The 893,301-nt window shown below is 64.5% G+C and carries 876 protein-coding genes, 7 tRNA genes, 1 other RNA gene, 2 pseudogenes and 2 riboswitches (2 of these 888 only partly in view); of the genes and pseudogenes, 420 read left to right on the forward strand and 466 right to left on the reverse strand.

Features of this window, described 5'->3' with window-relative positions:
- The 3 genes from BMI90_RS00300 to uraH all read right to left on the reverse strand — a co-directional run.
- Window positions 1–120 carry the beginning of an ATP-dependent Clp protease proteolytic subunit gene (locus tag BMI90_RS00300; protein ID WP_038072301.1) on the reverse strand. 510 nt of this gene lie to the left of the window's left edge, so only the first 120 of its 630 coding nucleotides appear in the window; its start codon is at window positions 118–120; its stop codon lies off the left edge, out of view.
- A gap of 142 nt (window positions 121–262) precedes the next feature.
- Window positions 263–1,540 (reverse strand): urate hydroxylase PuuD, encoded by a 1,278-nt coding sequence (locus BMI90_RS00305; protein WP_078524798.1) that lies wholly within the window; start codon window positions 1,538–1,540, stop codon window positions 263–265.
- A 125-nt stretch (window positions 1,541–1,665) separates the two neighbouring features.
- Complete coding sequence (gene uraH / locus BMI90_RS00310; RefSeq protein WP_078524800.1) at window positions 1,666–2,022, reverse strand: hydroxyisourate hydrolase; 357 nt, start codon at window positions 2,020–2,022, stop codon at window positions 1,666–1,668.
- 323 nt (window positions 2,023–2,345) lie between these two features.
- On the opposite strand from uraH, the gene BMI90_RS00315 reads away from it, so the two are divergent.
- Genes BMI90_RS00315 through BMI90_RS00335 form a run of 5 tightly spaced genes read left to right on the forward strand, consistent with a single transcriptional unit; the run spans window position 2,346 to window position 7,076 of the window.
- On the forward strand, window positions 2,346–3,164 hold the full coding sequence (locus BMI90_RS00315) for a UDP-2,3-diacylglucosamine diphosphatase (protein ID WP_075777168.1): 819 nt from the start codon (window positions 2,346–2,348) through the stop codon (window positions 3,162–3,164).
- Entirely contained in the window at window positions 3,161–4,297 is a 1,137-nt protein-coding gene (locus BMI90_RS00320; protein ID WP_078527112.1) for a ceramide glucosyltransferase, read from the forward strand. The genes BMI90_RS00315 and BMI90_RS00320 overlap by 4 nt, the downstream gene beginning before the upstream one ends.
- A gap of 4 nt (window positions 4,298–4,301) precedes the next feature.
- The gene (locus BMI90_RS00325; RefSeq protein ID WP_078524802.1) at window positions 4,302–4,877 is read left to right on the forward strand and encodes a VTT domain-containing protein; all 576 of its coding nucleotides are present in this window, start codon (window positions 4,302–4,304) and stop codon (window positions 4,875–4,877) included.
- A complete protein-coding gene (locus BMI90_RS00330; RefSeq protein ID WP_078524804.1) occupies window positions 4,874–5,617 on the forward strand; it encodes a glycosyltransferase family 2 protein in 744 nt (247 codons plus the stop codon). The genes BMI90_RS00325 and BMI90_RS00330 overlap by 4 nt, the downstream gene beginning before the upstream one ends.
- A 37-nt stretch (window positions 5,618–5,654) precedes the next feature.
- Complete coding sequence (locus BMI90_RS00335; RefSeq protein WP_078524806.1) at window positions 5,655–7,076, forward strand: dihydrolipoyl dehydrogenase; 1,422 nt, start codon at window positions 5,655–5,657, stop codon at window positions 7,074–7,076.
- Here the strand turns inward: BMI90_RS00335 and BMI90_RS00340 are convergent.
- Both BMI90_RS00340 and BMI90_RS00345 read right to left on the reverse strand, forming a co-directional pair.
- Window positions 7,073–7,825, reverse strand: a complete 753-nt coding sequence (locus BMI90_RS00340) for a 3-keto-5-aminohexanoate cleavage protein (RefSeq protein WP_078524808.1) — start codon at window positions 7,823–7,825, stop codon at window positions 7,073–7,075. The genes BMI90_RS00335 and BMI90_RS00340 overlap by 4 nt on opposite strands.
- Window positions 7,822–9,144: an aspartate aminotransferase family protein gene (locus BMI90_RS00345; protein WP_078524810.1), complete on the reverse strand. Its 1,323-nt coding sequence runs from the start codon at window positions 9,142–9,144 to the stop codon at window positions 7,822–7,824. The genes BMI90_RS00340 and BMI90_RS00345 overlap by 4 nt, the downstream gene beginning before the upstream one ends.
- A 141-nt stretch (window positions 9,145–9,285) precedes the next feature.
- Between BMI90_RS00345 and BMI90_RS00350 the strand changes: the two genes are divergently transcribed.
- From BMI90_RS00350 to BMI90_RS00365, 4 genes are all read left to right on the forward strand, one after another.
- On the forward strand, window positions 9,286–10,149 hold the full coding sequence (locus BMI90_RS00350; RefSeq protein WP_246831465.1) for a MurR/RpiR family transcriptional regulator: 864 nt from the start codon (window positions 9,286–9,288) through the stop codon (window positions 10,147–10,149).
- A gap of 50 nt (window positions 10,150–10,199) precedes the next feature.
- Window positions 10,200–11,174, forward strand: coding sequence for a TAXI family TRAP transporter solute-binding subunit (locus tag BMI90_RS00355; RefSeq protein ID WP_078524812.1), 975 nt, complete (start codon window positions 10,200–10,202; stop codon window positions 11,172–11,174).
- Between the two features lie 108 nt (window positions 11,175–11,282).
- Window positions 11,283–13,898 (forward strand): TRAP transporter permease, encoded by a 2,616-nt coding sequence (locus tag BMI90_RS00360; RefSeq protein WP_078524814.1) that lies wholly within the window; start codon window positions 11,283–11,285, stop codon window positions 13,896–13,898.
- Window positions 13,895–14,326, forward strand: coding sequence for a universal stress protein (locus BMI90_RS00365; RefSeq protein ID WP_078524816.1), 432 nt, complete (start codon window positions 13,895–13,897; stop codon window positions 14,324–14,326). Before BMI90_RS00360 ends, BMI90_RS00365 begins: the two co-directional genes overlap by 4 nt.
- A gap of 79 nt (window positions 14,327–14,405) precedes the next feature.
- Here the strand turns inward: BMI90_RS00365 and BMI90_RS00370 are convergent, their stop codons facing one another.
- Complete coding sequence (locus BMI90_RS00370; protein ID WP_078524818.1) at window positions 14,406–15,071, reverse strand: acyl-homoserine-lactone synthase; 666 nt, start codon at window positions 15,069–15,071, stop codon at window positions 14,406–14,408.
- A 72-nt stretch (window positions 15,072–15,143) separates the two neighbouring features.
- The gene (locus BMI90_RS00375) at window positions 15,144–15,749 is read right to left on the reverse strand and encodes a LuxR family transcriptional regulator (protein WP_078524820.1); all 606 of its coding nucleotides are present in this window, start codon (window positions 15,747–15,749) and stop codon (window positions 15,144–15,146) included.
- A 97-nt stretch (window positions 15,750–15,846) separates the two neighbouring features.
- Here BMI90_RS00375 and BMI90_RS00380 point away from each other — a divergent pair, with 97 nt between their 5' ends.
- From BMI90_RS00380 to BMI90_RS00400, 5 genes are all read left to right on the forward strand, one after another.
- On the forward strand, window positions 15,847–16,278 hold the full coding sequence (locus BMI90_RS00380) for an autoinducer binding domain-containing protein (RefSeq protein ID WP_078524822.1): 432 nt from the start codon (window positions 15,847–15,849) through the stop codon (window positions 16,276–16,278).
- Window positions 16,279–16,710: 432 nt separating this feature from the next.
- Window positions 16,711–17,685 carry a UDP-glucuronic acid decarboxylase family protein gene (locus BMI90_RS00385; RefSeq protein WP_078524825.1) on the forward strand — a complete coding sequence of 325 codons (975 nt, stop codon included), beginning with the start codon at window positions 16,711–16,713 and terminating at the stop codon, window positions 17,683–17,685.
- Window positions 17,682–19,499: a glycosyltransferase family 2 protein gene (locus tag BMI90_RS00390; protein WP_246831466.1), complete on the forward strand. Its 1,818-nt coding sequence runs from the start codon at window positions 17,682–17,684 to the stop codon at window positions 19,497–19,499. The genes BMI90_RS00385 and BMI90_RS00390 overlap by 4 nt, the downstream gene beginning before the upstream one ends.
- Window positions 19,500–19,531: 32 nt before the next feature.
- A complete protein-coding gene (locus BMI90_RS00395; protein ID WP_078524829.1) occupies window positions 19,532–20,446 on the forward strand; it encodes a glycosyl hydrolase in 915 nt (304 codons plus the stop codon).
- A 251-nt stretch (window positions 20,447–20,697) separates the two neighbouring features.
- The gene (locus tag BMI90_RS00400) at window positions 20,698–20,994 is read left to right on the forward strand and encodes a hypothetical protein (protein WP_146671184.1); all 297 of its coding nucleotides are present in this window, start codon (window positions 20,698–20,700) and stop codon (window positions 20,992–20,994) included.
- Window positions 20,995–21,657: 663 nt separating this feature from the next.
- Here BMI90_RS00400 and BMI90_RS00410 read toward each other — a convergent pair.
- The 8 genes from BMI90_RS00410 to BMI90_RS00445 form a co-directional block, all read right to left on the reverse strand.
- Window positions 21,658–25,041: an error-prone DNA polymerase gene (locus BMI90_RS00410; protein ID WP_078524836.1), complete on the reverse strand. Its 3,384-nt coding sequence runs from the start codon at window positions 25,039–25,041 to the stop codon at window positions 21,658–21,660.
- Window positions 25,038–26,519 carry a DNA polymerase Y family protein gene (locus BMI90_RS00415; protein WP_078524838.1) on the reverse strand — a complete coding sequence of 494 codons (1,482 nt, stop codon included), beginning with the start codon at window positions 26,517–26,519 and terminating at the stop codon, window positions 25,038–25,040. Before BMI90_RS00415 ends, BMI90_RS00410 begins: the two co-directional genes overlap by 4 nt.
- A 90-nt stretch (window positions 26,520–26,609) precedes the next feature.
- Window positions 26,610–27,836: a glycosyltransferase gene (locus tag BMI90_RS00420; protein WP_078524840.1), complete on the reverse strand. Its 1,227-nt coding sequence runs from the start codon at window positions 27,834–27,836 to the stop codon at window positions 26,610–26,612.
- The gene (locus tag BMI90_RS00425) at window positions 27,833–29,443 is read right to left on the reverse strand and encodes an ABC transporter ATP-binding protein (protein ID WP_078524842.1); all 1,611 of its coding nucleotides are present in this window, start codon (window positions 29,441–29,443) and stop codon (window positions 27,833–27,835) included. The genes BMI90_RS00420 and BMI90_RS00425 overlap by 4 nt, the downstream gene beginning before the upstream one ends.
- On the reverse strand, window positions 29,440–30,552 hold the full coding sequence (locus BMI90_RS00430) for an ABC transporter permease (RefSeq protein ID WP_078524844.1): 1,113 nt from the start codon (window positions 30,550–30,552) through the stop codon (window positions 29,440–29,442). Before BMI90_RS00430 ends, BMI90_RS00425 begins: the two co-directional genes overlap by 4 nt.
- Window positions 30,552–31,709, reverse strand: a complete 1,158-nt coding sequence (locus tag BMI90_RS00435; RefSeq protein WP_078524846.1) for an ABC transporter permease subunit — start codon at window positions 31,707–31,709, stop codon at window positions 30,552–30,554. Before BMI90_RS00435 ends, BMI90_RS00430 begins: the two co-directional genes overlap by 1 nt.
- A gap of 32 nt (window positions 31,710–31,741) precedes the next feature.
- Window positions 31,742–33,562: an extracellular solute-binding protein gene (locus BMI90_RS00440; protein WP_246831490.1), complete on the reverse strand. Its 1,821-nt coding sequence runs from the start codon at window positions 33,560–33,562 to the stop codon at window positions 31,742–31,744.
- A 242-nt stretch (window positions 33,563–33,804) separates the two neighbouring features.
- Window positions 33,805–34,350 carry a cytochrome c family protein gene (locus tag BMI90_RS00445; protein WP_078524850.1) on the reverse strand — a complete coding sequence of 182 codons (546 nt, stop codon included), beginning with the start codon at window positions 34,348–34,350 and terminating at the stop codon, window positions 33,805–33,807.
- A gap of 205 nt (window positions 34,351–34,555) precedes the next feature.
- Here BMI90_RS00445 and BMI90_RS00450 point away from each other — a divergent pair, with 205 nt between their 5' ends.
- Window positions 34,556–35,413, forward strand: a complete 858-nt coding sequence (locus BMI90_RS00450) for a prephenate dehydratase (protein WP_078524852.1) — start codon at window positions 34,556–34,558, stop codon at window positions 35,411–35,413.
- Window positions 35,414–35,437: 24 nt separating this feature from the next.
- On the opposite strand, the gene BMI90_RS00455 is transcribed toward BMI90_RS00450, so the two are convergent.
- The gene (locus BMI90_RS00455; RefSeq protein WP_078524854.1) at window positions 35,438–35,902 is read right to left on the reverse strand and encodes an SRPBCC family protein; all 465 of its coding nucleotides are present in this window, start codon (window positions 35,900–35,902) and stop codon (window positions 35,438–35,440) included.
- Window positions 35,903–35,958: 56 nt separating this feature from the next.
- Entirely contained in the window at window positions 35,959–36,942 is a 984-nt protein-coding gene (nudC, locus tag BMI90_RS00460) for an NAD(+) diphosphatase (protein WP_078527116.1), read from the reverse strand.
- Between the two features lie 250 nt (window positions 36,943–37,192).
- On the opposite strand from nudC, the gene BMI90_RS00465 reads away from it, so the two are divergent.
- The 13 genes from BMI90_RS00465 to BMI90_RS00525 all read left to right on the forward strand — a co-directional run bounded on the left by BMI90_RS00465 (window position 37,193) and on the right by BMI90_RS00525 (window position 49,404).
- Window positions 37,193–39,115: a 5'-nucleotidase C-terminal domain-containing protein gene (locus BMI90_RS00465; protein WP_078524856.1), complete on the forward strand. Its 1,923-nt coding sequence runs from the start codon at window positions 37,193–37,195 to the stop codon at window positions 39,113–39,115.
- Between the two features lie 172 nt (window positions 39,116–39,287).
- Window positions 39,288–40,301 (forward strand): ABC transporter substrate-binding protein, encoded by a 1,014-nt coding sequence (locus BMI90_RS00470; protein ID WP_078524858.1) that lies wholly within the window; start codon window positions 39,288–39,290, stop codon window positions 40,299–40,301.
- A 71-nt stretch (window positions 40,302–40,372) separates the two neighbouring features.
- Window positions 40,373–41,161: an ABC transporter ATP-binding protein gene (locus BMI90_RS00475; protein ID WP_078524860.1), complete on the forward strand. Its 789-nt coding sequence runs from the start codon at window positions 40,373–40,375 to the stop codon at window positions 41,159–41,161.
- On the forward strand, window positions 41,161–41,922 hold the full coding sequence (locus BMI90_RS00480; RefSeq protein WP_078524863.1) for an ABC transporter permease: 762 nt from the start codon (window positions 41,161–41,163) through the stop codon (window positions 41,920–41,922). Before BMI90_RS00475 ends, BMI90_RS00480 begins: the two co-directional genes overlap by 1 nt.
- A 177-nt stretch (window positions 41,923–42,099) precedes the next feature.
- An RNA gene (gene ffs / locus BMI90_RS00485) (signal recognition particle sRNA small type) lies at window positions 42,100–42,198 on the forward strand.
- Window positions 42,199–42,286: 88 nt separating this feature from the next.
- Window positions 42,287–43,198, forward strand: coding sequence for an MBL fold metallo-hydrolase (locus tag BMI90_RS00490; protein WP_168172697.1), 912 nt, complete (start codon window positions 42,287–42,289; stop codon window positions 43,196–43,198).
- Between the two features lie 33 nt (window positions 43,199–43,231).
- Window positions 43,232–44,998, forward strand: a complete 1,767-nt coding sequence (locus BMI90_RS00495; protein ID WP_281251066.1) for a DNA polymerase III subunit gamma/tau — start codon at window positions 43,232–43,234, stop codon at window positions 44,996–44,998.
- A 250-nt stretch (window positions 44,999–45,248) separates the two neighbouring features.
- Window positions 45,249–45,593 (forward strand): YbaB/EbfC family nucleoid-associated protein, encoded by a 345-nt coding sequence (locus BMI90_RS00500; protein ID WP_078524870.1) that lies wholly within the window; start codon window positions 45,249–45,251, stop codon window positions 45,591–45,593.
- Between the two features lies 1 nt (window position 45,594).
- A complete protein-coding gene (gene recR / locus BMI90_RS00505; RefSeq protein ID WP_078524872.1) occupies window positions 45,595–46,194 on the forward strand; it encodes a recombination mediator RecR in 600 nt (199 codons plus the stop codon).
- Between the two features lie 169 nt (window positions 46,195–46,363).
- Complete coding sequence (locus BMI90_RS00510) at window positions 46,364–47,029, forward strand: glutathione S-transferase family protein (RefSeq protein ID WP_078524874.1); 666 nt, start codon at window positions 46,364–46,366, stop codon at window positions 47,027–47,029.
- 76 nt (window positions 47,030–47,105) lie between these two features.
- Complete coding sequence (queG, locus tag BMI90_RS00515; RefSeq protein WP_246831467.1) at window positions 47,106–48,131, forward strand: tRNA epoxyqueuosine(34) reductase QueG; 1,026 nt, start codon at window positions 47,106–47,108, stop codon at window positions 48,129–48,131.
- A 43-nt stretch (window positions 48,132–48,174) separates the two neighbouring features.
- Window positions 48,175–49,116: a DMT family transporter gene (locus BMI90_RS00520; RefSeq protein WP_078524878.1), complete on the forward strand. Its 942-nt coding sequence runs from the start codon at window positions 48,175–48,177 to the stop codon at window positions 49,114–49,116.
- A 102-nt stretch (window positions 49,117–49,218) separates the two neighbouring features.
- Complete coding sequence (locus BMI90_RS00525; protein WP_078524880.1) at window positions 49,219–49,404, forward strand: hypothetical protein; 186 nt, start codon at window positions 49,219–49,221, stop codon at window positions 49,402–49,404.
- Window positions 49,405–49,501: 97 nt separating this feature from the next.
- On the opposite strand, the gene BMI90_RS00530 is transcribed toward BMI90_RS00525, so the two are convergent.
- Window positions 49,502–50,371: a branched-chain amino acid aminotransferase gene (locus BMI90_RS00530; protein ID WP_078524882.1), complete on the reverse strand. Its 870-nt coding sequence runs from the start codon at window positions 50,369–50,371 to the stop codon at window positions 49,502–49,504.
- A 153-nt stretch (window positions 50,372–50,524) separates the two neighbouring features.
- Here BMI90_RS00530 and BMI90_RS00535 point away from each other — a divergent pair, with 153 nt between their 5' ends.
- The 6 genes from BMI90_RS00535 (at window position 50,525) to BMI90_RS00560 (ending at window position 55,708) form a co-directional block, all read left to right on the forward strand.
- Window positions 50,525–51,022 carry a MarR family transcriptional regulator gene (locus BMI90_RS00535; protein ID WP_078524884.1) on the forward strand — a complete coding sequence of 166 codons (498 nt, stop codon included), beginning with the start codon at window positions 50,525–50,527 and terminating at the stop codon, window positions 51,020–51,022.
- A complete protein-coding gene (locus BMI90_RS00540) occupies window positions 51,022–51,735 on the forward strand; it encodes a response regulator transcription factor (protein ID WP_078524886.1) in 714 nt (237 codons plus the stop codon). The genes BMI90_RS00535 and BMI90_RS00540 overlap by 1 nt, the downstream gene beginning before the upstream one ends.
- 320 nt (window positions 51,736–52,055) lie before the next feature.
- Window positions 52,056–52,616 (forward strand): ubiquinol-cytochrome c reductase iron-sulfur subunit, encoded by a 561-nt coding sequence (gene petA / locus BMI90_RS00545; RefSeq protein ID WP_078524888.1) that lies wholly within the window; start codon window positions 52,056–52,058, stop codon window positions 52,614–52,616.
- 12 nt (window positions 52,617–52,628) lie between these two features.
- Window positions 52,629–53,945 (forward strand): cytochrome b, encoded by a 1,317-nt coding sequence (petB, locus tag BMI90_RS00550; protein ID WP_078524890.1) that lies wholly within the window; start codon window positions 52,629–52,631, stop codon window positions 53,943–53,945.
- 20 nt (window positions 53,946–53,965) lie between these two features.
- Window positions 53,966–54,772 (forward strand): cytochrome c1, encoded by an 807-nt coding sequence (locus BMI90_RS00555; protein ID WP_078524892.1) that lies wholly within the window; start codon window positions 53,966–53,968, stop codon window positions 54,770–54,772.
- A 162-nt stretch (window positions 54,773–54,934) separates the two neighbouring features.
- Entirely contained in the window at window positions 54,935–55,708 is a 774-nt protein-coding gene (locus BMI90_RS00560) for an NYN domain-containing protein (protein WP_078524894.1), read from the forward strand.
- Between the two features lie 16 nt (window positions 55,709–55,724).
- Here BMI90_RS00560 and BMI90_RS00565 read toward each other — a convergent pair whose 3' ends face one another.
- Together BMI90_RS00565 and aroC are read right to left on the reverse strand one after the other, a co-directional pair.
- Window positions 55,725–56,342: a TetR/AcrR family transcriptional regulator gene (locus BMI90_RS00565; protein ID WP_078524896.1), complete on the reverse strand. Its 618-nt coding sequence runs from the start codon at window positions 56,340–56,342 to the stop codon at window positions 55,725–55,727.
- A gap of 198 nt (window positions 56,343–56,540) precedes the next feature.
- The gene (aroC, locus tag BMI90_RS00570) at window positions 56,541–57,641 is read right to left on the reverse strand and encodes a chorismate synthase (protein WP_078524898.1); all 1,101 of its coding nucleotides are present in this window, start codon (window positions 57,639–57,641) and stop codon (window positions 56,541–56,543) included.
- 214 nt (window positions 57,642–57,855) lie between these two features.
- Window positions 57,856–57,962, forward strand: a riboswitch (TPP riboswitch).
- 36 nt (window positions 57,963–57,998) lie between these two features.
- On the opposite strand from aroC, the gene thiB reads away from it, so the two are divergent.
- From thiB to BMI90_RS00585, 3 genes are read left to right on the forward strand one after another with little or no spacing between them, the layout of a single operon-like run.
- Window positions 57,999–58,991 (forward strand): thiamine ABC transporter substrate binding subunit, encoded by a 993-nt coding sequence (gene thiB, locus BMI90_RS00575; RefSeq protein WP_078524901.1) that lies wholly within the window; start codon window positions 57,999–58,001, stop codon window positions 58,989–58,991.
- The gene (locus BMI90_RS00580) at window positions 58,967–60,517 is read left to right on the forward strand and encodes a thiamine/thiamine pyrophosphate ABC transporter permease ThiP (RefSeq protein WP_078524903.1); all 1,551 of its coding nucleotides are present in this window, start codon (window positions 58,967–58,969) and stop codon (window positions 60,515–60,517) included. The genes thiB and BMI90_RS00580 overlap by 25 nt, the downstream gene beginning before the upstream one ends.
- Window positions 60,501–61,214 (forward strand): ATP-binding cassette domain-containing protein, encoded by a 714-nt coding sequence (locus BMI90_RS00585; protein ID WP_078524906.1) that lies wholly within the window; start codon window positions 60,501–60,503, stop codon window positions 61,212–61,214. The genes BMI90_RS00580 and BMI90_RS00585 overlap by 17 nt, the downstream gene beginning before the upstream one ends.
- Here the strand turns inward: BMI90_RS00585 and irrA are convergent.
- Window positions 61,211–61,636 (reverse strand): iron response transcriptional regulator IrrA, encoded by a 426-nt coding sequence (gene irrA / locus BMI90_RS00590; protein ID WP_210401907.1) that lies wholly within the window; start codon window positions 61,634–61,636, stop codon window positions 61,211–61,213. The two genes, BMI90_RS00585 and irrA, sit on opposite strands and share 4 nt — an antisense overlap.
- A gap of 149 nt (window positions 61,637–61,785) precedes the next feature.
- Here irrA and fabA point away from each other — a divergent pair, with 149 nt between their 5' ends.
- The 5 genes from fabA to BMI90_RS00615 all read left to right on the forward strand — a co-directional run bounded on the left by fabA (window position 61,786) and on the right by BMI90_RS00615 (window position 66,026).
- Window positions 61,786–62,295, forward strand: coding sequence for a bifunctional 3-hydroxydecanoyl-ACP dehydratase/trans-2-decenoyl-ACP isomerase (fabA, locus tag BMI90_RS00595; protein ID WP_078524910.1), 510 nt, complete (start codon window positions 61,786–61,788; stop codon window positions 62,293–62,295).
- 32 nt (window positions 62,296–62,327) lie between these two features.
- Window positions 62,328–63,557 carry a beta-ketoacyl-ACP synthase I gene (fabB, locus tag BMI90_RS00600; RefSeq protein WP_078524912.1) on the forward strand — a complete coding sequence of 410 codons (1,230 nt, stop codon included), beginning with the start codon at window positions 62,328–62,330 and terminating at the stop codon, window positions 63,555–63,557.
- A gap of 27 nt (window positions 63,558–63,584) precedes the next feature.
- Window positions 63,585–64,373 (forward strand): SDR family oxidoreductase, encoded by a 789-nt coding sequence (locus tag BMI90_RS00605; protein WP_078524914.1) that lies wholly within the window; start codon window positions 63,585–63,587, stop codon window positions 64,371–64,373.
- A 136-nt stretch (window positions 64,374–64,509) separates the two neighbouring features.
- The gene (locus BMI90_RS00610; protein ID WP_078524916.1) at window positions 64,510–65,289 is read left to right on the forward strand and encodes a pyrroline-5-carboxylate reductase dimerization domain-containing protein; all 780 of its coding nucleotides are present in this window, start codon (window positions 64,510–64,512) and stop codon (window positions 65,287–65,289) included.
- Window positions 65,290–65,354: 65 nt separating this feature from the next.
- Window positions 65,355–66,026, forward strand: coding sequence for a haloacid dehalogenase type II (locus BMI90_RS00615; RefSeq protein ID WP_078524918.1), 672 nt, complete (start codon window positions 65,355–65,357; stop codon window positions 66,024–66,026).
- A 49-nt stretch (window positions 66,027–66,075) separates the two neighbouring features.
- Here BMI90_RS00615 and BMI90_RS00620 read toward each other — a convergent pair whose 3' ends face one another.
- Entirely contained in the window at window positions 66,076–66,666 is a 591-nt protein-coding gene (locus BMI90_RS00620; RefSeq protein WP_078524920.1) for a hypothetical protein, read from the reverse strand.
- Window positions 66,667–66,727: 61 nt separating this feature from the next.
- Between BMI90_RS00620 and BMI90_RS00625 the strand changes: the two genes are divergently transcribed.
- Together BMI90_RS00625 and BMI90_RS00630 are read left to right on the forward strand one after the other, a co-directional pair.
- On the forward strand, window positions 66,728–67,549 hold the full coding sequence (locus tag BMI90_RS00625) for an alpha/beta hydrolase (protein WP_078524922.1): 822 nt from the start codon (window positions 66,728–66,730) through the stop codon (window positions 67,547–67,549).
- Window positions 67,550–67,552: 3 nt separating this feature from the next.
- Window positions 67,553–68,449 carry a DMT family transporter gene (locus tag BMI90_RS00630; RefSeq protein WP_078524924.1) on the forward strand — a complete coding sequence of 299 codons (897 nt, stop codon included), beginning with the start codon at window positions 67,553–67,555 and terminating at the stop codon, window positions 68,447–68,449.
- Window positions 68,450–68,455: 6 nt separating this feature from the next.
- On the opposite strand, the gene mnmH is transcribed toward BMI90_RS00630, so the two are convergent.
- The 3 genes from mnmH to BMI90_RS00645 form a co-directional block, all read right to left on the reverse strand.
- Window positions 68,456–69,508: a tRNA 2-selenouridine(34) synthase MnmH gene (gene mnmH, locus BMI90_RS00635; RefSeq protein WP_078524926.1), complete on the reverse strand. Its 1,053-nt coding sequence runs from the start codon at window positions 69,506–69,508 to the stop codon at window positions 68,456–68,458.
- Window positions 69,508–70,086 (reverse strand): L,D-transpeptidase, encoded by a 579-nt coding sequence (locus BMI90_RS00640; RefSeq protein WP_078524928.1) that lies wholly within the window; start codon window positions 70,084–70,086, stop codon window positions 69,508–69,510. Before BMI90_RS00640 ends, mnmH begins: the two co-directional genes overlap by 1 nt.
- Before the next feature lie 112 nt (window positions 70,087–70,198).
- Complete coding sequence (locus BMI90_RS00645; RefSeq protein WP_078524930.1) at window positions 70,199–70,408, reverse strand: DUF2892 domain-containing protein; 210 nt, start codon at window positions 70,406–70,408, stop codon at window positions 70,199–70,201.
- Between the two features lie 139 nt (window positions 70,409–70,547).
- On the opposite strand from BMI90_RS00645, the gene BMI90_RS00650 reads away from it, so the two are divergent.
- The gene (locus BMI90_RS00650) at window positions 70,548–72,980 is read left to right on the forward strand and encodes a heavy metal translocating P-type ATPase (protein WP_078524932.1); all 2,433 of its coding nucleotides are present in this window, start codon (window positions 70,548–70,550) and stop codon (window positions 72,978–72,980) included.
- A 101-nt stretch (window positions 72,981–73,081) separates the two neighbouring features.
- Complete coding sequence (locus BMI90_RS00655) at window positions 73,082–73,543, forward strand: lytic transglycosylase domain-containing protein (RefSeq protein WP_078524934.1); 462 nt, start codon at window positions 73,082–73,084, stop codon at window positions 73,541–73,543.
- 132 nt (window positions 73,544–73,675) lie between these two features.
- Here the strand turns inward: BMI90_RS00655 and BMI90_RS00660 are convergent, their stop codons facing one another.
- Both BMI90_RS00660 and BMI90_RS00665 read right to left on the reverse strand, forming a co-directional pair.
- A complete protein-coding gene (locus BMI90_RS00660; protein WP_078524936.1) occupies window positions 73,676–76,183 on the reverse strand; it encodes an FtsX-like permease family protein in 2,508 nt (835 codons plus the stop codon).
- Entirely contained in the window at window positions 76,180–76,869 is a 690-nt protein-coding gene (locus BMI90_RS00665; protein ID WP_078524938.1) for an ABC transporter ATP-binding protein, read from the reverse strand. The genes BMI90_RS00660 and BMI90_RS00665 overlap by 4 nt, the downstream gene beginning before the upstream one ends.
- Between BMI90_RS00665 and BMI90_RS00670 the strand changes: the two genes are divergently transcribed.
- Window positions 76,868–77,575 (forward strand): arylesterase, encoded by a 708-nt coding sequence (locus BMI90_RS00670; RefSeq protein ID WP_078524940.1) that lies wholly within the window; start codon window positions 76,868–76,870, stop codon window positions 77,573–77,575. The genes BMI90_RS00665 and BMI90_RS00670 overlap by 2 nt on opposite strands.
- Before the next feature lie 17 nt (window positions 77,576–77,592).
- Here BMI90_RS00670 and BMI90_RS00675 read toward each other — a convergent pair whose 3' ends face one another.
- Window positions 77,593–78,798, reverse strand: coding sequence for a hypothetical protein (locus BMI90_RS00675; RefSeq protein ID WP_078524942.1), 1,206 nt, complete (start codon window positions 78,796–78,798; stop codon window positions 77,593–77,595).
- Window positions 78,799–79,003: 205 nt separating this feature from the next.
- Between BMI90_RS00675 and BMI90_RS00680 the strand changes: the two genes are divergently transcribed.
- Window positions 79,004–79,564, forward strand: coding sequence for a hypothetical protein (locus BMI90_RS00680; RefSeq protein WP_078524944.1), 561 nt, complete (start codon window positions 79,004–79,006; stop codon window positions 79,562–79,564).
- Between the two features lie 7 nt (window positions 79,565–79,571).
- Here the strand turns inward: BMI90_RS00680 and hemC are convergent, their stop codons facing one another.
- Complete coding sequence (gene hemC / locus BMI90_RS00685) at window positions 79,572–80,525, reverse strand: hydroxymethylbilane synthase (protein ID WP_093469903.1); 954 nt, start codon at window positions 80,523–80,525, stop codon at window positions 79,572–79,574.
- 96 nt (window positions 80,526–80,621) lie between these two features.
- On the opposite strand from hemC, the gene hemE reads away from it, so the two are divergent.
- A complete protein-coding gene (gene hemE / locus BMI90_RS00690) occupies window positions 80,622–81,653 on the forward strand; it encodes a uroporphyrinogen decarboxylase (protein WP_078524946.1) in 1,032 nt (343 codons plus the stop codon).
- Here hemE and BMI90_RS00695 read toward each other — a convergent pair.
- Together BMI90_RS00695 and hemF are read right to left on the reverse strand one after the other, a co-directional pair.
- Window positions 81,650–82,279 carry a LysE family translocator gene (locus tag BMI90_RS00695; protein WP_078524948.1) on the reverse strand — a complete coding sequence of 210 codons (630 nt, stop codon included), beginning with the start codon at window positions 82,277–82,279 and terminating at the stop codon, window positions 81,650–81,652. The genes hemE and BMI90_RS00695 overlap by 4 nt on opposite strands.
- 113 nt (window positions 82,280–82,392) lie before the next feature.
- Entirely contained in the window at window positions 82,393–83,292 is a 900-nt protein-coding gene (gene hemF, locus BMI90_RS00700) for an oxygen-dependent coproporphyrinogen oxidase (protein WP_078524950.1), read from the reverse strand.
- Between the two features lie 112 nt (window positions 83,293–83,404).
- On the opposite strand from hemF, the gene BMI90_RS00705 reads away from it, so the two are divergent.
- On the forward strand, window positions 83,405–83,812 hold the full coding sequence (locus BMI90_RS00705) for a hypothetical protein (RefSeq protein WP_078524952.1): 408 nt from the start codon (window positions 83,405–83,407) through the stop codon (window positions 83,810–83,812).
- A 32-nt stretch (window positions 83,813–83,844) separates the two neighbouring features.
- Here the strand turns inward: BMI90_RS00705 and BMI90_RS00710 are convergent, their stop codons facing one another.
- The 3 genes from BMI90_RS00710 to clpS form a co-directional block, all read right to left on the reverse strand.
- Window positions 83,845–84,654 carry an SDR family oxidoreductase gene (locus BMI90_RS00710; RefSeq protein WP_078524954.1) on the reverse strand — a complete coding sequence of 270 codons (810 nt, stop codon included), beginning with the start codon at window positions 84,652–84,654 and terminating at the stop codon, window positions 83,845–83,847.
- A gap of 40 nt (window positions 84,655–84,694) precedes the next feature.
- Complete coding sequence (locus BMI90_RS00715; protein WP_078524956.1) at window positions 84,695–85,762, reverse strand: methyltransferase; 1,068 nt, start codon at window positions 85,760–85,762, stop codon at window positions 84,695–84,697.
- 73 nt (window positions 85,763–85,835) lie between these two features.
- On the reverse strand, window positions 85,836–86,159 hold the full coding sequence (gene clpS / locus BMI90_RS00720; protein ID WP_093470013.1) for an ATP-dependent Clp protease adapter ClpS: 324 nt from the start codon (window positions 86,157–86,159) through the stop codon (window positions 85,836–85,838).
- 125 nt (window positions 86,160–86,284) lie between these two features.
- Between clpS and BMI90_RS00725 the strand changes: the two genes are divergently transcribed.
- Both BMI90_RS00725 and BMI90_RS00730 read left to right on the forward strand, forming a co-directional pair.
- The gene (locus BMI90_RS00725; RefSeq protein WP_078524958.1) at window positions 86,285–86,983 is read left to right on the forward strand and encodes an HAD family hydrolase; all 699 of its coding nucleotides are present in this window, start codon (window positions 86,285–86,287) and stop codon (window positions 86,981–86,983) included.
- A gap of 241 nt (window positions 86,984–87,224) precedes the next feature.
- Window positions 87,225–89,111, forward strand: a complete 1,887-nt coding sequence (locus BMI90_RS00730; protein ID WP_078527124.1) for a D-alanyl-D-alanine carboxypeptidase family protein — start codon at window positions 87,225–87,227, stop codon at window positions 89,109–89,111.
- 95 nt (window positions 89,112–89,206) lie between these two features.
- Here BMI90_RS00730 and ccoS read toward each other — a convergent pair whose 3' ends face one another.
- The 8 genes from ccoS to ccoN all read right to left on the reverse strand — a co-directional run bounded on the left by ccoS (window position 89,207) and on the right by ccoN (window position 97,364).
- A complete protein-coding gene (gene ccoS / locus BMI90_RS00735) occupies window positions 89,207–89,368 on the reverse strand; it encodes a cbb3-type cytochrome oxidase assembly protein CcoS (RefSeq protein ID WP_038072065.1) in 162 nt (53 codons plus the stop codon).
- A 12-nt stretch (window positions 89,369–89,380) separates the two neighbouring features.
- Window positions 89,381–91,606, reverse strand: coding sequence for a heavy metal translocating P-type ATPase (locus BMI90_RS00740; protein WP_078524960.1), 2,226 nt, complete (start codon window positions 91,604–91,606; stop codon window positions 89,381–89,383).
- Between the two features lie 5 nt (window positions 91,607–91,611).
- Complete coding sequence (locus tag BMI90_RS00745) at window positions 91,612–92,076, reverse strand: FixH family protein (RefSeq protein ID WP_348638917.1); 465 nt, start codon at window positions 92,074–92,076, stop codon at window positions 91,612–91,614.
- Window positions 92,073–93,521, reverse strand: a complete 1,449-nt coding sequence (gene ccoG, locus BMI90_RS00750) for a cytochrome c oxidase accessory protein CcoG (protein ID WP_078524962.1) — start codon at window positions 93,519–93,521, stop codon at window positions 92,073–92,075. Before ccoG ends, BMI90_RS00745 begins: the two co-directional genes overlap by 4 nt.
- 371 nt (window positions 93,522–93,892) lie before the next feature.
- Complete coding sequence (ccoP, locus tag BMI90_RS00755; RefSeq protein ID WP_078524964.1) at window positions 93,893–94,777, reverse strand: cytochrome-c oxidase, cbb3-type subunit III; 885 nt, start codon at window positions 94,775–94,777, stop codon at window positions 93,893–93,895.
- 31 nt (window positions 94,778–94,808) lie between these two features.
- Window positions 94,809–95,009, reverse strand: coding sequence for a CcoQ/FixQ family Cbb3-type cytochrome c oxidase assembly chaperone (locus BMI90_RS00760; RefSeq protein ID WP_038072058.1), 201 nt, complete (start codon window positions 95,007–95,009; stop codon window positions 94,809–94,811).
- A 12-nt stretch (window positions 95,010–95,021) separates the two neighbouring features.
- Window positions 95,022–95,750 (reverse strand): cytochrome-c oxidase, cbb3-type subunit II, encoded by a 729-nt coding sequence (ccoO, locus tag BMI90_RS00765; RefSeq protein WP_078524965.1) that lies wholly within the window; start codon window positions 95,748–95,750, stop codon window positions 95,022–95,024.
- Window positions 95,751–95,762: 12 nt separating this feature from the next.
- The gene (ccoN, locus tag BMI90_RS00770; RefSeq protein ID WP_078524967.1) at window positions 95,763–97,364 is read right to left on the reverse strand and encodes a cytochrome-c oxidase, cbb3-type subunit I; all 1,602 of its coding nucleotides are present in this window, start codon (window positions 97,362–97,364) and stop codon (window positions 95,763–95,765) included.
- A 263-nt stretch (window positions 97,365–97,627) separates the two neighbouring features.
- Between ccoN and BMI90_RS00775 the strand changes: the two genes are divergently transcribed.
- The gene (locus BMI90_RS00775; protein ID WP_078524969.1) at window positions 97,628–98,467 is read left to right on the forward strand and encodes a universal stress protein; all 840 of its coding nucleotides are present in this window, start codon (window positions 97,628–97,630) and stop codon (window positions 98,465–98,467) included.
- 66 nt (window positions 98,468–98,533) lie between these two features.
- Here the strand turns inward: BMI90_RS00775 and BMI90_RS00780 are convergent, their stop codons facing one another.
- The 3 genes from BMI90_RS00780 to BMI90_RS00790 form a co-directional block, all read right to left on the reverse strand.
- Window positions 98,534–98,782, reverse strand: coding sequence for a hypothetical protein (locus BMI90_RS00780; protein WP_146642559.1), 249 nt, complete (start codon window positions 98,780–98,782; stop codon window positions 98,534–98,536).
- Between the two features lie 176 nt (window positions 98,783–98,958).
- Window positions 98,959–99,852 carry a PhzF family phenazine biosynthesis protein gene (locus tag BMI90_RS00785; protein ID WP_078524974.1) on the reverse strand — a complete coding sequence of 298 codons (894 nt, stop codon included), beginning with the start codon at window positions 99,850–99,852 and terminating at the stop codon, window positions 98,959–98,961.
- Window positions 99,849–100,595, reverse strand: a complete 747-nt coding sequence (locus BMI90_RS00790) for a transcriptional regulator FnrL (protein WP_078524976.1) — start codon at window positions 100,593–100,595, stop codon at window positions 99,849–99,851. The genes BMI90_RS00785 and BMI90_RS00790 overlap by 4 nt, the downstream gene beginning before the upstream one ends.
- 62 nt (window positions 100,596–100,657) lie before the next feature.
- Here BMI90_RS00790 and hemN point away from each other — a divergent pair, with 62 nt between their 5' ends.
- Together hemN and BMI90_RS00800 are read left to right on the forward strand one after the other, a co-directional pair.
- A complete protein-coding gene (gene hemN / locus BMI90_RS00795) occupies window positions 100,658–102,013 on the forward strand; it encodes an oxygen-independent coproporphyrinogen III oxidase (protein WP_078524978.1) in 1,356 nt (451 codons plus the stop codon).
- A 144-nt stretch (window positions 102,014–102,157) separates the two neighbouring features.
- Window positions 102,158–102,325 (forward strand): DUF2256 domain-containing protein, encoded by a 168-nt coding sequence (locus BMI90_RS00800; protein WP_078524980.1) that lies wholly within the window; start codon window positions 102,158–102,160, stop codon window positions 102,323–102,325.
- Here the strand turns inward: BMI90_RS00800 and BMI90_RS00805 are convergent.
- Window positions 102,300–103,190: an alpha/beta fold hydrolase gene (locus tag BMI90_RS00805; protein ID WP_078524983.1), complete on the reverse strand. Its 891-nt coding sequence runs from the start codon at window positions 103,188–103,190 to the stop codon at window positions 102,300–102,302. The genes BMI90_RS00800 and BMI90_RS00805 overlap by 26 nt on opposite strands.
- 171 nt (window positions 103,191–103,361) lie before the next feature.
- Here BMI90_RS00805 and BMI90_RS00810 point away from each other — a divergent pair, with 171 nt between their 5' ends.
- From BMI90_RS00810 to BMI90_RS00835, 6 genes are all read left to right on the forward strand, one after another.
- Window positions 103,362–105,722: a Tex family protein gene (locus BMI90_RS00810; RefSeq protein ID WP_078524985.1), complete on the forward strand. Its 2,361-nt coding sequence runs from the start codon at window positions 103,362–103,364 to the stop codon at window positions 105,720–105,722.
- Window positions 105,723–105,825: 103 nt separating this feature from the next.
- On the forward strand, window positions 105,826–106,530 hold the full coding sequence (locus BMI90_RS00815) for an ABC transporter ATP-binding protein (RefSeq protein WP_078524987.1): 705 nt from the start codon (window positions 105,826–105,828) through the stop codon (window positions 106,528–106,530).
- Window positions 106,531–106,534: 4 nt separating this feature from the next.
- Window positions 106,535–108,898, forward strand: coding sequence for an ABC transporter permease (locus BMI90_RS00820; protein ID WP_078524989.1), 2,364 nt, complete (start codon window positions 106,535–106,537; stop codon window positions 108,896–108,898).
- 4 nt (window positions 108,899–108,902) lie between these two features.
- On the forward strand, window positions 108,903–110,120 hold the full coding sequence (locus BMI90_RS00825; protein ID WP_078524991.1) for an HlyD family efflux transporter periplasmic adaptor subunit: 1,218 nt from the start codon (window positions 108,903–108,905) through the stop codon (window positions 110,118–110,120).
- Between the two features lie 57 nt (window positions 110,121–110,177).
- Window positions 110,178–110,819 carry a TetR/AcrR family transcriptional regulator gene (locus BMI90_RS00830; protein WP_078524993.1) on the forward strand — a complete coding sequence of 214 codons (642 nt, stop codon included), beginning with the start codon at window positions 110,178–110,180 and terminating at the stop codon, window positions 110,817–110,819.
- Between the two features lie 11 nt (window positions 110,820–110,830).
- Window positions 110,831–111,823, forward strand: a complete 993-nt coding sequence (locus tag BMI90_RS00835) for an MDR family oxidoreductase (protein ID WP_078524995.1) — start codon at window positions 110,831–110,833, stop codon at window positions 111,821–111,823.
- Here BMI90_RS00835 and BMI90_RS00840 read toward each other — a convergent pair.
- Window positions 111,820–112,824, reverse strand: coding sequence for a hypothetical protein (locus tag BMI90_RS00840; RefSeq protein WP_078524997.1), 1,005 nt, complete (start codon window positions 112,822–112,824; stop codon window positions 111,820–111,822). The genes BMI90_RS00835 and BMI90_RS00840 overlap by 4 nt on opposite strands.
- On the opposite strand from BMI90_RS00840, the gene cysD reads away from it, so the two are divergent.
- Window positions 112,800–113,819 (forward strand): sulfate adenylyltransferase subunit CysD, encoded by a 1,020-nt coding sequence (gene cysD, locus BMI90_RS00845; RefSeq protein ID WP_281251059.1) that lies wholly within the window; start codon window positions 112,800–112,802, stop codon window positions 113,817–113,819. The two genes, BMI90_RS00840 and cysD, sit on opposite strands and share 25 nt — an antisense overlap.
- Window positions 113,820–113,865: 46 nt before the next feature.
- Window positions 113,866–115,773, forward strand: coding sequence for a sulfate adenylyltransferase subunit CysN (cysN, locus tag BMI90_RS00850; RefSeq protein ID WP_078525001.1), 1,908 nt, complete (start codon window positions 113,866–113,868; stop codon window positions 115,771–115,773).
- Between the two features lie 45 nt (window positions 115,774–115,818).
- Here cysN and BMI90_RS00855 read toward each other — a convergent pair whose 3' ends face one another.
- Window positions 115,819–116,964 (reverse strand): amidohydrolase, encoded by a 1,146-nt coding sequence (locus tag BMI90_RS00855; RefSeq protein WP_078525003.1) that lies wholly within the window; start codon window positions 116,962–116,964, stop codon window positions 115,819–115,821.
- Window positions 116,964–117,959, reverse strand: coding sequence for an LLM class flavin-dependent oxidoreductase (locus BMI90_RS00860; protein ID WP_078525005.1), 996 nt, complete (start codon window positions 117,957–117,959; stop codon window positions 116,964–116,966). The genes BMI90_RS00855 and BMI90_RS00860 overlap by 1 nt, the downstream gene beginning before the upstream one ends.
- A 183-nt stretch (window positions 117,960–118,142) precedes the next feature.
- Between BMI90_RS00860 and BMI90_RS00865 the strand changes: the two genes are divergently transcribed.
- Window positions 118,143–119,327 (forward strand): M24 family metallopeptidase, encoded by a 1,185-nt coding sequence (locus BMI90_RS00865; protein WP_078525007.1) that lies wholly within the window; start codon window positions 118,143–118,145, stop codon window positions 119,325–119,327.
- A gap of 2 nt (window positions 119,328–119,329) precedes the next feature.
- Window positions 119,330–120,484: an acetylornithine deacetylase gene (gene argE / locus BMI90_RS00870; protein ID WP_078525010.1), complete on the forward strand. Its 1,155-nt coding sequence runs from the start codon at window positions 119,330–119,332 to the stop codon at window positions 120,482–120,484.
- A 6-nt stretch (window positions 120,485–120,490) separates the two neighbouring features.
- On the opposite strand, the gene bhcA is transcribed toward argE, so the two are convergent.
- Window positions 120,491–121,681 carry an L-aspartate--glyoxylate aminotransferase BhcA gene (bhcA, locus tag BMI90_RS00875; RefSeq protein WP_078525013.1) on the reverse strand — a complete coding sequence of 397 codons (1,191 nt, stop codon included), beginning with the start codon at window positions 121,679–121,681 and terminating at the stop codon, window positions 120,491–120,493.
- 195 nt (window positions 121,682–121,876) lie between these two features.
- Between bhcA and bhcR the strand changes: the two genes are divergently transcribed.
- Window positions 121,877–122,683, forward strand: a complete 807-nt coding sequence (bhcR, locus tag BMI90_RS00880) for an HTH-type transcriptional regulator BhcR (RefSeq protein WP_078525015.1) — start codon at window positions 121,877–121,879, stop codon at window positions 122,681–122,683.
- On the opposite strand, the gene ugpC is transcribed toward bhcR, so the two are convergent.
- From ugpC to BMI90_RS00905, 5 genes are all read right to left on the reverse strand, one after another.
- A complete protein-coding gene (gene ugpC / locus BMI90_RS00885; protein WP_078525017.1) occupies window positions 122,684–123,736 on the reverse strand; it encodes a sn-glycerol-3-phosphate ABC transporter ATP-binding protein UgpC in 1,053 nt (350 codons plus the stop codon).
- A 9-nt stretch (window positions 123,737–123,745) separates the two neighbouring features.
- Window positions 123,746–124,582 (reverse strand): sn-glycerol-3-phosphate ABC transporter permease UgpE, encoded by an 837-nt coding sequence (gene ugpE, locus BMI90_RS00890; RefSeq protein ID WP_078527129.1) that lies wholly within the window; start codon window positions 124,580–124,582, stop codon window positions 123,746–123,748.
- 32 nt (window positions 124,583–124,614) lie between these two features.
- Window positions 124,615–125,496, reverse strand: coding sequence for a sn-glycerol-3-phosphate ABC transporter permease UgpA (gene ugpA, locus BMI90_RS00895; RefSeq protein ID WP_078525020.1), 882 nt, complete (start codon window positions 125,494–125,496; stop codon window positions 124,615–124,617).
- Window positions 125,497–125,563: 67 nt separating this feature from the next.
- Window positions 125,564–126,877, reverse strand: a complete 1,314-nt coding sequence (gene ugpB, locus BMI90_RS00900; protein WP_078525022.1) for a sn-glycerol-3-phosphate ABC transporter substrate-binding protein UgpB — start codon at window positions 126,875–126,877, stop codon at window positions 125,564–125,566.
- Window positions 126,878–127,224: 347 nt separating this feature from the next.
- A complete protein-coding gene (locus BMI90_RS00905) occupies window positions 127,225–127,878 on the reverse strand; it encodes a pyridoxamine 5'-phosphate oxidase family protein (RefSeq protein ID WP_078525024.1) in 654 nt (217 codons plus the stop codon).
- 61 nt (window positions 127,879–127,939) lie between these two features.
- Between BMI90_RS00905 and BMI90_RS00910 the strand changes: the two genes are divergently transcribed.
- The 6 genes from BMI90_RS00910 (at window position 127,940) to BMI90_RS00935 (ending at window position 131,946) form a co-directional block, all read left to right on the forward strand.
- Window positions 127,940–129,388 carry a PLP-dependent aminotransferase family protein gene (locus BMI90_RS00910; RefSeq protein WP_078525026.1) on the forward strand — a complete coding sequence of 483 codons (1,449 nt, stop codon included), beginning with the start codon at window positions 127,940–127,942 and terminating at the stop codon, window positions 129,386–129,388.
- 121 nt (window positions 129,389–129,509) lie between these two features.
- Window positions 129,510–129,584 (forward strand) — tRNA-Gly (locus tag BMI90_RS00915).
- 32 nt (window positions 129,585–129,616) lie between these two features.
- Window positions 129,617–129,691 (forward strand) — tRNA-Gly (locus BMI90_RS00920).
- A 364-nt stretch (window positions 129,692–130,055) separates the two neighbouring features.
- Entirely contained in the window at window positions 130,056–130,643 is a 588-nt protein-coding gene (gene hisB / locus BMI90_RS00925; protein WP_078525028.1) for an imidazoleglycerol-phosphate dehydratase HisB, read from the forward strand.
- On the forward strand, window positions 130,643–131,281 hold the full coding sequence (gene hisH, locus BMI90_RS00930) for an imidazole glycerol phosphate synthase subunit HisH (protein ID WP_078525030.1): 639 nt from the start codon (window positions 130,643–130,645) through the stop codon (window positions 131,279–131,281). The genes hisB and hisH overlap by 1 nt, the downstream gene beginning before the upstream one ends.
- Window positions 131,281–131,946 (forward strand): ATP-binding protein, encoded by a 666-nt coding sequence (locus BMI90_RS00935; protein ID WP_078525032.1) that lies wholly within the window; start codon window positions 131,281–131,283, stop codon window positions 131,944–131,946. The genes hisH and BMI90_RS00935 overlap by 1 nt, the downstream gene beginning before the upstream one ends.
- Here BMI90_RS00935 and BMI90_RS00940 read toward each other — a convergent pair whose 3' ends face one another.
- Window positions 131,947–132,333, reverse strand: a complete 387-nt coding sequence (locus tag BMI90_RS00940; protein ID WP_078525034.1) for a DUF2147 domain-containing protein — start codon at window positions 132,331–132,333, stop codon at window positions 131,947–131,949. It abuts the gene before it with no gap.
- Between the two features lie 144 nt (window positions 132,334–132,477).
- Between BMI90_RS00940 and hisA the strand changes: the two genes are divergently transcribed.
- Together hisA and BMI90_RS00950 are read left to right on the forward strand one after the other, a co-directional pair.
- Complete coding sequence (gene hisA / locus BMI90_RS00945) at window positions 132,478–133,197, forward strand: 1-(5-phosphoribosyl)-5-[(5-phosphoribosylamino)methylideneamino]imidazole-4-carboxamide isomerase (RefSeq protein WP_078525036.1); 720 nt, start codon at window positions 132,478–132,480, stop codon at window positions 133,195–133,197.
- A gap of 105 nt (window positions 133,198–133,302) precedes the next feature.
- Entirely contained in the window at window positions 133,303–133,773 is a 471-nt protein-coding gene (locus BMI90_RS00950) for a hypothetical protein (RefSeq protein ID WP_078525038.1), read from the forward strand.
- Between the two features lie 78 nt (window positions 133,774–133,851).
- Here BMI90_RS00950 and BMI90_RS00955 read toward each other — a convergent pair whose 3' ends face one another.
- Window positions 133,852–134,442 carry a TetR family transcriptional regulator gene (locus tag BMI90_RS00955; protein ID WP_078525040.1) on the reverse strand — a complete coding sequence of 197 codons (591 nt, stop codon included), beginning with the start codon at window positions 134,440–134,442 and terminating at the stop codon, window positions 133,852–133,854.
- A 111-nt stretch (window positions 134,443–134,553) separates the two neighbouring features.
- On the opposite strand from BMI90_RS00955, the gene BMI90_RS00960 reads away from it, so the two are divergent.
- The 4 genes from BMI90_RS00960 (at window position 134,554) to glpX (ending at window position 137,620) form a co-directional block, all read left to right on the forward strand.
- Window positions 134,554–134,769 carry a hypothetical protein gene (locus BMI90_RS00960; protein ID WP_078525042.1) on the forward strand — a complete coding sequence of 72 codons (216 nt, stop codon included), beginning with the start codon at window positions 134,554–134,556 and terminating at the stop codon, window positions 134,767–134,769.
- A gap of 73 nt (window positions 134,770–134,842) precedes the next feature.
- The gene (locus BMI90_RS00965) at window positions 134,843–136,147 is read left to right on the forward strand and encodes a homoserine dehydrogenase (protein ID WP_078525044.1); all 1,305 of its coding nucleotides are present in this window, start codon (window positions 134,843–134,845) and stop codon (window positions 136,145–136,147) included.
- A gap of 4 nt (window positions 136,148–136,151) precedes the next feature.
- The gene (locus BMI90_RS00970; protein WP_246831468.1) at window positions 136,152–136,571 is read left to right on the forward strand and encodes a VOC family protein; all 420 of its coding nucleotides are present in this window, start codon (window positions 136,152–136,154) and stop codon (window positions 136,569–136,571) included.
- Window positions 136,572–136,654: 83 nt separating this feature from the next.
- Complete coding sequence (gene glpX / locus BMI90_RS00975; protein WP_078525046.1) at window positions 136,655–137,620, forward strand: class II fructose-bisphosphatase; 966 nt, start codon at window positions 136,655–136,657, stop codon at window positions 137,618–137,620.
- 136 nt (window positions 137,621–137,756) lie between these two features.
- On the opposite strand, the gene gcvP is transcribed toward glpX, so the two are convergent.
- The 10 genes from gcvP to BMI90_RS01025 form a co-directional block, all read right to left on the reverse strand.
- A complete protein-coding gene (gene gcvP, locus BMI90_RS00980) occupies window positions 137,757–140,594 on the reverse strand; it encodes an aminomethyl-transferring glycine dehydrogenase (RefSeq protein WP_078525048.1) in 2,838 nt (945 codons plus the stop codon).
- Between the two features lie 6 nt (window positions 140,595–140,600).
- Window positions 140,601–140,960, reverse strand: coding sequence for a glycine cleavage system protein GcvH (gene gcvH / locus BMI90_RS00985; protein WP_078525050.1), 360 nt, complete (start codon window positions 140,958–140,960; stop codon window positions 140,601–140,603).
- 24 nt (window positions 140,961–140,984) lie between these two features.
- Window positions 140,985–142,088: a glycine cleavage system aminomethyltransferase GcvT gene (gene gcvT / locus BMI90_RS00990; RefSeq protein ID WP_078525052.1), complete on the reverse strand. Its 1,104-nt coding sequence runs from the start codon at window positions 142,086–142,088 to the stop codon at window positions 140,985–140,987.
- 164 nt (window positions 142,089–142,252) lie between these two features.
- A riboswitch (glycine riboswitch) is annotated at window positions 142,253–142,343 on the reverse strand.
- 189 nt (window positions 142,344–142,532) lie between these two features.
- Window positions 142,533–143,864, reverse strand: coding sequence for a glutamine synthetase family protein (locus BMI90_RS00995; protein ID WP_078525054.1), 1,332 nt, complete (start codon window positions 143,862–143,864; stop codon window positions 142,533–142,535).
- Between the two features lie 3 nt (window positions 143,865–143,867).
- A complete protein-coding gene (locus BMI90_RS01000) occupies window positions 143,868–144,695 on the reverse strand; it encodes an ABC transporter permease subunit (protein ID WP_078525056.1) in 828 nt (275 codons plus the stop codon).
- Window positions 144,692–145,570, reverse strand: coding sequence for an ABC transporter permease subunit (locus BMI90_RS01005; protein ID WP_078525058.1), 879 nt, complete (start codon window positions 145,568–145,570; stop codon window positions 144,692–144,694). Before BMI90_RS01005 ends, BMI90_RS01000 begins: the two co-directional genes overlap by 4 nt.
- A 45-nt stretch (window positions 145,571–145,615) precedes the next feature.
- Window positions 145,616–146,335 (reverse strand): transporter substrate-binding domain-containing protein, encoded by a 720-nt coding sequence (locus BMI90_RS01010; protein WP_078525060.1) that lies wholly within the window; start codon window positions 146,333–146,335, stop codon window positions 145,616–145,618.
- 38 nt (window positions 146,336–146,373) lie between these two features.
- On the reverse strand, window positions 146,374–147,168 hold the full coding sequence (locus BMI90_RS01015) for an amino acid ABC transporter ATP-binding protein (RefSeq protein ID WP_078525062.1): 795 nt from the start codon (window positions 147,166–147,168) through the stop codon (window positions 146,374–146,376).
- Between the two features lie 140 nt (window positions 147,169–147,308).
- Window positions 147,309–147,752, reverse strand: coding sequence for a TerB family tellurite resistance protein (locus BMI90_RS01020; protein WP_078525064.1), 444 nt, complete (start codon window positions 147,750–147,752; stop codon window positions 147,309–147,311).
- A 76-nt stretch (window positions 147,753–147,828) separates the two neighbouring features.
- Window positions 147,829–148,860 (reverse strand): NADP-dependent oxidoreductase, encoded by a 1,032-nt coding sequence (locus tag BMI90_RS01025; protein WP_078525066.1) that lies wholly within the window; start codon window positions 148,858–148,860, stop codon window positions 147,829–147,831.
- Window positions 148,861–149,133: 273 nt separating this feature from the next.
- Between BMI90_RS01025 and BMI90_RS01030 the strand changes: the two genes are divergently transcribed.
- A complete protein-coding gene (locus BMI90_RS01030; RefSeq protein WP_078525068.1) occupies window positions 149,134–150,153 on the forward strand; it encodes a hypothetical protein in 1,020 nt (339 codons plus the stop codon).
- A gap of 49 nt (window positions 150,154–150,202) precedes the next feature.
- On the opposite strand, the gene BMI90_RS01035 is transcribed toward BMI90_RS01030, so the two are convergent.
- From BMI90_RS01035 to BMI90_RS01055, 5 genes are all read right to left on the reverse strand, one after another.
- The gene (locus tag BMI90_RS01035; protein WP_078525070.1) at window positions 150,203–151,366 is read right to left on the reverse strand and encodes an SPOR domain-containing protein; all 1,164 of its coding nucleotides are present in this window, start codon (window positions 151,364–151,366) and stop codon (window positions 150,203–150,205) included.
- Window positions 151,367–151,433: 67 nt separating this feature from the next.
- Window positions 151,434–152,066 carry a uracil phosphoribosyltransferase gene (upp, locus tag BMI90_RS01040; protein ID WP_078525072.1) on the reverse strand — a complete coding sequence of 211 codons (633 nt, stop codon included), beginning with the start codon at window positions 152,064–152,066 and terminating at the stop codon, window positions 151,434–151,436.
- A 9-nt stretch (window positions 152,067–152,075) separates the two neighbouring features.
- Entirely contained in the window at window positions 152,076–153,293 is a 1,218-nt protein-coding gene (locus tag BMI90_RS01045; RefSeq protein ID WP_078525074.1) for a phosphopentomutase, read from the reverse strand.
- A complete protein-coding gene (locus tag BMI90_RS01050) occupies window positions 153,290–154,612 on the reverse strand; it encodes a thymidine phosphorylase (protein ID WP_078525076.1) in 1,323 nt (440 codons plus the stop codon). Before BMI90_RS01050 ends, BMI90_RS01045 begins: the two co-directional genes overlap by 4 nt.
- Window positions 154,612–155,004 (reverse strand): cytidine deaminase, encoded by a 393-nt coding sequence (locus BMI90_RS01055; protein WP_078525078.1) that lies wholly within the window; start codon window positions 155,002–155,004, stop codon window positions 154,612–154,614. The genes BMI90_RS01050 and BMI90_RS01055 overlap by 1 nt, the downstream gene beginning before the upstream one ends.
- Window positions 155,005–155,244: 240 nt before the next feature.
- Here BMI90_RS01055 and BMI90_RS01060 point away from each other — a divergent pair, with 240 nt between their 5' ends.
- The 4 genes from BMI90_RS01060 (at window position 155,245) to BMI90_RS01075 (ending at window position 162,774) form a co-directional block, all read left to right on the forward strand.
- The gene (locus BMI90_RS01060; protein ID WP_078525080.1) at window positions 155,245–157,521 is read left to right on the forward strand and encodes an NADP-dependent malic enzyme; all 2,277 of its coding nucleotides are present in this window, start codon (window positions 155,245–155,247) and stop codon (window positions 157,519–157,521) included.
- Between the two features lie 206 nt (window positions 157,522–157,727).
- Window positions 157,728–159,620: a propionyl-CoA synthetase gene (locus BMI90_RS01065; RefSeq protein WP_078525082.1), complete on the forward strand. Its 1,893-nt coding sequence runs from the start codon at window positions 157,728–157,730 to the stop codon at window positions 159,618–159,620.
- 228 nt (window positions 159,621–159,848) lie between these two features.
- A complete protein-coding gene (locus tag BMI90_RS01070; RefSeq protein ID WP_168172699.1) occupies window positions 159,849–161,315 on the forward strand; it encodes an ATP-binding protein in 1,467 nt (488 codons plus the stop codon).
- Window positions 161,296–162,774, forward strand: coding sequence for a sigma-54 dependent transcriptional regulator (locus BMI90_RS01075; RefSeq protein ID WP_078527134.1), 1,479 nt, complete (start codon window positions 161,296–161,298; stop codon window positions 162,772–162,774). The genes BMI90_RS01070 and BMI90_RS01075 overlap by 20 nt, the downstream gene beginning before the upstream one ends.
- 23 nt (window positions 162,775–162,797) lie before the next feature.
- On the opposite strand, the gene BMI90_RS01080 is transcribed toward BMI90_RS01075, so the two are convergent.
- Window positions 162,798–163,562: an NAD kinase gene (locus BMI90_RS01080; protein ID WP_078525086.1), complete on the reverse strand. Its 765-nt coding sequence runs from the start codon at window positions 163,560–163,562 to the stop codon at window positions 162,798–162,800.
- 160 nt (window positions 163,563–163,722) lie between these two features.
- Between BMI90_RS01080 and glyA the strand changes: the two genes are divergently transcribed.
- Window positions 163,723–165,015: a serine hydroxymethyltransferase gene (glyA, locus tag BMI90_RS01085; RefSeq protein ID WP_078525088.1), complete on the forward strand. Its 1,293-nt coding sequence runs from the start codon at window positions 163,723–163,725 to the stop codon at window positions 165,013–165,015.
- Between the two features lie 213 nt (window positions 165,016–165,228).
- Here glyA and BMI90_RS01090 read toward each other — a convergent pair whose 3' ends face one another.
- A complete protein-coding gene (locus tag BMI90_RS01090) occupies window positions 165,229–165,600 on the reverse strand; it encodes a hypothetical protein (protein ID WP_078525090.1) in 372 nt (123 codons plus the stop codon).
- A gap of 128 nt (window positions 165,601–165,728) precedes the next feature.
- Here BMI90_RS01090 and BMI90_RS01095 point away from each other — a divergent pair, with 128 nt between their 5' ends.
- Window positions 165,729–166,502, forward strand: coding sequence for an alpha/beta fold hydrolase (locus BMI90_RS01095; protein WP_078525092.1), 774 nt, complete (start codon window positions 165,729–165,731; stop codon window positions 166,500–166,502).
- 17 nt (window positions 166,503–166,519) lie between these two features.
- On the opposite strand, the gene BMI90_RS01100 is transcribed toward BMI90_RS01095, so the two are convergent.
- The 3 genes from BMI90_RS01100 to BMI90_RS01110 all read right to left on the reverse strand — a co-directional run bounded on the left by BMI90_RS01100 (window position 166,520) and on the right by BMI90_RS01110 (window position 167,727).
- Window positions 166,520–167,011, reverse strand: coding sequence for a cytochrome b/b6 domain-containing protein (locus BMI90_RS01100; protein WP_078525095.1), 492 nt, complete (start codon window positions 167,009–167,011; stop codon window positions 166,520–166,522).
- A 98-nt stretch (window positions 167,012–167,109) separates the two neighbouring features.
- Complete coding sequence (locus tag BMI90_RS18465) at window positions 167,110–167,394, reverse strand: hypothetical protein (RefSeq protein ID WP_146671185.1); 285 nt, start codon at window positions 167,392–167,394, stop codon at window positions 167,110–167,112.
- Window positions 167,395–167,403: 9 nt separating this feature from the next.
- Window positions 167,404–167,727 (reverse strand): hypothetical protein, encoded by a 324-nt coding sequence (locus tag BMI90_RS01110; RefSeq protein ID WP_093469909.1) that lies wholly within the window; start codon window positions 167,725–167,727, stop codon window positions 167,404–167,406.
- Between the two features lie 453 nt (window positions 167,728–168,180).
- Here BMI90_RS01110 and BMI90_RS18470 point away from each other — a divergent pair, with 453 nt between their 5' ends.
- Entirely contained in the window at window positions 168,181–168,321 is a 141-nt protein-coding gene (locus BMI90_RS18470) for an entericidin A/B family lipoprotein (RefSeq protein WP_093469912.1), read from the forward strand.
- Window positions 168,322–168,479: 158 nt separating this feature from the next.
- Here BMI90_RS18470 and lepA read toward each other — a convergent pair whose 3' ends face one another.
- The gene (gene lepA, locus BMI90_RS01115) at window positions 168,480–170,279 is read right to left on the reverse strand and encodes a translation elongation factor 4 (protein WP_078525099.1); all 1,800 of its coding nucleotides are present in this window, start codon (window positions 170,277–170,279) and stop codon (window positions 168,480–168,482) included.
- Between the two features lie 118 nt (window positions 170,280–170,397).
- Here lepA and BMI90_RS01120 point away from each other — a divergent pair, with 118 nt between their 5' ends.
- Window positions 170,398–170,589, forward strand: coding sequence for a heavy metal-associated domain-containing protein (locus BMI90_RS01120; RefSeq protein ID WP_078525101.1), 192 nt, complete (start codon window positions 170,398–170,400; stop codon window positions 170,587–170,589).
- 227 nt (window positions 170,590–170,816) lie between these two features.
- The gene (locus BMI90_RS01125) at window positions 170,817–171,128 is read left to right on the forward strand and encodes a hypothetical protein (protein ID WP_078525103.1); all 312 of its coding nucleotides are present in this window, start codon (window positions 170,817–170,819) and stop codon (window positions 171,126–171,128) included.
- A 28-nt stretch (window positions 171,129–171,156) separates the two neighbouring features.
- Here BMI90_RS01125 and BMI90_RS01130 read toward each other — a convergent pair whose 3' ends face one another.
- Window positions 171,157–171,627, reverse strand: a complete 471-nt coding sequence (locus tag BMI90_RS01130; protein WP_078525105.1) for a low molecular weight protein-tyrosine-phosphatase — start codon at window positions 171,625–171,627, stop codon at window positions 171,157–171,159.
- A 28-nt stretch (window positions 171,628–171,655) separates the two neighbouring features.
- Between BMI90_RS01130 and BMI90_RS01135 the strand changes: the two genes are divergently transcribed.
- A complete protein-coding gene (locus tag BMI90_RS01135; RefSeq protein ID WP_078525107.1) occupies window positions 171,656–172,345 on the forward strand; it encodes an NAD-dependent deacylase in 690 nt (229 codons plus the stop codon).
- A gap of 31 nt (window positions 172,346–172,376) precedes the next feature.
- Here the strand turns inward: BMI90_RS01135 and BMI90_RS01140 are convergent, their stop codons facing one another.
- From BMI90_RS01140 to BMI90_RS01150, 3 genes are all read right to left on the reverse strand, one after another.
- Window positions 172,377–173,747 (reverse strand): glutamate--cysteine ligase, encoded by a 1,371-nt coding sequence (locus tag BMI90_RS01140; RefSeq protein WP_078525109.1) that lies wholly within the window; start codon window positions 173,745–173,747, stop codon window positions 172,377–172,379.
- 69 nt (window positions 173,748–173,816) lie between these two features.
- Window positions 173,817–174,380 (reverse strand): hypothetical protein, encoded by a 564-nt coding sequence (locus tag BMI90_RS01145; protein ID WP_246831469.1) that lies wholly within the window; start codon window positions 174,378–174,380, stop codon window positions 173,817–173,819.
- On the reverse strand, window positions 174,350–175,075 hold the full coding sequence (locus BMI90_RS01150; protein WP_078525113.1) for a 16S rRNA (uracil(1498)-N(3))-methyltransferase: 726 nt from the start codon (window positions 175,073–175,075) through the stop codon (window positions 174,350–174,352). Before BMI90_RS01150 ends, BMI90_RS01145 begins: the two co-directional genes overlap by 31 nt.
- A gap of 12 nt (window positions 175,076–175,087) precedes the next feature.
- On the opposite strand from BMI90_RS01150, the gene ubiA reads away from it, so the two are divergent.
- The 3 genes from ubiA to BMI90_RS01165 all read left to right on the forward strand — a co-directional run bounded on the left by ubiA (window position 175,088) and on the right by BMI90_RS01165 (window position 178,601).
- Complete coding sequence (gene ubiA / locus BMI90_RS01155; RefSeq protein ID WP_078525115.1) at window positions 175,088–176,080, forward strand: 4-hydroxybenzoate octaprenyltransferase; 993 nt, start codon at window positions 175,088–175,090, stop codon at window positions 176,078–176,080.
- Window positions 176,081–176,157: 77 nt separating this feature from the next.
- Window positions 176,158–178,263 (forward strand): OmpA family protein, encoded by a 2,106-nt coding sequence (locus BMI90_RS01160; protein ID WP_078525117.1) that lies wholly within the window; start codon window positions 176,158–176,160, stop codon window positions 178,261–178,263.
- A gap of 11 nt (window positions 178,264–178,274) precedes the next feature.
- Window positions 178,275–178,601: a hypothetical protein gene (locus tag BMI90_RS01165; RefSeq protein ID WP_078525119.1), complete on the forward strand. Its 327-nt coding sequence runs from the start codon at window positions 178,275–178,277 to the stop codon at window positions 178,599–178,601.
- Window positions 178,602–178,678: 77 nt separating this feature from the next.
- Here BMI90_RS01165 and BMI90_RS01170 read toward each other — a convergent pair whose 3' ends face one another.
- From BMI90_RS01170 to BMI90_RS01195, 6 genes are all read right to left on the reverse strand, one after another.
- Window positions 178,679–179,623 (reverse strand): DUF4105 domain-containing protein, encoded by a 945-nt coding sequence (locus BMI90_RS01170; protein ID WP_246831470.1) that lies wholly within the window; start codon window positions 179,621–179,623, stop codon window positions 178,679–178,681.
- A gap of 351 nt (window positions 179,624–179,974) precedes the next feature.
- The gene (locus BMI90_RS01175; protein WP_078525123.1) at window positions 179,975–181,159 is read right to left on the reverse strand and encodes an aminotransferase class I/II-fold pyridoxal phosphate-dependent enzyme; all 1,185 of its coding nucleotides are present in this window, start codon (window positions 181,157–181,159) and stop codon (window positions 179,975–179,977) included.
- 103 nt (window positions 181,160–181,262) lie between these two features.
- The gene (locus BMI90_RS01180; protein ID WP_078525125.1) at window positions 181,263–182,564 is read right to left on the reverse strand and encodes an FAD-binding oxidoreductase; all 1,302 of its coding nucleotides are present in this window, start codon (window positions 182,562–182,564) and stop codon (window positions 181,263–181,265) included.
- A gap of 4 nt (window positions 182,565–182,568) precedes the next feature.
- The gene (locus BMI90_RS01185) at window positions 182,569–183,924 is read right to left on the reverse strand and encodes a glutamine synthetase family protein (protein ID WP_078527138.1); all 1,356 of its coding nucleotides are present in this window, start codon (window positions 183,922–183,924) and stop codon (window positions 182,569–182,571) included.
- Window positions 183,925–183,936: 12 nt separating this feature from the next.
- Window positions 183,937–184,647 carry a type 1 glutamine amidotransferase gene (locus tag BMI90_RS01190; protein ID WP_078525127.1) on the reverse strand — a complete coding sequence of 237 codons (711 nt, stop codon included), beginning with the start codon at window positions 184,645–184,647 and terminating at the stop codon, window positions 183,937–183,939.
- 105 nt (window positions 184,648–184,752) lie between these two features.
- Entirely contained in the window at window positions 184,753–185,736 is a 984-nt protein-coding gene (locus tag BMI90_RS01195; protein ID WP_246831471.1) for a Hint domain-containing protein, read from the reverse strand.
- 188 nt (window positions 185,737–185,924) lie between these two features.
- On the opposite strand from BMI90_RS01195, the gene BMI90_RS01200 reads away from it, so the two are divergent.
- From BMI90_RS01200 to BMI90_RS01210, 3 genes are all read left to right on the forward strand, one after another.
- Window positions 185,925–186,704: an SDR family oxidoreductase gene (locus tag BMI90_RS01200; protein WP_078525131.1), complete on the forward strand. Its 780-nt coding sequence runs from the start codon at window positions 185,925–185,927 to the stop codon at window positions 186,702–186,704.
- Between the two features lie 75 nt (window positions 186,705–186,779).
- Entirely contained in the window at window positions 186,780–187,865 is a 1,086-nt protein-coding gene (locus BMI90_RS01205) for an ABC transporter ATP-binding protein (RefSeq protein ID WP_078525134.1), read from the forward strand.
- 124 nt (window positions 187,866–187,989) lie between these two features.
- Window positions 187,990–189,318 (forward strand): GGDEF domain-containing protein, encoded by a 1,329-nt coding sequence (locus tag BMI90_RS01210; protein WP_078525137.1) that lies wholly within the window; start codon window positions 187,990–187,992, stop codon window positions 189,316–189,318.
- A gap of 53 nt (window positions 189,319–189,371) precedes the next feature.
- On the opposite strand, the gene BMI90_RS01215 is transcribed toward BMI90_RS01210, so the two are convergent.
- From BMI90_RS01215 to ccmI, 3 genes are read right to left on the reverse strand one after another with little or no spacing between them, the layout of a single operon-like run.
- A complete protein-coding gene (locus tag BMI90_RS01215; protein WP_078525139.1) occupies window positions 189,372–189,641 on the reverse strand; it encodes a DUF1289 domain-containing protein in 270 nt (89 codons plus the stop codon).
- Window positions 189,638–190,111 carry a Holliday junction resolvase RuvX gene (gene ruvX, locus BMI90_RS01220; RefSeq protein ID WP_078525141.1) on the reverse strand — a complete coding sequence of 158 codons (474 nt, stop codon included), beginning with the start codon at window positions 190,109–190,111 and terminating at the stop codon, window positions 189,638–189,640. The genes BMI90_RS01215 and ruvX overlap by 4 nt, the downstream gene beginning before the upstream one ends.
- Window positions 190,108–191,670 carry a c-type cytochrome biogenesis protein CcmI gene (gene ccmI, locus BMI90_RS01225; protein WP_210401908.1) on the reverse strand — a complete coding sequence of 521 codons (1,563 nt, stop codon included), beginning with the start codon at window positions 191,668–191,670 and terminating at the stop codon, window positions 190,108–190,110. Before ccmI ends, ruvX begins: the two co-directional genes overlap by 4 nt.
- A 196-nt stretch (window positions 191,671–191,866) precedes the next feature.
- Between ccmI and BMI90_RS01230 the strand changes: the two genes are divergently transcribed.
- The 6 genes from BMI90_RS01230 (at window position 191,867) to BMI90_RS01250 (ending at window position 197,718) form a co-directional block, all read left to right on the forward strand.
- A complete protein-coding gene (locus BMI90_RS01230) occupies window positions 191,867–193,111 on the forward strand; it encodes a sarcosine oxidase subunit beta family protein (protein WP_078525147.1) in 1,245 nt (414 codons plus the stop codon).
- A 91-nt stretch (window positions 193,112–193,202) separates the two neighbouring features.
- Entirely contained in the window at window positions 193,203–193,355 is a 153-nt protein-coding gene (locus BMI90_RS18665) for a hypothetical protein (RefSeq protein ID WP_158521682.1), read from the forward strand.
- 39 nt (window positions 193,356–193,394) lie between these two features.
- Window positions 193,395–193,718: a sarcosine oxidase subunit delta gene (locus tag BMI90_RS01235; RefSeq protein WP_078525149.1), complete on the forward strand. Its 324-nt coding sequence runs from the start codon at window positions 193,395–193,397 to the stop codon at window positions 193,716–193,718.
- A complete protein-coding gene (locus BMI90_RS01240; RefSeq protein WP_078525152.1) occupies window positions 193,715–196,669 on the forward strand; it encodes a sarcosine oxidase subunit alpha family protein in 2,955 nt (984 codons plus the stop codon). Before BMI90_RS01235 ends, BMI90_RS01240 begins: the two co-directional genes overlap by 4 nt.
- Window positions 196,662–197,213 (forward strand): sarcosine oxidase subunit gamma family protein, encoded by a 552-nt coding sequence (locus tag BMI90_RS01245; RefSeq protein WP_078525155.1) that lies wholly within the window; start codon window positions 196,662–196,664, stop codon window positions 197,211–197,213. Before BMI90_RS01240 ends, BMI90_RS01245 begins: the two co-directional genes overlap by 8 nt.
- A gap of 64 nt (window positions 197,214–197,277) precedes the next feature.
- Window positions 197,278–197,718: a hypothetical protein gene (locus tag BMI90_RS01250; RefSeq protein ID WP_078525158.1), complete on the forward strand. Its 441-nt coding sequence runs from the start codon at window positions 197,278–197,280 to the stop codon at window positions 197,716–197,718.
- A gap of 276 nt (window positions 197,719–197,994) precedes the next feature.
- Here the strand turns inward: BMI90_RS01250 and purD are convergent, their stop codons facing one another.
- Window positions 197,995–199,257 carry a phosphoribosylamine--glycine ligase gene (gene purD, locus BMI90_RS01255; protein WP_078525161.1) on the reverse strand — a complete coding sequence of 421 codons (1,263 nt, stop codon included), beginning with the start codon at window positions 199,255–199,257 and terminating at the stop codon, window positions 197,995–197,997.
- A gap of 66 nt (window positions 199,258–199,323) precedes the next feature.
- Between purD and xseA the strand changes: the two genes are divergently transcribed.
- Window positions 199,324–200,907 (forward strand): exodeoxyribonuclease VII large subunit, encoded by a 1,584-nt coding sequence (gene xseA / locus BMI90_RS01260; RefSeq protein ID WP_078525163.1) that lies wholly within the window; start codon window positions 199,324–199,326, stop codon window positions 200,905–200,907.
- A gap of 71 nt (window positions 200,908–200,978) precedes the next feature.
- Here xseA and BMI90_RS01265 read toward each other — a convergent pair whose 3' ends face one another.
- From BMI90_RS01265 to BMI90_RS01285, 5 genes are read right to left on the reverse strand one after another with little or no spacing between them, the layout of a single operon-like run.
- Window positions 200,979–201,185, reverse strand: coding sequence for a formate dehydrogenase subunit delta (locus BMI90_RS01265; RefSeq protein ID WP_078525166.1), 207 nt, complete (start codon window positions 201,183–201,185; stop codon window positions 200,979–200,981).
- The gene (fdhD, locus tag BMI90_RS01270) at window positions 201,182–201,952 is read right to left on the reverse strand and encodes a formate dehydrogenase accessory sulfurtransferase FdhD (RefSeq protein ID WP_078525168.1); all 771 of its coding nucleotides are present in this window, start codon (window positions 201,950–201,952) and stop codon (window positions 201,182–201,184) included. The genes BMI90_RS01265 and fdhD overlap by 4 nt, the downstream gene beginning before the upstream one ends.
- Window positions 201,949–204,834 (reverse strand): formate dehydrogenase subunit alpha, encoded by a 2,886-nt coding sequence (fdhF, locus tag BMI90_RS01275; RefSeq protein ID WP_078525170.1) that lies wholly within the window; start codon window positions 204,832–204,834, stop codon window positions 201,949–201,951. The genes fdhD and fdhF overlap by 4 nt, the downstream gene beginning before the upstream one ends.
- Window positions 204,831–206,354, reverse strand: a complete 1,524-nt coding sequence (locus tag BMI90_RS01280) for a formate dehydrogenase beta subunit (RefSeq protein WP_078525172.1) — start codon at window positions 206,352–206,354, stop codon at window positions 204,831–204,833. Before BMI90_RS01280 ends, fdhF begins: the two co-directional genes overlap by 4 nt.
- Window positions 206,351–206,803, reverse strand: coding sequence for a formate dehydrogenase subunit gamma (locus tag BMI90_RS01285; protein WP_078525174.1), 453 nt, complete (start codon window positions 206,801–206,803; stop codon window positions 206,351–206,353). The genes BMI90_RS01280 and BMI90_RS01285 overlap by 4 nt, the downstream gene beginning before the upstream one ends.
- Before the next feature lie 138 nt (window positions 206,804–206,941).
- On the opposite strand from BMI90_RS01285, the gene BMI90_RS01290 reads away from it, so the two are divergent.
- The 9 genes from BMI90_RS01290 (at window position 206,942) to BMI90_RS01325 (ending at window position 214,327) form a co-directional block, all read left to right on the forward strand.
- Window positions 206,942–207,781 (forward strand): S49 family peptidase, encoded by an 840-nt coding sequence (locus BMI90_RS01290; RefSeq protein WP_168172702.1) that lies wholly within the window; start codon window positions 206,942–206,944, stop codon window positions 207,779–207,781.
- 3 nt (window positions 207,782–207,784) lie between these two features.
- Window positions 207,785–207,976, forward strand: coding sequence for a hypothetical protein (locus BMI90_RS18670; protein ID WP_168172703.1), 192 nt, complete (start codon window positions 207,785–207,787; stop codon window positions 207,974–207,976).
- Window positions 207,973–208,929: a calcium/sodium antiporter gene (locus BMI90_RS01295; protein ID WP_078525176.1), complete on the forward strand. Its 957-nt coding sequence runs from the start codon at window positions 207,973–207,975 to the stop codon at window positions 208,927–208,929. The genes BMI90_RS18670 and BMI90_RS01295 overlap by 4 nt, the downstream gene beginning before the upstream one ends.
- Window positions 208,926–209,702 (forward strand): SDR family oxidoreductase, encoded by a 777-nt coding sequence (locus BMI90_RS01300; protein WP_078525178.1) that lies wholly within the window; start codon window positions 208,926–208,928, stop codon window positions 209,700–209,702. Before BMI90_RS01295 ends, BMI90_RS01300 begins: the two co-directional genes overlap by 4 nt.
- Before the next feature lie 299 nt (window positions 209,703–210,001).
- A complete protein-coding gene (gene uvrC / locus BMI90_RS01305) occupies window positions 210,002–211,909 on the forward strand; it encodes an excinuclease ABC subunit UvrC (RefSeq protein ID WP_078525180.1) in 1,908 nt (635 codons plus the stop codon).
- A 1-nt stretch (window position 211,910) separates the two neighbouring features.
- Window positions 211,911–212,969, forward strand: a complete 1,059-nt coding sequence (locus tag BMI90_RS01310) for a lysine-2,3-aminomutase-like protein (protein ID WP_078525182.1) — start codon at window positions 211,911–211,913, stop codon at window positions 212,967–212,969.
- Window positions 212,970–213,014: 45 nt separating this feature from the next.
- A complete protein-coding gene (pgsA, locus tag BMI90_RS01315) occupies window positions 213,015–213,644 on the forward strand; it encodes a CDP-diacylglycerol--glycerol-3-phosphate 3-phosphatidyltransferase (protein WP_078525184.1) in 630 nt (209 codons plus the stop codon).
- Complete coding sequence (gene moaD, locus BMI90_RS01320) at window positions 213,637–213,885, forward strand: molybdopterin converting factor subunit 1 (protein ID WP_078525186.1); 249 nt, start codon at window positions 213,637–213,639, stop codon at window positions 213,883–213,885. The genes pgsA and moaD overlap by 8 nt, the downstream gene beginning before the upstream one ends.
- A 1-nt stretch (window position 213,886) precedes the next feature.
- Window positions 213,887–214,327, forward strand: a complete 441-nt coding sequence (locus tag BMI90_RS01325) for a molybdenum cofactor biosynthesis protein MoaE (RefSeq protein WP_078525188.1) — start codon at window positions 213,887–213,889, stop codon at window positions 214,325–214,327.
- Here the strand turns inward: BMI90_RS01325 and BMI90_RS01330 are convergent, their stop codons facing one another.
- Complete coding sequence (locus BMI90_RS01330; RefSeq protein ID WP_078525190.1) at window positions 214,328–215,146, reverse strand: sulfotransferase family protein; 819 nt, start codon at window positions 215,144–215,146, stop codon at window positions 214,328–214,330.
- Window positions 215,147–215,295: 149 nt separating this feature from the next.
- On the opposite strand from BMI90_RS01330, the gene BMI90_RS01335 reads away from it, so the two are divergent.
- Window positions 215,296–216,870 carry a DUF5928 domain-containing protein gene (locus BMI90_RS01335; RefSeq protein ID WP_078525192.1) on the forward strand — a complete coding sequence of 525 codons (1,575 nt, stop codon included), beginning with the start codon at window positions 215,296–215,298 and terminating at the stop codon, window positions 216,868–216,870.
- An 11-nt stretch (window positions 216,871–216,881) separates the two neighbouring features.
- Complete coding sequence (locus tag BMI90_RS01340; protein ID WP_078525194.1) at window positions 216,882–217,262, forward strand: HIT domain-containing protein; 381 nt, start codon at window positions 216,882–216,884, stop codon at window positions 217,260–217,262.
- Window positions 217,263–217,302: 40 nt separating this feature from the next.
- On the opposite strand, the gene BMI90_RS01345 is transcribed toward BMI90_RS01340, so the two are convergent.
- Together BMI90_RS01345 and nth are read right to left on the reverse strand one after the other, a co-directional pair.
- Entirely contained in the window at window positions 217,303–218,289 is a 987-nt protein-coding gene (locus BMI90_RS01345) for an adenosine kinase (protein ID WP_078525196.1), read from the reverse strand.
- Complete coding sequence (gene nth, locus BMI90_RS01350; protein WP_078525198.1) at window positions 218,286–218,930, reverse strand: endonuclease III; 645 nt, start codon at window positions 218,928–218,930, stop codon at window positions 218,286–218,288. Before nth ends, BMI90_RS01345 begins: the two co-directional genes overlap by 4 nt.
- A gap of 154 nt (window positions 218,931–219,084) precedes the next feature.
- On the opposite strand from nth, the gene BMI90_RS01355 reads away from it, so the two are divergent.
- From BMI90_RS01355 to BMI90_RS01370, 4 genes are all read left to right on the forward strand, one after another.
- Window positions 219,085–220,020 (forward strand): Hint domain-containing protein, encoded by a 936-nt coding sequence (locus BMI90_RS01355; protein WP_168172704.1) that lies wholly within the window; start codon window positions 219,085–219,087, stop codon window positions 220,018–220,020.
- Window positions 220,021–220,088: 68 nt separating this feature from the next.
- Window positions 220,089–220,988, forward strand: coding sequence for a methylated-DNA--[protein]-cysteine S-methyltransferase (locus BMI90_RS01360; protein WP_078525202.1), 900 nt, complete (start codon window positions 220,089–220,091; stop codon window positions 220,986–220,988).
- Between the two features lie 110 nt (window positions 220,989–221,098).
- On the forward strand, window positions 221,099–221,758 hold the full coding sequence (locus tag BMI90_RS01365; protein WP_078525204.1) for an OmpA family protein: 660 nt from the start codon (window positions 221,099–221,101) through the stop codon (window positions 221,756–221,758).
- A gap of 96 nt (window positions 221,759–221,854) precedes the next feature.
- Window positions 221,855–222,622, forward strand: a complete 768-nt coding sequence (locus BMI90_RS01370) for an FCD domain-containing protein (protein WP_078525206.1) — start codon at window positions 221,855–221,857, stop codon at window positions 222,620–222,622.
- A gap of 141 nt (window positions 222,623–222,763) precedes the next feature.
- Here the strand turns inward: BMI90_RS01370 and BMI90_RS01375 are convergent, their stop codons facing one another.
- The 5 genes from BMI90_RS01375 to BMI90_RS01395 form a co-directional block, all read right to left on the reverse strand.
- Window positions 222,764–223,324, reverse strand: coding sequence for a F0F1 ATP synthase subunit B (locus tag BMI90_RS01375; RefSeq protein WP_078527140.1), 561 nt, complete (start codon window positions 223,322–223,324; stop codon window positions 222,764–222,766).
- Window positions 223,325–223,328: 4 nt separating this feature from the next.
- Complete coding sequence (locus BMI90_RS01380; protein WP_078525208.1) at window positions 223,329–223,901, reverse strand: F0F1 ATP synthase subunit B'; 573 nt, start codon at window positions 223,899–223,901, stop codon at window positions 223,329–223,331.
- 90 nt (window positions 223,902–223,991) lie between these two features.
- Window positions 223,992–224,228 (reverse strand): F0F1 ATP synthase subunit C, encoded by a 237-nt coding sequence (locus BMI90_RS01385; protein ID WP_038066250.1) that lies wholly within the window; start codon window positions 224,226–224,228, stop codon window positions 223,992–223,994.
- Between the two features lie 63 nt (window positions 224,229–224,291).
- Window positions 224,292–225,047 (reverse strand): F0F1 ATP synthase subunit A, encoded by a 756-nt coding sequence (locus tag BMI90_RS01390; RefSeq protein ID WP_245794999.1) that lies wholly within the window; start codon window positions 225,045–225,047, stop codon window positions 224,292–224,294.
- A 7-nt stretch (window positions 225,048–225,054) separates the two neighbouring features.
- Window positions 225,055–225,411: an AtpZ/AtpI family protein gene (locus tag BMI90_RS01395; RefSeq protein WP_078525210.1), complete on the reverse strand. Its 357-nt coding sequence runs from the start codon at window positions 225,409–225,411 to the stop codon at window positions 225,055–225,057.
- Window positions 225,412–225,626: 215 nt separating this feature from the next.
- On the opposite strand from BMI90_RS01395, the gene BMI90_RS01400 reads away from it, so the two are divergent.
- Window positions 225,627–226,022: a metalloregulator ArsR/SmtB family transcription factor gene (locus tag BMI90_RS01400; RefSeq protein WP_078525212.1), complete on the forward strand. Its 396-nt coding sequence runs from the start codon at window positions 225,627–225,629 to the stop codon at window positions 226,020–226,022.
- Here the strand turns inward: BMI90_RS01400 and BMI90_RS01405 are convergent.
- Together BMI90_RS01405 and BMI90_RS01410 are read right to left on the reverse strand one after the other, a co-directional pair.
- Window positions 226,019–226,771 (reverse strand): SDR family oxidoreductase, encoded by a 753-nt coding sequence (locus tag BMI90_RS01405; protein ID WP_078525214.1) that lies wholly within the window; start codon window positions 226,769–226,771, stop codon window positions 226,019–226,021. The genes BMI90_RS01400 and BMI90_RS01405 overlap by 4 nt on opposite strands.
- Before the next feature lie 118 nt (window positions 226,772–226,889).
- Window positions 226,890–227,648, reverse strand: a complete 759-nt coding sequence (locus tag BMI90_RS01410) for a cell cycle transcriptional regulator TrcR (RefSeq protein ID WP_078525216.1) — start codon at window positions 227,646–227,648, stop codon at window positions 226,890–226,892.
- A gap of 132 nt (window positions 227,649–227,780) precedes the next feature.
- On the opposite strand from BMI90_RS01410, the gene BMI90_RS01415 reads away from it, so the two are divergent.
- Window positions 227,781–228,431: a ribonuclease T2 gene (locus BMI90_RS01415; protein WP_078525218.1), complete on the forward strand. Its 651-nt coding sequence runs from the start codon at window positions 227,781–227,783 to the stop codon at window positions 228,429–228,431.
- A 3-nt stretch (window positions 228,432–228,434) separates the two neighbouring features.
- On the opposite strand, the gene BMI90_RS01420 is transcribed toward BMI90_RS01415, so the two are convergent.
- From BMI90_RS01420 to BMI90_RS01430, 3 genes are read right to left on the reverse strand one after another with little or no spacing between them, the layout of a single operon-like run.
- Window positions 228,435–228,896 (reverse strand): STAS/SEC14 domain-containing protein, encoded by a 462-nt coding sequence (locus BMI90_RS01420; protein WP_168172705.1) that lies wholly within the window; start codon window positions 228,894–228,896, stop codon window positions 228,435–228,437.
- Between the two features lie 60 nt (window positions 228,897–228,956).
- Window positions 228,957–229,958: an NAD(P)H-quinone oxidoreductase gene (locus BMI90_RS01425; protein WP_246831472.1), complete on the reverse strand. Its 1,002-nt coding sequence runs from the start codon at window positions 229,956–229,958 to the stop codon at window positions 228,957–228,959.
- Entirely contained in the window at window positions 229,958–230,626 is a 669-nt protein-coding gene (locus BMI90_RS01430; RefSeq protein WP_078525221.1) for a COQ9 family protein, read from the reverse strand. Before BMI90_RS01430 ends, BMI90_RS01425 begins: the two co-directional genes overlap by 1 nt.
- A gap of 104 nt (window positions 230,627–230,730) precedes the next feature.
- Between BMI90_RS01430 and rpsU the strand changes: the two genes are divergently transcribed.
- Window positions 230,731–230,937, forward strand: coding sequence for a 30S ribosomal protein S21 (gene rpsU, locus BMI90_RS01435; protein ID WP_011748553.1), 207 nt, complete (start codon window positions 230,731–230,733; stop codon window positions 230,935–230,937).
- A 222-nt stretch (window positions 230,938–231,159) separates the two neighbouring features.
- A complete protein-coding gene (locus BMI90_RS01440) occupies window positions 231,160–232,608 on the forward strand; it encodes a TrkH family potassium uptake protein (RefSeq protein WP_078525223.1) in 1,449 nt (482 codons plus the stop codon).
- On the opposite strand, the gene BMI90_RS01445 is transcribed toward BMI90_RS01440, so the two are convergent.
- A complete protein-coding gene (locus BMI90_RS01445) occupies window positions 232,605–233,069 on the reverse strand; it encodes an Lrp/AsnC family transcriptional regulator (protein WP_078525225.1) in 465 nt (154 codons plus the stop codon). The two genes, BMI90_RS01440 and BMI90_RS01445, sit on opposite strands and share 4 nt — an antisense overlap.
- A 143-nt stretch (window positions 233,070–233,212) precedes the next feature.
- On the opposite strand from BMI90_RS01445, the gene ald reads away from it, so the two are divergent.
- Window positions 233,213–234,337 carry an alanine dehydrogenase gene (gene ald / locus BMI90_RS01450; RefSeq protein WP_078525227.1) on the forward strand — a complete coding sequence of 375 codons (1,125 nt, stop codon included), beginning with the start codon at window positions 233,213–233,215 and terminating at the stop codon, window positions 234,335–234,337.
- 63 nt (window positions 234,338–234,400) lie between these two features.
- Here ald and mscL read toward each other — a convergent pair whose 3' ends face one another.
- Window positions 234,401–234,823, reverse strand: a complete 423-nt coding sequence (gene mscL / locus BMI90_RS01455) for a large conductance mechanosensitive channel protein MscL (protein WP_078525229.1) — start codon at window positions 234,821–234,823, stop codon at window positions 234,401–234,403.
- Between the two features lie 122 nt (window positions 234,824–234,945).
- On the opposite strand from mscL, the gene BMI90_RS01460 reads away from it, so the two are divergent.
- A complete protein-coding gene (locus BMI90_RS01460; protein ID WP_078525231.1) occupies window positions 234,946–235,641 on the forward strand; it encodes a glutathione S-transferase N-terminal domain-containing protein in 696 nt (231 codons plus the stop codon).
- A 3-nt stretch (window positions 235,642–235,644) separates the two neighbouring features.
- Here BMI90_RS01460 and BMI90_RS01465 read toward each other — a convergent pair whose 3' ends face one another.
- From BMI90_RS01465 to BMI90_RS01475, 3 genes are all read right to left on the reverse strand, one after another.
- A complete protein-coding gene (locus tag BMI90_RS01465; protein ID WP_078525233.1) occupies window positions 235,645–236,268 on the reverse strand; it encodes a hypothetical protein in 624 nt (207 codons plus the stop codon).
- 105 nt (window positions 236,269–236,373) lie between these two features.
- Entirely contained in the window at window positions 236,374–237,165 is a 792-nt protein-coding gene (locus BMI90_RS01470; protein ID WP_078525235.1) for an inositol monophosphatase family protein, read from the reverse strand.
- Between the two features lie 144 nt (window positions 237,166–237,309).
- Window positions 237,310–238,215 (reverse strand): LysR family transcriptional regulator, encoded by a 906-nt coding sequence (locus tag BMI90_RS01475; RefSeq protein ID WP_078525237.1) that lies wholly within the window; start codon window positions 238,213–238,215, stop codon window positions 237,310–237,312.
- A gap of 93 nt (window positions 238,216–238,308) precedes the next feature.
- On the opposite strand from BMI90_RS01475, the gene metF reads away from it, so the two are divergent.
- The 3 genes from metF (at window position 238,309) to BMI90_RS01490 (ending at window position 240,493) form a co-directional block, all read left to right on the forward strand.
- Window positions 238,309–239,175, forward strand: coding sequence for a methylenetetrahydrofolate reductase [NAD(P)H] (metF, locus tag BMI90_RS01480; RefSeq protein ID WP_078525239.1), 867 nt, complete (start codon window positions 238,309–238,311; stop codon window positions 239,173–239,175).
- Window positions 239,176–239,445: 270 nt separating this feature from the next.
- The gene (locus BMI90_RS01485) at window positions 239,446–239,898 is read left to right on the forward strand and encodes a hypothetical protein (RefSeq protein WP_078525241.1); all 453 of its coding nucleotides are present in this window, start codon (window positions 239,446–239,448) and stop codon (window positions 239,896–239,898) included.
- A 103-nt stretch (window positions 239,899–240,001) separates the two neighbouring features.
- A complete protein-coding gene (locus tag BMI90_RS01490) occupies window positions 240,002–240,493 on the forward strand; it encodes a PaaI family thioesterase (RefSeq protein ID WP_078525243.1) in 492 nt (163 codons plus the stop codon).
- On the opposite strand, the gene BMI90_RS01495 is transcribed toward BMI90_RS01490, so the two are convergent.
- On the reverse strand, window positions 240,395–241,600 hold the full coding sequence (locus BMI90_RS01495; protein ID WP_078525245.1) for a DUF2235 domain-containing protein: 1,206 nt from the start codon (window positions 241,598–241,600) through the stop codon (window positions 240,395–240,397). The genes BMI90_RS01490 and BMI90_RS01495 overlap by 99 nt on opposite strands.
- Window positions 241,601–241,709: 109 nt before the next feature.
- A complete protein-coding gene (locus tag BMI90_RS01500) occupies window positions 241,710–242,855 on the reverse strand; it encodes a type III PLP-dependent enzyme (protein WP_078525247.1) in 1,146 nt (381 codons plus the stop codon).
- 226 nt (window positions 242,856–243,081) lie between these two features.
- On the opposite strand from BMI90_RS01500, the gene BMI90_RS01505 reads away from it, so the two are divergent.
- Complete coding sequence (locus BMI90_RS01505; protein ID WP_078525249.1) at window positions 243,082–243,513, forward strand: Lrp/AsnC family transcriptional regulator; 432 nt, start codon at window positions 243,082–243,084, stop codon at window positions 243,511–243,513.
- A gap of 60 nt (window positions 243,514–243,573) precedes the next feature.
- On the opposite strand, the gene ftsY is transcribed toward BMI90_RS01505, so the two are convergent.
- Both ftsY and BMI90_RS01515 read right to left on the reverse strand, forming a co-directional pair.
- Window positions 243,574–244,767 (reverse strand): signal recognition particle-docking protein FtsY, encoded by a 1,194-nt coding sequence (gene ftsY / locus BMI90_RS01510; RefSeq protein WP_078525251.1) that lies wholly within the window; start codon window positions 244,765–244,767, stop codon window positions 243,574–243,576.
- 56 nt (window positions 244,768–244,823) lie between these two features.
- Window positions 244,824–245,459 (reverse strand): lysoplasmalogenase, encoded by a 636-nt coding sequence (locus tag BMI90_RS01515; protein ID WP_078527146.1) that lies wholly within the window; start codon window positions 245,457–245,459, stop codon window positions 244,824–244,826.
- A gap of 98 nt (window positions 245,460–245,557) precedes the next feature.
- Between BMI90_RS01515 and BMI90_RS01520 the strand changes: the two genes are divergently transcribed.
- The gene (locus BMI90_RS01520; RefSeq protein ID WP_078525253.1) at window positions 245,558–246,766 is read left to right on the forward strand and encodes an alkane 1-monooxygenase; all 1,209 of its coding nucleotides are present in this window, start codon (window positions 245,558–245,560) and stop codon (window positions 246,764–246,766) included.
- Window positions 246,767–246,825: 59 nt separating this feature from the next.
- Window positions 246,826–247,236, forward strand: a complete 411-nt coding sequence (locus tag BMI90_RS01525) for a hypothetical protein (RefSeq protein WP_078525255.1) — start codon at window positions 246,826–246,828, stop codon at window positions 247,234–247,236.
- A 196-nt stretch (window positions 247,237–247,432) separates the two neighbouring features.
- On the opposite strand, the gene rplT is transcribed toward BMI90_RS01525, so the two are convergent.
- The 4 genes from rplT to pyk form a co-directional block, all read right to left on the reverse strand.
- Window positions 247,433–247,798 (reverse strand): 50S ribosomal protein L20, encoded by a 366-nt coding sequence (gene rplT, locus BMI90_RS01530; protein ID WP_038077331.1) that lies wholly within the window; start codon window positions 247,796–247,798, stop codon window positions 247,433–247,435.
- Between the two features lie 18 nt (window positions 247,799–247,816).
- Window positions 247,817–248,017: a 50S ribosomal protein L35 gene (gene rpmI / locus BMI90_RS01535; protein ID WP_078525257.1), complete on the reverse strand. Its 201-nt coding sequence runs from the start codon at window positions 248,015–248,017 to the stop codon at window positions 247,817–247,819.
- Between the two features lie 124 nt (window positions 248,018–248,141).
- On the reverse strand, window positions 248,142–248,384 hold the full coding sequence (locus tag BMI90_RS01540) for a hypothetical protein (protein WP_078525259.1): 243 nt from the start codon (window positions 248,382–248,384) through the stop codon (window positions 248,142–248,144).
- Between the two features lie 36 nt (window positions 248,385–248,420).
- Window positions 248,421–249,866, reverse strand: coding sequence for a pyruvate kinase (gene pyk / locus BMI90_RS01545; RefSeq protein ID WP_078525261.1), 1,446 nt, complete (start codon window positions 249,864–249,866; stop codon window positions 248,421–248,423).
- Window positions 249,867–250,002: 136 nt separating this feature from the next.
- Between pyk and BMI90_RS01550 the strand changes: the two genes are divergently transcribed.
- From BMI90_RS01550 to BMI90_RS01560, 3 genes are all read left to right on the forward strand, one after another.
- The gene (locus BMI90_RS01550) at window positions 250,003–250,749 is read left to right on the forward strand and encodes an N-formylglutamate amidohydrolase (protein ID WP_078525263.1); all 747 of its coding nucleotides are present in this window, start codon (window positions 250,003–250,005) and stop codon (window positions 250,747–250,749) included.
- A 134-nt stretch (window positions 250,750–250,883) separates the two neighbouring features.
- Window positions 250,884–251,813, forward strand: coding sequence for a calcium-binding protein (locus BMI90_RS01555; protein WP_078525266.1), 930 nt, complete (start codon window positions 250,884–250,886; stop codon window positions 251,811–251,813).
- Between the two features lie 227 nt (window positions 251,814–252,040).
- Window positions 252,041–252,724 carry a hypothetical protein gene (locus BMI90_RS01560; protein WP_078525268.1) on the forward strand — a complete coding sequence of 228 codons (684 nt, stop codon included), beginning with the start codon at window positions 252,041–252,043 and terminating at the stop codon, window positions 252,722–252,724.
- 82 nt (window positions 252,725–252,806) lie between these two features.
- On the opposite strand, the gene BMI90_RS01565 is transcribed toward BMI90_RS01560, so the two are convergent.
- The 3 genes from BMI90_RS01565 to dgcN form a co-directional block, all read right to left on the reverse strand.
- Window positions 252,807–253,667, reverse strand: a complete 861-nt coding sequence (locus tag BMI90_RS01565) for a D-amino-acid transaminase (protein WP_078525271.1) — start codon at window positions 253,665–253,667, stop codon at window positions 252,807–252,809.
- Between the two features lie 18 nt (window positions 253,668–253,685).
- Entirely contained in the window at window positions 253,686–254,648 is a 963-nt protein-coding gene (gene dgcA, locus BMI90_RS01570; protein ID WP_078525273.1) for an N-acetyl-D-Glu racemase DgcA, read from the reverse strand.
- A gap of 69 nt (window positions 254,649–254,717) precedes the next feature.
- Complete coding sequence (gene dgcN / locus BMI90_RS01575; protein WP_078527148.1) at window positions 254,718–255,719, reverse strand: N-acetyltransferase DgcN; 1,002 nt, start codon at window positions 255,717–255,719, stop codon at window positions 254,718–254,720.
- Between the two features lie 270 nt (window positions 255,720–255,989).
- On the opposite strand from dgcN, the gene BMI90_RS01580 reads away from it, so the two are divergent.
- The gene (locus BMI90_RS01580; RefSeq protein WP_078525275.1) at window positions 255,990–256,946 is read left to right on the forward strand and encodes an L-malyl-CoA/beta-methylmalyl-CoA lyase; all 957 of its coding nucleotides are present in this window, start codon (window positions 255,990–255,992) and stop codon (window positions 256,944–256,946) included.
- A gap of 148 nt (window positions 256,947–257,094) precedes the next feature.
- On the opposite strand, the gene BMI90_RS01585 is transcribed toward BMI90_RS01580, so the two are convergent.
- Window positions 257,095–257,562, reverse strand: a complete 468-nt coding sequence (locus tag BMI90_RS01585) for a GyrI-like domain-containing protein (RefSeq protein ID WP_078525277.1) — start codon at window positions 257,560–257,562, stop codon at window positions 257,095–257,097.
- 162 nt (window positions 257,563–257,724) lie between these two features.
- On the opposite strand from BMI90_RS01585, the gene BMI90_RS01590 reads away from it, so the two are divergent.
- A complete protein-coding gene (locus BMI90_RS01590; RefSeq protein WP_078525280.1) occupies window positions 257,725–258,684 on the forward strand; it encodes an acetyl-CoA carboxylase carboxyltransferase subunit alpha in 960 nt (319 codons plus the stop codon).
- On the opposite strand, the gene BMI90_RS01595 is transcribed toward BMI90_RS01590, so the two are convergent.
- The 4 genes from BMI90_RS01595 to BMI90_RS01610 form a co-directional block, all read right to left on the reverse strand.
- Complete coding sequence (locus tag BMI90_RS01595; RefSeq protein WP_078527150.1) at window positions 258,685–259,290, reverse strand: pyridoxamine 5'-phosphate oxidase family protein; 606 nt, start codon at window positions 259,288–259,290, stop codon at window positions 258,685–258,687.
- Between the two features lie 68 nt (window positions 259,291–259,358).
- Complete coding sequence (locus tag BMI90_RS01600) at window positions 259,359–260,129, reverse strand: 1-acyl-sn-glycerol-3-phosphate acyltransferase (RefSeq protein WP_078525282.1); 771 nt, start codon at window positions 260,127–260,129, stop codon at window positions 259,359–259,361.
- On the reverse strand, window positions 260,129–261,025 hold the full coding sequence (locus BMI90_RS01605; RefSeq protein ID WP_078525286.1) for an FtsX-like permease family protein: 897 nt from the start codon (window positions 261,023–261,025) through the stop codon (window positions 260,129–260,131). The genes BMI90_RS01600 and BMI90_RS01605 overlap by 1 nt, the downstream gene beginning before the upstream one ends.
- On the reverse strand, window positions 261,025–261,696 hold the full coding sequence (locus BMI90_RS01610) for an ATP-binding cassette domain-containing protein (RefSeq protein ID WP_078525289.1): 672 nt from the start codon (window positions 261,694–261,696) through the stop codon (window positions 261,025–261,027). Before BMI90_RS01610 ends, BMI90_RS01605 begins: the two co-directional genes overlap by 1 nt.
- A gap of 137 nt (window positions 261,697–261,833) precedes the next feature.
- Here BMI90_RS01610 and BMI90_RS01615 point away from each other — a divergent pair, with 137 nt between their 5' ends.
- Window positions 261,834–262,898: a zinc-ribbon domain-containing protein gene (locus BMI90_RS01615; RefSeq protein ID WP_078525292.1), complete on the forward strand. Its 1,065-nt coding sequence runs from the start codon at window positions 261,834–261,836 to the stop codon at window positions 262,896–262,898.
- A 118-nt stretch (window positions 262,899–263,016) separates the two neighbouring features.
- Here BMI90_RS01615 and BMI90_RS01620 read toward each other — a convergent pair whose 3' ends face one another.
- The 5 genes from BMI90_RS01620 to argH are packed head-to-tail and all read right to left on the reverse strand — an operon-like array spanning window position 263,017 to window position 268,815.
- Window positions 263,017–265,788 carry a DUF4175 domain-containing protein gene (locus BMI90_RS01620; RefSeq protein WP_246831473.1) on the reverse strand — a complete coding sequence of 924 codons (2,772 nt, stop codon included), beginning with the start codon at window positions 265,786–265,788 and terminating at the stop codon, window positions 263,017–263,019.
- 38 nt (window positions 265,789–265,826) lie between these two features.
- Window positions 265,827–267,092: a diaminopimelate decarboxylase gene (lysA, locus tag BMI90_RS01625; RefSeq protein ID WP_078525294.1), complete on the reverse strand. Its 1,266-nt coding sequence runs from the start codon at window positions 267,090–267,092 to the stop codon at window positions 265,827–265,829.
- A 39-nt stretch (window positions 267,093–267,131) separates the two neighbouring features.
- Window positions 267,132–267,257 carry a hypothetical protein gene (locus BMI90_RS19040; protein ID WP_281251060.1) on the reverse strand — a complete coding sequence of 42 codons (126 nt, stop codon included), beginning with the start codon at window positions 267,255–267,257 and terminating at the stop codon, window positions 267,132–267,134.
- Window positions 267,254–267,412, reverse strand: coding sequence for a hypothetical protein (locus BMI90_RS18675; RefSeq protein WP_158521684.1), 159 nt, complete (start codon window positions 267,410–267,412; stop codon window positions 267,254–267,256). The genes BMI90_RS19040 and BMI90_RS18675 overlap by 4 nt, the downstream gene beginning before the upstream one ends.
- A complete protein-coding gene (argH, locus tag BMI90_RS01630; protein WP_078525297.1) occupies window positions 267,409–268,815 on the reverse strand; it encodes an argininosuccinate lyase in 1,407 nt (468 codons plus the stop codon). Before argH ends, BMI90_RS18675 begins: the two co-directional genes overlap by 4 nt.
- Window positions 268,816–268,841: 26 nt before the next feature.
- Between argH and BMI90_RS01635 the strand changes: the two genes are divergently transcribed.
- The gene (locus BMI90_RS01635; protein WP_078525300.1) at window positions 268,842–269,390 is read left to right on the forward strand and encodes a TlpA disulfide reductase family protein; all 549 of its coding nucleotides are present in this window, start codon (window positions 268,842–268,844) and stop codon (window positions 269,388–269,390) included.
- Between the two features lie 312 nt (window positions 269,391–269,702).
- Here BMI90_RS01635 and BMI90_RS01640 read toward each other — a convergent pair whose 3' ends face one another.
- On the reverse strand, window positions 269,703–270,944 hold the full coding sequence (locus BMI90_RS01640; RefSeq protein WP_078525302.1) for a PAS domain-containing protein: 1,242 nt from the start codon (window positions 270,942–270,944) through the stop codon (window positions 269,703–269,705).
- Between the two features lie 184 nt (window positions 270,945–271,128).
- Here BMI90_RS01640 and BMI90_RS01645 point away from each other — a divergent pair, with 184 nt between their 5' ends.
- The 4 genes from BMI90_RS01645 to BMI90_RS01660 all read left to right on the forward strand — a co-directional run bounded on the left by BMI90_RS01645 (window position 271,129) and on the right by BMI90_RS01660 (window position 275,089).
- Window positions 271,129–271,974 carry an EAL domain-containing protein gene (locus tag BMI90_RS01645; RefSeq protein ID WP_078525304.1) on the forward strand — a complete coding sequence of 282 codons (846 nt, stop codon included), beginning with the start codon at window positions 271,129–271,131 and terminating at the stop codon, window positions 271,972–271,974.
- 148 nt (window positions 271,975–272,122) lie between these two features.
- Entirely contained in the window at window positions 272,123–273,298 is a 1,176-nt protein-coding gene (locus tag BMI90_RS01650) for an acetyl-CoA C-acetyltransferase (protein ID WP_078525307.1), read from the forward strand.
- A 119-nt stretch (window positions 273,299–273,417) separates the two neighbouring features.
- Window positions 273,418–274,140, forward strand: a complete 723-nt coding sequence (locus BMI90_RS01655) for a beta-ketoacyl-ACP reductase (protein WP_078525309.1) — start codon at window positions 273,418–273,420, stop codon at window positions 274,138–274,140.
- 67 nt (window positions 274,141–274,207) lie between these two features.
- Window positions 274,208–275,089, forward strand: a complete 882-nt coding sequence (locus BMI90_RS01660; RefSeq protein ID WP_078525312.1) for an EamA family transporter — start codon at window positions 274,208–274,210, stop codon at window positions 275,087–275,089.
- 69 nt (window positions 275,090–275,158) lie between these two features.
- On the opposite strand, the gene BMI90_RS01665 is transcribed toward BMI90_RS01660, so the two are convergent.
- From BMI90_RS01665 to BMI90_RS01675, 3 genes are all read right to left on the reverse strand, one after another.
- Window positions 275,159–275,326: a YdcH family protein gene (locus tag BMI90_RS01665; RefSeq protein ID WP_078525314.1), complete on the reverse strand. Its 168-nt coding sequence runs from the start codon at window positions 275,324–275,326 to the stop codon at window positions 275,159–275,161.
- Window positions 275,327–275,444: 118 nt separating this feature from the next.
- A complete protein-coding gene (locus BMI90_RS01670; protein WP_078525316.1) occupies window positions 275,445–276,218 on the reverse strand; it encodes a methyltransferase in 774 nt (257 codons plus the stop codon).
- Entirely contained in the window at window positions 276,218–276,430 is a 213-nt protein-coding gene (locus BMI90_RS01675) for a DUF2007 domain-containing protein (protein WP_038077279.1), read from the reverse strand. The genes BMI90_RS01670 and BMI90_RS01675 overlap by 1 nt, the downstream gene beginning before the upstream one ends.
- Window positions 276,431–276,490: 60 nt before the next feature.
- On the opposite strand from BMI90_RS01675, the gene BMI90_RS01680 reads away from it, so the two are divergent.
- Window positions 276,491–277,492 carry a polyprenyl synthetase family protein gene (locus BMI90_RS01680; protein ID WP_078527154.1) on the forward strand — a complete coding sequence of 334 codons (1,002 nt, stop codon included), beginning with the start codon at window positions 276,491–276,493 and terminating at the stop codon, window positions 277,490–277,492.
- Window positions 277,493–277,580: 88 nt separating this feature from the next.
- On the opposite strand, the gene BMI90_RS01685 is transcribed toward BMI90_RS01680, so the two are convergent.
- The 3 genes from BMI90_RS01685 to BMI90_RS01695 form a co-directional block, all read right to left on the reverse strand.
- Window positions 277,581–278,564, reverse strand: coding sequence for a 4-(cytidine 5'-diphospho)-2-C-methyl-D-erythritol kinase (locus BMI90_RS01685; protein ID WP_078525318.1), 984 nt, complete (start codon window positions 278,562–278,564; stop codon window positions 277,581–277,583).
- Window positions 278,551–280,395 (reverse strand): tetratricopeptide repeat protein, encoded by a 1,845-nt coding sequence (locus BMI90_RS01690; protein ID WP_078525320.1) that lies wholly within the window; start codon window positions 280,393–280,395, stop codon window positions 278,551–278,553. Before BMI90_RS01690 ends, BMI90_RS01685 begins: the two co-directional genes overlap by 14 nt.
- A gap of 155 nt (window positions 280,396–280,550) precedes the next feature.
- On the reverse strand, window positions 280,551–283,052 hold the full coding sequence (locus BMI90_RS01695) for an FAD-dependent oxidoreductase (RefSeq protein WP_078525323.1): 2,502 nt from the start codon (window positions 283,050–283,052) through the stop codon (window positions 280,551–280,553).
- A gap of 428 nt (window positions 283,053–283,480) precedes the next feature.
- On the opposite strand from BMI90_RS01695, the gene BMI90_RS01700 reads away from it, so the two are divergent.
- Window positions 283,481–284,593, forward strand: a complete 1,113-nt coding sequence (locus BMI90_RS01700) for a PRC-barrel domain-containing protein (RefSeq protein ID WP_078525325.1) — start codon at window positions 283,481–283,483, stop codon at window positions 284,591–284,593.
- A gap of 81 nt (window positions 284,594–284,674) precedes the next feature.
- Here the strand turns inward: BMI90_RS01700 and BMI90_RS01705 are convergent, their stop codons facing one another.
- Window positions 284,675–285,661, reverse strand: a complete 987-nt coding sequence (locus BMI90_RS01705; protein ID WP_078525327.1) for a D-glycerate dehydrogenase — start codon at window positions 285,659–285,661, stop codon at window positions 284,675–284,677.
- A gap of 185 nt (window positions 285,662–285,846) precedes the next feature.
- Between BMI90_RS01705 and BMI90_RS01710 the strand changes: the two genes are divergently transcribed.
- The gene (locus BMI90_RS01710; protein WP_078525329.1) at window positions 285,847–286,515 is read left to right on the forward strand and encodes an SH3 domain-containing protein; all 669 of its coding nucleotides are present in this window, start codon (window positions 285,847–285,849) and stop codon (window positions 286,513–286,515) included.
- A gap of 49 nt (window positions 286,516–286,564) precedes the next feature.
- Window positions 286,565–287,449, forward strand: coding sequence for a cation diffusion facilitator family transporter (locus tag BMI90_RS01715; RefSeq protein ID WP_078525331.1), 885 nt, complete (start codon window positions 286,565–286,567; stop codon window positions 287,447–287,449).
- A gap of 101 nt (window positions 287,450–287,550) precedes the next feature.
- On the opposite strand, the gene BMI90_RS01720 is transcribed toward BMI90_RS01715, so the two are convergent.
- From BMI90_RS01720 to BMI90_RS01745, 6 genes are all read right to left on the reverse strand, one after another.
- On the reverse strand, window positions 287,551–289,572 hold the full coding sequence (locus BMI90_RS01720; protein ID WP_078525333.1) for a M3 family metallopeptidase: 2,022 nt from the start codon (window positions 289,570–289,572) through the stop codon (window positions 287,551–287,553).
- Between the two features lie 37 nt (window positions 289,573–289,609).
- The gene (locus tag BMI90_RS01725; protein ID WP_078525335.1) at window positions 289,610–290,671 is read right to left on the reverse strand and encodes a HesA/MoeB/ThiF family protein; all 1,062 of its coding nucleotides are present in this window, start codon (window positions 290,669–290,671) and stop codon (window positions 289,610–289,612) included.
- A 3-nt stretch (window positions 290,672–290,674) separates the two neighbouring features.
- Window positions 290,675–291,145, reverse strand: coding sequence for a dUTP diphosphatase (gene dut / locus BMI90_RS01730; protein WP_078525337.1), 471 nt, complete (start codon window positions 291,143–291,145; stop codon window positions 290,675–290,677).
- 123 nt (window positions 291,146–291,268) lie between these two features.
- Window positions 291,269–292,477 carry a bifunctional phosphopantothenoylcysteine decarboxylase/phosphopantothenate--cysteine ligase CoaBC gene (gene coaBC / locus BMI90_RS01735; RefSeq protein ID WP_078525339.1) on the reverse strand — a complete coding sequence of 403 codons (1,209 nt, stop codon included), beginning with the start codon at window positions 292,475–292,477 and terminating at the stop codon, window positions 291,269–291,271.
- A gap of 58 nt (window positions 292,478–292,535) precedes the next feature.
- A complete protein-coding gene (locus BMI90_RS01740) occupies window positions 292,536–293,348 on the reverse strand; it encodes a ChaN family lipoprotein (protein WP_078525341.1) in 813 nt (270 codons plus the stop codon).
- The gene (locus BMI90_RS01745) at window positions 293,345–294,223 is read right to left on the reverse strand and encodes an RNA polymerase factor sigma-32 (protein ID WP_078525343.1); all 879 of its coding nucleotides are present in this window, start codon (window positions 294,221–294,223) and stop codon (window positions 293,345–293,347) included. Before BMI90_RS01745 ends, BMI90_RS01740 begins: the two co-directional genes overlap by 4 nt.
- Before the next feature lie 464 nt (window positions 294,224–294,687).
- Here BMI90_RS01745 and BMI90_RS01750 point away from each other — a divergent pair, with 464 nt between their 5' ends.
- Window positions 294,688–296,199, forward strand: a complete 1,512-nt coding sequence (locus BMI90_RS01750; RefSeq protein WP_078525345.1) for a YifB family Mg chelatase-like AAA ATPase — start codon at window positions 294,688–294,690, stop codon at window positions 296,197–296,199.
- On the opposite strand, the gene BMI90_RS01755 is transcribed toward BMI90_RS01750, so the two are convergent.
- The 4 genes from BMI90_RS01755 to rsmI are packed head-to-tail and all read right to left on the reverse strand — an operon-like array spanning window position 296,180 to window position 299,331.
- On the reverse strand, window positions 296,180–297,067 hold the full coding sequence (locus BMI90_RS01755) for an alpha/beta hydrolase (RefSeq protein ID WP_246831474.1): 888 nt from the start codon (window positions 297,065–297,067) through the stop codon (window positions 296,180–296,182). The genes BMI90_RS01750 and BMI90_RS01755 overlap by 20 nt on opposite strands.
- A gap of 22 nt (window positions 297,068–297,089) precedes the next feature.
- Window positions 297,090–298,031 (reverse strand): glutathione synthase, encoded by a 942-nt coding sequence (gene gshB / locus BMI90_RS01760; RefSeq protein WP_078525349.1) that lies wholly within the window; start codon window positions 298,029–298,031, stop codon window positions 297,090–297,092.
- 59 nt (window positions 298,032–298,090) lie between these two features.
- Complete coding sequence (locus tag BMI90_RS01765; protein WP_078525351.1) at window positions 298,091–298,456, reverse strand: YraN family protein; 366 nt, start codon at window positions 298,454–298,456, stop codon at window positions 298,091–298,093.
- Window positions 298,453–299,331, reverse strand: coding sequence for a 16S rRNA (cytidine(1402)-2'-O)-methyltransferase (rsmI, locus tag BMI90_RS01770; RefSeq protein WP_078527156.1), 879 nt, complete (start codon window positions 299,329–299,331; stop codon window positions 298,453–298,455). Before rsmI ends, BMI90_RS01765 begins: the two co-directional genes overlap by 4 nt.
- A 146-nt stretch (window positions 299,332–299,477) precedes the next feature.
- Here rsmI and BMI90_RS01775 point away from each other — a divergent pair, with 146 nt between their 5' ends.
- From BMI90_RS01775 to murJ, 3 genes are all read left to right on the forward strand, one after another.
- Complete coding sequence (locus tag BMI90_RS01775) at window positions 299,478–300,653, forward strand: penicillin-binding protein activator (protein WP_078525353.1); 1,176 nt, start codon at window positions 299,478–299,480, stop codon at window positions 300,651–300,653.
- Window positions 300,654–300,755: 102 nt separating this feature from the next.
- Window positions 300,756–303,476 (forward strand): [protein-PII] uridylyltransferase, encoded by a 2,721-nt coding sequence (locus BMI90_RS01780; RefSeq protein ID WP_246831491.1) that lies wholly within the window; start codon window positions 300,756–300,758, stop codon window positions 303,474–303,476.
- A 1-nt stretch (window position 303,477) separates the two neighbouring features.
- The gene (gene murJ / locus BMI90_RS01785) at window positions 303,478–305,031 is read left to right on the forward strand and encodes a murein biosynthesis integral membrane protein MurJ (RefSeq protein WP_078525357.1); all 1,554 of its coding nucleotides are present in this window, start codon (window positions 303,478–303,480) and stop codon (window positions 305,029–305,031) included.
- A gap of 9 nt (window positions 305,032–305,040) precedes the next feature.
- Here the strand turns inward: murJ and BMI90_RS01790 are convergent, their stop codons facing one another.
- Window positions 305,041–306,045, reverse strand: a complete 1,005-nt coding sequence (locus BMI90_RS01790; RefSeq protein ID WP_078525359.1) for a hypothetical protein — start codon at window positions 306,043–306,045, stop codon at window positions 305,041–305,043.
- Window positions 306,046–306,103: 58 nt separating this feature from the next.
- Here BMI90_RS01790 and BMI90_RS01795 point away from each other — a divergent pair, with 58 nt between their 5' ends.
- Window positions 306,104–306,520 (forward strand): hypothetical protein, encoded by a 417-nt coding sequence (locus BMI90_RS01795; RefSeq protein WP_078527158.1) that lies wholly within the window; start codon window positions 306,104–306,106, stop codon window positions 306,518–306,520.
- A 55-nt stretch (window positions 306,521–306,575) separates the two neighbouring features.
- Here BMI90_RS01795 and BMI90_RS01800 read toward each other — a convergent pair.
- Window positions 306,576–306,659 (reverse strand) — tRNA-Tyr (locus BMI90_RS01800).
- Window positions 306,660–306,786: 127 nt separating this feature from the next.
- On the opposite strand from BMI90_RS01800, the gene rlmB reads away from it, so the two are divergent.
- Both rlmB and BMI90_RS01810 read left to right on the forward strand, forming a co-directional pair.
- Window positions 306,787–307,560, forward strand: a complete 774-nt coding sequence (gene rlmB, locus BMI90_RS01805; RefSeq protein ID WP_078525360.1) for a 23S rRNA (guanosine(2251)-2'-O)-methyltransferase RlmB — start codon at window positions 306,787–306,789, stop codon at window positions 307,558–307,560.
- 264 nt (window positions 307,561–307,824) lie between these two features.
- The gene (locus BMI90_RS01810; RefSeq protein WP_078525362.1) at window positions 307,825–308,244 is read left to right on the forward strand and encodes a CoA-binding protein; all 420 of its coding nucleotides are present in this window, start codon (window positions 307,825–307,827) and stop codon (window positions 308,242–308,244) included.
- Window positions 308,245–308,274: 30 nt separating this feature from the next.
- Here BMI90_RS01810 and trpS read toward each other — a convergent pair whose 3' ends face one another.
- Window positions 308,275–309,315 carry a tryptophan--tRNA ligase gene (gene trpS / locus BMI90_RS01815; protein WP_078525364.1) on the reverse strand — a complete coding sequence of 347 codons (1,041 nt, stop codon included), beginning with the start codon at window positions 309,313–309,315 and terminating at the stop codon, window positions 308,275–308,277.
- 127 nt (window positions 309,316–309,442) lie between these two features.
- Here trpS and BMI90_RS01820 point away from each other — a divergent pair, with 127 nt between their 5' ends.
- From BMI90_RS01820 to BMI90_RS01835, 4 genes are all read left to right on the forward strand, one after another.
- A complete protein-coding gene (locus tag BMI90_RS01820) occupies window positions 309,443–310,129 on the forward strand; it encodes a rhomboid family intramembrane serine protease (RefSeq protein WP_078525366.1) in 687 nt (228 codons plus the stop codon).
- A 133-nt stretch (window positions 310,130–310,262) separates the two neighbouring features.
- Window positions 310,263–311,546 carry an O-acetylhomoserine aminocarboxypropyltransferase/cysteine synthase family protein gene (locus tag BMI90_RS01825; protein WP_078525368.1) on the forward strand — a complete coding sequence of 428 codons (1,284 nt, stop codon included), beginning with the start codon at window positions 310,263–310,265 and terminating at the stop codon, window positions 311,544–311,546.
- Window positions 311,547–311,727: 181 nt separating this feature from the next.
- On the forward strand, window positions 311,728–314,718 hold the full coding sequence (locus BMI90_RS01830) for a hypothetical protein (protein WP_078525370.1): 2,991 nt from the start codon (window positions 311,728–311,730) through the stop codon (window positions 314,716–314,718).
- 138 nt (window positions 314,719–314,856) lie between these two features.
- Window positions 314,857–316,749 carry a monovalent cation:proton antiporter-2 (CPA2) family protein gene (locus tag BMI90_RS01835; RefSeq protein ID WP_078525372.1) on the forward strand — a complete coding sequence of 631 codons (1,893 nt, stop codon included), beginning with the start codon at window positions 314,857–314,859 and terminating at the stop codon, window positions 316,747–316,749.
- Window positions 316,750–316,859: 110 nt separating this feature from the next.
- Here BMI90_RS01835 and BMI90_RS01840 read toward each other — a convergent pair whose 3' ends face one another.
- The 5 genes from BMI90_RS01840 to BMI90_RS01860 all read right to left on the reverse strand — a co-directional run bounded on the left by BMI90_RS01840 (window position 316,860) and on the right by BMI90_RS01860 (window position 321,861).
- Complete coding sequence (locus BMI90_RS01840; protein WP_078527160.1) at window positions 316,860–317,369, reverse strand: CarD family transcriptional regulator; 510 nt, start codon at window positions 317,367–317,369, stop codon at window positions 316,860–316,862.
- A gap of 319 nt (window positions 317,370–317,688) precedes the next feature.
- Entirely contained in the window at window positions 317,689–318,030 is a 342-nt protein-coding gene (gene fdxA / locus BMI90_RS01845) for a ferredoxin FdxA (RefSeq protein ID WP_078525374.1), read from the reverse strand.
- 102 nt (window positions 318,031–318,132) lie between these two features.
- The gene (locus BMI90_RS01850; protein WP_078525376.1) at window positions 318,133–318,408 is read right to left on the reverse strand and encodes an RNA-binding S4 domain-containing protein; all 276 of its coding nucleotides are present in this window, start codon (window positions 318,406–318,408) and stop codon (window positions 318,133–318,135) included.
- A 9-nt stretch (window positions 318,409–318,417) separates the two neighbouring features.
- Window positions 318,418–321,270 carry a helicase-related protein gene (locus BMI90_RS01855; RefSeq protein ID WP_078525378.1) on the reverse strand — a complete coding sequence of 951 codons (2,853 nt, stop codon included), beginning with the start codon at window positions 321,268–321,270 and terminating at the stop codon, window positions 318,418–318,420.
- A gap of 18 nt (window positions 321,271–321,288) precedes the next feature.
- Window positions 321,289–321,861, reverse strand: coding sequence for a hypothetical protein (locus BMI90_RS01860; RefSeq protein ID WP_078525380.1), 573 nt, complete (start codon window positions 321,859–321,861; stop codon window positions 321,289–321,291).
- Window positions 321,862–321,926: 65 nt separating this feature from the next.
- Between BMI90_RS01860 and BMI90_RS01865 the strand changes: the two genes are divergently transcribed.
- Window positions 321,927–322,214: an SCP2 sterol-binding domain-containing protein gene (locus BMI90_RS01865; RefSeq protein ID WP_078525382.1), complete on the forward strand. Its 288-nt coding sequence runs from the start codon at window positions 321,927–321,929 to the stop codon at window positions 322,212–322,214.
- Complete coding sequence (locus tag BMI90_RS01870; protein ID WP_078525384.1) at window positions 322,214–323,197, forward strand: alpha/beta hydrolase; 984 nt, start codon at window positions 322,214–322,216, stop codon at window positions 323,195–323,197. The genes BMI90_RS01865 and BMI90_RS01870 overlap by 1 nt, the downstream gene beginning before the upstream one ends.
- Here the strand turns inward: BMI90_RS01870 and BMI90_RS01875 are convergent.
- The 4 genes from BMI90_RS01875 to BMI90_RS01890 are packed head-to-tail and all read right to left on the reverse strand — an operon-like array spanning window position 323,178 to window position 327,128.
- A complete protein-coding gene (locus BMI90_RS01875; protein WP_078525386.1) occupies window positions 323,178–323,903 on the reverse strand; it encodes a proteasome-type protease in 726 nt (241 codons plus the stop codon). The two genes, BMI90_RS01870 and BMI90_RS01875, sit on opposite strands and share 20 nt — an antisense overlap.
- A gap of 33 nt (window positions 323,904–323,936) precedes the next feature.
- Window positions 323,937–324,749 (reverse strand): transglutaminase family protein, encoded by an 813-nt coding sequence (locus BMI90_RS01880; RefSeq protein WP_078525388.1) that lies wholly within the window; start codon window positions 324,747–324,749, stop codon window positions 323,937–323,939.
- A complete protein-coding gene (locus BMI90_RS01885) occupies window positions 324,746–325,708 on the reverse strand; it encodes an alpha-E domain-containing protein (protein ID WP_078525390.1) in 963 nt (320 codons plus the stop codon). Before BMI90_RS01885 ends, BMI90_RS01880 begins: the two co-directional genes overlap by 4 nt.
- 7 nt (window positions 325,709–325,715) lie before the next feature.
- The gene (locus BMI90_RS01890) at window positions 325,716–327,128 is read right to left on the reverse strand and encodes a circularly permuted type 2 ATP-grasp protein (RefSeq protein WP_078527162.1); all 1,413 of its coding nucleotides are present in this window, start codon (window positions 327,126–327,128) and stop codon (window positions 325,716–325,718) included.
- Window positions 327,129–327,348: 220 nt separating this feature from the next.
- Between BMI90_RS01890 and BMI90_RS01895 the strand changes: the two genes are divergently transcribed.
- A complete protein-coding gene (locus BMI90_RS01895; RefSeq protein ID WP_078525392.1) occupies window positions 327,349–329,169 on the forward strand; it encodes a M3 family oligoendopeptidase in 1,821 nt (606 codons plus the stop codon).
- A gap of 147 nt (window positions 329,170–329,316) precedes the next feature.
- On the opposite strand, the gene BMI90_RS01900 is transcribed toward BMI90_RS01895, so the two are convergent.
- From BMI90_RS01900 to lgt, 5 genes are all read right to left on the reverse strand, one after another.
- A complete protein-coding gene (locus BMI90_RS01900) occupies window positions 329,317–330,057 on the reverse strand; it encodes a Hint domain-containing protein (protein ID WP_168172706.1) in 741 nt (246 codons plus the stop codon).
- 376 nt (window positions 330,058–330,433) lie between these two features.
- Window positions 330,434–330,592 carry a hypothetical protein gene (locus tag BMI90_RS18680; RefSeq protein WP_158521686.1) on the reverse strand — a complete coding sequence of 53 codons (159 nt, stop codon included), beginning with the start codon at window positions 330,590–330,592 and terminating at the stop codon, window positions 330,434–330,436.
- Between the two features lie 234 nt (window positions 330,593–330,826).
- On the reverse strand, window positions 330,827–331,588 hold the full coding sequence (pgeF, locus tag BMI90_RS01905; RefSeq protein ID WP_078525396.1) for a peptidoglycan editing factor PgeF: 762 nt from the start codon (window positions 331,586–331,588) through the stop codon (window positions 330,827–330,829).
- Between the two features lie 15 nt (window positions 331,589–331,603).
- Window positions 331,604–332,686 carry an SAM-dependent methyltransferase gene (locus BMI90_RS01910; RefSeq protein ID WP_078525398.1) on the reverse strand — a complete coding sequence of 361 codons (1,083 nt, stop codon included), beginning with the start codon at window positions 332,684–332,686 and terminating at the stop codon, window positions 331,604–331,606.
- The gene (lgt, locus tag BMI90_RS01915) at window positions 332,683–333,573 is read right to left on the reverse strand and encodes a prolipoprotein diacylglyceryl transferase (protein WP_146671218.1); all 891 of its coding nucleotides are present in this window, start codon (window positions 333,571–333,573) and stop codon (window positions 332,683–332,685) included. The genes BMI90_RS01910 and lgt overlap by 4 nt, the downstream gene beginning before the upstream one ends.
- A gap of 138 nt (window positions 333,574–333,711) precedes the next feature.
- Between lgt and BMI90_RS01920 the strand changes: the two genes are divergently transcribed.
- Complete coding sequence (locus BMI90_RS01920) at window positions 333,712–333,960, forward strand: accessory factor UbiK family protein (protein ID WP_078527164.1); 249 nt, start codon at window positions 333,712–333,714, stop codon at window positions 333,958–333,960.
- Window positions 333,961–334,325: 365 nt separating this feature from the next.
- Here BMI90_RS01920 and BMI90_RS01925 read toward each other — a convergent pair whose 3' ends face one another.
- From BMI90_RS01925 to BMI90_RS01935, 3 genes are all read right to left on the reverse strand, one after another.
- Complete coding sequence (locus BMI90_RS01925; RefSeq protein ID WP_078525400.1) at window positions 334,326–335,336, reverse strand: PhoH family protein; 1,011 nt, start codon at window positions 335,334–335,336, stop codon at window positions 334,326–334,328.
- A gap of 180 nt (window positions 335,337–335,516) precedes the next feature.
- Window positions 335,517–335,831: a hypothetical protein gene (locus BMI90_RS01930; RefSeq protein WP_078525401.1), complete on the reverse strand. Its 315-nt coding sequence runs from the start codon at window positions 335,829–335,831 to the stop codon at window positions 335,517–335,519.
- An 11-nt stretch (window positions 335,832–335,842) separates the two neighbouring features.
- Window positions 335,843–336,355 carry an OmpA family protein gene (locus BMI90_RS01935; protein ID WP_078525402.1) on the reverse strand — a complete coding sequence of 171 codons (513 nt, stop codon included), beginning with the start codon at window positions 336,353–336,355 and terminating at the stop codon, window positions 335,843–335,845.
- Window positions 336,356–336,910: 555 nt separating this feature from the next.
- Here BMI90_RS01935 and BMI90_RS01945 point away from each other — a divergent pair.
- Window positions 336,911–337,279, forward strand: coding sequence for a hypothetical protein (locus BMI90_RS01945; RefSeq protein ID WP_078525404.1), 369 nt, complete (start codon window positions 336,911–336,913; stop codon window positions 337,277–337,279).
- Between the two features lie 21 nt (window positions 337,280–337,300).
- Here the strand turns inward: BMI90_RS01945 and miaB are convergent, their stop codons facing one another.
- Window positions 337,301–338,623: a tRNA (N6-isopentenyl adenosine(37)-C2)-methylthiotransferase MiaB gene (gene miaB / locus BMI90_RS01950; protein ID WP_078525406.1), complete on the reverse strand. Its 1,323-nt coding sequence runs from the start codon at window positions 338,621–338,623 to the stop codon at window positions 337,301–337,303.
- A 153-nt stretch (window positions 338,624–338,776) separates the two neighbouring features.
- Between miaB and BMI90_RS01955 the strand changes: the two genes are divergently transcribed.
- The 3 genes from BMI90_RS01955 to BMI90_RS01960 all read left to right on the forward strand — a co-directional run bounded on the left by BMI90_RS01955 (window position 338,777) and on the right by BMI90_RS01960 (window position 340,122).
- Window positions 338,777–339,661, forward strand: coding sequence for a hypothetical protein (locus BMI90_RS01955; protein ID WP_078525408.1), 885 nt, complete (start codon window positions 338,777–338,779; stop codon window positions 339,659–339,661).
- Between the two features lie 147 nt (window positions 339,662–339,808).
- A complete protein-coding gene (locus tag BMI90_RS18685) occupies window positions 339,809–339,976 on the forward strand; it encodes a hypothetical protein (RefSeq protein WP_158521687.1) in 168 nt (55 codons plus the stop codon).
- The gene (locus tag BMI90_RS01960; protein ID WP_078525409.1) at window positions 339,973–340,122 is read left to right on the forward strand and encodes a hemin uptake protein HemP; all 150 of its coding nucleotides are present in this window, start codon (window positions 339,973–339,975) and stop codon (window positions 340,120–340,122) included. Before BMI90_RS18685 ends, BMI90_RS01960 begins: the two co-directional genes overlap by 4 nt.
- A gap of 149 nt (window positions 340,123–340,271) precedes the next feature.
- Here the strand turns inward: BMI90_RS01960 and BMI90_RS01965 are convergent.
- Window positions 340,272–340,345 (reverse strand) — tRNA-Gly (locus BMI90_RS01965).
- Between the two features lie 35 nt (window positions 340,346–340,380).
- Window positions 340,381–341,037: an SOS response-associated peptidase gene (locus BMI90_RS01970; RefSeq protein ID WP_348638918.1), complete on the reverse strand. Its 657-nt coding sequence runs from the start codon at window positions 341,035–341,037 to the stop codon at window positions 340,381–340,383.
- Window positions 341,038–341,129: 92 nt separating this feature from the next.
- Here BMI90_RS01970 and BMI90_RS01975 point away from each other — a divergent pair, with 92 nt between their 5' ends.
- From BMI90_RS01975 to arsC, 3 genes are read left to right on the forward strand one after another with little or no spacing between them, the layout of a single operon-like run.
- Window positions 341,130–341,468, forward strand: a complete 339-nt coding sequence (locus BMI90_RS01975) for a DUF952 domain-containing protein (protein ID WP_078525412.1) — start codon at window positions 341,130–341,132, stop codon at window positions 341,466–341,468.
- Window positions 341,465–342,526 (forward strand): quinone-dependent dihydroorotate dehydrogenase, encoded by a 1,062-nt coding sequence (locus tag BMI90_RS01980; RefSeq protein WP_078525414.1) that lies wholly within the window; start codon window positions 341,465–341,467, stop codon window positions 342,524–342,526. Before BMI90_RS01975 ends, BMI90_RS01980 begins: the two co-directional genes overlap by 4 nt.
- Entirely contained in the window at window positions 342,517–342,846 is a 330-nt protein-coding gene (arsC, locus tag BMI90_RS01985) for an arsenate reductase (glutaredoxin) (protein ID WP_078525415.1), read from the forward strand. Before BMI90_RS01980 ends, arsC begins: the two co-directional genes overlap by 10 nt.
- A 129-nt stretch (window positions 342,847–342,975) precedes the next feature.
- Here the strand turns inward: arsC and BMI90_RS01990 are convergent, their stop codons facing one another.
- The 8 genes from BMI90_RS01990 to acs form a co-directional block, all read right to left on the reverse strand.
- Complete coding sequence (locus BMI90_RS01990; RefSeq protein ID WP_078525417.1) at window positions 342,976–345,072, reverse strand: exonuclease domain-containing protein; 2,097 nt, start codon at window positions 345,070–345,072, stop codon at window positions 342,976–342,978.
- The gene (locus BMI90_RS01995; RefSeq protein ID WP_078525418.1) at window positions 345,072–345,461 is read right to left on the reverse strand and encodes a response regulator; all 390 of its coding nucleotides are present in this window, start codon (window positions 345,459–345,461) and stop codon (window positions 345,072–345,074) included. Before BMI90_RS01995 ends, BMI90_RS01990 begins: the two co-directional genes overlap by 1 nt.
- A 4-nt stretch (window positions 345,462–345,465) precedes the next feature.
- Window positions 345,466–346,002 (reverse strand): hypothetical protein, encoded by a 537-nt coding sequence (locus BMI90_RS02000; protein WP_078525419.1) that lies wholly within the window; start codon window positions 346,000–346,002, stop codon window positions 345,466–345,468.
- A 9-nt stretch (window positions 346,003–346,011) separates the two neighbouring features.
- Window positions 346,012–347,841 (reverse strand): DUF294 nucleotidyltransferase-like domain-containing protein, encoded by a 1,830-nt coding sequence (locus tag BMI90_RS02005; protein ID WP_078525421.1) that lies wholly within the window; start codon window positions 347,839–347,841, stop codon window positions 346,012–346,014.
- Window positions 347,842–347,934: 93 nt separating this feature from the next.
- Complete coding sequence (locus BMI90_RS02010) at window positions 347,935–349,674, reverse strand: sodium:solute symporter family protein (protein WP_078525422.1); 1,740 nt, start codon at window positions 349,672–349,674, stop codon at window positions 347,935–347,937.
- A gap of 23 nt (window positions 349,675–349,697) precedes the next feature.
- A complete protein-coding gene (locus tag BMI90_RS02015; protein WP_078525424.1) occupies window positions 349,698–349,955 on the reverse strand; it encodes a DUF4212 domain-containing protein in 258 nt (85 codons plus the stop codon).
- 63 nt (window positions 349,956–350,018) lie between these two features.
- Entirely contained in the window at window positions 350,019–350,693 is a 675-nt protein-coding gene (locus BMI90_RS02020; RefSeq protein ID WP_093470023.1) for an adenylate kinase, read from the reverse strand.
- Between the two features lie 20 nt (window positions 350,694–350,713).
- Window positions 350,714–352,681, reverse strand: coding sequence for an acetate--CoA ligase (acs, locus tag BMI90_RS02025; protein WP_078525427.1), 1,968 nt, complete (start codon window positions 352,679–352,681; stop codon window positions 350,714–350,716).
- A gap of 439 nt (window positions 352,682–353,120) precedes the next feature.
- Here acs and BMI90_RS02030 point away from each other — a divergent pair, with 439 nt between their 5' ends.
- Window positions 353,121–353,630 carry a pyridoxamine 5'-phosphate oxidase family protein gene (locus BMI90_RS02030; RefSeq protein ID WP_078525429.1) on the forward strand — a complete coding sequence of 170 codons (510 nt, stop codon included), beginning with the start codon at window positions 353,121–353,123 and terminating at the stop codon, window positions 353,628–353,630.
- A gap of 54 nt (window positions 353,631–353,684) precedes the next feature.
- Here the strand turns inward: BMI90_RS02030 and BMI90_RS02035 are convergent, their stop codons facing one another.
- Window positions 353,685–355,976: a glycosyl hydrolase family 28-related protein gene (locus BMI90_RS02035; protein ID WP_078525430.1), complete on the reverse strand. Its 2,292-nt coding sequence runs from the start codon at window positions 355,974–355,976 to the stop codon at window positions 353,685–353,687.
- Window positions 355,977–356,180: 204 nt separating this feature from the next.
- Between BMI90_RS02035 and BMI90_RS02040 the strand changes: the two genes are divergently transcribed.
- Window positions 356,181–357,038, forward strand: coding sequence for a CHAD domain-containing protein (locus tag BMI90_RS02040; RefSeq protein ID WP_078525432.1), 858 nt, complete (start codon window positions 356,181–356,183; stop codon window positions 357,036–357,038).
- Here the strand turns inward: BMI90_RS02040 and BMI90_RS02045 are convergent.
- On the reverse strand, window positions 357,035–358,681 hold the full coding sequence (locus tag BMI90_RS02045; RefSeq protein WP_078525434.1) for a lysine--tRNA ligase: 1,647 nt from the start codon (window positions 358,679–358,681) through the stop codon (window positions 357,035–357,037). The genes BMI90_RS02040 and BMI90_RS02045 overlap by 4 nt on opposite strands.
- A 108-nt stretch (window positions 358,682–358,789) precedes the next feature.
- Here BMI90_RS02045 and BMI90_RS02050 point away from each other — a divergent pair, with 108 nt between their 5' ends.
- Complete coding sequence (locus tag BMI90_RS02050) at window positions 358,790–359,212, forward strand: tellurite resistance TerB family protein (RefSeq protein ID WP_078525436.1); 423 nt, start codon at window positions 358,790–358,792, stop codon at window positions 359,210–359,212.
- Between the two features lie 69 nt (window positions 359,213–359,281).
- On the forward strand, window positions 359,282–360,136 hold the full coding sequence (locus tag BMI90_RS02055; RefSeq protein ID WP_078525437.1) for a type IV pili methyl-accepting chemotaxis transducer N-terminal domain-containing protein: 855 nt from the start codon (window positions 359,282–359,284) through the stop codon (window positions 360,134–360,136).
- A 6-nt stretch (window positions 360,137–360,142) separates the two neighbouring features.
- On the opposite strand, the gene dacB is transcribed toward BMI90_RS02055, so the two are convergent.
- The 7 genes from dacB to BMI90_RS02090 all read right to left on the reverse strand — a co-directional run bounded on the left by dacB (window position 360,143) and on the right by BMI90_RS02090 (window position 366,945).
- Entirely contained in the window at window positions 360,143–361,582 is a 1,440-nt protein-coding gene (gene dacB / locus BMI90_RS02060) for a D-alanyl-D-alanine carboxypeptidase/D-alanyl-D-alanine-endopeptidase (protein WP_078525439.1), read from the reverse strand.
- Window positions 361,583–361,675: 93 nt separating this feature from the next.
- Entirely contained in the window at window positions 361,676–362,284 is a 609-nt protein-coding gene (locus BMI90_RS02065; RefSeq protein WP_078525440.1) for a nicotinate-nucleotide adenylyltransferase, read from the reverse strand.
- A gap of 96 nt (window positions 362,285–362,380) precedes the next feature.
- Complete coding sequence (locus tag BMI90_RS02070) at window positions 362,381–363,544, reverse strand: GGDEF domain-containing protein (protein ID WP_078525443.1); 1,164 nt, start codon at window positions 363,542–363,544, stop codon at window positions 362,381–362,383.
- Complete coding sequence (locus BMI90_RS02075) at window positions 363,541–364,119, reverse strand: heme NO-binding domain-containing protein (protein ID WP_078525445.1); 579 nt, start codon at window positions 364,117–364,119, stop codon at window positions 363,541–363,543. Before BMI90_RS02075 ends, BMI90_RS02070 begins: the two co-directional genes overlap by 4 nt.
- A 60-nt stretch (window positions 364,120–364,179) precedes the next feature.
- On the reverse strand, window positions 364,180–365,895 hold the full coding sequence (locus BMI90_RS02080; protein ID WP_078525447.1) for a DUF4153 domain-containing protein: 1,716 nt from the start codon (window positions 365,893–365,895) through the stop codon (window positions 364,180–364,182).
- Between the two features lie 18 nt (window positions 365,896–365,913).
- Window positions 365,914–366,618, reverse strand: a complete 705-nt coding sequence (locus BMI90_RS02085) for an HAD family hydrolase (protein ID WP_078525449.1) — start codon at window positions 366,616–366,618, stop codon at window positions 365,914–365,916.
- Between the two features lie 48 nt (window positions 366,619–366,666).
- Window positions 366,667–366,945, reverse strand: a complete 279-nt coding sequence (locus tag BMI90_RS02090) for a DUF3572 domain-containing protein (RefSeq protein ID WP_078525451.1) — start codon at window positions 366,943–366,945, stop codon at window positions 366,667–366,669.
- A 103-nt stretch (window positions 366,946–367,048) separates the two neighbouring features.
- Between BMI90_RS02090 and BMI90_RS02095 the strand changes: the two genes are divergently transcribed.
- Complete coding sequence (locus BMI90_RS02095) at window positions 367,049–368,440, forward strand: diguanylate cyclase (protein WP_078525453.1); 1,392 nt, start codon at window positions 367,049–367,051, stop codon at window positions 368,438–368,440.
- A gap of 34 nt (window positions 368,441–368,474) precedes the next feature.
- On the opposite strand, the gene BMI90_RS02100 is transcribed toward BMI90_RS02095, so the two are convergent.
- From BMI90_RS02100 to BMI90_RS19045, 4 genes are all read right to left on the reverse strand, one after another.
- Window positions 368,475–368,978 carry a periplasmic heavy metal sensor gene (locus BMI90_RS02100; protein WP_078525455.1) on the reverse strand — a complete coding sequence of 168 codons (504 nt, stop codon included), beginning with the start codon at window positions 368,976–368,978 and terminating at the stop codon, window positions 368,475–368,477.
- Window positions 368,978–369,397 (reverse strand): hypothetical protein, encoded by a 420-nt coding sequence (locus tag BMI90_RS02105; RefSeq protein WP_146671188.1) that lies wholly within the window; start codon window positions 369,395–369,397, stop codon window positions 368,978–368,980. The genes BMI90_RS02100 and BMI90_RS02105 overlap by 1 nt, the downstream gene beginning before the upstream one ends.
- Window positions 369,390–369,968: an RNA polymerase sigma factor gene (locus BMI90_RS02110; protein WP_078525459.1), complete on the reverse strand. Its 579-nt coding sequence runs from the start codon at window positions 369,966–369,968 to the stop codon at window positions 369,390–369,392. Before BMI90_RS02110 ends, BMI90_RS02105 begins: the two co-directional genes overlap by 8 nt.
- Window positions 369,969–370,065: 97 nt before the next feature.
- A complete protein-coding gene (locus tag BMI90_RS19045) occupies window positions 370,066–370,884 on the reverse strand; it encodes a hypothetical protein (protein WP_168172707.1) in 819 nt (272 codons plus the stop codon).
- Between the two features lie 198 nt (window positions 370,885–371,082).
- Here BMI90_RS19045 and BMI90_RS02120 point away from each other — a divergent pair, with 198 nt between their 5' ends.
- Window positions 371,083–371,484 carry a DUF983 domain-containing protein gene (locus tag BMI90_RS02120; RefSeq protein WP_078525463.1) on the forward strand — a complete coding sequence of 134 codons (402 nt, stop codon included), beginning with the start codon at window positions 371,083–371,085 and terminating at the stop codon, window positions 371,482–371,484.
- Window positions 371,477–372,184, forward strand: coding sequence for an NUDIX hydrolase (locus tag BMI90_RS02125; RefSeq protein ID WP_078525465.1), 708 nt, complete (start codon window positions 371,477–371,479; stop codon window positions 372,182–372,184). Before BMI90_RS02120 ends, BMI90_RS02125 begins: the two co-directional genes overlap by 8 nt.
- Here BMI90_RS02125 and BMI90_RS02130 read toward each other — a convergent pair.
- From BMI90_RS02130 to msrB, 5 genes are all read right to left on the reverse strand, one after another.
- Window positions 372,181–373,083 (reverse strand): DMT family transporter, encoded by a 903-nt coding sequence (locus BMI90_RS02130; RefSeq protein ID WP_245794957.1) that lies wholly within the window; start codon window positions 373,081–373,083, stop codon window positions 372,181–372,183. The genes BMI90_RS02125 and BMI90_RS02130 overlap by 4 nt on opposite strands.
- Window positions 373,080–373,574, reverse strand: a complete 495-nt coding sequence (locus BMI90_RS02135; protein WP_078525467.1) for a lipocalin family protein — start codon at window positions 373,572–373,574, stop codon at window positions 373,080–373,082. Before BMI90_RS02135 ends, BMI90_RS02130 begins: the two co-directional genes overlap by 4 nt.
- On the reverse strand, window positions 373,562–373,897 hold the full coding sequence (locus tag BMI90_RS02140) for a hypothetical protein (RefSeq protein ID WP_078525469.1): 336 nt from the start codon (window positions 373,895–373,897) through the stop codon (window positions 373,562–373,564). The genes BMI90_RS02135 and BMI90_RS02140 overlap by 13 nt, the downstream gene beginning before the upstream one ends.
- Window positions 373,897–374,943: an aldo/keto reductase gene (locus BMI90_RS02145; protein ID WP_078525471.1), complete on the reverse strand. Its 1,047-nt coding sequence runs from the start codon at window positions 374,941–374,943 to the stop codon at window positions 373,897–373,899. Before BMI90_RS02145 ends, BMI90_RS02140 begins: the two co-directional genes overlap by 1 nt.
- 85 nt (window positions 374,944–375,028) lie before the next feature.
- Window positions 375,029–375,469, reverse strand: a complete 441-nt coding sequence (gene msrB, locus BMI90_RS02150) for a peptide-methionine (R)-S-oxide reductase MsrB (RefSeq protein WP_078525473.1) — start codon at window positions 375,467–375,469, stop codon at window positions 375,029–375,031.
- A 175-nt stretch (window positions 375,470–375,644) separates the two neighbouring features.
- On the opposite strand from msrB, the gene BMI90_RS02155 reads away from it, so the two are divergent.
- Window positions 375,645–376,133 carry a cupin domain-containing protein gene (locus tag BMI90_RS02155; RefSeq protein WP_078525475.1) on the forward strand — a complete coding sequence of 163 codons (489 nt, stop codon included), beginning with the start codon at window positions 375,645–375,647 and terminating at the stop codon, window positions 376,131–376,133.
- 13 nt (window positions 376,134–376,146) lie between these two features.
- On the opposite strand, the gene ychF is transcribed toward BMI90_RS02155, so the two are convergent.
- Window positions 376,147–377,244: a redox-regulated ATPase YchF gene (ychF, locus tag BMI90_RS02160; RefSeq protein ID WP_078525477.1), complete on the reverse strand. Its 1,098-nt coding sequence runs from the start codon at window positions 377,242–377,244 to the stop codon at window positions 376,147–376,149.
- Between the two features lie 173 nt (window positions 377,245–377,417).
- Here ychF and trpA point away from each other — a divergent pair, with 173 nt between their 5' ends.
- On the forward strand, window positions 377,418–378,209 hold the full coding sequence (gene trpA, locus BMI90_RS02165; protein WP_078525479.1) for a tryptophan synthase subunit alpha: 792 nt from the start codon (window positions 377,418–377,420) through the stop codon (window positions 378,207–378,209).
- Window positions 378,210–378,238: 29 nt separating this feature from the next.
- Here the strand turns inward: trpA and BMI90_RS02170 are convergent, their stop codons facing one another.
- A complete protein-coding gene (locus tag BMI90_RS02170) occupies window positions 378,239–379,033 on the reverse strand; it encodes an ABC transporter permease (RefSeq protein ID WP_245795001.1) in 795 nt (264 codons plus the stop codon).
- Between the two features lie 219 nt (window positions 379,034–379,252).
- Between BMI90_RS02170 and BMI90_RS02175 the strand changes: the two genes are divergently transcribed.
- Window positions 379,253–379,849, forward strand: a complete 597-nt coding sequence (locus BMI90_RS02175) for a GcrA family cell cycle regulator (protein WP_078525481.1) — start codon at window positions 379,253–379,255, stop codon at window positions 379,847–379,849.
- A gap of 71 nt (window positions 379,850–379,920) precedes the next feature.
- Here the strand turns inward: BMI90_RS02175 and BMI90_RS02180 are convergent, their stop codons facing one another.
- Window positions 379,921–381,192 (reverse strand): outer membrane protein transport protein, encoded by a 1,272-nt coding sequence (locus BMI90_RS02180; RefSeq protein ID WP_078525483.1) that lies wholly within the window; start codon window positions 381,190–381,192, stop codon window positions 379,921–379,923.
- A 197-nt stretch (window positions 381,193–381,389) separates the two neighbouring features.
- On the opposite strand from BMI90_RS02180, the gene rimO reads away from it, so the two are divergent.
- Window positions 381,390–382,775: a 30S ribosomal protein S12 methylthiotransferase RimO gene (gene rimO / locus BMI90_RS02185; protein ID WP_078525485.1), complete on the forward strand. Its 1,386-nt coding sequence runs from the start codon at window positions 381,390–381,392 to the stop codon at window positions 382,773–382,775.
- Entirely contained in the window at window positions 382,772–383,236 is a 465-nt protein-coding gene (locus tag BMI90_RS02190) for a CAP domain-containing protein (RefSeq protein WP_078525487.1), read from the forward strand. Before rimO ends, BMI90_RS02190 begins: the two co-directional genes overlap by 4 nt.
- A 13-nt stretch (window positions 383,237–383,249) precedes the next feature.
- On the opposite strand, the gene BMI90_RS02195 is transcribed toward BMI90_RS02190, so the two are convergent.
- From BMI90_RS02195 to BMI90_RS02210, 4 genes are all read right to left on the reverse strand, one after another.
- Window positions 383,250–384,011 (reverse strand): potassium channel family protein, encoded by a 762-nt coding sequence (locus BMI90_RS02195; RefSeq protein WP_078525489.1) that lies wholly within the window; start codon window positions 384,009–384,011, stop codon window positions 383,250–383,252.
- A gap of 121 nt (window positions 384,012–384,132) precedes the next feature.
- Window positions 384,133–384,687, reverse strand: coding sequence for a hypothetical protein (locus BMI90_RS02200; RefSeq protein ID WP_078525491.1), 555 nt, complete (start codon window positions 384,685–384,687; stop codon window positions 384,133–384,135).
- A 256-nt stretch (window positions 384,688–384,943) separates the two neighbouring features.
- The gene (locus BMI90_RS02205; RefSeq protein WP_078525493.1) at window positions 384,944–385,480 is read right to left on the reverse strand and encodes a hypothetical protein; all 537 of its coding nucleotides are present in this window, start codon (window positions 385,478–385,480) and stop codon (window positions 384,944–384,946) included.
- Between the two features lie 276 nt (window positions 385,481–385,756).
- Entirely contained in the window at window positions 385,757–386,089 is a 333-nt protein-coding gene (locus BMI90_RS02210; RefSeq protein WP_078525495.1) for a hypothetical protein, read from the reverse strand.
- Window positions 386,090–386,361: 272 nt separating this feature from the next.
- Between BMI90_RS02210 and ettA the strand changes: the two genes are divergently transcribed.
- The 3 genes from ettA to BMI90_RS02225 all read left to right on the forward strand — a co-directional run bounded on the left by ettA (window position 386,362) and on the right by BMI90_RS02225 (window position 389,826).
- A complete protein-coding gene (gene ettA, locus BMI90_RS02215; protein ID WP_078525497.1) occupies window positions 386,362–388,017 on the forward strand; it encodes an energy-dependent translational throttle protein EttA in 1,656 nt (551 codons plus the stop codon).
- Between the two features lie 72 nt (window positions 388,018–388,089).
- Window positions 388,090–388,887: a hypothetical protein gene (locus tag BMI90_RS02220; RefSeq protein WP_078525499.1), complete on the forward strand. Its 798-nt coding sequence runs from the start codon at window positions 388,090–388,092 to the stop codon at window positions 388,885–388,887.
- 129 nt (window positions 388,888–389,016) lie between these two features.
- On the forward strand, window positions 389,017–389,826 hold the full coding sequence (locus tag BMI90_RS02225; protein ID WP_078525501.1) for a division plane positioning ATPase MipZ: 810 nt from the start codon (window positions 389,017–389,019) through the stop codon (window positions 389,824–389,826).
- 102 nt (window positions 389,827–389,928) lie between these two features.
- Here the strand turns inward: BMI90_RS02225 and BMI90_RS18690 are convergent, their stop codons facing one another.
- From BMI90_RS18690 to BMI90_RS02235, 3 genes are all read right to left on the reverse strand, one after another.
- On the reverse strand, window positions 389,929–390,081 hold the full coding sequence (locus tag BMI90_RS18690; RefSeq protein ID WP_158521689.1) for a hypothetical protein: 153 nt from the start codon (window positions 390,079–390,081) through the stop codon (window positions 389,929–389,931).
- 308 nt (window positions 390,082–390,389) lie between these two features.
- A tRNA-Arg gene (locus BMI90_RS02230) sits at window positions 390,390–390,466 on the reverse strand.
- A gap of 101 nt (window positions 390,467–390,567) precedes the next feature.
- A complete protein-coding gene (locus BMI90_RS02235) occupies window positions 390,568–391,992 on the reverse strand; it encodes a HAMP domain-containing sensor histidine kinase (RefSeq protein ID WP_078525503.1) in 1,425 nt (474 codons plus the stop codon).
- A gap of 281 nt (window positions 391,993–392,273) precedes the next feature.
- Here BMI90_RS02235 and rpmH point away from each other — a divergent pair, with 281 nt between their 5' ends.
- From rpmH to yihA, 8 genes are all read left to right on the forward strand, one after another.
- Window positions 392,274–392,408, forward strand: a complete 135-nt coding sequence (rpmH, locus tag BMI90_RS02240; protein WP_038142532.1) for a 50S ribosomal protein L34 — start codon at window positions 392,274–392,276, stop codon at window positions 392,406–392,408.
- Window positions 392,409–392,533: 125 nt separating this feature from the next.
- Window positions 392,534–392,959: a ribonuclease P protein component gene (rnpA, locus tag BMI90_RS02245; protein ID WP_078525505.1), complete on the forward strand. Its 426-nt coding sequence runs from the start codon at window positions 392,534–392,536 to the stop codon at window positions 392,957–392,959.
- Window positions 392,956–393,237 (forward strand): membrane protein insertion efficiency factor YidD, encoded by a 282-nt coding sequence (yidD, locus tag BMI90_RS02250; RefSeq protein WP_078525507.1) that lies wholly within the window; start codon window positions 392,956–392,958, stop codon window positions 393,235–393,237. The genes rnpA and yidD overlap by 4 nt, the downstream gene beginning before the upstream one ends.
- On the forward strand, window positions 393,230–394,111 hold the full coding sequence (gene ttcA / locus BMI90_RS02255) for a tRNA 2-thiocytidine(32) synthetase TtcA (RefSeq protein WP_078525509.1): 882 nt from the start codon (window positions 393,230–393,232) through the stop codon (window positions 394,109–394,111). The genes yidD and ttcA overlap by 8 nt, the downstream gene beginning before the upstream one ends.
- Window positions 394,112–394,191: 80 nt before the next feature.
- The gene (locus tag BMI90_RS02260) at window positions 394,192–395,772 is read left to right on the forward strand and encodes an EAL domain-containing protein (protein ID WP_078525511.1); all 1,581 of its coding nucleotides are present in this window, start codon (window positions 394,192–394,194) and stop codon (window positions 395,770–395,772) included.
- Window positions 395,773–396,109: 337 nt separating this feature from the next.
- The gene (yidC, locus tag BMI90_RS02265) at window positions 396,110–397,957 is read left to right on the forward strand and encodes a membrane protein insertase YidC (RefSeq protein ID WP_078525513.1); all 1,848 of its coding nucleotides are present in this window, start codon (window positions 396,110–396,112) and stop codon (window positions 397,955–397,957) included.
- On the forward strand, window positions 397,954–398,724 hold the full coding sequence (locus tag BMI90_RS02270) for an MOSC domain-containing protein (RefSeq protein WP_078525515.1): 771 nt from the start codon (window positions 397,954–397,956) through the stop codon (window positions 398,722–398,724). Before yidC ends, BMI90_RS02270 begins: the two co-directional genes overlap by 4 nt.
- Window positions 398,724–399,374 (forward strand): ribosome biogenesis GTP-binding protein YihA/YsxC, encoded by a 651-nt coding sequence (gene yihA / locus BMI90_RS02275; protein ID WP_078525517.1) that lies wholly within the window; start codon window positions 398,724–398,726, stop codon window positions 399,372–399,374. The genes BMI90_RS02270 and yihA overlap by 1 nt, the downstream gene beginning before the upstream one ends.
- 51 nt (window positions 399,375–399,425) lie before the next feature.
- On the opposite strand, the gene argF is transcribed toward yihA, so the two are convergent.
- From argF to BMI90_RS02290, 3 genes are all read right to left on the reverse strand, one after another.
- The gene (gene argF / locus BMI90_RS02280; protein ID WP_078525519.1) at window positions 399,426–400,352 is read right to left on the reverse strand and encodes an ornithine carbamoyltransferase; all 927 of its coding nucleotides are present in this window, start codon (window positions 400,350–400,352) and stop codon (window positions 399,426–399,428) included.
- A 90-nt stretch (window positions 400,353–400,442) separates the two neighbouring features.
- On the reverse strand, window positions 400,443–401,615 hold the full coding sequence (locus tag BMI90_RS02285) for an aspartate aminotransferase family protein (protein WP_078525521.1): 1,173 nt from the start codon (window positions 401,613–401,615) through the stop codon (window positions 400,443–400,445).
- 243 nt (window positions 401,616–401,858) lie between these two features.
- Window positions 401,859–402,605: a ZIP family metal transporter gene (locus BMI90_RS02290; protein ID WP_210401918.1), complete on the reverse strand. Its 747-nt coding sequence runs from the start codon at window positions 402,603–402,605 to the stop codon at window positions 401,859–401,861.
- Between the two features lie 153 nt (window positions 402,606–402,758).
- Between BMI90_RS02290 and BMI90_RS02295 the strand changes: the two genes are divergently transcribed.
- The 4 genes from BMI90_RS02295 to pth all read left to right on the forward strand — a co-directional run bounded on the left by BMI90_RS02295 (window position 402,759) and on the right by pth (window position 405,976).
- Entirely contained in the window at window positions 402,759–403,922 is a 1,164-nt protein-coding gene (locus BMI90_RS02295; RefSeq protein ID WP_078525525.1) for an alpha-hydroxy acid oxidase, read from the forward strand.
- 132 nt (window positions 403,923–404,054) lie between these two features.
- Window positions 404,055–404,681, forward strand: a complete 627-nt coding sequence (locus BMI90_RS02300; RefSeq protein ID WP_078525527.1) for a 50S ribosomal protein L25/general stress protein Ctc — start codon at window positions 404,055–404,057, stop codon at window positions 404,679–404,681.
- Window positions 404,682–405,069: 388 nt separating this feature from the next.
- A complete protein-coding gene (locus BMI90_RS19050) occupies window positions 405,070–405,204 on the forward strand; it encodes a hypothetical protein (RefSeq protein WP_273068691.1) in 135 nt (44 codons plus the stop codon).
- 82 nt (window positions 405,205–405,286) lie between these two features.
- On the forward strand, window positions 405,287–405,976 hold the full coding sequence (gene pth / locus BMI90_RS02310; protein WP_078525531.1) for an aminoacyl-tRNA hydrolase: 690 nt from the start codon (window positions 405,287–405,289) through the stop codon (window positions 405,974–405,976).
- Between the two features lie 81 nt (window positions 405,977–406,057).
- Here the strand turns inward: pth and BMI90_RS02315 are convergent, their stop codons facing one another.
- Window positions 406,058–406,492, reverse strand: coding sequence for a VOC family protein (locus tag BMI90_RS02315; RefSeq protein WP_078525541.1), 435 nt, complete (start codon window positions 406,490–406,492; stop codon window positions 406,058–406,060).
- 152 nt (window positions 406,493–406,644) lie between these two features.
- Between BMI90_RS02315 and thyX the strand changes: the two genes are divergently transcribed.
- The 3 genes from thyX (at window position 406,645) to BMI90_RS02330 (ending at window position 408,917) form a co-directional block, all read left to right on the forward strand.
- Window positions 406,645–407,559 carry an FAD-dependent thymidylate synthase gene (gene thyX, locus BMI90_RS02320; RefSeq protein WP_078525556.1) on the forward strand — a complete coding sequence of 305 codons (915 nt, stop codon included), beginning with the start codon at window positions 406,645–406,647 and terminating at the stop codon, window positions 407,557–407,559.
- A gap of 112 nt (window positions 407,560–407,671) precedes the next feature.
- A complete protein-coding gene (locus BMI90_RS02325; RefSeq protein ID WP_078525558.1) occupies window positions 407,672–408,484 on the forward strand; it encodes a capsular polysaccharide synthesis protein in 813 nt (270 codons plus the stop codon).
- 19 nt (window positions 408,485–408,503) lie between these two features.
- Window positions 408,504–408,917 carry a DUF1810 domain-containing protein gene (locus tag BMI90_RS02330; protein WP_078525560.1) on the forward strand — a complete coding sequence of 138 codons (414 nt, stop codon included), beginning with the start codon at window positions 408,504–408,506 and terminating at the stop codon, window positions 408,915–408,917.
- Here BMI90_RS02330 and BMI90_RS02335 read toward each other — a convergent pair.
- From BMI90_RS02335 to BMI90_RS02370, 8 genes are all read right to left on the reverse strand, one after another.
- Window positions 408,906–409,817 carry an ABC transporter permease gene (locus BMI90_RS02335; protein ID WP_078525561.1) on the reverse strand — a complete coding sequence of 304 codons (912 nt, stop codon included), beginning with the start codon at window positions 409,815–409,817 and terminating at the stop codon, window positions 408,906–408,908. The two genes, BMI90_RS02330 and BMI90_RS02335, sit on opposite strands and share 12 nt — an antisense overlap.
- A gap of 10 nt (window positions 409,818–409,827) precedes the next feature.
- Window positions 409,828–411,087, reverse strand: coding sequence for an ABC transporter permease (locus BMI90_RS02340; protein ID WP_078525563.1), 1,260 nt, complete (start codon window positions 411,085–411,087; stop codon window positions 409,828–409,830).
- A 17-nt stretch (window positions 411,088–411,104) separates the two neighbouring features.
- Complete coding sequence (locus BMI90_RS02345) at window positions 411,105–411,473, reverse strand: DUF2314 domain-containing protein (RefSeq protein WP_158521690.1); 369 nt, start codon at window positions 411,471–411,473, stop codon at window positions 411,105–411,107.
- Between the two features lie 179 nt (window positions 411,474–411,652).
- On the reverse strand, window positions 411,653–412,729 hold the full coding sequence (locus tag BMI90_RS02350) for an ABC transporter substrate-binding protein (protein ID WP_078525566.1): 1,077 nt from the start codon (window positions 412,727–412,729) through the stop codon (window positions 411,653–411,655).
- A gap of 111 nt (window positions 412,730–412,840) precedes the next feature.
- Window positions 412,841–413,944, reverse strand: a complete 1,104-nt coding sequence (locus BMI90_RS02355) for an ABC transporter ATP-binding protein (protein WP_078527170.1) — start codon at window positions 413,942–413,944, stop codon at window positions 412,841–412,843.
- A gap of 105 nt (window positions 413,945–414,049) precedes the next feature.
- Entirely contained in the window at window positions 414,050–416,311 is a 2,262-nt protein-coding gene (locus tag BMI90_RS02360) for a Hint domain-containing protein (protein ID WP_078525567.1), read from the reverse strand.
- Between the two features lie 210 nt (window positions 416,312–416,521).
- A tRNA-Leu gene (locus BMI90_RS02365) sits at window positions 416,522–416,608 on the reverse strand.
- A 129-nt stretch (window positions 416,609–416,737) separates the two neighbouring features.
- Window positions 416,738–418,414: a peptidoglycan-binding domain-containing protein gene (locus BMI90_RS02370; RefSeq protein WP_078525569.1), complete on the reverse strand. Its 1,677-nt coding sequence runs from the start codon at window positions 418,412–418,414 to the stop codon at window positions 416,738–416,740.
- 202 nt (window positions 418,415–418,616) lie between these two features.
- On the opposite strand from BMI90_RS02370, the gene lipB reads away from it, so the two are divergent.
- The 4 genes from lipB (at window position 418,617) to BMI90_RS02390 (ending at window position 422,610) form a co-directional block, all read left to right on the forward strand.
- The gene (lipB, locus tag BMI90_RS02375) at window positions 418,617–419,294 is read left to right on the forward strand and encodes a lipoyl(octanoyl) transferase LipB (RefSeq protein ID WP_078525570.1); all 678 of its coding nucleotides are present in this window, start codon (window positions 418,617–418,619) and stop codon (window positions 419,292–419,294) included.
- Window positions 419,295–419,399: 105 nt separating this feature from the next.
- Window positions 419,400–419,834, forward strand: a complete 435-nt coding sequence (locus tag BMI90_RS02380; RefSeq protein WP_078525572.1) for a c-type cytochrome — start codon at window positions 419,400–419,402, stop codon at window positions 419,832–419,834.
- 493 nt (window positions 419,835–420,327) lie between these two features.
- The gene (gene ctaD / locus BMI90_RS02385) at window positions 420,328–422,001 is read left to right on the forward strand and encodes a cytochrome c oxidase subunit I (protein ID WP_078525573.1); all 1,674 of its coding nucleotides are present in this window, start codon (window positions 420,328–420,330) and stop codon (window positions 421,999–422,001) included.
- A gap of 72 nt (window positions 422,002–422,073) precedes the next feature.
- Complete coding sequence (locus BMI90_RS02390) at window positions 422,074–422,610, forward strand: DUF2244 domain-containing protein (RefSeq protein WP_078525575.1); 537 nt, start codon at window positions 422,074–422,076, stop codon at window positions 422,608–422,610.
- Here BMI90_RS02390 and BMI90_RS02395 read toward each other — a convergent pair whose 3' ends face one another.
- The 3 genes from BMI90_RS02395 to BMI90_RS02405 all read right to left on the reverse strand — a co-directional run bounded on the left by BMI90_RS02395 (window position 422,611) and on the right by BMI90_RS02405 (window position 423,836).
- The gene (locus BMI90_RS02395) at window positions 422,611–422,985 is read right to left on the reverse strand and encodes a hypothetical protein (protein WP_146671190.1); all 375 of its coding nucleotides are present in this window, start codon (window positions 422,983–422,985) and stop codon (window positions 422,611–422,613) included.
- A 107-nt stretch (window positions 422,986–423,092) separates the two neighbouring features.
- Window positions 423,093–423,275 carry a DUF3008 family protein gene (locus BMI90_RS02400; protein WP_078525578.1) on the reverse strand — a complete coding sequence of 61 codons (183 nt, stop codon included), beginning with the start codon at window positions 423,273–423,275 and terminating at the stop codon, window positions 423,093–423,095.
- A 96-nt stretch (window positions 423,276–423,371) separates the two neighbouring features.
- Window positions 423,372–423,836 carry a GatB/YqeY domain-containing protein gene (locus BMI90_RS02405; RefSeq protein ID WP_078525580.1) on the reverse strand — a complete coding sequence of 155 codons (465 nt, stop codon included), beginning with the start codon at window positions 423,834–423,836 and terminating at the stop codon, window positions 423,372–423,374.
- Between the two features lie 172 nt (window positions 423,837–424,008).
- Here BMI90_RS02405 and carA point away from each other — a divergent pair, with 172 nt between their 5' ends.
- Both carA and BMI90_RS02415 read left to right on the forward strand, forming a co-directional pair.
- Complete coding sequence (gene carA, locus BMI90_RS02410) at window positions 424,009–425,175, forward strand: glutamine-hydrolyzing carbamoyl-phosphate synthase small subunit (RefSeq protein WP_078525581.1); 1,167 nt, start codon at window positions 424,009–424,011, stop codon at window positions 425,173–425,175.
- Window positions 425,176–425,269: 94 nt separating this feature from the next.
- The gene (locus tag BMI90_RS02415; RefSeq protein ID WP_078525583.1) at window positions 425,270–427,324 is read left to right on the forward strand and encodes a glycosyltransferase family 2 protein; all 2,055 of its coding nucleotides are present in this window, start codon (window positions 425,270–425,272) and stop codon (window positions 427,322–427,324) included.
- Here BMI90_RS02415 and BMI90_RS02420 read toward each other — a convergent pair whose 3' ends face one another.
- Window positions 427,325–427,978 carry a GntR family transcriptional regulator gene (locus BMI90_RS02420; RefSeq protein ID WP_078527172.1) on the reverse strand — a complete coding sequence of 218 codons (654 nt, stop codon included), beginning with the start codon at window positions 427,976–427,978 and terminating at the stop codon, window positions 427,325–427,327.
- Window positions 427,979–428,072: 94 nt separating this feature from the next.
- Between BMI90_RS02420 and BMI90_RS02425 the strand changes: the two genes are divergently transcribed.
- From BMI90_RS02425 to BMI90_RS02440, 4 genes are all read left to right on the forward strand, one after another.
- A complete protein-coding gene (locus BMI90_RS02425; protein ID WP_078525585.1) occupies window positions 428,073–428,747 on the forward strand; it encodes a pyrimidine 5'-nucleotidase in 675 nt (224 codons plus the stop codon).
- A gap of 112 nt (window positions 428,748–428,859) precedes the next feature.
- Complete coding sequence (locus BMI90_RS02430) at window positions 428,860–429,087, forward strand: hypothetical protein (protein ID WP_038077038.1); 228 nt, start codon at window positions 428,860–428,862, stop codon at window positions 429,085–429,087.
- A gap of 178 nt (window positions 429,088–429,265) precedes the next feature.
- Entirely contained in the window at window positions 429,266–429,448 is a 183-nt protein-coding gene (locus BMI90_RS02435; protein ID WP_078525586.1) for a hypothetical protein, read from the forward strand.
- A 90-nt stretch (window positions 429,449–429,538) separates the two neighbouring features.
- The gene (locus tag BMI90_RS02440) at window positions 429,539–430,750 is read left to right on the forward strand and encodes a UbiH/UbiF family hydroxylase (protein WP_078525588.1); all 1,212 of its coding nucleotides are present in this window, start codon (window positions 429,539–429,541) and stop codon (window positions 430,748–430,750) included.
- Window positions 430,751–430,782: 32 nt separating this feature from the next.
- Here BMI90_RS02440 and BMI90_RS02445 read toward each other — a convergent pair whose 3' ends face one another.
- The 5 genes from BMI90_RS02445 to ppk2 all read right to left on the reverse strand — a co-directional run bounded on the left by BMI90_RS02445 (window position 430,783) and on the right by ppk2 (window position 435,064).
- On the reverse strand, window positions 430,783–432,159 hold the full coding sequence (locus BMI90_RS02445; RefSeq protein WP_245794959.1) for an MATE family efflux transporter: 1,377 nt from the start codon (window positions 432,157–432,159) through the stop codon (window positions 430,783–430,785).
- Between the two features lie 42 nt (window positions 432,160–432,201).
- On the reverse strand, window positions 432,202–432,798 hold the full coding sequence (locus BMI90_RS02450) for a cytochrome b/b6 domain-containing protein (protein ID WP_245794960.1): 597 nt from the start codon (window positions 432,796–432,798) through the stop codon (window positions 432,202–432,204).
- Window positions 432,799–432,803: 5 nt separating this feature from the next.
- A complete protein-coding gene (locus BMI90_RS02455; protein ID WP_078525591.1) occupies window positions 432,804–433,247 on the reverse strand; it encodes a cytochrome c in 444 nt (147 codons plus the stop codon).
- 236 nt (window positions 433,248–433,483) lie between these two features.
- A complete protein-coding gene (locus BMI90_RS02460; RefSeq protein ID WP_146671191.1) occupies window positions 433,484–434,086 on the reverse strand; it encodes a class I SAM-dependent methyltransferase in 603 nt (200 codons plus the stop codon).
- A 93-nt stretch (window positions 434,087–434,179) separates the two neighbouring features.
- Window positions 434,180–435,064, reverse strand: coding sequence for a polyphosphate kinase 2 (gene ppk2, locus BMI90_RS02465; RefSeq protein WP_245795002.1), 885 nt, complete (start codon window positions 435,062–435,064; stop codon window positions 434,180–434,182).
- Window positions 435,065–435,348: 284 nt separating this feature from the next.
- Between ppk2 and BMI90_RS02470 the strand changes: the two genes are divergently transcribed.
- The 5 genes from BMI90_RS02470 to BMI90_RS02485 all read left to right on the forward strand — a co-directional run bounded on the left by BMI90_RS02470 (window position 435,349) and on the right by BMI90_RS02485 (window position 440,089).
- Window positions 435,349–436,008, forward strand: a complete 660-nt coding sequence (locus tag BMI90_RS02470) for a glutathione S-transferase family protein (protein WP_078525605.1) — start codon at window positions 435,349–435,351, stop codon at window positions 436,006–436,008.
- A 203-nt stretch (window positions 436,009–436,211) separates the two neighbouring features.
- The gene (locus BMI90_RS02475; RefSeq protein WP_078525607.1) at window positions 436,212–436,547 is read left to right on the forward strand and encodes a hypothetical protein; all 336 of its coding nucleotides are present in this window, start codon (window positions 436,212–436,214) and stop codon (window positions 436,545–436,547) included.
- 120 nt (window positions 436,548–436,667) lie between these two features.
- Entirely contained in the window at window positions 436,668–438,626 is a 1,959-nt protein-coding gene (parE, locus tag BMI90_RS02480; protein WP_078525609.1) for a DNA topoisomerase IV subunit B, read from the forward strand.
- 101 nt (window positions 438,627–438,727) lie between these two features.
- Window positions 438,728–439,327, forward strand: a complete 600-nt coding sequence (locus BMI90_RS18475; RefSeq protein WP_146671192.1) for a hypothetical protein — start codon at window positions 438,728–438,730, stop codon at window positions 439,325–439,327.
- A 255-nt stretch (window positions 439,328–439,582) separates the two neighbouring features.
- Window positions 439,583–440,089: a gamma-glutamylcyclotransferase family protein gene (locus BMI90_RS02485; RefSeq protein ID WP_078525611.1), complete on the forward strand. Its 507-nt coding sequence runs from the start codon at window positions 439,583–439,585 to the stop codon at window positions 440,087–440,089.
- Here the strand turns inward: BMI90_RS02485 and pdeM are convergent.
- Entirely contained in the window at window positions 440,062–440,709 is a 648-nt protein-coding gene (gene pdeM / locus BMI90_RS02490; RefSeq protein ID WP_078525613.1) for a ligase-associated DNA damage response endonuclease PdeM, read from the reverse strand. The two genes, BMI90_RS02485 and pdeM, sit on opposite strands and share 28 nt — an antisense overlap.
- Window positions 440,706–443,111 carry a ligase-associated DNA damage response DEXH box helicase gene (locus BMI90_RS02495; protein ID WP_078525615.1) on the reverse strand — a complete coding sequence of 802 codons (2,406 nt, stop codon included), beginning with the start codon at window positions 443,109–443,111 and terminating at the stop codon, window positions 440,706–440,708. The genes pdeM and BMI90_RS02495 overlap by 4 nt, the downstream gene beginning before the upstream one ends.
- 216 nt (window positions 443,112–443,327) lie before the next feature.
- Between BMI90_RS02495 and ilvD the strand changes: the two genes are divergently transcribed.
- The gene (gene ilvD / locus BMI90_RS02500) at window positions 443,328–445,163 is read left to right on the forward strand and encodes a dihydroxy-acid dehydratase (protein WP_078525617.1); all 1,836 of its coding nucleotides are present in this window, start codon (window positions 443,328–443,330) and stop codon (window positions 445,161–445,163) included.
- Window positions 445,164–445,233: 70 nt separating this feature from the next.
- On the opposite strand, the gene BMI90_RS02505 is transcribed toward ilvD, so the two are convergent.
- From BMI90_RS02505 to BMI90_RS02565, 13 genes are all read right to left on the reverse strand, one after another.
- Window positions 445,234–446,088 carry a fructosamine kinase family protein gene (locus tag BMI90_RS02505; protein ID WP_078525619.1) on the reverse strand — a complete coding sequence of 285 codons (855 nt, stop codon included), beginning with the start codon at window positions 446,086–446,088 and terminating at the stop codon, window positions 445,234–445,236.
- Window positions 446,089–446,678: 590 nt separating this feature from the next.
- Window positions 446,679–448,394 carry a thiamine pyrophosphate-dependent enzyme gene (locus BMI90_RS02510; RefSeq protein ID WP_078525621.1) on the reverse strand — a complete coding sequence of 572 codons (1,716 nt, stop codon included), beginning with the start codon at window positions 448,392–448,394 and terminating at the stop codon, window positions 446,679–446,681.
- A gap of 1 nt (window position 448,395) precedes the next feature.
- The gene (locus BMI90_RS02515; protein WP_078525623.1) at window positions 448,396–450,051 is read right to left on the reverse strand and encodes an FMN-binding glutamate synthase family protein; all 1,656 of its coding nucleotides are present in this window, start codon (window positions 450,049–450,051) and stop codon (window positions 448,396–448,398) included.
- Window positions 450,052–450,081: 30 nt separating this feature from the next.
- On the reverse strand, window positions 450,082–450,267 hold the full coding sequence (locus BMI90_RS02520) for a PLDc N-terminal domain-containing protein (protein ID WP_078525625.1): 186 nt from the start codon (window positions 450,265–450,267) through the stop codon (window positions 450,082–450,084).
- Between the two features lie 104 nt (window positions 450,268–450,371).
- A complete protein-coding gene (locus BMI90_RS02525) occupies window positions 450,372–453,458 on the reverse strand; it encodes an efflux RND transporter permease subunit (RefSeq protein WP_078525627.1) in 3,087 nt (1,028 codons plus the stop codon).
- Window positions 453,459–453,464: 6 nt separating this feature from the next.
- Window positions 453,465–454,649 carry an efflux RND transporter periplasmic adaptor subunit gene (locus BMI90_RS02530; RefSeq protein WP_078527178.1) on the reverse strand — a complete coding sequence of 395 codons (1,185 nt, stop codon included), beginning with the start codon at window positions 454,647–454,649 and terminating at the stop codon, window positions 453,465–453,467.
- Window positions 454,650–454,823: 174 nt separating this feature from the next.
- A complete protein-coding gene (locus tag BMI90_RS02535) occupies window positions 454,824–456,791 on the reverse strand; it encodes a bifunctional 2',3'-cyclic-nucleotide 2'-phosphodiesterase/3'-nucleotidase (RefSeq protein ID WP_078525629.1) in 1,968 nt (655 codons plus the stop codon).
- Window positions 456,792–456,939: 148 nt separating this feature from the next.
- Complete coding sequence (locus BMI90_RS02540) at window positions 456,940–457,953, reverse strand: oligopeptide/dipeptide ABC transporter ATP-binding protein (RefSeq protein ID WP_078525631.1); 1,014 nt, start codon at window positions 457,951–457,953, stop codon at window positions 456,940–456,942.
- On the reverse strand, window positions 457,950–458,927 hold the full coding sequence (locus tag BMI90_RS02545; RefSeq protein ID WP_078525632.1) for an oligopeptide/dipeptide ABC transporter ATP-binding protein: 978 nt from the start codon (window positions 458,925–458,927) through the stop codon (window positions 457,950–457,952). The genes BMI90_RS02540 and BMI90_RS02545 overlap by 4 nt, the downstream gene beginning before the upstream one ends.
- A 1-nt stretch (window position 458,928) precedes the next feature.
- Window positions 458,929–459,831, reverse strand: coding sequence for an ABC transporter permease subunit (locus BMI90_RS02550; RefSeq protein ID WP_246831476.1), 903 nt, complete (start codon window positions 459,829–459,831; stop codon window positions 458,929–458,931).
- 22 nt (window positions 459,832–459,853) lie between these two features.
- Window positions 459,854–460,777, reverse strand: coding sequence for an oligopeptide ABC transporter permease OppB (gene oppB / locus BMI90_RS02555; RefSeq protein ID WP_078525636.1), 924 nt, complete (start codon window positions 460,775–460,777; stop codon window positions 459,854–459,856).
- Window positions 460,778–460,842: 65 nt separating this feature from the next.
- The gene (locus tag BMI90_RS02560) at window positions 460,843–462,462 is read right to left on the reverse strand and encodes a peptide ABC transporter substrate-binding protein (protein WP_348638919.1); all 1,620 of its coding nucleotides are present in this window, start codon (window positions 462,460–462,462) and stop codon (window positions 460,843–460,845) included.
- A gap of 226 nt (window positions 462,463–462,688) precedes the next feature.
- Complete coding sequence (locus BMI90_RS02565; protein WP_078525641.1) at window positions 462,689–463,249, reverse strand: YqgE/AlgH family protein; 561 nt, start codon at window positions 463,247–463,249, stop codon at window positions 462,689–462,691.
- A 164-nt stretch (window positions 463,250–463,413) separates the two neighbouring features.
- On the opposite strand from BMI90_RS02565, the gene BMI90_RS02570 reads away from it, so the two are divergent.
- On the forward strand, window positions 463,414–464,226 hold the full coding sequence (locus BMI90_RS02570; RefSeq protein WP_078525643.1) for a protein-disulfide reductase DsbD domain-containing protein: 813 nt from the start codon (window positions 463,414–463,416) through the stop codon (window positions 464,224–464,226).
- 21 nt (window positions 464,227–464,247) lie between these two features.
- Here BMI90_RS02570 and BMI90_RS02575 read toward each other — a convergent pair whose 3' ends face one another.
- From BMI90_RS02575 to BMI90_RS02585, 3 genes are all read right to left on the reverse strand, one after another.
- A complete protein-coding gene (locus BMI90_RS02575) occupies window positions 464,248–467,616 on the reverse strand; it encodes an efflux RND transporter permease subunit (protein WP_078525646.1) in 3,369 nt (1,122 codons plus the stop codon).
- A 1-nt stretch (window position 467,617) separates the two neighbouring features.
- The gene (locus BMI90_RS02580; RefSeq protein WP_078525649.1) at window positions 467,618–469,078 is read right to left on the reverse strand and encodes an efflux RND transporter periplasmic adaptor subunit; all 1,461 of its coding nucleotides are present in this window, start codon (window positions 469,076–469,078) and stop codon (window positions 467,618–467,620) included.
- Window positions 469,079–469,238: 160 nt separating this feature from the next.
- Window positions 469,239–470,063, reverse strand: a complete 825-nt coding sequence (locus BMI90_RS02585; protein ID WP_078525651.1) for a uracil-DNA glycosylase — start codon at window positions 470,061–470,063, stop codon at window positions 469,239–469,241.
- A 97-nt stretch (window positions 470,064–470,160) separates the two neighbouring features.
- On the opposite strand from BMI90_RS02585, the gene BMI90_RS02590 reads away from it, so the two are divergent.
- From BMI90_RS02590 to plsY, 4 genes are read left to right on the forward strand one after another with little or no spacing between them, the layout of a single operon-like run.
- Window positions 470,161–471,126 (forward strand): aspartate carbamoyltransferase catalytic subunit, encoded by a 966-nt coding sequence (locus BMI90_RS02590; protein WP_078525653.1) that lies wholly within the window; start codon window positions 470,161–470,163, stop codon window positions 471,124–471,126.
- Window positions 471,119–471,604 (forward strand): hypothetical protein, encoded by a 486-nt coding sequence (locus tag BMI90_RS02595; RefSeq protein WP_078525655.1) that lies wholly within the window; start codon window positions 471,119–471,121, stop codon window positions 471,602–471,604. The genes BMI90_RS02590 and BMI90_RS02595 overlap by 8 nt, the downstream gene beginning before the upstream one ends.
- 10 nt (window positions 471,605–471,614) lie before the next feature.
- The gene (gene pyrC, locus BMI90_RS02600) at window positions 471,615–472,895 is read left to right on the forward strand and encodes a dihydroorotase (protein ID WP_078525657.1); all 1,281 of its coding nucleotides are present in this window, start codon (window positions 471,615–471,617) and stop codon (window positions 472,893–472,895) included.
- A gap of 19 nt (window positions 472,896–472,914) precedes the next feature.
- Window positions 472,915–473,523: a glycerol-3-phosphate 1-O-acyltransferase PlsY gene (plsY, locus tag BMI90_RS02605; protein ID WP_078525659.1), complete on the forward strand. Its 609-nt coding sequence runs from the start codon at window positions 472,915–472,917 to the stop codon at window positions 473,521–473,523.
- Window positions 473,524–473,529: 6 nt separating this feature from the next.
- On the opposite strand, the gene BMI90_RS02610 is transcribed toward plsY, so the two are convergent.
- Window positions 473,530–474,264 carry an SDR family oxidoreductase gene (locus tag BMI90_RS02610; protein WP_078525661.1) on the reverse strand — a complete coding sequence of 245 codons (735 nt, stop codon included), beginning with the start codon at window positions 474,262–474,264 and terminating at the stop codon, window positions 473,530–473,532.
- 155 nt (window positions 474,265–474,419) lie between these two features.
- Here BMI90_RS02610 and argB point away from each other — a divergent pair, with 155 nt between their 5' ends.
- The 4 genes from argB to trpB are packed head-to-tail and all read left to right on the forward strand — an operon-like array spanning window position 474,420 to window position 477,647.
- Window positions 474,420–475,298, forward strand: a complete 879-nt coding sequence (argB, locus tag BMI90_RS02615; protein WP_078525663.1) for an acetylglutamate kinase — start codon at window positions 474,420–474,422, stop codon at window positions 475,296–475,298.
- Window positions 475,295–475,915, forward strand: coding sequence for a ferredoxin (locus BMI90_RS02620; RefSeq protein WP_078525665.1), 621 nt, complete (start codon window positions 475,295–475,297; stop codon window positions 475,913–475,915). The genes argB and BMI90_RS02620 overlap by 4 nt, the downstream gene beginning before the upstream one ends.
- A complete protein-coding gene (locus BMI90_RS02625; protein WP_078525667.1) occupies window positions 475,912–476,430 on the forward strand; it encodes a histidine phosphatase family protein in 519 nt (172 codons plus the stop codon). The genes BMI90_RS02620 and BMI90_RS02625 overlap by 4 nt, the downstream gene beginning before the upstream one ends.
- A 14-nt stretch (window positions 476,431–476,444) precedes the next feature.
- Window positions 476,445–477,647 (forward strand): tryptophan synthase subunit beta, encoded by a 1,203-nt coding sequence (gene trpB / locus BMI90_RS02630; protein WP_078525669.1) that lies wholly within the window; start codon window positions 476,445–476,447, stop codon window positions 477,645–477,647.
- A 122-nt stretch (window positions 477,648–477,769) separates the two neighbouring features.
- On the opposite strand, the gene BMI90_RS02635 is transcribed toward trpB, so the two are convergent.
- The 18 genes from BMI90_RS02635 to rplO form a co-directional block, all read right to left on the reverse strand.
- Complete coding sequence (locus tag BMI90_RS02635; protein ID WP_078525671.1) at window positions 477,770–478,561, reverse strand: amino acid ABC transporter ATP-binding protein; 792 nt, start codon at window positions 478,559–478,561, stop codon at window positions 477,770–477,772.
- A 12-nt stretch (window positions 478,562–478,573) separates the two neighbouring features.
- Entirely contained in the window at window positions 478,574–479,890 is a 1,317-nt protein-coding gene (locus tag BMI90_RS02640) for an amino acid ABC transporter permease (protein ID WP_078525673.1), read from the reverse strand.
- Between the two features lies 1 nt (window position 479,891).
- Window positions 479,892–481,157: an ABC transporter permease subunit gene (locus BMI90_RS02645; protein ID WP_078525675.1), complete on the reverse strand. Its 1,266-nt coding sequence runs from the start codon at window positions 481,155–481,157 to the stop codon at window positions 479,892–479,894.
- Between the two features lie 136 nt (window positions 481,158–481,293).
- Entirely contained in the window at window positions 481,294–482,310 is a 1,017-nt protein-coding gene (locus BMI90_RS02650; RefSeq protein WP_078525677.1) for an amino acid ABC transporter substrate-binding protein, read from the reverse strand.
- A gap of 219 nt (window positions 482,311–482,529) precedes the next feature.
- Entirely contained in the window at window positions 482,530–483,240 is a 711-nt protein-coding gene (locus BMI90_RS02655) for an ATP12 family protein (RefSeq protein WP_078525679.1), read from the reverse strand.
- Window positions 483,237–483,902, reverse strand: coding sequence for an HAD-IA family hydrolase (locus BMI90_RS02660; RefSeq protein ID WP_078525681.1), 666 nt, complete (start codon window positions 483,900–483,902; stop codon window positions 483,237–483,239). Before BMI90_RS02660 ends, BMI90_RS02655 begins: the two co-directional genes overlap by 4 nt.
- A complete protein-coding gene (locus BMI90_RS02665) occupies window positions 483,899–484,939 on the reverse strand; it encodes an RluA family pseudouridine synthase (RefSeq protein ID WP_078525683.1) in 1,041 nt (346 codons plus the stop codon). The genes BMI90_RS02660 and BMI90_RS02665 overlap by 4 nt, the downstream gene beginning before the upstream one ends.
- Window positions 484,936–485,313: a fluoride efflux transporter CrcB gene (crcB, locus tag BMI90_RS02670; RefSeq protein ID WP_078525685.1), complete on the reverse strand. Its 378-nt coding sequence runs from the start codon at window positions 485,311–485,313 to the stop codon at window positions 484,936–484,938. Before crcB ends, BMI90_RS02665 begins: the two co-directional genes overlap by 4 nt.
- A 44-nt stretch (window positions 485,314–485,357) precedes the next feature.
- Window positions 485,358–486,671, reverse strand: coding sequence for a replication-associated recombination protein A (locus tag BMI90_RS02675; protein ID WP_078525687.1), 1,314 nt, complete (start codon window positions 486,669–486,671; stop codon window positions 485,358–485,360).
- 78 nt (window positions 486,672–486,749) lie between these two features.
- A complete protein-coding gene (locus BMI90_RS02680) occupies window positions 486,750–487,340 on the reverse strand; it encodes an acyl-homoserine-lactone synthase (RefSeq protein ID WP_078525689.1) in 591 nt (196 codons plus the stop codon).
- Window positions 487,341–487,395: 55 nt separating this feature from the next.
- Complete coding sequence (locus BMI90_RS02685) at window positions 487,396–488,007, reverse strand: autoinducer binding domain-containing protein (protein ID WP_078525691.1); 612 nt, start codon at window positions 488,005–488,007, stop codon at window positions 487,396–487,398.
- A 245-nt stretch (window positions 488,008–488,252) separates the two neighbouring features.
- Window positions 488,253–488,672, reverse strand: a complete 420-nt coding sequence (gene rplQ, locus BMI90_RS02690; protein WP_078527180.1) for a 50S ribosomal protein L17 — start codon at window positions 488,670–488,672, stop codon at window positions 488,253–488,255.
- Window positions 488,673–488,814: 142 nt separating this feature from the next.
- Window positions 488,815–489,831, reverse strand: coding sequence for a DNA-directed RNA polymerase subunit alpha (locus tag BMI90_RS02695; protein WP_078525693.1), 1,017 nt, complete (start codon window positions 489,829–489,831; stop codon window positions 488,815–488,817).
- A gap of 120 nt (window positions 489,832–489,951) precedes the next feature.
- Window positions 489,952–490,341: a 30S ribosomal protein S11 gene (rpsK, locus tag BMI90_RS02700; RefSeq protein WP_038076914.1), complete on the reverse strand. Its 390-nt coding sequence runs from the start codon at window positions 490,339–490,341 to the stop codon at window positions 489,952–489,954.
- 15 nt (window positions 490,342–490,356) lie between these two features.
- A complete protein-coding gene (gene rpsM / locus BMI90_RS02705) occupies window positions 490,357–490,725 on the reverse strand; it encodes a 30S ribosomal protein S13 (protein WP_038076913.1) in 369 nt (122 codons plus the stop codon).
- Window positions 490,726–490,904: 179 nt separating this feature from the next.
- Window positions 490,905–491,561 (reverse strand): adenylate kinase, encoded by a 657-nt coding sequence (locus BMI90_RS02710; protein ID WP_078525695.1) that lies wholly within the window; start codon window positions 491,559–491,561, stop codon window positions 490,905–490,907.
- A gap of 29 nt (window positions 491,562–491,590) precedes the next feature.
- Entirely contained in the window at window positions 491,591–492,955 is a 1,365-nt protein-coding gene (gene secY, locus BMI90_RS02715) for a preprotein translocase subunit SecY (protein WP_078525697.1), read from the reverse strand.
- Window positions 492,956–493,058: 103 nt separating this feature from the next.
- Window positions 493,059–493,526 (reverse strand): 50S ribosomal protein L15, encoded by a 468-nt coding sequence (gene rplO / locus BMI90_RS02720; protein ID WP_078525699.1) that lies wholly within the window; start codon window positions 493,524–493,526, stop codon window positions 493,059–493,061.
- Window positions 493,527–493,777: 251 nt separating this feature from the next.
- Here rplO and BMI90_RS02725 point away from each other — a divergent pair, with 251 nt between their 5' ends.
- From BMI90_RS02725 to BMI90_RS19115, 3 genes are all read left to right on the forward strand, one after another.
- On the forward strand, window positions 493,778–494,044 hold the full coding sequence (locus BMI90_RS02725; RefSeq protein WP_078525701.1) for a hypothetical protein: 267 nt from the start codon (window positions 493,778–493,780) through the stop codon (window positions 494,042–494,044).
- A complete protein-coding gene (locus BMI90_RS02730) occupies window positions 494,044–494,799 on the forward strand; it encodes a hypothetical protein (protein WP_078525703.1) in 756 nt (251 codons plus the stop codon). The genes BMI90_RS02725 and BMI90_RS02730 overlap by 1 nt, the downstream gene beginning before the upstream one ends.
- Window positions 494,800–494,941: 142 nt before the next feature.
- The gene (locus BMI90_RS19115) at window positions 494,942–496,270 is read left to right on the forward strand and encodes an O-antigen polymerase (RefSeq protein ID WP_168172708.1); all 1,329 of its coding nucleotides are present in this window, start codon (window positions 494,942–494,944) and stop codon (window positions 496,268–496,270) included.
- 115 nt (window positions 496,271–496,385) lie between these two features.
- Here BMI90_RS19115 and BMI90_RS18925 read toward each other — a convergent pair.
- From BMI90_RS18925 to BMI90_RS02755, 4 genes and pseudogenes are all read right to left on the reverse strand, one after another.
- Window positions 496,386–497,192, reverse strand: a pseudogene (locus BMI90_RS18925) (polysaccharide pyruvyl transferase family protein); the annotation flags it as partial.
- Window positions 497,185–498,528, reverse strand: a complete 1,344-nt coding sequence (locus tag BMI90_RS02745) for a lipopolysaccharide biosynthesis protein (RefSeq protein WP_146671193.1) — start codon at window positions 498,526–498,528, stop codon at window positions 497,185–497,187. The gene BMI90_RS02745 and the pseudogene BMI90_RS18925, both read right to left, overlap by 8 nt.
- The gene (locus BMI90_RS02750) at window positions 498,459–499,826 is read right to left on the reverse strand and encodes a polysaccharide biosynthesis/export family protein (protein ID WP_210401910.1); all 1,368 of its coding nucleotides are present in this window, start codon (window positions 499,824–499,826) and stop codon (window positions 498,459–498,461) included. Before BMI90_RS02750 ends, BMI90_RS02745 begins: the two co-directional genes overlap by 70 nt.
- Window positions 499,827–499,872: 46 nt before the next feature.
- Window positions 499,873–500,568, reverse strand: coding sequence for a sugar transferase (locus tag BMI90_RS02755; RefSeq protein ID WP_078525711.1), 696 nt, complete (start codon window positions 500,566–500,568; stop codon window positions 499,873–499,875).
- Between the two features lie 197 nt (window positions 500,569–500,765).
- Between BMI90_RS02755 and BMI90_RS02760 the strand changes: the two genes are divergently transcribed.
- The 3 genes from BMI90_RS02760 (at window position 500,766) to BMI90_RS02770 (ending at window position 505,207) form a co-directional block, all read left to right on the forward strand.
- Window positions 500,766–502,862 carry a polysaccharide biosynthesis tyrosine autokinase gene (locus BMI90_RS02760; protein WP_078525713.1) on the forward strand — a complete coding sequence of 699 codons (2,097 nt, stop codon included), beginning with the start codon at window positions 500,766–500,768 and terminating at the stop codon, window positions 502,860–502,862.
- A gap of 70 nt (window positions 502,863–502,932) precedes the next feature.
- A complete protein-coding gene (locus BMI90_RS02765) occupies window positions 502,933–503,946 on the forward strand; it encodes an NAD-dependent epimerase/dehydratase family protein (RefSeq protein ID WP_078525715.1) in 1,014 nt (337 codons plus the stop codon).
- Window positions 503,947–504,028: 82 nt separating this feature from the next.
- Complete coding sequence (locus BMI90_RS02770; RefSeq protein WP_078525717.1) at window positions 504,029–505,207, forward strand: MFS transporter; 1,179 nt, start codon at window positions 504,029–504,031, stop codon at window positions 505,205–505,207.
- Between the two features lie 153 nt (window positions 505,208–505,360).
- Here the strand turns inward: BMI90_RS02770 and cydB (BMI90_RS02775) are convergent, their stop codons facing one another.
- The 6 genes from cydB (BMI90_RS02775) to ectA form a co-directional block, all read right to left on the reverse strand.
- On the reverse strand, window positions 505,361–506,374 hold the full coding sequence (cydB, locus tag BMI90_RS02775; protein WP_078525719.1) for a cytochrome d ubiquinol oxidase subunit II: 1,014 nt from the start codon (window positions 506,372–506,374) through the stop codon (window positions 505,361–505,363).
- On the reverse strand, window positions 506,371–507,789 hold the full coding sequence (locus tag BMI90_RS02780; protein ID WP_078525732.1) for a cytochrome ubiquinol oxidase subunit I: 1,419 nt from the start codon (window positions 507,787–507,789) through the stop codon (window positions 506,371–506,373). The genes cydB (BMI90_RS02775) and BMI90_RS02780 overlap by 4 nt, the downstream gene beginning before the upstream one ends.
- A gap of 172 nt (window positions 507,790–507,961) precedes the next feature.
- Window positions 507,962–509,392: an aspartate kinase gene (locus BMI90_RS02785; protein WP_281491806.1), complete on the reverse strand. Its 1,431-nt coding sequence runs from the start codon at window positions 509,390–509,392 to the stop codon at window positions 507,962–507,964.
- 10 nt (window positions 509,393–509,402) lie between these two features.
- Window positions 509,403–509,804 (reverse strand): ectoine synthase, encoded by a 402-nt coding sequence (locus BMI90_RS02790; RefSeq protein WP_078525739.1) that lies wholly within the window; start codon window positions 509,802–509,804, stop codon window positions 509,403–509,405.
- A 54-nt stretch (window positions 509,805–509,858) separates the two neighbouring features.
- Window positions 509,859–511,145, reverse strand: a complete 1,287-nt coding sequence (ectB, locus tag BMI90_RS02795) for a diaminobutyrate--2-oxoglutarate transaminase (RefSeq protein ID WP_078525742.1) — start codon at window positions 511,143–511,145, stop codon at window positions 509,859–509,861.
- A gap of 49 nt (window positions 511,146–511,194) precedes the next feature.
- Window positions 511,195–511,725 carry a diaminobutyrate acetyltransferase gene (gene ectA / locus BMI90_RS02800; protein ID WP_078525744.1) on the reverse strand — a complete coding sequence of 177 codons (531 nt, stop codon included), beginning with the start codon at window positions 511,723–511,725 and terminating at the stop codon, window positions 511,195–511,197.
- A gap of 253 nt (window positions 511,726–511,978) precedes the next feature.
- Here ectA and BMI90_RS02805 point away from each other — a divergent pair, with 253 nt between their 5' ends.
- The 4 genes from BMI90_RS02805 to BMI90_RS02820 all read left to right on the forward strand — a co-directional run bounded on the left by BMI90_RS02805 (window position 511,979) and on the right by BMI90_RS02820 (window position 515,835).
- The gene (locus tag BMI90_RS02805; RefSeq protein ID WP_078525746.1) at window positions 511,979–512,458 is read left to right on the forward strand and encodes a MarR family transcriptional regulator; all 480 of its coding nucleotides are present in this window, start codon (window positions 511,979–511,981) and stop codon (window positions 512,456–512,458) included.
- A 274-nt stretch (window positions 512,459–512,732) separates the two neighbouring features.
- Complete coding sequence (locus BMI90_RS02810) at window positions 512,733–513,740, forward strand: ABC transporter substrate-binding protein (RefSeq protein WP_078525749.1); 1,008 nt, start codon at window positions 512,733–512,735, stop codon at window positions 513,738–513,740.
- A gap of 93 nt (window positions 513,741–513,833) precedes the next feature.
- A complete protein-coding gene (locus tag BMI90_RS02815; RefSeq protein WP_078525752.1) occupies window positions 513,834–514,745 on the forward strand; it encodes a proline/glycine betaine ABC transporter permease in 912 nt (303 codons plus the stop codon).
- Window positions 514,738–515,835, forward strand: coding sequence for a glycine betaine/L-proline ABC transporter ATP-binding protein (locus BMI90_RS02820; RefSeq protein ID WP_078525755.1), 1,098 nt, complete (start codon window positions 514,738–514,740; stop codon window positions 515,833–515,835). The genes BMI90_RS02815 and BMI90_RS02820 overlap by 8 nt, the downstream gene beginning before the upstream one ends.
- Before the next feature lie 87 nt (window positions 515,836–515,922).
- On the opposite strand, the gene BMI90_RS02825 is transcribed toward BMI90_RS02820, so the two are convergent.
- Window positions 515,923–516,225, reverse strand: a complete 303-nt coding sequence (locus BMI90_RS02825) for a hypothetical protein (RefSeq protein ID WP_078525758.1) — start codon at window positions 516,223–516,225, stop codon at window positions 515,923–515,925.
- A gap of 312 nt (window positions 516,226–516,537) precedes the next feature.
- Here BMI90_RS02825 and BMI90_RS02830 point away from each other — a divergent pair, with 312 nt between their 5' ends.
- Together BMI90_RS02830 and BMI90_RS02835 are read left to right on the forward strand one after the other, a co-directional pair.
- Window positions 516,538–517,701, forward strand: coding sequence for an efflux RND transporter periplasmic adaptor subunit (locus BMI90_RS02830; RefSeq protein ID WP_078525761.1), 1,164 nt, complete (start codon window positions 516,538–516,540; stop codon window positions 517,699–517,701).
- Window positions 517,702–517,711: 10 nt separating this feature from the next.
- Entirely contained in the window at window positions 517,712–520,780 is a 3,069-nt protein-coding gene (locus tag BMI90_RS02835) for an efflux RND transporter permease subunit (protein ID WP_078525763.1), read from the forward strand.
- Between the two features lie 62 nt (window positions 520,781–520,842).
- Here the strand turns inward: BMI90_RS02835 and BMI90_RS02840 are convergent, their stop codons facing one another.
- The 4 genes from BMI90_RS02840 to argC form a co-directional block, all read right to left on the reverse strand.
- Window positions 520,843–521,340 (reverse strand): holin family protein, encoded by a 498-nt coding sequence (locus tag BMI90_RS02840; RefSeq protein WP_078525765.1) that lies wholly within the window; start codon window positions 521,338–521,340, stop codon window positions 520,843–520,845.
- A complete protein-coding gene (locus BMI90_RS02845) occupies window positions 521,331–521,942 on the reverse strand; it encodes a holin-associated N-acetylmuramidase (RefSeq protein ID WP_078525768.1) in 612 nt (203 codons plus the stop codon). Before BMI90_RS02845 ends, BMI90_RS02840 begins: the two co-directional genes overlap by 10 nt.
- A 105-nt stretch (window positions 521,943–522,047) precedes the next feature.
- Window positions 522,048–522,491: a cytochrome c maturation protein CcmE gene (gene ccmE, locus BMI90_RS02850; protein ID WP_078525770.1), complete on the reverse strand. Its 444-nt coding sequence runs from the start codon at window positions 522,489–522,491 to the stop codon at window positions 522,048–522,050.
- 63 nt (window positions 522,492–522,554) lie between these two features.
- Complete coding sequence (argC, locus tag BMI90_RS02855) at window positions 522,555–523,583, reverse strand: N-acetyl-gamma-glutamyl-phosphate reductase (protein ID WP_078527184.1); 1,029 nt, start codon at window positions 523,581–523,583, stop codon at window positions 522,555–522,557.
- Window positions 523,584–523,687: 104 nt separating this feature from the next.
- On the opposite strand from argC, the gene BMI90_RS02860 reads away from it, so the two are divergent.
- On the forward strand, window positions 523,688–524,536 hold the full coding sequence (locus BMI90_RS02860) for a DUF805 domain-containing protein (RefSeq protein ID WP_078525773.1): 849 nt from the start codon (window positions 523,688–523,690) through the stop codon (window positions 524,534–524,536).
- A 2-nt stretch (window positions 524,537–524,538) separates the two neighbouring features.
- Here BMI90_RS02860 and BMI90_RS02865 read toward each other — a convergent pair whose 3' ends face one another.
- Entirely contained in the window at window positions 524,539–525,351 is an 813-nt protein-coding gene (locus BMI90_RS02865) for an aspartate/glutamate racemase family protein (protein ID WP_078525775.1), read from the reverse strand.
- Between the two features lie 89 nt (window positions 525,352–525,440).
- Window positions 525,441–528,851, reverse strand: coding sequence for an indolepyruvate ferredoxin oxidoreductase family protein (locus BMI90_RS02870; protein ID WP_078525777.1), 3,411 nt, complete (start codon window positions 528,849–528,851; stop codon window positions 525,441–525,443).
- A 158-nt stretch (window positions 528,852–529,009) separates the two neighbouring features.
- Here BMI90_RS02870 and BMI90_RS02875 point away from each other — a divergent pair, with 158 nt between their 5' ends.
- The 13 genes from BMI90_RS02875 (at window position 529,010) to BMI90_RS02930 (ending at window position 543,782) form a co-directional block, all read left to right on the forward strand.
- Window positions 529,010–529,912: a LysR family transcriptional regulator gene (locus tag BMI90_RS02875; protein WP_078527186.1), complete on the forward strand. Its 903-nt coding sequence runs from the start codon at window positions 529,010–529,012 to the stop codon at window positions 529,910–529,912.
- 421 nt (window positions 529,913–530,333) lie between these two features.
- Window positions 530,334–530,930 (forward strand): hypothetical protein, encoded by a 597-nt coding sequence (locus BMI90_RS02880; RefSeq protein ID WP_078525779.1) that lies wholly within the window; start codon window positions 530,334–530,336, stop codon window positions 530,928–530,930.
- Window positions 530,931–531,069: 139 nt separating this feature from the next.
- Window positions 531,070–533,232, forward strand: a complete 2,163-nt coding sequence (gene purL, locus BMI90_RS02885) for a phosphoribosylformylglycinamidine synthase subunit PurL (RefSeq protein WP_078525781.1) — start codon at window positions 531,070–531,072, stop codon at window positions 533,230–533,232.
- 102 nt (window positions 533,233–533,334) lie between these two features.
- On the forward strand, window positions 533,335–534,327 hold the full coding sequence (locus tag BMI90_RS02890; RefSeq protein ID WP_078525783.1) for an FUSC family protein: 993 nt from the start codon (window positions 533,335–533,337) through the stop codon (window positions 534,325–534,327).
- A gap of 64 nt (window positions 534,328–534,391) precedes the next feature.
- Window positions 534,392–534,634 carry a BolA family transcriptional regulator gene (locus tag BMI90_RS02895; protein WP_038144987.1) on the forward strand — a complete coding sequence of 81 codons (243 nt, stop codon included), beginning with the start codon at window positions 534,392–534,394 and terminating at the stop codon, window positions 534,632–534,634.
- A 43-nt stretch (window positions 534,635–534,677) separates the two neighbouring features.
- A complete protein-coding gene (grxD, locus tag BMI90_RS02900) occupies window positions 534,678–535,037 on the forward strand; it encodes a Grx4 family monothiol glutaredoxin (RefSeq protein WP_078525785.1) in 360 nt (119 codons plus the stop codon).
- Between the two features lie 63 nt (window positions 535,038–535,100).
- Window positions 535,101–535,298, forward strand: a complete 198-nt coding sequence (locus tag BMI90_RS18480) for a hypothetical protein (protein ID WP_146671194.1) — start codon at window positions 535,101–535,103, stop codon at window positions 535,296–535,298.
- 87 nt (window positions 535,299–535,385) lie between these two features.
- The gene (gene deoC / locus BMI90_RS02905) at window positions 535,386–536,354 is read left to right on the forward strand and encodes a deoxyribose-phosphate aldolase (protein WP_078527188.1); all 969 of its coding nucleotides are present in this window, start codon (window positions 535,386–535,388) and stop codon (window positions 536,352–536,354) included.
- A 7-nt stretch (window positions 536,355–536,361) separates the two neighbouring features.
- A complete protein-coding gene (locus BMI90_RS02910; RefSeq protein WP_078525787.1) occupies window positions 536,362–538,701 on the forward strand; it encodes an aldehyde dehydrogenase family protein in 2,340 nt (779 codons plus the stop codon).
- Window positions 538,702–538,761: 60 nt separating this feature from the next.
- Window positions 538,762–539,772, forward strand: coding sequence for a P1 family peptidase (locus BMI90_RS02915; protein WP_078525789.1), 1,011 nt, complete (start codon window positions 538,762–538,764; stop codon window positions 539,770–539,772).
- Between the two features lie 34 nt (window positions 539,773–539,806).
- Entirely contained in the window at window positions 539,807–541,285 is a 1,479-nt protein-coding gene (locus BMI90_RS02920) for an NAD-dependent succinate-semialdehyde dehydrogenase (protein ID WP_078525802.1), read from the forward strand.
- Window positions 541,286–541,383: 98 nt separating this feature from the next.
- A complete protein-coding gene (locus BMI90_RS02925; protein ID WP_078525804.1) occupies window positions 541,384–542,787 on the forward strand; it encodes a YcjX family protein in 1,404 nt (467 codons plus the stop codon).
- A complete protein-coding gene (locus BMI90_RS02930; RefSeq protein WP_146642571.1) occupies window positions 542,784–543,782 on the forward strand; it encodes a TIGR01620 family protein in 999 nt (332 codons plus the stop codon). The genes BMI90_RS02925 and BMI90_RS02930 overlap by 4 nt, the downstream gene beginning before the upstream one ends.
- 68 nt (window positions 543,783–543,850) lie before the next feature.
- On the opposite strand, the gene BMI90_RS02935 is transcribed toward BMI90_RS02930, so the two are convergent.
- From BMI90_RS02935 to ruvC, 4 genes are all read right to left on the reverse strand, one after another.
- Window positions 543,851–544,258, reverse strand: a complete 408-nt coding sequence (locus BMI90_RS02935) for a group III truncated hemoglobin (RefSeq protein ID WP_078525808.1) — start codon at window positions 544,256–544,258, stop codon at window positions 543,851–543,853.
- Window positions 544,251–545,285, reverse strand: a complete 1,035-nt coding sequence (gene ruvB, locus BMI90_RS02940; RefSeq protein WP_078527190.1) for a Holliday junction branch migration DNA helicase RuvB — start codon at window positions 545,283–545,285, stop codon at window positions 544,251–544,253. The genes BMI90_RS02935 and ruvB overlap by 8 nt, the downstream gene beginning before the upstream one ends.
- A gap of 85 nt (window positions 545,286–545,370) precedes the next feature.
- Window positions 545,371–546,039: a Holliday junction branch migration protein RuvA gene (gene ruvA / locus BMI90_RS02945; RefSeq protein ID WP_078525810.1), complete on the reverse strand. Its 669-nt coding sequence runs from the start codon at window positions 546,037–546,039 to the stop codon at window positions 545,371–545,373.
- Entirely contained in the window at window positions 546,036–546,569 is a 534-nt protein-coding gene (ruvC, locus tag BMI90_RS02950; protein WP_078525812.1) for a crossover junction endodeoxyribonuclease RuvC, read from the reverse strand. The genes ruvA and ruvC overlap by 4 nt, the downstream gene beginning before the upstream one ends.
- Window positions 546,570–546,785: 216 nt before the next feature.
- Between ruvC and BMI90_RS02955 the strand changes: the two genes are divergently transcribed.
- Window positions 546,786–546,971 (forward strand): DUF1127 domain-containing protein, encoded by a 186-nt coding sequence (locus tag BMI90_RS02955; protein ID WP_078525814.1) that lies wholly within the window; start codon window positions 546,786–546,788, stop codon window positions 546,969–546,971.
- A gap of 73 nt (window positions 546,972–547,044) precedes the next feature.
- Here BMI90_RS02955 and BMI90_RS02960 read toward each other — a convergent pair whose 3' ends face one another.
- From BMI90_RS02960 to BMI90_RS02975, 4 genes are all read right to left on the reverse strand, one after another.
- Window positions 547,045–547,392 carry a hypothetical protein gene (locus BMI90_RS02960; RefSeq protein WP_078525816.1) on the reverse strand — a complete coding sequence of 116 codons (348 nt, stop codon included), beginning with the start codon at window positions 547,390–547,392 and terminating at the stop codon, window positions 547,045–547,047.
- A gap of 95 nt (window positions 547,393–547,487) precedes the next feature.
- Window positions 547,488–548,357 (reverse strand): 50S ribosomal protein L11 methyltransferase, encoded by an 870-nt coding sequence (locus BMI90_RS02965; protein ID WP_078525818.1) that lies wholly within the window; start codon window positions 548,355–548,357, stop codon window positions 547,488–547,490.
- Window positions 548,358–548,547: 190 nt separating this feature from the next.
- Window positions 548,548–549,192, reverse strand: a complete 645-nt coding sequence (gene msrA / locus BMI90_RS02970; RefSeq protein ID WP_078525820.1) for a peptide-methionine (S)-S-oxide reductase MsrA — start codon at window positions 549,190–549,192, stop codon at window positions 548,548–548,550.
- Window positions 549,193–549,250: 58 nt separating this feature from the next.
- A complete protein-coding gene (locus BMI90_RS02975; protein ID WP_078525822.1) occupies window positions 549,251–550,486 on the reverse strand; it encodes an MFS transporter in 1,236 nt (411 codons plus the stop codon).
- 119 nt (window positions 550,487–550,605) lie between these two features.
- Between BMI90_RS02975 and BMI90_RS02980 the strand changes: the two genes are divergently transcribed.
- From BMI90_RS02980 to BMI90_RS18485, 4 genes are all read left to right on the forward strand, one after another.
- Window positions 550,606–551,670 carry a YeeE/YedE family protein gene (locus BMI90_RS02980; RefSeq protein WP_078525824.1) on the forward strand — a complete coding sequence of 355 codons (1,065 nt, stop codon included), beginning with the start codon at window positions 550,606–550,608 and terminating at the stop codon, window positions 551,668–551,670.
- Window positions 551,671–551,774: 104 nt separating this feature from the next.
- Window positions 551,775–552,155, forward strand: a complete 381-nt coding sequence (locus BMI90_RS02985; protein ID WP_078525826.1) for a hypothetical protein — start codon at window positions 551,775–551,777, stop codon at window positions 552,153–552,155.
- A 12-nt stretch (window positions 552,156–552,167) separates the two neighbouring features.
- On the forward strand, window positions 552,168–552,671 hold the full coding sequence (locus BMI90_RS02990; RefSeq protein ID WP_078525838.1) for a sigma-70 family RNA polymerase sigma factor: 504 nt from the start codon (window positions 552,168–552,170) through the stop codon (window positions 552,669–552,671).
- Window positions 552,668–553,429 carry an anti-sigma factor gene (locus tag BMI90_RS18485; protein ID WP_146671195.1) on the forward strand — a complete coding sequence of 254 codons (762 nt, stop codon included), beginning with the start codon at window positions 552,668–552,670 and terminating at the stop codon, window positions 553,427–553,429. Before BMI90_RS02990 ends, BMI90_RS18485 begins: the two co-directional genes overlap by 4 nt.
- Here the strand turns inward: BMI90_RS18485 and BMI90_RS03005 are convergent.
- Window positions 553,426–555,615, reverse strand: coding sequence for a primosomal protein N' (locus tag BMI90_RS03005; RefSeq protein WP_078525844.1), 2,190 nt, complete (start codon window positions 555,613–555,615; stop codon window positions 553,426–553,428). The genes BMI90_RS18485 and BMI90_RS03005 overlap by 4 nt on opposite strands.
- Window positions 555,616–555,773: 158 nt before the next feature.
- Between BMI90_RS03005 and fsa the strand changes: the two genes are divergently transcribed.
- From fsa to BMI90_RS03030, 5 genes are all read left to right on the forward strand, one after another.
- A complete protein-coding gene (gene fsa, locus BMI90_RS03010; protein ID WP_078525846.1) occupies window positions 555,774–556,427 on the forward strand; it encodes a fructose-6-phosphate aldolase in 654 nt (217 codons plus the stop codon).
- 143 nt (window positions 556,428–556,570) lie between these two features.
- Window positions 556,571–557,275, forward strand: coding sequence for a DUF484 family protein (locus BMI90_RS03015; protein WP_078525848.1), 705 nt, complete (start codon window positions 556,571–556,573; stop codon window positions 557,273–557,275).
- The gene (locus tag BMI90_RS03020) at window positions 557,275–558,195 is read left to right on the forward strand and encodes a tyrosine recombinase XerC (RefSeq protein WP_078525850.1); all 921 of its coding nucleotides are present in this window, start codon (window positions 557,275–557,277) and stop codon (window positions 558,193–558,195) included. Before BMI90_RS03015 ends, BMI90_RS03020 begins: the two co-directional genes overlap by 1 nt.
- Window positions 558,196–558,239: 44 nt before the next feature.
- Window positions 558,240–558,932 (forward strand): CDP-alcohol phosphatidyltransferase family protein, encoded by a 693-nt coding sequence (locus tag BMI90_RS03025; protein WP_078527192.1) that lies wholly within the window; start codon window positions 558,240–558,242, stop codon window positions 558,930–558,932.
- Between the two features lie 65 nt (window positions 558,933–558,997).
- Entirely contained in the window at window positions 558,998–559,483 is a 486-nt protein-coding gene (locus tag BMI90_RS03030; RefSeq protein ID WP_078525853.1) for a hypothetical protein, read from the forward strand.
- Between the two features lie 4 nt (window positions 559,484–559,487).
- Here the strand turns inward: BMI90_RS03030 and BMI90_RS03035 are convergent, their stop codons facing one another.
- A complete protein-coding gene (locus BMI90_RS03035) occupies window positions 559,488–560,324 on the reverse strand; it encodes a DMT family transporter (protein WP_078525855.1) in 837 nt (278 codons plus the stop codon).
- Between the two features lie 120 nt (window positions 560,325–560,444).
- Here BMI90_RS03035 and truA point away from each other — a divergent pair, with 120 nt between their 5' ends.
- A complete protein-coding gene (truA, locus tag BMI90_RS03040; protein WP_078525857.1) occupies window positions 560,445–561,227 on the forward strand; it encodes a tRNA pseudouridine(38-40) synthase TruA in 783 nt (260 codons plus the stop codon).
- A 183-nt stretch (window positions 561,228–561,410) separates the two neighbouring features.
- On the opposite strand, the pseudogene BMI90_RS18930 reads toward truA, so the two are convergent.
- Both BMI90_RS18930 and BMI90_RS03050 read right to left on the reverse strand, forming a co-directional pair.
- A pseudogene (locus BMI90_RS18930) lies at window positions 561,411–563,141 on the reverse strand (polysaccharide biosynthesis protein); the annotation flags it as partial.
- Window positions 563,138–563,755, reverse strand: coding sequence for a sugar transferase (locus BMI90_RS03050; protein WP_078525861.1), 618 nt, complete (start codon window positions 563,753–563,755; stop codon window positions 563,138–563,140). The pseudogene BMI90_RS18930 and the gene BMI90_RS03050, both read right to left, overlap by 4 nt.
- Window positions 563,756–563,933: 178 nt before the next feature.
- Here BMI90_RS03050 and BMI90_RS03055 point away from each other — a divergent pair, with 178 nt between their 5' ends.
- The 14 genes from BMI90_RS03055 (at window position 563,934) to BMI90_RS03120 (ending at window position 576,063) form a co-directional block, all read left to right on the forward strand.
- The gene (locus BMI90_RS03055; RefSeq protein WP_168172709.1) at window positions 563,934–565,058 is read left to right on the forward strand and encodes a polysaccharide biosynthesis/export family protein; all 1,125 of its coding nucleotides are present in this window, start codon (window positions 563,934–563,936) and stop codon (window positions 565,056–565,058) included.
- Window positions 565,059–565,181: 123 nt separating this feature from the next.
- A complete protein-coding gene (locus BMI90_RS03060; RefSeq protein WP_078525865.1) occupies window positions 565,182–566,048 on the forward strand; it encodes a branched-chain amino acid aminotransferase in 867 nt (288 codons plus the stop codon).
- A gap of 62 nt (window positions 566,049–566,110) precedes the next feature.
- Complete coding sequence (locus BMI90_RS03065) at window positions 566,111–566,566, forward strand: universal stress protein (RefSeq protein WP_078525867.1); 456 nt, start codon at window positions 566,111–566,113, stop codon at window positions 566,564–566,566.
- A gap of 9 nt (window positions 566,567–566,575) precedes the next feature.
- Window positions 566,576–567,028, forward strand: coding sequence for a DUF2267 domain-containing protein (locus tag BMI90_RS03070; RefSeq protein WP_246831478.1), 453 nt, complete (start codon window positions 566,576–566,578; stop codon window positions 567,026–567,028).
- Between the two features lie 73 nt (window positions 567,029–567,101).
- Complete coding sequence (locus BMI90_RS03075) at window positions 567,102–567,659, forward strand: NifU family protein (RefSeq protein WP_078525871.1); 558 nt, start codon at window positions 567,102–567,104, stop codon at window positions 567,657–567,659.
- Window positions 567,652–568,260 (forward strand): tRNA (adenosine(37)-N6)-threonylcarbamoyltransferase complex dimerization subunit type 1 TsaB, encoded by a 609-nt coding sequence (gene tsaB / locus BMI90_RS03080; protein ID WP_078525873.1) that lies wholly within the window; start codon window positions 567,652–567,654, stop codon window positions 568,258–568,260. The genes BMI90_RS03075 and tsaB overlap by 8 nt, the downstream gene beginning before the upstream one ends.
- Window positions 568,260–568,685: a GNAT family N-acetyltransferase gene (locus BMI90_RS03085; RefSeq protein ID WP_078525876.1), complete on the forward strand. Its 426-nt coding sequence runs from the start codon at window positions 568,260–568,262 to the stop codon at window positions 568,683–568,685. The genes tsaB and BMI90_RS03085 overlap by 1 nt, the downstream gene beginning before the upstream one ends.
- 149 nt (window positions 568,686–568,834) lie before the next feature.
- Window positions 568,835–569,824: a BMP family ABC transporter substrate-binding protein gene (locus BMI90_RS03090; RefSeq protein ID WP_078525878.1), complete on the forward strand. Its 990-nt coding sequence runs from the start codon at window positions 568,835–568,837 to the stop codon at window positions 569,822–569,824.
- Entirely contained in the window at window positions 569,824–571,401 is a 1,578-nt protein-coding gene (locus BMI90_RS03095) for an ABC transporter ATP-binding protein (RefSeq protein ID WP_078525880.1), read from the forward strand. Before BMI90_RS03090 ends, BMI90_RS03095 begins: the two co-directional genes overlap by 1 nt.
- Window positions 571,401–572,498, forward strand: a complete 1,098-nt coding sequence (locus tag BMI90_RS03100) for an ABC transporter permease (RefSeq protein ID WP_078525882.1) — start codon at window positions 571,401–571,403, stop codon at window positions 572,496–572,498. The genes BMI90_RS03095 and BMI90_RS03100 overlap by 1 nt, the downstream gene beginning before the upstream one ends.
- Window position 572,499: 1 nt before the next feature.
- Window positions 572,500–573,465: an ABC transporter permease gene (locus tag BMI90_RS03105; protein WP_078525885.1), complete on the forward strand. Its 966-nt coding sequence runs from the start codon at window positions 572,500–572,502 to the stop codon at window positions 573,463–573,465.
- Complete coding sequence (locus BMI90_RS03110; RefSeq protein WP_078525888.1) at window positions 573,449–574,249, forward strand: purine-nucleoside phosphorylase; 801 nt, start codon at window positions 573,449–573,451, stop codon at window positions 574,247–574,249. The genes BMI90_RS03105 and BMI90_RS03110 overlap by 17 nt, the downstream gene beginning before the upstream one ends.
- Window positions 574,250–574,327: 78 nt before the next feature.
- Window positions 574,328–575,248, forward strand: coding sequence for a sulfite exporter TauE/SafE family protein (locus BMI90_RS03115; RefSeq protein WP_078525891.1), 921 nt, complete (start codon window positions 574,328–574,330; stop codon window positions 575,246–575,248).
- A complete protein-coding gene (locus BMI90_RS03120) occupies window positions 575,245–576,063 on the forward strand; it encodes a TIGR02186 family protein (RefSeq protein ID WP_078525894.1) in 819 nt (272 codons plus the stop codon). Before BMI90_RS03115 ends, BMI90_RS03120 begins: the two co-directional genes overlap by 4 nt.
- On the opposite strand, the gene BMI90_RS03125 is transcribed toward BMI90_RS03120, so the two are convergent.
- From BMI90_RS03125 to BMI90_RS03135, 3 genes are all read right to left on the reverse strand, one after another.
- On the reverse strand, window positions 576,060–576,776 hold the full coding sequence (locus BMI90_RS03125) for an SDR family oxidoreductase (protein ID WP_078525897.1): 717 nt from the start codon (window positions 576,774–576,776) through the stop codon (window positions 576,060–576,062). The genes BMI90_RS03120 and BMI90_RS03125 overlap by 4 nt on opposite strands.
- A 51-nt stretch (window positions 576,777–576,827) precedes the next feature.
- Window positions 576,828–578,372 carry an AAA family ATPase gene (locus BMI90_RS03130; RefSeq protein WP_078525900.1) on the reverse strand — a complete coding sequence of 515 codons (1,545 nt, stop codon included), beginning with the start codon at window positions 578,370–578,372 and terminating at the stop codon, window positions 576,828–576,830.
- A gap of 170 nt (window positions 578,373–578,542) precedes the next feature.
- Entirely contained in the window at window positions 578,543–580,513 is a 1,971-nt protein-coding gene (locus BMI90_RS03135; protein ID WP_078527194.1) for a protein meaA, read from the reverse strand.
- 572 nt (window positions 580,514–581,085) lie between these two features.
- Here BMI90_RS03135 and ccrA point away from each other — a divergent pair.
- The gene (gene ccrA / locus BMI90_RS03140; protein WP_078525902.1) at window positions 581,086–582,378 is read left to right on the forward strand and encodes a crotonyl-CoA carboxylase/reductase; all 1,293 of its coding nucleotides are present in this window, start codon (window positions 581,086–581,088) and stop codon (window positions 582,376–582,378) included.
- Between the two features lie 99 nt (window positions 582,379–582,477).
- Here the strand turns inward: ccrA and BMI90_RS03145 are convergent, their stop codons facing one another.
- Together BMI90_RS03145 and BMI90_RS03150 are read right to left on the reverse strand one after the other, a co-directional pair.
- A complete protein-coding gene (locus tag BMI90_RS03145; protein WP_078525905.1) occupies window positions 582,478–583,842 on the reverse strand; it encodes a HAMP domain-containing sensor histidine kinase in 1,365 nt (454 codons plus the stop codon).
- The gene (locus BMI90_RS03150; protein ID WP_078525907.1) at window positions 583,842–584,513 is read right to left on the reverse strand and encodes a response regulator transcription factor; all 672 of its coding nucleotides are present in this window, start codon (window positions 584,511–584,513) and stop codon (window positions 583,842–583,844) included. Before BMI90_RS03150 ends, BMI90_RS03145 begins: the two co-directional genes overlap by 1 nt.
- 165 nt (window positions 584,514–584,678) lie before the next feature.
- Here BMI90_RS03150 and BMI90_RS03155 point away from each other — a divergent pair, with 165 nt between their 5' ends.
- Complete coding sequence (locus tag BMI90_RS03155) at window positions 584,679–585,839, forward strand: Do family serine endopeptidase (protein ID WP_078525909.1); 1,161 nt, start codon at window positions 584,679–584,681, stop codon at window positions 585,837–585,839.
- A 125-nt stretch (window positions 585,840–585,964) separates the two neighbouring features.
- Here the strand turns inward: BMI90_RS03155 and BMI90_RS03160 are convergent, their stop codons facing one another.
- Window positions 585,965–587,614, reverse strand: coding sequence for a glycosyltransferase family 39 protein (locus BMI90_RS03160; RefSeq protein WP_078525924.1), 1,650 nt, complete (start codon window positions 587,612–587,614; stop codon window positions 585,965–585,967).
- Between the two features lie 194 nt (window positions 587,615–587,808).
- On the opposite strand from BMI90_RS03160, the gene BMI90_RS03165 reads away from it, so the two are divergent.
- The 8 genes from BMI90_RS03165 (at window position 587,809) to BMI90_RS03200 (ending at window position 596,626) form a co-directional block, all read left to right on the forward strand.
- Window positions 587,809–588,072, forward strand: a complete 264-nt coding sequence (locus tag BMI90_RS03165; RefSeq protein WP_038076708.1) for a YMGG-like glycine zipper-containing protein — start codon at window positions 587,809–587,811, stop codon at window positions 588,070–588,072.
- 157 nt (window positions 588,073–588,229) lie between these two features.
- Window positions 588,230–589,915, forward strand: coding sequence for an ATP-binding cassette domain-containing protein (locus tag BMI90_RS03170; protein WP_078525926.1), 1,686 nt, complete (start codon window positions 588,230–588,232; stop codon window positions 589,913–589,915).
- On the forward strand, window positions 589,912–591,576 hold the full coding sequence (gene cydC / locus BMI90_RS03175; RefSeq protein WP_078525928.1) for a thiol reductant ABC exporter subunit CydC: 1,665 nt from the start codon (window positions 589,912–589,914) through the stop codon (window positions 591,574–591,576). The genes BMI90_RS03170 and cydC overlap by 4 nt, the downstream gene beginning before the upstream one ends.
- A 207-nt stretch (window positions 591,577–591,783) precedes the next feature.
- The gene (locus tag BMI90_RS03180; RefSeq protein WP_078525930.1) at window positions 591,784–593,394 is read left to right on the forward strand and encodes a cytochrome ubiquinol oxidase subunit I; all 1,611 of its coding nucleotides are present in this window, start codon (window positions 591,784–591,786) and stop codon (window positions 593,392–593,394) included.
- Between the two features lie 5 nt (window positions 593,395–593,399).
- Window positions 593,400–594,563, forward strand: coding sequence for a cytochrome d ubiquinol oxidase subunit II (cydB, locus tag BMI90_RS03185; RefSeq protein WP_078525932.1), 1,164 nt, complete (start codon window positions 593,400–593,402; stop codon window positions 594,561–594,563).
- Window positions 594,564–594,576: 13 nt separating this feature from the next.
- Window positions 594,577–594,696 (forward strand): cytochrome bd-I oxidase subunit CydX, encoded by a 120-nt coding sequence (gene cydX, locus BMI90_RS03190; protein WP_051692443.1) that lies wholly within the window; start codon window positions 594,577–594,579, stop codon window positions 594,694–594,696.
- A gap of 245 nt (window positions 594,697–594,941) precedes the next feature.
- Window positions 594,942–595,700, forward strand: a complete 759-nt coding sequence (locus BMI90_RS03195) for an electron transfer flavoprotein subunit beta/FixA family protein (RefSeq protein ID WP_078525934.1) — start codon at window positions 594,942–594,944, stop codon at window positions 595,698–595,700.
- Window positions 595,700–596,626 (forward strand): FAD-binding protein, encoded by a 927-nt coding sequence (locus BMI90_RS03200; protein ID WP_078525936.1) that lies wholly within the window; start codon window positions 595,700–595,702, stop codon window positions 596,624–596,626. The genes BMI90_RS03195 and BMI90_RS03200 overlap by 1 nt, the downstream gene beginning before the upstream one ends.
- Before the next feature lie 53 nt (window positions 596,627–596,679).
- On the opposite strand, the gene BMI90_RS03205 is transcribed toward BMI90_RS03200, so the two are convergent.
- The gene (locus BMI90_RS03205) at window positions 596,680–597,501 is read right to left on the reverse strand and encodes a DUF6473 family protein (protein ID WP_078525938.1); all 822 of its coding nucleotides are present in this window, start codon (window positions 597,499–597,501) and stop codon (window positions 596,680–596,682) included.
- Window positions 597,502–597,656: 155 nt separating this feature from the next.
- Here BMI90_RS03205 and BMI90_RS03210 point away from each other — a divergent pair, with 155 nt between their 5' ends.
- Entirely contained in the window at window positions 597,657–598,532 is an 876-nt protein-coding gene (locus BMI90_RS03210; protein WP_078525940.1) for a 3-hydroxybutyryl-CoA dehydrogenase, read from the forward strand.
- A gap of 214 nt (window positions 598,533–598,746) precedes the next feature.
- On the opposite strand, the gene BMI90_RS03215 is transcribed toward BMI90_RS03210, so the two are convergent.
- The 7 genes from BMI90_RS03215 to BMI90_RS03245 are packed head-to-tail and all read right to left on the reverse strand — an operon-like array spanning window position 598,747 to window position 604,102.
- The gene (locus BMI90_RS03215) at window positions 598,747–599,601 is read right to left on the reverse strand and encodes a lysophospholipid acyltransferase family protein (RefSeq protein WP_078525942.1); all 855 of its coding nucleotides are present in this window, start codon (window positions 599,599–599,601) and stop codon (window positions 598,747–598,749) included.
- A gap of 26 nt (window positions 599,602–599,627) precedes the next feature.
- Window positions 599,628–599,900, reverse strand: a complete 273-nt coding sequence (locus tag BMI90_RS03220; protein ID WP_078525944.1) for an HPr family phosphocarrier protein — start codon at window positions 599,898–599,900, stop codon at window positions 599,628–599,630.
- On the reverse strand, window positions 599,891–600,289 hold the full coding sequence (locus tag BMI90_RS03225) for a PTS fructose transporter subunit IIA (protein ID WP_078525946.1): 399 nt from the start codon (window positions 600,287–600,289) through the stop codon (window positions 599,891–599,893). The genes BMI90_RS03220 and BMI90_RS03225 overlap by 10 nt, the downstream gene beginning before the upstream one ends.
- Window positions 600,286–601,212: an RNase adapter RapZ gene (gene rapZ, locus BMI90_RS03230; protein ID WP_078525948.1), complete on the reverse strand. Its 927-nt coding sequence runs from the start codon at window positions 601,210–601,212 to the stop codon at window positions 600,286–600,288. Before rapZ ends, BMI90_RS03225 begins: the two co-directional genes overlap by 4 nt.
- On the reverse strand, window positions 601,203–601,640 hold the full coding sequence (locus BMI90_RS03235; protein ID WP_078525950.1) for a serine kinase: 438 nt from the start codon (window positions 601,638–601,640) through the stop codon (window positions 601,203–601,205). The genes rapZ and BMI90_RS03235 overlap by 10 nt, the downstream gene beginning before the upstream one ends.
- 4 nt (window positions 601,641–601,644) lie before the next feature.
- A complete protein-coding gene (locus BMI90_RS03240) occupies window positions 601,645–603,366 on the reverse strand; it encodes a sensor histidine kinase (protein WP_245794963.1) in 1,722 nt (573 codons plus the stop codon).
- 34 nt (window positions 603,367–603,400) lie between these two features.
- A complete protein-coding gene (locus tag BMI90_RS03245; RefSeq protein WP_078525954.1) occupies window positions 603,401–604,102 on the reverse strand; it encodes a response regulator transcription factor in 702 nt (233 codons plus the stop codon).
- 347 nt (window positions 604,103–604,449) lie between these two features.
- On the opposite strand from BMI90_RS03245, the gene BMI90_RS03250 reads away from it, so the two are divergent.
- Together BMI90_RS03250 and BMI90_RS03255 are read left to right on the forward strand one after the other, a co-directional pair.
- Window positions 604,450–606,048 carry a phosphoenolpyruvate carboxykinase gene (locus BMI90_RS03250; RefSeq protein WP_078525957.1) on the forward strand — a complete coding sequence of 533 codons (1,599 nt, stop codon included), beginning with the start codon at window positions 604,450–604,452 and terminating at the stop codon, window positions 606,046–606,048.
- A 93-nt stretch (window positions 606,049–606,141) separates the two neighbouring features.
- Window positions 606,142–607,749, forward strand: coding sequence for a phospholipase D family protein (locus BMI90_RS03255; RefSeq protein WP_078525959.1), 1,608 nt, complete (start codon window positions 606,142–606,144; stop codon window positions 607,747–607,749).
- Between the two features lie 3 nt (window positions 607,750–607,752).
- On the opposite strand, the gene rnr is transcribed toward BMI90_RS03255, so the two are convergent.
- Window positions 607,753–610,035: a ribonuclease R gene (gene rnr / locus BMI90_RS03260; RefSeq protein ID WP_078525961.1), complete on the reverse strand. Its 2,283-nt coding sequence runs from the start codon at window positions 610,033–610,035 to the stop codon at window positions 607,753–607,755.
- A 136-nt stretch (window positions 610,036–610,171) separates the two neighbouring features.
- Between rnr and BMI90_RS03265 the strand changes: the two genes are divergently transcribed.
- Genes BMI90_RS03265 through BMI90_RS03285 form a run of 5 tightly spaced genes read left to right on the forward strand, consistent with a single transcriptional unit; the run spans window position 610,172 to window position 613,971 of the window.
- The gene (locus BMI90_RS03265) at window positions 610,172–610,630 is read left to right on the forward strand and encodes a RidA family protein (RefSeq protein WP_078525963.1); all 459 of its coding nucleotides are present in this window, start codon (window positions 610,172–610,174) and stop codon (window positions 610,628–610,630) included.
- Entirely contained in the window at window positions 610,627–611,394 is a 768-nt protein-coding gene (locus BMI90_RS03270) for a glycerophosphodiester phosphodiesterase family protein (RefSeq protein WP_078525965.1), read from the forward strand. The genes BMI90_RS03265 and BMI90_RS03270 overlap by 4 nt, the downstream gene beginning before the upstream one ends.
- A gap of 59 nt (window positions 611,395–611,453) precedes the next feature.
- Window positions 611,454–612,632, forward strand: a complete 1,179-nt coding sequence (locus BMI90_RS03275; protein WP_078525967.1) for a GNAT family N-acetyltransferase — start codon at window positions 611,454–611,456, stop codon at window positions 612,630–612,632.
- A gap of 38 nt (window positions 612,633–612,670) precedes the next feature.
- Window positions 612,671–613,552 (forward strand): mechanosensitive ion channel domain-containing protein, encoded by an 882-nt coding sequence (locus BMI90_RS03280; protein ID WP_078525980.1) that lies wholly within the window; start codon window positions 612,671–612,673, stop codon window positions 613,550–613,552.
- 56 nt (window positions 613,553–613,608) lie between these two features.
- On the forward strand, window positions 613,609–613,971 hold the full coding sequence (locus BMI90_RS03285) for a 4a-hydroxytetrahydrobiopterin dehydratase (RefSeq protein WP_078525983.1): 363 nt from the start codon (window positions 613,609–613,611) through the stop codon (window positions 613,969–613,971).
- Window positions 613,972–614,048: 77 nt separating this feature from the next.
- Here BMI90_RS03285 and BMI90_RS03290 read toward each other — a convergent pair whose 3' ends face one another.
- Complete coding sequence (locus BMI90_RS03290; protein ID WP_078525985.1) at window positions 614,049–614,537, reverse strand: peroxiredoxin; 489 nt, start codon at window positions 614,535–614,537, stop codon at window positions 614,049–614,051.
- Window positions 614,538–614,619: 82 nt separating this feature from the next.
- On the opposite strand from BMI90_RS03290, the gene BMI90_RS03295 reads away from it, so the two are divergent.
- The 3 genes from BMI90_RS03295 to BMI90_RS03305 are packed head-to-tail and all read left to right on the forward strand — an operon-like array spanning window position 614,620 to window position 617,029.
- Complete coding sequence (locus BMI90_RS03295) at window positions 614,620–615,819, forward strand: FAD-dependent oxidoreductase (protein ID WP_078525987.1); 1,200 nt, start codon at window positions 614,620–614,622, stop codon at window positions 615,817–615,819.
- Window positions 615,816–616,379, forward strand: a complete 564-nt coding sequence (gene rsmD, locus BMI90_RS03300) for a 16S rRNA (guanine(966)-N(2))-methyltransferase RsmD (protein WP_078525989.1) — start codon at window positions 615,816–615,818, stop codon at window positions 616,377–616,379. The genes BMI90_RS03295 and rsmD overlap by 4 nt, the downstream gene beginning before the upstream one ends.
- Window positions 616,376–617,029, forward strand: a complete 654-nt coding sequence (locus tag BMI90_RS03305; protein WP_146671198.1) for an HAD family phosphatase — start codon at window positions 616,376–616,378, stop codon at window positions 617,027–617,029. The genes rsmD and BMI90_RS03305 overlap by 4 nt, the downstream gene beginning before the upstream one ends.
- Window positions 617,030–617,158: 129 nt before the next feature.
- On the opposite strand, the gene BMI90_RS03310 is transcribed toward BMI90_RS03305, so the two are convergent.
- Entirely contained in the window at window positions 617,159–618,754 is a 1,596-nt protein-coding gene (locus tag BMI90_RS03310; RefSeq protein ID WP_078525991.1) for a GMC family oxidoreductase N-terminal domain-containing protein, read from the reverse strand.
- A gap of 167 nt (window positions 618,755–618,921) precedes the next feature.
- Between BMI90_RS03310 and BMI90_RS03315 the strand changes: the two genes are divergently transcribed.
- Entirely contained in the window at window positions 618,922–620,130 is a 1,209-nt protein-coding gene (locus BMI90_RS03315; protein WP_168172710.1) for a glycosyltransferase N-terminal domain-containing protein, read from the forward strand.
- 69 nt (window positions 620,131–620,199) lie between these two features.
- Window positions 620,200–620,643, forward strand: a complete 444-nt coding sequence (locus tag BMI90_RS03320) for a DUF1178 family protein (RefSeq protein WP_078525995.1) — start codon at window positions 620,200–620,202, stop codon at window positions 620,641–620,643.
- A 6-nt stretch (window positions 620,644–620,649) separates the two neighbouring features.
- Here BMI90_RS03320 and BMI90_RS03325 read toward each other — a convergent pair whose 3' ends face one another.
- Window positions 620,650–622,323: a GMC family oxidoreductase gene (locus BMI90_RS03325; RefSeq protein WP_246831479.1), complete on the reverse strand. Its 1,674-nt coding sequence runs from the start codon at window positions 622,321–622,323 to the stop codon at window positions 620,650–620,652.
- A complete protein-coding gene (locus BMI90_RS03330) occupies window positions 622,308–622,811 on the reverse strand; it encodes a hypothetical protein (protein ID WP_146642575.1) in 504 nt (167 codons plus the stop codon). The genes BMI90_RS03325 and BMI90_RS03330 overlap by 16 nt, the downstream gene beginning before the upstream one ends.
- A 149-nt stretch (window positions 622,812–622,960) precedes the next feature.
- On the opposite strand from BMI90_RS03330, the gene BMI90_RS03335 reads away from it, so the two are divergent.
- The 3 genes from BMI90_RS03335 (at window position 622,961) to ptsP (ending at window position 627,225) form a co-directional block, all read left to right on the forward strand.
- Window positions 622,961–623,461, forward strand: coding sequence for a hypothetical protein (locus BMI90_RS03335; RefSeq protein ID WP_146671200.1), 501 nt, complete (start codon window positions 622,961–622,963; stop codon window positions 623,459–623,461).
- Window positions 623,462–623,681: 220 nt separating this feature from the next.
- Entirely contained in the window at window positions 623,682–624,941 is a 1,260-nt protein-coding gene (locus tag BMI90_RS03340; protein WP_078526001.1) for an aspartate kinase, read from the forward strand.
- 40 nt (window positions 624,942–624,981) lie between these two features.
- Window positions 624,982–627,225, forward strand: a complete 2,244-nt coding sequence (gene ptsP / locus BMI90_RS03345; RefSeq protein ID WP_078526003.1) for a phosphoenolpyruvate--protein phosphotransferase — start codon at window positions 624,982–624,984, stop codon at window positions 627,223–627,225.
- Between the two features lie 194 nt (window positions 627,226–627,419).
- Here ptsP and BMI90_RS03350 read toward each other — a convergent pair whose 3' ends face one another.
- Window positions 627,420–628,172: an EcsC family protein gene (locus tag BMI90_RS03350; protein ID WP_146671201.1), complete on the reverse strand. Its 753-nt coding sequence runs from the start codon at window positions 628,170–628,172 to the stop codon at window positions 627,420–627,422.
- Window positions 628,173–628,223: 51 nt separating this feature from the next.
- On the reverse strand, window positions 628,224–628,706 hold the full coding sequence (locus BMI90_RS03355; protein WP_078526007.1) for an N-acetyltransferase: 483 nt from the start codon (window positions 628,704–628,706) through the stop codon (window positions 628,224–628,226).
- A gap of 68 nt (window positions 628,707–628,774) precedes the next feature.
- Between BMI90_RS03355 and BMI90_RS03360 the strand changes: the two genes are divergently transcribed.
- On the forward strand, window positions 628,775–629,377 hold the full coding sequence (locus BMI90_RS03360; protein WP_078526009.1) for a flavin reductase family protein: 603 nt from the start codon (window positions 628,775–628,777) through the stop codon (window positions 629,375–629,377).
- Between the two features lie 60 nt (window positions 629,378–629,437).
- Here BMI90_RS03360 and BMI90_RS03365 read toward each other — a convergent pair whose 3' ends face one another.
- A complete protein-coding gene (locus tag BMI90_RS03365; RefSeq protein WP_078526011.1) occupies window positions 629,438–630,301 on the reverse strand; it encodes a DMT family transporter in 864 nt (287 codons plus the stop codon).
- A 141-nt stretch (window positions 630,302–630,442) separates the two neighbouring features.
- Between BMI90_RS03365 and BMI90_RS03370 the strand changes: the two genes are divergently transcribed.
- From BMI90_RS03370 to BMI90_RS03380, 3 genes are read left to right on the forward strand one after another with little or no spacing between them, the layout of a single operon-like run.
- Window positions 630,443–631,315, forward strand: coding sequence for an S-methyl-5'-thioadenosine phosphorylase (locus tag BMI90_RS03370; RefSeq protein ID WP_078526013.1), 873 nt, complete (start codon window positions 630,443–630,445; stop codon window positions 631,313–631,315).
- A 7-nt stretch (window positions 631,316–631,322) separates the two neighbouring features.
- Window positions 631,323–631,853 carry an adenine phosphoribosyltransferase gene (locus tag BMI90_RS03375; RefSeq protein WP_078526015.1) on the forward strand — a complete coding sequence of 177 codons (531 nt, stop codon included), beginning with the start codon at window positions 631,323–631,325 and terminating at the stop codon, window positions 631,851–631,853.
- A complete protein-coding gene (locus BMI90_RS03380; protein WP_078526017.1) occupies window positions 631,850–632,278 on the forward strand; it encodes an NUDIX hydrolase in 429 nt (142 codons plus the stop codon). The genes BMI90_RS03375 and BMI90_RS03380 overlap by 4 nt, the downstream gene beginning before the upstream one ends.
- Window positions 632,279–632,401: 123 nt before the next feature.
- On the opposite strand, the gene BMI90_RS03385 is transcribed toward BMI90_RS03380, so the two are convergent.
- Both BMI90_RS03385 and map read right to left on the reverse strand, forming a co-directional pair.
- Entirely contained in the window at window positions 632,402–633,805 is a 1,404-nt protein-coding gene (locus tag BMI90_RS03385; protein WP_078526019.1) for an FAD-binding oxidoreductase, read from the reverse strand.
- Window positions 633,806–633,942: 137 nt separating this feature from the next.
- On the reverse strand, window positions 633,943–634,752 hold the full coding sequence (map, locus tag BMI90_RS03390; RefSeq protein WP_078526021.1) for a type I methionyl aminopeptidase: 810 nt from the start codon (window positions 634,750–634,752) through the stop codon (window positions 633,943–633,945).
- A 117-nt stretch (window positions 634,753–634,869) separates the two neighbouring features.
- Here map and BMI90_RS03395 point away from each other — a divergent pair, with 117 nt between their 5' ends.
- From BMI90_RS03395 to BMI90_RS03405, 3 genes are read left to right on the forward strand one after another with little or no spacing between them, the layout of a single operon-like run.
- Window positions 634,870–635,598, forward strand: coding sequence for a molybdopterin-binding protein (locus BMI90_RS03395; RefSeq protein WP_078526023.1), 729 nt, complete (start codon window positions 634,870–634,872; stop codon window positions 635,596–635,598).
- Window positions 635,595–636,308: a GNAT family N-acetyltransferase gene (locus BMI90_RS03400; RefSeq protein ID WP_078526025.1), complete on the forward strand. Its 714-nt coding sequence runs from the start codon at window positions 635,595–635,597 to the stop codon at window positions 636,306–636,308. The genes BMI90_RS03395 and BMI90_RS03400 overlap by 4 nt, the downstream gene beginning before the upstream one ends.
- The gene (locus BMI90_RS03405; protein ID WP_078526027.1) at window positions 636,305–637,258 is read left to right on the forward strand and encodes an OmpA family protein; all 954 of its coding nucleotides are present in this window, start codon (window positions 636,305–636,307) and stop codon (window positions 637,256–637,258) included. The genes BMI90_RS03400 and BMI90_RS03405 overlap by 4 nt, the downstream gene beginning before the upstream one ends.
- A gap of 40 nt (window positions 637,259–637,298) precedes the next feature.
- On the opposite strand, the gene BMI90_RS03410 is transcribed toward BMI90_RS03405, so the two are convergent.
- Entirely contained in the window at window positions 637,299–638,204 is a 906-nt protein-coding gene (locus BMI90_RS03410; protein ID WP_078526029.1) for a LysR family transcriptional regulator, read from the reverse strand.
- Between the two features lie 269 nt (window positions 638,205–638,473).
- On the opposite strand from BMI90_RS03410, the gene BMI90_RS03415 reads away from it, so the two are divergent.
- Window positions 638,474–640,489 (forward strand): NADPH-dependent 2,4-dienoyl-CoA reductase, encoded by a 2,016-nt coding sequence (locus tag BMI90_RS03415; protein WP_078526031.1) that lies wholly within the window; start codon window positions 638,474–638,476, stop codon window positions 640,487–640,489.
- A gap of 27 nt (window positions 640,490–640,516) precedes the next feature.
- Here BMI90_RS03415 and BMI90_RS03420 read toward each other — a convergent pair whose 3' ends face one another.
- From BMI90_RS03420 to BMI90_RS03435, 4 genes are all read right to left on the reverse strand, one after another.
- Window positions 640,517–641,257 (reverse strand): SDR family oxidoreductase, encoded by a 741-nt coding sequence (locus BMI90_RS03420; protein WP_078526033.1) that lies wholly within the window; start codon window positions 641,255–641,257, stop codon window positions 640,517–640,519.
- Between the two features lie 66 nt (window positions 641,258–641,323).
- Entirely contained in the window at window positions 641,324–642,163 is an 840-nt protein-coding gene (panC, locus tag BMI90_RS03425; RefSeq protein ID WP_078526035.1) for a pantoate--beta-alanine ligase, read from the reverse strand.
- A complete protein-coding gene (gene panB, locus BMI90_RS03430) occupies window positions 642,160–642,984 on the reverse strand; it encodes a 3-methyl-2-oxobutanoate hydroxymethyltransferase (protein WP_078526037.1) in 825 nt (274 codons plus the stop codon). The genes panC and panB overlap by 4 nt, the downstream gene beginning before the upstream one ends.
- A gap of 183 nt (window positions 642,985–643,167) precedes the next feature.
- Window positions 643,168–644,103: a L,D-transpeptidase gene (locus BMI90_RS03435; protein WP_337957669.1), complete on the reverse strand. Its 936-nt coding sequence runs from the start codon at window positions 644,101–644,103 to the stop codon at window positions 643,168–643,170.
- 209 nt (window positions 644,104–644,312) lie between these two features.
- On the opposite strand from BMI90_RS03435, the gene BMI90_RS03440 reads away from it, so the two are divergent.
- Window positions 644,313–645,758 carry an aldehyde dehydrogenase family protein gene (locus tag BMI90_RS03440; protein ID WP_078526041.1) on the forward strand — a complete coding sequence of 482 codons (1,446 nt, stop codon included), beginning with the start codon at window positions 644,313–644,315 and terminating at the stop codon, window positions 645,756–645,758.
- 132 nt (window positions 645,759–645,890) lie between these two features.
- Here BMI90_RS03440 and BMI90_RS03445 read toward each other — a convergent pair whose 3' ends face one another.
- Window positions 645,891–647,171 carry an acetylornithine deacetylase/succinyl-diaminopimelate desuccinylase family protein gene (locus BMI90_RS03445; protein WP_078526043.1) on the reverse strand — a complete coding sequence of 427 codons (1,281 nt, stop codon included), beginning with the start codon at window positions 647,169–647,171 and terminating at the stop codon, window positions 645,891–645,893.
- 116 nt (window positions 647,172–647,287) lie between these two features.
- On the opposite strand from BMI90_RS03445, the gene BMI90_RS03450 reads away from it, so the two are divergent.
- The 3 genes from BMI90_RS03450 to BMI90_RS03460 all read left to right on the forward strand — a co-directional run bounded on the left by BMI90_RS03450 (window position 647,288) and on the right by BMI90_RS03460 (window position 648,588).
- Window positions 647,288–647,596: a hypothetical protein gene (locus BMI90_RS03450; RefSeq protein ID WP_078526045.1), complete on the forward strand. Its 309-nt coding sequence runs from the start codon at window positions 647,288–647,290 to the stop codon at window positions 647,594–647,596.
- A gap of 82 nt (window positions 647,597–647,678) precedes the next feature.
- On the forward strand, window positions 647,679–647,957 hold the full coding sequence (locus tag BMI90_RS03455) for a hypothetical protein (protein WP_078526047.1): 279 nt from the start codon (window positions 647,679–647,681) through the stop codon (window positions 647,955–647,957).
- Window positions 647,958–647,964: 7 nt separating this feature from the next.
- Window positions 647,965–648,588, forward strand: a complete 624-nt coding sequence (locus tag BMI90_RS03460) for a DUF1523 family protein (RefSeq protein ID WP_078526049.1) — start codon at window positions 647,965–647,967, stop codon at window positions 648,586–648,588.
- 66 nt (window positions 648,589–648,654) lie between these two features.
- Here the strand turns inward: BMI90_RS03460 and BMI90_RS03465 are convergent, their stop codons facing one another.
- From BMI90_RS03465 to BMI90_RS03495, 7 genes are all read right to left on the reverse strand, one after another.
- Window positions 648,655–649,950: an amidase gene (locus BMI90_RS03465; protein WP_168172711.1), complete on the reverse strand. Its 1,296-nt coding sequence runs from the start codon at window positions 649,948–649,950 to the stop codon at window positions 648,655–648,657.
- Window positions 649,951–649,954: 4 nt separating this feature from the next.
- Window positions 649,955–651,052, reverse strand: a complete 1,098-nt coding sequence (locus BMI90_RS03470; RefSeq protein ID WP_078526053.1) for a M20 family metallopeptidase — start codon at window positions 651,050–651,052, stop codon at window positions 649,955–649,957.
- A gap of 4 nt (window positions 651,053–651,056) precedes the next feature.
- Window positions 651,057–651,764, reverse strand: a complete 708-nt coding sequence (locus BMI90_RS03475) for an ABC transporter ATP-binding protein (protein WP_078526055.1) — start codon at window positions 651,762–651,764, stop codon at window positions 651,057–651,059.
- On the reverse strand, window positions 651,764–652,540 hold the full coding sequence (locus BMI90_RS03480) for an ABC transporter ATP-binding protein (RefSeq protein WP_078526057.1): 777 nt from the start codon (window positions 652,538–652,540) through the stop codon (window positions 651,764–651,766). The genes BMI90_RS03475 and BMI90_RS03480 overlap by 1 nt, the downstream gene beginning before the upstream one ends.
- Window positions 652,537–653,715 carry a branched-chain amino acid ABC transporter permease gene (locus BMI90_RS03485; RefSeq protein WP_078526059.1) on the reverse strand — a complete coding sequence of 393 codons (1,179 nt, stop codon included), beginning with the start codon at window positions 653,713–653,715 and terminating at the stop codon, window positions 652,537–652,539. Before BMI90_RS03485 ends, BMI90_RS03480 begins: the two co-directional genes overlap by 4 nt.
- A gap of 5 nt (window positions 653,716–653,720) precedes the next feature.
- The gene (locus BMI90_RS03490) at window positions 653,721–654,641 is read right to left on the reverse strand and encodes a branched-chain amino acid ABC transporter permease (RefSeq protein WP_078526061.1); all 921 of its coding nucleotides are present in this window, start codon (window positions 654,639–654,641) and stop codon (window positions 653,721–653,723) included.
- A 73-nt stretch (window positions 654,642–654,714) separates the two neighbouring features.
- Window positions 654,715–655,899: a branched-chain amino acid ABC transporter substrate-binding protein gene (locus BMI90_RS03495; protein ID WP_078526063.1), complete on the reverse strand. Its 1,185-nt coding sequence runs from the start codon at window positions 655,897–655,899 to the stop codon at window positions 654,715–654,717.
- Between the two features lie 233 nt (window positions 655,900–656,132).
- Here BMI90_RS03495 and BMI90_RS03500 point away from each other — a divergent pair, with 233 nt between their 5' ends.
- The 6 genes from BMI90_RS03500 (at window position 656,133) to BMI90_RS03525 (ending at window position 662,722) form a co-directional block, all read left to right on the forward strand.
- Window positions 656,133–656,693, forward strand: coding sequence for a cupin domain-containing protein (locus BMI90_RS03500; protein WP_210401911.1), 561 nt, complete (start codon window positions 656,133–656,135; stop codon window positions 656,691–656,693).
- Between the two features lie 652 nt (window positions 656,694–657,345).
- Window positions 657,346–658,425, forward strand: a complete 1,080-nt coding sequence (gene dctP, locus BMI90_RS03505; RefSeq protein ID WP_078526067.1) for a TRAP transporter substrate-binding protein DctP — start codon at window positions 657,346–657,348, stop codon at window positions 658,423–658,425.
- Window positions 658,426–658,429: 4 nt separating this feature from the next.
- Entirely contained in the window at window positions 658,430–658,960 is a 531-nt protein-coding gene (locus tag BMI90_RS03510; protein ID WP_078526069.1) for a TRAP transporter small permease subunit, read from the forward strand.
- A gap of 16 nt (window positions 658,961–658,976) precedes the next feature.
- The gene (locus BMI90_RS03515; RefSeq protein ID WP_078526072.1) at window positions 658,977–660,302 is read left to right on the forward strand and encodes a TRAP transporter large permease subunit; all 1,326 of its coding nucleotides are present in this window, start codon (window positions 658,977–658,979) and stop codon (window positions 660,300–660,302) included.
- A gap of 3 nt (window positions 660,303–660,305) precedes the next feature.
- Window positions 660,306–661,892, forward strand: a complete 1,587-nt coding sequence (locus BMI90_RS03520; RefSeq protein WP_078526074.1) for a gamma-glutamyltransferase family protein — start codon at window positions 660,306–660,308, stop codon at window positions 661,890–661,892.
- Between the two features lie 2 nt (window positions 661,893–661,894).
- A complete protein-coding gene (locus BMI90_RS03525; protein WP_078526076.1) occupies window positions 661,895–662,722 on the forward strand; it encodes a sulfite exporter TauE/SafE family protein in 828 nt (275 codons plus the stop codon).
- Between the two features lie 3 nt (window positions 662,723–662,725).
- Here the strand turns inward: BMI90_RS03525 and BMI90_RS03530 are convergent, their stop codons facing one another.
- The gene (locus tag BMI90_RS03530) at window positions 662,726–663,394 is read right to left on the reverse strand and encodes a GntR family transcriptional regulator (protein WP_168172712.1); all 669 of its coding nucleotides are present in this window, start codon (window positions 663,392–663,394) and stop codon (window positions 662,726–662,728) included.
- 301 nt (window positions 663,395–663,695) lie between these two features.
- Between BMI90_RS03530 and BMI90_RS18695 the strand changes: the two genes are divergently transcribed.
- From BMI90_RS18695 to BMI90_RS03550, 5 genes are all read left to right on the forward strand, one after another.
- Entirely contained in the window at window positions 663,696–663,854 is a 159-nt protein-coding gene (locus tag BMI90_RS18695; protein ID WP_158521696.1) for a hypothetical protein, read from the forward strand.
- Between the two features lie 18 nt (window positions 663,855–663,872).
- Window positions 663,873–664,754: an SPFH domain-containing protein gene (locus tag BMI90_RS03535; protein WP_078526080.1), complete on the forward strand. Its 882-nt coding sequence runs from the start codon at window positions 663,873–663,875 to the stop codon at window positions 664,752–664,754.
- Complete coding sequence (locus BMI90_RS03540; protein WP_078526082.1) at window positions 664,751–665,029, forward strand: hypothetical protein; 279 nt, start codon at window positions 664,751–664,753, stop codon at window positions 665,027–665,029. Before BMI90_RS03535 ends, BMI90_RS03540 begins: the two co-directional genes overlap by 4 nt.
- A 368-nt stretch (window positions 665,030–665,397) precedes the next feature.
- The gene (locus tag BMI90_RS03545) at window positions 665,398–665,661 is read left to right on the forward strand and encodes a hypothetical protein (RefSeq protein WP_078526084.1); all 264 of its coding nucleotides are present in this window, start codon (window positions 665,398–665,400) and stop codon (window positions 665,659–665,661) included.
- 151 nt (window positions 665,662–665,812) lie between these two features.
- Window positions 665,813–666,049 carry a hypothetical protein gene (locus tag BMI90_RS03550; protein WP_078526086.1) on the forward strand — a complete coding sequence of 79 codons (237 nt, stop codon included), beginning with the start codon at window positions 665,813–665,815 and terminating at the stop codon, window positions 666,047–666,049.
- Window position 666,050: 1 nt separating this feature from the next.
- On the opposite strand, the gene pyrF is transcribed toward BMI90_RS03550, so the two are convergent.
- Both pyrF and BMI90_RS03560 read right to left on the reverse strand, forming a co-directional pair.
- Complete coding sequence (gene pyrF, locus BMI90_RS03555; RefSeq protein WP_210401912.1) at window positions 666,051–666,761, reverse strand: orotidine-5'-phosphate decarboxylase; 711 nt, start codon at window positions 666,759–666,761, stop codon at window positions 666,051–666,053.
- A gap of 70 nt (window positions 666,762–666,831) precedes the next feature.
- Window positions 666,832–667,161 carry a hypothetical protein gene (locus BMI90_RS03560; RefSeq protein WP_146671203.1) on the reverse strand — a complete coding sequence of 110 codons (330 nt, stop codon included), beginning with the start codon at window positions 667,159–667,161 and terminating at the stop codon, window positions 666,832–666,834.
- A 79-nt stretch (window positions 667,162–667,240) separates the two neighbouring features.
- Here BMI90_RS03560 and clpB point away from each other — a divergent pair, with 79 nt between their 5' ends.
- Entirely contained in the window at window positions 667,241–669,862 is a 2,622-nt protein-coding gene (gene clpB / locus BMI90_RS03565; RefSeq protein ID WP_078526090.1) for an ATP-dependent chaperone ClpB, read from the forward strand.
- Between the two features lie 281 nt (window positions 669,863–670,143).
- Here clpB and ykgO read toward each other — a convergent pair whose 3' ends face one another.
- Window positions 670,144–670,269, reverse strand: coding sequence for a type B 50S ribosomal protein L36 (gene ykgO, locus BMI90_RS03570; protein ID WP_038074920.1), 126 nt, complete (start codon window positions 670,267–670,269; stop codon window positions 670,144–670,146).
- Between the two features lie 80 nt (window positions 670,270–670,349).
- Window positions 670,350–670,424 (reverse strand) — tRNA-Val (locus tag BMI90_RS03575).
- Between the two features lie 182 nt (window positions 670,425–670,606).
- On the opposite strand from BMI90_RS03575, the gene BMI90_RS03580 reads away from it, so the two are divergent.
- Window positions 670,607–671,473, forward strand: coding sequence for an N-formylglutamate amidohydrolase (locus tag BMI90_RS03580; RefSeq protein ID WP_078526092.1), 867 nt, complete (start codon window positions 670,607–670,609; stop codon window positions 671,471–671,473).
- A 1-nt stretch (window position 671,474) separates the two neighbouring features.
- Here the strand turns inward: BMI90_RS03580 and BMI90_RS03585 are convergent, their stop codons facing one another.
- From BMI90_RS03585 to BMI90_RS03630, 10 genes are all read right to left on the reverse strand, one after another.
- Complete coding sequence (locus BMI90_RS03585) at window positions 671,475–672,737, reverse strand: DNA polymerase IV (protein ID WP_078526095.1); 1,263 nt, start codon at window positions 672,735–672,737, stop codon at window positions 671,475–671,477.
- 179 nt (window positions 672,738–672,916) lie between these two features.
- Entirely contained in the window at window positions 672,917–674,566 is a 1,650-nt protein-coding gene (locus BMI90_RS03590) for a peptidoglycan-binding protein (RefSeq protein WP_168172713.1), read from the reverse strand.
- A gap of 53 nt (window positions 674,567–674,619) precedes the next feature.
- Window positions 674,620–675,840: an AMP-binding protein gene (locus BMI90_RS03595; RefSeq protein ID WP_078526100.1), complete on the reverse strand. Its 1,221-nt coding sequence runs from the start codon at window positions 675,838–675,840 to the stop codon at window positions 674,620–674,622.
- Between the two features lie 89 nt (window positions 675,841–675,929).
- The gene (locus tag BMI90_RS03600; RefSeq protein WP_038075036.1) at window positions 675,930–676,754 is read right to left on the reverse strand and encodes an ABC transporter ATP-binding protein; all 825 of its coding nucleotides are present in this window, start codon (window positions 676,752–676,754) and stop codon (window positions 675,930–675,932) included.
- Between the two features lie 58 nt (window positions 676,755–676,812).
- A complete protein-coding gene (locus tag BMI90_RS03605) occupies window positions 676,813–678,099 on the reverse strand; it encodes an ABC transporter substrate-binding protein (protein WP_078526103.1) in 1,287 nt (428 codons plus the stop codon).
- 75 nt (window positions 678,100–678,174) lie between these two features.
- Window positions 678,175–679,251, reverse strand: coding sequence for a branched-chain amino acid ABC transporter permease (locus tag BMI90_RS03610; protein WP_078526106.1), 1,077 nt, complete (start codon window positions 679,249–679,251; stop codon window positions 678,175–678,177).
- 40 nt (window positions 679,252–679,291) lie between these two features.
- Window positions 679,292–679,471: a hypothetical protein gene (locus BMI90_RS03615; protein WP_038075043.1), complete on the reverse strand. Its 180-nt coding sequence runs from the start codon at window positions 679,469–679,471 to the stop codon at window positions 679,292–679,294.
- 136 nt (window positions 679,472–679,607) lie between these two features.
- Window positions 679,608–680,597, reverse strand: a complete 990-nt coding sequence (locus BMI90_RS03620) for a branched-chain amino acid ABC transporter permease (protein WP_078526108.1) — start codon at window positions 680,595–680,597, stop codon at window positions 679,608–679,610.
- 38 nt (window positions 680,598–680,635) lie between these two features.
- The gene (locus BMI90_RS03625) at window positions 680,636–681,457 is read right to left on the reverse strand and encodes an ABC transporter ATP-binding protein (RefSeq protein ID WP_078526110.1); all 822 of its coding nucleotides are present in this window, start codon (window positions 681,455–681,457) and stop codon (window positions 680,636–680,638) included.
- Window positions 681,454–683,430, reverse strand: coding sequence for a long-chain fatty acid--CoA ligase (locus tag BMI90_RS03630; RefSeq protein WP_078526112.1), 1,977 nt, complete (start codon window positions 683,428–683,430; stop codon window positions 681,454–681,456). The genes BMI90_RS03625 and BMI90_RS03630 overlap by 4 nt, the downstream gene beginning before the upstream one ends.
- Before the next feature lie 211 nt (window positions 683,431–683,641).
- Between BMI90_RS03630 and BMI90_RS03635 the strand changes: the two genes are divergently transcribed.
- The 3 genes from BMI90_RS03635 (at window position 683,642) to BMI90_RS03645 (ending at window position 686,582) form a co-directional block, all read left to right on the forward strand.
- Complete coding sequence (locus tag BMI90_RS03635; protein ID WP_078526114.1) at window positions 683,642–685,546, forward strand: PAS-domain containing protein; 1,905 nt, start codon at window positions 683,642–683,644, stop codon at window positions 685,544–685,546.
- Window positions 685,543–686,253: a response regulator transcription factor gene (locus BMI90_RS03640; protein WP_078526116.1), complete on the forward strand. Its 711-nt coding sequence runs from the start codon at window positions 685,543–685,545 to the stop codon at window positions 686,251–686,253. Before BMI90_RS03635 ends, BMI90_RS03640 begins: the two co-directional genes overlap by 4 nt.
- An 83-nt stretch (window positions 686,254–686,336) precedes the next feature.
- A complete protein-coding gene (locus BMI90_RS03645; protein WP_078526118.1) occupies window positions 686,337–686,582 on the forward strand; it encodes a WGR domain-containing protein in 246 nt (81 codons plus the stop codon).
- A gap of 9 nt (window positions 686,583–686,591) precedes the next feature.
- Here the strand turns inward: BMI90_RS03645 and BMI90_RS03650 are convergent, their stop codons facing one another.
- From BMI90_RS03650 to folK, 4 genes are all read right to left on the reverse strand, one after another.
- Window positions 686,592–687,257 carry a DUF2062 domain-containing protein gene (locus tag BMI90_RS03650; protein ID WP_078526120.1) on the reverse strand — a complete coding sequence of 222 codons (666 nt, stop codon included), beginning with the start codon at window positions 687,255–687,257 and terminating at the stop codon, window positions 686,592–686,594.
- A 36-nt stretch (window positions 687,258–687,293) separates the two neighbouring features.
- Window positions 687,294–689,420, reverse strand: coding sequence for a bifunctional (p)ppGpp synthetase/guanosine-3',5'-bis(diphosphate) 3'-pyrophosphohydrolase (locus BMI90_RS03655; RefSeq protein ID WP_078526122.1), 2,127 nt, complete (start codon window positions 689,418–689,420; stop codon window positions 687,294–687,296).
- Between the two features lie 27 nt (window positions 689,421–689,447).
- Window positions 689,448–689,804 (reverse strand): DNA-directed RNA polymerase subunit omega, encoded by a 357-nt coding sequence (gene rpoZ, locus BMI90_RS03660; protein WP_078526124.1) that lies wholly within the window; start codon window positions 689,802–689,804, stop codon window positions 689,448–689,450.
- A gap of 87 nt (window positions 689,805–689,891) precedes the next feature.
- A complete protein-coding gene (gene folK, locus BMI90_RS03665; protein WP_246831480.1) occupies window positions 689,892–690,473 on the reverse strand; it encodes a 2-amino-4-hydroxy-6-hydroxymethyldihydropteridine diphosphokinase in 582 nt (193 codons plus the stop codon).
- Between the two features lie 130 nt (window positions 690,474–690,603).
- Between folK and BMI90_RS03670 the strand changes: the two genes are divergently transcribed.
- From BMI90_RS03670 to BMI90_RS03700, 7 genes are all read left to right on the forward strand, one after another.
- On the forward strand, window positions 690,604–691,167 hold the full coding sequence (locus BMI90_RS03670; protein ID WP_078526126.1) for an NYN domain-containing protein: 564 nt from the start codon (window positions 690,604–690,606) through the stop codon (window positions 691,165–691,167).
- Between the two features lie 87 nt (window positions 691,168–691,254).
- A complete protein-coding gene (locus tag BMI90_RS03675; RefSeq protein ID WP_078527204.1) occupies window positions 691,255–691,701 on the forward strand; it encodes a YqaA family protein in 447 nt (148 codons plus the stop codon).
- A 62-nt stretch (window positions 691,702–691,763) separates the two neighbouring features.
- On the forward strand, window positions 691,764–692,711 hold the full coding sequence (gene ispH, locus BMI90_RS03680) for a 4-hydroxy-3-methylbut-2-enyl diphosphate reductase (protein ID WP_078526128.1): 948 nt from the start codon (window positions 691,764–691,766) through the stop codon (window positions 692,709–692,711).
- Window positions 692,711–693,151, forward strand: coding sequence for a DUF3429 domain-containing protein (locus tag BMI90_RS03685; RefSeq protein ID WP_078526130.1), 441 nt, complete (start codon window positions 692,711–692,713; stop codon window positions 693,149–693,151). Before ispH ends, BMI90_RS03685 begins: the two co-directional genes overlap by 1 nt.
- A 15-nt stretch (window positions 693,152–693,166) precedes the next feature.
- Window positions 693,167–693,772, forward strand: a complete 606-nt coding sequence (locus tag BMI90_RS03690; RefSeq protein ID WP_078526132.1) for a glutathione S-transferase family protein — start codon at window positions 693,167–693,169, stop codon at window positions 693,770–693,772.
- Window positions 693,765–694,229 (forward strand): ribonuclease HI, encoded by a 465-nt coding sequence (gene rnhA / locus BMI90_RS03695; protein ID WP_078527206.1) that lies wholly within the window; start codon window positions 693,765–693,767, stop codon window positions 694,227–694,229. Before BMI90_RS03690 ends, rnhA begins: the two co-directional genes overlap by 8 nt.
- Window positions 694,226–694,882, forward strand: coding sequence for a trimeric intracellular cation channel family protein (locus tag BMI90_RS03700; RefSeq protein ID WP_246831481.1), 657 nt, complete (start codon window positions 694,226–694,228; stop codon window positions 694,880–694,882). Before rnhA ends, BMI90_RS03700 begins: the two co-directional genes overlap by 4 nt.
- Here the strand turns inward: BMI90_RS03700 and BMI90_RS03705 are convergent.
- The 3 genes from BMI90_RS03705 to BMI90_RS03715 form a co-directional block, all read right to left on the reverse strand.
- On the reverse strand, window positions 694,879–695,595 hold the full coding sequence (locus tag BMI90_RS03705) for an LrgB family protein (RefSeq protein ID WP_078526134.1): 717 nt from the start codon (window positions 695,593–695,595) through the stop codon (window positions 694,879–694,881). The genes BMI90_RS03700 and BMI90_RS03705 overlap by 4 nt on opposite strands.
- Window positions 695,588–695,944: a CidA/LrgA family protein gene (locus tag BMI90_RS03710; RefSeq protein WP_078526136.1), complete on the reverse strand. Its 357-nt coding sequence runs from the start codon at window positions 695,942–695,944 to the stop codon at window positions 695,588–695,590. The genes BMI90_RS03705 and BMI90_RS03710 overlap by 8 nt, the downstream gene beginning before the upstream one ends.
- A 107-nt stretch (window positions 695,945–696,051) precedes the next feature.
- On the reverse strand, window positions 696,052–697,257 hold the full coding sequence (locus tag BMI90_RS03715) for a hypothetical protein (protein WP_078526138.1): 1,206 nt from the start codon (window positions 697,255–697,257) through the stop codon (window positions 696,052–696,054).
- Between the two features lie 301 nt (window positions 697,258–697,558).
- On the opposite strand from BMI90_RS03715, the gene smc reads away from it, so the two are divergent.
- On the forward strand, window positions 697,559–701,017 hold the full coding sequence (gene smc / locus BMI90_RS03720) for a chromosome segregation protein SMC (RefSeq protein WP_078526141.1): 3,459 nt from the start codon (window positions 697,559–697,561) through the stop codon (window positions 701,015–701,017).
- A gap of 22 nt (window positions 701,018–701,039) precedes the next feature.
- Here smc and BMI90_RS03725 read toward each other — a convergent pair whose 3' ends face one another.
- Window positions 701,040–701,456: a GNAT family N-acetyltransferase gene (locus BMI90_RS03725; protein ID WP_146671204.1), complete on the reverse strand. Its 417-nt coding sequence runs from the start codon at window positions 701,454–701,456 to the stop codon at window positions 701,040–701,042.
- Entirely contained in the window at window positions 701,453–702,595 is a 1,143-nt protein-coding gene (dapE, locus tag BMI90_RS03730) for a succinyl-diaminopimelate desuccinylase (protein ID WP_078526143.1), read from the reverse strand. Before dapE ends, BMI90_RS03725 begins: the two co-directional genes overlap by 4 nt.
- Before the next feature lie 316 nt (window positions 702,596–702,911).
- Between dapE and BMI90_RS03735 the strand changes: the two genes are divergently transcribed.
- The gene (locus tag BMI90_RS03735) at window positions 702,912–704,012 is read left to right on the forward strand and encodes a Hint domain-containing protein (RefSeq protein WP_078526145.1); all 1,101 of its coding nucleotides are present in this window, start codon (window positions 702,912–702,914) and stop codon (window positions 704,010–704,012) included.
- Here BMI90_RS03735 and BMI90_RS03740 read toward each other — a convergent pair.
- Window positions 704,009–704,767 carry a sulfite exporter TauE/SafE family protein gene (locus BMI90_RS03740; RefSeq protein WP_078526147.1) on the reverse strand — a complete coding sequence of 253 codons (759 nt, stop codon included), beginning with the start codon at window positions 704,765–704,767 and terminating at the stop codon, window positions 704,009–704,011. The two genes, BMI90_RS03735 and BMI90_RS03740, sit on opposite strands and share 4 nt — an antisense overlap.
- Before the next feature lie 192 nt (window positions 704,768–704,959).
- Here BMI90_RS03740 and BMI90_RS03745 point away from each other — a divergent pair, with 192 nt between their 5' ends.
- The 3 genes from BMI90_RS03745 (at window position 704,960) to BMI90_RS03755 (ending at window position 708,488) form a co-directional block, all read left to right on the forward strand.
- A complete protein-coding gene (locus tag BMI90_RS03745; protein ID WP_078526149.1) occupies window positions 704,960–706,624 on the forward strand; it encodes an acyl-CoA dehydrogenase family protein in 1,665 nt (554 codons plus the stop codon).
- 308 nt (window positions 706,625–706,932) lie between these two features.
- A complete protein-coding gene (locus tag BMI90_RS03750) occupies window positions 706,933–707,931 on the forward strand; it encodes an NAD-dependent epimerase/dehydratase family protein (RefSeq protein WP_078526151.1) in 999 nt (332 codons plus the stop codon).
- A 53-nt stretch (window positions 707,932–707,984) separates the two neighbouring features.
- Window positions 707,985–708,488: a GNAT family N-acetyltransferase gene (locus BMI90_RS03755; protein WP_078526153.1), complete on the forward strand. Its 504-nt coding sequence runs from the start codon at window positions 707,985–707,987 to the stop codon at window positions 708,486–708,488.
- Between the two features lie 251 nt (window positions 708,489–708,739).
- Here BMI90_RS03755 and recO read toward each other — a convergent pair whose 3' ends face one another.
- Window positions 708,740–709,465 (reverse strand): DNA repair protein RecO, encoded by a 726-nt coding sequence (recO, locus tag BMI90_RS03760; RefSeq protein ID WP_078526155.1) that lies wholly within the window; start codon window positions 709,463–709,465, stop codon window positions 708,740–708,742.
- Between the two features lie 85 nt (window positions 709,466–709,550).
- Here recO and BMI90_RS03765 point away from each other — a divergent pair, with 85 nt between their 5' ends.
- On the forward strand, window positions 709,551–710,174 hold the full coding sequence (locus BMI90_RS03765; RefSeq protein ID WP_078526157.1) for a Pr6Pr family membrane protein: 624 nt from the start codon (window positions 709,551–709,553) through the stop codon (window positions 710,172–710,174).
- Here the strand turns inward: BMI90_RS03765 and BMI90_RS03770 are convergent.
- The 11 genes from BMI90_RS03770 to BMI90_RS03820 all read right to left on the reverse strand — a co-directional run bounded on the left by BMI90_RS03770 (window position 710,164) and on the right by BMI90_RS03820 (window position 717,625).
- Window positions 710,164–710,502, reverse strand: a complete 339-nt coding sequence (locus tag BMI90_RS03770) for a DUF1491 family protein (protein ID WP_078526159.1) — start codon at window positions 710,500–710,502, stop codon at window positions 710,164–710,166. The genes BMI90_RS03765 and BMI90_RS03770 overlap by 11 nt on opposite strands.
- A complete protein-coding gene (gene era, locus BMI90_RS03775; RefSeq protein ID WP_078526161.1) occupies window positions 710,502–711,407 on the reverse strand; it encodes a GTPase Era in 906 nt (301 codons plus the stop codon). The genes BMI90_RS03770 and era overlap by 1 nt, the downstream gene beginning before the upstream one ends.
- Before the next feature lie 253 nt (window positions 711,408–711,660).
- The gene (gene rnc, locus BMI90_RS03780) at window positions 711,661–712,341 is read right to left on the reverse strand and encodes a ribonuclease III (protein WP_078526163.1); all 681 of its coding nucleotides are present in this window, start codon (window positions 712,339–712,341) and stop codon (window positions 711,661–711,663) included.
- Window positions 712,338–713,123 carry a signal peptidase I gene (gene lepB / locus BMI90_RS03785; RefSeq protein WP_038075136.1) on the reverse strand — a complete coding sequence of 262 codons (786 nt, stop codon included), beginning with the start codon at window positions 713,121–713,123 and terminating at the stop codon, window positions 712,338–712,340. Before lepB ends, rnc begins: the two co-directional genes overlap by 4 nt.
- A gap of 56 nt (window positions 713,124–713,179) precedes the next feature.
- Window positions 713,180–713,581 carry a holo-ACP synthase gene (acpS, locus tag BMI90_RS03790; protein ID WP_038075140.1) on the reverse strand — a complete coding sequence of 134 codons (402 nt, stop codon included), beginning with the start codon at window positions 713,579–713,581 and terminating at the stop codon, window positions 713,180–713,182.
- The gene (locus BMI90_RS03795) at window positions 713,578–714,033 is read right to left on the reverse strand and encodes a hypothetical protein (RefSeq protein ID WP_078526165.1); all 456 of its coding nucleotides are present in this window, start codon (window positions 714,031–714,033) and stop codon (window positions 713,578–713,580) included. The genes acpS and BMI90_RS03795 overlap by 4 nt, the downstream gene beginning before the upstream one ends.
- A 4-nt stretch (window positions 714,034–714,037) precedes the next feature.
- Window positions 714,038–714,490 carry an ABZJ_00895 family protein gene (locus BMI90_RS03800; RefSeq protein WP_146642583.1) on the reverse strand — a complete coding sequence of 151 codons (453 nt, stop codon included), beginning with the start codon at window positions 714,488–714,490 and terminating at the stop codon, window positions 714,038–714,040.
- Between the two features lie 4 nt (window positions 714,491–714,494).
- Window positions 714,495–715,238 carry a pyridoxine 5'-phosphate synthase gene (locus BMI90_RS03805; RefSeq protein WP_078526169.1) on the reverse strand — a complete coding sequence of 248 codons (744 nt, stop codon included), beginning with the start codon at window positions 715,236–715,238 and terminating at the stop codon, window positions 714,495–714,497.
- Window positions 715,239–715,313: 75 nt separating this feature from the next.
- Window positions 715,314–715,961, reverse strand: coding sequence for a pseudouridine synthase (locus BMI90_RS03810; protein WP_078526171.1), 648 nt, complete (start codon window positions 715,959–715,961; stop codon window positions 715,314–715,316).
- A gap of 36 nt (window positions 715,962–715,997) precedes the next feature.
- Window positions 715,998–716,450 (reverse strand): GAF domain-containing protein, encoded by a 453-nt coding sequence (locus BMI90_RS03815; protein WP_078526173.1) that lies wholly within the window; start codon window positions 716,448–716,450, stop codon window positions 715,998–716,000.
- The gene (locus BMI90_RS03820; RefSeq protein ID WP_078527212.1) at window positions 716,447–717,625 is read right to left on the reverse strand and encodes an acetyl-CoA C-acyltransferase; all 1,179 of its coding nucleotides are present in this window, start codon (window positions 717,623–717,625) and stop codon (window positions 716,447–716,449) included. Before BMI90_RS03820 ends, BMI90_RS03815 begins: the two co-directional genes overlap by 4 nt.
- A 90-nt stretch (window positions 717,626–717,715) precedes the next feature.
- Between BMI90_RS03820 and BMI90_RS03825 the strand changes: the two genes are divergently transcribed.
- Together BMI90_RS03825 and BMI90_RS03830 are read left to right on the forward strand one after the other, a co-directional pair.
- A complete protein-coding gene (locus tag BMI90_RS03825; RefSeq protein WP_078527214.1) occupies window positions 717,716–718,060 on the forward strand; it encodes an STAS domain-containing protein in 345 nt (114 codons plus the stop codon).
- A complete protein-coding gene (locus tag BMI90_RS03830; protein ID WP_158521698.1) occupies window positions 718,053–718,556 on the forward strand; it encodes an ATP-binding protein in 504 nt (167 codons plus the stop codon). The genes BMI90_RS03825 and BMI90_RS03830 overlap by 8 nt, the downstream gene beginning before the upstream one ends.
- 159 nt (window positions 718,557–718,715) lie before the next feature.
- On the opposite strand, the gene hspQ is transcribed toward BMI90_RS03830, so the two are convergent.
- Complete coding sequence (hspQ, locus tag BMI90_RS03835) at window positions 718,716–719,042, reverse strand: heat shock protein HspQ (RefSeq protein WP_078526177.1); 327 nt, start codon at window positions 719,040–719,042, stop codon at window positions 718,716–718,718.
- 192 nt (window positions 719,043–719,234) lie between these two features.
- On the opposite strand from hspQ, the gene BMI90_RS03840 reads away from it, so the two are divergent.
- A complete protein-coding gene (locus BMI90_RS03840; protein WP_078526179.1) occupies window positions 719,235–719,813 on the forward strand; it encodes a lytic transglycosylase in 579 nt (192 codons plus the stop codon).
- Here BMI90_RS03840 and BMI90_RS03845 read toward each other — a convergent pair whose 3' ends face one another.
- The 4 genes from BMI90_RS03845 to BMI90_RS03860 form a co-directional block, all read right to left on the reverse strand.
- On the reverse strand, window positions 719,814–720,410 hold the full coding sequence (locus BMI90_RS03845; protein ID WP_078527216.1) for an outer membrane lipoprotein carrier protein LolA: 597 nt from the start codon (window positions 720,408–720,410) through the stop codon (window positions 719,814–719,816).
- Between the two features lie 200 nt (window positions 720,411–720,610).
- Window positions 720,611–723,775 carry a DNA translocase FtsK gene (locus tag BMI90_RS03850; RefSeq protein WP_078526181.1) on the reverse strand — a complete coding sequence of 1,055 codons (3,165 nt, stop codon included), beginning with the start codon at window positions 723,773–723,775 and terminating at the stop codon, window positions 720,611–720,613.
- 12 nt (window positions 723,776–723,787) lie between these two features.
- Window positions 723,788–724,966 (reverse strand): aminotransferase class I/II-fold pyridoxal phosphate-dependent enzyme, encoded by a 1,179-nt coding sequence (locus tag BMI90_RS03855; RefSeq protein ID WP_078526183.1) that lies wholly within the window; start codon window positions 724,964–724,966, stop codon window positions 723,788–723,790.
- 121 nt (window positions 724,967–725,087) lie between these two features.
- Window positions 725,088–726,404: an amidase family protein gene (locus BMI90_RS03860; RefSeq protein ID WP_078526185.1), complete on the reverse strand. Its 1,317-nt coding sequence runs from the start codon at window positions 726,402–726,404 to the stop codon at window positions 725,088–725,090.
- Window positions 726,405–726,486: 82 nt separating this feature from the next.
- On the opposite strand from BMI90_RS03860, the gene BMI90_RS03865 reads away from it, so the two are divergent.
- Window positions 726,487–727,713, forward strand: a complete 1,227-nt coding sequence (locus tag BMI90_RS03865) for an FAD-dependent monooxygenase (RefSeq protein ID WP_078526187.1) — start codon at window positions 726,487–726,489, stop codon at window positions 727,711–727,713.
- Here the strand turns inward: BMI90_RS03865 and BMI90_RS03870 are convergent.
- From BMI90_RS03870 to BMI90_RS03890, 5 genes are all read right to left on the reverse strand, one after another.
- Window positions 727,710–727,910: a Trm112 family protein gene (locus BMI90_RS03870; protein WP_078526189.1), complete on the reverse strand. Its 201-nt coding sequence runs from the start codon at window positions 727,908–727,910 to the stop codon at window positions 727,710–727,712. The two genes, BMI90_RS03865 and BMI90_RS03870, sit on opposite strands and share 4 nt — an antisense overlap.
- Window positions 727,907–728,545: an LON peptidase substrate-binding domain-containing protein gene (locus tag BMI90_RS03875; RefSeq protein WP_078526191.1), complete on the reverse strand. Its 639-nt coding sequence runs from the start codon at window positions 728,543–728,545 to the stop codon at window positions 727,907–727,909. The genes BMI90_RS03870 and BMI90_RS03875 overlap by 4 nt, the downstream gene beginning before the upstream one ends.
- 27 nt (window positions 728,546–728,572) lie before the next feature.
- The gene (locus tag BMI90_RS03880; protein WP_078526193.1) at window positions 728,573–729,490 is read right to left on the reverse strand and encodes a co-chaperone YbbN; all 918 of its coding nucleotides are present in this window, start codon (window positions 729,488–729,490) and stop codon (window positions 728,573–728,575) included.
- A 94-nt stretch (window positions 729,491–729,584) separates the two neighbouring features.
- Window positions 729,585–730,373 carry an exodeoxyribonuclease III gene (locus tag BMI90_RS03885; protein WP_078527218.1) on the reverse strand — a complete coding sequence of 263 codons (789 nt, stop codon included), beginning with the start codon at window positions 730,371–730,373 and terminating at the stop codon, window positions 729,585–729,587.
- A 123-nt stretch (window positions 730,374–730,496) separates the two neighbouring features.
- Complete coding sequence (locus tag BMI90_RS03890; protein ID WP_078526195.1) at window positions 730,497–731,933, reverse strand: aldehyde dehydrogenase family protein; 1,437 nt, start codon at window positions 731,931–731,933, stop codon at window positions 730,497–730,499.
- A 164-nt stretch (window positions 731,934–732,097) separates the two neighbouring features.
- Here BMI90_RS03890 and BMI90_RS03895 point away from each other — a divergent pair, with 164 nt between their 5' ends.
- From BMI90_RS03895 to BMI90_RS19120, 3 genes are all read left to right on the forward strand, one after another.
- The gene (locus BMI90_RS03895) at window positions 732,098–732,751 is read left to right on the forward strand and encodes a peroxiredoxin (RefSeq protein WP_078526197.1); all 654 of its coding nucleotides are present in this window, start codon (window positions 732,098–732,100) and stop codon (window positions 732,749–732,751) included.
- Window positions 732,752–732,832: 81 nt separating this feature from the next.
- Window positions 732,833–733,840, forward strand: a complete 1,008-nt coding sequence (locus BMI90_RS03900) for a polysaccharide pyruvyl transferase family protein (protein WP_078526199.1) — start codon at window positions 732,833–732,835, stop codon at window positions 733,838–733,840.
- Between the two features lie 142 nt (window positions 733,841–733,982).
- Entirely contained in the window at window positions 733,983–734,264 is a 282-nt protein-coding gene (locus BMI90_RS19120) for a hypothetical protein (protein ID WP_348638920.1), read from the forward strand.
- 402 nt (window positions 734,265–734,666) lie between these two features.
- Here the strand turns inward: BMI90_RS19120 and pnp are convergent, their stop codons facing one another.
- The 8 genes from pnp to rbfA form a co-directional block, all read right to left on the reverse strand.
- A complete protein-coding gene (gene pnp, locus BMI90_RS03910; RefSeq protein ID WP_078526201.1) occupies window positions 734,667–736,811 on the reverse strand; it encodes a polyribonucleotide nucleotidyltransferase in 2,145 nt (714 codons plus the stop codon).
- 178 nt (window positions 736,812–736,989) lie between these two features.
- Window positions 736,990–737,805 carry a hypothetical protein gene (locus BMI90_RS03915; protein ID WP_078526203.1) on the reverse strand — a complete coding sequence of 272 codons (816 nt, stop codon included), beginning with the start codon at window positions 737,803–737,805 and terminating at the stop codon, window positions 736,990–736,992.
- A gap of 117 nt (window positions 737,806–737,922) precedes the next feature.
- Window positions 737,923–738,192: a 30S ribosomal protein S15 gene (gene rpsO, locus BMI90_RS03920; protein WP_038075202.1), complete on the reverse strand. Its 270-nt coding sequence runs from the start codon at window positions 738,190–738,192 to the stop codon at window positions 737,923–737,925.
- Between the two features lie 120 nt (window positions 738,193–738,312).
- A complete protein-coding gene (locus BMI90_RS03925) occupies window positions 738,313–739,356 on the reverse strand; it encodes a calcium-binding protein (protein ID WP_078526205.1) in 1,044 nt (347 codons plus the stop codon).
- Window positions 739,357–739,450: 94 nt separating this feature from the next.
- Window positions 739,451–739,975: a DUF1643 domain-containing protein gene (locus BMI90_RS03930; RefSeq protein WP_078526207.1), complete on the reverse strand. Its 525-nt coding sequence runs from the start codon at window positions 739,973–739,975 to the stop codon at window positions 739,451–739,453.
- A gap of 83 nt (window positions 739,976–740,058) precedes the next feature.
- On the reverse strand, window positions 740,059–740,961 hold the full coding sequence (gene truB / locus BMI90_RS03935; protein ID WP_078526209.1) for a tRNA pseudouridine(55) synthase TruB: 903 nt from the start codon (window positions 740,959–740,961) through the stop codon (window positions 740,059–740,061).
- Window positions 740,962–741,013: 52 nt separating this feature from the next.
- Window positions 741,014–741,763: a phosphodiester glycosidase family protein gene (locus BMI90_RS03940; RefSeq protein ID WP_078526211.1), complete on the reverse strand. Its 750-nt coding sequence runs from the start codon at window positions 741,761–741,763 to the stop codon at window positions 741,014–741,016.
- Window positions 741,744–742,166: a 30S ribosome-binding factor RbfA gene (gene rbfA, locus BMI90_RS03945; protein ID WP_078526213.1), complete on the reverse strand. Its 423-nt coding sequence runs from the start codon at window positions 742,164–742,166 to the stop codon at window positions 741,744–741,746. Before rbfA ends, BMI90_RS03940 begins: the two co-directional genes overlap by 20 nt.
- 98 nt (window positions 742,167–742,264) lie before the next feature.
- Between rbfA and dapB the strand changes: the two genes are divergently transcribed.
- Window positions 742,265–743,074 carry a 4-hydroxy-tetrahydrodipicolinate reductase gene (dapB, locus tag BMI90_RS03950; RefSeq protein ID WP_078526215.1) on the forward strand — a complete coding sequence of 270 codons (810 nt, stop codon included), beginning with the start codon at window positions 742,265–742,267 and terminating at the stop codon, window positions 743,072–743,074.
- 147 nt (window positions 743,075–743,221) lie between these two features.
- On the opposite strand, the gene BMI90_RS03955 is transcribed toward dapB, so the two are convergent.
- Window positions 743,222–743,407, reverse strand: coding sequence for a DUF1674 domain-containing protein (locus BMI90_RS03955; RefSeq protein WP_078526218.1), 186 nt, complete (start codon window positions 743,405–743,407; stop codon window positions 743,222–743,224).
- Window positions 743,408–743,488: 81 nt separating this feature from the next.
- Between BMI90_RS03955 and BMI90_RS03960 the strand changes: the two genes are divergently transcribed.
- From BMI90_RS03960 to BMI90_RS04015, 12 genes are all read left to right on the forward strand, one after another.
- The gene (locus tag BMI90_RS03960; protein ID WP_078526220.1) at window positions 743,489–744,760 is read left to right on the forward strand and encodes a transcription antitermination factor NusB; all 1,272 of its coding nucleotides are present in this window, start codon (window positions 743,489–743,491) and stop codon (window positions 744,758–744,760) included.
- Between the two features lie 88 nt (window positions 744,761–744,848).
- Entirely contained in the window at window positions 744,849–746,570 is a 1,722-nt protein-coding gene (locus BMI90_RS03965) for a heparinase II/III family protein (RefSeq protein WP_078526222.1), read from the forward strand.
- A gap of 66 nt (window positions 746,571–746,636) precedes the next feature.
- Window positions 746,637–748,223, forward strand: a complete 1,587-nt coding sequence (purH, locus tag BMI90_RS03970; protein WP_078526224.1) for a bifunctional phosphoribosylaminoimidazolecarboxamide formyltransferase/IMP cyclohydrolase — start codon at window positions 746,637–746,639, stop codon at window positions 748,221–748,223.
- A gap of 82 nt (window positions 748,224–748,305) precedes the next feature.
- Window positions 748,306–748,785: a signal peptidase II gene (lspA, locus tag BMI90_RS03975; protein ID WP_078526226.1), complete on the forward strand. Its 480-nt coding sequence runs from the start codon at window positions 748,306–748,308 to the stop codon at window positions 748,783–748,785.
- A 72-nt stretch (window positions 748,786–748,857) separates the two neighbouring features.
- Entirely contained in the window at window positions 748,858–749,409 is a 552-nt protein-coding gene (locus BMI90_RS03980) for a DUF3035 domain-containing protein (protein WP_078526228.1), read from the forward strand.
- A gap of 120 nt (window positions 749,410–749,529) precedes the next feature.
- Complete coding sequence (locus tag BMI90_RS03985) at window positions 749,530–750,882, forward strand: pitrilysin family protein (RefSeq protein ID WP_078527220.1); 1,353 nt, start codon at window positions 749,530–749,532, stop codon at window positions 750,880–750,882.
- The gene (locus BMI90_RS03990) at window positions 750,879–752,204 is read left to right on the forward strand and encodes a pitrilysin family protein (RefSeq protein ID WP_078526230.1); all 1,326 of its coding nucleotides are present in this window, start codon (window positions 750,879–750,881) and stop codon (window positions 752,202–752,204) included. The genes BMI90_RS03985 and BMI90_RS03990 overlap by 4 nt, the downstream gene beginning before the upstream one ends.
- 79 nt (window positions 752,205–752,283) lie before the next feature.
- Window positions 752,284–754,152: a DNA mismatch repair endonuclease MutL gene (mutL, locus tag BMI90_RS03995; protein ID WP_078526232.1), complete on the forward strand. Its 1,869-nt coding sequence runs from the start codon at window positions 752,284–752,286 to the stop codon at window positions 754,150–754,152.
- Complete coding sequence (gene rmuC / locus BMI90_RS04000) at window positions 754,149–755,327, forward strand: DNA recombination protein RmuC (protein ID WP_078526234.1); 1,179 nt, start codon at window positions 754,149–754,151, stop codon at window positions 755,325–755,327. The genes mutL and rmuC overlap by 4 nt, the downstream gene beginning before the upstream one ends.
- 51 nt (window positions 755,328–755,378) lie before the next feature.
- The gene (locus tag BMI90_RS04005; protein WP_078526236.1) at window positions 755,379–756,491 is read left to right on the forward strand and encodes an aminodeoxychorismate synthase component I; all 1,113 of its coding nucleotides are present in this window, start codon (window positions 755,379–755,381) and stop codon (window positions 756,489–756,491) included.
- Entirely contained in the window at window positions 756,464–757,081 is a 618-nt protein-coding gene (locus BMI90_RS04010; protein ID WP_078526238.1) for an aminotransferase class IV family protein, read from the forward strand. Before BMI90_RS04005 ends, BMI90_RS04010 begins: the two co-directional genes overlap by 28 nt.
- Window positions 757,082–757,148: 67 nt before the next feature.
- Window positions 757,149–757,493, forward strand: coding sequence for a DUF3775 domain-containing protein (locus BMI90_RS04015; RefSeq protein WP_078526241.1), 345 nt, complete (start codon window positions 757,149–757,151; stop codon window positions 757,491–757,493).
- Window positions 757,494–757,582: 89 nt separating this feature from the next.
- Here the strand turns inward: BMI90_RS04015 and BMI90_RS04020 are convergent, their stop codons facing one another.
- Window positions 757,583–758,269 carry a response regulator transcription factor gene (locus tag BMI90_RS04020; protein WP_078527222.1) on the reverse strand — a complete coding sequence of 229 codons (687 nt, stop codon included), beginning with the start codon at window positions 758,267–758,269 and terminating at the stop codon, window positions 757,583–757,585.
- A 142-nt stretch (window positions 758,270–758,411) separates the two neighbouring features.
- On the opposite strand from BMI90_RS04020, the gene ribA reads away from it, so the two are divergent.
- Together ribA and BMI90_RS04030 are read left to right on the forward strand one after the other, a co-directional pair.
- The gene (gene ribA, locus BMI90_RS04025; RefSeq protein ID WP_078526243.1) at window positions 758,412–759,488 is read left to right on the forward strand and encodes a GTP cyclohydrolase II; all 1,077 of its coding nucleotides are present in this window, start codon (window positions 758,412–758,414) and stop codon (window positions 759,486–759,488) included.
- A complete protein-coding gene (locus BMI90_RS04030; protein ID WP_078526245.1) occupies window positions 759,488–760,042 on the forward strand; it encodes a L,D-transpeptidase family protein in 555 nt (184 codons plus the stop codon). The genes ribA and BMI90_RS04030 overlap by 1 nt, the downstream gene beginning before the upstream one ends.
- On the opposite strand, the gene BMI90_RS04035 is transcribed toward BMI90_RS04030, so the two are convergent.
- Window positions 760,039–760,692 carry a YggS family pyridoxal phosphate-dependent enzyme gene (locus BMI90_RS04035; RefSeq protein ID WP_078526247.1) on the reverse strand — a complete coding sequence of 218 codons (654 nt, stop codon included), beginning with the start codon at window positions 760,690–760,692 and terminating at the stop codon, window positions 760,039–760,041. The two genes, BMI90_RS04030 and BMI90_RS04035, sit on opposite strands and share 4 nt — an antisense overlap.
- A 98-nt stretch (window positions 760,693–760,790) precedes the next feature.
- Window positions 760,791–761,801, reverse strand: coding sequence for a porin (locus BMI90_RS04040; protein WP_078526249.1), 1,011 nt, complete (start codon window positions 761,799–761,801; stop codon window positions 760,791–760,793).
- Between the two features lie 293 nt (window positions 761,802–762,094).
- Between BMI90_RS04040 and BMI90_RS04045 the strand changes: the two genes are divergently transcribed.
- From BMI90_RS04045 to BMI90_RS04065, 5 genes are all read left to right on the forward strand, one after another.
- Window positions 762,095–762,637 carry a DUF3576 domain-containing protein gene (locus tag BMI90_RS04045; protein ID WP_078526251.1) on the forward strand — a complete coding sequence of 181 codons (543 nt, stop codon included), beginning with the start codon at window positions 762,095–762,097 and terminating at the stop codon, window positions 762,635–762,637.
- A 152-nt stretch (window positions 762,638–762,789) separates the two neighbouring features.
- Window positions 762,790–765,348 (forward strand): leucine--tRNA ligase, encoded by a 2,559-nt coding sequence (leuS, locus tag BMI90_RS04050; protein ID WP_078526253.1) that lies wholly within the window; start codon window positions 762,790–762,792, stop codon window positions 765,346–765,348.
- Entirely contained in the window at window positions 765,335–765,829 is a 495-nt protein-coding gene (gene lptE / locus BMI90_RS04055) for an LPS assembly lipoprotein LptE (RefSeq protein ID WP_078526255.1), read from the forward strand. The genes leuS and lptE overlap by 14 nt, the downstream gene beginning before the upstream one ends.
- Complete coding sequence (gene holA, locus BMI90_RS04060) at window positions 765,826–766,848, forward strand: DNA polymerase III subunit delta (protein ID WP_078526257.1); 1,023 nt, start codon at window positions 765,826–765,828, stop codon at window positions 766,846–766,848. Before lptE ends, holA begins: the two co-directional genes overlap by 4 nt.
- On the forward strand, window positions 766,845–768,023 hold the full coding sequence (locus BMI90_RS04065) for a TIGR03862 family flavoprotein (RefSeq protein WP_078526259.1): 1,179 nt from the start codon (window positions 766,845–766,847) through the stop codon (window positions 768,021–768,023). Before holA ends, BMI90_RS04065 begins: the two co-directional genes overlap by 4 nt.
- A gap of 50 nt (window positions 768,024–768,073) precedes the next feature.
- Here BMI90_RS04065 and BMI90_RS04070 read toward each other — a convergent pair whose 3' ends face one another.
- Complete coding sequence (locus BMI90_RS04070; RefSeq protein ID WP_078526261.1) at window positions 768,074–768,670, reverse strand: glutathione S-transferase family protein; 597 nt, start codon at window positions 768,668–768,670, stop codon at window positions 768,074–768,076.
- 161 nt (window positions 768,671–768,831) lie between these two features.
- On the opposite strand from BMI90_RS04070, the gene BMI90_RS04075 reads away from it, so the two are divergent.
- On the forward strand, window positions 768,832–770,067 hold the full coding sequence (locus BMI90_RS04075) for an MFS transporter (protein WP_078526263.1): 1,236 nt from the start codon (window positions 768,832–768,834) through the stop codon (window positions 770,065–770,067).
- On the opposite strand, the gene BMI90_RS04080 is transcribed toward BMI90_RS04075, so the two are convergent.
- Window positions 770,055–770,906 (reverse strand): SDR family oxidoreductase, encoded by an 852-nt coding sequence (locus BMI90_RS04080; protein WP_078526265.1) that lies wholly within the window; start codon window positions 770,904–770,906, stop codon window positions 770,055–770,057. The two genes, BMI90_RS04075 and BMI90_RS04080, sit on opposite strands and share 13 nt — an antisense overlap.
- A 102-nt stretch (window positions 770,907–771,008) precedes the next feature.
- Between BMI90_RS04080 and ade the strand changes: the two genes are divergently transcribed.
- From ade to BMI90_RS04100, 4 genes are all read left to right on the forward strand, one after another.
- On the forward strand, window positions 771,009–772,811 hold the full coding sequence (ade, locus tag BMI90_RS04085) for an adenine deaminase (protein WP_078526267.1): 1,803 nt from the start codon (window positions 771,009–771,011) through the stop codon (window positions 772,809–772,811).
- Complete coding sequence (locus tag BMI90_RS04090; protein WP_078526269.1) at window positions 772,808–774,283, forward strand: AMP nucleosidase; 1,476 nt, start codon at window positions 772,808–772,810, stop codon at window positions 774,281–774,283. Before ade ends, BMI90_RS04090 begins: the two co-directional genes overlap by 4 nt.
- 132 nt (window positions 774,284–774,415) lie before the next feature.
- On the forward strand, window positions 774,416–774,703 hold the full coding sequence (locus BMI90_RS04095; RefSeq protein WP_038075280.1) for an HU family DNA-binding protein: 288 nt from the start codon (window positions 774,416–774,418) through the stop codon (window positions 774,701–774,703).
- An 85-nt stretch (window positions 774,704–774,788) separates the two neighbouring features.
- A complete protein-coding gene (locus tag BMI90_RS04100; RefSeq protein WP_078526271.1) occupies window positions 774,789–775,664 on the forward strand; it encodes a DMT family transporter in 876 nt (291 codons plus the stop codon).
- Here the strand turns inward: BMI90_RS04100 and BMI90_RS04105 are convergent.
- Window positions 775,661–776,224, reverse strand: a complete 564-nt coding sequence (locus BMI90_RS04105; RefSeq protein ID WP_078526273.1) for a DUF4202 domain-containing protein — start codon at window positions 776,222–776,224, stop codon at window positions 775,661–775,663. The genes BMI90_RS04100 and BMI90_RS04105 overlap by 4 nt on opposite strands.
- An 82-nt stretch (window positions 776,225–776,306) precedes the next feature.
- Between BMI90_RS04105 and BMI90_RS04110 the strand changes: the two genes are divergently transcribed.
- Window positions 776,307–776,993 carry an NnrU family protein gene (locus BMI90_RS04110; protein WP_078526275.1) on the forward strand — a complete coding sequence of 229 codons (687 nt, stop codon included), beginning with the start codon at window positions 776,307–776,309 and terminating at the stop codon, window positions 776,991–776,993.
- Here BMI90_RS04110 and BMI90_RS04115 read toward each other — a convergent pair.
- The 4 genes from BMI90_RS04115 to dapD all read right to left on the reverse strand — a co-directional run bounded on the left by BMI90_RS04115 (window position 776,990) and on the right by dapD (window position 780,171).
- Window positions 776,990–778,264 carry a lytic murein transglycosylase gene (locus BMI90_RS04115; protein ID WP_078526277.1) on the reverse strand — a complete coding sequence of 425 codons (1,275 nt, stop codon included), beginning with the start codon at window positions 778,262–778,264 and terminating at the stop codon, window positions 776,990–776,992. The two genes, BMI90_RS04110 and BMI90_RS04115, sit on opposite strands and share 4 nt — an antisense overlap.
- An 83-nt stretch (window positions 778,265–778,347) precedes the next feature.
- Window positions 778,348–778,704, reverse strand: coding sequence for a hypothetical protein (locus BMI90_RS04120; RefSeq protein ID WP_078526278.1), 357 nt, complete (start codon window positions 778,702–778,704; stop codon window positions 778,348–778,350).
- A gap of 7 nt (window positions 778,705–778,711) precedes the next feature.
- Window positions 778,712–779,344, reverse strand: coding sequence for a LysE family translocator (locus tag BMI90_RS04125; RefSeq protein ID WP_078526279.1), 633 nt, complete (start codon window positions 779,342–779,344; stop codon window positions 778,712–778,714).
- Entirely contained in the window at window positions 779,344–780,171 is an 828-nt protein-coding gene (gene dapD / locus BMI90_RS04130) for a 2,3,4,5-tetrahydropyridine-2,6-dicarboxylate N-succinyltransferase (RefSeq protein WP_078526280.1), read from the reverse strand. Before dapD ends, BMI90_RS04125 begins: the two co-directional genes overlap by 1 nt.
- An 81-nt stretch (window positions 780,172–780,252) precedes the next feature.
- Between dapD and BMI90_RS04135 the strand changes: the two genes are divergently transcribed.
- On the forward strand, window positions 780,253–781,077 hold the full coding sequence (locus tag BMI90_RS04135) for an LOG family protein (RefSeq protein ID WP_078526281.1): 825 nt from the start codon (window positions 780,253–780,255) through the stop codon (window positions 781,075–781,077).
- Window positions 781,078–781,087: 10 nt separating this feature from the next.
- On the opposite strand, the gene BMI90_RS04140 is transcribed toward BMI90_RS04135, so the two are convergent.
- The 4 genes from BMI90_RS04140 to BMI90_RS04155 form a co-directional block, all read right to left on the reverse strand.
- Window positions 781,088–781,798 (reverse strand): gamma-glutamyl-gamma-aminobutyrate hydrolase family protein, encoded by a 711-nt coding sequence (locus BMI90_RS04140; protein ID WP_078526282.1) that lies wholly within the window; start codon window positions 781,796–781,798, stop codon window positions 781,088–781,090.
- Window positions 781,795–782,769, reverse strand: coding sequence for an amidoligase family protein (locus BMI90_RS04145; protein WP_078526283.1), 975 nt, complete (start codon window positions 782,767–782,769; stop codon window positions 781,795–781,797). The genes BMI90_RS04140 and BMI90_RS04145 overlap by 4 nt, the downstream gene beginning before the upstream one ends.
- Window positions 782,770–782,829: 60 nt before the next feature.
- Window positions 782,830–784,011, reverse strand: a complete 1,182-nt coding sequence (rlmN, locus tag BMI90_RS04150) for a 23S rRNA (adenine(2503)-C(2))-methyltransferase RlmN (RefSeq protein ID WP_078526285.1) — start codon at window positions 784,009–784,011, stop codon at window positions 782,830–782,832.
- A gap of 135 nt (window positions 784,012–784,146) precedes the next feature.
- Entirely contained in the window at window positions 784,147–784,659 is a 513-nt protein-coding gene (locus BMI90_RS04155) for an invasion associated locus B family protein (RefSeq protein ID WP_078527224.1), read from the reverse strand.
- A 172-nt stretch (window positions 784,660–784,831) separates the two neighbouring features.
- On the opposite strand from BMI90_RS04155, the gene BMI90_RS04160 reads away from it, so the two are divergent.
- Entirely contained in the window at window positions 784,832–785,821 is a 990-nt protein-coding gene (locus tag BMI90_RS04160) for an asparaginase (RefSeq protein WP_078526288.1), read from the forward strand.
- Here BMI90_RS04160 and BMI90_RS04165 read toward each other — a convergent pair whose 3' ends face one another.
- From BMI90_RS04165 to BMI90_RS04190, 6 genes are all read right to left on the reverse strand, one after another.
- Window positions 785,822–786,622, reverse strand: coding sequence for a DUF1217 domain-containing protein (locus tag BMI90_RS04165; RefSeq protein WP_246831482.1), 801 nt, complete (start codon window positions 786,620–786,622; stop codon window positions 785,822–785,824).
- 14 nt (window positions 786,623–786,636) lie between these two features.
- A complete protein-coding gene (flbT, locus tag BMI90_RS04170; protein ID WP_078526292.1) occupies window positions 786,637–787,041 on the reverse strand; it encodes a flagellar biosynthesis repressor FlbT in 405 nt (134 codons plus the stop codon).
- Window positions 787,038–787,415 (reverse strand): flagellar biosynthesis regulator FlaF, encoded by a 378-nt coding sequence (flaF, locus tag BMI90_RS04175; RefSeq protein WP_078526295.1) that lies wholly within the window; start codon window positions 787,413–787,415, stop codon window positions 787,038–787,040. The genes flbT and flaF overlap by 4 nt, the downstream gene beginning before the upstream one ends.
- Before the next feature lie 86 nt (window positions 787,416–787,501).
- Window positions 787,502–789,025 carry a flagellin gene (locus BMI90_RS04180; RefSeq protein WP_078526297.1) on the reverse strand — a complete coding sequence of 508 codons (1,524 nt, stop codon included), beginning with the start codon at window positions 789,023–789,025 and terminating at the stop codon, window positions 787,502–787,504.
- A 217-nt stretch (window positions 789,026–789,242) separates the two neighbouring features.
- Window positions 789,243–789,584, reverse strand: a complete 342-nt coding sequence (locus BMI90_RS04185) for a hypothetical protein (RefSeq protein WP_078526299.1) — start codon at window positions 789,582–789,584, stop codon at window positions 789,243–789,245.
- Window positions 789,574–789,873, reverse strand: a complete 300-nt coding sequence (locus tag BMI90_RS04190) for a rod-binding protein (RefSeq protein ID WP_078526302.1) — start codon at window positions 789,871–789,873, stop codon at window positions 789,574–789,576. Before BMI90_RS04190 ends, BMI90_RS04185 begins: the two co-directional genes overlap by 11 nt.
- Window positions 789,874–790,694: 821 nt before the next feature.
- Here BMI90_RS04190 and BMI90_RS18700 point away from each other — a divergent pair.
- The gene (locus BMI90_RS18700; RefSeq protein ID WP_168172714.1) at window positions 790,695–791,912 is read left to right on the forward strand and encodes a flagellar hook-length control protein FliK; all 1,218 of its coding nucleotides are present in this window, start codon (window positions 790,695–790,697) and stop codon (window positions 791,910–791,912) included.
- A 9-nt stretch (window positions 791,913–791,921) separates the two neighbouring features.
- Window positions 791,922–792,593, forward strand: a complete 672-nt coding sequence (locus tag BMI90_RS04200; protein WP_078526307.1) for a flagellar hook capping FlgD N-terminal domain-containing protein — start codon at window positions 791,922–791,924, stop codon at window positions 792,591–792,593.
- Here the strand turns inward: BMI90_RS04200 and ubiB are convergent.
- Window positions 792,590–794,119 (reverse strand): 2-polyprenylphenol 6-hydroxylase, encoded by a 1,530-nt coding sequence (gene ubiB / locus BMI90_RS04205; RefSeq protein ID WP_078526309.1) that lies wholly within the window; start codon window positions 794,117–794,119, stop codon window positions 792,590–792,592. The two genes, BMI90_RS04200 and ubiB, sit on opposite strands and share 4 nt — an antisense overlap.
- Window positions 794,120–794,122: 3 nt before the next feature.
- The gene (gene ubiE / locus BMI90_RS04210) at window positions 794,123–794,875 is read right to left on the reverse strand and encodes a bifunctional demethylmenaquinone methyltransferase/2-methoxy-6-polyprenyl-1,4-benzoquinol methylase UbiE (protein WP_078526311.1); all 753 of its coding nucleotides are present in this window, start codon (window positions 794,873–794,875) and stop codon (window positions 794,123–794,125) included.
- Window positions 794,876–794,951: 76 nt separating this feature from the next.
- On the opposite strand from ubiE, the gene mutM reads away from it, so the two are divergent.
- The 9 genes from mutM (at window position 794,952) to gyrB (ending at window position 804,868) form a co-directional block, all read left to right on the forward strand.
- A complete protein-coding gene (gene mutM / locus BMI90_RS04215) occupies window positions 794,952–795,797 on the forward strand; it encodes a bifunctional DNA-formamidopyrimidine glycosylase/DNA-(apurinic or apyrimidinic site) lyase (RefSeq protein ID WP_078526313.1) in 846 nt (281 codons plus the stop codon).
- Window positions 795,798–795,884: 87 nt separating this feature from the next.
- Window positions 795,885–796,661 carry an enoyl-CoA hydratase gene (locus tag BMI90_RS04220; protein ID WP_038075337.1) on the forward strand — a complete coding sequence of 259 codons (777 nt, stop codon included), beginning with the start codon at window positions 795,885–795,887 and terminating at the stop codon, window positions 796,659–796,661.
- Between the two features lie 199 nt (window positions 796,662–796,860).
- Window positions 796,861–797,127 (forward strand): 30S ribosomal protein S20, encoded by a 267-nt coding sequence (rpsT, locus tag BMI90_RS04225; protein ID WP_078526315.1) that lies wholly within the window; start codon window positions 796,861–796,863, stop codon window positions 797,125–797,127.
- Window positions 797,128–797,606: 479 nt separating this feature from the next.
- The gene (dnaA, locus tag BMI90_RS04230; RefSeq protein ID WP_078527226.1) at window positions 797,607–798,977 is read left to right on the forward strand and encodes a chromosomal replication initiator protein DnaA; all 1,371 of its coding nucleotides are present in this window, start codon (window positions 797,607–797,609) and stop codon (window positions 798,975–798,977) included.
- 114 nt (window positions 798,978–799,091) lie between these two features.
- Complete coding sequence (dnaN, locus tag BMI90_RS04235) at window positions 799,092–800,210, forward strand: DNA polymerase III subunit beta (protein WP_078526317.1); 1,119 nt, start codon at window positions 799,092–799,094, stop codon at window positions 800,208–800,210.
- 25 nt (window positions 800,211–800,235) lie between these two features.
- Entirely contained in the window at window positions 800,236–801,294 is a 1,059-nt protein-coding gene (recF, locus tag BMI90_RS04240; protein ID WP_078526319.1) for a DNA replication/repair protein RecF, read from the forward strand.
- Complete coding sequence (locus BMI90_RS04245) at window positions 801,291–801,719, forward strand: VOC family protein (RefSeq protein ID WP_078526321.1); 429 nt, start codon at window positions 801,291–801,293, stop codon at window positions 801,717–801,719. Before recF ends, BMI90_RS04245 begins: the two co-directional genes overlap by 4 nt.
- Complete coding sequence (locus BMI90_RS04250; RefSeq protein WP_078526323.1) at window positions 801,716–802,336, forward strand: LysE family translocator; 621 nt, start codon at window positions 801,716–801,718, stop codon at window positions 802,334–802,336. Before BMI90_RS04245 ends, BMI90_RS04250 begins: the two co-directional genes overlap by 4 nt.
- A gap of 81 nt (window positions 802,337–802,417) precedes the next feature.
- Window positions 802,418–804,868 carry a DNA topoisomerase (ATP-hydrolyzing) subunit B gene (gene gyrB, locus BMI90_RS04255; protein ID WP_078526325.1) on the forward strand — a complete coding sequence of 817 codons (2,451 nt, stop codon included), beginning with the start codon at window positions 802,418–802,420 and terminating at the stop codon, window positions 804,866–804,868.
- 293 nt (window positions 804,869–805,161) lie between these two features.
- Here gyrB and BMI90_RS04260 read toward each other — a convergent pair whose 3' ends face one another.
- From BMI90_RS04260 to BMI90_RS04320, 13 genes are all read right to left on the reverse strand, one after another.
- Window positions 805,162–805,854 (reverse strand): ABC transporter ATP-binding protein, encoded by a 693-nt coding sequence (locus BMI90_RS04260; protein WP_078526327.1) that lies wholly within the window; start codon window positions 805,852–805,854, stop codon window positions 805,162–805,164.
- Window position 805,855: 1 nt separating this feature from the next.
- Window positions 805,856–806,989, reverse strand: a complete 1,134-nt coding sequence (locus BMI90_RS04265; protein WP_078526329.1) for an ABC transporter permease — start codon at window positions 806,987–806,989, stop codon at window positions 805,856–805,858.
- Window positions 806,986–808,131: an efflux RND transporter periplasmic adaptor subunit gene (locus BMI90_RS04270; protein WP_078526331.1), complete on the reverse strand. Its 1,146-nt coding sequence runs from the start codon at window positions 808,129–808,131 to the stop codon at window positions 806,986–806,988. Before BMI90_RS04270 ends, BMI90_RS04265 begins: the two co-directional genes overlap by 4 nt.
- A gap of 3 nt (window positions 808,132–808,134) precedes the next feature.
- The gene (locus tag BMI90_RS04275) at window positions 808,135–808,716 is read right to left on the reverse strand and encodes a TetR family transcriptional regulator (RefSeq protein ID WP_246831483.1); all 582 of its coding nucleotides are present in this window, start codon (window positions 808,714–808,716) and stop codon (window positions 808,135–808,137) included.
- A 163-nt stretch (window positions 808,717–808,879) separates the two neighbouring features.
- Entirely contained in the window at window positions 808,880–809,422 is a 543-nt protein-coding gene (locus BMI90_RS04280) for a DUF2478 domain-containing protein (protein WP_078526335.1), read from the reverse strand.
- 10 nt (window positions 809,423–809,432) lie between these two features.
- Window positions 809,433–810,053 carry a carbonic anhydrase gene (locus BMI90_RS04285; protein ID WP_078526337.1) on the reverse strand — a complete coding sequence of 207 codons (621 nt, stop codon included), beginning with the start codon at window positions 810,051–810,053 and terminating at the stop codon, window positions 809,433–809,435.
- 11 nt (window positions 810,054–810,064) lie between these two features.
- Window positions 810,065–810,859, reverse strand: coding sequence for a peptidylprolyl isomerase (locus BMI90_RS04290; RefSeq protein ID WP_078526339.1), 795 nt, complete (start codon window positions 810,857–810,859; stop codon window positions 810,065–810,067).
- Window positions 810,860–810,864: 5 nt separating this feature from the next.
- Window positions 810,865–811,632 carry a respiratory nitrate reductase subunit gamma gene (narI, locus tag BMI90_RS04295; protein WP_078526341.1) on the reverse strand — a complete coding sequence of 256 codons (768 nt, stop codon included), beginning with the start codon at window positions 811,630–811,632 and terminating at the stop codon, window positions 810,865–810,867.
- A gap of 11 nt (window positions 811,633–811,643) precedes the next feature.
- On the reverse strand, window positions 811,644–812,363 hold the full coding sequence (gene narJ / locus BMI90_RS04300; RefSeq protein WP_078526343.1) for a nitrate reductase molybdenum cofactor assembly chaperone: 720 nt from the start codon (window positions 812,361–812,363) through the stop codon (window positions 811,644–811,646).
- A complete protein-coding gene (gene narH, locus BMI90_RS04305; RefSeq protein WP_078526345.1) occupies window positions 812,363–813,886 on the reverse strand; it encodes a nitrate reductase subunit beta in 1,524 nt (507 codons plus the stop codon). Before narH ends, narJ begins: the two co-directional genes overlap by 1 nt.
- Window positions 813,883–817,611 (reverse strand): nitrate reductase subunit alpha, encoded by a 3,729-nt coding sequence (locus BMI90_RS04310; protein WP_078526347.1) that lies wholly within the window; start codon window positions 817,609–817,611, stop codon window positions 813,883–813,885. Before BMI90_RS04310 ends, narH begins: the two co-directional genes overlap by 4 nt.
- Window positions 817,612–817,677: 66 nt before the next feature.
- On the reverse strand, window positions 817,678–819,072 hold the full coding sequence (locus tag BMI90_RS04315) for a NarK family nitrate/nitrite MFS transporter (protein ID WP_078526349.1): 1,395 nt from the start codon (window positions 819,070–819,072) through the stop codon (window positions 817,678–817,680).
- 76 nt (window positions 819,073–819,148) lie between these two features.
- Window positions 819,149–820,558: an MFS transporter gene (locus BMI90_RS04320; RefSeq protein ID WP_078526351.1), complete on the reverse strand. Its 1,410-nt coding sequence runs from the start codon at window positions 820,556–820,558 to the stop codon at window positions 819,149–819,151.
- Between the two features lie 247 nt (window positions 820,559–820,805).
- Here BMI90_RS04320 and BMI90_RS04325 point away from each other — a divergent pair, with 247 nt between their 5' ends.
- A complete protein-coding gene (locus BMI90_RS04325; RefSeq protein WP_078526353.1) occupies window positions 820,806–821,516 on the forward strand; it encodes a cyclic nucleotide-binding domain-containing protein in 711 nt (236 codons plus the stop codon).
- 3 nt (window positions 821,517–821,519) lie between these two features.
- Here BMI90_RS04325 and BMI90_RS04330 read toward each other — a convergent pair whose 3' ends face one another.
- The 10 genes from BMI90_RS04330 to BMI90_RS04375 all read right to left on the reverse strand — a co-directional run bounded on the left by BMI90_RS04330 (window position 821,520) and on the right by BMI90_RS04375 (window position 830,583).
- A complete protein-coding gene (locus tag BMI90_RS04330) occupies window positions 821,520–821,762 on the reverse strand; it encodes a hypothetical protein (protein ID WP_078526355.1) in 243 nt (80 codons plus the stop codon).
- Window positions 821,743–823,263, reverse strand: coding sequence for a cytochrome D1 domain-containing protein (locus BMI90_RS04335; RefSeq protein ID WP_146671225.1), 1,521 nt, complete (start codon window positions 823,261–823,263; stop codon window positions 821,743–821,745). Before BMI90_RS04335 ends, BMI90_RS04330 begins: the two co-directional genes overlap by 20 nt.
- A gap of 85 nt (window positions 823,264–823,348) precedes the next feature.
- A complete protein-coding gene (gene nirJ, locus BMI90_RS04340; protein ID WP_078526359.1) occupies window positions 823,349–824,560 on the reverse strand; it encodes a heme d1 biosynthesis radical SAM protein NirJ in 1,212 nt (403 codons plus the stop codon).
- Window positions 824,561–824,564: 4 nt separating this feature from the next.
- Window positions 824,565–825,041, reverse strand: coding sequence for an Lrp/AsnC family transcriptional regulator (locus tag BMI90_RS04345; RefSeq protein WP_078526361.1), 477 nt, complete (start codon window positions 825,039–825,041; stop codon window positions 824,565–824,567).
- A complete protein-coding gene (locus BMI90_RS04350) occupies window positions 825,041–825,514 on the reverse strand; it encodes an AsnC family transcriptional regulator (RefSeq protein WP_078526363.1) in 474 nt (157 codons plus the stop codon). The genes BMI90_RS04345 and BMI90_RS04350 overlap by 1 nt, the downstream gene beginning before the upstream one ends.
- Window positions 825,511–826,500 carry an Lrp/AsnC family transcriptional regulator gene (locus BMI90_RS04355; protein WP_078526365.1) on the reverse strand — a complete coding sequence of 330 codons (990 nt, stop codon included), beginning with the start codon at window positions 826,498–826,500 and terminating at the stop codon, window positions 825,511–825,513. Before BMI90_RS04355 ends, BMI90_RS04350 begins: the two co-directional genes overlap by 4 nt.
- Before the next feature lie 3 nt (window positions 826,501–826,503).
- Window positions 826,504–827,664, reverse strand: coding sequence for a cytochrome D1 domain-containing protein (locus BMI90_RS04360; RefSeq protein ID WP_078526367.1), 1,161 nt, complete (start codon window positions 827,662–827,664; stop codon window positions 826,504–826,506).
- Window positions 827,661–827,969 (reverse strand): cytochrome c, encoded by a 309-nt coding sequence (locus tag BMI90_RS04365; RefSeq protein WP_078526369.1) that lies wholly within the window; start codon window positions 827,967–827,969, stop codon window positions 827,661–827,663. The genes BMI90_RS04360 and BMI90_RS04365 overlap by 4 nt, the downstream gene beginning before the upstream one ends.
- On the reverse strand, window positions 827,962–828,750 hold the full coding sequence (gene cobA, locus BMI90_RS04370; RefSeq protein WP_078526371.1) for a uroporphyrinogen-III C-methyltransferase: 789 nt from the start codon (window positions 828,748–828,750) through the stop codon (window positions 827,962–827,964). The genes BMI90_RS04365 and cobA overlap by 8 nt, the downstream gene beginning before the upstream one ends.
- A 75-nt stretch (window positions 828,751–828,825) precedes the next feature.
- On the reverse strand, window positions 828,826–830,583 hold the full coding sequence (locus tag BMI90_RS04375; RefSeq protein ID WP_078526373.1) for a nitrite reductase: 1,758 nt from the start codon (window positions 830,581–830,583) through the stop codon (window positions 828,826–828,828).
- Window positions 830,584–830,862: 279 nt separating this feature from the next.
- Here BMI90_RS04375 and BMI90_RS04380 point away from each other — a divergent pair, with 279 nt between their 5' ends.
- The 9 genes from BMI90_RS04380 to BMI90_RS04420 all read left to right on the forward strand — a co-directional run bounded on the left by BMI90_RS04380 (window position 830,863) and on the right by BMI90_RS04420 (window position 840,560).
- Window positions 830,863–832,848, forward strand: a complete 1,986-nt coding sequence (locus tag BMI90_RS04380) for a NosR/NirI family protein (protein WP_246831484.1) — start codon at window positions 830,863–830,865, stop codon at window positions 832,846–832,848.
- Window positions 832,845–834,071 carry an NnrS family protein gene (locus BMI90_RS04385; RefSeq protein WP_078526376.1) on the forward strand — a complete coding sequence of 409 codons (1,227 nt, stop codon included), beginning with the start codon at window positions 832,845–832,847 and terminating at the stop codon, window positions 834,069–834,071. The genes BMI90_RS04380 and BMI90_RS04385 overlap by 4 nt, the downstream gene beginning before the upstream one ends.
- Window positions 834,068–834,958, forward strand: coding sequence for an FAD:protein FMN transferase (locus tag BMI90_RS04390; RefSeq protein WP_078526378.1), 891 nt, complete (start codon window positions 834,068–834,070; stop codon window positions 834,956–834,958). Before BMI90_RS04385 ends, BMI90_RS04390 begins: the two co-directional genes overlap by 4 nt.
- 92 nt (window positions 834,959–835,050) lie before the next feature.
- Window positions 835,051–835,506: a cytochrome c gene (locus BMI90_RS04395; protein WP_078526380.1), complete on the forward strand. Its 456-nt coding sequence runs from the start codon at window positions 835,051–835,053 to the stop codon at window positions 835,504–835,506.
- Between the two features lie 19 nt (window positions 835,507–835,525).
- A complete protein-coding gene (locus BMI90_RS04400) occupies window positions 835,526–836,917 on the forward strand; it encodes a cbb3-type cytochrome c oxidase subunit I (RefSeq protein WP_078526382.1) in 1,392 nt (463 codons plus the stop codon).
- A 39-nt stretch (window positions 836,918–836,956) separates the two neighbouring features.
- Complete coding sequence (locus BMI90_RS04405) at window positions 836,957–837,763, forward strand: CbbQ/NirQ/NorQ/GpvN family protein (RefSeq protein ID WP_078526384.1); 807 nt, start codon at window positions 836,957–836,959, stop codon at window positions 837,761–837,763.
- Between the two features lie 8 nt (window positions 837,764–837,771).
- Window positions 837,772–839,718 (forward strand): VWA domain-containing protein, encoded by a 1,947-nt coding sequence (locus BMI90_RS04410; RefSeq protein ID WP_078526386.1) that lies wholly within the window; start codon window positions 837,772–837,774, stop codon window positions 839,716–839,718.
- Window positions 839,715–840,278 carry a cytochrome c oxidase subunit 3 family protein gene (locus BMI90_RS04415; RefSeq protein ID WP_078526388.1) on the forward strand — a complete coding sequence of 188 codons (564 nt, stop codon included), beginning with the start codon at window positions 839,715–839,717 and terminating at the stop codon, window positions 840,276–840,278. Before BMI90_RS04410 ends, BMI90_RS04415 begins: the two co-directional genes overlap by 4 nt.
- 3 nt (window positions 840,279–840,281) lie before the next feature.
- A complete protein-coding gene (locus tag BMI90_RS04420) occupies window positions 840,282–840,560 on the forward strand; it encodes a hypothetical protein (protein WP_078526390.1) in 279 nt (92 codons plus the stop codon).
- Here BMI90_RS04420 and BMI90_RS04425 read toward each other — a convergent pair.
- Window positions 840,557–841,258, reverse strand: a complete 702-nt coding sequence (locus tag BMI90_RS04425; protein ID WP_078526392.1) for a Crp/Fnr family transcriptional regulator — start codon at window positions 841,256–841,258, stop codon at window positions 840,557–840,559. The genes BMI90_RS04420 and BMI90_RS04425 overlap by 4 nt on opposite strands.
- Before the next feature lie 280 nt (window positions 841,259–841,538).
- Between BMI90_RS04425 and BMI90_RS04430 the strand changes: the two genes are divergently transcribed.
- The 4 genes from BMI90_RS04430 to BMI90_RS04445 are packed head-to-tail and all read left to right on the forward strand — an operon-like array spanning window position 841,539 to window position 845,218.
- Window positions 841,539–842,228, forward strand: coding sequence for a CerR family C-terminal domain-containing protein (locus BMI90_RS04430; RefSeq protein WP_146671205.1), 690 nt, complete (start codon window positions 841,539–841,541; stop codon window positions 842,226–842,228).
- Window positions 842,225–843,172, forward strand: a complete 948-nt coding sequence (locus tag BMI90_RS04435; protein ID WP_078526396.1) for an HlyD family efflux transporter periplasmic adaptor subunit — start codon at window positions 842,225–842,227, stop codon at window positions 843,170–843,172. Before BMI90_RS04430 ends, BMI90_RS04435 begins: the two co-directional genes overlap by 4 nt.
- The gene (locus tag BMI90_RS04440) at window positions 843,165–844,085 is read left to right on the forward strand and encodes an ABC transporter ATP-binding protein (RefSeq protein WP_078526398.1); all 921 of its coding nucleotides are present in this window, start codon (window positions 843,165–843,167) and stop codon (window positions 844,083–844,085) included. The genes BMI90_RS04435 and BMI90_RS04440 overlap by 8 nt, the downstream gene beginning before the upstream one ends.
- Window positions 844,082–845,218: an ABC transporter permease gene (locus tag BMI90_RS04445; protein WP_078526400.1), complete on the forward strand. Its 1,137-nt coding sequence runs from the start codon at window positions 844,082–844,084 to the stop codon at window positions 845,216–845,218. Before BMI90_RS04440 ends, BMI90_RS04445 begins: the two co-directional genes overlap by 4 nt.
- Window positions 845,219–845,286: 68 nt before the next feature.
- Here the strand turns inward: BMI90_RS04445 and BMI90_RS04450 are convergent, their stop codons facing one another.
- Window positions 845,287–845,460: a DUF1328 domain-containing protein gene (locus BMI90_RS04450; RefSeq protein WP_038075379.1), complete on the reverse strand. Its 174-nt coding sequence runs from the start codon at window positions 845,458–845,460 to the stop codon at window positions 845,287–845,289.
- Between the two features lie 191 nt (window positions 845,461–845,651).
- Here BMI90_RS04450 and BMI90_RS04455 point away from each other — a divergent pair, with 191 nt between their 5' ends.
- From BMI90_RS04455 to BMI90_RS04465, 3 genes are all read left to right on the forward strand, one after another.
- Window positions 845,652–845,846 carry a PLD nuclease N-terminal domain-containing protein gene (locus BMI90_RS04455; protein ID WP_078526402.1) on the forward strand — a complete coding sequence of 65 codons (195 nt, stop codon included), beginning with the start codon at window positions 845,652–845,654 and terminating at the stop codon, window positions 845,844–845,846.
- A gap of 104 nt (window positions 845,847–845,950) precedes the next feature.
- The gene (locus BMI90_RS04460; protein ID WP_078526404.1) at window positions 845,951–846,370 is read left to right on the forward strand and encodes a phage holin family protein; all 420 of its coding nucleotides are present in this window, start codon (window positions 845,951–845,953) and stop codon (window positions 846,368–846,370) included.
- On the forward strand, window positions 846,367–847,404 hold the full coding sequence (locus BMI90_RS04465; protein ID WP_078526406.1) for a hypothetical protein: 1,038 nt from the start codon (window positions 846,367–846,369) through the stop codon (window positions 847,402–847,404). Before BMI90_RS04460 ends, BMI90_RS04465 begins: the two co-directional genes overlap by 4 nt.
- A gap of 158 nt (window positions 847,405–847,562) precedes the next feature.
- Here BMI90_RS04465 and BMI90_RS04470 read toward each other — a convergent pair whose 3' ends face one another.
- On the reverse strand, window positions 847,563–847,760 hold the full coding sequence (locus BMI90_RS04470; protein ID WP_078526408.1) for a CsbD family protein: 198 nt from the start codon (window positions 847,758–847,760) through the stop codon (window positions 847,563–847,565).
- A 150-nt stretch (window positions 847,761–847,910) separates the two neighbouring features.
- Here BMI90_RS04470 and BMI90_RS04475 point away from each other — a divergent pair, with 150 nt between their 5' ends.
- Window positions 847,911–848,972, forward strand: coding sequence for an AI-2E family transporter (locus BMI90_RS04475; protein ID WP_078526410.1), 1,062 nt, complete (start codon window positions 847,911–847,913; stop codon window positions 848,970–848,972).
- 3 nt (window positions 848,973–848,975) lie between these two features.
- Here BMI90_RS04475 and BMI90_RS04480 read toward each other — a convergent pair whose 3' ends face one another.
- From BMI90_RS04480 to BMI90_RS04495, 4 genes are all read right to left on the reverse strand, one after another.
- Window positions 848,976–850,544: a phospholipase D-like domain-containing protein gene (locus tag BMI90_RS04480; RefSeq protein WP_078526412.1), complete on the reverse strand. Its 1,569-nt coding sequence runs from the start codon at window positions 850,542–850,544 to the stop codon at window positions 848,976–848,978.
- 63 nt (window positions 850,545–850,607) lie between these two features.
- Window positions 850,608–852,449, reverse strand: a complete 1,842-nt coding sequence (locus tag BMI90_RS04485) for a sensor histidine kinase (RefSeq protein ID WP_078526414.1) — start codon at window positions 852,447–852,449, stop codon at window positions 850,608–850,610.
- Complete coding sequence (locus tag BMI90_RS04490; RefSeq protein WP_078526416.1) at window positions 852,446–853,036, reverse strand: RNA polymerase sigma factor; 591 nt, start codon at window positions 853,034–853,036, stop codon at window positions 852,446–852,448. The genes BMI90_RS04485 and BMI90_RS04490 overlap by 4 nt, the downstream gene beginning before the upstream one ends.
- A complete protein-coding gene (locus BMI90_RS04495; RefSeq protein WP_038076168.1) occupies window positions 853,033–853,179 on the reverse strand; it encodes a NepR family anti-sigma factor in 147 nt (48 codons plus the stop codon). The genes BMI90_RS04490 and BMI90_RS04495 overlap by 4 nt, the downstream gene beginning before the upstream one ends.
- A gap of 99 nt (window positions 853,180–853,278) precedes the next feature.
- Between BMI90_RS04495 and BMI90_RS04500 the strand changes: the two genes are divergently transcribed.
- Window positions 853,279–854,076, forward strand: a complete 798-nt coding sequence (locus tag BMI90_RS04500) for a response regulator (RefSeq protein WP_078526418.1) — start codon at window positions 853,279–853,281, stop codon at window positions 854,074–854,076.
- Window positions 854,077–854,328: 252 nt separating this feature from the next.
- Here the strand turns inward: BMI90_RS04500 and mgrA are convergent, their stop codons facing one another.
- Window positions 854,329–855,360 (reverse strand): L-glyceraldehyde 3-phosphate reductase, encoded by a 1,032-nt coding sequence (gene mgrA, locus BMI90_RS04505; RefSeq protein WP_078526420.1) that lies wholly within the window; start codon window positions 855,358–855,360, stop codon window positions 854,329–854,331.
- Window positions 855,361–855,463: 103 nt separating this feature from the next.
- Here mgrA and BMI90_RS04510 point away from each other — a divergent pair, with 103 nt between their 5' ends.
- Window positions 855,464–856,336, forward strand: coding sequence for a YihY/virulence factor BrkB family protein (locus tag BMI90_RS04510; protein ID WP_158521700.1), 873 nt, complete (start codon window positions 855,464–855,466; stop codon window positions 856,334–856,336).
- Between the two features lie 45 nt (window positions 856,337–856,381).
- Here the strand turns inward: BMI90_RS04510 and BMI90_RS04515 are convergent, their stop codons facing one another.
- The 5 genes from BMI90_RS04515 to BMI90_RS04535 form a co-directional block, all read right to left on the reverse strand.
- Complete coding sequence (locus tag BMI90_RS04515; protein WP_078526424.1) at window positions 856,382–859,990, reverse strand: translocation/assembly module TamB domain-containing protein; 3,609 nt, start codon at window positions 859,988–859,990, stop codon at window positions 856,382–856,384.
- Window positions 859,990–861,747, reverse strand: coding sequence for an autotransporter assembly complex family protein (locus BMI90_RS04520; RefSeq protein ID WP_246831495.1), 1,758 nt, complete (start codon window positions 861,745–861,747; stop codon window positions 859,990–859,992). The genes BMI90_RS04515 and BMI90_RS04520 overlap by 1 nt, the downstream gene beginning before the upstream one ends.
- A gap of 150 nt (window positions 861,748–861,897) precedes the next feature.
- Complete coding sequence (gene idi / locus BMI90_RS04525) at window positions 861,898–862,422, reverse strand: isopentenyl-diphosphate Delta-isomerase (RefSeq protein ID WP_078526429.1); 525 nt, start codon at window positions 862,420–862,422, stop codon at window positions 861,898–861,900.
- A 142-nt stretch (window positions 862,423–862,564) separates the two neighbouring features.
- Complete coding sequence (gene secB, locus BMI90_RS04530; RefSeq protein ID WP_078526431.1) at window positions 862,565–863,065, reverse strand: protein-export chaperone SecB; 501 nt, start codon at window positions 863,063–863,065, stop codon at window positions 862,565–862,567.
- Between the two features lie 58 nt (window positions 863,066–863,123).
- Window positions 863,124–863,621 (reverse strand): FxsA family protein, encoded by a 498-nt coding sequence (locus BMI90_RS04535; protein ID WP_078526433.1) that lies wholly within the window; start codon window positions 863,619–863,621, stop codon window positions 863,124–863,126.
- 118 nt (window positions 863,622–863,739) lie between these two features.
- Between BMI90_RS04535 and BMI90_RS04540 the strand changes: the two genes are divergently transcribed.
- The 3 genes from BMI90_RS04540 to BMI90_RS04550 are packed head-to-tail and all read left to right on the forward strand — an operon-like array spanning window position 863,740 to window position 865,882.
- The gene (locus BMI90_RS04540; protein ID WP_078526436.1) at window positions 863,740–864,399 is read left to right on the forward strand and encodes a Tim44/TimA family putative adaptor protein; all 660 of its coding nucleotides are present in this window, start codon (window positions 863,740–863,742) and stop codon (window positions 864,397–864,399) included.
- Window positions 864,333–865,292 carry an MltA domain-containing protein gene (locus BMI90_RS04545; RefSeq protein ID WP_245794971.1) on the forward strand — a complete coding sequence of 320 codons (960 nt, stop codon included), beginning with the start codon at window positions 864,333–864,335 and terminating at the stop codon, window positions 865,290–865,292. Before BMI90_RS04540 ends, BMI90_RS04545 begins: the two co-directional genes overlap by 67 nt.
- On the forward strand, window positions 865,289–865,882 hold the full coding sequence (locus BMI90_RS04550) for a Smr/MutS family protein (RefSeq protein ID WP_078526438.1): 594 nt from the start codon (window positions 865,289–865,291) through the stop codon (window positions 865,880–865,882). Before BMI90_RS04545 ends, BMI90_RS04550 begins: the two co-directional genes overlap by 4 nt.
- Here BMI90_RS04550 and BMI90_RS04555 read toward each other — a convergent pair.
- The 3 genes from BMI90_RS04555 to hslV all read right to left on the reverse strand — a co-directional run bounded on the left by BMI90_RS04555 (window position 865,879) and on the right by hslV (window position 868,957).
- On the reverse strand, window positions 865,879–866,907 hold the full coding sequence (locus tag BMI90_RS04555; RefSeq protein WP_168172717.1) for an alpha/beta hydrolase: 1,029 nt from the start codon (window positions 866,905–866,907) through the stop codon (window positions 865,879–865,881). The two genes, BMI90_RS04550 and BMI90_RS04555, sit on opposite strands and share 4 nt — an antisense overlap.
- Before the next feature lie 120 nt (window positions 866,908–867,027).
- Entirely contained in the window at window positions 867,028–868,335 is a 1,308-nt protein-coding gene (gene hslU / locus BMI90_RS04560) for an ATP-dependent protease ATPase subunit HslU (RefSeq protein WP_078526442.1), read from the reverse strand.
- A 64-nt stretch (window positions 868,336–868,399) separates the two neighbouring features.
- Entirely contained in the window at window positions 868,400–868,957 is a 558-nt protein-coding gene (gene hslV, locus BMI90_RS04565) for an ATP-dependent protease subunit HslV (protein WP_078526444.1), read from the reverse strand.
- Window positions 868,958–869,050: 93 nt separating this feature from the next.
- Between hslV and BMI90_RS04570 the strand changes: the two genes are divergently transcribed.
- Window positions 869,051–869,956: a hypothetical protein gene (locus BMI90_RS04570; RefSeq protein WP_078526446.1), complete on the forward strand. Its 906-nt coding sequence runs from the start codon at window positions 869,051–869,053 to the stop codon at window positions 869,954–869,956.
- Between the two features lie 144 nt (window positions 869,957–870,100).
- On the opposite strand, the gene trxA is transcribed toward BMI90_RS04570, so the two are convergent.
- From trxA to BMI90_RS04610, 8 genes are all read right to left on the reverse strand, one after another.
- Window positions 870,101–870,421 carry a thioredoxin gene (gene trxA, locus BMI90_RS04575; RefSeq protein ID WP_038075443.1) on the reverse strand — a complete coding sequence of 107 codons (321 nt, stop codon included), beginning with the start codon at window positions 870,419–870,421 and terminating at the stop codon, window positions 870,101–870,103.
- A 54-nt stretch (window positions 870,422–870,475) separates the two neighbouring features.
- Window positions 870,476–873,862 carry a double-strand break repair helicase AddA gene (gene addA / locus BMI90_RS04580; protein ID WP_078526449.1) on the reverse strand — a complete coding sequence of 1,129 codons (3,387 nt, stop codon included), beginning with the start codon at window positions 873,860–873,862 and terminating at the stop codon, window positions 870,476–870,478.
- Window positions 873,859–876,825: a double-strand break repair protein AddB gene (addB, locus tag BMI90_RS04585; RefSeq protein ID WP_078526451.1), complete on the reverse strand. Its 2,967-nt coding sequence runs from the start codon at window positions 876,823–876,825 to the stop codon at window positions 873,859–873,861. Before addB ends, addA begins: the two co-directional genes overlap by 4 nt.
- Complete coding sequence (locus BMI90_RS04590) at window positions 876,815–877,501, reverse strand: nucleotidyltransferase family protein (RefSeq protein WP_078526453.1); 687 nt, start codon at window positions 877,499–877,501, stop codon at window positions 876,815–876,817. Before BMI90_RS04590 ends, addB begins: the two co-directional genes overlap by 11 nt.
- Window positions 877,485–878,471 (reverse strand): phosphotransferase, encoded by a 987-nt coding sequence (locus tag BMI90_RS04595; protein WP_078526455.1) that lies wholly within the window; start codon window positions 878,469–878,471, stop codon window positions 877,485–877,487. Before BMI90_RS04595 ends, BMI90_RS04590 begins: the two co-directional genes overlap by 17 nt.
- Window positions 878,464–878,931: a tRNA (adenosine(37)-N6)-threonylcarbamoyltransferase complex ATPase subunit type 1 TsaE gene (tsaE, locus tag BMI90_RS04600; protein ID WP_078526458.1), complete on the reverse strand. Its 468-nt coding sequence runs from the start codon at window positions 878,929–878,931 to the stop codon at window positions 878,464–878,466. The genes BMI90_RS04595 and tsaE overlap by 8 nt, the downstream gene beginning before the upstream one ends.
- 39 nt (window positions 878,932–878,970) lie before the next feature.
- A complete protein-coding gene (locus tag BMI90_RS04605; RefSeq protein ID WP_146671207.1) occupies window positions 878,971–880,566 on the reverse strand; it encodes a PAS-domain containing protein in 1,596 nt (531 codons plus the stop codon).
- A gap of 89 nt (window positions 880,567–880,655) precedes the next feature.
- Window positions 880,656–882,038 (reverse strand): sensor histidine kinase RegB, encoded by a 1,383-nt coding sequence (locus tag BMI90_RS04610; RefSeq protein WP_078526460.1) that lies wholly within the window; start codon window positions 882,036–882,038, stop codon window positions 880,656–880,658.
- A 110-nt stretch (window positions 882,039–882,148) separates the two neighbouring features.
- Here BMI90_RS04610 and BMI90_RS04615 point away from each other — a divergent pair, with 110 nt between their 5' ends.
- The 3 genes from BMI90_RS04615 to BMI90_RS04625 all read left to right on the forward strand — a co-directional run bounded on the left by BMI90_RS04615 (window position 882,149) and on the right by BMI90_RS04625 (window position 883,793).
- Complete coding sequence (locus tag BMI90_RS04615) at window positions 882,149–882,811, forward strand: SCO family protein (RefSeq protein ID WP_078526463.1); 663 nt, start codon at window positions 882,149–882,151, stop codon at window positions 882,809–882,811.
- Window positions 882,812–882,865: 54 nt separating this feature from the next.
- Complete coding sequence (locus BMI90_RS04620) at window positions 882,866–883,420, forward strand: ActR/PrrA/RegA family redox response regulator transcription factor (protein WP_078526465.1); 555 nt, start codon at window positions 882,866–882,868, stop codon at window positions 883,418–883,420.
- Between the two features lie 67 nt (window positions 883,421–883,487).
- Window positions 883,488–883,793 (forward strand): H-NS histone family protein, encoded by a 306-nt coding sequence (locus BMI90_RS04625; RefSeq protein ID WP_078526467.1) that lies wholly within the window; start codon window positions 883,488–883,490, stop codon window positions 883,791–883,793.
- A 61-nt stretch (window positions 883,794–883,854) separates the two neighbouring features.
- Here the strand turns inward: BMI90_RS04625 and BMI90_RS04630 are convergent, their stop codons facing one another.
- A complete protein-coding gene (locus tag BMI90_RS04630; RefSeq protein WP_078526469.1) occupies window positions 883,855–884,439 on the reverse strand; it encodes an HD family hydrolase in 585 nt (194 codons plus the stop codon).
- A 149-nt stretch (window positions 884,440–884,588) separates the two neighbouring features.
- Here BMI90_RS04630 and BMI90_RS04635 point away from each other — a divergent pair, with 149 nt between their 5' ends.
- The 3 genes from BMI90_RS04635 (at window position 884,589) to BMI90_RS04645 (ending at window position 887,150) form a co-directional block, all read left to right on the forward strand.
- Window positions 884,589–885,086, forward strand: coding sequence for a hypothetical protein (locus BMI90_RS04635; RefSeq protein WP_078526471.1), 498 nt, complete (start codon window positions 884,589–884,591; stop codon window positions 885,084–885,086).
- 75 nt (window positions 885,087–885,161) lie between these two features.
- A complete protein-coding gene (gene ahcY, locus BMI90_RS04640; protein WP_078526473.1) occupies window positions 885,162–886,553 on the forward strand; it encodes an adenosylhomocysteinase in 1,392 nt (463 codons plus the stop codon).
- A gap of 255 nt (window positions 886,554–886,808) precedes the next feature.
- The gene (locus tag BMI90_RS04645) at window positions 886,809–887,150 is read left to right on the forward strand and encodes a DUF2853 family protein (protein WP_078526475.1); all 342 of its coding nucleotides are present in this window, start codon (window positions 886,809–886,811) and stop codon (window positions 887,148–887,150) included.
- A 55-nt stretch (window positions 887,151–887,205) separates the two neighbouring features.
- Here BMI90_RS04645 and BMI90_RS04650 read toward each other — a convergent pair whose 3' ends face one another.
- On the reverse strand, window positions 887,206–887,823 hold the full coding sequence (locus BMI90_RS04650; protein WP_078527231.1) for an enoyl-CoA hydratase/isomerase family protein: 618 nt from the start codon (window positions 887,821–887,823) through the stop codon (window positions 887,206–887,208).
- Between the two features lie 115 nt (window positions 887,824–887,938).
- On the opposite strand from BMI90_RS04650, the gene BMI90_RS04655 reads away from it, so the two are divergent.
- From BMI90_RS04655 to BMI90_RS04665, 3 genes are all read left to right on the forward strand, one after another.
- Window positions 887,939–889,426: a DUF2125 domain-containing protein gene (locus BMI90_RS04655; protein WP_168172718.1), complete on the forward strand. Its 1,488-nt coding sequence runs from the start codon at window positions 887,939–887,941 to the stop codon at window positions 889,424–889,426.
- A 69-nt stretch (window positions 889,427–889,495) separates the two neighbouring features.
- Window positions 889,496–890,845 carry a TldD/PmbA family protein gene (locus BMI90_RS04660; protein WP_078526479.1) on the forward strand — a complete coding sequence of 450 codons (1,350 nt, stop codon included), beginning with the start codon at window positions 889,496–889,498 and terminating at the stop codon, window positions 890,843–890,845.
- Window positions 890,832–891,617, forward strand: coding sequence for a 3'(2'),5'-bisphosphate nucleotidase CysQ (locus BMI90_RS04665; protein ID WP_078526481.1), 786 nt, complete (start codon window positions 890,832–890,834; stop codon window positions 891,615–891,617). The genes BMI90_RS04660 and BMI90_RS04665 overlap by 14 nt, the downstream gene beginning before the upstream one ends.
- Window positions 891,618–891,620: 3 nt before the next feature.
- Here BMI90_RS04665 and BMI90_RS04670 read toward each other — a convergent pair whose 3' ends face one another.
- Both BMI90_RS04670 and BMI90_RS04675 read right to left on the reverse strand, forming a co-directional pair.
- Entirely contained in the window at window positions 891,621–892,250 is a 630-nt protein-coding gene (locus BMI90_RS04670) for a DUF1109 domain-containing protein (RefSeq protein ID WP_078526483.1), read from the reverse strand.
- A complete protein-coding gene (locus BMI90_RS04675; protein ID WP_078527233.1) occupies window positions 892,247–892,795 on the reverse strand; it encodes a sigma-70 family RNA polymerase sigma factor in 549 nt (182 codons plus the stop codon). The genes BMI90_RS04670 and BMI90_RS04675 overlap by 4 nt, the downstream gene beginning before the upstream one ends.
- Before the next feature lie 159 nt (window positions 892,796–892,954).
- On the opposite strand from BMI90_RS04675, the gene BMI90_RS04680 reads away from it, so the two are divergent.
- Window positions 892,955–893,227, forward strand: coding sequence for a DUF2282 domain-containing protein (locus tag BMI90_RS04680; RefSeq protein ID WP_078526485.1), 273 nt, complete (start codon window positions 892,955–892,957; stop codon window positions 893,225–893,227).
- A 52-nt stretch (window positions 893,228–893,279) separates the two neighbouring features.
- Window positions 893,280–893,301: the start of a DUF692 domain-containing protein gene (locus tag BMI90_RS04685; RefSeq protein WP_078526487.1), read on the forward strand. Its footprint extends 821 nt past the window's final position; only the first 22 of its 843 coding nucleotides appear in the window; its start codon is at window positions 893,280–893,282; its stop codon lies off the right edge, out of view.

The following is an 893,301-nucleotide window of genomic DNA, read 5'->3' on the forward strand; positions in this document are numbered from 1 at the left end:
GAAGATGATCCGCTCCTTCAGGAGGCGCGAATAGATGTCATAGGCCCGCTCGCCGCGCGAGGTCTGCTCGACCACCATCGGCACCAGCGTGTTCATGTAAAACTCGTGGGGATCTTTCATCTGCGGTGCCCTTCCTGGTCTTGCGCGGAATTCATATCGTCAGTTCTTTACAGAAGTCTTAGTGAGGCCGCTCGGGAGCTTCAAGGGCGCGCGGGCAAGGAACCTGTCCGACCCGACGAAAGACGTAGAGCGCATTGCCCGCTCAACCTTGTGTATCCTCGCCCTTGCCAGCAGAGGCCTGCAGGCGTTCGCCCGCCGCGCCCGCGCGATACCACGCCCGGATCGCGGCGCGCTCTTGAGGCTCCATATAGGAGAGATTCGCGGGCGGCATCGCATCGGTCAGCCCGGCCTGCACATAGATCAGGCGCGCGGCGGCTGCGACCTCGCGCGGTGTCTCGAGGTGGATGCCTTTCGGCGCACGCCCGATTCCCTCGAAGCCCGGCTCGCTCGCATGGCACATCGAGCACCGCCCGAGCACGATGTCGCTCACATCCTGAAAGCCCGGCGCCTCTGCGAAGCGCTGCTCGTATGGGGTAAGCATCGCGCTGTCTTCCGCATCCTCACCCGCATCGGGTTTCGGAATCGAGGACAGCCAGATGATCGCCAAAAACAGCACAGCGGTCACACCCCAGGTCCACCACGGATTGCCCTTGTGGGCGTGATGGGTGTTGAAGAAATGCCGGATCGTCACGCCCATCAGGAACACCAGCGAGCAGATCAGCCAGTTGTATTCGCTCGCGAAAGCCAACGGGTAATGGTTCGAGAGCATCAGGAAGATGACCGGCAGCGTCAGGTAGTTGTTATGCGTCGAGCGCTGCTTGGCGATCTTGCCGTATTTCGGATCGGGCGTGCGGCCCGCCTTGAGATCGGCCACCACGATGCGCTGGTTCGGCATGATGATGAAGAAGACATTGGCTGTCATGATCGTCGCGGTGAAGGCGCCCATATGCAAGAGCGCGGCCCTCCCGGTGAAGACCTGCGTGTAGCCCCAGCTCATCAGGACGAGCAGCAGGAACAGCCCGATCATCAGCTTGTTGTTGTCCACCCCGAAGCGCGACTTGCACAGCCAATCATAGAACAGCCAGCCGATCGTGAGCGATCCTGCCGAGATCAGGATGCCCGCCCAGACCGGCATCTCCATCACCCGCGGGTCGATCAGGTAGAATTGCGCCCCCGCCCAATAGAGCAGGACCAGCATGGCAAAGCCCGACACCCAGGTCATGTAGCTTTCCCATTTGAACCAGGTGAGCCGGTCGGGCATCCGCTCGGGGGCGACCATGTATTTCTGGATGTGGTAGAAGCCGCCGCCATGAACCTGCCATGCGGCCCCGTTCACGCCCTTGGGCGCACCGGGTTCGGGCGCAAGGCCCAGATCAAGCGCGATGAAATAGAAGGAAGACCCGATCCACGCGATCGCGGTGATCAGGTGCAGCCAGCGCACCGCGAATTGCGCCCATTCCAGCCAAAACGTGTAGTCCATCGGTTATCCCCCGGTTTGCGCCAGAGTTTCCCAAGCTTTGTCCGAGCGCAAGCGATGGCGCGACGGAAAAGCCTGAAATTTACCCGGTCGCCCAAAATCGAGGCAGAGCGCGTCTGCCGGCGCTTTCAGCTGCCCCGATAGGTCGAGAAACTGTAGGGCGAGAGCAGAAGCGGCACGTGGTAATGCGCCTGCGGATCGGACATGCCGAAGCGGATCGGGATCTCGTCGAGAAAAAGCGGCTCCTCGCCCGCCTGCCCGCTGGCGCGCAGATAGTCGCCCGCAGCGAAGATCAGCTCGTAGGTGCCGGTGGCGAAACAGTCCGCCGGCAGGATCGGCGTATCGGTGCGCCCGTCGGAATTGGTGGCGGTTTCCGCGATCAGTTCGCGACGTTGCCCCTTGATCGCGTAAAGAGCGATGCGGAGCCCCTCGGCGGGGCAACCCCGCGCCGTGTCGAGCACATGTGTCGTCAGATATCCCGCCATCACCGCTCTCCTTTGGCCGTCATGCAACTCTCAACCACTATGCGTCCGCAGGCACCCGACCGCAAGATATCGCGCGATCACCGGAATTTGCTTTCTGTTACAGCACCCTGCGGTTGATCGCATCTCTACAGGGTTTACGTGACATAGGAGTTTCATGCAGTCGTCACATCCGCGTCACGCACAGGGGCGATGCGCAGCAGAAGAAAAGATTTGAAGAGTTCCCATGGCACAGGCTGATCGCTTCGCCACGCTCTCGCATCCGACACCTACCCGCGCCCCGGGCGGGCGCTTCGAGCCCAAAGCGCCGTAACCGGAGACGCGACATGACCCTCCCGCAAGACCGATCCACCAGCCTGCGCCCCCCACAACAGTTTCGCAGCCTGTTCCTATCCGATTTCCATCTCGGCGCGCGCGGATGCAGCCCCGGCCCGATCCTCGAATTTCTGCGCAGGGTCGAGGCGGAAACGATCTACCTCGTGGGCGACATTCTCGATCTGTGGCATGGCGGGCAGGTGCAGTGGGATGCCAAGCACAGCGAGATCATCGAGGTCCTCGAAGCTCAAGCCGCCTCAGGGACGCGCATCGTCTATCTGCCGGGCAACCATGATGCGCCGATGCGCGCACCCGGAATGAACTTCCTCAATTTCGAACTGTCCGAAACCGAGATCCATATCGGCGCAGACGGGCAGCGCTACCTCGTACTGCATGGCGACCAATGCGACGCGCGGATCCTGCGCTGGCACGTGATGACTCGCTTTGGCAGCCGGATGGACGCGCTCTTTCGCGGCATCGATTCCTGGCTTCGGCGCAGGCTGGGCCGAAGCGAGACCGAACGCAGCCTGATCCTGCTCGCGATCTCGGGCGTGAACCATCTGCTCGCACGCGGGGGCGGCTATGAGAAACGCCTCATCGCGCTCGCCGAAAGCGCCAAGGTCGACGGCATCATCTGCGGCCATTCACACAAGCCCGCATTGCGAGCGACGAGCGGGCTGACCTATGCGAATTGCGGCGACTGGGTAGACAGCCTGACCGCGCTGGCGGAAGATCACACCGGAGCGCTGCAACTTCTGCAATGGAGCGCGCAGCGCGCCCCGGTTTCGGTTCAGAGCGCGACGCCCGCCGTCGCGAAGGTGCCCGTATGACGATCCTTGTGACTCTTCTCGCAGCCCTTCTGGGCCTCACCCTCGCCGCGCATCTCTTGAGCGCCGTGATGACCGCGTGGCGCGAAGCACAGCCCCCCAAACCGGTACCCAACGATCTGCCTTTCGTGGCGCTCATGCGTCCGGTCTGCGGGCTCGATCCCTTTGACGCAGAGACTTTGGCCTCCTCGTTCACGCTCGATTACCCCGATTACGAAGTGATTTTCTGCGCCCCCTCCGAGCGTGACCCGGCCTGCGCGCTGGTCCGCCGCCTGATCGCCGAGCATCCCCACGTGCGCGCGCGCCTGCTGACCGGCCTTGATCCGGTCTCGGCAAATCCAAAACTCAACAACCTGCACAAGGGGCTGGCGGCGACGGAGGCGGAGTGGCTCGCGATGGCCGACAGCAATCTGATGCTGCCGCGCGACTACCTGCAGCGGCTGCTGGCCGAATGGCGCCCGGGTACCGGGCTCGTCTCGGCCCCTCCCGTCGCCGAGAGGCCCGGCAACCTCTGGGGATCGGTCGAGGCGGCTTTCCTCAACACCAATCAGGCGCGCTGGCAGGTGGCAGCCGACATGATCGGACTTGGCTTTGCGCAGGGCAAATCTCTTTTCTGGCGGCGCGATATCCTGATGGCGGGTGGCGGCTTCGAAGCGCTCGGGCGCAACATGGCCGAGGACGTGGCCTCGACCAAGCTCGTGCGCCGCCAAGGGCTGAAAGTCCGCCTGACCCGTCATCTTTTCGCCCAGCCGATCGGTGAACGCTCGGCGCGCGCGGTCTGGGATCGTCAGCTGCGCTGGTCCAAGGTGCGTCGCGACGGGTTTGTCGCGATCTTCGCAGCAGAGATCGCGCAAGGTCCGTTCCTGCCCTTCCTGAGCGCGATCGCTCTGGCGGCACTCGGCGCCCTTCCCTGGATCGCGCTGCCGCTTCTGGCCGCGCTCTGGTACGGCGCCGAAGTCGTTCTGGCGCGCATCGCGGGCTGGCCTGCCAGCGCGCGCGACATCGCCGCCTTCGTCATTCGCGACGCGATGCTGCCGGCGCTCTGGGTCAAGACCTGGTTCGGGCGCGACTTCAACTGGCGCGGCAATGACATGTCGCATCGCGAGGTCACCCGCGACGTCCCGGCAGCGGAGTGATCCGATGATCGGCCTCGAGACCCTTACCGCATTGATGGCGAAACACGGCCTGGCCGTGATCGCGCCGATCGCGGTGCTCGAAGGCCCGATCGTGACGGTGATCGCCGCATGGCTCGCGAGCCAGAACCTGTTCTCGGTCTGGTCGGTCTCGGTCATCGTGATCCTCGCCGACGTTGTGGGCGATGTGGGGCTTTATTCGCTGGGCCGATGGGGCCTGAACCGGATGCCCAAACGCTGGCGCGACAAGCTGGGGCTGAACCGCGCGCGCCTCGTCAGTGCGGGGCGGCATTTCCAGAACAAGGGTGTGAAGACGCTGCTCTTCGGAAAATGGACCCACTCGGCAGGCGCGCCGGTTCTGGTTGCGGCCGGGGTCGCGCGGATGAATATCTGGCTCTTCACGCTGACCAACCTGATCGCGACGATCCCGAAATCGCTCGCCTTCGTCGCGCTCGGCTATTGGCTGGGTTCCTATTACGGCAAGATCGACAGTTGGCTCACCAAGGGGTCGATCATTCTGCTGGTGCTGATCCTGTTCGGAGCCACGATCTGGCTCTTTCGACGCAAGAGGCAACACGGATGACCACGATCAGCTGCATCATTCCCGCCTATAACGAGGCACCGCGGATCGGGGCGGTGCTGGATCGCGTGCTGGGGCATCCGCAGATTGCCGAAGTGATCGTGATCGACGACGGTTCGCGCGATGGCACGCCCGAGATCGCCGAAGGCTACCGGGACGCCCATCCGCATCTGCGCGTGCTGCGTCAGGCACAGAATGGCGGCAAGACCGCCGCCGTGGCAGCCGGGATCGCCGAGGCTACGGGGTCGCATCTGATGCTGCTCGACAGCGATCTTCTGGGGCTGACCCATGGCGATCTCGGCGCGCTGATCGCACCTGTGACCAGTGGTCAGGCCGATGTCACGATCAGCCTGCGCCGGAACGCGCCACGCACATGGCGGGCGATCGGGCTCGACTACATCTCGGGAGAGCGGGTGATCCCCCGCGAGATGCTGGCGACGCGCCTCGACGCGCTGAACGCCCTGCCCCGCTTCGGGCTGGAAGTCTTCATGAACCGTCTCTGGATCGCGGACCGCGCGCGCATCGCCGTCGTGCATTGGCCCGGCGTCGACAGCCCGATGAAATCGGCCAAGCTCGGGAACTGGCGCGCGGGGCTGGCGGCCGATGCGAGGATGATGCGCGATATCTTCCGCACCATTACGCCGCATCGCGCTCTGGTCCAAATCATGACAATGAGAGCTTTGCGGGTGCGGGCGAGTACACATCCCACCCTGCGCACACAAGCGGAACGGATGCCGCGCTGACGGGTTCGCTCCGAGAGAGAGAGAGATCGGAGGCCCCATGTCCCAACATAAACGCGTCGTCATCATCGGCTCCGGCTCGGCCGGGATCTCGGCGCTGCGCGAAGTGCGCCGCGAGACCGAGGATTTCCTTATCGTGAATGCGGGCGATTGGGGCACGACCTGCGCCGCGCGCGGCTGCATGCCCTCCAAGGTGCTGATCGAGGCTGCCAATGCCTATCACCGCCGTCACGATTTCGAAGCCTTCGGGATCGGCGGGGCAGACGGGCTGAGCATCGACATCCCCGCCCTGATGGAGCGCGTGCGCCGGATGCGCGACGGCTTCACCCGCTCGCCCCGGTCGATCCCCGACAACCTTGGCGACAAGGCGATCTCGGCGCGCGCAAAGCTGCTCGGGCCGAACCGGGTCGAGATCGAGGCGCATGGCGAGGTGACGGCCGATGCGATCATCCTTGCCACCGGGTCATCCCCCGTGCTTCCCAAGCCGTGGGAGGCGTTCGGCAACCGCATTCTGACGACCGACACGCTGTTTGAACTGCCCGACCTGCCGCGGCGCATCGCGGTGATCGGCATGGGCGCGATCGGGGTTGAGCTGGCGCAGGCGATGGCGCGGCTCGGGATCGAGGTGCATGGGTTCGACGCGCTCGACACGATCGCGGGCATGACCGATCCGGAAGTGGGCGCGGTGCTGCGCGAACGCATCGCCGCCGAGCTGCCGCTGCATCTGGGCGCGGGCGCCGAGATTTCCGAAGGCGACAGCTGCCTGATCGTGAAGGGCGGTGACGGGGTGAGTTTCGAGGCCGATGCGGTGCTGGCCGCGATGGGGCGCAAACCCAATATCGCGGGTCTGGGACTTGAGAGCCTCGGCGTGCCCCTCAGCGATCGCGGCATGCCCGAGGTAGATCCCCGCACGATGCGTATCGGCGATCTGCCGGTCTTCATGGCGGGCGACGCGAACGGCATCCGTCCGATCCTGCACGAGGCCGCCGACGAGGGTCATATCGCGGGCCGCAACGCGCTCGCTGCCAGCGACACCGCCTATTGCCGCCGCACCTCGCTCGCGATTGCCTTCAGCGCGCCGAATGCCGTGCGCGTCGGCAAGACCTTCAAGGAGTTGGAGGGGCAGGAAATCGTGATCGGGGCCGCCGATTTCTCGAAACAGCCGCGCGCGCGGATGGCCGAGACAGCCCACGGGATGATCCGCATCTACGCCGAAGCCGGTAGCGGGAAGCTTCTCGGGACCGAGATGGTCCTGCCTGCGGGCGAGCATTTCGCCCATCTCTTCGGCCTCGCGATCCAGGCGGGGATGGATGTGCATGACATGCTGGCGATGCCCTTCTACCATCCCGTTCTCGAAGAGGGCCTGCGCGGCGCGCTGCGCCAGATCGCGAAAGAGCTGCCCGATCCGGGACGCTCCGATCTGGCCGATTGCCCCGAGACGGGGCATCCGGCGCTCGATTAAAGGGCTGCGATGGCGACCACGCGCGCGGCATTGTCGCGCGCGGTGCTGCCGTCTTCCATCACGAGCGAGTTCTCGAACCCGACCCGCGCCTTGCCGCCTTTCTCCAACGCATTGCGCAGGCAGGCAGTCTCGCCCTGACCGAAGGCGCAGATAGCCCAATCGGGGGTGATCGCCTCGGCCTGCATCCAGCTCAGGAACGGGTCGAGCATCGCGGGGGTCGAAACCTGCCCCTCGACATAGCGGCCCATCACGAAGATCAGTTGCAGCCCCGGATCTTGCAGCAGCCGGTCGGGCAGAACGCGGGCCAGCGCCTCGGCATCCTCGCGCGAGTAGAGGATATGCTGGACCCTGACGCCGCGCTCGGCCGCCTCTTCGAAGAATTTCGTGGCCAGCGGCTCGGGATCGCGCAGCATCTCGCGGGTCGAGACCGAGACCATCTCCGCACCCGAATTCAGCGCCACATAACGCTGATGGCCCGGCTCGTAGCGCCCCGACGCCTCGGTCGTGATCTGGACCGCCATGTCGCCCAAGCGCGGACGCAGATGGGCCAGCGCCTCGCGGTAAGCTCCGGTATCCAGTAAATGCCCCTCGGCATCGTCGCGCAGATGCAGGTGCAGTGCCCCTGCCCCTGCGGCTTGGCACGCCAGCGCAGTCTCGGTGATCTCGTCGAGGGAGATCGGCAGCGCCGGGTGATCGGCCTTGGTCTTGGTCGCCCCGTTCGGCGCGACCATGATGCGCGGCAGGCTCATCCCAGCACACCCCGGATCGCGATGCCGAGCTTTTCCACCAGTTCGCCGATCTGGTCGTCACTGATGATGAAGGGCGGCGCGAGCAGGATGTGATCGCCGCGTTGCCCGTCGATCGTGCCGCCCATCGGGTAGCAGATCAGCCCGGCCTCGAAGGCCGCCGCCTTGATCTTCTTGTTCACTGCCTTGCCCGGATCCATCGGCTCTTTCGTGGCGCGGTCGGCCACGATCTCGAGCCCGCGGAACATGCCGCGCCCGCGGATGTCCCCGATATGGGGATGCTGGCCAAAGGCCTCGCGCAAAGCCGCGTCGAGTTTCTCGCCCTGTTGAAAAGCCCGCGTGACCATGCCGCCCTCGGTGAGTTTCTTCACCACCGCATCGCCAGCGGCGGTCGCGGTCGGGTGGCCGATATAGGTATGGCCGTGTTGGAAGAAGCCCGAGCCGTTGACGAAAGCGTCGTAGATCTCGGCGGTGCAGAGAGCGGCGCCAATGGGCTGGTAACCCGCGCCGAGCCCCTTCGCGATGGTGACGATATCGGGCGCGATCCCGTCCTGTTCACAGGCGAACAGGGTGCCGGTCCGGCCCATGCCGCACATCACCTCGTCGAGGATCAAGAGGATGCCGTATTGGTCGCAGATCTCGCGGATGCGCTTGAAGTAGCCCGGCACCGGCGGCACCGCACCCATCGTCGCGCCCACGACCGGCTCGGCAATGAACCCGATGACGTTCTCGGCCCCGAGGCGCTGGATTTCCGCCTCCAGCTCATTAGCGACGCGCAGACCGTACTCTTTGGAGGTCTCGCCCTCTTCGCACCAACGGTATTCATGCACGGGCGCGATATGGCTCACGTCGATCAGAAGCGGGTTGAACTGCGCGCGACGCCATTCGTTGCCGCCCGCAGCCAGCGCACCCAAGGTGTTGCCGTGATAGGACTGGCGGCGCGCGATGAAATGCGACCGGCTCGGCTCACCCTTCTCCACGAAATATTGCCGCGCCATCTTCAGCGCGCTCTCCACGGCCTCCGATCCCCCGGAGGTAAAATAGACGCGATCGAGGCTCCCCGGCGCGTGAGCGATGAGCCGATCGGCCAGCCGCTCGGCGGGCTCGGAGGTGAAGAAACCGGTATGCGCGAAGGCGATAGCGTCGATCTGGTTCTTGATCGCCGAGATCACGTCGGCGTCAGAGTGACCGAGGCAGGAGACCGCAGCGCCGCCCGATCCGTCGAGATAACGCTTCCCGTTGGAATCGAAGATGTAGACGCCCTCGCCCTTAACGGCCAAGGGCGGATTGGACTTCGTATGACGCGGAAATACATGGCTCATGTCGGTCCCTCCTTCGGGACAAGAAAGCGTGAGGATCGCTGACCACAAGGTGAAACATATGTTTTACGAGTTGACAATATATGAAACAAATGAAACGGTCACTCCAACGCGATAACTGGTGATGGAACCTGGGGAGGAACATTGACCGGCAGCTTCGAACAGCGTCTGGCCGCACAATATGGAACCCTGTCCACGCGATTGCGTGAGGCGGGCGATTATATTGCGGACAATCCTGTGAACATCGCGACGCGCTCGCTGCGCACGCTTGCAGCCGATTCGAAACTTGCCCCGGCCACCTTCACCCGCCTCGCCCATGCGCTCGGCTACGAGAATTTCGAAGAGCTGCGCGAGGTGATGCGCGACCAGATCGGACGGCGCGTTCTGCCCTTCGCCGACCGGGCCGACCGCCTGCAAAAGGACGTCTCCGCACCCGACGAGGGATTTCTCAACCGCTATGCCGCTGCCAGCCAGGCGAATATCGCGGCCCTCGCGGGCATGATCGAACCCGGTCGGCTCGAGGCGGTGGCCGATCGTCTCGCCAAGGCGCGGCGTGTGGTCCTGCTGGGGGCGCTCGGCTCCACCGGCATCGCTGAATATACCGCCTATATCGCCAATTTCCTGGGCGACAACTGGGAGCTTGCGGCGCGCTCGGGGGCATCGTTGGGCTCGACCCTTGCCGGGCTCGACGAACGCGACGCGGTTCTGGTCATAACCAAACCGCCCTTCGCACGCTCCTCGATCCGGGGCGCGATTCACGCGCATGAGCAAGGCGCCCATGTTACACTGATCACCGACAGCCGCAGCTGTCCGGCGCTGCACGCTGCGGACGAGGTCTTCATCGTCCCCACCGACAGCCCGCATTTCTACACGAGTTACGTCGCCACGCTGTTCCTGCTCGAAGCAATTCTGGCGCTGGTGGCGAAACGCGCGGGGCCCCGCGCAACCGAACGGATCGCCGAGGTCGAGAGGCGCAACAGGCTTCTCGAGGAAGTCTACGCCCGCTGACCACGGCGCGACCGTAACCCAAGACCCAAAACGACCAACGGGAGTCAGAAATGAAAAAACTCTTCAAACTCGGCCTTGCTGCCGCTGTCGCGGGGGCGCTGAGCGCACCGATGGCGATGGCGAAGGATGAAACCTTCATCACGATCGGCACCGGCGGCGTCACGGGTGTCTATTACCCGACCGGCGGCGCGATCTGCCGTCTGATGAACAAGAACCACAAGGAAACCGGCGTGCGCTGCTCGGTCGAGTCGACCGGTGGCTCGGTCTACAACATCAACACCATCCGCGACGGCGAGCTCGATTTCGGCATCGCCCAGTCGGACTGGCAGTATCACGCCTACAAGGGCGACTCGAAATTCGCCGACAAGGGCGCGTTCGAAGGCCTGCGCGCGGTGTTCTCGATCCACCCCGAGCCATTCACCGTCGTCGCGCGCGCCGATAGCGGCATCAAGAACTTCGCCGATCTCAAGGGCAAGCGCGTGAACATCGGCAACCCCGGGTCGGGCCAGCGCGGCACGATGGAAGTTCTGATGGACGCGATGGGCTGGAAGACCTCCGACTTCGCGCTCGCAACCGAGCTGAAGGCCTCGGAGCAGTCCAAGGCGCTGTGCGACAACCAGATCGACGCGATGGTCTACACCGTGGGTCACCCCTCGGGCTCGATCCAGGAAGCCACGACCTCCTGTGACGCGGTGCTCGTCAACGTGACCGGCGATGCGGTCGACAAGCTCGTCGCCGACAACCCCTATTACGCCACCGCGACCATCCCGGGCGGCATGTATCGCGGCAACGCCGATGACGTGCAGACCTTCGGCGTGCGCGCGACGCTCGTCACTTCGGCTGACGAGCCCGATGATGTCGTCTACGCTCTGGTGAAATCGGTCTTCGACAATTTCGACGAGTTCAAGAAACTGCACCCGGCCTTCGCGCACCTCACCCCCGAGGAGATGGTGACCCAAGGTCTTTCGGCACCGATCCATCCGGGCGCTCTGAAATACTACAAAGAAAAGGGTTGGATTAAATAAGCCCTTCACAACTTGGGCGGGCGCGCTTGCGTGCCCGCCCTTTTTCGTTTCGTATTTCAGAATATCCCGCAGTGAGCGGACGGCCGACACGGGCCGCGAGGGGGAACGATGGCGGAAAATCGCGCCTTGAACGAACAGGAACTGCAAGAGCTCGTCCAGGCTTCCGACAGCGGGGCACGAAGCCCCAAGGGTTGGGTCGGGCTCATGGTCGCCATCGTGGCGCTGAGCTGGTCGGTGTTTCAGGTCATGTTGGCCTCGCCGATCGGGCCCTATGTGCTGCCCGGCGATCTGATCAACAACGCGCGCCAGATTCACCTGGCCTATGCGATCTTCCTCTCGGCGATGGCCTATCCGCTGTTCAAGGGATCCCCCAAGAGCTACGTGCCCTGGTATGACTGGATCCTCGGCGTCGGCGGCGCGCTGCTCGCCATGTACGGCTATTTCTTCTACCAGAAGATCGTCGACAACGGCGGTCTGGCCGATACGACCGACGCCTATGTCTCGCTTGTGGGGCTGGTGCTGCTGTTCATCGCGGCCTATCGCACGCTTGGCCCGGTGATGGTCGGGCTCGCGATCTTCTTCCTGTGCTACGTGTTCTTCGGCTCGTCGGACTTCTTCCCCGAGCAGATCCGCTGGGCGGGCGCGAGCTTGCGCAAGGCGATGTCGCATATGTGGATCACCTCCGAGGGGGTGTTCGGCATCGCGCTTGGGGTCTCGACCAAGTTCGTGTTCCTCTTCGTCCTCTTCGGCGCGCTCCTCGAGAAAGCCGGCGCAGGCAACTACTTCATCCAGATGGCCTTCGGCGCGCTCGGTCACCTGCGCGGCGGGCCGGCTAAAGCCGCCGTCGTCGGCTCGGCCGCGACCGGCCTGATCTCGGGCTCGTCGATCGCCAACGTGGTCACCACCGGCACCTTCACCATTCCGCTGATGAAACGCGTGGGCTTTTCCGCCGAGAAAGCGGGCTCCGTCGAGGTGGCCTCCTCGGTCAACGGCCAGATCATGCCGCCGGTGATGGGCGCTGCCGCCTTCCTGATGGTGGAATATGTCGGCATCTCCTACCTGGAGGTCATCAAGCACGCCTTCATCCCGGCGATCATCTCCTACATCGCGCTGTTCTACATCGTCCATCTCGAGGCGGTGAAGAGCCGGATGCCGACGATCGGCGACCGCGTGGTCTCGGTCTGGCGCACCGCCTTTGGCATGTTCGCCTTCTTCGCGGGCTTCGCGGCTTTGTGCTACGCGGTGCAATTCCCCGTGCAGCTGATCACCTCACTCGTGCCTGAAGGCGCGGGGTGGATCCTCGCGGTGCTCGTTGCTTTGGCCTATGTCGCGCTCGTCTGGATCGCCGCCAAGGCGCCCGAGTTGGAACCCGACGACCCGAATTCGGAAATCGTCAAGCTGCCGGACATCAAGGAGATCTACACCGCGGGCCTCTATTACCTGCTGCCGATCGTGGTTCTGGTCTACTTCCTGATGATCGAGCGCAAGTCGCCGGGCCTCTCGGCCTTCTGGGCGTCCTTCCTGCTGTTCTTCATCCTGCTGACCCAGAAACCGCTCAAGGCGATGTTCCGCGGCGAGAGCGCCCCGATGAGCCGCTTCAAGGAAGGCCTGTTCGACCTGATCGGCGGCATGATCGACGGCGCGCGCAATATGATCGGGATCGGCCTTGCCACCGCAACCGCCGGGATCATCGTGGGCACCGTCTCGCTGACCGGGATCGGTCAGGTGATGGCGGACTTCGTCGAGTTCCTTTCGGGCGGCAACCTGATCCTGATGCTGATCTTCGTGGCGATCCTGTCGCTGATCCTCGGCATGGGCCTCCCGACCACGGCGAACTACATCGTGGTCTCCTCGCTGATGGTGGGCGTCGTCGTCCATCTGGGCGCGCAATCGGGCCTGATCGTACCTCTGATCGCGGTGCACCTGTTCGTGTTCTATTTCGGCATCATGGCCGATGTGACGCCACCGGTGGGCCTGGCCTCTTTCGCGGCCGCGGCCGTGTCGGGGGGCGATGCGATCAAGACCGGATTCACCGCCTTCTTCTACAGCCTGCGTACCGTCGCCCTGCCCTTCGTGTTCATCTTCAATACCGACCTGCTGCTGATCAACGTGACCTGGTATCAGGCGATCTTCGTCTTCATCATCGCCACGATCGGCATCCTCGTCTTCACCGCGGGCACGATGAACTGGTTCATCACTCGCTCGAAGCTCTGGGAAACGGTAGCGCTGCTTCTGGTCGCCTTCACCCTGTTCCGTCCCGGCTATTTCATGAACATGGTCGAGCCGCCCTATACCGAGATCCCGCCCGCCAATATCGTGCAGCGTCTCGAAAAGGCGCCGGTCGGGCGAGAGCTGCGTCTCGTCTTCTCGGGCCCGGATTACGACACGGGTGTTGCGAAGGACACGACTGTCCTGGTGAAGGTGCCCGAGGGTACCAACGGTCAGGAAAAGCTCGATAAACTTGGCCTGAGCGTGACCGATACCGATGGCAAGATGGTCGCGGACGAGCCGATGTTCGGCACGGAACTGCAACAGAAACTGCAGGGCTTCGACTTCTATGGCGATACGCCGGTGACCCTGTCGAACGTGAAGGTGCCCAATGACCAGCTCCCGAAAGAGCTGATGTTCATTCCCGCCTTCCTGCTGCTCGGCCTCGTCGCCTTCCTGCAATATCGCCGCAAGGAAGACGACGACGCGGCCTTTGCCCAAGGAGAAACCGCATGACCAAGACCATTCTCTGCGCGATCGACATCAACCGCCCCAAGACCGAACGCAAGGTTCTCGAATGGGCGGAGAAACTGGCCACGATGGAGGGCGCCCAGCTCGACGTGATCACCGTGGTGCCCGATTACGGATCGGCGGTCGTGGGCGCGTTCTTCTCGGACGATCACACCGCCAAGGCCAAGGAACACGCCCATGACCTGCTCGCAAAATTCGTGAGCGAGGTGATCGGCGCCGAGGCAAATTCGAAAGTGCGCCATATCGTCGGCGTCGGCACCGCCTATCACGAGATCATCAGCGTCGCGGAAAAGGACGGCGCGGATCTGATCGTGCTCGGCGCGCATCGCCCGGATCTCAGCGACTACCTGCTCGGCCCGAATGCCGCACGCGTGGTGCGCCACTCGAACTGCTCGGTCTTCGTGGTCCGCTGAGGTTTCCAGCGACGGCAATTGACGGGGCGCAGCGCGAAAGCGTTGCGCCCCGTCCGCGTTCTGGCCATCGGTGCACCAGCTAGGCTGCGGGCTGATAGACCGCGGCCTCGCCTCGCCCGGCAAGCACGCAGGCTCCGGCCAGCTCGGCGCGGCGATGGTTCGAATACTCCGCCGGCATCCGCAACGCCGCATATTGGCGCCCGTCCTCGTCGTTGCGATAGGTTGGCCCCATGCGGCTCACATCATAGCCCAGCTGGCGCAGAGCCCGCATCAATGCAAGCGACGACAGGCAGATCAGCTCGCTCGCTCCGCGTGCAAGCGCCCGTTCCACCAATCCGTCGACGATCATCCGCAGGCAGGCGGCCCGCTCGGCATGGGTCGTCAGCGTCTCCGAAATCACGAGGCGGGTACATTCCCAGACCTCGGGGCTGGCGATCTCGTCGGGCAGGATCTCTGGCGGGATATGAGGCAGCTTGCCCAGATGCGCGTCGCGCAGCATGTAGGTGCTGCCGCCCCAGATCGCAGCCGTCGACATCGCCCGCGCCCCGCCGACCACCCGCCCATCCTTCAAAACGAGCGAGTAATGGGCAAGCGGCGTGTCGTACTGGTCCATTTCCACGTCGTCGTTATGGGGTACATCCCAGCCCAGTTCGTCGACGAAGACTTGCTTGCGCAGCCGCAGGAAATCGTAAAACGCGGTGCCGAAGCGGTGAAGTTCCGAAAATTCAAAGGTGCAGTTTTGCATTGGGTTCTCCTTCTGGATACCCAATCGAAACCATGAATTTATGAACAATACACCATTTTAGGTTGCGTTTACCTAAATCAATCGCCTCGAAGTGGCAATAGCCAGCATCTCGATGGCATTCTTTGCACCAAGCTTGCGCGAAGCCGATGTCAACCGCGCCTTCACCCCGCTTTCACTGATGTCGAGCTCTGCCGCTATCTGCTTGATCAGAAGCCCGTCCGCCCGGTAGCGGATGGCCTCCAGCTCAGCCGCGGTGAGCGAGCGGTGCGAAGCATCGAGATGCAGCTCGCGCAGCATCGCGAACACCTCGTCGAGTTCCTCATCGGTGAAATCACGATCCGAGCGGAACAGCACGGCATAGCTGCGTCGGCCAACGTCATGGGGATCGTTGAAAGAGACCGTCGCACCGAAACGCAGCCCCATCTGCCGTGCCATCTGGCGCACGCCACGCGGATCTTCGAGCGTCATGTCATCCCAGCGCACCCAGCCGAGATTGCCGTAGACCCAGCGCATCGAGGGATCCTGGACCACCAGCCCTTCCTGGGTGTAGCGATCCACCCATGTGCTATCCAGTCGGTTGAGCTCGGACTCAGGAAAAGCATAACCTACGCGCAGCGCAACATAAAAGCCGGCTGGTGCGATGGCCTGTAGACGTGTATCGCAGTCCCTGATGTCCATCAGTTGGTCAAATCACTTGCGCTCCGAATGCACTCGCCCTACCGTTCCGGGGTCGCAGTCGGGCCAGACAGGAACAACCTAAAGACGAAAGTCGGCGATGAAAACAGCAAACCGTAAAGAAATAGCGGCAACACTCGACGAGTTGAGTGCGATCTGCGACACCGGCTTCGCGCTCGCCCTGCACATTCGCTTCACGCGCCCGAACATCCTCTATCGCACCTATCCGCAGAAATGGCTCGACCATTACAGCGAACACGGAATGATGATCGAAGATCCCGTGGTGCTCTGGGGGCTGCGCGAAACGGGCATGGTCCGCTGGGCTGACCTGCCCGACCCGCTGGGCATCGTCTCTCAGGCGGAGGCCTTCGGATTGCGCAACGGGCTGACCTGCTCTGTCGGCCCGAACAGCTCGCGCTCGATTTCGGGTTTCACCCGGAGTTCGGGCCCGTTCAGCGACAGCGAGGCCGAACATCTTCTGGCCCTGACCCAGAGGCTGCACGACATGACGGAAAACCTCTCCGATCTCTGAGTGCCGCTGCCGCGCGCATCCCGAAAAGTTCCGGCTTTCAGCCGCTTGCGGCGTGTCGCGCGGATCAGGCCAACTCGTGCGTTCCGCAGCGCCGCGAATCGTTAAGGGGCGCCGGGAAGGAAAATCGAAACACGATGGCGCTCAGACAATACAACCTGAGCGTGTTTTTTTCATCGTTCCGAATACCACTTTCAGACAATCCCACGTGATTGCACCCGAGCGCCCTCTGTTTTCCTTGATCTGCATTAAAGACGTTACCTACCCTATTGAATATTGTTAACTCAGGGATTTTACGGAGACGCCGTTATCCTCCTTTGCTGCCAGCAGGAGTGGCGTTTATTCTGTGGGGTACCTGTTCTTTCTGTGGGGGGAAGGACAATGACGGAACTGCCGCGTTTCAACGCGCGAGATCGCGCGCGACGTGAAAGAGGGATGGCGCTGCGCTGTCTCGTAACGGGTGGGGCGGGTTTTCTCGGATCTCATCTCAGCGATCGGTTGATAGAGAGGGGGCATTCGGTGATCTGCGTCGACAACCTCCAGACGGGCCGGTTGAGCAACATCGCCCATCTGCTGGGAAATCCCGCATTCGAGTACCGACAGCACGACGTGATCGCGCCGCTCGAGATCTCGGGCCGGATCGACCGGATCTACAATCTCGCCTGCGCGGCCTCGCCGCCGAAGTACCAGCGTGATCCGATCCATACCTTCCAGACCTGCGTGTTCGGCATCCTGAACATGCTCGGGCTGGCCCAGCGCGAAGGTGCGCGTATCCTGCAAGCGTCGACGTCAGAGGTCTATGGCGACCCCGAGATCAGCCCGCAGCCCGAAAGCTATCGCGGCGTGGTCAATACGGTCGGCCCGCGCTCTTGTTACGACGAGGGCAAGCGCGCCGCCGAAACGTTGATGCATGATTTCCACGAGGCGCGCGGCGTCGATATCCGCATCGCGCGGATCTTCAACACCTACGGCCCGCGCATGGACCCGGGCGACGGGCGCGTGGTGTCGAACTTCGTCACCCAAGCGCTCTCGGACAAGCCGATCACCATTTACGGTGACGGCATGCAAACCCGCTCGCTGTGCTTCATGGACGACCTGATCGAGGGGCTGATTGCGCTGATGGAAAGCGAAACGGTTGGCCCCGAGCCGGTCAATCTCGGCAATCCCGGCGAGTTCAGTGTCGGCGAGATCGCACGGATCGTGCGCGACATGTGCAATTCGCGCTCGCAGATCGTCCATTCTGAACGCCCTGTTGACGATCCGCACCAGCGCTGTCCAGATATCGGTCGCGCCAGGCGCATGCTAGGCTGGGCGCCGACGGTCAGTCTGACCGAGGGGCTTGCCCCGACGATCGCCTATTTCCGCTCGGAGTTGGGTCTCGTCGGGAGGGAGATTGGAGGCGTTGCGTGATATTAAGGCCTGAGATACGCGCCGCGCAGGCGGCAGGTTATCTCGCTCCGGTACTGAACCGGTCGCAATCCATGCGATACCGCACGCTGATCGCTCTGTGGCTTCTCGCAACCGTCTATTTCTGGAGCTGGTGGCTCGACCCGGTTCACATCCTAAGTTGGCCACCCTTCCTGATCATCACGGCAACGCTGGCGTGGCTGCTGGCGATGCAGCTCTATTTCATGGTCGTCTTCCTGCAGGCGCAGCGCGCCGTCTCTCCGGACCCTGAGCCGGGCAGATGGCGGGTTGCGATGATCACGACGAAGACGCCCTCCGAGCCGTTCGACGTGGTGCGCAAGACGCTGGAGGCGATGCTGGCGCAGGACTATCCGCATGACACATGGCTTGCCGATGAAGACCCGGCGCCGGAAACTCTCGCATGGTGTGCGGCGCATGGGGTGAAAGTCTCGTCGCGCAAGGGTGTGGACGCCTATCATCAGGCGACATGGCCACGTCGCACGCGATGCAAGGAAGGCAACCTCGCCTATTTCTATGATCATTGGGGCTATCGTGACTACGACATCGTCAGTCAGCTCGACGCCGATCACGTGCCAAGCCCGGGCTATCTCCTTGAAATGTTGCGCCCCTTCGCCGATCCCGACGTGGGCTATGTCAGCGCGCCTTCGATCTGTGCGGCCAATGCCGACAAGAGCTGGGCCGCGCGCACGCGCCTCTATTTCGAAGCCGCCTTCCATGGCGTGTTCCAGGCTGGTTACACCGGCGCCCTGGCCCCGATGTGCATCGGCTCGCATTACGCGGTGCGCACGACGGCTTTGAAAGAGGCCGGCGGTCTCGGGCCGGAATTGGCCGAGGATCACTCGACCACGATGCTCATGAACGCAGCGGGCTGGCGCGGTGTGCACGCGATCGACGCGATCGCGGTGGGAGACGGGCCCGCCACAGTGACCGATCTCGTGACGCAGGAGTTCCAGTGGTCGCGCTCGCTGCTCAGCCTGCTTCTGCGCTACACGCCCCGCTATCTCGGCAAAATGCCGTTCCGGCTCAAGTTCCTGTTCGTGCTTTGCCAGAGCTGGTACGTCTTTTTCGCATTGTCGATGTCGATGATGTATATAGCACCGATAGTCGCCGTGACCTTCGACCTGCGCTTCGCGGATGTGACCTATCCCGCCTTCATCGGTCATGTGCTGCCTGCGGGCATTCTCACCCTGATCTTCGCCTTCATGCTGCGCCACGATGAGTTCTTCCGCCCCAAGGACGCCAAGATCATCGCCTGGGAGAAAGCCCTCTTCGTGATGATGCAATGGCCCTGGGTTCTGTCGGGGGTTCTCATGGCAGTGTACGATCGGCTCTCGGGGAAATTCGTCGACTTCCGCATCACGCCAAAGGGCGAAGCGGCGTCGCTCGTACTGCCCGAGAGGATCATCGCAGTCTATGGCGGGCTCGCCCTTGGCGCCCTGCTTCCGGTGCTGCTCGTCGGCAATGTGACCGAAGCGCGGGGGTTCTACCTGCTCTCGTTTTTCAACGCGGCTTTCTACTTTGTCCTGCTCAGCGTCATCTTCGGCGCGCGCGCACGGCATGTGCAGATCGATTGGCGGGGCTGGCCCCGTGACATGGCGGTCCAGATGGGCACGTTGAGCATGATCGTCGCACTCGGCTTCAGCGCGCTTTGGCTGCGCGGCAGCGAGAGCCTTTATGCATTGATGGTCGGACTGAAATCGGTTCAGCTGGCCAAAGTCGAATACATCGTTTCGGGCGCCGGAATGGGCGCGCCGGGACAACCGAAATTTCGCGTAAGCCCTGCTTGGAAAGACTAGGTGGGGACGCGAATTTGAAGGAGGGAAATGGTATGAAACACCACAACATAACGCGCCGAGGCGTGATGGCCGGAGCGGCGGCTCTGGGTCTGTCCCTGTCAATGCGACAGGCACAGGCAGCAGCCCCCGTCGAGGTCCCGCCCGGCACCCTCCCCTTTGGCGTCTATGACCCCGACGGGGATTTCGCCGACAAGACGGGCGTCGTCATCGAACACCTCTTCCTGCCGTGGGAAGACGTATACCTGCCCTCGCTCAACGATGCGGACGAATATGCGCTCGCGCGGAACCGCGCGCTTCTCGTTACGCTCGAGCCCTGGACCTGGTCGCGCTCCGAGCGCAACACCGCGCAATATCTGCGCCGTGGCATCGAGCGCGGCGAATACGATCCGAACATGATCGCGATCGCGGAAGTTCTGGCGACGCTCAAAAGCCCCGTCACGCTGCGTTTCGCCCATGAGATGGATGACAAGACCGGGCAGTTCATCTGGTCGGACTGGAAACCCGATGATTACATCTCGGCCTATCGCCGGATGACCGATCTCGCCAAGCAATACGCGCCCGACATCTCTCTGATGTGGTCGCCGCTCGGTGACGAGAACATGGCCGATTACTATCCGGGTGACGAATATGCCGACATCATCGGCCTGACCGTCTTCGGTCTTCAGGCCTGGGATAAGGCGAAATACGGCCGCGACCGGACCTTCGACGACATCTTCCGTCCGCGCTACGAGCGCGCCGCGGCCTTCGGCAAACCCGTTGCGGTGGCCGAGCTCGGTTATGTGGGCGATCAGGCCTATGTCGACATGTGGAAGAACCGCATACGCGAAGAGAAGCCCGATTACCCGAGCCTCGTCGGTGTCAGCTATTTCAACCAGATCGAGGTTTATCCCTGGCCGGAGGGCTTCGGCACGCCGGATTGGCGAATCAAGAACCAGGTCCTGAGCTGACCTACCACCCCTAGCGGCAATTTTTTGCCGACACGGGGCGATCACGACAAGATGTTGATGCCGCGCAGGAAATCCAGCTGCGCGGCATTTTCAGTTTGCGCCATCAAAGCGCCACCTTTGCGCCGCGGGAATAACAACCTTGACCGGTAACGTTTGATTAACCAAACCTGCGCCTAATGAGAACGGAACGGACCGGCCTCGCGCGACGCGGGACTGGCCCAGTGATCGCAACTCGGCAGAGCAGGACAATGATGCAGAACACGATCTTTCGTGCCGCAGCCGCCGGCCTTTTCGCGGCTACTCTGGTGATCGCCGCGCCTTTCGGCGCAGCCAATGCACAGCAGGCGGGGATGCTCGAAATCTCTCCGATCAAGGTCGCGGTGAAAAGCGTCGCCGGCAAGGGAAGCGCTCGTTTCGACTGGCTCGCAGGCGGCAAGAGCGATGACCAACCCGCGGAGCGCGTCGCAAGCCGTCGTTCGCCCGGCACCGGCAGCTGGATCTGCTCGCCTTCGGGCTTCGGTTCGAAATCGCGCTGCTATCAGCGCTGATCCGGCTCCCCACAGCACCATCAGCTTTGCGGCCCCCTCGGGGCCGTTTTGCATTCCCCCTCAGGGTTGGGGGGAAACTGACCGTGCAATCGATCCCGGCGGGTAGCTTGCCCTCGGGATTGGCCGGCACCAGACGCACCCCGAACGTATCCGAGCCCGCGTCGAAGACCTTGTCCCCCACGATCACCATCGCGTCGTATTCCCCGCTCAGAGGCGCCGCTGGACAGACCTTTTCCACCTGCCCTTTCGCGACCTGGTCATACATCGCGGTCGGCAGGAACACCTCGACATGAAGCGGGTCGATCTGCGCAAGCTGCGCTACGGGCGATTACGAAGAGACATATTCCCCCGGCCCCATCATCCGCGTGATGACGAACCCGTCGATGGGCGAGCGGATCTCGCGCCGTTCTAGCTGCGCCTGCACCCGTGCGAGATCGCGCTTGGCAAGGTTCTGGTCGAGCTCGGCCGCGCGATGGTGGCCTTGCCGGCTCCGTTGCTCCCATAACGAGGGGCGCGAGAGGAGGTTTGCGAGGTCTCGCGACCATGTCGAGAGGCATCTCCCCAAGGCGCGATCTGCCCGCTTTCAGGGCGAGAGGAGCGCATTGCGGGTCATCGACACCCTCCTGCGCGGGGGCCCTTCTGCCCTTCCGTTCAGATTGGCGATCAGTGGAAGTCCCGACTGGGGAACAGCCGTTTTGCCTGTTCTCTGGGATGGCGTGCGGTGGTCTGCGGGCGGGGGCGCGGAGCATCGTCGGCCTGCGGTGCGGTCAGTCCCAGAACATCGTCGAGCGGGTGTCCCAGATCGGCCAGCCGGGGCGAGAGATCCTCGATCCTCTCGGCGATCAGATGGACCACGATCCCCTCGCGCTCCAGCCGCCCCGAGACACGCAACAATCGCCCGCCCATGACCGCCCGGCGGAAGCGTTCGTAAAGCTTCGGCCAGACCACGACATTGCTCACGCCGGTCTCGTCCTCGAGCGTGATGAAGATCACCCCCGAGGCGGTTCCGGGGCGCTGGCGCGTAATCACGAGACCGCAGACGGTGACCCGGTTCTGCCCCGTCCCGACCAGTTCGCAATGCGGCGTAAGGCCGGGGATCGAGGGGCGCAGCAGCTCCATCGGATGGGCGCGCAGGCTCAGGCGCAGGGCCACGTAATCCTCGACGACCTCTTCGCCCAGATGCATCGCGGGCAGCTCCACCACAGGTTCGCGCCCGCCTTCGCCATCCATCGGATCGCTGAACAAGGGCAGCGGCGCGGGTGCCCGGATCGCCTTGACCGCCCAGAGCGCATCGCGGCGCGTCAGCCCGATCCCGGCGAACCCGTCCGCCTCGGCGAGCCGTTCGAGCACATGCGGCGGCGTGCCAGCGCGCAGCCAGAGGCTCTCCGGGTCGGGGTAACCATTCCCGCGCGCCGCCACGATCCAGCCCGCATCCTCTTCGCGAAACCCTTTGATCTGGCGAAAGCCCAGGCGCAGCGCCAAGGCCCCGTCGGCGCGGCGCTCAAGGCTGTTGTCCCAGCTCGAATGGTTCACGCAAACGGGCCGCACCTCGACCCCGTGTTCGCGGAGGTCGCGCACTATCTGGGCAGGCGCGTAGAAGCCCATCGGCTGTGAATTCAGCAGCGCGCAGGCGAAGATCGCGGGGTGGTGGCATTTGAGCCAGGACGAGACATAGGTGAGATGCGCGAAGGCGGCGGCGTGGCTCTCGGGGAAGCCGTATTCGCCGAACCCCTCGATCTGGGAAAAGCAGCGATCGGCGAAATCGGGCGTGTAGCCGCGCACCAGCATCCCTTCCACGAACCGGTCGCGGAAGGTGCCGATCGTGCCCATCTTGCGGAAGGTCGCAAGCGAGCGGCGCAGGCGGTCGGCCTCTTCGGGGGTGAAGCCAGCCGCGACCACGGCGATCTGCATCGCCTGCTCCTGAAAGAGCGGGACGCCGAGGGTCTTGCCCAGCACCCCCTCCAGTTCCTTGGAGGGGAAATCCACCTTCTCGCGCCCCTGACGGCGGTTGATATAGGGGTGGACCATGCCGCCCTGAATAGGGCCGGGACGAACGATAGCGACCTCGATCACGAGGTCATAGAAGGTGCGCGGGCGCATCCGGGGCAAGAAGTTCATCTGCGCCCGGCTTTCCACCTGAAACACCCCCACCGCATCGGCGCGGCAGAGCATCTCATAGGTCGGCGCATCCTCCTGCGGGATAGTGGCAAGCGACATGCCGAGCTTCTCGTGGCCCGCCAGAAGGTCGAAGCTTTTTCGGATGCAGGTGAGCATCCCGAGGCTGAGAATATCGACCTTCAGGATGCCCAGAGTGTCGATATCGTCCTTGTCCCATTCGATGCAGGTGCGCCCCTCCATCGCGGCATTCTCGATCGGACAAAGCGCGTCGAGGCGGCCCTTCGTGATGACGAAGCCGCCGACATGCTGGCTGAGATGACGCGGGAACCCGATGATCTCGCGGATGAGCTTGAGCGTCTGCGCCAGCCGTCGGTCGGTCGGGTCGAGGCCCAGTTCGCCCAACCGCGCATGGTCCGGTCCCTTTCCGGAAATTCCCCAGATCTGCCCTGCGAGCCCCGCCGTCACATCCGCACTCAGCCCCATCACCTTGCCCACCTCGCGGATCGCGGCGCGGGTGCGGAAATGAATGACGGTGGCGCAAAGGCCCGCGCGGTCGCGGCCGTAGCGCTCGTAGATCCACTGGATCACCTCCTCGCGGCGCTCATGTTCGAAATCGACGTCGATATCGGGCGGCTCGCCACGGTATTTCGAGATGAAGCGCTCGAAGACCATGCCGATCTGATCGGGGCTGACATCGGTGATCCCGAGCGCCCAGCAGATGATCGAATTGGCCGCGGAGCCCCGCCCCTGACACAGGATCGCGCGGCTGCGCGCAAAGCTCACGATGTCATGGACGGTGAGGAAATAGGCGGCGAATCCCAGTTCGGAGACGAGGCGCAATTCCTTTTCCAGAAGGGCCGCGTGACGCTCGGGGATACCGTCCTTGCTGCGCCGCGCCAGCCCCTCGCGGGCGAGCCGCTCGAGCCGGTCCTGCGCGGCCTCCCCTTGCGCGACCTCGTCGGGATATTCGTAGCTGAGTTCCGACAGCTCGAAGCCGCAACGCGCCGCGATCTCGCAGCTGCGGCGCAGCGCGGCGGGATGGCGGCGGTAGAGCCGCGCCATGTCCTCGGGCCCTTTCAGGCGGCGTTCGGCATTGGGCAGCGCACGGGTGCCGAGGCTGTCGATCGTGCAGCCTTCGCGCAGGCAGGTCAGCACATCGGCCAGTTGCCGGCGCGCGCCGCGATGCATCAGCACGTCACCCACCGCCACCATCGGGGTCGAGGCCCTCAGCGCCAGCGCGGCGCAGGCATCGAACCAGCGCTGATCCGAGCCGTCATAGCGCGGCGGCGCGCCAAGAAAGACCTGTCCCGGATAGCGCCGCCGCATCTCTTGCAGCGGCGGGAAAGCGCGTGCCAGATCGGCGGGGGGAAGCGCGATCAGGATCATCCCCTCGCAGCTCTCCAGCAGATCGGCGCGGGTCAGATGGCACTCCCCCTTCCCCGCCCGGCGCTTGCCACGGGTCAGCAGCTGGCTCAGCCGGTGATAGGCCGCGCGATCGGTCGGCAGCGCCACCCATTCGACCGGGCAATCGCCCAGCACCAGTCGTGCGCCGGTGATCAGTTTCGGCAGCCGCGCGGTGACGGGACGCAGCAGCTCCTGCGGTGAGCCGATGGGCTGGCGGGAGCTTTCATCGCGTTGCAGTTCCGAGCGGATGCGCAGCGCCTCATCCGCCGCGCGCCTCAGCTCCTTCAGCGCCGAATAGGCCCGCACCACGCCCGCGAGCGAGTTGCGATCGGTGATCGCGATTGCCTCCAGCCCCAGTTCGGCGGCGCGCACGATCAGCTCCTCGGGATGCGAAGCGCCGGTGAGGAAGGTGAAGTTGGACGTTGTGCAAAGCTCGGCATAGCCGGTCGGGAGGGAGGGGGCGCTGCCCCCGCGCCCGTCGGGCGTCCCCCGAGATATTTTCGTCAAGAAGAAGGGGCGGCTCATGCGAAGACCCCTTCCACATACCAGCCCGGATCCTGCGGGGTATGGAACATCCAGAGCCGCCAGCCCTGCCCGGTCTCGACCCGCCAATAGTCGCGCATTCCGCCGCGCCAGTTCGGATCGTCGAACCACCATTCGGGCAAGAGCCGCTCCGGTCCTTCGATCCGTTCGGCGGTGAGCGACTGGCGGCGCCAGCGGAAGCGGCGCGGCGGGTCGGGGGTGTCCGCGTCGACCGGTTCGGGCGGGAAAAGCCGGAGCGGGCGGGGATGCGGCTGGTGCCAGTGACCCTCGGGATCGGCAAAGGCGGCAGGCGCGATCAGGAAGCTGCGTTCGGGAATGTGGCTGTCGGCGGGCAGGTAGCGCTGGACGTTGTCGAGCCCGATGCGCAGCCCGATCCGGGTGATCAGATCGCCCAGCCTGTCACGCCGCTCGGTTGCGATGGCGCCGATCTGGCGGGCGGGCAGCGGCTCGACCTGGGTGGCGGCGAGGCGCAGCTGGTCGATGCCGAAGCCTGCATCGATATCCTCGATCCCGCGCGCGAAGAGGGCCGCGATCCGGGCCGGATCGCTGAGGGGGGCGGCAAGGCGCAGCTCGACCTGCTGGCTGGCCTGATCGACCCGGCGCAACGTGAGACTGAGCACCCGCGCACCAGCCTCGTTCTCCCTGAGTTTGGCACAGAGCCGCGCAAGAAGCCGCTCGATCCCGGCCATCACATCCGCCTGCTGACCGATCGGTTCGGGCAATGTCAGGCGGGTGCCGTAATGGGGAGGATCGGGTTCGGGGGAGATCTGTTCGGGCAGATCGCCCAAGGCCTGATCGAGCCGCGCCATCAGCCCCGCCCCGAACCGTCGCGCAAGCGGCGCGCGAGGCGTGCGGATGAGATCGCCGATCTCGCGCAGCCCCAGACGTTGCAACCCTGTCACCGTCTCATGTGGCAGGCGCAGCGCGGCGACGGGCAGCTTTGCGAGCGCCGACAACCGCGCGCCCGGCGCGGCCGCCCGACCAGGGGCAAAATGCGCCAGCGCCCAGGCTGCGCCCCGGGTATCGGCCAACCCCAGACGCGCCGCGATCCCGGCGCGCTCGAGCCGCGCGGCCATCTCGGCCATCATCGCCTCTTCCCCGCCCCACAGATGATCCGATCCGGTGATGTCGAGCACCAGACCATCCTCGCCATCCAGTCCCACCCAAGGGCAATAGCGTGTGGCCCAGCGGCGCAGGGTCTCCAGAAATTGCGTCTCGCGGGCGGGGTCGGCAGGGGCGGTTTGCAGGTCGGGGCAGAAGGCGCGGGCCTCCGAGAGCGCCATGCCGCGGCCGAGACCCTGCGCCTCAGCCGCGGCGTTCAGGCAATGCAGCCGGTCTGTATTTCCCTCGCGCAGGACCAGCGCGAAGGGGGCCTCAATGGGCCGCGCGCGCAGAACCCGGTCGCTGGCCAGCCGGGGAAACCAGAGGGAGAGGATACGCCGCGCGCGCCCGTCGAACATCTCGCAGAGCCCAGGATTCGAGTCATTTGTTCACATTTTGTTCTTTTTAATTCCGCCCCCTTTCGGAGTCGAGTCTGCAAAGCCGGCGGATCAGTCTTGCGCCACCGCCCCTTCCACGAAGGCGATCAGCCGCGGCAGGCAATGGGTGCGCAGATCGTAGCGATCGAGGATATGGGCGCGGGCGGCGGCACGCATCGGCGCGAAACGCTCGGGCGCTGCCAACCCCTCGGTCAGCGCGCGTGACCAGCCGGGGATATCGAAGAAATCCACCAGCCGCCCGGTTTGGCCATCGGTGATCACCTCGCGCACGGGGGCGGTGTCGGAGGCCACGACCGCGCAGCCCGCCGCCATCGCTTCCATCAGCGACCAGCTGAGCACGAACGGATAGGTCAGGTAGGCATGGGTGCGGCTGACATGGAGCATGTCGATAAAATCGGCATAGGGGATGCGACCGAGGAAATGCACGCGGCTGAGATCGAGACGGTCGCGCACCTCGTCGAGGAATTTCTGTTTCCAGCTCGTCGCATCCTTGGGGGCGCCGCCGTAGCTCTGGCCTTCCTCGCCCACGATCAGCACATGGGCGTCGGGCCGCGCGGCCAGCACATCGGGCAGCGCGCGCATGAAGGAGTGATAGCCCCGATAGGGTTCGAGCGAGCGGTTCACGAAGGTCAGGACCTCGTCGCCGGGGCGGAAGGTGAGCGTGGTTTCGGGCACGCAAAACCGCGCGTCCGGGTTCGGCGCGAGACGCGCGCAATCGATCCCGTCATGGCAGACGGTCAGCTTGGCGCGCAGCTCCGGGGGGAAGGTCGCGGCCTGAAACCCGGTCGGAGAAAGACCGGCATCGGCCTGCACCATCGCCTGGATCAGATGGGCCGAGCGCGCGGTGGTCGAGATACGGCTCTCAAGGCCGGGATTCTGGAATTCCGCGTCGAAATCGGTATCCATCCCGGTCGTGCGATACATCAGCTCGGCATAGATCAGCAGTTTCGCTTCGGGCCAGACCTCGCGCAGGAACAACGTCTCGCCCCAGCCGGAATGGCCGAAGATCACGTCCGGCACGAAACCGTGCGTATCGCGCAGCTGCCGCGCGGCGAAGGCCACGCGCGCGCCGCGCTGCGCGCTTTCGGCATAAAGACGGGTGAGCCGCGACGAGAGTTTCACCTCCTCGGGCTTGCGGTACTTCATGACCTTCACCGGCGAGGGGCGCTGGTTCGTCTCCACCGTCAGCGCGAGCACCTCATGCCCGCGCGCGGCCAGCGCCGGGGCGAGATGCACGAATTGTGCCGGAAAGTTCTGGTGGACGAAGAGGATCTTCATGCGGTCTCGGGTTCGAGCGCGCTCTTGCCGAGCGCCGCAGCCATCAGTTGCCGCGTGTATTCGGTCTGCGGATTGGCGAAGACCTCTGCCGCCGCGCCCGCCTCGACCACGTCGCCGCGCTTCATCACCATCACCTTGTGGCTGAGCGCGCGCACCACCCGCAGATCGTGGCTGATGAAGAGATAGGCGAGCCCGTGGCGTTTCTGCAGGTTGCGCAAAAGCTCCACGATCTGCACCTGCACCGTCATGTCGAGCGCCGAAGTGGGCTCGTCCAGCACCACCACCTTGGGCCGCAGGATCATCGCGCGCGCGATGGCGATGCGCTGGCGCTGGCCGCCCGAGAACTCGTGCGGGTAGCGCTCCATCATCGTCGGATCGAGCCCGGTTTCCTCCATGATCTCGGCCACCATTTCGCGCCGGTTGCGGCCCGGATCGACGCCGTGGACGGTCAGGCCTTCGCCGATGATCTGCTCGACGGTCATGCGCGGCGAGAGCGAGCCGAACGGGTCCTGGAAGACGATCTGCATGTCGCGGCGCAGCGCGCGCAGCTGGCGCGCCTGCCATTGCGAGATGTCCTCGTTCTCGTAGATGATCGGCCCTTCGGAGGCGATCAGCCGCATGATCGCAAGCGCGAGCGTGGTCTTGCCCGAGCCGGATTCCCCGACGATCCCCAGCGTTTCCCCTGCCCTGACCGACAGCGAGGCGTCATTGACCGCCTTCACATGGCCGATGGTCTTGCGCAGCAACCCGCGCTGGATCGGGAACCAGATCTTCAGATGCTCGGTGCGCACCAGTTCCGGCGCGTTCTCGGGCACCGGGTCGGCCATGCCGGTGGGCTCGGCAGCGAGCAGTTTCTTGGTGTAGGGGTGCTTCGGGTTGGCGAAGATATCCTCGGTCTTGCCCTGCTCCACGATCTCGCCATTCTGCATCACGCAGACCCGATCCGCGATGCGCCGCACCACGCCGAGGTCATGCGAGATGAACAGCAGGCTCATCCCCATGTCGCGTTTCAGATCGGCCAAGAGTTCGAGGATCTGCGCCTGGATCGTCACGTCGAGCGCGGTCGTGGGCTCGTCCGCGATCAGCAGATCCGGCCCGTTCGCCAGCGCCATCGCGATCATCACGCGCTGGCGCTGCCCACCCGAAAGCTGGTGCGGGTAATCGGCCAGACGGCTCTCGGGGTTCTGGATGCCGACCTTGTCGAGCAGCTCGACGATGCGCTTTCTCGCCTCCTCGCCGCGCACGCCCTGATGCAGCGCGAGGCTCTCGCCGATCTGCTTTTCCAGCGTGTGCAGCGGGTTGAGCGAGGTCATCGGCTCCTGGAAGATGAAGCTGATATCGTTGCCACGCACCGCCATCAGATCGCGTTCCGAGGCGCCGATCATCTCGCGGCCCTCGTAGCGGATCGAGCCTTCGAGCTTCGCGTTCCCACCCACCAGCGCCACGGTCGACAGCGCGGTGACGGATTTCCCCGAGCCGGACTCGCCCACCAGAGCGACGGTCTCACCCGCGCCCACGGTGAAGCTGACGCCCTTCACGGCCGGAGTGTATTTGCCCTCCGAGCGGAAGGAGACCTTCAGGTTTTCGACCTCGAGAACGGGTTTCATCTAAACACCTTTCTGGGGTCGAACGCGTCGCGGATGCCCTCGAAGACGAAGACCAGAAGCGAGAGCATGATGGCGAAGGTGAAGAAGGCCGAGAAGGCGAGCCAGGGCGCCTGCAGGTGCTGTTTGCCCTGCAACGCCAGTTCGCCGAGGCTGGGCGCGGAGGACGGCAACCCGTAACCCAGATAGTCGAGCGAGGCGAGCGCCCCGATCGCGCCGGTGATGACGAAAGGCAGCATCGTCAGGGTCGCGACCATCGCGTTGGGCAGGATGTGGCGGAACATGATCACCCGGTCGGACACGCCCAGGGCGCGCGCCGCGCGGACATATTCGAAGTTGCGCGCGCGCAGGAACTCGGCGCGCACCACCCCCACCAGCGCGGGCCAGCCGAAAAGGATCGAGACGAACACCAGCAGCCAGAAGCTGCGCCCGAGGATCGCGAAGAGGATGATGATCACATAGAGCGACGGCGTGGAGGACCAGATCTCGAGGATACGCTGGAAGATCAGGTCCGTCTTGCCGCCGAAATAGCCCTGCACCGCGCCGGCCGCGATCCCGATCACCGAGCCGATCCCGGTCACGATCAGCGCGAAGAGAACCGAGGTCCGGAAGCCGTAGATCACGCGGGCGAGCACGTCGCGCGCGGTGTCATCCGTGCCCAACCAGTGATCGGCATCGGGCGCCGAGGGCGCAGTGCCCACATCGTTGATCGTGTTGTAGCTATAGGGGATCGGCGGCCAGAGCATCCAGCCCTTGTCGATTGTCTCCCCGTCGATCTCGCCGGTCTTCAGCGCTTCTTTGGCCAAAGCCTGCGGATCGTCGGCATCGAAACAGGTCTCGTTTCCACCGGTCTCGATCAGGCATTGCACGACCGGGTCGCGATAGATCGCCTCGGTGCGGAAATCGCCGCCGAAAGCGGTCTCGGGGTAGAATTTGTAGATCGGGAAATAGAGCTCGCCACGATAGCTGACGACGATCGGTTTGTCGTTCGCGATGAACTCCGCGAACATCGAGGCGACGAACAGGACCGAGAAGATGATCGCCGACCAGAAGGCGCGCTTGTTGGTCTTGAAATTGCGCCAGCGGCGTTGGTTGAGAGGGGAAAGCGCCATCAGCCCGCCCTCTTCTCGAAGTCGATGCGCGGATCGACGAAGACATACATCATGTCCGACAGGATATTCACCACGAGCGAGATCAGCCCGAACATGTAAAGCGTGCCGAAGATCACCGGGTAATCCCGCTCGACCGCCGCCTGGAAGCCCAAGAGGCCCAGCCCGTCGAGCGAGAAGATCGTCTCGACGATGATCGAGGCGCCGAAGAAAATCCCGAGGAACTGCGCCGGGAAACCCGCGATCACGATCAGCATCGCGTTGCGGAAGACATGGCCGTAAAGCACCTTCTTTTCCGCGAGGCCCTTGGCGCGGGCGGTCATCACATATTGCTTGTTGATCTCGTCGAGGAAGGAGTTCTTCGTCAGCAACGTCATCGTGGCGAAGCTCGCGATCGTCGTTGCCGTGACCGGCAGCGCGATATGCCAGAGGTAATCGAGCGCCTTGCCCACCATCGTGAGCTGATCGAAATTGTCCGAGGTCAGGCCGCGTAGCGGGAAGATCTTGAAATAGCTGCCGCCTGCAAACAGCACCATCAGCATCACCGCGAACAGGAAGCCGGGGATCGCGTAGCCCACGATGATCGCGCCCGACGTCCAGGTGTCGAACGGCGTGCCGTCGCGCACCGCTTTGCGGATGCCGAGCGGGATCGAGATGATATAGGCGAGGATCGTCGACCACAGCCCCAGCGTGATCGAGACCGGCATCTTGTCGAGCACGAGGTTCACCACGCTTTCATTGCGGAAGAAACTCGTGCCGAAATCGAAGGTCAGATAGCCCTTCATCATCAGCGCGAAACGCTTCCAGGCGGGGATCTTCTCCTTGTGGCAGGCGGGGTCCTTCAGGTCGGGCGTGCCGGTGAAGCCCTCGTCGCAGACGACGCGCGCAAAGCCCATCTGCACTTCCAGCTGATTGAGCAGTTCGGGAGAGATCCCGCGTGCGCCCTGATAGCCGCTATCCTCCACGCCGCCCTGGTTCTGCGTGCCAGCATCGCCGCCGCCCGAGATGTTGCGCATCGAATCCGCCTCGCCCTGCACGCGGGCGATGACCTGTTCGATCGGCCCGCCGGGGACGAATTGCGTCAGCGTGAAATTGATGATCATGATCCCCAGCAACGTGGGGATCACCATCAGCAATCGCCGCAGGATATAGGCACCCATGTCCGGCCCTCTGCTCGTTTATCGGCGGTCGCTCAGAGCGCGCCGCTCGCTTTCAGTTTCTTGGCCTTCTCGGCGTCATACCACCAGAAATCCAGCTCTCCCAGCGAATAGGGCGGCAGGGTCTGGGGGTGATCATACATGTCGTAGTACGCGACGGTATAGGTGGGCTTGAACCATTGCGGCACCCAGAAGCGCATCGCGCGCAGGGCGCGGTCGAGCGCATGGACGCGCGGCAGCAGTTCTTCCTGCGTTTTGGCCTCCTCGACCATGCGGATCATCTTGTCGACGGCCGGGTTCTTCAGCCCCATCGCGTTGAACACGTCATCCGCGCCGCCCGAGCCGAAATATTGCTGGAGATCGGCGCCCGGAATGTAGTCCTGCCCGAGATGGGTCGTGATCATGTCGAAGTCGTGGCTGCGGCGGCGGTTCTCATATTGGCTGTCGTCGACACGCTCCATCTTCGCGTCGACACCCAGCGCGCGCAGGTTCTGGACGTAAGGGTTGATGACCCGGTCGAAGGTCTGGCTGTCATTGAGGATCGAGACGGTGAGGGTCTCGCCCTTCGCATTGCGCCGCATTCCGTCATCGCCCACGACCCAGCCGGCCTCTTCGAGAAGGGCGGCCGCCTTGCGCATGTTCTTGCGGTCGAGCTGACGTTTGCCCGAAATCGGCGGGATCACCGCATCCTCGGTCAGGACGCCCTCGGGCAGATCCTTGGCGAGCGGTTCGAGGATCTTCAACTCCTCGGGCGACGGCTTGCCCTGTGCCTGAAGCTCCGAGTTTTCCCAGATACTCTCGACCCGGTCATAGAGGCCGTAGAACAGGGTCTCGTTCGACCATTCGAAGTTGAACATCAGCCCCAGCGCCTCGCGCACGCGGATGTCGTCGAATTTCGCCCGGCGCAGGTTGATCGCGAAGCCCTGCCCCGAGGCGATATTGCCATTGGGCAGTTCCGCCTTGACGATTTCGCCCGTCTGCATCGCGGGGAAATCATAACCCGTGGCCCAGATGATCGAGCTCGCCTCGTTGCGGAAAGTGTAGGTGCCCGATTTGAACCCCTCGAAGGCGGATTGGTAATCACCGAAATACTCGATCCGGATCTTGTCGAAGTTCGCGCGGCCCTTGTTGATCGGCAGATCCTTTCCCCAGTAATCGGGATTGCGCGTCCAGGTGATCGAGCGGTTGTCCTTCACGCTGCCGAACATGTAGGGCCCCGAGCCGATGAAGGGCACATCGGAGGTCTGCGACAGGTCGATCTTGTCGCGTTCGAACTGCGCCTTGGAGAAAACCGGAAGACCGGCGACCGACTGGATGATGTCGCGGCGCGGGTAATCGGGCTGGAACTCGAAGCGCACATGCTTGTCGTCGAGCGCCTCGGCCGATTTGACCTGCTGGGCGATCACGGCGCGAAACGAGCTCAGCCCCTTGTCGCGCAGCTGCTCGTAGGAAAAGACCACGTCCTGCGCGGTCAGCGGCGAGCCGTCCGAGAACTTGATCCCGTCGCGGAGGGTAAACACCACCCAATCCTTCGACTCGGGATATTCGAGGCTTTTGCAGAGAAGACAGTAAAGCTCGCCTACCGTATCGGCGGTGCCTTCCATCAGCGATTCCATCGGGGCCGAGGAGAGTGCCGCCGCGCGTCCCTGAATCGAATAGGGGTTGTAATTGTCGAAACCGCCCGGCGCCCATTCGGAAATTTCGCCGCCCTTGGGTGCATCCGGGTTGGCGTAATCGAGATGGGCGAAATCGGCCGGGTATTTCAGAGAGCCCAGCGTCGCGATGCCGTAAGAGGTGATCGTGTCTTGCGACGTGTCCTGGGCATGGGCTCCGAAGGCCAGCGCCGCCCAGATCATCCCCGCCGCGATCAGACCGTTCAGGGCGCGCGGCCCCTGATCCAGCCAATTCGCCCCGATCGCCCTGCTCGCCACGCACGTCTCACCCATGCACACCTGCTCCCTGATCCAAACCGCTTTCCGTCCGACCAAGCTAAAAGCCTATGGCCCTGTCCGGCAAGTTACGAATCTGTAAAGGGGCGCGCGGAAATGTGAAAGGGCCGCCCCGAAGGACGGCCCTTTATCTGCCGATGCAACTGCGCTCAGTTCGAGTGCTCTTGCAGATAGGCGATCACGTCGTTGCGGTCCTCGGCCTTTTTCAGACCAGCGAAGGACATCTTGTTGCCCGGGATGTAATCTTTCGGGTTCGCAAGCCATTCGTTGAGTGCTTCGAGAGTCCACTCGCCGCCATGGGCCTTGATCGCGTCGGAATAGCCAAAGCCGTCGACCGAAGCGACTGCGCGGTTGACCACGCCATCAAGATGCGGACCGACGCCGTTCTTGCCTTCGAGGCTGTGGCAGGCCTTGCACTTGCCAAAGATCTTCGCGCCCTTGGCCGCATCGCCGGTGCCCAGCTCGACCGCTGCGACCTGCTCTTCGGCGCCCGCGTTGCCGCCTTCTTCCTGAGCATCCAGAAGCCCGCCCGGAGCCGCGGACATCATGTCGGCCTGCGCATGTTCGCCGCCCGAGTGATCCTCGGCTTCGCCCACCGTGTAGAGCGCGCTCGAGGCCCAGGCCATGAGAAGGAAGAACAGCAGGCTGCCCAGAAGCGCGCCGGCTGCCTTTGTGAGGGTCATGGTGTTGAACATGTCTCGTCCCTAGATATGCGTCGTCGTCCCGCGCATCTATCCGCACGGACCCCTTTAGATCAAGGGAACTTTACCGAAAGTGAACGGAATTCCCAAGCGCCGTTGTGATAACGCCGCGTGAGCGATGCGCGCCCCTGCCCTCTTCCCTTCGCGCCCCTCACGGGCTAGGCAGTCGCAACGGGACTGATGGTCGGAGGGTGAAGCGATGAGCGGGACAAGTCAGGCAGGACGCACGGGCCGCATCGCCTTTCAGGGCGAACCCGGCGCTTACTCGCATCAGGCCTGCCGCGACGCGCGCCCCGGTCTCGAGGCCGTGCCTTGCCACACCTTCGAGGATGTCATCGACACGGTGAAGCGCGGCGAGGCCGATCTCGCGATGCTGCCGGTCGAGAATTCGACCTATGGCCGGGTGGCCGACATTCACCGCCTTCTCCCCGAGTCGGGGCTGCATATCCTCGACGAAGCCTTCGTGCGCGTCCACATTAGCCTGATGGCCCTGCCCGGCGTCCAGATCGAGGAACTCGAGAAGGTGCGCGCGCATCTGGTGCTGTTGCCGCAAGCGGCGAGCTTCCTGTCGAAATACGGCATCAAGGGCGAGGCCGCAGCCGACAGCGCAGGCGCTGCTGCAGAGCTTGCGCAGACACAGACGCGCTCGGTGGGCGTGCTCGCCTCCGACATGGCGGCCGAAACCTACGGGCTCAACATCCTCGCGCGCCACATCGAGGATCACGCCCACAACACCACACGCTTCCTGATCATGGGCAAACAACCCGACCGGACGCGGCGCGCCGACAAGATGATGACCACGTTCGTCTTCCGCGTGCGCAACATTCCGGCCGCGCTCTACAAGGCGATGGGCGGGTTTGCGACGAATGGCGTGAACATGACCAAGCTCGAAAGCTACATGGTGGGCGGCAACTTCACCGCGACCCAGTTCTATGCCGATGTCGAGGGCCATCCCGACGATCCGGCGCTCCAGCGTGCGCTCGAAGAGCTCGATTATTTCACCAGCTATCTCGAGATTCTCGGGGTCTACCCGGCCGATCCCCAACGCGAGGACTGATCGGACGCGCGCGGTTCCGACGTATCAGGCCTTCTCGGCCTGACGCTCGATATCCTCGGCGAAAAGATCGACGCGCTCCTTGAAGCGGCGTTCGAGATTGCCCTTTCCGAGCTTGGCCGATTGCACCATGAGCCGCGCGCCGAGCGAGCGCGGTTTCACCTCGAGCCCGACCATGAGGCGCGTGCGGCTTTTCGAAAGTTCGGTCAGTGCGCATTCGAGCACCGCCTCGAAACTCTTGGAGGCGCCGGCATATTCGATCATTTCCGGATGCTCGAAGCGGCGGATATCCGTGATCAGCTGGCGCTGCTTGCCGCGAAAGCGAAAGCCGATATCCCAGGACATGCCCGCCCCCGGCTCGGTCAGCGCATCAAGGCGCTGGAGCGTGATCCCGCGACGCAGCGCCACCCGCTCGAAAGACCCGAAATCGGCCAGACGCTCGAAGACGAACTCCGCAGGCGCTGCGATGTCGGTGCGGGTCGAGAATTTCATCGGCGGGCTCCTTGCGCGTCAGTGCGGGGCATCCCCCTTCGGACGGCAAAGTGGCGTCAATCGAGCCGGTCCGCAAGCCACTCGCGCATCAGCCATCCCGCAATCGCACCGGCGCGCGGCGGGCTGATCTCCGGATCACGCCCGGCCAGCACGCCCAGAAGCCGCTCGCGCGAAATCCAGCGCGCATCGGCGATCTCGACCGGGTCGATGGTGATCTCGGAACTGGTGGCGATGCCGTGACAGCCCAGCATCAGCGAGGCCGGGAAGGGCCAGGGCTGCGAGGCGACGAAGCGCACCGGCCCGACATGCACGCCCGCCTCCTCGAACACCTCGCGGCGCACGGCCGCCTCAAAGGTCTCGCCCGGCTCCATGAAGCCCGCAAGCGCCGAATACATGGTCTCGGGCCAATGCGGACCGCGCCCCAACAGCACTTCGTTGCCGCGCGTGATCAGCATGATCACCACCGGGTCGGTGCGCGGAAAATGCGGCCGCTCGCAATCGGGGCAACGGCGTTGCCAGCCCGACTGCTCGGGCACGCTCGCGGCACCGCAAAATGAACAGAAGCTGTGTGAGCGGTGCCACTCCAGCATCGCCCGAGCGGTCGCGGCGATTTCGGCCTCGGCCGGGGTCAGCAATCCCATCCGGCCGCGCAGCTCGGCGAAGACGACGCCTTCGGGCAGGTCCGGATGGCGCTGCTCGCTCGGATCGAAGAAAGCCGCGCCGTCGGGACGCTCTCCCTCGGGCTCGAACGCCGAGAGATCCCGGGCGAAAATCGCGCGGCCATCGGCGAGCCCCACGAACAGCTCCAGCCCATCAATCCCGGCAAGGACCGGATCGGCACAGGGCAACAGATGAAGCCCCTGCGCATCGAACAGCGGCCGCCCACGCCAGAGCCCGATCACCCGCGATTGCGGATCCGCGCGAAACGCCGCAAGCGCCTCGGCGTCCCCGCGCAGATGGGCGGCTCGGTCCAGCCCGCCTTGTGGATTGACGAAAGCCAGCCCCCTCGGGTCGAGACGCCCTCCCCTTGCGGGCGGCATGGCAGAGGCGGCGGCGGGGCGAGGATCGGTCATGGGAGGCTCTCCTTTATCCAAAGGCTTCTCACAGCACGGACGGCGAAGCCAGAGCGCAATCGACATACAAGCACCCCGCTCGCGCAAAAGAGAAAATCAATGTTGCGCGCAATTTAGCTACTAGCGAAGTGCAAACCTCTACTTTAGGTTGACTCGAAGAATGTTGGCCTATTTCGGTCAGGGCGCGATCGCGGCAAACCGCGACTAAGGGAAGAAGATGGGGCAACGACCTCACCGGGCAACCGGGCAGAATGCTGATCTGCGTTGTGCGACGCTTTCGCTGAGGCTTCTTGAAACCACGGACCTCCACGGCCAGCTGCGCGCCTACGACTATTTTGCCGACCGGCCCGCGCCCCATACAGGGCTTGCCGCTCTTGCGCCCGAAATCGCGCAGGCACGCTCCGAGGTCTCCAACTGCCTTCTCTTCGATTGCGGCGATTTCCTGCAGGGCACGCCGATCACGCAGATCTGGGGCGATGGCGATCCCGCCCTCGCAGACAGCCCGAACCCGATGATCGCGGCGATGAACGCGGTGGGATATGACGCGGCTGCGCTTGGAAATCACGAGTTCGATTTCGGCCTCGCCCAGCTCGACAGGGCTGTGGCCGAGGCGAATTTCCCGCTCGTCTGCGCCAATCTCGAACGCGCCCCCCACAGCGAGAGCCCCGAAGCCCGGGGCAAGGTCGTACCCTGGCTGATGATCGAGCGCGAGATGCAAGACGACGCAGGCCAGCCGCAGCCAATGCGCATCGCGGTGATCGGCGTGCTGCCGCAACCGACGCTGGGCTGGATGCAGAAACGTCAGTCCAATGAGATGACGACGACCTGCCTCGAGCAGGCCTTGCGCCACCATCTCGTGCATATCCGCGAAACTCGCCCCGATCTGGTGATCGTGCTGGCCCACACGGGGATTGCGCCGCTCGAAGCGGGCGAGCACGACCGCGCTCGCGACGCCGAGCATGCAGCGCTGGCAGTGGCAGAACTGGACGGGGTCGATGTCGTGCTCGCAGGCCATGACCACCGTCTCTTCCCTGATCGCACCCGCCCGGCCACCCCCGGAATCGATCCGATCGGAGCGACACTCGCCGGAAAACCCGCGATCAACGCCGGCGCGGCAGGAACCCGTCTGGGCGTGCTCGATCTGACGCTGGAGCGCCGCGACGGGCGCTGGCAGATCGTCCGACACACCGCAGCCCTGCGCCGCGTCCGCCCCGGCAAGCCACGCGAATGCACCGAGATCCTGAACGCGAGCGCCCCCGCCCATGCGGCGACGCTTGCCCATATGCGCCGCGAGATCGGCGAGAGCACGGTGCCGCTGCACAGCTATTTCAGCATGATCGCCCCGGACCGCAGCCTCTCCTTGAAGGCGCGCGCGGGCTTTTCCCATGCCGCCGAACGGTTGCGCGGGCACCCGCTCGAAGCACTCCCGCGTCTGGCCGCCGTCTCGATTTTCAAATCCGGCGGGCTTGGCGGTGCGGGCAATTTCATCGACATTCCCGCGGGCAAGCTGCGGGTGAGCCACATTGACGATCTCTACCTGTTCAACAACGGCATCGGCGCGGTCGAGATCACCGGCGCGGAACTGCTCGACTGGCTCGAACAATCGGCCTCGGTTTTCGTCCAGCTCACCCCGGGCGAGGATGCGCCGCGCCTGCGAGACCCAAGTTTCGCGAGCTACCAGTTCGACGTGATTTCGGGGCTGCGCTACGAGATCGACCTGAGCCAGCCGCCCCGCTACGCCGCCGACGGGCGTTGCATCGCGCCCAGCGCGACGCGCATTCGCAACCTCACCCATGCGGGCCGCCCCATCGCCCCGGACGATCGCTTCGTCTTGCTGAGCAATGATTTCCGGCTCTCGGGTGGCAACGGCTTCCAACTCCGAGGGCGACCGATCGGACTTGATCCAGAACCGGTTCTGGTTCGCGAGCTCCTGCAACGCGAAATTCGGGGCGCGACACCCGCCCTAGAAATCGAGGCCGAGCCGATATGGCGCTTCGCGCCGATGCCGGGCACGCGCGTCATCTGCCTTACAGGGCCGGGCGCGCAGGCCCATCTGCACGAGCTTGCGGCCCACGGGGTGCGTGCCACCCCCCTGCCTCTCGATACTGACGGTTTCCTGCCACTGCAGATCGCTCTGTGACGCCGCAACGCGGCGCCCAATTTTCTTGCAATAGCAAAACTCACCGCCCAAAACTTAATCACACAACCGTGAGCCCGCGCTCCGAGCCCGCGCCGTGTCCGGTTTCGATTTACCCTCCGGCGCGCGTGGAGAGGATCGGGCTCGACATCCGATCAGATCAGTGAGGGACACCATGCTGCATATCAAACCGGGCCTCTTCGCGGCCCTCGCGCTCGGCCTCTCGGCCACGTTCGCGCAAGCTGAAACCAAGATGCCTTTCGCGCTCGACTGGAAATTCGAAGGCCCCTCGGCGCCCTACTTCCTCGCCGTTGACGAAGGCTTCTACGGCAATGCCGGGCTCGACGTGGAGATTGCCGAAGGCAAGGGCTCGCTCGACGCGATCCCGAAAGTCGCGACCGGCGCTTATCCGGTTGGCTTTGCCGATATCAACTCGCTGATGAAATTCCTCGACCAGAACCCCGGCGCGCCGGTCACGGCGGTGATGATGGTCTATGACAAGCCGCCTTTCGCCGTCGTGGGCCGCAAGTCGCTGGGTGTGAACGAGCCCAAGGATCTCGAAGGCAAGGTGTTGGGGGCCCCGCCGCCGGACGGCGCCTGGGCGCAATTCCCGATCTTCGCCAAGGAAACCGGCCTCGACATGGACAAGATCAAGGTTGAGCCCGTCGGCTTCCCGACCCGCGAGCCGATGCTGGCCGAAGGCAAGGTCTATGCGGTCACCGGCTTCTCCTTCTCCTCGACGCTCAACCTCAAGCGCCTCGGCGTGGCGATGGACGACCAGTCGGTGCTCTTGATGGCCGATTACGGCGTGGCGCTTTACGGCAACGCGATCATCGTGAACACCGATTACGCAAAAGCCCATCCCGAAGAGATCACCGGCTTCATCAAGGCCACCGCCGAGGGCTGGAAAGCCGCAATCGCCGATCCGGGCAAGGCCGTGGATTCGCTCATCAAGCGCAACCCGGCCGCCGACAAGGCGCTGGAGACCGAGCGCCTGCAGATGGCGATCGACGCGAACGTGCTGACCGATTACGTCAAGGCCAACGGCATGGGCGGGATCGACACGGACCGCATGGCCACCGCGATCGAGCAGACGAAAACCGTCTACGAGTTCCAGAACGCGCCCGACGCGGCCGCTTATTTCGACAGCGAATACCTGCCCGACGCGGGGGATCTGAAGATCGACTGATCCTTCCTCTTGGGGGCGGATCTCCTCCCGTATCGTCCGCCCCCTCTTTTTCTTTCTCTTCCCGGCCCCTCATGGAAAACCTCATCGACATTCGCGGCGTCACCCACGCCTACAAGACCAAGCATGGGCCGCTGCCGGTGCTCGACAATCTCGACATCCAGGTGCCGCAGGGCGAGTTCTGCGCGGTGGTCGGCCCCTCGGGCTGCGGCAAGTCCACGCTGACGCGGCTCGTCGCCGGGCTGATGAAACCCGATCAGGGCGAAGTCTGGTTGCATGGCGAGAAGGTCAGCTCCCCGCGCAAGACCGTCGGCATGGCCTTCCAGAACCCGGTGATGCTGGAATGGCGCTCGATCATCGACAACGTGATCCTGCCGCTCGAGATCGTCGCCCCCTCGATGTCCAAGGCCGAGAAATACGCCCGCGCCGAACACCTGCTCGAGATGGTCGGCCTCAAGGGGTTCGGCAACAAGCGCCCCTCTGAACTGTCGGGCGGCATGCGTCAGCGCGCCTCGCTGTGCCGCGCCATCGTGCACAAACCGGACGTGCTGATCATGGATGAACCCTTCGGCGCGCTCGACAATTTCACCCGCGAGGACCTGTGGCAGACGATGCGCGACCTGCGCGCGGCCGAGCCCTTCACCGCCGTTCTCATCACCCACGACCTGCGCGAGAGCGTGTTCCTCGGCGATCAGGTTATCGTGATGTCAGGCCGCCCCGCCCATACACAATATGTGCTGGATGTGGACCTGCCCGCAGATCGTACGATCGACATTCTCTACGAGCCGAAAGCCGTCGACATGCTGCACCTGCTGCGCGACCAGATCCGGATCGCCCAGGGCCGCGACGGGGAGGTGCACTGATGGACTTCAAGAAAATCCTCACCCCGATCCTGTCGATCCTCGCCTTCCTCGCGCTCTGGGAGTTCATCGTTTGGGTCAATGGCTGGCCGAATTACGTGATGGCCTCGCCCTCGGACCTGCCCGCCGCCTATATCCGCTACTGGCAGCTGTTCCTGATCGACAGCTGGCAGACGCTCTGGCGCACCGTCGCGGGGCTCGCGCTGGCCATCGTCTTCGGCACGTTCCTCGGCATGGTGATGGGCTTTTCCAAGACCGCCCGCGACGCGCTCTACCCGCTGCTGGTGGGCTTCAACGCGATCCCGAAGGCGACCGTGGTGCCGGTTCTGGCGCTCCTTTTCATCGGCGCGCATGACTTCAACACGGTCCTGATGGCCTTCATGATCTCTTTCTTCCCGATCGCGGTGTCGGTGGGGATTGGCCTGTCGACGCTCGAGCCCGAATATCGCGACATCCTCGGCGCGCTCGGCGCGTCGAAATTCACCATCTTCCGCAAGATCGCCCTGCCGAAGACGCTTCCCGAATTCTTCGGCGCGCTGAAGGTCTCGGTGACGCTGGCCTTCATCGGCACCAACCTCGTCGAGATCATCTCGCCACACGGAAAAGGCCTCGGCGCGCTGTTTCTCTCGGGCCAGACCAACGGGGATTACCCGCTGATGTTCGCGGTCCTCATCGCCTTGGCCTTCCTCGGCATCCTTCTTTATTACGCCGTCGTCGCGCTGGAGAAGATCTTCGCCGGCTGGGCCGAGCGGCAACCGGGCTGAGGGGGCGCTGCCCCCTCTGGCTTTGCCATTCACCCCCGGGATATTTGAGCCAAGAGGAAGAAACCGGTCTTCATCTGGCCGAAAACACTCCCGGGGGAGGTGCGGCACGCACCGGGGGCAGAGCCCCATCCACGCTCCGCGCTTGCGAATCTGGTTCGGGTTTCCTATATCGCCTCTCGAGAGGTTGGCGCGGGCGAGCGCCTCGCCAACCCGGTCAGGTCCGGAAGGAAGCAGCCGCAACGAGCCCCGCTTGGGTCGCTGTCCAGCCTCTCACCTTATCTCCCCGAAATTGCGCCGCGTCACCATGCCAGCTTGTGAGCGCTCGCCTCTTCGCTAATCTTCGCGTCAAATGGGAGGATTTGCCATGTTCCGTATCGCTTTGGCCGCTCTGGCCTTTCTGCCTGCGCCGCTCTTCGCGGGCACGCTCACCACGGTCGAGGTCGCGCCGAATACCTATGCCATCGAAGGCCCGTTCGGGCAGCGCGACGCCGAGAACCTCGGCAACAACGCAACCTTCGGGCTGATCGTGACGGAGGAGGGCGCGGTTCTGGTCGATGCGGGGGGCTCCTACAAGGGGGCAGCGGCGCTTGACGCGGTGATCGGCACGCTCACCGATCAGCCGGTGAAATACGTCATCGACACCGGCGGGCAGGATCATCGCTGGCTCGGCAATGGCTACTGGAAAGAGCATGGGGCCGAGATCATCACTTCGGAGGACGCGCTCGCCGATCAGAAGGCCCGCGTCTCGATGGAGCTGACGATGCTCGACGCGCTGCTGGGCAAGGAGGCGCTTGCGGGAACTGAGCCGGTCTATGCCGGAACCACTTTCGACGAGAGCTATACGCTGACCCTTGGCGGGCGCGAGATCGCGATCACCCATCCCGGCCCCGCCCATACGCCCGGCGACAGTTTCGTCTGGCTGCCTGCGGAGAAGGTGATGTTCACCGGCGATATCGTCTTCGTCGGCCGTATCCTTGGCGTGCTCGACATGTCCTCGTCGAAAGGCTGGGTCGAGGCGTTCGAAGCCATGGCCGCGCATGAGCCCGCCCATGTCGTGCCCGGTCACGGCCCAGCCACCGATCTCGCCACAGCCACCCGCGACACCTATGATTACCTGACCAATCTGCGTGCCCGGATGGCCGAGTATATCGACGGCGGCGGCGATATCATCGGCTCGGTCGATGTGGACCAGTCGCAATTCGAATACCTTCAGGATTTCGACACCCTCGCCAAGAGAAATGCGCAGGCTGTGTTCAGCCAGATGGAATGGGAATGAGCCGGGTGGACGCCGGAGGCGCGGGAGCCTAATCTGGCGCCTGCGCAAGACACCGGAGCCCCGATGACCGACACCCAATACCAGGTTCTCGCCCGCAAATACCGCCCCGCCACCTTTGCCGACCTGATCGGTCAGGATGCCATGGTGCGCACGTTGAAGAACGCCTTCGCCGCCGACCGGATCGCGCAGGCCTTCATCATGACGGGGATTCGCGGCACGGGGAAAACGACCACGGCGCGGATCATCGCGAAGGGGCTCAATTGCGTGGGCCCCGATGGTCAGGGCAACCCCACCACCGAGCCCTGCCTGCAATGCGAGCATTGCAAGGCCATCGCCGAGGGCCGCCATGTCGACGTGATGGAGATGGACGCCGCCTCGCGCACGGGCGTCGGCGATATCCGCGAGATCATCGAGTCTGTGCATTACCGGGCGGCCTCGGCGCGCTACAAGGTCTATATCATCGACGAGGTTCACATGCTCTCCACGAGCGCGTTCAACGCGCTTCTGAAGACGCTGGAGGAACCGCCCGCCCATGTGAAATTCATCTTCGCCACGACCGAGATCCGCAAGGTCCCGGTGACGGTGCTCAGCCGCTGCCAGCGCTTCGATCTGAAGCGGATCGAGCCCGAGGTGATGATCGACCATCTCAAACGGATCGCGGAAAAGGAAAACGCGCAGATCGCGCATGACGCGCTGGCGCTGATCACCCGTGCGGCAGAAGGCTCGGTGCGCGATGCGATGTCGCTGCTCGATCAGGCCATTGCCCACGGTGCAGGCGAGACCACGGCCGAGCAGGTCCGCGCGATGCTGGGCCTTGCCGATCGCGGCCGGGTGCTCGATCTTTTCGACATGATCCTGCACGGGCAGGCCGCCGAGGCTCTGACGGAACTCGCCGCGCAATATGCCGACGGGGCCGACCCGATGGCGATCCTGCGCGATCTGGCCGAGATCACGCATTGGGTCTCGGTGATCAAGGTGACGCCCGAAGCCGCCGAAGATCCGACCGTCCCCCCCGAGGAGCGCAATCGCGGCCAGGAGATGGCCGCCGCCCTGCCGATGCGGGTCCTGTCGCGGCTCTGGCAGATGCTCCTGAAGGCGCTGGAAGAGGTCGCGGGGGCACCCAATGCGATGATGGCGACCGAGATGGCGGTGATCCGCATGACCCATGTGGCCGACCTGCCCGACCCTGAAACGCTGATCAAGAAGATCCAGCAGGGCAGCGCGCAGACGCAAGCTGCGGGCCGTGGCCCCGCGCCCTCGACCGGCCCTGTCCATGGCGCGACGCTGCGCGCCCGGCGCGCCGGTGGCGGCGCGGTCGCCGCCGCAGCCCCTGCCCCGCAGCACGACCCGATGGCCGATGCGCTCGCGCGCTTTGCCAGCTTCGACGACGTGGTCGACCTGATCGCCCGGATGCGCGACATGACCCTGCTGCTCGAGGTCGAGAGCAACCTGCGCCTCGTGAGCTACCGCCCCGGCCGGATCGAGTTCGAACCGACCCCGCGGGCCTCGCGCGATCTCGCCGCGACCCTTTCGGCACGGCTGCAAGGCTGGACCGGCGCGCGCTGGGGGGTCTCCGTGGTCTCCGAAGGCGGCGCGCCCACCATAGCCGAGGTGAAAGCCGCCGAGATGGCCAAGGCGCAATCCGAGGCGATGGCGAACCCGCTCGTCGCCGCGATCTTCGAAGCCTTCCCGCAAGCGCAATTCGACGAGATTGCAACCGCCGAGGACCTGGCCGCCGAGATCGAGACCGAGGCACTGCCCGAGGTCGAGGATGAATGGGATCCCTTCGAGGAAGGGTGAAGCCGCTCCCTGCGGCTCGGGCGACCAGCCCGGACCGCTCCCGACCGGCCTCCGGAAAGGCTCATTCGCAAGAAAACGCGGGTACGCGCGCCTTCACGACAAAGCGCCAGACCACATCTAACAGCCATGCACCCCAGAGGATCGGGCGAGAAGCATACGGACTTCGCCAATCGTTTTCCCGCCTTCTCCCTTGTCCGTCCCCGCGCCGATGCGTATCTCTGGACCCAAGCCAAACGTGACGGAGTGAGCGATGTTCAAGGGATTGGGCGCCATGGGCGACATGGCCAAGATGATGAAGGCCGCCAAGGAAATGCAGGAGAAGATGGGCCAGCTCCAGGAGGAGCTGAAATCCATCGTGGTCATCGGCGAGGCCGGGGCCGGCCTCGTGCAGGCGCGCGCTACCGCCAAGGGTGAGCTGACCGGCCTCTCCATCGACCCCTCGATCCTTCAGGCCTCGGAAAAGGAAGTCGTCGAGGATCTGATCCTCGCCGCGATCAAGGACACGCAGGCCAAGGCGAAGATCCGCGAGCAGGAAGAACAAAAGCGCCTCCTGCGCGAGCTCGGCCTGCCCGAGAACATGGACCTGCCGGTCTGAGATGACGGGCGGGCGCGACGAGATCGAGGCGCTGATCGCCCTGATGGCGCGGCTGCCGGGGCTCGGGCCCCGCTCGGCGCGCCGGGCGGTGCTGCACCTGATTTCGAAACGCGCCCAGTTGATGGGACCCTTGGCCGAATCCATGGCCGGGGTCGCCCGCACGGCGCGTGAATGCGCGCGCTGCGGCAATATCTCGACCTCCGCCATCTGCGACATCTGCGAAGACGAGCGCCGTGCCACGGGCGAGATCTGCGTGATCGAAGACGTGGCCGATCTCTGGGCGATGGAACGCGGCCACGCCTTCAAGGGTCGCTACCATGTGCTGGGCGGCACGCTTTCCGCGCTCGACGCGATCGGGCCCGAAGACCTGCGCATCCCCGATCTTTTGGAACGGGTCGCGGCCGAGGGGATCTCGGAAGTGATCCTCGCGCTCAACGCGACCGTCGAAGGCCAGACGACCGCTCATTACATCGCCGAAGCGCTCGAGGGGCGCGGCGTCACGGTCACCAGCCTCGCGCAAGGCGTGCCGATCGGGGGCGAGCTCGACTATCTCGACGATGGCACGATCCAGGCAGCCCTTCGCGCCCGCAAGGCGTTCTGAACGCCTCCTTCCTCTTGGCTGAAATATCCCCGCCGGAGGCTCCTGCCCCGGCCTGCTCGCATTATCGTCAGGCAGGAGCTTGCCGGGTTGCGGCTGCCCACCATTGAACCCGCGCGCGGCCCTCGCTATCAGGGATGAAACCCCAACGAGAGATGAGAACTTCGAGCCGATGATCCGCCTCTATCATGTCGCCCTCTCCCCGTTCTGCCGCAAGGTCCGCCTGACGCTGGCCGAGAAAAAGCTCGAAGTCGAACTCGTCGAGGAGCGCTACTGGGAGCAGCAGCCCGATTTCCTGCGCCGCAACCCGGCGGGCAAGGTGCCGGTGCTGAAGATGGACGGGATGGTCATGGCCGAGAGCCAGGCGATCTGCGAATATATCGAGGAAACCCACCCCGAGGCCCCGCTGATGCCGCGCGATCCCGCCGCGCGCTACGAAGTGCGCCGTCTTTGCGCCTGGTTCGACGACAAGTTCAACGACGAGGTTACCGCGAAGGTGATGGGCGAGCGGGTCTGGAAGAAGGTCCGCAAGGAAGGCTATCCCGACAGCAAGACCGTGAAGGCGGGGCTTTCGGCGATCAAGTATCACCTCGACTACATGGGCTGGCTGCTCGATCAGCGCCGCTGGCTCGCAGGCGATGTGATGACGCTCGCCGATTTCGCCGCCGCCGCGCATCTGAGCTGCCTCGACTATATTTCGGATGTGGACTGGAACCGGCAGGAGGCGGTGAAGGACTGGTATGCGAAGATCAAGTCGCGTCCGGCCTTCCGTTCGCTTCTGGCCGATCAACTGCCGGGCATGCCGCCCGCGCCGCAATATGCGGAGCTGGATTTCTGAGATCCGGCGTCGAGGGGCGCTGCCCCGCTCCCTGCGGGAGCCCCCGGGATATTTTCGCCAAGAGGAAGAGGCCGCCGTGGACGATCTGAAGACACGGTTGGTCGCGAGGGCCCTCGAAGAAGGGTTCTCGAAGGCGCGGGTGACCACGCCCGATGCGATCCCGCAGGCCGCCGAGCGGTTGGAAGCCTTTGTGGATGCCGGGATGCATGGTCAGATGGGGTGGATGGAGGAGCGCCGGAACTGGCGTGGCAATCCGGCGGCGCTCTGGCCCGAGGCGCGCTCGGTCGTGATGCTGGCCGAGGCCTATACGCCGGATTACGACCCGCTGGACTTGCTGGCGAGGCGCGACCGTGGCGTGATCTCGGCCTATGCGCAGGGCAAGGACTATCATGATCTGGTGAAGAAGCGACTCAAGCGGGTCGGGCGTTGGCTGCTCGATCAGGTCGAGGGCGAGGAGATCAAGGTCTTCGTGGATACCGCGCCGGTGATGGAGAAGCCCTTGGGACAGGCGGCGGGACTTGGCTGGCAGGGCAAGCACACGAACCTTCTGGCGCGCGATCTGGGGAGCTGGTTTTTTCTCGGTGCGATCTTCACCACCGTCGAACTGCCGCCCGACACGCCTGAGATCAGCCATTGCGGGTCCTGCACGGCCTGCCTCGACATCTGCCCGACCGACGCCTTCCCCGCGCCCTATCAACTCGATGCGCGGCGCTGCATCTCCTACCTGACGATCGAGCACAAGGGGCAGATTGCGCCGGAGCTTCGCGCGAAACTCGGCAACCGGATCTATGGCTGCGACGATTGCCTGGCGGCCTGCCCGTGGAACAAGTTCGCCGCCGAAGCGCGGGAGTTGCGCTATCACGGGGGCGTCGGCGCGCCGCCGCTGGCGGAGCTCGCGGCCCTTGACGATATGGCGTTCCGGGCACGTTTCGCGGGCTCGCCGATCAAGCGGATCGGGCGGGATCGGTTCTTGCGCAATGTGCTTTATGCGATCGGAAATTCCGGCGATCCGACGCTGCGCGACGCGGCCCGCCCCCATCAGAACGACCCCGACCCGGTGGTGGCCGAAGCGGCCGCCTGGGCCCTGATGCGACTGGCGTAAAATCGCGATTGCAAGCCAGGCGCGCCGCGCTAGCTTGGCGGGCATGACCAGTTCTGCGCTTCCCACACCCTCGCCGATGACCGGCATCAGCCTCAAGCTCGGGGCCGTCATCGGTTTCGTGGTGATGCAGGCGATGATCAAGGCCGTGGCCTCGGAGGTGCCTCCGGGCGAAGCGGTCTTCTTCCGGTCGTTCATCGGGATTCTCCCGATCCTGATCTGGCTGGCCTGGCGACACGAGCTGGGACAAGGGCTGCGCGTGGCCAAGCCGATCAATCACGTGATGCGCGGGGTGATCGGGACGACGGCTATGGGCCTGGGCTTTGCCTCGCTTGCCTTCCTTCCCCTGCCCGAAGCGACCGCGCTCGGCTATGCGGCCCCGCTTCTCACCGTGGTCTTCGCGGCGCTCTTGCTGAAGGAAACGGTGCGCGTTTTCCGGATTTCGGCGGTGGGGCTCGGGCTTCTGGGCGTGCTGATCGTGCTCTGGCCCAAACTGGGCGGCGAGGGGCCCGATGCCGGGGCCGAAGCGTTCGGCGCGGCGCTGGCATTGTCCGGGGCCACCTGCGCGGCGCTGGCACAGATCCAGATCCGGCGCATGGTCGGGACCGAGCGTGCCTCGGCCATCGTGTTCTGGTTCTCGGCCACCGCGAGCGTGCTGTCGCTTCTCTCCCTGCCCTTCGGCTGGGTGATGCCCGGACCACGTGAGGCGGCGCTTTTGATCGGGGCGGGGCTGCTGGGCGGGACGGCGCAGATTCTGCTCACCTCGGCCTATCGCTTTGCGGATGCCTCGGTCGTGGCCCCCTTCGATTACGCCTCGATGATCTTCGCGCTGGCGATCGGTTATTCGGTCTTCGACGAGATCCCGACGGCGGCGACGCTTTGGGGGGCCGCGCTGATCATCGCGGCGGGGATTGCGATTATCCTGCGCGAGCATTGGCTTGGACTGGAACGACGCCGAGCGCGCAAGGCTGGCACACCCCAAGGTTGAGCCGCTTTCCGCCTGCGACGAAAAAACGTCGCCCCAAGCATCCCCGACTCATTACAAATCTGTTATAAACACGGCGTAGCGATGAAGAGAGGAGGAAGATCCATGTCCCGTCACATCATCGACCACGCCAAGCCGAATTCCGACGGTTCGCGTCTCAAGCGGTTCCTCGAACTGCAGCGGCGTGAGGGCATCCATCCCGCGATCAAAGAGCTCAGCAAACGCGAGCAGCCCGTCAACGGTGCGCGCATGAAGCAGTTCCTCAAGATCGAGCGGGCCGAAGCGACCTGAGCACCGCGCGACAGGGCCTTCTGCGGAAGACCGGCCTAGCAAAAAGGGCGCACCCGATCCGGTGCGCCCTTTTCCGTTTGTCTGGCGTTGAGGCGCGTCAGGCGCGCACGAGTTTCTCGTAGGTTTCGGCGATATCGCGGGTGAGCGCACCGACCTCGAAGTTGAACTCGCGGATCTGGCTCACGGGCGTGACCTCGGCGGCGGTCCCGGTCAGCCAGCACTGTTCGAACTCGGCCAGTTCGGTCGGCTCGATCAGGCGTTCATGAACGGTGACGCCCTTCTCCTTGAGCAGCCCGATCACGGTCTGGCGGGTGATGCCGTTGAGGAACACGTCGGCCTTGGGCGTATGCACTTCGCCATCTTTCACGAAGAAGATGTTCGCGCCGGTCGCCTCGGCCACGTAGCCGCGCCAATCCATGAAGAGCGCGTCCGAATAGCCACGATCCTCGGCCGCGTGCTTGGACATGGTGCAGATCATGTAGAGACCGGCGGCTTTCGCCTCGGCCGGGATCGTGCGCGGGTCGGGGCGGCGCCATTTCGCGATGTCGAGCTTGGCGCCCTTCATCTTCGCGTCACCGTAGTAGTTGCCCCATTCCCAGCCGGCCACGGCCAGACGGACCGGGTTCTTGCGCGCCGAGACACCCATGTCCTCGCCCGCACCGCGCCATGCCACCGCGCGCACATAGGCGTCAGTCCAGCCATTGGCCTTGAGCATGTCGTATTTCGCCTTTTCGATCTCTTCGACCGAATAGGGGATCTCCATGTCGAGCAGGTTGGCGGACTTGCGCAGGCGCTCGGAATGCTCGACGCCTTTGAAGATCTTGCCATTGTAGCAACGCTCGCCCTCGAATACCGAGGAGGCATAATGCAGCGCGTGGGTCAGAATGTGGACATTGGCGTCGCGCCATTCCACCAGTTTGCCATCCATCCAGATCTTGCCATCACGATCCTCATACGACCCGGCCATCATACCCTCCTTGCGGCTATGCCGATTTACGAATATTGCGCAATATTAGTCCGGTTCGGACATATTCTTGCGCGAAAACTGTCGCTCGGTAACAGTTGAGTCTTGGAAAGTCAACAAGGCTGACATAAAGTCACGCAAAAGAGAGGGAGAGAGATGGCCGAAAGCGGAAGCCCCGGGGGCGAAACCCTTCTGTTTCTGACCGACGAGCAACTGCGCAAGGGAATCGAGGCGATGTTCTTCGCCTATCGCGCCTTTACCGCGGATCCCGACCGGCTTCTCGAGGAACACGGCTATGGCCGCGCTCATCACCGGGCGCTGCACTTCATCAACCGCCAGCCGGGCCTGACCGTGACCACGCTGCTCGCGGTGCTGGGCGTGACCAAGCAATCGCTCAACCGGGTGCTGCGCACCCTGATCGAGGACGGGCTCGTCGAAAGCCGGGTCGGCAAACGCGACAAGCGCGAACGCCGGCTGCATCTCACCGAAGAGGGCGAGGCGCTGGAGCGGGCGCTCTCGGAGGCCCAGCGTGGTCGGATGCGCGCCGCCTATCGCGCGGCGGGGCCGCAGGCGGTGGCTGGCTTCCGGCAGGTTCTCGAGGCAATGATGGGGCCGGACCTGCACAAGCTCTACCAGATGATGAAAGACGAGTGATGCCCTACTCCGCCGATCCTCACCTGCTCATAATCGATGACGACGAGCGCATCCGCACACTGCTGAAAAGCTTCTTGCAGCGCAACGGCTTTCTGGTGACGGCCGCGCGCGATGCCGCGCATGCGCGAGCGCTTCTGGCGGGGCTTGAGTTCAGCCTGATCGTGATGGATGTGATGATGCCCGGCGAGGACGGCCTGAGCCTGACGCGCGACCTGCGCAGGACCATCGCGACACCGATCCTGCTGCTGACCGCGCGCGGCGAGACCCGCGACCGGATCGAGGGGCTCGAGGCGGGCGCGGATGACTACCTGCCCAAGCCGTTCGAGCCCAAGGAGCTCTTGCTGCGGATCAACGCGATCCTGCGCCGCGTGCCGCAAGAGGCCGAGACGGGGCCGAAATTCCTCTCGCTGGGCCCGCTGAAATACGATCAGGACCGGGGCGAGCTCTGGGACGGCGAAACCCCGGTGAAATTGACCGCGACCGAGGTTCAGCTGATGAAAATCTTCGCCTCCCATGCCGGAGAGGTCGTCAGCCGAACCGCATTGATCGAAGAGCTCGGGCGCGAACGCACGGCCAGCGAGGATGGCGCGGGCGGCGACCGCGCCGTCGACGTGCAGATCACCCGCCTGCGCCGCAAGATCGAGCGCGATCCACGCGAGCCGCGCTACCTTCAGACCGTACGCGGGCTGGGCTATATGCTTGCGCCGGACTAAGTTTTCGGCAGCGCCCCCCCCAAAGATGTGAAATCGCTGTATGATTTCACAAGATTGATTCGTTTTGTCGCAGAGCGCAAAGGTCGCAGACCGGACCGCTCAAGGCAGTTGGTGCTCGCAGTCGCCTATTCACTCGAATGACCCGGCGTGACGTGTTGCAAGAGCGTCATTTACCTTGGTTGAGCCGACGTTGAGACCGAATGACTTCTGGACTGACAAATTCGTGATTGCTATGAGAGCGGCCATGTTGGGCGGCACTTCGCACGTGCCCCGGCACGTCACTATCGGCCCATCCCACGGGCCCGGGAAGGAGAGACAACGTGTCCCACGCAGATAATAACGCAGGCTCCCGGAGGGATTTCCTCTACTACGCCACCGCCGGCACCGGCGCGGTCGTCACCGGGGCGGCCGTTTGGCCGCTGGTGAACCAGATGAACGCCTCTGCCGACGTCAAGGCGCTCTCGTCGATCTTTGTGGACGTTTCGGGCGTCGAGACCGGCACCCAGCTCACGGTGAAATGGCGCGGCAAGCCCGTCTTCATCCGCCGCCGGACCGAAGAAGAGATCAACATGGCGCGTGAAGTCCCGCTCGACGAGCTGACGGACCGTTCCGCCGAGAACGCCAACAAACCGGGCGCGGATGCCTCCGACGAGAACCGCGCGCTCGACGAGGCCGGCGAGTGGCTGGTGATGATCGGCGTGTGCACCCACCTGGGCTGCGTGCCGATCGGCAATGGCTCGGGCGACTACCATGGCTGGTTCTGCCCCTGCCACGGCTCGCATTACGACACTGCCGGGCGGATCCGCAAAGGTCCCGCACCGCGCAACCTCGATATCCCGGTGGCGCAGTTCACCGACGAAACCACGATCCTGCTGGGCTGAGGAGGCACTGAGATGTCGGGCATTCCCCACGACCATTACAAGCCCAAGACGGGCGCCGAGAAATGGGTGCATTCGCGCCTTCCGATCATCGGGCTGATCTATGACACGATCATGATCCCCACCCCCAAGAACCTGAACTGGTGGTGGATCTGGGGTATCGTGCTGGCTTTCTGCCTGGTGCTGCAAATCGTCACCGGCATCGTCCTGGTGATGCATTACACCCCGCATGTCGACCTGGCCTTCGCCTCGGTCGAGCACATCATGCGTGACGTGAATGGCGGCTACGCGCTGCGTTACATCCACGCGAACGGCGCCTCGCTGTTCTTCCTCGCCGTCTATATCCACATCTTCCGCGGCCTGTATTACGGCTCCTACAAGGCGCCCCGCGAGATCACCTGGATCGTCGGCATGATCATCTACCTGTGCATGATGGGCACGGCGTTCATGGGCTACGTGCTGCCCTGGGGCCAGATGTCCTTCTGGGGCGCGACCGTGATCACCGGCCTGTTCGGCGCGATCCCGGGCATCGGTCCGGACATCCAGGCCTGGCTGCTCGGCGGCCCGGCGGTGGACAACGCGACGCTGAACCGCTTCTTCTCGCTGCACTACCTGCTGCCCTTCGTGATCGCCGCGCTGGTCGTGGTCCACATCTGGGCCTTCCACACCACCGGCAACAACAACCCGACCGGCGTTGACGTCCGCAAGGGCTCGAAGGCGGAAGCCGAGAAGGACACCCTGCCCTTCTGGCCCTACTTCGTGATCAAGGACCTGTTCGCGCTGGCCGTCGTGCTGCTGATCTTCGCCGCGGTCGTGGGCTTCATGCCGAACTATCTCGGCCACCCCGACAACTACATCGAGGCGAACCCGCTGGCGACGCCTGCGCATATCGTGCCCGAATGGTACTTCCTGCCCTTCTACGCGATCCTGCGCGCCTTCACCGCCGATGTCTGGGTCGTGATGCTCGTGAACTGGATCACCTTCGGCATCGTCGACGCGAAGTTCTTCGGCGTGCTCGCGATGTTCGGTGCGATCATCGTGATGGCGCTGGCACCGTGGCTCGACACCTCCAAAGTGCGTTCGGGCGCCTATCGCCCGATGTTCAAATGGTGGTTCTGGCTGCTCGCGATCGACTTCGTGGTGCTGATGTGGGTGGGCGCGATGCCGACCGACGGGATCTACCCCTACATCTCGCTGATCGGCGCGACCTACTGGTTCGTCTACTTCCTGGTCATCCTGCCGCTGCTGGGCCTGATCGAGAAGCCGGCGCCGTTGCCCGCGACGATCGAAGAAGACTTCAATCATCACTACGACATCAAACCGGCCGAGTGAGTAAGGAAGAGGGACGCAAAATGAAAAATCTTCTGATCTCCGCCATTTCGGCACTGGCCATCGGCACCGGCTTCTTCGCCGGTCCCGCTCTGGCCGCGGGCGGTGGCGAAAGCCATGTCGAGAATATCGACTTCTCTTTCGAGGGCCCCTTCGGAACCTTCGACCAGCAGCAGCTGCGTCGCGGCTTCCAGGTCTACCGGGAGGTCTGCTCGGCCTGCCACGGCATGAAGTTCGTGCCCTTCCGCACGCTGGCCGATGAAGGCGGCCCGATGATGGACCCGGCTTGGGTTCGTGCCTACGCCGCCGAGTTCGACATGGTCGACAAGGAAACCGGCGAGGACCGTCCCGGCAAGGAAACCGACCACTTCCCGAAAGTGACCGGCGAGGGCATGGGCCCGGACCTGTCGCTGATGGCGAAGGCGCGGGCGGGCTTCCACGGCCCCTACGGCCTCGGCCTCAACCAGCTCTTCCGCGGCATGGGCGGCCCCGAGTACATCTTCTCGATCCTGACCGGCTATACCGGCGAGGAAAAGGAAGAGGCGGGCTCGATCTTCTACGGAAACCACACCTTCGCGGGTGGCTGGATCGCGATGCCGCCTCCGCTTTCGGAAGACCTCATCGAGTATGAGGACGGCACCCCCGCGACCGTCGAGCAGATGGCGCAGGACGTTGCGGCCTTCCTGATGTGGACCGCGGAACCCAAGCTCGAGGCGCGCAAGCGCTGGGGCTTCGTGGCCGTGATCATGCTCGTGCTGCTCAGCTCGCTTCTCTACCTGACGAACAAGAAGCTCTGGGCCCCGCACAAGGGCAAACATGTCGATCTGTGATCGCTGCTAAATCGAGATGAGAGACGCCCCCTCGGACACGAGGGGGCGTTTTTCGTTGGAATACTGCAGGTCGCCGCCGCCTCGCCAAGCGATCCGCACCACGAACGGTTGCCAAGCAAGGGGCAGCGCCTTACCTCACAGGGGACAACGTCAGGAGAGACAATGCCCGAGCTGCCCGACTTCCCCCACGCCTCGCCCGCCGCCCGCGCGCCACGGCTCTGCGTGCTGATCGACGCTGACAACGTGCCTGCCTCCTACGCCGAGGCGATCTTCGAGGAGATCGCCTCGCTGGGCGAGGCCTCGGTGCGCCGGATCTATGGCGACTGGTCGGCGCAGCGCCTGGCGGGTTGGGCAAAGCGCGTGGCCGAGCTCGGCCTGGTCGCGGACCAGCAATTCGCCAATACCAAGGGCAAGAACGCCTCCGATATCGGCCTCGTCATCGCGGCGATGGATTTCCTGCATTCCGGCCTCTTCGACGGGTTCGTGCTGGTCTCCTCCGACAGCGATTTCACCCGGCTCGCCGCGCGCATCCGCGAGCAGGGTCTCGATGTCTACGGCATCGGCGAGCAGAAAACCCCCGAGGCCTTCCGCAAGGCCTGCAAACGCTTCATCTATGTCGAGAACCTCGGCAATGGCGAGACGCCCGGCCCCAGCGCGAAACCCAGCCCCGGTAAAGGCAGCGCACCGAAATCCACCGGCGGCAAGCAGGAGCCGAAAGAGGCGATCCCGATCATCACCAACGCGATGAAGGCGATCGGCCTGGAAGAGGAATGGTATTCGCTCGGCCAGCTCGGCCAGTTCATCACCCAGGCGAACCCGGATTTCGACACCCGCACCTATGGCAGCGCGAAACTCTCGGACCTGCTGATCAAGACGGGTCGGTTCCAGCTCCAGCGCGGCGAAGGCAATCAGTGGATGGTGCGCGACCTGGCCTGACCAGCCCCGCGCGCCCTCAGCCTTTTGTGCCGTAGCGCGCGAGGAACATCTCGACCGCGCCCTTGATCACGCGCTCCTTGTCGAGAGAGGAGCAAGAGCCCATCCCGAAAAGCAGCTTGGCATGCAGCTCGGCCTTGCACAGCTCTGCGAAAAGATGCGCCGCAAGATCGAGATCGTCGATCTCCAGCTCCCCCCGTGCGACCGCCTGCTCGAGATAGGCGCAGATCTTGTCATGCACGAGCTGCGGGCCCGAGGCATAAAAGGCCCGGCCCAGATCGGGGAAGCGTTCGACCTCGGCCACGCAGAGCCGGTAGATCCCCTGCCCCAGATCGGAGGCCATGAAATCGATGATCTGCTCGGCCGCCAGAGGCAGCACCACTTCGGGCGGCTGGCTGAAATCGATCGTCTCGCTCGCCTGCTCGGCCTGACGCTGGCACTCGGTTCGCGCCACCTCGAGAAACATCAGCCGCTTGTCGGGGAAATAGCTGTAGAGCGTGGCCTTGGAGACGCCCGCCTCCTTCGCGATATCGTCGACCGAGGCACCGTCAAAACCGTCGCGCAGGAAGATCTCGCGCGCGCCTTCAAGCACCTGATCGAATTTGCGTCCGCGATGGATCTGATCTGCGTCGGCCATTCACCTCTCCACTCCCGGGCGAAGCGGCCCGGACCTTCAGAATAAACCGTCCCGTTCAGTCCCTGCAAGGCGGCGCAACGTCACGTCATGCCTGCCATGCGTCAGACCGGCGGGAGGTGGCGCTTTTCGCGCCTTCGAATTGGCAGAAATATCCCGGGGTGAGGCGCGCAAGCGCCGAGGGGCAGCGCCCCTCTCCCTTTACCCGATCGTGCCGCGAATCCCGCCCGTCTGAGCGCGGTCCATCAAGAACTGATCGAGGATCACGCAGGCCATCATCGCCTCGGCCACCGGCACCGCGCGGATACCGACACAAGGGTCGTGGCGGCCCTTGGTGATCACTTCCACCTCTTCGCCCGCGACATTGACCGAGCGGCGGGGCGTCAGGATCGACGAGGTCGGCTTGACCGCGAAGCGCACGAGGATCGGCTGGCCGGTCGTGATCCCTCCGAGGATGCCGCCGGCGTGGTTCGACAGATATTCCACCCCGTTCGGCCCCATCACCATCTCGTCGGCATTGTCGACGCCGGTCAGCGCCGCTGCCGCCATCCCCTCGCCGATCTCGACACCTTTCACCGCGTTGATCGACATCATCGCCGCGGCGAGTTCGGTATCCATCTTCGCATAGATCGGCGCGCCGAGACCCGCCGGGCAGCCTTCCGCCACAACCTCGATCGCGGCGCCCACCGAGTTCTGCCCCTTGCGGATCGCGGCGAGGTAATCGGCCCATTCGTCGACCGCCTCGGCATCGGGAATGAAGAAGGGGTTTTGCAGGATCTGGCTGCGGTCGAAGCGCGCGCGGTTTATATGCTTCGCACCCATCTGGACCATGTAGCCGTAGATCTTCAGATCAGGGACCAGCTGGCGCAGCACCGCCTGCGCCACACCGCCAGCGGCAACACGGGCCGCCGTCTCGCGGGCGCTCGAGCGCCCGCCGCCGCGATAATCGCGCACACCGTATTTCTGGTGGTAGGTGATGTCTGCATGACCGGGGCGGAACTGCCGCGCGATCTCGCCGTAATCCTTAGACCGCTGGTCGGTATTCTCGATCATCAGCTGGATCGTGGTGCCTGTCGTCTTGCCCTCGAACACGCCCGAGAGGATGCGCACCGCATCGGGCTCCTTGCGCTGGGTCGTCTCCTTCGACTGGCCCGGACGGCGGCGGTCGAGGAATTGCTGGATGAACCCCTCGTCGATCTCGATCCCCGGAGGGCAACCATCCACCGTCGCGCCCAGAGCGGGCCCGTGGCTTTCGCCCCAGGTGGTGACGCGAAACAGGTGACCAAATGTGTTGAAGGACATGGGCGCGGCCTCGATCGGGTATGTTTGGCGTCTGCTTTAGCAACCGGGGCGTGGCGAGGCAACGCGGATGGTGGTGCGCAACATAGGAAAGGCGCGCCACGGGGCACCGCCGGGGAGCGCTTGGCGCATGCCCTCTCACCACTCTATCGCACCATGACCTGCCCCGGCGCCCTCGCCTTCATACTTGCACCGCCCTGCGCCTGCCCTTAGTTTGCGCCTCACCTCGGGGTGCCGGCGCAAGGCTGGCTGAGATGCGATCTTCGCGAACCCGTTGAACCTGAACCGGTTAAGACCGGCGGAGGGAAGGTAGCCGGATCCCCCGGCCCCACTCCGCCCGGCAAGCCCAAGGAGTGAGGCATGAAAACCCACCTGATGCTTGCGGGAGCCCTGAGCCTGATCGCCACGATGGCGGCGGCCGAGGACAAGCCCGTGCTCACCGTCTACGCGCCCGACTACTTCACGAGCGAATGGGGCCCCGGCCCCGCGATCGAGAAGGGGTTCGAGGCGATCTGCGACTGCGATCTGAAATTCGTGGCAGGCGATGTGCTGCCGCGCATCCTGCTCGAAGGCGACAAGACCTCGGCCGATATCGCGATTGGTCTCAATACCGACGTGACCGCCAAGGCGCGCGCCACCGGCCTCTTTGCACCGCATAACGAGGATACTTCCGATCTGGCCATGCCGGTCAAATGGGACGATCCGATCTTCCTGCCCTTCGACTGGTCCGAGCTCGCTTTCATCTATGACAAGACGAAGCTGCAAAACCCGCCCAAAAGCTTCGAGGAACTGCTAGACGCTCCGAAAGACGCCTACAAGATCGTCATCGAGGATCCGCGCAGCTCGATCGCGGGCCTGTCGCTGCTGCTCTGGGTGAAGGATATCTACGGCGACCAGGCCGAGGCTGCCTGGGAAAAGATGGCCCCCAAGGTGCTGACCGTGACGCCGGGCTGGTCCGAAGCCTACGGGATGTTCACCGATGGCGAAGCGGACATGGTTATGAGCTACGTCACCTCGCCCGCCTATCACATCATGGCGGAAGAAGATGACAGCAAGGTCGCGGCGATCTTCCCCGAGGGGCATTACTTCTCCCCCGAACTGGTCGCGCAGCTCAAGACCTCGAAGCACCCGGAGCTGGCGCAGAAATTCCTCGATTACGTGCTGAGCCCCGATTTTCAGGGCATGATCGCGACGGCCAACTGGTCCTTCCCGGCGAAGCTGCCGCATGACCAGCTGCCCGAGGTCTTCCAGACCCTGCCGATGCCCGACAAGACGCTCTATCTGGACGAGGACGAGGCTGAGAAACTGCGCGGACCGGCGCTGGAAGAATGGCAGCGCGCCTTCGCGAAATAACGCCTGCGGCCCTGGCGAGCGCGGCTCTGGTCGCGCTCGTTCTGGGCACGCTGGCGGCGGTGGCGATCCGAGCAGGCGGGCTGACCGGGCTGCGCGCAACCGATCTCGCCGCGATCCGCTTCACGCTCTGGCAGGCGGCGCTTTCGGCGCTGATCTCCTGCGTGCTCGCGATCCCGGTCGCGCGCGCGCTTCACCGCCGCCGCTTTCCCGGGCGCGGGGCGCTGATCTCGCTGCTTGGCGCACCCTTCATCCTGCCGGTGATCGTCGCCGTCTTCGGCCTGATCGCGGTTTTCGGGCGGCGCGGGCTGGTCAACGCCATGCTTGCGCCTCTGGGGATCGAGCCGATCACGATCTACGGGGCGCAGGGGGTGATCATCGCCCATGTCTTCTTCAACCTGCCGCTGGCGACGCGGATGATCCTACATGGCTGGCAGGCGATCCCTGCCGAGCGCTTCCGCCTTGCCGCGACGCTTGGCTTCGGCCCGTCCGAGGTCACCCGCCATCTCGAACGCCCGATGTTGCGCTCTGTCCTGCCCGGCGCGTTCCTCGCGATCTTCCTCGTCTGCCTGACCTCTTTCGCGGTGGCACTGACCCTTGGCGGCGGCCCGCGCGCCACCACGGTGGAACTTGCGATCTATCAGGCCTTCCGCTTCGATTTCGACATGGGCCGCGCCGCGAGCCTCGCGCTGGTGCAGGTCGCGATCTCGGTCACGGCGCTGCTGATCGCGGCGCGCGTAACGATGCCCGCGAGCTTCGGCGCGGGCCATGACCGCACAACGCGACCCATCCCGCAACTCGCAGGTGGTGCGGGGCGCACCTCCCTCGACGCGCTCGCGATCGTGCTCGCCGCCGCCTTCCTGCTCGCCCCGATCGGCGCGGTCTTCGCGCGTGGTCTGCCCGCCCTGCCCGAGCTGCCCGCGATGATCTGGCCCGCGACGCTGACCTCACTTGTGATCGCGCTCGCCTCCACCCTCGTCACGCTCATCATCGCCCTGCCGCTGGCGCTGGCCGCCACCCGCCACCGCTGGGCCGAGATCGCGGCGATGCTGCCGATGACGGCCTCGGCGCTGGTGATGGGCACGGGCGCGTTTCTCATTGCGCGGCCCTTCATCAACCCCACGAGCCTCGCCCTGCCGATGGTACTGCTGACGAATGCCGCGCTGTCGATCCCCTTTGCGACCCGCATCCTGATGCCCGAGATCCGCACGCTGCAATCCGACTACGACCGGCTCGCCGCCTCGCTGGGGATGCGCGGGATCGCGCGGCTGCGCCTGCTGACGCTGCCGCGTCTCGCCCGGCCTCTGGGTTTCTCGGCAGGGCTCGCGGCGGCGTTTTCGATGGGTGATCTCGGCGTCATCACGCTTTTCTCCGATGGCCAGACCCGCACGTTGCCGCTGGCGCTGTTCCAGCTGATGGGCTCCTATCGGATGGATCAGGCGGCGGGCGCGGCGACGCTCTTGCTGTCACTTACATTCGCGCTCTTCTGGGCGCTCGACCGCGCAGGACATCATGCTGACTCTCGATAAACTGGCCATCGAACAGGGCGACTTCCGCCTGAGCGCCGATCTTGAGATCGAAACCGGCGCGAGCGTCGCCGTGATCGGCCCGTCGGGCGCGGGCAAATCGACGCTGCTTTCGGTGATCGCCGGATTTCTTGCGCCGAGTGCGGGACGGGTGCTCTGGGACAGTGCAGAGATCACCGGCACTGCGCCGGGAGAACGCCCGCTGTCGATCCTGTTTCAGGATCAGAACCTCTTTCCGCATCTGACGCTTGAAACGAACCTCGCCCTCGGCCTGAACCCGAAAGGCAAAATCGACCGCGCGGCACGCGCGCAGATCGAGGAGGCCCTTGCCCGCGTCGGATTGGAAGGGTTGGGCAAGCGCAAGCCGGGGCAGATCTCGGGGGGACAGCAAAGCCGGGCGGGCCTTGCGCGCGCCCTGCTGCGGGCGCGACCGATGCTGCTGCTCGACGAACCTTTCGCCGCCCTCGGTCCCGCGCTGAAGACGGAGATGCTTGCGCTGGTGGCCGAGATCGCGCGCGAACAGGGAACGACCGTTCTGATGGTCAGTCACGATCCCGAGGACGCGCGCGTGCTCTGCCCGCAAACCGTTCTCGTGGCCGAAGGCAAGGCGCATCCGCCGCAGGACACGACCGCGCTGCTGGCCGATCCGCCGCCAGTGCTGAGAGAATATCTGGGCGAAGGGGCGCGGCCGCGCGATTAGGTCTTGCGGACCCGGATCACCACATCGACGCGGGTGATTTCTGCGCCTTCGGGAGGCTTGGGCACCGAGAGAAGTTTGAGTTCCTCGGCAGGCGCGTCCGACAGGCGGTTGTCATCTTCCCAGAAGAAATGCGGGTGATCGTCCATCCGGGTGTCGAAATAGCTCCGCGATGCATCCACGGCGATCTCATACATCAGCCCCGCCTCGCAAAAGGCCTTGAGGGTGTTGTAGACGGTCGCGAGGGAAACTTTCTCGCCGCGCTCAAGTGCGGAGGCATAAAGGCTCTCGGCAGTGACGTGACGGTTGTTGCCATCGCCCACGAGAAGCGTCGCCAGCGCAAGACGCTGACGGGTCGGGCGCAGCCCGCCCTTGGCGAGCCATTCCTGCCCGCGACGCTGTTCTGTCGAGCTTTTCACAGCCATGTTGGCCCTCCTCGTCATCTTATATGCGACTTTTCGCCTCGGGTTTCAATGGAACCGTTCGGATGCGCCCGCGCCGTTACCCTTGCGCCGCTCAGCCGCGCGGTGATAGAGGGTTTTCAAAAGCACGCCAAAACCGGGAAGGAGCGCCAATGGCAGGGTTTCCGACGAGCTTCGGGAAAGAGGATCTTCTGAAATGCGCACGCGGGGAGCTGTTCGGCCCCGGCAATGCGCAGCTTCCGGCTCCTCCGATGCTGATGATGGATCGCATCACCGAGATCTCGGGCGATGGCGGTCTGCACGGCAAGGGCCATGTGGTCGCCGAGTTCGATATCACCCCCGACCTGTGGTTCTTCGAGTGCCATTTCCCCGGCAACCCGATCATGCCCGGCTGTCTCGGCCTCGATGGCCTGTGGCAGCTCACCGGGTTCAACCTCGGCTGGCGTGGCTGGCAGGGTCGCGGCTATGCGCTCGGCGTGGGCGAAGTGAAGCTCACCGGCATGGTCCGTCCCGATCGTAAAATGCTGACTTACAAGGTCGATTTCACCAAGGCCGTGCAGACCCGCCGGCTGACCATGGGCGTCGCCGACGGGATCGTCGAGGCCGATGGCGAAGTGATCTACCAGGTCAAGGACATGAAGGTCGCTCTCTCCGAGAGCTGACCCCCATTCGAGACAAAGACAGGAGGCCAGCCATGCGCCGCGTCGTCATCACCGGGTTGGGCATCGTCTCGCCCATCGGCAACAATGCCAAAGAAGTCACCGCCAGTCTGAAGGCCGGCAAGTCCGGCATCGTCTTCGCCGAGGACTACGCCGAACGCGGGTTCCGCAGCCAGGTCAAGGGCCAGCCGCAGATCACGCTCGAGGACCATATAGATAAGCGCAACCTGCGCTTCATGGGCCCCGGCGCCGCTTATAACTTCATCGCGATGGAGCAGGCGCTGGCCGATAGCGGCCTGGAAGACGGCGACATCTCGAACCCCCGCACCGGCCTCATCATGGGCTCGGGCGGTCCGTCGACCTCGAACTTCTTCGAAGCGCACCGCATCGTCATGGAGAAGGGCTCGCCCAAGCGCATGGGGCCGTTCATGGTCACGCGCTGCATGAGCTCGACCAACTCGGCCTGCCTCGCGACGCCGTTCAAGATCAAGGGCGTGAACTACTCGATCACCTCGGCCTGCTCGACCTCGGCGCATTGCATCGGCAACGCGGCCGAACTGATCCAGATGGGCAAGCAGGACATCATCTTCGCCGGTGGCGGCGAAGAGCTCGACTGGACGCTGAGCTGCCTCTTCGACGCGATGGGCGCGATGTCGTCCAAGTATAACGACACCCCCGAGACCGCCTCGCGCGCCTTCGACGCGACCCGCGACGGCTTTGTCATCGCGGGCGGCGGCGGCGTTGTCGTGCTTGAAGAGCTCGAGCACGCCAAGGCGCGTGGCGCGAAGATCTACGCCGAAGTCACCGGCTACGGCGCGACCTCGGACGGCTATGACATGGTGGCCCCCTCGGGCGAGGGTGGCGAACGTTCGATGAAGCTCGCCGTCTCGACGCTGCCCGAAGGCCGCAAGATCTCCTATATCAACGCGCATGGCACCTCGACGGTGGCGGGCGACGTGACAGAGATCGAGGCCGTGCGCCGCGTCTTCGGCGAGGGCAACGTTCCGAAGATCTCGTCCACCAAGTCACTGACCGGCCACTCGCTCGGCGCGACCGGCGTGCATGAGGCGATCTATTCGCTGCTGATGATGGAGAACAACTTCATCGCGGCTTCGGCCAACATCACCGAGCTCGACCCGGCGATCAAACCGGAAGAGATCGCCATGCAGCGCATCGACGATATCGAGCTCGACTCGGTCCTGTCGAACAGCTTCGGCTTCGGCGGCACCAATGCGTCGCTCGTGATGAGCAAATATCGCGACTAACGGCAAGAAACGGCGGCAGGGACGGGAATGGCGGAACTGATGAAGGGTAAGCGCGGCCTCGTGATGGGCGTCGCCAACGAACGTTCGATTGCCTGGGGCATCGCGAAGGCGCTGGCCAACGAGGGCGCAGATCTTGCATTCTCCTATCAGGGCGAGGCCTTCGGCAAGCGGGTTGAACCGCTCGCCGAGAGCGTCGGGTCTACCCTGCTGCTCGATGTGGACGTGAATGACGACGCCTCCATGGATGCCGCCTTCGCCAAGCTGAAGGCGGAATGGGGCTCGATCGACTTCGTGATCCATGCGATCGCCTATTCCGACAAGAACGAGCTTGCGGGCCGCTTCATCAACACCACCCGCGACAACTTCAAGAACTCGCTGACGATCTCGTGCTACAGCTTCATCGACGTCGCCAAGCGCGCGTCTGAGCTGATGACCGAAGGCGGCTCGATGATCACGCTGACCTATATGGGCTCGCAGCGCGTGACGCCGTTCTACAACGTGATGGGCGTGGCCAAGGCCGCGCTGGAATCGGCGGTGCGCTACCTCGCGGCCGATCTCGGCCCCGATGGCATTCGCGTGAACGCGATCTCGCCCGGTCCGATGAAAACGCTCGCGGGCGCGGCCATCGGCGGCGCGCGCAAGACCTTCCGCCACACCGAGGCCAACGCGCCCTTGCGCCACAACGCGACGCTCGAGGCGATCGGCGGTACGGCTGTCTATCTGTGCTCTGACTATGGGGCCTGCACGAGCGGCGAAATCATCTCCGTCGACAGCGGCTATCACGTGCTGGGCATGCCTGCGGCCGAAAACCTGTAAGGGGCGAACCTCCAGCAGGGCGCGCGCCCTGCGGCTTCGCCGCGCATCGGGCGCGAGCGCATGCTTGAGGACACCTCTCTCTTTCGTCCGTCGATCCCCCACGCTAGGCTCGCCCAGATCCATCAGGGAGGCGCGCATGGCACTCGATTTCACCATCGGCATCATCGGCTCGGGCATGCTGGGCGCGGCCATCGCAGAGGCGCTGTGGCGAGCGAAGCCGCAGGCGCTGTTCGTGGCGAACCGCTCGGGCAAGGCGCCCGACATCCCCGGCTTTCCCGCTGAGAACGTGCTGACCGACCCGCAGGCGCTAGCGGATCGTTGCGATGTGGTGATCCTCTGCGTGCCGCCCACCGCCGCGCGCGACCTGACGATAGACGCCCCGGACAAGCTGGTGATTTCGGTCATGGCGGGTGTGCCTCTGGCCGAACTCACCCGCATCTCGCGCAGCCCCCGCGTGATCCGCGCCATGTCCAGCCCCGCGGCGGCCCGTGCGCTCGCCTATTCCCCATGGATCGCAAGCGAAGCTGTCACTGACACGGACCGCACCCGCACGCGCGCCCTCTTCGAGACCTGCGGGCAGACCGACGAGATCCACGACGAGGCCCAGATCGACCTCTTCACGGCGCTGATCGGCCCGGTTCCGGGCTTCGTCGCCGCCTGCGCGGCGGCCATGGCGCGCCATGCCGAAGCCGAGGGTGTGCCGCCCGAGGTGGCCGATCGGGCCGTGCGCCAGCTGTTTCGCGCGTCAGGGGCGATGATGGCCGAGGGGCCGCGCCCCGAGGCGCATGTGCAGGAGATGATCGATTATGCGGGCACCACCGCCGCAGGCCTCATCGCCTTGCAAGATGCCGGGTTCGACGGGCTGATTGCGAGGGGGCTAAAGGCGGCCACGAAAGCATCGCGCGAGATCTACTGACCCTTGCGGCGCGGCGCCCCTTCGCTAGGTTGGAGCCCGCGACGATTACGGGGAGGATCACCACCATGTCCATTCAGCTTTGCGTCTTCGATGCCTATGGCACGCTCTTCGATGTCGATGCCGCCGCACGCGAACTGGCGCTGGAAGAGCCGCGCCTGAGCGAGATCTGGCCGCGTCTCGCCGCTGACTGGCGGCGCAAGCAGCTCGAATACAGCTGGCTGCGCGAGGTGATGGGCGATTACGTCGATTTCTGGCAGCTCACCCGCGACGGGCTCGACTGGGCGATGGAGGCGCAGAGCCTCGACGATCCCGATCTGGCCGATCGTCTGATGGCGCTCTATCGAGAACTGCCCGCCTATCCCGAAGTGCCTGAAATGCTCGACGCTCTGCATCATCGCGGCATCGGGCGCGCGATCTTGTCGAATGGCGCGCCGGAGATGCTCGACGCGGCAGTGCATGCGGCGGGTGTGGGGCACCTGCTCGACGAGGTGATCTCGATTCACGCGCTCGGCCACTACAAGCCGCGCGGCACGGTCTATGAGCTGATTGCGCAGAAGATGGGTGTCGCACCCGAACAGACCTGTTTCGTGTCCTCGAACGGCTGGGACGCGGCCGGTGCGGCCAAGGCCGGGTTCCGGGTGCTTTGGGTCAACCGCGCGGGCTTGCCGGTGGATCGGCTGCCCTACAAACCCGCGTCCGTGCTCAAGGATCTGCGCGCCGTTCCCGATTGGGTGTGAGGCCCCTGCCCGCCCCGACGATGGCCCGGGCACATCCCGGGCCATGTCTTCATTCCTTCATCTGCCGCAATGCCTCGCGCAGCCGCATGGTTTGCGACTGGAACGCCTCGGCATCGGCATAATCCACGAAATCGCGATAACGCAGATGCGGGCCCTTCACCCGTCGAGAATGCTTGATCGGGCACCAGTATTGCTCGGTCCGCCCGGCGATCTCACGCACGTAACTCAGCAGCCCGTTGCAATAGCCGCAATAGATGCAGTTGAGCTTTTGCAGCCCGTTCAGATAGGCCAGATGCTGGCGGTCGATCGCGATGTGGCTGGACCGCTTCACCTTCGCGATCTTGTAGATCGGAAAACAGATCGCCTGATAGACCGTCACGAAGAGATCAAGCAGCGCGAAGGGCACGATCAGCGAATAGATCACCGGCGCGCTCAGAACCACCGTCGGCCGGGTGTATTTCAGGAATTGCCACAGCCGCACCCGCGCCCTGCGATGGGCCTCGCGCACGTTTTGCTCGAACACCACCTTGTTGCGGTCGAGGTGAAACTGCATCGCCTCGCGCCGGCGATCCCATTCCTGCTCGATCTCATCCTCAAGCGCGTTGAGCCTGGCTTGCAATTTGTCGAGCGTTTCAGACATGGCGATCTCCTTCGCGAGCACTATGATCGCACGAAGAGCAGCAATCCAGAGGAGACGCGCAATGAATTTCTTCACGGCAGATGACGGGGCGAAGCTGGCCTATCTCGACGAGGGAGAGGGTGTGCCGGTGCTCGCGCTGTCCGGCCTGACCCGCAATGTGCAGGATTTCGACTATGTCGCCCCGTATCTGGACGGTGTGCGTTTCATCCGCATGGATTATCGCGGGCGCGGGCAAAGTGCATGGACGGGCGAGGCGAGCTATACCGTACCGCGTGAAGGGGCCGATGCGCTGCAATTGCTCGACCATCTGGGGCTTGAGAAAGTAGCGATCCTCGGCACATCGCGCGGTGGTCTCATCGGGATGTATCTCGCCGCGACCGCGAAGGACAGGTTGACGGGGCTGTGCCTGAACGATGTCGGCCCGGTGCTGGAGATGGACGGTCTCAACAAGATCTTCGACTATATCGGGCGCAACCCCGCGGCGAAGAACTATGCGGATATGGTGGCGAAGCTGCCTGCCGCGATGAAGGGGTTCGAGGGTGTGCCGGAAAGCCGCTGGATGGAGGAAGTCCGCCACCATTACCTCGAGACCGAAACAGGGCTGAAGATCAATTACGACCCGGAGCTGCGCGAGGCGTTCCTCGCCGCCTTCAAGGGCGGCGTGAGCGAGGCCTGGCCGCTCTTCGAAGCAGCCGAAGGCCTACCGCTCGCGCTGATCCACGGAGCGAATTCCGATCTGCTGAGCGACGCCGCCGCGCAGGAGATGCAGCGCCGCCGCCCCGATATGATCTATGCAAAGGTGCCCGGCCGCGCGCATATCCCCTTCCTCGACGAACCCGAGGCGCTTGCTGCGCTCAAAGCCTGGATCGCGAAGCTCGGCTGAAGGATGCGCGAGGAGCGGACGATTTTTCTGGCAAGCGTCATCACCCTTCTCACCGGGGCTTTCTGGGGGCTCTACTGGCTGCCCGTCCGGGCGCTCGATGCGCGAGGGCTGGCAGGCGCGTGGGGGACGGTGGGGGTCACGCTCGCGGCGCTTGTACTTCTCGGCCCCTTTGCCTGGCGGAGTAGGCACGAGATCGCGGTGACCTCGCCGGTGGCGCTGGCTTCGATCGCGCTGGGGGGCGGGGCCTTCGCGCTCTACTCCATCGGCTTCGTCTATGGGCGCGTGGCGCCGGTGATCCTGCTGTGGTTTCTCACCCCGGTCTGGTCGACGCTGATCGGCCGCTTCGTCATGGGCTGGCCGACGCCGCGCCTGAGGCTCTATGCGATCGCGCTCGGGCTGGCCGGGCTGGCGCTGATACTGGGCGCGGGGGGCGGGTTGCCGCTGCCGCGAGACTTAGGCGAATGGATGACACTGGCGGGCGGAGTACTCTGGTCGATCTCGACCACCGGCATCCGGGCGACTTCGCGACTTTCCCCCGCCCCTTCGGCCTTTGTCTTTTCGTTGGGGGCAGCACTGGCGAGCCTGATCCTCGCGCCGATCCTCGCGCCTCTGCCATCCGTGGTCGAGGCCTTACCCGCCACGCTCGCCCTCACGCTCGGGACCGGGGCGATCTGGTGGGGGCTGTCGCTCGCGGCACTGATGTGGGCGACGGTTCGGCTGGAGCCCGCGCGCGTCGGCATCCTTCTGATGACCGAGGTCGTGGTCGGGGCGATCTCTGCCGCGCTGCTCGCTCATGAGATGCTCTCGCCGATGGAACTGGCGGGCGGGCTTCTGGTGCTGGGCGCTGGCGTGCTGGAGCTGTGGCCGGTAAAGGTCACGAACCCCGAAAGCCGTCCCTGAGCCTCGTCAGGCTGTCGGGGTCAACGTCGTTGCTTCGGAAATAACGCGCTCTGCCAAACCGACAATCGCCTCGGGCGCAAGACTGTCAGCCTCGATCAGCCGTTCCGTGTCGACATGGCGCGCGCGGTGCTTTTCATAGCGCGGGTCGTAATGGTCGCGCATCAGCTCTCCGGCGAGCGCCGCATATTCCCCGGCGACGGCCTGCGCCTGCCACGCGGCGATCCGCTCGGCCGGCTGGAAAGGGCGCAGCTGGTCGATCACCGACAGGAGCCGCTCGGGATCGGCGGTGATATCGGCATAGGCGCGCGCGAGATAGGCGGCGCGTTCGGCCAGAGGCGCCTTGACCCGAATGCGTGGCGCATCCTTGATCGCGGCCCAGATTCCCTTGGGCAATTGCAGATCGCCGATCTTCGAGCTTTCCGCCTCCAGCAGCACCGGGCGCGACGGGTCAAGCGCCGCGATCTCCATCGCCAGCCGGGTCTCGAAATCCTTCTGGCTCGACTGTCCGCCCACCATCGCGCCGAACAGCGAGCCGCGATGATTGGCGAGCCCTTCGAGGTCGATCACCTGTGCGCCCTGCGCCTTCGCCGCTTTCAGGATGTCGGTCTTCGCGCTGCCGGTATTGCCGTCGAGAACGACCACCGGGCAGGGCATCGGCGCATTGCCCGCCTCGACGACAAGCGCACGGAACGCCTTGTAGCCGCCTTCGACCAGCTCCACCCGCCAGCCGATCTGCTTGAGGATCGTCGCGAAACTCCCCGAGCGTTGCCCGCCGCGCCAGCAATAGACGAGCGGACGCCAGCCGCCCTCCTTGTCCGCCAAGGGCCCGCGCAGGTGCTTCGCCGCGTTCGAGGCCACGATCGCCGCCCCGATCTTGCGCGCATCGAACGGCGAGACCTGCTTGTAGATCGTGCCGACCTCGGCGCGCTCGGCATCGTCCATCACCGGCAGGTTGATCGCCCCGGGAATGTGATCCTCGGCGAATTCCGAAGGCGAGCGCACGTCGATGATCGTGTCGAAATCGAGCGCAGCGACCCCGGCCAGAGAGGTGAGTTGCATCAGTAGACGGTGACCTGCGTGCCTACGGGAACCGAGTTGAAAAGCTCGATCACATGGTCATTGACCATACGGATGCAGCCGTTCGAGACCGCATGGCCGATCGAGCTGGGCGCGGTCGTGCCGTGGATGCGGATCGCGGTGTCGCGGCCGTTCTGGTAGAGATACATCGCCCGCGCGCCCAACGGGTTCTTCGGACCACCCGGCATCCCGTCGGCATATTTCGCATAAGAGCCCGGATCGCGCTCGATCATCTCGGGCGTGGGCTTCCAGCTGGGCCATTCGACCTTGCGGCCGACGGTCGCGGTGCCGCGGAACGTCAGCTCGGCCTTGCCGACGGCCACGCCATAGCGCATCGCCTCGCCCGGTGCGACGATGTGGTAAAGGAAGAACTTGTCCGACAGCACGATGATCGAGCCCACCGGCAGATCAGGTTTCACACGCACCTTGGTCGGGTAATATTGCGAGCCGATCGGCCAGCGTTTCGCGGACTCGGCTTCGGGTTCGACCTCGAGGGCGAAAGCGGGCAGCCCCGCGAAAGGCAATGCGGCCAGCGACAGCACAAAGGCACGACGATCCATCGGCAGCTCCTCGTAAAAATGACTAAGGGCGAAGCTAGCAAAGCCGCTCCGCCCTCTCAAGCTTATGCGTCACCCCCCGCACGAATGCGGGGCCAAGCGTTGCGCCTCTGCCTTACTTGTCGCCGAAGGCGCAGCCGGCCTTGATGCCGAACAGACCGAAGATCTTGGCAGCCGGGCAGAAGCCGGTGAAGGCCGATTGCAGCAGGTTCACACCGATGAAGGCGGTGAACCACAGCCAGTAGATGGAGACATAGACGGCCAGCGCGAGGCTGATCAGGATCATCACGCCGGCGAAGGCGAAGATGGCGCGGTCGAGATTCATGGGATCACTCCGGGAAAAAAGAAGTTTGTCGTTGCGCGCGCCATACCATTTCCTCACAACAAATTCAATCCTGCGCATATGTCACGCGGCGCTTGACCACAGCCCCCTTTCCCCCAGATCTGGAGACAGGAGATACGCGATGACGAAAACCAGCTTTACCATCGACGCGATGCATTGCGGCGCCTGCACGGGCCGGGTGGAACGTGCGCTTCTGGCCGAGCCGGGGGTAAAAACGGCCGCTGCGAACCTGATGGCACGCAGCGCCAGCGTCGAATTCGAGGCCCCCGCCACCCCGGCGAGCCTGCGCGCGGCGCTCGAAAAGGCGGGCTACCCGGCCTCGGGCGGCACCGCGCGGCTGGAAATCGAGGGCATGACCTGCGCCAGTTGCACCGGCCGCGTCGAGCGCGCGCTGACCGCCCTGCCCGGCGTCACCTCGGCCAGCGTCAATCTCGCGACGCAAAGCGCGCAGGTCTCCTTCGACGAAGCGGCCCTCACGCCCGAGGATCTCGCCCGCTCCGTGACCGAGGCCGGATATCCCGCCCGCATCGCCGACCGCAGCGCGCCCACGGCGCCCGCCGCCGAACGCCAGGCCGCCGAGGCGCGCAAGCTCAAGCATCAGTTCCTGCTCTCGCTCGTCCTGACCTTTCCGGTCTTCGTACTCGCGATGGGCGCGCATATGATCCCCGGCGTGCATCACCTGATCGCGTCCAGCATCGGCGAGCGCGCGAGCTGGTGGATTCAGTTCATCCTGACGGCCGCCGTTCTCGCCTTCCCGGGGCGCATGTTCCTGCGCATCGGCATCCCCGCCCTTCTGCGTGGAGCGCCCGAGATGAATTCGCTCGTCGCGATGGGGTCGCTCGCGGCATTCCTCTATTCCGCGCTGGTGACCCTCGCCCCCGGCCTGCTGCCCGAAAGCGCCCGCGCCGTCTATTTCGAAGCCGCCGCCACCATCGTCACGCTGATCCTGCTGGGCCGCTGGCTTGAGGCGCGCGCGAAGGGCCGTGCGGGCGAGGCGATCTCGCGACTGATCGGGTTGCAGCCCAAGACCGCCCGCGTGCAGACAGAGACCGGCGTCGAGGAACGTTCCATCGCGGAACTCGCCCCGGGCGACGTGCTGCTGCTTGCCCCGGGCGAGCGGGTGGCGCTCGACGGGGTGATCACCGAAGGCGCGGGCCATGTCGATGAAAGCATGCTCACGGGTGAGCCCCTGCCCGTCTCGAAATCCGAAGGCGACAAGATCACCGGGGGTACGGTGAATGGCGAGTCCGCACTCAGCTACCGCGTCACCGCTACCGGTGCCGATACCGTACTCGCGCGCATCATCGCGATGGTCGAGGAGGCACAGGGCGCGAAACTCCCCGTTCAGGCCTTGGTGGACAAGGTCACACGCGTCTTCGTGCCGGTGGTGATGGCGCTGTCGCTTCTGACCTTCGCGATCTGGATGGTTGCGGGGATGGGCTTCACCCATGCTTTCGTCGCCGCGATCTCGGTGATGATCATCGCCTGTCCCTGCGCGATGGGGCTGGCCACGCCCGTCTCGATCCTCGTGGGCACCGGGCGCGGCGCCGAGCTGGGCTTGCTGTTCCGCCGCGGCGACGCGCTGCAACGGCTTTCCGAGGTCACGCTGGTGGGCTTTGACAAGACCGGCACGCTGACCGAAGGCCGGCCCGCGCTGACCGATCTGGAGCCGCTCGCGGAGCTTTCGGAAGGCGACATACTCGCGCTCGCCGCCGGCGCCGAGAGCCGGTCCGAACACCCGCTCGCCCGCGCGATCCTCGCCGAGGCCGAGGCGCGCGGCATCTCCCATGCCCCGGTCAAACGCGTGAAGGCGCTCTCGGGCAAGGGGCTGCGCGCGCAGGCCGAGGCGGGCAAGCTCTGGATCGGAAATGCCGCCGCCATGGCCGAGGCCGAGGCCGATATCTCGCCTTTCGCGGCGCGCGCGGCCGCCCTCGCCGCGAAAGGCCGCACCCCGGTCTGGATGGCGCTCGAGGACCGGCCCGTCGCGCTGATGGCGCTGTCGGACCCGATCAAAGCCGAGGCGCGCGAGGCTATCGCGGCGCTGCACAAGGCGGGCGTGCAGGTCGCGATGGTGACCGGTGACACCCGCGCCACCGCGCAAGCCGTGGCCAACGCGCTCGGCATCGACCGGGTCGAAGCCGAAGTGCTCCCCGAGGGCAAACGCGACGCGGTCGAGAGCCTGCGCGCAACCGGCGCCGTGGCCTTCGTCGGCGACGGGATCAACGACGCGCCCGCTCTGGCCACCGCCGATGTCGGCCTCGCGATCGGCACCGGCACCGATGTCGCGATCGAGGCGGCCGAGGTGGTGCTGATGCGCGGCGATCCGACGGGCGTGGCCAAGGCGCTCGATCTGTCGCGCGCGGTGATGCGCAACATCAAGCAGAACCTGTTCTGGGCCTTTGCCTATAACGTCGCGCTGATCCCGGTCGCGATGGGTATCCTCGTGCCCTTCGGCGGCACCGGCCTGTCGCCGATGCTCGCGGCGGGCGCGATGGCGTTTTCCTCGGTCTTCGTGGTCTCGAACGCGCTGCGCCTGCGCCGCGCGGCCCGCTGATCCGGGCGCTGATCGGCGGGAGCGCGCCGAGGCGGAATTTCCCGACTTCCCAAGCGCGCCGCCGCCCGGTTAGCTGCATGCGACCCGACCGGAGCGCATGCATGCTGACACGCCGATTTTTCCTTCTCTCGCTGAGTGCGCTCGCCGCATGCGGCGGCTCTCCCCGCCCGATGGCAAAGCCCGTTTACAACCCACCGCTTCATCCCGGCGAAACGCCCGAACTGCGCGTGTTGATCAACCACTATTCCGATCACTACGGCGTGCCGCGCAGCCTCACGCACCGGGTGATCCAGCGCGAGAGCCGCTACCGCGCGAACGCCCGCAACGGCCCCTATTACGGGCTGATGCAAATCCTGCCCCAAACCGCGCGGGGGATGGGCTTCAAGGGAAAGCCGAACGACCTGCTCGATGCCGAGACGAACCTCAAATACGCGGTGAAATACCTGCGCGGCGCCTGGCTTCTGGCCGATGGCTCGGAGGATCGCGCGGTGATGTGGTATGCGAAGGGCTATTATTACGAGGCCAAGAGGCGCGGGATGCTGAAGGCGACCGGATTGCGCTGACCCGGCGCGCGCGCCTGTGGCGGGATGAGGACGCTCCGCGGGGGATATTTGGAGCAGTTGGAAACGAGAACCCGTCTTCCAACTGCTCCAAATATCCCCGCCGGAGGCATCCGCCCTCTCAACCCGCGCGCCTTATTCCGGAGCGCGCAACACCCCCGCAGGCCGCGCCGCCAGCGGGCGCAACGCGAAGACAAGGCCTGCAAGCAGCGTCGCGATCACCCCGCCCGCCACGATCAAAAGCGCGGGGATCGGCGCGAAGCGGAACTCCGCCCCCATCACCAGATCGACCACAGCCCAGCCCGCGAGCCCGCCGAAGAGGATCGCGACGAGACCCGCCGCCGCTCCCATCAGGGCCGAGCGCAGGGCAAAACTTGCCAGGATCGCGCCGCGGGTGGCGCCCAGCGTTTTCAGCATCGCGGCTTCCCAGGCGCGCTCGCGCTCGCCGGCCGCCGCGGCTCCGATCAGCACGACGAAACCGGTCAGCAGCGTCACGCCTGCCGCAAGCGAGGTGGCGCGCGCGATGGCCGAGAGGGCCTCGGTCACACGGGCGATGGCGTCGCGCACGCGGATCGCGGTGATATTGGGGAAGCGCTCGGCCAGATCGCGCATCACCTGTGCTTCGGCCTTGGGCGGGGCGTAAATCGTCGCGAGCCAAGTATGGGGCGCGCCGCGCAGGGCCGCCGGGTCGAGGGTCAGCACGAAACCGATCCCGCCGGTCGAGAAATCCACATCGCGGAAGGAGGTGACCTTCGCGGTGATGTCGCGCCCGAGGATATTCACGGTGATGTCGTCGCCGAGGTTGAGCCCGATCTCCTGCGCTTCCTTGGCGGAAAAACTGGCAAGCGGCGGGCCGTTGTAATCCGCGGGCCACCATTCGCCCGCCGTAAGTTTCTCACGTGGGCTATCCGCATAGGTCACGCCGCGATCGCCGCGCAGCACCCAATGCTCGCCATGGATCTTGCGCGCATCCTCGCCGTTGATCTTGGTGATGACGCCGCGCAGCATCGGCACGCTTTCGACCTTGGTGACCTCCGGCATACCCGCCAGCAGATCCTTGAAGGGCTGGATCTGGTCGGGCTGAATGTCGATGACGAAATAGGCGGGGGCAACCTTCGGCAGGTCGCGGTCGATGGCGCCGCGCAAGCCGCTATCGACCTGGCCGACGGCGGCCAGAACCGAGAGGCCGAGGCCGAGCGAGAGGATCACCGAGCGCGCCTCGGAGCGTGGCCCGCCGATCGCCGCAAGGGCTGCACGCAGGACCGGGCGGCCGCGGGCAAGGCGCTGGCCTGCACGCGCGGCGCGGCGGATCACCGAAGCCGCAAGCGTCAGGATCAGCAGCGCGAAGGCGATGCCGCCAAGGCTCGCGAGCGTCAGAGTCCAGAGGCCGGAGAACCAGGCGGAGACGCCCACGATCACCGCCAGAAGCACGACCGTCAGTGTCAGGGTCGGCCAGCCCGGCAGGCGACGGCCCGCGCCGGTGTCACGATAGAGCGTGGCCGCGCGCATCCTCGACATGCGCGAGAGCGGCCAGAGCGCGAAGAGCGCGGCGACCAGCGCGCCGTAAAGGGCGGCCTCGCCCAGCGGGCCGGGATCGAGGGTGATCGCGACGGGCAAGGGCAGCGCGCGCTCGATCAGGCTCGAGGCGCCGAGCACCAGCCCCGCCCCAAGCACGAGCCCCGCGAGAATGCCGATCGCGCCGAGGGCCGCAAGCTGGATGAGGAAGGCCGCACGGATCGTGCGGCCGGTTGCGCCAAGCGCGCGCAGCGTGGCGATGGTGGGGGCCTTGCGCTCGATCCAGGCGGCCACCGTGGCAGAGATACCGACGCCGCCCACAGCGAGGCCCGCGAGCCCCACCAGCACGAGGAACGAACCCAGCCGCTGCACGAAACGCTCGGCGCCCGGTGCGGCCCGCCTGCGATCCGACCAGCGCATGCCCGCACCTTCGAACCGCGCCTCGGCCTGTGCCTGCATCGCGGCGAGATCGGTCTGGGCCGGAAGGGTCACGCGATACTGCGTCTCGAACAGCGAGCCCGGCGCGAGCAGCGGCGTTTGCGCGATGGCCGAGAGCGCAACGATGGAATGCGGCCCAAGCCCCATCCCTGCCCCGGTCGAATCCGGCTCGCGCAGGATCCGGGCCATCATCACGAAATCCTGCCCGCCCAGCTGGACCTTGTCGCCCGACTTGAGACCAAGGCGGTCGGCCAGGATCGGATCAAGGAAAATCCCCGGAACGCCCCCCTCGCCTTTCAGCGCCTGAGGCGTCACGGGCGGATCGAGTTGCAGCTTTCCGGTCAGCGGATAGGCCCCGTCCACCGCCTTCACCTGCGTCAACGCTCGGTCGGCGGGATCGATGCCGGTCGAAAGCATCGAGCGGAAGTCGATCACCTCGGACACGGCCGTCGCGTGATCGGTGATCCATTGCAGCTCGTCGGGTTTGGCGCGACGATAGGTGAATTCGTATTGCGCATCGCCGCCGAGCAGCACCGCGCCCTGATCGGACAGCGCGCGCTCGATCGCGGAACGCACCAGCCCGACCGAGGCGATCGCGGCAACCCCCAGCATCAGGCAGAGCAGCATCACCCAGAAGCCGCGAATGCCGCCGCGCAGCTCGCGCCGGGCGATGGTCAGCGACAGGCTCATGCGGGCGCGCCCTCGGGGGTGACGACCTTGCCGTCGCGCAGCTCCACGATCCGGTCGCAGCGCGCTGCGAGATCGGGCGCATGGGTCACGAGAACCAGCGTCGCGCCGTGTTTTTCCTGAAGGCCGAACAGCAATTCGATGATCGTTTCGCCCGTCGCGCTATCGAGGTTCCCCGTGGGTTCATCGGCCAGAAGGATCGCGGGGCGCGGCGCGACGGCACGGGCCAAGGCCACGCGTTGCTGCTCGCCACCCGACATCTGGCTGGGATAGTGATCGAGCCGATGGGCGAGTCCCACCGCCTCCAACTCGGCCGCCGCACGCTCGAACGGGTTCTCGACACCGGCGATTTCCAGCGGCATCGCGACGTTTTCCAGCGCCGTCATCGTCGGGATGAGGTGGAAGCTTTGGAAAACAACCCCCATATTACCCCGGCGGAACCGGGCCAGCGCATCTTCGGACATCGTCGAAAGATCGTGCCCCAAAGCCGTGACAGACCCGGAGGTGGCTTGCTCAAGCCCCCCCATCAGCATCAGGAGCGACGATTTGCCAGAACCAGACGGCCCCGTGAGCCCGACGCTTTCCCCCTTGGCCACCTTCAGGTCGATCCCCCGCAGGATCTCCACCGGGCCGGTATTGCCGTCAAGCGCGAGCCGCGCGTCTTTCAGTTCAAGGATGGTCTCGCTCATGCGCCACTGTCTTTCTTTTGCTTCAAAGGGATATGGGCCGGTCCTCGGGATACGCAAGCGTCTGGCGGCGGGTTTTATCGTCGCGGGGCTGGCCTTTGGCGCGGGTCCGGCGCTGGCGCAGGTGTCGATCCTCGCGCTCGGGGACTCGCTGACGCAAGGGTATGGGCTGGACAATCCCGAGGACGGGCTGGTGCCCCAACTGCAGGGCTGGCTGCGCGATCACGGGCAGGATGTGACGGTCATCAATGGCGGCGTGTCGGGCGACACCACCGCAGGCGGGCTGTCGCGGATCGACTGGCTGCTGACCCCGCAGCCCGATGCGGTGATCGTGGCGCTTGGCGGCAATGACCTGCTGCGCGGGCTTCCTCCCTATCAGGCGCGGGAAAATCTCGACGGTATTCTGGCGAAGTTGCAGGCCAAGGGCATCCCCGCGCTGCTGGCCGGGCTGCCCGCGCCGGGGAATTTCGGCACCGACTACCAGAAGGAATTCGACGCGATCTATCCCGATCTGGCGCAGAAATACGGTGCGGTTCTGGTGCCCAACCTGCTCGCCCCGATCATGAAGACCCCGATCGAGGAGCGTGCGAGCACCGACCTGATGCAGCCAGACAATATCCATCCATCCCCCGAGGGCGTGCAGAAGGTGGTCGCGGCGCTGGGGCCGAAAGTTCTGGAGTTGCTGGCGAAGGTGAAGAGCGGGAGCTGAGGCCGCAAACGCCTCGGCTACGATCGCGCCGCGCGCCGGTCCAGAGCCCAGAGAGCACCCGCCCCGGCCACGCCCAGAAGCGCCCCGGCCGCGGCGGCCAGCTCATAGCCCGCCAGTGCCGTTCCGATCGCGAAAACGGCGGCCGAGAACCCGTCGCCTGCGAGCTTTTGCAGTGCCATGAGCGAGGCGCCCGCGCCGGGCCGGTTCGACAGAAGGTCCTGCAGATAGGCCATCGGTTGCGTCAGCACGACCGCGCCGCCGATAGCGCCCGGCAAGGTCAGCAGCCAGACGAAGGGCGTCGGGGCCAGAAGCGGGATCAGCCCCAGATGGGTCGCGTAAAGCGCCGCGCCGATCCAGATCAGCGCGGTGCGCTCGATCCGGCCCAGCACCAGCGGCAGGGCCAGCATGAAGGGCACCTCCAACCCCGCCATCAGCCCGGCGTAAAGCGCGGTATCGGCGGCGCCGCGCCCGGGGGTCGCCTCAAAGACCAGCCCCATCACGACGAGATAGAGCATCACTGCGCCGTTGATCGTGCCAAGCGCCACGACACGGGCCAGGATCGGCAGGTTCGCCATCTCGCGCAGCGACTGGCGAAAGCTCAGCCCCGATTTCGGATCGGGCCAGCGCGTCGCCCCGTCGCGCGGCCAGAACAGGAAGGTCAGGGCGACGATCGCGGCACCGAGGCTCAGCGTGACCGGGTAGATCGCGGTGAGCGGTGCGCCCTGATCGAACACCACCGACCAGATCGGCAGCACCACGACCCAAGGCAGCGCAAACAGCGCCCGCAGGGTCGACAGGATCGCGGGGCGGTCGGCTTCGGGATGGGTCGAGGCCGCAAGCCGCGACAACGCGAAGAGCTGGCCGAAGATCGAGGCCGAAAGCGGCAGGATCAGCGCGTTCGCGATCACGAAGACGACCCAGTTCTCGCCCGCCAGAACCAGCCCGGACCCCACGATCAGCATCGCCGAGGTACCAAGCGCGATGGCACGTCGGTTCGCGCGCTGATCGGCAAGGATGCCAAGCCCGACTGAGGCCGAGACCGACAGCACTGAGGCTACCAGCAGCACCCCCGAATAGGCGCGATCCGACAGCCCGAACACCTTGATCGCGAGCGCCGAGACATAAGGCCCCATCGTCGCCGCATGGGCTCCGAACAGCACCAGAAGCACCGCGGCAAGCCGCAATGCAGGGTCGGAGAGGACAAGGCGAACGGGGCGGAACATGGGGCCGCTTTGCGCCTCTTGGCGCGCGAGTTCAAGTGGGGTTTCGAGGCAGGGCGCGGAGAGGTGACCCGGCAAACCCTTAGCAATCGCACAGGCTTGGCGTTCCATCGGCAGGTTTCCGCTGCGTCAGATGACGCGGCGACCCGGCGCGCTAACTGAATTGAAAGGGCGGAGAGAGGACAGTCACAGGCAGAAAGGTTCCGACATGCTCTCACGCCATATCGCTCTCAAGTTCGACACGGCGATCCGCAATATCCTGACGCGTGCGGAGGGGCCGAGGGCGGATGTGATGACGCCTCGGCTGGGTCGGCTCGAAGATGCCGAAACCGCGCAGGAGCAGGCTTGCGCGCGCATCATACAGGACATGGAGCCCGATGAGCGTGCGGTGTTGTGCCTGACCTATGGGCTAACGGGCCACAAGCCGATCCCGCCCCACTGCGCGGCGGATGTGCTGGGCTGGTCGCTGATCCAGACCATGACGATCGGCGAAGGCGCTATCCTGCGGTTGCGCAATGCAGCCAGAGCGCGGGAAGCGTTCGAGCCGCTTCTGACAAGCCTCCATCCGCGCCTGCTGGCGGTGGCCGACGAGATCTACGAGATGCGGCTGGCCGATCTTCCCCGGCGCAAGCGCGATCTGGTGCTTAAGCGGTTCTGGTGCGATCTGACGCCGCTCGAACGGCTCGCCCTGCGCGGCTTTGGCGAGGGCGAGGTGCCGGAGATGGAGCGCGCCTTGCAGCGGCGCGCCTCGGGTCAATTGCTCTGCTAAGCGGCACTCAGCGCCAGTCGAAGAAACCTTCGCCCGCCTGAGACAGCAGGTCGCGCGCGAGGTGTTCGCCCATCGCGGCGCCATCGTCGATATCGCCCCAACGCTCGCCCGAGATCGCCTCGGAACCATCGGGCCGCAGGATCTCGCCGCGCAGCCAGAGCCGGTCGCCTTCGATCAGCGCCAGACCCGCGATCGGGGTTTCGCACGACCCGTCGAGCGTCGCGAGGAAGGCCCGCTCCGCCGCCAGACGCTGCGCCGTAGGCACATCGTGGATCGGATCGAGCAGCGCCTCGGCGCGCCCATCCGACATCCGGCGTTCGATCCCGATCGCACCCTGTGCCACGGCGGGCAGCATCTCTTCGGGCTCGATCGCGCAGCGCGCCACATCGGTCATGCCCAGACGGTTCAGCCCCGCCATCGCGAGGAAGGTCGCCGCCGCCACCCCGTCTTCGAGCTTCTTGAGCCGGGTCTGCACGTTGCCGCGAAACTCCACCAGCTCCAGATCGGGGCGCACATGACCGAGCTGCGCGCGGCGGCGCAGGCTCGACGAGCCCACTTTCGCGCCCTCGGGCAGCGCCTTGATCGAGTCGTGAAGCAGCGACACGAAGGCATCGCGCACATCTTCGCGCGGCAGGTAGCAATCGAGCACCAGCCCCTCGGGCTGCTCGGTCGGCATGTCCTTCATCGAATGCACGGCGATGTCGATGCGGCCATCGACCATCGCCTCTTCGATTTCCTTGGTGAACAGCCCCTTGTTTCCGATCTCCTTGAGCGGCGTGTCGGACGCGATCAGTGCCCGGTCGTCGCCCGTGGTCTTGATCACCACGATCTCGAAAGCCTCTTCGGGCAGACCATGCGCAGCCATCAGCCGCTGCCGGGTCTCGTAGGCCTGCGCAAGCGCCAGCGGCGAGCCGCGGGTGCCGATCTTGAGCGGGGATTTCGCATCGAGCATCTGTGTCATGGCACCGGAATATCCGCGACAGATGGCCCGTGCAATGGGGCTCGCGCTTGACATGACGCCTCAGGTGGCGATGAAGGGGGCAAAGAGGAGGCGCGAATGACCGACAAGACGATCCTGCGGGCTTTGAATGGCGAGGTTCTGCCCACCCCGCCGGTCTGGATGATGCGCCAGGCGGGCCGCTATCTGCCCGAATATCGCGCCACGCGCGCTCAGGCAGGCGATTTCCTGTCGCTTTGCTACACGCCGGATCTCGCCGCCGAGGTGACCTTGCAGCCGATCCGCCGCTACGGCTTCGACGCGGCGATCCTGTTTGCCGACATTCTTCTGCTGCCGCAGGCGCTTGGTGCCGATCTGTGGTTCGTCACCGGCGAAGGCCCGCGCCTCTCGACCACCACGAGCGCCGCCGATTTCGCCAAGCTCAAGGGCAAGGATGACATCCACGAAACCCTCGCCCCCGTCTACGAGACCGTCGGCATCCTGAGCCGGGAACTGCCGCGCGAGACGACGCTGATCGGCTTTGCCGGCGCGCCCTGGACGGTCGCGACCTACATGATCGCGGGCCGCGGCACGAAGGATCAGGGCCCGGCGCATGCGCTCAAGGCCGAGGATCGCGAGACTTTCTCGAAGATCATCGACCTGCTCACCGTCTCGACCATCGAATATCTCTCGAAACAGGTCGAGGCCGGGGCGGAAGTCGTGAAGATCTTCGACAGCTGGGCCGGGTCGCTCAAGGGCCAGGATTTCGAGGATTTCGCGGTCGAGCCCGCCCGCAAGATCATCTCCGAGATGAAGGCGCGCTTCCCCGGCCTGCCGATCATCGCCTTCCCGCGCGAGGCGGGCGAGGGCTATATCGGCTTCCACGAGAAAACCGGCGCCGATTGCGTGGCGCTCGACAATTCGGTGACGCCGGAATGGGGCGCGGCCAACGTGCAGATCTCGGGCTGCGTGCAGGGCAATCTCGACCCCAAGCACATGGTCACCGGCGGTCAGGCCCTGATCGACGAAACCCGCCATGTCGTCGAGGCCTTCAAGAACGGCCCGCATATCTTCAACCTCGGCCATGGCATCACCCCCGATGCCGATCCCGAGAATGTGGCGCTGATGATCGAGACGATCCGCAACGGTTAACGTGCGGTCTTCACCGCGAACCAGACCGCCACCGCCGCCAGAGCCAAGGAGAGCACGCGCCCGAGAATAAGGGCGCGTCTCGGATCCTCGAAGAACCGATGCGCGGCACCCGCTGCGGTGACGATCACCAGGTGGATCGCGGTGGCGACGAAGACATAGATCGCGGTGAGGACGAATACCTCGCGCAGCGCATCGGACCGTGCGGCGAGGAAGGTCGGCAGCACCGCGATATAGAACACCGCCGCCTTGGGGTTGAGCAGGTTGGTGATCAGACCGCGCCGGAAATAGCGCCAGTTCGACGATCCGAGCGGCGCGAATTGGGCGGCCTCGTTGCCTGCCCCGCGCCAGCCATCCCAGGCGAGCCAGAGCAGGTAAAGCACGCCCGCCCAGCGCAGCCCCTCATAGGCGGCGTTCGACGCGCTCACCAGCGCCGCCACCCCCAGCGCCGCCGCGATCCCGATCAGCGCCAGCCCCAGAGCCACGCCTGACACCGCCGCATAGCCCGGGCGGCGTCCCTGCGAGGCGGCCACCAGCGCGAGATAGGCCATGTTCGGCCCCGGCGTCAGCTCGATCAGCACCGAAGCCAGGGTGAAGGCGAAGAGCGTATCGTAACTCAGGGATCCCATGTGCCTCTTCGGCCCTGTCAAAATATCCCGGGGGGAACGGCATCATCCGAGAGTGGCCGCGCGCCTTTCATTCGAAGCTCGCAAGCCGCTGCAGGGGGTGTGGGCCACGCCCCTCAATACCACTTCGCCACGGGGGGCAGGCTCATCAGTACCGCATCGGCATTGTGTCCGGTCTCGAGCCCGAATTTCGTGCCCCGGTCATAGACCAGATTGTATTCGGCATAGAGCCCGCGATGGCGCAGTTGGGTCTCGCGATCCTCCTCGGACCAGTCCTGAACACGGCGCTTCTCGATCAGCGGCTGGAAGGCAGGCAGGAAAGCCGCGCCAACCGATTGGGTGAAGGCGAAATCCTCGTCCCAGTCATCGGTGTTCAGGTCGTCGTAGAAGATGCCGCCGACGCCGCGCGCGCGACCGCGATGGGGCACGAAGAAATACTCGTCCGCCCAGGCCTTGAAGTGGTCGTAATAGCTCTTGTCATGGGTATCGCAGGCCGCTTGCATCTGAGCGTGGAAATGCTCGGTATCCTCGTCATATTCGAGGCATGGATTGAGATCCGCACCGCCGCCGAACCACCAGGCTCCGGGCGTCCAGAACATGCGCGTGTTCATGTGCACGGCGGGGCAATGCGGGTTCTGCATGTGGGCAACGAGGGAAATCCCGCTTGCCCAGAAGCGCGGGTCTTCCTCCATCCCCGGCACCCCGCGCGCCGCCATCGCCTTTTGCGCGCGCGGAGCCAGCTCGCCCCAAACGGTCGAGATATTGACGCCGACCTTCTCGAAGACCCGGCCGCCGCGCATCACGCTCATCTTGCCGCCGCCGTGGTCCTCGCCGTTCGGGCCCTTGCGCTCGGTGGGCGTGACTTCGAACCGGCCCGGTGCCTGATCGGCGAGCGGGCCGTCGGCGTGACTGTCCTCGAGACCTTCGAATGCGGCCACGATCCGGTCGCGCAGATCCGAGAACCATTGGCTCGCCCGGGCCTTGCGGGCGTCGAAATCCTCAACCGTGTCAGTCATGCGGGGCCTCCCATAGCTTTGGCGCGATCCTTAGCAGGCCGGTGCGCGTGCGGAAAGGGCGCGATTGATCACACGCGCGCACAGGCGTAGGCTGGAAGAAAGGAGATGCCCGATGCGTGCTGCCCTGTTCCTGATCCCGCTTTTTCTTCTGGCCGCCTGCGGCACACCGCAGGAGCGCTGCATCCGGCAATCGACCGCCGAATTGCGCCGGGTGACCCAACTGGTCGCAGAGGTGCGCGGCAATCTCGCGCGTGGCTATGCCTGGCAGGAATACGAGACCGAAACGAGCCGCTGGGAAATCTGCGGCTATGACACGATCACCAAGGGGGACAAGGTGATCAGGCGGCCGCGCATGTGTCTGGAGGATTACACGGTGACCCGGGAGCGCCCGGTGCCGATCGACCCTGTCGTGGAGAAACGCAAGCTCGAAAACCTGCTCAAGCGGCAGGCCGAGCTTAGCAAAGCCGCCGAGGCGCAGATCGCGGCCTGCAAGGCGGCCTATCCGGAAGATGCGCAGTAAGCCGCGCAGGCCCTAGCCTTTAAAAGGGCCCCTTAGAATGCCGGGACCTGCACCCGGTCCAGAAGACCGCGCCCGCCATCGACATTGATGATCTGACCGGTCACGAAGCTTGCGCCCGAGGAGGCCAGGTATTGGACCGTCTCGGCCAGTTCCGAGGGAGGAGCGATGCGTCCCAGAGGGGTGCCTTCGCAGATCGCCTCGCGCCAGTCGTGGTTTTCCTTCAGCGCATCTTGCAGCGAGCGGCTCATCACCGAGGCGAAGCTCACCCCGTTCACGCGGATACGATGCGGCGCCAGCGCGACAGCGAGCGAGCGGATCGCCTGATCCTGTGCGGCGCAGGCGATGGAATAGGCCATCAACTCGGGCTGGGTGCGCGCCGAGGCAAGCGTCGAGACATTGATGATCGTGCCGATCTCGCCCTCGGTGCGGCCCTCGTCCTCGGCCTGTTTGATCATCCGTTTGGCGGTCAGCTGCGACACCCGCAGGGCCGATTTCATGTTCTGCGCGAGCATCGCGTCGAGCACCTCGGTCGAAGGCTCCAGCGGATCGCAAGGCGCGAAGGTGCGCGCGCAATTCACGAGGATGTCGATCCGGTCGAACGCGTCCACCGTGGCCGACAGCAGGTTCTTCACCGTCAGCTTCTCGCAAAGGTCGCCCGAGAAGTAACGGGCGGATCCTTCGGACTTCGCCTCGTCACCGAGTTCGGAGAGCAGTTTCTCTTCGTCGATATCGGCAAACATGACCTGGGCGCCACGGTCGATGAAATGGCGCGCGATGGCGAGGCCGATACCATGGGCCGCGCCCGTGACGATGGCGGTCTTGCCGGAAATGGAAAGGGACATGGGAGGTCTCCCTGGGTGGTTTGGCGCAGGTTAGGCGAGCTCAACGCCGCTTGCGAGGGGCGAGGCTGCGTTTGGGCGCGTCTGTGGCGCGTTTGCTCGCCACCTGTTTTGCCGAAAGCGGCTTGGCCGCGCGGATGATGCGAAACCGGGTCGAGGGGCCGGTCGGCGGAGTGATCTCCTCGACCTCCTGGAACGCCTCGGAGAGCGCATCGGCATAGGGAAGGTGACGGTTCGCGACCATCCAGAGCGTGCCCGAAAGAGAGAGCATCCGTTGCGCGGCATGGATGAAGGCCAGCCCCAAACCAGGCTCGGCGCCGCGCGCGGCGCCATGGAAAGGCGGGTTCATCACGACGGCATTGTAGCGGTCTGCGGGCATATGGCGGGTCGCATCGGCCCAGAGGAAATGGGCGCGCGGATCGGAGATGTTGCGCTTGGCGCACTCGAGCGCGACCGCGTCCGACTCCACGAGATCGAGCTGTTCCACGCCCTTGCGCGCGAGGATCTGCGCCGAGAGCCAGCCCCAGCCAGCGCCAAGATCGGCGACCCGCGCGGGCAAAGTCTCGGGAAGGCATTCGGCCAGCAGCGCCGATCCCTCATCCACCGCATCGGCGGAAAACACGCCGGGACGGGTCACGAAACCCTCAGTCGGATGCAGGTCCGTTGCAGCCCAATCCGCAAGCGGTGCCGGGTCGGCAGCGAACCACGCAATCTTGCCATGCGCCTTGGCGATCGGGGCGGAGAGATCCACCCGGCCGCGCAATTCCTTGATCAGCGAGTCGATCCCCTCGGTCTTTACCCCGTCGACGAAAACCGGGCCGCCATCGGTGACGCGCGCGGCAGCCTCGGCAAGAAGCGCCTTGGCCTCGGCCTTGGCGCGCGGCGCGAAGACGATCGCTGCGGCATAGTTGCCTTCGGGCGCAACGCTCACCCGAACCCCGCGCGCGGACAGCGCATCGTAGTCGGGCTTCTCGCCTTGGATGGCGACGAGCCGCTCCAGCGGCAGCCCGCCCAGATCGAGCGTGCCCGAGGGTGCGAACAGCGCGATGTCGCCGGTCTCCGGCAGAGAGCCGGGCAGTTCGAGCGCAAGCGTCAGGCGGGGATGGCTCATCGGCGGACCTCCGGAAAGAAACGGGCCCGCCAGATAGGCGGGCGGCGCAGATTCTGCAAGAAAGCGCGGAACGTCAGTCCTTCTCCATCGTGCATTGCAGAGGGTGCTGGTGGCGGCGGGCGAAATCCATCACCTGCGCGACCTTGGTTTCGGCGACCTCGAAGGAGAACACGCCGACGACGGCCAGTCCCTTCTTGTGCACAGTCAGCATGATCTCGAAGGCCTGCGCGTGGTTCATGCCGAAGAAACGCTCGAGGATATGCACGACGAATTCCATCGGCGTGTAATCATCGTTGAGCAGCATCACCTTGTACATCGGCGGGCGCTGCGTCTTGGGCCGGGTCTTGGTCGCGACTCCGGTTTCGTCTTCGCTGTCGTCCTTGTTGTCGTCGGACATCATTTGAAGCGGCTCGATCACGGGCACTCCGGCAATCAGGAATCGTTGAGGGGCTCTGGCGGAATATAGGCTCTTCGTGACATATGAAAAGCCTTTGAGGCTTGAGAGTGACGAAAGGCGAAACGATGCGGCTCACGGTGATCGGGTTCGATGCGGATGATACGCTGTGGCACAACGAGCGCTTCTTCCAGCTAACGCAGGCGCGCTTTGCCGAACTGATGGCCGATCACGCGGGCGCCGACCATCTGGGCGAGCGTCTGATCGAGGCTGAGAAACGCAACATCACCCATTACGGATTCGGGGTGAAGGGCTTTACCCTCTCGATGATCGAGACCGCAATCGAGGTGAGCGAGGGGCGCGTGCCGGCCTCGGTTCTGGCCGAGATCCTCGCTGCGGGCCGCGAAATGCTCTCCCACCCGATCGAGCTCTTGCCGCATGTGCGCAAGGTGATCGAGTCGCTTTCGGATCACTACCGGATCATGCTTGTGACCAAGGGCGACCTGATCGATCAGGAGCGCAAACTGGCGCAATCGGGCCTGGGGGATCTCTTCGACGCCGTCGAGATCGTTTCGGACAAGAAGCCAGCGGTTTATGCCGAGGTTTTCGCACGCCACGGCGCGGGGGCCGAGCACGGATTGATGGCCGGCAACTCGTTGAAATCCGATGTCATCCCGATGATCGAAGCCGGTGGCTGGGGGGTGCATGTTCCCCATGAGCTGACATGGGCGCTCGAACATGCCGAAGCCCCGGTGGCGCACCCGCGTTTCGCCGAACTTCCCGACCTCAGCGGCCTGCCCGCGTTGATCGAACGGATCGAGAGCTGAGCGCGACTTTTCCGCCCTCACGAAATCGCGATCAACCCCTAGAGGGGTGCCTGCGGGTCAGCCCACCACATCTTGCGGTATTGCATGAATGTCGCACTGAAACCGCTTGAAAATAGATGGTTTTCAGCTCGCAGGGCACGTGTTACGCTGATCGCAGCAAGTCCCGAAAGCCGTCAACGATGCGGCACATAAGACAAGGGGCGCGAGAGGCAGTAAAAAGGTGAGAGCCGTGACCACGCTGATGCGCTGGGTCCGTTCAGGGCTGTTCGTATTTCTTCTGACAATTTTCGCCCCGCTTGCGGCGATGGCTGCGCCTTACGCGGCGATGGTGATGGATATGCGCACCGGCGAGGTGCTCTACTCCAAGAATGCCGATACCCCGCTGCACCCCGCCTCACTGACCAAGATGATGACGCTCTACATCACCTTCCAGGCGATCGAGCATGGGGAGATCAGCCTCGACGAGATGGTCACCGTCACTAAGCATGCCGCCTCTCAGCCACCGTCGCGACTCGGTCTGCGGCCGGGCCAGAAGATCGCCGTGCGCTACCTGATCCGCGCCGCCGCGATCAAATCGGCCAATGATGCGGCCGCAGCGCTTGGCGATTTCATCGGCGGCTCCGAGGAGGGCTTTGCCGACCGCATGAACCGCACCGCCCGTCAGCTCGGAATGACCAACACCCATTTCGTCAATGCCAACGGCCTGACCCGCAAGGGGCACCTGTCCTCGGCCCATGACATGACGATCCTCGGGCGCCACCTGTTCTTCGACTTCCCGCAATATTACAACATCTTCTCGCGCCGTTCGGCCGATGCGAAGATCGCGACCGTCTATTCGACGAACCGCCGTTTCCTGAACGCCTATCAGGGCGCGGACGGGATCAAGACCGGTTACACCTCGGCGTCGGGCTTCAACCTGACCGCCTCGGCCAAGCGCGGCAACGAACGCGTCATCGCCACCGTTTTCGGCGGCACTTCGACCGCGCAGCGCAACGCCAAGATGGCGGAGCTTTTGGACCTGGGCTTCAAGCGCGCGCCCTCCAAGGCGCCGACCCAGCGCCCGACCCCGCCGCGCTACATGGAACCGCAGGACGGCGGCCAGCCGATGCTTCTGGCAAGCGCCAAGCCGCTTGCTCCGAAGGAAAGCCCCCGCCCCGATGCCCGCCCCGCGCCGCCCAGGGCCGACAGCGATGCGATCGCGCTGGCCCTCGCGGAAGCCGTGCAGGCCGATCAGGCTGACGACAATGCGACGGATGTCCCCGAAGACGTGGCCGAGGAAAGCGATGCGCCCGCAGCTGACACCCAGCTCGCGGCCCTCGAGACCGATGCGCCCGGCGAGGCGGCCGCAGACGCGCCGGATGCGGAAGATATCGTCGTGGCCGAGGCCGGAACGGTCGGGATCGGTACCGACATCATCGCGAGCCCGCGCCCGATGCCCGCGCCGCGCCCGGTCATGATCGCCGAAGCCACACAATCGCTGCCCGCCGCCGTGACCAAGGCCACTCCGCTCGCACAGGCGCAGGCCAGCGACGCGGCCGCGCGCGCCGAGGCCGATGCCGCAGCCGAGCCCAGCGATATCCAGCTCGCCTCCTACGAGCCTCAGGCAGATGCGCCGAGCGGACCGAAATTCATCCAGAGCACCGAGCCGCAGCCCGAGACGCAGGAGCTTGCGCAGGCGCGCACGCTTGATCTGGGCGACGAAAGCCTTGCCGAAGGCGACGCAGTGCCCCCCACCCCTGGCTTCCTCCAAGTGACCGCACCTCAGCCCGAAACCGTCGCCATGGCCGATGCACCCGAAGCGCGGCCCTCGACGATGATTCTCGCGGCACTCACGCCGCCTGCCCCCGCGCCGCAAGCCAAACCGCGCATCGTGGCGCGTGTCTCCAGCTCTGGCGGGCGCAACTGGGGCGTCAGCCTCGGTCAATTCGGCTCACGTTTCGCGGCCGAGCGTCATATGCTGACGACGGCGCTGATGGAATCGGATACCTTGGGCGAGGCACTTCGCAAGGTCGCACAACGCAAGACCGGCTATGAGGCGAATTTCGTCGGGATGACCGAGGATATGGCTTCGCTCGCCTGCGCGCGCCTGCAGGCCCGCGCGATGGATTGCAAGGTGATCGGCCCCTGACCCCTCTTCCTCCGGTCGGGCCAGATCAGAGAAAGCCGCGCTTCGCAGGGCGCGGCTTTTCTCTTGCGTTGTTGGAGATCCGAGCCCCGGCCCGCTCAGTCCTGCTTGGGCCGGTCGTCAAACTCGTCCGAGAGGATGCGCTCGGCGTCGCCCTTCGGATCGTCATACTGGCGGTTCTTGATCGACCACCAGAAGGCGGCAAGGCCAATGCCGCCCAGCAGCAGCGAGATCGGGATCGAGTAGAGAAGTGCGTCCATCGTCAGTCTTTCTCAGCGCAGGCGCAGCGAGTTCAGCGAGACGGTGATCGACGAGGCCGACATCGCGAGCGCCGCCATCAGCGGGGTTGCGAGCCCGACCAGCGCCAGCGGCACCGCGATAATGTTATAGACGATCGAGATGCCGAAGTTTTCCTTGATCCGGCGGCGCGCGCGCACCGCGATCGACGCCGCATCCGCGACCGGGGCAAGCTCCTTGCCCAGCAGCACGATATCCGAGGCGGTGCGCGCGGCATCGAGCGCCGAGGCCGGAGAGACCGAGACATGCGCGGCGGCCAGCGCGGCCGTGTCGTTGAGCCCGTCGCCCACCATCAGGACGCGATGGCCCTCATGGGTGAGATCGTTCACCAGCTGCGCCTTTTCGAGCGGCAACGCACCGGAGCGGTAATTCTCGATACCCAGGCGAGCGGCGAGCTCGGAGACCGCGCCCTCGACATCGCCCGAAACCAGCCAGACCTGTTTGCCCTGCGCCTTGAGACCCGCCACCGCGTCTTCTGCGCCCGGGCGCAGGCTGTCGGCAAAGGTGATCGCGATCGGTGCGCCATTGCCGATCCGCAGATGGGTCGCGGTGGTCGCGCCATCCTCGGCCCCGATCCAGTTCGCGCGGCCCAGACGCACGGTCTGGCCCTGCCAACGGCCCTCGACGCCGTAACCCGGAACTTCGCGCAGATCCTCGAGAATGGCGGGCGCCGCCCCCTGCCCCAACGCGACGTCATGGAGCGCGCGCGCGAGCGGGTGAGCCGAGCCCTCGGCCAGAGCCATCGCGACCGATAGAGCCTCGGCGGAAAGCGCGGACAGGTTCTGCGGGCGCGGCGCCCCCATCGTCAGCGTGCCGGTCTTGTCGAAGACGACCGTGTCGACCTCGGCCAAACGTTCGAGCGCCGTGCCATCCTTGATCAGCAGCCCCTTGCGGAACAGTTTGCCCGACGCAGCCGTCACGACCGCAGGCACCGCGAGCCCCAGTGCACAGGGGCAGGTGATGATCAGAACCGCGGCCGATATGTTCACTGCCAGACGGAAATCCCCGCCCGTGATCCAGGCCCAGGAACAGAAGGCCGCGAAGGACAGCAGGTGAACGATCGGCGCGTAGAGGCGCGCGGCGCGTTCGGCCAGCGAGGTATATTTGGTCTTGGCGCTTTCCGCCATCGCCACGAGATCGGCCATGCGGTGCAGCGAGCTGTCCTTGCCCGCCGCCGTGACGCGGATCGTGAGCGGACCGGTCAGGTTCACTTCGCCCGCCGAAAGCACCATGCCCGGCGCGACCTGCACCGGCAGGCTCTCGCCCGTGAGCACCGAGCGGTCGCTCTCGGAATGGCCCTCGATCACCTCGCCGTCGGCGGGGATGCGGCCGCCCGGACGCACCCGGATCAGATCGCCCGGCACGAGTTCCCCGACCGGCACCACGACCTCGGCCCCCTCGCGCAGCACGGTCGCGCGCGGCACTTCGAGCGCGGCCAGCTCTTCGGCCGCCGAGCGCGCCACGGCGCGGGTGCGATAGTCGAGATAGCGCCCCACCAGCAGGAAGAAGGTGAGCATCGTCGCCGCCTCGAAATAGGCATGCGAGCCGGAATGCATCGTCTCGAACAAAGAGATCCCGAGGGCCAGCAGGATCGCGAGCGAGATCGGCACGTCCATCCCCAGACGCCCGCCGCGCAGCGCAGCCCAGGCGTTGGCGAAGAAGGGTTGCGCCGCAAAGATCGTCGTCGGGATCGCGATCGCCGCCGAGATCCAGTGGAACAGGTCGCGCGTCGTGTCCTCGGCCCCGGACCAGACCGCGACCGAGAGCATCATGATGTTCATCATCGCGAAGCCCGCGACGCCGATACGCATGAGAAGATCGCGACCGCGCTTGTCGGCCTCGGTGGCCGAGAGCATGCCCGGATCGAGCTCATGCGCCTCATAGCCGATCCGGTCGAGTGCCGAGATCAGGTTCGCCGCCTCGACATCGCTTTCGGCATCGACCGAGGCGCGTTTCAGCGTCAGGTTCACCCGGGCCGATTTCACGCCCGGTTGCTTCATCAACTCGCGCTCGACATCGGTGATGCAGACCGCACAATGCGCTGTGGGCAGCGAGAGCATGATCCGCGCGCCCCTGATATCGCCCGATTTCGCCATCTGCTCGGCCGAAGGGGCCGCGATGCAGGCAGGGCAGGCCGAGGCCGAGACATGCTCGTCCTCGAACTCGTCCACGCTGCGAGATGGCGCCGGCGAAACCGTCATCGCACTCAGCCTTTCACGAAGAGGTCGATCCGCTGGCGAAAATGCGTGCCATCGGCGGCCTCGGCATCAAGATGGATCAGCCAGGCACCCGGCCCGAGCTGCAACGGGGTGACGAAGATGCCGCCCACGTAGTCGAATTTCGGCTCCACGTCCTCGCGGACATGGGTGGTGCGCCCGATCAGCGCCTTCAGCGTCTTGACCTTCGCCGGCAGCCCCGAGTTGTCACGGACGACAAGGCTCAGCTTGCCGTCCGAATAGTCGGGAGAGACCGTCCAGCCGAGCGCCTCCTGCGCCGCGCGGTTCTTGTCGAACTGCTGCGACGCCACATAGGAGTTCTTCACCTCCAGACCGGGAAAGGTGCTGACGGCTTGCCAGGCCATCACGAGGTTCACCGCGATGATGATGCCGAAGGCACCCACGGCAATCATCAACACTTTCCGGCCGGTCAGAGGTTTCGACATCACGCTCATTTCGCCTTTCCGTTGAAGACCGTCTCGGTCGAGACGCGGTCCGTGTTATGGGTATCCTCGACCCAGACCGTCAGTTCGGTCCGGTCCGAAGTCGCCAGCGAAGAGCCCGGCGCAGCCATGATATAGAGACGCTGCGTGTAGGTTTCATCCGCCGGTACCGTCACGGTATCGCCGTCCGTCCCTTCGAGCGCAAGGGAGAGCGTCGATTGCTCTTCCTGCGTCGGCGCGATGACCGAGACCTTGAAGGCGGTATCCTCGCCCGACTTGTTGCGCAGCCGCAGTGTATAGATGTTGCGGATCGTGCCGTCGGGCTCCATCACGTAGAGCGGATCGCGGTTCGGGGTAATGTTGAAATCGATCGGCGAGCGCATGAAGAGCGCCACGACGAGCCCGATGCCGATCCCCGCCCACAGCGTGAAATAGAGGAGCGTGCGCGGGCGCAGAATGTGCTTCCAGACGTTGATGACCGGGTTGCCGGAACGCTCGTTGGCTTCGTCCTTGAGCGCCATGTAACCGATCAGGCCACGCGGCTTGCCGATCTTGTCCATCATCTCGTTGCAGGCATCGATGCAAAGACCGCAGGTGATGCATTCGAGTTGCTGGCCGTCGCGAATGTCGATCCCCATCGGGCAGACGTTGAAGCAGGCCATGCAGTCGATGCAATCGCCCTGGGTCGGATCGTGCTCGCCCTTCTTGAGCTTGCCGCGCGGTTCGCCGCGCCATTCGCGATAGGCGATGGTGATCGTGTCCTCGTCCATCATCGCAGCCTGAATCCGCGGCCAGGGGCAGGCGTAGATACAGATCTGCTCGCGTGCGAAGCCGCCGAAGGCGAAGGTCGTCGCGGTGGCGACGGCGATGGTGATATACGCCACCGGCGAGGCGGTGCCGGCGAACAGGTCGCGCAGCAGCGTCGGCGCATCGGTGAAGTAGAACACCCAGGCCCCGCCCGTCGCGAGACCGATCAGCAACCAGAGCACCCATTTCGTGACGCGCTTGCGGATCTTCTCGGCATTCCAGTTCTGACGCAGCAGGCGGATCCGGGCGTTGCGGTCGCCTTCGACCCAACGCTCGACCAGGATGAAAAGGTCGGTCCAGACGGTTTGCGGACAGGCATAGCCGCACCACACCCGCCCCAGCGCCGAGGTGAACAGGAAGAGACCGAGACCAGCCATGATCAGGAGGCCCGCGACGAAATAGAATTCGTGCGGCCAGATCTCGATCATGAAGAAAAAGAAGCGTCGGTTGGCGAGATCGAGCAGGACCGCCTGATTGGGCAGTTCCGGCCCGCGATCCCAACGGATCCACGGCAGGATATAGTAAAGCCCCAGCATCATGGCCATCAGAACCCATTTCAGGTTGCGGAACTGGCCCTTGACGCGACGCGGGAAAACCGGCTCGCGCGCGGAGTAAAGCGGCGGGGGTTCAACTGGTTCGGTGGAGCTCACGACTCTCTCCGTTATTTGACTGCGTCCGAAGCCACTTCTGGGCTGACACCGGGCCCAAGACTTTGACCTGCGTCAAAAAGGCAGATTTGCCATGCAGGAAAAACTGGGCGTTTGGTCGCAGGGCCAGGTCTCCGGCGCGCCGGTTTCCAAGCCCTCGAAGCGGGTTCACTCATCACATGGGCGTGCTCTGGTGCCTCAGACCTTGCTTTTGCGAAAGATACATCCAAGAGTAAGGAAAGGTAACCCTCAACACGAAAAAAGAGGGCCCCAGAGGGCCCTCTTGAAAAGGGCACCGGCACCCCCAGGAAACGCGCGAACAGGACGGGGCGCCGGTGCTACCCGAGGGGACCGAAGCCCCCACGGATGCCGTGTTACTGACCACCGCCGAGGCTGTGGACATAGGACGCGACCGCACGGATATCCGCTTCGGTCAGACGCTCGTTCCAGTTCGGCATCACGCCGAAACGGGCGTTGGTCACGGTGTAGGTCAGCGTGTCCACATCCCCACCATAGAGCCAGATCGCGTCGGTCAGGTTCGGTGCGCCCTGCATCTGGTCGCCAGTGCCGTCTTCGGCGTGGCAAGCAGAGCAGTTGTCCATGAAGACCGTCTCGCCAGCCGATGCGAGTTCCGCATCGCTCTCCTGGCCCGAGATCTGACGGACATATTGCACGACCTGGTCGATTTCCTCACCCGAGAGGATACCGTCCTTGCCGAAAGCGGGCATCTGCGAGAAACGCGCCTCTTCTTCGGGATCGGTCTCGTTACGGATGCCGTGGGTGATGGTGAAATGGATTTCCTCCATCGTGCCACCCCAGAGCCAGTCGCTGTCGAGCAGGTTCGGGTAACCCAGACCCGGGTTACCTCCCGCACCCGCACCGTGGCACTGAGCGCACCAGGTCCGGAACACGGCCGCACCGGCGTTCTGCGTGTAGTTGCGCAGCTCCGGGTCTTCCGCGATCTGGTCGAGATCCACCGCAACCAGTTTCTCCTGGATCGGCTTGTTCATCGCCGCGAACTTGTCGAGATCGGCCTGAACGTTCGCACGCGTCGAGGAGCCCAGGATGCCCGGGGTCGCCCCCGATTTGAAGATCGGCCAGGCGGGCATGGCGATCGAGTAGCCGACGCCCCAGATGATGCAGGCGTAGAACGTCCACAGCCACCATCTGGGGAGAGGGTTGTTATATTCCTCGATGCCGTCCCACGAGTGCCCCGTGGTTTCGACTTCGTGCTTCTTCTTCAACGGTTTTTTGCTCATTTTCTCCACGCCTCCTTAGAACGTGGCGCCGTCATTCCTTGGAGTCCCGGCTTGCACCGGGCTCCTCGGAACTGGCGGGTTTGTCTTCATTCCGGAAAGGGATCGCGGACGTATCCTCGTAGGTCCGGCGCGCACCGGGGCGAAACACCCAGACGACGATGCCGAGGAAGAACGTGAACAGGAAGATCAGAAACCAGCTGTCCGCGAATTCCCTGAGGATGTGATAGTCCATCGCTAAGCCCCCTTACCGGCTGGCCACGGGTTGGAAGGTCGAGAAATCGACCATGGTTCCGAGCACCTGGAGATAGGCGACAAGAGCGTCCATCTCGGAGATGCCGGGGCGACCGTCGAAGTTACGGACGTTGGTGGCGTTGGGATAACGCTCCAGCAGCCCGTCAGTGTCGGCATCGGGATCCGCCTGGGCGGCAAAGTCCGCCTTCGCGTTCTCGATCATGTCCGACGTGTAGGGCACACCCACCATCGCATCGGTCGACAGACGCTGATCGATATGCGCCGGCTCGATCATCCGGTTCAGCAGGAAGCCGTATTTCGGCATCACCGATTCCGGAACGACCGATTGCGGGTTGGTCAGGTGATCCACATGCCACGCATCCGAGTAGCGGCCGCCGACGCGGGCGAGGTCGGGCCCCGTCCGCTTCGAGCCCCACTGGAACGGGTGGTCGTATTGCGACTCCGCTGCCAGCGAGTAATGACCGTACCGTTCCACCTCGTCGCGCATCGGACGGATCATCTGCGAGTGGCAGACATAGCAGCCCTCACGGATGTAGATGTCGCGACCGGTCAGTTCGAGCGGCGTGTAGGGGCGCATGCCGTCCACATCCTCGATCGTGTTCTCGAGGTAGAAGAGCGGTGCGATTTCCACGATGCCGCCCACGGTGACCACGAGGAAGGCGAAGATCAGAAGCAGCGTGGCGTTCTTTTCAATTACGCCGTGCTTGTCGAGAAGTCCCATCTGTTCTCCTCCTTACTCGGCGGGCACAGCGGCAACCGAACGCGATTCCACGCGCGGCTGACGAGCGACCGTCATATACAGGTTGTAGGCCATGATGATGCCACCGGTGAGGTAGAGCACCCCGCCCAGAGCACGCACCACGAACATCGGGTGCATTGCGGCCACGGTGTCGGCGAAGGCGTTCACGAGGAAGCCCTGGCTGTCCACTTCGCGCCACATCAGACCCTGCATGATACCCGCAACCCACATCGAGGCGGCGTAGAGCACGATGCCGATCGTCGAGAGCCAGAAGTGCCAGCTCACCAGTTTCAGCGAGTAGAGCCCTTCACGCGCCCACAGACGCGGCACGAGGAAGTAGAGCGTGCCGAAGGTGATCATGCCGTTCCAGCCGAGCGCGCCCGAGTGCACGTGACCGATCGTCCAGTCGGTGTAGTGCGACAGCGAGTTCACCGCCTTGATCGACATCATCGGGCCTTCGAAGGTCGACATGCCGTAGAAGCCGACCGACACCACCATCATCCGGATGACCGGATCGGTGCGCAGCTTGTCCCAGGCGCCCGAGAGCGTCATCAGGCCGTTGATCATGCCACCCCAGGAGGGCATCCACAGGATCACCGACATCACCATGCCCAGCGTCGAGGCCCAGTCGGGCAGCGCCGTGTAGTGCAGGTGGTGCGGACCAGCCCAGATGTACAGGAAGATCAGTGCCCAGAAGTGCACGATCGACAGCTTGTAGGAATAGACCGGACGTTCGGCCTGCTTCGGCACGAAGTAGTACATCATGCCCAGGAAGCCTGCGGTCAGGAAGAAGCCCACTGCGTTGTGGCCGTACCACCACTGGGTCATCGCGTCCTGCACGCCCGAGAAGACCTGGACCGACTTGGACCCGAAGAAGGAGACCGGGATGGCGAGGTTGTTGACCACGTGCAGCATGGCGATGGTCACGATGAAGGACAGGTAGAACCAGTTCGCCACGTAGATGTGGGGCTCTTTACGCTTGAAGATGGTGCCGAGGAAGGCGAGCAGATAGGCGACCCAAACGATGGTCAGCCACCAGTCGACATACCATTCCGGCTCCGCGTATTCCTTGGATTGCGTCGCGCCCAGAATGTAACCCGTCGCGGCGAGCACGATGAACAGGTTGTAGCCCCAGAACACGAACCAGCCGAGGCCACCGCCCCACAGCCGCGCCGCGGAGGTGCGCTGCACGACGTAGAAGCTCGACGCGATCAGCGCGTTGCCGCCAAAGGCGAAGATGACCGCCGAAGTGTGCAGCGGGCGCAGCTTGCCGAAGTTCAGGTAACCTTGCGCCCACTCGAAATTGAGAACCGGATAGGCGAGCTGGAAAGCGATGATGACGGCGACCAGGAAGCCCACGACGCCCCAGAAGGTCGTCGCGATCACCCCGGCTCGAACCACGCCGTCGAAATACTCGTTTTGCGGTGCCGGCTGGCGGCTCCCCATGGTGCGAAGCACCCAGATGAACGCGATCGCCGCGGCCAGCATGACCTCGACGGCATTCACCTGATAGGCAAGATCGCGCGCGTTCCCGGCCGCGATGGCGGCCAACACCGCCACGAGACCAAGCGCGATCAGCTTGATGTAATCCCACATTTTGTGCGTCCCTTCGTCTTGTCTGCCTTCCGGGCTTCGACTCGTGAAACGAGAATCCCCCCGGAACGTGACTGTAGTCCTTGTGGGGTCAGGGTATGCACGATGCCTTGATCTGCATCAAATGCTCGCGATCCAACTGCGCCATTCGGTCGCAGGGACGTGATCTTTGGGCCACCACTCTTGATCCGTGTCAAAGTCATACGGATTTCGTCGAGTTAGCTTGGGATCCGAAACGTTAATCGGACAGCGCAAGGACAGGACCGATGTCTTACAAAACTCTTCTGACGATCGTCACAGACCCGAAAGCCGCGGCATCGCAGCTTGAAACGGCGATTGCCATCGCGCGCCGCCGCGAAGCCCATCTCGATGTGCTTTGTCTCGGCGTCGATCGCACACAGACCGGCTATTATTATGCCGGGGCAACCGCTTTCGTGCAGCAAGAAACGATGGATCGCGCGCAGGAGGATGCCCGCGCCGCCGAGGTCGCCGTACGCGAACGCCTCGATAGCGAGGATATCCGCTGGGGCGTCGACGCTGTCGTCAGCCAGATCGGCGCGATGGCGACAGTTGTTGGCCTGCGGGCGCGCTTTGCCGATCTTGTGGTCATGGGTCGACCCTATGGCGAAGGTCGCGGACCGGAGATCGAAGCTGCGGTCGAAGCCGCTCTCTTCGAAGGTCAGGTGCCCGTGGTGATCGTCCCCGACGGCTATACGAGCGACATGCCCGCCAAGCGCGTCGTGGTCGCCTGGAACCAATCGCATGAATCGATGCGCGCGATCCGCGCGGCCCTGCCGGTGCTCAAGGCGGCCGATCTGGTCGACATCACCATCATCGACCCGCCCGCGCATGGGCCCGAACGCTCGGATCCGGGCGGCCAGCTCAGCCAGATGCTCTCGCGCCACGGCGTTCACGCCGAGGTCTCGGTGCTCGCCAAGACGATGCCGCGCGTCTCCGACGTGCTCAACCGTCACGTCAGCGACACCAATGCCGATGCGATCGTGATGGGCGCCTATGGCCATTCGCGCTTCCGCGAGGCGATCCTGGGCGGTGCGACGCGTCACATGCTGGAAATGGCGGAAGTGCCGGTGCTGATGGCGCATTGAGCGCCCGCCACCCTCGCCGAGACAAAGCGGCGCCCTTCGGGGCGCCGTTTTTCCTTGCCCTCCCGCTCAGTCGGGCATGATCGTCAGCCCTTTCGATTTGGCCAGCGAGTTGCAGTATTTCGCCCAGTCGCGAAAATCCTCGCTGAAGGCCGAGAGCTTGCCGCGCCCGCGCCAATCCTCGTAGCTTTCGCGCTGGTATCGGGCAACATAGCCCGCAGGATCGACCTGCCCCTCGCCTTGCGCCTGCGATACGGCCGCCGCACGCCACGCGATCCCCGCTTTGTCGAGCTTCTCCGCACGTGCGGGGTCACTCATGAAGGTGCTCATCGCGTGAAAAAGGCCCGAACATTGAGCCATCCTCTGCGACAGGGGGTGAGCCTGCGCAGCACAAGGCAGCAAGACGAGGGCAACGGCAAGGATCGATCGGCGCATCGCGGTCTCCAACGGGATGTTTGCGAGGCTAGCGGCAAATTCCGGCGAAGATCGGGCGTTCAGAGGCCGGGCAGGTCAATCTCGCCGCGCATCACCGGCACCGCGCAGCCCGCGACATGCGCCGCACGCAACTGGCCGCCTTCGACTTCGATGCGCAAAACCAGGTCGGAGGGCCGCCCCATCTCGACGCCCTGCCGTAGCCGGAAGACCGTCTCCCCCTCACCGACGCGACCCTGTCCAACCAGCGGACCAGCAAGGATCGCCGTCGCCGAGCCGGTCGCGGGGTCTTCGGGCATGTTCTCGGCCGGCGCGAACATCCGTGCCTGAAAATCGCAGTCCTCGCCCGCGGTTAAGACGTAAGCGCCCAGTTCGCCGACCCGACTCATCAGCGCGTCGAAAGTCGGTTGGATCGGCCGCGCCCGCGCAAGCGCGTCCAGAGATGCCAGCTCGATAAAGAGAAACCCCGGCCCGCCACGCCAAAGCTGCGGCACGAGCCTCCCGAGGTCGTCCTCTTCCAACCCCAACGCTGCGGCGCAATCGGAGCGGGTCGGCACAACCGTACCTTGCTCGGGCAGGACAGGCGCGGTCAATTCCGCCCGCATCCGCCCGCTCTTCGACCAGACCCGCACAGGCACCGGCCCCGCCTTTTCGCCCAAAACCAGACGCCCCTCGAAACCGGGCCCGTGGCGCGTTGTCGCTAGATGGATCGCCGTGCCGATCGTCGGATGTCCGGCGAAGGGTATCTCTCCGGCTGGCGTGAATATACGCAGCTGCGCCTCATGGTCCGGACGCCGCGGGGGAAACAGGAACACTGTTTCGGAAAGGTTGAACTCGCGCGCAATCGCCTGCATCTGCGCGGTGTCGAGACCTTCGGCCTCTTCCACGATTGCCAGAGGATTGCCGGCCAGCGCCGCGTCGGTGAAAACGTCCAGAGTGACGAAGCGCCGCTTCAAACGAGGAAGCCGCCGTCGCTATCGTCGCCCGCTTCAAGCAAAAGCCGGTCCATGTCGGGTACGGTCACGTGGCGCTTGCCCTGCAACTCGATGACCCCGTCGCGCTTGAGCGCGGACATCTGGCGGCTCACCGTCTCGAGCGTCAGCCCGAGATAGTCCGCCATCGCCTCACGGGTCAGCGGCAGATCGAAGGTCATCCGTGCCGCTGCGGTCGACATATTAACGGAGGCATCGCGCCGCGCCACGATCGACAGGAGCGACGCGATCTTCTCGCGTGCGGTCTTGCGACCAAGCAGCAGCATCCATTCGCGCGCGGCATCCAGCTCGTCGAGGGTCATCTGCAACAGACGCTGCGCGATATGCGGCGTGCGATCCATCATTTCCTCGAAGGGCTTCTTGCGGAAGCAGCACATCAGGATGTCGGTCGTGGCGGTCACGTTATAGGCCGCGCGGGCGCGCCCCGGACGGCCCACGAAATCAGACGGCAGCAAAAGCCCCACCATCTGCGTGCGTCCGTCCTCGAGCGTTTGCGTCAGCGTCGCGATCCCGGAGACCACAGAGGCCACGAAATCCATCTGATCGCCTGCCCAGATCACCGTCTGACCCGCTTCGAAGCTGCGGTAATACTTGATCTTCTCAAGCTCCACGAGCTCTTCCGAATCGCAACGTGCGCAAACGGCCCGGTGCTGGATCGGGCAGTCTCCGCAAGCAAGCGAGACAGGGTATACGTCGTCTTGAGCCATAGGGTGAAAGGGCTTGATCTGAGTCAAATTCTGTTGCGCGTCTTACCGCTAAAGATACCCACATGGAACAGGAATCGCAACTGACCCGGCTCGGGCTATTCGACGCACGGGTTCCCCGCTATACTAGCTACCCCACTGCGCCGCATTTTTCGGCCGAGGTCGGGCCTGCTAAATTTGAAGAATGGATCGAGGCGATTCCCGCAGGGGCGTCTATCTCGCTCTACATGCATGTGCCTTTCTGCCGGCGGTTATGCTGGTTTTGCGCCTGCCGCACGCAAGGGACACAAAGCGAAGAGCCGGTACGCGCCTATTCTGAAACCTTGCTGGCCGAATTGAAGATGCTCAAGGACCGGCTCGCGCCGGGGGTCAAGCTCTCGCGGCTGCATTGGGGCGGCGGCACACCGACGCTGATGCCCGCCGACATGATGCGCCGCGTGGCCAATGCCGTCTTCGAGGCCGTGCCGATGGGCGAAGGCGCCGAATTCTCTGTCGAGATCGACCCCAACGAGATCGACGCCGCGCGCATGGACGCTCTGGCCGAGTCGGGGATGAACCGCGCCTCGATCGGGGTGCAGGATTTCGACCCGCAGATCCAGAGCGTGATCGGACGCGACCAGAGCTACGAGATTACCCGCGCCGCGGTCGAGATGATCCGCGAGCGTGACGTGGCCAGCCTCAATGCCGACATCCTCTACGGCCTGCCCCACCAGACCCCGACCAAGATCGCGGATTCGGTGCAGAAGCTCCTGTCGCTCAACCCCGACCGGGTGGCGCTTTATGGCTACGCCCATGTGCCGTGGATGGCGCGGCGCCAGACGATGATCCCCTCGGATCACCTGCCCACCCCGCAGGAACGTCTGAAGCTCTTCGAGGTCGCGCGCGAGCTTTTCGTGGCCGATGGCTATGACGAGATCGGTATCGACCATTTCGCGCTGCCGACCGACGGGCTGTCGATCGCGCAGAAGGCGGGCAAGCTGCGTCGCAACTTCCAGGGCTATACCGACGATCTGGCCGAAGCGCTGGTCGGCATGGGCGCCTCGTCGATCTCGCGCTTCCCGCAAGGCTATGCGCAAAACGCCTCCGCGACTTCGGCCCACACGGCCGCGATCCGCGAAGGCCGCTTCTCGACCGCGCGCGGCCATGAATTCACCGCCGAGGACAAGCTGCGCGCGCGGCTGATCGAGGCGCTGATGTGCGATTTCGAAGTCAGCACCGAAGAGCTGGTGCGCGATTTTGCTGCCGATCGGGAGGAACTCGCCGCGATGTTCAAGGCTTGCGCGGATCATTTCGGAGACATGGTTCAACTCAGCGACGGGGGGCTGCGCATCCCGATGAAGGGCCGCCCGCTGACACGGATGATCGCTCGCCATTTCGATGCCTACGACCTGTCAAAGGCGGGCCACAGCTCGGCCATCTGAACGAGACGAGACAAGAGACGGAAAAACGGGGCGGCTGCGGTCGCCTCTTTTTTTCGGGAAGTGAGCACGACCACCTCCACGCCGCGCCCCCGCTATCAAACGGCCGCGACGCATCCACCACGGCCCTTCCCGCGTAGCCAATCCATGAAGATGCGCCGCAAATCCGATCTGCCCTCGAAACTCTGCGCCCATTGCGCGCGGCCCTTCACCTGGCGCAAGAAATGGGCGCGGGATTGGGAACAGGTGCGGTTTTGCTCGGAGCGCTGTCGGCGCGAGGCACGTTCGGTCAGGACGGATGACAGGCCGCGTTGAGAAAACCCACGATCTCGGGCTCATGGGCGTGCAGGCTCTCGCGCAGGTCGTGATCGCCATGAACCGGCAGGAGCTGCGCATCGGGGGCGGCGGCCTGCAAGCGCTCGGCATCGGAAAACGGCGCCGTCGTGTCTTCAAGCCCGTGCACCAGAAGCACCGGACAGCTCACTTGTGTAACCGTATGGATCGGCGCGATTTCGTCGAAACGTGCACCGATCACGCGCTGGACGTGGTGCAGGATATATTGCCCAATTCCGCGAAACGGGATGTGGTGCTCAGCCATCCAGCGCTCCATCACCTCGCGCGGATTGGCAAAAGCCGAGAGGCTGACCACGGCGCAGACATCACCCGCCCGCGCGGCGTGCAGGAGTACCGCTCCCGCCCCGACCGAATGCCCGATCAGCGCGATCCGCACCGGGTCGATCCCCTCTCGCGCGCGCAGATGCGCAAGCCCCGCCGCGATATCCTCGGCAAAGCGCGGCATCGACGTAAAGCGCGCCCCGTCGCTGCGCCCGTGACATCGCGCATCGAGAAACATCACCGCATAGCCTGCGGCGATCAGGGGTGGTGCGAGCCCCAACATCATCGCTGCATTCGCGCCCCAGCCATGCATCACCAGCACTGCCGGGCGCGGTGTCTCGGGCTGTCCCCCCGGCGTGATCACCCAGCCGAAAAGCCGCGCGCCCTCGGGCCCCACGATCTCGACCTGCGCCACCTCGGCCCTTGCCAGATCGAGATCGGCGGGCGTCACCTCATGCGCGATCCGGGGCGCAGCCAACCCGCGCAAGAGCGCGCGATGCACCAGCACCCGCAGCGCCAGCAGCACCGCTCCGAAGATCGCCACATACAGGAAAAGATCCGCCATTTCGGCCTCTACGCTCATCTGCCGCTCAGCTAGGCCCGCGCGGGCGGACAGACAAGGCGAGCGCGCCCGCGCGCGACAACAGGCCGCGATCCGCCCGGCCCCGGCCTTCCCCCTTTTCCCCGGCCAACGGGGCGGCTATTGCTGGCAGCCCGATTGCATCAGGAGAGAGCCTTGGCCCAAACCGATTCCGCCCCCGTCCAAGCCCGTATCGCCCAGACCATCGCCAGTGACATCGCGGCGAGCCCCGCGCAGGTCACCGCGGCGATCGGCCTTCTCGATGGCGGCGCGACCGTGCCTTTCGTGGCGCGCTATCGCAAAGAGGTCACCGGCGGGCTCGACGACACGCAGCTGCGCCTGCTCTCGGACCGGCTGGGTTATCTTCGCGAGATGGAGGCGCGGCGCGAGACGATCCTCAATTCGATCCGCGAACAGGGCAAGCTGACCGACGATCTGGCGCGGTCCATTGCGCGGGCCGAAAGCAAGGCCGCACTCGAGGATATCTACCTGCCCTTCAAGCCCAAGCGCCGCACCAAGGCGATGATCGCGCGCGAAAACGGGCTGGAGCCGCTGTTGCGCGCCATTCAGGAGGATCGGAGCGCCGCGCCCGAAGCGCTGGCCGAGGGTTACATCACCGAGGCCGTACCCACGGTGAAGGACGCGCTGAATGGCGCGCGCGACATCCTGACTGAAGAACTGTCCGAAAACGCCGATCTGCTCGGGAAGCTGCGCGAGTTCATGCGCGCCGAAGCGATGATCGCCGCCCGCGTCGTGCCCGGCAAGGAAGAGACGGGCGCGAAGTTCTCCGACTATTTCGATCACCGCGAGAAATGGGCCGACATTCCGGGCCACCGCGCGCTGGCCATCCTGCGTGCGGCGAAGGAAGAGGTCGTGACGATGGAGATCGCGCCCGACGCGGAAGCCGGCGAGCCCCGCGCCATCGCCACCATCGCGGCCACGCTCGACACGCAGGCGGGCCGCCCGGGCGATCTGTGGCTGCGCGACGTGGCGCGGTGGGCCTGGCGGGTGAAATTCTCGGTCTCGCTCTATGTCGACCTGCTGGGAGAGCTGCGCCAGCGCGCCCATGACGAGGCGATCAAGGTCTTCGCGCGCAACCTGCATGACCTGCTGCTGGCAGCGCCCGCCGGTCCGCGCGCGACGCTGGGCCTCGATCCGGGCATCCGAACGGGCGTGAAAGCGGCCGTGGTGGACGCGACCGGGAAGCTGCTGGAGACCGCGACGCTCTACCCGTTCCAGCCGAAGATGGACCTGCGCGGGGCCGAGGCGAAGATCATCGACATGGTCAAACGCCACGGTGTGGAGCTGATCGCCATCGGCAACGGCACCGCCAGCCGCGAGACCGAACGGATGGTCACTGACACGCTGAAACTGCTGCCGCCGGGCGTTCGCGCGCCGACGAAAGTGGTGGTCTCCGAGGCGGGTGCCTCGGTCTATTCGGCCTCGGAACTGGCCGCGCGCGAGTTCCCCGATCTGGACGTTTCCCTGCGCGGCGCGGTCTCGATCGCGCGACGCCTGCAGGACCCGCTGGCGGAACTGGTGAAGATCGAACCGCAAAGCATCGGCGTCGGTCAATATCAGCACGACGTGGATCAGCGCCGCCTGTCGCAGGCGCTCGAAGCGGTGGTCGAGGATGCGGTGAACGCGGTGGGCGTCGATCTCAACATGGCCTCCGCGCCGCTTCTGGCGCAGGTCGCGGGGCTTGGGCCCGCACTGGCGCAGGCTATCGTCGCGCATCGCGACACGCATGGCGCCTTCCCCTCGCGCCGCGCGCTGATGGAGGTGGCGGGGCTTGGCCCGAAAGCCTTCGAGCAATGCGCGGGCTTCCTGCGCATCCGCGACGGCGAAGAGCCGCTCGACGCCTCCTCGGTTCACCCCGAAGCCTATGCGGTCGCGCGCAAGATCGTGCAAAGCTGTGGCCGCGACATCCGCGAGATCATGGGCCAGCCCGCGGCGCTCAAGGGCCTGCGTGCCGAGGAGTTCGTCACCGGCGAATTCGGCCTGCCCACGATCCGTGACATCTTCGCGGAACTGGAAAAACCCGGCCGCGACCCGCGCCCCACCTTCAAGACCGCGCAATTCACCGATGGGGTCGAAGATATCAAGGACCTCAAGCCGGGGATGAGCCTCGAGGGAACCGTGACCAACGTTGCGGCTTTTGGTGCCTTCGTCGATATCGGCGTGCATCAGGACGGGCTGGTGCATGTCAGCCAGCTCGCCGATCGTTTCGTGAAGGACCCGCATGAGGTGGTGAAGGCGGGCGATGTGGTGCGCGTGCGCGTCACCGAGGTCGACATTCCGCGCAAGCGGATCGGGCTGTCGATGCGCAAGCAGTCCGAGGGCGGCGCGCGACCGCAGGGCCAGGGCCAGGCGCGGCAAGGACAGGGATCGGGCAAGCCCGGACCGCAAGGCTCGCGCGGCAAGGGCCCCGGAAAAGGTCCCGGCAAAGCGCCTTCGCAAGATAGCGGCAATGGCGCGCTTGGTGCTGCTTTGCGCGATGCGATGAACCGACGCTGAAACCGACCAAGCGGTTTCAACGTTTGGGGTTTTGACTGTCTCGCGGGGCTGTGTTCTGATCGCTCCCGGCCTCTGCGGCCCGAAACGATCACGGAGCCCTCGCGTGCAGCCCGCCTTTCGCACAGAAGCGCTATCGAAGACCTATGGCGAGGGTCCGGCCGCCGTCCACGCCCTGCGTGAAGTGACGCTCGAAATCCCGCGCGGCGAGGTGGTGGTCCTGCTCGGCCCCTCGGGCAGCGGCAAATCCACCTTTCTCAACATCATCGGCGGGCTCGACCGACCGAGCTCGGGCAAGGCCTGGTTCGGCGATCAATGCCTGACCGAGATGTCCGAACGCGCGCTCACGCAATACCGGCGCAGCCATGTCGGCTTCGTCTTCCAGTTCTACAACCTGATGCCCAGCCTCACCGCGCGCGAGAATGTCGAGCTGGTGACGGAGATCTCGAATGACCCGATGGATGCGGGCGAGGCGCTGCGGCTGGTGGGGCTGGAGGGACGGCTCGACCATTTCCCGGCGCAGATGTCGGGAGGCGAGCAGCAGCGCGTCGCCATCGCCCGCGCCATCGCCAAGCGCCCGGCGGTGCTGTTTTGCGACGAGCCCACGGGAGCGCTCGATTCCACCACGGGCCGGCGGGTTCTGCAGGTCCTCAATGATGTGAACCGCGAGCTGGGCACGACCGTGCTGATTGTCACACACGCAGCCGCGACAGCGGCGATGGCGCATCGGGTGCTGCATTTCACCGACGGCCAACTGCGCGAGACGATCCTCAACGAGACCCGCGCCGATCCAGCCGAGATCGAGTGGTAAACCGATGGCGCTGACGATCCTGCATCGCAAGCTCGGTCGCGATCTCTGGCGCATCCGCGCGCAGGCTTTCGCGATCGCGGCGGTGGTCGCGATGGGCGTCATGGTGCAGGTGATGATGGCGGGGTTGACCGATACGCTCACCATCACCCGCGATGCCTATTTCGAACGACACAGGTTCGCGCAGATTTTCGAGCCGCTGACCCGCGCGCCCAATTCGCTGATGGAAAAGGTCAACGCGATCCCCGGTGTGCTCACGACCGACGGACGTCTGAGCGGTTACGGCCGGATCGACGCCGACGGGGGTGAGCCGGTACAGGCGCGCATCCTTTCGCTTCCCGGTCCGGCAGGGCTCAACGGCATCCTGATGACTGCGGGCCGGATGCCCGTCCCGGGGCGCAGCGACGAGGTCATACTGCTGGACACATTCGCCGCCGCGCGCGGGATCGCGCTCGGCGACACGTTCGGCGTGACCGTCGAGGGCCGCCACCAGCACCTGCGCGTGGTCGGCTTCGCGCGTTCCCCCGAGTTTTTGTTCATGCCCGCGCCGGGTGAGTTCTTTCCCACCGATGGTCGCTTCTCGGTGATCTGGATGGAGCGCAAGGCCGCCGCCGCCGTGCTCGACCTCGACGGGGCGTTCAACGAGGTGCTGGTGCTGACCACGCGCGAACGCCCGCGCAAGGCGGTGCTGGCCGATCTCGACAGGTTGATGGCGCCCTATGGTGGCGGCGCGGGTTACGTGCAGGACCAGCAGACCTCCGCGCGCTTCATCGAGGAGGAACTGAAAGGGTTGCGCCAGTCGCGCCTGTTCCTGCCACCGATTTTCCTCGCCGTGGCGGCCTTTCTCCTGAATGTCACGATCACCCGGATCGTGCAGGCCGAACGGCGCGAAATCGGTCTGATGAAAGCCTTCGGCCATAGCGGAGCCGAGATCGCGGGGCATTACCTCGAACTGGCGCTGCTGATCGCGCTCGCGGGCGCTGTGCTCGGGTCGGGCTTGGGGGTGATGGCCGGACGGGCGATCACCGGGCTCTACATGGAATTCTACAAATTCCCCTATCTCGTCTTCTCGATGCGCCCCGGCCCCTTTGCGGGCGGCCTGGCCTTCTCGCTGCTCGCCGCCGCGCTCGGCGCGGCCATTGCGCTGCGCACCGTGTTCCGCCTGACGCCCGCCGAGGCGATGCGCCCACCAGCGCCCCCCGATTTCACCCATGGCCGTATCGGATTTCTTGCGCTCCTGACCCGCCCGCTCGACCAGCCGGGGCGGATGATCCTACGTCAGATCACGCGCCAGCCGTTTCGCAGCCTCGGCACCATCGGGGGGGTGGCCGCGGGGCTCGCGCTCAACATGGCGATGCTGATGATCTATGCGGGGTTCGATCACACGATGGCGGTGACCTTCGGCTTCGCGGATCGCTCGGACGCGACGGTGAGCTTCATCCACCCGGTCTCTCGCGATGTGACCCACGAGATCGCCCACCTGCCCGGCGTGCTCGAGGCCGAGCCGCAGCGCATGGTCCCAGTGCTGTTTCGCAATGGCCCCATCACCCATCGCGGCGAGCTGACCGGCCTGCCCGACCCGGCCACGCTGAACCGTGCGCTCGATACCAGCCTGAACCCGATCCCGCTGCCCGCAAATGGCGTGGTGCTTTCGCGCGGGCTTGCGAACCTCTTGGCCCTTCACCCCGGCGATCTGATCACCGCCGAAGTCACCGAGGGGCGCAAGCGCCACCTGACCCTGCCTGTCGTCGCGGTGTCCGACACGCTGCTTGGAGCGCCCGCCTATATGCGTCTCGATGCGCTCACGCGTGCGATTGGCGAGGCCGACCGGATCACCTCGGTTGCGCTTCGGACCGCGGGCCAGCCTTCGGCGGAACTGCTACACGCGCTGCGCGAGCGGCCCAAGGTGGCGGGCGTCTCGGTGAAGGCCGACAGCTACGCGGCCTTTCGCAAGATCGCCGACGAGGGCGCGGGGCAAATGCGGTTCGTGTTCGGCGCCATCGCCTTCGTGCTGAGCTTCGGCATCGTCTACAACGCCGCGCGCAACGCTTTTGCCGAGCGCGTGCACGAACTCGCCAGCCTGCGCGTGCTGGGCTTCACCCGCGCCGAGGTGACGCTGGTTCTGGCCGGTGAGATCGCGGTGCTGGTGGCGATTGCGCTGCCCTTGGGGATCTGGCTGGGCTGGTGGCTCGCCAATCTCATCGCGGTCGCCTTTTCGAACGAGCTTTACCGGGTCAGTGTCAGCTTCGACCTGCCGAGCATCGCCAAGGCGGTGCTGGTGGTGGTCGCAGCGATGCTGGCCTCGATCCTGATGCTGCGCCGCGCTCAGGATCGGTTGAACATGGTGGCGGCGCTCAAGGCAAGGGACTGACCTCGTGACCCCAAGACCCCGCACCCGCTGGCTGATCCTGATCCTCGTCGCGCTGATCGCGGCAGGCGCATTCGCCGCGCTTCTCTGGCCGCAAGCGCAGACGGTCGATCTGGGCACCGTCACGCGCGGGCCGATGCGGCTTGCGATCGAGGATGACGGGCGCACGCGGGTCAGCGAGAGCTACACTGTCTCGACCCCGGTGAGCGGGCGGCTCCAGCGCCTCGACATCCACGTGGGCGATCCGGTGGTGAAGGGCGAGACGGTCGTGGCGCAGATGCGCCCCGCCCTGCCCGCCGTGCTCGATGCCCGAAGCCGCGCGCAAGCCGAGGCTGCACTGGCCGAGGCGCAGGCGGCCCTGAGTGCCGCCGAAGGCGATTACCGCGCGGCGGTGGCGATGCGCGAACAGGCGGATGCCGATCTGTCGCGTTCCCAGCGTCTGGCGCTCTCGGGCACGATCAGCCAATCCGCGCTCGACCGCGACCAGATCACAGCCGATTACGCGGCAGCCCAGGAGGCCGCCGCGAAAGCCGCGATCGCGATGCGCGAGGCAGCCGTGGCCTCGGCGCAATCGGTGCTGCAAAACGATGCCGGCGCGAGCAATGGAAAGGGCGCCGAGACGATCCCGCTTTTCGCCCCCGCCACCGGGACCGTGCTGCAGATCCTTCAGGAGAACGAGACGGTTCTCTCCGCCGGCAGCCCGATCATGGAGATCGGCAATATCTCGGACGGGCTGGAAGTGGTGGCCGACCTGCTCTCGCGCGACGCGGTGCGCGTGCGCGTGGGCGATCCGGTCGAGATCACCGATTGGGGCGGGCCGGATGTGCTGGAAGGCAAGGTCCTGCGCGTCGATCCGGCAGGCACCACGAAGGTCTCGGCGCTGGGGGTCGAGGAACAGCGCGTCGGGGTGGTGATCGGCTTCACCGGCGATCCGGGCAAGCGCGCAGGCCTCGGCCACGGGTTCCAGGTGACGGTGCAGATCGTCGTCTGGCAGGCCGAGGACGCGCTGCGCGTGCCCTCCAGCGCCCTGTTCCGGCGCGGTTCGGGCTGGTCGGCGTTCAAGGTCGAGGATGGCCGCGCACGCGAAGTGGCGGTCGAGATCGGCACGGATAACGGTACGGTGGCCGAGGTCACATCGGGCCTGAGCGACGGAGATCAGGTCGTGCTTTACCCGGTCGAGGGGCTGGCGGATGGCTCCACCGTCGCGCCGCGTTCGGGGGGCTGACCGGCCTCCGCAACCAGGGCGCTTTATTTATCATACCATCCGGTATATTAAATCCGCATGAGCGCCCCCACCCCCGATTCCAACACCCCCCGCCGCCGTGGCCGACCGCCGCGCAAGCCGGATGATCAGGCCGCCCGCAAGGCATTGATCCGGGCGGGGCTCGTGCAGCTGACCGAGCGCGGCTACACCAATGTCGGGCTCGACGAAATCACCGCCGCCGCCGGTGTGACCAAGGGCAGCTTCTACCACTACTTCCCGACCAAGGCCGCCTTCGGCGCCGAGCTGATCGAGGCCTATGGCGCCTTTTTCCGCGACAAGCTTTCGCGCTCGCTCGACCGCCACGACCTGACGCCGCTCGCGCGCCTGCGCGCCTTCAGCCGCGACGCCGAGGCGGGCATGGCGAAATACGATTTCCGCCGCGGCTGCCTGATCGGCAATCTCGGGCAGGAGATGGGTACGCTCCCCGAGGATTACCGCGCCCGCCTCATCGCCGTTCTGGAAAGCTGGCAGGCGCTGGTGGCCGACTGCCTGCGCGCGGGCCAAGCCGCAGGCGAAGTACCCGCAACCCAAGACCCCGACACGCTCGCCGAGATCTTCTGGACGGGCTGGGAAGGCGCCGTTCTGCGCGCGAAACTTCAACATTCCCCCGAGCCGCTGCGTCGCTTCGCCGACGGGTTCCTGCGGCTCGCCCAAAGCTGAAAGGACATGACATGGTGCAGGCCATCGTGATCGAGAAACCCGAGGAAACGCAGACCGTCGCGCTGAAGGAGATCGAGCTGCCGCCGCTGGGTGAGGGCGAGGTCGCCGTGGACGTGGCCTATTCGACGCTCAACTACAAGGACGCGCTGGCGATCACCGGCGCGGGGCCTGTGGTGCGAAGCTTCCCGATGGTGCCGGGCATCGACTGCTCGGGGATCGTGGCCGAGAGCAACCATCCCGGTTTCGCCAAGGGCGACCGCGTTGTGCTGAACGGCTGGGGCGTGGGCGAGAAACATTGGGGCGGGCTGGCAGGGCGCGCGCATCTCAAGGGCGACTGGCTGGTGAAACTGCCCGAGGGGATCTCCTTGCGTCAGGCGATGGCGATCGGCACGGCGGGCTACACGGCGATGCTCTGCGTGATGGCGCTCGAGGCGCATGGTGTAACCCCCGACAAGGGCGAGGTCGTGGTGACGGGGGCCACGGGTGGTGTGGGCAGCGTGGCGACTGCGCTTCTGGGCAAGCTCGGCTACACCGTCGCCGCCGTCACCGGCCGCCCCGAGGAAGAGGCTTACCTGAAATCGCTCGGCGCATCCTCGATCGTCGCGCGCGATGAGGTCTCGGGCAAGGCGCGACCGCTGAACAAGGAACGCTGGGCGGGGGCCGTCGATGTGGTGGGCGGCGAGGTGCTCGCCAACGTCCTCTCGATGATGGCATATCGCGGCACCGTCGCGGCCTGCGGGCTGGCGGGGTCTATGTCGCTGCCGACCTCGGTCGCACCCTTCATCTTGCGCAACGTGACGCTTGCGGGCGTCGACAGCGTGATGTGCCCGCTTGAAGACCGCGTCGAGGCCTGGCGCCGTCTGGCTGCCGATCTCGACATGGACAAGCTCGCCGCGATGGAGATGGAGGTCGCGCTGGAAGACGTGATCGCCACGGCTCCGAAATTCCTCGAAGGGAAGGTGCGTGGGAGGATCGTCGTGCCAGTTGCGCCCGAGCTTGGCTAACCAAGCCAGAGTGCGGAGCCAAGCATCCGCCGCAACAGCCCCGTCTGGCCGCTGACCCCTGCCCGCGCGTAGATCTGCTTCGAGGTCGAGCGCGCGGTCTCAAGCGTCCAGCCGAGGCGCTCTGCCGCCTCGCGCAGGCTCGCCCCGTCACACAGCAGCACCGCCAGCCGCGCCTCGGACCGGCTCAGATCGAGATCGCCCGCAATCCGCCCTAGCGGCAGGTCTTGTGCCTTCGGAAGGGCGCGCAGATGGCCGATCACGGCCGGTGCGCCCTGCCACTTGCCTTGCGTAAGCCGAAGGTACACCGGGGGCTCGCCCGCCATCTCGACGGGGCGCGGCGCGCTCTCGCTTGCCGCCAGCGCGGCCAGTGCCTGCCGAAAGGCGAGCGCGGCCTCGGGATCGGCAAATTCGAGCCGCGCGCCATGACGCAGGCGCAGCCGCTCGGTCGCGTCCAACCCGGCCGCGACCTGCGGATCGTGGGCGATCACCGCGCCCGTTGCACTCAGCGCCACCCACCCCGCCCCAAGCGCCGCGGCGCTTCGTTCGGCCATTGCGGCACGCGACCGTTCGATCCCCAGTGCCGCCCGGATCGACAGCGCCTGCCCCAGATGCGGCGCGAGATTGGAAAGCGGCAACGCCTCGGCTGCACGAAACTCCCGCCCTGAACGGGCGATCATCAGCACCACCTGCCCTGCCGTTCCCGCCGCGACCTTCAGCACCCGTAGGGGTGTCGGCCAATCCGGCTCCCCCGGCAAGTCGATCTGCGAATAGACCCGGTCGAGACGCATCGCGCGCAGTCGCTCGGTCTCGGGCAAGGCGATCTTGCCGAGCTGCCAGCTCGCGCCTTCACCTTCCGCAGCAAGGAGCCGAACCGCCGCCGCCTCTGCATGCGACGCCGCGCAAAGCCGTTCGAGAAAGCGCACCCAGCCTGCCGCGCCCCCCTCGCTTGCCGCCGCGAAGAGCGCGTTGATCAACAATGTGTTTTCGGACTGGCCCAACATTGGCCCAACTTACCCCCCATTTGGGGGGTTATCCAGAAAGAACGCTTCCCTATACCGGGGAAAATTCGCGTTCGGACAAAGGCCCTCCCATGGACCCCAAAACCCTGACCCACCTGCAACGCCTCGAAGCCGAGAGCATCCACATCATGCGCGAAGTGGTTGCCGAGGCCGAGAACCCGGTGATGCTCTATTCCGTCGGCAAGGACAGCGCGGTGATGCTGCATCTGGCGAAGAAGGCGTTTTACCCCTCGCCGCCGCCCTTCCCGCTCATGCATGTCGACACGACCTGGAAGTTCCAGGACATGTACAAGCTGCGCGACAAGGCGGCGAAAGCGGCCGGAATGGAGCTGATCGTCTATCAGAACCCCGAGGCCAAGGCGAAAGGGATCAACCCGTTCGATCACGGCTCGCTGCACACGGACATGTGGAAGACCGAAGGGCTGAAACAGGCGCTCGACAAGCACAACTTCGACGTGGCCTTCGGCGGCGCGCGCCGCGACGAGGAGAAATCCCGCGCGAAGGAACGCGTCTTCTCGTTCCGCTCGGCCAATCACCGCTGGGACCCGAAGAACCAGCGCCCCGAGCTCTGGCGCCTCTACAACGCCAAGAAGGCCAAGGGCGAGAGCGTCCGCGTCTTCCCGATCTCGAACTGGACCGAGCTGGATATCTGGCAATACATCCACCTCGAAGGCATCGAGATCGTGCCGCTCTATTTCTCGGCCCCGCGGCCGACGGTGGAGCGTGACGGGCTGATCCTGATGGTGGATGACGACCGCTTCCCGCTGCGCGACGGCGAAGAACCGGTGATGCGCTCGGTCCGCTTCCGCACGCTGGGTTGCTACCCGCTGACGGGCGCCGTCGAGAGCGAGGCGCAGACCCTGCCCGAAGTCATTCAGGAAATGCTGCTGACCACCACCTCCGAGCGTCAGGGGCGCGCGATCGACCACGATCAGGCCGCCTCGATGGAGAAGAAAAAGCAGGAAGGCTATTTCTGAGCCCTCCCACTCGCGCCCCCATTTCCACCCTATCAGGTGAGCCGACATGACGACCAACGACCCGATCTACAAGACCGACGCGCTGATCGCGCAGGACATCGACGCCTATCTCGAGGCGCATCAGCACAAGACCATGCTGCGTTTCATCACCTGCGGTTCGGTCGATGACGGGAAATCGACGCTGATCGGGCGGCTGCTCTATGACAGCAAGATGATCTTCGAGGATCAGCTTGCCGCACTGGAAGCCGATTCCAAGCGCGTCGGCACCCAAGGGCAAGAGATCGACTTCGCGTTGCTGGTCGACGGTCTGGCCGCCGAGCGCGAACAGGGCATCACCATCGACGTGGCCTACCGCTTCTTCACGACCGAAAAGCGCAAGTTCATCGTCGCAGACACGCCCGGCCACGAGCAATACACCCGCAACATGGTCACCGGCGCCTCTACCGCCGATCTGGCCGTGATCCTGATCGACGCGCGCAAGGGCGTGCTGACCCAGACGCGTCGCCATTCCTACCTCGTGAACCAGCTCGGCATCCGCCATATCGTGCTGGCGGTGAACAAGATGGATCTGGTGGATTACGATCAGGCGACCTTCGAAGACATCGTGGCGGATTACAAAACCTTCGCCGACAGTATCGGCATCGAAGGCTTCACCGCGATCCCGATCTCGGGCTTCAAGGGCGACAACATCACTGGCCCGAGCGAACGCACGCCCTGGTACAAGGGCCCCTCGCTGCTGCCCTATCTGGAGGCCGTCGAGGTGGACGTGACCTCGGATCAGGGGCGTCCGTTCCGGATGCCGGTGCAATGGGTGAACCGCCCTAACCTCGACTTCCGCGGCTTCTCGGGCCTGATCGCCTCGGGCACCGTGCGCCCGGGCGACGAAGTACGCGTGCTGCCCTCTGGCAAGACCTCGAAAGTGGCACGCATCGTCAGCCTCGAAGGCGATCGCGATCTGGCGGTTGCGGGTGAATCCACGACGATCACCCTTGAGGACGAAATCGACTGCTCGCGCGGGCAGGTCATCGTCGCCGCCAAGGAGCCGCTGGAGGTGGCCGACCAGTTCGAGGCTACCATCGTCTGGATGGACGAGACCGAACTGGTTCCGGGCCGCGCATATTGGCTCAAGATCGGCACCCAGACCGTTTCGGCCACCGTGCACGAGCCCAAATACGAGGTGAACGTCAACACGCAGGAGCATCTGGCGACGAAGACGCTGGATCTGAACGCGATCGGTGTGGCCAACATCACCACCGACCGCGAGATCCCCTTTGCGCCCTATGCCGAAAACCGCGATCTGGGCGGGTTCATCCTGATCGACAAGATGACCAACCAGACCTCTGCGGCCGGCATGATCAACTTCGCCCTGCGCCGGGCCCAGAACATCCACTGGCAGGCCACCGATATCGGGCGCGAGCATCATGCGAACATGAAGCATCAGAAGCCCGCCGTGCTGTGGCTGACCGGCCTCTCGGGCTCAGGCAAATCGACCATCGCCAATATCGTCGAGAAGAAGCTCGCGCGGATGAACCGCCACACCTTCCTGCTCGACGGCGACAACGTGCGCCACGGGCTCAACAAGGATCTGGGCTTCACCGAGGCCGATCGCGTGGAGAACATCCGCCGCGTCGGCGAGGTCGCCAAGCTGATGACCGATGCCGGTCTGATCGTGATCACCGCCTTCATCTCGCCCTTCCGATCCGAGCGCGACATGGTGCGTTCGATGATGCAGCCGGGAGAGTTCATCGAGATCTTCGTCGACACACCTCTGGAAGTGGCCGAGGCGCGCGACGTGAAGGGGCTTTATGCAAAAGCGCGTTCGGGCCAGCTGAAGAACTTCACCGGCATCGACTCGCCCTATGAGGCGCCCGAGAATGCCGAGATGCGCATCGACACGACCGCGATGACGCCCGAGGAAGCGGCCGATCTGATCATCGCGCGGCTGATCCCGTAAAGACCTTGGCGGGGCGCGGCGATCCGCGCCCCCGAAGACGCGCCCCTAGCCCAGCAGATCGCGGGCGATGCGCTCAAACAGATGCGCGCCGGTGCCGATCAGGTCATCGGGGAAATCGTAATCGGGATTGTGCAGCGCGGGGGCGTCCAAGCCGACGCCAAGGCACATCATCGCCGATTTCGCCCCATGCCCGAACAGTCCGAAATCCTCCGAGGCGCGCATCGGCACGCCCTCTTCGCCATTCGCGATGCCAAGGCTGTCCATCGCCTGCCGTGCGATCCCGACCGCCTCCGCCGCGTTGACCGAGGCCGCGAAGCGGTCATGCTCTTCGATCTCCAGACCCAGCCCCGCAGTCTTAGCCTCCTCAGCCACCCGCGCGCGGATCTCGGCCTCGAGCGCGGCAAGGCTGTCATCGCCGCCCGTGCGCAAGGTCGCGTAAAGCACGCCCTCCCCCGGTGCGATGCCGAAGGTAGGTTCCCCCACCGACAGATGGGTCAGCGTCACGAGGCGGAACGCATCGTCCAGATCGCCGCCCGGACCCAGCGCCTCCAGCACCGGCGCAAGGCGTGCGAAGACAGGGAGCGGTGAGCGCCCTGCTCCGGGATCGGCGGCATGGGCGGTCTTGCCCGAAAGCGTGATCTTCAGCCCGACCGAGGCGCAATTCATCAGCCCCCGCTTCGTGCCAACATAGCCACGCGGAAGTCCCGGCAGCCCGTGGATCGCGAAGGCGAAATCGGGGGCGATGCGGGCAAAGTTCGGATCCTCGATCACCGCGCGCGCGCCTGCGCCCGTTTCCTCGGCGGGCTGGAACAGCACGATCACCCGCCCCTTTGCGACGGGTTTGCGCGCGATCAGACGCGCCAGCCCCATCAGCATCACCATATGCCCGTCATGGCCGCAGACATGCGACACACCGGGGCGCTCGGAGACCCACTCGACATGGGGATCTTCCGCGATCGGCAGCGCATCAAGCTCGGCGCGAAAGAGCACCGCAGGGCCCGGCTCACCGCTGTCGAAAACCGCCGCAACCCCATGCCCGCCGATCCCGGTGATCAGTTCGGACGGGTTCAGCGCGCTCAGCTCCGTCGCGATCCGGCGGGCGGTCTCCACCTCCTGCCCCGAGACCTCGGGCGCGCGGTGGAGCGCGTGGCGCAGCGCGGTCAGCTCGACCAGATCGGCATTCCCCAGCATCACCCCTCCTGCAGCTCGCGCAGCACCTCGGCCCCGATCTCGAAGGACCGGATCCGCGCGGCCGGATCGTGGATCATCCCCGTCACCATCAGCTCGTCGGGCTGGTAACGCTCGATCAGCACGGCAAGCTGCGTGCGGATCGTCGCGGGCGAGCCCGTGGCCGAAACCGAGAGCGCCTGCTCGGCCTGCGCCAGAACCGCTGCCGGGATATCCGCCCCCGGGTCATGGCTCGGGCGCGGCAACTTGCCGGGTTTGCCCATGCGCAGCCGCGCAAACCCCATGAGATGCGACGACCGCAGATAGGTGGCTTCGGCATCCGTCTCGGCCGCGAACAACCCCGCCGCCATCATCGCGTAAGGTTTCGACAGATGATCCGAGGGGCGGAAGCCCGCGCGATAGGCGGCCAGCGCCTCTTCCAGCATCGCCGGGGCGAAATGCGAGGCGAAGGCATAGGGCAACCCGAGATAGGCGGCGAGCTGCGCACCGAAGAGGCTGGAACCCAGGATCCAGATCGGCACCTTGCTGCCCTGCCCGGGGATCGCGCGCACGCGGGCATCCTCTGGGCCTTCCGCGAGGAAATCCATCAGTTCGACCACGTCATCGGGAAATCCGTCCGCAGGCGCCATGTGCCGGCGCAGCGCCCGCGCCGTCGCCATGTCGGTTCCGGGCGCGCGGCCAAGCCCGAGGTCGATCCGACCGGGATAGAGTGCCTCGAGCGTACCGAACTGCTCGGCCACCACGAGCGGTGCGTGATTGGGCAGCATGATACCGCCCGCGCCCACGCGCATCCGTTGCGTCGCACCCGCGATATGACCGATCACCACGGGCGTCGCGGCGCTCGCGATGCCGGGAAAGTTATGATGCTCGGCCAGCCAGTAGCGGTGATAACCGGCCGCCTCCGCCGCACGCGCGAGATCGGTGCTGTTGGCCAGCGCCTCGGCCGGGCCGCCGCCTTCGGGAATGGGCGAGAGATCGAGAAGGGAGTAACGTTTCATCAGGCCTCCGGGGGTCTCCGGGAATTCGCTCTCAGGGGTTTCAGAGACGCGCGCCGCTGTCAATCGGCGCGGCTGCGCGGCATCGCACAGCCCGCCCGCCCCCGCGCCATGCTCGATCCGGCTTTGCCCTTGACCTCCCCCGCAGGCCCGTCCCACCCTGCGCGCAAGCGACAGGAGAAGCCGATGCCCATCACCAACGCCCCTTTCAGCCAGACCGAATATGACCGCCGGATCGCATTGGTGCGCGCCGCGATGGCCGAACGCGGGATCGAGATCCTGTTCGTCACCAACCCCTCGAACCAGTTCTGGCTGACGGGTTATGACGGCTGGTCCTTCTACACCCATCAGGGTGTGATCCTGCCGATGGAGGGCGCGCCCTATTGGTGGGGCCGCTTCATGGATGCCAATGGCGCACGCCGCACCGTCTGGATGGAGGAGGAGAACATCCTCCATTACAACGACGCGATGGTGCAGTCGGATGTGATGCATCCGATGGAAGACCTCGCCTCGCATCTGCGCATCATGGGCTATGGCAAGGCGCGGATGGGGGTCGAGATGGAGACCTATTTCTACACCGCCAAAGCCCATGCCGTTCTGACCGACGGGTTGCCTGAGGCCGAGTTGAACGACGCGAGCGTGCTGGTGAACTGGCAGCGCCTGATCAAGTCGGGCGAGGAGCTGGCCTTCATGCGCCGCGCCGCGCGGATCTCCGAACTGGTGATCTCGCGCGCGATGGAGCTGGCCGAGCCGGGGCTGCGCAAGCACGATCTGGTGGGAGAGCTCTACAAGACCGCCGTGCAGGGCGAGGAAGACAGCTGGGGCGATTACCCCGCGATCGTGCCGATGCTGCCCTCGGGCCCCGATGCCTCCGCCCCGCACCTGACCTGGAACGGTGAAGCGTTGAAGGCGGGTGAAGCCACTTTCGTCGAGCAATCGGGCTGCTATCGCCGCTATCACGCGCCGCTCTGCCGGACCGTGTTCCTCGGCAAGCCCCCGCAACACATGATTGATGCAAGCCAGGCCCTGACCGAGGGGCTCAATGCCGGAATCGAGGTTGCGCGCGCCGGCAACCGCGCCTGCGATATCGCCCGGGCGCTGAATGTCGAACTCGCGAAAGTCGGAATCGAACGGCCCAACCGCGCGGGCTATGCGGTGGGCTGCTCCTACCCGCCCGATTGGGGCGAGCATACGGTGTCGATCCGCGACACCGACGAGACGATCCTGCAACCCGGCATGACCTTCCACTTCATGCCCGGCCTGTGGATGGACGACTGGGGGATGGAGACCACCGAGACCATCCTGATCACCGAGAACGGTCCGGCCGAGCCGCTGTGCAAGGTCGAGCGCAAGCTCTTCATCAAGGACTGACGATGCGGCTCGACACCACCCGCGCGATCCTCTCGGATCTGATCGGCTTTCCGTCGGTCTCTTCGGACACCAACCTGCCGATCATCCACTACATCGCCGACCGGCTGGAGGCGGCGGGCGCGGCTGTCGAGGTGATGATGGACCCAAGCGGTCACAAGGCGAACCTCTTCGCCACGCTGGGCGAGGCGCGCGATGGCGGGCTGGTGCTGTCTGGCCATTCCGACGTGGTGCCGGTCACCGATCAGGACTGGACGAGCGATCCCTTCACCATGGTCGAACGCGACGGCAAGCTCTACGGGCGCGGCGCCTGTGACATGAAAGGGTTCATCGCAGCCTGTCTCGGCTCGCTCGATCTGCTGGCCGAGGCCGCGCAGACCCGCCCGATCCATTTCGCTTTCACCCATGACGAGGAGGTCGGCTGTCTGGGCGCGCAGGAGCTGGTGAAGATCCTCGCCAAGCGCCCCGTCAAACCCGCGCTGTGCATCATCGGAGAGCCGACCTCGATGCAGGTCTTTGACGGCAACAAGGGCTGCTGCGAATACACGGTGCGCTTCGAGGGGCGGCCGGGCCACAGCTCGGCGCCGGATAAGGGCGTGAACGCGGTCGAATATGCGGTGCGCTACATCAACCGTCTGTTCGAGCTGCGCGCCGAACTGGTCAAACGCTGCCCCGAGGGCTCGCGCTTCGACCCGCCACAGACGACGCTGAACATCGGCGCGCTGCGCGGCGGCGTCTCGCATAACGTGATCGCGCCGCGTGCCGAGCTGAACTGGGAAATGCGCCCGATCAACGAGACCGATATGCGCTTCGTGAAAGAGGAAATCGCAAGTTTCGTCGAGGACACGCTCCTGCCCGAGATGCGCGCCATCGCGCCCGAGGCGGGCATCTCCACCGAGACGATCGGCGAGGTGGTGGGGCTCGAGCCGATGGACGAGAACGCCGCGCGCGATCTGGTCTTCGCACTCACGGGGCAGAACCATGCGGGCTGCGTCGCCTTCAACACCGAAGCCGGACTGTTCCAGTCGATCGGGATGGATGCGGTGATCTGCGGGCCGGGCTCGATCGAGCAGGCGCACAAAGCCGACGAGTTCGTCTCGCTCGACCAGATGTCCCAGGCGCTGGCGATGATCGGGAAACTCGCCAGCGCCCGGAGCTAGCCGTTCTTACGCAGCGGCTTTCTGTGCAGGCGCGGCCGTCTCGCGGTAATGCGCCTGCGCGGCGGCAACGCCGCTGCCCAGCTCTACCGGCAGCCCCAGATCGGCCATCGCCATCTCGGCGGTCGCCAGACCCGAGAGCGTCATGACATCGGTCATCAACCCAAGGTGCCCGATCCGGAACACCTTGCCCGCGACATCGCCCAAGCCCCCGCCAAAGGCCACGCCATAGGCGTTCAGTGCCTGCGCCACGATCCGACCCGCGTCGAACCCTTCGGGCGCGCGCACCGCGCTGACGCTGTTGGAATAGAGATCGGGCGAGACCGCGCAAAGCTCCATCCCCCAGGCCGAGACCGCGCGGCGCACGCCCTCGGCAATGCGGGCATGGCGGGCGAAGACGTTTTCCAGCCCCTCGCCCAGTAGCATATCGCAAGACGCCTTGAGACCGTTCAGCAGCCCCACGGGCGGCGTATAGGGGAAGCCGTTGGCCGCGTAGCCCGCCTGCATGTCGCGAATATCGAAGAAGCAACGCGGCAGTTTCGCGCGCTGAACGGCGGCGAGCGCCTTTTGCGAGAACCCGGTGATCGCGAGGCCCGGCGGCAGCATGAAGCCCTTCTGACTTCCGGTGACGGCCACGTCCACGCCCCAGTCATCCATCCGGAAATCCATCGACCCGATGGAGCTGACCCCATCCACGAAGAACAGCGCCGGGTGGCCCGCCGCATCCATCGCGCGCCGGATGCCAGCGACATCCGAGGTCACGCCGGTCGCGGTCTCGTTATGGGTGGCCAGCACCGCCTTGATCTCGTGGCCTTTGTCGGCGGTGAGGATCTCGGCGAAGCGGTCGACCGGGATGCCCTCACCCCAGTTCACCGTGACCTGCTCGACCACCAACCCGTAGCGCTGGCACATGTCGATCCATTTATGGCTGAACATCCCGTTGCGGCAGGAAAGAACCTTGTCGCCGGGCGAGAGCGTGTTGGTGATCGCGGTCTCCCAGCCGCCGGTGCCTGTCGCGGGAAAGACGAACGCCTCGCCGGTCCTGGTCTTGAGCACCTTCTTCACGCCGTCCAGCGCGGGGTGGATGATATCGGCGAAGCCGGGGCTGCGATGGTCCATCGTCGGAATATCGACGGCCTTGCGCAGGCTTTCGGGAATATTGGTCGGGCCCGGAATGAACACGGGGTTCAGATGGATCATGACGCCTCCTCCTCTGGCTGGGAAAAGTCGTATCACGCGCGGGCGGGGCCGGATATTTTTACGAAAATCCACAGCCGCAGCGCAGAAAATCCAAATTTTCGACGCTGTATCAAGGTATTACGTTTTTCATATAGTGAAATATATTTTTGTTTTATACATGTTAAAAAGGATTTTCCTCGTTCGGGAGGCGACACAATGACCACAGCACGCCGCAAAGGCCGCCCGCGCGCGTTCAACACCGAGCCGGGCCAGGGCACGATCCAGGCGCTCAACCGGGCGCTTGACGTGCTCGACCTGCTTTCGCGTCACGAGGGGCTGAGCCTGAGCGCCATCGCGCGCAATCTCGACCAGTCGCCGGCCACGATGCACCGGGTTCTGGCGACGCTGCATGCCCGCGATTTCGTCGAGACCAGCCCCGAGGGGCAGGACTGGCATATCGGTCCCACCGCCTTTCGGATCGGCTCGGCCTTCCTGCGCCACACCAACGTCTTCGAGCGCGCCCGCCCCTTCATGCAAGAGCTGATGCAGGTCACGGGTGAGACCTCGAACCTCGGGGTGGAACGCGCAGGTCAGGTGCTGTTCACCGGGCAGGTGGAGACGCATGAGGCGATCCGCGCCTTCTTCCCGCCGGGGACGGTCGCGCCGCTGCATGCGTCCGGAATCGGCAAGGCGCTGATGAGCGGTTACGCGCCCGAGCGGCTGGCGCGGTTCCTCGAGGGTTATGACTTCGCGCGGTTCACGGAAAAGACGATCGGTGATGCTGCGACGCTGCGCGCACAGCTCGCGGAGGTGCAAGCGCGCGGTTATGCGATCGACGATGAGGAGCGCACCGTAGGGATGCGCTGCGTCGCCGCCCCGATCTTCAACATCCACGGCGAGGCGGTGGCCGGGATTTCCGTCTCCGGCCCGGTGCAGCGGATGGGTGAGACGCGCCTGCCCGAGATCGGCGCGGCGGTCACAAAGGCCGCGCGCGCCGTCACGCATCAGATAGGCGCGGGCTGATCAGTTCAGCCGCTGACCGGTCTTGGGGTCGAAGAGGTGCAGGTCCTCGGGCTTGACCGAAAGCCGCATCTGGCCGACCTCGTTCTCCGCCATGTGAACGCCGGGCAGCGCCGCCGTCATCGCCTCGCCACGCCCTTCGAGGGCACCATGCAGAAGCGTGTTCGCGCCCAGTGGCTCTGACAGGCTCACGTTCAGCACCAGCGGACCGCCCGGATCGGGATGGAGGTGCTCGGGCCGGATGCCAAGCTTGACCGGCCGGTCGGCCAGATCGGCCGCGCCCAGCACGACATGGCCCAGCATCACCTGCCCCCCGCGGATCTCGGCATCCACGATGTTCATCGACGGGCTGCCGATGAACTGCGCGGCGAAGACCGTCACGGGGCGCTCGTAGACTTCCAGAGGCGTGCCGATCTGCTCGGCCACGCCGCCATTCATCACGATCATCCGGTCGGCCATCGTCATCGCCTCGACCTGATCGTGGGTCACGTAAAGCGCGGTGATCCCGAGCTTGCGCTGCAATTCGCGGATCTCGACGCGCATCTGCACACGCAGCTTCGCATCGAGGTTCGAGAGCGGCTCGTCGAACAGGAACACGGCCGGCTCACGCACGATGGCCCGGCCCATCGCGACGCGCTGACGCTGCCCGCCCGAGAGTTCACGCGGCTTGCGGTCGAGATAGGGCGTGAGCTGCAAGAGTTCGCCCGCCGCCTCGACGCGGGCCGCGATCTCAGCTTTGGCCATGCCTGCGATCTTCAGGCCGTAGCCCATGTTCTGGCGCACCGACATATGCGGGTAGAGCGCGTAGTTCTGGAACACCATCGCGATATCTCGGTCCATCGGTTCGCGCTCGTTCACGCGATTGCCGCCGATGCAGATCTCGCCTTCCGACACGCTCTCCAGCCCCGCGACCATGCGCAGGAGGGTCGATTTCCCGCAGCCCGAGGGGCCGACGATGACGATGAATTCGCCGTCGCGAATGTCGATCGAGACCCCGTGCAGAACCTCGGTCTTGCCGAAACGTTTCTTGATGTTTTCGAGTTCAACGGTCGCCATTGTCTGCCCTTATTTCTCGCTGTCCACGAGGCCGCGAATGAAGAGTTTCTGCATCGAGATCACCACGATCACCGGCGGCACCATCGCGAGGATCGAGGTCGCCATGATGACCGGCCAGTCCGCGATATCATCGCCCGAGGGGAACATCTGTTTGAGCCCCATAACGATCGTGTTCATCTCGGGATTGGTGGTGATGAGAAGCGGCCAGAGATACTGGTTCCAGCCATAGATGAAGAGGATCACGAAAAGCGCCGCGATATTCGTGCGACTCATCGGCAGCAGGATATCGAGGAAGAAGCGCATCGGGCGCGCGCCGTCGACGCGGGCGGCCTCGGCCAGCTCATCGGGCACGGTCAGGAAGAATTGCCGGAACAGGAAGGTTGCCGTGGCAGACGCGATCAGTGGCAGGATCAGGCCGGAATAGGAGTTCAGCAGGCCGAAGCCCGCGACCACCTGATAGGTCGGCACGATGCGCACCTCGACCGGCAGCATCAGCGTCAGGAAGATCATCCAGAAGAAGAAGCGCCGCCCCGGAAAGCGGAAATAGACGATCGCGAAGGCCGACAGCAGCGAGATCGCGATCTTCCCGAGCGCGATCCCAAGCGCCATCACCATCGAATTGAACAGCATCGTCGCGACCGGCACGTTGACGCCCGAAAACAGCGCGCGCGTGTAGTTCTCGATCAGATGCGAGCCGGGCAGGACCGGCATCGGCGCCTGTGCGATCTCTGACTGGGTATGGGTCGAGGCCACGAAGGCCAGCCAGATCGGAAAGAAGATCACCAGCACGCCCACGATCATCAGAAGATGCGTCAGCCACAGCGCCGAGCCGCGCTTTTCGACCATTCCGGGGGGCGGCTCAAAGCGATTGTCAGCCATCAGTAGTGCACCCGCTTCTCGACGAACTTGAATTGCAGCACCGTCAGGATCCCGACCACCACGAGCAGCACCACCGATTGCGCCGCCGAGCTGCCCAGATCCTGACCCACGAAGCCGTCGGCATAGACCTTGTAGACGAGGATCGTCGTGGCCTGTTGCGGACCGCCGGAGGTAATCGTGTGGATCACCCCGAAGGTCTCGAAGAAGGCGTAGACGATGTTCACGACCAGCAGGAAGAAGGTCGTCGGCGACAGGAGCGGCAGGACGATGGTGAAGAAGCGCCGCCAGAAATGCGCCCCATCAATCGCCGCCGCCTCGATCACCGATTTCGGCACCGCTTGCAGGGCGGCGAAATAGAACAGGAAGTTGTAGCTGATCCGCCCCCAGGACGAAGCCACGACGACAAGCCCCATCGCCTCTTGCTGGTTCAGGACGTGGTTCCAGTCGTAGCCCAGCTGGTTGAGGTAGAAGGCCACCACGCCGATGCGGGTGTTGAACATGAAGAGCCACAGAACCCCCGCCACCGCAGGCGCGACCGCATAGGGCCAGATCAGCAGCGTGCGATAGGTCCCCGCGCCTTTCACCAGCCGGTCGGCCAACACCGCGAGGAACAACGCCGGCACCATAGAAACCAAAGTGACCAGCGTCGAGAACACCGCCGTCGTCAGGAACGAGGCCCGGTAATAGGGATCGGAGAAGAGATATTCGAAATTCCCCAGCCCCACATACTGCATCGACAGGCCGAACGGGTCGGGAATGAACAGCGACTGCCAGACCGCCTCGCCCGCCGGGTAGAAGAAGAACACCGCCGAGATGATCAGCTGCGGGGCAATGAGCAGCATCGGCAAGAGCCAGCCCTTGAAGGTGACGCGTTTTTCCATGGGGGGTCCGGGGTCTTCGAATAGGAAAACCGCGGGCAGGTCTTACCCGCCCGCGGTCTGGATTGGGTTAGCGATTGGCCTGCTCGAAGCGGCGCAGCAGCTGGTTGCCACGCTCCACCGCGTTGTCGAGTGCCTCCTGGGCGGTTTTGTCACCCGACCAGACGGCCTCCAGTTCCTCGTCGATGATGCCGCGGATCTGGTCGAAATTGCCCAGACGGATGCCCTTCGAATTCGCCGTCGGCGCGTTCGCGGTCATCTGTTTCACGGCGATATCGGTGCCGGGGTTCGCGTCATAGAAACCCTGCTCGCGGGTCAGATCGGCCGCGGCCTTGGTGATCGGCAGATAACCCGTGTCCTGGTGCCATTTCGCCTGCACTTCAGGCGAGGAGAGGTAGTTCAGGAATTCGGCCACACCCTTGTAATGGCTGTCATCCTTGCCCGACATCACCCAAAGGGAGGCGCCCCCGATGATGGTGTTCTGCGGCGCGCCCGCGACATCACCCCAATAGGGCAGCGGGTGAACCTCGAAGTTGAACTTGGCTTCGGACTTGATGCCCGCGTAGCCGGCCGAGCTCTCGGTGAAGAGCGCGCAGGTGCCGGCGCGGAAATCGGCGCCACCTTCGTTCCGGCGGCCCTTGTAGATGAACTCGCCCTTCTTGGCCCAGTCACCCAGCGTCTGGATGTGCTTGACCTGCACGGGACCGTTGAACTCGAGCTGCGTGTCGAGCCCGGCGAAACCGTTCTCCTGGCTCGCGAAGGGGACGTTGTGATAGGCGGAGAGGTTCTCGAGCTGGATCCAGCTCTGCCAGGCGGTGGTCATCGGGCAGTCGACGCCCGAGGCCTTCAGCTGGTCAAGCACCTTGCCCACGTCGTCCCAGGTGGTCAGCGGGGCATCCTTGGCCACGCCCGCCGCGTCGAGCATGTCGCGGTTGACCCAGAGAACCGGGGTCGAGGAGTTGAAGGGCAGCGACAGCATCTGACCGTCGGTGGTGGTGTAATACCCCTTCACCGCGCCGATATAATCGTCGGGATTGAACGGCACGCCGGCATCGGCCATCGCCTGATAGACCGGCTTGATCGCGCCCTTGGCGGCCATCATCGTCGCGGTGCCGACCTCGAACACCATCAGAATGTCGGGCTGCTCGCCCGCACGGAAGGCTGCGATCCCGGCATTGAGCGTTTCCGAGTAGTTGCCCTTGTGGGTCGCAACCACCTCGTAGTCGCTCTGGCTGGCGTTGAAGTCCTTGACCTGCTGATCGACCAGTTCACCAAGGCGGCCCGTGAAGGCGTGCCAGAATTGGATCTCGGTTGCGGCCTGCGCGGTGAAAGGCGCGGCCAGAGTCGCGGACGCAAGCGCCGCACCCAATGCGAAATTCTTCATGTCTTCCTCCCAGTTTGTAGCGGGATTCACGGATTTTTCTCGATCTGGAGCCCTCTCGCGGAGCGTCCACGCTACGGGGCTTAGTCTGCGCGTGTAACAACCATAAAACAAGACTGTGAGGGATCGCGCCGCAGCACGCGTTACCACGTGAAAGCCCCGTGAACATTGGTAAATTTCGTTGATTTTTCCTCGAAATCGGGGGTCTTTCGGGAGGCTTTCGGCCATCAACATCACGCGTTTGTGATCTTCGATTATGATCGGTAATGCGCGAATCGAAAAAAACCGCCCGTTTGCGCGCGGGCGGTTTTCCGGGAATCAGCCGCTGCGAGGCGCAGCTTTCGCGCAGATCAGAGATAGCGGAAGTCGCGCACGTGATCGGGCATCTCGACGCCCTCGAGATTGCGCGGATCGGGGATCGGCTCCCCCACCACCATGCGTACCGGGATCTCGCCCGCCCAGATCGGGAGCGCGTAATCCTCGTCCTCGTCCTTGGGTCCGCCGGCGCGGAGCTTCGCCGCCCCTTCGGAAACCTCCATTCCCATCACCGTTGTCGCCTTCAGATCCTGCGCGTGATCGGGGCGCAGCGTCTCGTAGCGGCCCGGGTAGAGGTGGTTCACAAAATTTCCGAGCTTGGTGAGTTTCTCCTCGGGGTCTTCCACCTTGAAGGCGGTCCCGAAGAGCATCACCGAGCGGGTATTGAGCGAATGGTGCATCCCCGAGCGCGCGAGAACGAACCCGTCAAGGATCGAGACCGTCAGGCAGACTTCGGCCTCCTTCTGCGCGCGCAGCGCACGGCTCGCCGAGGAGCCGTGCCAATAGACATGGTTGCCCTCGCGCCATTGCAGGGTCGGGGTCACGTAGGGCCTGCCCTCCATGACATACCCGACATGGCACATCGGCTGGGCGTCGAGGATCGCGTTGATCGTGTCGCGGTCGAAATGGCCGCGCTCGTGCAGGCGACGCAGGCGGCTTCTTTCAGTGACGGGGAGGGTGTCGGTCATGGTCTGGCTCCGCGGAGAAATCTTGTCAGCCTGCGGGTAGCGCGATATTGGATTGATAAACATGTCCAATATTAACAAAAAAGTTCATGCCAATATTAACGCAGCCCTGTTCGCGCTCAGCCTCGAACGCCGGGGCGCGCGGCCCCTCCATGCACAGCTGACCGACGGCCTGCGCGAGTTGTTGCGCGCAGCCCCCGAGGCCGCGGGCCTACGTTTGCCCGCGAGCCGCGTTCTGGCCGAGGAACTGTCGGTCTCGCGGATGACAGTGACCACCGCCTATGACCAGCTTGTCGCGGAAGGCTACCTCGTCACGAGGCAGGGCGGCGGCACCTATGTCGCAGGCGAATTGCCCCATCTCGCGCCCCCAGCCCCCGGCCCGCGCAAGACGCCCGAGCCGCCGCGCCCATGGCGTCCTTTCCAGCCCGGCCTGCCCGACCAGTCTCTTTTTCCGCACCGGATCTGGGCGCGCCACCTCGACCGGGCCTGGCGCCAACCTGACCCGGCACTTCTCGACCGACCCGACAGTTTCGGCTGGCCCGCCCTGCGCGCGGCGATCGCAAGCCATCTGTCGGCGTGGCGCGGGCTCGATTGCACGCCCGATCAGGTGCTGATCACCAGCGGCGCAGGAGACGGGTTCGACCTGATCGGGCGCGCGTTACTGCCTCACGGCGCGTCTATGGCGATCGAGGACCCCGGCTGGGCGACGCTTGAACACACCTTGCGCGGAATCGGGATCACCCCCGTGGCGTTGCGGGTCGATGGCGAGGGGCTCGATCCCGCGCGCCTGCCGCAGGACTGCGCGGCCGTGAACGTCACGCCCTCGCGCCATTATCCGACCGGGGTTGCGATGCCGCTTGCGCGACGGCTCGCGCTGCTCGACTGGGCGCACAGGGTTTCGGCTCTGATCGTCGAGGATGATTACGACAGCGAGTTCCGTTATCAGGGCCAGCCGCTGCCCGCGCTGGCCGGGCTCGATGGGTTGCAGCGCGTGATCTACATGGGCAGCTTCTCGAAATTGCTCAGCCCGGCGCTGCGGATCGGCTATCTTGTCGTTCCCGAGGCGCTGATCTCAAAGCTGCGCGCGACCCTCGCAGTTACCGGCTCGCGCGCCTCGCTGGTTCCCCAGCCCGCGCTCGCCGCCTTCATGGCCAGCGGCGAATTCGCGACCCATCTGCGCCGGATGCGGCGGACCTATGCGCGCAGACAGGCGCATCTTCTGGACGCGCTGGCCCCTCTGTCGGATTGCCTCGACCTCGCGCCCGACCCTTCGGGGATGCATTTGTGCATTGGGCTGCGCCCCACATTGGCCGCGCGCATTACCGACAGCGAAATCTCTCGCAGGGCGGCCGAAGCGGGGCTGACGCTGCGCGCGCTCTCGAGCCATTCGGTGCTGCCCGATCCACCGCAGGGGCTTCTCTTCGGTTATGCCGGTTTCGACGAATCGCAAATCAGCGCGGCCGCCGGGGATCTTTGCACCCTGCTTGCGCCCCTTTGCGCGGGCCGTTCGTGATCCGCGCCACGCGCCCAAGTCCCTTGCGCCAAGACCGGAGCGAATTTTGGCCTCGGGGATGAAATTTCCTCTTGCAGCCCCCGGCGCGATCCCCTAAATCCGCCTCCACCGAACCGGCAGCGCGGGCGTAGCTCAGGGGTAGAGCATTACCTTGCCAAGGTAAGGGTCGTGAGTTCGAATCTCATCGCCCGCTCCAGTTCGGACCCTCGGTCGCAAGACCACTCGGATGCGGGCGTAGCTCAGGGGTAGAGCATTACCTTGCCAAGGTAAGGGTCGTGAGTTCGAATCTCATCGCCCGCTCCAATACAAAAGGCCTTCCCTCGGGAAGGCCTTTGTCTTTTCCGGGCTCGCACAAACCATTTCATCGGCCAGACGTGAGGGCGGCGCCCGACCTCGGGTGGGCGCAGCACCACGCGCTCTCATAAAGCGGTTTATCCATCCACCCCGCCGAACGCACGAGCCACGCTCGACAGCGCAAAAGCGCCCTCCCGGCGGGAGGTCGGGCGCTGCCCGGTGTTGGTCACACCGGGCCACCCTCAAAATCCGCAGCGATTTTATCCGGAGCCCCATCGACTTTTCCGCCGCATTGCCCCGCCTTTCGCACCACGCCGCTTGAGCGCGCCCCCTGCCCCGGCCTATAAGGCGGTGAGTTTCAAGGAGGCGCCCGATGCGCAAGGCCACGATCAGCCGCAAGACCGCCGAGACCGATATCACCGTCGAGATCAATCTCGACGGCACCGGTCAGTATGACAACAAGACGGGCGTGGGTTTCTTCGACCATATGCTCGACCAGCTCGCGCGGCATTCGCTGATCGACATGACCATCCGCGCCGAGGGGGATCTGCATATCGACGACCACCACACGGTCGAGGATACCGGGATCGCACTTGGTCAGGCATTGGTGAAGGCGCTTGGCGACAAGCGCGGCATCCGCCGCTACGGCCATTTCGCGCTGGCGATGGATGATACGCAGGTGCAATGCGCGCTCGATCTCTCGGCGCGCCCCTTCTTCGTGTGGAATTGCGACATGCCCACCCCGAAGATCGGCACCTTCGACACCGAACTGGTGCGCGAGTTCTTCCAGGCGCTCGCCACCAATGGCGGGATCACGCTCCACATCGACCGCGTCCATGGCTTCAACAGCCACCACATCGCCGAGGCCGCGTTCAAATCGGTGGCCCGCGCGCTGCGCATGGCGGTCGAGACCGACCCGCGCATGGGCGATGTGCTGCCCTCGACCAAAGGGGCGCTTTGATGCTCACGGCATTGGTTGATTACGACTCGGGCAACCTCCACTCGGCCGAGAAAGCGCTTCAGCGCATGGCGAACGAGACCGGGCACGGCACGATCGTCGTGACGTCCGAGCCGGACGTTGTGGCGCGCGCCGATAGGATCGTGTTGCCGGGCGACGGGGCTTACCCGTCCTGCAACGCCGCGCTGCACCGGTTCGAGGGCATGGCGCAAGCGATCGAGGAAGCGGTAACCATCAAGGGCCGCCCCTTCCTCGGGATCTGCATCGGGATGCAGATGCTGGCCACGCGCGGGCTCGAGTTCGAGGAAACCGAAGGCTTCGGCTGGATCCCCGGCGAAGTGGTTAGGATCGAGCCCTCGGACCCTGCGATGAAAGTGCCGCATATGGGCTGGAACGATCTGGTGATCGACCATGAGCACCCGGTGCTCGACGGCATTTCGACGGGCGATCACGCCTATTTCGTGCATAGCTACCATTTCAAGGTGGCCGAGCCCGAGCATCGTCTCGCGCATGTCGATTACGGCGGCGATATCACAGCGATCGTCGGGCGCGACAACATCGTCGGCACGCAGTTCCACCCCGAGAAATCCCAAGCAACCGGCCTGCGGCTGATCGCGAATTTCCTCGGCTGGAAACCCTGATGACGCCGAGGGCGGTCCTGTCATGGTCGTCGGGCAAGGATTGCGCGATGGCGCTACATGCCTGCCGGAGCGAGGGCCACGCGGATGTGGTGGCGCTGCTGTCCACGACCAACGAGGCTTTCGACCGGGTTGCGATGCATGGCACGCGCAATGAGCTGCTGCGCGCTCAGGCCGAAGCCGCGGGTCTACCGCTGATCGAAGTGCCGCTGCCCTGGCCCTGCTCGAACGCGGATTACGAGGCGCGGATGGCGGGCGCGATGGAGCAGGTGAAGGCGCTTGGTGTCGAGACCATGGTCTTTGGCGACCTGTTCCTTGAGGACGTGCGCAATTACCGGATCGAGAAGCTGAAACCGCTGGGCGTCGAGGCGCTCTTCCCGCTCTGGCAGCGCCCCACGGATCAGCTTGCGCGCGAGATGATCGCGGCAGGCTTCGTAACGCATCTGGTGACGGTGGACCTGGGCAAGCTCGACCCGAGCTTCGCGGGGCGGCGTTTCGATGAAAGCCTGCTCGCCGATCTGCCCGCAGGCGTCGATCCCTGCGGCGAGAATGGTGAGTTTCACACCGCGGTCAGCGCCGGGCCGATCTTCAAAGCCCCGATCCCGGTGCGGGTCGGCGAAACCGTCATGCGCGACGGCTTCGCCTATGCCGATCTCATTCCCGAGTGATCACTTCACCCGCTGCCAGTCCTGCGACTTGCAGAACAGGCCACCGGCCACGCAACCGGCCAGCGCCATTGCATTGCCGTTCACAGTGACCTTGCCGAGATAGATCTTGTTGTTCGACGGGCGCCAGACCTTGCCTTCGTATTTGCCGCCGCCCTTGGGCGCCATGCCGATCACCAGTTGCTTGCCGATATTGGGCGATTTGTATTCGCCACCGGACTTGAAGGTTTTCACGATCGTGCCGCAGAAAGCCGCGCCGCAAGGGGCGATCTGCACATATGCATAGGAACCGTCGTCAGGTTGGGTCTTCCACATCCCCTCGATCGGGTCGGCGAACGCCGCGCCGACGCTGAGTGCGATACCCGCTGCGGCGATCATCAAAGTCTTCATGGCAAATCTCCTCCCTTTTGCCTGCTGTCAGCATCAGGCCACGCAAGAGCGATTCCCGGCAAGACTGACGTGACGTCCGCGTAAGGCTTGGAAATTTCCGAAGGCCATGGCAAGAGGCATCGCGACAGCTCAGGAGTGCCCCCGATGATCCTCTACCCCGCAATCGACCTCAAGGATGGCCAATGCGTGCGTCTGCTGCATGGCGAAATGGACAAGGCCACGGTCTTCGGTGACGACCCGGCTGCGCAGGCGGCCAAGTTCGAGGCGGCGGGCTGCGAATGGGTGCATCTGGTCGATCTGAACGGCGCCTTCGCGGGCGAGCCGGTGAACGCGGCGGCGGTCGAGGCGATCCTTGCGCGGATCAAGGTGCCCGCGCAGCTCGGCGGCGGCATCCGTGACATGGCGACGATCGAACGCTGGCTCGACAAGGGGTTGGCGCGGGTGATCCTCGGGACCGTCGCGGTCGAGAACCCCGATCTGGTGCGCGAGGCGGCGAAAGCGTTTCCGGGCAAGGTAGCGGTGGGGATCGACGCGCGGGGCGGCCGCGTCGCCACGAAGGGCTGGGCGGAAGAGACCGACGTAATGGTCACCGACCTGGCGAAGTCCTTCGAGGACGCGGGCGTTGCCGCGATCATCTACACCGACATCATGCGCGACGGCGCGATGACCGGCCCGAATATCGAGGCGACCGAGGCGCTGGCGCGCGCAGTCGAGATCCCGGTGATCGCCTCGGGGGGCGTGTCCTCGCTGCCCGATCTCATCGCGCTGCGCGACACCGGCGTGATCGCAGGTGCGATCTCGGGCCGTGCAATCTACGACGGGGCGCTCGATCTGACCGAGGCGTTGGCTGCATTGCGCAGCTGAAATTTCGCCTGCGGAAAACCGCAGGCGATGACATGGATCATTGTGAAATGATGTGTGACGCGGCACTCTCCTAGCGAATATTCGCAACGTGTGGAGGGAGTAGAAATGCGTAAACTCATCTTGGTGGCCGCGATCGTCTGCGCGGCCGGGGCGGCGACCGCTCAGGATGTGACGGTGAAATCCAAGACCGACACGAAGGGGTTTGTCGGCCTGAACTGGACCTTCGGCCCGCATGCCAGCGGTCTTGAGGGTGTCGTGGGCGCGATGAACTACCGGATCGACCCCGATGGCGATGTGAAGGGCGCGAAGCTGTCGCTGCATCTCGGCTTCGGCCCCGGCCCGGTTCAGGGCAAGATCAAGCTGACCGGCGTCGCGGGTCAGGATGACGGGATGGCCGAACTCGGTCTTGGCTATGGCAGCCACGGCTTCTTCGGAACGGGTGGATTGCTTGGAGACCACTGGAACGTCGGCGGCGACCTGTACTTCCAGAACGGCTGGGAAGGCTATGCCGGCTTGCACAGCCTGACTTTCGACAAACCGAAAGCACCAGCGATGGTGATCACGCCTGAACAGTGAGGCTCGTTCAACACAGATGACCTTGCCCAACGGCTGGGACCATCAAAGGGCGGCGTCAGTCGCCCTTTCCTTTTGCGCTCAGGCCCCCACCGCCTTGCGCACCATGTCCCAGTAGATGTCGGCCACCATCGCGCGGCTCAGGCGCCCACCCTCGCGGAACCAGGTATTCACGCCGGTCAGCATCGCGATGATCGCCATCGTGGCTAGCTTGGTGTCGGGGATCAGGAATACCGCTTCCGCCTGCCCCGCCTTGAGGATTTCTTCCAGCTCGGTCTCATAGGTCTTCCGAAGCCCTTCAATCTTCGCGAAATTCTCCTCCGAGAGATTGCGCAGCTCCATGTAGCTCAGGAACACCACCTCGGCGCGTTCGAGGTTGAAGCGAATATGAAAGCGCACGAACCGTTCCAGCCGCGCCAGCGCGTCCGCCCCTTCGGGCGCCTCCGCGCGCCAGGCGGCAATCAGGTCGTCCATGTGGCTCTTGAGGAGATCGAAAAGCAGCGCTTCCTTGTCGGACGTATAGAGGTAGAGCGCGCCCGCCTGCACCCCCACCGCCGCAGCAATCTGGCGCATCGAGACCGCGGCAAAACCGTGGCGCGCGAAGAGCCGTTGCGCCTCGGCGCGGATCTTCGGGCCAGTGATCTCGGAATGTGAACCGGTCTTGCGTGCCATGCCTCGACGCTAACTGAACAACCGTTCATTATCAAACCCCAAACACGCGCATTCGGCTCTGGCAAAGCGGGGCGGCGCGCAATAGTTTGGGCGCGTCGATAAGGAGACCCGATGCGCGCGCTTGCCCTGATTGCCTCGCTGGCCATGCTCACCGCTTGCTCGAAGCATTCGAGCGAGGATTATCCTGCGCTGCTGCCGCTCGATCAGATCCTCGACGACCAGCCCCTGAGCCCCGATCCCGCGCCCGATCTCGAGGCCCGCGCGGCGGCGCTCAAGGCCCGCGCGGACATGCTGCGCGCCGATCAAAGCGCCACAACGTCCCCGTGACGCGTTGCGCCGCGTTGCGCCAAGACCGCTTTCCCGCTAACAGGGCGAAAATCATCCGCTCATGAGGTCACCCATGTCCCGCGCCACCGATACTGCTCAGCCCCTGCGCCTTGGCATCGCGGGTCTTGGCACCGTGGGCATCGGCGTGGTGAAAATCGTCCAGCGCCATGCTGCGATGCTGGCCGCGCGCTCGGGCCGCCCGGTTACGATCACCGCCGTCTCGGCGCGCGATCGCACGAAGAACCGCGATGCGGATCTCTCCGAATACGCCTGGGAAACCGATCCGGTGACGCTGGCCATGCGCGAGGATGTGGATGTTTTCGTCGAGCTGATGGGCGGCCATGAGGGCGCCGCGAAAGAGGCGACCGAAGCCGCGCTCAAGGCGGGCAAGGATGTGGTGACGGCGAACAAGGCGCTGCTGGCCCATCACGGGCAGGCGCTGGCGGAACTCGCCGAAAGCCTTGGCCGCACGATCCGCTACGAGGCGGCGGTCGCAGGCGGCATACCCGTCATCAAATCGCTGACCGAAGGCCTTGCGGGCAACGGGATCCGCCGCGTGATGGGCGTGATGAACGGCACCTGCAACTACATCCTGACGCGGATGGAGGATGCGGGCCTGCCCTATGACACGGTCTTTGAGGAGGCCCGCCAGCTTGGCTATCTCGAGGCCGATCCGAACCTCGACGTGGGCGGCATCGACGCGGGCCACAAGCTCGCGATCCTCGCCGCCATCGCTTTCGGCACGCAGGTCAGCTTCGACGACGTGGTGCTTGAAGGGATCGGGCGGATCTCGATCGACGATATCCGCCGCGCGGGCGACATGGGCTACAAGATCAAGCTGCTGGGCGTGGCGCAGATGACCGGCCGCGGGCTGGAGCAGCGCATGACGCCCTGCCTCGTGCCGTCGAGCTCGCCCCTAGGTCAGCTCTCGGGCGGGACGAACATGGTCGTGCTCGAAGGCGACTCGGTGGGCCAGATCGTGCTGCGCGGCGCGGGCGCGGGCGAAGGCCCGACCGCCTCGGCCGTGATGGGCGACGTGATGGATCTCGCGCGCGGAATGCGCCTGCCGGTTTTCGGGCAGCCCGCCACCAGCCTTGCGACGCCCACGCCTGCCGTGACCGCGATTGCCGCACCCTACTACCTGCGCCTTCAGCTGGCGGACAAACCCGGCGCGCTGGCCAAGGTCGCGACCGTGCTGGGCGAGGCAGGCGTCTCGATCAGCCGGATGCGCCAATACGGCCATGCCGATACCTCCGCCCCGGTGCTGATCGTCACGCACAAGACCACCCGCGACGCGATCGACGCCGCGATCGAGGCCCTGCCCGCGACCCGCGTGGTCGAGGGCGAGCCGGTCGCGATCCGCATCGAGGAAGTCTGATCCGATGGCGATGCTCAGCCATGTCTCGCTCGGCATCGCGGATTACGAGCGCGCGCTCGCCTTCTATGCCCCCCTGATGGAGCGGCTCGGGCTGCGGCTGCGCTTTGCCGAACCCGACAAGCATTGGGCGGGCTGGACCGCCTCGGACGGCAGCCGGCCGATCTTCTTCATCACGCGCCCCTTCGACGGCGATGCACCCGCGCCCGGCAACGGGCCCATGGTGGCCTTCGACGCCCCAGATCGCGCCACTGTCGATGCAATCCATGCGCTGGCCCTTGAGATGGGCGGGTCGGATGAGGGCGCGCCGGGACTGCGACCGCACTATCACCCCGATTATTACGGCGCATATTTCCGCGATCCCGACGGCAACAAGATCTGTGTGGTCTGTCATAGCCCCACCGAGCCCCAAGCTGCGCGACGTTAGCGTTCACAGGGTTGCCCTTCCCTGTCCTAAAGGATTTACCTGAGCCCGGCCCGTAACGCCCCATGGCAGACAGGAAGAAACAGATGACCCCTCCGAGTGATTTCAACGACCGCATGCTTTCGCTGGGCCTTGCCCGTGTTTCGGAAGCCGCGGCCCATGCCTCCGCCGACCTGATCGGACGCGGTGACGAGAAGGCCGCCGACCAGGCGGCGGTGAACGCGATGCGCGATCAGCTCAACAAACTCGAGATCCAGGGCACGGTGGTCATTGGCGAGGGCGAGCGCGACGAAGCCCCCATGCTCTATATCGGCGAAGAGGTCGGCCAGGGCGTGGGCCCCGAGGTCGATATCGCACTCGATCCGCTCGAAGGCACCACGCTGACTGCAAAGGACATGCCCAACGCGCTGACCGTCATCGCGATGGCGCCGCGCGGCACGATGCTGCACGCCCCTGACGTCTACATGGAAAAGCTCGCCATCGGCCCGGGCTACGAAACGGATATCGTGTCCCTCGACATGACCCCGACCGAGCGCGTCGTTGCGCTGGCCAAGGCGCAGGGCGTCAACACAAAGGATATCGCTGTGTGCATCCTCGACCGTCCGCGTCACGAAGCGATGATCGCCGAGGTGCGTGAGACCGGCGCGAAGATCCGCCTGATCACCGATGGCGACGTGGCGGGCGTGATCCATTGCGCCGAGCCCGATTTCACCGGCATCGACATGTATATGGGTTCGGGCGGCGCGCCCGAGGGCGTGCTGGCAGCCTCGGCGCTCAAATGCATGGGCGGTCAGATGTGGGGTAAGCTCTTGTTCCGCAACGACGACGAGCGGGGCCGCGCGAAGAAGGCCGGAATCACCGATTTCGACAAGGTCTATACCCGCGACGAGATGGTCCGCTCGGACGTGATCTTCGCCGCAACCGGCGTGACGAACGGCTCGATCGTGAAAGGCGTGAAGCGCGAGCCGACCTATATCGAATCCGAGACGATGCTGATGCGCTCGAAGACCGGCTCGGTGCGGCGCGTGATCTACCGCAACCCGGTCAAGTGATCGGGACTGAGATGTCATTGAGAGGGCGGCCCTTGGGTCGCCCTTTTCATTTGCGGAAACTGGCGCGCCCTAGCCCACCCTCAAAACCAAAAGGCCGGAGCAACGCCCCGGCCTTTTTTTCATCTTTTGAACCGCCTCACTCGGCCGCGTCGGCGTAAGCCTCGAGCGGCGGGCAGGTACAGACGAGATTGCGATCGCCCCAGACGTTGTCGACCCGGCCCACGGGCGGCCAGTACTTGTCGACCCGGAACGCGCCGGGCGGGAAGCAACCGGCTTCGCGCGTATAGGCGCGGTCCCAATCGGCCACCAGATCCTCGACCGTGTGCGGCGCATGGCGCAGCGGGCTGTCCTCGGGGGTGATCTCCTCGCGCTCGACCGCCGCGATCTCGTCGCGGATCGCGAGCATTGCGGTGATGAAGCGGTCGATCTCGGCCTTGGTCTCGGATTCGGTGGGCTCGACCATCAGCGTCCCCGAAACCGGCCAGCTCATCGTCGGCGCGTGGAAGCCGTTGTCGATCAGGCGCTTGGCGATATCGTCCACGGTCACGCCGACATCGGCGAACTTGCGGGTATCGAGGATGCATTCATGCGCCACGCGACCCCGGTTGCCCATGAACAGGATCGGATAGGCCGATTTCAGGCGCGCCGCGATGTAATTGGCGTTGAGGATCGCCACGCGGGTCGCTTGGGTCAGCCCCTCACCGCCCATCATCTGGATATAGGCCCAGGAGATCAGCAGGATCGAAGCCGAGCCATAGGGCGCGGCCGAGACCGGGCCTTCCTCGCCACCGATCTCGGGATGGCCCGGCAGGAAGGGCGCGAGATGCGCCTTCACCCCGATCGGGCCCATGCCCGGACCGCCGCCGCCATGCGGGATCGCGAAGGTCTTGTGCAGGTTGAGGTGGCTCACATCCCCGCCGATCTCGCCGGGCTTCACCAGCCCCACGAGCGCGTTCATGTTCGCCCCGTCGATATAGACCTGACCGCCGAGATCGTGAGTGATCTCGCAGACGCGCTTCACCGTCTCCTCGAACACGCCATGGGTGGACGGGTAGGTGATCATGCAAGCCGCCAGACGGTCGCCCGCGTCCCTGGCCTTGGTCTCGAAATCCTCGAGGTCCACATCGCCATTGGGGGCCGAGTTCACCACCACGACCTTCATCCCCGCCATATGCGCTGAAGCTGGGTTCGTGCCGTGGGCCGACATCGGGATCAGGCAGATGTCGCGCTGATCGTCCCCATTGGCACGGTGATAGGCGGCGATGGTCAGCAGCCCCGCATATTCCCCCTGCGCGCCAGAGTTGGGCTGCATGGAGAACGCGTCATAGCCGGTGATCTCGCAGAGCTTTTCGGTCAGGTCCGCGATCGCCTCGTGATAGCCCTGCGCCTGATCGGCCGGCACGAAGGGGTGCAGCGAACCGAATTCCGGCCAGGTCAACGGCATCATCTCGGCCGCCGCGTTGAGCTTCATCGTGCACGATCCCAGCGGGATCATCGCCCGGTCGAGCGCGAGATCGCGATCGGCCAGACGGCGCATGTAGCGCATCATCTCGGATTCGGCGCGGTTCATGTGGAAGACCGGATGGGTCAGATAGGCGCTTGCACGCAGCAGCGCGTCGGGCACGGAGGGCTGCGTCGCTTCCGGCGCGGGATCAGTGATCCCGAACGCATCCAGAAGCCGCGCGACGATCCCCGGATCGCTGGTCTCGTCGAGCGAGATCCCGACCCGGTCACGCCCCACCTTGCGCAGGTTGATGCCGCGATGGCGGGCGGCGGCGAGAATGCCCTGCTGGCCCACGCCGACTTTCACTGTGAGCGTATCGAAGAAGGCATCGGGCTCGACCACGGCCCCGGCCGCTTTCAGCGCCTCGGCGACCTGAACGGTCAGCAGATGCACCCGCTCGGCGATCGCGCGCAGGCCGACAGGGCCATGGAAGACCGCGTAGAAGCTCGCCATGACGGCCAGAAGTGCCTGCGCGGTGCAGACATTCGAGGTCGCCTTCTCGCGGCGGATATGTTGCTCACGGGTTTGCAGGCTCAGGCGATAGGCGCGGTTGCCGTGGCTGTCGATGGACACACCGACGATCCGGCCCGGCATAGCGCGCTTCATCGCATCGGCGCAGGCCATGAAGGCGGCATGCGGGCCGCCATAGCCCATCGGCACGCCGAAGCGCTGCGCCGAGCCCACCGCGATATCGGCGCCCATCGCGCCCGGCTCTTTGAGCAGGCAAAGCGCGAGAAGATCGGTCGCAACGATCGCCACGGCCTTTGCCGCGTGAAGCGCTTCACACTCGGCGGTGAAGTCGCGCACATGACCAAAGGTGCCCGGATACTGGAAGATCGCACCGAAGACCTTCTCAGCCTCGAGCGCCTCGGGCGCCCCCACGATCACCTCGATCCCGAGCGGCTCGGCACGGGTCTTGATCACGCCGATCGTCTGCGGATGGCAGTTCTCGTCCACGAAGAACGCGGTCGCCTTCGATTTCGCGACGCGCTGCGCCATCGCCATCGCCTCGGCCGCCGCCGTCGCCTCGTCGAGAAGCGAGGCATTGGCCACGGGCAACCCGGTCAGATCCGACACCATCGTCTGGTAGTTCAGAAGCGCCTCGAGACGGCCCTGTGCGATCTCGGGCTGGTAGGGGGTGTAGGCCGTGTACCAGGCCGGGTTTTCCAGGATGTTGCGCTGGATCGCGGGCGGCGTGACCGTACCGTAATAGCCCTGCCCGATCAGGCTGACCATCACGCGGTTCTTCTTTGCGACCTCTTCCATTTTCTGAAGCAGGCCGAACTCGGTCAGCGGCGCCCAGGTCAGCGGCTTTTCCTGCCGGATCGAGCGGGGCACCGTCTCGTCGATCAGCGCGTCGAGGTCACGCGCCCCCACGGCCTTGAGCATTTCCTCCATCTCGGACGGGGACGGCCCGATATGGCGGCGATTGGCGAAATCGTAAGTGTCGTAAGTCGTGGGGGTGAACATGTGCGATTACCCGATGAAGTCCTTGTAGGCGGCTTCGTCCATGAAGCCCTCGAGCGCCGAAGCATCGGCCAGTTTCATCTTGAAGAACCAGGCCTTGCCAAGCGGATCCTCGTTCACGAGACCCGGATTATCGGCCAGCTCCTCATTGATCTCGACGATCTCGCCATCGAGCGGCGCGAGGATGTCGGAAGCGGCCTTGACCGACTCGATCACGCAGATCTCGTCGCCCTTCGAGACCTCGGCGCCGGTTTCAGGCAGTTCGACAAAGACGACATCGCCAAGCTGCTCGGAGGCATGCTCGGTAATGCCGACGATCACCAGATCGCCCTCGGTCTTCAGCCATTCATGGTCTTCGGTGAATTTCATGGATTGGTCTCCCGGTTGGTTTTTTCAGCGTTTGTAGGTGGAGGGACGGAAGGGCATCGGCACGACCGTGGCGGGCAGGCGCTTGCCGCGCACCTCGCCATAGACGGTGGTGCCTTCCTGCGTGCCAGCGGGCAGATAGGCCATCGCCATCGGCGCTTCGATCGAGGGACCGAAGCCGCCCGAGGTGACGCGCCCGATCGGCTCCCCGCCCTCGGCGCTGGCGAAGATCTCGACGCCTTCGCGCATCGGCGCGCGGCCCTCGGGGCGTAACCCCATGCGCAAGCGCGACGGCCCCTCTTCCAACTCGCTCAGGATGCGCGCCGCGCCAGGAAAGCCGCCTTCACGCTCGCCCCCCTTGCGCCGCACCTTCTGGATCGCCCAGGCGAGGTTCCCTTCGACCGGGCTGGTGGTGGTGTCGATGTCGTGGCCGTAAAGGCAAAGCCCCGCTTCGAGCCGCAGGCTGTCGCGCGCACCCAGACCGATCGGCTCCACCGCCTCATCGGCCAGCAGCGCACGGGCAAATTCCACCGCACGCGCCTCGGGCACGGAAATCTCGTAGCCATCCTCGCCGGTATAGCCCGAGCGCGAAACCCAAAGCTCGGCACCGTTCCAGCCGAAGATGCCGACATCCATGAAGCGCATCGCGGCAACGCCGGGCACCAGCGCCTCGAGCACGCCCTCGGCCGCCGGCCCCTGAAGCGCCAGAAGCGCGCGGTCGGTGACCTCCTCGACGACGTCGAGATGGGCCCGCATATGCGCGAGATCGGTCTCCTTGCAGGCCGCATTCACCACAACGAACAAATGATCGCCACGGTTCGCCACCATCAGGTCGTCAAGAATGCCACCCTCGTCATTGGTGAACATCGCATAGCGCTGGCGGCCCTCTTTCAGCCCCGTCAGGCTCACCGGAACCAGGGCTTCGAAAGCCTCGGCCGCGCGCGCACCCGGCACGATCACCTGGCCCATGTGAGAGACATCGAACAGCCCCGCCTTCGCGCGGGTATGCAGATGCTCCTTCATCACGCCCAGAGGATATTGCACCGGCATCTCGTAGCCCGCGAACGGCACCATCTTGGCGCCCAGTTCGACATGCAGATCGTAAAGCGGTGTGCGTTTCAAATCGCTCATCGCGGCCTTTCCCCTTTCAGCCGGATGACCCGGCATCGATCCAAGGGCCGAATCCCGGCCCGCCCGATGCCCCCTCTGTCCTTGCCCTCCCCCGTTTCCGGTTTCGGGCGCCTGAGATCGTTATCCCTTCGGCGGGCGCATTGCGCGCCTCTCTCCAGAGTCCTTGGTCGGATGCGGTCCTTTTGCCTGAGAGTTTACCGGGGCGGTTGCTCCTTCGGCACCGGGGTTTCCCCCAGATTCTCCCGTATCCGACATAGACTCGCATAGCCCGCCCGCTGCGCCACTGACAAGCCCCAATCGCCAAATGCGCCGTTTCAGAGCAAAATCCGACACGCGCTTGTCGAAATTGCCCAAGCGAGAGGCGCAAGCCGCCGCCCGCCCCCTTCTTCTTGATCCAAATATCTCGGGGGGCCGCGCGGTACGCGCGGCGGGGGCAGCGCCCCCTCAAACCGTGTCGAGATAGAGCTCTGTCTGCTCCTGCTCGGAGAGTTCCGCCATGTAATGAAGCTCCTGACGCTTGGTCATGGCGAAATTGTCGATCAGCTCGCGCTCGAAGATCCGCGGCATCATATTGCAACTCGCGAAAGCTTCGATCGCGGTGCCCCAGTCAGTGGGCATCTGCGGCAGGTCGAGCGCATAGGCATTGCCCTTGATCGGCGGCGGTGCCTCCATCTCGTCCTCGATCCCGATCAGCGCTGCGCCGAGGATCGCCGCGATCATCAAATAGGGATTCACGTCGCCGCCCGCGACCCGGTGCTCGATCCGCCGCGCGGCAGGGCCCGAAGCCGGGATACGCAAGGCCGAGGTCCGGTTCTCATAGGCCCAGGCGATGCCGGTCGGCGCGTGGGCGTCGGGCACGAGCCGGTCATAGCTGTTCTCATGCGGCGCAAAGATCAGGGTCGAACCCTCCATCGCCGCGAGACATCCCGCGACCGCGTGGCGCAGCTTGTCAGAGCCCTGTGCCGAGCCGTCGTTGAAGATGTTGTTGCCGTCACGGTCGAGCACCGAGAAATGCATATGCATCCCGTTGCCGGACCATTCGTCATACGGTTTGGCCATGAACGAGGCCGCGAAGCCGTGCCGCCGCGCAAGCCCTTTCACCAGCATCTTGAAAAGCCAGCTGTCATCCGCCGCGCGCAGCGGATCTGCCTGATGGCTCAGGTTGATCTCGAACTGGCCCGGACCGGCCTCGGAGATCGCCGTATCGGCGGGAATGTCCATCAGCTCGCAGGCTTCGTAGAGTTCGGTGAAGAAAACGTCGAAAGCATCGAGCGCGCGCAGGGACAAGACCTCGCCCCCGGTCCGACGCTTGCCCGAACGCGGGCTGGGCGGAACGCGCAGCGTCTTGCCGCTGTCGTCGATCAGGAAGAACTCGAGTTCGGTCGCCACCACCGGGGTCAGCCCCTTGGCCTTGTAGCGATCCATCACCCGCGCCAGCGCCTGACGCGGGTCGCCCGCATAGGGTTTGCCGTCCATGTGGAACATCCAGATCGGCAGCAGCGCGGTCGGTGCCGAGAGCCAGGGCATCGGCAGAAAGCCCCGCTCGGTCGGCATCAGGAGTCCATCGCAATCGCCGGACTCGAAGACGAGCGGGCTATCCTCGATATCCTCGCCCCAGATGTCGAGATTCATCACCGAGAACGGAAATCGGGTGCCCTCGGTAAAGACCTTGTCGGCAAAGCGCGCAGGCAGGCGCTTGCCACGTGCCACCCCGTTGAGATCAGCTGCCGCCACGCGGATAGTGCGGACATCGGGATGGTCGTGGAGCCAGTTCATTTCTCACCTGATGATTTGCGGCCTGAACCGGATACGCCTGCGGCTTTCCTGCGGCAGGTGTCGATTGAGGCGCCGGTTGATCACCCCGAAGACCGCGATCACCGCCAGCGTCAGCAGGATGAAGTAGAAGGCCGCAATCGGGTAAGGGATGAATGGGTTGAAGGTCTTGTCCGCGAAATATTTCGCGTAATAGAGCGCGTCGCCCTCTTGCCGGAATGCCGGGAAGCCCGAGAAGAAGACGAGCGTCGTGGCGTGGAAGAGGAAGATCGCCTCGTTCGTGTAGGACGGCCAGCCCAGACGCAGCATCGTCGGCCAGGTCACGCGGCGGAACTTGGCCCAGCCGGTCATGCCGTAGGCGTCGGCCGCTTCCAGATCGCCCTTGGGAACCGAACGCAGCGCGCCGTAGAAGATCTCGGCGGCATAGGCGGAGGTGTTAAAGAACAACACGACCAGCGCCCCCGCCCAGGCCCGCGTGATCCAGTCGGTCGCGACCGTGATCCCGAGGATCGGGATGCCCGCACGCGGCAGCATCGCGAAAGCCTCGTAGGCGAGGAAGAACTGGATGAAGAGGGGCGAACCGCGGAAGACGAAGATGAACCACTCCGCGGGCTTGCGGATAATCGCGCGTTCGGAGTTCTTCGCCACCGCAAGCAAGGTGGCAAGGAAGAAGCCCGCCAGCAGCGCGAGAATGCCGAAATAGAGGTTCCACAGCATCCCCGATCCGATCAGGGTGAACTGCTGGCACAAGGTGAAATCGGAACGCGGCAGCAGCCGCTCGCCGATGCCTACGGAGCGCAGGCCGTAATCCGCGATGGTCTGGATGCAACTCATACGCCCGCCTTCCTGAGTGCTTCGCCTGCCGCAGTAGCCTGCCCGAAGGCGAGGCGGCGGTTGACCCGGGCCAACACGACTTCCGAAAGCTTGGTCATCAAGAGGTAAAACACCAGAAGCACGAGGAAGTAATAAAGCCGCCAGTCCGGGTGCGGGAAGGCGTAGATCTGGGACTTCGTGGCGCCCAGTTCGCGCGCCCAGTAGACGATGTCCTCGATGCCCAAAAGGAACAGTAGCGGCGTCGCCTTGATAAGGATCATCCACAGGTTCGACAGGCCGGGGATCGCATAGGCCCACATCTGCGGGATCAGCACGCGGCGGTTCACCTGTGCGCGGGTCATGCCATAGGCCTCGGCGGTTTCCAGCTGCGCGCGCGGCACCGCCTGCATCGCCCCGAAGAGTACGTTGGCCGCGAAGGCGCCGTAGACCACCGAGAAAGCGATCACCGCGAGGCCGAAGCCATAGATTTCATGGTAGATCTGCGGCGATGATCCCAGCGGGATCTTGGCCGCGGCGCAGACATGGAATTCATTGCCCGTCCAGGCCGGGCCGGGATCAGCGCAGACTGCGCGCGATTTCAGGTATTCGAGCCCCTGATCCATCGCGATCGGCACGAAAAGGAAAAAGACGATGTCGGGCACGCCGCGCACCATCGCGATATAGCCGCGTCCGAGCAGCTTGAACGGCCAGAGCGCCGAGCGCGCGGCCAGCGCCCCCCCGAAGCCGAAGATCAGCGCCACTGGCGCGGTGATCGCCAGCAGGATCAGCACGATCCCGAAGGAGCCATAGAACAGCATGTGCTTGCCCGTGGTCAGGTAGCACAGCATCCATGACAGCCCGTGCAGGGCGGAGGGGTCGGAACAACTCTCGAACATCGCAAGTCAAAACGGGGACGAGCCAGAGCTCGCCCCCGATTCCGATCAGTTGAAGGTCAGGGCGTCTTCGCCGAAATACTTCTTGATCATCGTGTTCAGCGAGCCATCGGCTTTCATCTTCGAGATGGCCTCGTCGAACTTGTCCTTCAGCGCGGTATCGGACTTGCGCAGGCCGATGCCGATGCCCTTGCCGAGCGGCACGTCTTCACCCACGAATTCCATCCCATCGGTGCCCGCGAACGGAACCAGAGCATCCTTGTCCGCAAAGACCGCATCGGCCTCGCCGTTCTTCACAGCGGCGATCGTGTCGTCGAGGGTCGCGTATTCGGCGAGCGTCGCGCCGCTCTCGGCGACATGGGCCGCCTGAATGGTGCCGGTCTGCGCAGCGACCACGCCGCCCTTGAGATCGACATTCGGGTCCATCGACATGTAGGCCGAAGCCGCCGGCGGGTAATAGGCCTGGGTGAAGTCGATCGACTTCTCGCGCTCTTCGGTGATCGACATGCCCGCGATGATGGTGTCGTAGTTGCCCGAGAGCAGGTTCGGGATGATCGAATCCCAGTCATTGGTGACCCAGGTGCAGGTCAGGCCTTCCATCTCGCACAGCTTGTCGCCCAGCTCGCGCTCGAAGCCCGCAACCTGGCCGTTATCGTCGATGTAGTTGTAGGGAGGGTAGGCGCCCTCGGTACCCATGCGGACCGTTTCAGCCGCGGCGACGCCGGCCGTCAGGCCGAGAATGGCGGCGGTCAGGATCAGTTTCTTCATTTGTGAGTTCCCCTGTCGTTGGACTTTGGTTCTTGGGTTCATGCCGGCGCGGTGGCCGACAGGAATTGTTGCAGGCGCTCGGATTTGGGAGCGCCGAAAAGGGCCTCGGGAGGCCCCTCCTCCTCGATCTTTCCCTGATGCAGGAAGACGACGTGATCCGAGACATCACGTGCGAGCCGCATGTCATGGGTCACGAGGATCATCGTGCGGTGCTCGGCGGCGAGATCCTTGATGACCTTGACCACCTCCTGCTGCAATTCGGGATCGAGCGCCGAGGTCGGCTCGTCGAAGAGAAGCGCCTTGGGCTCCATGCACAGCGCCCGCGCGATCGCCGCGCGCTGCTGCTGGCCACCCGAAAGCTGCGCTGGCCAGGCATCGCATTTGTCACCGATACCGACCTTGGCCAGAAGCGCACGCGCGAGAGGCTCGACCTCCGCGCGGTCGCGCCCCAGCACCGTCACAGGCGCTTCCATCACGTTTTGCAGGATCGTCATATGGGCCCAGAGATTGAACTGCTGGAACACCATCGAAAGGTTCGTGCGAAATCGCGTGACCTGGGCGCGATCCGCCGGTCGGCGCGCCAGCCCCTCGCCTTTCCACGCCACCGCCTCTCCCTCGAAGATCACTTCGCCTTTCTGGCTGTCTTCAAGAAGATTGCAGCAGCGCAAAAGTGTCGACTTGCCCGAGCCCGAAGACCCGATCAGCGAGATCACATGCCCACGCGGCGCGGTGATCGAGACGCCCTTGAGCACCTCAAGCGAGCCGTAGCTCTTGTGAAGGTCGCGAATTTCGATGACGGGCGCGTCTTGGGGCGCGGGCTCGTTTGTGGTCACGCGGGCAGCTTCTCTTTGTCCATCCGGTCAATCTGGCGCGATTTTGGGGATGAATGCAACTGGGCCAAAAGGCTTGACCAAAGGGAAACGGGCGAAATCACGGGCAGATGGCGAAAAAATGAGCTTGGACCGCAATCCGATCAACCACGTCGCGCCTCCACGCGCTGACGTGCCCGGGCCGAATCGACATCGTTCACCCCCAGCAATTTCGCCGCGAGCCGGATCAGCGCATCTTCATGCGCATCGCGCACGCCATCGGCCAGGGCGACATCCCAGAGCGCCTCGATCACGCCGGTGCGGTCCTCATAGGCGACCTTGTCCTTGAGCGCGCGGGTGAAGCGCACCGTGTCGGGCGCACCTGCCTCGACCTCTTCGGCACGCTTTCGCATCTCGGTGGCCTCGAAGCCGGAGAGCCCGTTGCGCTGCGCGAGAACCCGGTCGATGCGGATCTTCTCCTCCTCATCGTAATGCTCATCCGAGCGCGCGAGCCGCACCAGAAGCGCACCGAGCGCGAGTTCACGCTCTTCTCCCGCCATCGGATCGGGGGCGGGGTCGTTAAGGATATTGAGAAGACGTCCAAACATGGGGATAGAGATAAGGATCCGGCGGGAAAGGGCAAGTCACTGAAAGCGGAGCCCCTGCCCCTCCCCCCGGCGCGCCTCAGCCGACGCGCACCACGACCTTGCCGAAATTGCGCCCCTCGAGCAGATCGTAAAGCGCCTGCGGGGCGGCCTCGAGCCCCTCCACCACCTGCTCCTTGTAGCGTACCTTCCCTTCGGCGAGCCAACCGGTCATCTCGCGGGCGAACTCCTGGTAAAGCTCGGCGGGGAAACTGTCGAAAATGATGAAGCCCTGCATCTTCACCTTCATCCGCAGGATGGTCGAAAGGATCTGCGGTCCGTGATCAGGGCCTTCGGGCAGGCCGGGCAGGTTGTACCAGGCGACCATGCCGCAGACCGGCATCCGCGCGAAAGGGTTCAGGAGCGGCAGCACCGCATAGAGCACCTCGCCGCCGACATTCTCGAAATAGACATCGATCCCGTCCGGACAGGCGGCGGCGAGCTGCGCCGCGAAATCCTCGGAGCGATGATCGATGCAGGCGTCGAACCCAAGCTTTTCGACGACATGGGCGCATTTTTCCGCCCCGCCCGCGATGCCGACGACGCGACACCCCTTGATCCTCGCGATCTGCCCCACGGTCGCGCCGACCGGCCCGGAGGCGGCGGCGACCACCACAGTCTCGCCCGGTTTCGGCTCGCCGATCTTCAACAGCCCCGCATAGGCCGTGTAGCCGGGCATACCGAGAATACCGAGCGCCCAGCTCGGGTTTTGCGGCTCCGGCCCGAGATTGAGAACCTGAGTGCCATCCGAGACGAACCAGTCCTGCCAGCCCGAGGGGGCAAGCACGTAATCGCCCTTCGAAAAACCCGCGAGATCGCTCTCGATCACCTCGGCCACGACCTGCGCAGTCATCACCCCGCCGATCTCGACCGGGGTCGCATAGGATTTCGCATCGTTCATTCGCCCGCGCATGTAGGGATCGAGCGACAGCCAGACCGTGCGCAGGAGCATCTCGCCCTTGCCCGGGCGCGGCACGGCTTCCGTCTGAAGCTGCAGCGTATTTTCGCCGGGCGCCCCTGTCGGGCGTTCGGCCAGAATGATCTTGCGATTGGTCTCGGTCGTCTGCGGCATGGCGTGTCTCCTCTTCGAGCATCCAAGCTAGCTCGCGCTCGCGCCGGGGAAAGGGGGGCGCCGCCCCCCTCTTCGGCTCGCGCCGAATTCACCCCCCGAGATATTTTCGTCAAGAAGAAGCGACGGAGGATGATCCTTCTTCTTGACCCAAATATCTCGGGGGTGAATGGCCGAGAGGCCAGAGGGGGCAGCGCCCCCTCACGCAACGGCTTAGATTGACCCTGAGGGAAGATCGGCTATCCTCTTGAGAAACAAGAGCAGTAACGGGTCCGCATGACCGCCCTATCCGAATATGAACGCCTTGAGGCCGAGGGGATCTGGCGTCCCGACCCGGAGGCGCAGCGCCAGGAGGTGATCCTCTCGCTTGGCGATGCGACGCTGGTGATCGCGGATGACCGCTCGGCCACGGCGCTCGCGCATTGGTCCTTGCCCGCGATGATCCGGCTCAACCCGGGCGCGCGGCCCGCGATTTACGCTCCCTCGGCCGAGCCCGGAGAGGAGCTCGAGATCTCCGACGAGACGATGATCGCCGCGATCGAGAAGGTTCATGCGATGATCGAGGCGCGCCGACCGCATCCAGGACGGCTGCGCGGGGTGCTGATCGCAAGCGGGGTGGTCCTGCTCGGAGCGGTGGTGCTGTTCTGGCTGCCGGGTGCGCTGGTCGATCACGCCGCACGTATCGCCCCGCAGGCCAAGCGCGTCGAGATCGGGCGCAAGCTCCTGACCGAGTTCACCAAGATGACCGGCCAGCCCTGTCACAGCGGCGCGGGCGACAAGGCGCTGGCGGCACTGGCCGAGCGGCTGCCGGGTCAACAGGTGATCGAGGTGCTGCCCGAGGCTCTGGACGGGGCGCGGCTGCTGCCGGGCGGGCTCGCCGTGGTCGGACGAAACACGATCGCGGGCCCGGATACGCCCGAGGTGGTCGCGGGGTTCCTGATCGCCGCACAGCGCGGCGCGGCGGGCGAGCGGCCGTTGCACCGGATGCTCGATTGGCTCGGTCCTGCGGCGGCGTTGCGGCTGCTGACCACCGGCGACCTGCCCGAAAAAGGCATCGCCGAATACGCTCAGCAGTTGATCCAGAACCCGCCCGAGCGGCCTTCCAACGACACGCTTTTGCATGCATTCCGCGATGCGGGCGTGAGCTCGACGCCCTATTCCTATGCGCTCGATCCGACCGGCGAGAGCGTGCTCGGACTGATCGAGGCCGACCCCTTCAAGGGCCAGCCCGCGCCGCGCCCGGTGCTCGAGGATGCGCAATGGGTCGCCTTGCAGGATATCTGCTCGGCGCATTGAAAAAGCGGCCCCTTCAAAGGCCGCTCCTTATCGTTCAGGGCGTCGGCGCTCAGCGAAGAAGCGCGTCGGAGAAACCGGCAGATTTCGCCGAGACGAGCGCCTGTTTGAGGGCAGCGGCGCTTGAGAACGGACCGGCATAGATCACCGTGAGCCTCCCCGCCTTGCCGGTCGCGACCGGCAGACCCAGCGCGCGGAGCCGCGCCTTCGCGGCCTCGGCATTGGCGGGCACTCCGAAGCTGCCAACCTGCACGAAGCGCTTGCCGGAGAGCGCGCCCGGGCGGGTCGCTGTCTTCGCCGGTGCCACCGATTTCGAGGACACCGTCGCCTGCGACGGCGCGACGGGCACGTAGATCACGCGGGTGCCAGGCGGCGCAGCCATCTGCATCGGCACGCCCTCGGTCCAGCGCTGCGCCATCTGCGTGTCTCCATAGGCGGAGCGCGGGCCGCGATAGGGGTTGAGGCGCCCATCGTCAAAGGCCGGACGCCAGCCCCCTTCCGGCGACTTCGAGGTGGTCACGACCGACGCGAGACCACCGACGCTGACTTCGCGCGGGATCTGGCGTGGCGCGGGGGACGCGACGACCGCAGATGCGCCCGGGAGCACATAGGTGCTGGAGGGAGAGGTCTCTTGCGGGCCGCAACGCACGCTCATTCCATCGCGCGTCACCATCAACTGTTGCGCCAGCGGATCGAGGCCCGCGCAGTTCCCGTTCGCGACCGAAGTGCCCGTCGAGGAGGCGATCACCACAGGGGCCGATTGCGGGACCGGGTAGAAGGGGGAATTCGTGGCGCTCGGCGCCGGGATCGTCCTCGGGGCGACCGTCGGGGCCGGAGCACTCGCGCGCGGGGCGCGTGCGGGGACCGCCGCCGTGCGCATCGGGGCGGCTTTGGGTGCGGGAGATGTCACGACCGGCGCGGGGCGCGGGACGACACCGGACGCTGCAGCGAGTTCGGCATCCGAGAACGTCGGCTTGTAGCCGCAGACAGGCGTGCGATCACGGTTGATGCGCGGCACCCATTTCACCGCCTCGCCATAGCCCGCGCGAATGAAGACGCAGCCATTGCTGTCGACATATTGGCGGCCCTCATAGGAAGACGGGGGCGTTTCGGCGGGCCCATAGTCCTCTGCCTGCGCGACGGTACCGAAAAGCCCCGCTCCAGCCCCGAAAACCGCGGCAAGAAACACCGCTGAAAGACCGCCGTCAAAACGCATATCCGCCCCCTGTCCAATCAAGCGACAGGATGACGGAGTCTTTCTTTTGAGTAAAGGGGGTTAGGCCTTACTTGGTGCCGAACATACGGTCGCCCGCATCGCCCAGACCGGGCACGATATAGGCATGTTCGTTGAGGCATTCGTCGAGCGCTGCAGTCACGATCGGCACATCGGGATGGGCCTCTTTCATGCGCGCGACACCCTCGGGGGCGGCCAGCAGGCACATGAAACGAATGTTCTTAGCGCCCTTGGCCTTGATCAGGTCGATCGCCGCGACCGAGGAATTACCCGTGGCCAGCATCGGATCGACCACGATGGTCAAGCGGTCTTCCAGCTCACCCGGCAGCTTGCAGTAATATTCGACCGGTTGCAGCGTCTCGGGGTCGCGATAGAGACCGACAAAGCCCACTCGCGCCGCCGGGATCAGTTCCAGCACGCCATCGAGCAGACCATTGCCCGCGCGCAGGATCGAGACCAGCGCGAGCTTCTTGCCCGCCAGGATCGGCGCATCCATTTCGCAAAGCGGCGTCTCGATATTCTTCGAGGTCAGCTCCAGCTCGGCGGTGATCTCATAGGCCAGAAGCAGGCTGATCTCGCGCAGCAGGCGACGGAAGGAGGCCGTGGAGGTGTCCTTCTCGCGCATCAGGGTCAGCTTGTGTTGCACCAGCGGGTGCTTGACGACGGTCAGGTGTTCACTCATTTCAGTCCCTCACAGAAAGCTCTTGCCCGGTCCTTGCGCCGGAATGCCCAGATGCGCGGCGATCGAGGCCGCGAGATCCACATAACCCACCTGCCCCACGGCGCGCGACCCCTGACCCGGCGCATATCCCAGAACGGGCACGCGCTCGCGGGTGTGATCGGTCCCGGTCCAGGTGGGATCGTTGCCGTGATCGGCGGTAAAGATGGCCAGATCGCCCGGGCGCAGCCGCGCCATGAACTCGGCCGCGCGCCCGTCGAACCACTCCAGAGCGCGGGCATATCCCGAGACGTCGCGGCGGTGACCGTAGAGGCTGTCGAACTCGACGAGATTGGCGAAGGTGAACGAACCCTCTTCGGCCTCGTCGGCGAGCCGTATCAGGTGATCGGCCAGATCGGCGTCACCCTTGCCCTTGTGCAAATGGGTAATGCCGCGATGGCTGAAGATATCGCCGATCTTGCCGATCGCATGGGTCACTCGACCCGCATCATAGGCCCAGTCGAGCAGCGTCGGCGCTGGCGCGGGGATCGCGAAATCGCGGCGGTTCGGGGTGCGGGTGAACCGACCGTTCTCACCGACGAAGGGGCGCGCGATCACCCGGCCCACCTTCATCGCATGCAGCGTCGGCGCGAGCCCTTCGCAAAGCTTCAGGAGACGGTCGAGGCCGAAATGCTCCTCATGCGCGGCGATCTGGAAGACGCTGTCGGCAGAGGTGTAGCAGATCGGCCAGCCGGTGCGGATATGCTCGTCGCCCAGCTCCTCGATGATATTTGTTCCCGAGGCGTGGCAGTTGCCAAGGATCCCCTCGGTGCCCGCGATCTGACAGGCTTTCGCGACCAGATCGGGCGGGAAACTGTTCTCGTGATCGGGGAAGTAATGCCATTCCCACGGCACCGGCACGCCCGCCAGTTCCCAATGGCCCGAGGGGGTGTCCTTGCCGGGCGAGACCTCGGTGGCCGCCCCCCAAAGCCCCTGCGGCTGAGCGTCCAGCCCCAGCGCCTCATCGCCAGAAGCAAGCTTCACCGCAGCCCCAAGCCCAAGCGCATCAAGCGCGGGCAACCTCAGGAGGCCGGAGCGCCCGTCTTCGGCCTTCCCGGCGGCACAGGCCTGCGCGATATGACCAACGGTATTCGCCCCGGTATCGGGCACGCCATCATTGAAAAAGCGATCCGCATCGGGCGCTCCACCGATCCCCACGCTGTCCATCACGATCAGGAAGGCACGGCTCATTGCACATCCTCCGGGCCGATGCGGTCATGAATGAGCGGCGGTTCCTCCGGCGCTTCCTCACCCAGCGTGATCGCCGCGAGGATCGCCGCCTCCGCGGCGTCGGCAGCCGCATCGCTTGCCGCGTGGATGATGGTGAGCGGCTCTCCAAGCTCCATCTCTTCTCCCAGCGCGACGGTCTCCCAAAGCCCGACCGAGGGGTTGATCTTGTCCGTGCCCACCAAGCGGCCGCCGCCCAGATGAACCACGGCCTCGCCCAGCGCGCGAGTATTGATCCGGGTGACGTACCCCGCACGCGGGCTTGCCACCGCCCGGATCACCGGGGCCGAGGGCAGACGGTCGGGGTAGCGCTCGACGAAATCCGCGGGGCCACCCAAGGCCGCGACCATCTTGCCGAAGATCTCCGCGGCCCGCCCCGAGGCAATCGCCTCGTCGATCCGCGCTGTGCCCTCTTCCGCATCCGGCGCTAGCCCGGCGAGCACCAGCGCCTCGCCGCCCAGAGCCGCGGTCACATCCCAGAGCGCCTCGTTCACCACCGTCCCGGTCAGCGTCTCGAGCACCTCGATCACCTCAAGCGCGTTGCCCGCCGAATGGCCCAGCGGCTGATCCATGTCGGTGATCAGTGCCGTAGTCTTGCAGCCCGCACCATTCGCGGTGGCCACGAGGCTTTCCGCCAGCGCGCGGGCATCCTCGGGCCGCGCCATGAACGCTCCCGAGCCCACCTTCACATCGAGGATCAAGCCTTCCAGCCCCGCCGCGAGTTTCTTCGACAGGATCGAGGCGGTGATCAGGTCGATGCTCTCCACCGTGCCCGAGATATCGCGGATGCCGTAGAGGCGCTTGTCGGCGGGAGCGATCTCGCCCGTCGCACCGACAATGGCGCAGCCTACCTCGCCCACGACCTTGCGTAGCGCGCCGATGCCGGGCAGCGCGTTATAGCCCGGGATCGCCTCCATCTTGTCGAGCGTGCCGCCGGTATGGCCCAAGCTTCGCCCCGAGATCATCGGGACGTAGCAACCACAGGCTGCCAGCGCGGGCGCGAGCAGCAGCGAGACGGAATCCCCCACACCGCCGGTCGAATGCTTGTCGATCACCGGACCGGGCATGTCCCAAGCCAGCACCTCGCCGGAATCGCGCATCGCCTTGGTCAGGGCCACGCGGCCCTCGGTGCCGATGCCCTTCAGCAGAACCGCCATCGCGAAGGCCCCGGCCTGCGCATCCGAGACCGCGCCATCGGCGAGACCGCGCGCGAACCAGCGGGCGGCCTCTTCGCCCAGGCCCTTCCCGTCGCGCACAGCCTGGATAATGCTGCGCGCGTCCATCAGGTGTTTTCCATGTGGCTCATGTCGAAACGTCCCGGCAGCAACTCGCCAACCGTGGTATCGAAGCGTTCCCCCCGGGTCGTCGCCAGTGCCACCGGCGTGTCGTGACGGGCGAACTCGGCCAGCTTCTGACGGCAACCACCGCAAGGCGGCACCGGGCTTGGGCTGTCGGCGATCACCGCGACTTCGGTGATCTCGGTCTCGCCCGCGGCCACCATCGCCGCGATCGCGCCGGCCTCGGCACAGGTGCCCTCGGGATAGGCCACGTTCTCGACATTCACCCCGCGATAGATCGTCCCCGAGGCACCGCGCACCGCAGCCCCCACCTTGAATTTCGAATAAGGCGCATAGGCGTTTTCGCGCACTTCGCGCGCAGCATCGAGCAACGACATGGGCCGGTCTCCGGGCTGGGCCGGACGTGAAATTTGTCCAGCCGGTTGAGTTTTTCCGATCCTGCGCCGCCCCCGCGCCGGATGCAAGCGCTCACCTCGCGTAGGCCCGCGCGCTCTCGCGCAGTTCATGCCGCAAGGTCAGCGAGACTCTTGCATTCGGTCCTCATGTGCTATCTAGAACGGCACGAGAGTCGCGCGAAGAAAACTAGTTTAGCGCTAAACCAGTTTCGGGAGAAACAGATGGAAGAGGCCCGCCAAGACAACCTCCGGCAATCGGCGCTGGACTATCACGCCCATCCGAAGCCCGGCAAACTGGAGATCCGCGCGACCAAGCCGCTCGCCAACGGGCGCGATCTCAGCCGCGCCTATTCCCCGGGCGTGGCCGAGGCAAGTCTCGCGATCAAGGCCAATCCCGACACCGCGCGCGACTACACGGCGCGGGGCAATCTGGTGGCCGTGGTCACCAACGGCACCGCCGTTCTGGGGCTTGGCAATATCGGCCCGCTCGCCGCGAAACCGGTGATGGAAGGCAAAGCGGTGCTGTTCAAGAAATTCGCCAATATCGACTGCTTCGACATCGAACTGGCCGAGCGCGATCCCGAGAAGCTCGCCGAAATCGTCTGCGCGATGGAGCCCTCGTTCGGCGCGATCAACCTCGAGGACATCAAGGCCCCCGATTGCTTCATCGTCGAAAAGATCTGCCGCGAGCGGATGAACATCCCGGTCTTCCATGACGACCAGCACGGCACCGCGATCGTCGTGGGCGCCGCCGCGACCAACGCGCTGCGTCTGACCGGCAAGAAATTCGAGGACATCAAGATCGTCTCGACCGGCGGCGGGGCAGCGGGCATCGCCTGCCTCAACATGCTGCTCAAGCTTGGCGTAAAGCGCGAGAACGTGTGGCTTTGCGACATCGAAGGGCTCGTCTACGAGGGACGCGAAGCCGAGATGACGCCGCAAAAGGCGGAATATGCACAGGGCACCACTCCCGCGACGCTCGGCGACGTGATTGATGGGGCGGACATGTTCCTTGGCCTGTCGGGCCCGGGCGTGCTCAAGCCCGAGATGGTCGCGAAGATGGCGAAACAGCCGATCATCTTCGCCCTCGCGAACCCGACGCCGGAGATCCTGCCCGACGAGGCCCGCGCGGTGGCTCCCGATGCGATCATCGCCACGGGTCGCTCGGATTTCCCCAACCAGGTCAACAACGTCCTGTGCTTCCCCTTCATCTTCCGGGGCGCGCTCGACGTGGGCGCAACCACGATCAATGACGAGATGCAGATTGCCTGCGTCGAGGGCATCGCGAAGCTCGCGCGTCAGACGACCTCAGCCGAAGCCGCCGCGGCCTATCGTGGCGAAAAGCTGAGTTTCGGACCGGATTACCTGATCCCGAAACCGTTCGACCCGCGCCTGATCGGCATCGTCGCCTCTGCCGTGGCGAAGGCCGCGATGGAGACCGGCGTCGCCGCGCGGCCGCTCGAGGCCCCTGAGGCCTACAAGGCACAGCTCGACGGTTCGGTCTTCAAGTCCGCCCTGCTCATGCGCCCGGTCTTCGAAGCCGCCGCCACCGCCTCACGCCGCATCGTCTTTGCCGAGGGCGAGAACGAGCGCGTGCTGCGCGCGGCCAATGCGATGATCGAGGAAACCACCGACACGCCGATCCTGATCGGTCGCCCCGAGGTGATCGAAATGCGCTGCGAGCGTGCCGGATTGCCGCTCGACCTGAGGGCGGTCGAGATCGTGAACCCCGAGAACGACCCGCGCTACCGCGACTACTGGGGGACCTATCACGAGCTGATGGCCCGACGCGGCGTCACCCCCGACCTCGCTCGCGCGATCATGCGCACCAACACCACTGCCATCGCGGGGATCATGGTCCATCGCAACGAGGCGGATTCGATGATCTGCGGCACTTTCGGGCAGTATCTGTGGCACCTGAAATATGTTCGCGAAATCCTTGCGCGCGACGGGCTGCATCCGCAGGGCGCGCTTTCGCTGATGATCCTCGAGGATGGCCCCCTCTTCATCGCGGACACACATGTCCACCACCAGCCCACCCCCGAGCAGATCGCGGAAACCGTCATCGGCGCCGCGCGCCATGTTTGCCGCTTCGGGCTGAAGCCCAAGATCGCGCTGTGCTCGCATAGCCAGTTCGGCAATCTCGACATCGACTCGGGCGAACGGATGCGCGCCGCGATGAACCTGCTGCTCCAGCGCGAGGTCGAATTCGACTTTGAAGGCGAGATGCATGTCGATGCGGCGCTCGACCCCGAGACCCGCGCCCGCCTGATGCCCGACAGCCGCTTCGAGGGCACCGCCAACGTGCTCGTCTTCGCCAATACGGACGCAGCTTCGGGCGTGCGCAACATCCTCAAGATGAAGGCGGGCGGGCTCGAGGTGGGACCGATCCTGATGGGCATGGGCAACAAGGCGCATATCGTGACGCCCTCGATCACCTCGCGCGGGCTGCTCAACATGTCGGCCATCGCGGGAACCCCGGTCGCGCATTACAGCTGAGTCGCAAAGCCCGCAGAGTTTGCAAAGCCCGCATAAGCTGCAAATAAGCTGAATACTCCGTCGGGCTTTGCAAAAGTTTGCGCACGTTTTGTCGCGGCTTATGCAAATTTTTCTGCCGATCCAGCAAATGTGCGCGGTAACATTCTTGCGCCAAATCCGGGCCGGACTTAACACATCCTCCAAATTCCTGAGGAGGAGATGTTCGCATGGGCTATAAAGAGGTCTATTCCGCCTGGCAGGCCGATCCCGACAAATTCTGGATGGACGCCGCCGAGAAGATCGACTGGGACACGAAACCTTCCAAGGCGCTGTTCGACGGCAACGCCCCCTTCTACGAGTGGTTCTCGGACGGCCTCGTGAACACCTGCTGGAACGCGGTGGACCGCCATGTGGAGGAAGGTCGCGGCGATCAGATCGCGATCATGCATGAAAGCCCGATCACCCATTCGACCAAGGGCATTACCTACAAGGAATTGCAGACCCGCGTGGCCTCGCTGGCCGGTGCGCTGAAAATGCGCGGCGTCGAAAAGGGCGACCGCGTCATCATCTACATGCCGATGATCCCCGAGGCGCTGGAGGCGATGCTCGCCTGTTCGCGCATCGGCGCGATCCACTCGGTCGTCTTCGGTGGCTTTGCCGCGCACGAACTCGCAGTGCGCATCGACGACTGCACGCCCAAGGCGATCATCGCCGCGAGCTGCGGCCTCGAGCCCAACCGCGTCGTGCATTACAAGCCGCTGCTGGACGAGGCGATCGAGCTCGCCGAACACAAGCCCGAATTCTGCGTCATCTTCCAGCGCGAGCAGGAAGTGGCGAAGCTGATCGAAGGGCGCGACTTCTCGTGGCACGGCTTCCAATATGGCGTGAAGCCCGCCGAGTGCGTGCCGGTCGAAGGCAACCACCCCGCCTATATCCTCTACACCTCCGGCACGACCGGCCAACCCAAGGGCGTGGTGCGTCACACCGGCGGTCATCTCGTCGCCCTGCAATGGACGATGAAGAACATCTACAATATCGAGGCCGGCGACCGCTTCTGGGCAGCCTCGGATGTGGGCTGGGTCGTGGGCCACTCCTATATCTGTTACGGCCCGCTGATCGCAGGCGCGACCACGGTCGTCTTCGAGGGCAAGCCGATCGGCACCCCGCACCCGGGCGTGTTCTGGCGCGTCATCCAGAACAACCGCATCAAGTCCTTCTTCACCGCCCCCACCGCCCTGCGCGCAATCAAGCGCGAGGACCCGAATGGCGAGTGGATCAAGCGCTACGCACTACATGACCTGCAAGCGCTGTTCCTCGCGGGCGAACGCGCCGACCCCGACACCGTGGAATGGGCACAGAAGCATCTCGGCGTGCCGGTGGTCGATCACTGGTGGCAGACCGAAACCGGCTGGGCGATCGCCGCGAACCCGATCGGAATCGAGGAACTCCCGACGAAGATCGGTTCGCCTTCCGTGCCGATGCCCGGCTATGACGTGCAGGTGCTCGACGAGGGCGGTCACCCGGTCGAGGCAGGCACGCTCGGCGCCATCGCGATCAAGCTGCCGCTGCCTCCGGGGACGCTGCCGACCCTGTGGAACGCGGAAGACCGCTTCAAGAAATCCTATCTCGAGCACTTCCCGGGCTACTATGAGACCGGCGATGCCGGCTACAAGGACGAGGATGGTTATCTCTACATCATGGCGCGCACGGATGACGTGATCAACGTCGCGGGCCACCGACTCTCGACGGGCGGGATGGAAGAGGTTCTCGCCGGTCACCCCGACGTCGCCGAATGCGCCGTGATCGGTGTGGCCGATGAGCTCAAGGGGCAGGCTCCGATGGGCTTCCTGTGCCTCAATGCAGGGTGCAACCGCCCTCATGCCGAGATCGTCAAGGAATGCGTCGCCCGCGTGCGCGACCAGATCGGCCCCGTTGCGGCCTTCAAGCTCGCGACCGTTGTGGACCGCCTGCCGAAAACCCGCTCGGGAAAGATCCTGCGCGGCACGATGGTGAAGATCGCCGACGGGCAGGACTGGAAGATGCCCGCCACGATCGACGACCCGGCGATCCTCGACGAGATCACCGAAGCGCTGAAGGGGCTCGGCTATCCTCGCAGCTGATCGTAGATGTACCGCAGCCGGACCGACCGGCGGCGGTGACGTTCACACGTCGATCACATTTTGTACATTCGCCGCGCTCCTCCCGGGGCGCGGCGTTTTATCTCTGCCCGAACGCTTGATTTCAGGCCTCCACCCCCAGATGATCGTTCGGGGCACCACATGAAAAACCCGATCGCGACACCAACCTCGAACCGTTCGTCGTCGCGCCCTCCTGGCGCGGATACTGCGATGTTGCATCATGATCTGCGCGCGGGGCTGTCGGAAATCCTGGGAGGGTTGTCGCAGCTGATCGCCCGCACCCAGGAAGACGAAACCCGCAGGGGGCTCGAAGCCCTGCGCGGCCTGAGCGAGGAAATGGGGCGGCTGATCTCGCTGTTGAGCCCCGATCCCTCCCCGCCCCGGCCGCATGAGCTGCGGCTTGATGCGTTCCTCGCCTCGGTGGCACGGCGCTGGGAGACGGCGACGCAGGCGCGCGGCATCCGTTTCACGCTCGAGGTTTCGCCCGATCTGCCCGCAGCGATAAATCTCGACCGGCTGGCGCTGGAACGGCTGCTTTCGAATCTGCTTGGCAATGCTTTGGCCCATGGGGCGCAAAAGGCGATCTGGCTGCACTTCGGACTTGAGGGAGATGCGCATTTCACGCTCGCGGTGCGTGATGACGGGCTCGGTTTCCCGGACGCATTGCTGGACGGATCTGCGCCCGTCAGTGTCAGTGAGAGTGCCTCTCTGCCTTTTCCGACGCGCGGGCATGGCACCGGCCTCGGTCTCTCGATCTGCCGAGACATAATCGAAGCCCTCGGGGGCGCGATGCGCCTTGCCAATCCTACGGGCGGAGGCGCCGAGATCCGCATCACATTGCCGATCACCCCGCTCCGATCCGGCCCCAAACGCGCCGACACGGACTGCCTCGATCAGATTCCCGACCTGAGCGGATGGACCGCACTCGTCGCAGACGACAGCGCCTCGAGCCGCGTCATCTTCGAGCATCTCCTGCGGGCGATGGGCGCGCAGGTCGTGGCGCTTTCGGACGGAGCCGTGGCGCAACGCAGATTGCTGGCGGAACCGCATGATCTCGCAGTGATCGATATCGAGATGCCGGGGCTGAACGGGCTCGATGTGATGCGCGCGCTGCGCCGCTCGGGGCGCGATTGGGCGCGGACGCCGCTCATCGCCTGCTCGGGCCATGTCCTCCAGTCCGAACGTACCGCGATGCGCAGCGCGGGCGCCGACATTATCCTCAGCAAGCCGCTGATCGGCATAATGCCGATCCTGCGTGCGATCGCCGAGATCGCGAATGCCCGTCAGCCCGCGTCGCGCGATTGCTCTCCGAATGACGACCTGCTGATTGCGCGGCTCATGGCACGCACCGGACGCAGCTTTGCCGAAATTATGGGCAACACCTTCACCGAGGATCTGCGCGCAGTGCAATCCGCCCTCTCCGAGGCCCTTTCACAGAAAGACCGCACAACCATAGGCTGCCAAAGTCACAAGCTCGCAGCCGTCGCGGGAGCGATCGGTGACGATATCCTCACCCGGCAGGCGCGCGCGCTTGACAGCGCAGCTCGCCATGGCACCTATGAAGATATTGATGACCTTGGGCTTATCGTTCTGGCGTTGCTGGAACGGCTCATTGTCAAAATGACACAAGATTTATTGGAAAATGACGATTTCGACCATGAGTACGCAGGAAAATGACCCGAACCATGCCGCAGCGGCGGCCGAGACAGGGCCCCATTCGGGCCTGCCCGATTATGAGGGCGGACCACGCCACGAAGTAAGCTCCAAAGACCCAAGCGCAGCCGAACATGTTCTGCTGATCGAAGATATCGGATCGCTGCGGGCCATCTATGACGCCTACCTGCGCGCGGCAGGGTTTGTGACCCACAGTGCGGAAACCGCGGCCGAAGGTCTCGCGATCTTTCGCTCCCATCCGATCCGGACGGTTCTGCTCGACCTGATGCTGCCCGATCGTGATGGCGATACGCTGATTGCGGAGATGCTCGAGCTGCGCCCGCGTACCGCGATCATCGTGGTAACCGCGGACCGTTCGGCCGATCGTGCCGTGCGCGCGATGCATGCGGGCGCGGTGGATTTCCTCGTCAAACCGATCGACGAAACCCGCCTGAACGCCGCGATCGAACGTGCACGTTCCTCGAGCCTTCAGGCACCGGGGGAGAACCCGTACGAGTCGAAAGCCCCGCTGGGCGAATTCATCGGCACATCGCCCCGGATGCAGATGGTCTACGAGCGTGCCCGCTCGGCGGCGCGCTCTTCCGCCCCGGTCTATCTCTGGGGCGAAAGCGGCACCGGCAAGGAGCTTTGCGCTCATGCGATCCATTCGAGCGGGACACGCGGCTCCGGCCCCTTCGTGACACTCGATTGCGGCTCGCTTCCCGCCGACCGGCTCGACAGCGAGCTTTTCGGCCATCACAGCGGCGCCTTTCCCGGCGCGTTGCACGACAAGCCGGGCGCAGTGGCGATGGCAGATGGCGGCACGCTGCTTCTGGACAATGTCTGCGAATTGCCGATGCCCGCCCAGATCAAGCTCTTGCGCTTTCTCGAGACCGGTCAGGTCAAACCCTATGGCGCGACCGAGCCGGTGACGGTGGATGTGCGGGTGATCTCGGCCTCGGCGAACACCCCCGAGGAAACGCTCGCTTCGGGAAAGATGCGCGAAGATCTCTATTATCGCCTCAACGTCCTCTCGATCGAGATGCCGCCGCTGCGCAGCCATGGCGAGGATATCGGCCCGATCGCACGCATGGCGCTGGATCGTTTCGCCGCCGAGGAGAACCGCTGCTACACCGAGATCACCGACGAGGCCATCCGCAAGCTCGAGCGGATGCCCTGGCCGGGCAATGTGCGCCAGCTGATGAATGTGCTGCGCGCGGCGATGGTGATGCATGACGGACCGGTGCTGCGCGCCGAGATGTTGCCTGATATCCCGACTGTCTCGGCGCAGACCGACATCGCGGAGGCAGGGGCTACAACGGTCTCAACCTTCGAAGGGATGACGCTGGCAGAGATCGAGCGCCTCGTGATCGAAGCCGCGATCGAGCGCCATGACGGCTCGATCCCACGCGCCGCGAACGAGCTGGGCGTCGCGCCCTCGACGATCTATCGCAAACGCGAAAGCTGGTCCGCTCAGGACTGATCCCGAGAGGCGGCCCCTGCACCTCAGGCAAATTGCTCCCGCATGAGCCGCTCTTCGAGCCCGTGACCGGGGTCGAAGAGAATGCGATGCGCGATCTCGGGCTCCGAGCGAACCTCGACCCATTTCACCGGCTTCACCGAACGCGAATCCGCATCCGCCATGACCGGGCGTTTTGCCCGTTCGAGCACGTCGAAGCGCACCACCGCCGAGGAGGGCACGATCGCGCCCTGCCAGCGCCGAGGCCGGAAGCTGGCAATGCCCGTCAGCGCCAACACATCCGAGCCAATCGGAAGGATCGGCCCATGCGCCGAGAAGTTGTAGGCCGTCGATCCCGCGGGCGTCGAGACGATCGCCCCGTCGCAGACCAGCTCCTGCATCCGCACCTTGCCGTTGATCGAGATCTTCAGCTTGGCTGCCTGCGGCCCCGCACGCAGCAACGATACCTCGTTGATCGCGAGCGCCTCGTGCAGCACTCCGTCCTCGGTCTCCGCCTTCATCGAGAGCGGGTTGATCACCGCTTCTTCGGCAGCCTCCAGCCGCTCGGGCAGGTTCTCGGCGACGAAATCGTTCATCAGGAAGCCGACCGAGCCGCGGTTCATCCCGTAGACCGGCAGGCCCGTCCCTTCATGCAGGCATTGCAGCATGAAGCCGTCGCCTCCCAGCGCCACGATCACATCCGCGGCGTAGCGGGGCACCTGCCCGTAAAGCGCGACCAGCTCGGCCATCGCCTCCTGCGCGCCCTCGGCCGTCGACGCCGCGAAATGGATATGGTTGTACTGGCTCGCCACGGCGTTTTCCTCCTGCACGTCCAAGGTGTTGCAAGCGCCCGGACGAAAGACAAGCGCGAAAGGCCGGTGAAAAACCGGTTTTGGTCGCTTTGGGCGCTTTCAGCCTCACGAAAACTGCGCTAAATGGGCCGCGACCCCGGATCTTTGCGAGGAGCGCACCATGACCGAGCAACGCGACGCTGGCTTCTTCACCGAAAGCCTTTCCAGCCGTGACCCCGAGCTTTTCAAATCGATTACCGACGAGCTGGGCCGCCAGCGCGACGAGATCGAGCTGATCGCGTCGGAGAACATCGTCTCGAAGGCGGTGATGGAGGCGCAGGGTTCGGTGATGACGAACAAATACGCCGAAGGCTACCCGGGCAAGCGCTACTATGGCGGCTGCCAGTATGTCGACGTCGCCGAGAACCTCGCGATCGACCGCGCTAAGGAACTTTTCGGCTGTGAATTCGCCAACGTCCAGCCGAACTCCGGCAGCCAGGCCAACCAGGGCGTCTACCAGGCGCTGATCCAACCCGGCGACACGATCCTCGGCATGAGCCTCGACGCGGGCGGCCACCTCACCCACGGCGCCAAGCCGAACCAGTCGGGCAAGTGGTTCAACGCGATCCAGTACGGCGTGCGCAAGCAAGACAGCCTTCTCGATTACGAGCAGGTCCGTGAACTCGCGCTCGAGCACAAGCCGAAGCTGATCGTGGCGGGCGGCTCGGCCATCCCGCGCCAGATCGACTTCGCCAAGTTCCGCGAGATCGCGGATGAGGTCGGCGCTTACCTGATGGTCGACATGGCCCACTTCGCCGGTCTCGTCGCGGGTGGCCAGCACCCCTCGCCCTTCCCCTATGCCGATGTCGCGACCACCACGACGCACAAGACCCTGCGCGGTCCGCGCGGCGGCATGATCCTCACCAACAATGAGGAGATCGCGAAGAAGGTGAACTCGGCGATCTTCCCGGGCATTCAGGGCGGTCCGCTGATGCATGTGATCGCGGGCAAGGCCGTGGCCTTCGGCGAGGCGCTGCGTCCCGAGTTCAAGGTCTATGCCGAGCAGGTCGTGAAGAACGCTCAGGCACTGGCCGACGAGCTGATGAAGGGCGGCCTCGACATCGTCACCGGCGGCACCGACACCCACGTCATGCTGGTGGACCTGCGTCCGAAAGGCGTGAAGGGCAACGCGACCGAGAAGGCACTGGGGCGCGCACATATCACCTGCAACAAGAACGGCATCCCGTTCGACCCGGAAAAGCCGATGGTCACCTCGGGTATCCGTCTGGGAACCCCCGCCGGCACCACCCGTGGCTTCGGTGAGGAAGAGTTCCGCGAGATCGCCCGCCTGATCGTCGAAGTGGTCGATGGTCTGGCCGCCAATGGCGAAGAGGGCAACGGTGAGGTCGAAGAGACCGTGAAGGCCAAGGTCGCGACGCTGCTCGCACGCTTCCCGATCTACCCCGAGCTCTGAGTTCGACCGATACGCATTGCGAAGGCCCCCGATCTCGGGGGCCTTTTGCGTTTCGGTGGATCGCGTAGCCCTTGCCCGGATCAGCCGCGAAGCGGATCGGGGTCGTCCGGGTCTGGCAGGGATAAAGCGCAGCCCCCCTATCTCAGGGCGCCCATCCAGCGTCCGGGCGCTGTCCTCTGACCGTTTGTTCAATCTGCTGACGACAAGTCGGCCTCAGATCATCCCCGACCACAGCATCGCGACAAGCAGCGTTCCACCGACCACCAGGAAGATAAACGCGATCGAGCTCCCGAGGTTCAGCAATGCGCCACGCAGTCGATCCCCCGCGCCAAGCGGCTCCAGATAATGCCGGCACGTCGCATAGGCGGCCTCGATCGCCCGCGTATCAAGCTGCCGGGCGACCTTGGGCGCATGGGCCTTGCGTTCTGCCTCCGCCAGAACCCGCGCCGCCTTGCGGACCTTGCGCGGCAGCACGCGGGCGCGGCTCGAAATGCGGGCCTCGAGGTCATGGCCCTTCGCCCCCAGCCGCACAGCCAGAAGGCGTGAGACCTGCTCGGTCATCTCGGTGATCCTCTCCGGTCCCATCCGTCTCTCCCGGTCGCTTCCTCACCGGACGCTAGCCGCCCCTGCAAACGCACGCAGCTCCCCCTTGCGGTGGCATTTTTTCACGCAGCCCTCTGGCCGTGATGGCCTGCGCGCTCTAACTATGGCCCATGCTGAACACCGTGATCTATCCCGCTGAAACCGACGCCCCGCCGCTGATCATCGCCCCCGGGCTTTTCGGCTCGGCACGCAACTGGAACGCCATCGCAAAACGGCTGAGCGCGGACCGCCCGGTGATCGCGCTCGACATGCGCAATCACGGCGACAGTTTCTGGGATGACGATCATTCCTATGCCGCGATAGCCCGCGATATCGCCGAGGTGATCGAGGCGCATGGCGGGCAAGCCGATGTGATGGGGCACTCGATGGGTGGGAAAGCCGCGATGACGCTCGCGCTGACCCGGCCCGAGCTGGTGCGCAAACTCGTGATCGCCGACATGGCGCCCAAGAGCTATGCCCATGGCGACAGCCACGGTGCGCTGATCGAGGCGATGCAGGAAATGAAGATCGACGATCTGAGCTCGCGCTCGGTCGCCGACGAACGCTTGGGGGAACGGATCGTCGATCCGGGAACGCGGGCCTTCCTGCTGCAATCGTTAAGCCTGCGCGACGGGCCGGTGCGCTGGAAATTTAACCTCAACGCGCTCAAGGCCAATCTCGACGCGATCCTGGACTGGCCCGACCCCAAGGGCATGCAGCCCTTCGATGGCCCTGCCCTCTTCCTGTCAGGCGCGAATTCCCACTATCTGCAACCCGAAGATCACGCGGAAATCCTTGCGCGCTTCCCGCAGGCCCGCTTTGTCGTGATCGAGGGCGCGGGGCACTGGCTGCACGCCGAGAAACCCCGCGAATTCGAGGCGGATGTGGCGCGCTTCCTCGGCTGAGGTCGCGCGCGCAGGGGTCAGCCCCCGGCCTTCATCATCCGCCGCAGCAGGTGATCTTTCAGCACATACTGGTGATAGAGCGCGGCGGCGATATGCAGCCCCGCGAAGATCAGCAGCGCGGTGGTCAGTGCGGAATGGAGCTCGGCCATCCAACCCAGCGTGAGGAAATAGGCCACCCCGCCAGAAATCGGCAGCGCGAAGAGCGTCAGATAAAGCAGCGCATGGATCGCCTTGGCGCCAAAGCGCATCAGTTCGGGATCGTCATGCGGCGGCTCGGGGGTGCCGTGGGTCGCGCGAAGCACCAGCCGCCACGCGGCGAGCAGCAAGATCGCCACCCCCAGCACGATATGGCCGTAGGTCAGGAAATCAGGCGTGACCGACTGGCCCTTCACCTGCCCCCAGAACGTGCGCGCCACCGAATCGTGGAGCAGGAATTGCGGAATGATCAGCAGCACGACAAGCCAGTGCAGCCAGATCTGCGTCTTCGAATAGCCGGGGGCGGTGGACATGAAACCTCTCGCGAATGAACGAACGTAAATTGTGCTTCCTCGATGCAATCAACGAGGAAGCTATGCTGTTCCGTCTATCACGCCCGCCAGAGCAGATGTCAGACGTTCTCGCGGATCATCTTGGCAATGAACCAAGCGACCGGCAAGGCAATGATGAAACCGATCACGGCCGAGGCGATCATTGCATTGGCGGTGAACATGTTCATGGTCAGCGCAGCGATAATCAGGATGCCCGCGAGGGTCGGGCCGGCGAGCGAATACATGATGGCGAAAAGGCGCATGTCGAGTCTCCTTGAGCGGCGCGTTTTATGGGCGAAGATCACCATGATCGCGAAAACGTGACCTTGATCGGAGTCAAACTGGCCGTGGCCGCGCTGCGGCATCCCGACGCATCAGCAAACGAGCTGAAATCGCGCCTCGCCCGTGTCGTCCGGCAGCGAGGGCGAGCGATGGAGCCCGCCTGCCGGCCCGGCGACCACACAGCCCGACGCCTCCTGCGCCGCGCGGATCATGAGCGCAGGCACCCGATCACGCGCGGCACGGCGAAGATAACCCATGCGGATCACCTCGGCCCGCTCGCCTTTCACGAAGACCACGAAATCGATGCCATCGAGGCGCAGGTCGTGACGGGTTGCCCCGAAGAATTGCGGGGCGGGCGACGCGCCACAGCTGGCAAGCGCGAGAAGAGCGGCACAGAGGATTCGGGATTTTGACATTGAAAGGCTCCGGGGAGGGATAACCCGGAGCCTTTCAGAGCATCGTTAACACGCAGTTAACCTGCTCGGGCGGAAAGTGGCGGCCCCCGCGAGGGACGGGCGGGGGCCGTAACGCCGTTCTGACAGGAATCATGCCTGGCGGGGCGGTCAGAACGGGTTATTCCTCTCAATACCTCTTTCGATCCTGAGCCCACCGGATATCCCCGGCATAGGCCCGACCAACACGATCATCGCGAAATCCTGCCCCCCACCGCACCGGATCCAAGTGCCGAAACGTCCACGCTTCCAACGCCCGCAAGGGCCGCGAAAGGAGCGATCGACTGACGAAGGGGCGATTTCATCGAACTCTCCGTGTTGTGTTCAGACCGCTAACGCCGCACGTTGAAGAGGGTTCCAAGGAACCATAAAAAATTTCATACGTTGGCCAGTGTGGCTTCATAGGAGAGCGAGAAAATGACGAAGACGGTTAAGCTTGGCGCGGCGATGGCGCTGGTGATCCTCGGTCTGGCGGCGTGCAACACGGTGCGCGGCGCGGGTCAGGATCTCTCGGTCGCGGGCAGCACGATCGCGAGCGAAGCCAACAAGGCACAGTAACATCGCCTGCAGAGGCGAAGGGGCCCCGGACCGGAAGGTTCGGGGCTTTTCCATGCGGGGACGAATTCGTTCGCGCTGATCTCGCTTTCGCGCGTAGTTCCAGCCCTTGACCGAAGTCGGATCAGCAAAGAAAAGACCCCGCCAAGGCGGGGTCTGATTCACTCATCCATCTTGAGCGCAGCGATGAAGGCGCTCTGCGGGATTTCCACTTTCCCGAACTGGCGCATCTTCTTCTTGCCGGCCTTCTGCTTCTCCAGCAGTTTCTTCTTCCGGGTCGCGTCGCCGCCATAGCATTTCGCGGTCACGTCCTTGCGCATCGCGCTCAGCGTCTCACGCGCGATCACGCGGCCACCGATCGCGGCCTGGATCGGGATCTTGAACATGTGACGCGGGATCAGGTCTTTCAGCTTCTCGCACATGGCACGGCCGCGCGCCTCGGCGCGGTCGCGGTGAACCATGATCGAGAGCGCGTCGACCGGCTCGTCATTCACCAGGATCGACATCTTCACGAGGTTGTCCTCGCGATATTCGGTGATCTGGTAGTCGAAGCTCGCATAGCCCTTCGTGACCGATTTCAGGCGGTCGTAGAAATCGAACACGACCTCGGCCAGCGGCAGGTCATAGACGACCATCGCGCGCGAACCGGCATAGGTCAGGTCCATCTGGATGCCGCGGCGGTCCTGACAGAGCTTGAGCACGTCGCCGAGGTATTCGTCCGGCACGAGGATCGTCGCCTTGATGCGCGGCTCCTCGATATGGTCGATCAGCGTCAGGTCAGGCATATCGGCGGGGTTGTGCAGGTCGCGGACCTCGCCGTCCTTCATGTGCAGCTTGAACACGACCGACGGGGCGGTGGTGATCAGGTCGAGATCGTATTCGCGCTCCAGACGGTCGCGCACCACTTCGAGGTGCAGCAGACCGAGGAAGCCGCAGCGGAAGCCGAAACCGAGCGCGGCGGAGGTCTCCATCTCGGCCGAGAAGCTCGCATCGTTGAGTTGCAGCTTCTCGATCGCGTCGCGCAGCGCTTCGAAATCGTTCGCATCGACGGGGAAGAGACCGCAGAACACCACCGGGATCGAGGGTTTGAAGCCCGGCAGCGCCTGCGCGCAGGGTTTCTTCTCATGGGTGATCGTGTCGCCGACCTTGGTGTCGCGCACCTGCTTGATCGAGGCGGTGAAGACGCCGATCTCGCCGGGACCCAGCTCGTCGATATTGACCATCGCGGGTTTCAGAACGGCGAGACGGTCGAGCTTGTAGGTCGCCCCCGTCTTCATCATCTTGATCTGGTCGCCCTTCTTGATCACGCCATCCATGACGCGGATCAGAACGACGACGCCGAGATAGCTGTCATACCAGCTGTCGACCAGCATCGCCTTGAGCGGCGCATCGCGCTCGCCCTTGGGCGCGGGCAGGCGATGCACGATGGCTTCGAGCACATCGGGGATCCCGAGGCCCGTCTTGGCGGAAATCTCGACCGCGTCGGAGGCGTCGATCCCGATCACATCCTCGATCTGTTCCTTCACGCGCTGCGGCTCGGCCGCCGGAAGGTCGATCTTGTTCAGCACCGGGACGATCTCGTGATCGGCGTCGATCGCCTGATACACGTTTGCCAGCGTCTGCGCCTCGACGCCCTGCGAGGCATCGACCACCAGCAGCGAGCCCTCGACCGCCTGCATCGAACGCGAGACCTCATAGGCGAAGTCGACGTGGCCGGGGGTGTCGATCAGGTTCAGGATATAGGTCTTGCCATCCTTGGCCGGATATTCGATCCGCACCGAGTTGGCCTTGATCGTGATGCCGCGCTCGCGCTCGATATCCATTGCGTCGAGGAGTTGCTCCTTCATGTCGCGTTCGGCCACCGTGCCGGTCATCTGGATCAGACGGTCGGCGAGCGTGGATTTGCCGTGGTCGATATGCGCCACGATGGAGAAATTGCGGATGCGATCAAGATCAGTCATGGGCGCGCGTATACAGGGGAAAATGGGGGCCGGGAAGAGGGATTGAGCGCGTCTCGCCCATTGACCTTTCATCCCGTCGAGCGACATATCTCAGGCAAGCAACTCAGGAGATGCTGCCATGATCTATTCCATCCCGAACATGACCTGCGGCCATTGCAAAGCCGCTGTGGAAGCCGCGATCGAGGAGGTCGGCGGCAAGGCCGATGTCTATCTCGAGGATCGCGAGATCGAGGTATCCGGCCTGCCCGAATCCACCGTGCTCAGCGCGCTCAAGGCCGCGGGTTACGAGGCAACTCCGGTCGAGGACTGATCGAACGACGCGGGACGCGCCAGATCGAGGGCCAGATCCAGTGCCAGATCTAGGGGGCGCCCCACCCTGCCCCGCGAGCGGTTGCGGACCGGTTCCCGCACCCTCGCGCGATCGGCGGAAACCTGCCTGTTTCATTGCCTGCCTTTTGAATTTCCGCTAAAATGCGGGACAAATAACGAGGCAGGTCCGGCGCATCTGACGCTGGCCGCAAAGCAAAGGGCAGTGCAATGACTTTCAAGACGACACTCGGAATCTGTGCATTCGCCGGCGCGATGACGCTGGCCACGAGCGTTTCGGCCGGTCCGGTCAGCAACGCTTGCATGAAGGCGGGACGCGCGGGCAGCCCGGCGCTCTGCGGCTGCATCCAGAAGGTCGCCGACATGACGCTGAGCAACCGTGACCAGCGCCGCGCGGCGAGCTTCTTCCAAAACCCCGACCGTGCGCAGGAAGTGCGCATGTCCGACCGCCAGTCGGATTCGGATTTCTGGGATCGCTACAAGAACTTCGCCTCGACCGCCGAGAGCTATTGCAGCGAGTAAGGCACCCGTTCGGCCGACGCGCGGGAGATCAGCTCCCGCGCCGTTTCTCTTCCTCATCGGCCAGAAGGTCGGCGACAAGCGCCTCTGCTCCGGCCTCGATCAGATCGAGGGCCGCCTCGAAATCCCGCGTGTAATAGGGATCGGGCACATTTTGCGGCCCGTTCGGCCCGTCGATGAACATCTGCACTTGCGCGCTGATCTGGCGGGGGGCCACGTCGAGCGCGTTGCGCAGGTTGTTCTCGTCCATCGCCAGGATCACGTCGAAGGCGTCGTAATCTGCAGGTGAAATCTGACGGGCGCGCAAAGAGCGCATGTCATAGCCGCGCGCTTCCGCCGCCTCGATCATCGGACCATAGGGCGGGTCGCCCACGTGCCAGTCGCCGGTGCCCGCACTGTCGAACTCGATATCGAGCCCCGCCGCGCGGGCCTTGTGACGGGTGACCGCTTCGGCGGCGGGCGAGCGGCAGATATTGCCAAGGCAGAGAAACAGGATACGCATAGGGCAAGTGATAGCGGAGGGCAGAGCGATGGCCAAGATCGTGATTTTGACAGGCGCGGGCATTTCCGCGGAAAGCGGGATCCGAACCTTCCGCGCCAGCGACGGTCTTTGGGAAGAGCATCGCATCGAGGATGTCGCGACGCCCGAGGGGTTCGTGCAGGATCCCGAACTGGTGCACCGTTTCTACAATGCACGCCGCGCCGCCGCGACGGCAGCCCAGCCGAACCCGGCCCATATCGCTCTGGCGGAGTTGGAAGCCGACCCGGGCCACGAGGTTCTGATCGTCACACAGAATGTCGATGACCTGCATGAGCGCGGCGGGTCGCAAAACGTGCTCCACATGCATGGAACGCTCTTTGGCGCACTGTGTCATTCCTGCGAGCACCGCTGGCCCGCGCCCGAGGTGATGTCGCCCACCGACAGCTGTCCGTCCTGCAGCGCGCAGGCCACGCGCCCCGATATCGTCTGGTTCGGAGAGATGCCCTACCGGATGGAAGAGATCTGGCATGCTCTGCGCGCGGCGGATCTGTTCGTCTCGATCGGCACGAGCGGGAACGTTTATCCCGCCGCAGGCTTCGTGGCGGACGCGATGCATGCGGGCGTTCCGACGCTGGAGCTGAACCTCGAACCCTCGGCGGGCCGGTCGATGTTCGACGAGGCCCGCCACGGTCCGGCGAGCGTGTTGGTTCCACAGTGGGTGCGCGAGCGGCTGGGTTGAGGACGGGGCGGCTGACCGCCCTGCCCTCTCATCAATAGCTGTATTCGGCGTAGATCTTGCTCAGATCGCCATTCCACTCGCCGTGGTACTTCTCCAGGAGCTCGTCGGCAGGCACCCGGCCCGTCTCGACGCTCTCTTCCAGCGCGTTGAGGAAATGGGTCTCGTCGGGGATCATCCCGCCTGCGCCCGGCTTGGCGCGCGCCTTCAGGCCCGATTTCGCGATCGCCACCGTCTCGCGTGCGAGGTCGTGCAGCTTGATCCCATTGAACTCACCTTGCAGCGCGTCGACCGCTGCGGCACGGCGCAGCCCCTCGCGGGTCTCGTGATCCCAGTCCTTCACCAGATCCCACGCGGCATCGAGCGCGGATTGGTCATAAAGCAGACCGACCCAGAGTGCGGGCAGCGCACACAGCCGCCGCCACGGACCGCCATCGGCGCCACGCATCTCGATATATTTCTTGGTGCGCGCCTCGGGGAAGACGGTCGTCAGGTGATCGGCCCAGTCGCTCAGCGTCGGCTTCTCGCCCGGCAGCGCGGGCAACTCGCCCTTCAGGAAGTCGCGGAAGGACTGGCCCAGAGCGTTGATATATTTCCCGTCGCGATAGACGAAATACATCGGCACATCGAGCACGTAGTTGACGTAAGCCTCATAGCCCGCGCCGTCTTCGAACATGAAGGGCAACATGCCCGTGCGCGCATCGTCGAGGTTCTGCCAGATATGGCTGCGCCACGATTTCATCCCGTTCGGCTTGCCATCGAGGAAGGGCGAATTGGCAAACAGCGCGGTGGCGACCGGCTGCAGCGACAGCGCCACACGCATCTTCTGCACCATGTCGGCTTCCGAGGCGAAATCGAGATTCACCTGCACGGTGCAGGTGCGATACATCATCTGCGTGCCAAGCTCGCCCACGCGGCCCATGTAATCGGTCATCAGCCGGTAGCGGCCCTTCGGCATCATCGGCATCTGGTCCTGCGTCCAGATCGGCGCGGCGCCCAGCCCGATGAAGCGCGCACCGATCTTGTCGGCGACTTTATGCACCTCGCGCAGGTGTTCGTTCACCTCGTCGCAGGTCTGGTGGATCGTCTCGAGCGGCGCTCCCGACAGCTCCAGTTGCCCGCCCGGTTCGAGGCTGACATTCGCGCCGTTCAGCTCCAGCCCGATGATATTTCCCTGCTCTTCGACCGGCTTCCAGCCGAAGCTGTCGCGTAGGCCTTCCAGCATCGCCTTGATCGAGCGCGGGCCGTCATAAGGCAGCGGCAGTTGCTTGTCCTCGCAATAGCCGAATTTCTCGTGCTCGGTGCCGATGCGCCATTGCTCGCGGGGCTTTTCCCCTTCGGCAAGAAACTCTGCCAGTTGCTCGAACCGTTCGATCGGGCCACCGCCCTGCTGCGGAATGGACATGTCTGCTCTCGCGTCGTCTCAAGGAACGCCACAGGTGGCGCGGGGGATGGCCCAAGTCAAGCGCGAAACCTATCGCCGCGTCCACAGGCTTTGTGCGGCAAGCTCGTGATCGAGCGCCGCCGAGAGCTTGCCCATGTCGATCCCGGGCAGGCTCGCGAAGGCATCATAGAGCGCATTCGCCCCCGCCGCGTCGAGCGGGATCAACAGCGCCTCGCCCGCGCCGCTGCGCAGCCGCCAATACTGCTTGCCCTGCAAATTGAGCAGCCGGATCTCGGCGATCTCGCGCAGCGCAAGCTCGCCCCCCATCCCCAGCGCCGTGACATTGCCCGCAGGACCTCCGATGGCTCGCGCCCTAGAGGCCGCGAAATAGGAGATCCGCCCCTCGTCGATCTCGACCAGACCGGGCGCGCCGACATCGCGCGAAAACCGCATCCGGCGCCAGCCGATTAGGGCCCACCCCAGTCCCAGCGCCACAGCGGCCGCGCCCAAAGCCATGAGCAGATAGCCCCCGAGCCAGATCAGCCAGGCGCCGAAAGCAACCGCGACGCCCGCCGCGATGACCTCACCCCAGCGCCGGAAGCCTTGCGCAACCTCGGGACGGATCACCGCCAGTCCCCCAGCGTCGATTGCCAAAGCGTGATCGCCGCGCACACGGCGGTATCCGCGCGCAGAATGCGCGGGCCGAGGCTGACGGGAGTGACGAAATCGAGGCTGCGGAGAATCGCGCGTTCGCCATCCGAGAACCCGCCTTCCGGCCCGATCAGGATCGCCCAGGGACCAGGTTCGAGCCCCGCGAGGGTCTCGGCGGGGCCGACCAGCGCCTCGTCGGCCCAGAGGATGCGGCGTGCAGGGTCCCAGCCGTCGAGCAGCTTCTTCACCGGCTGCAAATCCTCGACGGGCGGCACATAGGTGGCCAGACATTGCTCGGCCGCTTCCTTGGCATGGGCCTGCAAGCGGTCCTGCCGGATCCGCGCGGAATTGGTGAATTCGGTCTGCACCGGCAGCACTTTCGCGCAACCCAGTTCCGTCGCTTTCTCGACGATGAAATCGGTGCGCTCTTTCTTGATCGGCGCGAAGATCAGCCACAGATCCGGCGGTGCAAGCTGCGGCGCGGCCTGTTCCACGCAGGCCAGAACGCCGCGCTTCTTGTGGGCCTCGACGACCTCGGCCGTCCACTCGCCATCGCGCCCGTTGAACAGCGCCACGCGCGCGCCGACCTCCAGCCGCATCACCGCGAAAAGGTAATGCGCCTCGTCCGGCGTCAGAGGCACGGCTTGCCCCGCGCCCAATGGGTGCTCTACACAGAGCCTGATCTTGGCACGTTCCATGAGGCGGACTTTATGAGCGGAAAAACCGAAATGCCAGAGGCGGCGCAAGAGGCGGCAGGCGAAGCGGCGGGCACCGTGGCCGACGCCTATCAGGGCAACTGGGTGGACCGGCTCGCTCCCGCATGGACGCGCCCCTACCTGCGCCTGAGCCGCGCCGACCGCCCGATCGGGACATGGCTTCTGCTGCTGCCCTGCTGGTGGGGGATCGCGCTTGCGGCCTCCTCGACGGGAGGCTTCGTCTGGATGGACCTGTGGCTCGCCGTTGGCTGTTCGATCGGGGCGTTCCTGATGCGCGGCGCGGGCTGCACCTGGAACGACATCACCGATCGCGACATCGACGCGGGCGTTGCGCGCACCCGGTCGCGCCCGATCCCCTCGGGACAGGTAAGCGTGAAACAGGCGCTCGCCTGGGCGGTGATCCAGTCGCTGATTTCCTTTACGATCCTGCTGACCTTCAACACGCCCGCGATCATTCTAGGGATCGTCTCGCTGGTGCCTGTCGCGATCTACCCCTTCGCCAAGCGCTTCACCTGGTGGCCGCAGATCTTTCTCGGCATCGCCTTCAACTGGGGCGCACTGCTGGCCTGGGTGGCCCATACCGGCACGCTGACATGGCCGCCCGTGGTCCTTTACCTCTCGGGTCTGATCTGGACGCTCTTCTACGACACGATCTATGCCCATCAGGACAAGGAGGACGACGCGCTGATCGGGGTGAAATCCACCGCGCGGCTCTTCGGCGACAACAGCGCGAAATGGTTGGGTGCGTTCCTGATGCTGACCGTCACGCTGATGACCGTCGCAGTGATGGGCGCGCTCATGCCCGACGCCCCGCCGCTGCGGCTCGGACTGTCGCTGCTGGCGCCCTGGGCGATGGGCTGGCACATGCTCTGGCAGATGCGCCAACTCGATATCGACAACCCCGATATCTGCCTGCGACTTTTCCGCGCGAACCGCGATACCGGCCTGATTGCTGCGCTGTTTCTCGCCGCTGGCGCAATCGTGTGAGGGGCTTGCGATTGATCCCCTGTCCCGCGCACCTTAAGGAACACGGGTAAAGATTCCCTGGGGAGGGCTCCTGAACAATGCGCACACGCGCCACCCTGTTGACGACTGCCGCCTTCGTCCTCGCGCTCGTTGTCTCGGCCGTGATCGCCGGCGGCGCCGCGACCGTGATCGAGAAAAGCACCAAACAGGAGGTGCGCGTCGCGATGGAGGCGCAGGGCTATGGCTGGATGAACATCCATGCCGACGGCCTTCAGGTCACCCTCACCGGCACCGCCCCGACCGAGGCCGAACGCTTCCGCGCCGTCTCCGAAGTCGACAAATATATCGACAGCTCGCGGGTCGTGGACAATACCGACACCGAGGTCGCGCAGGACATCACGCCCCCCGCCTTTTCTCTCGAAATGTTGCGCAACGAGAACGGGATTTCGCTGATCGGCCTCGTGCCCGCTTCGATCGACCGCGCAGCCATCGTCGAAAAACTCTCGAAGGTCGCAGGCGACGAAGGTGTGACCGACATGCTTGAGAGCGCCGATTACCCGGTGCCGGGTGGCTGGGACGAGGCGATGAGTTTCGGGCTGCGCACGCTCGAGACGCTGCCGCGCTCGAAGGTTTCCGTCACTGCCGGCAACGTCTCGGTGCAGGCGATCACCGACAGCGTTGCCGAGAAAGGGCGGGTTGAGACTTCGCTCGCCCGCAGCCGCCCGTCCGATCTCAAACTCGATTTCGACATCTCGGCGCCGCGCCCGGTGATCACCCCCTTCACGCTGCGCTTCATCGTCGACAAGGACGGCGCGCGTTTCGACGCCTGCTCGGCCGATACGGAAAAAGCGCGCGACCGCATCCTCGCAGCCGCGCGCGCGGCGGGCGCCAAGGGCACATTGAGCTGCACGATCGGCATGGGCACGCCTTCGCCGCAATGGGCCGCGGCCGCCGAGATGGCGATCAAGGCGATGGGCCAGCTCGGTGCGGGCTCGGTGACGTTCTCGGATGCCGATATCGCGCTCGACGCAAAACCGACCGTGCCGCAGAAAACCTTCGACGATGTCGTGGGCGAGCTGGAATCGAACCTGCCGCCAGTCTTCTCGCTCAAGGCGACGCTCGAACCCGTTCCCAACGCCAAGGCCGCCGAGGCCGAGTTCATCGCGACCCGCGACGGCAAGGGCCAGGTCGAGCTGAAAGGCCGCGTGCTCGATGCGCGCCAGCGCGAGGCGGTCGAGAGCTTCGCCCGCGCCAAGCTCGGCCATGACAATGTGCACGGCGCGACCCGCGTCGACAAGGAGTTGCCCGCAGGTTGGCCGGTGCGCACCATGGCCGGGGTCGAGGCGCTTGCCATACTCCATGACGGCACTGTCACCGTGACCCCGAAGCTCATCACCGTCACCGGCACGAGCGGGGACTCGCAAGCCTCCGACACGATCTCGCGCATCCTCACCAGCCAGCTCGGCGAGGCCGTCCAGATGGACCTCAAGGTCAGCTACGACAAGCGGCTCGACCCGACATTGGCCCTGCCCGATGGCAAGGAATGCGTGGCGCGGCTCAATGGCGCGCTGGCCCAGAAGAAGGTCAATTTCGACCCCGGCTCGGCGCAGGTCTCGACCGACAGCCTGCCCGCGCTCGACGCGCTCGCAGGCGCGATGAAGAACTGTACCGAGTTCCGCATGGAAGTCGCGGGCTATACGGACAATCAGGGCCGCGAAGAGATGAACCTGCAACTCTCGCAAGAGCGCGCCCAGGCGGTGATCCGCGGCCTGCTCGATCGCGGCATCCTGATCGGCAATCTCGTGGCCAAGGGCTATGGCGAGGACCAGCCGATCGCTTCGAACGACACCGAAGAAGGCCGTGAGGAAAACCGCCGCATCGAATTCGTGCTGCTCGACGAGACCCCGGTTGACGAGGGCGAAACAAGCGCGCCCGATGGAGCCTCCGACGGCGCTTCCGACGGCGAGCCGCATTGGGACGGTGCGGTGACCGAAGACGGCGCGCCGGCCGACGAAGGCGCAGCGCAACCCGCCGCGGATGCCGTCGAGGCGACGGATGAGGCGGCGGCAACCGAACAAGGCGCCAGCGACACGACCGACACAGGGGCCGCAGAGCCCGCCACACAAGACGAGATCCCGGTCGAGACGCCCGGCAATGACACGCCGCGCCCGAAGACCCGGCCGCAGGATCTCACCAAAGGCTGAGGGGACAGGACATGAACCGCACCGAATTCGTCATCGCCACCGCGATCATTCTCTTCGTCGCCTTTGCTCTGGGCTGGTTCGCGAGCTGGCTGATCCATCGCCTGACGCGCGTGACCCGCGCCGATATGGGCGAGCTGGAGCAGATGGCCCAAGCACTGCACGAAGCCGAGGAAACCCGCGATCAGGCGCTGACCTATTTCGAACAGCGCGAAGCGGAGCTGACCAACCAGCTCAACCAGTCCGAAGCCGAACTGCGCGCCGCGATGGACGGGCTGCGCGACGCCCGCCACGAGGCCGAGGAACTACGCGCCTATATCGAGCGGATGCAGCAGGCCTGAGCGGGAAACGAGGCGAAGCTGCCTGACAGTCAGGCGACTTGGCCGATCTCACGGATCTCGCGCTTGACCGGGCCGGGTCATCTGGAAAGCTGGGGCCGCTGGCGGATCGCCTCGGAATAGCTCAGCCCCGGATGTAGCGTCCCGGCATTGGCGCGCAGCAGAGCGGCGGCCCGGCGCTCGGGCAGCGTGCCCTCCCCTCCCAGAACTCCGAGCGCATCGAGATATTCCGGCAACCGCCCCGACAAGATCAGCGTCGCATTGATCGGCAGGTCGGATTTCAACGCTCGCGCCAGCCCATAGACGACCGTAGTGCAATTAGCCGCAATCGTATTGTAGAAGCGCGGTTTCTGCTCAAGCTGGCGCGCCAGCTCGACATAGGCGAGAAACATCGTGCGACGTTGCTCGGGCGTGAGATCCACGGCATACATCCGCACTGCTTCGTGCCGCAGATCGGTACGCAGTCGCACGATGTCGCGTTCGGTCGCAGCGATCAGCACCAGCTCGAACTGGCGAAAGAACCCGCCAAGTTCACTGAAGGTCTCGTCCGCCTCGCGACGGATCTCGACCGAGAAGACGACATGCTCGCCGCCCGCGAAGCCGAAGCTCACCAGCAGATGGGCGATCTCGGGATTGTCCCAGACCGAGGTGACCATATCGACGCTCTCGAGCGCGTCGAGATCGTAGCTTCGGACAATCCAGCGCTCGGTCGCGGTGTCGCGGCTGTGCCAGTCGAAATCGCGAATGTTGGAGAGCGTGACGGTGTCGCCCTGGACCCGGGCCGTGACACCGCGCGAGACATCCACGGCCCAGTCGCGATCGGCGCGCGGTGTAATCGTCTGATACCAACCCGCCACCATTACCGCCCCGATCACCAGCACCAGCCAGCCGAGGCGGCGCTTGCGCGTGCGCGCCACGAACGCCCCGAGCGTAACGATCACCAGAACCGCAAGCGCCACGATCCGCGATGGGCCCGCCAGATGCAGCCAAAGCGCCGTCGCAGACCATGCAGCACCGCAAAGCACGATCAGCGCGAAAAGGAGATGGGCGAGGAGCTGGGAAAAACGGGCTATCGAATCTGTCCTTTAAATGAGTGAAACGGACCGGATCTGGGGCGACGCGGTCCCGCTCCTGCCGGATCAGCCACCCTTGCCGGGCATCGCGGTGGGCATCTTGGCGGGCGGCTGCTCGAGCAGGGCATCTGCGCCGACCTCACGTAAGAACCCTCGGCGGCGAAGCTGGCCCAACCCAGTCAGATGCCACGCTAAATTGCGATCGCGCCAATGTTGAGAACCTGATCACCGCCTTGGCGAGGGAAAAAAAGGGCGCGATCAACTCGCGCCCCTGTTCGTGTCCGCTGACCTCTGCGGGCAGAATTACCCTTTCACCGCAGCGACCGCCTCAAGGATCGCATCAGCGATGTAATCGAGATCGGGCTGCTTGAGCCGCGCGGGCAGGCGTGTGTCGCAGGCACGCATCAGCATCGCACGGGTCTTGGGCAGCTCTGGCACATCCCCGAGGAACTGCCAGTTCCAATAGGCGCGTGCATTGTCTTCGCTCAGGCCGAAGACCTGCACGCCGACACCCCGGGCCTTCGCCTCGGTTTGCAGCTTGCGGGCCTCGTCGTCGGTCCACTCGCCCGCGAGGTTGAATTGCAGCGAGTCCGGCGCGCGGGTCTCGGGGCCAAGCGGCGGGGGAACGTCGAGCCACTCGCTCGTGTTCAGGCGCTCGGCGACGTAATCGTGGTTCGCGCGACCGTCGTTCACACGGCGCTCGACTTCGGGGATCTGGGGGCGGATCACCGCCGCCGAAAGGTTCTGCATCCGGCAGTTATAAAGCGGCAGCTTGTTCTGCCACTGCACGAAGGAGTTTTGCAGGCCCGGGTGTTTCTTCCAGTTATGCTCGTAAGCGCCCGACATGATCACGGCGCGGGCGGCCAGTTCCGGGTCGTCGGTCAGCAGGATGCCGCCTTCGCCCGCGTTGATGAGCTTGTAGGACTGGAAGGAGAGGCAGCCGATCTTGCCGATCGTGCCGATCTTCTTGCCGTTCCAGAGCGTGCCCAGCGAATGCGCCGCGTCCTCGATCACCGGGACGCCCTTCTCCCCGGCAAGCTTCATGATCACATCCATGTCGGAGGTGTGCCCGCGCATGTGGCTGATCATCACCGCGTCGATGCTGTCATCGAACTTGGCGCGGAAATCATCCAGATCGATACGATAATTCGCGCCGACCTCGACCAGCACCGGCACGCAATCGGCATGGACGATGGCCGAGGGTACAGCGGCGAAAGTGAAGGCCGGGACCAGCACGCGCGCGCCGCGCGGCAGGTCGAGCGCCTTCATCGCGAGGAAGAGCGCTTGCGAGCAGGACGACACCGCGACCGCGTATTTCACGCCCATGAACTCGGCAAACTCGGCCTCGAGCCGGGCGACGGGCGCATTCTCCGAGGTGTAGCGGAACAGATCCCCGCTTGCGAGAAGGCGGTCGATCTCGGCGCGGGCGGCCTCGGGGATGGGTTCGGCGTCGTAGCAGTTCGGGGCGATTTGTCCGTCACGCGGCATGGCAAGATTTCCTGAAACTGATATTTGGGAAATCTTACACTCTGTGTGGATATTTCTCCAGTGACCATTTCATGACGAAATCGGGACGTGGCAGTTTGCCGCTTCAGATGCCCAGCTTGTCGCGCATAGAGAACCATGTCATCGCGGCGATCAGGAGCGGGCTACGCAGCAGCGCGCCGCCCGGAAAACTCGGCACCTTGAGCCCCGCCATCAGGTCGAACTGCCCGGCCTGTCCCGCAACTGCCTCGGCCATGATCTTGCCCGCCATCGTGCCCATCGCCACGCCATGTCCCGAAAAGCCGCTGGCCGAAAGCGCGTTCTTGAGGGGCCGTGCAAAGTAGGGCATCCGGGTGCGGGTGATCGCCAGCGTCCCGCCCCAGGCGTAATCGATGCGCACATCGGCAAGACCGGGATAGACCTCGAGCATCGGCTTGCGCACGGTCTCGACGATATCGGGGAACTTGTACCCATAGCTCTCCCCGCCACCGAACAGCAGCCGGTTATCTTCGGACAGCCGCCAGTAATTGACGACGAACTTGGTGTCGGCCACGGCGATATTGGCGCGCAGCACCTCGTCGACGCGATCGCCCAGCGGTTCGGTCGCGAGGATGAAATTGTTGATCGGCATCACCCGCGCAGCCACGCGCGGCGAAAGATCCCCCAGATAGCCATTGGCCGCGAAGATCAGGTGATCGGCGTCGACATGGCCATGTTGGGTCTGGATGCGCACCGGCTCTCCGGGACGGATGTGATGGACAAGCGAACCCTCGTGGATCGCGACTCCTGCCTTGTCGCAGGCAAGCGCCAGACCTTGCGCGAAATTGAGCGGATGCAGATGCCCCGCCCCGCGATCGAGATCGCCGCCGATATAGGCCTCGGAAGGGAGCAGTGCATGCAGATCCTCGCGAAACAGCGGCTCGATCTGGTCATAGCCGTAATCGCGGGCGAGTTTCTCGACCATCTTGTGTGAATGGGCGACCTCGGCCTCGGTCCGGCAGGCATGGGCGATGCCGGGATAGAAGGTCACGTCTATCTCGTGGCGCGCGATCAGATCACGGATCAGACCTTTCGCGTCCTCGCCTATATCCCAAAGCCGATGCGCCATCTCGCGCCCGTGGATCTTCTCGAGCGCGTCCTGCTCCAGCCGCTGCCCCGACCCCACCTGTCCACCATTGCGTCCCGAGGCACCGAAGCCGACGCGATGGGCCTCGAGCAGGATCACCGAAAGCCCTTTCTCGGCGAGATGCAGCGCCGCCGAAAGCCCCGTGAACCCGCCACCGATCACGCAGACATCGGCACGCTGCTGGCCCTTGAGCTCGGGCCAGCGTTTCCTCGTCAACGCGGTCGCGGCGTAATAGGAGGGCGAGTGCTCGCCCCTGCGGTCATTGGCGAAAAGCAGGTTCATGAGATCACACGTTCAGCAGAAGATGCTCGCGCTCCCAGGGCGAGATGACCTGCAGGAACTCCTTGTATTCGTTGCGCTTGACCGCTTCGTAGACAGCACAGAACTCCGGCCCCAGCACGTCGCGGATCTTCGCATCCTCCGAGAAAAGATCGAGCGCGTCGCCGAGGTTCACCGGCACATCCTCGGCCGACATATAGGCGTCGCCCAGACATTCGGGCTTGGGCATCTGCTGCTCTTTCAGCCCCAGGTAGGCGCAGGCGAGCGAGGCCGCGAGCCCGAGATAGGGGTTGCAGTCCATCCCCGCGAGGCGGTTCTCGATCCGCCGGGCGGCAGGCCCAGAGATCGGCACGCGCAGGCCCGTGGTACGGTTGTCGCGGCCCCATTCGAGGTTGATGGGGGCGGCGAAGTCGGGAACGTAGCGGCGATAGCTGTTCACGTAGGGCGCCAGCAGCGCGATCACCGCGGGCAGGTGGTTTTGCAGCCCCGCAATGCAATGCAGGAAAGCTTCCGTCTCGCCGCCCTTCTCGTCCGAGAAGATGTTCTCGCCGGTTTCGATGTCGATCACCGACTGGTGGATATGCATCGCTGAACCCGGTTCGCCCTCGATAGGCTTGGCCATGAAGGTCGCAAAGCAATCGTGGCGCAGTGCCGCCTCGCGGATCAGCCGCTTGAAGTAGAAGATCTGGTCGGCCAGATGCACCGGGTCGCCATGGGCGAGGTTGATCTCGATCTGGCCCGCGCCGCCTTCCTGCAAGATGCCGTCGATCTCGAACCCCTGAAGCTCGGCGAAGTCGTAGATGTCGTCGATCACCTTGCCGTATTCGTCGACCGCCGACATCGAATAGGCCTGTTTCGCTGCCGCGCGACGGCCCGAGCGCCCCATCGGCGGGATGATCGGTTGGTTCGGGTCGATATTGCGCGCGACGAGGAAGAATTCCATCTCGGGGGCGACGACGGGCTTCCAGCCCTCGGCTTCGTACAGCGCCATCACGCGCTTGAGGACATTGCGCGGCGCGATCGGCACCGGGTTGCCCTGCTGGTCCTCGACATCGTGGATGATCTGCAAGGTCCAGTCCGCGGTCCAGGGCGCGGCGGTCGCGGTCGAGAAATCGGGCACGAGGATCATGTCAGGCTCGGTGAACGCGCCCGAGGGGTTGTCGGTCCACTCGCCGGTGATCGTCTGCAAAAAGATCGAGTTCGGCAGGAAGAACCGGTCCTGGAACTGGAATTTCGACGCGGGCATCGCCTTGCCGCGCGCCACCCCGGCAATGTCGGCGACGATGCACTCCACCTCGTCGAGGCGGCGACCCTCAAGATAGTCGCGCGCGGCCTGCGGGATGCGGTCGGTCCAGTCCTTCATCGAGTCCATCGGTCAGCTTTCCGGGCGCGTCTGCGCCCTTTCCTGTAAAAAGAAATCGGCAATCCGTGCCGCCATGCGCCCGGAACCGCTTGAGGCGCCGCCGGGTGCGCCGAGCCTCGCCCGCGCGGCCTCCATCCGGTCATCGGGCACGACGCCGCGCCCGCGTGTGTCCATCAGCCCCTCGACGAACGTATCGCGGAACTCAGGATGGGGCTGCACGGTGAAGATCGTATCGCCGTAAACGAGCGCCGGATAGGCGCAGAACTCATTGCCCGCGACGGGCGTGGCGCCGGGTGGCAGCTTCGTCACCTGATCCTGATGCCAGGCGTTGAGCGTCACCGTCTCGCCGTTGAAATCGTAATCCTGCGGCCCCACGGCCCAGCCGCCCTCGAATTTCTCGACCTTGCCGCCAAGTGCCTGCGCGATGATCTGGTGGCCGAAGCACACGCCCACCATCGGCACTTTCGCCTCATGCGCCTTGCGGATGAAATCCTCGAGTGGCGGGATGAAGGGATGATCCTCGTAGGCGCCGTGGCGCGAACCGGTGATCAGCCACCCCTCGCACTCATGCACGTCTTTGGGGAACTGCATGTGCTCGACGTCGTAGCGCGCGAAACTCAGGCCGCGCCCTGCCAGCAGGGTTTCGAACATGTCGGGATAGTCGCCCGCCTGATCGCGCAGCACGTCAGGGGATTGGCCGGTTTGAAGGATGCCGATACGCATGGAAGATCCGCTCGTGAGCTCTTTTGAGCGGAGCCTAGTGCGGGGCGGGTAGCGCGGCAAGGGGGGCCGAGCCGTTCCCGGCATCAGGCCGCCATCGAGAGACGCTTAAGTCTTGCGTTTGCGGAAAATCTGCTCACGCCCGATACGGTCGAGCAACTCGCGCGACGCCTCGGTGCCGAAATGCGGCCGATGTGCGAGATCGGGCAGGCGTGCCGAGATCTCCGCGCTCAGCTCCTCGGGCAGAAGCGAGAGCGTCGCTTCCGACACCATCAGGCTCTCGACCGGGATACCCTCGGCATAGATGATCTCGTGGCGTGCGAATACGAGCGCGTAATAGTCGACGAAACCGCCTTCGCGACGCCAGACATTCTCGTCATCGACGAGATGTTTCGCCTGCACGAGAATTTCCGAAGTATCGGCCAGCCGCTGCTTGCCGCGCCGGTAGAGAAAAACCCGATGGTGGGGCGAGATCACCAGATCGCCCTCATTGCCCAGAACACCCGCTGAAATCACGACGGGGGCGAAACTGCCCCATGCCCGCATCGTGGCCTTCGCGACCAGCTCCACCGGTTGCGGACCGTTATCGCGTGTCAGAACACGATCACCGGCCTTGAGCTGCTCGATCGGCAGCTGCGCGCCCCCCGCAAGCGTGATCATCGTCCCGGTGGTGAAAGCCACGCAGACCAGATCAGCGAGCTGCACCTCGCCCGGATCGTCGCTCGCCTCAAGAAGCGTGTAATCGAGCCGCGGCGCGATCGGCGAAAGCGGCAGGGCGAAATGACGCCCGCTCGGGTCGTGCCGGATCAGCAAGACATCGACCGTGTCACCTTCGGGCGTCATCATCAGGTGGCGTGCGGCAAGGATCAGAGGATCGCCCGGCACTCCGAGCTCGGATCCCTCGGCCACCTGTGCATGAGCGCCACTTTGCGCGAGGATCAGCTTGCGGGATTTTGCCTGACGGTCCAGCTGGTAGATATCGCCCGGCTCGCAGAATTCTGCCGGCCCAAGACCGTCACCCTGGTTGGCGCCCGACGTCACCCAGAGGTCTTCGGCCTCGAAGACATGAACGGTCTGGCTGGGGTTTGGCACGCGCACTCCCTTGCCCGTCCGGGCTTCCTGTGTGGGCATTCGCCTTCGATTACCGCCCCCCCGGCCCCAGGGTCAAGCGAAGTTAGATGCGACGGCCTGTGCGTGGATGCGCTTGCCGCCCCGGCAGGGCGAGCTATTGTGCGGCGAAAGCCGGCGGCAGCCGGAACAGAACAGGAGAGGAGCGCGAGATGGATCTGGGGATCAGAGGCCGCAAGGCGATCGTTTGTGCAGGCTCGAAAGGGCTCGGGCGTGGCTGCGCGATGGCGCTGGCCGAAGCGGGGGTCGACCTGATCCTCAACGCACGCGGGGCCGATGCGCTGGCCGCGACCGCCAATGACATCGAAGCCGCAACCGGCGTCTCGGTCATTCCCGTCGCCGCCGATATCACCACCCATGAAGGCCGCGCGGCGGTACTCGATGCGGCAGGCGCGGTCGACATCCTCGTGACCAATGCGGGCGGCCCCCCTCCGGGCATGTGGACCGACTGGTCGCGCGAGGATTTCATCAAGGCGCTCGATGCGAACATGCTTGCGCCGATCGCGATGATGCAGGCGACGCTCCCGGCCATGATCGAGCGCGGCTGGGGCCGGGTCGTCAATATCACCTCGCAATCGGTGCGCGCGCCGATCGCGGCGCTGGGTCTGTCGAACGCCGCGCGGTCCGGCCTCACCGGCTTCGTCGCCGGCACCGCGCGTCAAGTCGCCCCGCACGGGGTGAACATCAACAATCTGCTGCCCGGCATCCACGCCACCGACCGCGCGATCTCGCTCGACACGGGCGTTGCGAAGGCCAAGGGGATCAGCCTCGAAGAGGCAAAGGCCGAGCGCTGCGCCACCATCCCCGCCCGACGCTATGGCACGCCCGAAGAATTCGGCGCGACCTGCGCCTTCATGTGTTCCGTCCATGCGGGCTTCATGATCGGTCAGAACGTGATGCTCGACGGCGGCGCCAACAATATCTCGATTTGAGTGCGCTTGCATGGCGGGCGGAGGGCTGCTATCTCCGCCCCCAATGTCCGAGTGTTTTAATCGAGATTAAGCGACGTGAGCGCAACCCCGATCCCTCCGCGCCTCGAGGTGCAATCGCTGCGGCGGGTCTTCGATGGCCAGCCCGTCGTCGAGGATGTGTCCTTCGCGATCCCGGCGGGACAAGTCACCTGCCTGCTCGGCCCCTCGGGCTGCGGTAAATCCACGACCCTGCGAATGATCGCGGGCGTGGACATGCAAGATGAAGGCCGCATCTTCGTCGATGGCAAGCTGATCTGTGACACCGTCTTTCGGGTCCCGCCCGAGCGTCGCGCGATCGGGCTGATGTTTCAGGACTTCGCACTCTTCCCCCATCTCACCGTGGCCGAGAACGTGGCCTTCGGCCTCAAGGGGAGTGCCTCGGAGAAACGCGCGCGCGTCGGGGAACTGCTGGGCAAGGTCCGCCTGCAGCGGCATGCGAACAGCTACCCGCATGCGCTCTCGGGGGGCGAGCAGCAGCGCGTGGCGCTGGCGCGTGCTCTGGCCCCGCGCCCCGGCATCCTGCTGATGGACGAGCCCTTCTCCGGCCTGGACGAGCGTCTGCGCGATGATATCCGCGACGACACTCTGGCGCTTCTGAAGGACGAGGGAACAGCCGTTCTGCTTGTCACGCACGAACCGCATGAAGCGATGCGCATGGCCGACGAGATCTTGCTGATGCGCGCCGGACAAATCGTCCAGCGTGGCGCGCCCTACAATCTCTACAACGCGCCCGTGGATCGCGCGGCGGCAGCTTTCTTCTCCGATATCAACGTGTTGAAGGGGCGTGTGCAGGGCGCACTCACGCCCACGCCCTTCGGAGATTTCCTCACGCCAGGCCATCCCGACGGGACCGAGATCGACATCGTGATCCGCCCGCAGCACCTCAAGATCGACTTCGACCGCGCCGGACGCGGTCCCAACCCGACACCGCAGGACGGCACGCCCGCGCGCGGCATCGTCGAGCGCGCCCGCTTCCTCGGCCGTGAGAGCCTCGTCGAGTTCCGCATGGAGTTCGACGGCTCGATCCTGCGCGCCAGCGTTCCCAATGTCTTCCTGCCCAAACCCGGCACGCCGATGTGGCTGATGATCCGCCGTGATCGCTGCTTCGTCTTCGGCGCCTGAGCCGGGAAATCGGCCATCTCGCGGGCGACTGTTAACGCTCCGGAAAGCCGCTTCGCCCTAGTCTGACCGCAGGTATTCCCGAAAGGGGGCTGAAAGGGGTCAGATCAGAGTGCTGTCAAATCGTATGCAACAGGACCGTCAGGGGGCATTTCGTATCATCGCTCTGATGATGGCGATGATCATTCTCTCCGGTACGGTCCACAACTTTCTCGTCTCGGCCAAGACCGGCACCCCGGCGCTGCATCCGTTCTCTGCCCTGGGATACCTGAGCATCGCGATCAGCCTGCTTGTGCAGGCGGGGCGCCCGCTCGCCCCGCCCTACTGGCTGCGCGCCCAGCAGATTTTCGTTCTTTGCTTCATGGGCGAAAGAATGATCGAGGCGTTCGTGCCCGGCTGGCCAAAGCTCATCACCTCCGATTTCGTCGCGGGCCTGAATACCCGGTACAACTTCCACGGCCGCCTTTCCGTCGAAACCGCGACGGGGATTTTCTTTCTCCATCTGGCCATGTTCCTCGCCCCCACCAGCCTCGGCGCCGCGGTTCTCGCTTATTTCAGCGCGCTCTGTCTGGGGATTTTCATGATTTACCAGCTCGGCTTCGGGATCCTGCTGTTTGACGGGCAGTTCTCCATGGCCTCATTCGGCTCGTTGCTGTTCTCGCTGGCCGGGGTCAGCCTTCTTCTGCGCAACAACGGCTACATGCGACCATTCTTTTCCCATCGCGGGCACGGAACGGCAATGCGCGCGCTATTGTTCGCAGCGATCGCCGCACCCTTTATCGGCGGCGTGGTCTTCATCGAGGTGCAGCACCCCGAAGACCGCAGCGTGTTCGCCCTGCAATTGCTGTTTTCGTCCTTCAGCGCCCTTTTCGTCGGGCTCCTGCTGATCCTGGGTCGCCAGATAAATATCGACGCGCGCCAGATCGAGCGCGTCACCAAACATGATCCCTTGACCGGCGCTCTCAGTCGTCAGGGCCTGCGAGATATGCTGCCCGAAGCGGACCTGTTTGGCGGGGCGCTGCTGATCGACATCGATCACCTCAAGGCCATCAACGATCGCTTTGGCCATTCCCAGGGGGATCGGGTTCTGGTCTGGCTGGCCGAAACCCTGCACGGGCTGTTCACCTCGGCGACACCCGTCACACGCTGGAGCGGAGGAGAATTCCTGATCCTTACGACCGACGCCGATGACAACATCCTCGAACGGCATGCAACCCTGATCCATCGCGCCGTCGCGGCACAGGCGCCGCTCGAACTGGGAAAGACGGATTTTCAGGTCAGCGTTTCGATCGGATATTCCGTAATCGACCCCTCGGAAGAGAACGACATACATGCCGCACTCGGTCGCGCCGATGCCGCACTCTACACAGCGAAGCGGATGGGTCGAAACCAGAGCTGCTCGGCGCATAGCAAGAATTGCATCCACCGCGCGTCGATCGAGGACCTCGTGGCTTGAGCTTCGCGCCGCTCTGCCTTGGCGTGAAGCTCTGCTCGCGCGGCATCAACGGCTCACGCTCCGCCCGGTCCGCTCCCCTGACGCGCGGCCCGTCCGCCACGACGCTTGCGAAGGCGCGGCGCGCGGCTCGGCAGCTCCTCCATCACCGCACGTCGTGCCTCGGGGCTCATGCGCGACCACATGCCGATTTCCTCAAGCGTGCGCAGGCAGCCCACGCAAAGACGCTCCTCGGGATGGATCTGGCACAGCTTCACGCAAGGGCTCTCGATCTCGGCGCGCTTCCACACTTCGTCCCCGGCGCGCGGGGGATCCTGTTCGCTCATGCCGCCCCCAGATACCGCAGCCGATCGAGCGCGCCCTGCAGGATGAAACCCGCCGCGACATGGTCGATCGCCTCGGCGCGCTTGGCCCGCGACATGTCGGCCTCAAGCATCGCGCGCTCGGCCGCGACCGTCGAGAGACGCTCGTCCCAAAACGAGATCGGCAGATCGGTAAGCTTTTCGAGATTGCGCGCGAACGCTCGCGTCGCCTGACAGCGCGGCCCTTCCGTACCATCCATGTTCTTCGGCAAACCGAGGACCAGCCCTTTGATATCGCGCTCGGAAACGATCGCCAGAAGTGCCTCGGCATCGAGCCCGAATTTGCGCCGCTTGATCGTCCGGAGGGGTGTCGCGACCGAGCGAAGCCCGTCCGACACCGCCACGCCGATGGTCTTGGTACCAAGATCGAGCCCCGCCACCGCGCCCGTGCGCGGCAGCGCCTCAGCGAACGCCTCCATCGTGTCGCAGATCATTCGGCCACACCGGCGCGCTGCGCCGCAAGCTGGACCTGCGCCAGCGCATCGGGCGTGTCAGCCAGCGCCTGCTGCGCCTCACCCCAAGCCTCTTTCGCGCGATCCTTCTCGCCCAGCGTGGCCAGCGACGAGATCAGCCGCGACCATTCCGCAGGCGTGCCGCCTTCTGTGGTCAGCCGGTCGAAGAGCCCGTCGACCATGCCCTGAATCATCTGCTGACGATCCTGCGGGCTCATCGAGGCCGCATCCTTCATCTGTTCGGCGGTCGGCCCGGGCATCATCGGCGCGGCCTGAGCCGGAGCTGCCGGAGCGCCTCCCTCATCCTTCAGCGCCTGGCCCGCAGGCGTCGCATGCGCCGCATCGATCTTCGCGAGATCCTCGGGGCGCGAGGCGAACTTGCCCTTTGCCTCGCCATAGACCGCATCGGCGCGCTCCACCTCGCCGATCATGCGCAGCGACGAGATCAGTCGGGCCCAGTCATCGGCCGAGCCGCCCTCCTGCGCGAGCCGGTCGTTGAGACGCTCCACCATGCCACGGATCATCTGCTGGCGCTCGGCCGGGGTCATGTCGGCAGCGGCGGCGATATCGGCCTGGTTCGGCCCGACCCCGCGCGGCATCGGCGGCGTGTAATCGCTTTCGCCCGCAAGCCAGGCCAACTCGTTGATGTTCTGCCGGATCATCGGCACCCAGGGGTCGCTGTCTTCGGAATTGCGCAGCAGCCCGTCCCAGATCCGGAACGCCCGGTCACCGCGGGCATTCTGCGCCATCATCAGCCCGACATAATAAAGCGACAGCCCGTTCTTGGGATCTTTCTGAAGCGCGGTCGCGAAGGTCTTCTCCGCCTCGGGCGTGATCAGACCACCCGCCGCGACAACCATCAGCTCGCCGAGTTGCGCGTAATCCTCTGCGCTCGCCTGATCGCCCTTGAGCGCAACGAGACGCTGCTGCGCCTTCCAGGCCGCATCGAAATTGCCCATCGCCGCCTCGTTGCGCGCGAGCAATTCAAGCCCTTTCGGATCGTTGGGATTTTTCGCGACCGCGTCGCGCAGACGCTGCATCAGTTCGGTGAATTGCGGATCGGACTGAGGCTGGTCGAGCTGACGCGCCTTGGCCATCTTCTCGGCCTCTTCCTGCGAAGGGCGGCTGTCATAGAGCTTGTCGGCATTCTGGAACCGCATTGCGAGCGGCTGGTCTTCATAGCCCTCCGCCCCCATGCGCCCGTAAAGCCAGAATGCCCCGCCGAAAATTACGGCCCCGCCAATCACCAGCGCAATCGTCGCCCCTTTCGGCGCCATCGACAAATCCGACCCGGCCTGCGCCTTGCGGTCGGCTTCGAGCATCCGACGCGAGATCTCCAGCTTGGCGCGCTCCGCCTCTTCGCGCGAGGTCACGCCGCGCTCCACATCCCGGTCGAGGTCGCGCAGCTGGTCACGATAGACCTTCACGTCATAGGAGGCCGCCGGTGCCATGTCTTCATCTTCGCGTCCCCGCCACAGGGCGAGCACGAACAACAGCGCGATGACCGCGACGAGCGCAGCGGCGATGATCCAGAACAGCATGGCGTCTCCTCTTCCTTCGCCCCCCATTTAGGCGCTTTGGGCGACCGCCGAAAGGGTCAAGCGCGCGAATGGAACCCGATGTCGCAGCCGCATGTCGCTTTTTTCCCTGCGATGCCGCAACAGGGGGGCTTTCGCCCGGCGGGCCGGTCCATCACAAGGGTGGGGAGAGTCGGTCAACCAGCCCGGGGGCGCGGACATGAAACGCTATTCGATCTTTGCCGTCGCACGCGAGGCGCTGCGCTATCACAGCGGATGGGAACGCGCCTGGCGCTCGCCCGAGCCGAAAAAACGTTACAAGGTCATTGTCGTGGGTGCTGGCGGGCATGGTCTCGCGACCGCCTATTATCTCGGCAAAGTCCACGGCATCACCGATGTCGCGGTGATCGAGAAGGGCTGGCTGGGTGGCGGCAACACGGGCCGCAACACGACGATCATCCGCTCGAACTATCTTCAGGATCCGTCCGCCGCGATCTATGAAAAAGCGCGCTCGCTTTACGAAGATCTCAGCCAGGATCTTAACTACAATGTGATGTTCTCGCCGCGGGGTCTCCTGATGCTCGGTCAGACCGAACATGAGGTGCGCGGCTACAAGCGCACCGTGCACGCCAACCGCCTGCAGGGCATCGACACCGAATGGATCGGGCCGGAGCAGGTCAAGGAGCTGGTGCCGATCATCAATATCGACGGGCCGCGCTATCCGGTGCTGGGCGCGCTGCTGCAAAAGCGCGGCGGCACGGCTCGGCACGATGCGGTCGCCTGGGGCTATGCGCGGGCCTGTTCGGCGATGGGCATGGACATCATCCAGAAATGCGAAGTGACCGGCGTGCGCACCGAGGGCGGCAAGGTTCAGGGCATCTCGACCACCAAGGGCGAGATCGACTGCGAACAACTCGCCATCGTCGTCGCGGGGCACAGCTCGGTCATGGCCGAGATGGCGGGCTTCCGTCTGCCGATCGAAAGCGTGGCGCTGCAGGCCTGGGTGTCGGAACCGATCAAACCCTGCATGGACGTGGTCGTGATGGCCAACACCGTGCACGGCTACATGTCGCAATCCGACAAGGGTGAGATGGTGATCGGCGGCGGCACGGACGGCTTCAACAATTACACCCAGCGCGGTTCGTGGCACCATGTCGAGGAAACCACCCGCGCTCTGGTCGAGACCTTCCCGATCATCTCGCGCCTGAAGATGTTGCGCCAATGGGGCGGGATCGTGGACATGACCGGCGACCGCTCGCCCATCCTGTCGAAAACGCCCGTGGAAGGCATCTTCGTCAATTGCGGCTGGGGCACCGGCGGGTTCAAGGCGATCCCGGGCTCGGGCTTTGCCATGGCCGAGCTGATCGCGCGCGGCCACTCGCCGCTGACCGACGAATTCGGCCTCGACCGTTTCCGCGAAGGCCGCTTCATCGACGAGAGCGTCGCCGCCGGGGTGGCACACTGATGTCGGTTCGCAACACTCGCCGCATCTCCGGGAACCCGGTAAAGGTCTGTCCCGTTACCTGTCCAACGCAACAGCGAAAGGACATGAACAGATGTCGGAATCGAAAAACAACAGCTTCATGGGCTTCATCATCGGCGCGCTCGTCGTCGTCGTGGCGGGCCTTGTCTGGTTCATCTATTCGGGCGGCGAGATGCCCGGCCAGAACGAAGCCGAAATCCAGATCAACCTTCCCGACGGCAACTGATCGCGGGCGTCCTGTGGCGCGCCGCAAGGAGGGCGCGCCATGCTGAGCCTCACCTGTCCCTGCTGCGGCATTACCGCAGAGGAAACCGAATTCGCTCCCGGCGGCGAGGCGCATTTGAAGCGCTTCGGGCCGGGCTCGAGCGACGAGGATTTCGAGAGCTATCTTTTCGCCCGCAAGAATCCCAAGGGCGTGCATTTCGAGCGCTGGCGCCATGCCTATGGCTGCGGCAAATGGTTCCTTGCCGCGCGTGACACCAACACGCTCGAGGTCTTCGCCACCTACAAGGCGCAGACCTCCGAACCCCCCGCCGATGTGATCGCGAAGATCAAAGCGAAACGCCCCGACTGGGAGGGCTATAAATGAGCACGCGTCTTTCCAAGGGCGGCCGTCTGATCGACCGAGCGAAACCGCTCGCCTTCACCTTCAACGGCAAGCCGATGCGCGGCTTTGCGGGCGATACGCTGGCCTCGGCGCTGCTGGGCGGCGGTCAGGTCATGGTGGGCCGCTCGTTTAAATATCACCGCCCGCGCGGGATCGTGGCGAGTGGGGCGGAGGAGCCCAACGCGCTCGTGGGTCTGGGCCGCAATGCACGGTTCGAACCCGATCAACGCACCACCACGACCGAGCTGTTCGAGGGCGCCGAGGCCACCAGCCAGAACCACTGGCCGAGCCTCGACTTCGATATCGGCGAGATCAACGACACCTTCTACAAATTCCTGCCCGCAGGCTTCTACTACAAGACCTTCATGGCGCCCCGAGCGGCGTGGAAGCACCTCTTCGAACCCGTGATCCGCAAATCGGCGGGCCTCGGGGGCGTGCCGAAAGAGGCCGATCCCGACCGCTACGAACAGGTCTATGCCCATTGTGACGTGCTCGTCGTCGGTGGCGGCGTGGCGGGTCTCGCGGCGGCGCTCAGAGAGGGGCGCGCGGGCAAGCGTGTCTGGCTGATCGAGCAGACCCCGAGCTGGGGCGGGCGCACGCCCGTCGATGGCGGTCAGATCGACGGCCACGACGCGCAGGACTGGATCGACAGCGCGCTGGCCGAACTGTCCTCGATGGAGAATGTCACGATACGCACCCGCCTGATGGCGGCCGGCCTGCACGATCATGGCTATGTCATCGGCTATGAGAACCTCGCCGACACCACCCCCGGCGACGGCCGTCCGCGTCACCGCCTCTGGCGCATCCGTGCGGGTCACACGATCACCGCGACCGGCGCGATCGAGCGTCCGCTGGCCTTCGCGGGCAATGATGTGCCCGGCGTGATGCTGGCCTCGGCGGTGCGCGATTACATCGTGAACTGGGCGGTCTCGCCCGGCGATCGCACGGTGATCGTGACCAACAATGACGACGCCTATCGCACGGCGCTCGCGATCCTCGATGCGGGCCTCACGGTCTCGGCGGTGATTGACGCGCGCGAGGAAACCCATGGTGCGCTGCCGCAGGCCGTGAAGGCCCGCGGCGTACGTGTGCTCGAAGGGCGCGGCATCGCGAAGGTGCAGGGCCGCAAACATGTCACCGGTGTCGAAATCTGCGCGCAGGCCGGCGAAGGCGGTGCTGTCGAGACGATCGCCTGCGATTGCGTCGCGATGTCGGGCGGCTGGTCGCCGGTCGTGCATCTGTGGTCCCATTGCGGCGGCAAGCTGACCTGGGACGATGCGCGCGCGATGTTCCGCCCCGATGCGACGCGTCCGCCCACCGGCGCGGATGGCTCCGCGATGGCCACGGTCGTCGGTGCCGCCAATGGCGATCTGACGCTGCCCGAGGCGATGGGCGGGCTGGGCATCGGCGCGGCCTCGGAAGAGGAAGCACCGCTCGCGCAGGTCTGGATGATGCCTGCGGGCGCCCCCGATGCGCTGCGCTTCAAGAGCTTCCTCGACTACCAGAACGACGTGAAGGTCTCGGACGTGCAACTGGCGGCCCGCGAAGGGTTCGAATCCGTCGAACACACCAAGCGCTACACGACGCTCGGCATGGCGACGGATCAGGGCAAGCTGAGCAATATCAACGGCCTCGCCGTCCTCTCCAACGCGCTCGGCCAACCGATCCCGGCAACCGGAACCACCACCTTCCGTCCGCCCTATACGCCGATTTCCTTCGGCGCAGTCACGGCCGAGGCGAAAGGCGATCTGTTCCAGCCGCTACGCCGCACGCCCATGCAATCCTGGCACGAGATCAAGGGTGCACATTGTGAGCCGGTCGGCCATTGGCGCCGCCCTTACTGCTATCCGCGGAGCGGCGAGACCCATCGCAACGCGGTCAATCGCGAGATCACCAACACCCGCAAGAATGTCGGGCTTCTCGACGCCTCGACGCTGGGCAAGATCGTGGTGAAAGGGCCCGATGCGGGGAAATTCCTCGACATGCTCTACACCAACATGATGTCGACGCTGCCGGTGGGCAAATGCCGCTACGGGCTGATGTGCAACGAAAACGGCTTCCTGATGGATGACGGGGTCGTGGCGCGTCTGTCCGAGGATACGTGGCTCTGCCACACCACCTCGGGCGGGGCGGATCGCATCCATGGCTGGATGGAAGACTGGCTGCAATGCGAATGGTGGGACTGGAAGGTCTACGTGGCCAACCTGACCGAGCAATTCGCGCAGATCGCCGTGGTCGGCCCGAAGGCACGCGACCTGCTCGAACGTCTGGGCGGCATGGATGTCTCGCGCGAGGCGCTGCCCTTCATGCAATGGGCGGAGGGCAAGCTCGGGGATTTCGACGCCCGCATCTTCCGCATCTCCTTCTCGGGAGAACTCAGCTACGAGATCGCGGTGCCCGCATCGCAGGGCCTCGCGCTCTGGGAGACACTGATGGCCGAGGGCGAGGCGCTTGGCGTGATGCCCTATGGGACCGAGGCGCTGCATGTGATGCGCGCCGAAAAGGGCTTCATCATGATCGGCGACGAGACCGACGGCACGGTGATCCCGCAGGATCTGGGCCTGAACTGGGCGATCTCGAAGAAGAAGACCGACTACCTCGGCAAGCGCGCGCAGGAGCGGTCCCACATGACCGACCCGAACCGCTGGAAGCTGGTGGGTCTCGAGACGCTCGACGGCTCGGTGATCCCCGATGGCAGCCACGCGCCCGCCGAAGGGTTCAACGCCAATGGTCAGCGCAACACGCAAGGCCGCGTGACCTCGACCTATTACTCGCCGACGATCGGCAAGGGGATCGCGATGGGTCTGGTGCTGAATGGTCCCGACCGGATGGGCGAGGTGATCGAGTTTACCGGCGAGGGCGATGCGATGATCAAGGTGCGGATCGTGGATCCGGTCTTCTACGACAAGGACGGGGAGAAGCAGAATGTCTGATGCTGTCAGCGCCCTTCTGGGTGAAACCCATGAAGGCTTCGTCACCGTCGCCGAGGCCGGTCTGATGGGCATGATCACGATCCGCTGCGATCTGGGCTCGAAAGGGCTCGCCAAGGCGCTGAAAGCCGAACGGCTGCCCGTGCCCGGCCCGCGCCGGATCGAGACGGTCGAGGGTCGCTCCATCGCGTGGATGAGCCCGGATGAGCTGCTGTTGATCTGCCCCCACGCCGAGGCGCCTGCGCTGACCGAGCGCCTCTCCGCAGCGCTCTCGGGCGAGCACGCGCTGATCGTCAATGTCTCCGACGCCCGCGCGATGTTCACTATCCGCGGTGCGAAGGCCGATCAAGTGGTGATGAAACTCTCACCTGCCGATGTCGCGACCCTGCCCGCGGGCGAGATCCGCCGCTCGCGCACGGCGCAAGTGGCGGCAGCCTTCTGGCGCTCGGGCGAGGATGAGATCTCGCTGGTATCCTTCCGATCTGTTGCAGGCTATGTTATCGGACTACTTGAAGTTTCCGCCCGCAAGGGCAGCGAGTTGTTTTAAGAACCGGCGATCCCCCGCGCGATTTTGGGGCGGCGATTCGCCCCAATTTCACACGAGGTCTTTGATGCGCTCTCTCCTTGTCGCCATTCCCCTTTTCTTCGCGTGTCTCGCGACGGGTGCCCACGCCAAGAACACCAACATCGTTGTACCCAAGGGGACCGTGGCCCTGCATTGTGAGTTTCGCACGGGCTACCTTTCGAACAGCACGCCCAGTGCCGTCGACCTCTATCGAGAACCCGGCGCGAACTGGCATGTGATGGATCCCTTCCTCGCCTATTTCAAGAAGCCGCCGCAACAGGTCGAGATCCTCGTCGACAACCCCAAACGCATCACCTACGGCTGGACTGTGGAACGCGTGAGCTCTGACAGCAACAATTTCGCCGCGCGCGTCAATTTCCGCCTGACCCTGATCAAATCGGACCGGCGCGCCTCGCTCACGGTTCAGCCCACAGGGTTTCGCAGTGAAGCCGCCTGGGGCCGATGCCTTCCCCTGCGGACTTTCTGAGCCAACACCGCGCCAAGGGAGGCGCCGCCCCCGCCTTTCAGACACCCCAGGGATTTTTGGGCCAGTTCGAAGACGAAAAAAGCCCGGCTCGATCCGCAGAGGGGCGGGCGAGCCGGGCAACTTCGAATTGGGCGGTCATGAGCGTCCCCGCCTGTACCGCATCGCCTCGATAACTTGAGTCTGCTTAAGACTTCGTTGCGCGCCTTCGAATTGGCAAAAATATCCCGGGGGGCTGGCCGGAAGGCCAGCGGGGGCAGCGCCCCCTCCCCCCTAGGATCAGAGCGCGCGCCAGCCGATATCGCGCCGACAGAACCCCTCCGGCCAGTCGATCGCATCGACCATCGCATAAGCCCGGTCGCGGGCTTCCTGAAGGGTCGCGCCACGTGCGGTGACGTTCAGAACACGCCCGCCCGTCGCGACGATCTGGCCATCCTTCGCGGATGTGCCCGCATGGAACACCATGTTGAAGCTGTCATCGGGAAGCGTATCCAGGCCACGGATCGCCGAACCCTTCTGATATGCGCCGGGATAGCCTTTCGCGGCCATCACCACGGTCATCGCGTGATCGGGTGACCACTGCGCGCGCACCTCGCCCAGACGACCCTCGGCGCAGGCCAAAAGCAAATCGAGCGCCTGTGCGCCCAGGCGCAGCATCAGCACCTGGCATTCGGGATCGCCGAAGCGCACGTTGTATTCCACCAGCCGCGGCTGACCGTCCTTGATCATCAGCCCGGCATAGAGCACGCCCTGGAACGGCGTGCCGCGCCTGGCCATCTCGGCCACGGTCGGGCGCACGATTTCTTCCAGCGCTTTGGCTTCGATCTCGGGGCTCAGCACCGGGGCGGGGGAATAAGCCCCCATCCCGCCCGTGTTCGGCCCGGTATCGCCTTCGCCGACGCGCTTGTGATCCTGCGCACCGCCGACGGCGAGAATGTCCGTGCCGTCGCAGAGCACGAAAAGCGAGGCTTCCTCGCCCTCCATGAATTCCTCGATCACGACTTCCGCACCCGCCGCCCCGAAAGCGCCGCCGAAGATCTCGTCGATCCCGTCGAACGCCTCATCGAGCGTCATCGCCACGATCACACCCTTGCCCGCCGCCAGACCATCGGCCTTCACCACGATCGGAGCGCCTTGTTCGCGCACGTAGGCCTTCGCGGCTTCAGCCTCGGTGAAGCGCGCATAGGCTGCCGTGGGAGCCGCGCAGGCATCGCAGATCTCTTTCGTGAAGGCTTTGGAGGCCTCCAGCTTGGCGGCTTCCGCCGAAGGCCCGAAGGTCAGGATCCCTTGAGCGCGCAGCGCATCGGCCACGCCTGCCGCCAGCGGCGCTTCCGGCCCGACCACCACGAAATCCACGGCATTCGCTTCGCAGATCTCCAGCACCGCCGCCGCATCGCAAGGGTCGATATCGGCGCAATCGGCGATCTGCGCGATCCCGGCATTGCCCGGGGCCACGATCAGCCGGTCGCATTTCGGGTTTTGCTTGATCGCCCAGGCCAGCGCATGTTCGCGCCCGCCACCGCCCAGAACCAGAATGTTCATCGCTCGCCCCCTTGGCCTTGCCGTTTGCGCCTTCTAAGCTGCGCACCAATGCGAGGCAAGGTGGCGATGGACCTTCTGGAAGACGATAACGGCTCGAACGCGCATGAATACACGGTCTCCGAAATCTCGGGGGCGGTGAAACGGGTGATCGAGGGCGAATTCGGCCGCGTGCGCGTGCGCGGCGAAGTCGGGCGCGTGTCGATGCCGCGCTCGGGGCATATGTATTTCGACCTGAAAGACGACCGCGCAGTAATCGCCGCCGTCAGCTGGAAGGGGCAAGTCGCGCGGATGCAGGTCCGCCCCGAGGAGGGGATGGAGGTCATCGCGACGGGACGGATGACGACCTTCCCGGGCCAGTCGAAATACCAGCTGATCGTCGATGAGGTCGAACCGGCAGGCGCTGGTGCGCTGATGGCGATGCTCGAGGCGCGGCGCAAGCAGCTCGCCGCCGAAGGGTTGTTCGATGCCAGCCACAAGCAGCCGATCCCGTGGTTGCCCGAGGTGATCGGCGTCGTGACCTCGCCTTCGGGCGCGGTGATCCGCGACATCCTCCACCGTCTGCGCGACCGCTTTCCGCGCCGGGTTCTGATCTGGCCGGTGGCGGTGCAGGGCCAGGCCTGCGCCCCCGAGGTCGCCCGCGCGATCCGGGGCTTCAACGCGATGGAAGAAGGCGGGCCGATCCCGCGTCCCGACCTGATCATCGTCGCCCGTGGCGGCGGCTCGATCGAGGATCTCTGGGGCTTCAACGAAGAGATCGTGGTGCGTGCAGCCGCCGAGAGCGCGATCCCCCTGATCTCGGCGGTGGGCCACGAGACCGACACGACGCTGATCGACTATGCCTCGGACCGGCGCGCGCCCACGCCCACGGCGGCCGCCGAAATGGCGGTGCCGGTACGCGCCGAACTGGCGGCGTGGCTCTCGGAGGCCCAGACCCGGATGATGCGCGCCGCGCGCGGACGCATCGACCAGCGCGACCAGCGCCTGCGCGATCTCGCGCGCGGCCTTGGCCGCCCCGAGGCGCTGACCCAACCGGCGCGGCAACGGTTCGATATGTGGTCGGAGCGGCTGGGGCCCGCGTTGCGCACGCTGGTACTGCGCAAGAACAGCCGCTTTGCCCCGCTCGCCGCGCAGATCTCGCCGAACCTGCTGCGCCGCTTCATCCGGGACCGCGCCCGCGAAATCGACGGCTTCGCGACCCGGCTCGCCCCGGCTCCAGCCACGCGGATGCGCCGGGCGCGCCAGGAATTCGAGCAACTCTCGAAACGGCTCGACAGGTCTCGCCAGCGCATGATCGGTGAGGCAGAACGGCGCAATCGCGAGGGGGCGCAACGCCTCGGCGCGCTGAGCGAACGCCTCGCGCGCGCGTCCCGCGCGCGTCTCGACGCGCTCAGCGACCGGCTCGAGCGGCTCGACCGCATGCGCCAGACTTTGGGTTATACCGAGACGCTCAAACGCGGCTACGCGGTCGTGCGGGGGCCTGACGGCGTTGTCACCAGCGAGAAACAGGCCGCGAAACAACCCGGCCTCGAGATCGAATTTGTCGATGGCCGCCTCGCGGTAATCCCCGGAGGCGGCGGCACCGCCGCGCCGGCCCGCGCGAAGGGCTCAAAGAAAACGGATCCCGGGCCCGAACAGGGCAGCCTGTTCTGAGCACGCCTTCTCGACTTGGACCAAAATATCCCGGGGGCGGCGCAGCCGCGGGACAGCGCCCCTCCGTGCGCTCAACCCCTGCCGCGGATCGCGGGGAGCGCGGCATTTACCAGCGGGTGCAATTCCTGCGCTGCGTGATGCGCGATGAACTCCTCGCGCATCGCAGGCGCCCAGTTGGCGTTGATATGATCGGCCACGGCCTGCGCCTGATCGCCCGGCTGGCTCTCGAAGAAGCGCGCGATCTGGTTGGCCATGCGGGCAAGTTTGTCAGGCGTCATGCCGTGGCCTCCTGCGGGGCGGTGTAAAGGGCAAGCGCGCCGCAGGCGCGCGCGATCAGCGTCAGTCCCGCCGCGCGGGCCTCGGTCACCGCCAGCGCGGTCGGGGCCGAAGGACCGAGGATCATGGGCATGCCGACCGTCGCCGCCTTCTGGACGAGATCGACCGAAAGGCGCGAGGTCATCACGAGCGCACCGCTGTCCGGCGCGATCTCCCGGCGGCTCAGTGCCCCGATCAGCTTGTCGAGTGCATTGTGCCGGCCCACATCCTCGCGGCACAGCACCAGCCCCTCGCCGGGACACCAGAAGGCCGCGGCATGGACCGCGCGGGTCTCGTCCTGAAGCGGTTGGTGAGCACGCAACGCCCCGAGCGCGGCTTCGGCCTCTTGGGGCGAAAGGCTCCAGCGCGGAGCCTTCACGCGCGGAAGGGGTCGGCGCGCCTGTTCAAGCTGTTCGATCCCGCAAAGCCCGCAGCCCACCGGTCCAAGCGTCGCGCGCCGGCGTTCGGCAAACCGCACCCCGGCCGGCGCGGCGAGCCAGTTGCGGGCCTCGATCCCGTCCTTGCCCGTCGCGATCTCCTGCCGGACGATCTCGGAAGGTGCCGCGATCAGCCCTTCAGACAAGGCGAAGCCGAGCGCGAACTCTTCAAGATCGGCGGGCGTCGCCAGCATCACCGCCTGCGTCACCCCGTCGAAACTCAGCGCGACCGGCACTTCCTCGGCCAGCCGCACCGTATCGCCACCGGGCAATCGCCAGTCGCTCGCCGTCATTCGGCAGCCTCGACGCGGCGGGTCAGTTTCGTCTGCGCCTCATAGAGTTCCTGCCAGTCCGATGGCCCGTTCGAGAGCGCCACCTGCACCGCCGTCACCTTGTATTCCGGGCAATTCGTCGCCCAGTCGGAATTGTCGGTGGTGACCACATTCGCCTGCGTGTCGGGGTGGTGGAAGGTGGTGTAGACCACGCCGGGCGCGACCCGGTCGGTGATCGTCGCGCGCAGGGAGGTCTCGCCCGAGCGCGAGGCCAGCCGCACCCAGTCGCCCTCGTTGATGCCGCGCTGCTCGGCGTCATGCGGGTGGATCTCCAGCAGGTCCTGATCGTGCCAGACGGAGTTCTCGGTCCGCCGGGTCTGGGCACCCACGTTATACTGGCTGAGGATCCGCCCCGTGGTCAGCAGGAGAGGGAAGCGCGGGCCGGTGCGTTCGTCGGTCGCGACATAGGCCGTGCGGATGAAACGCCCCTTGCCGCGCACGAACCCGTCTTCATGCATCACCGGCGAGCCTTGCGGATGCGCCTCGTTACAGGGCCATTGGACCGAGCCCATGTGGTCGATCAGCTCGTAGGTCACGCCCGCGAAAGATGGCGTGGTGCGGGCGATCTCGGCCATGATCTGCGAGGGGTGGGTGTAGCTCCAGCCCGCGCCCAGCGCATTCGCCAGCGCCTGTGTCGCCTCCCAATCGGCCAGCCCCGCTTTCGGTGCCATCACCCGGCGCACCCGGTTGATCCGGCGCTCGGCATTGGTGAAGGTCCCGTCCTTTTCGAGGAAGGTCGAGCCCGGAAGGAACACATGGGCGTAGCGCGCGGTCTCGTTTAGGAAGAGGTCATGCACGATCACGCAGTCCATCGCCGCGAGGCCCGCGGCGACGTGATGGGTGTCGGGATCGGATTGCAGGATGTCCTCGCCCTGAATGTAGATCGCCTTGAAATCGCCTGCGACGGCGGCGTCGAGCATGTTCGGGATACGCAGCCCCGGCTCGGGGTCGAGCGTGGTGTGCCATTCGGCCTCGAAGATCGCGCGCGTCGCGGCGTCGGAGACGTGGCGATAGCCCGGCAGCTCATGCGGGAACGACCCCATATCGCACGACCCCTGCACGTTGTTCTGGCCACGCAGCGGGTTCACGCCCACGCCGGGGCGCCCGATATTGCCGGTCATCATCGCAAGGTTCGCGATCGCGATCACGGTGGTCGAGCCCTGGCTATGCTCGGTCACGCCCAGCCCGTAATAGATCGCCCCGTTGGGTGCCGCGGCATAGGTGCGGGCCGCCTGGCGCAGGGTCTCGGCGGGAACACCCGTCAGCGCTTCGACGGCCTCGGGCGAATGCGCGAGATCGGCGGCGAACTCGGCATAATCCGACCATTCCTCCCAATCGCAGCGGTCGCGGATGAACGCCTCGTCATAGAGCTTTTCCGTCACGATCACATGGGCCAGCGCGGTCAGCACCGCGACATTGGTGCCCGGGCGTAGCGGCAGGTGGATGCCCTCGCCCATATGCGGCGTTTCCAGAAGGTCGATCCGGCGCGGGTCGATCACGATCAACTTCGCCCCCTGCCGCAGCCGCTTGCGCAGGCGCGAGCCGAAGACCGGGTGGCCATCGGTCGGGTTCGCACCGATCACCACGGCGCAATCCACCTGCTCGACACTGTCGAAATCCTGCGTGCCGGCCGAGGTGCCAAAGGTCTGCTTCAGCCCGTAGCCGGTGGGCGAATGACAAACGCGGGCGCAGGTATCGGTGTTGTTCGTGCCCATCACCGCGCGGGCGAGTTTCTGCACGAGGAAGGTTTCCTCATTGGTACAGCGCGAGGAGGTGATGACGCCGACGCTGTCCTTGCCATGCTTGGCCTGCGCCGCCTTGATCCCCTCGGCCGCGAAATCAAGCGCCTCTTCCCACGAGACTTCGCGCCACGGATCGGTGATGCTCTCGCGGATCATCGGACTCAGGATGCGGTCGCTATGGTTCGCATAGCCCCAGGCGAAACGGCCTTTCACGCAGGAATGGCCGCGGTTCGCCTTGCCGTCCTTCCACGGCACCATGCGCACCAGCTGATCGCCGCGCATCTGCGCCTCGAACGAACAGCCAACCCCGCAATAGGCGCAGGTGGTCACGATCAAACGCTCGGGCGTGCCGATCTCCTCGACGGTCTTTTCCTGCAACGTGGCCGTGGGGCAGGCCTGCACGCAGGCTCCGCAGCTCACGCAATCGGAGTTCAGGAAGTCTTCGGTCCCGGTCGAGATACGCGCATCGAAGCCGCGCCCCTCGACGGTCAGCGCGAAGGTGCCCTGCACCTCTTCGCAGGCCCGCACGCAGCGCATGCAAACGATGCATTTCGAGGGATCGTAGAAGAAATAGGGGTTCGAGTCGTCACGGGGAATGTAACGCGGATTGGCGCCGTCGCCTGCGCGAGTCTCGACATGGTTATCGCCGGGCGTATAGCGCACGTCGCGCAGCCCCACGGCTCCTGCCATGTCCTGCAATTCGCAATCGCCATTGGCCGCGCAGGTCAGGCAATCCAGCGGGTGATCGGAGATATACAGCTCCATCACCCCGCGCCGCAGCCGTGCGAGCTGTTCGGTCTGGGTCTTCACGACCATGCCTTCGCGCACGGGCGTCGTGCAGGAGGCGGGCGTGCCGCGCATTCCCTCGATCTCGACCATGCACAAGCGACACGAGCCGTAGGCCTCCAGCATGTCGGTCGCGCAAAGCTTCGGCACCGTGATCCCGGCCTCGGCCGCCGCGCGCATGACGGACGTGCCCTCTGGCACCGTCACGTCCATGCCGTCGATCACAAGCGTCACCGGCGCACCCGATTTCGCAGGCGTGCCCATATCGGAGAGTTTCGGCCCGTGAATGCCGTCGGGGATGATCAGATCCTTCATTCCGCAGCCTCCTCAATGCGCGAAAATTCCTGCGGGAAGAGCCGGATCGCCGAACGCACCGGATAGGGCGTGAAGCCCCCCATTGCGCAAAGCGAGCCCTTCTCCATCACTTCGCAAAGTTCATGCAACAGCTCGATCGCCTCGCGGTCGCCCGCCGCCACGCGGTCGAGCGTTTCCATCCCACGCACCGCACCGATCCGGCAGGGCGTGCATTTTCCGCAGCTCTCGATGGCGCAGAACTCCATCGCGTAGCGGGCAAGCGCGAGCATATCCGCGCTCTCGTCGTGAACGACAAACCCGGCATGGCCCACCAGACCGCCCTGATCGGCAAATGCCTCGTAGCAAACACGCAGGTCGAAATCGTCCGGCCCGTGATAGGCGCCAAGCGGGCCGCCCACCTGCACCGCCTTGAACGGACGCCCCGAAGCGATGCCGCCGCCGATCTCGTTGATTAGCGTCCCGAGCGTCATCCCGAAGGCGGTCTCGAACAGCCCGCCCTGTTTGACGTTGCCCGCGATCTGGATCGGGATCGTCCCGCGCGAACGGCCCAGCCCGAATTCGGCATAGGCCGCGCCCCCATGCGTCATGATCCACGGCACCGCCGCCAACGAGAGCACATTGTTCACCACGGTCGGTTTCCCGAACGCCCCTTCGAGCGCGGGGAGCGGCGGCTTGGCGCGCACCATCCCGCGCTTGCCTTCGAGCGAATTGAGAAGCGAGGTTTCCTCGCCGCAAATATAGGCCCCCGCACCGACGCGAACCTCCAGATCGAAAGCGGGCCCCTGCCCCATCAGGCTGTCGCCGATGATCCCAGCCGACTGCGCCGCGTTGATCGCCGCAACCATCGTGCGGATCGCATGGGGGTATTCCGAACGGATATAGATAAATCCCTTGGTGGCCCCGACCGCGAGCCCGGCAATCGCCATGCCTTCGATCAGACAGAAGGGGTCGCCCTCCATCAGCATCCGGTCGGCGAACGAACCGCTATCGCCTTCATCCGCGTTGCAGACGATGTATTTCTGCGCGTCCTCGGCCCCCGCGACCGTCTTCCACTTGATACCTGTGGGGAAGCCCGCGCCACCACGCCCGCGCAACCCGGAGGTCGTGACTTCCTCGACGGTCTTCTCGGCCCCGAGGTCCAGAGCACGGCGGAGTCCCCGCCAGCCCTCACCCGCCTCGTAATCGGCCAGCGAGAGCGGATCGGTCCGCCCGCAGCGCGCGAAGGTCAGGCGGGTCTGTTTTGCGAAGAAGGGGATGTCCTCGACCGGGCCAAGCGCCTTGGGATGATCGCCCGCTTCGAATAGCGCGGGCACGTCCTCGGGCGTCATCGGGCCGAAGCCGTGGCGAACCCCATCGCGCTCCACCTCGACCAGAGGCTCCAGCCAGATCATCCCGCGCGTGCCGTTGCGGATGATCTCGACCTCTTCGCCGCGCAGTCCTGCCGCCGACGCAATCGCCGCCGCGACTTCATCAGCACCACAGGCGACCGCAGCCGCATCGCAGGGAACCCAGACCTTCATGCCGAGACCTCCGCCACCAGCGCCTCGATCCGCTCGGAACTGGCGCGGCCCACAAGCCGGTCATCCACCATCGCGGCGGGCGCGCAGGCGCAGAGTCCGAGGCAATAGACCGCCTCGAGCGTCACATCGCCCTTGGTCTCGCCGATCTTCATGCCCAAGGCACGCTCCAGCCTCCCGATCATCTCGGCCCCGCCCATCGACTGGCAGGCCTCGGCGCGGCAGAGCTTGATGACATGCTTGCCCGCGGGCGCGTCGCGGAAGTCATGATAGAACGAGACGACGCCCGCGACCTCCGCCCGGCTCAGCCGCAGCGCATCGGCAATGGGCTGGTAGCAATCGGCGGGCACGCAGCCGAATTCGGCCTGCACATCATGCAGGATCGGCAGCAGGGCGCCCTCGCGGCCAGCATGGGCGGCAAGGATCGCGTCCAGCCTGTCATCTTTCGTCATGTCGTCCTCCCTGCCCCGATGATGGGGCAAGCATGGCGCGGCTCGCAAGTCACGACTGGTTCAATCGCGAACAGGCGCAGGCAGGAACCGTCATCGCTGCGCTTGCACGGGCGGGGGCGAGCCTCTACATCCCTTGTCATGAGCCTGATCCAACGCCTCCCCTTCGTCAAGAAAACGCCCTTCATCGCGGTGATCCGCCTGCATGGCGCCATTGGCGTCTCACGCCCCGGCGCGCCCGGTCTTTCGGATGCCGCGATGGCCCCGATCATAGAGCGCGCCTTTGCGCGGGGCAAACCGGCGGCGGTGGCGCTGCTGATCAATTCGCCCGGCGGATCGCCCGTGCAATCGGCGCTGATCGCGGGACGGATCCGCAGGCTCGCGGATGAAAAGAATGTCCCGGTTCACGCCTTTGTCGAGGATGTGGCTGCCTCGGGCGGCTATTGGCTGGCTTGCGCAGCGGATCAGATCTGGGCCGACCCGACCTCTGTCGTGGGCTCGATCGGGGTGATCTCGGCCGGCTTCGGGTTGGACGAGTTCATCAGCCGCCACGGCATCCAGCGCCGCGTTCACACTGCGGGCGGGTCGAAAAGCTTCATGGACCCGTTCCGCCCCGAGAAGGACGAGGACATCGCGCGGCTGAAAAAGCTGCTCGAGGATATGCATGTCAGTTTCAAGGAGCATGTGCAGTCCCGGCGCGGCGCAAAGCTGCCCGAGGATCGCGACCTCTTTACCGGTGATATCTGGACGGGCCGTCAGGCTCTGGCCGAGGAAACCGGGCTGATCGACGGGATCGGCCATGCGGTGCCGAAGCTCAAGGAACTTTACGGAGAAAAGGTTCGCATCATCCCCTACGCGCCCAAACGTTCGCTCTTCCGCCGCTTCGGCGCGCAAATGGGTGGCGAGCTGGGTGCGGCCACGGCAGGCGCGCTGATCGACGTGGCCGAGGAGCGCGCTCTCTGGTCGCGCTACGGGCTGTAAGCGATGCTGATCAAGGGCATGACCCTCTTTCTCGTCGTCATGGCGGTGCTCGCCATGTTCGGCAAGCTGCGACTGCCCGGGCGCAAGGGACCGGCCCGTGTCAGTGATCGCTGCCCTGACTGCGGCCGGCCGAAGATCGGGCGCGGCCCCTGCCCCTGCAAGACCGACAGGAACAAGACGGGACGCCGCGGATGATCTGGGATTTCGGCGAAATTGCCGCGGGGCTCGTGCTGCTTGTGGTGGCGGGAGATTTGCTTGTCAAAGGGGCGGTGGCGCTGTCGCTGCGCCTGGGTATTCCCGCGCTGATCGTCGGGCTGACGGTCGTGGCCTTCGGCACCTCCGCGCCCGAATTGATGGTCTCGGTGGCCGCCGTGCTCGATCACGCGCCGACGATCGCGCTCGGCAATGTCGTGGGCTCGAACATCGCCAATATCCTGCTCGTGCTGGGCCTGCCCGCGATAATCTCCGCAATCCGCACCGACGAGCATGACACCCGCGAGAGCTTCGTGCTGATGATGGGCGCGACGGTGCTCTTCATCCTCATCTGTTTCATGGGGCCGATCCGCTGGCCGCATGCGCTGCTGCTGCTCGCGGGGCTCGGGGTGATCCTGTTCCGCCAGATCCGTGAGGCGCTGACCCACCGCGCCAATCGCGACCCCGATGAGGAAATCGAAAGCGTCGATCCGAAAATGCCGGGGTGGCGCGTCGCCCTGTTCATCGCGGCGGGGCTCGCGGGCCTGCCGCTGGGTGCTGACTGGCTGGTCGACGGCGCCTCGGATATCGCGCGCACCTTCGGCGTGTCCGATACGGTGATCGGCCTGACGCTGGTGGCGCTCGGCACCTCGCTGCCCGAGCTTGCCACCTCGATCACCGCCGCCACCAAGGGCCGCGCCGATGTGGCTCTTGGCAATGTGGTGGGCTCGAACATCTTCAACCTGCTTTGCATCATCGGCGTCGCAGGCCTCGTCGGTAATATTCCGGTGCCCGAGCAGATGCAGCGCTTCGACCTCTGGGTGATGCTGGGCGCCTCGATCCTGCTTGCACCCTTCATCTTCGGCAATCGCGTGATCGGGCGCTGGATCGGCGTGGGCTTTACCAGCGCCTACCTGATCTACATGGTACTGCTGTTTGTCGGAGGACGGGTATGAAACGAGCTCTCGTGACCGGTGGCGCGAAACGGCTGGGCCGCGCCATGGCGCTCTATCTGGCCGGACGCGGGATCGACGTCGCGATCCATTATCATGGCTCGGACGAGGCAGCGCAGGCGACGGCCGCCGAGGCCCGCGCCAAGGGCGTGCGCGCCGAGATCCTTCAGGCCGACCTGCTCGACGAGGCGCAGATGGCCCCGCTCGTGGACCGCGCCGCACAGGCTCTCGGAGGGCCGCTCGACCTGCTGATCAACAATGCCTCGATCTTCGAATACGACACGATCCACAGCGCGACCCGCGAAAGCTGGGACCGTCACTTCAACTCGAACCTGCGTGCGCCTTTCGTGCTGATCCAGCATTTCGCCGCGCAGGCCCCCAAGGCGGACCGCTCGAACGGCGAGCCGAAAGCGCAGGCGCTGGTGCTCAACATGCTCGACCAGCGGGTGCGCAAGCTGACGCCGGAATTCATGACCTATACGCTCGCGAAGATGGGGCTGTGGACGCTGACCCAGACCGGAGCGCAGGCGCTGGCCCCCGATATCCGGGTGAACGCGATCGGGCCGGGACCGACGCTGCAAGGCGCGCGCCAGTCCGAGAGCCACTTCGCCCGGCAGCGCGCCGCGACCATCCTCGAACGCGGCGCCGACCCCGAAGATATCTGCGCCGCTCTGGGCTATTTCATGGATGCGCCAGCGGTCACAGGGCAGCTTCTGTGCGTCGATGGCGGTCAGCATCACGGCTGGAAAACGCCTGACGTCCTTGGTCCGGAATAGGCCTGGGCAGCCTGCCGTTGCGACAAGTTGTGCACCGCTTAGGGGCGCTTAACAAAGCCGTTACAAAAGTGCTAAGAGTTTCAATGGCTTGCTCGAAGATAAAAATTTTTCTTTGGGAAAACAGCGACTTATTCTCGCGCCTAAAAAATGTGCAAAAGGGTTGATAGCCTTTATATTAAGGCCCGCCCTCCCTGTCCCACATATTTGCCAACAGAGTTATCCCCAGAATTGGTGGACATGTTTCCTCTTGATCCCATGCGGGTAAGATTGCAGCCAGAACCGAGAATCGAAACCTGCTCATGAACGACCACGATCACAGCGACGAAACTCTCAGCCCGGCCCCGGCGACACGCCCGCAGCACGGGCTGACCGGTCATGCGCTGATCGCGGATTACCTCAAGCGGCTCGACGGCTCACCCGGCGTCTACCGGATGCTGAACGCGAAGGGCGAGGTGCTTTATGTCGGCAAGGCGCGTAACCTGAAGGCGCGGGTGTCGAACTATGCGCGGCCCTCGGGGCACTCGGCGCGGATCGCGCGGATGATCTTCGAAACCGCCTCGATGATGTTCCTGACCACGCGCACCGAGACCGAGGCACTGCTGCTTGAACAGAACCTGATCAAGCAACTCAAACCGCGCTACAACGTGCTCGCGCGCGACGACAAGAGCTTCCCCAATATCCTGATAGCGACCGATCACCCGTTCCCGATGATCAAGAAGCATCGCGGCGCGCGTAAGGAGAAGGGGCATTACTTCGGCCCCTTCGCCAGCGCCAGCGCGGTGAACCGCACGCTCAACCATCTCGAGCGCGTCTTCCTGCTGCGCAACTGCTCGGACGCGATGTTCGACAGCCGCACCCGGCCCTGCCTGCAATACCAGATCAAGCGTTGCTCCGGCCCTTGCGTCGGCAAGATCTCCGAGGCCGATTACGCCGAGCTGGTCGAGGATGCGAAGCGCTTCCTGCAAGGCAAGTCCACCACGATCCAGCGAGAACTGGCCGAGCAGATGCAGACCGCCTCGGACGCGATGGAATTCGAACGCGCAGCGGCTTTGCGCGATCGGATCAAGGCGCTGACCAATGTGCAGCAAAGCCAGGGGATCAACCCACGCACCGTGCCCGAGGCCGATGTGATCGCACTGCATCTCGAGGGCGGGCAGGCCTGCGTTCAGGTCTTCTTCATCCGTGCGAACCAGAGCTGGGGCAATCACGACTTCTATCCGAAGACCGGCTCCGGGGCAGAGGCCCCCGAGATCCTGCAGGCCTTCATCGCGCAGTTCTACACGCACCGCCCGCCCCCCCGGCTGCTGTTGCTATCGCATCCGGTGGAGGACGAGGACCTGCTGGCCGAGTTCCTGTCCGAGCGCGCCGAGCGCAAGGTGGAGATCGCGGTGCCGCAGAGGGGCGAGAAGGCCGAGCTGGTCGAAAACGCCGCGCGCAACGCCCGCGAGAGCCTTGGCCGCAAAATGTCGGAATCTGCGGCACAGGCGAAGCTGCTGGCGGGCGTGGCCGAGGCCTTCGGGCTGGAAAAGCCGCCCGCCCGGATTGAGGTCTACGACAACTCGCATATCCAGGGTGCCCATGCCGTCGGCGGCATGATCGTCGCGGGCCCCGAGGGCTTCATCAAGAGCCAGTATCGCAAGTTCAACATCAAGAACACGGACCTGACCCCGGGCGACGATTTCGGGATGATGAAAGAGGTGCTGACCCGCCGTTTCACGCGCCTGCTTAAGGAAGACCCCGAGCGGCAGACCGACGCCTGGCCGGATCTTCTGCTGATCGACGGCGGCGCGGGGCAGGTCTCGGCGGTGCGCGAGATCATGGACGAAATGGGTGTGAGCGACATCGCGATGGTCGGCGTCGCGAAGGGCGTGGACCGCGACCACGGCAAGGAAGAGTTCCACCGCACCGGCCAGCGCCCGATCGCACTGCCGCGGCAATCACCTGTGCTCTATTACATCCAACGCCTGCGCGACGAGGCGCACCGCTGGGCGATCGGCACCCACCGGGCGAAACGTGCCAAGGCGCAGATGGCGAACCCGCTGGATGAAATCCCCGGCATCGGGGCGGCGCGCAAACGTGCGCTGCTGGCGCATTTCGGCTCGGCCAAGGCGGTGAGCCGCGCGGCTCCGATCGACCTGATGGAGGTCGACGGGATCTCCGAGGCGATGGCCGAGACGATCCACAATTTCTTCAACGAGAAGGGCTGAGATGACCGATCACAGCCGCCACCCCCGCGCGCTGACCCGCGTGGACGATCTGGAACGCGACGGGCTGACCGCGCCCGAGGCGCGCGCTGATCTGGAGCGCGTGGCCGAGGAATTCCGCATCCGCGTCACGCCCGAGATGCGTGGCGCGATTGCCGAGCCTGCCGATCCGGTCGCAGCCCAATTCGTCCCCTCGGCAAAGGAACTGACCACCCGCCCCGAAGAACTGGAAGACCCGATCGGCGACGACGCGCATTCCCCGGTGCCCGGCCTCACCCATCGCTACCCAGACCGCGTGATCTTGCACATCACGAAGACCTGCGATGTCTATTGTCGCTTTTGCTTCCGCCGCGAAACCGTGGGCGAGACCGGGCCGCTACCCGAAGATCAACTGACCGCCGCGCTCGATTATATCGCCGCGACCCCGGCGATCCGCGAGGTGATCCTGACCGGGGGCGATCCGCTGACGCTCTCGACCCGCAGGCTCGCTTCGGTGCTGGAACGCCTCTCGACGATACCGCACCTCGACCAGATCCGACTGCATACCCGCGTCCCGGTGGTCGCACCCGAGCGGATCACCGAGACGCTTTGCCATATCCTCCGCGCAGCGCCGACCGCATGGATCGTGCTGCACACCAATCACGCGCAGGAACTCACGCCCGCCGCCCGTACCGCCATCGCGCGGCTCGTCGATCACGGCATTCCGATGCTCTCGCAAACGGTGCTGCTGCGCGGGATCAACGACAGCGCCGATGCGCTGGAAACCCTACTCCGCGCCCTCACGAAGCTCCGCGTCAAACCCTATTACCTGCACCATTGCGACCTTGCGCGCGGCACCTCGCATTTCCGCACCACCATCACCGAGGGTCGAACGCTGATGGCCGAGTTGCGCCGCCGCTGCTCGGGCACGATGCTGCCGAATTACGTCCTCGACATCCCCGGCGGCCACGGCAAGGTTCCGATCACCGCGGACCATTTCACCCAAGGGGACAGCCCCGGCCATTGGCGCGTCACCGACCGTAACGGCCGGACACATGACTATCGCGACCCCGCGACCCGTTAACGCGCCCTCTTCCGCTTTTTGAACCGCGCCGTTAGGTTGCCTCCCATGAGATGGACGCTTCCCAATATCCTGACCGTGCTCAGGCTCCTGGCTGCCCCCGGTGTGGCGGTCATGTTCCTCTATTTCTCGCGCCCCTGGGCCGATTGGTTCGCGCTGGCGCTGTTCATCGGCGCGGCGATCACGGATTGGTTCGACGGCTATCTGGCGCGGGCCTGGAAACAGGAGAGCAAGTTCGGCGCGATGCTCGACCCGATTGCCGACAAGGCGATGGTGGTGATCGCGCTGGTGGTCCTGACGGGCTATTCGGGGATGAACCCCTGGCTGATCCTGCCCGCCACCGTGATCCTCTTCCGCGAGGTCTTCGTCTCTGGGCTGCGCGAATTTCTGGGCGCGGATGCCGGGCGGCTGCGGGTAACGAAGCTCGCCAAGTGGAAGACCACCGCGCAGATGGTGGCCATCGCCATTCTCTTTCTGGGAACCGGCCTCGCCTATCTCGAGCAAGGACGCGCACCGCGCGCAGGCGAAGGCGATATCCCGACGGGGGCGAGCCTTGCGGATATCGCGACCCATGTGGGCCTCGCGCTGGTCTGGATCGCCGCCATCCTCACCGCGATTACCGGCTGGGATTATTTCCGCAAAGCCCTGCCCTATCTGAAGGAGCCCGGGCATGATTGACGTTCTCTACTTCGCCTGGGTGCGCGAGCGCATCGGTCTGCCACGCGAAACCGTCGAGACGCAGGCCGCGACGGTTGCCGATCTCGTCGAAGAGCTGAAAGCGCGCGAACCGCGTTATGAGGCGGCCTTTGCCGATCTCACGGCATTGCGCGTGGCGCTCGATCAGGATCTGGCCGAGTTCGACGCATCGCTCGAAGGCGTGCGCGAGGTGGCCTTCTTCCCGCCGATGACGGGCGGCTGAGATGAAGATTTCCGTTCAGGCCGAGCCCTTCGATCTGGGTGTCGAGATGGCCGGTTTCGGCATAGGGCGCGAGGATGTGGGCGCCGTTGTCAGCTTCACCGGCATCGTGCGCGATGACACCGGCGCGATGGAGGCGCTCGAGCTCGAGCACTACCCCGGCATGACCGAACGCGCGATCGCGAAGATCGTGGGCGAGGCGATCGAACGCTGGAAACTGGCCGATGTGATCGTCATTCACCGCCACGGACGGCTCGGCGTGGGCGAGCAGATCATGATGGTCGCCACCGCCGCCCGCCACCGGGTCGCCGCCTTCGAGGCAGCCGAATTCCTGATGGATTACCTGAAATCCCGCGCGCCGTTCTGGAAGAAGGAACATGGTCCCGAGGGCACCGCATGGGTTGCGGCGAAAGACGAGGACGAGGATGCGCTCAAGCGCTGGTGATCAATCGCCCAGCTTGGCGTGAACCTCGTCGAGATTGACCTCTCCGATCGGCATCTTGTTGTCCGGATCTTCGAAGTCGTATTGGAACAGCTGGAAATCCTTCTTGTAGATTTCCCAGATCAGGTGGCGCGACAGGTCGTCGAAATACTCGCTCACCTTATGGGCGCGCTTCGGGCCATGCCCTTCGGATTCGTTGAACCGCGGCACCTTGGCGAGATCAACTTTCACCGGGGTCTCGATATGGTCGAGCACCGACTGCATCCCCTCGTTGAATTTCTCGGTGAAGAAGATGTTGTCGTAGCGCCCGCCATTCACGATGAACGTCGCGATATGGCCCGACATGGCCGACCAGTGGATGTCAGGCTCCATCGGGCGGCGCCAGCGGATCGTGTCGCGCGCGAACAGCAGGAAGCGGCGGAACGAGGCGATCTGGTCGAAATCGAAATTGTCTTCGGGCGAGCCGACCTCGATCCCGTATTTCTGGATCAGCTGCGGCACGAGGTTGCCCCGATAGCGTTTGCCGTTGCGCTGGATGCCAGCGATCTTGTCGAAGAAGGACGACAGGATGCGCTGATAGGGATTGCGCACGCAGGTGAAGGCGTAACTCTTGTGCGCGCTGACATTCTCGGAAATCGGCTTCTGGCTTTCCTCCTGCGACCACTTGTGCAGGCCTGTCTTGGAATCGTGGATATCTCCATCGAAGAACCGGCCGTGATCGGAATAGAACATGATCTGGCCGATCGACGAGCAGGCGCATTTGGGCACCACGCGATAGACGACGCTCTCGCTCTCGGTCATCCAGGTTCCGGGAAATCCCATTCGTCTTCCTCCAAGAGCGCCCTGTTCCGGCTCGGGTAGCGCAGTCGTAATAAATATGCCCTAAAGAGCAAAGAAATCCTGTCTTTTCAACGTACATTGACGGTAACAAGACGGATAATCGCCACAAGAGCCGCCACATCGTTTCCCTCATGGCCCGAATCGCCTTCATTCTGCTCACTCACAAGGATCCCGAGGGTATCATCGCCCAGGCCGAGCGGCTGACCGCGACGGGCGATTATGTGGCGATCCATTTCGACGCCCGCGCCAAGCCCGCCCATTACGCGATGCTACGCGAGGCGCTCGATGGCAACCCGAACGTGACCTTCGCAAAGAAGCGGATCAAATGCGGCTGGGGCGCATGGAGCCTCGTCGCGGCCACGCTCGAGGCGGTGAGGGCTGCCGAACAGGACTTTCCCCGCGCGACCCATTTCTACATGCTCTCGGGCGATTGCATGCAGATCAAATCGGCCGAATACGCGCATCGCTTCCTCGACGCCGAGGAGGTCGATTATATTGAGAGCTTCGACTTCCACAGCTCGGGCTGGATCAAGACCGGGATGAAGGAAGACCGGCTGATCTATCGCCACTGGTTCAACGAGCGCACCCAGCCCAAGCGGTTCTATTTCACCTACGAGATGCAGAAGCGCTTCAATCTCGCGCGCGAGGTGCCCTCGGATCTTCAAATGATGATCGGCTCGCAATGGTGGTGCCTGCGCCGACGCACGATCGAATGGGTTCTCGATTTCATCAAGGACCGCCCCGATGTGATGCGCTTCTTCCGCACCACCTGGATCCCGGACGAGACCTTCTTCCAGACCATCGTGCGCCATCTTGTGCCCGAAAACGAGATCCGCACCCGCACGCTGACCTTCCTGATGTTCACCGATTACGGGATGCCGGCGAATTTCTATAACGACCACTACGACCTTCTGCTGTCCCAGGACTATCTCTTCGCGCGCAAGATCAGCCCCGAGGCGACCGAGTTGAAGGACCGCCTGGGTGCGCTCTGGCACGAAGAGGGCAAGAATTTCGCGATCTCGAACGAGGGGCGCGAGCTGCACCGTTTCCTCACCGCGCGCGGGCGGATCGGGCGCCGCTTTGCCCCGCGCTTCTGGGAGGCGGAGGCGACGCTTGGCCGCGAGCGCACGCTGATCCTCGTGATCTGCAAGAAATGGCACGTCGCCAAACGCTTGTTGGCCGAGCTGCGCAAACGCAGCCATGTCCCCGCGCTCGACTATGTCTTCAACGAAATGGGCCCGCTGCCCGATCTCGGCGGGATCGAGACGAACCAGGAAAAACGCAACCGCCACCGCCGGGCACTGATGCGGATGCTCTTCGACTATCACAAGGCCGACCGGATGGTGCTTTGCGTCGATCCCGCGTCCCTGCCGGTGATCAAGGATTTCGTCTCGGATCGCTGCCAGACCCGCTTACTCGAAATCGAATGCCACTTCTCGGATGACTATCTCGCGGGCCATGCGCAGCGCGTGGGGCTCGCGGGCGAGAACACGCCGCCCCATGTGCTCGAGAAGGTCCTGCCCACGATCCGTGCCGATCTCGCCCACGAATCCGAACAGATCCGCGATGCCGAGTTCGAGAATTACGCGCTCATGCGCGAAGGCGGCGACCTCGAGGACAACGCCCGCGCCCTGGCCCATGCGCTCGACATCCCCTCGGATATGGCGCAGGAATTGGCCGAACTCGATTACATCTTCCGCGACTGAGGACACCCGCCATGCCCTATCAATATGACGACCAGAACATCTTCGCGAAAATTCTGCGCGGCGAGATCCCGAACAACACCGTTCTCGAGACCGAGCACACGCTGGCCTTCCGCGACATCGCGCCGAAAGCGCCCGATCATGTGCTGGTGATCCCGAAAGGGCCCTACGTGACCCTCGATCATTTCTGCGCCGAGGCGAGCGATGCCGAGATCGTCGATTTTCACCGCGCCGTGGCCGAGATCTGCAAGATGATCGGCGCAGGGCCGGGACATGGCGGCGAGGGCTTCCGCGCGATCACCAATGCGGGCGAGAATGGCGTGCAGGAAGTGCCGCATTACCACCTGCATATCCTTGCAGGGCGTCCGCTCGGCCCGATGCTGCTGATGCGCTAAGGCTCGCGGCGCGCCCTATTGCGGGCGCGCCTGGCCGGGCTCAGATGAGCCCCTGATTGGCGAAAAGCGCCTTCACATCCACCTCGGGACGCGCGCCATAGTGGCCGATCACTTCGGCCGCCGCGATACAGCCCATCTTGCCCGCCGTCGCGAGGCTCTGCCCCGTCGCATAGCCATAGAGGAATCCGGCCGCGAACTGATCGCCAGCGCCGGTGGCATCCACCGGCACCACGCGCTTGACCGGGACGCTCACCCGCTCGTCGCCCCGGATCAGCACCACGTCATCGCCCGAGCGCGTGCAGACCACCATCTCGCACTCTGCCGCCGCCTGTTTCAGCGCCGCTTCCAGATCGGTCTGGTAGAGCGATTCCCACTCGTGCTGATTGCCGATCACGTAATCCATCTGGTCACGCACCAGACGGCGGAAATCGGCGCGGTGACGATCGACACAGAACGGGTCCGACAGCGCGATCCCCACCTTGCCACCGCCCCGGTGACAGCCCTGCGCCGCCTTCAGGAACGCGGCCTTTCCATGATCCTTGTCGAAGAGGTAGCCTTCGAGGAACAGAATCTGTGTGTTCTCGACCACCTCGAGACTGACATCCTCGGTCGAGACCTCAGCCGAAATGCCAAGGTAGGTGTTCATCGACCGCTCGCCATCGGGCGTCACGAAGATCATCGAGCGCGAGGTCGGCAATTCGCCATCCTTCACTGGCCGGTTCGGAAAATCCGTGCCCTCGCCATGCAAAGCCGCCTCGTAGAACCGGCCCAGCGTGTCGTCGCGCACGCGCCCGATAAACGCGGTCGTCAGCCCCAGATTGCCCAGACCCGCGATCGTGTTGCCGACCGAGCCGCCCGGCGCCTGCGTGCGTTCCTTCATCGCGCCGTAGAGCGTCTCGCCGCGTTCACGCTCGATCAGCTGCATGATCCCTTTCTCGATCCCCATATGCTCGAGAAAGCTGTCATCGCATTGCGCGATCACGTCCACGACGGCATTGCCGATGCCGACGACCTGATACTGTTTCAAAGGGTTTTCTCCTCAAACTGGCACAGGTCCGCGATCGGACAGGCCTTGCATTTGGGTTTGCGCGCCACGCAGATATAACGGCCGTGCAGGATCAGCCAGTGATGGGCGTGGCGCTGGTATTCGACGGGTACGTTGTCCTCGATGGCGCGCTCGACCGCATCGACATCCTTGCCCGGGCAGATGCCGGTGCGATTGCCGACGCGGAAGATATGCGTATCGACCGCCTGTGCCGGGTGCCCGAACCACATGTTCAGCACGACATTGGCGGTCTTGCGCCCCACGCCCGGAAGCGATTGCAGCGCCGCGCGAGACGATGGCACCTCACCGTTATACTGATCGACGAGGATCTGGCTGAGCTTGATGACGTTCTTCGCCTTCTGCCGGAACAGCCCGATCGTCTTGATATGCTCGGTCACGCCCTCGAGGCCCAGCTTCAGCATCTTCTCGGGCGTATCCGCGATCGCGAAAAGCTTGCGCGTGGCCTTGTTCACCCCAGCATCGGTCGCCTGCGCGCTCAGCGCCACGGCCACCACCAGCGTGTAGGCGTTGACATGTTCGAGCTCCCCCTTGGGATGGGGCTCGGAGGCTTCGAACCGCGCGAAGACCTCTTTCATCGTGGCATAATCGAACTGCTTGACCATGAGCTCTTTTGCCCCCCGCACGCCCGGAGGGCAAGAGCGGCCCGCGGTCACGGTGGAATTGGCGAAAATTGAAAGCAATTGGTCGCGGTCCGATTAACCGCCTCTTTGCCCTGCCCGCGCCAAAGTGGCGGCGATGAGAGAAGGGATGGGCGCGATGGAATTCGGTTACCCGCCGGGCAGCCTGCAACATGACTGGGTCCGCAACTGCTGGCGACTGGCGCCGGATTTCGACCATGGCACGGATCTGTGGCGCATCGTCTCCGGACCTCCCGGCAGCACGCAGGTCCGGCTGATCGACCCGGCTGGCCGCGAAATCGCGCAAGGTACGCTTGAGGCGGATCTGCCGGTGATCCTTGACGGGCCCGAACACGCGATCCGCCTCGACCGGATCGAAATCGGGGGGGAGCTGATGCTCTTCATCCCTTCGGAATGGCTTGCACCCGGCCATGGCTATCCCGTCGCGCAGCCCGACTGGTCCTCTGGTCGCGAGGCAAGTCCGCAAGAAATTGCGATGATCCCCACGCTTGGCGCAGGCACCATGGTCGCGACCGAGGCCGGCCCCCAACCGATCGACTGGCTGCGCTCCGGCGACAGGGTGCTGACCCGCGATCACGGCTATCAGCCGCTGCTCTGGCTGGGCCAGCATGTCTTGCCCGTGGGCGCGCCAGAAACCTGCCGCCCCCGCCGTATCGCGACGGGCGCTTTCGGCACGGCCCAACCCGATCAGGATCTGCTGCTGGGCCCCGCGACCGGGCTCTTGCTGGCCAGCGCCCAGCTCGATCTGTGGTTCGGCGCGCCGGAAATGCTCGCCCCCGCCCGCACGCTGACGCCTGCGGCCCCGGCCGATCGCCATGTGCTCTACTCGCTCCTCTTCGACGCGCCCGAGATCATCTCGGCGGGCGGGCTCTGGCTCGGCGCGGTCCATGCCGATCGCGCCTATGCCTCGCTCTTGCCTCCCGAAATCCGCTCGGCGCTTGGCCCGCAACTCGGCGCGTTGCACCGCCAGGCCGCGCGAAGCTGGCTCGCTCCGTGGGAAGTCGAGGCCATCTTGCACCTCAATGACGACAAGCGCACGGGTCTCGTAGCCTAGATGCGCAGCTTTCGGGTCGCGCGAGGGCGTTCTCCGCCCTAGGATCGGGGCAACAGAAAGGCCCGACCATGACCGCACAGGACGACATCTCCGCGCGCTATCACTATCAGGTCATCGCCCGCGCTTTGGCCGAGATCGACGCCGCACAGGCCGCAGGCGAGACGCTCGCGCTCGACGCGCTGGCAGAGCGGCTCTCGATGAGCCCCGCGCATTTCCAGCGGCTCTTCTCGGCCTGGGTCGGAGTCTCACCGAAACGCTACCAGCAATATCTCACGCTCGATTTCATCCGCGAGCTGCTCACCCGTCGCCTGCCGCTCGAAGAGGTTGCCGACCGCGCGGGTCTTTCGGGCACGGGGCGGTTGCACGATCTCGTGCTGCGTTGGGAGGCGATGACGCCGGGCGCCTTCGCGCGCGGTGGCGACGGGGTAACGATCCGCTGGGGCCGCTTCGACAGCCCGTTCGGCCCCACCATAGCGATGGGCACCGAGCAAGGGCTTTGTGGTCTGGCCTTCACCGCCGAAATGGGCGAGCGCGCGGCCTTCGAAGATCTCGCGCGGCGCTGGCCCGAGGCCCGTCTCACCGAAGACCCCGAGCCGCTGCGCCCCTGGGTCGATGCCGCCTTCGCCCGACGCGGCGAGGCGCGGCTGACGCTGATCGGGGCGCCGTTTCAGATCAAGGTCTGGGAGGCGCTGCTCGCCATTCCAACCGGCCACGTCACCACCTATTCCGACATCGCCGAGGCGATCGGCAACCCGAAGGCCGTGCGCGCGGTCGGAACCGCGATTGGCCGAAATCCGATCTCCTTCCTGATCCCCTGCCACCGCGCCTTGCGCAAATCCGGCGGGCTCGGAGGCTACCACTGGGGCCTTGGCGTCAAGCGCGCGATCCTCGGCTGGGAGGCCGCGCGCGCCGATGCGGATCAGCAACCGTTGCCGGAAACCGGTCGCGAAACACTGCCCAAAACGTGATGGGCGGAATTTCGCGCGATCTGAAATCGCCATGGAACAAGCTTGAATTTTAAGCGTATGCTTTGCGCAAGCCTCTGAGGGAGGCGATGAGACAAGGCAGAGACAGAGCAATGACCACCCTTCTCAAGACCAAGACGATCCTGTTTGGGGCCGCCGCCGCGATCGCGCTGAGCGCCTGCGTCCCGGCCAACGAATCCGATCCCAACGCAAACCGCAATGCAGGCGCCATCACCGGCGCGCTGATCGGCGGCGCCATCGGCGCGACCCGCAAGGGCGACGAGAAGCTGACCAAGGCGGCCGCGGGCGCCATCGTCGGCGGCCTTGTCGGCGGCGCCATCGGCAGCCAGCTCGACAGACAGGCGGCCGAACTGCGCCGCGACCTTACGACCAACGGCGTGAGCGTGGTGCGCTCGGGTGACCAACTGATCGTGACGATGCCGCAAGACGTGCTCTTCGCCACCGACAGCGCCGCCGTGCGCCCCGATCTCCAGCGCGATCTCTACACGCTGGCGGGCAGCCTCAACCGCTACCCGGACACCACCGTCGAGGTCATCGGACATACCGACAACACGGGCGACGCCGCCTATAACATGCGGCTCTCGCGCCAGCGCGCACAATCGGTGGCAAGCATCCTCGTCAATGCGGGCGTGCCGAGCTATCGCGTCGTGCCGATCGGACGTGGTGAGGACCAGCCGATTGCGAGCAACCTGACCGCCGAGGGGCGTCAGGCGAACCGCCGGGTGGAATTCATCATCCGCCCCACGCGATAAAGCCATCGCAGATGCTCGAAAGGCCGGGGAAACCCGGCCTTTTTTATTGCCTACCCCCCCTGTCCGGTCATACATCTTGACCACATGGAGGGGGAAATGCCGTTTCAGAAGATTGAATCCGAAAAGCTCGCCAGCGCGGTCGTGCGCCAGATCGAGGAATTGATCCTGCAAGGGATCCTGCGCCCGGGCGAGCGCCTTCCCTCGGAGCGCGAGCTTTCCGACCGTCTCGGCGTGTCTCGCCCCAGCCTGCGCGAGGCCGTCTCCGAGTTGCAGGAGGCGGGACTTCTGACGACGCGCGCCGGCGCGGGGATCTTCGTTGCGGACGTGCTCGACTCCGCATTCTCCCCTGCCCTGATCCGGCTCTTCGCGAGCAACGATCAGGCACTGTTCGATTACATCTCGTTTCGCCGGGACATGGAGGGGCTCGCGGCTGAACGTGCTGCTCAATGCGGCTCCGCCACCGATCTACAGGTGATCCAGACACTTTTCGAGCAAATGGAAGCCGCCCACAGCAAGCGCAACCCAGCAGAAGAAGCGCAGCTCGACGCGCAGTTTCACATGGCAATCATCGAGGCGAGCCACAACGTCATCATGATCCACATGATGCGTGCGATGTTCGATCTCCTGGCCGAGGGCGTCTTCTACAACCGCTCGATCATGTTCCGGAACCGTGCGACACGCGGCAAGCTGCTCGACCAGCACCGCGCGATGAACGAAGCGATCCAGCGCCGCGATCCGGCGGCCGCACGCAAGGCGGTGGCCGCCCATATGAACTTCGTCGAGGAAGAAATGTCGGCGATGCGCCGGGCCGAGCGCAACGAAGCGACGGCAAAACTGCGTCTTCAGCACAAGGTCATGAAGTAGGACCGTCGCGTCGCGCCAAACCCTCTGCCCCCGCGACGCGCCCGCCCATCTCGTCGGACACCCACATCCCTGCGGGAGCGCCCAAGCAAAAACCCCGGCCACATGGACCGGGGTTTTCGTAACTTACCCGTTCGGGAAAGATCAGTTGAGACGCTGCTCGACTTCGCCCAGCGAGGCGTCGATCATCGCGGCCCGATCCTTCGCGGTCAGCTGCTTGGCGAGCACCTCGCCAGCGGCGGCCACGGCGACCGAAACGGCGCGATCCTTGACCTCTTTGAGCGCGTGGGCTTCAGCCGAGGCGATCTGCTCGTCAGCGGCTTTCAGGCGACGCTGGATCGAGACCTTCAGATCTTCCTTGGCTTTCTCTGCCGCAGCTTCCGCATCGCGCTTGGCGGCGGCGACGATCTCGTCGGCCGTGCCCTGCACTTCACGTGCCTTGCGCTCGTAAGTCGCCAGGATCGCCTGTGCCTCGTCGCGCAGCTTGCGGGCTTCGTCGAGATCGCCACGGATATTGTCCGCGCGCTTGTCGAGCATCTTGCCCAACATGCCCGGAACCTTCGCCCAAAGGATGATCCCCACGAAGAGGATGAAGGCGATGGTCACGATGAAGTTCGTGTTCCACAGCGAAAAGAACGGACCCGATGCCGCGAAAGCGGGCTGGGCAACGGCGAGCGGGAGGAGGAGAAGCGAAAGTTTCTTCATCATCTTACCCTTTCAGCCGCGTATCGACAGCCGCGTTGATGGAGTTGGCATCCGCCTTGCCACCGAGCGCCGCGACGATCTCGCCAGCGGTATCCTTTGCGACCTGATCGACCGCAGCCATCGCACCGTCGCGGATCTCCGCGATACGCGCTTCCGATTCCGCGGAACGGGCCGCGATCTCGGCATCGGCCTTGGCGATAGCGGCGTCGAGGTCCTTCTGGATCTCGGCCCGGGTCTCGCCGGCGATCTTCTGAGCCTGAGCGCGGGCATCGGCCAGCGCCTTCTCGTAAGCGGCTTCGGCCTCTTCGGCCTTGCGCTTGAAATCCTCGGCTGCGGCGATGTCGCCCGCGATCGTGCCCTGACGATCGGCGAGGACCGCCTCGATCCGGGGCAGCGCGATGCGCGACAGCAGCCAGTAGATCGCGACCAGAGCGACCAGAAGCCAGAAGATCTGGTTCGGGAAGCTCGAGAAGTCGAGCTGAGGCATGCCGCCCGCGTCAGCGGAATGTGCAGCACCTGCAGCGCCATGGGCCGCGTCAGCGGCTGCGTGCGCCATATCTTGCGTTTCGCTTGCCATGTCGTCCCTCGACCCTGATCACAAATCCCCTTGCGGGTCACGGATGGGCTCCGAATGAGCCCACCCGCCCTCAAGGAAAAGCGTGTTGGATCAGACGGCGAACATCAGCAGCAGCGCGACGAGGAACGAGAAGATCCCGAGCGCTTCCGCGAAAGCGATGCCGATGAAGAGGGTCGCGGTCTGGCCAGCGGCCGCCGACGGGTTGCGCAGAGCGCCCGACAGGAAGTTGCCGGCAACGTTGCCCACACCGATAGCCGAGCCACCCATGCCCATGCAGGCCAGGCCAGCGCCGATGTAAGCACCCATTTGAACGATATCGCCTTCCATTGTCGTACTCCTTGAGGTTGGAAGTGGCAGAAACTTTGTGAAGCGGTTCGATCCGTTACCCGATCAGTGTGCCGGGTGCAGTGCGTCACGCAGGTAGACGCAGGTCAGGATCGTGAAGACATAGGCCTGAATGAAGGCCACGAGAACTTCGAGCCCGTACATCGCGGTGATCGCGAGGATCGACAGCGGGGTAACGGCGATGCCGACGCCCGAGAACAGGATCAGCGGCGCGAAGGCGGCGAACACTTTCATAACCGCGTGGCCAGCCATCATGTTGCCCGCAAGACGAATGGAGTGGCTGACGGGGCGCACGAAGTAGGAAATCAGTTCGATGATCGCGAGGATCGGACGCAGCGCGAGCGGTGCCGAAGAGACCCAGAACAGGCTCAGGAAGCCCGCGCCGTTCTTGACGAAGCCGACGACCGTCACGGTCACGAAGACCATGATCGCGAGGACCGCAGTCACAGCGATATGCGAGGTCGTGGTGAAAGCGCGCGGCAGCAGGCCGAGGAAGTTCGAGAACACGATGAACAGGAAGAGCGTGAAGATATAGGGGAAGAACTTCAGCGCGTCCTTGCCGGCCACGTCCTCGACCATCTTGTGAATGAAGCCGTAAGCGAGTTCGGCGATCGACTGGGCGCGGCTCGGGACCACGGCGCGGCCGCGGGTGCCGATCACCAGCATGAAGAAGATCGCGGCCACGGCGACAGCCATCCACAGCGTCGCGTTCGTGGGCGTGTACCAGTGGACAGGGCCCTCCCCGAAGAGAGGCTTAACGATAAACTGGTCCATCGGGTGGAAAACCAGCTCATTGCGCATTTCCTGTTCAAGATTTGCCACGTTCGTCTTCCTCTTCATCGGCCATCTCGGCCGCACGCTCTTCGTTCATTTCCTTGGCAGAGCGAAGCATCACCTTCACCCCCGCCGCGAGCCCGAGAAGCGTGAACAGCACCATCATCCAAGGCATCGTGCCAATCAGCACATCAAGCCCGTATCCGATGCCGAAGCCGATCCCCAGCCCCGAAACCATTTCGATCACCATACGCCAGGCCATATTCGCCTGGGACAGATGATGATCGGCACGTTGCGGAGGCGGCTCCTGCGCCTTTCTCACTGCCGCAAGCTTCTTCTCCAGCGCGGCGAGGCGCTCGGGATCGGGCTCGTCGGAGCGGTGATCAGGCATGGTTTGGCCCCCACTCAGGTCTCAGCCGTGATAGCCGCGCCCCCCTTGCGAGTCAATTCCGTATGGATCACCTTTTTCATCATGCAAGCCATTGAAAATGAAAGGTTTTTAAAAACACCGCGATTCCTGCCCCGCGCAAAGCTCACGCAAATGCGAGCAATCGCATATTCAACCGATCGGTTGACGTTTTTTCACGAAAGCCCCATCACTTGGCCATGTTGCCGCCCGCTCCGCCTTCTCTCGATGCGATCTTCGCCGCCCTCGCCGACCCGACCCGGCGGGCGATCCTGACGATGTTGCTCGAGGACGACATGGCGGTGACGGATGTGGCCGAGCCCTTCGAGATGTCGCTTGCCGCCGTGTCGAAGCACCTTGCGATCCTGACCAATGCCGGCCTGATCTCTCAGGAAAAGCGTGGCCGGGTGAAGTGGTGCAAGCTCGAGCCGATCTCGATGGCTGCGGCGACGACATGGATTCAGGGCTTCGGCCAGTTCGAGCCTCTCGATTTCGACGCCTTCGAGAAGTTCCTCGAAACCGAGCTATCCGAGATCGACTTGCCCGAGGTTAGCGAGGCTGACAACTCCGGGGCCGACGCCCGCGAGGCCGATTAGATCGAACCCGCCTCGACCATGAAATTGCTCGCCGTGCACATCGCCGCGTCGTCCGAGGCGAGGAAAAGCACCATCCGCGCGACATATTCGGGCTGGATCAGGTCCGGCAGGCATTGCTTGCGCCGATGATCCTCCAGCGCCTCGGGCGTGGCCCAGAGCGTCTTCTGCCGATCCGTCATGATCCATCCCGGCACGACCGTATTCACCCGGATCCGATGCCCGCCCAGCTCGCGCGCCATCGTCCGCGTCAACCCGTGCACGGCGGCCTTGGCCGTCGCATAGGCCGGAAAGCCCGCGCCCGCCTCCCACCAGGAATTCGACCCCATATTGATGATCGAGCCCGCCCCTTTCGCGATCATGTCCGGCGCGACGGTTTGGATTGCGAAGAACATGTGGCGCAGGTTTGTATTCTGGCGCTCGTCCCAATAGTCGACATCAATCTCGCGCCAGTCGTGGCGGTCGTCGCGCGCGGCGTTGTTCACCAGCACATCGGCCGGGCCGATCTTGGCACGTAAATCCGCCAAAGCCGCCTTCATCGCCGCGATATCGCGCAGATCGCAGAGCTCGAACGCCACCCCGTCGAGACGCCCCGCCAGCGCCGCGCTCGCCTCGGCATCGCGATCGAGAAACCCGACCCGCGCGCCTTGCGCGGCAAAGCTCTCGACGATCAGCGCCCCGATCCCCGAGGCGCCCCCGGTAACGATGATGCTCTTGCCCTTCAGGCTCGGATAGATCGCGAAATCCGGCATGTGCTCCTCCACTCTTTCCCGCGCGAGCATCGCGCCACGCCCCGGCCCTGTCCAGAGCGCGCCAACGAAAAAGGCCGCACCCGAAGGCGCGGCCCTGATCACGGTTTGCCGGGGCGACTTACTTGTCGTCGTCCTCGTCATCCTCGTCGCTGTCGGGCAGGTTGAAGAAGCTGTCCGCGTCCGAGTAGTCCTGCTTCTCTTCTTCCTCGTTGTCTTCGCGAAGATCCGAGGAGGTGAAGTTCTCCAGACCCGCGATGGCCGAAGGCAGGCGCGGCTCGTCCGGCATGCCAAGCGACTGCTCGGTCGAGACCAGTTTGCGACGCTCGTCATCGCTCATCACGCCATCGGCGGCAGCCTTCTTCGCGGCCTTCTGCACTTCCATGTCCAGTTCCGACTGACGGCACAGACCCAGCGCAACCGGATCGATCGGGGTCATGTTCTGGATATTCCAGTGGGTGCGCTCGCGGATCGACTGGATCGTGGGCTTGGTGGTGCCTACGAGACGGGCGATCTGCGCATCGGCCAGCTCGGGGTGGAACTTCACCAGCCACAGGATCGCGTTCGGACGGTCCTGACGCTTCGAGAGCGGCGTATAGCGCGGGCCACGGCGCTTGTCTTCACCCAGCGCCGCCTTGTTGAACTTCAGCTTGAGCTTGTGCAGCGGATCCTTCTCGGCCTTGTCGATCTCCGACTGGTCGAGCTGGTTCGAAGCGATCGGGTCGAAGCCCTTGACGCCGGCGGCCACGTCACCATCGGCGATGCCCTGCACTTCCAGCTCGTGCATGCCGCAGAAATCCGCGATCTGCTTGAAGCTGAGCGTCGTATTGTCCACCAGCCACACGGCGGTGGCCTTTGCCATCAGGGGCTTGTTCGTCATTGCAGCCATCCTTTACATATCTCTCCCGGGCCGAGAAATCGGCTGCGGCGCGGGAATTCCCTGCCGCGGTCCATTTCTGGAAGGGGAATTGCAGCCTCATATAGTCAATTGCGCGTCGGGAGAAAAGAGAAAATGCACAAACAGGGCCTCCTCGCAGCAGCGCTTCTGGCTGCCTCCGCCGCGCTCTCGCCCGCGTTGGCCGAAGGCGAGCGCGCGGGCGATTTCGACTATTATGTCCTGTCACTCAGCTGGTCGCCCACGTGGTGCGCGCTCGAAGGCGACGCGCGCAACTCGCCGCAATGTGACCCCAGGCATGACTATTCCTTCGTGCTGCACGGGCTCTGGCCGCAATACGAGACCGGCTGGCCCAGCTTCTGCCGCACGCCGCATCGCGACCCGTCGCGCCAACAGACGGCGGCGATGGAGGATCTGACCGGCGCGCCAGGTCTGGCATGGTATGAATGGAAGAAGCACGGGCGCTGCTCGGGGCTGTCGGCGGCGGATTACTTCGCGCTCGAACGCCGCGCCTATGAGAGCATCAAGATCCCCGACGTGCTCGCCCATCTCGAACGAGACGTGAAGCTGCCCGCCAAGGTGGTCGAACAGGCCTTTCTCGAGACCAATCCCGGGTTGGACGCCGACGAGATCACCATCACCTGCAAGGCGGGCCGCATTCAGGAAGCCCGCATCTGCCTGACGAAGGATCTCGAGCCGCGCACCTGCGGAGCCGACACGATCCGCGATTGCCGGATGCGCGACGCGCTGATGGAAAAGGTGCGCTGAGGCTCAGGCACCCGGCGGGATCTTGTCTTCCAGCGTCAAGAGCTTCCGCGTCGCCGCCGTGTCGTGCGAATGGTCTTCCTCCGCTCGGCCGGCTTCGCGCATCCACGCCTTCGCGTCCTCGAGCTCCGCCAGATGGAAGACCCGCAGCGGCGCAGGCACGAGCGGCATGAAGAGCTTCGTCCCGTGCCGGATCCAGTCGGTATCCGTCACCACCGCCAAGGCACCGAAATCGCCCAGATGCGAGAACCCGAGCTTGGTGTCATCCCAGGCCGCCCCCATCGTGAAGCCCTCGAACCGATCGCCCAGAACATAGAGCAGCTTGACCCGGCCCTCGGCCGCGATCTTCGCCTCGACCGCCGGGATCAGCTGCGTCTCATAGGCCGCGGCGTCGATTACACCCACGGCCTCGAAAGCCAGAACATCGGTGGGATAGCCGGTGAAAAATTCGAACGTCCCCTTGCTCATGGTCGTCTCCTTTTCGGTCATGTCCCTGAAATATGGGGATCACGCGGGCCCGCGAAAAGCTCAGCCGCCCTTCACCTCCATCACGATCTTGCCAATATGCTGGCTGCTCTCCATCCGCGCATGGGCCGCCGCGGCTTCGGCCAGCGGGAAGGTGCTGTCGTGAATGACCCGCAGCTTGCCCGCGCTCACCATCGGCCAGACCTGCCCAAGCAGCTGCCGCGCGATCTCGGCCTTCGCCGCATCCGATTGCGGGCGCAGCGTCGAGCCGGTGATCGTCAGCCGCCGCAGCATCACCTGCGCGAAGTTGATCTCGGCCTTGGGGCTTTCGAGAAACGCGATGAAGACCATCCGCGCGTCATCGGCCATCGCCTTGATATTGCGCGCGATATAAGACCCGCCGACCATGTCGAGCACAAGGTTCGCGCCCCCCTCGGCACGCAGCACATCGACGAAATCGCCCGTCTTGTAGTTGATCGCGGTCGCGCCCAACTCCTCGCAGGCCGCGCATTTCTCCGGGCTGCCAGCGGTGGTGAAGACCCGCGCCCCCAGAGCCTTAGCGATCTGGATCGCGGTGGTGCCGATGCCGCTCGATCCGCCATGCACGAGGAACCGCTCCCCCGCCTTCAGCCCGCCGCGCATCACCACATTCGACCAGACCGTGAAGCAGGTCTCGGGCAGGCAGGCCGCCGATTTCAGGTCCACCCCGACCGGAACGGGCAAGGCATGCTCCGCCGGGCAGGTCGCGAACTCGGCGTAACCGCCGCCGGGCAGCAACGCACAAACCTGATCGCCCACAGACCAGCCCGTCACCCCCGGCCCGAGCGCCGCAACGCGTCCCGAACATTCCAGCCCCGGCAGGTCAGACGCACCTAGCGGCGCCTTGTAGGCGCCTGCGCGTTGCAGCGCATCGGGGCGGTTCACCCCGGCATAGGCCACTTCGATCAGGATCTCGCCATGCCCCGGAACGGGCACAGCACGGCGTGCCTCAGTCAGAACCTCAGGCCCGCCGGGTTCGGAAATCTCGATACAGCGCATTTCGGTCGGCATCTCGAAGGCGTCCATCAATGCGCCTCCCGGCCCGGCATATCGCCCATGCCCTTCGGCGCGCGGATACCGCTCAGAATCTTTGGCAAGAGCGGCAATTTCATCGCCGCCCCTTTCACCTTCTCGAACTGCATCACGCCTTCGATACGCCGGTCGAGGAAGGCCCAGGTGTCGGCATGTCCCTCGCTCTCGTCGCCCATCCAGTAGAGCACGGTTGCGGAATAGACCCCCGAGAGCGTCATCCGTTTCGTGTACCAGTTATAGTCGCGGCTCTGATCGCCCAGCACGTTCCAGATCCTGTCGCAGGTCTCCCAGATCAGCTTCGACCCGGTCGCGGCATTTTGCGGCAGCGCGAAGATGGCCGCGCCCCGGCGCACCAGTTCCGCATCGGACGCCTCCAGCCGAAACCGAACCGCGGCAGCGATTCGGTCACGGAACTTGAGCCCCGACAGATCCGTCTCTTCCAGCCGCTTGAGCATCGCCGCATCGCCCTCGCGGTGATAGGCCACCGCCAGATCGACCGCCCCGCGCGGACAGATTACCCGGGCCAGCCCCGGATCGAGGCCCAGATCGGCCACAGCTTCCTTGAATGCAGGCTCCGACCAGCCGTCGAAGGGCACATGCGGCTTGATCGCCGCCAAAAGCTCGGATCGGGCGCGGTCCATGTCGAGATGGTCATTTTTCATCGCGTTTCCTCCGGTTTGGGCGGTAGACAAACCGCCCTTTGGCCTCTATATGGAGCGCTCCTGCAAGCAACTGCAACTCTAACTTAGGAAGGTGGTGACACCACATGCAGGTCAGCGTTCGCGACAACAACGTCGAACAGGCGCTCCGTGCTCTGAAGAAAAAGCTTCAGCGCGAGGGTGTGTTCCGCGAAATGAAGCTCAAGCAGCATTTCGAGAAACCCTCGGTCAAAAAAGCGCGCGAGAAAGCCGAAGCCGTCCGCCGTGCCCGTAAACTGGCACGCAAGAAGGCTCAGCGCGAAGGCGCGCTCTAAGCGCACCGCTCCGCGTCTGCAAAGGCGCCTGAAAATGCTGGCGGGCTTGCCCGCACCGATGACCCCCGAGGCCTGGCCGCGGGGGTTTTTGGTTTCTCGGGGTCCGGCACGCCACGGGCCCCACGACAGGACCCCACGACACCAGATTGCGCTTGCCTTGCGCCGCCAGCCGCCTACCCTACCGGCGTTCACCGATCGCCCTGGCTGGATCCGCTCACACCCATGTCCGATTTCCGGCCCGTTCTTCACCTCTTCGGCCTGATCCTGACGGCGCTCGGGGTCTCGATGCTTGTCCCGACCGGGATCGACCTGCTCGATGGCTCGGGCAACTGGCGTGAGTTCTTCGAGGCCGCGATCGAGACGACCCTCTCCGGCACGCTCCTCGCGCTGGCCACCCAAGGCGAACGCGCGGGCGGGCTGACGACCCGGCAGGCCTACCTTCTGACCGCCGCGATCTGGCTCGGCCTGCCCTTCTTCGCGGGGCTGCCCTTCATCGACGGCGCCCCGAATGCCAGCTGGACCGACGCCTATTTCGAGGCAGCTTCCGGCATCACCACCACCGGCTATACCGTGTTTTCCGATCTCGACGACATGCCGCGCTCGGTGCTGCTTTGGCGGGGGATGCTCAACTGGTTCGGTGGACTCGGGATCGCCTTCGTCGCGATGATCTTCCTGCCCGTGCTGCGCATCGGCGGCATGCGCTATTTCCAGACCGAGGGGTTCGACACGCTGGGCAAGGTAATGCCGCGCGCGGGCGATATCGCGCGCTCACTGCTTTGGGTCTACCTCTCGCTGACCGCTGCCTGCGCGATCAGCTATGCCGCGACAGGAATGAGCGCCTTCGACGCGATCTGCTACGCGATGGCGACGATCGCCACGGGGGGGTTCGGTACGCATGACACATCCTTCGCGAGCTTCTCACCCGCCGCGCAATACGCGAGCGTGATCTTCATGCTCGGCTCCGCCCTGCCGTTCATCCGCTACGTCCAGCTCGGCCACGGCAATCTCGGCCCATTCTGGGGAGACCCGCAGGTTCGGACTTTCCTGCGCTGGTTCTCCATCGCGCTGACTGCACTTCTGGTCTGGCGCTACACCCACGATCCGCAAGGAATCGAACCGACATTCCGCTCCGCCGCCTTCAACCTGTCCTCGATCATGACCGGCACGGGGTTCGGCACAGCCAATGTCAGCAGCTGGGGCAGTTTCGCTGTGGTGCTTGTCTACTGGGTCGGGCTGATCGGCGGCTGCACCGGGTCGAGCTCGGGGGCGCTTTCGGTCTTTCGCTGGCAGGCGCTTGGCGCGGTGATCCGCACGGCGGTGCGCCGGTTGCACGCCCCCCACCGGGTGATCCTGCCGCGCCTCGGCGACAAGCTCCTCGAAGACGACGTGCTCTCCTCGCTCATTCTCTATTTCACCGGCTACATTCTCGCGCTCGGGGTGATCTCGGTCGGGATCTCGATGACGGGTGCCGATTTCGTCTCCGCGCTGTTCGCGACCTGGGGGGCGCTTGGCAATATCGGCTACGGCGTCGGGCCGCTGACCGACCGCACCGGCACGATGGTCGATTTCAACGATGCCGCGACCTGGTTAATGACGCTGGCGATGCTGCTCGGCCGGATCGGGATGCTCGCGATCCTCGTCGTTTTCCTGCCCCGGTTCTGGCGAAGCTAGACCGGAAGCGCCGTCGTCGAGAGCACGCATTTGAGCGAGAAGCTCGACTGGATTTGCGCCACGCCGGGCAGGTTCGCGAGCTTCGCCCGGTGCAGCCGCGCGAAATCCTCGGCGTCCTCGGCCACCACCTTCAACAGGTAATCCGCCGCCCCCGCCATCAGGTGACATTCGAGCACCTCGGGCACCTTGCGCACCGCCCCCTCGAACGCATCCAGCACCTCGTCGGCCTGGCTCGAAAGCTTGATCTCGACATAGACGGTCGTGGTCCGCCCCAGCTTGCGCGGGTTCAAAAGCGCCACGTAATCGCGGATATAGCCGTCTTCCTCGAGGCGCTGCACACGCCGATGACAGGCCGAGGGTGAGAGGTTCACCCGTTCGCTCAGTTCGGCATTCGAGATTCGCCCCTGTTTCTGCAACACCGTCAAAAGCCGGCGATCCGTCGCGTCCAACTTGTCGCTCATGCAATTTCCTGCCGGTTTAATGCCATTGCGCCGAAGATACGGGCGCAGCGCCCCGGCAGCAATCGCGAATTGGCAAAGCACTTGCATGTGACGGACCCGATACTGGGCGCAGGACGTTCCAATCGCATTGAGGAGGAAACGCGATGAAGATCGGATCGGTGCGCGAGATCAAGGCGCAGGAATTTCGGGTCGGGCTGACCCCGGCGGCGGCGGCCGAAGCCGTGGCGCATGGCCATGAGGTTCTCATCGAGGCCGGGGCCGGTGCGGGCGCAGGTTTTACCGACAGCGACTACGAGGCGGCGGGCGCGACGATCGTAGCCGATGCCCCAACCGTCTTCGTGCAGGCCGACATGATCGTGAAGGTGAAGGAGCCGCAGGCCTCCGAGCGCAAGATGCTGCGCGAAGGCCAGATCCTCTTCACCTATCTTCACCTTGCCGCCGACGAAGCGCAGGCGAAGGATCTGATGGCATCGGGCGCGACCTGCATCGCCTACGAGACCGTGACCGCCAAGGATGGAACCCTGCCGCTTCTGGCGCCGATGTCCGAGGTTGCGGGCCGCCTTGCGCCGCAGATGGGCGCGTGGACGCTGCAAAAGGCCAATGGCGGACGCGGCGTGCTGATGGGGGGCGTGCCCGGCGTGGCCCCTGCGAAAGTCGTGGTGATCGGCGGCGGCGTCGTGGGCACCAATGCCGCGCGCGTGGCTGCCGGGATGGGCGCTGATGTGACTGTGCTCGACAAGTCGCTGCCGCGCCTGCGCTATCTCGACGACACGTTTGGCGGGCTCTTCCGCACCGCCTATTCCTCCAAAGCCGAGACCGAGGCGCTGGTCGCCAGCGCCGATATGGTGATCGGTGCGGTGCTGATCCCCGGCGCGGCCGCGCCCAAGCTGATCACCCGCGAGATGCTCAAGACGATGAAACCGGGTGCCGCGATCGTCGACGTCGCGATCGATCAGGGCGGGTGCGCCGAAACCTCGCGCGCGACCACTCATGACGATCCTGTCTTCGAAGTCGATGGCGTGATGCATTACTGCGTGGCGAACATGCCTGGCGCTGTGGCGCGCACCTCGACCCTCGCGCTCTCGAACGCGACGCAGCCTTTCCTGATCGCGTTGGCCGACAAGGGTTGGGAACGCGCCTGCGCCGAAGACCCGCATCTCGCGGCGGGCCTCAACGTCCATGCCGGGATGATCACCCATGCGGCGGTGGCCGAAGCGCTCGGACTGCCGCTCAACGACACGCAGACGCTGCTGCACGCGGCCGAGTGAGCGCTTCTCTCGCACAAGTAAAAGGCCCGGGGAATGCCCGGGCCTTTTCGTCTCTCTCGCGCCTTATTTCTTGAGCGCGTCGCGGATCTCGAGAAGCACGTCGAGCTCGCTCGGGCCGGTCGGCACCTCAGGCGCCACATCGTCGGGCTTCTCAGCCGCCGCCTTGATCCGGTTGACCATCTTGACCAGCAGGAACACGACGAAGGCGATGATCAGGAAGTTAATCACGGCCGTGATGAAAGCCCCATAGGCAAAGACCGGCGCCCCCGCTTCGCGTGCCGCCGCCAGCGAGGCGTATTCGCCCTCGCCAAGATTGACGAACAGGTTCGAGAAATCGATCCCGCCCGTGATCACCCCGATGATCGGGTTGATCAGATCGCCCACCAGCGACGTCACGATCGCGGTGAAGGCCGCGCCGATGATGATGCCGACGGCCATGTCCATGACATTGCCCTTGGCAATGAAATCCTTGAATTCTTGAATCATTCGCTGCCCCTAATTTTGCAGTTCGCGCCATGCGATTTGCGAACCGTAACACGGGTTGCGCGCTGCGGCACCTTTTCGTTACGGGGAAAATTTGCTTGGGTGACGCAAATTCAGGAGGTCCCATGTCCGATCTATCGCAATTTCCGATCACCCGCCGATGGCCCGCCGCCGATCCCGACGTGATCCAGCTTTATTCCCTGCCGACGCCGAACGGGGTGAAGGTCTCGATCATGCTTGAGGAGACGGGCCTTCCCTATGAGCCCCATCTCGTGCGGTTCAGCGAGAACGACCAGATGACGCCGGAGTTTCTCTCGCTCAACCCCAACAACAAGATCCCGGCGATCATCGACCCGAATGGCCCTGAGGGCGCGCCTCTTCCGCTTTTCGAGAGCGGGGCGATCCTGATCTATCTTGCAGAAAAGACCGGGCAACTTTTGCCGCAGGCGCAGCGCTACGAGGTGCTGCAATGGCTGATGTTCCAGATGGGCGGGATCGGCCCGATGTTCGGTCAGCTCGGATTTTTCCATAAGTTCGCAGGCTCCGAGATCGAGGATCCGCGCCCGAAAGAGCGCTATCGCGCCGAAGTGGAACGGCTTCTGAAGGTACTCGACGGGGCGCTTGAGGGACGCGACTGGATCGCAGGCGACTACTCCATTGCCGATATCGCGATCTGCCCTTGGCTGCGCACCCTGCGCGAGATCTACATGGCGACCGAGATCACCGGGTGGGACGACCTGAAGAACGTGCCGGCCTATCTCGATCGTTTTCTGGCGCGTCCGGCCGTTCAACGCGGTCTGGATATCCCAAAGCGCGACTGAGGCTCAGCTATCGCGGCGCCGCACCTCATCGACGAGGCGACGGGCCGCACCGGCGACGGAGCGCAACAGATCTCCCTGCCTCCGCGCCGCAAGCGGCATTGCCGCCAGCCCGTCACTAAGGCGTGCGCGCGCCTCCTGCCGGGCGCTCTCGGCCAGTGTCGCGGGTTCGAAGCGCAGGGCGTCGCGCGCCTGTGCCAACAGGTCGCGATCCTCTTCGAGCCAGCCGAAATGCTCGGGTATCTGCAACATCGTGCGCAGCTTGCGCTGCGCGGTGTGGATCCGCTCACTGGCCGCGTCGCGCCGGTCCGCATGAAAACCAAGCTCCAGCGGCAAGGTCTCGGCCAGACTATCGCGTTCCTCCCTCAGCCCATCGGCCGCGCCCATCAGCGCCTGCGCCGTTTCGGCATCGACTTCGCCTGCGTCATCCTCGCAGCCCGCGATCATCTCGTCGAGCTGGCCCAGACGATGCCGCGCGATGATTTCGGCGGCCTCCGCGTGGGCAAGATCAGCGGACGCCCTGCGAAGATCGTCCAGTGTCCGTTCCATCGGCAGAAGGCCGGACGGCGCACATAGCGCGATATCAATCGGGCGGGGGCCCGGATCGACCCCCTCAAATTGGTGGAGCATGGCAGCATCCCTCCTATGGCAGCCCGGACAGGCTGGCACAGGGGAATGAACGAAGAGTGAACAAATATGCCCACCTTTCGCACAACGCCAGAAATAGAAGTGATATCAGTCGTTTGTGCGGATCGTTTTCGCAAGCGTCGGGAACATCTCGGCATTGGCCGCGATCACCGACCCCGATTCGAGAACCGATCGACCCTCGCGCACGGCCTCGACGAAGCCACCGGCTTCCTTCACCAGAATCAGGCCCGCAGCGATATCCCAGGCATTCAGCCCACGCTCCCAATAGCCCTCGTAGCGGCCAGCGGCCACATAAGCCAGATCGAGCGCCGCCGAGCCCCAGCGCCGCACGCCCGCACATTGCGGCATCAGCTTGGCAAGGTCCTGGAGCGTCGCGGGAAGGGTCGATTTGCCACCGAAAGGCACACCGGTCGCGAAGATCGACTCGATCATCCGGTTGCGGCCCGAGACGCGCAGGCGGGTCTCGTTCATGTAAGCGCCCAAGCCCTTCTCGGCGTAATACATCTCGTCTTTCGCCGCATCGAAGATCACGCCGGCGATAACCTCGCCCTTGTGCTCGAGCGCGATCGAGATCGCCCAATGCGGCAGACCGTGCAGGAAGTTTGTGGTGCCGTCGAGCGGGTCGACGATCCAGCGGCGCGTCGGATCTTCACCGTCTTCCTCGCCGGTTTCCTCACCGATCCAGCCATAGGAGGGACGCGCCGTGCGCAGCTCTTCCTTGATGATCCGCTCGGCCTCGCGATCGGCTTTCGACACGAAGTCGCCCGGCCCCTTGGACGAGACCTGAAGGTTCTCGACCTCGCGGAAATCCTTGACCAGCGAGCGGCCTGCCTTGCGGGCGGCCTTGATCATCAGGTTGAGGTTTGCGCTGCCTTGCATCTGGGGGCTCCTTCGCGTTTCAAGCGGCTGCCTTACAGGGGTTGGAGGGAAAATCCAAGGCCTTTGGCGCAGGGTGACGCCCGCGGAGGGGCTCTGCCCAGCTCCCCGCGGGAGCCCCCGCCATATTTCGGCCAATTCGAGAGCTCAGGCGCGTTGCAGCTTCACCGGCTCGGTGCGCGCGAGGCGCAGGAAATGCGCCATGAAGGGCTGGATGGCGTCCTCGGTGCGGGTCGCCGCATAGAGCCGCTTGGTCAGACCATGTTCGGTGACGGGACGTGTGATGTAATCGGGCTGATATTTCACCTCGCGCAGCACCCAGTCGGGCAGCACCGCCACACCGCGATTCGAGGCGACCAGCATCAGGATCACCGCCGTCAGTTCCACCTGCCGCACAGCTTTCGGCTCGACCCGCGCGGGCGTGAGCAACTGGGTGAAAATGTCCGAGCGGCCCCGGTCGATCGGATAGGTGATCAGCGTCTGATCGGCGAAATCCTCGGCCTCGATAAAGGGTTTCGCGGCCAGCGGAGAATTGGCGGCGGCGATGAAGGTCGGCGCATAATCGAAGAGCGGGTTGAAGGTGACGCCCTCGATCTCTTCGGGATCCGAGGAAATCACCAGATCCACCTCTTCGCGCGCAAGCGCGGGCAGCGCCTTGAAGGCCAGTCCGGGGCGGATATCCACGTCGATATCGGGCCAGGCATGGCGGAAACGCTCCAGCACCGGGAAGAGCCAGTCGAAACAGGCATGGCACTCGATCGCGATATGCAGCCGCCCGGCGCGCCCGGACCGCAGCGCCTCGAACTCGGCCTCGGTCGCGGCGATCTCGGGCAGGATACGCTCGGCCAGCCGCAACAGCTTCATCCCCGCCGCCGACAGCTTCAGGGGCTTCGAGCGGCGCACGAACAGCTCCACCCCCGCCTGATCTTCCAGCCCCTTGATTTGATGCGACAGCGCCGATTGTGTTATGTGCAGAACATCCGCCGCCTTCGCGAGCCCGCCCGCATCGTGAATCGCCTTGATCGTGCGCAGGTGCCGGAACTCGAGATGCATCTTGTAGTTACGCTCATAACCATTTTGAGGATTATGAGTTTGTCTCACAAAGCCCGATCTGGCACAAGAGAGCTAACGAAAGGACATACTCCCATGACGACGCCCAAGGTCAGCTTCGAATTCTTCCCGCCCCAGACGCTCGATGCGTCCTTCCGGCTGTGGGAAACCGCGCAGGTTCTGGCGCCGCTCCAGCCGGAATTCGTCTCGGTGACCTATGGAGCGGGCGGCACGACGCGCAAGCTGACCCATGAAGCGGTCGGCACAATCCACAAGAATTACGGGCTAAACGTGGCCGCGCACCTGACCTGCGTGGAGGCGACCCGCGCCGAGACGATGGAGATCGTGAACTCCTATGCCGAGGTGGGCGTGACCGAGATCGTGGCGCTGCGGGGCGATCCGCCGAAAGGCGCCAAGGGCTTCGTTCCGCATCCCGAAGGCTTTGCGTCGTCGGTCGAGCTGATCGAGGCGCTGGCCGAAGATGGCCGCTTCACGATCCGCGCAGGCGCCTACCCCGAGCCCCACCCCGAAGCCGCCGATCCTCTTGCCGATGTACGCTGGCTCAAGCGCAAGGTCGAGGCGGGCGCGACCTCGGCGATCACCCAGTTCTTCTTCGAGGCCGAGACCTTCTTCCGCTTCCGCGACGCCTGCGAGCGCGAAGGCATCAACGCCAAGATCATCCCCGGCATCCTGCCGATCCAGTCCTGGAAGGGCGCGAAGAACTTCGCCCAACGCTGCGGCACCTCCATCCCCGCATGGGTCGAGGAAGCCTTCGAGGCCGCGATCCGCGACGGGCGCGAGCAGCTGCTGGCGACCGCGCTGTGCACCGAGCTGTGCGACAAGCTGATCGAGGGCGGCGTGGAAGACCTGCATTTCTACACGCTCAACCGCCCCGGCCTGACCCGCGACGTCTGCCACGCGCTGGGTGTGACGCCCGAAGCGGTGCTGGAAAACGTCGCCTGAAAGGGTGGTGGATCGGAGTGACTGAAGGGGCCCGGCTGGGCCCTTTTTCTTTGGTTGGGAGCCGATCTTCAAATTCAGTTCTCAGTTCAGCCTGTGGCGTGAGGGATTTAGCTTCCGCTCAAATGGCAAATATCTCTACGCGAACAATCAAACGAGGCAATCTGGCTCATTGATAGCGCAGCGACGTCTTCATTTGACAGCAGATCGGCTTGACGACGCTCCCGTAAAAAAAGTTATAGATAAAACAAGTGCTTTAACGTCAGGATCGTCATGAAAAAGTGGTTTTTTAGAGTGCTGATCTTCTTGATCGTCGCATATGCAGTCTCGCTTACTCACACTTTCTATCGAAAAGGCTACTTCAGCCTGCCAGACCTACCCGACGGAGCATACACGCTGTCTTTCAAGAATGGTCTGCGTGCGATCATTCTAGACGCCGATATTTCCAACGAGACTGAATACATGCCGCCAAAATTTTTTCGAAATTTGGCAATACAAAATCGAGATCGTAGGTATCTGAGTGTTCCGCTCGACGTTGAGCCTTGGTTCAAAGATGCTTGGTCTTGGTGCAAGAAGCCAACGGCATTAGAAAGAGGTGAACTTGAAAGAGCTCCAGAGGAGTTCAAGCGCCAGGTCGCGAACGCCCGGTTCGAAGCTGTCTGTCGCATTGATGTCGATGGGAAAGAGATCGTCCGTGGACTGATTTTCTCTGTGCCTCGGCTTTGACGTTGCTTCTTAGACCCGACGCAATCCATTTTAAGCCCGACCTCCCCCCTTCCCTTTCCGCGCCGCCGCGATAGCTTAAGGCCCGACACGGAAAGGACCCCATATGCCCGATCAATACTTCGCCGAAGGCCCGGAAGATTTCCTCCCGCTCGAGGAGGTGCTTTCGATGTCGGGGCTCGACTACATCCGCAAGATGGTGTCGGGTGAGGTCCCCTCCCCGACCGTTCAGAAGCTGATGGCCTACCGCATCACCGAAGCCGAGGAAGGTCGCGTCACCTGTCGCGGCACGCCCGGCCATCCGCAGACCAACGGCTATGGCGGCATTCACGGCGGCTGGTATGCGATGATGCTCGACACGGTGATGACCTGCGCGGTGATCACCGGGCTCAAGAAGGGACAGACCCAGACCACGCTCGAATTCAAGGTCAACCTGATCCGCGCGATCAAGCCCGGGACCGAGGTGATCGGCCTTGGCCAGCTCGACCATATCGGGCGCTCAACCGGCGTCGCGCGGGGCGAGATCCGGGGCGCCGAGGACGGACGCCTCTACGCCACCGGCACCGCCACCTGCTTCATCATGACGCCCGAGCTCTGATCCCTCCGCCGCCGGGGCCTGGGGCGGAACCCGGCGGATCTCGGGGCGCAGGATGCGCGGGCGAAACAGCGCGTGCGAGCGCTCGGGCAACGTGACGCTCTCATGCAGCCCCTCGCTCGGATCGCGCCCCACGACGCGCGGGGCGCGCAGCCAGAAGAACTTGGCCCAGCCGCCCCATGTGCCGACCGAGGGCGCCGTGGCGTCGCGCGCGAATTCCTGTGCCCATCCCGGCGGCAGAACGAGCCCCAGCCCCTCGGCCCTCTCCAGCATCCAGACCAGAGGGATATTCGCCAGGGGCCGCGCATCGCCGAAATGGCCAAGCTGCCCGCCGATATCGCCATGCGCGCCGCGAAACCAGCGCTGCTCGATCCGGGCCGCCCCCGTGCCTGCGCTGTCCCAGATCAGCGGCTCGAGCACCGAGCGCGTCTCGTCGAGCGCCAGCGCCTGATACCCGTGATGCACGCTTTGCCCGAGGTGATGATCGTGAAAGCGCACCTGTGCCGCGCGCACCAGCCAGAAGAAGGGCAGACGTATCCCCAGCGCCTGTACCGTGTCGAAGGCGCCTACCATTTCGACCGGCACGCTCTCGTGACACAGGCTGCGCCGGAACCCCGCCATGATCGGGGCGGGCGCCTCGGTCTCGTAATGGCGCCAGGCCAACCGCGTGTTGCGCTCGATCGCATGCTCGGGCCGCAACAGCCCCACACGTTCGATCATGCCCGCCAGCGAGCGTGCCGCGAAGGCGCCGCGCGAATAGCCGATCAGGAAGATCCGGTCGCCGGGGCGATAGCGCATCGCAAGCCAGCCATAGGCACGCTCGATCTGCTTGTTTACCCCGAAGCCGAACCAGACATCCGAGACGTCATGCCATTCGCGCCATTGCAGACCGCGCCCGTAATAGACCGATACTTTCGGGGCGGCGCGGCGCAGGAACCGATAGATCATCCCGATCGAGGTCAGCCGGTCCGGGCGCAGCGACCCCATCGTACCGTCGAGCAGGAGAACGTGATCGAGCGGCCCGCGCCCATGCGCCACCTGCCGCGCCTCGGCCCGCTCGGGACTGCGGCGACGGAAGGCCGAGATCAGACGCTCGAACAGCCCGCGCATCGATCGATCCCTTCGGATAAGCAGAACTTATGGATCTGAGTGTAGGATAAGTTTCACTTATTTGCATCCACGCCCCGCGCAGCTTGGTTACAGCGCGCGGGGGGATGGTTCAGAATGCGAGGCTGAGCGCCGTCACCACCTCAAGCTGGCCGAAGCCGTTGAAGCGGGTGTTGGTCGCGCTCGAATAGGCGCCCATGCCGCGGAAGACGAGGAAATCACCCTCTTGCAGGTCCATCGGCAGGCCCAGCTCCCCCGGCAGCCGATCGACCGAGTCGCAGGTCGGCCCGAAAACGACGCGCGGCCGCGCGGCCTCCGAGCGAATCTCGCCCTCGGGCGAAATCGCCGCGACGCGGTCGATATTGCCGATGAGCGGTAGCTCGGCGAGACCGCCATAGACGCCGTCATTGAGGAACACATGCACGCCGTCGCGCAGCGCCTTGATCCGGGTGACATGCACGAAGGCATCGCCCACAAGGCCACGGCCCGGCTCGCAGACCAGCGCGGGACGCGCCGCACCGAAGGCCTCGCCGGTCACGCGCTCGATCAGAGCGAAGATCTCCTCGAGCACGGGCGCCGGCCCCTGCACGCGATGGTTCGGGAAACCGCCCCCCACGTTGAGCCGCGCGATCTCGACCCCCGCGTTGCGCGCGATCTCGGCGGCGGCACGGATATAGGCATCCCAGGCCATCGGATCGGTGCATTGCGTGCCCGGGTGGAAGGTCAGCGAAGGGATGAACCCCGCCGCCTGCGCACGCGAGAGCAGCACCGACGCAAGCTCGGACGTCGCGCCGAACTTCGCCCCGAAATTGTAGGCAGCACCCGAAACCGGCAGCTTGAAGCGCACCGAGATCTCGCAACCTTCGGCGGGCACCATCTCGATCAGCTTGTCGAGTTCCGAGACCGAGTCGACCGACCAGGTCTTCACACCCTGCGCCACCGCGAAGGCGATCTCGTCGCGCCCGCGCACCGGGTTATGGTAATGCAGCGCCGCCGCAGGCGCGATCTTGCGGATCATCGCGATCTCGGCGGGCGAAGCCACGTCGAAGCCACGGATACCCGCGGCGACGAGGTTCTCGATCACCATCTCGTCGGGGTTCGACTTGACCGCATAGGTCACGAGACCCGGAAAGCCGCGCAGGAAGCGGCGCGCCGTGGCTTGCAGCACGGTCGGCGCGAAGACCAGCACCGGATGATCCGGCTGCTTGGTACGGATGACTTCAACGGGGTTCGCCCAGATCGTTTTCGACAGTCCCACAGGCTTTCTCCTTCGCCGATGAGTGCAGCCACCTCTTGCCCCTTTCGCGGGTTGGGAGAGCGCTTACGCGTTTCAACCAGACCGCAGGCAAGGTACGTATGAGCCGCCCTTTTCCTGTCTTTCGATGCTCCGCGATATGGGGCACATTTTCACCAGACGAAAGTACAAAAATGATGCGAAATATCGTTATAATGACGAAATTGCCGGTCAAATTGCAAGGTGGAGCATGGACGAACTTGATCAGAAGATCCTCGGGCTTCTCTCGGGCGATGCAAGGATGTCGCTGGCGACCATGGCGCGACGGCTCCGGATCGCGCGCTCGACCGTTCAGGCGCGGCTCGAACGGCTGGAAACCGGCGGTGTGATCGCGGGATACACGGTGAAGCTTGGAGAGGCCGCCAAGGCCGGGCGGCTTCGGGCGACAGCCCTGCTCGAGATCGACCTGCGCGTTCAGCCTGCGATCTTGCAGAAACTGCGCAGCCTGCCCGAGATCGAGCGCATCATCACCACCTCGGGCCGTGTCGATCTGCTGCTCCAGATCGCGGCGAATTCGACGCAGCAGCTCGATGCCGTGCTCGACGTGATCGGCGAGATCCCCGGCGTGCAGAACTCGGAAAGCTTCATCCACCTCACCACGAAGCTCGACCGCGCGGTCTGAGCCAAAACACGCGGGAAGGGGAGCGCGTCAGCACGGGGGGACAGCGCCCCCGTACCTCGTTCAGCTCTCGAGACCGACGAGGGCCTGGGCGAATTCCTCGGGGTCGAATGGCGCGAGATCGTCGATCTGCTCGCCCACGCCGATCGCATGGATGGGCAGGCCGAACTTGTCGGCCAGCGCCACCAGAACGCCGCCCTTCGCAGTGCCGTCGAGCTTGGTCATCACCAGCCCCGAGACATCCGAGATCTTGCGGAAGACCTCGACCTGGCTCAGCGCGTTCTGACCCGTCGTGGCATCCAGAACCAGCAGCGTGTTATGCGGCGCGCTCTCGTCGACCTTGCGGATCACGCGGACGATCTTGGCGAGTTCCTCCATCAGATCGGCGCGGTTCTGCAACCGGCCCGCGGTGTCGATCATCAGCAGATCCGCGCCCTCGGCCTCGGCCTTCTTCATCGCATCGAAGGCGAGCGAGGCGGGGTCGGAGCCCTCGGGCGCGGTCAGCACCGGCACGCCCGCGCGATTGCCCCAGACCTGAAGCTGTTCGACGGCGGCCGCGCGGAAGGTGTCGCCGGCGGCGATCACCACCTTCTTGCCGGCGGCACGGAATTGCGAGGCGAGCTTGCCGATCGTGGTGGTCTTGCCCGAGCCGTTCACGCCCACGACCAGCACCACCTGCGGTTTTTTCGGATAGAGCGGCAGCGGTTTGGCGACCGGCTCCATGATCCGCGCGATTTCCTGCGCCAGCAGGACCTTGATCTCGGTGACCGAGAGCTTGCGCCCCATCCGGCCTTCGGCAAGGTTCGCCGAGACCCGCAGCGCCGTATCGACCCCCATATCGGAAGCGATCAGCAGCTCTTCGAGGCTCTCCAACATCTCGTCATCGAGCACCCGGCGCGGCTCGGAGGGTTTCGCCTCGCCACCGAAGATGCGCCCGAAGAGCCCCGGTTTCTTCGGGCCGGGATCGGGGCGTTCGGGGGCCGGCTCGATATCGAGCGGCGCCTTGGCGATCTGCGCGTTTTCCTCCTCGACCGGCTCGGTCACCGGCGCGGGGACATAGCCCGGCGCGGGTGGCGTCGGATCGGGGAGGTTGATCGTCTCGGGAGCCGCGGGCGGCGCAGCTTCGGCTGGAGGAGCTTCCGGCGTCTCCACCTCATCCTCGGGCGCGGCATTTTCCGCCACGATATCCTCGAGCCCCTGCTCGAGCTTCGAGGAGGAGCGCGTCAGGCGGGATTTGAGCTTCTTGAAAAACGACATGGGACAAGCCTTTCCTTCCGCTTTCACCTAGTTCATCGCAGCCAAGGATGGAAGGCTTATCCCGCCGCCATCGACGCGCCCGCACCCCATCCGATCAGCGCCTGACCGCCCCAATAGAGCACCCAGAGCGCGCGCGAGGCGAACAGCTTGGCGCGCGCATCGCGCAGCACGAAGAGCTCGAGCGCCAGGATCATATCGGAGGCGACGAAGGCGGCGCTGCCCGCGATCACCGGCCAGAGCCCGCCCGGCAGGCCCATGGCGGCGGCAGCCATCGCGACGATGATCCAGATATAGCCGCGCACCGGCCAGCACAGGCCGCCCGTGCGCGGCAGCAGCCAGAACTCGGTTGAAAGACCGAGCGCGATCAACGCGATCGTCCAGCCCGAGGGCATCGCGCCCAGGTCGAGAAACGCCCAGAGATAGGCGAGATGGCCCGCGGCAAAGGCCGCCATACCGACGAGAAAGGCGCGCTGGCCGTCGCGAGAAAGTGCGAAATCGCCCACCGCTCCGAGTGCAAGCCCCGCGAGGATCGGCAGCGGCGCCCCGGCAAGCCCCGCCATCGGCACCAGCGCCACGACGGCCGCCGTCTTGCTCACGCTCTTGGCACGGCTTTGCGGGCCTCCGGCATGGCGCAAGAGGTAGATCAGTGCGAAAATGGCGGCGAGCGAGAGACAGATCAGAGGTGCAGGCATCATCCCCGCAACAGGCGCAGATTTTTCCACAGCCAGCAAGCCCCGCCACAAAAAGGTCGAAATCGCGAAGACAATACGAGGAAAGTTGCGAGACTGTCATGGCTATCGAACCGGACCTGAAGCAGACGCCGGAACACGAACAAGGTGCAAAGCGCTCCCGCCTGCCGGGGTCGCTTGCGACGCTGTTCGGACTGCGCCGCGAAATCCCCGAAGTCGACACCTTCGCGATCGTGACCTTCCTGCCGGTGCCGCTGCTGATCCTCGCGGGCATCTTCGGCGGAATCGCTGCCTGGGCGTCACTGATCTGGATCGGTTTGTGCCTCTTCATGCTCGACGAGATCATCGCCCGCCCCAGCCCCGACGCGCCCGAGGGCTCGGAATTTCCGGCCGCCGATGCGCTCTCGGTGGCGCTTGGCGGGGTGCATTTCCTGCTCCTCTTTCTCGGCGTCGCGGCCCTCTCGGGCTTCACGCGGCTCGAAGGATCAAGCTGGATCGCGGTGCTGCTCGCCTTCGGGCTCTTCTTCGGCCAGGTGTCGAATTCCAACGCGCATGAGTTGATCCACCGCTCCGACCGGCGGCTCTTCCTGCTCGGCAAGTGGATCTACATCTCGCTGCTCTACGGCCATCACAGCTCGGCGCATCGGCTGGTCCATCACCGGTTCGTCGCCACCCCCGACGATCCGAATTCCGCCCAGCTCGGCGAGGGGTACTGGGCCTTCCTGCCGCGCGCCTGGATCGGCAGCTTCGTCGCCGGATACGAGATGGAACGCGGCCGCGCCGCCCGTCTGCCCGAGCCCGACCCGAGCGCACCGCTGGGCCAGCGGGTGCGGGCACTGCTCGCCCGGATCGGCCCCTATCCTTCCTATGTGCTGGGCGGGCTGTGGTTCGTGATGCTCTTCGGCATTCTCTTCGGGGCCCGCGGCGCGCTCGCCTATCTGGCCCTTTGCGCCTATGCCCAGCTGCAGATCCTGCTTGCGGACTATGTCCAGCATTACGGGCTTGCCCGCGCACGGCGCGGGGATGGCAGCTACGAGCCCGTCGACACGCGCCATAGCTGGGACGCCCCCCATCCGGTGACCTCGCTGTGGATGCTCAACGCCCCGCGCCATTCCGATCACCATGCCCATCCGGGCCGGGAATACCCGGCGCTGCGGCTCGGCCAGCTCGATGCCCGGCAACGTCCGATCCTGCCCCGGTCCCTGCCCGCGATGGCGTCGCTCGCGCTGATCCCGCCGCTTTGGCGCCGGGTGATGGACAAGCGCGTCAAGGCTCTCGGACAGGGCAAGAGCGCGACCCTGCGTCTCTAGGCAAGGGCGGCCCGATCTGGCAGGCTGGCGCCAACCGTCACCGAGGAGCTCCCAGCCCCATGCGTCCGATCCCAGCCCTTGCCCTCGCGCTCCTGCTGCCCGTCACGGCCCTTGCGCAAGACGATCTCGGCCCGCCGCTCACCGCAGAGGAGTTCGACGCACGCACGGTGGGGCGCACGATCACCTATTCCGCCTTCGGCAAACCCTACGGGGTCGAGCAGTACAAGCCCGGCCACAAGGTGATCTGGGCCTTCACCGAGGATGAATGCAAGGAAGGCGACTGGTATCAGAGCGGGCAATATATCTGCTTCGATTACGGCGAAGAGGTGCCGCTGCAATGCTGGACCTTCTACGACAGTGCGCAGGGACTGGTGGCGAAATTCAGGGGAGACAGCACCGGCGAGCCTCTTGTCTCGCTCAGTGAAAGCCACGAACCGCTGAGTTGCCAGGGACCCGATGTCGGGGTCTGACCGACAACCTCGGCTCTCTTCTTCTTGATGAAAATATCTCGGGGGTGAATGGCGAAGCCAGAGGGGGCAGCGCCCCCTCTTTCACCAACGTTTGTCGCCCGACGGCGACGGCGGGGCTGCGCCCTTCCCCCGCCCGCCAAATGAAAAAGGCCGCCCCGATCGGAGCGGCCTTTCCCAAATCTTTTCGCCGGGGCGATTACGCAGCAGCGGCGGCTTTCGCCTGCTCGACGATCGCGCCGAAGGCTTCGGGCTCGTGCACGGCGAGATCGGCGAGAACCTTGCGGTCCACTTCGATCCCGGCCTTGCCCAGGCCGAAGATGAACTTCGAGTAGCTCAGATCCGCATCGACGGCGCGCACGGCGGCGTTGATACGCTGGATCCAGAGGGCGCGGAAATTGCGCTTGCGGGCCTTGCGGTCGCGGGTGGCGTACTGGTTCGCCTTGTCGACAGCCTGGGTCGCGGTGCGGAAGTTGCGCGAGCGGGCGGCATAGTAGCCTTTCGCCTTCTTGAGCACTTTCTTGTGCGAGGCGTGGGTGACCTTACCGGATTTGACGCGTGCCATTGTTCAAGTCTCCCGAAATCAGCGGTTATACGGCATGTATTTCTTGACGATCTTCGCGTCCGCTTCGCTCAGCACCATGGTGCCGGCGGTTTCGCGGATGAATTTCGTCGAACGTTTGATCATGCCGTGACGTTTGCCGGCCGGACCCACCTTGACCTTGCCGGTCGCGGTGAACTTGAACCGCTTCTTGGCAGCGGATTTCGTCTTCATCTTGGGCATTTACAGCTCCTTTGCAGGGTGTGAAAGCGCGACTCGGCATGCCACATTGGCCGGCCGCGCGGGTTAGAGCGCGCCTGATAGACGGGCGCGGCAGGTTTGGCAAGGGGGAAAACCCCGTTCCGGCCTAGTAATTCAACACCCGCGCGATCGTTGCGGCGACCGCATCGGGGATCGTCCTGAGCCGGTAGCCGCCGGGCTTCGAAACCAAAGCCAGCACCACGAGCCCCAGCGCAAGCACCATCGCCACCGAGGCCACGCGCGGCGGGCGCTCATCGGAGAAGGCTGAGAAAGCTGCGGGGATCGCGAAGATCGCGATCCCAAGACCGATCGTCAGGATCAGATCGCTCTCGCTGGCGGCGAACCCCATCGCACGCTCCCACAAGCCCTATTCCCTAAAGGAAGCTTACTCGGGGTCGGTGCGGTAGATCAATCGCTCGTCACAGGGCGCCACACGCAGGATGTTCGTCGTGCCCTGCACATTGAACGGCACGCCCGCGGTCACCACGATCTGCTGCGTCTCGTCGGCAAAGCCGAAATCGCGCGCCGCGCGGGCCGCGTTGACCACCGCCTGCTTGAAGCGTTCGAGCTCGCCGCAACGGACCGCATGCACGCCCCAGTTCAGCGAGACCCGGCGCAGCGTGGCGTCGATCGGCGAGAGCGCGATGATCGGCACGCGCGGACGCTCGCGCGCGATCAGCGCGACGGTCTTGCCCGACTGGGTATAGGCGCAGATCGCCGCGATATCGGTCGTCTCGGCGATTTCGCGCGCGGCGGCCACGATCCCGTCGGCCACGGTCTGGCGCGCGGCCGAACGCGAAGCCTCGATGATCTCGCGATAGGTCGGATCCTTCTCGACCGAGACGGCGACATTGTTCATCGTCTCGACCGCTTCGACCGGGTAATTGCCGGCCGCGGATTCCGCGCTCAGCATCACCGCGTCGGCGCCCTCGTAGATCGCGGTCGCCACGTCGGAGACCTCGGCGCGCGTCGGCATCGGGCTCTCGATCATGCTCTCGAGCATCTGCGTGGCCACGATCACCGGCTTGGCGGCGGCACGGGACTTGCGGATCAGCTGCTTCTGGATCGGCGGCACCGCCTGCACCGGGAGTTCGACGCCCAGATCGCCGCGCGCCACCATCACGCCGTCGGAGACCGCGAGGATCTCGTCGAAGCTGCGCACGGCCGAGGGCTTCTCGATCTTCGAGAGCACCGCCGCACGCCCCTTGGCGAGCGTCTTGGCCTCTTCGACATCCTCGGGACGCTGCACGAAGCTCAGCGCGAGCCAGTCCACGCCGATCTGGCAGGCGAATTCCAGATCCTTGCGGTCCTTCTCCGAGAGCGCCGCCAGCGGCAGCAGCACATCGGGGACGTTGACGCCCTTGCGATCCGAGATCGTGCCGCCGACCGTCACCGTGCAATCGGCGAAATCGGGGCCGCAATCCTTGACCTGAAGACGGATCTTGCCGTCATTGACCAGAAGCTCCGACCCCTTCTCGAGGGCGGCGAAGATCTCTGGGTGCGGCAGGCGCACGCGGTGATTGGTGCCCGGTTCGTCCACCAGATCGAAGCGGAAATTGTCTCCCTCTTCGAGATCGGCGCCATGGGCGGTGAAGGTGCCCACGCGCAGCTTCGGGCCCTGAAGATCGGCGAGGATCGCGATCGGGCGGCCATATTCGGCCTCGAGCTGGCGGATGATGGCGTGACGGGCGCGATGCTCGTCATGGGTCCCGTGGCTCATATTGAGGCGGAACACGTCGGCCCCGGCCACGAACAGGGCCTTGATGCTGTCATAGTCCGAAGAAGAGGGGCCCAGCGTGGCCACGATCTTCACGTTGCGAAGGCGTCTCATGCGTCCTCGTTTTCCGTTCAAAAAGTTGTCATGTCGTGGGCCAAGTAAGCGTATGGCGCAATTTGTCGCGGGCCGCAACTGGCGCCTGCCATTCTTTGTCGTTATCCCCGCGTTATCGACAAAGCGTGAAGAGAAAATGACGCAGAAGGCAGCATATACGATTAGCGGAGAGGCGCGGCCGGCACGCTGGCTCGTGACCTGCGACCATGCGCGCAACACGGTGCCCGACTGGGTGAACGGGGGCGATCTGGGGATCTCGCCCGAGGATATGGCGCGCCATATCGCCTATGACGTGGGCGCGGTGGGGCTATCGGAGGCGCTGGCCGAGCGGCTCGATGCGCCGATGATCGCCACGGATTTCTCGCGGCTGGTGATCGACCCGAACCGGGGCGAGGATGACCCGACGCTTGTGATGAAGCTCTATGACGGCACCATCATTCCCGCGAACCGCCATGCCGACGCCGCCGAGGTGGAAAAGCGCCTCGACCGGCTCCACCGCCCCTATCACGCGGCCTATGAAAAGCTCGCCGCCCGGCGCGACGATACCGTGATCTGCGCCATCCACTCCTACACGCCTCAGCTGCGCGGCCGGCAGCCCCGCCCCTGGCAGGTCGCCATCCTGCACGCGCCCGCCGACCCGCGTCTCGCCCGTGAGATGATCGCGGCGCTGGAAGCCGAGGGCGATCTGTGCGTGGGCGACAACCAGCCCTATCTGGGCCATCTGGAGGGCGACTCGATCGACCGCCATGCGCTCGCCAAGGGCCGCCCGAACGTACTGATCGAGGTCCGCAACGACCTGATTTCGACCGAAGAAGGCCAGCGCGAATGGGCGGAACGACTCGCCCCGATCCTGATGCGGGTCCTCGCGGAAAGCGGCATCTGATTGCGAACAATGCTGCATCTCGCAGCACATTGTCGCGCAAGGAAAAACGTGAAGGCACATTCCTGCCATAATCGTTGACGCGCTCGTGAAAGCGCGTGATATCGAATCGTTAATTTTTCCTCTGGGGGTCAGGGATGTTTGCGATTCTTCTTCTTTCTTTTCTGCCGCTTGCTTTGGTCGCGGTTGCTTTCAACGACGATGATTCCGATCACGACAACAATGACGCTGTCCGCGACGAAACCGATCACGAAACCGGCGATGGCGAAGAGATCCAGGTCGACGCGTCCGATCAGGTGACGACGGGCACCAATGGCGACGACACGATCCGCGGCACCGACGGCACCGATTCCGTCTACGGGCTCGCGGGCGAAGACGACATCTATCTCGGTGATGGCGACGATATGGGAACGATCTCGCTTGAGGCCGAAGATGCCATGTGGGAGGCCACCACAGCCGGGGATTTCATCGAAGCCTACGAGAACTCGGGCTTCTTCGGTGCGGTCGGCGGCACGGGCAACGATTACATCGACGGCGGTCACGGCAATGACGCGATCACCGGCAGCCAGGGCGACGATACCCTGCGCGGCAACCTCGGGGCCGATACGCTGGTCGATTTCGAGGGCTCGAACGAGCTTTTTGGCGGCTATGGCGATGACTCGCTGATCGCCACCGATTACGATCACGCGCCGGACCTGCTCGATGGCGGGGCCAATGACGATTACCTCTATGGCAATGACGGCGACACGATGACCGGCGGCAGCGGCTCGGACTTCTTCAGCATCTGGTGGACCGGCGGCGAGGACCCCGTCTCGATCACCGATTTCGGCGATCTCGGCCCGAACCCGGCGCCGGGCTCGCTGGGCGAATTCCTCTCGATCGAGGTGGACGATCTCGCCGACGTCTCCAATTTCCAGGTCAGCCCGAGCGGTTCGGGCGCCGAGGTTTCGCTCAATGGTCAGACCGTGGCCCAGATCGAGGATGTCGATTATGCGGCCCTCAAGGCGGCGGGCGCGATCTATGCCGAAGATACCTACGGCAACGCGATGCTGCCCGCCTACGCCTGACCCGGCTCGGGGCCGAATCAAACCCGAAAAGGCCACGCCCGACGTGGCCTTTTTCATGGCAGCCCGAGAGGGCCCCACTCTCCCTTTCAGCCTTTTCGCATCAATGCCCTGCCTCTGCCGCGAATGGTTAACCGAGGCTGAACAATGGCGTCGATTCCGCGCCACAAACCGTTTGCCCTGCCCACGCCGCATGCGGAGACTCGAAGGCAGGATAGGGGTTAACGATTATGCTTGGACTTTTCATTGCCGTGACAATGGCGCTCTGCCTGCTGAGCTGGGCCGAGCAAATCCCGAATGGGGCGGGGTTGGCCAATGCCGGGGCGCGCGATGGAGGCGACAAGGCGACAAAGCCCGTCGCCACCGACACGCATCGGGGCAAATGGGCGCTGCCGCGTCTCAAACTGCGCCTGCCCAGGCTGCGACGAAAATCCGCGCCTGCACCGCACCACCAGACCACCGAGATTGCACCGGTGGCGCCGCTCGAAGAGGCGCGCGCGCTGACACCGCACGAGGCCGCGAGCGAGGCCCGTGACGCCGAGATCCTCTCGCGCATTTCGGAAATGCTCGCAGCCCCCGATCACATGCCCGGGCCGCAGCACGAAGAACCTGCCGCGCCCGCCCTCCAATCCGCGCCCGGATCCACCGCCGAACTCTCGCCTGAGACCAAGACCGCGGCACCCGCCGCGCGAAGCTTCCCGGAACTGCCGGTGGTCGAAGGCTTTGAGCCGGGAGACATCATCCTGCTTGAGCTGATCGGCCCCGCGCCGCGTCGCGAGGATATCCGTTTCCGGCCCTGCGCGAATGGCGCGCTGGTCGAGATCGAGGGCGAGCCCGCGCTGATCATCGCCAGCACCGCACCCGAGGCGCTCGACCCCGACATCTTGCAGTTCCGCGCTCACGCGGCGGCCTGAGAACCTGCCGCCCGTGTGAGAGGAAAACGCCCCGGCTGGGCTGGCCGGGGCGTTTTTCTTTTTACCGAAAGATCACAGGCGATCAGATCGCGGCCTTCAGGCTCTCTTCGAGATAGATCTCGCGCAGGCGCGCCGCCACCGGGCCGACCTTGCCATCGCCGATCGCCGCGCCGTCGACTTCGACCACCGGCATCACGAAAGCCGAGGCCGAGGTGTAGAACGCTTCATCGGCGTTCTGCGCTTCCTCGATGGTGAAAGGACGCTCTTCGATCTCCATCTGGCTTTCGGCCGCGAATTTCAGCAGCGACGCGCGGGTGATCCCGTGCAGGATGTCATGGCTCAGATGGCGCGTGATGATCTTCCCGCCCTTCACGATATAGACGTTATTCGACGAGCCTTCCGTCACGAACCCGTCCTCGACGAACCAGGCATCGTTCTTGCCCGCCTTCTCGGCCGCCATCTTCGCCATTGACGGATAGAGCAGCTGCACCGTCTTGATGTCGCGGCGATGCCAGCGCAGGTCGGGCAGCGAGATCACCTTGATCCCCACCTTCGCCTTCGGATCGTCGGCCAGGTTCTCCTTGGCCTGCGTGTAAAGCACCACCGTCGGCGGCGTGCCCTCGGGCGGATAGTGGAAATCGCGATCGCCCGCATTGCCGCGCGAGACCTGAAGGTAAACCATCCCCTCGTCGATATTGTTGCGCTTGATCAGTTCGCGGTGAATCTCGATCCACTCGTCGCGGGTCAGATCGCAGGTCATCTCCAGCTCGGACAGCGACCGGTCGAGCCGGTTCATGTGACCTTCGAATTCGAGGATCTTGCCGCCGAGAACGCTCGTCACCTCATAAACCGCATCGCCCATCACGAAGCCGCGGTCGAAGATCGAGATCTTCGCCTCCTCTTCGGGCAGGTATTCCCCGTTCAGATAGACAATCCGGCTCATCTCGATCTCCTTGAATTCTCAGCCCCAGAGCGCGGGCTCGGGCGGCGAAACCTCACTGCCGTCATAACGCAGCGGCACGTCGCGGTCTTCTGCCAGAAGAAGCGGGCCGTCAAGATCAACATAGTCCGCCCCTTGCGCCACCAGCATGGCAGGCGCCATGGCAAGGCTCGAGCCGACCATGCAGCCGACCATCACGCCGAACCCTTCCGAGTGCGCGATCGCGCGCAACCGCAGCGCCTCGGTCAACCCGCCGGTCTTGTCGAGCTTGATATTGATGACGTCATATTTGCCGCGCAGGTCCAGCAGGCCCTCGCTCGTATGGCAGCTCTCGTCGGCACAGATCGGCACCAGCCGCTCGATCCCGGCCAGCGCCTCGTCGGCGGCTGCGGGCAAGGGCTGTTCGACCAAAGCGACGCCGAGATGTTTCAGCTCGGCCTGGATGTCGAGGAAGGTCTCGATCTCCCAGCCCTCATTGGCATCCACGATGATGCGCGATTTCGGCGCACCCTCGCGCACCGCACGCAACCGGGGCAGATCCTCGGGCGTGCCGAGCTTGATCTTCAACAAAGGCCGCGCGGCCTGCTTCGCCGCTGCCGCGCGCATATTCTCGGGCGTATCGAGCGACAGCGTATAGGCCGTGGTCAGCGAACCGGGCTTCGCGATCCCGGCCAGCTCCCAGACCGGAACGCCCTTCGACTTGGCCTCCCAATCCCACAGCGCGCAGTCAAGCGCGTTGCGCGCCGCCCCCGCGGGCAGCGCCTCTTGCAACTCGGCGCGCGTGATATCGACGGGCACGCTCTCGATCTGGTCGGTGACGCTGTCGAGGCTCTCGCCATAGCGCGCGTAGGGCACGCATTCGCCCCAGCCCTTCACCCCGTCGCGTTCCACCGAAACCGTGACGACCTTCGCCTCGGTCCGCGATCCGCGCGAGATGGTGAAGACCTGCGCGAGCTTGAACGTGTCGTGCTGCACCCGGATCATCGGCGCCCCCTTCCTCTTGGCTCAAATATCCCCGCCGGAGGCATCCGACGGGGCTCGACAGTGAGACAATCAGATCGCGGCGAGCGCGTCCACCAGCTTGCCCGCGCCAAAGCGGAACGGGTCGGTCGCGGGCAGGCCCATCTCGGCCTCGACTTTCGCCAGATAGGCCCTGGCCTCGTCCTCGCCCATCTTCTGGGTGTTGACCGAGATCCCCACCACCTGACAGTCGGGGTTTGCCACTTTCGCCAGCGCCAGCGCCATGTCGCGCAGCGCCTCGAGCGAGGGCAGCTGATAGCCCGGAAGCCCGCGCATGTGGGCGCGCGTCGGCTCATGCGAGAGGATCAGCGCATCGGGTTGACCACCATGGATCAGCGCCATCGTCACGCCGGAATACGAGACGTGGAACAGGCTCCCCTGCCCCTCGATCAGATCCCAGTGATCGGCATCGTTATCGGGGGTCAGGTATTCGATCGAGCCCGCCATGAAATCCGCGATCACCGCATCGAGCGGCACGCCGTCACCAGTGATCAGGATGCCGGTCTGGCCGGTGGCGCGGAACGTGGCCTTCATGCCGCGATCGCGCATCTCGCGTTCGAGACACAGCGCGGTATACATCTTGCCGACCGAGCAATCCGTACCCACGGCGAGGCAACGCTTGCCTTTGCGCTTCTCACCATTGGCGATCGGGTATTTCACCGCGGGGATGCGTACGTCATGCAGCTGACGCCCGCAGGCCTCGGCCACCGCCACCAGATCGGGCTCGTCGCGCAGCAGGTTGTGCAGGCCCGAGGCCAGGTCGAGCCCCTCTTCGAGCGCCTCGACCAGCACCTTCTTCCAGGCCTGACTGATCACGCCGCCGCGGTTCGCAACGCCGATCACCAGCGTCTTGCAGCCCGCCGCGATCGCTTCTTTGATGTCGAGATCGGGAATGCCCATATCCGCCTGGCACCCCTCCATGCGGAATTGCCCGACGGCAAATTCGGGCCGCCAGTCCTTGATCCCCTGTGCCACTTTAGCGGCCAGCGGGTCGGGGGCATCGCCCAGAAACAGCAGATAGGGGGTGTCGATCAGCGCCATTATGAGCTCCCTGTTTTCTCGTTGAAGAAGATACTAGGGCGGGTCAGGAAAATTTCTTGGGGATTTCCGTGCGTTTTCTCGCTCTTTTCGGGAGATTCTTCACAACATATCCATAATAGCCGAAGATTTGTGCAACGCAGGCAAAAACAATGCTGCAATGCGGCTCGCGATTCTGCGCCCGCAAAATCGCCTTGCATGAGCGCGCGCAACAATATACCCAATCCGCAACCAAAAACGTAACTTCATTGCGAAAGGCCCGCGCCGATGAGCTTCCGTCTGCAACCGACCGCCCCCGCCCGTCCGAACCGCTGCCAACTCTTCGGCCCCGGCTCGAACACCAAGCTCTTCCCGAAAATGGCGGCCTCCGCGGCCGACGTGATCAACCTCGACCTCGAGGATTCGGTCGCACCGAACGACAAGGCCCAGGCCCGCCGCAACATCATTGCCGCCAGCCACGAGATCGACTGGAACACCAAATATCTCTCGGTCCGCATCAACGGGCTCGACACCCCCTACTGGTATCGCGACGTGGTCGAACTGCTCGAGGAAGGCTCCGAGCGCATCGACCAGATCATGATCCCGAAAGTCGGCTGCGCGGCCGATGTCTATGCCGTGGACGCGCTCGTGACCGCGATCGAGGCCGCCAAGGGCCGCACCAAGAAGATCTCGCTCGAGGTGATCATCGAGAGCGCCGCGGGCATCGCCCATGTCGAAGAGATCGCCGCCGCCTCGCCGCGCCTGCAGGCGATGAGCCTCGGCGCGGCCGATTTTGCAGCCTCCATGGGCATGCAGACGACCGGTATCGGCGGGACTCAGGAAAACTACTACATGCTGCGGGACGGCGCGAAATACTGGTCGGACCCCTGGCACTGGGCACAAGCCGCGATCGTCGCCGCCTGCCGCACCCATGGCATCCTGCCGGTCGACGGCCCGTTCGGCGATTTCTCCGACGATGACGGCTTCCGCGCGCAGGCGCTGCGCTCGGCCACGCTCGGCATGGTCGGCAAGTGGGCAATCCACCCAAAACAAATTGCCCTTGCAAACGAAGTCTTTACGCCTTCTGATGAGGCCGTGACCGAGGCCCGCGAGATTCTCGCCGCGATGGAAGAGGCCAAGGCACGTGGTGAAGGTGCGACCGTGTACAAGGGTCGTCTTGTCGATATCGCTTCGATCAAACAGGCCGAGGTGATTGTCAGACAGGCCGAAATGATTAAAGATTAAGCCCCGCGCGAACGAATCGCGGCAAGATTTGAGATCCCGGAGTGGTTGGGAGGGGAGGCCCGACCGCATGAGGGAAGAGGAACGCCCCGGCCCATGGCTGGGGCGTCTCCGTTCAGCCCTCTTGACGCGAACGTAAGCGGCCCGCAACTCACCCCTTCAGGGCAAGCCGGACTTCGGTGATCAGATCTTCCGGTTTCGTGTCGGACGGGTCGTTGAGATAGGCCTCGAAGGCAGGCAGATCGCGGTGCCGCTCGCCAGAGGCCGGGAACCACTCTTCCGACAGCCACCGATAGGCCTCGGGCAATTGCGCATAGGGCCCTTTCACCGTCATCACCGCGTATTTCCCCGCCGGATAACGGATCTCCTCGAGAGGCGGCACCATCGCGAACCCCTCGCTCACGATGAAACAGGCATGCGAGCGCAGCTTCTCGGGCGCGACCTCGCGTGGATTGTCATGGCCGATCATCGCCGCGCCCTCGACCTCCACCCAAGAGGGCTCCGGGATAAGCCCGGCCAACTCCTGAAAGATCGGGCCGATCGTCGGATAGGGTCCGCAATGTGGCAATCCGGCCAGACGCACCGCCGGCAGATGTTTCAGTTCGATATCAAAAGCCATCTTCGCCCCCTCATGTCAGCGCGCGCGTATCCTCAGGCACAAAGCATATCACCCCCGGCGACCTTCGCATATGCGGCATGACCCCGCCCCCCGGCCCGAGCCCCGTTGCATTTCCCCCCCGACCAAGACATACAGGCCCGAGTTTCGGATGCGGAGTGATCCATGACCTATCTTGAATTCGAAAAGCCCCTGGCGGAAATCGAAGGCAAGGCCGAAGAGCTGCGCGCGCTCGCCCGGCAGAACGAGGAGATGGATGTCGAGAAAGAGGCTGCGGCCCTCGACAAAAAGGCCGAGGGCATGTTGCGCGACCTCTACAAGGACCTCTCGCCCTGGCGCAAATGCCAGGTCGCGCGCCACCCCGACCGTCCGCATTGCAAGGATTACATCGACCAGCTCTTCACCGAGTTCACGCCGCTCGCGGGCGATCGCAACTTCGCCGACGACCACGCGGTGATGGGCGGTCTCGCACGGCTCGGCGACAAGCCGGTGATGGTGATCGGCCACGAGAAGGGCCACGACACCGCCTCGCGCATCGAGCGCAATTTCGGCATGGCCCGTCCCGAGGGCTACCGCAAGGCGATCCGCCTGATGGACATGGCCGCTCGCTTCGGCCTGCCGGTCGTGGCGCTGATCGACACCCCCGGCGCCTATCCCGGCAAAGGCGCGGAAGAGCGCGGCCAGTCCGAGGCCATCGCCCGCTCGACCGAGAAATGCCTGCAGATCGGCGTGCCGCTCGTGTCGGTGATCATCGGCGAGGGCGGCTCCGGCGGCGCCGTGGCCTTCGCCACCGGCGACCGGGTCGCGATGCTCGAACATTCCGTCTATTCGGTGATCTCGCCTGAAGGCTGCGCCTCGATCCTGTGGAAGGATGCCGAGAAGATGCGCGAAGCCGCCGAGGCGCTGCGCCTGACCGCGCAGGACCTCAAGAAGCTCGGCGTGATCGACCGCATCATCAAGGAACCGATGGGCGGCGCGCAGCGCGACAAACAGGCTGCGATCGCCTCGGTGGGCTCGGAAATCTCGCTGATGCTGGCCGAGCTCGAAGGCAAGAAGCCCGCCGAACTGATCAAGGCGCGGCGCAAGAAATTCCTCGACATGGGGTCGAAGGGCCTCTCGGCCTGATCACCACATCGTCCTGGCGGCGCGCCCCGGCCAGTCCCGGTCATAGCCCGCGCCGTCGAAATCGCCTTCGCTGATCTCGCGCAGCATGTCGCCCACCGTGGGCAACCCTCCCGAGAGATCCCCCTCACGCCAGAGCCCCGCGCGCATCACCGCGCGGGCGCATTGCGAATAGACCTCCGCAATCGCGATCTCGACCACCGTGCGCGGCTGCTTCCCCTGCTGTTCGAAACGCGCCACCAGCTCGGGATCGGCGCTGATCCGCGCCCGCCCGTTCACCCGGATCACCGTGTTCGACCCGGCAATCATGAACATCAGCGAGACCCGCGGATCCCGAAGGATATTGCGCAGGCTGTCGATCCGCTCATTGCCGCGCCAGTCGGGCAGCAACAGCGTTCCCTCGTCCTCGACGTGCACCACCGGACCGTCATCGCCGCGCGGGCTGCCATCGGTGCCCTCGGGCCCGACCGTCGAGAGCACGCAAAACCGCGAGCGTTCGATCCAGGCCCGATAGGCAGGGGTCAGGCGCGGCGTGACCTTGATCGCCGCCGCCTCCCCCGGCGTGCCGTAAATCGCCTCGAGATCCTCGATCCGGTCGAGATAGCGCATCGCCATCTCCTTCCTCTTGGCTCAAATATCCCCGCCGGAGGCTCCCGCCCGCGTCACCTTGCGGGCCCTTAGCCGATCTTGAACCCGGCCTCTGCCATCAGCGCATCCGATTGCGGCTCGACCACCGCCTCGATCGCCTTGAGCATCGCCGCGGCATTGCCGTCCGGCTCGATCGGCGGCAGGAACTCGGTCACCGCGACCCCGGACAGGATCGGCCAGCCCCGCTTCGACCAGAAGAGACCGGCATTGGTCGCGACGGGCACCACCGGCAGCCCCGTGGCCTCGGCGATCACGCCCGCCCCCTGCTTGTAGCGGCGGCGCTCTCCGGGCGGCACACGGGTGCCCTCGGGATAGATGATCAGCTGACCGAGGCCATGCGTCGCCCGCGCCTCCTCGACCGCTTCGAGCATCACCTTCATCGCCTCCGATCCTTTCGAACGGTCGATCGGGATGCAGCCCGCCTTATGCGCGAACCAGCCCATGATCGGCACGCGCAGCAGGACCTTCTTCATCACGAAGGCCCGGCGCGGCAGGTGATTGGCGAGGATCAGGATGTCGAAGAAGCTCTGATGTTTCGCGGCCACGATGCAGTCGCCCGTGGGCGGGGTGCCGCGCAGCTCGTAGCGCAGCCCCAGATAGATCCGCGCCATGTCGAGCAGATGCTGCGTCCAGACGCTCGCCGTGCGATGGACCCCCTCGCGCCCGCGCGGCAGCACCTGGAACAGCAGCCCCCAGGCGCCGATCAGCACCGTCGCCAGCGCGATATGGACATAGTAGAGCGCCGTCATCACATAGGTCACCGGCGTTGCCTTCCCGGGAAGGCGCGATTTGTCGGCCATCAGCGAATTCTCCTCAGCATCCGCAGCGCGGCGAAACGCGTTGCGGCAAAAGCCACGATCGCGGCGATCGGCGGAATGATCAATGGCCAGAACCAGCTCAGCCCCGAAAAGCCCAGGCCCGTCAGGAAGCCCCCCGCCGCATCGGCCGAAGGCAGGAGCGCGACCGCCACCATCCCCAGCACCACCCCGATCACCGCGCCGATGAGCCCGCGCGTGGTGAACCGGCGCACGAAGGCGCGCGCGATGAAGGCGTCTTTCGCGCCCACGAGCCGCAGCGTCGCGATCACCTGCCCGTTCGCCGCGAGTGCCGCCTGCGCGGCCAGCGTGATCATCCCCGCCATCGCCCCGAAGATCAGCAGAAGCGACATCAGGCCAAGCATCCTGAGCCGCTCGGCCGCGGCCACCAGCGGGCGGCGCCAGCGCGTGTGGTCGTCGAAGATCGCACCGGGCGCCTCGGCCTGGAGCCGCAGCCGCAGCCCCTCGGCATCGACGCCTTCAGCGGTTTCGGTCACCGCGATCAGCTTGGGCAGCGGCAGCGCATCGACCGGCAGGTCGGGGCCGAACCAGGGCTTTAGAAGCCCCTTCATTTCCGCGTCGTCCAGCACCCGTGAACTCTCTATCCCCGGGGTCGTCTTGAGCACCTCCTGCACGGCGGCGACCTGCGCCTCCATCTGCTCGGGTGGGGCCGAGATCCGGATCGTGGCCGAGCGCGCAAGGCTGTCGGCCCAGCGATCGGCCAACCGCCCCGTCGCCAGCGACAGCGCCAGTGCAAAGACCGCAAGGAAAGCCATCGCCGCCGCCGTGACCAGCGTCAGACGCGCGGTGAAGCCGGTCGGCGGCACGACCCGGTCGGGCCCGGTCGTCTCGGCACTCAGGATCGCGAAGGTCGTGCGCATCACAGATCCGCCCCCGCCGCTTGCAGATGGCGGTTCGCGATGCGCAGCACACGCGCGGAGACCTGCGCCTTGGTCTGGCGGATCAGGTTCAGGTCATGGGTCGCGATCACCACCGTCTTGCCCATCCGGTTCAGCTCCACCAGCAGCGACAGCAGCCGCAGCGACATCTCCCAGTCGAGATTGCCCGTCGGCTCGTCGGCGAGAATCACGTCAGGCGACATGATCACCGCCCGGGCCAGCGCCGCGCGTTGTCGCTCGCCGCCCGAAAGCTGCGGCGGGCGCGCATTCGCCTGATGCTTGAGCCCGACCCAGCTGAGCAATTCGCGCAGCTGATCCATGTCGGGCGCGCGGTTCGACACCGTCAGTGGCAGCGCCACGTTTTCCTCGACCGACAGGTGATCGAGGAACTGGCAATCCTGATGAACGACCCCGATACGCTGACGCAGGCCCGCGATCTCGTCGCGGCTCATCGCGCGCACGTCCTTGCCAAAGAGCGACAGATGCCCCGCCGAGGGCAGCAATTCCGCATAGCACAGCTTGAGAAAAGTCGTCTTGCCTGCGCCCGAAGGGCCAGTCAGGAAATGGAACGACCCGGGTGCGAGATGCAGATTCATGTCGCTCAAGAGCTCTGCCCCGCTATAGCTCATAGCCACATTTTGCAGCTCGATCACTGCCAGCCCCTTTATTTGGTGCGTTTCAAGCGAGTTTTCCGCCCGTTTTTCTTGGACATTCGCCCAGCGCTTGCTACAACATAAGACAACTGTTGGCCAGAACAGCAAACGACCAACAAGGGCAGGGGTGGGACAGAATGCGGTTGGTTTGCCCCAATTGCGGAGCGCAATACGAAGTCGATGACGCGGTCATTCCCGAAGGTGGGCGCGATGTGCAATGCTCGAATTGCGGCCACGGCTGGTTTCAGCCGAGCAAATCGATGCTGGAGGCCGATGCCGATCCGGTAAGCCCCGATCCGATTCCCGACGAATGGGACGTCGAACCCGCGCCTTTCGCCGCAGCGCCCGCCCCGGAATCCGAGCCCGAAGTCACGCCCGAACCGGAACCAATCGCAACGGCGCCTGAGCCTGAGCCTGAGCCTGAGCCTGAGCCTGAAGAGGATGAGGCTGCCTCCGCCATCTCGGCAATGATGGGCACTCAGCCCGCGCCGGTGCTCGAGGTGCCGCCGGAACCCGAGGACAGTTACGAAGACGACGCATTCACCCCGGCTCCGCAGCCCGGCGTCACCCCGCGCAAGGCGCTCGACGACGGCTTGCTGTCGATCCTGCGCGAAGAGGCCGAGCGCGAAGCGGCCCATCGCCGCGCCGAGGGCGTGAGCGAGCTCGAGACCCAGGAAGAGATGAACCTCGAAGAGGGCGAAAGCTCTGCCGATGCCGAGCAGGCCGCCGCAGCCGCCGCAGCCCAGCTCGCACAGGCCCGCAAGTCGCGCTTCGATTTCAGCGACCTGAGCGAGGAAACCGAGGAGGACCGCGTCGCCGACCTCCTTGCCGAGGAAGAGGACGACCTCCGCGCCGCGCGTGGTCGCGAGCGCCTGCCCGATATCGACGAGATCAACTCGACCCTGACCGCCACCTCCGATCGCGAGGGCGACAGCGTGGCCGAGTTCTCGCCCGAGATGGCCAAGCGCCGTCGAAGCGGGTTCAGCGCGGGTTTTCTCTTCGTGATGGCGATCGCGCTGCTTCTCGCCGCGCTCTACATCTTCGCGCCGACGATCGTGTCGCGCGTCCCCGCGCTCAAGATCCCGCTTCAGGCCTATGTCGTGAACGTGGACGAGGGGCGGATCTGGCTCGACCAGCAGCTGCGCGGGGCGATCCTTCGGCTCCAGCCCGATAACGGCAGCGAGGCCCCGATAACCGAATAAGCGTGCCGCGGGCTGTCCCGGGGCGCGCCGACCTCGTGTCGGGCCGCGCATAAGTTCCGCTTATCTGCCTCTCAAATGCATAAGCGCAGCTTATCGCGCGCCTCCGCGAGACAGGCCCTCAGCCCGCATTCCCGAACTGGTCGAGCAGCCGCTTGAGATAATCGAGCTCTTCCTCGGGGCGCAGCCGGTCGGCGGAGCGGCGACGGATCTCGTCGAGGAGATCCTGCGCGCGGCGATAGACATCCTCGCCCTGCAACATGTCGCGATCGGTGCCGACACGGCTGCCGTCGCCCTGCGAACGGCCCAGCGGATCGCGCGGCATCTCGCGTCCGCCCATCTGGCCTTGCTGGCCCGACTGCTGTTGGCCGGTGTCTCCGGGGGTGCCCTGCTGGCGCGCCTGATCCTGACGCATCGCCTGACCGAGCGCGCGCATGCCCTCGCGCAGCGCCTCGATCGCATCGGCCTGCCGGTCGATCGCTCGGGAATTGTCGCCCTCGCGCAGGGCTTCCTCGGCCTGATCCATCGCGCGGCCCGCCTCGTCGAAGCGCTTTTCGGCCTGCTGGCCCGCCTCGTTGCCGAAGCCCGGCAACAGACCGCGCTGACGGTCGAGCTCGCGGCGCAGCGCGCGCTGGCGATCGGCGAGGCTCTGGCCGTCCACACCGCCCTGCCCGCCTTCGAGACCGGGCTGGTCGCCTTGTCCCTGACCGTCACGCTGGGCCTGGCCATCCTGCCCCTCGCCCTGCCCTTGCTGGTCGCCCGGCTGCTGGCCCTGACCCTGCTGGCCCTGCCCCTGCTGCTGGCCTTCGCCCTGCGGCATGCCCTGACCTTGCTGCGGGCTCTGGCCCTGCTGACCTTGCTGGCCCTGCTGTTCGGCCTGACGCTGGCGTTCCTCGGGCGTCATGAACTGGTCCTGCAAATTGCGGAACGCATCGTCGGAGAGCTCCTGCTGCTTGCGCAGCGTGTCCTGCATGTCGCGCATCGCCTGACCGCCGGGCATGTCGCCCTGACCGCCCTGCCCCTGCTGGACCTTGAGGTTCTCCATCATCCGGGCGAGCTGATCCAAGAGCTCCTGCGCCTCGGCCATCCGGCCCTCCTCCATCAGCTTCTGGATCTGGTCCATCATCTGCTGGATCTGGTCGCCGGTGATCTGCTGGCTGGGCTGGTTCTGCTGGCCGAATTCGGGGCCTTGATCCTGCTCCTGCGCACGCTCGGCGAGCATGCGGATGTAGTTGTCGGTGGCCTCTTTCAGCTCCTGCATGAGCTTTTCGATCTCGTCTTGCGAGGCGCCGTTGCGGATCGCCTCCGAGAGCTTCTGCTGCGCCTGCTGCATCGCGGCCAGCGCATCGGCCAGACCGCCATCCTCGACCAGTTCGGCGATTTTCCACAGGGCTTCGGCTATCTCGTCGCGCGCCTCGGGGCTGAGGTCGGGGTCGTCGAGCCGGCCGATCACGAGGCGGATCATCATGTAGACCTCCTCGCGCTTGATGAAGCCCTCGTGCCGGTTCGAGATCGCCCGCAAAAGCTGATCCGAGACGGCGCGGTTGTCGCGCGACCAAAGGAGATCGCGGCGCACCTCGATCAGGGCGGCGGCGAGCGGGTCGAAGAAGCGCTTGCCGGGCAGGATGATCTCCTGAACGCCGGAGCTGCCGGTCTGGCCGCGGCCGTCCTCGACCTCGAGCGTCAGTTTCACCGGCAGGTTCGCCCAAGGATGCTTGGCCGCGTCTTCGACCAGCGTCTCGGTGAACTCGGCGCGCGAGCCCGAGATCGGCAGCGGCAGATCATAGATGAGATCGTCGCGCGGCTCGGGGTCGATCCTGAGCCCGTAGCGGCGGTCCACCTTGGCCAGATCGAGCGAGATCAGCGCCCGTCCCGAGGTCACGGCGTAATCGTCCTGCGCGGTGAACGGCAGGCTCAGCTTGCCATCGGCGCGGCGCTCGGGCGTGCCCGCGAGGCTGATCGAGGGCGCGGTGTCGGGGCGTACGGCGACGTGGAAGGTGCGCCCGGCCGGCCCCTTCATCGCGATCACCCCGTTGCGCACGGCCTCGAACTCACGGGTTTCGATCCCGGAGGTTTTCTGCGCCGCGCCCTGTTCGGGCAGGGCCGCGGGGTTCGAGACGCTCTCGGAAAAACCGATCGCGCCCGCAGAGCCATAAAGCCGGATCGAGAAGCGGGTGCCTTCGGGCACGATCAGCTCGTCGCCCTCGACCTTGTTGAGATAGAGCCCCGGCTTGCCGGTATAGCGCGGCGGCGAGGCCCAGCCCTCCCAGCTCGGCCCCATCGCGGCCTCGGCCGATCCACTCGTTCCGGGCAGCCCCTCGGTCGGGTTCAAAAGCCGCTGCGGCACGCCGAAGACAATCGCGATCACCAGAGCGGTGAGCGCGGTGATGCGCAGTGCATAGGGGTCGCGGCGGGCGAGATCGGGATCGGGGCGCGGCGCGCGGGCGGCCTGAGCCGCTTTCGCCATGCGCCGCAGATGCGCGGCCCAGAGCGCGCGGGCGGCGGGGTCATCCTGCCCTAGCGCCATCTCGTCGGTGAGCGCGGAGAGCGGCCGCCCCGGAAGCGTCGCATCGAGGCGCGCAATCGCCTCGGCGCGGCTGGGCCAGCGCAATTTCCACAAGCCCCAGCCCAGCGCGATCAGCACCGCCACGAGCGATGCCAGCCAGAACCAGCGCGATTGCGCGCCCAGATAGGCGGGCAGCGCGAAGGCGATGGCGGTGGCGACAAGGGCCAGCAGCGACAGGAGGGGCCAGAAGGCACGAAGCGTGCGTTCAAGCATCAAGCCCGCATGGGTCAGGGCGATCGGACGCGCGAAGGGTACGAGCATCAGCTCCCCATCCACGACCGTCGCCCCGTCGCGCGGCTTGCGTCTGAACCAGTTCCTGACCGGCATGTCTCCCTATCCGTCGGCCCCGATTCCCTGACTACGGATCAGAGCCACTCCGGGATCGTATCGCGGGAGAGCATTTCCTCAAAGCTCGGTCTTGCGCGGATGAGAGCAAATTCGCCGCCCTTGACCAGTACCTCCGGGATCAGGGGGCGGGAATTGTATTCCGAGGACATCACCGCGCCATAGGCACCGGCCGAGCGGAACGCCACCAGATCGCCCGGACCAAGCGGCGTCAGATCGCGCGCCTTGGCGAAGGTGTCGCCGGTCTCGCAGACCGGACCCACGATGTCGTAGGGGGCGGATTCCGTGCCCGCTGCGGGCTCGACCACCGGGATGATGTCGTGATGCGCGCCATACATCGAGGGCCGCACGAGGTCGTTCATCGCCGCATCGAGAATGAGGAAATCGCGCCCCTCGCCTTCCTTCAGCCAGATCACCGAGGAAACGAGAAGCCCGGCATTGCCCGAGATCAGGCGGCCCGGTTCGATCTCGATCTCGCAGCCCAGATCGCCCACGGTGCGCTGGATCACCTGCCCGTATTCGATGGGCAAGGGCGGTGCGGAATTCGAGCGCTCATAGGGAATGCCAAGCCCGCCGCCAAGGTCGAGACGGCGGATGTCGTGGCCGTCTTCGCGCAGGGCCAGCGTGAGATCGCGGACCTTGAGGAAGGCGGCCTCGAAAGGTTCGAGATCGGTCAGCTGCGAGCCAATATGCACGTCGATGCCCACGACCTCGATGCCCGGAAGCTTCGCAGCCTCGGCATAGACGGCGCGGGATTTGGCGATCGGGATGCCGAACTTGTTCTCGGATTTCCCGGTCGCGATCTTCTCATGGGTCTTGGCGTCGACATCGGGGTTCACGCGCAGCGCGATCGGGGCAGTGACACCCATCTTGCTGGCGATTTCCGAGATCGCCAGCAGCTCGGGCTCGGATTCGACGTTGAACTGGCGGATGCCGTTTTCGAGAACGTAAGCGATTTCCTCGCGGGTCTTGCCGACGCCCGAGAACACCACCCGCTCGCCCGGAACGCCTGCCGCCCGCGCCCGGCGATATTCACCGCCCGAGACCACATCCATCCCCGCGCCAAGATCACCCAGCACCTTGAGAACGGCGAGGTTCGAGTTCGACTTGATCGCGAAACAGATCAGGTGATCAGTCCAGCCCAGAGCCTCTTCGAACAGCTTGAAATGGCGCTCCAGCGTGGCGGTCGAATAGACGTAGAAGGGCGTGCCGACAGCCGCCGCGATCTCGGGGATCGGCACGTCCTCGGCATGGAGGATACCGTCGCGATAGAGGAAATGATCCATGGGAGGTCTCGATTGCTGGGCCGGGGTTACTGGGCCGGGTTACTGGGCCGGGGCCGTCTGGGATTGCGCGCTGTCCGCTTGCGACGGCGGGACGGGCTCGCCGTCCACCCCGCAGGCTGCGAGTGCGAAAAGGGCGAGAAGCGCGAGCGTGGCGGGCTTGGTCATGGCGTCACCGACAGTGTCATGATGCCGACCCGCGCGGTCGCGGCGGGGGTGACATGCACCCCGTCGCGATTCAGGCCAATATCGGTATGCAATGTCGGATCTGCGGCGCAGGCGCCGAGCAGGCCGAAAAACGCGAACGGTGCCACGAGTCTCATCCAAGGTGGTCCTTCCAGCGAGCGATCTGGGCGCGCACCTGATCGGGCGCCGTTCCGCCGTAAGATTGCCGCGAGGCGACCGAGTTGTGAACCCCGAGCACGTCGAAGACGCTCTCGGTGATGGCGGCGTTGACCGATTGCATCTCGGCCAGGCTCAGATCGGGCAGATCGCAGCCCTTCTCTTCGGCCATGGCCACCAGCGAGCCGGTCACGTGATGCGCGTCGCGGAAAGGCAGCCCCGCCTCGCGCACCAGCCAGTCGGCCAGATCGGTCGCGGTCGAGAACCCGCCCGAGGCCGCGGCCTCCAGCTTGTCGGCATTGACCACCATGTCCGAGATCATCCCCGCCATCGCGGCAAGCGCCAGCATCAGGTTGTCGGCCGCGTCGAAGACCTGTTCCTTGTCTTCCTGCATGTCCTTGGAATAGGCGAGCGGCAGGCCCTTCATCACCGTGAACAGCGCGACCGAGGCCCCGAGGATGCGGCCGATCTTGGCGCGGATCAGCTCGGCCGCGTCGGGGTTGCGCTTTTGCGGCATGATCGAAGAGCCCGTCGACCACTTGTCCGACATCGCGACGAAGCGGAATTGGGCCGAGGACCAGATCACAAGTTCCTCGGCGAGGCGCGACAGATGCACCGCGCAGATCGAGGCGGCCGAGAGAAATTCCAGCGCGAAATCGCGATCCGAGACCGCGTCGAGCGAATTAGCCATCGGGCGATCGAAGCCAAGCGCGGCGGCCGTCGCATGACGGTCGATCGGGAAGCCGGTGCCGGCGAGCGCCGCGGCCCCGAGCGGGCATTCGTTCATCCGCTTGCGCGCGTCTTCAAAGCGGGATTTGTCGCGCGCGAACATCTCGACATAGGCCATCATGTGATGGCCGAAGGTCACGGGCTGCGCGGTTTGCAGATGGGTGAAGCCGGGCATGACCCAATCGGCGCCCTCCTCGGCCCGGCGCAACGCCGCGCGGATCAGCGCGTCGAGCCCCGAGATCGCGGCGTCGCATTGCTCGCGCACCCAGAGACGGAAATCGGTCGCGACCTGATCGTTGCGCGAGCGCGCAGTGTGCAGACGGCCCGCCGGTTCGCCCACGATCTCCTTCAGCCGCGCCTCGACATTCATGTGGATGTCTTCGAGCGCGGTCGAGAAGGGAAAATCGCCCGCCTCGATTTCTGACAAAACCGTGATCAAGCCTTCCCCGATCGCCTCGGCATCCTTATCAGTAATGATGCCTTGCGCGGCGAGCATCGCTGCGTGGGCCCGGCTGCCGCGGATATCTTGCGCGTAGAGCCGCTGGTCGAACCCGATCGAGGCGTTGATCGCCTCCATGATCGCGTCGGGACCTGCGGCGAAACGCCCGCCCCACATCGCGTTGGAGGCCTTGTTCTCAGCGGTGTCGTCGGTCATGGTTTGGGCCCTTTTACGGAGGCGATATGTTACGTTTTCTCGTCCTTTATACGGCGCTGGCGCTGGGTGCAAATGTTGCGCAGGCCGCAGATCTTGATGCGGTGAAGGATGGGCAGATGGAGTCGCTCGTCACATATTCGAAGCCGCTGCCGCTTCCGCCCTTCTCCTTCACCGACGAGACGGGCGCCGAACACTCGATGAAGGAGTTCGAAGGCAAGGTCGTGCTGATCAACTTCTGGGCCACCTGGTGTCCGCCGTGTCGCGAGGAAATGCCTTCGCTGAACGCGCTGCAAAAAGAGTTCGGGCCCGACGATTTCGCGGTGTTGACGATCGCGACGGGGGGCTCCAACTCGCCCGAGAAAGTCGCCTCCTTCTTTGACAAGGAAGGCATCGACGTCCTGCCGCGCTTTCATGACGACGCGAATTTCGCCGCGCGCGCGATGGGCGTGCTGGGCCTGCCGGTCTCGGTGCTGATCGACCATAATGGCCATGAGGTCGGGCGGATGATCGGCGGGGCGGAGTGGGATTCGCCCGAGGCCAAGAAAGTCATTCAGGCACTGATCGACGACAAGTAAGCGTATCGGCCCGAAGAGCGGGGTCGCGGCACGAGCCGGTGATCCGAGGCCGCGAACGCCAGAGGCGATCGCGGCAAACGGATGCGGGAAATCCGTATGGCCGAGATCTCCCGGGCGGCATTTCCACGGCGGCAGGAGCGCATCTGGCGAACGCTTTGGGGCCCGCGCCATCGTCGGCCCACGTCGCTCGGCCTCTCGCCGCTGGCCCCGCGAGCCCGCGAAAGATAAAGGCGGCATCGGGCGTCATTCAGGCGGCCTGGGCGAACTGCGGGCCCCGCCGCACCGCCACCGTCCCGACCCTGCGTCGCGACGCTAGGCCGCGGCCTGTTCAAGCCGCACGTAGCGCATCAGCGAATGCTCCACCCCCTCGGACAGGCGCATGATCGACTCGAGCCGGGACTTGATATCGTCGTGGAAGGTATCGAGCTGGTCGATCGTGGCGCTGAGCCCTTCGCTCGCATCGCGCATCCGTCCGCACTCGACCCGCCCCAGCACCCGGATCGTATCGAGCCCGAGCATCTGGCGGCGGATATCGCGGCTTTGCTGCGTCATCTGCGCGGCGAAATCGGTGGCCGATTGCATTGCCGCGCGGGCATCCGCGATGCCTTTCGCTTCGAGCTGCGCGAGAAATCTCCGCTCCCCCTCCAGGTCGATCTGCGCATTTGCTTCTTCCTCGCGGAAACCGCGATTCATCTCGGGCAGGATCCGGCTGCACCCAAGCAGAAAGAGCGCGCGCGCCACTTGCCAGGCCATCTGCGCGCAGAGATTGTCGCGCCCGACCACGAATTGACGCAATCGCTCGGAGATCACCACCGAGGAGGCCTTGTAGTTCTCGGAAATCGCCGAGACAGGCCCGCCCGAGGGTTCCAGCCGGGAGGCCACGATGCGCATGTTGTTGGGCACGGATTGCAAGGCTTCGAAACTGCGCAGCAATCCCATCTGCTCCTTCGTCAGCTCCGCCATCGCCTCGTTCATCTCGCCAAGCATGCGCGTGCGCGCATCGTCGGGGCGCCGAAGCTGGCGGTCGCGCTCGGCCAGTTCGAGCGACAGCGCATGGGCCATGAAAGCGGTGTAACTGCCATAGCCGTCGGCCTCTGCCCGGTTGCGCAGGATCGCCACCGATTGTTCGGGGTCGAGCCCCTCGGCCCGTTCACGCGCGGCAATCTCGGAATAGAGTTTCAGCATCCGGCCCGAGAGCGCGCTGGACGGCTTGAGCCGCACCGACAGATAGCCGCCGTCGAACGGCAGCATGACGGCGAAGACCCAGTACCAGCCGCCGTTCTTCGCGCGGTTCTTGACATAGGCGCCCATCGGATGGCCCTTCTGGATCGCGTCCCAGAGCAGGCGGAACACGCCTTTAGGCGTGTCCGGGTGACGCACGAGCTTGTGCGGGGCACCGATCAGTTCGGACCAGTCATAGCCCGAGACCCTGCGAAAGATCTCGTTTCCCGCACGGATCACCCCGCGCGGGTCGGTGCGCGAATAGAACAGCTCATGCAATGCGAAGGGTACTTCCCCGCCAAAGCGGTCGTTCGGATCGGTCTCGGGTTTCATGGCGCGCGGCATCCTACCACCTGAAGATTCGTCGCGAGCCTAGCGCCCGCACCCTTACGATTCCCTTTACGCCCCCGTGCTCACGCAGGCCATTAACCTCAATGCGACGACGCCGGGCGCTCTTTACACCTTCTTAGCCGCTTGGCGCGATGGTGGGCGGCAACGGTGTCGGTCGGAGGGACAGATGACGAATCGAGAGGCGCAAACGGGCAAGGGGGTCAGTCCCGATCTCGACAGCCCGCTGAGCTACGCGGTGGCGGAGCAGGATCGCGCCACCATTTCCATGGTCCGACGCGCGATCGAGCGCCGCGATGTCATGCTCGCCTACCAGCCGGTGATCCAGACCCGACGCCCCGAACAGCCCGCCTTCTACGAGGCGTTGATCCGCGTGCTCGACGACACCGGACGGATCATCCCGGCCAAGGATTTCATCGAGACGGTCGAGATGACGGAGCTTGGACGAAAACTCGACTGCATCGCGCTCGAGATGGGATTGCAGGCTTTGCTCGAACGCGAGGATCTGCGCCTGGCGGTCAACATGTCGGCGCGTTCGATCGGATATCCGAGCTGGATGAAGGCGCTCAATCGCGGACTGGCGATCGACGAGACCATCGCTGACCGGCTGATCCTGGAAATCACCGAAAGCTCGGCCATGCACATGCCCGAGCTGGTGACGGTCTTCATGGAGGATCTGCAGGCGCGCGGGGTGAGCTTCGCGCTCGACGATTTCGGCGCCGGCCACACCTCGTTTCGATACCTGCGCGATTTCTACTTCGACATCCTCAAGATCGATGGACAGTTCATCCGCGGCATCGCGATCGACCCCGACAATCAGGCGCTGACGAAATCGCTGCTCGATATCGCGCGCCATTTCGAGATGTTCACCGTGGCCGAAACAGTGGAGTGCAGCGCCGATGCCGATTATCTGGCCACATTGGGCGTCGATTGCATGCAAGGATTTTATTTTGGCGCCCCCACCGTGCATCCGGCATGGGAGCTGCAATCAGCTTCGGGGCGAAAGACTGCATGAGTTTGAGCGTCCATTTGCGCAATAAAATTGCGCTAACAATCGGATGATCCGCGCGATTCGGCTTGACCTCACGTCCGCTTCCGCCATGCTGCGCGGCAGCAAGCGGGCGCGTATTGGCGCCGGCTCCTAACGTGATGAGGAGGTTCCCATGACAAATGTCGTCATCGTCTCGGCCGCGCGCACGGCCGTCGGCTCGTTCAACGGCTCGTTCGCCAACACCCCGGCCCATGATCTCGGCGCCGCGGTGCTCGAGGCGGTCGTCGCCCGTGCGGGTATCGAGAAAGGCGAGGTCTCGGAAACCATCCTCGGTCAGGTCCTGACCGCCGGTCAGGGCCAGAACCCCGCCCGTCAGGCCCATATCAATGCAGGTCTTCCGATCGAATCCGCCGCGTGGTCGATCAACCAGGTCTGTGGCTCGGGCCTGCGCACCGTCGCGCTCGGCGCCCAGCACATCATGTGCGGTGACGCCGATATCGTGATCGCGGGCGGCCAGGAAAGCATGTCGCTGTCGCCCCATGTCGCGCATCTGCGCGCGGGCCAGAAGATGGGCGACATGAAGATGATCGACTCGATGATCAAGGACGGGCTGTGGGACGCGTTCAACGGCTACCATATGGGCCAGACCGCCGAGAATGTCGCGAACCAGTGGCAGATCTCGCGCGAAATGCAGGATGAGTTCGCGCTCGCCTCGCAAAACAAGGCCGAGGCCGCTCAGAAGGCCGGAAAATTCGCCGACGAAATCATCCCCTTCACCGTGAAGACCCGCAAGGGCGAGACGATCGTCGACAGCGACGAGTATATCCGCCACGGCGCGACGCTGGAATCGATGCAGAAGTTGCGTCCGGCCTTCACCAAGGATGGCTCGGTCACCGCAGGCAATGCGAGCGGCATCAACGATGGCGCGGCTGCCGTGCTGCTGATGACCGAAGAAGAGGCCGCCAAGCGCGGGCTCACCCCGATGGCGCGGATCGCCTCTTACGCGACCGCCGGTCTCGATCCGTCGATCATGGGCTGCGGCCCGATCCCGTCGTCGCGCAAGGCGCTGGAAAAGGCGGGCTGGAAAGCCTCCGATCTCGACCTGATCGAGGCGAACGAGGCTTTCGCGGCGCAGGCCTGCGCGGTGAACAAGGACATGGGCTGGGATACCGACAAGGTGAACGTGAACGGCGGCGCGATCGCCATCGGTCACCCGATCGGTGCGAGCGGCGCGCGCATCCTGAACACCCTGCTGTTCGAGATGAAGCGTCAGAGCGCGCAGAAAGGCCTCGCCACGCTGTGCATCGGCGGCGGCATGGGCGTCGCAATGTGCATCGAAGGGCTCTGATCCGACAGGTCAGCGCGTAATAAATTGCTGCAAAAGCAAAAAAGGCGCGCAACAATGTTGCGCGCCTTTCTCAATTTCGGTAACAGCGTTTCAACGGAATTTCACCTGGAGGAGGAATCATGTCCAGAGTTGCATTGGTCACCGGCGGGTCGCGCGGCATCGGCGCAGCCATCTCGAAAGCGCTTCAGGCGGCGGGCTACACCGTCGTCGCGAACTATGCCGGCAATGACGAGGCTGCGGCCAAATTCACCGCGGAAACCGGCATCAAGACCTACAAATGGTCGGTCGCCGATTACGACGCCTGCTCCGCCGGCATCGAGAAGATCGAAGCCGAGGTCGGCCCGATCGACGTGCTGGTGAACAATGCCGGCATCACCCGCGATGCGCCCTTCCACAAGATGACCCGCGAGCAGTGGAACGAGGTGATCGACACCAACCTCAGCGGCATCTTCAACATGACCCATCCGCTCTGGGCGAAGATGCGCGAGCGCAAGTTCGGCCGGATCGTGAACATCTCGTCGATCAACGGTCAGAAGGGTCAGTTCGGTCAGGCAAACTACTCGGCGGCGAAGGCGGGCGATCTGGGCTTCACCAAGGCGCTGGCGCAGGAAGGCGCGCGCGCGGGCATCACCGTGAACGCGATCTGCCCCGGCTATATCGCGACCGAGATGGTGATGGCGGTGCCCGAGAAGGTGCGCGAGGCGATCATCGGCCAGATCCCGGTCGGCCGTCTGGGCGAGCCCGAAGAGATCGCGCGCTGCGTGGTCTTCCTGTCCTCGGACGACGCAGGCTTCATCACCGGCTCGACGATCACCGCGAATGGCGGTCAGTATTTCGTCTGATTTCGCCTCTTGGCAATCGGACCCGAGGCCCGCATCTTGCGGGCCTCTTTCATTTCGCGGGGGCAACATGACGCGGGGCAAGGCAACATCGATCGGTTTCAGCGCCGTCCTGCTCTGGGCGCTGCTCGCCTTGCTCACCGTGGGCTCGGCGCCGGTGCCGCCACTCCTGCTCAATGCGTTGTGCTTCGCGGTCGGCGGCGTGATCGGAGTGATCTGGCTGATCGCCACCGGCACGCTCGGGCAATTGCGCGAGGTGTCTTGGAAGGTCTATGCGGCGGGCACGGCGGGGCTGTTTGGCTATCACCTGTTCTATTTCTCGGCGCTGCGCCTCGCGCCCCCGGCCGAGGCGGGGCTGATCGCCTATCTCTGGCCCCTGCTGATCGTGTTGTTCTCGGGGCTGCTGCCGGGGGAGCGGTTGACGATATGGCATATCGCAGGGGCGGCGATGGCGTTTCTGGGTGCGGCGCTGATCCTTGGCGGCGGGCTCTCGGCGGATGCGAGCGCGCTACCCGGCTATGCGCTGGCGCTGGTCTGCGCGCTGACATGGTCGAGCTATTCGCTGCTCTCGCGGCGCTTCGGCTCGGTGCCGACGGCGGCGGTGGCGGTTTATTGCCTCGCGACCTCGGTGCTGTCGGGGCTGGCGCATCTGGTGCTGGAGCCGACCGTCTGGCCGGAAAATGCGCTTGGCTGGGCCTCGGTTCTGGCGCTGGGACTGGGGCCGGTGGGGCTGGCTTTCTACACCTGGGATCTCGGCGTGAAGCGCGGGGATATCCAGCTTCTGGGCACGGCCTCCTATGCCGCGCCGCTGGTCTCGACACTGGTGCTGGTGGCGGTGGGGATTGCACCCGCGAGCGCGACATTGCTGATCTCGGCGGCGCTGATCGCGGGGGGCGCGGGGTTGGCGGCCCTTGGCGGGCGTCGGAAGGTCCGCCCGGAACCGGGCGTCTGAACGAGACCCTGAAATGCCACGGGCCGCCCCAAAAGGGCGGCCCGGAAAATTCGTGAGAGGGGCCTGAACTCAGGCCGATTCGAGCCGGTTGATCTCCTCTTTCAACCGCAGCTTCTGCTTCTTCATCTGGGCGATTTCGAGATCGTCGATACTCGGGCGGCGCGTAGCGCGCTCAACCTCCATCGACAGAGCCTCATGTTTTTTGCGAAGTTCGTTGATATGCGAACCAAGCGACATGGCAGTCTCCTCTCTAGTTGTCAGCATCATGATTGCAGCACAGGATTTGAGTCGTGTCACGAGATTGTCGTGAAAAGATGCCTTATCCCCAGATTTTTCGCGAAATCTTGCGAAAGCGTTAACGCGAGATCGGCAATATTTGACCATCACGCAGGATTGCGCGCGCAACTTTCGTTAAATCCTCCGCATCCCGTGAATGCTCGGGGGCTGCATGCAGCACGAGCGGCGCAAGCAGTTTCAGGGGCGTCCGTGCACCCTTTCGGGCGGTGACGATGACGCGCCGGGCCGCGCGACCTTCCCGCGGAGCTATAGGGAGAATTGTGGTGGCTCCGGCGCGCGATTTCAACCCTTCGAGCAGATCCGCCAACCTGTCCGCCTGCTGAATGATGGTGATCCAGCCCTCGGGCTTGAGCCGGCGCAATCCCGCATCGATCCAGGCGGCGATCGGCGTGGCCTCGCGCTGTGCGCGTTCGCGGCCCGGATCGAGGGCGGGTGTTCCGTCCGAGCTGCCGAAATAGGGCGGATTGGCGATCACGTGATCGAAGCTGCGCGCACGCAGATCGGGCGGCATCTGCGAGAGATCCCCCTCGACCACCTCGAAGGGGATCGCGTTGCGCGCGGCATTGGCGCGGGCGAGCGCGGCATAGGCCGGTTGCAGCTCGAGCCCGGTCAGCGCGAGCCCCGGCACACGGTAGCCCAGACACAGGCTCGCCACCCCTGCCCCGCAGCCCAGTTCCAGCACCGACTGACCCGGGCGCGTATCGCAGGCGGCCGCCAGAAGCACCGGGTCCATCGCCGCGCGATAGCCCGCACGGGGTTGCGCGATGCGCAAACGCCCGCCCAGAAAGCCGTCCTCGGTCAGGTCCTCGGGGGTGAACGGCGCGACCTGCATCAGTCCGACCGGATCTCGTTGTCGCGCAAGACCGCCTGCGCCATGAACAGATCGCTGTCGCGCACCATCAGCCGCCGCGGCAGAATGCCCAAGGAGCCTTCGAGCACGCTCGTATGGACGTCGAGCTGAAAGGTGCTTATACCCTCGCCCTCGAGAAGGGCGGTGGCCATGGCCAGTTTCACCGGGTCCGTGCTGCGCAGAAGCTCTTTCATATTCCTCACTTACGGCCCCGATGCCGGGCTGTCGAGATGAGGCAGAGCGAAGGGATGACGATGAGCCTCGACGACAAGGCGGAGAAACCGCATGACAGGCTGGCCAAGGCGCTGGCGGGCGATATGGCGGCGGTGGACGCGCTGATCGCCGAGCGTATGGCCTCGCGCCACGCACCGCGCATCCCCGAAGTGACAGCGCATCTGGTGGGCGCGGGCGGCAAGCGGCTGCGGCCGATGCTGACGGTGGCCGCGGCGAAGCTCTGCGGCTATGAGGGCAACCTTCATCACAACCTGGCCGCCGCGGTCGAGTTCATCCATACGGCGACGCTCCTGCATGACGACGTGGTCGATGAAAGCAAGCAGCGCCGGGGCCGCCCGACCGCGAACCTGCTGTGGGACAACAAATCAAGCGTTCTGGTGGGCGATTACCTCTTCGCGCGGTCCTTCCAGCTGATGACCGATACTGACAATCTGCGGGTGCTGTCGATCCTGTCGAGCGCGAGCGCGGTGATCACCGAGGGCGAAGTTCTGCAACTGAGCGCCGCGGAGGACATGAAGACCACCGAGGAGACCTATTACACGGTGATCCGCGGCAAGACCGCCGCGCTGTTTTCGGCCTCGACCGAAGCGGGCGCGGTGCTGTCGGGTGCTCCGGAGGAGCAGGTCGAGGCGTTGCGCGATTACGGCGAGGCGCTCGGGATCGCGTTTCAGGTGGTCGACGATCTCCTGGACTACCTCAGCGACGCGAAGACCATGGGCAAGAACGTGGGCGACGATTTCCGCGAGCGCAAGCTGACCCTGCCGGTGATCAAGGCGATCGCGAAAGCCGGTGACGAGGATCGCGCCTTCTGGATCCGGGTGATCGAGAAGGGCGACCAGCGCGAAGGCGATCTGGAGCACGCGTTGGAGCTGATGCAGACCAATGGCGCGCTCGACGAGACCCGCGCCGCGGCGCTCGACTGGGCCGATCGGGGTCGTGCGCGGCTGGCGGTACTGCCCGAGAGCGAGCTGCGCGACATGCTCGACGATCTGGCCGATTACGTGGTGGCGCGGCTGCGCTGACCGGCGGACGCACCGGGCGGCACACCCGTCGCCGCTTGGTTCTCGACCCAATGGCGTACCTGTCGACGCCCCCCGCGAGATATCTGGATCATGAAGAAGGGGCGTGGCTTCGGGGCTGCGCCTTTTGCGTCTGATCGCCGAGGTTCCCGGAGGCGATCCACCAGCCGGGACGTTGCGCGGCAAGGCGCACTTCGGCATCGCGCGCGGCGTCTTCCGTCTCGAAAAGCGCAAAACAGGTGGCTCCCGATCCCGACATCCGGGCAAGGCGGCATCCGGGCAACGTGCTGAGCTCCGTGATCACCTCGGCGATGACCGGCGCGGTGGCGATGGCCGGCGCCTGAAGGTCGTTGCGCTGGGTGGTCAGCCACTCGATGCAGTCTGAAGTGCCTGCGAAATTCGGCAGCGTCTCGGGCATGGCCGGATTGTCCTTGCGCGCGAGGGCCTTGAAAACGGCAGGCGTCGGCACCTCGACACGCGGGTTCACCAGAAGCGCAGGCAAAGGCGGCAGATCGACACGCGTGAGCACCTCACCGATGCCGCCGACGCGCAGCGGTCGCGGGACCAAGCACATCGGCACATCCGCCCCCAGCTTCGCGAGCCCGCGAGAGAGCCCCGCAAGACGGGGCGGCATCTCTGCCGTCATGGCCTCTTGTTGCGCCGGGTCTTGCGCGCGCGCCACATGCGCGGGATCGAGATCGGTTTCGCGCGAAAGCTCCCAGAACGCCATCAGCCCCCGGATCGCCGCCGCCGCATCCGACGAGCCCCCACCGATGCCCGAGGCGGGCGGCAGGCGCTTGTCGAGAAGGAAGGACGCCCCACATGCGACGCCCGCGCTCTCTGCCAGAAATGCGGCGGCCTTCAGGACAAGGTTCGACATGTCGGCCGGCACGCCGGCCGCCTCGGGCCCCTCGACGGTCACCGAAAGCGTATCACCCGGCTCGATGACCAGCCCGTCCCCTACCGGCGCGAAGGCAACGAGGCTGTCGAGCAGGTGATAGCCATCCGTCCGCAGGCCGGTGACGTGAAGCGTGAGGTTGATCTTGGCCGGCGCGAAGACGCTAGTTGCTCGCATCGGCACCCTTGCTCGGCCCAAGATCCTTGAGCGGCGGCAGTCCCTCTTCCTTGCGCACCTGATCCAGGCCCACTTCGATCTTGCGGCGGATCTGATCGGGATCGAGCTCTTCGGTGGTCTCCCCGTCATCGGTCGCGAAAGAGAGCGCGCGGCGCCACTGGAACTCGGCTTCGCGCTTGCGCCCGACCGCCCAGAGCACATCGCCCAGGTGATCGTTGAGCAGCGGATCGCGGGGCTCGAGCTCGACGGCGCGTTCCATCTCGTCGGCGGCTTCCTGATAGTGGCCAAGCTTGAAGAGCGCCCAGCCCAGACTGTCGATGATGAAGCCCGCATCGGGGCGTTCCTCGGCCGCCTTGCGGATCATCGCGAGTGCCTCGTCGAGATTCTCGCCGCGATCGACATAGGAATAGCCCAGGTAGTTGAGCACCGAAGGCTGGTCGGGCGAAAGCGTGAGCGCCTCGCGGAAGCCTTTCTCGGCCTCGGACCAATTGCCCGAGCGCTCCTGCGCGATGGCGCGCGAATACCAGACGAACCAGTCGTTGGGCTTGGGCTCTCCCAGAAGCGCAACCGCCTTGTCATAGGCCTTGGCGGCCTCGGGGAAGCGGCTCTCGCGGCGCAGCGTGTCACCCAATGCGGTCCACACGCCCACCAGATTGGGCCGGATCCGCGACAGGTTTTCCAAGACCTCGATCGCCGCATCGTTGCGGCCCGCGCGCACCATCGACTCCGCCCGGCCGATCTCGGCGGCATGGTAGATCGGGCTCTCGGGCGAGATCGCGGCATAGGCCGCAATCGCGAGGTCGTACTGCTTTTGCTGATCGAGCAGCGAGGCCGTCAACAGGTTGGAATCGTCAAGCCCCGGGGCGACCAGATTGGCCAGCCGCGAATGCATCAGCGTGAAGGTGTCGGGCGCATCCCCCACCAGTGCCTGTGCGACCGAGTAATAGACCTCGGCCACGCCATCGGTGGCGTTGCGCACGATATCATAGGGCAGCGTCTCGCCCTTGAGCAGCGCGGCACGCATCGCCTCGAGCTGCGGATCGAGATCGGGGCCGAAGCTGTCCTCGATCAGCTTGGCCGCCTCGTCGTTCTTCTCGAGCTGCGAGAGGATCTCGGCATGGGCGATCACGCCGCGCCGGGTCGAGGTGATGGTCGCGCCATGCTCGCCGGTGAAGATCTTGTCCGCGCCCTCGTAATCCCCCACCAGCGCAAGCGCGAGAGCCTTGTGGAAATCGGCGAATGCGCCAAGCCCCTTCTCTTCGCCCACCTTGTCGAAAGCGGAAGCGGCATCGGACATCTTGCCCTCGCCCACCAGCGCCCAGGCCCGCGAGAGGCCGCCCACGAGCGGTCCGGGATCGGCATCGCTGTCGAGCAGAGCAAGCGCACCTGCCCAATCCTTGTCGCGCGCGAATTGGGCGAGATCGACGAGCGCCGCGATCTGGCTGCCGGTTTCGGCGTCGATCATCTGCCGGGCCAGCGGGACCGCCCGTTCGAAATCTCCGATCGCGATTTCCGAAACCAACGTCGCCTCGGCGGTCGCAGCGCTGCTATCACCGCTCGCCATCAGTTTGCGGTAGTAATGCGCGGCCTCGGCGAAATCGAATTGCTGCGAGGCGATGCGCGCCGCGAGATAGGCGCCCGCCTCCTGCGGGCTTGGGTCGTTGGACGTATCGCCCGCCGCCTGCGCAGCCGCGGCGGCGTCGGCCGCATCGGCTGCGGCCTCTGGGCTGTCCGCTGCCGGTGCGTCTTGCGCATGGAGCGGCAGGGCCGCGGAAGAGCCCATCAGGAAAGCAATCAGCGCAAGGCGCAGCGGGGTCGGAAAACTCGGCACGAAACGGTCCTTTCGATCGGTTCGGCGCGAGGGTAACGGGGCGCCCCCGGCAAGGCAATGCGGCGCGCACGCCCGCGCGGGAAGCTGCCGGTGAGGACACGACGTTGTGACCGACGAGAACGGCCAAGGGAAAGGGGGCAGCGCCCCCTGCCCACTCAGCCGTCGACGCGGATGCGGATGTTCGCGGGATCGTGCGGGCTGTCTTCGGTCACTTCGGCGGGGTAGTCGGCTCCGAGGATACGCACGCTCAGCTTCGTGCCGGGTTCCGCCAGATCGGGGCGCACATAGCCCATGCCGATCTGCTTGCCGAAGGTCACCGACCAGCCGCCCGAGGTCAGACGACCGACCCGCTCGCCACCCTGCTTGATCACTTCCTTACCCCACGGATCCGCGTCCTCGGGCCCGTCGATCAGCAGCGTCACGCATTTCGAGCGGATGCCGGTGTCGAGCATCGCCTGTTTGCCGGTGAAGTCCTTCTCGAGATCGATGAAGCGGTCGAGACCGGCCTCTTGCGGGGTCGCGTCGCGGCCAAGCTCGTTGCCGAAGGCGCGGTAGCTCTTTTCCTGACGCAGCCAGTTCTGGGCGCGCGCACCGACGAGCTTGAGCCCGTGCTTCTCGCCCGCCTTGACCAGCAGTTCCCAGAGGTAGCGCGACATCTCGACGGGGTGGTGCAATTCCCAGCCAAGCTCGCCCGTATAGGCCACGCGCACCGCGCGCACCGGGCACATGCCCAGCTCGATATTGCGCATCGACAGCCACGGGAAGCGTTTGTTCGACAGCACGGTTTCCGGATAGGCGTCCTTCACCACCTCTTGCAGGATGGCGCGGGCATTCGGCCCCGCCAGCGCGAAGACACCCCATTGCGTGGTGATGTCGTGGCAATCGACGTAATCGCCGCCCGCTGCGCGGAAATCCTCGATCGACTTGCGCAGGAAATCTCCATCATAGTCGGCCCACGCACCGGCCGAGATCAGGTAATATTCGTCCTCGGCCAGACGCACGATGGTGTATTCGGTGCGCGTCGTGCCCGCTTCGGTCAGCGCGTAGGTCAGGTTGATCCGGCCGACTTTCGGCAGCTTGTTGCAGGTGAACCGGTCGAGGAAGGCGGTCGCGCCGGGGCCGCGCACGAGATGCTTGGCGAAGGCGGTCGCGTCGATCAGGCCGGCGGTTTCGCGGATCGCGCGGGCCTCGGCCTCGGCATATTGCCACCAGCCGCCCCGGCGGAAGCTGCGGCTGTCATGGTCAAAGCTCGCGGGCGCATCCTTGGGCCCGTAATAGTTCGGGCGTTCCCAACCGTTGACCTGCCCCATCTGCGCGCCCTCGGCGATCTGGCGGTCGTAATTCGGCGCGGTGCGCAGCGGACGGCACGCTTCGCGCTCTTCATCGGGGTGGTGCAGGATGAAGACGTGCTCGTAGCATTCCTCGTTCTTGCGCGCGGCATATTCGGTCGTCATCCACGAGCCGTAACGCTTGGGATCGAGCGACGCCATATCGATCTCGGCCTCGCCGTTCACCATCATCTGGGCGAGGTAATAGCCCGTGCCGCCCGCCGCCGTGATGCCGAAGGAGAAGCCTTCCGCCAGCCACATGTTGCGCAGCCCCGGCGCGGGGCCGACCAGCGGGTTGCCGTCAGGCGTGTAGCAGATCGGACCGTTGAAATCGTCCTTGAGGCCGACGGTCTCGGAGGTCGGCAGACGATGGATCATCGACATGTATTCTTCCTCGATCCGCTCCAGATCGAGCTGGAACAGGTCGGCGCGGAAGCTCTCGGGCACGTCATAGCAGAACCGCGCGGGCGCGTTGCGCTCGTAAGGGCCGAGGATCCAGCCGCCGCGCTCTTCGCGGACATACCATTTCGCATCGGCATCGCGCAGGACGGGGTGCTCGGGATTGCCCTCGGCGCGCCATTTCACCAGCGCCGGATCGGGTTCGGTCACGATGAACTGGTGCTCGACCGGGATTGCCGGGATCTTGATGCCCAGCAGGCGCGCGGTGCGCTGCGCGTGGTTGCCGGTGCAGGTCACGACATGCTCGGCGCGGATCTCGATCTCTTCGCCCGAGCCGACGAGGTTGCCGCCCTTCTCGACCATCTTCTCGAGCGTGACGACCCATTCCGAGCCGGTCCAGCGATAGGCGTTGACCTGCAGCTTGCGCGCGATCTCGGCGCCGTGCTGGCGTGCGCCCTTGGCCATGGCCTGCGTCACGTCGGCGGGGTTAATATAGCCGTCCTGCGGGTGGAACAGCGCGCCCACGAGGTCTTCGGTGTTCAGAAGCGGCCAGCGTTCCTTCATCTGCGCAGGCGTCAGGAACTCGTGATAGACCTCCGCCGTATCGGCGACGCTCGAATAGAGTTTGTATTCGTCCATCCGCGCCTGGGTCTGCGCCATGCGCAGGTTGCCGCAGATCGAGAAGCCCGCGTTCAGACCGGTTTCCGCCTCGAGCGTCTTGTAGAAATCGACCGAGTATTTGTGGATGTGGGTCGTCGCGTAGCTCATGTTGAAGAGGGGCAGCAGACCGGCCGCGTGCCAGGTCGAGCCCGAGGTCAGCTCGTCGCGCTCCACCAGAAGCGTATCCCAGCCCGCCTTGGCCAGGTGATAGGCGACCCCGCATCCGACGGCACCGCCGCCAACGACCAGAGCTTTGACATGGGTTTTCATCGCGGGCTGTCTCCTTGGGGATCTCCGAAGTCAGATTGCCCCGTTCGGGGTGCGCGGCAATCCGATCCGGGCGACATTCGCGCGACAAAAACGACATTGCATCGCGGGCGCAGCGCGCGTGACCGATCGCGGCGGCGCGTGCGACAGCCTCGCGCGACGAAAACCTGCGCGGCGATCCGCCGGACGCGACGGGCCGCAAGTCACCGGTTTGGGCAAGTTCCAGCCGCTTTCGCCGCCCGGGATTTGTCCTGTGACAAATCTCCCCGCGCATTCACGAAACCCCGCCATGGTTCCCCGAAAATTAAAAAATTTTTGCCTGTCCGGGACAGGAACTGAGCGCCGCGGCACGGGTTTGGTCACCATCTGACGGCGGCACAACCCGACGGGTCCGGAGCCGCCCGAACTCGCAAAAACCAAGGGAGACGAGAATGAAAAAGCTCATCACCACCACGGCCATCGGCCTCATGCTGGCGCTGCCCGCGGCGGCGGAAACCAAAACCGACGTTCAGGTGACCTCGCCCACCGATTCGGCGCAGGTCAATGTCGAACAGGGCACGACCAATGACATGTTCTTCAAGGCGATCCCGCATTCGATCAGCGCCTCGGGACTGATCGGCAAGCGCGTCTATGTCTCGGAGGCCGCGATGGACCCGAGCGAGGCGGTGAAGGCTGCCGACCAGAACTGGGAAGATATCGGTGAGGTCAGCGATGTCGTGATCGACATGAACGGCAATGTCGACGCGGTGCTCGTCGATGTGGGCGGCTTCCTCGGCATTGGCGAGAAGACCATCGCGATTTCGATGGGCTCGCTGCGCCTGATCCCCGATGGCGACACCGAGAACGCCTATTTCGTCGTGATGAAGGGCGACAAGGCGATGCTCGACCAGGCGCCCGCCTATGAAGGCAACATGCAGACGAGCTGGGCCGACACGAGCGAGACCGAAGCCACGATGAACAAGGCTGGCGATGAAGCCGAAGCTTCGACTGAATCCGCGGGTCAGGCTATGGGTGACGCCGCCGATGCGACCAAACAGGCAGCCCCGGATGCGGCCGACAAGACCAAGGCGATGACCGAGGAAGCGGCGCAAAACACCGAGCAGGCCGCGCAGAACGCCGGCGAGGCGATGGGCGATGCCGCCGACAAGGCGGAGGCCGCGACCAAGGACGCGGCGGCCAAGACCGGCTCGGCGATCGACAATGCCGTCGACAGCACCGCGGCTGCTGTTGGCCAGGCCGGTCAGGCCACGGCTGAGAGCGGCAAGCAGGTCGACATCGCTTCGGTCGATCCCGACGTGCTTCGCGGCGAAGGCGTCTACGGCCCGAACGATGACAAGGTCGGCGATGTCTCGGAACTCGTGACCGGTCCCGATGGCTCGATCCAGGGCGTGGTGATCGACGTGGGTGGCTTCCTCGGCATCGGCGCCAAGCCGGTTCAAATCGAGGCCAACCAGCTCACCGTGCTGCAAGACGACCACTCGATCACGGTTCATACCGACCTGACCGAGGAACAGCTCAAGCAGATGCCGAAATACGAAGGCTGAGCTTCAAGAGAGTGATGGAGAGCGGGGGTGACCCCGCCTCCAGGACGAAGGCCCCGGGCGAACCCCGGGGCCTTTTGTCCATCACACCATCGAGGGCACGACGAGATCCGGCGGGCGGTGCCCGTCGGCATAGGTCTTGATGTTCACGAGAACCTTTTCGCCCATCTCGATACGCCCCTCGACCGTGGCCGAGCCCATATGTGGCAACAGCACGACATTGGGCAGCTCGCGCAGGCGCGGATTGACCTCGGAGCCGTGCTCGAAGACGTCAAGCCCCGCCCCGGCAAACTCGCCCGCACGCAGCGCCCGGGTCAGCGCGTTCTCGTCGATCACCTCGCCGCGCGACGTGTTCACGATCACCGCCTCGGGCTTGAGCATCTTCAGGCGACGTGCGTTCAGAAGATGGAATGTCGAGGGCGTATGCGGGCAGTTCACCGAGATCACGTCCATCCGGCTCACCATCTGGTCGAGGCTGTCCCAATAGGTCGCCTCCAGCTCGGCTTCGATATCGGGATGGACCTTGGTGCGATTGTGATAGTGGATCTGCATGCCGAACGCCTTGGCGCGACGCGCCACCGCCTGACCGATCCGGCCCATCCCCAAAATACCTAGCCGCTTGCCGCCGATGCGGTGCCCCAGGAAAGCCGTGGGCGCCCAGCCCTGCCAGTTGCCCGCCTGCATATGGGCAAGCCCCTCGGGGATGCGCCGCGTCACCGCGAGCATCAGCGCAATCGTCATATCGGCGGTGTCATCGGTCACGACGCCGGGCGTGTTCGACACCAGCACCCCGCGCTGACGGGCCGAGGTCACGTCGATATGATCGACCCCCGCGCCGTAATTCGCGATCAGCTTCAGCTTGTCGCCCGCCTGCGCGATCATGCTCGCATCGATCTTGTCGGTGACGCAGGGCACGAGAACATCGGCGCGCATCATCGCATCGACCAGCTCGTCGCGGCTCATCTTGCGGTCGTCGTGGTTGAGTTCGACGTCGAACAATTCCTTCATCCGGGTCTCGACAACCTCGGGCAGGCGTCGCGTCACGACAACACTCAGGCGCGGTGCGGGCATCTCGGGCCTCTCCTCTCTTCCATCGCTGGGCTCTTGCATGCAAACTGCCCATCAACGCGGGCAGGCACAAGGCCCGGAACGAGCAGAAATGGCCCGAATCGACATGAAGGCGTAATTTTATTGCGCGCCGAAATGCCGACGAGCCGCGAAGGGCGCGGGATCGGGCCGTGGACATGGGGCAAGCAATGACGGTCAGCAAGATCTTTGCGGCGGTTTCCGGGATCGCGATTCTCGTCGGGGCGACCTGGAGCGTCTCGGGCGGCAATGCGCAGGCGACGTCAAAGGCGCAAGGCGCGCCCGAACAGACGACCGTGCAGACCTCCGAGGTCGCCGACACGACCGCCCCACAGCCCAAACCCCAGCCCAAACCGGAATCGGTCCAGCCCGGGCCAAGCACGCCCGAGGTGCAACTCTCGGCACCGGTCGCGCGCGGTCCCGTCACACACTTGCCGCTCCCGCGCTATGTCTCGCTCAAGGGCGGCAAGGGCAATGCCCGGCGCGGCCCCTCGCTCTCGCATCGCATCGACTGGGTCTTCACCCATCCAGGCATGCCGTTGCGCGTGACCGCGGAATTCGGCCATTGGCGTCGCGTCGAGGACAGCGAGGGCCAGGGCGGCTGGATCCATTACACCCTGCTTTCGGGCGTGCGCCATGTGATCGTGACGCAGGATATGGTTGACCTCCACGCACGCCCCGACGAAAAGGCCGAGGTTACCGCCAAGGCCCAGATGGGCGCGATCGCACGACTCGGCGCGTGCAATCATGACTGGTGCGAGATCGAGGGCGGCGGGGCCGATGGCTGGCTTCGCAAGGCCGCTCTCTGGGGCGTGGACCCCGACGAGACGCGTGACTGATCCGGGCAGCCGCGCTAGGTAAAGCCGCGGCAAGGAGTCCGAAGACAAGATGGCCTATTCCAACCAAGAGCAGCGGATGAACGCCTCGGCGGGTCTCGCCTCGGTCGGCACGGCGGGCCTGCTCGTCGCGATCAAGGCCTGGGCGCTGTGGCAGACCGGGGCGCTCTCGGTCGGCGCGTCACTGGCAGACAGCGCGGTCGATCTGGTGATCTCGGCGGCGGGGCTGGTGGCGATCCTTTATGCCGCGAAACCCGCCGATGACGATCATGCCTTCGGACATAGCTCGGCCGAGGATCTCGCAGCCCTCGGGCAGGCGCTGATCGTGCTGGGCTCGGCCGCGGCGATCGGGATTGCCGCAGTCCGGCGCCTGCTGTCCCCCACCCCGCCCGAACTGGCCGCTCAAGGGGCGGGCATCGCGGTGATGATCGCCTCGGCCCTGATCACGGCAGCGCTGGTCTGGTGGCAGGGCCGCGTCGCGCGTTCGACCGGCAACAAGGTCGTGGCCGCCGACCGGCTGCATTACGTGGGCGACCTGCTGCCGACGCTGGGCGCGATCCTCGCGCTCTGGCTGTCGCATGATTTCGGCTGGAGCGATGTCGACAGTATCGTCGCGCTGATCGCGGCGGCGATCATGCTGTCGGGCGCGGGGCGGATCGGTGTTGGTGCCTGGAACGCGCTGATGGACCGCGCCGCGCCCGATGACGTGATCGAAGGCATCGCCGCGATCGCCCGCGACTGGCCCGGCGTGCGTGGCTTTCACGACCTCAAGACCCGCACAGCCGGCGCGCAGATCTTCGTGAACCTGCATATCGAGCTCGATGGCGATCAGACGCTGGAGGAGGCCCATGACATCGGCGCTGCCCTCAAGCGCGCCATCGTCGAGGCCTATCCGCAGGCCGATGTCATCATCCACAAGGATGTCTATCGCAGCTGAGCGTCGAGGGGGCGCCGCCCCCGCGCTTCGCGCCCCCCGGGATATTTCCAGCAGTTGGAACGCAGGAGCCTCGCCGGAGGCTCTTGCCCCGCGCCGCCCGCTCAGGCGGCGGGATCGAGCAGACCACGGCCTTTCAGAAGCGGCTCGACGCCGGGCATTCTGCCACGGAACTCGGTATAAAGCTCTTCGGGCGGGCGCGAATTGCCGGCCGAGAGGATGAAACGCTCGAGCTTGGCCGCCGTCGCCGCGTCGAACACATCGCCCGCCTCATCGAAGGCCTCGAACGCATCGGCATCCATCACTTCCGACCACATGTAGCTGTAATAGCCCGCCGAATAGCCGTCGCCCGAGAAGACATGCGAGAAATGCGGGGTCGCGTGGCGCATCCGGATCGCATGCGGCAGCCCGATCCCGGCGAGAACCTCGGCCTGTTTTTCCATCGGATCCTCGGGCGCCGCGCCCTCGTGGAAGGCCAGATCGACCAGCGCCGAGGCCAGATATTCCACCGTCGAGAAGCCCTGATCGAAGGTGGCGGCGCCCTTGAGCTTGTCGCGCAGCGCCACCGGCATCGGCTCACCCGTCTTGTAATGGCGGGCGTGCTTTTCGAGCGTCGCGGGCACGTCGAGCCAATGTTCGTAAAGCTGGCTCGGCAGCTCCACGAAATCGCGCGCAACGGAGGTGCCCGAGAGGAACTGATAGGTCACGTTCGACAGCATCTGGTGCAGCGCGTGGCCGAATTCATGGAACAGCGTGCGCGCATCGTCATGGGACAGAAGCGCCGGATCGCCCTTGGCGAAGTTGCACACATTGACCACGATCGGCACCGGCGCGCCGCCGAGCTTGCGCTGCGAGCGCATCGCCGAACACCAAGCGCCCGAACGTTTCGAGCCGCGCGCGAAATAGTCGCCCAGGAACACGGCCAGCACATCGCCGTTGCGCGAAACCTCCCAGCCACGCACATCCGGGTGGTAGAACGGCCCTTCGATCTCCTTGAACTCCAGCCCGAACAACCGGTTCGCGGTATCGAACGCCGCGCCGATCATCGCGTCGAGCGACAGGAAAGGCTTGATCTGCCCCTCGTCGAAATCATGGTCGGCCACGCGGCGTTTCTCGGCGTAGTAGCGCCAGTCCCAGGGCTCCAGATCGCCGTTGATCCCGTCTTCGCGCATCATCCCGGTCAGCTTCGCGGCATCCGCCTCGGCCGCCGCCTTCGCAGGGGCCCAGACCCGCATCAGCAGATCGCGCACCGCCTGCGGGGTCTTCGCCATCTCGGGTTCGAGCTTGTAGGCCGCGAAGCTCTCATACCCCAGCAGCTTGGCGCGTTCCTCGCGCAGCTTCAGGATCTCGGCGGCGATGGCGCGGTTGTCGGTCTCGCCCCCATTCGCACCGCGCGCAGTCCAAGCCTCATAGGCGATCCGGCGCAATTCGCGATTGGGCGAGAATTGCAGGAAGGGCACGATCAGCGAGCGCGAGAGCGTGAGCACCGGGCCCGCCTCCCCGCGTTCCTCGCCCGCCGCGCGCGCGGTGTCGATGACGAAATCGGGCAGGCCTTCGAGGTCTTCTTCGGCCAGAGGGCGGAACCACTCGCTCTCATCGGCGAGCAGGTTCTGGCTGAACTGCGTGGTGATCGTCGCGAAACGCTGCTTGATCTCCTTCATCCGCTCGGCCGCCGCCCCCTCCAGCCCCGCGCCGGCGCGGGTGAACATCTGGTGATACTGTTCGAGAAGCCGTGCCTGTTCGTCGCTCAACCCGAGGCTGTCGCGCGACTGCCAGAGCTCGTCGATGCGCGCAAACAGCGCCTTGTTCATCGTGATTTCCGAGGAAAACGCCGCGAGCTTCGGCGCCAGATCGCGCATCAGGGCCTGCCGCGGGGGCGTCGCATCGGCACCGGCGAGATTGTAGAACACACCCGCCACCTTATCGAGCGCACCTTCGGCCAGTTCCATCGCCTCGATCGTATTGGCGAAGCTGGGCGGCGCGGCGGTTTCGGCAATGGCAGCGACATTTTCACGGGCTTCCGCGAGCGCCGCGTCGAAAGCAGGGGCGAAATCCTCGTCGGAAATCTTTGCGAAGGGCGGCAATTCGTGGGGGCCGGTCCAGTCGGAAAGAAGCGGGTTGGTCATGGCGGGTCTCCTTTGACGGAGAAGCTAGGGCCTGCCCTCAGGAATGACCATCCCCCGCCGCATGGCCCGCGCCGCATACCGCGCAATCGGCGCGGCGTTTGACCCCGATCTGGCGACTCTCTCCCCAGAGCGCGTCATAAATCATCAGCCGCCCGCGCGCGGACTGGCCCGCGCCGGTGATCTCCTTGATCGCCTCTGCGGCCATCATAGCCCCGACCACGCCGGGCAGCGCGCCGACCACCCCGGCCTCGGCACAAGAAGGTGCGAGCCCCGGCGCGGGCGCTTGCGGGAAGACGCAGGCATAGCAGGGCGCGCCGCGCGCGGGATCGTAGAGCGAGAGCTGCCCTTCCCATTGCGTGATCGCGCCGGAGATCAGCGGCTTGCCCGTCGCCACGCAGGCGGCGTTCACCAGATAGCGGGTGTCGAAATTGTCGGTGCCGTCGAGGACGAGATCGTATTCCGCGATCAGCGCCTCGGCATCCTCCGCCGTCAACCGGCGGTTAAAGGGCCGTATCTCGATATGCGGGTTGAGCGCAGCCATCGCCTTTTGCGCCGAAAAGACCTTGGGCATCCCGATATCGGCGTCGCGATGGATCACCTGCCGCTGCAGGTTGGAGTTCGACACCACATCGTCATCCACGACCCCGATCTGTCCCACCCCGGCGGCGGCGAGGTAAAGCAGCGCGGGCGAGCCCAGCCCCCCGGCCCCGATCACCAGCACTTTCGCCTGTTTGAGCTTCTTCTGCCCCGGCCCGCCGATCTCACGCAGCATGATATGGCGGGCGTAGCGGTCAAGCTCTGCCTCCGAGAACGCGCCGGGCTTGGGCACCGTTTTCGGCTCGGGATCGGCGGCGCGCGCGCGGATGGCACGCAGGAGTTTGCGATAGATGAGAACGAGAGCGACCAGAACGCCAAGCCCGAGCCAGGCCGCGAGCGATCCCCCCAGCACCCGGCCGATCGGGGCGAAACCGGGGATCGGCAGATGGGCGATCACCAACGCGGCCCAGACCAGAACGAGCATGCCGGAAATCGCACGCGCCGAGGCCTTGAGCACCAGTCCCAACCCCACGATCGCCGCCAACAGGACCAGTCCGAGCATCGCTTACCCCTTGCCGGTCGAGCCAAACCCGCCCGCGCCGCGCGCCGTCTCGCCGAGCTCTTCCGTGATTTCAAAGCGCGCCTGCACGACCGGTGCAATGATCGCCTGCGCGATGCGTGCGCCATGTTCTATCAGGTAAGGCTCAGTGCCAAGATTGATCAGCAACACACCCAGAGGCCCTCGATAATCGGCGTCGATCGTGCCGGGGGTGTTGGGCAGGCTGATGCCGTGTTTCAGCGCGAGCCCCGAGCGCGGCCGGATCTGCATCTCGAAACCCTCGGGGATCTCGACGCGCAAGCCCGTCGGGATGATCGCGCGCTGCATCGGGGAAAGCATCATCCCGGAGGCGCGGTCCTCAAGGGCAAGATTGGCGCGGATATCGGCGCCCGCCGCCCCGTGCGTCTCGTAGCGCGGCAATGCGATTTCGGGATCGGCCCAGTCTTCGCGCAGCACCTTGATCGTGGGTGTGTTCACTGTCGCTCTCCTGCCCCGCCTTGCGCGGGTGTCACTTGCGGATGCCTCCGGCGGGGATATTTGGACCAATTCGAAAGATGCACGTGGCTTCGAATTGGCTCAAATATCCCCCGCAGAGCGTCCTCACTCTCCAGATGCGCCCAAGGCCCGCGCGACGCGTGCAGCGAGCCGGTGGGCGACCTCCGCTTTGCTCATCCGCTCCCAGCTCTCGGCACCCTTTGCGTCGATGATCGTCACCGCGTTCTCGGTTCCGCCCATGATCCCCGTGCCGGGGCTCACATCATTGGCAACGATCCAGTCGCAGCCCTTGCGGGCGCGTTTTTCGGTGGCGTGGCGGGTGACGTCATGGGTCTCGGCGGCAAAGCCCACGACGAGGCCGGGGCGGCCCATTTTCATCTGCGACACGGTCGCGAGAATATCGGGGTTCTCGGCGAAATCGAGCGCGGGCAGGTTGCCGGTACCATCCTTCTTCATTTTCTTTTCCGCTGCATTGGCGACGCGCCAATCGGCCACGGCCGCCGCGAAGATCGCGGCATCGGCGGGCAGCGCGGCTTTTACGGCTTCGAGCATCTCGCGGGCGGTCTCGACCTTGATCACCTTCACGCCATCGGGCGGCGAAACAGTGGCCGGGCCGGTGACGAAACTCACCTGCGCGCCCAGATCACGCAGCGCCGCCGCCAGCGCCGTGCCCTGCGCCCCCGAGGAACGGTTCGCGATGTAGCGCACCGGGTCGATCGGCTCATGGGTTGGGCCGGAGGTCACGAGGATATGGCGGCCTTTCAGCGGCCCGTCGGCAAGCGCGTCCTCTATCGCGGCCAGGATCTGCGCGGGTTCGACCATCCGGCCCTCACCGAACTCACCGCACGCCATATCGCCCTCGGTCGGACCCGCGAAAAGCACGCCATCGGCCCTCAAGGTAGCGATATTGCGCTGCGTCGCGGAATGCTCCCACATGCGCACATTCATCGCCGGCGCGATCAACACGCGCTTGTCGGTCGCAAGGAGCAGCGTCGAGGCCAGATCATTGGCCAGCCCGTTCGCCATCTTCGCCATCAGATCCGCGGTGGCCGCGACCACGACGACCAGATCGGCCGCGCGCGAAAGCTGGATATGGCCGATCTCGGCCTCGTGGGTCAGATCGAAGAGATCGGAATGCACCGCTTCGCCCGCGAGCGAGGACACCGTCAACGGCGTCACGAATTCGGCCCCGGCCTTGGTCAGCACCGGGCTGACGGCCGCACCCGCGCCCCGCAGGAGCCGGATCAGCTCGGGCGCCTTGAAGGCCGCGATGCCGCCGCCGATGATCAATAGGATGCGTTTGCCCGCAAGCATTTGCCCCTCCGCATAAACTCCACAAAGGGATAAGCGCCGGGGCGCAGCGGCGCAAGGTTCACTTGAAGGCGGCGCAGGGGTCCTCGCGCAGCGTGGGCGGGGTGACGATCCACAGATCATAGGGCAACGCGCCGGTCTCCTTGCCCGACTCGGCCTCGACCTGCCCCAGAGCGAGCACCTTCGCCGCGGGGTCGGCCTTGCGGATCAGGGCAGGCACGGCGAGGTCGGTCTTGGCATGGCCCGCGCCGGTGATCACCGCGACGGGACCGCCGGTCTCTTTGAGCGCCTGCACCGCGACACGTGCGAAGGCGGCGTCACGGAAGCGTTGTGCTGCGACCATGCCCGGCAGCATCGCGGGCGGCAGCGCATTGCAGTGATCGACCTGAGCTTCGTCCTCAAGCGTCTTCTGAAGATCTTCGGGATAAGGCTGGTCGAGCCCGTAGGCGGCCGCATCGGCGCCAAAGATCTCTGGCAGCGGCTCGGTCATCGCGGCGCGCACCACGTCGCGCGGCTGGGCAGCGCCGTAGATCTTCGCATCGCCCAGCGCCTCGAAAATCGGATAGTAGATCGCGAAATCGGGCCAGCCCGCCTGCTCCCAGCCCAGCGTCATCCCCAATGCCTTCTCGTCCTTCAGAAGCGCTGGCGTGATCTTGGCCGCCTGCCCCGGAGTGAGCTGTTCGAAGACCACGGCCCTGGGTTTCAACGCCCGGATCGCACGGGCCTGATTGAGATGATGCTGCGGGTTGTCGTGGATTTCGCCCAGCACAACGACATCGCCCGAGATCGCGTCAAGCGCCTCGGGCGTGACCTCCTCGGCGAGAACCGGAGAGGCGAGAGCGAAGGTGATAAGACCGAAGAAAAGCCGCTTCATACGAAGAAGCTTTGCACCTCACCCTGATGCGTTTCAAGCGATTTGCGCATCTTGCCGAAGGCCTGCGCCTCGAGCTGCCGGATGCGCTCCTTCGACAGGCCCAGCTCTTCGCCGAGGCTTTCGAGCGTGCGCGGATCTTCGATCAGGCGGCGCTCGGTCACGATATAGCGCTCCCGGTCGGTCAGCGTCTGCATCGCTTCGCCAAGCCAGACGCGCATCGTCTCGCCGTCATGCGTCTCGGCCACGGCCTCTTCGGGGCTCGCACCGTCATCCTCGAGCGTGTCGACCCATTCGCGGCCCTCTTCATCGCTCGACTGGGTGGCGTTGAGCGAAAAATCGGAGCCCGAAAGGCGGCCTTCCATCATCTCGACATCCGCGATCGGCACGCCGATCACTTCGGCAACGCGCTGACGCAGCTGCATCGCATCGAGTTGCTGACCCTCTTGCGCGGCTTCGCGCGAGAGCTGCGCCTGCACCCGGCGCATGTTGAAGAACAGGGCCTTTTGCGACGAGGTCGAGCCGGTGCGCACCATCGACCAGTTGCGCATCACGAATTCCTGGATCGACGCCTTGATCCACCAGACCGCATAGGTCGAAAAGCGAACGCCGCGCTCGGGGTCGAACTTGTCGGCGGCCTTCATCAGGCCCAGCGAGGCTTCCTGGATCAGGTCGTTCATCGGGGCGCCGTAGCGGCGGAATTTGGAGGCCATGGAGATCGCGAGGCGCATATAGGCAGTGACGAGCCGGTGGAGCGCCTGTTCGTCACGTCGATCGCGCCAGGCGCGTGCAAGTTCCGCTTCGGTTTCGGCATCGAGGAACTCCGCGCGCATGGCTTCGCGCGGAAGGGTTTCATCGGTCATACCATCAAGTGCCATTTACCAATCTCCCTGGGTCTCCCGCCCATTTGGACGCAGCCTAATGCGAGTGGCTGCATTGCTCTTACAATCCGCTTCTCATGAAAAGGTTCCTCACGGAAATGTTGATTTTGAGCTGTAACTTTGTGCGCAGGCTGCCCTTGACGCGTGAATTTTGTAAAAAACAATGGGATTTCAAATTCATAAGCCATGCTTACCGTATGATCTTGAGCGCCACATATCGTAAGCCTGCTCACGAATACTTGACCGGCTGTAACGCTGCGCCATACGAACCTGCGCAAGAATGCGAAATTGGTTGTGCAATCACGCGCAAAATCAACGAATTGGAGCCTCCTGGCCGAATGACGGCAGCGAGCATCGAGCGCCTGAGTCGGCGCCTTCTCAGCCCTCTAAGTGCGCCTATCGAACGTTAACCTTTCCTAAACCATGCTCCCCTAGCACTGGGACGAGCACCCGGAGAGGAAATGGTCAGCCAGAGCTACACGGTCGCGTTCGAAGGGGTGGAGGCCCGGCTGGTCGAGGTGCAATGCGCACTCTCCGACGGGCTTCCGGCTTTCGCGGTCGTGGGGCTGCCGGACAAGGCTGTGCAGGAAGCGCGTGAGCGGGTGCGTGCAGCGCTTGGCGCGCTCGGCGTGGCGCTTCCGATGCAGCGGATCACGGTCAATCTCTCGCCGGCCGATCTGCCAAAGGAAGGTTCGCATTTCGACCTGCCCATCGCGCTGGCACTGCTGGGAGCGATCGGGCTCGTACCGCGCGACAAGCTCGAAGCCCTTGTCGCACTCGGGGAGCTATCCCTCGACGGCAGGTTGCTGGCAGTCGCCGGCGCGCTGCCCGCGGCAATGGCCGCCGCAACCAGCGAGCGGAGCTTGATCTGCCCGAAAGCCTCCGGCGCCGAAGCCGCCTGGGTCGGCGCGACCGAGGTGTTCGCGCCCGCCACACTTTCCGCCGCGATCGACCATCTGACAGGGCGCGCGCCGCTCGACCCAGCCCGCCCCGGCCTCATCTCGCCCGATCCGCACCCGCGCGACCTGCGGGACGTGAAGGGGCAGGAACGGGCCAAGCGCGCGCTGGAGATCGCAGCCGCAGGCCGCCACCACCTGATGATGATCGGTGCGCCCGGCTCGGGCAAATCCATGCTCGCCGCGCGCCTGCCCTCGATCCTGCCGGAAATGAGCCCCGAGGAGATGCTGGAAACCTCGATGATCCATTCGCTCTCGGGACTGATCAACGAGGGCGGGATTTCGCGCGCGCGCCCGTTCCGCGAGCCCCATCACACCGCCTCGATGGCCGCGATGATCGGCGGCGGGCGCGGCGCGCGGCCCGGCGAAGTGAGCCTTGCCCATAATGGCGTGCTGTTCATGGACGAATTTCCCGAATTCCCCCGGGCCGTGCTCGAAACCCTTCGGCAGCCGATCGAAACCGGGGAAGTCGTCGTCTCGCGCGCCAATGCGCATATGCGCTACCCCTGCCGCTTCCTGCTCGTCGCGGCAGCGAACCCATGCAAATGCGGCTATCTCGGCGATGCCGAGCGCGCCTGCTCGCGCGCCCCCTCTTGCGGCGAGGATTACCTTGCACGGATCTCCGGGCCGCTGATGGACCGGTTCGATCTGCGGCTCGAAGTGCCGCCTGTCCGTTACGCGGATCTCGATCTTCCCGCGACCGGAGAAAACTCGGGCGCGGTCGCGGCCCGCGTGGCCCAAGCGCGCGCGCTCCAGTCCCGGCGATTTGCCAAAGCTCCGACGGTGCGGGTCAATGCCGAGGCGGAAGGCGCGCTGCTCGAGGAAATCGCGACGCCCGATGCGGAGGGCCGCGCGCTGCTGTCGCGCATGGCCGAACGGGTCGGCCTCTCGGCGCGAGGCTATCACCGGGTTTTGCGGGTCGCGCGCACGATTGCCGATCTCGATGCCGAAGACGCGGTGCGCCAGCCCCATATCGCAGAGGCGCTGAGCTACCGGATCACCGCGCAGGCAGGTTGAGCATCGCGCGCGCAGCCTTCGCCGCATCTTCGAGCGCCGCCCGCGCCTCGGGCACGCGCCCGTCGAAGAACTGCCAGACATGCGGAGCGTCAGGCCAGCTTTGCACCGTCACACTCGCGCCGAATTCGCGCAACCGGTCGGCCATGCGCAACGCGTCGTCAGCCAGGATCTCGGTCATCGAATGCTGGATCAGGACCGGCGGCGCATCGGGGAAAGCGGCAAAGAGCGGAGAGACTTCGGGATCGCTCGCGGGATGGCCTTGCAGCGCCAGATCCACCGTGTCCCCGATCCGCTCCACCGGCAACAGCGCATCCTTGCGGGCATTCGTGCGCAGGCTGCCCCCCGAACAGGTCAGGTCGGTCCAGGGCGAGAAGGCGATCACGCCCGCGGGCGCCCGCCCCTGCCGGCAAAGCCGTCCCAGAAGCGAAAACGCCAACCCGCCACCGGCGCTATCACCCGCAAGAACGATCTGCGCGGGCTCATAGCCCGCAGCAATAAGCCCATCGAAGGCCGCCTGAGCATCCGCAATCGCCGCCGGAAACGGCGCCTCGGGCGCGAGCCTGTAGTCGACCGCCAGAACTTCGATCCCGCTCAGCTGCGCCAGTCGCGCGGCGACACCGCGATACATCCAGGGCGAACCCGCGATATAGCCGCCGCCGTGGAAATAGAGGATCACCTTGCCGATCGAGGTCTGGCCCACGCGCAACGACAAGGCCGGCCGCCCTCCGAGCGTTGTCTGCAACAGGCACAGGCCTTCGGGTTCGCGCACCACCCAGCTCGCCATCCGCTCCATCTCGCGCCGCGTTGCAGCCGGTTCGCGGAACCGTCGCACCATCGGCTTGGCCGCGATCCGCAGCCAGGCGTTCAAGAATCTGAGCCGGATAGACATGTCAGCCCCGCTTTGCCTCGATGGCCTCCCAGATCCGCGCAGCGATATTCACGCCGTCGAACCGCTCAAGTTCCTGAATGCCCGTGGGCGAGGTCACGTTGATCTCGGTAAGCCAGTCGCCGATCACGTCGATGCCAACGAAGATCTGCCCTTTCTCGCGCAGGACCGGCCCGATCGCGGCGCAAATCTCCCGATCGCGCGCGGTCAGTTCGACCTTCTCGGGCCGCCCCCCGACATGCATGTTCGAGCGCGTCTCGCCCTCGGCGGGCACGCGGTTGATCGCGCCGACCGCTTCGCCATCGACGAGAATGATCCGCTTGTCGCCTTTCGAAACCGCGGGCAGGAACTTCTGGGCAATCAGCGGCTCGCGATTGATCCCCATGAAGAGCTCGTGCAGCGAGGACAGGTTGCGATCGTTCGGATCGAGCCGGAAGACGCCTGCGCCACCATTGCCATAAAGCGGCTTGAGGATGATGTCGCCATGCTTGGCCTTGAAATCGCGAATCACCGACAGATCCCGCGCAATCAGCGTCGGCGGCGTGAGATCGGGGAAATTCAGCACCAGAAGCTTTTCAGGCGAATTGCGCACCCAGAACGGATCGTTGACGACAAGCGTCTGCGGATGGATCCGCTCGAGCAGATGCGTCGTCGTGATATACCCCATGTCGAACGGCGGATCCTGGCGCAGCCAGACGACATCCCAATCCGCGAGGTCGACTTCGGTTTCCTCGCCAAGCGTGAAATGATTGCCCCGCTCGCGCCGCACCGTCAGCGGCCATCCCCGCGCAAGGATCCGCCCCTCGCGATAGATCAGCCGGTCAGGCGTATAGTAGAACAGCTCATGGCCCCGCGCCTGCGCCTCTTCGGCGATGCGAAAGGTACTGTCGGCCCCGATATCGATCGCTTCGATCGGGTCCATCTGAATTGCGACTTTCAAACCCATTCGCGCCCCCTTTCATTGCAGCCTTGATGCAATGTGGCGCGCGCCAATGCAATCTCAACTCACATTCCGAGATAGGCATTCTCCAGAACCCGGATTTTCCCGACCTCATCGACCAGCGCGAGGTCGAAGCGGACCTTGCGATTGGTATTGGCCGGCACGGGATGGCGCATCAGATACTCTTCGACCGAGATGCAGATCCGCCGCATCTGGCGCGGACTGAGACGTTCGGCGGCCCGGGCATGCCTGCGCGATTTCTTCACCTCGATGAAGATCAGCATTTCACCGTCGCGCGCGATCAGGTCGATCTCTCCGCCGAAACGACCGCGCCAACGATGTGCCGCCACTTCGCGCCCATCGCGCTCATAGAGACGCGCGACCTGCTCTTCGGCAGCAAGCCCGGAATAATAGGACAAAGCTCCGCTCATTTTTCCTTCTCCAATGCCAGCGCGGCCTGATACACCTTTCGCCGCGGCAGCCCGGTCTGGGCCACGACCTCATCCACGGCATCACGCAGACTTGCCTGTGCCATGACCTCCCGCAGCCGTTCCTCGAGTTCCTCCGCCCCGATCTCCACCGCATGGGCGCGGTCGATCACGAGCACGATTTCCCCTTTCACGGGGGTTTCTTCGAGGCTCTCGGAGATCTCGCTCAGGCTACCCCGGCGGACCTCTTCGAAGCGTTTGGTCAGTTCACGACACAGCGCCGCTTGCCGTTCTTCTCCGAAGGTTTGCACGCAGTCCCTTAACATTTCGCGAATGCGTTTGGGACTTTCATAAAAGACGAGTGTCGCCGGGACAGTCTTGAACTCCGACAACCAGTTGAGCCGTGCACCGCGGGTATTGGGGGCGAATCCGGCGAACAGGAAACGATCGCTTGGCAGGCCCGACAGGGTCAGTGCAGTCAGCACCGCCGAAGGCCCCGGAGCGCTGTGCAGCGCAAATCCCGCCTCGATCACCGCGCGGGCGAGCTGGTAGCCGGGATCGGCCACCAGCGGAGTACCAGCCTCCGAAGCATAGACGACGCTGCGCCCATCCTCGATCGCGCGGAGAATTTTCGGGCGCATCGCGGCCCCATTGTGGTCGTGATAGGCCAGTAGCGGGCGACCGGCGAGCGGGACGCCATGGATCTCCATGAGGTGACGCAAGCTGCGGGTATCCTCGGCCGCCAGAACATCCGCGGTGCGCAGCAGGTCGAGCGCGCGCAGGGTGATGTCGCGCGCGGCCCCGATCGGCGTCGCGATAAAGTAGAGCCCGGCGGCAAGCCCGCCCTTGCTGCGCGCTTGCGCCTCTGCGCTCGGCATGGTTTCGCCGGTTTCGTCTGGCTCCTGCATGGGCCCTCTCATCCGCTGCGTGGATCGTTTACTTCGCGCCGGGTTATGCGTAGGCTCGGCCGCGCGCCATAGCGCTTCGCGCACCAGTTTTCCCGAACGCCCATAAAGGACGTAGCATGTTTGATCTTCTCCGTAACCCCCGTGCCCTCGCTGCCCGAATCGTCGCGGTTTTCGCGCTCTTCTGGCTTGCCGCCTGTCAGCCCGGAAGTATGGGGAATACCGGCCAGCGCATCGACACGAGCGCGCCTGTGAAGGTCGCGTTACTGGTGCCTGCGGGTTCGGGCAATGCCGGAGACGAAACCCTCGCCGCCCAGCTGCGCAACGCCGCGAACATGGCGATCGCCGATCTGCAGGGCGTGAAGATCGACCTCCAGGTCTACAACACCGCCGGCAGCCCCGCGCAGGCGGCGGCGATGGCGAGCAAGGCGGTCGACGAGGGCGCGAAGATCATTCTCGGGCCGGTCTATGCGGAATCGGCCAACGCTGCGGGCCTCGCGGTCGCCTCGCGCAATGTCAACGTGCTCGCCTTCTCGAACGTCACCAGCGTGGCTGGCGGCAATGTCTTCGTGCTTGGCCCGACGTTCGAAAACACGGCCAACCGGCTCGTGTCCTACGCGGTGCGCCAGGGCAAGCGCCGGATCATGGTCGTGCATGAGCAGACCACCGCAGGCGAGATCGGCGCACAGGCGATCCAGACCGCGATCTCGCGCCGAGGCGGCGCGCTCGCGGGCGTTGCCTCCTACCCGTTCTCCCAGCAAGGGCTGGTCGATGCGATGCCGCAGATTGCAGGCCGCGTGAAAGCCGGCGATATCGATGCGGTCTTCATGACGGCAGATACCGCAGGTGCGTTGCCCTTGCTCACTCAGCTCATGTCCGAACAGGGCGTGAACCCGCAGAGCACGCAATACCTCGGCCTCACCCGCTGGGACATCCCGCCGGCGACGCTCGCGCTGCCGGGCGTGCAGGGCGGCTGGTTCGCCAAACCCGATCCGGGTCTCCAGGCACAATTCGCGGCGCGCTACCAGGCGGCCTATGGCTCGGCGCCGCTCGCGATCGCGGGGCTGGGTTATGACGGCATCGCCGCGATCGGCGCGCTCGTGAAATCGGGCAATCCGAACGCGCTGACCAAACAGGCGCTGACCCAGCGCTCGGGCTTCGTCGGGGTCAACGGCGTCTTCCGCCTCCTGCCCGACGGCACCAACGAACGCGGGCTTGCCATCGCGCAGGTCCAGAACGGCCAGGCCGTGGTGATCGACCCCGCGCCGCGCAGCTTCGGCGGAGCCGGGTACTGACCCGCGCCCTTCCATGACATCAGAGGGCCCGAGAAGGAACGAGACCGAGAAGTGAGCACCAAGACCGACCTCGCCCCGGACCAGTCCGGGGCGCCCCTTCTTCTGAATGGCGACCATCTCTTCGAAGCGCTTGATGCCGCGATCGGGGATCTGAGCGAACCGCGCGAGATCCGTGCCGCCACCGTCTCCTTCCTCGCCGAGGAGCGCGCCCGCGCCAATGACTGGATCGAGGCGGATTTCCGAACCCACCCGCGCGCTGCGCGGGCAACCGTCGAAGCCTACGCGCAGATGACCGACGGCATCGTGCGATCGGTGCTGCGCATCGCCACGACCCGGCTGCACCGGCTCGGCACGCCGACCGAGGCCGAGCGCTTCGCAGTGCTGGCGGTGGGCGGTTATGGCCGCGCCGAGATGGCCCCCCATTCCGATGTCGATCTGTTGTTTCTGACCCCCTACAAGATCACCCCCTGGGCCGAGAGCGTGGTCGAATCCATGCTCTACATCCTGTGGGACCTGAAGCTGAAGGTCGGCCACTCCTCGCGCACGCTCGACGATTGCATCCGGCTCGGGCGCGAGGACATCACGATCCGCACCGCGCTTCTCGAACACCGCTGCGTGGGTGGCGACGAGAAACTGGCCGAAGCGCTTTCGCAGCGGTTGCGGCACGATCTTTTCGAGGGCAGCGAGGCCGAGTTCATCGAGGCGAAACTGGCCGAACGCTCGGCCCGCCACCGGCGTCAGGGCGGGCAGCGCTATGTGCTCGAACCCAACGTCAAGGAAGGCAAGGGCGGCCTGCGCGACCTGCAGACGCTCTACTGGATCGGCAAATATATCCACCATGTCGGTCGGGCGCGCGAGCTGATGGAGATCGGCGCCTTCTCACCCGAGGAATACGAGACGTTCCACGATGCCGAGGATTACCTCTGGGCGGTGCGTTGCCACCTGCACCTGATCGCGCGGCGCGCCGCCGATCAGCTGACATTCGACATGCAGGTCGAGGTGGCCGAGCGGATGGGCTATCGCGATCTCGCGGGCCGTCGCGCAGTCGAGGTCTTCATGCAGGATTATTTCCGTCACGCGACCGCCGTTGGGGATGTGACCCGGATCTTCCTCACCAAGCTCGAAGCGCAGCATGTGAAGAGCGCGCCGGTGCTGCAGCGCATCTTCCGCAGGCGGCGCAAGCTCAAGGCGCCCTATTCCGAGCAGAACGGGCGTATCAACGTGGCCGACGAACAGGCTTTTCTCGGCGATCCCGTCAACCTGCTGCGGCTCTTCGAGGAAGGGCTGCGTACGGGGATGCTGATCCACCCGGACGCGATGCGGCTGGTCTCGGCCAATCTCGATCTGATCGACGACGAGATGCGCAACAATCGCGAGGCGCAACGGATTTTCCTCGACCTGCTGCTGAAGCACGGCAATCCCGAACGCGCGCTGCGGCGGATGAACGAGCTGGGTGTTCTCTCCGCCTTCATTCCCGAATTCGAGCCGATCGTCGCGATGATGCAGTTCAACATGTATCACAGCTACACGGTGGACGAGCACACGATCCAGGTCGTCTCGACACTGGCCCAGATCGAGCGGCGCGAACTGATCGAAGACCTGCCTCTGAGCTCGCACATCCTCGAGGAGGGGATCAATCGCAAGGTGCTCTATGTGGCGCTGTTGCTGCACGATATCGGCAAGGGGCGGCCCGAGGATCATTCGATCCTGGGAGCCAGGATCTCGCGCAAGGTGGCACCGCGTCTCGGGCTCAATCAGGAGGAGTGCGAAACAGTCGAATGGCTGGTGCGCCATCACCTGTTGATGTCGGATGTGGCGCAGAAACGCGATCTGAGCGACCCGCGCACGATCCGCGATTTCGCGCGACAGGTGAAGTCGCGCAAGCGGCTCGACCTGCTGACCGTGCTGACCGTGTGCGACATTCGAGGGGTCGGGCCGAACGTGTGGAACAACTGGAAAGCGACGCTGCTGCGCAAACTCCACGCCGAGACTTCGCTTGCGCTCGAACACGGGCTCGAAGCGATCAATCGCGAGCAGCGCACCGACGAAGCCAAGCGCGCGCTGCGCGAAGTGCTCGAGACGCTGGGCGACTGGGACGCGCGCGAGATCCGCACCGAGCTCGGGCGTCATTACGATCCCTATTGGCAGTCGCTCAACACCGCCAATCACGAGATTTTCGCACGATTGCTGCGCGGGCTTGGCGACAATGAGATCCGCATCGATCTGCACCCCGACGACGATCACGACGCGACGCGGGCGAGTTTCGCACTCGCCGACCACCCCGGCATCTTCTCGCGGCTCGCGGGCGCTCTGGCGCTGGTCGGTGCGAACGTGGTCGATGCGCGCACCTACACGTCTAAGGACGGTTACGCGACGGCGGTATTCTGGATTCAGGATGCCGAGGGCCACCCTTACGAAGCCTCCAAGCTGTCCCGCCTGCGCGGCATGATCGAGAAGACGCTGAAGGGCGAAGTGGTCGCACGCGACGCGCTCAAGGATCGCGACAAGATCAAGAAGCGCGAGCGGGAGTTCAAATTCCCGACCCATATCACCTTCGACAATGAGGGCTCGGATATCTACACGATCATCGAGGTCGATACACGCGACCGCCCCGGCCTGCTTTATGACCTGACGCGGGCGCTGGCCTCGAACAATATCTCGATCTCCTCGGCGGTGATCGCAACCTACGGGGCGCAGGTGGTCGACAGCTTCTACGTCAAGGACATGTTCGGGCTGAAGCTGCATTCCAAATCGCGTCAGGAGGCTTTGGAAAACCGTCTGCGCGATGCCATCGCGTCGGGCGCGAAACGAGCGGGCAACTGACATGAAACCGATCCGGCTGGTGCGCGGCTTCATGACGGTGGGCGGCTGGACGATGGCGAGCCGCGTGCTCGGCTTCGCCCGAGACATGATGATCGCGGCTTTCCTCGGCGCAGGCCCGGTGGCCGAGGCGTTCCTCGTGGCGTTCTCGCTCCCCAACCTCTTCCGTCGCTTCTTCGCCGAGGGGGCGTTCAACACCGCCTTCATCCCGATCTTCTCGAAGAAGCTCGAAGGGGGCGAGGATGCGCAAGGGTTCGCCCGCGAGGCGATGGGCGGGCTGGCCTCGGTGCTGATCGTTCTCACGCTGATCGCCTCGGCCGCGATGCCGTGGCTGGTGCTGGCGATGGCTTCGGGCTTTGCCTCCGATGAGCGTTTCGAGATCGCGACGACCTATGGGCGCATCGCCTTTCCCTATATCCTTTTCATCTCGCTTGGCGCTCTGCTCTCGGGCGTGCTGAATGCCGCCGGCCACTTCGCCGCCGCAGCCGCCGCGCCTGTGCTGCTGAACGTGACCTTCGTCATTGCGATGCTTCTGGCGGATCATTTCGGTCTGCCGGTGGGCGATGCGCTGGCCTGGTCGGTGCCGCTCGCGGGGGTGGCGCAATTGGCGCTGGTCTGGGTCGCGGCATGGCGTACTGGCTTCAGAATCATCCCGGCCCGACCGCGCCTGAGCCCCGATATGAAACGCCTGATCCGCATCGCGATCCCGGCGATGCTGGCCGGTGGCGTCGTTCAGATCAACCTGCTGGTGGGCCGTCAGGTCGCCTCGCATTTCGACGGCGCGATTGCCTGGCTCAACTATGCCGACCGGCTTTATCAACTGCCCTTGGGCGTGGTGGGCATCGCAATCGGCGTGGTGCTGCTACCGGACCTGTCGCGCCGGTTGCGTGCCCGTGACGTGGCGGGCAGCCGCTATTCCTTCTCGCGCGCGGGCGAATTCGCGCTGCTGCTGACGGTTGGCCCCGCTGTGGCGCTTCTGGTCGCGGCGCAGCCCATCGTCTCGGTCCTCTTCGAGCGCGGGCAGTTCACCCATGACGACACCATCGCCACCGCTTGGGCCACCGCGATCTACGGGCTGGGACTACCCGCCTTCGTGCTGCAAAAGGTGCTGCAACCGCTCTATTTCGCCCGCGAGAATACTCGCACACCGTTCAATTACGCGCTGGTCGCGATGGTGGTGAATGCGGTGCTGGCGATCGGCCTTTCACCCTTCATCGGTTATCTCGCCGCCGCCTGCGGCACCACTTTCGCCGCTTGGGCCATGGTCGGGCAGCTCTGGCTCGGCTCGCGTTCGATGGGAGAGGCTGCGCATTTCGATCACCGCTTCCACCGCCGCCTGCCGCGCATCGTGGTTTCGGCTCTGGTGATGGGAGCGGCGATCTGGGTCGTGACCTGGGCCGCTCCGGGCCTCTTCACCGTGCCGGGACTGCGCGCATTGGCGCTGCTGGGGCTCGTGCTGTTCGGGATGGCGGTCTATTTCGGCACTGCGATCGCGATCGGCGCGATGCACATGGCCGATCTCAGGGGCGCGGTGCGCAAGGGCCCGGGCGGCGCCTGACGCCGACCCTTAGCGCAGCCAGAGCTTCGCGCGCTTGATCCGGTTGCGCAGCATCTTCTCGGTGCGCGGCATTCCCTCGCTCGCGATGATCTCGCGCAGTTTGCGGCCCTTGCCCTGATAGATCAGCTTCTTCGCAGGCTCGTAGAGCTTGAGCACCTTCTTGATCGGGTTTGGCGCCACGACCGTCTCGACCATCTCGATTGCCGCATCGCTTTCGCGCGCATAGAGCAGCGGCAGCGCACGGTAATGGCAGCTCACCGCCCCGTCGAGCCCGTCGAGCTCGGGCCCCGGCCTTCCGCCTCCGAAGGAATGGATCACCAGCGGCAGCGCCACCTGATCGAGCCAGGGATCAAGCGACTGACACGCGAGCTCGTCAGGCGTCTCGTCGCGAATAGCCCGGGCATAATTCAGGAAGCGCGCGCCGAACTCTGCCGGATCCGCCCCGAAGAACCAGCCCGCGTTGAAATACATGTAGCGCCGCCAATACTCGTCGGGTTGGCTCGGATCGAGCGTCTCCTCGAACCCGTCGAGGCCAAACTTGTCGTAAAGCGATTTCCAGATCGCAGTATAGCCGGGCCCGTAAAGCGGCGGCTCGGGCCAGGTCCCCGTGCGGCGCATCGAGGCGGAGGGCTTCGTGAAATCGAAACCCACATCCGAGAGCGGACCGGTGAAGACCGTATCGGTATCGAAGAAGACGAAAGGCTCGCCCGCAGGCAGCGCCGCAAGAGCTTCGATCTTGTTGCCATAGGGATAGGACTGGCCGAAGACCTTGCTTTCGAAAGGCACGATTTCGGCCCCTGCCCCTTCCAGAATCGCGCGCACCGGCCCCGAGATTCGCACTTCCTCGGACCAGCGCGGCCCGGGTTGCGGTTCGGCCACCAGAAGCCTGCCGGCGAAATCGGGATTGGCCGCGCGGAAACTCAGCACGAACAGAATAGCCTCGTATTCCAGACGACCCGATTGTGCGATGCAGAAGACGTTGAAGGGTTGAGGTCTCGGGGTTTTCGCCGTCATACTGCCGCCCAGGGAGGATTTTTGCGCAGTATAGCGAGAAAGCCCGGGGGTGAAAGTGATGAGCGTGCGGAAGTTGAGCGGGGCCGTACTCGCAGCGATGCTGGTGGCGGCGCCGGTGGCAGCGCAGAATTTCACCACCGCCGCCGAGGTCCGCCCGATCCTCGACATGACCCGCGATTCCTGGGTGGCGATCCGCGAACGCGGTGACAAGGATCTGGTCTATTTCACCCATCTTCTCGCCTGGCGCTGCGGGCTGAGCGAGATCCGCTACGGCTTCAACGGCGCGGCCCCCAACGCGAAATTCAAGATGGAAAAATGCCACGAAGGCAGCGCCCAGCCCAATGCGATCTCGGGCGACAATGTCTTCGTGTCGCAGCCCAAGGGGTCGGTGAAGGACGTCCGCGTGAAGCTGATCTACGATGACGGCAGCTCCGAGGAAGCCCGCTTCAAGCGCAACGCAGTGCTCTCACGATGAACCGCCTGCAAGCCCCGGAGGCTTGCGAGATCACCAGTTCCGAAAAGGGGGGAAGTGGTGGGTGACCCTGGAATCGAACCAGGCATGGGTCTCCCCGGCGGAGTTACAGTCCGCTGCCGCACCTTGCAGCACGTCACCCGACGCTTGGCGGGAGATACAAAAGGGGGCGGGGGGCGTCAAGAGCCGGATTTGCGAAAAATCGCGCTCCGAGATCGCCGCTTGCCAAAGCCCGCCTTTGCGCGCAGGTAGGGGCAAAGGAGACAGCGATGAAAAAACCGGCCTGGGTGATCGAAAAGGAACGTGCCAAGCGCGCAGCGGCATCGGAAACGGTGTGGCTGTTCGGCCTGCACGCGGTGCGCGATGCGCTCCAGAACCCGATGCGCGAGAGACTTCGGCTGGTCTGCTCGAAGAATGCCGCCGACAAGCTGTCCGACGCGATCGCTGCCTCGGGCATGGAGCCCGAGATCGTCGATGTGCGCAAGTTCGACAAACACGTGCCGATCTCGCAGGATTCGGTGCATCAGGGCGCGGCCCTCGAGGTCAAACCGCTCGACTGGGGCGCGCTGAAGGATGTCTGCTATGATGCACGCATCGTGGTGCTGCTCGACCGGGTGACCGACCCGCATAACGTGGGCGCGATCCTGCGCTCTGCCGAGGTGTTCGGCGCTGCCGCCGTGATCGCCCCGCACCGCCATTCCGCCCCCGAGACCGGGGCGCTCGCCAAGACCGCGAGCGGCGCGTTGGAGCGTCAGCCCTATCTGCGCGTGAAGAACCTCTCCGACGCGATGGAGGAGCTACGTTCGATGGGGTTCCGGCTGCTTGGCCTCGCGGGCGAGGCGAACATGAGCCTCGAGGACGGGCTGAGCGAGGCCGGGATGGAGCCGGTGGCGCTTGTGCTTGGCGCCGAAGGTCCGGGCCTGCGCGAGAAAACCCGCGAGACCTGCGACCGGCTGGTGCGCATCCCCTTCGCCGGGGAGTTCGGCTCGCTCAACGTCTCGAACGCCGCGGCCGTGTCGCTCTATGCGGCGGCGAACCGCTGATTTTCACAAGAACGCGAGCTTGTGGCGCGAAGGTCTTTAAGACCGGCGGGGGGCTTCCTATCTCATTAACAGAAGCGCCGCTCCGGAACCGCAGCGCTTCTAGTTCACTGTCCCTCGTTCCGCCACTTATGCGCCCTTGCTTCATGCTCGGGCGCATTTTTCTTTGGCGGGAAAGCGAATGGACAGGGCAACCCCGCCGTCGGCGCGTTCTTGAAGCGCCCCGGCATTTGTCCCTATACCAAGAAGGCAAGACAGGAGGCCCCGATGCAAGACGAGATCCGCGATATTCTGCGCGAGGCGAAGGTGATCGCCGTGGTGGGGATTTCCCACAAGACCGATCGCCCCTCCTACGATGTCGCGCGTTACCTGCAATCGAAGGGCTACCGGGTCATCCCGGTCAATCCCGGCCTCGCTGGGCAGGCGTTGCTGGGTGAGACGGTCTATGCCGATCTCGGAGCGATCCCGGACGAGATCGAGGTGGACATGGTGGATGTGTTCCGGCGCTCCGAGGCCGTGCCCGAGGTGGTCGAGGACGCGCTCGCCCATCTGCCCAAGCTGCGCACGATCTGGATGCAGCTTGGCGTCACGCATGAAGAGGCTGCGGAAAAGGCGCGCGCGAAGGGCGTGCGCGTCGTGATGAACCGCTGCCCGAAAATCGACTATCCGCGCCTGATGATGGGCTGAGGGGGCAAGCCGCCCCCTCCCCCCGTTCAATCAGCGCGAGCGGATCATTCCCATGATCTCGAGCGTGCGCGCGAGGATCGGCTGCGCAATTTCGTCAGCGCGATTTGCACCGTCGCCCAGGATCCGGTCGATCTCGGCAGGGTCGTTCATCAGCCGGGTCATCTCATCCGAGATCGGCGCGAGTTTCGCGACCGCGAGCTCAGCCAGCGCCGGTTTGAACTTGCCGAAGCCCTCGCCGCCGAACTCGCCCAGCACCTGGTCCGGCGTCATGTCCGCCAGCGCCGCGTAGATGTTCACGAGATTGCGTGCCTCGGGCCGGTCCTTGAGCCCGTCCAGCTCGGAGGGCAGCGGCTCGGGATCGGTCACGGCCTTGCGGATCTTCTTCGCGATCGTGTCGGCATCGTCGGTCAGGTTGATGCGGCTCGCATCCGACGGGTCGGATTTCGACATCTTCTTCGTGCCGTCGCGCAGGGACATCACGCGGGTCGCGGCGCCCTCGATCAGAGGCTCGGGAGCGGGGAAGAACTCGGTCTTGAAGTCATGGTTGAACTTCGCCGCGATGTCGCGGGTCAGCTCCACATGCTGCTTCTGGTCCTCGCCCACCGGCACCATCGTCGCGTGATACAGCAGGATGTCGGCGGCCATCAGCGCGGGATAGGCGTAAAGGCCAAGCGAGGCCTTCTCGGCATTCTTGCCCGCCTTGTCCTTGAACTGGGTCATCCGGTTCATCCAGCCCAGACGCGCCACGCAGTTCAGGAGCCATGCCAGTTCCGCATGGGCCGACACTTGCGATTGGTTGAACAGGATCGAGCGTTTCGGATCGACGCCCGAGGCGATGAAGGCGGCGGCGGCTTCGCGAGTGTTGCGGCGCAGCGCTTCGGGGTCTTGCCAGACCGTGATCGCGTGCAGGTCGACAAGGCAATAGATCGTCTCGATCCCCTCATCCTGCTTCTGGGCAAAGCGCTTGAGCGCGCCCAGATAGTTGCCCAGCGTCAACCCGCCCGAGGGCTGGATGCCTGAGAAGATCCGCGGTTTGAAATTGGCGTTCGGGGTTTGCGCGTCGTCGCTCATCTGATGCTCCTGATCTGCGGGGGGTGGAAGCCCGCCTCCTGCGGTTCCCGGGGTGGAAATCCGCTCCCCGCTCGCTTATCGCTAAAGCGCATAGGGCGCAACTGAGCCCCGGCGAATTGGAGACGAGATGCGCGACGGCTATGATGAGAACCCGGTGAACCCGCTCCCCCCGGTGGTGTGGCTGCTCGCGCTGCCGATCATCGCGACCGAGCTGTTCTTCGCGATGGGGAGCAGCGGTTTGATCGGTGGGCCGGGCGCTGCGGGCTGGCGGCTCGATGCGCTGCAGAAATTCGCCTTCTCGCCGCAGCTGATGCGCGCCATGGTCGAAACCGGGCAATACCCGCCCGAACATCTGATGCGGTTGGTGACCTATCCGTTCGTGAATGCCTCCGTGACCCAGGCGATCTTCGTGCTCGTCTTCCTTCTGGCGCTTGGCAAGATGGTGGGCGAGGTCTTCTCGAACCTCGCCGTGGCATTGGTGTTCCTCGGCGCGAGCATCGCCGGCGCTCTGATCTATGGCGCGATGCCATTCACCGAGATCGGACTCTATGGCGGCTATCCGGGCGATTACGGGCTGATCGGCGCGTTCACCTGGATCCTGTGGACACGGCTGGGGCAGGAGAACGCGAACCAGTTGCGGGCCTTCTCGCTGATCGGCGCGCTGATGGGGATCCAGTTGATCTTCGCGATGATCTTCGGCGCACAGCCCGACTGGATCGCAGATATCGCGGGGTTCGCGACCGGCTTCGTGCTGAGCTTCCTCGTCGCCCCCGGCGGGATGAAACGTACATTGGCGCGGCTGCGGCGGCGTTAATCCCGCAGGACAAGGGCAGCCGCCCCCACCGAGCCAAGAACGACTTCCCGGCGTTCCATCACCAAAAACGAATGTGTTTGAAGCCCCTCGGGTGCGCCGCTAACGTCGCGCCCGAGAACAGAGGAGCCCCGAGATGTCCGACTACAAATTCGACACGCTTCAGATCCACGCCGCCGCCGCGCCCGACCCGACCACCGGCGCATTGCAGGTGCCGATCTACCTGACCACCGCCTACGCGTTCAAGGATGCCGATCACGCGGCACGGCTCTTCAATCTCGAGGAAGTGGGCTACATCTATTCGCGCCTCACCAACCCGACGGTGATGAAGCTCGCCGAAAAGGTCGCGGTGCTCGAAGGCGGCGCGGGCGGGGTGGCCTGCTCCTCGGGGCACGCGGCACAGATCATGGCGCTCTTCCCGCTGATGGGGCCGGGGCTCAACGTGGTCGCGTCGACCCGGCTCTATGGCGGCACGATCACCCAGTTCAGCCAGACGATCAAACGCTTCGGCTGGTCGGCCAAGTTTGTCGATTTCGACGATCTCGACGCATTGGAAGAAGCGATCGACGAGAACACCCGCGCGATCTTCTGCGAGTCGATCTCGAACCCGGGCGGCTACATCACCGATATTCCAGCCGTAGCGAAACTGGCCGACAAGGCTGGCCTGCCGCTGATCGTCGACAACACGCTTGCCACACCCTACCTGTGCCGCCCGATCGAGATGGGCGCGACGCTCGTCGTGCACTCGCTGACCAAATACATGACCGGCAACGGCACCGTCACCGGCGGCTGCGTGATCGACAGCGGCAAGTTCGATTGGTCGGCCTCGGACAAGTTCCCCTCGCTCAGCGCGCCCGAGCCCGCCTATCACGGGTTGAAGTTCCACGAAGCGCTGGGGCCGATGGCCTTCACCTTCCACTCGATCGCGGTGGGGCTGCGCGACCTCGGCATGACGATGAACCCGCAAGGGGCGCATTACACGATGATGGGGCTCGAGACGCTGAGCTTGCGCATGGACAAACACGTCGCCAACGCCAAGGCCGTGGCCGAATGGCTCGAGAAGGACCCGCGCATCGATTTCGTGACCTATGCCGGACTCGAAAGCTCGCCCTGGCACGATCGCGTCGCCAAGGTCTGCCCGAAAGGCGCGGGCGCGCTTTTCACCGTCGCGGTGAAGGGCGGCTACGAGGCCTGCGTGAAGCTGGTGAACAATCTCAAGCTCTTCAGCCATGTCGCGAATCTGGGCGATGCGCGCTCGCTGATCATCCATTCCGCCTCGACCACGCATCGCCAGCTGACCGAGGCGCAGCAGATCGCGGCAGGCGCGGCGCCGAACGTGGTGCGGCTCTCGATCGGGATCGAGAATGCCGAGGATCTGATCGCCGATCTCGATCAGGCGCTGACGGCGGCAACCGCCTGATCCGCAAGCGTCCGATCGCAGGTTTTCACAATTTGGCTCGCCCCGGATCCGCTCCGGGGCGAGCTGACTGTGGAAAACCGGCAATCTGCCGCTCGCTCCCTCCGCGACGCTTTTCAGGGGCCGCAAACTGCTTTACGAAGATGTGAGTATCCAGCGTTCCTGACGGCCCAAGCCCACCCAAATGAAACCCGATTTTGCATTGATCCTTTCGCATGACGGCATCGCCCTGGTGCATCGCGCGAAAGAGGGTTGGCGGCTTCTTGGCGAGGTCTCGCTGGAAGACGACGATCCCGGCCCCGCGATCGAGGCATTGCGCGACAAGGCGCGCGCGCTTGCGCCGCGCGGGTTTGCCACCAAGCTGGTCCTGCCGGATTCGCAAATCCTCTACACGGCAATCTACGCACCTGGGCCGAGCCCCGCGCAGCGCCGCCGTCAGATCGAGGTCGCCCTCGAGGGGATGACCCCTTACCCCGTGCCGGACCTCGTCTACGATTTCGCAGGCGGCGGGCAGACTGTGCAGGTCGCCGTGATCGCACGCGAGACGCTGGGCGAGGCGGAAGGGTTCGCAGAAAGCTACGGCTTCAACCCGGTCAGCTTCGTCGCGGCCCCCGAGCTTGCGGATTTTCCCGGCGAGCCGCATTTCGGCCTGACCTCCGTCGCGGCGCGCTACATCCCCGAGGGCGCGCGGGTGGATCCCGATCCGCAGGTGATCATGCTCCTGCCCGAGCCGGTCGCAGCAATTGAGCCCGCCCCGGAGGCCATCGCCGAACCGCAGGCCGGGCCTGTCGCGGATATGCCCGCCTCTCCCGCGGCACCCGCGCTCGAAGCGGACGCCCGCGACGAAGCCGCCGAGCAGGATCCCGAGCCCGATACTGAAATTGCCCCGGAGCCTGACACCGGGCTGGAAGCCCTCGCCATAGAGCCTGAGCCTGAGCCTGAGCCTGAGCCTGAGCCTGAGCCTGAGCCTGAGCCTGAGCCTGAGCCTGAGAAGGCTGAGGCCAAGCTTCCTGTCACGCAAGAGCCCGCCGAGCTTTCCGACCCGGAGGAAGACGGGATCGAACCCGAGGAATTGGCCGAGCTGGGCGCGCTCGATCTGCCGCCCGAGCCGGTCGCGGATCTGCCGCAGGAAGCGGCGATGCTCGAAGGGCTGCTCGACGAGCCCCCCTCGACAGAGACAAGCGATGCGCCCCAGGTGGACGCCTCCGACGACATCGCACCTAAGACGACCGACGAGGCGTCGCCCGACGCCGCGCCAACGGACATGCCCGACGAGGCTGCATCCGAAGAATCCGCCGTGGATCTCCCGCCCAAGCTGCCCGAGAGTCTCATCGCAGCCTTTGCGACCCGTCGCGATCGGGACACCACGCAGGAGGAGACAGCGGCGCCGCGTCTCGGCGGCGTCGGCCGTCTGAGCCCGCCGCAGCCGGACCGCAAGAAGATCCTGACCGGAGAGGCCGGGATCAACGCACCCAAGCTCGATCTGCCCGAACCCGATCCGCGCTTCGCCCCTCCCGAGCCCAAGGCCACGGAAAAGGCGGCAAAGGCGATGGGGCGCGCCGCGCGCAAGGGGCTCGGCAGCACGGCGGCCCTTGGCCAGAAAACCGCGAAGGCGCTGACGAAATCCCGGGCGAAACCTGCGCAGGTTCCGCCGAAACCCGCCGATACGCCAACGGAAAAGACCGTCTTTGGGGGCGACAAGCGCGCTGCTGTACCCGGCAAGCCGCGCTATCTCGGCGCGATGTTGACCGGCGCGCTGGTGATCTTGCTGGCGATCATCGCGCTTTGGTCGAGCCTGCTCAAGGATCCCATCGGCCCCGAAGAAATCGCGCAGATCCCTGCCGCGCCGAGTGCACCCCCCGAGGTCTCGCAACCGGTCGAAACCGCGGCTGCGCCACAAGCCGACCCCTCCCCCGAGGCGGAACCGGTCGCGCCCGTTCCCGAGCCCCAACCCGAGGCGAGCGCGCCCGAGCCCCAGGCGCCCCCGGCCGAGATGCCCGCCTTGCCGCAAGTCACGCTCGCTCCGCCGCAGGTGACGACCGCGCCGGAAACCGAGACGCAATCCGGGTCTGAACCGGAGCCGACCGGCACGCTGTCGACCGCGAGCCCCGAAGGCATGCCGTCCTTCGACGCCACCCCGCTACCCCCGCCAGTGGCCGAGCCTGCCCCCGAGCCGGAGGTCACGCCGACCCCCGAGGGTACGCAGATGCCGGGCGGCTTCACGCTTTACGCCGGCAAACCCGATACCCTGCCCGCGCCGCGCCCCGATGCGGTAAGCGACGCCTATGCCGCGACCCTGCCGCCCACGCCCGACGCGACCTTCGAGGCAATCCCGGCGCTTCGCGGCTTCAGCCCCCGGCCCCGGCCCGACGATCTGACCGGCGCTGCGGCCGCGCCGCAACCCGCCCCTGCGACGCCTCCGGCGGATCAGACCGCCCCGCCGACGCCCACGCCGCCCGTCGACCAGGGCGCGCTCGATCCCGCGCTCCAACCGCACCCGGAGCTGCAAGATGCGCGTCCGACCGCCCGCCCCGAGGCCGTCACCCGTTTCGCGGCAAGTCAGGCGCCCGCAGGCGAACCTGCCGCCGCAGCCAATCCCCAACTCGCCGAGATCCGTCCCGAGCGTCGTCCCGCGACGATCCAGGAGGCCGTGCAGGGCGCAGTCGCCGCGCAAGATGCCGCCGCCGCCGCCAATAGCGACCCGTTCGCGGGCGCGACCGCGCTTGCGGTGGCACGCTCTGCGAATCCGCCGGAGAAACCGCGCAACTTCTCGCGTTCGGTCGAGCGCGCGCTGGCTGCGGCAATCGCTGCCGAGCCTGCGCCCTCCGTTGCCGTGGCGGCTGCCGCAGCACCCGCCGCAGCGCCCAAAGCCCAGCCGGTCGAGATCGACGAGCCCGAACCCGTCGCGCCTGCGCCCAAACTGCCGACTTCGGCTTCGGTCGCCAAACAGGCCACCGAAAAGAACGCGATCAACCTGCGCAAGATCAATCTGATCGGGCTTTACGGCTCTTCGTCGAACCGTCGCGCGCTGGTGCGTCTGGCCAATGGGCGCTTCGTGAAGGTGGGGGTGGGCGACCGGCTCGATGGCGGTCAGGTCACAGCGATCGGCTCGGGCCAGCTGACCTACAAGAAAGGCTCGCGTAGTTACACGCTCAAGCTGCTCGAAGGCAGCTGACGCAGAGCCGCCCCGCCGCCGCTGCATATCCCGCAACGCCGCGCCCTCTTGAACCCGCCCGTCCCGAAGCTACGCTAGAACTGACCGTTATTTTCTCAGGCGCACATCGCGCCCCAGCCCGAGGACGCACGCCCCGCGATGGAAAGCTTCCTGTTCCAAGCCACGCTCTATCTCGTTGCGATGGTTATCGCGGTGCCGCTGGCCTCACGTGCCGGGCTCGGCTCGGTCTTGGGCTACCTGATCGCGGGCATCCTGATCGGTCCGGTGACCGGGCTGTCGGGCGCGGAAATGAGCGACTTGCAGCACTTCGCGGAGTTCGGCGTGGTGATGATGCTCTTCCTGATCGGGCTCGAGCTGGAACCCCGTGCGCTCTGGGCGATGCGCGACAAGCTGATCGGCCTGGGCGGCATGCAGGTTCTGATCACGATGGTGCTGGTCACCGCGATCGTGATGGCGATGGGCGAGGATTTCCGCGTCTCGCTGGCGATCGGGATGACGCTGTCGCTGTCCTCGACCGCGATCGTGTTGCAGACGCTCAATGAAAAGCAGCTGATGCAGACCGCGGGCGGGCGGTCTTCCTTCGCAGTGCTTCTGACGCAGGATATCGCCGTGATCCCGATGCTCGCGCTGATGCCTCTTTTGGCGCTGCCGGGCGCTCGCGCCGTCGCGAAGGCCGATCATGGCGATCACGTCGTGGCCCGCCTCATCGACGCGCTACCCGCCTGGGGCGTGACCTTGATCACACTGGCGGCGGTGGTTTTCACGGTGCTGATCGGGCACTACCTCGTGCGGCCGCTGTTCCGCTTCGTCCAGACCGCGAAGCTGCGCGAAATCAACACCGCAATGGCCCTGCTGATCGTGGTGGGCATCGCGAGCCTGATGAACCTCGTGGGGCTTTCGCCCGCGCTCGGCACCTTCCTCGCCGGCGTGGTTCTCGCCGACAGCGAGTTCAAGCACGAGATGGAATCCGATATCGAGCCCTTCAAGGGACTCCTGATGGGGCTCTTCTTCATCACCGTCGGCGCGGGCATCAATTTCGCCGTCATCACGGCTCAGCCCTGGAACATCTTCGCCCTCGTGGGGCTGCTCGTCGGGCTGAAATCGGCGATCCTTTATGGCCTCGCCCGTGTCTTCAAACTGCGCGGCAAGGACCGCTCGCTCTTCACGCTGAGCCTCGCACAGGCGGGTGAATTCGGTTTCGTGCTCGTCTCATTTGCTGTCGGGCAGCGCATCTTGCCCAATGTTCTCGCCGAGAAGCTGCTGGTCGTCATCGCGCTGTCGATGCTGATCACGCCCTTGCTGTTCATCCTGCACGAGCAGATCGGCAAGCGCCTGCGCAGCTCGGACGCACCCGATCCCGACGCGATCGACGAACAGCAGCCGATCATCATCGCCGGCGTGGGCCGCTTCGGTCAGGTCGTGAACCGGCTGGTGACCATGTCGGGGCTGCGCACGACCGTTCTCGATGCAGACCTCAAGACGATCCAATTGATGCGCACCTTCGGCTTCAAGGGCTATTTCGGGGACCCCACGCGGCCGGACCTGCTCGCGGCGGCTGGCATCAATCAGGCACGCGTGCTGGTGGTGGCGCTCGACGGGCGAGAGCAAACCACGAAGCTGGTCGAATATGCCCGCAGGATCCGGCCCGATCTGCATATCGTGGCGCGCGCGCGCGACCGTACCCATGTGTTCGATCTCTACCGGGCTGGCGCGAACGACATCGTGCGCGAGATGTTCGACAGCTCACTGCGCGCAGGCCGGTACGTTCTGGAAAATGCCGGCCTGTCGGAATTCGAGGCGGCCGAACTCGAGAAACTGTTCTTCAAGCTGGACCGGGCTGCCGTGCGCGATCTCGCCAAGCTGTGGAAGCCGGGTGTACCGATGGAGCAGAACGCCGATTACATCGCGCGCACTAAGGAACTGAACGCCGATCTTGAAGCTGCGATGATGGAGCAGTTCCGCCGCCGTGACGATCGCGAGGAGAGCGACCGAGAGGCTCCAGGCACACTGGAGGGTGGGCCCGACGCGTGAGCTCACGCTGTGGACGCGGCGCCTATCTCTGAAAGCGGAAAAGCCCCGCTCACAACAAAAAACGCGAGGCCCGAAAGCCTCGCGTCTCAATCCGTCTATCCGTCTCGGGATCAGGCGGCGCGGCCGACCAGAACCTCGTCGACGGTTTTTGCGGCACGGGCCTCATCGGTACCCGACACGGCGGCGACTTCGCGGGTCAGGCGTTCGAGCGCGGCCTCGTAGAGCTGGCGCTCCGAATAGGACTGCTCGCGCTGGTCGTCATTGCGGTGCAGGTCGCGCACCACTTCGGCGATCGACAGCAGGTCGCCCGAATTGATCTTCTGTTCGTATTCCTGCGCGCGGCGCGACCACATCGCACGTTTGACCTTCGCCTTGCCCTTGAGGGTCTCAAGCGCCTTGGTCACGATGTCGGGCGAGGACAGGCTGCGCATACCCACTTCCGTCGCCTTGTTCGTCGGGACACGCAGGGTCATCTTGTCCTTCTCGAAGGAAATCACGAACAGCTCGAGCTTGAGCCCGGCGATTTCCTGTTCTTCGATGGACATGATCTTACCCACCCCATGCGCCGGATAGACGACGAAATCATTGGGGCGGAATTCGGTCTTCTTGGTTTTGGTCATGCGGTTCGTTTCCTTGCAGCCAGCCTCGAACCCCGGCATCAGGCGAGCACAAGACGCCCACGGGGCGCTTTGGCTCCGCGTTCGTCCGTTTATCGCGAGATCGCATCCGCAGGCGAGCAGGTCACTGCGAAAGGTGGAGTCGAAACTCTTATGTAACAATAATATAGCAGAAAACGCATGTATTTCAAAGCGCGATACGCTCGCGCTTTGTTGAACACCTTGTTTCCCAATGGGTTACGCAGCTAAAAGGGGCAACATGCCGCAGCGTAACCCAAGCTCCGAAGGCTCGAATCGACCCCCGGCGCGGTAGAATCGGGGATCAGCTGTCCCCTTCGCCCGGCTTCTCCGAGAAATACTTCTCGAGCTTGCCCGTCTCGCCATCATACTTCTCGGCTTCGGGCATCGGGTCTTTCTTCTGGGTGATGACCGGCCAAAGCTCGGAGTATTTCCGGTTCATCTCGACCCAGCTTTCCATCCCCGGCTCGGTGTCGGGACGGATCGCATCGGCGGGGCATTCTGGCTCGCACACACCGCAATCGATGCACTCGTCGGGATGGATCACCAGCGTGTTCTCACCCTCGTAGAAACAGTCCACCGGGCAGACCTCGACGCAGTCGGTATATTTGCAGTTTATGCAGTTGTCGATGACGACATAGGTCATGGCGAAACCCCGGTTTATCAGCTTCCTGACCCGTCCTAGCGGGGGAAGCGTCGTGTTTCAAGGGAACGTTCGGCCTTTTCGCTGCGGCATGACGCGCAGGTTTCAGGCTTCGGGTACGATCTCTTCGTAGAGGCCCTGCGCCTCGCTCGCCGGGCCGCGCCGGGTGCCGCATTCGAGGATGCGCAGCACCCGCACCTGTGCCCCGAACCGAACCGTCAGAACATCTCCCGGGCCGACACCGCGGCCCGGTTTCTCGATACGTTGCCCGTTGAGGCGCACCTTGCCGCCCTGCACCGCGTCCTGCGCAAGGCCGCGGGTCTTGCAGAACCGCGCCTGCCAGAGCCATTTGTCGATGCGGATGCGCTCGGGCGCGTCCATGGCAGGGGCTTACTTCTTGTCCTTGAGGGCTGCGAGCACCGCGAAAGGATTGTCCGGATCGATCGGCTTGTCCTTCTTCGGCGGGCGCGCCTCGAAGTTGCGCGCGCCTTGCGGTTTGCCGCCCTTCTTGCCGCCCTTGAACCCGTCGCGGTCGCGCTTGCCCTGCGGCTTGCCGCCGCCCTTGCGCTCACCACGCTCGCCACCGGGCTTTCCGCCCTGCCCCTGATCACGGCGCGGCGGACGATTGCCGCGCGGACGCGGCGCCCAGGTGAAGGTGAAGAAGGTCTCGACCTCGTCGCCCGCAACCTCTTCGGCGGCGATCATGTCACCGCCCGCCTCGGCCGCGGCTTCCGCCTCGGGATGGGTCTCGGGGGTCTCCTCGCCGCCACCGGCTTCGGCCGTGGCTTCGGTCGCGAGCTCATCGGAGAGCGCCTGCGCGCCGGCCTCTTCCTCGGCCTTCTCGAGATCGGCAGCTTTCACCTTCGCGCGCTCGCCCTTCTCGGCCTTGTAGCCGAGCCCTTCCATAAGGTCGGCGAACTGCTCGAGCGTCATGCCGGTGATCGAGAGCATGTCCGGGTTGGCCTCGAAGCCGCCACGGCTGTCCTGACCGCGCAGCAGATCGGCGAGGCGTTCGAGCATGTCGATACGGATCGCGCGCGCGCCGGCCGGACGATAGCCCGAGAGGCGATAGGTCTCGGCGTCGAAACTGCCGAGATTGGGAATCGTCACGAGGCCCGGGGGCGGGCTTTCGGGGAACTCATCCGCACCCGACCAGAGCGAGGCCAGCACTAGCCGAAGCCGGGTCGGCGCGGGCTTCAGAAGCGCGGGCATGAAGATCGTATACTGGCCGAAACGCACGCCGTGCTTGCGCAGAGAACCGCGCGCGTCCTGATCGAGATCCTTGACCTCGGCGGCGATCTGCTCGCGTGGGATGATGCCGAGCGCTTCGACCATGCGGAAGGCGAAGCCGCGCGCGAGGCCCGTCAGTGCCTCGTCACGGCTCATCGCGAGGAGCGGTTCGAACAGGGCCGCGACCTTGCGGTCGATGAAATGCTGAAGACGGCGCGTGACCTTCTCGGCCACGTCCGAACCGGCTTCTTCGTCGACGAAGGCCTGCACGGAGGGGCGCAGCAGATCGGCCCCCTTCACCAGTTTGCCCACGGCGATCTCGCCCCACATCAGGCCGCCCTGTTCGGTGAAATCCATCTCCGTATCGGGCGCGTTGTAGAAGCGGTCCGCGCGCAGGGAGAACTCGGGTGCGAGCGCCTCATAGGCCGCGCGGGCGAGCATCTTCGCCTCGTCGGGCGATCCGGTTTCGTCCTGACGGAAGCGGAATCCTTCCAGACGGCCTGCGAATTCGCCGCTTACCGTCACTTCGCCCTTGTCGTTCACCTCGGCCACGAGGGTCTCCTTCTGCTTGAGCCGGCGCAGCAACACGGATGTGCGCCGGTCCACAAATCTTTGCGTCAGAGCGCCATGCAGCGCGTCCGACAGGCGGTCTTCTACAGCGCGGGTCGCCTCGCGCCAATGACTTTCGTCATCGACCCAGCCCTTGCGTTGCGCAACGTAAGTCCAGGTCCGGATGAAGGCGAGACGGCGGCTCAGCGTGTCGATATCGCCGCCTGTCCGGTCGATGCGCTCGATCTGACGCGCAAGCCAGTCCGAAGGCACTCCCTTGCCCGTTTGCAAGAACTCGAAGATGCGCGCGAGAAGGGTGGCATGTTCGGCCTCGGAAATCGAACGAAAATCGGGGATTCGGCAAACATCCCACAGGAGTTGCACATCCTTTGGGCTGTTGACCCGATCGCGGATCGCAGGGTCTTCGCCCAGCATCTTGAGCGCGCGCAGATCGTCGGCCTCGCGGCCTTTGGTCAGCCATTCGCCGCCATCGCGCTCGGCGGGGCGCGCCTCGAGCGACTGGATCAGCCGGTCGAGCGAGCCGAATTCAAGTCGCGCGCTGCGCCATTGTAGCCGTTGCAGCGGTGCGAAACGGTGCTGTTCGATCGCCTCGATCACCTCGGGCTGGAGAGGCCGCGCCTCGCCCGTCACGCCAAAGGTGCCGTCGGAGGTATGCCGCCCTGCCCGCCCCGCGATCTGCGCCAGCTCATGCGGGAAGAGCGCGCGCATCCGCCGCCCGTCAAATTTCGAAGTGGCCGAGAAGGCGACGTGGTCGATATCGAGGTTCAACCCCATCCCGATCGCATCGGTGGCCACCAGATAATCGACGTCGCCATTCTGATACATCGCCACCTGCGCGTTGCGGGTGCGGGGCGAGAGCGCCCCCATCACCACCGCGCAGCCGCCCTTCTGGCGGCGGATCAGCTCGGCGATGGCATAGGTATTCTCGACCGAGAACCCGACGATGGCCGAGCGCGGCTTCATCCGGGAGATCTTCTTCGAGCCCGCATAGGTCAGCTCGGAGAACCGCTCGCGCTTGGTGAACTGCACCTTCGGCACCAGCGCGGCAATCGCCCCGCGCATCGTCTCGGAACCAAGAAACAGCGTCTCGTGCAGACCGCGCGCGTGCAGCAACCGGTCGGTGAAGACATGGCCGCGCTCGGGGTCGCCGCAAAGCTGGATCTCGTCGATGGCAAGGAAATCCGCGCCGATCCCCGTGGGCATCGCCTCGACCGTGCAGACCCAGTACTGCGTGCGCTCGGGCACGATGCGCTCTTCGCCGGTGACCAGCGCCACGACGGAAGGCCCGCGCTGCTCGACGATCCGGTCATAGACCTCGCGCGCGAGAAGCCGCAAAGGCAGGCCGATGACGCCGGTACGATGCGCCAGCATCCGCTCGATCGCGTAATGCGTCTTGCCGGTATTGGTCGGCCCCAGAACGGCCGTGATCCGCCCGCTTTGCATCGCTGCTCCGTTCCGGCCTCAGAGAGCCGTGCCCTGATGCGCCTTCTCGAGACGCGCAATGGCGTCTTTCACATCCTGTTGATGCGGGTTCAAGGCGAAAGAGGCGCGGTAGGCTTCCAACGCGCGCGCATCGTCGCCCATCTCCTCGAGAATCGCGCCAAGCCCCGCGAGCGCGCCCCAGTGGCGGGGCTCCAGTTGCAGCGTATGCGCGATATCGGAGGCCGCGGGGCCATAGAGACCGGCCATGAAATAGGCCGTGGCGCGTCCGTTCCATCCGGCGGCGAAATCCGGCGCATGATCGGTGAGTGCGGTGAAATGCTCGATCGCGGCATCTGCATCGCCTTCGTCAAGCGCCTGTTCACCGCGTTTCAGCAGCAAATCCATTGTCGCCGAACCCGAACGCGACCACGCCCTCCGGATATCCGCCTCGGCGCGCGCCCAGCCCTGTTCGGAGGGGTCGGCGAGCTCCTTGAAATAGGGATCGAGCCCCTCCGTTTCGGCGCGGGCAGGGAAAGCCGCAATTGTCGCGAGCGCGAGGCTTACGCAAAATGCCGTGACGACACATTTGTATCTGTGAATTCGGTGCCACATAGTTTCGACTGTAACGCAAATGCCGGAGAAAGCGAGAGCCCGGCCATCAAAACTGGAGGACTTCCATGAGCGAGGTAATCGACAAGGCTGTCGAGGCGCTGCAGGCGAAAATGCCGGACGGTTTTTCGTCCACCGCGAAATTCGTGATCGAGGATGAAGGCTCGATCATCGTCGACGAAAACGGCGTGCGCGCCGGCGACGACGAAGCCGAGGTCGTGCTGACCGCCGATCGCGACACCTTCGAAGGCATGCTCAACGGGGATGTGAACCCGACCTCGGCCTTCATGTCGGGCAAGCTCAAGATCGACGGCTCGATGGGCCTTGCGATGCAGCTGGGAGCGGCTCTGGCCTGATGGAGCGCGCGCCCCTTTTCGAACAGATCGCGCGCGGCCCCGGGGGCGGCGCGGCCTATTGGCTGACGGCCCGCGACGGTGTTCGCATCCGCTTCGGTCACTGGCCCAGCCCCCCTCAGCCGCGCGGGACCGTGTTCCTGTTGTGCGGGCGCACCGAATACATCGAAAAATACGGCCCTGCCGCGGCGGATTTCGCCGCGCGGGGCTACGCGATGCTGGCCATCGACTGGCGCGGCCAGGGCCTTGCCGATCGCATTCTGACCCATGCCCCCGAAAAGGGCCATGTCGGCGGGCTTCAGGACTACCAGTGGGATCTTCACGCGGTGATCGACGCCGCGGACGAGTTGGGTCTTCCCCAGCCCTATTTTCTGGTCGGGCATTCGATGGGCGGCGCAATCGGCCTGCGCGCGATCGAACACGAGCATCACCGTTTTTCCGCAGCCGCCTTCTCCGCTCCGATGTGGGGGATCAAGGCCCCCGCGCTGCTGCACCCGTTCCGCATCCTGATCGCGCAGCTTCTGGGGGATTCCTTCCTTGCCGAAGCCTACCCGCCCGGGATGAATGGCACGACCTATGTCTACCGCGACAGCTTTCTCGCGAACCGGCTGACACGCGACCCCGAGATGTGGTCCTGGCTGATCGACCAGGCCGCGAAACACCCCGACTTGACGCTTGCCGGCCCGACGATCCACTGGGTTGCCGAAAGCCTTCTGGAGTGCGAGGCGCTGGCTGCCCTGCCTTCGCCCGACCTGCCCTGCTATTGCGGGCTCGGGGCGGCGGAGAAAATCGTGCATTGCCCGGCGGTGCATGACCGCATGAACCGCTGGCCCAAGGGCAAGCTCGACGTCATCCCCGAGGCCGAGCACGAACTCATGATGGAGATCCCCTCCACGCGCGCGCGCTTCTATGACGGCTGTGCGGCGCTGTTCGATGCGGCCGGCGGGCTCGCGGCCCGCGACGGCCTTACAGCTGAATCTGCGTGAACCCTTCGCGCAGCGCGTTCGACCAGGCTTCGGACATGCGCGCGAAATCGGAATCACCCGCCTCGATCCGGCGGCGCGTGCCGATCTTGCATTCGTCCTTGCGGATCACCGCGAGATCGAGCGGCATCCCCACCGAGAGGTTCGAGCGCAGCGTCGAATCCATCGACAAAAGCACGGCCTTTTGCGCGTCCTCGAGACTCGTCTCGGGGCGCACAACGCGATCGAGGATGGGCTTGCCATATTTGTGCTCGCCGATCTGCAGGAAGGGCGTGTCCTCGGTGGCTTCGATGAAATTGCCTTCCGGGTAGATCAGGAACATCCGCATCTCGCCGCCCGCGCGCTGACCCGCGACGATCATCGAGGCCGAGGTCGAAATCCGCTCGGCATCCATGCGGCTGACGATATCCTTGCGAACGCCCGCCATCGTGTTGCCGATGATCTCGGCCACTTTGAGCATGGTCGGCGCTTCCATGATCGAGGTCTCGCCGGTCGCGTCCGACGCATCGACCGCTTCGCGCAGGCGCGCAAGCGTCGTCTGCGTGACCGAGAGCGAGCCCGCCGTCATGATCGCGATCACCCGCTCACCGGGGTCTTCGAAGGTAAACATCTTGCGATAGGTCGCGATATTGTCGAGCCCGCCATTCGTCCGGGTGTCGGACAGCAAAACCATGCCTTCATTGAGCAGAAGGCCCACACAGTAGGTCATAGTCGTCCCCTGATCCCCTGACAGACGCGCAATCTATTGCTGGAGCTGTTCCAGCGCAACTGTGACGTCCAGTCGCTCCTCGCCCGCGCCCTGAGTGATCCCACGGATCGGCGCGGCCTCGCGCGCATCCAACCCGGAGCCAAGCCGGATATAGCGCTCGTCGGGGCAGCATGCGTTGGCCGGGTCGAAGCCGATCCAGCCGATCCCCTCGACCCAGATCTCGGCCCAGGCATGGGCCGCCTCATGCGGCGCGCCATCTTCGGTCGCGAACAGGTAACCCGAAACGTAACGCGCTGGCATATCGACCGCGCGCGCCGCCGCGATCAGCGCATGGGCATGGTCCTGACAGACCCCCTCGCCCTGCGTCAGCGCCTCGGCGGCGGTGGTGTGGGTGTGGGTGACTCCGGGCTTGTAGGCGATCGCCTCGGCGACAGCGGAGCTGAGACGGTGCGCCCGGTCAAGCATGTCCGACGCGCCCTCGACGGCGCTCTCGCCCAGTTCCTGAAGCGCATCGTCGATCCAGGTCGCAACGGTCTCGCGCAGATATGCCATGGGATGAACGAGCTCGCGGTGGCCGCGCAGCACGCCCGAGGTGTCGAAGGTTTCGACCTGCCCGGTGACCGTGACCGTGACGGCCTCCACCGGCGGGCGGATCGACCAACCCTCGACCCGGTCACCCGCGCCATCGCGAAACGCCCCCCCCTTCACGCCCCCTTCGACGGACACCGACCAGTCGATCGTGCGTTGTCCGTCGAAGCGCGAGGGAAAGAGGCGCAGCGATTGCACCGCAGCCCCCATCGGCGCGTCGTAATCATAGGTCGTGACATGATTGACCGTGAGGATCATCGCGCATCTCCCGACAGGTAGTTGCGTTGCACAAGCCCGGCCAGATCGCCGATCTCACCGATGAAGCGGGTGAGAAACTCGTGCAGCCCCTCGTCGAATATCTCTGTCACCTGGGTTTGTTCGAGTTCGCGCACGAGGCCGCGCACCCGGATCTGCACCGGTCCGCTCGCCGTCTCGTCCCCATAGAAGCGCCCGATATTCTCGAGATGATGCAGCGCCTTGCGCATTGCCGACATCAGCGAGCGCGGGCTCGCCGGGTTGAGAATGAGGAAATCGGCGATTTTCGAAGCGGTGATGTCGCCGCCGTAAGCCCAGTGGAAGGCGCGATAGGATTGAAGTGCCCGCAAGAGGACCTGCCACTGGTAATTGTCGAAGCCCGTGCCGACCATCTCCACCGAGGGCAGCAGCACGAAATACTTCACGTCGATCAGGCGCGCGGTGTTGTCGGCCCGTTCCAGCGCATAGCCGAGGTTCATGAAGAAGAACCCGTCATTGCGCAGCATCGTCGCGTCCATCGCGCCGCGCATCATCGCGGATTGGCGTGCGACCCATTCGCAGAGCTCCGTCGTCTCCCATTCCGAACGCGGCTGGCGTTCGATCTGGCGGATTTCTTGAAACGCGGTGTTGAGCGTATCCCAGACCTGACCGGTGATCGCGGTGCGCACGATCCGTGCATTCTCGCGGGCACGCTCGATGCAGGAAATCACCGAGGACGGATTGTCGCGGTCAAAGAACAGGTAGCTCTCGATATTGCGCTGTACCGGATCGCCATATTTCTCGGCAAAGCCATCCGCAGTGCCCGAAGCCTGCAACAGGCTCTCCCATTCCGAGCGATAGCCGTGCCCTGCCGAGGGCGTCAGCGCGATCCGGGCGCCCACCTCAAGCAGGCGCGCCATGGTTTCCGCACGCTCCATGTAGCGCGCGATCCAGAAGAGGTTTTCCGCCGTCCGGCTCAGCATGTCACAATCACTCCGCCAGAACCCAGGTATCCTTGACCCCGCCACCCTGCGACGAGTTCACCACGAGCGAGCCTTCGGTCAGCGCCACGCGCGTCAACCCACCCGGCACCAGCTCGACCTTCTCGCCCACGAGGCAATAGGGGCGCAGGTCGACATGGCGGGGCGCCACCCCCTCTTCCACGAAGGTCGGCGTCGTCGAGAGCGCCAGCGTCGGCTGGGCGATGTAGTTCACCGGGTTGTCCTGGATCTTGATGCGGAAGGTCTCGATCTGCTCCTTCGTGGCTTTCGGCCCTACGAGCATCCCGTAACCGCCCGATCCGTGAACCTCCTTGACCACCAGCTCGGGCAGGTGATCGAGCACGTATTTCAGGTCATCGGGCTTGGCGCACTGCCATGTCGGCACATTCTCCAGAAGCGGCTCCTCACCGAGATAGAAACGCACCATCTCGGGCACGAACGTGTAGATTGCCTTGTCGTCGGCGACGCCCGCTCCCGGCGCCGAACAGATCGTCACCCCGCCCGAACGGTAGACATCCATCAGCCCCGGCACGCCCAGCATCGAGTCGGGCCGGAAACAGAGCGGGTCGATGAAAGCGTCGTCGATGCGGCGATAGATCACGTCGACCTTCTTCGGGCCTTCGGTCGTGCGCATCCAGCAGAACCCGCCCTCGACAAACAGATCCGCCCCCTCGACCAGCTCGACCCCCATCAAGTCGGCAAGGAAGGAGTGCTCGTAATAGGCGGAGTTGAAATGGCCCGGCGTGAGAATTGCGATCGTCGGTTCGCGGTCGCATTTCGCGGGCGCCACCGAGGCCAGCGTACGGCGGAGCGCGTCGGGATAGCCATCGACCGGCTCGATCCGGTTCTCGCGAAAGAGCTGCGGGAACATGCGCATCATGATCTCGCGGTTCTCGAGCATGTAGGAGACGCCCGAGGGCGTGCGGCAATTGTCCTCGAGCACATAGAACTCGTCCGGCCCGGTCCGCACGAGATCGATGCCGACGATATGGGAATAGATACCGCGCGGCGGAATAAAGCCTGAAACCGCCCGCTCATAGGCCTCGTTCTGATAGACGAGCCGCGCCGGGATGCGTCCGGCGCGCACGATCTCGCCGCGCCCGTACACATCAAGAAGGAAGGCGTTGAGCGCGCGGGCACGTTGCTTGATGCCGCGCTCGAGCTTGCGCCATTCGCTCTGCGTGAAGACACGGGGGAACATGTCGAAGGGGATCAGACGATCCGGGTCGCCGCCTTCGCCATAAACCGCGAAGGTGATGCCGATGCGGCGAAACAGCGCCTCGGCCTCGGCCTGTTTCATTGCGCGCAGTTCCGCAGGCATTTCGCGCATCCAGCCATCAAGCCCGGAATAGGGTTGACGAACCCTGCCCCCATCGAACATCTCGTTGAAATACTCGGTCATCGCGAACGCATTCACTCCCCTGCTCTTTCCCCATCTCTAGGTCGTGATCATGATGAGGAAAAGCCGATCCCCGATGTTAACGTTCCCAATAGCTTCAGAGAAACGTCATTTGACAGGCATTGCCTAAAATTTGTGCACGCCCTTTACACCTGCCCCACCCTTGCCAGTCCCGCCTCGCTGCCCCTATCTGAGTGACAACGCCAAACGTTGAGAGGATAGCATGACCATTTCGCCCCGCCGCCCCGTCTTCGATGCCAATGCAACCGGAGGCGCGTTCGGAGATCTGCCCGAATGGAACCTCAGCGACCTCTACACCGCCCCCGACGCACCGGAGCTGGCGCAAGACATGGAATGGCTGGAAAAGGCCTGCGCCGCCTTTGCCGCCGACTATGAGGGCAAACTCGCCGATCTCGACGCTGCGGGCATGGCAGAGTGCATCGCGCGCTATGAGGCGATCGAAGAGAAGGCAGGTCGCGTGATGTCCTATACGGGGCTGCGCTACTACCAGAACACCGTGGACGCCGGCCGGGTGAAACTGCTGTCGGATGCGCAGGACAAGATCACCACCTACACCACGCCGCTCGTTTTCTTCAGCCTCGAATTCAACCGCATCCCGGACGACAGATACGAGGCCGTCTTCGCCGATCCGAAAGTGTCGCGCTACAAGCCCGTCTTCGACCGGATGCGCGCGATGAAGCCCTACCAGCTCTCCGACGAGCTGGAGAAGTTCCTGCATGATCAATCGGTCGTGGGCGCTGCCGCCTGGAACCGCCTCTTCGACGAGACCACCGCCGCGCTGGAATTCGACGTCGACGGCGAGATGCTCTCGCTCGAAGCCACCACGACGCTGCTCTCCGATCACGACCGCGCCAAGCGCGAAGCGGCCGCCCATGCGCTCGCCAAGGTCTTCGGCGAGAACATCCGCACCTTTTCGCGCATCCACAACACGCTGGCGAAGGAAAAGGAAATCGAGGATCGCTGGCGCAAGATGCCGACGCCCCAGACCGGCCGGCACCTGTCGAACGATGTCGAGCCCGAGGTGGTCGAGGCGCTGCGCAATGCCGTGGTTGCCGCCTATCCGCGCCTGTCGCATCGCTACTACGCGCTGAAAGCGAAATGGCTCGGCCTCGACAAGCTTCAGGTCTGGGACCGCAACGCGCCCCTGCCGACCGAGGCGCCGCGCGACATCCAGTGGGACGAGGCGAAGGAAACCGTGCTCGACGCCTATGCGGGCTTCGATCCGCGCATGGCCGAGATCGCCCAGCCCTTCTTCGAGAAAGGCTGGATCGACGCGGGCGTGAAACCGGGCAAGGCGCCGGGTGCCTTCGCCCATCCGACCGTGACCACCGTGCACCCCTACGTGATGCTCAACTACCTGGGCAAACCGCGCGACGTGATGACGCTCGCGCATGAGCTGGGCCACGGCGTCCATCAGGTGCTGGCCGCGAAACAGGGCGAAATGCTCTCCTCGACCCCGCTGACGCTCGCGGAAACCGCGTCGGTCTTCGGCGAGATGCTGACCTTCCGCAAGCTGCTCGCCGCCGCCAAGACCCGCGAAGAACGCAAGACGCTGCTCGCCGGCAAGGTCGAAGACATGATCAACACCGTCGTGCGCCAGATCGCCTTCTACGATTTCGAATGCAAACTGCACGCAGCGCGCGCCCAAGGGGAGCTCACCCCCGAGGATATCAACGCGCTTTGGATGTCGGTGCAGGGCGAAAGCCTCGGCCCGGCCTTCGAGTTCATGGACGGATACGAAACCTTCTGGTCCTACATCCCGCACTTCGTCCACTCGCCCTTCTACGTCTACGCCTATGCCTTCGGCGACGGGTTGGTGAACGCGCTCTACGCCGCCTACGAGGCCCAGCCGAAGGGCTTCCAGGACAAGTATTTCGCGATGCTGGAGGCGGGCGGCTCGATGCACCACAAGCAACTGCTCGCCCCCTTCGGCCTCGACGCCTCGGACCCGGCCTTCTGGGACAAGGGCCTGTCGATGATCGAAGGCTTCATCGACGAGCTGGAGGCAATGGAAGAGGCCTGATCGCCCCTTCCTCTTGGCCTAAATATCCCGGGGGTGAGGCGCATCGCGCCGAGGGGGCAGCGCCCCCTCCCCCTCCCGAAAAGCAAACGCCCGCGCCGAGGTCATCGGCACGGGCGTTCTTCATTTTCGGCTGCCCCCGGACAGGGATCAGATCAGCATTTCCTCGACCTCGAAGCGGGTCAGGCGCGGCGCGCAGAGCGGGCCGAAATCGCGCAACCGTTCGATTTGCGGGAAAAGCGCGGTGAAGAGCTCGGCCATGCGCGGGTCGATCATTCGCTCGATCCCCTCTCCGGGATGATAGCTCTCGATCTCCATGCCGCCGACCTTGAGCGACCCGTGATGCTCAAGCAAGACGTGATAGGCGCTGACCGGCGAGGCCGGCGTAACCTCGATCACGCTGACCCCGTCGACGAAACCCGCGATCGGCGCATAGGCGGTTTCGATCCCCATCCGCGCGCGCAGCCGCGCATCGCGCAGGCAAAGCCGCGCATGTGGGCCAAGCACCAGATCTGGCATCGGACGGCCATGGCCGAAGGCCTCGGAAGTGATACGGATCAGCTTATGCGCCTCCTCGGCCGAGGCGGGGAAAAGCGTCATCGAGCCGATCCAGGTCACGGTTTCGATGCGCTCGTCGGCGGTGATCACCCGCATCCCCGGCACGAGATCCTCGACCGCGACGGGGCCGTCCTCGGTCGCGAGGACCGAGCCGCGCGCGAGCGCCGAGAAGGCTTCCTCGAAGAGCGGAATCGCCGGGGCAATGCGGACTTCCTCCTCGATGTGCCCGGTCGGGCCGAGCCACATCGTGGTATAGCGCCGCGTCATCGCCGAAGCGCGCAGCGTGCGCTTCGGCGAAGGCGGTGTGGCACGCAGAACGCGGGGCGCCTGCATGTCAGTCGCAGTGCGGAGAGAACCTGCCTCCGCGGACCGGTGGGTCATATTCATGCGATCAGCCTTTCGGTCTGGTCACATCTGCTACGGCCCCCACCGGTTGCAGAGAGACAACTCAAAAATGCGCAGCTTGGGGCTCTGCGTCAAATTTTCCGTATTATTGTCCTCGCGCGGGCGCGCAGTCCGCAGGTGGCTTGTCGGAGTGTTTCGGGTGCGCGAACCGGCGGCCGTAATTTCGCCACATTGCAGATTCGAATCACCCGCGCCCCGGGAGCAGACCGAGACGCGGGTGACAGTGGCCGGACTTGGCAGCGTCCGGCCGGGTCTCGCCCCGCGCGCCGGCATGACCAAAAGCGGTGCGCGGACGAGGTTCGGATCAGCGTGCGGCGGAGCGCGTCCGCTGCGGCCGCTCGGCGGCGCGACGCTCGGCCAGCGGCTTGCGGTTGGCGCGTGCCCAGGGCATGGGCGTTTCGCAGCGGGCGGCCTCGGCCAGCATCGATTTCATCCAGCGGCGCGTCGGGTTTTTCTGGGTCATTTTTCTGTGCCTCCTCTTGGGACCGGCTAGGTCCGGTTCGCCCCTTATATTACGAGCCAATGGGGCCAGCTTGAGGCGTTGAACATTTTTTTCAGGGGCCTGGCAGCAACCGATTGTGGCGCAGGCGCATTGTTTCAAATCACTGTGAAATCAGGGGCGTTTTACCAGCTTTGCCGCCGGAGCCGTCACAAATGGGGCGTCATTCGGACCATCGCCCCCGCATTCATGCCCAATTCATAAACGAATCGCCGAGATCAGGCGGCCGTAATCAGCCTCGCCGGCATGGGTCGTGCGGCGGTAGGAATAGAAGCGGTCGGGATCGGCATAAGTGCAATGGCGGATCCATTCCGCCTCCCCCACACCCGCTGCACGCAGACGATCGAGAGAGAAGCTCGGAAGGTCGAAATGCGGCCGACCATTCGGCCCTCCCGAGAAGAACCGCGCATAGGCGGGATCCTCGATGATGAAGCGCTCCATGAATTCCTCACCCACCTCGTAGGCATGGACGGAAATGCACGGCCCGATCACCGCGACCGTGTCCTCGCGATGCGCGCCGAGCGCCTCCATCGCGTCGAGCGTGTTCTCGAGAACCCCTTCGAGCGCTCCGCGCCAACCCGCATGGGCCGCGCCGATCACGCCCGCCTTGGCATCGGCAAAGAGAACCGGCTGGCAATCCGCCGTCAGAACGGAGATCGCGACGCCCGGCGTGGCGGTGACGATGGCATCGGCTTCGATGGGACCGGCGGGCGGACCGTCGAGCGTCGCGACATCGGGGGAATGGATCTGGTGAACGCCAAGCAACGCCTCGGGGGCAATACCAAGCGCATCGGCGGCGCGGGCACGGTTGGTGCGCACCGCCTCGGATTGATCCGACGAACCGGGGCCGCAATTGAGCCCCGAGAAGATACCGGACGACGCCCCTCCGCGTCGGGTGAAAAAACCGTGCCGAACGCCGTTCAGCGCAGGGGAGGTCAGGATTTCGAGCGTAGTCGCCATCGCGTCCTCTCAGGCTCAGGGTCGGGCAGGATCGAAACCGGGCGGCAAGGCTGCACCCGGCGCAACGATCGCCAGAGACTGGAACAGGTGACCCATTTCCTCGGGGTGGGTCAAGCGGCGATGCGCGGCGATATGGGCCTCGAGCGCAGCACCGTCCAAGCTTTGAGCAAGCATCTGCGCACGCGCCGTGATCCCGAGCCGTTCGAGTAGAACGCCCTGTGCCGTCATGGCAGAGACCTGAGCGCCAGCCGCGCGCGCAGCCAAGGCGAGCGGCTCGAAATCGACATGGGCCGTCAGGTCCGCTTCACCGGGCGCCTCGAAGGGATCGACGGGCTGATGCGCCTTGAGCGCCTGGAAGGTGTCGCCAAGGCTGTGCCAGTTCCCGTAATCGATCAGCAGCGCCGCTCCGCCCTGTGCAGCAATCCGGGCCGCCAGCGTTTCGGTGAAACTCCGCGCGGGTGCGCAGGTTTCGACCCCGTCACCGGGTTTGGTATCCATGATACGCGGCTCCAGCGCCTCGAGCCGCACGGGGGGCGCGAGACCGGGGGCCAGCGATCCGTCAGGCGCAAGCCCCACCTGACGCTCGGCCCAGCCCTTTTCGACCCGCTGGAATTGCCGGATCGGCAGCGCGTCGAGGAATTCGTTGGCGACGAAGAAGAGCGGCGCCTCGGGCAGCGTGTCGATACTGTCATGCCAGGTGACCGCATGCCCCTCCAGTCGCGCGCGCTGGATCTCGCGCAGAGTGGGCGAGGCTTCGATCAGGTGGACCTGCGCGGCCTCGACCATCCCCGGCACCGAGCGCATCGCGCGCAGCATATCGGCCATCAGCGTGCCCCGCCCCGGCCCGGCCTCGGCCAGCAGGAACGGTGCGGGCCGACCCTGATCGAGCCAAGCCTGCGCCAGACACAGCCCCAGCATCTCTCCGAACATCTGCGAGATCTCGGGGGCGGTGATGAAATCGCCCTTGCCCCCGAACGGGTCACGCGTCGCGTAATAGCCATGCTCGGGATGGAGCAGGCAGGCCCCCATATATCGGTCGAGCCGCATCGGCCCTTCAGCGGCGATCTGCGCCGCGAGTATCCGGCCCAGCGGCGTCACGAGGCTTTCGGCGCGCGCAACGCGCGGATCACGAAATACAGCCCCACCGCGATCATCGGCAGCGAGAGCACCTGCCCCATCGTAAGCCCCAGCCCGTCGGTAAAGCGGATGACATGACCGTAGGGATTGTCGAGGCTGACGAATTGCACATCGCCTTGGCGGAACAGCTCGACGAAGGCGCGCGCGGCCCCATAGCCCGTAAGGAAGATCCCGAGGCTGAGCCCCGGGCGTTTGAGCGACCGGGCAAAGCGCACCAGCCCCCAAAGGATGAGGCCCAACAGCAGTCCTTCCAGCCCCGCCTCGTAAAGCTGCGAGGGGTGGCGGGCACAAGTGCCGTCCACCTGCCCAGCGATGCCCAGACAGGTCTGCGCCACCTCGCCGGGGAAGATCACGCCCCAGGGCACATCCGTCGGACGCCCCCACAGCTCGGGCTTGATGAAATTCGCGATACGGCCAAGAAACAGCCCGATCGGTACGACCAGCGCCATCGCGTCGGCCAGCTGCATTTTCGGGATCGAATGGCGCCGCGCGAACCACCATCCCGCGACCAGCGTGCCGAGGAATCCGCCATGGAAGGACATGCCCCCTTCCCAGACCTTGAAGATGTCGAGTGGATGCGAGAGGTACCAACTTGCATCATAGAACAGCACGAAGCCGATCCGTCCGCCCAGCACCACACCGAGGATCACCGCCGTCAGGAGATCCTCGACCTTGCTCGCCTCCATCGGCGCGCGGTCGCCGGGCCAGAGACCCGGGCGCTTCATCAAGCCTACGATGATCCGCCAACCCGCCACGAGCCCCGCGATATAAGCCAGCGCATACCAGCGGATCGGCAGGCCAAGTCCGGGAATGGTGAAGGCAACCGAGTCGAATTGCGGGAAGGGAATGGCAAGGGGCAGCACGCTTGTCTCCTGTCATGGGCCGCGGCGAGAAAGCCCTGCGCGCGTCGGGAAGTCAACCTTGCCACCGCCGCGCACACAGCCCATATAAACGGGGAACCTGTTTTTGACCGTGAGGGGATGGACATGCAGCCGCCCAACAAGATTTTCGACGAGATGTCCAAGCTGATGACCAACGCGATGGGCGTTGCTCAGGGCGCGAAGGACGAGGCCGAAACAGCGATGAAGAGCTGGATGGACCGCTGGCTCGCCGATCGCAACCTCGTGACCCGCGAGGAATTCGACGCGGTGCGCGCGATGGCCCAGAAGGCGCGCGAGGAAAACGAGGCGCTTAAGGCGCGGATCGAGGCGCTCGAAGGCAAGAAAGAGGGCTGATTGCGGTCCTGTCGGAATTGGAGACGCCCGGTCGTGAGGACCGGGCGTTTTCCGTTTTGTTGATGGCACGGGGCGACGAGCCCCGGTGCCGCGCCCGACCCTCCAGCCGGGAGGGCGCGTTGGCGATGGCGTCGCGGGTTCAAGCGACCTGCGGGCTTTTGAGACAAAGTGTAGACCACTGAGGTCGCAGAGCGCCCACCCGAGGCTCGGGCGCGTCCCTCAGTTACACGTCCCGCCGTCGCTCATAACGAAACCAGACCTTCTCCCCACAGCTCGGGCAGGTGATTTCCAGTCTTGGCGAGGAACGAGAGTGTCTCTCGCCCCGGCACGCAGGCAGGAGCGAGAGGAAAAGCCGTTGGGCCGCGTTACTCGCCTTCGGCCTTGTCGTAGGCGTCGATGATCTTCGCGACCATCGGGTGCCGCACCACGTCCTTGGCGGTGAAGTAGTTGAAGCTGATCCCCTCGACATGGCCGAGGATGCGTTCGGCATCGGCGAGTCCCGAGGGCATGCCGCGCGGCAGGTCGACCTGCGAGCGGTCGCCAGTGATCACCATGCGCGAGCCTTGGCCCAGACGTGTGAGGAACATCTTCATCTGCATCGTCGTCGCGTTCTGCGCCTCATCGAGCACCACGAAGGCATTCGACAATGTGCGGCCCCGCATGAAGGCCAAGGGCGCAATCTCGATGCGCTTTTCCTCCATCAGCTTCGCGAGCTGCTTGGCGGGCAGGAAATCATTCAGCGCGTCATAGAGCGGCTGCATGTAGGGATCGACCTTCTCCTTCATGTCGCCGGGCAGGAAGCCCAGACGCTCGCCCGCCTCCACGGCCGGACGCGAGAGGATGATCTTGTCGACATGGCCGCCCACCAGCATCGTTACGCCGACGGCGACGGCGAGATAGGTCTTGCCGGTGCCCGCCGGGCCGATCCCGAAGGCCAGCTCGTTCTCGAAGAGGTGTTTGACATAGGCCTTCTGCGCCTCGGTGCGCGGCTCGACCTGCTTCTTGCGGGTGCGGATCTCGTATTTGCCGGCCTCGAACATCTCGAGCTGTTCGTCCATCGACGTGCCAGCCCCGCCCAGATCGGCCATGCGCAGCGCGGCATCCACCTCTTCCGCGTCGATCGATTTGCCCTGTTCGAGACGCTGATAGAGCTGATGGAGAACCGAAGCCGCCTGAAGCTGCGCCTCTTGCCCGCCGACCACGGCCAACTGGTTGCCGCGTCGCAGGATATGCACCTGGAGCTTGTGCTCTATCTGGGCCAGGTTGCGGTCAAATTCACCGCACAGGTCGATCAACAGCCGGTTGTCGGGGAACTCAAGAAGCGTCTCGTGAGCATCCTGAGTGCGGGGCGGGGGTGTGATCGCGCTGAAGCCCAAAAACAGTGTCTCCCTAGCTGGTATGGTAAAGATATGGTGCCTCCGACCGGAGATTCACGCAAGCACTGGTTTCGTGAGCCCCGGGCAACCGGGGCCAGATTTCATCAAACCGAAACAAAAAGGCCCGCGCGGCAATGCGCGCGAGCCTTTTGCACAAATTTTGTGCAAATCGGTTTTCGATCAGAGCGGATCTTCGACAGTCGAGCCGGATTTGAAGGGGCCCACGACAGTATTGGCGGGCCCTGCGCCCGAACAGATCGGGCGTCCGTAATCATCGACTCGGGCGGTCAGGTAGCCCTCGACGCCATCGTCGATAATCCAGTGATCGCAGCCTTCGGGGTCGATCCAGACCCCGGCCTTGAGCTGGCTGAGATGTTTTGCGTCGACGCCACGGTCGATGGATTTGTCCGGTCCGACATCGCCCATGTCGAGCGCGGCGCAGCCCGAGATCGAAAGCGCAGCCGCAGCCAGCGTCAGGTATTTCAGAATTGCCATGTCCCCAGCCCTCACTTCACGCAGATGATCTCGACCCGACGGTTCTGGGCCATACCCACTGCCGTCTTGTTGGTCGCACGCGGCATCCGCTCGCCATACCAGTTCACCGCCAGAACCGACGCACCGACGGATTTGGCCACCGAGGCGACCGCCTCGGCCCGACGCTTGGACAGCCGCATGTTATATTCGTCCGAAGCGCGACTGTCGGTATGGCCGGTAATGATGAAGGCCCGGGCCTGCGCGCTGGTGAAAAACTTGCGCAGGTATTCCCGGCCCGAAGCCGAGATCCCGGAACGGTTGGTCGCGAAGAGCTGATCGGTGGGGACGATGCCGCAGACATTGCGGTGACAGACCGGACGACCGTCGCGGGTCTTGCGTGCATCCATGTACCCTTCGGCGCCGTCATCCATGACCCAATGCTCGCAGCCGTCGGGATCAATCCAGATCGTCGGCTTGTAGGTCTCAGGGGCTGCGCCTTTCTGTTGCGCGGCGACCGGCAGAGGCGCCGTTGCGAGAGCGATCATGGCCACCCCCAACACCCCTGCAAAACGAGTTACAAAGGAAGAAAATATCATATCCGCCAGCGTCCCTTGCTCCGAGGGCTTGCTCGGCAAAATTCGCGCCGCCGGCCCTGCATTGTTAACTCTTGCCATTGTAACGAAAATTTGTGGGTTAGAAAGGAACAATCTCCACATATTGTGGCCTACACGGCGCGAAGCGCGAGACTCGGGCCAGATGCCTCAAGGACGCGCTGATCCTTGTCTTGCACCTGCACGATACGCACCTCCGTCCGCGAATCGCGCACTCTCTTGGGCGCCACCGGCCGAGCTGCGGAAATCCGGGTGTGAAATATGGCAAGAACTCGCCCTAAACGGGAATACTGTAGCAATCAGAAAAACATCTCGGATTTTTGATCCAGATTGTCCCCCAGAGAGGCGTAAATGCCGACAAAGTCTCGCCAAAATACGAAAAATGACAGAAGAATAGCGCGGGTCGACGCCGGCTTAGTAGGGATGGCGGGCGTCGGGATCATTTTCGCTGCCCGAAACAAGGGCTGCCCGACCAGGAGTGTCTCTGAGATGAAGTTCATTGCAATCACCGCTTCCGTGCTGCTGTCCGGCATGGTGCTCGCCGACAGCGCACAAGCCGGCTCGAGCTGCTATACCGGCCCGGTCGGACGCGAGCGCGCCAACAACGTCACCACCTGCGGCCCGGTCCGCAAGCAACCCATTCATATCGACTGCTTCCGTGGCCCCTGGCGCGAGACGATCTGGGATCATCCGCAGGGCAGCTTCGTCAACGACCTGGTGAAATTCGGCTACGATTACGGCGACGCGATGGGGATCGCGACCAACATCTGCAGGGACATCAACCTCGTGGGCGATGAAGAAGGACTGCGTCGCGCGCTGATGCAGGCAATCGCCGCCGACCCGCCGGGCTCGAAGTAAGACTGACGCCGCGCGGCGGGCTCAGACGAGCTCGCCGGCGAGCGAATTGGGGGCCGATGCGGTGATCCGCACCCGGGCCAGAACGCCCGGAGCCAGCCCCTCGCCGGTCACATGGACGGCCTGTAGGTAGTCGGATTTGCCGACCCACTGGCCCTCCAGCCGACCGGGCTTTTCGAAAAGCACCCCGACCTCACGCCCGACCATCGAGTTCTGGCAAGCACGTTGCTGCGCGGTCAGCAGCGCCTGCACCTCTTGCAGCCGCGCATCGGCGATCTCGGACGGCACCGCGCCCTTCGCACCGGCTGCCGGCGTGCCCGGGCGGGGCGAGTATTTGAACGAATAGGCCATCCCGTAATTGACCTCGCGGATCAGCGCCATCGTGTCGGCGAAGTCCTGATCGCTCTCGCCCGGGAAGCCCACGATGAAATCGCCCGAGATGACCATATCGGGACGCGCGGCGCGGATGCGTTCGATCAGACGGATATATTCCTCGGCGGTGTGCTTGCGGTTCATCGCCTTGAGGATCTTGTCCGAGCCCGATTGCACCGGCAGGTGCAGATAGGGCATCAGCTTCGGCTCGTCGCCATGCGCCGCGATCAGGTCGTCTTCCATGTCGTTCGGGTGCGAGGTGGTGTAGCGGATGCGCTCCAACCCGTCGATCTTGGCCAGCGCGCGGGCGAGCCGTGCCAGCGACCAGTCGCCCCCCTCACCCTCGCCATGATAGGCGTTGACGTTCTGACCGAGCAGGGTGATCTCGCGAACGCCCTTTTCCACCAGAGCCCGCGCCTCGCGCAGGATCTTCTCGGCCGGGCGCGACACCTCGGCGCCTCGGGTATAGGGCACGACACAGAAGGCGCAGAACTTGTCGCAGCCCTCCTGCACCGTCAGGAAGGCGGTCGGACGCGCCTGCACGGGCCGCGCGGGCAGGTGGTCGAACTTGTCCTCGGCAGGAAATTCGGTCTCCACGGGGCGCGCCCCATTGCCTGCACGCGCCACCAATTCGGGCAGCTTGTGATAGCTTTGCGAGCCCACCACCAGATCAACCAGATCCGAGCGGCGCAGGATCTCGTCGCCCTCGGCCTGTGCGACACAACCCGCCACGCCGATCTTCAGATCGGGCTTGGCATCCTTGAAGGGACGCAGCCGGCCCAGATCCGAATAGACCTTCTCGGCGGCCTTCTCGCGGATATGGCACGTGTTGAGCAGCACCATGTCGGCCGCCGCCACATCGTCGGTCAGCTCATAGCCTTGGGCCCCCATCGCCTCGGCCATGCGTTCGCTGTCATAGACGTTCATCTGACAGCCATAGGTCTTGATGTGCAGCTTCTTCGGAGCGTCGCTCATGGCATCCTCGCGCGTTTGCCTTGAGCGGGCCTGATACAGCCAAAAGACCCTTTGCCGCAAGGCCGCCCGGAGCGACCGGCCGTAAACGCTTGATTTCACGCGGGGCTTGCCCGATCCTGCGGCGAAAGACCCCGCGAAAGGGCCGGATCGGGCATGAAACACACCTCACTCACAGAGTTTCTCACTCACCATCGCGCCGTCTTCGCGAAGGGTCCGGTCGGCATCATTCTCGCCGAGGACGGTGTCGAACTCGAAGGCACGATCCGCCACCATCTCAATCTCGGCTTTCCGGTGCTTCTGGTGATCGGGCGCGCGGCGATGGAGCTGGACGAAGGCCTCATTGCCGAGCCCCCCGCGAAGATCCATTGCATCGATTTCAATCTCGCGCGGCGCGATGCGGCGCCGATGGCTCTCAACCCGATCATCTCGGCGCTGCCCGAGGGCACTTGGGCCTATTACTGCTTCAACGCGGAATACCTGTTCTACCCGTTCTGCGAGACGCGTTCGGTAGGCGAGTTGCTGACCTTCCATACCGAAGAGCGCCGCTCGGCGATGCTGAGCTATGTGATCGACCTCTATGCAGGCAATCTCGAGACCCATCCCGGCGGTGTTGATGTCGACGGAGCGATGTTCGACCGGGCGGGCTATTACGCGCTCGCGCGTCCCGATCCGGACAATCACGGCCACCCCAAGGAACGGCAGCTCGATTTCTTCGGCGGACTGCGCTGGCGCTTCGAGGAGCACGTCCCGATGCTTCGCCGCAAGATTGACCGGATCGCGCTGTTTCGGGCCAAGCGCGGACTGGTCCTGCGCAGTGATCACACGTTCAACGACGAGGAATACAACACCTATGCCTGTCCCTGGCACCACAATCTGACCTGCGCGATCGCCTCATTCCGGGTAGCGAAGGCGCTGAAATTCAATCCCGGCTCGACCTATGACGTCCGGAGCTTCACCTGGGTAAACTCGGCGCGGTTCGACTGGTCGAGCCAGCAATTGATGGACCTGGGACTGATGGAGCCCGGTCAGTGGTTTTGACCATCTGCCGCTTTGTGCATCGGCGCAGAACCACCTGCGTAAAACCCGACTGAAAGAATCAACTTTACAAATCCGATCATTTCACTCAGGTTATCCGCACCAGCCAGTCGATCCCCGACGAGCCCGCTGCAATAAAGGAGACCGGAGATGAAACGCGCCCCCATTCCCGGCCCCCGTTTCGGGGCCGACCCTTATCACGAGACCGAACCGCCGTTGAGCCTGCGCGACATCGTCGATGCGCTGTGCTGCGGTCTGACCCCTGCCCCGAGCGCGCTCGAAGCCGCGCTCGACCGCATCGAGGGGGCCCGCAGATGAGCATCAACGAGCAATTCACCTCTGCCCTGCCCGTGCATGACGCGCTGGCGCTCACCGGTCAGGGCAATCTCGCCCATATCGTCCTGGCCGGGCAGGTCTACACCTTGCGCATCACCAAGGCCGGCAAACTGATCCTGACGAAATAAGATCGTGGCGCGCATCCCACGTCCCAAACTCCGCGCGCCCGTCACGAGAAACCGCCCGGGAAGTCCCCTCGGGCGGTTTCTTCATACCTGCTACTGCGCGACAGCCATGTGGCGGTTGCGCGGATGATCCGGCGATGTCTCGGGAAGAGTGGAGCGGGTGATGGGAATCGAACCCACGTCTTCAGCTTGGAAGGCTGCGGCTCTACCATTGAGCTACACCCGCACTCCGGCCCCTCTTAGCCGCCCGCGCAGCACCATTCAAGCACGATCGGCAAGCGGCGCGCGCAAACCCGGCCCCGAGGCCCGGTTCGAATTCACCTGCGTTCCCACCCGCCAGGCCTGCAAGATGCCCTCGGGCCGCGGCTTCATCAGAAGGGCGGCGCCGCGCCCTTCCTCGCCCAGCCATTTCGCCCAGTCCTCCTTTTCGAGAACCAGCGGCTCGCGGTGATGGATCGGCGCGAGCGCCGGTCCCGCCTCGACCGTGACGATGGCGCAGGTGGTCAGCAATTCACCACCCCGCTCCCAGTTCTGCCAGAGCCCGCCGAAGACCAGGGGCTCGCCATCGCGGCGCGAGACATAAAAGGGCAGTTTCGCCTCGCCCTCACGGTGCCATTCGTAAAAGCCATCGGCCGGGATCAGGCAGCGCCGCGCGCGGATCGCCTCGCGGAAGGCCGGTTTCTCCGCGACCGTCTCGGAACGCGCATTGATCAGAAGCGGCCCATCGGCCGGGCTTTCATACCAAGTCGGCACGAACCCCCAGCGCATCGCGCGCAACTGTCGCTGCCCCTCGGTCGAGATGCAGACCGGCAGGCTCTCGGTCGGGCAGATGTTGAACCGCTCACCATCCGGCACGTCATTGCCCGGCACGGCCTTGAAAAGCCGCGCCATCGCATCGACGGGAAGGGTATTGGCCATGCGTCCGCACATGGGCCAAGCCTACCCCGCCCAAAGTCCCGCTTGAAGCCCCGCGCTTGACCGGGCGCCCCCTTTTCGGGCAAGGGAAAGCGATGCTGATCTACAAGATTTTCCGCCGCCCCGAATGGGATGCGTTTCGCGAGGCCGGGCACACGCTCGGCGCGCCCGTGGATCTGGCCGATGGCTATATCCATTTCTCCACCGCCGAGCAGGTCGTCGAGACCGCCGCGAAACATTTCGCGGGCGAATCCGATCTGGTGCTGGTCGCCTTCGAGCCTGACGCGATGGGCGCGCAACTGAAATGGGAGCCCTCGCGCGGCAACCAGCTTTTCCCACATCTCTATCGCCCGCTGCAAATGACCGAGGTGGTCTGGGATCATGCCCTGCCGCTTGGGGCCGCAGGCCATATCTTCCCGAAGGAAATGTCGTGACCTCCCTCATCGAGCGCGCCGGGCTCGCGGCGCTGCATTGCATCGACCCGGAAACCGGGCATGGCCTGTCGCTGCGCGCGCTGCGCATGGGACTGGTGCCGCTGCCCGGGCCCGTTACCTCGACGCGGCTGAAAACCGATCTCGCGGGACTGTCCCTGCTCAACCCGGTCGGCCTCGCTGCGGGCTTCGACAAGAACGCGGAGGCCGTCCCGCAACTGATGCGCGCGGGGTTCGGCTTCATCGAGGTGGGCGCCGCCACGCCGCGCGCACAAGAAGGCAACCCGCGCCCGCGCCTCTGGCGCCTGCCCGCCGACCGCGCCGCGATCAACCGCTTCGGTTTCAACAATCAGGGCATGGGGCCGATCACCGTGCGCCTCGCGCAGCGCCCCCAAGGCATCCCCGTCGGCCTCAATCTCGGAGCCAACAAGGACGCGGCCGATCGCGCGAAGGATTTCGCCACCGTGCTGGCCCATGCCGGACCGCATCTCGATTTCGCGACCGTCAACGTCTCCTCGCCCAATACCGAGAAGCTGCGCGACCTTCAGGGCAAAGCCGCACTTTCGGCCCTGCTCGCGGGCGTGATCGAGACCCGCGACGGTCTTGCGAAGCAGATTCCGGTCTTCCTGAAGATCGCCCCCGATCTGAGCCACGAGGAACTGGCCGAGATCGCCGAGGTGGCGCTGGAGAGCGGTATCGACGGGATCATCGCAACCAATACGACGCTCTCGCGCGACGGCCTCACCTCGCCCAACCCCTCGGATCAGGGCGGGCTTTCGGGCGCGCCGCTCTTCGAGAAATCGACCCGCGTGCTCGCGCAGCTCTCGAAGCTGACCGACGGCAGACTGCCCCTGATCGGCGTCGGCGGTGTCGGCTCTGCCGAACAGGCCTACGAGAAAATCCGCGCGGGCGCTTCGGCCGTGCAGCTTTATACGGCCATGGTCTTCTCGGGCCTTTCTCTCGCCGCCGAGATCGCGCGTGGCCTGGATGCCCTGCTGGAACGCGATGGGTTCGCCAGCGTAGCGGAGGCGGTCGGAACCGGGAGGGACACATGGCTCTGACGATCTGGCACAATCCCCGCTGCTCCAAATCGCGCCAGACACTCGCGTTGCTGCAAGAGCGGGGGCTCGACCCGGTGATCCGCGATTACCAGAAAGACCCGCCCACCATGGCGGAACTGCAGGACGCGATGATGAAGCTCGACCGGCCCGCGTCCGCCCTGATGCGCTGGAAGGATAGCGACCTTCCGAAAGACTCGGGCGAGAACGAGATCCTCTCGGCCCTCACGACCAATCCCAAACTGATCGAACGCCCGCTGGTCCTGACCGACACTGCCGCGCGGATCGGCCGCCCGCCCGAAGCGGTTCTGGAAATTCTCTGACAGCAGGGGCGCTGCCCCTCTTCGGCTACGCCGAATTCACCCCGAGATATTTTCATCAAGAAGAAGAAAAACGCGGCTTCTTCTTGATCCAAATATCTCGGGGGGCCCGAAGGGCGGGGGCAGCGCCCCCTAGTCGTTCAGATCCTTGATCAGACGTCCGTGCTTGCGCAGCTCGGCGACCAGCTCGCCAAATGTTTTCAGACCGCGCGCCTGAAGTGCAGGCATCATCTTGAGGAAAGCATCCGCCGTGGCCACCGTGTCGCCGATCGCGGTGTGGCGCGCCTCTTCGGGAATGGTGATTCCGAGCCGGTGGGTAAGTGCGTCGAGCGTGTGGGTCTCGGACTGCCCGAACACCACCGCCGAGAGCAGCACCGTGTCGAGGATCGGATGTTCGAAGCGCTCACCGATCACGGTTTCCTTGCGATGCAGGAATTCCATGTCGAAAGGCGCGTTATGGGCGATCAGCACCGCCCCTTCGGCAAATTTATGGAAACGCCGCCCCACCTCGGCGATATCGGGCGCGCCCTGCACCATCGCGTTCGAGATCCCGTGCACCTCGGTCGAGCCGGGCGGGATCGGGCGTTTGGGATCGACGAGCGTATCGAAGACTTCGGTGTCGATCCGCCGTCCGTTGACGATACGCACGGCGGCGATCTGCACGATCTCGTCACCCTCGGTGGGCAAGAGCCCCGTCGTCTCGGTGTCGAAGACGACATAGGTCAGATCGATCAGCGGCGTGTCGGCGATCTCGGCCACGCGCTCGCGAGAGAGCAGGTCGAAATCGTAGACGACCGCGCGCGGCACCGGCTTCGGGCGCCTGGTGACATGGCGTGCCTCACGCAGCGGCAGGCAAAGCCGCGCTCGGCTGTCGCCCAACTTCTCGGGCCAGATTTCGGCGGCGTGGGTCGTCAGGACGCGGTGGCCGGTGACATCCTCGAGCCCGACATCGAGCGGCTGGTCGAGCCAGCTTTCCAGCTCGGCGATCGGCACGGGCGCGCCTTCCCATTCCAGCGCGATCAGCGCGCCGGGTCCATCCTCGGTGATCTCGAGCCGGAAATTGTGGCGCCCCTTGAGATTGCGCACGAGCCCGGCGAGCAGCGCCACCATCTCGAACCCCTCGCAGCGCAGCATCAGCGCGGCGGTGACGGGCAGGATAGAGCCCCCCTCGGCCTCGACCCGCGCCGCCACGGCCTGCCCCAGATCGGAGGCACGGATCATCGCGAGCGGCCACCAATCGGCGCGGTTCGCCTCGTGGCGCTCGAAGAATTCGTGGATCGCGGCAGAGAGATGCGTGGCCTCGGAATTGGCGGCCTCGCGGACGCGGTCGCGCTCGGGCCCCGGCGCGGGGCCGTCATCGGCGGTGAGCACCCCGATCAGCGATTGTAGCGCGGCGGCGGGGCGGCGGATGCGATCGAATAGTTCGTCCATCAGCTGCTCGCGCTGCGCATGGGACGCCATGTCGCCCGACACATCGCGCAGGGTCAGCACATAGCCTGGGCGCGTGGCCAGATGATGATCCTCGCCTTCCGAGAGAAGCCGCATCCGGGCGGCGAGCACCCGTCCTTCGGCCTTGGTCGAGCAGAGCAGGTCCGAAGCCGCATCCGGGTCTTCGGTTGCCAGAAGCCGGTCATAGGCATGGGCAATGGGTGGCTGGTTGAGATAATCGAAGACGCGGCGGTCGAGTCCCGGCGCATGGGCCGAGCCCAGCAGTTCCACCGCCTGCCCGTTATAGAAGGCCAGTTGGTGATCGGAAGTGCAGAGCAGCACGCCCACGGGCACATCTGACAGAAGCGCCTCGAGCCGTTCCTTTTCCTGCGCGAGCCGGGTTGTCTCGCGCTGCACGGCCTCGGTCAGGGCGTTGCGGGTTTCCGACAAATGGCGGGTGACGGAGGCTGCGGCGGGGGCCAGATCACCCAGGTAGCGCGCGATATCCTCGTCCATCTCGCCTTCGATCTCGGCGGTGGTGCGCGCCCGTAACATGCCCGACAGTCGCTCGATCGGCTTGGCGACGTTTTCATCGAAGAGGAACCAGACCCAGACGATCAACCCGAGGATCACGAAACCGGCGACCGCACCGCCGATCACCATCGCATCGAGTGCCTGCGCATCGCCGATCCGGATGAACCCGAACCACAGCCCCGCCACGAGCGCCGCCAGATTGCCGATCGCCAGCGCGGCGAAGAAGAGGAACACCCGGGTGCGAAGGGAGAGCCGGGCGAGATCCATCAGGCCGTCTCCCCGTCGAGAATGCGATGTACCTCCTCGCGCAACTCGCGCAGCTCGAAGGGTTTGGCGATGAAACCGTCGGCCCCGAGTGCGAGGCCCTTGCGGCGCTCCATCGCGGAGCCGCGCGCAGTCATCATCAGGATCTTCACATCGCCGAGGCCCTTATCGGCGCGGACCTCCTGGCAGATCTCGTAGCCCGAGACTTCGGGCAGCATCACATCGAGCAGCACCAGATCGGGGCGGGTCTCGCGGATGCGCTCCAGCGCGCCGCGCCCGGTGTCGATCCGGTCATGCTCGTAGCCCTCGCGGCTCATCAGGTAGTCGAGCGCGATGGCGATATTGTCCTCATCCTCGACGATCAGGACGCGATGTTTCCTCCCCCCCGACATTCCTTCATCCTCCTGCACAGACCGCCGTCAGACCCGGATCTTCCGCCGGCAGCTTCAACCAACCGCCCCCGGTGAGCTCTCCCTGATCGGAAAGCTCCGCGCCGTTCACCAGATCGGCGCGGCTGCCGGTTGCGCAATCGTAGACCGTGGGCACCGTCATCAGCGGCTGCCAGCGCCCGATCAGAAGAAGGTCGGTCTCGACCAGCTCGGGCTTGTCGGCGACGGGGCGCGTGATCTTGGCCGCATCGATCGCCATGAAGCGTGTGACCATCGGCACCAGGTAGGTCCAGGGACGCCACGGCACGCTTTCATCGACTTCCTGAAGCACGACGACCGTGTCGGGCATGCCCCCGCGCACCGTCGGATACCAGCCGTATTCGTTCCAGATCGTGTAACCGATGAGCGCCACGCCGATCGCCAGCGGCATCACCACCTTGGGCAGTTTCTCGCCGCGGAACTTCTTGCTCAGTTGGTTGAGCAGGAAGACCACGAGGGCGGCGAGCGCCCCGGCTGCCATGGTCGAGATGAAGTCGTTCGTCATGAGGTCTCCTTAGCTGACCGGGCCTTTGCCGTGCCCGGCTGCCGATTGCATCGTGCGCACCACGACGAAGGCATCGCGCAGATGCGAGCGCTCGAAGTCCGACAGGTCGGAGGGTGCGAGGTAATTGTCTGGTTTGCGCCCGGAGCGCGCGAGATGTGCCTGGTTCTCGAGCCGCATCGAGGCGATCAGGTCATAGGCTTCGATCAGATCGCGCGCGCCCGAATGCGAGAGTACGCCCGCATGTTCGGCCTCGACGAGTCGCGCGCGGGTGTTCACTTCGGGCAGGCGTGCGCGCAGCGCATAGATGCGCGCGAGATCGGTGACCGGCACCACGCCGTTATGCTTCATGTCGATATGGTTGCGATGCTCGCCCGAGCGGATCGTGGCAAAGCCGCGGATCAGACCGAGCGGCGGTGTGTGCTTGAGTGAATTGGCGATCATGTGGGCCACGAAGATCGAGTTCTTCGCGGCTTTCGCCAGCGTGTCTTCCTGCAATTGCTGGAACAGCGCGACGCCCGTGCCACCGATCGCGCGCAAATCAAACATCACCGAGGCAAGCATCTGCGCCTCGGGGTTGGGCGTGTTGATCCAGCCGTCGAAATATTCGCGCCAGACCCGCACGGGCTGACACCAGCGCGGGTTGGTGGCCATCATGTCACCCGGGCAATAGACATAGCCGCAAGCATCCAGCCCGTCGGAGACGATCTTCGCGAGCTGGCGGAAATAGACCATGTCCTCCTCGGTCACCGCGTCATCGAGGATGAGGCAATTGTCCTGATCCGAGACGCCGGTCTGCTCCTGGCGCCCCTGCGATCCGCAGGCCAGCCAGAGGTAGGGAACCGGCGCCGGGCCCAATTCGGCCTCGGCCAGCGCCAGCAATCGGCGGGTCACCGCATCGGCGATATCCGTGATCAGTCGCGTGACCACCTCATGCGCGTGGTGCCCCCCCACGAGCTGCACCAGAAGCTGCGGGATCTGCGCCGTCACGGCGGCCATCTCGGCCACCGTCTTCGCGCCAGCCACATCGCGGATCAGCACCGCCGAACTCACCGCCTGGAAACGCGTCAGATCCGTCTGGGTGATCATGCCCACGAAGCGACCGTGATCGGTGATCGGCAGGTGACCGATCCGCTTTTCGAGCATGATATGAAGCAGGTCCGAACCCAGCCCCTCTGGCGTAAGCGAGATCGGATCGGAGGTCATCACCGTGCGCACCGGCGTGTCGAAGGTCATCTCGTCGGCAAGCACCTTGCTGGACAGGTCGCGCACCGTGACGATCCCTTCGAGTTGACCTTCCACGCCGGTCACGCCGAGCGAGGAGACCTGTGCATCACGCATCTTGCGCGCGGCTTCGGCCACGGTTGTCTCGGGAGTGCAGGCGACGGGGTCATGGGCCAGAAGATCCGCGATCTTCATCGTCGCGATCGAATCCGTCCGTGTTTCGCCGCCGCGCACGCGGTTGAAAAAGCGCGCGAAGGCGGGCTCGTTTTGGGACAGTTCGCGAAATTCATCGGCCGGAAGCTCGAGCAGCACCGTATCGGAGGTCACCCGCGCCGTGGTCGCGGCAAGCCCGTCACGCATCAGACCGCGTTCGCCGAAGGTATTCCGGGGCCCCAGGATCGAGACCAGCGCCCCGTTCTGGTCGGTGACTTCAACCGAACCTTTCTTGATCAGGTAGATGCCCTTGAGGGGTTCACGGTAGGCGTAGACGACATCGCCCTCGGAGAATTCCCTGCGGCGGAAGGAACTGGCGACATGCTCCAGCTCGTTGCGCGGCAGGTTGTCGTAAGGGTGGACGCCTTCGAGAAATGCGAGGATCGGGGTCAGATCGGCGGCCATGATCTTGTCCTTTGGGTGGTGGCGGCGCCCCGAGGGGCGCCTGCCGATCGTTCAGAGGTCGGGACGAGGATAGCCCCCGTCCCGAGCCGTGTCTCAGTGGTCGACTGCCGCACCGGCGCCCTTGGGCACACGGATCGACTCGACGAGCTCCTGGATGTCTTCCGGGGTCTCCTTGGTCGCGTTCGACACCACGAAGGCCGTGATGAAGTTGAGGATCGCGCCGATCACGCCGAACGAGGTCGACTTGATCGAGAGGATCATCGGAGCGCTGTCCGAGAAGGACGCGGTCGACGCCACGAAGAACCAGCCCTTGTGCAGGAAGATGTAGACCAGCGTGGTCACGAGACCCACGAGCATCCCTGCCACGGCGCCGGTGTTGTTAATCTTCTTCGAGAAGATCCCCATCATCAGAGCCGGGAAGATCGACGAAGCGGCGAGGCCGAAGGCAAGTGCCACGGTCTGCGCGGCGAAGCCGGGCGGGTTCAGACCCAGGTAGGTCGCGATCGCGATCGCCACGGCCATCGAGATACGGGCGGCCAGAAGCTCGCCTTTTTCCGAGATGTTCGGGTTGATCTGCGACTTGATCAGGTCATGCGACACAGCCGACGAAATCGCCATCAGCAGGCCTGCCGCGGTCGAGAGCGCGGCGGCGAGACCACCGGCGGCGACCAGAGCGATCACCCAACCCGGCAGGTTGGCGATCTCGGGGTTGGCAAGCGTGATGATGTCGCGGTTCACGGTCAGTTCGTTGCTGTCGCCTGCACTGTATTCGATGCGGCCGTCAGCGTTTTTGTCGTCGAACGTCAGAAGACCGGTCTTCGCCCAGTTGCGAACCCAGGCGAGGTTCTGGTCGTTCTCGATCGCGGTCATTTCCACGGCCGGCTGGTCGACGCCGTTCGGGTAGAAGGTCTTGACCAGGTTCAGACGCGCCATCGCACCCACGGCCGGAGCGGTGAGGTAGAGAAGCGCGATGAACACCAGTGCCCAACCAGCGGACGAACGTGCATCGGCCACACGCGGAACGGTGAAGAAGCGCACGATGACGTGGGGCAGACCGGCGGTACCGATCATCAGCGTCATGGTGAACAGGAACATGTTCAGCGTGGTGTCATGCTGCCCGGTATAGGACTTGAAGCCCAGCGCCTCGACGGTGTCGTTGAGCGTCGACAGGATCGGCGCACCGGAGCTGGTGTCGTTCGAGAACAGGCCCAGACCCGGGATCGGGTTGCCGGTCAGCTGCAGCGAGATGAAGATCGCCGGGATGGTGTAGGCGATGATGAGAACCACATACTGCGCAACCTGCGTGTAGGTGATGCCCTTCATGCCGCCCAGAACGGCATACATGAACACGATCGCCGCACCGATGAAGAGGCCGGTGGTGTTCGACACTTCGAGGAAGCGCGAGAACGCCACGCCCACACCGGTCATCTGGCCGATAACGTAGGTGATCGACGCGATGATGAGGCAGATAACCGCCACGGTCCGCGCGGTCTGCGAGTAGAAACGGTCGCCGATGAATTCCGGCACGGTGAACTTGCCGAACTTGCGCAGGTAGGGCGCAAGCAGCATGGCCAGCAGCACGTAACCACCGGTCCAGCCCATCAGGTAGGCCGAGGTGTCGTAGCCGCCGAAGGCGATGATACCGGCCATCGAGATGAACGAGGCGGCCGACATCCAGTCAGCGCCCGTGGCCATCCCGTTGACGATGGGGTGAACGCCGCGACCGGCGGCGTAGAATTCCGACGTGGAACCCGCACGGGCCCAGATCGCAATGCCGATGTAGAGCACGAAGGTCGCGCCCACCACCAGCAAGTTGAGGGTAAACTGATCCATGTCCCTCTAGTCCTCCCTGAAACTTATTCTTCGACGCCGTGTTCGCGATCGAGCTTATTCATCCGCCACGCGTAGGCGAAGATCAGCACGAGGAACACGAGGATCGAGCCCTGCTGGGCAAACCAGAAGCCAAGATCGGTGCCACCGACCTTGATGCCTGCCAGCATCGGACGCAGCAGGATACCGAAGCCGAAGGAACAGACGAACCAGATCACCAGAAACAACTGGATCGTCCGGATGTTCGCCTTCCAGTAGGCGTTGGAAGAGGATTTGTCCGCCATGAGCGTAACTCCCTTTTCGTTTCTCTCCAGACGGGCCCCTCATGGGCCCGCCCCTCCCCAAAATCAGGCCGAGACGCGCTCTACGATCGACCCAAGCCCCGAGGCGATCTCGTCGATGGAACCCATCGCGTCGATTTCCTCGAGAACGCCGAGCGCCTTGTAATGGGCGATCAGCGGCGCCGTTTGCGCGTGATAGGCCTCCAGCCTCGCACGCGCCGTCTCGGCATTGTCGTCGGCACGGCGCTTGAATTCCGTGCCGCCGCATTTGTCGCAAACGCCCGAAACCTCGGGCTGTTTGAATTCGTCGTGATAGCCTTCGCCGCACTTGGCGCAGGTGTAGCGGCCGGCGACGCGGGCGATCATCGCCTCGTCATCGACCTCGAGGCTGATCGCCGCGGTGACCGACTGGCCCGTCGAGGCCAGAAGGTCGTCGAGGGCGGCCGCCTGACCTGCGGTGCGCGGGAAGCCATCGAGGATGACCCCCTTGGCGACATCGGGCTCGGCCATGCGGTCCTTGAGGATCGCCAGCACGATCTCGTCCGAGACGAGCCCGCCCGATTCCATGACCGCCTTCGCTGCGAGACCGGCCTCCGTGCCCTGCGCCACGGCTGCGCGCAGAAGATCGCCCGTCGAGAGTTGCACGAGGCCGAATTTTTCCTCGAGCATCCGCGCTTGCGTGCCCTTGCCCGCGCCCGGAGGCCCGAGCAGGATCAGAACGGCCGGTTTCGTCTCGGTCATGGTCTCCACCTCGCCCGACATCATGCGTTCCCGCGATTGGCGATCAGGTCATCGACCACGGACGGATCGGCCAGCGTGGAGGTGTCGCCAAGCGAGCCGAAATCGTTCTCGGCGATCTTGCGCAGGATGCGGCGCATGATCTTGCCCGAACGGGTCTTCGGCAGGCCGGGAGCCCACTGGATGACATCGGGCTTGGCGATCGGACCGATCTCGGTGCGGACCCACTTCTCGAGCTCCTTGCGCAGCTCGTCGGTCGGCTCGACGTCGTTCATCAGCGTGACATAGGCGTAGATGCCCTGACCCTTGAGTTCGTGCGGATAGCCCACAACGGCAGCCTCGGCGACAGCCTGGTGCGCGACCAGCGCGGATTCGACTTCCGCCGTGCCCATGCGGTGGCCCGAGACGTTGATCACGTCATCGACGCGGCCGGTGATCCAGTAATAGCCATCGCTATCGCGGCGGCAGCCGTCACCGGTGAAGTAATAGCCTTTGTACTGGCTGAAATAGGTGTCCTGGAAACGCTCGTGATCGCCCCAGATCGTCCGCATCTGGCCCGGCCAGCTGTCGGAGATGCACAGCACGCCCTCGGTCTCGGTCTCGTCTTGCTTGACCGCCGTCTGCGGGTCGAGAACGACCGGCTTCACGCCGAAGAACGGACGGGTCGCCGAGCCCGGCTTCGTGGGCGTCGCGCCCGGAAGCGGGGTCAGCATGTGGCCACCCGTTTCGGTCTGCCAGAACGTGTCTACGATCGGGCATTTGCCCTTTCCGACGTATTTGTCATACCAGGCCCAGGCTTCGGGGTTGATCGGTTCACCGACCGACCCCAGCACCTTGAGATCCGACAGATCATATTTCTCGACCCATTCAGGTCCCTGCCCCATTAGCGAGCGGATCGCCGTCGGCGCGGTGTAGAACTGGTTGACCTTGTGCTTTTCGCAAACGGCCCAGAAGCGGCCCGCATCCGGGTAGGTCGGCACGCCTTCGAACATGATCGTCGTCGCGCCATTGGCGAGCGGACCGTAGACGATGTAGCTGTGGCCGGTGACCCAGCCCACATCCGCGGTGCACCAGAACACGTCGCCGTCATGATAGTCGAACGTGTACTGATGGGTCATCGAGGCATAGACGAGATAGCCGCCGGTCGAGTGCACGACGCCCTTCGGCTTGCCGGTCGAGCCCGAGGTGTAGAGGATGAAAAGCGGATCTTCCGCGTTCATCGGGCGCGGCGGGCATTGCGGCGAGACATTCTCCATCATCGCCTTCACATCGACATCGCGGCCGTCGATCCAGGTGGTCTGGTCGCCCGTGTGCTTCACGACGAGGCAACGCACCTTGTCCGAGCAGTGCAGCAGAGCGGCATCGGTATTGGCCTTGAGCGGCGTGCGGCGGCCACCACGCGGCGCGGTGTCGGCGGTGATGACGACCTTGGCGCCCGAGTCGTTGATACGGTTGGCAAGCGCGTCGGGCGAGAAGCCCGCGAACACGATCGAGTGGATCGCGCCGATGCGCGCACAGGCGAGCATCGCGTAAGCCGCTTCCGGGATCATCGGCAGGTAGATCACGACACGGTCACCACGCATCACGCCCTGGCTCAGCAGCACGTTGGCGAAGCGGTTCACCTTTTCCGAAAGCTCGTTGTAGGTGATGTGCTGCGCGGGCGTCTCCGGGTCATCGGGCTCGAAGATGATTGCGGTCTGCTCGCCGCGGGTGGCGAGGTGACGATCGATGCAGTTCACGGCGACGTTGAGCACGCCATCCTCGAACCACTTGATATTGACATGGCCGAAGGTGAAATCGGTGTTCTTCACCTTGGTGTAGGGGGTGATCCAGTCGAGGCGCTTGCCCTCACGACCCCAGAACTTCTCGGGGTCAGTGATCGATTCCTGATACATCTCGCGATATTTCGCAGCATCGGCATGGGCATTCTCGAACCCCGGAGGGACTTCTTTCACGTCCGGAACCTGAGAAACCTGTTCTTGAGCAGCCATCGGCTTCCTCCCAACAATTTCGACATGCGGCCCAACAGCCGCCAATCAGCCCACGACGGATCGCGGGCACTCTACCCCGCAGACACTGTAACTCAAACGTTAACGTTCATGTAAGCCCCTTTGTGCATTGAATTTTTTTGTTAAGTTTTTCACACAAAACGCCGCGAAATTGTAAATGATGCAAAAGGTGGCAGAAAATAGGCATGAGGTTTCAGGGGCTTGCCTGTTCACGGGAGGTCGAGAAACGCGCCTCTGTAAATTTGACTGCCGGGTAAAGACCCGCGCAGATGCCGCGGAAACCTGCAGTGGCCCTTTTTTGATTCGACCCGGTCAGAAAACGCTCGAGACTGTGGATAAGTCACACAAGCCGCCCGGCTTGCCGCAGCGCAGGACAAGGCTTAGCTGTGAGAGGACCGCCACCCGAACCTGCGGAGCCCCGATGTCACAAGCGCCCGGCCCCTCGCCCGCGAACCCGATCCGCCCCACCGACGAAGAGGCGCGCACCCTCGCGCGCGAGCTGATCGCCGGGGCCCGGTTCGGCGCGATCGGCACGCTCGACCCGGCCACCGGCCACCCGGTCGTGACGCGCATCGCGCTCGGCCCCGGTCCCGGTCCCGGGAACGAAATCCTGACATTGGTCTCCGGCCTCTCGGCCCACACCAAGGCGCTGCGCGCGGATCCTCGCGCAGGCCTGTTGCTGGGCGAGCCCGGCCCCAAGGGCGACCCGCTCACCCATCCACGCCTCTCGCTTCAGGTCGAAGCGCGTCCGATCCACCGCGACGACCCGCGTTTCGCGGCGATGCGCGCGCGGTGGCTCGCCGACCATCCGAAATCAAAGCTCTATATCAACCTGCCCGACTTTTTCTTCTTCGAGCTGCACCCTCTTGCGGCCGCGCTCAATGGCGGTTTTGGTCGCGCCTACAACCTCACCACCAGCGATTTCGTATGAGAAAGGCGCGCGAGATCTCTCCCGCGCGCCCGTTTTGCTCGAAGGCCCACCCGATCAGATCGGGTTGTCCATCCGCAGCGTGACCTGCATCCGCCCCTTCGCCAGATCCGGCCAATTGATCGTCGCAAGCGTCTTGTCGGCGCCCTGCTCGACCGCGACATAGGGCATCGCGGTGACCCGCGCACCCGATGCATTGGTCACCGCCCCCTCGGCCACGAGGCTCTGGACGTTGCGCGCCCAGCCAGCGAAGGGCAGATAATCACCCGCATCTACCGTCCAGACCGTCTGCGCGGTGCCCTGGTTCACTTCGACCATCACCGGGTTCTGCGTGATCTGGCTGATCGCGTTGAACATGTTGCCTTCGAACACCACGTTGCGCATCCGCCCCCGATCGAGATCCGCAAAGCTCGTATCCACCGTTTCGATCCGGTCGATGCTGCCGTTGAGCGACTTGAAGACGTTGTTGGTGACACTCAGCCCCTGCACGAAATGCCCTGCCCCATAGGGCTTGATCGACAGCCAGTTGAACCACGGCGCCACGTTGATGCACACGCAGGTATTGCCGGTAATCGTCAGGCCGCCGAAACTGTACTCGTTCGAGAACCCCGGGAACGCATCGTGCTCGTTCGTCCACTCGATGACCGAGTTGTCGATGTAGTTTCCGGTCACTGCCGATTGAACATTGGTCTGGGTGAAGACGAGCCCCGCCACACGCACGCCGCTTGTTTCCTCGTCCCCTTGGAACCAATGATTGCCCACCAGCAGGTGCCCCGAGCCGTTGAGAACGAAGGTGGTGCCGAAGCGCACGAAACGCGAGTCGCGGATCTTGGTGTCATTGGCATTGACGTTGAGCACCATCGAGACGCGATCCTGCGCAGGTACCAACATCTCGTTCGAGAGGAACTGGCAGCCGTCGATCAGCAGATCCTGACAACCGCGCCCGATCGAAGTGATCACCCGATCCTTCGGTCGCACGACATAGCTGTCGCGGATCTGGAACATCTGCCCCTCGGGCGCGAGCATGATGCAACTCGCGGCGCCGTTGCAGAGGAACTCGACATTGGCGACGTTGAACCGGTCGAGCTTGTCCATGCCCGAGAAGTCGAGCACGTATTGATAGCGTGTGAACGTGTAGGTCCGCGTCCCCGAGCCGCCGTAAAGCGGCTGCGAGAGATAGAGCGTCCCCGCCCCCACATTCTTCGACTTCACGTAGACCTCGCGCCCGACCCCCGTGCCGCTCACCCGCGCACCCACCGGGATATTCGCGATATTGGCGACATTGGTCAGCTGCATCGAGAGCGAGGTCGAATAGGTCGCCTGCGACGTGACCACCTCATCATCCCAGGCCGCGCCCGCGATCACGTTGAACTGGCCGTTCTGCAACACCCGGCGGTTCGAGAAGCTCGCGAGATCGGGGGCCAGTTCCTCGATCCGGATCGGCTCGCTCACCTCGACGCGCCGCCCCTTGAGGTCGAGCACGTTGTGATCGGTATAACCGAAGAGCGCCTGCAACGCCTTCTTGAACCCTGTCAGCTCGTCGCCGAACGCCTCCGCATAGGTCGGGAAATCGAAAGACGACATCAGCGACAGTTTCGCTGCCGCAGGCATCACCAGCGTCCCCACGAACTCGATCGGCGCGGAGATCGAAATCGAGTTGCCGATAAAATAGCTGCCCTCCGGGACGAGGATCTTGCGCCCCTCGGCGGCCTGGTCGGCGGCGTTGAAGGCGGCCGCGTCATTGCTCACGCCATCGCCTTTCGCGCCGAAATCACGCACATCGACCAAGCCCATCATGTCGCGCAGGAAGGCCTCGGTCACATCCTCGATCTCGATATCGTCGATGCGCACGACCGCACCATTTGCACCGGTCAGGTCGACCCCGAAATGGCCGTAAACCGCCTCGAGCCCCCAAGCCATATCGACGCCGCTGCGGCTGCCCGTGCCGACAATCGCCTCGACCTCGACGACGGTGCCGTAGGTTTGCAGCGTCACTGTCGGGCCGACCTCGATCAGCCCGCCTACATGCGCACCACTTCCGTTTACCGCGTAACCCGCGATGCGCACCTCCGGAAGATTGCCGCTCACCGCCTTCACCCGAGAGCGGATGCGCAGGTAGGTTCCCGGCAGGATCGGTGTCTCTCCCATGTAACGCAGTTTTTGCAGCGTCTGGGTCTTGAGCATCTCCAGACAGCCACCAAAATCGGCATCGGCAGGCACCTGCACCGCATTGGCCGCCCCCTCATAAGTGGTCGAGCCCGGCATCCCGTCCTCACTCGACCATTGATCGAGCCCTTCTGCGAAAGCGGCCGGGGTCAGCACCAGCCCTTCGGTAATCGCGACGTTCATCAGCAATCCTCTTGTCCAAGTTCCCGCCCGCCCCGTCCGCCGCGCCGCTGCGATCGAAACCGGGATGCGCCGAGGGCACCCGCCTCGACTGCAAAAGAGCTACGGGCAAAGGTTAAAGAAGCCCTGAGACGAGCGTGCGCTGACAACGTCACGCCGCTGTCATATGCTAAGGGGAGAAGGGAGCCGCACTGGACGGAGAACCCGATGGCCTACGCAATTTCCCGCGACGACAAGAGCCCGACGAAATCCCTGCGCCGAATCGCGCGCGAAGAACTTGGCTCGGCCCTCAAACAGGCCGCGATCGAGGCCCCGTCCGTCCACACCATTCGCAAGTCGATCAAGAAGACACGCGGTTTGCTACGCCTTTTCGCTCCGCGCTTCGACGACTTCGACACCGCCAATGCCGCACTGTCCGAGGCTGCTCGGGGCATCTCGGGGCTGCGTGATGCCGAGGTTTTGCGCGCGACGCTGGCCCGCCTCGGCCGCGAGGGCCCCGACCTCGATGGTGCGGCGGCCGCCCGCGCCTTTCTCGAAAGCCTCCCGCCGCTCGAAATCACGACGCAAGCCGAAGATCTCGCCCTTTTCGTCGAACGGGTGAGGGACGTCCGTCGTCAGGCGAAGCACTGGAAAGTGACGGGAAGGGGCTGGCCAGCATATGAAGACGGGCTGCTCAAGACACTCGCGGATTGCCGCAAGAGAATGAAGACCGCCCACGCCACGGGTTGCGAAGAGGATTTTCACGCCTGGCGCACGCGGGTCAAGCAGCACTGGTATCACACCCGCCTTCTCGCGCCGATCTGGCCCGAGATGCTCCACCCGCGCGAAGACGCGCTCGACATTCTCGGCGAACTGATTGGCGACCATCACGACCTGCACGTGCTGCGCGGCGCGATCCCCGACAATTTCGATCCGGAACATTCAGAGGCGCTCGCGCAGTTGATCACGACCGAGCAAGCCCGGCTCGAGACCGAGGCCTTCACCCTTGGCGCCCGGCTCTTTGCCGAAAAACCCGAGGCGCTGACCGCACGCTGGGGTGCGTGGTACCGGCTCTGGCGGGATTAACCCGCCAGTTCACCCGCCAGCGCCCGCTCGATCAGAGCGACCGTTTCATCGACACCGTAAAGCGCGATGAAGCCGCCGAAACGCGGTCCCTGACTCTGGCCGAGCAGCACTTCGTAAAGCGCCTTGAACCAGTCGCGCAGGTTGGCAAAACCATGGTTCTTGCCCACCGCGAACACGAGCGACTGCAGGAACTCGTCGCTGTGGTAGTCGACTTCCGGCAAAGCCTCGTCGCTGCCCGCAGCCGCATTCTTGCGCGCAAGCTGATCGAGCGCGACCTCCTCGGATTTCAGCGCCTTGACCAGATCTTCCAGAGCCGCGCGCTCCTCGTCGGTGGGCAGGCGGAAGACCAGCGTCGGCTTCACGAAATCCTCGAAATACTTCAGCGCGAACCCGGCCGCCTGATCGAGATCGGGATTGCCCTCCGGGCTCGCCTCAGGCGCATAGCGCTTGATAAAGCCCCAAAGGCCTTCCTTTTCCGACGCCCCAGCCACGCTCGCGAGGTTCAGCAGCATCGAGAACGGCACCACCATCTTGCTCTCAGGCGGGTTGCCGCCGTGAATGTGCCAGACCGGGTTGTTGACCTGCGCGTCGATCTCCTGGTCGGGATAGGCGCGCAGCTGCTGGTGATACTCGTCCACCATCTTCGGGATCACGTCCCACCACAGCCGCTTCGCGGTCTTGGGCTTGAGATACATGAAGTAGCTCAAGGATTCCGTCGCGGCATAGGTCAGCCATTCGTCGATCGACAGGCCATTGCCCTTCGATTTCGAAATCTTCTCGCCATTGGCATCGAGGAACAGCTCGTAGGTGAAATGCTCCGGCGCACGCCCGCCCAGCACGCGGCAAATCCCGTCATAGATCGGCGTGTTGGTCGAGTGGTCCTTGCCATACATCTCGAAATCGACGTCGAGCGCGGCCCAACGCATCCCGAAATCGGGCTTCCACTGCAGCTTCACATTGCCGCCGGTGACCGGCAGCGTCCACTCGCGCCCATCTTCGTCATCGAAGGTCACAGTGCCATCCTTGGCATTGACCTCCTTCATCGGCACGTAGAGTACGCGGCCGGTTTCGGGATGGATCGGCAGAAAGCACGAATAGGTCTGCTGACGCTCTTCGCGCAGCGATTTCAGCATGATCGCCATGATCTCATCATACTTTTCCGCCGAGCGGATCAGCATGTCGTCGAACTTGCCCGACTTGTAATAGTCGGTCGCCGAAGCGAATTCGTAATCGAAGCCGAACGTATCGAGGAAACGGCGCAGCATGGCGTTGTTGTGGTTGCCGAAGCTGTCGAACTCACCGAACGGATCGGGCACTGCGGTCAGGGGCTTCTGCTCATGCGCGCGCAGCATGTCCTGATTGGGCACGTTGGTCGGCACCTTGCGCATCCCGTCCATATCGTCCGAGAAGCACAGCAGCTTCGTCGGGATGTCCGAGATAACTTCGAAAGCGCGGCGGATCATCGTCGTGCGCGCGACCTCTCCGAAAGTCCCGATATGGGGCAGACCCGAGGGGCCGTAACCCGTCTCGAAGAGGACGAAGCCCTTCTCCGGATCCTTCTTCTCGTAACGCTTGAGCACCCGGCGCGCCTCTTCAAAGGGCCAGGCCTTGGATTTCATCGCAGCGTCACGCAAGCTCGTCATGGCATACCTCATGAGGGCGCCCTGTGCGCCCGGTCGCGCCTGACCTATTGAAGCGGAGGGGGACAGTCAATAATTTGCACCCCAACCACAGTCAGGAGCCCCAAAACCGTGCCCGATGTCCTCTCCTCGCTTTCGCCCCAGGATGCCCTTGTCGCCGTGATGGTCGCAGTCTCGGCTGCCGACGAGGACGTTCCGACCTCGGAACTCGTTGCGATCGAACGCATCGTGAACCACATGCCGATCTTCGCCGGCTACGATTTCGACCGGATCGCGCGGGTCTCACGCTCGGTTTTTGCACTGTTCGAGGAAGAAGACGGCCTCGAAGCCCTCTTCGGGCTGATCCGCGACTCGCTTCCCGAACGTCTCTTCGAAACTGCCTATGCGCTCGCCTGCGACGTGGCGGCGGCCGATGGCACGATCCGACAGACCGAACTGCGCCTGCTCGAAGAAATCCGCGGCGAGCTGGCGATCGACCGGCTTCATGCTGTTGCGATCGAATGGGGCGCAAAGGTACGGCACGTCACTCTCTGAGGCGTGCGTTAATCACGCAGAAACCGACGGGTGCTAAGCCGGTCCAGTTCATGGACCGGAGCCTCGTCGATGCGCTTTTTTCGTCTGTTCTTCCTCCTTCTTGGGCTCTGCTTCGCAGACCCTTTGCGCGCCTCCGAGGCTGATCGCGCACAAATCGCCATGCAACGCATGGAGATCGCCGCGAGGCAGGAATTTCTTGGCCAGCGCATCGCGACAGCGGCCTGTTTTGCCACGCTCGCGATCGATCGTGCCGCACAACTTCGTCGCCTCGGCGTATCGCTCGCCCAGTTCGAGGACAGCCTGGATCAACTCGAACACGGCGATCCGACAAAAGATCTTCCTCCTCTGCGTGGCGCGATGAGCCTTGCGTCGCTGCATGAAACGCGACTCGCCTGGTCGCGTCTGCACGCTGCCGCCGAGGCGATCCGCAACGAAGCATCCGATCAAGCGGCACTCGACCGTCTTCTTGCGGCCGAAACCTCGCTGGCAGGCGCTTCGCGCAGCTTGATCGCAGTTTTCGAAACGGACCTTTCCGATCCCGACCCCGCGCGCACGCGCCAAATCGGTGCCATCGGCGCACAACGCAGACGCGGGCAGGCGATTGTTCTCGCGATTTGCCGGCAACAGATCGCCCCGTCCCCCGACGCACCAACGCTGATCACGACTCTCACAACGTCTTTCGAAGGCACGACATTCGCGCTGATCCGGGGCGATAAGAATCTGGGCCTATCGCCCCCGCGCGATACCAAGGCGCGCGATGCCCTTCTCGAGACCCATTACGCCTGGAGCGATCTGCGCTTCCTGCTCGCCCCTGCGCGCGAAGGTCGGGTGCTCCAATCCATCGACCTCTATGACATCGCGCAAGGATACGAGGCTCTTCTCGATCAGCTCGACATTGTGATGGCGCATTACCTCGAAGCCTGAATCGGCTCAGCGCCCGTAGATCGCCGCCCAACGTTCGAGCAACCGGCTTTGGAGCATCTTCGACGCTTTCACCCAGGCCCGCCCTCCCGGGGGCTGCGGATCGGTTCCGGCCCGTCGCCGCCGGGCGAGATCGCCGGTGAAGATCGCGAAGACCAGTTCCGTCCCGTCCGGCGCAGTCATGTACCCCGCGAGGGTCGAGACGAAATTCAGCGTGCCGGTCTTGGCATCGACCTCAAACGGCTGGGACTTCATCGGTCGACCAGTCGCGTCGCGCAGCTGGAAAGGTTTCATCAACCCCCGAAGCCCCATCGGCGCCCCAAGCTGCCGCAGCGCTGCAACCATGTCCTGCGGCGAGATCTTCGCATCCACACCAAGCCCGGAATGATCGGTGAAGCGGGCCGAGCGCGCGCCCGTCCGCTGCGCGAGCCACTCCGACATCGCTCGCCCCGAGGCTCCAAGCGAGCCGCCCGCACCGAGCCGCGCACTCACTGTCATCCCCACGGCCTCGGCAGTTATATTGGTCGAATATTTCATCATCGATCGTAGCAGCGGGGCCAGAGCATCGCTCGAATGGCTCACGAGAGCAGTCCCGCCGGGCGGGTTGCGCACCTCCTCCGGGTTTGGCAGCGGAACGCCCTGCGCGCGCGCCAGCGTCTGAAACACGTCACCCGCATAGGCCGCCGGGTGGCGCACCGGCAGCCAGCGTGAACCGCCCTTGCCCAGTGCCGCCGAGGCGACCGTCCAGGCCTCAACCCCGCCGCGATCCGAATAGGTGAACGTGGGCCGCGCCCGGTTCGCGATCGCGACCTTGGCGGTATAGGCTTGGGGCTGCACATCGCGCCCGCGCGCATCCATCGTCAGCGCCCAGCCCCCGCCCGCGCGTTTCCAGCCGAAATGCACGCGGTTGAAATTCAGCATCAGCCCCGAAATCGACGGGTTGTAACTCGCGTAAACCGGCTGATCGCCCGCGATCTCGCGCTCATAGGGCAACGCCCCTCCCCATGTCAGGAACCGCCCCGTCACACCGCGCACACCCTTGCCCGCCAGCGCCTTCGCCATCGCCTGGAGATCGTCGGTCGACAGGGTCGGATCGCCACCGCCCGCAAGGACCAGATCGCCCTGGATCAGGCCGCCCACGATCGGCCCGGTCGCGATAAGATGTGTGCCAAAACGAAAACCGGCCCCAAGCTGTTCAAGCGCATAGAGCGAGGTGATCGACTTGAGCGCAGAGGCCGGCGGCATTGCCTTGCCGCCCCAGCGCTGTTCCAGCACCTGCCCGCTGCGCAGATCCGCGACGACGAAACCGATATCACCGCTCAACCCGGCCGCGCGAACAAGCTCAGTGCTCGACGCGATCCCTTGCGCCCGTAGCAGCGAGGGACAGGCGATCGAGCCGGCACCCGCCGCCAGAGCCTGCAAGACCTTCCGCCGCGACAGCGCGTCCATGATACGATTCCCCCTGGTTGCAAGGGTCAGCCTAGCGTCTCGTTCAGCCGCTTCAAGCGCTTGAAAACCGCAGCTGTCCTGCTTTGGCCGGCTTCAGCCGACGCGCCAGTCGCCGCGTTTGCGAATCTCGGTCGAGGATTGACCGGACATCGGGATATTGATGAAGCACCAGCGGGGTGCGGGTCCGTCGGCAAGACGGAAAGACTGCGAGGGCGGAAGTTCGGCCTGCGCATAGATACGCGCCGCGCGCGCGTGACGCCCCTTCATCCGCCAGCCCGGACGCGCGAGAACACCGATCGGCACAGTCTCGATGATATCGTGCCAGTGATCCCAGCGATCGAATTGCACGAGGTTGTCTGCGCCCATCAGCCATACGAAGCGCACCCCGGGATAGAGCCCGCGTAGCTGCGATAGCGTATCCGCGGTGAAGCGCGTCCCCAGCCGCGCCTCGATATCGCTGACCACGACGCGGGGATCTCCATGCAGGATCTTGCGCGCATACTCCACGCGCTGCGCAAGCGGCGCGGGGCCATGCGCCTTGAGCGGGTTCCCCGGGCTCACCATCCACCACACCCGGTCGAGCGCGAAGCGACGCAGCGCCTCGCGGGTAATCAGCGCGTGCCCCTGATGGGCCGGATCGAACGATCCGCCCAACAGGCCGATTTTCTGGCCCGGCATCGCAATGGGAAAGCCCTGTTTCATGGGCTGTGCCCTTACCTCATTGCGCGCGGACAGGAAAAGGGAAAACCCACGACGAGCGTACGACGCGCAAAAGATCCAGACCCATAGCCGTCTCGCTCAGCGCGGAGCCGACTGCGCGAACCGCACGCAGCCGCGCCCCGCTTCCTTGGCCGCATAGGTCGCCACGTCGGCATCACCCTGCATAGCGTCGAGATCATGTATCGCGTAATCGTCGGAGACCACCACACCGATCGAGCCGGAAATCAGGCATTCATTCCCGGCGAACCATTTGGGCTCCTCCAGTCGGGCGATGATCCGCTGCGCCAGAGCCTCGAGCGCCTTGTGTTCGATCGGGCCTCGCAAGAGCAGAAGGAACTCGTCACCCCCCATGCGTCCGGCCAGATCGCCATGTCGCACTGTCTCATTCAGTATCCGCGCCACCGATTGCAAAACGTAATCGCCCGCCGCATGACCGTAGCTGTCATTCACCCGTTTGAAATGATCGAGATCGATCTGCATCAATGCAAAAGGCGCGCCGCCTTGGGTCACGCCGCTGAGCGCCTGCGCAAGCGCACGCTCCATCGCGCGCCGGTTCGACAGGCGGGTGAGAGCATCGGTCAGCGCCAACCGCTCGGCCTTCTGCCGCGCATGATCGAGCCTTGCGGTCAGGGCGCTCAACTCGCCCATAACCATCGACTTCGTCTCGAGCAGATAGAGCATCTCCATTGCGAGATCAGCCACGGCAAAATCGCGTTCCGTCAGATCCAGACTCGCGACCACCTCGCTGAGATAAATCCCGAAGCTGAGATTCATCAACACTCCCCCGCCTTCAGCCTGCGGCAGGCTCAGCACATCGCCGCGCAAGCCGATCTCGGGCCGGGCCTGCAAGGTGAGGTGGATGCTTCGTCTTTCCTTGAGATGCCGCAATGAGGATCCGCAGGCCCCGACCTTGCGCGAACAGTTCGAGAATTCGCATCTGGGGATGGTGGCATCAGGGCATCGCAGCAAATCGGCCTCGTGGCGGCCGATGGTGAAATGGCGCGTGAAAGCGTCTCCGGTCATCACGCCCTCGCCCAAAACCTTGTGCAAGGTGCGGCCGAGCGCGCGGATCCGTGCCTGTCCGTCGATCCAAAGAAACATCGGCATCAGCGCCGAGAAAAGCGGTTCGGCCTGTGTCAGGACATCTATCGCGTCCGTGCGCTGGCGCGCCGCTACAGGTTCGGCCGTCGAAAGGGAGGAGAGCTGCAAACACCCCTGCGCTTCGGGCATTGCGTCGCTCATAAATTGCCCTCCAAGGGACGTGAGAGGGCAAAGTTGCGTCCCTTCGCATAGGAACTGTCAAGAAGACGGATCGAGACGATTTCGCCGTTCTCTTCCGACTCGATCAACGCCAGAACGCCGTAATCATCGGCCATCGCACGCAGGATACCCGCAAAGACGGTTGCCCAGCCCGGAAGGCGTCCTGCGACCCGCAAACGGTATTCGCCGTCGTCCAATGTCTCAAGCGACAGTTCTGGCAGGTCGAGATCTGCCAGCGCCATGCGCGCGCGATCGTGCAGATCATCCAGGGTGTTGAGAAAATCTGTGTAATCGCAGCCGCCATAGCGAAGCAGCCGGCGCACGGGTTCGCGGGTCGCGAGATAGGTGCCGAGATCTTCCAGAAGATCGGTACGACTTCGCCCGAGTTCCGCACAAGCAGCCTCGATCAGCTTCAGGCTCTGTCCCTTCTCGTACTTGAGCATCGGTTCGAACCCCGCCGCCGACAGCCCCAGCCGGGCCGCCACGCGGCGCCAGACCTCGACCCCGTGCGTGTCGGTCAGGAAATTCTGGATCGAGCGGTTGATCAGGCCAAGCATGGTGCCTCCTGCCGGAAACGGTAGCGGCAGGAGGTTAAGAAAGATCGAAAATCCGATGGGTTACCGCGATAGCGGCAAAATCATCTGGCCGCCGGCACGCAACCCGAAGATCCCGCTGGGCACAATTTCCAGCGCTCCTTTCGCGATCGCGGCGATGACCGGGTCGAGACTGCCCTGCGCAGTCCCCGCCTCAACGACGACCTGCCCCCGCGACACACGCCGCCAGCTTCCGTCCCTTTCGGCATAGAGGTCGATCAGACCGGAATAGTCGCCCTGACGGACGAACATCGCCTCGTCTCCCGGCAGATCAGGCAGGAAATCGGCGCGCACCAGCGCGCAACTCGGTTGGCCATCGGGGTGAGGCAGGCAGAGACTTGCAGCTCCCGGCCCCGCTTCTTGCAACAGCAATGAAAGCAAGGCTTCGGGCGGTGCGCCCGCGCCCGGGGGAAGGATGATATCCTCGCGCAAACCGGTCAGGCGCGTCTCGCTTTCGGCGGGGGCCTTGCCTCGGGCAAGTGCCGATGCGAGGGACGGGTCGGTTTCGGCCAATTCCCGCAATCGGGCGACCCCGGCCTTGCCGGCAAGCCCCCAATCGGTCTCCATCGCGTAGATCGGCAGGCGCGCGGCCTCGATCCGCCCGGCCTCGTAGAGCGCAATCTGCGAACGCGTCGCAATCTTGTAAGGCGCGATCAACGGGGTCAGCCAGAGCAGCGCGATGGCCACCAGCATCAGCGCCATCGCGATATTCACCCGCCGCACCCGCTCCATCCAGAGCCGCCCGCTGAGCGTCGCCAGAGCATAGCCGATGCCATAGCCTGCCAGCAGCGCTGTCAGCACGAATTCCGCAACGCGCGCAGGCGTCCATCCCGTGTCCGCGATGCGTTGCCACTCGATCCAGACCGCCACCGCGACCATGACCGGCAGGATAAGCCCCAGCCCACGCGCCGAAAGCCGCAGCACCGGGGCCTCGACTGCCTCGTGATCCTCGCGTTCGACCCCGATCGAGATCAGCGTCACCGCCGCCACGGCCATCGCGAGCAACGTCTCGGTCTCGGGGAAATCGCCTGCGGCGCCCTGCATCCGGCGCAGTACGAGACCTATCAGGAAGACCGCGACCACGATCACCACAGCTGGCAGCAAAAGCCGCAGCAGCCGCAGGATCAGCGTGGGCGAGATCATCTCCTCAAGCTCGGTGACCACCGCCAGCCCGAGCCCGAGGATGGCCCCGGACAGCGGCAGCGCGATTTCGGAGCGCTGGAACAATGTCTGCAGGATGTCGATATCGACGCTTTCCAGCAGCCGTGAAGACAGGAATAGAACGAGCCACACCAGCCCCAGGAACAACCAGGCCGCACCGTAGCGCACGACAATGTTCCAGCTATGGGTGAACAGCTCCGGGTAATTGGCCCAATGGCTGCGCCCGCGCGTCAACGACACCATAGCGAAGGGGATCGGCACCGTCGCCAGCACGAAAAGCGCCAGCAGACCATAGCGCATCTGCGCCGCGATCGGTCTTTCGGGTCCGAAACCTGCCGCATCCCACCACCCCAGAAGAGCCACCGGAATCGCGATGACGATCGCGGCACCCAGTGCCTTGCGCGCCCCGATCTCGCCCAGCATCGCGAGCGCGGCACCGAAGAAGACCGTTCCCAGTACCGCCAGTGCGAAGAACGCGCGCGGGTCGAGCCCAAGCGCGTGCCAGGTCCCTTCCTCAAGCGACCAGAAGAACAGCCCCGCCAGCGCCCCGAGCAGACTGTGTTGCAATCTCGAATGCATAGCTCCTCCTCGGGTCGTTCAGCGACCGCTCCGCGTCAGCCAGTCCGGCAGGCCCCCGATATGATCGAGTACTGCATCGGCGTTCGGTTCAAGCTCCGCGCGGCTCGCCGGGCCACTCAGCACCGCCACGGCGACCATACCTGCCGCGCGTGCAGCCCTCATGTCATGCAAACTGTCGCCAATCATCACCACCTCGGCCGGATCGATCCCGAGCGCGTCCGCAAAGGCGAGCAGCGGGCGGGGCGTTGGCTTGGCCCCGTGACCGCTATCGTATCCGATGATTGCATCGAACATCTGCGACACACCCGCGCGTTCGGCATGGGCACGCGCTGTGGATTCCGCATCATTGGTGCAGATCCCGAGACGCAACCCCCGCGCCTTCAACCCGCCGAGCAATTCGCCTAGCGGGACCGGCGCGACCAGCGGCACATCACGTGCAGCCGCGTCCAGCTCGGCCACCAGGCCCGGCAGATCCCGCCCGGGCAGATGCGGAAGCAACAGTTCGGCCGCCTCCTCCACCGTTCCCGCGATCACGGCCGAATGAGCGTCGAACTCGGCCGTCACGAGATCGAAGCCGATCGCCTCGGCCATCGCCAGCGCGTGTGTTTCATCCACGGCCATCGCGTCGATTCGTGCCTTCGCCCACGCCCCCCAGGTCGCGTCGAAATCGAACAGTGTGCCGTCCTTGTCGAAAAGAACCGCACGAATCTTACCGCCTGCCATGAAGTCTCCTGCCCCCTCTTTGCAGGTCAGACTGCCCCGAGCCGGCGCTCAGGTCCAGTGCCGCAAATCGCCCCGCCCCAGAACCGCGCGCGCCTGCATCAGCGCCTCGGGCGCCTCGGCCAGATCGCTCGCGCAATCAAGCACCCAGCGATCCTCCATCAACAGGTAATCGAGCAGGCCCGCAAGGAAATCGGGATCCTGCGCCTGCGCCCGCAGATCCTCGACGCTCGCCCCGGAGACCGAGAGAAACCCTTCGATCAGCTCCTCTTGGGACGCCATCCAGCCAAGCGCGCGGATGGCGAGAATTTTGGCGCTTTCCTGCCGCATCGAGCTCTTCTCCCTATCGTCGGAAACCCTTTGTTAACTGATCGCCCGATATCTTCAAGACACGGGCAATCGGAGCCCGGCATCAACAGGGAGCAAGCAGGCAATGGCGGGGTCCATCCTCATCGTCGATGATGTCGCGACCAATCGCATCGTACTCAAGGCGAAGCTGTCGGGCGCGCGCTACGCTACCTCTCAGGCTGCTGACGGGAGTGCGGCGCTCGCGCTCGCTGCGACGGAAAAACCCGGCCTGATCCTGCTCGACACCAATCTGCCCGACATGAGCGGAAGCGAGATGATCGCCCGACTGCGCACTGACCCTGAAACCCGGCGAATCCCGGTGATCGCGATGACGGTGCATGACGATCCCGCACTGCGTATCGACTTGCTCAAGGCTGGCGCGAACGAGATCCTGACGAAGCCATTCGATGAACTGGTATTGCTCGCGCGGCTGCGCAGCCTCTTGCGGGCCCATGCCAGCGCGGACGAGACCGCGCTACGGGCGCTGACCTGTCACGAACTGGGCTTTTCCGAGTCGCTTCATGATTTTGCACCGCCCGCGCGCATCGCCCTGATTGCCCATCAACCCGAGCAAGCGCTGCGTTGGAAGGCCGCGCTTACGCGGAACCTCCCTGGCGACCGGATCGAGATCCTCTGCGGAGAGATGCCTCTCGATGATCCGCGCGCTGGGGTCGTGCCCGATATCTTCGTGATCGCGGCCGATCTGGAGCGTCGCGGAGACGGGCTTCGCCTGATGTCAGAGCTGCGCTCGCGTGCCGAGACCCGGGACGCGGTGATTGCTATCGCGACCCCGCGCAATGCGCACGAGATTCAGGCCACGGCGCTCGATCTCGGCGCAGACGAGCTGCTGCCATGCGACCTCTCCGGTCAGGCCGCACAGGAAGCTGCGCTGCGGCTGCGCGCGCAGCTCGCGCAAAAACGCGTACGGGATCGGCTCCGCGTCTCGGTGGACGAGGGGCTGCGTCTGGCAATGGTCGATCCGCTGACGGGCCTCTACAACCGCCGCTATGCCAATGCCCATCTCGCACGGATGTCCGACCGCGCGCGCCGCACCGGCCGCACCAGCGTCGTGATGGTGCTCGATCTCGACCGTTTCAAGCGGATCAACGACTCCTACGGACACCGCGCCGGTGACCACGTCCTCACCGCCTTTGCGAAAGCGCTTCGTTCCAATCTGCGCGGCGTCAATCTGATTGCGCGCATCGGCGGCGAGGAATTCCTTGTCGTTTTGCCCGACACCACGCTCGATGCCGGTTACCGCACCGCTGAGCGGCTCCGCCACGCAATCGAGACACAACCGATCCGGCTTCCGAACGGAGAAGTCATCTCGATCACCCTCTCGATCGGACTCGCGATCGGCGGAACCCGGGACACCGACCCGCAGCATCTGGTGGACGAGGCCGATGCCGCCCTGCTGAATGCCAAGGCGACGGGCCGCAATCAGGTTGCCATCGCCCAAGCCAGCAATGCAGCCTGAGCGAGACCGATCTCCACGAACAGGTTAAGCGTCGTCAGGGCCGTGGCGGACGGTTGTCGTCACGGTCGAGGCGCTTGTCAAACCTTTGCGCGCCTTTCAACAGCCGCTCGGCAAAGGCGCGCCGCTCTTCGGGCGTCATCTCCTCGAGCCGCTCAAAGATCAGCGCCTCGCCGATATCCACCCGATCGATCGTGCGCGCCTTGTGCCGCGCAAGGATCTGCTCGACCTCCGCCCGGTTCCAGGGGTCAGCCTGAAGAGCAGCGATCAGCGCCGTCATATCCGTACGCGCGGCTTGGCGCATGTCACGAAAATCGCCGACACGTTCCTGTGCCGCCCGACGCAGAGCGTCGCGATCCTCGGGGCTGAGCGCTTCGGTGAACGCGCCGAGGCTCACATCGCCCACTACCGGACGCGGCGGATGGCGGTCATGGGCTACGAAGCCGCCGACAATCACCCCTGCCACCAGCAGGTTAAGCGTGACCGATCCGATCAACGCCCAGCGCAACCCACGGCATTTGCTGTTCTCGCTGCCTGCCATCAGAACCCTCCTTCATCGGCGAAGGCGAATACCTCTGCCTCGGGCATCAGGTTGACCGTGCCGAGGCTTTCGGTCGTGCTGCCGTAAAGCGAGGCGAAGCTTGCCATGTCTTCGGCGCCGACGAAACCGATCCAGACCCCGGTGAGCGCCGCTGTGACCAGACCGCCCATCGGCGCCCAGCCCCCGAACGCACCGCGCAGCGCCTCCCAGATCCCGCCGAGAACGCCCGCCCCCTCATCGCCCGACGCAATCGTCGGCGCGGCGAACCCCGCCTGTACCCTTTCGGCATCCGCCATCACCCGTGCGAGGAAATCCGCTCCCGGCTCGGGCGCCTGCACGCGCGCCTCGGCGAAAAACGCCTCGAGCAGCGCCTCTTCGCTCTGATCATCTGTCTCGCGATAGACCCGTTTGTCACTCATCGCCAAACCCCAATTCTTCCCGCCGCCCCGCAAGGAGCTTGCCCAGAGCGCGCTTTCCGCGCGCTGTCAGACTTTCTACGGCCTCTACCCCGGTTTCCATCGCTGCGGCGATTTCGGGATTGGACAAACCGTCAATATGTCGCAGCGTGACCGCGATCCTCTGCCGCTCCGGCAGCTCGGCCAGCGCCGTCTCGAGCGCCGCGACACGGTCACGCGCCATCAGATCATCAAGCACCGAGGCCCTGTCGTCGGCCACCTCGGGCGCCTCGTCGAGTCCGACACCGCGCCGTTTGCGCAATCTGTCAGTCGCGAGATTGGCCACCACGCGATAGAGCCAGGTCGAGACTTTCGCCTCACCGGCGCGCCACTCGGGTGCTATCCTCCACAGCCGGAGCAACGCCTCCTGTGCCACGTCCTCGGCCTCGGCCCCATCGCGCAGATAGCGAAAGGCAAGCCGATAGGCCAAGGGGCCCATCCGCAGCGTCAATGCACGCGCCGCAGACGGGTCGCCTTGCGCATAGAGCTCCAGAAGAGCCTCGTCGGAAGCTTCGGTCATCGCATCCAGCGCCATTGTCTCTCCGCCAAACGCCTATCGCGGTCGGGCCGCGGGTGCAATTCGGCAATGGGCCGAGGCGTGCCTGTCGCGCCCCGGCCCCTGCTCCGCGCGATCAGTTCCCGCCGTTTTGCTGCTGGGCGCCCGGGCCATTACCCGGCACCATCGGACCGTTGCCCATCGGACCGTTACCGACCGGCCCCTGACCCACCGGACCGTTGCCCATCGGTCCCTGACCCATCGGAGCATTGCCCATCGGACCCTGGCCCTGGCCCATCATCCGGCCGTAACCGTCGCGATCGCCCGTGCGGTTCATCCAGCAACCGCCATCGCGGCCGCCCATCTTCGCCATACGGCCCTGACCATCGCGATCGCCCATTCGGCCATGCCAGTCGTGGCCATCCTTGTAGCCGCGTCCATCACGATCACCGAAGCGCTGCATCATCTTGCGCGCCATCTGCATTTCGTCTGCACTCAGTGCACCGTCGCCATTGCGGTCGAGGCGGGAGAACATCTGCGTCGGCATCGGCCGGTCAATCAACTCAGCGGCCGAAAGCTGGCCATCGCCATTGACGTCCTGCGAGGCGAAACGCGCCTTCACACGGGTCTCGATCAGGGCCTTCGTCTTGGCGAGTTCGGCGTTGACCAGTTCCTCTTCCGAGATCAGCCCGTCGCCATTGGCGTCGAGGGCCTTGGCATCGGCCTCCCGCTTGGCCTGAATTTCCTCGAGGGTGATCTGACCGTCGTCATTGGAATCGAACACGGTGATATCGAAGCCGAAGCCGTCGCGCATCCCGTCGCGGTCACCCATCATGCCCATCATCGGAATGCCAGTGCCCGGACCTGCGGTCTGCGCCACGGCGGGCAAAGTAAAGGCAAGGCCGGTTCCGGCCAGAAGGGCGGCAATAACGGTCTGCCTGCTGAACAGTTTCATCTCTTTACTCCTCATAACTTTTCCCGGACGCGCGTTGCGCCGTCGATATCTACCAAACGGGAAGCATCCGGTTTTCCGTCGCGCGGATTGCCGCCTCACGCAGCCGTGATCGACAAGCCTCCCTTTCCAAGCCCCGCCTTCCCCGCCATACTGCGCCGCGACGGCGCGCCCGAGAGGCGCGCAAAGGGGAGAGGCGCGATGTATTCAGACGAGGCTTTTCACGACGATCGACCGCTGGGCCGGTCGATCCTGCGCGGACTGACCTGTCGGTGTCCGGCCTGCGGCAAGGGCCGCATCTTGCACAGCTACCTCAAGGTACGCGAAACCTGTCCGAGTTGCGGCGAAGACCTCTCGCATCAGCGCGCCGATGACGGGCCGGCCTATCTCACGATCCTGATCGTCGGGCACCTGATGATCCCGCTGATGGCCGCCTATTTCATCGCATTCCGGCCAGAGCCCTGGCAGATGATCGCCCTGTTCGGGACCGGCTCGATCCTGCTCTCGGCACTGCTCCTGCCCTTGATGAAGGGGATGCTCGTCGGCATTCAGTGGTCGCGGCGGATGCATGGCTTCGGCGAGGGCGAAATCGCGCATGACTGAAACGAAAACCCCGGTGGACAAGACCGCTCTGCGTGATGCGGCAAGTGTAATCGTGCTGCGGCGCGATGCAGATGACGCGCCCCGGGTCTTGATGGGGCAGCGCGGGGCGGGGGCAGCCTTCATGCCATCGAAATACGTCTTCCCGGGCGGCGCACTCGATGCAGACGACTGGCAGGTGCCGCTCGCCGCGCCGCTTCCCCAACCCGATGCTGCGCGCCTCGAAGAGGATGCGCCACACGGGATCGCGGGGGCGCTGGCTGCGGCTGCGCTGCGCGAGCTTTGGGAGGAAACCGGGCTCATTCTTGGTCAACGCGCAGGCTGGCCCGGTTCTGTTCCAACGGACTGGCAGGGCTTTGCCAATCTCGGCTTTGCTCCTTCGGCCGCCGACTTGCGTTTCGTGTTTCGCGCGATCACGCCGCCCGGACGGCCGCGCCGGTTCGACGCCCGCTTTTTCCTGATCGACGCGGGCGCGATCCATGGAGATCTCGATGATTTCTCGCGCGCCTGCGACGAGCTTTCGCATCTACACTGGGTGCCGCTGCCGGAGGCGCGCGCACTCAACCTGCCCTTCATCACCGAGGTCGTTCTGGCCGAAATCGCAGCGCTGATCACAACCCGGCACGCGCGCGGAGCGCCCCATTCGGTGCCGTTTTTCGACAATCGCGGACCGCGTTCGGAGTTCCGCCGGATCGGGCTCTAGCGCCCCGCCAGAACGATCACGATCAGCGAAACGACCACAAGCGCAATGCCAATGCCTTCGCGCTTGTGAAGCTTTTCGCGAAAGACCAGCGCCGAGACGAGCAGCGTGAACACGATCTCGACCTGCCCCAAGGCCCGTACGAAAGCCGCATTTTGCAGCGAAAAAGCGGTAAACCAGCCAGCCGACCCCATGACGCCAGTGATCCCGACGAGCACCGTGCGCCGCCACGCGCCGAAGACGCGGGTCAGTTCTCCGGGTTCGCGCAGCCGCAGATAGAGCCCCATCCCGATCGACTGGGCAAAGGTGGTGCAGGCAAGCGCCACAATGGCACGGCCGAAGAAGCCCATAGGTTCGAGTTCCAGCGTCGCACCGCGATAGAAGATCGACGACAGCCCGAAGAGCGCGCCCGCCCCGATGCCGTAGAGGGCCGCGCGCGGATTGAATTGTCCCTCGGGTGGCTTGGTCAGGAACAGCACCCCAGCCATTCCGATCACGATGCCGACCCAGCCCAGCGGCCCCACCGTTTCGCTCAGGATGACAGCCGAGAAAAGCGCGACCTGCACGGTTTCGGTCTTCGTGAAGGCGACACCCACGGCGAAGTTGCGCAAGCCGAACAGCGCGACCGTCAGGAATGTTGCAGCAACCTGCCCCGCGCCGCCCGCGAGCGTGAAGCCCCAGAAGGCCAAGCTCAGATCAGGCCAGGGCGTGCCGGTCGCGGCAAGAAAGCCCAGCGCCGTCGCCGCTGCGAGCGGAAACCCGAAAAGAAAACGCGAGAAAGTCGCCCCGCCCACCGAAAGCTGCGCCCCGGCAAGGAGCTTCTGGAGCATGAAGCGCACCGTCTGCACGGCAGCGGCAAAGAGCGTCACCCATATCCACAGATGGGTGGGCGCTTCGGTCACGGCTGCATCCTTGCCAGATCGTAGCCGTTGAAATCGAGAACCTCGCGGGCCGCCTTCAGCAGATCGGGACGTGCCGGCGTCTGGCGCGACAAGATCAAGCCCCAGCTGCCCGAAGGCGTGCCGAGCGCCGCGATCCGATAGTCGTAGTCAACCCAGAGAACCCAGATCGGCTCGCCGCCATAGCTCGCGCGACCGATCATCCGCCCTCCCGGCCCGGTCAGCACGATCCGGTCATCGAGCTGTGCGGTCGCGCCGGTGCAATCGGTGCCCTTCACCTGATAGGCAGCCTTGCCGTCCCACGCCCAGCTCTGCGCGCCCGAACAGCCTGGCACACCGCTCTGGACGACATGCCATTGTCCAGCAAAACGTGCCGGATCAAACAGAGCCGCCGACGAGATAAGACCTTTGGGGTCGCGCAGCGGCGCGGGCTTCTCGGGCACGCAAGCCGCAAGCGCCAACGCGGCGATCAGAGCCGCGATTACTGCACGCATGTCTGCATCGGGAAGCCCGCCTCTGTCAGAACCTCATTGCAGCCCAGAAGCGGGGTCACCGGCGCGCAGGTTCGCGAACGCGCGAGGCAAGCGCCCTCGCAATCGCTGCTCGCGCGGCACGCCTTCCCTGCATCCTTGGTCACCCTCTGGCAGATCCAGCCGCCATTGTTCTCGACCCAGTTGCCACCGCGCGCGACGCATTCGAACTTCTCGGCATCCTGCTTTTCCTGACCCACGAGCGGCAGATCGCCGCCCTCTGGCCCCGAGGGTTTGCAGGCGGCAAGCGCAAGCGACGCGAGAAGGATGAGGGCCGGGGCGCGCATCAGAAGGGCATCGGGTGGTGTTGGTGGATCACCGCGATCTTGTCGAGGAGTTCCTTGGGCAATTCCATCCCGGCCGCGTCGAGATTGGGCTTGAGCTGCTCGACCGAGGTGGCCCCCACGATCGGGATCACCGGGAAGGGTCGGCTCATCACCCATGCGATCGCCATCGTCACCGGGTCGAGACCGGCCTCTTTCGCAAGCCCGGTATAGACATCGGCCACATCGAAGGCGCGCGGATTGGCCCGCCCGCCGAGGTTGTGAACCAGCGCGCGGCGCGTGCCTTCGGGGATCACGTCCCCCGAATACTTGGCCGTCAGGATGCCCGCGGCGAGCGGCGAATAGGCCAGCAGCGTGACCTGCTCGTGATAGCCAAGCTCGCCCAGATCGAGATCGTAATAGCGGCACATCAGCGAATATTCATTCTGGATCGCCTGCACCCGCGGCCCCTTGCCCGCCTCGGCCAGATCGAGCCATTGCGCGGTGCCCCAGGCGGTCTCGTTCGACAGGCCAAACTCGCGGATCTTGCCTTCCTTCTGCAACTCGGCGAGCGTCTCGAGACAGGCGCTCATGTCGTCACGCACCTGCGCCTTGGAGGGCTGTTTCGACGGGTCCCACCGCCAGGTCTTGCGGAAATGGTAGGAGCCGCGATTGGGCCAGTGGAACTGGTAGAGATCGACGTAATCGGTTTGCAGGCGGCGCAGCGAGGCCTCGATCGCCTGCCGTATACGGGAGGGCGAAATCTCAGGGCCGCCGGGGATCGCGTTCGACCCCTCGCCGGTGATCTTCGTCGCGATCACCAGGTCGTCGCGCTTGCCACGCTTGGCCAGGTAGGTCCCCACGATTTCCTCGGTCCGGCCTGCCGTCTCGGCCTTGACCGGGTTGACCGGGTACATCTCGGCCGTGTCGAGGAAGTTCACCCCGCGATCGAGCGCGAGATCGATCTGGGCATGACCCTCGGCCTCGGTGTTCTGACTGCCCCAGGTCATCGTGCCAAGGCAGATCTCGGACACCATGATCCCGCTTTGGCCAAGTTCGAGCTTGCGCATTCCCGCGCCCCCTTTTCGAATGTGAAGTTGAACGGACCCTGCCACCGGGGTCCGGTAAGGTAAAGGCACCTGCCCTTGTTCGGGCTTACTCGACCTTGTCGATCAGATCGCCATAGCCCTCGGCCTCCATCTCCTCGAGCGGAATGAAGCGCAGCGAAGCGGAGTTGATGCAATAGCGCAGACCGCCCTGATCGCGCGGCCCATCGGGGAAAACGTGGCCCAGATGGCTGTCGCCATGTTTCGAGCGCACCTCGACCCGCGTCATGCCGTGGGTGGTATCGGTCAGCTCGACGATATGGTCATCAAAAAGAGGGCGGGTGAAGGAAGGCCAGCCGCAGCCGGATTCGTATTTCGTCGAGGAGGCGAAAAGCGGCTCTCCCGACACCACGTCGACGTAAATCCCTTTCGCCTTGTTCTCGGTATACTCCCCCGTCCAGGGGCGCTCGGTGCCGTTTTGCTGCGTGACGCGATATTGCTCGGGGGTGAGCTGCGCGAGTGCGGCGTCGGTTTTCTGCCATTTGCTCATCATCGGTCTCCCTTTCGCGACTGATCTAGGAGGCAGGACGCGTGTGAAAAGCCCCGCGACGCGGTTTTACAGGTTCTGGCCGACGGGGTGGCTCTGTTATTCTCACGCAAGGTGCAAGCTCGGCGGGCAGCCTGCCTCCGGCGGGGATATTTGAAGCAATTGGAAAGGAGACGCGATGAGCGAAGACCGGTATCTGATCCGCGCGAATGAGATCGCGGCGATGGAAGGGCTCTCGAAGGCGCATTTCCTCAACCCGAACGCGCGGCGGATCAACAAGTCGCTCGGCGACGCGACCGGGCTGACGGGGATCGGGTTTCACATCATCGAGGTCGCGCCGGGCTGCGAGACGACCGAGTTTCATCGCCATTACCACGAGGACGAGGCGATCTTCGTGCTCGCGGGTCAGGCGACGGCGCGGATCGGGGAGACGAGGACGCAGATCGGGCCGGGCGATTTCATCGGCTACCGCGCGGGCGGAGAGGCGCACACGATCGAGAATACCGGAAGCGCGGTACTGCGGCTGATCGTGGTCGGGCAGCGCCTGCCGCATGACGTGGGCGACTACCCCGACAAGGGCAAGCGGATTTACCGCAACGCGGGCATGGCGTGGCAGCTGGTTGATATCAGCGCGGTGGAAGAGGTGACGGCGGGCGCGAAGCAATAAGCGCCCGTCCGCGTCACGCGTTGAACAGGAAGTGCAGGACGTCGCCGTCCTTGACCTCGTAGGTTTTGCCCTCGACGCGGAACTTGCCCGCTTCCTTCGCACCCGCCTCGCCCTTGTTCGCGACGTAATCGTCGAAAGCGATGGTCTCGGCACGGATGAAGCCACGCTCGAAGTCACCATGGATCACGCCTGCCGCCGCCGGGGCCAGCGTTCCCTTGCGGATCGTCCAGGCGCGGGCTTCTTTCGGGCCGACGGTGAAATAGGTCTGCAGGCCGAGAAGGTCGTAGCCCGCGCGGATCAGGCGGTCGAGACCAGCCTCTTCCAGACCCATCTCTTCGAGGAACATCGAGGCTTCCTCGGCGTCGAGCTGCGAGATTTCCTCTTCGATCTTGGCCGAGATCACCACCGTGCCCGCGCCCTGCTCGGCCGCCATCTTGGCGACGGCTTCCGATTTCGCGTTGCCGGTGGAGGCAGAGCTTTCCTCGACATTGCAGACATAAAGGACGGGCTTCGCGGTCAGCAGTTGCAGCATGTTCCACGCCTTGCGGTCGTCATCGGAGACTTCCACGGTGCGCGCGGGGCGGCCCGCTTCAAGCGCCTCTTTCGCCTGCTCGAGAAGGCGCATTGCCTCTTTCGCTTCCTTGTCGCCGGATTTGACCTTGCGCGCGAGGTTCGCGATCCGCTTCTCGAGGCTTTCGAGATCGGCGATCATCAGCTCGGTCTCGATGGTCTCGGCATCGGCCACCGGATCGACCCGGCCTTCGACGTGCGTCACGTCGCCATCCTCGAAGCAGCGCAACACATGGGCGATGGCATCGACCTCGCGGATATTGGCGAGGAACTGGTTGCCGAGGCCCTCGCCCTTGGACGCGCCTTTCACCAGACCCGCGATATCGACGAAGGTCATGCGGGTCGGGATGATCTCTTTGGAGCCCGCGATGGCGGCGAGCTGGTCGAGCCGTTCATCGGGCACGGCCACTTCGCCCACATTGGGCTCGATGGTGCAGAAGGGGAAATTCGCCGCCTGCGCGGCCGCCGTCTTGGTCAGCGCGTTGAAGAGGGTCGATTTGCCTACATTCGGCAGACCCACGATACCCATCTTGAAACCCATTTCGCCCTCCTGATTGCGGCTTCGCGCTTCATAGGGACAAGGGCACGCCCGCGCAAGCCACGCTGCGCACCCGATCCGGGAGGCCACGGCGCGTCTGAGCAAGCTTTGCCGCGAGGCATTGATTTTCCCGCCTTCATCGCGCAAACCGCTTCGGGACCACCCGGAGGGACGCCATGACTCGCATCGACGCCAAATTCGCCAGCCTCAAGGCCGAGGGCAAGAAAGCCTTCGTCTCCTATATCATGGCGGGCGACCCGGATCTGGAAACCTCGCTCGAGGTGATGAAGGGTCTGCCGGGCGCGGGCGTGGACATCATCGAACTGGGTGTACCCTTCACCGATCCGATGGCCGACGGCCCGACGATCCAGCTTGCGGGCCAGCGCGCGCTCGATGGCGGGCAGACCTTGCAGAAGACGCTCGACATGGCCGCCGAGTTTCGCAAGACCGACGACACGACGCCGATCGTGCTGATGGGCTATTACAATCCGATCTACAATCGCGGCGTGGACAAGTTCCTCGTGGACGCCATGGCCGCCGGGATCGACGGGCTGATCGTGGTGGACCTGCCGCCTGAAGAAGATGTGGAGCTGTGCATCCCAGCGCGCGATGCCGGGATCAACTTCATCCGTCTTGCGACGCCCACCACCGATGACAAGCGCCTGCCGAAGGTCCTGCAGAACACCTCCGGGTTCGTCTATTACGTCTCGGTCACGGGGATCACCGGAAGCCAGGCGGCACAGGCAACCGAGGTCGGCCCCGAGGTCGCGCGGATCAAGGCGCAGACCGATCTGCCGGTGATCGTGGGCTTCGGCATCAACACGCCCGAAGCCGCGAAGACCATCGCGAGCGTGGCGGATGGTTGCGTTGTCGGCTCGGCCATCGTGAAGGAAATCGCGGATGGCAAGCCGGTGGCAGAGGTGCTGGACTTCGTGTCTGGTCTCGCGGGCGGCGCACATTCGGCCTGAGGCCTGCCTGACGCGCCGAAGCCCTGTCCTCAGGGCTTCATGCGATAGCCGGTGCGCAGCCAATACCAGCCCAGACCCAGCACCAGAACGAGCGCGGCGCAGATCACTGCGAGCCCGTGCCAGGGCGACGCATCGGACACGCCCAGAAAACCGAAACGCGCCATGTCGATCAGGTAGAAGACCGGGTTGTAATGGGTCAGGATCTGGAAAGCGGGCGGCAGCGCCTTGGCCGAATAGAAGGTGCCTGACAGGAACGACAGCGGCGTGATGATGAAATTGGTAATCGCCGCCATCTGGTCGAATTTGTCGGCGAAGACTGCGGCGAGGATCCCAAGGCCTCCAAGGAACGCCGCGCCAAGGATGACGGCGGCGAGCGCCCACATCGGATGCGCGATCCCCTGCCCCAGCACCACGAACAGCCCCAGCCAGATCACCACCGCCACGATCAGCGCGCGCGCCACCGCCCCGGTCAGATAGCCCACCAAGATCTCCCACGGTGCAAGCGGCGGCATCAGCGTGTCGACGATATTGCCCTGAACCTTCGCGATGACGATCGAGCTGGAGGTATTGGCAAACGCGTTCTGGATCACCGTCATCATCAGGATGCCCGGCGCGATGAAATGCAGGAAATCCACGCCCATCACATCGGCGCGGTTGCGCCCGAAAGCCAATGCGAAGACGGTCAGGAACAGCCCTGCGGTGATCAGCGGCGCAAGCACCGTCTGCTGCCAGACAGCCAGAAACCGGCGGATTTCGCGCCAGCCCAGCATCCGCAGACCCATCCAGTTCACTGCGCCGAAGCGGCGCACGCCCATCTCATACATCGTCATCTCCCCAATCTTCCCGCCCCTACCACCGCACGGGCGCGAGCTCAACGCCGCCAGCGCACAAGGGGTTTCATCTTCGGGCAGAGGCAGTGTGCCGCGCGCACCAACCCTTGAAATGCAAGGGCTGCGATTGTATCTGTGCGCTCTCCCGTTAGAATGCGGGTCGATCGAGGGTGCCTGCCGCACCTGGTGGCAGGAAACAAGGAAAGGATGCCCATGTCCTGGACCGATGAACGCGTCGAGTTGCTCAAGAAGATGTGGACCGAAGGCCAATCGGCCAGCCAGATCGCGAAGGAGCTCGGCGGCGTCACGCGCAATGCGGTGATCGGCAAGGTGCACCGCCTTGGCCTTTCGAACCGTGCCGGCGGCGCGGCCGAACCCGCGAAGCCCGAACCCAAGGCGAAGCCCGAGAAAGTCGAGGCAAAGGCCGAAAAGCCCGCAGTCCAGCCCGCGGCCGAAGCTCCCGAGCCCAAACCGGCCGCGAAACCTGCGGCACCCGTTCAGGCCGCGGCTCCGGCCACGACGCCTGCGCGCAAGGCGATCATCCCCGCCGGTCAACCGCTGCCGCCGCAGCCCTCGGCCAACGAGATCGACCCCGCCGCGCTCGCGAAGGTCGGCGAGATCGAAAAGCATTCGAAGAAGCTGAGCCTGATGGAGCTGACCGAGCGCACCTGCAAATGGCCGATCGGCGACCCGGCGACCGAGGATTTCTGGTTCTGCGGCCTGCCGAGCCAGGCAGGCAAGCCCTATTGCGAGGCCCATGTCGGCGTCGCCTTCCAGCCGATGAGCGCGCGCCGTGACCGTCGCCGCTGAGACTTGCTGAAAGGCGGAAATGACAAAGGGCGCCCGAGGGCGCCCTTCGTGTTTTCTGGCAGCCTCATACCTCAGAACCGGCGGGTCCAACCGATCGAGGCGGAGAACTGCTTCATCTCCAGTTCGACCTCGCTGCCTTCCGGGAAGAGGAAGGACGGTCCCTTGACCTTGTGCGGCAGCACGTAGTTCACGGCGAAATCGAGCGTGTCGTTGTCGTTGAGCTTCTTCGCACCACCGAAGCTGATGTGATGTTCCACAACTCCCGGCGCGAGCACGCCCAGGACGACATCTTCGGGGCCAATCGGGTTGGTCGCATGGGCGTAGCCGAAGCGCCAGGTCATGTCCGGGCTCTGCTGCCATTCCGCACCAATGCGGATCACGTCGACATCATCCCAGCCGAAGCCCGCACCGCCCGAAGCCCCGAAGGGCAGCGCCGTATTCGGATTTCCGACCGCGCCGATCGCGCTGTAGAAAATCTTCTGGTAGTCGAGCATCACCGTCAGATCGCTGCGCGGCTTGAACGCCACACCCGCAGTGACCGATGCGGGAATATCGAACGACCCGTTGCCCTCGAAGAGGCCCGCATATTTGTCGAATTTCGACATCTTGAAGCGGGTCTGGCCCGACAGGCCGATCGTGACCTGCGGATTGATCTCGTATTTGATACCGGCGCGCAGGCCGATACCGGTCGAGAAATCATAGCCGTTGCCGGTGAGCTTGCCCGGCGTCGCGGTGTAGCCTTCCTGATCGAACATGTTCAGACCGCGCGCCGCGAAGCGCTGGACGGCGATGGTCGGGGCGATACCCCAGCTGAGATTGCCGTCCTTGCGGCCGTAACCCACCGAGGCGAAAAGCTGCATCAGATCCACGCCGGCCTTGCCCGCGCAGAAGATGCCATAACCGCCACCTTCGCCACAGTTGGGATTGACGACGGCCGGATAGCTCGTGTTCATGCCCCCGTTGCCATAGACCATGACGTTGAGCGCCCCGCCATTCGCGAGCGGACGGTTATAGCCGAAATTGGGGATCGGAAACCATTCATGGCCCGACTCGACCTTGCCCTCGGGAAGCGGCGGCGCCCCGGTTGCGGTGAAGCCGCGCCGCGGAGAGAACGCCTCGACACCAAAGGTCAGCTGATAACCGATATCGGCGATGTTCGCGGGGTTGATCGCCGCCGACATGGGGTCGACCGAATAGGCGACGCCGGCACCGCCGACGCCTCGTTGCGCAGGCCCGTAGGCGAGCGCGAAATATCCCTCGGTCGCGCTTGCAATCCCCGGCGCTCCAAGCGCCAGGCAAAGCGCAGCCGTTCCCGCAAAGCGGGTTAGGTTCTGATTCTTCATTACTTTCCTCCCTGGAGGCCGGCATCCCTTGCACCTGCGGGATCTCCCTTCCCGAAGTTGCGCCGACCGAGCCGTGCATAGACGGCTTCAGATATTCAACTTTAATTATGCGTAATCTTGCAAGCCTTTTTTCGGCGCGCCCCGAGATTTGCCGATGCAGGCTTTTCGTGGCCATCCGCGCAAGCTATATCGCGTCAATGAGCACGAACCCTCCGAACCTGCGCCCCGACCTGGCGCCCCGCGCCCGCATCACCGATGCCCCCCGTCCCGGACAGCCGGTGATCGGGATGGTTTCGCTTGGCTGCCCGAAAGCGCTTGTCGACAGCGAACGCATCCTGACGCGGCTGCGCGCCGAGGGCTACGCGATCTCGCCGGATTACGCAGGCGCGGATGCGGTGATCGTCAACACCTGTGGCTTTCTCGACAGCGCCAAAGCCGAGAGCCTCGAAGCGATCGGCGAGGCACTGAAGGAAAACGGCCGCGTCATCGTGACCGGCTGTCTCGGCGCCGAGCCCGACTACATCACTGGCGCGCACCCCTCGGTGCTGGCGGTGACGGGCCCGCATCAATATGAACAGGTGCTTGATGCCGTGCATGGCGCGGTGCCGCCCGATCCCGATCCTTTCGTGGATCTGCTGCCGGCGGCGGGGGTGAAACTGACCCCGCGCCATTACAGCTATCTGAAGATTTCCGAGGGCTGCAATCACCACTGCAAGTTCTGCATCATCCCCGACATGCGCGGGCGCCTTGTCAGTCGCCCCGCCCATGCGGTCGTGCGCGAGGCCGAGAAGCTCGTCGACGCGGGCGTGCGAGAATTGCTGGTGATCTCTCAGGACACCTCGGCCTATGGCGTCGATCTCAAACATGCGGAAGAGCGCGGCCACCGCGCCCACATCACCGATCTTGCACGCGACCTCGGATCGCTTGGCGCGTGGGTGCGGCTGCATTACGTCTATCCCTACCCCCATGTGCGCAACCTGATCCCGCTGATGGCGGAAGCGCATGAGAACGGCGGCGGCGTGCTGCCCTATCTGGACATCCCCTTCCAGCACGCGCACCCCGACACGCTCAAGCGCATGGCACGACCCGCCGCCAGTGCGAAGACCCTCGACGAGATCGCGGCATGGCGTGCGACGTGCCCCGACATCACGCTGCGCTCGACTTTCATCGTCGGCTATCCCGGCGAGACCGAGGACGAGTTCCAATACCTGCTCGACTGGATGGACGAGGCGCAGCTCGATCGCGTCGGCTGCTTCCAGTATGAAAATGTCGAGGGCGCGCGCTCGAACGCGCTGCCCGATCATGTGCCCGATGAGGTAAAGCAGGACCGCTGGGATCGCTTCATGCAGAAGGCGCAGGCGATTTCCGAGGCGAAGCTGCAAGCCAAGGTCGGCACCATCCAGCAGGTGATCGTGGATGAGATCGACGAGGAAGGCGCGACCTGCCGCACCAAGGCGGACGCGCCCGAGATCGACGGCAATCTCTTCATCGACGAAGGGTTCGAGGCCCTCTCGCCCGGTGATATCGTGACGGTCGAGGTCGACGAGGCCTCGGAATACGATCTCTGGGGGAGGCTCGTTTGATCCGCATTCTCGCCGCGCTGACGTTCCTCCTGCCCGCTTCGGCACAGGCCAATGGCTGCTATATCAATGACGGGCTGGGCTGGGTGATCGCGAAAGCGACCTCGCAGCAGCGGCAGGTCAACGGGCTCGGGCCGGTCGAGATGGACCCGCGCCTCATCCTCACGGCCGAGGCGCAGGCCTGCGACATGGCGCAGAAGGGCTTTTTCGATCACACGGGCTCGGACGGCTCGACGGTGATGATCCGGGCCAAGCGCGAAGGCTATCGCGCCTGCCTGATCGCCGAGAATATCGCGATGGGCCAGCGCAACCCGCGCGTGACCTTCGACGACTGGATGAAATCGCCCGGCCATCGCCGCAACATCCTTCTGCGCGACGTGACCCAGATCGGCGTCGCCGTCGTGCCCAAGCGCGGCGGCAACGGGCCGTGGTATGTGATGGTGCTCGCGCGTCCCTGCGACTGAGTCGCATGTCGCCTCAGGTCAGCCCCTCGGTGTCGATATGCACCACCGCCCCGCAATGCTTGCAGTGGATTGCGTCGGCATCATGCAGGCTCAGCCCGCATTTCTTGCACTCATAGCGCACTTTCGAGGGCCGGAAGAGCACCTGCGCGAGCCGCAAGAACAGCGTCACTCCGAAGATCATGATCGCGACCGAGATCATCCGGCCCCATTCGCCTTTCGGCGTGATATCCCCGAAACCCGTAGTGGTCAGCGTGGTCACGGTGAAATAGAGCGCATCGGCATAGTTGTTGATCTGAGGATTGATCCGCACCTGCGTCGCATAGATCAGCCCCGTCATCACGAAGAGGAACACGCCGAGATTGATCCCCGCGATCACCACGTCCTCGTGGCGGCGGAAGAAGGCAAAGTCGCGCCGCATCCGCGCCAGCAGCTGATAGGTGCGCAACAGCCGCAAGGTGCGCAGGATCCGCAGGAAGCCCAGTCCTTCGCCGGTGATCGGCGCCAGGAAGGAAATGATCGCGATGATGTCGGCCCAGGTCGCGGGACGCGCCCAGAAGCGGAACTTCTCGTCCGAGATGGCGTAGCGCGCGGCGAAATCGGTGACGATCACCACACCGATCAGCGCATCGACAACCTCGATCCAGATCGTGTGCTGGAAAAAGGACGTGATGATCACGAAAGCAATCGTCACGAGGTCGAAGATCAGCAGCCCGTATCGAAACGCATGCGCGCGCGGCGTGTCGGCTTCGTAGAGATGGTGCAGGCGCTTGATCATCGAAATTCCCCAAGTCTTGCTCAGGGATACAGGCTTTCGTCTGGCTGTCAAAGTATGCAAGAAGCGGCTCCCTTGCGGGGGCCGCCTCTGCATGGGTCGGACATGGATAAGATCGCGGATCTCACTTCACCACGACGGGGACGAAAGTCAGTCGACCACCCGGCGCGGAGCTGCCTTGCGCGGCTACCAGCTTCGCGGTCTCGTAATCATCGTGGCGCACCGCTTGCGCGATCTGTTCGAGCTGTACGACCGTATAGGCCTTCGGGTTCAGCCCCAGCTCGGCTGCGAGCTGCGCCTTGCCCTGATTGGTCGCACCGACACCCGGACCGCCAGGCAGGCGGTCTTCACGGCTGCGGTAGTAAGTGACCGTGCTCGGATCCCCTTTGCGTGCGGCTTGCAGCATGTTTTGCAGCTCCGCCACGGTGTATTTCGTCGGGTCGACATTGTGCAGCCCCGGGAACGTTTGAAGTTCGGCCGCGATCTGGGTCTTGCCCTGGTTCGTTGCCCCGGGCGCCATCGGACCTGAAGCGGGCGAGCTCACCGACATCGGAGCGGCAATCACGCCCTGACCGGAGTCATGGGTAGAGTAAGAAAAACCAGCGGCCGAAGCGATCCCGGAGGAACCGGCGACCAAGGTGGCAGCTGCGATGGCAGTGGTGAAAAGATTGCGGGTCATGATGACCTCCTAACTCATCAAATAGTTTATCTGTCTGGCGCCGTTCGGGCGTCGATGAGGGTCATTTAAGTGTTCAATAGAGCGAGCAAAGGCCGTTAGGGACCTGAGGTCTGTTCGTCTCCGCGCATATTCCCCGGGAACCGGATTTTGCGTCGCACCAATCACATCCATTTGACTTCAAATCGAAAAAACCAAGACGGCCCTCCTGCTGGAGGGCCGTCTCTCGCAACTGGAATGTGGTGCGATCAGTTCGTGATTACCGGATAAACACGATGTAGCCACGGGGGGCCGGGTCACCGTGGGTCGCCACGAAATTCGCGGCGTCCATATGCCCGCGTTGCACGTCGTTCTGCATCCGCTCGAGCTGACCGACAGTGTAATTGCCAGGATCCACGCCGAGCTGCGCGGCAAGTTGCGACTTGCCCTGATCGGTCGCGCCGATCCCCGGACCGCCCGGCATCAGGTTCTCATGATTGGCGAAATAGAGCGCGACATCCATCCGGCCGCGACGCGCGGCGTGCAGCATGTTGGTCAGCTCCGCGACGGTATAATCGCTCGCCCGGATGCCGCGAAACTGCGGGAAGGTCTGAAGCTCGGCCGCGATCTGGGTCTTGCCCTGATTGGTCCAGCCGATGCCCGGACCGCCCGAGGACTGGGCGACAGTGCCCATGGGCGCGATGATCACACCTTGTGAAGCGCCGGGCGTGCCGGCGTCACGCGCAGCGGCGGCACCAACAGAGCTGACGGTCACCCCGAGGGCGGCGAGAAGTGCAAGAAGCGGTTTGCGTGTCATGACAATCTCCTTTCATGACATTCGGTTTGAAAATGACTTTCGGCGCTAAGCGTCGTCGGTGGTGTTGACGTGGTCACGTTCCGACCTGCGAAAAGGACATCAATTAGCCTGCAGGTTGCGATCCCACGCACATAACTCGAGGGAACCCGGCCCAAATCCGGGCCACTCAAATGGCATTCGGACAAGGCCCAGCGAAAACCTCACTGAAAACACGGGGAAAAAACGAAGCGGCCCTCACAAGGAGGGCCGCTCGCGCGCGTTTCAATTTGTGGGGACTTAGCTATCGCGGCCCATCACGGGTTGCGGAGCCACGTCAACCGGCTTGCGGTTCTGGTGCGAAATCACGAAATTCGCCGCCTCGACTTCATTGTCATAGAGCGCCGACTGGATGCGGGCGAGCTCGGCCGAGGTGTATTTTGCGGGGTCCAGACCCAGCTGAGCGGCGAGCTGCGCCTTGCCCGGAGTGACTTCGCCGACCGAAGAGCCGGTGCTCGTGCTGTAGGATTTCGACATCGACGGCGCGATGGAACCCTGACCGTCGCCACCTGCGGCGGCGAAGCTGGTGCTCAGGGCAAGGGCGGCGATGGCGGTGCTGATGATCGTTTTCATTCTCTCTCTCCAATGATGAAGCTTTTTTCGATGTATCTGCGGGAGATCGGCGACAGGGGAGGCGTCGGTCCCGCGATGAGGATGATTTAGGATCGTTCGCCCGTGCAGTGTATTGGATAATTTAGACATCGACTTGCGCAAATATGCACATTGAAATCCGTCGAAGCCACGACACAAACCGCGCGCACCTGCCTTGCGGCCCGCGAGCCCTTTCCCTGCCGCCCCTTTCCGACTAGAAGGCCCCGAAACCCTTATTTTCCGAGAGGTCGACCATGGCGTCCTATCAATATGTCTATCACATGGATGGTGTCTCGAAGACCTATCCGGGCGGCAAGAAATGCTTCGAGAACATCCGCCTGTCCTTCCTCCCCGGCGTCAAGATCGGCGTCGTGGGCGTCAACGGCGCGGGTAAATCGACGCTGCTGCGCATCATGGCGGGCATCGACAAGGATTTCTCGGGCGAGGCCTGGGCCGCGAAAGGCGCGAAAGTCGGCTATCTGCCGCAGGAGCCCGTGCTCGACCCCGCGCTGAACGTGCGCGGCAACGTCATGGAAGGCGTGGCCGCGAAGAAAGCCAAGCTCGACCGCTTCAACGAACTCGCGATGAACTACTCGGACGAGACCGCCGATGAGATGGCGCAGCTTCAGGACGAGATCGACTCGGAAAACCTCTGGGATCTCGACAGCCAGGTGGACGTGGCGATGGAAGCCCTGCGCTGCCCGCCCGACGAGGCCGATGTCGAAACCCTCTCGGGCGGTGAGCGCCGCCGGGTGGCGCTGTGCAAGCTGCTGCTCGAAGCGCCCGACATGCTGCTGCTCGACGAACCGACCAACCACCTCGACGCGGAAACCATCGCCTGGCTGCAAAAGCACCTGATCGACTACAAGGGCACGATCCTCTGCGTCACGCACGACCGTTACTTCCTCGACGACATCACCTCGTGGATCCTCGAACTCGAGCGCGGCCGCGGCATTCCCTACGAGGGCAACTACTCGAGCTGGCTCGAGCAGAAGGCCAAGCGCCTCGAGCAGGAAGCCCGCGAGGACAAGGCCAAGCAGAAGGTCCTCGAGAAGGAACTTCAGTGGATCCGCGCCGGTGCCAAGGCCCGTCAGGCGAAATCCAAGGCCCGTATCTCGGCCTATGAGAAGATGGCGGACCAGTCCGAGCGCGAGCGCGTCGGCAAGGCCCAGATCATCATCCCGAACGGCCCGCGTCTGGGCGGCAAGGTGATCGAGGTCGAGGGCCTGTCGAAGCATTACGGCGACAAGCAACTGATCGAGAACCTGAGCTTCTCGATCCCGCCGGGCGCCATCGTCGGCGTGATCGGCCCGAACGGCGCCGGTAAATCCACGCTCTTCAAGATGATCACCGGGCAGGACACGCCCGATAGTGGCACCGTCACGCTGGGCGACACGGTGAAGCTGGCCTATGTCGACCAGTCGCGCGATGCGCTCGACCCGAACAAGACCGTCTGGGAGGAAATCTCTGGCGGGGCCGAGCTGATCGAGCTGGGCGACGCGCAGGTGAACTCCCGCGCCTATTGCGGCGCGTTCAACTTCAAGGGCGGCGACCAGCAGAAGAAAGTGGGCCTGCTCTCGGGTGGTGAGCGCAACCGCGTCCACATGGCGAAACTGCTGAAAGAGGGCGGCAACGTGCTGCTGCTCGACGAACCGACCAACGATCTGGACGTCGAAACCCTGCAGGCGCTGGAAGCCGCGATCGAGGATTTCGCCGGCAACGCGATCATCATCTCGCACGACCGCTTCTTCCTCGACCGCCTCTGCACCCACATCCTCGCTTTCGAGGGCGAGGCCCATGTGGAATTCTTCGAGGGCAACTTCGAGGATTACGAGGAAGACAAGATCCGCCGCCTCGGCCCTGATGCCGTGGAGCCGAAGCGGGTGAAGTATAAGAAGTTCAGCCGGTAAGATAATTTAAGTTGCAGTCAACCTAGTCCGTCTCGATGATAGCGAGGCGGACTTTTCTTTATGGGAGCAGCAATGTCCGGCAATGACAATGATTTCGTAAGAATGGGACTTATTGAGCGTCTAGCAACGACGCTTGGCAATTACGCTTCTTCAAACTTTGGAGCACGATTTTACAGCGACGATTACCTTGAGGGGCTAGTAAAGATCCGCCTAGCCAACGACCACAAACTTAGCCGAATTATCGTAAGCGTAATATTGGCAACACTTGGCGTCACTTTCTTTCAGCAAGTTTCTGGAAACATCAGTCTTTGGGGCCTTTCTCTACCCTTGCCTGCTTATGGCGTTTACCTTTTCTGCTTATACCTTGCGAGCTCGCTCTTTGTCCTGACTGCGACCTTTATTGACTCAATCATCATTGATCGGCTTTTGAACAGGCTTGGACAACGGCAAGGGATATACCAATTTCAGCTGCTGACACTCTCATTCGGGGTGAGCAACCTTTGGTCGATTGCTTTCACTCCCACCTACTTCGGCCCGCGGTCCACTTGGGCACATAAGTTCTTGCATGGACTGTTCGCAGCATTGCTTCTCTCAACGTCTCTTGCATTATACGCTTTTCCCGCAATCATCCTATTAAATAAGGTTCTTGAAAAAAATTGGAGCGAACTGCCCATCTTTGCCGTCTTCATGCTTCTGATGAGTTCGCTGCTACTGCTTACCACCCTCGTGCTTGGTCTAGCATTTCTCCTACGATTCAGGTTTAACTCGGCCCTATTGCCAGAGCCCGCAGACCCATTCATTCCAGAAAACTGGAAAGAACTCGGAGACCCCCGCGCCTTCGATCCTCTGGACGACGACGAACAAGGCTAGCCCCCGACCAAAACCACACACCCCTCCCCCATCTGACCTCGCCGTTCACACCCCGCCTTCCCCCTCCCTCCTGAGCCATCTATAGTGGTTCCCAAGGGACAAGACACAAGACAAGGCGGGGACAGCGAAGTGGCGCATATCATCGTGATGGGCAACGAAAAGGGTGGCTCGGGCAAGTCCACCACCTCGATGCATGTGGCGACCGCTCTGGCGCGGATGGGCTGGAAAGTGGGCGCGCTCGATCTCGATCTGCGCCAGCGCAGCTTCGGGCGTTATGTCGAAAACCGCCTCGCTTTCATGGATCGCGAGGGACTCGACCTGCCCACTCCGGATTATCGCGAGCTGCCCGAGGTGGATGCGGCGACGCTGGCGCCGGGAGAGAACCCCTATGACCATCGCCTGTCCACCGCCGTGGCCGAGATGGAGCCCTCGTGCGATTTCATCCTGATCGACTGCCCCGGCTCGCATACGCGCCTGAGCCAGGTCGCGCATTCGCTGGCCGATACGTTGGTCACGCCGCTCAATGACAGTTTCATCGATTTCGACCTTCTGGCGCGGATCGACCCGGTGACCTCGAAGGTGATCGGCCCCTCGATCTATTCCGAGATGGTCTGGTCGGCCCGGCAGCTGCGCGCCAAGGCGGGGCTCAAGCCGATCGACTGGGTGGTGCTGCGCAACCGCGTGGGCGCCCAGCAGATGCACAACAAGCGCAAGGTGGGCGCAGCGCTGGAGCAGCTTTCCAAGCGCATCGGTTTCCGCGTGGCGCCGGGTTTCTCCGAGCGCGTGATCTTCCGCGAGCTGTTCCCGCGCGGGCTGACCTTGCTGGACCTGAAGGATCTGGGCGTCGAGAACCTCAACATCTCGAACGTGGCCGCACGTCAGGAACTGCGCGACCTGATGAAAGAGCTCGACCTGCCGGGCGTCACGATCGACTTCTGAGCGCGCACAGCCGCTCTGTGCCACCTCTGGAAACGCAGAACGCCCGGGCGATTGCCCGGGCGTCTTGTTTGCGCGCTTGCGGTCTGGGGAGGAGAGCGGCGCTCAGACAGCGCGCGGCAACTGGGTGAAGGGCGAGACATGCTGGCGCTGCCTCTTGAGCTCGGGCAACGAACGCAAGGCATCGTATCGTGCGTCGAGAACATCATCGCGACGCTTGCTGAACAGCTTGAAGATCGAAACGAAGGTGCGGGGCATCTTTGGCTCCTGGGGGTCTGTTGCTTGCCGTCAAACACAACCTGACGGTGAATTATGGCCGGTAAATGGCGCTTGTGAGGAATGTGCGAGGCCAAGTCGCGGCGGCAGCGTGCCTGTTGAAAACCGCCGAACAATGAGCCGCCGAAGGCTTTATTTTCCAAGCAAATATGCGGGAATCGCGGCCGGCATCTGCAGGCGGGAGACACAGGCGCGCGACCATCTATCGACGTAGCGAGACGTCATCAGAGCACACGCATAAGGTGTGAACCCGATCAGGGCCAACCGACACGATTTAAGATGTTGGGAAATGGCGGACCCGGAGCGATTCGAACGCCCGACCCCTTGATTCGTAGTCAAGTGCTCTATCCAGCTGAGCTACGGGTCCGCTTGTGGGGGGCGATTTAGCCCCCGGGGCTGGCCATTGCAAGGGCAAAACGCGACCTATTTCGGAAATTTGCCGAAAATTTCCGCGCACCCCTTATTTGCCTAGCTCTGCGCACAGGCCGCCTTCTCGGAGCCCCCGTCGAAACTGATCCCGGAGGGCAGGAAGATGCGAAATTCGGTGCCGGTCTCGTCGGTGCGCACCAGATCGAGACGCCCCCCATGGCCACGCACCAGCTCTGCCGCGATGGCGAGGCCGAGCCCCGTGCCGCCCGCGCGGGTGCCCCCGGTGAAGGGCTGGAAGAGATGCTCTCGGGCACGCTCGGGCAGGCCCGGGCCGCTATCCTGCACCCGGATCCACCAGCCATCGCTGTTCTCCCCCGCCCCGATCTCGATCGTTCCGAGGCTCCCCGTGGCTTCGATCGCCTGACGCGCATTGCGCACGAGATTGTTGAGCACGCGGTAGAGCTGCTCGCGATCGGCCCGGATCACGAGGTTGGGCGGAACATCCGTGATGAACTCGACCGTCGGCGCGTCGCCGGGGTGCTCCTCGTTCTCCAGCACCTCCTGCGCAAGCTCGCTGAACATGAAGCGCGAGAGCGTCGGCGGCGGCTCTTTCGCCTTGCCGAAGGCCAGCGTCGTTTCGCACAAGTTGATCGCCCGTCCGATCGAACCCATCAGCTTCGGCGCAGCGCGCTTCACGCCGGGATCCTCGGAGCTTTCCATCCGGTCGGCGAAAAGCTGGGCGGTGGTGAGGATGTTGCGAAGGTCGTGGCTGATCTTGGCCACCGCCTGACCAAGCTGCGCCAACCGCTCCTTCTGGCGCAAAGAGGAGGTGAGCTGGGTCTGCATCGAGGCCAGCGCCTCTTCGGCCACCCGCAGTTCCTCGACCCCGGCCTGCGGGGTGATGATGCGCCGCGCATCCTCGGGCGCCTCGGCATAGGCGGCCATATGCGCCACCAGCCGTTTGATCGGCACCACCATCAGCCGGCGCACGAGGAAGAACAGCAAGACAGCGGTGATCATCGAAAACACCGCCGAGATCGACAGGAGCCGCAGCCCGTATTCGACCATCGCGATCCGCATCGGTTCGGTGGCGAGCGTGACCTCGATCACGATGCCGCCTTTCTGCACCGGCTCGCCGAGCACGCGGATCACCTTGTTGTCGACATCAAAGAGCGCGTGGACCGCATCGCGAATCCGCGTCCATTCCGTCGAGTTGCGCAGATCGTACGTTTCGGTCACCGGCGAGGGAATCGGTGAGGACAGCACCAGCTGGCGCACCGCGTCGCGCCGGAGCACCACGTTGAACACGCCCGCATTCGCCAGAAGCTCCTTTTCGAGATCCGGTGCGATCGTGGTGTCGGTGGTCAGAAGCGCGAGCGAGGCGATCTGGGCCCGCTCAAGTCGGGTCAGCAGATAGTCCTCGCGGAAGTTCGCGAGACCCGGCAGAAGGATCAACGCTTCGGCGAGCACGACGAAAACCGTCGTCAGGATCAGAAACCGACCTGAAAGAGTGTTGACTTTCATCGTCTATCAAACGCTGGGGTGGCGTTGTGCCGTCCCGTCCCTCGCCTCTTTACGCCCCTCGAGGCACCTGACGCAACCAGGGGGCTTTGCGGACAAGATAGGGGGCTCGCGGAAAAGGCAAAACCCCGTGAGCCATCACGTTTCGCGCCTGGGCCCGAATAAAGCGCGAAAAAAGCGCTTGAGGCGAATTGACTTGGCGCGGAGAGGCCACTAAAGACCGGGCTTCGAATGCTATCAGGCCTCGAATCCCGTATTCAGGGGCCCGAACCGGAGTGACAACGATGAAACGCACGTTCCAGCCGTCGAACCTCGTTCGCGCCCGCCGCCACGGCTTCCGTAGCCGTATGGCGACCAAGGGTGGCCGCAAGGTTCTCAACGCCCGCCGCGCGAAGGGTCGCAAGCGTCTGTCGGCCTAAGGCCGTCTGCGCCGCGACAGGCTTTTGACGCCGCCGGTAGCTTTTCGGGATCAGGCTTCGTGCCCCGATCACGGATCGCGCCCGGCGGTTTCGCTATTTGCGCCGCCGATCCGCGAGGTGCCGTGATGGCCGCCATCCGCTCGTCCGATCCTGCCCGTCCGACCGCGATTCTGCGCCAGCGCGCGGATTACCTGCGGGCGGCCTCGGCGCAGCGCAAGAGCATGCCCGGCTTCCTCTTGCAGGCGCGCGCACGGCGCGAAGACGAACCCGTCGCGCCCGATCTGATCCGAGTGGGCTTCACCTGTTCGAAGAAACTCGGCAATGCGGTCGCGCGCAACCGCGCCAAGCGCCGCCTGCGCGAACTCGCCCGTGCCGTGCTGCCTGACGCGGGCCGCCCGGGCTGGGATTACGTGCTGGTCGGGCGCCCTGAGGCCACCGCCTCCCGCGATTTCGCACAGTTACTCGTCGAGTTTGCCGCCGCCCTCGCGGTGATCCACGACCTGCCCATCTCGCCGCCGCGCCCGCGCAAGCCCAGAGGCAAGAAGAAATGAGCCCCTTCGCCCATATCGTTGCCCTGCCCGTGCGCGCCTATCGGCTTCTGCTGAGCCCCTGGATGGGCCATGGCTGCCGCTATCAGCCGACCTGTTCGGTCTACGCGCTGGAGGCGCTGGAGCGGCACGGGGCGATCAAGGGCGGCTGGCTCGCAGCAAAGCGGCTTTTGAGCTGCCATCCCTGGGGCGGGCACGGCTATGATCCGGTGCCCGGCGCCGATCCCGATTTCGACGCCGCCCATCGCGGCTGTTCGCACAAGGACCATTCCGATGCTTGACGACGAAGAGAGCCCGATCCACCCGCTTTTCGCAGGCGCGCCCTCGACGACCGAGTTCAAGAAGCTGCGCAAGCGTATCGTCCGCGAGACCCGCGAGGCGATCGAGAAATACGGCATGATCGAGCGCGGCGCGAAATGGCTCGTCTGCCTGTCGGGCGGCAAGGACAGCTACACGCTGCTCGCCGTTCTGCACGAGCTACAATGGCGTGGCCTGCTGCCGGTCGAGCTGCTCGCCTGCAATCTCGATCAGGGCCAGCCGGGTTTCCCCGCGACGGTTCTGCCCGAGTTTCTCGAGACGATGGGCGTCCCGCACCGGATCGAATATCAGGACACCTATTCGATCGTGATGGACAAGGTTCCGCAGGGCCGCACCTATTGCGCGCTGTGCTCGCGCCTGCGCCGGGGCAACCTCTACCGCATCGCGCGCGAAGAGGGCTGCTCGGCAGTCGTGCTCGGCCATCACCGCGACGACATCCTCGAGACCTTCTTCATGAACCTCTTCCACGGCGGACGTCTGGCGACGATGCCGCCGAAACTGGTGAACGAAGAGGGAGACCTCTTCGTCTATCGCCCTCTCTCCTTCGTGGCCGAGGCCGATTGCGAAAAGTTCGCGAACCAGATGAACTACCCGATCATTCCGTGCGATCTTTGCGGGTCACAGGACGGGCTGCAACGCCAGCAGGTCAAGGCAATCCTCGACGGCTGGGAAAAGAACGCCCCCGGGCGGCGCAACAAGATGTTCCGCGCTCTGATGAACGCCCGCCCCTCGCACCTGTGCGACCCCGCGCTGTTCGACTTCGCCGGGCTCGCACTGCGCTCGTCGGATAAAGCGGATTTTAACGAAAACATCCCCGATCTGCGCGGCGAGGCTTAACCTGGCACTCACCAAATCGCCCTAGGCTTTCCCGATCGGTCCCGTTTGGGGCTGTCTCGAGATGCACGGGGGCATTTGTGATGGGGAACACCGAAAAAGCAACGCATGTGCGCAGCTCGCAGCTGCGCGCTCGAGCAAGTGGCAAGGCCGGTCCAATCCTGCTGCGCCGCGAGATGATCGCCTTCGTGCCTGCCTGTGGGCTCGCGCTGCTCTGGATCGGGCCCGAGGCGATGGTGCTTCTTGGGTTCACCGCGATTCTCGTGGGCTGGATGACCCGCCCGCTACCGATCCCCCCGGAAGACGAGGATGACGATCGTGACCCGGCGACGGGTCTTCCCGAGAAAGAGGCCGCCGTCGAGGCGTTCGCGGACATTTTGGAAGAGGCGCGCGAGCGGATGCGCCCGAGCGCCTGCCTGGTCCTCGGCATCGACTCGGTCGATCAGCTCTTGCGGCAACTCCATCGCGACGAATTCGATCTCCTTCTGCGCCGGATGGGCGAGCGTCTGGGGGCGCAGCTGCGGGCGGGCGATCAGGTCGCGCGCTGGGACGGCGCCGAGTTCGCGGTCCTGCTCAAACCGACGCCACGGCTCAATCTCGAGGGGATGATCCAGCTTTGCGGGCGTTTGCAGGATGCGCTGGCCGAGCCCTATTCGATCAGCGCGCGCGAAGTCACGCTCAGCGCATATGTCGGCTTCCGGCTCCTTCGACGGTCAGATCTCGAGGCCCGCGAGCCCTTTGATGCAAACCTTCTTCTTGCTGAAGCCGAGGCTGCCGCCCGAGATGCGCATCGCATCGGCCCCGGCGCGATACGCGCTTTCTCCCAATCCGCCGGTGGGGCCAAGACAGTCGGGCACAGCCTCGCACGCGATTGCGGCGATTCGCTTGAGGCGGGTCACATCACGGCATTCTTCTGCCCACAGATCTCGACCGATACCGGCGAAATCTGCGGTATCGAGGTGAAACCGCGCTGGCTGCACCGCGAGTGCGGCATGCTCGATGAAAGCCAAATTCTGCCCGCGATCGAGGCTGCGGGGCTCATTGAGCGGTTTTCCGAGGTTTTGCTCTTCGAAACCTTCGGCGCCCTGCGCGAATTCGACCGACGTGGCGAGGCAGTCGGCCCGGCCTCTCTCCTGTTACCGATCCCCCAGCTCGACAACCCGAAATTGATCGAACGCCTCGCCTGGGAATGCGACCGGTTCTCGATCGCCCCAGAAAGACTGAGCTTCGTATTGCCGCAAGCCTCCGTTGCTCGCCTTGCCGAGGATCTCGTCGACCACAACCTGCGCGCGTTGCGTCGGCTGGGCTGCCGGATCGAACTTGCAGGCTTCGGCACTGGCCCCATCTCTGCGGACACGATGCGGAAGCTCGCTCCGGAGCGGCTGCGCATCGATCGTCCCTTCATCGCTGGAATCGATCACAACGCGGAAAACCAGAAACTGGTGGCCGCTATCGCCTCGATGGCCGAAAACCTCCGCATGACCACGCTGGCTGAGGGCGTGGCGAGCATTGCCGAACATGCAATGCTTGGCCAACTCGGTTGCTCGGCCGTACAGGGCCCGGCGATCGCGCCCCCCATGCCGCCGGAGGACTTTCACGATTGGGCAGAGCGCCACCGGGCCAAGCTCGAAGCGACTCCGCGCCTCGATCTCAGAAAAGGATGAGGGACGTCGGCGCACGCGGGTACGGCATCCCGTCGGGCGCCCTGCGAATGAAGGGGCTTCTGCCGCAACATGCTGACCCGAGCGACCGTGCATTCGCGCCTCGTACCCCCTTTCGGGCGCGATCATGGCGGACCGGGACGAGCTCACGCGTCCCTCTCAGGCATGCCCCGAAACCGGCCCGCAACGCGCCGCCTGCTCCCGATGACCGCCACTTTCGCGCCAAAGCTTTCACAAACCTGCCCCGCCACCCTGTTTTAAGGGAAAATGGCTTGACCTTTGCCTGCCCCTTCTGTTGAACCTCCCCAAGTTTTCGACAGGCTGGTGGACTAGGGTCTTCATGGATAATCAGAATAAGAACCTCATTCTCGCCGTCGTGCTTTCGGCACTGGTGCTCGGCGTCTGGACCTATTTCTTCCCCCCCGAGCAAACCGCCGTGCCGCCGCAGGGCGAGAATGTCTCTGGTCAGGTTGCTTCGCCCGAAGCCCCTGACATCACTCCCAATACCGCCGCGCTGGACAGCCAGACCGTCAATTCGGACATGATGTCGAACGCCACGGGCGCTGCCGTGCAGGCCGCGCCGCGGATCGAGATCGACACCCCCGATCTGAAGGGCTCGATCTCGCTTCTGGGCGGTCGTCTCGATGACCTCCAGCTGAAGAAATACAAGGAAACGCTGGCCGAGGATTCGCCCGATGTGCGCCTTCTGGCCCCTGTCGGCGGCGCGCAGGGCGATGCCACCAAGCCCTATTACGTTGTCTATGGCTGGATGCCCGCCGGCGGCCTGCCTGCCGATCAGGTCCCCGGGCCGAACACCCCTTGGACCCAGCTCGGCAGCGGCTCCCTGACCCCGGACGCCCCCGTCACGCTGCAGTGGAACAACGGCCATGGGCTGACCTTCCAGCGCGAGATCTCGGTCGACGACAAATACCTCTTCACCATCAAGCAGACCGTGCAGAACGGCACCGATCAGCTAGTGAAGCTCGCCCCTTACGGCATCATCGCGCGCCACGGCATCCCCGAGGAACGCCGCGTCTACGTGCTGCACGAGGGCGCCGTGCGGATGACCGACGGCAAGCTCGAAGAGATCAAGTACAAGAAAATCACCAAGCTCGACCAGCAAGGCGCCGAGGGCCAGGCAGAACTGTTGCAGGCCACGGATGCTGGTTGGACCGGTTTCACCGACAAGTACTGGATGACGGTGCTCGCGCCGATCTCGGGCCCCTTCACCTCGGTGGTGAAATATTCGGGCGAGAACTCGGACATCTACCAGACCGAGACCCGCCTGCCGGTGATCGAGGTCGCCCCCGGTGCGACCGGCGATGCCCAGACCCATCTCTTCGCAGGCGCGAAGGAATGGGAGACCATTCGCAACTATCAGGACAACGTGCCGATCCAGAACTTCGTCGACTCGATCGACTGGGGCTGGTTCTACTTCCTGACCAAGCCGATGTTCCGCCTGCTGCACTGGCTGCACGGCGCAATCGGCAACATGGGCTGGGCGATCATCGCACTGACCTTCATCATCAAGCTGATCGTCTTCCCGCTCGCGCGCAAATCCTACATCTCGATGGCGAAGATGAAGGAACTCCAGCCCGAGATGGAACGACTGAAGGAAGCTGCCGGCGACGACCGCCAGAAGATGCAGCAGGGCATGATGGAGCTCTACAAGAAGAACAAGGTGAACCCCGCCGCGGGCTGCCTGCCGCTTCTCATCCAGATTCCGATCTTCTTCTCGCTCTACAAGGTGATCTACGTCACGATCGAACTGTATCACGCGCCCTGGATCGGCTGGATCCATGACCTGTCGGCGCCCGATCCGACCTCGATCCTGAACCTCTTCGGTCTGCTGCCCTTCACCCCTCCGGATCCCGGTTCGCCGCTCTTCATCCTGTCGCTGGGCGTGCTGCCGATCCTGCTGGGTGTCTCGATGTGGTTCCAGCAAAAGCTGAACCCCGCGCCGACCGACCAGACGCAGGCAATGATCTTCGCCTGGATGCCCTGGGTCTTCATGTTCATGCTGGGCAGCTTTGCCAGCGGGCTCGTGCTCTACTGGATCACGAACAACACGATCACCTTCATCCAGCAGTACACGATCATGTCGATGCACGGGAAACGCCCGGATCTCTTCGGCAATATCAAGTCGAGTTTCCAGAAGAAGAAACCGGCGGCTGACGAGAAGAAATGACGGCGAGCCTCGCCCATATCTACCGCCACCCGATCAAGTCGATCGGGGTGGAGGAGCTGGAAAACGCGTCCCTCGAGGAGGGGCGCGTTTTGCCCTTTGACCGGGAATGGGCGGTGCTACATGAGCGCTCGAAAATCGGTGCGGGCCCGGACGGACGGGCCTCGGTCTGGGGGCCGAAGATCAATTTCGTGATCGGGCGGTCCGCGCCGGGGCTTATGGGAGTCACCTCGCGGCTGCTGGAGGACGGACGAATCGGCCTCGATCATCCGCGCCGAGAGCCTCTCGAGATCGACCCTGCGCAGGAGAACGATCAGCACAGGCTTTTCGACTGGCTCCGCCCCTTCTGGCCCGAAACCGCACCGCGCCCGACGGCACTGGTGCGCGCGGGCGAGCGGGCGCTGACCGACGATCCGCTGCCTTATGTCTCGCTGATCGGGCAGGCCTCGCTCGATGACCTGTCCAAACGCATCGGCAAGGAGCTCGACCGCCGCCGCTTTCGCGCCAACCTCTGGGTCGAGGAGGGCTGGGAGCCCTTCGCCGAGTTCGATCTGGTCGGCAAGACCCTGAGGATCGGTGACGCCGAGTTGCAGGTGCGCGCCTGTATCGAGCGCTGCCGCGCGACGGATGCGAATATCGAGACCGGCGAGCGCGACGTCGATATGCTGGCCGAGCTGGAACGCCATTACGGTCATCGCGATCTGGGCGTTTTCTGCCTCGTGACCGCGCCGGGCCGGATCGGCCGTGGAGATAAGGTGGAGGTGCTCTGATGGAGCTGAATTTCCCGCTGGCTGAAGAGCCCGACGATTTCGCCCGCGAGGCGGGGCGCAAGCTCTTTGCGGCGCCGGTCGAGTTCCTCAAGGGGGTCGTCGCGATGTCGGGCCTGCCACCTGCGGACCGGATCGAGGTCTGTTTCGCGGGCCGCTCGAATGTCGGCAAGTCGAGCCTGATCAATGCGCTGACAAACCGCCGCAACCTCGCGCGCGCGTCGAACACGCCGGGTCGCACACAGGAGATCAACTATTTCACCACGCAGGACGGCCCCTATCTGGTCGACCTTCCGGGCTATGGTTTTGCCCAGGCCCCGGTCGCGGTCGTCGCGAAATGGCAGGCACTGTTGAAGAACTATCTCTCGGGCCGCGCCACCTTGCGCCGCGCCTTCGTGCTGATCGACACGCGCCACGGGGTAAAAGCCGTGGATGAAGAAATCCTGAAGCTCCTCGACCGTTCGGCCGTGACCTTCCAGGTGGTGATGACGAAGGCCGACAAGGTCTCGGTCAAGGATCGCGAGAAGGTGCTGACTCAGGTGCGTCAGGCGCTGTCGAAGCACCCGGCTGCCTATCCGGAGATCGTGCTGACCTCGTCGGAGAAAGGCGAAGGGATCGAAACCCTGCGCGCGATCATCGCCGGGCTCGACTGAGCCGGGCATGGCAGGACCGGGCAAGGCAGACGCCCTGCCCGGCTGAAAGCTTTACACACCGAGGCAGTAGCGCATCACCGCCTTTTGCGCGTGCAGACGGTTCTCGGCCTCGTCGAAGATCACCGAGTTAGGACCATCCATGACACCGCTCGTGGCCTCGTCGTTGCGATGCGCGGGCAGGCAATGCATGAAGAGCGCATCCGGCTTGGCGTGGCTCATCAGCTCTTCGTTGACCTGATAGGGGCGCAGCTGGTTATGGCGACGCTCCTTCGCGGATTCCGGGTCATGCATCGAAACCCAGGTATCGGTGACCACGAGATCGGCGCCCTCAACCGCCTTGATCGGATCGCGTTCGATGGTGACCGGGTGGCCCGCCTTCTCGGCCAGATCGAGCCAGGCGCGCTCGGGGTCGAGCGTTTCGGGCCCGGTGAAGGTCAGGTCGAAGCCGAATTGCGCGGCAGCATGGGCGAAGCTCGCGAACACGTTGTTGCCGTCGCCCGACCAGACCACCTTCTTGCCCGCAATCGGACCGCGATGCTCCTCGTAGGTCATGATGTCTGCCATGATCTGGCAGGGATGCGTGCGATCCGTCAGACCGTTGATCACCGGCACGGAGGCATATTCCGCCATCTCGAGCAGGGTTTCTTCCTCGAAGGTACGGATCATGATCAGATCGACATAGCGCGACAGCACCCGCGCCGTGTCGGCAATCGTCTCGCCGTGGCCAAGCTGCATATCCGCGCCCGAGAGCACCATCGACTGCCCGCCCATCTGGCGCACGCCAACATCGAAGCTGACGCGAGTCCGGGTCGAGGGTTTCTCGAAGATCAGTGCGACCATGCGACCGGCGAGCGGCTGGTCGTCATCGAGCGCACCCTTCGGGCGATCGGCGCGCGCCTGTTTCATCGCGATGCCCTGGTCGATCATCGATCTGAGGGCGGCGGGGTCGGTCTTGTGGATATCGAGGAAGTGGTTCATTGCGTGGTCTTTCTTGGAGGGGTGCGGAGGGGCGGTCCGCCCCGCTGCGCTGACGCGCAGCCCCCGAGGATATTTCAAGCAGTTGGAAGATCAGCTCTCGAGTTGCGTCGCCGCGGCATCGAGACGCTTCACCGCCTCGCTCAGATCCGCTTCGGAGATGTTGAGCGCGGGCAGCAGGCGCAGCACGTTATCGGCCGCAGGCACCGTCAGCAGCTTCTGGTCATAGGCGGCGGCCACGACATCCGTCGGTGCTCGCTTGCATTTCAGGCCGAGCATGAGGCCCGCGCCGCGCACGCTTTCGAACGTGTCGGGATGGGCGGCGACCAGGCCTTCGAGCTTCTGGCGCAGGAAACCGGCCTTGGCGTTCACCTGATCGAGGAAGGCAGGATCGGAGACGATTTCCATCACCTTCGCGCCTACCGCGCAGCCCAGCGGGTTGCCGCCATAGGTCGAACCATGCGTGCCCGCAGTCATGCCCGAGGCCGCGTTTTCGGTCGCTAGCACGGCACCCAGCGGGAAGCCCCCGCCGATGCCTTTCGCGACCATCATGATATCGGGGGTCACGCCCGCCCATTCATGCGCGAAGAGCTTGCCGGTGCGGCCGACGCCGCACTGCACCTCGTCGAAGATCAAAAGCGCGCCGGTCTCGTCGCACAGATCGCGCAGGCCCTTGAGGCATTGATCGGGCACGGGGCGGATACCGCCCTCACCCTGCACCGGCTCGATCAGGATCGCCGCCGTGCTGTCGGTGACCGCCGCACGCAGAGCGTCGTGATCGCCCCAGGGCAGCTGGGTGAAGCCGGGCAGCAAGGGCCCGAAGCCCTTCACCATCTTCTCGGATTTCGGCGTGGCCGAGATCGCGCCCGTCGAACGACCATGGAACGCGCCCTCGAAGGTGATGATTTCGATCCGGTCTTCGTCCTTCGAGGACCAGTATTTCCGCGCCATCTTGATCGCGAGTTCAGCCGCCTCGGTACCCGAGTTGGTGAAGAAGACCGTGTCGGCGAAGGTCTTCTCGACCAGCGCGTCGGCCAGCGCCTGTTGCTGCGGGATCTGGTAGAGGTTCGAGACATGCCAGAGCTTGCCCGCCTGCTCGGTCAGCGCCTGCACCAGTTCGGGCGCGGCATGACCCAGAGCATTCACCGCGATCCCTGCGCCCATGTCGAGATATCGGGTGCCATCCGCCGTCTCAAGCCAGGAACCCTCGCCCTTCACGAAGGCAAGCGGCGCGCGATTATAGGTCGGCAGAACGGAGGGGATCATCGGGTCAAACTCCAGTAAGAGAAGGCAAATGCGTGCAACAGTCCCGTGGGGCTGTCAACATTCAGGGGCCTTCGGTCAGCGATTTTAGGGAGATGTGGCGCGGGGCCACAGAAGATCGGACGTCAGGCGCGCGAGCGGCGACGTCGGGGACGGGCGATATATGCGGTCCGTGTGATCATGCGACGGCGATTACGCCGGGTCAGACGCAAAGTAAAGAGGAAAGCTTTCCGCCCTTCGCGAGGCTCAGCCCAGCGTCACGTCAAGGAACATCATCAGGATCAACCCGAAGAGAAGCCCCGCGGTCGCCCGGTTCTGATGGCCGTTGCGATGGGTCTCGGGAAGGATTTCATGGCTGATGATATAGAGCATCGCGCCAGCGGCGAAGGTGAGCCCCCACGGCAGGAGCGCGCCCGAGACGGAGACCGCCGCCGCGCCCAACAATGCGCCAACCGGTTCGACCGCGCCCGTCATCGCGGTGACGAAGAAGGCCTTGCGACGGGTATAGCCCTGCCCGATCAGTGCGACGGCGACGGCCAGCCCCTCGGGGATGTCTTGCAGCGAGATCCCGGTCATCACCGAGAAACCGTTATCGGTGCCCGCGCCGAAGGCGACGCCGATTGACAGGCCCTCTGGGAAATTGTGGATGGTGATCGCGATCACGAAGAGCCAGATCCGCGCCAGCTGCGCCGCATCGGCGCCTTCGCGGCCGGTGGTGAAATGCTCATGCGGGAGCGTCGCGTTGAGCCAGGCCACGAAACCTGCCCCGAGTGCGATCCCGGTCGCCGCGATTGCCGCCGCGACCCAAACCGAGCCGAACATCGTCTCGGCCACGTCGATCCCCGGAAGGATCAGCGAGAAATAGGAAGCCGAGAGCATCACGCCCGCGGCAAAGCCCAGCATCGTGTCGGCGGTACGTTGGCTCATCGAACGACCGAGCAGCGCAGGGATCGCCCCGGCGGCGGTCGCCCCGGCGGCCACCATGCCGCCCATCAGTCCAAGCCAGATCTCAGACACGCATCTCTCTCCTGTTCTCCCAATGCGCAGATGGGAACGGATCACGCGTTTTTGCAATAGCGGCGAAGAAAGATTGCTCTTTTCCTGCATGATTGGTAAGGAAACCTGACCACAGATAGGGAGCACCCCATGCCCGTCATCACCTCCATCGCCGATCTGAAGCGCCTGCATAGACGCCGCACGCCGAAGATGTTCTACGATTACGCGGAAAGCGGCTCCTACACCGAGCAGACCTTCCGCGAGAACACCGAGGATTTCGCGCAGATCCGGCTCAACCAGCGCGTTGCGGTGGACATGACGGGGCGCTCGACGAAATCGACGATGCTGGGCCAGGAAGTCGCGATGCCGGTGGCGCTCGCGCCGGTCGGGCTGACCGGCATGCAGCGCGCCGATGGCGAGATCAAGGCGAACCGCGCGGCCGGAAAGTTCGGCGTGCCCTTCACCCTCTCGACGATGTCGATCTGCTCGATCGAGGATGTGGCGGAGAATTCCGACGCGCCCTTCTGGTTCCAGATCTATACGCTCACCGATGACGATTATAACAAGAAAGTCCTCGCGCGCGCGAAGGCGGCGGGCTGTAGCGCGCTGGTGATCACCGTCGATCTGCAACTGCTCGGCCAGCGGCACAAGGATCTCAAGAACGGCCTAACCGCCCCGCCGAAATTCACCCTGCCCGTTCTGATGGATCTCGCGACGAAATGGCGTTGGGGGATCGAGATGCTGCAAACCAAGCGGCGCTTCTTCGGCAATATCGTGGGCCATGTCGAGAGCGCGGCGGACCCTGCCTCGCTGTCGAGCTGGACCGCGGAGAAATTCGACCAGTCGCTGAACTGGGACCGCATCAAGCAATTGATGGACATGTGGGGCGGCAAGGTGATCCTCAAGGGCATCCTGACCCCTGAAGATGCCGAGATGGCTGCGGCCACGGGCGCAGATGCGATCGTCGTGTCGAACCATGGCGGGCGCCAGCTCGACGGCGCGCTGAGCTCGATCCGGGTGCTGCCCTCGATCGTCTCGGCGGTCGGCGACAAGACCGAGGTCTGGCTCGATAGCGGCATCCGCTCGGGCCAGGACGTGCTCAAGGCGCTGGCGCTCGGCGCGAAGGGCGTGATGATCGGGCGGGCCTATGTGAACGGGCTTGGTGCGATGGGCGAGCAAGGCGTGACCAAGGCGCTTGAGGTGATCCAGAAGGAGCTCGACACCTCGATGGCACTTTGCGGAGAGCGCCGGATCGACGCGCTCGGCCGCCACAATGTGCTTTTGCCGAAGGACTTCCTCGACAATTACAGCTGATCAGGGCGACCGAGTTCGCCCCACAACCCCGAATCCCCTTGCCTTTCCGGGCGATCCGGTCTATCGGCAGCCGTTCTTGGGCCCGACACCCTTGGAGGCGGCCCATCACTTTGACTTATTTGGAGACCAATCATGGCCAAAGAGATCGAAACGATCGAAGCCGTGGCGCGTACGGGGACGGGCAAGGGGGCCGCTCGGCAAGCGCGTCGCGAGGGCTACGTGCCCGGCATCGTCTACGGCGACGGCAAAGACCCGCAGCCGATCAACCTCGACTATAACAAGCTGCTCACCCGCCTGCGCAAGGGCCGCTTCATGTCGACCCTGTTCAACCTGACCCTCGACGGCCAGGAAGACCAGCGCGTGATCTGCCGCGGCGTGCAGAAAGACGTGGTCAAGGACCTGCCGACCCATGTCGACTTCATGCGCACCCACCGCAACTCGCGCATCTCGCTCTTCGTGCATGTCGAGTTCATCAACCACGAGAAAGCTCCGGGCCTCAAGCGCGGCGGCACCCTCGTCGTGGTGCGTCAGGAAGTCGAACTCAACGTTCTCGCCGGTGAGATCCCCGACCAGATCGTCGTCGACCTCGACGGCAAGCAGATCGGCGACACGATCCACATCTCGGACGTGACCCTGCCGACCGGCGCGAAGCCCACGATCGACCGCGACTTCGTGATCGCCAACGTCGCCCCGCCGAAAGGCTTTGGTGGCGGCTCCTCGGACGAGGACGAAGGCGAAGAGGCCGCTGCCGAGGAATAATTCCTCTGCCGAAAAATGCGCCATTTGGCCAAAAACAAAGCAAACGGAGCCTGCGGGCTCCGTTTTTTTTCGTTTTTTTCATTGCCGAAGGTCGATTCTCAACTACTTGTGAAATCAAGGCAGTCGCATAACGCGATATAAATTAAAAAAATACACCCGTGAGGCGAAAAAAATGCAGACATACGGCGTGCAAATCTTAGCTGCCATGACAGCGCTTACGATTTGCTACAGAGAACGTCGCAAGTTCGCGCAGGTTTTCCAAGAGGTCAAAGCGCGCCGCTCCGACCGCTCGATCATGCATCGACTGGCTCGGGACGTGAAGCGTCGCAAATTGCAAACCCCGTCATCTATCACAAACTCCCGCGGGACGCTCAAGAGAGAGTCGCTGGTGGATCGCCTCATGGAAGAGGTTGCGCGCCGCGAGAAGACCGACGAGGCGCATCGCAACTTCTCGGGCGTTTCGATCTCGCGCGTGGCAAGGGCGACAATCCGCTCCTACGGGCGTGACGACACCCTGCTCTGACACCCCCCTTTCCGTTTGCGTCGCCATCCAATATCCCAAGGGTGAGGATGACGCCGACGCGCAACGATGAGAAAGGTGGCGGATGCAGCTCTGGGTAGGTCTCGGAAATCCGGGCGCGAAATATGCGGGAAACCGGCACAATATCGGTTTCATGGCACTCGACAGGATCGCCGCCGACCATGGCTTCGCACCATGGCGCGCGAAATTTCAGGGCCAGGTGAGCGAGGGGCGCTTTGGTTCGACCCGCGTGGTATTGCTCAAACCCGAAACCTTCATGAACCTCTCGGGTCAATCCGTTCGCGCAGCGGCGGATTTCTACAAATTCACCCCCGCCGACATCACCGTTTTCCATGACGAACTGGACCTCGCGCCGGGCAAATGCCGCCTCAAGCAAGGGGGCGGCCATGCTGGCCATAACGGGCTGCGCTCCATCCATCAGCATATCGGCCCCGACTATGCGCGGGTGCGGCTTGGGATCGGCCATCCCGGTCACAAGGATCGCGTGGCGGGCTACGTGCTCAATGACTTCCCGAAGGCGGAACAGGACATGCTCGACGATCTGTTGCGCGGCATTTCAGACGGAGCTCCGGCTCTGGCCGCGGGAGAGAGCTCGAAATTCCTCAACGCGGTGAGCCTGCGCGTCGCGCCTCCGCGCTCCTCGACCGGGACGAAGCCCCCCGAGAAAACCGACACGCCCACTCCGAAAAAGAAAGAGGCCGCGGAAAACACCCGCAGCCCCTTCGACAAGCTCAAGGATCATTTCCGGAAATAACCCTGGCCCCTTCCTCTTGGCCCAAATATCCCGGGGTGAGGCGCTACAGCGCCGAGGGGCAGCGCCCCTCGACCCCGCCTCTCACCAGTGACCGGTGTTTTCCATGCTCGCCCAAGGCTCCTGCGCGGGCAGCGCATCGCCCATCTGCAACAGCTCCACCGAGATATTGTCAGGCGAGCGCACGAAGGCCATGTGCCCATCGCGCGGCGGCCGGTTGATCGTCACCCCGTTGTCCATCAGGTGCTGGCACATTTCGTAGATATTCTCGACCCGGTAGGCGAGATGCCCGAAATGGCGGCTGTCCGAGGGCAGGCCGGTATCGCCATCCCAGTTCCAGGTCAGTTCCAGATCGGCGCGCCCATCCTCCTGACCCGGCGGGCAGAGATAGACCAGCGTGAAGCGGCCCTGCTCGCTCTCGTAGCGCTTGCGCTCCTTCAACCCGAGCAACTGGTAGAAAGCGATGGATTTCTCGAGATCGAGCACGCGCACCATCGTGTGCAGATATTCGATTTTCATCGGTCCGTATCTCCTCATGTCTTGGCGTCTCCCCGAGGATAGCTCACCTCCGCGCCCCGGCAAGAAGAACGATTTATCCACAGGATATGGCGGTTCCTAGAGCGCAACATCGCAGATATAGTAAATCCGATTCGAGAGCTGCGGAGGATGAAATGGCGCTTACCCCGGAACAGAAAGCCGAGATCGAGGCGCAGCGCGCCGAGACGCAAATGACCGCGCGCGCGGTCTCGCCGGGGATGGAGAAGCGCCTCTATACCGCCCATGAGGTGCTCGATCACGGGCTCGTCCGGGTCATCGACTATATGGGCGACGATGCCGCGATCTGTCAGGCCGCGCGGGTCTCCTATGGACGCGGCACCAAGGCGGTGAGCAACGATACCGGGTTGATCCGCTACCTGATGCGGCACTGGCACTCGACCCCCTTCGAGATGTGCGAGGTCAAATTTCACGTCAAGCTGCCGGTCTTCGTCGCCCGGCAATGGATCCGCCACCGCACCGCGAACGTGAACGAATATTCCGCGCGCTACTCGATCCTCGACCGCGAATTCTACATCCCCGCCCCCGACCAGCTCGCCGCGCAATCGACGGTGAACAACCAGGGCCGCGGCGCGGTGCTGGAAGGCGCCGAGGCCGCCCGCGTGCTCGACATCCTGCGCGAGGACGCGATGCGCGCCTATGACCATTACGAGGACATGCTGACCCCCGACGAGGACGCCGGCAAACAGGGCCTCGCACGGGAACTCGCGCGGATGAACCTGCCCGCGAATGTCTACACGCAGTGGTATTGGAAGATCGACCTGCACAACCTCTTCCACTTCCTGCGCCTGCGCGCCGACCACCACGCGCAATACGAGATCCGGGTCTATGCCGAGGTGATGTGCGACATCGTCAAGGACTGGGTGCCTGCGGCCTATTCGGCCTTCGAGGATTATCGTCTGGGCGGGGTGAACCTGTCGGGCAAATCGGTGGAGCTGCTGAAACGGCGTTTGGCCGGTGAGGTCGTCACGCAGGAAAACTCCGGCATGAGCAAGGGTGAATGGCGGGAGTTCGAGGAGGTTTGGGGGTAATACCACTCGCCCATAGGGAGCATTCTCAAGAGGAGCGGCGTAACGTCGCGGCCTCGAAATATGGCGACGCCCCCTATTTAACCTTTTAGGCCGTCGCGGGTATATACCCGTCATGGCTGTATTCTCTTTCTGGCATCAAGGAATAACTCACGCCCCCGGGATGATCCAACGGCTTCAGTGGATCTGGCAAAAAACCCACGGGACGGATGAGGTCAAGCTTATCGCTGCCCCCGAATCCGACGATTTGATCGCGGACGAGGGGATTGATCCGGCACGTCTATCGATGCAGATCCGATCCGATATCCTTCGCCTTCTCCTTCTGGCAAAGCATGGCGGCGTTTGGGTTGATGCGACTCTGCTCCCGTCGACGCATCTGAACACTTGGCTCCCGGGCGCCCTGGGAGCCTCAGGATTTTTTGCATTTTACAACGAACATCGAGACCGGGCTATTTCGAGCTGGTTTCTTGCCGCGCAGCAGGGTGATCCGCTCATCGCCCGTTGGCGCGACGCTTTCGTTGAATACTTCAGGACGCCTCGCCAACTGAACAAAACGGCTCCGCTTTGGACACGCGCGGCGCAAGAACTGCGGCGCGCGATCAATCCAGCCTCATTTGCAGACCCAAGCGTCGCGGGGCGCTCTTCTTATTATCCCTATTTCATCTTGCACTATCACTTCGACAAACTCGTGAGGACGGACCCGGTCTGTGCAGCGATCTGGCAGCAGACGACCAAGCTTTCAGGTTCAGATGCGGGGCGGCTGAAAAGCGCGTGCGTGGCGGCAAATGGCGATCTCGATGACGAGACAATGGCGTCTCTTTTTCAGGCATCACCGGTCCACAAGCTGAATTGGCGCAAGCCTGAAAAATTCGAAAAACTCTTGAACTTCGTGGAAGCGGGCCTGTCTAACCGACTGGAAACGCCTTGAACCTTAGGGGAAGTCTGCCATGACCATCCGCTTCCACGCCCCCCAAGCCCGCGACTACCCGACCGCTCTGCGCGAGCTGCGCCACGGATGCAAGACAACGCATTGGATCTGGTGGATCTTCCCGCAACTGGCCGCGCTCGGGCGCAGCCCCCGCGCCAAGGAATACGGAATCGCGGATCTCGGTGAGGCGCGGGACTATCTCGCCGACCCGGTGCTACGGGCGCGGTTGGTGGAGGCGTCGGAGGCGGTGCTGACCTACGCGAACACGCCGATCGAGGAGATCATGGGACCGGTCGATGCGCTGAAGCTGCGCTCCTGCGCGACGTTGTTCGAGGCCGCCTCAAATGGAAAGGAGCCGGTGTTCACCCGGCTCCTTGAAACGTTCTATGAGGGCGAGCGTTGCCCGTTGACGCTGGACGCCTTAGCCCGGTGACATGCCGCGCAGGCGCTCGGAGCGGCGGCGCAGGAGTTCCACCGTGGTCAGAAGCGCGATCGACACGAAGACGAGGATCGTGGCGACTGCGAGGATCGCGGGGCTGATCTGCTCGCGGATACCGTTCCACATCTGGCGCGGGATCGTCTGCTGGTCGTAGCCGGCCACGAAGAGCACCACCACCACCTCGTCGAACGAGGTCACGAAGGCAAACAGCGCACCCGAGACCACGCCCGGCAGGATGAGCGGCATCACGATCTTGAAGAAGGTCGTGCGCGGATCGGCCCCGAGGTTCGCGGCCGCGCGGCTCAGCGAATGGTCAAAGCCTACCAGCGTCGCCGTCACCGTGATGATGACGAAGGGAATGCCCAAGGTCGCGTGGGCCATGATGATGCCCGGATAGGAATGCGCCAGCCCGGTCTTGGAGTAGAAGAAGAACAGCCCCGTCGCGGTGATGATGATCGGCACGATCATCGGCGAGATCAGGACCGCCATCACGGCGCGGCGGAACGGCATCTCGGGACGCGACAGGCCAAGGGCGGCCAGCGTGCCCAGCACGGTCGCGAGGATCGTCGAGAAGAAACCGATGATGATCGAGTTCTTCGCCACGTCGATCCAGGTGGCGTGCTGCCAGACATCCATCCACCACGACCAGCCGCGCTCGGCCTGAGGCTCCTGCATCCCGAAGGTCAGGAGCATGTCGTACCAGCGCATCGAATAGCCGGTCGGATCGAAGCTGAGCATCTTCTCGGTGAAGGTGAAATAGGGCTCGGCGTTGAACGAGAGCGGAATGATCACGATGATCGGGGCGATCAGGAAGAAGAAGATCAGGCCACAGATCACCAGATAGGTGTAGTGCCAGGTTCTCTCGAGCGGGCTTGCATATGCGGGAACGGCCATGTGTTTCTCCTCAGCCCAGCTTCATGTTGTCAATGCCCACCAGCCGGTCATAGAGCCAGTAGAGGACCAGAACCCCGCCCAGCAGAAGCGAGGCAAGTGCGGCCGCCAGCGACCAGTTGAGCGATTTCTGCATGTGGAAGGCGATCATGTTCGAGATCAGCTGACCATCTGCACCACCGACAAGGGCGGGGGTGATGTAGTAGCCGACCGACAGGATGAACACGAGAAGCGCGCCCGCGCCGATCCCCGGAAGGGTCTGCGGCAGATAGATGCGGCGGAACGCGGTCCAGGACGTGGCGCCCAGGCTGCGGGCGGCGCGCACATAGCTCGGCGGGATAGTCCGCATCACCGAATAGAGCGGCAGCACCATGAAGGGCAGAAGGATGTGCGTCATCGCGACGATCGTGCCGGTCTTGTTGTACATCATCTCAAGCCGGCCGTTGTCGCTGACGATCCCCAGCCAGACCATGATGTCGTTGAGCACGCCTTGTTGTTGCAGCAGCACCATCCAGGAGGTCGTGCGCACAAGAAGCGAGGTCCAGAAGGGCAGCAGGACGAAGATCATCAGCAGGTTCGATTTCGCCAGCGGCAGCGAGGCCAGCAGGTGCGCGATCGGGAAAGCGAGGAGCATGCACAGCACGGTGATGATCAACGACAGGAGCGCCGTGCGCGTGAACAGCGTGCCATAGATCGAGCGCGTCTTGTCGACCGACACGATATTGTTGTCCTGGTCGCGGGTCATGTCGAGCGCGGCGAGGTAGAAGTCGATCGTATAGGGATGCGACGCGGATCGCATCGCGCGCCAAAGGTTCGGATCTTCCCAGCCCTTGTTGATGTCGAGAATCGCTTCCTTGTAGGGCGGCTCCAGCTTGTCGGCCTTGCGCGCAGTCGAGGTGAAGAGCGAGCGCGTACCGGGAACATCATAGTTGATCCGGGTGCCAGCTTCGCCTTGTGTGCGGTTCGCCTTCATCTCCTTGAGATCAGTGGCCAGCGCGGCAAAGGCGCTCTCGTCGATGGGCGCTTCGAGCGGGTGCTCGGCAAACCATTGTCCAAGCGCGGGGGCGTTCTTAGAGAAACTGTCGTTATAAACCGACTGGAACAGCATCTGCCCGATCGGAACGACGAAAGTGATCAGCACGAACAGGAACAGCGGCGCGACGAGCAGAAAGGCCCGTCTCTTGGCCCGCGCCTGCGATTTCGCCAGCGCTTTCTTGAGCGGCAGGCCGTCGGCTGTTCTCAGCTCTGTTGGTTCCATCGTGGCGTCGCTCATCATCTCTCCTTTGCCGCTCAGGGCAGCGGGGCCAGGATCGCGCGCAGACGCGCCGCCTCATCCTGGGGTAACTCGGGCAGCATCACCCGGGTCGTGTAATTGCCATGGAGCTTGCCGTCGCGGCGGTAGCTCCAATCCGAAATCTGTTCGGGCGCGAAGGTGATCTCGTCACCGACATGGCCCTCGAAATAGACCGGCTCGTTGACGAGCTCCGCCGTAATCTCGGTCGAGGAGATCGAGATCGGTGCGGTCCAGATATGCTCGCGCCCGTTGCCGGGCGTATCGATCCCCGCCTTGAGGAGGAAATCCTCACCCTCACGCGCGCGGATCGCGCCGAGGAAGGCGGAGGGATAGCTCTCGCGGGCGGCAGCCATTGCGGCGTTCATCTGCGCGTCGCTCGTTGAGTAACCAACGACCGGGTCACCGGCCTGGACCGCCTGTGGCGCGACGGGCACCAAAAGGCAGAGGCATGCAGCCAAGATCCGGAGGGTCGACATCGCCAGACGCTTCCTTGCGAGAGAAAGAAGTCGGGCCGCGCGGGATGATCGCGCGGCCCGGTGTGGCATCAGCCGGCGAGCCAGGCGTTGAAGCGCTCGCTCAGTTCGGTGTCGTGGTCAGCCCAGAACTCCGAGTCGTTGACCAGCGCGTTGCCCATGTTCTCGGGCGCGGTGGGCATGTGCGGACCCATTTCGGTCTTGCCGTCCTGATACATGCCGACCATCGGGGCCGAGGACTTGCGTGCCGGACCGTAGGAGATCCACTTCGCCTGGTTGGCGAGTTGCGCGGTCTCGGTGGCGAACTTCAGGTAAGCCTTCGCGGCGTCCATATGCGGCGCGCCTTTCGGGATCACGAAGAAGTCGAAGTCCATCAGCTGGCCGTCCCAGACGATCTTGAAGGGCTGACCTTCAGCGACCTCGGCGTTGAAGATACGGCCGTTATAGGCGGTCGACATCACGACCTCGCCATCGGCGAGCAGCTGCGGCGGCTGTGCGCCGGCATCCCACCACACGACATCGCCCTTGATCTTGTCGAGTTCGGCAAAGGCCTTGTCCACGCCTTCCGGGGTGCCCAGTTCCTTGTAGACATCCGCCGCCGGGACGCCCGCGCCCATCAGAGCGAATTCCAGCGTGCCCTTGGCCGATTTGCGCAGGCCGCGCTTGCCCGGGTATTTCGCGGTGTCGAAGAAGTCCGCGATCGTGGCGGGCGAACCATCGACCTTCGAGGTGTTATAGGCCATCACGGTCGACCACACGATGTTCGCAACGCCGCAATCGGTGAAGGAGCCATCGATGAAGTCTTCCGAAGCCGGGGTTCCGTCGGGCGCGGCTGCCAGATCCGCGTCGGGATCGAGCGGCTCGAGCAGACCTTCGTCGCACAGGCGGATCGCGTCGGATTTCTCAACGTCGGCCACGTCGACCGAAACGTTGCCCGCCTCGACCTGCGCCTTGATCGGGGTCGCCGGGTTGTCGGCGGCTTCCATGTTCACGTCGATGCCGGTCGATTCGGCGAAGGGCTTGTTGTAGGCCTCGACCTGGCTCTTCTCGTAAGCGCCGCCCCAGGACAGGACAGTCACGCTTTCCGCCTGTGCGGCGGCAGCGGTGAAGCCTGCGAGCGCGGTGCTCAGGATCAGAAGTTTCTTCATTCTCGGTTACTCCCAGTTGGTTGGTCTGTTGTTTTCTCGACGTTTCGTCGATTGGCCACCTTCGGGTGGCGTATCAGGGCGCGCGGCTATCACGCGCCCGGAATGCTTGGCTCACATCGGATCGAGAGCGCGGGCGTCTTGGGGATGCCAGCCGATCTTGACGGTATCCCCTTCCTTGAGCCGCACCTGATCGAGCGTGTTACGCGATTTCATCACGAAATCATCCGATCCCGCAACGCGCATCCGGGTGCGAAGGATGTCGCCCATATAGATCACCTCGAGAACCTCGGCGTTGATCGTGTGGGCGCCCGCAGGCATCATCTCGGGCTTGAACTCGACGCGCTCGGGACGGATCGACACCAGCGTATCCTGACCGGATTCGCGGATATTGACCGCAGTCGCATCGATCAGTTCGCCCGTGCTCAGGCGCACCGTGCACGTCTCCCCCGTCAGGCTCTCGACCTTTCCGGGCAGCTTGTTGTTCTCGCCGATGAACTGGGCGACGAAGCTGTTTTGCGGGCGCTCGTAAAGCTCATCCGGCGGCGCGAGCTGCTGGATGCGGCCATCGTTGAACACGGCCACGCGGTCCGACATCGTCAAAGCCTCGCCCTGATCGTGGGTCACATAGACCACGGTGATGCCGAGCGTCTCGTGAAGGTGCTTGATCTCGAACTGCATATGCTCGCGCAACTGCTTGTCGAGCGCACCGAGCGGTTCGTCCATCAGGACCAGTTCGGGATCGAACACCAGCGCGCGGGCCAAGGCGATCCGCTGCTGTTGGCCGCCCGAAAGCTGCGCCGGTCGACGATTGATGAAGTTGCCCATCTGGACCATGTCGAGCGCACGCTTGACCTTGGTCTCACGCTCGTCCTTGCCCATGCCCCGCACTTCGAGCGGGAAGGCGAGGTTCTCGCCGACCGTCATGTGCGGAAAGAGTGCGTAGTTCTGGAACACCATGCCAATTCCGCGCTTATGCGGCGGCACCATGTTGATGTTGCGGCCATCCAGCCGGATCTCGCCATTGGTCGCGGTCTCGAAACCGGCCAGCATCATCAGGCAGGTCGTCTTGCCCGACCCCGACGGCCCCAGCATGGTGAGAAATTCACCCTTGCCGATCGAGAGATTGAGATCCTTCACGACGAGCGTCTCGCCGTCATAGCTTTTTTGCACGCGGTCGAATACGACGAATCCTTCGCCGTCAGCTGCGTTGATCAAAGCGGGCTCCCCGTTGTTTTTGTCTTTGGTCATTTCCCGTGCATATGACTAAAGCAAGGGCAATTCTGGATTTCAACCCGGAATCCAAAAACTCCGAACATAAGCCTATCGCAGCACAGAACCGCCCGAAAAACCGCCGCTTTGCGGCATTTCCCGCGCAAGGAGCGACCATTTCCTGCACATTTCTCGCGAAACCTTACTCAGCGTCATTCGAGGGTAGGCAGAGGGACCGTAGACGGATTCAACCTCGGCGGAAGTCCAAAGCACCAACGTCAGACGGGGGTAGGCGCGCAGAAGGGCCGAGAGCTGGTCGCGAGGAAGCGCACGCATCGCCTGTCGCCCGGGCCAGAAGCTCTCGACCCACGCGCCCTCGGCTTGCACCAAGGAGTGGCGCGGCAAGAGAAGATGGTGATATCGCGCCCGTCGTCGTCCCTGCATCACCCGCGCCCCGCCCCAGCCACTGGCGGCAAGATGGCGTGCACGGACCAGCGCCCCGGAACCTTCTGTAATGTAAAGGCAATGCTGACCCGAAAGGCGCAGCGGGCGGGTATTGCCGAACGCGCCCGCCCGGATCTCGACCGGTCGCAATCGCGAATCGTGGCGCAACTGATTTGCCGAGAGCACCCGCACCCCATGCCAGAGCACCGGTTGCGCAGACCCGTCACGGGTGAGGACCAGGTCGCCGGATCGCAAGGCCTCGACCAAGCACGGGCCGCGCGGCGTCGCAATCCTGGTGCCTTCGAGGAAACAGGGAATGCCCATCGCATGGAGCTGCGGCGCGGTCGAGACCTCCTGGGGCGCAACTCCGATCAGGGTTACGCTCTCGCCATTGGGGAAACTCAAAACCGCGTTACCCGAGGCATCGGTCCCGACGGTGACGTCCCAGGCGTTCACGGGTGCACCGGCCGCATCAGTCAGCCCCGTCACGTCGAGTTGATCGGTGGTGAAGCCCGATCCGTCATCGCTCATATCGAAATCAGCGATCTTATCGGCACCACCGCCATCGGCGAAAACGAGCGTGTCCCCACCTTCGCCGCTCCAGAGCGTGTCGTCGCCCGTTCCACCGACGATGATGTCATCCCCCGCACCGCCGGTGATCGTGTCGTCACCGCCGCCGCCGTCCAGATAGACGCCAGCACCGCTCGCGGATGCATCGAGACGATCGGAAAGGGCGCTGCCTGTGATCCCTTCGATCTCCGAGAAGTCGACCCTTTCGGCGCCCGCCGTTACGCTTCCGCTCTCGCTCCCCCCGTAGATCGCGGTGATGCCGCTCGTGGTGACGGCGCTGAAATCGAGCAGATCGAAATCCGTGCCGTTGGTGACGGTCTCGCCACCCAGCACGACATCGATGCCCCAGCTGTCCGCGAAGAGGAACCTGTCGTCATCCGCCCCACCCGAAAGCAGGTCGTTGCCGCCATCGCCCCAGATCGTGTCGGCACCATCACCACCCGAGACGGTGTCGTCGCCCGCATCCCCGTGAAGCGAATCCGCCCCGCCTTCGCCGAGGATGGAATCGTTCCCGCCGCCACCCCGGATCGTATCGTCACCCGCCCCGCCAAGGAGCGTGTCATTGCCGCTCTCTCCGAAGATCAGGTCATTGTCTGCGCCGCCATCGACATGGTCGTCGCCGCCGCCGGCCCAGATCGTGTCATCGCCCGCATCACCGTAGAGCGTATCGTTGAAATCGTATTCGACACCCGAGGCGTCATCGATGACATCGGAGCCAGAGCCGCCATGAACCAGATCACCTTTGCTCGGATCCGATCCGCCGGTGCCGTAATAGATGACATCATTGCCATCGCCGCCGTCGATCGTATCGGCCCCTGCGCCTGCGGAAATCGTGTCGTTGAGCGCGCCGCCCTGAAGCGAATCCGCGTAGACCCCGCCGCGGATGTAATTCGGATCATCTGGATCGTAATTGGCCGAGAAGAGCGAATTGTAGGTCGGACCGGTCGAGGTGTTCGTGACCGCGGTAACCTCGTAGGTAACACCGGGCTGGAGGGGCGCGCTCGTGATTTCGCCGACAATGACGCCGTTCACCTCAAGGACATAAAGCTCGATCGAACTGCCATCGGGGCCAGCGAGCGTCGCGGCGCTTTCGATATAGACCTTGCCGGAGGCGATCACCGCGCCGTCGGGACCGGTCACCGTGACATATTGGTTCGGATCATTGCCGCTCTCATCGGCGTAGGGATCGCTATCGCCCGAAAGATGGCTGTCGTCATCCGTGAAGCTGAAGGTTCGACTAGAGGTGTCGACGTCCCAGGCGGGATCGACCATCAGCCGGGAGCCGACCGAGACGGTCGAGCCACCGCCCTCGACGAGGAAATCTTCCCCGTAATACCCTTTGAAGACGAAAGTCGCCATCCGCCCGACGCCTTGCAACCGCCCACCGACATGGCGGGCATACCCGGTTCAACATTGGCGTGCGGTTCTTCAAGACTTGGTTAAAGCGACTACGAAAATCCGTGCATTCATTTCAAACGCATGACGAGGGCGCGATGCTCAGGGGCCGAAGATGCGCAGGCGCCGAAAACGACAAAGCCCGGGCACTTGGCCCGGGCTCTGTCGGATGAATGGTGCGGTCGAGAAGACTCGAACTTCCACGGGAGTTACCCCACAGCGACCTCAACGCTGCGCGTCTACCAATTCCGCCACGACCGCACTGTCTTGGCTTGGTGTGGCGCGTATTAGCCAAAGGCCGGGGGGAAGAAAAGGGGGTATTTCGGGATTGCCGCGAATTTTTCGCCCCATGTGAGCGCAGGCGGAGTTACCCCGACCCGCGCCTAGCTCTTATTGCGGCGCCGCGGTCTCGATCAGCTGTGCGGCCTTGGACGCAAAGCCCGCAAGACTTGCGGCTGGACCAGAGGCGGCCTTGGGGGCGGCGCTTGCGTCGGCGCGGCCATTCATCATCAGCGCCGCCTTGTGGATCAGGCCGTTGCGCTCCGGTTGGCCCGGCGCGAAGACCGGCGTGGCCTTGATACCCGATTCGTACCAGCCCAGGGCCAGGTCGGGCCGCTCATCGGTGCCGATCCCCTGCATCAGGTGATGGCCGGCAAGCTCGTCATAACTGCCCTCGCCAATCGCACCGAGCACAAGTGCCGAGCCAAGCGCGACCGGCATGTCATCTGTACGATAGCCCACCGAGAGACAGACCTTGGCCGTGCCCGACAGCTGCGCGGGGGTCATGCCCGAACCGGCGACGAAACCCTTTACCTTCTCGATCATCGCGGGCTGCGGCGTCGTGCCGACCGCCGCGACCTGATCGGAGAGCAACGCGCCGAAATCGCGACATTGCGCGGCGATCTGATCGGGGGTGAAGCCGGTGATCTTCGCGGCCATCGCCTCTCCTTCGTCGATCGCATAGCCCCGCGCGAGGCAGAACTGCTCACCCAGCGCCTGTCCCGGATCGGTGAGGCTCGCCTCGGTCAGGAAGCCGCCATTCGAAGAGGTCACCAGCCCGACCTTCGCGCAATACGAGGCCAGCGAGACCGGGACCGGCTCGGGCATCGCGGCGAAAGAGGGCAACGCGGGCATCGGTTGTGCGGCCAACTGCGTACCGAAGGAGGGCGCTTGCGGCTGCGGCTGCGGGGCCACGGCCATCGTGGTTGGAGGCAGGCTCGCCGCTGGCGCCGCGTCACCCGTCATCTGGCACGCGCCCGCCTGGCAGATGAACATCGCCGGCTTCGCGTTATAGGCTTGGAAGTCATTGCGCGCGAAACCGCTCGGGGTCGAGGCGAACACCCGCACCGCGCAGCTCTTGTCATTGCACCAGAAGCCCGGGCCAAGCACCGAGGTGTCGAGCAGGTAATCCGTGCGCCCGTCATTGTTCAAATCCGCCAGCTGAACGAAGCCCGAGCGCGCGATCAGCTGCTGCGGCTCGACATTGGAGCTGCGTGCGATCTCGTAGACCGCCTCGGAGATCTGCGGCGGCAGCCCTCCGATCGAGCCACCCGCATAAGTCGCCCCGCCCGTGCCCAGCATCTGCGCCCGCGTTTCCAGAAGCAGCCCGCGCATCCCCTGGGGATGGGCGGAGATCGTCTGTGTCACCGCCGAACCGCCCAGCATCGCCTTCTGATAGGCGGTGGTGAGGATCGTGCGCTCCATGTCATTGAGCCGGCCGGTGATCGGGAATTCCATGAAGGCCTGGTATTGCGAAATCCCCGCGCGCGATTTCGGCCCGAGCGAGCCATCGGGCGTGCCGACATTCCACCCGAAATGGTTCAGCGCGACCTGCACCTCCCGGTTGGCCTCACGCTGCGCCGAGGAAACCCGCGGCGCGGCATAGGTGCGCGTGGTCGTGGTGGTCCGGCGCTGGTTGCTGCGATTCGCCTCGTTCACGATCGCGCCGCCGATGATGCCGCCGATCACACCGCCGACGATGTCGGACCCGCCCGCGAGCGCCGGTGCGCCCGGCCCGCCCGTGGCCATCAGCACGGCAAGCCCCGTCAACAGAAACTTGTGTTTCATCCCTGAACCCTCCAATCAATAAATTCCGGTTTTGCCTGTCGCCCCGCAGTCCCCAGTTTTCGTCTGCGCGATAGGTCCGACCCTGAAAATGGCCGGTGCGGTGGCGGCGAACCTCACGAATGGGTGAAGTCTGCGCCCCGAACCGCACGAGGGGCAAGAAATTTTGACGTTGGGTAAGGAATTCCCGCGCTGGAGGTTGAGAATGGTTGAATGGCGCATCAGCGAGGCCCCCGTGCCTTACGAGGAGGCGCTCGCCTTCATGGAGGATCGGGTTGCCAGGATCGCCGCGGGCGAGGCAGAGGAAATGGTCTGGCTGCTCGAACACCCGCCGCTTTATACCGCCGGCACCTCGGCGAAGCGCGAGGATCTCGTCGATCCGGACCGCTTCCCGGTCTACGACGCCGGGCGCGGAGGGCAATATACCTATCACGGACCGGGTCAGCGCGTCGCCTATGTCATGCTCGACCTCAACAGGCGCGGGCGCGACGTGCGCTGCTTCGTGCGCAAGCTCGAGGACTGGGTGATCGCAGCCCTCGCCGAGTTCAACGTGAAGGGCGAGATCCGGGACGGTCGTGTCGGTGTCTGGGTCACCCGGCCGGACAAGCCCAGATCGGCCGACGGTGCACTGCGCGAAGACAAGATCGCCGCGATCGGGGTCAAGCTGCGCAAATGGGTGAGCTTTCACGGAATCTCTATCAATCTCGAGCCCGAGCTCGAGCATTTCAGCGGAATCGTCCCCTGTGGAATCCGCGAGCACGGGGTCACAAGCCTGGTCGATCTCGGCATTCCCGCGACTATGGTCGATCTTGACCTCGCGTTGCGTGCGACATTCGACCGCATCATGGGCGATTCCTCACGTACAAACACAGAAAGTTGCTGACAAGGGCCCGCTCACGCATGTTACAAGCCCCTTCAAGGCAGCGTGACTGCCCGTGAAAGCCGGGTCGGGAGGACCCGCGCCAACGCAAAAAACAAAGAGGACGCGATGAAATTCAGCCTGATTGCCACGATCGCCGCAGTCTCCCTTGCCGCACCCGCTTTCGCGAGTGACGCCGCCAAGGGCGAGAAGGAATTCAAGAAGTGCAAGGCCTGCCACTCGATTATCGCCCCGGACGGGACGGCGATCTTCAAGGGCGGCAAGGTCGGCCCGAACCTCTATAACGTCGTCGGCCGTCCGGTCGCGTCGGAAGAGGGCTTCAGCTACAAAGATGGCATCAAGGAATACGCCGCGACCGGCGCCGTCTGGACCGAAGAGCTGATCGCCGAATACATCACCGATCCCTCGAAATTCCTCGAGGAGCAGACCGGCGACCCGAAAGCAAAATCGGGCATGAGCTACAAGCAGAAGAAAGATCAGGAAGACGTCGCCGCCTATCTCGGCTCGGCAGACGTTTCGCCCGACAATCCGGCAAACAAGTAATCCGCAAACCGCGGAGAGCTGATCGAGGCGGGCCGGCAGGCCCGCCTTTTTGCATTCAAGAGCTGGCTCATTTCCCGAGAGAACGCCTCATCCTGACGATGGCGGTCATCCTCCCTTCGGCGCGGTTCGTGCCATCGGACGCGCGGCAAAGGGGTAACTCACTCATATCGTCATCGGCGCTGGTCTGATCGCCGAAATCAAACTCTTTGGAGCCAAGCGCCCCTGCGGACCGACGCGACCTCATTAGCCATCCTCTTCGTTGTTCTTCTTGAGATACGGTTGACCAGAACGCTCACCACCATGACGGCCGCGCCAGACCTCGCGAAGATGCTCTCGCGGACTTGCCTGTGCCCCTCGGCCACGGTGATGCGACAATTTTTCACAGCTATGTGCGTGAAATCCTTGCCCTGCTCGGAATTCGCTCCTAACCTCCGGCTATTCAGGCCAATCGGGACGGGAGACCCGGGTCTGTTGGGAGAAATGGGAGATCACTATGGCGGACGCAGCCGTTCACGGCGAGGGTGCGCATGGCACGCGTGGGTTCTTCACGCGCTGGTTCATGTCCACCAACCACAAGGATATCGGGATTCTGTATCTCTTCACCGCAGGCGCGGTGGGGCTGATATCGGTCCTTTTCACCGTTTATATGCGCCTCGAGCTCATGGAGCCGGGCGTGCAGTACATGTGCGCCGAAGGGGCGCGCTTCGTCGCCAACGCGGCGGAGGAATGTACGCCTGACGGTCATCTGTGGAACGTGATGATCACCTATCACGGCGTCCTGATGATGTTCTTCGTGGTGATTCCCGCGCTCTTTGGTGGTTTCGGCAACTACTTCATGCCGCTCCAGATCGGCGCGCCGGACATGGCCTTCCCGCGGATGAACAACCTCAGCTACTGGCTCTATGTCGCGGGCACCGGCCTCGGCATCGCCTCGCTGCTCGCGCCGGGTGGCGGCGGCGGCTCGGGTTCGGGCGTGGGCTGGGTGCTGTATCCGCCGCTCTCGACGAACGAAGCGGGCTATTCGATGGATCTCGCGATCTTTGCCGTGCACGTCTCGGGCGCGAGCTCGATCCTCGGCGCGATCAACATGATCACCACCTTCCTGAACATGCGCGCACCGGGCATGACGCTGCACAAGGTGCCGCTCTTCGCCTGGTCGATCTTCGTGACCTCTTGGCTGATCCTGCTCTCGCTGCCGGTTCTGGCGGGCGCGATCACGATGCTGCTGATGGACCGCAACTTCGGCACCACCTTCTTCGACCCGTCGGGCGGCGGTGATCCGATCCTGTATCAACACATCCTTTGGTTCTTCGGACACCCGGAAGTGTACATCATCATCCTGCCGGGCTTCGGCATCATCAGCCACGTCATCGCGACCTTTTCGCGCAAGCCCGTCTTTGGCTACCTGCCGATGGTCTACGCCATGGTGGCGATCGGTGTTCTGGGCTTCGTCGTCTGGGCGCACCACATGTACACGGTCGGCCTGTCGCTGACCCAGCAGAGCTACTTCATGGTGGCGACGATGGTTATCGCGGTCCCCACGGGCGTGAAGGTGTTCAGCTGGATCGCGACGATGTGGGGCGGCTCGATCGAGTTCAAGACGCCGATGCTCTGGGCGATCGGCTTCCTGTTCCTCTTCACCGTCGGCGGCGTGACCGGCGTGGTGCTGAGCCAGGCGCCGCTCGACCGTGTCTATCACGACACCTATTACGTCGTGGCGCACTTCCACTACGTGATGTCGCTGGGGGCTGTCTTCGCCATCTTCGCCGGGATCTACTTCTGGATCGGCAAGATGTCGGGTCGCCAATACCCGGAATGGGCCGGCAAGCTGCACTTCTGGATGATGTTCATCGGGTCGAACCTGATCTTCTTCCCGCAGCACTTCCTCGGCCGCCAGGGCATGCCGCGCCGCTATATCGACTATCCGGAGGCTTTCGCCACCTGGAACTACATCAGCTCGATCGGCGCGTTCATCTCGTTTGCCAGCTTCGTGTTCTTCATCGGCATCGTGTTCTACACCCTCTTCAAGGGCAAGCGCGTCACCGAGAACAACTACTGGAACGAATACGCCGATACGCTGGAGTGGACCCTGCCCTCCCCGCCGCCGGAGCACACTTTCGAGCAGCTCCCCAAGCGTGAGGACTGGGATCACGCCCACGCGCACTAGCGATCTTCATCTCCTGATAACGAAAACGGCCCCGGATCGCTCCGGGGCCGTTTGACAAAGGGAGCCCAAGACATGCCCTATCGCTGGACAGATGCTGAAGGCCACGCCGTGCCATCGCCTGCCTCCGACAGCACGACCGCAGCCGATCAACTGCATCTATGGCCTTATCGCTCGCTGCCGCGCAAAGGCTTCGTCTTCTTCATCGTTGCGACCGTCGCCATGATCAGCCTGCCGCTTTTCGCGGTGCTGGGACGGGTCGAACTGTGGTGGCTGTTGCCCTTCATCGCGCTGGCCGTGGCAGGCGTGTGGTGGGCGATCTCGCACAGCTACCGCACCGGTGAGGTACTCGAAGTGCTCAGTTTTCGCGGGCCCGAACTGCACCTGATCCGGCACGATCCGGGCAAGCGACCGCGCGATTGGGAAGCCAACCCGCATTGGGTCCGCGTCGAGATGCACCCGTCAGGAGGGCCGGTGCCGGACTACCTGACTTTGCGTGGCGGTACCCGCGAAGTCGAGATCGGCGCTTTTCTCACCCCGGAAGAACGTCGCCAGCTTCACCGCGAATTGCAGCTGCGGCTCGATCAGGCGCGCGCGCCTGCAGCGTCCTGATCAGTCTCCCAACCCAACACCGGGAGCTGCGACTGGCAGGCATTGAAAATCCGACTCGATCTCCAGCGCCGCCGCGCGCGCCCAGGCGTCGCTCTCGCTATTGACCTTGTTCGCGGCCGTGCCCGGCGTGGCCCCAGATTGCAGCGCCCCGACCAGTGCCTCCGCGAAGGTGTCGCCGTAGCGTCGGACCTCGGCCTCATAAGCGGCATGCGCCTTGGCCGCACGCGCTTTCGTCGCCGCATCGGTCTCACCGGGGGCGCAGAGATAACTGATCTCGCCCCCGGCAATGGCAGAATGGAAATGAAAGAGCTGCCGGTCCGGATAGCTGCGCTTGAGATCGTCCGGCCCCGCCGTCGGCACGCAGCCTGAAACCAAGACACACGCGACTGACAAGCCTATCGTTACGGCGCAAACCCGACGCATCCTTCTCCTCCACTCGTTACGCGATCGAGACTATAGGGCCTGCGCCCGATCCGGCGAGCTCAGCTCTTGCGCTCAGGCAGATCTCTGCGCGCGGTCCCGGCCATTTCCTCGAGCTCGCCTTCGGTCATCGTCTCGTACATGTCCTTCGAGGCGCCTTGCAGATCCTTGACCTTGGCCTCCCCGCGCTTGGCCGCGAGCGCCGCCCCTGCCGCTTTCTGCTGGATTTGAGATTGTGCCTTCATGTCGTCTCCTTTCCGCATGAGTTGCGAAAAGAAAAACGCCCCCGAAGGGGCGCTGTTCCAAGCTTATCTCCCGCATGGCGGCACACCGCCCATCGCTTATGAGGCGAGGCAGTCCTTCACCATAGGCCCGGCCTTCGAGAAGTCCATCTGGCCAGTATATTGGCCCTTCAGTTCGGCCATCACTCTCCCCATGTCGCGGATCGAGTTCGCGCCAAGCTTGGCGATTGCAGCGTCGATCGCAGCCTTGACCTCGTCCTCGTTGAGCTGGCGGGGCAGGAACTCCTCGATCACCTTGATCTCGGCCTGTTCCTTCTCGGCCAGTTCAAGCCGCCCGCCTTCTTCATAGGCGCGCGCGCTTTCCTGACGCTGCTTGACCATCTTGCCCATGATCGCGAGCACTTCGGCATCCCCCACGGTACCGTCGCCCTCCCCTTCGGAGCGCATCGCGATCTCGCGGTCCTTGATGGCGGCATTGATCAGTCGCAGCGTCGAGAGGCGCTCCTGATCCTTTTCCTTCATCGCCGTTTTCAGCGCGGCGGCGATCTTTTCGCGCATTTCCATCGGTTCTCGTGTCCCTACTTGCGTCAAGGCGTCAGAATAGCTGTATTGCGAAACGCGCACAACGTTTGCAACTCATTGAAAATATGGAAAAGACAAATCTGTCGCAGGGCCTTGACCCGCGCGCGGGAGCCGTCTAGGTTCCGGCGAATTTTGACCTCGGGGGAGTCGCGCCATGCCTGCCAGCCAGTCCGCATCGGAAAAGCCCACCGCGCTGATCGCGCTCGCCGATGGTCAGCTCTTCTATGGTAAGGGCTTCGGTGCAACCGGGGATACGGTGGCCGAACTGGTCTTCAACACCGCGATGACCGGCTATCAGGAAATCATGACCGATCCCTCCTATGCGGGCCAGGTCGTGACCTTCACCTTCCCCCATGTCGGCAATGTCGGCGTGAACCCCGATGACGACGAGACCGGCGATCCCGTGGCCGCCGGCATGATCGTGAAATGGGACCCGACCGAGCCTTCGAACTGGCGCGCCACCGAGAACCTCGTCGACTGGCTGGAAAAGCGTGGCCGGATCGGTATCGGCGGCGTCGACACCCGTCGCCTGACCCGCGCGATCCGCCAGCAGGGCGCGCCGCATGTGGCGATCGCACACCATCCCGACGGGATCTTCGATATCGAAGCGCTGGTGAAGAAGGCGCGCGAGTGGAAGGGCCTCGTCGGCCTCGATCTCGCCAAGGATGTGACCTGCGCGCAGAGCTATCGCTGGGACGAAATGCGCTGGGCCTGGCCCGATGGCTACAAGAAAGCCGTGGGCAATGATCTCAAGGTCGTCGCCATCGACTTCGGCGCCAAGCGCAATATCCTGCGCTGCCTCGCCTCGGCGGGCTGCGACGTGACCGTCCTGCCCGCGACCGCGACCGCCGAAGAGGTGCTCGCGCTCAACCCCGATGGCGTGTTCCTCTCGAACGGCCCGGGCGATCCGGCGGCGACTGGCGAATATGCCGTGCCGATGATCAAAGGCGTTCTGGAAACCGAGGTGCCGGTCTTCGGTATCTGCCTCGGCCACCAGATGCTGGCGCTGGCGCTCGGCGCAAAGACGATCAAGATGAATCACGGCCACCACGGCGCAAACCACCCGGTGAAGGATCTCACCACCGGCAAGGTCGAGATCACCTCGATGAACCACGGCTTCGCGGTCGACAGCCAGACCCTGCCCAAGGGCGTCGCCGAGACTCATATCTCACTCTTCGACGGTTCGAATTGCGGGATCTCGATGGAAAGCCGCCCGGTCTTCTCGGTGCAGTATCACCCCGAGGCAAGCCCCGGTCCGCAGGACAGCTACTACCTGTTCGAGCGTTTCGCCGAGGCCATGCGCGCCCGCAAGAGCGCCTGATCGACGACACACCCATATCGGGTCCCCTTTCGTGTTAACGATACATTAACCATCCGCGCGCATCTTGTCCGGCGGGACAGATACGAGGTTGGACATGGGCTCGACGCCGCTCAGGATCGTCGATTCGCCGGCGGCGCCGTCGGCTGCGCACGCGCGCGCATCGACGCCGGAGGGCAAACCTCTGCGCGCGGGGTCGCAAAAGTCCGATCCGACGCGCCGCAAACCGCTCGGTCAGCTTCTGCTCGAGATGAACGCGATCGAGCCGGGCAACCTCCTCAAGGCCGTCGCCCTGCGCAAGCGCGAGGATGTGCGCCTCGGGGACATCCTGCTCAGCCATGGCTGGGTGAACGAGGCCGACCTGATGGCGGCGCTGGCGCTGCAGTGGCAAAGCTCGGTCGTAGATCTGTATCAGGAGCCCCCCGACCCCCGGCTGATCGACGCGATCGGGGCCGAGCGATGCCTGGCTCATGCGATGGTGCCCTGGCGGCGGGTCGGCGGTGTCACCCTGATCGCCACCGCGCGTCCCGAGGCGTTCCTGCGCCTGCGCGATAGCTTGCCGGCGCGCTTCGCACCCTACCGGATGATGATCGCACCCGAGCGCGACGTGCATGAAAGCCTGCTCGTGCGCCGACAGACCGCCCTGATCCGCCGCGCGGAGACCAAGGTCGATCCTGCAGAAAGCTGCCGCAGTCGCAACGAACGCCGCACCGCATTGATTGCAGCGGGCTTCGCGGGCAGCTCGATTCTCGGCCTGCTGATCGCGCCGCAGGCGGTGATGTGGGTGCTTTTTCTCTGGACGATGCTGACGCTGGTGACCGCGATGGCGCTCAAACTCGCCGCCGTCACCAGCGAGATCTCCGCGCAGCGCCGCGCGCGCGCCTTGAGCGAACCTCAGCCCCGCCATGGCGCTCCGCCGCTCCTCCCGGTCATCTCGGTGATGGTGCCGCTTTTCCATGAGACCGACATCGCGCCGCGCCTGATCGAGCGGCTCGGGCGGCTGCGCTATCCGCGCGAATTGCTCGATATCGTGCTGGTGGTCGAGGAAACCGATCAGATGACCCGTGTCGCGCTCGCGGGGCGTCGCCTGCCGCGCTGGATGCGGGTCGTGACCGTACCCGACGGACCGATCAAGACCAAGCCGCGCGCGTTGAATTACGCGCTGAGCTTCTGTCGCGGCTCGGTGATCGGTGTCTGGGATGCCGAGGACGCCCCCGACCCCGACCAGCTCCAGATCGTTGCCCGCCATTTCGCGGCCGCCCCGCCCGAGGTCGCGTGCCTGCAAGGCATCCTCGACTATTACAACCCGCGCACCAACTGGCTCGCGCGCTGTTTCACCATAGAATACGCGGTCTGGTTCCGCGCCTTCCTGCCTGGTCTCGCGCGGCTGGGCTTCGTCGTGCCCTTGGGCGGAACCACCCTGTTTTTCCGCCGCGAAGCGCTGGAACGCCTGGGCGGTTGGGATGCGCATAACGTAACCGAGGACGCCGATCTGGGCGTGCGGCTGGCGCGGCACGGCTATCGCACCGAGTTGATCCCCGCCGTCACCTACGAGGAGGCCAACTGCCGCGCGTTGCCCTGGGTCAAGCAGCGCTCACGCTGGCTCAAGGGGTATGCGATGACCTGGGCGGTGCATATGCGCAATCCGCGCAGGCTCTGGCGCGAATTGGGCGCCAAACGCTTCATCGGGGTGCAGATCCTGATTCTCGGTTCGCTCTCGCAATATGTGCTCGCACCTGTTCTCTGGAGCTTCTGGCTTGCGCTTCTCGGGTTCTGGCATCCGATCACGAGCGTTCTGCCCGAGCCCGCCTTTCTCGCGGTGATGGGCACCTTCCTTCTGTCCGAGGTGGTCTCGATCCTCGCAGGGGTTTGGGCCACGCGCGGCAGGACACATCGTCACCTGATCAAGTGGGTGCCCACACTGCATCTCTATTTCCCGCTCGGCGCGCTGGCAGGCTGGAAGGCGCTCTACGAACTGATCGCGAAACCTTTCTACTGGGACAAGACGCATCACGGGATCTTCGATGCCGGCCAGGCACGCACTCTTCAGCAAGAGGCCACCCGCTCGACATTGCTGCCCGCGATCCGCGCAGCGACCGCGCGGGCCCGCACGGCCCGGACCCGCACCGCGCGCGCACCGCTCATCGATTGATCAGAGCGCTTCGGCCCAATGCCCCGCCGTGCCATGGCGCGTGGCGTCGAGCTTGAGACGCGTCTCGAACGCGCGCGAGATATGCGCGCGCAACGCCTGCGCCGCGGCTTCACCATCGCCATCCCGGATCGCATCGACAATCGCCTGATGCTCGTCGAGTGCGGCCATACCGCGTCCTTTCACCGCCAGCGAGGTCGTCGCCAGCAGCGCCATGGAGCGATGCACGAGATCGAGCTGCTGGACGAGGTAACGATTGTGCGAGGCGAGGTGGATCTGGTGGTGGAACCGCCGGTTCGCCCGGCTCAGCGCCTCGGGATCCTCGAGCTGACCGCGATCCTCGTCGATCATGTTCTGAAGCACGCGCACCTCTTCGGGGGCGGCATGCTTGGCGGCCAGTCGTGCGGCCAGCGCCTCAAGTTCGGCGCGCACAACGTAAAGCTCTGCCAACTGGTTGTGATCGAGCGATGCCACGATCAGGGAACGCCCGTCTCGCGCCAGCATTTGTTGGGTTTCAAGCCGTTGCAGCGCCTCGCGCACGGGGGTGCGAGACACCCCGAAACGTTCAGCCAGTTCGGACTCCACGAGCCGGTCGCCGGGACGGTAGATCCCTTCGTCGATCGCTTCGAGAATGAGGGTATAGGCGTCTTTTTGCATCTGTCCTGCCTTGTCTTGCGGCAAGATTAGGCGCGCGCCCCATCCCGTGACAAGCAGATTGCGCTCCGCCGGCCTCCCGCTTAGCTTGCGCGCCATGACAACGCCTCGCCCTCAAGCCAATCCGGGTCTCGATTTCGACCACGTCACCGACTGGGTCTTCGACCTCGACAACACGCTCTATCCGCCCTCGGCGCGCCTCTTCGACCAGATCGAGGTGAAGATGACCGATTACGTGATGCGCTCGCTTGGCGTGGATCGTCTTGAAGCCGATCACCTGCGCGATCATTACTGGAAGCTCTATGGCACGACGCTCGCCGGGCTGATGCACGAACACGATGTGGACCCTGCGCCCTATCTGCACGAAGTCCACGAAATCTCGCTCGATCACCTGCAACCCGACCCCGCACTGCGTGCAGGGATCGCGGCGCTTCCGGGGCGCAAGATCGTCTACACCAATGGATCGGCGCCCTATGCCGAGCGGGTTCTCGCAGCGCGCGGGCTCAGCGGGCTCTTCGACGGGATCTTCGGGGTCGAGCATGCCGAATTCCACCCCAAGCCCCACCCGCAGGCCTTTGATACGGTCTTTGCGCGCGCTGGCATCACGCCCGAGCGCGGCGCGATGTTCGAGGACGACACCCGCAACTTGCGCCACCCCCACGCGATCGGGATGAAGACGGTGCATGTGGCCCCGACGCCCGCGCCCGAGGAGCACATCCATCACCATACGGACGATCTTGCGCGGTTCCTCGCCAATCTCGCGAAAACCTGACCCGAATGTGACACAGATGCGACAATTTGGCACGGGGTTGTGTCTTTAAACGACGTCCCCGGGTCGATAAGTCGATGTGGCTATCAGGGAGATAGTCTCGGGAGATTCGATTATGACCATGACGACCGCCGACACCGGCGCGGCGACCTACGTTGCCGACCACCACGACACCGACGCGAAAGAGGTTTCGCGTGGCTTCATGTACACGCTCGCGCTCGTGATCCTCGGCCTCGCTGCTGGCATGACCGCCATCATGGGCCTCGGTGGCCTGATCCTCTGGGCCGTTGGCGCCACCTGGATCATGCTTGCCGTTCTGGTGGTGATGACCGCCGGCGGCTGAGCCGTCGCGACTGGCCTCTCGGCCAAAGCACCGTTTTTTCCGCGCAAGCGGCCAAGGCCCGGATCGCCAGATCCGGGCCTTCAACATGCGACAAGATGCGCCCTGTCCGAAAAGTTATGTCATAATATAACATGTATGCGCGACAGACTTTTTCCCCTGTCTTGCCTTGGAGGACATCATGAGCGCCACCGCAACCCCCGCTGACACCACCAGCCCCGTCACCTTCTACATCATCGCCGCGATCATCGTGCTCGGCCTTGTCGTCGGCACCGCCCTTTACGGCCTGCTCGGCCTCACGGTCTGGATGGTTATCCTGACGCTGGCGATCTTCGTCACCCTCATCGGCATCTCGATCAGTTGACGCCGCGAAGGATCGCCGCAGGGCGGTTCAGGCGATTGCCTCTTGAGGGCGCGCGCGGCATGGTATGCGCGCAACAGCCGGAGGCGAGCCATGTCTGAGCAATCCAAGATCCTCGAGACCGATATCCTGATCTCCGGGGGCGGCGTCGCGGGCCTGACTGCGGCAGCGGCCTTCGGAAGCGCGGGCTTCACCACGATCTGCGTCGATCCCACCCCGCCCGTGACCGAGGAAGGCGCAAGCGGGGCCGATATGCGCTCCACCGCCTTCCTGCATCCCTCGCGCGGCGTGCTCGAGGCTTCGGGTCTCTGGGCACGGCTCGCCCCCCATGCGGCACCGTTGCAGATCATGCGCATCATCGACGCGGGCGGCGAGGAACATGAAGCGCGCCTGACCCGCGATTTCGACGCGGCCGACCTCTCCGACGAGCCCTTTGGCTGGAACTTCCCGAACTGGCTTTTGCGCCGCGAGATGGTCGCGCATCTGGCCGAGATCCCGCAGGTCGATTTCCGCCCCGGCGTGTCGACCACCGGGCTCGTGACCCGAGAGAGCGGGGCCGAGGTGACACTGTCCGATGGCACCCATGTGCGCGCGCGGCTCGTCGTGGCCGCGGACGGTCGCAACTCCTTCGTGCGCGAAGCTGCCGGGATCGGCATCAAGACGGTCCGCTACGGGCAGAAGGCGCTGGCCTTCTCGGTCACGCATCCAATCCCGCATGGCAATGTCTCGACCGAGATCCACCGCTCGGGCGGCCCCTTCACGCTGGTGCCCCTGCCCGACCGCGACGGCTCGCCCTCCTCAGCCATCGTCTGGATGGAACGCGCGGCCGAAGCCGAGCGCCTCGCCGCCCTGCCCGTCGAAGACTTCGAGGCGGCGATGATGGAGCGCTCGACCGGTATTCTGGGCCCGCTCAAGCTGGTGACCCGCCGCGCGGTCTGGCCGATGATGACCCAGATCGCGGATCGGTTCTCGGCGCAGCGCGTGGCGCTGATCGCGGAAGCCGCGCATGTGATCCCGCCAATCGGCGCGCAGGGGCTCAACATGAGCCTCGCCGATCTCACCTTCCTTTTGAAACTGGCAGAGGAAGATCCGGCACATCTGGGCGAGGCGAAGATGCTCGACGCCTATCACCGCCGCCGCTGGCCCGAGGTGAAGGCCCGCGAGATCGGGATCGACCTGCTCAACCGGGCCTCCATGGTCGAGGCGCGCCCGCTGCGCGATCTGCGCGCAGGCGTTCTGGGCGCGCTCTATTCGCTCAAGCCCGTACGCAAGACGCTGATGCGGGCGGGGCTCGGGGTGCGCTGAATCGCAAGGGGGCCGAGTGGGGTGCGCCTCGCTCAGCCCGTCAGCCAAGGCCCGCGCCAGAAGCGCCACATCATCATCCCGCCCGCCGAGGCAAGGCCGAGCACCAGACCGAACCAAAGCCCTACACCGCCATAACCCAGCACGAAAGCGAGCAGATAGCTCGCCGGGATGCCGATCAGCCAATAGCTCAGCCCCGCCATCCACATCGGCACGCGCGTGTCCTGCACTCCGCGCAACAGCCCCAGCGCCATCACCTGCATCAGATCAAAAAGCTGGAAGAGCCCCGCGACCATCAGGAAGCGCACGCCATAAGTGACGATCTCGGCGGAAGCCGGGTTCGCCTCGTCGAGAAACAGCTCCGTCAGCCATTTGCCCGCAAAGACGAAGGCCAGCACCGTCAGCAGCCCGACCCCGAGCGACAGCGTAACGGAGACCAGAGCCCCGTCGCGCAACAGCCGTACGTCGCGCGCACCATGGGCCCGCCCCGCACGCACCGTGGCCGCGTTCGACAATCCCATATGCACCATGAAGACGATCGAGGCGATCTGGAGCGCGATCCCGTGCGCGGCCAGCTCCACCGTGCCGATCCAGCCCATCATCAGCGCCGAGGCCTGGAACATCGAGCCCTCGGCCACGGCGGTCAGCCCCACCGGCAAGCCAACCCGCGCGACTGCCCAGAACGCTTCCCAGTCGGGGCGCCAGAAGCGCTGGAAGAGTTGCACATGTTCAAGCCCGCGCGCCCGCGTCGCATAGATCGCCTGTACGAGCAGGCTGATCAGGTTCACCAGCAACGAAGCCAGCGCGGCGCCCCGCACGCCCATTTCGGGCACTCCCCAATTCCCGAAGATGAAGAGCCAGTTCAAACCGGCATTCACCGCCACCGCGGCAAGCGTGATCCAAAGCAAGACCGCCGTGCGCTCCTGCGCCGAGAGATAGGCGCGGATCACCATCATCACGAGCGCCGGCGCCAGCCCGAAGCCCAGGATGCGCAGGTAATCCTGCGCCAGCGCCGCGATCCCGGGTTGCTGGCCCAGCGCGCGCAGGATGGCGGCCGAGTTCCAGAAGACCGGAAGCATCGCCAGCCCGAACAGGATCGAGAGCCACATCCCCATCCGCGTATCGCGCCGCACCTGCAGCTCGTCGCCCGCGCCGAGGCTGGCCGAGACCCTCCCCATCATCGCCAGCGCGATCCCGTTGCCGAGCATGAAGATCGAAAAGAAGAACGATGTGCCGAGCACCAGCGCAGCGAGCGCCTCGACCCCGTACCAGCCCACCATCACCGTGTCTGTGACATTGAGCAGCATCTGCGCGAGGTTCGACCCGATCAGCGGCAGACCAAGCAAAAGGATCGCCCGCAGGTGACGGGCGATCGGCATCGGCTCGGTTGAGGTCGGGGCGGGTGCATGCATTTCGGCTCGCTAGACCCGCGAACGGGACCGGTCAAGAGAGGGTTACTCCTCCTCGACCTCCTTCTTGCCGGTGATCATCGGCTTGACGAGGTTCTCGCCCTTCCAGCGTTTGTAGAAGACGATCGCCCCGATGTGGATCACGACGACGATCAGCAGGAGGGTGGAAACGACCTCGTGGATCTGCGGGGCGAGATCAACGCTGAAGCTTTCGGGGACATAGCCGGCGAGCGGGCCGACATTGATGTAATCCTTCGGATCGGCCGTCAGCCCGGTCACGACCTGCACGATCAGCAGACCGAGCATCGCCAGGACAGACCAGCCGCCCAGCGGATTATGCCCGACCCAGTTCGAGGGGGACCGGTCGGGCAAGTGACGCAGATAGTCCACCACCTTGCCCGGACCGTAGAGGAAGTTCGCGAAGCGCGCGTTGCGCGTCCCCACGAACCCCCAGATCAGACGGATCACCACCAGCGCGCCGACCGTGTAACCGAAATAGAAATGCCAGGTCATCTGGTTCGGCCCCCATTCGCCCAGCCCCCAGGCCGCGGCGAACGCGAGCACCAGAAGCCAGTGGAAGGACCGAACGACCGGATCCCAGACTTTCACGACACGGGTCTTCATGCCTCGGGTGTCCTTCATCGCACTTACTTCGCGCGGAACTCGTCGTGGCAACCCTTGCAGGTGCCGCCGAGTTTGCCGACCGCCGGTTGCAGCGTCTCGAGGCTGCCCGCTGCAGCGGACATCTCGGCTGCGGCCTCGTGGAAGGCGGTCGCCTTTTCACCGAAGAGCTCCATGTCCGACCAGATTTCCGGCTTGGCCTTGGTATCGGCCATGTCATCGGTCGAGGTGCCTTCCATGAAGAGCGGAGCGACGTTGACCTTGGCGAGCGCCGCGATGTTGTCGGCAGCGATCTGCGCCTTGGTGGCATCGAAGTCGATCTTGCCCTGGGCCATCGGGCCGAGCACCGCCATCTGGGCGCCGAGCATTTCGAAATAGCCCTGGCGGGCTTCCACGGCGTCTTCGGGCGATTGCGCGAGAACGGCGGTGGCGGGAAGGATGAAGGTCAGGGCGAGGAGGGACTTGCGCATGTGATGATCTCCCAATCAATTCGTTAGGTCAGACGTTTCCCGGAATGAGTGTTACACATCCCCGTGAAAGTCTAAAGACACCCGTTTTGTGCGCGAAAGCACATGCGACCTGCTGACGCTGTCGCGAACCCTTTGGAATTCGGCGCTTTTACGCCGAATTTGCCCGGCACGATCACACTCGCGACGGAACCTGACCGTCGGGCCGTATAAAGCGGTCGTGACGCGTCCGGGCGCACTTAGCGCACCGGTTTGCGGGCGACGAAATCAACCAGAGCGGCAGGGCCCGAATGGCCCTCCCCCTCGTCGAGCTCGCCGTCGTAATCCGCCTGATGGAGAACCTCCCAACGCGGAAAGGCGTCGCGCAAGAGATCGAGATCGTAAAGCTGCTCGACATTGCCGGGCCCGCCGGTGCCATAACGCGGCTGGCGGCGCGCGAAGCCGTGGATCAGCGCGATGCCGCCCGGTTTGAGTGCCTTCGCGATCCCGTCGAAAATCTCGGCGCGAAAAGCCGGGTCGGCAAACTGAATGAAACAGGCGAGCACGGCGTCATATTCCGCCTCGGGCCAGTCGAAGCCCCGCAGGTCCGCCGGAACGATCTCGAGCGGCACGCCCCTCTCGGCGGCGAGCGCCGTCGCCTTGCGCCGTGCGTTCGCTGCGCCTTCGAGGGCCGTAACCTGCACCCCGAGGCTCGCGAGATAGGTGCCGTTGCGCCCCTCGCCCTCGGCCACGCTCAACAGCTTTGAGCCCGGCGCGACGCGCCAGGCCTGCCGCGCGACAAAGTCGGCAGGCGCTTTGCCGTAGACGTAATCCGCTCCTGCAAAGCGCTCATTCCAACTCATCACACCCTCCATCTCTTCAACCAGAGATGGAATGCCCGGGCCGGCGCGACAAGTCCCCGAAGGTTCACGCGCCGGTCACGGGCGGGTCATTGCTCACTTGCTGCCGCGCCGTTGATCAGGATGGAGCGATGCGCCCAAAATGTGATCAGCCGAATGCACGACATGGCTTGCATGCCCCACGATCAGCGGATCGGGCGGCAGCGCGATCGACGGATCCTTGTCGGGATAGTCGAGCGTCGAGAGGAAATGCTTCATGCAGTTTAGACGCGCGCGCTTCTTGTCGTTCGACTTCACGATGGTCCAGGGCGCATCCGCGGTGTCCGTGTAGAAGAACATCGCCTCCTTGGCCTCGGTGTAATCGTCCCACCGATCGAGACTGGCGAGATCGATCGGCGAGAGCTTCCAGCGCTTGAGCGGATCGGTTTCGCGCGATGTGAACCGCCGTCGCTGCTCCTCGCGGGTCACCGAGAACCAGTATTTGTAGAGACGGATACCTGAGCGCACGAACATCCGCTCGAGCTCCGGCGTCTGACGCATGAATTCGAGATAGTCATTGGGTTTGCAAAACCCCATCACACGCTCCACGCCCGCACGGTTATACCAGCTGCGGTCATAGAAGGTCATCTCGCCCGCGGTGGGAAGATGCTCGACATAGCGCTGGAAATACCACTGCCCCTGCTCTTCCTCGGAAGGCTTGTTGAGCGCCACGACACGCGCGAAACGCGGGTTGAGATGTTCAGTGAAGCGCTTGATCGTGCCGCCCTTGCCCGCGGCATCGCGCCCCTCGAAGAGGATGACGAATTTCTGCCCGGTCTCCAGCGCCCATTTCTGGACCTTCAGCAACTCTGCCTGAAGCAGCGCCTTTTCCTTTTCGTAGGCTGGTCGACCCATCTTGCGCGCATAGGGATATTTGCCGGTCTCGAAGGCAAGCCGCACTGCGTTCGGATCGACGCGCGGGAAACTCTTCGTTCCGCTCATCCCCGGCTTGCCCGGCTGGATCGCAGGGTGGTTATCCGCAGGATCGGCAGGCTTCTCGATTACTTCTACAGGCGAAGCCACTGTAACCTCTGTGACCGTCTGTTCAGTCGCGTTCATTTTCTCGGTGACAACCTGTTCCGTCATGCACATCCCTCCGTTTTCCAATCGCGAAACCTTTAGCGCAAATGTCGGATTTCCGCCTTGATACGCATCAAAAACGCGTGTCTGCTGGCTTTCCCTGGTGCATTGACGCGCCAGATTGCGGGCACGGATCGGAGCGACAGATGATCACGATTTACGGCAACTACCATTCCCGCGCGAGCCGCGCGCTTTGGCTGCTCGAAGAGCTCGGCCTGCCTTTCAAGTTGCGCTTCGTGGCGCAGGCAAATCGCTTCAAGGATCCGCTTGCGCCGAACGTGCCCCTCAACACCCGCTCGCCGGAGTTTCGCAAGCTCTCCCCAATGGGCGCGATCCCCGTGCTCGAGGAAGACGGCCTGGTCCTGACCGAGTCGCTCGCGATCAACCTGCACCTTGCCCGAAAGGCTGGCGGGCCGCTGGCCCCTGCGCATGAGAACGAGCTCGCCCAGATGGAGCAATGGGCGCTCTTTGCCGCGACCTGGATCGAGACCGACGCGCTCGCGCTGAGCTTCATCTACCGCCGCAAGGAGCAGGACACGCCCGAGGGCAGGGCCGAGATCGCGGCGCTCTGCTCGAAACTGGCCCGCCCCCTTCTTGCGCTCGAGGCGCATCTGGGCAGCCACAGCCACATGGTCGGCGGCCGCTTCACCGTGGCCGATCTCAACCTCGCCGAGATCCTGCGATACGGCCAGGACCATCCTCCCCTCCTCGATTCCTATCCACGGCTGCAAAGCTGGATCGCGCTTTGCCAGAAGCGGCCGGCCTTCCGCGAGATGTGGGCCAAGCGCGAAGCCGAACCGATCTGAACGATTCGGAGCAAATTCAGGGGGATTCGCGTCCCGCCTGCGGGCGCACGCCCACTCCTTGAGCAATCCCTCAAAACGAACCTGACTTTTTGGTCAGGTCCTCCTTACCGAACGGTCAGGATTTCCCTACCAGCGCCCGTTTCGTCCTTGGTAGATTGGCTGACCTTGCGTCATGTTGAGGCAGTGAAGAGGAGTGGTGTGTGATGTCTGCCTTGCTCGGATACGGTCTGTGCCTCGGTGCGACGCTTGTAGTGATTGCTGGCGATTTCGTTCTGAAATCTGCCGTTGATAGGGGTCATGCGTTGCACTCGCCGTCTGTCTTCCTGGGCTGCGCGCTTTATGCGGCTTCGGCAGCAGGCTGGTTTCTTGCGTTGCGTCACGTTTCGCTGGCGCAAACGGGCGTTGCCTCCGCCCTTTTCACGCTGATGGCTCTGGTGACGATGGGGGTCGTCCTGTTCGGTGAGAAAGTCGCCTTGCGGGAGGTTCTTGGAATCGCGATGGCGGTGGGGTCGATGCTGCTGATGGCGCGCGTTGCTTAAGAGCTTCTTTTCCGTGGGAGTGGGGCCCGCGGAGGGGACCGGGACGGAGGGGCAATCTTGCCCCTCCGCCCCAACCTGCTGTATCTCTTGAGTAGCAAACTACAAGAGAAAGCGAGCAGCATGGCCGACGATCTTCTGACGCCCAAGGATGAGAAAGCCTATGACGCCTCCTCGATCGAGGTGCTCGAAGGTCTCGAACCCGTGCGCAAACGCCCCGGCATGTATATCGGCGGCACGGATGAACGCGCCCTGCATCACATGGTGGCCGAGATCCTCGACAACTCGATGGATGAGGCCGTCGCCGGTCACGCATCCCGCATCGAGGTCGAACTGCTCGCCGATCACTCGATCGTCGTGCGCGACAACGGGCGCGGCATCCCGATCGACCCGCATCCGAAATTCCCCGGCAAATCCGCACTCGAGGTGATCCTTTGCACGCTGCACGCGGGCGGCAAGTTTTCGGGCGACGCCTATGAGACCTCGGGCGGTCTGCACGGGGTGGGCGCCTCGGTCGTGAACGCGCTGTCGGATCTGATGGTGGTGCAGGTCGCGAAGAACAAGGAGCTGTTCGAGCAACGCTTCTCGCGCGGCATTCCCGAAGGCCCGGTGCAGAAGATCGGCGCGGCCCCGAACCGGCGCGGCACGACCGTGACCTTCCACGCCGACGAACAGATTTTCGGCCACCACCGTTTCAAGCCCGCACGCCTTTTGAAGATGGTGCGCTCGAAGGCCTATCTCTTCTCGGGCGTCGAGATCCGCTGGAAATCCGAGATCGACGATGGCGAAACACCGACCGAGGCGACCTTCCACTTCCCCGGCGGCCTTGCCGATTACCTCACCGAAAGCCTCACCGGCGCGAGCACCTATGCCGACCGTCCCTTCTCGGGCAAGGTCGAGTTCCGCGAGAAGTTCAACGTGCCGGGCTCAGTCGAATGGGCGATCAACTGGACGCCCTCGCGCGACGGCTTCATCCAGTCCTACTGTAACACCGTGCCGACGCCCGAGGGCGGCACGCACGAAGCGGGCTTCTGGTCCGCGATCCTCAAGGGCATCCGCGCCTATGGCGAGCTGGTCTCGAACAAGAAGGCCGCGCAGATTACCCGCGACGATCTGATCACGGGCGGCTGCGCGCTGGTGTCGTGCTTCATCCGCGAGCCGGAATTCGTGGGCCAGACCAAGGACCGCCTCGCCACCGTCGAGGCGCAACGCCTCGTCGAAGGTGCGGTACGCGACCATTTCGACAACTGGCTGGCCTCCGACACGAAATCGGCCGGCGCGATCCTAGACTTCCTCGTCCTGCGCGCCGAGGAGCGCCTGCGCCGCCGTCAGGAAAAGGAAACCCAGCGCAAGACGGCCACCAAGAAACTGCGCCTTCCCGGCAAGCTGGTCGATTGCTCGGCCACCAATCGCGAGGGCACGGAGCTGTTCATCGTCGAGGGCGACTCGGCGGGCGGCTCGGCCAAGATGGCACGCGACCGCAAGACCCAGGCGCTGCTGCCGCTGCGCGGCAAGATCCTCAACGTGCTGGGCGCGGCAAGCTCGAAACTTGGCTCGAACCAGGAGATCAACGACCTGACGCAGGCGCTGGGTGTCGGCCTTGGCACCAAGTTCAACCCCGACGATCTGCGCTATGACAAGATCATCATCATGACCGACGCGGATGTGGACGGCGCGCACATCGCCTCGCTGCTGATGACCTTCTTCTTCACCCAGATGCGCCCGATGATCGACCAGGGGCACCTCTATCTGGCCTGCCCGCCGCTCTACCGCCTGACCCAAGGCGCGAAGCGCATCTACGTGGCCGACGACGCCGAGAAAGAGGTGATGCTCGCCAAGGGTCTCGGCGGCAAGGGCAAGATCGACGTGCAGCGCTTCAAGGGTCTGGGCGAGATGGACGCGAAGGACCTCAAGGACACCACGATGAACCCCGAAACGCGCAAGCTGATCCGGGTGACGATCCACGACGACGAGCCGGGCGAGACCGGCGATCTGGTGGAAAGGCTGATGGGGAAGAAGCCCGAGCTGCGGTTCCAGTATATTCAGGAGAACGCGCAGTTCGTGGAGGAGCTGGATGTTTGAGTAGGAAAAGTCTAAAAAATATCGGTCTCACTATAACATTCCTATACGTAGCATTGTTATTAGTCGGTATTCCCATAGCTCTCCATTTTGGTGCGATTAAAATGGAAGCGCTGAAGCTCAATGAACTTGGCGATTTTCTCGCAGGTGCATTTGGCCCATTAGCGATTTTTTGGCTGATTCTGGGCTTCTTCCAGCAGGGAGAGGAACTCCAGCACAGTGTAAAGGCATTGGAACTCCAAGCAGAGGAACTCAAGAATTCCGTAGCCCAACAGAAGGCAATGGTTGGTATTACTGAGAGACAGCTTAACCTCGACATCGAAATCCGCGACGAACAAAATCGATTGGATGTTTCGCGCGAATTGCCCTTCTTCAAGGTCTTCGGGAAAGGCAATTCATCGGCAGGTGGTTCAAGGGGCACCAGATCTTTTCGATTTGGGTTCAAGAATTTTGGAGCAGATGCGATCGATTTGAAAATTTCTCTCGACGATAAGGGAATACTCCCCAGCGCCAAGACACTAGGCCCGGTAGAGCGCGGAAAAGAAATAGAATATAGTTTCAATGTCGAGAATGATCGCGGATATGATTGGAAAGCCGTGCTAAAAATCGAGTGTCAAAACATTCGTGATCAGGTTCGCGTCCAGGAATTCAGAATCGGAAATTTCCCTCCTGATTTGCTTTCCTGTACGCCCTCTAACTCTTAGTGTTCCAAGCAAACAGGCTCTAGAATCGCCCGGGCGACCAGCCCGGGCAGCGCCCGATCCTCCCCCCGGGAGGGCGCATTCGCGATGTCGGACACCGCTCGCCCGTCGTCCGGGCTTTCGAGATAAACCGCCCATCACGGCCGACAGCAAAGCGCCCACCCGAGGCTCGGGCGCTGCCCTCATCGCTTTGCACTGGCGCCCCCTGCGCCGCGACGGTCTCTTCTCGCCCGCCCCCTCCGCAGCTAGAGTGCGCGCATGTCGCTCCCCTATCTCGCCTACGGCTCCAACCTGCTCACCGCCCGCCTCGCTGCCCGTTGCCCCTCGGCCCGCGCGATCGGGACGGCCACGATCCTCGGCCATGCGCTCGATTTCTCGAAACATGGCCGCGACGGGACCGGCAAGGCGACGATCACGCAAGGGGCGGCGCGCGTGCCGGGCGTTCTGTTCGAGATCGCGGCGGAGGACATCCCCGCGCTCGATGCGGCCGAAGGGGTGGGCGTGCACTATGAGAAGATCGAGATCGTGCTCGAGACCGGCCAGCGCGCCTTCACCTATCGTGCGCTGATGCGGCAGGCGGGGCTCGCGCCGTTCGACTGGTACCTCGCACTGATCCGGGCGGGGCGGCGCGAGCATGGGATGGCGCTTGATGACCTCGCCGCCGTCACTCTGATCCCGGATCCCGAACCCGACCGGCCCGGCTTCATCGCCGCGCGCGAGGCCCTGAGCCGCGCGGGCTATCGTGACTGGCGCGCCGCGCTCTGACCGATCGGACGCACGGGCATACCCGGTCCGGTCAGCACCGCGATCCCCGGTCCGACCAGTGCGCGCAGCTCGGGCCCGTCGCAATCCAGACCCCCGGTATAGGTGCCGAATGCGGGCAGGATCAGGTGCTCGCCCCCCACCAGAAACGCCCGGTGCGACCGCCGCGCGATATTCGCCTTCGGGTGGTAATGGCCCGACACGTCCGGCCCCGCACCCGCGATATGGCGCAGGGTGAGCGGGCCGAGACGCATGTCTTCCACCGCCCGACCACGCCCCGCCGGATCGTGGTTGCCCGCGATCCAGACCGTCTCGATCCGTGCCGCCAGAGCGGAGAGACGCGCGGAGATCTCGGGCGCGATCTCTCCAGCGGCGCGATCGTCATCGAAGGTATCGCCAAGGCTGATCAGCCGCCGAGGCCCGATCCGCGTCACCTCCGCCTCGAGCCGCGCCACCGTGTCGAGCGTCTCGAAGGGCGGCAGCAGCGCCCCCCCGCGCCGTGCCATCCGCGCGGATTTACCCAAATGGAGATCCGCCACGATCAGCGCCCCTTGCTCGGGCCAGTAAAGCGCGCCCGAAGGCTGCGCGATCAGGCGCACCCCGGAGAAGGTGATCTCTCTCATGCCAGCCCCGCTTCGCGCATCATCGCCTGCGCCTCTTCCTCCATCAGCCGCGCCTCGCCCGTGCCGCCCCGAATGCCGACCTGCCCGTGTTCGAGCAGCAGCGGCGCGGCCAAAGGCGTCACATGCGGCGCGCGGATATGCACGATCTCGGAGGCCTGCGCCAGCATCTCCTCGATCCGGTCGAAATCGACGAGGCCGCGGTTCGCCTCTTCGCGGGTGATGCGCAGCAGCAGGTGGTCGGGGTCGTAGCGGCGCAAGGTGTCATAGAGAATGTCGGAGGAAAACGTCGCCTGCTTGCCCGACTTGCGCTGCCCCGGCAGGTTGCGCTGGATCAGGCCCGCAATCGTGGCGACCGAGCGGAAGGCGCGTTTCATCACCGCATTGCTTTCCAGCCAGTCGCGCAAACCGTCGCGCAGACCCTCCGCGGACAGAAGCGGCGCGGGGTCCTCGACGGGATCGACCGACCAGATCAGCAGCGCGTAATCGGTGGCCACGAACCCCAGAGGTCCGAGCCCCGCCTGCTCCATCCGATGCGTCAGCAGCAGCGCGAGCGTCTGATGCGCGTTGCGGCCCGCGAAGCCGTAGAGGCAAAAGAAGGCCCGACCGCCGCGCAGGAAGCTCTCGCAGGTGAGCGTGCCCGGCGCCGGCAGCGTGGAAATCTCGCATTGCAGCGCCAGCCAGTCGCGCGTGCCGGGCGGCAGCTGGTCCCAGTCCTCGGGTGAGGCGATCAGGCGCTGCACCCGCTGCGACAGCTCCAGCGAGGTCGCCATCTTCAGCCCGGAGAAGACCGCGATCTTGGGTTCTCGCGTTGCGGCATCGGTGACCTCGACGATCATCTCGCGCAGGCCCTCGTAGCGCACGACCTGACCGCCGATCAGGAATGTGTCGCCGGGCGTGAGCGAGGCGGCGAAACCTTCCTCGACCTCACCCAGGGGCGTTCCGCCGCGTCGGGACTTCCGGCGCACTTTCAGCTTCTCGGTCTCGGTGATCGTGCCGATATTCATCCGCAGATCACGCGCTGCTCGAGGATCACGCAACTGCCATTTTCCGTCGCGCTCGAGCAGCCGCTGCCAGCGGTCATAGGCGCGCAGCGCGTAGCCGCCGGTGGCACAGAACTCCAGGCAATCGTCGAAATCGGCGCGAGGCAGGGAGGTATAGGGTCCGGCGTGGCGGACCTCTTCATAAAGCGTGTCCGCCTCGAATAGCCCCGCGCAGGCCGTGAGAAGAATATGCTGGCACAAGACGTCGAGCGGACCGCGCCAGCGCCGCCCGCCTCCATCAAGATCGCCCTCTCGCACGGCCTCCAAAGCCGCCGCGCATTCGACCACCTCGAAGCGGTTCGCCGCTACGATACGGGCGCGCGAGGGTTCGTCATAGCGGTGATTGGCTCGCCCGATCCGCTGCACGAGGCGCTTGACGTTCTTCGGCGCACCGACCTGCAGGACCAGATCGACATCCCCCCAGTCGAGGCCGAGATCGAGCGACCCGGTGCAAACCACCGCCCGCAGCGCCCCGGTCGCCATCGCCTCCTCGACCTTGTGGCGGGCCTCGCGAGAGAGCGAGCCGTGATGCAGCCCGATCGGAAGCGCCTTGTCGTTGACCTCCCAGAGCGCCTGAAAGAACAGCTCCGCCTGCGCGCGGGTGTTGAGAAAGACGAGGCTGAGGCGCGCGTCTTCGATCGCCGCCATCACGTCGCGGGCTGCGTGCCGCCCGCCGCCGCCCGCCCAGGGCGCAGGGCGCTCGGTCGGCAGCATCGCGATATCTGGCGGCGGACCGGGATCGGCTTCGATCACCCGCGCCCCGCCCATGAAACCGGCCAGCGCCTGCGGGGCCTCGACCGTGGCCGACAGGCCCGTGACGGTCAGCCCCGGCGACAGGCTGCGCAGCCGCGCCACGCCAAGCATGAGCTGATCGCCGCGTTTGCTTTCGGCGAGCGCGTGGATTTCGTCGAGCACCACCCGCCTGACCCCCGCGAAGATCTTCGGCGCCTCCGGGTAGGAGAGCATCAGCGCGAGGCTTTCGGGGGTCGTGAGCAGGATCTGCGGCGGATCGACCCTCTGACGGCGGCGCTGGCTGGAGGAAGTGTCTCCGGTGCGGTCCTCTATACGCAGGTCCAGACCGATCTCGTCGACCGGCGCGCGCAGGTTGCGCGCGATATCTTTCGAGAGTGCCTTGAGAGGCGAGACGTAAAGCGTATGCAACCCCACATACCCCTCGGCCAGATCGACGAGCGAGGGCAGAAACCCCGCCAGTGTCTTCCCGCCCCCCGTCGGCGCAATCAGGAGCGTATCTTCATGCGCCGCCAGAACCTCCAGCTGGTGCCTGTGCGGCTGCCAGCCACGGCTGGCGAACCAAACGGCAAAGCTCGGCGGCAACGGGGGTGGGGTTCGGGTATCAGGCATCGGGTGATAGGTAGGCTTGAGGGCGTTTCGCACAAGAGAACGCAAATTCTACGTGCCCGCGACAGGTCGAGATCAGGACGCTCCCCAACATCTCGCACCATTGCACATCCGCCCCGCGCCATCTCGCCACTGTTCATCGCGCCGCCCATGCTATATTCAGGCCCGCGACAGGAAATTGCCCGAGTCCCCTCGGGCGCGACAGAAATGGAAAATCCCATGGCGCATTATCGTTCTCGCAGATCCACCCATGGTCGCAACATGGCGGGCGCGCGCGGTCTCTGGCGTGCGACCGGCATGACCGATGACGACTTCGGCAAGCCGATCATCGCGGTGGTGAACTCGTTCACGCAATTCGTGCCCGGCCACGTCCACCTCAAGGATCTGGGCCAGATGGTCGCGCGCGAGATCGAGAGCGCGGGCGGTGTCGCCAAGGAATTCAACACCATCGCCGTCGATGACGGAATCGCGATGGGCCATGACGGGATGCTCTATTCGCTGCCCTCGCGCGAGGTGATCGCCGATTCCGTGGAATACATGGTCAACGCGCATTGCGCCGATGCGATGGTCTGCATTTCGAACTGCGACAAGATCACGCCCGGCATGATGATGGCGGCGATGCGCCTGAACATCCCGGTGATCTTCGTCTCGGGCGGCCCGATGGAAGCCGGCAAGGAAGGCGCCGAGATCATCGGCCATGACCTCGATCTGGTCGATGCGATGGTGGCCGCAGCCGACGACAAATATACCGACGAGGAAGTGCTCGCGATCGAAAAGGCGGCCTGTCCGACCTGCGGGTCTTGCTCGGGCATGTTCACCGCGAACTCGATGAACTGTCTGGCCGAGGCGCTGGGTCTGGCGCTGCCGGGCAATGGCTCGATGCTGGCCACCCATGCCGATCGCAAGGAACTGTTCCTCGAAGCCGGCCGCAAGATCGTCGAGATCACGCGCCGCCACTATGAGCTGGAAGACAAGGGCCTGCTGCCGCGCGAGATCGCGACGTTTGAGGCCTTCGAGAACGCGATGAGCCTCGATATCGCGATGGGCGGCTCGACCAACACCGTGCTGCACCTGCTGGCGATCGCGCATGAGGGCAAGGTCGATTTCACGATGGAAGACATCGACCGCCTCAGCCGCAAGGTGCCGGTGCTGTGCAAGGTCGCGCCCGCCAAGCAGGACGTCCATATGGAAGACGTGCACCGCGCGGGCGGCATCATGGGGATCCTCGGCGAGATGAACCGCGCGGGCCTGATCCATGCCGAGGCGCGCACCGTGCATTCCGAGACGATGGGCGAAGCACTCGCAAAATGGGACGTGATGACAGCCAATGACGATGCGGTGCACGAGTTCTATCGCGCGGCGCCGGGTGGCGTGCGCACCACCGAAGCCTTCTCGACCCAGAACCGCTACAAGGAGCTTGATCGCGACCGCGAAGGCGGCGTGATCCGCACGGCGGAACACGCCTTCTCGAAGGATGGCGGTCTGGCCGTTCTCTACGGCAACATCGCCGAGCAGGGCTGTATCGTGAAGACCGCAGGCGTGGACGACTCGATCCTCAAATTCTCTGGCCCCGCGAAAGTCTTCGAGAGCCAGGACGACGCGGTGTCGGGCATTCTGACCGGCAAAGTTGTCGAGGGCGAAGTGGTCATCATCCGCTACGAGGGCCCGCGCGGCGGTCCGGGGATGCAGGAAATGCTCTACCCGACCTCCTACCTCAAATCGAAGGGCCTCGGCGCGAAATGCGCGCTGCTGACCGACGGGCGGTTCTCGGGCGGCACCTCGGGCCTCTCGATCGGCCATGTCAGCCCCGAAGCCGAGGAAGGCGGGCTGATCGGCCTCGTCGAGACCGGCGACATCATCGAGATCGACATCCCGAACCGCACGATCAACCTCGCCGTGGCCGACAATGTGCTGGCCGCGCGCCGCGAGGCGAAAGGCCCGCTGCCGTGGAAACCGGCCGCCCCGCGCAAGCGTCAGGTCTCGACCGCGCTCAAGGCCTATGCACTTCTGGCCTCCTCGGCGGCGAAGGGCGGAGTGCGTATCCTGCCCGAGTGACCTCGCGCCGAAACTGCTCAAGCGGCCGTCCCTCGGGGCGGCCGTTCTCGTTTGGGGCATGGTGCCCCATTCACACCTCGAGCCGGTCCAGCAACCCCGCGACCATCCCGTGATAACCCGACCCGAACAGGCGCACATGCACCAGCGCGGGCCAGAGCTGGTAGATCGAGCGGCGCACTTGCCAGCCGGGGGCGAGCGGGCCATAGGCCGCTTGAAACTCCGGATGAGGCGCGCCGAACAGATGCAGCATGGCGAGATCGACCTCGCCGTCGCCATGATAGCTCGCCGGGTCGATCACCCCGCTCAGCCTCCCGCCCGAAGCCAGCACATTCCCCGTCCAGAGATCGCCATGGAGCAAGGCCGGGGCCGGCTGAGCAGGCACGTGGTCTGGCAATCGCGCGGCGAGCGCATCAATCCGGTGCGCGAGCGCGGCAGGCAGAAACGGCGACGCGGGCAGGAGCCGCCGCTCGGCCCAGAAGGACGGCCAGTCCGCGAGCGGCGCATTGGGGATCAAGACAGGGCCGAAGGCGTAATCCTCGCCCCAGCCAAAGGGCCGCGCGGGATCGAAACCGGGACTGCGGGACGGCGCGCCATGCACCCCGCGCAGCATCGTGCCGAGCTCTGACCACCCCGGCGCGCGAAGAGCTCCCTGATCGGGTAGCATTTCCATGACGAGAAGGTCTTCGCACACAGCGAGAACGCAAGGTACGCGTGCACCGGCAGCCCGCAGAGCCGCGAGCATCCGTGCCTCGACCTGCGGCGCGGGCCCGCCCTTGGCGACCGCCTTGCGACCATCGGCGAGAAAGAGCGCCACGACCGGGCTCAGATCGCCACCAGCGAGCGGTCGAGCCTCGACCAGTTCGGCACCGAGCAGTTGTGCCGCCCGCCCCGCCAGATCGATCGCACCGCCATTTCGCTCTCGCATTCTCACCCCCAAATCACACATTTTCGCGATGTGCTCGTCCCAAGCTGCACCGGCCTTCCTGCGTCACGGACCCGAGAATATACCCGTGACCGCGCTGCCCGATGCCACCGGCTCCCCGGATTTTCAGGCGCACCGCATCGGATAAACCCTGCCAGGTTGACGTTACGGACCGGCGAAGTTTTGCCGGAGGCGAGGGCGAACACAGTTGCACTCACCACAACTATAGGTGCAAATGCGGCGAATTGCGTGGTAGCGCCCGACGTGGCTTTGCGATCAAGTGAGACTGGAGAGAAAGCCAAAAGAATCAAAAGCGTGTTTTTTCCCGGTGCACAGAACCGTGCGCTGCGAGGGATCAGCACGAAAGGGCTGAACGTTACCGAGGGCGTTGCGTGATCACCGCCTCTTTCGGGGCGTCACGAGACCCTGACGGAGATTCCCCACACAAGTCTCTGTCGGGCAGCAGCCGCCGCATCCCCTTTGCGGCGGCTGCGACTTTTCCAGAAGGCAGGCAGGTTCGAACGCAGGAGTGGGGGCGCTGCCCCCGTCGCCTGACGGCGACTCCCCCGAGATATTTGGATCAAGAAGAAGGCTCAGCGCAGGAAGTTGTCGCGCATCAGCGACACGACCTCGTCCGCGCGCCCGTTGAGCACCGCCTTCACACCGAAAAGCGCGGTCGAGGCGACCTGGGAAGGCTCGATTTTCGGCGGCATGACCAACTCCATCCGGCTCACTTTCACATCGAGCAATGCCGGACCGGGGGCGGCAAGCCATTCGGTCATCGCGGCCTCGAGATTGTCGGCCGTCTCGACCCGCGCGCCCTGCATCCCGATCGCCCGCGCCATGGTGCCGAAATCGGGATTGTGCAGTTCGGTGAAAGCGTCGAGCATTCCCTCGACGCGCTGCTCCATCTCGACGAAGCCGAGCGAGGCGTTGTTGAAGATCAGCAGCTTCACCGGGAGTTTTTCCTGCACCAGCGTCAGCAGATCGCCCATCAGCATCGTCATGCCGCCATCACCGCACATCGCAATCACCTGGCGGTCGGGATAGGCTTTCTGGATGCCAAGCGCCTGCGGATAGGCATTGGCCATCGTGCCGTGCAATAGGCTTGTGAGAAAGCGGCGCTCGCCATTGGCCGAAAGGTGGCGCAGCAACCAGGCCATGGGCGAGCCGCCGTCAGCGGTGAAGATCGCGTCTTTTGCCGCGAGCCGGTCCAGCGTCTCGGTCAGATGCTGCGGGTGGATCAGGCTTGGATCGGGTTCCTCGGCGCTTTCCAGATAGCCCTTGAGATCTTCGGCATAGGATTTGAGAGCGCGGTTGAGATGCCTGCCATGCTCGCGCGGCGTCAGGCGCGGCAAGAGTGCGTCGATCGTGTCGCCGACATCGCCCACAAGCCCCAGATCGACCGGCGCGCGGCGGCCGAGGCGGGTGGGGTCGATATCGACCTGCACGATCCGGGCCTTGCCGGGATAGAACTGGGTATAGGCGAAATCGGAGCCGAGGCAGAGCAACAGATCGCAATCGCCGACCGCCTGCATCCCGGCGCGATTGCCGAGGATTCCGGTCATGCCGACATTATTCGGCATGTCGGGTTCGATGAATTCCTTGGCGCGCGTGGTATGGGCGACGGGGGCCGCGAGACGCTCCGAGAGTGCGCGAATCTGCGCCGCCGCGCCCCTCGCGCCGATACCTGCATAGATCGTGATACGCTCGGCCGCTTCGATCATTGCGGCAAGCGCGTCGATCTCGGCCTCGGAGGGGCGGATCACCGGATCGGGGCGATGGACATCCCAAGGCAGATCGTCCGAAGCAGTCTCGCGGAACATGTCCCCATTCACGACCACCACCGCCACGCCATGACGGGTCAGCGCCGCCTGCGCGGCCTGGGCCACGATCCGGCGGGCCTGATCGGGATGCGAGATCTTCTCGCAGAACACCGAGGTTTGCTCATAGATCTTCTTCTGATCGACCTCTTGCGGGAAACCCAGACCCTCCTCGGCCCGCGCGACATTCGACGCGATCAGCACGACAGGCGCACCGTTGCGATGGCTCTCGAAGATGCCGTTGACGAAATGGAGACTTCCCGGCCCGGTCGTGCCCGCGCAGACCGACAATTCGCCCGTCATGTAGCTTTCCCCGCCCGCGGCGAGCGCGCCCACCTCTTCGTGGCGCACATGAACCCAGTCGAGATCGGAGCGGCGCACCGCATCGGTGAAATGGTTGATCGTGTCGCCCACGATGCCATAGACCCGCCGCGCGCCCGCGGCGACCAGCGTGTCTGCGATGATGTCGGAAACTGTCTTGCTCATGTCAGGCCTCTTTCAAATGCGAATTGTGGTGAAGGCTGGTGCGTGCACGTCCCAGATCAGTGCGCGGCTTGAAACTGTCGGGATCGGCCGCCGCCCACCAATCGGCGTAATCGGTGCTGCCGGGATCATCGTTGAGGACGCCCTCGGGCAGGAAGGGATAGACCTTGTCGATGGTGCGCGCCTGCGTCACGCCGATCCGGTGCACGATGTGATGGGGTTCGAGTTCGCGTGGATGCCTGAGGCCAGCCGAGGCGGTGATCTCGCTCAGCGCCTCGACGGTCTTGCGGTGGAACCGCGCGGCGCGTTCGCCCTGCACCTCGGGAACGAGACCGCGCTGGCGGCGCGGATCCTGGGTGGTGACGCCGGTGGGGCAGGTTCCGAGATGGCAGCGCTGCGCCTGGATGCAGCCGATCGAGAACATGAAGGCGCGCGCCGCGTTGCACCAATCCGCACCGATGGCGAGGTTGTGGGCAAGACCGTAGCCCGAATAGACCTTGCCCGAGGCGGCAAGACGCACCTTGTCCTTCACCCCGGCCCCGACCAGCGCGTTGCGCATCACGATAAGCCCGTCGATCAGCGGCATCCCCACATGATCGGACAACTCGAGCGGTGCCGCGCCGGTGCCGCCCTCAGCCCCGTCGACCACGATGAAATCGGGGAAAATGCCGGTCTTCTGCATCGCCTTCACCAGCGCGAAAGCCTCGTGCGGCTGGCCAATGCAAAGCTTCAGCCCGACCGGCTTGCCCCCTGACAGATCGCGCATTCTCGCGGCGAATTCCATCATCTCGGCGGGCGTCTTGAAAGCCTTGTGGCCGCGCGGGCTCAGGCAGTCCTGATGGGCGGGGACCTTGCGGGTTTCGGCGATCTCCTGCGTGACCTTCGCAGCCGGGAGCAAGCCACCATGTCCCGGTTTCGCGCCCTGGCTGAGCTTGATCTCGGTCATCTTGACCTGATCGCGGCTGGCCTGTTCGGCGAAAAGCGAGGGGTCGAAATTTCCACCCTTGTCGCGCGCACCGAAATAGCCCGAGCCCAGCTCCCAGACGATGTCGCCGCCGTGCTTTTGGTGATAGGGCGAGAAGCCACCCTCGCCGGTGTCGTGGTAGAACCCGCCGTGCTTGGCCCCCCAGTTGAGCGCCTCGACCGCATTGGCCGAAAGCGCGCCGAAACTCATCGCCGAGATGTTGAGCACCGAGGCTGAATAGGGTTTCGCGCATTGCTCATTGCCGACGGTGACGCGCGGGTCGGTATCGGGATCGTCTGCGGGGGCGATGGAATGGTTCACCCACTGGTATTCTTCGCCTGCGACATCGCGTTCCGTGCCGAAAGGATGGGTGTCGGTCTCGCCGCGGGCGCGGGCATGGACGAGGTTGCGCGCCTCGTAGGGGTAGGGTTTGCCCTCCAGATCGCCCTCGACGATATAGGCGCGCAGGAAGGGGCGCAGGTCGTAGAACAGCCAGCGCAGGCGGGCGGCGACCGGATAATTCCGGGTGATGGTCCAGCGTTTCTGGAAATAGTCATAAAGTCCGAGCGCCACCACCGGCAGGGTGACCAGCAAAAGGATCAGCCACCATGGGCTGATCCAGACAGCCAGCGCGAGCACCAGCAGGCTCAGGCAGAGTGCCGCGAGGGGGACGATATTGCGCAAGATCGCGTTCATGATCTCCTCCTCGCGGCGTTCGGTACGTGATCAGGTGAGCGCCTGATTGCCTTTGGGGCCCGCGACGAGCCAGATCACGAAGCCAAGAAGCGGCAGGATGACGATCAACAAGATCCAGAGCACTTTCGAGCCGGTGGACGCACCGGAGCTCAGGATCGAAACGATGGCCCAGATATCGAGAATGAGGACGACGAGGCCCCCGATCATGCTCAGCATGGGGTATCTCCTTTCCGTGTCAGGTTGGAAAGGAAACCCGCGTGTCGGGCGCTTTGTTCCGCGCAAACGCCCGTTCAAGCCGAAGTGATCGCTGCCCCCGAGGCTCAGCGCCCCGGGGTCAGCTTGCGCACGATCACGTAGAAGGCCGGCACCATGAAGACACCGATGAAGGTCGCCGCCGCCATGCCGCCCAGCACGCCGATGCCGATCGCGTTTTGCGCCGCCGCCCCTGCCCCCGTCGCGATCGCCAGGGGCACCACGCCGAGCATGAAGGCCAGCGAGGTCATCAGGATCGGTCGCAGGCGCAGCCGCGCGGCCTCGACGGTCGCCGCAACCAGCTCCTTGCCCTCGGCCTCGAGGTTGCGCGCGAATTCCACGATCAGGATCGCGTTCTTCGCGGCAAGTCCGATTGTCGTCAGGATGCCCACCTTGAAATAGACGTCGTTCGACTGCCCGAAGACCCAGGCGGCGCCCAGTGCCCCCAGGACCCCCACCGGCACGGCGAGCATCACCGAAAGCGGGATCGACCAACTCTCGTAGAGCGCCGCGAGGCAGAGGAAGACCACCAGTACAGAGAGCGCGTAGAGGTAGGGCGCCTGATCGCCCGATTGCCGCTCCTGATAGCTGAGCCCCGTCCAGGCGATGCCGTAACCGCCGGGGAGGTCGCTCACCAGCTGCTCCATCGCATCCATCGCCGCGCCAGAGCTCGCGCTCTCCGAGGCCTGCCCCGAGATTTCGATCGCATTGGTGGCATTGTAGCGCGACAATTTCGGCGCGACCGAGACCCATTTCGTCGTTATGAAGGCCGAGAAGGGCACCATCTCTCCGTTGGAGTTGCGCGCATACCAGCCGTCGATATCCTCGGGCTGCATCCGATAGGGCGCGTCCGCCTGCACGATGACCGGGCGGAGGTTGCCGTCGAGATCGAAATCATTGACGGACTTGCCCGCGAAGATCACCGAAAGCATCGAGTTGAGACTGCTCAGCGTCAGCCCGAAGCTCTCGGCCTTCTGCTGGTCGATGTCGAGCTGCAGCGCCGCCTTGTTCTCGTCGCCGCTGACGCGGACGTTGCTCAGGTTCGGGTTGGTTTTCGCTGCGGCCACGAGTTGGTCGGCGGCCTCCTTGAGCGCGTCGGTCCCGTTATTGGCCTGATCGACCAGATACATCTGGAAGCCCGAGGTGTTGCCGATGCCACGGATCGCGGGCGGTTGCAGGAAGAACACCTGGCCCGCGCGCAGCCCCGCGAAATGGGCATTGGCCCGCGCGGCAATGGCGGCAGCAGTCTGGTCCGCGCCGGTGCGTTCGTCGAAATCCTTGAGCTTGGTGAAGACCATCGCGGTATTCTGTCCGCTGCCCCCAAAAGAGAACCCGAGCGTCGCGAAAACCGAGGACACGTCGGATTTCTCCTGCGTGAGCATGTAATCGGTGATCTGGTCCACCACGTCGGAGGTCTGCGCCGTGGTCGAGCCTTCCGAGAGGGTCACCATCGCCATCAGCACGCCCTGATCCTCGCTGGGCAGGAAAGACGAAGGCAGCCGCGTGGCCACGCCCCAGGCCGAAGCCAGCACCAGAACAAGCACCAGCGCCATTGCGAAAGGCTTGCGCAGGATACGCGCAACGGACGAGGAATAGCCCGACTGCACCTTGCCGAAGCCCGCGTTGAAGGCGCGCGCCGGTGCGATCGCTCGGCCCGTCGCGGGACGCAGCAGCTTTGCCGCAAGCGCGGGCGTGAGGATCAGCGCGACCACGGCCGAGAGCACCATGGCGGTGATGATCGTCACCGAGAATTGCCGGTAGATCACCCCGGTCGACCCCGGAAAGAAGGCCATCGGCAGGAACACCGCCGAAAGGACCAACGCCACGCCCACCAGCGCGCCGGTGATTTGCGACATGCTCTTCTCGGTCGCCCGGAGCGGGCTGAGGCCCTCTTCCTCCATCACCCGCTCGACGTTTTCCACAACGACGATCGCGTCGTCGACCAGAAGGCCGATCGCCAGAACCATCGCGAACATCGTCAGCGTATTGATCGAATAGCCCGCGACCAGCAGCACCGCGAAAGTGCCCATCAGCACCACCGGCACCGCGACGATGGGGATCAGCGTCGCGCGCCATTTCTGCAAGAACACGAGGATCACCAGCAGAACCAGCACGATCGCTTCGGCCAGCGTGTGATAAACCTTCTCGATCGACAGCTCGACGAAGGGCGAGGTGTCATAGGCCACCTGGAACTCCACGCCCTCGGGCAGGGACGGCGCCAGACGCGCAAGCGTCGCGCGCACCGCACTCGCCGTATCGACCGCATTCGCCCCGTTCGCGAGATTGACGCCGAAGCCCGCCGCATTCTGGCTGTTGAACTTCGACCTGGAACCGTAATCCTCCTGCCCGATCTCGATCCGCGCGACATCGCCCAGATAGACGGCCGAACCGTCGCTCTCGGTCTTGAGCAGGATTTTCTCGAACTGCTCGACCGAGGTGAGCTGGCTTTGCGCGGTGATCGTCGCGGTGAATTGCTGGCCTTCAGTCGTCGGCAGATCACCGAGTGACCCGACCGAGACAGTCGTGTTCTGTGCCTGCACCGCCGAAGTCACGTCGTTGGGCGTCAGCTGATATTGTTCAAGCCTGTAGGGATCGAGCCAAACCCGCATCGCATAGCCCGAGCCGAACACATTGAGACCGCCGACGCCAGTGGTACGCTCGATCGCCCCCTTGATCTCGGTATCGAGGATATTGCCCAGCTCAACGGTCGAGAACCGCCCGTCGGTCGAGACCAGCGCGCCGACCATCAGGATATCGGAGGACGACCGCGAGACGCTCACCCCGGAGCTTTGCACCGCATCGGGCAGCGTGCTTTCGACCTTGCGGATCTTGGTCTGCACCTCGTTCTCGGCGTCGATCGGATCGACAGAACCGTCGAACGTGATCGTGACGCGCGACGATCCCTGCTGCGACGAGCTCTCCATGTAGAGCATCCCGTCGAGCCCGGTCAGCGCATCCTCGATCGGTGTGGTGACCGAGTTCTCGACCGCCGCCGCCGTCGCGCCGGAGTAACTGGCAGAGATCCGGATCGTGGTGGGCGCCACCTCGGGATATTGCGAGACGGGCAGTTGGGTGATCGCATAGCCACCGGCGAGGATCGTCACCAGCGCGAGCACGATCGCGAAGACGGGGCGGTGAATGAAGAAGCGGATCATCTGGGTTCACTCCGCCTTGGCGGTGGTATCCGCCGGGGCTGCGTCTTTCACGACACCCTCGGCGTTGATCGTCACCGGCACTGTCTTGATCTCGGCCCCGTCGCGCAGGTTCTTCAGCCCGTCGAGGATCACCTCATCGCCGGATGCGACGCCGCCCGTCACGATCCAAGCGTTCTGATAGGTGCCCGCCGTGCTCAGCGTCACCTTCTTCGCCTTGCCATCCGCCTCGATATAAGCCGAGAGCGAGCCGTCACCCTCCCGCGTCGTCGCGCGCTGCGGCACGAGGATCGCCTGCGTCGTGCCCAGCGTGATCTTCGCGCGCAGGAATTGCCCCGGCATGATCAGCCGCTCGGGATTGTCGAACTTGAAGCGGAAATCGACCGTTCCGGTGGTCGAGGACACCGTCGCGCCGGGACTGATCAGCGTGCCGGTCCCGTCATATTCCTCCCCCGTTTCCAAGAGCAGCGAGACCTTGAGCTCCTCGCCGCGCTGAAGCGTGCCCTGGCTGATCCGCTGGCGCACCCGCATGATCCGCGCCGAGCTTTCCGAGACATCGACATAGATCGGATCGAGCCGCGTCACCGTGGTCAGCGCATCCGTCTGGTTTGCCGTCACCAGCGAGCCCACCGAGACCTGCGCCACATCCGGCACCCCGTCGATCGGCGAGCGGATCACCGTGCGGTCAAGATTGAGCTGGGCGGTTTGCAGATCGGCCTGCGCAGTCAGAAGCGACGCCTTGGCCTGCGCCAGCGTGACCTGCGCACTTTCCAGGTCGCTGATCGAGACAGAAGTCTGTTCGAGCTTGGTGTAGCGGTCCACCTGCGCCTGCGCGGCCTTCACATTGGCCTCGGCGCTGGCTCTCTCGGCCTGCGCGGCGGTGAGTTCGGCCCGGTAGGTGTCGTCATCGATATGGAAAAGCGGATCGCCCATCTTCACCCGGTGACCGGCCTCATAATCGATCGAGGCGATGGTGCCCGCCACACGCGGTCGGATATCGGTCTGCTCATAGGCCACCGCGCGGCCCGGCAGGGTGACGATATAGGGCACAGCCTGGGTCTGAACCTGCATCACGCCGACCTCGGTCGGCGCGCTGGCCGCACCGGACACCCCTTGCGCAAAGGCTGCGACACTCATCACTCCACTCGCCAGCGCCGCCAAAACCGCGCGCCGTGCCATTGCACCAAAGCCCATGCGTCCATTCTCCCCGTTCTTGTGCCGATCCATTCCGGCGAATTGGCCTCTCTTACGATAGCGGTCTCATTATCTGTCGCCACTTGAACGAGAGCGGCCATGCGCAGGGATCATGGCTCGACCATGTGAAAGGGGCGCCGAAGCGCCCCCTGAAACCCATTACCTTCAAGTATATCACAACGTGATCCGATAGAGCGCGAAGCCCCCCTCGCCGTCTCCGGCCGGTTCGATCTTCAGCCCGCGCGACTTCACATCTTCGAGATAGCCTGCGGCCTTGGGGCCGGTCTCGAACAAAACCGTGGCTCCGCCCGCAGGCGCGAAGCTCCAGTTCGCATCGGCCTTCGGATTGATCGTGCCGGCCTCGTGGATGTAGCGCACGATCACGTCGCGGTTGGTGTCGGGCGCTCGGTAGATCACCGTCGAGCCATCCGCACCGGGGAAGCTGCCCCCGCCCGAGGCGCGGTAATTGTTCGTCGCGATCACGAACTCCGCCTGCGGGTCGATCGGCCTGCCCTGATAGCTCAGATCGACGATCCGGTTCGCATCCGCATTCACCAGATTGCCGTCGCTGTCGTATTTCGAGGGCTGGGTGAGGTCGATCTGATAGGTCACCCCGTCGATCACGTCGAAATTGTAGGACGGGAAATCGGGGTTCAGAAGCGTGGCATCCTTCGCGCCCGGTTCGATCTGGTTGAACATGCCCGCCGAGCGTTCCAGCCAGTCCTTCACCTGCCCGCCGGTCACTTTCACCACCTGCAGCGTGTTCGGGTAGAGGTAGAGATCGGCCACGTTCTTGATCGCGACCGGGCCCGCGGGAACGTCCGTGTAATAGTCCGGGCCACCGCGCCCGCCCGCCTTGAAGGGCGCTGCCGCCGACAGGAGCGGCAGTTTGCCCTCGGGGGTGCCCTCGAGCAGCGTCTTCACATACCAGATCTGCGCGTTCGAGACGATCTGCACCGACGGATCATCGGCCACCAGCGCGAAATAGGAATAAAGCGGCGCCGAGGTCTCGCCCACTTTCGCTCGGACATAGGTCAGAGTTTCTTCATGCACCGCGTTGGAACTTGCCAGAACCGGCTCGTAATCGGCGGTCAGCGGGGTGATCGACCGATCCTCGCCGCGCGAGAAGATCGGGCGGATCTCGGAGCTATGCGCCGCGATCTGCCACTTGCCGCCGTCATGGCTCAGCATCAGGTCGATCAGGCCCATATGGTTGCCCCAGAAGCCCGCCTGCACCGCCGGTTTGCCCTGTAGCGTGCCCTTCTCGTTGTCGATCCCGGGGCCGTCGAAATCCTTGCCCGGGAAGTTGCGGTGCTGGTGACCGGTGATCACCGCGTCGATCCCGTCAACACCCGCAAGATAGAAGGCCGCGTTCTCCATCCCGTCGCTTTGCGGGCCGTTGTCGATCCCCGTATGGGCGAGCGCGACGATGAGGTCGGCGCCCTCCTCGCGCATCTGCGGCACCCAGGCTTCGGCCGCCTGCACGATATCGCGGGTCTGATAATCGCCTTCGAGATGCGCGCGGTCCCATTGCATGATCTGCGGCGGCACGAACCCGATCACCCCGATGCGGATCGGCATCTTGTTCCCCGCCCCGTCGGTCAGGTCGCGATCGAGGATCAGGTAGGGCGGCAGGTAAAGGTCGTCCTCGCGCGGGGAAGCCCCGAGCTTATGCGCGAAGTTCGCACAGACCATCGGGTAGTTCGCGCGGTCGTTCACCTTCTTGAGGAAATCCATCCCGTAATTGAACTCGTGGTTCCCGAGCGTGCCGCAATCGTAGCCGAGCAGGTTCATCGCCGCGATCACTGGGTGCGTGTCGCCCTCTTTCATCCCCTTCGAATAGGCGATGTAATCGGCCATGGGGTTGCCCTGCATGTAATCGCCGTTGTCGAAGGTCATCGTATTGGCGGCTTCCGCGCGCACCCCTTCGATCAGCTGTGCGGTTCGCGACAGGCCGACCGTATCGACGGGCTTGTCGGCGTAATAGTCGTAGGGTCGGATATGGCAGTGAATATCGGTGGTGCAGAGCAGGCGCAGGTGAGCCTGTCCGGCAGCAGCGTGCGCGGTGAACGGATGGACCATCACCAACCCGCCGGCGGCAGTGGTCGTGATCAGGAAATGACGGCGCGACATGAGCGACATGGGGTTCCTCCGGGGACATTGGCTCCTTGACGGAGCGCTCTATTCCCGGAGCGTAACAGCGATTTGACCGATCGGAAAAATACCTTCGCGGCAATCGGCGCAAATTGGCGTGAGCGGGCGGGGGCGCCCCCACCCGTCGCCCAAGTTTTCAGCTTTCCGCAAGGACCGCCTGCACTTCGGGCGCAGGCCCGGGATGGTGACAGAACACCTGCCGCCCCGCGATCTGAGCAGTCGGCGGCTTCGTCGCGCAGATGTCGGTTGCGCGCGGGCAGCGCGTGCGCAACGGGCAGCCCGACGGCGGGTTGAGCGGGCTCGGCAGGTCGCCTTCCAGCGCGATCAGTACCTTGTTGCGCTCGACCTCCGGATCGGGGATCGGCACCGCCGACAAGAGCGCTTGGGTGTAAGGGTGCTGCGGCTCGGTGAAGAGCTTCTCGGTCGCACCGGCCTCCATCATCTGCCCCAGATAGAGCACCATCACCTCGTCGCAGACATGGCGCACGACGCTCAGGTCATGGGCGATGAAGACGATCGTGAGCCCGAGATCGCGGCGCAGTTCTTCGAGAAGCGCGATCACCTGCGCCTGGATCGAGACGTCGAGCGCCGAGACGGGCTCGTCGCAGATCAAGAGCTTCGGCTCCACCACCAGCGCGCGGGCGATGCCGATGCGCTGGCACTGGCCGCCCGAGAACTCGTGCGGGTAGCGGTTGATCTGGTTCGGCAGCAACCCGACCTTCTCCATCACCTCGCGGACCTTCTCCTTGCGCGCCGCACGGCCCATCTTCGGGCGATGGGTGCGCAGGGGCTCGGCAATGATCTCGCCCACCGTCATGCGCGGATCGAGCGAGGCCAGCGGGTCCTGGAAGATCATCTGGATGTCGGAGCGGTATTTCAGCATCTGCCGCGGCGACAGCTTGAGCAGATCGGTCTTGCCCTCCCAGATCACCTCGCCCTCGGCGGGCAGCATGCGGATCAGCGCGCGCGCCAGCGTGGACTTGCCGCAACCGGACTCACCCACGATGCCGAGCGTCTTGCCCTGTTCGAGCTTGAAGCTCACGCCATTCACCGCGCGCAGCTGCGGCGGCGTGTGCCACGGCAGGTCCGAGGCGCGGCGGATGTCGAACGTGACCCGAACGTCGCGGGCCTCGATCAGCGGGGTCGTCATGCGGCGGCCTCCTCGATCGTTTCAATGGAACGGTGACAGGCCCGCGCACGTCCCGGGGCGAATTGCGTCAGCGGCGGCATATTCTGCGCGCAGATCTCTTCGGCAAAGTCGCAGCGCGGGCAGAACGGGCAACCTTTCGGCGCGCCCGTCATGTTCGGCGGGTTACCCCGGATCGGGGTCATCGCGACCTCTGCATCGAGACGCGGCAACGCGCCGAGAAGCCCGCGCGTGTAGGGATGGGTCGGCTGTGCGAAAAGCGGATCGACAGGCGATTGCTCCATCACCTGACCGCCATACATCACGATCGCACGTTCGCAGAAGCCCGCGACGACGCCGAGGTCATGGGTGATCAGCACGGTCGCCATCCCCAGCTCGCGGCGCAGCTCGCCCAGCAGGTCCATGATCTGCGCCTGAACCGTCACGTCGAGCGCCGTGGTCGGCTCATCCGCGATCAGCACATCGGGTTTGCACAAGAGCGCCATCGCGATCATCACGCGCTGGCGCATCCCGCCCGAGAATTCATGCGGGAACAGACGCACGCGGTTCTTCGCATCCGGGATTTTCACCAGATCGAGCATATGCGCGGCCTCGGCCACCGCATTGCGCTTGCTCAGTCCCTTGTGCAGCATCAGCACCTCGGCCATCTGGTCCGAGATCCGCATATAGGGGTTGAGCGCCGTCATCGGGTCCTGGAACACCATCGCGATTCTCTCGGCCCGGATCTTGTTCAGCTCCGCTTCCGGCAGGTTCAGGATCTCGCGCCCGTCGAACTTGACCGAGCCCGAGGCCCGGCCATTCGCCGCCAACAGCCCGAGGATCGAGAAGCTGAGCTGCGACTTGCCCGACCCGGACTCGCCCACGATCCCCAGCGCCTCGCCCTTTTCCAGCGCGAAGCTGACGCCGTTGACCGCGTGAATCTCGCCCTCGGGCGTCGCGAAACGGACATTGAGGTCTTTTACGTCCAGCAAGGCCATATCAGCGCTCCTTCGGGTCGAGCGCATCGCGCAGCCCGTCCCCCACGAAATAGAAACCGAAGAGGGTGATGACGAAGAAGAAGAGGGGAAAGGCCAGCTGCCAGAGCGTGCCGTAGCTCATCGTTCCCGCCCCTTCCGAGATCAGCGCGCCAAGCGAGGTCTGCGGTTCCTGCACGCCAAGGCCAAGGAAGGAGATGAAGCTCTCGGTCAGGATCATCAGCGGAACCAGAAGCGTCGCGAAGACCACCACCACGCCCACGAGGTTCGGCAGGATATGGCGGCGGATGATCGTGGGTGCAGGCACGCCGATGGCGCGGGCGGCCTCGACATATTCGCGGTTCTTCAGGGTCAGGGTCTGGCCCCGCACGATCCGCGCCATCTCCAGCCACGAGATCAGGCCGACGCCCACAAACAGCATTCCGATCGAGCGGCCATACATCACCAGCAGAAGGATCAGCACGAACATGTAGGGGATCGCCAGAAGGATATCGACGAGGCGCATCATGAACCCGTCGACACGGCCGCCGAAATAGCCCGAGATCGCACCGTAAACCGTGCCCACAGAGACCGCGATGAGCGTGCCGATCACGCCCACCAGCAGCGAGATCTGGGTTCCTTGGACGGTGCGCGCGAACAGATCGCGCCCCAGATCGTCGGCGCCGAAATAGTGGCCATTGGCAAGGGACGGCGCAGACGCCATGGCGTCGCCCATCACGTCATAATCGATATCGGAATTGTTCCACGCCGCCAGCCAGTTGCCGAACAGCGCGAAGCTCACGACGAAGATCAGCAGCCCCAGCCCGAAGATCGCTGCCTTGTTGCGGAAGAAGCGGCGGCGCGCATCGGCCCAGAGCGAGCGGCCCGCCACGTCCTCGCGGCTCGTTGCCTCGGCCAGCGAGGTCATCTTGGTTTCATCTATGACCATCTCAATACCGGATTTTCGGGTCGATCCATCCGTAGATGATGTCGACGACAAGGTTGAACAGGATGGTGAGCGTGCCCAGCAGGATCGTGATCCCCATCATCACCGCGTAATCGCGGTTGAGCGCGCTATCGACGAAGCTTTTGCCGATCCCGCCCGTGGTGAAATACACGTCCACGATCACCGAGCCTGTGATCATCGAGACAAAGGCCGGCCCGAGATAGGAGATCACCGGCAGCAGCGCGGGTTTGAGCGCGTGCCGCAGGATGATCTTGCGCTTCGGCAGGCCCTTGGCGCGCGCGGTGCGGATGTGGTTCGAGCTCAATGTTTCCAGCATCGAAGACCGCGTGATCCGCGCGATCGAGGCCATGTAGGAGGTCGAGAGCGCGATCACCGGCATGATCCAGAACCGCGGATCGTCGAAGCTCCAGCCGCCACCCGGCAGCCAGTGCAGCGCGAGGGTGAAGATCAGCACGAGGATCGGCGCCATCACGAAATTCGGCAGCACCTGCGCGCCGATCGAGATGCCGACGGCGAGATAGTCGAGCCAAGAATTGCGCTTGATCGCGGCCGTCACACCGAGACTCACCCCGACCAGAACGGCGGTGATGAAGCTAAGGAAACCATAGGTCAGCGTCACCGGAAAGCCCTGCGCGATGATGTCGTTCACCGAGCGGTCCTTGTAGGTGAACGAGGGTCCGAAATCGAAATGCGCCACCACGTTCCACAGATAGGTGGCGATCTGGCGCCACAGCGGCTGGTCGAGCCCGTATTTCGCGTTGAGATTGGCAAGAACTTCGGGCGGCACGGCGCGCTCGGCGGTGAAAGGCCCGCCCGGCGCCACATGCATCAGCACGAAGCTCGCGATGATAAGCGTGAGCAGCGTCGGGATCGCAATGGCCAGACGCTTGAGAATATAGACGATCATACGATTACCCCGGAATGGCTCGGGCGGGCCGATCGCTCAGCCCGCCCGATTTGGGTCAGCGCGGCTTACTTCGCCGTGCGATACATGTTCTTCGCGTACCAGTTCAGCTCCACGTTCTCGAACGGGTAACCCTTAATCTGCGAGTTCAGCAGCATCGGCAGCGAGTAGTGATAGACCGGCGCGAGCGGCATCTGCTCGGCGAGGATCTGCTCGGCCTTGGTGTAATCGGCCTGCGGATCGGCGGCGGTCTTGCTGTCTTTCAGCAGCGCGTCATAGGCCGGGTCCTTCCACTCGCCCACGTCCTGATCCGACCACGAGGTCAGCACGTCGAGATAGGTCGAGGGTTCGTTGTAATCCGCGCACCAGCCGTAGCGCGAAATATCGAAATCGTGCTGCTGCTGTTTCTCGAGATAGACCTTCCACTCGTAATTCTCGAGCGTGACGTCGATCCCGAGCGGCTTCCAGAACTGCTGCACCGCGATGGCGAGCTTCTTGTGATCCGACGAGGTGTTATACATGAGACGCAGCTTGAGCGGATTTTCGGGACCGTAGCCTGCCTCTTTCAGCAGCTCCTTGGCCTTCGCCATGCGCTCGTCCTGGGTCATCGTCGAGTAATCCGTCTCGGGCATGGTGAAGCCCGCGGTCGCCCAGTGGGTCCAGCTATAGGCCGGCTTCTGGCCGCCCTTGAGGATCTTGTCGACGATGATGTCGCGGTTGATCGCGTAGCTGAGCGCCTTGCGCACGCGCACGTCCTTCAGTGCCTCGGGGCCACTGTCACCCACGTTGAAGATGTAGGAATACGAACACGAACGCGGCGGGGCGAAAGCCTGATCCGGATACTCGTCCTTGAGGCGCGGATACTGGCCCGCCGGGGTCTGCACGAAGTCCAGTTCGCCCGCCTCATAACGCGTGAGCGCCTGGTTGAGATCGGTGATCGGGACGAATTTGAGATCGGTGAGCGTGGTGTTCGCTGCATCCCAATAGCTGTCGCTCTTCATCAGCTCGATGCTCTCGCCGATCTTCCACGACTTGAGATTATAGGCCCCGTTCGAGACCATGTTCTCGGGCTTCGTCCAGTCCGAGCCGAACTTCTCGACCACCTTCTGCGGCACAGGGAAGGTCGAGGAGTTCACCAGCATCTGGCGGAAATAGGGAATCGGGGTTTCGAGCTGGACCTCAAGGGTCATGTCGTCGATCGCCTTCACCCCCAGATCGGTCAGCGGCTTCTCGCCCGCGATCACGTCATGGGCATTCTTCACCTGCATCAGTTCCATGTACCAGGCGTAATCCGAGGCAGTGTTCGGATTGGCGAGGCGCTGCCAGGCATAGACGAAATCCTGCGCGGTGACCGGATCGCCATTCGACCATTTCGCACCCTCGCGCAGGTGGAACGTGTAGGTCATCTTGTCGTCGGAGACATCGAAGCTGGTCGCGAGCGCCGGCACGAGATTGCCTTCGGCATCCTGGTCGTAGAGCCCCTCGAAGAGCTGGTGCAGCACGTCATTGCCGTCCTTCGAGGTGTTCAGATCGGGATCGAGCGTCTTGAGATCGTCCTGCATCCAGTACGTGAAGGTCTGGTTCGCGGCGAGCTTGGTGCCTTCGGGGACGTGGCTCGACTGGGCAAGAACGGGTGCGGCGCTGCCCAGCATCAGGGCGAGGGCGGAAATCGCGGCTATGGACTTCAAGGGATACCTCCGATTTTTCCGGGGTCGGAGCGTCAAGCCGCGCAACCTAAGGGCGAGTTGAGCACCCCCCGGTTTTTCATTGATGCGCCATCAAGAGCGAACTTCACCGCACGTGCAAGTCTGACGTGGCGACGGTCACATCCATGTGAGCGGGCTTTCGCGTGAAGCCGTAAAATCTTCGCAAAACTTGCGCGACACACGCAAAAAGCGAAACGAAATACCGCGATCAGGCGTGGCCGGCAGCCGCAGACAGGGTGCGCGGGTCGATTCCCATGCCCTCGAGCGCGCGCGTCCACTTGGTCGCGTGATCGCCATCGAGTGCAAGATCGGCATCGCTGTCAGCGATGAGCCAGCCATTGTCGAGGATCTCCTCCTCGAGCTGCCCCGGACCCCAGCCCGCATAGCCCAAGGCCATCAGCGCCTGATCGGGACCACGCCCCATCGCGATATCCTCGAGGATGTCGCGCGTGCCGGTCATCCGCAGCCGGTCGGTCACTTCCATCTGCCCCTCGCTGCGCCGCCAGTCGGGCGAATGCAGCACGAAGCCCCGCCCGGTCTCGACCGGGCCGCCGAAGAGGATCGGGCGGTTGAGGCGAATGTCGGAACCCGGCTCTTCGATCCCGAGCGTCTCGAGAAGTTCGGAAAAATCGGGCTTGGGCAGCGGCTTGTTGACGATCAGCCCCATCGCCCCCTCGGGCGAATGTGCGCAGACCGCGATCACCGAATGCTCGAAGCGCGGATCGCCCATGCCCGGCATCGCGATCAGGAATTTGCCCGTGAGATCCATTGTCGCAGTCCTTTGAGATCTATCGCTGCTTATCTAAAGGTGGCGTCGCGCGCAGTCGGGTTCAAGGCTGTTGCGACCGCCAGACGAAATCGCGGGCCAATTGTTGCAACGGCCTGTCGCGTTTGTGACTTTGGCAGGCACGCGGCAGAGGCTAGGGAGAGAGCATGACACGTCTGTTACCAGTCCTGAGCCTTGCACTTGCCACCATGCCCTTTGCCGCGCACGCGCAGCAAAGCGCCCTGCCGACGCCGCCTCCTCCGCCGGGGCTGGAGAACGCCGAGTTGCTGCCCGGCTGGCAGCGGGCGGACGGCTCGCGCGTGGCGGCGCTGGAGATTTCGCTGGCACCGGGCTGGAAGACCTATTGGCGCACGCCGGGCGATGCGGGCATCCCGCCACGCGTCGACTTTTCAGGCTCGCGGAACGTTGCCGCAGTGAGATTGCATTGGCCCGCGCCGGAGATCTTCACCTCCGCCGGGATGCGCACGATCGGCTATCACGACGGTGTGCTGCTGCCGGTCTCGATCACGCCCGCCGATCCCGCGAAACCGGTGGCACTGAAGGCCGAGGCGATGATCGGGATCTGCGACCGGATCTGCGTGCCAGTAACGCTGCGTCTCGATGCGGAGCTTTCGGGCCAAGGCGCGCCCGATCCGCGGATCGAACAGGCACTGGCCGCAGAGCCGAAATCGGTCGATGCCAGAACGCATTGCCAGACCGAGCCGGTGCGCGACGGCGTCAAAGTCACCGCGCGGATCGACCTGCCGCCTGCCATCGGTCCGGAAGAGACCCTGTTCGAGCTCGCCTCGAAACCGGTCTGGGTTTCGGAAGCGACCAGCCACCGCGAGGGCGATGTGCTCGTGGCCTCAGCCGACTTTGTTCCGCCCGAGGCGCAACCTTTCGACCTCGATCTCAGCGACGTGCGCATCACCGTGCTCTCGGATCGCGGCCCGGTGCAGATCAAGGGTTGCGACGACTAAGCCTTCCCCGGCCTAGGCCTATCAGCCCTCGGGCGGCGCCATGTGGCGGATATGACCACGCAGCAAGCGCGGCGCGATCAGCCCAGCGGCAAGCACGATCATCGTGGCGATCAGCGCAAAGCCTCCGAAGGCGGGCATCATCGCCTGACCCGTCAGCATCGCGCGGCCCAGCGTGATCGCGAGAGCCACGATCAGGAGCGCCGCGACACCGCCCAGAATGCCGCGCAGCTTCACCACGCGCGCGCCATGGCGCACCGCCGTGATCTGGCGCCCGAAATCGAGCTGGATCGCGAGCATCGCGGGTACGACCAGCAGCACGATCACCATGCCGAAGCCCAGACCGTAGACCAGCGTGATGACGGTGGATTTCAGGAACAGCGCCGAGCTCGACTGTTCATAAAGGAGCGGCGCAAGGCCCAGCACGGTCGTCAGTGTGGTCAAAAGCACCGGGCGCAGGCGATCGGAAACCGCATCGACGATGGCCGGGACGATGCCGCGCCTCTCGGCATATTCATCCACGGTAGAGATCAGCACGATCGCGTCGTTGATGATGATCCCCACCATGCCGATCCCGCCGACAACGGCGAACATCGACATCGGCAGGTTCCAGATGTAATGGCCCCAGATCGCACCGACCGCGCCGAAGGGGATGACCGACATCACCACCAGCGGCCGGGTCCAGCTCGCGAAGATCCAGGCGAGCACGATATAGATCCCGATCACCACCATCGACAGGCCAACCGTGGCATCGGACATGAAATCGCGTTCCTGTTCGGCCTGGCCCGACATCACATAGGCCACGCCGCGCTCCTCGGCGATACGCGGCAGGATCTCGGTCTCGACCTGGGTCAGGATCGCATTGGCCCGCGCTGGATCGTCCTCGGAGACATCTCCCGTCACCGAGACCTGCCGCACCCCATCCTCGCGCCGGATCGTCGAGAAGCCGGTCTGGCTGCGCACCGAGACGATATCGGCGAGCGGCACCCATTGGCCTGCGGGCGTACGCAGCTGCATCCGGTCGATGAAATCGGCGGCCAGTTCCTCGGGCGGAAGTTCCACCCGGATCGTGGCGGAGCGCACGCCATCGGGGAAGCTCGCCGCTTCGGTCCCGTTCAGGCGCGCGCGCAGTTCGCGCCCGAGCGTCGCGATATCGAAGCCCAGCGCATCGCCCTGCGGGGTGAGGTCGAGCACCAGCTCCTGCTTGTCATAGGCGAGGTTATCCTCGACCGCGGAAACTTCGGGGAATTGCGCCAGCGCCGTCTTGAGATCCTCGGCGGCCTCCTTGAGCACCCGCGTCTCCGCGCCCGAGAACTGCACCGCGATCCCGTCACCCGCCCCGCCCATCGAGAAGCGGCGGAAGCTGATCTCCTCGACCAGCGGCAGGCGCGGCGTTTCCTGTTGCAGTCGCGAGACGAAATCGAAGCTCGAATAGGGACGGTAATCGGGGTCGATCACCTCGATCGAGATCGAGCCGAGCAGATCGGTGCCCTTGGTATCGGCCGAGGCGAGCGCACGCCCCGACGCCCCGCCGATTTGCGCGATGGCGTATTCGACCGGGTTCACGCCGTATTCGTCTTCGAACTCCTTGGCGACGCGCGTCACAGTCGCCTGCATCGCGCGCATCATCGCCTCGGTGTCAGCGCGCGTCGCGCCCTCGACCATCGAGAAGGAGCCGTTCACGGTGGACTGCTCGGGCGGGTTGAAGAAACGCCACTGCACCTTGCCCGACATCACGAACGAGACCTGCCACAAGAGCAGTGCGATCGCCGCCGCGATGACCGGATAGCGCGCTGTGACAATCGCCCGCGTCAGCGGCTTCATCACCTTCCGGCGAAACCAGTCGAGCCCGCGATTCACCTGACGCGAAGGCCAGTCATACCACTTGCCTTCCGAGGTATGGCGCAATGCGTGGCTCATGTGATTGGGCAGGATCACGAAACACTCGACCAGCGAGGCCAGCAGCACCGCGATCACGGTATAGGGAATATCGACGATCATGTTGCCCATGCGCCCGCCGATCACGGTCAGGCCCGCGAAGGCGATCACCGTCGTCAGGGTCGAGGCGAAGACCGGGGCGGCCATGCGCCGCGCACCGTTCTCGGCCGCCAGCGTGGGATGCTCGCCCAGGTGGCGCGCGCGGAAATCGGCGTGCTCGCCCACCACGATCGCATCATCGACCACGATCCCCAGCGTCAGGATGAGCGCGAAGATCGAGATCATGTTCAGCGTCATGCCGGAGAAATACATCACTGCCAGAGCCGCCGCCATCGAGGTTGGGATACCCATCGCCACCCAGAAGGCGGTACGCGCATTGAGGAACAGGAACAGCAGCGCCAGCACGAGCCCAAGGCCCAGAACGCCGTTATTCACCAGCAGGTCGAGGCGCTGCGTGATCCGGTCGGAGCGCGTGCGCACGAGATCCATCGTGGTCCCGGCAGGGAGCGTCGGCTCCATCTGCGAGACCACGGCCTGCACCTTCTTCTGAATGGCGATCGCATCCCCTGCCGCCGAGCGCGCAACGTTGATCACCACGGCCGGATGGTCACCGACGAAATAAGCCTTGTTGCGATCGCCGCCTGCGACATGGATGCGCGCGACATCGCCCACGGTGAGCTGCGATCCATCGGGCTCCGTGCGGATCACAAGCGCCGCGATCTCGGGGGCGGAGCGGCGTTCCTCGCCGGTGGTGACACGGGTCGCACCGCCCGCCACATCGCCCGCAGGATCGGTCGCGGCCTCGGCGGCGATCACGTTGATGATCTGCGTGAGCGTCACGTCATGCGCCATCATCGAGACGGTCGGAACCTCGACCACGGTCTCGGGCGCGGCGATCCCGGCCAAGGCTGTGCGCGTGACGCCTTGCTGGTAAAGCCGTACCACCGCCTCGTCGCCCAGCCGCCCGAGCTGTTCGGTCGAAAGCGGCCCGGTGATCACCAGATCGGTCACAGTGTCGCGCCAGACGCCCCGGTTGACCTCTGGCTCCTCGGCCCCTTCGGGAAGGTCGCCCGCTGTCGCCAGCGCGTTCTCGACATCGTTGACCGCGCGCGACATGTCCCAGCCGGGTTCGAAATCCAGGCTGATGCGGGCCGAGCCCTCGGATGCACGGCTTTCCGAATTCTCGACACCCTCCACCGCGATCAGCGAAGGTTCGAGCACCTGAACGATGGCGCGATCGACCTCTTCGGCCCCCGCCCCTTCCCAGGTGACCGAGACCGACACCGATTCCTCGACCGAGTCGGGAAAGAACTGCGCGCGCATCCGCGGCAGCGCGATCAGACCGGCGCAGAGCATCACCACGAGCACGATATTGGCGAGCGTCGCGTGGCGGGTGAACATTCCGATCAGTCCGCGCGCGGGTGGCAATTCCCTGGGGTCCAGATTCGCTGCCATCTCAGCCCCCGATCCGCGATTCGAGCTTCTCGACGGTCGCGACAGGCACCTCGTCCTGCTTCAGTTCGGCGAGGAAGCGCTGTTTGGCGCGGTCGGGCATGGCGGGGTTCGCCTCGACGAAATCGATCAGTTTCGCGCGCCGCGCCGGGTCGAGCTTCATCGTCTCGGGACCAGCGGCCGCTTCGGGTTGACCGGGGCGCATCGGGCGCAGCTTGATACCGCGGCCCAGAAGCGGAGTGCGTTCGGTCACGATCTCGGTACCGGGGGCAAAACTCGCGCGAATGATCACCGCATCGCCCTGGCGGCGCAGAATGGTGACCGGCGCCTCATCCAGCCGATCCTCGGCCCCGAGCACGAGCACCGTGCTTTTGGCATCGACCGCCGCCGAGGGGATCTCTGCCACAGTGTCGAGCGCGGGTTCGCTCAGACGCACGGTGACGAAATCGCCCGGACGCAGGTTCGCGGCACCGTCCTCGATCCGCGCAAAGAGCAGCCGCCCCGTCACGCCATCATCGACGGCGGCCGAGACACGCGAGAGCCGCCCCTGGGCGGTCAACGTTTCTTCTCCGGCCACCAGTTCGACCAAGACAGGGAGGTCGCGCAGCTCACCCCGCGTGTCGGTCAACCGCGCGAATTGCGCAGTCGAGACGCGAAAGGCAATCTCCAGCGCGGCCGGGTCGATCAGCTTGCCCAGCATCTCGTTGGTCGACACCAGGCCGCCCGCCACCGCGTTCACCTCGGCCAGACGGCCCGCGAATTCGGCACGGATCTCGGTATCGGCGAGTTTGCGTTCGGCCTCCGAGAGCGTGATCTTCGCCCGGGTCAGCCCGGTGCGCGCGGTATCGAGCTGCGCCTGCGCACTCGAGAGCGCCGAGCGACGATTGAGTACTGCCTGATCGGCGGCAGAAGACGCAAGCTCCGCTGTCTCCAGTGTCGCGGCCGAACCCACGCCGCGATCCGAAAGCGATTGCTGCCGGTCGAGCGCCTTGCGCCGCAGATCGGCCTGACGCTGCGCGGCGCTCACATCGTCGCGGGCGATGAGCAAGGCGCGCTCGGCCTGCGCAAGCGCGGCCTCCGCCTCGGCCACCGACGCCGCAGCGCTATCGCGGGCCGCCTGGGCTTCGGCCGGATCGAGCTTCACCAGAAGCTGACCCTTCTCGACCTCCGCGCCGTCCTCGAAATCGGGCGCAAGTTCCACGATCGTCCCGGCAGCAGCCGCGCGCAGTTCCAACTCGCGCGTCGAACGCACCTCGCCGTAGGCGGTCAGCACCGGTGCGATGGTGCCGAACTCGACCGGCATCACATTGGCCGCGAAGACCCGCTCGCGTTGCATCTGTGCATTTCCACCCCGCGCCTTGCGCGCCTCGACTGCCTTGTAGATCGAGAACCCGCCCATCGCGAGCAGGCCCAGCGTCAAGGCCAGTAGAAACAGCCCCATCAGGGAGCGGGTCAGAAACCGCATGTCGACTCCAGTCTCAATATTGAGCGGGCGCTCACCGTCACCCACATTCGCGCGAGAACATGTTACCCCGCCGAAATAGGCACGGGGAATGGTTTTCTCTACGTGGCAGGGCGCCGCGTCCGTCACTTTTTCACGGATCTGCGACGGTTTGGCGCGATTTTCAGCCCTGATCGAGCCGCGCGCGCAGCGACAGAAGATCCGCCCACGCTTCGCGTTTGGCGGCCGGGTTGCGCAGCAGATAGGCCGGATGGGTCATCGGAAGGGCCGGTCGGCCGAAAGCCTCGGCCCAGGTGCCGCGCAGCCGCAGGATGCCACGCTTGCCAAGCGCGGCCGAACAGGCGGCATTGCCCATCAGAACGATCAGGTCGGGATCGGCCAGATCGACGTGACGGGCGAGGAAGGGCAGCATCTGAGCGATCTCGGCGGGCTCGGGATCGCGATTGCCCGGCGGACGCCAGGGCAGGACATTGGTGATATAGAGCGCGGCCTCGGCATCGGGCGATTGCCGCGAAAGGCCGATTGCCGCGAACATCTTGTCGAGCAGGTGCCCCGCACGTCCCACGAAGGGCAGGCCCTTCTGGTCTTCGTCACGCCCCGGCGCCTCGCCGATAATCATCAACCGCGCGGCCGGTTTGCCATCGGCAAAGACCGTGTTGCGCGCCCCCATCTTCAAATCACACAGGTCATAGGCCTCGATCGCCGCGCGCAGCGCTTCGAGAGTTTCGGCCTTGCCCGCCGCCTCGCGCGCCACCACGACCGGATCGGGCCCCTCGACCAGCGCGACCTGAGCCACCGGCGGCAAGGCCGGATCGGGCGCGGCCGCCGCCTCGGGCGCGCGCGCCTTCGCCTGCGCGGATTTCTCGGGCAATTCGTAGCAATCGAAGGGCTCATCCGCGATCGCGGTATCGACGCCCATTTCCAGCTGCCATTCGAGGGCGGCCAGAGCGGCGTGATAGTCGAGTTCGGATGTCGGCTGAGTCTCCATTGCGCCACCCTAAGCCGCCGCCCCGCGACGGTAAAGCGGCTGGACGCCCGCCCCCCCGTTTGCCATAAGCGAACCAGTCTAATCGGAGCATCGCGCAATGGCTTTTCGCCCAAGGCACCTGCTGGGGATCGAGCATCTGAGCCCCGAGGATATCCTCACCGTTCTCGACCTCGCCGAACAATATGTCGATCTCAACCGCCGCACGGTGAAGAAAACCGACGCGCTGGCAGGGCTGACCGCGATCAACATGTTCTTCGAGAACTCGACGCGGACGCAGTCGAGCTTCGAGCTGGCCGGAAAGCGGCTCGGCGCGGATGTGATGAACATGTCGATGCAGACATCGAGCGTGAAAAAAGGCGAGACGCTGATCGACACGGCATTGACGCTCAACGCGATGCACCCGGATCTGCTGGTGGTGCGGCATGGTTCGTCGGGCGCGGTGGACCTGCTGGCGCAGAAGGTCGAATGCGCGGTCATCAATGCGGGCGACGGCAAGCATGAACACCCGACGCAAGCGCTTCTCGATGCGCTGACGATCCGGCGCGAGAAAGGCCGCATCCATCGACTGACCGTCGCGATCTGCGGCGATGTCGCCCACAGCCGGGTGGCGCGCTCGAACCTGATCCTGCTCGGCAAGATGGAGAACCGCGTGCGCCTGATCGCACCGCCGACCCTGATGCCTTCGGGCGTGTCCGAGTTCGGCTGCGAGGTCTATGACGATATGCGCGAAGGGCTGAAGGACGCCGACGTCGTGATGATGCTGCGGCTTCAGAAAGAGCGCATGGATGGCGGTTTCATCCCGTCGGAGCGCGAGTATTTCCACCGCTATGGTCTCGACGCCGAGAAGCTCGCCTATGCCAAGGACGATGCGATCGTGATGCATCCGGGGCCGATGAACCGCGGCGTCGAGATCGACGGCACCATCGCCGACGACATCAACCGCTCGGTCATCCAGGAACAGGTGGAAATGGGCGTGGCAGTGCGCATGGCGGTGATGGACCTGCTGGCGCGCAACCTGCGCGCCGAACGCGGCCGCGCGCTCGCGGGAGAGACCTATGTCTAAGATCGAACGCGACGAGGTTCTCAATTACCGCCCCGGCCCGGAAAGCGAATTGCCGCTCGACGAGGGCGAACAGGTTCTGGCCATCTTCACCCCCGATCAAAAACGCTACTGGACGGATCACGCCGTGCTCGCGGTGATCGGGGCGGTGATCGTCTCGGCGGTGTTGTTCTGGCTCGGCAAGGGCAATCAGGTGACGATCGCGGCTTTCGCCATCGTGCTCGGGATGGCGCTGCGGGGGCTCTATTTCCGCTCGGAAGCCTTCGCGCGGCGCTGGCAGCTCACCGACCGGAGGTTGATCGGACCGCAGGGCAAGCAGGTCATGCTGCTCGAGATCGACGCCGTGCGCTCGCTGATGGGCGACGTGCAGGTGGTGACGAAGGGTGGTGACAAGCACCTGATCCGCCACCTCGCCGATGCGGCCCCGGTGGTGCGCGAGATCGAAAGCGCGCAAGCCGCGCGCAAGCTGGTGGCGAAGTGAGGCGAGAGCGATGACCCTGTTTCTTGAAAATGCCCGCCTGATCGACCCCGAAGCCCTGACTGAAACGATCGGCAATGTGGTGATCGACGCTGGCAAGATCGCGGCGATCGGCGAGATGTCCGCGCCTGCAGACGCCAAGGTGATCGATTGCGGCGGCAAATGCCTTGCGCCGGGAATCGTCGATCTCGGCGTGAAGATCGGTGAGCCGGGCGAGCGGCACATGGAAAGCTTCCGCTCGGCGGCTCTGGCGGCTGCGGCGGGCGGCGTGACGACCATCGTCGCGCGCCCCGACACCGCGCCTGCCATCGACACGCCCGAGACGCTGGAATTCGTCACCCGCCGCGCCGCCGACGCGCCCGTGCGCATCCTGCACATGGCGGCGCTGACGAAGGGCCGCGAAGGGCAGGAGATGACCGAGATCGGTTTTCTCAAGGATGCCGGTGCGGTGGCCTTCACCGATGTCGCGCACGTCTCGGACCAGACCAAGGCGCTGCAACGGGCCTTCACCTATGCCGCGCATCTTGGCGTGCTGGTGATCGGCCACCCGCAGGAGCCGGGCCTGTCGAAAGGTGCGGCCGTGACGAGCGGAAAATTCGCGAGCCTGCGCGGGTTGCCGGGCGTCTCTCCCATGGCCGAGCGGATGGGGCTGGAGCGCGATCTGGCGCTGGTCGAGATGACCGGGCTTTCCTATCACGCCGATCAGATCACCACCGCGAAGGCGCTGCCCGCGCTCAAACGCGCGAAACACGCGGGGCTTGATGTGACCGCCGGTGTCTCGATCCATCACCTGACGCTCAACGCGCTCGACGTGGGCGATTACCGCACCTTCTTCAAGCTGACCCCGCCCCTGCGTGACGAGGAAGATCGTCTCGCGGTGATCGGCGCGGTGGCCGACGGGGTGATCGACGTGATCTGCTCGATGCACACGCCCGCCGACGAGGAATCCAAGCGCCTGCCCTTCGAGGAAGCGGCCTCGGGCGCGGTGGGGCTCGAGACGATTCTGCCCGCCGCGATGCGCCTCTATCACGCGGGACAGTTGAGCCTGCCGCAGCTTTTCCGGGCGATGTCGCTGAATCCGGCGAAGCGCCTCGGACTGCCGCAAGGACGGCTTTGCGAAGGTGCTCCCGCCGATCTCGTGCTCTTCGATCCGGACGCGCCCTTCGTGCTCGATCGCTTCAAACTGCGCTCGAAATCGAAGAATACGCCCTTCGATACCGCCCGAATGGAAGGCAAAACGCTTGCCACATTCGTCGCGGGGGTGCAGGTTTACGACAACAATAACGACTCATAAACGAGGCGAGGGCAGGCATATGCCGGGAATTGAGAACGGGTCCGCTTGGCTCGGGCTGGTGGCTGGACTGAGCTACCTGCTCGGTTCTGTGCCTTTCGGCCTCGTGATCACGAAGCTTCTCGGTCTCGGCGATCTCCGCAAGATCGGCTCTGGAAATATCGGTGCGACGAACGTTCTGCGCACCGGCAACAAGCCCGCCGCGCTGGCAACTTTGCTTCTCGACAGTGGCAAGGGCGCGATCGCGGTTCTGATCGCACGCTACACGCTTGGCGAGACGGCAGCGCAGATTGCGGGGGCGGCAGCCTTCATCGGTCACATCTACCCCGTCTGGCTGCGCTTTCAGGGTGGCAAGGGCGTGGCAACCTTCCTAGGCACGATGCTGGCGCTGGCTTGGCCGGTCGGGCTGGCTGCCTGTGGTGTCTGGCTTGTGACGGCCGTCGTGACGCGGATCTCCTCGCTCTCGGCGCTGGTCTCGGCGGCAGCGACGGTTCCCTTGGCCTATTTCCTCGGCCATCGCGACCTGATGATGCTGGCCGCAGGCCTGTCGGTCCTGATCTTCTGGCGTCATCGCAGCAATATCGCTCGGCTCGCGATGGGAACCGAACCCCGGATCGGCAAGAAGGGCTGAGACGCCTCAGACGTGCTGGCCCGCGTTCACCTCGATCTCGGTGCCGGTGACATAGCTCGACGCATCCGAGCACAGGAACCAGATCACATCCGCCACTTCGGAAGGGTGGCCTAGACGGCGCAGCGGCAGATTTTCGACGATCTTCTCGGTGCCGGGGCTGAGGATCGAGGTCTCGATCTCACCCGGTGCGATCGCGTTCACGCGCACCCCGAGCGGCCCGAAATCATGCGCCATCTCGCGCGTCAGCGCCTTCAGCGCGGCTTTCGAGGTCGCATAGGCCGCGCCTGCGAAGGGGTGGACGCGCGAGCCCGCAATAGAGGTCACGTTGACCACCGCGCCATGCGCGGCTGAAAGTTCCTCCATCAGTCCGCGCGCCAGCACGATCGAGGCGAAGAAATTGACGTGGAAGACATGGCCCCAGGTCATCAGATCAGTATCGAGCGTGTTGAGCCGCTCACCGTTGGAACCTTTCGGCGAAATGCCCGCATTGTTAACGAGCGCGTGCAGCTTGCCGCCTTCCAACCGTTCGCGGATTACCTCCACCGCGTTGATCGTGTCCGCCGGATCGGCGAGGTCAACCTGAATGTGATCCTCGCGCCCACCGCCCCAGGGGCATTTCTCGGGAAAGGGTTGGCGTGAGCAGGTGATCACCCGCCACCCCTCAGCGGCGAAGCGTTTCACCGTGGCATGGCCGATCCCCCGGCTCGCCCCCGTCAGCAGCATCACCTTGCGATCACCCATGATCCAGACTCCCGTTCGCGCGCTTGCCCCGACCCTAGCTGCTTTTGACCCGAGCGCAACGGGCGTTCCAACGGGGCTCTTCCAAACGCCGCGCGAACGGTCTAGCAAGATGAGGCCCACCCTGCCCGAGGACCAGCAAGATGAGAAAGCAGAACATGGATCGTGACTGGATCGCCACCGCCCGCACCCTCTCCGAAGCCCTGCCCTATCTGCAACGCTACACCGGCGCGGTCGTGGTGGTGAAATTCGGCGGCAACGCGATGGGCGACGATGAGGCGATGGCCGAATTCGCACGCGACATCGTTCTGATGCGGCAAGTCGGGATGAACCCGGTCGTGGTGCATGGCGGCGGCCCGATGATCAACGACATGCTGAAAAAGCTCGGGATCGAGAGCGAATGGGTGCGCGGCAAGCGCGTTACCGACAAGGCCACCGTCGAGGTGGTCGAGATGATCCTCTCCGGGCTCGTCAACAAGCGCATCGTGCAGGCGATCAACGATCAGGGCGGACGTGCGGTCGGCATTTCCGGCAAGGATGACGACCTGATGGTCTGCGAGGCGGATGATCCCGAACTGGGCTTCGTCGGCAGGCCGGTCGAGATGAATGTGCAGATCGTGCGCGATCTCTACAATGCCGGGCTGATCCCGGTGATCGCGCCGGTGGCGACCGGCGTGGCCGATAACGAGACCTTCAACGTCAATGGCGACACGGCGGCCGGCGCCATCGCGGGCGCGCTGCAAGCCGACCGCCTGCTGCTGCTCACCGACGTAGCCGGCGTGAAGAACAAGCAGGGCGAGGTCATCACACAGCTCACCCCCGAGGACGTAGCCGCCCTGATCGAGGACGGGACCATCGCGGGCGGCATGATCCCGAAAGTCGAGACCGCGTTGCAGGCCGTCAAGGAAGGCGTGCGCGCCGTGGTCATCGTCGACGGCCGGGTCGCCAATGCCTGCCTGCTCGAACTGTTCACCGAACATGGCGCGGGCTCGATGATCCGCTCCACGATACCGCGCGTGACGCCGCGCGGACGGTGATCGCGGAACTCGAAGAGTCGCTCGGCGCGCATCGGCTTTTTGTCTCGGGCCTTCTGCATGACGGGGCTGAGACGATCGCGCTGATCTCGCCGGACGAGCCGGGCTTCTGGGCCCATGTCACCGCGCAGCCCGAGTTTTTCGACGGCGGCCCCGACCCGCTCGACCGCTGGTCGGAACGGGTGATCGGCGCACTGGCGCCCCGGTTCGGCGCGCGCGCCCTCTACCCGTTCACCGGCCCGCCCTGGCAGCCCTTCGTGAGCTGGGCGCTGCGCAGCGGGCAGAGCTTCGCCTCGCCCCTGCACCTGATGTGCCATAGCCGCATGGGGCTCTGGGCCTCGGTTCGCGGGGCGCTGGCGCTGCCGGGCCTCTTGGCACTGCCAACCCCGGCCCCAGAGACCTGCACGAATTGTCCGGCGCCCTGCACGACCGCCTGCCCGGTCGATGCGCTTGGCCCGGACGGATATGACACCGAAACCTGCCGCGCTCATCTCGATACGCCCGAGGGGGCGGATTGCCGCACGCAAGGCTGCCTTGCACGCCGCGCTTGCCCGGTGGGCGAAAGCTATGGCAGGCTGCCTTCACAATCGGCCTGGCATATGAGGCAATTCCACCCATGACCCCGCTCGGACACCGCCGCCTGATCCTGACGCGCCACGCGAAATCGAGCTGGGACGACCCGCTCGTCGAAGATCGCGACCGCCCCCTGAACGCCCGTGGCCGCGCCGCCGCGCTTGAACTGGGCGACTTTCTCGCCTCGCGGGGCCTCGAGCCCGAAGAGGTGCTTTGCTCCTCGGCGCAGCGCACCCGCGAAACCTGGGATCAGGTCGCTGCCGCCGTGATCGAGACCCGTCCCGAAGTGAACTATGTCGAGAGCCTCTATCACGCCGCTCCCGAAATGATGCTGCAAGTTTTACGCACGGCGTCGGCGCCGACGGTGATGATGCTCGGCCACAATCCCGGCATTGCCGAATTTGCCCATCAGCTTCCCGCCCGGCCCCTCCTCGATCCCGATTTCCGCCGCTACCCGACCTGCGCCACCCTGATCGTCGATTTCCAGATCGACGACTGGTCCGAGGTGATGCCGGGTCAGGGTTCGGTGCTTGATTTCTTCACGCCGACACGGCGTGGCTGACTGGAGGAGACTGAATGGGCTACCTGAAATCCACCCCCGACGCACAGGGCTTTTTCGGCGAGTATGGCGGGGCCGAACTGCCGCCGCCGCTGGTGCCGCATTTCAAGGAGATAACAGAGGCCTATGAGCGCCTCGCCCATTCCGCCGAATTCATCCGCGACCTGCGCTATATCCGCAAGCATTTCCAAGGCCGCCCCACCCCGGTGAGCTACCTGCGCAACCTCTCCGACATGTGCGGCGGTGCGCAAATCTACGCCAAGCGCGAGGATCTCAACCACACCGGGGCCCACAAGCTCAACCATTGCATGGCCGAAGCACTTCTCGCGAAGTTCATGGGCAAGACCAAGCTGATGGCCGAAACCGGCGCGGGCCAGCATGGCGTGGCGCTGGCCACGGCCGCGGCCTATTTCGGCCTGGAATGCGAGATCCACATGGGCGAGATCGACATCGCCAAGGAAGCGCCGAACGTCACCCGGATGAAACTGCTCGGCGCCGAGGTCGTGCCGGTGGGCTTCGGTGGACGCTCGCTGAAGGAAGCCGTCGACAGCTGCTTCCAGAGCTATGTCGCCCAGGCCGATACCGCGCTCTTCGCGATCGGCTCGGTCGTGGGGCCGCACCCCTTCCCGCGCATGGTCCGTGATTTCCAGCATGTCGTGGGGATCGAAGCGCGCGAGCAATTCCTGGAGATGACCGGACAGCTGCCCGACATGGTCGCGGCCTGCGTGGGCGGTGGTTCGAATGCGATGGGGATTTTCGCAGGCTTCATCGACGATGAGGACGTGTCGCTGCACGGGGTGGAGCCGATGGGCACCTCCTCGAAACTTGGCGATCACGCCGCCACCATCACCTACGGAAAGGACGGGATGATCCACGGCTTCCGCACGATGGTGCTCGAGGATGAAAACGGCGAGCCCGCCCCGGTTCACACCATCGCCTCGGGGCTCGATTATCCCGGCGTCGGACCGGAACACGCCCATCTGTATCGCACCGGGCGCGTGAACTATTCGGCCGCCGATGACAAGGAGGCGCTCGACGCCTTCTACAAGCTCTCGCGCCACGAGGGGATCATCCCCGCGCTCGAAAGTTCCCATGCGGTGGCCTTCGCGATGCGCGAGGCCAAGAAGAACCCGGGCAAGTCGATCCTGATCAACCTCTCGGGCCGCGGCGACAAGGATATCGACTACGTCACCGAAACCTTCGGCTTCGGCGAAAGCTGATCCGCGCATCGACGGGAAGTCAAAGAGGGGCCGGTTCACCACCGGCCCCTTCTTCTTGATCGAAATATCTCGGGGGGTGAATGGCCGCGAGGCCAGAGGGGGGCAGCGCCCCCCTGCCCCGATCAGTGCCCGAGGATCTGGCTCAGGAACTGCTTGGTGCGTTCCGACTGCGGGTTGTTGAAGAAATCATGCGGGTTGTTCTGCTCGACGATCTGACCGTCGGCCATGAAGATCACCCGGTTCGCGACCGCCTGTGCGAAGCCCATCTCGTGGGTCACGCAGAGCATGGTCATGCCCTCTTCGGCGAGCTCGATCATCGTGTCGAGAACTTCCTTGATCATCTCCGGGTCGAGCGCCGAGGTCGGTTCGTCGAAGAGCATGATCCGCGGCTTCATGCACAGCGAGCGCGCGATCGCCACACGCTGCTGCTGACCGCCCGAGAGCTGGCCGGGATATTTCTGCGCCTGATCGGGGATCTTCACCTTCTCGAGGAAATGCATCGCGGTCTCGATCGCTTCCTTCTTGGGCGTCTTGCGCACCCAGATCGGCGCCAGCGTCAAGTTCTCGAGAATCGTCAGATGCGGGAAGAGATTGAAGTGCTGGAACACCATCCCCACCTCGCGGCGGATCTTGTCGATGTTCTTCAGGTCATTGGTCAGCTCGATCCCGTCAACGACGATCTTGCCCGCCTGATGCTCTTCAAGCCGGTTGATGCAGCGGATCAGGGTCGATTTCCCCGAGCCCGAAGGCCCGGCGATGACGATGCGCTCGCCGCGTTGCACGGTCAGGTCGATATCGCGCAGGACGTGGAACTGGCCATACCACTTGTTCATGTTCTCGATCTGGATCGCGACCTCGTCGCTCACCGTCATGTGGCTGCGGTCGATTTGCGCGTCGAAATGTGGTTCGGTCATTGAGTTTCTCCCTTAGCGATGGTCGCGCTTGAGCCGGTTCTCGAGATACATCGAGTAACGCGACATCGCGAAGTTCAGGATGAAGAAGATGGCGCCGACGAAGATGAAGGGCTCCCAGTAGATGCCCTTCCACGCGAAATCGGCGCGAATGAAATCGGGAATGCCCTTGAGCGGGTCGAACAGACCCACGAAGGCCACGAGGGTCGTGTCCTTGAACATGCCGATGAAGGTCGAGACGATCCCGGGGATCGAGATCTTGAGCGCCTGCGGCAGGATGATCAGCCGCTGCGCCTTCCAGTAATCGAGCCCGAGCGCGTCGGCTGCCTCGTACTGCCCGCGCGGCAGCGCCGCGAGACCACCCCGGATCACCTCCGCGATATAGGCGGCGGCGAACATGGTCACGAGGATCATCACCCGCAGGATGATGTCGAAATTCGTACCCGGCGGCAGGAAGTAGTTCAGCAGAAGCGACGCCACGAAGAGCAGCGTGATCAGCGGCACGCCCCGGATGAACTCGATGAAGATCACCGAGAAGGTCCGGATCAGGAACATGTCCGACTGACGCCCGAGTGCAAGGATCACGCCCAGCGGCAACGACATCGCGATGCCACCCGCGCCCAGCGTGATCGCCAGCAGGAAGCCACCGAACTTCGCCGATTCCACCGGCTCGATGCCGAGCGGGATCGCGGCGTGCAGCATCTCGGCCAGAGGGGAAACGCCGAACAGCCAGAACAGGATCGCGAAGATCGCCCCGGCCGCAAAACCGCCGATCGTGCCGAAACGCGACACGAAATTGAAGACGACATAGGCCAGCACGAAACCGAGTGCGACAAGCACCGGGCCCCAGACCGAGCCGCCCCAGAGCAGCCAGACGGCGAGGAACGGATAGGCTGGCGTGAACCAGATCAGCTTCTTCGGCACCCATTGGAACAGCACCGGCCCTACCGCTACGAAAAGCAGCAGGAAGGTCAGGATCGGGCGCCAATACAGCTCCGGCGGGTAGAAGCCGAAGATGAACTGGTGCCAGCGATCGCGGATCACCCCCCAGCAGGCGCCGGTCGCGCCCTGGCCGTATTGATCGGTGATGATCTGACGGCACTCGGCGAGCGAATTGGCGTTCCAGACACCGTGCAGGAACCATCCGTAGAAATGCGAGACGAAGCCGTAGATCGCGAGGATCCCGAGGACTGTCAGCAGCGTGTTGAGCCAGCCCGAGAACAGGTTCTCGCGCAGCCACTGGATGGCACCGGATTGATTGGCCGGAGCCGGTTTCGGGTCCAGCATCGTGTCGCGGACATAGGCGACGGTTTGGGCGTGGGTATCGCTCATCTCACCGCTCCTTCAGCTTCACGCGATTGTTGTAGACATTCATCACGCCCGAGATCGACAGCGAGATCGCAAGATAGATCAGCATCATCAGCGAGATCGCCTCGAGCTCGCGGCCCGTCTGGTTGAGCGTGATCCCCCCGAGCGTGCCGCGCAGTTCGAGATAGCCGACTGCGATGGCGAGCGAGGAGTTCTTCGTCAGGTTCAGATATTGTGAGATCAGCGGCGGGATGATGACCCGCAGCGCCTGCGGCAGGATCACGAGGTTCATCGTGCGGTTGGGGCGCAGCCCCAGCGCATAGGCCGCCTCGGTCTGGCCCTTGGAAATTGCGAGGATACCGGCGCGGACGATCTCGGCGATGAAGGCCGCGGTATAGAGCGTCAGCCCCAGCCAGAGCGCCACGAAGGAGTTCGAGACGTTCGTCCCGTTCTTGAAGTTGAAGCCCTGAAGGACCGGCTCATCGGGGTTGAACCCCAGCGCGAACAGCAAGGCGACCATCGGCACGATCAGGATCAGCGCGCTCTTCCACCAGGTCGTCGGGCGCACGCCCGTCGCCTCCTGCATGTTCGCGGCATGGGTCAGAACCCGTTTGTTCACCCAAAGCGAGGCGATGAGCAGCGCCACGATCGCAAGGACGTTCAGCGAGATCGGCGCAAGCGCGGTGTCGATCACCCCGAGCGAGCGGTCGAAATGGATCGAAGGGATCGCGGTGTAACGGTTGGTGAAGGCGATCGAGTCGAGGATCATGCTCGCGCTCGCCTCTCCCGTCGTCGGGTTGATCTTGTAGGCGTTCGGTGCGGGAGCGGCTTCCGTCAGCAGCGCGATCGCCACGAGGATCCACAGCAGCACGGGGATGTTGCGAAAGACCTCGACATAGACCGTCATCAGACGCGCGACGAGCCAGTTCTTCGACAGGCGCAGAACGCCCACGAAGATCCCGATGATCGTTGCCGCGACACAGCCCAGAAACGAGATCCAGAGCGTGTTGATCAGACCGACGAGCAGCGCGCGCCCATGGGTCATGTCGTTGTTATAGGGGATTATGGCGTTGCCGATATCATAGCCTGCGCGCTGCGACAGGAAGGAGAAGTTGAAGTCCTTGCCCAGAGCGCTGAGGTTCTGAATGGTGTTATCTACGAGCCAGCCGACGAAGGCCATCACGATGAAGAACACCACCACCTGAATGGTCAGCGATCTGTATCGCGTGTCGTAAATGAGCTGGCTGAGCCGGAAGCCTTGGCTCTCCGGCGCGTCATGCGCGGTAGTCATTGCGTATTTCCCCTGTCGCCGCGTGCTTATCTTTATCTGGCCGTTTTATCCCGGCCTTCGGGGGATTGGTCCCCCGCCCACGGTCTTTTGAAAATTGGTCAGGGCGCGGTTTGACCCGCGCCCTGCCAGGCCCTTCTTAGCGGAAGGGCGGAGCGTACATCAGGCCGCCCTGGGTCCACTGGGCGTTGAGCCCGCGGGCCAGACCGATCGGGGTTTGCTCACCGATGGTGGCGGCAAAGATCTCACCGTAGTTGCCGTTCGCCTTGATGGCGTTGACAGCCCAGGTCTTGTCGAGGCCGATCATTGCGCCGAGGTCACCCTCGGTGCCGAGCAGGCGGTTGACTTCCGGGTTCTCGGTGCCCTTGGCCAGCTCGTCGATATTGGCCGAGGTCACGCCGTATTCTTCGGCAGCGATCAGCGCGAAGATGGTCCAGCGCACGATGTCGGTCCACTGGTCGTCACCCTGGCGCACGGCCGGAGCCAGCGGCTCTTTCGAGATGATTTCCGGAAGGATCACGTAATCCGACGGATTGGCGAAGGCGGCGCGGGTCGCGGCGAGGCCGGACGCGTCGGTGGTGTAGGCGTCGCAAGCACCGGCGAGGAACTGCTGTTCGCCTTCGGCATTCGAATCAACCGTGATCGGCTGATACGACATGTTGTTGGCCTTGAAGTAGTCGGCGAGGTTGAGCTCGGTGGTGGTGCCGGTCTGGATACAGACCGAAGCGCCGTCGAGTTCCTTGGCCGAGGTCACGCCCGAGTCCTTGCGAACCATGAAGCCCTGACCGTCGTAATAGTTGGTCGCGGTGAACTGGAGCTTCAGGTCGGTGTCGCGCGAGAAGGTCCAGGTGGTGTTGCGAGCCAGCACGTCGACTTCCCCCGAGCCGAGTGCGGTGAAGCGGGTCTGACCGGTGGTCGGGACGTATTTCACCTTCGAGGCATCGCCGAGAACGGCCGCGGCGACCGCCTGGCAGATTGCCACGTCGAAGCCGGACCAGTTGCCGTTCGCATCCGGAGCCGCGAAGCCGACGAGACCGGTGTTCACGCCGCAGATCAGTTCGCCGCGCGACTTGACGTCGTCAAGCGTGGCAGCACCCGCCAGACCAGCGGTCAGCGTGGCGGCCGTCAGCGCGCCGAAAAAGACGGATTTCTTCATTTTTACCTCTTCCTGTTTCGCCACCCTCTTGGGGCGGTTCTTTGGTCCAGTGCGGACCTGGTCGATCGTGTCCCATGACACGTAGTAACAAAAGAGTGGTCCAATTGATCAAAGAAGGTCAAGCCCACATTCGAGTTTCCGTGAGCGGAACTGCACATTTGATCAGCAGGCGCCAATGGCTTTGGCAAAACCGCGGGCAGAGTGCAAAATCGCGCAGGATCACCTCTGGGCGAGCTCCCAGATTCGCCCCGCGTCACTCAGCGCCTCACGCTTGAGCGATGCGATCTCCGCGGCCTCTTCGTCCTCACCCCATTGCGAGATTTGCCAATCCTCGTCGAGGCGCGAAAGATCCCATGCCTCCAAGGCAGTCAACCGCCCGCGCGCCACCGCAAGCCCAAGCACCAGCGAGCCGGTGATGCCCACGAGATCGTGCAACGCTGCCAGCGCGAACGCATCACAGGCGGCAACCTCCGAACGCAGCCGCGACAGCGCGTCTTCCGATTGCGCCACCGGCAAGACCCCAGCCGTGACTGCAAGCTGGACGCCAAAGGTCTCGGAGGCCCAATCGAGAAGTGGATCCCATTTCTCGGCCTGAAGCGCGACCAGTTCGGCGGGATTGTCGGCCCGATAGCACAGCAGATCGGTGCCGCCATATTCGGCGACGTGCTCGACCACCTCGTCATGCTGATGGGCGACCTTGTCGATCGCTGCGTTGGCGGAGCGGGTTACAGGCATGGTATGCGGGGCGATCTGCCCCTCCTGTGCCTCCCATTCCGCCGCGATCGCCTCGGCCAGCGCCCGGGTCGGCACCACGAGCGGCGCCTTGGCGGGCGTCTTCACCGCGCGCCCGTCGAGCGCCACGCCGAAGCCCTCGGGATGGTCCGTCACCGAGGTCTCTTTCCAGAACCGCTTCGCCGCCCATTCGCTCATGCACTCAACTCCCACAGATCGAGAAGCGCCGCCTCCAGCGCCTCGAAATCACTCACCATGCGATGCGCACCCGCGGCCTCCAGGTCGGCAGGCGGGTGATAGCCCCAGCGCACGCCGATCGTGGCGACGCCCGCGCTGCGGCCCATCTCGATGTCGAAGCTCGTGTCGCCTATCATCACCGCATCCACCGCACTCACCCCGGCATCAGCCAGCGCCGCCCCGATCATCGAGGGGTGCGGCTTCGAAGGGTGATCGTCGGCGGTCTGCTGGCTGATGAAGAGCCCCTCGAGCCCGTGATGCTCGATCAGCGCCCGCAGGCCCCGGCGCGACTTGCCCGTCGCCACCGCAAGCAGCATGTCATCGCGCGCGGCCAGCTTGCGCAGCAGATCCTCGGCCCCGGGATAAAGCGGTGCGGGGGAGGCCGCGCGCTGGCTCATGTAGCTTTGCTTGTAGCCCTCGACGATGCGTGCCTGCGTGTCCTCGTCGAGTTCCGGCGCGAGCCGTGCCACCGCAAGCGGCAGCGAGAGCCCGACGATCTGCAACACCGAAGACGCACGCGGCGCGGGCACGCCCGCCGCCTCGAAGCCCAGCGACATCGCATGAGTGATGTGGTTCTGGCTGTCCGAGATCGTGCCGTCGACATCGAAGATCGCGAGCTTCATTTCAGATCCTCGAACGGGTCGGCGGGCACATCGCCCTCGTGCCAGTCCAAGAGATCCCAGGTCCGCTTCATATGCTCGGGAAGAGGCGCGGTGATTGTCATGCGCTTGCCGGTCACCGGATGATCGAAGCTGATCTGGCGGGCATGCAGGTGCAGCTTCCGAGAAATCTCGCCGCCCAGCTGCGCGCCCCAGCCGTCGCCGAGGTTCTCCTGGCTCGAACCGCCATATTTGCCATCCCCGATGATCGGGTTGCCGATCTCGGCCATATGCGCGCGCAGCTGATGCGTGCGCCCGGTGATCGGGACCAGCGCGACCCAGCTCAGCCTTTGGCCGAGGATGTGCAGCGTGAAATAGTCGGTCGTGGCGCGCTTGGCGCCCTCCACCTGGTCGATCTTTGCCGGGTGGATGCAGAGCATCTTCTCGCCCTCTCCACCACGCCCATGCCCCGGCGCCTTCACCAGGCCGAAGCGGATCGTGCCGGTCTTGGGCTCGGGTGCGCCAGCGACGGCGGCCCAGTAGATCTTGCGGGTGGTCTTGGAGCGAAACGCCTCCGACAGGCGGCGCGCGACGCGATCGGTGCGCGCCAGCAGCAGCACGCCCGAGGTGTCCTTGTCGAGACGATGCACCAGCTTCGGCTTGTCCTTGTAGCCGAAGGTCAGCGCTTCGCTCAGCCCGTCGACATGGCGGTTGCCCTGCCCCGAGCCACCCTGCGAGGGCAGACCCGGCGGCTTGTTGAGCGCGATGATATGCTCGTCCTTCCACAGCACACAGCTCTGGATGAATTTCGCATCCGCGTCGGAAATGCCTTCGACCTTGGGCTTCGGCGCTTCATCGGGGATCGGCGGCACGCGGATCTCCTGTCCCGGCGCGACGCGGGTATTGGCCTTGACCCGGCCCTTGTCGACACGCAGATCGCCCTTGCGGCAGAACTTCTCGATCATGCCCTGAGAAAGCTGCGGGAAGCGTTTCTTGAGGAAACGGTCCAGGCGCTGCTCGCCATCTTCCTCGGTTACCTTGATATGTTGAACACCGCTCATAGCACCGCCCGCATCAGATGGATCCCCGCAATCAGCCCGACCAGCGCCGCGACCAGCGTGAGGCCCACGTAGAAGGCCGCAAGGCCCGTCTGGCCCCGCTCGATCAGCGTCCATGTCTCGAGCGAGAAGGAGGAATATGTGGTGAAACCGCCCAGCACCCCGGTCGCGAGGAAGGCGTTCCAGTGGGTGAGCTGCTTGTCACCGAGAAAGGTGATCAGCATCCCCATGAAGAAGGAACCGAGGATGTTCACCGTGATCACGCCAAGCGGCATCGGCTGCGGGCCGAAGCTGCGCATCAGACCCACGCCGACCAGATAACGTCCCGAGGCGCCGATCGCACCGCCTAGCGCGACCTGCAAAACCGTTGAAAGCATCGCTGTCTCCTTTGGCGCCCTTGGACCTTCGGACGCGCGAAATGTCAAGTTTGGCGGCGCTCGCGCTGCTTGGAGAACCAGTCGAGGCGCTTTTTCAACTCACGCTCGAAGCCGCGTTCGACGGGCTGGTAGAGGACGGGGCGCTTCATCGTGTCGGGGAAGAAGTTCTGCCCCGAGAACCCGTCCTCGGCGTCATGGTCATACTGATACCCCGCGCCGAAGCCCTGCTCTTCCATCAGCTTCGTCGGTGCGTTCAGGATATGCATCGGCGGCGGCTCGGAACCAGTGCGCCTGGCCTCCTTGCGCGCGGCCTTGTAGGCGACATAGCCCGCGTTGGATTTCGGCGCGAGCGCGAGATAGAGCACCGCCTGCGCCAGTGCCAATTCGCCCTCGGGCGAGCCGAGACGTTCATAGGTGTTCCATGCGTCGATACACAGCACCTGCGCCTGCGGGTCGGCCAGCCCGATATCCTCGACTGCCATGCGGGTAATGCGCCGGGCAAGGTAGCGCGGGTCCTCGCCACCCTCGAGCATCCGCGCAAACCAGTAGAGCGCGGCATCCGGGTCCGAGCCGCGCACCGATTTATGCAGCGCCGAGATCAGGTTGTAATGCTCGTCGCCCGACTTGTCGTATTTCGCGGCGCGCTTCATCAGCCGTGTCGAGAGCGCGTCGGTATCGAGATTGCCCGTAACCTTCCACGCCGCGACCTGCTCGATCAGATTGAGCAGCGCCCGCCCGTCGCCGTCGGCCATCTCCAGGAGCGCATCGCGCGCCTTGCCGGTCAGCGGCAGCGGCTTGCCCAGAGCCTTCTCGGCGCGTTGCGCGAGCCGTTCGAGATCGGCCAGATCGAGCCGCTGCAGGATCATCACCTGCGCGCGGCTCAGCACAGCGGCGTTCAGCTCGAAGCTCGGGTTCTCGGTGGTGGCGCCGACCAGAAGGATCGTGCCGTCCTCCATATGCGGCAGGAAACTGTCCTGCTGCGCCTTGTTGAAGCGGTGGATCTCGTCGACGAAAAGCAACGTGCCACGGCCTTGGGTGCGGCGCAGCTTTGCGGCCTCGAAGACCTTTCGCAGCTCCGGCACCCCGGTGAAGATCGCCGAGATCTGCACGAAGGCACGGTCGGACGCGTCAGCCAGCAGCCGCGCGATCGTCGTCTTGCCCACACCGGGCGGCCCCCAGAGGATCAGCGATCCAAGGCTACCCGCCGCAAGCATCGCTCCGAGTGGTCCATCCGGGCCAAGCACCTGCTCCTGCCCGATCACCTCGGAGAGCGATTTCGGGCGAATTCGGTCCGCCAGCGGGCGGGGAGCCTCGGTCGCGGGGCGGGATGGGGAAGGAGAGTCGAAGAGATCGGCCATGATGGGCGTGAAGGTAGTGCCTGGACCGTTGCTCGAAAAGCCCCCGCGCGCGTGAGCGCGCAGGGGCTTGTTTTTCGATCAGTGAAGGTTCTGCGAGAAGTCCATGGAGACCACCTGGTTATTGATCCCGTCGATCTCAAGCACCGGCCCCATCGCGGTCATGTCCACCCCCACACGCCCCGCCCAACGCGGCCAGTTCGCGTTGAGAAGCGTGAGCGCCGAACGCGCACCCAGGCGACGCGCGGCATTGCCGATCTCCATCACCAGCTTGGCGTGGACGCGGCGGCGCATCGCGGCGGGCACATCATGAGCCACGAAAAGGCGCGAGCTTTCCCAGACCGTCTCGGCAACGGGTGCCTCATCATAGAGAAGGTTCGACGGGATGGTGTCGAGCAGGCCACGCTGTGCATCGCGGATCATGTAGGTGTAGATGCCGCATTTGGTGGTGGTGGGCGTCAGACGGTTGCCTGCGAGCACCTTGCCCAACTCGTCATGGACGACGACCCAGCGGCTTGCGGGGGTGTCGTACTGGTCGTATTCCATGCCCATCGCTTCGGGCAGATCCCATTTGTTGTGGACGATGAAAAGTTCTCGCCGAGCGCGAAGCATGTTCGCGAACAGCTCGCCATGGTTGTGGAAATTGGTGAACGAAAGCGTGGTGGTCTGCATGTCTTCCTCCTGCAGGGTTGGTTGGTCAAATCAGCCGTGCGGAGGGCGACAGCCACTAGAGCAGTCGAAAGTCCTTGGCGCGCTGGATGGCTTCGGCCGTAGTCCGGGCCATCAGCCTTGTTCGCGCAGAATTCAGACGCGCCTTTAGAGCGCTCTCAGAAATCCCCAGTTTTGCGGCTGCTGCCGCGTGTCGGTCGCCCCCAGCAACACAGCGCAAAGCCTCGATCTGAGCCTTCGTGAGCTCCTCGGGAGGTTCGGTCATCTCGTGCAATTCGTGCACGATCTTCTCGAACGTACCGATCTCTTCGTCGAGGAATTCCCGATCATCGCGGGCAAAGCTCGCGATCGTTCGGGACCGGATTGGTCCACAAGAGACCGTGACCCCATATACGAGGCCATATTTCCGGGCTTCATCGAAGAGGTGGAACGGATCCGGCAGGCGCGGGTCGCTCCACCGGATTGCTCCGGTCTCGCTAAACCCCCACGCGGTCATCGGGTCGCGCAGCACATATCCTTTCTCGGTGTAATGATCCAGCCAGGCCTTGTCGTAGGTCTGGTAGGTCATCAACGGAGCCGTGAAGCGGATATGCAACCCGACGAAAAAGCCGCGCGGAGCCATACGGCCCAACTCTCTCAGCTTCAAATCGATTCTGCTCTGTATCGACATACCTTTTTTAGACATGTTGAAAAAAATTCGGTCAACTTAAAAGTGTTAACCGGTTTTACGGTTTCCGTCGGGGAACCGCGGCGAAGGGAATAATCTGACGAGCGCGCCGGTGCTCGAGAACGAATCTGACGCGTCAATGGCAGACTGTCAGGCAAGAAGGGCAAAATGAGGGCGAAATGAAAAAATCCCGCCCTTTCGGACGGGATTTTGAAGTCTTTCGTCAACCTCTAGGGTCGGCGTGAGGATCAATCCTCGGCGGCCTCTTCGGCTTCGACGCGCGCCTTGTCGGCAGCGCCTTTGGCGGCCGGGTCACGATCGACGAATTCGATGATCGCCATCGGCGCCATGTCGCCATAGCGGAAGCCGGCTTTCAGAACGCGAACATAACCGCCCTGACGCTCGGCGTAGCGCGGGCCGAGCACGTCGAACAGCTTCGAAACGTACTGGTCCTGCTTGAGCTGCGCCGCAGCCTGACGGCGGGCGTGCAGGTCGCCGCGCTTGGCGAGCGTGACCAGCTTCTCGATGATCGGACGGAGTTCTTTTGCCTTCGGCAGGGTCGTCTTGATCTGCTCGTGCTCGATCAGCGAGCCTGCCATGTTGGCGAAGAGCGCCTTGCGGTGCTCATGGGTACGGTTGAGGCGGCGGTAGCCACGTGCGTGACGCATTGTCATTCTCCAATCTTGCGTTTTGCTTTGTCAGGCCGGCGATGCGTGTCACCGGCTCACCTTGGGGCCTCTCGACCCAGATCTTCCCCGGCAGCCCGGGCATTTGTGAGGGGCGTTTATCCAACGCCCCTCAAATCGTCAATCAGAACTGGTCTTCGAAACGCTTGGCCAGATCTTCGATGTTCTCCGGCGGCCAGTCTTCGACTTCCATGCCGAGGTGCAGGCCCATGCCCGAGAGCACTTCCTTGATCTCGTTGAGCGACTTGCGGCCGAAGTTCGGAGTGCGGAGCATCTCGGCTTCGGTCTTCTGGATCAGGTCGCCGATATAGACGATGTTGTCGTTCTTCAGGCAGTTCGCCGAACGCACCGAAAGCTCGAGCTCGTCGACCTTCTTCAGCAGCAGCGGGTTGAACTCGAGACCGTCGTCCGCGTCCTGCTTCGAGGCAGATTCCGGCTCTTCGAAGTTCACGAAGATCGACAGCTGGTCCTGGAGGATGCGGGCAGCGAAGGCCACCGCGTCTTCCGCCGAGATCGAACCGTCGGTTTCGACCTTCATGGTCAGCTTGTCATAGTCGAGCACCTGACCTTCGCGGGTCGGCTGCACTTCATAGGCGACTTTCTTCACCGGCGAGTAGATCGCGTCGACCGGGATCAGGCCGATCGGCGCATCCTCGGGACGGTTCTTGTCGGCGGCGACATAGCCCTTGCCGGTGTTCACGGTCAGCTCCATGAACAGGTCGGCGCCGTCGTCGAGGTGGCAAACCACGTGATCCTTGTTCAGGACCTCGATGCCGGCGGTCTCGGTGATGTCACCGGCGGTGACGACGCCCGGACCCTTGGCAGAGATCGAGAGACGCTTCGGCCCTTCGACATCCATGCGCAGCGCGACGCCCTTGAGGTTCAGGACGATGTCGGTGACGTCTTCACGCACACCGGCGACCGAGGAGAACTCGTGCAGCACGTTGTCGATCTGAACGCTGGTGATCGCGGCGCCCTGGAGCGACGAGAGCAGTACGCGACGCAGCGCGTTGCCGAGCGTCAGGCCGAAGCCGCGCTCGAGCGGTTCGGCGACGATAGTCGCCTGGCGCAGCGGGTCGTTGCCGGGCTTGATTTCAAGCTGCGTCGGCTTGATGAGTTCGGCCCAATTCTTGTGGATCATGCGTTTGCCTCCATACCAGTCCCAGACCCATGCCCAATGTCGGGGACGCCCGAGGATAAAACCGAAAAATGCGGCAGGGCCGCGCGGGAAATCCGCACGGCCCGACCGTCGTAATCTAGATCAGACGCGGCGACGCTTCGGCGGGCGGCAGCCGTTGTGAGCGATCGGAGTCACGTCACGGATCGAGGTGACGGTGAGACCGACAGCAGCCAGCGCGCGCAGCGCCGATTCACGACCCGAACCGGGGCCCTGAACTTCGACGTCCACGGTGCGCAGACCGTGTTCCTGAGCCTTCTTGGCCGCATCTTCTGCAGCCATCTGGGCGGCATAGGGGGTCGACTTACGCGAACCCTTGAAGCCCATCGTGCCAGCCGACGACCACGAGATCGCATTGCCCTGCACGTCCGAGATCAGGATCTTGGTGTTGTTGAACGAGGAGTTCACATGAACGACGCCAGCGGCGATGTTCTTGCGTTCCTTGCGCTTAGCGCGAACCTTATCACGAGCCATTGTTCCTGCCTCCCCTTACTTCTTCTTGCCGGCGATCGGCTTGGCCGGGCCCTTGCGGGTACGGGCGTTGGTATGGGTGCGCTGACCGCGCACGGGCAGGTTGCGGCGATGACGCAGGCCACGGTAGCAGCCGAGATCCATCAGGCGCTTGATGTTCATCTGAACTTCACGGCGCAGGTCGCCTTCGACGGTGTGGTTGGCGTCGATGTATTCGCGGATCGCGAGCACTTCGGCATCCGAAAGCTCGTTCACGCGGCGGGTCTGGTCGATGCCGGTGGCTTCGCAGATCTGCTTGGCCGAGTGGGGACCGATCCCGGTGATGTAGGTGAGTGCGATCGGGACGCGTTTCCCGGTCGGAATGTTGACGCCAGCAATACGTGCCAAAGCGCTTATCCTTTCGTTGCGAGCCCGTAACCCCAGGCCCTTTTTTCACAACACAAGGCCCGAAACTGGCGCTTCGGGCCCGCGACTGCTTCCCGTCGGGGAATCTTCCGTAAACGGAAACGATTCTCAGAAGAGACGCCGTGACCTAGAGGGAAACGCCCTCCGGGTCAAGACTTGATTCACGATTGCGAGACGCCGTCGAGAATTCGAGCGATCTCGCCCGCCACGTCCTCGATCTCGGCGAGACCGTCGACGGTCGAAAGATCTCCCGCGTGATAGTAGTAGCCGATCAGCGGAGAGGTCTTCTTGTAGTACTCCATCAGGCGGGTACGCAGGCTGTCCTCGTTGTCGTCGGCACGGCGCTTGACATCCGTGCTGCCGCATTTGGCGCATTTGCCATCGGCAGGCCAGGGCTTGGTCTGGTCGTGATAGACCTCGCCGCAACCGCCGCAGGTCGAGCGGCCGGTGATGCGCGAGACGAGTGCCTCGTCATCGACCTGCATCTCGATCACCGCGTCGAGCTTGGCGCCCATCTTCGCGAGCAGTTCCCCCAGCGCGTCGGCTTGCGCCAGCGTGCGCGGGAACCCGTCGAAGATGAAGCCTTCGCCGCCACCGGACAGTTTCTCTTCGATCAGACCGATCACGATCTCATCGGTCACGAGTTGGCCCTTGGCCATGACTTCCGCGACGCGGTTGCCCATCTCGGTGCCCGAGTCCTTGGCCTCGCGCAGCATGTCCCCGGTGGAGAGCTGGACCATGCCACGCTCTTCGACGAGACGGCGGGCCTGCGTGCCTTTACCGGCGCCGGGCGGGCCGAGGAGGATGATATTCGCCATGATGGATCCTTCCCGAGATCAGGTTTCGGTTAGCGACGCGCGGGCGGCTTGCGCGGCCCCTTCTTCTTCGAACGGCCCCGCAGCTGCGAGCGCTCGATCAGGCCTTCATACTGATGGGCCAGAAGATGCGACTGGATCTGGTTGATCGTATCCATCGACACGGTCACCACGATCAGCACCGAGGTGCCGCCGAAATAGAACGGGATCGACAGCTGCGAGCGCAGGATCTCGGGCAGGAGGCAGACAGCGGCGAGATAGGCCGCACCGATCACCAGCACTCGGCTGACGACGTAGTCGAGGTAATCCTCGGTCTTCTTGCCGGGACGAATACCGGGCACGAAGCCGCCTTGGTTCTTCAGGTTGTCCGCCACCTCGTCCGATTTGAACGAAACGTTCGCCGTGTAGAAATAGGCGAAGAAGACGATCATCGCGACGTAGAACAGCAGGTAGAGCGGCTGACCGGGACCGAAATAGGCAAGGATCGTCGACATCACCGGACCGGTATTCTGGCCCGAGAAGGTCGCGATCGTGGTCGGCAGCAGCAGCAGCGAAGAGGCGAAGATCGCCGGGATCACGCCCGCCGGGTTCACCTTGATCGGCAGGTGCGAAGAGCCACCGTCATAGACCTTCATCCCCACCTGACGGCGCGGATACTGGATATGGATCTTGCGCAGCGCGCGCTCCATGAAGACCACGAAGGTGATCACGAGCGCGATCATCACGATCACGCCAAGGATCACCGGGGTCGAGATCGCACCGGCGCGGCCCTGCTCGAGGAAGCGGGCGAGGGCTGCGGGGATCTCGGCAACGATGCCGACGAAGATGATCAGCGAGATGCCGTTGCCGATGCCGCGTGCGGTGATCTGCTCACCGATCCACATCAGGAACATGGTGCCGCCGACGAGGGTGATGACCACAGCCGCGATGAAGAACAGGCCCGGATCATGGGCGAGATCGCCCTTCTCGAGCGACACGGCCAGACCCCAGGCCTGGAAGGTCGCGAGCGCAACGGTCGAGTAGCGCGTGATCTGGTTGATCTTCTTGCGGCCCTGCTCGCCCTCTTTCTTCATCTGCTCAAGAGCCGGAACGAGCGCGGTCAGAAGCTGGATGATGATCGAGGCGGAGATATAGGGCATGATGCCGAGCGCGAAGACACCCATGCGGCCCAGTGCGCCGCCGGTGAACATCGAGAGGACGCCGCCCAGGCCCGAGCCCGCGCTTTGCATGAACTCGCGCAGCGCCTGCGCATCGATGCCCGGAACCGGAATATAGGTGCCGAGGCGGTAGATGATCAGCAAACCGATGGTGAAGAAGATGCGCTGGCGCAGCTCTGTGGCCTTGCCAAGGGCGTCCCAGCTCAGGTTCGCCGCCATTTGCTCTGCAGCAGATGCCATATGCTCGTCTCTTTCATGTAAAGCGCCGCCCAACCGGTTCCCGGTCGGCGGCGCCTAGAAAACCTTCGCCTATGTAATCGGGCCGGAGCCCGCTCACAACAGCTTATTCAGCAGCCTGCGCCACCGTGATCGAGCCGCCAGCCTTCTCGACAGCCTCGATGGCCGACTTCGAAGCGCCGGTGACGTTGAGCGTCACTTTCGACTTGATGTCGCCCTTGGCGAGAACACGCACGCCATCGAGCTTGCGGCGAACCACACCGGCCGCGACCAGCGCGTCTTCGGTGATCTCGGCTTTCGCGTCGAGCTTGCCGGCTTCGATGAAGGTCTCGATCTGACCGAGGTTCACGACGTTGAACTTCTTCGCGTTCGGCTTGGTGAAGCCACGCTTCGGAAGACGACGGTAGAGCGGCATCTGGCCGCCTTCGTAACCGTTCAGGGCCACGCCCGAACGCGATTTCTGACCTTTGATACCACGGCCAGCCATCTTGCCCTTGCCCGAGCCCGGACCGCGAGCAACGCGTTTCTGTTTCTTGGCAGCGCCGGGATTGTCGCGCAGTTCGTTGAGTTTCATATCGCTTCTCCTTGCCGGAGCACCTTCCCGAAGCGAGTGCGGAAGGGACACGGCTTTTCTTGGTTGATTCTGATGCGGCCTCGCGGCCACCGGGGGCGTATAGAGCGTTTGTCCGCGCCTTGCAACTCCTGCCTGCACAGGCCGCGCGGGCCGTTGCGCGCCGTTGCGCACGCAGCCCCAACCCTTTCCTAAGCGCCGCTTTGCACGATTGCCGCAACGCCGAAATCCTTATCCAGAAGCGGAGCCAGACGATGACCAATCCTTTCCACAACCGCGCGCCTTCTCTCTCGGGCCCCGCCCTCGACATCGTGCCTGTGACGCCCGATGACGCGACCGATCTGCCGACGGTGGCGGTGGCGCTTTATGTCGAGACCGGGGGCGTGGTGAGCTTCGTCACCGCGAAGGGCAATGCGCGCTCGGTCGCGGTCGCCGATTTCACCATCCTGCCCGTCGGCGCCGAGCGCGTGCTGGCAACCGGCACCACGGCCACGGGCATCCACGCGCTGACGGTGGTGTGATGCTGGGCTTCGGTATCAACACGTTGACGCAGGCCGGGCGTCGGCGGGCGGCTGGCTGGTCGCCCGCCGCACTCGCGCCGATTGCCTGGTACGAGCCCGCGGACCGAGCGACGCTGTTCCAGGACGCGGCGATGACGGTGCCGGTGCTCGTCGATGGCGATCCGGTCGGGGCGATGCGCGACAAGTCGGGCCAGGGGCGCGACCTGATCCAGAGCATCGATGCACGCCGCCCGCTCTATCGCACCGATGGCGCGTCGCATTGGCTCGAATATGACGGGATCGACGACGCGCTGAGCGTCGTGCAACTGCCCTTCACCACCGAGGCCACGGTGGGCCTGGCCTTCTCGGTCCAGTCCAATGCCAGCGGCTACCCGCCGGTTCTGCGCAACGGCACGGCGGCGACGGATGGCTCGGGGCGCCAGCCGATGATCTATCTCGACGCCAACGCCCCGCAGGTGGTCAAGACCTGGTGGGGCAATCGCGGGCTTGCGGTGACCCTGCCCGCGCAGGTGACGCAAATGGGGCCGCTCTCGCTGGTCAGCTCGATCTCGGGCGGCGCGGCGCAGATGCGCATCGGCACACTGAGCGCAAGCACAACGGGCGTCAGCATGGCCCCGGACATGAGCGGAAATTTCGCCCTCGGCATGGCAGGTTTCGTCGGTCGGATCTATGGCGTGGTGATCTGCGCCACCGAGCAGCCGCCCGAAGCGCGCGATGCGCTGGCCGCGCATCTGGATGCGCTGTCGCGGGGATAAGACTCAATCGCCGAAGAACCAGACGCCCCCGCAGCAAGCCGTTGCGGGGGCTTTTTCGTGCCATACACACGCGAAGGTTGCATTTTGTCACACCTCGCCGCAGGATCGACGGCAGAGCCCCGGGCCAAGAGGAGGGCGCACCATGCCGATCGCTCTGACGGCCTACGCTCTGACCCTGATCGTCGCCCTGACGAGCCTGGTCTTGCTTTATCGCGCAGGAATGCTGAGCGCGGTGGCGATGCTCCTTTATCTCTGCGTCCTGCTGCTGATCCGGCCGTTGACGCTCTTTTCCGGTCTGGATATGCCACAACCGGCGAATGCCTTTGACGATGTGGCGCTCGACGCGGCGTTAGCACTGCTTGCGGCGCTACTCTGGATCGGGCTCTTCACACTTTGCGCACTGGCGATGCGCGCCTATCTGCCCCGGCTGGGCGCAGCACTTCTTCCCCGTCCGGTCAGCACCCCCGACCCCGCGCGTTTGCGCCTGTTCGCGGCGGGGCTGGCACTCCTCACAGGCGCGATCACGGCGGGGTTCGTCCTTCAGTCGGGGTCGCCCGGCGCCTTTATCTACAAGGTGAAGGTCGCGCGCGAGATGTCGGGGCTTTTCCTCTTTCTCCATCTCGCGGTGCTCAGCCTGATGTTGAGCCTCTACGGACTGCTTGAGGAGATCCGCCGGGCCGAGACCCCAGCCCGCCGCCGCTCTGCCTTCCTCTTTTACGCGCCGCTGTTACTCATAGCGATGGGGACGAGCTTTGCCTGGGGCAACCGAGGCAATATCGCCTATATCCTGATCGCGGGCGCGCTGTCCTGGCATGTGCTGATCGCACCGCTGCGGCCAATACGCGTGCTGATCGGTGCCGCGATCCTGTTTGTCGCGCTTTTCGCGATGGGCAACCTGCGCGAGGCGCGGCTCGAAGCTCTCACCGGCACGCCCTATTCCGAGCGCAGCCTGACACGCAGCCTCTCGAACTCGCTGCACCTCGCGGAATTCGACGCGCTCAGCCTCGCGATCAAGGATGCGGGCAGCCGCTACGAATTGCGCGAGGGCGCCGATTTCCGCAACGGGATCCTCGCCATGGTGCCGCGCCAGATCCTGCCCGAACGCCAGATCTTCAATGTCGGCGGCTGGTTCCGGCAGGTCTACGAACCCGGCAAGGTCAATGGCTGGCCCGTCACGGTGATCGGCGACTGGTTCGTCAATTTCGGCTGGATCGGTGTGGTATTGGGCGCAGCGCTCTCGGGCGCGGTCGCGGGGCTATTCGACAGCGCCTACAGCCGGGTACGCAGCCGGACATGGGACGCGGTGCTAGCCCCCGCGCTCGGCATCCTGATCCTCAAGGGTGGGGTCGGAACGGGAGCGCCCCAGCAGATCGTGCTGACGTTGATCCCGCTTGCCATCCTGTCGCTGGCGCTTCGCCTGCGCGGGAAAACTGGCCGAGCCAGCGCGCGATGGCGGTCCGGGGAAGTGTGACGCTCAGGGGCGCGCCCTGTGCGATCCGCGCCGCGATCTCGACCTCGGGCGCATCGCGCGCGATCACCGGCAGGCCGGTATCGCGGGCGATCTCGGCCGCACGGTTGTCGATCGACAGGATAAGCGCGCGCCGTCCCTTTTGCAGTGCCCGGATGCCGCCATGCAGCCGGTTGCCGACATAATCGAGCCCCCGGCCGCTTGCGAGAAGCGCATCATAGGCCTCGAGTGTGGGCGCGAGGATCTCGGCTCGGCCTTGCGTTAACTGTGTGACATAATCGAGATCGTCGATCCCCTGCGGCCAGACATGGACCTTGCGATAGCTCCGCGCGAGCAGATCGAAGATACGTGCGTCGGCCGGGGACGGTTTTCGCATCGTGAAGGTGGTGACGACCTCCTCGGCCCTGGTTTGCGGGATGTGGGAGAGGGGCTCGGGCTCCAGCCCCCACATCGTGACACAAGCAGTCACCTCGACGTTCTCGATCCCTGCCTGCGCGAGCATCTCCTTGGTGTGACTGTCGCGCACCGAATGGACCGCTTCGCGTGACAGCAGCCGCCGCAGCATCGCCGCCGTCATCGCACTGGGCGGGCGCTCGTAATCGCGCCAGCCCGCGGCGAGCAGCACCAGTTTGTTCACCAGCGCCAAGTCGCGCAGCCCGACCCGCCACCCCCGATCAAAAAGCAGCCGCGAGGTCAGCAGGTTGCTCCCCGCGACGATCGCATGATCGGCCTGCCGGATCAGCCGGTGCGAGCGAATGCCCATGCGTTCATGCGTCGGCAGATGCGTCAGGAAGTGATCCGGCAGCGCCTGACGGATCCAGTGGCGCGCGGCCTGCGAGATGATCTCGTCGCCCGCGTTGCGCGTGGCGATGGCCGGGTCGAGGATCGCCACGGCGCGGCGCGGGGCAAAGAATGCGTCAGACACGGGCGGGCTCCTTTGAGAGGCAGGACGTGGTCGGGCGCAACAGCGCAATAAGCAGCGCCAGCTGCGCGCTCGAGACGATCAGCAGAGCAAGGGCCACTCCTTCGAGCCCGGCAATTTGCGCCCCCGCCACCGCACCACTGAGGATCGCGAGCATGACCCCGAACCGCAAGCCCGCGAGGCAGGCAAAGCGACGCTGCGCGACGAGCCCGGTCTGCAGCGCCGCAATCGGCAGGCGCAGTGCCAGAACGCCCGCCATCAGAGTGAGAAGCCGGGTTTCAGCCGCGAAACCGGGACCGAAGACGAGGTTGAGAAGCGGGCCGCCGAAGAGCGCGGCAATCACCAGAGCCGCGCAGCCAAGCGCCGCGAGCCCCCCGGCAAAACGCGCCAGCATCCGGCCGAACGCACCCTGCCCTTCGCGGTTCGCGCGGGCAAGCCGCATCGCCATCGCCTGGCTCAGCGCGGCGGCGAAGGCGGTGCCGAGCACCAGCACGTAGCCGACCGCCGTATAGATCCCGGCCAGCGCCAGAGGCAGCAGCGCCCCGACGATCAGCCTTGGCGCAGCGGTTCCGATTTCGCCCAGCAGCATCGCGAGGCCGAGCGCCCGGGTCTCGCGCAGCAACGCCACGAGCCGCGTGCGCGTGAAATCGGGACGCAAGCGAACGAAGCGCGCGGCCTGTGGCAGATCATGTCCCAGCGCTACCGCAGCCCACGCGACCGCCTGCCCCGCGACAGCCAGCGCCACCGATCCGCTCGCAAGAATGACTGCGACAAAGGCCGACAGTCCCGCGAGCCCACGCAGCGCAAGCGAGCGCGCAACCGAGTCCATCCGCCCCGCCGACTGAAAGGCGCCATAGCTCAGATCGCTGAGCGCATCGGCACCGCGCGCCAGCGCCACCATCACGAGGATCGCACCCAGCGCCGGGTCGCGCAGCCCCAAAGCCAGTGCCGCCACCGCCATCACCGCGAGCGCGGCCACCGTCGTCAGCCCGCGCAGCCCCAAATACACCCCGAAGCGCGCGCGGCCCTCGGCATCGGTCGCGAGCCCCATACGCAGGCCCAGCCCCACAGCGAGGAAGGTGATCGAGGCCAGCGACACCGCGATGCCATAGCGCCCGACATCCTCGAGCGGCGCCAGCCGCGCCAGCGCCACGACCAGCCCGGCCTGCGCCAGAAGAAATGTCCCCTGCCCCAACAGCGACCAGCCCAGATCCGAGCGGATCGAGTTCATCGCCGCCGGGACGGAGAGGGACGACCGCGCCGCCACCTTTACTCCGCCGTCTTGCTGATCGAGGCGCTCAGCATCCTCGGCATGATCGCGTTGACCACGTTGCTCCAATGCGTGACCTTCTGCGCCGCGACGAAAACCACGTCATTGGGGCGCAGCTCGAACCGGGTCGCAAGCAAGAGCCCCGCCGCATTGCCCGCATCGAGATGCCAGGCGGTGACCTGCCCCTGAGGTTCGGGCACCTCCGCCGCCCGCAGCACGTAGATCTGACGCGGGTCGGCGGTCTGGGTGAAGATCCCGCCCGCCTCGTCGAACAGCGCATCGGCAAGCGAGGCGGTCTGACCGAAGGGGAGCGCATAGCGGCTCTGTTTGGGCAACTCGCCCGCGATATAGACATAGTCGCGCTTCTCCGCGCCCAGCTCCAGCCGCGCGGCGAAGCTCTCGCGTTTCTCTTTCAGCGCGGCGCGGCGCAGCTCGACCTGCGTCGCTAGCATTTTCATCTCACTCTCCCGGTAGGCGCCGAGCTTGAGCTGCTGTTCGAAATAGGCCGCCGCCTTGTCGAGATCATATTCCGAGCCGACAAAAACGCTATCGCCCGAGGCAAGCCGGACCCTCTGCGCACCGGAGCGCTTGTAGAGATCGACGAGCGGGATCTGGTAGAGTTTTCCCGCTCGGAAAATCCGCACCAGCGCATAATCGGGATCGGAGCCGCGCACCCCGCCGCGCTCGGCCAGCGCCTCATCGAGATAAAGCGGGCTCAGCCCGATCGCGATCACGCCGGGATCGGCGACCGCCCCCCCAATAGTGACCTTCTGCGAATGGAACTCCGCCAGTTCGACCGAGAAATTCGGGTTCGCGTTCTTGTCGAGGAACTGCCGAAAGAGCGCGGCCTCGGCCTCTTCGATCGTCATGCCCGCGATCTCGACGCGCCCGATACCCGGAATCGAGATCGTCCCGTCATCCTGCACCGTGTAGCCCTGCCGCGCGTTCTGCGCCGCGAGCAGGCCCGAAAGTTCCTCCACGCTCGAGCCGGTCTTCGGCGTGGCAAGCAGCACTACGTCACCGACCCCGATCCGGTAGCTGCCCGGGCTGGCGGGCGGAGGCAGGAGTGTCGCGAGTTGCGCCGGACGCGCGGGCCGGTCAATTGCCGGGGCTGGCGCGCCCCCCGTTCTGCGCAGCCCCTCGCCGCCCGCGCTCTGGACGAAATAGGCCGGCAGCGCACGCGGCGAATAGCCCGCGCCATTGGCCTCCAGCACGGCTTGCGGGGTGATTTCGCGCACCGTCACATCGCCTTGCGCGCTTTGCCCGGGCATCACCGCGCTCTTGTTATAGACCACGCCGCAGCCCGGCAACATCAAGACAAGGGCCAGTATCGGCCCGCGCCAAAGCTCTGCTTTCCAATCCCTCATTTGCCCCTGCCTCATTCTCTTTTTTATCTTTGACCGGCGCGGGCGCTCACTGCCCGGTCCGGGCCAGCACCACCGCGACGGTGCGTAGCAAGATCCCCAGATCGTGCAGCAGCGAGCAGCGCATGAAATACCAGACATCGAAGGCCACCCGCGCCTCGTAGGAGACCGCGTTGCGCCCCGAGACCTGCCAGAGCCCGGTCATCCCCGGACGTTGCGCCTCGTAGATGGGACGGAACCGCCCGTAGAAGCTCAGTTCCTCGCGCATCACGGGGCGGGGACCGACGAGGCTCATCTCTCCGCGCCACACGTTCCAGAGTTGCGGCAGTTCGTCGAGGCTGGTGGCGCGCAGGAACCGCCCGAGCCGGGTCACCCGCGGATCGTTGTCGAGCTTGCGGGCGCATTGCCATTGCGCAGCCGCCGCCGCGTCCTGCCCCAGATGATCCGCTAGTCTCAGCTCGGCATCGGGGACCATGGTGCGCAGCTTCCAGCAGCGGAAGCTGCGCCCGCCACGCCCGACCCGGCGATGCGCGTAAAACCCTGCCGCCCCGTCGCGGCGCACCGCGAGCCAGAGCAACCCGATCACCGGGAGCACGATCGGTGCAAGCAGAAGAACGCCGACCAGATCGAACAGCCGTTTGCCAATACGGAAATAGACAGGACGCCAGCCGCCCGGAGCGGCAAGCCCCGGCGGTACCGGGATGGCATCCTGAGTATAGAAGCCTTGCACATCGAAGGTGCTCATCAGCCTCTCCTCGCCCAGAACACCCCTGCCCCACGGTAGCGAGTCCCGTTCACGAAGCGGCCTGTCCCCGGCCATTTCGTTCACAAGAAGTTTATCCATTGCGAAATTTCGTGAGCCGGTCAACTATAAGTTGTCGCAAGGCCTATTTTTCCGTTTTGAGTTGCGCCCTCAGAGTCCATTTCCGCGCGGAGACCCCGTTGAAGAAGTTTCAGATCCCTCGCGCCTCCGGCCATTCAAGCCGCCCCTCCCCTTCCGATACCGAGACCGTCGATCCGCTGGTAACGCTTGCGATGCTGGCGCGGGGCTGGCGGGTGATCCTCGCGGCACTCGCGCTCGCGCTGGTGGCTGCGGGGCTCTATCTTACGATGCTCGCCACACCGCGCTACGTGGCGCGCGCAACGGTGATCCTCGACACCCATCGCGCCGAGGTCGTCGACTTCAACGGGGTGGTCGACGGAATTCGCGGCGATGCGGATGAACTCAACAGCGAGGTCGAGGTGCTTCGCTCGCGAGGCTTGCTCAACCGGGTCGTCGAAGCGCTTGATCTTGTGCAGGACCCGGAGTTCAACCCCCGCCTTGCATCGCCCTCGTGGCTCGATCGCGGGCTTTCGCTCCTGCGCCCCGCGCGGCCCGATGCCTCGCCACAGCAGATCCGCGATGCGACCACGACCGCGCTGATCGACGCGCTCAAGGTCCGCAACCTGCCCTCGAGCTACGTCTTCGAGATCGCCGTCACCTCCGAAGATCCCGCGAAGGCCGCCCGGATCGCGGATACGATCGCGCGGCTCTACATCCGCAACCAGATCGAGGTGAAGTTCGAGGCGACCGAGACCGCGACGAGCTGGCTGACCGAACGGGTCGGCATGCTCAAGCAGGAGCTGGAGACCGCCGAGGGGCGGGTGAAGACCTTCAACACGCAAAGCCCGCTGATCTCGGCCACAGCCCTTGGCGCGCTGGAAGTTCAGCTCAAGGACATCCGCGACAGGCTGAGCCGGATCCGGCATGAACGCGACGCCCGCGAGACCTATCTCGGGGCGCTGAGCGAGGCGCAGGGCGCAGGTGACAAGCGCGCCGCCGCCGCCGATCCCGCACTCGACCGGATCGCGCCCGACGATCAAGCCGGTTTCGATGCCCGCTTCGCCGCGCTCGTTGCGCAGGCCGAGGCCGACCTGCTGCGCGCCGAGGATCAGATCGCGGCGCTCGAAACCTCGGAAGTGGCGCTTCAGGGGCAGATTTCCCGGCAGGGCGAGGACATGATCGAACTGCAACAGCTCTCGCGCGAGGCCGAGGCGAGCCGGATGGTCTATGAGTTCTTCCTCAACCGCCTCAAGGAAACCTCTGCGCAAAACGGCATCCAGCAGGCGGATGCACGCATTCTCTCGCAAGCGGTGATCCCCGATCACCCCGCGAGCCCGCGCAGGGGGCTGGTGCTGGGACTTGCCGCCGCGATCGGGATCGTGGCGGGGATCGCTCTGGTCGCCGCCCGCGAGTTGCGCAACACCGCCTTCCGCACCGCGCGCGAACTCGAGGCTGCGAGCCACACGCTGGTGATGGGACAGATCCCGCTTCTGCGCGCCCATGCGCGCCCCGAGATGCTGCGCTTCCTGCTCGACTCGCCCGGCTCGCCCGCGATGGAGGCGGTGCGCAACCTGCGCACTTCGCTGATGCTCGCCAATGTCGATGCGCCGCCGCGCGTCATCCTGACAACCTCGGCTCTGCCCGGCGAGGGCAAGACCACCACCGCGATCGCGTTGGCGGTGAACCTCGCGGCCTCGGGCAAGGCGGTCCTGCTGGTCGAGGGCGATCTGCGCCGCCACACCCTAGGCGAGTACTTCCCCGGTCTGGCGGGTGGAGCGGGGCTCGCCTCTGTTCTCTCGGGGCAGGTGGAGCTGGAAGAGGCCGTGCAACACGACGCGCAAAGCGGCCTGTCGCTGCTGATCGGTGACGAAAGCACGGCGAATGGCGCCGATCTCTTTGCTTCGGCCACCTATCGCCATTTCCTCGAGGAAGCGCGCGGCCATTACGACCATGTCATCATCGACACCCCCCCGGTGCTGATCGTCCCCGACGCCCGCATTCAGGCGCAGGCTGCCGATGCGGTTCTCTTCGCCGTGCGCTGGAACGCGACCACGCAGGGACAGCTCGACGAGGCGCTGCGCATGTTCGAGACGGTGAACCGGCCCGTGACGGGATTGGTGCTGACGCAAGTCGACATGGCAAAGATGCGCCGCTATGCGCAGGACCGTTCCGACCTGCGCTATGGCAGCTATGCCGCTTACGGGGTAGCCGAATAGGGATGGGCGCTTGACCTTCCTCCCCGGCCCTCGCTACTGCGGAGGCAGGCGAAAGCGAAGGGCAGCAGACATGACGCGCATCCTGATCACCGGCACCGCTGGGTTCATCGGCTATCACCTGGCAAAGCTGCTCCTCGACGAGGGCTTCCGGGTGCATGGCTATGACGGGATGACCGACTATTACGACGTGGCCCTCAAACAGCGCCGCCACGCGATGCTGCTGCAGAACCCGAATTTCACCGCGACCGAGGGGATGCTCGAAGATCTCGAGACCTTCGACGCGATGGCGGATGACTTCAAACCCGAAATCATCGTCCATCTCGCGGCGCAAGCCGGCGTGCGTTACAGCCTCGAACAGCCCCGCGCCTATGTCGACGCGAATGTCGTGGGCACGTTCAACGTGATGGAGGCCGCCCGGCGCCACGCGGTTCAGCACCTGCTGATGGCCTCGACTTCGTCGGTCTACGGCGCCAACGAGGACATGCCCTATGCCGAGACCGACAAGGCCGACACGCAGCTGACGATCTATGCGGCGACCAAGAAAGCGACCGAGTCGATGGGCCATTCCTATGCCCATCTGTGGAATATCCCCACCACCATGTTCCGCTTCTTCACCGTTTACGGCCCCTGGGGGCGGCCCGACATGGCGCTTTTCAAATTCACCGACGCGATCCTCGATGGCCGCCCGATCGACATCTACAATCACGGCGAGATGTATCGCGACTTCACCTATGTCGAAGACCTCGTGCGCGGCATCCGCCTGCTGATCGACGCGATCCCCGAGCGTCCCGCTTCACGCGACGACATCGCCGAGGGCGACAGCCTCTCGCCCGTGGCCCCCTACCGGATCGTCAATATCGGCAACTCGGACAAGGTGAAGCTCCTCGATTTCGTCGATGCGCTGGAGGCCGAGCTGGGTCGCCCCGCGATCCGCAATTACATGGAGATGCAGAAAGGCGACGTGCCCGCGACATGGGCGGATGCCTCGCTGCTGCAACGCCTGACCGGCTACCGCCCGCAAACGGATGTGCGCGACGGGATCGCGAAATTCGTGGCGTGGTTCCGCGACTATTACGGGAAATGACGCCCTGCCCCCTTGCAGCGACGTGGCAAGAGGCTAGATCGCGGCTTTGACGCGAAACCTCGCCCTTCTTCGGAGACCTCCCATGACGCTCAGCCCCCGCCACGCGCGGGCCGTGATCCTGTCGCTGGCCCTTGGCACCTTCGGTATCGGTGTGATCGAGTTCGCCACGATGGGGCTGCTACCCTATTACGCCGCCGATTTCGGCGTGAGCGAGGCGCAGGCGGGCCACGCGATCTCGGCCTATGCGCTTGGCGTGGTGATCGGTGCGCCGGTGCTCGCGGTGGTCGGGGCGAAGATCCCGCGCAAACAGTTCCTGATCGGCTTGATGGGCTTTTACGCGGTGGCAAATCTGCTTGCGGGTTTTGCGCCGAACATGGATGCATTCATGATCGCGCGCTTCGCATCGGGCCTCCCGCATGGCGCCTATTTCGGGATGGCGATGCTCTTTGCCGCCGACCTGATGCCGAAGGGCAAACGCGCGCAGGGCGTGGCCTGGGTGATCACGGGGCTGACGGTCGCCAATGTCGTGGGCGTGCCGCTGGCGGGCGCGATCGGGCAGAATTTCGGCTGGCGCTGGGGATTTGCGATCGTCGCAGTGATCTGCGGGCTCTCGGCGGCGATGATCTGGCGCGTCGCCCCGGTCACGCCGCGTGATCCGAACGCAAGCCCGATGCGCGAGCTGGGCGCGTTGGCCAACCGCTCGGTCTGGCTGACGCTGCTGGTCGGATCGGTCGGTTTCGGCGGCATCTTCGCGGTCTATTCCTACCTGTCGGCCGCGATGATCGACACCCAAGCCGGACCGGCCTGGACGATCCCGGTCGCGCTCTCGGCCTTCGGGGTGGGCGGCACGATCGGCAACATGATCGCGGGAAAGCTCTCGGACTGGTCGCGGTTCGGCGCGGGGTTCATCCTGCTGTGCGGGATGTTCGTGATGGTGCTGCTCTATACGGTCACCATCGGCAACTGGGTCGCAATGTCTCTCGCGATGGTGGCGCTCGGCTCGACGGCCGGGATGGTGATCCCGATGCAGGTGCGCCTGATGGAGGTCGCGGGCGATGCCCAGACGCTCGCCGCAGCCCTCAACCATGCCGCCTTCAACCTCGCCAATGCGATCGGGCCGTTCCTTGCCGGGATCGCGCTTGCGCACGGCTTCGGTTGGGAAGCGACCGGCTATGTCGGCGCGGGGCTCGCGCTAGCGGGGCTCATGTTCCTCGGCATAGCCTGGCTCGACAGCCGCCGTCCGACGGCCTCCCTCGCCTGAACCGGCCCAGCTGATCCGACCGCTCCGACAAAAAGCGCGCGCGCCCCAAAGGACGCGCGCAGACCGGACTGGCCGGAGGAGCAGAGGGAAAGGCTCTGTACGAGTGAACGGAACGTATCGCCACACCCCGTTCGCCGGACGGTCCGGGTCGTCTCAGTAGTGGTGCTCATGCTCCGAGGTTTTCCCCCGGAAGACGTAATAGGCATAGGCCGTGTAGCCGAGAATGATCGGCAGGAAGATCACCGCACCGACAAGGATGAACCCCTGCGAGATCGGGGGCGTCGCGGCTTCCCGGATCGTGATCGACATCGGCACGATATAGGGGAAGATCGACAGGCCCAGCCCCGCGAAACACAGCACGAAGATCGCGATCCCCGAGAGATAGGCCACCACGCCGCGATCCGTGCGGATCCCCTTCCAGTAGCCATAGCCCGCCGCCAGAAGCAGGAGCGGGACGACACCACTCAGGATGATCCCCGGCCAGGCGAACCAGCGCTGGAAATACTCGGGGTGCAGGAAGGGCGTCGCGAGCGAGGCCAGCCCGATGAAACCGAGCGTCGCGACCAGCGCCCCCTGCCCGATCCGGCGCGCGAGATCATAAAGGTCATGCGAGGTCTTGATCACCAGCCAGGCCGCACCGAGCATCACATAACCCGCCACCAACGCCAGCGCCGTGCCCAACGAGAAAAAGCTCACCCAGTCGAGCGGGCCGCCGGTGAAGGCGCGCCCGGTGACCTCGGGGCCGCGCAGCAGACCGCCTAGGATTGCGCCCTGCGCCAGTGTCGCCACCAGCGAGCCGCCGAAGAAGGCCTTGTCCCAGAGCGGTTTCCAGCGCCGGGTCTTGCCGCGGAACTCGAAAGCCACGCCGCGGAAGGCCAACGCCAGCAGCATGATGATGATCGGCACGTAAAGCGCGTTCAGGATCACCCCATAGGCCAGCGGGAAAACGGCAAGCAGCCCCCCGCCCCCCATCACCAGCCAGGTCTCGTTGCCATCCCAGACCGGCGCGACAGAGTTCATCGCGCGGGTCCGGTTCTCGTCCGAACCGAGGAAGGGGAAGAGGATGCCGATGCCAAGGTCGAACCCGTCGAGCACGACATAGGTCATGATGGCAAAGGCGATGATCGCGGCCCAGATATCGGGCAGGTAATGGGCGAAGCCGCTCATGCGTGGGCCTCCTCTTTGTCGGTGGTGACGTCCTTGGCGAGCATCGCGCCCGCCACGCCCGCGGCGCGCTGCGGCGTGTTCTCGACCGGTTCGGCGCCTTCGGGGCCGCGCTTCATCAGCCGCCCGAGGTAGAAGATCCCCGAGCCGAAGAGGAAGGCATAGACCAGCACGAAGCCGATCAGGCCCGCCCAAGCCGCCGTGTGGCTCAGGTTCGACACGGACTCGGCCGTCGTGAAATGGCCATAGACCGTGTAAGGCTGGCGGCCGAATTCGGTGGTGAACCAGCCCATGATGATCGCGAGGAACCCGCCCGGCGCGAAGACCAGCGCCACCTTGTGATAGAGCCCCGGCTCGTGCAGGCGTTTTCTCCACATCAGCCAGCCCCCCCAGAGCCCGATCGCGGCGAAGGCGAAACCAAGCCCCACCATGATCCGGAACGTGAAGAACACGATCGTCATCGGCGGACGCTCATCCTTCGGGAAATCGCCCAGACCGGGTACCTCGCCATCGAGCGAGTGGGTCAGGATCAGCGACGAGGCATAGGGGATTTCGATCTTGTAATCAGTGCTCTCCGTCTTGTCGTTCGGGATACCGAACAGGATCAGCCCAGCGCCCTTGCTCGTCTCCCAGTGACCTTCCATCGCGGCGATCTTCGCGGGTTGATGCTCGAGCGTGTTGAGCCCGTGCTGATCGCCCGCAAGGATCTGGATCGGCGCGGTCACGAGGATCATCGCCACCGCCATGCGGAACATCACGCGCACCGCGTCATCCGCCGTGCCCTTGATGTGATGCCAGGCGCCGACACCGGCCACGACAAGCGCCGTGGTCAGGTAGGCCGCCAGCACCATATGCACGAAGCGATAGGGCAGCGAGGGGTTGAAGATGATCTCCCACCAGTCCTTCGGTATGAACTGCCCGACATCGTTCATCGCGAAGCCCGCGGGCGTCTGCATCCAGCTATTGACCGAGAGAATCCAGAAGGCCGAGAGCAACGTGCCGAACGCGACCATCGCCACCGCGAACATGTAGATCCACTTGTTCACCCGGTTGCGGCCGAACAGCGTGATCCCGAGGAAACCCGCCTCGAGGAAGAAGGCCGTCATCACCTCGTAGCCCATCAGCGGCCCGATCACCGGCCCCGCCTTGTCGGAGAAATGCGCGAAGTTCAGACCGAACTCGTAGGACATCACGACGCCCGAGACGACGCCCATCCCGAAGACCACCGCGAAGATGTGTTTCCAGAACTCGAAAATCCTGAGGAAGACCTCTTTTCCGGTGATCATCCTGAGCGCTTCGAGCACCATCAGGAAGCTCGCCGTGCCGATCGAGAAAGCTGGGAAAACGATATGTGCCGAGACGACGAAGGCGAATTGCGCCCTTGCCAGATCGAGTGTCGGTATGTCGAAAATACTCATGTCCGTCCGCGTTTCTGCTATGGTTGAGGGGCGAGCTAGACTACGCAGTGGTTACGGCAACCGACGGGCCGTGGTTCACCTTGTCGCACTGTGGCGGCTTGTCGCAGACCCAATGAAACAAGCCCGCGCGACAGGTCGCACGGGCTCTCAACGTTCATTGGGTTTTGGGCGCTCAGGCCGCCTGTTTCAGGTCAACTCGCGACGGGATGAACTCTCCGTGAAGCGCCTTGATGACGGGCTTCAGATCGTCGCGTTCGAGCACGAATTGCACGTCCACGTTGCGCGGTCCCTGAGTCGCGCCGAGGCTTTCCATACCCGCATTGGCGATCGCCTGCAGGCCCCGGGTCAGCACCGAAAGACCCTTCAGATCGCGCCCGATGACCGAGGCCATCGCGAGCATCCGCGCCGAGACCTCGGCCGAGGGATAGAGCTTGTTGAGGTCTTTCTCGACCTTCTGCAGCACCTCGATCGGGGCATCGACATAATGGGTGATGGTGTTCGCGTTCGACGCCTTCGAGATGATGCGCACGTCGTGGCGCGTCAGCACTTCGAGGATCGCCGCGTCATAGCCCTTCACGCCGACCATATCCTGTTCGAACACCTCGAGCGCGATGATCTCGAGCCCGGTCACCATCTCGACGGCGGCCTTGTCGGCGGGCTTGTCGTCGATCAGCGTGCCCGGATCGCCCGGATCGAAGGCATTGGTCACACGCAGCGGCACATCGGCCTGGCGCAGTGTCTTGGCGGCTTTCGGGTGGATCGCCTCCATGCCCATGTTCGACATCTGGTCGGCCACGTCATAGTTCGTATGGCCCAGCTTGCGCACCTTGCCTTCGCCCACCAGTTTCGGGTCGGCAGAGGAGAGGTGGAATTCCTTGTGGATGATCGCCTCGCGCGCGCCGGTGAGGGCCGCAAGCTTGGAGAAGGTCACCTCGGAATAGCCACGGTCGAACTCGCGCATCAACCCTTCGGCGCATTGCGCATAGCCCGTCACGATCGGCATCTCGGTTGCGGGATCGACGTCTTTCATCGCCCCCAGGATCCGGCCTTCGAGGTCGTGATCGGTCTCGTCGCGCCAGCCAGACAGATCGACCAACCGCGCGTTGACGCCATTGCGTTGAAGCAGGAGCGTGGTGACGAAGGCCGAATGCGCCTCGCCCAGACCCGAAAGCAACTCGCGGATCTGCAGCATGTGCTCGGAAAGACGGAAATGCCCGTAAGAGCAAAGCCGCTGCAGGTCGATCAGGCAGTTGCGCGCGCCCTCGATGCGCTCGCGCACGAATTCGCTGGCCTGCGCGATATCGCCCGGATGCTTGAGCACTTTCTCATGGGCCGCGATCATCGCGGCCGAGACGCGGCTGAGCGCCTCGTGCCAGCCGTGGTCGCTGTCGGCCTTGGCGAATTGCGCATAGACCCCCGCCTCGCCCGACTTCTTGTGTTCGAGCAGGAGATTGGTGATGCCGCCGAAGGCCGAGACGACGAAGATACGGTTGTAAAGATCGGCGTCCTTGCGTTTGCCGATGAAGAGCGTGTCGAGCAGTTCGTCGACGCGGCTCATCGAGGTGCCGCCGATCTTTTCGACTGTATGGGCAGGTTGGGTCAATTTGGCCCCCTTACGAATTTTCGAGTTCCTCGGCCGGCGCGTAGGAGCCATCCTCGCGGTGCACTTCCTTGCCGGTCACCGGCGGGTTGAAGCAGCAGGCCATGACGAGATCTTCGTCGCCCGCAACGAGGCGGTGATGGTCATGCAGGTTCAGCGCATACATCACGCCCGGCTTGATCTCGTGGCGGGTGCCGTTGTCGAGCTCGGTGATGTGGCCATTGCCCGAGATGCAGTAGACGCTCTCGAAATGGTGCTTGTAGTGGAAGGTATGGTCAGAACCCGCCTTCAGCGTGGTGATGTGAAAGCTGAAGCCCATGTTGTCATCGGCCAGCAGCATCCGCACGCTGGTCCATTCCTCGTTGGAAACGGCGCGGTCGGTGTTTTTCAGTTCATTGAAGTCGCGAACGATCATTGTCGTCTCTCCTTGTCTTAAATCGTCAAGGTCGCCGGGGGAGAAAGCGGCGGATTATTCCGCCGCGATCCGCGTGCGTCCGGCCATCACCTCGGTGGTGGCGTCGCGCAGGATCTGCAGCCCCTTGCGGAATTGGTCCATCGGCGTGGTCAGCGGCGCAAGCACTTTCACGACCTGATCCTCATTGCCGGAGGTCTCGATCACGAGCCCCTTCTCGAAGCAGCGACCACAGATCGCCGACGCAAGCTCACCGGTGCCGACATCGACACCCTGCATCAGGCCACGGCCTTTCAGGAAAGCCCCCGGCACGAGATCGGCCACGGCGGCGAGACCTTCGCGCAGCACATCCGACTTCACGGCCAGCTCGCGCTGGAACGCATCATCGGCCCAGAACTTCTTGATCGCGACGGTGGCGGTCACGAAGGCATGGGTGTTGCCGCGGAAGGTGCCGTTATGCTCGGCCGGGCCGAACACATCGTAATCGGGACGCACGAGAACCAGCGCCATCGGCAGGCCGAAACCCGAGATCGATTTGGCTTGCGTGACGATGTCGGGCATCACGCCCATCCCCTCGAAAGAGAAGAAGGTGCCGGTGCGACCGCAGCCCGCCTGAATGTCGTCGATGATGAAGAGCGCGCCATGCTTGCGGGCGACCTTCTCGACGCCCTGGATGAATTCGGGGCTGGCGGCATTCAGACCACCCTCGCCCTGAACGGTTTCGAGCATGATAGCAGCGGGCGCGTCGATGCCGCCCGAGGCGTCCGAGAGCATCTGGTCGAGCAGCGCGACCGAATCCACACCCTCGGCATAGGCATCATAGGGCATGCGGGTCACGCCCTGAGTGTCCATGCCCGCACCGCCGCGGTGATAGCCGTTACCGGTCGCCGAAAGTGCGCCCATGGTCACGCCGTGGAAGCCGTTGGTGAAAGCGATGATGTTGGTACGGCCGGTGGCCTTGCGCGCGATCTTCATCGCGGCCTCGACGGCGTTCGCGCCCGTCGGGCCCACAAACATCAGCTTGTGATCCATGCCGCGCGGGGCGAGGATATGTTCCTCGAAGGTGCGCAGGAATTCGCCCTTGCTGTCGGTATGCAGATCGAGCGCATGGCCCATCTTGTTTTCCAGAAGATGGTTGATCAGCGCCTCTTTCATGTCCGGGTCGTTATGCCCGTAATTAAGCGACGAGCAGCCGGCGAGAAAGTCGATATAGGTATTGCCCTCGGCGTCGGTCAGTTCCGAACCCTGCGCGCTGGTGAAAACGGTATCGAAGCCACGGCAATAGGAGCGGGCTTCGGATTCGCGTTGGGTAAAGATCGTCTTATCCGTCGAATGAACGGTCATGGGGTATCTCCGTCGAATTGGGGGAAGGAAGGGCAAGGCGTGGCCGCGATCAGGCGGCGGCGCGGGCCTCTTCCGGGAAGGTGATGGTGACCATGTGCTCTGTCGCGGCATGGCCGTCGAAATGGTCGTCTTCGTGGAAATGCGCCTCGTCGGTCAGCTCGCCGCCGATGGACCGGGCGAAGGAGCGGAACAGGGCCCAGCTCGCCGCGTTGCTTTCGGTGATGGTCGTCTTGAGCTGGGAGCATTCGGAGGCTTCGTCGCGTTCGATCAGGTGGCGCAGCATCCGTTTACCAAGCCCAAGGCCACGCGCTTCAGGCGCGACAGCGACCTGCCACACGAAGAAGGTCTGCGGCTCGGACGGAGCGATGTAGCCCGAGATCCAGCCGACGACCTCGCCATCGCGCTCGACGAGAACACAGGTGTCGCCGAAGTGGTCGCATTGCAGCAGGTTGCAGTACATCGAATTTTCATCAAGCGGCTTGCAGCGGCGAACCAGCTTCCAGATTTCGCTGCCATCCTCGGCTTCCGGCTTGCGGAAGACCAGCGCGGATCCCTTCTTGATCGACTCGACTTGCGGCACGTTTTCATTCCTCTCGCTTGCTTCGGGAGACTAAGTAGTTCATCAGGTCGAAAATTTCAACTACCTAACTAATATGACAGCCAGAAGTTCCATTTACGCCTTAAATTTAAGGATATGCGCCCTATATAACGTTAGCATGACTAAGAACATAAACGCTGAAGATACAAATAAACTTAGCAAAGCCAAGCAATTGCAGAGCGCCGAACTCTCTGCGATACTTGGCCGTCTGGACCAAAAAGGGGCCCTCCGGCTGATGGAGCGCGTTGATACGAGCCTGATCGCGCTGCGCCGAATTCTGCGCGCGACCGAAATGTTCGGCAAAGATCTTGCCAAATCCGCCGGCCTCACCCCGGCGCAATTTCGCGTCCTTCAGGTGATCTCGGAAAAAGGCTGGTCGACCCCCAAGGCGATCTCGCAGCGCATGGGCGTGAGCCAGGCGACAATGACGGCACTCATCGACAAGCTCGAGAAGAAAGGCATGGTCACGCGCCAACGCTCGGAGCGCGACCGGCGCCAGACGGATGTCGTCATCACGGCGAAAGGCGCGAGCGCGATCGAAGATGCACCCGACGCGCTGCAACAGATCTTCGTGCGCAGGTTCGAAGCGCTCGAGGATTGGGAGCAGGCACAGCTCATCGCTTCGCTGGAACGGGTTGCAGCCATGCTGGACGCCCATGAAATCGACGCCGCTCCGGTGCTCGACTGGGGCGATATTTCGGGCAAGCCGAATTAATTCGAGCGCACGCGCCCCTGTATGCCCTCGGGTTGACCTGCCCAATTCCGGGCCTTCACTCCCAATCCAGCGCAAAACGGGCTCGAAAAGGTTGCACCCGCGGCCTTGGCGTTTTACGACATCAGCATGTCGGATTTTGACAAGTTCCTGCGCCACACCTCAATGAGCGTGGCTAAACAAGATCCCGTCGGCCTCGCGCCGTCGCCAGAGGCCAATTCCGCGGCGGTAGCCCGCTTGGCCGTCGAATGAATGCTGCCACGACAGGAGGACCTGAATGAACAAGAAAACGCTCGCCGCATTGCTCACCGCATTGCCGCTGACCGCGCTGGCCGCTCCCGCTTTTGCTGCTGATGGCGAATGTGGCTCGGTCACGGAAGCCGAGATGAACTGGGCCTCGGCCGGTGTCGCCGCCTGGGTCGACAAGATCATCCTCGAAAACGGCTACGGCTGTAATGTGACGCTGGTGACCGGCGACACGATGCCCACCTTTACCTCGATGAACGAGAAAGGCGAACCCGATATCGCCCCCGAGCTCTGGGTGAACGCGGTGAAGGTCGCGCTCGACAAGGCCGTCAGCGAAGATCGCCTCGTTATCGCCGCCGAGATCCTCAAGGACGGCGGCGAAGAGGGCTGGTGGATCCCGAAATATGTTGCCGACGCCCACCCCGAGATCAAGACGGTCGACGACGCGCTCGCCCATCCCGAGCTGTTCCCCGACCCGGAAGAACCCTCGATGGGCGGCGTCTACAACTGCCCGTCGGGATGGAACTGCCAGATCTCGACCGCGAACCGCTTCAAGGCACACAAGGCCGAGGAAAAGGGCTTCAAGCTGGTCGATACCGGCTCGGCTGCGGGTCTCGACGGCTCGATCGCCAATGCCTACGAGTCGAAGAAAGGCTGGCTCGGCTATTACTGGGCACCGACCGCGATCCTCGGCAAATACCCGATGGTGAAGCTTGATGCGGGCGTCCCGAACGACAAGCAGGCCTGGGATGAGTGCAACTCGCAAGCCGATTGCGTCGATCCCAAGCCGAACGCCTATCCGATTTCGGATGTCTACACCGTCGTGACCAAGGAATTCTCCGAAGAGAACGCGATCGCGATGGACTACCTCTCGAAGCGTGAATGGTCGAACCAGACCGTGGGCGAATTCCTCGCATGGCAGGCCGACAATCAGGGCACCAACGAGGACACCGCCTACTATTTCCTCGAGAACTATCCGGATGTCTGGAAAGCCTGGGTTTCCGAGGACGTGGCCAAGAAAGTCGAGGACGCGCTCTGAGCGGCCTGAAGACCAGATTTCGGCGCGCGCGAGGCCTCCTCGCGCGCGCCTTCCTTTAACCGGCGGCGATAACAGACCGGAGGACACAAGAAGATGGCATCATCCTGCTGGGGGCTACCGGAAATCCTTTGCGAATTCCCCTCCCTTCCGAACAAGACCTTGCGCCACATGCGCATGGGCATCGATGACGGGTTTCGCGGCATTGTCCGCGCCTATTCCGACCAGATCGACGCGGCGACCCGACCGCTGCAATGGTTCCTCAACATGCTTGAACACGCGTTTGTGGACACCCCATGGTTCATCATCTTCGGGCTCATCCTCGTCGTTGTCTGGTTCGCCTCGCGTAGCGCGAAGATCGTGATCGGCTCGGCCATCGGTCTGGCAATGATCGGCGTCTTCGGCCTCTGGGAAGATACGATGACGACGCTCGCGATGGTCACGGTGGCCACGATGATCGCGATCATTCTCGGGCTGCCCATCGGTATCCTGATGGCCCGCTCCGACAGGATGCAGAAAATCCTGACACCGGTCCTCGACGTGATGCAGACCATGCCCTCCTTCGTCTACCTCATCCCGGTCGTCGTGATCTTCGGTATCGGCAAGGTGCCGGGCGTGATCGCCGTGGTCATTTACGCGATCCCGCCGATGATCCGCCTGACCAATCTGGGCATCCGGCTGGTGGACAAGGAAGTGATCGAAGCAGCCGACGCCTTCGGAGCCAACCCGCGCCAAAAGCTCTGGGGCGTGCAGCTACCGCTGTCGCTGCCGACGATCATGGCGGGTGTCAACCAGACGATCATGATGGCGCTGGCGATGGTCGTCGTGGCTTCGATGGTGGGCGTTGGTGGTCTCGGCAAGAACGTGCTTCAGGCGATCAACAACCAGTTCTTCACCATCGGTTTCCTGAACGGCTTCGCCCTTGTCGCGATCGCCATCATCTTCGACCGCGCGAGCCAGGCCTTCGGCAAGCGGCTGCAGAAACATTCGGAGGCGGGCCATGACTGATGTGACGACGAATGCAGGCACCGGGCCGCGCTCGGGCATCGAGATCCGCAATCTTTACAAGATCTTCGGCGCGAACCCCTCGGCCTATGTCGAGAAGGTTCAGGCCGGGATGGGAAAGGAAGAGCTCAACGACAAGCACAACCACGTGCTGGGCCTTCAGGATATCAATCTCGACCTTCCGCCGGGCAAGATCTCGGTGATCATGGGGCTGTCGGGCTCGGGCAAATCGACCCTGATCCGCCATATCAACGGGCTGATCATGCCGACCTCGGGCCAGATCCTCTACAATGGCCGCGACGTGGTGAAGATGAACGAAGAGGAGTTGCGCGAATTCCGCCGCCACGAAACGGCGATGGTATTCCAGAAATTCGCGCTTCTGCCGCACCGGACCGTGTTGGAGAACGCCTGCTACGGGCTGGATATCCAGGGGGTACCGCGCTCGAAATCCGAGCCGGTCGCGAAGAAATGGATCGATCGGGTCGGCCTCGCGGGCTACGAGGATTACTATCCCAACCAGCTCTCTGGCGGCATGCAACAGCGGGTGGGCCTCGCCCGGGCGCTGGCCAACGACGCCGATATTCTCCTCATGGACGAGGCGTTTTCAGCCCTCGATCCGTTGATCCGGATGGATATGCAGAAGGTCCTGCTCGACCTTCAGGCGGAGCTGCAAAAGACCATCATCTTCATCACCCACGACCTCGACGAAGCGCTGCGGCTGGGCGACAAGATCGCGATCCTGCGCGACGGGGCGCTCAACCAGGTCGGTACAGGCCAGGAAATCGTGCTGCGCCCGGCGAATGAATATATCGCCGAGTTCGTGCGTGAGGTGAACCGCGGCCGCGTTATCCGCGCCGAGACCATCGCGATGCCGCTGCCCGAGGGCGAGCTTCCGAAGATGAAGGTCAAGGCAAGCTCGGTGCTCGAAAAGATCGCACGGCGGATGGCCGATGCCGAGGTGCGCGCGGCCACCGTGGTCGACAAGGCCAACAAGCCGATCGGCGTGCTGGACATGCCGACGATCCTGACCGCTATGGTCACGCCCGCCAGCGTCGAAGAGGGCGACGACGCGGTGGAAGACAGCGCCGCCTGACCCGGTTGGCCAAAGCGGAAAAACAAAGCGCCGCGGGCACAGGCTCGCGGCGTTTTTCTGTAGGAGTTGCGGCTTCCCGCGCATCGATCAGGCCCAGCTAGGCCCCCGGCGCGACAGGCGCGCGAGATTGGCACTGGTATGACGGCCGATTTCGGACATCGAGGCCGAGATCGCCCGATCCGCGCTATGCCCCTTGAGGATCGCCCAAGCTGCGGCCTCTGTCGCCTCTGCCACAGCAACGGGTTTTTCATGCAACATCTGGAAAGTTTCGTGCATCGGCACGTCCCAGAGACCCGCCATACCCGCCAGCCGCATCGCGATCACCGCCTGAGCTTCGACACCAATTCGCGCGGCCTCGAAGCCGATGCGCACCAACGAGAGTGGATCCATTTGAAATCCTTTCGAAACTCACAAAGCCAAGGCAAAAACACGCCGTATACGCTAACATTCAGAAGTTAATATATTGCCTGGTTTCGGAAGGTCGAGCCATCCAAAAGTAGCATGACAGCCACCCAGCGCGCGCAGGCGCACAAAGAGCTCGTCGTACACGCGCGAAGCGGCACTTGAATTCACAGCCACGTGAGCCATCATCGGTGCGAAATCGAACGGATTGACTCCGGGACCAAAATTGAACCATCTGGTTCAGAAAGAATGCGCCTCCCTTTCGGGCTTGGCGCTCAACGATATTCGACGGGACTTCTCATGATCAAACGTCTTCTCATCGCCATTGTCGCGCTCGTCCTCGTCGTGGGCGGCATCGTCGGTTATAACATGTTCCGCTCGAAGATGATCGCGCAATACTTCGCGAACATGACGCAGCCCCCTGTCGCCGTTTCGGTGAGCGAAGTGAAACCGATCACCTGGACGCCGGGTCTGGAAGCGATCGGGACCGCCTCGGCCGTGCGCGGGACCGAGCTGGCCGTCGAGATGGGCGGCACGGTTCAGGAAATCCATTTCAAGGCCAATGACCGCGTCGAGAAAGGCCAGCTTCTGCTGCAGATCGACGACCGGTCCGAACGCGCCGACCTCACCTCGGCCAAGGCAGCTCTGGAGCTGGCGGAGACCAACCTCACCCGTGCGCGTCAACTGGCCGAACGCGGGGTTTCGGCCACCTCGAACCTCGATCAGGCAGAGGCTTCGGCGCAGGAAGCCCGCGCCACCGTCGCGAAGCTGCAAGCCGTGCTGGAAAAGAAGCGTCTCGTCGCGCCCTTCGCGGGCGTGATCGGCATCCCGCAAGTCGAGATCGGCCAATATGCCGCGACCGGCACCGCCTTTGCCACGCTCCAAGACCGCGATCACATGCGCGTCGACTTCACCCTTCCCGAACAGCAGGCCCGGGAGGCCGAAACCGGACAGAAGGTCGAAGTGACGACCGAGGACGGCTCGCTGAACCTGAAAGGCGAAATCACTGGTATCGAACCCAAGATCGACCCGAATTCCCGCCTCGTGACCCTGCGCGCCGAAGTCGGCAATGACGGAAATCAGCTCACGCCAGGGCAATTCGTCCATGTGCGCGTCGTGCTGCCCTCCGAGGACGGGGTGATCGCGCTGCCGCAAACGGTCGTCAGCTCGAACCTCTATGGCGACTCGGTGTTCGTGGTGCGCAAGGAGACGCCCGAGGGAGCGGACGCACCGAAGCTGATCGCCAAGCAGGTCTTCATCACGCTCGGGCGCCGTTCGGGCCCGCTGGTCGAGATCAGCAAAGGGCTGAAGGCGGGCGACATGGTGGTGAACGCGGGTCAGAACAAACTCAACTCCGGGGCCACGGTGTCGATCGACAACACGATCTCGCCCGACCCGGACGCGCCCGCGACCGCCGACGTGATGAAAGCTTTCGACATGCCCGCCCCGGCGGCGGCGCAGTAAGGGCGATCCCATGAATATCTCGGAAATCTTCATCCGCCGCCCTGTCCTGTCGATGGTGCTGGGCGCGTTCATGCTCCTGCTGGGCGCGCAGGCCTATTTCAACCTGCCAGTCCGCGAATACCCCGAGGTCGAGGAGACCGTGGTCACCATCACCACGACCTATCCCGGCGCCTCGCCCGAGCTGATCCAGGGCTTCATCACTTCGCCAATCGCTGCTGCCGTCGCGACCACGGAGAACGTCGACTACGTCACCACGCAATCGCGCCCCTCGGCCTCGGTCATCTCGGTGCATATGAAGCTCGGCTCTAACTCCGACGCGGCGATGACCGAGGTGCTCTCGAAGGTGCAGCAGGTGAAAGGCCAGCTGCCTTCGGCGGCGAAAGACCCGGTGATCGTGAAGGGTACGGGGCGGACCTTCGCGCTCATGTATCTTGCCGCGATCAACCCCAACATGACGCCCGAGCAGTTGACCGAATATCTGCGCCGCGTCATCCGCCCGCGCATGTCGACCATTCCCGGCGTGGCACAGACGCAGATCATCGGGGCTTCGGACTATGCGATGCGGATCTGGATCGACCCGGACAAGCTCGCAGCGCGCGGCGTGACCGCATCTGAAGTGCTGGCGGCGATCCAGGCGTCGAACTTCCTCTCGGCTCCGGGCAAGACGAAGAACGAATACGTGGCGCAATCGATCACGCTGCAATCGACCCTTCAAACCCCGGACGCGTTCGGCAAGCTGCCGATCCGGTCGTCGGGCGACGAGGTGGTCCGGCTGCGCGATGTCGCGAAAATCGAGCTTTCGAAGGCCGCCGACAATGAGATCGTCACCTTCGATGGCAAGCAGGGCACCTTCCTTGGCGTCTTCCCGACGCCCGCCGCGAACCCGCTCGACACCGCCGCCGCCGTCAACGACGAATTGCCGGCGATCAACGCCACCCTGCCCGAGGGCATGAAGATCGAGCTGGTTTACGACTCGACCGAGACGATCTCGGCCTCGATCCATGAGGTGTTCAAGACCATCGGCGAGGCGGTCGCGATCGTGACGGTGGTGATCCTTCTCTTCCTCGGCTCCTTCCGCTCGGTCGCGATGCCGATCGTGACCATTCCGCTCTCTCTGATCGGGGTGCTCGCGGTGCTGATGGCCTTGGGCTATTCGATCAATCTTCTGACGCTGCTGGCGATGGTTCTGGCGATCGGCCTCGTGGTCGATGACGCGATCGTCGTGGTGGAGAACATCCACCGCCATATCGATGACGGGATGAAGCCTATCCCCGCCGCCGTTCAGGGGATGAAGGAAATCACCGGCCCGGTGATCGCGATGACGATCACGCTGGCCGCGGTGCTGGCACCTCTGGGCTTCACCGGCGGGCTGACCGGGCAGCTCTTCCGCGAGTTCGCCTTCGCCCTGGCGGGCTCGGTGATCCTGTCGGGCGTGATCGCGCTGACCATCACCCCGATGATGTCCGGGCGCTTGCTGAAACACGGCGACGCCAAGGGGTTCCAGGCCTTCATCGACCGCAATTTCGACCGGCTCGCGGGCTGGTACGGGCGGCGCGTGAACGGCTCGCTCGACCTGCGCGGCATCACCATTCTGGTCGTGGTCTCGCTGATCGGCGTCACCGGTTTCATGCTCGTGAACACCAACACCGAGCTTGCCCCGGAAGAGGATAACGGCGCGCTCTTCGCGATCCTCAATGGCCCGCGCTATGCGACCAGCGACTACACCCAGAAATACATCGATCAGGTAAGCAAGGACACCGCCGGCATCCCCGAGGTGCGCACCGATTTCTCGATTGCGGGCTTTGGCGGCGACAGTTCACAGGGTATCTATATCTGGGCGCTCAAGGACTGGGCCGAACGTCAGCGCAGCCAGAAAGAGATCCAGCAGGAGATTCAAGCGGATCTGGGCAAATCGACCGGCCTCAAGGGCTTCGCCTTCGCTCCGCCTTCGCTGCCGGGGACCGGGGGTGGCCTGCCGATCTCGGTGGTGATCCAGTCGATCCACTCCGCGAAACGGGTGGCCGAGGTCGCCGAGGAGATCAAGAACAAGGCGATGGCCTCGGGCAAATTCATCATCGTGCAGAACTCGCTCAATTTCGACAGCCCGCAGGTGGATGTGACCATCGACCGCGACCGGGCGGCGGCGCTGAACGTTCCGGTCTCGGATATCGGCTCCACTCTTGGGCTGCTGGTGGGCGAGGCCTCGGTCGCGCAGTTCGACCGGGATTCGAACAGCTATGACATCATCCCTCAGGTGCCGCAGAAATTCCGTGCCAATCCCGAAGAGCTTGGCCGCTACTATGTGCGCTCGGCATCGGGCGCGATGGTGCCGCTATCGGCGCTGGTCAAGATCGAGAACGGGGTGAACGCAGCTTCGATCGAACAGTTCGACCAGCTCAACGCGGCGACGATCACCGCGCTGCCGCTGCCCGGCCAATCGACCGGCGCGGGGCTCCAGACCATCGTCGATATCGCCAATCAGGTGATGCCAGAGGGGTTCTTGGTGAACTATTCCGGCCAGTCGCGGATCGAGACGCAGCAAGGCAATACCATCCTGATCGCTTTCGGCGCGGCGGTCCTCGTGATCTATCTCGTGCTGGCCGCCCAGTTCGAAAGCTTCCGCGACCCGTTCATCATCATGATGACGGTGCCGCTGACGATCTTCGGAGCGGTTCTGCCGCTCAACCTCGGGCTCGGAACGCTCAATATCTATTCCGAGGTCGGGCTGATCACGCTTGTCGGCCTGATCACCAAGCACGGCATCCTGATGGTGGAATTCGCCAATCAGCAACGCGAGAGCGCTGGCCTCACCCGCCGTCAGGCAATCGTGAAAGCCGCCCAGATCCGACTGCGTCCGATCCTGATGACCACGGCCGCGATGGCGCTTGCCGTGGTGCCGCTGATCCTTGCGCAAGGCGCAGGCGCCGCGGCACGTCAGGCGATGGGGCTGGTGATCTTCTCGGGGCTGCTGATCGGGACGATGTTCACGCTCTTCGTGGTGCCGATGTTCTACAGCTTCATCGCGCCTTCGGACGCCGCATTCGACGCCGCTGCAAAACGCCGCGCCGAGGCCGGCTGAGACGCGCGCTCAAGCGAAGACGACAATTCAGGGGCACGGGCAAAAACCGTGCCCCTGGTTCATTACCCGGCCGCTTTCTCCCCCGCCTTCCAGGCTTGGAGCGCCGCATTCTCCTCGGGCGCCTCGGGGGCCCGGAGCGCGGCTGGCGGCGGTGCGACTGCCTTGTTCATCCGAAAATAGAATGCCTCGCGTGCGCCGAAATAGAAGCTCACCACCGCGCCCAGCAGCCACCAGAGCGGTTCGGGCACGTAGTTGAGCCCCACCATGCGCTGTGCGAAACCGACGGGATCGACCATGGCGTAGATCATGAGCCCGACAATACCGAAGGCGAGCGTCGGACGCGGCAGGCGGTTTATTCCGTTCACGATCCGGTCGAATATGCCGGGGCGGATGTATTGGAACTCTGTGCCGTGCTCTTCGAGGGCCGCGAGATAGGCCGCCTGCGCGGCCTCAAGCTTTTTCGTGGCATTGGGCACGAACACCTCGGCTACCGAAGTCGCCGCCTCTCCCACCGCCTTCGCGGCAGAGGCGCCGCCCACGAGCCTGTCGATCACGCCCATGCCGACACCCGCTTGCGATGTTCGGTCTCGGTCAGGTGGAAGCGTGGCGAGATGAATTCTTCCGCACGCCGGATCCACCCGCCCTTCTGTCCTGCCCGGGTGGTCGCGAATTTGCGGCTGGCGGGGCGGGCATCGGCGACGCGGTAATAGTAGTTGCGCCGCGCGATCCCGTAGGCATCGGCAAAATACCCGGGCGCGGTGGCATCGGCGATCTCGGCGGCGGCGACGGTCTGCGGGCCGATGATGCCGTCGACGATGATGCGCTGCCCCATATCGCCCAGCAACCTTTGAAGGATCACCACGGCATTGCCGCCCGCATTCACATACATGTCGAAGACCGAGGGCTGAATTGCCGCCGGAAGCCGGTCGATCCGGGGTGCTTCGTAATAATGCTGGATGAAGATTTCGGAGGCCTGCGCGGGATCGAGCGCGCGAACATCCATCTCGTCGATGCGCCCGTCGCCGGTAAGATCACGTCCGAGCCGCCTGAGCGTGCCGAGCGTCACCCCGTGTTTCGTAGCCCCGCCGGGATCATCGGGATCGTCGACGTAGCCCCCTTCGCGCGCGACGATCTCCGCCGCGATCTGCGTGACCGTTTTCATGGCCTGCCTCCGTTACTGCGAACGGCGACAGGCTCAGATTTCGGGATTAAGCCTCGGGCAAGCCAGCGTGCGCTGGCGCAAGGATCACGATGTGATCACGAGGGATCAGGACGAGGGCGGCTCGTAGACGCCCTGCTCCTTGAGCGCATCGACGACTTCCTTGGGCATGTAATTCTCGTCGTGCTTGGCAAGGATCTCGGAGGCCACGAAGGTGCCCCCTTCCATCTTGCCGGTGCCGATCATGCCCTGACCTTCCTTGAACAGGTCCGGCAGGACGCCCGCGAATTTCACCGGAACGGTCGCGCCGCCATCGGTGACATTGAATTCGATCACCTCGCCCTGGCCGCGCTTGAGCGACCCGGCTTCGACCAGACCGCCGAGGCGGAACACTTCGCCGGGCTGCGGCGGCTCCGTCGCGAGCTGCGAGGGCGCGCGGAAGAAGTTGATCCCGTTGCGCATGGAATAGCCGATCGTGCCGGTGGCGATCACCAGCGCAAGGGCGGCCACGGCCAGCACCTGGATACGACGTTTCTTCTTGAGGCTCTTCATCGTCTTTCCTCCTCGGATGCCGCTTCGTCTACCTTCCCCGGCATGGCTGCGCCATGACCTTGGTCAAGGGAAGACGGGGGCGAGCATCAGCCCTTCGCTTTCCTCCAGCCCGAGCATCAGGTTCGCGTTCTGGATCGCTTGCCCCGACGAGCCCTTGCACAGGTTGTCGAGCGCCACGACCACGAGCGCGCGCCCGGGAATCCTGTCTCCTGATACACCAATATGGACAAAATTGGAGCCAGTTACAGACCTGGTGGAGGGAACTGCGCCGAAAGGTAGCATTTCGATGAATGTTTCCGTTACGTAACGGTCCGAAAGCGCGGCGTAAACAGCCTCCGGATCCCCTTTCACATAGGCCGAGGCAAGGATGCCGCGGTTGAAAGGTGCGAGATGCGGGGTGAATTGCACCAGCACGGGGCGGCCCGCCAAGGCGCTGAACTCCTGATCGAATTCGCCCAGGTGACGGTGCTTGCCGCCTTGCGAATAGGGATAGGTGCCCCCCGAAAGCTCTGCATGGAGCAGGTTCTCCTTGAGCGAACGGCCAGCGCCGGAAACGCCGTTCTTCAGATCGAGGATGATGTCGTCGAGGTCGATCACGCCCGCCTCGATCAGCGGGCGGATCGCGTACTGGCCCGCAGCAGCGTTGCAGCCCGTGCCCGCGACCAACCGGGCCTCGCGAATCGCGTCGCGGTAGAATTCGGTCAGCCCGTAGACCGCCTCTTTCTGCAACTCGACCGCAGCGTGGGGCTTGCCATACCACTTTTCGTATTCGGCCGGATCGCGCAGCCGGAAGTCCGCCGAGAGGTCCACGACCTTCAGATCACGCGGCAATTCCTTGATCACCGCCTGCGAGGTCGCATGGGGCAGCGCGCAGAAGGCCAGATCGACATCCGAAAAATCGATCTCCTCGATCTTTACCAGATCGGGCAGCCCGAGATGACGCAGATGCGGGAAGACATCGCCCATCGCCATGCCAGCCTTGCGCTCACCCGACAGCGCCACGATCTCCATGCCGGGATGGGTGGCAATGAGCCGGACCAGCTCTGCACCGGTATAGCCCGATGCGCCCAGGATTGCGATTTTCTTGGTCATGTCTTTCTCCGCGCTTGTCGCTTGGCATTCCATTACCCTAACCTCACGCTCAAATAAACTCCGCGTGACGACGGGGGAGAGCCGATTTTCAGACAGGTATTTTCATGGTCCAGGACTGGTATTACGCGGACGGACAGGCACCCACCGGCCCGCACACAGGCGAACAGATCGAAGATATGATCCGGGCGGGACGGATCAAGCCCGAGACCCTCGTCTGGCAAGAGGGGATGGCGGGCTGGGAACCCGCGGCGGCTCACTTCTTCACCGCCCCGCCCGAGGGCGGCGATGTGCCCGAGACCGACCCGTCGCAAAGCTTCTCCCATTCCGGCGTCGATCATGGCGGCGCGACCAATTACGCCGCGCGCGTCGCCCAGCGCCATCAGACAGAGGGCAAGCTCTCGACCAATGATCCGCGCGCCTATGCCGACGCCTCGATCGAGACAGAGCGGGCGAAACGCGGCATCGGCCCGGACGGGCTCTATGTCGACGCACCCTCGCGCGGGCCGATCGAAGCGGTGAAGGTCTGCTTTCGCAAATACGCAACCTTCAAGGGCCGGGCGAGCCGGTCGGAATACTGGTGGTTCATCCTGTTTGTGGCGATTGCCAGCGTGATCGGAGAAATCGCAGAAGGCGCGATGGGCTCGGACGGGGCCGCGATCAATGGCGTGATCGCGATTGCGACCTTCATGCCCTCGCTCTCGGCACAGGTGCGCCGCATCCATGACATCAATCGCTCCGGCTGGTGGGTGGGCTGCTACTGGCTTCTGTCGAGTGTCGGCGGTGCCTATATGGGCCACATCGCCTGGCAGAGCGGCGCGATGGAGACAGCTTCAGGCGGGACCGCGATGATGGCGCTCTTGTCCCTTTGGGGCATCGCGGTGCTGGCCTATTCGCTCACCCTGCTCATTTTCACCGTGCGACGGGGCACCTACGGCAGGAACGATTACGGATAAGCTCAGGCCGCCTCGAAACGGATCGGATGGCGCAGGAACTGCGTCGCGTGGCTCGAGACCGAGGCCGGATCACCGGTCGTCAGGAATTTCGACTCCGTTCCCGATCCGATGAATTCCGGCCGGCGTTCGAGATAGTCGGCAAGGCTCTCGGCCACCAGATTGGCCTGGCTATAGACATCCACATTGGCACCCAACGCCTCCTGGAACGTCTTCTGCATCAGCGGGTAATGGGTGCACCCAAGGATTGCGGCCTCGGGATGCGGCATCCGCCGCTTGAGCGCCTCGACATGGCTTTTCACCAGCGCCTCGGCGAGGATCTCGTCGCCCGCCTCGATCGCATCGACAACACCGCCGCAGGGTTGCGCCTCGACATCGACGCCGATCGCGCGGAAGGCCAACTCGCGCTGGAACGCGCGCGAGGCTACCGTCGCGGGCGTCGCGAACAGCGCCACATGCTTCACGGCCACTTCGCGCGGCGGGGAATTGTCGCCCCATTTGCGCTCGGTCAAGGCCTCGATCATCGGCACGAAAACCCCAAGCACGCGCTTGCCCTCGGGGATCCAGGTCTCCTGCATCCGTTTCAGCGCGGCGGCCGAGGCCGTGTTACAGGCGAGGATGACCAGATCGCAGCCTTCGCCCCAGAGCCGCTCCACCCCCGCGCAGGTCAGGTTGAAGATGTCATCGGCATCGCGCACCCCGTAAGGTGCATGGGCATTGTCGCCGTAATAGCAGAAGGCCACGTCGGGCAGTCGCTTCGCGCAGGCATCATAGACCGTCAGCCCGCCCAGACCCGAATCGAACACACCTACCGCCATGGCACTCCCCGCGCGAAAGCCCGGTGCAGAAATTGCACCGGGTAGGCATCATTTACGCCCAAGTTTTCGCGAAAGAAACGCCTTTTAAGTCACTCGGCCGCGAGGGCCTGCGGGCTTCCGCCTTCGCGGAACGCCGCGAGCAGTTCCTCGCGCCGCTTCGCCGCCATCTGCTCGGCCTGTGCCTTGACCGGGCCGAAGCCCCGGATGCTCAGCGGCAGTTCGGCCAGTTCGCGCGCGATCTCCAGCGTCTCGGGGGTGACCTTGGGCAGCACTTCGGCCATGTCGGCCTCGTATTGCCTGATCAGGGCGCGCTCCATCTTGCGCTCGTCCGAGTAGCCGAAAGTGTCGAACGGAGTGCCGCGCAGGCCCTTCAGCTTGGCCAGAAGACGGAAGTTACGCTCCATGCCGGGGCCGAATTCACGCTTCTTCGGGCGGCCGTCCAGGCCTTGCTTGGACAGGATCGGCGGGGCGAGATGGAAGTGCATCTCGAAATCGCCCTCGAACTCGGCGCGCGCCTTTTCCGCCGTTTCCAGATGGAGCCGCGCGACCTCGTATTCATCCTTGTAGGCCAGAAGCTTGTGATAGCCCTTCGCGACCGCCTCGCGCAGTTCAGAGGGAGCACCATCCACCAACTTACGGAAACGCTTGGCAAGGCGCTTGTTCTGGTAGTCCACAAGATGGTTCGCACGGAACTCGATCGGATCGACGGGGGCCTTCGCGACCTCCGACGCCATCGCTTTCGCGGCTTCCTCGGGGAAGGCCATCGCCCAGCGGCCCAGCTCGAACGCCCGCTTGTTCTCGTCGGGCTTGGCGCCGTTCAACTCGATCGCACGGAAGATCGCCTCATGGGTCAGCGGGATGTATCCCTGCTGCCACGCGGCCCCCAGCACGACCATGTTCGAGTAGATCGAGTCGCCCAGCATCCGCCGCGCCAGCTCCGAAGTATCGGCAAAGGCCACGCGGTCCTTCAGCCGTGCCTCAAGGCTCAACTTGAGCTGCTCGCCCGGCAGGCGGAAATCGCGGTTGCGGGTGAACTCGCCGGTGACGATCTCGTGGCTGTTGATCACGGCACCGGTCCGGCCCGTGGCCATCAGCCCCAGCGTCTTGGCGCCCGCCGAGACCACCAGATCCCCACCGATCACGCAATCCGCCTCGCCGACGGCCACGCGGATCGCCGAGATATCCTCGGGCTTGTTCGCGAGCCGCAGGTGGATATGCACCGCGCCGCCCTTCTGGGCGAGACCGGCCATCTCCATCATGCCCGCGCCCTTGCCGTCGATATGGGCAGCCATTGCGAGCACCGCGCCCACGGTCACGACGCCCGTGCCACCGACCCCGGTGATCACGAGGTTATGCGTGCCCTCGATCGCGGGCAGCACAGGCTGAGGCAGTTCCGGCAGATCGAGCGCTTGCGCCTTGGCCTTCTTCACCTTCGCACCCTTGAGCGTCACGAAGCTCGGGCAGAACCCGTCGAGGCAACGGAAGTCCTTGTTGCACGACGACTGGTCGATCGCGCGCTTGGTGCCCAGTTCCGTCTCCACCGGCACGATCGAGACGCAGTTCGACTGCACCCCGCAATCGCCACAGCCTTCGCAGACATCGGTATTGATGAAGACACGCTTGTCCGGATCGGGGAACTGGCCGCGCTTCCGCCTACGTCGTTTCTCGGCCGCGCAGGTCTGCACATAGATCAGCGCCGAGACGCCCTTGGTCTTCGCCAGCCGCTTTTGCACCGGCATCAGCTCGGCGCGCTCGACCTTCTCGACGCCCGCCGGGAAGGTAGACAGGTCCAGCTCTTCCTTCTCGTCATAGACCACCACGACGGGCTTCACGCCCATCGCCACGATCTCGGCGGCGATCTGCTGCGCGGTCAGGCCGCCCTCGTTCTCCTGCCCGCCGGTCATCGCGACCGCATCGTTGAACAGGATCTTGTAGGTGATATTCGTGCCTGCCGCCAAAGCCGCCCGGATCGCTTGCGCGCCCGAGTGGTTATAGGTGCCGTCACCGAGGTTCTGGAACATATGCTCGCGCGTCGAGAACGGGGCCTCGCCGACCCAGTTCACGCCCTCGCCGCCCATATGGGTGAAACCTTCGGTGTTCCGGCCCATCCACTGCACCATGTAGTGACAGCCGATCCCGGCATAGGCGCGCTCACCCTCGGGAACCTTGGTCGAGCTGTTATGCGGGCAGCCCGAGCAATACCACGGCGTCCGCGTCGCGATCTCGGGCGCGTTGTCGGCGCGCTGCGCGGCTTCGATCTTGGCGATGCCCGCCTTGATAGCATCCGTGCCCCGGCCTTCCTCGATGAAGATGTCGCCCAGCTTTCGCGCGATCATCACCGGGTCGAGCGCGTAGCGCGTCGGGAACAGCTCTACCTGGCGGCCATTCTTCCAATTGTCGCCCTTGTACCAGCCATAGACGCGGCGGCCCCGGCGATCGTCGAAAATCGCCTCCTTGACCTGCACCTCGATCAGCTTGCGCTTTTCCTCGACGACGATGATCAGCTCCAGCCCCTCGGCCCATTCATGGAAGCTTTCCATGTCGAGTGGGAAGGTCTGGCCGATCTTGTAGGTGGTGATGCCAAGCCGTTCGGCCTCGGCCTCGTCGATACCCAGAAGCGAGAGCGCATGCACCAGATCGAGCCAGTTCTTGCCTGCCGCCACCAGACCGATCTTCGCGCCGGGCTTGCCCCAGACGCGGTTGTCGATGCGGTTCGCGCGGGCAAAGGCCTCGGCCGCGAAACGCTTGTAATCGATCATCCGCGCTTCCTGCGCGACCGGCGTGTCGCCGAGCCGGATGTTCAGCCCGCCTTCGGGCATCTTGAACTCCGGGATCACGAATTGCTGGCGGAACGGATCGCCATCGACGACCGCCGTGGCCTCGACCGTGTCCTTCATCGTCTTGAGGCCGACCCAGACGCCGGCGAAGCGGCTCAACGCATAGCCGTAAAGCCCGTAATCGAGGATTTCCTGCACGCCTGCGGGCGACAGGACCGGCATATAAGCATCGACCATCGCCCAGTCGGACTGGTGCAGCACGGTCGAGGATTCCCCCGTGTGGTCATCGCCCATGGCCATGATCACGCCGCCATGGGGCGAGGTGCCCGCCATGTTCGCGTGGCGCATCACGTCGCCCGAGCGGTCCACGCCCGGCCCCTTGCCGTACCAGAGGCCGAAGACGCCGTCATATTTTCCTTCGCCGCGCAGCTCCGCCTGTTGCGAGCCCCAAAGCGCCGTCGCCGCGAGGTCTTCGTTCAGGCCCGGCTCGAAGCGAACCTGGCTCTCTTCAAGCACCTTTCGCGCGCGCGCCATCTGCAAGTCGACCGCCCCCAGGGGCGAACCGCGATAGCCGGTCACATAGCCGGCCGTATTCAGGCCCGCCGCCTTGTCGCGCGCTGCCTGAGCCAGAACCAGACGCACCAAAGCCTGCGTCCCGTTCAGCAAAACCGGAGATTTCGTAAGGTCAAACCGATCCGCGAGGGATATTTCTTGCCTTCCCATTAAGCACCTCCCCTTGCTAATTGGGCATAGGGCGATGATAGGTCACAAACTCTGACCTAGAAAGCGAAAAATAGTTACGAAGCGGTTTCTTAAATCGCCCGGAGTAATGTAAAGAAACTTGCGCAGGCAGTCTTCGCGACGAACCGAAAGTGACCGAAATGGATTGGGATAAGCTCAGAATCTTCCACGCAGTGGCCGATGCGGGGTCTCTCACCCATGCCGGTGACGCGCTGCATCTTTCTCAATCTGCCGTGAGCAGACAGATTCGCGCGCTCGAAGAGGCGCTCGGAACGACACTGTTTCACCGTCATGCCCGCGGACTGATTCTCACCGAGCAGGGAGAACTTCTGTTCGAGGCGACCTCGGCGATGGCGAAAAAGCTCGACAGCGCCTCTGCGCGGATCCGCGACAGCGAAGAGGAAGTCTTCGGCGAACTGCGCGTCACGACCACGACCGGCTTCGGCACACTCTGGCTCGCGCCACGCCTGACCAAGCTCTACGAGAAATACCCCGACCTGAAGATCGACCTGATGCTGGAAGAACGCGTGCTCGACCTTCCGATGCGCGAGGCCGATGTCGCGATCCGCATGAAGGAACCGGCACAGGCGGACCTGATCCGCAAGCGCCTGTTGAATATCCGCATGCGGCTCTATGCGACGCCGGAATATCTTGCGAAAGCCGGTCGTCCCGAAAAGATCGAGGACCTGCAAGACCATAGACTGATCTGCCAGACGCCGCGCACCCCGCAGGTTCAGGCGGGCGCACAGCTTGCGCGGCAGGTCCTGGCCTTCGATCAAAGCTCGACGCTGACGGTGAACAACTATTTCGGCGTGCTGCAAGCGGTGCTCAACCATATCGGCGTCGGCATCCTGCCCGACTATCTGACCGCCGACTTCCCCGGCATCGAGCAAGTACTGCCGGATGTGGAATCGGTCGAGATTCCGATCTTCCTCGCCTATCCCGAAGAGCTGCGCTCCTCGCGCCGGGTGACCGCGTTCCGCGACTTCATCCAGGAAGAAATCCTGTCCTATCGCCGCCAACAGGCAGGCGATTCAACCTAAGGTTGCACCGCGACATTACCGCAACGCATAGCGGACATGTTGCGCTTGCAGCATGTTTTCCCTTGATGCGTTTACAAACCGCCCATAAATGAGGCGAAGAAGGGTTGGACGCGCTTCTTGGCGCATCACCTTCTACCTCCCTGTTGGACTTTGGCCGAGCTTCGTCTCGGCCTTTTTTTTGCTTAGCCTCCTGCGTTCCCGAGGCAGCCCTCAACCGAAGGGTCAAATCTCACATCCGCTCACGCAGGCGAGATTGAGAAGAACGCGCCATACGCGTGACTTCCGCTCCGGTTCAAAATTTCCGAGCGCCGGAAGGTCACAATTATTTCAGTGAACTTTCTCCTCCACCCCGCCGTTGCCTTTCCAGACGCCACGACGGCGCAAGTGATTGAATGTCACGCCAAACCGAAAGGAGATTGACATGACCAACCAGAAAAAACTTCTCGCTGCCTCGACCACCCTCTTCGGCGCTCTCGCGATTGCAGGCTCGGCCTCCGCGCTGAATCTGTCTGATGTCTCGGGCAGCAACATCGATGCGGGCCAGTATTACGGCATTGCCGATTATCGCACTGGCACCGTTCCGGCTCAGGAAAGCTCGGCTGGTACGCCGCCTGCGGTGACCGCCTCCAACACGTCGGATTTCACCAACCAATACGGCATCACCGATGTGACCACCGGCACCGCCACCGTGCCCAGCACCTCGGCTGGCGAGACCCTGATTCCCGCCGAGAACCAACTGGCCGATGAAGCTGGTATCGCGGGGATGAAAGCTGCGGCCCATGCCGAAGATGCGGTGATGAGCGTCAACGGGAACGTGATCGGCTCGATCGAGAAGGTCGAGAGTCACGATGCCTACGACACGATCTACGTGCGCACCTCGGAGAAGCTCGACACCACCGTTTCGCTCTTCAAGCTGAACGTACCCAAGACCGCCGCGATGGATGGCAAGGTCAAGCTCGGCTGGACCGTTTCCGAGCTGCTGACCTCGCTCGAAAATCAGGTCGACATGCGCTCGTAACGCGACACGCATTCCCTTGAGAGAACGCGGGGCCCCCGGGCCTCGCGTTTTTTATTGCCGCAACGTCGGGCAAATCCCTTTTCCCCTTGCACGGATTGGCCTAATAGGTGCCCCAAACCCGATGCCCGGAGGCCCTCACATGAACGAGCCGCAGATTACGCCCGATCTCATCGCAGCCCATGGCCTGAAGCCCGATGAATACGAGCGTATCCTCGAAATCATCGGCCGCGAGCCGACTTTCACCGAGCTCGGCATCTTCTCGGCCATGTGGAACGAGCATTGCTCCTACAAATCGTCGAAGAAGTGGCTGCGCACGCTGCACACTACCGGCGATCAGGTCATTTGCGGCCCCGGCGAGAATGCGGGCGTCGTCGATATCGGCGACGGGCAGGCCGTGGTCTTCAAGATGGAGAGCCACAACCACCCCTCCTATATCGAACCGCACCAGGGCGCCGCGACCGGCGTTGGCGGCATCTTGCGCGACGTGTTCACCATGGGCGCGCGCCCGATCGCCGCGATGGACAGCCTCAGCTTCGGCATGCCCGACCATCCCAAGACCTCCCACATCGTGAAAGGCGTGGTCGAGGGCGTTGGTAGCTACGGCAACTGCTTCGGCGTGCCGAACGTGGGCGGCGAAGTGCGCTTTCACCCGTCCTATAATGGCAACTGCCTTGTGAACGCTTTCGCGGCGGGCCTCGCGGATGCCGACAAGATCTTCTACTCGGCGGCCTCCGGCATCGGCATGCCGGTCGTCTATCTCGGTGCCAAGACGGGGCGCGATGGCGTCGGCGGTGCGACCATGGCCTCGGCCGAGTTCGACGACACGATCGAGGAAAAGCGCCCCACCGTTCAGGTCGGCGACCCCTTCACCGAGAAATGCCTGCTCGAGGCCTGCCTCGAACTGATGCAGACCGGCGCCGTGATCTCGATCCAGGACATGGGGGCCGCGGGCCTGACCTGCTCGGCCGTCGAGATGGGCGACAAGGGCGGCCTGGGCGTACAGCTCAACCTCGACGCCGTGCCGCAGCGCGAAACCAACATGACCGCCTATGAGATGATGCTGTCCGAGAGCCAGGAGCGGATGCTTATGGTGCTCAACCCCGAGAAGGAAGAGATCGCGCGCGAGATCTTCGTGAAATGGGATCTCGACTTCGCCATCGTCGGTGAGACCATCGCGGAAGACCGCTTCCTGATCGTGCATGGCAACGAGGTGAAAGCGGATCTTCCTCTCTCGAAGCTCTCCTCGGAAGCGCCGGAATATGACCGCCCCTGGGTGCCGACGCCCGAGGCGACCGCTGGCGCGGCCCTGCCCGAGATCGGCGCGATCGACGCACTCAAGGCGCTGATCGGTTCGCCGAACTATGCCGACAAGTCGTGGGTCTACGAGCAATACGACACGCAGGTGATGGGCGACACGGTGCGCCGTCCGGGCCTCGGTGCTGGCGTGGTGCGCGTGCATGGCACGGAAAAAGCGCTGGCCTTCACCGCCGACGTGACGCCCCGCTACGTCAAGGCGAACCCGTTTGAGGGTGGCAAGCAGGCCGTGGCCGAGGCGTATCGCAACCTCTCGGCGGTCGGTGCCAAGCCGCTCGCCTCGACCGACAACCTGAACTTCGGCAACCCCGAGAAGCCCGAGATCATGGGCCAGTTCGTGGGCGCCATCAAAGGCATCGACGCCGCCGTGCGCGCACTCGACATGCCGATCGTGTCGGGCAACGTCTCGCTTTATAACGAAACCGACGGCACCGGCATCCTGCCCACGCCGACGATCGGCGCAGTGGGCCTGCTGAACTCGCTCGACGAGCTGATCGCGGGTCTGCCCACGGTAGGCGACGTGGCGATGGTGATCGGCGAGACCAAGGGCCACCTCGATCAATCCGCGCTGGCATTCGAGGCCTTCGGGATCGAGTCGGGCGATGCGCCCGAGGTCGATCTTGACGCCGAGAAGCGCAATGGCGAGTTCCTCCGCGAGAACCGCGCGCTGATCAAGGGCGCCGCGGACCTCTCGGACGGGGGCCTTGCGCTTGCGGCCTTCGAGATGGCCGAGGCCGCAGGTGTCGGCGTCACGCTCGACGCGGACGACATCCCGACCCTCTTCGGAGAAGATCAGGCCCGTTATCTCGTGGCGTGTTCCTTCGATCAGGCCGAGGCATTGATGGTCGCTGCCCGCAAGGCCGAAGTGCCGCTCGCCACCGTGGGCCGGTTCGGCGGCGACACGGTAAGCTTCGGCTCCGAAAGCGCCCCGCTGGCGGAACTCTCGAGCCTCTACAAATCCGCCTTCAAGGCGGCGGTCGACGCCTGATCTCTGTGAGCTGATGCAGATCGGCCATGCGCGCGGGGGCAGTTTTCTTCGCCCGCGCGCAGGGTAACCTGTCCGCGGACCTTACCGGCTCAGGATTTCCCCTTGCACGCATCGACACTCGCCTATGCCACGCGACTCTTTCTCGCCGCGACGCTCGCCCTGACCTTCGCCCGCTGGCTCGGGCTGAGCAATATCTACTGGGCGGCGATGCCGGTCTGGGTGGTGATCCAACCCAATCGCGAGGACATGGCGCTGCGCGCCGTACTGCGCGTCGCCGGAACGCTGGTCGGCGCCGGCATCGGGATCGCGGCGCTGCGCTGGCTGCCAGTGCCGGGAATCGCACTGACCGTAGCACTGACCGCCGCGATCGGCGTCGGCATCGCCTACAGAATCGGCACGCACTGGGCCTATGGTTTCACGCTGATGGCAATCACCATCGGCGTCGTCGTGATGCCCGCGCTCGGGATGGGAGCCGAGGCGATCCCCCTCGCGCTTGACCGGGTTTATTGCACGCTGATCGGGGTGGCTTCGGTTACTGCCGTCAACTGGCTGTTCACCCCGGCACGTGCGGTCCCGATGGCCCCGCGGCCCAATCCGCATTTTGCACAACAGCTCTGGATTCGCATGGCGGCGGTTGCGACCCTGACCGGGGCGGCAACCTTGCTCGACGCGCATTTCAGTCATCCCGCCGCGACCGCAGCGGGATTGTCGGTGGTCGTCTTCTCGGCGGTTCTCGGCTCAATGCCCAACCCGCGCCCCGCAGTGCGTTTTCTCGTGCCGGGCGTGGCGCTTGGTGTGCTGGCGGCCGTCAGCTATCGCACGCTCGCGCCGCTCACCGGCGGCGATCCGGCCGCACCACTGATCCTCGCCTTCGCCTTCATCGCGGGCGGCGCCCTGCTGCGCGCGCACCCGCGTACCAGCCTGATGGGAATCGACATCAACATGTGTTTCCTGCTGGCCGGAGAAATCGGCGCGCCGGGCCATTCCCTGCCCGTCACCGCCGCCGGGGCGGCCACGATGTTCCTCACCAGTGCGGCGATCGCGGCGCTCATGTTTTTCCTCTCGCACCTGCATCCGCCGCTCGAGACCGCATGAGCATCCCCTTGCGGCCAGACGCTGCCCCGCCTAGATTTGCCGCAAAGGACGAGGAGCCCTATCTATGCCGATGGAAGCGCATGACATCGAAGCCCTGATCCGGGCGGAATTTCCCGATGCCAAGATCACGATCACCGACCTGGCCGGCGACGGCAATCACTGGGCGGCCGAAGTGATCGACGAAAGCTTTCGTGGCAAGAACCGCGTTCAGCAGCAACGCGCGGTCTATGCCGCGCTCAAAGGGGCGATGGACGGGCCGGACGGGGCGCTGCATGCGCTCGCGCTGACCACCAAGGCGCCCGACTGAATTTACACGCATCCCGCAGACGGGATGGAGAAAGGACAAAGCGATGACCGCGCAAGACCAGATCGCCCAGCAGATCGCCGAGAATGACGTCGTGCTCTACATGAAAGGCACGCGGGACATGCCCCAATGTGGCTTCTCGAGCCGCGTCGCGGGCGTGCTCAACTTCATGGGTGTGAACTACAAGGACGTGAATGTGCTGGCCGATCAGGAGATCCGTCAGGGCATCAAGGATTACTCGGACTGGCCGACGATCCCGCAGCTCTACGTAAAGGGCGAATTCGTCGGCGGCTGCGATATTGTGACAGAGATGACGCTGTCGGGCGAGCTCGATCAGCTCTTCGAGACCAAGGGCGTGAGCTTCAACAAGGAAGCCGCCGAACAGATCCGCGCCGCCAACGCCTGAACGCGGCCAGATCGCCTAGGAAATGCCCCGCTCCGGCGGGGCTTTTTCATTCGTGGGAGGCGCATGGCCGGGCGCATCGTGCACCCGGGGCCGCCCGCCAAAATCAGGCTCGATCATCCGCCAGATCGCGAAAGCCCCCCGCGCATCATCGTTACCAAACGTCATCGCCCCGGCCTGTCTGGGCCGCCGCGCGAAGCAGAGTTGCCGAAAGTCCTTGCCGCGCAAGCAGTTCGCTTCATTTGCCCGAACCTTATCGCCTGATGCGGCAGGACACCGCCTTTGACCAAATGGTTGAAGGATCGCGCGGCCTTCGCTAGCCTTTCGCCAAATCTCCAGTCGGGTTTGCTCATGACTTCCCCCACAATCGACCTTCATCCGCCGCGCAATCCGGGCATGCCGCTCGACCTGTCGTGGTTCGACCGTATCGCGGTGAACACGCCTGCGGCTCAGTCGCGCGCCGCTCAACTGAGCACGCGCCGCTCCCTCAAGAAGGAGTGGCAGGCGGCCTGGCTCGTGAACGCGATCCGCTGCATCGACCTGACGACCCTTGCGGGCGATGATACCGAAGCCCGCGTGGCGCGTCTTTGCGCCAAGGCGCGCCGCCCGCTGGCCGATCATATCCTGGACGGGCTCGGGCTCGATCATGTCCAGACAGGGGCGGTCTGCGTCTACCCGACGATGGTGCGCGCGGCCGTGCGCGCGCTTGATGGCTCGGGCATTCCCGTCGCCTCGGTTGCGACCGGCTTCCCGGCGGGCCTGATGCCGATGAACCTGCGTCTGGCCGAAATTCTTTACGCCGTCGAGGAAGGCGCTGCCGAGATCGACATCGTCATCACCCGCGCCCATGTGCTCGAAGGCAACTGGCAGGCGCTCTATGACGAAATCGCCGCGATGCGCGAGGCCTGTGGCGACGCGCATCTCAAGGCGATCCTCGCCACGGGCGAGCTTGGCTCGCTGCGCAATGTCTACAAGGCCTCGATGGTCGCGATGCAGGCGGGCGCCGATTTCATCAAGACCTCGACCGGCAAGGAAGGCGTGAACGCGACCCTGCCCGTCAGCCTCACGATGGTCCGCGCGCTGCGCGATTACGGCGCGAAGACCGGCCACAAGATCGGGTTCAAACCCGCAGGGGGCCTCAAGACCGCCAAGGACGCGCTCGCCTGGCAGATCCTGATGCGCGAGGAGATGGGGACCGAATGGCTCCAGCCGCACCTGTTCCGCATCGGCGCCAGCTCGCTTCTGGGCGATATCGAGCGCCAGCTCGAACACCATGTCACCGGGCGCTATGCGTCCTCGTCCCGCCACGCACTCGCCTGAGGGAAAGATGCCGACCGTGAAAGAAATCCTTGAGACGATGGATTATGGCCCCGCCCCCGAGAGTGCCTCGGAGGTGATGGCCTGGCTGAAGGACCGTGGCGATTTCGGTCACTTCATTGATGGCGGTTTCACCAAGCCGGGCGATGGGTTCGCCACCGAGAACCCCGCCACGGGCGAGGTGCTGGCCAAGGTCACGCAAGGCAGCCCAGAGGATGTCGAGGCTGCGGTGAAGGCCGCCCGCAAAGCCGCGCCGAAATGGGCGGGGCTCTCGGGCCATGAGCGCGCGAAATACCTCTACGCGATCGCGCGCCACCTGCAAAAACGCGCACGCTTCCTTGCGGTGCTGGAAACGCTCGACAACGGCAAGCCGATCCGTGAGAGCCGCGACATCGACATCCCGCTCGCGATCCGCCATTTTTACCATCATGCGGGCTGGGCCGAACTGGTGGCCGAGGAATTCCCGAACCACGCGCCGCACGGCGTCTGCGGCCAGATCATCCCGTGGAACTTCCCGCTGCTGATGCTGGCCTGGAAGGTCGCGCCTGCGCTGGCCGCCGGGAACACGGTCGTTCTGAAACCCGCCGAATACACCCCGCTGACCGCGCTGGCCCTCGCCGAGATCTGCGCCGAGATCGGCCTGCCCAAAGGCGTCGTGAACATCGTGACCGGCGACGGCGCGACCGGCGCCGCGCTGGTGGAGGCGGAGGTCGACAAGATCGCCTTCACCGGCTCGACCGAGGTGGGCCGCATCATCCGTCGCGCCACCGCTGGCACCGGCAAGGCGCTGACGCTGGAGCTGGGCGGCAAATCCCCCTTCATCGTCTTCCCCGATGCCGATCTCGATGCCGCCGTCGAAGGCGTGGTTGATGCGATCTGGTTCAACCAGGGTCAGGTCTGCTGCGCGGGCTCGCGCATCCTCGTCTCCGAGGCCGTCGCGCAGGAGTTCACCGCGCGGCTGACCGCGCGGCTGCACAAGCTGCGCGTGGGTGATCCGCTCGACAAATGCACCGATATGGGCGCGATCGTGCACCCGACCCAACTGGCCCGCATCCGCGATCTGGTCTCGCAAGGCGAAGCTGCGGGCGCGACGCTCGTTCAGCCCGAGACGCAACTGCCCGCGAAAGGCTCGTTCTTCGCGCCCGGCCTGCTGACCGGCGCGGAACCCGCGAACCCGGCCAGCGTCGAGGAGATCTTCGGCCCCGTCGCCACGCTCACGACCTTCCGCACCCCCGCCGAGGCGGTGCAACTGGCCAACACGACCCGCTACGGGCTGTCGGCCTCGATCTGGTCGGAGAACGTGACGCTCGCGATGGATATCGCGGCGCAGGTCAAGGCGGGCGTGGTCTGGATCAACTGCACCAACCAATTCGATGCGGGCGCCGGGTTTGGCGGGATGCGCGAAAGCGGCTTTGGCCGCGAGGGCGGGCGCGAGGGGATGCTGGCCTATCTCAAGACCCCCGAGCCGAAAGCGAAACCCGAGGCCAAGACCCCCGATTTCGCCGCCCAACCCTCGCCCGACACCCCGAGCGCCGCCACGATCGACCGCACGCCGAAACTCTATATCGGCGGCAAGCAGGCGCGCCCCGATAGCGGGCAGAGCTACACGATCGCCGTGAAGGGCCGCGAGCTGGGCCTCGCGCCGCTGGGCTCGCGCAAGGATATCCGCAACGCGGTCGAGGCCGCGCATAAGGCAGGCGGCTGGGGCAAGCAGACCGGCCATAACCGGGCGCAGGTGCTCTACTACATCGCCGAGAACCTCGCCGCGCGCGCCGAGGAATTCGCCGCACGGCTGAAAGAGGCCGGCCACGACCCGAAAGAGGCCGAGGCCACCGTGCAGCGCGCCTTCTATTACGCCGCCTGGGCCGACAAGCTCGACGGCGCGGTGAAATCGACGCAAAGCGCCAAGATCACCGTCGCGATGAACGAGCCCTGGGGCGTTATGGGTATCGCCTGCCCCGATGCGGCCCCCCTTCTGGGCTTTGCTTCGCTGGTGCTGCCCGCGATCGCGATGGGCAACCGCGTGATCGCGGTCCCGGCCCAGTCGATGCCGCTGATGGCCACCGATCTCTATCAAGTCTTCGAGACCTCCGACCTGCCCGGCGGCGTGGTCAATATCGTCACCGGCCCGCGCGACGAGCTCGCGAAGACTTTGGCCCAGCACGACGATGTGGCCGCGATGTGGTATTGCGGCGGGCCCGAGGGCCGCGCGATGGTCGAGGCGGAAAGCGCCGGGAACCTGAAGGCGACCTGGGTGATGGAAAACCGCGACTGGGCGCAGGCTCAAGGGCGCGCGTTCCTGACCCGCGCGACCCAGATCAAGACGATCTGGGTGCCATACGGGGAGTGAGGGGGCGTTGCCCCCTCGGCGCATCGCGCCTCCCCCCCGGGATATTGGGAGCAGTTGGAAATGAAGGCTGGGGCGCGAAACCTGATCACCGATGTCCCCGGCCTGCGCGTCGGAAACGCGCAGGATGAGGGGTTGCGCTCGGGCGTCAGCGTGTTGACCGGCAAACGGCCCTTCACCGCTGCGGTGCAGGTGATGGGCGGTGCGCCCGGCACCCGCGAGAGCGATCTTCTGGCGCCCGACAAGCTGGTGCAGGAGGTCGACGCGCTGGTGCTCTCGGGCGGGTCGGCCTTCGGGCTGGCGTCCTGCGACGGGGTGATGGCGGGGCTGCGCGATCAGGGGCGCGGCTTTGCTGTCGGCGCTCAGCGCGTCCCGATCGTGCCGGGCGCGATCGTCTTCGATCTGCTCAATGGCGGGGCGAAGGACTGGCGCGACAATCCCTATCCCAAGTTGGGCCGCACGGCGCTGGAGGCGGCTGCGGAGGATTTCGAGATCGGCACATCCGGGGCGGGCTTTGGCGCGATGACCGGGACGCTGAAGGGCGGGCTCGGGTCGGCCTCGGCGGTGCTCGAGAGCGGGTTCACGGTCGGGGCGTTGGTGGTGGTGAATGCGCTCGGGGCGGCTACGACCGGGACCGAGGGCCAGTTCTGGGCCGCACCTTGGGAGATGGGCCGCGAATTCGGCGGTCTCGGCGCGGCGCAGAGTTATGCGCCCGGCTTTGAACCCGAACCGATGAAGCAACAGGGCGAAGCCACGACCATCGCCATCGTCGCGACGGATGCCGCGCTCACCCAGGCACAGGCGCAGCGCATGGCGGTCGCGGCGCATGACGGGATGGCCCGCGCCATCGTGCCCTCGCATACGCTTCTTGACGGGGATCTCGTCTTTGCCGCCGCGACCGGGGAGAAACCGCTCGCCGATCCGATCCGCGATCCGTTCCAGCTGGGTCATGCCGCCGCCTGTGTGCTGGCCCGGGCGATCGCGCGCGCCATATACGAAGCGCAGCCCCGGCCCGGCGATCTACAGCCTTGCTGGCAGAGCCTTTACGGAACACAGTCGCCACCGGGGAATTGACCCGGTGAGATACAAAAACCTTCGGGAGGACACCATGCTCGACGACAAGACCGATCTCAAATCCATCCTCAAGGACCCCTCGCTGCTCGCGACCAAGGCCTTCGTCGCGGGCGAATGGGTCGATGCCGATGACGGCAGCGCCTTTGAGGTCACCAACCCCGCGCGGGGCGACGTGATCTGCACCGTGCCCGATCTGGGCCGCGCCGAGACCGCCCGCGCCATCGAGGCCGCCCGCGTCGCGATGAAGGACTGGGCCGCGCGCACCGGCAAGGAACGCGCCGCCGTGCTGCGCAAATGGTATGACCTGATGATGGAGAACCAGGACGACCTCGGCGCGATCCTGACCGCCGAGATGGGCAAGCCGCTGGCCGAGGCGAAGGGCGAAATCGCCTATGGTGCGGGCTTCATCGAATGGTTCGGCGAAGAGGCCAAGCGCGTCTATGGCGAGACCATCCCCGGCCATCAGCGCGACAAGCGCATCACCGTGATCAAGCAACCGATCGGGGTCGCGGCCTCGATCACACCGTGGAATTTCCCCAATGCGATGATCGCGCGCAAGGCGGGCCCGGCGCTGGCCGTGGGCTGCGGTTTCGTCTGTCGTCCGGCCTCGGAAACGCCGCTCTCGGCGCTCGCGATGGCGGTGCTGGGCGAGCGCGCGGGCCTGCCCAAAGGCATCCTGTCGGTGATCACCTCGGCGAAAGCCTCCGATATCGGCAAGGAGTTCTGCGAGAACCACACAGTGCGCAAGCTGACCTTCACCGGCTCGACCGAGGTGGGCCGCATCCTGCTGCGTCAGGCCGCCGATCAGGTGATGAAATGCTCGATGGAGCTGGGCGGCAACGCGCCCTTCATCGTCTTTGACGACGCCGATCTCGATGCCGCGGTCGAGGGCGCGATGGCCTCCAAATTCCGCAATAACGGCCAGACCTGCGTCTGTGCGAACCGCATCTATGTGCAGGCCGGGGTCTATGACGCCTTTGCTGAAAAGCTCGCCAAGGCAGTCGCGGCGCTGAAAGTGGGCGATGGTCTCGACGAGGGCACAGAGGCCGGGCCGCTCATCAACGAGGACGCGGTCGAGAAGGTGCAAGAGCATATCAAGGACGTGCTCGACCGTGGCGGCGCGGTCATCACCGGCGGCGAGCGGCACGAGATGGGCGGCACCTTCTTCAAACCGACAGTGCTGACCGGGGTGACGCAAGACGCCAAGGTCTCGACCGAGGAAACCTTCGGGCCCGTCGCACCGCTCTTCAAGTTCGAGACCGAAGAGGAAGTCATCGAGAAAGCCAATGCGACGATCTTCGGCCTGGCCTCTTACTTCTACGCCCGCGATATCGGCCGCATCACCCGCGTTCAGGAGGGGCTCGAATACGGGATCGTCGGGGTGAATACCGGCCTCATCTCGACCGAGGTCGCGCCGTTCGGCGGGGTCAAGCAATCGGGTCTCGGCCGCGAGGGCAGCCATCACGGGATCGAGGATTACCTCGAGATGAAATATATCTGCCTCTCGGTCTGAGCTGAAACAGGCAGAGGGCGGGCCACAAACCCGCCCTCTCTTTTATTAAGGCCCGCCGCCGCTTATCTTGAAACCCAAGAAAGCGAGAGAGGCATCATTTGGGCATTTCCGACATTGCGGACGGGATCACGCGCGGGATCGAAGGTATCGGCCATTCGGTCTCCGAGGCGCTGTTCGAACCGGTGATCCGGCTCGGCGTGACGGGGCTGTCGCGCGCGGGCAAGACGGTATTCATCACTTCGCTGGTGGCGAACCTGCTCGACCGGGGGCGGATGCCCGCGCTCGGGGCGGCCTCGGATATCACGGCGGCCTACCTTCAGCCCCAGCCCGACGATACCGTGCCGCGCTTCGACTACGAAAGCCATCTCGCAGCCCTCACCGGCCCCTCCCCGCATTGGCCCGAGGGGACACGCGCGGTGTCGGAATTGCGGCTTTCTTTCCGCATCCAGCCGCGCGGCATCTTGGGCGCGGTTCGCGGCCCTCGTGTCGTGCATCTCGATATCGTGGATTATCCCGGTGAATGGCTGCTCGATCTGGGACTGATGGACAAGAGCTATGCCGAGTGGTCGGCAGAGGTTCTGGCCCGACTGCCGAACCGCCCACAAGGCGCCGGCTATCTGGCGCAGGCCGGGGCGGCGGATGGTGCGGCAGAGTTCAACGAACCGCAGGCGAAGGCGCTCGCCGCCGGTTTCACCGACTATCTGGTCGAGGCACGGAAGGCAGGGTTTTCCGACTGCACCCCGGGCCGCTTCCTGCTGCCCGGAGAGATGGCGGGATCGCCCGCCCTGACCTTCGCGCCACTGCCCGAGGGCGAGGCCCCGCGCGGCTCGCTGCGGCGCGAGATGGAACGCCGCTACGACGCCTATAAGCGCGAGGTGGTCAAACCCTTCTTCCGCGACCATTTCGCCAAGATCGACCGGCAAGTGGTGCTGGTGGATGTGCTCGGCGCGATCCATGCGGGGCCCGCAGCCCTCGACGATCTGCGCCAGTCGATGGCGGATATTCTCGCGGCCTTCCGTCCCGGTCGCGCCGGGTGGCTGACCTCGCTTCTGGGCGGCAAACGGGTCGAGAAGATCCTCTTCGCCGCGACCAAGGCCGACCATCTGCACCACACGCAACACGCCCGCCTGACCGCGGTCACCGGGGCGCTTCTGCGCGAGGCCAAGGACCGCGCCGATTTTGCGGGCGCCAAGACGCTGGCCCTTTCCGTCGCCGCACTGCGCACCACGACCGAGGAAGTCATCACCCATGACGGGGCCGAGTTGCAGGCCGTGCGAGGCAGGTTGGAGGGCGGCAAATCCGTGGCTCTTTATCCCGGTGAATTGCCCGCCGATCCGGCGCAGCTTCTCTCGCCCGCAGCCCAAGGGGCCGAGGCCTGGCTCGACGAGGATTATGCGATCATGAATTTCGCCCCCGCCCCGGTGATCCTCAAACCCGGCGAAGGCCCGCCACATATCCGGCTCGACCGCGCGGCAGATTTCCTGATCGGGGACAAGCTATGAAAAAACCGGTGATGATCGAAATCGAGGAGGCGCCCTCCCCCGCCGAGGCTGCGCCGATCGAGGACATGCCCGCCGCGACCGAAGAGCGCCTCGAAGGCCGCGCGATGCAGATCGCGACCCGGCTTGGCGCGCGCCGCGCCTCTCCCATCGTGCGCTTCTTCTGGCGCGCGACGGTGGCGCTGGTGGGCTTCCTGATCTCGGTCGCGCTCTGGCGCTTCATCGACGGGCTGTTCGCCACCCACCCGATCCTCGGCTGGATCGGCACCGGGCTTGTCGCGGCCTTCGCGCTCGGCGCGCTTCTGATCGCCGCGCGCGAAATCGCCGCCTTCTCGCGACTTGCGCGGCTCGACAAGGTCCACAAGGAAGTCTCCGAGGCGCTGAGCACGGATGACCTGAGCCGCGCGCGCAAGGTCGTCACTCATGTCTCCGGCCTCTACGCCGCGCGCCCCGAGATGGACTGGGCGCGCAAACGGCTGGCCGAGCGAACCGACGAAGTGCTCGACACCGATACCCTGATGGGGCTAGCCGAGGCCGAACTGATGGCGCCGCTCGACGCCGCCGCCCGGCTGGAGATCGAGGCAGCCGCACGCACCGTCGCGACTGTCACCGCCATCGTCCCGCTGGCGCTCGCCGACGTCTTCACTGCTCTGACCGCGAACCTGCGGATGATCCGGCGCATCGCGGAAATCTATGGCGGGCGCGCGGGTTCGCTCGGTTCGATCCGGCTCGCACGGACCGTGATGACACACCTCGTCGCAACCGGCGCGGTCGCCGCGGGCGACGACCTGATCGAAACCGTCACCGGCGGTCATCTCGTCTCGAAACTCTCGCGCCGCTTCGGCGAGGGCGTCATCAACGGCGCCCTCACAGCCCGCGTCGGCATCGCCGCCCTCGAAGTCTGCCGCCCGATGCCTTTCCGCAAGCTGCAAAAGCCGCGCGTGACGAACCTGATCGGCCGGTCGCTTACCGGCGTCTTCGGCAAGAAAGACGACTGACAAGTTCATCTTGCACCAAATACCTCGGGGGGAGCTGGCGCAGCCAGCGGGGGCGGAGCCCCCTTGCCTCATTTCAGCTTCGGAATGCCGCCCGCAAAGGTTTCACGCTCGACTACGCCCTGACGCAGACTCCTGCCGATCCGATGGGCGAGAGCCGACCATCCCTCGGCCTGCGCCGGGTCCAGTTCCGCGCGCAAGACCTTGTCGAACTCCGCCAGCCAGGCCGAGAACATGCCCGGGCGCACATTGCCCGCCGCACGATGCACCTGCATGGGCGAGCCATCGTAACCCGGCTTGCGCAGGATCGCGTTCTTCCAGAATCGCGCGACCTTCGCCTCGTGCGCGGGCCAATCGTCGACATGCACGGCGAAGACCGGTCCAAGCATCGAATGCGCGCGCACCCGTTCGTAGAACCGGGCGACGACCCGGTCGATCTCCTCCTCCGATACCTCGAAACGGGCCAGCGGGTCAGCCATCGCCGAACAGGTCTGTTTGCGGGGTGGCGGGCTTCGGCGCCTCCAGCCCCAGATGCCGCCACGCCCGCGCGCCAAGCATCCGCCCACGCGGGGTGCGGCTGATCAGGCCTTGCTGCAGCAGGTAGGGCTCGATCACCTCCTCGATCGCGTCGCGGCTTTCCGACAGCGCCGCCGAGAGCGTCTCCACCCCCACCGGGCCACCGCCGTAATGCTCCGCCATCAGCATCATGTAGCGCCGGTCCGCCCCGTCGAGGCCGAGATTGTCGACGCCAAGCCGCGTCAGCGCCCTGTCGGCGATGGCGCGCGTCAGCCGCCCATCGCCTTCGACCAGCGCGAAATCGACGACCCGGCGCAGGAGCCGTCCGGCGATGCGCGGGGTGCCGCGGGCGCGCTTGGCGATCTCGCGGGTGCCTTCGGGATCGGAGGGCAGCCCGAGAAGCCGCGCGCCGCGTGTCACGATCAGATCCAGCTCATCCTCGGTGTAGAATTGCAGCCGGGTCGGAATGCCGAAGCGGTCGCGCAGCGGCGTGGTCAGCAGGCCAAGCCGGGTGGTCGCGCCGACCAGCGTGAAGGGCTGCAACTCGATCCGCACGGTGCGCGCGGCCGGCCCTTCGCCGATCACGAGGTCCAGCTCGAAATCCTCCATCGCCGGGTAGAGCACTTCTTCGACCGCCGGGTTCAGGCGGTGGATCTCGTCGATGAAGAGCACATCGCGCGCTTCGAGATTGGTGAGGATCGCGGCCAGATCGCCCGCTTTCGCAAGCACCGGCCCCGAGGTCATCTTGAAATTCACGCCCAGCTCGCGCGCCATGATCTGCGCAAGCGTCGTCTTGCCCAAGCCCGGTGGCCCGTGAAACAGCGTGTGATCCATCGCCTGAGACCGCATCTTCGCGCTCTCGATGAAGACGCGGAGATTGGCGCGCGCCTCGGCCTGACCCACGAATTCCTCGAGCGCCTGCGGGCGCAGGGCGCGGTCGGCATCTTCGGGCAGGCGGTCGGGCCGCAGCGTGGGATCGGGTTCGCTCATCGTCATTTACTGTCGCGCCTTTGGCGGGGCTGGGCAAGCGGGGCTCTGCCCCGCACCCCGGGATATTTGGACCAATTCGAAGGCATCAGTCTTTCGGGGCAAGGAGCCGCAAGGCAGCGCGGATCAATTTCGCGGTGTCGGTGACATCCGGGTCATCGCTGGCCCGCGCGACCGCGCCCGCCGCATCGGAAGGGCTATAGCCGAGATTGGTCAGCGCCGAGATCGCCTCGGCGGTGAAATTGACCTTGGGCTGCGCAGTGGGGGAGGGTTTCTTCGCCGGTCTTTTCACCGGCGCATCCTCGATCACCTCGGGGGCGGCATCGACGGTCAGCTCCGCGCCCATCGCCATCACCGTCGGAGCTTTCTCTTTCAGTTCCATCACCACGCGCTGCGCGAGTTTCGGGCCGACGCCGGGGGCGGATTTCACCGCCGACCAGTCCCCCAGCGCAATCGCGCGGCCCAGACCTTCGGCGCCGAGCGTCCCGAGGATCGCAAGCGAGGCTTTCGCGCCGATCCCCTGCACCGAGGTCAGAAGCCGGTGCCATTCCTTCTCCAGCAGCGTCGGGAAGCCGAAGAGCTGCAGCAGATCCTCGCGCACCAGAAGATCGGTATAGAGCGCGCAGGCCTCGCCCACGGGCGGCAGCGATTGCGCGGTGCGCTGGCTGACATGGACGATATAGCCCACGCCGCGCACGTCGATCATCACGTGATCGAGCGCGCGGTGGATAATGACCCCTGCGATGCGGCCGATCATGCGCGCCTCCGTTGCGTTACGCCCAGAGCCGCCCGCGACAGCTGCGCTGCCCCCATCCGGGCCGCCGATTGCAGGTGGAAGGCGTGGCAGATCGCGATGGCCAGCGCATCGGCGGCGTCCGCTCCCTCGAACTGCACCCCGGGAAGCTGGTGGCGCACCATGTGTTGCACCTGGACCTTGTCGGCATGACCGACGCCGACGACAGTCTTCTTGATCGCGTTGGGGGCGTATTCGCCGACCTCCAGCCCCGCCTGCGCGGGTGCCAGAAGCGCGATGCCGCGCGCCTGACCGAGCTTCAGCGTGGCCACCGCATCCTTGTTGACGAAGGTCTGCTCCACCGCCGCGGCTTCAGGCGCATGGGTGGCGATCACCGCCACCAGCCCCTCGTGCAATACCAGCAGACGCTTTGCCAGATCCTTGCCTTCGGAATGGAGAATTCCGTTCGCGACATGGCGTAGCCGCGAGCCTTCCATCTCGATCACGCCCCAACCAAGGTTGCGCAATCCCGGATCGATCCCGATCACCCGCATCCAGCCCGTGCCCCGTTTCGTTTTCGTTGCGCCACGATTAGCACGAAAAGGGAACATCGGCCAGAGGAATGCACGGGACCCCTGATCGTCACATGCGAATCCTGCATGGCGGGGCTGCCGAAACGGCGATTGTTTTCACAAACCGCCCACCTTATTTGCGCATAAGAACATGAAATGACCGAAACTTGAGCAGTTTGTGAACGAAGGAACCTCCCCATGTCCTCGATCGATATCCACGCCCGTATGTCGCGCAATGCGCGCCCGGGCTTCTTCTCCTCGGTGATCGCCGCGCTCCATGATTGGAACGATGCTCGCGTGACCCGCAAGGCGCTGTCGAAACTTTCCGACCGCGCTCTCGAAGATATCGGCCTGACCCGGTTCGACGTCGCGCGCATGCGCTGAACCGCCGTCTGGCGATGCGAAAAGGGCTGCGTCGGCAACGGCGCGGCCCTTTTTCATGCCACGATGAAGAAATTCAATGCAAGAGCGGCCAGATAACCCCGGCAATAGCCTGCGTTGCCGCATCCGCATGCATCACCCAAGCGCCGATCCGCTCGAAGATCGAGCCATCCGCGAGACTGGCCACACGAGCGTTGTAATCCTGCTGGCCGATCTCTGCCAGCATCAGCCCCTTGAAGAGCAGCGCTCCGGCAAGCACCAGAGCGACCCCGCGCAGCGGAAGAGCGCGGCGGGCCTTGGGGCGAACGGAGTCGAAATAGCTGCGCCCGAGCGAGCCACTGGCCTCGAAGGCGCCGCCGGCTTGATGGATCTGGTCGATCCGGTGCAGGCGTTTTTCAAACTCGTTGAACTGAGGATCGCGCATCGCTGTTCTCACTGACACTTAAAGCCCGACCAACCGGAGCCTACGAGAACAGGGTAAACCGAATCTTACCTCAATCTGAGCAAATTTGTGGCAGATTATCCGCGCCGCATCACCAATGTCGTCCATTCGCCAAACTCCTTCCGCGAATAGAGAACAAAGCCCTGCGCCTCATAGGCGGCGATCACCTCATCGGCCTGCTCGTTGAGCAAACCGCTCAGGATGACGAAGCCCGATTCGGCACAATGACGGGCCATGTCGGGAGCAAGCGCCACGAGCGGCCCCTTCAGGATGTTGGCGAAAATCAGGTCATAGGGCGCGGCCTGTTCGAGGCGCTCATGGTTGAACCCCGCTGCCTCGAGACAGATCACGCGGCCTTCGAGACCGTTCATCGCGACATTGGCCGCCGCAGTCTCGACCGCGACGGGATCGATATCGGAGGCCAGAACCGGATCGGGCCAAAGCTTTGCGGCCGCCATCGCCAGCACCGCCGTGCCGCAACCGATATCCGCGACCTTGTGGAAAGCATGGCCTTCGGCGGCGAGCTGATCGAGCGCGCTCAGGCAGCCCGAGGTCGTCCCGTGATGGCCGGTCCCGAAGGCCATCGCCGCGTCGATGCGCAGCGCCACCGCATCGGCGGGCACCTTGTCTGCATCGTGGCTGCCATAGAGGAAGAAGCGACCCGCCTGCACCGGAGCGAGCTCACGCCGGACATGGGCGACCCAATCGGTTTCGGGCAGTTCCGAGACCGCGAAGGGCTGTGCGCCATGGGCGATCGCCAGCAGGTCAAGTGCGACCCCGTCGGGTTCCTCGAGAAAATAGCCCGACACCTCGTAGCGCCCCGACCCGTCCTCGATCTCGAACACGCCGGTGCCGTAGGGGCCGGGGTCCAGATCCTCGAGCCGCTGCGACAGCGCTTCGGCCGCGTCGCGACTGGCCAGCGTGGTGAAGGCGGTGAAGGTGGTCATGGGCGCGCTCCTCGGGATGGGTTGCGCCGGGATTAGGGCCGCAGGCGAGACGCGTCAAGCGCGGGAGGGGCACTGCCCTGCTCCTGCGGGCCCTTCGCTTGCGCGACCCGAGCGTTCGGCGGGCGTCCTTCCACTGGAAGGCTGCAAATCCCGCCTCACCCCCCGGGATATTTTGATCAAGAAGAAGGGATCAGGCCTTGAGCCCGATCGGGCAGCTCACGCCGGTTCCGCCAATGCCACAATAACCGGCGGGGTTCTTCTCCAGATATTGCTGATGGTAATCCTCGGCGTAATAGAAGGGCGGGGCGTCGATGATCTCGGTGGTGATCGCGCCATAGCCAGCCTGCGAAAGGCGCTCGGCATAGGCGGCGCGCGAGGCCTCGGCCGCTTCGGCCTGTGCGGGGGTGTAGGTGTAGATGCCCGAGCGATACTGCGTGCCGCGATCATTGCCCTGGCGCATGCCTTGCGTGGGGTCGTGGTTTTCCCAGAACACCCGCAGCAGGTCGTCATACGAAACCTTGGCGGGGTCATAGATCACGCGCACCACCTCGTTATGGCCGGTCATGCCTGTGCAGACCTCGCGATAGGTGGGGTTGGGCGTGTGACCGCCCGCATAGCCGACCATGCTCAGCCAGACCCCGTCGGTGTTCCAGAAGATCCGCTCGACGCCCCAGAAACAGCCCATGCCGAACACCGCCTCTTCCATGCCCTCGGGGACGGGGCTGCGCAGGTCGCGGCCCCAGAGGAAATGCGGCTCTGCCAGAGGCATCGCCTCGGGGCGGCCCGGAAGCGCCTCGGATTTCGACGGGATGGTGGCAGGTTTTCCAAACAGCATGGCGGATCTCCCTATTCGCGCCCCTCTCAGATAGGCCGGGCGCGGGGGGATTTCCAGATCAGGCAGGCACCGGGCCGAGGCCTTGCAACACCGTCTCATAGCCCTTCGAGGGGTGACGCGGCACCAGAAGCGCGAGCCCCAGCGAGACCACGGCCATCCCGGCTGCCAGCCCGAACACCGCTCCGGGCGAGACCATCCAGAGATAGCCCAGCGTCGCGGGCAGGAACACGGCGGCGATATGGTTGATCGTGAAGGCCACGGCGGCGGTCGGCGCGATGTCCTGCGGATCGCAGATCTTCTGGAAATAGGTCTTCTGCGCGAAGGCCAGCGCGAACAGCAGATGGTCGATCACGTAAAGCGCGGCGGCCAGCCACAGCCCCCAGCCGAACCAATAGATCCCGCCATATGCAAGAAACAGCAGCGTCAGGCCCGAATATTCGAAGACCAGCGCGCGGCGCTCCCCGAAGCGGCCCACGAAGCGACCCATCGCAGGAGCAGCCGCCATGTTGACCGCGAAATTGATCAGGAACAGCGCCGAGATCTCATCGACCCGCAGGCCAAACCGCTCGACCATCATGAAGGCCGCGAAGACGACGAAGATCTGCCGCCGCGCCCCCGCCATGAAGGTGATCGCGTAATAGAGCCAGTAGCGCTTGCGCAGCACGAATTTCTTCGATTGCGGCTCGCGGGTGTGGAATTGCGGATAGATCAGCGCCGCGGCCCCGATCATCACCATCGTCGTCAGCCCCGCCGCCGCATAGACGAATTCGTAGCTGAGGTTGAAGGTCTTCCAGGTCAGCACCAGCAGCGCATAGGCCGCGAGCGACGCGCCCGAGCCGATCGCCACGATCCGTCCCAGCGTCTGCGGCGCCTCCGACTTGTCGATCCATTGCAGCTGGAGCGACTGATTCACCGCCTGGAAATAGTGAAACCCGATCGAGGAGAGCAGCGTCACGATGATCAGTCCGGCGAAGCTCGGGAAAAGCGCGGTCACCGCCGTTGCCGCGCCCAGCAGCAGCAGTGACAGGATTGCCAATGTCTGCTCGCGCATCACCCAGAGTACCACGATCACCCCGATCGCAAGGAACCCCGGCACTTCGCGGAAGCTCTGCAGCCAGCCGATATCGACCCCGTCGAAATTCACCACGTCGATGACGAAGTTGTTCAAGAGCGCCGACCAGGTGGCAAACGAGATCGGCATCGCCGCCGCCATGACGTAAAGAAGGGCCTCGGGCCTGCGCCAGCGCGGCAGGGTGTGGGCCTCGTCGAGATGAACGTCACGCAGTTTGATCATGCAGACCTTAGACGCGATGCCTGACGTTCGGGCAAGGATACAAAGGTGCATTCTGATACAGATCAATGTGCATTGGTGCAAAATCTGGCATCAGCCCGGATGCGAACGGGAGGATTGTCATGGACATCATCGAGCTTGTCGAACGGATTGGCGAGGGGCCCACGGCGGCGCTCTTCGGACTGATCACCGGCCTCATTTTCGGCGTTGCCGCCCAGCGCTCGAACTTTTGCCTGCGCGCGGCGACGGTGGAATTCGCCCGCGGCAAGCTCGGCGGTAAGGTCGCGGTCTGGTTCCTGACATTCTCGACCGCGCTCGTCTGGGTTCAATCGGCGCAGCTACTGGGCCTGTTCCGTCAGGCCGACAGCCGGGTGATGTCGGTGCCGGGTTCGTGGTCGGGCGCGATCATCGGCGGGCTTCTCTTCGGCGTGGGCATGGTGCTTTCGCGCGGCTGTTCGGGCCGCCTGCTGGTTCTGGCCGCCACGGGCAACCTGCGCTCCGTCGTCTCCGGGCTGATCTTTGCCGTGACCGCCACGATGAGCCTCAAGGGCATCCTCGCGCCCGTGCGCGACAAGCTCGCGGGCCTTTGGATCACCGGGGCGGAGAACGTGAATATCCTCTCCGCACTGCACCTGCCCGACTGGACGGGGCTTGCCGTGGGCATCGTATTCGCCGTGGCGGGCATGTATCTCGCCGCGCGCAACCAGATCGGTGTGAAGACTTGGATCTTCGCTTCGGGCGTCGGCTTTTCCGTGGCCGTTGGCTGGGTTCTGACCTTCACCCTCAGCCAGGTCGCCTTCGAGCCGGTCCCCGTCAACTCGGTCACCTTCTCCGGCCCCTCTGCCAACACGCTTCTGTTCTTCCTCGATCGCGGCGCCGTTCTGGAGTTTGACGTGGGCCTCGTGCCGGGCGTGGTTCTCGGCGCCTTCCTCAGCTCGCTCGCCGCGCGCCAGTTCGCTTGGCAGGCGTTCGATTCCGTGCCGGTGATGCGGCGCTCGATGATCGGCGCTGTCCTGATGGGCTTCGGCGCAATGCTCGCGGGCGGTTGCGCGATCGGCAACGGCGTCACGGGCACCTCGGTTCTCGCGGGCACGGCATGGCTGGCGCTCTTCTGCATGTGGATCGGCGCGATGCTCACCGATTTCCTGCTCGACCAACGGTCCATGGCGCCTGCCGAGGCCTGCTGAAACTTTTTTTCGTGGCTGCGGGATTATTCCCGCGCCCGTCGCGTCATTGCTATCGGGTCCGACGGAAACGGGCCTGATACGCATCACCGACAAGGAGCCACGAGATGACCTTCCGTTCCCTGACCCTACCGCTGGCAATGGCGCTGTGCCTTCCCGCCGCGCTGGCCGCTGCCGCCCCGACGATGACCGCCGCAAGCGGCAAGGGCGAGATCCTGACCGATGACGCCGGGATGACCCTCTATGTCTTCGACAAGGACGCCAATGGCCGCTCGGCCTGCAATGGCGAGTGCGCCACCAAATGGCCGCCAATGGCCGCCTCGGCAGACGACAAGCCCACCGGCGACTACGCGATCATCGCCCGTGATGACGGCACGCTGCAATGGAGCTACAAGGGCAAACCGCTCTATGCGTGGTTCAAGGACGCGAAACCGGGCGATCTGACGGGCGATGGCGTCAATGGTGTATGGCACCTCGCGCGGCCCTGACGCGAGGACACCATGCCGGTTCTGGACGAGATCGAAGCCGAAATCCCCGCTCTGCGTCGATATGCGCGTGCGTTGCTGCGCGATGCCGACGCGGCTGACGATCTCGTCCAGGATTGCCTGGAGCGCGCGGTGGCCCGGCGCCGCGACTGGCGCGGCGAAGGCCCGCTGCGCGCTTGGCTGTTCCGGATCCTGCTCAACCGGCTGCGCGACCTGCAACGCCGCGCGCCCCGCCCCGGTCATCTGGTTCCGGTGGACGATCTCTACCCCGAGCCAGGCCAGCCCGCCGCGCAAGAAGATCATCTGGCGCTGAATGAGGTGCGCGCCGCAATGGCGCGCCTGCCCGAGGATCAGCGCCGCGCGCTCCTGCTCGTGGCGCTCGAAGGGTTCAGCTTCGACGAAGCGGCGCTGGCGCTCGAAATTCCGAAGGGCACATTGATGTCGCGCCTCGCTCGCGCGCGTGAGACATTGCGCGAGATGACCGGGCGCACAGCAAAGACGAAAGGCATCCAGAGATGAACGACGAAGAGCTTCTCGCCTATCACGCAGGCGCGCTGGATGCGGCGGCGTGTGCGCGCGTCGAAGCCCGGCTGGCAGGCGACCCCGAGGCCCGCACCCGGCTCGCCGATTGGGCAGCCCAGGATGCGGCACTTGCGCAAGCCTTCGGCGACCCGGCCTCGGAGCCCGTGCCCGAACGGCTCCGCGCGGTGATTGCCGAGGCGCGCAATTCTCCCGCGCCGCCCCCCGCGTGGACCTTCGGTCTCTCCAGAATCGCCGCCGCCGTCGCCCTGCTGGCGCTCGGCGCCGCGGGCGGCTGGCTCGCGCATGGCCCCACCACGCCGCAGCCCGGCACATCGCTCGCGCAGGCCGCGACCACGGCCTATCGCACCTATGTCACCGAAGTCGTCCACCCAGTCGAGGTCCCCGCAAGCGACGCGGCGCATCTGACCTCCTGGGTCTCGAAACGGCTCGGCCATCCGATCCACGCCCCCGATTTCGCCACGCTGGGCTTCCGGCTCATGGGCGGGCGCGTCCTGCCCGGCGAGCCCGGCACGGCCGCGCAATTCATGTATGAAAACAACCTTGGCCAGCGCATCACCCTCTACGTCACACAACGCGCGCAAGGCGAGGACAACACCGCCTTCCGCTTCTTCGACGAGGGTCGCGAGAGCGGTTTCTGGTGGGTCGACGGCCCGTTCGGCTATGCGCTCGTCGGCGACATCAGCCGGGACGCGCTGCGCAAGATCGCCACCGCCGCCTATGAGCAGCTGATCTAGAGGAAACTCTGCGGGTCGATATCCACCGCGAGCCGCGCATTGGGCGGCAGTTTCAGCCCCTTCAACCAGCCCTTGAGTGCCGCCTGCAACGGCGCGCCCTTCTCGGCCTTCACCAGCATCCGCACCCGATGCCGCCCGCGCACCCGCGCAATCGGCGCAGGCGCGGGGCCGAAGACCTGCGCCCCGATCCGGCGCAGCGCCGCGTCGTTGCGCGCAAGATGATTGCCGATCTCGAAAAGCGGCTGAAGATCCGGCCCCGACAGGATGATCCCGGCCATCCGCCCGTAAGGCGGCACGCCTTGCGCCTGACGCGCGGCGGCCTCCTGCGCCCAGAACGCTTCCTCGTCACCGCCGAGGATCGCGCGGATCACCGGGTGCTCGGGCTGATAGGTCTGCAAAAGCGCCACGCCCTTTTCCTCGGCCCGCCCCGCACGGCCCGCCACCTGCCGCATCAGCTGGAAAGTCTTCTCCGCCGCGCGCAGGTCCGAGCCCTGCAACCCCAGATCGGCATCGATCACGCCCACAAGGGTCAGGCGCGGAAAGTTATGCCCCTTCGCCACGATCTGCGTGCCGATGATGATATCGGCCTCCCCCTCGGCGATCTCGGCGATCTTCTCCTTGAGCGCGCGGGCAGAGCCGAAGAGATCCGAGGACAGTACCGCCACCCGCGCATCGGGAAAGCGCTCGGCGACCTCTTCGGCCAGCCGTTCGACCCCCGGCCCGACCGGCGCCAGTTTCCCCTCCACCTCGCAGCTCGGGCATTTGGTCGGGATCGGCTTCGTCTCGCCGCATTGATGGCAGACGAGGCGCTTGAGGAACCGGTGCTCCACCATCCGCGCATCGCAATGATCGCAGCCGATCTGATGCCCGCAGGCCCGGCAGATCGTGACCGGCGCATAGCCGCGACGGTTGAGAAACAGCATCGCCTGCTGGCCGAGCGCGATCCGCGAAACGACCTCTTTCACCAGCGTCGGCCCGATCCAATGCGCGCTCTCGATCGCCTCGTCGCGCATGTCGATCGCCGCCATCTCGGGTAGCTCCGCCGTGCCGAACCGCGCGCCGAGATCGAGCCGTTTGTATTTCCCGCCCTCAGCATTGGCCCAGGTCTCGAGGCTCGGCGTCGCCGAGGCCAGCACCACCTGCGCCGAACAGCCCGAAGCGCGCAGCACCGCCATGTCGCGCGCGTTGTACAGAACGCCCTCCTCCTGCTTGTAGGAACTGTCATGTTCCTCATCGACAACGATCAGCCCCAGATCGCGGAAGGGCAGGAACAGCGCCGAACGTGCGCCCACCACCAGCTGCACCTCGCCCGCCCCGCAGGCCTTCCACAGCCTGCGCCGCTCGGATTGGGTCACCCCGGAATGCCACTCTCCGGGCAACGCGCCGAACCGCGCCTCGACCCGCGAGAGGAACTCCGAACTCAGCGCGATCTCGGGCAAAAGCACGAGCGCCTGCCGCCCCTTGCGCAGACACTCCGCGACCGCTTCCAGATAGACCTCGGTCTTGCCCGAGCCCGTCACCCCTTTCAGGAGCGTCGTCGAATAGCCCCCGCAGCCCGCGCGCAGGGCTTCCGCCGCCGCGGCCTGCGCCTCGGACAACTCCTTGCCGGGCAGATCCGGATCGAGCCGCGGAAAGGGCAGATCGCGGGGAACCTCGGCCTCGATCAGCGCGCCGGTCTTCACCAGCCCCTTCACCACCTGCGTCGTCACCCCGGCCAGATGCGCCAGCTCGCCCAGATGAAACCCCGCCCCGCCATGCTCCTGCAAAACGTCCAGAACCCGCGCCCGCGCATCGGTCATCCGCGCCGGCTCCTGATCCCCGAGTCGGTAGATCTTGCGCATCCCCGGCGGGTCGCCCAGCCCCGGCGCGCGGGTCGCCAGCCGCAAGACCTGCGGCAAGGGCGTCATCGTGTACTCGGCCATCCGCACCAGAAACTCGCGCAGCTCGCCCCGCATCGGCGCCACGTCGAAGACCCGCGAGACCGAGCGCAGCTTGGCGGCGTCGAAGCCCCCCTCGCCCGGCCCCCAGACCACGCCCAGAACCTTGCGCGGGCCCAGCGGCACCTCGACGAAGGCACCCTCGCGACAGCCGCCCTCGGGTGCGCGGTAATCCAGCGGCCGTCCGATCGGCTCGGCCGTCAGAACCGCGACGCGGCTTCCTTGTGCGAACCAGCCCGGTTCAGACATCGCCTTGCCTTCCAACTGCGCTAAATATCCCGGGGTGAGGCTGCAGGCCGAGGGGCAGAGCCCCTTTTCGGGCCTGCCGGAAACGGCAGGCAATCGACCCTTTCGCGCGGGCAGCATTTGCGCTAACAGGCTCGCGATTGCCGCCAAGGAGTGCCGCCATGAAATTCTTCGTCGATACCGCTGACACCGCCGCGATCCGCGAGCTCAACGATCTGGGCATGGTCGATGGCGTGACCACCAACCCGTCGCTGATCCTGAAATCGGGTCGTGACATTCTCGAAGTGACCAAGGAGATCTGCGAGATGGTCTCGGGTCCGGTCTCGGCCGAGGTCGTCGCGACCGAAGCCAAGGACATGATCGAAGAAGGTCTGAAACTCGCCAAGATCGCCCCCAATATCGCGATCAAGGTTCCGCTGACCTGGGATGGCCTGACCGCCTGCAAGGCTTTCGCATCCGAAGGCCATATGGTCAATGTCACGCTCTGCTTCTCGGCAGCGCAGGCGATCCTCGCCGCGAAGGCGGGCGCGACCTTCATTTCGCCCTTCATCGGCCGTCTCGACGACATCAACCTTGACGGGATGCAGCTGATCGAAGACATCCGCACGATCTACGACAATTATGAGTTCTCGACGCAGATCCTCGCCGCCTCGATCCGCTCGGTCAACCACATCACCGATGCGGGCCGCATCGGCGCCGACGTGATCACCGCGCCGCCCGCCGTGATCAAGGCGATGGCCAACCACCCGCTGACCGACAAGGGTCTCGACCAGTTCCTGAAGGACTGGGCGGCGACGGGGCAGAAGATCCTCTGATCCCGCGACACGCGATGACAGGTATGAAGGCCCGCCCCCGGCGGGCCTTTTTCGTCCCGAACCGGGGATTTTTTCGACTGCACCGGCGCGCTCTTCGTGTATGCTTCGAGAAAATGACAACCGATCCGAGCGACGAGACAGGCATGACCGAGACGGCCCTCGTGGAGCAACTCCGCGACAAGATCATTTCCGACCCCGATGTGATTCTCGAAGACCGCGACCTGATGCGCGCGCTGATCGCCGCGAACGAGTCGGCGATGGGCAGCAATATCGTCGACCTGCGCGGCGCGGCCATGGCCCGTCTCGAGGCCCGGCTCGACCGGCTCGAAGATACCCATCGCTCGGTGATCGCGGCAGCCTATGAAAATCTCGCCGGTACGAACCAGATCCACCGCGCCGTTCTCAAGATGCTCGACCCGCATGAGTTCGAGGGCTTCCTCAAGAACCTCTCGACCGAGGTGGCCGAGATCCTGCGCGTCGATGCGGTGCGTCTTGTGCTGGAGAGCCACCAGAACGAGGACGATCCGGCACTGCGCGTGCTTGGCGAGGTTCTTTGCGTCGCCGAACCGGGCTTCATCCACGAATACATGCGCGGCGGGCGCGGCGGACAACCGCGCGGCGTCGTGCTGCGCCAGACCGTGCCCGGGTCCGAGGCGATCTATGGCGAGGCGGCGGACTGGGTGCGCTCCGAGGCGCTGATGCAGCTTGACCTCGGACCGGGGCGGCTGCCGGGAATGCTCGTGATGGGGGCCGAAGACCCGCATCAGTTCAAACCCTCGCAAGGCACCGATCTTCTGGCCTTCTTCGCTGGCGTATTCGAACGCACGATGCGCCGCTGGCTCGAGTGATGGCGGCGCCCTCGGAGGGGTTGCAGGCGGCGCTGGCCGAATGGCTCACGCATCTGCGCGGACTGCGCGACGCCTCCGATCATACCCTCACCGCCTATCAGCGCGATGTCGCGGGGTTCCTGGGGTTCCTGCAAAACCATCACGGCGAGAGCTTGGGAACGGCGCGGATCGCCTCGCTCGGCCCGTCGGAGATGCGCGCCTGGATGGCGCATGAACGCACGCGCGGCCTTTCGGCGCGCTCGCTGGCCCGGGCGCTCTCCTCGGTGAAAAGTTTCATCCGATGGCTCGCCGATCGCGACGGGTTCGACGCCAGCCACATCCTCTCGGCGCGCAGCCCGAAATATCAACGCAAACTGCCCCGCCCGCTCAGCGAGACGGCCGCGGCGGATATGATCGATCAGGTCGACACCCAGGCGATGGAGCCCTGGATCGCGGCGCGCGATGCCGCCGTGCTCACGCTGCTCTACGGCTGCGGCTTGCGGATCTCGGAGGCGCTCGGGCTGACCGCCGAGGCCCATCCCCTGCCAGAAGTGATGCGCATTCGCGGCAAAGGCGACAAGGAGCGGCTCGTGCCGGTCGTGCCTGCCGCGCGCGAGGCGGTGGCGGAATATGTGCGCCTCTGCCCCTACCCGTGCGAGTCGGGCGCGCCGCTCTTTTACGGCGCGCGCGGGAAGGCGCTCAATCCGCGCATGATCTCGAAGGCGATGGAGCGGGCGCGGATGTCGCTCGGCCTGCCCTCGACCGCCACCCCCCATGCGATGCGTCACAGCTTCGCGACCCATCTTCTGGCCGCCGGAGGCGACCTGCGCGCGATCCAGGAATTGCTGGGCCATGCGAGCCTCGGCACGACCCAGATCTACACTGCCGTCGATGCCGCCCGGCTGATGGAGATCTATGACCGGGCCCATCCGCGCGCCTGAAGGCGACGCTTGCCCCAACGTCGCGAATGCGGCATCAGGGGCGGATGGATATCCGCATAAAAGCACTTTTCGTTCACCTGCTGACCGCCACCGGCGCAGTACTCTCGATGCTCGCGCTTCTGGCTGCAGCCGAAGGCCAATGGAGCATGATGTTCCTCTGGCTTGTCGTGGCTTTCTTCGTTGACGGAATCGATGGCCCGTTGGCGCGTCGCTATGACGTGAAGGCGAATGCTCCGGTCTATGACGGTGTGCTGATGGATCTGATCGTGGATTATCTCACCTATGTCTTCATTCCGGCCTTCGCGCTTTTCAAATCGGGCTTGCTGCCGGGCTGGTCGGGCTGGCTCGCGATCATCGCCATCACCTATACGAGCGTCGTCTATTTTTCCGACACGCGCATGAAGATGAAGGACAATTCCTTCTCGGGATTCCCCGGATGCTGGAACATGCTGGTGCTTGTGCTCTTCGCGCTCAAGCCGGGCTATTGGACAAGCCTGATCGTCGTGCTCGCGCTGGCTGTGGCGATGTTCCTGCCGCTGAAATTCATCCATCCCGTGCGCACGCAGCGCTGGCGCGGCCTGTCGCTGCCGATCGCGCTTTTGTGGACCTTCTTCGCGGGCTGGGCCGCGTGGGTCGATTTCGATCCGGCAAGCTGGGCGCATTGGGGACTTATCGTGACCTCGCTCTACCTGCTCTTCGTGGGCATCGCACAGCAGATCATCCCGGAGCGTGCATAAGCCCGTCGAGCGCGCTTTCCTCACCGGATCCGGGTCACCCGGAACGACAAGACAGGAGGTTTCCGATGCGCCCGCTTTTCGCTTCGCTGATCGTCGTCCTGACCGCGCAGGCAGCGACGGCCGATCCCGCCTATCTCGACAATCGCTCGACTCCGGCCGATCTTGTCCGGTCCCTCTACAACGCGATCGCCCTGCACCAATACGCCCGGGCCTGGAGCTATTTCGCCCATCACGAGCCGAGCGAAGACTATGGCGTTTTCGCAGCAGGCTATGCCGAGACGGCAGATGTGTCGGTCGAGATCGGCCCTGTCACCTCTGAAGGGGCTGCCGGCTCGATCTACTCCCGCGTTCCGGTGAGCGTGGCCTCAAAGCAGACCGATGGCAGCAACCGGCTTTATGGAGGTTGCTATATCCTGCGTCAGATCCAGCCGGCAATTCAGGAGCCGCCCTTCACACCGCTGCAAATCGTCACCGGCCATCTGGTGCTGCGGGGACCGGGCGAACAGGCGATGCCGCGCGCCTGCGACGATCAGGGAAATCCGCAGTTCTGAACCCTCAGAGCCGCGTCAGCACAATGCCCACCACGATCAGCACCGCCGCGATCGCCTTGCTTGCGCGCATCTTCTCGCCGAAGACCAGCCAACCGATCAGCACCGCGAAGAGGATCGAGGTCTCGCGAAGCGTCGCGACCAGCGCGATCGGCGCGCGCGTCATCGCCCAGATCGAGATCGCGTAGGCCCCGTAGGAAGCCACTGCCCCCAGCCCAGCGATCCCCCATTCGCGCCCGCTCGCCCGCAGCATCGCCGGGCCACGCCGCGCGACCATCGCCGCCGCGAAGAGCAACCCGCCCAGCACCATCAGCCAACCGACATAGCCCACCGGCTCGCCCGAGACCCGCGCGCCGATGCCGTCGACCAGCGTGTAGGTGGCCGTGGCGAGTGCCGAGCCCATCGCATAAGGCAGCAAGCGACGGCTCTCGCCATCGGTGAAGACCCCGCGCGCCATCAGCGCGATCCCAATGCCCAGCACCGCGATGCCCGCATATTCGATGCCCGAGATCGCATCGATCGCGAGGGCTGCGCTGACGATCGCGACCATCATCGGCGCGGAGCCGCGCGCGATCGGGTAGACCCGGCTCAGATCGCCCTGCTCATAGGCATGGGCAAGGAAGAACTTGTAACCGAAATGGACAATGCCCGCGCCGAGGATCCACCAGACCGCTTCGAGACGCGGCATCGGCTGCGACAGCGCCACGACGAGCCCGACCGCCGCCTCCATCAGCGAGAGCATCACCATGGCGCGGATCTTCGAGCCGCCCAGCCGGATCAGCGCGTTCCAGAGCGCGTGCAGGAAGGCCGCCCCCAGCACCGCGAGCATGATCGAAAGGCTCATCCTGACCCGTCCCGCGATCCCCGATCCGCCATCGGTAGCCGCGCGCACCCAAGCTGGCAAGACGGGTTCTGGTGCGACAGGGGATTGCGAAAGCGGCGGGGCTCGGGATATGGGCGATCCATGCCCAGATACGCGTTCAAGATCGAATATGATGGAGGCCCCTTCGCCGGCTGGCAGAGGCAGGTCGATCAGCCCTCGGTGCAAGGTGCGATCGAGGCGGCGCTGTCGCGCCTCGAACCCGGCGACCATACGATCGCAGCGGCGGGCCGGACCGATGCGGGCGTGCATGCGACGGCGCAGGTCGCCCATGTCGATCTCGAAAAGGACTGGGACCCGTTCCGCCTGTCAGAGGCGCTCAACTATCATCTGCGCCCTGACCCGGTCGCGATCCTCGCCTGCGCGCGTGTGGCCGAGGATTTTCACGCCCGATTTTCAGCGCAGGAACGGCGCTACCTCTTCCGGCTGGTGCAGCGTCGCGCGCCGGTGACCCATGATCGCGGGCTGGTCTGGCGGGTGCAGAATGCGCTCGATATCAAGGCGATGCGAGAGGGGGCAGCCCATCTGATCGGACATCACGACTTCACCACTTTCCGCTCGAGCATGTGCCAGTCGAACTCCCCGGTGAAGACCCTCGACGAGATCTCGATCGAAGAGATGATGATCCCGCATGGGCGTGAATACCGTTTTCATCTGCGCGCGCGGAGTTTTCTGCACAATCAAGTCCGCTCGATCGTCGGCACGCTCGAGCGCGTCGGCGCAGGCGCCTGGCCGCCCGGGCGGGTCGGAACCGCGCTCGCCGCACGCGACCGCGCCGCCTGCGGCCCGGTCTGTCCTCCGCAGGGGCTCTATCTCAGCGGGGTCGGCTACCCCGAGGACCCGTTCATTGGGCCGGCCACGCCCTGAGCTAATGACCTCATCGACGCCCCGTGGAACAATCTGATCGGGCTCTGAGATAGCGGCCTCGGGAAGACGCGCCAGAAAGGCATCCAATCGAAACGGATCGGGCGCATCGATCGCTTCGCGCAGATCCCGCAGCAGGGCCGCGATCCCGATCTCGGGCAGGCAAGGCGGGTGGATCCGCCCGATCTTGGGATGCGCGGTGGGGCCGGTCTGAGGGCCGGTCATCTGCTCTTCGTGCAGTTTCTCTCCCGGACGCAGGCCAATCTCCACGATCTCGATCTCGCCGTCAGGCGTCGCGGCCTCGCGCAGCCGCAGCCCACGCGCCACAACCATCTGGCGCGCCAGATCGAGCATGCGGATCGGACGCCCCATATCGAGCGCGTAGACGGCACAGCTGTCATCCCACGTACCGCACAGCAAAACGAGCCGCGCCGCCTCGGCGATCGTCATGAAATAGCGTGTCGCGCGGCGGTCTGTCAGCGTCAAAGGTCCGCCCGCCTGGATCTGCTCTTCGAAGAGGGGCACAACCGACCCCGAAGAGCCCAAAACATTGCCGAAACGCACGATCGCGAAGACCGTCCCTCCGGCGCGTGAGGCGAGTTCCTGCACGACCAGCTCGGCCATCCGTTTCGAGGCTCCCATCACCGAGCGCGGCGCGACCGCCTTGTCGGAGGAGATCAGAACGAACCGGGCGACACCCGCATCCAGCGCGGCGCGGGCAAGGCCGGCGGTTGCAAAGACATTGTTGGACAGACCTGCACGTGGATTCTCCTCCACGATGGGAACGTGCTTGTAGGCTGCCGCGTGAAGAACGACATCGATGCTGTGCTGCGTGAAGATCGCGCGCACAAGCAGCGGATCGCCCGCGGATCCCAGCTTTGGAACGAGATGCGCACCGACCGCTTCGGCCAGCCCGCGCAATTCCGCCTCGGCGTGATAGAGCGCGGGCTCTGACAACTCGAGCATGATCAGCCGGGCCGGACCCGCTGCGAGAATCTGGCGGCACAACTCCCGCCCGATCGAGCCGCCGGCGCCCGAGACGAGAACCGCCTTGCCCGCGTAGTAGCTGTGAATTGGCAGCACCGTATCCTCGAATTCCGCGCGATGCAGAAGCGCCGGAGCGGATACCGGTTCGAGCCGGGCCGCGAGATCGCGATCCTCGAGGAACTGCGCGAAGGCAGGCAAGGACTCCACCCGCAACCCCAGCGCCGCGAGCCGTCGCGACAGCGCGTCCCGTCGCGCCCCTGTCAAAGCGGGATCTGCCAGGATCACGCGGTCAATATTGAAATCGCGCCGTAATCGATCCGCCTCTGCGGGCTCGAGGATCGGCAATCCGTTGAGCTGTGCGCCGCGCAGCGCCGGGCTCTCGTCAAGAAATGCACAGGTAAGCAGACCGGAGCGATCCCTGAGCACATTGGACAGGGCAATGCCAGAAGGGCTCGCACCGTAGATGGCAATGCGAGAGACCACCCTGGAGTGGCGATAGATCCGGGTCGCAAGCCGCAAGAGCAGCGCGCGCTGGCCGATCTGGACAAGAAAATAGAGCAGGCCGAAGAAGACCGGCAGCGCCAGCTCGAGCCGTCCGGTCGTCACGCTCAATACCACCCCCCCGGTGAGAACGAGCGTGAGCGAAAGCAACGCCGCACGACCGAGGCCTTCGCTTGCAAACGCCTTCAGGCGGATGCGGGCAAGCCCGCTCAGATGGCTCATGACACCCGCGGCGAGCACGAGAACTGGCGCGGCGTTGGCAAGGGCCCCGCCGATCTCGGGCTGAAGCGGGCGGAAGAGCAGGATCGTCAACGCGACGAGCGGCGCGACCAAAGCGCTGTCGAGAAACAGCAAGATCAGCGCTTTACGCGGACGCGGCCACGCGATCAGTTGCTCGAGCATACCGAGCTGAGAATGCGCGGCCCTCATGCAATTCCTCCCCGCAGGGTTTGCCAGATCAACATGAGATCGAACCTGCGCGAAGCGCGGCGCAGATAGATCAGGTCAAGCCGCGCCTTCACCGGGACGCAGCGCCGGTCATACAGGTCCTGTGCCTGCGCCGGATCCGAGCAATCGGCCATGATCCGCGCCTCCCGAGCGTGAAAGCGCAAGGTGGCGAGCCCCGTGACGCCGGGAGGCGACACGAGAACCTTCTCATAAAGATCGGGAAAGCGCGCCACGACATCCGGCAAGGGGGGACGGGGGCCGACAAAGCTCATATCGCCGCGCAAGACATTCCATATCTGGGGCAATTCATCAGCGCGTGTGCGCCGGAGAACCCGCCCGAGCGGGGTGATCCGGGCAGCCTTGTGCCCGCCCGAGACGCCATGATCGCCGGGGTCAGGGACCATGGTGCGGAATTTCCACATGCGGAACCGCCGCGAGGGCGATTTCATCCGCTCTTGCACGTGAAACCACGGGCGGCCGTGACACAGGGCGAGGACGACCACAAGCACCGCCATAAGCGGCAGCAGCAGCGGCAGCAAAACGAGAGCGAGGGAAAAATCGAAGAGCCGTTTGCTGAAACGTTGCGCCCGGGTCATGCGAATTCCTCCTTCTGCCGGGGTCGCACCGGAATACCGCCACCGGTCGACCCATGCGGCAGATTATGCACGCCACAGTTGCAAATGCGTTAATTCCCAAGCATATCTCGGACAGGCTCCGGCAAAGGGGCGACACCTGCGCGCAACCCAAGATGCAGGGACAAACTGGGGACGGTACATGCACTTCTCGCTTCGCGGGGCACTTGGCCTTTGCTTCCTTGTCGCGCTCGGAGCGTGCACCTTGCCGCGTGGGGCAGCACTGCAATCCGAGATCGTGACGAAGGCTCGCGATGAAAATGCAAGCTTCGATTACCTGCCCGTCACCCGCACGAGCCTTGCCACGATCGCGCATTGGCCCGAAGGTCTTCATGCGCGGCCTCAGGGCGCCTGGCAACGCGCGAGCAGGGGAAGTGCGGATCCGCTGATCGCACCGGGAGACACGGTGCAGCTTACGATCTGGGAGAACGGCGAGAACAAGCTGCTCAGCCCACCCGAATCTCCGGTCGCGGGGCTGCGTCAGACCAGGGTGAGCGCCGGCGGCACGATCTTCGTCCCCTATCTTGGCGCGACTGAAGTGGCGGGCAAGACGCCGACGCAAGCGCGCGCCGATGTGCAGCAGAAGCTCGCCGCCCTGATCCCCGACGCGCAGGTCGAGCTTGACGCGGTGCCCGGACCGGGGCGGACGGTCGCGCTGATCGGAGGGGTCAGGCAGCCGGGCAAGGTCGCGCTTGAAAATCGCGACCTGAGCGTGCTCGATCTGCTCTCCGAAGGCGGCGGGCCGGACCCGAAATTCCACAACCCGCAGCTGCGCCTGATCCGGGGCGGAAAGGTCTACCGCGCTTCGCTTGCGACCGTGCTCGACTCGCCCTCCCTCGATACGCGCCTTCTGCCGGGCGACAAGCTCTCGGTCGAGGAGGATGACCGCTATTTCCTCGCGCTTGGCGCGACGGGAAAGGAAACGCTGATCCCTTTCGGGCAGGCGCGGCTGAGCGCGCTCGAGGCGGTCACGCTGGCGGGCGGGCTCTCGGATAACCGCGCCGATCCGAAAGGCTTGATGATCCTGCGCGAATACCCTCGCGCGGCGCTGCGCGGCGATCTCGGTCGGGGACCGACGAAAACGAGGGTTATCTTCGCGGTCGACCTTACCACTTCGGACGGGCTGTTCTCGGCGCAGAATTTGCCCATCGAGCCGCGAGATATCGTGCTGGCGACCGAAAGCCCCGCCGTTCCCGCCCGTACATTCCTGGGCCTGATCGGCTCGTCGGTGGGCGTGGCCAATTCGGTGAGCAACGTCGCGAACTGACCCGGACGCGCTCTCGCATGCGTGACCCGGCCCCCATGCGTCACCATGACACCGATACAATTGCGCTTCTGGACTTCGCCCCGCCGCAGTGATTGGATCGCGCGCGATACGAAGGAGACTGGCATGGCATTCGGCAAGAACATCCGCACCTGGTTCGAGGGCAAGTGGCACGAGGGCGATATCGCGGTGATGCGCGCCGCCGATCACGGCATCTGGCAGGGCAGCTCGGTCTTCGATGGTGCACGGCTGTTCGACGGGCTGGTCCCCGATCTCGAACCGCATTGCGCGCGCACCAATGCCTCGGCCGATGCGCTGATGATCGAGCCGACGATCGAGACCGGGAAAATGGTCGAGATCGCGCGCGAGGGGCTGAAAGCCTACGCCAAGGGCGCGGCGGTCTATATCCGTCCGATGTACTGGGCGATCAACGGCTCCGATCTGGGCGTTGCGCCCGCGCGCGGAGCGACGGGCTTCGCGCTCTGCCTCGAAGAGGTGGCGATGCCCGATCCGTCGAAAGCCACGACACTCACCACGACCCAGTTTCGCCGCCCGGTGATGGCCGATAACGTGACCAATGCGAAAGCGGGCTGCCTTTATCCGAACAACGCCCGGATGCTGGTCGAGGCGCAGCGCAAGGGTTTCGGCAACGCTCTGGTGCAGGACGCGATGGGCAATGTCGCCGAAACCGCGACCGCGAATGTCTGGATGGTGAAGGATGGCGAGTATTTCACCCCCGTCGCCAATGGCACCTTCCTCGCAGGCCTGACCCGCAAGCGTGTGATGGGGCTTTTGCGCGATGCGGGCGAGGTGGTGAACGAGGCGGTGCTGACGCTCGACGATTTCCGCTCGGCCGACGAGGTCTTCCTGACCGGCAACTTCGCGAAGATCACCCCGGTCTCGGCATTCGACGACGTGGGCTACCAGCCCGGCAAGGGCACGCAGCGCGCCCGCGAAGCCTATATGGACTGGGCGCTCGGCTCTCCTCTCTGAGCGTGGTTGCCAAAGCCGCGCCTGCGGGCGATGATCTGCGCCCAAACCCTGCCGGAGGATCCATGCGCAAGTTCCTTGTCGTTCTCGACGATACACGCGAGTGCCTCAACGCGATGCGCTTCGCGGCTATGCGCGCGTCCCATACCGGGGGCGGCGTGATCATCCTCTCCGTGATTCCGCCCGACGAGTACCAGCACTGGATCGGCGTGGCAGAGATCATGCGCGAAGAGGCTCGCGACCGGATCGAAGCGCATTTCGAGGTCTTCGCCAAATGGATGCGCGACCGTCAGGGCGTCGATCCCGAATTGCAGATCCGCGAAGGCGAACCCGTCAACGAGATCCTCGACGTGGTCAACGCAAACCCCGAGATCGGCGTGCTCGTTCTGGGCGCCGGGACCGGCAAGGGCGGTCCCGGACCGCTCGTGACGCAGATGGTGAAACAGGCCGGGACGCTGCCCTGCCCGCTCACCATCGTTCCGGGCGAGATGTCGAAGGAAAAGCTCGAACAGATCACCTGAGCGATGCCGATGCCCTGGACTTATCGCCACGCGCAAAAGGAGTTCGCCTCCTTTCTCTCGGACGCGCGCGAGCGAATGGGTCTCGACTCCGACAACATGACCTATACCGCCGTCGAAGGCGTATTCGTCACCTTCCGCGCGCGGCTCCGCCCGCCCGAGGCTATCGCTTTCGCTGATTGCCTCCCATCGGTGCTGCGCGCCATTTTCGTGTTCAACTGGGATGTGGAGGCCACGCCGCGCCCCTTCGCCAGCCGCTCCGAGATGACACGCGAAGCCCAATCCCTGCGCCCACACCACAACCTGACGCCGGACAATGCGATCGAGGCCACGGCCTTCGCGCTTTGGCGCCATGTCGACCACCGCGCCTTCAAAGTCGCCCTTGCACGGATCGGCCCCGAGGCCGAAGCGTTCTGGCGCCCCGAGATCGTCGATCCTGCCGAGGTTGCCCCCCGCATCATATGAGCGCACCCGCCGCCCATTACTTGATTAATTCAGTCGGAAGGCGCATATGGGCGGCAAGCCAAGGAGGCACGCGATGTTTATTCAGACCGAGACCACCCCGAACCCCGCGACGCTGAAATTCCTGCCCGGTCAGACCGTGCTGGAAACCGGCACTGCCGATTTCCCGAGCGCCGAGGCCGCCGCCAAATCGCCGCTCGCGACCCGCATCTTCTCGGTGCCGGGCGTGACGGGCGTGTTCTTCGGCTCGGATTTCGTGACCGTGACGAAAGAAGACGCCACCAGCTGGGACCACGCGAAACCCGCGATCCTCGGCGCGATCATGGAGCATTTCCAGTCCGGCGCGCCGGTAATGGAAGGCGAGGCCGGTCCGGCCCATGCCGAGCATGACGGCGAGGACGGCGCGATCGTGGCTCAGATCAAGGAACTGCTCGACACCCGCGTGCGCCCCGCAGTGGCGCAGGATGGCGGCGACATCACCTTCCACGGCTTCGAGCGCGGCGTGGTCTACCTGCACATGCAAGGCGCCTGCGCAGGCTGCCCGTCCTCGACGCTCACGCTGAAGATGGGGATCGAGAACCTGCTGCGGCACTACATCCCCGAGGTTTCCGAGGTCCGTCCGGTCAATGCCTGATCTGGTTTTGGCTTTCGACACATCGGCCGCGCATTGCGCGGCCGCTTTGCTGTCTGGGGAGACGGTGCTGGCCGCCCATGCCGAAGAGATGGGGCGTGGGCAGGCTGAACGCCTGATGCCGATGATCGAGGAGATGCTGGCCGCGCAGGGCGTCGGCTGGCGTGACCTCTCGGCGATCGGCGTGGGTATCGGCCCGGGCAATTTCACCGGTGTGCGCATCGCGGTTTCCGCCGCGCGCGGGCTGGCTCTCAGCCTCAAGATCCCGGCGATCGGGGTGTCCAGCCTCGACGCCATGGCCGAAGGGGCCACACCGCCGTTGCGCGTGCTGCTCGATGCCCGGCGGGACGAGGCCTATGTGCAGGATTTCGGAAGCGGACCGTATGGCGCGCCCGTTCTGATCCCGCGCGCGCAGGCGCTTGCCGAGGCCGATGCTGCGGGGCTTGCCTGCCTCGAAAGCCGGACGCCGACAGAGCTTGCAACCGCCATCGCGCGCATCGCGGCGCGGCGTGCAAGCGCCCCGCAACCGCGCCCCGCGCCGCTCTATCTGCGCGCGGCCGATGCGGCCCCTCCCTCCGATCCCCCGCCGAAGATCCTCGACTGATGGAGCGCGAAGCCCTTGCCGCCCTCCACCGGGCCTGTTTCACCACGCCGCGCCCCTGGAGCGAAGAGGAGTTCGCAGAGCTGCTCAAAAGCCCGGGCGTCTTCCTGCTCGAGGAAACGCATGGCTTTCTGCTCGGGCGGGTCATCGCGGGCGAGGCGGAACTTCTGACCCTCGCCGTCGCCCCGGATGCCCGCCGCCGCGGCGTCGGCCGCCGTCTTGTCGATGGCTTTGCCGAGGCTGCCCGCGCACGCGACGCCGTCAACGCTTTCCTGGAGGTCGCCGCCGACAATGCCGGTGCGCGCGCGCTCTACGCTGCGACCGGCTGGACGGAATCGGGGTGCCGCAAGGGCTATTACCGCGCCCCGGACGGTTCCCGGATCGACGCGCTCGTTCTCAATCTGCCTCTTGGTGATCAGACCGCCTGACCAAACAATCAAAATTTCAGGCGGACCCTGCGTCAAACCGATTTTGTTGCTTGACCCCTTCGGCAAGCTCTGCCCAAATCCGAAGGTCTGCGGGTGGCTTCACCCGCCAATAGGCTTATGCAAAAAGCCCCAATGACCGGGAGTGATCCATGACTTTCTTCAAACAGTTTCTCGGCGCAGCCGCCACGCTGGCACTGACCGCAGGCGCGGCGATGGCCGAACCGGCGCTGATCTACGACCTCGGCGGCAAGTTCGACAAGAGCTTCAACGAGGCGGCCTATAACGGCGCCAAGAAATGGGCCGAAGAAACAGGTGGTTCGTACAAGGAACTGGAAATGCAGTCGGAAGCCCAGCGCGAGCAGGCGCTGCGTAAGCTCGCCGAGTCGGGCGCCAATCCGATCGTCATGACCGGCTTTGCCTTCGGCGACACGCTCAACACCGTCGCTCCCGATTACCCCGACACCAAATTCGCAATCATCGACATGGTGGTCGACCAGCCCAACGTCGAGTCGGTCGTCTTCACCGAGGAGCAGGGCTCCTACCTCGTCGGCCTGATGGCCGGCATGGCCTCGAAGACCGGCACCGTTGGCTTTGTCGGCGGCATGGACATCCCACTGATCCGTAAATTCGCCTGCGGCTACGTTCAGGGTGTCAAAGCGGCCAACCCGGACGCGAAAGTCGTCCAGAACATGACCGGCACCACCCCGGCGGCCTGGAACGACCCGGTGAAGGGCGGCGAGATCGCGAAGGCCCAGATCAGCCAGGGCGCAGACGTGATCTATGCGGCCGCCGGCGGCACCGGCATCGGCGTCCTGCAAGCGGCGGCCGATGGCGGCATCCTGTCGATCGGCGTCGATTCCAACCAGAACTACCTGCACCCGGGCCAGGTTCTGACCTCGATGCTCAAGCGCGTCGACAATGCGGTCTATGACGCCTTCAAGGAAGGTGCCGATCTCAAGCCGGGCATCAAGGTCATGAGCCTCGCCGATGACGGCGTGGGCGTGGCGCTCGACGACAACAACAAATCGCTGGTGACCCCTGAGATGCTCGCCGCCGTGGATCAGGCCAAGGCCGACATCATCGCGGGCAAGGTCACGGTGCATGACTACATGTCGGACGACAGCTGCCCGGTGCAGTAATGGTCGACGTACAGGCAAACGAGGCGGGGCGGCAGGCAACTGCCGCCCTTGCCACTCAGGCACCCGCGATCGAGCTGAAAGGCATCTCGAAAGCCTTCGGCACCGTGCAGGCCAACAAGGACATTTCGATCCGGGTCATGCCCGGCACGATCCACGGGATCATCGGCGAGAACGGCGCGGGCAAATCCACGCTGATGTCGATCCTCTACGGCTTCTACAAGGCCGATGCGGGCGAGATCTGGATCAAGGGCCAGCGCACCCAGATCCCCGACAGCCAGGCCGCGATCTCGGCCGGTATCGGCATGGTGTTCCAGCATTTCAAGCTGGTGCAGAATTTCACCGTGCTGGAAAACATCATCCTTGGTGCCGAAGACGGAGCGCTCCTGCGCCCTTCGCTCGCCAAGGCCCGCAAGGAACTCAAGCGCCTCGCCGAGGAATACGAGCTCAATGTCGACCCCGACGAGCTGATCGAAGAGCTTTCCGTCGGCCACCAGCAGCGCGTGGAGATCCTCAAGGCGCTCTACCGGCAGGCCGATATCCTGATCCTCGACGAACCGACCGGCGTTCTGACTCCCGCCGAGGCCGACCACCTATTCCGGATCCTCGACAACCTCCGCAAGGAGGGCAAGACGATCATCCTGATCACCCACAAGCTGCGCGAGATCATGGAGATCACCGACACGGTGAGCGTGATGCGCCGCGGCGAGATGACCGCGACGGTAAAAACCGCCGAGACCTCGCCCGAACAACTCGCCGAGCTGATGGTGGGCCGCAAGGTACTGCTCAATGTCACCAAGACGCCCGCGCAACCGGGCAAGACGGTGCTGGAAGTCGAAAACCTGCGCGTGGTCGATGAAGACCGGGTCGAGAGGCTCAAGGGCATCAACCTGACGATCCGCGCCGGAGAGATCCTCGGCATCGCGGGTGTGGCGGGCAATGGCCAGTCGGAATTGCTCGAGGTGCTGGGCGGGTTCGCCAAGGGCACCGGCACGATCCGCATCAACGGCGAAGAGATTGACCTGACCGGCAAGCATTCCGACGGGCAGTCGCGCCGCCGCCGGGGCATTTCCCATGTCCCCGAGGACCGCCATCACCTTGGCCTGATCCTCGATTTCGCCGCATGGGAGAACATGATCTTCGGCTATCACAAGGATGCGGCGTATCAGAAGAACGCCTTCATCATGGATAACGCCGGAATCGTGAAGCACACGCAAGAGGCGATGGAGCGCTTCGACGTACGCCCGCCGATCCCGACGCTGCCCGCGAAAAGCTTCTCGGGCGGCAACCAGCAAAAGATCGTGCTGGCGCGCGAGATCGAACGCAGCCCGGCGCTGCTTCTCGTGGGCCAGCCCACGCGCGGCGTCGACATCGGTGCGATCGAGTTCATCCACAAGCGCATCGTGGAGCTGCGCGACGAGGGTGCGGCGATCCTGCTCGTCTCGGTCGAGCTTGACGAGATCCGCTCGCTCTCGGACCGGATCGCGGTGATGTTCGACGGCCAGATCATGGGGGAGCGTCTCCCCGAGGAAACCGACGAGAAGGAACTGGGTCTGATGATGGCCGGGGTGGTGAACTGATGGAAAAGACACCGAAATGGGTCGATGTGGCCCTTATCCCCTTCCTCAACCTTCTGATTGCCTTCGTGATTTCCGGCATCGTGGTGCTGCTGATCGGGGAAGACCCGATCAAGGCGATCAAGGTGATGGTCTCTGGCGCGCTCGGCTCGCCCTATGGCTGGGGTTACACGCTCTATTACGCCACGAACTTCATCTTCACCGGTCTTGCGGTCGCGGTCGCCTATCACGCCAGCCAGTTCAATATCGGCGGCGAGGGACAGGCGACACTGGGCGGTCTTGGTGTGGCGTTGGTCTGCCTCGCCCTGCCCTGGCCGCATTGGTCGGTCGCGCTTGTCGCGGCGATGATCGGCGGCGCGCTTTTCGGCGCGGCTTGGGCTGCCATCCCCGCCTGGCTGCAGGCCAAGCGCGGCAGCCATATCGTGATCACCACGATCATGTTCAACTTCATCGGCGCCTCGCTTCTCAATTACATGCTGGTCAACGTGCTGCGCCCGCGCGGTGCGATGGATCCGGCAACCGCGCGCTTCGCCAGAGAAACCTATCTGCCGACCTTCCATGACCTGCCGGTGATCGGACAGTTCTTCTCGAAATCGGTCCCGGCGAATATCTCCTTCTTCATCGCGCTACTGGCCTGCTGGCTGGTCTGGATCCTGATCTGGCGCACCAAGCTCGGCTTCGAGATCCGCGCCTACGGGCGTTCGGAATCGGCGGCGCGCTATGCCGGGATCTCGCCGGTGAAGGTGATCATGGTGGCGATGCTGATCTCGGGCGGGCTCGCCGGTCTGATGGCGATCAACAACGTGATGGGCCAAGGCCACCGCCTCGTGCTGAACTCGGTCGAGGGGGCGGGCTTCATCGGGATCGCAGTCGCGCTGATGGGGCGCAATCACCCGGTTGGGGTCTTCCTCGCGGCGATCCTGTTCGGCTTCCTCTATCAGGGCGGCGGTGAGCTGGCGCTGGAAACGACGATCCCGCGCGAGCTGATCACCGTGATCCAGGCGCTGGTGATCCTCTTCACAGGGGCGTTCGACAACATGCTGCGCGCGCCGATCGAGAGCTTCTTCGTCGCCCGCGCCAATGCCCGGAAGGAGGCCTGAGATGGATTTCGGAACAATCGTCGAAATTCTCGATAGCGCCGTGCGTCTGGGCACGCCGCTTTTGCTGGCCTGCCTTGCGGGCCTTTTCTCGGAACGTGCGGGCATCTTCGACATCGGGCTCGAGGGGAAGATGCTGATGGCGGCGTTCTTCTCGGGTGCGGTGGCCGCCCTGACGGGCAGCGCCTGGCTCGGGCTTCTGGCCGGCGTTGGAGGTTCGATGAGCCTTGCGATGGTGCACGGGCTCGCCTCGATCACCTTCCGCGGCAATCAGCTGATCTCGGGGGTCGCGGTGAACTTCCTCGCCTCGGGCTTCACGGTGCTGATCGCGCAAAGCTGGTTCCAGCAGGGCGGACGCACGCCGCAGCTTTCGGGCCATGCCCGGTTCGAGCCGATCACCCTGCCCGGTGCGAGCGCCGTGAAGGATGTGCCGGTCATCGGGCCGCTTTATTCCAACCTGATCTCGGGCCATACGATCCTGGTCTATGTCGCCTTCGCAATGGTGCCGCTGACCTGGTGGGTGCTGTTCCGGACGCGCTTCGGCCTGCGCCTGCGCGCGGTGGGCGAGAACCCGGAATCGGTCGATACCGCCGGGGTCTCGGTGATCCGTCTGCGCTATACCGCCGTGGCGATCACCGGGGTTCTGGCGGGGCTCGCAGGAACCTATCTCGCGACCGGTCTCGCGGCGGGCTTCGTGAAAGAGATGACGGCGGGGCGCGGCTATATTGCGCTGGCCGCCCTGATCTTCGCGAAATGGCGCCCGGTTCCGGCGCTCGGCGCGACAATGCTCTTTGGCCTGCTGGAAGCGATCTCGAACCGCTATCCGAATATCGACCTCGGAGTCGTGACCCTGCCGATCCAGTTCATGCAGGCGGTGCCCTATATCCTGACCGTGGTCATTCTTGCCGGTTTCATCGGCAAGGCGATCCCGCCGCGCGCCGGAGGACAGCCCTATGTCAAAGAGCGTTGAGCTTGCCGCCCTCCTCCGTGAACGCGCGGGAAGCGAGCCCCCGCGTCTCGGCCTGATCCTCGGCTCCGGTCTCGGCCATCTGGCCGAGCAAGTCGAAGGCGTCGCGATCCCCTACACGGAGCTTCCGGGTTTCCCGGATGCGGGCGTATCGGGGCATAACCCGAAGCTGGTGATCGGTACGCTGGAAGGCGTCCGCGTCGCGGTCTTCGGCGGCCGGGTTCACTATTACGAGCACGGCAACCCCGCCGAGATGCGCCTGCCGCTGGAAATCCTAAAGGAGCTTGGCTGCGAGAGCCTGCTCCTGACGAACGCGGCGGGAAGTCTGCGCGAGGATATCCGCCCCGGCGGGCTGATGATGCTGAATGACCATATCAATTTTTCGGGAAACAACCCCCTGATAGGAGAGCCCTCGGATGCGCGCTTCGTGCCGTTGACCGAGGCGCATGACCCTGACATCCGCGCCGCCCTGAAAGCCGCCGCAGAGGCCGAGGGGATCGAGCTTCCGGAGGGCGTCTACTGCTGGTTCTCCGGCCCCACTTTCGAGACTCCGGCCGAGATCCGCGCCGCCAAGATCTTCGGGGCCGATGCGGTGGGCATGTCCACCGTGCCGGAAGTGATCCTCGCGCGCTTCCTCGGGCTGCGCGTGGCGGCCGTCTCGGTGATCACGAATATGGGGGCAGGCATGGCCGACGAAAACATCAGCCACGAGCAGACAAAGGCAATCGCACCGATGGGGGCCGCCAAGCTTGAACGGGTGCTCCGACGATATCTGCAACAGTTGTAAACTCGCGCGCATACGCGGGTTTGACTCCGAAGGCCCTTGCGGGCAAAGACGTTGCAACCTCCTCAGCCGGTGCGGCCCATGCAGATCTACCTGCCCATCGCCGAAGTCTCGGTCAACATGTTCACCCTTCTGGGGCTTGGCGGCATTGTCGGGCTTTTGTCGGGGCTCTTCGGCGTGGGCGGCGGCTTCCTGATCACGCCGCTTCTGTTCTTCATAGGTATCCCGCCCTCGGTGGCGGTGGCGACGGGCGCGAACCAGGTGGTGGCCTCGTCCGTCTCGGGCGTTCTGGCCCAGCTCAAACGCAAGGCGGTCGACATTCCGATGGGGCTGGTGCTGCTGGTGGGCGGCATCCTCGGCTCGGCAGGCGGTATCTGGGTGTTCAACCTGCTTACCCAGCTCGGCCAGATCGACCTCGCGGTGCAGCTTTGCTACGTCGTCTTCCTCGGCCTGATCGGTCTCTTGATGCTGCAAGAAGCAGTCCGCACGCTGCAAAAGCAAAGAAAAGGCACCAGCGTGCGCAAGAAACGCGTGCAGCATACCTGGGTGCACAAACTGCCCTTCAAGCTCAAGTTCCGCGCCTCGGGGCTCTATATCTCGGTGATCCCGCCACTTCTGGTAGGTATCTCGGTCGGCGTTCTCGCGGCGATCATGGGCGTGGGCGGTGGCTTCATCATGGTCCCGGCCATGATCTACCTGCTGAACATGCCGACCAAGGTCGTGATCGGCACCTCGCTGTTCCAGATCCTGTTCGTGTCGGCCTTCACGACCCTCATGCACGCGATCACCAACCAGACGGTCGACGTGATGCTCGCGCTGCTCCTGATCGTCGGTGGCGTGGTGGGCGCGCAGATCGGCTCGCGGCTGGGTGCACGGCTCAAGGCCGAGCAATTGCGCATCCTTCTGGCGCTCCTGGTGATCATCGTCGCGGCCAAGCTGGGCCTCGACCTGATCCTGCGCCCCTCGGACCTGTTCTCGATCACCACGGGAGGGGAAGGATGATCCGCGCCACGCTTCTTTCCCTCGCATTCGCGGCGACCGCCCTGCCCACCTTGGCGCAGGAGGCCCCCACCCCCGCGCCCGCGCCCGCCCCCGCGACGCCCGCCCCCGCGCCCGAACAAATCGTCGCCGGTCTCAGCCGCGACAACATCGGCATCACCACCTCCTTTGACGGCTCGCAGATCCTCATCTACGGCGCCGTCAAGCGTGAAGCACCCGAACCGGACGATGAAAAACTCGCGGTGATCGTCACCCTCGAAGGCCCGCTCGGTCCGGTCACGATCCGCCGCAAGTCACGCGAGTTCGGCATCTGGGTAAACACCGCTTCGGTTGGCGTCGCCGCCGCACCCAGCTATTACGCCGTTGCCACCTCCGGCCCGATGGATGAGATCCTCCCCCCCCGCGTAGACACGCAGCAACGCATTTCGATCCCGCTCGCGATGCGCGCTTTCTCCGGCCCGCTCGAGGTCGAGGACAGCAAGCCCTTCACCGAGGCCCTGCTGCGCATTCGAGAGCGCCAGGGGCTCTACGAGATGGAAACGGGCGGGGTGCATATCGTCGACAACACGCTCTTCCGAGCGGATTTCGATCTGCCTGCGAACCTCACCGAGGGCGACTACAAGACCCGCATCTTCCTGTTGCGCGGCGGCAAGCTCGTGGACCAGTATCAATCCGCAATCGAGGTGCGCAAGGTCGGGCTCGAACGCTGGCTCTACACGCTGGCGCATCAGCAAGCGGCCCTCTACGGGCTCTTGTCGCTCGCGCTCGCCGTCTTTGCCGGTTGGGCCGCCGCCGCGATCTTCCGCTTCGTGCGCTAACCGCGCCCGACGAAGGGCATCCCGCTCGCCATCACCGTCATGTTGAGCACATTCGCCTCGAGCGGCAGCGACGCCATGTGCAGGACCGAGCGCGCCACATCACCCACATCCATCGTCGGCTCCGCGGTCTTGGTGGCTGCCGCATCGATATTCGCCAAAAGCCCCGTGCGCGCATTGCCGACGTCGATCTGTCCGCAGGCGATGTCGAACTCGCGCCCATCAAGCGCGATCTGCTTCGTCATTCCGTTGATCGCGTGTTTCGTGACGGTATAGGCGAGCGATTTCGCACGCGGCACCTGACCCGAGATCGACCCGTTATTGATGATCCGCCCGCCGCGCGGGCTCTGTCCCCGCATCTGCCCGAAGGCAGCCCGGGCACACAGGAACATCCCCGTCAGGTTCACCGCGATACACGCGTCCCAATCGGCCATCTTGACCTCGTCGGGCAAGACAGCCGGCGGGAACATCCCCGCATTGTTGAAGAGCACATCGATGCGCCCGAACCGCGCTACCACCTGCGCGAACGCCCGACCGACCGCCGCCTCATCACTCACATCGCAGGCCACCGCCAGCCCGTCGCCCTGCGCGGCGACCTCGGCCAGCTTGTCCTCGGAGCGCGCCAGGCAGGCCACCTGCCACCCGTCAGCCAAGGCCTTCTCGGCCACGGCCCGCCCGATCCCGGCGCTCGCCCCGGTCACAACCATCACACCCATCGCAGTCCTCCCTTCCTCTTGGCCCAAATATCCCCGCCGGAGGCTACTGCCCTACCCGTCCTGCGGCTCGGCCTGCAATTCCAGCTTTCCGCCGCCACGCGGCAGATCGTCGATCGACAGCGGCGCCGAGGGGCGCGCCAGCCGCGCCCGCACCACCCAGAGCAGGCGATGTTGCGCCCGGGTGATCGCCACGTAAGCCAGCCGCTTCCACAGCGGAATGCCCGCCTCGACGCGGCCCGCCCGCGCTGCGGCATAGATATCCGGCGCGAAGACCTGCACATCTTCCCATTGGGACCCTTGCGCCTTGTGGATCGTCACCGCCGCGCCATGCAGGAAGGTCGCTCCCATCCGCGCGGCGAAGGGAATGAACGGCTCTTCCTCGTCCGGCATTTCGATCTTCACGATGGAAGCGGCAGACAGGCGCGGATCCTCCGCCCCCATCACATGCAGCCGCGAGAAGCCGGGCTTCTTGCCGGGGCCGAGATAGATCACCTGCGCGCCCTTGATCAGCCCGCGCGCCTCCAGGTCGATCCGCTTCTTGCGATGCTTCACCGGCAATTCGATCCCGTCGCAGATCAAGGGCTCGCCCGGCAGCATCATGTCGGCCGGCGCGGAATGCGCTGCGCGAAACGCCTGGATCAGCCGGATTCGCGTCGCGTTGCGCCAGACCAGCACCGGCGAGCGCGCCATCAGGTCGCTCTCCACCCGCTCGGCCCAGACGACGCGGTCATCCTTTGCCGCCGCCTTCTCGATCTCGCGCTCGAACTGCTCAAAGGTCAGGTTTTCGTCGCCCAGCATATGTGCAAGATCGAGGATCGGGTTATCCTCCGCCTGCCGGTGGATGCGATGCAGGATGTGTTTGCGGCTGTCGGGCAGGCGCTCGAACACCATCTCGCCCGACTGGTTCACCGGCGCCAGCTGTGCCGGATCGCCGAACAGCACGAGCGTCGGGAAGATCTCGCGCAGATCGTCGAACTGGCGCTCGTCCAGCATCGAGGCTTCGTCGACGAAGCCGATATCGAGCGGGTCTTCGCGCCGCTTCCAGCCATTGATGAAATCCGAACCCCGCAGCCCCGCCGAGGCCAGCGCCGCCGGGATCGACTTGTGAAGATCGTAGAACGCCTTGGCGCGGTCTAAAGCTTCCTCGGTCAGCCCCATCTCGCTCAGCAGATCGGGCTTGGGCCGCTCGCCCTGCCCCGTCAGCCATTCCGCGATCCGTTCATATTCCGGATCGTAAACGGGCGTGTAAAGAATGCGGTGAATGGTCGTCGCCGGCACCCCGCGCGAGCGCAACACGCTCGCCGCCTTGTTCGTCGGTGCGAGGATCGCGAGCGTGCGCCGCTCCTTGCGCCGCTTGCCCTCGAAATCACCCGAGACCAGATCAACCCCGGCGGCTTCGAGCGCCTTGTAAAGCTCGGCCAGCAGAAGCGTCTTGCCCGAGCCCGCCTTGCCGATCACCGAAAGCACGCGATTGCCGCCGCCGTCCGGCGAAAGCGAGCCTTCGAGAATATCGACGCCCGCCGCCTCCAAAGCCTCGGCCACGGCATCCCAGGCCTCGGCCTGATCATCGGAAAACTGGATCGCTGGGGTCGTCATGGCGCGACCTTACCTGCGCGCCTTGGGAGGCGGAAGAGCGAAAGGCCGAGGCTCCGCGCCGCTTGCAGCTTCGGGAGCCTCCGGCGGAGATATTTAGGACCAAATCGAAGGATGGTTTTCGATTTGGCCCAAATATCCCAGGGGTCCGGGGGCAGCGCCCCCGGCGGCGTTCAGGCAGCTTTTTCCGCCGGGGTGGCGAGCGCCACGATATCCATCATGATCCGGTTCAGCTCGAAATCCTTGGGGGTATAGACGCGCGCCACGCCGAATCCCTTGAGCTTGACCGCGTCTTCGTCGGGGATGATCCCGCCGACGACCACGGGAACATGGTCAAGGCCAGCCGCGCGCATCCGCTCCATCAACTCCTCGATCAGAGGGATATGCGAGCCCGAGAGGATCGAGAGACCCACCACATGCGCTTCGTCCTCGATGGCTTTCGCGACGATCTGTTCGGGCGTCAGGCGGATGCCGTCATAGGTGATGTCCATCCCGCAATCGCGGGCGCGGAAGGCGATCTGTTCGGCGCCGTTGGAATGGCCATCTAGCCCCGGCTTGCCGACGAGGAATTTCAGGCGGCGACCAAGCTGGGTGCTGACCGCATCGACGGCCTCGCGGATGTCTTCGAGACCTTCGGTCTGGTTCGAGGGCGAACGCGAGACGCCCGTGGGGCCGCGATACTCGCCATGAACGGCACGCATGACGCCCGCCCATTCGCCGGTTGTGGCACCCGCCTTGGCGGCGGCAATCGAGGCTTCCATGATGTTCTTGCCCGCCTTCGCGTCCGCCTTGAGCTGCGCGAGAGCGACCTGCACTGCGGCCTCGTCACGCTCGGCGCGCCACGCATGGAGGCGCTCGATCTGCTCCTGCTCCACCGCCGGATCGACGACCATGATGCCGCCGTCGCCTGCGGTCAGCGGCGAGGGCTCGCCCTGCTGCCAGCGATTCACGCCGACGACGATAGTTTCCTCGGCCTCGATGCGGTTGATCCGGGCGGCATTCGATTCCACCAGACGCGATTTCATATAGTCGATCGCCGCGATCGCCCCGCCCATCGAGTCGAGCGTTTCCAGCTCGGCGCGCGCGCCATCCTTCAGCGCCTCGACCTTCGCGGTCACGGCCGGGTTGCCATCGAACAGATCGCCATATTCGAGAAGGTCGGTCTCATAGGCCATGATCTGCTGCATCCGCAGCGACCATTGCTGATCCCACGGGCGCGGCAGGCCGAGCGCCTCGTTCCAGGCGGGCAACTGTACCGCGCGGGCGCGGGCGTTCTTCGAGAGCGTCACGGCCAGCATCTCGATCAGGATGCGGTAGACGTTGTTTTCCGGCTGCTGCTCGGTCAGACCAAGCGAGTTCACCTGCACGCCATAGCGGAAACGGCGGAATTTCTCTTCTTCGATGCCATAGCGCTCGCGGGTGATCTCGTCCCAGAGCTCGGTGAAGGCGCGCATTTTGCACATCTCGGTCACGAAGCGGATGCCCGCGTTCACGAAGAAGGAGATCCGCCCCACCATCGCGGGGAACTGATCGGCGGGGACCTTGGTCTTCAGATCGTCGAGCACGGCAATTGCGGTCGCGAGCGCGAAGGCCAGCTCCTGCTCGGGCGTCGCACCAGCCTCTTGCAGGTGGTAGGAACACACGTTCATCGGGTTCCATTTCGGAAGATGCTCACGCGTATAAGCGGCGACATCGGTGATCATCGCGAGCGAGGGCTTGGGCGGGCAGATATAGGTGCCGCGGCTCAGATATTCCTTCACCAGATCATTCTGCACCGTGCCTTGCAGTTTCGAGATATCCGCGCCCTGCTCCTCGGCCACCGCGATATAGAGCGACAGAAGCCAGGGCGCGGTCGCGTTGATCGTCATCGAGGTGTTCATCTGCTCGAGCGGGATTTGATCGAAAAGCGCGCGCATGTCGCCCAGATGGCAGACCGGCACGCCGACCTTGCCCACTTCGCCACGTGACAGCGTATGGTCGCTGTCATAGCCGGTCTGGGTGGGCAGATCGAAGGCGACCGAAAGACCGGTCTGACCTTTCGAGAGGTTCGTGCGATAGAGCTCGTTCGATTTCTTCGCCGTGGAGTGGCCCGCATAGGTGCGGAAGAGCCAGGGACGGTCTTTGGCGGGCATCGTGTCGGTCATGGCGGCCTCCATCGGCTTGCGAATCTCGTTTGCGCAATATTATTGCGCGCTGACACGGTTTAAATTGAAGTTTGTGATCCTGTCAATTCGCTGCGATGCGGCGATAGGTATGAAAATCGTCTCTGCCGCGGCGTCCCGTCAGTCTTTGGCGAGTGGCTCAGGAAGTTGGTTGCGGGAATTGAGCCGGGTGGAGTGCCCGGACGCCCGCCACGCGCGCGCCCGCGCGCGAAGCGTTCATGTCTCCATCTCGGCTGCAATTGCATCGCGGTCGGGGCCGTCCGGGGCCAGTTCGAGCGGCGCGAAACCGAATCGGATCTTTTCGAGCGGAACGACCATTCAGAGATGACGTAACGTTCCCCCGGCCGCACGCCCTGCAAGCCTGACCCGCTCGGATTCGGTTCTGCCGCCATTTATGCCGCAATTGCAGCATGAAAGGCGCAAATGAAAATCCGCCAAGACATAAAATTACAAAATCTCTCGTTCGGGGATTGCAAAGTTGCGCAGCGATGCGTATCCCTCAGGTCGAACACCGCCCGATTCTGCGGCGCGGCAAGGACAAACAGGAGAGAGCCATGGCCCTTGACCAAGAAACCGGTATCGCCCCCTACGACGCGCCGGAGAAGGACCTTTACGAGATCGGCGAGATGCCGCCCCTCGGCTACGTCCCCAAGAACATGTACGCATGGGCGATCCGCCGCGAGCGCCATGGCGAGCCCGAGCAATCCTTCCAGGTGGAGGTTGTGCCGACCTGGGAAATCGACAGCCATGAAGTGCTCGTCCTCGTGATGGCCGCTGGCGTGAACTACAACGGCATCTGGGCCGGTCTGGGCGTTCCGATCTCGCCCTTCGACGGCCACAAGCAGCCCTATCACATCGCGGGCTCCGACGCCTCGGGCATCGTGTGGAAAGTGGGCGACAAGGTCAAACGCTGGAAAGTCGGCGACGAGGTGGTGATCCACTGCAACCAGGACGATGGCGACGACGAGGAGTGCAACGGCGGCGACCCGATGTTCTCGCCCAGCCAGCGCATCTGGGGCTACGAGACCCATGACGGCTCGTTCTCGCAATTCACCCGCGTTCAGGCCCAGCAGCTGATGCCGCGCCCCAAGCACCTGACCTGGGAAGAGGCTGCCTGCTACACGCTGACGCTGGCCACCGCCTACCGGATGCTCTTCGGCCACGAGCCGCATGACCTCAAGCCCGGCCAGAACGTGCTGGTCTGGGGCGCCTCGGGGGGCCTTGGCTCCTTCGCGATCCAGCTGGCGAATGCCGCGGGCGCGAACGCGATCGGCGTGATCTCGGACGAGGACAAGCGCGACTTCGTGATGAGCCTCGGCGCCAAGGGCGTGATCAACCGCAAGGACTTCAAGTGCTGGGGTCAGCTGCCCAAGGTGAACTCGGAAGAGTACAACGCCTGGCTGAAGGAAGCGCGCAAGTTCGGCAAGGCGATCTGGGACATCACCGGCAAGGGCGTGAACGTGGACATGGTCTTCGAACACCCCGGCGAGGCGACCTTCCCAGTCTCGACGCTGGTGGTGAAGAAAGGTGGCATGGTCGTGATCTGCGCCGGCACCTCGGGCTTCAACTGCACCTTCGACGTGCGCTACATGTGGATGCACCAGAAGCGTCTGCAGGGCTCGCACTTCGCGCATCTCAAGCAGGCGTCGGCCGCCAACAAGCTGGTGATCGAACGCCGCATCGATCCGTGCATGTCGGAAGTCTTCCCCTGGGACGAGATCCCGCAGGCCCATACCAAGATGCTGCGCAACGAGCACAAGCCCGGCAACATGGCGGTGCTCGTGCAGGCTCCGAAAACCGGGCTGCGCACCTTCGAGGACGCGCTGGAGGCTGGCCCCAAGGCGTAATGATGCGCCTGGTCTCCAGAGTGAAACCCGCGCCTGAGAGGGCGCGGGTTCTTTCTTTTGGATGTTCGCTCGCGCGGTATACCCGGTTCTGAGCACCGCTCAGGCGGCGGGGAAACTCAGCGTCACGGACAGGCCGGGATGATTGTCGCCAAGGGTCAGCTCGGCTTCGTGCAACCCCGCCACAGCCTGAACCAGCGCCAGACCCAGCCCGTTGCCCGGCGTGGTTCGCGACCGCTCCAGCCGATAGAGCCGCCGCAGCACCTTGGCGCGTTCCGCCTCCGGGATCCCCGGCCCGTGATCACGCACGACAAGGTCCACCCGTCCTTCGCGACGCGCCAGCTCGACGCGGATCTGCGGCGCAGGTCCAGCATGGCGGATCGCGTTCTCGATCAGGTTCGACAGCATCTGACCGAGCAATCCCCGGTCCCCCTGAACGGTACACGCTCCTTCCGGGCGCGACAGGGTGAGCGTGCCGCCCGCCTCTTCGGCAGATGCCTCGTATAGCTCGGTGATATCGCTCGCCAGGGCGCCGAGATCGACGGTAGCGAACCGCGATTTCGGGCTGCCTCCCTCGATCTGCGCGATGCGCAGCAACGAATGGAACACCGCCACCGCGCCTTCCGCCTCGATGCCCGCGCGCTCGGCCAGATGGCGCGCCTCTCCCTCGGGCAGGCTGTCGCGAAGCTCCGCAAGCAGGACCGAAATCCGCTGCATCGGCGTTTTCAGATCATGCGCGATATCGGCCGAGACCTGACGCAGCGCTGCAACCGTCGCCTCTTGCGTTTCGGCCATCGCATTCAGCCGCGCCCCGATCCGCGCGAGATCGTCGCCGCGCGCCGATTTCACCTCATCCTCGGGCACGCGCGCCTCAAGTCGACCCTCGGTCAGCTGATCGAGCGTCTCCTCGATCGCGCTCACCCTCCGGCGCGCCCGCATCCCCGCCCAGGCGCCATAGGCGGCCGAGATCAGCAGCGACGGCACGAAAGAGAAGATCAGGATCGCGAGAAAGGTCGAGCTCAGCTCGGCAATCGGTGCACGGCTTTCCCCGATCACCAGCAGACCGCCCGCCAGCGGCATGGTCAGGGTAAAATAGCCATGTTTCGAGAGCGGCTCATAATCGGGATGGCGCGAGACGACCCATTGATCTCCCTGATGGATCACCCGCACATTGCCGACCTGCCGCCCGTCGGGAAGCACGAAGGCGATGGCACGTTCGGAGGGGTCGGAGGCCCGCGCCTCGGCCGAGACGATCACCGAAAGCGTCTCGGGATTGGCCGCGACCTGAAACACCGCCGTCTGCTGTTTCAGATCGGCCTGAATGGCATCTTCGGTCGAGGTTCGCAGTGCGACATAGGCAAAGCCCAGCGTCACCAGCAGAATCGCGAAGACGATCCCCATGAGTCCAAGTGCCTGCCGCAGCGGCGTCGAGGCGAGGATCGCCGCGCGATTGAGCCGACCGCTCATCAGCCCTCGATCCGGTAGCCCGCGCCGCGCACGGTGTGGATCAGATCACGCTCGAACGGCTTGTCGACCTTGTTCCTGAGCCGTGAGATATGGGTCTCGACCACATTGGTCTGGGGATCGAAATTCAGATCCCACACCCCTTCGAGCAGCATCGTGCGGGTCTGCACGCGGCCCTTGCGGCGCAGCAGAAATTCCAGCAGCGCAAATTCCCGCGGCAACAGGTCGATCTCCCGCCCTGCCCGCGTCACCTTGCGCGCGATCAGATCCATCTTCAGATCCGCGGCCTCGAGAACGACCTGCTCTGCCTGCGCCTGCGGACGCCGCGCCAGCGCCGCGAGCCGGGCGGAGAGCTCTCCGAAGGCGAAAGGCTTCACGAGGTAGTCGTCGCCCCCGGCATTGAGTCCCTCGATCCGATCATCCACGCCGCCGATTGCGGTGAGAAAGATCACCGGTGTCGCGACCTTGGCCGCACGCACCGCGCGCACGATCGACAGCCCATCGAGCTCGGGGAGCATCCGGTCCACGATCATCACGTCATATTCGCCCGCGAGCGCCTGGGTCAGACCCTCGCGCCCGTTGGCGAGGTGATCGACCGTGTGACCTTCCTCGCGCAGCCCGCGCGTGACGTAATCGGCCGTCGTCGCATCGTCTTCGATCAGCAGGAGCTTCATTGCGTCTTCTTCCTCGTTGCCCGACATAAGTGGCCGCAGAGCGCGCGCAAGTCACGCCCCCCTCGCCCAAAGGTGAAAAGGATTACACGACTGCAATCTTTCCGCAGTCTCCCTGACAGGCTAGGCCCCAAGATGGGATGCATCCCTGTCATAAAGGAGAGAGAGATGCAGGACATTCGCAAAACCCGTCTGCTGCGCAGCCTGGCGGTCACCGCGATGATCGGCGCGGGCTCGGTCGCGACGAGCGGTCTGGCACTGGCGCCGAACATGGCCTCGGCCGAGACGTTCACCAACACCGTCGATCTGGTGAAGAAGGTGATGCCCGCCGTCGTCACCATCGAGATCAAGAAACAGGCCGACGATCAGGAAATGGCGCAGATGGGGATACCGCAGGATTTCCCCTTCGAGTATTTCTCGCGCCGCTTCGGCGTACCGATGCCCAACGGCGTCCCGAACGGTCAGGACCAGCAGATGCAGCGCCCCGAGATTACGGGCCTCGGCACCGGCTTCGTGATTGAAAAAGACGGCCATATCGTCACCAACGCCCATGTCGTCGACGGTGCCGAGAGCGTGAAGGTCACCTTCTCGGACGGCTCGACTGCGGACGCGAAGGTCATCGGCGTCGACAAGGCCACCGACATCGCGCTGATCAAGGTCGATACCGACAAGGATCTGCAAACCGTGGGCTTCGGCGATTCGGACAAGGCCGAGGTGGGCGAGCCGGTCGTGGCGATCGGCAACCCGTTCGGCCTGGGCACCTCGGTGTCGACCGGCATTGTCTCGGCCAAGGGCCGCGACCTGCAATCGGGTCCTTTCGACAACTACATCCAGACCGACGCGGCGATCAACAAGGGCAACTCGGGCGGTCCGCTCTTTGATGCCGATGGCGAGGTGATCGGCATGAACACCGCGATCGTGTCGCCCACCGGCGGCTCGGTCGGGATCGGCTTCTCGGTGCCGTCCGATACGATCAAATCGGTCGTTGCGGACCTTCAGGATGACGGCACCGTCAAGCGCGGCTTCCTCGGCGTCTCGATCCAGCCGGTCAGCGAAGACATTGCCGCGGCCCTCGGCCTCGACAAGCCCGAGGGCGTGCTCGTGGCCGATGTCTCCGACGACACCCCGGCCAAGAAGGCGGGCCTGAAGCGCGGTGACATCATCATCGCGGTCGACGGCAAGCCGATGAAGGCCCCGCGCGATCTGACCCGCGCGATCGGCTCGGACGAACCGGGCTCCGAAGTGCAGCTCTCGTTGCTGCGCGCGAACAAGCCGCTCACTCTCTCCGTCACTCTCGATGAGCGGCCCACCGAGAAGACGCCGTCGTAAGACGCGCGCTCTATCGGTTTGACGTCACGCCCGGAGCCAAGGCTTCGGGCGTGATGCGTTTTGCGCTTGCCTGACGCGGGCCACGCCTTGCCATCCTGCCGCGCGATCGCCGTCCTGCGAACGCTTTATTGCGCGGCCTCAGGTTGCGCGGGCGCCGGTTGCGCGGGCACGGGGGCCGGATCCGACGCGGGCTCCGGCGCAGGCGCGATCGTCGCGGCCACCTGATAGAGCCGCCAGTCGCGCTGACGGAAATGCCGCTCGGCGATTTCGGTTAGCCCGTCGACGCCTTCGAGCGCTTTCGGCGCCAGCACCAGCCCGCCCGGATGATCGGCCATCCATCGCCCCAGATCGGCGCTGTTGTCGAGCACGTTCACCGGCGTCTCGAGCCGCGCGGCATAGGAGAACTGCCCGGCATAGTTTCCATCGGTCGTGGCCACCCCTTGTGCCGAATGCGAGGCGATCAGCTCTGCGATCGGGCGCGTATCGTAGACCGACCACAGGATCTGCCAGAGCATCGCCTGGATCGCCACCAAAACCAGCGGCGCGACAAAGGCCTCGGCGCGCCAGCCCTCACGCGCGCGCATCAGAACGAAGCCCGCGAACGCGAGGATCACCAGCCCCACGATCAGGAAGAGCCACGAGCCGGACCCCTCGGGCAGCTCCGGGAAAGCGCCGAAATGCACCGCGACCGCCCCGATCGCGACGAGGATGCCGGGTAGCAGCCAGAGCAGCCGAAGCGCGCGCATCCGCCGCTCCGCAGTCGGCAGCAAGCCCGACAGCAGCAATGCCACCGCCGGCAGTTCGGGCAGAAGGTAATGCGCCTGCTTGCCCGAGATCAGCGAAAAGGCGACCAGCGCCGACACCGCCCAGATCGTCACCATGCGCGAACCTGCATCGGCCCACAGAAGCGACGGCTTGAGCGCGGCCAGCCCCGCACGGCTCCAACCCCAGGGCCAGAGATAGGCGGGCAGAAGTGCGACGAAGAACCAGATCGGGCGGCCATGGGCGAAACTCTCGACCATGCGGCCAGCACTCTGCTTCCAAAGGATCTGTTCGCGATATTCCGCGCCCCCCAGCACCACCGCCGGGCCAAGCCAGAACAGCACGAGCGCGAAGCCGATCAGGAAGGCGATCCCGATCCGCCCGTACCAGCCCTTGAGCGCCGGGCGCCCCTCGCCACGCGCCCAAAGCGGCATCAGCAGCGCGGCAGGCATGACATGCACGAGGATCACCGGCCCCTTGGCCAGAACCCCCAGACCGAGTGCGATCCCGAGCCCGATCACCGGCCCCGTGCGCAGCCCGTCCTTGAGCCCCCAGATCGCGATCATCCCAAGAAGCGTCGCCGCGCTCAGCATCGTGTCGAACATCGTCGTCGAGCCGAAGATCAGGAACACCCCGGTCGTGGCGAGGATCAGCGCGGCCAGCCCCGCGCGTTCGGGCGCTTCGGGCCAGAGCTTGCGCGCGAGAACCGACACCAGCCAGACCGACAGCAAACCGAAGAAGGGCGCGACCAGCCGCGCCACCCATTCGCTTTGGCCGAACACGCCCCAGACGAGATTGATCAGCCAGAATAGCAGCGGCGGCTTGTCGCTGTAGATCCCGCCATTGAGATGCGGGATGATCTTCGAGCTTCCCGTCCACATCTCCCAGGCGACGGTGAGATAGCGCGTCTCGTCGATCGCCATCAGCGGACGCATGATCATCAGCACCGTCGCGGCGAGGGCGAAAGTCACGAGCGCACCGATCAGCGGGACGCGCCAGGCGGAAGAGGTCATCGGTTCGGGCCTTTCTTTGCGGGCGCGCACGCGCGCGTTATCGCATGCAAGAGGCCAATCCGGGCCGCCCTGTCAAGCCCGCGTGGCGTCTCGGTCCGATCACGAATGCCGCGCGCGAAATTGAGATTGCATGGAACAAGGCTCTTGCGGGCGGCGTTTAGAGGCCAGACTGACATCCAAGGGAGACGTGTTCCATGAAAAAGATCCTGCTTGTTCTGCCGCTCACGGCGAGCGTTGCCGCCTGCCAGATGACGCCGGAAAACCAGTCCGCCGTGACCGGCGGCGTGGCCGGTGCCGCTATCGGCGCCGCCGTGTCCGATGACGGCGATCGACTCGAAGGCGCGGCGCTCGGTGCGGCCGTGGGCACTGCGGCGGGCGCGCTCATCGGTGCGGCCAACCAGCCGGGCCAGTGCCGCTATCGTGACGCCTATGGCCGCGAATATATCGCGCCCTGCTAAGGCCCCGATACAGATAACCCTCGAAAGCCGTTCGGGCCCCGTGCCCGGACGGTTTTTCTTTGTTTCGAGCGCGTCTCGAAGCGGCACGGATTGTCGCACTCCATTGCCGCACGGGGCTCTGTCCTCTATCTGGCCCCTCAAAGCCGGATAGGAAACGATGACAAGCGCGACCGAAGCCCCGAAGCCGAAGACCATCCTCAACCGCATCGCCGCCCCCGTCTCGGGCAAGCTACGCGCCGCAGGCTGGATCGGGGTCGCCGCCGCGCTGGTCTGGCCCGCACAGGCCGCGCTGGTCGGTTTGGTGCTGGGCAATCTGGTCGCGCCGGGCGTGAGCCCGCCGCTCTCTCCGCTTGCCGGGGCCGCCGGGTTCGTGGCGCTCGCGCTGCTGCGCATCGTGCTCGACTGGATATCGCAGAAACTCAGCGCGGATGCGGCCGAGATCGTGCTGCGCGAGGCGCGCGGCAAGCTGATCACCCGCTCGCTGCGCCAGGCCAGCGGCGCAGCCGCGCTGTCGCCCGCCGAGCTCGCCTCGCTGGCCGCCGAGAAACTCGCGGCCCTGGGCCCCTGGGCCACGCGCTATCAGCCCGCCTTCCTGCGCGCGAAATTCGTCCCCCTCGCATTTCTGCTCCTCGCGGCCACGCAAAGCTGGGCGGCCGCCGGCATCCTTCTGATCGCAGGACCGCTGATCCCGGTCTTCATGGCGCTGGTCGGCATGGCCGCGCAGGAGGCCTCGGAAAAGCAGATGGTCGAGATCGGTTCGCTCAACAAGCTGCTGATCGACCGCATCGCCGCGATCACCGACCTTCGGCTTCTGGGAGCCGAGGCCCGCTCGCGGGCCGATCTGGAGATGAAATCCGACGACCTGCGCGTACGCACGATGGCGGTGTTGCGGGTTGCGTTCCTGTCCTCCACCACGTTGGAGCTTTTCGCCGCGATCGGGGTGGCGTTGATGGCGGTCTTTGTCGGCTTTTCGCTGATCGGCTGGATGAATTTCGGCACCTGGGGTACGAAGATGACCCCTGCCGAGGGCATCTTCCTGCTGATGATCGCGCCCGAATTCTTCCAGCCGCTGCGCGATCTCGCCGCCGCATGGCATGACCGCGCAGCCGCCCTTGCCGTGGCCTCCGAGCTCGACACGGCCGAGGCCGAGATCGCGCAATCGGCAACGCTTCTGGGAAGCGGCGGCGAAGGCACCGCACCGGCGCTCGGCACGCTCCGCTGGCAGGGGCTACGCGTCCCGCCCGGCCACGCTGCCGAGTCGATCGTTTTGCCCGACGGGCAGGTCTCCCCGGGAGAGGCGGTGGCGATCACCGGCCTTTCGGGCGCAGGCAAGACGACACTGCTGACAGCACTGGTCGGGCTGATCCGCCCTGAGGCGGGCACGATCCGTCTGGGCGATCTTGCACTGAGCGACGAGAGCGCGGACGACTGGCGCGCAGTGTTCGGCTGGATCCCGCAAAGCCCGCGCTTCGCCGATGCCACCCTGCGCGAGCTGATCACGCTGGGCCGTCCGGGCGATCTCGAGGCAGCGCTCGACGCCGCGCAAGCCGCCGAGGTGGTCGCGGGGCTTCCCGGCGGGCTCGAGGCGCGGCTGGGAGATATGGGCGGCGGCGTATCCGGGGGTGAGGCCCGGCGCTTGCTGATCGCGCGCGCCCATTACGCGAACCGACCGATCGTGCTGGCCGACGAACCGACCGCGGATCTCGACCCCGAAACCGGCGCGAAGATCATCCAGGGCCTGCTGGCGCTGCGTGCGCGCGGCGCGACGGTGATCGTCGCAAGCCATGACCCCGCGCTGATCGCCGCGATGGATCGCCGGATCGAGCTGGAGGGCGCGGCATGAAAACGCTTATGACCCTGACGACGCGCCTGATTGCGGACCAGAAATGGTCCTTCCTGCGCGGGCTCGCGCTCTCATTCCTCGTGCTTGCGATGGGTGCGGCGCTGCTGGGCCTGTCGGGCTGGTTCGTCACCGCCGCCGCCGTGGCCGGCATCACCGGGCTCGGGCTCGACTTCGATTTCTTCCGCCCCTCGGCCGGGGTGCGGGGCCTCGCGCTTGGTCGCGCCGTCGCGCGCTATGGCGAGCGGCTGCTGACCCATGACGCCACGCTGCGCGCACTGGCCGATCTGCGTATCGCCCTGATGGATGGGGTCGCGCGGCGACCGCATGAGGAACAGGCGCGGCTGCGCGGTGCACAGGCGCTCAACCGGTTGACCTCGGATGTGGATGCGCTGGACGGGTTGCTGCTGCGGCTCGTTCTGCCGTTCCTCGCGGCGGGCATGGTGCAGGTGTCGGCGCTGCTGATGCTGTGGTGGCTCGAAGGGCTGCCGATCGGCCTTGCGGTCTTCCTGATTTACCTCGTCGGTGGCGGCTTCGGGCTGATCTGGGTGGCGCGCGCAGCGCGTCATGACGCACGCGCCGCCGAAACCGCGCTTCAGAACATTCGCCGTCGCGCGCTGGAAACGATGCGTGCGCGCGCCGATCTCGCCGTCGCGGGTCAACTGGAAGCGGCAACCGCGCAGACCCTCGCCGAGGTCGAGGCCGATGCGCTCGCACGGCGCAATCTCGAGGCGCTCGACCGGCGCGTGGCGGCGGTGATCTCGCTGACGACCGCGCTGGCGGGGGCCGCTGCACTTGCAATCGCGGGGCAGATGGCGATGGCCGGACAGATCACCCCGGCGCGCGCCGCCGTGGGCCTGTTCGTCGCGCTCGCGCTCGCCGAGTCGCTGATGCTGTTGCGCCGGGGTATGGCCGAGATCGGCCGGATGCAGGAGGCGGGCGCGCGGGTGCTTGCACTCACCGATACGCCCGAGCGTACCGAGCCCGAAAACCCTCGCAGCGCACCGGATCCGACCGCACCGCTTCTTGTGGCCCGCGCGCTCAGCTTCACCCGGCCCGCGGCCGCCCGCCCTGTTTTCACCAACCTCACGCTGGAATTGCACCCGGGCGAGACGGTCTTCCTCACCGGCCCCTCCGGTGCGGGCAAATCCACCGCGCTCGCCGTGCTCGCGGGGCTGATGGCACCCGATGACGGAGAGCTGATGTTGGCCGGGCAGCCGCTGGCGCACTGGCCCGAGGCGAAACTGCGCTCGATGCTCACGATGGTGCCGCAACGCAGCCAGCTGATCGGCGGCACGATTGCCGAAAACCTCGCTCTGGCCCTGCCGATGGGCGAAGACCTGCCCGACGCCGAGGCCTGGGCTGCGCTGCGCGCGGTCGCGCTCGATGAGGTGATCGACGCGCGCGGCGGGCTTGGTGCGCTGCTCGGCGAAGGCGGCACTGGTCTCTCTGGCGGGCAATCGAAGCGTCTCGCGCTTGCCCGCGCGGCGCTCAGAAAGCCGAAAATCCTTCTCCTCGACGAGCCGACCGAAGGCCTCGATGCCGAAACCGCGCGCGCGACTCTCACCGGCCTGCGCGCCCTTCTGCCTGAGTCGGCCTTCCTCGTCGTGTCGCACAGAACTCCCGATCTGGCCCTCGCGACTCGTTCCATTCCCTTGGGTTAACGCCGAAGCTGCGACACTAAGCCACGGTGAAACTGAGACAAATCGTCCATCACGCCCGTTCACAGGGGCGTGCGACACATCGTCAATTTGATTTGGCTCAAGGTGAGGCGCAGACCCCCGCCCATAAGTTGCATCCGGGAAAAACATTTCCGGGAAACTCGGCTTTTCACAAAACCGAGAGCAAGTAGGGAAACTGGAGAACGAGATATGGATTTCGGGATCGTCGAGCTGTCACGGCTGCAATTTGCCATGACCGCGATGTATCACTTCCTCTTCGTGCCGCTGACGCTTGGTCTGTCGATCATCGTCGCGATCATGGAGACGGTCTACGTGATGACCAACCGCCCCATCTGGCGGCAAATGACCAAGTTCTGGGCCACCCTGTTCGGCATCAACTTCGTGTTGGGCGTGGCCACGGGCATCACCATGGAATTCCAGTTCGGCATGAACTGGAGCTACTACTCGCATTACGTGGGTGACATCTTCGGCGCACCGCTCGCCATCGAGGGCCTGATGGCCTTCTTCATGGAAGCGACCTTCGTCGGCCTGATGTTCTTCGGCTGGGAAAAGCTCTCGCCGGTCAAGCACCTCGTTGTGACCTGGTTGGTGGCGATCGGCTCGAACTTCTCGGCGCTCTGGATCCTCATTGCGAATGGCTGGATGCAGAACCCCGTCGGCTCCGAATTCAACCCCCTCACGATGCGCATGGAAATGACCTCGTTCTTCGACGTCGTCTTCAACCCGGTGGCGCAGGCGAAATTCGTGCACACGGTTTCGGCCGGTTACGTGACCGCCGCCGTCTTCGTGCTGGGCGTGTCGAGCTGGTACATGCTCAAGGGCCGTCATTTCGAACTCGCCCGCCGCTCGATCGCTGTGGCCGCGTCCTTCGGTCTGGCATCGGCGCTCTCGGTCGTCATTCTCGGCGACGAGTCGGGCTATGAGACGACCCACAACCAGAAAATGAAGCTCGCCGCGATGGAAGCCATGTGGGACACCGAGCCCGCGCCGGCCTCTTTCACCCTCTTCGGCATTCCCGATCAGCAGGCGCGCGAAACCAAATACGCGATCCATATTCCGTGGGTCATGGGCCTCATCGGCACCCGCTCGCTGACCGATCAGATCGAGGGTATCAACGATCTCGTCAAAGGGTCGGAAGAGCGAATCCGCAACGGGATCGTCGCCTATGATGATCTGCTGAAAATCCGCGAAGCGAAGGGCGACGTCACCCCCGAGGTCAAGGCGCAGTTCGAAGCGAACGCGGGCGATCTGGGTTATGCCTACCTGCTCAAGCGCTACGTCGATGACCCGCGTCAGGCGACCGACGCGCAAATCAAGATGGCCGCGGATGACACCGTTCCGACCGTCTGGCCGATCTTCTGGTCGTTCCGCCTGATGGTGGCGCTCGGCTTCTCCTTCATCGCGCTGATGATCTACTTCTTCGTCATCGCGAACTGGAAAGGCATGCAATATCCGCGTTGGGCGCTGCGCATGGCCGTGATCGTCATCCCGGCGCCGTGGATCGCTGCGGAACTGGGCTGGTTCACCGCAGAATTCGGTCGCCAACCCTGGACTGTCGACGGCGTGTTGCCGACGGCGCTCTCGGTCAGCCACCTCTCGGTGGGCGACCTTCTGGTGACGCTGGCAGGCTTCGTGGCCTTCTACACCGTGCTCTTCATCATCGAGATGGGCCTGATGATCAAATACATCAAGAAAGGCCCCTATCAGGATGTCGAGATCACCCAGGAATGGCAAACGCGCCATGAAAACCGTCTCGCGGGCCGCAAGAACGACCCCCTCGTGACCATGCCTGCGGAGTAAGACAAATGATCCTTTATGAACTCTTCAGCTTCGACTTCCTTCGTGTCGTCTGGTGGATCCTGCTCGGGGTGCTGCTGATCGGCTTCGCGCTGACCGACGGCTTCGACATGGGCGTGGGCGCATTGCTCCCCTTCGTCGGCAAGACCGATGTCGAGCGTCGCGTGGCGATCAACACCATCGGCCCTGTCTGGGAAGGCAACCAGGTATGGTTCATCCTTGGCGGGGGCGCGATCTTCGCGGCCTGGCCACCGCTCTATGCGGTGAGCTTCTCGGGCTTCTACCTCGCGATGTTCCTGATCCTCGCGGCGCTGATCCTGCGTCCCGTCGGCTTCAAGTACCGCTCCAAACGGGACTCGGCTGCATGGCGCAACGGTTGGGACTGGGCGCTCTTCGTGGGCGGTGCGGTTCCGGCGCTGGTCTTCGGCGTCGCGGTCGGCAACGTGCTCCAGGGCGTGCCGTTCGAGCTGAACGACATGCTTATGCCGCTCTACCCGGGCAACTTCATCATGAAGCTTCTGGGCCTGCTGAACCCCTATGCGCTGCTTGCGGGTGTGGTGTCGCTGTCGATGCTGATGATGCACGGCGCGGCGTGGCTGACGCTGAAAACCGAAGGCCCGGTGCAGGAACGTGCCCGCGCCATCGGCTCGGTGGCAGGGATGGTGGCTTTCGTCACCTACATCCTCGCCGGCATCTGGCTCGCCTTTGGCATCAAGGGCTACCAGATCACGTCGGTCGTTCCCGCGAACGGCCCTTCCAACCCGCTCTTCTCGACTGTCGAGCATGGCGGCAGCTGGATGCAGGCCTATGCCGACCGTCCCTGGATCGCGATTGCTCCGATCCTCGGTCTGGCCGGGATCGCGCTGGCCACGATGGGCTTGCGTGCGGGCAAGGAAGTCTCGACGCTGCTGTGGTCGAAACTGGGCATCTTCGGCGTGATCTCCTCGGTCGGCCTGACGATGTTCCCCTTCATCCTGCCGAGCTCGAAACAGCCTGACGCCTCGCTGACGGTCTGGGACAGCTCCTCCTCGCACCAGACGCTGTTCGTGATGCTCGTCTGCGCGCTGATCTTCATGCCGATCATTCTCGCCTACACCGCATGGGTCTATAAGGTCCTGTGGGGCAAGGTGACGGTTGAAGATGTCGAGCGTGACAGCCACTCGGTTTACTAAGGAGACGCAAGATATGTGGTATTTCGCATGGATCCTCGGGCTTCCGCTGGCCGCACTGGTCGCCGTCGCCAACGCGATGTGGCTCGAGATGCAGAACGACTGCAAGATCGCCGGTGAATGCAAGAAGGACTGATCCTTCCCGGTATGAAAACCTTGAAAGGCCGCCTCGGGGCGGCCTTTTTCATGGCCCGGTTACCGGCTCAGGGCGACGCTGCGGCAATTTGCGCAGGCCGCTAGCGCAAACAGTCGAAAAGACGTGACGTTTCAGTGCCAAAACGGGGCGTTTTCCCCCTGTCCCTCCGGGTCTCGCTCTTGTAACAAAATTGCCGAAAGAATCCGTTCGCCGCAATTTGGCGGACCAGACAAGGGAGACACGCCATGAAGGTTCTCGTGCCTGTGAAGCGCGTGATCGACTATAACGTGAAAGCCCGCGTGAAAGCGGACGGTAGCGGTGTCGATCTCGCCAATGTCAAAATGTCGATGAACCCGTTCGACGAAATCGCTGTCGAAGAGGCGATCCGTCTGAAGGAGAAGGGTGCCGTCGAGGAGATCGTCGTGGTCTCGATCGGCGTGAAGCAGGCGCAGGAAACGCTGCGCACGGCGCTGGCGATGGGCGCGGATCGCGCGATCCTCGTCGTGGCCGCCGATGACGTGCACACCGATATCGAACCGCTGGCCGTGGCGAAGATCCTCGCCAAGATCGTCGAGGAAGAAGCGCCCAAGATGGTGATCCTCGGCAAGCAGGCGATCGACAACGACATGAACGCGACCGGCCAGATGCTGGCAGCACTTCTGGGCTGGGGTCAGGCGACCTTCGCCTCGGAAGTCGTGGTCGAGGGCGAGGCCGCGAACGTCACCCGCGAAGTCGACGGCGGCCTGCAGACCATCGAGGTCAAGCTGCCCGCGATCGTCACCACCGACCTGCGCCTGAACGAGCCGCGCTACGCGTCGCTCCCGAACATCATGAAGGCGAAGAAGAAGCCGCTCGACGAGAAGACCGCCGCCGATTACGGCGTCGACGTCTCGCCGCGCCTCGAAGTGGTGAAAACCACCGAGCCCGAAGCGCGTCAGGCCGGCGAGATGGTGCCGGATGTCGATACGCTCATTGCGAAACTCAAAGAGAAGGGGGTCGTGTGATGGCCGTTCTGCTGCTGGGTGAAGTGAATAATGGCGAACTGTCGGTCGACGCGACCGCCAAGGCCGTGACCGCCGCGAAAAGCCTGGGCGATGTGACCGTGCTCTGCGCGGGCGCCTCGGCTGCCGCCGCCGGCGAAGCCGCTGCCAAGATCGACGGCGTCGCGAAGGTCCTCGTGGCCGAGGACGCGTCGCTGAGCCACCGTCTTGCCGAACCGACCGCCGCGCTGATCGTGTCGCTCGCGGGCGATTATTCGCATATCGTGGCGCCCGCCACGACCGATGCAAAGAACGTGATGCCTCGCGTCGCGGCCCTGCTTGACGTGATGGTGATCTCGGATGTCTCGGGCGTCGTCGACGCCGACACGTTCGAGCGCCCGATCTACGCCGGCAACGCGATCCAGACCGTGAAGTCGAAGGATTCCAAGAAGGTCATCACCTTCCGCACCTCGACTTTCGATGCGGCTGGCGAAGGTGGTTCGGCCGCGGTCGAGACCGTGAGCGTCTCGGATGCGCCGTCGCTGTCGTCCTGGATCGAGGACAAGGTTGCCGAGAGCGATCGTCCCGAGCTCACCTCGGCGAAGATCGTCGTCTCGGGTGGCCGTGGCGTCGGCTCGGAAGAAGACTTCAAGGTGATCGAAGCGCTGGCCGACAAGCTCGGCGCCGCTGTCGGCGCCTCGCGCGCCGCCGTCGACTCGGGCTTTGCGCCGAACGACTGGCAGGTCGGCCAGACCGGCAAGGTCGTGGCCCCCGAGCTCTATATCGCCGCCGGCATCTCGGGCGCGATCCAGCACCTTGCGGGGATGAAGGACTCGAAGATCATCGTCGCGATCAACAAGGACGAAGAAGCGCCGATCTTCCAGGTCGCCGATTTCGGCCTCGTCGCGGATCTCTTCGACGCCGTGCCGGAACTGACCTCGAAGCTCTGATCCGCACCGGATCGACAAATCATGAAGGGCCGGGATTTCCCGGCCCTTTTGCATCAGAGGTAGCGCGGAACCACCCGGCCCAGCGCCTCCGCGATCTCGCGATGCACCATCGGCCCCGGAACCATCGCCGCAGCAGGTTCCTCAAGAGCCGAGAACTGCATCCCCGCCGTGCCCGCGCTACGCGCCATCACAGAGGGCTCCACCCGCAGGATTTCGGTCGCGAGGGGACGTAGCTCGTCCACCATCCGCTCGGTAACCAGAAGCGGCTCGGCCCCCAACGGATCGGCCATTTCGGGCGGGTGATAATCCCCCATCCAGAGCAGGATCTTCACCCCCTCGATCTTGGTCAGAAGCGTTTTCATCCGCTGCACCCAGGAAGCCTGCAAGTCCTGCACGAGAAATTCGAACTTCTCGGGCTCGCGCTGCTTGAGAGCCCCCAGCATATGTCGGGTGAAATTGAATTCGGTGAAATCGATCCCGCGGAAGGCCGTCCGCATCTGGTTCGAGGCGCGCAGGAAGCGATCATTGCGGCGCGGATGAACGGCATAGTAGGGATTCGACATGTTCTGCGCACCCAGAAGCTGGATCACCGTAAGCTTTGCCGCCTTTGACGCCGCCGCAAGCTGCGGTTCCTGCAAGAACACGTCGATACCCGCGTTGAGCACCCCGAAATTCACCACCGGACGGCCCAGACCCGCCTCAAGCAACGAAGGCCAGGGCTCTGCCACGAATTTCCCATAGGTCTCCGTTCCGCCCATCGCGGCGATGAACTCCCCCTCGAGAGCCCGGCGTGGACCGCGAAAGAGCAGTTTCGATTTGCCATATCGGCACGGAAAATAATCAAGGGCGCCATCGCCCGCATATTCGAAAGCCATCAACCCGCCTCAGTCCAGTTCGACTCGTTCACGGCCAGATTGCGCCCAAATCGTTACCAAAGGCCTAATCTTAAAATTCTCTCAATCGAGCGTTTCGCTTGCATGCCGGTGCGTGCTGATTATGGTCAGGGCGAAACTCAGCGAGAGAGATGGATATGGCGATCGAAAAAGTGGGTATCGTGGGCGCAGGCCAGATGGGCAACGGGATCGCCCATGTCTTCGCGCTGGCGGGCTATCAGGTTCTGCTCAACGATATCAGCGAGGATGCGCTGGCAAAGGCCGTCGCCGTGATCACCAAGAACCTCGATCGCCAGGTCTCGCGCGGCAAGATTTCCGAGGAGGAAAAGAACGCCGCGCTGGGGCGCATCTCGACCACGACGAAGCTCACCGATCTCGGCCCCACCGATCTCGTGATCGAGGCCGCGACCGAGCGAGAAACCGTCAAACAGGCGATCTTCGAGGATCTGTTGCCGCATCTGAAACCGACCACGATCCTGACCTCGAACACGTCTTCGATCTCGATCACGCGCCTTGCCTCGCGCACCGACCGGCCCGAGAAATTCATGGGGTTCCACTTCATGAACCCGGTGCCGGTGATGCAACTGGTCGAACTGATCCGCGGCATTGCAACCGATCAGGACACCTACGAGCAGCTGCTGGCCGTCGTTGAGAAGCTCGGCAAGACTGCGGCCTCGGCCGAAGATTTCCCCGCCTTCATCGTGAACCGCATCCTGATGCCGATGATCAACGAGGCGGTCTACACGCTCTATGAAGGCGTGGGCAATGTGCGCTCTATCGACGAGTCGATGAAGCTTGGCGCGAACCATCCGATGGGGCCGCTCGAACTGGCCGACTTCATCGGGCTCGATACCTGCCTTGCAATCATGAACGTGCTCCATGACGGGCTGGCCGACACGAAATACCGCCCCTGTCCGCTTCTGACGAAATATGTCGAGGCGGGCTGGCTTGGCCGCAAGACCGGGCGCGGCTTCTACGACTACCGCGGCGAGACCCCGGTTCCGACGCGCTGAAGCGCGCCGGCCCGCGAGGGGGCCCTGCCCCCTCTTTGCTCACCAAATTCACCCCCGGGATATTTGGTTCAAGAAGAAGACAGGATTTCTCCTTCCTCTTGGCTGAAATATCCCGGGGGAGTCTGCCGTCAGGCAGACGGGGGCAGCGCCCCCCTGTTCGGCCATCATCTGTCACCCTCCGGCAAGGAAGGCCGCACGCCCTTCCTCCAGCCTGTCAGAGCGCCAGCGTTTCCTTGCGCAGATCGGAGAGGAACTTGCGCGGATTCTTCAGCGGCTCGGCGATCTCTTCGGCAGACTTGGCATGGCCGATCACCGGGTGTTGCGGCTTGTAGAGCGCGCGCTTGATCTCATAGAGCAACAGCCCCTGACGCACCGTCGCCGAGAGCTTGTTTGCGATCTGATAGGCGCGCGAGTTGCGGCCCGGAAAATGGATCGGCAGCACCGAGGCCCCCGATCGCGCGAGCATCTTCGCGGTGAAGGGGTTCCATTCCTGCTCGATCACCGGGCCCATCAGAGTCTCGGAATGGGCAACCTGGCCGGCCGGGAAGAGCACCACGACGCCACCGCGCTTGAGCTGTGCCATGCAGGCGGCGCGCATCTTCAAGCTGTCCTCGCGCGCGTTTTCCTCATGCGGGAAAGGTACCGGCAGCATGTATTGCTCGATTTCGGGGATCCCGGTCAGCAATGAGCGCGTGAGGATCAGGTAGTCATCGCGCACCTGACCGATCAGGTAGGCCAGCACCATCCCGTCCACCAGCCCGTGCGGATGGTTCGCGACCACGACGAGCGGGCCCTCCTTGGGGATGCGCGCGATTTGTTCGGGCGGGGTGGTGACCTCGATCCCCATCACGTCGAGCGCCTGTGGCCAGAACTCCGCCCCCACCGGCGCGCCGCGTTTCTCGAACTTGCGGATCAGGCGAAGCAGGTGGGTCTTGGCGGTGAGCCATTCCAGGGTCTGGATCGTGCCGACCTTGAAAGGGTTCGCGAACGTGCCCGCATAGGACAAGCGACGCTTGTCATAGGGTTTGGACAGGGCTTGGGCTTCGGCGATTTCGACCTGTTGATCCACGACCGGACCTCTTGGCTATGCGCGGGTCACATGCCTTCGCCGAACTTGTCCTCCACGAGCGCCTGCAGCGCATCGGCGAGCTTCTCGGCCTCGGCCCCGCTTGTCGTGACCTCAATAGTGGTTCCGCGCGAGGCTGCCAACATCAAAAGCCCCATGATGCTGTCTCCCGAGACCGACTGGCCATCCTTTGCCACCTCGGCCCGCGCGTCGTGATCCTCGACAACCTCGACGAAGCGGGCGGAGGCGCGCGCGTGGAGCCCCTTCTCGTTCACAATCTCGAGGCGGCGGATCACGGACATTTGGCAGCTCCTTCGCGGGCGTTGTAGCTGTTGATGTATTTGCGGCCCGCATCGAGCGCGGCCTCGACGGCCGCGTGCACGCCAAGGCTGCGTGATTTCGCGAGCTTGATCAGCAACGGCAGGTTGGCACCGTAGATGATTTCCCGGTCGCAGGCCATAAGGGAAAGATTGGAGGGCGAGCCGCCGAACATGTCGGTGACGACCACGACACCCTCGCCGCTATCGACCGCATCGGCGGCGGCGCGAATCTCGGCCTGTTTTCCCGCGCGGTCGTGATCATCCTCGATGGTGATGGCGCGGATGCCGTTCTGGGGGCCGACAACATGTTCGACCGCTGCGAGATATTCCCGCGCAAGCCCCCCATGTGCCACGATCACGATCCCGATCACGCGCCCGTCCTCACACTCGTACCGGCGCCCTCAGGCGCGCGACGTTCCAATTCTCTATGACGTTTAGACACTTGCCACCCGGCTTCCGCAAGCGCTTTGGCAATGCTTTCGGTCATCGCGACCGAGCGGTGTTGCCCCCCGGTGCAGCCGAAGCCAATCGAAAGATGCGTCTTGCCCTCGGCCACATAGGCCGGAAGGAGAAACAGCAACAGATCGAGCACGCGCTGGTGAAATTCACCGTAGCGGGGATCGTCTGCCACATACTCCGCCACGGCGGCATCGCGACCGTCATGCGGGCGCAGCGCCGGCTCCCAATGCGGGTTCGCGAGAAATCGGCAATCGAACATGAGATCGAGCCCGCGCGGCACCCCGCGCTTGTAGCTGAAGGAATTGACCGAGACGGAGAGCTTTTCGATCTGGCCGGTATCGAAGAACCGGCCGATCTCGGCGCGCAGGTCATGCGGGCTCATCTCGGAGGTGTCGATCAATACATCGGCGCGCAGCTTGATCGGGGCCAGGATGTCGAGCTCCTGCACGATGCCCGCACCCGGATCGTCGTCGCGGGCGAGCGGATGGCGGCGGCGTGTCTCGGAATAGCGCCGCTCGAGCACCTCGGGACGCGCATCGAGATAGACGAGCTCGAGGTTGAGTTCGGGCAGGCGGGTAAGCGCGTCGATCAGCTCGATCAAGGCCGAGGCCGAAAAATCGCGCGCACGCACATCGACACCAAGCGCCACCGGATGCGGCAAGTGGCCCGAGAGCAGGCGCGGAACGAGGCCGAGGGGCAAGTTCGTGATCGGCTCATAGCCGAGATCCTCGAGCGCGCCGATCGCGGTCGTGCGCCCGGCCCCCGAAGGTCCGGTCACCAGAACCACGCGCTGGCCCGACTGTGTCCATGCCGGATCGGATCGGGTCACGCCCATCGGCCTCCTTTGAGCCATTGCAGAATTGCCACGTCAAAATGATCATGTTGCACCCGCAGCACAAGAGGAAGTTCGACCCCCAAGAGACTGTCTTTTCGACAGTTCGGAAGGCGCTCGGTCTCCTCTCGGTCGAGATCGACGCTCAGGGTGATGCGCGCATGCGACAGCGGATCGGCACGCAAAATACCCACGCCGCGCGCTTCGATCCGGCCTGCGATCGGTGCGGGCGCGCGCGCGATCAGGTGCCCTCCTTCGACAGTCAGATTGGTCCGGTCATCCGCCACGAGCCGCGCGCCATATGCCATCAGTCTCAGCGCGAGCAGGGATTTTCCCGTGCCCGATGCGCCTTTGATCAAAACGCCGCGCTCGGGATCGAGCGCGACGACGCTGGCGTGAAGATTGAGAGAGGCGGTGCCGGGCCCGCCCATCGGATCAGACCGGCAAACCGACGACGAAACGCGCTCCGAGCGGATCGGAGGTCGGGTCGGCATCGGTCGGCCGGATATTCTCTGCCCAGATCACGCCGCCATGCGCCTCGACGATCTGCTTCGAGATCGCGAGGCCGAGACCGGAGTGGTCGCCGAACTGGCCCACGGGGCGTTCCGAATAGAAGCGTTTGAAGACCTTAGTCAGCGCCTCTTCGGGAATCCCGGGCCCCGTATCCTCGACCACGACCAGCACGCGATTGTCGCGTTGGCGGGCCCAGACACGGACCGCGTCGCCCTCTTCGCAGAAAGAGGTCGCGTTAGTGATCAGGTTGACGAAAACCTGCGCAAGCCGCGCTTCCAGCCCAGAGATCACCACAGGTTGCTGCGGCAGGTCGGTGATGAAATCGACGCCCTTCTCGCGCGCCTGCTGACCGAGATACTCGCTGAGGTTCGCCACCATCTTGATCAGGTCGAACGGCTCTTCCTCTTCCTTCACAAGCTCGGAATCGAGCCGCGAGGCATTGGAAATGTCGCTCACCAGACGGTCGAGGCGGCGCACGTCGTGATCGATCACCTCAAGCAGGCGTGTGCGCTGCTCATCTTTCTTGACCATGTGCAGCGACGCCACCGCAGAGCGCAGGCTGGCTAGCGGGTTCTTGATCTCATGGGCCACGTCGGCCGCGAATTGCTCGTTCGCGTCGATACGTTCGTAAAGCGCGCCCACCATGCCGCGCATCGCGCCCGAAAGCCGCCCGATCTCGTCGGGCCGTGCGGTGAGGTCGGGGATGCGCACGCGCGACGGCGACATCTTGCGGGCGTTCTTGTCGCGCCCGATCTCGGCAGCCGCGGCCAGATCGGACAGCGGGTTGGCGATGGTCGAGGCCAGAACCAGCGACAGCCCGATAGAGACGATGATCGCGATCACGAACATCTGAAGCACCTGTTCGCGCTCGACCCGGACCAGCGCGTCGATCTGACCCGCCACCGAGCTCAGGCCGACGACGCCCACCACACGCTCGCCCTGACGGATCGGGGTGGCGACGGCGAAGATCGTCGAGCCGGAAGCGTTCTTCTTCGATGCGATCTGGGTCCGCCCATCAAGCGCCGCGGGAACGAGAGCGCGCACCATTTCGAGCGCGCTGTCGCCATTCGTGCCGCCTCCGCGCGAAATCAACTGCGCGACGCCATCCCAGGCGCGGCCCAGAACATCGGTCAGGAAGGTCGAGCGATGATCGAGATCGAGGCCCTCGACCTTCTCGACCGGTGCACGGTCTCCGCTGGTCGTGGTGCCGATCAGCGCCTGACCCGGATCGAAGAGAAACAGATCGGCCCCGTCGGGCAGCTCGATCCCGCGGATCGTGGCGAGCGGGTCGATCCCGTCACCGGCCGCGAGATTGACCGGCGCGCCCGCAGGCAGCTGCGCCTCGAACACGTCGGCGGCGAGCTGAGCCTCGTTCACGAGGCCGCTTTCGCGTTGCAGCACGAGACTGTCGCGGAAGGGATTGAGATACAGCACCCCCGCCACCAACACGATCATCGCCAACAGGTTGAAGGTGATGATCTTGCGCGCAAGCGGGGAGCGGTTGAGCGAAATGATCGTGCGCCGGGCGCGCCCCTGACGCAGATCGTCGTCGATCATGCCATCGGGCGCGACCCAGTCTTCACCCAGGACGACATCCGTCTCCAGCGCCTTTCTCGGCACCTTTCGGGGGTTCTTGCGCCCCATTCCGACCCTCCCCGCGATACTCATGAGGCTGGGATCACTCTTCGTTGTAGCGATAACCGATGCCGTAGAGTGTCTCGATCGCCGAGAACTCCTCGTCCACCGACCGCATTTTCTTGCGCAGCCGCTTGATATGGCTGTCGATCGTACGGTCGTCGACATAGACCTGATCGTCATAGGCCACGTCCATCAGCTGATCGCGCGACTTCACGAAGCCGGGCCGCTGGGCAAGCGCCTGAAGCAGCAGGAATTCGGTCACGGTCAGCGTGACGTCCCGCCCCTTCCACATCACCGCGTGACGCAGCGGGTCCATCTCGAGCGAGCCGCGCACCATCACCTTGGTGTCTTCGGTCGTCGCCACCTCGCCGGTCGAAATCGCTTCCTGACGGCGCAGCAGCGCGCGGATGCGTTCGACCAGAAGACGCTGGCTGAAGGGCTTCTTGACGTAATCGTCGGCGCCCATGCGCAGGCCGAGAACCTCGTCGATCTCGTCATCCTTGGAGGTGAGGAAAATCACCGGCATCGCGGTCTTCTGGCGCAGCTTCTGCAGCAGCTCCATTCCGTCCATCCGCGGCATCTTGATGTCGAGAACGGCCATGTCGGGCAGACGCTTGGTGAACGCATCGAAGGCCGCCTGACCATCGTTGTAGGTCTCTACATCATACCCCTCAGCTTCGAGAGTCATCGAAACGGAAGTCAGAATATTGCGGTCGTCATCGACCAGCGCGATCCTCGACATGGCGGAAAATCCCTTTACTGCTCTTGTTTGTTATTGGCAGCCATCATCATCTTTCAGAACGGCCAAATCAACAGGAACGTGCGAATCAGACTGTTTTCACGAATCATCCGTCGCGAAAATCCTGATGGATTGACTAATTTGCCTCACCTTTCCGCGACAATCCGCTCTGGTGGCGCTAAACGTGACAATGGTTGCGCTAACTGCGTCAATGCTTCCTGTTCCTTCGCAAAATTGTCATGCTATAGGGCGGCCATCCGAGTAAGATTATTGCTCGGATCGGCGCTCCGAGACCCCGAAGCGCCGGGAGGAACCCAATGAACGCCGCGAGACGGCATCGGGAGCGAGAGATGAGCATCGGACGTGTGAACCCGGCGAAACGCCTTGAAGATCAAGGTATCACTGGTCTCGGCAACGTTTATTACAACCTGATTGAGCCGGCACTGATCGAGCACGCCCTGAAGCGTGAAGAAGGCGTTCTGGGCAAGGGTGGCGCCTTTTATTGCTCGACCGGTCAGCACACTGGCCGCTCGCCGAAGGACAAGTTCGTCGTTCGCACTCCGTCCGTCGAAAACACGATCTGGTGGGAAAACAACAAGCCGATGGCGGCTGACGCGTTCGACCGCCTGCATGCCGACATGCTCGCCCACATGCAGGGCAAGGACTATTTCGTCGAGGATCTCTACGGCGGTGCCGATCCGGAGCATCGCCTCGACGTGCGCCTCGTGGCCGAGCTTGCGTGGCACGGGTTGTTCCTGCGCACCATGCTGCGCCGCCCCGAGCGCGCCGAGCTTGATACGTTCGAGCCGGAATGGACGATCATCAACTGCCCGTCGTTCAAAGCCGACCCCGAACGCCATGGCTGCCGCACCGAAACCGTCATCGCGCTCAACTTCGACAAGAAGCTGATCCTCATCGGCAACACGGCCTATGCGGGCGAGAACAAGAAAGGCGTGTTCACGCTTCTCAACTACATCCTGCCCGGCAAGGGCATCATGGCGATGCACTGCTCGGCGAACCACGCGATCGGCAACCCCGATGACTCGGCGGTCTTCTTCGGCCTGTCGGGCACCGGCAAGACCACGCTTTCGGCCGATCCCTCGCGCGTGCTGATCGGCGATGACGAGCATGGCTGGTCGGAAAACGGCATCTTCAACTTCGAAGGTGGTTGCTACGCCAAGACGATCAACCTCTCGAAGGAAGCCGAACCCGACATCTACAACACCTGCTCGATGTTCGGCACCGTGGTCGAGAACATGGTCTACGATCCCGAGACCCTGGAGCTGGACTTCGAAGACAACTCGCTGACCGACAACATGCGCTGCGCCTATCCGCTGCATTACATCTCGAATGCCTCGGAGACCTCGCTCGGTGGTCATCCGAAGAACGTGATCATGCTGACCTGCGACGCTTATGGCGTGCTGCCGCCGATCGCGCGTCTGACCCCGGCGCAGGCGATGTATCACTTCCTCTCGGGCTTCACCTCGAAGACCCCGGGCACTGAAGTGGGCGTGACCGAACCGCTTCCGACCTTCTCGACCTGCTTCGGCGCGCCCTTCATGCCGCGCCGTCCCGAGGTCTACGGCAAGCTGCTTCAGGAGAAGATCCACGAGCATGGCGCCTCGTGCTGGCTGGTCAACACCGGCTGGACCGGCGGCGCCTTCGGCACCGGGTCGCGCATGCCGATCCGCGCCACACGCGCGTTGCTGACCGCCGCGCTCGACGGCTCGCTGCACGATGTCGAATTCCGCAAGGACGAGAACTTCGGCTTCGACGTGCCGGTCGCGGTTCCGGGCGTCTCTGACGTCCTGCTCGACCCGCGCCGCACCTGGGACGACAAGGACGCCTATGACGCGCAGGCGGCCAAGCTCGTGCAGATGTTCGCCGACAATTTCGCGCAATACGTCCCCTATATCGATGACGAGGTGAAGGCCGTCGCCATCGGCTGATCCTACGCGAACACGAAATTGAAAGGGCCGGCATTTTTGCCGGCCCTTTTTTCATTCCAAACAGGGACTTCCCCAACTCCATGATCCCGCTACATGATGCGGGTCATGGTGTTCTCGCTGATCCTTATCCTCGCGCTGTCGGCCGTAGCCGCACTCATCGGGCTCATCGGCCTGACCCTGGTGGTGGCACGACTCTCTCATCGCCTCCCGAGAGGGCCTTTCCCGCATGGCGAAATCCGGATGGCACCCGAAACGGGCCGCATCGCACGCGCTCTCGCGGCCCGGCTCGCCAAAGCGGCTGACAAGAACGCGGTCCAGCTCCTGACCGACCCTGTGGACGCGCTTGCGGCACGGCTCGAGCTTGTTGCTGCGGCCGAGGCCTCACTCGATCTGCAATACTACATCTGGCAAGACGACATCGCGGGAGCGCTGATGCTGGGCGCGTTGAGGGCCGCCGCAGCGCGAGGCGTCCGGGTGCGGCTCCTGATCGACGACAATGGCACGGCAGGGCTGGACCGCACGCTCGCGGCTCTCGATCAGCTTCCGAATGTCGAAGTGCGGCTCTTCAATCCCTTCCCGATCCGGCGCGCACGGGTGCTGGGCTACCTGTCGGATTTCCGCCGCCTGAACCGGCGCATGCACAACAAGGCGATGATCGCCGACGGGCGCATCGCGATCCTTGGCGGGCGCAATATCGGAGACGACTATTTCAACGACCTTTCTTCCGCCGGCCTCTACATGGACATGGATGTTGCCGTCGCGGGCCCGGTTCTCCCGCAGGTCGGTCGTCAGTTCGATCTCTATTGGAACGCCCCGTCGGCAATTCCGGCCAGAGTGATGCTCGGCGGCTGCGCCGAAGAGGAGGCCCGCGCCATCGTGGAGAACGAAGAGTTGCGGCTGTGCTCCCCCGACGCCAGCGCCTATGCCGCAGCCATTGCGAGCCCAGAACGCGGGAAACGGATCCTCGACCCGGATGCGCCGAACATCGCCGCCGAGGCGCAGCTCATCTACGACCACCCCTCGAAGATCCATGGGCTTCTGAAAGGTCGCAAGCTGCTTTGGGAATATCTTATCCGCGCGCTCGGCACGCCGACGCAGGAACTGGTGCTGATCACGCCTTACCTCGTGCCGACGCGTGCCGGGGTGGGCTACCTGCGCCGGATCGCGAAAGCGGGCGCGAAGATCCGGGTGCTCACCAACTCATATGCCGCGACCGATGTGCCGCTCGTGCATTCTGGCTATGCGCATCGCCGCAAGAGCCTCCTGCGCGCTGGGATCGAGCTTTACGAATACGCCCCGGACGCAGAGGCAAGACTCCCCACGCGGCTTCGGCCGGGGCAGTTCGTGGGCTCGGATATTCGCGGCACCTCCCCCTTTTCGCGCAACAAGCTGCACGCGAAAGTCTTTGCGGCGGATCGTGAGCGCGTCTTCATCGGGTCATTCAACTTCGATCCGCGCTCGATGCGGCTCAATACCGAGCTGGGGCTGGTGCTCGTATCGCCCGAGATCGCAGCGCATATCTCCGATGCCTTCCGCGAGTTCTTCCCCGAGCGCGCATGGCGGCTGCGCCTGACGCGCACGCAGCAACTGCGCTGGTCGCGCCCCGGTCAGCCGGTGCTCAAACGCGAACCGGGCGTGCCGCTGACACACCGCATCGTGCTCTGGATCGCCCAGCGCCTGCCGATCGAGTGGATGCTGTAGGCCCTATTTCTTGCGGGTGCGCTTGACCTTGCGCGCGATGGCCTTCTTCTTCGCCGCATCGCGGGCCGGCTTGCGCGGCGGGCGCGTACCCGGACGACGGCCCTTGCGGCGCTTGCCATTGCCCGAGGGCATCCCCTGCCCCTCGACCTCCAAGAGCTCCAGCATCAGCCCACCCGTGATCGGCACGGCCTCTGCGAGTCGCACCCGGACACGCTGGCCGATGGTGATCGTCATGCCGGTCTCCGAGCCCACCAGCTCCTGCGCCTCACGGTCGAAATGGAAGAACTCGCGCCCGATCTCGCGGATCGGGATCAACCCGTCGGCCCCGGTTTCGTCGAGTTTCACGAAGGCGCCGAATTTCTGCACGCCCGAGATGCGTCCGGTGAACTCGCTGCCCACCCGGTCCGACAGATAAGCCGCGAGATAGCGGTCGGTCGTGTCGCGCTCGGCTGCCATCGAACGGCGCTCGGTGTCGGAGATCTGCTGCGCGGTCTCTTCGAGATTGTCGATATCCCACTGGCTCAGCCCGTCCTTGCCCCAGCCATGACCGAGGATCAGCGCGCGATGCACGATCAGGTCGGAATAGCGCCGGATCGGCGAGGTGAAATGTGCGTAGGACCGCAGCGCGAGGCCGAAATGCCCGTAATTCGTCGGCGCGTAATAGGCCTGCGTCATCGAGCGCAGCGTCGAGATATTGATCAGCTCGTCGAACTCGGAACCCTCGGACTGGCTGAGCAGGTTGTTGAGATGCGCGGTCTGGAGCACCTGCCCCTTGGCCAGCGTGAACCCCGAGGCCTGCGCCACCTCGCGCAGCGCCTCGATCTTCTCGAGGCTGGGCTCTTCGTGGACGCGATAAAGCAGCGGACGGCGCAGCTTTTCGAGCTCCTCGGCGGCCGCGACATTGGCCAGCACCATGAATTCCTCGATCAGCTTGTGGGCATCGAGCCGCGTCTTGAACTGGATCGAGGTGACATGCCCGTCATCCCCGATCACGATCTGCCGCTCGGGCAGGTCCAGCTCCAGCGGCTGACGCAGCGCGCGGGCGCGCTTGAGCGCCTCGTAGGCTTCGTAGATCGGGTCGATGATCTCCTCGACCATGGCTTCGGTCTTCTCGTCCGGGTTGCCGTCACGCGCCGATTGCACCTGCCCGTATTCCAGCGAGCCCACCGAACGGATCATGCCCCGCGTGAAGCGATGGCTCAGCTTGCGGCCATGTTCGTCAATCTTCATCCGAACCGCGAGAACCGCGCGGTCGACGTTTTCATGCAAAGAGCACAAATCGCCCGAAAGCCGGTCGGGCAGCATCGGCACGACGCGGTCGGGGAAATAGGTCGAATTCCCGCGTTTACGCGCCTCACGATCGAGCGCGGAGCCCGGCGTCACGTAATGCGCCACGTCCGCGATCGCGACCCAGATCAGGAAGCCGTTTTCGTTCTTCGGATCGTCATCGCGCTCGACGAGCACCGCATCGTCGCGGTCGCGCGCATCCGCCGGGTCGATCGTCACGAAGGGCAGCTTGCGCAGGTCTTCGCGATCGCCCAGAGGCGCCGGTTCGGCAGCGTCTGCCTCGGCCACGACCTCATCGGGGAAATCGTCGGGGATGCCGTGTTGGTGGATCGCGATGAGCGAGACGGCCTTGGGCGCCGACGGATCGCCCAGCACCTCGAGCACCCGCGCGCGCGGCAGCCCCATGCGACCACGCGGACCGGTCTGCTCGGCCTCGACCAGTTCGCCATCCTTGGCGCCTTCGGTCACGGCGGCGGGCACCTGCCATTCGCTCTCGGCACCCTTGTCGATCGGCATGATCCGCCCGCCTTCGGCGGTCTTGCGGAAGATGCCGACAATGCGATGGGAGGCGGTGCCGATCTTGCGGATCAGACGCGCCTCATAGCCATAGCTTTCATCTTCGACCGGCGTGAGACGCCCGAGAACCCGGTCACCCTGCGCCAAAGCGGGATCGCCTTCGCGGCGCACATAAAGCACGACCGGCGCCGGCCCCTCGCCCGTCCATTCGGCGGGCTCGGCCCATTGGTCGCCCTGGCTGTCCTCGCGCAGCATCCGCAGCACCGTCACCGGCGGCAGCGTGCTCGGATCACGGAACTGGCGGCGGCGCTTCTCGATCAGCCCCTCGGCCTCCATCTCGCGCAGGATCCGCTTGAGCTCGATCTTCGCTTGCCCCTTGACGCCGAAGGCCCGCGCGATGTCGCGCTTGGCCGTCTGGTCGGGGTTATCGTTGAGCCAGTCGAGGATCTGCTGGCGCGAGGGAATGGGGGCGGCTTTGCTCATGGCCCTGCCTAGCATGGGCTTGGCGGGCCGTCACGCGGGGAAATCGCAACACTGGCACCGCGAGAGCCGCTCAGGATTCCGCTTGCGGGGGCGGCGGCGCAGGCCTAGCCTCCGCGCGAAACTGATGGAGGCCCTCATGGCAAAAATCGAAGCCCGTCTGGCAGAACTTGGAATCAGCTTGCCCGATGCGCCGATGCCCGCAGCGAATTACGTGCCCTTCGTGCGCAGCGGCAACCAGCTTTTCGTGTCGGGCCAGATCTCGAACGGCCCCGAAGGCCTGATCCTCGGCAAGCTCGGTGACAGCATGGACGTGGCCGAGGGCGCGATGGCCGCGCGGTTCTGCGGCCTCGCGCTGATCGCACAGGCCAAAGCGGCGCTTGGCGATCTCGACAAGGTCAAGCGCGTGGTAAAGCTCGTGGGCTTCGTCAATTCCACGTCTGATTTCACCGACCAGCCCAAAGTGGTCAACGGCTGCTCGGACCTGATGGTCGAGATCTTCGGCGAGGCTGGCCGTCACGCTCGCTCGGCGGTCTCCGCCGGGTCTCTCCCGCTTGGCGTCTCGGTCGAGATCGAGGCGATTTTCGAGGTCGAGTGATGGCGCTGCACCCCGATTTTCTTCGCCTGCCGATCGCGCATCGGGCGTTGCATGATTTCGCGCTCGGCCGGCCCGAGAACAGCCGCGGGGCGATCCGGGCGGCGATCGCGGCGGGCTACGGGATCGAGATCGACGTGCAGCTTTCGGCCGATGGCGTGCCGATGGTGTTTCACGACTACTCGCTGCATCGGCTGACCGATGAGACCGGGCCGGTGCGCGGGCGCACGGCGGCGGAACTGGGGGCGATCATGCTCAAAGGCACGGAAGAAGGCATCCCGACGCTGGCTGAAGTGCTCGAGATCGTCGCCGGTCAGGTGCCGCTTCTGGTCGAGATCAAGGATCAGGATGGCGCGCTCGGACTACAGGTCGGCCCGCTCGAAGAGGCAACCGCGAAGCTGCTGAGCACCTATGACGGCCCCGTCGCGGTGATGTCCTTCAACCCGCATGCGATCGAGGCTTTCGGCAAGTTCGCGCCGGGGGTGCCGGTGGGGCTGACGACTTCCGCCTATCAGCCCCATGACTGGGCCCTCCTGCCGGCCGCGCGCGGCGATGAGCTGCGCCACATCCCGGATTTCGAACGGCTCGGGGCGGCCTTCATTTCGCATGAGGCCAAAGATCTGACCGCGGCGCGCGTGACCGAGCTGAAAGGTCTCGGCGTGCCGGTTCTGTGCTGGACGATCCGCTCCGTCGACGAAGAGGCGCTGGCGCGGCAGGTGGCCGACAATGTGACCTTCGAGGGATATCTTTCGGCGCTGCCTGCTTGACCGATGGGCCGAAGGGCCCAGATTCAGCGCACAGACCTCGCAACCTCCCCCGGGGGATCATGGATCAAAGCGTTGAAATCACGCTTCATTCGGATATTTCCGAAATAAGTGAAGGCGACTGGAACGCCTGCGCCTGCCCCGAAGCCGGGGATGGGCGGCGGGCGTTCGACCCTTTCACCACCCATCGCTTCCTTGCCGCACTGGAGACCTCGGGGTCTGTCGGGCCGGGGACGGGCTGGGACGCGCGCCACGTTGTCGCGCGGATGGGTGGGCAGGTGATCGCCGTCGCCCCGCTCTATGTCAAATCGCACAGCCAGGGAGAATATGTCTTCGACCACGGCTGGGCCGACGCTTATGAGCGCGCGGGCGGGCACTATTATCCCAAGCTGCAATGCGCCGTGCCGTTTACGCCGGTCGCGGGGCCGCGCCTTCTGACCTTGCCGGGGCTGGAAGACGCGGGCAAGCGCGCGCTGCTGGCGGGTATGGAGCAGATCGCCAGCGGCGCGGGCGTTTCCTCCGTCCACATCACCTTCTGCACCGAGGACGAGGCAGAACTGGCCGCGGACGTGGGCTGGCTGCACCGGATCGGTCAGCAATTCCACTGGATCAATCGCGACTACCCCAGTTTCGACGCCTTCCTTGGCGAGCTCAGCTCCCGCAAGCGCAAGGCGCTGCGCAAGGAACGTCAGCGCGCCCAGGCCTTCGGCGGCGAGATCGTGCAGCTCTCCGGCGACGACATCCGCCCCGAGCATTGGGATGCGTTCTGGGCGTTTTACCAGGATACCGGCAGCCGGAAATGGGGCCGCCCCTACCTGACGCGCGACTTCTTCGACCGCTTGCACGAGATGCGCGAGGACGTGCTGCTCGTACTGGCGATGAACGGACCACGTCCGATCGCGGGGGCGCTCAACCTGATCGGGCGCGAGGCGCTCTTCGGCCGCTATTGGGGCTGCGTCGAGGACCACCCCTTCCTGCATTTCGAGCTTTGTTACCATCAGGCCGTCGATTACGCGATCGCCCATGGCATGAAACGTGTCGAGGCCGGTGCACAAGGCGAGCACAAGCTGGCGCGCGGCTACCTGCCTGTCGCGACCCATTCCGCGCATTGGATCGCTCATCCGGGTCTGCGCCGCGCCGTGTCCGAGTATCTCGAAGCTGAACGCGCCGCCGTGGACGAGGATATCGAGATCCTGACCGAGATGGGCCCGTTCCGCAGCCCTTCGGAACCCGAACGCTAAGCCGACGTTTGTCACAAGACATATGACAGGAGAGACGAATGAACCTTGAGGACCTGACCCAAGTCAGCAGCTGGCTGACGCAGGATCGGATCGACGCCGCGATCATGGTCGCGGTGAACGTGGTGGCGGCGCTGGTGATCTTGTTGGTCGCGATAGCGATCTCGGCTTGGGCGAAGCGTCGCATCGTAGCGCTCTCGAACCGATATGCGCGGCTCGACGACACGCTCTTCGGCTTCCTCGGGAACATGGTCAAATACCTGGTCCTCGCGATCGGGGTGATTTTCATCCTCAACCGCTTCGGCATCCAGACCACTTCGCTTGCCGCCCTCGTCGGCGCTGCCGGTCTTGCCATCGGCCTCGCGCTGCAAGGCACGCTGTCGAACCTCGCCGCAGGTGTGATGATCATTCTCTTCCGCCCGTTCCGGCAGGGTGACTTCATCGCGGCCGGGTCGGAAAGCGGCACTGTCACCGAGATACAGCTCTTTTATACGGTGCTGACCACCTATGACGGCATCCAGATCATCGTGCCCAACGGCGATATCTGGTCGAAGTCGATCATCAACTATTCCGCCAACCCGACCCGGATGATGGATCTGACGATCGGCGTCGCCTATGACGCCGATTTGAAGAAGACGCAGGAAGTGCTGGAGCGCATCTCGCTTTCGGACGACCGCGCCCTGAAAGACCCGGCGCCGACGATCCGGGTGAAGGCTCTTGGCGACAGCTCGGTGGATTTCACCTTCCGCGTCTGGGCAAATTCCTCGGATTTCTGGGCCTTGCAGGCCGATTACACCCGCAAGATCAAGGAAGAGTTCGACGCGAACGGCATCGGCATTCCCTTCCCGACCCGCACGCTCGAAGTGGTTCAGGTGCCCAAGATCGAAACTTCCCCGGTGAAATCCGAGGGCAGCGCTGCGTGATCTGGTCAGAGGCGCGCAAGATGCTACCATTGACCCAAAGCTGAAGGGAGCGAGCCATGACATCAAAGCTTGACGCCGAAGAACGCAAGGCCCTTCTGGGCGCACTCGAAGACAGCGGCTGGCGCGCCGCCGAAGAGGGCGACGCGATGGTCAAGCGGCTGATCTTCAAAGATTTCTCGGCCGCCTGGGGGTTCATGTCGCGCGCCGCGCTCTGCGCCGAGACGATGAACCATCATCCCGACTGGCGCAACGTCTACAACAAGCTCGAGATCACGCTTTCGACCCATGATTGCGGCGGTGTGAGCGTGCTCGACATCGAGCTCGCCCGCGCGCTGGATGCTTTGGCCGAAGGTGTGGCGGAGGTCGACCGCGATATCGGTCGTCCGCTGATGCGGCTTGCGGATCACGTCGAGGACTGAACCCGAGCCTCGAAGCCAGCCCGAATGAAAACGCCCGGCAGATGTGCCGGGCGTTTCCGTTTAGAGCGCAAGCGCGATCACATCTCAGCCAACAGACCCTCACCCGCCGAGGCCTCGCAAGTGCCGGGGCTCTCCTCGACATGCAGGACCTTCACAACCCCGTCCTCGACGAGCATCGCATAGCGACGCGAGCGGTTGATGAGCCCGGCCGGCGGTGCGGTGAAGTCCATTTCGATCGCCTGGGTGAACGCCGCTTCGGCATCGGCGAGCATCGTGATCCCGGCAGCCTCCGCGCCGGTCGCCTCGCCCCAGGCCTTCATCACGAAGGGATCGTTCACTGCGATGCAGATGATCTCGTCCACGCCCTTCGCGGCGAACGCCTCCTTGGTGCGGATGAAGCTCGGCACATGGGCGGTGGTGCACACGCCCGTATAGGCGCCGGGCACCGCGAAGATCACGACCTTGCGGCCCTTCATCTTATCGCCAAGGCTCACGGGTTGCGGCCCCTCCGGCCCCATCACGAGGAAAGTCGCGCCGGGAAGGGTGTCGCCAGTCGTTAAGGTCATGGAAAGCTCCGATGCTGTCGCGTTGCGTTTGTTCCGCAGCTCGATATAGGGTCGGGCGCGAAACGGGCCAGTGGAGAATGAGATGAGCGGGATCGTGATCGTCGGAGCGGGTCAGGCGGCAGCCTCGATGGCCGCCAAGCTGCGCACCTTGGGCCATGAGGGAACGATCACCATTATCGGCTCGGAGCCGCTCCCGCCCTATCAGCGCCCACCGCTCTCGAAGGCCTATCTGCTGGGCGACATGGGCGTCGAGCGGCTGACGCTTCGCGCGCCGGACTGGTGGGAAGAAAACGCCATCACCTTGCGGCTCGGCACCTCTGTCACCGCGATCGACACCGAGGCGCAGCGCGTCACCCTTTCCGACGGCGAAAGCCTCGCCTATTCCGAACTCGCTATTTGCACCGGCGCCACACCGCGCCGACTGCCTGCCGCGATCGGCGGCGAACTGGGCAATGTCTTCACCGTCCGCAACCTCGCCGATGTCGATGCGATGCGACCGCTCTTCGACGCGGGCAAACGCCTCGTCGTCGTGGGCGGTGGCTATATCGGCCTCGAAGCGGCGGCCGTCGCACGCAAGCTCGGCCTTGAGGTCACCCTGATCGAGGCAGCTCCGCGCATCCTCGGCCGCGTCGCCTGCGCGCAAACGGCCGATGCGATCCGTGCCTTGCACCAAAGCCACGGCGTCGAGATCCTCGAAGGCATCGGCCTTGCGCGGCTCACCGGCGAGACCGATGTCACAGGCGCAGAATTGGCTGACGGGCGCACTCTCCCGGCCGATTTCGTGATCGTCGGCATAGGCGTGACCCCCGATGAAGCGATCGCCCGCGAGGCCGGTATCCAGTGCGAAAACGGCGTCGCTGTGGACGCCCAGGGACAAAGCTCGACCCCCCATGTCTGGGCGGCGGGCGACTGCGCTTCCTTCCCCGGACCGGAGGGGCGGTTGCGCCTCGAATCCGTGGGCAACGCGATCGACATGGGCGAATTGGTCGCCGCCAACATGCTCGGCGCGGCCAAGGATTACGCTCCCAAACCGTGGTTCTGGTCGGACCAGTTCGACGCGAAGCTCCAGATCGCGGGGCTCAACGCAGGCTATGACCGCGTCGTCACCCGCCACGATGACGGCGCGAGCTTCTGGTATTTCCGCGACGGCCGCCTGATCGCCGTCGACGCGCTCAACGACGCGCGCGCCTACATGGTCGGCAAACGCCTGATCGAAGCCGCGAAGCCCGTCACCCCCGAGCAGGTCGAAACCACGCCCGAGCTGAAGGCGCTGATGAAATGAGGATCATCGGGGGCGAACGGCGCGGGTTGAAACTGGCCGATGTCGGCGAAGGCGATGCGGCGGCGCATCTGCGCCCGACGACGGACCGCGTGCGTGAAAGCATCTTCAACCTTCTGATCAATGGCAGCCACGGCAATCCCGTGCCCGGCGCCCGGGTACTCGATCTCTTCGCAGGCACCGGCGCTCTGGGCCTCGAGGCGCTCTCGCGCGGCGCGGCGCGCGTGGCCTTCGTCGATGACGGCGCCACGGCCCGCGCGCTCCTGCGCCGCAATATCGAGGCGATGCGCGCGATGGGCGTCACTGATGTCTGGCGTCGCGACGCGACCAATATGGGCCCCAATCGCGGCCCCGGTTACGACCTGATCTTTCTCGATCCGCCCTATGGAATGGGACTGGGCGAACGCGCCATCGCGTCGTGCCTCGAAGGCGGCTGGTTCGCCCCGGGCGCGACCATCGTCTGGGAAGAAAACACCCCGCCGATCCTCGCCCAACCCCTGATCCAACTCGACCAACGCCGCTATGGCGACACGCTGGTCACCCTCGCCCGGATGCCCGAATGATCCCGCAAGCCGTTCTCTTCGACTGCGACGGAGTGCTCGTCGACAGCGAGCCCGCCACCTTCCTGCTGATCCAGGAGGAATTCGCCCGCCACGGCGTCGAGAAATCAATCCCCGAGCTTGAAGAGGCCTTCATCGGCTCGACGATCGAACATGTCGCCAGCTGGGGCCGCGCGCGCGGTGCCGCCCTGCCCGAAACCTGGGTCGATGACTATTACGAGGCGCTTTACTCACGGCTGCGCGCGGGCACCGACCTGATGCCCGGCATCCCGGCATTACTGGCCCGCCTCGACGCCTCCGGCATCCCCTTCGCGGTCGGCTCGAATGGGCGGCAGGCGAAGATGGAGGCGACGCTCGGCCAACACCCCGAGATCCGCGCCCGGCTCGACGGGCTTCTGTTCTCGGGACAGGACCTGAACATGCCCAAGCCGAAACCCGATCTCTACCTCCATGCCGCCTCCGTGCTCGGCGCCGATCCGCAGGCTTGCGTCGTGATCGAGGACAGCCCAACGGGTGCACGCGCCGCGAAAGCGGCCGGGATGCGCTGCCTCGGTTATGCCCCTCAAGGCGCGAACCCGCGCCTCGCGGCCGAGGGCGCAGAGTTGTTCACCGACATGGCAGATGTGCCGCGCCTGATCGGGCTCGAGACCTGAAAGCGCTTCGCTTCTTCTTGATGAAAATATCTCGGGGGTGAGGCGCGCAACGCGCCGAGGGGGCAGCGCCCCCTCCTACCCCTCCGACGATCGCGATCCCGCGTCGGATGAGGCCGCTCCGCCTCGTTCTCAGCCCTTGGCGTCCTCGAGGATCATCTGCGCCGCCTTCTCCGCAATCATCATCGTCGGCGCGTTTGTATTGCCCGAGGTGATCGTCGGCATGATCGAGGCATCCGCGATGCGCAAGCCTTTCAGGGCCTTCAGACGCAGGCGCGGATCGACAACCGCCGCGTCATCCGCGCCCATCCGGCAGGTTCCGACAGGGTGGAAGATCGTGGTGCCGATCTCGCCTGCGGCTTTCACCAGATCCTCTTCGGACTGGTAATCCGGGCCGGGCTTGTATTCCTCGGGGTGGTATTTCGCGAAAGCGGGCTGCTGCGCCACGCGACGCACCTGACGGATCGCCTCGGCGGCGACGCGCTTGTCTCCCTCGGTCGAGAGGTAGTTCGGCGCGATCTTCGGATGGGCGCGGAAATCGGGCGAAGTGATGTGAACATGTCCACGGCTTTCGGGGCGCAGGTTGCACACGCTCGCCGTCATGCCGGGGAAGGGGTGCACGGGGTCGCCGAACTTCTCGAGGCTCACAGGCTGGACATGGTATTCCAGATCCGGCGTTTCCTTTTCCGGGAAGCTCCGGGTGAAGACACCCGCCTGGCTCGGCGACATCGACATCGGGCCCGAGCGGAACAGAGCGTATTCCATGCCGATCTTCGCCTTGCCCCAGAGTGTCGATGACATGGTGTTGAGGCTTTTCACCCCCTGCACCTTGTAGACGAGGCGCAGTTGCAGGTGATCTTGAAGGTTCTCGCCCACGCCATTCACCTCGGCGACCGGGGTAATCCCATGCGCGGAAAGTACATCGCCGCGCCCGATGCCCGACAGCTCGAGGATCTGGACCGAGCCGATCGCGCCCGCCGAGAGCACCGTCTCGCCCGCCTTCACGTCATGGCTCTGACCGTTGCGGTTGTAGCGGATGCCGGTGACGCGGCCCTCCTCGATCAGCAGCTTCTCGACCTGGGCATGCGTCTCGATGCGGAGGTTCGAGCGGTTCATCGCGGGCTTGAGGAAAGCCTTCACCGCGTTCCAGCGCCAGCCCGCCTTCTGGGTGACGTGGAAATAACCGCCGCCCTCATTGGTGCCGGTGTTGAAATCATCGGTGCGCGGGAAACCTGCCTGTTCGGCGGCTTCGAGGAAAGAGTCGAGCAGATCCCAGCGCACCCGCGCCTCTTCCACGCGCAGCTCGCCGCCCGCGCCATGCAGGTCGCTCCCGCCGCGATAGAAATCTTCCTGCTTCTTGAACAAGGGCAGCACGTCATCCCAGCCCCAGCCCGGATTGCCAGCCTGCGCCCACATGTCGTAGTCGCGCGCCTGGCCGCGCATGTAGATCATGCCGTTGATCGAGGAACAGCCGCCGAGGATACGCCCGCGCGGATAGAGCAGCTGGCGCCCGTTCAGCCCCGTGTCGGCGGCGGTCTTGTAGCCCCAGTCGGTGCGCGGATTGCCGATGCAGTAGAGATAACCCACCGGGATATGAACCCAGTGGTAATTGTCGCGCCCCCCCGCTTCGAGCAGAAGCACCTTGTTCTTCGGATTTTCCGAAAGCCGATTGGCCAGAACGCAACCCGCGCTGCCCGCGCCCACGACGATATAATCGTATTGATCCATGATCCCCTCCCGCGATGCGCCTCCGTCCTCGTTTTCGCAAGCAAGCGACGCTGCGGCAAGGGCCGCACCGGAGCAATCGCGCAAAATCGCTTTGCATAAACGCAAGGAAGGGCTTGCCTGTCAGGGGGGTGATCCGTTCTATGGCGCAAACCTCTCGGAGCCATCCCTTGTTTGCCTATCGCCTCCTCGTCAGCTTCGCGACCCTGCCGGTTCTGGTCCGGCTGGGCTGGCGCGTGCTGCGTGGCAAGGAAAGCGCGCAGGCGGCGGGTGAACGGCTTGGCGGGGGGGAAGCTGCACCCGGACGGGTCTGGCTGCACGCCGCCTCGAATGGCGAACTGACCTCGGCGCGCCCGCTGATAGAGGCGATGCTGGCGCGCGACCAGGCGTTGCGGCTCATGGTGACGGTGAACACCGCGACGGCGCGCGCGATGGGAGAGGGCTGGGCCGATCCGCGCATCGCGATCCGCATGGCACCTCTCGATCATCGCGCGGTGTTGGGTCGGTTCCTGCGCCGCCATGCGCCGCGCGCGCTGATCGTGATCGAGAATGAGCTTTGGCCGAACCGGATGGCGCTGGCGGCGCGGGCGGGCTTGCCGATCCTCGTGATCGGGGCGCGGATCTCCGAACGCTCGGCGGCGCGCTGGGGCAAGACCGGACTCGGGCAGAAGATGGTCGCGCAGATCGGGGCGCTCTCGGCGCAGGATGCGGGGTCGGAAAGCCGGTTCGTGAAACTTGGCCTGCCGCCCGAGCGGCTCTTGCCACAGGCAAACCTGAAAACCGCGATCACGCTGGAGCGCGGCGCGCCGCTAGATTGGGCGCGTAGCGAGACGGTGCTGGCCGCCTCCACCCATGAGGGCGAGGAGACGCTGGTTCTGCGCGCCTTCGCCGAGGCCCGCACCCGGCGCCCCGGATTACGCCTGATCCTCGCCCCACGCCATCCGCGCCGCGCCCCCGAGATCGTGGCACTGATCGCGAAGGCGGGGCTGTCCCATACCAGCCGCTCGAAGAACGAGCCGCCCGCAGAAGAGGTCTATCTTGCCGATACGATGGGCGAGATGGGGCGCTGGTATGCGAGTGCCGGGATCTGTTTCGTAGGCGGTTCGCTGGTCGAGAAAGGCGGCCACACGCCTTACGAGCCCGCGGGTTTCGATTGCGCGATCCTGCACGGGCCGCATGTCGCGAATTTCCGCGAGGCTTACGGCGCCCTTGATGAAAAAGGCGGCGCAACGCTTTGCAAGGATGTGGCGGACCTCGCGGAGCAATTCGCGACGCTCGGCGCCCCCGAGCAGGCGGAGATGGCCCGCGCGGCGCGGGCGGCGCTTGGCCCGCCCGCCGATATCGAGGCGTTGTCGCAAGCTGTGCTCGACCGGCTCTGAGCCGCGCGAGAGGCTTGCATTGCAGGTCAAAACGCTTATCTGCTCAGACATTCTGGAGATGATGCGCAGATGATCCGCTACACGCTGCAATGCGATCAGGACCACCGTTTTGAAAGCTGGTTCCCCTCGGCCGACGGGTTCGAGGCGCTAAAGGCTGCCGGTCAGCTGGAATGCGCGATCTGCGGCTCGCGCAGGGTCGAGAAATCGCTGATGGCGCCCTCGGTGACGCCCGCGCGCAAGAAGGCCGACGCGCCCGAGGCAAAGCCCGAACGCCCGCTGTCGGAACCCCAGTCGGAAGCCGAAAAGGCCTTCGCCGCGATGCGCCGCCATATCGAGGAGAACTCGGATTACGTCGGCATGAACTTCGCCAGCGAGGCCCGCGCCATGCATGCCGGCGAGACCGAAGCCCGCGCCATCCATGGCGAGGCAAAACTTGAAGAAGCGCGCGAGATGCTCGAAGAGGGCTTGCCCGTTCTTCCGCTCCCGTTCCTGACCCGCCGCAAGACGAACTGAACACGCTCAGCCCGCGATCTTCTCCGCCTGCCGCAACGCCAGCGCGCCGATGGTGAGCGAAGGGGCCTCGCCGCCTCCGGTCGAGGAGAAAAGGCTCGCATCCGAGATCCACAGGTTCGCGTGATCGTGGCTGCGCCCGAACGCATCGGCGACCGAGCTCGCGCTGTCCGTCCCCATCCGCGCCGTGCCAAAGACGTGGGTTGCGGAAAAGCTGTCCCAGCTGCCGCGCTCCTCGAGCGGGGCCCCGGCCCCGGTTGCGCGCAAAAGGCTTCGGCAACCCTCGGCCATCTTGCGCAGCAGCGCGAGGCTGTTTTGCGTCAAAACCGAGCTAATCACCGGTAGCGGCACACCGTTGGCGTCGCGTCGTTCGGGCGAAAGTGTCACGTGGCTGCGCTCGTCAGGGATCACCGCCCCTATCGCCGCAACCGTGATCGCCGAACCGAACTGCGCCTGCATCGCCCGATGAAACGCGGCACCATGCCCCGGCACCAGTCGCTGTGCATAACCAATCGGCCCGCTCAGGCCCAGCTCGCGCACTGCAGAGGTGTAACGACATCCGCCTACAGCGCCCTGCACCCCATCCGGCGCGGATTGCTCCCAGCAGATTGCGTCTGCGGGCAGACCCATATGACTATTCTCGAGCCCCGGCAGAATGGCCGAGCTCGACCAGCCCAGCGTTTCCATGAAGTTGCGCCCGACCTGCCCCGAGCCGTTCGCCACACCGTCGGGGGCACCGGGTTGGGCGCTCGCCAGAAGCAGGCGCGGGGTCTGTACGGCACCGCCCGAAAGGATCAGGATCGGGGTCTCCTGCCGAACCGTCTGTCCCGCATGGACATAGTGAACCGCCGCCGCCCGCCCGTTCGGGCCGAGCTCGATCCGCGTCACCGGCGCATTCGCGATCAGCGTCAGGCGTCCGCTTTCCTGCGCATGACGCAGATATGTGACATCGGCCGAGCCCTTGTCGCCCAGCGGACAGCCCCGGCTGCACTGGCCACAATAATTGCACGAGGGCCGGCCGTCATAGGGCACGCTGTTGGCCGCACGCATATTGGCCTCGAAGGGCAGGCCGACCTTGCCCCCCGCCTCGACCAGACGCCGCGCGGGCGGGCTGAGCGGATGAGCGGGCAAAGGCGGCGGCGCGGCGCGCGGACGGGCATCGCTCCCCGACGGCTCCGCAGGCCCGGCCACCCCCATCATCGCCTCGGCCTGCACATAATAGGGCGCGAGTTCGTCATAGGAGAGCGGCCAGTCCGCCCCGACGCCATGATCGCGCGCAAGGTGAAAGCTCGCGGGATGGAGACGATGCGCCTCGCCCACGAAATGCAGCGTGCTTCCACCGACCCCCATCACATGCGCATAGCCGATGCCACCCGCCTCGCGAGACGCGGGTGGAGGCTGGCGCGGCGTCACGGCATCAAAGCTTTGAAGATCGCGGTCCGCTGGATCGAGCCGCCCCAAGTCGCCATACAGGATCTCGCCCCGGCTGCCCGGAGGAGCGGGGAACAGATGGCGCTCCCAGTCGGTATTGGTAAGCGGGTAATCCCTGACCGGATCGAAGACCGGCCCCGCCTCGAGCAAGAGAACTGAAAGCCCCCGCTTGGTCAGCGCCCAGGCAGAGGCCGCACCGCCCGCTCCCGAGCCAATGATCACGACATCGGGCGCATTCATGCCGTCCCCCATGGCGGCGGATATCCCAAGGGTTGCGGCGCAGGTTCGAGCGGCAAACCGGCAAGCGCCTCGGGATGGATGAAATAGTAGCCCACGGCAAGAAGCCGCGTCACATGATAGAACCTGCCCGGGATCTCGTTGTAATCCGCCTGCGCGAGCCAGTCGACGATCTCGTCACGCGCGGCGGGCGGCAGATCGGCAAAGCGCGCGGGCCCGACGCTGTCGAGAAAACCGGTCCCCGCGGCAATCAATCGCTCAGTGAGGCTGCCCGGCTCGATCTCTGCGCGCAGCTCCGCCCCGACGCCAAGTTCGCTTGCCGAGGGAACGCCCTCGAAACCGGGCAAAAGACTGTCGAGAAAGGCGTCGAACGTTGCGGGCGCGATGGTGGGCGACCCGAGATCTTGCGCGCGCAACACCCCCGGCGCGAGCCCAGAGGCAATCCCCGCCGCCATGGCGAGCAATGTGGCACGTCGCGTTGGATTACCGATGGCCCGACCCATGCAATTACCGGCCTTTCCTGTGATATTTCGGCCAAACTGCGGAGAACCTTACCCGTGGAAGCACTCGCGTTTCCTTGCGTAAACTCACGCTTTGGTGAATGCTTGCCGCGAAACCAAAAGAAATTCCACCCAGAATGACGGAGATCTGGATGAAACGCCTCGCAAGCGCAGCAATCATCGCCCTGACCACCCTCGCATCGGCCGCACATGCCGGCGAAATCATGCCGCCGATCTTCGGACCGAGCAAGAATTCCGAAAGCAAAACGCGCCTCTTTGCCGGTCTGAACTGGACCTTCGGCAAGCAGGGCGGCGGGCTGTCGACCCGCGTCGGCGCGATCTATACCGACATCGATTCCGACGATGACGTGCAAGGCGCGCGCGTCTTTCTCGATCTCGACCTGTTCAAGCAGGGCGGCACTCCCAGCGTCTTCGTGACGGGCTTCAAGGGGACGACCTATGGCATGGGCGAGCTGGGTCTGGGTTACGACTTCGGCAACGGCGAGATGATCGGCCAGTTCGGCGGTCTGATGAACCATTTCGAAATCGGCGGAAATTACGGCTTTTCGGGCAGCGGCATGAACGGCTACGTGGGCGTCACGAGCTTCAAGTTCGACAAGGTCCAGCCGAATGCCCCGTATGAAATGTACTGATAAAGACCCGCTCTAGATCAGATCGGTAGTCAAAGCCAACTCTGCGCGAGCCCGCCTCGCGCAGAGGTCCCGACCGGCGCGGACGCCACGTCCCCCCGGCACCACCTTTTCCAACGTCTTCGCGGGTTTGCCTCGCCCCTTTCCCCGACGCCAAGCAAATCTCTTGCGCGCGCCAACCGCTTGGGCTAGCAGGGGCGCGACTCTGCCCAAGGGGGTTTCCATGCCAATTCTGGTGATGAAATTCGGCGGCACTTCGGTCGCTGATCTCGACCGGATCGCCAACGCCGCCGAAAAGGTGAAGCGCGAGGTCGAGCGCGGCTATGACGTGATCGTCATCGTCTCGGCGATGTCGGGCAAGACCAATGAGCTGGTGAACTGGGTCGAAACGACCTCGCCGCTCTATGATGCCCGCGAATACGACGCGGTCGTTGCCTCGGGCGAGAACGTCACCGCCGGTCTGATGGCGCTGCGCCTGCAGGAGATGGGCGTCTCGGCGCGCAGCTGGCAGGGCTGGCAGGTTCCGATCAACACCACCTCGGCGCATAGCGCCGCGCGTTTCGTGTCGATCCCGCGCGACAATATCGATGCCAAGTTCGCCGAAGGCTTCCGCGTCGCGGTCGTCGCCGGCTTCCAGGGCCTTTCGGCCGAGGGCCGGATCACCACACTGGGCCGCGGCGGCTCGGACACCACGGCGGTGGCATTCGCCGCCGCCTTCGGCGCGGAGCGCTGCGACATCTACACCGATGTCGACGGCATCTACACGACCGACCCGCGCATCTCTTCCAAGGCGCGCAAGCTCGACAAGATCGCCTTCGAGGAGATGCTCGAGCTCGCATCGCTCGGCGCGAAGGTGCTGCAAACCCGCTCGGTCGAGCTCGCGATGCGCTACAATGTGCGCCTGCGGGTGCTCTCCTCCTTCGAGGAGACCGATGAAAACTCTGGAACCCTCGTTTGCGGTGAGGATGAAATCATGGAATCGAAAGTCGTCTCCGGCGTCGCCTATTCGCGCGATGAGGCCAAGATCACGCTCTTCACCATCGAAGACCGCCCCGGCATCGCCTCGGCAATCTTCGGACCGCTGGCGGAGGCCGGGATCAACGTGGACATGATCGTCCAGAACATCTCCGAGAAGGACTATGACGACGCCCATACCGGCGCCGTGACCGACATGACCTTCTCCTGCCCGACCAACCAGGTCGCCCGCGCCCGCAAGGCGATGGAAGACGCGATGGCCGCGGGTCTGATCAAATATGACGACCTGATCATCGACACCGAGGTCGCCAAGATCTCCGTGGTCGGCATCGGCATGCGCAGCCATGCGGGCGTCGCGGCGAAGATGTTCGAGGCGCTGGCTGCTGAAAACGTCAACATCAAGGTCATCGCAACGTCCGAAATCAAGATTTCGGTGCTCGTCGACCGCAAATATCTGGAACTGGCGGTTCAGGCCCTGCATGATGCCTTCGAGCTCGACAAGGCCTGACTGACCGGCGGCCTTCATCAAACGGGGGCAGACTTTACAGATGGTGGAACTGAGCGAAAGTGACAGTCGCACGCTGCTTCGACGGCTGCGCGACACGCTGGCCACCGAGGGGAGCGGTCAGGACCGCCTGAACCACATCACCCGCATCATCGCGGATTCGATGGGCACGCAGGTGTGCTCGATCTACCTGTTCCGCGACCCCGAGACGCTGGAGCTTTGCGCCACCGAGGGCCTCAAGCCCGAGGCCGTCCACCACACGCGGATGCGGCTGGGCGAGGGGCTCGTGGGCCGCGTCGCGCGGTCTGGCCGCCCGATCAACTCCGCCGATGCGCCCTCCGAGCCCGGTTTCCGCTACATGCCCGAGACCGGCGAAGAGATCTATTCCAGCTTCGTCGGCGTGCCGATCCAGCGCGTAGGCGAAAAACTCGGCGTGTTGGTAGTGCAATCGAAGGAGAAGCGCTCCTTCTCCGATGACGAGCTTTACGGGCTCGAAGTCGTCGCGATGGTGCTGGCCGAGATGACCGAGCTTGGCGCCTTCGTGGGCGGCGAGAATTCGGAAATCGGCGCGACCCACCGTTTCCCCGTGATGTTTCGCGGCGCGACCGGACAGGAGGGCGCGGCGGAAGGCCGGGTCTGGCTGCACGAGCCCCGCGTGGTCGTGACCAACCCGGTGGGCGAGGACCCGGAGGCCGAGGCGTCACGTCTCGAGGCCGCGATCAAGGAATTGCGTGGGCAGATCGACACCATGCTCAAGAGCCCGACCCTGATCGACAAGGATCAGCGTCAGGTTCTCGAGACGTTCAAGATGCTCGCCGCCTCGAAGGGCTGGAAGCGGCGTATGCTCGAGGATATCGCGGCGGGCCTCTCGGCCGAAGCCGCGGTCGAGAAGGAACAGAACGCCGCGCGCGACCGGATGGCGAAATCGCCCGATCCCTATCTGCGCGAGCGGCTCAACGATCTCGACGATCTGTCCAACCGGCTGCTGCGTCAACTCACGGGTCAGGGCACCGATACCGGCGCCGAACTCCCCGCCAACCCGGTGCTGATCGCGCGCAATATCGGCCCGGCGGAGCTGCTCGATTACGACCGCAAGCTCAAGGGGATCGTGCTCGAGGAAGGCTCGGTCGGGTCTCACGCCGCGATCGTGGCGCGCGCCCTGTCGATCCCGCTGGTGATCCATGCGGGCCGGATCACGGCCGAAGCCCTCAACGGAGACCCGATCCTCGTCGATGGCGATCAGGGTGTGGTGCATCTGCGCCCCGAGGAAAGCGTGACCCACGCCTTCCGCGACAAGATCGCGATGCAGGCCGAGGCACAGAAACGCTATGCCAGCCTGCGCGACCTGCCCGCGCAGGACCGCAACGGCACCACCATCTCGCTGATGATGAACGCAGGTCTCATGGCCGACCTGCCCTCGCTGAAAGGCTCGGGCGCGGACGGTGTCGGCCTCTTCCGCACCGAGCTGCAATTTCTCACCCGCACCCGCGTGCCGCGCCGCGACGAGCTCGCCCAGCTCTATCGCCGCGTGATGGATGCGGCCGACGGCAAGCGGGTCCATTTCCGCACGCTCGATATCGGCTCGGACAAGGTCGTGCCCTACATGAAACCGCAAGACGAGCCGAACCCCGCGATGGGCTGGCGCGCGCTGCGCGTGGGGCTCGACAAACCCGGCGTTCTGCGAATGCAGCTCCAGGCGCTGCTGCGCGCGGGCAATGGGCGGCCGATGTCGATCATGTTCCCCTTCATTGCGCTTCCCGAGGAATTCACCGCCGCGCGCGACATGCTGCTGCGCGTACGCGATCGCGAAGCTCAGCTGGGTCGCCCCGTCCCCGAGGATCTCCGTGTCGGCGCGATGCTTGAGACCCCTTCACTCGGCTTCGCCCCCGACAGCTTCTATCGCGACTGCGATTTCATCTCGATCGGCGGCAATGACCTCAAGCAGTTCTTCTTCGCCGCCGACCGCGAGAACGAGCGCGTGCGCCGTCGCTACGACACGCTCGACGGCTCCTTCCTGAATTTCCTCGAACGGATCATCGCGCGCTGCTCGGTCTCGGGCACGCCGCTGAGTTTCTGCGGCGAGGATGCCGGCCGGCCGATCGAGGCGCTGACTCTCGCAGCACTCGGGATCCGCACGCTCTCGATGCGGCCCGCCTCCATCGGTCCGGTCAAACACCTGATCCGCCGCGCGGACCTGACCGAGCTTCGCCAGGTCATTCAAAGGGCCCGCAACGAAGGCCAAAGCTCCGTGCGCGGCGCTGTCACCAACTACCTCGCGCATCTCTGAGGACAGCGAGAGGCGCGGCCTTTCCCAGCGCTGGACGACGACAAAGACCGGGATAAGAGGGGGCGCTGCCCCCTCGGCGCTTCGCGCCTCACCCCCGAGATATTTTCGTCAAGAAGAAGCGAGACCTCTTCTCCGAGTTGGCCGAAATATCCCCGCCGGAGGCGTCCGAAGGCCGAAAGACGTGCCCGGCCGGGTCACTTCGCGATGCGCGCCACCAGCTCCTCGCGTAGGAGCCCCTCATCGGTGCCGCTGTCGCGGGCGAGTCGCTTGAGCCCGAAATGGACGCGGGCGATTTCCTGATAATAGCTGGTGAAGGCATAGTTCACCGCAGCACCCGCGACCGCGCCCAGGACCGGGGCCGCCTGGGCCGCGAGTTTCTGACCGAGCACCGCCGAAAGCCGCGGAGCGACCTTGGCGATGAGGGATTTCATGCTCGGCCCGGTGATCGTGGCGCGCGCGGCGAGAAAGCTCAGATCCATCCCGTCATCGTTTTCGAGCGGCCCGGCCGAGGCGAAGACGCGCAGGCATTCGAGGCGCACCTCGTCGGACGCCGGATCGAAACCATGTTCGGCGGCGATGCCCTGGATCGCACGCAGAAGCATCGTCACGGTGAAGGGCAATTCGGCGAGCGAGCTTGCAAGACCGCCTGCGCCCCCGGCCGCGCCCATCGCCGCCGTCAGCGTACGGTTGAGCCAGTCGGGGCGGTCCGACACGATGCCGCGCGAGCGTTCGGCCGCCACCATCGCGCCAGACAGCGCGCGCTCCGTCGCCCCGTCGAGCCCACCCCGGACCGGGGCCGGAAGTTTCTCCAGCAGGCTCTCCGCGGAGGTGCCGACATAGCCGATCAGCTGCATCACGACGCCGCCCGCCGCGCGGTGGCGTCTGGCCAGCGCGTCGAGCTCTCCGAGCAGTGCGGGGTCGGTCACGGGGGGAAGGATCTCGGCCATGGGCATCTCCTGCTTTTGGCCAAATATGGGGGCAGCCGCGCCGTTCGGCAATCAGGCGGCCTTCTCGACGGGGCCTTTCACGCCCTCCCAGGCGCCGGGTACAAGTTCGAGCCCGAGCACGCGGTCGGGGTTGGTGGGGGGTGGCATCTCGACCCCTTCGAGCTTTTCGAACCCGAAGCGCGAATAATAGGGCTCATCTCCGACCAGCAGCACCCGTTCCCATCCCAGACGATGCGCCTCGGCGAGGCTCTCATGCATCAAGAGCCCGCCCAGCCCTTCCCCCTGCCGCGTCGGGTGCACCGCGACCGGACCCAGGAGCAACACCCGTTTGCCGCCGACGCGCACCGGCCAGTAGCGGATCACCGCGGCGAGAATGCCATCCTGACGCAAGGTGAGGCACAGGGGCGCGACCTTTTTCACCCCGTCGCGCAGACGATAGGAGGACAGCGCCGTGCGCCCGGGCGCGAAGCAGAGGTCATAGAGCGCCTCGACTTCCCACCAGTCCTCGTCCGTTTCCTCTTCGAGCTGATACATCGCGCCCGTCCTTTTGCCCTGTTCGACGCGGTAGCACGCACTAAGATCAGGATCAAACAGGAGAAAGCATGTTCTATCGACCGCAAGATGGCCATGGGCTGCCGCATAATCCCTTCAACGCGATCGTGGCGCCACGTCCGATCGGCTGGATCTCGACGCGCGGAACAATGGGCGACAATCTCGCGCCCTATTCCTTCTTCAATGCCGTGGCCTATACGCCGCCGCAGGTGATCTTTTCCTCGACCTCGGCCAAGCCGGATCGTGAGGGCACCAAGGACAGCGTCGCGCAGATCCGCGAGTCTGGCGTGTTCTGCGTCAATCTGGTGACCTATGCGCTGAAGGATCAGATGAACGCGTCTTGCGCGAATTTCCCCGCAGGCACGGATGAGTTTGCCGAATGTGGGATCGAGAAAGCCGAATGCGAGACGATCGACTGCCCGCGCGTGGCGGCGGCCCCTGCGAGCCTCGAATGCCGTTTGGTTCAGGTGGTGGAGCTTCTGGGCGAGGCGAACTTCCTCGTCCATGGCGAGGTCACGGGCGTTCATATCGCAGATGACTGTTTGCGCGAAGGCTACTACCGCCCCAAGGACCGGCTGGTGCGCTTTGGCTATCGGGGGGATTATGCCGCTGTGAACGAGGCCTTCGAGATGCTGCGCCCCGCCGGGGGATGAGCCCTGCACTCAGGCCTCCGGCTCGCCCTCCGTCTCAGGCCCCGACCTCAAGCCCCGACCTCAAGCCCTGCGTGCGCGGCGGCCTTCGACCAGCGTGTAGAGCCCGCTCGCCACGATCAGCACCGCCCCCGCAATCATCGCCGCGTCCGGGCGCTCACCGAAGACGACCGCGCCAAGGATCAGCGCGAAGATCAGGCGGGTATAGCGGAAGGGCGTGATGACCGAGACCTCGCCCATCCGCATCGCCTTGGTCAGCGACCAGTAGGCGAAAGTGCCGAAGGCGACCGCACCTGCGATATCGCGCAGCGCGATCAGGTCCGGCGTGCTCGGCCCGCCGAAGATCATCAGGATCAGTGCGCCGGTCGGGATCAGCATCATGAACCCGTAGAAGCTGAGCTGGAAATTCGACAGCACCGGCGGGCAGGCGCGGGTCGCCAGATCGCGGCCCGCGAAGCCCAGCATCCCCAGCACCGTCCAGAGCGCGGCGGGCACGAACCCGTCGAGGCCCGGGCGCAGCACGATCAGCACGCCGAGAAAGCCGATGCCGACCGCGACCCAGCGACGCATCCCCACGCGCTCGGAAAACACCACCGCCGCGCCTGCGACCACGACCAGCGGCGTGGCCTGCAGGATGGCGGAGGCGTTCGACAGCGGCGTCAGCGCGATCCCCAGCGTATAGCCAAGACGCCCCACCACCTCGAGTACGAGCTTGATCAGCATCGGCTTCGAGAGCAGCGCCGGATGCAGCAGCCGTTGCCCGCGCGCGGTCACCAGTGTCGCGAAGACCGCCATGCCGCCAAGGCCGAACAGCATCAGCACCACGCCGACCGCGACATGGGTCGACGCTGATTTGACGAACATGTCTTCCATCGCAAAAGCCGCCATCGCGACCACCATCAGCACCGAACCGCGGATATTTTCCATATCTCCTCCCGAGGGGGCACTCCCTCGCCCCGCCTTTCGCCGATAGACCGCGCGGCAAGCGGCTGCAATCCCTCTTTCCTCCTGCGCGCCCGGGGCTTAGGCTCGCCGCGACAGTTTGCGGCTAACCGGAGGATGCGCGGGATGGAGAAGATGATCGGGGTGATCGGCGGCTCGGGCGTCTACCAGATCGACGGGCTGGAAGGGGCCGAATGGGTCACGGTCGACACGCCCTTCGGCGCGCCCTCCGATCAGGTTCTGACCGGCACGCTGCACGGCGTGAAGATGGCCTTCCTGCCCCGCCACGGGCGCGGCCATGTCGAGACCCCGACCACCGTCCCCTACCGCGCCAATATCGCCGCGATGAAGCAGCTGGGCGTGACCGATCTCGTCGCGGTCTCGGCGGTGGGCTCGCTGAAAGAGGCCTATGCGCCGGGCGATTTCCTGATCGTGGATCAATATATCGACCGCACCTTCGCCCGCGAAAAATCCTTCTTCGGCCCCGGCATGGTGGGCCATGTCTCGGTCGCCCATCCCGTCTGCGCGGACCTGTCCGCCGCCTGCGCCGAGGCCGCGCGCAAGACCGGCGTAAAGGTCCATGAGGGCGGCACCTATGTCGCGATGGAAGGCCCGCAATTCTCGACAAAGGCCGAGAGCGAGCTTTACCGCCAATGGGGCGCCGACGTGATCGGCATGACCGGGATGCCCGAAGCGAAGCTCGCCCGCGAGGCGGAACTCCATTACGCCTGCGTCGCGATGATCACCGATTTCGACTGCTGGCACCCCGATCACGACGCCGTGGACGTGGCGCAGGTCGTGGCCGTCGCGATGAAGAACGCGAGCAAGGCCCGCGATCTGGTCGCGGCCCTGCCCGCACTGCTCAAAGGCGCTGCGGGAGAATGTACGACCGGCTGCACCCGCGCGCTCGACAGCGCGATCATGACCGCGCCCGACAAGCGCTCGGCCGAGATGAAAGAGAAACTGAAGACCATCGCGGGCCGCGTGCTCGACCTCTGAGGACCGAATGAAAGACGTCAAAGACTATATCCGCACCATCGCCGATTTCCCGCATGAAGGGATCATGTTCCGCGATGTGACGACCCTGTTTGCCGATCCGCGCGGCTTCCGCATGGCGATCGACCAGCTTCTTCACCCCTGGGCGGGCCAGCAGATCGACAAGGTCGTGGGGCTGGAGGCGCGTGGCTTCATCCTCGGCGGCGCGATTGCCCATCAGCTTTCGAAAGGCTTCGTGCCGATCCGCAAGAAGGGTAAACTGCCCGGCCAGACCATCAGCCAAGCCTACCAGCTCGAATATGGCGAGGCGGTGATGGAGATGCATGAAGACGCGATCCAGCCCGGCGAGAAGGTTCTGATCGTCGATGACCTTCTGGCCACGGGCGGCACCGCGCGGGCGGGCATCCAGCTGATCGAGCGCGTCGGCGGCGATATCGTCGGCCTGTCCTTCATCGTCGATCTCCCGGAACTGGGCGGGCGAAAACTGCTCGAAAGCCTCGGGATGAATGTGAACGTGCTCTGCGAGTTCGAGGGGCTGTGAGCCCGGGCCCGGTCGCTGCCGTCCTTGCCGTGGTGATCCGCGACGGGCAGGCCCTTCTGGTGCAGCGCGCGAACCCGCCCGATGCCGGACTCTGGGGATTTCCCGGCGGCAAGATCGAGTTCGGTGAGACGCTTCTCTCGGCAGCCGAGCGCGAGCTGCGCGAAGAGACCGGCGTGCGCGCAGAGGCAACGCACGCCTTCAACGCGCTTGATGTCCTTGCACAGGGCGCAGATGAGATGCTGGAGCATCATTACGTGCTGATCGCGGTCGAATGCCGCTGGCTGGCCGGAGAGCCAAGTGCTGCCGATGATGCGCTGGATGCCCGCTGGGTCGATCTCGACCGGATCGAGGATCTTCCCCTGAGCCGCGATGTGGCACGCGTCGCGCGGCAGGCCGCAGCACTGCACCATTCTCATTCGCGTTAACCCATCGCTAATGCGAATCGCGCTAGGCTGACCGCGCCTGATGGTTCGGCTGCTTGCATACACACGTGAACCGGAATGCCGCGCCCCGCCTGCTCTCCTGGTGGGGCGCGTCTCGTCTCCACCTCAGCGTTCGGCCAGAACCGCGCCGGGATTGAGGATGCCTTTCGGATCCAGCGCCGATTTGATCGCCCGCATCGCCGCCAGCTTGCCCGGATCGCCGTAACGCTCCAGATCGCCGACCTTGAGCCGCCCGATCCCATGCTCGGCCGAGATCGAACCGCCGAAGCGATCCACCAGATCGTAGACCGTCTCGGGAATCGCGCGGCGCAGGTTTTCGTATTCCTTGCGATCGCGCCCTTCCGCCGGGAAGGCGTTGAAATGCAGGTTGCCGTCCCCGACATGACCGAAGCAGTTGATGCGGATATCGGCCAAAGCGCGCAGGGCCGCCTCGGCCTCTTCGATGAACTGAGCCAGCTTCGGCAGCGGCAGCGAAATGTCATGGCTGGAAATCGAACCGATCCGCTTGTTCGCCTCCGGCAGGCTCTCGCGCAGGGTCCACATCTGGGCGCGCTGGCTCTCGGAGCTTGCGATGACCCCGTCACGCACAAGGCCCTCGCCCGCCACGAAGAGCCCCGCCAACGCCTCTTCCGGCGCCAGCCCCTCCGGCAGGCCGATCTCGATCAGCACCGACCAGTCCGGGCGCGCGGCAAATGGCTGATGCACCTCCGGGCCGACGGCATCCAGAAACCGCAGCCCCTGCCCCGAAATCAGCTCGAAAGCCGAGACACAACCCGGCATCCGCGCTTCGGCCAGTTCCAGCAATGCCAGCGCCGCCGACGGGCTTTCGACCACCATCATCGCCGTGCCGACCGCCGCAGGTTTTGGCAACAGCCGCAACGTCGCCGCGGTGATGATCCCCAACGTGCCCTCGGACCCGATCAGCAGGTCCTTCAGGTCGTAGCCCGTGTTGTCCTTGCGCAGATGTTTCAGCCCCGAGATCACCGCGCCATCGGCCAGCACCGCCTCGACCCCCAGGCAGAGCTCACGGGCATTGCCATAGCGTAGCACGTTCACGCCGCCCGCATTGGTCGCCAGCACGCCACCGATCCGCGCCGAGCCCTGGCTCGCGATGGTCAGCGGGAACAGCCGTCCCGCGCGATCCGCCGCCTGCTGCGCGTCCAGAAGTGTCGCGCCCGCCTCGATCTCCAGCACATGGCCAGTGACCGCCCGTACCGACGCCATCTTCTCAAGGCTCACGATCACCGGCGCGGGGCCCTCTTCGATGATCTGGCCACCGACCAGCCCGGTCCCGCCGCCAAAGGGCACCACCCCTACACCCGCACTGTGGCAGGTCCGCAGAATCGCCGCGACCTGTGCCGTCGAGACGGGCTTCACCAGAACCCCGCCGCAGCCCTTGTAACGCCCGCGAGGCTCCTCGAGATAAGATACCCCCGGCGCGCCGATGCTCAGCCCCGGCACCTCTGCGCGCAGCGTCTCGACAAAGCTCTCATCGGCAGGTGCGCGCATCGAACACTCCTTCGAATTGGCCCAAATATCCCGGGGGTGAGGCTGTCAAGCCGAGGGGGCAGCGCCCCCTTCCTGACCTGTCTCATTCGTCTTGCGGCAGAGGTGTCCGCACCTCCGCCCCGTATGCGTGGCCCGCCTTATCGCCAGGTCGGATGGAAACGGTTCGCCGGGCTCAACGTGAAGATCTCGCAGCCATCCGCGGTCACCCCAACCGAATGCTCGAATTGCGCGCTCAGCGACTTGTCACGCGTCACGGCGGTCCAATCATCGGCGAGAACCTTGGTCTCGGGGCGGCCCAGATTGACCATCGGCTCGATCGTAAAGATCATGCCTTCCTCGAGCACCGCCCCCGAACCCGCGCGCCCGTAATGGAGCACGTTCGGCGGTGCGTGGAAGACCTTGCCGACACCATGGCCGCAGAAGTCACGCACCACCGACATCCGGTGGCCTTCGACGAATTTCTGGATCGCATGGCCGATATCGCCGAAGGTGTTGCCCGGCTTGACCTGTTCGATCCCGATCATCAGCGCGTCATGGGTGACCTGGATCAGCCGCTCGGCCTTCCGGCTCAGGGTACCCGCGACATACATGCGCGAGCTGTCCCCGTACCAGCCATCGAGGATCACCGTCACGTCGATATTGATGATATCGCCATCCTTGAGCTTCTTGTCGCCCGGGATGCCGTGGCAGACCACATGGTTGACCGAGATGCAGCTCGCATGGCGATACCCGCGATAGCCGATCGTGGCCGAAGTCGCGCCCAGCTCGGTGACGCGCTTGTCGATGAAAGCGTCGAGCTCGCCGGTGCTTACCCCCGGCTTCACCAGATCCGCCACCTCGTCGAGGATCTGCGCGGTCACCTGCGAGGCGGCGCGCATTCCAGCGAAATCGCTCTGGTCGTAAATCCGGATACCGTCTTTGGTCACTCGGGCCTGATTGTCGTCCAAGGGTCCACTCCTTGCAGGTTGCGGGCTCTAGATAGTCACAAAAGAACGCCTTGGCCAGTGCCCGCTCTTTTCCCCTGCCCCGCTGCACCCTATACCAAGGCGAAAGGAGCCTCCCAGATGCCCAATCCCACCGCAGCGATCCTGATCATCGGCGACGAGATCCTCACCGGCCGCACCCGCGAGGGCAACGCCCATTTCCTTGCCGGAAAGCTGGCCGAACATGGCATCACCTGCCGCCAGATCCGGGTCGTGCCGGACGATAACGACGTGATCGTGGCGGCGGTGCGTGAGCTTTCGACAAGCCACGATCATCTTTTCACGAGCGGCGGCATCGGCCCGACCCATGACGACATCACCGCCGATGCGGTGGCCGAGGCGATGGGGGCCTCGCTCGACATACGCGACGACGCGCGCATGATCCTCGCAGAACATTACGCCGCGCGCGGGGTCGAGTTCACCACCGCCCGGCTGCGCATGGCCCGCATTCCCGCGGTCGCCGAGCTGATCGACAACCCGGTCTCGGGCGCACCGGGCTTCTCGCTGGGCAATGTCCATGTGATGGCGGGCGTGCCCAACATCTTCCAGGCGATGGTCGAGGGGCTCTTGCCGAAGCTCACCGGGGGCGCACCGCTGATCTCGCGAAACTGGCAGGTGATGGTCGCGGAGGCCTCCGTGGCCGATGAGCTGCGCGAGATCGCGGCGCGCTTTCCCGATCTCTCGATCGGGTCCTATCCCTTCGTGCAGGAGGGGCGATACGGGACAAATCTCGTCACCCGCGGCACCGATCCCGGGCGGGTCGAGGTGGGCTGGCAAGCGCTGAAGACCGCTTTCCCGGAGGGCAAATGACCGACGCCTACGCGATCATCGATGCAACCTGGCCCCCCGCGCAGTTTCGCCGTGCCGGAGGGTTCCTGATCCGCGACGGTCAGGGTGGCGGCTCGCGCGTCAGCTGCGCCACGCTCGAAGGTCCGCTGGAAGAGGCCGACATCCCGGCCGCGGAGGCTGCCCACCGCGCCCTCGGCCAGACCCCGCGCTTCATGATCCGCGATGGCGAAGACGCATTCGATGCGGTGCTCGAAGGGCGGGGCTACGAGGCCTATGATCCGGTCCGTCTGTGGTCGGCACCGATCGAGCAGGTGCAAGGTGAGGTGCCTCCCGTCACGGCCTTCGCCCATTGGCCACCGCTCCAGATCGCCCGCGATCTCTGGTCTGAGCTTGACGTCGGCCCCGAACGTCAGGCGATCATGGAGCGCGTCACCGGCCCGAAAGCCTGTGTCCTGGGCCGCAAGCAGGATCGCGCGGCAGGCGTGGCCTTCGTCGCTCTCCACGAGGGTGCGGCGATGCTGCACGCGCTTGCTGTCGCCCCCCGGTTCCGCCGCATGGGGCTCGCGCGCCAGATGGTTCACGAGGCTGCCCGCTGGGCCGCCGAGGCAGGGGCTACGCGCTTCGAGATGATCGTGACGCTTGCCAATGATGCCTCGAACGGGCTTGCGCGTGACCTCGGGATGGAAGCGCGCGCGCAGTATCACTACCGCCGCAAGGAGGATGCCCTGTGACCCGTCTGGCTGGCTTCGCGCTCGCGACGTTGATCGCCGCGCCCGCGCTGGCCGAGCCGCTCGCGCTCAGCCTGCCCGGTGGCGCGACCCAATCGGCGCAGGCGTCGAGCCCGGCGACAAGCTACGCGCTCGCCGTCGGCCCGTGGCAGGATGGCGCGATCGAGCATATCGCGCTTGAGGGCGCGCGCAGCGACACCGCCTGGCGGCTCCGGGCGAACCAGAACACGACGCTCCAGATCCTCGCACCGCTGCGCGACCAGTTGACCGAGGCTGGTTACACACTGCTTTACGAGTGCGACACCGATGCCTGTGGTGGCTTCGATTTTCGCTATGCGCTCGACCTGCTGCCCGAGCCCTCGATGCATGTCGACTTGGGCGATTTCCGCTATCTCGCAGCGCGCAAGGGCGAGGAATATGTCGCGATCACGGTCTCGCGCTCGTCGGAGTCGGGATTTATCCAGATTACCGATCTCAGCGTACAGGACGTGACCCCGGCGCGGCCCGACAATCCGCTCGCGACACCTCTGCCCGCCGCCCCGTTGACGACGAATGCCACTGCGACCCCACCTTCGGCATTCGCCCGCGCGCTCGAAACCCGGGGCTCCGTCGCGCTCGACGATCTCGACTTTCCGTCTGGCGCGGCGACCCTCGGACCCGGAGAATTCGCCTCGCTTGCGGCCCTGGCGGAGTTTCTGAAGGCCAACCCGGACATGCAGGTCATGCTGGTCGGGCATACCGATGCGGTGGGCTCGCTGGCCGCGAATATCGCGCTTTCGAAGAAACGCGCCCAGTCTGTGCGCAGCAAGTTGATCTCCGACTATGGCACCGACCCGGCCCAGGTCAGCGCCGAGGGCGCGGGCTTCCTCGCGCCGCGCGCGAGCAGCCTGACGAAAGAGGGGCGCGAGAAAAACAGACGGGTCGAAGTGGTTCTCACTTCGACCCGCAGTTAGCGCGGTCCGGGCTGCTCGGACCCCGCAGGGGAAGATCGGCTCACCAGTTGTCAGGACCCTTCTCGGCGAAGGTCTGGGCGAGAAAATCGATGAAGGCGCGCACTTTCGGCTGGGTGAAACGGCCCGGCGGATAGATCGCGTAGATGCCCAGCGTCTCCATCGGCAGGTCGGGCATTGCCTCTTCCACGAGGCCCTGGCGCATCGCATCGGCATAAAGGAAGGACGGCAGGTAGGCGATGCCGAGCCCCGCGATGCAGGCATGCAGCAGCGATTGGCCGTCATTGACCGTCAGCCAGCCCGCCGAGCGCACCTGACGACGCTCGCCCGAGGGCGCGGTCAGCTTCCAGACATTGCCCGCCGACTGGTTCGAGTAATGCAGCAGCTTGTGTTCGTTGAGGTCGTCGATCCGCTCGGGGCGGCCGTATTTCGCGAAATACTCGGGTGCGGCGATCATCCGGCGCGAGGTTTCGGTCAGCTTGCGCGCGCGCAGGCTGCTATCCTCCAGCTCGCCGACGCGGATCGCCATATCGAACCCTTCCGAGATCAGTTCGACGTAGCGGTTGTTCAGCACCATGTTCACGGTGATATCGGGGAATTCCTGCAGGAAATCGCCCAGAACGGGCGACAGAAGGTTCACGCCGAAATCCGTCGCGACCGAAATGCGCAGCAGACCCGAAGGCGCGGTCTGCATCGAGGTGACCAGCGCGTCGGCCTCGCCCGCATCGTTGAGCACCCGGCGTGCGCGATCGTAATAGGCCAGACCGATCTCGGTCGGGGAAACGCGGCGCGTGGTGCGGTTGAGCAGACGCGCGCCAAGGCGCGCCTCGAGCGCGGAGACGTGCTTCGACACGGCGGATTTGGAAATGCCCATCTTCTTCGCGGCATCTGTGAAGCCGCCCTGGTCGACGACCATTGCGAAGGCTTCCATTTCAGTCAGGCGATCCATCTAGCGCACCTTTGCGGAACTCGTTTTGTTTGTCGTTGTCGTCCGTTTTCGAGGTCAAATCGGGCGCAAATGGGGCCTCAGGGCGACAATAAGGGGGAAATGTCACGGGTTGGTTACTCTCACGAAACGGTCTCACCGCCTATGGATTTCCAAGGAAACAAGGCGATTACACATCTTCCGCGACGGATCCGAAGGCGCAATGACGCCGCGTTTGACGTGACAACGCGGGTCGCGCTCGCAACAGTGCTGCCCAAATCAGGGAGGGTTTCATGAGCCAGTATCCGCATCTCTTCACGCCGCTCGATCTGGGCCATGTCACGCTGCCTAACCGCGTGCTGATGGGCTCGATGCACACCAATCTCGAAGAGCGCGGCAATTGGAACGCGGTAGCCGAGTTCTATGCCGAGCGCGCGCGCGGCGGCGTCGCACTGATGGTGACCGGCGGCATGGCCCCCAATGCCGAAGGGGGCGTGTTTCCCGGTGCGGCGGGTCTTTTCACGCCGCAGGACATCGCCAACCACCGCCTGATCACCGATCGCGTCCATGAAGCGGGCGGGCGGATCGCGATGCAGATCCTCCATGCGGGCCGCTATGCTTACGGTCCCGATTGTGTCTCGGCCTCGGCCATCAAGTCCCCGATCTCCCCTTTCCCGCCGAGAGAACTCGACGAGGCCGGGATCGAGAAGCAGATCGCCGATATAGCGACCTCTGCCGCGCGCGCGCGCGAGGCGGGCTATGACGGGGTCGAGGTGATGGGCTCGGAAGGGTATTTCCTCAACCAGTTCCTCGTGCGCCATACGAACAAGCGCGAGGATCGCTGGGGCGGATCGTTCGAGAACCGGATGCGCCTTCCCGTCGAGGTGGTGCGCCGCGTGCGTGAGGCGGTCGGCCCCGATTTCATCGTGATCTACCGCATCTCGCTCATCGATCTGATCCCCGACGGCTCGACCTGGGAGGAAGTCGTCACACTTGCCAAGGCCATCGAGGCTGCCGGAGCCACGATCCTCAACACCGGCATCGGTTGGCACGAGGCCCGCGTGCCCACCATCGCGACCTCGGTGCCGCGCGCGGCCTTCACCTGGCTGACCGGACGGCTGCGCCCCGAGGTCTCGATCCCGGTGATTACCTCGAACCGGATCAACAATCCCGCCACCGCGGAAAGCGTGCTGGCCGAAGGTTGCGCCGATATGGTGTCGATGGCGCGCCCCTTCCTCGCCGATCCCGATTTCGTGGTGAAAGCCCGGGAAGGCCGCGCCGCAGAGATCGCGCCTTGCATCGCCTGCAACCAGGCCTGCCTCGACCACACCTTCCAGGGCAAGGTGTCGTCCTGCCTCGTGAACCCGCGCGCGGGCCACGAGACCGAGATCACCATCACGCCGACCGACGCGCCCAAGACCATCGCCGTCGTCGGCGCCGGACCCGCGGGCCTTTCGGCCGCGATAACCGCCGCGCAGCGCGGCCACGCGGTCACCGTCTTCGATCGCGGCGCCGAGATCGGCGGCCAGCTGACCATGGCGCGTGCGATCCCCGGCAAGGAAGAATTCCACGGCCTCACCGACTGGTTTGCCACGATGGCCGCGAAGACCGGGGTGACGCTGAAACTCAACACCGAAGCCACGGTCGACGCGCTGGCCGGGTTCGACGAGATCATCATCGCCACCGGTGTCCTGCCGCGCGACCCCGCGATCCCGAACGAGCGCGGGCAGGTCGTCAGCTACATCGACATCCTCAAGGGCCGTGTGACCGCAGGACCGCGTGTCGCGGTAATCGGCGCGGGCGGGATTGGCTTCGACGTGGCCGAATTCCTGACCGTCAGCGACAGCCCGACGCTCGACCTCGAGGAATGGAAGCGCGAATGGGGCGTCGGCGATCCGGCGGCAACCCCGGGCGGTCTGGCCGAGCCGCAGCCCGAAGCGCCCGCGCGCACCGTCACCCTGCTACAGCGCAAGCGCGAGAAACTGGGGCGTCACCTTGGGAAAACCACCGGCTGGATTCACCGCGCGGCGCTTCAGATGAAGGACGTGAAAATGATCGGCGGGGTGAATTACGAGAAGATCACCGCAGAGGGGCTGCATGTCACCTTCGGCGAAGCGCGTGAGAACCCGACGCTGATCCAAGCCGATACGGTCGTGCTTTGCGCGGGTCAGCTCTCGGATCGCACGCTTGCCGATCAGCTGATCGCGGCGGGCCGCAGCCCGCATGTGATCGGCGGCGCGGATGTCGCGGCCGAGCTGGACGCGAAACGCGCGATCGATCAGGGCACGCGCCTCGCCGCCGCGCTTTGAGGAATGGGAGGGGCGCGCCCCTCCCGCTCAGATACAGCGCCCGCCATCGACCTCCATCGCGACGCCGGTGATCATGCTCGCTTCGTCCGAGCACAGAAACAGCGCCGCGTTGGCCATATCCTCGGGGGTCGAAAACCGCCCGAGCGGGATCGTGGCGAGGAATTTCGCGCGCACCTCGGGCGTGTCCTCGCCCATGAAGCTTTTCAGAAGCGGCGTCTCTCCGGCGACCGGATTGATTGCGTTGACGCGGATACCCTCGGGCGCGAGCTCCACCGCCATCGCGCGGGTCGCGGTAATCATCCAGCCCTTCGAGGCATTGTACCAGTTGAGCCTGGGCCGCGGGCTCACGCCAGCGGTGGAGGCCACGTTGAGGATCGCACCCGAGCCCTGCGCCTTCATCAGCGGTACGATGTGGCGCGCGGTCAGGTAGACCGACTTGGCATTCACGTTGAGGACACGGTCGAACTCTTCCTCGGTGACCTCTTCCATCGGTTTGGGCAGATGGGTCGTGCCTGCATTGTTCACGAGGATGTCGATCCGACCCCAGGTGTCCTGCGCGGCCCTAGTCATCGCGGCGACGTCCGCATTGCGGCTGACATCGACAGCGCAGGCGATCCCGCCGATCTCCTTGGCGACCGCCTGCGCGGCGTCTTCGTTCAGATCGGCGACCATGACGCGCGCGCCCTCGGCGGCGAAACGGCGCGCGATGCCCGCGCCGAAGCCCGAGCCCGCACCGGTGACGATGGCGGTCTTGTTCTCAAGTCTCATGTGGCTCCTCCCTCCGGCGCACTGTGGCAGAAGGGAGGACGCGCGCAAGGGGCTCGGTCGCCCCGCTCAGACGGCGATATTGTCGATCAGACGCACGTCGCCCAGCCAGAGTGCGGCAAGCATCCGCACCGGCTCCGCCAGATCTTCCGCAGGACGCAGCCCGTCGACGGTGCGAAGTTCGAGATATTCGATCTCGCGGAACCCAGCCTCTAGCAGCGCGGCTTCGGCATTGGTCAGCGCGATCTCCGCCGAGGCGCCGTCCCGGATCTCGGAGGCCGCAAGCTGCATGATCTCATGCAGACGCGGGGCGACCTCACGCTCGGCCTCGGTCAGACGCACGTTGCGCGAGGACATGGCGAGCCCGTCTTCCTCGCGGATCGTCGGGCAGCCGATGATGCGGGTCGGAATGTTGAGATCGCGCACGAGGCGCTGGACGACCTGCAATTGCTGCCAGTCCTTCTCACCGAAAAAGGCGCGCCCCGCCTGCGTCATCCCGAAGAGCTTCGAGCAGACCGTGGCAACCCCGTCGAAATGGCCGGGCCGGAACGCGCCCTCGAGCGGCTCGGTGATGCCCGTGATCGAAACGGTCGTGGCAAAGCCATCGGGATAGACCTCGTCCACGCCGGGCGCGAAGAGCACATCGACGCCCTCGGCCTCAAGCAACGCCAGATCGCGGGCCTCGTCGCGCGGGTATTTGTCGAGGTCAGAGGCATTGTTGAACTGCATCGGGTTGACGAAGACTGTCACGATCACCCGGTCCGACTGCTCGCGGGCTGCACGTGCGAGGCTCAGATGGCCATCATGCAGCGCCCCCATCGTCGGCACCACGCCCACCAGCATGCCCGAACGTTTCCAGGCGGCCACCTTGTCGCGCAGCTCGGCGGCGGTACGGATTACTTGCGTCATTTCTTGACCTCATCGGCAAAGCTGTGCTCGGCCGCCGGGAAGGAGCGCTCGCGCACCTCCGCCGCGTAATCGGCCACGGCCGCCTCGGCCGCCACCCCGAGCTGCCCGAAACGCTTGACGAATTTCGGTTTGAAATCGGCGAAGAGACCCAGCATGTCGTCGACCACGAGCACCTGACCGTCGCAACCCGCACCGGCACCGATCCCCACGGTCGGGATCGCGACCTCGGCGGTGATCTCATCGGCGAGCCCCTGCGGCACTTTCTCGAGCACGACCGAGAACGCCCCCGCTTCGGCGACGGCCTTCGCATCCGCGATCAACCGGGCACGGCCCTCGCCACGGCCCTGCACCTTGTAGCCGCCCAGCGTGTTCACCGATTGCGGCGTCAGCCCGATATGCGCCATCACCGGGATGCCGCGCGCCACGAGAAACGCGATCGTCTCGGCCATGTGCACCCCGCCTTCAAGCTTCACCGCCCCCGCGCCGGTCTCGGCCATCAGCCGGGCGGCGTTGCGAAACGCCTGCGCGGGGCTTTCCTCGTAAGAGCCGAAGGGCATGTCGATCACCATCAGCGCGTTCGACAGCCCCCGCGCGACGGCCTGACCGTGCATCACCATCATCTCCATCGTGACGCCCAGGGTCGAGGGCAGCCCGTGCAACACCATGCCGACAGAGTCGCCCACCAGCACCAGATCGCAATGCGGATCGACCAGCTTCGCGATCGGCGTCGTATAGGCGGTGAGGCACACGATCGGCGCGCCGCCCTTCATGGCAAGAATGTCGGCGGGCATCTTCTGACGCGAGGTTCCAGTGGCGCTCATGGGGCAATCCTCCCTGATCTGCTTGGTCGCGACTCCTAACGTTCCAAGCCGCACAAGGGAAGATAGGAATGCCGCAACGCCGCAACACGGGGGAGATCGGAGGGGCTTTTCCCCTCTTTCAAACACGAAAAAAGGCGCGGCCCATCAGGCGCCGCGCCGTTTTCGTGGTGCATGAATTTTGGCTCAGTTGCTTGCCAGTGTCCCGACGGGACAAGGCGCGGTGCCAGGATAACCGCAATCGGCCGATTGTGCGGTTTCACCCGACGCGCCCACCTGCTCTGCCAGCGCCACCGAGGCTTCGTGCTGCTCCTGCTCGACCTTGTTCTGATCGGCGATCAGCCCGGCCTCCCAGGCCTTCTGGTCTTCCGCGATCGCGACCTGGTTATAGGCCGAGACGACATAGCCCGAATGGAGCTGGACCACCGGCCCTTCCATGTCGAGGCTTTCCTCGCGATTGCGCACCTTCACCTCGGTCCCTTTCGGAATCTTGTTGAAGAGGTCGATGATGTCTTGGTTGAACAGACGGATACAGCCCGCCGAAGTCGCCCGCCCGATCGAGGAGGGGTCCATCGTGCCGTGGATGCGGTAATAGGTATCCTTGCCGTCCTTGTAGAGATAAAGCGCCCGAGCCCCGAGCGGGTTGTCGAGACCACCGGGCAGACCATCTTTGAGCGGCCCGTAAAGATCGGGATCTTCATTGATCATGTTCTGTGTGGGCGTCCAGCTGGGATATTCCTGCTTGCGCTGGATCGTGGCATCGCCCGCGAAGCCCTTGCCATCACGGCCCACGGCTACACCGTAACGCTCGGCCTGTCCGGGGGCGGTGATGTAATAGAGGAAGCGCGCATAGGGATCGACGACGATCGTGCCGACCGGCTCGGGGCCATGGTAGGGCACGATCTGGCGACGGTTGCGCTCGACGAGATATTTTGGGTTCACCGCCGGGATTTCCTTCCCGTCATCGTTGCGGGCCTGATACTCCGCGGGGACCGTTTTGCTCGACTGGGTCGGCTGGGCATATTGGTGCGGCTCGCTCGCGCAGGCCGCCAGAATGCCGAGAAGACCCACCAGCAATGCAGGTCGGGTCACACGATTGAGCGTCATCGAACACGTGGTCACTTGCAATTCCCTGTCTCTCTTCGGAGGGCGCGCCCGCGCCCGGTTCCCGATCACCAATCCGCTAGATAGGTGAAAGTTCCCTCCTCTCACACTAACATGAATGTGATCGAGTCCCCTTCTCTCCCCGTCGGCGGAAAGCCGCCCCCTTGACCTCGCCCGATCCGCGACGGACCTTGACACCATTCGCGAGACGAGAGGAGGCGCCCCGGATGACCCTGCCGCTATGGTTCGACCCCGAAGAAATGCTGATCGGGGGCCGCTGGCGCCGCAGCTCCGAGACCCTGGCCGTCGAGAATCCCTCGGATGGATCGGAAATGGCGAGGGTCGCACGCGGAACCCCCTTTGACATCGACGAGGCCGTGGCCGCGGCGCAAGACGCGCTCGATGGCGACTGGGGCCGGTTTACCGCCGTCGAGCGTGGCCGTCTCCTGATGAAGATGTCGGCCCTCGTGCTCTCGCGCATCGACGATCTCGCGGTGATCGAGGCAATGGATGTCGGAAAACCTCTGAGCCAGGCACGCGCCGATGTGACCGCACTCGCCCGCTACCTGGAATTCTACGGCGGCGCCGCCGACAAGGTGATGGGCGAGACGATCCCCTATCTGAACGGTTACACCGCCTATACCCTGCGCGAACCCCATGGCGTGACGGCCCATATCGTGCCCTGGAATTACCCGATGCAAATCATCGGCCGGTCCGTCGGCGCAGCCCTCGCGATGGGCAATGCCGCTGTCGTCAAGCCGGCCGAGGAAGCCTCGCTGACAGCCCTTGCCTTCGCCCGGATCGCCGAAGAGGCCGGAATGCCCGCAGGCGCGCTGAACATCGTCCCCGGGCTGGGCGAGGAAGCGGGGGCCGCGCTGTCTTCGCATCCGGGCATCAACCACATCTCCTTCACCGGCTCGGTCGCGGTGGGACAGCTCATTCAGGCCGCCGCTGCGGCAAATGTCGTGCCCGTCACGCTCGAACTGGGCGGCAAATCCCCCCAGCTCGTCTTCGCCGATGCCGATCTCGACCGCGCGCTGCCATTCCTGATCAATGCGGGCATCCAGAATGCGGGGCAGACCTGCTCGGCGGCCTCGCGGATCCTGGTCGAGCGCACGCGCTACGATGAAGTGCTCGAGAAGATGGCTGCATGCTATCGCGAGCTGGTCGTGGGCCCGGCGCTTGCCGATCACAATCTCGGCCCGCTGATCTCACGCCACCAGAAACACATCGTCGAGGCCTATCTGAGTCTCGCCTCGGATCTGACCATCGCCGCGCAAGGCACGATCGCCGGGGACGCACCCGCGACCGGCCATTACGTCGCGCCCACCCTGATTGGTGGCGGCCATGGTGGGCACAGGCTTGCACAAGAGGAGATCTTCGGCCCGGCGCAGATCGTCATTCCCTTCGAGGATGAGGAAGACGCCGTCGCCATCGCCAACGGGACCGATTATGGGCTCGTGGCTTCGGTCTGGTCCGAAAACGGCCCCCGCCTGATGCGCCTCGCCAAACGGTTGCGCGCAGGACAGGTGTTTCTCAACAATTACGGCGCAGGCGGCGGGGTCGAACTTCCCTTCGGCGGGACCGGAAAATCCGGCCATGGCCGCGAGAAGGGGTTCGAAGCGCTCCACGGCTTTTCCAGCCTGAAGACCGTCGCTGCCTGGCACGGCTGATCCCGCTTCTTCTTGACGAAAATATCTCGGGGGAGTCCGCGCCAGCGGACGGGGGCAGAGCCCCCTTCTCTTCCATTATCTGTCGCCCTCCAGCGACGGGGCAGAGCCCCCCTTCGCAAGTAAAGGTCTCGCTCAGGGTGTCAGCAACTCCGCCAGCACCAGCGCCATCACCTTGGCACTGTCGGCCATGTCGGTGATGCCCACCCATTCGTCGGGCTGATGGGCCAGTTCCAGCAATCCCGGACCATAGGCGATGCAGTTCTTCAGCCGCCCGATCCGGTCGATATGTTTCTGGTCATAAGTGCCCGGACTGACGACATAGGCCGCCTCGCGCCCCAGCACCGCTTCGATCGCGGCGGCGGTCGAGCGCACCACGGGCGCATCGTGCTCCGTCATCGAGGGCTGCACCTCGAAGAGATCGCGGATCTCGTAGCGAAACGTAGGCCGGCGCACCTTTACCCGCTCCATCAGCGCGGTGATCTCTGCCTTCACCTCGGCGAGATCCTCCTCGATGAGGAAGCGCCGGTCGATCACGATGCGGCAGCGATCGGCCACGCAGGGCGCGGGCAGGCCGGTATAGTCCGCCTCCTGCTCGGCTTCGCCGCCATGGATCGAGTTGATGTTCAGCGTCGAGGCCCGCGCGCCCTCGGGGATCACCGGCATCTCGGTGCGCTTGCCCAGCAGGAGCGGATAGAGCGTCTCCTCCATCTCGGCCAGAACCGCCCCCATATGGCGGATCGCGCTGTCGCCGAGGAATGGCATCGAGCCATGCGCGATCCGACCCATCGTCTCGATTTCCGCCCACCAGACGCCGCGATGACCGAGGCAGATCTGATCCTTGTGGAGGGGCTCGGGGATGATGACGTGCTGAACGCGTGCGGGATCGAACCGGCCTTGCGTCGCGAGATAGGCCACCCCTCCATAGCCTCCCGTTTCCTCGTCAGCCGTGGCCGAGATCTCGATCGTACCCGCGAAATCCGGGCACACCGCCAGGAACGCCTCCGCCGCGATCACCGAGGCGGCAAGCCCGCCCTTCATGTCGCAAGCCCCGCGCCCGTAGATCCGATCACCCTCGATCTCTGCGCCGAACGGATCGCGGGTCCAGCCGTGGCCGACCTCGACCACGTCGTGATGCGAGTTGAAATGCACGCACTCACCGACGCGCGCTCCCTCGATCCGCGCGATGAGGTTCCAGCGCGGATACCGTTCGCTGTCGCCGGGCGCATCCTGCGCGCGGATCAGCTCCGTCGCAAAGCCTCGCGCGCCGAGCCGGTCCGCGAGATATTCGCAGATCTCGAGATAATGCCGCCCCGGCGGGTTGAGCGTCGGGATGCGGATGAGATCCTGGGTCAGCGCGACCAGATCGTCGCGACGGCTGTAGATCTCGAGCTTGAGGCGCGCAGCAAGGTCCATGCCGCCACGCTAGACCCGCCCCGGCCCGCGCTCCAAGCGGAAAACGCATGGCCAAGAACGACCCGGCGCGCTATTGCAGGGCAAACCCGGCGAGGGCGTCGGGCAGGAGGACGATGATGAACCTGTTTCTGGGCTTTGCGCTGGTGATCTGCATCGCCGTGGGCGGCTGGCTGTCGAAATATGACTGGGCGAAACTGCTCGCGCTGGTACCGGTCGGAATGCTGCTGCCGGCCTTCTACATGACCGGCACCGCCTGCGGCGCGGGCTTCGTGTTCAATTTCTTCTCGGATGCTGGCAGCTGCACGAACGGCTACGCCCCGCGCCAGATGTTCGCCGCGACCTATGTGATGGCGCTGATCCCCGTCGCCGTCGCTGCCATCGCGATCAAGCTGATCCGCATGGCCATGGCCGCGCGCAAGGGCTGAGACCGGGGTCGGAGCGAGGGCAGAGGCTGGCCTTCGCCGCCGCGCACGCTTAGGCTTCACCCGTTCTGGCAAGGAGCGCAGGATGCTGGCACTTATCCGCCTGGCGATTTTCGGCCTGATCGCGCTGACGATCCTGTTCTGGCTGGTGCGGATCTATGCCCGCTCGCTGCGTCGAGAATCGCTCGAGAAGGAATGGGACGTCACCCATGCCTATGGTGAGACGGCACAGCCCCGCGACGCTTTTGTCGAAGAAGGCATGCGGGATTACGAAAAGAGTCTGCTGCGCAAGCTGATCTGGCTTGTGTATGTGCTGCCGATCGGGCTGATCGCGGTGATTGTCTATTTCATGAATTACAGGTGAGGGTGCGATGCGTTACGTGAAATGGGGCTTCTGGGCGGTGCTGTTCGCCATCGTGGCGACGTTCCTGCATTACAACCTGCCGCGCCACGACATCGTGCGCATCGTCGGCACCGAGGTGCGCCGCGTCGATTTCGGCGAGAACTCGATCTTCTGGGCCACGCCGGATGTGGGCACCGCGAATGCCACGAGCCGCGACGTGCGCTTCATCAACACGGTACGCCCGAACGGCAAGACGCTGGTGTTTCGCAACGAGGATACCGGCTGGGGCTGGCCGCCCTATTTCAAGCTCGACAGCTCCGATCTTCAGGCCCAGGCCGAATCGCAGATCTCGACCCAGGCGGACCCGATCTGGGTGTCGGTGACGCGCTATGGCTGGCGCTCGCGCTGGCTGAGCATCTTCCCCAACGCGGTTGGGCTGAAAGTCGTGCCCAGCCCCGATACGCGGATCATCCCTTGGGCGAATATCATCATCCTCACCCTGCTCATTCTGATCTTGCTCACGATCCGCGCCATGTGGCGGCAATTCCGCGAGCGTTCGATTGACCCGCTGATCGACGATGCGGGCGAGGCCTGGGACGATGCCGAAGAGGGCGCGAAAGGGTTCTTCGACCGGCTCTTCGGAAGGAAATGAGCGCAAGGGGCACGGCCCCGCGCGCGTACCACCCCGGTATATTGCAAGCAGCTGGATGGACGAGGATCAGACCTCGCCGCGCTCGAACCGCTCGCGCATGAGACGGTCGGCCACCTCGAGCACCAGCGCATCCTCGCCCAGTCGGCCCACGACCTGCACCCCGATCGGGCGGCCCGCGCTGTCTTCGAGCACCGGGACCGTGCAGGCGGGAAAGCCCAGAAGCGACCAGATCCGGTTGAAGGCGGGATCGCCCGTGCCGCTCTCGAAAGCCGGGGCTGCGCCGGCGGCGGCCGGGGTCAGCCAGATGTCTCCGGGAGAGGTCTCTGCCATCATGCGCTGACGGAAGGCCAGCATCGCGGCCCGGTCGGTCAGACGCTGCTCGGACGTTTGCGCCGCGCCCTCCTCGATCTGCGCGCGCAGTTTTTCGGAAAGACGGTCAGCGCCGATCTCATATTCATGCGCCAGCGCCTCGGAGGCTTCGACGGCCATGATCCGTGCATGTAGCGCGGGAATATCGCGCATCGCAGCGCTCAGCGCGGCACCGAATGGCGCGCTCTGGGCGGCGGGCAGGCTGGCCTCGAAATCCGTCCAGGCGGCATGGAGGTCGGGCGTTCCCATCTCCCATGTCGGCCCCCGGAAAACTGCAAGGCGCGGTGTGCCCCCTGTCTGCCCCGGTTGCAGGGCGAGCCCCGAGAGCGCCTCGATCGCGAGCGCCGCATCGGGCACCGAGCGTGCGAAAGCTCCGACCGTGTCGAAAGAGCGGGCGAAGACGGCCACGCCCCAGGTCTCGACCAGATCGAAAGAGGGCTTGTAGCCGACCACCCCGCAGAAGGAAGCGGGACGGATGATCGAGCCGGAGGTCTGCGTACCCAGCGCAAGCGGCACCATTCCGGCGGCGACCGCAGCGGCCGAACCCGAGGAAGAGCCGCCCGGCGTCGCCCCCGGCACCGCCGGGTTGCGGGTGCGGCAGGGCTGATAGCCCGCGAATTCCGTCGTCTCGGTCTTGCCAAGGATTACCGCCCCGGCCGCCCGTGCAAGCGCCACCGACCCCGCGTCGAATTGCGCGATCCGGTCGGCCCAGATCGGCGAACCGCAGCGCCAGGGCATATCGCGCACCGCGAAGATATCCTTGATCCCGAACGTCACCCCGTGCAGCCGCCCGCGCATCGGTCCCGCATCAAGCGCGCGAGCACGGGCAAGTGCGCCTTCGCTGTCCAGATGCACCCACGCGCCGATCTCGTCTTCCACAGCGGCGCACCGTTCAAGCCGTGCGCGCAGAGCGCGCTCCGCGCTCAGCCGCCCCTCCGAGATGGCGCGCACCGTCGCGACCGCTCCGGGCAGATTCTCCGCCAGATCCTTCATTGGCTCATCCCTCCCACTGGCCCAGCGCCGCGCGGTAGATCCTAACCGCTTCTTCGAGACGTGACAGGGCGACATATTCGTCGGTTTTATGTGCAAGCCCCGGCTCTCCGGGACCAAGAATGACGGTCGGCACCCCATCCAGAGCGGGCGTGAAGATCGACGCGTCGGTGAAATAGCTCATCGCCATCGGATCGGAGGGCTGCCCCGCCTCAAGGGCGGTGAGAGCGGTGATCGCCGCCAACCACGGAACGTTCGGATCGGTCCAGACGGCGGGCAGGTCGATTATCCGCGACAGCTCTGCCCCGGCGGGCAGACACGCTTCTATTTTCGCCACGAGTTCGTCATGCACCACGCCCGGCACCGAGCGCAGATCGAGCGTAACCTCGCAGCGATCGGGAACGGAATTGGTGTTCAGCCCGCCGGAGATCGTGCCGATATTCAGGCTCGGCGCGCCCATCACCGGATGCGCAGAGCCAAGATCGAGCATCTTGATCTGCGCAAGCGCGGCCATCGCGAGTTCGATCGCGTTCACCCCCGCCTCGGGGGCCGAGCCATGCGCGGTCACCCCGTGGAAAACGAGCCGCAGCCAGAGTGCGCCCTTATGCCCGGGCACTGCACGGTTCGCGGTGGGTTCGGCCACAATCAGCGCGCCGATCGGCGGCAGCGGGCCGGCCGCGACCATCGCGCGGGCGCCGTCACTGCCGGTTTCCTCGCCCGCAGTGAGCAGGATCGCGATCCCACCCGGCGGCACCGGCGCATCGAGCGCAGCGCAGAGAAAGGCCGCGACGCCGCCTTTCATGTCGGTGCTGCCCCGCCCGTAGAGCTTGCCGTCTTCGATCAGACCGTCATGCGGCGGGTAGCGCCACGCGGAACCACCCAGCGGCACCGTGTCGAGATGCCCGGTGAAGCCAAGCGCCTGACCAGCACCGGTCCCCTTCGTAGCGATCAGGTTGCTGCGGTCCGGGCCTTGCGCAATGACCTCGACATCGAACCCGCCACCGCGCAGCAGATCGGCGCAGAAGGCCATCACCTCGACCTCCTGTCCGGGCGGATTGATGGTGTCGAAACCGATCAGGCGGCGGGTGAGGTCAGTGACATCCATCCCGTCACCCGAAATAGGCTTCGTGCACGGCCTCATCAGAGGCGAGATCGGCGGCCGCCCCCTGCGCGACCAGCTTGCCGCCCGAGAGCACATAACCGTAATCGGAAATCGCGAGCGTCTGGCGCACGTTCTGTTCGACGAGGAACACGGTGATCCCCTCGTCGCGGATGCCCTGGATGATGCGGAAGTTCTCTTTTACGTAGAGCGGCGAGAGGCCGAGCGAGGGCTCGTCGATCAGCAGGATCTTCGGCCCGCCCATCAGCCCGCGCCCGATCGAGACCATCGCCTGTTCACCGCCCGACATCGTGCCCGCGAGCTGGTCGCGTCGCTCGGCAAGCCGCGGGAACAGCGTGAAGACCTTGTCGAGCCGCTGCCGGATCAGCGCCTCTTCGCGCACCTGATAGGCGCCGAGGCGCAGGTTTTCGGTCACGCTCATCTTGGGGAACATGCGACGGCCTTCGGGGATCGCGGCGATGCCGCGCGCGATCACCTTGTGGGTCGGCAGACCCGTGATGTCCTCGCCCTCGAGCTTGATCGTGCCCGCATTGGGCGGCGTCAGCCCGAGGATCGCACGGATCAGGGTCGATTTCCCCGCGCCGTTCGAGCCCAGCAAGCAGGTGATCTTGCCCGGCGCGACGTCAAGCGAGACATCGTGGAGAACATCGGCCTTGTCATAGGCCGCGCGGAGGTTGCGGATTTCGATCCCTGCCATCAGTCGGCTCCCAGATAGGCGTTTTGCACTTCGCTGTCGGCGGCCACCTCGGCATAGGTGCCCTCGGCGATCTTGCGGCCATAGCTGAGCACGATGCAGCGGTCGGTGATACGTTCGATCACGCCCATCTCGTGCTCGACGATGATGATCGAGAGCCCTTCGCCGCGCGCGCGCACGTCGAGGATATCGTCCATCAGCTGGTGGGTTTCGTCATGGGTCATCCCCGCCGAGGGCTCGTCGAGCAGCAAAAGGCGCGGGCCCGAGATCAACGCGCGGCAGATCTCGATCCGGCGGCGCTCGATCATCGGCAAGGTGCCCACGGGCTGATCCATCCGATCGGCCAGATGCCCCGAGAAGGTCGCCACGAGATCACGCGCCTGGCGGCGGGTCATGTCGAGCTGCTCTTGCAGCCCGCGCCGTGAAATCAGGTTCGACCACAGCCCACGCACGAGCCGCGAGGTGTCGCCGATCATGATATTGTCGTAGATCGAGAGCGGCAGGCACAGGCGCGAGCGCTGGAAGGTCCGCACGATCCCCGCCTCATAGACCGCGCGCGGATCGGCACCGGTGATTTCCTGCCCCTCGAAGAAGACCTGCCCCCCGGTCGGTCCGTAGATGCCGGTGAGCACGTTGAAACTGGTGGTCTTGCCCGAACCGTTCGGGCCGATCAGGCCGAGGATCTCGCTCTGGTCGAGCGTCATCGAGAAATCGTCCAGTGCGGTGACCCCGCCGAAACGCTTCACGACATTGCGGAATTCAAGCAACGGTCCGGTCATGCGTCGGTCCTCCGGTTTGGGAAGAAGTTGCGAAGATGGCGCGGCAGGATGCCCTCGGGGCGGAACAGCAGCACCAGCATCACGAGGATCGAGAAGAGCAGGAACCGGTATTCCTGAAGGAGTTGCAGCTTTTCGGGCAAGAGCACCACGATCGCGGCTGCGATCGCGCCGCCCCAGGGGCTGCCAAGCCCGCCCAGGAGCACGATCGACACCAGCAGCAGGCTGTCGGAAAAGGTGAAGGAGGCCGGCGCGATGAAGGAGATCATCATCCCGTAAAGCGCCCCGCTCACCCCGAGGATCACGTTGCCAAGCAGGAAGGCGAGGATCTTTGTGCGCTTGACCGAGATCCCGAAGCACGCGGCGGCCGTCTCATCCAGTCGCACTGCATCCATGTGCAACCCGATCCAGCTGCGCTCCAAGCGTCGGAACAGGACGAAGACCAGCGCCGCCAGCCCCGCCGCGAGCAGCGCGTAGTTGACGTAGAAGGAAATCTCGAGGTTGCCGAGGCTCGGCGCGTTGTAGAAATCCCACCCGAAGAGCTTCATCGAATTGACCATCAGCCCCTGCGGGCCGCCGAGGATCTCGTTGACCTCGAGAAAGGTGCGGAACAGCACGCCGAAGGCGATGGTGACGACAGCGGCGTAATGGCCCGTCGTGCGCACGATCGGGATCAGCAGCGGCAGGCTGATCGCCATCGCGACGATCCCGCCCGCAAGCAGGATCAAGAGCGGCGGGATCACCGCCACATTGCCCAGCACCGCGGCCGTATAAGCGCCTGCGCCGAAGAAAGCCGCGCCCGCGAAATTCACGAGGCCGGTGAAGCCGAACTGGATGTTCAGCCCCAGCGACGCCACGAAATAGAGCAACACCGTCGAGATCATCAGCAGCGCGAAATGCGAGCCCGACAGGACCAGGATCAGCCCGATCAGCACCGCAAAGGCGAGGCGGTTGAGCCGCGTCTCCGAGGCCGCCCAGTCACGCTCGACGCGCCGCACGAAGCCGGTCTTGATCGCGACGCCGGTCGCCACGACTGCAAGCACGAGCAGCGAGAGAACCTGCCAGGTTTCCTCGGCCATCAGCAGTGCCCAGGAGTAGAGCCCCGCGGCCACGATCACCGCAGCGGCGGAGATCCAGGGGCGCGAGAGCTGCGATTGCGGGAGGGAAATATCGGTCATCTGTCTTACACCCGGTCGCTGGAACGTTCAGGGATCAGCCCGGTCGGCTTCCATGCCATCAGGGCAATCACCACGGCGAAGGCGAACACGTCCTTGTAGGCCGAGGCGAAGGGCAGAAGGGCCGCGCCGATGACCTGAAGCCCCGCGAAGAGGAAGCCGCCCAGGATCGCGCCATAGAGATTGCCCAGCCCCCCGATGATCGCCGCCGAGAAGCCGATCAGGCCGAGGATCAGTCCCATGCCGAAATTGATCTCGTTGTAGTAGAGCCCGTTCATGATGCCCGCGAAGGCCGCCACGCCCGAGCCGATCGCGAAGGTCGCCAGCACGACGAGCGTGTAGTTGATCCCCATCGTGCGCGCCGTCTCTTCGTCCTGCGCCACGGCGCGGATCGCGAGGCCCAGACGCGTGCGGTTGATCACGAGATTCAGAAGCCCGATCAGCCCCAGCCCAGACACCACCAGGATCACACTGTCGGCGCGCAGCGCAAAGCTGCCGATCTCGACCGAGGCGTCGGGCAGCAGCGCCGGAAAGGCCTTGGGGTTCGAACCGTTCGGGTAGAACAGCCGCACCGCCTCGCGGATCGCCGTGCCCAGCATCAGCGTGATCAGCAGCGTATTGAGCTGCGGCGCCTTCTTGAGCGGGAGGATCAGCCAGTTCGCGATCGCCGCCCCGATCAGGGCCGTGCCTGCGAGGCTGCACAACAGCACACCCGCGAGCTGGATCCATGGATTGACGATCCCGATCGCCTCCAGGCCGAGCCAGGCGGTAAAGCCGATGAAGGTGCCCAGCATGAGCACATCGCCGTGGCTGAACTTGATGACATCGAGCACGCCGAAGAACAGCGTGAACCCCACCGCAACGAGCGCATACATTGTTCCGAGCAGGATGCCGTTGGCGAGGTATTGAGCGATCAGACCGAGATCCATTCGTGCCTCTTCGTTTCCCGAGAAATTGGAGAGGCGGGCCGCGACCGGCCCGCCCGTGTTCAGATGTTCCGCCTTATTTCGGCGCGACGAGCGACAGCGTACCCTTGGCGTAATCGCTGTCCTCCCACACGACCCACTTGCCGCCCTGCGCCACATAGGCGGTGATCAGCGCGACAGTGTTCTGGCCGTGATCGTCGAAGGTGATCGGGCCGGTGATCGAGTCGTGCTCCTTGACCTTCGACATGTAGTCGACGACCGCCTTGCGATCCGGGCCCGAGGCCTCGACCGCGTCGATCAGCAGATCCATCGCGGCGAAGGCGAAGGGACCGTAGGCTTCGGGCGGGCTGTCGTAACCGGCGGCGTTGTATTCCTTGAGGAAATAGGCGCCACCCGGCAGTTTCTCGGCCGGAGCGCCTTCGAGGAAGGTCACGGTGCCTTCGGCGAGATCGCCGCCCAGACCCTCGAAGAAGGCATCGGACTTGATCCCCGAGACACCCTCGAAGACGGCCTCGATGCCCAGCTTCTCCATCTGCTGACGCACGCGCACACCACCCGGGGTGAGGCCCGCATAGACCACGACATCGGGGTTGAGTGCCTTCACCTGGGTCAGCTCGGCAGTGAAGTCCTGCTGGTCGGAGGTCACGCCGAAGGTGCCGACCACCTCGGCCCCGTCCTGAGCGAGGAACTGCGACAGGTACTTGTTGTGACCTTTGCCGTAATCAGTCGTGTCATGGATGATCGCGAAGGTCTTGTAGCCAAGCCCGGTCATGAACTGGGCGGCCTTTTCGTTCTGGTTGATCATCGTGCCGTTGACGCGGGTGATCTCGGGGTAGTCGTTGCCATAGGTGATATCGGGCAGCACCGCGCCCCAGACCGTCATCGGCAGGCCGAAGCGGTGATAGACATCGACCGTGCCCATCGCCACGGCCGAGCAGTAATGCGCGATCGTGCCGATGACCTTGCGATCGGTCGCCATCTTGGTTGCGACCTGCACGCCGACATTCGGTTTGCATTCGTCATCGAGCGCGACGAGCTCATAATGATATTTCGAGTCCGGGTCGGCATTGCGCAGCTTCACCGCAAGTTCAGCCGAATTGCGCCCGCCCAGCCCCATCGAGGAGACGCCGCCCGTCAGCGGTCCGATGAAGCCCAGCTCGACCGTATCCTTGGCCTGCGCACCTGTCGCGACGAGCAGCCCTGCCGTGGCGCCGAGCGTGAAGACGATCCGACGAAGCCCGTTTCCAGTATTGAATTTCATTCCACTTTCCTCAAGGTTGCCTGACGAAGATTGAGATGTGAGGAAAGCTTGCGTCGCGTTTTTGAATAGGATTCAACTTTTTCTCGATATTTTCGATATTTTTGACATACATTACAAACACGACGCTTCTATGAGCCAGGTTTCGAGGGATGGGCGTAAAAATTAGGCACGATGACGATCGCGGGACGGGACGAGACGGCGACAGAGGCACGGCCGAGTCGACGCAGCGCACCATGTCGGATCTGGGGGCGCGGCTGCGTGAGACGCGCAAGGCACGCGGCAAGACCTTGCAGGTGCTGGCAAAGGAGGTCGGCTGCTCACCCTCCATGCTCTCGAAGATCGAGACCGATCAGGCGACGCCCTCGTTACGCACCTTGCATCGCATTCTCGCGGCGCTCGACACCTCCATCGTGGCGTTGTTTGCCAGCGAAGGCTCGCAGGACGAGATCAGCGTGATGCGCGCCGAAGAGCGCCCCTCGGTCAAGGTCAGCCACGGCGGCGCGAGCGGGGCGATCCTCCTCGAGCGCCTGACGCCGACCTTCCCCGACCTGATGCTCGACGCGAATATCCACGCGCTCGAACCCGGTGCCGAAAGCGGCGGCGACATCCACCACGCGGGCCAGGAAGTCGGATATATCCTGGAAGGCCGGGTGGAGCTGATCGTGGACGGGCAGAGCCACTTCCTCGGCCCGGGCGACAGCTTCTTCTTCGCGTCGAACCTCCCGCATCGCTATCGCAACATCGATCCGGGCACTTCGCGCATCCTGTGGGTGGCAACGCCCGCAACCTTCTGAGGCGCAAGGCGCCAAGCCAGACACACGGGCTGTGGCGAGCCGGTCAGGATTGCATGCACCCCGGCCGGATCGCGCGAACGACCGACGAGAGCGCCTGTCCCCTTTGCACCGTCCCACCGTTCTTCGGGCATTTGGCCGCTGGCGGGAATATCGCCACTGTGAGCGCCTGGGGGAGCTGCTGAAGCGCACCGTGGAACGCATTTCTCTTCCGGATTGTATTTTGCCCACGGCACAGATGGCCCCTTCGGCTTTGGTTGAGGCAAGCGGGTTTCCATCGACGCCACTTTCAACCTCGGATGCGTGGCGCCGCAGCGAGCCCCCTGCCCTCGCCCCGACAAATCCCGATCTCGCTAAAGAACGCTCCGAAACTAGGCGAACACTCACAGTCATCGGCCGAAAACCCGACGTCCCAAGGCCGCACAAGATTCGAGACTTTTCGCGGAACGCTCCGCACCAAACCATCGATTTCGGGGAAAATCCCGGATGGATCCATACGTGAAGCGCGCAATTTTCGTGCACACATCGTCAATTTTTAACTATTTTTGTATACAAAATGACTTTGCGGACGTATTCGCAGGTTCAACTCTTTGGCATCGCGCCGTGATCGTTTCTCTAAGAGCTGTGTCTCACCTCCCCGATGAAAGGACAGCCAATGGACAGACGTAAATTTCTCGCCGCAGGCGCGACCCTCGCCGCCGTTCCCCTCGCGACCCCCTCGATCGCCCGCGCGCAGACGAGCTTCAGCTGGAAGATGACCAATGCTTACGGTCCCGGCTCGCCTTTCTATGTCGAAGGCCCCGGCAGCCCGACCGATTTCTGCAAGAAGGTCGAGGCGATGTCCGACGGCCGCCTGAAGATCCAGCATTTCGCGGCCGGAGAGCTGATCCCGGCGCTCGAAGGCTTCGATGCGGTGCGTTCGGGCGCGGTCGAGATGAACGCGGCCAATGCCTATTTCTGGGCCGGCAAGCTTCCGGCGGCGCAGTATTTCACCACCGTTCCCTTCGGCCTGAACTTCCAGGGCATGAATGCCTGGCTCTATCACGGCGGCGGCATGGAACTCTGGGACGAGCTTTACGCGCCGCTCGGGCTCAAGGCGCTGCCGATGGGCAATACCGGCGTGCAGATGACCGGCTGGTTCCGCAAGCCGATCGAAACGGTTGCAGATTTCCAGGATCTGAAGATGCGGATTCCGGGCCTGGCGGGCAAGGTCTATGCCAAGCTCGGCGTCGACGTGAAACTCCTGCCCGGCGGCGAGATCTTCCCGGCGCTCGAGCGTGGCGTGATCGACGCGGCGGAATTCGTCGGCCCCTATCAGGATCGCCGCCTCGGCCTGCAGAACGCTGCGAAATACTACTACACGACCGGCTGGCACGAGCCCTCGAACGTCACCGAACTGCTCATCGGCAAGGCCGCCTGGGACAGTCTGCCCGCCGATCTTCAGGCGATCGTCTCGACCGCCGCGATGGCCTGCAACCTCGAGAGCCACACCTGGTGCGAGGCGAACAACGCTGCGGCGCTGAAGGATCTCGTCGAGAATTCGGGCGTGATCGCGAATGTCCTTCCCGATGAGGTCGTGGCCCAGCTGCGTACCGTCACCGAGGAAGTTCTTGCAGAGGGCGCCGCGGCTGATCCCGCGACCAAGAAGGTGCATGATGCGTTCATGGCGTTCCGCGCCGAGCACCGGGAATGGGCGGCGATCTCCGAGAAGCCCTACCACAACCTGCCGGCATGAGACGATGACCGGTCTTCTCCATAAGATCGCGGGCGGTGCCGGAGGCACCGTCCGTATCATTGGCCAGATCGCGGCCTGGAGCGGGCTCGCGCTCGTTCTGCTCGTCGCGCTCAACGTGCTGTTTCGCTATTTCTTCTCCTTCGGCTCCGTCGCCCTCCAGGAGGGCGAATGGCACCTGATGGCGGTGGGCGCGCTCTTCGGCATGTCCTACGGGCTCAATCAGGGCGGCGAGGTGCGTGTCGATATCTTCTACGCGAAGATGGCGCCCGGAATGCAGGCGCTGATCGACCTGGTGTCGAACATCACGCTCGGCGCAATCGCGGTGATCATCGGCTGGCTCTCGATCGCCTATGTCCAGAGCAGCTACGCGATCGGTGAGGGCTCTCCCGATCCCGGCGGCCTGCCCTATCGCTACATCCTCAAGGCGGCGATCCCCGCAGCCTTCGCCCTTCTCGCCCTTCAAGCCGTCGCGATGACGGCCGAAAGCCTCGCGCGGCTGATCCCCCATATCACCCGCGACGGGCGCTCGACCTGATGGATACCCTCTCCCGATGCCCGTGAATGAAATCCTTGCCCTGTGCATGATCGGAGCCTTCTTCGTGCTCCTGCTTGGCGGCCTGCCGGTGGCGGTATGCCTTGGCGCAACCGGCCTGATCTTCGGCTATGCCGGGTTCGGCCCGATGCTGTTCTCGCTCCTGCCCGCGCGGATCTTCGGCGTGGTCACCAACTACACCCTGCTCGCGCTGCCCCTGTTCATCTTCATGGGGATCATGCTCGAGCGATCTAAGATCGCCGAGAACCTGTTAGAAGTGATCGGTCTCGCCATGGGCGGGCTGCGCGGGGGGATGGCGCTGGCGATCATCCTCGTGGGCGTGCTGATGGGCGCGGCGTCGGGCGTCGTTGGCGCGACGGTCGTCACGGTCGGCCTGATCGCACTCGGCCCGATCATCCGGCGCGGGTACGACGCGGGCGTTGCCTGCGGCGTGATCTGCGCCTCCGGCACGCTCGGGCAGATCATCCCGCCGAGCCTCGTGCTGATTTTGCTGGCCGATATCACCGGCGAATCCGTCGGCACGCTTTTCGCCGCGGCGCTGATCCCGGGCCTGCTGCTCTCGGGGCTCTTCATCGCCTATGTGCTGATCCTCGGCATCATGAGCCCCCATCGCGTCCCGGCCATCCCGGCGGAGGAGCGCGCGACCTATTCCAGACGCGACATCGGGATGAAGCTGCTCAAAGTGGTGCTGCCGCCGATCCTGCTGATCGTCGCGGTGCTAGGATCGATCATCGGCGGCGTCGCGGCGCCGACCGAGGCCGCCTCGATGGGCGCGTTCGGCTCGATCCTGCTGGCTGCCGCCTCCGGACGGCTGAACTTCACGATCCTGCGCGAGACGGTGCGCTCGGCCTTCGTCACGAGCGCGATGGTCTTCCTGATCCTGATCTTCGCGCAGCCCTTCGGCCTCGCCTTCCGCGGCCTTGGCGGCGAACGGCTCGTGCAGGACGCCTTCAGCGCGGTTCCGGGCGGGTTGACCGGACAGATCTTCTTCCTGATGGCGCTGTTATTCGTGCTGGGCTTTTTCCTCGAATGGATCGAGATCTCCTATATCGCCCTGCCGCTTTTCCTGCCGATCTTTCATGCGGCCGGCGTCGACATGGCGTGGATTTCGATCCTCGTCGCGGTAAACCTGCAAACATCCTTCCTGACGCCGCCCTTCGGCTGGTCGCTCTTCTTCCTCAAGGGGGTCGCGCCCCCTTCGGTGAAGACGAGTGACATCTATCGCGGCGTCATCCCCTTCATCGGCTTGCAGCTCATCGGGCTGTGGCTCGTCTATCTCTTCCCGCAGCTCACGACCTGGCTGCCCAATCTGATCGGATGGTAAGACATGCTCTATTCGGCACTCGGCTATAACGGCGCGATGAGCGCGCCCCACCGCGCTGCTGCGCTGGCCGGACAGGAAATCCTGGCGGCGGGCGGCACCGCCATCGAGGCGATGGTGGCCGCGGCCGCGACCGTCGCGGTGACATACCCGCATATGAACGGGATCGGAGGGGACGGGTTCTGGCTGATCCATCGCCCGGGAGAGAAACCGATCGGGATCTTCGCGGGCGGTCATGCCGCGGCGCTGGCGACGCCCGAATGGTATGCGGCCCAAGGCCATTCGGACACGATCCCCGCGCGCGGCGGGCTGGCCGCGCTGACCGTGCCGGGCACGATCGGCGGCTGGGAGGCGGCGCTCGATCTGGTCGATCCGGCCAAGCGTCTGCCGCTCGAGCGGCTGCTCGCGAACGCGATCGGCTATGCGCGCGACGGGATCGCGGTGACCGACAACCAGAGCCGCACGACAGCGGAAAAACTCGCGGGGCTCGAGGCCGTACCGGGCTTTGCCGAGACCTTCCTGATCGATGGCAAGGTGCCTCAGGCCGGCGCGCGCATGAAACAGGAAGCCCTGGGGCGCACGCTGGAACGTCTCGCCACCGAGGGTCTGCGCAGCTATTACGAGGGGGATCTCGCCCGCATTCACGGCGACTTCCTCGAGGCGCAAGGCAGCCCGCTGCGCGCCAGCGATTTTGCCGCCTACCGCGCACAGCAGGTGACGCCGCTTGAAGTCACCACCTCTCAAGGCACGCTTTACAACATGACCCCGCCCACGCAGGGCATCGCCTCGCTGATGATCCTCGGGATCTTCGACCGGTTGGGCGTCAGCGAAGGCGAAGGGTTCGACCATATCCACGGGCTGATTGAATCCACCAAACAGGCCTTCATCCTGCGCAACGCCGAGCTGGGCGACCCCGCCACGATGCGCGAACCCGCGCAGGACTGGCTGACAGAGGACCGGCTCGACGCGATGGCCGCGAAGATCGACCGTGAAACCGCGCTGGAATGGCCCTACGACCCCAAGCAGGGCGACACGATCTGGATGGGCGCCGCGGATCGCGACGGCACCGTGGTCAGCTTCATCCAGAGCGTGTTCTGGGAGTTCGGCTCGGGCCTCACCTGCCCGGAAACGGGGGTCTTCTTCCAGAACCGGGGCGCGGGCTTCTCGCTGCAGCCGGGGCCGAACCAGCTCGCACCGGGCAAGCGTCCTTTCCACACGCTCAACCCTGCGCTCGCGCATCTGCCTGACGGGCGTGTCTTCGCCTATGGGACGATGGGCGGCGAGGGCCAGCCGCAGACGCAATCGGCGGTCTTCACCCGCTACGCGCAATTCGGCATGGACCTGCAAGCCGCCGTCACCGCGCCGCGCTGGCTGCTGGGCAAGACCTGGGGGGATGCGACGACGACGCTCAAGCTCGAAAGCCGCTTCGATCCCGAGCTGATCGAGGCACTGCGCGCGGCCGGCCATCAGGTCGAGATGATCCCCGACTATTCCGATCTCGCGGGTCACGCCGGCGGTGTCGTCCTCCACCCTGACGGGCTTATCGAATCCGCAACCGACCCGCGCGCCGATGGCGCCGCCTTGAGTTTCTGACCATGACCGATCTTTCCCTTCTTCAACTCGCGATGATCCTCGGCGGCGTCGCGCTCACCGCAATCCTCGCCGGCATTCTCGCGGGCCTGCTGGGCGTAGGCGGGGGCATCGTGCTGGTCCCGGTGCTGTTCTGGATCCTCTCGATGACGAATTTCCCACCCGAGCTGTCGATGCACATGGCGGTGGCGACCTCGCTCGCGACGATCATCTTCACCTCGATCTCCTCCGCCCGCGCCCATAACAAGCGCGGGTCGGTCGACCGCAGCCTGCTGCGGCTCTGGGCGCCCGGCATCGTGCTCGGCGCGTTCAGCGGCGGCCTGGCTGCGAAATATATCGACGCGAGCGGACTCAAGGCGATCTTCGGCACGATCGCGCTTCTGGTCTCGATCAACATGGCGACGCCGAAAACGCTTGTAATCAGTGATCACCTGCCGCGCTCCAAGGCGGTGAACGGGGCAATCTCCTATCTCACGGGGCTATTCTCGGCACTGATGGGGATCGGTGGCGGCACGCTCTCGGTCCCCTTGCTGAGCGGCTTTTCGGTCGAGATCCGCCGCGCGGTCGGCACGGCTTCGGCTTTCGGCTTCATGATCGCGGTGCCGGCGGTGCTGGGCTTCATCTATTCGGGTCTTGGCGTAGAGGGACGTCCGCCCCTCTCGCTGGGCTATGTGAACCTGATCGCCGCGGGCATCATCTTGCCCTTCACGGTCGGCTTCGCCCCGGTGGGCGCAGCGCTTGCGCACAATCTCGACACGGTCTGGATCAAGCGTGCCTTTGCGCTCTTCCTCGGGATCACCGCGATCCGGATGCTGCTCTCGGTCTTCGGCTGAGCCTCAGCGCATCCGCGTCAGAACCTCGCGCGCGGCACTCACAAGGTGCCGCCGCAACGCATTCTCGGTCCGCTTGGGATCGTGGTCGAGCAGCGCCGAGACGATCGCCTCGTGTTCTTCGTTCGAGACCTCCATCCGCACATCGTTGCGCAGCTGCGACTTGCGGAACGGAGCGAGCTTGAGCCGCAGCGCGTTCGACAGCTCGATCAGATCGCGGTTATGGGTCGCGTCGTAGATGCGCTGGTGGAATTCGGTATTGGCGGCCTCATAGGCCTCGAACTCGCCGCGCTGCGCCATCTGCCCCATCGCGCGATGCAGATCCTCGATCTCCGCCCGCTCGCCGATCGTCATCCGGTCCGCAGCCAGACGCCCGCACATCGCCTCGATCTCGCCCATCGCCTCGAACATCTGCTCGATCCGCTCGCGCGTGATGTTGGCGACGACCACGCCTCGATAGGGCATCCGCTCGGCCAGCGACATCGCGACGAGCTTGTGCAGCGCCTCGCGGATCGGCGTGCGCGAGACACCGAAACGCTGAACGAGCGACAACTCGTCGAGCTTGCTGCCCGCCGTCAGATCGCCTGAAACGATCTCGGCTTCGAGCTGTTCAGCGATCACCGTTCCCTGCAATTTGCGCGGTGCCGGCGTCTGCGTCCCTTCTGATGCCGGCATGCGCCCTCCCTGGTTCATCAGCTGCCCTTTATCTCCCTGTTTTTTATAGGATCGACGCACGAGTTTCCAGAGCGATGGCCCACCTAGCCCCTATTCTCCCATCGGTTTTCGGGCGGCACGGACCGCCTTGCGAGGAAGCCACCCGCGCCGAGGGCTGCCTGCCGCCTCAGCGCGAGGCAATCGGCAAGATGCCGACCCGGGCCCGCCCCCCTTCGCCCTTCCCAAATCGTGGAAGTTGCGGCAATCTCCTTGCCAACCAAAAGGAGCAGTTCATGCCCAATCAAAGAATGGCATCGGCCTGATGGGCGTGCTTTTCAGCCTTTTCGCAACGGCTGGCTCGCGGCTTGTCGGGATCGCGCTGGCGCTTGCGATCTGGCTGATCTCTCGCCCCGGCGGGTGGGCGGTATTGGTTGTGTTGATCTTGCTGGGATTGAAGGTCTTTCCCGACGGAAATTCGTAAAAGGGAATAGGGGACAAAATGGGTATCGAGAACATTCTGGGCGGCGGCGACATCGTGATGATCGCCGTCGCGGCGCTGCTGATCCTGTCGGTTTTCCTTGGCGTCCGGATCGTGCCGCAATCCGAAAAACACGTGGTCGAGCGCTTTGGACGGCTGCGCGCCGTGCTCGGACCGGGGATCAACTTCATCGTCCCCTTCCTCGACCGCGTCCCCCACAAGATCTCGATCCTCGAACGCCAGCTCCCCAACGCGCTGCAAGACGCGATCACCGCCGACAACGTGCTGGTGAAGGTCGAAACCTCGGTCTTCTACCGCATCACCGAGCCGGAAAAGACCGTCTACCGGATCCGCGACGTGGATGCGGCGATCGCGACGACGGTCGCGGGGATCGTGCGCTCCGAAATCGGCGTGATGGAACTCGACGAGGTGCAATCGAACCGCTCGCAACTCATCGCCAAGGTGCGTGAGCAGGTCGCCGCGATGGTCGATGACTGGGGGATCGAGGTGACGCGCGCCGAGATTCTCGACGTCAATCTCGACGAGGCGACGCGGGCCGCGATGCTCCAGCAGCTCAATGCCGAGCGGGCCCGCCGGGCGCTCGTCACCGAAGCCGAGGGCAAGAAACGCGCGGTGGAACTTGCCGCCGAGGCGCAGCTTTTTCAGGCGCAGAAAGAGGCCGAAGCCCGCCGGATCGGCGCCGACGCCGAGGCCTACGCAACTGAGGTGGTGGCCGCAGCCATTGCCAAGAACGGGCTTGAAGCCGCGCAATATCAGGTGGCGCTGAAACAGGTCGATGCGCTCTCGCAGGTCGCCAAGGGTGAGGGCAAGCAGACGGTGATCCTGCCTGCCGCGGCACTCGAAGCCTTCACCAATGCGTTCAAGCTTTTGGGGGCGAAATGATGGAATACTGGCAAATGCCCTGGGTCTGGGTGCTGGCGGGCGTGATCCTCGCCGGTGCAGAGATGCTGATCCCGGGCTTCCTCTTCCTCGGTTTCGCAATCGGCGCGGTACTGGTCGGCGTGCTGATCTGGATCGGGCTGTTGGGCAACTCCATAGCCGTAACCCTCGTGGTCTTCGCCGTGCTCTCGATCATCGCCTGGCTCGCACTGCGCAAGGGAATGGGCGTGCGCAAGGGGCAAACCAAGCTCTGGGATCGCGACATCAACGAAAACTGAGCCCGCGTGACGGAACGGTGTGCTGGCGTCGCCGGTTCTTCGATCAGTCTTTGAACGGCAGATTTTCACCTGTAACGGTTACCCAAGCGAGACCCGCGGTCGGCTTTTTCCGATAGCGCTCGTCTTCGCTCCGGGGTCGTCACTAGGATTACGGTGGCAACCTCCCTGAGCGGCAACGAGAGCGTCGAGGTGACGCTTGTCCCGGCTTCCAAGTGAGAGGCCCGGTCCGGCCATTTCCGGGTGGGCGGGCAAAAGAAAGCGGCGCCCCGATGGGCGCCGTTTTGCCTATGTCGAGAGTTTTTCGGAACTGCCCGGTTGGTCCCACGTTGATGTGCCGAAGACATGCACAAGAGTGATGGGAGAACATCATGGCTACTGAAATTCGTAACGAGAAATCCGGCCTCGGCGGGATCTACTTTGTCCTCGGCGCTGTCGTCGTCGCACTCGGCCTTGTCCTGTGGTTCGTCATGGCCCCGACCGCGGACGGCCCCGGCGTGCCCACCGGCGACGCCAATTCCACTTCGGTCACGATCGAGAGCCAGACCACGGCGCCGGCCCCGGCCGACAGCGCCCCGGCCAGCGATGGCGGGACGAGCGCTCAGGGTTCGGCTTCGGGCGGCACCGCGAACTGATCCGAGACCACATCGAGCCTTCACGGCCTATTGAAGCGGCGTCCTGCGGGGCGCCGCTTTATCATTGGCAACGACCTGCCGATGCCACAGGCCAAAAGGAACGTGGCCACCGGCGGCGCGTTAACCCTTCGGAACAAGATATGGAGCAGTCATGGCGCGCGACCCTTCCCGGCAGACCAGCCTTGGCGGGCTTTTATTTACCCTTTTGGCCCTCGCGGTCGCCTTGGGCGTGGTTGTCTGGCTGGTGGCCGATACCCCCATCGACGGTGGATCGCAGACCGCGACGGATCCGCCGCCGTTGAACCCCGTCAGCGAATCGGATGCGACGATCGAGGTCTCGCCCGCGCCGCATACGAGCGGCCCGGCAACGGGCGGTGCGGGCCAGTAATTCAGCCTCGCAGTTCTGCGACGATCGCCTCTGCCGCCGCACGCGGATCGGCGGCGCGGTGGATCGGGCGGCCGACAACGATATGATCCACGCCGGCTTCGACAGCCGCGGCGGGCGTGGCGATACGCTTCTGATCACCCAGCTCGGCCCCGGCGGGACGCACGCCCGGCGTAACGATCAGCTTGCCGTTCGCTTCCGGAAGCGCACGGATCATCGCGGCCTCCTGCGGCGAGGCGATCACCCCGTCGGCGCCCGCCTCGAAGGCGCGTCCGGCCCGTTCCGCCACGAGATCGCGGATCGCGCCTTCCTTGATCAGAGCCCCATCAAGATCCTCGCGATCCAGCGAGGTCAGGATCGTCACCGCGAGGATTTTCAGGTCTTTGCCCGCCGCGCCTTCCTTCGCGGCTTTCACCACGTAGGGATCGCCGTGCACGGTCAGGAAATCGAGGTCGAACTGCGCCAGCCCGCGCACGGCATTTTCCACCGTCGCGCCAATATCGAAGAGCTTCATGTCGAGGAAGATCCGCTTGCCCTGATCCTGCTTGAGCTCGGTCGCGAGCGCCAGCCCGCCCCCGGTCAGCATACCCAGCCCGATCTTGTAGAAAGAGACCGCATCGCCAAGCTGGTTGGCCAGCATCAGGCCTTCATAGGCGTTGGGCACGTCGAGAGCGACGATCAGGCGGTCATCGGCAGGCAGGGTCAGGTCGGTCATCGGGGGGCTCCTTTGCGGGTCGCCCCCTGATGCGGGTCAATGGCCGCGACGTCAAGCGGGCGCGGCCCGATCAGAGACCGCCGATACCGCGCCGCTGCGCCTCGCGCGTCAGCGCGCGGGTCAATTGGCGATGGCTGATGCCGGGCGCGGCGTCAACGCGAACGGGAACCCGCAGGGGTTCGACGAGGCCGGGGGTGAAGAATTCAACGACCGCCTCGAACCGGCGATGTGCGGCGTTATAGATCAGGCGGGCGATACGCGTGGCCGTGGCGTGATGAATCGGCGGAGCCTCCATTCCTTCGGGACTGTCGAAAGGTAAACGCCAATTCTTGCGATTTGGTTTCCTGCTGCGGCGAAATGGCCGGTCCGGACCCTTGAAGCCCCCGCGCTCAGCGCCCATTTTCCTATCGAGACCCGGTCAGGACGGCGCCTATTCAGGGCCAGACACATCCCGGGGGCTTTAGAAAAGGAGAATACCGATGAACATGGAGAAGTTCACGGAGCGGTCTCGCGGTTTCCTTCAGGCCGCGCAGACCATTGCGATGCGCGAGGGGCATCAACGTGTGGTGCCCGAGCATCTTCTGAAGGCTTTGATGGATGACGACCAGGGCCTTTCGGCCAACCTGATCAAACGATCGGGCGGCGAGCCTGTGCGCGTGCAGGAGGCGGTCGATCTGGCGGTCTCGAAACTCCCGAAAGTGTCGGGCGGCGACGGTCAGGTCTATGTCGAGCAGAACCTCGTGCGGGTGCTCGACGAGGCCGAGAAACTCGCCAAGAAGGCGGGCGACAGCTTCGTTCCGGTCGAGCGCGTGCTGATGGCACTCGCGATGGTCAACACAAAGGCGAAGGACTGCCTTGATGCGGGTGCTGTGACCGCACAGAAACTCAACGCCGCGATCAACGACCTGCGCAAGGGCCGCACCGCCGACACGGCCTCGGCCGAAGAGGGCTATGAGGCGCTGAAGAAATACGCGCGCGATCTGACAGAGGCCGCCGAACAGGGCAAGATCGACCCGATCATCGGCCGCGACGAGGAAATCCGCCGCGCGATGCAGGTGCTGTCGCGCCGGACCAAGAACAACCCGGTTCTGATCGGTGAGCCCGGCGTGGGTAAGACCGCGATCGCGGAAGGCCTTGCGCTGCGCATCATCGACGGCGACGTGCCGGAATCGCTGCGCGACAAGAAGCTTCTCGCGCTCGACATGGGTGCGCTGATCGCGGGCGCGAAATATCGCGGCGAATTCGAGGAACGTCTGAAGGCTATCCTCAAGGAGATCGAGGCCGCAGCCGGCGAGATCATCCTCTTCATCGACGAGATGCATACGCTCGTCGGCGCGGGGAAATCCGACGGCGCGATGGATGCCGCGAACCTGATCAAGCCTGCGCTGGCCCGTGGTGAGCTGCACTGCGTGGGGGCTACGACGCTTGATGAGTACCGCAAATATGTCGAGAAGGACGCGGCCCTGGCCCGGCGTTTCCAGCCCGTTATGGTGGAAGAGCCGACGGTCGAGGACACGATCTCGATCCTGCGTGGCATCAAGGAGAAATACGAGCTTCACCACGGGGTGAAGATCTCGGACTCGGCGCTGGTGGCGGCCGCGACGCTCTCGCATCGCTATATCACCGACCGTTTCCTGCCCGACAAGGCAATCGACCTCGTCGACGAGGCCGCCTCGCGTCTGCGCATGGAAGTGGACAGCAAGCCCGAGGAGCTCGACGCCCTCGACCGTCAGATCCTGCAGATGCAGATCGAGGCGGAAGCGCTGAAGAAAGAGGACGACACCGCGTCGAAGGATCGTCTTGAAAAGCTCGAGAAGGAGCTGGCCGATCTGCAGGACCGCGCCTCGGAGATGACCGCCAAATGGCAGGCCGAGCGCGACAAGCTGGAATCGAGCCGCCACCTGAAAGAGCAGCTCGACAAGGCCCGGGCCGAGCTCGATCAGGCCAAGCGCGAGGGCAATCTCGCCCGCGCGGGTGAGCTGTCCTACGGGATCATCCCGAGCCTCGAGAAGCAACTTTCCCAGGCCGAAGAGGCCGAGGGCGAGGAGCTGATGGTCGAGGAATCGGTACGTCCCGAACAGATCGCCGAAGTGGTCGAACGCTGGACCGGCATCCCGACCTCGAAGATGCTCGAAGGCGAGCGCGAAAAGCTCTTGAAGATGGAAGACGAGCTGCACAAGCGCGTCATCGGTCAGGATGCGGCGATCACCGCCGTGTCGAACGCCGTGCGCCGCGCGCGTGCGGGGCTCAACGACGAGAACCGTCCGCTGGGCAGCTTCCTATTCCTCGGCCCGACCGGGGTGGGCAAGACCGAACTGACCAAGGCCGTCGCGAATTACCTCTTCGACGACGATCAGGCGATGGTGCGGATCGACATGTCCGAGTTCATGGAGAAACACTCCGTGGCGCGGCTCATCGGCGCCCCGCCCGGCTATGTCGGCTATGACGAGGGTGGCGTTCTGACCGAAGCGGTGCGGCGTCGTCCCTATCAGGTCGTACTCTTCGACGAGGTCGAGAAGGCGCACCCGGACGTGTTCAACGTGCTGCTGCAAGTGCTTGACGATGGTGTGCTGACGGATGGTCAGGGCCGCACGGTCGATTTCAAGCAGACGCTGATCGTGCTGACCTCGAACCTCGGGTCTCAGGCGCTCAGCCAGCTGCCGGAAGGCACGGATGCGGCTCAGGCCAAGGCGCAGGTCATGGATGCCGTGCGGGCGCATTTCCGCCCCGAATTCCTGAACCGTCTCGACGAGATGGTGATCTTCGATCGCCTGAACCGTGAGAATATGGACGGGATCGTGGAGATCCAGCTCAAGCGGCTGGAGAAACGTCTGGCGCAGCGCAAGATCACGCTCGATCTCGACGCGGTCGCCCGCAAATGGCTGGCCGATGCGGGTTACGACCCGGTCTATGGCGCACGTCCGCTCAAGCGGGTGATCCAGCGCGCCCTGCAAGACCCGCTGGCCGAGGCGATCCTCGGCGGCGAGGTGATCGACGGCGCGACGGTCAACGTCACCGCTGGGCCGGACGGCCTGATCGTGGGCGGTCACAGCGCGCCGCTGGGCGGGACGCAACCCGCCGATGGCGTGCCGCTGCACTGAGGCCGGGTTCAAACCGATTGCGAGGGGCGGAGCGATCCGCCCCTTTTCCATGTCCGGGTCAGGGGGCGCTGCCCCCTCGGGCTTCGCCCTCACCCCCGAGATATTTGGATCAAGAAGAAGCGCGCGATTCCTTCTTCTTGACGAAAATATCTCGGGGGAGGCCGCTGGCGGCCGGGGGCGGCGCCCCCTTTTGCTCGCGTCACATTTGGACGGATGGAAACAAAAAGGCCGTGCCGGGATAACCCTGGCACGGCCTTTTCATTCGTTTCGGCTCTGTCGCCTCAGCCCTGGCGGGCTTTGAAGCGCTTCTGCGTCTTGTTGATCACGTAGACGCGGCCTTTGCGGCGCACGACCTGGCAATCGCGATGACGCTGCTTGAGCGAGCGGAGCGAGTTGCGGACCTTCATCGGCCTTCTCCTGTATCGCGGCGCAAGGTGCGCCTTGAAAAACGAATGCCCCGGGCCTCTCAGCCGGGGCGGCGAATAGATGGTGGGCGGTACTGGGATCGAACCAGTGGCCACTACGATGTCAACGTAGTGCTCTACCGCTGAGCTAACCGCCCACGCCCGTTCGACCCCGTTTTATTGCCTTTGATTCGCGCTTGCGGGCTGGGCCGCTAAGGGAACCGAAAGGCGCGGTGTCGCGTCGGTCTGGGGGTCTATATAAAGAGTCGAAACGGCTTTCAAGAGGGTTTTGGTGCGAAAGCGTTCCGGTGTAGGATATTAGCCGATCACAAGAGGTTCCATGAGCGACAGCCCAGCCCTTCCGCCGCCGTTCCGGCTGATCCGCCCCGCGGCGTTACACACGGCTGCGATCTTCGCCTCGCCGCATTCGGGTGCGCATTATCCGCAAAGTCTCCGCGATCGCACGGTGCTCGACATGGCGCGGTTGCGTTCTTCCGAGGATGCTTTCGTGGATCGCTTGCTTGCGCCGGTGCCGCGGCTTGGGGCGCCTTTGCTTGCAGCGGAGTATCCGCGCGCCTGGGTGGATCTCAACCGCGGGCCCGAGGAGCTCGATTCGGCCCTGATCGCAGGGTTGGAACGTTCGACCCCGAGCCCGCGCGTCGCCGCCGGTCTCGGCGTCATTCCGCGGGTCGTTTCGGGCGCGCGCGCGATCTATCGCGGCAAGATCCCCAGGATGGAGGCCGAGGCGCGGCTCAACCATGTCTGGCATCCCTATCACGACCAGCTGGCGGCGCTGATGATCGAGGCGCATCGCGCGTTCGGTCAGGCGATCCTGCTCGACGTGCATTCCATGCCCTCCGAGGCGCTCGATTCGCTTGGCCATCGGCGCCCTCAGATCGTGCTCGGGGATCGCTACGGAGCGAGTGCGGATCGCGCGCTGATGCGCGAGGTCGAGCTCGCCTTCAGCGATGAGGGGCTTTCGGTGTCGCGCAACAGTCCGTTTGCCGGGGCGTATATCGCGCAACGCTACGGGCGGCCGCGCGAGGGATATCACGTCATCCAGATCGAGATCGACCGGGCGCTCTACATGGATCAGGAAGCGATCGCGCCGAGCGCCGAGTTCAAGGCCTTTGCCGCGGTGATGGAGCGGGTGGCCGCGAAGATCGTGAGGCTCGGGGCGCAGCCGTTGCGTCACGCCGCAGAGTAGATCACGAACCGTCCCAGCCGCGCCCGAGCCGGATTGCATCCGCGCCGAACTTCGCCCGGATCGCATCCTTCGCCCGTTCCGCGCCCGCGCGTCTGCCTGCCTGCGGATCGAGAAGATCGCCCGCCGGATCGCGCCCGTCCGCTGCCGTGAGGTCCGAAAACCCGATCCCGATCAGCCGGTAGGGCGTGTTTGGGGGGAGCTTGTCGAACAAGGTCTCGCCCGCCCGGAAGAGCGTATCGGCGAGCTGGCTCGGCTCCTCCAGCCGGGTCTGCCGGGTCACGGTGGTGAAATCGGCGCGTTTGAGCTTCAGCGTCACCGTGCGCCCGGCCAGATCGCGCGCCTTCATCCGCGCCGAGACCTTCTCGGCCATGTGCCAGAGCTTGCCCATCAGGGTCTCGCGATCCGAAATATCCTCGTTGAAGGTCGTCTCGTTCGACACCGATTTGATCGGGGTATCGGGCGAGACGCGGCGCGCATCCTGCCCGTTCGCCAGTTCGAAAAGCCGCCGCCCCGAGGCTCCGAACCGATCCTCCATCCGGGCGAGCCCTGCGCGGCGGATATCGGCCAGCGTTCGAATTCCGGCCCGCCCCAGCGCGGCCCGCGTCGCCGCCCCCACGCCCCAAAGGATCGACACCGGCTTGTCGCGCAGGAAGTCTTCGGTGTCAGTGCGCCCGATCACCGAAAACCCGCGCGGCTTGTCGAGATCCGAGGCGATCTTGGCGAGGAACTTGTTATGCGACAGCCCGACCGAAGCCGTCACCCCGATTTGCGTCTCGATCTCGCGGGCGAGCCGCGCCATCTGCACCGCCGGGGGGGCGTGATGCAGCCGCGCGGTGCCGGTCAGATCGAGGAACGCTTCGTCCAGCGAAAGCGGTTCGATCAGCGGTGTCAGCGCCGCCATCTTCTCCCGGATCTCGCGCGAGACGGCGGCGTAATGATCCATGCGCGGCCTGATGATCACCGCCTCGGGGCAGAGCTTGCGCGCCTGAAACATCGGCATCGCCGAGCGCACGCCGGAAATCCGCGCGATATAGCAGCAGGTGGTGACCACCCCGCGCGTACCGCCGCCGACGATCACCGCTTGCGAGGACAGCGCGGGATTGTCGCGCTTCTCGACAGACGCATAGAAGCTGTCGCAGTCGATATGCGCAATGGACAGATCGAAAAGCTCGGGATGCGCGATCACACGCGCCTTGCCGCAATTGGGGCAGCGTTTGGGGGCATCATCAAAGGTGCTCAGACAGTCGCGACAAAGGGCTGGCATGGGCTCACATCCGGGAATAGACCCTAGATATCCCTTCTTCCTCTTGGCGCAAATATCCCGTGGCGGTGAGGCGGGCGCAGCGGCCTTCCTTGTGGAAGGATGCCCGCCGAGCGCCCGGAGCGGGAGCGGAGGGCCGGAATGGCGGAGCCAAGAGGGGGGGCGGCGCCCCCTCCCCCAGCTCACCGAAAACCGATCGATCCGGCCAGCAGCTGCGCCACCGTCGGTTGGTCGAGATAACCCGTCACCGTCAGCCCCCCAGCTTTCTGGAAGCGGCGAATCGCGCGGCGGGTGTTGTCGTCGAACACGCCATCGACCTTGCCTGGCTTGAGGCCCATCTGGGCGAGCCGCTGCTCGACGAGGGACTTCGCCACGCTGGGCAGGCCAAGCGCATCCTCGCGGGCCTTCGCAGCCTTGATCGCATCGCTCTCCTGACTTTGTTGCTGCAACTCGGCGATGCGCGCCTCAGCCTCGGCCTTGAAGGCAGGGTTGGAGCGGCTCGCGAGATAGTCGCGATAGGAGGCGATCGTGTCCGCCTGACGCGCGACATCCCAATCGGCACGATCGGCGGCCTGCGCCTCGGCGCGGCGGTCCGCCTCGATCGTGTCGAGCCTTTCCTGCGCAAGCTCGGCAAAGAGCCCGTCGGGATATTTCTTCAGATAGGCGCGCAGCCCCGCCTCATCGCCAGCCTTGCCGGTCTGCTCCCAATAGGCGCGGTCCTGACGGTCGATTTCGGCCTGACGCGCCTCGGCCTCGGCTTTCAGCTCGGCTGCGCGCTTCTCGCCTTGCGCCGAAAGTGCGGTAAGCTGGGCACGGGTGAGATAGCCGGTCGGTTCGAACCCGCTCGCACGTTGCCAGCGCGTGATCGCCCCGCGCGATCCGGGGCCAAAGATGCCGTCCACGCCCTTCGGATCGAAATCGAGGATCGTCAGGTTCTGTTGGACTTCGCGGCGCTGATCGCGGGAAAGGTTGAGCGCCGCCTCATCGGCCTTTGGCTGTCGCTCGGGTTCGGCCTTGAGCGTGGCGATCCGGGCACGGGCCTCGTCAGCATTCGGCCCCCTGGGATAGCGATCGAGATAGAGCTGATAGGCGGTGATGGAATCCTCGGCGCGCGCCATGTCCCAATAGGGAGCAGAAGGATCGGCCTGCGGCGTCGCAATCGGTGCAGGCGCATCCTGCGTCCCGGCGGCAAGGAAACTGTAGCTGCCGGGCAGGAAGCCGCTCGCGATCAGACCTTCGGATTGCGCCGCGCGCATCAGCGGCGCGCCGGGCTTGACCAGATCCCCCGACATCAGCGAGGCGACCTCCCGGGGGCTGCCGCGCAAGACGGTGACGCCCTGCGGAATCGCGAGATCACCGATACCGGGTTGCGTCAGACCCCGACCCGTTCCCTCGTCATCCGCGCCCCCCAGCAGCAGCACCGCCTGCCCGGGATGGGAGGCGAGCACCGACATCACCGCCGAGAGCGGCAGTGCCTCGCTCACAGCCTCGGGCAGAGAGATGTCGCGCATGTCGGTAGGCAGGAACCAGGTCTCTGCGTCGGTATGGATGAAACGCCCCGAGAGGGCGACGACGATCCGGTCGGCATCCGCCGCACGCGTCACGAAGTCGCGAAAGCGCGCGCGAATCTCGGAAGCATCTGCGTCATCCTCAGTCAGCACCGAGAAGCCGGCCTGTTGCAAACCGGCCTCGGCCTTGGTCGGCGCATCGGCGCCACGCAGGTCGTCGATCCGGTCGTAATTCGCGTTGCCCAGCACCAGCGCAAGATCGGCGGCATTGGCGGGCAATCCCAGCGCCGCAAGTGCGACACCTGTCAGAAGTAGTTTTCGCATGGGGTCCTCCATCTCTCTCGACGAAGGAACCCGCGATCTACCCTCCCGGTTCCTCAGTCGTATTTGCGCTGGTCGTCGATCACCTTGCCATCATTGGGCAGCGAGCCCGGCGCGACAAGCTCGATCACGCCCTTCATCTTCAAGGCTTCGCGAATGCCGCTGTCGAAGCGTGCGGGATCGGAGGCCTCGGTCTCGATCTGCACGGTCATCACGTCCATCTCGCCCTCGCGGGTCGCGACGACCCGGGCCCTGGAAATTTCGGCATGGGCCGCGACGAAGGCGGCGACCTGCTCGGGGCGCACGAACATGCCCTTGATCTTGGTGGTCTGATCGGCGCGGCCCATCCAGCCCTTGATGCGCATATTGGTGCGACCGCAGGGGCTGATCCCGTCCATCACGGCGGAAAGATCGCCTGTCGCGAACCGGATCAGCGGGTAATCCGGGTTGAGCGTGGTTACGACCACTTCGCCAACCTCACCGGGAGCGACCGGGTCACCCGTGCCGGGGCGGACGATTTCGACGATCACACCTTCGTCCACAATCATCCCCTCCATCGCTGCGCTCTCGTAGGCGATATTGCCCAGATCGGCGGTGGCGTAGCATTGCAGGCAGGAAATGCCGCGATCCGCATAGCTCTGGCGCAGACTGGGGAAAAGCGCGCCGCCCGAAACGGTCGCCTTGGTGATCTTGAGCCTCTCGCCCATCTCTTCGGCTTTTTCAAGAATGATACGCAGATAGTCCGGCGTGCCCGCATAGCAGGTGGTGCCGATATCCACGGCGGCGCGGACTTGCAGCTCTGTCTGGCCGGTGCCGGCGGGCAGGACGGCGGCGCCCACGGCGCGTGCGGCGTTCTCGAACATCATGCCGGCAGGCGTCAGATGGTAGCCGAAGCAGTTCTGCACGATGTCGCCGGGTCCGACACCTGCGGCATGGGCGAACCGCCCCAGCCGCCACCAATCGCGGCTTACGTCACCGGGCTCGTAGATCGGGCCGGGCGACTGGAAGATATGGGCGAACGCATGGGCGGGCTTCGTGGTCAGGCCACCGAAGGGCGGCGCGCCCTTCTGTGCGGCCCCGAGATCGGATTTCCGCAGGACCGGGAGCTTCGCGAGCGCACCGCGCGAGGTGACGGAAGACGGATCGACGCCTTCCAGATGTGCCGCGATCCCCGGCGCTCTCATCGCCGCCCCGATCAGCGCGGGAAGGCATTCGGCCAGAGAGGCCTCGCGCGCGTCGGCGCTGCGGGTTTCCAACTCGTCGAAATGCTCAACCATCCCTCGACCCTTTCCATTCGGCGGACAGACCGCCCCCGAGCCGCGCCCGAAATGCTGCGCAGCAATCGTTTAATTTCAATACGTTACGATCACGCCAGCCAACGCTTGCGGCGGCGATAGCTGCGAACGTCCCGGAAGCTCTTGCGGCCCTCGTCCGACATGCCGAGATAGAATTCCTTCACGTCCGGATTCTCGCGCAGATCAGCCGCGGGGCCGTCCATCACGATGCGGCCCGATTCCAGGATATAGCCGTAATGGGCATAGCGCAGCGCGACGTTGGTGTTCTGTTCGGCGAGAAGGAAGGTCACGCCCTCGTTCTCGTTGACCGATTTCACGATCTCGAAGATCTGCTCCACCAGCTGCGGCGCGAGACCCATCGAGGGTTCGTCCAGCAGGATCGTCTCGGGGCGGCTCATCAGCGCGCGACCCATCGCGACCATCTGCTGCTCCCCGCCCGAGGTATAGCCCGCCTGTGATTTGCGGCGCTCCTTCAGGCGCGGGAAATAATTGTAGACCATCTCGAGATCGGCCTGGATCGCGCCCCGCCCGTCCTTGCGGGTATAGGCACCGGTCAGCAGATTTTCCTCGACGGTCAGGTGTTCGAAACAGTGACGGCCTTCCATCACCTGGATCACGCCCTTGCGCACGAGATCGGCAGGGCTCATTTCCTGCACGCGCTCGCCGCGATAGGTGATCGAGCCTTTGGTGACCTCGCCGCGCTCGGATTTGAGCAGGTTGGAGACCGCCTTGAGCGTCGTCGTCTTGCCCGCGCCATTGCCGCCCAGCAGCGCGGTGATCCCGCCCTTGGGAACGTTCAGGCTGACCCCCTTCAGCACGAGGATGACGTGATTGTAGATCACCTCGATATTGTTGACCTCGAGAAGGGTCGTGTCGGTTTTCGCAGCGTCCAGCATGGCTTTCTCCGGGGCGTTGGGGTGGCCCCCGGCGCAAGACGCCGGAGGCCGGTTTGGCTTAGTTGCACCGCTCTGCGATGTTGTTTTCCTTGGCGAAGGCCGCGGAATCTTCGGCGATCAGCGGGTCGATCACGCTCGAATCCGCTGAGATCCAGTCCGAAGCGGCGTCCCATTTGCCGTCAGCCGCGTTCCACTTGTACATGAGGCCCGAGCCCGGACCGCCGTGATCCGCACAGGTCGCCTGGATCGGCTGGGCGAAGTTCGGCAGGCCGAGTTCATTCAGACGCGCCTCGGTCAGGTCGAGCTGTTCGAAACCGTCACGTACCTCTGCCGGCGTGACCGCCGAATGACCGTGGATCTCCTGCGCCTTGCGGATCGCCTCGGAGATGATCATCGCCGCGTACATGCCGCGCGAATAGAGCATCGTGCCCACTTCGTCGCCCGCGCCCGCAGCCTTGCCGGCGTCGATCACGTATTTCTGGATGTCACCATAGACCGGGAAGTCCATGCCCGTGCCGTGGAAGGAAACGGTGGTGTAGCCATCGGCCTTGTCACCAGCCGAGCGCACGTCGTTTTCCGAACCCGACCACCAGATGCCGACGAAGTTCTCCATCGGGAAGCGGATGTTCACGGCTTCCTGGATCGCGACCTGGTTCATAACGCCCCAGCCATACATGATGACGAAATCGGGCTTCGAGCGACGGACCTGCAGCCATTGCGACTTCTGTTCCTGACCCGGATGGTCGACCGGCAGCAATTCGAGTTCGAAACCGTCGCGCTTGGCGAGTTCCTGAAGGGTGCGGATCGGCTCCTTGCCGTAGGCCGAGTTGTGATAGACCAGAGCGATCTTCTTGCCTTCAAGCGAGCCGCCGGCCTTGCCCATCAGGTATTGCTCGATGATCGAGGCGCCGTCCCAGTAGTTGGCCGGGTAGTTGAAGACCCATTCAAATACCTTGCCGTTCGCCGCCGAGGTGCGGCCATAGCCGGGCGTGTACAGAACATGCCCGTCGGCGGTCACTTTCGGAATCAGCTGGTAGGTGATGCCGGTCGAGAGAGGGTTATAGGCCAGTGCGCCGTCGCCCTTGGTCGACTCGTAGCATTCCACACCTTTCTCGGTGTTGTACGCGGTCTCGCATTCCGGCACGCGCACCATCTCGCCGCCGATCCCGCCGTCACGTTCGTTGAGCAGCGTGAAATAGTCGTTGAAGCCATCGGCATAGGGAATGCCGTTCGCGGCGTAGGGGCCGGTGCGATAGCTGAGGTTCGGCACCACCAGCTCGGCGAAGGCCGGAGCCGTGGTCAGCGTCATCGCCGCCGCGACCAGAGCGGTAAAGGTCTTCTTCATAGAGTTCTCCTCCCAGAGATATCTTCGTTCACGCCGGGCTCGTCCCGGTTCTTGGGGTTGTTGGGCGGCCCCGCCTTAGTGCGGGAAGGGCCAAAGCCGGAGTTTCTCTTTCGCCACGCGCCAGAGCTGCGCGAGGCCATGCGGTTCCGCGATCAGGAAGGTCACGATCAGACCGCCGACGATCATCAGCTCGATATGAGCGGCCAGATCGGTCGGCCATCCAAGCGTGCCGACGAGCACGTTCTTGAGGAAGACCGGCAGAAGCACGAGGAAGGCCGCGCCCGCAAACGAACCGAAGATCGAGCCCAGACCGCCGATGATCACCATGAAGAGGATCAGGAAGGATTTCTGGATCCCGAAAGCTTCGCCCACTTCGGCCGCGCCCAGGTAGACCGCGAAGAACAGCGCGCCTGCGATACCGATGAAGAAGGAGCTGACTGCAAAGGCCGAAAGCTTCGTCGTCAGCGGGTTCACCCCGATGATCTCGGCCGCGATATCCATGTCGCGGATCGCCATCCATTTGCGCCCCACCGTGCCGCGCGTCAGGTTGCGAGCCACCAGCGCCACGATCGTCAGCATCACCAGGCAGAACATGTATTTCGCCATCGCCGAGGTCTGCGCACCTGTGACGAACACGCCGAAAACCGTGCGCTCGGGCGCGTTGATCTGACCCGAGGCCGAGTAGTTGTAGAACCACGGCACCTTGTTGAAGAGCCAGACCAGGAAGAACTGCGCCGCCAGCGTGGCCACCGCGAGGTAGAACCCCTTGATGCGCAGGCTCGGCAGGCCGAACAGAACCCCGACCGCAGCCGTGATACCGCCCGCGAGAAGGACGTGGATGAAGATCGACACTTCGGGGAAGGCGGTCATCAGCTTGTAGACGGCATATGCGCCCACAGCCATGAAGCCCCCGGTCCCGAGCGACACCTGCCCCGCATAGCCCACGAGGATGTTCAGACCGATCGCCGCGATGGCGTAGATCAGGAACGGCACCGCGACCGCGTTCGCCCAGTAATCGTTGATCAGCAGCGGCACGACTCCGAAGGCAATCGCCAGCACCACATAGTAACGCAGCCGGTCGAACTTGATCGGGAAAGTCTGGCTGTCCTCCCGGTAGGACGTTTTGAAATCACCTGCTTCGCGGTAAAACATCAGCCTCTCCCTTTCCCGAGGGAGAGACGATGTCCTCCCGTCAGCAGCCGCGCCGGATCCTGACCCAGGCCCAGAGCCCGGCCCCGGCGCCAAGCGCCGCCAGTGCGATATTCAGTGTTTGCAGTTGCGTCGGTTCTTCCGGCGGCGCGGCCAGCGCGATCCAGCCGAAGGCCAGCGCGGCCCCCCAGCCGATCGTGAAAACGGTTGCGCAGGTCTTCATCGGTAACGGTCCTCCCAAAGCTCGTCACGGTGTCGTGACGGCGGGCTCCCTTCCCGTTGACGCCACGACATGTGACAGCTTGTCGCACCCCTGCGCACCGATCAAGAAATTTCTCTCGCTGCAGTTGCATCATGGCTCAGACCCTCTCGATGATCTTCTCGCCGAACAGGCCCTGCGGCCGGAACACGAGGAAGACGAGCGCGAGGACATAGGCGAACCAGTTCTCGGTCGCGCCGCCCAGGAAGGGGGCGCCGATCAGAAGTTCGAACAGTTTTTCGCCCACACCGATGATCAGGCCGCCCACGATGGCGCCCGGGATCGAGGTGAAGCCGCCCAGCATCAGCACCGGAAGCGCCTTGAGCGCGATCAGCGAGAGCGAGAACTGCACGCCCGATTTCGAGCCCCACATGATCCCCGCGACCAGCGCAACGAAGCCCGCGATCGACCAGACGAGGATCCAGATGAAGCGCAGCGAGATCCCGACCGAAAGCGCGGCTTGGTGATCGTCGGCCACGGCGCGCAACGCCCGGCCCTGCTTGGAGTATTGCGAGAACACCGTCAGCGCCGCGACCAGCAGCACCGCCACGACCGCGGCGACGATATCGAGATTGTCGATGAAGAAGCCGTAGCCGAACATGTTGTAGGTGACGGTATCGATTGTCTCGTTGATGCCCTGCGGCAGACCCACATCGAGCGTCTTGATGTCCGACCCCCACATCACGTCCCCGAAGCCTTCGAGGAAATAGGCCATCCCGATCGTCGCCATGAAGAGGATGATCGGAGCCTGGTTCACCAGATGCTTGAGCACCAGCTTCTCGATGATGATGGCGAGCACCACCATCACGCCAGCGGCCAGCAGGATTGCGACGAGTGCCGGCACTTCCCACGGGAAATTCGTGTAATGCTTGCCCGTCATCGCGTTGAGGAGATGGGCGAAGGGCACCTGACCCTTCTGAATGCCGACCAGCGTCAGCGCCGCGAACAGCGCCAGCACGCCCTGCGCATAGTTGAAGATGCCCGAGGCCTTGAAGATCAGCACGAAGCCGAGCGCCACGAGCGCATAAAGCACCCCTGCCATCAGGCCGTTCAGCGTCACCTCAGCGGCGTAGAGAACGATATCAGGCATGACGCGCCTCCGATTTCTGAATTGCGATGCGGATGGTGTCAGTCATGGGCCACCCCCAGATAGGCGTCGATGACGTCCTGATTGTTGCGCACCTCGTCGGGGGTGCCGTCGCCGATCTTCTTGCCGTAATCCATCACCACGACGCGGTCGGAGAGGTCCATGACCACGCCCATGTCGTGTTCGATCAGCACGATCGTGGTGCCGAATTCGTCGTTCACGTCGAGAATGAAGCGGCTCATGTCCTCTTTTTCCTCGACGTTCATCCCCGCCATCGGTTCGTCGAGCAGCAACAGCTTCGGCTCTGCGGCCAGCGCGCGCGCCAGCTCGACCCGCTTCTTGAGGCCATAGGGCAGACGACCGACCGGCGTTTTCCGGATATTCTGGATCTCGAGAAAGTCGATGATCTTCTCGACCTTTTCGCGATGCTCGTCCTCTTCCTTGGCAGCCCCCGTCCACCACCAGCCGGCCTGCGCCAGAAGACCGCTTTTCATATGAGTCAGGCGTCCGGTCATGATGTTGTCGAGCACCGACATGCCATCAAACAAAGCGATGTTCTGGAAGGTCCGGGCGATGCCGAGGCGGGCGACCTGGTAGGGCTTCATCGGCCCGCGCTTGACGCCCTTGAACATCACCTCGCCCTCGGTCGGGATGTAGAAGCCCGAGATCACGTTCAGCATCGAGGATTTGCCCGCGCCGTTCGGACCGATGATCGCGCGGATCTCGCCGTCGCGAATGTCGAAGGAGATGTCCTTGATCGCCACGACCCCGCCGAAGCGCAGCGTGATGTTCTTCATCTCCATGATCACGCCGCCGATCTGGCGGCCGTCGGCGGTGACGTAGCCGTCGCTCATATCGTTCATTCCGCTGCCTCCGCCATCGTCTTCGCCGACACGACCTTCGCATCCGCGATCTTCAGCGTCGCCTTGATCGAGCCCTTGCGGCCGTCCTCGTAGGTCACTTCGGTCTCGGTGTAGATCTCGTCGCGGCCGTCATAGAGCGCCCCGATCAGATCGGCGAATTTCTCGCCGATCACGTTGCGGCGCACCTTGCGGGTGCGGGTCATCTCGCCGTCATCAGCATCGAGTTCCTTGTGCAGGATCAGGAAGCGATGAACCTGACAGCCAGAGAGCATCGGGTCTTCGGCGATACTCGCATTCACCTCTTCGACATGCTCGCGGATCATCTCGTAGACGCGCGGATGACCCGCAAGCTCCTGATAGGAGGCGTAGGAGATGTTGTTGCGCTCGGCCCAGTTGCCGACCGCCGTGAGGTCGATATTGATGAAGGCCGTGCAGCGGTCACGCCCTGCGCCGAACACCACCGCCTCGAGGATCGAGGGATAGAATTTCAGCTTGTTTTCCACGTATTTGGGCGCGAACAGGCGGCCGTCGGCCATCTTGCCCACATCCTTCGCGCGGTCGATGATCCGCAGGTGGCCGGTGTCTTCCTCGAAGAAACCCGCATCGCCCGTCGCGACCCAACCTTCCGGGTCCTTGGTCGAGGCCGTGCTCTCGGCGTTCTTGTAGTATTCCACGAAGGTGCCGGGGCTGCGGTAATAGACCTCGCCATTCTCGCCGATCTTCACCTCGACGCCCGGACTGGGCACGCCCACGGTATCGGCGCGCACTTCGCCATCGGGCTGCTGCGTGATGAAGACCGAGGCCTCGGTCTGACCGTAGAGCTGTTTCAGGTTGATCCCGAGCGAACGATAGAAGGAGAAGATCTCCGGCCCGATCGCCTCGCCCGCCGTGTAACCGACGCGGATGCGCGAGAAACCAAGCGTGTTCTTCAACGGCCCGTAGATGAACAGATTGCCCAGTGCATAGGAAAGACGCTGGCCGAAGCTGACAGGTTTGCCGTCGAGAATATCGGGGCCAACCTCGCGCGCGACTTTCATGTAGCGGTCGAACAGCTTCTTCTTCAGCTTGCCCGCATCTTCCATGCGGATCATCACCGAGGTGAGCTGATTTTCGAACACCCGCGGCGGCGCGAAGAAATAGGTCGGGCCGATCTCGCGCAGGTCGGTCATCATCGTCTCGGGGCTTTCGGGGCAGTTCACGGTGAAACCCGCCCACATCGCCTGACCGATCGAGAAGATGAAGTCCCCCACCCAGGCCATCGGCAGATAGGCGAGTACTTCGTCATTGTGGTTGAGATGGTCGAACTCGCTCGAGGCTTTCGCGGTTTCGATGATGTTGCGGTTCGACAGAACCACGCCTTTCGGCTTCCCGGTCGTGCCCGAGGTGTAGAGCATCACGCAGGTGCTGTCATAGGTCAGCTCGGCGATGCGCTTGTCGAGCTCCGCCTCATAGCGTTGATGGCCAGCACGGCCCTCATCCTGCACGTCCTCCAGCGCATTCATGCGCGAGTGGTCGTATTTCCGCATGCCGCGCTTGTCGGTATACATCACGTGCTTGATGGCGTGGATGCGGTCTTCGATCTCGACGATCTTGTCGACCTGTTCCTGATCGCCGCACACGACGAAGCGCGCGCCGCAATGTTCCATCACATAGGCCATCTCTTCGGCCGCTGCGTCCTGATAGAGCGGCACAGGGACCGCGCCACACATCTGCGCGGCCACCATCGACCAGTAATGCATCGGACGGTTACGCCCGATGATGGCGATATGATCGCCCCGTTCCACGCCAAGGCTCAGGAAGCCAAGCGCCATGGAGCGGATTTCCTCCGCCGCCTGCGCCCAGGTCCAGCTCTGCCAGATGCCGAATTCCTTTTCGCGATAGGCGGGGTAGCCGCCATATCGGGCCACGTTCCGCGCCAAAAGCGCAGGAATCGATTGGGCAGATGTCTGCCCCTTCGCGACTGCGTCAGCCAAATTTTCCTCCCTCGCGCCGGTTGCCCGGCGTCCCTTTCCGCACAGGGCGAATCCTCCGCGCCCAGTTCGGCATGAGCGAAGACTGGCTGTCAAAGTTTTCGTGATCTTTTCGTGATTCTAACGAATTCTTACAGCTTCGCTGCGCAGCGAAACGCTCTTTGCCACGACCTTTGCGAATGCTACGCACACGGTTGGAGCGGGAGGTAAAGACGTGAGCGAAACGAGCCGCGAGAGGCTGACTCAGGCTGGGTTGAACCTGATCGGTCAGGCGCTGTCGATCTTCGACAGCGATCTGCGGCTGGCGGTCTCGAACCGCCAGTACCAGCTGATGTTCAATCTCCCCGAAGACCTCACGCGCCCCGGAACCTCCTTCGAAGACACGATCCGCTTTCTCGTGGCGCGCGGCGAATATGGGGAGGTCGATGATTTCGAGGTCGCCGTGCGCGAGCGCGTCGAGACCGCGCGGGCCTTCGAGGCCCATTACATGGAGCGGATGCGCGCCAATGGCCGGACGATTTCGGTGGAGGGCGCGCCGCTGCCGCAAGGCGGCTGGATCACCGTCTATACCGACATCACCGAAATCAAACGGCAGGAATCGCTTCTGCGTGCCCGCTCCGAGGAACTGTCCGGCCAGCTTCTCGATCACACGGAGGCGCTAGCGGCCGCGAACCGTGAACTTGCGGCGACCAACGCGGCGCTGGAGGAAACCTCGCGCCAACTCGCCATAACGGAGGCGCGCACCCGCCAGGTCACCGAGATGACCCCCGCCCATATTGCGCGGGTCGATCGCGATCTCACCTATACCTTTTCGAACCGCCGCCTCTCATCGGTCATGCCCGGGTCGCTCGCCGATGCCGTCGGCCGTCATGCAAACGAGGCTCTCGGCGCCGGAACCTTCGCCAAGATCGAACCGGGCTTCACCAAGGCCTTCGCCGGAGAGGCCAATGTGATCGAGATCACCCACGACCCGTCGGGCCGCCGGATCCGCATCGCGCTGACCCCCGACCGGGACGCCGAGGGCGCGGTGATCGGCGTCTTCATCCTCTCGACCGACGTCACCCACGAGGCACAGGCGCGAGCAGCACTCGCACAGGCCAGCAAACGCGAACTGGCGGCGAAACTCTCCTCGGGGCTCGCGCATGATTTCGCCAACCTGCTGACGATCATCCTGGGGCTGCAAGGGCGGCTCGAACGGATGGAGGATCTTGCTCCCGAGGCACATGAGGCGATCCGCGCGACGCTGGCCGCCGCGCGACGTGGCGGCACGCTCCTTGACCGGATCGCCGCCATCTCGGGCCCCCGCGAGCTGCGCCCAGAAGCGGTCATCCTGTCCGATCTGCTCGACGATCTCGCGGCGATGGCCGGACCCACGCTTCACGGACCGATCACGCTCGAGATCAATATCGAAGGTCTCGACGCGCCGATCCTGCTGGATCCCGGTCCGCTCCAGGACAGTCTCCTGAACCTGATCCTCAATGCCAATGACGCGATGCGCGAAACCGGCGGCACGATCGCGATCACGGCTCATCCGGTGCGCGACACCTGGGTCGAGATCTCCGTCAGCGATCAGGGGCCGGGATTTTCGCGCGAGGCGCTCGAACACGCGCTCGACCCGTTCTTCACCACGAAGGGCAGCGAAGGCTCGGGGCTTGGCCTGTCGATGGTCTACGACCAGACCAAGCTTGCGGGCGGAACGGTGAGGCTGCGCAATACCGGGAAAGGCGCGCAGGTCACTTTGCGCCTGCCGCTGCGCGAAGTCGCAGCTCAGCCAGCGCCGATGCTCGTCCTGCTTGTCGAGGATGACGAGGATATCCGTGCGACGACCCGCGACATGCTGCGCTCGATGGATCACACCGTGATCGAGGCTGGCACCGTCGCCGAGGCCGAGGCGCTGCTGTCCCTGCCCGATATCGGGGTCGTGCTTTCGGATATCCAACTTCCCGACGGGCGGACAGGGGTGGACCTTGCCCGCGCCATCGGCGATCAGGTGCCCGTGATCCTGATGACCTCGCTGCCCCCGGGCGACGCATTGCGCGCTGCGGCCCCCTGCCCGGTCATCCAGAAACCTTTCACGGCCGCCCAACTCGCGGCCATGCTTGTCGGAGCCCGCGGATGAATGCCGATTTGCCCCTTGTCGCCATTCTCGACGATGAACCCGAGATCCGACGGATGCTGTCGGATGCGCTGGAAGAAGCAGGCTTCCGCACCCAATCCTATGCCCGTGCGACCGAGTTCGAGGCGGGACTGAAGCGCTCTTCGCCCGATGTCTGCCTCGTCGATCTGGGCCTGCCCGATCGCGACGGGCTGGCGCTGGTGCATCGGCTGGCGCTGGAATCGGGCGCTGCGATCATCATCATCTCCGGGCGCGCGCAGGTGCAGGACCGCGTGACGGGGCTGGAACTGGGCGCGGATGACTACATCATCAAGCCCTTCGATCCGGCCGAGGTGGTGGCCCGCATCCGCGCGCGCCTGCGCAAGGGCCGCACCGAGAGCCCGAGCGTTTCGCAGACCGCGCATTTCGCGGGGTGGACTGCACATTTCGACCGCTACGTTCTGATCGACGAGGCCGGACGCGAAACCTCTTTCTCCCATGCCGAGGGTGAGGTTCTACGACTATTCCTCGAAAGCCCGAACCGACTGATCACCCGCGCACAAATGCAGGAATCCCTCGGCGGCGCCGCGGGCGAGAGCTTCGACCGAGCGATGGATGTGCGGATCTCACGTCTGCGCACAAAGCTTGGCGAAGACCCGAAGAACCCACGCCTGATCAAGACCATCTACGGCGCGGGCTACATCTTCCTCGGCGAGGTACGTTGGGGCTGAACCTTCGCGTTAACCCTTTTGTTCTGGCCAAGGCGGCCGGGTTCTGATTCACTTCACGAAATCGGGATGTTCGGAGCACTGCCATGCTCAACCTCATTCTTCATACGCCGGAAGCCCGGCGGTTCTACCGCGTCGAGATCTCCGACAATCTCTTCGGGGAGTATACCGTGCTGCGCGAATGGGGGATGCAAGGCCACGCCGGAAGCCAGTGCCTTCGCTGGTTTTCGAACCTGCGCGACGCCGTGACTGCGGCCGAAACCTTCCGCCGACGTGCCCAGCGGCGCGGCTACCGGCTGAGCGAGGCCGCTGCCGGCAAGGCCAGCGCCTGAGCGCAATCGTCAACCCTCGGGGGTCGACTTGTCGCCCTTTTCATCGCGCTTGATCTTTGCCCGGATCTTCTCGAGCCGCGCTTTCAGACGCATCCGCCGACGGTTCTGATAGGCGGTAATGATCGGCAGGGAGATGTAGTAGCAGATCGTCGCCGCGACCACGCCTGGACCCAACCCGCCCACCAGATAGGGCAGCCAGACATCGGTGAAGAAACGTTCGAGCCCGCCCCATTCGGCATGGGCCGGGGTGAACATTGCCCAGAAATTATGAAGCAGATCGTGGCTCGCCGCCTGGAAGGTCGTGAGCAGCCCCTCGGGCGCCGCCCCGCGGTCCAGCCGGTCCCCAAGGATCTTGTGGCCGAGCTTTGTCGAGAAGACCGCGATGATCGGGAAGGTGACCGGGTTTCCAAAGAAGGTCGCAAGGATCGCGGCAAGGATATTGCCGCGCATGATCCAGGCCACCGTCGCGGCGCTCAGGAAGTGAAAGCCAAAGAGCGGCGTGAAGGACACGAAGACCCCCGCCCAGACCCCGCGCGCGATCCGGTGCGGTCTGTCGGGCAGGCGGTTCACCCGGTGCTTGACGTATTGGAACGCCCGCGACCAGCCGGATTTCGGCCAGATCGCCTCGCGCAGGTTTTCCCACACGCCCCGTTTCTCGCGTCGTCTGAAGACCACGCTGCCGTCCTTTCCCCCCGCCCGACGCCATGCGCGTCAGGGTTTGCGCGACAGGTCTCGTATCCGCTCTACATGCGCCACGTCGCTTTCCGCCTCAAGCGCGGTCAGCAGCCGGTGCATGTGCTCGGCATCGCACAGCTCGACCTCGACCAGAAGCGAATAGAAATCCGGTTTCCGGTCGATGAAATTGAGATCCGAAATATTGGCCTTCTGCTGCCCAATCAAGGTGCAGATATGTCCCAGCACCCCCGCATCGTTCGAGATCGTGACCTTGAGCGTCGCGGTATAGACCGGCGGGTGATGGCCCGTCTTCCAGTGAAGATCGACCCAGCGCTCGGGCTGATCCTCGAATTCCTCCAGCGCGGGGCAGTCGATCGCATGGATCACCACACCCTTGCCGCGATAGGTGATGCCGATGATCCGCTCGCCCGGCAAGGGTTGGCAGCAATCGGCGCGGCGGAAACTCTGATCAGCGCCAAGCCCCAGAACCGCGCGCGTCGGCTCGATCTCGGCTTCATTCTGACGCGCGGCAAGCTCGGGATAAAGCGCCTCCAGGACAACCGAGGTCGCAAGCTCGGCCGAACCCAGACGCGCCAGAACCTCATCCTCATCGGCAAGCCCCAGCGTCTTCGCCGCCGTCCGCAACGCCTTGTCGGAAACCTTGCGGCCCACATGCTCGAACGCCACCCGGGCCAATTCGTGACCGAGCTTGATGAAGCGATCGCGATCTTCCTCGCGCAGGCTCTTGCGGATCGCGGCCTTCGCCCGTCCCGTCGCCACGATGTCGAGCCAGGTAAGCTGCGGACGCTGGCCCGACGCGGTGATCACCTCGACCGATTGCCCGTTCTTCAGCCGCGTCCAGAGCGGCACCCGGATACCATCGACCTTCGCGCCGACACAGCTGTTGCCGATCCGCGTGTGGATTGCATAGGCGAAATCGATCGGGGTCGCCCCCTTGGGCAGCTTCACCACATCGCCCTTGGGCGTGAAGCAGAAGACCTGATCGGAATACATCTCGAGTTTGACGTTCTCGAGAAACTCGTCGTGATCGCCCTCGCCTTCCGAGAATCGCTCCGTCAGCGAGGTGAGCCATTTCGCCGGATCGACCGCGAAGGGGTTCGCTGCGCGTTCACCATCGCGATAGGACCAGTGCGCGGCAACGCCGGCCTCGGCGACCTCGTGCATCTGGCGCGTGCGGATCTGCACCTCGACGCGCTTGCCGTCGCGGCCCGACACCGTGGTGTGGATCGAGCGATAGCCGTTCGTCTTGGGCTGGCTGATGTAATCCTTGAAGCGCGTCGGCACCGCGCGCCAGCGATGATGGATAAGCCCGAGCACGCGATAGCAATCCATCTCGTTGCGGGTGATGACGCGGAAACCGTAGATATCGGAGAGGCGCGAGAAGGTAAGCTGCTTTTCTTCCATCTTGCGCCAGATCGAATAGGGGCGCTTGGCGCGGCCGAAAACGTCCGCCTCGATGCCCTCGTCCTCCAGCAGCGCCCGGATATCGGCGGTGATCTGCGGGATCACATCGCCGGTTTCCTTCTGTAGCGAAACGAAACGACGGATGATCGAGGTGCGCGCCTCTGGGTTGAGCACCTTGAAGGCGAGGTCTTCAAGCTCCTCGCGCATCCACTGCATCCCCATCCGGCCCGCGAGCGGCGCATAGATCTCCATCGTCTCGCGCGCCTTTTGGGCCTGCTTCTCGACGCGCATCGCGCGGATCGTGCGCATGTTGTGCAGTCGGTCGGCAAGCTTCACGAGGATCACCCGCAGATCCTTCGACATCGCCATGAACAGCTTGCGGAAGTTCTCCGCCTGCTTCGAGGCCGCGTTCGACAGTTGCAGGTTGGTCAGCTTGGTGACGCCATCGACCAGTTCGGCGATCTCTTCACCAAAGAGCCGCGCGACCTCGGTATAGGTCGAGCGCGTGTCCTCGATCGTGTCGTGCAGAAGGGCCGTGATGATCGTCGCATCATCCAGCCGCTGTTCGGTCAGGATCGCGGCGACGGCGACGGGATGGGTGAAATAAGGCTCGCCCGAGTGGCGAAACTGCCCCTCATGCATTTCCTTTCCGTAGGCATAAGCCTTGCGGATCAGATCGGCATCGGTCTGGGGATTGTAGTTGCGGACGAGCGCGATCAGGTCTTCGACGTCGATCATTCGCGCGCGTTCCGACCTTTCTGGCGATTACTCGCGGCCCTGCGCATCCATAAGCGCGCGCAGCATACGCTCTTCGCTCATGTCGTCCTCGACAGCGCGATCGGGGCTCTCGCCGCCCATCAGCATAGCCATCGAGTCCTCTTCGGGCTCGTCGACCTCGATCTGGGTCTGGTTGCTCTCGATCAGACGCTCGCGCAGATCCTCGGCCGACTGGGTTTCCTCGGCGATTTCGCGCAGGGCGACGACGGGGTTCTTGTCGTTGTCGCGGTCGATCGTGATCGGGGCGCCAGCCGCAATTTCGCGGGCACGATGCGAAGCAAGCATCACCAGCTCGAAGCGGTTCGGAACCTTATCAACGCAATCTTCAACCGTCACGCGGGCCATGGGTCTCTCCAGAAGAACTCGGATTGAGAGGTCTACTTAGGCGCTGCAACTGCGAAAGACAAGCGTTCATTGGCCCGAACGGGTCGCTCAAAGGGGCTCGATCGAAGCTTTTTCGGCCTCTGGGAGCGTCGCAAGCATTTCCATGACGGTCAGCCCGCTGACCGGATGGCGCCATAGCGGCGCGATATCGGAGAAGGGAATCAGCACGAAACCGCGTTCGTGCAGCCGCGGATGCGGCAGGATCAGCTCTTCGGGCGCGTCACGCATCTGACGTTCGAGCGGCAAATCGCGCCAGTGCGTCCAGGTTTCGAAGTCGGGACAGACCTGGTCCCCGACCGCCAAAAGGTCCAGATCAAGCCCCCGAGAAGCCCAGCGTCCGTCACGCTGGCGGCCAAACTCGTTTTCTACCTTATGGAGAGTCGCGAGGATCGCATCTCTTTGCAAATCGCTTCGCACCTTGCAAACGGCGTTCACATAGTCCGGGCCGCTCCCGCTTGGAAACGCCGGAGTTCGCCAAAAGCGACTTATCGCGACAAACGAAAAACCAAGTTCTCCCAAACGACAAAGCGCTGCCCCAAGGGAAACTTCCGGCCTTCCCACTGCGCTCGGGAGATTTCCCCCAAGTGCGATATATGAGAGGGTGTCCATATAGACAGATTCCGTTTTCATCGCGAATTGCGATATGTCGAACAACACATCTGGTTCGCCCTACTGATATGCGCAAGCGCTTTTACCCAATTCGCTTTGACTCACGCAAACAGGTTTCGGGCTTCAGGACTTACCTGCGCGAGAGGAATGCATGTTCTATAAGGACGAACGGCTAGCCCTATTCATCGACGGCTCAAATCTTTATGCCGCCGCAAAGGCTCTTGGCTTCGATATTGATTACAAGCTTCTGCGTCAGGAATTCGAGCGCCGCGGAAAACTGGTCCGCGCCTTCTATTACACGGCGCTTCTCGAAAACGAGGAATATTCTCCGATCCGCCCGCTGGTGGATTGGCTGAACTACAACGGCTTCGCGATGGTGACGAAACCTGCCAAGGAATACACCGATTCCATGGGGCGCCGCAAAGTGAAGGGCAACATGGATATCGAGCTCGCCGTGGATGCGATGGAGCTCGCGCCGCGCCTCGATCATATCGTGTTGTTCTCGGGTGACGGCGATTTCCGTCCGCTGGTCGAAAGCCTGCAGCGTCAGGGTTGCCGCGTTTCGGTCGTCTCGACCATCCGCAGCCAGCCGCCGATGATTGCCGACGAACTGCGCCGTCAGGCCGATAATTTCATCGAGCTCGACGCACTTCGCGACGTGATCGGTCGCCCTCCGCGCGAGCCGCGCGACGATGACACCAGCACGGAAAACTGATCCGGGCCTGACGCTGGACGCAAAACATGATTGAAAGGGCGCGCGGAGTTCCCGCGCGCCCTTCGTCTTTTTCGGTTCGCCTCGCTCATGTTCGAAAACGTTTCCCTCTTCGGCCTCTTCATATCGGCGCTGCTTGCGGCAACGCCGATCCCCTTCCAGTCCGAGGTGGTCTTCGTCGCGCTCCAAACCGCGGGGCGCACGAATATCTGGGCGATGATCCTGATTGCGGCGATCGGGAACACGATCGGAGCGCTCATCACCTACGTGATGGGCTTCGGCGTCACCCACTGGAAGGACCGCAAATGGTTCCCCGCCACCGAGGCCCAGCTCGCGCGCGGGCATCGCTGGTTCGAACGTTGGGGGATCGGGCTGCTGCTGCTGAGCTGGGCGCCTGGAGGCGATCTGATCTGCCTCGTCGCGGGCGTTTTGCGCATGTCGCTATGGCTCTTCATCCCGCTCGTCTTCCTTGCAAAGGCGGGGCGCTATGCGGTTCTGGCCTGGCTGACGGCGCAGGCGCTGGGGATGATCGGCTGATCGCTCCCTTTACGAGCAAGCGCCAGAGCTTTACCTGTGAGACCGAAACGAAGGAGAGCGCGATGAAACCGTCCCTGACCCTCTATCTCGCCGCCCCGCGCGGGTTCTGCGCCGGAGTCGACCGCGCGATCAAGATCGTCGAGATGGCGCTCGAGAAATGGGGCGCGCCTGTCTATGTGCGCCACGAGATCGTGCACAACAAATATGTCGTCGACAGCCTGCGCGACAAAGGTGCGGTCTTCGTCGAGGAGCTCGACGAATGCCCCGACGACCGCCCGGTGATCTTCTCGGCACATGGCGTGCCGAAATCGGTTCCCGCCGAGGCCGCGCGACGCGAGATGATCTATGTCGATGCGACCTGCCCGCTGGTGAGCAAGGTTCACAAGGAGGCCGAGCGCCATTCCGAGAACGGGCTCCAGATGGTGATGATCGGCCATGCCGGCCACCCGGAGGTTCTCGGGACGATGGGTCAGCTCCCCGAGGGCGAGGTTCTGCTGGTCGAGACGGTCGAGGATGTCGCGACGATCACGCCGCGCGACCCCGAACAGCTCGCTTTCATCACCCAGACGACGCTCTCGGTCGATGACACGGCGGCGATCGTGGCGGCTCTGCAAGCGCGCTTCCCGAAGATCGTCGGCCCCGCGAAGGAAGATATCTGCTATGCGACCACGAACCGTCAGGCGGCGGTGAAGGCGATGGCGCATGAGATCGACGCGCTTCTCGTGATCGGGGCGCCGAATTCGTCGAATTCGCGCCGTCTGGTCGAGGTGGGACGCGCCGCAGGATGCCGCTATGCCCAGCTCGTGCAGCGCGCCGCCGATATCGACTGGCGGGCACTCGAAGGCGCGCGTTCGGTCGGCGTGACGGCCGGGGCCTCCGCGCCCGAGGTGCTGATCGACGAAGTGATCGACGCCTTCCGCCAGCGCTATGACCTGACCGTGGACCAGATCGAGACCGCCCGCGAGGATATCGAATTCAAGGTGCCGCGCGTGCTGCGGGAGGCCTCGTGATGCGCGGCGTGGGGCCGAAGATACCGGGACTGGCGCTGCTTCTCGGGCTGGCCGGTCTGATCCCGTTTGTCTGGGGTGTGCTGGTCGTGCAGACCGGAGCGATGATGCTGCCCGGCATGGCCGATCCGCGCGTCGCTGTGCTGGCCTATGCGCTGATGATCTTCTGCTTCATGGCGGGCTGCCTCTGGGGCTTTGCGGCGAAGGGTGAGTGGACGCCGGGCTACGCGATCTCGATCGCGCCGGTGCTCTATTTCATCCTCTTCGCGGGCTTCGGCATGCCGATCAATTTCGTGTTGCTGATCGGGTTCGTTCTCCTGTTGCCGCTCGATTGGGTTTTCGCGAGCCGTGGTCTCGCCCCCGGCTGGTGGATGAAGCTGCGCCTCGTCTTGACGGCAGTCGTCGTCGCCTGTCTGATCGCGATTGTGCGCACCGGCAGCTGAGCGGAGATCCCTTTGATGAAACTCTATTCGATGCCCTCCTCGGGCAACAGCTACAAGGTGCGCCTGCTGCTCTCGCTTCTGGGGCAGAGTGCCGAGCTGATCGACGTGGAATATGACAGCACGGCATTGAACGAGGCCCACACCTCGGGTGCGCTGCCCTTTGGCAAGGCGCCGGTTCTCCTGCTCGATGATGGCCGCGCCCTGCCCGAGAGCAACGCGATCCTCAACTGGCTGGGTGAGGGCACGCGCTTCATTCCCGAAGATGCGTTTGAGAAGGCCCAGATGCTGAGCTGGATGTTCTGGGAGCAGAACCAGCACGAGGGCGTCATTGCCGTGCGCGCAGCGATCCTGACCTACGCCCACCGCACCGCCGAGCGCACGCCCGAACGTCTCGAAGCGCTCCTGACCCGCGGCAACGCCTTGTTGCAGGTGATGGAAGATCGCTTGTCGCGCGCAGACTGGCTTGTGGGCGATGCGGTTAGCCTCGCCGATATCTGCCTTTATGCCTACACCCATACTGCCGAGACCCGCGGCGGCTATGACCTCGCCGCTTTCCCGGCGCTGCGGGGCTGGCTCGACCGGATCGCCGCACAGAGCGGATATGTGGGGTTGGATGGCTGATCTCTACGCATGGACCGACGGCGCGTGCAGCGGCAACCCCGGCCCCGGCGGCTGGGGCGTCTTGATGCGCGCGATGGAGGGAGACACGATCGTCAAGGAACGCGAGCTCAAGGGCGGCGAGGCCGAAACCACGAATAACCGGATGGAGCTTCTGGCCGCGATCAACGCGCTCGAGGCGCTGACCCGCGGCACCGCGATCACCATCACCACCGATTCCGCCTATGTGAAGAACGGCGTGACCGGCTGGATCCACGGCTGGAAGCGCAACGGCTGGAAGACCTCGAACAAGAAGCCGGTGAAGAATGTCGATCTCTGGCAGCGGCTTGATGAGGCGCAGCGCCGCCACAAGGTCACCTGGGAATGGATCAAGGGCCATGCCGGCCATCCCGAGAACGAGCGCGCCGACGAACTGGCCCGCGCCGGGATGGAGCCCTTCAAACCGGCCAAGGCAAAATGACCGCCCTGCCCGACTGGATGGCGCAGGTGCCGCTCGGGGCGGCTCTTGATTACGCGGCGGTCGTCGTCTTCGCGCTGACGGGGGCGCTGGTGGCGTCGCGCCAGCAACTCGACCTCGTGGGGTTCATCTTCATCGCCGCGCTGACCGCCGTTGGCGGGGGCACGCTGCGCGACCTTCTGATCGGGCGCGACACGGTCTTCTGGGTGGGCAATCCGACCTATGTGCTGATCGCCGCCAGCGCGGCGGTGGTGGTGTTCTTCACCGCCCATCTCCTCGAAAGCCGCTACAGGGCGCTTTTGTGGCTCGATGCCTGGGCGCTCGCGGTGGCTGTTCCGGCCGGTGTCGCGGTGACGATGCGACTGGATCATGGGCCGGTGATCGTGCTGATCATGGGCGTCGTCACCGGCACTTTCGGCGGGCTGATGCGCGACGTGGTGTGCAACGAGGTGCCGCTCGTGCTGAAACAGGGTGAGCTTTATCTCACCTGCGCCTTCGCGGGCGCTGCGAGCGCACTCATCGCCAATGCCGCGGGGCTCGACCGTCTCACCGCGCTCCTGATCTGCGGCGCGGTCACCTTCATCCTGCGCGCGGGCTCGCTGCGTTTCGGATGGAAACTGCCGGTCTACAAGGCGCGCCCGCCGCGGCAGTATTAACCGAAGAGACTTAGCAGCACCGGAGCGAGGAAGGCGGTGAGCACCGCGTTCAGCCCCATCCCGATCGAGGCGAAGGCCCCGGCGGTCTCATGCACTTGAAACGCGCGCGCCGTACCGATCCCGTGCGCAGCCACCCCCACGGCGAAGCCCCGCGCGCGCCAGTCGCGAAAACCCAACACATTGAGCATCGGCGTTACCGTGATCGCCCCGATCATCCCCGTCAGGATCACCAGCGCCGCCGTCAGCGAGGGCTCGCCGCCCAAGGATTGCGAGATCCCGATCGCCACCGGCGCGGTCACCGATTTCGGCGCGAGCGAGGCAAGCAGCTCCGGCCCCGCCCCCATCGCCTTCGCGATCGCAAGAACCGAGACGATTGCCGTCGCGGACCCAGCGAGCAGCCCCGCAAGGATCGGCAACAGTGCCTTGCGGACCTTGGGCAGGTTCGCCTGCAACGGGACGGCAAGGCACACCGTCGCGGGGCCGAGCATGAAATGGACGAATTGCGCCCCGTCGAAATAGCGCTGATAGGGCGTGCCCGTCATCAGCAGCACGCCTCCCAACAGCACCACCGCCACCATCACCGGATTGGCAAAAGGGCTGCGCCCGCTCAGTTTGAACAGCGTGTCTCCGATCCAGTAGGCGATCAGCGTCGCCCAGAGCCAAAGGAGCGGCCCCGAGGCCAGATAGGACCAGAGCTTGAACGGATCAGTCATCGCTCGCGCTCCCCGTCAGTTTTGCGACCGCTGCGAAGACCGCCGCGCCGACCACGATCGCCAGCATCGTTGACCCGATCAGCGCCACCGCCAGCCCGAGACCATGTTCACGCAGCGCATCGAGATGCGCGACGACACCCACGCCCGCTGGCACGAAGAGAAGGGACAGATGCTGGAGGATGAACAGTGCGACCGGCCGGATCACCTCCCGGATCTTCTCCGAGACGCTCATCAGGACGAGCAGGAAGATCATTCCCAGCACCGGGCCGGGCAAGGGCAGCATCAACGCGCGCGAGAGGATCTCTCCGCTAAGCTGGCAGGCAAGGATCAGGGACAGGGCTGGGATCATCGGAAAACCTCCTCGGGTCAGCTCCGATGCTAAGCGACCGCGCGCAAAAGAAAAGGGCGGAGCGGGTATACCCCCGCGCCGCCCCGGATGCTTCATGTGGCTCGCCCTTACTCGGCGGGAACCGGGGTCGCTTCGGCCTTGCCGAAATGACGGCGGTTGAGATGCAGCACCAGCCAGATCGCCAGAGCCTGCGCCGCGAGGGCCACCAGCGTCACGATCCAGTAAGCGATCGAGAACTTCGTCAGAAGCCCCGACTGCACCAGCCCCGCGTTGATCCAGAACTGGGTCATCACGCCGAAGGCCACCGCCGGACAGACCAGCGCATAGGCGCCGACCGAGTTCTCCGCGCCGAACAGGAAGCGCTTGGCGTAACCCACCCGGCGCAACATCTCGATCCCGAACAGTGCGAAGAGGATCTGCACCGAATAGGTCTTGGTCAGGAACATCAGCACCTGCGCCGCCGTGCCGTGATCCTCGAAATTCACATGCAGCCCGTGATTGACCCGCATCCCGAGGATACCGAGCACCGTCAGGATCGGGATCACGATGAGGATCGTGGGAACCGCTTCGACCGCGGTCCCGTGGCTCAACATCGAGTGGATGCCCAGCACCAGCGCCACGACCCCAACGATCAGCGCCGCCATCATGAAGAAGGTCGCAAGCATGATCCCGATGCCCGAGGTAAGCGCGACATTCGACAGCGCACCAGGGGCGGCAAGCCCCACGCCGACCATCGACAGCGCGAAGGCCGGCATCATCTGTGCAAAGGACCCGTTCGCGGTCCAGTCGAAATTGCCGTCGGTCTTGACGCGTCCAAGGAACTGGCCGAGCTGAACCAGCGCGAGCGCACCGGTCGCTGTGAAGGCGGCAATCGCGATCGGGAAGAGATATTCGACGACCGTCCACAGGCCCGGCACGAAGACCATGCCAAGGATGAAGCCCACATTGATCGTCATCGCGATCGTCAAAGGCATCGCCAAGAGCTGCGTCTCGGCATTGGAGGCGCGCAGCTGCGCATAACTGTCAGTCTTCTTGAAAGCCGAGAGCTGGCGCAGGTTCCAGATCAGCAGACGGATGTTGAGATATGCGAAGAAGATGATCCCCGCCATCGCCACGAAGATCATCCCTTTGGTCAGCATCGAGCCGGTCGACAGCGCCCTGGCGATGTCTTCGAAGACCGGGACGCTCTGGCCGGGATGCGGGATCCAGAAATAGAGCCAGAGGAAGAAGGTGACAGCCGTCCCGCCCGCTCCGAGCGAGGCGAGGAAATAAAGCGGCGAATAACGGTCCGCCGGGCGCGCGAAAGTGGTCATGGCAGGACTCCGGTTGCGGTGTGAGCTTAAAAAATTCGACGTGTTGAATATGGTGGTAACGCCTCCGTGAGGTTTCCATGCGTCAGGCAGTCGCGGCTCTCTCGCAGGCCGAATATCGCCTCGCTTGCCCGCCGCGCGCCCGGCTCCATCATCGGCCCGGATGGTAAAATTGCGCGAGAAAGCGCCAATATCTTGTGGATAACCAACCCGAGAACGCCAGATACAGGGCGTTTTCATTGACTCGCCGCGCGCCCCTGCCGACACTTTCCAGAACCGCACCCAGATTCGGAAAGGCAGTGCATTGCGCTTCACCCGGCTTCGTCTCAACGGCTTCAAGAGCTTCGTGGACCCCACGGATCTCGTGATCCATGACGGCCTGACCGGGGTCGTGGGGCCCAATGGCTGCGGCAAGTCGAACCTGCTCGAGGCATTGCGCTGGGTGATGGGTGAAAACCGCCCCTCGGCGATGCGCGGTGGCGGAATGGAAGACGTGATCTTCGCGGGCGCCTCGTCGCGTGGGGCGCGCAACTTCGCGGAAGTCTCGCTCCAGATCGACAATACCGAACGTCTGGCGCCCTCGGGGTTCAACGACAGCGACGGGCTGGAGATCGTGCGCCGGATCACCCGCGATGCCGGCTCGGCCTACAAGGTGAACTCGAAGGACGTGCGCGCCCGCGACGTGCAGATGCTGTTCGCCGATGCCTCGACCGGCGCGCATTCGCCCGCGCTCGTGCGGCAAGGCCAGATCTCGGAACTGATCAATGCCAAGCCGAAGAACCGCCGCCGCATTCTGGAAGAGGCGGCGGGGATCTCGGGTCTTTATCAGCGCCGCCACGAGGCCGAACTGAAACTCAACGGGGCCGAGCAGAACCTGACCCGCGTCGACGACGTGATCGAACAGCTCGCCGCGCAGCTTGCGACGCTCGCACGGCAGGCCCGGCAGGCGGCGCGCTATCGCTCCATCGGCGAGGAACTTCGCCGCGCCGAAGGGATGCTGCTTTACCGCCGCTGGCGCGAGGCCGACATCGCGCGGGCCACCGCCGAAGATGGCCACCGCGAGAAGATCACCGCCGCATCGCAGGCCGAACGTACTGCGCGCGAAGCCGCGAAGACCCGTCAGGGAAAGGAAGATGCGCTCCCGCCGCTGCGCGAGGAAGAGGCCATCGCGGGGGCGATCCTGCAACGTCTGACCGTGCAGCGCGATGCGCTCTCGGATCAGGAAGATCAGGCGCTCGCCCGGATCGAGACACTCAAGGCCCGGATCGAACAGCTCATCCGCGACATGGAACGCGAGGCGGGGCTGAACCGCGACGCCGGAGAGACGATCGCGCGGCTCGAATGGGAGCAGGGCCAGATCGCCAAGGCCTCCGAAGGCCATGCCGACAAGCTCGACGCGGCCGCCGATGCCGCCCATGAGGCCGCGCAGATCCTGCAGGAACGCGAGGCGCAGCTCTCGGAGCTGACCGAGGATGTCGCCCGTCTCGCAGCCCGCCACCAATCGGCGCAGCGCCTCGTCACAGACAGCCGCGCCACCGCCGAGAAATCCGAAGCTGCCGCCGAACAGGCGAAAGCCGCCGCCGAAGCCGCTGCCGCCGCGCTGTCGAAGGCCGCCGAGGATTACGAGATCGCCGAGGCCCAGCAGGGCGAGGCGCAGGACGCCGCCGAGGCCGCCGAAGAGGCGCTTGCCGCCGCCGACGAGGCCCGTTCTGAGGCTCAGTCGCGCGAAAGCGCCGCGCGCGCGGCCCGATCGGAAGCCGAAGGCGAAGCCGGGGCCCTGCGCGCCGAGGTCACCGCCCTCGCCCGCCTCGTCGAGCGTGAGGCGGCGAGCGGCACCCAGCTTCTTGATCGCGTGCGCGTCGACAAGGGCTACGAGGCGGCATTGGGTGCGGCGCTCGCCGATGACCTGCGCGCCCCCGAGGTCGATGACGACGCTCCGACCGGCTGGCAGACCCTGCCCGATTACCCCGCGCCCCAACCCCTGCCGGTCGGCGTCGAACCGCTCTCGGCTCATGTCGACGTGCCCGGCGTGCTGTCCCGGCGGATCTCGCAGATCGGGCTCGTGGCCGATTACGACGAGGGCGCGCGCCTTCAGGAACAGCTGGCCCCCGGTCAACGGCTCGTTTCACCCGAGGGTGATCTGTGGCGCTGGGATGGCTATCGCGCGGGCGCCGAGGATGCGCCCACCGCCGCCGCGCTGCGCCTGCAACAGCTCAACCGGCTGGTCGAGCTCAAGCGCGATCTGGAAGAGGCCGCGGCGCGGGCAGACGGAGCGAAGGACGCCCATGAAGCCCTGACCGCACAGCTGGCCGAAGCCACCCGCGCCGATGCCGCCGCCCGCGAGGCGCGCCGCGAAGCCGACCGACGTCTGGCCGAGGCGGGCCGAGCGCTCAGCCGCGCCGAGGCCGATCGTTCGATTGCCAGCTCCAAGCTCGAAAGCGCCAAGCTCGCCGTCGCGCGCCATGAGGAGGAGGCAAGCTCTGCCCGGATGGCGCTGCGCGAGGCGACCAATGCCCAGGACTCGCTGCCTGATCTCGACGCCGCGCGCGGCGAGGTCGAGGCGGTGAAGATGACCGTGGAGGCCGCGCGGGTGACGATGCTCACCAAGCGCTCCGTGCATGACGAGATCCGCCGCGAGGGCGAGGCACGCCTGAAGCGCCGGCAGGAGATCACCAAGGAAATTTCGGGCTGGCGGCATCGTCTCGAGACCGCCGAGAAACGCTCGGCCGAGCTCGCGACCCGCAAGACCGAAACCGAGGAGGAGCTGAAAGAGGCTTCCGCCGCGCCGGAAGAACTGGCCGCCAAGCGCGCCGAGCTGTCCGAGGCGATCTCGGATGCGGAGGCACGCAAGGCCGAGGCGTCCGACAAGCTCTCGAGCGCCGAAAGCGCGCTGCGCGAGGCGCAGATCGCCGAGCGCGAGGCCGAGCGTCTGGCAGGCGAGGCCCGCGAGGCTCGCGCCCGCGCCGAGGCTCGCGTCGATGCCGCGCGCGAAACCGTCGCCTATGCCGCCGAACGTATCGCGGACGAGACCGAGAAGACGCCACAGGAGCTTCTCGACAGCCTCGACGCCGATCCCGAGAAAATGCCCGACGCCGAGACGCTGGATGCGGATGTGAACCGGCTCAAGCGCCAGCGCGAAAGCCTTGGTGCGGTGAACCTGCGCGCCGAGGAAGACGCGCGCGAGGTGCAGGAAGAGCATGACGCGCTGGTCAAGGAGAAGTCCGATCTCGAGGAGGCGATCCGCAAGCTGCGCGCCGGGATCTCGGGCCTCAACCGCGAAGGGCGCGAGCGACTGCTGACCGCCTTCGAGCAAGTGAACGAGAACTTCCGCACGCTGTTCACGCACCTCTTCGGGGGTGGCTCGGCCAATCTGCAACTGGTCGAGAGCGACGACCCGCTGGAAGCGGGCCTCGAGATCATGTGCCAGCCGCCGGGCAAAAAGCTTTCGACGCTCTCGCTGCTCTCGGGCGGCGAGCAGACCCTGACCGCGATGGCGCTGATCTTCGCGGTGTTCCTCGCCAACCCGGCGCCGATCTGCGTGCTCGACGAGGTCGACGCGCCGCTCGACGATGCGAACGTGACGCGCTTCTGCGACCTGCTCGACGAGATGACGCGCCGCACCGATACGCGCTTTCTGATCATCACCCACCACGCGGTGACGATGGCGCGGATGGACCGGCTGTTTGGCGTCACCATGCAGGAACAGGGCGTGAGCCAGCTCGTCTCGGTCGATCTGAAGAAGGCCGAAGCGCTGGTCGCCTGACGCCCGTCGCGGGGCCGCCAGGTCAGAGCGCCTTTTCCATGTCCCGGTGCGGGATGCCCGCGTCGTCATAGGCCTCGCCATTAGCGGCAAAGCCGAGTTTTTCGTAAAACGGGATCGCGTAGACCTGCGCCGAGAGATAGGCGCGGGTGCAGCCCAGTTCCTTGAAGCGTGCGCAGGCATCATTCACCAGCGCCGCGCCGAGGCCGGTTCCGCGCGCGGATTTCACCACGCAGATACGGCCGATCTTGCCGGTCTCGCCCTTGCGGATCAGCCGCGCGGTGCCGAGCGGGGTGTCACCCTCGCGCGCGAGCAGATGGATCGCCTCGTCATCGAGATCGTCCCACTCCTCGGGCTCGGGAATACCCTGCTCCTCGATGAAGACCTCGCGGCGCAGCGCGTGGCATTGGGTGTAATCCTCGACCGCCTCGATCCTGATCATGCGAAATAGTCTCGCAAAATGCGGGCATAGATGCGTTTGAGGGTTTCGATCTGATCGACGGGCACGCGCTCGTCCACCTGATGCATGGTCGCGCCGACGAGGCCGAATTCCACCACCGGGCAATGATCCTTCACGAAGCGCGCATCCGAGGTGCCACCCGAGGTAGACAGCTCCGGCGCGCGGCCGGTTTCCGCCTCGACCGAGCGCGCGACGAGATCGACGAAGGGGCCGGGCGGGGTGACGAAGCTCTCGCCCGAGATATCGGGGTTGAGCGCGAAGGTGACGCCGGTCTCCATCGTCACCGCGAGCGCCAGCGCCTCGGCCCAGGCGATCAGGCTCTCGCCGCTATGGGCATCGTTGAAGCGGATATTGACCGTAGCGCGCGCCTTGGCCGGGATCACGTTATTGGCCGGGTTGCCGCAATCGATCGTGGTGATCTGCAGGGTGGAGGGCTGGAAATGCTCGGTCCCCTGATCGAGCGGCTCGGCGGTCATCCGGCCCAGCAGATCCACCAGCGCATGAAGCGGGTTCTTCGCGCGATGCGGATAGGCGGCATGGCCCTGCACGCCCTCGGCTTCGATATAGAAGGTCATCGATCCGCGCCGCCCGATCTTCATCATCTCGCCCATTTCGTTCGGGCAGGTGGGCTCGCCCACCAGACAGACCGACATCGCCTCGCCCTCGGCCTGCATCCAGTCGAGAAGGGCCCGCGTGCCGTCGCGGCCCGGGCCTTCCTCATCGCCGGTGATAGTCAGGATCACCGCGCCCTCGGGCGGGGTCTGCGTCACGAAATCCACCGCTGCCGCCGCGAAAGCCGCAACGCCCGTCTTCATGTCGGTGGCGCCCCGCCCCCACATCACACCATCGACGATCTCGGCGCCGAAGGGATCATGCGTCCAGGCGGCCGCATCGCCCACCGGCACGACATCGGTATGACCGTTGAACCCGAAGCTCTTCGCCGCCCCCTTCTCGCCCCAGCGTGCGAACAGGTTCGGCGTGCCATTGCGATCGACGCGGGTGCAGGCGAACCCGGCCTTCGAGAGCAGGGTTTCCAGCAGAACCAGCGCGCCGCCCTCTTCGGGGGTCACGGAGGGGCAGCGGATCAGCTCGGCGCTCAGGGCTACGGGATCGGTGGTCATGGGCTCTCCTTGTCTGAGCCACAGGCTTAGAGCGCGCGGGCGCGCGGAGCAATGGCTGTTGCGTCCTCGCTACTGGCGCCCGGCCCGCGCTCGGCTGCGGCGAAGAGGGCTTCGCAAAAGCCGGCGGTCATGTCATAAAACAACACAATGATAAGCCCATGGCAGGGCAGACGAGCAGGGCAAAGCCCGACACCAGAGACGACGACCCGCGCTGTTGCGCGGCGCGCCTTCACACGCTCGCCCTCTGACCACAACCGGGCCGGAGACAGGCAATGGCACGACAGGTAGCCCTCTCCACGCATGGGGAGGATCACGCATGAGACCGCAAGGCGGCTGGATCGCCGCCCATATCGCGCATCGCGGCGCACATCGTTTCGACGATCATCGTCTGCCCGAGCTGGTCGCGCAGGGCACCCTGATGCTCGAATTCACGCTGATGCGCGGCGAAGAGGCGCCGCTGCCGCTGATCCATCTCAACCATTGTGGCGACTGGCAGGATTTCCTGTCGCTCCAGCTCGATGCCGAGGGCCGCATCGTCATGGCTCAGCGTCGCGGCGATGCGGTGCATGCGGTCTCGCTCGATGCGACGCAGGAACGGCTCGCGGGCGGGCGGATGCGGCTGAGCTGGCGCTGGGACGGTCCGGGCCGCGAGAGCCTGCTGACGCTTGAGGCGCTCGATCTGGGGACGATCCGCCAGCAAGCCGGCCTTGCACCGCTGCCGCTCACGCGCGCCGAGATCGTGGCGCTCGTTCAAGGATCTGGCCCTGCAACGCTCGGGCCGCGCGTGGACTGGCTCGCGATTGGCGATCATCTCCAGCCGGTGGGCCCTGCCGCCTGTTTCGCCCCCGCCACGCCAATCGAGACGCCGGAGGGGCTGCGCCCTGCCGCCCATCTGCAAGCGGGAGATCTAGTGCTGACCGCCGATGCCGGCCCGCAGCCCGTGCTCTGGTCGGGCCGCCTCACCCTGCCCGCGCTCGGGCATCTGCGCCCGGTGAAACTCTGCGCACCGGTGTTCTCGAAGACCCGCGACCTCTGGGTGATGCCGCAACATCGCGTGGTGCTCGAAGGTCCGGCGGTCGATTTCCTCTTCGGTCTCGACGAGGTGCTGATCGCCGCCGGGGATCTGGTCGACGGCTGCGCGGCGCTGCAACCCGATCGTCCCGGCCTGTTGAGCTGGCACGGGATCTTGCTCGAGGGCCATCACCTGTTGATCGCCGATGGCTGCAAGATCGAAAGCCTGCATCTGGGCCGCCTCGCCCGCCAGCCGCTTCTGGCTGCAACGACCGCGCTTGCGCCGCTTGCAAAGGAAGGGTGGCTGCCGCTGCATCGCAAGCCAGTGCGCAAGATCGTCCATGGCTATGAGGCGAAGACGCTCGCCTCGGCGCGGCGACAGGGGCTTCGGCCCTTCGTGGCCTAACCCATCAACGCGCGTCGCAGAAGGTTCGCCCCGGCCAGTCCCAGAAGGATCAAGGTCCAGCGCCGGAAGCGCACCGGGTCGAGCCGGTCCTGGGCCTTGAAACCGAGCTTCATCCCGACAAGCGCGGGCAACACCATGAGCAGCGACAAGGGGATCGTCTGCGCGTTCAACACGCCCGAAACCAGATGCGAGCCGGTCAGGATGATCGCGCCCGTCAGGAATACCACGCCGAGGATCCGAACGGCCTCCTGTTTCGGCGCGTCGATCGAGATCAGATAGATGATCAGCGGCGGTCCCCAGATCCCGGAGATCCCGCCGTAGAGCCCGCCAATGATGCCCAGCAGCGTTTCGGTCACCGCGCGATGGCGGGTCGGCATGATGATCTGGCGCCCCGAGATCTGCCAGATCGCGAAAGCGAGGATGGGCCCGCCAAGAAGCGCATACATCAACGCTTGCGGGATCAGATCGACAAGCGCCGCGCTTACGGGGATGAAGATGACAATCATCGCGATGAACAGCCGGTAGCGGCTGACCGAACCCAGCGCGGCGCGCACGCCCTGCCGGAAAGCCTGCATCACGTTGGTCACCAGCGTTGGCAGGATCAAGAGTGCCAGCGCCTGATGCGGCGGCAGGAAGGAAGCAAAGCTCGACAGCATGATCATCGGCATCGCGAACCCCACCGCGCCCTTCACGAAACCCGCGAAAAGCGTGACGCCCAATGCGAGCGCGATCTGCCAAATTTCCAGTCCGAACATGCGCCCCTCTCCCCTGCATCGCTTTTATCGGGACGCGCAGGGCTCCGCATCCGGAATTTGCGGCCGACAAACGCGCAGATTTCAGGGTGTTGCGACATTTTAAGTCGCACAAATCATATACAGCGAATTTTTATTGCGCTGCGGATGCGAAATAACTAGACAGGCTGCAACCGCAGAATAAGGAGCCGACTCATGGCACATGATGGGGCCGACATGCCGACGACGATCATTCTGGACGACCTTCTCTCGCTGACCGAAGCGAGCCTTCCCGAGCTGGAAACGCTGGTCTCTGATGCAACCGCGAGCCTGCGCGCCGCGACCGAAAAGGACGGCCGCATCTCGGCCGCGCTTCTCGAAGAGAACCAGTACCGCGCTCACGGCCTTGCCTGGCTGACCACCTATCAGCAGTCTCTCAAGCAGCTGCGCGCCTGGGCCGGTCGTCTGGCCGAAGAAGGCAAACTGGGCGAAATGGAGAAACTGATCCTCCAGATCGGTTTCGGTGAATACCTCGCGCAGATCGCGGGCGGCATCCAGATGAACCAGGGCGAAATGGTGCGCCTTGCGGATATGGGCGTCAGCTGGAGCCCGTCGGACGCTGCGGCGACGTTGATCGCAGGCGGCAATTCGAACGCCGCGCGGATGCGCCTCGTGGAGCTGATCCGCGACGTTCAGGGCCGTTCGATCTTCGGGCAGTCGGGCCTCGACGAAGACCTCGAAATGATCCGCGAGCAGTTCTACCGCTATGCCGAAGACCGCGTGAAGCCGAACGCGCATGAATGGCACCTGAAGGACGAACTGATCCCGATGGAGATCATCGAGGAGCTCGCCGAACTCGGCGTCTTCGGCCTGACCATTCCGGAAGAATATGGCGGGCTCGGCCTGTCGAAAGCCTCGATGGTCGTCGTGACCGAGGAGCTGTCGCGCGGCTATATCGGCGTGGGTTCGCTTGGCACGCGCTCGGAAATCGCGGCAGAGCTGATCATCTGCGGCGGCACCGAGGAGCAGAAACAGAAATGGCTGCCGGGTCTGTCCTCGGGTGAAATCCTGTCCACCGCCGTCTTCACCGAACCGAATACCGGCTCGGACCTCGGCAGCCTGCGCACCCGCGCGGTCAAGGATGGGGACGACTGGCTGATCACCGGCAACAAGACCTGGATCACCCATGCGCAGCGCACCCATGTGATGACGCTGCTCGCGCGCACCGACCCGGCGACCGACAACTACAAGGGCCTGTCGATGTTCCTGGCCGAAAAGACGCCGGGCACCGATGACAACCCCTTCCCCACCGAGGGCATGACCGGCGGCGAGATCGAAGTGCTCGGCTATCGCGGCATGAAGGAATACGAACTCGGCTTCGACAACTTCCGCGTGAAGGGCAAGAACCTTCTGGGCGGCGAAGAGGGCAAGGGCTTCAAGCAGCTCATGGAGACGTTTGAATCCGCCCGCATCCAGACCGCCGCCCGCGCCGTAGGCGTCGCCCAATCGGCACTGGAAATCGGCATGCAATACGCGATCGACCGCAAGCAGTTCGGCAAATCGCTGATCGAATTCCCGCGTGTGGCCAGCAAGCTCGCGATGATGGCGGTCGAAACCATGATCGCGCGCCAGCTGACCTATTTCTCGGCCTGGGAAAAGGATCATGGCCATCGCTGCGATCTGGAAGCCGGCATGGCGAAGCTTCTGGGTGCCCGCGTGGCCTGGGCGGCGGCCGATAACGCGCTGCAGATCCATGGCGGCAACGGTTTCGCGCTGGAATACCAGATCAGCCGTATCCTGTGCGACGCGCGTATCCTCAACATTTTCGAGGGTGCTGCCGAGATTCAGGCGCAGGTGATTGCGCGGCGTCTGCTGGGGTGAGTGCCGTCTCGGAGATGCTCCAGTGGAGCCTCTCAGGCACGAACGCGCCGCGCATCGCGGCGCCGGGATACGCCGGACCGGGCTGGCCGCGACTCAGGCGAAAAACAGAACCTGTCGCCCCGCAGGCGGCAGGTTTTTCATTTCCAGAGGCACCGACATTCCCGGGGTGACTAACCCCGGGCCGCGCCCGACCTCCCCCCGGGAGGGCGCTTTTGCACTGTTGCAAATGGCTCGCATTCCGTCTCCTTGTTGACTTCCCGCTCAGCGCCCCCACCTGAACCAAAAGGCTCAGCCACAAGGGGAGGCGCATGGCCCGCACGATTCTCGTCACCGGCATCACCGGCTTCATCGCGAAACGCATCGCCTACGACCTGCTGGCGCGGGGCGAAACGGTGCGCGGCACCCTGCGCAAGGCCAGCCGGGGCGCCGAGGTGAACGCGGCGCTCGCCGAACTTGGCCCCGAGGCGCTCGACCGGATCAGCTTTGTCGAGGCCGACCTTTTGTCCGACGCGGGCTGGGCCGAGGCGATGGAGGGGATCGACGCTGTGATCCACACTGCGTCCCCTTTCCCGATCACCAAGATCAAGGATGAACGCACGATCATCGCCCCGGCAGTCGAGGGTACACGGCGTGTCCTCTCGGCGGCACAGGCGGCGGGCGTGACGCGCGTGGTGCTTACCTCCTCGATGGAAGCGGTGATGCACGGCGTTACCTCCGATCCGATGACCGAGACTGACTGGTCGAACCCGAAGGCGCCCACTTGCAGCGCCTATACCCGCTCGAAGATCTTCGCCGAGGAAGCCGCCTGGGAATTCATCGAGGACCATCACGAGATGGAGCTGACGGTGATCAACCCCGGCCTCGTCTGCGGCACGCCGATGGACCGCCACACCGGATCGTCGGTCGGGGTGATCGAGCGGATCATGGCCGGCAAGGATCCGGCTGTGCCCGAGTTCGAACTTCCGGTTGTCGATATCGCGGATGTCTCGGCCTGTCATGTGGCCGCGCTCGACACCCCCGCCAGCATCGGTCAGCGCTATATCTGCGCCGAGAGGTTCCTCTCTTTCCCCGAGATGGCGCGCGGATTGAAAGCCGAGTTTCCCGAGCGCCGGATCGCAACGCGACGCGCGCCGAACTGGCTGATCGGGGCGCTGGCCCTGTTCGATAGCCAGATCGCCCTGATCAAACCGATGCTCGGCAAGACGATGCGGCTCAGCCACGCGGCGGCAACGCGCGATCTGGGCGTGAACTTCGTGCCCGCTGAGGAGGCAATTCTGCGCACCGGGCGGTTCCTCGCCGCGAAATAGCCGTTGCGTAGGGAACGCAAGCGCGCCAAATCTGCCTGAAAAGGGAGATGCCGATGATCCGCGACGCCCGCCCCGAAGATGCCGAGGCCATCACCGAGATCTACAATGATGCGGTGCACAACACGACCGCGATCTGGAACGAGATCGAGGTCGATGCCGAGAACCGCCGCGCCTGGATCGCGGAGAGGCAGGGCGCGGGCTATCCGCTGCTGGTCTGGGACGAAGGCGGGCGCGCCGTGGGCTATGCGAGCTTCGGCCCCTTCCGCCCCCATGACGGCTATCGGCTGAGTGTCGAGCATTCCGTTTATGTGCACCGCGATCACCGCTCGGGCGGCAAGGGCGCGCAGATGATGGAGGCGCTGATCGAACGCGCCCGCGCGGACGGGTATCACGTCATGGTCGGCGCAATCGACGCTGCCAACGCCGTGTCGATCCGGCTGCATGAACGATTGGGCTTTGCCCATGTCGGACTGATGCCGCAGGTCGGCAAGAAGTTCGGGCGCTGGCTCGATCTGGCGCTGTTGACGCTGCTGCTGGATGATCGCGAAAGGCCATGAGCGCTTGGCAATGAGGGCCGCGCCCGAGCCTTGGGTGGGCGTTTTGATCCGCTGTGGTCTGCGGGTCATCTCAAAAGCCCGCATGTCGCTTGAACCCGCGAGCCATCGCCAATGCGCCCTCCCGGGGGGGAGGGGTTAGCCGGGATTGAGCGTCCTTCCAGTGGAAGGACGTCCCGGCGAACGCCTGAGCTTCGCGAAGGCCGGACGGGCGCGGCCCGGGGCTGGTCGCGCCCCGCGCCGAGCTCTATGACCTACCGCGCACTCCGCCCCAGCAAGTCCACGAAGCGCTGGCGCGCTTCCGGCAAGGGGCGGTCCCCCAGATCCGGCGCCATCCGCTCGCCAAGGAAAAACCCGGTCAACCGGAGCCCCTGCACGATCTCGGCCAGGCTCGCAGGCCCCTGCCCCAAAAGGCACAGCGGCAGCGGCAGAAGTTTCGGAGCCCATTCGCCTGCCCCCGCGCGGCTGACAGCACGACCCGAACGCGGGCTGACATAGGCCAGATCATCGCGCGAGCCGGTCACCGCGCAGGAGGACAGATCGAGCCCGTAGCCCATCTCCTCCAGCAGCCCCAATTCCCAGCGCAAATAGAGCGGCACCCAGTCACCGCCTTCGGCCATCGCATCGAACAACGCCTCGGACGCGGCGAATAGCGCGTCATGCGGCTCGCGCTCGGGCAGGGTGAAGCGCAACAGCGCCGTCGCCGCGTTCAGCCCCGCCAATGCCTGCCGGTCCGACAGGATCACGGCACGGCTTTGCAGCGGCTCGAGCGTAAAGCTGCCCAGATGATCTTCCAGTCGCGCCCGCCATGTCGCCATGACCCGGTTTCCCGGCTGCAACATCCCGGCCATCTTGCGCGAAGCCCCGCCCCGAACCACCCCCGCATGACGCCCATGCGCGGACGCGAACAGCTCGACGATCATCGAGCTTTCCCCATGCGGGCGCGCAGAGAGGATCGTGCCGTAGTCTTGCCAGTCCATGCGCGCGACTATCCGCGCCGTAACGTTGCGGCGCAAGCAGCTTCGTGAGTTGCGCGCGCGCCCCGCTCGGCTCTAGCGTCTCGCCATGACACGCGCATCCTATCTTCTAGCGGCCCTGATCGCCCTGATCGAGCTGACCGCTTTCGGGGCCAGCTTCGCCAATAACCTCACGGTGCATCCGAACGCGACGGTGCCGCTGGGCGTACTGTGGCTGATGTTTCGCTATTTCACGATCTGGACGAATACACTGGTAGGATTGGCTTTCGCCTGGATGGCGTGGAAGAAGCGCTACCTCTCGCGGCCCTTCCTTGCGGCGCTGGTGCTCTGGATCCTGATCGTGGGCGTGGTCTATCACCTGCTGCTGGCGGGCGATGCGCAGCTTTACGGTCTCGATTACCTGTCGAACCTGCTTTTTCACACGATCGCGCCGGTGCTGGTGCCGATCTGGTGGCTGGCGCTGGCCCCGAAAGGGTCGCTGAACTGGCCCCATGCCGCGCTCTGGCTGCTCTGGCCGCTTGCCTATCTGGTCTATGCGGTCATCCGGGGGCTCGAGACCGGCTCATACCCCTATTTCTTCCTCGACCTCGACAAGCTCGGCTGGGGCGGGTTGGCGCTCTGGTGCGTGAAGTTCCTCGTGGCCTTCTGGATCGGCGGGCTGCTGATCGTCGCGCTCGGGCGCGGGTTGAAGAGGCTCGGCCTCAGCCGCTGAGGCCCTCTTCGTCGAGAAGCGTACGGCCCTCGCGGCTTTCGATCTCAATCACCCAGAGATCGGGGTCGAAGCTGCGTTGCTTGCGGATGCTGGCGTCCACTTCGGCCTCGGTCCCGTCATGCAAGAGCATCCATGCACTTTTGCCTGTCATAAGGTCCGCGCGCCGCTCGTAGCTTTGCGCGGTCCCGTCGAGACGCGCGCATTTCACCATCACGGCGCCCGAGGACGCCTGACCATGCGCGGTGACATAGGCCGGGATATTGGCGAGTTCCAACCGCTTGAGATAGGCGCGGACCCAGAAATCCGTGGTCAGGCGCGCCTCGCTCATCACTTCGAGTCCTTGAAATCGAGCCCCATCTCGGAATAGCGCTCGGCCTCCTCCAGCCAGTTCGGACGCACCTTCACCTGCAGGAACAGGTGCACGGGGCGGTCGAGAAATTCGGTAAGCTCCTCGCGGGCAGCTTTCGAGATCGCCTTGATCGTCTCGCCGCCCTTGCCGAGGATGATCCCCTTGTGACCGTCGCGCGCGACATAGATAATCTGGTCGATCCGGGCCGAGCCGTCCTTGCGCTCTTCCCATTTCTCGGTCTCGACGGTGAGCTGATAGGGCAATTCCTCATGCAGGCGCAGCGTCAGCTTCTCGCGGGTGATCTCGGCGGCGATCATGCGCAGCGGCAGGTCGGCGATCTGGTCTTCCGGGTAGAGCCACGGCCCCTCGGGCATCTCCCCCGCGAGCCATTCCTTGAGGTCCTGCACGCCATAGCCGCGCTCGGCCGAAATCATGAAGGTCTTGGCGAAGTCGAACGCCTCGTTGAGCTTCGCGGTCAGGCCCAGAAGCTCCTCGGATTTCACCTTGTCGATCTTGTTGATCGCAAGCGCCACCGGCTGCGTGCCTTCACGCCCGCGCAGGGCTTCGAGAATGCTCTCCACTCCCGGCGTCAGCCCGCGATGCGCCTCGACCAGCAGCACGATCAGATCCGCATCGGCCGCCCCGCCCCAGGCGGCGTTGACCATCGCGCGGTCCAGACGGCGGCGCGGGCGGAAGATGCCGGGCGTGTCGACGAAGACGATCTGGCTTTGCCCTTCCATCGCGACACCGCGGATGCGCGCGCGGGTGGTCTGCACCTTATGGGTGACGATCGAGACCTTCGCGCCAACCATCGCGTTGAGCAGCGTGGATTTGCCCGCATTGGGCTCTCCGATCAGGGCGACGAAACCGGCGCGTGTGGTCATGGGCATTCCTTCTTGGCGATACGGGCGCGGGGGTAGCGTATTACGCCGCGTGATGCCAGTCATCATGTTGTTGCGGGTTGAGCGAGAAGGTCAGCGCCCGGGCCTTTGCTGGGCGCGACGTTCCGCTTGTGGTCATCGCTTAATCTCGGAATCCCGCGGGTCGCTTGAACCCGCGATATCATCGCCAACGCGCCCTCCCCCCCGGGGGCGGGCGTGGCCCGCGGCTGGTCGCCCCCGGGCCATGATCGGCCCTTCAGCCTTCGAGACGTTTCAACAGCGCCTTCGCGGCGGCCATCTCGCCCTGACGCTTCGAGCCGGCCTTGGCGGTCTCGCGCGCGCCATTCTCGAGCGTCACTTCGATGGTGAAATTCGGAGCGTGATCGGGACCGTCGCGATGGGTGATCTCGTAACGCGGTGGCGGCAAGCCGCGCGCCTGAGCCCATTCCTGAAGCGCGGTCTTGGGGTCGCGCGCATCTTCCTCGACGCTCTCCAGACGATCCTGCCAGAGCCGCAGCACCAGGTCGCGCGCCGCCTCGAACCCGGCATCGAGATAGACCGCGGCGATCACCGCCTCCATCGCATCCCCCAAAAGCGCCATCTTGCGCCGCCCGCCAGTCATCATCTCGGACCGGCCAAGCTTCAGCACCGCGCCGAGGTCGATCGCCCGGGCCATATCGGCACAGGCCTCCTTGCGCACCAGCGCATTGAAGCGCGGGGCGAGCTGGCCCTCGGAAGCGGACTTGTCGGCGAGAAACAGCGCCTCTGCCATCACCAGCCCGAGCACCCGGTCACCCAGAAACTCGAGCCGCTGGTTGTCGGGGCGGGTCGGAGTGGAGATCGAGCTATGCGTGAGCGCGCGCAAAAGCAGCTCGGGCCGTTTGAATGTATGCCCGAGACGCTCTTCGAAAGCCTTGATCTCCGCGCTCAGCTTCAATTGATCGCCTTGAAGAACCGGTCCGGACGCCAGGTCCAGAAGTAGAAGAGAGAACGCCCCGCCGAAGAGAACATGATCCGGTCCGCGCGGCCGATCAGGTTCTCGGCCGGGACAAATCCGAGCCCGCCCACCGATTGCGGGAAGCGGCTGTCCTCGGAATTGTCTCGGTTGTCGCCCATGAAGAAATACATCCCCTCCGGCACGGTATAGACCGGGGTGTTGTCCACCGGGCCATTCTCGTTGATCTGGAGGATGTCATGCGTCACGCCATTGGGAAGCGTTTCCTTGAAGCGCTTCTTGAGGCAGGTATCGCCCATGCCCACCGGCGCGTTCGTGCAGCGCGGCAGCAGCCCTTGCGGTCCCTGTCGCTCCATCACCTCCGCGAAATCGGTTTCCGGCTGCATGCCCACGGCCTTGCCGTTGATCTGCAGAACGCCGTCGATCATCTGGATCTGGTCGCCCGGCAGGCCGATCAGACGCTTGATGAAATCGACATTCTTGGTCGGATGACGGAACACCACCACGTCGCCGCGCTCGGGATCGCTGGCAAGGATGCGGCCCGAGATCGGGCAGGCCGAGAAGGGGCAGGAATATTTGGAATAGCCGTAGGCCATCTTGTTCACGAAGAGGAAATCGCCGATCAGCAGCGTGTCCTTCATCGACCCCGAAGGGATCCAGAAGGGCTGGAAGAACAGAGTGCGGAACACGCCCGCAATCACCAGAGCCCAGACGATCGTCTTGACCGTATCAAGGATACCGCCCTCGGAGTTCTTCTTCGCCATGTTGTTCTTACCCTGCCTCAAAAATCCCTGCCTGAATACGCGGCCTCACGCCCGAGTCAAGAAAGCTTGCGGGCCTCGATCACGACGAAGGCCTGCGCCCAAGGGTGGTCATCGGTCAGCGTGACATGGATGATCGCCTCGTAACCCTCTGGCGTCATTTCCTTTAAGCGATCCGCGGCCCAACCCGTGACATGCATCGCCGGCTGCCCGGTTGGCAGATTCGTGACCGCCATGTCGCGCCAGGAAATCCCCATCCTCAAGCCCGTCCCGAGCGCCTTCGAGCAGGCCTCTTTCGCCGCCCAGCGTTTCGCATAGGTTCCGGCCACATCCTTGCGCCGCTCCGCCTTGCGCTGTTCGGTCTCGGTGAAGACCCGGTTGCGGAAGCGATCCCCGAAGCGTTCGAGCGTGCGCTCGATCCGCTCGATATTCGCCAGATCCGTGCCGATGCCGAGGATCACGGCGCCAGCTCCGCCGAGATCGCCCCGCTCGCCTGATTGAGCGTGAAATGCAGGCGACGCGGCTTGGGATTGCCCGTCTCGTCCACCGCCTGAACCGGAAGGGCGAAACTCAACCCCGTCGCCGGGTCGTAGGCCGCCTCGAGCGCCTGGAAATCGACCGAGTAGAAGCCGAAGCCCCGCGCGGGTGAGATCATCCGGCATTGCCGCCCGCCCACCTCGTCGAAAGGGGAAGAAAGAAGCAGGATATGAAAGGCCGCCGCGCCGGGCTCGATCGTATCGAGCAGCGCCACGCGCACCGCGCCATTGGCAAAGGTCCGGCTGTTTTCCTCCCAGGGCTCGACGATGTTCTCCGCACTGGCGCGAAAATCGCACGGCGTGACCTCCTGGGCCGCGCTCGCAACTGGCCCCGATGCAAACCCCGTACAGATCGCGAATGTCAAAAGTCCGCGCATGGCCTCACCCCTTCTCGCGCTGACGCGCGAGGGCCTTGAATTGCGTGCGCGCTCCCAGACCAAAGAAGATCCGGGTCGTGACGAAGAGTACCAGCAGGATCACCGCCATCATCGCGGCGAAAATCGCCAACACGCCCGGGTCCATCATCCCGGCCACCTCGGATTGAAGATCGGGGAAGACCATGAGGAAGCCCGCCGTCAGGACCAGCGTCGCAACCACCAGAAGACCGAAGGCGACAAAGGTGAAGCGCCAGCTCTCGGATTTCTCCGGGACGCGTTCGAAGCGCTTGACGAAACTGATCCCCGAAAGATGGGCCGCGATCATCGCCGGGATGATCGAGACGGCCGAACTGCTTATGTCGAAGCCGGTCACGGCCTCGACCGCCATCAACACGAGTGGCAACCCGATGGTGAGAGCGATGAACCAGGCGAGATAGGTCAGGTAGATCGCGCGCATCCGATCACCCCCGCGCCGCATCCATTAGCTTGCGCATATGCTGGATCGCGGGGCCGAGGCCCACGAAAATCGCCTCGGCGATCAGGAAATGGCCGATATTCAGCTCGCGCACCTGTTTCATCGCGGCGATCGGCTCGACCGTCTCATAGGTCAGACCGTGGCCTGCATGGACCTCGAGCCCGAGACTGTCGGCATAGACAGCCCCGGCCTTGAGCGCTTCGAGCTCGGTATCCCGCGCATCGAATTTGCCTTCGTAATGCAGGTCGCAGTAATGGCCCGTATGCAGCTCCACCACCTGCGCGCCGATCTTGGCCGAGGCCTCGATCTGCGCCGGGTCGTGGCCGATGAACATCGACACGCGGATCCCGGCCTCGACCAGCGGACCCACGAAATCGGTCAGCCGCGAGACATCGCCCGCCACGTCCAGACCGCCCTCGGTCGTCACCTCCTGCCGCTTTTCGGGGACGATGCAGCAGGCATGGGGGATGTGACGCAGCGCGATTGCCTGCATCTCGGGGGTCGCCGCCATCTCGAAATTGAGCGGAACCTTGATCCCCGCCATCAGCGCCTCGATATCGGCGTCGCGGATATGGCGGCGATCTTCGCGCAGGTGTGCCGTGATCCCGTCTGCCCCCGCCTCTTCCGACAGCAGCGCCGCGCGCAGCGGATCGGGATAGGCAGAGCCGCGCGCATTCCGCACGGTCGCGACGTGATCGATATTCACACCAAGGCGCAAGGGTTTGGGCATCGTGGCCTCCGCATCGTTACGCGCCGGAGTATGCCCGCAGCCGTCAGCGGGGGAAAGGGTGCGATTGTATCGGTCTCAGAACGGCACGGGCGCGGTGAAGGTCATGTGCTGTCCGCCGTCCGGATGACGGAACCGCAGGGTCTCGGCATGGAGCATCAGGCGCGGATAGTCTTGCGCTGGCCCTTCGGCGTAAAGCGGATCGCCAAGGATCGGGTGGCCAAGCTCGGCCATATGCACGCGCAGTTGGTGGCTGCGCCCGGTGACCGGCATCAGCCGCACCCGTGTCGTGCCATCCTCAAGGCGCATCACCCGCCAGTCGGTCTGTGCGGGGCGGCCATTCTCGTGATCGACATGCTGGCGCGGACGGTTCGGCCAATCGACGCAGAGCGGCAGATCGACCCGGCCTTCCTTCTCGGCCAGCTCGCCCCAGAGACGCGCCTGATAGGCCTTCTTCGTCTGGCGCTTCTCGAATTGCAGCCCGAGATGGCGCTGCGCATGGGGGGTGAGCGCAAAGACCATCACCCCCGACGTATCGGTATCGAGCCGATGCACCAGCAGAACCTCGGGATAGATGCCCTTGAGGCGCGAGATCAGGCAATCGGCCTTGTCCGGCCCCTTGCCCGGAACGGACAGCAACCCGGCCTGCTTGTCGACCACGAGGATCTCGTGGTCGGCATGAAGGATGCGCGGAGCTTCCTGCGGCGGGTCATAGACATATTCCATGCGCGGGGGATGCACCGCCCCCGCGCGGCGGTCAAGTCAGAGCGCGCCGAATACGTCGCGCAAGATCGCCTCAAGGGCTGCCGCGTCGTCTTCGGTGAAGGCATCGGGCTGGTCGCTGTCGATATCGAGCACGCCAATCACCCCGCGCCTCGCATAGACCGGGATCACCAGCTCCGACCGGGTGGAGCTGGCGCAGGCGATATGGCCGGGGAACGCCTCGACGTCAGGCACGAGCTGCGTGCGCCCCTCGCGCGCCGCCGCCCCGCAGACCCCGCGTGCAAACGGGATCACGAGGCAGCCATGCCCGCCCTGATAGGGACCGATCTTCAGCAGTTCCGGCTCGGTGACGCGGTAGAACCCCGTCCAGTCGAACCGGTCATCCGCGTGATGGATCTCGCAGGCGAGCGTCGCCATCAGCGCGACCTCATCGGTCTCGCCTTCGGTCAGCGCCGCGATGCGCTGCGCGAGATCGTCGTAATCGACCTTCATGGGAGTGCGATCGCGATAGCCGTGCCCTCGCCCCCGCCGATGCAGATCGCGGCTACGCCACGCTTGAGCCCGCGCTTTTCCAAAGCATTGAGCAGCGTCACGACAATCCGCGTCCCCGAGGCCCCGATCGGGTGACCCAGAGCACAGGCGCCACCGTTCACGTTCACCTTCTCATGCGGGATATTCAGCTTGTGCATGAAGGCCATCGGCACGACCGCGAAGGCCTCGTTGACCTCCCACAGATCGACATCCTCGACCGACCAGCCAAGCTTTTTCAGCAGCTTCTCGGCGGCAGGCACCGGGGCGGTCGGGAAATCTGCAGGCGCCTGGGCATGGCTCGCATGGCCCAAAACACGGGCCCGGATCGGCAGGCCCTCCGCCTTGGCTACGGCCTCCGACGCCATCACCAGCGCCGCCGCGCCATCGGAAATGGAGGACGAGTTCGCCGCCGTCACCGTGCCATCCTTGCGGAAAGCGGGCTTGAGCTGCGGGATCTTGTCGGGGCGTGCATTGCCGGGCTGCTCATCCACGGCGACGACAGTCTCGCCCTTGCGGGTCTTCACCGTGACCGGCGTGATCTCGCCCTCGAACGCGCCCGACTTGTCGGCCTCGATCGCCCGGCTGAGCGAGGCCAGCGCATACTCGTCCTGCGCCTCGCGCGTGAACTGGAACGCCTGCGCGCAATCCTCGGCGAAAGTGCCCATCAGGCGGCCCTTGTCATAGGCGTCTTCCAGCCCGTCGAGGAACATGTGGTCGATCACCTGCCCATGGCCCAGCCGCGCGCCTGAGCGCATCTGCGGCAGCATGTAGGGCGCCTTGGTCATGTTCTCCATGCCGCCCGCGATCATCACCCCGGTCTGGCCCAAGGCGATCTGGTCATAGGCCACCATCGCCGTCTTCATCCCCGAGCCGCACATCTTGTTCAGCGTCGTCGCGGGCACCTCTTCGCCAAGGCCGCCTGCGAAGCCCGCCTGCCGCGCGGGCGCCTGACCCTGGCCCGCTGGGAGCACGCAGCCCATGAGCACTTCCTCGATCCGCGAGGGCGCAACACCCGCGCCCTCCAGTGCCGCCTTGATCGCGGCGCCGCCCAGATCGGCCGCGCTCACATCGGCGAATACGCCCTGCATCCCGCCCATCGGCGTACGCGCAGCCCCAACAATCACCACGTTTTCCATCTCGTCCTCCCGAAAATCTGCCCCACGGATACCGAATGGTAAGTATTGGCGTCTAGCCTCGATCTCGAATTCGCTTTGCAGGAGCCCAAGATGAACCTGTCTGCCGAAGCCTGTGAAGGCGCGCTCGTCGTCCATGTCGAGGAGGCGCGTCTGGATGCAGCGATTGCGCTCCTCTTCAAGGAACGCATGCGGGAAGTCACCGCGCAACCGGGTGGGCGTGTCCTGCTCGACATGTCAGAGGTCGAATTTCTCGACAGTTCGGGGCTGGGCGCGGTGGTGGCCGTGATGAAATCGCTCGCACCGAACCGGCGGCTCGAATTATGCGGGCTGACAAACAATGTCGACAAGGTGTTTCGTCTGACGCGGATGGATTCGGTCTTCGCGATCCATCCGGATGTGGTCACAGCACTGGAAGAGGGGCGTAAATATGCCTGAACCCGCTTTCTCGCAACATCCGACGCATGGTGAGGCACCGCCGGGCGACCCGCGCATCTTCCATCACAGCTTTCCCGCAACCGCGATGGCCGTGCGCGATGCGCTACGCTCGGCGCTTGCACGATTCATCCGGGTGATGACCGAGGAAGAGGCCGGCACGCTCGAACTCATCCTCGCCGAAGTGCTCAACAATATCGTCGAACACAGCTACCACGACAGCGCAAAGGGTCATGTGACGCTCTCGATCGTGCGCGACAAACGCGGACTGAGCTGCTCGGTCAGCGATGACGGAATCGCGCTGCCGCCTTCCTGTTTCTGTCCCGACGCGCGGGCGAATTGCGACCGGCCAGACCCAGAGAGCCTGCCCGAAGGCGGCTTTGGCTGGTTCCTGATTCGCGATCTGGCCACCGATCTCGGCTATCACCGCCACGAGGGGCGCAACCTGTTCGCCTTCCGGCTTCCCATCGCGCCGCTGCACGAACGCCGGTCGAACTGAAGATGCATGGCGGTAGATAGCGCGGGATCCGGGGACTGCTCTCGCGGCCCCGGCAAACGACAGTTCGAGACGCCAAACCGCCTCTCGGCGCCGCAACTCTTTCTATGCCGGATTTGGCTAGAGCGATCAAAACCCGCTCGGGATCAATTCAGCCGGGAATCAATTCAGCTGGAATTGCAGCGAATAGGTGCCGTTGCCGAATTCGCCGAACAGATCCGGCAGATCGGGATGGCTCACCGGCTCGCCCGACCAGTCGGGAACAAGGTTCTGCTCCGAGACATAGGCTACGTAATAGCTCTCATCATTCTCTGCGAGGAGATGATAGAAAGGCTGGTTCTTGGGCGGGCGCGCATCCTCTGGGATCGCGTCATACCAGTCTTGCGAATTCGAGAAGATCGCATCGACATCAAAGACCACACCCCGAAACGGGTGCTTGCGGTGCCGCACCACCTGTCCGATGTGATATTTCGCGCGCGTTGCGTACATGGGCATTCCTCTTTTCTGATTTCTAAATCGTGACCCCGCGGCATGTCCACGATTTCGCCTTATTTTTGCCGGAAACAGATTGTCCGGCTCGGAAAGACAGTCACGAATTCCATACCTGTTTGCGGTTTTCGTATCGGCGAAATGCGCTTAAGATGGCCGCAAACAAGGCCGTCAGAGCAAAGTTGAGCAGTAATGAAAAAATTCCTCGCCCTTGGCGTCGTGCTTCTGATTGCCGCCTGCGGAGGCGGCCCATCGAAGCCCCCACGCAACCTTGATGACGCGTGTTCGATCATCAAGCAACGTCCTCAGTATTACGCGGCGATGCGCCGTACCGAAGCCCGGTGGGGCATCCCGGTGGCCGTGCAGATGGCGACGATTCACCAGGAAAGCAAATTCGACGGCAACGCCAAGACGCCGTATCGCTTCGCGCTCGGAATCATCCCGCTTGGCCGCCAGAGCTCGGCCTATGGTTATAGCCAGGCGCTCGACGGCACCTGGGATGAATATCGCGAGGAAACCCGCAGCTTCGGCGCGAGACGCAATCGGATTTCGGACGCGACCGATTTCATGGGCTGGTACATGGATGGCAGCTCCGAGCGGCTCGGGATCTCGAAATCCGACGCCCGGAGCCAGTATCTCGCCTATCACGAGGGCCGTGGCGGCTTCTCGCGCGGCAGCCACAACTCGAAGCCCTGGCTGCTGGCGGTCGCGAACAGGGTCGCGACGCGCGCGCAGATGTACGACATCCAGCTTGAGACCTGTCGGCGCTGATCAGCGCCGCTTGGCCACCTCGGCGTCGATCGAGAACATCAGCTGACTGAAGTTGCCGCCCTTGGTGAGGTTGTTCAGGATCGTCGTGGTCTTCTGGCCGCTCTCATCGGTGATCACCCATTGGCGCAGCTCTGTCGGGTTGTCGGTGAAGACCAGCTGGATCGTGCCGTATTCGGGATGTTCGGGATCCTGGGCAGTGACGATGGTCTTGGTGCCATCCGAGCTATGCCCGACGACCATCCCGCTGCGCGACAGGTCGATATTGCGCCCAAGGATCAGGTTGAGCGGCGTCTTCACCAGCGGATATTGCTCGGGCGGCTGGTTCGATTTCGGATCGAACACCGCAACCCGGTTGGCCGAGGCCAGGACCAGCGTCGCATCGTTGCTGTATTGGAACCGCGCGCGGCCGGGGCGCTTGATGTAGAGCTTGCCGGTCGAGATCGAACCGTCGGAGTTCACCTGCGTGAAATCCGCCGACGCCGATTGCAGCGCGTTGAGATAAGCCGAGATCTCGGAAAGCGAGAGCTTGCCGGCCGAAGCCGGAAGCGCGAACGCCACTGCGAAAACGGCGACAAGCAGGGTGCGGATCAGTTTCATGGCCATAGATTTAGGCACTCCTTGCGAAAGAGGAAGTCCCGCCGTAACGCGCCACTCGGCCAACGGGTCCATAATGGGCGCATTTGTGCCGAAGGGGCGATGTCATGCAATAACAGCCTGCTCGTATCGTCTAGCAGGGATGGAAAACGCCCCGAGGAGATCCCCCGGGCGCTGGTTCCCTGCTCGGTCCGAGCCTGACCTTATTGCTCGGGCACGAGGATCTCGCGTTTGCCGACATGGTTGGCGGCCGAGACGACGCCTTCATCCTCCATCTGCTCCACGAGGCGCGCAGCCTTGTTGTAGCCGATGCCCAGCTTGCGCTGGATGTAGGAGGTCGAGCATTTGCGGTCCTTGATCACGATGCCCACGGCCTGATCATAGAGCGCATCCTCGCCATTGGTGTTGCCGCCCGTGTTGAGGCCGAGCACCTGATCGATATCGGATGCAACCTCGTCGTCAGGCCCGTCCACCACGCCGGACATGTATTCCGGCGGGCCGAAGCTCTTGAGATGGTTGACGATTTCTTCAACTTCCTCATCCGACACGAAGGGGCCGTGACAGCGGGTGATCTTGCCGCCGCCCGCCATGTAGAGCATGTCGCCCATGCCCAGAAGCTGCTCGGCGCCCTGCTCGCCCAGAATGGTGCGGCTGTCGATCTTCGAGGTGACCTGGAAGGAGATCCGGGTCGGGAAGTTCGCCTTGATCGTGCCGGTGATGACGTCGACCGAGGGGCGCTGCGTGGCCATGATCAGATGGATCCCCGAGGCGCGCGCCATCTGCGCGAGACGCTGGATGCAGGCCTCGATTTCTTTCCCTGCGACCATCATCAGGTCGGCCATCTCGTCGACGATGACGACGATATAGGGGAAGGGTCTGGGCTGGAATTCTTCCGTCTCGAAGATCGGCTCGCCGGTTTCCTCATCGAAGCCCGTCTGTACCGTGCGCTTGAACATCTCGCCTTTCGCGAGGCTTTCCTTCACGCGCCCGTTGTAGCCCTCGATGTTGCGCACACCCATCTTGGACATCTTGCGGTAGCGCTCTTCCATCTCCGAGACCACCCACTTCAGCGCCACGACCGCTTTCTTCGGGTCGGTCACAACCGGGCTCAGAAGATGCGGGATGCCGTCATAGACCGACAGTTCCAGCATCTTCGGGTCGATCATGATCAGACGGCACTCTTCCGGCGTCAGACGGTAGAGCAGCGACAGGATCATCGTGTTGATCGCCACCGATTTACCAGAGCCGGTCGTCCCCGCGATCAGCAGGTGAGGCATCTTGGCGAGGTTCGTCACGATCGGCTCGCCGCCGATCGTCTTGCCGAGCGCGAGCGGCAATTTCATGTTCGTGTCGCCGAAATCGCGCGCCGAGAGAATCTCGCGCAGCACGACCTTTTCGCGGTGGTCGTTGGGCAATTCGATCCCGATCACCGAGCGGCCCGGCACGGTCGAGACGCGCGCGGAAAGCGCCGACATCGAGCGCGCGATATCATCTGCCAGACCGATCACGCGCGAAGCTTTCAGGCCCGGCGCGGGCTCCAGTTCGTACATCGTGACCACCGGACCGGGGCGGACCGAAACGATCTCGCCCTTCACCCCGTAATCGTCGAGCACGGTTTCGAGCATCCGGGCATTTTCCTCGAGCGCCTCGTCGGAGAGCTGGTGACGCTGGATGGTCATCGGGTTGGTCAGCAGCGAGAGCGGCGGCGGCTCGTAGGGTGCGGCTTTGGGCGTCTCGAAGGAGAGTTTCGGCTGGGCCTCTTCGATCGCACGGCGCGAAGGGGTGATCGGCTTCTTCGCCGGCTGCACGACGCGCTTGGCCTCGCTCGACTGCTTGATGACCTGACGGTCGAGCCCGCGCGCGGCCGCGGGGATCTCGGGAACGGTATCTTCCTCGACCCATTGCGGCGCACCGGTTTCGTCAAAGGAGTCGGGCTCACCGGCATAGAAATGATCGGTGTGCATCTCCAACGGATCGTCCTCGACCCCGTCGAACCCCTGATATTCGGGATGGGTCCAATCCCAGCCGTCATCGTTTTGCGACTCGAGCGCGATCTGCTGCGCAGCAGTCAGCTGCGGCTCTTCGATGCCTTCGAATTGGGTAACATAGGCTTCGGGCATCGGCGCGGGTTCGGGCGCGGAAGCTGTGGCGCGCGGCATGAAGCGGGGCTTGGCATGGAGCGGCGGTTCCGCGCGCAGCTGGGGCTCCGCCCGCAGCGGCGGTTCGTTGTGAACCACTTGCGGCTGGCGCGGCGCGCGCGCGAGGCGCTTGGCCACCGCGGCCAGAACCGAAGCCGGAGCGCGCGGGGCCTCCACTTCGGGCGTGGCAAAGTTCTCGGGCGCATCATACGCGACGAGCGACGGCTCTTCGGGCGCATAGTCGGGCGCGATCGGCGCAGCCTTGCGGCTTTGCACTGCCTGCGCGATTCGGGCGCGAATGCGATCCTCGCTCGGCGTATTCTGCTCGGCCCAGTCGGGTTCGATTTCGAACAGTTCGGGCGTGGGATCATACGCGTCATATTCGGGCTCGAGCGGGCGGCGGATGCGCGAAAGGAGCGACGGCCGTGCGCTTGGTGCGGGTTCCACCTCGGGCGCCCAGCCGGCGGCCATCGCCTGCTGCTCTTCCCATGCGGCAAGCTCCGCGGCACGTTCGGCCGCCTCGGCGCGGCGTTGCCGTGCCCGCTCGGCAGCAGCCCTCGCGCCGCTCACCGAGGCCGAGGCCCCCTTGCCCAGAAGGTTCGAAATCCCGACATAGGCCGCGACCGTACCCAGCCACATGAAGCGTGTGATCGCGCGCAACTCGGGCTTGGTGAACCCCAGAACGAAACCCGCCATCGCAAGCATCGCCACAGCGAGCACCAGCGAGAGCAGCTTCAGCCCGACCGTCCCGGAAACCGGAACGATCCCCAGAAGCGTGCCCGCGATCATGTCACCGAAATGCCCGCCAAGACCGAAGGCCTGTCCCCACTGATCGTCTGGCACCAGAAGCGCGGCATAGACAGCCGCGACTGCCACCGCGATCGGGAAGAAGATGATCCGTCCGGCCAGACGCTCCTCGCCGCGATGGGTGATCATCCGCGCGCCCCAGGTCAGAAGGGCCGCAGGCAGAAGCCAGGCTCCGTGCCCGACGATCACGAAGAGCGGCGAAGCGATCCCGGCCCCGATCCGGCCCAGCCAGTTCTGCACCGGCTCGTCGGAGGCGGCCATCCAGCTCGGATCCTCGGGGTGATAGGAAAACAGCATCATCGAGGCGAGAACGCCAAGCAGGACGAGAAGCCCGCCCACCAGCTCCTTGCCACGGCGTTCAAGGACCGCCTGCGTGTCCTGATCGAAAAGCGGGTCGCGCTGTCGTGCCTGATAAGATGCCATAACCTACCGTCCTCAACCGTAAATGCAGTCGCGAAGCTGGATCAGCGCCCGCTGCGTTTCTTCTCTTGGGGCGACCAGGGCCACCCGGATGAATCCCTTGCCGGGATTGTCCCCACTCACCTCACGCGCCAGATAGGCGCCCGGCAGCACCCTGATCCCGGTCTCTTGCCAGAGTTTCAGGGCAGCCGTCTCTCCGTCTTCCACCGGCAGCCACAGGAAGAACCCGCCTTGCGGCAACCGGAAGCTGTTCACACCGGCAAAGATCCGGCCGGCATCTTCGTATTTCTCCGCATAGAGGCGGCGGTTTTCCTCGACATGGGCTTCATCTGCCCAGGCGCGCTCGGCCACGCGTTGCAGCGGCTGGGGCAGCGGCGCGCCGGAATAGGCGCGCAGACGACGGATATGCTTTATGCTTTGCGGCCCTGCGGCCAGAAAACCCGAGCGCAGCCCGGGGAGGTTCGAACGCTTCGAGAGCGAATGGAAGATCACCACGCGCTCCGGGTCGATCCCCTCTTCCTCGGCTACCTGAGCGGCGCCCGGCGGAGGCGCCTCGCGCCAGATCTCGGAATAGCACTCATCCGCGAAGACGACGAAATCGTGCTTCTCGGCCAGATGCAGCAGCTCGGCGAGATACTCGCGCGAGGCAACCGCACCCTGAGGATTCGACGGCGAGCAAAGATAGGCGATCGACACGCGGTCCAGGATCTCGGGCGCAAGGCCCGCGTAATCGGGCAGGAAACCGGTCTCGGCCCCTGCGGGCACGAAAACGGGTTCGGCACCCACGGCAGCGGCGGCCACCGCATAAACCTGATAGAACGGGTTCGGGATCAGGATCACCGGCTTGCGGCCCCGCTTCTCCTCGGGGCTCAGCGCCATCGCGGCATTGTAGAGCCCTTCTCGCGTGCCGTTGAGCGCCATGATCCGCTCCGGCCCGATCTCGACATCGAATCGCCGCCGCAACCAACCCGAGATCGCGTCGAGAAGCTCGGGCGTTCCGTCATTGGCCGGATATTTTGCAAATTCGCCAAGATGTTGAGCGATCACTTCGCCAACGAAACCGGGCATCGCATGGCGCGGCTCGCCGATGGACATCGACAAAACCTCGCCACCCGGTTCATGCGAATCGAGCAACGCCCGCAGCCGCGGGAATGCGTATTCGGGCAGGTTCGAAAACCGCTCGGGAAAGTCCATCTGTGCCTCATCGAATGGGGTCTATGTCGCCCCTTATTGAGAATGAGGTTACAAAAGCCGCGCGGTTTCGTCCAGAAAAAGACTGACTCCAGAGCGGGTTGACGTCGCAAAATGTGACTTTTCAGGCAAGCGCCCGTTCCGCCGCCATCCCGAGTCGCAGCAGACGATCCTCCTGCATCGGCGCAGCCATCAACGAGATCCCGCAAGATGGCACGCCGGTCGGCAGGGTCAGAACGCAGAGGCCAAGGATGTTGCCGATCCGGGTATTGCGCAGCGCGAGCAGGTTCTCGCTCTCGAAATAGGCCTTGTCGGTGAGCAGGCGCTGCGCGTCGGGCGGCTCGATCGGCGCGGTCGCGACAAGCACCGCGTCATATTCCGCCGTGGCTTGCAGATATTGCGTACGATACTCGGCCAGCGCATGCCAGCCTGCCACGTAGTCCGAGGCCAGCACATCCCGCCCGGTGCGGAACCGGTCGAGGATCACCGGATACATCTTCTCGGGCGCGGCCTCGATCACGTGCTTCCACTCGCCATAGGCTTCGGGCGCAAACAGAATGCCCGAGAGGTCCATCGCCGGACGCACCATCGGCAAACCGCGCCGCTCGATCACCGCGCCCGCCTTGGCAAGCCGGTCGACCGCGCTCTCGAACCCCTGCACCGGCTTTTCGCGTGCGCCCTCGAAAGGCAGCCCTTCGAGAACCAGAAGCCGCGTACCCGCGAGGCTTGTCTCACGCAGATCGGGCGCCGCACGCCCCTCGATCAGGGCCAGCACATGGGCGCAATCTTCGACATTGCGCGCCAGAGGCCCGACCGTGTCGAAAGACCGGCAGAGCGGGACAACACCCTTTGTCGTCACCCGGCCATGCGTCGTCTTGAGCCCCACCAGATCGTTCCAGGCGGAGGGGATGCGCACCGACCCGCCCGTATCCGAGCCGATCGCCGCTGCCGCCAGCCCACGCGCGACCGACAGCGCCGCGCCCGAGCTAGAGCCCCCCGGCGCCAGCTTCGGGTCACGGATATTCGGCGGGGTCGCAGTCATCGGATTGATGCCAAGTCCCGAAAAAGCCAGTTCGGTCATATGCGTCTTGCCAAGGCAGACCGCGCCACCCAGCGTCGCCTGCACCAGCACCTCGGCATCGGCGTCGGGCACCCGGCCATGCAGCAACTTCGACCCGGCCTCCGTGGCCACGCCTGCCGTATCGAAAAGATCCTTCCACGACAGCGACACCCCGTCGAGCGATCCGCGGCGCCGCCCCTGTTTGGCCCGCTGATGGGCGGCCATCGCCTCGTCACGGGCGCGTTCCGGCGTCAAGCGCGCATAGATGTCGCCGGCGTCCCGCACGGCCTCGAGATAGGCCTCGGCCTGCTCGACCGGATCAAGCTCGCCCGCCGCAATCGCCCGTCCCTGTTCGGCTGCACCCGCCAGACGCCATTCCATCGCTTACTCCATCGCCGTTTTCGTCACGCTAGCGACAGTCCCGCGCATGGACAATCCCGGTTGCCGCGCCATAGTAGGCGCCATGAAACACGATTCCGATGTCATCATCGCCGGGGGCGGTCTCAATGGCCCCGCTCTGGCCCTCGCGCTGGCCTCGGCCGGGCTCTCCGTCACGCTGGTCGATGCTGCCCCGGCCCGACAGCGAGCCACCGATACGTTCGACGGGCGCGCCTATGCGCTCGCCATCGCCTCGCAGAAACTGCTCGCGGCAATCGGCGTCTGGGAGCCGCTGGCCGATCAGGCCCAGCCGATGATGGAGGTGAAGGCGATGGACGGCCATGCGGGCGAAGGCCCCGCGCCGTTCTTCCTGCATTTCGACTCGCGCGAGCTGGACCAGTCGCCAGTCGGCTACATGTTGGAAGATCGTTTTCTCTATCGCGCCTTCCTCGACGCGATGGAGGCCAGCGACAAGATCACCCTGCTGCATCAGACGCAGGTCGTGGGCCAGGAGGTCCAGCCCGGCGGCGTCCTGGTGACGCTTTCGGACGGCAAGACGCTGAGCGCAAAGCTGCTGATCGGCGCCGATGGCCGCCGCTCGGGCGTGGCCGAGCGCGCGGGCATCACCCGCGAGGGCTGGGGTTACGGGCAGACCGCGCTTGTCGCCGCGATCGAGCACGAGAAACCGCATGACGGGATCGCCTACCAGTTCTTCATGCCGACCGGCCCGCTGGCGATCCTGCCGCTCAAGGGCAACCGCTCCTCGATCGTATGGAGCGAGACGGACGAAAACGCGAAGACCATCTCGGCCCTGAACGACGAGGATTTCCTCGCCGTTCTGCGCCCGCGCTTCGGGGATTTCCTCGGACCGATCAAACTCGCAGGCCCACGCTTTTCCTACCCGCTGAACCTGACGCTGGCGAAAGCCTATGCCGCAGAGCGCGTGGCGCTGGTGGGCGACGCGGCACATGGCGTGCACCCGATCGCGGGTCAGGGCCTGAACCTCGGATTGCGGGATGTGGCCGCCCTTGCGGAAGTCGTGGTGGAAGCAATGCGACGCGGCGAAGACATTGGCGCGCAGGATGTGCTCGAGCGTTACCAGGGATGGCGACGCTTCGATTCCACTTCGCTCGCGCTTGGCATGGATACGGTCAACAAGCTCTTCTCGAACGACAACCCGCTTTTGAAGGCCGGCCGCGATCTCGGGATGGGTCTGGTTCAGGCGATCCCCGGACTACGCCGGGGCTTCATGCGGCAGGCCGCAGGCCTGTCAGGCCCCCTGCCCCGCCTGCTGCAGGGCCGCGCGCTTTAATCGTCCAGACGCCGCGCCTCATCCACGAGAAGGATCGGTATCCCGCCGCGGATCGGGAAAGCGAGCTTGGCCGGCTGCGAGATCAGCTCCTGCTTTTCGGCGTCGTATTTGAGCACCGCATGGGTGAGCGGGCAGACCAGAGCTTCGAGCATGTGCCGGTCGAACAGTTGCTTTTCCGCCGGAGCCTCGTCACTCATTGCAGCCTCTCCTCTCCGCCGCCATGCAGCGCGTATTCGATCAGTGTCACCAGCGTCTCACGCCGGGTCGCAAGGCACGGCGCCTCCAGAAGCGCCTGCTTGTCCTCGGGTTCGAGCGGCAGCAACATCCCGAGCGAGTTGATCAGCAACTCGTCATCAGCATCCTTGAGCGTCTCCCAATCGGTATCAAGCCCCTGCGCGTGAAAGAACTTCGACAGCAGGTCCAGGAACTGGTCGCGATTGAAGGCAGTGTCGTGCTCGACCGGCCCCAGATCGCGCTCGAACCCGTCCCAGCTCACCTCGGCACGGATATAGGGCGTGAACCCTTCGATCTGCCGCCGCAGACGGAAGCGCGAAATCCCCGAAAGGGTGATCATGTAGCGCCCGTCCTCGGTCTCGGAGAACCCGGTCAGACGGCCCGCACAACCGATCGCATTGAGATGGCTCTGCCCCTCCGGACCCTTGAGCGGCTGGATCATCCCGATCAGCCGCGTCTTGGTCTTCATGCAATCCTCGATCATCTGCAGGTAGCGTGGCTCGAAGATATGCAGGGGCAGCCGCGCCCGGGGCAGCAGCAATGCGCCGGGCAGCGGAAAGAGCGGGATCGTATCTGGCAGGTCGCCTTGCTTCATCATGCGCAAGGAACTAGCGCGTCCCAACGCTCAGGCAAATATCATAGAGGACAGCTTGCGGCGACCTTTTGCCACAACCGGATCGGTCGGCTTGAGCGCATCGAAGATCGTGAAGAGCTGAGTCTTCGCCGCACCGTCATTCCACTCGCGGTCACGGCGGAACAGCTCGAGCAGTTGATCGACCGCCTCTTCGGCTTCGCCCGCCGCATATAGAGCCTGCGCATAGTCGAAACGCGCCTGATGATCGTTCGGATCGGCCTCGACCTTGGCCTTGAGATCGTCGGCAGGGCCTGCCGATTGCGCCTGCTTGGCAAGATCCAGCTGCGCGCGCGCGGCCTCGATCGGTGCGGTATCCGCGAGCTTCGCCGGAACCGCGGCCAGCGCCGCCTCCGCCGCATCGAGATCGCCCAGAGCGATGCGCGCGCGGATCAGACCGCCATGCGCCTCGGCCAGTTCGGGATCCTCTTCCAGAATCGCGGCAAAGGTCTCTGCCGCATCTTCGGCCGCGCCTTCGCCCAGCATCGCCTCGGCCGCCTCGACCGCTTCCGACAACCCGCCATCGGCTGAACCGCCCGCCGCTTCGATCAGCTTTTCGACGAATTTCTTGATTTCCGAGCCGGGCAGCGCCCCCTGGAAGCCGTCGATCGGCTGACCTTGCCAGAAGGCGTAAACGGTCGGGATCGACTGAATGCGCAGCTGACCCGCGATCATCTGGTTCTCGTCGACATTGACCTTTGCCATCACGACCGCGCCCTTCGCGGCCTCGACCTCGGCTTCGAGCGCCGGGCCAAGCTGACGACAAGGGCCACACCAGGGCGCCCAGAAATCGACGATGACCGGCACTTCTTGCGATTTCTCGATCACCTCGGCCATGAAGTTGGCCTCGTTCACGTCCTTGACGTAGTCGCCTTTCGGCGCGGCATTCGCGTTTCCACCAAGTTCCAGCATGTCTGTCTCCCGATATTGCGGAGGATTTAATCCCTATATGGACCCGGACGCACGAAACGCAAACCCGTTTCCGCGCGGCGTGGCGCCGCAAGCCTCACAGGTCGAAGGTCGCGAAAACCGGCGCGTGATCGGAGGGCTGCTCCCAGCCGCGCGCGGCGCGCAGAACCCGGCTGCCATGGGCGGCATTCGAGATATCGGGCGTGGCCCAGATATGATCGAGCCGGCGCCCCTTGTCGGCCGCATCCCAATCGCGCGCACGATACGACCACCACGAATAGAGCAAGCCCTCGGGAATGTCCTGCCGGGTCACATCGACCCATTTGCCCGCTTCCATCACGTCGGTCAGATGCTCCACTTCGATCGGCGTATGGCTGACGATCTTGAGAAGCTGCTTGTGGCTCCAGACGTCATCCTCGCGCGGCGCGATGTTCAGATCGCCCACGAGGATCGATTTCTTCGCACCCTCCGCGGCGAAATGATCGCGCATCTGGGTGAGATAATCGAGCTTCTGGCCGAATTTCACGTTCACCTCGCGGTCCGGCACATCGCCGCCCGCAGGCACATAGAAATTGTGAACCGTCACCCCGTTCTCGAGCGTCGCGGCGACGTGGCGCGCATGGCCGAGATCGGCGAAATCATGCGCCGAGACCTCCGCCATCGGGATCTTGGAAAGGATCGCGACCCCGTTGTAGCCCTTCTGGCCGCGCGCAACCATGTGGGTGTAACCGAGCGCCTTGAACGCTTCGACCGGGATCTTCTCGACCGGGCTCTTGCATTCCTGCAGGCAGAGCACGTCGGGCGATTCCTCCGCCATCAACTTGCAGACAAGCCCCTCGCGCAGCCGCACCGAGTTGATGTTCCAGGTCGCCAGCGTGAAGCTCATCATTCTCTCCCGTTCCAAAAGCCGCGCGATCATGTCGAAGGGCGGCCGCATGCGCAACCGCCCCTCTTCTTCTTGATCAAAATATCTCGGGGAGTCTCCGAAGGAGACGGGGCAGAGCCCCTTTTACTCCGCCCAGCCCGAGATCGATTTCACGTCGCAGAATTCCTCGATGCCCCAGCGGCCGCCTTCGCGCGCCCGACCCGAGGCGCCAACGCCGCCAAAGGGTGCGCCCGCACCGCGATCCTGCCCGTTCATCTCGACCATGCCCGAGCGCAGCGCCCGCGCGAGACGGTTACGACGCGCGCCATCACCCGACTGCACGTAGTTGGTCAGCCCGTAGGGCGTCGCATTCGCGACCTCGAGCGCCTGCTCTTCGCTGTCAAACGGCATGATCGACAACACCGGCCCGAAGATTTCCTCGTTCATGATCGTCATCGAGGGATCGCAATCCGCGAACACCGTGGGGCGGACATAGAAGCCGCGATTGAGGTGTTCGGGCCGGCCCGGACCGCCTGCAAGCAGCTTCGCGCCTTCCGCGATCCCGGTCTCGATCAGCCCCTGGATCTTCTCGAACTGCGCCTTGTTCACCACCGGGCCGATATGCTTGCCCTCTTCGCGCGGGCTGCCAACCTGCGTTTCCTCTGCGGTCTTGCGCGCAATTTCCACCGCGCGGTCATAGGCAGCACGCTCGACCAGCATCCGGGTCGGCGCGTTGCAGCTCTGGCCGGAGTTCTGGAAGCAATGCCGCACGCCGCGCGCCACCGCATCGTCATCCGCATCGGCAAAGACGAGGTTCGCGCCCTTGCCGCCCAGTTCCAGCGTCACCCGCTTGAGCGTATCCGCCGCCGCTTTCGAGATCGCCCGGCCCGCGCGGGTCGAGCCGGTGAAGGAGATCATCTCGATATCGGGATGGGTCGAGAGCTGCGTGCCAACGCCCACGCCATCCCCGTTGACGAGGTTGAACACGCCCTCGGGCAGCCCCGCCGCGTCGACGATCTCGGCAAAGAGCATCGATGAAAGCGGCGCCTCTTCCGAGGGCTTCAGCACCATCGTACAACCCGCAAGGATCGCCGGAATCACCTTCAGCGTGACCTGGTTCATCGGCCAGTTCCAGGGCGTGATCAGCCCCACGACGCCCACGGCCTCATAGGAGATCATCGCGCCCGGCGTGCCGTCCCCCAAGGGGTGAACCCAGTCGAACGCCTTGGCCGCGTCGATGAAATTCTTGATGTGATAGGCGCCCGCGCCCCACTGGTTCTTGCGCGCCAGGTCAATCGGCGCGCCCATCTCGAGGCTCATCGCCTGCGCCATGTCCTCGGCGCGTTCGGCATAGACCTTGGCGATACGCTCGACCGCCGCGATCCGCTCGGCCGGGTCGGTTGCCTTCCAGCCCGGCAGCGCCGCCTTGGCCGCCGCGACGGCGGCATCGGTATCGGCCTGATCGCCCAGCGAGATCACCGCGCAGGGTTCCTCGGTGGAGGGGTCGATCACCTCGCAATCGCGTGCGACTTTCGGAGCAACCCAAGCCCCGTTGATATAGAATTCACGCTTCTCGATCATGTGCGCCTCCCGCCTGTTTTCCGCGTGAACCCTCTCACTCTGCCGCGAGCTGCGCAAGCCTGTGCGAAGAAGACTTAAAAACATTCTAAACCGTCTGGAAGCCCGCTGTCCCAACGCCTATATTCGCCCCGGACAGAAATTCTGCTGCTGACTGGAGGTTGCCCATGGGCCTGCGCATTAACGACATTGCTCCCGATTTCACCACCGACTCGACCGCTGGCGAGATCAAGTTCCACGACTGGATCGGCGACAGCTACGCAATCCTGTTCTCGCACCCGAAAGACTTCACCCCGGTCTGCACCACCGAGTTCAGCGCCGTCGCCCAGCTCGCCTCCGAATTCGAGAAGCGCAACACCAAGGTGATGGGCGTCTCGGTCGACAGCGTCGAAGAGCACATCAAGTGGAAATCGGACATCGAGAAAGTCGCCGGCGCGCCCGCGAACTTCCCGATCATCGACGACACCTCGCTCAACGTGTCGAAGCTCTATGACATGCTTCCCGCCGATGCCTACATGCCCGACGGCCGCACCGCAGCCGACTCGGCCTCCGTGCGCACCGTCTTCATCATCGGCCCGGACAAGAAAGTCCGCCTGACCATGTCCTACCCGATGTCGGTCGGCCGCAACTTCGCCGAGATCCTGCGCGCTCTCGACGCGATCCAGGCCACCGACGGCCATCCCTTCGCCACCCCGGCGAACTGGGTTCCCGGCCAGGACGTGATCGTCGCGCTGTCGATGTCGACCGACGAAGCAAAAGAGAAGTTCGGCGAAGTCGACGTCAAGCTTCCCTACCTGCGCACCGTCAAGTCGCAAGGCTGATTGGACAAGACAAGAGCCTGCCGTAGTATCTGCGGCAGGCTTTGATATCCTCATTCAATTCAGGAAGCAGGTAATCGGGTAATGGCTCGGAACATCGAGACAGTGAAGCCGAGGCGCGCGCTCCTGATGGGCGCCTTAAGCACTGTCGGCGATGTCGAAGTTCTTCATCAGGTCACTCGGCGCCTTCGCGACCTAGGAGTGCCCTTTGAAGTAGCGCCCTTCTCGAAGCGCAGAACAGAGATGTTTGATGAGTGGGTCGACGTGTCGACGCTCGATCCACGAGACTATTCGCACGTTGTCTTCGTCTGCGGTCCGTTGACCCGAAAGATGATGGAAAAACGCTGGGAGACGCTGCGACACTTTGAGCATTGTGCCTTCATTGGCGTCAACCTCACGATGGTTGCAGACCTAGAAGCATTCAACCCCTTCGACGCGCTGATCGAACGCGACAGCAACAGGGTGACGCGCCCTGATCTGAGCTTTCTGCAAGAAGAACCGCGCGTTCCGGTTTTGGGGCTATGTCTCGTCGATAGCCAACGCGAGTATGGCAGCCGCCAAAGACACGCCAAGGCGAAAGACCTTCTGGAAGGGCTCATACGCCGCTCGGGTGCGGCGTGCATTGAAATCGATACCGTTCTCGCGCCGAACCGCCAGCAGCATGTCGAGAACGGCTTCTATAATGCCGCCCAGTTCGAATCTGCGGTTGCCCGCGTCGATGTGCTGTTGACGACGAGGTTGCACGGCACGGTTCTTGCCCTGAAAAATGGCGTTCCCGCTATTTCCATTGATGCCGTTCTCGGGGGCGACAAAGTCAGTCGGCAAACTCGGGAAATCGGGTGGGAAGAAGTCTTTGAAGCTGACAGCGTGACTGAAGAAGAGCTTGATCGCGCATTGGAAAGATGCCTTTTACCTGACGCCAGAGAGCGGGCACGGGCCTGTGCCGATCATGCGCGAAACAGTCTGGCGAACTTCGATGCCGGCTTTTCCAGCGCGATGAGCGTGCTGCCGGATCCCGCCCTCCGTTCGGGCCTGAGGTCTCGGCAAGGCTTGGTAAGAAAATTCCGCTCCCTACTAACAAAAGCACGCTGAAACCAGGTCGCTAACTTCGAATTATGCAAGACACGCTCGGCGTCTTTGCCCCCGCCAGCCTGACCCATTCCTTCCGCCCTCAGCCACAAGGAGCAGAAGCGCTGCCCGATAAGGTCACTGCGACACCATTAGCAAAAGGGTCATGTGCGAGATGAGTGGCGCTCCAGCACCCCGATCGGAACCCGAACTCACCTTCCCGCAAGAGGTTCAGGATTATCTCCGCGGAGCCTATTCAAAGGCCGACACGATCCTGGAATATGGCAGTGGCGGCTCGACCCTGCTGGCTGGACGTCTCGGCAAGCGGGTGCTCAGCGTGGAATCCGATCCTGCCTGGGCGCAGATGATGCGCGAGCGACTTAGCGCGGCGGGCGTGGCCAAGAAAGCTGAAGTCATTCACGCCGATATCGGCCCCGTGGGCGCCTAGGGGCGGCCGATCGACGAACGTGCCTTCGGCCGGTTCCACACCTATCCGCTCTCCGTCTGGGACCGTCCGGACTTCATCCATCCCGACCTGATCCTGATCGACGGGCGGCTTAGGGTCGCCTGTTTCGTCTCCGCTGTGCTCCGGATCACACGCCCGGTCACCGTTCTCTTCGACGATTATCTAGACCGGCGGAATTATCATAAGGTCGAGCGATTGATCGAACCCGTCGAAACGATCGGCCGCATGGCCCGGTTCGAGCTCACCCCTAGCCTCGACATGTCAAAGCACTGGGGCTGGGCCATCGGTTCATTCAGCGACATCGCCTTCGCGCGCCGAAAGACGTAATGAAAAGCCCCGGCGCTTGGCCGGGGCTTCCTGATGTCGCAAACGGAGATCAGCCGATCACTCGGCCTTCTCGTCCTTCTTCTCCGGCGCGATTTCCTCGCCGGTTTCCTGATCGACCATCTTCATGCCGAGGCGGACTTTGCCGCGATCGTCGAAGCCGAGAAGTTTCACCTTCACTTCCTGACCTTCCTTGAGCACGTCGCTCGGGTGGTTCAGGCGCTTGTTGGCGATCTGCGAGACGTGCACGAGGCCGTCACGCTTGCCGAAGAAGTTCACGAAAGCGCCGAAATCGACCAGCTTCACCACCTTGCCGGTGTAGATCTGGCCCTCTTCGGGCTCGGCCACGATCGCGTGGATCATGTCGTAGGCCTTCTTGATGGCATCGCCATTGGCCGAAGCGATCTTGATGATGCCGTCGTCGTTGATGTCGACCTTGGCGCCCGACACTTCCACGATCTCGCGGATCACCTTGCCGCCCGAACCGATCACTTCGCGGATCTTGTCGGTCGGGATCTGCATCGTCTCGATGCGCGGAGCATGAGCGGAGAATTCCGAACGGCCCTCGGAGAGCGCCTTGTTCATCTCGCCGAGGATGTGCATCCGGCCGTCCTTCGCCTGCGCGAGGGCTTTCTCCATGATCTCGGGGGTGATGCCCGCGACCTTGATGTCCATCTGCAGCGAGGTGATGCCTTCGGCGGTACCCGCAACCTTGAAGTCCATGTCGCCGAGGTGATCCTCGTCGCCAAGGATGTCGGTCAGCACGGCCCAGGAGCCGTCATCTTCCAGCACGAGGCCCATCGCGACGCCTGCGACGGCGGCTTTCAGCGGCACGCCCGCATCCATCATCGACAGCGACCCGCCGCAGACCGAAGCCATCGACGAAGAGCCGTTCGATTCCGTGATCTCGGAGACCACGCGGATCGTGTAGGGGAAGTCGGTCGCCGCCGGCAGCACCGCCTGCAGCGCGCGCCATGCCAGCTTGCCGTGACCGATTTCACGACGACCGGGCGAACCCACGCGGCCCACTTCGCCGACCGAGTAGGGCGGGAAGTTGTAGTGCAGCAGGAAGTTCGAACGCGAGTTGCCGTGCAGCGCGTCGATGATCTGTTCGTCATCGCCGGTGCCCAGCGTGGTCACGACGAGCGCCTGCGTCTCGCCACGGGTGAACAGGGCCGAACCGTGGGTGCGCGGCAGGATGCCGGTTTCCGACACGATCGGACGCACTTCGTTGAGCGCACGACCGTCGATGCGGCGGCCGTTCTTCACGACGTCGCCACGCAGCACGGCCGATTCCAGCTTCTTCATCGCGGTGCCGAGGGTCGGATCTTCGAGCTGCTCTTCGGTCAGCTGCGCCTTGATCTCTTCCTTGGCGGCGGCGACGGCGGCCACGCGCTCCTGCTTGTCGGTGATCGCGTAGGCGGCGCGCATCTTCTCTTCGCCGAGACCTTTGACCACGTCGAGCATCGGCTTGTAGTCGGGGGCCTGGAAGTCGAAGGGCTCTTTCGCGGCGGCTTCGGCGAGGTCGATGATCAGGTCGATCACCGGCTGCATCGCCTCATGGCCGAACTTCACGGCGCCGAGCATTTCCTCTTCCGAAAGCTCGTAGGCTTCGGATTCCACCATCATCACGGCGTCCTTGGTGCCCGCGACGACGAGGTCCAGACGCTGCTCGGGGTTCTCGCGCAGCTTCTGCATGTCGTCGACTTCGGGATTCAGGATGTATTCGCCATCCGAGAAGCCGACGCGCGCAGCGGCGATCGGGCCCATGAACGGCACGCCCGAAATGGTCAGCGCAGCCGAAGCGGCGATCATCGCGACGATGTCGGGCTCGTTCACGAGGTCATGCGAGAGAACGGTGCACATCACGAGCACTTCGTTCTTGAAGCCTTCCACGAAGAGCGGACGGCACGGACGGTCGATCAGGCGCGCCGTCAGCGTCTCTTTTTCGGACGGACGGGCTTCGCGCTTGAAGAAGCCACCCGGCACTTTACCGGCGGCGTAGTATTTCTCCTGGTAGTGAACCGTGAGCGGGAAGAAGTCCTGGCCCGGCTTCGGTTCCTTGGCGAAGGTCACGTTGGCCATGACGCTCGTCTCGCCCAGAGTGGCGATGACCGAGCCGTCAGCCTGACGGGCAACCTTGCCGGTTTCCAGCGTGAGCTCTTCTTCGCCCCACTGGATGGATTTTTTCACAACATTGAACATTCAGCGTATCCTGTCTGGGAGCACTCACGGGCGTATCCCGTGTCTCCCGTTTGCATGGCGGCCCCATTGCCGCCGCCCCCAATCCTTATGCACGCGCCCGGGGGCCTTGGGCGTCACGTCTCAGATGGGGCTGCCCTTACAGGAAATGAAGGGGTTTGGGAAGCGAAGAGTCCGCGTCTCAGGCCAACACGGCTGCCCAGGACGCCCGACGCCGCAGCTGATCAAGCATGAATGACAGCAGCAACGTGGCCGGGATCGCGAAAAGCGCGAGCATCAGACCAGACAGCCCCAAAACCTGGCCGAAACCGATCAGCAGCATATGCCCGAGATAAACGAGCATCGAAATTCGCGCGGCCCAGTCTGACAGAGCCGTTTGCGGCAAGCGGAGTTGTAGCAAGACAAATGACAGCCCCGTGCCGAGGACAATCGTCAGATTGTCTGACGCCCAGTCGAACCCCAGCAGCAACATTGCACAAACAGCCCAGGGAAACACCACCAAAGCCCCGCAGCGGAAATAGCAATAGCCCAATCCGATCGGGACGATCCCGTAAAGCCATTGCGCGAAGGGTGGCTGGTTCACCTGCGCGAAAATCAGCGCCAGGGCGGCGCCGGCAATCGGGATCGCCATCACCAAGTGGTTCGATGTGATCACGCGATAGATCTGACCCACAACGAAGGCGAAGGGAAGGAACCACAGATGAAGCTGCGTGCCGGTGAAGAGCATCGAGGGCTCGACCCAATCGAAAGACGGCTCCCCGCGCGCAAGCGAAAGCGCGATCCTCGCCGCTCCATAGATCACGGACCAGACGAGAAACGGCCGCAGAAGCCTGCGCGCACGATCGGCAATGCCCGCACGCGACGGCATTCCAAGAAGCACGAGAAAGAACGCGAGCCCGGCATATGCAATCGAATGACCCGGCGCGTTGGCGTGAAACCACACGATCGCGAAAGCCGCGATCAGTCGCAAGTAATCAATCGTGGCGTTGCGCCCCATTCCTGTCCCGTTCTCATGTCCCCGCAAAAACGATATCGGCGGGGTCAGAACGTTTCAACGCAAAACGCCCGCCTCTTTACGAGGCGGGCGTTGCGTATTCCGACGAACCGGACGGTCTTAGCGACGCAGGCCGAGGCGCTCGATCAGCGACTGGTAGCGTGCCACGTCCTTGGCCTTCAGGTAGTCGAGCAGCTTGCGGCGCTGCGCGACGAGCATCAGAAGACCACGACGCGAGTGGTTGTCTTTCTTGTGCTCTTTGAAGTGCTCGGTCAGGTTGGCGATGCGCTTCGAGAGGATAGCGACCTGAACTTCGGGCGAACCGGTGTCGCCTTCCTTGGTGCCGTATTCCTTGATGAGCGCGTTCTTGTCTTCAACGGTGATCGACATCGGGATCTCCTGTATTAAGGGTTCGGGCACGAGCCGGGATGTCGTCCAGCAAGGTCCATATATCCACCCCGAACGGGGCAGATGCGCGCATATAGACGCGAATCGACGTGATGAAAAGCCTTATTTTGCTGCCTCCGGCAGGGTGGCTCCCGGCAGATCCGACGGGACCATCAAGGTAACATCCTCGGCGCGCAGATCCCCCGCGTTCAGCACCTCGGCCAGCCGCACCCCATCGAGAAGCACAAAGGCCGCGCCGTCATGCGCCTCGGAGGGTTCGATACTGATGGTGGGCTCCGGCGCGCCCGCCGGATCGTAGAGCACCGCAATCCGGTCCTCGCCGGGGGTGTAATCGGCAATCGTCGCGGGTGCCGCGGGATCGATTTGATCGCTCAATGCGAAGAGATCCGCCTCTTCTCCGCCCTCGGCCCAGTCACCCGGGCCCGCCAGAAGCGTATCGGATCCCGTGCCGCCATTGAGCGTATCGGCGTCCATCACTGCCCGATCTGCGCTGCTCCCGATCAAAAGGTCGTCTCCGGCATCGCCGTTGAGTTCATCATCACCGGCACCGCCCAAAAGCGTATCGTCGCCGTCTGCCCCGCAGAGCGTGTCATCCCCTGTCCCGCCCGAGAGCCAATCCGCCCCGGCCCCGCCCAGTAGCCTGTCTGCCCCCGCATCGCCCGAGAGGGTATCCGCCCCGAAACCGCCCGAGAGCACGTCATCGCCTTCGTCTCCGCGCAGCCGATCGTCCCCGTCGCCGCCTTCAAGTGTATCCGCCCCGGCGCCACCGCTCAGATCATCCGCGCCCGAATCTCCGAGAAGGCGATCGTCGCCGCCTTCACCCCAAAGCGTGTCATCGCCTGCATAGCCCGCGATCTGATCCCCGCCGGTGCCGCCCGCAATCTCGTTCGCCGCATCGTCGCCCCAGAGAATGTCATCGCCAACGCTGGCTTCGGGCGAGGCGACCGGATCGGCTCGCATCTCGCCCGCGCTGACGTCCGCGTAACTCTCGGAAGCGACGTCGAGTAGATCGGGTCCCTCGACCTCTAGCCCCTCGTCGTCAGGTTCGTCCGGCTCTGCATCGTCTTCGTCGGGCGTCGAAAACGCGATGAGCCCCGCCGACGCCCCCGCGACGAACAAGCCCAGCAAACCGGACAGAAACAGCATCTTGCTCACCCCCGTGAAAACAGGGCGATTGTAGCGTCGGGAAGCGTTCTTCCCCTAATTCTAAAGAGTTAAATGCTTAACGATCCGTGGCCGGTCACGGCGCGGGCCAAGGCTCGGGCTGATGCTCATAGGCGATATAGAGCGGATGTTTGGGCGCGCCTGCCTTGGTCAGGCCAAGGTGATGCAATTCGCGCCCCGTCGCGCGCAAGAGCCGCTCCACAGCCGCGCCGCGTTCCAGATGCGCGCCATGCGCCCCCCAGGCACAGATAATCCGGTCGCTTGGCCCACCGGCCCAATCGAGGCTCTCGCGGATCGCCGTATCGTTCTCCGGCCCGACCGGATCGGCCTGCGCGCGCATCACCTTCGGGTCGGTGGCGCGATAGGCGAAGATGTTCGTCACACGGAACGCGCCGAAACCGAGCGCCCGGGCGCGGCGTTCGCAACGCTCCACGGTGGGATCGTTCTGCACCTCGGTCGCAGTGGAGGGGTTGAGCATGATGAAAAGCGCGCGCGGCGCTTCGTCATCCCAGACCCGGGTAAGCAGGTAGCGGTAGGCCTCGCAATCGGAATAGACCGCGACGGAGGGGGCGTCGCCCTTGATATGCTCGCGCGTGATCATCGTGCTCGTCGTTCCCTTCCTTGCGCTTCTGGTCGCGTCGGATGCCTCCGGCGGGGATATTTGGACCAAGTCGCGGGGGCGCGTCAAAGATTGAAGACGCGGCTCGGATGCACCTCGCCGGATTTGTAGATGCCCACGGCGAGCGGCTGGCCCTCGAAGCTGACCCAGACCTCATCGCCCCATTCGGCCTCGCCCGGCAGAACCATGCCCGGGTTGCCGTTCTTCAGCCGCACCGCGCCCTCGGGTGTGGCCTTGAGCTGCGGCAAATCTTCCAGGCCCAGCTCCACCGGCAAAAGTTTCGCGTCGAGCTCGAGCGTCTTTGCCAGCTCGTCGATCTGCTCGATCGTCATCCCGTCGCTTGCCTCGAAGGGCCCCGACCATTCGCGGCGCAGCCAGAGTACATGACCGAGACAGCCCAGCTTCTGCCCCAGATCGCGCGCGATGGAACGCACATAGCCACCCTTGCCGCAAACCAGTTCCAGCTCGACCGTATCGGCATCGGGGCGCGCCAGCATCACGAGGCTTTCCACGTAAAGGGGCCGCGCGGCGAGATCCATTTCCTCGCCTGCACGCGCAAGCGCATAGGCGCGCTCGCCATCGACCTTCACGGCGGAGAATTGCGGCGGGACCTGTTCGATATCGCCCTCGAACGCCTTGAGCGCCTCTGCGATCTCGTCATCCGTGGGGCGCAGATCGGAGGTCTGGGTCACCTCGCCCTCGGCATCGTCGGTCTTGGTCGCCGCCCCGAGCCGCACCTGGAACCGGTAGCATTTCAGCGCATCGGTGATGAAAGGCACGGTCTTCGTGGCCTCGCCCAGTGCCACCGCCAGAACCCCCGTCGCTGCGGGATCGAGCGTGCCTGCATGGCCTGCCTTCTTCGCACCCAGCGCCCAGCGCACCTTGTTCACCACCGAGGTCGAGGTGATGCCTGCGGGTTTGTCCACGATGAGCCAGCCGGAAATGTCGCGGCCTTTCTTGCGTGCCATGGGGCCTCCTTCGCGTTCGAGCCGCGCCTGCTAGCCCAAGGGGCGCGCCGCGTCAATCGGCAGGGCTTGGCGGCGCAGGCGAGATCAGCGCCACGATCGGCCCCATCGGCAGCCCCAGATCCTCACGCCCCTGATCGGGGATTGTGAGCCGCGAGACCTTGCCATCGAGGTAAAGCGCGTTCGGCGTCTTCAGGTCATCGCGGAAGAGCCGCGCGAATTCGTGGAAGGTCACGGGCGCATCCGAGATCGCGAAATAGGCGGTCTGGCCGTCCGCCGAAACGCCCACCCCGTTGCGAATATGTTTCGACGTGCCGTCTTCGAGGAACTTCGGATGCAACGCCCCGTCGATCACCAGCATCGGGCCCGATTGGGTCGCGTAATTGCAGCTTGGCGGATCGGCGGCGAAAGCGCGCGATTCCACCACCGAAAACCCTTTGCCGATACAGAACACACCATTCGGCAGCAGCCCGAAATTCCCCGGCCCTTCGGAAGTGACGATCTTGTGCAGCGCCACGCCGCCCTCGATGAACAACCCCACCGGCTTTCTATCGGGATGATACATCCCGGCATTCATCGCGAAGACGATTTGATCGCCTGCGGGGATCACTTCGGAAAGCCGCTCGGGCGTGCCGATCAGATTGCCAACCGCATCATCGAGGAAAAGCCGCAGGTCATCCCCGGCATGGGCCTCGCAGACCGTATAGCGCGTGTCATCAAAGCTCAGATCGCGACAGGGCGTCTGCGCGAAAGCAGGCCCGGCCAGCAGCGCCAGCGCCGCCGCCTTATTCCAGATCGTCGTCATCTTCCTCGCGCGCGGCGATGTCGCGCTGCACAGTCTCGTCGGAAAACAGCCGCCGCGTCTCGTCCAGCCGGTCATAGGTCTCGTCCAGCCGGAACCGCAGGTCGGGGCTGTATTTCGCGGTCATTTCCTTGCCCAGCAGGTGCCGCAACTCGCCCTTGTTGCGCGCCAGCGCCGCGATCAGCTCCTTGGCACCCTGCCCACCCAGCGGCGTGACGTAAGCGGTCGCCACCTTCAGATCGGGCGAACAACGCACCTCGCCCACCGTCACCGAGATCCGGTTGAGATCGGGGTCATGCACATCGCCACGCATCAGGATGTCCGACAGCGTGCGCCGGATCAGTTCGCCCATGCGGAGCTGACGTTGCGAAGGGCCTTCGCCCGAGGAGAAGCGGTTCTTTGCCATGGCGCTCACATAGGGCGTCTGAAGCCCTTGCGCAACTGCGCCTTTGCCAAGCCCGCCTGCACAAGCTAGAGAACGCGCAACTGCGTAAGGAGAGAGACATGAGCGATCTGCCGGGCATCGTGATCACCGGGGCGTCGGGCCGGATGGGCCAGATGCTGATCCGCACCGTGACCGAGAGCGACAAGGCGCGCCTGGTCGGCGCGGTCGAACGTGCGGGCCATGACTGGATCGGTCAGGATCTGGGCACGGCCATGGGCGGCGCGCCCAGCGGCGTGATCGTCACCGACGATCCGCTCGAGGCGTTTTCCGGCGCGCAGGCCGTGATCGACTTCACCGCTCCCGCGGCCACGCGTGAATTCGCGAAACTCGCGGCTCAGGCCCGGCTCACCCATGTGATCGGCACGACCGGTATGGACGAAGATGACATCGCCGCGCTGAAGCCTTGCGCGCGCCACGCGGTGATCGTGCGCGCGGGCAATATGAGCCTCGGGGTGAACCTGCTGACGCAACTGACGAAGAAGGTCGCTCAGGCGCTCGATGCCGATTGGGATATCGAGGTGATCGAGGCGCATCACAACAAAAAGGTCGACGCCCCCTCCGGCACCGCGCTGATGCTGGGCGAGGCCGCCGCCGAAGGCCGGGGCATCGCTCTCTCGGAAAACCGCGAATCGGGCCGCGACGGCATTACCGGCGCGCGCAAGCGCGGGGCGATCGGCTTCTCGGCCATCCGTGGCGGCGATATCGTGGGCGAGCATGACGTGCTTTTCGCCGGCCTTGGCGAGCGCATCATCCTGCGTCATGTCGCGACCGACCGCGCGATCTTCGCACGCGGCGCGCTCAAGGCCGCGCTCTGGGGTCAGGACAAGGCCCCCGGCGAATATGACATGATGGACGTGCTGGGGCTCTGAACCGCGGCCCCTTCCTCTTGGTTCAAATATCCCGGGGGTGAGGCGCATCGCGCCGAGGGGGCGGCGCCCCCTCTCTGTCTGAGAAATGTCGCCATCCGGCGACGGGGGGCAGCGCCCCCCTCTCCGGCCTCTCCGCCGGAACACCGATCAGAAGTCGATCGCGATACCCTTCTTCTCCCAATCGCCGTAGCGCACGGGCTCGGGACCGTCGCGACCGCCAAGCTCGGTCGGCAGCTCCATTTCCTTCGCCTTCTTGCGGCGTTCCTCGGCCTCGGCCAGTGCGCGGATCGCGGCGGGTGGCAGCTCGCGCTTTTCTTCGGGCTGATCGGACATGGCCCTGTCCTTCCTTGTCTGCGGATCGGGGCATGATATAGGCCTGCGCTCAAGCCGCAACAAGCCAGGAAGCCGCAGCCCATGTCCAGACCCGACCCCGCGCGCCGCGCCGCCCTCGGCCTGATTGTCGGCGTTCTCGAGGATCACGAGAGCCTTGCCGAGCAGATCGGTGCGGAGGCGCTCGACGGGTTGGAGCCCGCGCAACGCGCCCGCGCCCAGCGCCTCGCAACGACGACGCTGCGCCATATGGGCCGCGCGGACCGAATCCTCAAACCGCATCTGCGCCGCCGCGCGCCGACCGATGTGATGGCGCTGCTGCGATTGGCGACGGTCGAACTGCTGGAAGAGAAACAGGCCCCGCATGGTGTGGTCGATGCCGCCGTGACGCTGGTGAAATCGGCCGGGCCGAAGGTGCGCAGCTTCTCGGGGCTGGTGAATGCGGTGCTGCGCAAGGTGGCCGAGGAAGGCGACAAATGGGAGGCCACCCCCGCCCCCGAGATGCCCGGCTGGCTGCGCGGCCGGGTGATGTCGGCGTTCGGCAAGAAATCCGCGCAGGCGATGGAGCTGGCGCATCTGGCCGGCGCGCCGCTCGATCTGAGCGCGAAGGAAGATGCGGCAGGCTGGGCGGAACGGCTGGGCGCGGAACTGCTGCCTACCGGCTCGCTGCGCTTGCATGAGGCCGGCAAGGTCTCGGACCTGCCCGGTTTCGAGGACGGCGCATGGTGGGTACAGGACGCGGCGGCGGCCCTGCCCGCGAAGCTGCTCGCTCCCGCAACCGGCGCCAGTGTGCTCGACCTTTGCGCCGCGCCGGGCGGCAAGACGCTGCAACTGGCAAGCGCCAGGGCGGAGGTCACCGCGCTCGATATTTCCGAGGCCCGTCTGGAACGGCTCGCCGAGAACCTCGACCGGATGCAGCTCGAGGCCGAGGTGATCGCAGCCGATGCGCTGGACTGGGCACCCGAGGCACCGTTCGACGCGATCCTGCTCGACGCGCCATGCTCGGCCACCGGCACGATCCGCCGTCACCCCGACCTGCCCTTCATCAAGGACGGCGCCTCGATCAAACCGCTCTTTGCCCTGCAGGAACAGCTCCTCGATCGCGCTCTGCAATGGCTCAAACCCGGCGGCACGCTGGTTTATGCAACCTGCTCGCTTCTGCCCGAAGAGGGCGAGGCACAGATCAAGGCGGCACTCGCGCGTCATCCGGACCTCAGCGTCATTCGCCCCGACCTTCCCGGCATCGAACCCGACTGGATCACCGAGGAAGGCGGCCTGCGCCTGCGGCCCGATTATTGGCCCGAGCGCGGCGGCATGGACGGGTTCTACATGGCGAAGCTGCAACGCTCGGCCTGAACCCGCATCGCAGACGGTGACAGGTCGCGCCTGCGTGAGTAACGTGAGCGCATCCCCCGACAGAAGGGCTTCTCGAGCGGCAACAGGAATGGGCAAGGACACTTCCGGATCGACGGCGAAATTCGGCACGGCGCTCAACCGCCTTGCCGCCGCACGCGCGGGACGCGCCCGCCCCGCCACCGGGTTCGTCAGCCAGCCCGAGCCGCGCACGATCGGCTCCTTCGCCAAGGGGCGGCAGCTCATTCAGGGAAATTTCCTCTTCGCGGGCTTCCTGATCGAAGGCCCCGGCGTGAACATCTGGGATCTGCCGATGCCCGATCCCGCGTTTGAGGAGGCGTTGCAGGGTTGCGGCTGGCTCGATGACCTCGCCGCCGTGGGCGACCGAGAGGCGCGGATCCGCGCGCAGGATTGGGTCTTTGGCTGGATCGACCGCTTCGGCGGCGGCAAGGGTCCGGGCTGGACGCCTGATCTGACCGGGCGGCGGCTGATCCGCTGGATCAACCACGCGATCTTGCTGCTCAACGGGCGCGAGCGCGACGATTCCGACCGGTTCTTCCGTACACTCGGCCAGCAGACGATCTTCCTGTCGAAACGCTGGACCAGCACCGCGCCCGGCCTGCCGCGCTTCGAAGCGCTGACGGGTCTGATCTATGCAGGTCTCGCGCTGACCGGGATGGAGCGCCACGCGGCCCCCGCGATCGAGGCGCTGACAAAGGAATGCGAGGCGCAGATCGACGCCGAGGGCGGCCTTCCGACGCGCTGCCCCGAAGAGCTGCTCGAAGTCCTGACGCTGCTCAATTGGGCGAATGAGGCCCTGATAACCGCGGGACGCACCCCGCCGGGGGCGTTGCGAGACGCAATCTCGCGGATCGCGCCCACCCTGCGCGCGCTGCGCCATTCGGACGGGGCGCTGGCCCGCTTTCACGGTGGCGGGCGCGGGCTCGAGGGGCGGCTTGACGCCGCACTCTCGGCCACCGGCATTCGCGGCGTTCGGCGCGAGCCGATGGCGATGGGCTTCGTGCGCATGCAGGGCGGACGCAGCTCGCTCATCATCGACGCGGCACGACCGCCGCAGGGGCTGGCCTCGGCCAATGCCCATGCCTCGACGCTGGCTTTCGAGCTTACCTCGAGCCGCCGCCCGATGATCGTCAATTGCGGATCGGGCGCGCATTTCGGCCGTGACTGGCATCGCGCGGGCCGCGCCACGGCCAGCCATTCCACGCTTTCGATCTATGGCTATTCCTCCTCCCGTCTCGGACCGGAGCGGCTCTTTGGTCGCGCCCCGCGCGCCTATCTCGACAAGACGCCGAAAGATGTCTGGGCCCGCACCGACGACGCGACCGAGTCGGGCATGATCTTCGGCCATGACGGCTATACCGAGACCCACGGCATGACCCATATCCGTGAGCTCGACCTGAGCACGGACGGACGTGAACTGCGCGGGCGCGACACGCTCGGCGCAATGACACCCCAGGATATCGCCCGCTTCGAGCAGATCTTCGAACGCGAGGGGCTGCGCGGCATCCCCTTCGACATCCGATTCCACCTTCATCCCGATTGCGACGCGACGCTGGACATGGGCGGCACCGCCGTCTCGGTCGCGCTGCGCTCGGGTGAGATCTGGGTTTTCCGTCACGATGGCGTGGCCGATCTGGCGCTGGAGCCTTCGGTCTACCTCGAAAAGGGACGCATTCGCCCCCGCGCGAGCCTGCAAATCGTGCTTTCGAGCAAGGTTCTTGATCGCGCCTGCCAGATTGGCTGGACCTTTTCGCAAGCACGCGATAACCCCTCGGCCATCGTCGCGCCCTGACCTTGGGGCAGATCCCGAGGCTCACAGGGTGCCCCCTGACCTGAGCCTTGCGAGGAGCTGCTGCCCGTGACCCGCCCGATCCCCCTCACCCGTGCGCTGATTTCCGTTTCCGACAAGACCGGACTGGTCGAGTTCGCCCAGGCGCTCGCCGCGCGCGGCGTGGAACTGCTGTCCACCGGCGGCACCGCCAAGACGCTGCGCGAAGCAGGCCTGAGCGTGCGCGACGTGGCGGACGTGACGGGCTTTCCGGAAATGATGGATGGCCGCGTGAAGACGCTGCACCCGAAAGTGCATGGCGGCCTGCTCGCGCTGCGCGACAACGAAGAACATCTCGCCGCGATGGAAGCCCATCAGATCGAGGCGATCGACCTGCTGGTGGTCAACCTCTACCCGTTCGAGGAAACCGTCGCGAAGGGCGCCGATTACGAGACCTGCATCGAGAATATCGACATCGGCGGTCCGGCGATGATCCGGGCTGCGGCGAAGAACCATGCTTTCGTCTCGACCGTGGTGGATGTGGAAGATTACGCCGCCGTGTTGGCCGAGCTTGACGCCAATGACGGCGCGACCTCCTATCCCTTCCGCCAGCGCCTCGCCCAGATCGCCTATGCGCGCACCGCCGCCTATGACGCGGCCGTCTCGACCTGGATGGCGGGCGCCATCGGCGAAGAGACCCCGCGCCGCCGCGCCTTCGCGGGCAAGCTCGCGCAGACGCTGCGCTACGGCGAAAACCCGCACCAGCAGGCGGCCTTCTACCTCGACGGCACGAACCGTCCGGGCGTGGCGACCGCCAAGCAGATTCAGGGCAAGGAACTGAGCTACAACAACATCAACGACACCGATGCCGCGTTTGAACTCGTCTCGGAATTCGGCACCGACAAGCCCGCCGTCGCCATCATCAAACACGCCAACCCCTGCGGCGTGGCGACCGGCGAGACCGTGATCGAGGCCTATAAGCGCGCCTTCGACTGCGACCGCACCTCGGCCTTCGGCGGCATCATCGCACTGAACCAGACCCTCGACGCGGCCACCGCCGAAGAGATCACCAAGATCTTCTCGGAAGTCATCATCGCGCCCGCCGTGGACGAGGCAGCGAAGGAAGTCATCGCGAAGAAGAAAAACGTGCGTCTGCTGGAAACCGGGGGCCTGCCCGACACCACCGCGCCGATCACCACCTACCGTCAGGTCGCGGGTGGCTTCCTCGTGCAGGACAAGGACAATGGCGTGATCACGCTCGACGACCTGAAGGTCGTGACCGAGCGCCAGCCCTCCGAGCAGGAACTCAAAGACCTGCTGTTTGCGTGGAAAGTCGCGAAACACGTCAAGTCGAACGCGATCATCTACGTCAAGGACGGCGCGACCGTCGGCGTGGGCGCAGGCCAGATGAGCCGCGTCGACTCGACCCGGATCGCCGCGCGCAAGGCAGAGGACATGATGGAAGCCTGCGGTCTGGCCGAAACGCCCACCAAGGGCTCGGTCGTGGCCTCGGACGCGTTCTTCCCCTTCGCCGACGGCCTGATCACCGCGGCTGAGGCGGGCGCCACCGCGATCATCCAGCCGGGAGGTTCGATGCGCGATCAGGAAGTGATCGACGCGGCCAACGAGCGCGGCCTCGCGATGGTCTTCACCGGAATGCGCCATTTCCGCCACTGATCTGTCGATTTCTGCGCGTAGCCCGGCGACACCGGGCTGCGCGGAGAATGCAGCGCGGGCAAGGGACAGGACAAACAGAACAATGCGGCTTGCAGCGAAAGTGACGGCGGGGGTGCTGATCCTCGATCAGGTCACCAAATATATCGTGGTGCAGGGGCTCCATCTTGACCGGTTGGGCGCGATCGACGTGATCCCGCCCTTCCTCAATTTCCGCATGGCCTGGAATCGCGGCGTCAATTTCGGCCTGTTCTCGGGTGAGACCGATGCGATGCGCTGGGTGCTGATCCTCGTGGCGCTGGCGATCTCGGCCTGGGTCTGGTTCTGGATCGCGCGCGAACCGCATAGCCGCAAGGTTCATGTCTCGGCGGGGCTTCTCGTCGGAGGCGCCCTTGGCAATGTCGTCGATCGGCTCGTCTATGGCGCGGTGGCCGATTTCCTCAACATGTCGCTGCCGGGCTGGACGAACCCTTATTCGTTCAACGTGGCCGACATCACGATCTTCCTTGGCGCGGTGGGGCTTGTTCTCTTCACCGGCAAGGACAATCGCGCGACCGAGCGCTAGGTTGGTTTTTCGCAGGTGACGCCGCCTTCGTGTTGCGCTAAGACGGGGTCGGAACTGGGAAGGGAGTGGTCCATGCAGGCTCGGATCGGCACGCTCGGAATCGCAATGATGGCGGTTTTGACGCTGGCTGCCTGCGGCAACAACCGCGAGCCCAGCCTGATGAATCTGCGTTCCTCGCATCAGGGGCCGGACGAATTCGGCGTGTTGCCGACGAAGCCGCTCGAGATGCCAAAGGATCTCAGCGCCCTGCCCGCACCCACGCCGGGCGGCAAGAACATCACCGATCCCACCCCCGAAGCCGATGCCGTCGCCGCGCTTGGCGGAAATCCGCGCCGCCTCGACGAGAGCGGGCAGGTTCCCACAGGCGACCGCGCACTGGTCTCGGCCGCGTCGCGCTATGGCAGCCAGGCGGGCATCCGCCAGACCCTCGCCGCCGAGGATTACGAGTGGCGCAAGGATCATGACGGCCGCCTGCTCGAGCGTCTGCTGAGCGTCTCGGTCTATTACAAGGCCTACAAGCCGATGGAGCTCGACCAGTCGGCCGAGCTTGAGCGTTGGCGCCGCCTTGGCATCATCACCCCTGCCGCTCCGCCCTCGGGCGAGGCCCAGCAGGAAGTGAAGTAACACGAAATCCCATCACGAGACCGTCAGCGTGCTTTGCACGGCGCGCGGGAGTGCCTATCTTGCTCGCAACTGTGTCTTGTGAGGAGTTGGGCATTGCGCGCGTTCCTGTTCGCCCTGCTGATGCTGGCAGGTCTGAGCCCGGCAGTCGCCGGTAACGTCTCTACCTTCGAATTGGAGAACGGCCTCAAGGGCGTCGTGATCGAAGATCACCGCGCCCCGGTCGTGGTCCATATGGTCTGGTACAAGGCCGGATCCGCCGATGAAAAGCGCGGGAAATCGGGCATCGCGCATTACCTGGAACACCTGATGTTCAAGGGCACCGACACGATGGCACCGGGCGAGCTGTCGAAGACGGTCGCCGCCAATGGTGGCTCGGACAACGCCTTCACGAGCTACGATTACACCGCCTATTTCCAGCGCATCGCCGCCGACCGTCTGCCGCTGGTGATGAAGATGGAAGCGGACCGGATGCGCAACCTGCGGATCTCTACCGATGACGCGAAGACCGAATTGCAGGTAATCCTCGAAGAACGCGCACAGCGCACCGATTCCAACCCTTCGGCGCTGTTCAACGAGCAAGAGCGCGCCGCCCAGTTCCTCAACTCGCCCTATGGCACGCCGGTAATCGGCTGGCGCAAGGAGATGGAGGGGCTGACGCGGCAGGACGCGCTGAACTGGTATCACGAATATTACGCACCGAATAACGCGGTTCTGGTGGTCGCAGGCGATGTAAAGCCCGATGAGGTGAAGGCGCTGGCCGAAAAGTACTACGGCGCCCTGAAGCCGACCGAAGATCTGCAGCCGCGCGCGCGCCCGCAAGAGCCGCCGCAACGCGCCGCGCGCCACATCACCTTCCGCGATGACCGCGTGGCCCAGCCCTATCTCGTGCGCTCCTATCTCGCCCCCGAGCGCAACCCGGGCGATCAGAAGCGCGCCGCCGCCCTGACCGTGCTGTCGGAAATTCTCGGCGGCAATCAGGCGACCTCGGTGCTTGGCCGCAAGCTGATCTATGGTGACGGCACAGCGATCTATGCCTCGACCTATTACGACGGCATGTCGATCGACCAGACCACCTTCAACATCTCGGTCATGCCGGCGAAGGATGTAAGCCTTCCCGAAGCCGAAAAGGCGCTCGATCATGCGATCGAACAGTTCCTCACCGAAGGGATCGACCCCGATCAGTTCGCCCGGATCAAGACGCAGGTGAAAGCCGCCGAGATCTATTCGCGCGACAACACCCAGGGGCTCGCGCGCCGCTATGGCGAGGCGCTGGCCTCGGGCTTTTCCGTGCAGGATGTCGATGCCTGGCCCGATGTGCTGACCTCGGTCACCGAAGAGGACGTGATGGCCGCCGCCCATGATCTGTTCGAGGCGCGCAACTCGGTCACCGGCTACGCCGAACCCGCGAGCAAGCCGCTCGCCGCTGCGGCCCCGGCCGTCCCGCCCGCCCCCGCGCAGGAGGTCACGCAATGATCCATACCCGTTTCCCGATCGCCGCGCGTCTCGCGATGGCGACCCTTTTCGCGCTGATCCTCGCCCTGCCGGCCCGCGCCATCGAGATCCAGGAGGTGACCTCCCCCGGCGGCATCAAGGCGTGGCTCGTCGAGAATCACGACATCCCCTTCACCGCACTCGACATTGCCTTCAAGGGCGGTGCGAGTCTCGATGCACCCGGCAAGCGCGGCGCGATCAACCTTATGACCGCAACCCTCGAAGAGGGCGCCGGTCAGATGGACAGCCAGCAATTCGCCGAGGCGCAGGAGGCGCTCGCGGCGCAGTTCAGCTTCGACGTCGGGGATGATTCCCTCGAGGTTTCGGCCCGGATGCTGAGCGAAAACCGCGACAAGGCGGTCAGCCTGCTGCGCGAGGCGCTGGTCAATCCGCGCTTCGACCAGACCGCGATCGACCGCGTGCGCCAGCAGGTTCTCGCGATCATCGCCTCGGACAAGCAAGATCCCAACGCCATCGCCGCCGAGACTTTCCGCAAAATCGCCTATGGCGACCACCCCTATGGCAGCTCGCTCAACGGCACCGAGGAGAGCGTGAAGGGGCTGACGCGCGAGGACATGTTCGCGGCCAAGGACCGCGTGATGACGCGCGATCACATGGTGATTTCGGCCGTGGGCGATATTACGCCCGAAGAGCTCGGCCCTATGCTCGACAAGCTCCTGGGGGATCTCCCCGAAACAGGGGCCGAGATGCCGCCCGCCGTCGCACCCGAACTGAAGGGCGGCGTGACGACGGTTGATTTCGACAGCCCGCAATCGGTGGTCATGTTCGGCCAGAAGGGTATCGCGATGAGCGATCCCGATTTCTTCCCGGCCTATGTGCTCAACCAGATCCTCGGCGCTGGCGGTTTTTCGTCGCGGCTGATGGATGAGGTGCGCGAGAAGCGCGGCCTGACCTATGGCATCGCCTCCTACATCGTCGACAAGGACCTCGCGAAGACCTGGCAAGGCAGCTTCGCCTCGGCCAATGAAAAGGTCGCCGAGGCGATCTCCGTGGTGGAAGAGGAATGGCGCAAGGCAGCCACCGGAAAGGTGACCGACAAGGAGCTTGAAGACGCCAAGACCTACCTGAGCGGAGCCTATCCGCTGCGCTTCGACGGCAATGGCACGATCGCGGGGATCCTGACCGGCATGCAGCTCAACGGTATGGATCGCAGCTATATCGACACCCGCAACGACAAGGTGAACGCGGTCACGAAAGAGGATATCGCGCGTGTCGCGGAGCGTATTCTCGACGCGAAAGAGCTGACCTTTGTCGTGGTCGGGCGCCCGCAAGGGCTGAACTGATTTAGTCGGCCAGATTTCGCTGGGGATAGATGGCGCGAATCTCTTTAGATGAGACCTCCGCCATGCTATCCCTAGTGGAATGAACCAGCACAACCGCAACATAGGCACGGGCGAACGCCCGGTGATCCGTCAACTCGATGACGCTGCGGCAAACCGCATCGCGGCGGGCGAGGTGGTCGAGCGCCCGGCCTCCGCAGTCAAGGAGCTGGTGGAGAACGCTTTGGACGCGGGCGCCACCCGGATCGCGGTGGATTACGCCGATGGCGGCAAGACCCTGATCCGCGTGAGCGACGATGGCTGCGGGATGACCGCCGAGGATCTGCCGCTGGCACTCTCGCGTCACGCCACCTCGAAGATCGACGGCTCGGACCTTCTGAATATCCACACCTTCGGGTTTCGCGGTGAGGCGCTGCCGTCCTTGGGGGCGGTGGGCCGACTGACGATCACCTCGCGCGCGGACGGGTTCGACGCCTGCCAGATCACCGTCGCCAGCGGGCAGATCGGCCCGGTGAAACCTGCGGCGCTGAATCGGGGCACGGTGGTCGAACTGCGCGACCTGTTCTTCGCGACCCCCGCGCGGCTGAAATTCATGCGCACCGACCGGGCAGAGGCACAGGCAATCGCGGACGTGATGAAGCGCCTCGCGATGGCGGAACCCTATGTCAGCTTCACTCTCACCGATGTCTCGAATGACAAATCGCGCGAGATCTTCCGCGCCGATGCCGAACAGGGCGAGCTGTTCGACGCGCTCGCGGCGCGGCTCGGCCGGGTGATCGGCCGCGCATTTGCCGATAACGCCGTGAAGATCGAGGCCGAGCGCGAAGAGATCCGCCTGACGGGCTATGCCGCGCTGCCCACCTATTCGCGCGGTGCGGCGGTGGAGCAGTTCCTCTTCGTCAACGGCCGCCCGGTCCGCGACAAGCAGCTGATCGGGGCACTGCGCGCGGCTTACATGGATTTCCTGAGCCGCGAGCGTCACCCCGCCGCCTGCCTCTTCATCACCTGCGACCCCGAGCGCGTCGACGTGAACGTGCATCCGGCCAAGGCCGAGGTGCGCTTCCGCGAGGCGGGCACCGTGCGCGGACTGATCGTGACCGGGCTGCGCCACGCGCTTGCGCAGGCGGGCCATCGCGCCTCCTCGACCGTAGCCGAGGCGACGCTGGGCGCGATGCGTCCAGAACCTACCGCCGACCAGCCGCCGCGTATCTACCAGATGGACCGCCCGAGCTATGGCGCGATGCGCACGTCCTATGCTGCGCAGGCCCCGCTGATCGAGCCGGTCTTCAACGAGGCCCCCGCCCCGCGTTTCGACTATGCGCCCTCTGCGCGCGCCGAAGCCACGGCCCCCGCAGAGCCCGCGCTGACCGAGAAACCGCTCGGCGCCGCCCGCGCGCAGGTGCATGAGAACTACATCATCGCTCAGACCGAACGCGGCATCGTCATCGTCGATCAGCACGCGGCGCATGAGCGGCTGGTCTATGAAAAGCTGAAAGCTCAGATGGCCGAAAACGGCGTGCCCGCGCAGGCCTTGCTGATCCCCGAGATCGTGGAGCTGTCCCAAGGCGACGCGGCACTGCTGCTGGAACATGCCGAGGCGCTTGGCCGCCTGGGCCTGACCATCGAACCCTTCGGCGGCACGGCGATTGCCGTGCGCGAAACCCCTGCCGTTCTCGGCGAGATCAACGCCGAAGCGCTGCTGCGCGACGTGCTCGATGAGCTTGCCGATCTGGGCGACAGCCAGCTGGTGCAGGCCAAGATCGAGGCGGTTCTGAGCCGGATGGCCTGCCACGGCTCGATCCGCTCGGGCCGCCAGATGCGCGCCGACGAGATGAACGCCCTCCTGCGCCAGATGGAAGCCACCCCCCATTCCGGCCAGTGCAACCACGGGCGCCCGACCTATGTCGAACTGAAACTCAGCGATATCGAAAGGCTCTTCGGGCGCACATGATCCAGATCGGCGATATGACCCTGAACCTGAACGACCCACTGACCCTCGGCCTTCTGGCCGGGGCGGCCGCGCTTGTGATCGTGCTTTTCCTGATGATCGCCATCCTGCGCGCAGCGAGCCATCAGACCCGCGCAATGGACCCGATGATCGGCCAGATGAACCTGCTCGCGCAGCGCGTTCAGAACCTCTCGGACGGGCAGCAACAACTGACCGGCGGGTTGCATCATGTCTCCGAGGCGCAGGCCGCGAGCCAGACCAAGGTGCTTGCCCTGATGGAACAGCGTCTCGCCGATGTCTCCCGCGCGATGGGCGAGAGCCTGCACGGCACCGCGACCCGCACGGCGCGATCCCTAGGCGACCTGCATCAGCGGCTCGAAGCGATCGACAAGGCGCAGGCCAATATCGAGAAGCTCTCGGGCAATGTGCTGAGCCTTCAGGACATCCTGTCGAACAAGCAGACGCGCGGGGCGTTCGGGGAAATCCAGCTGCACGATATCGTGGGCAAGGCGCTGCCCTCGGACAGCTTCACGATGCAGGCGACGCTGTCGAACGGGAAGCGCGCGGATTGCCTGATCCACCTGCCCAACCCGCCCGGACCGATCGTGATCGACTCGAAATTCCCGCTGGAGGCCTATGAGGCGCTGCGCCGCGCGGACACCCAATGGGAACTGCAAGAAGCCGCCCGCGCGATGAAGTCGGCCGTGCGCGCGCATATCAAGGCGATCTCGGAGAAATACATTCTCGAAGGCGAAACCGCCGATGGCGCACTGATGTTCCTGCCCTCGGAAGCCGTCTATGCCGAGCTGCACGCGAACTTCCCCGAACTGGTGCGTGAGGGCTTTGCCGCAAAGGTCTGGATCGTCTCGCCCACGACCTGCATGGCGACGCTGAACACGATGCGCGCGGTTCTGAAGGATGCGCGGATGCGCGAACAGGCAGGCGCGATCCGCAAGGAACTGGCCGCGCTTTACTCGGATGTCGACCGTCTCGGCACGCGCGTCGAGAACCTCGACCGACATTTCGGCCAGGCCGCGAAGGATATCGCGGAGATCAAGATCTCGGCCGAGAAGGCCGGAAAGCGCGCGCGCCGCCTGGATAATTTCGATTTCGAGGAGCTTGCCCCCGATGTCCCCGCGCAACCGCAGCTCGTCTCGGTTAGCGAAAATAAGAGCTAAGCGTCGCTTTTCGGCTGCCTGAGCCTTCGGAGACTGGCATAGAGTGCGCCCATGAATGACGAGGTCCGTTTCGACAGGGGGCCGGCCGGCCAACGCTGCCGCTTCCGCGACCCCCACGAGGTCATCCGCGCCGATGCGCCGGAGGATCTGCCCGCAGCTTTCGCGGCGATCACGCGCGCGCAGGCCGAGGGGCGCTGGCTGGCCGGGTTCGCCGCCTATGAGCTGGGCTATTGCCTGACCGAACGCCTCGCGCCGCTCTTGCCGGAACATCGCGATCTGCCGCTGCTGGCCTTCGGGGTTTACGACGCGCCCGAGAACCTGCCGCCGCCGGTGTCCGAGCACGCGCCGCAGATCGAGCTGGGCGAACCGCTCTGGTCCGAGGCGCGTTATGCCGAGGCATTCGAGACGGTCCACGACTATATCGGCGCGGGCGATTGCTATCAGGTGAACCTGACCTTCCCGGTGCCCGTGATGTGCGACGCCCCGCCCGAGGCGCTTTACGCTGCCCTGTCCAGCGCCGGCCAAGTCCCCCATGGGGCCGATGTCGCGCTGGCCGGGGTGCGGCTGCTGTCGCGCTCGCCCGAGCTCTTCTTCCGGGTCGAGGGTGGCAAGATCGTCACGCGCCCGATGAAAGGCACCCGCCCGCGCGGGGCGACCGCCGAAGAGGACGCCGCGCTGAAGGCCGATCTGATGGGGGCCGAGAAAGACCGCGCCGAGAACCTGATGATCGTCGATCTGCTGCGCAACGACATCTCGCGGATCTGCGCGCCGGGCTCGGTCAAGGTGCCGCGCCTCTTCGAGGTCGAGACCTATCGCTCGGTCCACCAGATGATCTCGGAGATCGAGGGCGAACTGGTCCCCGGCGCCGACCTCCCCGAGATCCTGCGCGCGATGTTCCCCTGCGGCTCGGTGACAGGCGCGCCGAAGATCCGCGCGATGGAGATCATCCGCGAGCTGGAGCCGGACCCGCGCGGCATCTATTGCGGCGCGATCGGCTGGACGGCGCCCGACGGCCGGATGGAGTTCAACGTCGCGATCCGCACGCTGATGCAGACCGGCCCCGGCCAATGGCGGGTGAATGTCGGCGGCGGGTTGGTCTATGATTCCACCGCCCATGGCGAATATGAGGAAGCGCTTTGGAAAACCCGGTTCCTGCAGATCTGAAACTGATCGAGACTTTCGGCTGGCATCCCGGCGAGGGAATCCGGCGCCGCGCCCGCCATATCGCGCGGCTGGCCCGCGGGGCCGCGCAGCTCGGCTACCCGCTCGACAAGACTGCCTTGACCGCAGCCCTCGCAGCGATTTCGGGCGCAAGCCCCCTGCGCGTGCGCCTGACCCTCGATGCCAAGGGAGCGATCGAGATCACCTCCGCGCCCCTGACCCCGACCACCGCCTGGCGCATCCATATCTCGAGCGTCACGCTCGACAGCCAGGACCCGATGCTGCGCCTGAAGACCACGGCGCGCGCGCCCTACGACGCCGCCCGCGCCGCCCTGCCAGACGGTATCGACGAGGCGATCCTGCTCAACGAGCGCGGCGAGATCTGCGAGGGCACGATCACCAACCTCTTCCTGAAACGCGGCGGGATCTACCTGACCCCGCCACTCGCCTGCGGCTTGCTGCCGGGCATCCTGCGCGAAGAGCTTCTGGAAACGGGAGCGGCGCGCGAAGCCCTCCTGCGGCCAGAGGATCTGGCACAAGGCGAGATCTTCATGGGCAACTCTCTGCGCGGCCTGATCCCTGCGCGGGCTTGACGCGACACGCAAACGCTTGCACACGCCGCGCATTGACGGGATTATAAGCCCATAAACGGAGGGACCCATGCTCACCATCAGCCCGGCCAAGATTGCCCATGTCATCATCCGCGCGCGCAAGTTCGACGCGGACGTGCCCGGCTCGGGTCAGGCCCGTGAACTGCGCGCCTTCATCGCCGCCCTCAACGAGGACGAACAGGCGGCCCTGACCGCCGTAATGTGGATCGGCCGCGACACCTTCGACGCTTCCGAACTCGACGAGGCGATGCAGACCGCCAAGGCCGAGGCCACCGCGCCGACCGAGGATTACCTGCTCGGCAATCCGATGCTCGCCGATCATCTCGAAGACGGGCTGAACGCGCTCGGCATCAGCCTCGAAGAGGCAGAGGAAGACATCTACCCCTCCGTCTGATTTCACCGACTGAAACGACAAAGGCGGCCCCCGCAGGGACCGCCCTCGTCACGTGTTACCAAGAGACACTGACACAAAGAGAGACGGGATCAGGCCACCAGACGGTAGCCGCCCGATTCGGTCACAAGCAGACGCGCGTTCGAGGGATCGGGTTCGATCTTTTGACGCAGGCGATAGATATGAGTCTCGAGCGTGTGGGTGGTCACCCCCGCATTGTAGCCCCATACCTCATGCAGCAGCACATCGCGCGGCACCACGCCATCGGTGGCGCGATAGAGGAACTTGAGGATATTGGTTTCCTTCTCGGTGAGGCGCACCTTGCGGTCCTTGTCGTCGACCAGCATCTTCATCGCCGGCTTGAACGTATATGGGCCAAGCTGGAAGACAGCGTCCTCGGACTGCTCATGGGTGCGCAGCTGGGCGCGCAGGCGGGCGAGGAGCACGGGAAACTTGAAGGGTTTGGTGACGTAGTCATTCGCGCCCGAGTCGAGGCCGAGGATCGTGTCGGCATCGGTATCGTGGCCGGTGAGCATGATGATCGGGCATTTCACGCCCTGCTTGCGCAGTTTCTTGCACAGCTCGCGGCCGTCGGTATCGGGCAGGCCCACATCGAGCACGACGAGATCGTAAAGCGCCGACTTGGCCTTATCCACGGCTTCGTGACCGTTCCCGGCTTCGTACACATCGAAATCGTCCGTCGCGATCAGCTGCTCGGCCAGCGCCTCGCGCAGATCGGTATCGTCGTCAACCAAAAGAACTTTCTTCAAGGTCGCCATCTGTTCCGCCTCCACTTGCATTTGACGCATAGCTGTTGCGCATTCGCTTGCATGGCAAGGGGAGTGAAACCAATCTCACGCGGACGTGTCAAATCGCGCGGAGATATTTCAATTTGTTACAGTCGGGGCTATCTCAGAGCGCATGAGCGGCAAATTCACCCTTGGGCCCAGCCCCACCGAGAGACTCAATCGCGCCCGCGCGGATCTGCGCATGGGGGTGCCGGTCCTGCTATCGGGTCGCCTTGCCGTGGCGGTCGAGACGCTCTCTCCGGAACGGCTGGAGGCGCTGCGCGCGCTGGGGCCGCTGGTGCTGGCAATCACCGCGCGGCGGGCCTCGACGCTCAAGGCGCGCGTCTATGACGAGGATGTCGCGCGGATCAAAGTGCCTGCGGAGGCAGATCTGCGCTGGCTGCGCGCCCTGGCCGATCCTGCCGATGACCTCCGCGTGCCGATGAAGGGTCCGCTCGAGGCGCTGCGCGGCGGCGATGCCGATCTTGCCCGAGCTGCGATCCGGCTCGCGAAATCCGCCCAGCTTCTGCCCGCAGCCCTTCTAGTCGAAGCGCCCGAGCCCGCGCCCTCCGATCTCACCTGCGTTTCTGCCGAAGAAGCGCTGACCGCCTCCGACATTCCGCAAGCCTTCGCCCCGGTTTCTGCCGCGCGCGTGCCTATGCGCGCCGCCGAAGCGGGCCGGCTGCATATCTTCCGCCCTGATGACGGCGCCGAAGAGCATTACGCGATCGAGATCGGCCAACCCGATCGGTCGAAACCGGTGCTCGCGCGGCTGCATTCGGCCTGTTTCACCGGCGATGTTCTGGGCTCTCTCAAATGCGATTGCGGCCCGCAGCTCGACGCGGCTCTGACGATGATGGGCCATGAGGGGACGGGCGTTCTGCTCTACCTCAACCAGGAGGGGCGCGGGATCGGGCTTGCCAACAAGATGCGCGCCTATTCGCTTCAGGATCAGGGGTTCGACACAGTCGAGGCGAACCATCGGCTCGGCTTCGAGGATGACGAAAGGGATTTTCGTATCGGCGCGGCGCTGCTGAAAAAGCTCGGCTTCTCCAGGGTCCGGCTTCTTACCAACAATCCCGCCAAGGTGAAGATGCTGGAGGCGAACGGGATCGAGGTTGTGGAGCGCGTGCCCCTCAAGGTCGGCATGAGCCGCCACAACGCCGCCTATCTCGCCACCAAGGCCGCGAAGTCGGGACATATCCTGTGATGCGGCTGACCCCGACCGGGCTCCTCTTTCACGGTCGTCGTTTTCCCGTCGAGATCGGACGCGGCGGCGTCACCTCTGACAAACGTGAAGGCGACGGGGCGACCCCTGCGGGCCGTCTCCACATTCTGCGCATGTTCTATCGTCCCGACCGGCTTTCCCCGCCCCAGCCCTGGGCCGAGCCGATCGGCCCGCGCGACCTGTGGTGCGACGCCCCGGAGCATCCCGACTATAACCAGCGCGTGAAAATGCCTTTCGCGGCTTCCCATGAAGCGATGCGCCGCGCCGATCCGCTCTACGACATCGTGCTGATCACCGACTGGAACTATCCCGAGGCAATCCCGGGCAAAGGCTCCGCAATCTTCCTGCATCAGCGCCGCCGCGCGGGCTACCCAACAGCCGGCTGCCTTGCCTTCCGCCGCGACCACCTGATCTGGATCGCGCAGCGGATCGCGCCGGGCGACGCGCTCGACATCCCACTTCCTCTTGGCAAAAATATCCTCCGGGGGCCCGGGGGTGGAAAACCCCCGGCGTTCAGCATCCGCGACAAGGCTTAGGAATAATCCCGCGCGCCGAAGATGGCCGAGCCCACGCGCACATGGGTCGCCCCTGCCGCGATGGCTTTCTCGAAATCCGAACTCATCCCCATCGACAGCCCCTCGAGCCCGTTGCGGACCGCCATCTCGGCCAGCATCGCGAAATGGGGGCTGGGATCTTCGCTTTCGGGCGGGATGCACATCAACCCCTGTACCGGTAGATCCATCTTCCGGGCTTCGGCGACGAACGCGTCAAGATCGTCAGGCAGCACACCCGCCTTTTGCGGTTCGGCACCAGTGTTCACCTGAATGAAAAGGTCGGGAGAAGAGCCGCGCGCCTGCGCGAGATTGGCAAGCTTCTTCGCAAGAGAGGGCCGGTCGAGCGTGTGGATCGCCTCGAAAAGCTCCACGGCGAGCTTCGCCTTGTTGCTCTGGAGCGGTCCGATCATATGGACTTCGCAGCCTAGGAATTCTTCGCGCCAGGCCGGCCATTTGCCCTGGGCTTCCTGAACGTAATTCTCACCGAAGAGACGATGGCCCGCGCGCAGCACGGCCTCGACCCGCTCGGGGGGCTGCACTTTCGACACGGCGATCAGCTTCACCGAGCCCGACGCACGCCCCGCAGCGCGCTCCGCCTCCGCGATTCGGGTTTTGATTTCGCTCAGTCCCATCAGGCCCTCCTTTTCCGGGGCCCAAGAAACACCGCAAACCCCAAAAAGAAAAGAGCGGGCACAAGGCCCGCTCTTCCCTTCGTTCAGATCCGTAAGGATTAGAACGAGAACTTGATGCCGAGGTCGGCAACAGCGTCGGTGCCCGACAGATCGTCATCAGCGATACCGCCTTTGACAACCGCGCCACCGCCGAGGTCGTACTCAGCGCCGATACCCCACCAGGTCACGTCCGCGTCAGCAGCCGACTTGTCGTCGAGCTTCTGGACGTAGCCGCCAACGGTGGTCGCACCGAAGACCGACGAAACGCCGAGGCCGTACCAGTTCGCGTCGGCGTCTTTGCCGAGCTGCGAAACAGCCGCTTTAACCGAGGTGTTGCCGAACTTGGCGACACCAGCGAGGGTCAGCATGTCGACGTCGACGAAATCGCCGTCAGCAACTTCGTAGCCCATGCCCACGGTGTAGTTGCCGAAGGTGTAAGCACCGGCGATCGCGTATTCCTGGCCAGCGTCAGCGCCGCCAACTTTGCCGTCCGACATCGAGGCCGCGACCGAGAACGCACCGAAGGTGCCGGTGTACAGCAGGTTCGGGCCCGAGGTGTAAGCGCCAGCAACCGTGGTGGTGACAGCGGTGGTGCCGGTGCCGATGGTGGTGACCACCTGGTTAGCAACGCTGAAGCCGCCGTTGTCGCCGGTCAGATACGGGATGTCGTTCGACAGGCCACCGATGGTGGTCAGGTCGGAGTAACCGACTTCGTAGAAGTCGCCGAACAGAGCTTCCGAAGCGCCGACAACGTCACCCATTTCGACTTTGCCGAAAGCGCCCGAAACGTAAACCGAGCCTTCGAGGCCATAAGCAGCGCCGTTATTTTTAGCCGAGTCGCCAGCCTCGTCAGCGCGGAACGAACCGCCGAACTCCAGGCCGCCGTCGGTCTGACCCGACAGGGTGAAAGTGACGCGAGCGCGGCTGTTGAAGTTCCACTCGTTGTCGGTGGTAGCGGTTTGACCGTCGTAACGGACACCCATGCGGCCGTCGCCCGAAACGGTGACTTCAGCGGCAGCAACGCCGGCGGTCAGCACGAGAGCGGTCGTCGCGAAGAGAACCTTTTTCATCGTTTTCCCTCATTGTCTTACAGATAACCCCCAACTCAGGGACATCCGAATTGGGTATGAAGCTCTTTTCCTCTTCCACCCCCCTCAATGCAACTCAAAGCGCCCCGACCCAGCGAATAGCCTTGTTGATGGTGCAGAGTTGCCACAGTGCCGATCACCCCGCCCTGTGCCCTCGCGGGCGCGTATACGTATAAGGTGGGATTTGCTCACCCGGAAAAACCTTGTCGGGCATGGGGGCTTGGGCTAGAGAAAGGGCAAGTTCAAGGACGTAAAGCCGACGGGGACCGCTTCGCATGATCACCAGAACCCTTCTGAAGAGCACGGCAATTCTGGGGCTGTGCCTCTCGCTTGCGGGCTGCGGCGACGGGAAGCTTTTCTCCTGGGGCGGTGCGAGCGCCGCGAATCCCCAACAAAAAGCGGCCAATCAGCTCGACCATCGGAGTGGCTACAACGAACCGCTGGCCGATGACACCAACCGCACCATCGCCAAGAAATCCTCGGTCTGGGACCTTTTTGGCAACAAGGGCGACCCGAACATCACCGTCGAGGTGAACAAATATATCTGGCAGGCCTCGCTCGAAGTGCTTGATTTCCTGCCGATTCAGGAAGTCGATCCCTTCTCCGGCGTTATCGTGACCGGCTACGGCACCCCTCCGGGTGGCGGGCGCGCCTACAAGGCAACTGTCTATGTCACCGATCCTGCGCTCGATGCACGCTCGCTCAAGGTCTCGATCCGGACCCGTGGCGGCGCGGTATCGCCTGACACGCAGCGCGCGGTCGAAGATGCGATTCTCACCCGTGCGCGCCAGCTTCGGATCCGCGACTCGAAGCTCTGATCGCGCCCCGGACAGCCGAACCGATTTTCTCATCCCCGCCCGAGCCAGCCTCCGGCGGGGATATTTCTGTCCAAATGCCCGCTGCCGCTGGACCTTGGCCCCGTGCCCAGTGTAGCAAGCACGCGCAGAATTCGACGTGATGGGGGTCTGACATGGCACGCTACGAACCGAGCCAGAGCGAGACGAAATGGCAAGAGGCCTGGAACAAGGCCGATCTCTTCGCCGCGCGCCGCGATCCGGCCAAGCCGAAATACTACGTGCTCGAGATGTTCCCCTACCCCTCGGGCCGCATCCACATGGGCCACGTGCGCAACTACACGATGGGCGACGTGGTCGCGCGCTACAAGATGGCCAAGGGCTTCTCGGTGCTGCATCCGATGGGCTGGGACGCCTTCGGGATGCCCGCCGAGAACGCCGCGATGGAACAGGGCGGCCACCCCAAGGACTGGACCTACGGTAATATTGCCGTGATGAAGGACCAGATGAAACCGCTCGGCCTCTCGATCGACTGGTCGCGCGAGTTCGCCACCTGCGACCCCGAATATTACGGCCAGCAGCAGGCGATGTTCATCGACATGCTCGATGCCGGCCTTGTCTATCGCAAGAACGCGGTGGTGAACTGGGATCCGGTCGACATGACCGTTCTGGCCAACGAACAGGTGATCGACGGCAAGGGCTGGCGCTCGGGCGCTGAGGTCGAGCGTCGCGAACTGACGCAGTGGTTCTTCAAGATCTCGGATTACGCCGAAGAACTGCTCGACGCGCTCGACAACCTCAAGGACTGGCCCGAGAAGGTGCGCCTGATGCAGGCGAACTGGATCGGCAAGTCGCGCGGCCTGCAATTCGCCTTCTCGACGGCGGATGCGCCGGACGGCTTCGACCGACTCGAGGTCTACACGACCCGCCCCGACACGCTGATGGGCGCAAGTTTCGCCGCGATCTCGCCCGATCACCCGCTGGCCAAGCATCTCGAACGCCACGACCCCAAAGTGGCCGAGTTCGTCGCGAAATGCCGCGCGGGCGGCACGACCGAGGAAGCCATCGAGACCGCCGAGAAGCTCGGGATGGACACCGGGATCAAGGTCCGGCACCCGCTCGACACCAGCTGGGAGCTGCCGGTCTATATCGCGAACTTCATCCTGATGGATTACGGCACCGGCGCGATCTTCGGCTGCCCGGCCCATGACGCACGCGACTTCGAGTTCGCCACGAAATACGGCCTGCCGATCACGCCCGTGTTCGAGCCTGTCGAGGGAGACTACCCCGCAGCCGAATACGTCCCGCTGAAATCCGAGAAGGTCCGTTACGTCCGCGGCTTCGCGGGCGAAGAGGTGCAGACCGGCGAAGAAGGCGTCGCGACCGCCATCGCCTTCTGCGAGGAAAACGGCATTGGTCAGGGTGTGACCAAGTTCCGCCTGCGCGACTGGGGCCTGAGCCGCCAGCGCTACTGGGGCTGCCCGATCCCGGTCGTTCATTGCCAGACCTGCGGCGTGGTGCCCGAGAAAAAGGAAAACCTCCCCGTCGCGCTGCCCTATGACGAGGACGGCCAGAAGATCGACTTCTCGATCCCCGGCAACCCTCTGGATCGCCACCCGAGCTGGCGTGACTGCGCCTGCCCGAAATGCGGCGCGCCCGCCAAGCGCGAAACCGACACGATGGATACCTTCGTCGATTCGAGCTGGTATTACGCGCGCTTCACCTCGCCGCGCGCGACGACGCCGACCGATCCGGCGGAAGCCGAGTACTGGATGAATGTCGATCAGTATATCGGCGGCATCGAGCACGCGATTCTGCACCTGCTCTATTCGCGCTTCTTCGCCCGCGCGATGCACAAGACCGGCCACCTGCCCGCGAAGGCGATCGAGCCCTTCGATGCGCTCTTCACGCAAGGCATGGTCACGCATGAGATCTACATGACGCGCGACGAAAAAGGCCGCCCCGTCTATCACCTCCCCGAAGAGGTCGAGGACGGCAAGCTGAAGGCGACGGGCGCGACGGTCGAGATCATCCCCTCGGCCAAGATGTCGAAATCCAAGAAGAATGTGGTCGATCCGGTCTCGATCATCGAGAGTTTCGGCGCCGATACCGCGCGCTTCTTCGTGATGTCCGACAGTCCGCCCGAGCGCGACGTCGAATGGACCGCAGCCGGGGCTGAGGCGACCTCTAAGTTCCTCGCCCGCGTTCACCGGATCGCCGACGAGATCGCGACCTCGGACGCGCCCGCTGATGCCGCCGAGGACGCAGCGCTCCTGAAGGCCACCCACAAGACGATCGACGAGATCACCAAATCGATCGAGGGGTTTGCCTTCAACAAGGCGGTGGCGGCGCTTTACGGCCTGACCAACACGATGTCGAAATCGAAGGCCGGGACCGAGACCAAGCGCGAAGCGATGAAGCTCATGGCGCAGCTGATGGCGCCGATGGTCCCGCATCTGGCCGAGGAAGTCTGGTCGATGCTCGGCGGTGAGGGCTTCGTGATCGCTGCCGCCTGGCCCGAGGCCGACCCGGCCCTTCTGGTCGAGGATGAGGTGACCTTGCCGATCCAGATCAACGGCAAGCGCCGGGCCGAGATCTCGGTGCCGAAAGACATGCCGAAGGAAGAGGTTGAAAAGCTGGTTCTGGCCGACGAAGCTGTGGTGAAGGCGCTGGCCGGTGGCCAGCCCAAGAAGCTGATCGTTGTACCGGGGCGGATCGTCAATGTGGTCATCTGACAGACGTGCTTTTCTGGGGCTCGCAGGGGCGGCAGCCCTCGCAGGCTGCGGCTTCACCCCGGCCTACGGGCCGCAGGGCGGTGCCGCGAAACTGCTGAACGGTGTGCAGCCCGACGCGCCCACGACCCGCGACGGGTTCGAGCTGGTCCAGCAGTTGGGCGCACGGCTCGGGCCCTCGGGCACGCCGCGCTATCGCCTCGCCTACACGATCACCACCAAGGCGATCGGCCAGGGCATCGCGCCCGACAACGCCACGACGCGCTATCAGCTCAACGGCTCTGTCGACTACACCTTGCATGACGCGGGCACCGACGCGGTTCTGCTGACGGGGCGCGTGACCTCCTTCACCTCGTGGTCGGCCACCGGAACCGTAGTCGCGACGCAGGCGGCCGAGCAGGACGCCCATCGCCGCCTGATGCGCATCCTCGCCGATCAGATCATCACGCGCCTCCTCGCCCAGGCACCGGGCTTGCCGGAATGAAACTGACCGGCGTTGCAGCGACCCGCTATTTCGCCAAACCCGAACCAGAGCGCACAGGCCTTCTGATCTTCGGGATGGATGCGATGCGCGTGGCGCTGCGCCGTCAGGAAGTGATCGTAGCCCTTATCGGTCCGCAAGGCGAAGAGGAAATGCGCCTGAGCCGCATCGCGGGCGGCGATCTGCGCAAGCAACCCTCTCTGCTTCTGGATGCGATCAAGGAGGTCGGCTTCTTTCCCGGCCCGCGCGTCGCCTTCGTCGAGGACGCGACCGACGCGATGGCCGACGCGGTCATGACGGCGCTGGATGAGTGGCGCGAAGGCGATGCGCAGATCGTGGTCACCGCCGGATCGCTCACCGCGAAGTCGAAACTGCGCAAGGCCTTCGAGGGGCACAAGAACGCCTATGCGATCGGTATCTATGACGACCCGCCAAGCCGCGAAGAGATCGAGGACATCCTGCGCCGCGCTGACCTGCGCGACATCTCGAACGAGGCGATGACCGATCTGGTCACGCTCTCGCGCGCCCTCGACCCGGGCGATTTTCGCCAGACGGTCGAGAAGATCGCACTCTACAAATTCCAAGATGACACCCCGCTGACCCCCGCCGATGTCGCCGCCTGCGCGCCCTCCTCGGTCGAGGCGGGCGTCGATGACGTTCTCTCGATCGTGGCCGAAGGGCGCGCCCCCGAGCTCGGTCCGGTGATGCGGCGGCTGGAAAGCCAGGGCGTGCAGCCCGTGCAACTCGCGATTGCCGCGATGCGCCACTTCCGCGCCCTTCACGCCGCAGCCTCGGACCCGCAGGGTCCGGGCTCCGGCATCGCACGCATCCGACCGCCGGTCTTCGGGCCGCGCCGCGACCGGATGCAGCGGCAGGCGCAAAGCTGGGGCATGTACAAGCTCGAGACCGCATTGAAGGAGCTGGTCGAGGCCGACCTGACCCTGCGCTCGGCCAGCCGCGCGCCGCAGATGGCGGTGATGGAACGCGCGCTGATGCGGCTCGCGATGCTGGCGCGGCGGTGAAAGACGCACTTGTCATCGGAGGCGGCCCGGCGGGCCTGATGGCCGCCGAGGAATTGGCCCGCGCGGGCCACGCGGTCACACTGACCGAGGCAAAACCGACGCTGGCGCGCAAATTCCTGATGGCCGGGAAATCCGGGTTGAACCTGACCAGGGATGAGCCGCGCGAGGCGTTCCTGTCTTATTACTCCCACCCGCAGATCGCCGCGATCACCCGCGAGTTCGGCCCCGAAGAGGTGCAGGACTTCGCCCGCGATCTTGGCATCGAACTGTTTACCGGCTCCACCGGCCGCGTCTTCCCGGTCGAGATGAAAGCCTCGCCGATGCTGCGCGCCTGGATCGCGCGGCTGGAGCGTCTCGGCGTCACGATCCGCACCCGCTGGCGCTGGCAGGGCTTCGACGGTGACGCGCTGGTCTTCGACACGCCCGACGGCCGCCAATGTCTTTCACCCGATGTCACAATCCTGGCGCTTGGCGGCGCGAGCTGGCCGCGCCTCGGCTCGGATGCCGAATGGGTTCCGTGGCTCGCCACCAAGGGCGTGACCGTCTCCCCGTTCCAGCCCTCCAACATGGGCTTCGCGATCGACTGGTCACCGCACATGGCCGACCTCCTCGGCCAGCCCGTCAAAGGCGCGGCGCTCATCACGCCCACCCGCCGCACCCGGGGCGAATTCGTGATCTCCACCCGCGGCATCGAGGGCGGCGGGATTTACGAGATATCGGCCGAATTGCGCGACGGAGCACCGCTTTCCCTCGACCTCGTTCCCGATCTCAGCGTCGAAGACCTCGCCACCCGCCTCGCGAAACTCCCGCCGAAACAGAGCCTGAGCAATCGCCTCCGCAAAGCTGCCAAACTCGATCCGGTCAAACTCGCCCTCGCGCTTGAATGGGGCCGACCGATGCCGAACGAACCGGCCCAACTCGCCGCGACCCTCAAATCCCTCCCCGTCCCGCTCGGCCCCCCGCGCCCGCTGAGCGAAGCAATCTCGAGCGCCGGCGGCATCGCCTGGGGCAGCCTCTCGGACGATCTCGAACTCACCGACCTGCCGGGGGTCTTCGCCGCGGGCGAAATGCTCGACTGGGAGGCACCGACCGGCGGCTATCTCCTCACCGCCTGCCTCGCCTCGGGTCGTCATTCCGGACGCGCCGCCGCGAAACGCCTCGCCACTTCTTCTTGATGAAAATATCTCGGGGGGCTGGCGGCACGCCAGCGGGGGCGGCGCCCCCTCTACCCGTCCCGTCGCGCCACCGCGCGTTTATAGGCAGGGCGCGACCGCATCCGCGCGTGATATTCGCTCAACCGATGCTCGACGATCGGAAACTTCGCCATCAGCGCCCAGTCGAGGCAATGCGTCAGGATGATATCGGGCACGGTCAGATCGTCGCCGGTCACGAATTCCCCCTCGCTCATCCGGTGGATCAGCGTGTGCTGCGAGCGCTCGAACTCCCAGCGTAGCGAATTCTTGATCCCCGAAAGCCGAAGTTCCTCGGGCAGGATGAAACTGTGCCGCGCGGCGGTCCAGAGATTGGCGTCGAACTCGTCGAGCAGGAATTGCGTCACGCTGTCCTGCCGCGCGCGCTCCAATGTTCCGGGCTTGTGGGTGAAGCGCCCATGCGCATCGGAGAGATAGGTGATGATCGCGGTGGAATCGGTGATCGGCGTGCCGTCGACCACCAGAACCGGCACCTTGCCCGCCGGATTGAAGGCCACGACATCTTCCGAACGCGGCGCGGCGCGCACATGCTCATATTCCAGCCCCAGTTCCTCGAGCATCCACAGCACGCGCAAGGTGCGCGACCCGACCGTTCCGATAACCGTATACATCCTGCCTCCACGTCCATTTTGCGGCATTGGGCCACGGCTCCGGGGGAGGTGCAAGCCATCCGCGCGATTGTGACCGGAACAAGCCTGCAATTGACGCGCCGCAGCATTCGTGACGAGATGCACCCTCGCGCGGAAGGGAGATCCGCCGGGGAGACGATAGAATGACCCAAGCCAGACTGTTCACGCCGGTTCTGATCGGCGGCGCCGTGATCCTGATGCTGAGTTTCGCCGTCCGGGCGAGCTTTGGCGTGTTCCAGATCCCGATCGCGAGCGAATTCAACTGGCCGCGCGCCGAATTTTCACTGGCGATCGCGGTGCAGAACCTCGCCTGGGGGATCGGCCAGCCGATCTTCGGTGCGATCGCCGAGCGCTGGGGCGACCGGCTGGCGATCATTCTTGGGGCGCTGGTCTATGCATTGGGCCTCGTCTTGTCGGCCTTCGCAATCCACCCCGAGCAGCACCAATTGCTGGAAATCCTCGTGGGCTTCGGCATCGCGGGCACGGGCTTCGGTGTCATCCTCGCCGTGGTGGGGCGCGCAACCTCGGACGAGAACCGCTCGCTCGCGCTTGGCATCGCCACCGCCGCCGGTTCCGCGGGTCAGGTCTTCGGCGCGCCCATGGCGGAACTACTGCTCAGCCATTTTCCCTGGCAGACCGTGTTCCTCATCTTTGCCGCGGTGATCCTCGCCTCGCTCATCTTCCTGCCGCTGATCCGCGCCCCCGAACGCGCCAGTCGCGCGGAATTGGCCGAGAGCATGGGCACCGTTCTGATGCGCGCCTTCCGCGACCCCTCCTACACTCTGATCTTCCTCGGCTTCTTCTCCTGCGGCTATCAGCTTGGCTTTATCACCGCGCATTTCCCCGCGATGGTGACCGAGATGTGCGGCGCGGTGCCGCCCGGCTCGCTGCTGGCTGGAATCGGGATCGAGACGACCTCGGCGCTCGGCGCGGCCGCGATCTCGGTGATCGGGCTCGCCAATATCGTGGGCACGATCTATGCGGGCTGGGCGGGCAAGCGTTGGTCGAAGAAATACCTGCTCGCCGGGATCTACCTGCTGCGCACCTTTGTCGCCGCCGCCTTCATCCTGACGCCGATGACGCCTGCGACCGTGCTGATCTTCTCGCTTGCGATGGGGGCGCTGTGGCTGGCCACCGTGCCGCTGACCTCGGGGCTGGTCGCGCATATCTACGGGCTGCGCTACATGGGCACGCTTTACGGGATTGTCTTCTTCTCGCACCAGGTGGGCGCGTTCCTCGGCGTCTGGCTGGGCGGCAAGCTCTACGACATCTACGGGGATTACACGCTGGTCTGGTGGGTCGGCGTCGGCGTGGGCGCATTCTCCGCGATTGTGCATCTGCCCGTGCGCGAGAACCGGACCGGCCTTCAGCCCGCCTGATCGAGCATCGCGCGCAACCCCGAACGGTAATCGGGGTAGTGCAGTGTCACGCCCAGATCGCGCTTGATCTTGTCGTTGCGCACCCGCTTGCTCTCGGCATAAAAACTGCGCGCCATCGGGCTGAGATCCGCCTGTTCGAAGGCTACCTCGGGCGGCAGCGGCAAGCCGAGCAACTCAGCGGCAAAACCGATCACGTCCTGCGGCGGGGCCGGGTCGTCGTCGCAGACATTGTAGACCGCGCCCGGATCGGGATGCTCGATCGAGGCCAGCAGCACCTGCGCGATATCCTCCACATGGATGCGCGAGAAGACCTGCCCCTCCTTGACGATCCGCCGCGCGGTGCCTTGGCGCACCTTCTCGAAGGGCCCTCGCCCGGGCCCGTAGATCCCCGCGAGGCGGAAGATATGCAGCGGCAGATCATGCGCTGCGGCCAGCGCCCCCCAGGCTGCCTCGGCCTCCACCCGCGCCTGCCCGCGTCTGGTGGAGGGGGCGAGCGGGGTCGCCTCGTCCACCCAACCACCGGCGTGATCGCCATAGACTCCGACGGTCGAGAGATAGCCGACCCACTCAAGATGCTGCGCTGCGGCAATCGCCTCATGCTGCGCAGCGAGAACCGGGTCGCCCTCGGCACCGGGCGCAACGGAAGTCAGCAGATGGCTCGCCTCATCGAGTGGCAGAGGACCACCCTCCCAGATCAGCGGTTCCACTCCTTCGGCGCGCAACGCCTCGGCCTTCTCGGGACTGCGGGTCGTGCCGATCACACGCCAGCCCCGCGCCAACAGCAGGGCAGAGAGGGCGCGCGCCGAATAGCCATGCCCGATAGAGAGAAGTGTCGGCATATCGGCCCCCTTTCGCCTGTCTGTCACGCGACATTGGTAGACGCTGCGTGAGGGCATCACAACGTCTCTTGAACCTTCCCGCAGGCAATGACAGGCTTGGACATGGAACAGAAGAACAAGATCAAATCCTGGCCCGAAGCCGCAACGCGCCTGATTGCCGTGGCTGCCGGGCGCGAACCCGCCGACCTCGTGATCCGCGGCGGAAAATGGGTCAACGTCCACTCTCGCGAGGTGCTCGACGGTTACGACATTGCCGTGGCCGAGGGTCGTTTTGCCGCCATTGCGCCGGACCTGTCGGCGAGCATCGGACCTGGGACCGAGGTGATCGAGGCCGAAGGGCGCTACATGGTGCCGGGGCTGTGCGACGCGCATATGCATATCGAGTCGGGCATGCTGACGCCCGCCGAATTCGCGGCCGCCGTAATCCCGCACGGCACGACCACGATGTTCACCGACCCCCATGAGATCGCGAATGTCCTTGGCCTCGAAGGCGTGCGGATGATGCATGACGAGGCGTTGATGCAGCCCGTGAACATCTTCACGCAGATGCCGTCTTGCGCGCCCTCTGCACCGGGGCTCGAAACCACCGGCTTCGAGATCACCCCCGAAGATGTGGCCGCGGCGATGCAATGGCCCGGGATCATCGGTCTGGGGGAGATGATGAACTTCCCCGGCGTGATCGCAGGCGACCGCAAGATGCTGGCAGAGATCGCGGCGACACAGAACTTCAACAAGACCGTCGGCGGGCACTATGCCTCGCCCGATCTGGGCAGCGCCTTCCGCGCCTATGTCGCGGGCGGGCCAGCCGACGATCACGAGGGCACTTGCGAGGCCGATGCCATCGCGCGGGTGCGGCAGGGCATGCGCTCGATGATGCGGCTGGGCTCGGCCTGGTATGACGTGGAGACGCAAATCACCGCCGTCACCGAGAAGGGTCTCGATCCGCGCAACTTCATCCTGTGCACCGATGACTGCCATTCGGGCACGCTGGTGCATGACGGGCATATGAACCGCGTCTTTCGCCATGCGGTCGCGTGTGGGGCCGATCCGCTCGTGGCGCTGCAGATGTGCACGATCAACACCGCGACCCATTTCGGCCTGGAGCGCGAGCTGGGCTCGATCACACCGGGCCGCCGCGCCGATCTGATCCTGACCTCGGACCTCGCGAAGCTTCCGGTCGAACACGTGATCGCGCGGGGCAAGACCGTCGCGAAGGATGGCAAGTTGCTGGCCGAGTGCCCGCATTACGACTGGCCCGAAAGCGCGCGCAACACCGTGCATCTGGGCAAGACCCTCATGGCTGCGGATTTCGAGATCGCAGCCCCCGAGGGCGCGAACACCGTCACCGCCAAGGTGATCGGCGTGATCGAGAACCAGGCGCCGACCAAGGCGCTGACGGCGGAGATCGACGTGACCGACGGGCTGGCCCAACCTGACACCGAAAAAGACATTGCGCAGATCGCACTGGTGGAACGCCATCAGGGCACGGGCGGGGTCACCAATGGCTTCGTGTCGGGCTTCGGCTACAAGGGTCGGATGGCAATGGGCTCGACCGTGGCCCATGACAGCCACCACATGATCGTCGTGGGAACCGACCGCGAGATGATGGCCGCCTGCGCCAACCGGCTTGGCGAGATGAGCGGCGGGGTTTCCGTCTGGAAAGACGGGGCCGAGATCGCCTCGGTGCCGTTGCCGATCGCAGGGCTGATGTCGGACGATCCGGCCGAGACGGTCGCCGCGCGCGCTGCGAAAATGGTCGAAGCCATGGCCGCCTGTGGCTGCACCCTGAACAACGCTTACATGCAGCATTCGCTGCTCGCGCTCGTCGTGATCCCCGAAATCCGCATCTCGGATCTGGGGCTCGTGGACGTGACACGTTTTGAACTGACGGACCTTTTTGAATGAATGAAACGCTCGAATTGATCACGCCCGAGGCGGCAGCCGCCGAGACCTTTACCGATGCCGCGAAGGCGGTCGCCCATCTCGAGTCGCTTTATTCCGAGGCGACGGGTTTCCTGCTCGAGAAGTTCAACGAAACACTCGAAAGCAAGACCGCGACGGCCCGCTTCCGCGCCTTCTACCCGGAGGTGCGTATCACTGTGTCCTCGCATACCAAGGCCGACAGCCGTCTGAGCTTCGGCCATGTCGCCCTGCCCGGAACCTATGCCGCGACGATCACCCGGCCCGACCTGTTTCGCAATTACCTGACCCAGCAGCTGGGCCTGCTGATCAAGAACCATGGCGTGCCGGTTCATGTCGGACCTTCGGAGACACCGATCCCGGTGCATTTCGCGGTTGCCGCCCATCCCGAGGTGACCGTGCCGCAGGAAGGCGTGCTCGATTTCAGCCTGCGCGACGTATTCGACGTGCCCGATCTTGCGGGGATGAACGACGATATCGTCAACGGCACGGCTGGGCCCAACCCCGACGGCTCGGGCCATCTGGCCCCGTTCACGGCGCAACGGGTGGATTATTCGCTCGCGCGCCTCTCGCATTACACTGCGACCGCGGCCGAGCATTTCCAGAACCACGTATTGTTCACGAACTACCAGTTCTACGTGGACGAGTTCGAGGCCGTGGCGCGGCGGATGCTGGCGGATCCGGACTCGGGCTATTCGAGTTTCGTGGCCCCCGGAAATCAGGAGATTTCCGATCCGCAGGCCAGCATTCCGGGGCTTGCGAAACTGCCGCAGATGCCGGCCTATCACCTCAAGCGCCCCGATGGTCAAGGCGTCACGCTGGTCAATATCGGTGTGGGCCCGTCGAACGCGAAAACCGCGACCGATCATATCGCGGTGCTGCGCCCCCATGCCTGGCTGATGGTCGGCCATTGCGCAGGGCTTCGCAATTCGCAGCAGCTGGGCGATTTCGTGCTCGCCCACGCCTACCTGCGCGAAGATCACGTGCTCGACGACGACCTGCCGGTCTGGGTGCCGATCCCGGCGCTGGCCGAGGTGCAGGTCGCCTTGCAAGAGGCCGTGGCCGAGGTCACCAAACTGGAAGGCTATGAGCTCAAGCGGATCATGCGCACCGGTACCGTGGCCACGATCGACAACCGCAACTGGGAGCTGCGCGATCAGTCCGGCCCGGTTCATCGCCTCAGTCAGTCGCGCGCCGTCGCCCTCGACATGGAAAGCGCCACGATCGCCGCGAACGGCTTTCGGTTCCGCGTCCCCTACGGCACGCTTCTATGCGTGTCCGACAAGCCGCTGCATGGCGAGCTGAAACTGCCCGGCATGGCGACCGAGTTCTACCGCACGCAGGTCGCGAACCATCTGCTGATCGGCATCCGTGCAATGGAAAAACTTCGCGAAATGCCGCTGGAACGGATCCACAGCCGGAAATTGCGTAGCTTCGAGGAAACAGCGTTCCTGTGACGCAGGAAAATCCCCGCGCATATCCCGAAAAGGGCTTGCCATGCTCAATAAAAACGTGTCGAACATGGCCCACCAACCGTGAGACACGGACGAAATTGACCCCGGTGCAGCGGGGCGAAGAGAGGAACGAAAATGTCGAAACCGATGACCAAGACCCAATTGGTGGCCGCCCTCGCGGAAGCGATGGACGCCGACAAGAAAACCGCTTCGGCCGCGCTCGACGCGATCTCCGCGGTCGTGACGAAAGAAGTGGCTGCCGGCGGCGCCGTGACCCTCCCGGGCATCGGCAAAGTCTACTGCAAGTCGCGCCCCGAGCGCATGGTCCGCAATCCGGCCACCGGCGAGCAGATGCAAAAGCCCGCTGACAAGCAGGTCAAGGTTACCGTGGCAAAAGCGCTCAAGGACAGCGTGAACGCCTGATCCCTTTCCTCGGGCAACTGAGGGACAGAGAGCATCGAGGGCGCCCGCGAGCAATCGGGGCGCCCTTTTCAGGTCCGGAGGACGCATGGATCTGCGCGCAATCGGAATGGGGCTGGCCTTTGCCCTGATGTGGTCGTCGGCCTTCACATCGACCCATATCATCGTCGCTGAAGCGCCCCCGCTCGCGGCACTGTCGGTGCGCTTCCTGATCTCTGGCGTGATCGGCGTCGCGCTCGCACGCGCCCTGGGCCAGAGCTGGCAGCTCAGCCGGGCGCAGTGGCGCGCGACGCTTATCTTCGGGCTGTGCCAGAACGCGCTTTATCTCGGGTTCAACTGGGTCGCGATGACGATGGTCGAGGCTTCGGTGGCGGCGATCATCGCCTCGACCATGCCGCTGATCGTGGGCGCGCTTGGCTGGATCGTGTATCGCGACCGGATCCCGCCGCTCGGTATCGCGGGGCTCGTGGCGGGTTTCGCTGGCGTGGGCATCATCATGGGGGCACGCCTGCAAGGCGGCGTGGACCCGCTGGGGCTGGGGCTGTGCTTCGCAGGCGCGTTGGCGCTGGCCGTCGCGACCCTGACCGTGCGCGGCGCGAGCGGCGGCAAAGGGGGCGTGCTGATGATCGTCGGGCTCCAGATGCTTGTGGGCGCCGCCAGCCTTGCTGTCGTCTCGCTCCTCACCGAGCATCTGAGCGTAACGGTCACCCCGAAACTGACCATTGCCTTCATCTACACGGTGATCGTGCCGGGGCTGATGGCGACCTGGGTCTGGTTCCGTCTGGTTGGCCGCATCGGAGCGATACGCGCGGCAACCTTCCACTTCCTGACGCCGGTCTTCGGCGTGGCGATTGCGGCGCTGGTGCTGGGTGAAAAGCTCGACTGGCACGACGCGCTCGGCGTCGCGGTAATCGCGGGCGGCATCCTCGCGGTACAGATCTCGAAACAGGAAGCCCGCCGCTAGGCGCGGAAGGCTGCGGCGAAAGGCTCCGGCAGATCGAACTCCGCGAGCGCGCGCGCCCGACCCTCGGCCGACATCTTGCGCGCGGTCTTCTCGACGATCTTCAGAAGCGCCTCGGGCTCCTGACTGGGGGCGAAGGGCGCGAAATAGTGGCGCAGGAAGGTAAAGCAGATCACGTCTTCCAACGCCTGCACCTCCGCATCGCGCTTGATCCCTTCCTTGCGCAGCATCTTCTCGACCTGCGCGACCTCATCCTCGGAATAGCCCGCCTCGGCCATGATCGCTCCCACGCGGGCCGCATGACGCCGCCCCTGTTCGCGCCGCCATTCGAGATATCCCTGCCGCCCCTCGGGGAAGTCCTTGCGCGGCAGGAGCCAGCGCTCGATATGCTGCCCGCGCGCGGCGATTTGCAGCCCTTCGCTGGCTGCCGGGAAAAGCCGCTCCAGTTCCGCCGTCATCCGCTCTCCATAGAGCCGCGCCGCGGGAGCGCCGTCCTCAAGTGTCGGGTCCAGATCATTGGCGGCATCGATGGCGGCAAGCGCCTTCACAACTCTGTCGGTCATTGAGCATTCCTTCCCGCGCGGGGCTGACTTTTCTCAAGGCGTTGTGCCATGGATCAGGGCAAGCTGCCACAAGGAGGCGCATATGACCGGCTGGAGCGAATTCATTCTCGCGGGGATGCTTTTTCTTGCATCACACGCGATACCCTCGATGCCCAAACTCAAGGCAGCACTGGTGCGCGGCCTGGGCCAGCGCGGTTGGGTGATCGGGTTCAGCCTGCTCTCGACGGCTCTACTGTTCTGGGTGATCTTCGCTGCCGGACGTGCGCCTTACGTGGAACTATGGCCGCAAGAGACCTGGGCGCGCTGGCTGGTCAATATCGCGATGCCTCTGGCGATCCTGCTCGGCAGTTTCGGGGTCGGCGCGCCCAATCCTTTTGCCTTCGAGGCCCGAGCATCCGGGTTCGACCCGGTTCATCCCGGTATAGCGGGACTGACGCGCCAACCCCTGCTATGGGCCATCGCGATCTGGGCTGCGGCGCATCTGGTCGCCAATGGCGATCTCGCGCATCTGATCCTGTTCGGAGCCTTCGCGCTGTTTACGGCAATGGGCCTGCGCGCGCTCGAGGCGCGCAAGCGTCGGCAGATGGGCGAGACGGAATGGCAACGCCTGAGCGCACGGACCGGGCTGATCCCCGGCGCAGCACTCGTCGCCGGGCGCTGGCGCCCGAAGGGTTGGGCCTCTCCGACCCGTCTCATCGTGGCGGTGCTGGTCTGGGTCACGCTCTACCACCTGCACGCGCCAGTGATCGGGGTCAGCCCGCAACCTTAGGAGCCGCGCAGAACCTGCAACAGCTCCAGCGTCGCATATCCATCGGGCGGGAGCCCGCGCGCTTTCTGAAACGCAACGATAGCCTTCGTCGTGTTCGCGCCGATCTTGCCGTCGGTTCCATCGGTGTCGAATCCCGCCGCCGTCAGGCGCTCCTGCAACTCGACCTTCTGCGTTTCGCTCAGCGGCTTTCCGGTGCGCGGCCAGTCCTGCACGAAGGGCCCCTTGCCCTTCAGCCGGTCCGACAGATGCCCGACACCGATCACGTAGCTGTCGGCCGCATTGTACCGCGAGATGGCGCGGAAATTGCCGAAGATCATGAAGGCCGGACCTTTTGCGCCAGCCGGAACGAGGATCGAGGCCGCGCCGTAATTCGGCACCGTGCCACCCGCGGCCGAACGCACGCCGAGCTTCGCCCAATCGGAGGGGCTCTTTTGCGTGCCCTTGCCCGTCAAGCCGTAGTTGAACCCGGAGGGCAGGATGACCTCGACGCCCCAGGGCTGCCCCTTCGACCAGCCCGAACGTGCGAGGTAAGCCGCCGTGGAGGCCAGCGCATCGGTCGGGTCGTCCGACCAGATGTCGCGCTTGCCGTCGCCGGTGAAATCGACCGCATAGGCGAGATAGGAGGTCGGGATGAATTGCGTGTGCCCCATGGCCCCGGCCCACGAACCGGTCATGTGCCGCGCATCCACATCGCCCGACTGGATGATCTTCAGCGCCGCAATAAGCTGCTTGGCGAAGAACTCGCCGCGCCGCCCGTCATAGGCCAGCGTTGCCAGCGCAGGGATGATCGCGGTCTTGCCGCGATAGGAGCCGTAACGGCTCTCCATGCCCCAGATCGCGACGACGACCTCTTTCTCGACCCCGTATTTCCGCTCGATCGCGTTCAGCTGCGGGCCATATTGGCGCAGCATCTGCTGACCGGTCGCGATCCGCTCGGGCGAGACTGCGCTGTCGAGATAGTCCCAGATCGCCTTGGTGAATTCCGACTGATAGCGGTCGCGCTCGATCACCTTGGGATTGTAGCGCGCATCGGCCATCGCGCGGTTCCAGGTGCTCTCGCTGATACCATTGGCCAATGCGCGCGTCTTGAACCCGGCAAGCCAGGCCTCGAAGCGCGCTTCGGTCGCGGGATCGGCGGCGGGGATTGGATCGGCCACGGGCGTAGAGCCTTTCAGCATCGGGCGTGGCGAGGATTCGGGAGGGCCCGCACAGGCCGAAAGCGCCGAAAACGCCATGAAAGTCAAAGGAATGATCTTGCCCGGAAATGTCATTTGCCTGCCCGCCTGTTCGCTGTTTGATAACAGTGTATCAACGCCCCGTGAGGTTTCAACGGGGCGTCGTGGCGGCAAGCGGGTTATTGCAGCGGCTTTTTGTCGTCGCCGAAATAGGGCTCCATCTGCGCGATGATCACCGAGTTTTCCTCGAGCGCACGGGCCATCAGCGCCCGCTCCTCGTCGTCGATCTCGTGGCCCTGCTTCTCGCGCTCCGCGATCGTGCCATAGCCAGTGACATCGAGCGGTGCGAGCTCCGCCTGCTTGAGGATCGCCACGGTCTCACGCACGGCCTCGGCCTCATCGACGCCCGAGGCATAGCACAACAGCCCTGCCCCCGAGGCCCCTTTCGGCAGCCCGTCATTGGGCGCGCGGCCGACCTCGACCAGCAGGGTATAGACTTGCTGGCGCGAGGGTTTCTTCGCGGGCTTCTCTGTCATCACAACCTCACAGCTTTTCCGTGGCGAGCCGCAGACCGAGCGCGATGAACAGCCCGCCAAGGGCCCGCTCCATCCACAACGCCGCGCGTCGCGAACGGCGCAGCCGCCCCAGCGCCGCATCCCCCAGCAAGATCGCGACGGGTTCGATCAACGCCGCTGCGGCTATGATCAGCACGCCGTGCAACGCCATCTGCGCGGCAACCGGTCCTGCTCCCGCCACCACGAATTGCGGCAGGAACGCCATCATGAATACTGCCATCTTCGGATTCATGATGTTGACCAGCGCGCCATCACGGAAGGTCTTGCGCAAAGACACCAAGGGCATGCCCGCGACGTTCAGGCTCGCACCGCCCGAGCGCAGCGCCTGAATGCCGAGCCAGATCAGATAGCCTGCGCCAACCCATTTCACGATGGCAAAGCCGATCTGCGACGAGGCGATCAGCACCGACAACCCAGCCGCCGCCAGCGCCACATGCACCGACGCGCCCGTCCAGATCCCGAACATCGCGGCGAAGCCCGCGCGCCGCCCGCCCTGCGCAACCTTGCCCAGGATGAAGGCAAGATCCGGACCCGGCGACAGGTTCAGCAGAACCGCCGCCGCGCCGAATGCCAGCCAATGAGCGAGCGAATAGTCGAACATCAGTCGCGCAGCAGCTCGTTGATGCCGGTCTTGGAGCGCGTCTGCGCATCGACGCGCTTCACGATCACAGCGCAGTAAAGGTTGATGCCGTTCTTCGAGGGCATCGAGCCCGAGACGACGACCGAATAGGGCGGCACTTCGCCATACATGACCTCGCCGGTCTCACGATCGACGATCTTGGTCGATTTGCCGATATAGACGCCCATGCCGAGAACCGAGCCCTCGCGCACGATGCAGCCCTCGACGACTTCCGAGCGCGCGCCGATGAAGCAGTTATCCTCGATGATGGTCGGGCCGGCCTGCATCGGCTCCAGCACGCCGCCGATGCCGACGCCGCCCGAAAGGTGCACGTTCTTGCCAATCTGCGCGCAGCTGCCCACCGTCGCCCAGGTGTCGACCATCGTGCCCTCGTCCACATGAGCGCCAAGGTTCACGAAGGAGGGCATCAGCACCACGCCCGGCGCGATATAGGCCGATTTGCGCACGATGCAGTTCGGCACGGCGCGGAAGCCCGCCGCCTTCCATTCTTTATCGCCCCAGCCCTTGAACTTGCTGTCGACCTTGTCCCACCAGTGGCTGCCCTGCGGGCCGCCGTCCTGCTGTTCCATGTCCTTGAGCCGGAAGCCCAGCAGAACCGCCTTCTTGGCCCATTGGTTCACATGCCAGTCGCCATTCTCGAGCTTTTCGGCCACGCGCAGCTCGCCGCGATCCAGCGCGTTCAGCGTATCCTCGATCGCTTCACGGGTCTCGCCACCGGTCGACGGCGTGATCGTGTCACGAGCTTCCCAGGCAGCTTCAATGGCAGTTTCGAGCGCGGCGTTCGACATGGGCAGATCCTCTTTCAGGTGGCCTTTACAGCGTTCACGCTATAGTTGGTCAAAGCCAATCGCGCAATGAGCAGGAACCCCATGAAGGACGATCCGACGCATTCGTTCCGCCACTCGCGTGAAGACGCGCAGACCGCCCGGAACATCCCCGACACGCCCCAGACCCGTGCCCCCGCCTATCGGCTGGCCTACACGGATGTCGATTTCATGATGCGCGAAGAGTTGCGACCGGTGCGATTGCAGCTCGAACTTCTCAAGCCGCAGATGATCATGGACGAGCGCGGGATCGAGTCGACCATCGTGATGTTCGGCGGGGCGCGCATCCCCGCGCCCGAGAAGAAAGAGAGCGCCAAGACGCCCTATCTGGCCGAACTGTCGCGCTATTACGAAGAGGCGCGTCTCTTCGCCAAGACGATGACCGATCGCTCGATGGAAAGCTATGGCCGGGAATTCGTGATCTGCACCGGTGGCGGGCCGGGCGTGATGGAGGCAGGCAATCGCGGCGCGCATGAGGCAGGCGGCCAGTCGATCGGGCTCAATATCGTGCTGCCGCACGAGCAGGCGCCGAACGAATTCGTCACGCCCGATCTTGCCTTCAACTTCCACTATTTCGCGATCCGCAAGATGCATTTCCTGATGCGCGCGAAAGCCGTGACGGTATTCCCCGGCGGCTTCGGTACGCTCGACGAGATGTTCGAGGCACTCACGCTGATTCAGACGAACAGGATGTCGCGCATCCCCTTCATCCTGTTCGGACGCGACTTCTGGGCCGAGATCATCAATTGGGAGCGGCTCGCCGAAGCGGGCACGATATCGCCCGAGGATCTCGAGCTGGTCAGTTTTGTAGAGACGGCCGATGAAGCCGTCGCGGTGATCGACGGGTGGGATTATTCGAAATGCGGGTGAGCGGGCGGGCCTAAGCCTTCGCCTCAGCGCTCACCTCGGGCAGTTGCGCGCGATGTTCGACGCCAGCGCGCGCCGCCGCCACCAATGCCCGGAACAGGGCCCGCTGGCGACGTGCATAGGTCAGGTATTCCGGGTGCCACTGCACACCGAGGGCGAAGGGCTCTTCGATCCGCTCGACCGCCTGCACCATGCCGGACCCGTCACGCGCCGCCACGCGCAGCCCATCGCCCAACCGATCGACAGCTTGCGAATGCAGCGCGTTGACCCGCATCGGCTCCAACCCCGCGAGCGCGCCAAGCCGCGTACCGGGCTCGATCCGCACGTCCTTTTTCGGCAGGATCGTCGAGTGCTTGCGCGCGCCGTAATGGTTATAGGCGTCCTGATGCAGGTTGCCGCCCAACGCGACGTTGAGCATCTGCGCGCCGCGACAGATCCCCAGCACCGGCTTGCCCTGCGCCATCGCTTCCTCGACAAGGCATCTCTCCAGATCATCACGCGCCGGGTCGAGCACCGCGCTCGCGACCAGTTCGCCATCGTAAAGCTCGGGAGAAATGTCATCCCCGCCACCGACGATGATGCCGTCGACATGGCGCACCTCGGCCCGACGTCCCGCGACCCAGCGCACCGAACGCCCGCCCGCGAGCCGGACGCCCAACGCAATGAACGGGTAAACCCGCCAACCGGTCCGGCGCGAGGTCGAGATGCCGATCAACGGCCTCATGCGCGCGCCGCCTCGAGCAGACCCGTCTCTTTCAGAATGCCATCGCAGGTCTCGACCCATTTGTCGCCGAACGGGTGGAAACCACCTTTCGCTGCCCGCCATTCGTGGCTCAACCGATCCAGCAATTCGCGATCCGCCGCGATCTTCTCGACCAGCCACCAGCGCCGCCACTCGCTGTCGAGCGACCAGTTCGGATCGTCGATCCGGCAATCGGGCAGGCGGAAATGGAAAGCCGGTCGTGGCGAGACGGTGCCGCCTTTCCCCTCCTTCGGATCAATCAGATCGGGACGCAGTTCGCAAAAGATCGGCAGCATATCGAGCCCATGATTGCGCGACAGTGTATGCTTGCGATAGGTCGCGATTGCGCGTTCCAGCGTGGCGTCAGGTCCGAGCGTCATCAGATCCGCGATCAGTTTCCGGGGATAGGGCGCGGTAAAGGGCAGCAATTCGCGCGTCATCTCGATTGGCCATGTAGAGCGCATCCATTCCTCGATCAGCGCAAAAGCCAAGAGGGGGCGCACGATATCTTCGGCCTCGTCGGAGGCGATCTCGATATTGAGGTGAAGGCCAAAACCGTAGAGCGGTGAGCGCCCGGTTCCTTCTGCACCTTCGCTGCGCAGCAATTCAATAAAATCAGATAGTTGAAGAAGGCCTTCTCGGGGCAATGGGTCGGTCACGATCTCGACCGGGATCACCTCGCGCCCGATGCGCAGGCCGAACTCCTTGAGCGCGTTGTCCGCCTCCTTGCGCAGGAAGATATCAAGGTAGATCTGAAGATCACCGATCTTCGTCCCGCTGACCTTCCAGTCGTTGCCTTCGACCCGCTCGGCCTTTCCGTCAAGCGCATCAGCCGCGATCCGGGCGATGCGTTCTTCAGTCAGACCGGCAAACTCGATCTCCACGCCGGTGCGACGCGGTTTGCCCTTGGAGTTTTCAGGTTTCGGCAGCGGGGCGATGGCCTCTCGCGTCATGATCTCTCCGGATGCTGTCCCTCGTTGAAGATCAATGCCGAAGCCATCAGGCGAGTTCCCTTACAGCCCCGCTTCCGCCTGGATCTCGGCACGGGATTTGCGCGCACGCTCGGTCGCCGATTTCAGCTGACCGCAGGCGGCCATGATATCCTCGCCGCGCGGCGTACGGATCGGCGAGGCATAGCCAGCCTTGTAGATGATGTCGGCAAAGCTCTCGATCCGCTCCCAGTCGGACCGCTCGTAGGGCGCACCGGGCCATTCGTTGAACGGGATCAGGTTGATCTTCGCCGGAATGCCGCGGATCAGCTTCACCAGACGGCGCGCATCCTCGTCGCTGTCGTTCACGCCCTTGAGCATCACGTATTCGAAGGTGATGCGTTCGGAATTGGACAGGCGCGGATAATCACGCAGCGCATTCAGAAGCGTCTCGATATTCCACTTCTTGTTGATCGGCACGAGTTTGTCGCGCACCTCGTCGGTCGTCGCGTGGAAGGAAATCGCAAGAAGGCAGCCGATCTCCTCGGCCGTTTTCGCGATCTCGGGCACCACGCCCGAGGTCGACAGCGTGATCCGGCGGCGCGACAGGCTGAGGCCTTCGCCATCCATCACGACCTGCATCGCATCGCGGACATTCTCGAAGTTATACAGCGGCTCGCCCATGCCCATCAGCACGACATTCGACACCAGCCGCGTCTCGTTCTTCGGCGTGTTCTGCTCGGGCCATTCCTCGAGATCGTCGCGCGCCACCATCACCTGGCCGACGATCTCGCCCGCAGTCAGGTTGCGCACCAGTTTCTGCGTGCCGGTGTGACAGAAGGAACAGGTCAGCGTGCAACCGACCTGCGAACTGATGCAGAGCGTGCCGCGATTTTCCTCGGGGATATAGACCGCTTCGACCTCATGGCCGCCTGCGATCTTCAGCAGGTATTTGCGTGTGCCGTCCATCGAGACCTGTTTCGAGACGATCTCCGGTACGGTGATCTCGAACTGCTCGGCCAGCATCGCACGATAGTCTTTCGCAAGGTTCGTCATCTGCGCGAAATCGCGCACGCCCCAATGGTAGATCCATTGCCAGATCTGGCCGACGCGCATCTTTGCCTGCTTCTCGGGCGTACCCGCCTCAATCAGCACGTCGCGCAGCTGGTCACGGGTGAGACCGACGAGGTTCACCTTGCCGCCTTCGGGCAGCTTACGCGGGATCGTGTGCACGTCTTGCGTGATCGGAGCCGAAGGCTTGGTCATGGCACGTTTCCTTGAAATGAGGCGCTTCATATAGGGGATTCGGGCCTGCAATAACAGGGGGCAATGCACGCCTCCTTTTCGAACGCAAAAGCCCCGGCACGCAGGCCGGGGCTCCAGGCATCTCTCAGCGCAGCTTTACTGGCAGCGTTTCTCGGCCTCGTCCGTCGCTGCGGTGAAGCCCATCAGCGAGAAGGTATCTTCCGTCTGGGTGCCACGCCCCGAACGCGCGGTGAGTTTCACATCGGCACCCGCCTTCAGAGCGGCGATGATCTTGGCGTCCTCGTCGGGCGAACCCGCCCAGGCACCTTCCCCGTCGGTGAAGAGCGTGAATTTCTGCCCCCCGACCTCGAGATCGACGGTCGAGCCGTCGGCGAAGGGATAGCCGCCCATGAAGGAGACCTCGGGCTTCTTGCCCGGACGATAGGTCACGAACAGCAAGATGTCGCCGCGGCGAACCTGCACGACCTTGCCGTCTTTCGTATTCACGGTCTTCTTCGGCTTCGACACGCCCCAGCATTCCTTGGGGTTGTCGTCGACGAAAACGCTCCAATCCGTGTTTGCGGCCACGCGGTTGGTGCTTTCCTGAGCCATCGCGCCTTGTCCTGCCCCGAACATGAGCGCGGCGATCGCCGCGATCCGCAGACCCATTTTCATCATGCTTACAGCCTCCAGCTGTCGTTTTGCCTCTGCATCGCCCGGGCCGGTCGCCCTGTTTTTCGTGGCGGATGCGTTTTCCACTCGATAACACTCATTTAACCCACAAATGCCTAGGGGTAAAACCCCGCAACGGCGAGATTTCGCGCATGAACCGGAGAGAAAGATGACAGCAGCACCGATGATCGAATTGTGGCGGGGCGGAATGCTGGAATCCGAGCATCACGGTCACGCGGTGATCTATGGTCCGGGCGGCGTCGAGATGGCTTGGGGCGACCCGGATGCGGTGATCTTCCCGCGTTCTTCGGTGAAGATGATTCAGGCGCTCCCGCTGATCGAAAGCGGGGCGGCAAAGGCGGCAGGACTGACCGATCGGCAGCTCGCCTTGGCCTGCGCAAGTCACTCGGGTGCTGCGCTACATCGCGAGGCGGTCGCGGACTGGCTCGCGGCGCTCGGGCTGGGCGATGACGACCTGCGCTGCGGGGCGCATATGCCGCGCGACCGGGACGAAAAGAAGCGGTTGATCTGTTCGGACGGCGCGCCTTGTCAGATGCACAACAACTGCTCGGGCAAACATGCCGGGTTTCTGACCCTCAATCGCCATCTCGGGACCGGGCCGGAATATGTCGAAGTGCTGCATCCGGTCCAGCAGGCCGTCAAGGCCGCCTTCGAAGAAGTCACCGGCGAAGACTCCACAGGCTTCGGGATCGACGGCTGCTCGGCGCCGAACTTCGCAACGAGCGTGACGGGGCTGGCGCGTGCGATGCAGTTCTTTGCCGCAGCCAATCCCGAAGGAGGCCCACGCGATAACGCCGCAGCCCGCCTCGCCCGCGCGATGGCACAGTATCCGGAAATGGTGGCAGGCGAGGGACGCGCCTGCACAGATCTGATGCGCGCAATGGAAGGGCGTGTCGCAGTGAAGACCGGGGCGGAAGCCGTCTATGTCGCGATCCTGCCCGAGCAACAGCGCGGCATTGCTCTCAAGATCGTGGACGGCGCCACCCGCGCATCGGAAGCCGCCATCACCGCCCTTCTGGTTCGCCTTGGCGCGCTCGAGCATAGTCATCCGGTCGTCTCGCGCCTCTTGACCGGATCGCAACGGAACTGGCGCGGTCTCGTTACGGGCGAGCTGCGCCTCGCTCCGGGGTTCGGCTGATCACAGCAACAGCGACAGGCCCGAAGACCCGCTGCCCTTTAAGAGCATGAGCGCAGCATCTCCAGAGGTGATTGATCCGCTTGCATCGAGCTGACTGCGCAAGAAGAAATCGCGCGTCAGCTTCTCCAATGCCTCTGGACTGGTGAACTGCGCGGGATCGGATGAACCGAAAAGCGCTTCGGCCTTTTGCGCGTAGATCTCGACTTGTCGGTCTACGTCGAGCGACGCGACACTCGGCGGCAACCCGAAGGCGACTTGGAAAACACGGCTTAACGAGGTCGTCCCGATGATCGTGTACCATTTTGTCGTTGCGCTCGTTTCCTTGGCTGCGAGTTCAGGAAGGTCCTTTTGCAGCGCGAGCGCGAGACGCATATCCGCGTCGGTATTGCCAACAGCGACCTCGAATTGCCGGGATTCGTATTGCCCGATGATTTCTTCCGCGAAATCGGACAACACCGTGCGCGGTGTGGTGTAGTCTCCGAAGCCGAAAGCCTTCGTGAACGCAAGATAGCGCTTGTCCGAAAGCTTGTTGCCTAAAGACCCGCTATCCAGCGAGCCTTCTTCAAGCACTTTGCGGATGAAAAACCTGTTTCCGATATCCTCATCAAGCCCGAAAGCGCCCAGCGCAACGTCAAGGAGCCGGCGATCCGCAACCAGATCTTCGGCACTTGTGATCGATCCGATCCTCTCGCGGAAATACTCTTTCGCAGTCTGCACCTCCGCGGAAGCGACAAAGGCCGCTTTCTGGCTTTCCATCGTTCGGTTCAGAAACCCCCAACCTGCATAGCCGGAATAGGGCACAATGGGCTGGTAGCTCATGACGGGCGAGCCGCGAGCAGCCGCTCCTCCCTCGGCAACAGGCTGCGCAGGGCCTTGAGGGCCTGATAATGCTGATTGTCGATCACCGCCAGCGTCGCCGCGTTGAGTTGTGTTCGGCTATCGTGATCGGTGAGGACTTGGCTGAGTTGTTCGATGCCGCGCAAAAGTTGCATCTTCGCTTCCTCCGGATCGGCATCTCCCGAGAGCACAAGCTGGGCGATATAACACACACGACGCACCGGCGTGTTGACCTCGCCGGGATGGATCGCATCGCGCAGGCGCAGGATATTCGCGTTTGGCGTCATGATTGCGAGGCGTGAACGTCGCTCTCCATTCTCGATGACCGCACCGTTGATCAGGACCCGTTCTTTCGGCGCCAGTTTCAGGACGAGACCAGTCATGCCGCCCCCCCGTCCTGACGCAAGCCGCGCATGATGGCGGTGTTGATGTCGACGAGAACATCAGCCGACCCCTGTCCAGAAAGGATCTTGCGGCTATGGGATTGGGTAAATTCGTTCAGATAGAAAAGGCGCGCGCGCAACTCCGCAGGAAGGTTGTTTGCGGGATCGGCCACATCCGCTGCGAGCACGGTCCATAGCTTGCGGTTGTCATAAATCGCCTCGGCGAGAGCTGGGAACTGCGCCGCGCCAGCGTCGGTAGCCTGTTTGAGGCGGCGTGTAACCCGGGCGAAAAGTTCGAATTCCATGCCACGCGCGGTGCGCACGGGCTGCGTTGGGTTGGCATAGGCCGTTTTGGCCAAGGTCGTCGCGTACACGGGAAATCCTTCCTGTGGCTGAATGCTGCGGTGCGCGGCTTTGCCGCGAGGAAAAGAGGCGCCGCTTACGGCGCCTCTGAATCATGTCAGCGGAACAGCGACAGGATGTTCTGCGGTTGCTGGTTCGCGATCGAAAGCGCCTGGATCCCGAGCTGCTGCTGGGTCTGAAGCGCCTGAAGACGCGCGGAAGCCTCTTCCATATCCGCGTCGACGAGCGACCCGATCCCCGCTTTCATCGAATCGGTGAGATTCGAGATGAAACTGGCCTGGGTTTCGATCCGGCTCGCCACCGAACCGAACTGCGCCGCGGCCTCGATCGAGGTCTGGATCATCGTCTCGATATTGTCGAGCGCCGCCGAAGCACCGGCATCGTTCGTAACATCGATATTATCAAGCCCTGACAGGCCGCCGGTCTGAACCGCGTTCCCGTTGACGTCATCATTCGCGGTGATCGTCACGGTCGCGTCGGTGGCGTTGTCATTGGCGATCTCGATGATCCATTGATCCGAGCCGTTCTTGGAGACCTTGGTCGTCAAATCCGCATTATTCTCGGAATCAATGGCGACCTTCAGACCTTTGACGACATCCTCCATCGTGTCGCCGTTGCTCGCCACGTAGGTCGCCGTTACCCCGTTCGAGAGCGCGAACTGATAACCGTCGCCTTCATTCACCGTCACATTCGAGAACGTGAAGGTCTCCGCGCGTTGATCGAGCGTTACCGAACCTGCGCCCAGCGTGCCCGAAGACGCACCGCCCTGCGTGACTGAAATTGTCGTCTGGTCGAAGTCGCGCGTCGAGGAGAACTCCAGCGTGCCGGCATTGTTCGCAACGGTGATGCCCTCGATTTGAGCCGCGTTGATTGCATCCGCGATGGTTTGGGCCGCGGTTGTGTTGGTCGCGCTCAGATCGCCAACGGCGAAACTGACCGTCGTTCCACCGATATTGAAAGAGAGCGAATCGCCGCTGAAATCGCCGGCAAGACTGATATCTGCGGGCGTTCCGGCCCCATCATCGCGAATTGCCGTGGCGGACAGTGTCGTCGAGGTCGACTGCACGTTGGTCGAGAGATCGGTCAGACCCGCGCCGGTCCCGAGCGACCCGTCGGTCATCGTAAGATCCTGACGCGACACGACGATTTGCGAGGCGTTCACACTCCCGTCGGACTGGCGATCAAGCGACGAGAGCACCGAAACCGAATCCATGCCCTCGATAAGGTTCAGGCCGTTGAACTGCGCCGCGCCGACAACCGATTTGATCTGGTCACGCAAGGCAACGATGTCGTCCTGGATCTTCACGCGATCGACGTTCGATTCCTGCGCAGCGACGATCTTGCCTTTCATCTCGGTCAGAAGGTCGGTGATCGTCTCCGATGCCTGACGCGCCACCGCGACGGTCGATTCGCCGAGGGCGAGGCTGTCGGAAATCCCCTTGAAGCCTTTCACATCCGATTCCATCACTTTCGAGATGGCCCATACGGCGGCATTGTCCTTCGCGGAGCCGACCGATTTCCCGGTCGAAATCTCGGACTGCGTGGTGGCGAGGTTGGAGTTGATCCCCTTGAGGGTCTGGAGCGCAACCATCGCGCTGGTATTTGTCAGAATGCTGGACATGTCTCATCCTTTCGTGGTCGGCGCTTTGCGCCGTATATTCAGAAGCCGCTGGTTCCTGCGGCGCTCATGGCGTTCTGACCTGTGCGGGGCCTTTCAGCGGGCCACGCGCCATCCGGTGGATGCGCACCCACATTGAGCTCGTCGGCGTTAAAGAGCCGCTAACACGCCCTAGAGTTTTCCGGGTCGGGCGCGGAAAATTTCTAATCTGGTTAACGTGTTATGCGCGGCGCTCGAAGGCGCTTCCGTCGCGACGGATCGCGGTCTTGTGCCCCGACGCGTCATAGGAATCATACCCGCGCGCGGAGACCATGATCGTTTTCAGACGCGATTGAGCTGCGCGCACCCCTTGCAATGCCGCTGCAAGAAGACGTTCATTTTCGATCGCCATTCGGCGCAGTTCGTGCAGCGCCTCGGCAGGGGGGGCGTCAAGGCGAGCCAATGCATTTTGTTTGCGGTCTGCAAGCCCCGTCAGCGCACCGAGATCCGCGGCTCGGATCGCCTCACGTTCGACCCGCAGAATATCCATCAACGCATGGACGGGGTCGGTTTCACGCGACATCTTGTGCCCCCCGAGCCTCGAGCGCTTTGAAAATCGTCTCGGCAAGGCCAATCCCACCCGCATTTACCATGCGTTTCGCCTGTTCCTCACGCAGGAAAGAGGTGAATTGTTCCTCACCCACACCGCCGCCAAAAGCGCCATTCATCTCCGCCAATCCGGCATGTTTGAGCATTTCCGACAGGAAGCCCGCCTCCAGCGCCTGGGCCGAGCGGCGCAATTGTGCGGAGCGCTCCGCGATGCGCAAAGATTCCGGCGCGGAAAGTGTGAAGGGAGAAAGGCCGGTTTGCATGGATTGCTCCAATTGATGCGATTTTTTCCGATCATGGGGATCTCGGGTAAAGAATCGGTAACCCCGGGACGGCAATCTCGCTTCATTCACAGACAGAAGTCGCGAGGATCATGATTCCCATTTCGCTCATCGAAACCGGTCTGGCGCCGCACCCGGACAAAGCTCCAGCGACGGCGCCGGAGTCACAAACGACTACAGAGCTGTTCGGCGTCGCGTTCGAAGAGACTGCGGCTCTTGCGCCGACCCTTCTCTTGCACACCGCGGAAAAGGCAATCCTCGGCGACGAATGCGCCCCCTCGGTAGCGACTGAAAAGTGTTCCGTCACCCTTGGCGCAGGTGCAAATCCCGAACCGCGGAGCGACATGAAGAACACCAGGCAGGCAGATTCTGCCACGAAGACCCCTTTGCCAGAAAACTGCGGGACGGGACCGGATTGTGATCGGTTTCGCGGGCGGATGCCGCCGCCGCAGGCGGATGCAATCCGCGCGCGCACTGAGAGGCTTTCGGAGGTTGGGGAGGACGCTGATGAGGCAAGGGGTTCGAGACCGCGCCAAAATTCAGGATCCGGGGAGGAGAATGCCGGGATGTCTGAAGCCCCCGCGCCGAGCCCTGCCCTGCCGACGCCACTCTCACCGCCCCTTGGAGAGGGACGTCTAAATGAAAGGGGGCCGCGCTCAGAGCCTGCCGGGACTGTGTCTGACAGTATTCGCATCGGAAGTGACCGCCCTCCCGGCGCAGCGAACACCGGGATAGCGCCGGAAATGCAGGATCGACGAGCGATTCTCCCGCCCCTTCTACCTGCGGGTAACCCTATGGGGGGCATGGCGTTTTTGGAAGCGTCGCGCGTCGAGCCAAGGTCAACGCCATCCATCGGCACCGAGTTGACGGAGGGCGGTTCCGACGCCGCCTCGGCACAGACTTCGCCCGAGCAGCGTTCTCAGGTGGGTCAACTCTTGAACGGAGGCGGCGGCGCAGACCTGCACGCAGGACGCAACGCCGCGTCGCTTGCAGGTGAAAGCGATCTCGGCCACCAAACCGCCGCTACGCCGGAAATGACGCGGATTACGCCAAAACAGGACATTCTAGGTGCGCACGATCCATCGCTTTCCGTGGGCACAGGTATGGCCCCGCGCGACAGCATCGAATTTGACCGTGGCGCAACATCGCGCACCGCAGTCGACATGCCGATTGCGCGGCTTATGACCCCGGAAATCCAGCCCGACGGACCCGCGCGCAATCAGATATCCGATGTGCGCCTCGGCCCTGACACCACCCGCGCTCCGCGATCGGTCGCGATCGAACCCACCAAGGCGACGTCAGGGGGGGATGCACCTTTGATGCGGCCCCAAGCCTCCTCCGATGTTACGGTGGCGCAAGCCGGGCCCAGCCCGCACTCCGGTGCAATGCCCGAAAAATTCACGGCAGAGCCGCTTGCTCCACCCCCCGCAACACATAGCGCCGATGCTGCGCAGGTGGCGCCTGCCCTGCCCGTCACGCCCAAGATCGTTGCGGACAATGACGAGCGCCTGAGCGATTTGCGCGCCTCTTCCACGGAGCCACCGCTCGCCCGCCCCGATTTGCCGCTTGCGACACTGCCCGAACCGCAACGAACGGCATCGGCGCCTCCGGCACCGGCGCTGGCGCAGTCCGTCGGCCAGCAGATCGGCGCTGCTCTTGCCCAGATGCCTGATCAGCCGATCGAAATCTCGCTTTCGCCAGAGGAGCTGGGTCGGGTGCGCCTGACGCTTCACGCCCACGATCAGGCCATGACCGTTGCGATCCAGGCGGAACGGCCCGAAACGCTGGATCTGATGCGCCGCCACATCGACAGCCTCGCGCGCGAGATGCGCGAGCTTGGATATGGCGCGCTGAATTTCACTTTCGATCAGAATAGCGACCAGAGCGCTTTTGCACAGCGAGACATGGGCGGTGATGCACAGGACAGGCCCACGCCGCCCAGTCTTGAGATGCCCGAACCGCTGCGCGCCAGCTTTGTGCCAATCCGGTCAGCCGCGTCAGGGCTCGACCTGAGGATGTGAGGACAAGACATGACCACCACCACACCGATCACCGCAAGCAGCGCCGTCACGGCGGCGGCGAACTCCACCAGGGCGGCGCAAAATGCGGGACTCAGCTCGGACTTCCAGACCTTTCTGACGATGCTGACAGTGCAGATGCAGAACCAGGACCCGTTGAACCCGATCGAAAGTTCCGATTACGCGGTGCAGCTTGCGACCTTTTCCGGCGTCGAACAGCAGGTGAAGACCAACGACCTGCTTCAGGCCCTGACGACGCAGCTTGGCCTCAATGGCATGTCGGAACTGGCAGGCTGGGTCGGCATGCAGGCCCGCACCGAAGCGCCCGCCTGGTTCGACGGGGAAAGCCCGGTGACGCTCTCGCCGAACCCCGTTCTCGGGGCCGATCAAACGATCCTCGTGGTAAGCGATGCCAGCGGAACGACGGTCGCGCGCGACACGATCCCGGTCAGCGCCGAAATACTCGCCTGGGACGGGCGCGATGGCAACGGCGCATCCCTTCCCGCAGGCCTCTATGAGTTCACTCTCGAAAGCTATTCGGGCGGCACGCTCGTCGGCACGAACACCGTCGAAACCTACAACCGGATCGTCGAGGCGCAGGGCACTGCAAGCGGCCCGGTCCTCATCCTCGAAGGCGGGAGTGCGATCTCGACCGAAGCCGTGACCGCCCTGCGCGAGGGCTAGATCAACTCGCCCAAAAGCACCCCGATCAGCAACAGGGCGGCTCCCCCCGTGGCGAGCGCGGCATAGCGCCAGCCCTTCGGATCGACCGGCGCGGGCGGCGGTTCGGTCTGACGGTGGATCGCGGCCTTGAGAAGCTCGGGGAGTTCCGGACCGAACCGGCCCAGCATCTGCACCGTACGCCGCAGATCGTTCAGCGCCGCGCGCGGCCCGAGATTCTCGCGGATATATTTCTCGACCACGGGCCGGGCGACCTCCCACATGTTGATCGTGGGGTTGAGCGAACGCGCCACCCCCTCGACCACGACCATCGTGCGTTGCAGCAAGATCAGCTGGGTCTGGGTCTGCATCCCGAAGCGCTCGGTCACCTCGAAGAGATAGGCCAGCAGCCGCGCCATCGAGATATGCTCGGCATCCATGCCGAAGATCGGCTCGCCCACGGCACGCAGCGCCAGAGCGAAATCATCCACATCGCGGTCGGCAGGCACGTAGCCTGCTTCGAAATGCACCTCGGCCACGCGGCGGTAATCGCGCTGGATGAAGCCCATCAGGATCTCGGCATAGACCCGGCGGGTATATTCGTCGATCTGCCCCATGATCCCGAAATCATAGGCAAGAATGTCGCCGTTCGCGGCCACCTTGAGGTTGCCGTGATGCATATCGGCATGGAAATAGCCATCGCGGAGCGCGTGGCTGAGAAAGAGCTGCAACACCCGCTCGCCGATCAGGTTCACATCGTGACCCGCAGCGATCAGTGCCTCGCGATCGCCCAGCGGCAGCCCCTCGGCCCAGTCGAGAACCATCACGCGTTTGGCCGAAAAGTTCCACGCAGGCTGCGGCACCCGAAAGCCCTCATCGTCCTTCGTATTCGCGCCGAATTGCGAGGCGGCAGCGGCTTCGAGCCGCAGATCCAGCTCTCCCAGAACCACCGATTCGAAATGCTTGACCACCTCGGTCGGGCGCAGCCGGCGCGAGGCGGGCGAGAGCCGTTCGATCATCCCGGCGGCGAAATGGAAGGCATCGAGATCGCGGCGGAAGGCGCGCTCGATCCCCGGGCGCAACACCTTGACCGCGACCTTCTCGCCGGTATCGGCGCGGCGCGCGGAATGGACCTGCGCGATCGACGCCGCGGCCACGGGTTCCGAGAACTCCATGAAGAGTCGATCAGCGGGGGCACCGAGCTCTTCCTCGATCATGCGCTTGGCAATCGCGGTCTCGAAGGGCGGCAGCTTGTCTTGCAGCACGCGCAGCTGGTCGGCCAGCTCATCACCCACCACGTCGGGCCGCGTCGAGAGCACCTGCCCGAACTTGATATAGGCGGGGCCGAGCGCGGTGATCGCGCGGGTGACGGGCGGCAGATTCGGATCACCCTTGTAGCCGAGCCAGGCGAAGGGCGCGCTGATCGCATAGGCCACCGCGCGCAGACGTGGCGTCGCGTTCATTGCCTCGAGTGCCTGATGCATCGCCCCCGAGCGGATGAAGGTCGCGCCGGTCCGGATCAGGCGCCAGATATTATGCGGTCCGCGCATCGCTCAGATTTTCCAGCCCGAATGCAGCGCCGCGATCCCCATCGAGAGATTGCGGTAAGAGACGTTCTCGAACCCGGCCTCGCGGATCATCTGCGCGAAGGTTTCCTGCGGCGGAAATTTGCGGATCGATTCCACGAGATACTGATAGCTGTCGCGGTCATTCGCGACGATCTCGCCCATCTTCGGGATCACGTTGAACGAATAGAGATCATAGGCCTTCTGCATCAGATCGTTCGGGATCTGGCTGAATTCCAGCACCATCAGCCGACCGCCGGGACGCAGCACACGATAGGCTTCGCTCAGCGCGTCGGGAATGCGCGTCACGTTCCGGATCCCGAAGGAGATCGTGTAGACGTCGAAGCTGTTATCGGCGAAGGGCAGAGCCATCGCATCGCCCACCACCCAATCGAGACTGTCGGCAAGGCTTTCGGCCTCGGCACGCTTGCGCCCCTCGATCAGCATCGACTCGGTCATGTCGCAGACCGTGGCATGGCCCGAGCCCGCGCGCTTGAGGAAGCGGAAGGACACGTCGCCCGTGCCGCCCGCTACGTCCAGCAGCTTCTGCCCCGGGCGCGGCGCGAGCCAGTCCATCATCGCATCCTTCCAGATGCGGTGAATGCCGACGCTCATCAGATCGTTCATGATGTCGTATTTCGACGCGACCCGCGAGAAGACGCCATGAACCATACCGGCCTTCGCGTCCTCGTCCACGGTCTGAAAGCCGAAATGCGTGGTCTTTGATTGCTCTGCGCTCATGGGCCCTTGCCGATCCTGAATTCTCCCCCTTCTTATAGGGGCCCTTTGCCGCAAGACAATCCGATGAGGAGGAACAATGCCCGAATTGCCCGAGGTCGAGACGGTTCGTCGCGGGCTGGCGCCTGCGATGGAAGGCCACCGGATCGAACGGGCCGAGGTGAATCGCCCCGACCTGCGCTGGCCCCTGCCCGAACGCATGGCCGAACGGCTGACCGGGGCGAAGGTCGAGCGGCTGCGGCGGCGCTCGAAATACATCCTCGCCGATCTCGATACCGGGGAGAGTCTGCTCATTCATCTGGGCATGTCGGGACGGATGCTGGTCTCGGGCGTGACGCTCGGAGAGTTCCACCTCGACCACCCAGCCCCCGCGAAGCACGATCATGTCGTGCTGCACATGTCGGGCGGCGGGCGCGTGACCTTCAACGATGCGCGCCGGTTCGGGGCGATGGACCTAGTGCTGACCGATCGGGAGGCGGCGCATTGGCTGCTTGCGGGGCTCGGGCCCGAGCCCTTCGGAAATGACTTCAACGAAGAGTACCTGGTGGAGGCGCTCAAACGTCGCGCCAGCCCGATCAAGACCGCGCTGCTTGATCAGCATGTCGTCGCGGGGCTGGGCAACATCTATGTCTGCGAAGTGCTCCACCGCGCGGGCATCGACCCGCGCCGCCAGGCGAAACGAATCTCGAACGCGCGGCTGGCCTCGCTGGTACCGATCATCCGCGAGGTTCTGACCGAGGCGATCGCGGCGGGCGGATCGAGCTTGCGCGATCATCGTCAGGCCGATGGCGAGCTGGGCTATTTCCAGCACAGCTTCCACGTCTATGACCGCGAGGATGCGCCCTGCATGACCTGCGGCACAGCGATCCGGCGCATCGTGCAATCGGGCCGATCGACCTATTTCTGCCCCACCTGCCAGAAGTGACGCCACGCCCAAACCCGCACAAGACGCTTGATCTGGCCTCCCCCTCTGCTAGGAGTCGCGTTCAGACACAAGGAAAGGCAAGACCGAATGGCCTACCAGACCCTGATCGTCGAGATCGAGGACTACGTTGCCCTGATCCGGCTCAACCGCCCCGAAGCCCTGAACGCCCTGAACTCCCAATTGCTGGGGGAACTGGCAGAAGCGCTGAAATCGGCGGAAGAGAATGACAAGGTGCGCTGCATCGTCATCACCGGCTCGGAAAAGGCCTTCGCGGCCGGGGCGGATATCAAGGAAATGTCGGAAAAGAGCTTTGTGGACATGTTCACGAGCGATTTCTTCGGCGTCGAGGCGGAGGCGATCAAGCGCATCCGCAAACCGATCATTGCCGCCGTGTCGGGCTACGCGCTCGGGGGCGGCTGTGAACTGGCGATGATGTGCGATTTCATCATCTGCGCGGAAAACGCCAAGTTCGGCCAGCCCGAGATCAATCTCGGCGTCATTGCCGGCATCGGCGGCACGCAGCGCCTGACCCGCTTCGTCGGCAAGTCGAAAGCGATGGACATGCACCTGACGGGTCGCTTCATGGACGCCGCCGAAGCCGAGCGCTCGGGCCTCGTGAGCCGCGTCGTACCCAATGCGAAACTGATCCCCGAGGCTATGGCCGCGGCACAGAAGATCGCGGAGAAGTCGATGCTGGCAGCCGCCGCGGCGAAGGAAGCGGTCAACCGCTCCTACGAGACGACGATGGAAGAGGGCATCCTCTTCGAGCGTCGCCTCTTTCACGCGCTGTTTGCGACCGAGGACCAGAAAGAAGGCATGGCCGCCTTCCTCGAAAAACGCGAACCGCAATTCCGCGACAAGTGATCGCGCGAAACTGAATACGCAGGCGGGGCTACGGCCCCGTTTCGCAATTATGGGCTTCCCCTTCAGGCATTTTTGCCCTAAGAGGCCCGCTTACATGCGCGTGGAGCCCGCTCAGGCTAGAATCATCCGGTTCTTCTGGAAACCCGGGGTCTGTCGTGCAATCGAAATTTGAACAGACCCGGAAAGTGGGAAACAGACCATGGCCAATACGCCCCAGTCCAAAAAGCGCGCCCGTCAGAACGAGCGTCGTCAGGACATCAACAAAGCGCGTCGCTCGCGCATCCGTACCTTCATCCGCAAAGTCGAGGAAGCGATCGCATCGGGCGACTACGCCGCCGCGACCACCGCTTTGCGCAACGCTCAACCCGAGATCGCTCGCGGCGTGACCAAGGGCGTCATCCACAAGAACACCGCCTCGCGCAAAGTCTCGCGCCTGGCTTCGCGCGTGAAGGCTCTCAACGCCTGATCCGCAAAGCGGTTGGATTCGCTAAGAAAAACGCGCCTGCTTTTCGTGCAGGCGCGTTTTTTCATGTCTAATCAAAGCGTTGACACACAACTGTTGCAGTTTTGCGCAGCCCCCTGAGATTCGTTTTCCGGAATCTCCCGTCAAGAGCAAAGGTCAGTTGCCTGTCGCCTCGAGGGCTTGCTAGCTTCACCTTGCGATTCACGTCGCCTTGGGGGACATGACGCATTTTTCGGGCGGTCGACGGGCAATAAAGTCTGCCACGACAAAGAAAAAGCCTCGCCGCAGCCCGGCAAGATGCGATTCCGATTCTCGAGGGCTCAAAACCCTCAGCTTCGGCAGGTATGCCTGCAACCGGGAGGATTCCCGGAGCGGCTGTCATGTCTTGTTGCCATGGGGAGGAGACGGCCTGCCAGCCGCGATTCCGCATGCGCCCAGAGCGATCTCGTCGCACTTGATGTGTGTGATATATGGGCGGGAAAATGACGGACGATACCTGGGGCCGGGTCTGCGATGAACTTCAAAAAAGCGTTGGGCAGAATAACTTCACGACCTGGATCGCTCCACTGGAGCTGATCGACCTCGAAGACGGGATCGCCTCTTTCCGGGCGCCGACCAAATTCATGCGAGACTGGGTCTCGCGCAACTTCGCCGAACCGATTCTGAGCGAGCTGCGCCGTGCGGGCGTGAGCGCCGAGCGCGTTGATATTTCCGTGCCGCTGCGTCAGGTTGCCAATGGCGCCAAGCCCGCTGCGAAACCCGCCGCAATGCCGGTCAAGCCGCGCAAGCCTGCCCGCGCCGAGTCCGAACCTCTCCCCGGTGCGCCGCTCGACGCGCGTTTCACCTTTGACAGCTTCGTCGTCGGCAAGCCGAACGAGCTGGCACATGCCGCGGCCAAGCGTGTCGCCGAAGGCGGCCCCGTCACCTTCAACCCGCTTTTCCTTTACGGTGGCGTCGGCCTCGGCAAGACGCACCTGATGCACGCGATCGCGCATGAACTTCAGGTGCAGCGTCCCGATCTGCGCGTACTCTACCTCTCGGCCGAGCAATTCATGTACCGCTTCATTCAGGCGCTGCGTGACAAGCAGATCATGGACTTCAAAGAGATGTTCCGCTCGATCGACGTGCTCATGGTCGATGACGTGCAGTTCATCGCCGGCAAGGAATCGACGCAGGAAGAGTTCTTCCACACGTTCAACGCGCTCGTCGATCAGGGCAAACAGATCGTCATTTCCGCCGATCGCGCGCCCGGCGAGATCAAGGACCTCGAGGAGCGCATCAAGTCGCGCCTGTCCTGTGGCCTCGTCGTCGATCTGCATCCCACGGATTACGAACTCCGCCTCGGGATTCTCCAGACCAAGACCGATGCCTATCGCACCGAATATCCCGATCTCCAGATCGCGCCCGGCGTGCTCGAATTCATCGCGCACCGCATCAGCTCGAACGTGCGTATTCTCGAAGGCGCCCTGACCCGCCTCTTTGCCTACGCCTCTCTGATCGGCCGCGAGATCACGATGGATCTGGCGCAGGAATGCCTCAAGGACCAGCTTCGCCAATCCGAGCGCAAGGTCACCGTCGAAGAGATCCAGCGCAAGGTGGCCGAGCACTACAATGTCCGCCTGTCCGATCTGGTGGGGCCCAAGCGCCTGCGCGCGATCGCCCGGCCGCGTCAGGTCGCGATGTTCCTCGCGAAATCGCTGACCACCCGCTCGCTGCCCGATATCGGTCGCCGCTTTGGCGGTCGTGATCACACCACGATCATGCACGGCATCCGCAAGATCGAGGAGCTGCGCGCGACGGATTCGCAACTCGCCGAAGATATCGAGTTGCTCCGCCGCCTCCTTGAAAGCTGATCTCGCCCGCTGGGCTTGACGCTCCGGGCAAAGCGGCCGAATGTCTGCGAAAACCGTTGTGCCGGTGGCGCAAGGTGCTACCTTGCCACCCCCGGAAAGTCGTGAGGGATCGACATGAAATTCAGCATCGAACGTGCCGCGCTGCTCAAGGCCGTATCGCAAGCGCAATCCGTTGTGGAACGCCGCAACACGATCCCGATCCTCGCCAATGTGTTGATCGAAGCTGAAGGCGACACGGTCCAATTCCGCGCCACTGACCTTGATATCGAGGTGGTCGACAAGGCTCCCGCGATGGTCGAGCGCGCCGGTGCCACCACCGTCTCGGCCGTGATGCTGCACGAGATCGTCCGCAAACTGCCCGATGGCGCGCTGGTCTCGATCTCTGACGATGCCGCGGCGGGCCGCCTGAACGTGCAGGCTGGCAAGTCGAGCTTCAACCTCGCCACGCTGCCGAAAGAAGACTTCCCGGTCATGGCGAGCTCGGAATATGTCGCCAATTTCGCCGCGAAAGCGGGCGTGCTGCGCCGCCTCTTCGACAAGTCGAAATTCGCCATCTCGACCGAGGAAACCCGCTATTACCTCAACGGCGTCTACATGCATGTCGCGACTGGCGAGGATGGCCAGGTCCTGCGCTGCGTGGCGACCGATGGTCACCGCCTCGCCCGCATCGACGCGGCCTTGCCCGACGGCGCGAATGGCATGCCCGGCGTGATCGTGCCGCGCAAGACCGTAAACGAGCTGCGTAAGCTGCTCGACGATGACGAACAGGAAATCGCCGTCTCGGTGTCGGAAACCAAGGTCCGTTTCGCCACCCCGGTGATCACGCTGACCTCGAAAGTCATCGACGGCACCTTCCCAGATTACACCCGCGTCATCCCGACCGGGAACACGCGCCAGCTTGAAGTCGATGCGACCGAATTCGCAAAGGCGGTGGATCGCGTGGCGACTGTCTCGTCCGAGCGTTCGCGTGCAGTGAAACTCGCGCTCGATGCCGACAAGCTGGTACTTTCGGTCAACGCGCCCGATGCCGGTGCCGCCGAGGAAGAACTGGTCGTGGCCTATGCCGACGAGCCGCTCGAGATCGGCTTCAACGCGAAATACCTGCTCGAAATCGCGAGCCAGGTTGATCGCGAGAATGCCGTCTTCCTGTTCAACTCCTCGGGCGATCCGACCCTGATGCGCGAAGGTGGCGACACCTCTGCTGTCTACGTGGTCATGCCGATGCGCGTGTGACGCAGGCTCCCAGCCGGACAATCTGATGCTGCGGAACCTCAAGATATTGCAGTTCCGCTCGCATCGCCGTGCCGAAATTGCCTTCGATGGACGGCCCGTGGCGATCTACGGGCCGAACGGGGCCGGCAAGACGAATATCCTGGAGGCGGTTTCTCTGCTTTCACCGGGGCGCGGCTTGCGCCGGGCGCAGGCCGATGAGCTGATGCGCCGTGCCGAGGCCGTGGGCTGGAAGCTCCAGGCGGCGACCGACACGCATGAGATCGAGACCTCCGCCTTGCCCGGTGAATCCCGTCGCGTCGAGATCGACGGAAAAGCCGCGCCGCAGATGGCACTGGCGCAAATCCTGCGGGTGCTCTGGCTCGTGCCCTCGATGGACCGGCTCTGGATCGAAGGGGCCGAGGGACGCAGGCGCTTTCTCGACCGGATGGTGATGAGCTTCACCCCGTCCCATGCCGAGGTCACGCTCGCCTATGAAAAGGCGATGCGCGAACGCAACCGACTTCTGAAAGACATGGTGCGCGATCCGAACTGGTATCATGCGCTGGAAGGTCAGATGGCCGAGGCGGGTGCCGCGATCCGGGCGAACCGGGCCGAGGCGCTGGCACGGATCATGCAGGCGCAGGCCGATGCGACCACGGCCTTCCCCGCCGCGCGGCTGGAGCTCGACAATGAGGGGCCCGACGATCTGGCCGCAGCGCTTGATGCGAACCGCGCACGCGACATGGCGGCGGGGCGCACGCTGGAAGGCCCCCATCGCGCCGACCTTCTGGCCACTTACGTCGAGAAGGACGCGCCCGCTGCGCAATGTTCCACCGGCGAGCAAAAAGCGCTTCTGATCTCGCTCATCCTCGCCAATGCGCGCGCGCTTGCGGGCGAGGATGTGGTGCTTTTGCTCGACGAGGTCGCGGCGCATCTGGACTCCGGCAGGCGCGCGGCGCTTTATGACGAAATCTGCGCGCTCGATGCCCAGGTGATGATGACCGGGACCGGGGCAGAGCTGTTCGACGCGCTAGGCCGGCGCGGTCAATATCTCGAGGTTGTCGAGGGGCCGCGGGGATCGCAGGTCGAGGAGGTCACGCCATGAGTTACCCCAAACAGCGCGTCACGCTGATCACGCTCGGCGTGGGAAATCTCGACCGGGCCAAAGCCTTTTACGCCGCGCTTGGCTGGCAGCCGCATGCGGAGCCGGAAGGCGTCGCATTCTACCAGCTGCACGGCATGGTGCTTGGCCTGTTCGGGCTGGATGATCTGGCGAAGGATCAGGGCCGTCCAGATGCGGCGCTCGGGACCGGGGCGATGACGCTGGCACAGAATTTCGACACGCCTGAGGATGTCGATGCCGCTTTTGCCGAAGCGCTGGCCGCCGGGGCAACGCCGCTGAAGGCGCCCGAAAAGGTCTTCTGGGGCGGATATTCCGGTTATTACGCCGATCCCGACGGCCATGTCTGGGAACTCGCCCACAACCCTTTCTGGCCATTGGCCGATGATGGAAGCCTGACCCTGCCATGACGCTCACCTTTGCGCAGATCGCCCTTTACTCCGGCGCGCTTCTCGTTCTGTTTCTGACCCCCGGCCCTGTCTGGCTCGCGCTACTGGCGCGCGCCATGTCGGGCGGGTTCGCCGCAGCCTGGCCGCTCGCGCTTGGCGTGACGGTGGGCGACATGATCTGGCCCGCACTTGCCATCCTTGGCGTCTCCTGGCTCGTGCAGGAATTCAGCTATTTCCTCGTCGTGCTGCGCTGGGTGGCGGTCGCGATGTTCATCGGCATGGGGATCCTGCTGATCCGCCACGCCGATCACAAGATCAGCTCCGACAGCCGCCTGACGCGCCCCGGCATGTGGGCCGGTTTCGTCGCCGGTCTCATCGTGATCATCGGCAACCCCAAGGCGATCCTGTTCTACATGGGGATTTTGCCGGGCTTCTTCCCGATCGCTACGATGACCTGGATCGACATCACGATCGTCAGCCTGATCTCGGCCATCATCCCCTTCACCGGTAACATCATCCTTTCGGCCTTTGTGGACCGGATCCGGACCTTCGTGCAAAGCCGCGGCAAGCTCGCACGGCTCAACCGGATCGCAGGCGGGCTGATGATCTTCGTAGGCCTCGTGATCGCCGTGACGTGAGCCCCCAAATCTTGTGTCCAAGGCGTGACATTGCCGCGCCCAGCCGATATAAAAACGGCAGCAAAGACAGGACGCGCAGGCATGACCGACGACACCCCGAAGAAGAACAATTACGGCGCCGAATCCATCAAGGTTCTCAAAGGCTTGGAAGCCGTGCGTAAACGGCCGGGCATGTATATCGGTGACACCGATGACGGCTCGGGCCTGCATCACATGGTCTACGAGGTCGTCGATAACGGGATCGACGAGGCTCTTGCGGGTCACGCGGACTACGTTCACGTGAAAATTCACGCCGACAGCTCGGTCTCGGTGCGCGATAACGGGCGCGGGATTCCGGTCGATATCCATGCCGAGGAAGGCGTGTCGGCAGCCGAAGTCATCATGACCCAGCTTCATGCGGGCGGGAAGTTCAACAACACCGACGATGACGGCAATGCCTACAAGGTTTCGGGCGGTCTGCACGGGGTCGGCGTCTCGGTGGTGAACGCGCTCTCGGACTGGCTGGAGCTGACCGTCTGGCGCGACGACAAGATCTACAAGGCCCGTTTCGAGCATGGCGAATGCGTCGAGCATGTCCATGTCGTCGGCGATGCGCCCGGCGAGAAGGGCACCGAGGTGCGCTTCCTGGCCTCCAACAAGGAGACCGACCCGGAGGGCACCTTCTCGAACCTCGAATACAGCTTCGCCACGCTCGAAAAGCGCCTGCGCGAACTCGCTTTCCTCAATTCCGGCGTCCGTATCATCATCGAGGACGAACGCCCCGCCGAGCCGGTGCACACCGAACTGCATTACGAAGGCGGCGTTCGGGAATTTGTGAAATATCTGGATCGTTCGAAAACCGCCGTCATGCCCGAGCCGATCTACATGGTCGGCGAGGTGCGCGGCATCGGCGTCGAAGTCGCGATGTGGTGGAATGACAGCTACCATGAATCGGTGCTGCCCTTCACCAACAACATCCCGCAGCGCGACGGTGGCACCCACCTCGCTGGCCTGCGCGCGGCGCTGACCCGCACGATCACGAAATACGCGCAGGAAAGCGGCATCGCTAAGCGCGAGAAAGTCGATTTCACCGGCGATGACGCGCGCGAAGGCTTGACCTGCGTGCTCTCGGTGAAAGTGCCGGATCCGAAATTCTCCAGCCAGACCAAGGACAAGCTGGTCTCCTCCGAGGTCCGCCCGGCCGTCGAGAACCTCGTGAACGAAAAGCTCGCCGAATGGTTCGAGGAAAACCCGAACGAGGCCAAGCAGATCGTCGGCAAGATCATTGAAGCCGCGCTCGCCCGTGAAGCCGCCCGCAAGGCCCGCGAACTGACACGCCGCAAGACTGCGATGGATGTGGCCTCACTGCCCGGCAAGCTCGCCGATTGTCAGGAAAAAGACCCCGCCCTCTCCGAAGTCTTCCTCGTCGAGGGTGACTCCGCCGGCGGCTCGGCCAAGCAGGGCCGCGAGCGCAAGAACCAAGCCGTGCTGCCGCTGCGCGGCAAGATCCTCAACGTGGAGCGTGCGCGCTTCGACCGGATGCTCAGCTCCGATCAGATCGGCACGCTGATCACCGCGCTCGGCACCGGGATCGGCCGCGACGAGTTCAACATCGACAAGCTGCGCTACCACAAGATCGTCATCATGACCGATGCCGACGTGGACGGTGCGCACATCCGCACGCTGCTCTTGACCTTCTTCTTCCGCCAGATGCCCGAGATCATCGAGCATGGTTATCTCTACATCGCCCAGCCGCCGCTCTACAAAGTCTCGCGCGGCAAGTCCGAGGTCTATCTGAAGGACCAGACCGCGCTGGAAGATTACCTGATCGACATGGGTGTCGAGGGGGCCATTCTGCGCCTCAACACCGGCGAGGAAATCAGCGGTCAGGATCTCAAGCGCGTGGTCGAAGAGGCTCGCCTGATCAAGCGCATCCTCGCCACTTTCCCGACCCATTACCCGCGTCATATCCTCGAACAGGCCGCGATCGCAGGCGCGATGCTGCCCGGCAAGATCGACGCCGACGCGCAGGGCGTGGCGAATGCCGTCGCGCAGCGTCTCGATCTCGTCGCTCTGGAATACGAGCGCGGCTGGCAGGGTCGCCCGACCCAGGATCATGGCATCCGCCTCGCCCGTGTGTTGCGCGGCGTGGAAGAGGTCCGCACGCTTGACGGCGCGGTGCTGCGCTCGGGCGAAGCCCGCCGCCTCGGTTCCCAGACCGAGGATCTTCGCGAGGTCTATGACCGCCCTGCAAAACTTGCCCGCAAGGAGCGCGAGATCCTGATCCATGGCCCGCTCGAACTGCTCGACGCGATCTTGCAGGAAGGCGAAAAGGGCCTCAGCCTTCAGCGCTACAAGGGTCTGGGCGAGATGAACCCCGAGCAGCTCTGGGAAACCACACTCGACCCTTCGGCGCGCACGCTTTTGCAGGTGCGCATCGAGGACGTGGCCGAGGCCGAAGACATCTTCTCGAAGCTGATGGGCGACGTGGTCGAACCGCGCCGCGAATTCATCCAGCAAAACGCACTGACGGTGGAAAACCTCGATTTCTGAGTCGGTGTAGGGCAGCACATAATGTTTCGCGCTGCCCGTAGACATCACCCTGACGGGATCAACGCCCTTTCGCCGCATGGGTGGTAAAGCCGCCCTCCGGGCGGAATTTGCAGATCGCGCGGCACTTCAACCGGTTGCGGCGAACAGGCGTTCGACGAATGTGATGGGCGTATGAGGCCAAACCCAGTGCCGCGCGCCTGTTCGAGATCTGCCTTTGCAGAGCCGCCTCAAAGCGTATCGCTATCGTGGATTGTGGCGAGAGAAACGGCCTCGGTCTATTTCAGAACCGAACCTTATTCAGCGCTGAGACGCCCATCGCGCAAATGGATCAGCCGGTCGAACCGGTCGAAGATCTTCTCGTCATGGGTCACGGTGAGGATGCAGGCTTCCTGTTCGACGGCGAGCTTGCGCAAGAGGTCCATCACGAGCTGAGCGCGCACGGAATCGAGCGCAGCCGTCGGCTCGTCGGCAAGGATGATCCGGGGTCGGTTCGCCAGAGCGCGCGCGATGGCGACGCGCTGTGCCTCTCCGCCCGACAGATGTGCAGGCTTTACCCCGGCGCGGTGTCCGACCTCGAGATAGTCCAGCAGTTCGCGCGCCCGCGTTTGCGCCGCCGCGGGTTTCCACCCTGCGAGATCGAGCACGACAGAGACGTTCTCCTCGGCGGTGAGGAAGGGCAAAAGGTTATGCGCCTGAAAGATGAAACCGATCTTGTCGAGCCGCAATTGGCGCAGGTTTCCGCGCAGCCAGCGGCCATCAAACACCGTCTCGCCATCGAGGACGAGCCGGCCTGCGGACGGATCGACGATGCAGCCGATGATGTTGAGCAGCGAGGTCTTGCCCGACCCCGAAGGGCCGAGCATCGCCACGACCTCACCTGCATGGATCTGCAAATCGACCGCGCGCAAAGCGTCGACACGCGTTTCGCCCTCGCCGTAATGTTTGGCCACACCCGACACATCGACGAGAAGATCACCAATCGCCATTTCAACCTCCCAGCGCCGTCGCGGGATCGACCTTGAGCGCGGCGCGGATGCCGAGCCCTGACGCCACGATGCAGACGCCGACGATGATCCCGGCGAGCACCAATGCGTTGGTCGGCTCCAGCACCACCCGCCGGGGGAAATTGTCTTTCACCAGCAAGATCAACGACAGCCCGATCGCCCAGCCGGAGGTGCCCAGGATCAGCGCCTGCTGAACGATGAGACCGAGGATGGTGCGATCCGGTGCGCCGATCAGCTTGAGCGTCGCGATCTGTTTCAGCTTCTCCATCGTCATTGTGTAGATGATCAGCGCGATCACCACTGCCGAAACGGTGAGCAGGATCCCCAGGAACAGCCCGATCTGTCGGCGCGCGCGATCGACGACCGAAGCGAGCAGGAGCTCTTCTTGCTGCGCTTGGGTCAGAGCGCCCAGATGTTTCCATTGCCGGATCGTCGCAGCCACCCGCGCGACATCTGCATCTGACTCGATCCGTGCGATGACTGCCGCGACATTGCTGGCGTCAGGCGAGGCCGCTCCACGGGCCGCGCGGACCCGCTCGGCTGCGGGATCGAGTTCGCTCTGTAGGGCCATCGCGTCGGAAAGCGTCATGAAAACTGCGGGATCACCACCGGAATTCATCGCGTCTTCCGTTAGCCCGACGACGGTAAACCGGTTGCGTCCAAGACGGATCGTGTCGCCCACTTCAAGCCCTGACTTTCGATCGGCCACCAATTCGTAATGACTGCGCCCAAGCCCACGCCCCTCGGTGACGGTGGACGGACCTCCGGGACGACCCCGTTCGTAACCGATGACATATAGCCGGAGCGTCTGCGTCCCGTGCTGCGCTTCGATGGTCTGGTAAGTGATCGCGCCCGCCTCGGCGATCCCCGGAAGACGCGCGACCGCATCGCGTGTCGCGGCAGGCAGCGAAGACGCCTCGGCAAAGGGCCCCTGCGTATTGGCCTCGACGACCCAGAGATCCGCGCGCGGCGCTTTCACCGCGGCCAGCGCATCCGAGACGAGACCGTTATAGATCCCGATCATCGCCAGCACGACAGTCATCAGCAACCCCAGCCCGAAGCAGGTCAGGATAAAGCGAAAGAGACTGTGCCGAATGTCCTTGAGCGCGAGGTTCATGCGCCCGCCCCGATGCGAACCTTGCGGCCTTCGACCGCATCTTTGGGAACTGGCGAGACGATTTTCGCCCCTTCCGGCAATCCGCCCGTCACTTCGGAGCGCCCCAGATCGTCGCGCGCACCGAACTCCAGGGTTGCCTGTGCCAGCGCCCCATCCTGCGCGATCCAGACCGTTCCCGACGCGCCATCAAAGCCGATGATATCGACCTCGGGCACCATCAAGGCCCGATCGCGATGACCAGTCGTGACCAGAGCCTCGGCCTGTTCGCCCAGATACATTTCGGCGGGGCAATCCGTGCAAGCGAGCCAGACCTTGCGCTCCTCGTTGACGCGGTCGCTTTCCAACCCGATCCGCACGATGTTGCCATGAAACTCTTGTTGCGGGCGCGAACGAAGACGGATGGCGCCCACCTGCCCCAGCGCAAGCTGGCCCGCGCGCTCCTCGTCGATATAGGTCTGAATCCAGATCGTCTGCGGATCGATCAGGCTGAAGATCGTGTCACCCGCCTTGACCACCGTGCCAGCCTCGGCCTTGCGCGCAATGATCAGGGCATCATAGGGCGCGGCCAGAACGTGCTTTTCGAGAAGCGTGCGGGCCGATTGCAGATTGGCGTCCGCCTCCGCCGCCTGAGCCCGCAGCACCATCAGTTCGGTTTCGGCCACAGCGAGATCGGCGCGCGCCACATCGAGATCGCGCTGGGTTTCCTCCGCGCTTTGCTTCGAGGCCCGGTCCGTTCGTGCAAGTTCCTGCTGGCGCGTATTGGCCGCCTCGCGTTGTGACAATACCGCTTGAGCGCGCGGCAGGGCCGCTTCCGCCTTCGCGAGCGCCGCGCGTGCCGCTTCCACCCCGGCCTCGGCTTGGGCCACGCGCGCCTGTTGTTCCTCGGGATGCAGACGCGCCAGTTCCTGCCCGGCCAGAACGCGATCGCCCGCATCTGCGGACAGGCTCTGCACGGCGCCACCCAGCTCGAAGCCAACCTCGCTCAGCACACGTGCCTCGACGGTTCCCAGACCATAGAGTCGCAAAGTGACATCGGTCTCCGGCGAGAGCACCTGCACCGGCAGCGGGCGATGGCGCATCACCCAGATCCCACCTGCCAGAGCAATTGCGGCAACCCCGACGACAAACCAGCTCTTGCGCATCTCTCAGCGATCCTTCCTGCATTCGAGGAGGCGCAGCTGCACATCGAGCAGCGCGAGCCCCGTCTCTTCCATTGATGTGGTGCGCGGCCCGAGCGCCCAGCGGATCGCGGCGCCCTGAACGAGCGAACTCAGCAGGTAGGCGATATCGCGCGGCCGGAGATCGGCCGCTATCCGGCCCTGTGACTGTGCGGCGGCGAGGTCTGCCGCGAGCGTTTCGTGAAACACGCCGAGGCGCTCTCGGAAAGCGCCGCGCAGAACCTCGTTCTCGGTGGTCAATTCCCGCGAGAACAGAAGCATCGGGATCGCGGGCGTGCGCGCGATCACCCCAAGCTGGGCAGCCACCAGCGCGTGCACCCGTTCCAGCGGATCCGAAACATCTTCAAGTGCTGCCTCCCAAGCCGTCGCCAGCGTGTCGGTGACATGTTCGGCGACCGCGCCCCAAAGCTCTGCCTTGGACGGAAAGTGCCGGAACAGAGCCGCCTGGGTCAGCCCGATCTGTTTCGCGACCGCATTCGTAGTCACGCGATCGGGGCCGATCTGGTCGGCCATCTCGAGAACGGTCGAGACGATTTCGGCTTTTCTCAAACCTGCTGACTTCCGCATCGGACACCTTTAGTAAGTTATCACTTACTTACTAAATGCAGCATCCCAAGACGTCAATGGGGGCTTCGAACAGGTCGCCGCCCCGGTTACTTCCGTGACAAATACTTTCGGAATCTTCGGGGTAAGAGGCAGCCTTGTTGAGACCTCAGGCGCCGACAAGGCCGCGTGCATCCTCGAACCACTCGTCAATCGCCTCGAGGGAGAAAGGAAGGCGGCAACCATATCCACCCGTGAACGCGTCGAAGGCCGCTTCATTCAGGCCGTTGATCCCAACGAGGACAGGAATGCCCTGCAAGATAGCTTCGGCAATCACAGGCCGAAACCCGCGCCCCTCCGCCTCCATCTTGCCGAACTTGTTGACGACGAGCAGATCGGCCCCGCCCGCGAGACTGCGCGACACTGCGGCGACAGAGGCTTCGAGCGCCGCCGGATCAAGACGACATCCGCGCGATCCTCTCCCCAGAGCCTGCGAAATAGCCAGTACCGGGCCGTCCGGAAGAACCTGGATATCCATATCGCAGGCATGGCTTTTGGGTCGATCAATATTGACCTGCACAACGCCACGCACACGAAGCCCGCGCGCAAGCGCCTGCCGGGCAAATCGCGCCATCAGGAAGTCTGCGTCGCCCCGCCCGGGGCTTTGGATAGCGGCGATAGGAAACATCTCGTGTCCTTTCCGTTCAATCATCTGTCCACATTCAGCGCGGCTCATCTTCACCGAAGACACTCGCGCGCGTGATTGTGCAGTCGAGGTCGGCGAGCACGCCATCCTTGAGACCATAGATCAATCCATGAACCTTGACCGGCTTCCCTGCGGCCCAGGCTCGCTGGAGAATTGGCGTCTCCGCGATCCGGCGCACCCCCTCGACCACGTTGAGTTCGGCCAGACGGTCGCGCCTCGCCTCGATATCGGGCAACTGCGCAAGATCAATCGCATAGGCGCGCGCGAGCCGGCGGATCGGCTCGAGCCAATGGTCCGTCAGGCCGCCCAGCATCTCCTCGGTCGCCGCTTTGACACCGCCGCAGCCGTAATGACCGCACACGATAATCTCGCGAATACCGAGGCTTTCGACGGCGAATTCGAGCGCACTCAGCAAGTTCATGTCCGAGGAATGCACGACATTGGCGACATTGCGATGGACGAAGACTTCGCCGGGGTCGAGCCCGGCCACCACATTTGCCGGAACGCGGCTGTCGGCGCAGCCCACCCAGAAAAACTCCGGGTTCTGCCGGGTGGCGAGACGGGCGAAGTAGCCCGGCTCCTCCGCCTTGCGGTGTTCCGACCAAGTGCGGTTGCGCGTGAAGAGATCGCTCAGCATCGCTTTCGTTCCTACGCCGCCAGATCGACCCCGGAGATCTCGGCACGCGCGGCAAGCTCTGCCACATAGGCGCGCACTGCACGCGTCCAGGCCGCCTTCTCCATCGCCTCAGAAATGCGCGGACGCACGGTCTCGTATGGAAGGGGCGCGCCTTCGGCGACCGCATCGAGACGGATCACATGCCAGCCGAAGCGACTGAGAACGGGCTCCGCGGTGATCTCTCCTTCACCAAGCGCACGCAGGACCCTCTCGAACTCGGGAACGGTGTCGCCCGGACCGAGTTGGCCGAGGAAGCCACCCTCGCCCCGCGAGGAGCAATCACTGTTTTCCTTGGCCAGACGCGCGAAGCTCTTGGGCTTTTCGACGGCCTCCGTCGCCAGGGCACGCGCGCGGGTCTCAGCCGCCCCGCGTTGCGCCTCGTCGCGCGGATCGCAAGCGATCAGGATATGCGCCGCTTCCCAAAGGGGCGGGGCGCGGAACCGCGTGGGATCACGCTCCCATTCGGCACGGATCGCGTCCTCGGAGGGCGGCGTCACCTCGACGGCATCTTCGAGAAGCGCACGGATCAAAGCCTCGTCATCGGTCTCGATCTGCCCCGGAGCGACCTCCTGAGGGTCGGCGTCAATCGCGCGTCGTTCCGCTTCTTGCAGAAGCAGCGCGCGAACCGCGAGCGCATTGGCCGCCTTGCGCCAGGCGATACCGGGTTTGTCACTCGGACCGTTATGATGCTGGGCTTCCGCGGCTATTGCCGCGGAAGGGATCTTCTGGCCGTTCACGACCACATCGGGAAAGAGCGGTTTCGTCATCGCACTCACTCCGCCGCACGGACCGACTTGGCCGCCTTGAGACGCGCCTTGGCGACATCCGCATCGCTGCGCGACGGCAGCGGTGCATTCCGACGCGAACGGACGATCTGGTAGCCCGGGCGCAGGAAGAGATACCGCAGCGGAGCGAAGATTCCCGAAGCGATATGGACAAGCCGCGTGAAGGGCGTCAGCAGGAAGATCGTGAGCCCGAGCACGATATGGAGCTTGAAGACAAGCGCCGCGCCCGCGACATAGTCCGCAGCGCCCGGCTGGAAGGTCCAGATCATCTGCGCCCAGGTCATGAACTTGACCATCTCGTGACCGTCGGAGTGCTGCCAGCTCACCGGAACCGTCCCGAGGCCGAGCAGAAGCTGTACCAGCAGGAGCACGAGGATCGCGATATCGGCAAAGCTCGACGTCAGCCGGATACGCTGGTCGGTCCAGCGGCGATAGAGCAGCATCCCGCCGCCGATCGTCGCCATCACGCCCGCGATCCCGCCCGCCACGATTGCGAGGATCTGTTTGGCGCCATGGCTGACATGGAGCATGTCGAAGACCCAGATTGGCGTCAGAAGGCCGACGACATGGCCCGCGAAGATCACCAGAACGCCGACGTGGAACAGGATCGACGCGATGGCGAAATGGCGCGTTCGCAGCAACTGGCTCGACGAGGTTTTCCAGGTGAAGGGATCGCGATCGTAACGTGCGATCGAACCCAGGAAGAGCACGGAAAGTGCGATGTAGGGGTAGATGCCAAAGAGAAACGTATTCATCTGAGCCTCCGTCATTCCGCCGCGGTTTTCGCGTGGCGCAGTTTGGGCGGATCCATCTGCGCGAGCATGTCGCGCACCTGCGGACAGCCTGCATTCGGGTCAGGACCGAAGGTGACCTCGGTTTCTTCCCAGATCTTGTCGATCTCCTCGAGATCGTCGGGGGACGGATCAGGTCGCGCGAGGATCTCGGCCACGGCCTCCTCGTCAGCCACCTCACCCGACATTTGCACGAGCGCCGCGAAGATCGCCGCGTAGGCGCTCTCGCGCTTGCCCAGCCGCTCGCCGATCGCAGCGAGGATATGGGCCGCATCGGCGAGCATGTCGCGTGCTTCCTCGGCCGGACGAGTCGCGAGGAACTCGAGCAGCACGGGAAGGTGGTCGGGCAGTTCGCTCGTGGCCGGCTCGAAACCGGCCGCACGATAGGTTTCGAGCAGGTCGACCATGGCGCCGCCACGATCACGGCTTTCTCCATGGACATGTTCGAAGAGGTTCAGCGACAGGCTGCGCGAGCGGTCGAAGAGCATCACGTAGTCCTCTTCGAGCGCGTAGATGTCACGCGCGCCGAGCTCTTCGATCAGCGGGCGCAGGTCTCGCCGCGCTGCCGCCGTGAGCCGCGTCTCGGAGGCGAGAACGCCCCCGATCTCCGGCATTGCCTGTTGCAACTCCTGCGTCGGATAGCTCAGCAGGACCGAGAAGGCCTTGAGCGTGCGATCATTGAGTTGACGGTCCATCACTGCACCTCCTGCGGCATCTTGAGCGGACGTTTGGAGCCCCCGAAGAGCGAGCCCTTCGAGATCCCGGTCGAGCAGCCGTTGCAATCGGTGAACCCGGTGCCAACGCGTAGATCGTAAGCGTCCTCGACCTGTTCGCGATGGGTTGTCGGGATCACGAAACGGTCCTCGTAATCGGCCAGCGCCATGATCTTGTACATGTCTTCGATCACCCGGCCCGAGAGACCGACACGCGCGGCGATCCCCTCGTCGCGAACCCCGTCGACGGTCTTGGCGCGCATGTAGGAACGCATCGCAAGCATCCGCTCGAGCGCGGTCGCGATCGGGGCCTCGTCACCGGCGGTCAGCATGTTGGCGAGGTAGCGCAGCGGGATACGCAGGCTCTTCACGTCCGGCATCGCGCCGTCCATGCCGATCGCGCCCGCTTCGGCGGCGTTCTGGATCGGCGAGAGCGGCGGGATATACCAGACCATCGGCAGCGTGCGGTATTCGGGATGCAGCGGGAAAGCGACCTTCCACTCCATCGCCATTTTCCAGATCGGGCTTTGCTGCGCCGACTTGATCCACTCTTCCGGAACGCCGTCGGCGCGCGCGGCCTCGATCACGACCGGATCGTTGGGGTCGAGGAATACGTCGAGCTGCGCATCATAGAGCTTCTGCTCGGACGGCACGTTCGCGGCCTCCTCGATCTTGTCGGCATCGTAGAGCATAACACCCAGATACCGGATCCGGCCCACGCAGGTTTCCGAACACACGGTCGGGTTTCCGCTTTCAATCCGCGGATAGCACAAGGTGCACTTCTCGGATTTGCCGGTCGACCAGTTGTAATAGACCTTCTTGTAGGGACAGCCCGAGACGCACATCCGCCAACCGCGGCATTTGTCCTGGTCGATCAGGACGATGCCGTCCTCCTCGCGCTTGTAGATCGCGCCCGAGGGGCAGGAGGCCGCGCAAGCCGGGTTGAGGCAATGCTCGCACAGGCGCGGCAGATACATCATGAAGGTGTTCTCGTATTCCCCGTAGATCTCCTTCTGGACGCCTTCGAAGTTGTAATCCTTCGAGCGTTTCGAGAATTCGCCGCCCAGGATTTCCTCCCAGTTCGGCCCCTTCTCGATCTTCTCGATCCGCTCGCCGGTGATCTTGGAGCGCGGGCGGGCGGTCGGGAAAGCCGTCATCTCCGGCGCGTTGGCGAGATGCTCGTAGTCGAAATCGAACGGCTCATAGTAGTCGTCGATCGCGGGCAGATCGGGGTTGGCGAAGATATTCGCCACGATCCGCCATTTCGAACCCTGCCGCGGGATCAGCTTGCCGGAACGGGTGCGTTTCCAGCCACCGTTCCAGCGTTTCTGATTTTCCCAGTCGGTCGGATAGCCGGTGCCGGGCTTGGTCTCGACGTTGTTGAACCAGGCGTATTCGACACCGTCGCGGCTGGTCCAGACGTTCTTGCAGGTCACGGAGCAGGTGTGACACCCGATGCATTTGTCGAGGTTCAGCACCATGCCGATTTGTGCGCGGACTCTCATTCTGCTGCCTCCTGGGTAGCGGGCTCATCGAGCCAGTCGATCTTCTTCATCTTGCGGACCACGACGAATTCGTCCCGGTTCGCACCGACGGTGCCGTAGTAGTTGAAACCGTAGGCGAGTTGAGCGTAGCCGCCGATCATATGCGTGGGCTTGAGCGTGGCGCGGGTCACCGAGTTGTGGATCCCTCCGCGCAGGCCCGTCTTCTGGGAGCCCGGCGTGTTCACGATCTTCTCCTGCGCGTGATACATGAAGATCGTGCCTTCCTTCATCCGCTGCGAGACGACCGCCCGCGCGGTCAGCGCGCCGTTGACGTTGTAGGCCTCAACCCAGTCGTTATCTTCGATCCCGGCTTTCTTCGCGTCGGTCTCCGAAATCCAGACCACCGGCCCGCCGCGGTTCAGCGTGAGCATCAGCAGGTTGTCGGTATAGGTGGAGTGGATGCCCCACTTCTGGTGCGGAGTGATGAAGTTCAGCACGACATGCTTGTCGTCGCCGGCGAGCACATCTTGCGTCACGGTCTTCAGGTCGACCGGCGGGCGATAGGACACGAAGCCCTCGCCGAAAGCGCGCATCCAGAGGTGATCCTGATAGAGCTGCTGACGACCCGATAGGGTGCGCCACGGGATCAGCTCATGCACGTTCGTGTAGCCGGCGTTGTAGCAGACTTCCTCGCTCTCGATACCCGACCAGGTCGGGGACGAGATGATCTTGCGCGGTTGCGCGGCGATATCGCGGAAGCGGATCTTCGTGTGCTCCTGCCCTTCGGCAAGGTGCTTGTGCCCGCGGCCGGTGGGTTTCTCGAGCGCCCCCCAAGCCTTGACCGCAACCTCGCCGTTGGTTTCAGGCGCGAGCATCAGGATCACCTCGGTTGCATCGATATCGGTATCGATTTTCGGGCAACCTTTGGCGGGACCATCCTCCCATTCGCCATTGAGTTTGCGAAGCGCTTCGACCTCGTGCTTGGTATCCCAGCCGATCCCCTTGCCGCCATTGCCCAGCTTGTCCATCAGCGGACCAAGCGCCACGTACCGATCGTAGATCGCGCCGTAGTCGCGCTCGACCGTCACGTAGTTGGGCGCGGTCTTGCCCGGGATCAGGTCGCATTCGCCCTTCTTCCAATCGCGCACCTCTGGCTGAGCCAATTCGCCCGCCGTGTCGTGCAGGATCGGCGCCTGGACAATGTCGGTTTCCTTGCCGAGAACCTCCGGTGAAACCTCCTGGAATTTCTTGGCGATCGCCTTGAAGATCTCCCAGTCGGACTTCGACTCGTAAGCAGGGTCCACAGCCGCTTGAAGCGGGTGAATGAACGGGTGCATGTCCGAGGTGTTGAGGTCGTTCTTTTCATACCAGGACGCGGTCGGCAGAACGACGTCGGAATAGACCGCGGTCGTCGACATACGGAAGTCGATGCAAACGAGCAGGTCGAGTTTGCCTTCCGGCGCCTTGTCGTGCCAGACCGCCTCCTTCGGCTTCGCCCGACCTTCCTCGCCAAGATCCTTGCCGAGAATCCCGCTGTCGGTGCCGAGCAGGTGACGAATGAAGTATTCGTGCCCCTTGCCCGACGAACCCAGAAGATTCGAACGCCACACATAGAGATTGCGCATCCAGTTTTCCGGGGCGTCAGGGTCCTCGCAGGACATCTGCAGCTCACCGGACTTCAGCTTTTCGGCCACGTAATCCTTGGGATCCATGCCGGCAGCCTTGGCGGCCTTGGTGACCTCGAGCGGGTTCGTCTTGAGTTGCGGAGCCGACGGCAGCCACCCCATCCGTTCAGCGCGGATGTTGTAGTCGATCAGCGAGATGTCCCAGTCACCCTTCGGCGCGGTGGGCGAAAGGATCTCGCTCACGCCGAGCGTCTCGTAGCGCCACTGGTCGGTATGGGCGTAGAAGGCCGAAGTTCCGTTCATCTGCCGCGGCGGGCGCGACCAGTCGAGACCGAAAGCCAGAGGCAGCCAGCCGGTTTGCGGGCGAAGCTTTTCCTGTCCCACGTAGTGGCTCCAGCCACCGCCTTCCTGACCGACGCAACCGCACATCACCAGCAGGTTGATGATACCGCGGTAGTTCATGTCCATGTGATACCAGTGGTTCAGACCGGCCCCGAGGATCACCATGGACTTGCCATGCGTCTTCTCGGCATTGGTCGCGAACTCACGGGCCACGGCGATGATCTTGTCGGCCGACACGCCGGTGATCTTCTCCGCCCAGGCGGGGGTGTAGGGCAGGTCATCGTCGAAATTGTGGCTCACCCAGTCGCCGCCCAGCCCCCGGTCGAGACCGTAATTGGCGCAGAGCAGGTCGAACACGGTAGCGACCATGCCTTCGCGGCCATCGGCGAGCGTGACCTTTTTCACCGGCACGTTGCGAGTGAGCACATCGGGATGCTGGCACTTGACGAAATTCTCGGTGGCAGCGCCGCCGAAATAGGGGAAATCGACCCCGACCACGTCATCGTGGTCCTCTTCCATCACCTGGCTCAGGCGCAGCCGCGTCTCCTTTGCACCGGCGCGGTCCTCGAGGTTCCATTTGCCATCTTCGCCCCAGCGGAAGCCGATCGACCCATTGGGTACGACCAAATTGCCGGAGGTTTCGTCATGGGCGACGGTCTTCCAGTCGGGGTTGTTCGCCTCACCCAGCGCGCCGTCGAGATCGGAGGCGCGCAGCATCTTTCCGGGAACGTGACGCCCGTCTTGCTCGTCGAGCAGCACCAGCATCGGCATGTCGGAGTAGCGCCGCGCGTAATCCTCGAAATACTCGGCCTGTCGGTCGAGGTGGTACTCGCGCAGGATCACATGCCCCATCGCCATGGCGAGCGCACTGTCGGTGCCCTGCTTCGGGTTGAGCCAGATGTCACCGAACTTGGAGGCTTCCGAGTAGTCGGGGCAGATCACGGCAGACTTGGTGCCGCGATAGCGGGCCTCGGTATAGAAATGGGCGTCCGGCGTGCGGGTTTGCGGCACGTTCGAGCCCCAGATCAGCAGATAGCCCGCGTTATACCAATCGGCGGATTCCGGGACGTCGGTCTGCTCGCCCCAGGTCTGCGGCGAGGCAGGCGGAAGATCGCAATACCAGTCATAGAAGGACAGACAGGTGCCTCCCAGAAGCGAGAGGTAGCGCGCACCGGCAGCGTAACTGACCATCGACATCGCCGGGATCGGCGAGAAGCCGAAGACGCGATCGGGCCCGTAGGTCTTCGCAGTATAGGCATTGGCGGTCGCTGCGATCTCGGTCGCCTCGTCCCAGCTCGCGCGCACAAAACCGCCCTTCCCGCGGGCCTTGGTGTATTCGGCGCGCAGCAGAGGATCGCTCTGGATGGCGGTCCATGCCGCGATTGGCGACTTGGTCTTGCGCATCTCGCGCCACATTTTCAGCAGCTTGCCGCGTACCATCGGATATTTCATCCGCGCTGCGGAATAGAGATACCAGCTATAGGAAGCGCCTCGAGCGCAGCCGCGCGGCTCGTGATTGGGCAATCCCGGCCGGGTGCGCGGATAATCGGTCTGCTGCGTCTCCCAGGTCACGATCCCGGATTTCACGTAGATCTTCCAGCTGCACGACCCGGTGCAGTTCACGCCGTGGGTCGAACGCACGATCTTGTCGTGGCGCCAGCGGGAGCGATAGGTGTCTTCCCATTTGCGGTCCTCGCGGGTCACTTGCCCGTGGCCATTCGAGAACTGCTCCAATTCCTTCGATTGCAGGAAGTTAAGTCTGTCGAGCAAGTGGCTCATGTCGCGTCTCCTTGCGGAAATGGGTTAGAGGCGCGCGCCGAGGGACGACGGCGCGCGCCGGTCGTGTCAGCAGGGAACGGGCGCACCCTTGCGGCTGTAGAAGAACCAGGTGACCACCACGCAGAGCGCGTAGAAGATCATGAAGCCCCACAGTGCCGCGTTCGGTGCGCCGGTCAGGCTGATCGACGTGCCGTAGAATTTCGGGATGAAGAAGGCGCCATAGGCCGCGATCGCCGAGGTGAAGGCGATGATCGCCGAGCTTTCCAGCTCCGATTGCTTGAGAGTGGCGGCAGCGTCCAAATGCGGGTTCAGACGCGGCACTTCCTGACGCATGATCGAGGGGATCATCTGGAAGGTCGAGGCATTGCCCACGCCGGTCAGGAAGAACAGCGCCATGAAGCAGGCGAAGAAGCCCCAGAAGTTGCCTGCGTCACCGGCCGAGGGCAGGAACTGCAGAACGCCCCAGACCGCCACGATCATGCCGACGAAGGTCCAGAAGGTCACGCGACCACCACCGAACTTGTCCGAGATCCAGCCCGTGCCAGCACGGCTCAGCGCACCCACGAGCGGACCGAGGAAGGCGTATTGCAGCGCGTCCACTTCGGGGAACTGCGTCTTCATGAGGAGCGGGAAGCCCGCCGAGTAGCCGATGAAGCTCCCGAAGGTGCCGGTGTAGAGCACGCACATCACCCAGTTGTGGAAGCGCGAGAAGATCACCGATTGCTGCTTGAACGAGGCGCTGGCCGACGCGATGTCATTCATCCCGAACCATGCGGCTATCGCCGAAAGCACGATGAAGGGCACCCAGACGAAGCCCGCGTTTTGCAGGAAAAGCTCACCACCGGCAGTCAGTTGCTGCGGCGCGCCGCCAAGCGCGCCGAACACGCCCGAGGTGATCACGATCGGCACGACGAACTGCATCACCGACACGCCCGCATTGCCAAGACCCGCGTTCAGCGCCAGGGCATTGCCCTTGGTCTTCTTGGGGTAGAAATAAGCAATGTTGGCCATCGAGGAGGCGAAGTTGCCGCCGCCGAAACCGCACAGCAGAGCGAGCAGCAGGAAGACGGTGTAAGGGGTATCGGGGTTCTGCACCGCAAAGCCGATGCCCAGTGCGGGCAGAAGCAGCGTCGCGGTCGAGAAGGCCGTCCATTTGCGGCCGCCGAAGATCGGGATCATGAAGCTGTAGAAGATGCGCAGCGTCGCGCCCGAAAGACCCGGCAGCGCCGCAAGCCAGAACAGTTGGCCGGTGGAGTAGTTGAAGCCGATCGCCGGAAGCTTTGCGACCACGACCGACCACACCATCCAGACCGAAAAGGCCAGCAGCAGGTTCGGGATCGAGATCCAGAGGTTGCGCGCCGCAATGGCACGGCCACGCGATGACCAGAACTCGGGATCTTCAGGACGCCAGTCGACAAGGGTGTGGCCTTGCTGCGCGACCGCTTGGGATGAGGTTGCCATGGGTTGTTCCTCCCGTTTGGCGGATTGATGGAATTGCGGGGCCCGGCGCGTTCTCGTCGCGCCCCGCGGTCGCGCGTCAGGCGCTGGCTACGGCCACTTTCCGGGTCTCGATCGCGTTGAGAGCGTGTTCGAGCTCGGCATTGGCCTTGTCGGCGCGTTTGCGCAAAGTCTGGATGTTGGCGATCGCGAAAGCCGCGCGCTCCTCATCTTCCTGCCTCGTGGAGAAGCGGACGAAGAAGGCGAGGAACGAGGCGGCGGTGACCACCATGCCCAGGATCAGGAAGGCCTCGTGCCAGTCCATCGCGCCCTTGAAGAGGAAGCCGGCGAGCACCGCACCGGCGTTACCGCCCGCGCCCACGACACCGGCCACCGCGCCCAGCGCCTTCTTGTTGATGAAGGGCACCACCGAATAGGTCGCCCCTTCCGCCATCTGCGTGAAGAGCGAGAAGACGATCAGCGACGGAAGAGCGAGGAAAAGCACCTGCATCTGGCTGAAGATCATCAGCGCGATGCCTTCGAAGAGGAGGCACATGAAGAGCCAGAAGGACCGGCCGCGCAGCCCCCAGAGCGAGCCGAAATTGTCACCGAACAGACCGCCCAGCGTGCGCGCGAAGATGTTCATCAGGCCGAAGGAGGCAGCGACGAGGCCGGCGGCCACGAGGCTCAGGTTGAAGTAGTCCGCGAAATAGAGCGCGGCGACGTTGTTGATCGTCAGCTCGATGCCGAAGCACGCGCCGTAGATCACGAACAGCATCCACACGCGGTAGTCAGCCATCGCGGTCCAGTAAGCGCCGGTGACGGTCTTCTTTTCCGGCATCATGCCACGGGCGCGCAGGTCGTCGTAATTGCCGTCGGGCGCATCCTGCGTCAGGAAGTAGTAGCCGATCCCGATAAGAAAGATGATCACGCCGACGACGACCATCGACAGGCGCCAGCCGAGCGCCTCGGAGAAGCCGAAGCCCACCACGAAGACCGAGAAAAGCAGCGGCATCACGAATTGCGTCACCCCGCCGCCGAGGTTGCCCCAGCCCGCCGAGGTGGCGTTGGCCTGGCCAACCACGTTCGACGCGAACATCACCGAGGTATGGTATTGGGTGATGACGAAGGACGCCCCGATCCCGCCGATCAGGATACGGAAGATCAGGAAGGTGGTGAAGTCATGCGCAAGGCCGATCCCCATCACCGGCAGAGAGCCGAGGATGAGCAGCCAGGTGTAGGATTTACGAGGGCCAATCCGATCCACGAGCCAGCCGATGAACAGACGCGCGAAGATCGTCATCGACACCGAGCCGATGATCGCCCAGCCCACCTGACTCTTGGTCAGGTGCAGTTCGTCGCGCACCACCGCCATGAGCGGCGCGATCCCGAACCATGCAAAGAAGCAGGCGAAGAACGCAAACCACGTCATGTGGAAGGTTCGGATCTGCACCATCGTCACGTTGAAAAAGTTTGGCCACAGGGAGGTGGCCTTGTTCTGGAGCTCCATGCTCTGTCCCTCCTGGTATTTCATCCGTTGCGAAACGGAAGCGTCACGAGGAGGTATGTCGAGGCACGCACGCAGGAGGCTTGATCAAGATCAAACTCTCCCGGAAGCTGGGGCGAAATAAACGGCGCCGTAGAATCAGTCACGTCGCATGACGCAACGCATCAAGGCGTCATGGGTGGCATGTCAGCCGCACGCTTGATAAATATCAAGTCAACACCACGCACCAGCCCTGAGCGAAGGAAAACGAATGCCGATTCGGGTCAAGGATGACGAAGCCGCAGAGGTTCGGGCGCTCGATCTTTTCACGGGCCTCGAAGACGATGACTTCGCAGCCTTGATGCGGGGGGCCTATGTGCAGACCTTCCCTCCCCGTATCGAACTGGCCAGTCAGGGCGAGCGCAGCGATTTCCTGCATGTGGTCACTGGCGGCGCGGTCGAGATGTTCGCGAGCTGGAACGGGCGCGAGACCGTGATGGCCACGCTCGAACCGGTATCAACCTTCATCCTCGCGGCGACGATCTGCGACGCGCCCTATCTCATGTCGGCGCGCACGCTGGAGAAATCCCGTATCGTTCTGGTGCCATCGGAAGACGTGCGGAAGATCTTCGACATCAACGCCGATTTCGCGCGAGCGGTCGTCACGGAACTGGGCCGCAGCTACCGCGCGGTGGTCAAGAGCACCAAGAACCTGAAACTGCGCACATCGCTGGAGCGGCTCGCCAACCACCTGCTGCAGCGCTACGCGATGGAAGGCAATCCCACCGCCTTCGAACTGGGGCAGGAAAAGCGCCATCTGGCTTCCTATCTCGGGATGACGCCGGAAAATCTCAGCCGGGCGATCCGCCAGTTGGAGCCTTACGGTGTCACTTTCGAAGGCAATATCGTGACGATCACGAACCCGGAGGATCTGACGAACTTCGCCAAGCCTTCGCCGCTGATCGACGATCCCTGGTCGTGATCGTCAGCGCCGACCCTCTGCCTCGTCGATCAACCCTTTCACCCAGACGGAAAAGCCCCATGACGCGGGCACGCCCAGCGGCAGCGAGAGCGCCAGCGCCACGAGCGGCGGGATTGCGGGCAGGCCGATCCATTGCCCCATCAGCCCCAGCATGAAGAGGTTGATCGCGACCGCCGCCGCGGCGAAGGGATAAAGCAACACCATCAGCCGCGACAGGCGCAGTCCCTCAGTGGCTGGTGCCGTCATCGAAGGTAATCTTGTTCCAGACATTGTATTTCCCCGAGGGCTTGCGCATCGGCAGCCGCTTCACCTCTTCGAGCGTCTTCGCATCATAGACGATGACCGCGCCATCATCCTCCCAGATCGAGACCAGCGCATAAGAGCCGTCCTTGGTGAATTCGACATGGGCGACCGTCTTGCCCGGCGCGGGATCGAGCGTCTTGACGATCTCGAGGCTCTGCTTGTCGATGACGTGCATCTTGTCCTTGTTCGGACCGAAGAAGACATCGGCCCAGACATAGGGCGAATTCTCATGGCTGCGCAGGAAGAACCCCGGCCCCATCGTCTTGATCTGGCGCACAAGCGACCAGTCCTTCATATCGATGACCGAGAGCACGCCTTCCTTGAGATGCGGCGTCGCCATCACGCGAGAGCCATTGCGCTCCCAGCTGATCCCGGAACCCAGATGCGGCATTCCCGGCAGCGGCAGTTCGGAGATCGCGCGGCCCACATCGAGATTGACCACCACGCCCTTGTCGCCGTCGCGGTTTGCACCGATCAAATTGCGATAGTCGGGCGAGAAGAAGAAATCGTCGAGCGGCTCGTCGATCAGGATGCGGCGGCGTGCGAACAATCCCTCCTCGGCGCCGAGCTGTTCTTCCATGCTCTGCTCGTGGCTGTGCACGAAGCCGTCATGGAAGGGCCCGGCGTTCGGGCTGGTCGCGATTTCCCAGATTTCCGGCGCATCCTTGAGCGCGAGAACGAAGCTTTCGCGCTGCGGCGCCTGATAGACCGCCGAGACGCGCGATGGCGTGCCGTCGCGGGCGACCACGTCGCGCACTGTGACCACCGACAGATCCTCGGTCGACAGGATGGTCAGCGTGCGTGGCAGGTAATTGGCGACCGCGAGCCATCTACCGTCATGGCTCATCGCGATGTTGCGGCTATTGAGGCCCGCGCGCACCTGACCGACCACCTGCAGTGACCAGATATCGTATTTCTGCACCCAGCCGTCACGGCTCATGATGAATACATAATGCCCGTCGGGAGAGAATTTCGGGCCACCATGGACTGCGAAAGGCGTCGCGAAGCGGTCGAGCACCTCGAACGTGTCTCCATCGAGCACCGACACATGGTGATCTCCAGTTTCCACGACGAGGGTGATGTTCATCGGATCGGCGGTGAAGACCGGCGCCTTGGCGGGTTTGTAATCCGGGTTCAGCTCCAGGCTCTCATTCGCCATCTCGACCGACCACCGCGGCACCTCGGCGAGCGGCGTTTCGACATAGCGCGAGATCGCGGCGATCTGCTCTGCAGTGAGTTGATCGGAAAACCCCGCCATCTGCGTCGCGGGACGGCCCTCGGCGATCACTTTTTCCAGCTTGGGCCCATACATCCGCCCGAGCGTTTCGGGGATCAATGCCGGACCCGTGCCGCCAAGACGCCCTTCGCCATGACAGACTGCGCAATGCTCGTTGAAAAGGGCCGCCGCGTTCGGTTCGGCCTCGGCGGCTTGTGCGACGCTCATCACGGCAAGCAACACGACGATGCTCGTCACCACCCCCCCGGCCGGAAGCGCCAACGAGCGGTGCAGAGGATAGCGGGCGAGCGGATCAGAAGAAGCGATGCGCGGGGTCATGGCTCTTGCCTCGGAAAGGGGTGACGGTGACGCGCTGAGCCTCGGCATCGAGGCCGATCTCGGACGCGCCAAGATAGCAGGCCGGATCTTCGGCCCAGGGATCGCCGGTCAGTTGCAGCGCGCGGATCCGGGTATTGCCGCCGCAGACCGACTTGTAGGCACAGGCACCGCACCGCCCCTTGAGCGGGCGGGGCCGCGTGCGCAATGTGGCCAGCATCGGATCGTCGCCGGTCCAGAGGTCCGAGAACGGCGTCTGCTTGACGTTGCCGATCGTGTAATCGGACCAGTAGGTGTCGGGATGCACACGGCCCAGCGTGTCGATATTGGCGACGCCAAGTCCCGAGGAGTTCCCGCCCCATGCCTCCAGATGCGCCCGGATATGGGAGGCTCTCTCGGGGAAATTCTTCTCGACCCAACGCAGGAAATAGACCGCATCGGCATCGTTGTTGCCGGTGACGATCTCCAGCGGCTGATCTTCGGCCACCGCGACCCAGGCCCTGTCGAGCAACTCGTCGAGGGCCGCGCGGGTGCGGCCATGTTCGGTGTCATCGCCGCGGTGCTTGTCGCCCCGCCCGGCATAGACGAGATGCGAGAGGTAGAACTTGTCGGCACCCTCGCGGTCGCACAGATCCATCATCTGGCCCAGCTGATCGGCGTTGTCCTCGGTGATGGTAAAGCGCAGCCCCACTTTCACATTCCGCGCGAGCAGCTCGCGCACCCCCGTCAGCGCCGCGTCATAGGCTCCTTCGAGGCCACGGAACCAGTCATTCGTCGCCCCGATGCCGTCAAGCGAGATCCCGACATAGTCGAAGCCCAGATCCGCAATCCGACCGGCATTCTCGGCATTGATCAGCGTGCCATTCGTCGAGAGCGACAGGTGGCGGAAGTTCAGCGCCTTCGCACGCTCGGCCAGTTCGAAGAAATCGAACCGGGAGAGGGGTTCGCCGCCCGAGAGGATCAGCGCCGGAATGCCGTAAGCCTTGAGATCGTCGAGGACCCCCATCGCCTGCTCGTGGCTCAGCTCGCCGGGAAAATTCACATCGGCCGAGGTGGTGTAGCAGTGACGGCAACGAAGATTGCAACGCCGCGTGAGGTTCCAGATCACCACCGGCTTCACCGGCCCCTCGCGGCGGCGCACCGGGGTCGGATGGACCAGTTCGCGCATGTATTGGGTCAGTCGAAACATCGTCTCAGTCCTTCCTCAGCCGCAGCCCGGTCTTCTTCAGGATGCGGGTCGAATAGAGAATGTCGCTCTCGCGGCAGGCTTCGCCCAGGAGGGCCGCGATCTGGGCGCGCTTGGTCTCGACCTCGGCGCGGTCGTGTCCGTGGATCATCGCGAAGAGATTGTAGGGCCAGCCCTCGCCGCGCGGACGCAGGTAGCAATGCGAAACGAAGTCGAGCGCGCCGATCATGGGACCGAGATCGCGAACCTTTTCGTCGTCGACGTCCCAGACCGACATGCCATTCGCCGTCATGCCGAGCGCGTAATGATTTGGCGCAAGCGCGATGCGACGGATCACTCCGCGCGCCAGCATGTCACGCATCCGCGCCATGACCTCGTATTCGCTCAGACCGATCTGCGAAGCGATCTGGGCGTAGGGCTGCGGGCACAGGGGCAAGCCGCCTTGCGTGGCCGCGACGATCCGTTTCTCGATTGCATCCAACATCAGGCTGTGACCCTGAAACCCACGAAGAACTCTTCGAGTTTCGGGAAACGGAGCACCTTCAGCCCCGTTTCCCGCTCGATCTCATCGGCTGTTGTCTCGATACCTTCCGGAGCTACCGCGGCGAGGACGAACCACATGTTCAGCCGATGAGTGCGTTCATAATTGTGCGCGACCTCCGGGTGGGCATTGACCAAAGTCATGACCCTCCCGAAATCACTTTCGGGCACCTCCATCGCGCAGAGGCAGAACTCTCCACCCATCGGCGCGACGTCGAAGAACGGACCGAAACGGGTGATCGCCCCGATCTCGCGCAGGTTCGCAAGCCGGTCAATCAACTCCGCCCCGGTCACGCCAAGACCGGCCCCCGCCTCGTCGAAGGGACGCGACGCGATCGGAAAGCCGTCTTGAAGGGTGTTGAGAATAGCGCGATCGATCGCGTCGAGCGCATCATCGGGAAGCGGCTGACGTCTCATTGCGCAGCCTCCAGCCTGGGACGATCGAGCAAGGCACCGGTCTGCTTGAAGCAGCGGATCGAGAACAGGACCTGATGGCTCGCACCCGCCAGTTCCGGCAGTGCGGCGGCCTTTTCGACCGCCGCCAACGCCTCACCGCGGGTCTTTGCGTGGATCATCGAGAACAGCGTGTGATCCCACTCCGGCGTGCCGCGACGCTCGTAGCACAGCGTCACCTCGGGCAGGTTCACCAAGGCATGGCCAGCGGCGGGCACACGTTCCTCGGGCAGTTTCCACACCACCATCGCGTTCGAGCGCCAACCCAGGGCGCGGTGACGCACGATCACGCCAAGGCGGGTGATGATGCGCGCATCGAGAAGCGCCCGGATACGGGCCAGAATATCGGCTTCGGAGCGACCGAGATTGCGCGCAAGCTCCGCATAGGGTTCCTCGGTGATCTCCAGCCCGTCGGTCAGCGCCTGCAAAATCGCTCGGTCGCCTTCCTGGATCGCCCCGGTATCGGCCCCTTCCCCCATGCGCAGACCATGGCGTGGTCCGTTCAGCTTGAACCCGAGATCGACATTGAAAGCCCGCTTGAGCGGAAGATCGAGAACCGGCAGACCCGTGCGCGCCTCGATCCGCGCCAGTGTCGCCGCCAGCATCTCGGCATCGGGGGCGGTGGCGACAAACCAGATGTTCCAGTCGTGCTCGCGCAGGTAGGAATGGTTCACGCCGGGTTCCTGCCCCACGATCCGCGCCATCTCGTCGATCTGCCACTCCGGCGCGGCAATTGCCGCGAGCGTCGAGACACCGACCGTGTTGGGCCGGCAGGTCGCCCCGACCCGCGCGACCGTGCCTTCGGCCACCATTTCGCGCAGACGCGCAATTACCCGGGGGACCCCGACGCCCAAGTCGCAGGCGATCGCGGAAAAGGGCTCGGGCGTCACCGGAAAACCGCGCTGCCAGTCGTCAAGCAGACGGTGATCCAAATCGGTCAGGTAGGCCATGTTTCAAAGCCCCAGTCTGTGGGCGCGCGCGGTGAAGAAGATCCCCGAGGGGCTTTCCGCCTCGATCTCGCCGATGGGTTGCAACGTCGTCGTGTCGTAGATCACCACCTTGTTTTCATCGCGCACCGAGACCCATGCCTCCGTGCCGCGCGACGTGAATTCCATGTGCAGAACCGCCGGGCCGGGTTTCATCTCGCCGACGATCTGGTGCGTCATCGAGTCGATCACCTGCACCGTGTCGTTGAGCGGGTGGGCGAAGTTCACCCAGACCTGTCGACCGCCCGGCCGCGCCATCGCGAAGACCGGCTGGCCATAGGTCTCGGTGCGGCCGGTCTCTTCGAGCGAGCGCGAGTCGATCCAGAGAACCTCGTGGTGATGGACCGCCGGCAGCACGATCTGGTCGCCCGCCTTCGCCCAGCCCTCGAGATGGGGCATCTTGTAGACGGGCATTTCCTCCTGCCCACGTCCGTAATGTGGCAGGATGCGTCGCGGCTCGGGAGTCTCGTCCCACAGGTCGATCGCGGCGAGCCCGTCCTCACCGAATAGCCCCGCGATATAGGTGCGCCCGTCATCGGTCACCAACGCATCATAGGGTTGCTCGCCCACATGGGCGAAGGTTGTGATCCTGGGCTCTACCCCCGACATGTCGACGATCCGGGTCTCGCCCGTATCCCAGACCGAGAAGACAAATTTGCGGCCCGGGGCGTCCTCGAGCCCCAGCGCTTTTCCCTCGGCCGGGATATCGGCCACGAGATCGAGCGTGTCGGCATCGAAGATCTTGATCCCGCCGGGCTCGTAATTCGCCACCGCGATCAGCTTGCCGTCATCCGAGATCGCCCCGCCGATCGAATTCCCAGATTGCAGGACCCGCTTCACGATTTTCTGCGAGAGAATGTCGATCTTGCTCAGCCCGCCATCGCGACCGAACACATAGGCAAAGCGTTCGTCGGGCGAGAAGACGAGAGAGGCGTGCGATAGATCTCCGAGCCCTTCGATACGCCCAATCGCGGCATGTTCGGACTGGTCGATGATCAGGACCGAGCCCGTCGCGCGCTCGACGATCACGCCGAGATCTCCGGTGGCACGCAACTCGGTCGCGCCGAGCGGGGCGGCCAGCGCGGAACAGAGCAGCAGGGCGGATGAGAGAGTGAGGGCGCGTTTCATTTCTCTGCCTCCAGCAGATAATCGGCAATCCAGTAGGCTTCCTCTTCGGTCATGATCGGACGCCAGGGCGGCATCGCTGTGCCGGGCATGCCGTCGAGGATGATCGTGGCGAGAGTCTCGCGGTCCTGCCCGTCGAGAGCCTCGCGGGTGAGCGGCGACCCGAGACCGCCCTTGCGGGTCAGGCCATGACACGAGCCGCAATCCTGTGCGACGAGATGGCTCAGCCGCGTCGCGTCGGCGGCGGTGATCTCACCGGCGCCCGCCGGCAAGGCGGCGAGGATCAGCAGGGCTGCGAGGCTACGCATGGGCCGCAAGGCCGTGGCGTTCCAGCCAGTCAGAGACCGGCAGGCCGTGCGCCTCCTCCGCCTTGTAGAGCGAAACCACCTCGCCGATGAAAAACAACACCGGCGCCTTGAGACCCGTTGCGGCCTCGGCGATCGTGTCGAGCTGCCCGACGACGCGACGTTCGCGCGGGGTGGTCGCCGAAGCGATGGCCATGGCGGGCGTGCTCGCAGGCAGGCCGCGCGCGATCAGTTCGGCGGAAATCGTGACCATATTGGCGGCGCCCATGTAGACGACGAGCGTGGTCTCGGGCGAGGTCAGGCTGTCCCAGTCGAGGTCGAGATCGGCATCCTTCGCGCGATGGCCGGTGACGTAGCGCACGCCCGTCGCCAGCCCGCGATGGGTCAGCGGCACATGGGTCGAGCTGGCGGCACCCTGAGCGGCGGTGATGCCCGGAACATAGTCATAGGGGATACCGGAGGCTTCGAGTTCGGCGGCCTCTTCCGAGCCACGTCCGAAGATCAGCGGGTCTCCCCCCTTCAGCCGCGCGACGCGCAGCCCCCCGCTCGCAAGCTCCACGAGAATTTCGTTGATCCGATGTTGCGGCACGCAATGATAGCCGGCTTCCTTGCCGACCGCGACCAGTCGCGTCGTGGCGGGGATCAGCGCCATGATTTCGGGAGAAACGAGGCGGTCATAGACCACGACATCGACCTCTTTGAGCAAGCGCAGCGCCTTGCAGGTCAGCAGTTCCGGATCGCCCGGACCAGCGCCGATGAGATGAACCTTGCCAAGCTGGGTCATATGTCGTCTCCCTTGCAGCTCGCTCGCGTGAGGATGAGAAGGGCCAGACGGCCCCTCCCCTGTTTTCCGAGAGGATCAGTAGATATCCTTTTGGGTGTTGGTGACGTTGAACTTGCCGGTCGGCGTGATCAGGCGCGGGTCCTTGATCACCCGTTTCAGCTCCAGCGTCTTGTCATCGACCACGACGATCGCGCTCTCCTTGTCCTTGGCGTTCCAGACCGAGAACCAGACTTCCGTGCCTTCCTTGTTGAATTCAGGCTGCACGACGCGCGGCTGGCCATCGGTGATGCCCGACCATTCGACGATCGGCAGGACCTTGAACTCGGGATCCGCATCCGCCGTCATCGAGTCGATGTTGAACACCGCGACCGAGCCCGAGATATCGGCTTCGGGGTTGAGCGGCGCGTCCACATAGAGGTGGTTCGAACCCGGATAGGTCTTGATGAAGAGCGAGCCGCCACCCAGCGCGTAGAACGTGTCCACGAGCTTCCAGGCATTGTCGGCATGGCCCTCGGGGTCGGTCCCGATCAGCGCCACCGTCTCGTCGCCCAGGTGCGAGGTCGCCCAGACCGGCCCGAAGACCGGGTGGTTAAAGTTCGCCCCCCGACCCGGGTGCGGCGTCTGGCCGTCGGTTTCGACGATGCCGACGAGCTTGTCTTCCTTGGTGTCGACGATCGCCACCTTGCCGCGCGCGTTGGCCGCCACGAGGAAATAGCGATGGGTACTGTCGAACCCGCCATCGTGCAGGAACCGTTCCGCTTCGATCTCGACCGTCTTGAGGTTCTTCAGATCGGTGTAATCGACAAGAAGGATCTTGCCCGTTTCCTTCACGTTGACGATGAACTCGGGATTGTAGTGCGAGGCCACGATCGAGGCGACGCGCGGTTCCGGGTGGTAGGTCTGCTCGTCATAGACGTTGCCGCGGGTCGACACGATCTTGAGCGGCTCGAGCGTCTCGCCGTCCATGATCACGTATTGCGGCGGCCAGTAGGAGCCGGCGATCGCATACTTGTCTTCCCAGCCTTCGAATTTCGACGTCTCGATCGAGCGCGCTTCCGAGCCCACCTTGATCTCGGCCACCGTGTCGGGCTTTTCCATCCACAGGTCGATCATGTTGACCTTGGCATCGCGGCCGATGACGAACAGGTAGCGACCCGAAGCCGACAGGCGTGAGATGTGAACCGCATAGCCGGTGTCGATCACGGCGTGGATCTCGTAGGTCGCGCCGTCGATCAGCGCCACCTGACCGGAATCGCGCAGCGTGACCGACATCAGATTGGTGATGTCGATATCGTTCATCTTCTGGGTCGGACGGTCTTCGGGCGCGACTATGACCTTCCAGCTGTCTCTCATCTCCGGCATCCCGAATTCGGGCGGCGCGGGCGGCTCGAGCAGCACGTAGCGCGCCATCAGGTCCACTTGCTCTTCGCTCAGTTCGCCGGAGGTCCCCCAGTTCGGCATCCCCGCCGGTGAACCGTAAGTGATGAACGCGTTGAGGTGATCGTAGCCAAGTTCCCGCGTGATATCGGGCGTCAGGGGCTTGCCGGTCGCGCCTTTGCGCAGCACCCCGTGGCACCCCGCGCAACGCTGGAAGTAGATTTTCTTCGCGGTGTTGAACTCGTCGGCGGTCATCACCGGATCGCCCGGTTTCCGTCCCGGAAGTTCGACCTGAATCTCGGCCAGAGTCGTCATCGAGGGCTCATAGGCCGCGGCGGGCGTGTCGCCATGGTCGGCGGGCTTTTCCTCGGCCCAGGCGCCGGAAACGCCAAAGGTGAGCGCCAGGGCTGCGCTGGCGAGCAACGTCGTCCTGGCTTTTTGAGCTTGGGTTTTCATCACGGGAATCTCCGTTCGCTGGTGAGGCTGAGCGGAAGATGGCGCTTCACGCGGGCGTGATCCTTGACTTTCGTTAAGGCGGCAGACGGCCCTGTTCGCGATTGTGCGGGCAGTTTCCTTGGTAGATCCCACATGACACCAAAGACTCACTGTTTCCCTACGACTTGCGCGCGCGTCTTCGGACGCCGCGCAGTTTTTTGTCTGGGAATTCTTCTCTCTTCCTTCGCGCTCGCTCAGGCGCAGCATCTCGACGCTCCGGCCCGCTCGGGAACCGGAGGCGTGGCCACTGACGCGATCAGCGCAGCCCAGCCCGACGCCACCCTCGCAACCGACTTGCTCGGCGTTGCCGGACCCGTTTCGCTGCGCCGGTCGGCAGAAGGCGTTCCCGGCTGGGGCGTCGTCTCGGCAAGCGGCGAGACGCTCGGCTATATCGGCTCGACCTGGGAAATCGCAGGGTCGGTCGGCTATTCGGGGCGCCCGCTTGATATTCTCGTCGCGATCGACACGAAGGCGAAGATCGCCGGCGCGCGGCTGATGCGGCATTCCGAGCCGGTGCTGACGCTTGGCATTTCCGAAGTGGACATCGCCGCTTTCGTGAACGGTTTCGCGGGGATCGACCTTGCGGCCCCGCGCTCTGAAATCCTCGAGCCCCAGGAGGGCGCCCCCGACGTGATCGCCCGCGCCACGGTTTCGACCGGGGTGATCCGCGACGGCATCTTGCGCACCGCCCGCACCCTCGCGATCGGGCGCGGGCTGATCTCGGACAGTGCCGGCATCGACCGGATCAGCTATGCGCCCTCGGACTGGAATGCCCTTCTCGCCAAGAAAGCCCTGCGCCGCGGCTTCGCGAGCATGAGCGACGCGGCACTTGCCTCAGCCGAAGCGAAAGTTTCGGTGCAGCCGGGCGAGGCTCCCTTCCTCGAATTCTGGACCGGCTTGATCGACCCACCGACCGTCGGACAGAACCTGCTTGGTCAACAGCTCTACACGCAAGCTGTCGGCTCACTCGGTCCGCGTGATGCTGCGCTGATCGTGATCTCGCGCGGGCTCTATTCGCCGCGCGGTCCGCTCTGGCGCAGATCGGGCCAGTTCGACCGGCTTACCATCTTGCAGGGCGCAACGCGCTATCACCCCAAGGCCGAGGATGTCCTGATCGTCAAGCGCCTCGCCATAACGGGCGCCCCCGAGATCAAGGAGGCGAGTGTCTTTCGCCTGCCCGGAGACGCGATCGATCCGACTTTGCCCTTCCGGGTCGAGGTCACCGCAAGCTGGCCCGCCAGGACCGGCGCGCAGATCGTCTATGTGATCGGCGCCGATTACGCACTGCCGGCAATCTGGCGCCTCGCACCGCCCGCCCCGCCCGAGCCTCTATGGCGGGAAATCTGGGCAGCCAAACGCATTCAAACCGGCATCGTCGCGACCATGCTTGGCGTGCTGACACTGATCCTCTTTGCACAGGAATGGATCGTGCATCGCCCGAAACTGTGGCGCCGGTTGCGGCTCGGCTTCCTCGCCACCACGCTTTTCGTGCTCGGATGGGGGCTCAACGGTCAGCTTTCGGTGGTGCAGGTCGTGGCCTTCGTTCAATCGCTGTTTTCCGGCTTCCGCTGGGAGACCTTCCTGATCGAACCGGTGATCTTCCTGCTATGGGCTTTCGTCGCCTTGGGTCTGTTGTTCTGGGGGCGTGGTGTCTTCTGTGGCTGGCTCTGCCCCTTCGGCGCGTTGCAGGAGTTGCTCAACGAGACCGCACAGAAACTCGGCATCAGGCAAATCTCTGTTCCGCAGGCGCTCCACGAGCGGCTCTGGGCGCTGAAATACACGCTCTTTGTCGCGATCGTCGCGCTCTCGTTCTATTCGATGCACGACGCGCTGGTCCTTGCCGAGGCCGAACCCTTCAAGACCGCGATCTCCCTGCGCTTCCTGCGTGCCTGGCCCTTTGTCCTGTTCGTGCTGGCGCTTCTGGTGGCGGGCCTCTTCGTCGAGCGGTTCTATTGCCGTTACCTCTGCCCGCTGGGCGCGGGGCTCGCGATCCCGGCAAAGCTGAAGATTTTCGACTGGCTCAAGCGCCGCTCGCAATGCGGCCGCGAATGCCGGTATTGCGAGACGCAATGCACCGTGGGCGCCATCGACCCGCTGGGCCGGATCAACCCCAATGAATGCGTGCTCTGCCTGCGTTGCCAGGTGATCCAGCATGACGAGACCGCCTGCATGATCCTCAAGCGTCGCGCCCGCGCCGCTCAAGCCGCGAAGGAGAGCAACAAATGAGTGCCATGAAACGCCTCTTCGGAGAAGGATTCCGGGTCTTCTTCCTCGCTGCCGGGATCTGGGCCTTGGTCTCGATCCTTGTCTGGGGACTTTATCTGGGCATCCACGCGGCTGGCGGGATGCTCTGGGATCTGCCCTTCACGATGGCCCCGCATCTCTGGCACGGCCACGAGATGATCTTCGGATACGGCACCGCGGCAATGGCGGGGTTCTTCCTGACCGCCGTGCCGAACTGGACGGGCGCACAGGCCGCGCGCCATGCCTTCATCGCGAGCGCCGCAGCCCTGTGGCTCGCCGGGCGGGCCGCGGTCTGGTATTCGGCGGCGTTGCCCGACTGGCTCGTCGCAGCGATCTGCCTCGGGTTTCTGCCGATCCTCGGCGCAAAGCTCGCGATGCAGCTCGTGAAACGCCCAAAGCCGCAGAATATGATGTTTCTCGGGCTGATCACGCTGCTCTGGCTTGGAGAATGGCGCGTTCAACTCGACTGGATGGGTCTGCCCTGGGGCGACGCCGAGGCCGGACTGCGCGGCGGGCTTTACGCACTCGTCGCGATGATTGCCGTGCTTGGAGGGCGCGTAACCCCCGCCTTCACCCGCAATGCGATCATCCGCGAGTCGCTTGAAGCGCATGGACACGAGCCCGCCGAAACCGCCTTGCCGGAGAAACGCGCCCACCTTGAAAAATTGGCCATCATCGCCGCCATCGCCACCGCCATCGGGGCGCTCGCAGGGCTTCCGGATTTCATCGAGGGCACGGTGATGCTGGTTTTCGGCCTCGCGCAGATGACCCGCATGATCGGCTGGAAAAGCGGCTTCGCGATGACGCGCCCGATCCTCGCGGCTCTGCATCTGGCGATGGCGCTGACCGGGCTGGGCGCGCTGCTCGGGGGGCTGGCTCTGCTCGGCTTCGGCTCCGAGATCGGAGCGCTGCATGTCACGGCGATCGGCGGCGTGGGAGGGATGACACTCGCAATGATGAGCCGGGCAACACTGGGCCATACCGGCCGGCCGCTCATCGCGCCCTATGGCATCGCGCTCTCCTATGCCTTGCTGCCACTGGCCGCGGCGCTTCGTTGGGTGGCGTCGGCCTTCCCCGCCGAGTTCTACTTTACCGGAGTGCTCGGTTCGGCCCTCGTCTGGACCTTCGCCTTCGCACTCTATCTGGCCGCGCTCTGGCCCGCCTTCTGGTTGCCACGCCTGCCGCGCATGGAGACTTCGAGATGAACCGGCGCCAAGCCCTGACCCTGATCGCCGCCGCGGCCGCCATGCCGGTGCTGTCCGCGCGCGGTGCGCCATTGCGCCAGACCTGGGAAGGCCGCGCTATGGGGTCCCCCGCCCGGATCACGCTGAGCGGGGTCACTTCCGAGCACTCTTTCGCTATTTTCCAGAAAATAGAGAAAGAGATAGAGCGGCTCGAAAACCTCTTCTCCTTGCATCGCGATAGCGCCCTGACCCGGCTCAACCGCGACGGAAGACTGGCCTGGCCCGAGCCGGAGATGCTCGAGGTGATCGAGATCGCGACTTCCGTTCACGCCGCCACGCGCGGCGCCTTCGACCCGACGATCCAGCCGCTCTGGCAGGCGCTTGCGCTCGGGCGCGATCCGGCAATGGCGCGCGCCCTCGTCGGCTGGGAGAATCTTTCCGTGAACGAACGCGAGATCCGCCTCGCGCGCCCCGGCATGGCACTGAGTTTCAACGGGATCGCGCAAGGCTACCTCGCCGATCGGATCTCGGCGCTGTTGCGTGCGGAAGGTTTGCGCGATGTGCTCGTCGACATGGGCGAAATCGCGGCCCGGGGGCAGCGCCCCGTGGGCGGTCCCTGGCGGGCGGCACTGGCCGATCCGCTCGGCACGATCAAGGGCGAAACGGACCTGAGCGATCGCTGTCTCGCGGTCTCCTCCCCGCGTGGCACGTTGATCGGTCCGGAGGGAGCGCAGTCCCATATCCTCGGACCGCAGGGTCAACCCCCGCGCTGGTCGCTGGTCGCGATTACTGCGCCTTCGGCGGCGCTGGCCGACGCACTTTCAACCGGGGCCTGCCTGTTGACGCGCGACGCGATCGACGTCGCACTCGGCCAGTTCCCGGACGTCCAGCTCGCGCATATTTCCTGACGCAATCGCTCACGATTGACTTTCGTTAAGGCGAGTCGGTTCACGACGGGGTGATCTGCCGGCATCGACAATCGCTCCGAAAGGAAGGCGCAATGCGCGAAGTCATGACCAAGAGCATGGCCCGCAATATTTTCTATGGCGGATCCCTGTTCTTCATCCTCATCTTTCTGGGCCTGTCAGCCCATAGTCACTTCTACATAACGAACACTTCGACGAATGCCGAAACGCTCACGCCCTCGGTGATCGCCGGCAAACGGATCTGGGAAGAGAAAACCTGCATCAACTGCCATACGATCATGGGCGAAGGCGCATACTTCGCGCCGGAACTGGCCAATGTGATGACCCGCTGGGGGATCGAGCCAGACGACCATGAGGGCGCGAAGGACGCGCTATCGGGCTGGATGCAAGCGATGCCCACGGGCATCGAGGGGCGCCGCCAGATGCCCCATTTCGACCTGACCGACGAACAGTTCCAGGAACTCGCCGATTTCCTTCTCTGGGTCGACACGATCGACGCCCAGAATTGGCCGCCCACGGATGCCGGCTGAGGCGAGAGGAGACAGATCCATGAAATACCAGACTCAGAAAATCGCGCTCGTCTACATGGGCACCGCGCTCGGCCTCTTCGCCATTCAGGTGACGATGGGCCTCATCATCGGCTGGATCTATGTGCAGCCGAACTTCCTGTCCGAGCTGCTGCCCTTCAACGTCGGCCGCATGCTGCATACCAATGCGCTGATCGTCTGGCTGCTGCTGGGCTTTTTCGGCGCGGCCTATTTCCTGCTGCCCGAGGAAAGCGAGCGCGAGATCCACTCGCCGACGCTGGCCTATCTCCAGCTGATCATCCTCGTGGTCGGCACGCTGGGCGCGGTGGTGACCTACACCTTCAACCTCTTCGAAGGGAATATCTTGCTCGGCAAGGAGGGGCGCGAGTTCCTCGAACAGCCGATCTGGGTGAAGGTGGGCATCGTCGTGGCCGCGCTGATGTTCCTCTACAACGTCACGATGACGGTGCTGAAGGGGCGCAAGACCGCGATCACCAACATCCTGCTGCTCGGCCTCTGGGGGCTGGCGCTGCTGTTCCTCTTTGCCTTCTACAACCCCGGCAACCTCGCGCTCGACAAGCAATACTGGTGGTATGTCGTGCACCTCTGGGTCGAAGGCGTGTGGGAACTGATCATGGCCTCGATCCTCGCCTACCTGATGCTGAAACTGACCGGCGTTGACCGCGAGGTCGTCGAGAAGTGGCTCTACGTGATCGTCGCCGCCGCGCTGTTCTCGGGCATCCTGGGCACCGGGCACCACTATTACTGGATCGGCACGCCGGGCTACTGGCAGTGGATCGGCTCGATCTTCTCCTCGCTCGAGGTGATCCCCTTCTTCGCGATGATGGCCTTTGCCTTCGTCATGGTCTGGAAGGGCCGCCGCGACCACCCGAACAAGGCGGCGCTGCTGTGGTCGCTCGGCTGTGCGACGCTCGCCTTCTTTGGCGCAGGCGTCTGGGGCTTCCTGCACACGCTGCACGGGGTGAACTTCTACACCCACGGCACGCAGATCACGGCGGCCCATGGTCACCTCGCCTTCTTCGGCGCCTATGTCGCGCTGAACCTCGCGATCATGTCCTATGCCTTCCCGATCCTGCGCGGACGCGACCCCTATAACCAGGTGCTCAACATGGCCTCGTTCTGGCTGATGGCGGGCGGCATGACCTTCATGACCTTCACGCTGACCTTCGCGGGCACGGTGCAGACCCACCTGCAGCGCGTGATGGGGATGAACTACATGGAGGTGCAGGACCAGCTCTGGGTGTTCTACGTCATGCGCTTCGGCTCGGGCGTGGCGGTTGTGCTGGGTTGCGTGCTCTTCATCTACGCACTGGCCTTCCCGGGTCGTGAAGTCGTGGCCCCCGGCCCCGCCCAACGCTCCAAGGAACCCCCTGAAACCGTCCCGGCCGAGTAATCCCGGCCCGGACGCCCACAAATGACAGGAGTGCCAGGAATGAACGCGCATATGAAACTGGAGGGGGCGGCCGAAGCCCCTTTCTACCTGCCCCAAGGCGATGAGTGCGACGTTTTCGCAACCGCCGCTCAAGCCGATTTCCCGGTTCTTCTCAAGGGACCGACCGGCTGCGGCAAGACCCGCTTCGTCGCGCATATGGCCGCGAAGCTGGGCCGGCCACTCTACACGGTGGCCTGCCATGACGACCTCTCGGCGGCCGACCTGATCGGACGCTACCTGCTGAAGGGAGGCGAGACGGTCTGGGTCGACGGTCCGCTGACTCGCGCGGTGCGCGAAGGCGCGATCTGCTATCTCGACGAGGTGGTGGAGGCCCGCAAGGACGTGACCGTCGTGCTCCACCCGCTGACCGACGACCGGCGCATCCTGCCGATCGACCGCACCGGGGAAGAGCTGGAGGCCGCGCCGGGCTTCATGCTCGTGGCCTCCTACAACCCCGGTTATCAGAACATTCTCAAGACTCTCAAACCCTCGACCCGCCAGCGCTTCGTCGCGATGGAGTTCGACTTCCCCGCGCCGCAACTCGAATGCGAGGTCGTCGCGCGCGAAAGCGGGCTGGCCGAGGACCGCGTGAAGTCGCTCGTGCGTCTCGCCGGAAAGCTGCGCTCGCTCAAGGGGCAGGATCTGGAGGAAGGGGTCTCGACCCGGCTCGTGGTCTATGCCGCGAGCCTGATTGCGCTTGGCATGAGTGTCGAACGCGCGATCGACACCGCAATGATCGAACCCTTGTCGGATGATGAGGACGTCAAACGCGGGCTCCGCGATCTTGTCACGGCCGTTTTCGGGTGAGGCCGGCCGTGTCCAGGATCGAATTCGAGCCATGGGAACCCGAAGAGAGTGTCGGGAAACTGTGGCACGCAATCGCCAGCCGTCTGGACGCCCCAGAGGCGTATGACGGAGCCCGCGTTGACCTCTCCGAGGTCGGCGGACGGCTGGCAGTCTTCTTCCGCGCGCTCGGTGGCCCCGCAGCCACCGAACTGCGCCCCGTTGCCCATGAGGTGAGCCGGCACCGGCTCTCCTTTCTGCGCCGCCTCGGTACCGAGGCCGAGACCGCGCCACGCGCGAGCTTCGATGGCGAGGCCCTGCGTCTGCCCGCGCAGATCGCAATTTTTCCCGCGCGCGAAGCCAATGCCGCGGTGTATCTATGGCTTGCCGCCTGCGCGTCGCAAGCTCCGGTCATTTCAGCCGCGCCGGACGATCCGTTGCAGGCAGATCTCGCCCGGATTGCAGACGCGAACCGGATGGTGCGCGCCACGCTCGCAGAAGCACCGGGTCTTCGCGCGCTTTACGCCGATCTCGCCGCGGCGATCGCCAGCTTGCGGCCGATGCCTTCCCTGCCGCCTTCCGAAGCCGCCGTCGAGGCACTGATCCGGGCCGAGCTCGGAGATCCCGCCGAACTTTCCGATCTGGCCCACAGCTACCGCGATGCTCTGCGGGCGGGCGAACTGGGGTCGATCTGCGCGCCGCGCGGCTACCGCCCTGCGCGCCCGGTCGCCCTTTGGCCCGATCTACGCCAGACAGGCCGGTCCGAGCCGACCGCGGTGGAAACCCGCGCGGCAGAGCCCGCCGCCGAAGAGGCGAGCGAAAGCGACAAGATGCATCGCGCGCGCCGCCGCAAGGCCGACCAGATCGAGCGCAATGACAGCTTCATCCTGCACAAGTTCGAGGCGATCCTCAGCTGGGCGGAATTCCTCAACCTGAACCGCCGCGTCGACGATGACGAGAATGACGACGCTAAGAAGGCTGCCGACGACCAGGAGGAAATCGGGCTCGGCCAGATCTCCAAGGCTCCTGCGACGCGGTTGAAGCTCCACCTCGATCTCGCCCCGGAAGATGCCGATCGCGAGCGGGTTTCGGGCCGGTTCCTCTACCCCGAATGGGAGGCGCGCTCTGGCGCCTATCTGCCCGACCACTGCTGCGTCCTCGCAAGTCCCGCCGATCCGTCCGAGGAATCGCCCGCCTTCGTCACCGACACCAAGGCCGCGCGGCGTGTGCGCGCCGTGAAGCGCCAATTCGAGGCCCTGCGCCCGGGGCGGGTGACGACATCCGGCCATCTCGACGGCGACGATCTGGACATGGAATCGACGGTGCGCGCCGCCGCCGACTTACGCGCAACCGGCGAGGCGAGCGAGCGCATCTGGCGCCAGTCGCGGCCCCTGAAGCGCGATCTCGCAGTCTCCATCCTGCTCGATGTGTCGCGATCCACCGAAAGCGCGGTCTCTGGCCGCCAAGTGATCGACATCGAACGCGAGGCGCTGGCGGCGCTGGCCTGGGGGCTCGATGCCTGTGGCGATGATTTCGCGATTCACGCGTTTTCGTCGCTCAAGCGCGACCGGGTCTACATGCTCGGCTGCAAGGAGTTCGGGGAGCCGATGGGCCCTGCCGTCGAAAGCCGGATCTCGGCGCTGAAACCGGGCTTTTACACGCGACTTGGCGCCGCGATCCGTCATGCCTCCGCCGATCTCGCACGGCAGGCGCGCAAACGTCGGCTTCTTCTCGTGATCACCGATGGCAAACCCAATGACCTTGACCATTACGAAGGTCGCCACGGCATCGAGGACAGCCGCATGGCGGTGCTCGAGGCGCGCCGCTCGGGCGCGAGCGTCTTCGGCATCACCATCGACCGCGAGGGCAAGGCGTGGTTCTCGCGCATTTTCGGACGTGGCGGTTTCGCGGTGATCCCGCATCCCGACCGGTTGACGGCGGCGTTGCCCGAAATCTACCGGCAGTTGGTAGGCGCATGAGCGAGACCGGCACAGACGATTTCTCCCCGCTCGACCAGCTTCCGGGCGACCTGATGATGTGGGTTCTGATCGTCTCGGAACTGCTCGTCTTCGGGGCGGGGCTGGCCGCTTTCCTCGGGGTGCGGATCACCGATCCTGCGGGCTTCGCGGCGAGCCAGGACCTGTTGCACCGCACTGCTGCCGGGGTGAACACGCTGGTTCTCGTGACCTCTGGCTTCCTCGCAGCCCTCGCGGTGCGTTCTGCCGAGGCGGGACGGATCGGCGCCACACGAGTGCGTCTCGCCGCGGCATCGGCACTGGGCCTCGTCTTTCTTGTGATCAAGGGTTTGGAATATCTCGAGAAAGCCCGCCACGGCATCGGCATCGAGACCGACAGCTTCTTTACCTTCTATTACCTGCTGACCGGGTTTCATGCCGCCCATGTCATCGCCGGGATCGTGATCCTCGGCCTAGTCGGCATTCGTTGCGCACCACGCACCGTCGAGGTGGGCGCCGCCTTCTGGCACATGGTCGATCTCGTGTGGGTGTTGCTTTTTCCCGTCATCTATCTGTTGAGGTAAGCCATGCGCGCGCTTCGTGATCCTCTGATCCGCGCCTGGGCCTGGCTGATCGCCCTGTCGGCAGCCTCCACCGCGCTGGCGGTCGCGGTGAGCCAGGGCCTTCTGAGCGGGCGCGGCGTCACCCTCGGCGGGGCGGCGATCCTGATCCTCGCCTGGGCCAAGGCGAACGTGATCCTGTCGCGCTATCTCGGACTCGCGCAGGCGCCGTTCTGGCATCGCGGCTTTCGGATCGTGCTTGGCCTCTATGCAGTGCTGCTGCTCGGTCTCTACCTGATCGCCTAGCGCTTCGCCCAGGCCTCTGCCGGGTCTTCCTCGACATAGTCGCGCAGAGCCTCGATGTCGTCGATGATGGCGAGGCTCTGTTTCACCTGCACACCTTTATCGCGCAGCTTCGCAAAGGCACGGCTGAGGCTCTCGGGCTTCATCCCGAGACGTCCAGCAATCAGCACCTTGTCGTAGGGCAGCGCAACTTCGCAACAGCCCTCCTCGCAGGGCGCAAGCTCAAGCAGGAACTCGGCCACGCGCTGCGCCCCGGTCTGCGCCTTGAGCTGTTCGATCTGTGCCACGAGCCGATGCAGATGCGCGAAGGTCGCAGACAGCAGCGAGAGCGCGAGACCCGGCTGCCGTTCGATCAACCTCAGAATCGCGTCCGTTTCGAGACGGATCAGGGTCGCTTCGGTCGCGCATTCCGCCGAGACCGGATAGGCATCGTGCGAAAACGCCACCGCTTCGCCGAAACTGTGACCCTTGGTGAAGACCCCGACCACTGCCTCGGACCCGTTCGGCGCGATGCGATAAAGCTTCACCCAGCCGCTGACGACGATATAGACCGCGCGCGCCTGCTCACCCTGGAGAAAGATCGTCGCCCCCCGATCGAGTTGCCGCAGCATCGCGGTCGAGAGTATCGCGTCCTGCGCATCGCGCGGCGCGCTCGCCAGAAGCAAAGATCGACGGGCGGTTTCAAGATAGTGACTTTGCATATGGCGTCCCCTTCGTCGGGACTTCTTCGCATTTTCAGACTGTCAGGTGAAGGGGCGAACGCCATCGAAACGAAGACAAAGGGCGCGTTACGCAGAGCCAAACTTTGTTGAAACCTTTGATGAAACTGGCATTCTCGGCCTCGCAGATGAGGATAAGCGGATTGCTTCGTCTTCGGTCTCGCAAAGCCCCCAAGCGACTGCGAAGCTTGCAAGACATGATCCCTGCGAACGCGGCAGTTGTTTGGTCGTCACTTAGCGGCGATCATCACCAACATGCGAATTGACTTCAATCAAACGTTTGATTAATTTTCTGCGCATGGACCCCGTGATCGCCCCTCCGCCCAAAGGTACTGCGCTTGCACTGATTGATGCGGCTATTGCCCTCTTTGGCACGAAGGGCTTCGCGGCGACCTCAACGCGCGAAATTGCCGAGCGCGCCGAGACGAATGTCGCCTCGATCTCCTATCATTTCGGGGGCAAGGACGGCTTGCGCCGCGCCTGCGCCGAGGAATTCGTACGCCGCATGCACGAAATCCTTGGCCCGCCCGTCGCCCTCGAGCACCTGAGCCCGACGGAGGCGGAAACCCTTCTCAAGAACCTCCTGCACGTGATGACCGTCCGTGTCCTGACGGAATCCAGCAATGCCTTGATGGTCAATTTCGTTATTCGCGAAATTACCGAAAAAAGCGAAACGATTGATATTTTTTATAATTCATTGATTGCGGTCGCCCATAAGCGCCTCAGCATGCTTTGGTCGATCGCGACTGGCGCACGGGCCGACAGTCCTGAAACGGCGCTGCGTGCCTTTTCGGTGATCGGTCAGGTCGTCTACTTCCGCCTCGGCTCCGAGATCGTCCTGCGCCGCATGGGTTGGGCCGAGCTGGGCCGCGAGCAAGCCGAAGACATCTACCGCGTTCTGCAGGGCAATCTCGACGCCTTGCTCGACCAAGCCCGGAGGGCTGCACCATGATCCTATGCTCGATCCCGATCCTGTCCGGCTTCCTGTCCGCCTGCACGGTTCCGGCCCCGCTCGCCACCGGCTATGTCGAGGGCGATTACGTCCTGATCTCGCCGGTCACCACCGCCCAGATCGAAACCCTCCCCGTGAAACGCGGCGACCGCGTGACAAGCGGCGAGATAATCGCGGGGCTCGAAAAAAGCGATGCGAAGATCGCCGTGGCACAGGCCGAGGCTTCGGTCGCCAAGGCGAAAAGCGAGCTGGCCAACCTGCTCGAAGGCAAGCGCCCCGAGGAAATCCAGGTGATCGAAGCCACGCTCGCCTCGGCGCAGGCGCAGGAGGCCGAGGCGAAACGCTCCGTCGATCGCATCGCAACGCTGGTCGAGCGCGGCGCGGCGACCCAGACCCAGCTCGACGACGCGCGCACCACGCTCGAAGTGGCCACCGCCAAGGTCGCGGAAGCGAAGGCCAATCTCAACGTGGCGAAACTGCCTGCCCGCCCGCAGCAGATCGCTGCCGCCGAGGCCGCCGTGCGATCGGGACAGGCCGATCTCGACAAGGCGAACTGGGTTCTGGAGAAACGCGACCTCCATGCGCCCGCCGACGGGATCGTCTCGAATGTCATCCACCGCGCGGGCGAGATCGTCTCGCCCTCCACGCCGATCCTCTCGATCCTGCCCGACAACGCGGTGAAACTCAGCCTCTTCCTGCCGGAAAAGAGCCTTTCCGGCGTGAAGGTCGGCGATACGCTTTCGGTTCATTGCGACGGCTGCGCGCCCGATCTGACCGCGACCATCACCTATATCGCGGACGGGCCTGAATTTACCCCGCCGGTGATCTACTCGCTGCAAAACCGGCAGAAGCTCGTCTACCTCGTCGAGGCGCGCCCCGACAAACCCGGCGCACTGAAACCCGGCCAGATCGTGGATGTGACGCGGGAAGGGACCGATGGCTGAACAAAACGCCATCGAGGTTTCGGGCCTGACCAAGCGGTTCGGCGAGAAAACCGTCGTCGATCACGTCTCGCTCGAGGTGAAGCGCGGCGAGATCGCGGGGTTTCTTGGCCCCAACGGCTCGGGAAAGACGACGACGATCCGCATGATGTGCGGGCTGCTGACGCCTGACGAGGGTCAGGGCCGCGTCCTCGGCCATGACATCTTGCACGAAGGTCCGACCATCAAGCGCGAGGTCGGCTATATGACCCAGCGCTTTTCCTTCTACGAAGACCTCACGATCGAGGAGAACCTCGCCTTCGTCGCGGGCGTCTACCAGCTCGGCCGTCAGGCGGTGCGCGACACGCTGGCCGATCTTGGCCTGACTTCGCGGCGCACGCAGCTTGCGGGCGCGCTTTCGGGCGGCTGGAAACAGCGCCTCGCGCTGGCGGCCTGCATCATGCACCGCCCGCAGCTCCTGATGCTCGACGAGCCCACCGCGGGCGTCGACCCCAAGGCCCGGCGCGAGTTCTGGGACGAGATCCACGAACGCGCCGCCGACGGGCTGACCGTGCTCGTCTCGACCCATTACATGGACGAGGCAGAGCGCTGCCATCGGATCAACTACATCGCCTATGGCAAACTGATCACCCGCGGCACGGTGCCCGAAGTGGTGCGCGATGCAGGGCTGTCGACCTTCGTGCTGAAGGGTCCGCGCCTGTCCGAAGCCCAGCGCCTTCTCAAAGGCAAGCCCGGCGTCGATCAGGTCGCGCCTTATGGCACGGATTTGCACGTAATCGGCCGAAACAGGGTCGAATTGGAGCGGTCCGTGACTGAGGCAGCCTCGGCCACGCAAAGTGACGCCCGACCTGCCGAGACCAGCCTCGAGGACGTGTTCATCCAGCTCATGGGCGAAGCGCAGGACAACATGGCATGAACCGGTTTCTCAATTTTCGCCGCCTGCTCACGCTGATCCGCAAGGAAGCGATCCAGATGCGCCGTGACCGGCTGACCTTCGCGATGATGCTGGGCGTGCCGCTGATGCAGCTGATGCTGTTCGGCTTCGCGATCAACAACGACCCGAAGCACCTGCCCGCCGCCCTCGTCGCGGCCGATGAGGACAAATACACCCGCGCGATGGTCACCGCGCTGGAAATGACGGGTTATTACGATTTCACCTATCCCAATGCGAGCGCCGCCCAGGCCGAGCATCTTCTGGCTTCGGGAGCGGTCGCCTTCGTGGTCACCGTTCCTTCCGATTTCGGCACACGGCTCGAGCGCGGCGACAATCCCAAGATCCTGATCGAGGCCGATGCGACCGATCCGGCGGTGGCGTCGGGCGCGGTCTCGACACTCGGTCAGGTCGCCTCCGACGCGGTCACCCGCGCCACGGGCCAGGAATGGGACAAGAAGACCAAGGCCGCCCAGCAGGTTCAGGTCGTCGTGCACAAGCTCTACAATCCCGAGGGGCTCACGCAGTTCAACATCGTGCCCGGCCTTCTCGGGGTGATCTTGCAGATGACGATGGTGATGATGACCTCCATGGCGCTGACGCGCGAGACCGAACGCGGCACGATGGAGAACCTGCTCTCGATGCCCGTCTCCCCGCTCGAGATCATGCTCGGCAAGGTGCTGCCCTATTTCGGTGTCGGCGCGGTGCAGGTGATGGTGGTGCTTTCGGCTTCGAAACTCATTTTCCACGTGCCCTTCATGGGCAGCTTGTGGCTCCTCTTCGCGGGGATCCTGCTCTTCGTGATGGCACTGGTGATCCTGGGCTACCTGATCTCGAGCGTGGTGCGCACGCAGATGCAGGCGATGCAGGTGACGATCTTCTATTTCCTGCCCTCGATCCTGCTCTCGGGCTTCATGTTTCCGTTCCGTGGCATGCCCGACTGGGCGCAATATCTGGGCGAGACCCTGCCGCTCACCCATTTCCTGCGGATGATCCGGGGCGTGATGCTGAAAGGCGCAAGCTTTGCCGATGTCTCGGGACCGCTCTGGGTGCTGGGGCTCTTCGTGGTGGTCTTCGCGCTGGCAGCCCTCAGCCGTTTCCGCCGCACGCTGGACTGACAACAGGGCGAATTGAAAAAGGGCCGCTCCCGAAGGAACGGCCCTTTGAAATTCATCTCATCCCCGGATCAAACCGGCGGTTTACCGCGAACTGCGCGGGCGACCATGGCCACCACGAACAGGATCAGGAAAACCACGAACAGGATCTGTGCGATCCCGGCCGACGCGCCAGCGATGCCGCCGAAACCAAGCGCCGCGGCAATAAGCGCGATGATGAGGAAAGTCAGGGCCCAACCAAGCATGGGTCTTCTCCTTGCATCTGTTTCAAACAACGGCGCGACTTGCTGCGCCTTTCATGGCAGACAAACACGCCCAACGGTGTCAGGTTCCGGAATCGGGGCCGAACTTATTTCGGGAACCTCATGCGCGGCGAAACGTTCCGCGTGCGCGAATCTTTTGAGTCGGTAAGCTCATCGGGAGAAAGGCAGAGGCGATGCATTTCAACATGACACATCTGGGCGGCTTCTGGGGAATCGTCCTGCTCGCGCTGGATATCTGGGCGCTGGTCTCGATCGTGGGATCGAACCGTCCCACCGGGACGAAAGTCCTTTGGGCGCTTCTGGTGTTCCTGCTGCCGCTCGTGGGCTTCTTGATATGGCTCATCGCCGGACCGCGCGCGAAGTCGTAAACTGCGGGCTTACGGATCACCTGCCGGCGGGAACCCACATCCTCTGATCGCGTTGAGAGATCAGACGGCGTGGCATCCCGCCGCGCACCGTTCGGGAGACTTTGATGAGCGAACATCATGGCGATGATGACACGGGCCACCGCAAGCGGGGCAGTGTCAGCGAGCTGCTTGAACGCGTGGTCGAACAGACCCGCGAGATTGCGCGCGCCGAGGCCGAGCTCGTCCGGGCAGAGGCGGCCCATCGTGCAAGCCTCTTGCGCAACGCGGTGGTCCTCGCCGCGATCGCGCTGGTCTTTGCATTCGGCGCCATTTTCCCGCTGACGCAGTCGGCTGTCCTCGGCCTGCAATGGGCCGGGATCGCCGAGGGCCCCGCGACGCTGATCGTGGGCGCGGTGCTGCTCATCTGCGGCATCATCCTCGCGCTCGTCGCGGCCTCGCTGCTTCGCAAGGTCTCGAGCCCTCCCGACCGGATCAAGGAGAACCTGTCCGCTGATGCGCGGACCCTCAAGGAGAGCTTGAAATGACCGAGAAGAGAACGATCAAGGAAATCGAAGAACGCCTGCGCGACGATCGTGCCGATCTCGCCTCGATGCTGGCTGACCTGACGGGTCGCGTCGCCCCCGATTACCTGTCCGATCAGGTCTCGCAGCTGGTGCGCGAATACGCCAAGCCCGTCGCGAAACGCGCAGAAGAGGCCGTGCGTGAGAACCCCGTGGCCTTTGCACTGGCTGGCGCCGGTCTCGCCTGGCTGCTGTTGAAAAACCGCAAGCCCGACAGCCCGGAAATCGACGATGACATCGCCGAGGCCGATCCGCTGATGATGTCGGGCGCACCGGTCAGCGATGACTGGATCGACGAGATCGACGAGCTGCGCGCCGAAGCCTCCGCGCGCCTCGACCAGATCGAAGTCGATGCGAGTTCCGCCAAGGACAGCGCCCGCGATTTCGTCAAGGAACGCGCCGAGGTCCTCGCCGATTTCGCTTCCGACCTGCGGGGCACGCTGGCTTCCGGTCTTGGCGAACTGAGCGAAGAGGCGCGCGAGCGCATCGTCAAGGCCCGCGAAGCGGCCTATTCCGCGCGGATGAAAATTCAGGACAGCGCGGTGAAGGCCGGTTCGAGCGGGACACAGATGATCAAGGATCACCCGCTGATCGCCACCGCGCTCGGCATCGCCATCGGCGCGGCCATCGTCAGCGCCCTGCCCAAGCCCGAGATCAGCCGCCGCAGCTTCGGCCCGCGCGCGAATCGTCTGATCGACGAGGCCCAGCGTCTCTATGCCGAAGAGAAATCGCGTGCGCGCAAGGTCGCCAGCGAGGTCGCGGGCGAGTTCAGGAAAACCGCTCGTTCGGTCACCGAGACCGCGAAGGACGAAGCACGCCAGACCGCGCGTGACATCTCGGATCAGGCCGTGAGCGCAAGCCAGGATCTGGCGGAGCGGCTCGCCCAACAGCTCGCAAACGAGGCCAACCGTGCGCTGCGCGACGTCGGCAAGTCGCTGCGCGAGGGCAAGGCCGAGGTAACCCGTCCGAGCGGTTCGGGCAATCACATCGCGCATTGATCGCGCGCTAAACGAACGACCGAAAGGCCGGGCCTCACGCCCGGCCTTTTGCTTTTGCATCGCATCCCTCTTCCGCGCCCGTCACCCCCTTCACCCACCCAAAGAAAAACGGCGCACCGGTTTCCCGGCACGCCGTTTTCCCTTGAATCAGTCTCTGATCAGACCTTGTCGAACCAATCGTCTACTTCCTTCTCGGCAGCCTCTTTGGTCTTGCCGTATTTCTGCTGGACCAGACCCACGAGCTGTTCACGATGGCCTTCGGCCTGCGCCAGTTCGTCATCGGTCAGCTCGCCCCATTTCTCGCGAGCCTTGCCCTTGAGTTCTTTCCAGTTGCCTTTGATCTCATCCCAATTCATCGCGCCTCTCCTTTCAGGGTCGCAGTTGAAGTCTCTGCAGGCTCAACGCTCCGCCCGAGGCGCTGTTCCACTTTCGCCAAGCAATAAAAACGGGAACCACAAGCCCGAAGCGACGTTGTCAGCGAAACACCGGGAGACTGTTTACTCACAATGTATCGCCTGGAGACCCTCTCGCGCGCGTCGGTTGTCGTAATCGCCGTAATTGCCGTCGTCGCCGCGCTCGAGCAGGTGGAGAGCCTCTTTGCCCCCGTGACGCTTGCGTTGGTGGTCGGCATCGTGCTCTCGCCGATTTCCGATGCATGGGAGAAAAGAGGATACGCGCCCGTCTGGGGGGCGCTCACCTCGCTCGTGATCTCGCTGATGGTGGCGGCGCTGCTGGTTCTGGTGATCCAGCCCGTCGTGTCCGAACTCTCGCGCCAGGCGCCGAAGGTCTGGAACGACATGCGCTCCACCGTCATCGAGATGCGCCAAATGGTGCAGGGCATTCAGGACGCTTCCAATCAGGTGAGCGAAGCCATTGCCCCCGCCGCCGACACCGCCAAGCAGAAGGCGGCGACCGACAAGGCCGCGATGCCCGATGCCGCCGATATCGTGATGCTGGCACCGGCGCTTCTGGCCCAGACGCTGATCTATATCGGTACGCTGTTCTTCTTCCAGCTGTCGCGCCCGCAGATCTATAACTGGATCGCCAAGCACCTTGCCGAACCCGCCGAGCGCGGCGCGACAGCGAACCGGCTGCGCACCGCCGAGACCCGGGTGTCGCGGTATTTCCTGACGATCACGGTGATCAATGCGGGGCTCGGCTTTCTCGTCGGGATCGCGATGCAGGTGATCGGTCTGCCCAACGCCCCGCTCTGGGGGGTCGTGGCCTTCCTGATCAACTACATTCTCTATCTTGGCCCCGCGACGCTCGTGGTCGCCCTGGTCTTCGCCGGGGTCGCGGCCTTCGACGGGGCACGCGTGATCCTGCCGCCGCTGGTCTATATCGCGCTCAACAGCACCGAGGGCCAGTTCGTCACCCCCGCCGCGATCGGACGGCAGATGCGGATCAACCCGCTTCTCGTCTTTCTCTCGCTCACTTTCGGGATCTGGCTCTGGGGTCCGCTGGGCGGTGTGGTGGCGATTCCGCTCCTGCTCTGGGCCCTCGTGCTGACCGACAGCCTGCCCGAACCGCGCGAGCCCACCACCGCAAGCCCCGAAGCCGAGAGCTGATCCTCAGACCATTTCCTCGGGGATGAAGGGCAAGCGCCGCCCGGCCCGTTTCGCCGCATCCAGATCGTAGGGCAGCAGGAAGCCGCGCCGGTCCTCGACGGGTTGCGCCGCATTCATCCGCGCAAGTTCCGCCCAGGCCGAAACTGCCCGCGTAGGGTCGAAAAACGCCTCTTCGGGCGCGCTCGGCAACCAGTGGCGCATGATCCGGTGGCGCATCGCCTCGATCCCGTCATTGCGCCGCAGATAGACCCCTGCCTCGGTATCCCAGCGAAGCGACCGCCCGTTGAGATTGGCCGAGGTGATCAGCGCCGCCTCATCGTCGAAGATCGACACTTTCGCATGAACGTAAACGAGCGGCGCCCCCTTGCTGCGGATCACACCGTCATCCTGCGCATCGGGCGTCCGGGGCCTTGCGGGACAGCCGACGAAAAGACGGCTGCCGAACCCTTCCATCAGCGTCTCGATCGCGCGCGCCTGAAGCGCCTCGCCATAGCGCACGTCCAGACCGGGCTTGTCGGCAAAGGCCAGATCCTCGGGCGCGGCGGGCAGCATCAGGATCAGCCCCAGCCGCGGGTTGGAGCGCGCCGCCTTCGCAAGATGCCGCGCAAGATCGCGCGAGCGGAAATACTGCGTCTCGAGATAGATCAGCTGCTGGGCGCGCGAGATCAGCATCTCATGCGCGCTCTCGATCTCGGTGCGATAGATCCTCGGCGCGATGTGAAACAGGTTGCGTTTCCGGCGCTGCGAGAGCGTGCGCAGCAGGCGGCGCGGCGGTCGGGCCTCGTCCGCCCCGGCGCAGCTTTCGTGAAAGCCTTCCAGATGTGCCTTGGCTTCCTTCACCACCGGACCGCTCATCATCAGCTGGACATCATGCCATGTCTGCTCGCCCTTGCGCGCGTGAGCCGGGGTGTCATAGCGCCGGTCATCAAGGTCCAATCCGCCGATATAGAGCCTCTTTCCGTCAAAAACGGCGAGCTTCTGATGATGCGTCGCGGGGCAGAGCTCGGGCAGAATTCCGGGCTTGCGCGAAAAGGTGCCGTCATCGCCCTGGCTGAGATATTGCGCCAGCCCCGGCATGTCGCGCAACGCCGTCAGGCGCTCCGTCTTCGGCATCTCGTTGAGCCAGCCGGAATGGCCCTTCAGCTTCCGCCAGACCAGCGGAGTGAAAGCCAGACGCGGCACGATCCCGGCCCGCGCCGGGTGCATCAGCGCGCGCACCCGCAGCTTCGCGCGCGGCCCCGCCAGTTCGCGCGCGGCGGCGAACATCCGAATCGAGCTCCAGGTCATCCGGTGCAGTTCCGGTCGAGCACAGGGATCGAAGTCGCACAGATCCATGCGGATCTCGACCCCGCGCCGCAGCACGTAAACGATCAAGTCGAACCAGGTGTCCCCGACCTCGCGCGCCCGGCTGGAGCGCAAAGTCGTGTTGAGGTCGAAGACGCGGAAAGAGGCCAGGATTTCGTGACGCGAATCAAGAAACGCGGCCTCGAGTGCCGGATAGGCCTCGGCCGCTGTCAGGAGCAGCTTCGCCCTGCTCTCTGCCCGAATTCCCGCTTTCCTCAACCGATCCATACGGCCTGCTTTGTGACGGCCGCGACGGCGCGAAGCCCATCACGGCGGCGTGAAACCCATGCGTTACTCTGATGAACCTGTTTCACCCTGAGAAGATTTCAACCCTTCTGCGTGGCGCAACTCGCTCTCGACGAGTGGGCGAAGGACAAAATCCGCTTCGAGGATGTATTCGGTTTCCAAAGTCTCGATACGCAGCTGCCCTGCGAGCTGCTGCACGAAGGCGTTGACCAGCTGCGAGCCGAGCCCTGTGCCGTCAACCGTCTCGGAATGTTCCGCGTCAGGATCGACGGTGTTGGCAACGCGCAGCCGCGCCTGCATCCCCTCGCCCCGCCGCAAGCTGATGTCGAGCTTCGGCGTGCCTTCTTTGGCGGAGGCATATTTCATCGCGTTGGTCATCGCTTCGGTCAGCAGGAGCGACAGCGGCACGGCCTGATCCGGTGTCAGGTGGATTTCGTCGATCTGGCAATCGACGGAAATATGCCGCCCCGGTCCGGTCGCGAGCCGCGTGATCTGGCGCACGATATCGGGCAACAGCTCCTGCGCGCGAATGTCGGTGAGGCCCGAGGTCTGGTACAGGCCCCGGTGAATCGTCGCAAGGCTGATCACCCGCTCCTGCAGGCCCTTCATCAACCCCTTGGCCTCTGGCGTCCTTGCCTGGCGCATCTGCATGTTGATGATCGAGGCGATGAGCTGGAGGTTGTTCTTCACCCGGTGATGCACCTCGCGCAGCAGCACCTCCTTGTGATGAACCATATCCTCGAGTTCGGCCTCGTCATGCAGGATCGTCTCGGTCATCCGGTCATAGGCTTCAGCGAGGTCGCGGATCTCCGAAGGGGCGCCCGAAAGGTCGAGCTTGCCCACGATACGGCTGCCTGTGGCGAAATTGGAAAGCGCGCGCGAGAGCTTGCGCACATGGCCGATCACCAGCTTCTGCATCGCGAAATAGGCCACCAGAAGGCTGGCCGCCCACATCAGCGCCGGGAACAGAACGGGCGAGATATCCGCAAAGGGGCTGAGCGCCGAGGCCGCCTGCGCGGGCCAGCTGCCCAGCGCATAAAGCTCGTCCGGCACCAGCTCGACAACGGAATAGACCCGCTCGTTGCCCCGGTTGGAATCGCCCGAGAAGGTCACCGCCCCCGCCTGCGCGAGAAGCTTGAGCGAACGATCCGCGGGCAGATGCGACTGCGTGTTCGACAAGCCGTCCGAGGAGGTCAGGATCGTGCCTTCCCTGTCGAAGGTCATGATCACCAGCGGGCGGTCATCCGCGAGTTTGGGACCATCCTCGGCCAGCGACAGCTCGGTATGGAGCATCGAGATCGCGACGATCCCGATATGCTGGCCGACATTGTTGAAAACCGGCTGCGCGACCCCCAGCACCGAAGTGCCCGAGACCGGCGCTTGGCGGTTGACGAAGAAGGTCGTGGTCTTGGATTTCGAGATTCTCTCGTAAATGTCCTGCCCGGCGAAATCATAGGCCTGACGGGTGTTCGAGCAGGTCATCTTGCCCGAATCGGGAATGAAGGCCACGAGCGAGAAACTCGGGAAGGCCTGTGCGATCTCGCGCATCCAGCGGCTGCAGGCATCGGCATTGCCCACCAGAGGCTGCACCGTGTTGGCAAGAACCCGCGCCGCGTCCTGAGCGTGCTGGATCACACGGGTCTCCCCCGCCACGGCGCGCATCGTCTCGCCCATCAGCGCGGCTTCGGACCGCGCCTGCGCCTCGCGCACCACAGAGGTGGATTGCAAGATCGCGATGATCAGCAGCGGGAAGAGTGCGACCGCCAGCATCAGCGCCAGCCGCACCCCCAGCCCGTCGAACGAGACAAGGCGCCGCCGCTTCCGATCACGGATCGGGGCGGCGCCGGTTTGATCTTCCACTGCCGCATCCGCAGCTTGAGAACTCATGCGGCGGCGACTCCGGACTTACCCATAACGGCGAGCGAGTTCCGGTCGGCCCCGGCAAGGATGTCCTCGCCTTCTTCGAGACCGAGCATTTCCGCGAGCCGTGCCCGTGCGCGGTTTGCCCGGCTCTTCACCGTACCGACGGCGACGCCCATCATTCCGGCCGCTTCCTCGTAGGAGAACCCCGAAGCCCCCACCAGAGTCAGGACTTCGCGGTGTTCGGGGCTGAGCTGATCGAACGCCTGCACGAAGTCATTCATCGCGAGACGCCCGTCATGCGCCGGCTTTTCGTACAAGGTCGCGGCATGGATCCCCTCGGGGTCGGCCACCTCGCGCTTGCGCTTGCGTCGATCGGAATAGAACGTGTTGCGCAGGATCGTGAACAGCCAGGCGCGCAGATTGGTGCCGCGCTCGAACTTTTCGATATTGGACCAGGCTTTCACGATCGTGTCCTGGACCAGATCGTCGGCGGCCGCGGAATTGCGCGTCAGCGACAGCGCGAAAGCGCGCAGGGCACCCAGATGTTCAGGCAATTCATCGCGCGGATCGCGCGCTTCGGTGGCCGGGGTGGCGCGGGAGGACGTCGTCATTTGCCGCCCTCCTTTGCCTTGAGTTGAGCCAGGAGATCCTTGAACCGATCCGGCACCTCTTCCTGAAGCGCCTCTTCGTAAACCCGCTTGAGGTTTTCATTGATCTGCTCTCGGATACTGGCCTTGGACTTTTCGTCAGGCATGTCACTATACATTCCGGTTCCCGATCCCATCATTTTGCACGGAACCAAACGCGGGACCAGATCGTTTGGTTCCCGAAAAACGTCAAAAAGGGGGTTTTCATGTCCGAAGACATCGCCGGCACCATCGGGGCCAATCTGCCGTATCTGCGGCGCTACGCCCGTGCCCTTACCGGCAGCCAGGACAGCGGCGACCGTTATGCCGCGGCCACGCTCGAGGCCATTCTCGAAGATACGTCGCCTTTCGAGAACAACGACCCGAAAGTCGCCTTGTTCCATGCTTTCCACCTCGTCTGGGCATCGGCCGGTTCACCTTTGGGTGAACCCGACAACCGCCTGTCGGCGCGCGCGCAGGACCATATGTCCTCGCTCACGCCCAACACGCGCGAGGCGCTTCTGCTCCACTCGATCGAGGGATTCCGCGTCGAGGAAATCGGCGCGATCATGCAGATTGAGGCCGATGAAGCCAAGGAACTGATCGACATCGCCATCCGCGAAATGGAAAGCTCGATCGCGGGCAAGATCATGATCATCGAGGACGAAGCCATCATCGCGATGGATATTCGCGCCATCGTCGAGGATATGGGCCATTCCATCACCGGCATCGCACGCACCCGCAGCGAGGCGGTGGAGCTTGCCGCAAAGGAAAAGCCCGACCTGATTCTCGCCGACATCCAGCTCGCCGACAATTCCTCGGGCATCGACGCGGTGAACGACATTCTCGCGCAGTTCGGCCCCGACCTGCCCGTGGTCTTCATCACCGCCTTCCCCGAGCGCCTGCTGACCGGCGAGCGCCCGGAACCGGCCTTCCTGATCACCAAGCCCTATACCGAGAGCCAGGTGCAATCGGCCGTCAGCCAGGCGATGTTCTTCTCCTCGACGGAGACGCTCGCGGCCTGATTTTCGCTGGAATAGAGCCTGATTAGAAAGCCCCGGAGGATGCTCCGGGGCTTTTTTCTCAAAGATGGCTCCTCGGTTCTTGGGTTGGCGCGGGGCGATCAGCCCCGGGCCGCGTCCGACCCTCCCCCGGGAGGGCGCATTGGTGACGTCAGTGCGCACACAAGCGACCTGCGGGCTTATGAGATAAACCGCAGACCACAAGCGCAGCAAAGCGCCCACCCAAGGGTCGGGCGCGCCCCTCTCCGCCTTGCCTCAAACCCCTTCCGTGGACCGCGCCCAGAGGTTGATCTCCTCGTCGCTCGCATGGCTGTCGATCTCGGCAAGCTCGTCGTCGGTGAACTCGAGATTCGACACTGCACCAGCACAATCCACCACCTGCTCGGGCTTCGAGGCCCCGATCAGCGCCGAAGTGATGCCGCCATTGCGCAGCACCCATGCAATCGCCATCTGCGCCAGGGTCTGCCCGCGCCGCGCCGCGATTTCGTTGAGCGCACGGACCTTCTCCAGCGCCCCTTCGGTGATCGTGCCCGGATCGAGCGATTTGCCCTGATCGGCCCGCGAGCCTTCGGGAATCCCGCCCAGATATTTCTTCGTCAGAATCCCCTGCGCCAGCGGCGTGAACGCGATCGAGCCCACGCCCAGCTCTGCCAGCGTATCCTTCAGCCCGTCGCGTTCGACCCAGCGGTTGAGCATGTTGTAGCTCGGCTGGTGGATCAGAAGGGGCACGCCCATCTCCTTGAGGATCGCCGCCGCAGCGCGGGTACGCTCGGAATTATAGCTCGAAATCCCGATATAGAGCGCCTTGCCCGAGCGCCAGATATGCTCCAGCGCGCCCATCGTCTCTTCCAGCGGCGTCTCCGGATCGAACCGGTGCGAATAGAAGATATCGACGTAATCGAGCCCCATCCGCTTGAGCGACTGGTCGCAGGACGCGATCAGGTATTTCCGGCTGCCCCACTCGCCGTAGGGACCGGGCCACATGTCATAACCGGCCTTCGACGAAATGATCAGCTCGTCGCGATAGCCCGCGAAATCGGTGCGCAGGATTTCCCCGAACGCTTCTTCCGCCGACCCGGCAGGCGGGCCGTAATTGTTGGCTAGATCGAAATGGGTGATGCCCTGATCGAAGGCGGCCTGACAGATCGCGCGTTTCGTCTGATGCGGCGTGTCATGGCCGAAATTGTGCCAAAGCCCCAGCGAGACGGCGGGAAGCTTGAGGCCGGATCGCCCGCAATAGCGGTAGGTCATGCGCGAATAGCGATCCTCGGCGGGATGGTAGCTCATCTGATCCTCCTGAGATGTTAGCGGAAACAGACCACAGCCGGAGCTCCGCCGCAAGTTGCGCTCGCGAAGGGCTTGCGCAATGGTGAGCGCAAAGGAGATCCGCGTGAGAGAAACAGCGAAATTCGGCCTCAGCCTGTTCGGGCGACTCGTGGAATCGAATATCACCCTCGTGTCGGCCGGCGTCGCCTTCTACGCGATGCTCGCGATCTTTCCCGGCATCTCCGCCACCATCGCGATCTGGAGCGCCTTCGCCGATCCGGCGGTGATCCACACCTATCTCAAGGTCGCCTCCGAGTTCATCCCGCCCGAGGCCTATGCGCTGATCAACGATCAGATCCAGAGCTGGCTGATCGGGCCGCGCCCGTCAATCGGGTTGGGGGTGATCATTTCAGCCGCGGTGACCTTGTTCTCCGCACGCGCGGGTGTGGCGGCGCTGGTGCTCAGCCTCAACGTGATCCACGGCACCAAGCCCCGCGCGACGATCTGGAGCTTCATCATGGGCTACCTGATGACGGTTTCTCTGGTGGGCGTGATGCTCGCCGCGCTGGCGACCGTCGTCATCGTGCCGATAGTCGTGAATTTCCTTCCTTTCCATGAGGTTACCAAGATTCTCCTCTCGGGCCTGCCTTGGGGCGCGATGATCCTCTTGATGTTCACCGCGCTGGGGATTCTCTACCGTTACGGGCCGAATACCGAAGGCAAGCGCGACCCGATCCTCACGCTTGGCGCAGTCCTGGCGGCGGCAGTCTGGAGTCTCAGCTCGCTCGGACTGACCTACTACCTCGCGAATTTCGGCAATTACAACAAGGTCTACGGATCGATCGGGGCGGTGATCGCGCTTCTGGTCTGGCTCTACCTGAGCGCCTTCTCGGTGCTGCTGGGAGCGGCGCTGAATGCCGAGCTGAGCGCATTTCGCAAACGTCAGGCCATCGCGGCTCAGGAAGCCGAAAAGGACGCGCAGCCGCAGACTGAATAAGCGCAGCTTATCCGTTCCCTCGGGAAATAAGCTGCGCTTATGCGATCAGTAGTTGCGCTCGAAATAGACGCCGAGCGTGCTCTGCCCCTCGGAGTCGACCGATCCGCGCGCGGTCACGTTCTTCGTCACGTCGAGATTGAGATTGACCTGCGAGGTGCCGTCGCCGCTCACCGTGACATCGGTATAGATATTGTCGGTGAGATATTTCCCGACCTTGAGCTGCGTGTTGCCCTCGGCATCGGTCGATACGTCGAGATCGTCGAGCCCGAAATTCTTGCGCAGGTTTCCGATGATCCCCTCGCCGCCCTTGCCCGCCAGCGTCGCCACGGCCGAGGCCAGTTGCGCGGCTTGCAACACCGAGAGATTCTCGATCGAGCGCCCGAAGATGAGCCGCGCGAGAACCTCGTCCTGCGGCAGCTCGGGCGAGGAGGTGAAGGTCACGTTCGGCTCGGTTGCGCGGCCCTCGATATTGATCGAGATCGTGTAGTCGTCCTGACTCGTGGTCGCGGTGAAGGTCAGCCAGGGAACGAGCGCGCCCTGCAGCGCGATCTTGCCCTGATCGAGCGTGAAACGCTGACCGAGAATGTCGAGACGCCCGCGCACGAGGTTGAACTGCCCGATCGGGATCACGTCCGAGGTGGTTCCGGTGACGCGCAGGCTGCCGCCGAGTTCGGCATCGAGGCCGCGCCCGCGCACGAAGATCCCGCGCGTCGAGGCGATCGTCACATCGAGCGGATAGGACGGACCGGCCTTTGCTCCCGCCGCATCGGCGGGTTTCGTCGAGAGCAGGCCCGCCCGGTTCAGCGTCTGGCGCACCGCCGTGCTTTCGCCGACATGGGTCATCCCCTCAGGCACCGCCGCCCCGCCGCCAAGCCCCGAAGAGGGCACGCGCAGTTCGGTATCCTCGAGCGTGATCAGCCCAGCGATCTTCGCGCCGCCCGCAAGAGGCCCATCCATCGTGATCGTGCCCGAGGCGCGGGTGTCGTATAGCTCGGGATCGCGCAGCCGCGCGCGATCGAGGCGGATCGTGAGATTGCCGTCATAGGGCGCGGAAAGCGCGACTGGCCCGCTGACGCTCAGCGACCCGCCGGTGCTGAGCCGTCCGTTCAGATCGAGCTGCGCCGACCCGCCCGAGAGGTTCACCGTGGTATTCACGTCCTGAAGCACCATGCCGAGATTGGGCGCGACGATCTTGGTGCCATTCGCGCTGACCGTTCCCGAGAGCGCCGACAAACCCGGCTTGCCATTGAGCCGCAGGTCGAAGCTGAGCGGGCCTTGCAGCGAGCGCGGCTCGATGAAGGCATTGACCAGGGCGGTCTGGGCCTGACCGGTGATGCTCAGATCCGCATCGCCGAAATCGGACGAGACGCGGCCCGAAACCTTCGCCTCCGTGCCCCCCGGACCAGAGCCCGAGAGGGCAAGGTCATAGCCCTTGCCATCGTCGCCAATCGTGCCCGACAGGTTCACCGGTCCGGCGAAGCCCGGCGCGAACAGCGCCGCGTTGGACAGGCGGGTGACCAGATCGAGCGTGCGCCCGGTCTCCCCGGCCGTCCCCTTGGCCGAAACCTCAAGTTGGGGGTTGTCGAGTTGCAGGTCGCGGAGCTGGATCTGGCCCGCAGTATAATCGGCCAGGAGCGAGAGCTTGGTCGTGCCAGCCAGAACCTTGTCGGCCTCGGCCTGACCGAGCGCGAGCGAACGGCCCGTCCCGTCGAGCTTGAGCGTGTAGGTCTCGCCCGCGAAGGTGACGGTCGCATCCGCGTCAAGCGCGCCACGATAGCCACCGCCAAGGATCGAGAGATCCTGCGCGCTCAGCTTCGCCGTCAGCTTGCCGTCCTCGCTCGCCAAACTGCCCTGCGCCTGAAGCGTGCCCGCGGCCGTCTTCACGTCGAGCAGGTCGAGCGTCAGGCCGGTCTCGTCGCGTCTGGCCGAAGCGATGATCTCGGAGCGGCCCGCGAGCGCGCGGTCGGCTTGGGGCTGGTCGATCGTGATGTCCTGACCGACGACATTGAGATCGGCATCGAAGGCACCGGTCAGCACCGTGTAGCTGCCGGCGACCGAGGCCTGCGCCTTGCCCGAAAGCGTGCGGCCCGCCAAGCCCGAGATCACGCCCAGATCCGCATGATTGACCTCTGCCTTGCCCTTGATCGTCACGCCCTTGTCGAGATCGGAGATCGTGAGATTGGCGTCGGCGCGATAGTCGCGCCCCAGAAGCGAAAGCTGCGAGAGGCGCAGCGGCTTGTCCTGTTGCCAGGAGAACACCGCCTTGGCCGTGGCGAAGGGGCCGACGGCCTCACTGAGTGCGGGATCGGAGAATTCGAGACCGTTGAGGCCAAGGAGCACCGTGCCGCCGAGGCTGGGCGGCGCGCTTTGACGGATGCGGCCCGACCCCGAGAGGTTGGCGGTCAGCATCTTCGTGCCGTCCTCGCGGCGCAGCTGGTCGAGCCTGCCCGAAAGTCTCCAGCCATCGCCCTGCGCCTTGTCATAGGCGAGGTTGATGGTGCCCGATTGCACCCAGGTCTTCGTGCCCGACAGCGGCAGCAGAACCTCCTGCCCGTCGCCAATCCCGAGCTGGCCGGTCAGCTCGAATTTCTCGGGCATGTTGTTGGTGCCGATCAGCGCAGAGCCGCTCAGCTGGAGCGCGCGCGACTTCAGGTCGAGCCCCTTGATCTGGGTCTGCCCCGAGGCGCTGCGGCTGCCGGTCACGACAAGCGCGACTTCCTCGCCGAAGAAAGCGCGGTACTCTTCGGGCAGAAGCGGGCGCACGTCACCGCCGAAAGCGGCAGAGAAACTGGTCTGGGCGGGCGCGCCTTCGGGGGCGCCTTTCGGCACAGCCTTTTTCACCGTCACCTGTCCGGCGAGGCGCTGCTGGCCCTGCGTGCTCAGCACGATATCGGCGGTGAAATCGTCGATCGGGCCACTGCCCGAAACCGCGAGCGTCATCGGCGGTTCGCCCGGCAGGCCGATGCGCTTGGTGATGATGCCGCCCTGCCCCTCGTCGACAAGCAGATCGAGGCCCAGCTCGCGCGAGCCATTGTCATAGGAGGCCGTCAGCGAGAAGGTGCCCTTTTCCCCGTCGATCCGGTCGATCGCGAGTTTGGCCTTGCCCTCGCCCCCGGCCAGAGACATCGAGCCGCTGACCTTCACCGTCGCGGGTTGCCCGAGGATCGGTGCGCCGAGGATCACCTTCTTCGCGTCGATCTTGCCGATATTCACCGAAACCGGCAGATCGGGGAGCGCGAAGGGTTTCGCCTCGGGGCTGGGGGTGCCGTCGCTGGCTTGCGCACCGGGCAGGCGCGGCAGGTCGATCTCGGCGGCGGACAGCTCGTCGATCTCGATCTTGCCGCTCAGAAGGGCCGTGCGGTTCCACTGGATCGCGCCGTCCTTGATCGTGATCCACGCCCCGCCCGCATCGGAGATCGTGAGCTGGGTGAAGGTCGCGCGCGAACTCAGCGCGCCCGCGAACCCGTCAAGCCGCACCGTGCGCCCCGCGCCCGAAAGGTTATCCTCGATCAGCCCGGTCAGATAGGAACGGTCGCGCGCGGTCTGTTCGGCCGTGGCGGCGCCCGCCCCGGCATCTGTCGGGGGCGTGGTGTCCTGCGCGCCGGCGATCAGCGGGGTCAGGCAGAAAGCGAAGAGGAGCGCGAAACGTTTCATCAGAAAGCCTGCCCGATACCGATATAGATCTGTGCGCCCGAGCCGGTGCCGCCCGAAACCGGGAAGCCGACATCGAGGCGGATCGGGCCGATCCCGGTCTTGTAGCGCACACCCAGACCCGCACCGGCCTGCGAGCCGCTCTCGCCGCCGCCCGAAACATAGCCGTAATCGTAGAAGGCCACCGCGCCGATGTTCTTCGTGATGCCGAAACGCGCCTCGCTCTGGATGCCGACGAATTCGGTCCCGCCCGTCGTCAGAGTGCCGCCATCGAGCACAGTCACGCCGAGAGACTGGTAGGGCTGGCCGCGCACCGTGCCACCGCCTCCGGAGTAGAACAGGTAGTCGCGCGGGGTCTCTGCGAGGTCGGCGCCGACGACACTGCCGAGCTGCAACCGGCCCGCCAGAACGAAGCGCTTGCTTTCGCCGAAACTCTTGTAGGCGCGCAGGTCGCCGGTGAGCTGGGCTCCCGTCCCTGTGTTCTGGTCGAGCCCGAAGAAGGGCGTCACCCCGGCCTGCACGTAATAGCCCCTTGTCGGGTCCATCTTGTTGTCGCGGTCGTCCCAGGTGAGCTTGGTGGGCAGGTACACCTGGCGGAAGATCGTCTCGCCGCTGCTGTCGGTAACCTTCGACCAGCCGTAATTGATCGAGATGTCGCCCGTGAGCTTGTCAGAGAAGATGCGCGTCAGACCGAAGCCGATATCGAAAGCATCCTCGTCGTAATCGTCTTCGTTCTTGTGGCTGAGTTCGGTCGTCACATAGGCGTTGGTATCGGGGTTGAAGGTCGCCGGACGGTCGATCCGCGCGCCGATCGAATAATCGATGCCGCCGGTCGCCCCGCCGATCCCGCTCACCCCGGTATCGATGCGGAAACGCTCACCGCCCCCGAAGAGGTTGCGATGCATCCAATAGCCCGAAAGCCCGAGACCGTCGGTGCTGTTGAGCTCTGCCCCGACGCCGATCTTACGCTTTTTCTGCTCGACCACGGCAAGGCTCACATCGAGGCTGTCATCGGGGTTGAGAACCTTCGCCTCGGTCACCGCGACGGAGGAGAAGATGCCGGTACGCTGGAGCCGCGCCTGCACCTCGTCGAGCTTCTTCGGGTCATAGACTTCGCCGGTCGGGAAGCCCGCGATCTCACGCAGGCGCTTTGTGCGCAGGCGCTTGTTGCCCGAGGTCTCGAGCTTGCCGAAGGTCACGACCGGGCCGGGCGCGATGCGGATCTCGGATGAGAGGGTGTTGGCGCGGTGATCGGCGACGATATCCTGTGCGGCGACCTGCGCCTTGGCATGACCCTCGTCGCGCCATTTCGTCGTGGCGGTGCTGGCCGCGTCGATGATCACCCCCGATTGCGCAACCTGACCCGGCGCATAGCCTTCGGGCAGGTCGGTGCCTTTCGCGAGGGGACCGATCGCGGCACGGGAGAAGTGGAAAATCGGCCCCGGCGTCACCGAGACGGTCACCTGCGTCACACTGGCAGGCGCGTCGAGCGGCGGGATATTCGCCGCCTCGCGCCCGTCGAGCTTGATCGAGACGACACCCGAGTAATAGCCCTGCGCAAACAGCGTCGAGACGATGCGGTTGTAATCGGCGCGCGCGGCGGCGAGCACATCCTGCCCATCCTTGCCCTTCGCATCCTTGTTCTGAACGAGGAGAGAGGCGCCCTCGAGCGCCGATTTCAGACCGGATTCTGCGCCCGGGGTCTGAAAACTCAGATCATATGTGAAGGCGGGCGCGGACAGAGAAACCAGCGCTGTCACACTCAACAGAAAAACTCGAACTCGCTTGGATGCCATCGTTTCGCGCCCCCGGACAATCAGCGCCAAACTCGCAGTATTCGGGTGGAATGGCCAGAGCGGGCGCAACCTTCCGCCCATCAAAACCTCTGGATCGGCGAAAAAACTCCGCCGTCAGCAGATCAGCGTCGGGAGGATCCGCTCCATGTGCTTTTCCATGTAAATCCGCAGCCAGCTCGAGAACCGATCAGGGTGGCGTTTGACCTCGGCGGCGAGGTCGTAAAGGCCCACCCAGCGCGTGTCGGAAACCTCGTTCGGATCGGGCGTGATCGCCATGCCGGGGCGTGCGAAGGCGATGTAGACGTCGACCACCTCATGCTCGACCAGCCCGCCATCGACCTCGGTGCGATATTCGACCCGGTCGGCATGGGCGGGATAGAGCCCTTCGATGCCCAGCTCGTCGCGCAGGCGCCGCATCGCGCATTGTTCGGGGCGCTCGCCCCAGTCGGGATGACTGCAACAGGTGTTGGACCAGCGGCCGGGGGAATGGATCTTATTGGCGGAACGCTTCTGGAGAAGGATCTTCTCTCCATCCATGACGAAAATGGACACCGCCCTGTGGCGAAGCCCTTTCCGATGCGCTTCCATCAACTCGACCGGCGCCAATTCGCCGTCGATCCATGCCTGGATCTGTCCCATCTGTAACCTTGCGTCCCGTGCCGCGCCGGGGAATCCGGGGGCACGGGGCAAAGATGGGGCTGAGACCGCGTCGAGTCACGGCGTCAGCTTGTCCCTGAGGCAGCATGCCGCGCCTCCGGACCCTCACGATTGTGTCAGGCGCTCACGAAAGCGTCTGACCGGCCGCTTCGGACTGCTGGCGACGCGCCAGTTCGTTGCGGTAGAGCGCGACGAAATCGACGATCTCGAGGTTGAAGGGCGGGAAGCCGCCATCGCGGGTCACATCCGAGACGATGCGGCGCACGAAGGGAAAGAGCTGACGCGGGCATTCGATCAGCAGGAAGGGATGGAGCTGATCCTCCGGCACGCCCTCGACATGGAAGATCCCGCCGTAATCAAGTTCGAGCAGGTAGAGGGTCGAATTGTCGGCCTTGTTGGTCGAGACGACCTTGAACTTGGTGATCACTTCGTACTGGTGATCCTGCGCGCGTTTCTTCGCGTCGAGGCTCACCTGCACCTGCATCTCGGGCTGGACGTCGGCGGTTTGGAGCCCCTTCAGGGCGACGTTGTTCTCGAAGGACATGTCGCGCACGAATTGCGCGAGAATGTTCATCCGCAGTTGGGACTGCTCGGCCGTGGCCGCGCCGTTTGCTTCTTCCGTCATGGACCTCTCCAGAATTGTCTGGGAGGGGTTTAGCACCCTGCCGCCCGCGCCTCAATTCTCAATGACGGGTCCAGCCGGAGGGGCCATCGGACGGCGGCCGGCGATGGATCATCTCCTCGGCCTCTTCGGCATCGAGGATCTCGGGATCGCTGGGCTGGCGATTGTCATAGGCGGTGGTGCGATAGGCTCCGCCCATCTCGAAGCGCGTCACCTTCACGCGGCCTGCGGCCTGTTTCATCACCCAGTCGCGGATGCCCGGGATCAGCAGCAAGATCCCCACCGCATCGGTAAAGAACCCCGGCGTGAGCAGCAGCACCCCGGCGACGAGGATCATCGCCCCATGCGCCAGCGGGCGGGAAGGATCGCGCAGTTCATTGAGCGAGTCGCGCAGGTCGTTCATCGCGCGCGCGCCTTCGCGGCGCACCAGCGAGGTGCCGATGATCGCCGTCAGAAGCACGATCCCCAGCGTCGGCCAGAGCCCGATCAGACCGCCCACCTTGATGAACAGCCCGATCTCGATCAGCGGGACGGCCACGAAGGCCAGAAAGATCCACATTGCATCCTCTTTCGTTCGTCCGCGACGCATGGGCGCGCCAGTGGACTTGAACCTGTCGAGGCCCTACATAAGTACCCAACGACCAAACGACAAACACAGCAAGAAATTCGGGGTCTCGATGTCCGGTGCCGTTATCCAGCTTATAGTTCTCGCGGCAATCGCGATCTTCCTGATTCTCAAGCTGAAAAGCGTGCTCGGCACGCGTGAGGGCTATGAGAAGCCGATCATCCCCGAAACAACGCCCGAACCCGCGCCGAAGCGCGATTTCGACGTGATCGAGGGCGGGCCCGACCACGATATCATCGACCATGTGCCCGAAGGCTCGACCGCGGCGGTCGCGCTGGCCGCGATGAAGCGCGTGGAGCCGAAATTCTCCGTCTCGCAGTTCCTGCAGGGTGCGCGCGGCGCTTATGAGATGATCCTGATGGCCTTCGAGACCGGCGATCTTGAAAAGGTGAAGCCGTTCCTGTCGCCCGACGTCTACGAGGCCTTCGAGACGGCTGTGGAGGCGCGCAAGGAACAGGGGCTCGACGTTCAGGCGGAGTTCCTCGGCCTGCGCGAACTGGTCCTCAGCGATGCCGATTTCGATCATGCCACCAACGAGGCCGAGGTGACGGTGCGCTTCGGGGCCGAGATCATCTCGGTCGCGCGCAATGCCGCAGGCGAGGTGGTCGAGGGCGATCCCAAGACGCCGCGCAAGCAGCGTGACGTGTGGACCTTCGCGCGCACGATGGGCGCCAACGATCCGAACTGGCAGCTCGTCGCGACGGGCGGCTGAGCCCGGTGGCGCTGGCCTTCAGCGATATTCCCGGCTGGGACCGGGACGATCACGCCGCCGCCTGGGCGGCGTTTTGCGTCACGGCCGATCTGAGCGGGCTCGCTCCGGTCGCGACGGATGATGCGAAAGCCGCTTTCGAGGCGCTGTTCGAACCGGTCGAGATTGCCGCCGAGGGAACGGCCCATTTCACCGGATATTACGAACCGGAACTGCAGGGCGCGCGCGAGAAATCCGCGCGCTTTGCCTATCCGCTTTATGCGAAACCCGCTGGAATAGGGTCTGAAAAGCCGTGGTTCACCCGTGTCGAGATCGTCGAGGGCGATTTGCTGGCAGGGCTCGAACTCGTCTGGCTCGACAACCCGATCGAGGCGTTTCTGGCGCAGGTGCAGGGCTCGGTGCGGATCCGGTTCGAGGATGGCGGCAGCCTGCGGCTTGGCTATGACGGCAAGAACGGCCACCCCTATCGCTCCATCGGAAAGGAACTGGTGGCGCGCGGGGTGGCGCCTGTCGAGGAGATGACTCCCGATCGCATCCGTCAGTGGGGGCATGAGAGCCCCGGCGAAGTGCAGGCGCTGCTCAATCACAACCCCTCGTTCGTGTTCTTCCGCGTACTCGACCTGCCCGAGGAAAGCGGTCCCCTTGGCGCGACGGGGCGACCGGTAAGCGCGGGGCGCTCGCTTGCGGTTGACCCGGATGTGGTGGCGCTGGGCAGCCCGGTCTGGATCGATTGCCCGGGCTTTGGCCAGCGGCTGATGGTGGCGCAGGATATCGGCTCGGCGATCAAGGGCGCGGGGCGCGGGGATATCTTCACGGGCTCGGGACCGCAGGCGGGCCGTATCGCGGGAGCGATCAACACGAAGGGCCGGATGATCGCCCTGCGGAGGCGCGCATGAGCAAGCGCCGCAAGCTCTCTCCCGAGGAGCGCGAACTCTGGGATCGCGTCGCCGCATCGACGCAACGCTATCGCCCGGAAAAGCCGGATTCTGCCGAAACAGAGCCTGTTTTGGCCCCGAATGCCAAGCCCAAACCCAACCGGCCCGAGCTGCGCGGCTTCCAACTGGGCCAGCATGCGAAACCCTGTGCGCCGCGCCATGACCTCGCCTCCGGACCGGGCGAAAATCTTGCCCGTCAACCGGTGGTGATGGACCGCAAGTCGCACAAATCGATGACGCGCGGCAAGATGAAACCCGAGGCCACGCTCGACCTGCACGGGATGACGCTGGCAGAGGCCCATCCCGAGCTGATCCGCTTCATCCTGAACGCCCAAAGCCATGGCAAGCGACTGGTGCTGGTGATCACCGGCAAGGGCAAGCGCGGCGACGATGACGGGCCGATTCCGCGCCGCGTGGGGGTGCTGCGCCATCAGGTGCCGCATTGGCTGCGGCTGATGCCGCTGGCTCCGGCCGTCATGCAGGTCAGCGAGGCGCATCTGAAGCACGGCGGATCGGGCGCCTATTACGTCTATCTGCGCCGGATGCGTTAACCGCCCGAGATCGGGGCCAACACGATCTGGGTCGCATTCTCCACGGTCAGAATCACCGCCTGCCCGAGCCCGGTGCGCCCGCGCTGATCCCCCTCGAGCACCTTGGCGATCTGGCCCGTGCTGTCGAGCAGCCGGATCAGTTCCGGCGAGGTCACCACGTTGAAATGCCCATCCCCGGTATTGAAGGCCGAGACATTGACCACCGTGACCTTGTAGCGCGCGATCCGGTTGAGATCCTCGAGATTGCCGAGCCGGTCGCTTTGCCCGGTCAGCCGCGCGGAAAGCTGCAAGGCGCGGTCCTTTTGCGAGGTGAAGATCACGAAGGGCTGAGGCAGCGTGCCGATCGCGTCGGCCTGGGTCTGGAAAACATCCACCGCGATATCTGGCGAGATCAGGATCACCCCGCCGAGACTTGAAAACAGACCCTGTTCATGCGCAATCGCCTCCTGGCGAAGCACCTCCATCGTCAGTTCCGTACCCAGCGAATGCGCCACGAGCATGATACGGCGCGCCCCGGCTGCGCGCAGATCCCCGAGCAGCTCCGCAAGCCCGTCGCGCGCAAACAGTACCGAATCCCGATCATAGGCATAGCCCAGAACATTCGCCCGCGAGGGCCAGGCGTAATGGACCATCACGCCGGGCAGGTCGAAATCCTCACCCATCTGCGCCATGCGGTAGAGCCCTTCGGCGAAGGAATTGTTGAAACCATGCACGAACACCACCGCCTCGCCCTTGTTCTGGCGAAGGGCCGTGCGCAGCTCGGATTGGAATTGCGCGCGCGGCAGGTCGATCTGTGCCTGCGAGATCATGAATTGCGTCTTGGGATCGGTGGGTGTGCCACCGGTCGTGGGATAGTCGATCTGCGCAGTCTGGCGATCAGGCGGGGTGGCCACGTCGAACCTCGCCAGACGCAGCTCGGGGCTGCGTTCGAAGCCGAAGGGTTGGCCGGTGACGGGATCGGGAGCACGGGTGGACCCCACGAAAATCGCGCGCGCCTGCGGGTCGGGGTGGTCGAGATAGGCCAAGCGCCCGCGGGGAGCGCAGGCGGAGAGCGTGATCAAAAAGAGGACAACCAGTAATCGACCCATACCCGGCCCCGAGTTTTCGGGGCCGAGGATAGCAGAGCCGCAGCGTGGTTCCAGAGCTCAGAGGACGTAACGGCTCAGATCTGTGTCGCGAGTGAGATCGCCCAGCTCGTTTTCCACGAAAGCCGCATCGACGGTGACGCTTTGGCCGCCCCGGTCCGGCGCGGTGAAGGACAGCTCCTCGAAGACGCGCTCCATGACGGTGTAGAGCCTGCGCGCGCCAATATTCTCGACCGAGCGGTTGACCTCTGCGGCGATGCGGGCGAGCGCGGCGATCCCGTCCTCGGTGAAGGTGACCTCGACCTCTTCGGTCTTCATCAGTGCCTGGTACTGGCGGGTGAGCGCATTGTCGGTTTCCGACAGGATGCGGGTGAAGTCTTCCTCGGTCAGCGCCTGCAATTCTACCCGGATCGGCAGGCGGCCCTGCAATTCGGGCAGCAGGTCCGAGGGTTTCGCGATGTGGAACGCCCCCGAGGCGATGAACAGGATATGGTCGGTCTTCACCGCACCGTATTTGGTCGAGACGGTCGTGCCCTCAATGAGCGGCAGCAGGTCGCGCTGCACGCCCTCACGACTGACATCGGCGCCACGGGTCTCGGCCCGGGCGGTGACCTTGTCGATCTCGTCGATGAAGACGATGCCGGAATGCTGCACGGCCTCGAGCGCGGCCGTTTTCACCGTCTCGTCGTCCAGAAGCTTGTCGGCCTCTTCCGAGATCAAGACCTCATAGCTTTCCGAAACGGTCATCTTGCGACGGGTGGTGCGGTTGCCGCCGAAGGCCTTGAACAGGTCCTGAAGGCCCTGCATCTGGCTCTCCATCCCCGGCTGGCCGCCCATCATCCCGATCGGCATGCCCCCGGATACGTCGGCCACGTCGAGCTCGATGATCTTGTCGTCAAGCTCCCCATCGCGGAGCTTCTTGCGGAACATGTCACGCGTGCCCGCGCGCGCGTCCGAGCCCGCCAGCGCCGAAATCACGCGATCCTCGGCGGCCTTATGTGCCTTGGCCTTGACCTCTTCGCGCATGTATTCGCGGGTCTCGACCATCGCGACATCCATCAGGTCGCGGATGATCTGCTCCACATCGCGGCCGACATAGCCCACTTCGGTGAACTTGGTGGCCTCGACCTTCAGGAACGGTGCGCGGGCGAGTTTCGCCAGACGACGCGAGATCTCGGTCTTGCCGACGCCGGTCGGGCCGATCATCAGGATGTTTTTCGGGTAAACCTCGTCGCGCAGGTCATCGGGCAGCTGCTGGCGGCGCCAGCGATTGCGCAGGGCCACGGCCACGGCGCGCTTGGCGTGCTTCTGGCCGATGATGAAACGGTCGAGTTCCGAGACGATTTCGCGGGGGGTCAGATCGGTCATGGAGTGCTCCGTGGGGTGCGGCAGGCGAGGCATGCCGGGAATGTCTTGAAGGGCGTGGACCGGCTTAGCCGCCGATCGTCTCCACCGTCAGATTGCCGTTGGTATAGACGCAGATATCGGCCGCGATCGCCATCGCACGGCGCGCGACCTGTTCGGCATCGAGATCGGTCTCCATCAGCCCGCGCGCAGCGGCGAGCGCATAATTGCCGCCGGAACCGATCGCGGCGATATCGTGCTCGGGCTCGAGCACATCGCCTGCGCCGGTCAGAACGAACAGGTCCTTTCCATCGGTGACGATCAGCATCGCCTCGAGATTGCGCAGGTATTTGTCCATGCGCCAATCCTTCGCCAGCTCCACGCAGCCGCGGGCAAGCTGTCCGGGCGCGGCCTCGAGCTTCTTCTCCAGCCGTTCGAGCAGGGTGAAGGCGTCCGCGGTCGAACCGGCAAAGCCCGCGACGATGTCGTGCCCGCCGGGGCTGAGGCGGCGCACCTTGCGCGCGGTGCCCTTGATGACGGTCTGGCCAAGGCTGACCTGTCCGTCGCCCGCGACGACCACCTTGCCGCCTTTGCGGATGCCGACGATCGTGGTGCCGTGCCAGCCCGGGAATTTCTCTTCGGCCATGTCGTTCCTCCGTTTGCGCAAAAGATATGTAACCCCGAACGCGGCGCTGCAACCCCGCTTGCCCGTTCCCCGGCCCGAGGCTAGCATCGCGCCATGACCGAACGGCATCTCTCGATCTATCTCGACGATTGGATCCTCGCCCAGGTTCGGGAGGGATCGCAGAACTTTTTCAAGCGATTGATCGGGGCGGTGGAGGAAGCCGACTGGACGGTTTCCCTGCATGAAACCGGCCCCGAGGCGCGGCGCGAAGCACCCGACAAACCTGGCTATGCACTGTTTCGGATGGAGCCGCCCACACATGAGCGCGCCCTGACCTGCCGGCGCACCTATCTCGGGGCGTTCTGGCATGTGGAGCGCGTCGCCGAACGTTGGGACTGGCCTGTGGCAAAGGCGACGTTCGTCGCGAATGACATTGACGGCGAGGCCGCACAAAAGTTCTTCTCGGCGACAAAAAACAGGCTCTATCCCGGCATAATTCCGAGCGACGAGGACAATCTGGCCTTCATTCCGCTTCAAGGGCGGTTGCTCGATCACCGCTCTTTCCAGGCGGTGAGCCCAGTGCAGATGATCGAGGAGGTGATCGCCCGCCATGAGGGGCCGGTCGTGGCGACTCTGCATCCTCGCGAGAGCTATAAACCGGCTGAGATCGCTGCACTCGAAGCGCTAAGCGCCCGGTTCCCGCGCTTCCGCTTCCAGAGCGGCGGCTCGCTCGACCTGCTGCCGCGCTGCAAATTCGTGGTCACGCAGAATAGCGCACTGGCACTCGAGGGGTTCTTCCTGCGCAAACCGGCGGTGCTGTTCGGGCTGTCGGATTTTCATCACATCGCCGGATCGGTGCCGCGCGACGGGATCGAGGCTGCCTTCGAAAAACTGCGCCAGACGCCTCCCGTCGCGCGCTACCTCTACTGGTTCTTGCAACTCAATGCGCTGAACGCGGGGCGACCGGAGTTCGAAAAGCGGTTGCGCGAGCAGCTGCGTGCCTGCGGGTGGCCGATCTGAGCCGCTAAAACGCTTTTGTCATGGATGGAGAATGGCGGGCAGAGCTCGCCCGGGCCGTGTCGCGGCTGTTCCGGGCGAAAGCAATCACTCAATGAAAAAGGGCGCCACCCCGGGCGCCCTCTTCCACAAATCCGTCCGATCCGATCAGATCGATTCGGTGATCCAGCTTTGCAGCGCGGCTTTCGGTGCGGCGCCAATCTTGTTCGAGACAACCTCGCCATCCTTGAACAGGAACAGCGCCGGGATGCCGCGAACGCCGAGAACGGCCGGGCTGTCCGGGTTTTCGTCCACGTTCACCTTCACGACCTTCACCTTGCCGGCCATCTCTTCCGAGATTTCCTCCAGCGACGGGCCGATCATGCGGCAGGGGCCACACCATTCGGCCCAGAAATCCACCACGACGGGGATATCGGATTTGCGCACTTCCTCGTCGAAAGTGGCGTCGGTAACAGCAACGGTAGCCATGTCAGCCTCCTGAGAATTCGGTTGCAGCGAAGGTATGTCCCGGCCCGCATCACGTCAAGATACGGGGGGTGTTCGCAATGCCGCATCAAGCTGTGCATCAGTGAGCGGCATGATCGCGCCGCTTCGCGTCCAGAGGATCGAACAGCGGATCGGTTGACCGGGATGGATCTGGCGCAGCGCGGCGCGGTAGGCGGCCATCTGCTTCACGATCCCGTCAGGGACATCCACGGGGCGTTCGGGGACGATGCGGTTCGACTTGTAATCGAGCAGCTCGATCCCGTCCGGCCCGATCCGCATCCGGTCGATGAACCCGTGAATGCGTGCGCCGAGCTCGGCGATTTCGGCTGTGATCTCCACCTCGGCCAGCGTGTCCGACCCCAGCCAATCCGCCATTCCGGGCGCGTCGAGAACCGTTTGCGCCTCGGCCAGAACAGGCTCTATTTCATCAGGGAGCAGCGCATCCTCGCCCTGCGAAAGCAGAATGCGTGCGGTCTCGGGCCACTGCGCGCGCGGGCGAAGCGGGAGATGTTCGAGCAGACGGTGCAGGTTGCGCCCATGCCTTTTCGCGGCCTCCTCGTCGCCTGCGCCGCCCTCGCCGAAAAGCGCTTTCTCCCCGCCGAGATCTGACGGCGAAAGCAGTTTCGGAGCAGGAGCGACCTCCGGTGCGGGATGCAGCGTCCAGGCGGGAAGCGACAGCGACTGCGATTGGTCAGCGGTTGCCGGGGTCGCAGCAGGCTCGGGCCAGTCTCCGTTGCAATGGCGCAGGATCTCGCCACGGTCGCGCAACTCTTCGGAAAGCGCTGAAACAGTCTCTGTTCCGGCATGATCGAGCCCGGATTGCATCCGCGCATACCAGCTTTCGTCGCCCTGACCGACATCGCCAGCCCCGGCCACGATCAGCCATTTCTCGGCCCGCGTCATCGCGACATAGAGAAGACGCAGAGCCTCTTCCTCGCGGGCGCGTTTCTCGGCCTCCGCCGCCGCCTCCTGCGCGGCGGGGGCCTGAGACGCGGCCTGGCGCCAGGCCGCTGGACCCGCTGGCAGGCGCAGGAGTTTCGGCGGATTAGGCTCTCTTTTCTTCGCGGTGTCGGGCAGGATCACGATCGGGGCCTCGAGCCCTTTCGAGCCGTGCACGGTCATCACGCGGATCGCGCGCCCTGCCCCTTCGAGCTGACGCTTCACCTCGACGTCATCCGCGTCGAGCCAGCCGAGGAAGCCGGTCAGGCTTGGCACCTCGTTGCGCTCGAAGGCCAGCGCCTGGGAAATCAGCTCGTCGATCCCGTCTTCGGCCTCCGGCCCGAGCCGCGCCAGCAGCCTTTCGCGCCCGCCATGCCGAGTCAAAAGGCGCTCGATCAGCTCGAATGGCCGCAGGAAATCGGCGTGGTCGCGCAGATCTTGCAGAATTTCGAGCGTGTCGGGACGGCTGGTATCGTGGCGCAGCGCCTCCCAGAGGAACCCCTTGCGCGGTTTGGCGAGCGCGTAAAGGTCTGCCTCGGACCAGTTCAGAAGCGGCGACCGCAGAGCCTCGGCCAGTGACAAATCGTCCTCGGGCGTCGCCAGAAAGGCGAGTATAGAGCGGATATCGCGCACGGCGAGTTCCGCGCCCAGCTTGAGCCGATCCGCCCCCGCCACGGAAAGACCGATGGCCTTGCAGGCGCGGATCACCTCGGCGAAAAGCTCGGAACGGCGGCGCACGAGGATGAGGAAATCCCCCTCATGGACCGGGCGCGCCGCACCCTTTGCCTCGTGATCGGGGATCTGGACGCCGGAGGCGATCATCTCGCGAATTTCGGCGGCAATCGCGCGCGAGAGCACCGAAACATCCGAGGCGCTGCTCGGCAGGTCGACCGGATCGGACCAGTCGCCCTCCTCGATGGCTTCCTCCTGCGCGATCACCGGCCAGAGATCGACGCGGCCGGGGAGCATTTCGCGGAAGGCGATATGCGAGGGCGCACCGCCCAGCCCCGCCTCGGCGCCGCGCGCGAAGCTCTCGTCGACGACACGCAGAACCGAGGCCGCCGAACGGAAGGAATGCTCGAGTTCCAACGTCACGAGCGCCTGTCCGATGCCACGGAACTTTTCGGTGAAATGGGCCCGCATAGTCTCAAACTGAGCCAGATCGGCGCCCTGGAAGGAGTAGATCGACTGCTTGCGGTCACCGACGACAAAAAGGGTGCGCTGCTTCTCGCGCGCGCCCTCGCCGGCGGTGAATTCCTCGGCGATCCGCTCGATCACACGCCATTGGCGGGGGCTCGTATCCTGCGCCTCATCCACGAGAATGTGGTCCATCCCGCCATCGAGCCGGAACAGCACCCATTGCGCGACCGACGGATCTTCGAGAAGCGCCGCCGCGCGGTCGATGAGGTCGTCGAAATCGAGCCAACCGCGCGCGGCCTTATAGGCGTCGATTCGGGGCAGGAAAGCTTGGGCGAAGCGGTGCAGGATGAGGCTGTGCTGCGCCGCGACGAGGGCGAGACGCTTCGGACGGGCCTCGGAGATACGCTCCGACAGATCGGCCAGCCCCTCGAACGCGCCTGCGCCGAGCGTCTTGGCAAGACCTTTCGTCACGACCTTCTCACCCTTGGGCTGATAGGGCGGCCCGTCCTTGGGGCTCTTGATGCAGAGCACCTCTTCAAGCGCCTGCATCGCGCCAAGATCGAGAGCCGTGATCGCTGCCAGCGCCCGACCGAGTTTCTGATCGGTCACACCGCTCGCGAGGCAGTGAGGCGTGACTTCGCGCATCAGCGCAAGATCGCCGGCCCGGAAAGTTTCAGCCAGCAGGCGCGCGCTGTCGAACCCGGCCGGAAGCCCGTAGGCGTTCTGAAGCGTTTCGAGGTCGATATTCTTGGGAAATCCGACCCTGTTATGGCTAATTTGCCCCACGAGAACGGCCAGATCCTCGCCCGAATAGATCGACAAGAGCGCGTCGAGACGGTCGCGGTCGGCCCCGCTCGCCATCTCCTCCAGCACCTCCTCGCGCATCAGTTGCCCGGCGCGATCATCCATCTCAGAAAAACCATGCGGCACCTTCGCCTCAAGCGGGAACCGTCGCAGCAAGGCCGCGCAGAAGGCGTGGATCGTCTGGATCTTCAGTCCGCCCGGCGTCTCGATCGCCTGGGCGAACAAGCGCCGCGCGGTGGCAAGCTCATCTGCCCCCAGCGGTCCCTCGGCCCCGAGATCGCGCAGCGCCGACCGCAGCTCGACCTCCTCCATCATCGCCCATTTGCCCAGAAGACCAAGCAGACGGTTCTGCATCTCGGCCGCCGCGGCCTTCGTATAGGTGAGGCAGAGGATCCGGTGCGGCTCGGTCCCCGAAAGCAGCATCCGCGCCACACGGTCGGTCAAGACCTTGGTCTTTCCCGAACCCGCATTCGCCGCAAGCCAGACCGAATGGCTGGGAACCGAAGCCTGCTGCTGCCGCTCGCTTGCCGATCGGGTCATGCCGAGCCCTCCTTCGGCGGGGTGTCGGTGATGTCCCATTCGCCGAAGCGCGAGAGCTGGTCGTAATCCGAGATATCGCGCGCTTTCTGCATCGCCCGTCGTGCGGTGAACCCTTGCGAGGGGCGCAGGTAGCGCGCGATCAGTTCTTCCAGCTTGACCCAGCTGTCTTCGGGGGTCTCTTCGCGGTCCTTGACCTTGATCGTCTGGCCCATCGTCCGCGTTTCACCGTCCCCGCCGAGCCGGATATAGGTCATCGCCGAAACGTCACGCGGCCCGATCTGCTCAAACGCGCCACGGCTCACCATCGCGGCCTCAAGCAGCATCTGCTTGTTGAAGGCCAGAACCTCCGCATCTCCCGGCGGTTTGCCGGTCTTGTAGTCGAAAATCTCGGCGCTGCCGTCTTCCAGAATGTCGATGCGATCGGGTTTTGCGGAGAGCATGAAATTCACCTTTTGCAGCGGAATAGAGCCTTTTTTCTCGATCACGGCCGGAGTGCCCTTCGCGCGCCGTTCCTCCTCGTCGCGGCAGAATTTCTCGGCGATTCCATGGATGCGCGCAAACCAGATGCGTTGCGTGCTCGGCCAGGGAATTTTCGTTTCGAGAACCTCTTGCGTGATCGTGAGAAGCCGCGCCCGGGCGCAGTCGAGCGTCTCTCCCTCGACATGGGTTTTCACGAAGGTCTCGACGATCTCGTGCAACACCTGCCCGCGCAAGAGCGGATCAGGCTCGGGGCGCAGCGGATCAAGTGGACGCAAACGCAGGACGCGGCGCGCATAGATCGCGTATGGGTCGCGGATCAGGGTCTGGATCGCGGTCACGGGAAGCTCGCGCGGGCGATCCTCGACCGGGGGGTTCGGCGAGGGGCGCGGCGCGGGGGTGAGCGAGATCTTCGGCCGCTCCAACTCCTGCGCGAGATCGATCCATCGCTGCCCGCGCGCCTCCATCGCCTTTAGGGCGGCCACGCCATTTTGCTCTGGCAGCCCCTTGATCAGGTTCAGAAGACGGTTGAGCCAACGCGAAGGGATCGTCTGCGCCTCGGCGTCGCGCCCGGCACGGCTGAGGATCACCTGCGGCGCGGCAACGGCTTGCTGGAAGTCATGGGAGGAAAGACCGATCTGCCTTTCGGGCAACAACAGACCCGCTTCCAGCCGCATCTGGCGACTGAGCCACGGGTCGGGCGCGGGGGCTTCGGGCCAGCTGCCTTCGTTCAGACCGCCGCAGATCACCAGCTTCGCACCCTGCGCCCGCGCCTCCAACGTGCCCCAGATCGCGATGAGCGGATGGGAGGTCAGGGTCTGGCGCACCATCCCGCCTTGCAGGTGGCGATTGACCAGATCGGCATAATCCGAAGCGCTGACCTCACCGGCATGACCGGCCTGTTCGCGCAGATCACTCATCAGGCGCAGCGCCTCGCGCCCCCCGGCCTCGCGCCAGAGCTCGCTTGCAGCGGGATCGCCTCCCGGGCCCGCGGCAATCGCTTCGCACAGCGCCAGATGCGCCTCGACGCGGGGCGGCAGTTGATCGGGCAGCGGCGCCACGATCTGCGACAGGATACCGGCAAGCCATTCCGCCCAGGTTTCGCGATCCTCCGGGGATTTCGCGGCCCAAACCGCAAGCGCATCCGCGTCCGGGAAGGCCGGCCCGTTGCGGCGAAGGAAAAGCTCCAGTTCGCGGGTGTTGCGCAGGTGACGGCCACGCGCCTCGCCTCCCGCCCCGGTCGCGGTGAGCGGATGCTTGAGCAGGATCATCAACTCGGCGATCGGCAGCCTCTGCCCGCTGATCTGCGCGAGTTGGCGCAACAACCGTCCCGGCGCAGTCTGCTGAAGCGGCTGGCCCGCACTGTCGTCGGGCACAATCCCCCAGCGGTCGAGCGCCGCCGCCACCCGCCGCGCAAGGAGCCGGTCGGGGGTAATGAGCGCCGCCTGCACCTGCCGCTCGGCCGCCTCGCGCAGAGCCAGCGCAATCGCCAGCGCCTCTTCGCGCGGGTCGCGGGCGGTGATCAGTGAAAGCCCCGCGCAGGCCGTTTCGAGATCACCGAGAGAACCACCCTCTTCGCGCCACTGATCGGTCACAGGCGCGGGACGCAGGGCCAGTGAGACCAGTCGGTTTCGCGCAGGATCGGGAGCCGCAATCGCGCGCCAGTCCTGAACCGTCTCAGGCGCCAGATCGAGACTGCGGAGCAGCGCGAGAAATCGATATTGCGGGTGATCCTCGATGGGAAAGAGGCTGGAATCGAGACTATTCCATGCCTTTTCAGTCATATCCCGGTCGAAACCGGGCAGGACGACCATCCCTTCGGGCAGATGCGCGACAAGCCGCATGAACAACGCCGTCGCCCCGCGCGAGCCGGTCGAACCGGCCACGATCACCGGATCTGCGGGCGGGGCGTCGCGCCAGGTCTGTGCGAGCGTCTCGACCACCAGCCTTTGACGCGCCTCGGCGTCAAGCTCGCCATCGCTTTCGAAATAGCGCGCGATGATGCGGATGAAGGCAAGGCTTTGCTGCCAATGGCGGGCATGGGTCTCCGCGATCTCCAGCCGGTCGAGCCTTTCGGGATGCACGCCCTCGCTCTGCATCTCGGCCATCAGGCTTGCAAGGCTCTCGGCCAGCGCGAAATGGCTCGAACCGGCCTCGAATTCGGGTAGGCGTCGGGTGAGTTCCTCGACAAGGCGGGTCAGTTCGAGCTTGCGGCGCAGGCTTGGGACCGGCATCGGCAGCCCCGCGAGCGGATCGGCACCCAGATCGCTGATCAGCAGGAGCTGCGGCAGGTAGCGCGCGCCGTTCTCGAGAAAGCATTCCCTCACGCGGCGGCGCATCCGGCCCGAGTTGAGATAGAGCCGCGCCCGCGCCATCGCCTCGGGCGGGCGGTCCGCGAACCGTTCGATCAGCCCCGCGACCAGCTCGCGGGGGAAATCGACGCCCGGTGGCAGGGCGAAGAGATGCGCGCCGGGATCAACCGCCATCGAGCATCCCCTCGGCCAGCGGGATCGACTCTGGGCGGCCGACATCGCACCAGCCCCCCTCGTGCACGATCCCGTAGAGACGCCCCTCGGCGATCATCTGGTTCCAGAGCAGATTGAGGGAGAATTTTTCCTCCGAAATCGTCTCTATTCCAGCAGGATCGATGATTTGTGCGCCGGTATAGACATAGCCCGGACCGCGCCTCAGTCGCCCCTGATCGTCACAGGTGAAATCCCCTGCGCCCATATGGCCCAGTGCCTGCTCGGGTGGCACCAACATCAAGAGCGCCCCCATCCGGTCAGGCTTCCACGCGGCACGCAATCGCGCGATCGCATTCGGCCCGGTCCATATCGCATCGGTATTGAGTGTAAGAACCGGCCCCTCGCCCAGAAGTGGCAGCGCTTTGCGCAAACCGCCGCCGGTTTCCAGAACCTCTTCGCTTTCGTCCGAGAACAGCACCTCGCGCCCGGCAAGATGGGCGATCATCTGATCGGCGAAATAATGGACATTCGCCACGATCCGCCGCGCCCCGCCCTCCTGAGCCAGATCGAGCGCGTGATCGATCAGCGGCTTGCCCGCCACCTCGACAAGCGGTTTCGGGCGATCATTGGTCAGCGGGCGCATCCGCGTACCCAAACCCGCCGCGAAGACCATGATGGCGTCAGGGGCTGGGGGCATCGGCTTGCAACTCCTTGATCAGCTCGGGCGTGACGGGGGGATAGGCTGCGCGCAGGAAAGCGGCGAGTTCGGCCAGTGCGGGATGGGCGAGGTTACGCTCGATATAGGCCCAGACGCGCGGCATGTAGGCGAGGTAATGGGGCTTGCCATCGACGCGGCAAAGCTTGGCGAAGATGCCGAGGATCCGCAGCGCACGCTGAGTGCCGAGAAGGGCGTAGATCTCCGCGAAACGGTCATGGTCGAGGCCGGCGGCGGCGGCGTAATGGGCGATCTGTGTGCGTTCGACCGCGGGCGACACGTCCCGGCGCGCATCCTGAAGGGCGGAGACGAGATCATAGGCGGGATGCGCCTGCACCGCGTCCTGAAAGTCGAGCAGCCCGAGCCGTGCAAGACCGGGCCGGTCGAGCAGGATGATATTCTCGGCATGGAAATCGCGCAGGCACATCACGAGCGACTCTTGTGAGAGCGCGTCGAACGTCTTTGCGATGGCAGTTTTCAGTTGCGCGGCAGCGGCAGGGTCGGTGCACGGATAATACGCGGGCACGAGATCGAGAAGAGAGGCAAGCCCTGCCCCGTCAAGCCGTGCGAGATCCTCGAGCGGCGCGTGCCGATGCAGCGCGAGAAGCATCTCGGTGATCTCGCGATAAAGCGCGGGTTCTTCCTCGGGATGCTCGGCCAGACGCCGCGCCATCAACGCGTCGCCGAAATCCTCCAGCAGCAACAGCCCCTCTTCATCCGAGCGCGCCAGCGGTTGCGGCGTGGAGAACCCGGCTTGCGAGAGCCAGGCGCCGATCCGCAGGAACCGCTCGATTTCGGGGCCGGGCGGGGCCTTCATCAGAATGGCGGTCTGCCCCGCGCGGGAGAGGCGATCGTAGCTGCGCGCCGAGGCGTCACCTGCGAGCGGCGCGCGCGTCGCATCTGCCCATCCAGCGCGGGCGAGAAAGGCTATTATAGAGCCTGTTTCAGCCATTCCACGCCTCCAGAACGGCATCAACCAAGGGCGTTTGCGCACTGAAACAGACCCGGCGCGCGGCGCCATCTTCGGTCTGCTCGAACCGCAGGCGCAGCGCGCCCTCAGGCGTGGCCGAGCCCAACCGGTCGGGCCATTCGATAAGGCAGATTGCGGTCTCGAAAGCGGTGTCGAGGCCCAACTCGTAGACCTCGTCGGGATGGCTGAGCCGATAGAGATCGGCATGCCAGATCTCGCAATCGGCCTCGTAGGTCTGCACAAGGGTAAAAGTCGGCGAGGGCACATCCTCCGCGCGGCCCAGCCGCGATTGGATCAACGATCGCGCGAAATGGGTTTTGCCCGCACCGATCGGCCCTTCGAGAAGCAGAACATCGCCGGGATGCGCGAAACGCGCGAAAATCGCCCCGAGGCGGGTCGTGGCGTCCGGATCGGGAAGGTCGAGGCAAGGCATCTCGGGCATGGGTCGAGTTTTACCCTGCCCCACGTCCGCTGCAAGCGGTTAACCCTGATCGAGAAGCGCCATCGTTTTGCGCGCGGGCTTGGCGACATCACCGGGCGCGGTCGGGACAAAACGCACCAACACGGCCCCGCTGGGCAGGCTTTGCAGCGAACAGATGATACGCGCCCCATTGCGCAGGCTGACGGTCTCGGACAGCGCCTCGGGTCGGCCGAATTCGCGCGCCACAGCGTGCAGGCGCGACCAGAGCGCGGAAGGATCCGCCTGCGCCTCCCACTGGCTGATCGCGTCAGACAAGGTGATCCGCCCGAGCGTTGTTTCCGGCTCCAGCCCCCACAGCCGCGTATAGGCAGCATTGGAAAGCGCAAGTTCCCCCGACGGATGGAAGACGACCACCGCATCGGGCAACGCGTCGAGCACATCCTGCCCCATCTCGATCTCGCCGCGGAAACGCCGCGTCAGTGATATCTCGGCCGAGATATCCTCGAAGAGAAACGCCACCGCGCCATCGGCATGCGGGCGGCCGGTGACTCGATAGGTCTGGCCGTTGGGTAGATTCCAGGTCTCGGAATGAAAGCCCGAGGCGGCGGCCTGCTCAAGCTCTGTCATCTGGATGCGCCAGCTACGGTAATCCTTAGGCTCGGGCATCATCCGGGTCTCACGCAGCCGGTCGAGAAAGGCGTAGAGCGTCGGTCGTCCAGTGAGAAAATCCGGGCCGAGTTGCAGCAGGTCGATGAGCGCGGGATTGAAAAGCTGAAGCTGCCGGTTTCGGTCGAAAATCGCGAGGCCCGTGGTGAGATCGGCGAAAATTTTGGTGAGGGTTTGCACGAAATCGCGCAACGCCCCTTCGGCACGCACGGTCGCATCCGCGGGAAGCGCGAAATGGATCGCTCCACCGGGCACGGCGAAGGATTCGCAGTCGTACCAACGCGCACCCTCATCGTCTTTCGTAAGTTTCACGCGGACGGGGCCTCCATCGGCCTCCCCCTCCGCCGGCAAATCGAACAATGACGGCAGAGGCCATGTGAACCCCTCTCCGCCCTCCTCGAACGCGTCCGTACGCAGCAGATAGGCGCGATTGGCCCAGGTCACGGTGCCTGCCGTATCGCTGCGCCAGACCAGCACGGGCGAGCGATCAAGCGTCGAGCGCATCATCTCCAACTCGTCTTCGAGCGCGCGCTGCGACAGAGAATCGACCCGAACACCGCGTCCTTCCGTGCCCGGATCGATCAGGGTGATCCGCGCGAAACCTCCGACATCCTCGGCGATCATCCGCATCCGGTCGGGACCGGGTGTTTCCGCGTTTTCGGTCATCTCGATCTGCCCATGCTCGGCCAGGGTGGCCATGCGGGCGCGAAACTCCGAAAAACGCGGCGCGACAAAGGCCGAGAGCCGCGCCCAATCGCTGACGCTGATTGGCGTGGCCTCGAGCAGACGCCGCGCCGAGGGCGTCGCGTCGACCAGTTCCTCATTGTCGAAGAGGAAAACCGTTTCCTCCAACCCGTCGGGATGCGCAGGCTCCAACCCCTGAACGTTTTTGCGCCCGATCACCAGCCAGACGATCAGAAGGGCAATGATCGCCGCCCCGACCGAAGTCAGGGAGATCAAAGCAGCTTCAAGCCATGCGCTGTTCATCATCGGGCGACTCCAACCTGTCCGGGTCGGAGCTTGTCGCTGAAATGGTTAATTCCGGGTTAAACCCAAATTTGCGGCGCTGTCCGCAGGTCTCAGAGCTCGATCGGCTGATTGAACCCCAGCGCTCCTTCCTTCTGCGCGAGGATGCGTTGGGCGGGCCAGACGACCTCGACCACCGCACCGGAACGGGTCGGGTTGTCGGAAGCCGAGGCATAGGGCGCATCGCCATTGGCAAAACTGAGCCGCCCGCCGGTGCGTTCGATCAGCGTCTTGGCAATGAACACGCCAAGCCCCATTCCCTCGTAATCCTTGCGCTCCGACGCGTTCGAGCGCGGTTGCAGGAACGGATCTCCGATACGGTTGAGGACATTGGTCGGAAAGCCCTTGCCGTCGTCGATAACCCGCACCGTGATCCGCTCGGCATCCCATTCGGCCTCGACCCAGACGGTCGAGCGCGCGAAATCCACCGCGTTCTGAATGAAATTGCGCAGCGCATGGATCAGCTCGGGATAGCGATAGATCGTCGGCTGGCGTTCGGATCCGCCCTCGGCGGGATGCGCATCGAAGACGATCTCGATTCCGCGCTCGAGATGCGGATCCGCCGCCTCGCGCAGCACCGCCAGGAGCGGCGCGGTGCGCATATGCAGATCGTCTTTTCCGACACGTCCCATCGAGTGAAGGATATCACGGCATCGATCAGCCTGCTCGCGGATCAGCAGCGCATCGTCGCGCAGCTCGGGCTTGTCGTCGAGTTCGTCGGCAAGCTCGGAGCTTACCAGCTTGATCGTCGCAAGCGGCGTACCCAGCTCATGCGCTGCGGCAGCCACGACCCCACCTAGATCGGTGAGCTTCTGCTCGCGCGCGAGCGCAAGCTGGGTCGCGCGCAGGGCGTCCCCCATCGAGCGTACCTCGGTCGAGACCTTGTGCGCATAGGCCCCGAGGAAGGCCACCCCGATGATGATCGCAAGCCAATAGCCGAATTCGAAGACGTCCGGCACGGCGATCACCTCGCCGGTCTTGCTGACCAGAGGCAGGTAAATGACGGCCACGATCGAGATCATCACCATCGTCGAGAGGCCGAGGAAGATCGTTGCCGAACGCTCGAGCGCGGTCGCGGCGATCGTGACCGGAACCAGGATGAGAAGGGCGAAGGGATTGTTCATCCCGCCGGTGATCGACAGGAGCAGCGCCAGTTGCGCCATATCGAACAGAAGCGTCGCCGCGGCCTCGGTCTGGGTCAGCCGCTTGGTGTCGGGAAAGAGGAAGATCGCGACGAGGTTGGCCGCGACCGCCGCACCGACCGTCGCAAGACAGAGCGGCAAATCAAGGGCGATATCATAGACATAATAGGTGACGAGGATCGCGCCGAGCTGCCCGAGGATCGCCGTCCAGCGCAAGATTATGAGTGTGCGCAGCCGCACCCAGTCGTGATGCGTCTCGGCCGGGCCGGGCTCGGCTTCCAGGCGTTGGGCCATGTTTCCTCCGCGTCGAAACCGCGCAACGTGAAAGAAACGCCGCACGAAAACATTGATAATCGGCCCTCTTCGCGCGATCAATGCACCGCGGACACGAGGGAGACGAGCAAATGAACACTGTCGCGAAATTTTCGGCCATCGGGGCCGCGATTGCCGTGGTGGCGGGTTTGGGGATCACCTGGTTTGCCAGCACACGCGTCGCGAATGACGATATCTTCGCGCAATGCCGCTCGAGCGTGGTTGCGGGCGGCACCGGCCAGATCGGCGGGCCTTTCACCCTCACGGACGAGAACGGCAAGACGGTGACCGACAAGGACGTGATCACCGAGCCGAGCATCATCTATTTCGGTTATACCTATTGCCCCGATGTCTGCCCGCTCGACAGCGCGCGCAACGCCGAAGCCGTCGCCATCCTGGAAAGCCGCGGCTACTCGGTCACGCCGGTCTTCATCTCGGTCGATACCGCGCGCGACACGCCCGAAACGCTACGCGCCTTTACCGAACTCATGAGCCCGAAAATGATCGGCCTCACCGGCACGCCCGAGCAGATCCGGAAAGCCTCCCAGGAGTATCGGACCTATTTCAAGGTTCAGGATCCGGACGACCCCTATACGCTGATCGATCATTCGACGCAGAGTTATCTCGTTTTCCCGAAAATCGGCTTCGTCGAATATTTCAATCGCGACACCACGCCCGATCAGATGGCCGACAAGGTGGCTTGTTTTGTCGATGCCTGGAAGAAAGCCGGCGAGACCGCCGCAAGCGGAAATTGACCCCGAAGGGTCAAGAGCTTAAAACCGAAGCAGGAAAACAGGACGGGGGTTTCCATGGTCGAGGATAACAGCGCGGATATCGGACCGGACAAGTCACTTCTCATCGTGGATGACGACGTTCCGTTCCTGACGCGGCTCGCCCGCGCGATGGAAAAACGTGGCTTCGAACCGCAAACCGCGGAAACGGTGGCCGCCGGACGCGCAATCGTTCAATCCAACCCGCCCGCCTATGCGGTGATCGACCTGCGTCTTGAGGATGGTAACGGGCTCGACGTGGTCGAAGCGCTGCGCGAGAAGCGTGCCGATGCGCGGATCGTGGTTCTGACGGGCTATGGGGCGATCGCCACCGCCGTCGCCGCAGTGAAAATGGGCGCAACCGATTACATCGCCAAGCCGGCCGATGCGACCGATGTCACCAATGCCCTTCTTGCCAGAGGTGAAACCGCCCCGCCGCCGCCGGAAAACCCGATGAGCGCCGATCGCGTGCGCTGGGAACATATTCAGCGCGTATACGAATTGTGCGACCGCAACGTCTCGGAAACCGCGCGCCGTCTGAATATGCATCGCCGCACGCTTCAGCGTATTTTGGCGAAACGCAGCCCGCGTTAATAAAAAATCGGTTGAAATTAATTCCTGTATGCTATCAATGCTCCGGAAAAATTCCGGAGCATTTCTCATGAATCTCGACACGATGTCGCTCGACGAACTGAAAACCCTGCGCAAACAGGTCGACAAGGCGATTGCCGGTTATGAAGACCGCAAGAAAAAGGAAGCGCTCGAGCAGCTTGAAAAAGCCGCCCGTGATATGGGTTTCTCGCTGGCAGAGCTGACCGGTGGCTCGTCCAAGCCGCGCCGCACCGTTGCGCCGAAATACGCCAACCCCGCCGATTCCAGCCAGACCTGGACCGGCCGCGGCCGTAAACCGCGCTGGGTCGAAGAGGCGCTCGCCTCGGGTAAATCCCTGGATGATCTCGCGATTTAAAACTCGCGCCTGAATTGAAATCTGGATTGAAAATGCCCGCAAATCGCGGGCATTTTTATTTTCAGATTTCCGACAATAGCGCTTCGTGCCGCGCCGTATAATCCTTCCGGACTTCCGAAGGCGGACGCAAATGGATTTTGAACCGCTCAGTATATTCCGGACCGATCTTGCCGAAAATCTTGTCGGCCTCCTTGGTCGAAAATCCCGCGATCTGTTCCGCCTCGAGCCGCGCGGAGACGATATCGGCCTTCTTGATCGCCCGCTTGATTTTCACCGGCAATGCCGCGGGCAAACCGAAGCGGATATGCACCGCCGCATCGAGCTTCGCATCGAGCACCCCATAGCCTTCCCCGATTGCCGCCTTCACCGGGCTGATCATGTCGCCCAGCACATATTCGGGCGCATCATGCAGCAGCGCCGCGAGTTTCCAGCGCGGCTCGATCTTCGGGTTCTGATGGCTGAAGATCTGTTCGACCAGCAGCGAGTGCTCGGCCACCGAATAGGGCCAGTCGCCGAAAGTCTGCCCGTTCCAGCGGGCCACGAAGGCGAGCCCATGCGCGATATCCTCAATCTCGATATCGACGGGCGTCGGATCCAGCAGGTCAAGCCTGCGCCCCGAAAGCATGCGTTGCCAGGCGCGTTTCATGCGAGCCTCTCTGAATGGTGTCGTCAGCGCTTTGGACAGCTTTGCCGTGACTACCCAAAGCACCTCCGCCTGTAAACGGCAGAGCCTGCGGGAACATTTTCCCGCCTTTCTCGTTTCAATGTCGACAAGGAGAGAGAAGGAGGACGCAGATGCACGCCTCGAAGACATCCATTCTTACCGCCGGAATCGTGGCCCTCACCATTCCCGCGACGATCGCGATCGCCAAGGTCACGAATGAGGTCGCTCCGTTGGAGCAATCCCCGCGGCAGATCATGCTGAACGGGTACGAGGGCGATGGCCGTCCGATGGACGATATCGGCTCGAACATTCCCTATGGCGACCTTTCCGCCTTCGACAAGATTACGACGATCGGCAAGGCACAGAGCCCCGACGTGCCCTATTGCGACGAGCGTGCGGCCTTGCTGAAAACGCTCGATCACGATTTCGCCGAGAGTCCCCGCGTCAAGAAAGCTCTTGGCGACAACCGTTCGGTCGAGCTTTGGGCATCCTCTGTCATGGGCACCTGGACGGCGGTTTATACCCGTGCCGATGGAGTGTCTTGCGTGGTCTCGTCGGGAATGGGCTGGGAACAGGGTGACAACCCGGTCGCTCTGCTCGGTCGCGAGGGCATCCTCCCCGCGACGTGACGGCACGGCAGGCTTCATTGCCGGTTCACCAATGCAGTGCTACATAGCGCCCAAATTCAGATTTGGGAGCCGGATATGGCCGACTACATCATCAAGGATATCGCCCTGGCGGATTACGGCCGCAAGGAGCTCGACATTGCCGAAACCGAGATGCCGGGCCTGATGGCCTGCCGCGCCGAATTCGGCGAAAGCCAGCCGCTGAAAGGCGCGCGGATTGCGGGCTCGCTGCACATGACGGTGCAGACCGCCGTGCTGATCGAGACGCTCAAGGCGCTCGGCGCGGATGTTCGCTGGGCCTCGTGCAACATTTTCTCGACGCAGGATCACGCGGCGTCGGCGATCGCCGCAGGCGGCACCCCGGTCTTCGCGATCAAGGGCGAGACGCTGGAGGAATACTGGTCCTACACCGACAAGATCTTCCAGTTCGAGGAAGGCACCTGCAACATGATCCTCGACGATGGCGGGGATGCGACGCTCTATATCCTGATGGGCGCACGGGTCGAGAATGGCGAGACGGGTTTGATCGAAGTGCCCACGTCGGAAGAGGAAGAGGCGCTGTTCGCCCAGATCAAGAAGCGCATGAAGGAAAGCCCCGGCTGGTTCACCCAGCAGCGCGACGCGATCAAGGGTGTCTCGGAAGAAACCACGACCGGTGTGCATCGCCTTTACGACCTGCACAAGAAGGGCCTCCTGCCCTTCCCGGCGATCAACGTGAATGACTCCGTCACCAAATCGAAATTCGACAACAAATACGGCTGTAAAGAGAGCCTCGTGGACGGCATCCGCCGCGCCACCGACACGATGATGGCCGGCAAGGTCGCCGTCGTGTGCGGCTATGGCGATGTGGGCAAGGGCTCGGCCGCTTCGCTACGTGGCGCAGGTGCCCGCGTGAAGGTCACCGAAGTCGATCCGATCTGCGCGCTTCAAGCCGCGATGGACGGGTTCGAAGTCGTCGTGCTGGAAGACGTCGTCGACAGCGCCGACATCTTCATCACCACCACCGGCAACAAGGACGTCATCCGCATCGAGCATATGCGCGCGATGAAGGATATGGCGATCGTCGGCAATATCGGCCATTTCGACAATGAAATTCAGGTCGCCAGCCTGAAGAACCACAAATGGACCAACATCAAGGACCAGGTGGACATGATCGAGATGCCCTCGGGCGCGCGCATCATCCTTCTGTCGGAAGGCCGCCTGCTGAACCTCGGCAACGCCACCGGCCACCCGAGCTTCGTGATGTCGGCAAGCTTCACCAACCAAGTGCTGGCGCAGATCGAACTGTGGACCAAGGGCGAGGAGTATGCGCCCGGCGTCTACATCCTGCCCAAGCATCTCGACGAAAAGGTCGCGCGCCTTCATCTCGACCGGATCGGCGTCAAACTCACCGAGCTGCGCCCCGATCAGGCGGAGTATATCGGCGTCACGGTCGAAGGGCCCTTCAAGCCCGAGCATTACCGCTACTGATCGACGCGACTATCGCATCGACAAGGCCGCGCCTCCGGGTGCGGCCTTTGTTTGTCGCAAGCCCCCTGTCGCGCTAGGCTGAGGCAATCCCGCAAGCCCGCCTCGACCTCGACCCGACCTTTATCCAGTGCGTCTGGTGTCGCGGGGGAAAGTGACGCCGCTTTTCCCCAAGATTTTGGCTTTGTATTTTCTTTATCCGGGCTTACCCTGCGCCTGCCACAATTTCGAATGATCTAACTTCAACAGGTGGGACTCATGGGTAAAAGAGACGAGCTGATCGAGAAATATGCTGACGATCTGAAAACCAAATGCGGCATGACGCCGGATATGGATCTGCTGACCAAGGTCACGATCGGCTGCGGCCCCTCGATCTACGATGCGGATGCCTCGACCGTCGCCGGTTCGGACAAGGGCGAACTGGAAACCGTCAAGAACAACTTCCTCGTCAAGAAGCTCGGCCTCGCCGATGGCCCGGAACTGATGGACGCGATCGACAGCGTGATCGAGACCTACGGCCGTTCGGAGCGCAACAAGTATCGCGCCGTCGTCTATTACATGCTGACCAAGCATTTCGGCAAAGAGAGCGTCTACGCCTGAGCGGACCCTCTTTCGCAATGCTTACGGCCCGGGGATGACCCGGGCCGTTCGCGTTTCAGGGGATAAGACCCTTGATCCCCGCGACATGGGACGGTTTGGCCCCGCGCGCATCGGCCGCGAGACCTGCCACGGTCTCCATCAGAGCCTCGGGCGCCACGATCCGGTCGATCAGCCCCCAACCCAGCGCCTCCTCGGCCTCGATCTTCTGACCCGCCATCAGGATCATCTTCGCCCGCGCGGGCCCGATCAGAGCGGCCATGCGCGGCGGGTCCGAAGGCTGCGGCAAAAAGCCCAGCTTCATCACCGGGTAGAAGAACTTGGCCCCCGGGACCGCGATGCGCAGGTCGCAGGCCAGAACCATTCCCATCGCGCCTCCCGCCAGCGTGCCATTGAGCGCCGCGATCGTCAGGCAGGGCAGCGCCGCGATCGCGCCCGAGAGCCGCTCCCAGACCGGATCGGTCGCCAACGTGCCGCTACGCGCCTCATCCAGATCCGCCCCGGCGGAAAACACTTTCCCGATGCCCGTCAGCACGAAAACCCGCGCCTCCTCGGCCTTGGCGCGTTCGGCCAGATCCGCGATTTCATTCAGCATCGCCTGCGTGAGCGAATTGGCCTTTTCGGGCCGGTCAATCGTCACGGTCCAGAGCCCGTCCTCGATCTGGTGGCGGATCATCACAATCTCCAGCTTTGGCATCCTCCCTTCGATCTAACAGCGATACCGGGCCTTGACCATCGCGCATCCCCACGGGAGGATGTGCCGATTTTGTTTTCTATCGAAAGGTATCGTCATGTCCTGGTTGAAACCCGCCGGAACCGGCGCGGTGATTGTCACGCTTCTTTCGACCACAGCCGGGTTCGCGGATGTCACGCCCGAGCAGGTCTGGGACGGCTGGCAAAAAGGCTATCAGAGCTATGGCTATGACGTGATGGTCGGCAACTCCGACCGCAGCGGCGATACGCTTACCGTCACGGATGTGAAGATCACGAACGAGATGGACGATTCCAGCTTCACGATGACGATCCCCGAGCTGAAGCTGCGCGATCGCGGCGATGGCACGGTGGAAGCCTCGATGTCGGAGAAGATGACCGGCGTGGCGAGCTCGGACCTGCCCGATCAGCCGGCGATGTCGCTCGACATGGTGATGACGCAGACCGACAGCTCGATCGTGGTCTCGGGAACGCCCGAGGACATGATCTACGCCATCGACGCGCCCAAGGTGACGGTCGAGATGGACCAGAGCGGCGATGCGGGCGATCAGTCCATCCCGGTCAAGATCTGGCTCGCGATGGAAAACACCACCGGCACCTACGAGATGAAGCTGGGCGAGGCGCATGACGTGACCTCTGCGATCAAGACCGGTCTGGTGAAATTCACCGCATCGGGCGCCGATCCCGAGGGCGGCGGCACTTTCAACTTCGATGGTCAGGTCTCGGATGTCACCTATGACGGCCGTTTCGTGCTGCCCAATGGTGTGCCGATGGAGAAGCTCGACGAGGCGCTCAATGCCGGTGCGAATATCCAGGTCGCGCTGAAATACGCGGCCTCGGAATACGCGATGAACGTGGACAGCCCCGACGGGCCGGTCTCGCAAAAGACTACCGACAATGGCGGCGTGCTCGATATCGGGATGTCGAAGGACGGTATCCACTTCGCCGGAACGAGCGAGGGCAGCAAGGTCCAAATGACCACGAAAGAACTGCCCTTCCCGGTCAATCTGGCGCTGGAATCGGCGAATATGGATTTCGCGATGCCGGTGTCGAAGGGTGATGCGGATCAGGACTTCAAGGCGAAGTTCGCTCTCAACGGGCTGACCGTCTCCGATGATCTGTGGAACATGTTCGATCCGGGCCAGAACCTGCCGCGCGACCCGGCGACGCTGAGGATCGACGTGACCGGCAAGATGACGCTGTCCGATGATCTCTTCTCTCCGGCCGTCGCCGCCATGCCGGCACCGCCGATGCAGGTGAATTCGGTCGACATCAAGGACGTGCACCTGTCCGTCGTGGGTGCCGAGTTGAACGGCTCAGGTGCGCTGGAAATCCAGAATGACGGGCCGATGCCGATGCCCAAGGGTGCGATCGACCTGAGCCTGACCGGAGCGAACGCGCTGATGGACAAGCTCGTCGCGATGGGTCTGGTGCCGCAAGATCAGATCATGTTCGGCCGGATGATGTTGGGCCTCTATGCCAAGCCGACCGGCGATGACGCCTATGAATCGAAGGTCGAGTTCAAGGATGGCGGGGAAATCCTCGTCAACGGCCAGCGCGTCCAGTAAGGACAACACATAACGGCGCGGAGCCGTCCGGGACACCCGGGCGGCTCCGGTCTTTCTCAAGAGGTGGAAATGTCCGAGCAGTCCCTGTCCGATCTGACCCAGGCGCTTCTGGAAGCGGCGAAACGCGCGGGCGCCCCTGCGGCGGATGCGATCGCGGTGGACGGACGCTCGGTCGCGATCGACGTTCGCGAAGGCAAGCTCGAACAGGCCGAGCGCTCCGAAGGGATCGAGATCGGTCTGCGCGTGCTCTTCGGTGGCAAGCAAGCCTGCGTATCCGCCTCCGATATCTCCAGCCGCACGCTTGACGAGATGGCGCAGCGCGCGGTCGCGATGGCTCAGGAAGCGCCCGATGATCCCTTTGCCGGTCTCGCCGATCCTTCGCAGCTGTCGCAGACCCGCGATGCCGCCGGGATGGAGCTTGCCGATCCGAGCGCAGAGCCGTCCGCCGTCGATCTGCAACGCGACGCTCTGGAGGCCGAGGCGGCGGCGCTGGCCGTAGACGGGGTCTCGCAGGTGCAATCCGCCTCGGCCGCCTATTCCTACCGCCGGATGCACCTCGCCGCGTCGAACGGGTTCGAAGGTGGCTACGATCGCAGTGCGCGGTCGGTCTCGGCGGTCGCGATCTCGGGCGAAGGCCTGTCGATGGAGCGCGACTGGGCCGCCGAAAGCCGCGTGTTCCAGGCCGATCTGCCCAGCGCGCGCGAGGTGGGCCAACTGGCCGGCGAACGCGCCGTGGCCCGCGCCAATCCGCGCCGCCCGAAAACCGGCGCCTATCCGGTGCTGATCGACGAGCGCGTCTCGGGCAGCCTGATCGGGCATCTTCTCTCGGCGATCAACGGCCAGTCGATCGCACGCGGGGCCTCGTGGCTGCGCGACGCGATGGATCAGCCGGTACTGCCCGATCATCTCTCGCTAAGCGAGGAGCCGCATCGCAAACGGGTCTCGGGCTCACGCCCCTTCGACGCCGAAGGCCTGCCGACCACGCGTCGGATGATCGTCGAGAACGGCGTTTTGAAAAGCTGGACGCTCGATCTCGCGACCGCGCGCAAGCTCGGGCTGCAATCGACGGCCAATGCCGGGCGCGGCACCTCTGCCCCGCCCTCGCCCGGTGTCGGCAACGTTACCCTGACCCAGGGCGAGCAGAGCCGCGAGGAGCTACTGGCCGAGATGGGCACCGGCCTTCTCGTGACCTCTTTCATCGGTGCCACGATCAACCCCAATACAGGCGATTACTCGCGCGGAGCCTCGGGCTATTGGGTCGAGAATGGCGTGCCCGTCTATCCGGTCAACGAATGCACCATCGCAGGCAACCTGCGCGAGATGCTGCGTAGCCTGCGGCCCGCCAATGACGCGCGTCTGCATTTGAGCCATATCGTGCCCTCGCTACTTCTCGAAGGGATGACGCTTGCCGGAGACTGATCTGACGCTGCTGACAGAGGCCGCGAAGGAGGCCGGGAAGCTCGCCCTGAAATATTGGAAGAAAGCGCCGACCTCATGGGAGAAGGATGGCGGTGCGGGACCTGTCTCCGAGGCCGACCTCGCCGTCAATGACCTGCTCGAAGAGCAGCTGCGTGGCGCGCGTCCCGATTACGGATGGCTGTCCGAGGAAAGCGCGGACGATCCGGCGCGTCTGGCGGCGCCCGCGACCTTCATCGTCGACCCGATCGACGGCACCCGCGCCTTTCTCAACGATGATGGAAGTTTCGCCCATGCGCTTGCGGTGGCCCGTGGGGGCGAGGTCGTGGCGGGCGTCGTTCACCTGCCGGTGCATGACCTCACCTATACCGCGACGATCGACGGGCCGGCCCTGCTCAATGGCGAGCCGATTGCCCCGGCAGCGCGTTCCGAGCTGGAGGGCGCAAGCGTGTTGACCTCGAGGCTTTCGGACAACCCCACCCTTTGGAGACACGGGCTGCCGGGGTACAAACGCAACTTCCGTTCCTCTCTCGCCTGGCGGCTCTGCCTCGTGGCAGAGGGCAAATTCGATGCGACGATTTCTCTGCGCAAGGCATGGGAATGGGATATTGCGGCGGCAAGCCTGATCGCGCGGCGCGCCGGGCTGCTGGCGACGGACCGGCACGGCAAGGAGCTCCACTTCAACCGCGCGCCTCCGCTGTCGAACGGGTTGATCGTGTCGAATGCGGCCCTGCACGCCGCTTTTCTCGAAAACCTCGCATTTTGGCCGGAATAGACCCTACCAGCGTAGCAAGAACCGTCCCAGAAGCGCCCCTGCGATCACGGTGATCGCGATCCCTGCCCCATACCAGGTCACATAGAAAAGCGGGCTGTCCTCGGTGCAATGGAGCGCATAGATCGCTGTGCCGAGCCCTCCGGCGGCAAGCCCGGCGGCTGCCCCCGCGCGCTCGGGTGCCATCACCGCGCCCTGACGCAGGCTGGTGAGCACGGCTGCGAGGATCGGCGCGGAAAACATCGGGATCGAAAGCAGGCAGGGCAGGATCGTCTTGCCGCGAAAATCCATCATGCGCTGGCTTTCGGGCGTGGTGAGATAGGCATAGCCGATCAGAAGCAGCCCGATCACCGGGAATATCCATACCCAGCTCAGCCGGGCGCGCGCAAGCGGACGGGCGAATTTCAGCGCGACCGGCATTGCGATCACCCCGAGCAGAAGCGGCAGGTAGAATTTCGGGGCAATATCCGGCGTCATCAGGGTCTTTTCCATCGGAAAGCGAACCCCCAAAAGCCCCGCCATCGCGAGCGCCGACAGGATCAGCGCCGGGATCAGCCAGTGCCAGAGCACCCTTCCCGCATGCGGCTCGCGCAGCTCGTCCTTCTCCAGTAATTCCAACAGATCTTCGGTTTTCATATCTCGATCAGTCTCTCTCGAAGCGCGGCCAGTTTCTTGAGCGAGCGGTGCAGCATCACGCGCACCGCCCCCTCGCTCATATCCATCGCGTCACCTGTCTCGGCGATGCTTTTCCCTTCCAACCCGATCGCCCGGACCAGTTGCTCGGCTCTCGGTTCCAGATGACCCAAAAACGTCTCTATATCGGCCTGTTCAGTGGGATCAGTCTCGGGCGCCGCAGGCAGGATCTCGGCGAAATCCTCAACCGGAAGGTGGATCCGACGGCCCCGCTTACGAAACGCATCGACCACCTTGTGCCGCGCGATCGCATAACACCAGGGTGCGGCCGGTTCGTCCTCGCGCCAAGTGTGGCGCTTGAGATGAATCGCGAGCAGAACCTCCTGCACGACATCCTCGCAATCGGCCTCCGGCAGGCCCGCCCCGCGCGCCCGCACGACTGCGCGCAGCACCGGAGTCACCGCGTTCAAAAACAGACCGTAGGCGCGCGCATCGCCTGCGTTGGCGGCCCTGAAAAGCCGCGTCCAGTCTGCCTGCCGATCATGCATCATCGCCTACCCTTCGTTGCCGATCATGCCTTCGTTACGGCGCGTGGGAAAAACTTTTTTCGATCACGGAGGCGTGAGCCTGTAACGCCGCCGCGATCCACCCCGAAGAGAGGTCAGGACCGCAACGGGTCCGATACAGATCCAATCAGGGAGATCACCATGAAGACCGAAACCACCCTTGGCATTGCTGCCGCTCTGAGCTGCGCGATGGGCATCGCGAGCGCTGCACATGCCGACGAGATGAAGATGGAGAAGTGCTACGGCGTCGCGATGGCAGGCCAGAACGACTGCGCAGCGGGCCCCGGCACGACCTGTGCCGGCACGGCAACGAAGGATTACCAAGGCAACGCCTGGAAACTCGTCCCGGCGGGCACCTGCGAGACGATCGAGACGCCGCACGGGATGGGCTCGCTCATGCCGAAGGAGATGTGATCACAGGTCGGGGCGGGCCTGTCCCGCCCCTCCTCTGTTAAGGGAGGCCACCATGACGCTGCCGCGCAAACCGG

It is taken from the genome of Thioclava sp. L04-15, from assembly GCF_002020275.1.
In the GTDB taxonomy this organism is placed as follows: Bacteria; Pseudomonadota; Alphaproteobacteria; order Rhodobacterales; family Rhodobacteraceae; genus Thioclava; species Thioclava marina.

What these genes read in the sequence shown, in the direction of transcription:
- BMI90_RS02570 (WP_078525643.1), top strand. Translation starts at nt 463,414, where the DNA reads ATGACACGTCTGTTACCAGTCCTGAGCCTTGCACTTGCCACCATGCCC.
- BMI90_RS03285 (WP_078525983.1), top strand. Translation starts at nt 613,609, where the DNA reads ATGACATCAAAGCTTGACGCCGAAGAACGCAAGGCCCTTCTGGGCGCA.
- BMI90_RS02825 (WP_078525758.1), bottom strand. Translation starts at nt 516,225, where the DNA reads ATGGATCCACTCTCGTTGGTGCGCATCGGCTTCGAGGCCGCGCGAATT.
- BMI90_RS00715 (WP_078524956.1), bottom strand. Translation starts at nt 85,762, where the DNA reads ATGAGCCATCCCCGCCTGACGCTTGCGCTCGAACTGCCCGGCTCTCTG.
- BMI90_RS03825 (WP_078527214.1), top strand. Translation starts at nt 717,716, where the DNA reads ATGAACCTGTCTGCCGAAGCCTGTGAAGGCGCGCTCGTCGTCCATGTC.
- BMI90_RS03195 (WP_078525934.1), top strand. Translation starts at nt 594,942, where the DNA reads ATGAAGGTTCTCGTGCCTGTGAAGCGCGTGATCGACTATAACGTGAAA.
- BMI90_RS02135 (WP_078525467.1), bottom strand. Translation starts at nt 373,574, where the DNA reads ATGCGTGCAGTAATCGCGGCTCTGATCGCCGCGTTGGCGCTTGCGGCT.
- BMI90_RS03855 (WP_078526183.1), bottom strand. Translation starts at nt 724,966, where the DNA reads ATGGACTTTCCCGAGCGGTTTTCGAACCTGCCCGAATACGCATTCCCG.
- clpB (WP_078526090.1), top strand. Translation starts at nt 667,241, where the DNA reads ATGAACATGGAGAAGTTCACGGAGCGGTCTCGCGGTTTCCTTCAGGCC.
- BMI90_RS01215 (WP_078525139.1), bottom strand. Translation starts at nt 189,641, where the DNA reads ATGAGCGAACAGGATCCCCCGCGCGCCGGGGACGAAGTGTGGAAGCGC.
- BMI90_RS01380 (WP_078525208.1), bottom strand. Translation starts at nt 223,901, where the DNA reads ATGGCAAGCGAAACGCAAGATATGGCGCACGCAGCCGCTGACGCGGCC.
- BMI90_RS01265 (WP_078525166.1), bottom strand. Translation starts at nt 201,185, where the DNA reads ATGACGCCTGACAAACTTGCCCGCATGGCCAACCAGATCGCGCGCTTC.
- BMI90_RS03485 (WP_078526059.1), bottom strand. Translation starts at nt 653,715, where the DNA reads ATGACCGATATTTCCCTCCCGCAATCGCAGCTCTCGCGCCCCTGGATC.
- BMI90_RS03110 (WP_078525888.1), top strand. Translation starts at nt 573,449, where the DNA reads ATGTCAAAGAGCGTTGAGCTTGCCGCCCTCCTCCGTGAACGCGCGGGA.
- BMI90_RS18475 (WP_146671192.1), top strand. Translation starts at nt 438,728, where the DNA reads ATGGAAGCGCTGAAGCTCAATGAACTTGGCGATTTTCTCGCAGGTGCA.
- cobA (WP_078526371.1), bottom strand. Translation starts at nt 828,750, where the DNA reads ATGACCCAGCTTGGCAAGGTTCATCTCATCGGCGCTGGTCCGGGCGAT.
- BMI90_RS03610 (WP_078526106.1), bottom strand. Translation starts at nt 679,251, where the DNA reads ATGTTTTACCGCGAAGCAGGTGATTTCAAAACGTCCTACCGGGAGGAC.
- BMI90_RS03765 (WP_078526157.1), top strand. Translation starts at nt 709,551, where the DNA reads ATGACACGCGCATCCTATCTTCTAGCGGCCCTGATCGCCCTGATCGAG.
- ykgO (WP_038074920.1), bottom strand. Translation starts at nt 670,269, where the DNA reads ATGAAGGTCCGCAACTCGCTCCGCTCGCTCAAGCAGCGTCATCGCGAT.
- BMI90_RS03350 (WP_146671201.1), bottom strand. Translation starts at nt 628,172, where the DNA reads ATGGCCGAGATCCTTCCCCCCGTGACCGACCCCGCACTGCTCGGAGAG.
- nudC (WP_078527116.1), bottom strand. Translation starts at nt 36,942, where the DNA reads ATGCCGCCCGCAAGGGGAGGGCGTCTCGACCCGAGGGGGCTGGCTTTC.
- plsY (WP_078525659.1), top strand. Translation starts at nt 472,915, where the DNA reads ATGCCGGGAATTGAGAACGGGTCCGCTTGGCTCGGGCTGGTGGCTGGA.
- rplQ (WP_078527180.1), bottom strand. Translation starts at nt 488,672, where the DNA reads ATGCGTCACGCACGTGGCTACCGCCGCCTCAACCGTACCCATGAGCAC.
- BMI90_RS04220 (WP_038075337.1), top strand. Translation starts at nt 795,885, where the DNA reads ATGGCCTACCAGACCCTGATCGTCGAGATCGAGGACTACGTTGCCCTG.
- BMI90_RS03250 (WP_078525957.1), top strand. Translation starts at nt 604,450, where the DNA reads ATGAGCATCGGACGTGTGAACCCGGCGAAACGCCTTGAAGATCAAGGT.
- BMI90_RS04595 (WP_078526455.1), bottom strand. Translation starts at nt 878,471, where the DNA reads ATGGCTGAAACAGGCTCTATAATAGCCTTTCTCGCCCGCGCTGGATGG.
- BMI90_RS02505 (WP_078525619.1), bottom strand. Translation starts at nt 446,088, where the DNA reads ATGCGAGAGCGAAATGGCGGTGCGATCGATCTGGCGGGGCGGGCGGCA.
- BMI90_RS03560 (WP_146671203.1), bottom strand. Translation starts at nt 667,161, where the DNA reads ATGGGCGCTGAGCGCGGGGGCTTCAAGGGTCCGGACCGGCCATTTCGC.
- BMI90_RS00425 (WP_078524842.1), bottom strand. Translation starts at nt 29,443, where the DNA reads ATGAAACCCGTTCTCGAGGTCGAAAACCTGAAGGTCTCCTTCCGCTCG.
- BMI90_RS04465 (WP_078526406.1), top strand. Translation starts at nt 846,367, where the DNA reads ATGACCGAGAAGAGAACGATCAAGGAAATCGAAGAACGCCTGCGCGAC.
- rapZ (WP_078525948.1), bottom strand. Translation starts at nt 601,212, where the DNA reads ATGGGCGTGACCCGATCCGATCCGGCATGGACACAGTCGGGCCAGCGC.
- gcvH (WP_078525050.1), bottom strand. Translation starts at nt 140,960, where the DNA reads ATGAAATTCACCGAAGACCATGAATGGCTGAAGACCGAGGGCGATCTG.
- BMI90_RS02915 (WP_078525789.1), top strand. Translation starts at nt 538,762, where the DNA reads ATGAAGGCTGGGGCGCGAAACCTGATCACCGATGTCCCCGGCCTGCGC.
- BMI90_RS01555 (WP_078525266.1), top strand. Translation starts at nt 250,884, where the DNA reads ATGTTTGCGATTCTTCTTCTTTCTTTTCTGCCGCTTGCTTTGGTCGCG.
- gcvT (WP_078525052.1), bottom strand. Translation starts at nt 142,088, where the DNA reads ATGAGCGATTTGAAACGCACACCGCTTTACGATCTGCATGTCGAACTG.
- BMI90_RS00320 (WP_078527112.1), top strand. Translation starts at nt 3,161, where the DNA reads ATGACGATCCTTGTGACTCTTCTCGCAGCCCTTCTGGGCCTCACCCTC.
- purD (WP_078525161.1), bottom strand. Translation starts at nt 199,257, where the DNA reads ATGAACATTCTGGTTCTGGGCGGTGGCGGGCGCGAACATGCGCTGGCC.
- carA (WP_078525581.1), top strand. Translation starts at nt 424,009, where the DNA reads ATGCCTGCCAGCCAGTCCGCATCGGAAAAGCCCACCGCGCTGATCGCG.
- BMI90_RS04020 (WP_078527222.1), bottom strand. Translation starts at nt 758,269, where the DNA reads ATGGCGACCTTGAAGAAAGTTCTTTTGGTTGACGACGATACCGATCTG.
- BMI90_RS02380 (WP_078525572.1), top strand. Translation starts at nt 419,400, where the DNA reads ATGAAATTCAGCCTGATTGCCACGATCGCCGCAGTCTCCCTTGCCGCA.
- BMI90_RS01000 (WP_078525056.1), bottom strand. Translation starts at nt 144,695, where the DNA reads ATGAGTTGCATCCAGACCATCGCGGATTACGGCCTGCGCTCCGTAGGC.
- BMI90_RS03095 (WP_078525880.1), top strand. Translation starts at nt 569,824, where the DNA reads ATGGTCGACGTACAGGCAAACGAGGCGGGGCGGCAGGCAACTGCCGCC.
- BMI90_RS01070 (WP_168172699.1), top strand. Translation starts at nt 159,849, where the DNA reads ATGTTGCATCATGATCTGCGCGCGGGGCTGTCGGAAATCCTGGGAGGG.
- BMI90_RS01365 (WP_078525204.1), top strand. Translation starts at nt 221,099, where the DNA reads ATGACCACCCTTCTCAAGACCAAGACGATCCTGTTTGGGGCCGCCGCC.
- BMI90_RS04140 (WP_078526282.1), bottom strand. Translation starts at nt 781,798, where the DNA reads ATGAGGCCGTTGATCGGCATCTCGACCTCGCGCCGGACCGGTTGGCGG.
- dnaN (WP_078526317.1), top strand. Translation starts at nt 799,092, where the DNA reads ATGAAATTCAGCATCGAACGTGCCGCGCTGCTCAAGGCCGTATCGCAA.
- BMI90_RS01820 (WP_078525366.1), top strand. Translation starts at nt 309,443, where the DNA reads ATGCGCGACGGCTATGATGAGAACCCGGTGAACCCGCTCCCCCCGGTG.
- BMI90_RS02080 (WP_078525447.1), bottom strand. Translation starts at nt 365,895, where the DNA reads ATGCATTCGAGATTGCAACACAGTCTGCTCGGGGCGCTGGCGGGGCTG.
- BMI90_RS02090 (WP_078525451.1), bottom strand. Translation starts at nt 366,945, where the DNA reads ATGCGGCAGGAAAGCGCCAAAATTCTCGCCATCCGCGCGCTTGGCTGG.
- BMI90_RS04550 (WP_078526438.1), top strand. Translation starts at nt 865,289, where the DNA reads ATGAGCAAGCGCCGCAAGCTCTCTCCCGAGGAGCGCGAACTCTGGGAT.
- BMI90_RS03670 (WP_078526126.1), top strand. Translation starts at nt 690,604, where the DNA reads ATGTTCTATAAGGACGAACGGCTAGCCCTATTCATCGACGGCTCAAAT.
- BMI90_RS04070 (WP_078526261.1), bottom strand. Translation starts at nt 768,670, where the DNA reads ATGTATACGGTTATCGGAACGGTCGGGTCGCGCACCTTGCGCGTGCTG.
- BMI90_RS01280 (WP_078525172.1), bottom strand. Translation starts at nt 206,354, where the DNA reads ATGAAGGTCTGGGTTCCCTGCGATGCGGCTGCGGTCGCCTGTGGTGCT.
- rbfA (WP_078526213.1), bottom strand. Translation starts at nt 742,166, where the DNA reads ATGGCAAAGAACCGCTTCTCCTCGGGCGAAGGCCCTTCGCAACGTCAG.
- BMI90_RS02550 (WP_246831476.1), bottom strand. Translation starts at nt 459,831, where the DNA reads ATGACCTCGCTGGCCGAGGCAACGAGCCGCGAGGACGTGGCGGGCCGC.
- BMI90_RS00650 (WP_078524932.1), top strand. Translation starts at nt 70,548, where the DNA reads ATGACGAAAACCAGCTTTACCATCGACGCGATGCATTGCGGCGCCTGC.
- BMI90_RS01875 (WP_078525386.1), bottom strand. Translation starts at nt 323,903, where the DNA reads ATGACCTACTGTGTGGGCCTTCTGCTCAATGAAGGCATGGTTTTGCTG.
- BMI90_RS02515 (WP_078525623.1), bottom strand. Translation starts at nt 450,051, where the DNA reads ATGAACGCGATCTTGCGCAATATCGTCCCCCTCGCGGCACTCTGCCTG.
- BMI90_RS03535 (WP_078526080.1), top strand. Translation starts at nt 663,873, where the DNA reads ATGGGTATCGAGAACATTCTGGGCGGCGGCGACATCGTGATGATCGCC.
- BMI90_RS01835 (WP_078525372.1), top strand. Translation starts at nt 314,857, where the DNA reads ATGGAAAGCTTCCTGTTCCAAGCCACGCTCTATCTCGTTGCGATGGTT.
- BMI90_RS00950 (WP_078525038.1), top strand. Translation starts at nt 133,303, where the DNA reads ATGCGTAAACTCATCTTGGTGGCCGCGATCGTCTGCGCGGCCGGGGCG.
- BMI90_RS04330 (WP_078526355.1), bottom strand. Translation starts at nt 821,762, where the DNA reads ATGACGGCACCAGCCACTGAGGGACTGCGCCTGTCGCGGCTGATGGTG.
- BMI90_RS02270 (WP_078525515.1), top strand. Translation starts at nt 397,954, where the DNA reads ATGACGGCGAGCCTCGCCCATATCTACCGCCACCCGATCAAGTCGATC.
- BMI90_RS01470 (WP_078525235.1), bottom strand. Translation starts at nt 237,165, where the DNA reads ATGCAAGGCAGCGCAAACCTCAACCTGATGATCAAGGCCGCCCGCAAG.
- BMI90_RS03365 (WP_078526011.1), bottom strand. Translation starts at nt 630,301, where the DNA reads ATGGAAAATATCCGCGGTTCGGTGCTGATGGTGGTCGCGATGGCGGCT.
- BMI90_RS03810 (WP_078526171.1), bottom strand. Translation starts at nt 715,961, where the DNA reads ATGGAATATGTCTATGACCCGCCGCAGGAAGCTCCGCGCATCCTTCAT.
- pyrC (WP_078525657.1), top strand. Translation starts at nt 471,615, where the DNA reads ATGACCCTGTTTCTTGAAAATGCCCGCCTGATCGACCCCGAAGCCCTG.
- ctaD (WP_078525573.1), top strand. Translation starts at nt 420,328, where the DNA reads ATGGCGGACGCAGCCGTTCACGGCGAGGGTGCGCATGGCACGCGTGGG.
- BMI90_RS01990 (WP_078525417.1), bottom strand. Translation starts at nt 345,072, where the DNA reads ATGGATCTCGCCCGGCTCTCCCTTCGCACCCGGGTGTTCCTCTTCTTC.
- BMI90_RS04075 (WP_078526263.1), top strand. Translation starts at nt 768,832, where the DNA reads ATGACCCAAGCCAGACTGTTCACGCCGGTTCTGATCGGCGGCGCCGTG.
- BMI90_RS00420 (WP_078524840.1), bottom strand. Translation starts at nt 27,836, where the DNA reads ATGAAGATCCTCTTCGTCCACCAGAACTTTCCGGCACAATTCGTGCAT.
- BMI90_RS02845 (WP_078525768.1), bottom strand. Translation starts at nt 521,942, where the DNA reads ATGAAAACGGTCACGCAGATCGCGGCGGAGATCGTCGCGCGCGAAGGG.
- BMI90_RS00855 (WP_078525003.1), bottom strand. Translation starts at nt 116,964, where the DNA reads ATGCTGGGGAATGCCGATCTGGTCGAGCTGACCGCGCTGCGCCACGCG.
- BMI90_RS02205 (WP_078525493.1), bottom strand. Translation starts at nt 385,480, where the DNA reads ATGACACGCAAACCGCTTCTTGCACTTCTCGCCGCCCTCGGGGTGACC.
- secB (WP_078526431.1), bottom strand. Translation starts at nt 863,065, where the DNA reads ATGACGGAAGAAGCAAACGGCGCGGCCACGGCCGAGCAGTCCCAACTG.
- rpmH (WP_038142532.1), top strand. Translation starts at nt 392,274, where the DNA reads ATGAAACGCACGTTCCAGCCGTCGAACCTCGTTCGCGCCCGCCGCCAC.
- BMI90_RS03275 (WP_078525967.1), top strand. Translation starts at nt 611,454, where the DNA reads ATGGATCAAAGCGTTGAAATCACGCTTCATTCGGATATTTCCGAAATA.
- BMI90_RS02390 (WP_078525575.1), top strand. Translation starts at nt 422,074, where the DNA reads ATGCCCTATCGCTGGACAGATGCTGAAGGCCACGCCGTGCCATCGCCT.
- BMI90_RS01230 (WP_078525147.1), top strand. Translation starts at nt 191,867, where the DNA reads ATGAAACGCTATTCGATCTTTGCCGTCGCACGCGAGGCGCTGCGCTAT.
- BMI90_RS02540 (WP_078525631.1), bottom strand. Translation starts at nt 457,953, where the DNA reads ATGACGACCCCGCTGATCGAGGCCCGCGACGTTCGGGTCACGTTCGAC.
- BMI90_RS01035 (WP_078525070.1), bottom strand. Translation starts at nt 151,366, where the DNA reads ATGCGTTTTGACGGCGGTCTTTCAGCGGTGTTTCTTGCCGCGGTTTTC.
- dgcA (WP_078525273.1), bottom strand. Translation starts at nt 254,648, where the DNA reads ATGATCCGGGTGCAGCACGACACGTTCAAGCTCGCGCAGGTCTTCACC.
- lipB (WP_078525570.1), top strand. Translation starts at nt 418,617, where the DNA reads ATGGTTGAATGGCGCATCAGCGAGGCCCCCGTGCCTTACGAGGAGGCG.
- BMI90_RS01390 (WP_245794999.1), bottom strand. Translation starts at nt 225,047, where the DNA reads ATGCGCAATGAGCTGGTTTTCCACCCGATGGACCAGTTTATCGTTAAG.
- BMI90_RS03495 (WP_078526063.1), bottom strand. Translation starts at nt 655,899, where the DNA reads ATGAAATTCAATACTGGAAACGGGCTTCGTCGGATCGTCTTCACGCTC.
- BMI90_RS01200 (WP_078525131.1), top strand. Translation starts at nt 185,925, where the DNA reads ATGGATCTGGGGATCAGAGGCCGCAAGGCGATCGTTTGTGCAGGCTCG.
- BMI90_RS19045 (WP_168172707.1), bottom strand. Translation starts at nt 370,884, where the DNA reads ATGAAACTGTTCAGCAGGCAGACCGTTATTGCCGCCCTTCTGGCCGGA.
- BMI90_RS03450 (WP_078526045.1), top strand. Translation starts at nt 647,288, where the DNA reads ATGAACCTGTTTCTGGGCTTTGCGCTGGTGATCTGCATCGCCGTGGGC.
- BMI90_RS03715 (WP_078526138.1), bottom strand. Translation starts at nt 697,257, where the DNA reads ATGACCACTTTCGCGCGCCCGGCGGACCGTTATTCGCCGCTTTATTTC.
- BMI90_RS03415 (WP_078526031.1), top strand. Translation starts at nt 638,474, where the DNA reads ATGAGCCAGTATCCGCATCTCTTCACGCCGCTCGATCTGGGCCATGTC.
- BMI90_RS01900 (WP_168172706.1), bottom strand. Translation starts at nt 330,057, where the DNA reads ATGCAGGCGCCCCGCGTTCTGCGTGCCACACCGCCTTCGCCGAAGCGC.
- hemF (WP_078524950.1), bottom strand. Translation starts at nt 83,292, where the DNA reads ATGACTGACACGGTTGAGGATTTCGACGCCCGCAAGGCCCGGGCGAGC.
- fsa (WP_078525846.1), top strand. Translation starts at nt 555,774, where the DNA reads ATGAAATTCTTCGTCGATACCGCTGACACCGCCGCGATCCGCGAGCTC.
- BMI90_RS02425 (WP_078525585.1), top strand. Translation starts at nt 428,073, where the DNA reads ATGACAACGCCTCGCCCTCAAGCCAATCCGGGTCTCGATTTCGACCAC.
- BMI90_RS01660 (WP_078525312.1), top strand. Translation starts at nt 274,208, where the DNA reads ATGACGCGGGGCAAGGCAACATCGATCGGTTTCAGCGCCGTCCTGCTC.
- pnp (WP_078526201.1), bottom strand. Translation starts at nt 736,811, where the DNA reads ATGTTCAATGTTGTGAAAAAATCCATCCAGTGGGGCGAAGAAGAGCTC.
- BMI90_RS03075 (WP_078525871.1), top strand. Translation starts at nt 567,102, where the DNA reads ATGTTTATTCAGACCGAGACCACCCCGAACCCCGCGACGCTGAAATTC.
- BMI90_RS03885 (WP_078527218.1), bottom strand. Translation starts at nt 730,373, where the DNA reads ATGAGCTTCACGCTGGCGACCTGGAACATCAACTCGGTGCGGCTGCGC.
- BMI90_RS03980 (WP_078526228.1), top strand. Translation starts at nt 748,858, where the DNA reads ATGCAGGCTCGGATCGGCACGCTCGGAATCGCAATGATGGCGGTTTTG.
- BMI90_RS02030 (WP_078525429.1), top strand. Translation starts at nt 353,121, where the DNA reads ATGTCACAAGCGCCCGGCCCCTCGCCCGCGAACCCGATCCGCCCCACC.
- BMI90_RS03800 (WP_146642583.1), bottom strand. Translation starts at nt 714,490, where the DNA reads ATGCGCGCGATCTACCTGACCTATCTCGCCTGGTTCATCGCTCTCACC.
- BMI90_RS02085 (WP_078525449.1), bottom strand. Translation starts at nt 366,618, where the DNA reads ATGGCAGGCGGTAAGATTCGTGCGGTTCTTTTCGACAAGGACGGCACA.
- BMI90_RS03440 (WP_078526041.1), top strand. Translation starts at nt 644,313, where the DNA reads ATGACCCTGCCGCTATGGTTCGACCCCGAAGAAATGCTGATCGGGGGC.
- cysD (WP_281251059.1), top strand. Translation starts at nt 112,800, where the DNA reads ATGTGTTTTCGGACTGGCCCAACATTGGCCCAACTTACCCCCCATTTG.
- BMI90_RS01360 (WP_078525202.1), top strand. Translation starts at nt 220,089, where the DNA reads ATGACCGCACAGGACGACATCTCCGCGCGCTATCACTATCAGGTCATC.
- BMI90_RS01075 (WP_078527134.1), top strand. Translation starts at nt 161,296, where the DNA reads ATGAGTACGCAGGAAAATGACCCGAACCATGCCGCAGCGGCGGCCGAG.
- cydC (WP_078525928.1), top strand. Translation starts at nt 589,912, where the DNA reads ATGAAAACGCTTATGACCCTGACGACGCGCCTGATTGCGGACCAGAAA.
- flbT (WP_078526292.1), bottom strand. Translation starts at nt 787,041, where the DNA reads ATGACTGGTCTCGTCCTGAAACTGGCGCCGAAAGAACGGGTCCTGATC.
- panC (WP_078526035.1), bottom strand. Translation starts at nt 642,163, where the DNA reads ATGACGCAAGTAATCCGTACCGCCGCCGAGCTGCGCGACAAGGTGGCC.
- BMI90_RS00640 (WP_078524928.1), bottom strand. Translation starts at nt 70,086, where the DNA reads ATGGATCGTCGTGCCTTTGTGCTGTCGCTGGCCGCATTGCCTTTCGCG.
- BMI90_RS03585 (WP_078526095.1), bottom strand. Translation starts at nt 672,737, where the DNA reads ATGCCAGCCCTTTGTCGCGACTGTCTGAGCACCTTTGATGATGCCCCC.
- dapB (WP_078526215.1), top strand. Translation starts at nt 742,265, where the DNA reads ATGAGCGATCTGCCGGGCATCGTGATCACCGGGGCGTCGGGCCGGATG.
- rlmN (WP_078526285.1), bottom strand. Translation starts at nt 784,011, where the DNA reads ATGACCAAGCCTTCGGCTCCGATCACGCAAGACGTGCACACGATCCCG.
- BMI90_RS01955 (WP_078525408.1), top strand. Translation starts at nt 338,777, where the DNA reads ATGAAACACACCTCACTCACAGAGTTTCTCACTCACCATCGCGCCGTC.
- BMI90_RS02860 (WP_078525773.1), top strand. Translation starts at nt 523,688, where the DNA reads ATGGTCCAGGACTGGTATTACGCGGACGGACAGGCACCCACCGGCCCG.
- BMI90_RS03475 (WP_078526055.1), bottom strand. Translation starts at nt 651,764, where the DNA reads ATGGCAGGGATCGAAATCCGCAACCTCCGCGCGGCCTATGACAAGGCC.
- truA (WP_078525857.1), top strand. Translation starts at nt 560,445, where the DNA reads ATGCCCAGATACGCGTTCAAGATCGAATATGATGGAGGCCCCTTCGCC.
- ccoS (WP_038072065.1), bottom strand. Translation starts at nt 89,368, where the DNA reads ATGGACGCACTTCTCTACTCGATCCCGATCTCGCTGCTGCTGGGCGGC.
- BMI90_RS03965 (WP_078526222.1), top strand. Translation starts at nt 744,849, where the DNA reads ATGGGCAAGGACACTTCCGGATCGACGGCGAAATTCGGCACGGCGCTC.
- BMI90_RS03150 (WP_078525907.1), bottom strand. Translation starts at nt 584,513, where the DNA reads ATGAAGCTCCTGCTGATCGAAGACGATGCGACGACGGCCGATTACGTC.
- BMI90_RS00585 (WP_078524906.1), top strand. Translation starts at nt 60,501, where the DNA reads ATGCTGACTCTCGATAAACTGGCCATCGAACAGGGCGACTTCCGCCTG.
- pth (WP_078525531.1), top strand. Translation starts at nt 405,287, where the DNA reads ATGCAGCTCTGGGTAGGTCTCGGAAATCCGGGCGCGAAATATGCGGGA.
- BMI90_RS02675 (WP_078525687.1), bottom strand. Translation starts at nt 486,671, where the DNA reads ATGGCCGATCTCTTCGACTCTCCTTCCCCATCCCGCCCCGCGACCGAG.
- BMI90_RS03470 (WP_078526053.1), bottom strand. Translation starts at nt 651,052, where the DNA reads ATGGATGTCACTGACCTCACCCGCCGCCTGATCGGTTTCGACACCATC.
- BMI90_RS02725 (WP_078525701.1), top strand. Translation starts at nt 493,778, where the DNA reads ATGACCAATCCTTTCCACAACCGCGCGCCTTCTCTCTCGGGCCCCGCC.
- BMI90_RS00555 (WP_078524892.1), top strand. Translation starts at nt 53,966, where the DNA reads ATGAAAAATCTTCTGATCTCCGCCATTTCGGCACTGGCCATCGGCACC.
- BMI90_RS04610 (WP_078526460.1), bottom strand. Translation starts at nt 882,038, where the DNA reads ATGGCCCAACGCCTGGAAGCCGAGCCCGGCCCGGCCGAGACGCATCAC.
- BMI90_RS03375 (WP_078526015.1), top strand. Translation starts at nt 631,323, where the DNA reads ATGAAAGACGTCAAAGACTATATCCGCACCATCGCCGATTTCCCGCAT.
- BMI90_RS02880 (WP_078525779.1), top strand. Translation starts at nt 530,334, where the DNA reads ATGACCAACCAGAAAAAACTTCTCGCTGCCTCGACCACCCTCTTCGGC.
- BMI90_RS01060 (WP_078525080.1), top strand. Translation starts at nt 155,245, where the DNA reads ATGGAAGAGGCCCGCCAAGACAACCTCCGGCAATCGGCGCTGGACTAT.
- rpsO (WP_038075202.1), bottom strand. Translation starts at nt 738,192, where the DNA reads ATGTCGATCACCGTTGAAGACAAGAACGCGCTCATCAAGGAATACGGC.
- oppB (WP_078525636.1), bottom strand. Translation starts at nt 460,777, where the DNA reads ATGATCGTCTATATTCTCAAGCGTCTGGCCATTGCGATCCCGACGCTG.
- BMI90_RS01645 (WP_078525304.1), top strand. Translation starts at nt 271,129, where the DNA reads ATGACGAATCGAGAGGCGCAAACGGGCAAGGGGGTCAGTCCCGATCTC.
- hslV (WP_078526444.1), bottom strand. Translation starts at nt 868,957, where the DNA reads ATGGCCGAAGAGAAATTCCCGGGCTGGCACGGCACCACGATCGTCGGC.
- argF (WP_078525519.1), bottom strand. Translation starts at nt 400,352, where the DNA reads ATGAACCACTTCCTCGATATCCACAAGACCGACCCCGCCGCCCTCAGA.
- BMI90_RS02920 (WP_078525802.1), top strand. Translation starts at nt 539,807, where the DNA reads ATGCTCGACGACAAGACCGATCTCAAATCCATCCTCAAGGACCCCTCG.
- rpoZ (WP_078526124.1), bottom strand. Translation starts at nt 689,804, where the DNA reads ATGGCCCGCGTGACGGTTGAAGATTGCGTTGATAAGGTTCCGAACCGC.
- BMI90_RS00625 (WP_078524922.1), top strand. Translation starts at nt 66,728, where the DNA reads ATGAATTTCTTCACGGCAGATGACGGGGCGAAGCTGGCCTATCTCGAC.
- BMI90_RS02110 (WP_078525459.1), bottom strand. Translation starts at nt 369,968, where the DNA reads ATGGCGCTGGATGCGATGACCGAAGCTTCCGACGAGGCTCTTCTGGAG.
- BMI90_RS00960 (WP_078525042.1), top strand. Translation starts at nt 134,554, where the DNA reads ATGCGCGCGCTTGCCCTGATTGCCTCGCTGGCCATGCTCACCGCTTGC.
- BMI90_RS00525 (WP_078524880.1), top strand. Translation starts at nt 49,219, where the DNA reads ATGTCCCGTCACATCATCGACCACGCCAAGCCGAATTCCGACGGTTCG.
- BMI90_RS03370 (WP_078526013.1), top strand. Translation starts at nt 630,443, where the DNA reads ATGGAGAAGATGATCGGGGTGATCGGCGGCTCGGGCGTCTACCAGATC.
- purL (WP_078525781.1), top strand. Translation starts at nt 531,070, where the DNA reads ATGAACGAGCCGCAGATTACGCCCGATCTCATCGCAGCCCATGGCCTG.
- BMI90_RS03340 (WP_078526001.1), top strand. Translation starts at nt 623,682, where the DNA reads ATGCCAATTCTGGTGATGAAATTCGGCGGCACTTCGGTCGCTGATCTC.
- BMI90_RS03490 (WP_078526061.1), bottom strand. Translation starts at nt 654,641, where the DNA reads ATGGATCTCGGTCTGATCGCTCAATACCTCGCCAACGGCATCCTGCTC.
- BMI90_RS02585 (WP_078525651.1), bottom strand. Translation starts at nt 470,063, where the DNA reads ATGGAGACTCAGCCGACATCCGAACTCGACTATCACGCCGCTCTGGCC.
- BMI90_RS00380 (WP_078524822.1), top strand. Translation starts at nt 15,847, where the DNA reads ATGAAAACAGCAAACCGTAAAGAAATAGCGGCAACACTCGACGAGTTG.
- BMI90_RS03065 (WP_078525867.1), top strand. Translation starts at nt 566,111, where the DNA reads ATGCGCAAGTTCCTTGTCGTTCTCGACGATACACGCGAGTGCCTCAAC.
- BMI90_RS04675 (WP_078527233.1), bottom strand. Translation starts at nt 892,795, where the DNA reads ATGCATGATCGGCAGGCAGACTGGACGCGGCTTTTCAGGGCCGCCAAC.
- BMI90_RS02295 (WP_078525525.1), top strand. Translation starts at nt 402,759, where the DNA reads ATGCCCGTCATCACCTCCATCGCCGATCTGAAGCGCCTGCATAGACGC.
- BMI90_RS00680 (WP_078524944.1), top strand. Translation starts at nt 79,004, where the DNA reads ATGCTCTCACGCCATATCGCTCTCAAGTTCGACACGGCGATCCGCAAT.
- BMI90_RS04290 (WP_078526339.1), bottom strand. Translation starts at nt 810,859, where the DNA reads ATGACGAAACCGCTCTTTCCCGATGTGGTCGTGAACGGCCAGAAGATC.
- BMI90_RS03595 (WP_078526100.1), bottom strand. Translation starts at nt 675,840, where the DNA reads ATGGTTGAGCATTTCGACGAGTTGGAAACCCGCAGCGCCGACGCGCGC.
- BMI90_RS01240 (WP_078525152.1), top strand. Translation starts at nt 193,715, where the DNA reads ATGAGCACGCGTCTTTCCAAGGGCGGCCGTCTGATCGACCGAGCGAAA.
- BMI90_RS03090 (WP_078525878.1), top strand. Translation starts at nt 568,835, where the DNA reads ATGACTTTCTTCAAACAGTTTCTCGGCGCAGCCGCCACGCTGGCACTG.
- BMI90_RS00605 (WP_078524914.1), top strand. Translation starts at nt 63,585, where the DNA reads ATGGCGGAACTGATGAAGGGTAAGCGCGGCCTCGTGATGGGCGTCGCC.
- irrA (WP_210401907.1), bottom strand. Translation starts at nt 61,636, where the DNA reads ATGGCTGTGAAAAGCTCGACAGAACAGCGTCGCGGGCAGGAATGGCTC.
- BMI90_RS01165 (WP_078525119.1), top strand. Translation starts at nt 178,275, where the DNA reads ATGAACCGCACCGAATTCGTCATCGCCACCGCGATCATTCTCTTCGTC.
- dacB (WP_078525439.1), bottom strand. Translation starts at nt 361,582, where the DNA reads ATGGACGCGCTGTCGCGGCGGAAGGTCTTGCAGGCTCTGGCGGCGGGT.
- BMI90_RS04650 (WP_078527231.1), bottom strand. Translation starts at nt 887,823, where the DNA reads ATGATCCGCCACCAGATCGAGGACGGGCTCTGGACCGTGACGATTGAC.
- BMI90_RS02815 (WP_078525752.1), top strand. Translation starts at nt 513,834, where the DNA reads ATGGCATCATCCTGCTGGGGGCTACCGGAAATCCTTTGCGAATTCCCC.
- BMI90_RS02610 (WP_078525661.1), bottom strand. Translation starts at nt 474,264, where the DNA reads ATGGGTGATCGCAAGGTGATGCTGCTGACGGGGGCGAGCCGGGGGATC.
- BMI90_RS03030 (WP_078525853.1), top strand. Translation starts at nt 558,998, where the DNA reads ATGCGCCCGCTTTTCGCTTCGCTGATCGTCGTCCTGACCGCGCAGGCA.
- BMI90_RS00775 (WP_078524969.1), top strand. Translation starts at nt 97,628, where the DNA reads ATGTCTTACAAAACTCTTCTGACGATCGTCACAGACCCGAAAGCCGCG.
- BMI90_RS02045 (WP_078525434.1), bottom strand. Translation starts at nt 358,681, where the DNA reads ATGACGAGCTTGCGTGACGCTGCGATGAAATCCAAGGCCTGGCCCTTT.
- BMI90_RS04470 (WP_078526408.1), bottom strand. Translation starts at nt 847,760, where the DNA reads ATGAATTGGGATGAGATCAAAGGCAACTGGAAAGAACTCAAGGGCAAG.
- BMI90_RS01830 (WP_078525370.1), top strand. Translation starts at nt 311,728, where the DNA reads ATGAAACCCGATTTTGCATTGATCCTTTCGCATGACGGCATCGCCCTG.
- BMI90_RS01020 (WP_078525064.1), bottom strand. Translation starts at nt 147,752, where the DNA reads ATGTTTGGACGTCTTCTCAATATCCTTAACGACCCCGCCCCCGATCCG.
- murJ (WP_078525357.1), top strand. Translation starts at nt 303,478, where the DNA reads ATGAAACCGATCCGGCTGGTGCGCGGCTTCATGACGGTGGGCGGCTGG.
- BMI90_RS04395 (WP_078526380.1), top strand. Translation starts at nt 835,051, where the DNA reads ATGCGCGAAGTCATGACCAAGAGCATGGCCCGCAATATTTTCTATGGC.
- moaD (WP_078525186.1), top strand. Translation starts at nt 213,637, where the DNA reads ATGATTGACGTTCTCTACTTCGCCTGGGTGCGCGAGCGCATCGGTCTG.
- BMI90_RS00710 (WP_078524954.1), bottom strand. Translation starts at nt 84,654, where the DNA reads ATGTCCCTTTCCATTTCCGGCAAGACCGCCATCGTCACGGGCGCGGCC.
- BMI90_RS04400 (WP_078526382.1), top strand. Translation starts at nt 835,526, where the DNA reads ATGAAATACCAGACTCAGAAAATCGCGCTCGTCTACATGGGCACCGCG.
- BMI90_RS04315 (WP_078526349.1), bottom strand. Translation starts at nt 819,072, where the DNA reads ATGGCAACCTCATCCCAAGCGGTCGCGCAGCAAGGCCACACCCTTGTC.
- BMI90_RS02285 (WP_078525521.1), bottom strand. Translation starts at nt 401,615, where the DNA reads ATGATCCCCTCCGTTCTGCCGACCTATAATCGCGCGCCGCTTGCCTTC.
- gyrB (WP_078526325.1), top strand. Translation starts at nt 802,418, where the DNA reads ATGACCGACGACACCCCGAAGAAGAACAATTACGGCGCCGAATCCATC.
- BMI90_RS00355 (WP_078524812.1), top strand. Translation starts at nt 10,200, where the DNA reads ATGAAAAAACTCTTCAAACTCGGCCTTGCTGCCGCTGTCGCGGGGGCG.
- BMI90_RS02400 (WP_078525578.1), bottom strand. Translation starts at nt 423,275, where the DNA reads ATGAAGGCACAATCTCAAATCCAGCAGAAAGCGGCAGGGGCGGCGCTC.
- BMI90_RS01655 (WP_078525309.1), top strand. Translation starts at nt 273,418, where the DNA reads ATGTCCAGAGTTGCATTGGTCACCGGCGGGTCGCGCGGCATCGGCGCA.
- uraH (WP_078524800.1), bottom strand. Translation starts at nt 2,022, where the DNA reads ATGGCGGGATATCTGACGACACATGTGCTCGACACGGCGCGGGGTTGC.
- BMI90_RS02650 (WP_078525677.1), bottom strand. Translation starts at nt 482,310, where the DNA reads ATGAAGAAATCCGTCTTTTTCGGCGCGCTGACGGCCGCCACGCTGACC.
- BMI90_RS00995 (WP_078525054.1), bottom strand. Translation starts at nt 143,864, where the DNA reads ATGAACTGGCTCCACGACCATCCCGATGTCCGCACTATCCGCGTGGCG.
- BMI90_RS04355 (WP_078526365.1), bottom strand. Translation starts at nt 826,500, where the DNA reads ATGGCCTACCTGACCGATTTGGATCACCGTCTGCTTGACGACTGGCAG.
- BMI90_RS01745 (WP_078525343.1), bottom strand. Translation starts at nt 294,223, where the DNA reads ATGGCACTTGATGGTATGACCGATGAAACCCTTCCGCGCGAAGCCATG.
- BMI90_RS03170 (WP_078525926.1), top strand. Translation starts at nt 588,230, where the DNA reads ATGACAAGCGCGACCGAAGCCCCGAAGCCGAAGACCATCCTCAACCGC.
- BMI90_RS03770 (WP_078526159.1), bottom strand. Translation starts at nt 710,502, where the DNA reads ATGAGCGAGGCGCGCCTGACCACGGATTTCTGGGTCCGCGCCTATCTC.
- upp (WP_078525072.1), bottom strand. Translation starts at nt 152,066, where the DNA reads ATGAGTGAACACCTGACCGTCGTCAAGCACCCGCTGGTGCAACACAAG.
- BMI90_RS02535 (WP_078525629.1), bottom strand. Translation starts at nt 456,791, where the DNA reads ATGTCGCTCATGTCGCGCCGTCATTTCCTGATCACGACCACTGCCGCC.
- BMI90_RS02520 (WP_078525625.1), bottom strand. Translation starts at nt 450,267, where the DNA reads ATGCTGAGCATGATCGGGGGCCTCGTCGTCCTCATTCTCGATATCTGG.
- BMI90_RS00395 (WP_078524829.1), top strand. Translation starts at nt 19,532, where the DNA reads ATGAAACACCACAACATAACGCGCCGAGGCGTGATGGCCGGAGCGGCG.
- BMI90_RS03455 (WP_078526047.1), top strand. Translation starts at nt 647,679, where the DNA reads ATGCTGGCACTTATCCGCCTGGCGATTTTCGGCCTGATCGCGCTGACG.
- BMI90_RS00820 (WP_078524989.1), top strand. Translation starts at nt 106,535, where the DNA reads ATGGCGCTGACGATCCTGCATCGCAAGCTCGGTCGCGATCTCTGGCGC.
- BMI90_RS03735 (WP_078526145.1), top strand. Translation starts at nt 702,912, where the DNA reads ATGAGACCGCAAGGCGGCTGGATCGCCGCCCATATCGCGCATCGCGGC.
- BMI90_RS01695 (WP_078525323.1), bottom strand. Translation starts at nt 283,052, where the DNA reads ATGAAAACCCATGTCAAAGCTCTGGTCGTTGGCGGCGGTGCCGTCGGA.
- BMI90_RS01405 (WP_078525214.1), bottom strand. Translation starts at nt 226,771, where the DNA reads ATGCCGGATTTCGCGATCTATCCGAGCCTGAAGGGCAAGAGCATCATC.
- BMI90_RS03085 (WP_078525876.1), top strand. Translation starts at nt 568,260, where the DNA reads ATGGAGCGCGAAGCCCTTGCCGCCCTCCACCGGGCCTGTTTCACCACG.
- ruvC (WP_078525812.1), bottom strand. Translation starts at nt 546,569, where the DNA reads ATGCGGGTGATCGGGATCGATCCGGGATTGCGCAACCTTGGTTGGGGC.
- recR (WP_078524872.1), top strand. Translation starts at nt 45,595, where the DNA reads ATGACGGGCGGGCGCGACGAGATCGAGGCGCTGATCGCCCTGATGGCG.
- BMI90_RS01885 (WP_078525390.1), bottom strand. Translation starts at nt 325,708, where the DNA reads ATGCTGAGCCGGACGGCGGAAAACCTCTTCTGGATCGCGCGCTACATG.
- BMI90_RS00315 (WP_075777168.1), top strand. Translation starts at nt 2,346, where the DNA reads ATGACCCTCCCGCAAGACCGATCCACCAGCCTGCGCCCCCCACAACAG.
- BMI90_RS01465 (WP_078525233.1), bottom strand. Translation starts at nt 236,268, where the DNA reads ATGCTCCACCAATTTGAGGGGGTCGATCCGGGCCCCCGCCCGATTGAT.
- BMI90_RS01970 (WP_348638918.1), bottom strand. Translation starts at nt 341,037, where the DNA reads ATGGCCAATACCCTTCCCGTCGATGCGATGGCGCGGCTTTTCAAGGCC.
- BMI90_RS04475 (WP_078526410.1), top strand. Translation starts at nt 847,911, where the DNA reads ATGTATCGCCTGGAGACCCTCTCGCGCGCGTCGGTTGTCGTAATCGCC.
- BMI90_RS03135 (WP_078527194.1), bottom strand. Translation starts at nt 580,513, where the DNA reads ATGACCGACACGATGCCCGCCAAAGACCGTCCCTGGCTCTTCCGCACC.
- BMI90_RS02590 (WP_078525653.1), top strand. Translation starts at nt 470,161, where the DNA reads ATGGCTTTTCGCCCAAGGCACCTGCTGGGGATCGAGCATCTGAGCCCC.
- hslU (WP_078526442.1), bottom strand. Translation starts at nt 868,335, where the DNA reads ATGACCGATCTGACCCCCCGCGAAATCGTCTCGGAACTCGACCGTTTC.
- BMI90_RS03645 (WP_078526118.1), top strand. Translation starts at nt 686,337, where the DNA reads ATGCTCAACCTCATTCTTCATACGCCGGAAGCCCGGCGGTTCTACCGC.
- BMI90_RS03480 (WP_078526057.1), bottom strand. Translation starts at nt 652,540, where the DNA reads ATGACCGGACCGTTGCTTGAATTCCGCAATGTCGTGAAGCGTTTCGGC.
- BMI90_RS04360 (WP_078526367.1), bottom strand. Translation starts at nt 827,664, where the DNA reads ATGAAACGCGCCCTCACTCTCTCATCCGCCCTGCTGCTCTGTTCCGCG.
- BMI90_RS02145 (WP_078525471.1), bottom strand. Translation starts at nt 374,943, where the DNA reads ATGCGCAAGCTCGAACTTGGCCAAAGCGGGATCATGGTGTCCGAGATC.
- BMI90_RS00675 (WP_078524942.1), bottom strand. Translation starts at nt 78,798, where the DNA reads ATGTTCCGCCCCGTTCGCCTTGTCCTCTCCGACCCTGCATTGCGGCTT.
- BMI90_RS03925 (WP_078526205.1), bottom strand. Translation starts at nt 739,356, where the DNA reads ATGCTGTTTCTGTCCGGTTTGCTGGGCTTGTTCGTCGCGGGGGCGTCG.
- BMI90_RS02965 (WP_078525818.1), bottom strand. Translation starts at nt 548,357, where the DNA reads ATGACCACCTTCACCGCCTTCACCACGCTGGCCAGTCGCGACGCGGCC.
- BMI90_RS04460 (WP_078526404.1), top strand. Translation starts at nt 845,951, where the DNA reads ATGAGCGAACATCATGGCGATGATGACACGGGCCACCGCAAGCGGGGC.
- cydB (WP_078525719.1), bottom strand. Translation starts at nt 506,374, where the DNA reads ATGAGCGGCTTCGCCCATTACCTGCCCGATATCTGGGCCGCGATCATC.
- BMI90_RS03845 (WP_078527216.1), bottom strand. Translation starts at nt 720,410, where the DNA reads ATGAAACTGATCCGCACCCTGCTTGTCGCCGTTTTCGCAGTGGCGTTC.
- BMI90_RS01185 (WP_078527138.1), bottom strand. Translation starts at nt 183,924, where the DNA reads ATGAAGGACTGGACCGACCGCATCCCGCAGGCCGCGCGCGACTATCTT.
- BMI90_RS03210 (WP_078525940.1), top strand. Translation starts at nt 597,657, where the DNA reads ATGGCGATCGAAAAAGTGGGTATCGTGGGCGCAGGCCAGATGGGCAAC.
- BMI90_RS01245 (WP_078525155.1), top strand. Translation starts at nt 196,662, where the DNA reads ATGTCTGATGCTGTCAGCGCCCTTCTGGGTGAAACCCATGAAGGCTTC.
- ccrA (WP_078525902.1), top strand. Translation starts at nt 581,086, where the DNA reads ATGGCCCTTGACCAAGAAACCGGTATCGCCCCCTACGACGCGCCGGAG.
- BMI90_RS02765 (WP_078525715.1), top strand. Translation starts at nt 502,933, where the DNA reads ATGACGCGCATCCTGATCACCGGCACCGCTGGGTTCATCGGCTATCAC.
- BMI90_RS04115 (WP_078526277.1), bottom strand. Translation starts at nt 778,264, where the DNA reads ATGACATTTCCGGGCAAGATCATTCCTTTGACTTTCATGGCGTTTTCG.
- BMI90_RS03740 (WP_078526147.1), bottom strand. Translation starts at nt 704,767, where the DNA reads ATGTTCGGACTGGAAATTTGGCAGATCGCGCTCGCATTGGGCGTCACG.
- BMI90_RS02450 (WP_245794960.1), bottom strand. Translation starts at nt 432,798, where the DNA reads ATGAAGGACACCCGAGGCATGAAGACCCGTGTCGTGAAAGTCTGGGAT.
- lepB (WP_038075136.1), bottom strand. Translation starts at nt 713,123, where the DNA reads ATGGCGAAGAAGAACTCCGAGGGCGGTATCCTTGATACGGTCAAGACG.
- BMI90_RS01190 (WP_078525127.1), bottom strand. Translation starts at nt 184,647, where the DNA reads ATGCGTATCGGCATCCTTCAAACCGGCCAATCCCCTGACGTGCTGCGC.
- BMI90_RS02680 (WP_078525689.1), bottom strand. Translation starts at nt 487,340, where the DNA reads ATGCAGACCACCACGCTTTCGTTCACCAATTTCCACAACCATGGCGAG.
- BMI90_RS01460 (WP_078525231.1), top strand. Translation starts at nt 234,946, where the DNA reads ATGTCCGATCTATCGCAATTTCCGATCACCCGCCGATGGCCCGCCGCC.
- ubiE (WP_078526311.1), bottom strand. Translation starts at nt 794,875, where the DNA reads ATGAGCGCAGAGCAATCAAAGACCACGCATTTCGGCTTTCAGACCGTG.
- mnmH (WP_078524926.1), bottom strand. Translation starts at nt 69,508, where the DNA reads ATGCAACTCACCTCTCTGGCCGGGGTCGCTGCGCTCGATTTCGACACG.
- BMI90_RS01840 (WP_078527160.1), bottom strand. Translation starts at nt 317,369, where the DNA reads ATGACCAAAACCAAGAAGACCGAATTCCGCCCCAATGATTTCGTCGTC.
- BMI90_RS04040 (WP_078526249.1), bottom strand. Translation starts at nt 761,801, where the DNA reads ATGAAAAAGGTTCTCTTCGCGACGACCGCTCTCGTGCTGACCGCCGGC.
- BMI90_RS02440 (WP_078525588.1), top strand. Translation starts at nt 429,539, where the DNA reads ATGTCTGAGCAATCCAAGATCCTCGAGACCGATATCCTGATCTCCGGG.
- BMI90_RS01335 (WP_078525192.1), top strand. Translation starts at nt 215,296, where the DNA reads ATGGCCCGAATCGCCTTCATTCTGCTCACTCACAAGGATCCCGAGGGT.
- msrB (WP_078525473.1), bottom strand. Translation starts at nt 375,469, where the DNA reads ATGAGCAAATGGCAGAAAACCGACGCCGCACTCGCGCAGCTCACCCCC.
- BMI90_RS00800 (WP_078524980.1), top strand. Translation starts at nt 102,158, where the DNA reads ATGAAGATGCGCCGCAAATCCGATCTGCCCTCGAAACTCTGCGCCCAT.
- BMI90_RS04105 (WP_078526273.1), bottom strand. Translation starts at nt 776,224, where the DNA reads ATGACCGACAGAGTTGTGAAGGCGCTTGCCGCCATCGATGCCGCCAAT.
- BMI90_RS01330 (WP_078525190.1), bottom strand. Translation starts at nt 215,146, where the DNA reads ATGGGATTTCCCGGAACCTGGATGACCGAGAGCGAGAGCGTCGTCTAT.
- BMI90_RS03540 (WP_078526082.1), top strand. Translation starts at nt 664,751, where the DNA reads ATGATGGAATACTGGCAAATGCCCTGGGTCTGGGTGCTGGCGGGCGTG.
- BMI90_RS04015 (WP_078526241.1), top strand. Translation starts at nt 757,149, where the DNA reads ATGCTCACCATCAGCCCGGCCAAGATTGCCCATGTCATCATCCGCGCG.
- BMI90_RS03330 (WP_146642575.1), bottom strand. Translation starts at nt 622,811, where the DNA reads ATGGGTCGGGCCATCGGTAATCCAACGCGACGTGCCACATTGCTCGCC.
- BMI90_RS00400 (WP_146671184.1), top strand. Translation starts at nt 20,698, where the DNA reads ATGCAGAACACGATCTTTCGTGCCGCAGCCGCCGGCCTTTTCGCGGCT.
- BMI90_RS04385 (WP_078526376.1), top strand. Translation starts at nt 832,845, where the DNA reads ATGAGTGCCATGAAACGCCTCTTCGGAGAAGGATTCCGGGTCTTCTTC.
- BMI90_RS00360 (WP_078524814.1), top strand. Translation starts at nt 11,283, where the DNA reads ATGGCGGAAAATCGCGCCTTGAACGAACAGGAACTGCAAGAGCTCGTC.
- BMI90_RS01930 (WP_078525401.1), bottom strand. Translation starts at nt 335,831, where the DNA reads ATGGCAATTCTGAAATACCTGACGCTGGCTGCGGCTGCGCTTTCGATC.
- BMI90_RS00840 (WP_078524997.1), bottom strand. Translation starts at nt 112,824, where the DNA reads ATGTTGGGCCAGTCCGAAAACACATTGTTGATCAACGCGCTCTTCGCG.
- aroC (WP_078524898.1), bottom strand. Translation starts at nt 57,641, where the DNA reads ATGTCCTTCAACACATTTGGTCACCTGTTTCGCGTCACCACCTGGGGC.
- BMI90_RS02790 (WP_078525739.1), bottom strand. Translation starts at nt 509,804, where the DNA reads ATGATCGTTCGCGACTTCAATGAACTGAAAAACACCGACCGCGCCGTT.
- BMI90_RS01775 (WP_078525353.1), top strand. Translation starts at nt 299,478, where the DNA reads ATGTTTGATCTTCTCCGTAACCCCCGTGCCCTCGCTGCCCGAATCGTC.
- BMI90_RS02830 (WP_078525761.1), top strand. Translation starts at nt 516,538, where the DNA reads ATGATCAAACGTCTTCTCATCGCCATTGTCGCGCTCGTCCTCGTCGTG.
- BMI90_RS02625 (WP_078525667.1), top strand. Translation starts at nt 475,912, where the DNA reads ATGACCCCGCTCGGACACCGCCGCCTGATCCTGACGCGCCACGCGAAA.
- ruvX (WP_078525141.1), bottom strand. Translation starts at nt 190,111, where the DNA reads ATGATCTGCGACACGATGGAGGCGTTCGCTGAGGCGCTGCCGCGCACG.
- rmuC (WP_078526234.1), top strand. Translation starts at nt 754,149, where the DNA reads ATGATCCAGATCGGCGATATGACCCTGAACCTGAACGACCCACTGACC.
- BMI90_RS02655 (WP_078525679.1), bottom strand. Translation starts at nt 483,240, where the DNA reads ATGAGCGAATGGGCGGCGAAGCGGTTCTGGAAAGAGACCTCGGTGACG.
- hisB (WP_078525028.1), top strand. Translation starts at nt 130,056, where the DNA reads ATGCGCAAGGCCACGATCAGCCGCAAGACCGCCGAGACCGATATCACC.
- BMI90_RS03120 (WP_078525894.1), top strand. Translation starts at nt 575,245, where the DNA reads ATGATCCGCGCCACGCTTCTTTCCCTCGCATTCGCGGCGACCGCCCTG.
- BMI90_RS03700 (WP_246831481.1), top strand. Translation starts at nt 694,226, where the DNA reads ATGACCGCCCTGCCCGACTGGATGGCGCAGGTGCCGCTCGGGGCGGCT.
- BMI90_RS02105 (WP_146671188.1), bottom strand. Translation starts at nt 369,397, where the DNA reads ATGAGTGACAAACGGGTCTATCGCGAGACAGATGATCAGAGCGAAGAG.
- BMI90_RS01180 (WP_078525125.1), bottom strand. Translation starts at nt 182,564, where the DNA reads ATGAACCTGCTTTTCGCCAATGACCGCAGGGGCGAGCACTCGCCCTCC.
- BMI90_RS01740 (WP_078525341.1), bottom strand. Translation starts at nt 293,348, where the DNA reads ATGAAGCGGCTTTTCTTCGGTCTTATCACCTTCGCTCTCGCCTCTCCG.
- BMI90_RS03615 (WP_038075043.1), bottom strand. Translation starts at nt 679,471, where the DNA reads ATGAAGACCTGCGCAACCGTTTTCACGATCGGCTGGGGGGCCGCGCTG.
- cydX (WP_051692443.1), top strand. Translation starts at nt 594,577, where the DNA reads ATGTGGTATTTCGCATGGATCCTCGGGCTTCCGCTGGCCGCACTGGTC.
- BMI90_RS01890 (WP_078527162.1), bottom strand. Translation starts at nt 327,128, where the DNA reads ATGACCGAGTATTTCAACGAGATGTTCGATGGGGGCAGGGTTCGTCAA.
- BMI90_RS00370 (WP_078524818.1), bottom strand. Translation starts at nt 15,071, where the DNA reads ATGCAAAACTGCACCTTTGAATTTTCGGAACTTCACCGCTTCGGCACC.
- secY (WP_078525697.1), bottom strand. Translation starts at nt 492,955, where the DNA reads ATGGCATCTGCTGCAGAGCAAATGGCGGCGAACCTGAGCTGGGACGCC.
- BMI90_RS02780 (WP_078525732.1), bottom strand. Translation starts at nt 507,789, where the DNA reads ATGAGTATTTTCGACATACCGACACTCGATCTGGCAAGGGCGCAATTC.
- BMI90_RS00305 (WP_078524798.1), bottom strand. Translation starts at nt 1,540, where the DNA reads ATGGACTACACGTTTTGGCTGGAATGGGCGCAATTCGCGGTGCGCTGG.
- BMI90_RS02015 (WP_078525424.1), bottom strand. Translation starts at nt 349,955, where the DNA reads ATGGCGGACAAATCCTCTTCCAACGCCTACTGGAAGGCGAACATCCGG.
- BMI90_RS03755 (WP_078526153.1), top strand. Translation starts at nt 707,985, where the DNA reads ATGATCCGCGACGCCCGCCCCGAAGATGCCGAGGCCATCACCGAGATC.
- ychF (WP_078525477.1), bottom strand. Translation starts at nt 377,244, where the DNA reads ATGGGTTTCAAGATGGGTATCGTGGGTCTGCCGAATGTAGGCAAATCG.
- BMI90_RS04335 (WP_146671225.1), bottom strand. Translation starts at nt 823,263, where the DNA reads ATGAGCGTCGCACAAGCCGCCGAGGCCGAACCGAACGCGGCGGCCCTT.
- rpmI (WP_078525257.1), bottom strand. Translation starts at nt 248,017, where the DNA reads ATGCCCAAGATGAAGACGAAATCCGCTGCCAAGAAGCGGTTCAAGTTC.
- BMI90_RS02420 (WP_078527172.1), bottom strand. Translation starts at nt 427,978, where the DNA reads ATGCAAAAAGACGCCTATACCCTCATTCTCGAAGCGATCGACGAAGGG.
- BMI90_RS03385 (WP_078526019.1), bottom strand. Translation starts at nt 633,805, where the DNA reads ATGCGCGCACCTGCCGATGAGAGCTTTGTCGAGACGCTGCGCGCAGAG.
- BMI90_RS03125 (WP_078525897.1), bottom strand. Translation starts at nt 576,776, where the DNA reads ATGGGTGTGATGGTTGTGACCGGGGCGAGCGCCGGGATCGGGCGGGCC.
- BMI90_RS00660 (WP_078524936.1), bottom strand. Translation starts at nt 76,183, where the DNA reads ATGAGCCTGTCGCTGACCATCGCCCGGCGCGAGCTGCGCGGCGGCATT.
- mgrA (WP_078526420.1), bottom strand. Translation starts at nt 855,360, where the DNA reads ATGAGCTACCATCCCGCCGAGGATCGCTATTCGCGCATGACCTACCGC.
- BMI90_RS00665 (WP_078524938.1), bottom strand. Translation starts at nt 76,869, where the DNA reads ATGAGCGAGACCATCCTTGAACTGAAAGACGCGCGGCTCGCGCTTGAC.
- BMI90_RS19120 (WP_348638920.1), top strand. Translation starts at nt 733,983, where the DNA reads ATGTGCGAGATGAGTGGCGCTCCAGCACCCCGATCGGAACCCGAACTC.
- BMI90_RS02870 (WP_078525777.1), bottom strand. Translation starts at nt 528,851, where the DNA reads ATGGGAAGGCAAGAAATATCCCTCGCGGATCGGTTTGACCTTACGAAA.
- BMI90_RS03725 (WP_146671204.1), bottom strand. Translation starts at nt 701,456, where the DNA reads ATGATCAGGATCGAGGCGGTCGAGGATTACACCCAATGCCACGCGCTG.
- BMI90_RS02475 (WP_078525607.1), top strand. Translation starts at nt 436,212, where the DNA reads ATGTCTGCCTTGCTCGGATACGGTCTGTGCCTCGGTGCGACGCTTGTA.
- hemN (WP_078524978.1), top strand. Translation starts at nt 100,658, where the DNA reads ATGGAACAGGAATCGCAACTGACCCGGCTCGGGCTATTCGACGCACGG.
- rnhA (WP_078527206.1), top strand. Translation starts at nt 693,765, where the DNA reads ATGGCTGATCTCTACGCATGGACCGACGGCGCGTGCAGCGGCAACCCC.
- ettA (WP_078525497.1), top strand. Translation starts at nt 386,362, where the DNA reads ATGGCGTCCTATCAATATGTCTATCACATGGATGGTGTCTCGAAGACC.
- BMI90_RS01045 (WP_078525074.1), bottom strand. Translation starts at nt 153,293, where the DNA reads ATGAGCCGTGCCTTCCTGATCGTGATGGACAGCGTGGGGATCGGTGGA.
- BMI90_RS00335 (WP_078524806.1), top strand. Translation starts at nt 5,655, where the DNA reads ATGTCCCAACATAAACGCGTCGTCATCATCGGCTCCGGCTCGGCCGGG.
- BMI90_RS00435 (WP_078524846.1), bottom strand. Translation starts at nt 31,709, where the DNA reads ATGGGTGCCTATATCCTGCGGCGATTGCTGATGGTGATCCCCACGTTG.
- BMI90_RS04590 (WP_078526453.1), bottom strand. Translation starts at nt 877,501, where the DNA reads ATGCCCCCAGCCCCTGACGCCATCATGGTCTTCGCGGCGGGTTTGGGT.
- BMI90_RS02315 (WP_078525541.1), bottom strand. Translation starts at nt 406,492, where the DNA reads ATGAAAATCGAATATCTGCACACGATGGTGCGCGTGCTCGATCTCGAG.
- BMI90_RS03745 (WP_078526149.1), top strand. Translation starts at nt 704,960, where the DNA reads ATGGCACATGATGGGGCCGACATGCCGACGACGATCATTCTGGACGAC.
- BMI90_RS19115 (WP_168172708.1), top strand. Translation starts at nt 494,942, where the DNA reads ATGCCGATCGCTCTGACGGCCTACGCTCTGACCCTGATCGTCGCCCTG.
- ptsP (WP_078526003.1), top strand. Translation starts at nt 624,982, where the DNA reads ATGGTGGAACTGAGCGAAAGTGACAGTCGCACGCTGCTTCGACGGCTG.
- BMI90_RS00325 (WP_078524802.1), top strand. Translation starts at nt 4,302, where the DNA reads ATGATCGGCCTCGAGACCCTTACCGCATTGATGGCGAAACACGGCCTG.
- BMI90_RS02955 (WP_078525814.1), top strand. Translation starts at nt 546,786, where the DNA reads ATGTCCTCGATCGATATCCACGCCCGTATGTCGCGCAATGCGCGCCCG.
- BMI90_RS03015 (WP_078525848.1), top strand. Translation starts at nt 556,571, where the DNA reads ATGACCGAGACGGCCCTCGTGGAGCAACTCCGCGACAAGATCATTTCC.
- BMI90_RS03220 (WP_078525944.1), bottom strand. Translation starts at nt 599,900, where the DNA reads ATGTCCGTGATCCGCCGCCTCGAGATTGTGAACGAGAAGGGGCTCCAC.
- BMI90_RS03205 (WP_078525938.1), bottom strand. Translation starts at nt 597,501, where the DNA reads ATGGCTTTCGAATATGCGGGCGATGGCGCCCTTGATTATTTTCCGTGC.
- BMI90_RS01285 (WP_078525174.1), bottom strand. Translation starts at nt 206,803, where the DNA reads ATGACGAAAGATGACAGGCTGGACGCGATCCTTGCCGCCCATGCTGGC.
- BMI90_RS01700 (WP_078525325.1), top strand. Translation starts at nt 283,481, where the DNA reads ATGAAAAAGCTCATCACCACCACGGCCATCGGCCTCATGCTGGCGCTG.
- BMI90_RS01095 (WP_078525092.1), top strand. Translation starts at nt 165,729, where the DNA reads ATGCTGAACACCGTGATCTATCCCGCTGAAACCGACGCCCCGCCGCTG.
- BMI90_RS02470 (WP_078525605.1), top strand. Translation starts at nt 435,349, where the DNA reads ATGATCACGATTTACGGCAACTACCATTCCCGCGCGAGCCGCGCGCTT.
- BMI90_RS00790 (WP_078524976.1), bottom strand. Translation starts at nt 100,595, where the DNA reads ATGGCTCAAGACGACGTATACCCTGTCTCGCTTGCTTGCGGAGACTGC.
- BMI90_RS03070 (WP_246831478.1), top strand. Translation starts at nt 566,576, where the DNA reads ATGCCCTGGACTTATCGCCACGCGCAAAAGGAGTTCGCCTCCTTTCTC.
- BMI90_RS01920 (WP_078527164.1), top strand. Translation starts at nt 333,712, where the DNA reads ATGCAGCCGCCCAACAAGATTTTCGACGAGATGTCCAAGCTGATGACC.
- BMI90_RS03325 (WP_246831479.1), bottom strand. Translation starts at nt 622,323, where the DNA reads ATGGGGGACGGCATGAATGCGCCCGATGTCGTGATCATTGGCTCGGGA.
- trpS (WP_078525364.1), bottom strand. Translation starts at nt 309,315, where the DNA reads ATGAGCGACGACGCGCAAACCCCGAACGCCAATTTCAAACCGCGGATC.
- BMI90_RS04310 (WP_078526347.1), bottom strand. Translation starts at nt 817,611, where the DNA reads ATGAGCCACTTGCTCGACAGACTTAACTTCCTGCAATCGAAGGAATTG.
- BMI90_RS01440 (WP_078525223.1), top strand. Translation starts at nt 231,160, where the DNA reads ATGTCCGATTTCCGGCCCGTTCTTCACCTCTTCGGCCTGATCCTGACG.
- BMI90_RS00560 (WP_078524894.1), top strand. Translation starts at nt 54,935, where the DNA reads ATGCCCGAGCTGCCCGACTTCCCCCACGCCTCGCCCGCCGCCCGCGCG.
- BMI90_RS03895 (WP_078526197.1), top strand. Translation starts at nt 732,098, where the DNA reads ATGGGCCTGCGCATTAACGACATTGCTCCCGATTTCACCACCGACTCG.
- BMI90_RS03705 (WP_078526134.1), bottom strand. Translation starts at nt 695,595, where the DNA reads ATGACTGATCCGTTCAAGCTCTGGTCCTATCTGGCCTCGGGGCCGCTC.
- BMI90_RS03605 (WP_078526103.1), bottom strand. Translation starts at nt 678,099, where the DNA reads ATGAAGAAGACCTTTACCGCTCTGGTCGCGGCGGCGATGACGCTGACC.
- BMI90_RS04365 (WP_078526369.1), bottom strand. Translation starts at nt 827,969, where the DNA reads ATGCGTAGCCTCGCAGCCCTGCTGATCCTCGCCGCCTTGCCGGCGGGC.
- BMI90_RS04495 (WP_038076168.1), bottom strand. Translation starts at nt 853,179, where the DNA reads ATGCCTGACGAAAAGTCCAAGGCCAGTATCCGAGAGCAGATCAATGAA.
- BMI90_RS04405 (WP_078526384.1), top strand. Translation starts at nt 836,957, where the DNA reads ATGAACGCGCATATGAAACTGGAGGGGGCGGCCGAAGCCCCTTTCTAC.
- rnr (WP_078525961.1), bottom strand. Translation starts at nt 610,035, where the DNA reads ATGAGCAAAGCCGCCCCCATTCCCTCGCGCCAGCAGATCCTCGACTGG.
- BMI90_RS04480 (WP_078526412.1), bottom strand. Translation starts at nt 850,544, where the DNA reads ATGGATCGGTTGAGGAAAGCGGGAATTCGGGCAGAGAGCAGGGCGAAG.
- BMI90_RS01720 (WP_078525333.1), bottom strand. Translation starts at nt 289,572, where the DNA reads ATGACCAACCCGCTTCTTTCCGACTGGACCGGCCCCCACGAATTGCCG.
- BMI90_RS03625 (WP_078526110.1), bottom strand. Translation starts at nt 681,457, where the DNA reads ATGAACGATATGAGCGACGGCTACGTCACCGCCGACGGCCGCCAGATC.
- BMI90_RS18680 (WP_158521686.1), bottom strand. Translation starts at nt 330,592, where the DNA reads ATGACCCAGAAAAACCCGACGCGCCGCTGGATGAAATCGATGCTGGCC.
- BMI90_RS02575 (WP_078525646.1), bottom strand. Translation starts at nt 467,616, where the DNA reads ATGGCAGCGAATCTGGACCCCAGGGAATTGCCACCCGCGCGCGGACTG.
- BMI90_RS02335 (WP_078525561.1), bottom strand. Translation starts at nt 409,817, where the DNA reads ATGGCCGTTCCCGCATATGCAAGCCCGCTCGAGAGAACCTGGCACTAC.
- BMI90_RS04450 (WP_038075379.1), bottom strand. Translation starts at nt 845,460, where the DNA reads ATGCTTGGTTGGGCCCTGACTTTCCTCATCATCGCGCTTATTGCCGCG.
- pyrF (WP_210401912.1), bottom strand. Translation starts at nt 666,761, where the DNA reads ATGACCGACCTGACCCTGCCTGCCGATGACCGCCTGATCGTCGCTCTC.
- BMI90_RS02070 (WP_078525443.1), bottom strand. Translation starts at nt 363,544, where the DNA reads ATGAGCGACGCAATGCCCGAAGCGCAGGGGTGTTTGCAGCTCTCCTCC.
- BMI90_RS03335 (WP_146671200.1), top strand. Translation starts at nt 622,961, where the DNA reads ATGAAACGCCTCGCAAGCGCAGCAATCATCGCCCTGACCACCCTCGCA.
- BMI90_RS03105 (WP_078525885.1), top strand. Translation starts at nt 572,500, where the DNA reads ATGGATTTCGGAACAATCGTCGAAATTCTCGATAGCGCCGTGCGTCTG.
- BMI90_RS01025 (WP_078525066.1), bottom strand. Translation starts at nt 148,860, where the DNA reads ATGCCGCAGACGACCGAGACCAATCGCAAGATCATTCTGGCCGAACGC.
- BMI90_RS03640 (WP_078526116.1), top strand. Translation starts at nt 685,543, where the DNA reads ATGAATGCCGATTTGCCCCTTGTCGCCATTCTCGACGATGAACCCGAG.
- BMI90_RS03460 (WP_078526049.1), top strand. Translation starts at nt 647,965, where the DNA reads ATGCGTTACGTGAAATGGGGCTTCTGGGCGGTGCTGTTCGCCATCGTG.
- BMI90_RS00905 (WP_078525024.1), bottom strand. Translation starts at nt 127,878, where the DNA reads ATGACCGACACCCTCCCCGTCACTGAAAGAAGCCGCCTGCGTCGCCTG.
- BMI90_RS00385 (WP_078524825.1), top strand. Translation starts at nt 16,711, where the DNA reads ATGGCGCTGCGCTGTCTCGTAACGGGTGGGGCGGGTTTTCTCGGATCT.
- BMI90_RS02565 (WP_078525641.1), bottom strand. Translation starts at nt 463,249, where the DNA reads ATGGATCTCACGGGCAAATTCCTGATCGCGATGCCGGGCATGGGCGAT.
- BMI90_RS02220 (WP_078525499.1), top strand. Translation starts at nt 388,090, where the DNA reads ATGTCCGGCAATGACAATGATTTCGTAAGAATGGGACTTATTGAGCGT.
- BMI90_RS02120 (WP_078525463.1), top strand. Translation starts at nt 371,083, where the DNA reads ATGTATTCAGACGAGGCTTTTCACGACGATCGACCGCTGGGCCGGTCG.
- BMI90_RS01865 (WP_078525382.1), top strand. Translation starts at nt 321,927, where the DNA reads ATGAGCGAGGTAATCGACAAGGCTGTCGAGGCGCTGCAGGCGAAAATG.
- BMI90_RS03750 (WP_078526151.1), top strand. Translation starts at nt 706,933, where the DNA reads ATGGCCCGCACGATTCTCGTCACCGGCATCACCGGCTTCATCGCGAAA.
- BMI90_RS04005 (WP_078526236.1), top strand. Translation starts at nt 755,379, where the DNA reads ATGAATGACGAGGTCCGTTTCGACAGGGGGCCGGCCGGCCAACGCTGC.
- BMI90_RS03690 (WP_078526132.1), top strand. Translation starts at nt 693,167, where the DNA reads ATGAAACTCTATTCGATGCCCTCCTCGGGCAACAGCTACAAGGTGCGC.
- dnaA (WP_078527226.1), top strand. Translation starts at nt 797,607, where the DNA reads ATGACGGACGATACCTGGGGCCGGGTCTGCGATGAACTTCAAAAAAGC.
- narI (WP_078526341.1), bottom strand. Translation starts at nt 811,632, where the DNA reads ATGAATACGTTTCTCTTTGGCATCTACCCCTACATCGCACTTTCCGTG.
- BMI90_RS04135 (WP_078526281.1), top strand. Translation starts at nt 780,253, where the DNA reads ATGAAGGACGATCCGACGCATTCGTTCCGCCACTCGCGTGAAGACGCG.
- BMI90_RS01210 (WP_078525137.1), top strand. Translation starts at nt 187,990, where the DNA reads ATGCAACAGGACCGTCAGGGGGCATTTCGTATCATCGCTCTGATGATG.
- BMI90_RS03145 (WP_078525905.1), bottom strand. Translation starts at nt 583,842, where the DNA reads ATGAGCGGTCGGCTCAATCGCGCGGCGATCCTCGCCTCGACGCCGCTG.
- mscL (WP_078525229.1), bottom strand. Translation starts at nt 234,823, where the DNA reads ATGATTCAAGAATTCAAGGATTTCATTGCCAAGGGCAATGTCATGGAC.
- BMI90_RS03200 (WP_078525936.1), top strand. Translation starts at nt 595,700, where the DNA reads ATGGCCGTTCTGCTGCTGGGTGAAGTGAATAATGGCGAACTGTCGGTC.
- BMI90_RS04125 (WP_078526279.1), bottom strand. Translation starts at nt 779,344, where the DNA reads ATGTTCGACTATTCGCTCGCTCATTGGCTGGCATTCGGCGCGGCGGCG.
- BMI90_RS00760 (WP_038072058.1), bottom strand. Translation starts at nt 95,009, where the DNA reads ATGGACTATCACATCCTCAGGGAATTCGCGGACAGCTGGTTTCTGATC.
- BMI90_RS00430 (WP_078524844.1), bottom strand. Translation starts at nt 30,552, where the DNA reads ATGGCGCTTTCCCCTCTCAACCAACGCCGCTGGCGCAATTTCAAGACC.
- BMI90_RS03035 (WP_078525855.1), bottom strand. Translation starts at nt 560,324, where the DNA reads ATGAGCCTTTCGATCATGCTCGCGGTGCTGGGGGCGGCCTTCCTGCAC.
- BMI90_RS02710 (WP_078525695.1), bottom strand. Translation starts at nt 491,561, where the DNA reads ATGGCGAATATCATCCTCCTCGGCCCGCCCGGCGCCGGTAAAGGCACG.
- BMI90_RS03865 (WP_078526187.1), top strand. Translation starts at nt 726,487, where the DNA reads ATGAAACACGATTCCGATGTCATCATCGCCGGGGGCGGTCTCAATGGC.
- ccoO (WP_078524965.1), bottom strand. Translation starts at nt 95,750, where the DNA reads ATGGGACTTCTCGACAAGCACGGCGTAATTGAAAAGAACGCCACGCTG.
- BMI90_RS04265 (WP_078526329.1), bottom strand. Translation starts at nt 806,989, where the DNA reads ATGAACCTCGCGCTCAAGGACATTCGGCACAGTCTCTTTCGCTTTATC.
- BMI90_RS01750 (WP_078525345.1), top strand. Translation starts at nt 294,688, where the DNA reads ATGGTCAGCCAGAGCTACACGGTCGCGTTCGAAGGGGTGGAGGCCCGG.
- BMI90_RS02075 (WP_078525445.1), bottom strand. Translation starts at nt 364,119, where the DNA reads ATGCTTGGCCTGATCAACCGCTCGATCCAGAATTTCCTGACCGACACG.
- yidC (WP_078525513.1), top strand. Translation starts at nt 396,110, where the DNA reads ATGGATAATCAGAATAAGAACCTCATTCTCGCCGTCGTGCTTTCGGCA.
- BMI90_RS00860 (WP_078525005.1), bottom strand. Translation starts at nt 117,959, where the DNA reads ATGAAACGTTACTCCCTTCTCGATCTCTCGCCCATTCCCGAAGGCGGC.
- BMI90_RS04670 (WP_078526483.1), bottom strand. Translation starts at nt 892,250, where the DNA reads ATGAAAACCGAAGATCTGTTGGAATTACTGGAGAAGGACGAGCTGCGC.
- BMI90_RS18485 (WP_146671195.1), top strand. Translation starts at nt 552,668, where the DNA reads ATGAACGACGAAGAGCTTCTCGCCTATCACGCAGGCGCGCTGGATGCG.
- BMI90_RS03550 (WP_078526086.1), top strand. Translation starts at nt 665,813, where the DNA reads ATGGCGCGCGACCCTTCCCGGCAGACCAGCCTTGGCGGGCTTTTATTT.
- BMI90_RS00645 (WP_078524930.1), bottom strand. Translation starts at nt 70,408, where the DNA reads ATGAATCTCGACCGCGCCATCTTCGCCTTCGCCGGCGTGATGATCCTG.
- BMI90_RS04425 (WP_078526392.1), bottom strand. Translation starts at nt 841,258, where the DNA reads ATGCAAAGTCACTATCTTGAAACCGCCCGTCGATCTTTGCTTCTGGCG.
- thyX (WP_078525556.1), top strand. Translation starts at nt 406,645, where the DNA reads ATGGCGCTTACCCCGGAACAGAAAGCCGAGATCGAGGCGCAGCGCGCC.
- ugpC (WP_078525017.1), bottom strand. Translation starts at nt 123,736, where the DNA reads ATGGCGACCGTTGAACTCGAAAACATCAAGAAACGTTTCGGCAAGACC.
- arsC (WP_078525415.1), top strand. Translation starts at nt 342,517, where the DNA reads ATGGCTCTGACGATCTGGCACAATCCCCGCTGCTCCAAATCGCGCCAG.
- trpB (WP_078525669.1), top strand. Translation starts at nt 476,445, where the DNA reads ATGGGCTACCTGAAATCCACCCCCGACGCACAGGGCTTTTTCGGCGAG.
- BMI90_RS01650 (WP_078525307.1), top strand. Translation starts at nt 272,123, where the DNA reads ATGACAAATGTCGTCATCGTCTCGGCCGCGCGCACGGCCGTCGGCTCG.
- BMI90_RS01300 (WP_078525178.1), top strand. Translation starts at nt 208,926, where the DNA reads ATGAAACGAGCTCTCGTGACCGGTGGCGCGAAACGGCTGGGCCGCGCC.
- BMI90_RS03655 (WP_078526122.1), bottom strand. Translation starts at nt 689,420, where the DNA reads ATGATCGACGTCGAAGACCTGATCGCGCTCGTCCGCAACTACAATCCC.
- BMI90_RS01595 (WP_078527150.1), bottom strand. Translation starts at nt 259,290, where the DNA reads ATGCGCTATCTCGACCGGATCGAGGATCTCGAGGCGATTTACGGCACG.
- BMI90_RS03115 (WP_078525891.1), top strand. Translation starts at nt 574,328, where the DNA reads ATGCAGATCTACCTGCCCATCGCCGAAGTCTCGGTCAACATGTTCACC.
- ccoP (WP_078524964.1), bottom strand. Translation starts at nt 94,777, where the DNA reads ATGAGCAAAAAACCGTTGAAGAAGAAGCACGAAGTCGAAACCACGGGG.
- ruvA (WP_078525810.1), bottom strand. Translation starts at nt 546,039, where the DNA reads ATGATCGGCCGCATCGCAGGGGTCATTATCCACCGCGCGCTCGATCAC.
- BMI90_RS03525 (WP_078526076.1), top strand. Translation starts at nt 661,895, where the DNA reads ATGACCGATCTTTCCCTTCTTCAACTCGCGATGATCCTCGGCGGCGTC.
- mutL (WP_078526232.1), top strand. Translation starts at nt 752,284, where the DNA reads ATGAACCAGCACAACCGCAACATAGGCACGGGCGAACGCCCGGTGATC.
- BMI90_RS01090 (WP_078525090.1), bottom strand. Translation starts at nt 165,600, where the DNA reads ATGGGACCGGAGAGGATCACCGAGATGACCGAGCAGGTCTCACGCCTT.
- BMI90_RS02980 (WP_078525824.1), top strand. Translation starts at nt 550,606, where the DNA reads ATGGACATCATCGAGCTTGTCGAACGGATTGGCGAGGGGCCCACGGCG.
- BMI90_RS01120 (WP_078525101.1), top strand. Translation starts at nt 170,398, where the DNA reads ATGATCTATTCCATCCCGAACATGACCTGCGGCCATTGCAAAGCCGCT.
- BMI90_RS18665 (WP_158521682.1), top strand. Translation starts at nt 193,203, where the DNA reads ATGTCGGAATCGAAAAACAACAGCTTCATGGGCTTCATCATCGGCGCG.
- BMI90_RS04250 (WP_078526323.1), top strand. Translation starts at nt 801,716, where the DNA reads ATGACGCTCACCTTTGCGCAGATCGCCCTTTACTCCGGCGCGCTTCTC.
- BMI90_RS02330 (WP_078525560.1), top strand. Translation starts at nt 408,504, where the DNA reads ATGACCATCCGCTTCCACGCCCCCCAAGCCCGCGACTACCCGACCGCT.
- BMI90_RS02065 (WP_078525440.1), bottom strand. Translation starts at nt 362,284, where the DNA reads ATGAAACAGGGCTTTCCCATTGCGATGCCGGGCCAGAAAATCGGCCTG.
- rplO (WP_078525699.1), bottom strand. Translation starts at nt 493,526, where the DNA reads ATGAAACTCAACGAACTGCGCGACAATCCCGGCGCTGCCAAGAAACAG.
- BMI90_RS03500 (WP_210401911.1), top strand. Translation starts at nt 656,133, where the DNA reads ATGTCGGATCTGGGGGCGCGGCTGCGTGAGACGCGCAAGGCACGCGGC.
- BMI90_RS04570 (WP_078526446.1), top strand. Translation starts at nt 869,051, where the DNA reads ATGACCGAACGGCATCTCTCGATCTATCTCGACGATTGGATCCTCGCC.
- BMI90_RS01140 (WP_078525109.1), bottom strand. Translation starts at nt 173,747, where the DNA reads ATGTCCATTCCGCAGCAGGGCGGTGGCCCGATCGAACGGTTCGAGCAA.
- BMI90_RS04440 (WP_078526398.1), top strand. Translation starts at nt 843,165, where the DNA reads ATGGCTGAACAAAACGCCATCGAGGTTTCGGGCCTGACCAAGCGGTTC.
- BMI90_RS01125 (WP_078525103.1), top strand. Translation starts at nt 170,817, where the DNA reads ATGACTTTCAAGACGACACTCGGAATCTGTGCATTCGCCGGCGCGATG.
- BMI90_RS04485 (WP_078526414.1), bottom strand. Translation starts at nt 852,449, where the DNA reads ATGAGTTCTCAAGCTGCGGATGCGGCAGTGGAAGATCAAACCGGCGCC.
- tsaE (WP_078526458.1), bottom strand. Translation starts at nt 878,931, where the DNA reads ATGCCCGAGATGCCTTGCCTCGACCTTCCCGATCCGGACGCCACGACC.
- BMI90_RS03295 (WP_078525987.1), top strand. Translation starts at nt 614,620, where the DNA reads ATGAGCGGGATCGTGATCGTCGGAGCGGGTCAGGCGGCAGCCTCGATG.
- recF (WP_078526319.1), top strand. Translation starts at nt 800,236, where the DNA reads ATGCTGCGGAACCTCAAGATATTGCAGTTCCGCTCGCATCGCCGTGCC.
- BMI90_RS02635 (WP_078525671.1), bottom strand. Translation starts at nt 478,561, where the DNA reads ATGACCGAACCACATTTCGACGCGCAAATCGACCGCAGCCACATGACG.
- BMI90_RS00745 (WP_348638917.1), bottom strand. Translation starts at nt 92,076, where the DNA reads ATGAGCGTGATGTCGAAACCTCTGACCGGCCGGAAAGTGTTGATGATT.
- BMI90_RS04490 (WP_078526416.1), bottom strand. Translation starts at nt 853,036, where the DNA reads ATGACGACGTCCTCCCGCGCCACCCCGGCCACCGAAGCGCGCGATCCG.
- BMI90_RS00365 (WP_078524816.1), top strand. Translation starts at nt 13,895, where the DNA reads ATGACCAAGACCATTCTCTGCGCGATCGACATCAACCGCCCCAAGACC.
- BMI90_RS00520 (WP_078524878.1), top strand. Translation starts at nt 48,175, where the DNA reads ATGACCAGTTCTGCGCTTCCCACACCCTCGCCGATGACCGGCATCAGC.
- BMI90_RS04280 (WP_078526335.1), bottom strand. Translation starts at nt 809,422, where the DNA reads ATGATTGAACGGAAAGGACACGAGATGTTTCCTATCGCCGCTATCCAA.
- BMI90_RS02545 (WP_078525632.1), bottom strand. Translation starts at nt 458,927, where the DNA reads ATGGCCTTGCTGGACGTAAAAGACCTCAATGTCCGTTTCGCGACGCCC.
- leuS (WP_078526253.1), top strand. Translation starts at nt 762,790, where the DNA reads ATGGCACGCTACGAACCGAGCCAGAGCGAGACGAAATGGCAAGAGGCC.
- BMI90_RS00480 (WP_078524863.1), top strand. Translation starts at nt 41,161, where the DNA reads ATGGACTTCAAGAAAATCCTCACCCCGATCCTGTCGATCCTCGCCTTC.
- pgsA (WP_078525184.1), top strand. Translation starts at nt 213,015, where the DNA reads ATGAGATGGACGCTTCCCAATATCCTGACCGTGCTCAGGCTCCTGGCT.
- BMI90_RS01880 (WP_078525388.1), bottom strand. Translation starts at nt 324,749, where the DNA reads ATGATCCTCACGGTCAATCATGTCACGACCTATGATTACGACGCGCCG.
- BMI90_RS02990 (WP_078525838.1), top strand. Translation starts at nt 552,168, where the DNA reads ATGCCGGTTCTGGACGAGATCGAAGCCGAAATCCCCGCTCTGCGTCGA.
- BMI90_RS01620 (WP_246831473.1), bottom strand. Translation starts at nt 265,788, where the DNA reads ATGCCGGTCAGGAACTGGTTCAGACGCAAGCCGCGCGACGGGGCGACG.
- cydB (WP_078525932.1), top strand. Translation starts at nt 593,400, where the DNA reads ATGATCCTTTATGAACTCTTCAGCTTCGACTTCCTTCGTGTCGTCTGG.
- acs (WP_078525427.1), bottom strand. Translation starts at nt 352,681, where the DNA reads ATGGCTGCTCAAGAACAGGTTTCTCAGGTTCCGGACGTGAAAGAAGTC.
- yidD (WP_078525507.1), top strand. Translation starts at nt 392,956, where the DNA reads ATGAGCCCCTTCGCCCATATCGTTGCCCTGCCCGTGCGCGCCTATCGG.
- BMI90_RS04100 (WP_078526271.1), top strand. Translation starts at nt 774,789, where the DNA reads ATGGATCTGCGCGCAATCGGAATGGGGCTGGCCTTTGCCCTGATGTGG.
- petB (WP_078524890.1), top strand. Translation starts at nt 52,629, where the DNA reads ATGTCGGGCATTCCCCACGACCATTACAAGCCCAAGACGGGCGCCGAG.
- BMI90_RS00630 (WP_078524924.1), top strand. Translation starts at nt 67,553, where the DNA reads ATGCGCGAGGAGCGGACGATTTTTCTGGCAAGCGTCATCACCCTTCTC.
- BMI90_RS02910 (WP_078525787.1), top strand. Translation starts at nt 536,362, where the DNA reads ATGCCGACCGTGAAAGAAATCCTTGAGACGATGGATTATGGCCCCGCC.
- BMI90_RS02040 (WP_078525432.1), top strand. Translation starts at nt 356,181, where the DNA reads ATGGCCTACGCAATTTCCCGCGACGACAAGAGCCCGACGAAATCCCTG.
- deoC (WP_078527188.1), top strand. Translation starts at nt 535,386, where the DNA reads ATGACTTCCCCCACAATCGACCTTCATCCGCCGCGCAATCCGGGCATG.
- folK (WP_246831480.1), bottom strand. Translation starts at nt 690,473, where the DNA reads ATGAAAACGGAATCTGTCTATATGGACACCCTCTCATATATCGCACTT.
- BMI90_RS03915 (WP_078526203.1), bottom strand. Translation starts at nt 737,805, where the DNA reads ATGGGGCGCAACGCCACGATTGATTACTTGCGACTGATCGCGGCTTTC.
- BMI90_RS03465 (WP_168172711.1), bottom strand. Translation starts at nt 649,950, where the DNA reads ATGAAGGATCTGGCGGAGAATCTGCCCGGAGCGGTCGCGACGGTGCGC.
- BMI90_RS00970 (WP_246831468.1), top strand. Translation starts at nt 136,152, where the DNA reads ATGGCGATGCTCAGCCATGTCTCGCTCGGCATCGCGGATTACGAGCGC.
- BMI90_RS03590 (WP_168172713.1), bottom strand. Translation starts at nt 674,566, where the DNA reads ATGCGAAAACTACTTCTGACAGGTGTCGCACTTGCGGCGCTGGGATTG.
- fabB (WP_078524912.1), top strand. Translation starts at nt 62,328, where the DNA reads ATGCGCCGCGTCGTCATCACCGGGTTGGGCATCGTCTCGCCCATCGGC.
- BMI90_RS01995 (WP_078525418.1), bottom strand. Translation starts at nt 345,461, where the DNA reads ATGTCGGGGGGGAGGAAACATCGCGTCCTGATCGTCGAGGATGAGGAC.
- BMI90_RS00470 (WP_078524858.1), top strand. Translation starts at nt 39,288, where the DNA reads ATGCTGCATATCAAACCGGGCCTCTTCGCGGCCCTCGCGCTCGGCCTC.
- ftsY (WP_078525251.1), bottom strand. Translation starts at nt 244,767, where the DNA reads ATGTCGTTTTTCAAGAAGCTCAAATCCCGCCTGACGCGCTCCTCCTCG.
- coaBC (WP_078525339.1), bottom strand. Translation starts at nt 292,477, where the DNA reads ATGCTTGCGGGCAAACGCATCCTATTGATCATCGGCGGCGGCATCGCG.
- BMI90_RS03890 (WP_078526195.1), bottom strand. Translation starts at nt 731,933, where the DNA reads ATGATCGAGAAGCGTGAATTCTATATCAACGGGGCTTGGGTTGCTCCG.
- BMI90_RS02300 (WP_078525527.1), top strand. Translation starts at nt 404,055, where the DNA reads ATGGCCAAAGAGATCGAAACGATCGAAGCCGTGGCGCGTACGGGGACG.
- BMI90_RS03850 (WP_078526181.1), bottom strand. Translation starts at nt 723,775, where the DNA reads ATGGCATCTTATCAGGCACGACAGCGCGACCCGCTTTTCGATCAGGAC.
- rsmD (WP_078525989.1), top strand. Translation starts at nt 615,816, where the DNA reads ATGAGGATCATCGGGGGCGAACGGCGCGGGTTGAAACTGGCCGATGTC.
- BMI90_RS04345 (WP_078526361.1), bottom strand. Translation starts at nt 825,041, where the DNA reads ATGTTGGATGCAATCGAGAAACGGATCGTCGCGGCCACGCAAGGCGGC.
- BMI90_RS04540 (WP_078526436.1), top strand. Translation starts at nt 863,740, where the DNA reads ATGTCCGGTGCCGTTATCCAGCTTATAGTTCTCGCGGCAATCGCGATC.
- BMI90_RS03580 (WP_078526092.1), top strand. Translation starts at nt 670,607, where the DNA reads ATGAGCGACAGCCCAGCCCTTCCGCCGCCGTTCCGGCTGATCCGCCCC.
- BMI90_RS00935 (WP_078525032.1), top strand. Translation starts at nt 131,281, where the DNA reads ATGACGCCGAGGGCGGTCCTGTCATGGTCGTCGGGCAAGGATTGCGCG.
- BMI90_RS03320 (WP_078525995.1), top strand. Translation starts at nt 620,200, where the DNA reads ATGATCCGCTACACGCTGCAATGCGATCAGGACCACCGTTTTGAAAGC.
- BMI90_RS00910 (WP_078525026.1), top strand. Translation starts at nt 127,940, where the DNA reads ATGTCCAATATTAACAAAAAAGTTCATGCCAATATTAACGCAGCCCTG.
- miaB (WP_078525406.1), bottom strand. Translation starts at nt 338,623, where the DNA reads ATGAGCGACGCTCCGAAGAAGCTGCACATCAAGACCTATGGCTGTCAG.
- BMI90_RS02935 (WP_078525808.1), bottom strand. Translation starts at nt 544,258, where the DNA reads ATGGCTGACCCGCTGGCCCGTTTCGAGGTATCGGAGGAGGAGATCGAC.
- BMI90_RS02485 (WP_078525611.1), top strand. Translation starts at nt 439,583, where the DNA reads ATGTCGCTCCCCTATCTCGCCTACGGCTCCAACCTGCTCACCGCCCGC.
- BMI90_RS00375 (WP_078524820.1), bottom strand. Translation starts at nt 15,749, where the DNA reads ATGGACATCAGGGACTGCGATACACGTCTACAGGCCATCGCACCAGCC.
- BMI90_RS03055 (WP_168172709.1), top strand. Translation starts at nt 563,934, where the DNA reads ATGCACTTCTCGCTTCGCGGGGCACTTGGCCTTTGCTTCCTTGTCGCG.
- ccmE (WP_078525770.1), bottom strand. Translation starts at nt 522,491, where the DNA reads ATGAAGAGCCTCAAGAAGAAACGTCGTATCCAGGTGCTGGCCGTGGCC.
- BMI90_RS03510 (WP_078526069.1), top strand. Translation starts at nt 658,430, where the DNA reads ATGACCGGTCTTCTCCATAAGATCGCGGGCGGTGCCGGAGGCACCGTC.
- BMI90_RS03815 (WP_078526173.1), bottom strand. Translation starts at nt 716,450, where the DNA reads ATGAAGGTCGATTACGACGATCTCGCGCAGCGCATCGCGGCGCTGACC.
- thiB (WP_078524901.1), top strand. Translation starts at nt 57,999, where the DNA reads ATGAAAACCCACCTGATGCTTGCGGGAGCCCTGAGCCTGATCGCCACG.
- BMI90_RS01705 (WP_078525327.1), bottom strand. Translation starts at nt 285,661, where the DNA reads ATGCCCGCACCGCGCCTGAGTGTTGTCGTGACGCGACGCCTGCCCGAG.
- BMI90_RS01135 (WP_078525107.1), top strand. Translation starts at nt 171,656, where the DNA reads ATGGCCAAGATCGTGATTTTGACAGGCGCGGGCATTTCCGCGGAAAGC.
- pdeM (WP_078525613.1), bottom strand. Translation starts at nt 440,709, where the DNA reads ATGAGAGAGATCACCTTCTCCGGGGTGCGCCTGATCGCGCAGCCTTCG.
- BMI90_RS02435 (WP_078525586.1), top strand. Translation starts at nt 429,266, where the DNA reads ATGAGCGCCACCGCAACCCCCGCTGACACCACCAGCCCCGTCACCTTC.
- BMI90_RS04155 (WP_078527224.1), bottom strand. Translation starts at nt 784,659, where the DNA reads ATGGGTCTGCGGATCGCGGCGATCGCCGCGCTCATGTTCGGGGCAGGA.
- ald (WP_078525227.1), top strand. Translation starts at nt 233,213, where the DNA reads ATGAAGATCGGATCGGTGCGCGAGATCAAGGCGCAGGAATTTCGGGTC.
- BMI90_RS01055 (WP_078525078.1), bottom strand. Translation starts at nt 155,004, where the DNA reads ATGTCGTTGCTCGATGCTGCGCGCGAAGTGCGCGAAAACGCCTATGCG.
- BMI90_RS01485 (WP_078525241.1), top strand. Translation starts at nt 239,446, where the DNA reads ATGAAAAAGTGGTTTTTTAGAGTGCTGATCTTCTTGATCGTCGCATAT.
- BMI90_RS01375 (WP_078527140.1), bottom strand. Translation starts at nt 223,324, where the DNA reads ATGAAGAAACTTTCGCTTCTCCTCCTCCCGCTCGCCGTTGCCCAGCCC.
- BMI90_RS00965 (WP_078525044.1), top strand. Translation starts at nt 134,843, where the DNA reads ATGTCCCGCGCCACCGATACTGCTCAGCCCCTGCGCCTTGGCATCGCG.
- BMI90_RS01615 (WP_078525292.1), top strand. Translation starts at nt 261,834, where the DNA reads ATGCGGTTGGTTTGCCCCAATTGCGGAGCGCAATACGAAGTCGATGAC.
- BMI90_RS01150 (WP_078525113.1), bottom strand. Translation starts at nt 175,075, where the DNA reads ATGGAACGTGCCAAGATCAGGCTCTGTGTAGAGCACCCATTGGGCGCG.
- BMI90_RS01515 (WP_078527146.1), bottom strand. Translation starts at nt 245,459, where the DNA reads ATGCCTGCACCTCTGATCTGTCTCTCGCTCGCCGCCATTTTCGCACTG.
- BMI90_RS00610 (WP_078524916.1), top strand. Translation starts at nt 64,510, where the DNA reads ATGGCACTCGATTTCACCATCGGCATCATCGGCTCGGGCATGCTGGGC.
- holA (WP_078526257.1), top strand. Translation starts at nt 765,826, where the DNA reads ATGAAACTGACCGGCGTTGCAGCGACCCGCTATTTCGCCAAACCCGAA.
- BMI90_RS01525 (WP_078525255.1), top strand. Translation starts at nt 246,826, where the DNA reads ATGCGTCCGATCCCAGCCCTTGCCCTCGCGCTCCTGCTGCCCGTCACG.
- BMI90_RS03420 (WP_078526033.1), bottom strand. Translation starts at nt 641,257, where the DNA reads ATGAGACTTGAGAACAAGACCGCCATCGTCACCGGTGCGGGCTCGGGC.
- BMI90_RS03940 (WP_078526211.1), bottom strand. Translation starts at nt 741,763, where the DNA reads ATGACGACGATCTGGAATAAGGCGGCGGCGCTGGCGCTGCTGGCCGGG.
- BMI90_RS02685 (WP_078525691.1), bottom strand. Translation starts at nt 488,007, where the DNA reads ATGTCGATACAGAGCAGAATCGATTTGAAGCTGAGAGAGTTGGGCCGT.
- BMI90_RS02640 (WP_078525673.1), bottom strand. Translation starts at nt 479,890, where the DNA reads ATGAGCGATACCCACGCCCAAACCGTCGCCTATGTCCGCGACACGATG.
- BMI90_RS18470 (WP_093469912.1), top strand. Translation starts at nt 168,181, where the DNA reads ATGACGAAGACGGTTAAGCTTGGCGCGGCGATGGCGCTGGTGATCCTC.
- BMI90_RS03050 (WP_078525861.1), bottom strand. Translation starts at nt 563,755, where the DNA reads ATGACCCGGGCGCAACGTTTCAGCAAACGGCTCTTCGATTTTTCCCTC.
- BMI90_RS03060 (WP_078525865.1), top strand. Translation starts at nt 565,182, where the DNA reads ATGGCATTCGGCAAGAACATCCGCACCTGGTTCGAGGGCAAGTGGCAC.
- BMI90_RS02730 (WP_078525703.1), top strand. Translation starts at nt 494,044, where the DNA reads ATGCTGGGCTTCGGTATCAACACGTTGACGCAGGCCGGGCGTCGGCGG.
- BMI90_RS02415 (WP_078525583.1), top strand. Translation starts at nt 425,270, where the DNA reads ATGGGCTCGACGCCGCTCAGGATCGTCGATTCGCCGGCGGCGCCGTCG.
- BMI90_RS01005 (WP_078525058.1), bottom strand. Translation starts at nt 145,570, where the DNA reads ATGTTCGAGAGTTGTTCCGACCCCTCCGCCCTGCACGGGCTGTCATGG.
- BMI90_RS02810 (WP_078525749.1), top strand. Translation starts at nt 512,733, where the DNA reads ATGAACAAGAAAACGCTCGCCGCATTGCTCACCGCATTGCCGCTGACC.
- BMI90_RS01295 (WP_078525176.1), top strand. Translation starts at nt 207,973, where the DNA reads ATGATCTGGGATTTCGGCGAAATTGCCGCGGGGCTCGTGCTGCTTGTG.
- BMI90_RS04180 (WP_078526297.1), bottom strand. Translation starts at nt 789,025, where the DNA reads ATGTCCAGCATTCTGACAAATACCAGCGCGATGGTTGCGCTCCAGACC.
- BMI90_RS03600 (WP_038075036.1), bottom strand. Translation starts at nt 676,754, where the DNA reads ATGCTGGACGCTGCGAAAACCGACACGACCCTTCTCGAGGTCAACAAT.
- ispH (WP_078526128.1), top strand. Translation starts at nt 691,764, where the DNA reads ATGAAACCGTCCCTGACCCTCTATCTCGCCGCCCCGCGCGGGTTCTGC.
- ugpA (WP_078525020.1), bottom strand. Translation starts at nt 125,496, where the DNA reads ATGGAAAAACGCGTCACCTTCAAGGGCTGGCTCTTGCCGATGCTGCTC.
- lepA (WP_078525099.1), bottom strand. Translation starts at nt 170,279, where the DNA reads ATGACTGATCTTGATCGCATCCGCAATTTCTCCATCGTGGCGCATATC.
- BMI90_RS04270 (WP_078526331.1), bottom strand. Translation starts at nt 808,131, where the DNA reads ATGCGCAAGAGCTGGTTTGTCGTCGGGGTTGCCGCAATTGCTCTGGCA.
- BMI90_RS02495 (WP_078525615.1), bottom strand. Translation starts at nt 443,111, where the DNA reads ATGCCTGATACCCGAACCCCACCCCCGTTGCCGCCGAGCTTTGCCGTT.
- lspA (WP_078526226.1), top strand. Translation starts at nt 748,306, where the DNA reads ATGCGGCTTGCAGCGAAAGTGACGGCGGGGGTGCTGATCCTCGATCAG.
- rsmI (WP_078527156.1), bottom strand. Translation starts at nt 299,331, where the DNA reads ATGCCGAGCGCAGAGGCGCAAGCGCGCAGCAAGGGCGGGCTTGCCGCC.
- BMI90_RS02360 (WP_078525567.1), bottom strand. Translation starts at nt 416,311, where the DNA reads ATGGCGACTTTCGTCTTCAAAGGGTATTACGGGGAAGATTTCCTCGTC.
- BMI90_RS03795 (WP_078526165.1), bottom strand. Translation starts at nt 714,033, where the DNA reads ATGCGCGGACTTTTGACATTCGCGATCTGTACGGGGTTTGCATCGGGG.
- rpsK (WP_038076914.1), bottom strand. Translation starts at nt 490,341, where the DNA reads ATGGCTCGTGATAAGGTTCGCGCTAAGCGCAAGGAACGCAAGAACATC.
- BMI90_RS01065 (WP_078525082.1), top strand. Translation starts at nt 157,728, where the DNA reads ATGGGCTATAAAGAGGTCTATTCCGCCTGGCAGGCCGATCCCGACAAA.
- hemC (WP_093469903.1), bottom strand. Translation starts at nt 80,525, where the DNA reads ATGACACAGATGCTCGATGCGAAATCCCCGCTCAAGATCGGCACCCGC.
- BMI90_RS03990 (WP_078526230.1), top strand. Translation starts at nt 750,879, where the DNA reads ATGATCCATACCCGTTTCCCGATCGCCGCGCGTCTCGCGATGGCGACC.
- BMI90_RS04655 (WP_168172718.1), top strand. Translation starts at nt 887,939, where the DNA reads ATGTCCTGGTTGAAACCCGCCGGAACCGGCGCGGTGATTGTCACGCTT.
- BMI90_RS19040 (WP_281251060.1), bottom strand. Translation starts at nt 267,257, where the DNA reads ATGACCAAGCCCGCCACGCTCGCGCTTCTCGCCCTTTTCGCACTCGCA.
- BMI90_RS02035 (WP_078525430.1), bottom strand. Translation starts at nt 355,976, where the DNA reads ATGAACGTCGCGATTACCGAAGGGCTGGTGCTGACCCCGGCCGCTTTC.
- BMI90_RS00695 (WP_078524948.1), bottom strand. Translation starts at nt 82,279, where the DNA reads ATGGGATCCCTGAGTTACGATACGCTCTTCGCCTTCACCCTGGCTTCG.
- BMI90_RS03290 (WP_078525985.1), bottom strand. Translation starts at nt 614,537, where the DNA reads ATGACCTTAACGACTGGCGACACCCTTCCCGGCGCGACTTTCCTCGTG.
- clpS (WP_093470013.1), bottom strand. Translation starts at nt 86,159, where the DNA reads ATGTCCGACGACAACAAGGACGACAGCGAAGACGAAACCGGAGTCGCG.
- BMI90_RS04160 (WP_078526288.1), top strand. Translation starts at nt 784,832, where the DNA reads ATGACAGCAGCACCGATGATCGAATTGTGGCGGGGCGGAATGCTGGAA.
- BMI90_RS04030 (WP_078526245.1), top strand. Translation starts at nt 759,488, where the DNA reads ATGCGGCTGACCCCGACCGGGCTCCTCTTTCACGGTCGTCGTTTTCCC.
- glyA (WP_078525088.1), top strand. Translation starts at nt 163,723, where the DNA reads ATGACCGAGCAACGCGACGCTGGCTTCTTCACCGAAAGCCTTTCCAGC.
- BMI90_RS03955 (WP_078526218.1), bottom strand. Translation starts at nt 743,407, where the DNA reads ATGTCCGATCAGCCCGAAGAAAAGCGCGAGCTGCCACCCGCCGCGATC.
- BMI90_RS04185 (WP_078526299.1), bottom strand. Translation starts at nt 789,584, where the DNA reads ATGTCGCGTGAAACCGACCCCGTCCATGCGTTGATGGATATTCTGCGG.
- BMI90_RS01560 (WP_078525268.1), top strand. Translation starts at nt 252,041, where the DNA reads ATGCTTGGACTTTTCATTGCCGTGACAATGGCGCTCTGCCTGCTGAGC.
- BMI90_RS00445 (WP_078524850.1), bottom strand. Translation starts at nt 34,350, where the DNA reads ATGTTCAACACCATGACCCTCACAAAGGCAGCCGGCGCGCTTCTGGGC.
- BMI90_RS01715 (WP_078525331.1), top strand. Translation starts at nt 286,565, where the DNA reads ATGGCCTATTCCAACCAAGAGCAGCGGATGAACGCCTCGGCGGGTCTC.
- BMI90_RS02155 (WP_078525475.1), top strand. Translation starts at nt 375,645, where the DNA reads ATGAGCGAAGACCGGTATCTGATCCGCGCGAATGAGATCGCGGCGATG.
- BMI90_RS01420 (WP_168172705.1), bottom strand. Translation starts at nt 228,896, where the DNA reads ATGAGCAAGGGGACGTTCGAATTTTTCACCGGCTATCCCACCGATGTT.
- BMI90_RS04095 (WP_038075280.1), top strand. Translation starts at nt 774,416, where the DNA reads ATGTCGAAACCGATGACCAAGACCCAATTGGTGGCCGCCCTCGCGGAA.
- BMI90_RS04535 (WP_078526433.1), bottom strand. Translation starts at nt 863,621, where the DNA reads ATGTGGATCTTTCTGGCCTTCGTGGCCGTCCCGCTGATCGAGATCGGG.
- BMI90_RS03830 (WP_158521698.1), top strand. Translation starts at nt 718,053, where the DNA reads ATGCCTGAACCCGCTTTCTCGCAACATCCGACGCATGGTGAGGCACCG.
- BMI90_RS03255 (WP_078525959.1), top strand. Translation starts at nt 606,142, where the DNA reads ATGATGCGGGTCATGGTGTTCTCGCTGATCCTTATCCTCGCGCTGTCG.
- BMI90_RS03880 (WP_078526193.1), bottom strand. Translation starts at nt 729,490, where the DNA reads ATGCTGGAACTTGGTGGAAACGCGAATGCCGCGCCGAAAGGCGACTAC.
- BMI90_RS02290 (WP_210401918.1), bottom strand. Translation starts at nt 402,605, where the DNA reads ATGGGCGGCATGGTGGCCGCCGGGGCGACCGCCGCCGGGGCGATCCCT.
- recO (WP_078526155.1), bottom strand. Translation starts at nt 709,465, where the DNA reads ATGGACTGGCAAGACTACGGCACGATCCTCTCTGCGCGCCCGCATGGG.
- BMI90_RS02455 (WP_078525591.1), bottom strand. Translation starts at nt 433,247, where the DNA reads ATGCGCAAGTCCCTCCTCGCCCTGACCTTCATCCTTCCCGCCACCGCC.
- BMI90_RS18685 (WP_158521687.1), top strand. Translation starts at nt 339,809, where the DNA reads ATGAAACGCGCCCCCATTCCCGGCCCCCGTTTCGGGGCCGACCCTTAT.
- ubiA (WP_078525115.1), top strand. Translation starts at nt 175,088, where the DNA reads ATGAGCGGAAAAACCGAAATGCCAGAGGCGGCGCAAGAGGCGGCAGGC.
- parE (WP_078525609.1), top strand. Translation starts at nt 436,668, where the DNA reads ATGGCCGACGATCTTCTGACGCCCAAGGATGAGAAAGCCTATGACGCC.
- ahcY (WP_078526473.1), top strand. Translation starts at nt 885,162, where the DNA reads ATGGCCGACTACATCATCAAGGATATCGCCCTGGCGGATTACGGCCGC.
- BMI90_RS03545 (WP_078526084.1), top strand. Translation starts at nt 665,398, where the DNA reads ATGGCTACTGAAATTCGTAACGAGAAATCCGGCCTCGGCGGGATCTAC.
- BMI90_RS04660 (WP_078526479.1), top strand. Translation starts at nt 889,496, where the DNA reads ATGTCCGAGCAGTCCCTGTCCGATCTGACCCAGGCGCTTCTGGAAGCG.
- BMI90_RS03005 (WP_078525844.1), bottom strand. Translation starts at nt 555,615, where the DNA reads ATGTCTGAACCGGGCTGGTTCGCACAAGGAAGCCGCGTCGCGGTTCTG.
- cysN (WP_078525001.1), top strand. Translation starts at nt 113,866, where the DNA reads ATGACGACCAACGACCCGATCTACAAGACCGACGCGCTGATCGCGCAG.
- BMI90_RS03360 (WP_078526009.1), top strand. Translation starts at nt 628,775, where the DNA reads ATGTTCTATCGACCGCAAGATGGCCATGGGCTGCCGCATAATCCCTTC.
- BMI90_RS01505 (WP_078525249.1), top strand. Translation starts at nt 243,082, where the DNA reads ATGGACGAACTTGATCAGAAGATCCTCGGGCTTCTCTCGGGCGATGCA.
- fdhD (WP_078525168.1), bottom strand. Translation starts at nt 201,952, where the DNA reads ATGACGGCGAGCGACTGGCGATTGCCCGGTGGCGATACGGTGCGGCTG.
- BMI90_RS01325 (WP_078525188.1), top strand. Translation starts at nt 213,887, where the DNA reads ATGAAGATTTCCGTTCAGGCCGAGCCCTTCGATCTGGGTGTCGAGATG.
- BMI90_RS04080 (WP_078526265.1), bottom strand. Translation starts at nt 770,906, where the DNA reads ATGCCGACACTTCTCTCTATCGGGCATGGCTATTCGGCGCGCGCCCTC.
- BMI90_RS01235 (WP_078525149.1), top strand. Translation starts at nt 193,395, where the DNA reads ATGCTGAGCCTCACCTGTCCCTGCTGCGGCATTACCGCAGAGGAAACC.
- BMI90_RS01175 (WP_078525123.1), bottom strand. Translation starts at nt 181,159, where the DNA reads ATGCCGCGTGACGGACAAATCGCCCCGAACTGCTACGACGCCGAACCC.
- BMI90_RS00670 (WP_078524940.1), top strand. Translation starts at nt 76,868, where the DNA reads ATGCGCCACTGTCTTTCTTTTGCTTCAAAGGGATATGGGCCGGTCCTC.
- BMI90_RS03900 (WP_078526199.1), top strand. Translation starts at nt 732,833, where the DNA reads ATGGCTCGGAACATCGAGACAGTGAAGCCGAGGCGCGCGCTCCTGATG.
- BMI90_RS03620 (WP_078526108.1), bottom strand. Translation starts at nt 680,597, where the DNA reads ATGCCTGATATCGTTCTCTACGCCGCTGAGGTGACGCTGAACGGCCTG.
- BMI90_RS04350 (WP_078526363.1), bottom strand. Translation starts at nt 825,514, where the DNA reads ATGAGACGTCAGCCGCTTCCCGATGATGCGCTCGACGCGATCGATCGC.
- tsaB (WP_078525873.1), top strand. Translation starts at nt 567,652, where the DNA reads ATGCCTGATCTGGTTTTGGCTTTCGACACATCGGCCGCGCATTGCGCG.
- BMI90_RS02875 (WP_078527186.1), top strand. Translation starts at nt 529,010, where the DNA reads ATGGATTGGGATAAGCTCAGAATCTTCCACGCAGTGGCCGATGCGGGG.
- BMI90_RS18700 (WP_168172714.1), top strand. Translation starts at nt 790,695, where the DNA reads ATGGCGTTTTTGGAAGCGTCGCGCGTCGAGCCAAGGTCAACGCCATCC.
- BMI90_RS04620 (WP_078526465.1), top strand. Translation starts at nt 882,866, where the DNA reads ATGGTCGAGGATAACAGCGCGGATATCGGACCGGACAAGTCACTTCTC.
- BMI90_RS04615 (WP_078526463.1), top strand. Translation starts at nt 882,149, where the DNA reads ATGAACACTGTCGCGAAATTTTCGGCCATCGGGGCCGCGATTGCCGTG.
- BMI90_RS18465 (WP_146671185.1), bottom strand. Translation starts at nt 167,394, where the DNA reads ATGCCGCAGCGCGGCCACGGCCAGTTTGACTCCGATCAAGGTCACGTT.
- metF (WP_078525239.1), top strand. Translation starts at nt 238,309, where the DNA reads ATGACGACGCCCAAGGTCAGCTTCGAATTCTTCCCGCCCCAGACGCTC.
- BMI90_RS01490 (WP_078525243.1), top strand. Translation starts at nt 240,002, where the DNA reads ATGCCCGATCAATACTTCGCCGAAGGCCCGGAAGATTTCCTCCCGCTC.
- BMI90_RS04260 (WP_078526327.1), bottom strand. Translation starts at nt 805,854, where the DNA reads ATGGCGATTGGTGATCTTCTCGTCGATGTGTCGGGTGTGGCCAAACAT.
- idi (WP_078526429.1), bottom strand. Translation starts at nt 862,422, where the DNA reads ATGGGACAGATCCAGGCATGGATCGACGGCGAATTGGCGCCGGTCGAG.
- argE (WP_078525010.1), top strand. Translation starts at nt 119,330, where the DNA reads ATGCGGCTCGACACCACCCGCGCGATCCTCTCGGATCTGATCGGCTTT.
- BMI90_RS03155 (WP_078525909.1), top strand. Translation starts at nt 584,679, where the DNA reads ATGCAGGACATTCGCAAAACCCGTCTGCTGCGCAGCCTGGCGGTCACC.
- BMI90_RS01685 (WP_078525318.1), bottom strand. Translation starts at nt 278,564, where the DNA reads ATGCGAGCAACTAGCGTCTTCGCGCCGGCCAAGATCAACCTCACGCTT.
- uvrC (WP_078525180.1), top strand. Translation starts at nt 210,002, where the DNA reads ATGAACGACCACGATCACAGCGACGAAACTCTCAGCCCGGCCCCGGCG.
- BMI90_RS01495 (WP_078525245.1), bottom strand. Translation starts at nt 241,600, where the DNA reads ATGCGCGGGCTGTTCGAGCGTCTGATCTCGGCCTTCCGTCGCCGCAGT.
- BMI90_RS01675 (WP_038077279.1), bottom strand. Translation starts at nt 276,430, where the DNA reads ATGAAAGAGCTTCTGCGCAGCACGGACCCGGTGAAACTGGCCATGGCC.
- BMI90_RS01725 (WP_078525335.1), bottom strand. Translation starts at nt 290,671, where the DNA reads ATGCTCGGACTGGTCCTGTTGGCGGCGATCGTGGGGTTGGGACTGGTG.
- BMI90_RS18670 (WP_168172703.1), top strand. Translation starts at nt 207,785, where the DNA reads ATGCTGATCAAGGGCATGACCCTCTTTCTCGTCGTCATGGCGGTGCTC.
- BMI90_RS01640 (WP_078525302.1), bottom strand. Translation starts at nt 270,944, where the DNA reads ATGAAACCCGAGACCGATCCGAACGACCGCTTTGGCGGGGAAGTACCC.
- ruvB (WP_078527190.1), bottom strand. Translation starts at nt 545,285, where the DNA reads ATGAGCGAACCCGATCCCACGCTGCGGCCCGACCGCCTGCCCGAAGAT.
- BMI90_RS00415 (WP_078524838.1), bottom strand. Translation starts at nt 26,519, where the DNA reads ATGTTCGACGGGCGCGCGCGGCGTATCCTCTCCCTCTGGTTTCCCCGG.
- BMI90_RS02525 (WP_078525627.1), bottom strand. Translation starts at nt 453,458, where the DNA reads ATGATCCGCTTCTTCATTCACCGCCCCGTCTTCGCGATCGTGCTCGCG.
- BMI90_RS01445 (WP_078525225.1), bottom strand. Translation starts at nt 233,069, where the DNA reads ATGAGCGACAAGTTGGACGCGACGGATCGCCGGCTTTTGACGGTGTTG.
- era (WP_078526161.1), bottom strand. Translation starts at nt 711,407, where the DNA reads ATGACCACACGCGCCGGTTTCGTCGCCCTGATCGGAGAGCCCAATGCG.
- BMI90_RS01355 (WP_168172704.1), top strand. Translation starts at nt 219,085, where the DNA reads ATGGAATTCGGTTACCCGCCGGGCAGCCTGCAACATGACTGGGTCCGC.
- BMI90_RS03520 (WP_078526074.1), top strand. Translation starts at nt 660,306, where the DNA reads ATGCTCTATTCGGCACTCGGCTATAACGGCGCGATGAGCGCGCCCCAC.
- BMI90_RS02960 (WP_078525816.1), bottom strand. Translation starts at nt 547,392, where the DNA reads ATGCGCGATCCTCAGTTCAACGAGTTTGAAAAACGCCTGCACCGGATC.
- BMI90_RS04190 (WP_078526302.1), bottom strand. Translation starts at nt 789,873, where the DNA reads ATGCAAACCGGCCTTTCTCCCTTCACACTTTCCGCGCCGGAATCTTTG.
- pgeF (WP_078525396.1), bottom strand. Translation starts at nt 331,588, where the DNA reads ATGGCGACTACGCTCGAAATCCTGACCTCCCCTGCGCTGAACGGCGTT.
- BMI90_RS00565 (WP_078524896.1), bottom strand. Translation starts at nt 56,342, where the DNA reads ATGGCCGACGCAGATCAGATCCATCGCGGACGCAAATTCGATCAGGTG.
- BMI90_RS04420 (WP_078526390.1), top strand. Translation starts at nt 840,282, where the DNA reads ATGCGCGCGCTTCGTGATCCTCTGATCCGCGCCTGGGCCTGGCTGATC.
- argC (WP_078527184.1), bottom strand. Translation starts at nt 523,583, where the DNA reads ATGACCAAGAAAATCGCAATCCTGGGCGCATCGGGCTATACCGGTGCA.
- BMI90_RS02195 (WP_078525489.1), bottom strand. Translation starts at nt 384,011, where the DNA reads ATGATCAAGCGCCTGCACCATCTCTACGAAGCCGACACGCCGCGCGCG.
- narJ (WP_078526343.1), bottom strand. Translation starts at nt 812,363, where the DNA reads ATGGACCGTCAACTCAATGATCGCACGCTCAAGGCCTTCTCGGTCCTG.
- BMI90_RS03245 (WP_078525954.1), bottom strand. Translation starts at nt 604,102, where the DNA reads ATGTCGAGGATCGCGCTGGTCGATGACGACCGCAATATTCTGACTTCC.
- BMI90_RS01860 (WP_078525380.1), bottom strand. Translation starts at nt 321,861, where the DNA reads ATGTGGCACCGAATTCACAGATACAAATGTGTCGTCACGGCATTTTGC.
- BMI90_RS01810 (WP_078525362.1), top strand. Translation starts at nt 307,825, where the DNA reads ATGCAAGACGAGATCCGCGATATTCTGCGCGAGGCGAAGGTGATCGCC.
- BMI90_RS02235 (WP_078525503.1), bottom strand. Translation starts at nt 391,992, where the DNA reads ATGAAAGTCAACACTCTTTCAGGTCGGTTTCTGATCCTGACGACGGTT.
- BMI90_RS01410 (WP_078525216.1), bottom strand. Translation starts at nt 227,648, where the DNA reads ATGACGAACAAGCCCCTGATGGCAAAGGCCACCGCCGTGTGGCTGGTG.
- glpX (WP_078525046.1), top strand. Translation starts at nt 136,655, where the DNA reads ATGACCCCTCCGAGTGATTTCAACGACCGCATGCTTTCGCTGGGCCTT.
- BMI90_RS03710 (WP_078526136.1), bottom strand. Translation starts at nt 695,944, where the DNA reads ATGATCCCAGCCCTGTCCCTGATCCTTGCCTGCCAGCTTAGCGGAGAG.
- BMI90_RS04515 (WP_078526424.1), bottom strand. Translation starts at nt 859,990, where the DNA reads ATGAAACGTTTCGCGCTCCTCTTCGCTTTCTGCCTGACCCCGCTGATC.
- BMI90_RS03985 (WP_078527220.1), top strand. Translation starts at nt 749,530, where the DNA reads ATGCTGGCAGGTCTGAGCCCGGCAGTCGCCGGTAACGTCTCTACCTTC.
- BMI90_RS00740 (WP_078524960.1), bottom strand. Translation starts at nt 91,606, where the DNA reads ATGACGGTTTCGCCGGCGCCATCTCGCAGCGTGGACGAGTTCGAGGAC.
- BMI90_RS02460 (WP_146671191.1), bottom strand. Translation starts at nt 434,086, where the DNA reads ATGAGTTGGAATGAGCGCTTTGCAGGAGCGGATTACGTCTACGGCAAA.
- BMI90_RS01870 (WP_078525384.1), top strand. Translation starts at nt 322,214, where the DNA reads ATGGAGCGCGCGCCCCTTTTCGAACAGATCGCGCGCGGCCCCGGGGGC.
- BMI90_RS03165 (WP_038076708.1), top strand. Translation starts at nt 587,809, where the DNA reads ATGAAAAAGATCCTGCTTGTTCTGCCGCTCACGGCGAGCGTTGCCGCC.
- ubiB (WP_078526309.1), bottom strand. Translation starts at nt 794,119, where the DNA reads ATGCGCGGACCGCATAATATCTGGCGCCTGATCCGGACCGGCGCGACC.
- addA (WP_078526449.1), bottom strand. Translation starts at nt 873,862, where the DNA reads ATGACCCGATCGGCAAGCGAGCGGCAGCAGCAGGCTTCGGTTCCCAGC.
- BMI90_RS00440 (WP_246831490.1), bottom strand. Translation starts at nt 33,562, where the DNA reads ATGATCTGGGCGGCGCTGGCCTTCGGAGCCCATGCCCAGGACACGTCG.
- BMI90_RS01855 (WP_078525378.1), bottom strand. Translation starts at nt 321,270, where the DNA reads ATGCAAAGCGGGCGGATCACGGCCGTTCTGGGGCCGACCAATACCGGC.
- gcvP (WP_078525048.1), bottom strand. Translation starts at nt 140,594, where the DNA reads ATGTTCACCCCCACGACTTACGACACTTACGATTTCGCCAATCGCCGC.
- BMI90_RS01250 (WP_078525158.1), top strand. Translation starts at nt 197,278, where the DNA reads ATGCGCTCTCTCCTTGTCGCCATTCCCCTTTTCTTCGCGTGTCTCGCG.
- BMI90_RS00500 (WP_078524870.1), top strand. Translation starts at nt 45,249, where the DNA reads ATGTTCAAGGGATTGGGCGCCATGGGCGACATGGCCAAGATGATGAAG.
- BMI90_RS03280 (WP_078525980.1), top strand. Translation starts at nt 612,671, where the DNA reads ATGAACCTTGAGGACCTGACCCAAGTCAGCAGCTGGCTGACGCAGGAT.
- BMI90_RS04245 (WP_078526321.1), top strand. Translation starts at nt 801,291, where the DNA reads ATGAGTTACCCCAAACAGCGCGTCACGCTGATCACGCTCGGCGTGGGA.
- BMI90_RS02175 (WP_078525481.1), top strand. Translation starts at nt 379,253, where the DNA reads ATGTCCTGGACCGATGAACGCGTCGAGTTGCTCAAGAAGATGTGGACC.
- BMI90_RS04375 (WP_078526373.1), bottom strand. Translation starts at nt 830,583, where the DNA reads ATGAAAACCCAAGCTCAAAAAGCCAGGACGACGTTGCTCGCCAGCGCA.
- BMI90_RS03025 (WP_078527192.1), top strand. Translation starts at nt 558,240, where the DNA reads ATGGATATCCGCATAAAAGCACTTTTCGTTCACCTGCTGACCGCCACC.
- BMI90_RS00730 (WP_078527124.1), top strand. Translation starts at nt 87,225, where the DNA reads ATGCGCTGGGTCCGTTCAGGGCTGTTCGTATTTCTTCTGACAATTTTC.
- ppk2 (WP_245795002.1), bottom strand. Translation starts at nt 435,064, where the DNA reads ATGAGCGGAACGAAGAGTTTCCCGCGCGTCGATCCGAACGCAGTGCGG.
- BMI90_RS00705 (WP_078524952.1), top strand. Translation starts at nt 83,405, where the DNA reads ATGCGTGCTGCCCTGTTCCTGATCCCGCTTTTTCTTCTGGCCGCCTGC.
- BMI90_RS02580 (WP_078525649.1), bottom strand. Translation starts at nt 469,078, where the DNA reads ATGCGGTTTCTGACCCGCTCCCTGATGGGGCTGTTTCTACTGGCCTTG.
- BMI90_RS01585 (WP_078525277.1), bottom strand. Translation starts at nt 257,562, where the DNA reads ATGGCTTTTGATATCGAACTGAAACATCTGCCGGCGGTGCGTCTGGCC.
- BMI90_RS02000 (WP_078525419.1), bottom strand. Translation starts at nt 346,002, where the DNA reads ATGACGAACGACTTCATCTCGACCATGGCAGCCGGGGCGCTCGCCGCC.
- BMI90_RS01590 (WP_078525280.1), top strand. Translation starts at nt 257,725, where the DNA reads ATGACCTATCTTGAATTCGAAAAGCCCCTGGCGGAAATCGAAGGCAAG.
- BMI90_RS01945 (WP_078525404.1), top strand. Translation starts at nt 336,911, where the DNA reads ATGAAGTTCATTGCAATCACCGCTTCCGTGCTGCTGTCCGGCATGGTG.
- rlmB (WP_078525360.1), top strand. Translation starts at nt 306,787, where the DNA reads ATGAAAAAACCGGCCTGGGTGATCGAAAAGGAACGTGCCAAGCGCGCA.
- ribA (WP_078526243.1), top strand. Translation starts at nt 758,412, where the DNA reads ATGAGCGGCAAATTCACCCTTGGGCCCAGCCCCACCGAGAGACTCAAT.
- BMI90_RS00865 (WP_078525007.1), top strand. Translation starts at nt 118,143, where the DNA reads ATGCCCATCACCAACGCCCCTTTCAGCCAGACCGAATATGACCGCCGG.
- fabA (WP_078524910.1), top strand. Translation starts at nt 61,786, where the DNA reads ATGGCAGGGTTTCCGACGAGCTTCGGGAAAGAGGATCTTCTGAAATGC.
- BMI90_RS03410 (WP_078526029.1), bottom strand. Translation starts at nt 638,204, where the DNA reads ATGGATCGCCTGACTGAAATGGAAGCCTTCGCAATGGTCGTCGACCAG.
- BMI90_RS02865 (WP_078525775.1), bottom strand. Translation starts at nt 525,351, where the DNA reads ATGGCGGTAGGTGTGTTCGATTCGGGTCTGGGCGGGCTGACGGTCTAT.
- hemE (WP_078524946.1), top strand. Translation starts at nt 80,622, where the DNA reads ATGACCGACAAGACGATCCTGCGGGCTTTGAATGGCGAGGTTCTGCCC.
- BMI90_RS02695 (WP_078525693.1), bottom strand. Translation starts at nt 489,831, where the DNA reads ATGATCCACAAGAATTGGGCCGAACTCATCAAGCCGACGCAGCTTGAA.
- BMI90_RS01415 (WP_078525218.1), top strand. Translation starts at nt 227,781, where the DNA reads ATGCACAAACAGGGCCTCCTCGCAGCAGCGCTTCTGGCTGCCTCCGCC.
- BMI90_RS01130 (WP_078525105.1), bottom strand. Translation starts at nt 171,627, where the DNA reads ATGCGTATCCTGTTTCTCTGCCTTGGCAATATCTGCCGCTCGCCCGCC.
- BMI90_RS01475 (WP_078525237.1), bottom strand. Translation starts at nt 238,215, where the DNA reads ATGCATCTCGAGTTCCGGCACCTGCGCACGATCAAGGCGATTCACGAT.
- BMI90_RS03445 (WP_078526043.1), bottom strand. Translation starts at nt 647,171, where the DNA reads ATGGACCTTGCTGCGCGCCTCAAGCTCGAGATCTACAGCCGTCGCGAC.
- ugpB (WP_078525022.1), bottom strand. Translation starts at nt 126,877, where the DNA reads ATGAAGAATTTCGCATTGGGTGCGGCGCTTGCGTCCGCGACTCTGGCC.
- BMI90_RS02665 (WP_078525683.1), bottom strand. Translation starts at nt 484,939, where the DNA reads ATGAGCGGTGTTCAACATATCAAGGTAACCGAGGAAGATGGCGAGCAG.
- ugpE (WP_078527129.1), bottom strand. Translation starts at nt 124,582, where the DNA reads ATGGTCGAAAAGCGCGGCTCGGCGCTGTGGCTGACGCATCTTCTGATG.
- BMI90_RS18695 (WP_158521696.1), top strand. Translation starts at nt 663,696, where the DNA reads ATGGGCGTGCTTTTCAGCCTTTTCGCAACGGCTGGCTCGCGGCTTGTC.
- BMI90_RS01010 (WP_078525060.1), bottom strand. Translation starts at nt 146,335, where the DNA reads ATGAAGAAACTGATCCTGACCGCCGCCATTCTCGGCCTGACGGCCGGC.
- BMI90_RS01550 (WP_078525263.1), top strand. Translation starts at nt 250,003, where the DNA reads ATGACGCAGAAGGCAGCATATACGATTAGCGGAGAGGCGCGGCCGGCA.
- BMI90_RS00725 (WP_078524958.1), top strand. Translation starts at nt 86,285, where the DNA reads ATGCGGCTCACGGTGATCGGGTTCGATGCGGATGATACGCTGTGGCAC.
- yihA (WP_078525517.1), top strand. Translation starts at nt 398,724, where the DNA reads ATGGAGCTGAATTTCCCGCTGGCTGAAGAGCCCGACGATTTCGCCCGC.
- BMI90_RS00655 (WP_078524934.1), top strand. Translation starts at nt 73,082, where the DNA reads ATGCTGACACGCCGATTTTTCCTTCTCTCGCTGAGTGCGCTCGCCGCA.
- BMI90_RS02755 (WP_078525711.1), bottom strand. Translation starts at nt 500,568, where the DNA reads ATGAGCACCTTCGATGTGCAAGGCTTCTATACTCAGGATGCCATCCCG.
- BMI90_RS00615 (WP_078524918.1), top strand. Translation starts at nt 65,355, where the DNA reads ATGTCCATTCAGCTTTGCGTCTTCGATGCCTATGGCACGCTCTTCGAT.
- BMI90_RS01935 (WP_078525402.1), bottom strand. Translation starts at nt 336,355, where the DNA reads ATGATCGCTCTCGCAACGGCGCCTCTGCCGGTCGCCGCGCAACAGAAA.
- BMI90_RS04645 (WP_078526475.1), top strand. Translation starts at nt 886,809, where the DNA reads ATGGGTAAAAGAGACGAGCTGATCGAGAAATATGCTGACGATCTGAAA.
- BMI90_RS03675 (WP_078527204.1), top strand. Translation starts at nt 691,255, where the DNA reads ATGTTCGAAAACGTTTCCCTCTTCGGCCTCTTCATATCGGCGCTGCTT.
- BMI90_RS01975 (WP_078525412.1), top strand. Translation starts at nt 341,130, where the DNA reads ATGCTGATCTACAAGATTTTCCGCCGCCCCGAATGGGATGCGTTTCGC.
- BMI90_RS02895 (WP_038144987.1), top strand. Translation starts at nt 534,392, where the DNA reads ATGCCGATGGAAGCGCATGACATCGAAGCCCTGATCCGGGCGGAATTT.
- BMI90_RS01580 (WP_078525275.1), top strand. Translation starts at nt 255,990, where the DNA reads ATGAGCTTCCGTCTGCAACCGACCGCCCCCGCCCGTCCGAACCGCTGC.
- BMI90_RS00340 (WP_078524808.1), bottom strand. Translation starts at nt 7,825, where the DNA reads ATGAGCCTGCCGCGCATCATGGTCGCGCCGAACGGGGCGACCAAGACC.
- BMI90_RS00805 (WP_078524983.1), bottom strand. Translation starts at nt 103,190, where the DNA reads ATGGCGGATCTTTTCCTGTATGTGGCGATCTTCGGAGCGGTGCTGCTG.
- BMI90_RS00955 (WP_078525040.1), bottom strand. Translation starts at nt 134,442, where the DNA reads ATGGCACGCAAGACCGGTTCACATTCCGAGATCACTGGCCCGAAGATC.
- bhcA (WP_078525013.1), bottom strand. Translation starts at nt 121,681, where the DNA reads ATGATCCATCTGAACCCCGTGTTCATTCCGGGCCCGACCAATATTCCC.
- BMI90_RS01030 (WP_078525068.1), top strand. Translation starts at nt 149,134, where the DNA reads ATGACCGCCCTATCCGAATATGAACGCCTTGAGGCCGAGGGGATCTGG.
- rnpA (WP_078525505.1), top strand. Translation starts at nt 392,534, where the DNA reads ATGGCCGCCATCCGCTCGTCCGATCCTGCCCGTCCGACCGCGATTCTG.
- BMI90_RS03265 (WP_078525963.1), top strand. Translation starts at nt 610,172, where the DNA reads ATGGCAAAAATCGAAGCCCGTCTGGCAGAACTTGGAATCAGCTTGCCC.
- pyk (WP_078525261.1), bottom strand. Translation starts at nt 249,866, where the DNA reads ATGAGACGCCTTCGCAACGTGAAGATCGTGGCCACGCTGGGCCCCTCT.
- BMI90_RS04145 (WP_078526283.1), bottom strand. Translation starts at nt 782,769, where the DNA reads ATGACGCGAGAGGCCATCGCCCCGCTGCCGAAACCTGAAAACTCCAAG.
- BMI90_RS01395 (WP_078525210.1), bottom strand. Translation starts at nt 225,411, where the DNA reads ATGCCTGATCACCGCTCCGACGAGCCCGATCCCGAGCGCCTCGCCGCG.
- BMI90_RS00580 (WP_078524903.1), top strand. Translation starts at nt 58,967, where the DNA reads ATGGCAGCGCGCCTTCGCGAAATAACGCCTGCGGCCCTGGCGAGCGCG.
- BMI90_RS02750 (WP_210401910.1), bottom strand. Translation starts at nt 499,826, where the DNA reads ATGAGGGATTGGAAAGCAGAGCTTTGGCGCGGGCCGATACTGGCCCTT.
- rplT (WP_038077331.1), bottom strand. Translation starts at nt 247,798, where the DNA reads ATGGCACGCGTCAAATCCGGTAAGGTCACCCACGCCTCGCACAAGAAA.
- BMI90_RS01665 (WP_078525314.1), bottom strand. Translation starts at nt 275,326, where the DNA reads ATGTCGCTTGGTTCGCATATCAACGAACTTCGCAAAAAACATGAGGCT.
- BMI90_RS01710 (WP_078525329.1), top strand. Translation starts at nt 285,847, where the DNA reads ATGACGGTCAGCAAGATCTTTGCGGCGGTTTCCGGGATCGCGATTCTC.
- BMI90_RS00455 (WP_078524854.1), bottom strand. Translation starts at nt 35,902, where the DNA reads ATGAAATTCTCGACCCGCACCGACATCGCAGCGCCTGCGGAGTTCGTC.
- BMI90_RS02010 (WP_078525422.1), bottom strand. Translation starts at nt 349,674, where the DNA reads ATGGATCAGTTTACCCTCAACTTGCTGGTGGTGGGCGCGACCTTCGTG.
- BMI90_RS03870 (WP_078526189.1), bottom strand. Translation starts at nt 727,910, where the DNA reads ATGAGTGACGAGGCTCCGGCGGAAAAGCAACTGTTCGACCGGCACATG.
- BMI90_RS02510 (WP_078525621.1), bottom strand. Translation starts at nt 448,394, where the DNA reads ATGAGCAAGACAGTTTCCGACATCATCGCAGACACGCTGGTCGCCGCG.
- ttcA (WP_078525509.1), top strand. Translation starts at nt 393,230, where the DNA reads ATGCTTGACGACGAAGAGAGCCCGATCCACCCGCTTTTCGCAGGCGCG.
- hspQ (WP_078526177.1), bottom strand. Translation starts at nt 719,042, where the DNA reads ATGTACGCAACGCGCGCGAAATATCACATCGGACAGGTGGTGCGGCAC.
- BMI90_RS02180 (WP_078525483.1), bottom strand. Translation starts at nt 381,192, where the DNA reads ATGAAGAATCAGAACCTAACCCGCTTTGCGGGAACGGCTGCGCTTTGC.
- BMI90_RS02260 (WP_078525511.1), top strand. Translation starts at nt 394,192, where the DNA reads ATGGGGAACACCGAAAAAGCAACGCATGTGCGCAGCTCGCAGCTGCGC.
- rpsT (WP_078526315.1), top strand. Translation starts at nt 796,861, where the DNA reads ATGGCCAATACGCCCCAGTCCAAAAAGCGCGCCCGTCAGAACGAGCGT.
- BMI90_RS03860 (WP_078526185.1), bottom strand. Translation starts at nt 726,404, where the DNA reads ATGGAATGGCGTCTGGCGGGTGCAGCCGAACAGGGACGGGCGATTGCG.
- BMI90_RS01795 (WP_078527158.1), top strand. Translation starts at nt 306,104, where the DNA reads ATGAGCGTGCGGAAGTTGAGCGGGGCCGTACTCGCAGCGATGCTGGTG.
- ilvD (WP_078525617.1), top strand. Translation starts at nt 443,328, where the DNA reads ATGGCGCATTATCGTTCTCGCAGATCCACCCATGGTCGCAACATGGCG.
- BMI90_RS01100 (WP_078525095.1), bottom strand. Translation starts at nt 167,011, where the DNA reads ATGTCCACCGCCCCCGGCTATTCGAAGACGCAGATCTGGCTGCACTGG.
- BMI90_RS04120 (WP_078526278.1), bottom strand. Translation starts at nt 778,704, where the DNA reads ATGACAGAGAAGCCCGCGAAGAAACCCTCGCGCCAGCAAGTCTATACC.
- BMI90_RS01680 (WP_078527154.1), top strand. Translation starts at nt 276,491, where the DNA reads ATGAGCCTCGACGACAAGGCGGAGAAACCGCATGACAGGCTGGCCAAG.
- BMI90_RS00510 (WP_078524874.1), top strand. Translation starts at nt 46,364, where the DNA reads ATGATCCGCCTCTATCATGTCGCCCTCTCCCCGTTCTGCCGCAAGGTC.
- BMI90_RS01850 (WP_078525376.1), bottom strand. Translation starts at nt 318,408, where the DNA reads ATGGACGCGCCCGAGCGCATCCGCATCGACAAATGGCTCTGGCAGGCG.
- lptE (WP_078526255.1), top strand. Translation starts at nt 765,335, where the DNA reads ATGTGGTCATCTGACAGACGTGCTTTTCTGGGGCTCGCAGGGGCGGCA.
- BMI90_RS01565 (WP_078525271.1), bottom strand. Translation starts at nt 253,667, where the DNA reads ATGAGCCGGATTGTCTATCTGAACGGGGAATACCTGCCCGAAGAGGAG.
- BMI90_RS02350 (WP_078525566.1), bottom strand. Translation starts at nt 412,729, where the DNA reads ATGAAGAAACTTCTGATCCTGAGCACCGCGCTCGCAGGCTTCACCGCT.
- bhcR (WP_078525015.1), top strand. Translation starts at nt 121,877, where the DNA reads ATGACCACAGCACGCCGCAAAGGCCGCCCGCGCGCGTTCAACACCGAG.
- BMI90_RS02445 (WP_245794959.1), bottom strand. Translation starts at nt 432,159, where the DNA reads ATGCATGCACCCGCCCCGACCTCAACCGAGCCGATGCCGATCGCCCGT.
- BMI90_RS01400 (WP_078525212.1), top strand. Translation starts at nt 225,627, where the DNA reads ATGTTGCCGCCCGCTCCGCCTTCTCTCGATGCGATCTTCGCCGCCCTC.
- BMI90_RS04325 (WP_078526353.1), top strand. Translation starts at nt 820,806, where the DNA reads ATGCCGATTCGGGTCAAGGATGACGAAGCCGCAGAGGTTCGGGCGCTC.
- ectB (WP_078525742.1), bottom strand. Translation starts at nt 511,145, where the DNA reads ATGACCGTTCATTCGACGGATAAGACGATCTTTACCCAACGCGAATCC.
- BMI90_RS01765 (WP_078525351.1), bottom strand. Translation starts at nt 298,456, where the DNA reads ATGAGCGGAGCTTTGTCCTATTATTCCGGGCTTGCTGCCGAAGAGCAG.
- BMI90_RS03235 (WP_078525950.1), bottom strand. Translation starts at nt 601,640, where the DNA reads ATGGGCGGGCCCGGCACCGCCTCTCTCAATCTTCACGCCAGCGTCGTC.
- BMI90_RS03685 (WP_078526130.1), top strand. Translation starts at nt 692,711, where the DNA reads ATGCGCGGCGTGGGGCCGAAGATACCGGGACTGGCGCTGCTTCTCGGG.
- BMI90_RS00835 (WP_078524995.1), top strand. Translation starts at nt 110,831, where the DNA reads ATGGTGCAGGCCATCGTGATCGAGAAACCCGAGGAAACGCAGACCGTC.
- BMI90_RS02200 (WP_078525491.1), bottom strand. Translation starts at nt 384,687, where the DNA reads ATGACCCGCAATCTTTTCACCACTGCCATCGCAGCTGCCACCTTGGTC.
- BMI90_RS04415 (WP_078526388.1), top strand. Translation starts at nt 839,715, where the DNA reads ATGAGCGAGACCGGCACAGACGATTTCTCCCCGCTCGACCAGCTTCCG.
- BMI90_RS02020 (WP_093470023.1), bottom strand. Translation starts at nt 350,693, where the DNA reads ATGACCGAGACGAAACCGGCCGTTCTGATCCTGCTCGGGCCTCCGGGC.
- fdhF (WP_078525170.1), bottom strand. Translation starts at nt 204,834, where the DNA reads ATGAAGGATCTGATCATCCCCGACGGCATTCACGGGCCGAAACTCTCC.
- BMI90_RS02660 (WP_078525681.1), bottom strand. Translation starts at nt 483,902, where the DNA reads ATGAAGCTCGCGATCTTCGATGTCGACGGCACGATCTCGGACAGCCAG.
- BMI90_RS02370 (WP_078525569.1), bottom strand. Translation starts at nt 418,414, where the DNA reads ATGAAACACAAGTTTCTGTTGACGGGGCTTGCCGTGCTGATGGCCACG.
- BMI90_RS03240 (WP_245794963.1), bottom strand. Translation starts at nt 603,366, where the DNA reads ATGGGGCGCAAGAACCCCCGAAAGGTGCCGAGAAAGGCGCTGGAGACG.
- BMI90_RS02340 (WP_078525563.1), bottom strand. Translation starts at nt 411,087, where the DNA reads ATGAGCGACGCCACGATGGAACCAACAGAGCTGAGAACAGCCGACGGC.
- BMI90_RS04445 (WP_078526400.1), top strand. Translation starts at nt 844,082, where the DNA reads ATGAACCGGTTTCTCAATTTTCGCCGCCTGCTCACGCTGATCCGCAAG.
- BMI90_RS02530 (WP_078527178.1), bottom strand. Translation starts at nt 454,649, where the DNA reads ATGGGCTTTGGTGCAATGGCACGGCGCGCGGTTTTGGCGGCGCTGGCG.
- BMI90_RS01635 (WP_078525300.1), top strand. Translation starts at nt 268,842, where the DNA reads ATGTTACGTTTTCTCGTCCTTTATACGGCGCTGGCGCTGGGTGCAAAT.
- BMI90_RS04635 (WP_078526471.1), top strand. Translation starts at nt 884,589, where the DNA reads ATGCACGCCTCGAAGACATCCATTCTTACCGCCGGAATCGTGGCCCTC.
- BMI90_RS02095 (WP_078525453.1), top strand. Translation starts at nt 367,049, where the DNA reads ATGGCGGGGTCCATCCTCATCGTCGATGATGTCGCGACCAATCGCATC.
- BMI90_RS00830 (WP_078524993.1), top strand. Translation starts at nt 110,178, where the DNA reads ATGAGCGCCCCCACCCCCGATTCCAACACCCCCCGCCGCCGTGGCCGA.
- BMI90_RS04630 (WP_078526469.1), bottom strand. Translation starts at nt 884,439, where the DNA reads ATGAAACGCGCCTGGCAACGCATGCTTTCGGGGCGCAGGCTTGACCTG.
- BMI90_RS01825 (WP_078525368.1), top strand. Translation starts at nt 310,263, where the DNA reads ATGTCCGACTACAAATTCGACACGCTTCAGATCCACGCCGCCGCCGCG.
- BMI90_RS01110 (WP_093469909.1), bottom strand. Translation starts at nt 167,727, where the DNA reads ATGTCAAAATCCCGAATCCTCTGTGCCGCTCTTCTCGCGCTTGCCAGC.
- ccoN (WP_078524967.1), bottom strand. Translation starts at nt 97,364, where the DNA reads ATGTGGGATTACATCAAGCTGATCGCGCTTGGTCTCGTGGCGGTGTTG.
- BMI90_RS04605 (WP_146671207.1), bottom strand. Translation starts at nt 880,566, where the DNA reads ATGATGAACAGCGCATGGCTTGAAGCTGCTTTGATCTCCCTGACTTCG.
- BMI90_RS02170 (WP_245795001.1), bottom strand. Translation starts at nt 379,033, where the DNA reads ATGTATGAGATGGGCGTGCGCCGCTTCGGCGCAGTGAACTGGATGGGT.
- BMI90_RS03805 (WP_078526169.1), bottom strand. Translation starts at nt 715,238, where the DNA reads ATGCCCAAACCCTTGCGCCTTGGTGTGAATATCGATCACGTCGCGACC.
- BMI90_RS03840 (WP_078526179.1), top strand. Translation starts at nt 719,235, where the DNA reads ATGAAAAAATTCCTCGCCCTTGGCGTCGTGCTTCTGATTGCCGCCTGC.
- BMI90_RS03820 (WP_078527212.1), bottom strand. Translation starts at nt 717,625, where the DNA reads ATGGAAAACGTGGTGATTGTTGGGGCTGCGCGTACGCCGATGGGCGGG.
- nth (WP_078525198.1), bottom strand. Translation starts at nt 218,930, where the DNA reads ATGGTCAAGCAGTTCGATTATGCCACGATGAAAGAGGTCTTCGCGCGG.
- lysA (WP_078525294.1), bottom strand. Translation starts at nt 267,092, where the DNA reads ATGGATCATTTCCTCTATCGCGACGGTATCCTCCATGCCGAGGACGTG.
- gshB (WP_078525349.1), bottom strand. Translation starts at nt 298,031, where the DNA reads ATGGGTTTGAAAGTCGCAATTCAGATGGACCCGATCGAAGCGATCGAT.
- BMI90_RS18690 (WP_158521689.1), bottom strand. Translation starts at nt 390,081, where the DNA reads ATGCCCCGCACCTTCGTTTCGATCTTCAAGCTGTTCAGCAAGCGTCGC.
- BMI90_RS04200 (WP_078526307.1), top strand. Translation starts at nt 791,922, where the DNA reads ATGACCACCACCACACCGATCACCGCAAGCAGCGCCGTCACGGCGGCG.
- BMI90_RS02840 (WP_078525765.1), bottom strand. Translation starts at nt 521,340, where the DNA reads ATGGGCGTGATCGACAGGCTCGTGGGCGGCGCCTCTGCCGCGAAGGCG.
- BMI90_RS01050 (WP_078525076.1), bottom strand. Translation starts at nt 154,612, where the DNA reads ATGGACGCGCGCAGCATTATCCAGGCTGTGCGCGACGGGAAGGGCCTG.
- BMI90_RS01430 (WP_078525221.1), bottom strand. Translation starts at nt 230,626, where the DNA reads ATGAAAAATGACCATCTCGACATGGACCGCGCCCGATCCGAGCTTTTG.
- grxD (WP_078525785.1), top strand. Translation starts at nt 534,678, where the DNA reads ATGACCGCGCAAGACCAGATCGCCCAGCAGATCGCCGAGAATGACGTC.
- ccmI (WP_210401908.1), bottom strand. Translation starts at nt 191,670, where the DNA reads ATGCTGTTCTGGATCATCGCCGCTGCGCTCGTCGCGGTCATCGCGCTG.
- BMI90_RS02770 (WP_078525717.1), top strand. Translation starts at nt 504,029, where the DNA reads ATGACGCTCAGCCCCCGCCACGCGCGGGCCGTGATCCTGTCGCTGGCC.
- argB (WP_078525663.1), top strand. Translation starts at nt 474,420, where the DNA reads ATGGATCGTGACTGGATCGCCACCGCCCGCACCCTCTCCGAAGCCCTG.
- BMI90_RS03875 (WP_078526191.1), bottom strand. Translation starts at nt 728,545, where the DNA reads ATGATGAAGCAAGGCGACCTGCCAGATACGATCCCGCTCTTTCCGCTG.
- BMI90_RS03160 (WP_078525924.1), bottom strand. Translation starts at nt 587,614, where the DNA reads ATGACCTCTTCCGCCTGGCGCGTCCCGCTGATCGGTGCGCTCGTGACT.
- BMI90_RS04285 (WP_078526337.1), bottom strand. Translation starts at nt 810,053, where the DNA reads ATGCTGAGCGATCTCTTCACGCGCAACCGCACTTGGTCGGAACACCGC.
- BMI90_RS02930 (WP_146642571.1), top strand. Translation starts at nt 542,784, where the DNA reads ATGAAAAAACCGGTGATGATCGAAATCGAGGAGGCGCCCTCCCCCGCC.
- BMI90_RS04320 (WP_078526351.1), bottom strand. Translation starts at nt 820,558, where the DNA reads ATGGAGCTCCAGAACAAGGCCACCTCCCTGTGGCCAAACTTTTTCAAC.
- truB (WP_078526209.1), bottom strand. Translation starts at nt 740,961, where the DNA reads ATGGCACGCAAGAAAGGCCGCGACATTTCCGGCTGGCTCATCGTGGAC.
- BMI90_RS04625 (WP_078526467.1), top strand. Translation starts at nt 883,488, where the DNA reads ATGAATCTCGACACGATGTCGCTCGACGAACTGAAAACCCTGCGCAAA.
- BMI90_RS00475 (WP_078524860.1), top strand. Translation starts at nt 40,373, where the DNA reads ATGGAAAACCTCATCGACATTCGCGGCGTCACCCACGCCTACAAGACC.
- BMI90_RS04500 (WP_078526418.1), top strand. Translation starts at nt 853,279, where the DNA reads ATGTCCGAAGACATCGCCGGCACCATCGGGGCCAATCTGCCGTATCTG.
- trxA (WP_038075443.1), bottom strand. Translation starts at nt 870,421, where the DNA reads ATGGCTACCGTTGCTGTTACCGACGCCACTTTCGACGAGGAAGTGCGC.
- rimO (WP_078525485.1), top strand. Translation starts at nt 381,390, where the DNA reads ATGAGCACGAACCCTCCGAACCTGCGCCCCGACCTGGCGCCCCGCGCC.
- trpA (WP_078525479.1), top strand. Translation starts at nt 377,418, where the DNA reads ATGACTCGCATCGACGCCAAATTCGCCAGCCTCAAGGCCGAGGGCAAG.
- BMI90_RS00540 (WP_078524886.1), top strand. Translation starts at nt 51,022, where the DNA reads ATGCCCTACTCCGCCGATCCTCACCTGCTCATAATCGATGACGACGAG.
- BMI90_RS04435 (WP_078526396.1), top strand. Translation starts at nt 842,225, where the DNA reads ATGATCCTATGCTCGATCCCGATCCTGTCCGGCTTCCTGTCCGCCTGC.
- BMI90_RS03530 (WP_168172712.1), bottom strand. Translation starts at nt 663,394, where the DNA reads ATGCCGGCATCAGAAGGGACGCAGACGCCGGCACCGCGCAAATTGCAG.
- BMI90_RS02140 (WP_078525469.1), bottom strand. Translation starts at nt 373,897, where the DNA reads ATGCGCGCCCCGGCCCTCATCCTTCTCGCGTCGCTTGCGCTTGCCGCC.
- BMI90_RS03100 (WP_078525882.1), top strand. Translation starts at nt 571,401, where the DNA reads ATGGAAAAGACACCGAAATGGGTCGATGTGGCCCTTATCCCCTTCCTC.
- BMI90_RS03310 (WP_078525991.1), bottom strand. Translation starts at nt 618,754, where the DNA reads ATGGATCAATACGATTATATCGTCGTGGGCGCGGGCAGCGCGGGTTGC.
- BMI90_RS03960 (WP_078526220.1), top strand. Translation starts at nt 743,489, where the DNA reads ATGTCCAGACCCGACCCCGCGCGCCGCGCCGCCCTCGGCCTGATTGTC.
- argH (WP_078525297.1), bottom strand. Translation starts at nt 268,815, where the DNA reads ATGACCGACGACACCGCTGAGAACAAGGCCTCCAACGCGATGTGGGGC.
- BMI90_RS03020 (WP_078525850.1), top strand. Translation starts at nt 557,275, where the DNA reads ATGGCGGCGCCCTCGGAGGGGTTGCAGGCGGCGCTGGCCGAATGGCTC.
- BMI90_RS02805 (WP_078525746.1), top strand. Translation starts at nt 511,979, where the DNA reads ATGGAGCGCGTTGATACGAGCCTGATCGCGCTGCGCCGAATTCTGCGC.
- BMI90_RS02835 (WP_078525763.1), top strand. Translation starts at nt 517,712, where the DNA reads ATGAATATCTCGGAAATCTTCATCCGCCGCCCTGTCCTGTCGATGGTG.
- BMI90_RS01540 (WP_078525259.1), bottom strand. Translation starts at nt 248,384, where the DNA reads ATGGGGTTCGCCGCCAGCGAGAGCGATCTGATCCTGACGATCGGTCTT.
- panB (WP_078526037.1), bottom strand. Translation starts at nt 642,984, where the DNA reads ATGAGCGCCACTGGAACCTCGCGTCAGAAGATGCCCGCCGACATTCTT.
- BMI90_RS02210 (WP_078525495.1), bottom strand. Translation starts at nt 386,089, where the DNA reads ATGAAAACGATCATCAGCACCGCCATCGCCGCCCTTGCCCTGAGCACC.
- BMI90_RS00530 (WP_078524882.1), bottom strand. Translation starts at nt 50,371, where the DNA reads ATGGCCGGGTCGTATGAGGATCGTGATGGCAAGATCTGGATGGATGGC.
- BMI90_RS03130 (WP_078525900.1), bottom strand. Translation starts at nt 578,372, where the DNA reads ATGACGACCCCAGCGATCCAGTTTTCCGATGATCAGGCCGAGGCCTGG.
- BMI90_RS04035 (WP_078526247.1), bottom strand. Translation starts at nt 760,692, where the DNA reads ATGGGACTGAGCGAAATCAAAACCCGAATCGCGGAGGCGGAGCGCGCT.
- BMI90_RS01290 (WP_168172702.1), top strand. Translation starts at nt 206,942, where the DNA reads ATGAGCCTGATCCAACGCCTCCCCTTCGTCAAGAAAACGCCCTTCATC.
- BMI90_RS04090 (WP_078526269.1), top strand. Translation starts at nt 772,808, where the DNA reads ATGAATGAAACGCTCGAATTGATCACGCCCGAGGCGGCAGCCGCCGAG.
- BMI90_RS03930 (WP_078526207.1), bottom strand. Translation starts at nt 739,975, where the DNA reads ATGATCACGCGCGAGCATATCAAGGGCGACGCCCCCTCCGTCGCGGTC.
- BMI90_RS02820 (WP_078525755.1), top strand. Translation starts at nt 514,738, where the DNA reads ATGACTGATGTGACGACGAATGCAGGCACCGGGCCGCGCTCGGGCATC.
- BMI90_RS03180 (WP_078525930.1), top strand. Translation starts at nt 591,784, where the DNA reads ATGGATTTCGGGATCGTCGAGCTGTCACGGCTGCAATTTGCCATGACC.
- msrA (WP_078525820.1), bottom strand. Translation starts at nt 549,192, where the DNA reads ATGCTGTTTGGAAAACCTGCCACCATCCCGTCGAAATCCGAGGCGCTT.
- BMI90_RS00450 (WP_078524852.1), top strand. Translation starts at nt 34,556, where the DNA reads ATGAGCGGGACAAGTCAGGCAGGACGCACGGGCCGCATCGCCTTTCAG.
- BMI90_RS02595 (WP_078525655.1), top strand. Translation starts at nt 471,119, where the DNA reads ATGTCTAAGATCGAACGCGACGAGGTTCTCAATTACCGCCCCGGCCCG.
- nirJ (WP_078526359.1), bottom strand. Translation starts at nt 824,560, where the DNA reads ATGTTTCGACTGACCCAATACATGCGCGAACTGGTCCATCCGACCCCG.
- BMI90_RS00345 (WP_078524810.1), bottom strand. Translation starts at nt 9,144, where the DNA reads ATGAGCCATGTATTTCCGCGTCATACGAAGTCCAATCCGCCCTTGGCC.
- BMI90_RS03355 (WP_078526007.1), bottom strand. Translation starts at nt 628,706, where the DNA reads ATGTATCAGCTCGAAGAGGAAACGGACGAGGACTGGTGGGAAGTCGAG.
- ade (WP_078526267.1), top strand. Translation starts at nt 771,009, where the DNA reads ATGGAACAGAAGAACAAGATCAAATCCTGGCCCGAAGCCGCAACGCGC.
- BMI90_RS01370 (WP_078525206.1), top strand. Translation starts at nt 221,855, where the DNA reads ATGCCGTTTCAGAAGATTGAATCCGAAAAGCTCGCCAGCGCGGTCGTG.
- BMI90_RS02345 (WP_158521690.1), bottom strand. Translation starts at nt 411,473, where the DNA reads ATGAACGCCGCAATGGCTGCCGCCCGCGAGAGCTATCCCTCCGCCTTC.
- BMI90_RS02975 (WP_078525822.1), bottom strand. Translation starts at nt 550,486, where the DNA reads ATGATCAAACTGCGTGACGTTCATCTCGACGAGGCCCACACCCTGCCG.
- rpsU (WP_011748553.1), top strand. Translation starts at nt 230,731, where the DNA reads ATGCAGGTCAGCGTTCGCGACAACAACGTCGAACAGGCGCTCCGTGCT.
- BMI90_RS00780 (WP_146642559.1), bottom strand. Translation starts at nt 98,782, where the DNA reads ATGAGTGACCCCGCACGTGCGGAGAAGCTCGACAAAGCGGGGATCGCG.
- BMI90_RS01160 (WP_078525117.1), top strand. Translation starts at nt 176,158, where the DNA reads ATGCGCACACGCGCCACCCTGTTGACGACTGCCGCCTTCGTCCTCGCG.
- narH (WP_078526345.1), bottom strand. Translation starts at nt 813,886, where the DNA reads ATGAGAGTCCGCGCACAAATCGGCATGGTGCTGAACCTCGACAAATGC.
- BMI90_RS02125 (WP_078525465.1), top strand. Translation starts at nt 371,477, where the DNA reads ATGACTGAAACGAAAACCCCGGTGGACAAGACCGCTCTGCGTGATGCG.
- BMI90_RS04390 (WP_078526378.1), top strand. Translation starts at nt 834,068, where the DNA reads ATGAACCGGCGCCAAGCCCTGACCCTGATCGCCGCCGCGGCCGCCATG.
- BMI90_RS00490 (WP_168172697.1), top strand. Translation starts at nt 42,287, where the DNA reads ATGTTCCGTATCGCTTTGGCCGCTCTGGCCTTTCTGCCTGCGCCGCTC.
- BMI90_RS01385 (WP_038066250.1), bottom strand. Translation starts at nt 224,228, where the DNA reads ATGGAAGGCGATATCGTTCAAATGGGTGCTTACATCGGCGCTGGCCTG.
- BMI90_RS04680 (WP_078526485.1), top strand. Translation starts at nt 892,955, where the DNA reads ATGAAGACCGAAACCACCCTTGGCATTGCTGCCGCTCTGAGCTGCGCG.
- BMI90_RS00330 (WP_078524804.1), top strand. Translation starts at nt 4,874, where the DNA reads ATGACCACGATCAGCTGCATCATTCCCGCCTATAACGAGGCACCGCGG.
- BMI90_RS02985 (WP_078525826.1), top strand. Translation starts at nt 551,775, where the DNA reads ATGACCTTCCGTTCCCTGACCCTACCGCTGGCAATGGCGCTGTGCCTT.
- BMI90_RS00620 (WP_078524920.1), bottom strand. Translation starts at nt 66,666, where the DNA reads ATGTCTGAAACGCTCGACAAATTGCAAGCCAGGCTCAACGCGCTTGAG.
- mutM (WP_078526313.1), top strand. Translation starts at nt 794,952, where the DNA reads ATGCCCGAATTGCCCGAGGTCGAGACGGTTCGTCGCGGGCTGGCGCCT.
- BMI90_RS03400 (WP_078526025.1), top strand. Translation starts at nt 635,595, where the DNA reads ATGACCGACGCCTACGCGATCATCGATGCAACCTGGCCCCCCGCGCAG.
- BMI90_RS01605 (WP_078525286.1), bottom strand. Translation starts at nt 261,025, where the DNA reads ATGCGCACGACCTTCGCGATCCTGAGTGCCGAGACGACCGGGCCCGAC.
- BMI90_RS00535 (WP_078524884.1), top strand. Translation starts at nt 50,525, where the DNA reads ATGGCCGAAAGCGGAAGCCCCGGGGGCGAAACCCTTCTGTTTCTGACC.
- dapE (WP_078526143.1), bottom strand. Translation starts at nt 702,595, where the DNA reads ATGACCACCGATCCCGTAGCCCTGAGCGCCGAGCTGATCCGCTGCCCC.
- BMI90_RS03305 (WP_146671198.1), top strand. Translation starts at nt 616,376, where the DNA reads ATGATCCCGCAAGCCGTTCTCTTCGACTGCGACGGAGTGCTCGTCGAC.
- BMI90_RS01340 (WP_078525194.1), top strand. Translation starts at nt 216,882, where the DNA reads ATGCCCTATCAATATGACGACCAGAACATCTTCGCGAAAATTCTGCGC.
- BMI90_RS04045 (WP_078526251.1), top strand. Translation starts at nt 762,095, where the DNA reads ATGATCACCAGAACCCTTCTGAAGAGCACGGCAATTCTGGGGCTGTGC.
- BMI90_RS01310 (WP_078525182.1), top strand. Translation starts at nt 211,911, where the DNA reads ATGACCGATCACAGCCGCCACCCCCGCGCGCTGACCCGCGTGGACGAT.
- dapD (WP_078526280.1), bottom strand. Translation starts at nt 780,171, where the DNA reads ATGTCGAACGCCGCGCTCGAAACTGCCATTGAAGCTGCCTGGGAAGCT.
- BMI90_RS04455 (WP_078526402.1), top strand. Translation starts at nt 845,652, where the DNA reads ATGCATTTCAACATGACACATCTGGGCGGCTTCTGGGGAATCGTCCTG.
- BMI90_RS18675 (WP_158521684.1), bottom strand. Translation starts at nt 267,412, where the DNA reads ATGAGACTCGTGGCACCGTTCGCGTTTTTCGGCCTGCTCGGCGCCTGC.
- BMI90_RS04110 (WP_078526275.1), top strand. Translation starts at nt 776,307, where the DNA reads ATGACCGGCTGGAGCGAATTCATTCTCGCGGGGATGCTTTTTCTTGCA.
- BMI90_RS02405 (WP_078525580.1), bottom strand. Translation starts at nt 423,836, where the DNA reads ATGGAAATGCGCGAAAAGATCGCCGCCGCGCTGAAAACGGCGATGAAG.
- BMI90_RS03395 (WP_078526023.1), top strand. Translation starts at nt 634,870, where the DNA reads ATGCCCAATCCCACCGCAGCGATCCTGATCATCGGCGACGAGATCCTC.
- BMI90_RS02005 (WP_078525421.1), bottom strand. Translation starts at nt 347,841, where the DNA reads ATGGCCGCCGATCTGACCCCGATCCTCGCATTTCTCGAAGGCGTCCAC.
- BMI90_RS00940 (WP_078525034.1), bottom strand. Translation starts at nt 132,333, where the DNA reads ATGAAGACTTTGATGATCGCCGCAGCGGGTATCGCACTCAGCGTCGGC.
- BMI90_RS01425 (WP_246831472.1), bottom strand. Translation starts at nt 229,958, where the DNA reads ATGGACGCCTTCGAGATGCCGACCGAAATGCGCTGTATCGAGATTTCC.
- BMI90_RS01960 (WP_078525409.1), top strand. Translation starts at nt 339,973, where the DNA reads ATGAGCATCAACGAGCAATTCACCTCTGCCCTGCCCGTGCATGACGCG.
- BMI90_RS02055 (WP_078525437.1), top strand. Translation starts at nt 359,282, where the DNA reads ATGCGCTTTTTTCGTCTGTTCTTCCTCCTTCTTGGGCTCTGCTTCGCA.
- hisA (WP_078525036.1), top strand. Translation starts at nt 132,478, where the DNA reads ATGATCCTCTACCCCGCAATCGACCTCAAGGATGGCCAATGCGTGCGT.
- BMI90_RS01790 (WP_078525359.1), bottom strand. Translation starts at nt 306,045, where the DNA reads ATGACGGCGAAAACCCCGAGACCTCAACCCTTCAACGTCTTCTGCATC.
- hisH (WP_078525030.1), top strand. Translation starts at nt 130,643, where the DNA reads ATGCTCACGGCATTGGTTGATTACGACTCGGGCAACCTCCACTCGGCC.
- BMI90_RS02645 (WP_078525675.1), bottom strand. Translation starts at nt 481,157, where the DNA reads ATGACTACCGCGCATGACGCGCCGGAGAGCCAAGGCTTCCGGCTCAGC.
- BMI90_RS02430 (WP_038077038.1), top strand. Translation starts at nt 428,860, where the DNA reads ATGACCATGACGACCGCCGACACCGGCGCGGCGACCTACGTTGCCGAC.
- dctP (WP_078526067.1), top strand. Translation starts at nt 657,346, where the DNA reads ATGGACAGACGTAAATTTCTCGCCGCAGGCGCGACCCTCGCCGCCGTT.
- BMI90_RS00410 (WP_078524836.1), bottom strand. Translation starts at nt 25,041, where the DNA reads ATGAGCCGCCCCTTCTTCTTGACGAAAATATCTCGGGGGACGCCCGAC.
- BMI90_RS01600 (WP_078525282.1), bottom strand. Translation starts at nt 260,129, where the DNA reads ATGGCCGACAAATCGCGCCTTCCCGGGAAGGCAACGCCGGTGACCTAT.
- fdxA (WP_078525374.1), bottom strand. Translation starts at nt 318,030, where the DNA reads ATGACCTATGTCGTCATCGACAACTGCATAAACTGCAAATATACCGAC.
- BMI90_RS18480 (WP_146671194.1), top strand. Translation starts at nt 535,101, where the DNA reads ATGGCCGGGCGCATCGTGCACCCGGGGCCGCCCGCCAAAATCAGGCTC.
- addB (WP_078526451.1), bottom strand. Translation starts at nt 876,825, where the DNA reads ATGGCGGTTGATCCCGGCGCGCATCTCTTCGCCCTGCCACCGGGCGTC.
- BMI90_RS03515 (WP_078526072.1), top strand. Translation starts at nt 658,977, where the DNA reads ATGCCCGTGAATGAAATCCTTGCCCTGTGCATGATCGGAGCCTTCTTC.
- BMI90_RS02325 (WP_078525558.1), top strand. Translation starts at nt 407,672, where the DNA reads ATGGCTGTATTCTCTTTCTGGCATCAAGGAATAACTCACGCCCCCGGG.
- BMI90_RS00465 (WP_078524856.1), top strand. Translation starts at nt 37,193, where the DNA reads ATGGGGCAACGACCTCACCGGGCAACCGGGCAGAATGCTGATCTGCGT.
- BMI90_RS01670 (WP_078525316.1), bottom strand. Translation starts at nt 276,218, where the DNA reads ATGCAGGTCGCGCCGTTCACCCCCGAGGACCTGACCGAGGACGGCTTT.
- xseA (WP_078525163.1), top strand. Translation starts at nt 199,324, where the DNA reads ATGGACCTTCTGGAAGACGATAACGGCTCGAACGCGCATGAATACACG.
- BMI90_RS02100 (WP_078525455.1), bottom strand. Translation starts at nt 368,978, where the DNA reads ATGGCAGGCAGCGAGAACAGCAAATGCCGTGGGTTGCGCTGGGCGTTG.
- BMI90_RS01520 (WP_078525253.1), top strand. Translation starts at nt 245,558, where the DNA reads ATGGCTATCGAACCGGACCTGAAGCAGACGCCGGAACACGAACAAGGT.
- BMI90_RS01895 (WP_078525392.1), top strand. Translation starts at nt 327,349, where the DNA reads ATGACCATTTCGCCCCGCCGCCCCGTCTTCGATGCCAATGCAACCGGA.
- crcB (WP_078525685.1), bottom strand. Translation starts at nt 485,313, where the DNA reads ATGCTTTCAACGGTTTTGCAGGTCGCGCTAGGCGGTGCGATCGGCGCC.